Source organism: Faecalibacterium sp. i21-0019-B1 (genome assembly GCF_042852915.1).
GTDB lineage: Bacteria > Bacillota > Clostridia > Oscillospirales > Ruminococcaceae > Faecalibacterium > Faecalibacterium taiwanense.
Genome location: NZ_AP031425.1, coordinates 1,296,198 through 2,214,365, shown reverse-complemented (window position 1 = coordinate 2,214,365; position 918,168 = coordinate 1,296,198). Strand labels below are relative to the sequence as shown.

Genomic DNA, 918,168 nt, shown 5'->3' with positions numbered 1-918,168 from the left:
GCGCACCCGGCGGGTGAATTCCAGCCCCTTGTATTGGCCCAGCGTGACCTTGGGCAGGGCGTTTGCATTCTGTTCCATGGGAAATACTCCTTTTATATCCAAAGCGTTTGCAATTTAAAGTCCATGCCCGGCAAGCCAGGCTTCCGCCACCTGCGAGAACATTTCGGGGTAGAGGGCATCCTCCTGCGCGAAGGCATCCAGATAATATTCCACCTCAGCCCGGTCGGCAGGCTCGGTGCGCTCCCACACGGTGAACACAGTGCCGTTGCCCATGTCAAAGCTGGCGGCCTGCGTAAAGTGCTCATCCCGCGCGGCGCAGAAGAGGGCATTCCACCGGCCGGAGAGCTCGCCACCGCTGACAAAGGTCTGGGGGAAGGGCTCTGCGGTGAGCACATACTTCGCCTCAAAGAACCGCACCGGGAACTCGTGGGTGCCCGGGATGGAGATGCCGGCGGCCAGCTTGCCCTGCAGCTGGATGTCCGGCAGGGCGGCGTACTGGAATATGTCCGAGTTGTACAGCATATCGTGGGGGATCATGTAGGCGAACTCGCCCTTTTCCGCATCGCAGTGGGCATCGATCCAGTCGTCCACGCGCTGGATCTGGGCGGCGTCGGTGCGGTCGTAGGTGAGCTTGTCCAGCCGGACGAATTCCGACACGGCCTTGAGGGGAAAATGATCCACCACAAAGCCCGGCAGAGCAACGGTGGTCAGCGGCGAGCAGCGCACGGACACCGCAAACACCATGGTAAAGCCCCAATAGCAGAGCTTGACGGCGGTGTGCTTTTTCAGGCCGTCGGCCAGTGCGGCGGAACCAACGAGGAACAGCAGCAGCCACCCAGGCACGAACAGCAGCATCTGGTGGGAGCCGGTGTTCTGTACCCGGGTAAACAGCACAAGGCTCACCAGCAGCTCTGCCCCTGCAAGGCAGGGCAGGGCAGGCAGACGGCGTTTTGCGGCAAACCACAGCCCCATTCCGATGAGGATGAAGTTCAGCAAACCGATGCGCAGTGTCTGTGCGGCCAGCTCCAGCGTGATGCCGCCGAAGTTGTAGTAAGAGTAGCGCCCGGCGTAGTCAAAGCTTAAAATTTTGCGCACCATGGGCAGAAGCAGCAGCACCATGGCCCCGGCCGCACACAAGCCGAACACCACCAGCCGTACCATGCGGTGCACAGCGCGGCTGGGCTGGCCATCTTTTGCCAGCCGGATGCTGGAAACTGCCAGCAGCAGCACGTAGGCAAAGCAGTAGCCCACCACAAAATATAAGTACCAGCGCCGGGTGAGGATGATGCCCGCCGTGGCGGCGAAGATGAGCAGATAGCGGGGCAGGTCGATGCCGTCAAAGCGGTAGTCCAGTGTGAGCAGCATAAGCATGAAGGCAAAGATCAGCCCGAACCAGTCCGGCTGGCCCAGCACTGCCGACATGCGCACGAATGGGAAGGTAGCGCACCACGAAAAGCCGATGAGGAAATACCAGAACCGGTTCTTTACCCGTAGCATCCGGCCCACCTTGACCGTCAGGCCCGCCAGCAGCACCAGCAGGCTGGGCAGTACGCTGAATACCTGACAGAATGCGTAGTCGTCGCCGGTCTTGCCGCTCAGGCAGAACGGGAACTCGGTGAACAGGGTGATGAAATTCGTATAGTCCTCGGTGATGGAATCGAGGAGAAACCGGAAGCCTGCGCCTGTGCTCTGGGCAAAGGCGGCTTCGGCATGATACTGCTTTAGAATGTAGTTTACGTAGTCCCAGTGGTAGAGGAAGGTGCGGCTGCCGAGGGTCCAGTAAAAGTAAAGCACGGCCGCTGCCCACAGGCCCACCAGCACCGCCTTGTGGAACAGGTCCAGCTCCATACCGGCCCGGCGCAGCACCAGCAGCGCCAGTGCAAACAGTGCTGCATTGCACCACAGGCTCACCAGCGGGAAAAACAGGCTGCTGCCCGGTGCGGCAAGGCCGAATACAATAAGCGCCAGTGCCCCGGCAGCAAGGCCCAGCCAGACCTTGCCAAGGACAGACAGACGGGAAACGATTCCACTCATCCCAAAAACCTCTCAGCTGCAGAATATCACAGCTACAGTATAGCAAGCAAAATCTGCACTGTCCAGCCGCTGTGCACGGAAAACAACAAAATGTCCCGCCGCTTTAAACGCAGACGGGACATTTTAAAACGAATATTACTTGTTGGAATTGGCTGCGGCCTTTGTGCTGCGGGCAGCGCGGCGCTTTGCGTTCAGGGCTTTGTTGGCGCTGATGCGGGCCGCATCGGGGTTCGGGGCCTCCGGCGCAAGGCGCAGCAGGCAGCTGCCCATGGCAGGCAGGTCTACTGTAAGGGTATAGTCCCGACCAAACACACCGCCATCGGTGGTGTGAAGCTTTGTCTTGCGGCGGCCCTTCAGTGCACCGCCCCACTCGGGGGATTCGGTGTTCAGCACCTCCTCGGCACTGCAGGGAAAGCGCAGATACAGCGGGAATTTTTTGTGGGCATGGTCCTGCGTGTTCATGATGCACAGCAGGCTCTGGCCCTGTCCCTTGCGCAGCCATGCGTACACACCCTCGCTGCGGCTCTCGCAGGCCACCCACTCAAAGCAGTCGGGGTTGTACTCGCCATCGTAGAGGGCGGGCTCGGTGGAGTAGACCCGGCTCAGGTGGGCAAAGTATTTCTGGAAGGCATCGTGGAAGGGATATTTCAGCAGATCCCAGTCCAGCTCCCGCTTTTCGTCCCACTCCCGGAAGTGTCCCATCTCGTTGCCCATGAAGTTCAGCTTCTTGCCCGGGTGCATGTACATATAAAAATAGAGGGTGCGCAGCTGGGCGCATTTTTCCGCATAGGTGCCCCACAGCTTATCAATGATGGTCTTTTTGCCGTGCACCACCTCGTCGTGGCTCAGCGCCAGCAGATACAGCTCGTTGTAGAAGTAGTGCATGCTGAAAACGATCTTGCCGTAGGCATTTGGCCGCTCACCGAAGGGGGTAGCAAAATAGTCCAGCGTATCATGCATCCAGCCCATATCCCACTTGTAGTCGAAGCCCACGCCGTCGTAGCGGGTGGGAGCTGTCACCTTGAGGAAGTTGGTGGAGTCTTCGGCAGTGTAGATGCCGGTGGGCCAGCGCTCGTTCAGGCCGTGGTTCAGGCTGCGCAGAAAGTTCACGGCACCCTCGTTCACGCCGCGGTTCGGGTCGCCCTGCCAGTACAGCGCGCGGGAGATGGCATCCATACGGATACCGTCGCAGTGGTATACGTCCATCCACAGGGCGGCAGCGCTGTTCAAAAAGCTGCACACCTCGCGGCGGTAGTAGTTGAAGTTGCAGGTGCCCCACTCGCTGTGGCCCACATCGCTGTCGTACTCGTAGAGGTAGGTGCCGTCAAACTTTGCCAGAGCGTCGGCGTTGGCGGCAAAGTGCACCGGCACAAAGTCCATGATGACGCCAATGCCCATGCGGTGGCAGGCGTTCACAAAGCCGGCAAACTGGGCGGGAGTGCCGTAGCGGCTGGTAACGGAAAAGTAGCCGGTGGTCTGGTAGCCCCAGCTGCCATCGAAGGGATGTTCGGCCAGCGGCAGCAGCTCCACATGGGTAAAGTGATGGTCCAGCAGCCATGGGATCAGCTCCTTGGCCAGCTCCTCATAGTTGTACCAGCCGTCTGAGCCGTCCTCCTGCTTGCTGCCGGGCTTGTGCCGCCAGCTGCCAACATGCATCTCGTAGATGTTCAGCGGGCGGTTGCGGCATTTGTCGCGGCGCTCCATCCATGCGCTGTCGTCAAAGTGGAAGTCCAGCTTTGCCAGACGGTTGGCCGTGCCCGGCCGCAGCTCGGTGGAAAATGCGTAGGGGTCGCTGCGCATCACCACACTGCCGTCGGCACCATGCACCCGGTATTTATAAAGGTCGCCCTCTGCAAGGCCGGGGACGAATGCGCTCCACACGCCGGTATCGGCTTTTTCCATGGGCACGCCTGCCTCCCAGCCGTCGAAGCCGCCGCAGACTTCCACTGCCGTGGCACCGGGGGCCCACACTGCAAAGCGCCACCCTTCGATGCCGTTGTCAGAGCAGGGATGCGCACCAAGGATGCGGTAGGCATCAAAGCAGTCTCCATTGAAGAATTCACGGGGAATGGCGGGGTAATTCATGCAAAGATCTCCTTACATTCTATGATAGGCAGCGCCCGGCGGCACTGCATGTGACACAGGTGTTTGGGCAATATATCCAATAAGAATAAGACGAAATGGGGCATAGTGGCTGATATTCTTGTCGATTCTTGACAAAAATCAGCAAAAATTAACATGTTTTACAGATTCTGTGCTATACTATTCCTGCCGCCGCAGTGGGCGGAGGCTGATTTTTTTGTATGGGAGCGGTATGAACAATGGCTTGGTATGACAACGCGGTATTTTATCACATCTATCCTCTGGGGCTGTGCGGCTGCGCACACGAGAACGATGGGCAGGCGGTGCCCGGCGCGTTTAATAAACTGAACGCATGGGCTGAGCACGCAGCGGACATCGGCTGCACGGCCATTTATATCGGCCCGCTGTTCGAGAGCGGTTCCCATGGCTACGACACCATCGATTACCGGCTGGTAGACCGCCGCCTTGGCACGAACGCAGAGTTCAAGGACTTTGTGGCCCGGTGCCATGCCCGGGGCCAGAAGGTGATCGTGGACGGCGTGTTCAACCATGTGGGCCGCGATTTCTTTGCGTTTCAGGACCTGAAGGCAAACCGCGAGAACGCCCGCTATAAGGACTGGTTCTGCGATGTGAATTTCTGGGGCAACAACGAGTACAACGACGGCTTTTCCTACGGAAACTGGGGCGGCTTCAATCTGCTGGTCAAGCTGAACCAGCGCAACCCGGAGGTGCAGAACTACCACTACGATACCATCCGCTTCTGGGTGGATGAATTTGACATTGACGGCATCCGTCTGGACGCAGCCGATGTGCTGGACTTTGACTTTATGCGCGGTCTGCGCCGCCTTGCCAACGAGGTAAAGCCAGAGTTCTGGCTCATGGGCGAGGTGATCCACGGCGATTACAGCCGCTGGGCAAACCCGGAGATGCTGCACTCGGTGACCAACTACGAGCTGCACAAGGGCCTGTGGAGCGGCCACAACGACCACAACTATTTCGAGATCGCCCACACCATGCGCCGTCTGCAGGGCCTGTGCCACGATACCCGGCTGTATCTGTTCTCGGACAACCACGATGTGGAGCGCCTGCCCAACAAGCTGCGCAACCGGGAGCACATCCGCCACATTGCAATTCTAGTATATACGCTTTGGGGCATTCCGTCCATCTATTATGGCTCAGAATTTGGCATTGAAGGCAAAAAAGAGTGGGGAAGCGACTGGCCGCTGCGCCCCTGCCTGGAACTTTCCGACTTCAAGGACGCTGAGACCACCAACCCTGTCACCAGCGTGTATGCCGCACTGGGCAGACTGAAGGCGGAGCTGCCGGAGCTGACCGACGGCGAGGTGAAAGAGCTGCAGCTCACCACCCAGTGCTATGCCTTTGCCCGGGTGCTGGATGGAAAGGCCTGCGTCGTGGTGCTGAACAACGGCGACAGTCCCGCACAGCTGGAATTCCAGCTGCCGGTGGAGGCATCCGCTGCAAAGGACCTGTTGGCCGACACGGTGGGCGCACAGCCCGTTTTGACCAGCATGGAGTGGGGCCGCATGAAAGTGCAGCTGCCCTCCAATTATGCTACCATCCTGCAGCTGGAAAAGTAAACGCATTCTTGCATGATCCGCCGTCTTTTGCTACAATAAGAGCATAATACCGTAAAGCGGAAAGGAAGCTTTGAAAACCATGAATGCAGCGCAGCGCAGAGAATCCATTCTGAAACGGCTCAGCGGGGCCGAAGCACCGGTCAGTGCCAGCGCACTGGCGGCTTTGCTGGGGGTCTCGCGCCAGATCGTGGTGGGAGATGTGGCTCTGCTGCGGGCAGGCGGTGCGCAGATCGATGCAACGCCCCGGGGCTATCAGCTGCACCCGGCGGAAAAAGGCTATACCGCCATTCTGGCCTGCGTGCACAGCACCGAGGACGAGATGCGCACCGAGCTGTACACCGTGGTGGATCAGGGCGGCATCGTGGTGGATGTGGCCGTGGAGAACAGCCTGTATGGCGAGCTGCGCGGCAACCTGAACCTTGCCAGCCGCTACGATGTGGACAACTTCATCCAGCAGGCCAAGGACACGCCGGAAGCGCTTTTGAGCCGCATGACCGGCGGCGTGCATCTGCACACCCTGCACTGCCCGGATGCCGGGAGCTTTGAGCGCATCAAAAAAGAGCTGGAAGAAAAAGGCATCCTGTACCGCAAGGAGTGATGCGGATGGGGATAGACCCAGTATAAAAAAGGCTGAGGGCCTTGTCTATCCGCAAAACAGGAAAATGGTTGGATAATCAACGAAAAAGCAAAAGAGGTGGGTTTTCTGGATATTCGCATTGAAAAAACGGAGCGTGCCATCAAGCAGGCATTCATGGAGCTGCGGGCGCAGAAACCGCTGGAAAAGATCAAGGTCAAGGAACTGTGCGATCTGGCCTGCATCAATAAGTCCACCTTTTATGCGCATTATCAGGATATCTATGCGCTGGCCAACGCCATGGAGGACGAAATGGTGGAGGTGGTGGTGGAAAGCCTGCCGCAGCTGACCGCCCGTGATGTAAGCGAGCGCACCGAGTGGCTGACCCGGGAAATGTTCCGGGCGTTCACCCGGAATCAGACCGAGATCGGCATTCTGTTTTCCGGCTCCCGTCAGGGGCTGTTCATCAACCGCGTGGAAGCTGCAATGAGCAAATGCATCTCGGAGAGCGACCCCTCGTTTGATGCCGATGTGGTGCGTAAGATCGTGCTTTCCTTCTGCGTGCAGGGCTGCTACTACACCTTCACCAGCTACTGCGGCCAGATGGACGAAAAGCGGCTGGTGGCTCTGCTTGCGTCCATTGCACGCGCGGCACAGAAGATCCGGATGTAACACAACAATTTAGAATGCCCGCCGCGTTCGCTTTGGGCATGAATAGCGGAAAAATAATTTTAATAGAGCAATGCCGGGCGGTCTGCGGACCGCCCGGCATTGCATTTTCACAGATGGAGCTTGGACGGCAAGGGGCGGATGCCGCGCCTGCTTCCTATGGAAGCGGCGGCGCAGCGGGGGAAGAGCTAGCCCTCTCAGCCTCGCTCCGCTCGGCAGCTCTCCCAAAGGGAGATCCCTTGGCATGGCGGCAAGGTTTCCAGCTCAACTGCGAAGTTTCCAGTTTCGCCAGAGCCTCTCCCTTTGGGAGAGGTGTCACCGCAGGTGACGGAGAGGGTTCCCTCTCGTGAAAAAGTAGATCGGGAAAATCCGCAGATTTTCCCGATCTACAAATTATAGAATATTCTTTCCGCTATTCATGCGCAAAGCAAAGCGGAGCGCATTCAAAATGGTCTGGCGTTACACGCCGGAAGCACCGTAGTTTGCCAGCACACGGGCCGAGGGGTCGTTGACGTTGCAGTTCGGCCATGCCTTGTTGGGCATCCAGAAGCCCACGATGGTGCGGCTCTGGTCGTGGTAGTACTTCTCGAAAATTTCGCGGTAAAACAGGCTTTCCTTGGTGAACGGCATGCAGTGGGCCGAATAGTTTGCCCGGCGCAGCTGGAACTCCTCGTCGGTGTAAAGGCTTTCGGCATACTCTTTGATGTCGTCCACCATGCTGTGGCCTACAGCATCCGAGAAGGCGGCCTTTTCGCGCCACAGGATCTCCGGCGGCAGCCAATCGCCCTCAAAGGCCTTGCGCAGCAGATACTTGCCCTTGCCGTAGCTGTTCAGCTTCTTTTCCGGGTCAATGGCCATGACGTAACGCACAAAATCCAGATCACCAAAGGGCACGCGGGCCTCGATGCTGTTGGAGGAGATGCAGCGGTCGGCGCGCAGCACATCGTACATGTACAGCTCGCGGATGCGCTTCTGGCTCTCCTGCTGGAAGGCATCGGCGGTGGGGGCGTAGTCGGTGTACTTGTAGCCGAACAGCTCATCGGAAATCTCGCCGGTCAGCAGCACGCGGACATCGGTTTGCTCGTGGATGGCCTTGCACAGCAGGTACATGCCCATGCTGGCGCGGATGGTGGTGATGTCCCAGGTGCCCAGCAGGCGGATGACCTCTTCCAGACTGTTGATGACCATATCCCGGTTGATGATGATCTCGTGGTGCTCACTGCCCAGATATTCTGCGGTCTGGCGCGCATATTTCAGATCAATGGCATCGGTGTCCATGCCAATGGCAAAGGTGCGGATGGGCTTGCCAAGCTTCTTGGTGGCAATGGAGCACACCAGCGAGGAATCCAGACCGCCGGAGAGCAGGAAGCCCACAGGGGCATCTGCGTCCAGACGCTTCTCTACGCCTGCGATCAGCTTTTCGCGGATGTTCCGCAGCACAGTGTCCATGTCGTCCTGCATGGGGGCGGGCACATCGGCAATGTCCTCATAGCGGACGAAGCGGCCATCGCAGTAGTAGCTGCCAATGGGGAAGGGCCGGATGTCGTCGCACCAGCCAATGAGGTTCTGCATCTCGGAGGCGAATGCGATCTGGTGGCTGGACTTGGAGTAGCCGTAGAACAGCGGACGGATGCCGATGGGGTCGCGGGCGGCGATGAGCCGGTCCTTGCGGGAATCGTACATGATAAGCGCGAACTCGGAGTCCATGTGGCGGAACATATCCAGACCGTACTCATAGTACAGCGGCAGCAGGATCTCGCAGTCGCAGTCCGACTGGAACTTGTAGCCGCGGCGCTTGAGGATCTCTTTCTCAAAGCGGAAGCCGTACAGCTCGCCGTTGCACACCACACAGTCGGCACCGCGGTAGAACGGCTGCATGCCTTCCGGCGTCAGGCCCATGATGGCAAGGCGGCCAAAGCCCATCAGACCAAAAGGCCCTTCCACCACACGTTGGTCGTCCGGGCCGCGCATGACCGTGCGCAGCAGGTATTCCTTGAATTTGGCGGCACTCAGATCGTGCCCGGTATAGCCCATAACACAACACATATTTCTTACCCCTCTTTTTAAATAAAAAATACGGCAGCTCATTCATCCCAATCGCTAGGACGAATATGCTGCCGTATCCGTGGTGCCACCTAAATTACCGGCATAAAACCATGCCAGTCACTTTTGTGCGCTCTCCCTGTTGAAAGCACTGCCGCGATAACGAGCGGCGCACGTCGGCCCCTACTGCTGCACAAACAGGTTTAGGGGGAAGCTCACGGGTGTTCGTTCGGGTTTCGCTCTCTGCGCGGCTTCCACCTACCCGCACTCTCTGAAAGAGGACATTGAAACCTTACTTTTCCCGGTCAACGCTTTTTTCTTGCATGCATTGTATCACGGCTTTTTGCCCGTGTCAACACAGCAGGCGCATTTTTGTGCGGTTTGACCATCAGAGTCGGACTGTTCCTCTTTTTGGGCGCAGTGGCGGCACAAACCATACAGAACGCTGCCCTCGCACTGCAGGGTAAAGCCATGCTCTGCCATCAGGTGGGCGCGCACCTCGTCCATGAAGTGGCAGTCCAGATGATAGATGCGCCCGCACTGCACGCATTTGAGGTGCAGATGCTCCCGGCAGTGGCGGCCCTCGTCCACGTACTGGAATACGGCTTTTTCGCCCTTGTCGGCAACGTATTTCATGATGCGCTGCTCCCCGGCCAGCTTGTCCAGATAGCGGTACACCGTGGTGGGGTTGGGGCTTGCGCCCTGCTCTTCCAGATGCTCCAGAATGTTGGAAGCACTCACCGCGTGCTGCCGGTTGTTGATGAGATAATCTAAAATCAGTTGACGGGTCTTGGTATTGTAGCCGTCGCTTCGTGCCATAAGAGAGATCCACACCCTTTTCAATATTTTTTACATTGTAGCATATTTTTGCATTGGATGCAAAAGAACCGGGCCAAAAGAAGCGGCATTGGCTACAAGCACAAAAAAACTTGTTGATTTTGGCAAAAATGGGACATAAAAATTAGATAAAACATAAAACGCGCCAAAGTTCACAAAAAAGTATTGTAATAATTGCCCTATTATGAAATAATAGAACTGGAATACTACTTGGATTGCAGCAAGAATACAAGATGCTTTGAAGTTAGAAAGCATGCGCCCCAGAGTATTATAGGAGAAGAACCTTTTTCTTTGCAAGGGAAAAGGGAATAGGAGTTGTGCAGAACATGAAAGAAATGGAGTCGCAGACCAAACCGAGCCTGAAGCTGCAGGCATACCAGTACCTTAAGACCAAGATCCTGAACTGCGAGTACCGGCCCAACGAGTTTTTGAACGAGCAGAAGCTTTGTGCCGAGATGGGCAACATCAGCCGCACCCCTATGCGGGATGCTCTTGGCCGCTTGGAGCAGGAAGGCCTGATCACCATTCTGCCCAAGAAGGGCCTGATGGTTTCCGGCATCACCGAGGAGGACGTGCACAGCATGTTCGAGATGCGCCTGCTGGTGGAGCCTTACGCCCTGCGTACTTATGGCAGCGGCATCCCGCGGGAACAGCTGGAGACATTTGCCGAGTTGATGCATCACCCGGACAGCATCACCGACTTCTGCGAGTCGGACGATGAGTTCCACGAACTGCTCATGAGCACTTTGCCCAACAAGTACCTGCGTTCGGCGTATGACCGCATCACCGGTCTGAACACCCGCTTCCGCATCATGACCGGCAAGGTGAGCATGATCAATCAGGAGCAGACCTGTGACGAACATCTGGAAATTCTGGATGCCGCTCTGGCCGACAACTGGGACAGTGCTGCAGATTCCCTGCAGCGCCATCTGGAGCTGGCCCGCGATAAGGCTGAAAGCGTGATCAAGGTCATCCGTTTGTGGTAAGAACTGCATAAAAAAGACCGTTGCACGAAAAACGTGTGACGGTCTTTTTTGTTATGAAACTCCCCCAGCCGCCTGCGGCGACAGCCCCCTCAGAGATGGGGCCTTAAAGCCTCCCTCTTTGAGGGAGGTGGCATCGCGCAGCGATGACGGAAGGAGTTACAGTGCGTCCAGCTCCTTTTGCAGTTGTGCCAGAGAATCGCGGATGGGCAGCTTCTGCGGGCAGACGGCTTCGCACTTACCGCAGCGCACACAGTGCAGGGCCTTTTCGCTGTCCGGGAAGCAGGTGGTCCACTGGGCTTTGATGGCGTCCTTCTGGCCGAACATGCCCAGCTTGTTCCAGATGCTGAAATTGTCCGGGATGTCCACCCCCATGGGGCAGGGCATACAGTACCGGCAGCCGGTGCAGCCAATCTTGATGCGGCGGTGCAGCTCGTTGGCTACGCTTTCCACAGCGGATTTTTCGGCAGGGGAGAGCGGCTCAAAGGGGGCAAAGGTGGCGAGGTTGTCGGTCAGCTGCTCCTCGGCGCTCATGCCGGAGAGGATGACGTGCACGTTTTTGTGGCTGCCCACCCAGCGCAGCGCCCACGACGCATCGGTGGCGTCTGGACGCAGGGCGTGCAGCGGTGCGGCGGCGTCTGCAGGCAGGGAGGCCAGCGTGCCGCCCTTGACGGGTTCCATGATGATGAGGGGCACGCCGCACTCCTCGGTCAGCTGATAGCCGTGATCGCCGGAGATCTCCTCGGCGCGGTCGTCCCGATCAAGGTAGTTGTATTGCAGCTGGCAGAAATCCCATGGCTGGTCGCGCAGAATGTACTCAAACCCGGCGGCGTTGTCGTGGCAGGAAAACCCAAAGTTCCGGATGCGCCCTGAGGCCTTCTGCTGCCACAGCCAGTCCACAAGGCCCATAGCCTTTCCGGTTTCGTACCGGGCCTTGTGCAGGGAGTGCAGCAGGTAGAAATCGATGTAGTCCACGCCAAGACGCTGGAACTGCTCTTCAAAAATACGCTTGGCATCGTCCAGACTTTTGCAGTTCCACAGCGGCATTTTGGTGGCAAGATAAAAGCTGCTGCGGTCCCATTTGGCAATCACGCGGCCCACAAACGGCTCACTCTGGCCGTTGTGATAGGGATAGGCAGTATCGAAGTAGTTGACACCGGCGGCCTTAGCGGTGTTCAGCAGCGCTTCGGCGCGCTCTTCGTCAATGGTGCCGTCAGCTTTGGTGGGAAAACGCATACAGCCGTAACCCAAAAGGGAAGTGCGGATGTTGTTTTTGTTCCAGTTGCGGTGTTCCATAAACTCTCTTTTTGCGGCAGAGGGGGGTGAAGGCTCTGCCGTTCCTCCTGTTGAGGATAGTATAACATAGTTTTTGAATGCAGAAAAGGCGAATTGCATTTGGATTACGGGCTCGCCCTCTCAGCCTCACTTTGTTCGGCAGCTCTCCCAAAGGGAGAGCCCTTGGCAAAAAGATGAAGTCTGCGCGGACTGCTAAAACATCTCTCTTTGACAGACTCCCCCGACCGGGGGAAGCCTTCAGCTCTTCCGCACACTTTGCACTTAAGCCGGAAACTCTGCCGCCATGCCAAGGCCTCTCCCTTTGGGAGAGGTGGTATTGCGTCAGCAATGACGGAGAGGGCGAGGCTGCTAATAATTTTGCACAACAAAAAAAGATGCCCGCACCTTTCGGTACGGGCACCTCATTGTTCAAGAATGAACGACTCTCAGAAGAGGTTCAATTACTTGATCTCGACCTTAGCGCCAGCCTCGGTCAGCTTCTTCTGGATGTCCTCAGCCTCAGCCTTGGAGACCTTCTCCTTGACAGCCTTGGGAGCGCCATCGACGATAGCCTTAGCTTCCTTCAGGCCCAGACCGGTGATCTCCTTCACCAGCTTGATGACCTGCATCTTGGTAGCGCCAGCCTCAGCCAGGATGACGTCGAACTCAGTCTTCTCTTCCTCAGCGGCAGCAGCAGCGCCAGCAGCAGCGGGAGCAGCAGCAGCAACAGCGGAAACACCGAACTCTTCGCAGTAAGCGTCGATCAGTTCCTTCAGCTCCAGAACGGACAGCTCCTTAACGGAGTCGATGATGGCAGTAATCTTCTCAGAAGCCATAGTAGTAACCCTCCAATATCAATGGTTTTGTTTGTTAGTTTCTTGTTTTGTTTAAGCAGCGGTCATGCAGCAATCAGGCTGCAGGCTCCTCCTGCTTGTCGGCATAAGCCTGCATTGCAACGGCCAGACCAGACAGAGTGCTGGTGAGGGCGCCTGCGAACATGGACAGCATGCCTTCGCGGTTGGGCAGCTTTGCGATTGCGTTGGTCTCGGCAGCGTCCATGACCTTGCCTTCCATGAAGCCAGCCTTCACGACGAACTTCTTGGACTTATCGCCATCCTGATACTTGCACAGGATGCGGGCAGCGGACATGGGATCCGCTTCGTGAGCAAAAGCGATAGCAGTATCGCCCTTGAACTGCTCAGCCAGGCCCTCCAGAGAGGTACCCTTGACAGCCAGACGCAGCATGGTGTTCTTCACGACCATGTAATCGACGCCTGCCTCACGCAGCTCCTTACGGAGCTTGGTGTCGTTCTCGACGTTAATGCCGCCGTAAGCGACGACGCAGCCGGAAACCGCACTCTCAAACTTTGCCTTCAGATCAGCGACATAAGCCTGCTTTTCAGAAAGAATCTTTGCACTGGGCATTCGGTTTCACCTCGTTTCAAAAACTTGTATCGAAAACCGGAGCAAGTATGAAAAAAGCCTCTTTCCCGCACTTGGTCGAGAAAGAGGCATAAAACAACTTTACGCACGTTTCTCGGCAGGCGGCATAGCCTTACACTGGACTCCAGTACCTGCTGTCTCAAAAACAGCATGATTATTTTACCGCAAACGTGCGGAGTTGTCAAGTCTTTTTTGAAATTTTCTGACAAAATTTTTCTGCCGCCCATACGAACGGCAGAAAAACGATCAGAACTTCAAATCAGACACCGTACTTCAGGGTGTTCAGACGGATGCCAGGGCCCATGGTGGTGGCGATGGTAGCGCTCTTGAAGTAGGTACCCTTTGCTGCAGCGGGCTTTGCCTTGGCAATAGCCTCCATCACAGTGTCCAGGTTGGCGTACAGCTTCTCTGCACCGAAAGAAGCCTTGCCCACGGGCACATGGATGATGTTCTGCTTGTCCAGACGGTACTCGATCTTACCAGCCTTGGCCGCGGAAACAGCCTTGCCCAGGTCGGGAGCAACGGTGCCGGCCTTGGGGTTCGGCATCAGGCCGCGGGGGCCCAGGACCTTACCGAGACGGCCAACGCGGCCCATCATATCGGGAGTGGTCACGACAACGTCGAAATCCATGAAGCCGCCGGCGATCTTTGCGATCAGCTCGTCATCACCGACGATATCAGCGCCAGCAGCCTCAGCAGCGGCAGCTGCGGGACCCTTGGCGATTGCGCAGACGCGGACGGTCTTGCCGGTGCCGTTGGGCAGAACGACAGCGCCGCGGACCTGCTGGTCAGCGTGACGGCCGTCAACGCCCAGACGGACGTGCAGCTCAACGGTCTCGTCGAACTTGGCAGAAGCGGTCTTGCAAGCCAGCTCCAGAGCCTCGTTCACATCATATGCCTTAGTAGAATCGACCAGCTTTGCAGCGTCGACATAGTGCTTGCCATGTTTCATTGTATATCCTCCTGTGTGGTCATGCGGGCAGTTTTATGCCCTCCCACTGTTTATGTCTCAGCCCTCGACGGTGACACCCATGGAACGGCAGGTGCCGCGAACCATGCTGCATGCAGCTTCCAGAGAAGCAGCGTTCAGGTCGGGCATCTTGGTCTTGGCGATCTCTTCCACCTGAGCGGCGGTCAGAGAAGCGACCTTTTCCTTGTTGGGCTTGCCGGAAGCGGTGTTGATGCCAGCTGCCTTCTTGATCAGAACGGCTGCCGGAGGAGTCTTGGTGATGAAGCTGAAGGAGCGGTCAGCATACACAGTGATGACGACGGGGATCACATAACCCATCTGGTTCTTGGTACGCTCGTTGAACTCCTTGGTGAATGCCATGATGTTGACACCCTTCTGACCCAGAGCAGGGCCAACAGGGGGAGCCGGAGTTGCCTTGCCGGCCTCGATCTGCAGCTTAATGTAGCCAGTAACTTTCTGTGCCATAATAAATGCACCTCCAAAAATCTGTGGTGAGTTGCGGCACGGTGTCTCCGTGCCTCCCACGAGCATGTGCACAGTGCACACGCTCTATAAGAACCGCACTGCGGTCTTACCTTGGTAAACGATTTGTGCCGGTTGGTTACGGCAGCTCGACCTGACCGATCTCCACCTCTGCGGGGGTCTCGCGGCCGAACATGTTGACCTTGAGCTTCACTTTGAAGTTCTCGGTATCGATCTCCTCCACAAGGCCCATAAAGCCTTCCAGAGGACCGGCGGTGATCTGCACGGTGTCGCCGACGTTGAAGTCGACTGCCAGAGGTGCAGCCTTTTCCACGCCCATCTTCTCTACTTCTTCAGCAGAGAGGGGAACGGGCTTGGATGCGGGACCGACGAAGCCGGTGCAGCCGCGCGTATTGCGCACCACGTACCAGGTATCGTCGTTCATCACCATTTTGACCAGAACGTAGCCGGGGAAGAGCTTGTGCTCCACCATCTTCTGCTTGCCGTTCTTGTCAATTTCGGGAACCATCTCGACGGGAACCTTGATATCGCAGATCAGATCCTGCAGATGACGGTTCTCCACCATGGTCTGCAGGTCGTTCGCGACCTTGTTCTCATAGCCGGAATAGGTATGCACTACATACCAAAGTGCCTCATTGGATTGTTCTTCCATTTTGGTCTGCCCTCCGTTTCAAGATGATTCTCAGGCGCCGATGATCAGGCCCAGGATGCCGCCGAAGATGGCATCCAGCAGGATCATCACGACCGCTGCGATGGCGACGGTCACGAGCACGACGATGGTGTTGGTCTTAACGTCCTCTTTGGACGGCCACACCACCTTCTTCAGCTCGCTCTTGGTGTCGCGGAAGAACTTGGCACACTTGCCAAAGAAGTTCTTCACAGCGGCCTTTGCTCTGGCCACAAAGCCCGGCTTGTTCTCGGTTTTGTCTGCCATGATGCGTCCGCCTTTCTTACTTGGTTTCGCGATGAACGGTGTGCTTCTTGCAGAAACGGCAATACTTCTTCATCTCGAGACGATCGGGGTTGTTCTTCTTGTTCTTCGTGGTGTTGTAGTTGCGCTGCTTGCACTCGGTGCAGGCCAGAGTGATTTTAACGGTCATTTGTTGACACCTCCATTATAACGGTTGTTTTGAACCTCCCTCGGGTTGCGGGTGGTACCTGTAAAACAGGCGCACTTAATAACCCCGCAAAAGAGGTGATATCATTGTACCACGCACTTTTCCATCCGTCAAGCGGAAATCTTCGATTTTTGGAAAGTTTTTTTGAAAAATATCTCTTTTACCCACCGGCAGCTTTTTGGCATTCTGCTTGCATCGCGCGCATAGATATTGTATAATAAGCCAGAACGGCATTTTTACCGGTTATATCCCGCCCAGGTCTTGGGCTTTGTAAATAGGAGAGAGTTATCATGCAGTCTGAAAAAATGTGCGTTGTGCTGCTGTTCGGCGGTATGTCCAGCGAGCACGAGGTCAGCCGCGTTTCTGTGGGCAACTTCGTCAACAACATTGACCGTGAAAAATATGAGGTGCTCACTGTGGGCATCACCAAGGAGGGCCGCTGGCTGTACACCGAGGCCACGGCCGCCCAGATGGCCGATGGCAGCTGGGAAGAGCTGGCAGGCAACATGGCCTGCGTCATCAGTCCGGACCGCGCCGACCACGGCATGATCCTGTTCACCCCGGAAGGCCATGTGGAAAAAGTGCATGTGGATGTGGTCATCCCGGTGCTGCACGGCCTGTGGGGCGAGGATGGCACGGTGCAGGGCCTGCTGGAGCTGGCCGGCATCCCCTACGTGGGCTGCGGCGTGCTGGCAAGCGCGGTGTGCATGGACAAAGCCGTGGCCAACGCTCTGTTTGAAGCCAACGGCGTGCCCCATACCAAGTGGCTGGCTGCCGACCGCTGGGAGATCGAATCCGATCTGGAAGGCGTGTGCGAGGGTGTGGAAAAGAAGCTGGGCTGGCCCGTGTTCGTCAAGCCCGCAAACGCCGGTTCCAGCGTGGGCATCTCCAAGGTGTCCAGCCGTGACGAGCTGAAAAAGGCCATCGACCTTGCACTGGAAAATGACCGCAAGGTGGTGTTTGAAGCCTTTGTGGACGGTCAGGAAGTGGAGTGCGCCGTGATCGGCTCCGACCCCGCCGTGGCGACCCGTCCGGGCGAGATCCTTGCCGGTGCCGAGTTCTATACCTACGACGACAAGTACAAGAACGGCGTGAGCCAGACCGTCATCCCGGCTCACCTGCCGGAAGCAAAGCTGGACGAGGTGAAGACCTACGCCGCCATGGCCTACACTGCCCTGAACTGCGAGGGCCTTGCCCGCTGCGATTTCTTTGTGGAAAAGGGTACTGGCCGGGTGCTGATCAACGAGATCAACACCTTCCCGGGCTTCACGTCCATCAGCATGTACCCCAAGCTGATGGAGCACGAGGGCCTGCCGGTGCCGCAGCTCATCGACCGGCTGATCGCGCTGGCGCTGGAAAGGAAGGAAAAGCAGCATGGATAACCGCCCGATCGGCGTATTCGACAGCGGCCTTGGCGGCCTGACCGGTGTGCGGGAGCTGCGCAAGCGCCTGCCCCACGAGGAGATCATCTATTTTGGCGATACCGGCCGCGTGCCCTATGGCAGCCGCAGCCCGGAGACCATCCTGCAGTATGCCCGTCAGGACGTGGCATTCCTGCTTTCTAAAAATGTAAAGTGCATCATGGCGGCCTGCGGCACCGTGTCCAGTACCTACCCGGCTGCAGAAGCGGCAAAGCTGCCGGTGCCATATCTGGGCGTGGTGGATGCTGCCGCCCGGGAAGCAGCCTTTGCTACCCGCAACCGCCGCATCGGCGTGATCGGCACCGCTGCCACCATCCGCTCTCGCAGCTACGAAAAGCTGCTGCGTCAGCTGGTGCCGGGGGTGGAGATCACCGCGCAGGCCTGCCCGCTGTTCGTGCCGCTGGTGGAGGCCGGTTACGTGGATCACAGCGAGGAGAGCCGACAGCAGGTGACGAAGCTGGTGATCGCTCAGTACCTGACCGAGGTGCGTGAGGCCGGTGTGGACACCCTGATTTTGGGCTGCACCCACTACCCGCTGCTCAAGACCATGATCGGCGAGTTCATGGGCCAAAGCGTGACGCTGGTGGATCCGGCCAAGACCGCCGCCCACCATCTGGAACAGATGCTCTCCGAGCGCGGCCTGCGCGCTGCACAGGAGCACGAGGGTCAGGCGCACTTCTACGTGAGCGATGTGCCGGACAGCTTTGTGCAGACGGCAGACCTGTTCCTGGGCGAGTACAAGGGCGGCCCGGTGGATCAGATCGCCATTGATAAATATTGATAAGGACAGAAAAACGTGAGCAAACCGCTGAAGGAAGATTATATCATCCGCATCAAGAGCCGCATTGAGCAGCATGTGAAAGAGCCTGTGGAGCAGGAAGAAAAGGAAGAGTTTGTGGAGCTGATGACCCGCGGCCAGTTCGTGCAGAAGGGCGGCAGCTACTACATTACCTATAAAGAGACCGAGACCACCGGCTACGAGGGCTGCACCACCACCCTGAAAATTGCCGCCGACGGCAGCCGCGTGGCGATGCTGCGGTTTGGCAAGGGCGGCGGGGCCGGCACCCAGCTGCTGATCGAAAAAGGCAAGCGCAACCTCTGCCACTACGAGACAGGCTACGGCTCCATGACGCTGGGCGTGACCGCCGACGAGATCGAGTGCGGCCTGACCGAGAAGGGCGGCACCGCAAAGTTCGGCTACCTGCTGGATGCCAACAGCGCCGAGCTTGTGAGCCGCAACCGCCTTGAAGTGACCGTGACCCACGTAAACTGAGATATTTCCCAGACTGTGAAAGGAACCAGACCAATGACTGAATTTGAAAAGATCTACCAGAACTATAACCCCCGTCAGGCTGCGCTGGACGAGGCACGCGCTCTGCTGACCGCTGCTGCCAAGGCCGCCATGGCCGATGGTGCTCTGCCGGAAGCTGAGCTGCCCGCCTTCATCGTGGAGATCCCCGCCGATACCAAAAACGGCGATATCGCCTCCAACATCGCCATGGCCGGTGCACGCAGCTGGCGCAAGGCTCCCAAGATGATCGCGGATGCGCTGCTGGCACATCTGCCCTCCATCGAGAACAGTGTGTTTGCCAAGGTGGAAGTGGCTGGCCCCGGCTTCATCAACCTGTTTTTGGCTCCGTCCTTCTGGGCCAGTGTGGTGCTGGGTGCCTGCTCCAACAAGGAGTATGGCCGCACCGATCACGGCAAGGGTGCCAAGTACAATGTGGAATTCGTTTCCGCCAACCCCACCGGCCCCATGCACATGGGCAACGCCCGCGGCGGTGCTCTGGGCGACTGTCTGTCCGCTGTGTTGGACTGGTCCGGCTATGATGTGACCCGTGAGTTCTATATCAACGATGCCGGCAACCAGATCCAGAAGTTCGGCAAGAGCCTTGCCGTGCGCTACCTGCAGAAGTACTGCGGCGAGGAAGCCTATCCGCTGCCCGCCGAGTGCTATCAGGGCGGCGACATCAAGGTGCTGGCCGGTGAGTTTGCAGAGCTGAACGGCGACAAGTACGTTGCCGCTTGCAAGGGGATGGACGAGGAGACTCTGTTCGAGAGCGAGGCTTTTGCCGCCCTGAAGGACGCACTGGTGGCCTACGCTCTGCCCAAGAACATTGCTGCCCTCAAGCGCGATCTGGGCAAGTACCGCATCGACTACGATGTGTGGTTCCATGAGAGCACCCTGCACGAGTCCGGCGCGGTGAAGGCCGTGGTGGATAAGCTGCTGGAGCTGGGCGCATGCTATAAGGCGGAGGACGGTGCCATCATGTACCGCAGCGCCCAGTACGCTGCCAAGTACGGCACGGTGAACAAGAAAAAGACCGAGGACGGAACCGAGGAGGAAGCCAAGGACGAAGTGCTCGTCCGCGCCAACGGCATCCCTACCTACTTTGCCGCCGATATCGCCTACCACTACAACAAGCTGGCCACCCGCGGCTTTGCCAAGGCCATCGATGTCTGGGGTGCAGACCATCACGGACATGTGGCCCGCATGAAGGGTGCCATGGATGCCATCGGCCTGAACGGCGAAGATCTGGACGTTGTGCTGATGCAGATGGTCAACCTGATGCGCGACGGCCAGCCTGTGCGGATGTCCAAGCGCACCGGCAATGCCATCACTCTGACCGACCTGCTGGAAGAGGTGCCCATCGACAGCGCACGCTTCCTGTTCAATATGCACGACGCAGGCAGCGGCATCGATTTTGACCTCGATCAGGCTGTCAAGACCGACAACGATAACCCCGTGTACTATGTGCAGTATGCCCATGCCCGCATCTGCTCCATCCTGAAAAAGATGGAGAGCGAGGGCGTGCAGTTTGCCGGTGCCGAGAAGGTGGATGCCACCCTGCTCACCGAGCCTTCCGAGATGGATCTGATCCGGATGCTGGCAGCCTTCCCGCAGGAGATCGTCATGGCGGCAGAAAAGTACGACCCCAGCCGCATCAACCGCTTTGTCATTGATCTGGCCAGCGCCTTCCACCGCTTCTACGGCAACTGCCGCATTCAGGGTGCAGACCCCGCTGTGCAGCAGGCACGTCTGGCCCTGTGCATCGGCGTGAAGAATGCCATCTTCAACGTGCTGACCATGTTCAAGATCAACGTGCCGGAGAAGATGTAAAAAAGGCTCCCTCATTGAGGGAGCTGTCGAGCGAATGCGAGACTGAGGGAGTTTTCTACAGGAACTCCTTCCGTCATCGCCTGCGGCGATGCCACCTCCCTCAGTGAGGGAGGCTTATGCCGTACCCGAAAGGATTCGCACGGTAATACCCAGCTCCCCTGCGGGGGAGCTTTTTTCGATAACAGCGAGGAACAACCAATGGAACCTTTGAAAATCGGCAATATCATCCTGCCGCACCGGGCGGTGTTCGGCCCGATGGCGGGCTTTACGGATGCACCCTGCCGCCGCCTGATGGCCCAGCACGGTGCAGGCTTTACTGTGAGCGAAATGGTGTCCAGCCGGGCGCTGGTGTACGGCGACCACAAGACGGTGAGCCTGCTCAAGGCCGAACCCAACGGTGCACCCTATGGCGTGCAGATCTTTGGCGAAGTGCCCGAGATCATGGGCGAAGCCACCGCCGCCATCGAACAGTACGAGTTCGACTTTGTGGATATCAACATGGGCTGCCCGGCCCCCAAGATCGTTTCCGGCGGCGCAGGCAGCAAGCTGATGCTGGACCCGGACCGCTGCGGGCGCATCGTGGAGCAGGTTGTGGCAAATACAAAACGGCCTGTCACCGTGAAAATGCGCAAGGGCTGGGATGCCGACCACATCACTGCAGTGGAGTGTGCCAAGGCCTGTGAGCAGGCCGGCGCAGCCCTCATTGCGGTGCACGCCCGTACCCGGGAGCAGATGTACACCCCCGGCATCGACCCGGAGATCATTGCCCGGGTGAAGGATGCCGTCAGAGTGCCGGTGCTGGGCAACGGCGACATCCACTCGGCAGAGGATGCGGTGGAGATGATGCAGGCCACCGGCTGTGACGGCGTGATGATCGCCCGGGGCGCGCTGGGCGACCCGTGGCTCTTTGAGCGGGTGAACGCCGCCATTGAAGGCCTGCCTGCACCCAAGGCACCCAACCTGCAGGCCCGCATGAATGCGCTGCGCCGTCAGGTGGAGGAGATGGTGGAGCAGAAGGGCGAGTTCGTCGCCATGCCGCAGGCCCGCTCTCAGACCATGCACTATATGAAGGGGCTGAAAGGCGCGGCCAATCTGCGCCGCTACTGCTGCACCCTGACCCATCTGGAAGATCTGGACGAGCTGATCGATGCTGTTTTTGAAGAACAGCGCAAAGCGGGCATCGACCCGGACGACGTGCGCGAGGTGCCGTTTCCGTAAGGGGAATATTACTGCTGCCGGGTCAGCTCATCCAGATTCTGGGTGTAACAGGGCAGACAGTGCTCTATGAACCAGTCGGCTTCCGGGCAGTGCATGGCCTGCAGGGCCGCTTTCTGCTGGGCCAGCGCCGCGTCAAACTCGTGGTTGCCGCTGCGCTGCTCCTCCGTGCATTTGATGAGGGCGCTCAGCCGGTCGGCGGCCTTCAGCAGGCGCTTTTCCTCGGCGGTGAGCAGTTCCCCGGAGATGAACGGGGACAGCTCTTCGCTCAACTCGTCCGGCAGAAGGCCGGTCATGCAGCGCACGCTCTCGGTTTCCAACGCCTTGTAGGCATCCCGCAGGGTGGGGCTGCTGTACTTGACCGGTGTGGGCATGTCGCCGGTAATGATCTCCGGCGCGTCGTGGTACAGCGCCGCCACTGCTACCGTTTTGGGGCGGCAGGGCGTGCCGGTGTACCGCCGTGCGATCAGGCAAAGCATGTGGGCCAGCAGGGCGGTATCGCAGGTGTGCTCGCTGAGAGATTCGGCCCGGGTGGAGTGCATCAGGCTCCAGCGGGTAATGTATTTCATGCGCGCCAGCAGGGCACTGAACGGGTACAGCATGGCAGCTTCCTCCTTTTTTCTCCAACATACCTGTCTGGCAGAGCGTTGTCAAGCCCTTTTTTCTGTGCAGTGTTCGTGCTATACTAAAATAAACCAACTTTCTGCCGCTTTGGCAGAGAAAAGAGGAAACCATGGAGCGGTCTGGTACTGCCCGGCAGCCGCAGCTGCTGGGACAAAAAAAGGATAAATTCTGGCTGACGGTGGGCCTGTGTGCCCTCACGGCGGCCCTGTTCTTTCTGCCGTTTTATATCATCGACGGCGGCTTTTTCCACTATGCAGGCGATTTCAACAGCCAGCAGATCAGCTTTTACCGCTATATGAACGGCTTTATCAAGGGCGCAGGCTACCCGGACAGTGCGTTCACCTCGGTGCACAATACCTTCTCATGGGCTACCGACCTTGGCAGCGGCGTGATGAACGCCTATTCGTTCTACCTGTACGGCTCGCCGTTCTTCTGGTTCTCGCTGCTCTTCCCGCAGGGGTGGCTGCCCTACCTCATGGTACCGCTGCTGGTGCTCAAGTTTGCCGTGGCGGGCGGCGGTGCGTACCTGTATCTGCGCCGCTACGTCAAAAATATCGACTACGCCGTGCTGGGAGCCTGTCTGTATACCTTCTCCGGCTTTACGGTATACAATGTGTTCTTCAACCACTTTGTAGATGTGGTGGCGCTGTTCCCGTATCTGCTGTGGTCGCTGGACGAGGCCCTTTACAACGACCGTCGCAGCTGGTTTGCGTTCTGGGTGGCGGTGAACCTTGTCAACAACTACTTCTTCTTCATCGGTCAGGTGGTGTTTCTGGCCATCTACTTCATCTGCAAGCTCAGCACAAGGGACTTCCGTCTCACTGCAAAAAAGTTCGGGCTGCTGGCCTTTGAAAGCCTGCTGGGCGCTGCCATGGGCAGCATCCTGCTGGTGCCTGCGGTGCTCTCCATTTTGCAGAACCCGCGCACCATCGACCTTTCCTCCGGCTGGGGCTTTCTGACCTACAGCAAGGTGCAGCAGTACCTTGCAATTCTCGTCAGCTGGATCATGCCGCCGGATTCTCCCTACCTCACCTCCATCTGGTCGGAGGGCGTGATCAAGTGGACCAGCATGTCGGCCTATCTGCCGCTGTGCAGTCTGGCCGGTGCCGTGGCCTACTGGAAAGCAAAGTGCGGCGACAGTAAAAAGCGCATCGTGGGCACCTGCGCCGTGTTCGCACTGGTGCCCATCCTGAACAGTGCGTTCTACGCCCTCAATTCCAGCTACTATGCGCGCTGGTACTATATGCCGGTGCTGGTGCTGGCCGCAATGACCGTGAACGCGCTGGAAGACCACAACACCGATCTGGACAGCCCGGCCCGCGGCATCAGCTGGCTGATGATCGCCACGGTGGCCTTTGCGGTGGTGCCGGTGCAGGACAGCGACACCGGCAGCTGGTCGTTCGGCGTGCTCAAGAACCCCGGTCAGTACTGTGCGGTGCTGGGCTTTGGCCTGCTGGGCCTGCTGCTGTACCGCTATCTCTGCCAGAAGTGGCGGGGCGACAGCCGCTTTGCCCAGCGCATGACGGCGGCAGTGCTGGCGTTTGCCTTCCTGTTCAGCGTGGTGCACATCGGCATTGGCAAGTTCGGCCAGTGGTATACCGACAGTGACCTTGTGAAGCAGGACACAAGCGCCCTGCTGTTGAAAAACGACCTGTCCGAAGGCGATTACCGCGTGGATACGTACAAGATCCACGACAACATCGGCATGTGGCTGGATAAGAGCTGCCTGCAGTATTTTGGCAGCACGGCAGCCCCCAGCATCCTCAGCTTCTACCCGGCGCTGGGGGTCAAGCGGGATGTGCGCAGTGAGCCGGAGCTTTCCAATTATGCACTGCGGGGCCTTTTGAGTGTGGAGTACCTTATCACCACACCGGAAAAGCAGACCGACTTTGAAAACGAAGCCGACGACGGCTGGGAATATGCCTTTGCAAAGGACGGCTATGCGGTCTACCGCAACACGAACTACGTGCCCATGGGCTTTGCCTATGATTATTACCTCACCCAGACCGAGTACGAAGAAACAGCCAAGGCCACCCGCGCAAACCTCCTGATGCGTGCACTGGTGCTTACCGACGAGGATGCTGCAGTCTACGGCAAGTACCTCACCCATCTGCCGGAAGGCAGACGGGAGGAGCTGTACTATGAGTCCTACGTGCAGGACTGCCGCGAGCGCCGTGCCACGGCTGCCAGTGTGTTCCAGATGAACAATTCGGGCTTCCACGCCGAGATCACGCTGGAAAAAGAGAAACTCGTGTTCTTCTCGGTGCCTTACGATGACGGCTTTACGGCCTATGTCAACGGGCAGGAGGCCGACATTGTGGAGGTGGACGAGGGATTGATGGCTGTGCTGTGCCCGGCAGGTGAAAACAGCATCGATTTTGTCTACCAGCCCGACGGCATCCGGCTGAGCCGTGCGCTGACTTTGGGCGGCATTGTGGTATGGCTGGCGTACACGGCGTACTTCGTCTGGCGCAAGCGCCGCACAAAGCGGGCCTGATGCACGGAAGAATGACTTTGTGCTGTAGAAAAAAGAAATTTTTGAAATTTCCCCTTGACTTTATGCCAATAAAGTGTATAATGCAATCAAACCGATGAGGCGGAAGAGAACCTGCACAGCGCATCTTCAGTGAGCCCGGACAGTGAAAACGGGCGAGAGCGGGGCAGAGCTTCGTGGGCCGCCGAGGGCCGGGCAAATGGGCAGCAAGCCTTAGTAGCTTTGGACGGAAGTCTCCGTTACAGGACAGGGGAGTGTTGGCTCTCCGTGAGAGGCTCTGCATTTTGCAAAGCAGGGCAAGCAAGGTGGCACCGCAGAATCGAACTTTACCGATCCTGTCCTTGTGGATAACACACAGGGACAGGGTCGTTTTTTATTTGTAAGACCCGTCCCGCAAAGGGAGCGGGTCTTTTACTTTTGCCGCCCGCTCCGGGAAAGGAGTTTGCTATTATGAAAAACGTTACCATGATCTCCCGCCGCAGCTTCCTCAAGGCCGCTATGGCTGCTTCCGCCGTTTCTGCACTGGCATTCACCGGCTGCGGCGGCTCCGCTTCCAGCACCGTGGCTGCATCTTCCACTGCTTCTTCCGCTGCCGCTTCCGCAGCAGCCGAGGGCGGCCAGACCTTCAAGGTGGGCATCGTCAACTATGTGGATCATGCTTCCCTCAACCAGATCGTGGAATCTGTGGAGAGCCGTCTGGATGAGCTGGGGGCAGAGAAGGGCGTTACCTTCGACTACGCCGACTACTACGCAAATGCACAGGCTGACCAGTCCAACCTGAACCAGATCGGTGCCGACCTCGTAGGGGACGGCGTGGATGTGATCGTGGCTGTGGCTACCCCCACCGCCGCAACCATGCTGGCCGCTGTGGAGGATACCGATATCCCCGTTGTCTACTCTGCTGTCACCGACCCCGCCGCTGCAGGCTTTGACGGCGAGGAGAACATCACCGGCACCTCCGACGCACTGAACACCGAGGCCATCATGAACCTGATCACCGCTGTCAACCCGGATATTGACACCATCGGCCTGCTGTACGACCTGAGTCAGGATGCCTCCACCCAGGCCATTGCCGATGCAAAGGCTTTCTGCGATGCCAACGGCATCAAGTACATTGAGAAGAACGGCACCACCACCGCTGAGGTGCAGATGGCTGCCGAAGCCCTGATCGCTTCCGGCGTCAAGGCCGTGTTCACCCCCACCGACAACACCGTGATGACCGCAGAGCTGTCCATCTACGAGACCTTTACCGAGGCAGGCGTGCAGCACTACACCGGTGCCGACAGCTTTGCACTGAACGGGGCCTTTGTGGGCTACGGCGTGGATTACGTCCAGCTGGGCGAAGCCACTGCCGATATGGTGGCAGAGCTGCTGTGCGAGGGCAAGACCACTGCAGACCTGCCCTACCAGACCTTTGATAACGGTATCGTCACCATCAACACCGAGACCTGCGAAGCGCTGGGCCTTGACCTCGACACCGTGAAGGAAGCCTTCAAGTCCTACTGCACCGAGATCGTGGAAGTAACCACCGCAGAGAACTTCTCTTAAAAAAGTACCCTCTCAGTCAAAACCTGACGGTTTTGCCAGCTCCCCCGAAGGGGGAGCTTTTGGCGGTTCTAGGAAAAGTTTTCGATTCAATTGCAAAGTGTGCAGCTTTGCCAGAGGCTCTCCCTTTGGGAGAGCTGGCGCGTAAGCGCCTGAGAGGGCGAGGACGCCGCCCACAGCGCCGCGCTTTCGCAGAAAGCGGCGCTGCAAATGCCGTTTTCCGTCACGACCCTACTCGTGAAAAGGGGATTCAGAAAAGCCCGCAGGCTTTTCTGAATCCCGAATAAAAACCCAATTCCGCTGAATATGGCCAGAGCAAAAGCGGAGGCCATTTTAAATCGTCCAATCAAAAAGAAACATAAAAGGAGCACACACATGCTGGCGAGTATCTTTTCGCTCAACGTCCTACAGACGGCGCTGGAACTGGGCTGTATCTATGCCCTGGTGGCGCTGGCACTGTTCCTGAGCTATTCCATCCTGAACATCGCAGATCTTTCCACTGACGGCTGCTTCACGCTGGGCTGCGCCGTGGCCTGTCAGGTAGCACTGACCGGCCACCCCATTCTGGCCCTGTTCGCAGCCATGGCGGCAGGTGTGTGCTCCGGCTTTGTTACGGCTTTTCTGCAGACCCGCCTTGGCGTGGAGAGCATCATGGCAGGCATCATCGTCAATACCGGCCTTTACACCATCAATCTGGCCGTGATGGGCTTTTCCTCCACCATGTCGCTGGTCAAGACCGACACTGTTTTCTCGCTGGCAAAGGGCTCACTGAGCTTCCTTGGCGGCTGGTATAAGCTGGCCATCGCGCTGGCCATGATCCTGCTTGCCGGTGCGGCGATGCTGGGCTTTCTGGGCACCCGGCTGGGCCTGTCCATCCGCGCCACCGGTGACAACGCTGCCATGGTGCGTGCTTCCAGCATTAACCCGGCTTTCACCATTACGGTGGGCCTGTGCATTTCCGGCGCATTGTGCGCCCTCTCCGGCGGCCTGCTGGCACAGTATCAGAAGAGCTGCGATATCAATGTGGGCACCGGCATGGTGACCATCGCACTGGCTTCCCTCATCATCGGCGAGACTCTGCTTGGTAAGCGCACCATGTTGCGCCGGATCATCGGCGTGGTGTTCGGCAGCTGCCTGTACCGTTTTATCGTGGCTGTGGCCCTGCGCTTCAATGTGCCTGCCGCCGCCATGAAGCTGGTATCTGCCATCATCGTGGCCATCGCCATTTCGATGCCGGCCATCAAGGAAAAAATCGCCTTTGAGCAGCGCAAGCATGGGGCCTGCCGCCGCCGCGTGACCACCGGCAAGGAGGGAAAGTAAGATGGAAATGCTTCAGCTGAACGATCTGCACAAGACTTTCAACCCCGGCACGGTCAATGAAAAAGTGGCCCTGAACGGTGTCAGCCTGCACATGGAAGCCGGGGACTTTGCCACCATCGTGGGCTCCAACGGCGCGGGCAAATCCACCCTGTTCAACGCCATCACCGGCGGCTTCATCGCCGACGAGGGCAGCATCCTGCTGGGCGGACAGGATATCACCTTTGAGCCGGAGCACCAGCGCAGCAAGGTCATCGGCCACCTGTTTCAGGACCCGCTCAAGGGCACGGCACCCAACATGACCATTGAGGAAAACCTTGCACTGGCCTATCTGCGTGCCGGCACCGCGCCCCACGCCATCTTCTCCCGCATCTCCCGCAAGGACAAGGAAGTGTTCCGCGAAAAGCTGGCGCTGCTGGATATGGGCCTTGAGGACCGCATGAAGCAGCCGGTGGGACTGCTTTCCGGCGGCCAGCGGCAGGCGCTGACCCTGCTCATGGCCACCCTCGTCACCCCCAAGCTGCTGCTGCTGGACGAGCACACCGCCGCACTGGACCCCGCCACCGCCGAAAAGGTACTGGAGCTGACCAGGAGCATCGTGGCTGAAAAGAAGATCACCTGCCTGATGGTCACCCACAATATGCATCAGGCACTGGAGCTGGGCAACCGCACCCTGATGATGGATTCCGGCCGCATCGTCTTTGACGTGAAGGGCGAGGAACGCAGCCGGATGACTGTGGACGACCTGCTTGAAAAGTTCCGCGAGAACGCAGGCAAAAATCTGGATAACGACCGCATCCTGCTGAGTAAAGTGGAAAAGTGATCCGGACAGAAAAGCACAGCCCCGACAGACCATGCAGTCTGCCGGGGCTGTATTTTTGCGGGAAAGTGCACCGCAGGGAAAAGCGGTTCCCCCTGAAACTGCAAATCCCCCCTGCGCAGATGCACAGAGGGGATTTTAAATATCAGAAATTACTGAACGTATTCAACCGTGTACTCGAAGCCGTACTCTTCCTGCAGCTTCTTCACCTCGGCCTCGCAGTCCTCGATGAAGGTGGGGGCGTAGACGGAAGCGCCATTGTGGGCCTTCTTGTAGTCCTCAACGATCTGCTGCAGCTTTGCCCAGCCCTCGTTGGCCTTGTTCTGGTCGATGCTGTCGGGGAAGTTGATGATGAACTCGCGGTGCTTAGGAATACGTGCTTTCATGGTAGGTTCTCCTTATAACAGTTTGGATTTTGATTGTTGATTTATACAGAAGCACAGAGAAAAACCTGTGCAACTTGCGAAAAACGAATCACAGCCCGTATACCCGGCGGGCATTTTCGGCTGTGGTGCGGAACACCTCTTCGGCAGAGATGCCCCGCAGCTGGGCGATATACTCGCCCACATAGCGGATGAGGGAGCTGTCACAGCGGGTGCCGCGCACCGGCTCCGGTGCCATGTAGGGGCAGTCGGTCTCCAGTACGATGCTTTCCAGCGGCAGGGCGCTGATGGCTTTTGCCGCCCGCTTGGCACCCTTGAAGGTACACGCCCCGCCAAAACCGATGAACAGTCCCTGCTTTGCCAGCCACACCGCGTCATCGGCACTGCCGGAATAGCAGTGGACGATGCCCTTGGGCTGGTATTTTTTCAGCAGGGCGTAAACGTCGGCGTGGGCGTTGCGGTCGTGCACGATGATGGGCTTGTCCAGTTCCAGCGCCAGCCGGATGTGTGCCTCAAACATGGCCAGCTGGGCATCCTTGGGCACAGGCCAGTGGTAGTCCAGCCCGCACTCACCCACAGCTACCACCTTGGGGTCCTCGTAATACTGGGCCAGAGCGCGCATCTCGGCGGCCCAGTCCCCGCCGTACACCGAGACCGTAGGAGCCGGGCCTTCCTCGCCGCAGTCGGCGGCGGGCAGCAGGCTTTCCGGGTGGATGCCAACAGCCGCCACCACCCACGGGTAACGGTGCGCCAGCTCCAGCACTTTGGGTGCATCCCCGGAGTGGGTGGCCTGTTCACACACGCCCACCACGCCCTTGCCGGGCAGGCTGCCCAGCAGGAAATCGCGGTCTGCGTCAAAAGCGCGGGCACTGTAGTGCGCGTGGGTGTCAAAAATGGGGCCGGTCATTTGCTCTCCTTTTTGGCGGGGGCCTTGTTCACCAGCCAGATGCCCACACACACGAACACCAGCGCCGCCAGATACTGCCAGCGGAACAGGGGTTCGCCGTTGAGCACGGCGCTCAGCAGTACGTTGACCACCGGGTTCACGAAGCCAAAGATGGCAATGCGGCTGACCGGGTTGTTCTTCATCAGCAAGGCCCACAGCACATAGCCTGCCCCGCAGATGAAAGCCAGATACAGCATGACCACCACCGCCAGTGCGTTTTGCACATGGAGGCTGCCGCCCAGCACAGTGCCCAGCACGAACAGTGCCAGACCGCCCACGAACAGGTTGATGAAGCAGACGGCAAAGCTGTCTGCTTTTTTGGTCACGGATTTGTTCCACGGGCCGGACAAAGTAAAGATGACGGTGGCCGTCATCATGCAGAACACGCCCCAGCCGCTTCCGCTGCCGTGGTTGCCCAGCGTGCCGATGAGCACGCCTGCAAAGCCGATGACACAGCCCAGCGTTTTGGCAGGGGTCATGCGGTCGGCGTTGCCGTAGATGAAATGGGCAAAGATCACGCCCAGAAAGCTCTGGGTGCTGTTCAGGATGCCGCCAAAGGCACCCGTGAGCATGGCAACAGCGATGTAATAGAATGCGTACTGGGTCGTGGTCTGCCACAGGCCCAGAGCACAGCACTCCGCTGCCACTTTGCCGCGGGGGAACTTGGGCAGGCGGTTCTGCAGCAGAACACTGCCCAGAAGCACCAGAAAGCTGCCCAGCATGAACCGCACACCGGCAAAGCAGAAGATGGAGGCGGTGTTGCCGGTCTCAATGGAGAACAGCCGGTAGCCCAGCTTGATGAACGGGAATGCCGAGCCCCACAGCACATTGCAGAAGATGGCCAGCAGCACGGCGAACACCGGCGTGCCGAAGATCTTATCCAGCCATTCCGCGCGGGAAAGCGTTTTGTTTTCCTGCATGGCGGCTCAGTGGATGCGGCTGCCTACGGGGGTGTCGTCGCCGTAGAAAGCGATGGAGCAGCCGCCGTCGGCGGTATCAGCAGCAAAGATCATGCCCTCGCTGACATACTTGCCCTTCATCATGGGGCGAGGTGCCAGATTGCACACAATGCCGATCTTCTTACCGATCAGGTCTTCCGGCTTGAACCACTTTGCAATGCCGGAAAGGATGCAGCGCTCCCGCTCGCCGTCAAACACGGTCAGGTGCAGCAGCTTCTTGCTTTCCTTCAGGTTCTCGCAGGCGCGCACTTCGGCCACGCGCAGTTCCACCTTGCAGAAGGTGTCAAAGTCGATCTCTTCCTCGTGGGTAAAGTCCACGGTGCTCTCCTCGGCGGGGGCGGCAGCCTTCTTCTCAGCTTCAGCCTTGGCCTTGTTGGCAGCTTCGGCAGCGGCCTTGCGCTTCTCGTCCTCTTCCTTCAGGTGGGCAATTTCCTTTGCCACATCGATGCGGGGGAACAGTGCCTCGCCCTTGTGCACGGTGTAGGTCTCCTGTACGCCGTAGGTGGTCTTGGTCAGGTCCAGAGCAGATGCGTCCAGACCCAGTTGTTCCATCATCTTGGGTGCGGTGGTGGGCAGGTATGCGTTCAGCAGGATGCCGCACACGCGCAGTGCCTCGCACAGGTGGTACAGCACGCTCTCCAGACGGGCCTTGTTGGCCTCGTCCTTGGCCAGTGCCCAGGGAGCGGTCTCGTCGATGTACTTGTTGGCGCGCTGGATGACCGCAAAGATCTCCATCAGGGCCTGCGGGATGGTCAGGCTGTCCATGTCGGCCGTGACCTTTGCAGTCAGCTCGTTGACCATGGTCTCCAGCTCGGTGTCAATGGCTTCGGTACCGGCCACATTGTGCACGGTGCCGCCGAAGTACTTCTCGCACATGGCGACGGTGCGGCTGAGCAGGTTGCCCAAATCGTTCGCCAGATCGCTGTTGATGCGGGTGATCAGGGCTTCGTTGGTGAACATGCCATCGTTGCCAAAGGGAATCTCACGCAGCAGGAAGTAGCGGATGGCATCCACGCCGTAGCGGTCGCACAGGATCACAGGGTCCACCACATTGCCCACGGACTTGGACATCTTGCCGCCGTTCATCAGCAGCCAGCCGTGGCCGAACACCCGTTTGGGCAGGGGCAGATCCAGAGCCATCAGCATGGCGGGCCACAGAATGGTGTGGAAACGCAGGATCTCCTTGCCCACCATGTGAAGGTCGGCAGGCCAGAACTTGTCGTAGTCGTGATATTTTTCGTTACCGTAGCCCAGCGCGGAGATATAGTTGCTCAGGGCATCCACCCACACATACATGGTGTGCTTGGGGTCGAAGGGCACGGGGATGCCCCACTTCACGGAGGTGCGGGACACGCAGGTGTCCTGCAGGCCCTGCTTGATGAAGGCAATCATCTCGTTCTTGCGGCTCTCAGGCTGGATGAACTGGGGGTTCTCCTCGTAGAGCTTCAGCAGGCGGTCGGCATACTTGCTGGTCTTGAAGAAGTAGGCTTCCTCGTGTGCGTCGTACACTTCGCGGCCGCAATCGGGGCACTTGCCGTCCACCAGCTGGCTGTCGGTCCAGAAGCTCTCGCAGGGCTTGCAGTAGTGGCCGATGTACTCGCCCTTGTAGATGTCGCCCTGCTCATACAGCTTGGTGAAAATTTTCTGGCAGGACTCCATATGGTAGTCGTCGGTGGTGCGGATGAAGCGGTCGTAGCTGACGTCCAGCAGCTTCCACAGATCCTTGACGGTGGCTACGATCTTGTCCACATACTCCTTGGGGGTCACACCGGCATCGGCGGCCTTGTCCTGGATCTTCTGGCCGTGCTCATCGGTGCCGGTCAGGAACATGACGTCATAGCCCTGCATCCGCTTGAAGCGTGCCAGTGCGTCGCAGGCGACAGTGGTATAGCTGTGGCCGATGTGCAGCTTGTCGCTGGGGTAGTAGATGGGAGTGGTGATGTAGAATGTCTTGTGCTCACTCATAGGTTGATACTCTTCCTTTCCTGATTTGGCGGGGGACGAAAAAAGCCCTCATCCTGCCGGACTGAGCCGGACAAGGACGAGAGCTTGTAACTTTCGTGGTACCACCTTGCTTCGCCGCACCCTTGCGGGCGCAGCCTTTTGCCGGGCAAAAAAGCACGGCGCAGCGCGGTAACGGGCGCACCCGTCGCAGGCTCAATTTTCACCTGCGCAGCTCCGAGACCATCTTCGGCATCGCGCGGCCTGCCCGGTTCCATCCTTCGGGCTTTCTGTCAGGCGCAGACGGTGCGTACTCTTCTCTTCACAGCCAATTTACATTGTTATGTCTATAATACGCAAAAATGGTGGGTTTGTCAACATTAAATCTCGTAATCCAGACAGAACCGTGCCTTGGTGTAGGGCCGCACCTTGCCGTCGGCCACAGCCACATGGGCGGGATGGACGGAGTAGCCCTTGAGGGCCTCGGCGCTTTCAAAGGTGGTGTCCAGCATCAGGTCGGCGGTGGAAGAGGGGAGACCGTTGATGTTGACATGCACTTCCACAAGGCCCGGGACCTTGCCTGCCAGACCTTCCAGCCCTTCCTTGATGCCTGCCTTGACGGCGGCTTTTTCGGCATCGGACAGCTCGTCCTTCAGCTGCCACAGGATCACATGCTTGACCATAATAAAAAAACCTCCTGCGTTTTTTCTCATTGTAGCAGGGTGAGAAAAAATCCGCAAGAGGAAAGCTGCAAAGTATTATTGGGGTGCGAACAGCAGAACCACCAGAAGCACGGCACAGAGCACCGAAAGTCCGATGCCCTCCAGCCGGGTCAATTTGATGTACGCTTCCGTTGGTTCGGTCTGTGTATACCGTCCACGGTCATGCAGGGCAATGGCATCTTCCGGATGCAGCGCCATAAAAATGCCGAACCCGATGCCGAAAAGTGCGGTTAAGATCGATAAGATGACTTCCATAGCAACCCCTCACTTTTTGGTTTTGTCGTCCCTGCTCAGAGTATAGCACAGATACGAGATCAGCAGGGCAGCGCACAACACGAGCGCTGCCACCATCAAAATGGAATTCAGCGGCTCGACCCTGGGAAGAAAGGTGTTGACCAGATAGAGTGCACCGCAAAGGATCGAAGCAATGCCGTAAAATTTGCGGAAGTGCTTCTTTTCGTCCTCACTGCTCCATCCGGTGCCGGTGCCATTGTACAGATCCCGGATGCCGCGGTACAAAAACAGCACACCCAGCGCGGCGTTCAGCCAATCCCAGTCCGAAAGATTCAAATTCATGGTGACCCCTTTCCGGCTGTCAATCCGCACTATGGTTCCAGCTTTCGTAAGCGACAAGATAAAGAAGGTCTCCCACGATGGCGATGCCGAAGATGATACGGTAAATCAGCGATGTAACAGGTGTGAAAGCTAGGATCAGAAAGGCGATGCTGTTGAGCATGTAAAACACGCCGTTCTTTTTCTGCCAGAAGGCGCGGTACTCCGGGTCGCGGTGATACTGGTTGAACGGCAGATCGAGGAACGGGTCTTTGCCTTGAAGATCCCGAATGCCGGAGATGAACCAGATAACGGTCAGCACAAGGTTGAACAGAGTGGAAAACGAAACGAACGACTCCATGAAATGCACCTCCCATCTTTTTCCACAGTATACCACAGAAAAGTGCAAAAACAAAGGACGGTATTCAACCTTCCTGCGTAAAATTTGCACAAATCGGGTGTTGACTATTGGTAAAAACAGCACAAAATAAAACCAGCCGGACGAGGCGGTTGCAAGCCCTCGTCCGGCTGGATACTTACTTCTTCGGAGTCATAAGCCTCTTCTCCTTGGGGTTCCTCATTTTCGGAGTAAACGTTTCATAGGGTGACTCTCCTTAGAAACTACTGGAAACTGAGAATCTATTTCAAGGGGACTGATTACTTAGTACATTGGATTGACCCTTCTCTTAACTGATGGAGTGCGGCACCGAGATTCGAAAGATGAATTTCATATTACCACATTCTTTCGAGTTAGATTCGCCAGGGGCAAACTACTTAGTACATTGGTAGAACTCCTTTTTTGCTATTCAAATAATGTTCTCCGTACAAAAGATACCTTCATAGGAATCATCTCCGGCGGATTTATTTGAATCGCTGGGGGTTAAGTTTATCGACAGGTTGTCGTGTAATCGCATTTTTGATGCTCAAGACTGGCTCATTTTTGTTGTGTTTTTATACGGGGGAAACATCCCGTCTGTGGTGAGCCTCTATTTTGCTTCTCAGCGAATCCCGACAGCCTGTCCCTGCTGTGCGGGTTCCATATCGACCATCGGTCTCGCTCCTTTCTGCTTCAAGTCAGCGGGATTAGCTCTCTCTTGAGCTTCTGCTGTACTTCTCTGGTTTCTGGCTTTATTATACATATTCCTGATTGATTTGTCTATTCGCAGAGTGCACAAGGATAGAAATATAAAATTGTGCAGTTCTTGAAAAACAGCAGATAGAACGTGCAAAATGCCGCTTTCTGTGCGGTGTGCCCGGGCGATCGGGCCCTTTGGGGAGGAACTCTGTGCCCTGCAGGGAGGGCTGCCGGGAGAGTCACAGCAAAGCTGCCCAGAAGTTCCGGGCCGTTTGTGGAGGATTTTGCGCAAAACGGGAGAAAGTGTCCACAGGGTATTATGCGTCAGATCGATTTGTGCTAAAATAGCACCAATGAATGGTAGTCGCCGCCGCCCCGCGAGATGAAAGTTTCGCGGGGCGGCTTTTTTGCGGCAAAAATTTAGACACAAAAGAAACGGAGAATCAAAATGCCTAAAACTTTACCGGAACGTATCTTCTTTACCATTGTCATGGCTGCAATTATGGTCTATGGCATGATCGTTTACAATGTGGCGCTGAACACAGGCGGTGTCACCAATGCCACCTTTGTTATGGCACTGCACGAGATGCCGATCATGGTTCCCATTGCCTGCGTGCTGGAATTTTTCGTGGTGGAGAAACTGGCCACCGGATTGGCGTTTATGTTCATGCGGCCCACAGATCGTCCGCAGTTCATCACCTATGCCATCTCGCTGATGATCGTGTGCATCATGTGCCCGGTGATGAGCCTGATCGCAACGGTGCTGTTTAAAGAACCCGGCTTTGGCACCTGGGTGCATACCTGGGGCTGCAATATGCCCATGGCTCTGTGCTGGCAGATGCTGTACTGCGGGCCGCTTGCCCGTGCCATCTTCCGGCTGATGTTCCGCCGCGGCGCAAAACAGGCGGACTGACAGATTTTAGATATGCAGTTATAATAAATATGTATAGGAGCGGGTGTAATACCGGACGAGACACCTATACGAATTTTATATATCGGGCATATAAAGTATGTACAATGGGGCATTTTTGATGGAAATATTTCCCGGAATGCCCTGAAGAAGCCATTGAAACCTAAGAATCGGCTAAGAAATTTGTGTAAAAAGTACATGCGAAGAGCGTTTTATTGGACAAGATGCACAACTTTTTTTGTATATCAATGCAGTAGAACCACCTAAAATGTAGAATGTGCACAAAGCCACTTGCCAATTTTCGTCAATCGTACTATCATACACAACGAAAAAAGACGAAGTGACCCGTGCAGGAGGGAGGGTGTGACCGGATAGAGCCGAACACCTTCCTTACTTTTTTCACAAAGCTGCGCCTTTTCTTCGAGCGATAAGAAGGACGCTGCGCCGCCGGGGCGGTGCGGCGGTCTTACCCCCGGAACCCTATTCTTCAGGAAGGAGGAAAAACAATTGAATAATCTGACCAAAGCATTGATGGAAGAGCTGACCGTCGAATACGTCAAGGTCGGCCCGCTGCAGATCCCGGAATCCGTGGTCATCAGCTGGGTGATCCTGGCCATCGTTACCATCGGCTCGATCCTGCTTACCAGAAACCTGAAGGTGGACCACATCAGCAAGCGTCAGGCCGTGCTGGAAATGGCCTACCTCGCAGGTACCAATTTCTTTGAAGGTCTGCTGGGCGAAAAGGGCAGGCGCTATGTGCCTTACCTGATGACCGTGGCCATCTACATCGCCTTCAGCAACCTGATCGGCGTGTTCGGTGTCAAGCCCCCCACAAAGGATCTGGATGTGACCGCAGCGCTGGCGCTGATGAGCATCATCCTGATCGAGGGTGCCGGCATCCGTGCACGCGGCGGCGTGGGCTTCCTCAAGAGTCTGTCTGCCCCCACTCCGGTCATGACCCCTATGAACATCCTCGAGATCGCCATCCGCCCCACCAGCCTGTGCATGCGACTGTTCGGCAATGTGCTGGGCGCATTCGTCATCATGGAGCTGATCAAGCTCGTGGTGCCCGTGTTCGTCCCGGCGGTGTTCAGCCTGTATTTTGACCTGTTCGACGGTCTGATCCAGACCTACGTGTTCGTGTTCCTGACTTCACTGTTCATGAAAGAGACCATGGGCGGAGAAGACTGATCCATTGATATTTACTGAATTTAAAAGGAGATTATTACTATGAATGGTTTGATTGCTCTGGGCGCTGGCATTGCAGCGCTGACCGGCATTGGCGGCGGTATCGGCATCGGCATCGCAACGGGTAAGGCAACGGAGGCAATCTCCCGTCAGCCCGAGGCATCCGGCAAGATCCAGACCAACCTGCTGCTGGGCGCTGCTCTGGCAGAAGGTACTGCAATTTTCGGCTTCGTCGTTGCACTGCTGATCATCCTGTTCCTGGGTCAGTAACGGAGGCGCAGACGAATGCTGAAGTTGGATATTAACCTGCTGTGGACCGTCGTGAACGTCCTCGTCATGTATGCGGTGCTGCGCAAGTTCCTGTTCAAGCCTGTTCAGGACGTGATCGCAAAGCGCCAGCAGATGGTGGACGCAAACCTGGCCGATGCGGAGACCTCCAAGAAGGAAGCCGCAGAGACCATGAACGCCGCACAGGAAAAACTGCGCAATGTGGACAATGAGGCCGCTGCCCGCCGCGAAGCCTACGAAAAGCAGGCTGAGGTCGAAAAGCAGCAGCTGCTGGCAGATGCCCGCAAGCAGGCAGACGCCATCGTGGCAGCCGGCAAGGCAAGCGCCGAGGCCGAACGCCAGAGCAAGCTGCGGGAAGCCGATGCCCAGACCACGGCACTGGCCCGTGCGATGTGCGAGAAGCTGCTGGCCCGCAATCTGACCGCCCAGGACGACGCACGTCTGCTGGACGATCTGCTGGAGAAAGCAGGTGCAGGCAATGGCAACTGAATTCAGTCGTGAATTTTTTGCGGACAACCGCATCGTCAAGGCCGAGCTGCGCAGCGCCCGCAAGCCCCGGGAAGAGGAGCTGAACCGGATCCGCGCCGAGGTACGCAAGCTGTATGATGCCACCGAGGTCATCCTGAACGTGACGGTGGACGAGAGCCTGCTGTCCGGCTATGTCCTGCAGGTGGGCGACCGTGTGTTCGATAACTCCGGCCGTCATCAGCTGGACAAGATGATGGAGGGCAAGCCCTCGCTGGCTACCCTCAAGACCCGCATTGAGGACTACAAGCCCGCCGAGACCTCTGCCGAGGGCGGTGTGGTCATCTCCTCTGCCGACGGCATCGTGCACGTCGAGGGCATGAACCGCGCCGTGTACGGCGAGATCGTCACCTTCGACAACGGTGCCAAGGGTATGGTGGAGAGCGTGGACCCCGAACAGCTGGGCATCATGCTGTTCGACGGAGCTGAGACCGTCGGTGTGGGCACCATGGTGACCCGCAGCGGCAAGCGTGCCGGCATCCCGGTGGGTGATGCCTTCCTGGGCCGTGTCATCAGCCCGCTGGGCGAGCCCATTGATGGCAAGGGCCCCATTGAAGCTGTGGGCTACAACCCCATCGAAAAGCAGGCCCCCGGCATTCTGGAGCGTCAGAGCGTGGATACCCCGCTCCACACCGGCATCCTCGCTATCGATTCCATGTTCCCCATCGGCCGCGGCCAGCGTGAACTGATCATCGGCGACCGCCAGACGGGCAAGACCTCCATCGCCACGGATGCCATTCTGAACCAGAAAAACACCGGTGTGCTGTGCATTTATGTGGCCATCGGCCAGAAGGCTTCTTCCATTGCCCGCGTGGCAGGCGATCTGCAGAAGCACGGTGCCATGAGCTACACCACCATCGTGGCGGCTACTGCTTCGGATTCCGCTCCCCTGCAGTACATCGCACCCTATGCCGGTACCGCACTGGCCGAGTACTTCATGAGCCAGGGCAAGAGCGTGCTGATCGTTTACGACGATCTGTCCAAGCATGCAGTGGCTTACCGTGCCATTTCTCTGCTGCTGCGCCGCTCTCCGGGCCGTGAGGCTTACCCCGGCGACGTGTTCTATCTGCACTCCCGTCTGCTGGAGCGCTCCTGCCGGATGCGCGACGATCTGGGCGGCGGTTCCATCACCGCACTGCCCATCGTTGAGACGCAGGCAGGCGACGTTTCGGCTTACATCCCCACCAATGTCATTTCCATCACCGATGGTCAGATCTTCCTCGAGAGCGCACTGTTCAATGCAGGCAACCGCCCGGCCGTCAATGTGGGTCTGTCGGTGTCCCGTGTGGGCGGCGCTGCCCAGACCAAGGCCATGAAGAAGGCCAACGCCAACCTGCGTATCGAGCTGGCACAGTACAAGGATATGGAGTCCTTTGCACAGTTCAGCTCGGATCTGGACGCGGAGACCCGCCGCCAGCTGGACCACGGCAAGGCTTTGATGGAAATGCTCAAGCAGCCGCTGTATCAGCCCAAGTCCGACGCCGAGCAGGTGGTCACGCTGGTGCTGGCTTCCCACGGTGTGCTGGACGAACTGCCCACTGCCGAGCTGCGCGCCAAAACTTCCGCATTTGTGCGTCAGTTCCGCGCGGATGTGTCCGGTACGATGGATAAGATCACCGCCACCGGCAAGCTGGAACCTGAAATGGTCGATGCCATCCTGAACGCCTGGAAAGCTTATGCGGGAGGCGACAGCCATGCCGTCCAGTAAGCTGCTGAAGGAGCGCATCGAGAGCATTCAGGACACCATGAAGATCACGAACGCCATGTACCTGATCTCCTCGTCCAAGCTGCGCAAGGCACGTAAGAACTACCAGAATGTATCGCCCTACTTCAACCGTATGCGCGATACCATTTCCCGCGTGGTGCCCCACCTGCCGGAAGAGCCGGTGCATCCGTTCTTCCACGAGCGTAATATCGCAAACCCCAAGCGGGCCTACATCGTGCTGACGGCAGATAAGGGCATGGCAGGCGCTTACAACCAGAACATCATCAAGTTCCTCAAGGAAAATGCGGATGAGAACGACCGGTTCTATGTGATCGGCCAGACCGGCTACCGCGCCCTGTACCACAAGGATCCGCGGCTGGTGGAGGATTTCCACTACGGTGCCACGGAGCCTACGCTGCAGCGTGCCCGCGATATCACGATGGACGCCATCGATGATTTCAAGACCGGCAAGCTGGATGAGATCTATCTCATCTATACCCGCATCGAGAATGCACTGACCAGCGAGCCCACCATGGTGCGTCTGCTGCCGCTGGACCGCGCCCATCTGCAGCCTGCCCCCAAGGGTCTGGGCGATCCGAAGGGCGATGTGGAGATGTTCCCGTCTGCATGGACGGTGTTTGAACAGATCGCGCCCATTTATATGCACGGCATGATCTTTGGTGCCATGACCGAGAGCTTCTGCGCAGAGCAGAGCGCCCGCATGACCGCCATGGATTCCGCCACCAAGAACGCCAACGATATGATCCGGGAGCTGCAGCTGGAATACAACCGCACCCGTCAGGGCTCCATTACACAGGAGATCACCGAGATCATCGGCGGTGCGGCTGCCGTGCAGAACCGGGCGGAATAAAACGTATTTACAAATTAGTATAGAGGCAATCGTATGATACAGGGAACTATTATTCGCGTAGCCGGCCCTGTGGTGGACGTGCAGTTCACCGCAGGCAAGCTGCCTGCCCTGCAGGAAGCGCTTACCGTGACCGCCGAGGGCACCGAGCGCACGATGGAAGTGACACAGCATGTCAACGAGACCACTGTGCGCTGCATCATGCTTTCCGCCAGCGAGGGTCTGGGCAAGGGCATGACCGTGACCGCTACCGGCCACGGCCTGACCGCACCGGTGGGCGAAGCCACGCTGGGCCGCATGTTCGACCCGCTGGGCAGACCCATCGACGGCAAGGGCTCTGTGGATGATGTGCCGCATTGGCCCATCCACCGCAAGGCCCCCAGCTTTGCAGAGCAGAAGCCCGCGACCGAGATCCTGGAGACCGGCATCAAGGTCATCGACCTGCTGGCCCCCTATGCAAAGGGCGGCAAGATCGGTCTGTTCGGCGGTGCAGGCGTCGGCAAGACCGTGCTGATCCAGGAACTGATCCATAACGTGGCCACCGAGCACGGCGGCTACTCCATCTTCACCGGCGTCGGCGAGCGCTCCCGCGAGGGCTGCGACCTTTGGGGCGAGATGAACGAGTCCGGTGTTCTGAATAAGACCGCACTGGTCTTTGGTCAGATGAACGAGCCCCCAGGAGCACGTATGCGTGTTGCCGAGACCGGCCTGACCATGGCAGAGTACTTCCGTGAGGAGACCCACAAGGACGTGCTGCTGTTCATTGATAACATCTTCCGTTTCGTGCAGGCAGGCTCCGAGGTGTCCGCTCTGATGGGCCGTATGCCTTCTGCTGTGGGCTACCAGCCCACTCTGGCCAACGAGCTGGGCGCTCTGCAGGAGCGCATCACCTCCACCAAGGAAGGCTCCATCACCTCTGTGCAGGCCGTCTACGTCCCCGCCGACGACCTGACCGACCCGGCCCCCGCCACCACCTTTGCACATCTGGATGCCACTACCGTGCTGTCCCGTAAGATCGTGGAGCAGGGCATTTACCCGGCCGTGGACCCGCTGGCATCCACCTCCCGCATTCTGGAAGCGGATATCGTGGGCGAGGAGCACTATCGCGTGGCCCGCAAGGTGCAGTCCATTCTGCAGCGCTATCAGGAACTGCAGGACATCATCGCCATTCTGGGCATGGACGAGCTGGACGAGAACGACAAGCTCACCGTTGCCCGCGCCCGCAAGCTGCAGAAGTTCCTGTCCCAGCCCTTTGCTGTGGCCGAGAACTTTACCGGCCTGAAGGGCAAGTATGTGCCGCTGCAGGATACCGTGCGCGGCTTTGCCGCCATTGTGGACGGCGAGGCCGATGATCTGCCGGAGTGGGCTTTCTTCAACGTTGGTACGCTGGAAGATGCCCGCCAGAAGGCAGCGGAAAAGCTGGCTGAGGAAAAGGGCGGTGCCGTCTGATGAACAAGTTCATGCTGAACATCACTGCGTCCAGCGGTGAGTACTATCAGGGCGATTGCGAAGACCTTGTGCTGCCCATCAGCGATGGCGTGTACGGCATACAGGCCGGACACAGCCCGGTGCTGGTGGCCATCCACATGGGCATCCTGCACTTTGAGGTGAACGGTGAAAGCCAGGACATCCTGGTAGGCGATGGCATTGCCGAGGTGACGCCTGCCTACGTGATGGTGCTGGTGGACAGCGCCGAGCGTCCGGAGGATATCGACAAGAACCGTGCCGAGGCTGCCCGCATCCGTGCCGAGGAGCGTTTGCAGCATCAGCAGAGCATGCATGAATATTATCAGAGCAAGATCGCGCTCGACCGTGCGATGCAGCGCCTGCAGGCCGCTGCAAAGTACCGGCGCTGAGAATGAGCCGCATCTGCCAGGACAAGATCTGAAAAAAGAGCATCATTTGTATCCGTTGAGGGTGCAAAGTGATGCTCTTTTTTGTTTCAGGCTGTTCCATGGAACGCAGCTTTCGTGTATAATAAAGTCAATGCAACCCCGCGTGTTGTGCGGGAAAGGAGGAGGTTTTCCATGATCCAATTCGGCCTGCGTCTGCATGACGCGGAAAAGCTGCCCGTTGAACAGGTGCTGCCGCTGGTGCGCCAGAAAGGCTTTACCTGCGCCCATGTGGCTCTGAGCAAATCCTTCAAGGAGCTGCCCTGCACCCCCAGCGCCCTGACCCCCGGCTATGCGCTGTATCTGCGGCATCTGTTTGAGAAAAACGGCATCGACATTGCCGTGCTGGGCAACTACCTGAACCTTGCCCACCCGGATGCGGATGCCCTGCACGCCATTCAGGAAAAATACTATGCTCATATCCGCTTTGCAAGCCTGCTGGGCTGCGGCATGGTGGGCACCGAGACCGGTGCGCCCAACGCGGAGTACAAATTCTGTCCGGAGTGCCGCAGCGATGCCGCACTTTCCACCTTTATCAAGAACTTCAAGCCGGTGGTGCGCTGCGCCGAGCAGTACGGCGTGACCATTGCCATTGAGCCGGTGGTCAAGCACATCGTGTACGATGCCAGACGCGCCCGCACCGTGCTGGACGAGATCGGCAGCCCGAACCTGCAGATCCTGTTCGACCCCGTCAACCTGCTGAACATGGAAAATGTGGACCGCCGCGAGGAAGTGTTCGCCGAGGCCATCGAGCTTCTGGGCAAGGACATTGCCATGATCCACTTCAAGGATTTCCTGCGCAAGGATGCGGGCGGCCAGCTGGCTGCTACGGGTGCAGGGCAGGGAGGCATGGAGGACTACCGCACCATCCTGCGGTTTGCAAAGCAGGAAAAGCCCTATATCTTTGCAACGCTGGAGAACACCACCCCGGAAAACGCGGTGGAATGCCTGAACTACCTGAAAAAGCAGTACGACGAGTGCTGAACACTTTATAACAAGAAAAACATCTGCAAGCTTTGCCCGGAATGGGGCAGCTTGCAGATGTTTTTTGTATCAGATGAAGTTTATGGTTCGGCCTTTTACAAATTGCAATTAAGAAGTAGTTTCGCTGAAAATGCCCAGAACGAAAGCGGAGGACATTAAGATCATTCCAGATTCAGCTTATGCTCCATCAGCCAGCGGGTCAGCAGAAAGTATCCTGCGGCAAAGGCGATGCTGACCGCCAGCCCGAACAGGGTGGTGAACGCACTGGGCGCAGCGATGGAGATGTCCACGCCGCCAAGGGTGGGATCGGAAACAGCCTGCAGCATGTCGGCACTGCTGACACCGGAGCTCAGCCAGTTCTGCAGGAAGGACAGCAGGAAAAATGCCAGAATACCGGCCGGGACCATGTGCTTTTTGAACTGGTGGCCGATCATGCATGCGGCATAGATGCACAGGATGCTGGACACCAGTGCCACCAGCCCGTTCAGCGTTTCAAAGGCCAGCCAGAGCCACCCGGAGCTGCCGGTCATGCGGAAGATCTCTCGGAAGATCTCTACCACTTTCTGCCACAGCTCCGGCAGCTGCTGCAGGGCCGCGCTGTTCAGAGACAGAGCCAGCAGCATCACCGCAAAGGAGAAAATACCCACGATGCTGCTGCAAAGCATCCACACCACGCTGGAGATCAGCTTGGAAAGGATGAGCTGGCTTTCCGTCACCGGCAGGGTGTGCATCAGGTAGCCTTCGCGGCCCAGCAGATTGCGGGTGAAGCGGGTCACAATGGTCATCACGGACACCACTGCCACAGCAACGGCTACGACCATGTATGCGAACAGCAGCAGAGATGCAAAGTCGTCCTTGGAAGAGCTGCGCAGGGAAAAGCCGCTCAGCACTGCCAGCGCAACAAGGGCCAGATACAGCCCGCCGTAGGTGCGGCCGGTGGCCTTGAATTCATATTTTAACAGCTGTTTCAGCATTTGAATACCTCCCGGAAATATGCATCCACGCTCATGCCCTCGGTCTCGCGCAGCTCTTCGGCATTGCGGTGGGCGAACACCCGGCCATCCTTCAAAAAGACGGCTTCGTCCAGAATTGGCTCGATATCGCCGATGAGGTGGGTGGAAAGAATGACGGTCGCATCCCGGCTGTAGTTGTTCAGGATGGTGCTCAGGATGTAGTCCCGGGCGGCAGGGTCCACGCCGCCAATGGGCTCATCCAGCAGGTAGAGCTTTGCGGCGCGGCTCATGGCAAGGATCAGCTGCACCTTTTCCTTGCTGCCCTTGGAGAGGGTCTTGAGCCGCGCCTTCGGTTCCAGTTCCAGCCGGGCCAGCATTTCGTTTGCCTTAGCGGGGTCAAAATCGGCATAGAATTCGCGGAACATTTCCACCAGCTGCTCCACACGCATCCAGTCCGGCAGCCAGTCGGCGTCCGGCAGATAGGACACGATGGCTTTGGTGTCCGGCCCGGGGGTCATGCCGGCGATCCGGATGCTGCCTGCACTGGGCTGCAGCAGACCGTTCGCCAGCTTGATGAGGGTGGTCTTGCCGCTGCCGTTGGGGCCAAGCAGCCCCACGATGCGGCCAAAGCCGATGTGCAGGTCTATATTTTCCAGTGCGGTCTTATCCTTCTGATAGCACTTGGTCAGTGCTTCACAGCTCAAAAGTTCACTCATTGCGGTCCTCCTTTGCGTCCCAGTGTTCCAAAAGCGCGGCTGTCTGTGCGGGACTGTAGCCGATGCCGCGCATCTTTTCCAGAAAATCCGACGCCAGCGTCCGGGCGGTGTCGGCGCGAAGCTGTTCGATCAATGCAGTATCCTCCGTAACATAGCGGCCTGCGGTGCGTTCGGTGCGCACCAGTCCTTCCGTCTCCAGCTGGGCAAGGGCCCGCTGCATCGTGTTTGGGTTCACCCCGGCGGCTGCGGCCAGATCACGTACCGAATCCAGATGCCCGCCCGGCGGGTAGGTGCCGGCCAGGATCCGGGCCTTCAGCCGTTCCACAAGCTGTGCATAGATCGGGCGGCTGGCATCAAACTGTTCGCCCATGGTATCATCTCCTTGTCTTGCTGTATTAAGCGCTTGATACAATAATACACAATTTGCGCTGCTTGTCAAGGGAAAAAAGAAAAAACATTATAAAACTATGGGAAATTGGGAAAAAGTGCCCATAAAACACTGCACATTGATAAAAAATTACAATAAATTCAAACAATTTCACATTGCAAAGCTTTTAACAATGTGCTATGCTGAAAAACAGAGAGCTCCGCCCGGAAAGCGGCGGAAAAGAGATTTGGAGGAAAAATAACTATGGCTGACCGCATCGTTCTGAATACCATCTCCTACCATGGCCACGGTGCCATTGAGAACATTGTTCCCGAACTGACCGCCCGCGGCTACAAGAAGGCATTCGTCTGCTCCGATCCCGACCTGATCAAGTTCGGCGTCACCAAGAAGGTTACCGACCTGCTGGATGCTGCAAACTTTGCCTACGCTGTTTACAGTGAGATCAAGCCCAACCCCACCATCGCCAACGTGCAGGACGGCGTGGCCGCTTTCAAGGCTGCTGAGGCTGACTGCATCGTGACCATCGGCGGCGGCTCCTCCATGGATACCGCAAAGGCCATCGGCATCATCATCAACAACCCCGAGTTTGCGGATGTCCGCTCTCTGGAAGGCGTTGCTCCCACCAAGAAGCACGCGGTGTTCACCATCGCTGTTCCCACCACTGCCGGCACTGCTGCTGAGGTCACCATCAATTACGTCATCACCGATGTGGAGAAGAAGCGCAAGTTCGTCTGCGTGGATACCAACGATATCCCCGAGATCGCCGTGGTCGATCCCGATATGATGTCCTCCATGCCCAAGGGCTTGACCGCCGCCACCGGCATGGACGCTCTGACCCACGCCATCGAGGGCTACATCACCAAGGGTCACTGCGTCATCTCCGATATGTTCCATCTGGAAGCCATCAAGCTCATCAGCCAGAGCCTGCGCGGCGCAGTGCAGAACACCCCGGAAGGCCGCGAGGGCATGGCTCTGGGCCAGTACATCGCCGGCATGGGCTTCTCCAATGTGGGTCTGGGCATCGTCCACTCCATGGCACACGGCCTGTCCGCTCTGTATGACACCCCGCACGGTGTGGCCTGCGCTATCCTGCTGCCGGTGGGTCTGGAGTACAACAAGAGCGTTGCCGGTGAGCGCTACCGCGCCGTGGGCAAGGCCATGGGCGTTATGGGCATCGACGAGATGAACGATGTGGAAGCCGCTGATGCCACCATCGCCGCCGTCAAGCAGCTGAGCGCAGACGTGGGCATCCCCACAAATCTGCACGGCATCCTGAAGGAAGAGGATATCCAGTTCCTCGCCGAGTCCGCATTTGCGGATGCCTGCCGTCCCGGCAATCCCCGCGACACCAGCGTGGAGGAGATCGTGGAGCTGTATAAGAGCCAGCTGTGATTCCGCTCTGTAAATTCAAGCTGTAATTTTGGGCCCTGCTGTCCTTCGGGATGGCAGGGCCTTTTTCTAAGATGTATCTGAAAACAAAGCAACAGGCTGGATCTTCGTCTTTTCAGAGATGCCCGGAGAGCCTGCCGCGTCGCAGAGTGACAAAATTTCTGCACGGCTCTTGTACACAGCGCCCAAAACAGGTACAATCAATGCAGTAAGAAAAAACTGGAAGCGAAAGGAACCTTATGACGCTGAACTTCTATACTCTGGGTGTTATTTATCTAGTATATTCCTTTCTGGGCTGGGTGGCTGAGACGGTAGTCGCGACCATCCGGGGCGGAAGGTTTGCCAACCGCGGTGCGGCGGCAGGCCCGTTCTGCTTTATCTACGGTACCACCGGCGTGCTGCTGGCCGTGAGTTTCGGCGATCTGCGCACCGAGCCGGTCTACCTGTTCTTTGCCTGTATGATGGCGGCAACGGTGATGGAATGGATCACCGCCAAGCTGCTGGAACGCCTGCACCGCCGCAAGTGGTGGGACTATTCCGGAAAAAAATTCAATCTGAATGGCTATGTGTGCCTGCAGTATTCGCTGCTGTGGGGTGCACTGGGCACGGCAAGTGTGCTGTGGGGCAATAATGTGCTGCTGCGGCTGTGTGCGCATATCCCGGTCTGGCTGCTGCGTCCGGCAGTATGGGTCTCGCTGACGGTGGCGGTGCTGGACCAGATCGGTTCGGCGGTGCTGGTGCAGCAGTATGCGGCCCGGCACCCGATGCTGGAGCAGCTCAACCAGAGACTGGGGGAGCGGTCGGATACGCTGCGCCGCAGGATCGCGCTTTACATTGAAAAACGCATCCAGTATGCTTACCCGGCTGCGGCCCGGCAGGAGCAGACTGCGCTCCGGAAGGGGGAAAAGAACTTCCTCAGCGTGTCCGATCTGCTGTGGCTGTTCGTGATCGGCGCGTTTCTGGGCGACATGGTGGAGACGGTGTTCTGCCGCGTGACCGCCGGGGTCTGGATGAGCCGCTCCAGTCTGGTCTGGGGGCCGTTCAGCGTGGTGTGGGGTCTGGCGCTGGTGCTGGCAACGGTGCTGCTGCGTCAGGAAAAGGACCGGAGCGACCGCTATCTGTTCGCCTTCGGCACCGTCATGGGCGGTGTGTACGAATACGTGTGCAGCGCCGTCACCGAGCTGCTGTTCGGCACCGTGTTCTGGGACTACAGCAAGTTCAAGTTCAATCTGGGCGGGCGCATCAACCTGCTGTACTGCTTTTTCTGGGGCATTGCGGCGGTGATATGGATGCGCTACGGCTATCCGCTGGTGCTCAGAGGCATGAAGAAGGTGCGCAGCCGCGTCCGCCCATGGATGACCGTCCTGCTGGCCGTATTCATGGCGGTGAACATGCTCACCAGTGCGCTGGCGCTGGCCCGGTACGATGCCCGCACCAGCGGTGAAGGCCCCAAGAAGAGCATCGATATGCTGCTGGATGCGCATTTTGACGATGCCCGCATGGAGCGTATTTATCCCAACGCGAAGAAAGTGACCAAGGCCGGATGAAATTTCAACGCTCCTCTTGCACTTTGGTGCAAAAACCGGTATAATATTTTTCGGATAAAAGGGAGTAAAGGGCGCTCGTTTTGCAAAAACGGTGCGCTGTGGCGCAGCGACATCCCGGCAGAAATGCCCGCTGTGTCACCGGAAGCTTGAGACTTTTATTACACTTTCCCGTTTTTGGGCAGGATGTAATAAAGGCCTCTTTTTTATTGCTGCTCTGCCAAAAACAAAAGGAGAAAACTATGCTCATTCCTGTTTTGCTGTTCATCGTGGGCCTGCTGTGCCTCATCAAGGGCGGTGACTGGTTCGTGGATGGTGCCACGGGCATTGCCCGCCGCTTCCATGTGCCGGAGCTGCTCATTGGTGCCACCGTGGTGTCCATCGGCACCACCCTGCCGGAGGTGATGGTCTCCACCACCTCGGCTCTCACCGGCCACGGCGAGATCGCCTACGGCAACGCCATCGGTTCGATCATCTGCAATGCATCGCTCATTGCGGCCCTCACCATTGCGGTGAAGCCGGGCAAGGTAGACCCCAAGAGCCTGCGCACGCCGGTGCTGTTTTTCTTTGTGGCAGCGGCCTTCTATGCCGGTGTGGCCTACACCACCGGCTACTTCTCCCGCCCGGTGGGCCTGATCCTTCTGGCCATGTTCGTAGCGTATATCATCTGCAACGTGATGGCCATGAAGAACGCCCCCGCCCCGGAAGAAGAGGAAGAACCGGAAGAAAGTGCATCCTTTGCCAAGGAGCTGGGTCTGCTGGCCGTGGGCGCTGTGCTCATTGCCGTGGGTGCCAACCTGCTGGTGGATAACGGTACCCTGATCGCACAGGCACTGGGCGTGCCGGAGTCGGTGATCGCGCTCACCTTTGTGGCACTGGGCACCTCGCTGCCGGAGCTGGTAACGGCCATCACCTCGCTGGCAAAGGGCCACGGTGCACTTTCGCTGGGCAATGTCATTGGTGCAAACGTGTTCAATCTGGTGCTGGTGAGCGGTGTTTCCGCCACGGTGGCACCCTTCACCATCCCGCAGAACTCCATGCTCTTCGGCCACAATGCATCGCTGGTGCTGGAGTTCCCGGTCATGTTCGCCGTGATGCTGCTGCTCACCCTGCCCGCCCTCTTCAAGGGCAAGCTGAGCCGCCCGCAGGGCATTGCGCTGCTGTGCATTTACGCGGCATTCTGTGTGGTGCAGTTCACCATCTGATAAAACAGCAAAAGGCCGACGCAGTACTGCGTCGGCCTTTTGCCGTTTTAAGGGTTATTTTTTCAAATGGGAATCCCAGCCGGAAGAGGTGATGACCTGCTGATCCGGTGTGCACCACATGGCTTCCACGCCGTCCAGACTTTCCACGATCTTCATCCCGTCCTCCAGCGGCTGGCAGAACAGGCCGGTGGTCAGGCAGTCGGCAAGGCCGGAGTCGCTGCACAGCACGGTCACGCCGTTAAAGTAGGCGGCGGGGAACAGGGTGTCCGGGTCGATCAGGTGGTGGTAGCGCTTGCCGTCCACCACGTAGTAGCGCTGGTAGTCGCCGCTGGTCACAAGGGCCATATCGCTCATGTTGATGGCACCGTCCAGCATGGAATCCGAGGTGTATACATCCGAAGAGCTCCATGGGTTTTCCACGCCGCCGGTCCACTGGCTGCCGTCCGGTTTTACACCAATGGCGCGCAGGTTGCCGCCCACGCTCACCAGAGCGCTGGTCAGGCCGCGGGCCTCGGCAGCCTGACACACCATTTCCACGGCGTAGCCCTTGCCCACGCTGCCCACATCCAGCAGCATTTCCGGGTCGGCCAGATAAACGGTCTTGGCATCTGCGTCGATGATCACGTTGTTGATATCACAGTGCTGGGCGGCTGCTTCCAGCTCTTCCATGGTGGGCAGCTTGTTGTCGGCATCCGTCTCGGCGGCTTCGGCAGCTTCGCGGTAATTGTGCCAGATATTCAGCACGCTGCCCATGGCAATGTTCAGCTTGCCGTTGGTGGTCTGGTACATCTGGTCGGCCAGCTCCAGCATGGAGAGGATGCGGTCGTCCACCTCCACCGGAGCGCTGCCGGCATTGTCGTTGATGGTCTTGACGTTGGTCACGCCGGGGTAATCGTTGTAGATATCATACAGCTGGTTATAGGTAATAAGGTCTGCGTGCAGGGCATCCATCTGGGTATTGAATTCTTCCTCGCTCTCGCAGTAGGCAATCACCTGCGTTACGGTATCGAACACATCATAAAAAACGGTGGAATAGCGGGTAAGCTCTTTCTTTTTGGAGGCACAGCCTGCCAGCAGGCTCAGGCAGAGCACCCCGGCCAGCAGGGCGCTGACGAAACGTTTTGCGCGGGTCTTCATACGGTGTGGTTCTCCTTTGCGGCGGTAAAGGCGGCGTGCTCCTCCTGCAGGTGGGCCAGCAGATCGCCGAACACCCAGCTGCGGTTTGAGGGAGTCACAACGGCCTTGAGCGGAATGGTGACCTGTGCCTGCTTCATCAGATCCAGCAGGGTGTCCACATCCTTCTCCTTGAAGTTGGCCAGAACCACTGCCGGCGGGTAGGCACCCGGTTCCAGCACCAGCGTGCGGGCGGCCTTGGTCTCCACCTCGCCCAGCAGCTGTGCCACGGTCTTGCCCGCATCGGCAGGGGAGACGAGCAGCACCTTCATGCCAAAGGCAGGAGCCATGCCTTCCAGTTTGCCGCGGTCAGCGGGGGAAAGGTTCCAGCCCAGAATCAGCGGGACACCGGCGTTCTGGTTGCGTGCGATATGTGCTTTCATAAAAAAACCTCATTTCAGGGTGGATTGCAAATACACTATAGTATAACACAAATACGCAAAAAATGGAATGCCGGGGGGCCGGTACTACCGGGAAAAGTTTCAGAGAATTTCGAGCAAAGGCAACAAAAATTAGAAGAAATTACAAGGCAAATTTCAGTGCAGGTGAAGATTGTATGCAGAAAATAGAGGTGCTATACTAAAAATGCGAGACATAAGTCTCAGAAATTTAACAGAAAGCAGAGGTTTTGAGGATGAAAAAACAGAAGATGCGGTTCATCAGTGCAGTGCTTGCGGCATGCATGATGACATCTGTCCTTCCGGTCAATGCACTTGCTCGGGGGGGGTACGCCTGAAAATGGCGTAACTGCACAGGAAAACGCGGAAACGGCCACGACGATCCCCACTACGGGCATGAAAATCACCAAGGGCGGTGATTACGAGATAAAGGGAGACACTTATACGGAAGGCATTACCGTTAATGCCAGCGATAATGATGAAGTGACGATTCACATTGCTGGTAACGTGAAGTTTACGCGGGATAATCAGGTCTTTATCTGGGTGGAAAATGCAAAACTGGTGACGATTGAAAACACCGATAATCACACGGTGACACTGAACGGACAGCATTTTTACGACCTAAGTACTGCAAGCAATGGTGTGGAGAGCGTTATAAATGGCGGCACCTATATAGCACCGGGTCGAAACATGATCATGGTCCAGGGAACGAACAACACTCTTACCCTGAATAATGTTAATATACAGACGAACACCGGGTATGCCGTGACGACGGGCTCTAATACGGTGTATGTCAACGGTGGAACATTTACCAAAACGTCATCGCGCTATAGTGAGTTCCAAAACCAGGGACACCTGACGCTGACAGATGTTACGGTTACACCGCAAGTTGCCGTCGACGGCAAGACGAGTACTATCGTTGAAAATTATACCGGTGCAGTTGTTGAAATCAACGGCGGAAACTATAAAACGACAAACCAAAGCTGCATTGTTAACAATGGAACGGTAACAATCAATAATGGCACTTTGGAATCTGAGGGGGCAAGCTGCATCCAAAACAACTGGGGTCGTGTGGAGATCAACGGCGGCACCATTACCTCGGATGCCGACTGCACCATCAAAAACCGCGGCGGCCTGCGCATGAACGGCGGTACGGTCGCCAGCACGAATCCAGATGCCGCGGTCATTGACTGTAACGGCGATTTCGGCGATACACAGATCAACGGCGGCACCATCAAGGGCGGAAAAGACGGCATCCGTCTGGCGGACCTTGGCAGTTCCGAAGTGACCCTGAAGAACGCGGCCTTTGAGAACAACACCCAAAGCAATATCCATCTGGGTGCTGACCAGACGATCAACATCAAAAAGACCTTTACCGGTACGGCAACGATCCTGACCGACGATCCAAGCCGCGGCCGTCATATCACGCTGGAAAACGAGGATCTCAGCTATCAGAACAAGCTGAAACTCGTCAGCGTGGATCCCAGATACATCATCGGCTATAAGCGCGGCGATGATGGCGTGGAATACCGCTATCTTGCCCCGGCCAACGGCAAAATCGTCACCGCTGAAAATGCGAAGGCAACCGCTAACATCGGTGCCGGGGAGCAGGAGCTGGATACTACCACCGTTGTGCCGGAAAACACCCTCGTGACCGTGACGGCAAACCTCCCGGAGGGCGCAGAGGGCGCAGAGTTCCTCGGCTGGAGCGCCGTGCGTGACGATGGCAAAGAGCTGGACTGGACTCCGGCTAGGGACGACCCCCAGACCATCACCTTTACAATGCCCGACTGCAATGTGACCGTCACGGCACTGTGTCAGGGTGGAAATGATGACATCGACAACCCGAGCGGCGGCGGCAGCAGCGATGTGGTGACCGGCATTGCGGCTGTTGCGCTGACCGGTGCAGCCGTGTGGGGCATTTACGAAACCGGAACCGGCATCTATCGCGTGCTGAATATGCCCGGCGTCCCCATGCCCTCCAACCGCGCCGGTCTGGCGACCCTGATCTGGGAAAAGGCCGGCTGCCCGGAACCGCAGACGGTGAAGAGCTTCAGCGACATCGATGACGCCGACCTTCATCTGCGGCAGGCTGCCAGCTGGATGGAAGAGCAGGGTCTGATGGACGATGTGAAGGAAAACGAGTTCCGCCCCTATCGCTATGTGACCAAGCTCCAAACCTGCCTTGTCTGGGATAAGGCCAAGGAAAAGAGCCTGATCTCCTGAAAAGTAGATCATTCTTGTAACAACCCCGGGGTGACCGCAAGCGCCCCGGGGTTGTTTTTTTTTACAGGAAAAGGGGCAGAACCGGAAGATGCAGTGTGAAAAAAGCAACGAGGAAGATCCCGCAGGATCTTCCTCGTTGCAAACACAAAATAATAATTCCGCAGAGGATAGTTCAAATCATCAGTTCAGCTTTTTGCCAAAGAACTCCACTTCCTTGCCAATGAACTGCATCAGTTCATCGAACTGGTCGGGGGTCAGGCTCTGGGCACCATCGCACTTTGCCTTGGCGGGGTTGTTGTGCACCTCGATCATCAGGCCGTCGGCACCGGCAGCAACAGCGGCCTTTGCCAGATCCGGCACCATCCATGCGTGGCCGCAGGCATGGCTGGGGTCCACAATAACGGGCAGGTGGGTCATCTTGTGCAGCATCACCACACCGGCAAGGTCGAGGGTGTTGCGCATGCTGGTCTCAAAGGTGCGGATGCCGCGCTCGCAGAGGATGACGTTCTCGTTGCCCTCAGCCATGATGTACTCGGCGCTCATCACGAACTCTTCCAGCGTATTGGCAAGGCCGCGCTTGAGCAGCACCGGCTTCTTCTGACGGCCGACGGCCTTGAGCAGCTCAAAGTTCTGCATGTTGCGGGCACCCACCTGAATGAGGTCTACATTCTCGAACAGGGGCAGGTGCTCGGTGTTCATGATCTCGGTCACGATGGGAGCACCGGTGGCGCGGCGTGCCAGCTTGAGCAGGTCGAGGCCCTCGCTGCGCATACCCTGAAAGGAGTAGGGCGAGGTGCGGGGCTTGAATGCGCCGCCGCGCAGCAGGGAAGCCCCCGCAGCCTTCACGCGCTGTGCGCAGTAGGTGATCTGCTCCTCGCTCTCAATGCTGCAGGGGCCTGCAATGACCGCAAAGTTTCCGCCGCCGATCTTTACGCCGTCCACATCGATCACGCTGTCGTCCGGGTGGAACTTGCGGTTGGCCTTCTTATAAGGCTCGGTCACGCGGCGGCAGGTCTCCACCACCGGGTTTGCCAGCACCCAGCTCTCGGCCACGGCCTTGGTGTCGCCGATCAGGCCCAGAATGTGGCTCTCACTGCCCTTGGAATCGTTGATCTGCAGGCCCATATCCTGCAGTTCGTGGCAGAACTCGCGTACCTGTACCTCAGGTGCGTTCTGTTTGAGTACGATGATCATAGTGCTTTGTCTCCTTTGCCTTATCGTGTGAAACGGCGAGGGAGACCGGCTCCTTTGCCGCAGCTTGCAGTGTCAAACTTCAGGGTTCTGAAGTGTGTGACGCTATGATATCACTTCAGGAAACTGAAGTCAAGAGAATTTTGAATTTTTTTGAAGAAAGTGGTAGAATAAAAAAGAACCCTCTCAGTCATTGCTGCGCAATGACACTTGCCGGGTTGCGGCTCCCAGCAATCACTTCGTGCAAAAATGCACTCGTGCTTTGCTGGCCGCTGCCCCAACAACAACTCCCTGTATCCGCCACTGGCGGCGGTCGTTGTTGTTGCTCCCGAAGGGCGAGCTTTTTACTGCTTTCTATGGGGCATTACTTCACGGTGAAAGAGGATCAGCCAGTTACCGCGCATAAGCTCCCCCTTTTGGGGGAGCTGGACGCGAAGCGGCCTGAGAGGGTTCAATACAAGCAAAGGGGATATCAGAGATGGGAAAAGAAGCAAAAACCAATGCCATGCGCATTCTGGAGCGCGAGAAGGTGCCCTACACCGCCCACGAGTACGCTCATGAAGAGGGCGTTGCCGTGGCAGGTGTGGATGTGGCAGGCAGCATGGGCGAAGACCCTGCCTGCGTGTATAAGACGCTGGTGACGCAGGGCAATAGCAAAAACTATTTTGTGTTCGTCATTCCGGTGGCAGCAGAGCTGGATCTGAAAGCCGCTGCCCGCAGTGTGGGCGAAAAAAGCGTTGCCATGATCCATGTGGCCGATATCAACAAGGTCACCGGCTATGTGCGCGGTGGCTGCAGCCCGGTAGGCATGAAAAAGCAGTATAAGACTGTGTTCGATGAGAGCGTGCTGACGCAGGAGAAGGTCTATGTCTCCGGCGGGCGCATCGGCACGCAGGTGTGCTGTGCCCCGGCGGACCTCATCCGTGCTGCACGGGCAATTACAGCAAAAATTATTTTTTAAAAAAGTCCGTCTATTGTACAAAAAGTTAACGCATCCTATTTACATAAAATATACTTAAACTATAAGTCATACTTAAAAAGAAAAACAATGTCGAAACTGCACAAAACTTTTGAAAGTTTTTTGACGGCATGAAAACACAAGGTAGAATTTGTGGGAACACTCTTTTCAAAGATGTTTTTTTGCCGTAAACTGTATGTAGTACAGGGACGGCGGCCCGCAGAAAGGGCTTTTCCGCCGCCTGAAAACGCAAGCACAAGGAACTGCGGAGGAGAACTTCAATGATGAAGATGCTGCCGGGTCTCATGGGTCGAAACAACATTCGGGCATGTCAGGGGCATCGTGCAACTTTGTGCAAAGCGTCGGGAGAGCATACGCAGAATTAAAGGCCGTGGTACGGGTGTACCGCAGCCTTTTTTGTTTGTCGGTTGAGAAAGAGAGGTTTGGATATGGTTCGTAAAGTGGCTGTGATCATGGGTTCTGACAGCGATTGGCCGGTGGTAAAGGGCGCATGTGCCCAGCTGAAAGCGCTGGACATCCCTTTTGAGGCGCACATCCTTTCGGCACACCGCACCCCTGCCGAGGCAGCGGAGTTTGCCAAAAGCGCCCGTGCCAACGGCTTCGGCGTGATCCTGTGCGCAGCAGGCATGGCAGCACATCTGGCGGGTGCCTTTGCTGCCAACACCACCCTGCCGGTGATCGGCATTCCCATGAAGGGCGGTGCCATGGACGGCATGGATGCCCTGCTTGCCACGGTGCAGATGCCCAGCGGCATCCCGGTGGCAACGGTGGCTCTGAACGGTGCCAAGAACGCCGCATGGCTGGCTGCGGAAATTCTGGCTTTGAGCGACGACGCTCTGGCCGAAAAGCTGGCAGCAGAGCGCACCGCCATGGCCGCACAGATCGCTGCCAAAGAGGAAAAGCTGCAGGCTGAGATCGCCCAGCTGTAAAGGAGAACCAATGTCTGATTTTGCATATCCGCTGCACGAAGAATGCGGCGTTTTCGGTATTTACGACCGTGCCGGTACCGAGGATGTGGCCGCTGCGGCCTACTCGGCTCTGTATGCCCTGCAGCACCGTGGTCAGGAGAGCTGCGGCATCGCCGTGAACGATGATGGCGTGATCAACGGCCACCGCGACCTCGGCCTTGTGAACGAGGTGTTCACCCCGGCGGTGCTGGCAAGTCTGGCAAACCCCAATGCGCACATGGCTACCGGTCACGTGCGCTACGCCACGGCAGGCAGCCGTGTGCGCGCCAATGCACAACCCATGATCGTCCGGCACGGCCGCGGCACCATGGCACTGTGCCACAACGGCAACCTGACCAATGCCATCGAGCTGCGCCGCCAGCTGGAAAACGAGGGTGCCATCTTCCACGGCTCCTCCGATACCGAGGTGATTTGCTACCTGATCACCCGCAACCGCCTGCGCATGGGCAGCATCGAGACCGCCATCAGCAAGACGATGGATGTGCTGGAGGGTGCCTACAGTCTGGTGATCATGTCGGCCACCAAACTCATTGCAGTGCGTGACCCCCGCGGCTATCGGCCCCTGTGCATCGGCACGCTGCCCGGCGGCGGCTACGTATTTGCCAGCGAGAGCTGTGCACTGGACGCTGCCGGTGCCACCCTGCTGCGGGACGTGGAGCCCGGCGAGATCGTGGTAGCAGACGCAAAAACCGGTGAGCTGCGCAGCATCAAGGATCACTGCGGTCGGCCGGACACCCAAATGTGCGTGTTCGAGTTCATCTATTTCTCCCGCCCGGACAGCATCATCGAGGGCAGCTCGGTGCACGAGGCCCGCAAGCAGGCTGGCCGGTTCCTTGCACAGGAACACCCCGTGGAAGCGGACGTGGTCATCGGCGTGCCGGATTCCGGTCTGGATGCAGCGCTCGGCTACTCGCAGGAGAGCGGCATTCCCTATGGCATCGGCTTTATCAAAAACAAATACATTGGCCGCACCTTCATTCAGGGCAGCCAGAAGCAGCGCGAGAACAGCGTGCGCATCAAGCTGAACGTCGTTTCCAGCACAGTCAAGGGCAAGCGGGTGGTGCTGGTGGATGATTCCATCGTGCGCGGCACCACATCTGCCCGCATCATCAAGCTGCTGCGGGACGCCGGTGCCACCGAGGTGCACTTTATGGTGTCGGCACCGCCGTTCAAGTACCCCTGCTACTTCGGCACTGACATCCCGGATCAGAAGCTGCTGGTGGCCACCGGCCGCACGGTCGAGCAGATCAATGAAGTGATCGGGGCCGATACGCTGGGCTACCTTTCCACTGAGCATGTTGTCCAGCTTACAAAGAACGCAAAATGCGGATTCTGCACCGCCTGCTTTACCGGCGAATATGCCGTGAAGCCGGACGAGGTGCTTTCCACCGATATTCACGAACGCCACCTGAACGACCGTCCCAAGGACGAGAAAAAGTTAGGAGAGTAAGACCATGGAAAAAAGCTATTCTGAAAGCTATGCAGCCGCCGGTGTGGATATCACCGCCGGTTATCGCTCTGTTGAACTGATGAAGCAGTATGTGGCCCGCACCATGAACGAGCACTGCATTGGCGGTCTGGGCGGCTTTGGTGGCCTGTTTGAGCTGGACTGCACCGGCTACAAGCACCCGGTGCTGATCTCCGGCACCGACGGCGTGGGCACCAAGCTGAAAATTGCCATGATCATGGACAAGCACGATACCATCGGCATCGACTGCGTGGCTATGTGCGTGAACGATGTCATCTGCGCCGGTGCAAAGCCGCTGGTGTTCCTGGATTACATCGCCTGCGGCCGCAACATTCCCGAGAAGATCGCAGAGATCGTCAAGGGTGTGGCTGAGGGCTGCGTGCAGGCCGACTGCTCTCTGGTGGGCGGCGAGACTGCCGAGCACCCGGGCATGATGCCGGAGGAGGAGTACGATCTGGCCGGTTTCACCGTGGGCGTTGTGGATAAGGAAAAGATCCTGAGCAACGAGACCATGGCAGCCGGTGATGTGATCCTTGCCCTGCCTTCCACCGGTGTGCACTCCAACGGTTTCTCGCTGGTGCGCAAGATCTTTGACATTGACGCAAACCCCGATGTGCTGCACACTGCCCCTGCAGAGCTGGGCGGCAAGACGCTGGGCGAGGCCCTGCTGGCTCCCACCAAGATCTACGTCAAGCCTGTGCTCAAGGTGCTGGAAGAGGTGGATGTGAAGGGCATTTCCCACATCACCGGTGGCGGCTTCTACGAGAACATTCCCCGCAGCCTGAAAAAGGGCTGCTGCGCACGCATCAACAAGGCAGATGTCCGCACCCCGGCTCTGTTCCAGCTGATGCAGAAGACCGGCAATATCTCCGAGCACGATATGTTCAACACCTTCAACATGGGCGTTGGCATGGTGCTCACCGTCCCCGCAGAGCAGGCCGACAAGGCACTGGACATCCTGCACGCAAACGGTGAGCCGGAAGCTTACCGTCTGGGCGTCATTGCAGAAGGTGAGGGCGTGGAGCTGTGCTGAACATTGCAGTTTTAGTCTCCGGCGGCGGCACCAACCTGCAGGCTCTGCTGGACAGCGAAGCCCGGGGCGAGAACCCCAACGGCAGGATCACCCTTGTGGTGGCCTCCAAGCCCGGTGTCTATGCGCTGGAACGGGCCGCAAAGGCCGGTGTGGAAGGCTGCGTGGTGCGCCGCAAGGATTACGCCAGTAGTGAGGATTTTGACGCAGCTCTGCTGAAAACATTGAAAGACCACAACATCGATCTGGTGGTGCTGGCAGGCTTTCTGTCCGTGCTGGGGCCCAGTGTCATTGAAGCGTATCCCCGCCGCATCCTGAATGTGCACCCGGCACTCATCCCGTCTTTCTGCGGGCCAGGCATGTACGGTCTGCGTCCGCACGAAGCGGCTCTGGCCCGGGGCTGTAAGGTGACCGGTGCCACCGTCCACTTCGTGAACGAAGAGTGCGACGGCGGGCCCATCCTGCTGCAGAAGGCCGTGGACATCCTGCCCGGCGACACCCCCGAGGTGCTGCAGAAGCGTGTGATGGAGCAGGCCGAGTGGAAGCTGCTGCCTAAGGCCGTGGCTATGGTGTGCAGCGGAGAAATTGAGTGAAAACTCCTTCCGTCACGCCTGACGGCGTGCTACCTCCCTCAAGGAGGGAGGCAAGGCTCCCTCTCCGAGGGGGCTGTCGCCGCAGGCGACTGGGGGAGTTCCGTAATAGGAGAATTTGACATGGAAAAGATCAACCTGAACGAGTATCTGGCATCCAACGAGTATCCCGGCCGCGGCATTGCTGTGGCAATGGCTCCGGATGGCCGCCAGATGTTCATTGGCTACTTTATCATGGGCCGCAGCGAGAACAGCCGCAACCGCGTGTTTGACCCCGTGCCCGAGCGCGGCGGCATCTGCACCATCGCAGCGGACCCCGCAAAGCTGGAGGACCCCAGCCTCATTATTTACAATCCGGTGCTGACGCTGGGCAAGACCCATATCGTGACCAACGGCGACCAGACCGATACCATTTATGACCTGATGAGTCAGGGTAAGAGCTTTGCCGATGCCCTGCGCACCCGCACCTTTGAGCCGGACGGCCCCAACTACACCCCCCGCATCTCCGCTGTGGTGTACGCCGACGGCAGCTACCAGATGAGCATTCTCAAGTCTGCGGACGGCAATGGCGACAGCGTGCAGCGCTATTTCTTTGATTACCCGCAGCCCGTTGCAGGCGAGGGACATTTCATCAGCACCTACAAGCACAACGGAAATCCCATCCCCAGCTTTGAGGGTGAGCCGCTGCGCTTTGCCTGCCCCCGCACCATCGGCGATTTTGCACAGGGTCTGTGGAGCAGCCTGAACCCGGACAACAAGGTGAGCCTGTTTGCCCGGGTCATTGATCTGGACTCCGGCGAGACCGGCGACATGATCTTTAACAAGTACGATGCCGTGTGCAGCGATCTGGACGACCCCGAGGAGCCGGAGCTGCTGCCCGAAGAGCTGGAACTGCTCAAAAAGCTTGACGCAGAGGAAAAACAGGACTAAAACAATAGAGAAATAAGGAGGATGCACCAATGAACGAACTGGCACTGAAGTACGGCTGCAACCCCAACCAGAAGCCCAGCCGCATTTATATGGAAGATGGCTCTGACCTGCCGGTCACTGTGCTGAACGGCAAGCCCGGCTACATCAATTTTCTGGACGCGCTCAACTCCATCCAGCTGGTCAAGGAGCTGAAAGCTGCCTGTGGTCTGCCCGCAGCAGCTTCCTTCAAGCACGTTTCCCCGGCAGGCGCAGCGCTGGGGCTGCCCCTGACCGATGTGGAACGCAAAATGTACCACATTGCCCCGGATATGGAGCTGTCGCCGCTGGCAAATGCCTATGCCCGTGCACGCGGTGCGGACCGCATGTCCTCCTTTGGCGACTGGATCGCCCTTTCGGACATCTGCGATGTGCCCACCGCAAAGCTGATCCAGCACGAGGTGTCCGACGGCATCATCGCCCCGGGCTACGAGCCAGAGGCACTGGCTATCCTGTCCGGCAAGAAGAAGGGCAACTACAATGTGGTCGCTATCGACCCGGCCTACCAGCCCGCTCCCATCGAGCACAAGCAGGTGTACGGCATCACCTTTGAGCAGGGCCGCAACGAGCTGGTCATCAACGCTGACACCATGCTGAACAACTGGGTCACCGAGAACAAGGACGTGACCGAAGAGCAGAAGCGTGATCTGGTCATTGCACTCATCACCCTGAAGTATACTCAGTCCAACAGCGTGTGCTACACTTACCACGGCCAGACCATCGGCGTGGGCGCAGGCCAGCAGAGCCGCATCCACTGCACCCGTCTGGCAGGCCAGAAGGCCGACAACTGGCAGCTGCGCCACATGGATAAGGTGCTCAACCTGCCCTTCCGCGACGATGTGGCAAAGCCCAACCGCGACAACGCCATTGATGTTTACATCGGCGATACGCCCGAGGATGTGATTGGCGACGATGTGTGGGCCGAGACCTTTACCGAGCAGCCCGCCCCGCTGACCGCTGAGGAAAAGAAGGAATATCTGAGCAAAGTGACCGGCGTGTGCCTTGGCTCGGATGCTTTCTTCCCCTTCGGCGACAACATCGAGCGTGCCCGCCGCTCCGGCGTGACCGCCATCGTGCAGCCCGGCGGCTCCATCCGCGACCAGCAGGTCATTGACACCTGCAACAAGTACGGCATCGCAATGGCCTTCTGCGGCCTGCGGCTGTTCCATCACTGATAGTACGGCACAGCGGAAGCTTCCTCCTCGGACACGAATCGGGCCATTCCATCGCCCGCCCTGCGGCCTGCGGCGGCAGGGTCCAACCCCAGCGGACGGTCCTCGGAGAAACTTCCGCCGTGCCGATGCATAGAGAAGGTGCAATTATGAAGAAAAAAATTCTGGTTGTCGGCGGTGGTGGCCGCGAGCACGCCATCATCAAGGCACTGAAAAAGAGCCCTGACTGCGGCGAGATCTGGTGCGCACCCGGCAACGGCGGCATCAGCTATGACGCAAAGTGCAAAAACATCAAGTCTACCGATGTGGACACCATGGTGGGCTTTGCCGTAGAAGAAAAGTTCGATTACGTTGTGGTGGCGCAGGACGACCCGCTGGCTCTGGGCATGGTGGATGCGCTGGCAGCAGTGGGCATCCCGGCCTTTGGCCCGGATAAGGCCGCTGCCCGCATCGAGGCCTCCAAGGTGTTCTCCAAGGACCTGATGAAGAAATACGGCATCCCCACCGCAAAGTACGAGACCTTTGACGACCCCGCCAAGGTCATGGAGTACATCAAGGCCGAGGGCAAGTACCCGGTGGTCATCAAGGCCGACGGTTTGGCACTGGGCAAGGGCGTGCTGATCTGCGAAAATGAGCAGCAGGCTGCGGACGGCGTGAAGGAGATCATGCTGGATAAGAAATTCGGCGCATCCGGCAACCATGTGGTGGTGGAGGAATTCCTCACCGGCCCCGAGGTCAGTGTGCTGAGCTTTACGGATGGCAAGGTGGTCAAGCCCATGGTGTCCAGCATGGACCACAAGCGTGCCAACGACCACGACACCGGCCTGAACACCGGCGGCATGGGCACCATTGCTCCCAACCCCTACTACACCCCGGAAGTGGCCGCTGAGTGCATGGAGAAAATTTTCCTGCCCACCATCAAGGCCATGAACGCCGAGGGCTGCCCCTTCAAGGGCTGCCTCTACTTCGGCCTGATGCTTACCCCGGACGGCCCGAAGGTCATCGAGTACAACTGCCGCTTTGGTGACCCCGAAACGCAGGTGGTGCTGCCCCTGCTGGAAGGCGACCTGCTGCACATCATGCAGGCCTGCACCAACGGCACGCTGGAAAACGAGAAGGTCAAGTTCTCGGACGGTGCTGCCGCCTGCGTCATTCTGGCTTCCGGCGGCTACCCGGTGGCTTACGAGAAGGGCAAGCCCATCACAGGCCTTGTGGACGGCCAGCTGCCCGGCGAGGAAAATGTGACGGTCTACCACTCCGGCACCGCCATCACCGAGGACGGCACCCTTGTCACGGCCGGCGGCCGTGTGCTGGGTGTCACCGCCACCGGCCCGCGGCTGACCAATGCGCTGAGCCATGCCTATGAGGCGGCAGAGAAGATCAGTTTTGAAAAGCTGCACAAGCGCAGCGATATCGGCCTGCGCGCCCTGAAGGCACTGGCAGAGAAGGAATAAATGGCTCGCCCTCTCAGGCCGCTTCGCGTCCAGCTCTCCCAAAGGGAGAGCCCTTGGCAAAACCATGAACTTTGCGTGGACTGCCAAGGCCTCCCACTTTGGGGGAGGTGGCAGCGCGTGAGCGCTGACGGAGAGGGCGAGGACGCTAGATAAATTTTAGAATCATAAGGGGGAACCTACCCAATGGTCTATCGTATTTATGTGGAAAAAAAGCCCGGCTTTGATGTGGAAGCCACCGGCCTGAAAAATGAGCTGACCAGCCTGCTGGGCATCCAGTCGCTTACCGGTCTGCGTCTGCTGAACCGCTACGATGTGGAAGGCATCGACGAAGAACTGTTCAACCAGTGTGCAAACACCGTGTTCAGTGAGCCGCCGGTGGATAACACCTATGCCGAGCTGCCCGCCAGCGACGGCGTGTCCTTTGCAGTGGAGTATCTGCCCGGCCAGTTCGACCAGCGCGCCGACTCCGCTGCTGAGTGCATCCAGCTCATCAGTCAGGGCGAGCGCCCGCTGGTGCGCTCTGCCCGCGTCTATCTGCTGGAAGGCACCCTGACCGACGAGCAGGTGGCCGAGATCAAGAAATACGTCATCAACCCGGTGGAGGCCCGCGAGGCTTCGCTGGACACCAAGCAGACCCTGAAAATGGAGTACCCCGTGCCCGCCCCGGTCAAGGTGCTGGAGGGCTTCAACCAGCTGGACGAAGAGCAGCTGAAAAAGTTCATTGCGGACAACGGCCTTGCCATGGATCTTGGCGATATCGAGTTCTGCCAGAAGTATTTCCGCTCTGAGCACCGCGACCCCACCATCACCGAGATCAAGATGATCGACACCTACTGGTCCGATCACTGCCGCCACACCACCTTCGGCACCATTCTGGACGATGTGCAGATCGACGATGCCGTGGTGCAGAAGGCCTTTGACCGCTACATGGCCATGCGCGCCGATCTGGGCCGCGAGAACAAGCCCCGCTGCATGATGGACCTTGCCACCATCGGTGCCAAGGAGCTGAAGAAGCAGGGCATCCTGAAAAATCTGGACGAGTCCGACGAGATCAACGCCTGCACCGTCAAGATCAAGTGCGATGTGAACGGTAAGGACGAGGACTGGCTGTTCCTGTTCAAGAACGAGACCCACAACCACCCCACCGAGATCGAGCCCTTCGGTGGTGCGGCTACCTGCATCGGCGGTGCCATCCGTGACCCGCTGTCCGGCCGCAGCTACGTCTATCAGGCCATGCGCGTTACCGGCGCAGGCGACCCGCTCAAGCCGGTCAGTGAGACGTTGCCCGGAAAGCTGCCCCAGCGCAAGCTGGTGACCACTGCTGCCGCAGGCTATTCCTCCTACGGCAACCAGATCGGTCTTGCTACCGGTCAGGTGGACGAGATCTATCATCCCGGCTATGTGGCAAAGCGCATGGAAATCGGTGCCGTTGTAGGCGCTACCCCCGCTTCCCACGTCCGCCGCGAGTGCCCCGCCCCCGGCGATGTCATCGTTCTGCTGGGCGGCCGCACCGGCCGTGATGGTGTGGGCGGTGCTACCGGTTCTTCCAAGGCCCACAAGCTGGACAGCCTTGAGCACTGCGGTGCCGAGGTGCAGAAGGGCAACGCTCCCATCGAGCGCAAGCTGCAGCGCCTGTTCCGCCGCGAGGATGCCTGCAGGATGATCAAGCGCTGCAACGACTTTGGTGCAGGCGGTGTGTCCGTTGCCATCGGTGAGCTGGCCGACGGCCTGTACATCGACCTGAACAAGGTCACCAAGAAGTACGAGGGTCTGGACGGCACCGAGCTGGCCATCAGCGAGAGCCAGGAGCGCATGGCTGTGGCGCTGGCCCCCGAGGACGTGGACAAGTTCATTGCCCTCGCCAACGAAGAGAACCTTGAGGCCACTCCTGTGGCAAAGGTGACGGCTGAGCCCCGCCTGAACATGGTGTGGAACGGCATGTCCATTGTGAACATCAGCCGCGAGTTCCTGAACTCCAACGGTGCCGAGAAGCACCAGAAGGTCCATGTGGAAAAGGCCACGGTCTGGCAGCCCCAGTGGGAGGGCCTGACCTTCAGCCAGAAGATGAAGAACATGGTGGGCGATTTGAACGTCTGCAGCAAGAAGGGCCTGTCTGAGCGGTTCGACTCCACCATTGGTGCCGCCACCGTGCTCATGCCCTTTGGCGGTGCCTATCAGCTGACCCCGCAGAACGCCATGGTGGCAAAGCTGCCGGTGGACGGCGAGACCAGCACCTGCTCCGGCATGGCATGGGGCTTCAACCCCTTCCTGATGAGCGCAGACCAGTACAAGGGCGCTCAGATGGCTGTCATCGAGAGCGTTACCAAGCTGGTGGCCTCCGGCTTCCGCTATGAGGATGCTTACCTCACCTTCCAGGAATATTTCGAGCGTCTGGGCACCGCCCCGGAGCGCTGGGGCAAGCCGCTGGCCGCTCTGCTGGGTGCACTGGATGCTCAGATGGGTCTGGGCATTGCATCCATCGGCGGCAAGGACAGTATGTCCGGCTCCTTTGAAAAGCTGGATGTGCCTCCCACGCTGGTCTCCTTTGCAACCGCCATCGGCAAGGCAAACAAGGTAGTCTCCACCGAATTCAAGAAGCCGGAGAGCACGGTGGTGCTGGTACGGCCCATCATCGACCCCGAGACCGGTTGCCCCAACTTCTTCTCCCTGAAGGCCAACTACAAGATCGTGGAGGACATGATCGAAGAGGGCATGGTGGCATCCGCCTGCTCTGTGGGCTACGGCGGCATTGCCGAGGCTCTGTTCAAGATGGGCCTTGGCAACCACATCGGCTTCAAGATGCGTGCGGATAAGACCACCCATGAGATGTTCCAGCCCATGTACGGCTCCATCGTTCTGGAAATGGTGTCCGATTCGCCCGCCGGTGAGATCCTGGGCGAGACCACCAAGGAATACGTCTTTGAAGCCTGCGGCGAAAAGCTGGACATGGCCCAGCTGCAGGAGATCTGGGAAGGCAAGCTGGAGCCGGTGTACCCCTACCGCAAGGCAGGCCCCACCGTGGAAAAGATCAACGGCAAGCTGACCGCACCCGCCGCACCCAAGATCGGTGTGGCAAAGCCAAAGGTCATCATTCCGGTGTTCCCGGGCACCAACTGCGAGTACGACACCGCCAAGGCCTTCGCCCGCGCCGGTGCCGACCCGGAGATCCTGGTCATCCGCAACCTGACCCCCGCCGACGTGGCCGAGAGCTGCAAGGCACTGGTCAAGGCCATCGATAACAGCCAGATCGTCATGCTGCCCGGCGGCTTCTCCGGCGGCGACGAGCCGGATGGCAGCGCAAAGTTTATTGCCTCCTTCTTCCGCAACCCGGAAGTCACCGAGGCAGTGCGCCGTCTGCTGCAGCAGCGCGACGGCCTGATGCTGGGCATCTGCAACGGCTTCCAGGCCCTCATCAAGCTGGGTCTGGTCCCCTACGGCGATATCCGCCCCATCACCGCTTACGATCCCACCCTGACCTTCAACACCATCGGCCGCCACCAGAGCATGCTGGTGCGCACCCGCATTGCATCCACCGGCAGCCCGTGGCTGTCCAAGTGCGAGGTGGGCGAACAGTTCACCGTTGCCATCAGCCATGGCGAGGGCCGTTTCGTGGCTCCGCAGGAGGTGCTGGACACCCTCATGAAGAATGGTCAGATCGCCACCCAGTATGTGGACATCGAGGGCAATCCCACCATGGATCAGAGCTATAACCCCAACGGCTCTGTGCTGGCGATCGAAGGCATCACCAGCCCGGATGGTCGTGTGTTCGGCAAGATGGGCCACTCGGAGCGCAGCGGCGAGTACCTGTACAAGAACGTTACCGGTGACAAATATCAGCCGATCTTTGAGGGCGGCGTGGACTATTTCAAGATTTGATGGTAGAATAGAGAAAAACTCCTTCCGTCATCGCTGATGCGATGCCACCCCCCTCGGAGAGGGAGGCTGAAAGGCCCCCTCCCCGAGGGGGCTGTCGCCGGAAGGCGACTGGGGGAGTCACTTTCAGGAGGAAACAATCAATGTCTCAGCATGATCGTTATATCAGCCCCTTTTCCACCCGCTATTCCTCGGACGAGATGCAGTATATCTTCTCGGACGATAACAAATTCCGCACATGGCGCCGCCTGTGGGTGGCGCTGGCCCGGGCCGAAATGGAGCAGGGCCTGACCAACATCACCCCCGATATGGTGGCTGAGCTGGAAGCCCATGTGGACGATATCAACTATGAAGTGGCCATCGAGCGCGAAAAGCTGGTGCGCCACGACGTGATGAGCCATGTGTACGCCTACGGCCAGCAGTGCCCCAAGGCTGCCGGCATCATCCATCTGGGTGCCACCAGCTGCTATGTGGGCGACAACACCGACATCATCGTGATGCGTCAGGGTCTGGAACTGGTGCGCAAAAAGCTGATCGGTGTGTTGGCAAAGCTGGGCCGCTTCGCCGAGGAATACAAGGACATGCCCTGCATGGCCTACACTCACTGCCAGCCCGCTCAGCCCACCACCGTGGGCAAGCGCGCCACCCTGTGGGCCAACGAGCTGGTGATGGACCTGCAGGAGATCGACCACCGTCTTGCTGTTCTGCAGCTGCGCGGTGTCAAGGGTACCACCGGCACGCAGGCTTCCTTTATGGAGCTGTTCAAGGGCGATGCCGATAAGATCCGCGCCGTGGATGCTTCCATCGCCAAGGAGATGGGCTTTGACCCCAAGGCCGTCATTCCGGTGTCCGGCCAGACCTACAGCCGCAAGGTGGATGCCTTCATCCTGAACGCCCTTGCCGGCATTGGCCAGAGCTGCATGAAGTTTGCCACCGACCTGCGTCTGCTGGCTAACTTCAAGGAGATGGAAGAGCCGTTTGAAAAGAACCAGATCGGTTCCTCCGCCATGCCTTACAAGCGCAACCCCATGCGCTGCGAGCGTATCTGCGCGCTGAGCCGCTACCTGATGGTAGATGTGCTGAACCCCAGCTTCACCACCGGCACCCAGTGGTTTGAGCGCACGCTGGACGACAGCGCCAACAAGCGTGTCGCCATGGCTGAGGGCTTCCTTGCCACCGACGCTATCCTGAACATCATGCTCAACGTCACCGACGGCATCGTGGTGTATCCCAAGGTGGTGCGCAGCCGTCTGATGGCAGAGCTGCCCTTCATGGCCAGCGAGAACATCATGATGCAGGCTGTGGAAAAGGGCGGCAACCGTCAGGAGCTGCACGAGCGTCTGCGCCAGCACGCCATCGCCGCCGGCAAGCAGGTCAAGGAAGAGGGCCTGCCCAACGACATGGTGGACCGCATTGCTGCCGACCCCGCCTTTGGCCTGACCCGCGAGGAGATCGTGGCGGGCCTTGTGCCGGAGAACTTTGTGGGCCGTGCACCGCAGCAGGTGGAGGAGTTCATCGCCAATGTGCTCAAGCCCATCTTCGATGCCAACCCCGATGCCGTGGAGCAGCACGCATCTTTGAGTGTTTGATTTTAAATGCTCTCCGCTTACGCTCTGAGCGTAAACAGCGGAAGTTACAGTTTGTTTTGCAAGAAGGAGAAGCCTGCGGGCTTCTCCTTCTTGCTTTTTCACGAAAAGGACCGGAAAGAAAAACTCCTTCAGCTGAACTTCGTGCGTCAGCCGTTCCCCTTTTTGTTACCTTTCGGTGACATCTTCCCCCGACCGGGGGAAGTCTTTCTCAAAGAGGGAGCCTCTGACGAAGAGGAAGAGTTTACCGTACGGCCAAAGCCTCCCTAATAAAGGAAGGTGGCATTGCGCAGCGATGACGGAAGGAGTTCTCTTGCGCAAATCATTTTATCATGTTACACTAAAACTCCAAACCTATGTAAAAGGAGAACCGCGTATGCGATTGGATAAATACTTAGCCGAGACGGCCCAGTGCACCCGCAGCGAAGCTAAGGCGCTGCTTTCCAAAGGGCGGGTGCAGGTGAACGGTGCTGTCTGCAAAAAGGGAGACACCCAGCTCAGGGAAACCGATACGGTGGCCGTGGACGGCAAAGCCCTGAATTACCAGCAGTTTGTGTACCTGATGCTCAACAAGCCCGAGGGCGTGGTGAGCGCTTCCACCGACAAGCGCGACACCACCGTGGTCGATCTGGTGGGGGACGCCTACCCGCGGCGGCAGCTGTTCCCGGCGGGAAGGCTGGACAAGACCAGCACCGGCTTTGTGCTGCTGACCGATGACGGCACCTTTGCCCACGACATCCTTGCTCCAAAGCGCCACGTCTCCAAGACCTACACCGTGGTGTTGGACACGCCGCTGACCGAGCAGATGCGCACCGGCTTTGCGGCGGGCGTGACCCTTGCCGACGGCACAGCACTTTCGCCTGCGGAGGTGACGGCCCTTTCGGCCGACGGCCTGACCGTGCGGGTGGTGCTCAAGCAGGGCGTCTATCACCAGATCAAGCGGATGTTCGGCGTGTACGGCGCAGGTGTGAACGGCCTGCACCGGGATGCCATCGGCGGCCTTGCACTCGACCCGGCCCTTGCACCGGGCCAGTGGCGGGAGCTTTCTGCCGAAGAAGTGTCAAAAATTTCCAGCTGACAGGGTCGGCTTTTCACCCGAATTTCAAAAAAGCAACACATTTTTCCGGTAGAATAGGGGGCAGAACCACGCAAAAAGGCACTTTTTTGGTTCAGAATGGCCCCTGAAGATAATATTCACAAGAAAAAACTATCTTTTTTGTTGAAATATGTTGCAAAAGTAAATTCTTTTGTGTAAAATATAAAATGTAATGCAGCTAAATTGTTAAAAATCACGACCGGCTGCCGCTGCGGTTTGCACAAACGAGGAAAAGGGGTATCCATTATGGCCAATAGAGTATTTCAAAGCGTGATCTACCAGATGAAAGACGCGATCAACCGGGTGGTCGGCGTGGTGGATGAGACCGGCGCTGTTATTTCCTGCTCGGAACTGAACCTGATCGGCGAGGTGCGCGAGGGTTTCATGGCGGAGCGTCTGACCGCAGGCGACCGCTTTGTGCGCGATGGCTACACCTATCAGCAGTTCTCCAGCGCCAAGCATAACGATTATGCAGTATTCGTGGAAGGCGTGGACGAGACGGCTGGTCAGTTTGCCGCTATGCTGTCCATCAGCCTGCAGAGCATCAAGCAGTACCACGACGAAAAGTTTGATAAGTCCAACTTTATCAAGAATGTGGTGCTGGATAACATCCTGCCCGGCGATATCTATGCCAAGGCCCGTGAGCTGCACTTTGCCACCGATGTTTCCCGCGTGGTGTTCATCGTGCGTGTTACCAGCGGCGGCGATATCTCCGCCTACGATGTGGTCAGCAGCCTGTTCCCCGACAAGCAGAAGGACTTTGTGTTCAATATCAGCGAGACGGATACCGTGCTGGTCAAGGAGATCCGCAAGGGCATCGACCGCACCGATATGGAAAAGCTGGCTGCCAGCATTGTGGATACCCTGTCCGGCGAGCATTACATCAAGGCTGTGGTGGGCATCGGCACCCCCATCTCCAACGTGAAGGATCTGGCTACCTCCTTTAAGGAAGCACAGATCGCCATGGAAGTGAGCAAGGTGTTCGACACCGAAAAGCAGATCATCCGCTACGATAATCTGGGCATTGCACGCCTGATCTATCAGCTGCCCACCACCGTGTGCGAGATGTTCCTGCGCGAGGTGTTCAAGCAGGGCAGCATCGAAAGCCTGGATCAGGAGACCCTGTTCACCATCCAGCGCTTCTTCGAGAATAACCTGAATGTGTCTGAAACCAGCCGCGGCCTGTTTGTGCACCGCAACACGCTGGTGTATCGTCTGGAAAAGATCAAAAAGCTGACTGGCCTGGATCTGCGTGAGTTCGACGATGCTATCGTCTTTAAGGTAGCACTGATGGTCAAGAAGTACCTGTCCAACAATCCGGCCAAATACTAATAAGCTGCAGGCTCTGCCTGCAGTGCAGAACCGGCCGCTCGAAACCGATGCTGGCCGGTTCTTTTTGCTGTGAAAACAGATTTTAATGTCAGGAGCTAATATTACCCTATGATCGATTTAGAACACGTTTCCAAGGAATATAAACGGGGCGGACCGCTGGCACTGGACGATATCAACCTCCATGTGGACGACGGCGAGTTCGTGTTCCTGCTGGGCCATTCCGGCGCAGGCAAATCCACCCTGCTCAAGCTGCTGCTGCGCGAAGAGCTGCCCAGTGAGGGCAAGGTGACCGTTCTGGGCAAGGATGTTGCCAGCCTGCACCGCCATCAGGTGCCGTATCTGCGCCGTCAGATGGGCATTATCTTTCAGGATTTCCGGCTGATCCCCACCATGACTGTGTACGAAAACATCGCCTTTGCCATGCATGTGACCAACGTCAAGAGCCGGGAGATCAGCGACCGTGTGGAGTACATGCTGGAGCTGGTGCATCTGGAGGATAAGGCCAAGGCCTATCCGGACACCCTTTCCGGCGGTGAACAGCAGCGCGTGGCTGTGGCCCGCGCCCTTGCCCACGGCCCCAAGCTGGTCATTGCGGACGAGCCCACCGGCAACATCGACCCGGAATTGAGCCTGGAAATGATGGAGCTGCTGGAGCGGGTGAGCGAAACGGGCATCACCGTGGTGGTCGTTACCCATGAGCACGAGCTGGTGCGCCAGTTCCACCAGCGCGTCGTCACCCTGAAAAAGGGCCGCATCATTTCGGATGTGCCTGCCGACAAGGAAGCCATCCGCGCACGCGCAGAGCGCAAAGAACGCCTGTTCGAGACCGAGCTGGAACCTGCTGACACCGCAGAAAAGGAGGTGGCCACCGTATGATGAGACCTTCTACCTTCTTTTTTCTGATCCGGCGCGGCATCCGCAATCTGGGCAAGCACTGGGCCATGACCTTTGTGTGCATCCTGTCCCTCAGTGTCTGTATGACCCTGAACACCTTTGCAAGCCTTGCCGAGGTGAACGTGGACAGCATGGTGAACTATCTGGGCAGCCAGAACGAGACCGTGGTCTATCTGGACCCGGAGTGTGATGATGCCACTGCGCAGGCCGTGGGCGAAAAGCTGGCGGCAATGCCCGGCGTGACCAATGTGCAGTTCGTCTCCAAGCAGGACGTGCTGAACACTTACCGCAATTACATGGAAGATTACTCCTCCCTGTGGGATGAGTTTGAAAATGACAACCCCTTCAAGGCCAACTACCGCGTTTCCATCGCGGATCTGAGCCAGATGGAGAGCATGAGCAAGCAGATGCAGGCCATTCAGGGCGTGTACAGCGTTACCGCCCCGGTGGAAATGACCAACGTCTTTGTGCAGGTGCAGCGCTCTGTTACCAAAGTGGGCCGCGGTATCGTGCTGGTGCTGATGGTCGTCAGCATCATCACGGTGGGCAGCACCATCCGCCTGAGCGTGTTTGCGCGCCGCCGCGAAATTGAGATCATGAAGTACGTGGGTGCCACCAACGGTCTGGTCACTCTGCCCTTCGTTGTGGAAGGTCTGGCCATGGGCTTGATCTCCGGCGTGCTCACTGCAGCGATCAGTCTGGGCGGCTACTCCTACATGGTGCAGGCCTCCGACGGTCTGGGCGGCGTGTGGGAAATGATCATGGGTCAGGCACTGGTGCCGGTGAGCGCCGTCTGGTCCACTATCATCCCGTACAGCCTCATCGGCGGTGCCGTTGTGGGTGGTCTGGGCAGTATGTTCTCCATCCGCAAGCACCTGAACGTGTGATCGAAAGGAGCCGCACATGAAAAAAGCACTTCATGCAAAGCCCTTCCGGCTGCAGATGCCCGGCCATACGCCGCGCCATGCACGGCCGGAGCCTGCCCGCAGCAAGCTGCTGCGCGGCGTGAGTCTGTGCCTGGCGGCGGTATGCCTTGCGGCAAGCGTCAGCTTCCAGCCGGCCACGGCAGCCACCAGCATGGCCAGCCTGCAGAACAAGCTGAACAGCCTTTCCAAATCCATCGACCAGCACAAGAAGGAGCTTTCGGACGCAAAGAAAAAGGAAGCTGCTGCAAAAGCGCTGGAAAGTGAGCTAAAGGAGCGCGTGGGCGTCATTCAGTCTCAGATCAGCGTGCTGAGCACCCAGATCGCTGCTGTGCAGAACAACATTGGCCAGACCGAGCAGAAGATCACCGCCAAGGAAGGCGAAATCACCCAGAAGCAGGCCGAGATCGACAGCCAGTGGGGCGATTTTAAAAAGCACATGGCTGCCATGCAGGAGCTGCGCGACGGCGGCAGCGTGGCCATGCTGAGCGCAGTGAATGACCTGTATGAGCTGCTCACCTTCAACGAGGTCATGCAGGATATCTCCATCAAAGATACCGAGATCATGGACAATATGAAGGCCGCCAAGAGCGCTCTGGAAGCAGATAAGGTGGAGCTGGAAGCCCAGCGCAAGGAGCTGACGAGCCAGAAGGCGGAGCTGGATACCCAGAACTACCAGATGAAGGCAAAGCAGAGCGAGCTGAACAGCAGCATTTCTGCGGCGCAGCTTTCTGCACAGGATGCCCAGAAGGCCCAGCAGACGGCACAGGCCGCTATTGAATCGGACGAGCTGAACTATGAGGCCGTCAAGAAAGAGATCCAGAAGCTGATCGCGGCGGCTGCATCCAGTAAGCCGCAGCTGAGCTTTACCGGCTTTGCCTGCCCGCTGAAGAGCTATACCCGCATTTCCAGCGAGTACGGCTGGCGCAAGAACCCGGTGTCCGGCGTGAACAGACTGCATGCCGGCATTGATCTGGCTGCGCCGGGCGGTACCCCCATCTACGCAGCCGCAAGCGGCTATGTGCAGGTGGCGGGCTGGTCCAGCGGCGGCTATGGCAACTATGTCATCATCTACCACGGCAGCATGTCGGACGGCAACGCCTACAGCACCCTGTACGGCCACATGAGGTCGGTCGCCACCAGCGCAGGCAAGTATGTCAAGCAGGGCGAGTTGATCGGCTACGTTGGCTCTACCGGCAACTCTACCGGCAACCACCTGCATCTGGAGGTCTGGAAGGGCGGCAAAAAGGCCAATGCGGTCAATCCGCGCGGTTATATCCCGTTCCCGCACAACTGAGTGTGTTTATAAGGAGTCTGGTATTCTATGAACGAACAAAAACACAAGCGCTGGCTGCGTATCGGCTGCCTTGTTCTGGCAGGCGTGTTTGCACTCTCGCTGCTGAGCAGTGTGATCATGATGCTGCTGTATTAACAGGGAGGGGCAAGCATGAACCGTAAAATCTCTGTGGGCATGGCTGTCACCATTGTGATCCTTGCCATGACCGTGACCTTTTCCATTACCATGCTCATTGCCATGCGTCTGTTTGACAGCACGGTGAGCAGCGTGAAGGAAAAGGAGAGCATGTACAACAAAGTGGCCGAGGTGGACCGCTATGTGCGCAGCAACGACTACTACACCATTGATGAAACGGTGCTGTACGACCGCCTGACCGCAGGCTACCTGCTGGGCACCGGCGACAAGTACGCCCGTTACTACACCGCCAACGCCTACACCGAGCTGATGAACCAGCAGAGCGGCAAGGTGATGGGCATTGGCGTGGAGCTTGGCATGGACCAGACCGGCTATGCCAGAGTGACCAGGGTGTATGAGGACTCGCCTGCGCAGGAAGCCGGTATCGTGGTGGGCGATTACATCACTGCTATTGACGGCACCGATGTGAAGAGCCTTTCCGGGGTGGATGCCGTGCAGTCCCGCCTGCAGGGCGAAGCCGGCACCATCGTCAATGTTACATGGCTCGACAGCAAGGCTGCTTCCCGGACGACGGACCTGACCCACTCCGGCTACACCAGCACCACCGTGGACTACCAGATGCTGGACAGCGTGGGTTACATCAAGATCCGCCAGTTCGACGGCAGCACGCCCAGCGAGCTGGACTATGCCATCCGGTCTCTCACTACCAGCGGTGCCCAGAGCCTTGTGTTCGACCTGCGCGATAACGGCGGCGGCGTGTTGGATGATGCCATCAGTTGCATCGACCTGATCGCCCCGGAAGGCACTGTGGCCTATGCCGAGGATAAGAACGGAAACCGCACCATCATTGGCAGCAGCGACGATGAGAGCAAGGTGGAGCTGCCCATCGTCTGTCTGGTCAACGGCAACACCGCCAGCGCAGCAGAGCTGTTTGCTGCCAGCCTGCGCACTATGAACGGCGCACGTCTGGTGGGCACCACCACCATGGGCAAGGGAACCATCCAGAGCAGCCCGCAGCGCCTTTCGGATGGCAGCGCCGTGAGTATCACGGTGGCAAAGCTCATCTGCGGCGACGGCTCCTGCTTTGATGGCACCGGCCTGAGCGTGGATGTGGAGCGTGCCCTCAGTGCCGAAGAGACCACGAATTTCTACGATTATACCCCCGAGGATGACCCGCAGATCCAGCGTGCGGTCAGCGCAGCACAGCAGCTGAGCGGTACCACGACTCTGGGCGGTGTCAACGAAGCAGCTTCTTCGGCTGCTGCTTCCGAAGAAGCCGACAGCGCTGCCACTGAGCCGGAGAACGCTTCCTCTGAGGAAACGGCTTCCTCCACCGAAGCAGAAGCCGGCGGCGAAGCAGCATCCAGCGCAGAATAAAGGGTAAAACCGGCAGAAATGCTGCATGGGCTTCTTCTTGTAAAAAGGAACCCGGTTTATTGCGGTGCTGTTTGCCGTACGCATGTTCCTTTCTTGAAACGGCTTTTGATCGCGCCCGTAGGGCGCGGTGATGCTGCCTGCCGTACCGACTCCTTACGTGAAAAGGCGTTTTGGAGCGCCCCGCAGCGCTCCCGTTTACCGTACCGACCCCTTCTCGTGAAAATGCAACCCAGCCAGACCCGCAGGTCTGGCTGGGTTGCCATATTATAATAATATTTCCGCTGAATATGCCCAAAGCGACGCGGAGGGCATTCAAATCGTACTATGAAAAAGGATGGAATCTATGCCCGAACTGACCGACCTCTCGGTGATCCGCGCCCTGTGCGAAAAATACGATTTTGCACTCTCCAAGGGTTTTGGACAGAACTTTATCATCAACCCGGGTCTGCCGCCCAAGATCGTGGATGCCAGCGGCGTGGATAAGCGCTATGGTGTCATTGAGATCGGCCCCGGCATCGGTGTGCTGACTCGGGAACTGGCAAAGCGCGCCGCCAAGGTGGTGTCCATTGAAGTGGACGAACGCCTGCCGCCGCTGCTGGCCGAAACGATGGCCGGAGTGGACAATTTTAAACTGGTATTACAGGATGTGCTGAAAGTTGACCTGAAGGCTCTTATTGCGGAAGAGTTCCCCGGTATGCCGGTGGCTGTGTGCGCCAACCTGCCCTACTACATCACCAGTCCCATTGTCATGAAGCTGCTGGGCGACCGCCTGCCCATTGAAAGCCTGACCGTCATGGTACAGAAGGAAGCTGCCGACCGTCTGGCTGCTGCGCCCGGCACTCGTGCATCCAGCGCCATCAGCTGCGCGGTGAGCTACTATGCCACCTCCAAAATGATGTTCACCGCTGCGCCCGGCAGTTTTTACCCGGCCCCCAAGGTGACCAGTGCCGTGGTGCGCATGGAGATCCGTCCGCAGCCCGCTGTGCAGGTGGAGGACGAAGAAGGCTATTTTGCGCTGGTGCGTGCCGCCTTCGGACAGCGCCGCAAAACGGCTGCAAACGCCATTGCCAGCGGCCTGGGAATGCCCAAGGACGCGGTGACAGCCGCCATTGAAGCCGCCGGTTTTGATGCCCGCATCCGCCCGGAAGCCCTCACACTGGAGGATTTTGCAAAGATCCAGCAGGCCCTTGCCCGCTGAAGCAGCCCGCTGCTCAAAAAAGAATACAACAGACTTTGAACCCCACAGGAGCCGTCCGCGGTTCCTGTGGGGTTTTTATGATAATAGAATCGAATGGTTCGATTTTATTATCGATGTATTGCGTTGAAAATTACGGGTATCAAAATGTGATACAACAGAAAAGAATGCTAAAAGCAGACGAAAGCATGAACTGATGGCAATGGCACCTCATTTGTTAAACGGTATAGTATACTGTTTGGGGAATGGGTTGTTTTTTGCGCGCCAAGAAGATATTGACAAGCCGCGCGTTTTTTGGTATTCTATCAAAAGACCGCTTGGTCCATGCTGGTGTGGCGCAATGGCAGCGCAACTGATTTGTAATCAGTGGGTTGCAGGTTCAACTCCTGTCACCAGCTCCAAAAAGCCGCTCAGGAACGTTGATTTCTGGGCGGCTTTTGCTTTTGTACTTTTGCTTTCGGCACAAAAATCCAAAAATTCCGCAAAAGATGTTGACAAACTATCATCCGGGTGGTAATATATACAGGCAATCCATGGACTGCAAAACTGAATATGGGCGTGTTCCCGAGTGGCCAATGGGGACAGACTGTAAATCTGCTGCTTTCAGCTTCGGTGGTTCGAATCCACCCGCGCCCACCAAACAAGAAAAATCCGAACCTATTTCCGATTGGAGAAGGGTTCGGATTTTTCGTTTTCTTCGGGTACAACAACGAAGGTTCCTGTGGACGGCGCAAAACTCCGATACCTTGTCATAGACCGTAAGCCAATAACAAGATTTGGAGGGTATGATTATGAAGTACGATGAAAGAGCCTGCAAGTTTAATATGGACACTGGCTGCGTGGAACTGCTGCTCCGGGATGGGAGAATGATCTCCATTGACTGCACTAGGGTCGAGGATGCACTGGACGTGACCATGGCGCAGAGGTCAGAACTGGATTATCTCATCTACAATGACCCGCTGGGCTACGCAGATTTGATTCTGAATGGTGACCCGGAGGAATATTTGAAGAATACAACTGGGAGCCATGGGTTAGAAGATTAAGGGCAAAAAAATAAGAGGTGTGCCCAGCTGGACACACCTCGGTGAGATACATCTATATAAGGCAGGGCGTTCCCTTTTCTGGGAGCGTCCTGCTGTTTTTATGCGGCTACAGGCAAGGCTTGTAGAGCTTCCTGCTCTTTCAGCCATTCCTCATATTCACGCTGGCCTTCCTCACTGTTGAAAAACTCAACCATGGAGGGATAAAAGCAATGCGCAAGGGTCTTGATTGCTTCATCCGGGTAGCCGGATTTGTTTGACTTCTTCTTTTTGTTCAAATAGTATCCTCCGAAACTCAAAGTTCCATATCTTGCCCACGCTTGCGGTTTCGCTGCGGCGCATTCACAGTACGCTCCTGCTTGGGGGCAAGAATTTTTTCCAGAAAGCCGCGCACCAGTTCGGGCGCACGGTGGAGAGCATCCAGATAGGGTTTCACGTCGTACCACAGGTCGTGGTACTTGTTGCTCCAACGAACGGCTTCTTTCTTGGCGGTGGAAAGTTCTTCTTTCAGGCGGCGGTTCTCCACGTCCATCATATAGCCGTGGTCGGCTTGCTTTTTCAGCTTGGAAAATTCTTCTTCGGTCAGCGAGTAGTTGCCGAGGAAGGTGCGCTTGCCGATATAATCCAGATCACGCGCATGAATGAGGGCTTCTTTCGTGAGCGTGGCCTTTTTCTGAACAGCGGCAAGTTCTTTCTCCTTTTGGGAGAGGGCCTGACTGGTTTTAGCAAGCGATTGTGCCTGCTGGTCGGCTTGGGCGGTCAGGCTGTCCAGCCGTTCCTGCTCCCGTTGAACTTTGAACTGGGTGACGGTCAGGTGTTCTTCGGTGCTGCCACGTTCGCCGCGCTCTATATCGGTGTACCCGGCAGCGCGCATAAAATTGAAGAAGTTGTCCTGCAAGATGCTGTACGACTTCTTCAGGACTGGCTTGCCGTTCTTTTGCAGGACGGGCTCTCCAGCATCGTCCATCAGGGGCTTGGATGCCCACTTCTTGCTTCGGCTGACCTGCATGACGGTCTCCTTGACGGTGCCGACCAGTGCCTTGTCCTTGCAGCGTTTCGACCAGAGGATCTGCTTTTCCACCACAGGCACATAGACCACATGGAGATGGTAGTGGTAGACCTCCCGGCCTAATGCTTCGGTCATGGCGCGGTTGATCTCATCGGCGTGCATGACTGCCGAGAGGATATACTGCTCACCGCCCACGATTTGAACGGCAGCTTGGTAGGCATCCTCATAGAACTGCTTGGCGAACTCGTAGCCGCCGTGGTTGTCAAAGTAGGCCGAGTTGACATCAAAGACAAGCTCGCAGTAATGGGTGGCATCCGGCTTCAAGCCGCGCGTTGAAATCGTGCCAGCGGTTTCCAGTTGGGAGAACAGGTCGGTGTAGCTGGCGGTTGGCTTTTTGAAGTGGATGTTCCATGCAGTGCGCTGGGGGATGATGTCGGGGTTCCGGTAGCTGTCCTTTTCGCGCTCGTTGTGCTGCTGAGTGTTGCCAACGGCCTTGTCCGAAACGGCGAGATTTCGAACACTGGTGCGGTCAATGCCATCATTTCTTGCCAAAGGGCATCCCTCCTTTCAAGGTTCATCGAGAGGTGACGGGGAACGAAGATGCACTTCTGCGGAAGTGTAATAACCCACTATGACACTTTCATCCCTGCGGTCTGCAAAGTGTAGTGGGCTCTCCGAGGGGGAACGAGGGAAAACGTCTCCTGCGGGAGAGCTAATCGAGTTCACGTTTGCGAAGCAATGAAAGCCCCAGTGGGGCTTTTAAGCGACCGAACGGTCTTGCGCCAGCAAGATGGAGGGGCCTCGCCCCGACAAGTTCGCACAATGCGAACTTGATTGCTCCGTACGCATCTGAAAAAATTGCGTACGGACTTCAAATAACCTGTACGGTTCGTACGACGTACAGAAATCCGAAATATAAACGATAATGCGCTTCAATTTGCTTCAATTCGCCGTACAGGTGCGTACAAGTACAGACCGTACAGGTTGCACGAACTTCTTCCGTGAAAAAATGCACTTTTTACGGACAGGGGTGGACAAGCGGTTCGATGCCTACAAAGCCCCGCACCCTGCGGCCACCGGGCAGGTAGATGTTGTTGGTGGCTTCAAGGTTGTAACGGCGGTCGTTCTGTCGCAGTTCTGCGCTGAAACGAATCGCCGATACGCTGTGGCAGGCGTTGTCCTCGCACCACTGCTTATAAATGTCGTAGAACTCCTTGGAGCTGATGGAGTAGTCCGCCTTGAAGCGGAAGTAGCCCTCGGACTCCATGAAGTCGATGACATTGTTGCTGCTGCGCTTGATGGTGTCCACGTTGGCAGCAGCTTTGGGGCTGACCGTGAAGCGGAAATCGTTCTGCACCAGCCGGTGCAGCCCTTCCAGACACCACAGCAGGATGCCCTCCAACTCGGCGCACATCTTCTCCACAAGGAAAGGGTCATCCGTGCGGTCGGCAGGCTTGTCTTTGGTGGTCAGGATGAGCTGACGGCGGAAGAAGCCATCCGAATGGTCATACAGCGAGGTCAACGCGCCGTTGCCGAAACAGAGAAACCGGGCGTAGATGTCCCGCTGGTAGCTCTGGACACCTTTGCGCTCCAAGTCCAGCTTGGCTTCGGCGGTCACAATGGTCTTAATATAATTCGTTTTAGGCAGGGCGTTCATATCCATATCATCGTCGATCATCAGCAGGCGGCGTTCCAGATCGGCGCGGGCAAAACGGTTGTTCTCCACTTTCTGGACGCTGCCGTTGCTGGCGGCATCTCCCATGAGCCGCTTGAGCACCAGCCCGATGCGGGACTTGCCCTCGCCGCCCTTGCCGACAATAAGCATCATCTTCTGCCCCTTGGTGCTGGGAATCAGGCAGTAGCCCAGATACTCCTGCAAGGTGGGAATGTCAGCATCGTCCAGCAGTTCGTGCAGGAAGGTCAGCCAGCGTTCCGGGCTGGGGGCCTTGGGGTCGTACTTCACCGGTAGGCGGTTCTGGCAGAACAGGCGGCTCTCCTGAAAAGAGCCGTCCGGCAGATGGTACACGCCGTTCTGGAGGTGGATGCAGTCCTGTTCGATGGGAAAGGGGTCGGAAAAGGCCAGCAGCTTGATGGTCTCCAGAATGTTGGTGACCTTTTTGGACAGGCCGGAGGTGACATATTCCTCGATGTTCTCCAAGATGCGCTGCTTGATCTCACTTTCGTCCTCCACCGGGCCGTCCAGCGTGTACAGCGTTCCGTTGACGCATTTCAGCGGCCACTGCTCCAGAAAGGCACGACCAAACTGGACTTCATCGATCTTCTTACCGTTGTACCAGTCCGGCCATAAGGGGTTGCTGGAAATGTTTTTCTTCATAGGGTGGTTCTCCTTTAGAAAAGTGAAGTGGCGGGTCTCACGGTGAGACCCACCACTTCGGGTGAATAAACTATTAGGCGCACTTTGCCAGAGCAAGGCGGTCGGTGCGCTCCTCCAGCATCAGCAGGTACGACCCGGACAGCAGCTGTGCGGCGGCAGCGGCCTTCTGCTGGGGCGTCCCAAATGCAACGCAGTCCGTCAGGTGCTCGACGGTCTCGGTCATGTGGAGGGCTTCCACGAACCGCTCGTCCAGCGATTCTTCCGGGCTAGTAGGCTTGTAACACTCTCGCCAGTCGTGCTGCAGGTCGAGATAATCGGTCAGCACCCGCAGACAGTAGGCGATGTCTGCCCACTGCTCGTCCGTCAGGCCACGCTTGGGCGGCGGCAGGGCGATGGCATTGGCGAGCGGCTTATCCGGGTCAAGCCAGAGCTTGTCGGGGCGAGGCCCCTCCATCTTGCTGACGCAAGACCGCTCTGTCACTTGCAGTCCCCACTGGGGACTGCATTGCTTCGCAAACGCGAAGTCATTTATCAGCTTCTCGGCGGCTTGCCGGGGGTTCAGGTCAAACAGCTTGGCGGTGAGGTCGATGGCATCTCCATTGGCCCCGCAAGCGAAACAGTAATAGTAGGATTCGTTCAGCATCATACTGGGGTGGTTGTCGGAATGGAACGGACAGCACACCATGCCATGGCGGTCGGGCTCCATGCCGTACATCTCTCCCACCTGCCGAACGGTGATGGCGGACTTGACAGTTTGATACAGGCTCAAGGGCATTCCTCCTTTGTTTCGTGCGTTGCACCAGAGTACCCCAAAGTGGGAACTCTGGTGTTTTTTGCCTTGTGCCTGAATATACGGAAAATTTTGGAGGAAAGGCAAAAAAGCGGCAAAACTGCAACGGAAAAAGAAAAAAGCCCTTACTGGTTGCAGAGTTGCAACAGCAAGGGCAGAGAGGAAACCGTATATTGAACAAAACGGCAGAGCGTATTATAATGAGAAAAAACGCCAAAAGGAGGGCCGACCACGTGGCACAGGAATATCTGCCCGCACCATCCAACGTCCGTCTTGCGGACTTGATGAAAGAGCACAACATCAGCCAACCGGAGCTTGCCAAGGAGCTCGGCTGCTCCAAAAGCACCATCAGCCGCTTCATAAGCGGTGCAAAAGGGACGCTGACCCATGAGCAGGTGCTGAAGATCGCAAGGCTGTTCAACGTATCTACGGATTTCCTGCTGGGAGAAACCAACATCCCCGACCGCAAGAACTACGACATTGCCGAGTTAGGCTTGTCCGTAGAAGCTGCAAAGAACCTCTACACAGGACGTGTCAATACAGAGGTGGTCAACCTGCTGCTGGAAAACGCTCGCTTCGCAGAGCTTACTTACCGCATATCGCAGTATTTTGATGATACCTTTGCTTCCGGCATCGCAGCACAGAACGCCATGCTCACGACATTGAGCACCCTGCTGCGCACAAAGGTCAAGACCCCGGAAGCAGCCAAAGCCGCAAAGGACATCAGCCTTCGGAGAAAGCCGGTGTATCAAGGCGATCTTGATGACATTGAAATGTACTTCATGGCGGCGGTCAAGGAAATCAAAAAGGGGATCGGGAGCCATTACGCCGAACAGGAAGCCATGAGCAAGAAAGTGGCAGAGAAGATGTTCACCGAATTGACCAAAGGGCAGGATGTGCAGCACCCAACGATTACGGCAGAGCAGTTGACAGATGCAATGTTGGACAGTGTTTCGGGCATGGAAGGAGCCACGCCGGAAGCACTGGAACAGCTGCGGAACGGTCTGCTGGGAATCTTGCAGTCTGCCGCAGAGCAGGAAAACGCCCATGAAGCAGACGAATGAACGGCTTTGTGCGCTGGCACAGAAAGGCGATGCTGCCGCGCTGGACAGCCTGATCGACAACAACAAGTCCTTTATTGGCAAGGTGGCGAATGACCTTTTTCGCAGCATGAATTTGGCACAGGCTGGCCTGAACCTTGATACGGACGATTTGAAACAGGCGGGCAATCTGGGCTTATGGAAAGCTGTGCCGAAGTTCGATGCAGCGCGCGGCATGAAGTTCCTGACCTATGCGGCTCCTGCCATCCGCAACGCCATGATGGACATGGTGCGGGATGCCTTTGCCGCTTTTGAGCAGCGGATGGTAACGGAGGACAAGGACGGTATCTGCTACCAGCGCGTTTCGCTGGACGATGTTCTGCCGGGAGAGGAACAACTGCGGCGCATCGAAGCCATAGCCGACCCTTATGCCATGCAGCCGCAGAGCATTATGGAAGAGCAGGAATCGCGCCGGGAACTGTACGATGCTCTGAAACGGCTGAGCCAGCGGGAGCAGACCTATCTTCTGTACCGCTATGGCTTCACCGATGGCGAGGAACATCCGCTGATCGGCACGGCGATATACTTTCACCTGACAAAAGGCCGCGCTAAAAAGACCGAAGAGCAGGCCATGGATAACCTGTGGTTGGAACTGCCGTGGTGGTTTATCTGAATTGGCAGAGAGGAATTGTGTCAAGTTGACATAATTCCTCCCGATAAGAGGGATGTGGGCGAAAATGCTGGCAATGTATCTGGCAGTTCTGGATGACCGGAGCAGCGAAGAACAATTTATAGATGTATATAATACCTACAAACGGCTGGTCTACCATACCGCTTACAAAATTATGGGCGATTCGTATCTGGCAGAAGATGTACTGCAAGAGGTGTTTTTGTACGTTGCCAAAAATTTTTCTAAAATTCATCGAGAAAACTGTCACGAACTCGCTGCTTATCTCGTTAGTTGTAGTAGAAGCCGTGCTTACGATATGCTTCGCAAGCAGCAAGAAGAACCACTGGAAGAAGTCCCGGACGCACCAGATGATGCCCCGGTGCCGGATGATGCAGCAGTCAGCGCCGATAACATCCAACATCTGACAGAACTGATTGGGCAGATGAAGCCGATGTACCGTGATCCACTGCGCCTTTTGGCGATGGGCTACACCAACCGGGAGATTGCCGAATCGCTTGGACTGACGGACGAAGTGGTTCGGATGCGGCTTTTCCGTGGAAGAAAACTATTGTGGAAGGAGTTGAACCACCATGAGTGAGCAGACAGAAGTTTCTTTTGACACTGCGTTGATGATGGCACTCCATGCAGATGCACAGAAAGAACTGAACGAGCTACCAACTCCGGCGCAGCTTAAAGAACGCTACCCGGACACTTCCCGATGGGATGCCCGCCTGCAAGCGGCGTTGCATAAACGCCGCCCTGTGCTGAAACGAGTGCTTATTGCGGCCCTGACGCTGGTAATTTTAACTCTCGGTGCGCTTACAGTAAGTGCGGACTTCCGCAAGGCAGTCTACACGATGATTCAGAAGTTCTTGCCGATTGAGATGCAGCTGACGTATCAAGTGGACGGAGAGCCATTAGAGCAGCTTCCCGATGCGTATAGTGAACATTATGTACAAGTCGGATTTTGGCGTGACTATACGCAAGGCTATGATAAAAAGGAAACATTCTCTCATGCGTATGTTAATGCTGCCGGAGAAATCTATTTTGTGGATTGTTCAATTATAACCGCATACGGACAGATTGAAACATTCGATAATGAACATACCGTTTATACAACTGTAAAGATTGGAGATAAGGAAGCAACACTTGGAACAAGTGAGATTCCGGGGCAGGTCACCTGTTATATTTTGGTTTGGGAGGATGCTGGTGTTTCCTGCACAATTATGGGCGATGGTTCATTGGATGAGTTGATGAAGGTTGCAGAAAGTATTTATTAACGGCAAAATGCCTAGATATTTGTAGATGAGCACAAATGTGAGGATGGATTTTTGTTTAAGTAAACAAATTTGGGAAATCCTGCAACAAATGTGTTGGTTGCTGCGTTGTCTAAGTAAAAGCTTCTGATGGAAACAAACGGGAGGTGTATGCTCTATATGAAAAGGAGCTTCATTGCAATTTCGGTTGCGACAATCATAGGATTGTCAGCTTGCGCAACAAAAGTATCCTCTTCAACTTCTATGAACTCTCCTATATCGACATCGGTGACAAGCGAGCAGGAATTTTTATCTAATCTTGAAAACGCCAGCACAAGCCAAATACTGCAAAAGCTTAAAGAATCGGATGGTGGGTATACAGAAGATTGCTTTTCGGTGTTGACAAATCGTCTTATCAAATTCCCTCAAGACACACTGTATGTGTTGAAATATGACAAACTGATGAATGATAAAGACTTTCAGCAGCTTGTTTTATCCGGCATAAAAACAGAGCTTCCCTATAGAGGATCGGATGAAGAAAGAAATACGCTTTATCAGTATCTGGAATCCATCACTACTGATAAAGAATATGGACAAATCGCATCAGATATTTTAGGAGAACAAGCTGAAAACAAGGAGAAACCAAATCGGCAAATTGAATTTCAAACTGAAGAATTAGGACAAGCGAGCAGTGTTATTTCAATCGAACTTCCGCAAGGGTGGAAAATTCAAAAGAGAGAACAAACGCAACGTGCTGAAAATAAACCACTTGCTCTTGCAAGCCTGAATCCGTCTTATCCAGTATATGATATTTATGACAAAAATCATGTGTTGGTTGGCGCGGTTGGATACAGTACCTATGAACCATATGAAGGTGATAGAGATTCCGTGCAGATTGTTTACTCTGCACTTCGGCTAGGATCGGTTTACAGGTTTGACACGGATAATAAATACGATGTGATACAAACCACGGAACGCGGAACGACTGCACTTACAACGGTAATTTTTCAAGATGGTGCAAATTCAGAACCAGTAAACAATTTAGGCGTTCTCGCTTATGATAACGAGAAAGAATGCTTTGTTGCAATTGAACTTGAAGCAAGTTCTGTGTCGGAAAGCCAGGCATTGGAAATTGCAAAATCAATTCGCTTTTAGACATGATGGGAATAACGGTGTATAGGTGCCAGCAGATTAAGGAGAACAACTGTGAACAAAGTACCGTACTTTATGTCATTGCGGTACAGTCCTTGAAACCGGCAACGCTCCGAGATACTTTGACAGCAAGCCAATGGAGCGGTATGTGGTTCTTTTCTCTGGCATTTTTCGCCGTCATTTTTATGGAAATGCTGTCTGATTTCTTGCTGGTTACAGAACGCCGCAATACATGGAAAGCGTTAAATGGAAATGTCAGCGAAGCCGAATTTCACAATCTTCAGCAAATTGTCTTGTGCGAAAATCAGAAAGTTTCCATTGAGAAAAAACTTGCAAGTACGATACTACTGGTTCTGATGATATGTGCAACTGCTGCATTTGTATGGCTCACTTTTTGGTATAAGGTTTTGTTATGAAAGAGATAATTATTGAACCACATATTGGAATTGGACAATTAAAATTAGGCATGACATCAGATGAATTAGAAAATGCTCTTCTACAAATGAAGAAACAGTGGTCGAATTCTTCTGATGAAGCAATGCAAATGGAATGTTGTGCGGAAACCGATGACCCTAATTTGATAACCGGACGATATATGGATAATGATTCGTTCTTTCTTGTGCAGTATCGGAACGGAAAAGCTGCTGAAATCGGCATCCAGCGTGATTTGTCTAAAGTGGCATCAATAAAATTGTTCGGGATGGATATGTTTAATACAGCCGCCGAGTGTATTATTGATAGCTTAATGAAAAAGGACAACGTTATTTGCAACGAAAAGGACTTGCAACTGGGAACGGAATATTTTTTTCCCGAAATTGGAGTCCGACTCTGGAGAGAGCGAGCATTTCATCCCAAACTGTTGAAAGACCCGCTATACATGGAAGAAATGCAGGCGGTATTAGAAGATGAATACCAGTATCAGTATTTTCAGATGGTTACTGTGATGGGTTGAATTGCTAACGATTAATGGGATTTGATATAACTTTTCCGCTTGTAGTACATAGCAACGAACGCAGCTATCTGCTAATATGGGTGAACTAATTTGAAGTATTTTATTGACGAAGATCAAAGAAAAGCCTCACACAGCAGCTGCTATTTGGAATTTCAACAAGGGCAGTATCACGACAAGTGCTGGCTTGACACATCTATTAGCATCAGTGATGAAATATGGAATAGCCGCCACGTTTCAGATCTGATTCTTGAAGTGATTCCAGAGTTTGACTTTTATGGAATGACAATCGTTACAAAAGTACAATGGGATAATATTTTAACAAAAAGTCAATCGGATGGATGTACTTGCAAAGAGATTATTGCAGAAGCAGTTCCTTGGGCAGCAAAGTGTTTTGAAACGAATGATGTGTTCACTATCATAGGGATGTGAGTCGAACTTTCTCGGAGAATAACAGTGATACACAAAGGAGAGTGTAACATGAAAAAAATTCTTACAACAATCGTATCGGTAAGCATATTTATTGTTGGAATTTTGCTTATACTTTGTGCGGACACTAATTTTTTATGGTATGCCTTTAATCAAAATGTTCGCCTTACAGTAGTTGCAGGGATTCTCATTGCACTTGTTGGTGGCGTTGGTGTGATAATGAATCTTTGGTGTATTCTAAAAGAATTGTACAGTAAATAGTTTATTGAAGGTTAAACTTCCAGTCTGCCATGGTCGCAGCCAAGAGAGATAATATTCAAGCTTACTACTCAGCAAAAGCTGGGCACACTCCAAGAATTTATTATAGAGGGTGAATATCCAGCACTTTGAACAATTTAACGATGAATACATTGTGCAATATGGAGAATTTCATTTGCGCGTTCACCTCGAATTGACTTGCAACGCAAAATACGTTACAATAAAATCGAGGTGATAACCATGGAAAAAACGATGACACTCAATCTCCGTGTCAACCCGACCGTTAAGCAGCAAGCCGAGGATGTGCTGAAGCAGCTCGGCATCCCGATGGCAACCGCCATTGATATGTACCTGCGCCAGATCACCCTGACTGGCGGCATCCCCTTCTCGCTGTCCCTGCCGAAGGCTCCTGCGGCTCTGAACGCTGATACCATGACCGATGACCAACTCCATGCAGCCTTGCAGGTGGGCATTAAGGAAATCCAGAACGGTGATACCGTGGATGCTGCAAGCGCATTCGCACAGTTCAGGGAACAGCACAGATGAAGCAGTATGACGTAAAAATTTCCCATGCAGCCCTCAGTGATATGGAGCAGATTTACAGCTACATTGCTGACCGTCTGCTGGAACCTGACACGGCTATGGGGCAGTATAACCGCATTGCGGAAGCCATCCAGTCGCTGAACATCCTGCCGGAACGCTGCGCGCTGGTGGAAAGCGAACCAGAGCGCACCCAAGGGCTGCGGCAGATGCTGGTGGACAACTACTCGGTGTTCTACATCGTGGGCGAGGATGCGGTGTCAGTGGCTCGTGTGCTGTACAGCGCATCCGACCTTGTGCGCCGCCTACGGAGAATGAAGTGAAAGAGGTGTTTGCATGACCGCCGTGATTTACGCCCGCTATTCCAGCGATAACCAGCGTGAGGAATCCATCGAAGGCCAGATTCGTGAATGTACGGCTTATGCCGAAAAGAACGGCATTACCGTGGTCAAGCACTACATTGACCGTGCCCTTTCCGCAAAAACCGACAACCGCCCGGATTTCCAGCAGATGATCAAGGACAGCGAAAAACGGCTGTTTGACATCGTGCTGGTCTGGAAACTTGACCGTTTTGCCCGAAATCGCTATGATTCGGCCCACTATGAGTACCAGTTGGAACGAAATCATGTCAAGCTAGTGTCTGCCACGGAGCCCATCTCTGACAGCCCTGCGGGTATCATGGTCAAGAGTATGCTCACCGGCATGGCTGAATACTACTCGGCAGAGCTTTCTGAAAAAGTCGTGCGCGGCATGACCGAGAATGTTCTGAAGGGCAAGTACAACGGCGGCACGATTCCCATTGGTTTTAAGGTGGATGAGGAGAAGTTCTTTCAAGTCGACCCGCTGAAAGCTCCCTTTGTGGTAGAAGCCTTTCAGCGGTACAACGATGGCGCAACTATGAAAGAACTGATGAACTGGCTGAACGACAGTGGCGTGACCACCAACCGCAACCAGAAGTTCACCTACAACAGTGTTCAGACGCTGCTGACGAACAAACGGTACATCGGAGAAAACCACTTCAAGGACATTGTGATGCCCGACAGCATCCCGGCCATCGTGGACAAGGACTTGTTTGAAGAAGTGCAGCAAAAAATCAAGAAGAACAGCCGCGCTCCTGCCCGTCACAAGGCCGAGGATGATTACTTGCTCACCACCAAGCTGTTCTGTGGAATGTGCGGTGCGATGATGTTCGGCGAGTGCGGTACGGGTAGAAACAAGGTCGTTCATCATTATTATAAGTGCGCTACCGCGAAGCGTTTCAAGACCTGCAAGAAAAAGACCGTCCGTAAAGAGTGGCTGGAAGATTTGGTCATAGCTGAAACCATGAAGCTGATTCAGGACGATGCCGTGATTGATGCCATCGTTGCGGAAGTGATGGAGTTGCAGGATCAGGAAAACACCACTCTCCCTTTGCTGGAAAAGCAGATGCGCGAGGTGGAGAACGGTATTGAGAATATGCTGAACGCCATTCAAGCAGGTGTGCTGACCAATTCCACCAAGTCGCGTTTGGAAAAGCTGGAAGCCCAGCAGAAAGAACTTGAGGTTCGGATCGCCGAAGAAAAAATCGCTCGGCCACGGTTGAGCGAAAATCAGGTTCGTTTCTGGCTGACCCGGTTCCGCAAGCTCGACCCGAACGTGAAAAGCCACCGGGAGACGCTTATCAATACATTCGTGAATGCGGTTTATCTCTATGATGAAAAAGTTTTGATTACATTCAACTACAAAGACGGCACAAAAACCATCACTTTCAATGAAATCGCCGCCAAAGATGCCCCAGAGGGCAATGGTTCGGATTTGGGTTGCTTCGCTCCACCAAAAAACCTCAACGTATGAAAGTACGCTGAGGTTTTTGTTTTGCGACAAGGCTAAACTCATCGGGCGGGTGGATTCGAACAGCATCGGCCCTCCGAATAGTCCGGAGGGCAAAAAAGCCCCTGCGGGGCTTTTTTAGATGCGCGGCTCGCGACATCCACCCGCGCCCACCAAAAAAGCTCTAGCGTATTTAGTACGTTAGAGCTTTTTGTTTTGCTTGTGCGTGAGGCCCACAAATGCAGGTGGATTCGAACAGCTGCGGCGATGTCGTTGAAGACGGCGCAAAAACAGCCCCGATGGACCGTCAGGTTCACCGGGGCTGCTGCTATACCATAATTTTGTTGACGTTAACATTTTCGTGATGCCGCGAAAACATCACATGTAGGATATCTGTTTGTGCCGCCGTTACTCTTCCGCTGCAGCTTTGGATTCGTTCACAAAGGCGGCGATCTTATCCACCTGAATTTCGGCAACAGCACGGCCGGTCTCGTAGACGCGGCGCAGCTGGACCGGATCGCGCTCCATGGAGCCGATCTCCAGCGGGATGGGCGGGCGGATGACGAACGCCTTGCCGGTCTGCTCCAGCATGGCAATGTGATCCAGCGTTTCGTTGTAGCGCTCGTGACGGTCGGCAACGGCTTCCACGAAAGCGGGGTAGCGCATGTAGCGTGCCCGGATGACGGGCAGCATCTTGTTCTTCTTTTTCACAAAGCCCTTGGGCTGGGTCAGCACAATGAGGTTGCGTTTGTAGCCGATGGACTCGAAGAACCGCACGGGGATGGAATCGGCAATGCCGCCGTCCAGCAGCTGATAATGGCCGATCTTTACGATCTTGGCCGCCAGCGGCATGGAAGCGGATGCCTGCATCCACTGGATATCCTCGGCATCGCCGGTGCGGCACTTGTGATAGATGGGGTCGCCGGTACGCACATCGGTGCACACCACAAAAAAGTCCATGGGGTTCTCTGCAAATGCCTTTGCGTCGAACACGTCCAGCTTTTCCGGCACGGTGTGGTAGCAGAACTGCTCACTGTACAGGTTGCCGGTGCGCAGCAGGTTGCCGAAGCTTGCGTAGCGCTTATCGTTGCAATATTGGGTGTTGTAGCGGATCACACGGCCGATCTGATGGGACTTGTAGTTGCAGCCGAACACCGCACCGGCCGAAACGCCAATGGCACCATCCAGCACGATGCCATGCTCCATCAATACATCCAGAACACCGGCGGTAAACATGCCGCGCATGGCACCGCCTTCCAGCACAAGACCCGTTTTCATATATGCTCTCCCCTCCTGTGTGCCGGTGCACAGATGCCGGACACACCTTATATTAACTACAGTATACTCGAATCTGTAAAAAGTACAAGAGCGGAAAACCTATAAATTTATCAAGAAAACCTCTTGCCAAAGGAAAGAGCATCCGGTATACTAAGTGAAATAAAAAGAGAAATATGCGCTGCAAACGCATGGGCATGGAAAAGATCAGGTTGGAGGAACTGCTGCACTATGAAGATGCTGGAAGATCGTATTCGCAAAGATGGTATCGTACGCGAGGGCAATGTGCTCAAGGTGGATAGCTTTATCAACCACCAGATGGACATTCCGCTGTTCCGGGAGATGGCAAAGGAGTGGAAGCGCCTGTTTGCAGGCAAGCCCATCAACAAGGTGCTCACCATCGAGGCCAGCGGCATTGGCATTGCAGCCATCGTGGCCAGCGAGTTCAACGTGCCGGTGGTATTTGCCAAAAAGTCCATGAGCATCAATCTGGACTACAACAACTACGAGACCAAGATCCAGTCCTTCACCCACAAAAAGATCTACAATGTGATCGTCTCCAAAAAGTTCCTCACCCCGGAAGATCATGTGCTGATCATTGACGATTTCCTTGCCAACGGCTGTGCCCTGATGGGCCTGCTGGATCTGGCCCAGGAGGCCGGTGCCACAGTGGAGGGCATCGGCATTGCTGTGGAAAAGGGCTTCCAGCAGGGCGGCGAGCTGATCCGCAGCAAGGGCATCCAGCTGGAGAGCCTTGCCATTGTGGAGTCCATGAACAGCGAGACCGGCGAGATCGTCTTCCGCGAGCAGCCGCAGCAGAATTAAACAAAAAAACATTGCAGCCCCGGGAAAGTCGGAAGACCTTTCCGGGGCCGTTTTTTGCTTACGCACCGTCAAAGCTGTCACCGTCGGCGGGCAGGTCGGCAGCGGTCTGGGCGGGATCGGTATCGGTTTCCGGTTCCACGGCGCGGGGCACGCCCTTGTACACCAGCGTCTGTTCCAGCACCTCGGCGCACACCGGGGCTGAAAGGCTGCCGCCGGCAGTCGTCCAGCTGTGGGGTTCGTCCAAGCACACCAGACACAAAAACTGCGGGTCGTCAATGGGAGCCACGGCCACAAAGCTGGCAATACGGGCTTTTTCGTCGGCGCTGTCCAGCTTCTGGCTGGTGCCGCTCTTGCCGCCCACCCGGTAGCCTTGGATGCGGGCATTGCGCCCGCCGCCGTAGAGCACCACGGCTTCCATCATCTCACGCATGGTTTCAGAAGTTTCCGGTTTGATCACCTGCCGCCTGCACACCGGCTCTGTGTGCTGAAGAATGCTGCCGTCCGGGTTCAGGATATCGCTGACAAGATAAGGCTGCATCAGCCTGCCGCCGTTCACCACAGCGCACACGGCTGCGGCCATTTCCATATAGGAGATCTTGCTGCTCTGGCCGAAGGCGCAGGAGGCCAGCTCCACCGGCCCCATGCGGTCGGCGGTGTAGTACAGACTCTTTTTGGGTTCGGCGGGCAGATCGACCCCGGTTGGCTCCCGCAGGCCGAAAGCGGCAAAGTAATCGCAGAAGGCTTCCTTGCCCAGCCGCGCGCCGATCTGGATAAAGCTCTGGTTGCAGGAATTTTCCAGCGCCTGGGTCACGGTCTGGCTGCCGTGGCGCTTGTGGTTGGCGCAGTGGAACCGTGTGCCCGCCACCGAGATGGACTCGCCGCAGTAAAAGGTGGAGTTTTTGCTCACAGCCCCGGCATCCAGCGCGGCGGCGCAGGTGATGAGCTTGAACACGCTGCCCGGCTCGTACAGGTCGCTGACGGCCTTGTTGCGCCACTGGATCTGCTGGGCCAGCTGCAGGGCGGCAGCGCGCTCGCTGCCGGTAAGGGCATCCACGGCCTTGCGGGCGGCTGCATCGTAGATCACGCGCGGCTGGTTCGGGTCGTAGGCAGGCGTGGTGGACATGGCCAGCACGGCCCCGGTGTTCACGTCCATCACGATGCCCACGGCGCGCGCCGCCACATGATGCTCCTTGACCGCATAATCCAGCGCGTTTTCAAGGTAATGCTGGATGTTGGCATCGACAGTCAGCCGCAGGCCGCTGCCTTCCAAGGGCACTTTTTCGGTCTCGTAGCTCTGCTCCAGTGTGTAGCCCCAAGCGTTGACGGCGGTGAGCACCACACCATTCTGCCCGGTGAGCACATCGTTATATTTCAGCTCCAGCCCGCTCACACCGGCGTTGTCTACATTGGTAAAGCCCAGCACACTGGCCAGAAATTCCCCCTCCGGGTACCAGCGCTTGGAGTCCTGATTGATGCGGATGCCGGTGATGCTGTTCTCTTCACAAAAATCCCGCACACGGTCGGCGGTGTCGCGCTCCACGCGGTAGCGCAAAAGGCAGTCGTTGGAGGTGCGGTCACTGAATTTTTCCATCAGCTTTGCTTCGTCCAGCTCCAATATTTCCGCAAGGCCCTGCGCGGCAAGGCTGAGCTTTTCCTCCGGCATCTCGCGCGGGGAGGCCCGCAATGTCCAGCAGCTGCTGTTGGCGGCCAGCAGTACACCGTCGGCGCTGTAGATACGGCCCCGGTCGGCAGGCACCACAGTATCGCGCAATTGCTGGCCGAGGGCGCGGTTCGTATACCAGCCGCCCGCAAACAGCTGCAGATACGCCAGCCGCGCGGCAAGCCCCGCAAAGCAGACGCAGCACATCAACGCGGCCACCAGCCGTGCCCGGGCACGGAATGTCCGTTCCGGCAGGGTGCGCAAGGGACGCGGCTCCGGTTTTGGCATGGCAGGCACCTCCTTCTCTGGGCAAGTGTATGCGCCGGTGTGCCGGGGATATGACTAACCGGCACTGCCGCCGCGTACAATAAAGGAACGGAGGTGATACGGATGCACAAAGCTGCTGCCCATGCAAAGCGCGGCCTGCCGCTGCGGCATCTGCCGGCCATGGACCTGCCGTTTCTGGTGCTGGTGCTCACGCTGGTGGGCTTTGGCCTTGTAATGCTGGGCAGTGCCAGCAGTGCAGTGGCGCTGTACCGGCGTGGCGATGCTTTTGCCTACCTGCGGCCGCAGCTGCTGTATGCTGCGCTGGGCATCGGGGCCATGTGGGTGGCAAGCCGGGTGGACTACCATGTTTACCACAAGCTGGCATGGCCGCTGCTGGCGCTTTCAATGGTACTGCTGACGGCGGTGCTGTTCATGCCGGAGTACAACGGCTGCAAGCGCTGGCTGGTGCTGCCGGGCCTGGGTACACTGCAGCCCAGCGAGATCGCCAAATTTGCGGTGGTGCTGGTGTTTGCGCATATCATTGCGCTCAACCACGACCGCATGGGCAGCTTTGCGGTGGGGGTGCTGCCCTTTGCACTGGTGCTGGGAGCGGTGGCGGTGCTCATGCTGCTGGAACCGCACCTCTCCGGCACCGTGCTCATTTTGGGCATCGGCGCGGTGCTCATGTTCGTGGGCGGCACCGGCCTCAAGTGGTTCGTGCTGGCCGGGGCGGGCGGTGCAGCGGCCATTGGAGCTGCCATCATCATTATGCCGGACCTTGTGCCCTACGCTGCCAGCCGTCTCAGCTCATGGCTGGACCCCTTTGCCGACCCGCTGGGCGACGGCCACCAGACCATCCAGAGCCTGTATGCCATCGGCTCCGGGGGCGCGGCGGGCCTTGGCCTTGGCAGCAGCCGCCAGAAGCACCTGTTCGTGCCCGAACCGCAGAACGACTTCATCTTTTCCATCCTGTGCGAGGAGCTTGGCTTTGTGGGAGCCTGCGCGGTGATCCTGCTGTTTGCGCTGCTGCTGTGGCGGGGCATCACGCTGGCGGCGCATGCACCGGATCGGTTCGGTGCGCTGCTGGTAGTGGGCTTTGTGGTGCAGGTGGCCCTGCAGGCAGTGCTGAATATGGCAGTAGTCACCAACACCATCCCCAATACCGGCATCAGCCTGCCGTTTTTTTCCTCCGGCGGCACCAGTCTGATGATGCTGCTGGGCGAAATGGGCATCGTGCTGTCGGTGTCCCGCGGGGAGACATAAAACCGGGCGTTCCCTGCCATAAAACGACAGCATCCTCTGCCGGTTCAGCTACAAATGACCGGACAAACAAATGGCACAACTGCAGACAAAATAAACAAAAAGCCTTCGCGCCGCATAGCATGAGGTATCTTTTGCGGAACGGGGGCTTTTTGCATGGGCGGAGATCTTATCATCACAGGCGGCATGCCGCTGAACGGCACAGTACACATCCCGGCAGCCAAAAACAGCGTGCTGCCGCTGCTGGCAGCGGCCCTTTTGTGCAATGGCACGGTGCGTTTTCTGCAGGTGCCGCATCTTGCGGATGTGGACACCAGCGTGGAGCTTTTGCAGGGTGCGGGCTGCACGGCCCGCTGGCAGGGCAGCGACATCACGGTGCAGGGCGTGCCTTCCACCTGCCGCCTTGCGCCGGAAGCCGCTGCGCGGATGCGGGCATCCATTTTGTTCTGCGCACCGCTTCTGGCACGGCTTGGCCGGGTGGAAACGGTGCTGCCCGGCGGGTGCCGCATTGGTGCAAGGCCGGTGGACCTGCACCTTTCCGGCCTTGCGCAGATGGGCGTGCACTGCCGGGAGGAGGGGGAAAGGCTGATCCTGACAGCGCCTGCCGGGCTGCACGGTGCGGACATTACACTTGGGTTCCCCAGCGTGGGTGCTACCGAGACCCTGCTTCTGGCAGCAGCTGCGGCGCAGGGCGAGACGGTCCTGCGCGGGGCCGCACGAGAACCGGAGATCAGCGATCTGGCAGCATTCCTGAACCGCTGCGGCGGCTGTGTACAGGGCGCGGGCACCAGCACCATCCGGGTGCAGGGCAGACGAATGCTGTATAGCTGCAGCTTTGCGCCCATGGCCGACCGCATCGTGGCATCCACCCTTGCCTGTGCCTGCGCGGCGGCAGGAGGCCGGGTGGAACTGACTGGCTGCAGGCCGGAGACCTACGCACCGCTGTTGGAAATTCTGGCACAAATGGGCTGCAGGGTAGAAACAGGGCCGGAAAGTGCGGTCATTACCCGGCTGGGCGCGCTGCACGGCGCGGGCAGAGTGTTTACCGGGGTATACCCGGCACTGGCAACAGACGCAGCGCCGCTGCTTGCTGCTGCCATGCTTGCCGCCGACAGCGCCAGCAGCATCGAGGATGTGGTGTTTGAGCGGAGATTCGGCTGTGCAGAGGGTTTTGCGGCTTTTGGAGCCGCTGTGCAGGTGCAGGGACGCACACTGGACATCCGGCCGGTGCGGCAGCTGCAGGGCGCGTGTGCACGGGCTGCGGACCTGCGCGGAGGCGCGGCACTGGTGGTGGCCGCGCTGGCGGCAAGGGGACGGAGCCGCATTACCGACACCGGTTACATCGACCGCGGATATGCCGGTTTTGCACAGATGCTGGCGGAACTTGGTGCCCAAATTGAGCGGGAAATGCCGCGGGAAAGCGCCAGCGAGAAAAAAACACCTTCAAAAAAGCAAAATTGACTTGCATTCAGGGCAAAAAGATGATACGATACAGTTATATAAGTGTAAGCAGATAATTTCTGTGCGCTATGCGCAGTTTTACGATAAAATCCGATGGAGGACAAAGTTATGGCACTCATGCTCGATGAAGAAATGGACGAAAACGTTACGACGATCAAGGTGATCGGCGTGGGCGGCGGCGGCGGCAACGCTGTCAACCGCATGGTCAGCGACGGCCTGCAGGGCGTCGAATTTATCGCAATGAACACCGACCAGCAGGCTCTGGCCAAGAACCACGCTGCCACCAAGGTGCAGCTGGGTTCCAAGCTGACCAAGGGCCGCGGTGCCGGTGCAGACCCCGAGATCGGCCAGCGCGCCGCTGAAGAGAGCAAGGACGAGATCGCAAATGCGCTCAAGGGTTCCCAGATGGTGTTTATCACTGCCGGTATGGGCGGCGGAACCGGCACCGGTGCAGCACCCGTTGTGGCCGAGGTGGCACATGATCTGGGCATCCTGACCGTTGGCATCGTCACCAAGCCCTTCTCCTTTGAGGGCAAGCGCAAGATGGGTCTGGCAGAGCAGGGCATTGCAAACCTGCTCATGCATGTGGACAGTCTGATCGTCATTCCCAATGAGCGCCTGAAGATGATCAGCCAGGAAAAGATCACTCTGATGAATGCCTTCCAGGCAGCCGATAACGTGCTGCGTCAGGGCGTTGAGTCCATTTCCGCTCTGATCAATGTGCCTGCCTTCATCAACCTGGACTTCGCCGACGTGCGCTCCATCATGAAGGATGCCGGCTACGCACACATGGGCGTGGGCAGCGCCAAGGGCGCAGGCAAGGCCGAGAACGCCGCAAAGGCTGCTATTTCTTCTCCGCTGCTGGAGACTAGCATTGCCGGTGCACACGGCGTGATCATCAACATCACTTCCAGCCCGGACATCGGTCTGGAGGATGTGGAGACCGCAGCAGGTCTCATTACCCAGAGCGCACATCCCGATGCAAACATCATCTGGGGTACTGCGTTCGACGAGAACCTCTCGGACGAGATGCGTGTGACCGTGGTTGCTACCGGTTTTGACAACAAGAGCGCAAGCGACCTGCGCAGCAGCATCAGCAATGCAATGGGCGGCGCACAGTCCACTCCGTCTGCTGTGTTCAGCAGCGAGACTGCAAGCCCGGCAGCTTCTGCCGCAGGCGGCGCTGCACCGGCACCCACTGCTGAAAAGCCCGTGGAAGAGGACAACAGCGATAATGGCTATTACGACCAGCTGATGGCCATGCTGAACAAGCGCAGATAAAAGGCTGGCCGTCATAAGCGGATCAGGCGTATCGGATGGATCGGAGGGACACCATGGCGCAGGGCAGGCAGCAGAACAATGGTTCGCGGCAGCGCTGTGCCCAGTCTGCCGCAGCAAAGGCTCCGGCAGAGCCGCCGAAGGCGGTGTGTGCCCAGCTGGAGCAGATGAACCGAAAGCTGGCAGCGGCCAGTGCGGAAATTTTGCGCTATCAGACCCGTCTGTTTGCCTGTGAACGGCAGATGGCCGCGCTGCGGCAGGAAAATGCCCAGCTGGAAGCGGCCTGTGAGCAGGCGCGGCAGGAGGCTGAGTGCGCGGGCGCTCATGCAGAGCAGCTGCGTCAGGAGCTGGCCCGCCATGCGGAAGCTGTGCGGCCTGTGCCGGTTGCGGCGCATACGCCCCCGCAGCCGGAACCATCGGCAGCGCAGAGTCCGCGGCCGGAGCCGGAGGCCGAACAGCCTCCACAGCCCGGGCCGGAGGCTCCGCAGCCTGCTCAGCCGGACTGGAAGCCCCAGACCAGATTGGAGCACCTCTCGGTGGAGCTGATGAACTGGTTCGACGATATGATGGGCGCATGACGGAAAGCCGGATGATCTGCAAAAAAAAGCAGATATGAGTGAAATGAAAAGCTGCTGCAAAGCGCAAAGCTGTTGCAGCAGCTTTTTTTGTGGTCCGGTAGGAAACGGAAGACCCTGCGGCCGGAAGTACAGGAGCGAGGAGCGGTTGAGATGGAACCAAAACAGAAAATACTGATCGTGGATGACTCGGAGATCAACCGCGCCATGCTCAAGGAGATTCTGGGTGAGGGCTACGAATATCTGGAAGCCGAGAACGGCCTGCGCGCGATCGAAATTCTGCGCAGACGCACCGATATCGCGCTGGTGCTGCTGGACCTGATCATGCCGGAAATGGACGGCTTTGATGTGCTGCGGGTGATGCAGTGCTATGCATGGCAGGAGGAGATCCCGGTCATTGTGATCAGCGCGGCAGAGGACAACCGAAGCGTCGAGCGCGCCTATGATATGGGCGTGGCCGATTACATCCGCCGCCCGTTCGAGCGGGTCATGGTGCTGCGCCGGGTGAAGAATGCGCTCATGCTTTACGCAAAGCAGAAGCGCCTTACCCGCCTTGTGACCGATCAGGTGTACGAAAAAGAGCACAACGGTGTGCTGATGATCAGCATTCTGAGCCATGTGGTGGAGTTCCGCAACAGCGAGAGCGGCCAGCATGTGCTGCACATCCGCACCCTGACCGGCCTGCTCCTGCATCAGCTGGCGCAGAAGACTGACCGCTACCAGCTGGATGAGAGTGATATCTCGCTGATCAGCACAGCATCGGCGCTGCACGATATCGGCAAAATCATGATCCCGGAAGAGATCCTGAACAAGCCCGGCCGCCTGACAGAGGAAGAGTACGCCACCATCAAGACCCACACCACCGAGGGTGCCAGGATCCTGAAGGGGCTTGCCATCGGGCAGGACGAACCGCTGGTAAAGGTGGCACACGCTATCTGCCGCTGGCACCACGAGCGGTGGGACGGCGGCGGCTACCCGGACAGGCTCAAGGGCGACGAGATCCCCATTGCAGCACAGGTGGTGGCACTGGCCGATGTGTACGACGCACTGACCAGCGAGCGCTGTTATAAGCAGTCCTACAGCCACGAAAAGGCCGTTGACATGATCCTGCACGGCGAGTGCGGCAGCTTCAATCCGCTGCTGATGGAATGCCTGAAAGAATCCTCGGAGTTGCTGCGCACAGAGCTGCAGCGCTCGGAGTATGACCGCGGTTTCCGCCACGAGACCCGCCGCCTTTCGGAGGAGATCCTGCACCGCGAAGCTCTGCCCCGTGAGGATCGTGCCCAGCGCCTGCTGGATCTGGAACGGGAGCGCACCGCTTTTTATGCCGAGCAGCGCGGCGGTATTCAGTTCGATTACGATATACTCAGCGGCAGCGTGACCGTGGTGAACCGCTACGAGGATCCGGTCAACCGAACCCAGAAGCTGGACTTTGATAAGGGCATGGGCCTGACATTTCTCTCCGGCAAGGACCGCCGCAAGCTGCTGGATGCCATTGCAGCCGCAACGCCGGAAGAGCCGGATGCCGCATTCTCGGTGCTGATCGCGGTGGATCAGGAATACCGGCTGCACCGGCTGGTGATGCACACCATGTGGAGCCGCGCCGGTGTGCGCCACTGCGTAAGCGTGGTGGGCCAGATCACAGATGACCATGCCCGCCTGCAGGAGCTGATGCTGGGCGATGTGAACAGCGACCAGCCGGAAGCACTGCTGGAACGCCTGAAGGGCATTTTTGACATCGTGCGTCTGGTGGACCCGGAAAGCACCAAGGTGCTGAGCCTGGGCAAGGATGGCCGGCTGACCGAGATGCCCGGCATCTGCCACATGGTGTGGAACAAATCGGGCCGGTGCGAAAACTGCATTTCCAGTAAGGCCCTTGCCCGCAAGGAATCCCTGAACAAGATCGAGTTCAAGGACGATCAGGCTTATTTTGTCATGGCAAAGTATGTGGAAGTGGGCGGACGCGGCTGCGTGCTGGAAATGGTGTCCAAGCTTTCGGACGGACGCTGGCTGGATATGGGCGGCCGCCGGATGCTGCTGGACCGCGGCTCCAACTTTGACCGCAGCGCCTTTGTGGATTCGCTGACCGGAGCATACTCCCGCCAGTACTTCGAGTGCTTCCTTGCGGAGAGCAAACAGGTGGAAGGCGTAGTGATGATCGACGTGGATCACTTCAAGGAGGTCAACGACCGGTTCGGCCATCTGGTGGGCGATAAGGCCCTGCAGAGCGTGGCACAGTCCATCCTGAGCAACCTGCGCCAGACCGATGTGCTGGTGCGCTATGGCGGCGATGAATTCCTGCTGCTGGTGCCGCACATCCGGCCCGGGGAACATGTGATACAGCGCGTGCGGGAGGCTGCGGCCAGTGCCAGAGTGGAAGGCTACCCGGAGCTGGAGCTTTCGGCCAGTGTTGGCGGTGTGTGCGGTGTGCATCCGCTCACCGAGGCCATCCGTCAAGCGGACGTAAAAATGTACCAGAATAAGGCCGAGCGCAAAAATTAAACAAAACAAAGCCCGGACAGGCTGCAGTATCGCACTGCTATGCCTGTCCGGGTATTTTTGTTTTTTCAGCGCACAGCGCTGGTGCGGTGCTCCATCAGATAGGTGGCTTCCAGATCAGCGATGTGCAGCTTGACGGCAAGGGGATACTTGTCGTAGGCTTCCGAGATGGCAAAGCAGCCGCCCCGGGCCGCATCGTCAAAGCCGCCCATGTGCCAGCGGATGGCAACGGCTTCCTCGATGTGCAGTTTCATGAACCGCTCGATGAGGAATACGCTCTTTTCGCCGTGGCCGTAGGGGAACAGATCCTCCACGCTGTAGCTGGGCACCTTTTCCCACTGGCCGGTGGCTTCGTTTTTCACGTTGCGGGTGCCGGGCTTGTAGTAGTTGGCCTTGCACAGATCGTGCAGCAGTGCACAGATGGCAAAGGTCTCCTCGCTGTCGCCCTCGGCAAAAAAGGTATCGTGCAGCGCATGGTAGACGTTCAGGCTGTGCATACACAGCCCGCCCTCACACGCACCGTGGAACCGGGTGGAGGCCGGTGCCGTAAAGAAATCCGTCTTATGGTCCAGCCAGTCCAGCAGCTTTTCGCTGCCGGGGCGGGTGATGTGCTGCTGCCAGATCTGCAAAAACTCTTCGCGGCCGCCCATGCTTACAGCTCCAGATCGTCCAGAAGGCCCTTGAGGATGGCCATTTCGTCGTGGCTCAGGGAAATGCCCTTGCCCATGCGGGTGCCGTCCGGGGACCAGTCGCGGATGTCGTACTTGGGTTCGCCGTCGTTCCAGCTGATGAGGTTCAGCTGACGCTCCCAGCCGCGGGGACGCTCCGAAAGAACTGCAATGCGCTGAACAACTTCATATTTGATCTCTGCCATGATGCAAAACCTGCCTTTATCTTTGTTTGCTACCATAATAAGGGAAGCGGACGCAGATTTCAACAGGTAGAGCAAAAATAATTTGAAAAATTTTTGTTAGCCGTAAGGTGCATCCTCACGCCAGTCCACAAGGCTCAGCACCTGAGAAGCATCCTCGTCCGGGGCCGGATGGCAGGAATGGGTGTGCTGGTCTGTGCTGAACAGTCCGGGTGCATAGTGGGCCATCACGCTGGTCTGCACATCCCCGGCCAAAAATTCCCGGGCGTTCTTCTGGTAACAGGCGGCCGGGGTGCCGTTGGTCATGGGCACACCCTGCGGGGCGCTGTTTGTGTCCGGGTGCGGGGTCTGGCCCGGTGTTTCGATCTGCGGCGGCACCTGTGTGCCGGGGGCAGCGGGGTCGTCTGGCAGCAGGGGAGCCGGCTCCCTGCCTAGCGGCGGGCTGCAGCGGGTGCAGCTGTTTTCCGGTGCGGCGGTAGTGCCGGGCTGGTGTTCCAGCTCGTGGCGGATAAAGGGCGTCAAGCTCATTGGAAAATCACCTCCGCCCATAGGATGCCCCGAAAAGACGCAACTTATAAAGAGGCCTGCGGCGTTTTACACGATCAGTTCTACGGTAGAGCCGCCGGTGCGGGCTTTGCGCACCACCACCTGTCGGTCGATGCGGTCTTTCAGAGCACCTACGTGGGAGATGATGCCCACCAGCCGGTCGCCCTCGGTCAGCCCTGCAAGTACGCGCATGGCCTGTTCCAGCGATTCGTCATCCAGACTGCCGAAGCCCTCGTCGAGGAAGAGCGTGTCCAGACGGATGCCGCCTGCCGCGCTCTGTACTTCGTCCGAAAGGCCCAGTGCCAGCGCCAGCGATGCCTTGAAGCTTTCGCCGCCGGAAAGGGTCTTGACGCTGCGGCGGGTGCCGTTGTAGTGGTCGATGATGCCAAGGTCCAAGCCGGACTGGCTGCGCTGGTTCTCGGCACCAATGCGCTCCAGCTCGTACTGCCCGGCGGTCATCTGCATCAGGCGGGTGTTGGCGTGGCGCAGGATGCGGTCCAGATAGTTCATCTGGATGTAGGCTTCCAATTTGATCTTCTGCTTGCTGGTCAAGGTGCCGCCCGCCGTGGCGGCAAGGGCACTCACCCACTGCCAGCGCTGTTCAAGCTGAGTGCGCGCTTCGGCAGCGGTGCGGTATTTTTCAGCGGCTGCACGGTTGGGCAGCCGCTGTGCGGCCAGCTGCTGGGCCTGCTCCCGCAGGGCAGTGCGGGCGGCGGCAAGGCGGGCCTGTTCTGCCTGTAAAAATTCCAGCGGCTGGGCAGGCCCGGCGGTTTCGGCAGTGGCTTGCTGGGTCTGCAGGGCATCCACAGCGGCTTTGGCAGCGGCATAGGCCTGCTCTGCCTGTTTGAGGGAATGCTGAGCCTGCTCCATGCCGGTGCGCAGGGCGGTGCGGCTGGCTTCCAATGCATTCAGCGCGGTCTGTGCCTCGGCCCGCTGCGGGTAGGGCAGGGCTGCACGAGCGGCAGCGGCCTGCTGTTCCAGCGCATCGGCGCTGGCATTCTGCGCGGCGGCGGTGCTGTCAGCTTCAGCGGCGGCCTGTTCCAGTGCCGGGCGCTGGCGGCTTTTTGCCTGACGGTCGGCCTCCAATGCCGTGCGGCGAGCGCAGTCTGCTTCGGCCTGCCGAAGCGCGGCGACACACTCGGCCTGTGCTGCGTGCAGGGCACAGGCTTCTTCCGTCAGGACAGCGTTCATCCCCTTGAAGGTCAGCTGTACCGTCCCATCCGGGGAAGTGAAGCGCTCTGGCAATAGGCTCTCAGCATCCCGGCGCAGGGAGCGGCGGGCTTCGTCGGCTGCGGCAAGGGCGCTCTGTGCGGCAGTGCTGGCAGTCTGGGCCAGTGCATCGGCCTTTTCGGCTTCCTGCTTGGCGGCATCCACCTGCGCCTGCGTGGGGGCTGTGTGGGGCAGTTGGGCCTTTGCCGGGTGGTGGACGCTGCCGCACACGGGGCAGGGCGCACCCTCGGCCAGCGCCTGCGCCAGCAGTCCGGCCTGTGCGTCCAGAAAGGCTTTGTCCAGCGCATCCCGCCGGGCATGGGCCTGCTCCTTGGCTTCGGCGGCAGTGCGGTAGGCATCCTGCGCACGGTGGGCCTTTTGTGCCTGCTGCTGGCAGGCGGCAAGCCGCTGGTTCAGGGTGGTAAGGGCGGTGCTGCGCTGGGCCAGCTCCTTTTCCCGGTTCTGCAAGGCCAGCAGCCGGGTGGGAGCATCTTCCAGCGCGGTCAGCTCCTTTTCAGCAGCGGCCAGCGCTGTGTCCAGTGCGGCCAGCTGGGTGCGTTTTGCTTTGGCCTTGGCAGCGGCCAGCTGGGCAGCATCCCGCGCGGCCTGCTGCTGATGGCACAGGGCATCCAGCTCATTGTAGGCGGCAAGGGCCGTCTGTGCCTGCGTCACCTGTCCGGCAAGAACATCCAGCTGGGCGGCATCGCCTGCGTGGCGGGCGCTCTCGGCACGGGCAGCTTCCAGCACAGGCAGGGCAGCGGTAAGCTCTGCCTGCTTTGCGGCCAGCTGTGCGGCCAGCTGTCGGGCCTGCTGGGCAGCACCCAGCTGACGTTGTACTTCGTCCAGCTTGGCTTCGGTGTCCTTGAGGGCAGCAGCAACGGTCTCCTGCGCGGCCTGCTGGCGGGCCAGCAGACCTTCCAGCAGGGCAATGGCCGTCTCCGGCTCGGTCTGGGCGTTCAGTGCGGCAAGGGCATCGGCATCCGGGTCGTCGGGAGAAAACCGGATGCCGGAGAGCAGACTGTCCAGCTTTGCATTCTGGGTGGTGCGCTGCTGGCTGAGGGCGGCGCTTTCGGCCTGCAGGCACTCCTGCAGCCGGGCATAGCGCTGGGTGCGGAACAGCTTGCGGAAAATGCGGCTGCGCTCCTCGGTGGAAGCGTTGAGCAGCTTTGTGAACTGACCCTGTGCGATCATGGCGATCTGGCAGAACTGGCTGTAGTCCAGCCCGATGATCTCCTGCACGGCGGCAGTCACATCCTTGGCTTTGGTCACCGGCGGACGGCCATCGGAATAGGTGAGGGTGGCATCCGCTTTCTCGGTGGTCATGCCCTCGCCGCGGTTTTTGGGGCGCTGGTACTCCGGGTTGCGGCGCACGGTATAACGCTGGCCGTTCACCTCAAATTCCAGCTCCACAAAGGTGGGCGTTTTAAGATCAGCATATTTGCAGCGCAGCATGGTACCCTCGCGTACGCCGCCGCTGGAATGATCGTACAGGGCGTATGTAATGGCATCGAACAGGGTGGTCTTGCCTGCGCCGGTATCGCCGGTGACAAGGTATAAGCCGCCTTTTCCCAGTTTTTCCAGTTCCAGAACCGTCTCGGCGGCATAAGGGCCAAAGGCCGAAAGAGTGAGCTTCAGCGGTCTCATGCGTCCTCGCCCTCCTTCCAGATCTCCTCAATGAGCTGCTGGCAGAATGCCGCCTGCTCCGCCGTCAGCGGCTGATTGTTCTGCAGCTGGTAGAACGCCGAGAAGTGCTCCAGCGGGGTGATGCTCTCGGCGCGTTCCGGTGCGGTGATCTCCTGATCTTCCCGGGTGCGGAGGTTATCGTAGTCCAGCCGCATCAGGTTCGGGTAGATCACCCGCAGGCGGGCCAGCGCGTCCGGCACGTCCTGCTCATCGGTCAGGGTAATGTGCAGGTAGTCGTCCACCGCAGTGCCGTCGTAATTGCGGCGGTCGGTCAGCTCCATGTAGCTGCCGCGCACTTCCCGCAGGTCGTGCTTCGGGGTAAGCGGCGCGGTGGTGATGGAAACTTCGCCCTTGAGACCGAACTCCACAAAGGTGGCGCTCTTGTGCTGGCCTGCTTCCGAAAAGGAGTATTTCAGCGGGGTGCCGCAATAGCGTACGGCATCGCGGCCCACCTTCTGGGGGCTGTGCAGATGGCCCAGCGCCACGTAGTCAAAGGCATCGAACAGGCTGGCATCCACGCTGTCCACACCGCCCACCGAGACTTCCTCGCTCTCACAGCAGGCGGCACCGGCTGCGAACTGGTGGGCCACCAGCACGCTGCGGTGGGCCGGGTCCAGCGGGCAGTGGCGCAGCACGCAGGCAAGGGCATCGTTGTAGCTCTCCACAGGCTCGTCCGGCCAGACATGCCGCACCATGGCGGGCTTGAGGAAGGGCAGAAGGTACACGTCCAGCGTGCCGTACTCGTCGGTGAGGGGGATGGGCATCGGCGCACCGGAGAACACCGGGCTGACGTACACCCGGCTGTTTTGCAGCAGGGCAGAGCCGAAGGCGATGCGGTCGGCGGAGTCGTGGTTGCCGCTGATGGCGAACACCGGCAGCTGCCGCTCAGCCAGCTGGGTGAGGAACCAGTCCAGCAGGCGCACGGCTTCGGCAGGGGGAACGGGTTTATCGTAGAGGTCGCCCGCCAGCAGCACACCGTCCACGGGTGTGCTGTCCAGCAGGGAGAGGATCTGTTCCAGAATGTACCGCTGGTCGTCCAGCATGGAGAACTCGCACACCCGCTTGCCCAGATGCAGGTCGGAAAGATGCAGAAAACGCAAACGGAAACACCGCCTTTTCAGAGTTTTCTTTATTATACAGCAGGGCGGGGGTGGGGGCAAGGAAAACTCCCCCAGTCATCGCTGCGCGATGCCAGCCCCCTCGGGGATGGGGCCTTTGGCAGTGCGGAAAAGCTTCCGGTTTTGCCAGAGACTCCCTCTTTGAGAGAGCTGGCACGGCGCAAGCCGTGACTGAAGGAGTTCGCTTCCCTTAAATCAGAACATCTTCTCCCATGTTCCTTCGCCGACCGCGCCGTCGGCGGTAAGGCCGTTGCGGCGCTGGAACCGCTGCACAGCCGCTGCCGTTGCCGCGCCGAACCTGCCGTCGGCGTTCAGCCGTTCACCCAGCGAATTGAGCTTCTGCTGCACCAGACGCACTGTGCCGCCGGAAGAGCCGCTGCGCAGGGCAATGCCGGGGTAGGGCACATGCAGGCCGTGCTTGGCCGTGTAGCGGGTGTAGAGCACGTTCCATGTGTTCGCGCCCACCTTGCCGTCCACATTCATCTTGTTTTTGAGTTGGAACTCCTTCACGGCGTTCTCGGTGGAAATGCCGAATTTTCCATCGGCCTTCAGCTCGCCGTACCATGTGCAGGCATCGCGCACACCGTTGAGCCAGGTCTGCACAAGAGCTACGTCCGGCCCGGAAGAGCCACGCTGGAGCAGGGAATAATAAGCAGGGATCGCCATAATGATCACACGCTCCTTTCGCCACATGCTATGCGGAAAAAGTGCCGGGCGTTACCCCACAAGCACCACATCCTCCCGGCGGGCGGTGCGCTGCTGCACCCATTCCACCAGCCGGAGCCGGAGGATGTACTCCCCGCACACAAGGTCGTTTTCGGCAGGCTGGGCATAGCTGCCGCAGGCAGAGCGGCACAGGCCCGGATAGAGAACGCACCACCAGTTGCGGCCTTTTCCGGCACCGAGATCGATGCGCAACGCGTCGTACCGCCCGGCGGGAAGAGTGCCGGAACCATAGCGCCGGGTGGCAAAGTACATATTTACCAGCTGCACCCGCACCGGCGTGCGGATGTTCAGCCCTGCCAGCGCGTGCCGGGCCGTGAGCTGCAGCTCAAACAAATGCCGCGCCGCCCAGCAAAGGGCATCAGGCTTGCTTTCGGCAGGGCAGGCGGTGTCCAGATAGGCAAGCACGGCATCCCGCACATGGAGCTTTGCGCTCTGGCTGGCAATGGAATCGCTCTCAGCCCGGATGTGCAGCCGCAGGGTGTCGGCGCACACCAGCGCCCCGGTGTCCAGCTGGGTGCGGCCCCATGCAAATGCCTGCCATGCGCCACACAGAGCAAGGGCGAGAAACAGGCCAAGGCAGAGCAGAGCCATCTGAGAGCGTGTAAGCATTCTGGATAACATAAAAACAGACCCTTCTTCTGGAAATGTTATCCAGAGGATGGGCCTGTTGGAGTAGATTTATTCTCTTAGTTCTTCAGCGACTGCATGGGGGCAGGCAGGCGGCCGCCGCGGTTGATGAACACGGACGGGTCGTGCTGGTTCACGGCCATGATGGGGCCATAGCCCAGCAGACCGCCAAAGTCCAGCACCTCGCCGGCCTTGCGGCCAATGGCAGGGATCACGCGCACGGCGGTGGTCTTGCTGTTCACCATGCCGATGGCGGCTTCGTCAGCGATCAGGGCGCTGATGACAGCCGGGGTGGTGTCGCCCGGGATGATGACCATATCGATGCCCACCGAGCAGACGGCGGTCATGGCTTCCAGCTTTTCAATGGTCAGGCATCCGGTCTCGGCGGCGTGGATCATGCCGGCATCCTCGCTGACCGGGATGAAGGCACCAGACAGACCGCCCACGTGGTTGGAGGCCATCACGCCGCCCTTCTTCACGGCATCGTTCAGCAGGGCCAGACAGGCGGTGGTGCCGCAGCAGCCGCAGGTCTCAAGGCCCATCTCTTCCAGAATATTGGCCACACTGTCGCCGATGGCGGGGGTAGGTGCCAGCGACAGGTCGATGATACCGGCGGGCACACCCAGTGCCTGAGAAGCCAGATTGGCCACCAGCTGGCCCACGCGGGTGATCTTGAAGGCGGTGCGCTTGACCAGCTCTGCCACCTCGTCGATGGGGGCATCCTTGGGCAGGCGGGCCAGTGCAGCGCGCACAGCGCCGGGACCGGAAACGCCCACGTGAATCTCACAATCCGGCTCGCCGGGGCCGTGGAATGCACCGGCCATGAAGGGGTTGTCCTCCGGTGCGTTGCAGAACACCACCAGCTTTGCGGCACCGATGCACTGACGATCAGCCGTCAGCTCACTGGCCTTCTTGACGGCCTCGCCCATGAGCTTGACGGCGTCCATGTTCAGTCCTGCCTTGGTGGCACCGATGTTCACCGAGCTGCACACGATGTCGGTCTCGGCCAGTGCGCGGGGAATGGACTCGATCAGGCGGCGGTCACCGGCAGAAAAGCCCTTGTGCACCAGAGCACTGTAGCCGCCCACAAAGTTTACACCCACCTTTTTACCGGCGGCATCCAGAGTTTTTGCAAACTCCACAGGGTCGGCATCCGGGCAGGCACCCAGCAGCATGGCGATGGGTGTGACACTGATGCGTTTGTTGATGATGGGAATACCGTACTCGGCACTGATATGCTCCACCGTGGGCACAAGGTTTGCGGCCTTGGTGGTGATCTTGTTATAGATGTTCTCGCACGCCTTCTTCGGGTCTGGGTCGATGCAGTCCAGCAGGCTGATGCCCATGGTGACGGTGCGCACGTCCAGATTGTCCTGAGTGAACATCTCGATGGTCTCGAGAATGTCACCGGTATTAAACATACTCATAGCTGTGTACTCCCTCCATCAGATGGTGTGCATGGCATCAAAAACTTCCTGACGGGTAACATTGATCTGCATGCCCATCTCGGCAGCCAGCGCGTCGGTGCGCTTGTGCAGCTCTTCGTGGCTCACATTGCAGTTGCTGATATCCACCAGCATGATCATGGCGAACATGCCCTGCAGGATGCTCTGGGTCACGTCCTCGATATTGATATTCAGTTCGGTGCACAGACCAGCGACCTTGGCAACAACGCCCACGGTATCGTGACCAATGACGGTAATGAATGCTTTCATCGTTTCCACCCTCGTTTTCCTTTTGATGAACGGTGCCGCAAGCGTTCCGGCACACTCTTACTCTTCCAGTATAGCAGATTTGGCAAAATTTGAACACACTTTTTGTAAAAAAGAACAGACACGAGGGGAAAAAGACATTCTATCCCAAAAATCGGGTGCAATCTTTTACAGCTTGTGCTATACTTATAGATAATTTATTTCCCGATTACGGGCTGAGAAGGAGCAAAATACTATGGAACAGCTTTTGAAGATCCTGGAAGACAATGCGCGGCTGCCCATTGAGGATATCGCCACGATGCTGAATAAATCCCCCGCCGAGGTGGCGGCCATGATCGATCTGGCCCGGGCGCAGGGCATCATCAAGGGCTACAAGACCCTCGTGGACTGGGAAAAGGCCGGGGTCAACCGTGTGGAGGCCGTCATCGAGCTGAACGTCAGCCCCAAGAAGAGCCGCGGCTTTGACGAGATCGCAGCCACCATTGCCGCCTTTGACGAGGTGGAGAGCGTGCTGCTGATGAGCGGCGGCTACGACCTGCAGCTGGTGATCAAGGGCCAGACCTTCCAGGAGATCGCTCTGTTCGTGGCAAAGCGCCTTTCTCCGCTGGACGATGTGCTGTCCACCGCCACCCATTTTGTGCTGCGCACCTATAAAAAGGAGGGCCGCCTGTATCAGGACGAAGAAATCGATGAAAGAGAGTGCACGGTGCTGTGATGGACTACGATAAACTGATCGCGCCTGCCGCTGAGGCCATGCGCCCCTCCGGCATCCGCAAATTTTTCGATCTGGCTGCCGAAATGCCCGAGTGCATCAGTCTGGGCGTGGGCGAGCCGGACTTCAAAACGCCATGGGCTGTGCGCGAAGCCGGCATCGAGAGTCTGGAGCATGGCCGCACCCGCTACACCTCCAACGCAGGCCTGAAGGAGCTGCGCGCCGAGGTGGCAAAGTATCTGGAGCGCCGCATGGGCCTGCACTACGACCCGCTGCACGAGGTGCTCATCACGGTGGGCGGCAGCGAAGCCATTGATATGTGCATCCGCACGCTGGTGCAGCCCGGGGACGAGGTCATCATCCCGGAGCCCTGCTTTGTGTGCTACGAGCCCATCACCACCCTGTCCGGCGGTGTGCCGGTGCATGTGGCCTGCCGTCAGGAGGACGAGTTCCGCCTGCGTGCCGATGCGCTGAAAGCAGCCATCACCCCCAAGACAAAGCTGCTCATCATGCCGTTTCCCAACAACCCCACCGGTGCGGTGATGGAGCGCGAGGATCTGGAAGCTGTAGCTGAGGTGCTGCGCGGTACCAACATCATGGTGCTCTCCGACGAAATTTATGCAGAGCTGAACTATGGCCTGCGGCCTCATGTTTCCATTGCCACCCTGCCCGGCATGGCCGAGCGCACCATCGTGGTGAACGGCTTCTCCAAGACTTACGCCATGACCGGTTGGCGTCTGGGCTATGCCTGCGGCCCGGCACCCATCATCCGGATCATGACCAAGATCCACCAGAGCGCCATCATGAGCGCTCCCACCACCAGCCAGTACGCCGCCATCACTGCCCTGAAGGAGTGCGACGGCGAGATCGACCGCATGCGCGACGAGTACAATATGCGCCGCCGCCTTGTGGTGAAGTCCTTTAACGATATGGGCCTGACCTGCTTTGAGCCGCGCGGTGCGTTCTACGCCTTCCCCTGCATCAAGAGCACGGGCATGAGCAGTCAGGATTTCTGCACGAAGCTGCTGGAACAGAAGCATGTGGCCATCATCCCCGGCGACGCCTTTGGCGCTTCCGGCGAAGGCTACGCCCGCATTTCCTACGCCTACAGCGTGGAGCATCTGAAGGAAGCGCTCCGGCGCATCCGGGAATTCCTGCAGGAAAACAGCATCTATCACGGCATCTGAGGAGGAACAAATGGCAAGGCTGAACTGCGTGACCATTCTGGCCCCCGCAAAGCTCAATCTGGCGCTGGACGTGGTGGGCCTTCTGCCGGGCGGCTACCATGATCTGGACATGACCATGCAGGCCATTACCCTGTACGAGAGGGTGGTGCTGCGCCGCAGCCCCTACCTGAACCTGCGTCTGCCGGGCAGTCTGGTGGCCCCCAATAACAAAAACACTGCCATCAAGGCAGCGCTGGCCTTTTTTGACTACACCGGCCTTCTGGCGGGCGTGGACATCACAATCTATAAAAATACCCCGGTGCGGGCGGGCATGGCGGGCGGCAGTGCCGATGCTGCCGCTGTTCTGGTGGGCATGAACGAGCTGTACGGTGCGCACCTTTCCATGAGTGAGCTGTGCGCACTGGGCGCAAAGATCGGTGCGGATGTGCCCTTTGCCCTGATGGGCGGCACCTGCCGGGTGCAGGGTGTGGGCGATTTTCTCAAGGCGCTGCCGCCGGTGCCGGAGTGCTGGTTCACGGTGGTGATGCCGGACTACGGCGTTTCCACCCCGGAGGCCTTTGCGGCCTATGACCGGGTGGGTAGCAGCGTCCACCCGGACTGCGGAGCGCAGGAAGCCGCTATCCGTGCCGGAGATCTGGATGCCCTTTGCGCCGCCGCCGGCAATGCGCTGGAAGAGTGCAGCGGAGCAAAGGATACCGGGGCCATCAAGGCCCTGCTGCGGGAGCATGGCGCTGTCACCGCCCTGATGACCGGCAGCGGTGCGGCGGTGTTCGGCGTATTCCGGGACGAAGGGGCCGCACGGGCTGCTGCACAGGCCGCAAAGCGGCGCTGGAAGCAGGTGTACGTGGCGCAGCCTGACCGCGGCGGCGCACGGGTGAGCCGATAAAGATGCATAGACCTCCTTCCTACGGGGCATACTGCCCGCAAAGGAAGGAGGTCTTTTTTGTGCAGACCTTTTATAAAATCTGTCTGATCTTAATGATCGTGGGCGGCATCAACTGGGGCCTTGTGGGGCTGTTCCAATTCGATTTTGTGGGCTGGCTGCTGGGCGGCAGTGCATCCATCTGGTCGCGCATCGTGTTCACGCTGGTGGGCATCGCAGCCCTGTGCGGCATCCCGGGACTGTTTGCAGATGAAAGCTCTGAAAATTGAAAGCGGCCTCGCCCTCTCAGGCGCTGACGCGCCAGCTCCCCCAAAGTGGGAGCCTTTGGCAGTCAGTGCGGACTTCATCGTTATGCCAAGGCCTCTCCCTTTGGGAGAGGTGGATTTGCGAAGCAAAGACGGAGAGGGCGAGCTCGCTAAAACAAAAGCACCTGCGGTTGATTCTGCAGGTGCTTTTGCTTGTTGACTCAATTACTGCTTCCGTCAAGATCATCCCAGCCTACCAGATCCGGCAGGGTGAGCGTCTCGTCGGAGCAGTGGGGGTGTGCACGCCGCTGGTCCTCGGCCATGGTGCGCACCACCTCGCGGGTGATCTCGCGGATGGCGGCGCAGTCCTCCGGCAGGTCGGTCTGGCTGCGGCCGGAGTGGGTAAACAGGATCTTACCCATGTGGCCCACCACCAGCGTCAGCGGCAGCTGCTGTGGAGCATTGCTGTTGTAGCGGTAGCCCTGCTCTTTGGCCGCTTTGTAGATGCGCTGGGCCGCAAAGCTCCAGCTCAGGATGCCGCGGGCCTGTTCTACGCCAAGGTAGCCGTACAGCACCCCCGGCGCGTCGCAGATGAGGGTGAAGGGAAACTCGGCCCCCTGCGTGGCCTTTGCCACCATGCGAGGCGAGGAACGCACCACGCAGGCCAGCCGCACGCCGCGCAGTCTGGGCAGGGTCTGCAGGTAGCGGGTCAGATATTCCCGGGTGACAGGGTGGTCAAAGGCAGGCAGGAAGATCATGACCAGAGGGTGCTCCCCTTCGCACAGCTTGTAAAAATCATTGCCCGGTGTGGTGGGGGTATCAAAGGTGAAACGGGGGATGGAGGTGCCCACCAGATGTTCTGACTTCATGCCGCAATGCACATCCTTTCAAGATAATAAAAAAATCCACACACTGCATCTCTGCAGAAAGTGCAGAGGACAGCGGTGGATGGATTGCTATAAAAAGATCCCGCCCGGTCGTCTGCGGTCAATCAAACCTACCCTTACGGACAGGTGGGTGCCCTGTCTCCGGGTTCGCGCTTCCTCATCGAGCCTTCATGGTCGCCCCATGACGGGGAGGTCTGCAATCCACCGGGGAACTCCAAGCTCCCGTTGAATGATTAGTAGGATCATATAAACCGCAACAAATCGAGCCGGGCAGGAAGTTTTGCCGGGTAATTTGTCTGGAATTATTCTTCGATGTCGTACTCGTCGCTCAGGCGCTCTTCAAACAGCTTGCCCAGCTCCAGCAGCAGTTCGTCGTCGTCCACGACATCCAGATATTCGCCTTCGTCATCCTCGCCAACGCTCAGAATGACCAGCTGAGCATTCTCAGCTTCCTCTTCGGTCTCGGCGTATTCCACAGCAGCCAGATAATGCACACCCTTGTGGTCCAGCGCATCGATCACCTCAAATGTGATCTCGTTGCCGTCCTCATCCTCCAGGGTCATCAGGTCGGGCTGATCTTCTTCGGTATTAGGGTTCTTGATTTCGTCAGACATAGATATTGTCTCCTGTATCGTGTCATAAAACGGGCTGTTTGTGCGCCGCCCGCTTGGCCTGCATATAGTGTAGCGTTTTTTTGCCTGCTCGTCAAGATGCTTTTTCGCACAGAAATTGTGCAGCAAATTTTCACGCATTTGCTCTCGCACTCTGCGGCAGAATATGATATACTATCCTCTGAATCTTCTGTGCACGGTGTGCCGTGCAGGTTACTATAGAGTATGGAGCGTGGGCGGAAATGATGCATAAAAAAAGATGGGCGGCGTTTGTGCTGGCAGCGGCGCTGGTGCTGACGGGCTGCAGTGCCGGGAGCTTTCTGCACTTTGGCAAAGGCAGCGACGGCAGTACAGTCCAGAAGATCGACCGCCCGGCAGTGGAATCGGCAGAGCTGCAGTTTGCCCACCCTGCGGCGGGGGACACCATTGCGGTGTTTGATACCTCGGCAGGCGTGTTCAAGGCGGTGCTTTTCCCGGACAAGGCTCCGCAGGCCTATGATAACTTTGCAGGCCTTGTGCAGGCAGGCTACTACAACGGCCTGACCTTCTCCCGCGTGGAGAGCGGCTTTGTGGTGGAAGCCGGGCAGGGGGCCGACGGCAGGGGCAACACCATCTGGAACGGCAGCCGCTACCCGGCTGAGACCACCGACAGCCTGCACCACTACTCTGGCGCGCTGTGTATGGGCACCGATGCTTCCGGCGAGTGCGCCAGCGTTTTTTACGTGATGCAGACGCTGCCGGGAGACCAGTCGGTGACGCAGGAGCTTGTGGACCAGATGAACAGTGCCGGCTACCGCGCAGAGGTGGTTTCGGCCTATCAGACCGTCGGCGGCGCGCCTTATCTTGACTACACCGATACCGTGCTGGGGCAGGTGTACGAGGGTATGGACGTGGTGGATGCCATCGGCCAGACCGCCGTGGACGAAAACCAGAAGCCCCGTGAGGACATCACCATCAACAGCGTGAGCATCGAGACCTATCAGTGAACCAAAAGGCACCCGCAGCGTTCAAAACTGCGGGTGCCTTTTTTATAACTCCTTCAGTCGCCTGCGGCGACAGCTCCCTCAAAGAGGGAGCCCTTGGCAGTGCGGCAAAGTTTTCCTTTTCGCCAGAGCCTCCCTCAATGAGAAAGACTTCCCCCGGCCGGGGGAAGATGTCACGCAAGTGACAAAAAGGGGAGCAGTGGCATCGCGCCAGCGATGACGGAAGGAGTTGAATCAAATCTCCCCCGGATGTTCTTTCCGCCATGCAAGGTAGTCATCCAGAATGACTGTGGCGCTCACAGAGTCCAGAATTTCCTTCCGCTTTGTGCCAAAGGTGCCGCTTTCGTCCAGAATGTCGGCGGCGGCGCAGGTGGTCTGCCGCTCGTCCCACATGCGCACCGGCAGGCCGCTCCAGATCTCGACCGTCTTTGCCAGCTTGCGGCTCTTGGCGGCGCGCTCGCCCTCGGTGCCGTCCATGTTCAGCGGCAGACCGATGACGATGAGCTCGGCGCCGATCTCCTCTGCCACCTCGCATACCCGGGCGGCTACCTTGTTGCGGGCTTTCAGGGTGATCTGCGGGGTGATGGCCGTTGTAAGGAACTCGGTGCGGTCACAGGTGGCAAGGCCGGTGCGGCTGTCGCCGTAATCAACAGCTAAAATTTTCATACAGGCTTCCTCTCTTGTGTGGAAAAGTTTGTCGATCCAAGTGTACCACAGCTGCAGGCTAAAAGGTAGAGAATCACACTTTTTTTGAGAGGATTTTCGTGTTACAATAAACACAGATCGTTTTTTTAGGAGGAAGTGCCCCATGCTCAAACTGGTTTTAGGCGGCTCCGGCAGCGGCAAAACGACCCTGCTCTATTCCCGCATCAAGGCCCGGGCCGAGGCAGGTCGGCGCAGCATCCTTCTGGTGCCGGAACAGTTCACTTCCAGCACGGAGGGCCGCATCTACCGGGAACTGGGCGATGCTCTTTCCGGCATGGTGGAAAGCTTTTCCTTTACCAGTCTGGCCGAGCGCATTCTCTCTGCCGAGGGCGGCGCGGCGGTGCAGACCCTTTCGGACGCGGGCCGCGCCGTGCTGGTGCGCCGCGCGCTGGAAGAGCTGCAGGATCATGTGCACTACTACTACCGCCACCGCCGCAGTGCGGCCTTCTGCCAGATGGCGGCCCAGACCATCGACGAGCTGAAAAGTGCCGGCCTTTCCGGCGCACAGCTGGCAGAGCTTGCGCCGGACTGCGGGCCGGAAAGCGGCAAGCTGAGCGAGCTGGCACTGATTTTTCAGGGGTACGAAACGCTGCTGGCGGGCACCGGCATGGACCCCGCCGACCGGCTGGAGCTGGCGGCTGACCGGCTGGAAGCCGCTCTTGCCCGGGGCGAACTGCCGGACTTTCTGCGGGAGCGGGAAGTGTTCATTGACGAGTTCGATACCTTCAACGCACCCAAAAAGCGGCTGATGGGCGCGATGCTGGCGGCGCTGCCCACCGTCACGGTGGCCCTGTGCGACGACGGTGCGCCCATGGTGCCGGGGGATATGGGGCTTTTTTCCGGCGCAAAGCAGGTGGCCGCACAGCTGCGGCAGCTGGCCCGCAAAAACGGTGCTGATGCGGTAGTGCCGGAGCTGCTGCGCCGCGACCTGCGCCATAAGGATGCGCCCGGCCTTGCGGCTGTGACAGAGCTTTTGGAGACTGGCACCTGTGAGGTGCCGCCCGCTGCGCCGGAGGTGCGGCTGTTTGCCGCTGCCAGCCGGGAAGAGGAAGCCCGCTGCACCGCTGCGGCCATCCGCCGCCTGATGCGGCAGGGCGTGCGCTGCGGCAAAATGGCTGTGGTCTGCCGCAATATCTCAGATTACCGTGCGGCCATCCGGTACGAGTTCCGCATGGCAGATATCCCGCTTTACTGCGATGAACCCACCACCCCGGAGTTCAGCGCCCCGGCTACGGCGGTGCGTGCACTGCTGGCACTGCTGCGCGGTGCGGATATGACCGAAAACCTGACCATTCTTGCCAAGACCGGCCTGTGCGCTCTGACCGAGCCGCAGGTCTGCGCGCTGGAAAACTATGCCTATACCTGGTCACCCAATGCGGCGGCATGGCGCACAAAATTTGAGAAAAGCCCCAAGGGCTTCGGCGAAAATGAACTGTCCGATGAGGATGCAAAAACGCTGGAGGATGCCGAGACTGCCCGCCAGCTGCTGGTAACAGCCGTGGACGAACTGCGCAGCAAGGTGCGGGGCGGCAGCGCCGAACAGATCAGCCGGGAACTGTATTTCTGCCTGAAAAAGCTGGGTGCAGAAGAGCAGCAGGCAGCGCTGGTGGAAGCCGTCCGCACTGCCCGGGGCATCCCGGCGGCAGAGGAAGCGGCCCGCGAGTGGAACGTGGTGATGCAGCTGCTCAACGAGATGGCCCACCTGTTGGGCGGGCAGGGTGTGACCTTTGCAGAATATGAGGACCTGTTCAGCCTGCTGCTGCGCTCTTCGGACCTTGGGCACATCCCGCAGACGCTGGATGCCGTGGTGCTGGCAAGCGCGGGCAAAATGCGTCTGGACGCGCCGGACTATGTGTTCGTGCTGGGCCTTGCGGAGGGCGAATTTCCCTGTGCACCGTCCGAGACGGGCCTTCTGACCCACGCCGACCGCGATGTCCTGATGGCAAAGCAGATCGATCTGCCGGACTGCTTTGAGAACCGCGTGGTGCGCGAGCAGGTGTGCGTTTACAAAGCCCTCACCGCACCGGCAAAGGGGTTGTGGCTCAGCTGGCCCAAGGGGCAGGGCAAGACCCTGTGCGCAGCGCTGGAACCCATCGTGGAGGCCCTGCACCCGGCGGCACCGGAGCTGGAGCTTCCCGACCTTGCAGCCACCCCCGCCGATGCACTGGATACGCTGGGCGGCTGGCCGCTGACCGACACGGAACGCGCCAGTCTGACTGAGGCGCTGCGTCTGCCGCAGACGGATGCGCCCCGGGGCCTTGCTCTGCTGCGCCGCATGGAGGAGGACCCGCCCCGGCAGGTGAACGACCTGTCCGCGCTGAGCGGCCTGCTGGGGCAGCGGCTGCGCATCTCGCCCAGCCAGCTGGAAAAATACTATACCTGCCGTTACGGCTATTTTTTGCAGTATGTGCTGGGCCTGAAGCCCCGCAGACGGGCCGAGCTTTCTGCCGACCAGAGCGGCACCCTGATGCACTGGGTGCTGCAGATGGCGCTGGACCCGCACCCGGATGCGGATAATCCCTGCGCCGGGCTGGCCCCATTTCTGGAGCTGGACGATGATGCCATGGCAGAGCTTGCCAGCCTGCTGGTGGATAAATATGCAAAGCGTTATCTGCCGGAGGATACGGCCCGGTTCACCTATCTGCTCTCGCGGCTCAAAAAAAGCATGACAAGCCTTTTGTGCTACCTGCGGGACGAACAGAGGCAGTCCTGCTTCCACCCGGCAGCCTGTGAGCTGCGCATCGGCTCCGGGGAGGACGCCGTGCCCGGGCAGGTGTATCATCTCTCGGACGGGCGCACCGTGCAGCTGGTGGGCACGGTGGACCGCGCCGACGAGTGGGTGGAGGAAGACGGCACCCGCTGGGTGCGGGTGGTGGACTATAAGACCGGCACCAAAAAGCTGAACCTGAAAGAGGTATACTGCGGGCTGGACTGCCAGATGCTTTTGTATCTGTTCAGCCTGACGCGGGATAAGAGCGGCCGCTTTACCGGTGCGGAACCGGCAGGCGTGCTGTATCTGCTGGCAGACCCGGCCCCCAAGACCACCAACCGCCAGCAGGCACAGCAGGACGTGCAGTACGAGCTGGACGGCCTTGTGAGGGACGAGCAGAAGGTGTTCGATGCCATGGATGCGGATGAGACGGGCCGCTACCTGCCCTTTGGCTACCGCAACGGTGCACCCAGCCCCAGCCAGAAGGATAAGCGTGCCGATATTGCAAAGCTCAACCGCATCCAGCTGCATCTGGATGACCTTGTAACGCAGATGGGCAGCCAGCTCTACAATGGCCGCATCGAAGCGGAACCGCTGGTGGCAGGAGCGGGCAGGAACCCCTGCATCTGGTGCGACTACAGCTTTATCTGCTGCCACGAGACCGGCATCGGCGAGCGTGCGCTGGAGGCTCCGGCCAAGCCCTTTGAGCCGGAAGAGACCGAGAACGAGAAGGAGGGTGAGCAGGCATGAGCGAACCCAAATGGACCCCGGCCCAGCGGGCCGCCATCGAGGACCGGGGCGGTGCGCTGCTGGTGAGCGCAGCGGCGGGCAGCGGCAAAACAGCCGTGCTGACCGAACGCGCCGTGCGGCTCATCACCGATCCGGACCACCCGGTGGATGCGGACAAACTGCTCATCGTCACCTTTACCAATGCGGCGGCGGCAGAGCTGCGGGCCCGCATCGGGCAGGCACTGCTGCGGCTCAGCCAGCAGCAGCCCCACAACACGAGCCTGCGCCGCCAGCGGATGCTTTTGCAGCGCGCACCCATCTGCACCATTGACGCGTTCTGTCTGGACCTGCTGCACAAGCACTTTCAGGCACTGGACATCCCGCCGGATTTTGCCCCGGCAGATCCCGGCAGCGTGGAGGTGCTGCGGGCTTCGGCGCTGGCCGAAACGCTGGAAAATGCCTACCGCGACCCGGACTTCTGTGCCTTTGCAGACCTTTACGGAAAGGGCCGCACCGATCAGGCCGCAGGCAATACCATCCTGCATGTGTACGATTTTCTGCGCGCTCTGCCGGACTATGACCGCAGGCTGGACGAATATCTGACACCATGGCAGCAGGAAAACGGCTTTGCTTTTACCTGCTGGCATGACCTGCTGCTGGCGGAAGCGGCCCGCTGCGCAAAGGCCGCGCGGGAACTGCTGACGGCAGCACTGGCAGACTGTAAGGAAGATTTTGTCCTTGCACAGGCACAGGCCGAGGAAAAAGGCAAGACCGCTGCTTCCAAGGCAAAGGCCGTGGCCGGTGTCAACGATAAATTTGCAGAGCCGCTCTCCCGGCTGGAAAGCGCCGCCGCCCTGCTGGGCGAGGTGGAACGGCTGGCTGCGGCAGGGCAGTGGACACCGCTGTACGATAAGCTGACACCCTATGTGCTGGGCATGGAGGAGATACCCGGCTTCAAGGGCATGAAAAAACGGCTGACCGGCGATCATAAGGCGGCGGTCAGGACCCGCGCAGACGAAGCCGCCAAGCTGTTTGAGCACATTACGGAGCTTGTCTCCTGCAGCGAGGAGGAAGCCGAAGCGGACCGCAGAGCGGCCCTGCCCCGGCTGCGGGCGCTGTTTGCCGCCGTGCGGGATTTTGATGCCCGCTTCTCGGCAAAGAAAAAGGAGCGCAAGCTGCTGGAATTCAGCGATTTTGAGCATCAGGCCCTGCGGCTGCTGCGCACACCGGATGGCGTGTGCACCCCGCTGTGCCAGAGCATCCGGCAGAGCTATGCCGCCGTGATGGTGGACGAATATCAGGACACGAACGCTTTGCAGGATGCCATTTACCGCTGCCTTGCTTCCCCGGCGGGGGATGACCTGTTCCTTGTGGGCGACCTGAAGCAGAGCATCTACCGCTTCCGTCAGGCCGACCCAAGCATCTTCCGGGCTAAGCTGAACGCATGGGCACCGTTGCCCAGCGGCACTGCCCGCCCCCGCCCGGAGGAGGGTACGGCAGGCGGAAACGCGCTGCTGGCGCTGGATGCGAACTTCCGCTCCGCCCCGCAGGTGGTGGCAGGCATCAACTTTATCTTTGAACAGCTCATGACCCCCCAGCTGGGCGATACGGCTTACGGCGACGGCCAGCGGCTGGTGTGCGGTGCACCCGGCGAATACGCCGGCAGCGTGGAAGCGCACTTCCTGCCCGACGACACCGCTGAGACCGACGCGGCGTGGATCGCCCAGCGCGTTGAAGAACTGGTGAAAAACGGCGAACCAGTGCGGGACGGCAGCTCCACCCGCCCGGTGCAGTACGAGGATTGCTGCATCCTGCTGGCGGCGCGCGGCGACTTCCTCGCTTATGAGGAAGCGCTCACGGCCCGGGGCATCCCGGTGTATGCGGATGCGCGCGAAAACTTGATGGAAGCAGCGCACATCCGGCCGCTGATCTCGCTTTTGAAGGTCATCGACAACCCGGCGCAGGATATCTACCTTGCCGCCGCCATGCTGGGGCCGATGTTCGGCTTTACGGACGACGACCTTGTACGCCTGCGTGCCCAGAGCGCCGCAATGCAGAAAAAGGCGCAGGAGGAACAGGGCGCGAAGGAAACGGGCAAAAGGGCTTCCCGCATGAGTCTGTACGGCGCAGTGCTGCAGGTGGTGCAGAATGGTGATGAAACGCCGTTCACCCAAAAGGTGAAGGACTTTTATGACCGACTCACCGCACTGCGGCGCATGGCCCGCAGTGCCCCGGCAGAACAGCTGCTGGAAGAGATCTTTGTCTCCACCGGCTATCTTGCTGCGCTGGGCGTACTGGAAAACGGTGCGCACCGCCGGGAAGATGCCCGGCGCTTTGCGGCTTTCTGTGCACAGACCGGTGCAAACGGCATCTCGGCGCTGGTGCGTGCCATCGACGCGGCGGCGCAGGCCGGTTCTACCGGGCAGGACACTGTGCCCGGCGGTGCGCGGCCTGGCTGTGTGACCATTATGACCATCCACCGCTCCAAGGGCCTGCAGTTCCCGGTGGTGTTCGTGGGCGACACGGCCCGGCACTTTAACCTGAGCGACACTTACCAGCCGGTGCTGCTGCACCGGGAATACGGCGCGGGCCTGCGCCTGCGCCCGGAACAGGGCGAGAGCATGTACAAGACTGCAGCCTACGCTGCTCTTGCCAGCGTCCATGCACAGGAAACGCGCAGCGAGCAGATGCGCCTTTTATATGTGGCGCTCACCCGTGCACAGGATAAGCTGATCCTCACGGTGCCGCTGGGCATGACCAAGACCGGCAATCCCTTTGCCAAGGCGGCAGCATTCCTTGCTGCGGGCGCGGGAGAAACGCTGAACCAGCAGGCGGGCAGCTTTGCCGACTGGCTGCGTGCAGCGCTGCTGGTGCATCCTTTCGGCGGGCCGCTGCGGCGGCTGGCAGGAGATCTGGAACTGCCCTTTGTGTTTACGGAAAGCGAGATCATGGTCACGGTGCAGGAAGCTCAGCCGGAGCCGGAAACACCGGGACAGGAACCGGAAGCGGCAGAGCCTGTCCCGGCAGACCCGGCATTGGTGGCTCAGCTGCAGGAGGGCTTTGCATGGCGGTATCCGGCAGCAAAACTGGCTGCGGTGCCCGCCAAGGTCAGCGTGACCAGCATCGTGCACAAGGCCGAGCAGACCACGCTGGAACGCCCTGCCTTTCTCTCCAAGGACGGACTGACCGCCGCCGAGATGGGCACGGCTCTGCACGCTTTTCTGGAACATGCGGACTTTGCCTCCCTTGCTGCTGCCAAAGCGGCGGGCACGCTGGAGGAAGCCATCCTTGCAGAGCGCCAGCGGCAGGTGGACACCCGGCTGGTGGCCCCGGAAATTGCGGAAAAACTCAATGCAGGCCGCATCCGCCGCTTTGCCGAGAGCGAAGCCTTTGCAAAGATCTGCGCAGCCGAAAAGGTGCTGCGGGAGCTGGCCTTCATCACGGCGCTGCCCGCGTCGGCCGTGCTGACGGCACAGGGAGCTTCCGCGCAGGAAGCCGCCGCCGTGCAGGATGAGCAGGTGCTGGTGCAGGGCATTGCAGACCTTGTGCTGGTGTTCCCGGATCATCTGGAACTGCTGGATTACAAGACCGACCGCCGCAAGACCGAAGCGGACTTCCTGAGCGCCTACCGCCCGCAGCTGAACCTCTATGCCCTTGCCATCGATAAGCGCTTTGCGCCGAAGAAGGTAACGTATAAGGGCATCTACTCGCTGGAGCTGGGGAGGCTGATCGAAGCGTAGGAGAACGTCGGTGCCGCCCACTCCGTCCTGCTTCCGCTCGCCAGTCCATCCAGCGTGAGAAGCCCTCGCACTTCCCGTTAAGGCTTTTTGGTCGATTTTAATTGCAGCCTACACTTTAGACCATGGCTTCGCGTCATCCTGCCGGAGTGGGCGGCACCGATGCCCGGGCAGATGCTGCTCCCTGATGGCCTGCTTTTCGGAAAAGTCATATTTTTCCCGCAAAACGCATAAAAAGTGCTTGACAGCGCTTTCTGCCTGTGGTAGAATAACCGGGTAAAGAAAGCAGCTACGGCCTGTGCCGCGCTCGCCTTGCGAGGGAAAGATCCCCCGGGCTATACCTGAAGGCAGTTCATTATGAGTGGACTGCGGCTTTGAGTGAATTTTTGCGCGGCTGTCCTGAAAATGGGCGGCCGCGTTTTCTATGCCAAATATTGCAACAAAATGGATTTTGTTTGGAGGTGCATTCATTATCGCTACCGCTGGAAAGTCGAAGGAACTGGAGATCAACGGTCAGATCCGTGACCGTGAGGTCCGTCTGATCGGTGCAGACGGCGAGCAGAAGGGCGTTGTGTCCATTCAGGTGGCCATGCGCGCTGCTGAAGATGCTGGTCTGGATCTGGTCAAGATCGCACCGCAGGCTGTTCCGCCTGTGTGCAAGGTGCTGGATTACGGCAAGTACCGTTTTGAACAGCAGAAGAAGGAGAAGGAAGCCAAGAAGAACCAGAAGGTGGTCGAAGTTAAAGAGACCCGCCTTTCGCTCAACATTGACACCAACGACTTCAATACCAAGCTGAACCAGACTGCCAAGTTCCTGGCAGCTGGCCACAAGGTTAAGGTTTCGATCCGCTTCCGCGGCCGTGAAATGGCGCACAGTGCTCTGGGCGCAGACGTGCTGAAACGTTTTGCCGAGGCTCTGCCTCAGGCATCCACCGATAAGCCGCCGGTGCTCGAGGGCCGCACGATGTCCATTCTGCTGATCCCGAAACCCAATAAGGACTAATTTTAGGAGGAAACTAAAATGGCTAAGATGAAACTGAAGACGCACTCCGGCGCTAAGAAGCGCTTTAAGCTGACCAAGAACGGCAAGATCAAGCGCGGCCACGCATTCCGCAGCCACATCCTGACCAAGAAGACCACCAAGCTGACCCGTGGCTACCGTCAGCCCAGCTACGTTGATAAGACCAACGCAGCTACCATCAAGAGCATGCTGCCCTACGCCTAAGAGCGAGCCGCAGGCAAACACATTCTATTGAGACAACTAAAGGAGATATAAAAAATGGCACGTATCAAGGGCGCAACCATGACTCACAAACGTCGTAAGAAGATGCTGAAGCTGGCCAAGGGCTTCTACGGCTGCAAGAGCAAGCACTTTAAGATGGCCAAGCAGCAGGTCATGAAGAGCGGCAACTACGCTCTGGCTGGCCGCCGCATGAAGAAGCGTCAGTTCCGCAACCTGTGGATCTGCCGCATCAACAACGCAGTTCGTCCTCTGGGCATGAACTACTCCACCTTCATGGCTGGTCTGAAGAAGGCTGGCATCGAGCTGAACCGCAAGATGCTGTCTGAGATGGCTATTAACGATCCCAAGAGCTTTGCAGCTCTGGTCGAGACCGTCAAGAACGCCTGATTAGGAACTTGAATCGTGACGCCCGCGCGTATACGCGGGCGTCCGTTTTGTATCCGGGGTTCTTACGGCAGGGGAACATGTTTTTCAGGGCAGCGCCCTGCCGCAGGAACGCTTTGTGGCAGACGCTGCCCTTTTTGCATTTTTTGAACAAGACGGCAGACTACTTTTTGAACGACAGTACAGCGAAAGGTTGAATACACACGATGGACGAAAAAATCACCAGCCGGGAAAACGCAAAGATCAAATACGCCTGCCGCCTTTCTTCCAGCGCGGCATTCCGCCGCAGCGAGGGCCGCTTTCTGGCCGAGGGCCGCAAGCTCTGCCCGGAGCTTGCCCGCGGTGCGCAGCTGGAGACCTTATTTTATACGGAAAGCGCTATGGCAAAGTGCCCGGAGCTTGCCGGGCTGCCCGGTGAACACTACCTTGTGGAAGACCATGTGGCCGATAAGCTGGCCGATGTGGGCACCCATCAGGGGGTGTTCGGCGTGTTCCGCACCCCGGTGCACACACTGGACGAGGTGAAGACCGGCGGGCGGTATCTGGCGCTGGAACGGGTGCAGGACCCCGGCAATGTGGGCACTCTGCTGCGCTCTGCTGCGGCCTTTGGCTTTGACGGTGTGATCCTGAGCGACGGCTGTGCCAGTGTGTATGCCCCCAAGACCCTGCGCGCTTCCATGGGTGCGGCAGTACGCATCCCGGTGATCGAAGCCGGTGCCATGCCCGATGCCATCACCCGGCTGCGGGAAAAGGGCATCACCTGCCTTGCTGCCGCGCTGTACAAGTCTCAGCCGCTGAGCGCGGCGCAGGCAAGCTGCCCCGGCGGCGTCTGCGTCGTCATCGGCAGCGAGGGTCAGGGCCTGACCGATGAGACCATTGCTGCCTGCAGCAGCACGGTGCGCATCCCCATGACCGACCGGGTGGAAAGCCTGAACGCCGGCATTGCGGGCAGCATCCTGCTGTGGCATTTCCGGGAGGAAAGCCTATGAGCGGCCTTGCAGGGCAGACCAGCCTTTTCCCGCCGGAGCCTGCCCCGGATCCGCTGCTGTGCTGGTTGTGGCTGGCCCATGTGCTTGGCCCGGCCAGCGTTCATGCGGGCCGTGTGCTGGATGCCTTTGGCGGTGCACAGGAAGCATGGGAAGCCCGCGATACGGCAGAATTTCGTCTTGCAGCAGGAGAGACAGCAGCTCTGCGGGCGCAGCAGCTGGCCCCGGAACAGTACCACCCGCTGGTGATGCGGTGCGATGATCTGGGTGTGCGAATCCTGCCGTTTGACGACCCTGACTATCCGCTGGCGTTTTCCCGCATCCCGGATATGCCGCTGGTGCTCTACTGCACCGGCGATCCGCTCTGGCTCAACGAGCCGGGCGCGGTGGGCATCGTGGGCAGCCGCAAGCCTACCGAATACGGTTTGAACGCAGCGGCGGACATTGGCGGGGAACTGGCCCAAAGCGGCGCTTTGATCGTCAGCGGCCTTGCGGACGGGCTGGACAGCGCCGGGCACCGCGCTGCTGTCAAAAACAACTGCCCTACCATTGCTGTGATGGGCGTGCCCATCGACCGCACCTATCCTGCGGCCAATGTGGTGCTGCGGCACAAGATCGAGCAGAAGGGCTGCGTGATCAGTGAGTACCCGCCCCGCAGTGAGGGCGTTGGCCCAAATGGATTTTTGCAGCGCAACCGGCTCATTGCGGCGCTCAGCTCTGCATTGCTGGTGGTGGAAGCGCAGGAAAAAAGCGGCACCATGTCCACCGTGTCTCACGCCGAACGCTATGGCAAGCCGGTGTTCGCGGTGCCGGGCAGCATCTACTCGCCCAATTCCGCAGGCACAAACGGCCTTTTGCGGGACGGCAGAGCGCGTGCCGTGTGTTCTGCTGCGGACCTGCTTGGCCCGCTGGGCCTGCGCCGGCAGAGCGCAGCGGCGGTGACGGCAAAGCAGCCGGAGCCTCTGAGCGAGAACGAGCGGAAGGTGCTTTCCTGCATCGGGCCGCAGCCCCTTGGCATTGAGGAGCTTTGCGTGCGCAGCGGCCTGCCCACAGCGGTGCTGCTGGGCACCCTGATGAAGCTGGAGCTTTCCGGCCGGGTGCTGTGCATGCCGGGCAAGCGGTATGTGATAAAATAGTATAATTTCTGCTGGCGCAGCACACAACAGCTGTGGTATGATATAAAAATAGAGAATCCCGTACTGTGCAGTTGCACGGTGCGTTCCTGATAGAGAAGAAAGAAAATTTGAAATGGGAGTAAACTCGAATGGCGAAACTGGTTATCGTGGAGTCGCCTGCTAAGGCGAAAACCATTGGCAAGTATCTGGGCGATGATTACGAGGTCACCGCAAGCATGGGCCATATCCGTGACCTGCCCGCTTCCCAGCTGGGCATCGATGTGGAGCACGGCTATGCCCCACAGTACATCAGCATCAAAGGCAAGGAAAAGCTCATCAAGGAATTGAAGAGCAAGGCCAAACACGCAGACGGCGTGCTGCTGGCAACCGACCCGGACCGTGAGGGCGAAGCCATCAGCTGGCATCTGGCAAACATTCTGGGGCTGGACCCCCACGAGCCGAACCGCGTGACCTTTGACGAGATCACCAAAAAGGGCGTGAAGGAGGGTATGGCCCATCCCCGCGCCATCGACGAAGATCTGTTCAACGCACAGCAGGCCCGCCGTGTGCTGGACCGTCTGGTGGGCTACAAGCTCAGCCCGTTCCTCTGGCGCAAGGTGCGCCGGGGCCTTTCCGCAGGCCGCGTGCAGAGCGTGGCCGTGCGCCTGATCGATGACCGCGAAAAGGAGATCGAGAGCTTCAAGCCCGACGAATACTGGAACGTGGATGCCACCCTCGGCGCAGGCCACAAGAGTTTTACCGCCCGGCTGGCCACCGATGCCAGCGGCAAAAAGCTGCTGCCCAAAAGCGAAGCCGAGGCCCGCGCCATTGAAAAGGGTCTGGAAGGAGCCGAGTACGTGGTGGCAGAGCTGAAAAAGGGCAAGCGGGCAAAGCAGCCCACTCCGGCTTTTATCACCAGTACCCTGCAGCAGGAGGCATCCCGCCGCTTGGGCTTTACGGCCACCCGCACCATGCGCGCTGCCCAGACCCTGTACGAAGGCGTGGACATTGCGGGCCACGGCACCATGGGTCTGATCACCTACATGCGTACCGACAGCCTGCGCATCTCGGATGAAGCCGTTGCCGCCGCAAAGGAATATATCGCAAGGGCCTACGGTGAAGCCTATATCTGCCCCTACAAGCGCACATGGAAGACCAAGAGCGCCACTGCCGCACAGGATGCCCACGAGGCCATCCGTCCCTCGGTGCCGTCCCTGACACCGGACGAGGTGGACAAGAGCATCAGCGGCGACACAGCAAAGCTCTACCGCATGATCTGGAGCCGCTTCATGGCCAGCCAGATGGCAGACTGCCAGCAGGACACCGTGTCCGTCACGGTCAGCGCGGCGGATTACCGTTTCAAGGCCAGCGGCTATACCGTTACCTTTGACGGCTTCACCGTCCTGTACGAGGAAGCCACCGACGAAAAGGAAAAGAAGGAGACCGCCCTGCCTCCGCTGGAGCAGGGTCAGGTGCTGAAGCTGCGCGACCTGAAGAGCGAGCAGAAGTTCACCCAGCCGCCCGCCCGCTACACCGAAGCGACCCTCATCAAGGCACTGGAAGAAAACGGCATCGGTCGGCCTTCCACCTACGCACCCATTATCACCACCATCATCGACCGCGGCTATGTGGAGCGCGACCAGAAAAAGCTCAAGCCCACCCTGCTGGGCCGGGCGGTGGATGGCCTGATGCTGGAACAGTTCCCCCACATCGTGGATGTGGACTTCTCTGCCCAGATGGAGAAGAATCTGGATAAGATCGAGAGCGGCAAGGCTGACTGGCACAAGACGGTGGATGACTTCTATCAGGGCTTTGCGGCAAGCCTCGAGCAGGCCGAAAAGAACATGGAAGGCAAGAAGGTCAAGGTGCCGGATGAGCCTTCCAGTGAGGTATGCGACCTGTGCGGCCGGCCCATGGTCATCAAGGTGGGCAAGTACGGCAAGTTCCTGGCCTGCAGCGGCTTCCCGGAGTGCCGGGGCACAAAGCGGCTGGTCAAGGATACCGGCGGCATCTGCCCCAAGTGCGGCAAGGGCCGTATGCTGGAGCGCAAGAGCTCCAAGGGCCGCATCTATTATGGCTGCGAGCGCTACCCGGACTGCGACTTTATGACATGGGACATGCCGGTGCCCACCAAGTGCCCCAAGTGCGGCAGCACCATGTTCCGCAAAGGCTCCAAGCTGTATTGCGCAAAGGAAGGCTGCGGCTACGAGATGCCGGTGCCGAAAAAGGACTAAAAGGATAAAACTATGAACTATAAAGTAACCGTGCTGGGCGCGGGTCTTGCGGGCTGTGAAGCCGCCCTCTGGCTGGCGGGCAAGGGCGTGCAGGTAGACCTGTACGAACAGAAGCCCGTGCATTTTTCGCCCGCACACAAAAGCGCAGGCTTTGCAGAGCTGATTTGCTCCAACAGCCTGAAAGCTGAGCGGCTGGACTCTGCTTCCGGCCTGCTGAAGGAAGAAATGCGCCGGATGGGCAGCCAGCTGCTGAATGCCGCCGAGACGGCCCGCGTGGCCGCTGGCGGTGCGCTGGCGGTGGACCGCGATGCATTCAGCGCCGAAGTGACCCGCATGGTGGAAAGCTGTGAAAATATCACCGTCCACCGGGAGCAGGTGGAGCACATCGATGCATCTGCCCCCATTCTGGTGGCCACCGGCCCCCTGACCGACGGCGCACTGGCCGATGAGATCGGGGCCTTGACTGGGGACGAGCGGCTGCACTTCTACGATGCTGTGGCCCCCATCGTCACCGCCGAAAGTCTGGACTACAACAAGGTGTTTGCCGCCTCCCGCTATGACCGGGGCGAGGCCGACTACCTGAACTGCCCTTTCAACAAGGAAGAGTACGAGAATTTCCACGCAGCTCTCGCTTCGGCAGAGCGTGCCCCGCTGCACGACTTTGACACCGGGGCCGAGCAGTCTGCTCAGCCCGACCCGGATGCCCACGGCAAAAAGGCCGACACCGTCACGGTCTACGAGGGCTGTATGCCCATCGAGATCATGGCCGCCCGGGGTGCCGACACCATGCGCTTCGGTCCCCTGCGCCCGGTGGGCCTTGTGAATCCCAACACCGGCCACCGTCCGTGGGCCAATGTACAGCTGCGCGCCGAGAACAAGGAGCGCACCCTGTATAACATCGTGGGCTTCCAGACAAACCTCAAGTGGGGCGAACAGAAGCGGGTGTTCAGCATGATCCCCGGGCTGGAAAATGCCGAGTTTGTGCGGTACGGTGTCATGCACCGCAACACCTTCCTCGATGCGCCCCGGGTGCTCAGCGCCCAGCTGTGCCTGAAAGAACAGCCCAATGTGTTCTTTGCGGGCCAGATCACCGGCTTTGAGGGCTATATGGAAAGCGCTGCCTGCGGCCTGCTGGCGGCCCGCAGCCTGTATGCCCGGCTGGAAGGCAAAGAACTGCCCGCCCCGCCTGTGGATACTATGTGCGGTGCGCTGGTGCAGTACCTGACCACCGAGAACAAGAACTTCCAGCCCATGGGCGCGAATATGGGCATCCTTCCTCCGCTGCCGGAGGAGAGCCGCCCGCGGGACAAGCGCCTGCGTTACATGGCACAGGCTCAGCGCGCTGTTGCCAGCTTCCAGCACTGGCTGGATGAAACTTCTCTTTAAGAAGGGAGAAAAGCTATGAAGATTATCGTGGATATGATGGGCGGCGACAACGCCCCTCTGGCTGTGCTGGAGGGTGTCGCACAGGCCGTGAAAGAGTACGGCATCACCGTCGTCGGTGTGGGCGACGAAGCGCTGGTGCGCAGGACCGCACAGGAGAACAGCATCCCGCTGGATGGCATTGAGCTGGTGAACTGCACCGAGGTCATCGATATGTGCGATGAGCCTGCTCGCGCCATCCGCCAGAAGAAGGATTCCTCCATCGTGGTGGGCTTGAACATGCTGAAAGACGGCAAGGGTGATGCCTTTGTTTCCGCCGGCAGCACCGGTGCGCTGCATGTGGGCGCAAGCCTGATCGTGCGCACCCTCAAGGGCATCAAGCGCCCGGCTCTGGCTACCATGGTGCCCGCCAAAAAGCAGGCTTATCTGCTGCTGGACTGCGGTGCCAATGTGGAGTGCCGCCCTGAGATGCTGGCGGCGTTCGCTGTCATGGGCAGCTGCTATGTGAATAAGGTGGAGGGCCGCCGCAGCCCCAGCGTGGCGCTGGCCAACAACGGTGCGGAGGAGAGCAAGGGCACCCCCATGCTCAAGGAAGCCCACCAGCTGCTCAAGACCACCCCCGGCATCCGCTTTGTGGGCAACATCGAGCCCCGCGATGTGCCGGGTGGCGAAGTGGATGTGGTGGTGTGCGACGGCTTTACCGGCAATGTGATCCTCAAGCTGACCGAGGGCGTGGCAAAAATGCTGCTGGGCATGCTGAAACAAATGTTCCTCGCAAACCTCGGCGGCAAGCTGGCCTATCTGCTGCTCAAGGGCAGCGTGGCAGACCTGAAGCACCAGATGGACAGCGAGGAGTACGGCGGCGCACCCTTCCTGGGGGCCAAGCAGCCGGTCATCAAGGCCCACGGCTCTTCCAAGGCCAAGGGCATCAAGAACGCCATCCGTCAGGCAAAGATCTGCGTGGAGAACGATCTGTGCGGCACCATGCAGTCTGCGCTGGACGAGCTGGCTGCGGCACAGAAAACTGAGGAATAAGGGAAGCGGGCTTGCCCTCTCCGTCATTGCTTCGCAATGCCACATTCCCCACTCTGTCGCTATTGCGACATCTCTCCCCGGCCGGGGAGAGTCTTTCCTCAGAGTGAGAGGCTTTGGCAGTTCGTGCAGACTGCATTGCCAAGGGCTCCCCCTTTGGGGGAGCTGGCGAACGGACGTGAGCCTGAGAGGGCGAGGATGCTGACCATCAATAAGGGAGCTAAAACATATGAGCCATCAGTTGGAAACAATTATTGGTTATAAGTTCAAAAACCCGGAGCTGCTGGAGATCGCGCTCACCCATACCAGCTATGCCAACGAGAGCCGCACCCCGGTCAAGCACAACGAGCGGCTGGAATTTCTGGGCGACAGCGTGCTGCAGATCGTCTCGGCAGACTATCTGTTCCATGCCTATGCCGACCGGCCGGAGGGCGATTTGACCCGCATCCGCGCCAGCCTTGTCAGCGAGGGTGCACTGTTCCAGTTCGCGCAGGAGATCGATCTGGGCGAGTACCTGCGCCTTGGCCGCGGCGAAGAGCGCTGCGGCGGACGCAACCGCCCCAGCGTTGTGTCCGATGCGTTTGAAGCGCTGATCGCGGCTTTGTATCTGGATGGCGGCATGGATGTGGCCCGCAGCTTCATCCTGCCCTTTATCACCGAGGGCAAGCACGCCGAGGCCGACTACAAGACCCGCCTGCAGGAGATCGTGCAGCAGAACCCGGAAGAGCGGTTGAGCTATGTAGTAGAAAGCGAGTCCGGCCCGGATCACGACAAGCATTTTGTGGTGGCGGTGCGGTTCAACTCTGACCGCGTGGCCCGTGGCGAAGGCCGCAGCAAAAAGGCCGCTGAGCAGTGCGCCGCAAAAGAAGCGCTCAAGCTGCTGGGCGTGATAAAGGAAAAGTAAATGGTATTCAAGGAACTGGAGATCCAGGGCTTCAAGAGCTTTCCCGATAAAGTCAAAATTCGGTTCGACGCAGGCGTTACTGGCGTGGTAGGTCCCAACGGCTCCGGCAAGTCGAACCTTTCGGACGCAGTGCGCTGGGTGCTGGGCGAGACTAGCTCCCGCCAGCTGCGCGCGGCAGGCAAGATGGAGGACGTGATCTTCGGCGGCACCCGGCGGCGCGGAGCCATGGGCTTTGCGCAGGTGCGGCTGACGCTGGATAACGCAGACCACACCTTTGATGTGGATGCGGACGAAGTGACCATTGGTCGCAAATATTACCGCTCCGGCGACAGCGAGTATACCATCAACGGGCAGGTGTGCCGGTTGAAGGATGTGTACGAACTTTTGCTGGATACCGGCATTGGCCGCGACGGCTACTCGGTGATCGGGCAGGGCCGCATTGCGGAGATCGTGGCCGCAAAAAGCAGTGAGCGCCGCGAGATCTTTGAGGAAGCCTGCGGCATTGCCAAGTACCGCTACCGCAAGACCGAGGCGGAACGCCGCCTTGCTGCGGCGGGCGAAAACCTTGAACGCCTGCGGGACATCCTTGGCGAGCTGGAAAGCCGGGTAGGCCCGCTGGAAAAAGAGAGCGCCAAGGCAGAAAAGTTCCTCGAGCTGGCCGCACAGCGCAAAACGCTGGAAGTGACCCTGTGGACCGACGGTGTGCACCGCGCGCGCGAAGCCGTGCGCCAGCAGGTGCGGGACTACGAGACAGCACAGGCCGACTACGAGCGCTTTGACCGGGAGACGAAAGCCGCCGAGCAGGAGGCTGAGGAGATCCGGATGCAGGCACAGCAGCTTACGGTTGCTGTTGAGCGCCTGAATGGGGATATCCGCAGCATCACCGAGCAGATCAGCGGGTCGGAAAGCCGTATCGCTGTGCTGGAAAACGACATTCTCCGCAACGAGGAGAGCGCCGCATCCCTGCAGGAAGAGATCAGCGCCGGGGAACAGGACAGCACCGAGGCACAGGCCGCCTTGCAGCGTCACCGGGCCGTGGCAAAGACCATGGAAGCGGAGGGCGAAAAGCTGGCGGCAGAGATCGAAGCGTTGAACGCGGAGATCGCACGTCTGACCGATGCCAGCAGTGCCAGCGGTGCCCGCAAGGATACCCTGAAAGCAGAACTTGCCGGCCTGACAGCCCGGCGCACCGAAGCGCAGGTGGCGCAGGCCGCTGCCGAAGCTGCCGGGGAAACAGCCCGCCAGCGCCTGCCTGCCCTTGAGCAGAGCGTGCAGGAAAGCACCGCCCAGCGGGACGAAGCAAAGCAGGATCTGGACGACACCATCAAGTATCGCCGGATGCTGGAAGAAAACGAGAAGCAGCTGGCAAATGTCCGTTCCGGCGTGGAACTCAAGCTGAAAGGCCGCAAGGCTGCGCTGGACGATGCCGACGCAGCAGAGCAGTGCCTTGGCCGTGAGCTGGATGCGGCCCGCCAGCGCCTTTCCGTGCTGCGGGAACTGGAAAAGAACATGGACGGCTACCAAAACTCGGTCAAGGCCGTCATGCGTGCTGCCGGTGCACGCCGCCTGCGGGGCATCATCGGGCCGGTGTCCGCCATCTTAAAGGTGGAGCCGGGCTGTGAAGTGGCTGTGGAAACGGCTCTGGGCGGTGCGCTGCAGAACATCGTGGTAGAGAACGAAGCCGCTGCCAAAGCGGCCATTGCCCTGCTGCGCAATGACAATGCAGGCCGCGCCACCTTCCTGCCGCTGGATACCGTCCAGCCCGGCGTGTTCCGTGGCCGACTCTCCGGTACGGCACGGCTTGCCTCCAGTCTGGTGCAGGCCGACCGCCGGTATGACAACATCGTATCGAACCTGCTGGGCCGCATCATCGTGGTGGACGACATCAACGAAGCTTCTCGCGTGGCGCGGGACAACGGCTTTCGCAGCAAGATCGTGACCATGGATGGTCAGGTGATCAATGCAGGCGGCAGTTTTACCGGCGGCAGCGTCCAGCGCAGCGCAGGCCTGTTCACCCGCAAGCAGGAGATGGAAGAGCTGCGGGTGAAAGCGGCCAAGTTACAAAAAGACTGCCTTGCTGCACAGGAAAAGACCGACCGCTGCAAAGAGCAGGTAGATGCCCTTCAGGCAGAGCTGACCGCCACGGCCAGTGAACAAATCACCGCCGCCAACGACAAAGTGCGTGCCGAGGCAGAGCAGAAGCGGCTGGAAGCTGCTGCCGCCCAGCTGGAAACGGCTCGCAGCAACGGCCAGCAGCAGATCGACGCTTTGCAGGCGGCCATGACAGAGAGCCGTGGCAAAGCAGAGGAAGCTGCCAGCCTGCAGGCCCGGCTGACGGCAAAGATCGACCTGCTGACGGCGGAGATGAACCGAATTGCCGAAGGTGACGACAACTTTGTGGTCCAGCAGACCGAACTGAGCCAAAAGCTCAGCGCAAAGCGGCTGGAACAGGTGACCCGCCAGAAGGATGCAGAACTGGCCTACAGCCAGATCGCGGCACTGCAACAGCGGGCACAGGATGCCGCTGCCCGCCGCGCCACGATGGAAGAAAGCCTTGGGGCACTGGCACAGCGCAGCGAGAGCTGCCGGGCAGAAATTGCAGCCATCCGGCAGGCAAAGTCCGACAGCCAGACCGAGATCGCCCAAAAAGAAAAGGCAATCCGGGAAGCCACGGAACAGCGGCTGGAACGCCAGCAGGCTGAAACAGCGGCACTGAGCCGGGCGCGTACATCCTCCGACAGCCGCGAGGAAATGGGGCGCGAGATGGCCCGCCTTGCAGAGCGCAAGGCCGCTGCCGAGACCGAGTACGACCAGACCGTGGCAAAGCTGTGGGATGAATATCAGCTCTCGGTCAGTCAGGCAGAGAACCTTTGCGTGGAGTTTGAAAGCCTGACGGCCCTGCGCGCACAGGTGGCCGACCTGCGCGGCAAAATTCGCGCCCTTGGCAGCGTGAATGTGAGCGCCATCGAGGAATACAAGGAGGTCAAGGCCCGCTACGATGCCCTGATGCATCAGGTGACCGATGTGGAAGAAAGCCGCAATGAGCTGACCCGCATGATCTCCAAGCTTTCGGCACAGATGCGGGAGATCTTCTCCGACAGCTTCCGCGCCATCAACGAAAACTTTGGCCGCGTATTTACCGAGCTGTTCGGCGGCGGCGAAGCCAGCCTTGTGCTGGAGGATGAAAGCGATGTGCTGTCCTGCGGCATCGGCATCCGGGTGGCACCGCCGGGCAAGGTGATCAAAAATCTGGAAGCGCTTTCCGGCGGCGAGCAGGCGCTGGTGGCCATCAGCATCTACTTTGCCATTCTGGCGGTCAACCCGGCCCCGTTCTGTATTCTGGACGAGATCGAAGCCGCTCTGGACGATGCCAATGTGGTGCGTTTTGCCCAGTACTTACGCCGGGTGAGCGACAAGACCCAGTTCATCGTCATCACCCACCGCCGCGGCACAATGGAAGCCGCGAATGTGCTTTACGGCGTTACCATGCAGGAGGACGGCGTGTCCAAGCTGCTCAAGCTTGATCTGGAACAGGTTGACGCAACGCTGGTTTCCTGATATATATTAAAGAAAAAGATAGGAGGACACCATGGGGTTCTTCGGATTTGGCAAGAAAAACAAAGAAAAAGAACAGGAAAAAATGAAAACGGGTCTGGAAAAGACCCGCACCGGTTTCTGGGGCAATATCCTCAACACCCTCACCGGCAGCGTCATCGACGATGATATGTACGATGATCTGGAAGAGCAGCTCATCCTTGCAGATGTGGGCGGCGAGGTGGCCGTGCGTCTGGTGGATAAGCTGCGCGACCGTGTGCACGAAAAGGGCCTGAAGACCGGCGAAGAGGCGGCGGATGCCCTGCGCGACATCATTGCCGAGGAAATGACACCGGATGCCGAGATGGATCTTTCCGGCAAGCCGGCCGTCATTCTGGTCATTGGCGTGAACGGCGTGGGCAAGACCACCAGCATTGCAAAGCTGGCCGATTACTACACCCGCGAGGGCAAAAAGGTGATGCTGGCCGCAGGCGATACCTTCCGTGCTGCAGCCAGCGAACAGCTGGAGATCTGGGCTGACCGCGCCGGTGTGCCCATTGTGAGCGCAGGCGAGGGCGCAGACCCGGCGGCTGTCATTTTCGACACCGTAAAGTCTGCCACCGCACGTGGTTATGACATGGTCATTGCCGACACCGCAGGCCGTCTGCACAACAAGGCAAACCTGATGGCAGAGCTTTCCAAGATCAGCCGCAGCGTCAAGAAGGCCAGCCCGGAAGCCAGCCTTGAAACGCTGCTGGTGCTGGATGCCATCACCGGCCAGAACGCCATCAGTCAGGCCAAGGAATTCTGCAAGGCTGCAGATGCTACCGGCATCATCCTGACCAAGCTGGACGGCACCGCCAAGGGCGGCTGCGTGGTAGCGGTCAAACAGCGTCTGGGACTGCCGGTGCGCTTCATCGGCGTGGGCGAGGGCATCGACGACCTGCTGCCCTTTACCCCGGAGGGCTTTGTGGAAGAGCTGCTCCCGCGCCAGTGGAAGCACTAAGGAGGGTCGCAGCATGAAAATTTGTGCAGCTACCGGCAACGCCGGAAAGCTCCGCGAACTGCGCCGCATTCTGGAAGCGCAGGGCCACGAGGTGGTCAGCCAGAAGCAGCTGGGCATCACCATCGAGCCGGAGGAGACCGGCACCACCTTTGCCGAGAACGCCCTCATCAAGGCTGAAACCATCTGCAAGGCATGCGGTCTGCCCACCATCGCTGATGACTCCGGCCTGTGCGTGGATGCGCTGGGCGGTGCGCCCGGCGTCTACAGTGCCCGCTACTGCGGCCGCCACGGCGACGACGAAGCCAACAACGACAAGCTTCTGGATGCCATGCAGGCTGTGCCTGCCGGGCAGCGCGGCGCAAAGTTCGTGTCCGCGGTGTGCTTCATCCTGCCGGATGGGCGGCATCTGACCTGCATGGGCGAGTGCCCGGGCAGCATCGCCTTTGAGCGGCTATGCGGGGACTACGGCTTTGGCTACGACCCGCTGTTCATCCCCACCGACTGCGGCGTGGGAAAGCACGATAAGCGCCCCAACACCGAGGGCCGCAGCTACGCCCAGCTGACCCCGGACGAAAAGGATGCCATCAGCCACCGCGGCAATGCGCTGGCGGAATTGGAAAAAGAACTACCTGATTTTTTGAAATAAAAGGAGAAAAAACTATGCTGACAAGCAAACAGCGCGCCATTCTGCGCGGCAAGGCAAACACCATGGACCCCGTTTTCATCGTGGGTAAGGGCGAGATCGACGAGACCATGATCCAGGGCGTGAAGGACTGTCTGGATGCCCGTGAGCTCATCAAGCTCAAGGTGCTGGAAAACAGCATGTACAATGCCCGTGAAGCTTCGGTCAAGCTGGCTGAGGCCACCGGTGCCGACTGCGTACAGGTGATCGGCTCCAAGTTCGTGCTGTACCTGCAGAAGAAAAAGGACAGCGCCTACGCTGATCTGCTGAAGTAAAAATGAAAGTTCTTCTCTACGGCGGTACATTTGACCCGCCCCATAACGGCCACCTGAACAATCTGCGCGCTGCCGCTGCCCGCGTGCAGCCGGATAAGGTGGTGGTAATGCCTGCCGGGCTTTCGCCCTTCAAGCAGAAGACCTCTGCGCCGGGCGCACTGCGGCTGGAAATGTGCAGCTGCTTCCATGCACTGGAAGAGGATGCGGACACGATCCCGCAGCTGGAGGTCAGCGGCTGGGAGATCGAGCAGGCCGCTGCCGGAAACCGCAACTATACGGTGCTCACGGTGGAAAAACTGGCTCGGGAAAATCCCGGGGCACAGCTGTACCTTGCCATTGGCAGCGATATGCTGCTAAGCTTTGACGGCTGGCACCGCTGGCAGGATATCCTGCGCCTTGCCCATCTGGTGGTCACCAGCCGCCATGTGGGCGACGACCCCGAGCTGCACGCAAAGGCTCTCCGGCTGGACCCCACCGGGGCACGCATCCTGTTTGCACCGGTACAGGCGCTGCCCATGGCCAGCAGCGAGATCCGTGCACGCCTTGCAGCAGGGGAAGCCTGCGAAGCAGAGCTGCCGCAGGCCGTGTGGGAGGTCATCCGCCGGGAGAAACTCTACAAAAAGGAAGTATCAGCCAATGAACCTCAAACAGGCAAAGGAGCTTGTGCGCGGCCGCTTGAGCGATAAGCGCTATGAGCATACCTTGAATGTGAAAAAAATGGCCGTCAAGCTGGCAAAGATCTACGGTGAGGATGAGGAGCGCGCCGCGCTGGCAGCTCTGCTGCACGACTCGGCCAAGGAGATCAGCAAGGATGAGATGCGCGAGATCCTGCGCGCTTACCCCCAGTATGCCGAGGGCGGCGAAGAGCGCCCGGCCCCGGTGTGGCACGGCGTGTGCGCCGCCATTCTGGCCCGCACCCAGTGGGGCGTGACCGACGAAGCGGTGCTTAGCGCTATTGCCTGCCACACGGCGGGCAAACCCGGCATGACCCGGCTTGACAAAATTTTGTATCTGGCCGATATGACCAGCGCGGAGCGGGACTGGCCCGGCGTGGAAAAGCTGCGCAAGCTGGAAAAAAAGAATCTGGATGCCGCTATGCTGGCCGCGCTGAAGCAGACCAACGATTTTGTGCTCTCGCAGGGCAAGCCCCTTGACCCGATGTCCAAGGCTGCCTATGAGGATATCCTTGCCCGCAGCGGGAAGAATGAACGGTGAGAGCACAGCTGCTCTGAAACAAGCGGAAACAGAAAACGGATTGCAGATTTCGTCGGATAATGCTATACTTAAGAGCATGACAGGTCTGCAGGAACATTTTTTTGCAGGACCGCGAAAATCTGGAGGATACAAAAAAGCATGAGCCAGACGCCACGCCATATCAATACTTCGCGTTCTCTGAACCGGCCGGATCCGGCAGCAGCCGCACCGCGCCACGCTGCATCCAGCACGGATGCAAAGCAGAGCGCAGGCGGTGCACACAATGAGCCGCCGCGCCGCCCGGCACAGGGAGCAGGGCAGAAGCCGCCGCGCCGCCGCAAAAAGAAAAAGAAAATGCCCCTCTGGCTGCCTTTTGCAGTGGTCATGGCCATCATCGCGGTGATCTCCGGTGTGGTGGTGTACGGCGTCAGCCTTGTAAACAAGGTGGAGGACAGCATCCGCCCGGACGACAGCACCCCTACCATTGAGGAAGAGGTGAAGACAGCCGAGGAATACAAGGGCGATGTGGTGAACATTCTGGTCTGCGGCATCGACTATGAAGAGGGCCGCAATTATTCCAACGACCCCACCTCTAACGACGGCATGACCGACATGATCCTGTACGTGCAGTTCGACATCAAGAACGGTGCACTGCGGATGCTGCAGATCCCCCGCAACAGCCTTGTCACCACCAAGAACAAAAAGATCACCCTTTCCAATGGCAAGACCTACGCCGCCACGAATTATCAGATCAACTCGGTGGCAATCTCCAATGGCGGCAGCATCGCCGCTCTGGCCGATGTCATCTACGATCAGTTCCGACTGCCCATCGATTACTATGTGACGGTGGATATGCAGGCACTGGTGGATATGGTGGATAACTTTGGCGGCATTGAGGTGTATATCCCTCATGATATGTCCTACGGCGGCAGCAAGCTGCTCAAGGGCTACCGCAATCTGAACGGTGCATCGGCAGAGTTCTTTGTGCGCTGCCGCCACGGCGACGGCTACGCCAATTCCGATATCGACCGCCTGAACATGCAGCGCTATTTCTATGCCGGCCTGTTCAAGCGTGCCCGCGCCATGGGCGTTACCGATATCCTGAACCAGCTGCCGCTGGTGTTCAAGAACTATATCAAGACGGATATGGACATTTCCACCATTGCAAAGCTGGTGGTGTCTTTCCTCAAGCTCGACAGCTCCAACATCATTCTGGCGCAGACACCTGTGTTCATGGGCGTGCCCAACGTGGGCAAGACCGACACCTTTGCCGGTTACTCCTGCGTGGTGCCGGATGCGGGTTCCATTGCAAACCTGCTCAACCAGTATTTCTGCACCTACACCGGCCCCATTGATGTGAGCGAAATGAACCTTGTCACCGACGAGTGGCCCCACGGCAGTGCATCCACCGATGCCAACGTGCAGTATATGGGCCGCATCGATAAGGAGTCGGACGATGCCATCCTGAACGGCGATACAGACCTTGATGGCGCTGTTACCACCGACGGTCAGGCCGCAGGCTCCGCAAACTGAAACTGACAGAAAGGAAAAACATATGGAGAACTTCAACGACAGCAAGGCGCTTGCCATTGAGATCGCAAAGATCCTGGATAAGAAAAAGGCCCACGATGTGCGCGTGCTCAAGGTGGAAAGCCTGACCGTGCTCACCGATTACTTTGTCATTGCCTCCGGCACTTCCACCACGCAGGTGGCGTCTCTGGCCGACGAGGTGGAGTACGAGCTTTCCCAGAAGGGTCTGGAGCCCTACAGCACGGAGGGCTACGACTCCAAGAACTGGGTGCTGCTGGATTATTCCAACGTCATCGTGCACGTATTCGTGCCCAACACCCGCACCTATTACGATCTGGAGCACCTGTGGGCAGATGGTGAGCCCATTGATATCTCCGAGTACCTCACCCCTGACAGCACCCTTGAATGAATCAGGCAAACAGGTCTGCTTCTGGCAAAACCCTCTCCGTCATCGCTGCGCGATGCCACCTCTCCCCAAAGGGAGAGGTTTTGGCGCAATAGGGAAAGTTGGCAAAAAAGCTCCTCCCTCGGGGGAGCTGGCAGGGCAAATGCCCTGACTGAGAGGGTCTATACCGGAAGCACCTTGAAAGCATACGCCCCCAAGCAACGGTATTTTGGATAAAGTCTGGAGCTGATTAACAACATGAAGTACGATTACAAGGCAGTTGAAGCCAAGTGGCAGAAGGTGTGGGAGGACGAAAAGACCTTCCATGTCGAGATCGACCACAAAAAACCCAAGTTCTATGCACTGGTCGAGTTTCCGTATCCGTCGGGTGCCGGCCTGCATGTAGGCCATCCCCGCAGCTACACCGCGCTGGACGTGGTCAGCCGCAAGCGCCGTCAGAACGGCTACAATGTGCTGTACCCCATGGGCTGGGACGCTTTTGGCCTGCCCACTGAGAACTTTGCCATGAAGAACCACATCCACCCGGCCATTGTCACCAAGAACAATGTGGACCACTTCCGCAGTCAGCTGAAGGCTTTGGGCTTCTCCTTTGACTGGGACCGCGAGATCAATACCACCGACCCCGAGTACTACAAGTGGACCCAGTGGATCTTCCTGCAGCTGTATAAGCATGGTCTGGCTTACAAGAAGGAAATGAACGTCAACTGGTGCACCGGCTGCAAGTGCGTGCTGGCCAACGAGGAAGTTGTCAACGGCGTGTGCGAGCGCTGCGGCAGCGAGGTCGTTCACCGCGTCAAGAGCCAGTGGATGCTCAAGATCACCGCTTATGCCGATAAGCTGATCGATGGTCTGGACGGTCTGGATTACATTGAGCGCGTTGCCACCCAGCAGAAGAACTGGATCGGCCGCAGCCACGGCGCAGAGGTCAACTTCGGCACCACCGCAGGCGATACCCTGACCGTGTACACCACCCGCTGTGACACTCTGTTTGGTGCCACCTACATGGTCGTTTCTCCGGAGCACGCTATGGTCAAGGAGTGGCTGGACAAGGGCATCCTCAAGAATGCCGATGCTGTCAAGGCCTATCAGGCCGAGGCAGCCCGCAAAAGCGACTTTGAGCGCAGCGAGCTGAACAAGGAAAAGACCGGTGTCAAGCTGGAAGGCGTCATGGGCATCAACCCGGTCAACGATACCGAGATCCCCATCTTTATCTCGGACTACGTTCTGTCCACCTACGGCACCGGTGCCATCATGGCTGTGCCCGCCCACGATACCCGCGACTGGGAGTTTGCCAAGAAGTTCGGCCTGCCCATCATCGAGGTGGTCAAGGGCAATACCCCGTCCAATCTGGACGAAGCCGCCTTCACCGATGTGGCCACCGGCACGCTGGTCAACTCCGGCTTCCTGAACGGCCTGTCCGTCACCGATGCAAAGAAAAAGATGATCGACTGGCTGGAGGCAAACGGCAAGGGCTGCGATAAGGTCAACTACAAGCTGCGCGACTGGGTGTTCAGCCGTCAGCGTTACTGGGGCGAGCCCATCCCCATGGTCAAGTGTGAAAAGTGCGGCTGGCAGCCCCTGCCCGAGAGCAGCCTGCCCCTGACCCTGCCGGACATCACCGATTTTGAGCCGGGTCCGGACGGAGAATCTCCGCTGGCCCGCCACAAGGACTGGGTCAAGACGACCTGCCCCTGCTGCGGCGGCCCCGCTACCCGCGAGACTGACACCATGCCCCAGTGGGCCGGTTCTTCCTGGTACTTCCTGCGCTACATGGACCCCCACTGCAAGGATGCCATTGCGTCCAAGGAAGCTCTGGAATACTGGTCTCCGGTGGACTGGTACAACGGCGGCATGGAGCACACCACCCTGCATCTGCTGTACAGCCGTTTCTGGCATAAGTTCCTGTATGATATCGGCGCTGTGCCTTCTCCGGAACCCTACCAGAAGCGCACCGCTCACGGCATGATCCTGGGCCTGAACCCCCACAGCTTTGTCAACCTGCCCGCTGAGGAGCAGGAAAAGCTGCTGAAGGAGTACGGCAGCCAGAAGGCCGCTGAAAAGGCTCTGGAAGAAAAGTACGGCGAAATGTCACGCCACCCCATCGTGAAGATGTCCAAGTCTCTGGGCAACGTCATCAACCCGGACGAGGTGGTGGACCAGTACGGTGCTGACACCATGCGTCTGTACGAGATGTTCATGGGCGACTTTGAACAGGCTGCACCGTGGCAGACCTCTGCCATTGCAGGCTGCAACCGCTTCCTGGACCGCGTGTGGACGCTGAGCGACAAGCTGGTGGAGGGCGAGGGCTATCGCCCGCAGGTCGAGACCCTGATGCACCAGACCATCAAGAAGGTGGGCGCTGACATCGAGACCCTGAAGATGAACACCGCCATTGCCCAGCTCATGACGCTGGTGAACGCCCTGTACGACAACGGCGGCGCGACCAAGGCCGAGCTGGAGACCGTGGTTCAGCTGCTGAACCCGTTTGCTCCCCACATGACCGAAGAGCTGTGGGAGAAGCTGGGCCACAGCCACGACGAGCAGCTGGCTTACTACCCCTGGCCCAAGTACGAAGAGGCCAAGTGCGTGGAAAGCACAGTGGAGATCGCTGTGCAGGTGAACGGCAAGGTGAAGGCCCGCCTGAAGGTGGCTGCCGACATTGACGCTGCTGCCGCCATTGCTGCCGCCAAGGCTGACCCCGCTGTTGCTGCCGCTCTGGAAGGCAAGCAGCTGGTCAAGGAGATCTACGTCAAGGGCCGTCTGGTCAATCTGGCTGTCAAGGGCTAAACCAACCGATACCCTGCCGAAAGGCTGGATATACAACTACCCGCAGAGGCGGACTGGCGCATAAAACACCCGGGAACGTTTATTCAAAATCTTTTCAAAGATTTTGCGCAAAAAACTTTCAAAAAAAGGTTGACGAACCGGAGAAAATGCGCTATACTGTCTACTGTTAGTTACCATGTAACAACGAAATTCCTGCCTCACGGTCCAAGGGAGGGAATAAGATGTCGGAAATTCGTGTTAAAGAGGGCGAGTCGCTGGAAAGCGCACTGCGTCGCTTCAAGCGCAGCACCGCTCGCAGCGGTGTGCTCGCAGAGGTCCGTAAGCGCGAGGCTTACGAGAAGCCGTCTGTCAAGCGCAAGAAGAAGTCCGAAGCAGCCCGCAAGCGCAAGTTCAAGTAATTGATCACTTGAAGTCGCTGTTGCTTTAGATTTCATACGCGTTGCTAACGCCGATGTAGGGGAGCCTGTATTGCAGGCTCCCCTATTTTCATTGCAGGGAGAAATACTATGCTCATCACCCCCGAATACGTTTTCAAGGATGTCACCCACATCACGCCGGAATGGCTGGCGGAAAAAGGCATCACTGCGCTGGTGCTGGATATCGATAACACCCTCACCGCCGACCGCAGTCAGGAGCTGCCGGAAGAAGTGGCCGTGTGGCTGGACACTATGCGCAAGGCGGGCATCAGGCTCACCATCGTGTCCAACGGTGCGGAAAAGCGGGTGCGGCCCTTTGCCCAGAAGCTGGGCCTTGCGTACCTGTACCGCTCTGCAAAGCCGCTGCCCTTTGCTCTGATGGCGGCGCAGCACCGCATGGGCGTGAAGCGCCGTCAGATGGCGATGGTGGGCGACCAGCTCTATGCCGACCGCATGGCGGCAGCGCTGTACGGCATTCCGGGCTTGATGGTGGTGCCCCGCGGCCCGGACCTCGGTGCGCAGGTCATCCTCAAGCGTAAGTGGGAGAAAGAACACTGGCAGAAATACTATGACCGGGGAGGCAAGACCCTGTGAGCGATTGGAAGATCCGGTTCGGCACCGCAGGCACCAGCGACAGCTTTGCCGCCCAAGGCTACAAAAGCAGCTTGGATGTGCCGGAGTACACCGCAAAGATGGGACTGAACGCCTTCGAGTACCAGTGCGGGCGCGGCGTGCGTCTGGGGCTGGACAAGGCTGCAAAAATGGCCGCACTGGCCGGGCCAAAGGATATCCTGTTCAGCGTGCATGCACCGTATTATATCAGCATGTCCAGTCTGGAAGAGGAAAAGCGGCTCAACAGCATCCAGTATCTGCTGCAAAGTGCGGCGGTGTGCAAAGCGCTGGGCGGCAGACGCATCATCTTCCACTCCGGCAGCTGCGGCAAGCAGAGCCGGGAAGCGGCCCTTGAAAAAGCATTGGATACCATGCGCCGTGCCGTGGAAGCGCTGGACGAAGCAGGCTTTGCCGATATGACTCTCTGCCCGGAAACCATGGGCAAGATCGGCCAGCTGGGCACACTGGACGAGGTGCTGGCGCTGTGCAGCGTGGATAAGCGCATTATGCCCTGCATCGACTTCGGCCACCTGAATGCCCGCACTCTGGGCGGCATCCGCTCGAAAGAGGACTACGCTGCCATCCTTGACCGCATGGCAGAAAAGCTGGGGGACCAACGGGCAGAACGGTTCCATGTGCATTTTTCCCGCATCGAGTATTCGGCGGGCGGCGAAAAGCGCCACTGGACCTTTGCCGAGACCCAGTTCGGCCCGGAGCCGCAGCCGCTGATGGAACTGCTGGCTGAGCGGAAGCTGCAGCCGGTTATCATCTGCGAGAGCGCAGGCACGCAGGCTGAGGATGCCGGGGCTATGCAGCAGATGTACCATGCAGCGTGCAAAACGTAAAAAATTTTGTGTTTTTATCGTCTTTTTTGCCGAAACCCCTTGCCAAATGCAAACGGATTGGGTAAAATAAATAAAGATATGCGTTAAGCATTTGAGATTAAACTAATGGAGGAATTCCTATGATTTCTGCAGGCGAGTTTCGCAATGGCGTGACCTTTGAGCAGGACGGCCAGGTTCTTCAGGTCGTTGAGTTCCAGCACGTGAAGCCCGGCAAGGGCGCTGCCTTTGTCCGTACCAAGACCAAGAACGTGATTACCGGCTCTGTGGTTGAGACCAGCTACAACCCGACCGCAAAGTTCCCGCAGGCTTTCATCGAGCGCAAGGACGTGACCTATAGCTACGAGGATGGCGATCTGTACCACTTCATGGACAACGAGACCTACGATGACATCCCCGTCAACGCAGCCGATGTGCCCGATAACTTCAAGTTCTGCAAGGAGAACGAGCTGTGCAAGCTGCTGAGCTACAAGGGCAAGGTGTTCAGCGTCGAGATCCCCAACTTCATCGAGCTGGAAGTTACCCAGACCGAGCCGGGTGTCAAGGGCAACACTGCCACCAACACCCTGAAGCCCGCTACCGTCGAGACCGGTGCTGAGATTCGTGTGCCTCTGTTCATCAACGAGGGCGACCACATCCGCATCGATACCCGCACCGGCGAGTATATGGAGCGCGTCTGATCCCTTTAACGCCAAACCGGGCTGCGGGCAACCGTCTGCCCGGTTTTTTAAAACTCCGATTTTTTCATTTTAAGGAGGGCATTCGTATGGAACTGAACAAAAAGGCAGCTTATCTGCAGGGTCTGGTCGATGGTCTGGGCATTGATGATACCACCAAGGAGGGCAAGATCATCAAGGCCATGAGCGCACTGCTGGGTGAAATGGCTGAGGTCATCGAGAGCGTGGACGAAGATCTTTCCCGCGCCTACGACCAGATCAACGACCTGAGCGATGAGCTGGAAGATCTGGAAGCAGATCTGTACGAGGATGAGGACGAAGACGGCGAAAGCGAGGACGCTGAGGATGAGGACTCCGACGGCGACGACGATGACGATGCCAAGGATGATGACATCGCCAGCGAGCCGTTCTATGAAGTGGCCTGCCCCAACTGCGGCGAGACCGTTTACGTCAGCGAGGATGATCTGGATGCAGGCGAAGCCAACTGCGCGCACTGCGGCGTGACCTTTGAGGTCGCTCTGGAAGGGGACGGCGAAGAGGATGCCGAGGATGGCCCCGTGCAGTACGAAGTGACCTGCCCGGACTGCGGCACCACCGCCGTGTTTGAGGAAGACGAACTGCTGGACGGCGCACCTAAGTGCCCGAACTGCGGCAAGCCCCTCGACTTTGAAGTGACCGAAGAATAAGCAAAAAAGACCGCTGCACTCCGGTGCAGCGGTCTTTTTTTGTTTACTGTGCGTTTGCCTTCTGCAGCCAGATGCTGCCGATGTCCAAAGCGTTGTACAGGCCGATCTTGGTGGTCTGACGCATCACGCGCTCCTGCGGAGCCTTGGTGGTGTCGGTAGAGAGCAGCATCAGGTGGACCTTGTCTGCAACCTGCTGGTCGCCCACAGGCTTGGTGGTCGTGATCTGCAGATAGAGCACATATGGGTCGGTCATATTGCCGTAGTACAGCTCATTGTCCTTGCGGACGAGGGGCTTGCCTTTATAAGTCAGTTTTGGAGTAAATGCCATCGTGAAAGCCTCCCTATCAATAGTAGTTCAGTTCAGTATAACACATCTATGGTACAGGATGCAAGCTTTTGACCCGATAGAAGGCGGGCTTTTTGCACACAATGGCATGCCTGCGTGCAAAAGAATCTGCAATTTTAGGCACTCTGGCAGAAAACGGGTCTTGCCGGAATGCACAGATATGGTATACTAAGAACGAGAAAGCCCGCAGCATAGCCTGGGCAGAAAAGTGAGGGAGACAGCATGGCAGACTATCAGGAATACCGGCGGCGCGTGTTGCGCAAACGCTGGCGCAGGCGGTTCATGGCGACAGCTTTGCTGCTGCTGCTTTTGCTGGTGGGAGCCATCGGGATGTTGTGGAAGAGCCTGCACCGGGAACAGCGGCCGTCCGGCGTTGGGCAGAACACCATCCTGCAGGAGGTAACACAGGATAATACTTGGAACACGGCCTCCTACGCGGTGGCGCGGCAGCTCACGGTGCAGCCGCTTGCAGACAGCGCGGCCACTGCGCTGGATTTCCGTATGGCGGCGCTGCCAAAGAGCAGCACGGCTGTGGGCAAGGAATGGTTCAATGACGTGAGCTTTGTGGGCGACAGCCTGACGCAGGGCATGCAGCTGTACGAAGAAGGAATGCAGAACGCCATGTTCTGTGCGTACAAGGGTGTTGGGCCGAACGTGATCGTTAACGGCACCACCTGCAAGCGCGCCGACGGCGTGGCTGAGGTGCCGCTGGAAGCGTTGACCGCCCAGCAGCCCAGAGCTATTTATGTTCTGTTGGGCACCAACGTGCTGGGCCGCGATACCGATTATAGCAGCTTCCTGACCTATTACCGGCTGATGCTGGACATGCTGAGCCAGACACTGCCAAATGCAAAGATCTATGTGCAGTCCATCACGCCGGTGCGGCCGGAAGTATGCCAGAAGTCCGGCCATGAGGGCTTGAACCGCGACCGCCTGTGCCAGATCAACAATGAGCTGGCAGCCATTGCGCTGGAAAAGAACTGCTATTTTCTCAACTTGTGGGAAGTGCTGGCAGATGAAAACGGCGACCTGATCGAAAGCTACGCCCAGCCGGACGGCTACCATTTGAGACCCGCCGGGTATGCCGTATGGACGGATTATCTGTGCAGCCACACAGAAGGATAAAAAATAAGAGGTTCGTTCACTGAGCGAACCTCTTATTTTTTACTTGAAACTTAGAACAGGCCGGTGATCTTGCCGTTGGCATCCACATCGATGCCCACAGCGGCGGGCTTCTTGGGCAGGCCCGGCATGGTCATGATATTACCGCAGATGACCACCACAAAGCCTGCACCGGCAGCAAGGCGCACCTCGCGCACCTCCATGGTAAAGCCGGTGGGGGCACCGATGAGCTTTGCGTTGTCGCTGAAGCTGTACTGGGTCTTGGCGATGCACACGGGCAGGTTTCCGTAACCCATCTCAGTCAGCTCGGCCAGTGTCTTGCTGGCGGCGGCGCTGTAGTTCACGCCGTCGGCCCGGTAAATTTTGGTGGCGATGGCGTTGATCTTGTCCTTCAGGGGCATTTCCAGCGGGTAGGTGTACTGGATGGGACGATCCTCCAGCACCTCCAGCACCTTCTCGGCCAGCGCCTTGCCGCCCTCGCCGCCCTTGGCGAACACCTCGCTCAGCACGCAGGGAACACCCTGCTCGGCGCACATCTGCTCCACATAGGCCTGCTCTTCGGCGGTATCGGTGGGGAAGGCATTGATGGCGACCACCACCGGCAGGCCGAAGCCATTTTTCAGGTTGTCGATGTGGCGGATGAGGTTGGATGCACCGGCCTTGACGGCTTCGAGGTTGGGCTGGCTCAGGTCGGCCTTTGCCACGCCACCGTGGCTCTTGAGGGCACGCACAGTGGCCACCAGCACGCAGGCAGAGGGAGCGATACCGGCGTAGCGGCACTTGATATCCAAAAACTTCTCTGCGCCCAGATCAGCACCAAAGCCTGCTTCAGTGATGGTATAGTCGGCCAGAGAAAGGCTCAGCTTGGTAGCCAGCACGCTGTTGCAGCCGTGGGCGATGTTGGCAAAGGGACCGCCGTGGATGATGGCGGGGTTGTTTTCCAGCGTCTGTACAAGGTTCGGGTCCAGCGCGTCCTTCAGCAGGGCGGTCATGGCACCGGCAGCACCGATCTCACCGGCAGTGACGGGCTTGCCGTCGTAGGTGTAGGCGCATACGATCTTGGAAAGACGCTCCTTCAGATCGGAAATGCTGGTGGCAAGGCAGAAAATTGCCATCACCTCGCTGGCAACGGTGATATCAAAGCCGTCCTCGCGGGGGGTGCCGTTCACCTTGCCGCCCAGACCGTCCACGATGAACCGCAGCTGGCGGTCGTTCATGTCCATGCAGCGCTTCCATGTGATGCGGCGGGGGTCGATGTTCAGCGGGTTGCCCTGCTGGATGCTGTTGTCGATCATGGCGGCCAGCAGGTTGTTGGCCGTGCCGATGGCGTGCAGGTCGCCGGTGAAGTGCAGGTTGATATCCTCCATGGGCACTACCTGTGCGTATCCGCCGCCGGCTGCGCCGCCCTTGACACCGAACACGGGGCCGAGGGACGGCTCACGCAGGCAGAGCATGGTCTTTTTGCCCAGAGCGTTCATGGCATCGGCCAGACCCACGCTGGTGGTGGTCTTGCCCTCGCCCGCCGGGGTGGGGCTGATGGCAGTGACAAGAATCAGCTTGCCCTGCTTTTTGGCATCGTGGATCAGGCGGTGATCGATCTTGGCCTTGTAGCGGCCATAGGGAATCACGTGCTCATCGGAAAGGCCCAGCTGGGCGGCGATCTCGGTGATGGGTCTCATTTTGGCTTCCTGTGCGATCTCGATATCGGTTTTCATCAGACATCCTCCTTTGGAAGTCGTTTTTACAAGCATTGCACGCCGCCTGAACGGCCTTTTTGCTCGCATCCTGCGTTGCTTTCTCTTGCAATCCGTCAGGATTGCTGCGAAAAATCGCCTTGTCTGCGGGCAAAAAATCCCGCCATTCAACGCACCCTGCTTATAAAAACAACTTCCGACAACAAAAAAGGCAGCTTTGCGCAGCAATTGCGCAAGGCTGCCCAGACGGTCGGCATTGACTCTCCCGCCATCCCTGCACTGTGGTGCTCCACAAGGTTCCGTCAGCAGAGATACGGTCTCTATGCAGTAAAGATAGCACAATGCCGGGGTGTTTGTCAAGGAAAAACATATACGAACTTGTCGGGGCGAGGCCCCTCCATCTTGCTGCGCAAGACTGTTCTGTCGCTTAAAAGCCCCACTGGGGCTTTCATTGCTGCGCTGCGCTCGCAAACGCGAATATTTTGCGTTCTACAGCTTTCTGTGCTATAATTAAACTGGATTATTATGAAAACAGAAAGCAGGAATCCCTTTTATGCTGCAAAACCCTGAATTGCATTATCTGGATAACGCCGCTACCACCATGGTGGCTCCCGAGGTGGCGGATGTCATCGACAAGGCCATGCGGGAACACTGGGCAAACCCGTCCAGCCTGTACGGCCCCGGTGCCCGCAGCGAGGAAGCGCTGAACGCCGCCCGTGTCGCTGTGGCCCGTACACTGGGCTGCAAGCCAAAGGAGCTGTACTTTACCTCCTGCGGCAGCGAGAGCAACAATCTGGCCCTGCTGGGCGCGGTGCGCACCCGCACTTTCGGCAAGGGCATCGTGGTGTCCGGCTTTGAGCACCCCAGCGTCCAGCGCCCGCTGGAAGAGCTGGCGAAGCAGGGCTACAACGTCACGGTGGTCAAGCCCCGCCCGGACGGCACATTGAATATCAACGAAATGCTGGAGCATGTGGACAAGAACACCATCCTCGTGGCCTGCATGATGGTGAACAACGAGGTGGGCACCCGCAACGATGTGGAACGCCTTGCCGCCGAGGTCAAGCGCCGCAACAGCCGCACCATTGTCCATGTGGACGCAGTGCAGGCGTGGATGCGTGTACCCATCAAGCTGGCGAACATCGACACCCTGTCGGTGAGCGGCCACAAGATCCACGCTCCCAAGGGCATTGGTGCGCTCTACCTTTCTGACCGTCTGGTGCAGGCGTTCCGGCCGCCGTACCTCGGCGGTGAGCAGGAGCGCGGCCTGCGCCCCGGCACCGAAAACCTGCCCTACGCCATGGGTCTTGCCGCAGCCGCCACCCGTCTTGCCAAGACCATGAAGAGCCGTGACACCGCTATGAAGGCCCTGAACCAGCGTCTGCGGGACGGCCTGAAAGCTTTCCCGGAGGTGGAGCTCAACAGCCCGGAAAACGCGGTGCCCGAGGTGCTGAACTTCAGCGAGAACTGCATCAAGAGCGAGACCATGCTGGCATGGCTGGCCGAAGCACAAATTTACGTTTCGTCGGCCAGCGCCTGCGGCCGGGGCCAGCCCAGCCATACGCTGGCGGCAATGGGCAAAGACCCGCTTGCCATCGACACGGCCATCCGCGTGTCCTTCTGCGGCGACAACACCCCGGAGGATGTGGATGCTTTCCTCAACCGCTTTGAGGACGGAATGAAGCATCTGCAGAAGATCCGGAAGTGATTCCGCAGGCAGGACCATCTGGAATGGCCGCCGCTTTGCTCTGGCCATGTTTAGAGGAAGGATCATTCTGATTAGGGCGTTTGTCGTGCCCTGCGGGGCACTCCAAACGCATTTTTACGGAAGGGGTCCGGACCGGCAGATGCAGCAAATTGTTTCTCTGTATTTTTCGTCAGGATACTTTCGCGAATAGGAGGATGGATGCCGCTGACCGTTACGACCCTGCCCGTGAAAAAGTGTTCTGGAAATGACCGCAGTCATTTTCAGAACACAAATATAAATATTAAAATTTCCGCTGAGAATGGCCAGAGTGCAACAGCGACGACCGCTGCCTGCGGCAGAGACAGGGAGGAGCTGTTGGGGCCGCGGCCTGCAAGATGCGAGTGCCGCTCCAAGGCACGAAGCAGATGCAGGGTGCTGCAACCCGTACAGCGGAGGCCATGTTAAATCGTAACCTAGGAGATACAACATTTATGCATGAAATTATCATGGGCTATCAGGGTGAAATGTCCCTGAAAGGCCTCAACCGCAACCAGTTCGAGTCGGCGATGATGAAAATTCTGCGCTACCGGCTCAAGACCGTGGGCAAGTTCAAGGTCTACTGCACCCAGTCCACTTTTTACATGGAGCCTGAGGAAGAGGACGTGGATATGGACCTCGCCTTTGACCGGGTGAGCAAGGTGTTCGGCCTTGCGGCGCTCAGCCGCGCCGTGGTCTGCGACAAGGACTTTGACACCATCTGCCAGACCGCTGAGGATTACCTCGGTGCCAGCCTGCACGGCATCCGTACCTTCAAGGTGGAAGCCCGCCGCTCCGACAAGACCTACCCCATGACCAGCCCTGAATTGATGCGGGAGCTGGGTGCCTATCTGCTGGGCAAACACAACTACCTCAAGGTGGATGTGCATAACCCGGATTTTAAGGTGATCGTAGAAATTCGTGATTACGGCGCGTATATCCACGGCCCCAAAGTGCCCGGCGAGGGCGGTCTGCCCGTGGGCACCAGCGGCCGTGCATTGAACATGCTGTCTGGCGGCATCGACAGTCCCGTGGCAGCTTACCGCATGGCAAAGCGCGGTCTGGCACTGGACCACATCCACTTTGCGTCTCCGCCGTACACTTCGGAGCGCGCAAAGCTTAAGGTGAAGGCTCTGGCGCAGCTCACCAGCATCTATACGGGCAGCTCCAATCTGTTCGTCGTGCCCTACACCAAGCCGCAGGAGTACATCCGGGATAATGCTCCGGATGTGCTGTTCACGGTGCTGATGCGCCGCAGCATGATGCGCATTGCCAACGTTATTGCCAAGAAGCAGGGCTGCGAAGCCCTTGTTACCGGCGAGAGTCTGGCTCAGGTAGCCAGCCAGACCGTCAAGGCCCTGCAGTGCACCGATGCTGCGCAGGATCTGCCCATCCTGCGCCCGCTCATCGGCATGGACAAGACCGAGATCGTGGAGACGGCCCGCCACATCAACACCTTTGAGACCAGCATCCTGCCCTACGAGGACTGCTGCACCATCTTCACCCCGCCGCACCCGAAGATCCGCCCGGAGCTGGCCGAAATTCTGGAAGCCGAAGCCGCCATGCCCGGCCTTGCCGCGCTGGAAGCCGAAGCAGCAGAGAGCGCCGAGCGTATCCGCATCCGTATCACCGATCAGGTCGAATTTGAGGGGTGAAAGCCATGACAGCAGAGATCATCAGTGTGGGTACCGAGCTGCTGCTCGGCAACATTTTGAACACCAACGCCCAGTATCTGAGCCGCGAGCTGGCGGCACTGGGCATTACGGTCCAGCGCGAGAGCACTATCGGCGACAACCACGACCGTCTGGCAGATTTTGTCAACGAGGCAAAGCAGCGGTGCGATCTGCTGGTGTTCACCGGCGGCCTTGGCCCCACGGCGGACGACCTGACCAAGGAGACGGTTGCTGGATGCTACGGTGATACGCTGGCTTTTGACCCGGAAGAATGGCAGAAGATCGTGGATTTCTTCACTCGTACCGGGCGCAAGACGACCCCAAACAACCGCAAGCAGGCCATGGTGCCGGTGAACGGCCACAAGATCATCAATAACCACGGCACTGCCCCCGGTGCATGGTTTGAACAGGATGGCCACTGTGCTGTGCTCATGCCCGGCGTGCCTCACGAAATGAAGGCCATGTGGGAGGAGAGCGTGCGCCCGCTGCTGCTGGCCCGTCAGAACTGCACCCTGCATTCCATCACGCTGCGGGTGCTGGGCGGCGAAAGCGATATCGAATACCGTGTGCGGCATCTGCTGGAAAACGCAAATCCCACCGCCGCCATCTACTGCAAGACCGGCGAGTGCGAGATCCGCATTACTGCCCGGGCAGAAACCGACAGTTCAGCCGAAAAAATGTGCCGCGCATACGCCACAAAGTTCTATGATCTGCTGGGTGATGCGGTGTATGATGAGGATGTGACCGGTCTGGAAGAGACTCTGGTGCACACCCTGAAGAAAAAGGGACTCACCATTGCCACGGCAGAAAGCTGCACAGGCGGCATGATCGCCCAGCGGCTGACCAATGTGTCCGGTGCAAGTGAGGTGTTCGGCTTCGGCTTTGTTACCTACTGGGAGCAGGCCAAGGCAAAGATGATCGGCGTAGACCCGGCGGCGATCGCAAAGTACAATGTGGTGTCCGCACCGGTGGCAGCACAGATGGCACTGGGCGCAGCCGAAGCTGCCGGGGCCGATATCGCTGTCAGCGTCACCGGTCTGGCCGGCCCCAACGGCGGCGATGCCGTCCGCCCGGTGGGCACGGTGTATCTGGGTGCGGCCTGCGGTGAGACCGTCTATGTAAAAAAGCTCTTCGTCTCCCGCCCCGACCGTGCGCTGGTGCGTGCCCGCGCGGCACAGGCGGCACTGGAACTGGCGCTGCGTCTGGCTCAGGGCAAAGTTCCTGCAGATACACAGGCACTGGCAAAAAGCGCCCGGCATGATACTGCGGCTCTGACGGCACTGGACAGCACCTTCCTCAAGGGTTAATACGAGCGGCCCCGGGCCGCGGGGGTGAAGCAGTTGATACACGAAGAAAAAACGCAGACCACCTGTGTGCTGCGGTTGTTTGGCGCACCGCTGTGGGCAGTACAACAGGCAGTGCAGCAGACAGGACTTGCTGCCCAGTGCCGCAGCCGCGGTGCAGAAACACTGGCTGCGCTGCAGGCAGAAACGCCCGCGGCATTGAGCAAGGCGCGGAAAGCGCTGGCAGACCGCTTTGCGGCAGAGCTGTACGGAGAAGGGGAGATGACCCTTGTTCATGCAGCGGTGCAGGCGCTGGAAACGCACCACAGGCTGCTGGTATGCTGTGATGCGGATGCAGGCACTCTGCTGGAAGCCCGGATGGAAACGGTGGCCGGCGCAGAAAAAGTGTTTGATTTTGGAGCCATGAGCTATGCCGATGCAAAGGTGCGGGAAAAGCTGAGCGCAAAGGTCTGCCGGGTCAAGGGCGGGCCGGTGCCGGCAAAGCTTACCCGTGTGCGGGCAGCGCAGCGCCTTGTGGGTGCAGACTTTGCAGCCGGGTGTCTGGAGCGCGCCGAGGACACGGTGCTGTTTCTGGGCAGCCGGAAAGGCTGCTGGGTGCGCACGGTGGCCAATGCAGATACGCCTGCTTTGTGGCTGCTGGATATGATCCGCCGGGCGGCTTCCGGTCTGCCGCAGGCGGCGGGAACGATCTGGCAGAAGTACGGCAGGGCCATCCCGACAGATGCCCTGACGGCGCAGCGCCTGCCGGACAAGCCGGAGCCGGATGCACCGACAGCAGCGCCGCGCAAACGGCACAGGGTGCGGAATGCCCTGATTTTTCTGCTGATTCTGGCACTGGCCGCGTTTGCCGCTGCGTGGTATTACACCGGCGGCGACCTCGCCGCCCTGCCGCAGCAGCTGCAAAGCCTTGGGGCCGACAGCCTGCCCCATGCGGGGGCAAAGCTGATATAAAAAAGACCCCGGAGGGTGTGAACCTTCCGGGATTTTTTTGTTTATAAAGGCGATTTTTAAGAGATGCAGTGTGCTGCTCCGAACCCATCCGTGAAAAAGAACCTCCGGAAAATCCGCAGATTTTTCGGAGGTTCAAATAAATGATAAATTTTCCGAATGGTTATGCCTTGTGGTCGCTCAGCCACCGCAGAGCCATATAAACATAGGCTGCAGAGCCCACGTACAGCACGCTGTCGTTAAAGCGTACCTTGGGGTGGTGCTGGCCGTAAACATAGCCCTCCTTGGCGTTGCCTGCGGAGAGAAACATGCTTACGGTGGGCACTTCGTGGCTGACAAAGGCAAAGTCCTCGCTGCCGCCGCCGGGCTTGCCGCCGGTGAGGACGGTCATATCCATGGCACCACGGCCCAGCAGTTCGGTCATATAGGTCAGGGCATTCTTGGCAAGAGGCGTATCCACCACCATGCAGGGGCAGTGGTCGCTGAACTCCACATCAGCAGTGCAGCGATAGGCTGCCGCCACGCCCTGCGCGATCTCGGTCATGCGCTGGTGGATCTGCTCGCTCACGGCACCTTCGGGGTCCACCGTGCGGATAGTGCCCCACATATCGGCAGAATCCGGGATGACGTTGGATGCCTTGCCAGCTTCAAACCGGCCCGTGGTGAATACGCCAAACTTGGCGGGATCCAGCTCACGGCTGTTGATCTCCTGTAGGGCAATGTGGATGTGGGCCGCTGCGGTGATGGGGTCGATGCAGGCGTTGGGCATGGAGCCATGGCCGCCCTTGCCGTGTACGGTGATGTGGTACTGCTCACAGCTTGCCATGGTGATGCCGCCGCCCGGCACCAGCACGGTGCCAACGGGCAGGGGCATCCCGGCCAGAACATGGAACATGACCGCGGCATCCACCTTCGGGTTTTCCAGCAGGCCGTTTTTCAGCATGTCCAGCGAACCCTGAAAGATCTCCTCTGCAGGCTGGAATTCCAGCTTGATGGTGCCCTCGATCTCGTCCTCGTGTTCTTTGAGCAGCTTTGCCGCACCCAGCATCATGGCGGTGTGCATATCGTGGCCGCAGCCGTGCATCCGGCCCGGGATCTCGGAAGCAAACTCCTCACCGGATTCTTCCTGAATGGGCAGGGCGTCCATGTCACCGCGCAGCAGGATGGTCTTGCCGGGGCGCTTGCCGCCCGCTAGCGCGAGTACGCCGCACCTGCCGCAGTCCTGCGGGGTGTAGCCCATCTCGGTCAGGGCTTTTTTGACCAGTGCTTTTGTCTCGGGCAGGTCAAAGCCTACCTCCGGGTGGCGGTGCAGGGTGCGCCGCCATGTGCGCAGCTGGGTTTCCAGCTCCTTTGCGGATTCGAGCAGTTTTTCTGGTGTGATCATTCCAAAATCAACTCCCTCTATTTTATCAAAAACCTCCCAGACCCTGCCTTATGGCAGAGCCTGAGAGGTTTTTTACTTAGTTTTCGTTCGTCGATGTGCCTTCCGGGTGGTACTTGGCGCAGGTGCACTTTTTCCACTTCAGGCCGCTGCCGCAGGGGCAGGGGTCGTTGCGGCCAATTTTGATGACACGCACAGGCTGGCCGTGGGGTGCACCCTTGGCACCGGGTGCACCGTTGCCGGGCACAAAGCCTTCGCCGGTGGGCTTTGCCACCTGCTCACGCTTGGGGGCAGCACCGGCCTGACGGATCTCGATGGTCAGCAGCATCTTCACACTGGACTCACGGATGGAATCCACCATCTGGTCGAACATGTCAAAGCCCTCGATGCGGTACTCCACAACGGGGTCCTTCTGGCCGTAGCCGCGCAGCGCAATGCCCTGACGCAGCTGGTCCATGTTGTCGATGTGGTCCATCCACATGCGGTCCACGCACTTGAGCAGGCAGATGCGCTCCAGCTCACGCATGATGGGAGCACCGTAGCGCTGCTCCTTGTCGGCGAGGATCTTCATGCCGCGGTCATAGAGCTGGTCGGCAATGCCCTTGCGGGAGATATCGTCAAAGTCGGTCACGGTGTAGTGGAGGTCTTCCTCGGTGGTCAGCCAGCCCAGATAGTGGCGGCGCAGGGCACCAAAGTCCCAGTCGTCCTTCACATCACCGGCCAGGAACTGGTCGCAGCTGGAATCGATGTTCTCGCGCAGCATCTTGTGCATTTCGGTGCTGATATCCTCGCCATCCAGCACCTTTCGGCGCTGACCATAGATGATCTCGCGCTGCTGGTTCATCACGTCGTCGTACTTCAGCACGTTCTTGCGGATCTCGAAGTTGCGGCCTTCCAGCTTTTTCTGGGCGCTTTCCAGCGTGTTGGTGATCATGCGGTTCTCGATGGGAGTGTCCTCATCGATTTTGAGGGTATCCATCAGGCTGGAGACGCGGTCGCCGCCGAACAGGCGCATCAGGTCATCTTCCAGGCTCAGGTAGAAGCGGGAAGCACCCGGGTCGCCCTGACGGCCGGCACGGCCGCGCAGCTGGTTGTCGATGCGGCGGCTCTCGTGGCGTTCGGTACCGATGATGAACAGGCCGCCTGCAGCGCGCACCTGCTCAGCTTCGGCATCGATCTGGGGCTTGCACTGGGCGTACAAATCATCGAAGCGCTTGCGGGCAGCAAGGATGTTGGCATCCTCGGTATCGCCGTGGCCGTTGGCTTCGGTCAGCAGCATTTCCACTGCAGCCGGGTCGGCATCCTCGGGCTTTTCCGGGTTCAGCAGGTTTTCGCAGAAGTGTTCCTTGCGCATCTGGGCCTTGGCCATGAACTCGGCGTTGCCGCCCAGCATGATATCGGTACCACGGCCTGCCATGTTGGTGGCAATGGTAATGGCACCCTTTTTGCCGGCCTGCGCCACGATCTCGGCTTCACGCTCGTGGTTCTTTGCGTTCAGCACGTTGAAGTCGCGGGTGTATTTCTGCAGCATCTTGGCAAGGGTCTCACTCTTTTCCACGCTGACCGTACCCACCAGCACGGGCTGGCCCTTCTGGTGGCATTCCAGCACCTGCTGGATAACGGCATTGTATTTGCCGTTGACCGTCTTGTAGATGGCATCTGGATAATCGATGCGCTGACGGGGGCGGTTGGTGGGCACCGTAACGATGTTCAGGCCGTAGATCTCGGTGAACTCGGTGGCTTCTGTCTTGGCGGTACCGGTCATACCGGACAGCTTTTTGTACATGCGGAAGTAGTTCTGGAAGGTGATGGTAGCCAGCGTTTTGCTCTCGGCGGCAATCTTCACGCCCTCCTTGGCTTCGATGGCCTGATGCAGGCCTTCGTTGTAGCGGCGGCCGATCATCAGACGGCCGGTGAACTCGTCCACGATGATGACCTGACCATCCTTGACCACGTAATCGATGTCCCGCTGCATCACGCCGTAAGCCTTGATGGCCTGATCGATGTGATGGGCAAGGGTCATGTTCTCGGCGGCGGCAAGGTTTTCGACCTTGAAGTAGGCTTCCGCTTTCTTGATGCCGCTGGCAGTCAGGGTACAGGTCTTGTGCTTTTCGTCCACGACGTAATCACCGTCGGTCTGCTCGTCGGTAGAGACTTTATCCTCCAGCTCTACCACCACGCTCTTGCGCAGGGTGCGCACAAAGCGGTCCACCTGTGTGTACAGGCTGGAAGAATCCTCGCCGCGGCCGGAAATGATCAGGGGCGTGCGGGCTTCATCGATCAGGATGGAGTCCACTTCATCGACGATGGCATAGGCGTGGCCGCGCTGCACCATGTTGGCCTTATAGGTCACCATGTTGTCGCGCAGGTAGTCGAAGCCGAACTCGTTGTTGGTACCGTAGGTGATGTCGGCAGCATAGGCGGCGCGGCGTGCATCGCCGTCCATGCCCTGTGCGATCAGGCCGACAGAAAGGCCCAGCCAGCGGTAGAGCTTGCCCATCCACTCGCTGTCGCGCTTGGCAAGGTAATCGTTGACGGTGACAACATGCACGCCCTCACCGGTGAGGGCATTCAGGTAGGCGGGCAGGGTAGCCACAAGAGTCTTGCCTTCACCGGTCTGCATCTCGGAAATATCACCGCGGTGCAGGGCAATGCCACCGATGACCTGCACAGGGAAGTGCTTCATGCCCAGCACGCGCCATGCGGCCTCGCGGCAGACGGCAAAGGCATCGGGCAGGATATCATCGGTGGTCTTGCCGTCGGCCAGCTGCTGCTTGAACACAGCGGTCTGTGCCTGCAGGTCGGCATCCGGCATGGCGGCATATTTTTCTTCCAGAGCCAGCACCTGCTTGGCAATGGGGTTGATCTTTTTCAGCTCCCGGTCCGAGAAGCTGCCAAAGAGTTTTTCAACAAGGGACATTGGTAACACCTCATAGATCAAATTCGGGAAAATGCTTCCCGGAGATAGACATAAATACACACATATATGATACACCAAAGCGGCAGACGCGTCAAACCTGCAAGGTTATTTTAGCCGGTTTTTGAATGAATTTTCTGTAAATTTGCGCTGGCGGGGGGCATAAAAGGAAAAGATATGTGGTGGAGGCGAACAGCCTCGCCCTCTCCGTCTGCTCCCGCTGGTCGCATCCACCTCCCCCAAAGTGGGAGGCCTTGGCAATCCACGCAAAGTTTCCGGTTTCGCCAGAGGCTCCCCCTTTGGGGGAGCTGGTGAGCCAGCTAAAACAAAAACCACCTCTGATTTTTGCAAATCAGAAGTGGTCAGGTGTACATTATAAGGTTTCCAGCAGCTGCGGCAGCTGTGCCAGATCGTCGATGACATTCGGGCACACAGCCTCGAGCCGCGCGCGGGACTGGTGGCCGCCGGTGTAGAGCACGCATTTTGTGCCAAGGGCCTTTGCAACTTCGGCATCGTGCTGGGTGTCGCCCACCATCACGCAGGCAGCAGGGGCGATGCCGCTTTGTGCAAGCCACTGTTTGCCCACCTGCACTTTGCTTACGCCATAGATGTCTGCAAGGCCGAGCAACTCAGTAAAATAGCCCTGCAGGCCCCGTGCGGCTACCTGCTCGATCAGGTAGTCCCGGCGGGAGGCGGAAAGCACGCTCTGCCGCCAGCCCCGGCGCGAAAGCTCGGCCAGCGTTTCGGCAGCGTGTGCAGAGGGGGGACAGGCATCCACACCTGCGTTATAATGTTCCATAAAGCACTCGGCCAGCTCCGGATAGGGATGTCTGGCAAAGTCGAAGCCGGCGCGGATGTAGTATTCCTCAATGGGAAAACCGAAAATTTCCCGGTAAGCGGCAAGATCGTACCGCTGCGGATAACCGTGGGTCTCCAGCATCCAGTTGAGACAGCTGTGGGTGAAATCAACATCATCCATCAAAGTGCCGTTCCAGTCCCAGAAGATCATTCCGTTTGCCTGCATGGAAACCTCCTTGCGGTCATTAAGCTGCAAAAATTTTGCGCAGGGCCTTGCTGCTCTCGATGATCTTCACCAGCAGCACACCCAGAACGGTGCAGCTGATGAGCTCGCCGATACCTACGGAGATGCCGTTGGTGATGCAGGCCAGCCAGATGGGAGCGCTGGAGGTGGGGTCCGGGAACATGACGGCGATCTCAATGCCGATGATCACGGCATTGAACAGCACCGGCGGCAGGGAAGCCGCCACAGCCAGACCCTTGATGCGGATGTTCCGCAGCTTGTAGGTGACAAGGCAGGCCAGCAGGGTGGCAAGGGTGCCAAAGATGACATCCACGATGGTGGAGCCCAGCAGGTTTGCCAAAAAGCAGCCCAGTACCACACCGGCAATGTACTCGGCACCGAACACCGGCAGCAGGCAGAGCGCCTCAGCCACACGCACCTGTACCGCACCATAGGAGAGCGGCTGCAGAGCCATGCAGAGAACAACATAAATGGCTGCGACCACGCCGCAGCGCACCAGTTTACGGACGGAAGGATTCTGATTCATGATAATACTCCAGCGGGATGATTTTGACCGCACAGGGCCGCCAGCCCCTGTGGGTTTGGCCCGGCATGGTTCGAGACACGCCGGGGAGCCTAAAATCCTAAGTTGCTCTGAAAGGATGCCGCACAAAAAGCACAGCAAAAGGCAGTATAGCATAATTTTTGGCAGATTGCAACGAATTTTCGCAGAATCAGGTACAGATGCAGTTTTTGGTTTGGACCCTTCCGGTGAAAAAGAGGTTCCGAAAAGCCCGCAGGCTTTTCGGAACCTCAAAATAAAAATAAAATTACCGCTGAAATAGCCAGAGCGAAAGCGGAGGCTATTAAAATCGTGTGTTACCCTCTGGGGTGTCCGGTGTATACCAGAGCCACTGTGTCGGGGCCGGTGTTGGCGGAAACGACGCCGCCCAGCTCAAACACCAGCAGCGGCGGCTTGCCAAAGGCCTTGCGGCAGGCCTTTTCCAGATCGGCGGTCTGCGGGATGTTGGTGTGGCCAATCATATAATCAAAGTTCTCCACGCCTTCGCTGCGCTGTTTGCACAGCTCCACCATGGCGGGCACCACCTTGTCATCGCCGCGTACCTTGGCTTCCACCTTGGTCTTGCCGTCGATCAGGGTGATGATGGGACGAATGCCCATCAGCTCGCCCATAACAGCAGCAGCGGCAGAGATGCGTCCGCTCTTTTTCATCTGCTTCAGGCTGTAGGGGCCCAGAACGATCTCCATGCAGTCCATCTGCTTTTCAAACTCCCGGATCACATGGCTGATCTCTGCACCGTTCTTCAGCTTGCGGGCCATTTCGCACAGATACCAGCCGAACACCATGGAATAGGTGTGGGGGTCCAGCAGATGGATCTTCAAGTGGTGCTCCGGGCGCTCTTCCCGCAGCATCCCCTGTGCCATGAGGGCGTTATTGTAGGTGGAAGAGCCGGATTTGTTGATGGGTACATGAATGACATCCGTATAGCCCTCGTCCACGTACTGGCAGTATTTTTCGCAGAACTGGATGGGGGTGATGGCGGCAGTGGAGGGCACGCCCTTAGCGGCACGCATCTTATCGTAAAATTCGGTGTTGGTGCAGCTTTCACGCTCCACGTAGTCCACATTGTCCAGCAGGATGTGGAAGCTCATGATGTCGATGCCGTATTTTTCGGCCATCTCCTGCGGGATATCGCAGGAGGAATCGGTCAGGATCGCAATCTTGCTCATAATGTCCCTCATTTCCATTCGTAGTCTCGTAAGTGTCCGTGGTCCAAAAGCTCCGGAAAGGCCCACTGGCGCAGCACTTCATACACGCCCACGGCCACGCTGTTGGAAAGGTTCAGGCTGCGGCAGGTGTCGCGCATGGGCATTCGGATGCAGTGCTCCTGATTGGCGGCAAGCAAGGCTTCGGGCAGGCCGGCATCCTCGCGTCCGAACACGAGGTATGCACCGTCCGGGTAGCTCACATCGGTGTAGCGCTGCGGTGCCTTGGTGGTAAAATAGTAATAGGGGCCGCTGTTTTTGGCAAAGAACTCGTCCAGACTGTCGTAATAGCTGATGTCGAGGTAGTGCCAGTAATCCAGACCCGCATGCTTGAGCTTTTTATCATCGATGGCAAAGCCCATGGGGCCTACCAGATGCAGCCGACAGGCAGTGCAGGCACAGGTACGGGCCACATTGCCGGTGTTCTGCGGGATGCGCGGTTCCACCAGAACGATGTTCAAGGTTGGCTTTTCGTTCATCGGTGTACCTCCCCTTATTCTGCCGAGCTTGCCGGGCACAGGCGCGGCAGAAGCGGCTCGAACCAGACCCCGTAGCGGGTATCCTGCGCGGCGGGCGTGCTCTGGATGGAAAGCGCCACGAACTCGGCAGCGTTGTCGGCGGCGGCACTCAGGGCGTTGCCCTGCAGCAGCGAGCCGATGAGCACCGCACCGTACAGGTCGCCGGTGCCGGGAAAGCTGCGGCTGATGTGCAGCTTTTTGATGAGGAAGCGGTCTTTTCCGCTGCCTGCACAGCCGATGTATTTGCCCAGCGGCAGGCCGGTGACGACAGCCCCGGGGGCCAGAGCGGTCAGCTCGTCAGCCAGAGCCTGTGCGGCTTCATCGGTGAGCAGCTCGGTCTGCGGCTGGCGCTGCAGCAGGATCTGTGCCTCGGTGTAGTTGGGCAGGATCAGATCGGCAGCACCGCACAGTGCACGGATGCGGTCGATCAAAGCAGGCGTTACGGTGGAGTAAGCCTTGCCGTTGTCGCCCATGACCGGGTCAACGATCTTTTTGGCTGCGGGCCAGAGGGTAAAGGCTTTTTCGGCTAGTGCTACCTGATCCTCACCGCCCAGATAGCCGGTATAGATGCAGTCAAACTCCACGCCAAGCGCATGGTAATGCTCCAGCGCCTGTTCGCCGTAGGCGCAGCCGTCCAGCCGTGCAGGTGTGCCAAGCCCGCCTGTGTGGGTGGAAAGCACCACCGTGGGCAGGGCTACCGGCTGCACGCCCATGACCGACAGCACCGGCAGGATCACTGCAAGGCTGCAGCGGCCCATGCCGGAAAGATCGTGGATGCAAAGGACTTTTTTGGGTTCAACAGGGTGTATCAAATAAGGAACCTCCTTACCAGTATGCGGAATGAGCAGTGCACTTTTTAGCCGGGCACACCCGCCCATTAAAACATCGTAGAACAGTATACCACAAATTTCTGCATAAAAAAAGCGGATACCAGATAGTTTACAGGAAATAATAACGCCGGAGACCGGATCTTTTTCACCGAAAGGAGTTTTACTATGAAACATGAATCCACCAGTTCTTCCGGGATGCTGCTTGGCATGGCCGCGGGGGCGGCACTGGGTGCCGTGGGCGTGATGGCCGCCACCCAGAACCAGCGCCAGCTGCGCCGCACCACCCGCAAGGTGATGAAGGGTGCCGAGAACGCTGTGCTGCAGCTGGACAAAATGGTTGGCGACTTTGTGGAAAAGCACATGGAGTGATAAAAGCAAAGAACGGCGTTCCGGTGGGGAACGCCGTTCTTTGCTTGAAAAAGCTTACTTGTTCCAGATGCACATGCGGGCCGCGGTGTTGATCTCGCCAAGCACGCTCAGATCCATCTGAATGTTGCAGGTAACGGTGAGTGCCTTGTTCACATCGCTGCCGGTCAGCACCGAGGCGGGCATGTTCTTGATGGTGAGCACGCCGGTGCCCTTGGCAACATCGCCGGAGACGGTGCCGGTATAGGTCACATCACCAATGGTCAGGCCGGACAGATAGCCGGTGACACCCATCTTGCTTACCTGCTGGATGGGCAGGGTGAGCGTGTAGGTGCCGTTGGACTGGCGGGTGAGGGTGACATCACGGCTGGCATCGATGCCGGTGTTGGCCATGGATTCCTTATCGGATCTTTCTTTCCAGAATTTAATGCCTACGTTCAGGCTGGAAGCAGCGCTTGCACCAAAGGTGAACATGCACAGCAGCAGCACTGAGAGCAGGGCGGCGCTTACGCGCTTATAAGTGTTCGTCATGAATGATCTGCCTTTCCTGCCACAGAGGCGGCGTTGAACAATTGCGGTAATACCGGTTTGTCAATGCTAAAATAGCATGGCTGTGCAAAATTGTCAATCCGCTTCGTGAAGCTTTCACAGAAATGTTGCACATTGATAAAATATGGTGGGCAAAGATGACGAAGAACCGCCCCTCCGGCAGGAGAAGCGGTTCTTGAAAAATCAGCGCTTAAAGTTCAAAGTCGGGGTCGTCCTTCAGCACATGGATCTCGCTCATAAAGGGGCTCTGCTCCGGGTCGGCGAAGGGAGCTTCCTTGACGTACTTGTTCAGCTGGATGGCCGTGCGTGCGGGGTCGGCAATGGTGCCTGCGCCGCCGATGCAGCCGCCCGGGCAGCCCATGCCTTCCAGCAGGTAGCCGTTGTACTTGCCGGCCTTGGCCAGCATGAGCAGCTTCTTGCATTCGGCAAGGCCCTGTGCGGATGCGATCTTGACATCCATATCCGGGTGCCATTCCTTGATCTTATCGGCAACAGCCTTGGCAACGCCGCCGGACTGTGCAAAGCCGCGGCCTGCTGCGGATGCAGCGTGCAGAGCTTCGGCCTCGTCCACTTCCAGCAGGCTGGTGTCCACATCCTTGGCCTCGATGATACCGGCCAGCTCTTCAAAGGTGAGCACGAAGTCCACATCGGAGCGGACGGTGCGGCGGGAAGCTTCCAGCTTCTTTGCGGCGCAGGGTCCAATGAAGCACATACGGGCCTCGGGGTCCTTCTGCTTCATCATGCGGGCGGTGAACACCATGGGGGTCATGGTCATGGAGATATTCTTGGCAAGATCCGGGAAAGCGGTCTTTGCCATCATGCTCCATGCCGGGCAGCAGGAAGTTGCCATGAAGTTGAGCTTCTCGGGCACTTCCTCCAGGAAGTCGTGTGCTTCGTCCACGGTGCACAGGTCGGCACCAATGGCAACCTCCACCACATCGTAGAAGCCGACGGCCTTCAGGGCGGCCTTGAGCTTGCCGGTGGAAGCCAGACCCGGGAACTGGTTGATGAAGGCGGGAGCCACCAGCGCGTAGATGCGGTCGCCGCGGTTGAAGCCCTGGATCAGCTGATAGATCTGGCCCTTGTCGGCAATGGCACCGAAGGGGCAGTTGACCAGACACTGGCCGCAGGAAACGCACTTGCTGTAATCGATCTCGGCACGGCCCAGCTCATCGGAGTGGATGGCACCCATGCCGCAGGCTGCAGCGCAGGGACGCTCGGTCTTGACGATGGCGTTGTAGGGGCACACGCCGACGCAGCGGCCGCACTTGATGCACTTGTCCTGATCGATGATGGAACGGCCGCTCTCCCATGTGATGGCCTTCTTGGGGCACACTTCCATACAGGGGTGGGCAAGGCAGCCCTGACACAGGTCGGAGACCTTGACCAGCTTTTCCGGGCAGCGGTTGCAGGCAAACTTGATCACGTTCACCAGCGGGGGATCATAATACTTATCGGCGATGGAAGCATCCTCCAGACCGGAGACGACGCTGTTGTGCTCGTCCATGCGGCGGGTGGGCAGGCCCATGGCCAGACGCACGCGCTCCTCAACGATGGCGCGCTCCAGGAAGATGTCCTTGCGCAGCTTGCCTTCCTCGCCGGGGATGATGGTGTAGGGGATCTTGCGCATCAGGTGGTTGGCCTGCTCGCCCTTGACGTTGGCGTAAGCCATGCGTGCCACCTCGGTGAACACCTGACGGCGGATCTGGATGACCGTGGTATTGATTCCTCTGAAACTCATTCCAATTCTCTCCTTGCTTTGCTAAAAACAAACGGGCTGCACCCGGCTGCCGACAGCGTTCTGCCGCGCAGGGCGGGCGCGTTACAGGGCACATTGGTAACGCACTGCTGCAAACAGCGCTGTGCCCGGGATGATCCACTTTCATTTTAGCATAAAGCGTGCCGGATGAAAAGGGATAAAACGCAAAATTTGTTAAAAATTTGTTGTATTCGTCCTCGTGTACAGAATCAACAGTTTTAAGCGCGTAAACTCAGCAAAGTGCTGCACGCACACGCTCGCCGTCGTACTCGCCAAGCGTTACGTGCACGATCTGACCGCTTTCGTGGCCGGGGGCGGACACCACCACCGGAATGTACAGCCGGGTGTAGCCGGTGAACAGCGTGCCGGAAAGCGGGGTCTCCAGCAGCACATCGTCCTCGGTGCCCACATAGGCGGTCAGCACTTCGCGGCGTACCTCCTCGGCAATGCCGTTCATCACGCGGCTGCGCTCCTGCTTTTCCCGCTCGTGCACCTGCTCCGGAAAATCGTAGGCCGGGGTGCCGCTGCGGCGGGAGTAGGGGAACACATGTACCTTGAGAAAGCCGATCTTTTTCAAAAATTCGCAGCTCTCTTCAAAATCGGCCTGCGTCTCGCCGGGAAAGCCGCAGATGCAGTCGGTGGTAAAGCTGACCGGGCGCGCACCGTAGGCGGCGCGCAGCTGGTCCACCACCTGTGCATACTGCTCGGCAGTGTAAACGCGGCGCATCCGGCGCAGGGTGGCAGTGCAGCCGCTCTGCAGGCTCAGGTGGAACTGCGGGCAGAGCTTTTTCACGGCGGCAAGGCGGGTGATGAACTCCGGCGTGAGCATATCCGGGTCCAGACTGCCCAGACGGATGCGCTGGATGCCTTCCACTTGAGCGCAGTGCTCCACCAGCTCCACAAGGTTGGTGCCGGTATCCAGACCATAGCTGGGCAGGGAGATGGCACTGAGCACCACCTCGCGGTAGCCGGAAGCCGCCAGCTGGCGCAGCTCGGCAAGGATGCTGGCTTCGTCGCGGCTGCGCACCGGGCCGCGGGCCCGGGGGATGACACAGTAGGCGCACTGACGGTTGCAGCCGTCCTCTACCTTGATAAAGGCACGGGTGTGGGTCTCGAACCGCTCCACGGGCAGCTCTTCAAATTTTTCGCCGCGCTGGTGGGGCGTGATGGCCACAATGCGCTCATGGCCGTCCAGCAGCTTGAGAACGTTATCTAAAATGGCCTTGCGGTCGCCGTTGCCGCACACAAGGTCGGCCTCGGTGAACTGGGCGGCTTCCTCCGGGAAAGCCTGCGGGTAGCAGCCGGTAAGCACCGTGACCGCGCCGGGGTTCTCGCGCTTTTTGCGGCGCAGCCACTTGCGGCTTTTCTGGTCGCCAAAGTTGGTCACGGTGCAGCTGTTCACCACAAAAACATCCGCAGGCTCGTTCTCCTGCGCAATGGTAAAGCCGTTGGCGCGGAACATCTGTTCCAGCGCGCCGGTCTCATTCAGGTTGACCTTGCAGCCAAGGGTATAAAAACAAACTCGCATGAGGGGGTATCCTTTCGACAAAAAACGGGGTGGTGTTTGCATTGCTCTTTATTATATATCACAGCGGCGGTGCGGCGCAAGACCGGATGCACAGCAGCAGGCACTTTTTTGCTGGAAAGCGGGCAAAACAAAAAGAGACGGGCAAACGCCCGTCTCTCAAAGAGAACTTTAGAAAAATTATTTAGCAGTGGACTTGACGGTGACTTCCAGATACTTGTACTCTTTACCAGTCTCTGCGTCCGTAGCGGTCTTATACTCGGCCTTTTCCACAGCGAAGCCGGAGAGACCATTAGCGGCCAGATTGATCATCAGGAAGCTGTTCAGATAAGCGCCGTTTGCATCAGCAGGCCATACGACCAGCTTCTTTTTGTTCAGCTCTGCAACAGCAGCCTGGAACTCCTTGGTAGAATCCTTAGCGGCGACTACCTTGATAGGAGTGGTGGAGAAAGCACCACAGCCGGTGAACATGGAAGCACCTGCAGCAGCAACAACGGTCAGACCAGCCATCTTCAGGAAAGAACGACGAGACAGAATCATAATAGTATCCTCCTAAAAAATAATTCCACAAATGAAGCAATACAGCCTTTTTGGGCCATCTCCAATTTACACTATAAGGTGGGCAAAAGTCAAGCCCTTTTGTAGAAAAAGACAAAATAAAAAATGCAGGCTGCGGTGCGGGCGCAGGATATTCTAAACAAAAAGGCCCCTGCATACTCTCTCAGCAAGAGACATTGCGCAGGGAGGGACCGAAATGGAGCGGAAAAACTTGGCGCTTTTGTGTGCAGGGGTGGTGTGCTTCTGGCTGTTTGCGCTGGCCTTTGGCACGGCGCAGGGCAATGGGCTGCGGCAGCAAAACCCGGCGGTGCAGGCGGCTGCAGACCAGACCCAGCCGGTGCAGCCCGCGGCGGCACAGCCTGCCTTGGAGCTGCCCTGCCGCGCCGCCTGCCTGATCGACCAGCAGACGGGCACTATATTATATGAAAAGAACGCCGACCAGCAGATGCCCATTGCATCCATTACCAAGGTAATGACCCTGCTGCTCACCTTTGAAGCCGTGCACGACGGCCGCATTGCCATGGACACGCTGGTGCCGGTAAGTGAACACGCCTACCACATGGGCGGCAGTCAGATCTGGCTGGAGCCGGGGGAGCAGTTCACACTGGACGAGATGATCAAAGCCATTTGTGTGTCCTCTGCCAACGATGCCGCTGTGGCTGTGGCAGAGCTGGTGGGCGGCAGCGAGCCGGGCTTTGTGCAGATGATGAACGCCCGCGCAGCAGAACTGGGCATGGTGAACACCACCTTCCACAATGCCTGCGGGCTGGACACCGAAGGGCATCTTTCCACCGCCCACGATGTTGCCATCATGAGCCGCGAGATTTTGAACACCTGCCCGGAGGTTCTGCACTATACCGGCATCTGGACGGACACTCTGCGCGGAGGTGCCACCCAGCTGGTGAACACCAACAAGCTGCTCAAGCGCTACAACGGCATCACCGGCCTGAAAACCGGCACCACCAGCGGCGCGGGCGTGTGCATCAGCGCCAGCGCCACCCGCGACGGGCTGGACCTCATCGCCGTGGTGCTGGGGTCACTCTCCAGCTCGGAGCGGTTCACAGCGGCCACCACCCTGCTGGATTACGGCTTTGCGGCCTACGCCGCCGTGCCGCTGCCCGCCATGGAGGATCGGCCTCTTCTTATAAAAGTAAAGGGCAGTGCAGAGGAAAGCGTACCGCTGGACTACACCGCTCTGCCCGAAACGCTGCTGATGCCCAAGGAAAACGCCGCCGCCCTCACCGCGCAGCTGGATCTGCCGCAGGAGCTGGAAGCACCGGTGCAGCTGGGCCAGACCGTTGGCACGGTGCGCATCCTGAGCGGGGAGACCCAACTGGGCGAGTACGAGGTGCGCGCCGCTGCCGATGCTGAAAAAATGGACTTTGGCACCGCATTCGGCCTGTTGTGGGACGCTTTGACCGGCTGCGAAAGCTGAATGCACGCTTCAGCGTACAAAAGCGCGCTGCAGTAAGCTGCGTGGAACTGTCTGTGTGAACAATTCTGGATGAAGAAACAAAAAAACACTATTAAAATTGTATGAAATCCAAGGATTTTGACCTTGACTTTGCCCGGAGGGAACGGTACACTTATACCAAGATATTTCCTCGCAGGGCAAAGGCCCGGCAAATCGTTTGGAGGTTATAATAAAATGAGTGTCGCACTGAACACCAAACACCTCTCCAGCTTTATCAGCGAAGAGGAATATGCAGCCATCTATCCGCAGGTGGAAGCTGCCCATAACCAGCTGGAAGCAAAGTCCGGCCCGGGCAATGATTTCCTCGGCTGGATGTATCTGCCCCGTGATTATGATAAGGAAGAGTTCGCCCGCATCAAGGAAGCCGCCGCAAAGATCCGCGAGGATTCTGATGTGCTGGTGGTGGCCGGCATCGGCGGCAGCTATCTGGGCGCACGCGCTGTCATCGAGGCCGTCAAGGGCCAGTTCCACAACGAGCTGGAAAATGGCCCCAAGATCTACTTCTGCGGCAACAGCATCAGCCCCACCTACCTGAACAACATCATCAGCCTGTGCAAGGGCAAGCGCTTCTCCATCAACGTCATTTCCAAGTCCGGCACTACCACCGAGACTTCTCTGGCATTCCGCGTGCTGCGTGAGCTGCTGGAAAAGGAGATGGGCGTGGAAGAAGCCAACAAGCGCATCTACGCCACCACCGACCGTGCCAAGGGCACCCTGAAGCAGCTGGCCGACGCACAGGGCTGGCCCACCTTCGTGGTCCCCGACGACGTGGGCGGCCGCTACTCCGTGCTGAGCGCTGTGGGCCTGCTGCCCATTGCTGCTGCCGGTATCAGCATCGACGACCTGATGAAGGGCGCTGCCGATTCCATGGAGCGCTTCTCCGTTCTGAGCAAGGACAACGACGCTTACAAGTATGCTGCCATCCGCAACATCCTGTACCGCAAGGGCAAGAGCGTTGAAATTCTGGAGTGCTACGAGCCGGACTTCGCCCTGATGAACGAGTGGTACAAGCAGCTGTTCGGCGAGAGCGAGGGCAAGGACAACAAGGGCCTGTTCCCCGCAAGCTGCATCTTCTCCACCGATCTGCACTCCATGGGTCAGTTCATTCAGGAAGGCTCCCGCACCATGTTCGAGACCATCGTGGACGTGAAGAAGCCTGCACAGGATCTGTTCATCGACCCGCTGGAAGGCAACTTTGACGGCCTGAACTTCCTGGCAAACCAGAACATGAGCATTGTCAACCGCAAGGCCATGGAGGGTACCATCCTCGCCCACACCGACGGCGGCGTGCCCGAAGTGCTGATCGAGGTGGACGACCTGACTGCTTACAATGTGGGCTACCTGATCTACTTCTTCTGGCGTGCATGTGCCTGCAGCGGTTATCTGCTCAGTGTTAATCCCTTCAACCAGCCGGGCGTTGAGAGCTATAAAAAGAATATGTTTGCTTTGCTGGGCAAGCCGGGCTACGAAGGCCTGACCGCCGAGCTGGAAGCAAAGCTGAAGTAAATAAAAATGATCTCCCGCCGCAAGGCGTGGAAAATACAGGAGGACTGAACTATGATTAAACTGATTGTTGGTACCAAGGGCTCCGGCAAGACCAAGGCTATGATCGACCAGATCAATGATGCGGTCAAGACCTCCAAGGGCAACGTGGTCGTCGTTGAAAAGGGCATGAAGCTCACCTACGACATCGCTCCTGCTGCACGTCTGATCGACCTGGACGAGTACAAGATCTCCGGCGGCGAAATGCTGTACGGCTTTGTTGCCGGCCTGATGGCAAGCAACTACGATATCACCGACCTGTACATCGACGGCATCCTGAAGGTGCTGGATCATGACATCAACCGTCTGGGCGTTGTGCTGGACGAGATGGCAGCCATTGCAGGCGACAGCGTGAAGGTGACTGTTACCGTCAGCGCTGACGAGGCTGCACTGCCCCACGATGTGAAGAAGTACCTGTAATTCCGGAAAATCGGGATCTGAACCACTTTGAACAGGCAGAGAACCGGGAAATTTAAATTTTTTCGGTTTTCTGCCTGTTTTGGTGTTGACAAAGGGCTGCGTTGGCGCTATACTAACAAAGCAGCCTTTTAGAGGTGTACTATGCAATTTGACCTGAGAAAGTTTATCGCCACCGGCAGACAACCCTATCATGCAGAGTTTCAGTGTGATTTATCTGCACATGATTATGCCGGGGCAAGGATCCCGCAGCCGGTCACCGCTGTTTTTGAAGCGGAGACGGACGGCGACGAGGTCCGGATGACACTGCGGGCAAACGCATCGGTGCACGGAGAGTGCGCCCGCTGTCTGGACCCGGTCATTCGGGAGGAGACGGTCGATACGGAGTGGACGGTAAAGGAACGGGATCTGGATGACCCGGATTTTGACCTTCCGCTGGACGAAAAAGGACATCTGGATGTAGATGAATGGCTCAATCAGGAGTTTATGTTCCAGATCCCCACGGTGCTGCTTTGCAGTGCCGACTGCGCCGGGCTTTGCCCCGTGTGCGGCAAAAAGAAGGCGGAATGCACCTGCCAGCCGGCAGAGCATGCCGAAGCTCCCGTAGACACAAGGCTCGCAATCCTTAAATCACTGCTGAACTGATAAACCCATCAAGGAGGTGCAAAAATATGGCAGTACCTAAGAGACATCTTTCCAAGGCCCGCCGCGACAAGCGTCGCAGCAATGTTTGGAAGCTGGAGGCCCCCGCACTGGTCAAGTGCAGCAACTGCGGCTCTCTGAAGCTCCCCCACCAGGCATGTGGCAACTGCGGTTACTACAAGGGCGAGGAAGTCATCAAGAAGGCCTAATTTGCGCGTAATTGGTGGCATAATGGTGTTATGTACAGAAGGGGAGGGCGCATGCCTTCCCCTTCTTGTTCTGTCTGAAAGGAGGTGGATGCGGTGGCAATGAAGATCGCACGGGTGGAACCCGGCAGCGAAGCGGAAGTGCTGGGCCTTGGCCCGGGTGACGAGCTTTTGAGCGTGGATGAAAACGAGCTGAACGACAGTCTGGACTACGATTTCTACACCGACAGCAAAAGCTTCCACCTGAAAGCAAGGGTGGCAGACGGCATCCGCGAGTGGGATGTGCAGCGCACGGAGCGCGGTCCCTTTGGCTGCGATTTCCAGACCTATCTGGGCGATCAGAAGCACTCCTGCTCCAACCACTGCATGTTCTGCTTCATCGACCAGCTGCCCCCCGGTATGCGCGAGAGCCTTTACTTCAAGGACGATGACGAGCGGCTTTCCTTTTTGTTCGGCAACTATATCACCATGACGAACATGCAGGACCACGAGATCGACCGCATCATCAAGATGCACATTTCGCCCATCAACATTTCAGTGCACACCACGAACCCGCAGCTCCGTGTGCGGATGCTGGCCAACAAGCGCGGCGGCGAGGTGCTCAAGTATCTGCCCCGTCTGGTGGAGGGCGGCATCGCCGTCAACTGTCAGCTGGTGCTGTGCCGCGGCATCAACGACGGCGACGAGCTGCGCCGTACCCTCTCCGACCTTTTGGAGCTGACCCCTATGGTGCAGAGCATCGCTGCAGTGCCCTGCGGTGTGACGGACTACCGCGAGAAGCTGTTCAAGCAGACACCGTATGATGCAAAGACCAGCGCCGAAGTCATTGATATCATGGAAGAATTCGGCGATGAGTGCAAGCGCCGCCACGGCAAGCGCATCATTTATCCCAGTGATGAATGGTACCTCAAGGCAGGCAGGCCCATCCCGCCGGAAGAGTTCTACGAGGACTTCGACCAGCTGGAAAACGGCGTGGGCATGATGCGCCTGTATGCCTCGGAATTTCTGGCGGAGTTGGAAAAGCCCCACCGCATCTACGGTACCAAAAAGATGGACGTGGTCACGGGCGAAATGGCTTCGCCGCTCATCCACCAGATGATGGCTGAGCTGCACCGCCAGTACCCCATGGTCGAGGTGACGGTGCACACCATCAAGAACAAATTCTTCGGCGGCAATGTGGGTGTGGCCGGGCTTGTAACGGCGACCGATATCATTGCTCAGTGCGAGGGCAAGCTGACCAGCGGCACGCTGGGCGTGCCCGCCGTGATGCTGCGGGAGGAAAAAGACACCTTTCTGGACGACATCACCACTGACCAGCTGGCCCAGCGCCTTGGCGTGAAGGTGGAGGTGCTGCCGACCTCTGGCGGCGACGAAGCCCGCGCCCTGCTGCGCAGCGGCCTGCACATTGCAAGGAGAAGAAGAGCATAAAACCTTTTGTTATAGAAAGGAGGAACCCCTATGAGCAAACCGATCGTAGCAGTGGTGGGCCGCCCCAACGTGGGCAAATCCACCCTGTTCAACAAGCTGTGCGGTCAGCGCCTTGCCATTGTGGAGGACACGCCGGGCATTACCCGTGACCGCATTTTTGCCAACTGCGAGTGGAACGGCCATGACTTCCTGCTGGTGGACACCGGCGGTATTGAGCCAAAGGCTACCGAGGGCATTCTGGCTCACATGCGGGAGCAGGCCCAGATCGCCATTGACACTGCAGACTGCATCATCATGGTGGTGGACGTGCGCGACGGCCTGACCGCCGCGGACGAGGATGTGGCCCACATGCTGCGCCGCAGCCACAAGCCCATCATTCTGGCCGTGAACAAGTGCGACAAGGTGGGCGATGCCCCCATGGAGATGTACGAGTTCTACAACCTCGGCTTTGACGAGGTGATGCCCATTTCGTCCGTGCACGGCCACGGCACCGGCGACCTGCTGGACGCTGTGTGCGCCCATCTGGACTTCAGCGAGACGGTGGTGGAAGAGAACCGCATCCCGGTTGCCATCATCGGCCGCCCGAATGTGGGCAAGTCCAGCCTGACCAACCGCATTCTGGGCGAGAACCGCATGATCGTGGCAAACGAGGCGGGCACCACCCGTGATGCCATTGACACCCCGGTGGACAACGCTTACGGCAAGTTCATCTTTACCGATACCGCCGGTCTGCGCAAGCGCAGCAACATCACCGACGGTCTGGAGCGTTATATGGTAGTGCGCGCACTGGCCGCTGTGGAGCGCAGCCGCGTGGCGCTGATCCTTGTGGATGCCACCGTTGGCTTTACCGAGCAGGACAGCAAGGTGGCCGGTTATGCCCACGATCAGGGCAAGGCGTGCATCATCGTCGTCAACAAGTGGGACGCGGTGGAAGGCAAGGAGACCAACACCATGGAGCTGCAGCGCCGCGATTATGCCGAGTGCTTCAGCTTTATGGGTTATGCTCCTATCATCTTCATCTCGGCTCAGACCGGCTACAACGTGAACAAGCTCATGCAGCTGATCCGCGATGTGGACAGCCAAAACGGTGCCCGCGTGCCCACCGGCGTGCTGAACGAGATGCTGGCCCGCGCCACAGCCCGGATGCAGCCGCCCAGCGACAAGGGCCGCCGCCTGAAGATCTTCTATCTGACTCAGGCATCCACCCGCCCGCCCACGTTCGTGGCCTTTGTGAATTCGAAGCAGCTGTTCCATTTCAGCTACCAGCGGTATCTGATTAACCAGATCCGCGAGAACTTTGGTCTGGAACACACTCCCATCCGTCTGGTGATCCGCGAGCGCGGCTCCGGCGAAGTGGGAGCAAAGGACGTGTAAGCGCCCGCAAAGGAGGCATCCGTTTCTATGATGAAAGCGATCCTGATCGCCGCAGCCACCATCCTGCAGGCGTACCTGCTGGGCAGTGTGGATACCGGCATCCTCGTCAGCAAATTCGTATATCATGACGACGTGCGCAATCATGGCAGCGGTGCGGCCGGCATGACCAACATGCTGCGCACCTTTGGCAAGAAGGCTGCCGCCATGACCGCGACAGGCGATGTGCTCAAGGGCGTGCTGGCCGTGTGCATCGGCCGGTGGCTGTTCCACATGCTGCCCGCCGATGCTGGTGTGTCGCCGTATCTGGGTGTCTATCTGGCCGCCATCTTTGCAGTGCTGGGCCATCTGTACCCGCTGTACTTCGGGTTCAAAGGCGGCAAGGGCGTGCTGGTGGCAGCTGGTGCCATTCTGGCCATCCAGCCGGTGCTGCTGCCGTTTCTGGCCATTATCTTTCTGGTGTGCCTGATCCCCACCGGCATGGTGTCGCTGGGCAGCGTGGCCATGGCAGCACTCTACCCGGTGCTGACCATCATTTACGGTTCCCTGCAGGGCTATGCCGCCGGTGATATGCTGGTGTGCGCCATTGGCTCCGGCTTTATGTCCGGCATGGTGATCTATATGCACCGCGCCAATATCCAGCGCATCCGTGAGGGCAAAGAGTACCGCTTCGGAAAGCACAATAAAAAATAAAAGCATTATAAAATGCCCCGCAGCCTGCTGGTTTTCCGGCAGTGCTGTGGGGCATTTTTGTTTATGTTATTTTGGTTCCGGGGCGGCCTGCTCAAAATCGTACTCGTCAAAAGTCTCTTCTTCGGAAGGAATGGCCTCGGCCACCTCGGCCTTGGCGCGCTCCTTCAGGCGGGAGAGAAACGCATCGGCGGGGATGCCGCTCTGGCGAGGTGAAAGATCCGGTGCCGGATGGCCGTCCGGCAGGTGGGCACCAAAGGCCGGCACAAAGAAGAACTTGCGCACAATAAAAATCAGGGCGATGGCTCCCACGCTGAGCAGGTTTTCTACTGCCGAGTCATGGCCCACTACCAGATGACGGGCAATGGCGTAGAGCAGCACTTCCAGACTGCTGCCGGGGCTGTGCTTGGCCAGCATTTTGATGAACTCGATGCCGATCACGATGTCAAGGCTCCGCTCCAGAAAAATGCGGATCTCCACTTCGTTGCCGTCAAACAGCAGGCCGGGCATCCACTTGATGAGCGGCACAGCGCTGAGCAGCAGGCCGATGAGCACAAGGCCGGAGAGCAAAATTTCCAGCAGACTGGACGCCTGAATGATGCGGTTGCGCAGCTGGGTGCGCCAGCGGCTTTCCACATGGGAGGAGGAATTGTCCATATTGAGCCTTCCTTTGCAAAAAAAGTTTCAACATTCATGTGTAATATTGTAACAGAAATGCAGAAAGCTGTCAATTGCTAGAAGATCAGACGGCACTGTTCGCTGCAGTGGCGGGTGCCACCGCTACATAGCCGGATTTTTTGATGCAGTCCTGTCCGGCGGCGGTATCCAGCCAGTCGTAAAGCTGGCGTTCCGGGCTGTCGGCGGCAGCGTCCGCATGGAGAACGGCATAGAACTCGTTGCACAGCGGGTAGCTTTCGCTGGCGATGGTGTCGTTGGAAGGGGTCACGCCGTCCACGGCCAGCAGACGCAGGCCGGGCTGGGAGTACATCTGGTCGATGTAGTAGTAGACCGAGAAGCCGATGGCATTGGCGCTGTTGTTGTAGGCGGCGATGCTATCCACCAGCTCACCCATGGCAGCGGGAGCCAGCTCGGTGGGCGGGTCCATCAGTTCGCCGCCCTGAATGAGCAGCTTGCGGAACAGGGTCTGGCTGCCGGAGTCTTCGCCCCGCTGGAAGGGCACGATGGCAAGATCCTCGCCGCCCACTTCCTTCCAGTTGGTGATCTTACCGGCATAGATATCCTTCAGCTGCTGCCGGGTCAGGCTCTTGACCGGATTGTTCTCGTTCACGATGAACACCAGTGCGTCCCGGCCAATGGGTTTCTGTTCCAGCTGGGCGTTTGCTTCTTTCAGCTCTTCCTTTACGTAGTCCGGCGCTTCGTAGACCACCAGCATCCTGGCAGTGTATTCCTCATCCGGGTACAGGCCGAAGTTTTCCCACGCATAGGCCGTGGTGCTGACCGAAATGCCGCTCTGGGCTACTTCCAGATCGATGCCGGTGGTATCGGCCATCATCTGGGCCATCAGCGGGATGCAGGCAGTGCTGCCGTCCAGCTTGGGAAAATCTTCCACGGTAAACAGCCCGATGGGTTCAAGCTCGCTCACGGAAGAAGCGGGTGCTTCCGGCGAGGTGGAAGCGCTGCTGGCGGGGGTGTCATCCCCCTTGCAGGCAGTGAGAATGCCTGCGGCAGAGCAGGCGGCAAGGCCAAGCAGAAAGCTGCGGCGGGAAATTTTAGCATTTTTCATAAGGCATTCCTCCTATTGGGTCAGTAGCCCATTTCATCGTCGGCGTTGATGGAAGAGAAGATGCTTTGGCAGTAAAGCCATTTGCCGTTCGTATCCATCCAGCCGTAGTAAAAGCCGCGTTTTGCAACGAACACGTGTTCTGGCAGCTGGTTCAGGCTGTTGTCGTAGTAGCTGTAGCAGCTGCCAAGGCCATAGAACACAATGTTGCCGTTTTCATCCAGCACGTCACACATTGAGCCGTTGCTGCTGGGCGCATTGGCGTTGCCACAGTACAGCGGCCTGCCCTCCGGTGTGGTGATGAGATAGTTTAGGGCATAATACTTGTCCTGCAGATGGGTCAGGTCGGAGACAAGGCCCTCGGGGCCGTACACGCGGGTGGCGGTGGTCTCAAAGTTATCGTTATCCCGCAGCTCCAGCCAGACGTAGCCGTCACCCTTGTTATCCATCATCACGCTTTGCTGGCCCTTCACTGGCTCCACGGTGGTATCGGTGATCAAATCGCCGGTTTCGGTGTTGAACACCTTCAACCGCCCGTCCTCATAGTAAAGGGCGATGGTGTCGCTCATGACGCTGGAGGCGTACAGCGGTGTCACCTCACCGGTAACAAGGTCGTGCAGATCATAGCCGAAGTCGCCGCTCGTGCGCCATGTGACCACATAGCCCGGGAAATAGCTGCTGGGCTGGTCGTCGAAGGTGCCAATGAGGGTGCGGTCCACGGTGGCGAGATCCCGCAGCTCGTAGCGGCCATCGCTGGTCTCGAAGCAGGCGGTGCCGCTGCCGCATACCTGTCGGAAGCCGGTGAAGCCTTCGCCGGTGGCGGGGTTATAGAGCGTTTCGTCCGTTGGTTCGCCGCTGGCGTGGCAGGTGTCCAGCTCTACCCAGTCGTTCAGAACGTCCGGTGCATAGGAAAGGCTCAGGGCAGTAGTGGCATCTGCGCCGTAAGTCTGTGTACCGTCTTTCGTCTGTATAATGATCCAGCTGTGCAGGGCGGGTTCATCGTCCCATGCGTCCTCGGCAAGGTCTGCTGGGCGGGCATAGCAGGTGAACACCAGCCTGTCCCCGCACACGATGCAGCGGTATGCGCCATCCGGCACGGGCAGACGTTCGCCGGTGGAAAGGTCGATCACCTGACAGGTGCCGTAATCGTCGTAGCCGTTTTCGTAGCTGCCGTTCACGGCGTGGGCTTCCTGCAGCACCAGCAGACCGTTCTGCATGGAGGCGTTCTGCTCCCCCTCAAAGGTCATGACTTCATTGCCGTCTTTGTCAAACAGGCCGCTGCGCCGTCCGCAATAAGCGTCCGGGTCGGCCCAGGTGCGGAACCAGTAGTTGGTCTCACCGGTCACGGTGTCCTGCAGAAGGTTCACGTTCTCGCTGCGGAAGGACTGGTACAGCACCTTGCTGCCGCACAGAACGGTGCAGGCACCGCCGGAATTGTCGTAACCGTAAAGCATCCGCAGCTTTCCGTCGTCCAGCCGGGAGCTGTCGTAAAGCGGATCCCCGTGTGCATCGGTGGGCACTGAGGAAGCAGGAGCAGCAGGCTTGCCGGAAGCGGGCGGCAGCACGCTGCAGCTGCAGCCAAGGGTAAGGCACAGGGCAGCGCATACAGCAGCGCTGCCTATGCGGCAAACGTTACGCTTCATAAAGATCACTCCTTACAGTATGGAAAGGAACAAAGTTTAAAAGAAAGCCGGAAAGGTTTTCCAGTTCAATTATAATACGAAACAGCCGCGCATTCCATTGCAGGAAAACGCGGCTGTTGATTACAGTTTTATGACAGACTTTCAGGACTGTGCTTTGGCTTTTTCAGCATCGTCCATCCGGTCCAGCTGCTTGAGAAAGGCCAGCAGGAACGGCAGGGATACAATAAAGGTGAGCGCATCCGCAATGGGCTGGCAGATCTCTACGCCCACAAGGCCGAAAGTGCGGGGCAGAATGAGGATGAGCGGAATGAAGAACACGCCCTGACGGCAACAGGCCAGAAAGGTGGCGCGCCCGGCTTTGCCCACGCTCTGGAAGGTCATGTTTGCCACCACAATGACCGGCTGCAGCAGAATGGCAAGGCACTGATAGTGGAAGGCGGGCAGCGCCACGGCGGTAACATCCGGGTCATCACGGAACAGGCGGATGAGGGCATCGCTGTTGACCCAGCACAGGCTCACCAGCACCACCAGCATACAAAAGGCTGCACCCATGGTAAAAACTGCGGCTTTTTGCACCCGGCGGAATTTGCGTGCACCGTAGTTGAACGCGGCCACCGGCTGCAGGCCCTGCCCAACGCCAATGGCTACCGAGATGATGAACATGAAAATGCGGGAAACGATGCTCATACCGGCCACAGCGGCATCGCCGTAGCTGCGGGCGGCAATGTTCAGCAGCATGCCGCCGATGCTCTGCAGGCCCTGGCGGCCAAAGCTGGGCGCGCCGCCCACCAGGATCATGCCGAACTCCCGCGCTTCACGGGTGACGGCAGCAATACGGAACTGACTGACGGTTTTGCCCCGCAGGAACATGGACAGCAGGATGCAGAAGCTGATGCTTTGGCTGAGAGCCGTAGCAATGCCTGCACCGGCGGTGCCAAGGCCCAAGCCGAACATAAAGATGGGGTCCAGCACAATGTTCAGCACGCCGCCGGTCACAAGGCCGATCATGGCAAAGTTCGCCTTGCCCTCATAGCGCAGGATGTTGTTCATCACAAGGCTGGAGATCATAAGCGGGGCTGCAATGAGGATGGGTCGTGCATAAGCGCAGGCGTGGGGCAGAATGGTCTCGGTGCTGCCCAGCAGCATCATGAAGCTGGGCAGAGTGGCAAGGCCCACAACGGCCAGCACCACGCCAGCGGCCAGAGCAGAAAAAAAGCTGGTGGAAGCAAAGCGGGTGGCGGCATCAGTGTTCCGGCTGCCAAGGCTGCGGCTGATGATGGTGCCGGAGCCGTGGCCCAGTGTAAAGCCAAGCGCCTGAATAATGGCCATCAGGCTGGAAACAATGCCCACCGCACCGGAAGCGCTGGTGGAGATCTGGCCCACAAAAAAGGTATCGGCCAAGTTGTAGATGCTGGTGATGAGCATACTTAAAATGGTAGGGACGGCAAGACCGAGGATCAGCTTTGGAATGGGTGTCTCGGTCATTTTTTTGTATTGCTGAATGTTGAGCTCGTCTGCTGACATGAAAGAACCTCCTTTTATCATAAGGAATAGGTCAAGAAAAGCCGCCCAGCAGCAGAGCGGCGGATAATTTGAATGTGTGCACGGGATGCACGTTCCATAGTATAACGCAGCTGCGGCAAAAAGTCGAGAGCCGAACCGGTACAGAATGGTGCCTGAAATGCCCATGAAGCGGGAGAAAAACGGACGGAAAGCTTGACTGTTTTTGTCTGTTTTGCTAAAGGCTGGTCGAATTGCTTGTAGAAAATCACGATATGTGGTATCATTTACCATAAGGAAAACAAAAGAGCCTGTGCATCTGTACAGGCTGCATACAAAATATAAGCGGCAGCCGCAGGCAGAGCCGGGCGGCTGCGATCCATAGGAGGAACAAACCATGAAAACTGTTGCACAGACCGTGATCGAAGCCGATCACTTTTACACCATTGCCGCGCACACCGGCAACGTCATTCAGGCCGTGGAGGGCACCAAGGAAGCCGGTACCGTCCGTCTGGGCAAGTACGAGCATAAGCCTGAGCAGGAGTGGAGCTTTATCCGCGTGGGTGACGGCGTTTACCGCATCCGCAACCGCGCATCCGGCAAGCTGCTGGACCTGACCATGACCGGCACCGCCAACGGCACCTGGCTGCACCTGTGGGAGGATGTGGGCGGCACCTCTCAGATGTGGACCGTTCAGCCCACCCCGGAAGGAACTGTGCGCCTGCGCTCTTCCTGGGCCGGCGGCAAGTGCGTGGACACCGTTGGCATGGGCGCTGCGGTTGGCACTGTGCTGCAGATCTGGCAGGAGGTGTCCGGCGCAGATGACCAGCTGTGGACCATTGCCGAGGTGAAGGAGCGCGCAAAGCGTGCCGCAAAGAAGGCCGAGGAACCTGCTGTGGAGGCTGCCGCTGAAGCTGCCCCCGCTGCAGAAAAGGCACCGGCCAAGAAGACTGCGGCCCGCAAGCCCCGCACCACCAAAAAGGCGGCTGCCGCCAAGGCAGAAGCTGCAGAAGAGGGGAAGGCAGAGACCGCAGCACCGGCAGAAAAGCCCGCAAAGCTTGCCCGTAAGACCGCCGCAAAGAAGACCGCCGCCAAGGCTGCCGAAAAAGCAGAGCCTGCAAAGGCAGAAGTACCTACAGAGGAAAAGCCTGCTGCGGAGAAGCCCAAGCGCAAGTGCGCACCCCGCAAGAAGAAGGAGACGGTCTGATCTCGTTCTGTTGATTTGTTAAAATGAAAGCGCCCGCCGGAGGTCTAGCCCTGCCCGGCGGGCGCTTTTGGTTATTCTGGAAGCTGCTTTAAAACAAAGCGGTTTTTATCAAATTCCAGCAAACCTTCGTCCCGCATTTTGCACAGCTCTTTGGAGAGAGCGCTGCGGTCCAGATTGAGGTAGTCGGCCATCTGCTGGCGGTTGAAGGGCACCTCGAACGCCATCCTGCCGCAGCGTGCTGCCTGTGCGGAAAAATAGGTCAGCAGCCGTCCGCGCACAGTCTTGGGCGTTGTGCAGAAGATGCGCTGCGAAAGGCTGAGGTTCTTGCGCATGGACACCGCCAGCAGGCGGCGCAGCAGCTTGTCTTTCAGCGCTGGCTCGATCCGCGCATCGGTAAGGGCGGCAGTGTGCAGGAACAGTATTTCGCAATGTTCGGCCGCAACAGCATCCACCATCAAGGCCTCGCCGCAAAAGGCGTAGGTCTCGGCAAAGGCCTGCCCGGCACCTACGCTGCTCAGGATGCTTTTGGTGCCCCAGAGATCCAGATTTTCAATGTGCACGGAACCACGCAGCACAATGCCGATCTCCCGCACGCAGCTTCCGGCGTGGAAGATGACCTCGTGCTTTGCAAACTGCCGGGTGCGCAGGTGCCCGGCAGCAGCAAGGGTATCCAGCTCGGCTTCTGAAAGATCCTGAAACAGGGGCGACGCGATCTTTTTCATAAAAATCCTCTTTCTGTGGTTATAACAACCGAAAGCATGGTCTGATTATAGTATACTCAGAACATCAAAGCAAGGAGGATTTTTCCATGATCCGCAAAATCATTCATATAGACGAAGAAAAATGCAACGGCTGCGGTGCCTGCGTCACCGCCTGCCACGAGGGTGCCATCGGCCTTGTAAACGGCAAGGCCAAGCTGATGCGGGACGACTACTGCGACGGCTTTGGCGACTGCCTGCCCGGATGCCCCACCGGTGCCATCACCTTTACCGAGCGCGAAGCCGCCGCTTATGACGAGCAGGCTGTGCTGGAAAACAAGCAGAAAAAGGCCGCTGCCGCCCAGCAGCAGGCACAGCCCGCCGCACCGGCGTTCCATGGCTGCCCGGGCAGCATGATGAAACAGTTCCACCGTGAGCAGACCGCACCTGCCGCAGCCGCAGTGCCCATGCAGTCCCAGCTGGCACAGTGGCCTTGCCAGATCAAGCTGGTGCCGGTGAACGCGCCCTACTTTGACGGTGCCAAGCTGCTGATCGCCGCCGACTGCACCGCCTATGCCTACGCCAATATCCACGAGGAGTTCATGAGGGGCCATGTGACCATCATCGGCTGCCCGAAGCTGGATGCTGTGGATTACAGCGAAAAGCTGACCGAGATCATCCGCAGCAATGATATCAAGAGCGTGACCGTGCTGCGCATGGAGGTGCCCTGCTGCGGCGGGCTGGAGCACGCTGCCATCACTGCTCTGAAGAACAGCGGCAAGTTCATCCCGTGGAATGTAGTCACCTTCTCCACCGATGGCCGCATCCTCGACCGGTAAAATGACAGAACAAAAGCCAGAAACGACTGCTGCCGTTTCTGGCTTTTGATGTTTGCGGAAAGATCAGCCCGCGTTCTGTACGCTGTTGGCAGCGGTCTGCACGAACTGCAGCACGCTCTGGATGGTATCGCGGATCTGCACTAGCGTCTGGATGTCTTCGTCCTTCATGCGGGATGTGGGCGCAGTGAGTACCACGGTTTGGGCACTCACGGTGCCAGTGAGCTGGATGCTGACCCCGTGTTCCGGGATGGTGAGCAGGATGTGCACCGGGATGGCATCCGCAAAGAACCTGCTCTTTTCCAGCCCGATAACAAGTACCGGTGCATTGGCGCTGGCATCACCGGTATCCAGCTGAAAATAAAGGTAGCCGTCCTTTGCGTTTTCCGGCTGTACGCGCTGCAGCTTTTTCTGCGGCAGCTCAAACTCGGTCATGTCCTGCAGGCTGGTGGCTGTGGTGTCCACACCCAGCAGGCTTGCCAGCTGGGCCTGCGAGATATAACTGCCAAGGCTCCAGTCCGGCAGCAGAAGGCTCGCCAGCGGGTAGCTGCCGGTGATGGAAGAGCGGATATTTTTGTACAGCTGCCCGACATCGTATAAGGTCTCGCTGCTGCTGATATACACCCGGGTGAGCGGGCCTGCCGGGATAACGGCATCCGGGGCCGAGATGCTCAGCTGCAGTGCGTCCGGCGCATACAGGCCGTTGACGGTGCCCTTGGTGGAGCCTGTCTTTTGCAGGATGGTGTAAAGGGCAGGGGAATCGGCTGTGGATGTGATCTCATAATCAAAGGTAAAGGCCGCGCCTGCCTGCAGCGCTTTCACCCGGCGGGCTACCAGACTGTACCCGGTTACAGCGGCCACGACTGCAAGCAGTACAAGAATGAGCACTGCAATCAGGACCACATAGCCCGCGCCGTGCTTTTTTCGTTTGGAAGATGCCATAAAAAATCCTCCCTCAGATGTTTTATTCAGCATAGCGGAACAGCGGACAAAAGTCAAGGCGGAACAGAGAAGCGCTGAAAAAAACAAAAAATCCGAAACCGTAAGGTTTCGGATTCCTGGCGGAAAGATGGGGATTCGAACCCCAGAACGCTTTTGACACGTTACACGATTTCCAGTCGTGCGCCTTAGACCAACTCAGCCATCTTTCCATATTCAGTTGTGCGTCACAACGCTCTACTATAATACCTGAAAGGTGCGCATTTGTCAAGCACTTTTTTTAAAAAAATGAAAAATGAGAAGATAAAACAAAAAATCCGGGACCCAAAGGTTCCGGATTTCTGGCGGAAAGATGGGGATTCGAACCCCAGAACGCTTTTGACACGTTACACGATTTCCAGTCGTGCGCCTTAGACCAACTCAGCCATCTTTCCATATTCGGTTGTACGCCGCAGCGCCACACTATAATACCTGAAAGAACCGCTTTTGTCAAGGATTTTTTGAAAAAAATGGGTTTTTTTCAAAACGACATCTCTGTGCAGGCAAAAAACGGCAAAAAATTCAGGGATGCAGCAAAAGCCCTTGACGAAGCGGTTGAACCGGACTATGATGAAGCAGGAGAGTACTGCGGCGGGAAATCTTTGCGGCCGCAGAGTGGAATAAAAAAGGAGGATGCTTTCTTATGACTTATCCTGAAGTGCTGGCCAATGCCCGTGAGTGCATTGGCAAATACTGCAAGGCCTGCCCGGTGTGCAACGGCGTGGCCTGCAAAAACCAGATCCCGGGCCCCGGTGCCAAGGGCGTGGGCGATACGGCCATCCGCAATTATAATAAGTGGGCCGAGATCCGTGTGAACATGGACACCCTGTGCGAGGGCGGCACCCCGGACACCCATATTGAGCTGTTTGGCAAGAGCTTCAAGTACCCGTTCTTTGCAGGCCCGGTGGGTGCTGTGAACCTGCACTACTCCGAAGCCTATACCGATATGACCTATAATGATGTGTTGGTGCGCGCCTGTGCAGAGAACGGCATCGCTGCCTTTACCGGCGACGGCACCAACCCCACCGTTATGGAGATGGCCACCAAGGCCATTGGCGCAGCAAACGGCTGCGGCGTGCCCACCATCAAGCCCTGGAACATTGATACCATTAAGGAAAAGATGGCCGAGGCCAAGGCCAGTGGCTGCTTTGCCGTGGCCATGGATGTGGATGCAGCCGGTCTGCCCTTCCTGAAGAACATGACTCCGCCCGCAGGCAGCAAGAGCGTGGCAGAGCTTGCCGAGATCGTCAAGCTGGCCGAGCGCCCCTTCATCGTCAAGGGCGTTATGACCGTTAAGGGCGCACTGAAGGCAAAGGAAGCCGGCGCGGCTGCTATCGTGGTGTCCAACCATGGCGGCCGCGTGCTGGATCAGTGCCCGGCCACTGCCGAGGTGCTGCCCGAGATCGCAGCAGCCCTCAAGGGCACCGGCGTGAAGGTGCTGGTGGACGGCGGCATCCGCACCGGTGTGGATGTGTTCAAGGCACTGGTGCTGGGCGCAGACGGCGTGCTGATCTGCCGACCGTTCGTCACGGCTGTGTATGGCGGCGGCGAAGAGGGCGTGAAGTGCTACATTGATAAGCTGGCCGGTGAGCTGGCCGACACCATGCAGATGTGCGGTGCGCATTCTCTGGCCGAGATCACCCCGGATATGGTGCGGGTATAAGAAAAAGAGTGAATAGAAAAGCGGTCTGTGCCTTTGCGGTGCGGGCCGCTTTTTCATCCTTGCAGCTGCGTGCCGGGGTAGTAGTGTGCCAGAATATCGGCATAGCTTTTGCCCTGCTCCGCCATGGCCTTTGTGCCCCACTGGCTCAGGCCCACGCCGTGGCCGTAACCCCGGGTGGTAAAGCTGAAATTCCCGCTCTGGTACTGTACCGTAAAGCATGTGCTGCGCAGGCCCAGCGCCCGGCGCAGTGTTGTGCCGGTCACGGTCTGCCCGCAGACCGTGACGGTTTTTGTGTATCCGGCGCTGGTCAGCACTGCCGGGCCGAACCAGCCCTCCGGCGCGGCGAGATCGGCAGAAATGCCAAGGCCTGCAAGGGCCTGCTGCACCTGCTCTGCGGAAAAGGTGACGGTGTATTCGTAGTTGTCAGCGGAACGGTCGGTGCTGCTGTCCACTGAAATGAGGTAGGGCAGGGCGGAACCCCATACATTTTCACTGGCCTCGGTCTGCCCATTGGAAATGGCAAAGTAGCTGGCGCAGGCAGGAGCGTTCTCATAATAAAGTATCTCATCCAAGACCTCGTCCACAAGGGCGGAGAGGCGGGCGTAATTCTGCTCGTAGGCGGTGCCCCAGTAGCTGCGCAGCACAGGCTCGGTCAGGCAGCCCTGCCGCCGGGCTGGGTCGGCAGTGAGCCAAGCGCCGCTTTGCAGGGTGGTGTGGTCCCGGCAGTAGAGCGCATAGCTGTGGGCGGCAATGGCCTGTGCCTTGAGCGCTTCGTCCGGCCAGCTCACCGGCATCTCGGCGGCGACAGCACCCAGAACGTATTCCTGACGGGAAAGCTCCAGCACCTGTCCGGTGGCCTGATCCTCCACCAGAAAGGTCTCGGCATCCGCAGAAGGCACGGCACTTGGCGGCTGCGCAGATGCTGCAGGCGAAGATACGGCAGAAGATGCGGGCTCTGCCCCGCTGAGCACGGCGCGTGTGACCCGGTAGGCAGCCAGCGGCAGAATGCTGCCCAGCACCAGCAGGACCGCAAAGATTGGCAGAAAAAACTTTTTCATAGTCACAAACCCTCCGACAGCGGTGTTTTTTTAATCAGAATACCGGATATACCCTGAAAAAAGATGCGAAACAGGGAAAAAGCCTTTTGTGGTGCAAGCGCAAAAAAGCACCAAACCGACTTTTTGAGCGCTGAACGGTGCAGTTAATGCTTGAATTTACTCGTCAAAAGCGATAATATAGAATTATACCCATCATTGAGGGTGGGCGGGAAAGTATATAAATAGGATGAAAGGAGAATTCCCCTTATGAATTTTGCACATTCGGAGGTGGCAACGCTGGACCCGAACACGATGCGGACTTTGTGTGAGGAATATGTTGCCAACAACTACATCGATCCGGAGACGAGCGAACGTCTGGGGGTCAAGCGCGGCCTGCGCAACCCGGATGGCACCGGTGTGTTGGCCGGCCTGACCAACGTCTGCGACGTTGTGGGCTATAAAAAGGATCAGGAAGGCCATGTGATCCCCACTCCTGGCAAGCTGATCTACCGCGGTGTGAACATCAACGAGATCGTGGACGAGGCCTACCGCAATGACCGCTTTGTGTTTGAAGAGGTGATCTGGCTGCTGCTGTTCGGCAGTCTGCCCAACCGGGAGCAGCTGGACGATTTCTGTGAGATCCTGGCAGAGCACCGCGCCCTGCCGGAAGGCTTCATGGACACCATGAACGCCCCCTCGCCCAATATCATGAATAAGCTGCAGCGCTGCGTGCTGGGCCTTTACTCTTATGATGAGCACGCCGAGGATCTGAGTCTGGAGAACATCCTGAGCCAGAGCATCAATCTGATCGCCAGCATGCCCACCATGATGGTGAACGCTTACCAGATGAAGCGCCGCTACTACGATAAGCAGAGCATGTTCTTCCACCTGCCCAAGCCCGGCCAGAGCACGGCAGAGCACATCCTGAGCACCTACCGTCCGGACCAGAAGTTCACCCACGAGGAAGCAAAGTTGCTGGATATGTGCCTGCTGGTGCACGCCGACCACGGCGGCGGCAACTGCTCCACCTTTACCACCCGTGTGTTGTCCTCCTCCGGCACCGATACCTACTCTGCAATCGCGGCGGCCATCGGTGCACTGAAGGGCCCCAAGCACGGCGGTGCCAACCTGATGGTGAACCGTCAGCTGAAGGATATCCTCAAGCATGTGGAAAACCCCGAGGACGACGATGAGGTGCGCGAGTATCTGCGCCGCATCCTGCGCAAGCAGGCGGGCGATGGCTCCGGCCTGATCTACGGCATGGGCCACGCGGTGTACACCATCAGCGACCCTCGTGAGGTGATCCTGAAGCAGCGCGCCCGCCATCTGGCCTACGACAAAGGCTTTGAGGAAGAGTATAATATGCTGTGCAGCATCGAACGGCTGGCCCCCGGCATCTTTGCCGAGGAAAAGGGCAGCACCAAGCCGGTGTGCGCCAACGTGGACCTGTTCAGCGGCCTGATCTACAACATGCTGGGCATCTCTGAGGATATCTACACCCCGCTGTTCGCCATTGCCCGTGTGCCCGGCTGGTGTGCACACCGCGTGGAAGAGGTGGTATTCGCCAACCGTATCATTCGTCCCGCTTACAAGTATCTGGGCGTGCGCCAGAAATATAAGCCGATCGAGGAACGCTGATGAATCCTTCTGTTTTGTTCGTTTTTATCCTGAGCATTCTGCTGGGCGTGCTGCGCGCGGCAGACCTTGCCTTTGGCACCGATGCCGTCACCGGTTTGTGCGTGGTCGGCTCGGTGTGGTGGCGCTATCTGGCACTGGGTATCGTGGTGCTGGCTGCAGTGCTTGTGGGCCGTACACAGCCTTCCCGCTCGGAAGCGGTGCGTAGCCGCAGGCCGCTGGCCGGTATTCTGGCTTTTGTCGGTGCAGTATGTTTTCTGGCCGCAGCGGGTGCACAGATCGCGCTGGGCGCAGCTTCCGGTCTGGGCGGCTTTGTGCGGTGCATTCTGGAATGCCTGTGCTCCGCGTGGCTCAGCACCATGGGCCGCTGCTGGCTCAGCCCCAACGAGTGGAAAAAGCCCCTTGGCGGGCTGTATCTGGCCGTGGCGGGCAGTCTGCTGTTCTACTGGAACGTGCTGCTGCGCTTTATGGAGAACAGCTCCAGCTGGCACCGCGTGACCCCTACAGCGGCGGTGTGGCAGGCGCTTGCGGCACTGGTGTTTTTGGCAGCGCTGGCCCGGGCGCTGCATGTCCCGCAGCCGGGCAATGACAAAACACTGTGCGCAGCCGGGCTTGCCGCATTTGCACTTTGCCTGTGCTGGCAGCTGCCCTATGTACTGGTTTTGATGAGCGGCCTGAGCTGGGCCGCACCGGCTGTCTGGCCGGAGATCTTTGCCGGACTGGGCCTTTGCTGCGTGGGCGGCATTGGCGGAGCGTGCATTGCAGCCTGCTTGAACGGGGAGAGCTGACAAAAATGTTGGCACTCTGTTGGCGCAATTGCCGAAAAGCAGGGAATGAAAGGAATTAAAATCGTACAAAAGCAAAAAATGCAGTGAATGTCTTGTTAATTTTTTGGCAGACACTTGAAACTTTCTGCGTTTTGGTCTAAAATAAAGATACCGTGATTTATCCGATTATGGGTAAAATAATTAGGAGGTACTATTAACATGGCTGTTAGAGTTGCTATCAATGGTTTCGGTCGTATTGGTCGTCTGGCTTTCCGTCAGATGTTTGATGCTGAGGGTTACGAGGTCGTCGCAATCAACGACCTGACCAGCCCCAAGATGCTGGCTCACCTGCTGAAGTACGATACTGCTCAGGGTTCTTTCTGCGGCAAGATCGGCGAGGGCAAGCACACCGTCGAGGCTACCGAGGACTCCATCATTGTTGACGGCAAGGAGATCAAGATCTACGCTGTTAAGGACGCAAAGGACGCTCCCTGGGGCGAACTGAACGTTGATGTCGTTCTGGAGTGCACCGGCTTCTACACCAGCAAGGAGAAGAGCATGGCTCACATTCAGGCTGGCGCAAAGAAGGTCGTTATCTCTGCTCCCGCAGGCAACGATCTGAAGACCATTGTCTTCTCCGTCAACGAGAAGACCCTGACCGCTGAGGATCAGGTCATTTCTGCTGCTTCCTGCACCACCAACTGCCTGGCTCCCATGGCTAACACCCTGAACAAGACCTACCCCATCGTCTCCGGTATCATGACCACTGTTCATGCTTACACCGGCGACCAGATGATCCTGGATGGTCCTCAGCGCAAGGGCGATCTGCGCCGTGCTCGTGCTGGCGCACAGAACATCGTTCCCAACACCACCGGCGCTGCTAAGGCTATCGGCCTGGTCATCCCCGAGCTGAACGGCAAGCTGATCGGTTCTGCTCAGCGTGTGCCTGTTCCCACCGGCTCTACCACCATTCTGGTTGCTGTCGTCAAGGGCAAGGACGTCACCAAGGAGTCCATCAATGCTGCTATGAAGGCTGCTACTTCTGAGTCCTTCGGCTACAACGAGGATCAGATCGTTTCTTCCGATGTCATCGGCATGCGTTACGGCTCTCTGTTCGATGCTACCCAGACCATGGTCGCTAAGATCGACGACGACACCTATCAGGTTCAGGTCGTGTCTTGGTACGACAACGAGAACTCCTACACCTCTCAGATGGTCCGTACCATTAAGTACTTCGCTGAGAACTGCTAATCACAGCTCTACGCTCAAAAGTGCTTGAGGTGCCGTGCTGAATGACAACTAGTATTGGCTTTGCTGATACGAACATGCTGTGATTGGTACGACAACAGGATAACGAGTTCAACACCCTTCCTTTTGCGGGTTTCCGTGAGAGGAAGGGTGTTTTTTGCTGCAAAAAAGCAATGGAACGAGTTCCTTTCCAAAATGAATAGGTTACAACAAAAAGACGGAATAAAGTACGGAAATCTTAGCCATGATGCAGGCAATGATACAGCTGCAAAGTATTGTACCCCAGAGGAAAAAATGGTAAAATATTTTTAGTGTCAATAAATACATTTACGAAATTGATATTGATGATTCTGGAAATAAAATGTCAATGAATTGCGGCGTAAATCAGTCAAAAACCTGGGCGTAGATGCGTCCGGGCTTTTTTCTGATGTAAGGGAAACCGGGCCGGAGTTTGGCACGGTATGGGGATGAGATCCCTAAATGGGGAAAGCGACGGGAAAGGGAAAATGAAGGAGAAATTGAGGCTTGCTGTTTTTGGCCACAAAAGGTGGTCGAGAGAGGGCGGCGTGGAGATCGTGGTAAAAGAGCTGTGCACACGGATGGCGCAGCAGGGCTGTCAGGTGACATGCTACAACAGAGCAGGCCATCATGTGAGCGGTACGGAATATGACGATGCTGGTAAAACGGAGTACGAGGGAATCCGTCAGAAGTCTGTTCCGACCATTGAACGGCGCGGGGCTAGAGATATAATATGGGCAACCAGAGAAAAGCCTGATTTCATGCGGGTTTACGCGGCGTGACCTTTTTTTACCTCAACTTGTTTCTGTATGCCATGGTGCGTTGCGTTCCGGCGTGATTTCGGGGATTAATGGCTTCTGGCTGCGCTCTATACTTAACCCACCACAGCGAAAGCTGATTTCCAGAAACAGTATCCGCAGTGCAAGCTGGTACGCGCTATGCGCGGAACTGTGTTTGATGTCGCTGTTGATCTTAGAAGCAATTCCGAAACTTATACGCTGCAAGGGAACAGATGGAATACTTGGATGAAAAATATCCGGAATTTTCGCGACAAGAAATATGGGTGGGGCGAAAACGGGAGCATCGTAGGTGTTGATTTGCAGGGCACTGCAATGGAAAAGCAAATCGCTCCGGAAACAATATCGTATTATCATTATTTCTTTGATGGCGAGATCTCGCGAGACTGCTGCTACCAATGCCCTTACGCACAAAGACAGCGTGTGGGCGACATTACCGTTGGAGATTATTGGGGCGTTCAGAAATATGATCCGCAGCTTCTGGTGGAACAGAGAGGAACGATCAATAGCAAAGAAGGCGTTTCCTGCCTGCTGATAAACACGGAATGCGGACAACACCTTGTCGAGAAATACGGTGCGAAGATAGAAAGCTATCCGGTCGAATTTTCTAACATTGCTCAGGAGAATACGCAGCTGAACCGGCCAACGAAGCATACCAGACTGAGAAATAAAATTTTCAGGAAGTATAAGGCGAGCGGCTATGCTGGTGTGGAAGCAATTTTTGAGCGGGGTCAGCGGAACCAGAAGTTCATATGGGGAATGTATGACCGCATTTGCGGAATGTTCTGCCGGAAAACACGGTAAAGCTGCGGCTTTCGGTCAAAATACACACATTTCCGTGCATCAGCGGCAAATGTTTGTTAAACTATTATCTATCTTGCGACCTTGCAATGTGCACGGTTTTTGTTTATAATAGTAGAGTAACGGGGCAAGATCCCCCGAATGCGAGCGAAACTCTAGTTCAGAAATTAAAACTTGAGAGGAGTTTATTACCATGGGTTTAGGTAAGAAGACGATCGACGATCAGAACTACTGCGGCAAGAAGGTGCTTGTCCGTTGCGATTTCAACGTCCCGATGAAGGACGGTGTGATCACCAACGAGAACCGCATCAACGCAGCTCTGCCCACTATCCAGAAGCTGGTCAACGATGGCGCAAAGGTCATCCTGTGCAGCCATCTGGGCAAGCCCAAGAACGGCCCCGAGGCAAAGTTCAGCCTGGCACCCGTTGCTGTGGCTCTGAGCGCAAAGCTGGGCAAGACCGTTGTGTTTGCTGACGACGACAACGTTGTGGGCGAGAACGCAAAGGCTGCTGTTGCTGCCATGAACAACGGCGATGTCGTTCTGCTGCAGAACACCCGTTTCCGCAAGGAAGAGACCAAGAACATGCCTGAGTTCAGCGAAGAGCTGGCTTCTCTGGCTGATGCATATGTTGACGATGCATTCGGCAGCTGCCACCGTGCACACTGCTCCACTGCAGGTGTCACCGACTTCATCAAGGACACCGCTGTCGGCTACCTGATGGAGAAGGAGATCAAGTATCTGGGCAACGCTGTGAACGATCCCGTTCGTCCCTTCACCGCTATTCTGGGCGGTGCAAAGGTCGCAGACAAGCTGAATGTTATCTCCAACCTGCTGGAGAAGGTCGATACCCTGATCATCGGCGGCGGCATGGCTTACACCTTCGTCAAGGCTCAGGGCTACGAGGTCGGCAAGAGCCTGTGCGACGATTCCAAGCTGGATTACTGCAAGGAGATGATGGCCAAGGCTCAGGAGAAGGGCGTGAAGCTGCTGCTGCCCGTTGATGCTGTCTGCATCAAGGACTTCCCCGATCCCATCGACGCTCCGGTTGAGACCACTGTTGTTCCCGTCACCGCGATCCCGGCTGACATGGAAGGCTGCGACATCGGCCCCGAGACCATGAAGCTGTTTGCCGATGCTGTCAAGGCATCCAAGACCGTTGTGTGGAACGGCCCCATGGGCGTGTTCGAGAACCCCACTCTGGCAGCTGGCACTCTGGCAGTTGCCAAGGCTATGGCTGAGAGCGATGCTACCACCGTGATCGGCGGCGGCGACAGCGCAGCAGCTGTGCAGCAGATGGGTCTGGGCGACAAGATGACCCACATCTCCACCGGCGGCGGCGCTTCTCTGGAGTATCTGGAGGGCAAGGAGCTGCCCGGCATCGCAGTTATTCAGAACGCATAATCTGATCCCGGCATCATAATGGGTGCGGCGGCTTTAGCGCCGCCGCATCTTTTTGTTTGTGCAGAGCTTTCTGCACGATAGAAGGTAAATAAAGGAGATAGAGTATCATGGATAAGGCAAAGCGTAAGGCTATCATTGCAGGCAACTGGAAGATGAACAAGACTGCCTCCGAGGCTGCTGTTCTGGTGGACGAGCTGGTCCCCGCCGTGCAGGACGCAGGCTGCGAGGTGGTTATCTGCACCCCGTATACCGATCTGGTCACCGCTGTGGAAAAGACCAAGGGCACCAACATCCATGTGGGTGCTGAGAATGTTCACTTCGAGAAGTCCGGCGCTTTCACCGGCGAGATCAGCGCTGACATGCTGGTAGATCTGGGCGTGGAGTACGTCATTGTGGGCCACTCTGAGCGCCGCCAGTACTTCGCCGAGACCGACCAGACCGTGAACAAGCGCGCTCTGGCTGCTCTGAGCGCCGGTCTGAAGGTCATCATCTGCGTGGGCGAGAGCCTGCAGCAGCGCGAAGAGGGCGTGACCGAAGAGCTGGTGCGTATGCAGACCAAGATCGCTCTGCGTGATGTGACCGCTGAGCAGATGGCAAATGTCGTGATCGCTTACGAGCCCATCTGGGCCATCGGCACCGGCAAGACCGCTACCGCCGATCAGGCTGAGGAAGTCTGCGGCCAGATCCGCAAGGTCATCGGCGAGGTGTACGGTGAGGCTGTGGCTGAGGCTACCACTGTCCAGTACGGCGGCAGCATGAACGCCAAGAACTGCGAGGAGCTGCTGAGCAAAAAGGATGTGGACGGCGGCCTGATCGGCGGCGCATCCCTGAAGGCTCCCGACTTTGCAGTGATCGTCAACGCAGCCACCAAGGGCTGATCGACGGTTTAAATCAGCTGTTTCAGCGCCCGGCTGCGCCGCATTTTCAGCGCTGTGCCGGGCGCTGATTTGTTAAATTCAAAGGAGATTCAATTTTATGGCAAAGAAACCTGTTCTTCTGTGCATCATGGATGGCTTCGGCTGGGTGCCGGAGGAGACCTTCGGCAACGCCGTGGTCGCTGCAAAGAAACCCCACCTCGATGCTCTGATGGCAAAATATCCCATGACCACCATCAACGCTTCCGGCATGGCCGTCGGTCTGCCCGAGGGCCAGATGGGCAACTCTGAGGTTGGCCACACCAACATGGGCGCTGGCCGCATCGTGTACCAGCAGCTCACCCTCATTACCAAGTCCATCAAGGACGGCGAGATGCTCCAGAACCCGGTTCTGGTTAAGAACATGAAGGCTGCCATCGATGCCGGCAAGGCCATCCATCTGATGGGTCTGGTGGGCACCGGCGGTGTGCACAGCCACGCAGACCACTGGTTCGGCGTGCTGGAAATGGCAAAACATCTGGGCGCAAAGAACGTTTACCTGCACTGCATCACCGATGGCCGCGATACCGACCCGCACTCCGGCAAGGGCTTCCTGGCCGACCTGCAGGCCAAGCTGGACGAGCTGGGCATCGGCAAGATCGCCAGCGTCTCCGGCCGTTACTACGCCATGGATCGCGATAACAACTGGGATCGTGAAGAGAAGGCATATGCTGCCTTTGTCTACGGCGAGGGCAATCATGCCGCCAACGCTGCCGAGGCCATCGAGACATCCTATGCAGCAGACAAGACCGACGAGTTCGTTCTGCCCTGCGTCACCTGTGAGGGTGGCCGCGTGCAGGATGGCGACACCGTCATCTTCATGAACTTCCGCCCCGACCGTGCCCGCCAGATGACCCGCATCTTCTGCGACGATGCGTTCACCGGCTTTGAGCGCCGCGGCGGCCGCAAGCAGGTGAACTATGTCTGCATGGCCGAATATGATGCCACCATGCCCAACTGTGAGGTCGCCTATCCGCCTGTGGAGCTGAAGAACGTTCTGGGCCAGTACCTGTCCGAGAATGGCAAGACTCAGCTGCGCATTGCCGAGACCGAGAAGTACGCTCATGTCACCTTCTTCTTCAACGGCGGCGTGGAGGCTCCCTACGAGGGCGAGGACCGCTGCGTGATCCCCAGCCCGAAGGTCGCCACCTATGACCTGAAGCCCGAGATGAGCGCCCCCGAGGTTGCTGCCGAGTGCGTCAAGCGCATCGAGAGCGGCAAGTACGATGTGGTGATCCTGAACTTCGCAAACTGCGATATGGTCGGCCACACCGGCGTGTTCGATGCTGCGGTCAAGGCCGTTGAGGCTGTGGATACCGCTGTGGATCAGGTGGTGTCCGCTGTGCTGAAGGCCGGCGGTTGCGCCTTCATCACCGCCGACCACGGCAACGCCGAGAAGATGATGAACCCGGACGGCACCCCCTTCACCGCACACACCACCAACGTGGTGCCCTTTGTGGCTGTTGGCTGCGGCGATGTGAAGCTGCGCGAGGGCGGCTGCCTGGCAGATATCGCTCCCACCATGCTGCCGTATATCGGTCTGCCCGTGCCTGCTGAAATGACCGGCAAGAGCATCATTGTGGAGTAATTGACCGTTAAAATGGCCGACGCGTTCGCTTTGGCTATGAATAGCGGAATTGTTATTCTTATATTTACAGCTCTGGAAAATCTGCGGATTTTCCAGAGCTGTTTTTTCACGCGAAAAGCCGATAAGATAAATTGCGTTTTTGGGCTTCGACCCCATTCTAAATCAAAAACTTTTCTTTTTTCCCCATCCGTGCTACAATAAAAATGAATTTTTGATTGTAGGAGAAGCGGATGGAAACAACGCATAAACAAATCGTTCTGGGCATCCTTGCCCATGTGGACTCCGGCAAGACCACCCTTTCGGAAGCCATGCTCTACCGCTCCGGCGCGATCCGCAAGCTGGGCCGCGTGGATCACAAGGATGCCTTTCTGGATACCGACACGCTTGAAAAAGCGCGCGGCATCACCATCTTTTCCAAGCAGGCCCTGTTGACGGCGGGCAATACGGATATCACATTGCTGGACACCCCCGGACATGTGGATTTTTCCACCGAGACAGAGCGCACCCTGCAGGTGCTGGACTATGCTGTGCTGGTGGTAAGCGGCACCGACGGTGTGCAGAGCCACACCGAGACGCTCTGGCGGCTGCTGCGGCGCTACCATGTGCCCACCTTTGTGTTCGTGAACAAGATGGACCTGCCCGGCAAGAGCAGGGAAGAGCTGCTCGCCCAGCTGAACCACCGTCTAGGCGAGGGCTTTGTGGCCTTTGATGTGCCGCAGGCCGACCGGGACGAAGCACTGGCCCTGTGTGACGAAAACCTGATGGACCGGATGCTGGATGCTGGGCAGTTGACCGATGCGGACCTCATCCCGGCCGTTGCACGCCGGCATGTGTTCCCGTGCTGGTTCGGTTCGGCGCTGCGGCGTACCGAAAACGATGCACTGGAAAGCGTGGACGCTCTGCTGGACGGGATTGACCGCTATACCCGTCCGGCTCCCGCGCTGGATGCCTTTGGTGCCAAGGTGTTTAAGGTGTCGCAGGATGAGCAGGGCACGCGCCTGACATGGCTGCGCGTGACTGGCGGCGAACTGAAGGTAAAGGCCCAGCTCTCCGGCGAAGCAGATGGTGAGCCGTGGGAGGAAAAGGCAAACCAGCTGCGGCTGTACTCCGGCGTAAAGTATACGCTGGCGGAAGCCATCGGCCCGGGGCAGGTGTGCGCCGTCACCGGCCTGACCAAGGCGCGCCCAGGCGAGGGCCTTGGCGCGGAACGCGACAGCGATGTGCCGGTTCTGGAACCGGTGCTGAGCTATCAGGTGCTGCTGCCGGAGGGGGCTGATGTGCACGCGGCACTGGGCAAGCTGCACCGGCTGGAAGAAGAGGAGCCGCAGCTCCATGTGGTATGGAACGAGACTTTGGGCGAAATCCATGTGCAGCTCATGGGCGAGGTGCAGCTGGAAGTGCTGCGCAGTTTGTTGGCAGAGCGCTTTGGCCTGAACGTGGAGTTCGGCCCCGGCGGCATTCTGTACAAGGAGACCATCACGGAGCCTATGGAGGGCGTGGGCCACTATGAGCCGCTGCGCCACTATGCGGAGGTGCATGTCAAGCTGGAGCCCCTGCCCCGCGGCAGCGGGATGCAGTTTGCCGCCGACTGCCGGGAAGAAGTGCTGGACAAGAACTGGCAGCGCCTTGTGCTGACCCATCTGGAAGAAAAGCAGCACCTTGGTGTGCTGACCGGTGCGCCGCTGACGGACGTGAAGATCACCCTCATTGCGGGCCGCGCCCATCTTAAACACACGGAGGGCGGAGATTTTCGGCAGGCCACCTATCGCGCGGTGCGGCAGGGTCTGATGCTGGCCAAAAGCCAGCTGCTGGAGCCATGGTATGCCTTTCGGCTGGAAGTGCCGGTGGAGAACCTTGGCCGTGCCATGACCGATATCCAGCGCATGGAGGGCAGCTTTGACCCGCCAGAGAGCGGGGAAGAGGCTGCTGTGCTCACCGGTTTTGCACCGGTGGCCACCATGCGCAGCTACCCCATGGAGGTGGTGGGCTATACCCGGGGCCGGGGACACCTGACCCTGACGCTGGACGGCTACCGGCCCTGCCACAATGCGGCGGAGATCATTGAAGCCGTGGGCTACGAGCCGGAGCACGACCTTGACAACCCGGCAGATTCGGTGTTCTGTGCCCATGGCGCGGGCTTTGTGGTGCCTTGGGATCAGGTGCGCAGCCACATGCATGTGGACAGCGGCTGGGGAAAAAGCAAAAGCCCGGAGCAGGAGACGCAGTCCGTGCCCCAGCGCCGGACAGCGGCTTACCGCGCAACACTGGAAGAGGATGCCGAGCTGCTCAAAATCTTCGAGCGCACCTATGGCCCCATCAAACGGGACCCGCTGGCGGCATTCCGCCCGGTGCAAAAGCGGGAACGCCCGGATTTTGATGCCCAGCAGTGGGAAATCCTGCCCGAATATCTGCTGGTGGACGGCTACAATATCATCTTTGCGTGGGATGAGCTGAACGCCCTTGCAAAGGACAGTCTGGAAGCGGCCCGCCACAAGCTGATGGATATTCTGTGCAACTATCAGGGCTACCAGAAGTGCAATCTTATTCTTGTATTCGATGCCTATCGTGTGCCGGGCAGCCCCGGCAGCATTGAGCAGTACCACAATATCCATGTGGTCTACACCAAGGAAGCCGAAACCGCCGATATGTTCATCGAGCACGTTACTCATGAGATCGGCAAGGGGCGGCGGGTGCGTGTGGCTACTTCCGACGGTATGGAGCAGATCATCATTCTGGGCCACGGCGCGCTGCGTGTCTCCGCCCGCATGTTCCATGAGGAAGTGCAGAATGTGGAAAAGCAGATCCGCAAACTGGTGCAGGGGGAAGCATAAAATGTCAACCGAGATCACATCCGAATTTGTCTGGCACAACATCCCGCCGCGCCCGCGCGACAGCCACAAGGGCAGCTTTGGCACCGTATTGGCTGTGGCAGGCAGCGCATATTACCGAGGTGCGGCCCTGCTGGCTGCCGAGGGTGCGCTGCGCACCGGTGCGGGCATTGTAACGCTGGCCAGCGTGGAGCCGGTATTGGCAGCTGCGGTGGCCCGCCTGCCGGAATGCTGCCTGTGTCCCTGCGTGGTGGGGGCCGAAGGCGGCATCTCACCGGAGAGCATTCCACAGCTCCAGCGCCAGAAGGCGACGGTGCTGCTGCTGGGCCCGGGCCTTGGCGGTACGGCCCAGAGTGCAGCCCGCGCGGCCGAAACACGCACGCTGGTGCAGAAGCTTCTGCCCGGCTTTGCAGGCAGCGCGGTGCTGGATGCGGACGGCCTGAACGCCGCCGCGCAGCTGCTGGCCGAGGGCAAAACGCTGCCACACCCGGCGGGAGAGCTGATCGTGACCCCGCACCCCGGCGAGATGGCCCGGCTCACCGGGCTTTCGGTGGCGCAGATCAATGCGGACCGTGAAAATACTGCCTGCCAGTATGCAGAAAAATGGAACGCTGTGGTGGTACTCAAGGGCTGCCGTACCGTGGTGGCTGCACCAGATGGCCGCGTGTGCACAAACTCTACCGGAAACCCCGGTCTTGCCCGGGGCGGCAGCGGAGATGTACTGGCCGGTATGACGGCGGCCCTGCTGGCTTGCGGCCTGCCTGCATACGAAGCTGCGGCCTGCGCGGTGTATCTGCACGGTGCCGCTGCCGACCGTGCCGCTGCTGCGCTTGGCGAGTACGGAATGCTGCCGCATGATATCTTGTCCCAGCTGGGCCGGATATTTGCGGAAAACCACAGATAAAAAGAAAAGGGGTGTCTCTCTGTCTGCCGAAGAGACACCCCTTTTAACATTGCATCACATCGCCAGCACTTCGGCCCACTTTTCCTCGGCTACCGGGATGCCAAGCTCCATGTTCTCCTTGCGGCTGCGGTGCTCGCCCATGCCGGGGCAGCGCACCTCACGGCCCGGCTCTGCAGGCTCACTGGATGCCACATCGGCGGCAATGGCATCAATGACGGCATCGGTGAGGTCGGCGGACTGGAACTTTGCCGGATCAATGGCGATCATGATCTGGGTCAGGCCCACTTCATCGCCAAAGGTGCCGATCGTTGCCACCGAGTTTGCGCCCGTCAGGATAGTACCGATCATATCCAGCAGGATGGAAAGACCGCTGCCCTTCCAGTAGCCAATGGGGATCATGCGGCGGGTCTCTTCAATGGCAGCGGGGTCGGTGGTCAGGCTGCCGTCTGCATCGTAGCCGCCTACCACAGGCAGCTGTTTGCCGGCCAGACGCATCGTTTCCAGCTTGCCGTAGCTGAACTGGCTCAGGGCACAATCCACCATGATGTGCTCCCCGTTCGAGCGCGGCACGGCCAGAATGAGCGGGTTGTTGCCGATGTGGTTGTCCTTTGCGCCCCATGCAGGCATGTTGGGGCAGGTGTTGGACCAGCAGATGCCGATGCAGCCCGCGTCTGCGGCCTGCCAGCCGTAGGTGCCGCCGCGCATCCAGTGGTTGTTGTTGCCCAGCGCCACCATGCCAATACCGAACTGATGTGCCAGCTCTACGGCACGGTCCATGGCGTGCTTGGCGTTCAGAGGGCCAAAGCCGCGCTTGCCGTCCCAGCGCTCCATGGCACCAAAGCTGGCAATGCACTCGGCCTCAGCGGCGGGATCAATCTCGCCCTTGCGCAGGTATTCCACCACGCGGGGAAAGCGGTTCAGCCCGTGGCTGAACACGCCAGCCAGACTGTTCTGGGCAAAGATCTCGGCCGCTTCATGGGCACGCTTTGGGCTGAAACCGTATTTGGTCAGGACCCGCTCAAATTCGGCCAGCATCGTCTCGTAAGCAATGCGCATGGATTGTACCTCCTGTATGTAAAAAGTAATAAACAGATCGTTACACTTATTATAACAAGCGGCGGCGCGGTGCGCAAGATGTGCGGCCGGCATCAGTGCAGGCGGTGAAAGGAGTATACGAGCACACACCGACAGCTATGTGAAAAAACAAATGAATGTGCGAACTTCATAATTTTTTAAGATTTATTTTGTGAAAAAGTCATATTGAAAAACGAAAAGATGATTGATATACTAATACCACAATATCCAGTTGGACATGTTACTGGTAATGCAGGCAGGATCTGATGGAATGACGAATACCTTTTCTTTTGGGTGAATTGTAGCCAGATACTATGATTCCGGGAGAAATTGTACACGGGGTCATTCTGTTGGGTCTTTTTTCTTTTGTCCGCTTCGGCCGGGCGGCAGGGAAATGCCACCACACACAAGATAAAGGAGAACAAAATGAAGAACTACAAGCAGACTGCCTCCGACGTGCTGCGTCTGGTTGGCGGCGAGAAGAACGTTGTGCAGGTCGAGCACTGCTCCACCCGCCTGCGCTTCACTCTGGCAGACACCTCCAAGGCGGATGCTGCAGCCCTGAAAAAGACTGCCGGTGTTATGGGTGTTATTTCCAGCGGCCCGCAGTGTCAGGTGGTCATCGGCAACGATGTCATCGAAGTGTACGATGAGCTGCTCAAGCTGGGCACCTTCAACGCAGGTCAGGCTGCAGCTCCCGCTGCCCCCAAGGGCAAAAAAGAGATCGGCGGCATTATTCTGGACTACATGGTCGGCATCTTCCAGCCGCTGGTCCCCGCCATTGCAGGTGCAGGCGTTCTGAAGGCTCTGATGGTGCTGCTGAGCACTCTGGGCCTGATGAGCAGCGGAGATATCGCCTATAAGGTGTTCGTCGGCGTGGCAGATGCAGCTCTGTACTACCTGCCCGTCATGGTCGCCTTCACCACTGCAACCAAGTTCAACTGCAACAAGCTGGTGTCTGTGGCTCTGGCTGCTGCCATGATCCACCCCAGCGTTTCCGCTCTGCTGGCTACCGAGGGCGGTGCTTACTTCCTCGGCATCAAGCTGCAGAACATCGCTTACGGCGGCCAGGTGTTCCCGGCCATCCTGACCGTCATTTTCATGTCCTTTATTGAAAAGTGGGCCAACAAGTGGTGCCCCAAGGCCATCCGCGTGTTCTTTGTGCCCATGCTGTGCTTCGGCATTGGCTTCCCTGTGGCACTGGTCGTCCTCGGACCTCTGGGCTACAACATCGGTGCTCTGCTGACCACCGTGATCCTGGCTCTGTACAACACGCTGGGCTGGCTGGCCGTTGCTCTGCTGGCTGCCGTGCTGCCCTTCATGATCTCCATGGGCATGCATAAGGCTCTGGTCCCCTACGCAGTTGCTTCTATTTCTGACCCCGGCTTTGAAATGCTGTACATGCCTGCTTCTCTGGCACACAACATCTCTGAGGGCGGTGCCTGCCTCGGCGTTGCACTGAAGACCAAGGACGAGAACCTGCGCGCTACCGCAATTTCCGCTGGCATCTCCGGCCTGTTCGGCATCACCGAGCCTGCTCTGTACGGTGTTACCCTGCAGCACAAGAAGGTCATGATGTCCGTTGTGGCCTCCAGCTTCATCGGCGGTCTGTTCGTTGGCCTGATGAAGGTCAAGGCATTCGTTGCCATGGGCCCCGGTCTGGCTGGCATGGCCATGTTCGTTGACCCGGATAACGGCAAGAACATCCTGTGGGCTGCAGTTGGTCTGGTGATCTCTGTTGTGGCTTCCTTCGCACTGTCCTTCTTCCTGTATAAGGACGAGACCCCCGCAGAGGATGAGACCGCTGCACCCGCTCCCGAGACTGCTGCAGACGCAGCAGCTGCGGATTCCACCATCAGCAGCCCCCTGCAGGGCAAGGCCATTGCTCTGGAAGAGGTCAAGGATGAAGTTTTCTCCCAGAAGATCCTGGGCGACGGCATTGCCGTGGTGCCCGAGAAGGGTGAGCTGTACGCTCCCGCTGACGGCGTGATCGAGTCCGTGTTCGGCACCAAGCACGCCATCTCCATGAAGACCAATGCCGGTGCTGAACTGCTCATGCACATCGGCATGGATACCGTCAAGCGCGACGGCAAGGGCTTTGATCCGCAGGTCAAGGACGGCGAGACTGTCAAGAAGGGCCAGCTGCTGATGAAGTTTGACCTTGACGGAATCAAAGCAGACGGTTATGATGTAACTACCCCCATCGTCGTGACCAACGCCGATGAGTTCACCATCAAGACTGTGGCCGAGGGCGCTGTGGTGCCCGGTGCCGCACTGCTGAAACTGGAGGCAAATAAATGAGTTTCCCCAAAGGCTTTTTCTGGGGCGGCGCTGTTGCCGCGAACCAGGTAGAGGGCGCATGGAACGTGGATGGCAAAGGCCCCAGCGTGGCCGATGTTGCCACCTACAAGCCCAACACCGACGTGAAGGATTACAAGTCCCATGTTGCCATGGACGACGCACACATTGCTGCCGCCATGGCCGACCCGGATGATACCTATTATCCCAAGCGCCGCGGCATCGACTTCTACCATCATTACAAAGAAGACCTGAAGCTGTTTGCCGAGATGGGCTTTACCATGCTGCGCGTTTCCATTGCATGGACCCGCATCTTCCCCACCGGCGAGGAAGCAGAGCCGAACGAAAAGGGCCTGCAGTTCTACAGCGACCTGTTCGCTGAGATGCACAAGAACGGCATCGAGCCGCTGGTCACGCTGAGCCACTACGAAATGCCGCTGGCACTGGCCACCAAGTACAATGGCTGGGTGGATCGCCGCGTAATCGACTGCTTTGCAAAGTTCTGCCATGCGTGCTTTGAGCGCTACAAGGATCAGGTCAAGTACTGGCTCACCTTCAACGAGGTGGACAGCGTGATCCGTCACCCGTTCACCACCGCCGGCATCATCCCCAGCCGCGTGCCCGAGGATAAGATGCTGGAGACCTGCTATCAGGCCCTGCACCACCAGCTGGTGGCCAGCGCTATGGTAGTAAAGGACTGCCACGAGATCATCCCCGGCAGCAAGGTGGGCTGCATGCTGACCAAGCTCACCACCTATGCCCGCACCTGCGCACCCGATGATGAACTGGCTACTCAGGCAAAGAATCTGGAAAATCTGTTCTATGCCGATGTGCATGTCTGGGGCGAGTACCCCCGCCTGATCCTCAAGATGTTCGAGCGCAAGGGCATCCATGTGGAAATGCTGCCCGAGGATGCCGCCACCCTGAAGGCAGGCTGTGTGGACTTTGTTTCCTGCAGCTACTATATGACCATGACCGAGTCTGTGGACCCGAACGCAGAGCGTACCCCCGGCAACACCGTGCTGGGTGTCAAGAACCCGTATCTGCCCTCCACCGACTGGGGCTGGCAGATCGACCCCAAGGGCCTGCGCTACAGCCTGATCGAGCTGTACGACCGTTACCGCAAGCCGCTGATGGTGGTGGAGAACGGCATGGGTGCCAAGGATGTGGTGGAGGCCGACGGCTCCATCCACGACCCCTACCGTGTAGAGTACTTCCGCCAGCACATCAGCGAAATGGGCAAGGCCATCGATGAGGGTGTTGAGATGTGGGGCTACACCACATGGGCACCCATCGACCTGATCTCTGCATCCACCAACCAGATGTCCAAGCGCTATGGCTTTATCTATGTGGATCAGGATGATCTGGGCAACGGTACTCTGGCCCGCAGCCGTAAGGACAGCTTCTACTGGTACAAGAAGGTCATTGCTTCCAACGGCGAAGATCTGGACTAAGCGGCAGTCTTAAGGGTTCAACGGAAGGAGGAGGGACCGATGCACATTCAGAAGGTGCTGAACAGCAGCGTTGTGCTGGTGCAGGATGACAGCGGCGAGGAATCCATCCTGCTGGGCAAGGGCATCGGCTATGGCCGCAAGGCGGGCGAGCCCATTGAACGGCAGCCCTCAGACCGCGTGTTCCTTCCATTGTCCAACCCGGACGCACAGCCTATGCTGGAGCTGTTTTCCAGCATTCCGGCATCCTATCTGGAACTGACGCAGGACATTGTGGACGACGCAGAGCAGTCGCTGGGAGTCAAGCTTTCGGCGCACATCTATCTGCTGCTGACCGACCACCTGCATTTTGCAGTGGAGCGCCAGCAAAAGGGTCTTGTGGTGACCAACCGCATCTTCTGGGAAATCAAGCATTTTTATCCCAAGGAGTACGCGGTGGGCCAGCGCGGCCTGCAGAAGGTAAAGGCAAAGCTTGGCATCGAGCTGCCGGACGAAGAGGCAGGCAACATCGCCTTCCATATCGTCAACGCCCGGCAGGACCCGCAGGCCGGCTACGATGCCATGCGGGCAGCGCAGCTGATCGGTGAGCTGTCCAACATTGTCACCTACAGTATGCACTGCCCGGTGAGCACCGAGAGCATCCACTATGCGCGGTTCGTGAGCCACCTGCAGTATTTTGCCGAGCGGTTCTTCTCCGGCAAGCTGATGGACAGCGAAGACGACTTTTTGTTCCAGCAGATGCAGCAGAATTATCCGGCAGCGGTGACCTGCGCGGAAAAAATACGCACCTTTGTGCTGCGCAAGTACGGCGTGTTTTTGCCCAACGAGGAAACCGCCTATCTGGCGCTGCATGTGGCGCGGCTGACGAGCGGCAAATAAAATCAGAAAAAGGGGAGAGCTGCCTTGCGGAAGGCGGCTCTCCCTTTGGGTTTTGAAAAAGGGAAGGGGAAAGGAAAAAACAATGGAGATAAGTCTGTTATTGATGCAGCAGATCGCACAGCTGTTCCTCATTCTGATCATGGGCTATGCTGTGGTCAAGGTAGGGCTGCTGAAGGCCAGCGACAGCCGGGTGCTCTCGGTGGTCATGGTGTATCTGGTCACGCCCTGCGTGATCATCAACGCATTCCAGATCGACGATACGCCGGAGATCCGCAAGGGCCTTTTGTACTCCATGGCGATTGCTGCGGCTATCCATGTAGTGCTGCTGGTGCTCAGCGCCCTGTTGAGCCGCCCGCTCAAGCTGGATGCCGTGGAACAGGTGAATGTGATCTACAGCAACGCCGCTGCACTGGTGATCCCGTTGGTCAAGGCTCTGATGGGCGATGCGTATGTCATTTACTCCTGCGCATTCATCATTGTGCAGCTGGTGCTGCTGTGGACCCACGCCAGTTCCCTTTTGCAGGGCAGCAGTGCGCTGGACTGGAAAAAGGTGCTCACCAATATCAACATGATCGCCATTGTAGCCGGTGCATTGCTGTACTGGTTCCGTGTGGTGCTGCCTGCACCGCTGCAGAATACCATGAGCACAGTGGGCAACATGATGGGACCGATGGGCATGCTGCTGGCCGGTATGGCCATTGCAGAAAAGCCGCTGCGGGAGGTGTTCTGCACCCGCCGCAACTATCTGCCCACAGTGCTGCGTCTGGTGGTATGCCCGCTGGTGGTTCTGGTGCTGCTGTGGGTCTGCCATGCATCCAGCTGGGTGGCCGACGGCAAGAACATCCTGATGACGGTCTACCTTGCCGCCATCACCCCTGCCTGTGCTACTGTTACCTCCATGGCTCAGCTCTATGACCGCGATGCGGCGCATTCCAGCGCGCTGTATGTGCTGACCACTCTGCTTTCCATTGTGTCTATGCCGGTAATGATCGGCCTGTTCGATCTGCTGCTGTGATGAGCTGCGCTTATTCCCTCTGCCAAAATACAATAGAAAGGAACCAACCTCAATGAATCAACCCAGAGACAAGGGCCTGAACGGCAACGAAAAGATCGAGCAGGCGGTAGCCGCCCTGCAGCAGGAGCCCACACAGGAACAGCTGGCCCACACCCTTACCGTGATCCGGCGGCGCATAAAGGAGCACGGCCAGCTTGTCGTGGCGGTGGAGCCCAATTTGGGCAGTGAACAGATGCAGCTGCGGGCCATCCGGACGGCCGATGACGCAAGCTGGTGGTATGCATTCACCAGCTTTGACGAGGAAATGAAGGGAGCCGAGCCGGTGCAGTCCACCTTTCTTGTGGATATGGACAAGCTGTTTGATGCAGCGCTTGCCGTGCCGGAGATCAGCGGCATCATCCTGAACCCGTGGAACCGCACCATCCAGCTGGATAAGACCCTCATCCGCATTATCAAGGGTGCATGAGTGCGCACCGCAAACCTGCGATACATGGAGGAAACAAAAATGTTCAGACCCATGAGAAGAGCCAGCCGCGCCATCCCGGAAGAAGCTGCAAAGCACCTGCTGCAGCAGTCCCGGCGGGGCGTGCTGGCAGTGAACGGCGACAACGGCTATCCCTTTGCGATCCCGGTAAATTATTACTACGATCAGGAGCACGACAAAATCTACTTCCACGGTGCAAAGTCCGGCCAGAAGGTGGACGCGCTGAAACAGAATGATAAGGTATGCTTTACCGTTTACGGCAACGAACACTTTGAGCCGGGCGACTGGGCACCTTATGTGCAGAGCACCGTGGTGTTTGGCCGCTGCCATCTGATCGACGATGCCGCTGCTACCGAGGCCCGCGTGCGGGAGCTTGGCATGAAGTATTACCCCGGCAAGGAAGAGGTGGAAAAGGAAATTGCGCTGGACATCAAGGCCGTGCAGCTTTACGAGATCACCATTGAACACCTCACCGGCAAACAGATCCAGGAAAAGTAAAAATAAAACAGGGGACTGTTGCAAAATAAAAATGCGATAGCAACTTGCACAAAGAAATAGCACAAAATCAAAAACCCGGAGCCTTTTTTAAGCCGATTTGGCTGTGAAAAGGTTCCGGGTTTTGTGCATTGTTTTTTCAGAGAGCTATTTTGCAACAGTCCCGTATAGATCAGTTTGCAGGGAAAGGCCCGGCGGTTATCTGTGTTACGGGCGCTTGGGGGCCGCTTTGGTCAGCATCTGCTGGAACTTGCGGGCTGCCGTGTTCAGCGGGCGGTGATGGTCGTACACAAGGCAGATGGAGCGCTGAGGGATGATCTCCTGCAGATGCAGCTGCACGATCTCACCGCGGGCCAGTGCATCCTGTGCCATGGGCTGGGGCAGGAACGCAATGCCCAGCTCACTTTTGACAAGGGTCAGCATCTGGTCGGTGGTGGCAGCCTCGGTATCCGGCTTCAGCACCGCACCGTGATCCAGAAAGAACTGCCGGTAAAAGGCGCGGGTCATGCTTTCGTCGCTCAGGGAGATCAGCGGATAATTGTTCAGCTCCTTCAGCGAAAGGTTCTGGCTGGCAAGGGCAGTAAAGGTCCTGCCGCCCACAAGCACCTCATAAAAGGGCTTCAGCTCCACCATTTTCAGGCCGCTTTCCACCTCGGCAGGGGTGGTGATGATGGCAAAATCCACCTCGCCGTTTTTCACGGCCTGCAAAGCCTGCGGCGTGGAGTGGTTGGAGATGCGCAGGCGGATGCCGGGATAGTCCGTGTGGAAGGCGCGCAGCTTTTCTGCAAGGTAGATGTTCAGCGCAGTTTCGGTAGCGCTGATGCTGATCGCACCGTGTTCCAGCGTGGCGCTGGCGCTCAGCTCTTCTTCTGCATCCTGAATCTGAACCGCCGCAGATGCAATGCGGGAGTAAAGCAGTTCACCCTCCGGGGTAAGGGTAACGCCGCGGTTGGAGCGGATGAACAGCACGCAATTCAGCTGGCTTTCCAGCCGGTTCATCGAGTGGGTGATGTTGGGTTGGTTGTTGCCCAGCACCCGCGCGGCTTTGGTGAAATTCTGATATTTCGCGACATAATAAAAGATTTTGTAATATTCCCAGTCCACATACATAGCGGCGTGCCCTCTTTCATGTCAATTTTGTATCGTGATCATGTGCAGGATACTTTTTACACATTCTCTGCTTGCTAGTATAATAACACCGCAATCAAAAATTGCAAGAGGGAATTCAAAAGTATAAAGTGGTTTGAACGGAGGCGGTTCTTATGTCTGAGATCAAAAAGGTCGTGCTGGCCTATTCCGGCGGTCTGGATACTTCCATTATCATCCCATGGCTGAAAGAGCATTACAACAACTGCGAGGTCATTGCAGTGTGCGGCAATGTGGGCCAGAAGGGCGAGCTGGAAGGTCTGGAAGAGCGCGCCAAGGCAAGCGGTGCTTCCAAGCTGTACGTAGAAGATCTGACCGATGAATTTGTGGAGGATTACGTCATCCCCACCATGCAGGCCGGGGCCGATTACGAGGGCTATCTGCTGGGCACCAGCTTTGCACGACCCATTCTGGCAAAGCGTGTGGTGGAGATCGCCCGTGCCGAGGGTGCAGATGCCGTGTGCCACGGCAGCACTGGCAAGGGCAACGATCAGGTGCGCTTTGAACTGGCCATCATGCACTTTGCACCGGACCTGAAAATCATCACTCCGTGGCGTGAGTGGGATATCCAGAGCCGTGACGAAGAGATCGACTATGCCGAGGCACATCACATCCCGCTGAAGATCAACCGCGAGACCAACTACTCCAAGGATAAGAACCTGTGGCACCTGAGCCATGAGGGCCTTGACCTTGAGGACCCGGGCAACGAGCCGCAGTACGATAAGCCGGGCTTTTTGGAGCTGGGTGTCAGCCCCAAGACCGCACCGGACAAGTCCGAGTTCGTGGAGCTGGCATTTGAAAAGGGCGTGCCGGTGAGCCTGAACGGCGAAAAGATGAAGCCCGCCGTCCTCATTGCCAAGCTGAATGAGATCGGCGGCCGCAATGGCATCGGCCTGTACGATGTGGTGGAGAACCGTCTGGTGGGCATGAAGAGCCGCGGTGTGTACGAGACGCCCGGCGGTACCATCCTCTATAAGGCTCATGAGGTGCTGGAAACTCTGACGCTGGATAAGCTCACTGCCCACAAAAAGCGCGAGCTGGCCATCACATTTGGTGAGCTGGTCTATGACGGCCAGTGGTTCAGCCCCCTGCGCAAAGCTCTGAGCGCCTTCGTCACCTCCACGCAGGAAAACGTTACCGGTAAGGTGCGTCTGGAGTTGTACAAGGGTAACATGATCAATGCCGGTGTTTGGTCTCCGTATTCCCTCTACCGTGAGGACATTGCAACTTTTGCTGCCGGCGGCGACTACAAGCAGAGTGATGCTACCGGTTTTATCAGCATCTATGGTCTGCCCACCAAGGTACAGGCTATTGTAAATAACGAAAAAGAAGGTAAATAAGAAGTTATGCTTACCGCAGTTACTGGTATCAATTGGGGCGATGAGGGCAAGGGCCGCGTCATCGATCTGTTAGCCGAACATGCCGATGTTGTTGCCCGCTATCAGGGCGGCAACAATGCCGGCCACACCGTTGTAACGGAGCAGGGCAAGTTCATCCTGAACCTGCTGCCCTCCGGCATCCTGCACCCGGACGTTGTCTGTGTACTGGGTGCGGGCATGGTGATCGACCTCGACCATCTGGCCGGAGAAATGGATGCCATTGAGGAGCGCGGCGTAAAGGTAGGCTCAGAAAACCTGAAACTTTCAGATAAGGCCACCATCTCCATGCCGTGGCACAAGGTGCAGGACGGCTTGGAAGAGGACCGCCTTGCCCAGAAGGGTGCGGCCTTTGGTTCTACCCGCCGCGGCATTGCCTACGCCTACAGCGACAAATACCGCAAAAAGACCCTGCGTCTGGGCGATCTGCTGCATCTGGACGAAAAGCGCGTGCAGGACCGCCTGCACATGATCCTGGAATCCAAGAATCTGGAGCTGGGTGGCTGCTATCATCAGGAACCCATGAGCTACGATGCTCTGCTGGAATGGTGCCGGATGCAGGCCGGACAGTTTGCACCGTATATCTGTGATGTGGGTGCATTTTTGAAGCAGGCTCACGACAGCGGCAAGCGCATCGTGCTGGAAGCCCAGCTGGGTGCCATGCGCGATATCGATTACGGTATCTTCCCGTTCACTTCCAGCTCCAACACGCTGGCTGCCTATGCGCCGCTGGGCGCAGGCATTCCGAACTGCCGTCTTGACCATGTGGTGGGCGTGCTGAAAGCCTACTCCACCTGCGTGGGTGCAGGCCCCTTTGCCGCCGAGAACGCCATGAGCGAGGACTGGAATGAACAGCTGCGCAAGGCAGGCGGCGAGTATGGTGCGGCCACCGGCCGTCCGCGCCGTGTCGGCCCCTTCGACTGTGTGGCCAGCCGCTACGGCCTTACCTGTCAGGGCGCAGACAAGATCGCCCTGACGAAGCTGGATGTGCTCAGCAGCATGAAAGAGATCCCGGTGATCACCGGTTACACATTGGATGGCGTGCAAGTCCCCAGCTTCGACCCGCTGTCCGACCTTGACCGTGTAAAGCCGGTGGTCACTATGCTGCCAGGCTGGAACAAGGATATCTCCGGCTGCAAGAGCTGGGATGAGCTGCCCAAAGAGGCCAAGGCTTACGTGGAATTTCTGGAAAAGCAGCTGGGCCATGAGATCCAGTTCGTCTCTACCGGAGCCGAGCGCGAGAAGTTCGTGCTGAAAGGAGAATGGCTGTGAGACACTTTATTGAGCCCAACAGCTTTTCTCTGGAAGAGCAGCTGGCCCTTCTGGATCTTGCCGACCGGATGGAGGCCGACCCGGCACCCTATGCTCACCTGTGCGATGGGCGCATTCTGGCCACCCTGTTCTATGAGCCTTCCACCCGCACCCGCCTTTCGTTTGAATCGGCCATGCTGCGGCTGGGCGGCAAGACACTGGGCTTTGCAGGGGCACAGCTTTCTTCCGCCAGCAAGGGCGAGACGGTGGAGGACACCGCCCGCGTGGTGAGCAACTACGCCGATGTGATCGCCATGCGCCACCCCAAAGAGGGCGCACCGCTGCGGGCATCCCTTTCTGCACGTGTGCCGGTGATCAATGCAGGCGACGGTGGGCACGCGCATCCCAGCCAGACCATGATCGACCTCATGACGATCCGCCAGCGCAAGGGGCGGCTGGATCATTTGACTATCGGCTTCTGCGGCGACCTCAAGTTTGGCCGCACGGTCCACTCCCTGACCGCTGCGCTGAGCCAGTTTGAGGGCAACCGGTTCGTGTTCATCTCGCCGGAAGATCTGCGCCTGCCGCAGTATGTGAAGAATGAATCGCTGGAGCCGACCCATCAGATCTATAAGGAAACGGCTGACCTTGAAGCCGAGCTGCCGCATCTGGATGTGCTGTACATGACTCGTATCCAGCAGGAGCGCTTTTTCAACGAGGAAGAATACCTGCGCCTGAAAGGCTGCTACCAGCTGGACGAAGCGCTGCTGCAGAAGGCACCGCAGGATATGCCGGTGCTGCATCCGCTGCCCCGCATCGACGAGATCAAAAAGGATGTGGATGACGACCCGCGTGCCGCCTACTTTGATCAAGTGCACAATGGCGTGTATATCCGCATGGCCATCATTCTGGCATTGCTTGATATCCCTGATCCAGTTACCGGCAAAAAGGTGCTGGAAGCATGATATAAACCTCTTTCCCGAATCCTAAAAAGAAAGCCGGGCAGACCGCAGTCTGCCCGGCTTTCTGATATTACTTTAATCCACCACCGGAATGTTCAGCCCGAATTCCAGCGGGCGGAAGCGGGGGCAGACGTTCACGGTGATGCAGATGACCGATGCGGCCAGTCGGCTGCCGATCTCGCAGGACTCGGCCAGCGTTTTGCCGTAGGTCAGGCCGATGGTGGTGCCGGCAAAGAAGGCATCGCCTGCGCCGGTGGTGTCGATCACATCCACCTTCTTGGCAGGCACCACGCCGCACTCGCCGTTGGCGCGGGCATATACGGCACCCTGACCGCCCATGGTGATCACCATACTGGGAATGTTGGCGCTGTGCACATTGGCGGCCAGAACCCTGCACATCTCGTCCGGAGTCAGATGGCCGTAATCATCGGAGAACAGCAGCCCGGCTTCCTGCTGGTTACACACAAAGCAATCGATCTGCTGCAGGAAATCCCGGCGCTCCATGGCAATGCTCATGTTGGAAATGGCCGCAAAAACCTTTTTGTTGTACTTTTTGGCGTAGTGCAGCACCTGTTTTACAGTATCTTTTTCCAGATCCAGCTCCAGCGCAATGGCATCGCAGTCGGCAAAGATCTCGTCGCCCTTTTCCTTTAAAAGGCCGGTGAGGGGAGTGGTATCCGGCCGCTTGGAAATGGCTGCATGCACATCGCCGTCGTTGTCAAAGATGGCCAGCCAGGTGCCCATGCCGTCCGGCACGCGCTGGATGTACTTGGTGTTCACCTTGTGGTTCTCCAGCTTGTTGATCACATCCTGTCCCATGCCGGTGTCGTCCACCAGACTGACAAAGGTAGGGCGCAGCTCTACATTGGCGATATCCTCCACCACGTTGCGGCTCACTCCGCCGTGTACCTGCTCAATGCGGCCGGCATTGCGCCCGCCCGGAATATAGGCGGAAAGGGGATAGCCTTTGATATCCACAAAAACAGCACCGAGCACAACGATTCCCATAGCAAAAAACCTTTCTGAACAAGAAATATTTACGTCTATTATACCGTATTCTGACACAATGCGCCATCCCTTTTGCGCAAAAACTCCGCAAAGGTCAGGCAAGGGCTGTCTGCGCTGTGCGCACCAGATATTCCATGGCCTGCATCGGGTACTGTCCGGCAGCAGTCTCACCGGTCAGCATCACGCTGGCCGCGCCGTCCAGCACGGCGTTGTAAATGTCGCTCACCTCGGCACGGGTGGGCACGGCGCGGGTGCACATGCTGTCCAGCATCTGGGTCACTACCATAAAGGGCACGCCTGCAGCCCGGCAGGCGGCGGAAAGCTGCTTCTGGCAGCGGGGCAGCTCCCACAGCGGCATGGCATTGCCAAGGTCTCCGCGGGCGATCACCACCTCATCCACAAGGTGGATGAATTCCGGCAGGGCACGCACACCGGTCATGTTTTCAATTTTGGCAAAGATACGGATATCCGCAGCCCCGGCTTCTTCCAGCGCATGGCGCAGGGCCAGAATATCTGCTTTGCCGCGCACAAAAGGCAGCATCACACCGGTAACACCGCACTGCTTTGCAATTTTCAGGTTCTGCAGGTCTTCCTCCGTCAGGGTAGGCGAGGGCACCGCAAGGCCCGGTGCAGCAATGCTTTTGCGGCTCTGCAGGGTGCCGCCGCGCACCACGGTGCACACAAGGGCTTCCGGCAATGCCTGTGTGACCTGCACCAGAAGCTTGCCGTCGTCCAGCAGAAGCTGCTGCCCGGGCGCAGCCGCCTGTACCAGAGCTGCCGGGCAAGGTACGCCGTCTGCGCCAAGGCGTACAGAGCTGCCCTCAACCAGAGCAACAGGCTCTGCCAGCGTGCCGATGCGCAGTTCCGGCCCCTGCAGGTCGATCAGCAGCTGGCGGATGCCGGCTGCGCGGATCATGGCCAGCCAGTCGGTGTGCGCCGCCAGCGGCCCGTGGGAAAGGTTCATGCGAATGCCGGTCATGCCGGCTTCCACCATGTGCTGCAAGATCGCCGGCTGTGCGCAGGCCGGGCCGATGGTACCATAAAAATCCAAGGTTCATTCCCTCGATTCATTTTTTATTTCTAATGTATATTGTAACATGAACTGTCCGGGTTGAAAAGAGCCGGACGCGGGCAGAATAAGGGGATTGAAAAAATGCGGTAGCAGCCTGCGCAGGGAAATTGCGAAAAATCAAAGACCCGGAACCTTTTTAGAGCTGTTTAGCCCTGAAAAAGTTCCGGGTTTCGTACAATGTTTTTGGAGAGCTGTCTTGCAACAGCTTTTTCGCATGTTCGGATGCTTTTATCGGCAAAGGCCGAGACGCTTTTTGAAGCCCTCCCACAGGCGCACCACCCGCTCCCGCGGCAGGAAATACCCGCAAGGACGGCGATTGCCGGGTGCACTGTGTGGCGCGGGTACCGGTACACCTGCCCGAATAACAAAAGAGGCTGCCGCACATCGTTTTAGCCGAAAGTGCAACAGCCTCTTTTTATTGTGGGCAATCAGCCCTCCGATGCAAAAAATTCTTTGGTCAGCCTGACCACCGTGCCGGAAAGCAGCAGCAGCGCGAGCAGGTTCGGAATGCTCATCAGGCCGTTGAAGGTATCGGCGATGCTCCACAGCAGGCCCAGATCCATCGTTGCGCCCAGAATGGACACAAAGGAGTAGACCAGAAAGAAGGGCTTTGCCACCTTATCGCTGCGGCACAGGAACACCAGGAACCGGGAACCATACAGGCCCCAGCCGATGATGGTGGAAAAAGCAAAGCAGCACAGGGCCACAGCGGTAAAGATGGAAGCCCAGCCGCCGTAGGTGGTGGTAAAGCCGCTGATGGTCAGCTCTGCACCGGCTGCGGTGCCGTAGTTCACGGTGGTACCGCTGCACAGAATGACCATGGCAGTCAGGGTGCAGATGACGATGGTATCGGCAAACACTTCAAAGATGCCGAACATGCCCTGCTTGACCGGCTTTTTGGTGTCGGCGCAGGCGTGGGCAATGGAACCGGTGCCAAGGCCGGCCTCGTTGGAGAAAATGCCGCGGGACACACCCTTCTGCATACTGACGAACAGGCTGCCGATGGTGCCGCCGGTGAACGCTGCCGGGTTGAACGCGCCCGCAATGATGGACTCGAACACATAGGGCAGGCGCTCAAAGTTCAGCACCATAACGCCCACGGACAGCACGATGTAGAACAGAGCCATAAAGGGCACCAGCTTTTCGCTCACGCTGCCAATGCGCTTGATGCCGCCCAGCAGCACCATGGCCACCAGCATGGCCACTGCGATGCCAACCACGAGGTTCAGGGTAGAAAGCGCACCGCCGCCCACCACGCCGTACTCCAGCAGAGCGGTATCGATAGCGGCAACGATGGTATTTACCTGTGTGGCATTGCCGGTGCCAAACACGGTCAGCACGCCAAACAGGGAATACAGCACAGCAAGAAACTGCCAATGCTTGCTCAGGCCGTTTTTAATGTAGTACATGGGGCCGCCTACCCATTCGCCCGCCTCGCTGCGCTCACGGTAGTGCACCGCCAGCGTGACCTCGGCAAACTTGGTGCACATGCCCAGCAGGGCAGAACACCACATCCAGAACACGGCACCCGGTCCGCCAATGGCGATCGCGCCTGCCACACCGGCAATGTTGCCGGTGCCCACGGTGCCGGCCAGCGCGGTGCACACTGCCTGAAAGGGAGTCATGGCGCCATCGGAAGCGTCTTTTTTGCGGAACATGCGTCCAATGGTGATCTTGATGGCGTAGGGAAATTTGCGGATCTGCAAAAAGCCCGTGCGAACGCTCAGGAGCAGGCCTACGCCGATGATGCACACCATGGCGGGCACGCCCCAGATGAATTGGTTGACCGCCTGATTGACGGCCGTGATCGTCTCGATCATATTTTTCCCACATCCTCTGTTAAATTGCGCTTTTCCAGCCGAAATGCCGGAAAACAAACACCTTATTTTACCGCAGTTTTTGCGTACTGTCAAATAAAATGCACAAAAAAGAGGGAGGATTTTTGGCAAACTCTCCCTCAACTGCTTGAAACTATTTTATTTTACTTGTCCTTCGCCGTCCAGCGCTTTCAAGAAGGCTCAGCACTTTCCAACTGCCTTGCGGTACACCGGGTAAGCCACGATGGCGGACAGCACTTCGGTGATCCAGAATGCATGCCACACGCCGTTGGCACCAAGGAAATGGCACAGCACAGCGGCCAGCGGCATGATGAATACGATGTAGCGGCACAGCGAGATGACCAGCGATTCTGCGCCCTTGCCAAGGCCTTCCAGTGCACCGGAAGAGGTGGTGGATACGGCAGAAACCACAAAGCCCAGACAGATGATGCGCAGGGCAGTCTGGCCGATGGCGACGGTTTCGGGGTTGGAAGTGAACAGCTGCATCAGCGGGCGGGAAGCGAACAGGCAGATGACCGTGCCCGCAGCCATGATGGCAGCACTCATGATGAGGGTGAGTTCGTAGAGCTTTTTCACGCGGGCGTGCTGTTTGGCACCGTAATTGTAGCCAATGAGCGGGCGCATACCCTGCACGATGCCATTGGCGGGCAGATACAGGAAGGTCTGCAGCTTGTAGTAAATGCCCAGCACCACCACGTAGCTCTGGGAAAAGCCCGCCAGCAGGCCGTTCAGGAAGGTAACCAGCAGAGAGGGCAGGGCCAGATTGAGGATGGCCGGCACGCCGATGGCATACAGTTTGCCGTCCAGTGCAGCATCCGGGCGCAGGCAGCTGCGGCGCAGTCGGATAGGCAGCTCAGTACGGACGTAAACGAAAAGGTAAACGCACAGGCTCAGCAGCTGGCCGATGCCGGTGGCAAGGGCCGCACCCGCAATGCCCATGGCAGGCACCGGGCCAAGGCCGAAGATCAGGATGGGGTCCAGAAGGATATTGCACACACAGCCAAAGATCAGCGCCGCCATAGTCACCTTCATGCGGCCCACGGCCTGAAACATCTTTTCAAAGGCCAGTGCCGCCATGTTGATGGTGGCAAACAGGAATACGATGGTGGAGTAGGTGATGCCGGATGCGATCAGGCCTGCGTCGCTGGTGAACCGGCGCAAAAAGCCCGGCATGATGACAATGCTGACAATGGTGATGAGAATGCCGTGCATCAGGCTCAGCGCCATACCGTGGGTGGCGGCAGTCTCGGCCTTTTTGTGGTCGCCCGCGCCAAGGTACAGTGCGATCATGGCATTGATGCCGATACCGAAGCCGATGGCGATGGCGTTGGCAAAATTCTGGATCGGGAACACCAGCGACAACGCAGTCATGGCGTCTTCGCTGATGCGGGCCACGAACAGGCTGTCCACGATGTTGTACAGACTGTTCACCAGCATGGAAATAACATTGGGCAGCGCCATGGATACCAACAGCGGCAGCACCGGTTTTTCTTTCATAAAGGTCTCGTTCATAGTGTTTGCATTGCTCCTGTAGAGAAAAGGAATGAATTACTGCAGCCGCGGAATCGTCAGGGCGAGACTGCTCGAAGATAAAAGCAGACGCAAAAAAGCCACACAATGGCTTTTTTGAAGTCATTGTGTGGCGAAAAGTAGCATACTGCTGTAAAAATCCACACGAATTTTATTAACTGTAGGATAACACGGCTTCCGGCAGATGTCAAGAGGTCAAACAGATAAAGTATGACTTTTATAGACTTGACCATTTTTCACCGGGAGGCTAAAATAAAAATAGATACTTTATAAAATAAGGAGAATCCTGCCATGAAATGGATGATCGCATCCGACCTGCACGGGTCGGCGTTTTATTGCAAAAAAATGATCAAAGCGTTTGAGCGGGAGAGAGCAGATCGGCTGCTTTTGCTGGGGGATCTTTTGTATCACGGCCCCCGCAACGACCTGCCGGAGGGTTATGCCCCGAAGGAGGTCATCCCGCTCCTGAACGGGCTGAAGCCGGCGCTTTTGTGCGTGCGGGGCAACTGTGACGCTGAGGTGGATCAGATGGTGCTGGATTTTCCCATTCTGGCCGACTATGCGGTGCTGCCGGTGGGCAGGCGGCTCGTTTACGCTACCCACGGTCATGTGCACAACCTGAAAAACCTGCCGCCGCTGGCTCCGGGGGATGTCCTGCTGCATGGCCACACCCACATTCCGGCGTGGACAGAGTTCGGCGAAGGCAATCTCTACCTGAACCCCGGTTCTGTGAGCATCCCGAAGGAGGGGAGTGCACATAGCTATATGACACTGGAAGGGGAGACTTTCCTTTGGAAAACGCTGGAAGGCGAAGTGTACCGGGAGCTGGAGCTGTGATGGGGGCAATGGAGCTGGAAGAGAACACGGTTCAGATCCGGGATGATTTCGACCCGGACAAAATTCTGGAAAGCGGCCAGTGCTTTCGCCCCCGGAAGCAGGCGGAGGGCTGGTATCGGTTTGTTTCCGGGAGACAGCTGCTTTACCTCAGACCACTGCGCAGCGGAACCTACACGGTGCGGTGTGAGCCGGGCGCATGGGAAACCTTCTGGCACGGTTACTTCGACCTTGGCCGCAGCTATGCCGCCCTGCGCGGAAAGCTGGACAGCCGGGACGACTTTCTGCAGCGTGCCATGGAATACGGCCGGGGCATCCGGGTGCTGCGTCAGGATGAGTGGGAGATGCTGGTCAGCTTCATCATCTCGCAGCGAAAGAGCATCCCGGCTATCCGCAGGGCGGTAGAGCTGCTTTCGGAGCGGTTTGGCGAGCGGCTGGGCAGCGATAGCGAAGGGCCGGTGTATGCGTTCCCGACAGCAGAAGCGCTCTGCTGTGCCGGGGAGCAGGCGCTGCAGGAGTGCGGTCTTGGCTACCGCACCCGCTACGTGCTGCATGCGGCGCAGCAGGCGGCAGAGGGCACACTGGACCTGAAGAAGCTGGCTTCCCTGCCCGATGAAGCACTTTTTGCCCGTTTGATGGAACTGGACGGTGTTGGCAAAAAGGTGGCAAACTGCGTGTGTCTGTTCGGCTATGGCCGTGTGGGCCGTGTGCCGGTGGATGTCTGGATCGAACGGCTCATCCGGGACGAGTTTGCCGGGCAGGACCCGTTCCCGCAGTTCGGGCTGGAAGCAGGCATCGTGCAGCAGTACCTGTTCTTTTATAAAAGAAGCGTGGGATAAGAACCGCGGAGCCGCAGGCAGGAGCGTAGGATCATCCGCTAAGCAAAAAAGGCAACGGCTTCCTCTGTTTGAGGAAAACCGCTGCCTTTTGATCATTTTACCGCCTGCTTTAACCGTTCCAGATCTTCTGCATCCGGGTGAGAAAGGGCGTTGTCAAAATTCTCGATCAGTGCATCCAGATTGGGCAGATGGATCGGCTGCTTTTTCATGCCCTCATACCGCTGGCGTACCGAAAGCGGCATCTTGCCCTGACACATATAACGGCCGAAGACCGTGTTGCTCCTGTCCAGTGAACGCTCCACCTTTTTCAGGATCTTGTTGAAATACTCCTCACTGCCGCCAAAGCCGGCGGTGCCAAAAAGGAAGATATTTTTGCCGTGCAGCTGCTTCAAAAAGTCCAAAGTGCTTTCGTCAGCGTTTCCCTTGTCTGTCCAGAAGCCCACATAGAGGTCGTCTGCTTCCATGGCAGCAGGGTCCGGGGTGCCAAAATAGCAGCAGTTTTCCTGTGGCAGACAGGCGTGCAGCGTGTCTGCCAATAATTTTGTGTTGCCTGTTTTACTGCTGAATACGATCGCGTAGCTCATAGTTTCTCCTTTGGTCGGTAACAACAAAAAACACCACACGTTTCCGTGCGGTGCTTTTCCTTCTGGTGGAGAATACCGGGATCGAACCGGTGACCTCTTGCATGCCATGCAAGCGCTCTCCCAGCTGAGCTAATCCCCCAGATGTTTGTGCCGTGCCTGACGACAGGAGTAATTATACCAGCGCTTTGCCGGATTGTCAACAGCTTTTTTGGGATTTTCTGCAAAAAAATTCCCGCCGGGGAAATGCCCTTCCCGGCGGGAAAAATGACTGCGAAAAAACTTACGCTCTTGCGTTCTGCGGGTCGAAGATCTGCGGTGCGACACGGATCAGGATCACCACAAGGACCGTGGTCAGAATGGCTTCGGGCAGCATGTAGGTGGCGTTGTACACGGCACTGTACAGCCAGCACAGACCGTCCACGCTCATGTTGGAGATGCCGGGAAAGCCGATCTCGGTCATCCAGCTGAAAGCGTAGTCGTAGTCCTTCCAGACGATGTAACCGGACAGAAAGCTGCACAAAAAGCGCAGCAGGCACACCACAAAGGCGCTGACACCGACACCCACGGTGCGGTTGCGGAAAGGCTTTGCGATCAGGCAGGCAAAGCCCAGCACCGTGAAGGCCAGAAGGTAGTCCAGCAGCACGCAGCCCACCTGTGCCGTGAGGGTCTGGCAGTATGCCAGATTGCCAAGGCCCTGCACAAGCTGGATCAGGCTGTTGACGAAAGCGGTCATGATGCCCCACTTTGCGCCGTGGCGGTAGCTCATTACCAGAATGGGCACCATGCTGAACAGGGTGATGGAACCGCCGTGGGGCATGAGCGGGATCTGGATCATGCTCAAAACGGTGGACAGAGCGATCATCAGCGCACCCTCCACCAGAATGCGGGTCTTGGAATAGGTTTTGGTCATAGGGATTCCTCTTCTCAGAACGATAGTACACAAAAACAAAATGCGCCCGCTTTCCAGCAGGCGCACGGGGTTTGTGAAAGAACGGACAGTTCTGCAAACTCCCACGCCGGCATTGTCCGGTCAGGTAAAAGGGTACTCCGCAAAACGCGGATCTCAGCCTTTCGGCACCCCTGTTTTTATGTCCATGCAAAAGTATAGCGCGTCCGGCGCAAAAGTCAAGCCCCGGCGGAACATATCTGCCCCGGCCTGTGCATAGGCTGTACCATAAGTTCACAATGGGAGGAGTCTGGATATGAAGGGAGACCCCGAACAGAGGGCGGTACAGCTGGGCGAATATATCGCGGCCAACCGGGCCACAGTGCGTGCGGCGGCAGCGGTGTTCGGGTGCAGCAAGTCCACCGTGCACAAGGATGTTGCGGTGCGGCTGCGGACGCTGCAGCCGGAGCTGTTCCGGCAGGTGCGGGCGGTTCTGGCCTGCAATAAGGCAGAGCGGCATCTGCGCGGCGGTGCGGCCACCCGGCGCAAATACAGCCGCAGATAAAAGACGGCACACTTCCGAACAAAACGGAAGCTGTGCCGTCTTTTTTAGGTTCAGTCCCGGGTGCGGAACTGGCTCAGTGCGCCTTTTTCCAACCGGCTGACCTGTGCCTGACTGATGCCGATCTCCTGCGCCACCTCCATCTGGGTCTTGCCCTGCAGGTAGCGCAGCTCCATGATCCGCTTTTCCCGCGGGGTCAGCCCGGCCACGGTCTGCCGGAACTGCAGCCCGCTGATCCAGCTGTCCTCGCCGTCCGGGTCCCGCACCTGATCGATCACATACATCGCATCGCCGCCATCGGTGTACACCGGCTCTTCCAGACTGATCGGCTCCACCACCGATTCCAGCGCGGCGGTCACTTCGCGCCGGGCAAGGCCCGCCGCCTGCGCGATCTCGTCCATGGTCGGCTCGCGGCCAAGCTGCTTTTCCAGCGCTTCACGGCTCTGCATGGCCCGGTAGGCGGTATCCCGCAGGCTGCGGCTCACCCGCAGGGCATTGTTGTCCCGCAGAAAACGCCGGATCTCGCCAATGATCATGGGTACACCGTAGGTGGAAAAGCGCACCGGCTGGGCGGGGTCAAAATGATCGATGGCCTTGATCAGCCCGATGCACCCCACCTGAAACAGGTCGTCCAGATTTTCGCCGCGCTGGGCGAACCGCTGCACCACGCTGAGCACCAGCCGCAGGTTGCCTTCCACCATTTGTTCCCGGGCTGCTGCATCACCGGCGTGGGCGCGGGCCAGCAGTTCCCGCTTTTCGGCTTCGGTCAGCACAGGCAGCTTTGCAGTGTTCATGCCGCACAGCTCCACTTTGTTGTACATCCAAACGCCCCCGGTCTGTTTTGATCTTCACCGGGAGTATGGGATGCGCAGCGGCATTGTATGCGTGGAAAAAACTGTGCGCTTTCCCGTTTGACAGGAAAGCGCGGCAAAATATTGTTTTTCGTGCAGATTTATGATATGCTGTATTTGCGGCGGCAACGCCGCCATCAGGCGCTGTGCCCACAAACGCAGGCGGCTAGTCCTTACCGGTACTTGGGTGCCGGCTAAAGACGATTTTTTCTTGAAGATCTCGTTCTCCCCGGATGCCCAAGGGCGGAAAGGGGGGATGCACCATGACGTTTGAACAGGTCGTGCTTCTGCTCACGCTTCTCGGCGGAGCAATCTACGTTACGTTTGAAATTACATGGACTGTTTCTCACAGTGATGACAAAAAGAAAAAATGACCGCCTCGAGTCCCAATCCGAGCGGTCATCTTTTCTTGACTAATCCGGTAAGGAACTAGCCGTTTGCAGGGCCAGCGCCTTTTGTAGTTTTATTATACGCAAATCAGCGTGGATTGTCAAGCCCAGCGGGCGGCAGTCCGCGTTTTTTCACCTCACTCGTTTTCCAATTGTACTTTTAAGGTATGGATGATCCGTTTTTCCAGCCGGGAAATGTAGCTTTGGCTGATGCCCAGTGCGTCGGCGGCCTCCTTCTGGGTGCGCTCAATGCCGTCCGCCAGACCAAAGCGCAGCTCCATGATCTGCCGTTCCCGCGGGGACAGGCTGTCCACGGCCCGGCGAAGCACAGCGCGCTCCGCATCCTGCTCCAGCCGCTGGCTGATCTGGTTCTCATCACTGCCCAGAATATCAGAAAGCAGCAGCTCGTTGCCGTCGCCATCCACGTTCAGCGGTTCGTCGATGCTGGCTTCCTGACGGCGGTTGGAGCTTTTGCGTAAGTACATCAGAATTTCATTGCCGATGCAGCGGCTGGCGTAGGTGGCCAGCTTGATGCTGCGCTCCGGCGTGAAGGTGTTCACCGCCTTGATCAGCCCGATGGTGCCAATGCTGATCATGTCCTCGGCAGGCACACCGCTGCTTTCGTACTTTTTGGCAAGGTACACCACCAGCCGCAGGTTGTGGGTGATCAGGTCGTCCCGGGCAGCGGCATCGCCTGCAGCCATACGGGAGAGCAGGACTTTTTCCTGTTCCGGGGTCAGGGGCGGGGGCAGGCTGGGCGCGCCCGCCAGAAAATGTGCGCCGCCGCAATAGCCCAGCCGTGCAAGGAGCCAACGCCAGAACCGGTGCAGAACATGAAACATGAATACCCCTCCTGTACATCTATAGATATCGATCGCATCAAACGCTTCTCAGCGGATGCCCAGCTGTACGGCCAGTTCGCTGCCCAGCAGAGCTGTCCATGGCTGCTGCGTTTCCGGGCGGCAGAATGCGGCCAGAATGCCCGCTGCACTGCCTTTGCTGGTGCGCAGGGCCTTGGCCGGAACGGCAGGCAGCACACAGTGCCCGGCAATGGTGGTGCAGGGCACCAGCCGCACCCGCAGCTCCGGCGGCGGTGCCGTGCCACAGGCAAAATAACGGTCCAGGAATGTGCGCAGCTCCTGCGGCAGGGCGCTGCGCACGGCAGGATAATAGACCAGAACCACTGCCTGCCCGGTCAGCGGGTCCTGCACTGAGAAGCCAGTGTCGCAGAAAGCCTGTACGGAGAGGACTGCACCTTCCAGCTCCAGCACAGCGGCAATGCAGCGGGTGCCTGCACGGCCAAAGCAGAACAGTACGCCGCGCAGCACGGCAAGCACTGCACCGCAGCACAGCAGCAGCCGGCCCGGAGACAGCGGCAGATAGACGCAGAGATTTGCGCTTTGCACTCCGGGCAGCAGCACGGCTCCGCACAGCAGCAGGTTCAGCAGCAGATACCACACACACAGCTGCACAAAATTGCGCAGGCCCGGCACGCCGTAAGCCGCAGCTACAGCAGCACAGCAGGTGAACACCTTATAAAGGAAAGCTGCAGGGCCGGGCAGCTCCGGCAGCAGAATGCCCAGCGAAGCTGCTGCCGCTGCCGCACTGCCCGCCATCAGCCGCAGGCCGCTGCACTGCCGCGCACACAAAAGCCCTGCGCCCAAAAGCAGCGCTGCTGCGGCCAGAAAGTTCGTCAGCAGCAGTTCGTCCAGATAGATCACGGTTTTCATACACGATCCCTTTCAAATTCCAGTATCTTCCAATTCCGCAAAAAACCATGTCGCTGTGTGCAAAAAAGCGGCTTCTGTAAGAATTTTGAGACCGGATTTTCACAGTCTATCACATTTTTCACATTTTTTTCAAAAAAGTACTTGAACATTTCTGGAAAGTGTGGTATATTATTGCCATCCTAGTAAGGGACGTAAGCCAAACAAATGGCTTGCAAATATCTTTCTAAATTTGAAGGGAGAAATTCATTATGATGATGCCTGCAAACTTCTCTGCTGTTGCAGAAAACGAGATGACCTACGTTGTTGGTGGTAGCCTGGTTGATGTCCTGGCTCCTGTCATGACCACTGAGAACTGGCAGAACGTTTCCGCTAACGTGATCAAGATCGTTGGCAACTCTTTCCTGGATGCGTACACCAGCTCCATTCTGGGCCAGCTGTTCGATGGCAACTACGTTCCCGGCGATGTGATCGGCTTCTCTGTTAAGAATCTGGATAAGGCTTACAACAAGGGCTACAACACCTTCGGCGGCAACTGGGGCTTTGCTGTTGGCGCTCTGAACGCTGGCATGCAGATCCTGGGCGGCCTGTCCGCTATCTACACCCTGGGCAGCGGCTCCATCGGTCTGGAAACTAAGAAAGGCACTCTGCCCACTCTCTAATAACTAATCTTTCCTGAATAGGACAGATGGTTTGATTTGACATAGCGCTTGCTGTGTCAGATAAAAAGAGCTAGGGACCCCGCACAAGACAAGCAATTGTTTTGTGCGGGGTTTTTGTTTGCATAAAAACTTAGCAGGTTGTGGGAAAACGGCGCAGGGATGGAATGAGAATAACCCGTTCAAAAACAATTTCCCGATGGCAGACAAACTGCTGCAGAATTTTTCAAAAAACAGTTGACAACTCCCGGATGTGCTGATATAATAAATCACGTCGTCAGGCACGGCACGAACATCTGGGGGATTAGCTCAGCTGGGAGAGCGCTTGCATGGCATGCAAGAGGTCACCGGTTCGATCCCGGTATTCTCCACCAAATCAGAAAGGCATCACACATTGTGTGGTGCCTTTTTTGTTGTTGCCAAACGAGTGAGGGCTTAGCTCACCCAGGGGAGCGCCGTGCATGGACTGCAAGAGGGTCACCGTGATCAGAATTGGCCCGGTATTCTCCACCCAAAAAGCACTGTACTTCGTAGGAAGTATGGTGCTTTTCTTTTTATACAGACGCAGAAAAAGGCGGGAGCTTCCCACAAAAGGGAAAGCCACCGCCTTTGTTGATCATCGGATGAGCCAGCCGTAATCCTGTCTGCAATCTACCACATGATCTGCATAAACCGTATGATCTACGATCTGGAAGATAAGCATATAGCGTTTTTCAAACAAGATAAATCGGTAAGCATTTTTAGGAATGTATTCGCCTTTGAGCCATGGGCAGCGCTGCGGCATCTGCTCCAGAGATTTTGCAGCCTTTTCAAATTCCACTGTAAGCCGCTCTGCTGCTGCAGGGCTGACCTGTGCCAGAAATGCGGCATGGGACACCAGCATCTGAGCAGCCCGTGCTGACACGATCACGCGGTATTTATTTTGCTGCTCCATGTCCGGCGGCCTCCTTGATCGCACTGCGCATCATGGAAGTGACCTCGTCGATCGAATAGCCCTCGCTTCCACGCATCCGGTCCTCTTCCACGGAAAGCAGCTCTTCACGGAGCTTCAGCATTTTTTCACGGCGGTTGTAGGTTTCGATGTCCATGACGACCAAGTCACCCTCGCCGTTTTTGGTGAGAAAAATCGGCTCAGCGGTTTCTCTGCACAGATCGGCGATCTCGTTATAGTTCTGACGAATCGCTGCAGATGGACGGATATTCATAAAAGCACCTCCTGCTCCTGAACGATCTATAATAGTAAAATTCTAATTATATTATATCCATATTGTGCAACGAAGTCAATGCGAACAGCTGTCACTTCGTTCTCCGGTTCGATCCCGGTAATCTCCACCAGATCAGAAAGGCATCACACATTGTGTGGTGCCTTTTTTGTTTTGCATTGCAGCAGGAAAACACAAAAAAATTTCTGCCCACTGCCGCAACCTGCGCGAAACGGGCTGTTTTGTGCGCGAATGGCAGACCACGGAAGGCGGAACTTGTGCTATAATATAAAAAACAGGGAAGCAGAAGGAACAGGGGGTGTAGCAATGAACCTGCAGACGGCGATCGTGGAAGACAGCAAGCCGGATGCCGAACGGTTGAAACAGCTGCTGAAAAAGGCATTTGAAAATGAGAACATATCCTGCAGCTGTTTTGCCAGCGGAGATGAATTTTTGCGGGCCGGCGGGCGCGAAGGGTATCAGGTGGTGTTTCTGGACATCTGCATGGAGGGCACCAATGGCATTGAGACGGCGCAGCGGCTGCGTGCGGCCGACCCGGACCTGCTGATCGTGTTTGTGACATCCTCGCCGGAGTACGTGTGGGATGCCTTTCCGGTACATCCATTCGATTATCTGCTCAAGCCTTATAAGGAAGAAAAGTTTGAGCAGCTGGCAGGGGAGCTGCGGCGGGTGCTGTGCCGCCAGCAGCCGGAGCTGGAGGTGCGCATTGCCCGGCAGATCGTGCGGCTGCCGCTGACCAAGATCTACTATGCTACGGCACAGAACCATTATGTGCGTGTGGTCACGGATGACGGCGAGTGCCGGGCCACGGCAAATTTTGCACAGGTGCAGGAACAGCTTCAGACCCAGCCAGAATTTCTGGTGTGCAACCGCGGCGTGATCATCAACATGTCCAAGGTGCTGCGGTTTGAGGGCGACTGCATTGAAATGCTGGATGGGACCCATCTGCCGGTGCGGCAGAAGGACAAAAACAGCCTGCTTGCCCAATTTACGCAGTACCAGTTCCGTGGTATGCAGCGGGAATTCTGACCCGGAAAGGAGAGCGCTTGTGAATTTTGCATTGTTTGGACGTTTTTTTCTGGAATTTGCAATGATGTATCCGGCAGAATACCTCTGCCTTGCCTCGCTGCAGGAGCACTTGCGTGCACCGCGTAAAACCTATGCCATCGGTGCGTCGGCGATCACACTGATGGGTCTGGCTGGCGCAGCGGTGTGCTGCATGCTGGACATAGAAACGAACTTCCTGCTCATCCCGCTGCTCATCATCAGCTTCTGGCTGCTGCGCTGGCGCACCGACCGGGAAGTATCGATCAGCCAGACCATGTTTCTGTTCTCAGTGTCGGCGGTGATGATGTCTGTGTGCACCCTGCTTGCCATTGTGCTGAACGCGGAAGCTGAGCTGGACAATGCACAGCCGGTGTTTCTGCCCAGCACCTCGGTCATCTGCCTGACCCTCTCGGTGATACTCAGCGTCATCTTCCGTTTTACGGCAGTGCGCTGGAGCCGGTGGCTGCTGCAGGAGTACCACGGCGAAGCCTTCTGGGAGTCGGCATGGCCGCTGCCGGCACTGTACGCGGCGTTTCTGGTGTTCTGTATGCCGAAGGAGATCGGCGTCATCCTGATGAACCGCATCCGCATCATCGCGGTGCTGGCAGTGAGCATCTCGCTGCTGGGCATCTTTCTGCTGCTGTACGAGATGTACCGCGTGGCAAAGGAGTATGCCCGCAGCTCCCAGCTGGACCGCGAAAACCAGCTGCTGGCCGTGGAGTCCCGCCGCTATATGGAGCTGCGCAGCTATCTGGAACAGACCCGCCACCTGCGGCACGATTTCCGCCAGCACCTGCATGTGATCTCTGGCCTGACCGAGGCCGGGCGGCTGGATGAACTGAAAAGCTACCTGAGCCAGTACGAGAGCGAACTCAGCGATGCCAGACCCACCCTGTGCGTCAACGCTGCGGTGGATGCGCTTGCCGGCCACTACGACTACGAGGCCCGGAAACAGGGCATCCAGATCGAATGGAAGCTGGAACTGCCTAAGCTCCTGCCCCTGCCGGAGGCCGACCTGTGCACCATTCTTGGCAACCTGCTGGAAAATGCGCTCCATGCCAGCCAGAAGCTGCCGCCGGAAGAACGGCAGGTCAAGGTGCTGGCCCGGATGCTCAGCCCGGCCATGATGGGCCTGATGGTGGAGAACCGCTACGATGGCGTGCTGAAAAAGCAGGGCGGCGTTCTGCACTCTACCAAGCATGACGGACAGGGCATCGGCCTTGTTTCCGTCGAAACTGCCGTGCACAGGTATCACGGCAATCTGACGGTGGAAACGGGCGGCAACGTTTTCCGGGCCAATGTGCTGCTGAACCTGTAAAATATTCCCGCCCAAAGGCACCGGCTTTTTTGCACAAGCCGGTGCCTTTGGGTTGCACTTTTCCCGGGAGATCATGATACTTATTTATAAAAGAAAAGGCAGGAGGGGAGCATATGGCAGCAGAAAGCAAAACCGGCTGTTTCTTAAACTTTCCTAAAAAATCTTTGTCCGGCCCGGCCCTCCCCCCCCCGACGGGAGGGCTTTTTGCTGTCCGCACGACGCATACGGTCAAGTTGAAAAATGAATAAAATTTACACATGGAATGAGATGATTTTAGGCTGAATGAGCAAAGAATCGAAAGAAGTCCCATAATCATATTGACATAATGGGTAATAGGGTGTAAACTACGTGCATCGGGTCGAGCAAATCCGAAAATTGAGATCATTCAGGGAGGAAACGGCTATGATGTGTTGTTGCGCAATGTGTTGTTGTACCGCAAACGCTTCCCGGACCGGCCGCCCTGCAGTATGGTATGCCGTGTGAGCATATCTGCATATTCTGTGTGGGAACACGCAGAAGGATCTGTCGCTGACCGCCTGGGAGCTTACTTGAAGAGGGAGCTTCCGGGCGTTTTGTTTTGACCCGCAAATCAGGATACAAGGGAGGAATCCGGCAATGGACTGGAATGCGATCCAGCAATATTTGCCGCTCTACCAGAAGGCCGCTGTACTTACCGTGCGGCTGGGCGTTGCAGGCATCATTTTTGCCATCATCATTGGCCTTGCCTGCGCAGTGATCCAGTATGACAAGGTGCCCGTTCTGCGGCAGATCGTGGGTGTTTACATCCAGCTGTCCCGCAACACACCGCTGCTGGTGCAGCTGTTCTTCATTTATTATGGCCTGCCCAAGGTGGGTATCCGCACCAATGCCGAGATCTGCGGCATTGCCGGTCTGGCGTTTCTGGGCGGCAGCTACATGGCCGAAGCGTTCCGCAGCGGTCTGGAAGCCATTGAGCCCATCCAGACCGAAAGTGCCTACAGCCTTGGCATGAACCGCTGGCAGACCATGCGCTACATCATTCTGCCGCAGGCCATGTCCACCAGTATGCCGGCTTTCATGGCAAATGTGATCTTCCTGCTCAAGGAGACCAGCGTGTTCAGCGCCATCAGCCTGATGGACCTGATGTTCACGGCAAAGGACCTGATCGGCATGTACTCCAAAACCATCGAATGTCTGTTCCTGCTGGTGGTGTTCTACCTTATCATTCTGCTGCCGGTGTCCATTGTGGGCAGCCTGATCGAAAGGAGGCTGCGCTATGCTGGATTTGGGTCTTGATGTCCTGTTCAAGGGCAAAAACATGGCCCGCCTGCTGGGCGGCCTTGGCGTTGCACTCAAGATCAGCGCCGTCTCGGTGATCATCAGCCTGCCGCTGGGCATCCTGCTGGGTGTGCTCATGACCTCCCGCAACCCCGTTATCAAGGCGATCCTGCGGCTTTATCTGGAGTTCGTCCGCATCATGCCGCAGATGGTGCTGCTGTTCCTCGTTTACTTCGGCACCACCCGTGCCTTTGGGTGGAACCTTTCCGGCGAGATGGCATCCATCATCGTGTTTGTGCTGTGGGGCACCGCAGAAATGAGCGACCTTGTGCGCGGTGCGCTGATCGCCATTCCGAAGCACCAGTATGAGAGCGCCGAGGCCCTTGGCATGAGCCGTGCGCAGACCTACTGGTACATCATCATTCCGCAGACGGTGCGCCGCCTGATCCCGCTGTCCATCAACCTGATTACCCGCATGATCAAGACCACCAGCCTTGTGCTGATGATCGGTGTGGTGGAAGTGATCAAGGTAGCACAGCAGATCATCGAGGCCAACCGCACCGCCAGCCCCAACGCAGCGTTTGGCATTTATCTCACGGTTTTCGTGTTATATTTCTTCGTATGCTGGCCCATCAGTCTGCTGGCATCCTATCTCGAAAAGAAATGGAAGTGACCGTACATGGCAGAACCTATTTTGACTGTTGAACATCTGATCAAGGCCTATGGCGAGACCCCCGTGCTGGATGATATCAGCTTTGCTGTCAAGCCCGGCGAGGTCATCGTGGTGGTCGGCCCTTCGGGCTGCGGCAAAAGCACCCTGCTGCGCTGTCTGAATGGTCTGGAGCCCACCCAGAGCGGCCGGGTGCGGCTGGGCAATGAGACCGTTGCCTACGGCGGTAAAAATCTGACTCAGCTGCGCCAGCGCATCGGCATGGTGTTCCAGAGCTATGAGCTGTTCCCGCACATGACGGTGCTGGACAATGTGCTTCTGGCACCCACCAAGGTGCAGAAGCGCCCCAAAGCGGAAGTGCAGCAGGAGGCCGAAGCTCTGCTGGACCGTGTGGGCCTGCTTGCCAAGAAAAACAGCTACCCGCGTGAGCTTTCCGGCGGCCAGAAGCAGCGCGTTGCCATCGTGCGTGCACTGTGTATGCACCCGGAGATCCTTCTGTTTGACGAAGTGACCGCTGCCCTTGATCCGGAAATGGTGCGCGAGGTGCTGGACGTTATGCTGGACCTTGCCAAGCAGGGCAAGACCATGATCATCGTCACCCACGAAATGCAGTTTGCCCGCGCCATTGCCAACCGCGTCATCTTTCTGGATGGCGGCAAGATCGTGGAAGAAGCTGCACCGGCCGAGTTCTTTGACCGGCCCAAGACCGAGCGCGCGCAACGCTTCCTGCGCACCTTCACGTTTGATGCTGTGAAATGAGTCACAGATCAAGATAAAGGCTGCGGGTGTTCCGCAGCCAAATGGGAAAGATTTTGTAAAGGAGTAATCATTATGAAACAGTCTAAGATCTCTCGTCGTTCCTTCCTGCTGGGTCTGGGTGCAGTTTCCGCTGCCGCTGTTCTGACCGCATGCGGCGGCTCTTCTTCTGCTTCCACTGCAGCATCCGGCAGCGCAGCATCTGGCAGCAGCGTGGTCTACCGCACGCTGGATCAGATCAAGGAGTCCGGCACCATCAACATCGGCGTGTTCTCCGATAAGAACCCGTTCGGCTATGTGGACGAGAACGGCGAATATCAGGGCTATGATGTCTACTTTGCACGCCGTCTGGGCGAGGATCTGGGCGTAGAGATCAACTTTGTTTCTACCGAGGCTGCAAACCGCATCGAGTACCTGCAGACCGGCAAGGCGGATGTGATCCTGGCAAACTTCACCGTGACCCCGGAGCGCGCAGAGGAAGTGGACTTTGCTCTGCCTTACATGAACGTGGCTCTGGGTGTCATTTCTCCGGACAGCAACGTTATCACCACTCTGGACAACTGGAACGCTGACGACCAGATGATCGTCATTTCCGGCACCACCGCCGAGACCTACCTGACCAAGGAGTACCCCGACATTCCGCTGCAGAAGTACGATTCCTATGCAACGGCCAAGAATGCACTGGAGAACGGCAACGGCGTGGCATGGGCCAACGATAACACCGAGGTCATTGCATTTGCAAAGCAGAACACCGGCTACACGGTCGGCATTCCCTCTCTGGGCAGTCAGGACACCATTGCTCCCGCTGTGAGCCAGGGCAACACCACCGTTCTGGATTGGCTGAACGAGGAGATCAAGGCTCTGGGCGAAGAGAACTTCTTCCACAAGGACTATGAGGAGACTCTGGTGGATACCTACGGCCTTGACTATGAGGATGAGCTGGTCGTTGAGGGCGGCGTGACCGGCGGCGCAGATGCCGCATCCAGCGAAGCTGCTTCTTCGGAAGCCGCATCTTCTGAGGCTGCTGCTTCCGAAGCAGCTTCCAGCGCAGCCGCACAGTAAATAAAAACACCGAACGGGCAGGAGAGGGCTGAACCTTTCCTGCCCGTTTTTGCATTGCACCATCTGCCGGAACGTGCTATACTGGAACAAAACAACTCCTGTCCGAAAAACCTGAAAAAGAGAGGATGTTCCCAATGAAACGTGCTTATACGAACGGGATCCTGCTGGATGGCACCGAGCAGATGCAGCCGGTAGAGCACAAGATCCTGCTGACCGAGGATGATAAGATCATTGCCATTGTCGATGAGGGCGTGGATCTGGACGGTTATGAGGTGATCGATCTGCACGGAGGCTATCTGTGCCCGGGCCTGATCAACCTGCATGTGCATCTGGCAGGCAACGGCAAGCCCAGCGCAAAGCCGCGGGATAATGCTGCGCTGGTGCGCAAAATTCTGAGCAATGGCCTGACCCGTGCGGTGGCCTACAGGCTGGTATGCAGCTACGCGAAGCTGGAACTGCTGGGTGGCGTGACTACCATCCGCACCGTGGGCGGCATTGCAGATTTTGACACCCGCTGCCGTGATGATGCTGCAGCTGGCAAGCTGCTGGCACCGCGCATCCTTGCTGCCAACGAAGGCATTTCGGTGCCCGGGGGACACATGGCGGGCTCGGTGGCAGTTGCGGCCCATAACAATGCCGAAGCACTTGCTCAGCTCAAAAAGGCCAGCGGCCAGAAGGTGGATCTTGTCAAGCTGATGATCACCGGCGGTGTGCTGGATGCCACCGAAAAGGGAACGCCCGGAGAGCTGAAAATGAAGCCGGAGATGATCAAAGCCGTCTGCGACGAAGCCCACAGGCTGGGCTACACCGTAGCAGCACACACCGAATCGCCGGAGGGCGTAAAGGCGGCGCTGGAAAACGGCGTGGATTCCATTGAGCACGGCGCAAAGATGGACGATGAGACCATCCGGCTTTACAAGGAGCGGGGAGCCTTTGTGTGCACCACTATCTCCCCGGCGCTGCCCTATGCGCTGTTCGATACAGCGGTTTCCGGCGCTTCGGAAAAGGACCAGTATAACGGCAAGATCGTGTTTGACGGTGTGGTGGAAAGCGCAAAGACCGCCCTTGCCAACGGCATCCCGGTGGCCTTGGGCAACGATGTAGGCTGCCCGTACATCACCCAGTACGATTTCTGGCGGGAGCTGTGCTACTTCCACAAATACTGCGGTGTAAGCAACCAGTTCGCCCTGTACACGGCCACCCTGCGCAATGCTCAGCTGGCCGGAGTAGGAGACGTAACCGGTTCCATTGAGCCGGGCAAGAGCGCAGATTTTATTGTGACAAAGCACAACCCACTGGACGACCTGCGTGCGCTGCAGCATCTGGAACTGGTGGTCTGCCGCGGCCATGTGATCAAAAAGCCGAACCCCAAGCGGAACAAAACGGTGGATGCCCTGCTGGACCCGTACCTCGAATAATACTGAAAAAGCAAGGAGAGACGATCGGTCTTTCCTTGCTTTTTCGTTCACATGCCTGCCATCACGGCCATGATGCTTTGCCAGCTCTTGTTGCGGGCAGCGGGCACAGTGGTGCGGCGACGTGCGGGTGCAGAGCCGGAAGAGACCGTATTCATGGCAGTCATCGGCACCGACGGATGGAAGAATACGGCTGTATCACCGGCCAGCCACTGGGCGGCAAGGCGGGCTGCCTGCGGGTCGGCCTGCAGGGTGCGGCGCTCGGCACCGGCCAGATGATCCGCCAGCCAGTAGAGGATGGCACCCAGCGGCAGGCTGGGCAGAACATCCTGACTCCAGTAGGACCAGCGGGCACCGGCCCCTACAAAACTCTCCACGGTAATAACGGCACCGGTGCGGGCGTTCTGCGGGATGCTGCCCTGATAATCGATACCGGCGCACTGGCGAAGCTCGGCAGTGATGCGCTGGGTGCGGGCCATATCCAGCCTGTCCTCACGGCAGTAGGCGCGGAAATCGGTCTCGTCGATCAGGCCGTCGGCGCTGGAAGGGAAGCGGCCCACCAGCTGGCCATCGGCGTTGTGGCACAGCTGCCAGCCCTTGCGGAACAGCTGAAAGTTCAGGTGGCGGCGTCCCATGGTGGAGTAGCACAGAATGGAGGTGCTCTCACCGGGCAGCTGCTTCAGCTCCAGGCAGGCATCGTTGCCGCAGGTGTCCTGCAGCTTTACCGTTAAAAGCAGCTGCGCACCGGGGTGCTGAGCTGACATAGCGTTGTGCATGGCATCAAAATAACGGTTGGCATCCATGATCGATTCCCTCCTGAAACTATAACACAGCAGTTCGTTGTATAACGGATGGGCACTGCGCCAAACGACCCGGTGCACAGCAGGCAGCTTACGCAGGAATGTTTTATTGACTGAACATAGTATAGCATACTTCACAACGGAAAACAACTATAAGTTTGTAGAAAAACAAAATATTTCCGCGCATCCTGCAACAGTGACCCGAAACATGGTTGTTGCAAGAGCGAATCAGTTGTGTTCTGTATCAAAAACAGCCCACAGACGGCAAGGCCAAAGCCTCCCATCTGTGGGCTGTTCTGGTAAAATATGGTTCAATCGCCCAGTTCACGGATCTCGTTCTGAATCAGCCGCCCGGCCGCGCGGGCCAGTTGGTCCATGCCGCGGATACGGGCCATGTTTTTGCCGTAGATCTGTGCAGCGGCACCGGCAGAGCTGTCCTCACCCATGAACACAGCCGACACCCGGATGCCCATGCGCTGCAGCGCACGCACCTGCGCGGCAGTGTCAGCCACACCGGCAGCGTCCTCGTAACCGCAGCCCAGCGGGTTTTCTGCACTGGGCGGGATGCGGCGGCTGTCGTTGGGCGAAGCGTCCGTCAGCACGATGAGCAGATGCCGCGGCGCAGGACCGGGCGCATACTGCAAAAGGTCGCCTGCGGCCCGCAGAGCAAGGCCGTCACGGTTCCAGCCGGAAGCAAAATATCGGTTGATGTTTTGCAGGTTTTTGTCTGCAAAGCCTTTGAGCACCCGCAGTACGGTGTAGCCCCGCAGGCTGCTGAAGCTGGACACCCGCACCGGGATCCCGCAGGCCGCAAGGCTCTGGGCCAAAATGGATCCTTGAGCAGCGATCACTTCCTGACAGTGCAGGCGGGAAGCGGATGCGTCCAATAAAAGGTCTACCGTAAAAGAGGGCTGGTTCTCTTCCTCGGCACACAAAAACACCCGGTCATCGTTCAAAAGTGGTGCGCGCCAGATGCGCCCAGCGTTCAGGTTGCCGCTGCGGGCAACACGGGCGTTGGGCTGCTGGTGCACAAGGATGCAGTTGCGGATCTGCTCGGTAAGCCGCAGCACCACACTGCGGTGCAGTTCCCGATTTTTGGCGTAATAAGCGCGGTTGCGGTCGGCCTGCAGCTCAGCCTGTTCAGCCAGATGCTTTGCTTCCGGTGTGGGAGCCTGCTCCGGGCTGGGCACACCGGCGCTGAACCACAAATGGCATCCCAGGTGGTCGCCCACGCAAAGCTCCTGCTCAGCCTTGCGCAGCCGTTCCGGTGGGTAGAGAGAGCGGCCGAAGCAGCTTTCGATGTAGGCTCTGTCCTGCGCGGCATTCTGCTTCAGGGTGATGTGGGCCCTGCGCTTGTCCACCGCCAGCCCGCCGCCCACAGCATCCACGGAGTTTGAGTGTTCCACGGTCACGCGGTCCGTTTTGATCATCTGGGTGGGCATGGCTTTGGTGGCAAGCTTTGCCAGCAGGCCGTCCAGATGCAGATGCAAAGCTGCTCTCTGGTGCACAGTGCCGTCGAACAGGTTGAATTTTGCGTAGATCGATAAAATTTCGGCTTTCAGCTGTTCCGGCTCCGGCACATGCTCCGGGGCCAGCGCGGCGGCAAGGCCGGACTCGTAAGGGGTCATCACCGGGTCGGTGCGGCCCAGCACACGCCGCCAGCGTGCGGCCTGCATGGTGTAGACCAGCTGATTTTTTGCCATCCACTCCTGACGGGAGAGCTTGTATTGAATCGCAAAAAAGTAATCTGCATGGGCATGGCGCAGCGCTTCCAGAACCGGGCGGCGGGGCAGCTCCAGCCGATAGGCTGCATTTTCCAGATACAGCCATGTCATGTCGTCCAGCATGGTCTGCCGCAGATCACCGTCCCATGCATCAAAGATGCTGCGAATCAGCGCGTCACCGTAATATTTATGGATGAGGCCCACGACCGTGTTCATGTAAAAATCGGTGGTGCCGTCGGTATAGCGGGCCAGAAACAGCGGCTCAAAGCCATAGGCTCCTGCAGCAGCCCAGACCTGATTGGCCGCACGCCGCTCCTGCGCGGTGTAACTCTGGGCGTCCATCAGCCAAAGAGCTTGGCGGCATCCAGCTTGGCCGGAATGCGCGCCGCGATCACATCACGGATCAGGCCCTGCTCATAGGAGTCAAAGGCTTTGTTGGTGATGCCCATATCCAGTGCCGCGCCTGCCGGGATGCCGCGCCGGATCAGCCGCAGGGCATCCAGCATACCGCGCAGATCCAGCGCCTTGGTGGAAATTTCCGCACTGTCGCACTTTTTCTGCAGGTCAAGGAACAGCAGTGCAAACTGGCGCACATACTTGGAAGCAAGATCGGGGAACTGCGTCCGCAGCAGCTTTTCCAGATCGTCCTGCGTAATGGTGGGCATCTGGATGACCACGAAACGGGAGGTGAGGGCCTCGTTCAGCTCACGAGTGCCGGCATAACCGTAGTTCATGGTGGCAATAAAGCGGGTCTCCTCCGCCAGCGGGATGCGGTCGTAGCCGGGCACATCGATGGCGCGGCGGAAATCCAGCACCGCGTGCAGCACGGCCAGCGCTTCGTTTTTGGCCATGTTGATCTCATCCAGCACACCAAAGCCGCCGCACTGGGCGCAGCGGTATACCGGGCCGGGCCGGAACATCACCTGACCGTCCGCAAAAGTGTCCATGCCGATGAGGGATGCTGCATCCATGTTCACATGGAAGGAGATGTCCCACGCAGGACGGCCAAAGGCGGCAGCAAGGTTTTCGGCCAGCACGTTTTTGCCGGTGGCTTTTCCGCCTGCCAGCAGCAGGTTTTCACCGCAGAGCAGCGCCGCCAGCGCCTGCTCCCACACCTGTTTGCCGTAGTAGGTAAAGGCAGGGGAAGGGATGCGCGGGCGCAGTGCGTCCGGCAGGGCATGGGCAGCGCGGTACTGTTGGACTGCTTCCAGCAGGGCGGGGTCTACCCCTTCCTGCTGCAGAGTTTCAAGGAGATCAGACATTTGTACAAACACCTCGATTTTGCCGGTTGTCTGGCACAAACCGGCTGTTCAGCTTTATCATAGCACAATCGTGGGGATTTGTGTAGGGGGCACGTGGCGAAAAAATGGCAAAGAGAGGCGGCCCCAAACAGGGACCGCCTCTCTTCATGAAGAAAGAAGAAATGGAAAAACGCTTAAGTTGTGCCGGAAAACCGCGCTGGATCAGGTGTTATCCAGACCCGCCATCTGCTTGACGGCCTTCATGGCGAAGGTCAGGGTGCGGCCCATGGCTACACCGGCCATCAGGCAGGGATAGTTGTTGGCAAAAAAGCTGCCGGACATATCACCGGTGATGTACAGGCCCTCCATGGGCTGGTTGTTGTTGTCCAGCGCCTGACCCTTTTCGTTGATGGCAATGCCCTGCTCGGTGGTCAGCAGAGAGGCACCCAGCCAGCAGCCATAGAAGGGCGCGGTGCGGATGGCACTCAGGCGGTAAGCGGGCTTGCCGAAATCCTCATCGTTCTGCTTGTCGTACAGCTCATTGTAGCGCTCCACGGTAGCAAGGAAGGTGTCCTTGGCAGCACCGGTAAAGCCCATCTTGTCGGCCAGCTCGTCCAGCGTATCGCACTTGAACAATGCACCGGCCTCAATAGCCTCGTCCATCTTACCCTGAATGTACTTCTCGCCGCCGTTGCGGGTCTGGGCAGAGCAGCCGATGGTGTGGAAACGTTTTGCGTCCTCCAGAATGTTGGCATCGCAGATCTGTGCGTAGACGCGGCCCGGCTGGTGGGCGGCAGCGTAGACGATATCGTTGTAGGGGCAGCTCTCGTTGGCAAAGCGCTCGCCGTTGCGGTTCACCTTCAGGAAGGGCTGGGTACCGGGGTTGTACTGGCGGATCTTGCCGGGGAAGGCCTTGCCGCCAAAGGCAGTGTCGCTATCCACATAGCCGCCATCTACGCCGGGGGCAACAACGCCGCGGTCAAACAGCATGGGAGCGGCTTCCTTGTCCAGATTGGCACCGGCCCACACAGCAGCGCGGATGCCGTAGCCCTTGTCGGCGGGGGAGTAGGAGCAGGCGGTGGTCACGCTGGTGCCCAGCGGGTCCAGCTGCTCCATCATGTAGGGGTTGCCGGGGAAACCGCCGCAGGCCAGCAGCACGCCCTTGTTGGCGTTGTAGCGGATAAAGTGGTCATCTTCGGTGCTCTGGGCGATGATGCCGGTAATGCGGCCCTCGCTGTTCTTTTCCAGTTTGGCCAGACTGGTCTTGAAGTCCACATCGTAGCCCAGCTCCTGAATGTACTGCAGCAGCAGCTCGTTGCGGGCCAGACCAGATGCGCTTTCGCTGGCCATGTAGTTATGCTCCTGCACAGGGAAGAGGTAGTCGGTATTGTGCTCAGCATTCTCTGTGGGCCATGCAGCCTCGCTGCCGGAGGTGAAATCGCACACCCAGCCGTACTTATCTTCCAGAATGCTGCGCATGAAGTCGTGCATAGCGGCAGACTCATTGATCCAGGTCTTGACGACGCGCTGGTCACACTTACCGGAGGCGTAGCGGGAGATCTCGCTCAGCAGCTTGGCGCGGTCGGCGGGCTTTTCACCGGCCTCCTTGGCGGCAGCGGAGTCGATAGCGCCGTACCAGTGGCGGGTGTCCTGTACGTTGGCGTTCTGCTCGATAACACGGAAGTTCAGGCCGTTCGCAGCTGCATAGGCGGCAGCAAACATACCGCCGTTGCCTGCACCCACAATGAGGATGTCGGTGTCCACGGTCTCAGTGATGGCAGTCTCGTCGATATCAGGCTCTTTGCCCAGCCAGTCGTTTGCGTCGCCTGTGGGCAGCTGCACACTGGACACCACGGCCTCACCCTTTGCCTGTGCGTAGCAGCTCTTGGCAGCCTTCATCACGGCATCGGAGGTGATGGTAGAGCCGGAAACGCCGTCGATCTCGGCAGAACCGGCAGCCATCAGCTGCTCACGCAGCTCATCGGCAGCGGCAGCGCCGAAAGAAGCGGTCTCGCCGGAGGTGTCCACCACCACGTCGGTGACAGCGCTGTCGGAGAAGGTCATGGTGACCTTGACGGTGGAGGAGATGCCCTCGGCGGTGCCCTCGTAGGTGCCGGGAATGTACTGACCGGCGGCACCGGAGGCAGTGGAGCTGGAGGCGGAATTGCAGGCGGCCAGAGCACCGGCAGTGACACCGCTCATGGCGGCGGCAGCGGCGATCTTCAGAAAGCCTTTGCGGGAGATCTTATTCATAGGGATGCTCTCTTTCTCTTTTCTCTTCTTATCGTGCAGCAGGGTGAAAACCACTTTGCTGAATCTTTAACAATTGTAGCGTAGAGTGACGCACTTTACAATTCAATTATGTTATATTATAATTTAGGAAATCCTAATGTAAGAAAGCGAGGACGCGCAGATGAACCAGAGTGCACTGGAAGGATTTGTGAAAATCGTAGAGATGGACAGTTTTTCGGCAGCAGCAGAGGCACTGTATCTTTCGCAGTCGGCGCTTTCGCAGCAGATCCGCACGCTGGAGGGGCAGCTGCAGTTTGAACTGTTCCAGCATGTACCGCGCCGGGTGATCCTGACCCCGGCAGGCCGGGACTTTTACCCCAAGGCAAAACAGTTGACGGCCTTATATCAGGAGGCAGTGCGCCATGCCCGTGCGGTACAGCAGCAGGAAAATCCGCCGGAACGGCATCTGGTCATTGCATGGAGCCATGAGGCCATGCGGATGTTCGGGTACGACCTGTTTTCTCTGACGAACGAGCTGTGTCTGCAATACACGTCTATTATGATGCAGTGCGCCAGTCGCAGCGAGGTCTGGCGCAGTCTGAAAAAAGGGGACGCGGACCTTTCTTTCCAGTTGGAAAGTGCGGAATTTTACGCGCAGGGGTTCACTTTCATCCCGCTGCTTTATGTGCCGGAGCTGTGCATTCCCATCCACCCGCCCGCCGATATGCCGGTGGGCAGGCTGAGTCTGGAGCAGGCGCTGCAATACCGCTGGCTGCCCGTCAAAGAGATGTACCAGACCGTCTACGAGACCAGCCTGCTGCAGGAGGGGCTGGAGCGCGGAGTGAACTTTACGCCGGTGGGCGGCATCCGCAGCGCATCCTATGGGGATCCTGCGCTCAAGATGGTTCCTGCAGTCTATTACCGCAGACCGGATCTCAGCTTTGTGCGGGTACTGGACTGGGGCAGGGGACACCGGTTTGGCATCGTGCTGGGGAAAAAGCGCGGGGACCCGTTGGTGGTGGCCTATGTCCGCGCTTTGCAGCAGCTGCTGCCGTCCCTCTCGGAAAAGCTGTTCGGCCTGAAGCTGGAACCGGTGGAAGAATAAAGAAAAAAGAAAACCCTCTCAGGCGCATTCGCGCCAGCTCTCCCGAAGGGAGAACTCTATTGCAGCTGACCGGTAACTGCTGAAAAGCTCCCCCTCTCGGGGGAGCTGGCATCGCGTAGCGATGACTGAGAGGGTAAACAAATAGCACCTGCTGCCTTCGGAAAGGAAGGCGGCAGGTGCTATTTTTGTGCTTATACTGCGATGACGGGCAGCTTACTCCACCACGTCCTCGAACTGGCTGTTGTACAGATCGGCGTAGAAGCCGCCTGCTTCGATCAGCTGGTCGTGGGTGCCCTGCTCCGCAATATCGCCATCTCGCATTACAAGGATGAGGTCGGCATCCCGGATGGTGGAAAGACGGTGTGCGATCACAAAGCTGGTGCGGCCCTCCATCAGGCGGTCCATGGCGGTCTGGATGCGCTGCTCGGTACGGGTATCCACGCTGCTGGTGGCCTCGTCCAAAATCAGGATGCGGTTATCTGCCAGAATGGTGCGGGCGATGGTGAGCAGCTGCTTCTGGCCCTGACTCACGTTGGAAGCGTCTTCGTTCAGCTCCATCTGGTAGCCGCCGGGCAGGGTGCGGATGAAGTGGTCAGCGTTGGCAGCCTTGGCGGCGGCGATCACTTCTTCGTCGGTAGCATCCAGTCGGCCATAGCGGATGTTCTCCATGATGGTGCCCTTGAACAGCCATGTGTCCTGCAGCACCATGCCGAAGCCCTCGCGCAGAGCGCTGCGGTCAAAGTCACGCACATCGTGGCCATTCAGGGTGATGGAACCGGAATCCACATCATAGAAGCGCATGAGCAGCTTGACCATGGTAGTTTTGCCCGCGCCGGTAGGGCCGACGATAGCCACCTTCTGGCCGGGCTTGACCTCACAGCTGAAATCGCGGATGACGGTCTTGTCCGGGGTGTAGCCGAAGCGGACATGACTGAATGTCACCTGACCGTTGATGCAGCCGGGGTCGGCCCGGCGGGACGGGTCTGCCTGCTGATCCTCTTCCGGCTCGTTCAGAAATTCGAACGCCCGCTCAGCGGCAGCGGCCATGCTCTGCAGCATGTTGGACACCTGAGAAAGCTGCTGGATGGGCTGGGTGAAGTTCTTGACGTACTGGATGAAGGCCTGAATGTCACCGATGGTAATGGTGCCGTTTGCCGCAAAAATGCTGCCCACGATGGCCACTGCCACATAGCCCAGATTGCCTACAAAGTTCATAATGGGCATCATCAGGCCGGAGAGGAACTGGCTTTTCCACGCAGATTCATACAGCTTGTCGTTGGCGGCGTTGAAGTCGTTCAGCACCACGGCCTCGCGGTTGAAGGCTTTGACCACGTTGTGGCCGGAGTAGACTTCTTCCACCTGACCGTTTACAACGCCCAGGATGGCCTGCTGTGCCTTGAAGTATTTCTGGCTGAACTTGACCACGATGAGCACCAGCACCAGCGAGACCGGCAGGATCAGCAGGGCGATCAGGGTCATCTTCGGGCTGATGGACAGCATCATGACCAGCACGCCGATCATGGTGGTCACACTGGTGATGAGCTGGGTGATGCTCTGGTTCAGGCTCTGGCCCAGCGTGTCCACATCGTTGGTGATGCGGGACAGCACCTCGCCCACGGTGCGCTTTTCAAAGTAGGCAAGGGGCAGGCGGTTGATCTTTTCGCTGATCTGCTTGCGGAAGTCGTAGCAGACTTTCTGGGAAAGGCCGGTCATGAGCCAGCCCTGAATAAAGCTGAAGGCGCTGCTCAGCAGGTACATGCCCAGCAAAAACAGCAGGATGCGGCCGATATACACAAAGTCGATGCTGCCGGTGCCGCGCAGCTTGGCGATCCAGCCGGTGGCAAGAGCCGTGGTGGCCTTTGCCAGCACCTTGGGGCCTGCAATGTTGAAGATGGTAGAAAGAATGGCAAATACAATGGCGGTAACGAGCGAAAGGCGGTAGCGGCCAAGGGTGCGCACAAGCTGCAGCAGGGTGCCCTTGAAGTCCTTGGCGCGTTCGGTCGTCATGCGTCCGGGTCTTGGCATATCACTCACCCTCCTTTTCGGTATTCAGAGATTCGAGGTCCAGCTCCTTCTGGCTCAGCTGGCTGCGGGCGATCTCCTGATACTCCGGGCAGGAAGCCATCAGCTGGGCATGGGTGCCCTTGCCCACCAGACGGCCTTCGTCCAGCACCAGGATCTGGTTTGCGTGCAGCACAGTGGAGATGCGCTGTGCCACAATGATAACGGTAGCGTTATCGGTTTGGGCTTTCAGTGCACGGCGCAGGGCAACATCGGTCTTAAAGTCGAGGGCAGAAAAGCTGTCGTCGAACAGATAAATTTTGGGGTCCTTGGCAATGGCGCGTGCAATGGAAAGGCGCTGCTTCTGGCCGCCGGACACATTGGAGCCGCCCTGTGCAATGGGGCTTTGGTAGCCCTCGGGCTTTGCGTCGATGAACTCGGTGGCCTGCGCAATGGCAGCAGCCTTTTTCACATCGGCATCGGTGATGTGCTCCCCGCCGAACTTCAGGTTCGAGTCGATGGTGCCGCTGAACAGCACGCCCTTCTGGGGCACATAGCCCAGCAGGTCGTGCAGCTGTGCCTGCGGCATATTGCGCACATCGATGCCATCCACGGTCACGCTGCCGCCGGTGACATCATAAAAGCGGGGGATGAGGTTGAGCAGGGTAGATTTGCCGCAGCCGGTAGAGCCGATGATGGCGGTGGTTTCGCCGGGCTTTGCGGTAAAGCTGATGTGCTCCAGCGCATCGCTGTCCGCACCCGGGAAGCGGAAGCTCACATCGTGGAACTCTACCTCACCCTGCCAGTTTTCGTGCTCCTGCGCGGGCTTTGCAACAGCTTCGTCCGGGTCGTTGATGGTGGCTTTGGTGCGGATCACCTCGTCGATGCGCTCCGCAGCCACACCGGCGCGGGGCAGCATGACGGCCACCATGGCCAGCATCAGGAAGGACATGACGATCTGCATGGTGTAGGTGATGAATGCGATCATCTCGCCCACCTGCATGGTGCCGTTGTCCATGGCCTTGCCGCCGAACCAGACGATCAGCAGGCTGGTGCCGTTCATGATGAGGGTCATAAAGGGCATCATGGCAACCATGGCATGGTTGGTGAACAGCTGGGTGCTCATCAGGTCTTTGTTGGCCTTGTCGAAGCGCTCCTCCTCAAACTTTTCACGGCTGAAGGCACGCACCGGCATGATGCCGGTCAGAATCTCGCGGCTGACGAGGTTCAACCGGTCCACCAGCTTCTGCATGATCTTGAACTTGGGCATGGCCACACTCATCAGGAAGAGGATGAGCAACAGCAGAACGGCCACATCCAGCACGATGATCCAGGAAAGGCCGGTGCTGCTGTTCAGCACATGCAGCACGCCGCCAATGCCCAGAATGGGCGCATAGGCCACCATGCGCAGCAGCATGACGCAGACGAACTGCACCTGCTGGATGTCGTTGGTGGTGCGGGTGATGAGAGATGCGGTGGAAAAATTCTCGATCTCTGCATTGGAGAACCCGATGACGCTGGCAAAGGTCTCACGGCGCAGGTCACGGCCAATGGCGGCGGACACACGGGAGGCGAGGAAGCCCACCGCAATGGACACAGCCACCATCAGCAAAGTCAGGCCCAGCATCTGGCCGCCTACGCGGTAAAGGTAGCGCATCTGCACATCGTGGGCGATGCCCTGTGCCTCGTATTCCAGCTGCACCAGCAGCATGGACTGGCTTTTGAGGTTCTCCATCAGGGTATCATCCAGACTGGCAAAAGCACCGGCCAGCTGCTGCTGAACAGCTTCGCGGGTGAAGCCGGGCATCTGGCTCATAGCGGCAAACTGGGCGCATACGGTGTCCAGATCTTCGGCAGTGGGGGTGACGGTCTCGCTATCCGTGGTGGTGCTCTCAGAGGATGCCGCCTGCATGTCAGCAAGGCCGGTCATGCCCATGGTGTCCTGCCCGGCGGGGGCGTTCGCTGCCTGCGCGGCGGCCATATACAGCACGATGTCCGGCGTGGTGACGGCATCCTCCAGCGCGGTGCGCTCGTCATCGGTCAGGTCGGTGCGCAGCTTCAGCACGCCGTCGTCCTGAAGATAATACCCGTAGGCGTTCTGGAGCGCATGAGCGTCCTCTTCGCTCATCAAAAGCGTGAGGGCGTCCAGCGTGCTCTGGCGTATCGTTTCCGGCAGGGGGCTTTCAATGCCGCCCTGCTGGATGCCGGTGTCCACGATCCTGCTGGTGTAGTCCGGCAGCGAAAGATCGCAGTACGCCTGCACGAACAGCAGCGAGAACACCACAAGACAGACGGCCCAGTGCCGGGCCAGCTGCTTGAAAATTTTCGTCATAGTTCGGTTCTCCCTTCGTTGTTTTTTGCTTCACGGGAAGCGTTTTCCGCAAGAATGGCATCCATCAGTGCGCCGCGCAAAGTATTCATCTGCTGCACCTGCTCCGGTGTCAGCCGGGCCATCACGCAGGCAAAATAATCGCTGAGTGCATCCTCACACCGGGCACAGGCGGCGTAGCCCTCCGGCGTGATGCGCACCAGCGTTTTGCGCCGGTCAGCCGGGTCCGCTTCGCGCAGAACAAGGCCGTCCTGTTCCAGCTGGCGCAGGCTGCGGCTGATGGCCGGCAGCGGCTGGTGTGCCTCCCGGGCAAAATCGGAAACATACACCGCTCCGTTCTGCCCATGGGTACTGATCGTGTGAGCCAGACCCTCCAGCATGGGAAAGTGGCACTTGGGACAGCCCCGCAGAGCCGCCTTCATGCCGGCCCGGGACGCCTTGCTCAGCCGTCCAAAAAAATGGCACAGACCGTGAAAGCTCGCGGCGGCTTCGGTCTCGTTCAACATTCTATCCCTCCTCATTGCAAAATGCTTAACAGCTGTTAACTATTAACGCCTGACAATAATATTCCTCCGGCACCCAGAATGCAAGGGCAGTTTAGGATAATTTTAAAAAAGTTCACAAAAAGGGGAGGGCGGCAGAAAGCCTGAACCGCCCGGCAGCTGCATAAATAGAATAAGAAACGTTTCTGCGGGAGGGGCGGCGGCAGTGGAACAGAACCTGACAAGAATTTTTACACTTTTTGGCGGCTTGGCACTGTTTTTATACGGCATGGATGCGCTCAGCCACAGTCTGGAAACAGCGGCAGGCAGCCGCCTGAAAAGCCTGCTGGCCGCTGTGACCGGCAGCCCGATGCGGGGCGTGCTGGCGGGGGCTGCGGTCACGGCGGTGCTGCAAAGCAGCTCGGCAGTCACGGTAATGGTGCTGGGCTTTGTAAGTGCGGGCCTGCTGACCCTGCGGCAGGCGGTCCCGGTGATCTTTGGCTGCAACATCGGAACCACCGTTACCGCACAGCTGCTGGCCTTCCGGCTGGAAGATGTGCGCGGCCTTGTGCTGCTGGCCGGGCTGCTGCTCTGCTTTGTCTGTGCGGGGCGGAAGGCCCGGGCTATTGGCCGGGCGGTGTTCGCCTTTGGCCTGCTGTTCGAGGGCATTGCCGATATGGGCACTGCCATGGAACCGCTGGCGCAAAGCCCGGTGTTTGTGCACTGGCTGGGTCGGGTGCGGCAGCACCCATGGCTGGGGCTGCTGGCGGGGCTTGGCATGACCCTGACAGTGCAGAGCAGCTCGGCTACCATTGCCCTGCTGCAGAACTTTGCAGCCCGCCCCGGGCTGGACGGCAGCAGTCTGCTGGGTCTTGCGGGTGCGCTGCCAGTGCTGCTGGGCGATAATATCGGCACCACCATCACGGCAGTGCTGGCATCCTTGAGCGCAAGCCGGGACGCAAAGCGGGTGGCTGCGGCCCATGCAGTGTTCAATCTGACCGGCGCGGCGGTGTTCTGCGCCGGTCTGCCGTTGTATGTGCGGCTGACGGCTGCACTTTCGCCCAAAGGGCCGGAGCTTGCCGTGATCGCCCGGCAGATCGCGAATGCGCACACCTTGTTCAATGTGGCGTGCACGCTGGTGTGGCTGCCGCTGACCCCACTGATGGTGCGGTTTGTGTGCCGCCTTGTGCCGGACCGGGCAGTGCGGTAAGTTTTTACTGGACAAACATACCAATTGCGCATATACTGAAAGGGATGAAACCTACCGCGGAACAAAAAGGAAACATTGCTATGCGACAGAAAATCGGAAGAGTGTGTATGGTGCTGGGCGCGCTGCTGATCCTTGCGGCAGCAGCCCTGCTGGCCTATAACAAGTGGGATGCATCCCGTGCAGACAAGGCCTCGCAGGAGGTGCTGGGCGAGCTGGAGCAGACCCTGAACGCTGCCATTGAGGAAAAGGCAAAATCGGATACCGTGGCGCTGCAGCCGGAGCTGGACCCCACGCAGGAAATGACCGTGACCGAACTGAACGGCTGGGATTACATCGGCTATCTGTCCATTCCGTCCATCGGGCTGGAACTGCCGGTGATGAGCCAGTGGAGCTATGCGGGCCTGAAAATCGCACCGGGCCGTTACTCCGGTTCCACCTATGCGGATAACATGGTGGTCTGCGCCCACAACTATGCAAAGCATTTCAGCCCCATCAAGTGGCTGACCGAGGGCGCGCAGGTCTATTTTACGGATATGGACGGTATGCGCTGGACCTACGAGGTCTCTTATGTAGAAAACCTGCAGCCTACGCAAATTGAGGAAATGACCGAAAAGACGGAGGAGTCCGATGAATGGGATCTGACCCTCTTTACCTGTACCACCGGCGGCAGCGCCCGGTGCGCTGTACGGTGCGTGCGGACGGGCTACCCGGCGCTCACAACGGAGACCGCAGAATAAGATGCAAAAAATCCCCTGTGCACTGGCACAGGGGATTTTTCATATCCGGTATTCAGTGGGCGGTGCCCACCTTCACAGGGAATTACTTGCTCTGAATGTACTCGTCAATGGCCTTTGCAGCAGCCTTGCCTGCGCCCATGGCCTTGATGACGGTGGCTGCGCCGGTCACGGCATCGCCGCCGGCGTACACACCATCGCGGCTGGTCTTGCCGTCGTCGCCGTCGGTAACGATGCAGCCGTGCTTGTTGGTCTCCAGACCCGGGGTGGTGGAGCGGATCAGCGGGTTGGGGCTGGTGCCCAGGCTCATGATTACGGTGTCCACGTCCAGCTCGAACTCGCTGCCCTTCTTTTCGATGGGGCGGCGGCGGCCGGAAGCATCCGGCTCGCCCAGCTCCATCTCAATGCAGGTGATGGACTTGACAAAGCCCTCGTCGTTGGCGTGGATCTCCACAGGGTTGCACAGGGTCTTGAAGATGATGCCCTCTTCCTCGGCGTGCTCCACCTCTTCCTTACGGGCGGGCAGCTCAGCCATGCCGCGGCGGTAGACGATGTACACGGTCTCGGCACCCAGACGCAGGGCGCTGCGGGCAGCGTCCATAGCCACGTTGCCGCCGCCCACAACGGCGACCTTTTTGCCGGTGCGGATGGGGGTCTTGCTGGTGGGCAGATAAGCCTTCATCAGGTTGGAGCGGGTCAGGAACTCGTTGGCAGAGTAGACGCCCTTCAGGCTCTCGCCGGGGATGCCCATGAAGCGGGGCAGACCGGCACCGGAGCCTACGAACACGGCCTCGTAGCCGTACTCGTCCATCAGCTCGTCGATGGTGAGCACCTTGCCAATGACCATATTGCACTCAAAATCAACGCCCATCTTCTTCAGGCCGTCGATCTCCTGCTGCACGATGGCCTTGGGCAGACGGAACTCAGGGATGCCGTACATCAGCACGCCGCCGGCCACATGCAGGGCCTCGTAAACGGTGACCTTGTAGCCAAGCTTTGCCAGATCGCCTGCGGCGGTCAGGCCGGCAGGGCCTGCGCCGATGATGGCCACCTTATGGCCGTTCCATTCGGGCACGATGGGGGCGGTGTGCACATTCTCACGGTGCCAGTCGGCAACAAAGCGCTCCAGGCGGCCGATGCCCACCGGCTCGTTCTTGATGCCGCGGGTGCACTTGCCCTCGCACTGGCTCTCCTGCGGGCATACACGGCCGCAGACAGCGGGCAGGGAAGAGGAACGGTTGATCACCTGATAAGCGGCTTCAAAGTCGCCCTCGGCCACATGGCCGATGAACTCGGGGATATCGATGCCTACAGGGCAGCCGGTCTGGCAGGGTTTGTTCTTGCAGTGCACGCAGCGCTTTGCTTCGTTCACGGCCATTTCTTCGGTGTAGCCAAGTGCAACTTCCTTAAAGTTCTTGTTGCGCACATTGGGGTCCTGCGTGGGCATGGGGCACTTCTTCGGGTCCATATTGAAAGCCATCTTATTTTACCTCCTGATTGAGCAGATTGCATGCCGCTTCACGAGCGTGTGCCTCAAACGGGCGGTACATGGTGCCGCGGGCCATTGCCTCATCAAAATCCACCAGATCGCCGTCAAAGTCGGGGCCGTCCACGCAGGCGAACTTGGTCTCGCCGCCAACGGTCAGGCGGCAGCCGCCGCACATGCCGGTGCCGTCGATCATGATGGGGTTCATGGAAACAATGCTCTTCAGGCCATGCTTCTGGCAGGTCTTGACCACGAACTTCATCATGATCAGCGGGCCAATGGTGATGACCAGATCGTACTGGTTGCCGGCGGCCACCAGCTCGTCCAGTGCAGCGGTAACAACACCCTTGGTGCCATAGCTGCCGTCGTCGGTCATAATGCGCAGCTCGTCGCTGCAGGCTTTGAACTCGTCCTCAAGGATCAGCAGGTCCTTATTGCGGAAGCCCACCACGCTGTGCACCACACAGCCCTGCTCGTGCAGCTCACGGGCAATGGGCAGAGCGATGGCGCAGCCTACGCCGCCGCCCACGACACATACCTTCTTCAGGCCTTCCACCTCGGTGGCGCGGCCCAGCGGGCCTACAAAGTCGTGGACACTCTGGCCCACCTGCAGGCTGTTCAGCTCCATCGTGGTACCGCCCACGATCTGAAAAATGATATCCACAGTGCCCTTTTCGCGGTCGTAACCGGCCACGGTCAGGGGGATGCGCTCGCTGTCCTCAAACGGGCGCACAATGATAAACTGGCCCGGCTTTGCCTTTTTGGCGATCAGCGGGGCTTCAATGACCATCTTCGTCACGGTGGGATTCAGCGCGACTTTTTCAGTGATCTTATACATTGTGTTTGCTCCTTTATGCTGGCTTTTCCTATTTCTGCGCACGAAAACGCGCCTGTATGCCCTCAGCGGCATAACAGACGCAGCTCTTACAGGCGACAAAATGACACTTTCCATTATAATAGTTTACAAAAGGGAAAGCAAATCAATTTTCTTCGTGTATGTCGTGGCAAACTTGAATGATAACACAGGTAAAGCCCGCAAAAGTGAAGTCTTTTGAATACAGACAGGCGGGTTTCCAACTTTTTTGCAGAAAATGCAAATTTGTGGTTGACAATTTCCGGGCAGTACGGTATAATAATCAGCGTCGCCGGTAAACAGTCCGGCACAAACACGTGGAATGTGCGGCCGTAGCTCATCTGGTAGAGTGCCACCTTGCCAAGGTGGAGGTAGCGAGTTCGAGCCTCGTCGGCCGCTCCATTTTGTGGAAGTTTAGCTCAGCTGGGAGAGCATCTGCCTTACAAGCAGAGGGTCAGCGGTTCGAGCCCGTTAACTTCCACCATTTGGCCCGGTAGCTCAGTTGGTTAGAGCACCAGCCTGTCACGCTGGGGGTCGTCGGTTCGAGCCCGATCCGGGTCGCTCGTCGAAAGTCCTGCAGTTCATCGGGCGCTCTTGCAAGCAAGACTGCCGTGATGAACGCCAGACTTTCTCCTCTTCCCCACAAAATCTTGCTTCGCAAGCTTTCGCGGGGGCCCCGAAATTCGCGAGAATCGCTCGGGAGGGTGCAGGGATAATTGCACCGCTTATGCCTCTGTAGCTCAGTCGGTAGAGCAGGGGACTGAAAATCCCCGTGTCATTGGTTCGATTCCGATCGGAGGCACCAGCTAAGGAAATCCAGCAGGGTTTCCAATATGCGGCCGTAGCTCATCTGGTAGAGCGCCACCTTGCCAAGGTGGAGGTAGCGAGTTCGAGCCTCGTCGGCCGCTCCAATACGAAGCCATCGTTGATGCAGAAATGCAAAAACGATGGCTTTTTTGTTGTTTCCCGTTACGGCTCCTTCCTGTGAAAAAAGAAAAGCCGGAAAATCCGCAGATTTTTCGGCTTTTGCAAATATGAAAATAATGATTCCGCTGATATTGTCGGAGCGCGATCCGTGCGCGGAGACAATTTTAAATCGTTTCTTACAGGATCACATTTTTAATGAGCAGCGAAATGCTGCCGTCGTCGCTGTGCAGAAATTCCACCTCGTTGTCCGAGTTGAGCAGTTCGGTGGGAATCTTCACCTCAATGCCGTTGGCGGTGTGGATGCTGCGGCTCTCCATGCGGCGGATGCGCGCAGGGGTCACGGTCACGGGCTGCTCAGGCGCTTCCAGCACATCACTCTTTTCCACATAATCATCAAAGGGCACGGCGGCAAGGGGATATTCCTCTTCCAACTGCTGACGCACCTGCTGGATGGATACCTGATTGTCGTTGTCTGCGGCCTGATTGGCGATCAGCATCGCGACCTGAGCCTCTACGTGGGGCTGATCTGCGTAGTTTTCCTGCACGGCCTGCACGGCGGCTTCCTGAATGGCCTGCAGCTTTTTCTTTTCCGGCTGGGCGGTGGTGTACTGGAACACTACCGTGGAAAGGTAAAAATCCTTGTGGCCGTCGATGTCGAACTTTTTTTCCAGCAGCTTCATGGAGTAGTCGGTCAGATTGACAAGGGCACCTTCCTCCACCTTGCCGCTCTGGCTGGGCAGGCAGGCCCGCTGCTGTATGATGGAGTTCACCGGGGCACCCTCCACATTCTCGGTGTAGTGGGTGTAGCCGTTTTTGTAGTTCAGCTTCAGGATGCCCAGCCACGGCTCACCATCGCGGGTAAAATCCACCACGGCAAGGTCTGCCCCCGGAATGGTGGTGTGCGCGTGCATGTAGTCGAACAGAACGCCCGCGATGCGGCAGGAGAGGTCCACAAAATCGTGGTTGTGCTCCAGCTCGTTTTTAAAGGCGGAATCCGGCAGCGGGCGGCACTGGCGGATATCGTCGCTGGCAAGCAGCTTTTCGATGTGGTACTGGAAATAGGCGGTCTTTTCGGCGGTCATTTCCATGCCGCTGCCGCTGAGTACAGGCGCATCCATGGTGGTGTCCAGCACGTGCAGAATGGCCTGATGAATGATGATCTCCATGGGAGTTACCTCGTTTTTATAAGAATCTCTTTGGCATACAGTATAGCACAGCCCGGCCCAAAAGGCGAGAGCACATCTTGTAAACCGCCTGCAGGAATGCTACAATAAGGGCAGAAAACCACGCAGGAAAGGGGACAAAAACCATGGAATTCCGTGATAAGCCAATGGAAAACCTCATCCGCCTTCAGGAAAAGGACATCTGCAAAAATGCCCGCGCGCTGCTGCTGGACGGTGAGAGCATCGTGGGTGCCTACAAGACGGTGCGCGATCAGGTGATCTTTACCACCCACCGCATCATCATGGTGGATATGCAGGGCGTTACTGGAACCCGGCAGCAGATCTTTGTGCTGCCGTACCGCAAGGTGCTGCACTTCGGGATCCAGACGGCAGGCTTTGGCGACCCGGTGCAGGCATCGCAGCTGACCGTCTGCTTTGCGGACGCACACGAGGCAAAGTTCGGCTTTATCGGCCAGCAGGAACTGTTTGCGGTCGCCAACGCCATCAGCCGGTGCATCCTGTAAATAACTCCTTTAAAACAGCAGGCTCCCCGCCCGAGACCGGACAGGGAGCCTTTTGCTGTATATGAAATAGGAGAATGGCAGAATTAGCAGCGGCTTGTTTTGCGCACCAGCTGTTCGTGCATGAATACCATGAGCACCAGCAGTGCCAGCAGGTAAAAAGGGAACAGTGCCGGAGTGATGTTGTTTGCCAGCAGGCCGAACAGCGGCGGCATGGCCAGATTGCCCAAATAGGCGCTTGCCATCTGGATGCCGATGACCGCCTGCGATCTGTCCGCGCCGAAGTGTTCCGGCGTGGAGTGAATGATGCTGGGATAGATGGGCGCACAGCCCAGCCCCACCAGAACAAGACCGCTCAGGGCAAGGATCTGCGGCCCGGGCAGCAGCAGAGCCAGCACCCCTGCGGCCAGAATGCACTGACCCATGCGGATCATCTGCGTATCGTTGAATTTCAGGGTCAAAAAGCCGCAGGCGGCGCGCCCGGCAGTGATGCCGATGTAGAACAGGCTGGCAAAGCTGGCGGCAGTGCCGGCGGCAACGCCTTTCGTCAGTGTGAGGTAGCTGCTGGCCCATAGACCGGCCGTGGTCTCCAATGCACAGTAGCAGAAGAAGCACAGCATCACCTCTCTGGCACCCGGCAGACGGAATACCTGTCCAAGGCTCAACGCCTGCGTCGAAGCAGTTTCGGTGTCGGTGCCTGCAGTACGGCTCTGCCATAGCGGCAAACTGAAAAAGAGCACTGCGCTCAGCAGGATCTGAAACAGGGCAATGTACCGGTAGCCGGATGTCCACGGCCCGCCGCCTGCCAGCACCCGGCCCATGACCATGGGGCTGATCATGGTGCCGATGCCCCACATGCAGTGCAGCCAGCTCATGTGGCGGCTTTTATAATGTAAGGCAACATAGTTGTTCAGGGCCGCGTCCACGCTGCCTGCACCCAGCCCATAGGGCACGGCCCACAGGCAGAGCATCCAGAACTGTGTGGAGACCGAAAAGCCGAACAGCGCGGCAGCTGTCATGGCCACACTGAGGGCGGTCACTTTTCCGGTACCCAGCGCACGGGTGAGCCGGTCGCTGTTCAGGCTGGAAACAATGGTGCCAAAGGAGATGATCATGGAGATCAGCCCCGCATAGGACACCGGCACACCGAGCGCCGGATACATGGAGGGCCACGCCGACCCCAGCAGGGAATCCGGCAGGCCCAGACTGATGAACGAGATGTAAATGATCGGAAGCAGAAGCTGTACCATAAATCTTGAGTTCCTCCGGGAAGCGTGTTATACTTGCAATGCATCTTGTACTTTGCTAATGTAATAATATCACACATCAGGGCTGAATGTTAGGATAAAAACGCCCGATTGATACAACAAAACCGGCGCGGATGCGGATGCGCACCTTGACGGAAAGGAGATGGCTGATCGTGGCATTTCAGACCAGCTGTGCAGCAGCGGGCGGGCTCAACTGCCTGCCGGATGTTGTGGCGGATGACGAGGGCAGGGAACTGGTGCAGCACGGCAGCGCACTGTTTCCTATTGCCTGCTATGAAGAGGACCTCAAAAGCTACTCGGTAGCATGGCATTGGCATGAAGAGTTTGAATACATCCTTGCCGTAAAAGGCCCGCTGGCGGTGGACGTGAGCAAAGCCCGGCTGGTTTTGCAGACCGGGCAGGGCGTGTTTGTCAATTCCGGAGTGTTCCATGCGGTGGAGCAGGCTGAGACCGGGGATGCCCTGCTGCATTCCGGGGTATTCCATCCACGCCTGATCGGCGGCATGGATACCATCTTCTGGCAAAAGCTCGTACACCCGCTGCTTCAGCCGGGAGCACCGGCGTTCTTTCTGCTGGACGAGGCAGACGACGGGCAGAAGGCCGTGCTCTGCCATTTGCGGGAAGTCTGGGACGCAGTGGCCCAAGAGGTCTTTGACTATGAGAATCAGGCGCGGTACCATCTTTCGGCGGCGGTGCATCTGCTGGGAATGCAGTGCGAGGGTGGAAAAACAAAGGTCTCTCAGCAGGAGCAGATCGCGGCCCAGCGCATGAAACAGATGCTGCGTTTTGTGGAAGAGCATTATGCTGAGGAACTGAACGTGGAGCGCATTTCCGACTGCGTGGCCCTGAGTGAGAGCGCCTGCCTGCGCAGCTTCCGGCAGCTGCTGGGGATCACACCCATCCAGTATGTCAAGCAGTACCGCATTGAAAAGGCCGCCGAGCTGCTGCTTTCCACCAGCATGAAGATCGGCGAGATCGGTGCCGACTGCGGCTTTTCGGATACCAGCTACTTTACAAAGACCTTCCGGGAGATCAAGCACTGCACGCCCAGAGAGTACCGTCAGAAGTTTGCAGGAAGAGAGCAGTCTCTTTCAAGGCGGGACGGCGGCAGAGCCAGTGCACCGGCTGAAACAGCGGTATAAAAAGGAGAATCGGAAACAATGCAGCGTAGTTTGACCAAAGGCCCCATCACCGGCAGCATTTTGCTGTTTGCTCTGCCGCTGATGCTGGCCTATCTGCTTTCGGCCACGCCGATGGGCGTTACCGGCATCTGGCTCAGCGTGCCCGTCGGCTGGGCGCTGGCAGATGCCATTGGCATTGGATACTATTTAAAAAAGAAGCGGTGACGGCAGGGGGGAAAAGAAGATGGTCGACCATATCAGGATCCGCGGCGCGCGGGTGCACAACCTGAAAAACGTGAATGTGGATGTGCCGCTGGGCAAAATCGTGGGTGTGGCGGGCGTGTCCGGTTCGGGCAAGTCCAGCCTTGCGCTGGGCGTGCTTTACGCCGAAGGCTCCCGCCGGTATCTGGACGCACTTTCCACCTATACGCGCCGCCGCATGACGCAGGCGGCAAAGGCATCGGTGGACGAAGTGCTGTATGTTCCGGCTGCACTGGCACTGCATCAGCGGCCCGCTGTGCCGGGCATCCGCAGCACCTTTGGTACCGGCACGGAACTGCTGAACAGTCTGCGCCTGATGTTCTCCCGTCTTTCCAGCTATCCCTGCCCGCAGTGCGGCCACTGGCTGGAACCCAGCCTTGCCGTGGCGGCAGAAAAGCCGCTGCTCTGCCCGCAGTGCGGTGCCAGCGTGCGCGCGCTTTCCGCTGAAGAATTTGCCTTCAACAGTCAGGGTGCCTGCCGCACCTGCAGCGGTACCGGCATGGTGATGACCGTGGACGAGAGCACCCTTGTGCCGGACGATTCTCTTACGATCGACGAAGGTGCCGTGGCCCCGTGGAAGAGCCTGATGTGGTCGCTGATGGTGGATATCTGCCGGGAGATGGGCGTGCGCACCGATGTGCCCTTCCGCGACCTGACCGACCGGGAAAAGGATATCGTTTTCCATGGCCCGGCGGAGAAAAAGCACATTTTTTATCATAACAAAAATTCCAATCAGGCCGGGGAGCTGGATTTTACCTATTTCAATGCCACCTATACCGTGGAGAACGCCCTCTCCAAGGTCAAGGATGAAAAGGGCATGAAGCGGGTGGAAAAGTTCCTGCGGCAAGGCATCTGCCCGGACTGCGGCGGCACCCGGCTGTGTAATGCGGCTCGTACCCCAAAGCTGCGGGGCATCACGCTGGACAAGGCTTGTCAGATGACTCTTGTGCAGCTTACCGATTGGGTGGCGGGTGTGCCGGACAGTCTGCCGGAAGAGATGCGGCCCATGGCCCGCAATATCTGCGAATCCTTCCAGACGGCAGCGGCACGGCTGCTCTCGCTGGGCCTTGGCTACCTGACGCTGGACCGCTCCGCTTCCACTCTTTCCACCGGTGAGCGCCAGCGGATGCAGCTGGCCCGCGCGGTGCGCAACCGTACCACCGGTGTGCTCTATGTGCTGGACGAGCCGTCCATCGGCCTGCATCCTTCTAACATTGAAGGCCTGACCGATGTGATGCACGACCTTGTGACCGACGGCAACTCAGTGGTGCTGGTGGATCACGATACCCAAATTTTAAAGGAAGCTGACTGGCTGATTGAGATGGGGCCGGAAGCCGGTGCAAAGGGTGGACATGTGATCGCGCAGGGCAGCATTCCGGAAATTGAACAGAACGCGGCTTCTCAGATCGGCCCGTTTCTTGCAGGCAGGGCGGGGGTGAACGCCCGGCCTCATGTGCCGGAAAATGAGCTGTTTGCACAGGGCCGCATCCATCTGGCAACCTCGGCCATCCATACTGTGAAGCCGCTGGAACTGGAACTGCCCAAGGGGCGGTTGACCGTGGTTACGGGTGTGTCCGGCAGCGGCAAGACCACCCTGATTTTGGAAAGCCTGGTCCCGGCCTTGCAGGCAAAGGTGAACGGCACGGCCCTGCCAGCGCATGTGAAAAGCGTGGAGGCCGAGGAAATCGCACAGGTGAAGCTGATCGATGCAACGCCCATCGGTATCAATGTGCGCTCCACCGTGGCCACCTATGCCAATGTGCACGATGAGCTGCGCAAGCTGTTTGCCAAAACGCAGGATGCCAAAGACCACGGCTATAAGGCGGGCGATTTCTCCTACAACACCGGTAAGCTGCGGTGCCCCACCTGTGACGGCACCGGCGTCATCAGTTTGGATGTGCAGTTTTTGCCGGACGTAGAAGTGCCCTGCCCGGACTGCGGCGGTTCGCGTTACAGCCGGGAAGCGGCGGCAGTGAAGCTGCCCACGGCGAACGGCGAACCAGCCTCCATGGCCGACCTGATGGACATGGATGTGTCCACTGCATTGGAAGCCTGTGCGGACTGCAAACTTGTGCGCCAGCGCCTGCAGGTACTGAAAGAATTGGGCCTTGGCTACCTGACCCTTGGCGAGGAGACACCCAGCCTTTCCGGCGGCGAAGCCCAGCGGCTGAAGCTTGCCAGCGAGATGGGCAAGGGGCAGGCAGACAGTGTGTTCGTGTTCGATGAACCCACCATCGGCCTGCATCCGCTGGATGTACAGACCCTGCTGGGTGTGTTCCAGAAGCTGATCGGGAACGGTGCCACCGTGGTGGTCATTGAGCATGATCTGGATGTGATCCGCAATGCGGATTACCTTGTGGATATGGGGCCGGGCGGCGGCGATGCCGGCGGACGCATCGTGGCGGCAGGTACGCCGGAACAGGTAAGACAGAACCCGGAGAGCATCACCGGGCGGTATATCTGATAGAAAAAGCAACGCCCGCCGGGGAGACCCGGCGGGCGTTCTCTGTACGGCGATAAAACTTACCGCTTAATATCGTAGTTCATGTTCATCAGGTTGCGGATAGTGCTCACATCATCGGTGATGTTGGCATCGCCGTGGATGGTGTGCTTGATGGCGCTGCTTGCCACCGCAAAGTTGATCATGTCCATAGCCTTGTAATCGTGCAGCATGGCGTAGATCAGGCCGCTGGCGAAAGCATCGCCGCCGCCCACACGATCCAGAATATTGAAGGTGAACAGCTTGCTCTCGAAGGTGTGGCCGTCGTACCACATGAAGGCCTTCAGGCTGTTCTCGCTGCCGCTGTGCGCATAACGCACATGACGGGCAATGCACTTGAGGTTGGGATACCGCTCGATGAAGTGCTGGAAAATCTCGTCCTGCTGCTCATAGCTGGGCTGCAGAGGAACGCCGTCCTTCCAGTCGCCCTTGGAGTGGTCGCTCTCATCCTTCCACAGGTGGTACGGCTCAATGCCAAGCAGCACATCCACATAGGGCAGGCACTCGGTGCAGAAATCGCGGGCTTCTTCCCAGCTCCACAGGGTGGAGCGGAAATTGCCGTCGAAGCTGACGGTCAGGCCCTTGTTTTTGGCGACCTTGAGCATATCCAGAATGAGGGTGCGGCAGTTGGGTGCCAGTGCTGGGGTGATGCCGCTCAGGTGCAGCCAGTCGTAGCCGTCCAGCAAAGCATCCAGATCCACCTGCGAGAAATCGTACTCAGTAATGGCACTGTGCTTGCGGTCATAGATGACCTTGGACGGGCGGATGCCGTAGCCGGTCTCCAGATAATAAGTACCCAGACGGTTGGAAGGAGTCTCGTTCGGCTCGGTCAGGATCATAGGGGTGCAGTGCACGTCGTTGGAACGCAGCCAGCGCACGGCGCTCTTGCCCAGACTGTTGTTGGGCACCACGCTGAAGAAGGTGCTGTCCACACCAAGGTTAGCCAGTGCCAGTGCAATGTTGGCCTCGCTGCCGCCGTAGCTGGCCTCAAAGCCGGATGCCATACGGATCTTCTCGTAGTTCGGCGGGGTCAGGCGCAGCATGATCTCACCGCAGGTGATGAATTTCTGGCCGGTGGTATCGTTGCCAAGGATCGGGTTAAAATGTTCCATAACGCTCCTCCTGATATTTACAGCTCATCAGAGTTCTGTTAACACATCGTTGTATCCATTATAATCCGGCCCGGGTGGGATTGCAAGCACTTCCGCGGGGATGCAAGAGAAAATAATCGGCCTTTTTTGGGAGATTTGACGAATTCATACCCCTGTCAAATCGAAAGAAGGCGTATACTCTTCCTTCGCGCTGCTCTTCTGCTGCATGTAGCCCTGCGCCAGTCCCTTGTCCATGGCATAGTTGACCACCCGGCGGTATTCATAGGTGGTAATGCGCCGTCCGATGCCGTGCTCTGCGGCTTTGTAAAACGGTGTGTACTGGCTCATGACGCTGGGGATGAAGCACTCGGGGTCTGCATCGTTCCACGCGGCCATCTGGTCAAGCACCGCAAAGCTGTCGTCAACATGGCCGGGCAGGGCAAGGTGCCGCAGAATGACCCCCTTTTGCAGGATGCCCTCTGCATTGAACACCGGGTGCCCGGCCTGTGCCATCATGGCTTCAATGGCGGGCTTTGCCTGCGCAAAATAGTCCGGTGCAGAGGAAAGCTCTGCCGAGAGGGCGGAGGAGACGTATTTCAGGTCGGCCAGCCAGATGTCGATGTATCCGCGCCATGCTTCCACGCTTTCCACCGTTTCGTAGCCGCCGGTGTTGCATACGATGGGCAGATGCAGGCCCTTAGCCCGGGCAATATCCAGCGCGGCAATGATCCAGGGCCGCCACTGGCCGGGCGTGACCAGATTGATGTTGTTGGCACCCTGCTCCTGCAGATTCAGGAAAATCTCTGCCAGATGTTCCACGCTGATCTCCTTGCCAAGGCCCTCGGCGCTGATGGGATAGTTCTGGCAGAAGCAGCATTTGAGGGTGCAGCCGGAAAAGAACACCGTGCCGCTGCCCTTTGTGCCGCTGATGCATGGCTCCTCCCAGTAGTGCAGGGCAGCGCGGGCTGCTTTTAAGGTGCCGCCCGCGCCGCAGAAACCGGTGCGTCCGGCAGCACGGTCGGCCCCGCACCGGCGCGGGCAGAGGGTGCAGGAAGAGGGAACGGAGACGAAATCGCTTTTCGGCATAATATCCAAAGTCCTTTGCTGAAAGTTTGTCAGCCCCAGTATACCACTTTTCGCCCCGGACGTGCTATACTATAAGATAAGGAAAAAATAATACATATGGAAAGCAACATCTTTGCAAGGTCCGTGTGGCGGACTGCGGCGGAGAGAACGTTGTGATGGAGGAGACCATGCGCACCGAAACCGATGAGATCCGCGATAATCTCAAGTACCTGACCCTGCTCTCGCGGGATTATCCTTCGCAGGCGGCGGCAGCCAGCGAGATCATCAGCACGCAGGCACTGCTCAAGCTGCCCAAGGGTACCGAGCACTTCATGAGCGACCTGCACGGCGAGAATGAAGCTTTTGTGCATATTCTGAATTCCGCTTCCGGTGTCATTCGCGAAAAAGTGGATCAGGTGCTGGGCGATACCGTGCCGAAGCATACCCGCGCCGAGCTGGCAACGCTGATCTATTACCCCAACGAAAAGCTGCCCCAGCTCAAGGCACGCTGTACCAGTGAGGAAGCGCTGGATCAGTGGTACACCGAAACGCTGCTGAGTCTCATTGATATCTGCCGTCTGGTGTCCTCCAAGCATACCCGCGACCATGTGCGCAGATGCCTGCCTGCCAGCTGCGGCTACATTCTGGACGAGCTGCTCCACGCCCATTTTGAGGATCACGACAAGGATCTGTACTACGGCCAGATCGTGGGCAGCATCATTGAAAATGGCCGTGCCGACCACTTTATCGTGCGGCTGTGCGAGCTGATCAAGCATCTGGCAGTGGACAAGCTGCACATCGTGGGCGACCTGTTCGACCGCGGCCCACGCCCGGATATCATCCTCGATCTGCTCATGCGCCACCACAATGTGGATATCCAGTGGGGCAACCACGATGTAGTATGGATGGGTGCCGCTGCGGGCAGCCCCATCTGCATCTGCACGGTGCTCAAGACCACGCTGGCTTATCATAACCACGGAATGCTGGAGGACTGCTACGGCATCAACCTGCGCCATCTGCAGCGCATGGCCGAGCAGTTCTACGGCAATGATGATCTTTCCATCTGGATGCCTCATACCGATGCGGCCCGCGGCCCCTACACCAGGGGAATGCTGCACCGCTGTGCCGTGATGCACAAGGCCATCAGCATTCTGATGTTCAAGCTGGAGTGCCATGTCATCGACCGCAACCCGGACTTCCAGATGCAGGAGCGAGATTATCTGCGCCGCATCGACTGGGAAAAGCACACGGTAAAGATCGGCGAAAAGGAGTATCCGCTGCGGGATACCTCGTTCCCCACGGTGGACCCCGCCGACCCGGCCGCACTGCACCCGGATGAACAGCTGGTGCTGCGCAAGCTGGTGCAGTCCTTCCGCCAGAGCGAAAAACTGCAGCAGCATGTTGAATTTCTCTATGCAAAGGGCAGCGTGTACCACATTGAGAACGGCAACCTGCTCTACCATGGGGCTGTGCCCATGACCAGCCGCGGCACCTTTGCCATGGAGCGCTTTGAGGGCCGCTACTACTCCGGCCGCGCACTGATGGACTACTGCGATGCCCGCGCCCGCCGGGGCTACTATGCACCGGAAGGCAGCGCTGCCCGCCAGAGCGGACAGGATTTTTTGTGGTATCTGTGGTGCGGCAAGCTTTCGCCGCTGTTTGGCCGCAGTGCCATGACCACCTTTGAGCGGCTCTATATAGAGGACGCTTCCACCCACACCGAGGTGAAGGACCCCTATTATACATGGTATAACGATGAGGCTGTCTGCCGCCGCATTCTGGCCGAGTTTGGCCTGCCCGGTGCCAGCCACATCGTCAACGGCCACGTGCCGGTGCGGGAAAAGAACGGCGAAAGCCCCATCAAGGGCGGCGGACGGCTGGTGGTGATCGACGGCGGTTTCTGCCGTGCCTACCACGAAAAGACCGGCATTGCGGGCTACACGCTGGTGTATTCCAGCCGCACCATGTCCCTGCGCACTCATCAGCCCTTTGAAAGTGCCGAGAAAGCGGTGAAGGATAATCTGGATATCATTTCCCAGAAAAACATTCTGGAAACCGAAAATCATCGCATTCTCGTGGAGGACACCGACGAGGGCGAGGTGCTGCGGGAGCGTGTGCACGACCTCAAGCAGCTGGTGGCTGCCTACCAGCTGGGCTGGATCACTGAGACTCGGTGCGAAGACCACATCTGGTAAAGAAAGCGCAACAGCAATGTATCTGGTTTTTGTAAAATACCTGAAAAAGAAATCAAAATTTTGGAATATCCTGCGCGAAAATGGGCAAAACAGAAAATAATAAAACAACACCAAACGGGGCTTTGCTTTTTTGTGAAAGTTGTGTATAATAAGATAGCTGTACGTGTACGGCCTTATGGCCCATGCACATCAGGCAGCTTTTATGGAAAATGCTTTCAGGAACCTTAACAGGCCCGCGGCTGCGGGCCTCCGACAAGGAGATCATAAAATTGGAGAAATTTGTTATTACGGGCGGCAAGCCCCTGCACGGCGAAGTTACCATTTCGGGTGCCAAAAATGCGGCGGTGGGCGTCCTGCCTGCAACCATTCTGGCAGCGGATGTCTGTGTGATCGAGAATCTGCCGGATATCAGTGATGTGGCGGTGAGCCTGAAGATCCTCAGCGTTCTGGGCGCACAGATCAAAATGATCAACCGCAACACCTACGAGATCGACACCACCCATCTGACCGGCACCAACGTCCCGGACGACCTGTCCCGCCAGATGCGCGCCAGCTACTACTTTCTGGGCGCACTGCTGTCCCGTTTTGGCAAGGCTCAGGTGGCCATGCCCGGCGGCTGCAACCTCGGCCCCCGCCCCATTGACCAGCACCTGAAGGTGTTCAGTGCTCTGGGCGCAGAGGACAGCGTGGACTACGGCATGATCACCGTGCGCGCCAAGGAGATGAACGGTGCACACATCTTCTTTGATAAGGTCAGCGTGGGCGCTACCATGAACGGTATGCTCTCCGCTGTAATGGCCAAGGGCCAGACCATTCTGGAAAACTGTGCCAAGGAACCCCATGTGGTGGATCTGGCAAACTTCCTGAATATGTGCGGTGCGAACATCCGCGGCGCAGGCACCGATGTGATCAAGGTGCGCGGCGTGGAAAAGATGCACGGCTGCACCTACAGCATCATCCCGGATCAGATTGAGGCTGGCAGCTACATGGTGGCTGCTGCTGCCACCGGCGGCGATGTTCTGGTGAAGAACGTTACCCCCAAGCATCTGGAACCCATTACCGAAAAGCTGCGCCGTGCAGGCGTGGAGGTGGAAGAATTTGACGATGCTGTGCGTGTGCGCCGCACCGGCGATATTCTGCCGCTGAAGATCAACACGATGCCGCATCCCGGCTTTCCCACCGACATGCAGCCCCTGATGGGCGTGCTGCTGAGCGTGGCCAAGGGCACCAGCACCGTGACCGAGAGCGTGTGGGACAACCGCTTCCGCTATGTGGACGAGCTGCGCAAGATGGGTGCCAACGTGCAGGTGGACGGTCAGGTGGCTGTGTTTGAGGGCGTGGATAAGCTCACCCCTGCACCGCTGCGCGCACTGGATCTGCGTGCAGGCGCTGCCATGGTGGTGGCTGCGCTGATGGCAGACGGCACCAGTGAGATCGAGGAAATCGGCCACATCGAGCGCGGCTACGAGAATATCGTGGAAAAGCTGCGCGGTCTGGGTGCAGACATCAGCAAGGTGGAGCGTATGCCCGCTGCACTGGATCAGGCACTGTAACTTATAAAAAGCAAACAGCCTGCTGCATATGCGGCGGGCTGTTTTTGAGTGTATCAGAGGTTTTTCATGGCAGAATTCATCTCGTTATATTCGGGTTCCTCCGGCAACAGCAGTGTGGTGCGCTGCGGGCAGCGGTATCTCATTGTAGATATGGGCAAGGGCGTGCGCACTACCTCGGCGGCGCTCAAGGCGCTGGGCCTTGCCGCCAGTGACTGCGACGGCATCCTTGTCACCCACGAGCACAGCGACCATGTGAAGGGGCTTTCCACCTTCCTCAAAAAGAACACGCTGCCGGTGTACGGTGCAGCGGAAACGCTGGATTTTCTGGACAGCAACGGCATTGTACCGGCCAGCTGTGAGCTGCACGAGCTGGAAGGCAGGGAAGAGGACGTGGGCGCGTTTGGCGTGCAGAGCTTTCCCACCAGCCACGATGTGCCCTGTGTGGGCTACCGCATCCACACCCCGGACGGCAAGACCATGACCATTGCAACCGACCTTGGCATGCTCACGCCGCCGGTGCACGAGGCGCTTTCCGGCTGCGACCTTGTGGCACTGGAGAGCAACTACGACCTGCACATGCTGCGCAGCGGGCCGTATCCCTATTACTTACGGGCACGCATTGAAAGCACCCGGGGCCACCTTTCCAACGACGAGTGCTCGGCAAAGCTGCTGGAACTCATTCAGGAAGGGTGCAAAAAGTTTGCGCTGTGCCATCTTTCGCAGGAGAACAACACGCCTGCGCTTGCCCTGCAGACCGTGTTCAACACGCTGGGCGCGGCGGGCGTTGTGCCGGAGAAGGACTGCATCGTGCAGGCACAGCGCCGCAACGAAATGAGTCCTGTATTAGAGTTTTAAATAAAACAAACGGCAATGCATTTGCATTGCCGTTTGTTTTATTCAGCTGCTTTCTGTGTGCGGATGTCATCGCCTGCAAAAAGGCAGGGGACAAAGGCAGAAAGGCGGCTGGAAATTTTTTCGGTATACAGCTTTTCCAGCAGAGCACCGTCAGTGATGTTGGTGGTGACGATGGTGGGCAGCTTTGCACCCAGCCGGTTGTTGAGCAGACTGTACAGACTGCTGATGAGGAAGGCAGAGTTGAACTCCGAGCCAAGATCATCCAGAATGAGCAAATCGGCCCCGGCAGCGGTCTGCATCAGCGTTTCCTCCTCGCCTGCCGGGTCTGCACCAAAGTGCAGCCCTTCCAGTTTGGAGAAAAAGTCCGGGCTGGAAACATAGATCACATCGTAGCCCTTTTCCAGCACGATGCCCGCAATGGCAAGGGCCGCATGGGTCTTGCCAAGGCCCGCATTGCCAAACAGCATTAGGCTCTCGCTGTGGTGGTCAAACTCTTCCGCGTAGCTGCGCAGGTCTGCCAGCATATCGGCCATGTAAGGGCGGATGGCGCCGCCCACCTTTTCATCGGCACGGTTCGGGTAATAGCGCAGCTCCATGGTGTCAAAGCTTGCAATGGACAGGCTGGACAGCGCCTCGATCTCCTTGCGGCGCAGCTGCTGCATCACCTTGTGCACGCACTCACAGGTGCGGCCATTCACGCTGCCGGTGTCCTGACATTTGGGGCAGACAAAGCGCGGCTCCAGTGCATCAGCGGGCCGTCCGCTTTGTGCCAGCAGGGCGGTCAGCTTCTGCTTTGCATCGGCAAGGGCGGCGGCAGCTTCGGTGCGGTCCTTGCCCGCAGCACCGGCCAGTGCGCAGCGGATGCCCCGCACCCGCACCTCTTCTTCTGCATGGCGCAGGGCGGGAATGGCGGCTTCGGCTTCGGCGCGGGCATCCTCGGCTCTGGCTCTGGCCATCTGCCGCCGGGCGGCCACGGTGCGCATGGCTTCCTGATACAGTTCGTTTTTGGTACGCATGGCTCCTCCTTATTCCGACTTCTTTTTCAACGGACGGCGGCGGGCAGCGTTCTTGAGGAAATCGTTGCCGCTGGGGGCTTCGCGGTCTACCCGGAGGTTTCGGCTTGCGCCTGCAGCAGCCACCGGGCTGCGCACATCGTGCACGGTGCGCAGGCCCTTGGCGTTCCATGTTTTGAGGATACTGTTCCAGTACCACAGGTCGCGCTTGGCCCCGGCCTGCACGGCAGCTTCCTGCACCATGGCATCGTCGTAGCCGTAAACCTCGTACCAGCGTGCAATGGCCTTGCGCCCGCCAAGGGTCAGCTCGCTTTCCGGGATGTTCAGAAGGCCGCTGACATACTGCTCGCGGCTCTGGCGCAGTGCCAGCAGTTTGAGGTGGGCATCGGCCTGCTCACCGGTCTCCACGCCCTCGGTGCGCCACACCTTCAGCTCATGCACTACGGCGGCCATGGTGCTGCGGCCGGTGCTGGCAACATAGGCGGTGCACAGCATCACGGTCTCCGGCGCAAAGCCCTCCTGCATATAAAGGTTGACCAGCTTTTCCATCTCCCTGTGGGTCAGCGGACGGGCAAAGCCGGTCTGTGCGCAGTCGATCAGGCTGGAGATCATGGGGTCGGTGCGGCTGGCCGCAGCGATCTCGGCCCAGGTCATGGGTGCGGGGGCGCTGGGTTCCTCGCCCGGTGCAGCGTTCTCTTCGTACCGCTCCAGCAGGCCAGCGCCTGCCCAGAAGGAGAGGGCGCTCTCGGCGCTGATGCGGCTGCGCAGCTTGAGGTCGGCACAGATCTTGTCCGGGTCGGTGATGCCGGTCGCCAGCACATACAGAGCCACGCGCACATTGTATTCTTCGGCGATGCCCAGTTTGGAAAACACCAGCTGCGGCACTGCAATGGTATCGCCCTTGAGTTCTTTTAAACGATAGATCATGTTTTATTCCTTCGGCTTGTCCGGCTCGGCTTCGGCGGCAGGCGGCTCCCACGGGTCGCTGTCCATCATGCTGGGACAGTTTTTCCAGCGGTCAGGATCGGCATTGAACGCGTCCTGCAAAAAAGCGGCTGTGGCCTCCCGGCCCTCGTCGGTGAGCGGAAACACCTTCTGCACCCGCAGGGCAGGGTCGGTCTTTTCAATGGTCCAGGGGTCCGGCCAGTAGTCCACGGTGAGGATGCTTTCCTCTTTTGTGGCACCCTCGCCGCCGTCCGGGTCCGGCACGGTGCGCTTGCCGGGGATCATCCGGTATCGCAGACCGTATTCGTTGCCGCTGTAGGAATTTTTGCATTTGAAGTAATGCAACAGGGGAACAAAGATCATGGCAGAGTCCTTTCGTATTTTGCAGGGAGCGGCTGTAAGCAAAAACGGCAAACCGATATTCCACGGTTTGCCGTTTGTTTTTGGAGCAGGGTACGGGACCCGAACCCGCCGCCTGCTGCTTGGGAAGCAGCCGCTCTACCGGATGAGCTAACCCTGCAAGTTGCTCATTTATTGTAGCAAAGAGGGACGGGATTGTCAAGGGCCGGAGAATGTCAGTTTTTCTGGGCATCGGTCAGGTCCAGCACCGGCGTGAAGGGGTCGAACACAAGGCCGGTGATGCCGTCCGCCACCAGCAGACGCCTGTTCTGGCCCAGCAGCGGCACCACGGCGCAGCCTTCCAGCAGCTGGCGCTCACAATCGGCCAGCAGGGCACAGCGGGCGTTGCCGGTCTGCTGGGCACTCTCGGCCAGACGCTGAGAGTAGATGGGGTCGGACCAGCCGGTCAGGCCGCCGCCCTCGGCCGTGAACTGCTGCAGCATCTGGTATACGCTGCCGCCTTCGGCGCGGATGGGAGCCAGCGCAATGGTGTAGCTGCCCGCTGCAAGGCGTTTGTCGAACTCCTCCTGCGGAACCTCTTCCACCGAGAAGAAAAGGGAGCAGTCCTTCTGCCATGCGCCGTTGATCTGCTCGGCCAGTTCGGTCAGGCCGGCTTCCTTCGGCAGCAGGATGGTCACGCCGGAAAAATCCGAGCTGGCCATGCCCTGCCGTGCATTCAGGTACAATGTACGGGGGTCGGTGATGGTGGGCAGCGGGTTCCTGACAGACTTGCGGTAATCGATGCCGTCCACGGAAAGGCCGGTGGGCACAAGACCCTCGGCAGCGGTGTACAGACCGGAAGAGGGCACATCCACATTCTCCCGGGCGATGCCGGCAAGCGCCTGCCGCAGTTCCTGATCGGCAAACACAGAATCTTCGGCGCTGTTGAACAGCAGTGCCCAGGTGGTGTCGGAGTAATCCACCGACTGCAGCGAGGTATCCTCGCCGGTGTCGTCCAGCGCGGCGGAGCATTTTTCGTCTGCAATGAGCTGGGCGGCGCTCTTGCCGGTGCTGCCGGTGTTCTGCACCAGACGCAGGCTGCCGATCATGGGGGAGGAGACATCCCGGCGCAGGAACAGGCCGCTGGCCGTCCAGTTGTAAAGATAGAAGCTGCCGCTGGAAAGGGTGGTCTTGGCGGTCAGGCCGTAGGTGCCGCGGGTGCTCTCAAAAAATGCTTCATCGCAGGGCATGGCACCGGGCAGGGTGAGCTTGGCAAGGAAGTTGTCGTCCTTTTCACTCAGGCGGAACACCAGCGTCAGCGGGCCGGCGGCCGAAACGCCCAGCGTGCTGGCATCGGCTGTGCCAGCCAGCACGGCAGCACTGTTCTCAAGGGCGGCAAACTCCACGGCATAAGGGGAATTTGTCTGCGGCTGGAATATACGCCGGAATGCAAACACAAAGTCCTCGGCAGTGATGGTGTGATCCGTGGAAGCGCCCTTAACGGCCTTGTAGGTCAGGCCGTCCTTGATCTGGAAGGTGTAGGTCTTGCCATCGGAGGAGACCGTCCAGCTCTCGGACAGATCGGGCACGATCTCGCCATCCGCTTTTTTGCGGACAAGCCCGCTGTAAAGGTTCTCGCAGGCGATCACGTCCGGTGCAGCAGAAGCCACCTGCGGGTCGAGGTTTGCGGGAATGGTATCCACGAACCATGTAAAGCTTGGCGCACTGGAACTGCTGCCGCAGCCGGTGAGCGCAAGCAGGAACGCAGCAGCAAGCAATGCTGCGGTAATACGGAAGAACTGTTTCAAGGGGATGACCTCATTCTATGGTATTTGCGAAAAAAGGCTTTTTGTATACAAAAAGCACTCTGCTTCGACAAGTGTAGCAGAAACAGCGGCAAAATACAATTGCAGAATTGTGAATTTACCTTGCTTTTTGGGGCAAAAAGGGCGTTTTTCCGTTGCCAATTGCGGCTAAATGGACTATAATGGTACAGCGAAACATCTCTGCACCCGTTTTGAGGTGCGTTCTGAATACGATATTATGGAGGAGGAACTGTTTTTATGCAGAAGGATCAGCAGAAACTGATTGAACTCATCAAAGGCAAAAAAGTGGCCTTTATTGGTGCCGGTGTCAGCCACAAGACCCTGATCAAGGAGTTTGTGGAGATGGGTGCCCATGTGACCCTGTGCGACCAGAAAAAGAGCGTGGAGGACTTTGGCGATTACGCTGCAACCATCAAGGAGCTGGGCATCGACCTGAGCTTGGGCGAAAACTATCTGGATGGCTTCAAGGGTCAGGATATCATCATGCGCACCCCGGGCTTTGTGGGCTACTTTGAAAAGCCCCTGCAGGATGCCATGGCCGCAGGCACCATGGTCACCAGTGAGGTGGAGCTGTTCTTCGACTTCTGCCCCTGCGAGATCGTAGCCGTGACCGGCTCCGACGGCAAGACCACCACCACCACCCTGATCTCCAAGTTCTACGAGGCCGCAGGCCGCAAGGTGCATCTGGGCGGCAACATCGGCGCAGCTCTGCTGCCCATGCTGCCCGAGGTGGCTCCCGATGATGTGGCTGTGGTGGAGCTTTCCAGCTTCCAGCTCATCAGCATGCATTCCAGCCCCAACATTGCCGTGGTGACCAATGTCACCCCCAACCATCTGGACCACCACAAAAACATGCAGGAGTACATTGATGCCAAGCGCAACATCCTGCTGTACCAGAAGCAGCCCTGCCGCGCTGTGCTGGGCTATGAGAACGAGATCAGCCGTTCCATGCAGTCCGACTGCAAGGGCAAGCAGGTGTGGTTCACCCGCCTGCACGATACCGACAACGGTGCCTTCCTGCGCAAGGAGGACAACATGCTCTGCATGGCCGAGGATGGCGTTGTGACCCCCTTCCTGGCCCAGAAGGACGTGAAGCTGCGCGGCCTGCACAACATTGAAAACCTGCTGGCTGCTGCCGCTGCCGTGTGGGGCGAGGTGCCCGTGGAAGCCATCCAGAAGGTGGGCAGCACCTTTACCGGTGTGGAGCACCGCATTGAGCCGGTGCGCACGCTGGACGGCGTGCTGTACTACAACGACTCCATCGGCACCAGCCCGACGCGCACCATTGCCGGTCTGCGCAGCTTTAACCAGAAGGTCATTCTGATTGCTGGCGGCTACGACAAGCACATTCCTTATGAGCCGCTGGCACCGGAAGTGGTGGCCCACGTGAAGAACCTTGTGCTGATGGGTGCCACCGGCCCCCGCATCGAAAAGGCTGTGCGCGAGGACCCGAACTTCAACGAAGCAGAGCTGCCCATCCAGCATGCCGACAACATGCAGCACGCTGTGGAGCTGGCCCGTGCCTGCGCAAAGCCCGGTGACATCATCATCCTGTCCCCGGCCAGCGCATCGTTTGACCTGTACCCCAACTTTGAGGTGCGCGGCCGCGAGTTCAAGAAGATCGTCAACGAGCTGAAGTGATCGCGCAGGTCAGCACAAAAGCCCACCGCGCCCGCTTTTTAAATGCCTGCCGGGGAAAATGGGTGCTGGGGGCGACCCTGCCGCTGGATCTTGCCCTTTTTAGCAAAAGCCAGCCGTGGCGATTCTACGCAGGACCTACACTGGCGCTGGAACTCAGCGGCAGCACCGCATGGGCAGCAGGGCACGCAAACCCGGAAGAGCTGGCCAGCTTTCTGGCTTTCTGCGGGTGTGAAAGCATCATTTTAGACGAAAACGAATGCCCACCGCCTGCCGGGTGGTGCAAAGCTGAAACGCTGACTGTATTCGGCCTTGCACCCGGCAAGGCTCTGCCGCTGCCCGCTGCAGACGAGACGCTCTGGGCCGGACTGACCCTTGACAGAGAACCCTCTGCCATGGATGTGGCACGGGCGCTCTACCCGGCGGATACGGCAAAGCAGGAGGACTTTTACTCCGAGCTTTGCACAAAGCGCACCCGCGGCAAAGCCCTTGTGTGGGCGCTGCGGCAGGGGAGTGAAACGATCTGCACGGTAGGGGCCTATGCCCTTGCGAACAGGCAGGCCTACATGGCCTGCGGGCAGACAGCCCAGCCTTTGCGGGGCAAGGGCATCGGCGGGCGGCTCATTGTGCAGATGGCGAACGAGCTTGCCGCCAAGGGGGAGCACCCGGTGTTTCTCTGCAGCCCGGAGCGGGTGCACTTTTATACCCGGCTTGGCTTTGAAAAGCTGGGGGAATATGCAAGATATGAACAAACTCCTTCAGTCAAAACCTGACGGTTTTGCCAGCTCCCTCAATGAGGGAGCCTTTGGCAGGACGGAAAAGCTTTCTGCATAAGTGAAACGTTCTGGTTTCGTCAGGAGCTCCCTCCCTGAGGGAGCTGGCGCACGAAGTGCGGCTGAAGGAGTCATTCCGACAGAAAGCCTGCGCTCTATAAAATCTATAAAATTAAGGAACCGTTATAATGTCAATGCTGAACCACTTTTTCAATTACAAACCCGAAGTTCTGGCGCTGGACGAAAAGGCTATGGAGCTGTGCCAGCCCTACTTCCGCCATATGGAGGAGATCCGCGATTTTAACCAGCTCAAAATGCTGAAAGCCTTTGCGGATACCCAGATGTCCTCCACCGATATGCTGGGCACCACCGGCTACGGCCTGTGGGATACCGGTCGCGCAAAGCTGGAGCAGATCTTTGCCGAGGTGATGGGCGCAGAGGATGCCCTCGTGCGCAGCCAGTTCCAGAGCGGCACCCACACGCTGGCTGTGGCGCTGTTCGGCCTGCTGCGGGCAGGGGACACCCTACTGGCTGCCACCGGCCGTCCCTACGATACGCTGGAAGGTGTGATCGGTCTGGACGGCAAGGGCAGGGGCACCGGCACCCTGATGGATTACGGCATCCGGTACGATGAAGCTCCGCTGAAAGCCGACTTCACCCCGGATTATGACCTGATCGCCCAAAAGGCCCCCGGTGCAAAGGTGTGCCACATCCAGCGCAGCCGCGGCTATCTGCAGCGCAATGCCTTTGATCTGGAAACGATCCGAAAAATTGCGGATACCGCCCGCGCCGCAAACCCGGACATCATTATTTTTGTGGATAACTGCTACGGCGAGTTCACCCAGACGCAGGAACCCTGTCAGATGGGCGCAGACCTTGTGGTGGGCAGCCTGATCAAGAACCCCGGCGGCGGCATCGCTCCCACCGGCGGCTACATTGCGGGCCGCAAAGACCTTGTGGAGCTGTGCGCTTACCGCCTGAATGCGCCCGGTCTCGGCAAGGATCTGGGCTGCACGCTGGAAACGCCCCGTGATATGTATCTGGGCTTCTACTATGCGCCCGGCGTGGTGTGCGAGGCCATCAAGACCGCCATTTACGCCCAGTGTATGCTGGAGCTGCTGGGCAAGAATCCAGTGCCGCGCTACTGCGACGACCACAACGACATCGTCACCTGCTTTGATGCAGGCACTGCGGATGCGCTCATCGGCTTCTGTCAGGGCATTCAGGCTGCAAGTCCCGTGGACAGCTATGCCGCCCCGGAACCTTCTCCGGAGCCGGGCTATACTGATGAGGTGGTCATGGCAAGCGGCAGCTTTACACAGGGCAGCACCATCGAGCTTTCCTGCGACGGCCCGCTGCGTGAGCCGTACACCTGCTACCTGCAGGGCGGTCTGAACTTTGCTGCCAGCCGTGCAGGCGTGCTGCTGGCCATCCAGAAGGCTTATTTTAAGGACTGAAAAGGGGAGAGCGCATGCCTGTTTTAAGTGACCGTGTGGGTACCTTCACGGATTCTGTCATCCGCCGCATGACCCGCATCAACAATCAGTACGACTCCATCAACCTCTCGCAGGGCTTCCCGGATTTTGACCCGCCGAAGCAGTTGCTGGACGCTCTGGCCGAAACAGCTTACAAAGGCCCGCACCAGTACGCTGTGACCTTTGGCGCGCAAAACTTCCGCGAGGCGCTGGCAAAAAAGACCAGCCCTGCCCTGCACCACGAAGTAGACCCCAACACCGAGATCTGTGTGACCTGCGGCGGCACTGAGGCCATGATGGCCGCCATGATGACCATCTGCAACCCCGGCGACAAGGTGATGATCTTCTCACCGTTCTACGAGAACTACGGTGCCGATGCCATTCTTTCGGGCGCGGAACCCATCTATATCCCGCTGGTGCCGCCCACCTATGAGTTTGACATCAGCCTGATCGAAAAGGGCTTTGCCGAGGGTGCCAAGGCGCTGATCCTGTGCAACCCCTCCAATCCCTGCGGCAAGGTGTTCCGCCGCGACGAGCTGGAAGCCATTGCAAAGCTGGCCATCCAGTACGATGCCTTTGTGGTGACGGATGAGGTGTACGAGCATATCATCTACGCGCCGGCAGAGCATATCTGCATGGCAAGCCTGCCCGGCATGTTTGAGCACACCATCACCTGCAACTCGCTCTCCAAGACTTACTCCATCACGGGCTGGCGTCTGGGCTATCTGATCGGACCCGCAGAGGTCATTGAGGGCGCGCGCAAGGTGCACGACTTTCTCACTGTGGGTGCGGCTGCACCCCTGCAGGAGGCCGCTGTGGCCGGTTTGGAGATGCCCGCCAGCTATTACGAAGAGCTGCAGGCCCTTTACACAGAAAAGCGCGATCATTTTCTGGCCGGGCTGGACCGTGTGGGGCTGAAGCACAATGTTCCGCAGGGCACCTATTTTGTGATGATCGATATTTCCGATTTTCTGGCGCTGCCCCAGTTCAAGGGCTGGACCGACCTGCAGTTCTGTGAGTGGATGATCCGGGAAGTGGGCGTGGCCGCTGTGCCTGGCTCCAGCTTCTTCCGGGAGCCGGTGAACCACCTGATCCGGATGCACTTTGCCCGCGGCACCGATGTGCTGGACGAAGCCGTCCGCCGGCTGGAAAAGCTGCAGGCTTTACTGAAATAAAAGCAAAACAAAAAACAACAGCGCCGCAGGAAGTTTCCTGCGGCGTTGTCTCTTTCCCGATACTCTATACACGATTCATCACACGGCGTGGCGCTGCACGGTGGGCATTGGCTCCACAAGAGCGGGATGCATCCCCTCGCGGTAGTCCAGGTCGCCCTGATCCATACCGCGCAGCAAGACCTCGGCGGTGGCAATGTTGGTGGCAATGGGTACGCTGTGCATATCGCACAGGCGGAGCAGATTCTGCTCGGTGATGCTGGCGGCATCCGCTTTCAGCGGGTCACGGAAGAACAACACCAGATCCACTTCGTCGCACGCAATGCGGGAAGTGATCTGCTGCACACCGCCCAAGCGCCCGGAGAGATAACAGTGCACGGGCAGGCCGGTAGCCTGCGCCAGCATCCGTCCGGTGGTGCCGGTAGCAATGACTGTGTTTTTGGACAAAATGGCGCTGTAAGCAGTGCAGAACTGCAGTGCAAGCTCTTTGCGGGAATCGTGTGCAAGAATGGCGATCGTCATATTGCTCTCTCCTTTGTTCCAAGTATAGTGTTGTGTGTGACGAACAACTTTCTCATTGGAAAGTGAAATGAAGTGAAATCGTTATCAAAATTTCCAATATAGTTTTACCGCAATAAAACCGTGCTTGTCAAGAGCTTTTTTATACTTTTTACCAGATAAAACGGAGAAAGTAAGACTATTACTTTGTAAGAATTGGAGAGAACTGGGATACAATCATCTATATCAGTGGTCGAATAGGAAAGGCAGATTGAAAACATAATTCAGTTTTTGTCTTTGCTGAAAGAACATTTCATGGGAATAAAACAAAAATACAGGCTGGCGCAAATCGCACCAGCCTGTTTCGGAAAAAACTTTTCAGTTTCGTTTCTAAATTATGAATATTATGGAGAAAACGCTCACTCCCGATTTCCGCACTGGAAAGGTGGGTTCAGCGGGCTTTAGCGGATCTGACCATTGCCGTGGATGATATACTTGTAGCTGCACAGCTCGGCCAGTCCCATGGGGCCGCGGGCGTGGAGTTTCTGGGTGGAAATGCCCATTTCACACCCAAGGCCGAATTCACCGCCATCCGTAAAGCGAGTGGAACAGTTCACATACACGGCGGCGCTGTCCACTGCGGCAGTGAACAGATCGGCATGGGCCTGTGTCTGGGTCAGGATGGCTTCGCTGTGGCCGGTGGAGTGCTCAGCAATATGCCCGATGGCCTCCTCTACGCTGTCCACGACCTTGACCGCGAGGATGTAGTCCAGAAATTCGGTGTCAAAGTCCTTTTCGCCGGCAGGCGTGCCAACGATTATGGCGGCGGCGCGCTTATCAAGACGAAGCTCTACCGGATGCAGACCCTTTGCAATGCGGTCCGGGCCAAGCCGCTGGGCCAGACGGGGAAGAAACTCCCCAGCAATGGCAGAGTGCACAAGGCACACTTCCTCGGCGTTGCACACGCTGGGGCGGCTGGCCTTGGCGTTCTCGATGATGTCCAGAGCTTTGTCCAGATCGGCGGTGTCGTCTACGTACACATGGCAGATGCCGGTGCCGGTCTGGATGCAGGGGACCTTGGCGTTCTGAACGCAGGCACGGATCAGCCCGGCACCGCCGCGCGGGATCAGCAGATCCACATAGCCTACAGCGGTCATCAGGGCGTTGGCAGAAGCGTGGGTGGTGTCCTCGATCAGGCAGACCGCTGTCTCGGGCAGACCGGCTTTTTTCAGGCCCTGCCGCAGGGCTGTGACGATGGCGTTGGCACTGCGCCAGGCCTCCTTGCCGCAGCGCAGGATACAGGCATTGCCGCTCTTGATGGCAAGGGCAGCGGCATCGCTGGTCACATTGGGGCGGCTCTCGTAGATAATGGCGATCACACCCATGGGCACAGCCGTCTTTTCAATGACAAGCCCGTTGGGGCGCTCCACCCGGTTCAGCACCCGGCCCACCGGGTCGGGCAGAGTGGCAACCTCGCGGATGCCCTGCGCCATGGCTTCAATGCGCGGTGCGGTCAGGGCCAGACGGTCCAGCATCACATCGCTGATGTGCCCCTTGGCCGCAGCCATGTCCTCGGCGTTGGCGGCAAGGATGGCCGCCTGATCGTCTGCGCTGCACAGCGCATCTGCCATGCCCAGCAGGGCCGCGTTGCGGGCGGTGTTATCGGCCAGCGCAAGGGCACTTTTGGCGCTGCGGGCGGCTTCCAGAATTTCCTGTGTGGTCATGTGTTCAGTCCTCCTTGCGGGCCGCAAAGCGGGTGCCTGCGGATCTGCCTGCGGCAATGTCGTACAAAAGCTCCGGGTGTGCGCCGTTGGCAATGACCATATCGGCACCGCTGCCCGTTACCATGCGGGCAGCGCGCAGCTTGGTGGCCATGCCGCCGGTGCCAAGGGCCGAACCGGCACCATCGGCCAGAGCCATCACCTCGGGGGTGATCTCCTCCACCAGCGGGATGAGCTTTGCGTCCGTGTGGGTGTGGGGATTGGCGGTGTACAGGCCGTCGATGTCACTCAGTAGCACCAGCATGTCAGCCTTGGCGCAGCAGGCCACGATGGCCGCCAGCGTGTCGTTGTCGCCAATGGAGGTGATCTCATCGGTGGCAACGGTGTCGTTTTCGTTGATGATGGGCAGGGCACCCAGCTCCAGCAGGCGGGACAGGGTGTTCTGAAAGTTCACGCGGCGTTCGGTGTGCTCCACGTCCACGCCGGTGAGCAGGATCTGCGCCACGGTGTGATTGTAGGCGTTGAACAGCCGGTCGTAGGTGTACATCAGCTCACACTGGCCCACAGCGGCGCAGGCCTGCTTGGTGGTGGTGTCCTTTGGGCGGGTTGGCAGTGAGAGCTTGCCCACGCCCATGCCAATGGCACCGGAGGACACCAGAATAACCTCATGGCCCTCGTTTTTCAGGTCGCTGAGCACCTTGACCAGCTGTTCCGTGTGGCGGATGTTCAGCCGTCCGGTGGCGTATGCCAGAGTAGAAGTGCCTACTTTTACAACGATGCGCATGATATCCTTAACCCTTTCCCATTTCCTTTGTCTTATTGTACGAGGCGATCACGGCATCCATCACCGCACCGCGCAGGCCGTGCTCTTCCAGCACGCGCACGCCCTGAATGGTGCTGCCGCCGGGGCTGCATACAGCATCCTTGAGTTCGCCGGGATGCTTTCCGCTTTCCAGCACCAGCTTTGCGCTGCCCAGAACCATCTGCGCGGCATATTCCTGCGCTTTGGCGCGGGGCAGGCCGCAGGCCACGCCGCCATCAGCCAGAGCCTCAATAAACTGGTACACCCATGCCGGGCCGCAGCCGGAAACGCAGCTGGCGGCATCGATCAGACTTTCCGGCACGGCATCCAGACGGCCCGCAGGAGCCATGATCCTGAGGAAGGCTTCTTCTTCCTCAGCGGTGACATTGCTGGAACAGTACTGGATCATACCCTCGCCCACCGAAGCCGGGGTGTTAGGCATGATGCGGATCACAGGAAAGTCCTCACCGGCCATCTCCTGAATGCGGGCGATCGAAAGGCCCGCTGCCATGCTGCACAGCACAAAACGGCTGGGGCGCTCGTCAAAGGTGAATTTGAGCGGCTGGAGCAGAGCTTCCATCATCTGGGGCTTTACCGCCAGAAAAATCAGGTCGCAGTCACCGGCCACCTCGGCATTTGTGGCGGTTTTGCAGCCCAGTTCTTTGGCCAGTGCCTGTGCCTTGGCCGCAGTGCGGTTTGCCAGAAAAACTTTCTTAGGGTCAACAGCTTTGCAAACGGCACGGGCGATGGCTCCACCCATGTTGCCGCAGCCCAGAAAACCAATGGTATCCATCATAGTTTGTACCCTCCCTCAAAACGGCACTTCAATCACAGCCGTCTGCTCCCATTCTAAGCGTAGAGGAATATAAAATCAAGGGCCTTTTCCGCTTTTTTGCCGGAAGAAGCCGCTTTTGCAGGCATTGCGCACCGCCGGAAGGGGTTTAGGGGGCTGAGAAACGGCTTTTGAAGCGAGAAACTGCCGGAGTGAAAACGCAGGAAGATTCTTTGTTTACAAAATGGACAGAATCAATGCTTGCAATCGGGACGGCTTTTGCGGTATTATAATGTACGAAGCTGCCAATCGCCGTACGCAGCGGGAAAAATTTCTACGGTCGGGAAAGGAAGGTTTTTGTGTCACAAACAACGAAGCGGGCACTGGAAGCATCGCTGAAAAAGCTGCTGCTGGAAAAGCCCCTCAATAAGATCACGATCAACGATATCACCGAGGACTGCGGCGTGAACCGCATGACTTTCTACTACCACTTCAAGGATATTTACGATCTGGTGGATTGGATCCTGACGGAAGATGCGGTCAAGGCGATGGAAGGCCGCCAGAGCTTTGATACATGGACCGAAGCATTTCTGGACATCCTGCACCAGATCCGGGATAACAAAGCACTGGTACTGAACGTATACCGCTCTGTGGGGCGTGAACAGGTGGAGCAGTATCTGTACAAGCTTCTGGACCCCATGCTGAAGGAATTTGCGGATCGCGAATGCCGCGACATCACCGTGCAGGACGATGACAAGCAGTTTGTGGTGGATTTTTACAAATATGCGCTGGTGGGCGTGGTGCTGGAATGGATCCGCCGGGATATGAAGACCGAGCCCGCTGTGATGGTAGAACGTATGGGACGGATGCTGCAGGGCGATCTGCGCCGCGCGTTATGCCGCCTTGCCAGCAATAAGATCCATCTGGAACAGGACGGTTGAACCGGAAGAACGACAAAATTTTATCATAATCCGCGCCGTGATGGGTTTTCTATCACGGCGCTTTTTCTGTTTATGGAAACTTGTGGGATAGAATGGTAGAGTAATGGCATAGAAATAGAAAAAGAGATTTCCGAAAAATACCGTTTGGAGGAAAAGGATAATGAATACTTCTGTTGAGAGCCTGACTCATAAAATGCAGCGTGCTGCCGTTGGTAAAATGGTGGACGTGGTGCTTTCTCATGCCGATAAAGACCGTCAGAAAACCGTGGGACAGCTGGTGGATATTGCAAAGCAGTTCTATGGCAGTTCGTTCAGCGATGAAGCCTACGAACACGCCAGACAGACCCTGACCGACCCCGACAGCAAGTGGTCCAAGCTCATCAACTGTGTGCTGGATCAGACCGACCCCAACGTGGCCCGCACCATGGCGCTGAATCTGGGCTACGAGGCTTTCTTCCGCGGCACCAAGACCATCCGCGAGAACCGCGTGAAGTATCAGTGCAACATCCCCTGGCTGATCCTGTTCGACCCCACTTCTGCCTGCAACATGCATTGCGTGGGCTGCTGGGCTGGCGAGTATGGCAACAAGAACAACCTCAGCTTTGAGGATATGGACAAGATCGTTACCGAGGGCAAGGAGCTGGGCGTATACCTGTACATGCTGACCGGCGGCGAGCCGCTGGTGCGCAAGGCTGATATCCTCAAGCTGGCCGAGAAGCACAATGATGTGCAGTTTGCCATCTACACAAACTCCACCCTCATCGATGAGCCCTTCTGCAAAGAGGTGGTGCGTCTGGGCAACATTGCCTTCATGCTGTCCATCGAGGGCACCCCGGAGACCAACGATGCCCGCCGCGGTGAGGGGCACTATGCCGCTGTTATGCATGCTATGGATCTGCTCAAGGAGCACGGCATCGTGTTCGGCACGTCCATCTGCTACACCCGCGATAATATCGAAGCTGTTACCAACGATGAGTTCATGCGTTTCCTGTGCGAGAAGGGCGCACACTTCGGCTTCTACTTCCACTACATGCCCGTGGGCAACGAGGCAGCACCGGAACTGATGCCTACCCCGGAGCAGCGCAAATATATGATCGACCGCATCCGCTATCTGCGCTCGGAAGAGTGCGATATCCCGTTCTACCCGATGGATTTCCAGAACGATGGCGAGTTTGTGGGCGGCTGTATTGCCGGCGGACGCAACTACTTCCACATCAACTCGGCCGGTGACGCAGAGCCGTGCGTGTTCATCCACTACTCCAATGCCAATATCCACGACCAGAGCATTCTGGAAATTCTGCACAGCCCGCTGTTCATGGCTTATCACAACGGCCAGCCCTTCAACAAGAACCATCTGCGTCCCTGCCCGATGCTGGAAAACCCCGAACTGCTGCAGAAGATGGTGCACGAGACCGGTGCCCACAGCACCGACCTGCAGTCGCCGGAGAGCGTGGAGCACCTGTGCGAGAAGTGCAAGAACTATGCAGCCAACTGGCAGCCCACGGCGGACGAGATCTGGTCCCACACCAAGATCCGCGAGAGCCGCTACGAGAACTACAAGGACTGGAAGCCCTCGCAGCCCATTGAAAAGTAACGAAGGCAGACATCATAATGCAAACAAAGCCCAGACGTTCCATTGAAGTGCGCTCCGTCAAGTAGACAGAGAAATAATATAAGTTTTTGTTCGCCGTTTCCACAAGGAAACGGCGAATTTTTTGTGCAAAAGTGATGGTTCTTTCTTGATATAAAAATACCCCCAGAGTACGCAGAGTTTTTGTTTTACTCTGTCTACTCTAGGGGGAGCATATCACACTCAGAGAGGGTCTTACTGTTTCATGAAAGAGTGGTTTTGAAAATTACCAGAACCAGTAGCGCTTTTTCAGCACAACATATGCAATGCCGATCAGAACCACTACAACACCACCGGCAATGAAGAAGGTCCAGTTGATATTGGCAAATTTCAGGTTCTGGTTGGTCAGCAGATAACGGCCTGCAGTATCGGCAGTGATGATGCCGTCGGTGTAGCTGTTCAGATACTGCCACTTGTTGGAGACGGTGTTGTACAGATACAGGCGGGTATAGGTGCTCACATCCAGATCGATGCGCACCGAGCAGGGAAGAGCCTTGCCCTTGTCCAGCTCAAACTCGATGCCCTGATCGGACTCAGTCAGGATGAGCATGGTGTCCAGCTCACTGGTGGTGCTCTTGACACCGCTGCCTGCAATCTGCATGGTGTAGCCATCGCCCACCACGCACAGGGTCTTGCCGGTGGTACGCAGCGCATTGAGGATATCACCGGTCACGGTAGGCACCTCGGCCTGTGTGAAAACGATCTCGTTGTCCTCACTGTCCTGAATGGCCTGCACAACGGGATCGATCTCGATGGGAGCATCGTTATCCGGTTCGGTGGAGCTGCTGTCCGAAGAATTATCGGAAGAAGATGCAGCCGAACGGTTGACGATGACCGTGACCATGGCGGATGCAGTGCCGTTGGAAACGGTAATGGAAGTAGCGCCGGTGCCCACAGCCGTGATCACGCCGCTGGGGCTGACCGTGGCAATGTTGCTGTTGGCGGACTTATAGGTGAACTTCTGGGAAGCGGAAGAAGGCTTGACACTGGCGGTCAGGGTGCGGGTGGCACCGGGCTTGAGCACAACGTAGGAAGGATTCACCGTGACGACCTGACCGCTGTTGGAAGAACCAGTGCTGGCGGTGCCGGTGCTGGAGTTGGGAATACTCATGACCGTGACATTGGTGGTAGCAGTCACCGAACCGCAGGTAGCGGTAATGGTGGCGGTGCCGGGGGAAATGCCGGTAACACGGCCGAAATTGTTCACCGTGGCAACCTTCTCATTGGAAGAGGTCAGGGCGACGGTGGCATAGTTGGAAGCCGAAGTAGGCCGCACCTGCAGCTGTGCCGAGACCGAGTTGCCAACATAGATGGTGTTGGAGGAAAGGGAAAGGTCCATCTCAGTAACGATCATGGAAGAATCCATGGAGACAACGATGGTGTAGGCACAGATCTGGTTGCCTGCGGCAGCGGTGATGCGGGTGGTGCCTACGCCCACAGCCTGCACGACACCGGAGTTGCTCACGGTCAGAATGGAAGTATCGTCCGAGATAAAGACAACCGAGTCGGTAGAGTTGCGCGGACGCACCACAGGAGACAGCTGCTGAGAGGAACCCAGCAGCATGTTGGCGGTATAGCTGCCGGCCTCAATGCTTTCGGCAGGCACGTCCTGATCCCACGGCATGGCAACGCCGCTCAGGGCAAGGCCGGAGACAGGGCTTGCTGCGGCCGCAGACACAGCTGTGCCGCAGGCCAGCAGGCAGAGCGCTGCCGCACAGACGGCCAGTTTTTTTGCGGTTGATTTCATAGTAAGTGTACCTCTTTGGGTGATATAACGGCGGCTGGCAGTCAGCACAGCTCCGGTTTAGCGGAACAGAACGCCCAGGGCTTCCATTGCGTACTCGAAATAGGTGACCTGATCGTACTCCACGCGGGCAGTAACGCTCATGCCGTTGGAAAGATCCACCTTGTCGCCGCTGCGGCTCACCACATAAGTGGCATCGGGCTTAATGGTCATCTTATAGTAGGAAGCGTTGGAACTGGCAGTCACGTCACTGTCAATGGCCGTTACAGTGCCGGTCAGGGTGCCATAGGAATACTCCGAAAGGCCGGTAATGGCGATCTTGCACGGGTCACCCACATGAAGCAGCGGGCGGTCATTCACGGTGACCATGGCAACGATCTCCAGATCGTCGTTCTCGCTGGCAACAGTGGCCAGCGGGGAGCCTGCGCTCAGCACCATGCCCTCTTTGTAAGGAGTATCCATGTGGATCACACCGGAGGTGGGGGCGTAGATGTAGTAATCGTTGGCACCGGTGTTCAAGGCATCGAGCTGAGCCTGAACGTTGTCCACGTTGCTCTGTGCGCTGGTAATGCTCTGGGAGATGGACTGCATGGTGGAGTAGTACAGAGCTTCTACTTCGCTCTGGCTCTGCTCCATCATGGTCTTGATCTGAGCATCGGAGTAACCGGCAGCCTGATAGGCCGTGGCATCAAAGGTCTTCTGAGAGACCTGGCTCTTGTAGGTCTCGTACTGATAGTAGTAGGGCTGATCTTCGGGGTTTGTCTCGCTGAAGTAGTTGGTATCATCCTGCACGCACTGCAGCAGCTTGTTGTACTGATCCAGCTGGGTCTGGTAGATCTTGAGCTGGCTTTCCAAGTTATCCTGCTGCATGTCGATATCCGTGCTCTTGATGTGGGCCACGAGGTCGCCCTCGTTCACATAGCTGCCCTCCGAAATATACATCTCGGTAATGGAGCCGGAATAACTGGACATGATATAGGTTTTATTGCTGGCCTGCACGGTGCCTGCGTTCTGGCTGACATAAATGCGGTTGGTATGGGTGCTCCACACCACCAGAAACAGCATGAAGATGCCCACCAGAATGACAAAAGCGTAGCCATAAGGCGGCAGCTTTTTTTCCATCATGATGCGGCGGTCCTGCAGATCCGAAAGGTTCTGAACTTTAATCGTCATAATTACTTGGTCTCCATAAAGACATCGACCACGGCATCATCCTCATCCTGATTGACATAGATGGTATAGGAGGTGCCGGTCAGTTTCTGCTCATTCTCAAAAGCGTGGACCTGCAGCTTGTAGGAAGCCAGCTGGCTTTCGGGCATGGGGCCGGTGTAGTGGGCATACAGGCAGTTCTTCACGCGCAGAACAGCATCCATATGGTAGTCCTGCTCCATCTGGCCGATGAACTGGGTAGCCTGCTGCATCATGTACAGGTGCATCTGACGGTCCTCACCAACCACCATGGCCTGCACAATGGGGCCAATGGGCTGTGCGTTGTTGCTCTTGATAAAGTTGTGCATCTGGGTCAGCACCACGGGCAGACTGGCCATCTCTTCCGGATGGATCTCACGGGAAAGCACATTGGTGAGCTTCAGGGTCTTGTTCTCGGCTACTTTGATCTCTTTCATGTTGAATACCTCGGTTCCTTTTCAGATTTACCTCAGAAGAGGCAGTAATAGGCAATCGAGAAAGGGGAGAAAACCGCTGCAGAGAGCAGCTTCCTCTCCGCTCCCGATCGCCTACTACTTATAAAAGTAATAGGGATCTTGCAAATAAAATGTGCCCGGAGGCGTTTTGCCTCCGGGCACACCATAGTGAGGCATAGTTACCTGAGCAGGCGGGGCCTGTTCAGGATAACACCATCTACTTCTACTAAACAGAAAGTCTTTCTAGCTCTTTTTTATCTGACACAGCAAAACTATGTCAAATCAAGCTATCCATCATGAATGACTCCCTTTCATATGTAACCGGGTACGCACCCGGCTGCAACACATCAATAGGTGATCGACTCACCGTCGTCATCCTCTTCCACCACGGCCTGCATGACAGACTGCTTGGGCTCTGCCTTTTTGCTGCGGTAGATACCCTGCTGCATGTTCCACAGCTCGTAGTACTTGCCTTCCTTGGCAAGCAGCTCATCGTGCGTGCCGCGTTCCACGATCTTGCCGTGATCCATCACAAGGATCAGATCACAGTCACGAACGGTGGACAGGCGGTGAGCTACGATCAGCATGGAACGATCTGCAAGCTGATCGTAGATCATGTTGAAGATCAGATTTTCCGTAGCAAAGTCCAGATTACTGGTGGATTCATCCAGAATGTAGAGGTTGGAATCTTTCAGGAAAGCGCGTGCCAGCGCAATGCGCTGCTTTTCACCGCCGGACAGGCCGTTGCCTGCTTCTTCCAGATAGGTGTTATACTGCAGGGGCAGATGACGGATAAAGTCGTGAGCATCTGCCTTCTTGGCAGCTTCCTTAACTTCGTCCATCGTAGCGTCCATACGGGAAACGCGGATGTTATCATAAATGGTCTTGCTGAACAGCTCAACGTTCTGCGGCACATAAGAAATTGCGCGACGGACAGAGTCGTTGGTGTATTCAGCCAGATTCACACCGTTCAAGTCGATCTCGCCATCTTCCGGCTCATAATACTTGAGCAGAAGCTTGGTAATCGTGGATTTGCCGCTGCCGCTGCTGCCCACCAGCGCGACCTTTTTACCGGCCGGAATGGTAAAGCTGATGTGATCCAGTGCAGGGGCACGGTTGCCATAACGGAAAGTGACATCCTTGAACTCGATATCGCCCTCCACCTTGTCCAGATCGGTGCGGTCTTCGTCGCCGACCGTCTCGGAGGGATAATCCATGATCTCGCCCAGACGCTTCATGGAAATGCTGGCCTCCTGAATCTGCATCTGCAGACCAATCAGGTTGCTCAGCGGGGAAGTAAAGTAAGAGGACAGCGTGCTGAAGGCCATGAATCCGCCCAGTGTCATCTCCCCCTTCAGAACCTGACTGATACCCACATAGGTGGTCAGCATGCTGAAACCGGTGGAAATGAAGGAGGAAATCAGGCCCTGCGTGGTGCTGATCTTGCTGGAGCGCAGGCTGATCTTCAGGCTCTTGATGTACTCACGCTCGAGGTTCTCCATTTCGGTATTCTCGTTGGCGTTGCACTTGACCGTCTCAATGCCGCGCAGGCTTTCGATCATCTGGCTGTTCAGTGCAGCGGACTGCACCATGGTCTCTTCGTTGATCTTTTTGTAAGGCTGCTTGTAGATCAGCACCAGCAGAATGCTGACCAGAGCCATGAACAGCGAGATCGAGAAGAGCATCGCATTCATGCGGAACAGGATGATACCGGTGATAATGGCCATCGAGATATCCATGATCAGGCTCAGCGCAATGCTGGTGAAGATGGATTTGATGGTGTTTGCATCCGAATAACGGGTGGTGATATCACCAGTCTTGCGGGTGGCAAAGAACTTCATGGGCAGACGGAAGATATGCCCGAAGTAGCCCAGCATCAGCGGAATATCGATCTTGATGGATAGGTGGATCAGAACCCACTGCCGGACAAAGCCCACCAGCGTATTGGTGATACTGACCATGCTGAACACAAGGATCAGCGTGACCAGCAGATTGTCTAGGCCATATGGCAAGACCTCGTCCATCAGGATCTTGTTGAACATGGAGGAGGCAATGCCCAGGATCGTAACGATCAGAGAACTCAGGATCGCATAGGCAAAGAGCTTTTTCTGGGGCAGCAACAGGTCGACGTAACGCTTGAACATGCCGCCCTTTTCGATCTTACCGCCCTTGAACTCCGAGGTGGGGTTCATCAGCAGCAGAACACCGGTAAAGTTCTTGTAGAACTCATCCAGACTGATCTTTTTCAGCTCACTGCCGGGGTCGCCGATCACGACATAATCCTTGCACTTGTGTTTTTTGCCGTTCTTCTCATCTTCCTTGGCGGCTTCGGCTTCTTTCAGCATGTGCCGACGACGCTCACCGTCATCTTTGATGGTGGTCTTTTTAAAGACGACCACAAAGTGGGCCAGACCCTGATCGGTGATGACCTGCGCAATGCAGGGCAGCGAGAAATCGCTGAGGAAATTTTCACGGTCTACGCGAACCGCTGCAGTGGTGAAACCCAACTCATTAGCGGCTTTCTGCAAACCAACAAGGTTCGTGCCTTTCAGGTCGGTACCCATCATATCGCGCAGGCGGGTGATGGTAACTTCCTTTTTGTAATGGAGGCACACCATTGCGAGGCAGGCAGCCGCACAGTCAGTGGTGTCGTGCTGCCGGACATAGGTATAACGCATAGATGCTTCCTTTGATCATATACAAATTTATTCAAACAGCGGCAGGCGTTTTGAAGAAGCGGCCTGCCGCAGATCTGACAACGTGAAAAGAGCCGGAGCCTGAAACAACAGCACAGAGACCGGTGCTTTGTCCTGTCCTGCGGAGAACCATGACAAAACACCGGTCGGCTGCTATCAAAAGAAGGGAGCACCTACCCTTTGATCTGTGTGCCGGACTTTGGAAAAACAGATACAAATTCCCAAAGCTTATAAGCAGTATACCACAATGTGACATCTTCTTCAAGTAGTCAAATTTTAAGAAATCATTATGCTTGATGCTTTTTTCGCATGGATGCTGTGTTTTTGGGACAGAGAAGCCCAAAAAACAGAGGAGAAACACGACTGCATGGCTGTACAGAAAAAGGGTGTAGTGTGGGACAAACAAAAAAGGCAATGTTCTGTGGAACATTGCCTTTTCTTCTGGCGCCTCTTGCCTGACTCGAACAGGCGACACCCTGATTAACAGTCAGGTGCTCTAACCGACTGAGCTAAAGAGGCAGATCACATTTGTGACTGCGAAAGATATTATACCGCATAAGAATGCCTTTTGCAAGCCTTTTTTTAAAAAATAAATCATTTTTGGCAAAATAAAACCGTCCTGCAGTGTTTTGAAACGCTGCAGGACGGTAAAGTACATATTATAAAAGAAGGAAAGGCTTATTTCAGCTTGCTCTTGGCCTTCATGCGCTGCTCGTGGTTCAGGATCTGCTTGCGGATGCGCAGATTTTCAGGAGTGACCTCCAGCAGCTCGTCCTGTGCCAAGAATTCCAGGCAGCCTTCCAGACTGAGCTTGCTAATGGGGATCAGGCGCAGAGCATCGTCGGAGCCGGATGCACGGGTGTTGGTCAGGTGCTTGGTCTTGCAGACGTTGACATCCACGTCCTCGCCGGAAGCGGTGTAGCCAATGACCATGCCCTCGTAGACCTTTTCACCAGCGCCCACCAGAAGGGTGCCGCGCTGCTGAGCATTGAACAGACCGTAGGTGACAGCCTCGCCGGTCTCAAAGCTGACCAGAGAACCGGTGGAGCGGTTGGCAATCATGCCAGCCCAGACATCGTAACCGTCGAAGATCTGGTTGATGATGCCTTCGCCGTGGGTATCGGTCAGGAACTGGTTGCGGTAGCCGAACAGGCCGCGGCTGGGCATACGGAACTCCAGACGCACACGGTCGGTGCCCAGAGATTCCATCTGCTGCAGGATAGCCTTGCGCTGGCCCAGACCGGTCATGACAGCGCCCTGATACTGGGTGGGCACATCGATGACGACATGCTCCATAGGCTCATAGGTCTTGCCGTCGATGACCTTGGTCAGAACGTGCGGGGGAGAGACCTGCAGCTCATAACCTTCACGGCGCATGGTCTCGATCAGGATGGACAGGTGCATCTCACCACGGCCCATAACGCGGAAGGAATCGGTGGTGGCGGAATCCTCCACCTTCAAAGCGACATCCTTCAGCAGTTCCTTCTGCAGACGGTCACGGATCTGACGGCTGGTAACATACTTACCCTCACGGCCGGCCAGCGGGCTGTCGTTGACGGAGAAGGTCATTTCAACGGTAGGATCGTTGATCTTCACGAAGGGCAGCGGCTCCACATTGGAGGGGCTGCACAGGGTATTGCCGATGGTCACGTCGGGCAGGCCGGAGAATGCCACGATATCGCCGGCGGTGATATTATCGCACGGCTGACGGCCATTGGCCTGGAAGTCGTACAGCTTGGTCAGACGACCGCGCATTTTCAGATCCTGATTGTGCCAGTCACAGACGACAACTTCCTCGCCCACCTTGGCAACGCCGTTCTGGATGCGGCCAATGCCGATGCGGCCCACGAAGTCGTTATAGTCCACAGAGGACACCAGCATCTGGAAGGGAGCCTCGGGGTCGCCCTCAGGCGGCTTGATGGTGCTCAGCAGAGTATCGAACAGAGGGATCAGGTCGGTGCCGGGCACATCCGGGTCCAGGCTTGCGGTGCCATCACGGCCGCAGCAGAACAGCATGGGGCAGTCCAGCTGCTCATCGGTGGCACCTAGATCCATCAGCAGGTACAGAACTTCGTCGATGACTTCCTTGATGCGGGCATCGGGACGGTCGATCTTGTTGATGGCCACCACCAGACTCAGGTTCTGCTGCAGAGCCTTCTGCAACACAAAACGGGTCTGGGGCATGCAGCCCTCGGCGGCATCCACCAGCAGCAGAACGCCGTTGACCATCTTCAGCACGCGCTCCACCTCGCCGCCAAAGTCGGCATGGCCCGGAGTATCGACAATATTGATCTTGACACCCTTGTAGGTGCAGGAGCAGTTCTTGGCCAGAATGGTAATGCCACGCTCACGCTCGATATCGCCGCTGTCCATGACGCGCTCAGCCACGACCTGATTATCGCGGAATGCGCCGCTCTGACGCAGCATTGCGTCCACCAGGGTGGTCTTGCCGTGGTCAACGTGAGCGATAATGGCAACGTTGCGCAAATCGTTACGAACCATAAAATTCAACCTCTCTATTATTAAAACTCATAAAATACGAACGAACGTCATACAAGTTTAAGTTTATAACAGAAAGGGGTGGTTTGTCAAGATTGTATAAAAAATTTTTCAACCTTTCGGCAAAATGCCTGAGAAAAGCCATGCGATTTGTGCGGCGTGTACCTTTAGAATATGCTATACTAAGGGTACAGAAGAAATAAAGCCGGAGGTGTTTTTATGAAGATCACATTTCTGGGCGCGAACCATGAGGTCACCGGCAGCTGCACTTTGATCGAAGCGGCTGGGCAGCGCTTTTTGATCGACTGCGGCATGGAGCAGGGGAAGGACGTATACGAGAACCAGCCCATCCCGGTGGCACCCGGCGAGATCGACTGGGTACTGGCCACCCATGCACACATCGACCATACCGGTATGCTGCCGCTGCTGGTGCGCAACGGCTTCCGCGGCAAGATCTATGCCACGAACCCCACGGTGGAGCTGTGCGGCATCATGCTGCGGGACTCGGCCCATATTCAGGAATTTGAAGCGGAGTGGAAAAACCGCAAGGGCCAGCGCTCCGGCGCAGAACCGGTGGAACCGATGTATACTGTGCAGGATGCTGAAGCAGCCATGAAGCTGTTTGTGGGCAAGGCCTATGAGCAGCGCTTCCAGCTTGCACCGGGCATTGAAGCCCGCTTTGTGGATGTGGGCCATCTGCTTGGCTCGGCCAGCATAGAGCTTTGGATCACCGAGGGTGAGACCACGACCAAGCTGGTATTCTCCGGTGATATCGGCAATCTGGATCAGCCCATCATCAAGGATCCTGCTTACATCAAAGAGGCGGACTACGCCTTTATGGAATCTACCTACGGCGACCGCAGCCACGGCCCGAAGCCGGACTATGTGAGCGAGCTTGCGAAGATCCTGCAGCGCACCTTTGACCGGGGCGGCAATGTGGTCATTCCCAGCTTTGCGGTGGGCCGCACGCAGGAGATGCTCTACTTTATCCGTGAGATCAAGGAAAAGGGCCTTGTGAAGGGACACGGCAACTTCCCGGTGTACATTGACAGCCCGCTCGCCATCGAGGCGACCCGCATCTTTAAAGATACCGACCCGGACTGCTTTGATGCGGACACCCGCGCTCTGCTGGAAAAAGGCATTGATCCGATCACCTTCCCGGGGCTGCGCGTCACGGTGACCAGTGATGAATCCCGCATGATCAATGCAGACCGCGTGCCAAAGGTCATCCTCTCGGCCAGCGGTATGTGCGAGGCAGGCCGCATCCGCCACCACCTCAAGCACAATCTGTGGCGGCCGGAGTGCACCATTCTGTTCGTGGGCTATCAGGCGGTGGGCACGCTGGGCCGCACCCTGCTGGAAGGTGCCACGACGGTAAAACTGTTCGGTGAACCTATTGAGGTGCAGGCAGAACTGTGCCAGCTCACCGGCATGTCCGGCCATGCGGACAGAGAAGGTCTGCTGCGGTGGGTGAACTCCTTTGAGCAGAAACCAAAGCGTGTGTTCGTGATGCACGGCGAAGATGAGACCGAGGACCACTTTGTGCAGACCTTGACGGAACAGGGCTTCACTGCCTGTGCACCCTACAACGGCGCACAGTGGGCCATCGGAGCCGAGGGAGCCGTATGCCTGCAGGAGGGCATGCGCGTCCGCATTGAGCACAAGGCTAATGAAGGCCAGAGCCGTGCTGCCAGTGTGTTCCAGCGGCTGGTCAGCGCCGGCAAGCGCCTGCTGCGGGTCATCGAGCACAACGAGGGCGGCGCAAACAAAGACCTTGCCAAGTTTGCCGACCAGATCAATGCCCTGTGCGATAAGTGGGACCGATAAAGCAAAACAAAAGCGCCGTGGCCCAAAAGGCCACGGCGCTTTTTTGCATGGAGCGGGCAATGGGAATCGAACCCACCTCCTCAGCTTGGAAGGCTGATATACTAGCCGATGTACGATGCCCGCATTTACGAACGATATTATAGCATGTTCCGGCACAAATGTCCAGCCCAATTTTTGTATGTTCCTTAAAGCACCGGAAAAGAATGCCGGAACGGCCTTGCTTTTCCATACGGCTCTGCTACAATAGAAAAGAACGGAGGGAGAGAGGATGGAGCCGGAAGCAGAGATCATTCGTGCGCAGCTGTTTGCCCTGCGGGATGAAGCATACCGCATCTTTCACAGTGCGTTGATGCCCACCGTGCCGCCGGAAACGGTGATCGGCGTGCGCGTTCCGGCTCTGCGCAGGCTGGCAAAACAGCTCGCGGGCACAGCGCAGGCAGAAGTGTTTTTACAGGCCCTGCCGCATGGATACTACGAAGAGAACAACCTCCACGCGTTCCTGATCGAACTTATCCGGGACTACGACAGGGCGCTGGCTGAAACGGAAGCGTTCTTGCCCTACATCAACAACTGGGCCACCTGTGACTGCTTTTGCCCCAAAGTGTTTGCAAAGCACAAGAAGGAACTGCTGGTGCCCATTCGCCGCTGGCTGGATTCGGGCGAGGTGTACACCGTGCGCTATGGCATGGAGATGCTGATGCGCTATTATCTGGATGATGCATTCCGGCCGGAATATCTGGAATGGGTGGCCGATGTGCACAGCACGGAATACTATATCAATATGATGCGGGCATGGTATTTTGCCACAGCACTGGCAAAGCAGCCGGATGCCGCGCTGCCGTGGCTCACAGAAAAGCGGCTGGATCTGTGGACCCACAACAAAGCCATCCAGAAAGCGGTGGAAAGCCGCCGCATTCCGCCCGGAATGAAGCAGCTGCTGCGCGGTCTGCGCAGCCGTTCATAAAAGCTTCCGGATTTCCGCGCAGATTTCCTGTTTACTTTATGAATGTTTTATTGTAAAATAAGCTATAGTAAAAAATGTCAGGGTATGCCTATGCCCTGACGGAAGATAAAAACAGGTGGTGTTTGGATTATGGCATTGAAATATCAGCGTATCCTTCTGAAGATCAGCGGCGAAGCACTGGGCGGCGAAAAGGGCATGGGTTTTGATGAACCCACCATGGACGCGATCTGCGGCGGCGTGAAGAAAGCACACGAGCTGGGCGTACAGATCGGTATCGTGGTTGGCGGCGGCAACTTCTGGCGCGGCCGTTCCAGCGGCAAGATGGAGCGCACACTGGCCGATAAGATCGGTATGCTGGCAACCGTGATGAACGCACTGGCTGTTTCCGATAAGCTGGAACAGCTGGGTGTCCCCACCGAGGTGTTCACCTCCATCGCCATGCCACAGGTGGCACAGCCCTTTACCCGCAAGGATGCCCTGCGCGCCATGGATGAGGGCAAGATCGCCGTGTTCGGCGGCGGCACCGGCAACCCGTTCTTCTCCACGGATACGGCAACCGCTCTGCGCGCTGTGGAAGTGAGCGCCGATGTGATGTTCAAGGCTACTATGGTGGATGGCGTTTACGATAAGGACCCCCACAAGTACCCGGATGCAAAGAAGTATGATACCCTCACCTTTACCAAGGTGCTGGAAGACCAGCTGGCTGTCATGGATGGCACTGCTGCCACTCTGTGCCGCGACAACAAGCTGCCCATCCTCGTGTTCGATCTGGCCGACCCGGACAACATTGCCCGTGCCGTGCAGGGCGAGAATGTGGGCACACTGGTTTACGAGGGCTGAAACGCCTGCAGCCGACATACATTATAGGGCAGACGCATTGCAGCGCAGCCCCAAGATAAAAAGGAACAGGAGACTACCGCAATGAGCAGCAACACCAAGGTTTACGAAGACAAGATGAAGAGTTCGGTCGAACATCTGGGCCGCGAACTGGGCGCTGTGCGCGCAGGCCGCGCAAATCCCGCTGTGCTGGATAAGGTCAGCGTGGATTATTATGGTGCCCCCACTCCCATCCAGCAGGTGGCATCCGTGGCTGTGGCCGAAGCACGCACCCTGACCATTACCCCGTGGGACCGTACTCTGCTGCGCCCCATCAGCAAGGCCATCATGGCCAGCGATGTGGGCATCACTCCCATTGATGACGGCTCTACCATCCGCCTGAACTTCCCGGCTCCCACCGAGGAGCGCCGCAAGCAGCTGGCAAAGGAAGTTTCCAAGCTGGGCGAGGAGGCTAAGGTGGCAGTGCGCAACATCCGCCGCGAGGCTATGGATAAGGCCAAGGCCATGAAGAAGGCCGGCGAGCTGACCGAGGACAGCCAGAAGACCATGGAAGAGGATGTCCAGAAGTTGACCGATAAGTATATCAAGAACATCGATGCTGCGGTGGAAGAAAAGCAGAAGGAGATCATGTCTGTCTGATCTGCGCAGATGCAATAAACTGGAGGTGCCGTGCGCTGAAGAAGAGTGCGCGGCACTTTTGTTGAAGGCGGCGTTGCTGCCGGGAGGAAACAATGGCGCATCCTAAAGAATTTGCCGAGGGCCTTTCCATCGGCATCATCATGGACGGCAACGGCCGCTGGGCAAAGAACCGCGGCCTGCCCCGCACTGCCGGGCACAAAAGAGGCGCAGAGGTGTTCAGCGATATCGCAGATTACTGCGATGAGCTGGGCGTTTCGTCGGTGTACTTCTATGCGTTTTCCACCGAGAACTGGAAGCGTCCGCTGGAAGAGGTCAACGCCATCATGCGGCTGTTCGGCGAATATCTGCTGAAGGGCTTTGACTACAAGAACCGCAATATCCGCATCAAGTTCATGGGCGACCGCACGGTGCTGGATGAAAAGCTGCAGCAGCTGATGAACAAGCTGGAGGCAGATTCTTCGGTCAAGACCGGCATGACCCTGAACATTGCCATCAACTACGGCGGCCGCCCGGAGATCGTGCGGGCGGCGCAGCAGCTGGCGGCAAAGGCGGCGGCAGGGGAGATAAAGCCCGAAGAGATCACGGAACAGCTGCTCAGCGATGCCATGTATACCGCTGGCCAGAAGGACCCGGATTTTATCCTGCGTCCCAGCGGAGAAAAGCGGCTGTCCAACTTCATGCTCTGGCAGGCAGCTTACTCGGAGCTGGTAGAAATGGACGTTCTGTGGCCGGATTTCACCCGCAGCGATCTGGACGCTGCCATTGAGGAGTTCAATCATCGTTCCCGCCGGTTTGGCGGACTGTAAAACCCAAGACCTCCTGCACACGGTGCAGGGACCGGACGGCCCGGCGGCTTTGCCGGAGCCAAACTTAATCCAGAGGGGCGCGGCACCCGACCGGTGAAAAGGAGATCCAATCTATGAAAACACGTGTTATTACTGCGATCGTGGGCATCATCGTACTGATCGGCGTGATGTTCACCTTCAACACTCTGATCTTTAATCTGGTCATCGCGGCCATTACGCTGATCGCCGTTCACGAGATCTACAGTGCCCTCGGCTTTGAAAAGAAGGACTGGCTGATGTATGTGGTTCTGGTGCCGTATACACTGCTGGTCATGACGAGCAACTATCAGGTCATGCGGCGGCTGGTGATGCCGATGTCCTTTCTGCTGGTCACCTTTTATGCCATCTATCTGGTGGTGCGCAATGGCACCATCAGCTATCAGAAGGCCAGCGGCCTGCTGATGTTCTCCGGTATCGTGATCTTCTGCTTCTATTCCTTTATCCGGCTCAAGGAGCTGCTGCCGGTGGAGCAGTACGGCTACGATGCGGTGTTCTTTATCTTGCTCATCCTCTGCTTTGCCTGGGGCGGCGATACCTGTGCCTACTTTGCAGGCCGTGCCTTTGGCAAGCACAAGCTCTGCCCGGTGGTCAGCCCCAAAAAGACCGTGGAAGGTGCCATTGGCGGTGTTCTGGGCACCATGGTGTTCGGTGTGATCATCACACTGGTGTACTCAGTGGCGGCAAACCGGATGGAAGCCTTCACCCGCTCCAACATTGGCGTTTCCATGTACGTGATCATTGCACTGCTGGGCTGCGTGGCGGCGGTGCTGGGCATTTATGGCGACCTGTTTGCCAGTGTGGTCAAGCGCCAGTGCGGCATCAAGGATTACGGCACCATCTTCCCGGGGCACGGCGGCATTCTGGACCGCTTTGACAGTGTGATGTTCATTGCGCCCTTTGTGACCATGGTCATTACGGCGGTGTTCTACTATTAAAAGGGGGAACGTGTGATGTCGAAAAAAATCACTCTGCTGGGTTCTACCGGTTCCATCGGCACCCAGAGTCTGGATGTGATTCGTGCACAGGGCTATGAGGTGTTCGGTCTTTCTGCCCACAGCCATGTAGACAAGATCCTGCAGCAGATCGAAGAGTTTCATCCGCGCTATGTCTGCATGACCGACCCGGATGCGGCCCGCAGGCTAGATGCGGAGCTTTCCGGTCGTGCAGATGCGCCCCGGCTGCTGGTAGGGCCGGAAGGGCTCAAGCAGCTGGCCGCACTGGACGGCACCGATGTGGTGCTGAACAGCGTGGTGGGCATTGCAGGCCTTGGTGCCAGCCTGTGCGCGATCGAAAGCGGGCATGATCTGGCCCTTGCCAACAAGGAGAGTCTTGTCACCGGCGGCCATCTGGTCACACAGGCCGTGGCAAAGCATGGTGTAAAGCTGCTGCCGGTGGACAGTGAACATTCGGCCATCTTCCAGTGCCTGCAGGATAAGGAGAGTGCCCCCAGCCTGACCAAGATCCTGCTCACGGCATCCGGCGGCCCCTTCTTCGGGATGAAGACCGAGGAGCTGCGCGGTAAGACCAAGGCGGATGCCCTCAAGCACCCCAACTGGAACATGGGCGCAAAGATCACCATTGACTCTGCCACCCTGATGAACAAGGGTCTGGAGCTGATCGAGGCAGTGTGGCTGTTCGGCCTGCCGCCGGAGAAGATCCAGATCGTGGTGCAGCGCCAGAGCATCGTGCATTCGGCGGTGCAGTTCAGCGATAATTCGGTCATTGCTCAGCTGGGTGTGCCGGATATGCGCATTCCCATCCAGTATGCGCTCACCTACCCAAAGCGCGTACCCGGCGTTGTGCCGGAGCTGGACTTTGCCGCACTCAAGGTGCTCACCTTCGATGTGGCAGACGACGAAACCTTCCGCTGCCTTGCCGCCTGCAAAAAGGCCATCAAAAAGGGAGGTCTCGGCCCATGCGCCGCCAACGGCGCCAATGAGGAAGCTGTCAAGCTCTTCCTTGAGGACAAAATTGGCTTCCTCGATATTGGCCGTCTGGTGGAAGCAGTCGTGGACAGCGACAGCTTTGGCGGCGAGTATACCCTCAGCGATGTGTACGAGTGCGACCGCATGGCACGAGAGTTCGTGCACGCACATCTTTGATCTTTAGGAGACGCAATGTCAATTTTTATCACCCTGATCGCCGCACTGATCGTGTTCAGCGCTGTGATCGCCATTCATGAATTCGGGCACTTTACCGTGGCAAAGCTCTGCGGCATTCAGGTCAACGAGTTTTCCATCGGCATGGGGCCGGCTTTGTGGAAGAAAATTTACAAGGGCACCCAGTACAGCCTGCGTGCATTGCCGGTAGGCGGCTATGTGGCGCTGGAGGGCGAGGAAAGCCCCGAGAGCCAGCAGGCCGAGGCGGCCCGCGACGAACGGGAAGCAGAGGACGAAAACCCTGTCCCGCCGGAGCAGCGCACCGGCATCCCTTTGAACGAGGCACTGGTATGGCAGCGTGTGCTTGTGATGGTGGCAGGTGCCTTCATGAATTTCGTGCTGGGCTTTGTGGTGCTGGTCATTCTTGTGGCAGCACAGGAAGGAGCCATCACCAGCAAGACCATCTATTCCATTGAGAACGATGCCCTCTGCGGCCAGACCGGCCTGCAGGCGGGGGACGAGATCGTTGCCGTGAACGGCAGGCGCTGCTTTGTGGCCAACGACATCCTTTATGAGCTGGTGCGCACCGAAGCCTATCGCGCCCGGTTCACCGTGAAGCGGGACGGCCAAAAGGTGGAACTGCCGGACGTGCAGTTCGACACCTGGCAGGACGAGGACGGCCAGACCCATATGACCCTTGGCTTTACGGTGTACGGCATCAAAAAAACACCGCTCAATGTGTTAAAAGAAGCATGGAACAGTACCCTGTACTACGGACGCATCGCGTTTATCTCGCTGGCAGACCTTGTGCGCGGACGTGAGAGCATCAACAATCTGTCCGGCCCGGTGGGTATCGTGACAGCGATCGGTCAGGCGGCAAGCTACGGCTGGCAGGATCTGCTGGAGCTGCTGGCCCTCATCACAATCAATCTGGGCGTGTTCAATCTGCTGCCCTTCCCGGCACTGGATGGCGGCAAGGTGGTATTTTTGATCATTGAGGGCGTTACCGGCCATGCAGTGCCGGAAAAGCTGCAGGGCACACTGACCGTTGCGGCCTTTGCACTGCTGTTTGGCCTGATGCTCTTTGCAACCTATAATGATATCATCCGGCTTGTGACCGGTGCAATGTGAGCAAAAACAGAAAGGGGAACTTTATGCGGCAGTTAAAACGGGAAGTGAAAATCGGCAATGTGACCATCGGCGGCAAGAATCCTGTTGCGGTGCAGACGATGCTCAACGTGCCGGTGGAGGATATTGAGGGCAATGTGGCGCAGGCAAAGCGGTGCGAAGCTGCTGGCTGTCAGATCCTGCGCGTGACCTGCCCCAGCCCGGCGGATGCAAAGTGCATCGAAGCCGTCAAGAATGCGGTGAACATCCCCATTGTGGCAGACATCCATTTTGACTACAAGGCGGCTCTGGCCTGCGCAGATGTAGGCGTGGATAAGATCCGCATCAACCCCGGAAACATCGGCGACGATGACCGGGTGAAGGCTGTGGTGGATGCCTGTCAGCAGAAGAACATCCCCATCCGCATCGGTGTGAACGGCGGCAGTCTGGAAAAGCACATCCTTGCAAAATACGGTGCCCCCACGCCGGAGGCCATGGTGGAGAGTGCACTGTACCATGTGCGCCTGCTGGAAAAATTCGATTTCAACAACATCGTCATTTCCATCAAGAACTCCAATGTGCCCCGCATGATGGAGGCCTACCGCCAGCTCAGCGCTGTCACGGATTACCCGCTCCATGTGGGTGTTACCGAGGCGGGTACCTACCAGATGGGTCTGCTGAAAAGCGGCATGGGCATCGGCGGAATGCTGCTGGAAGGCATTGGCGATACCATCCGCGTCTCGCTGGCCGCAGAGCCGGAAAAGGAAGTGGAAGCGGGCTACAACATCCTGCGCGCCGTGGGCTTCCCGGTAGCAGGCCCGGAGGTCATCACCTGCCCCACCTGCGGCCGCACCCAGTATCCCTGCACCGAGATCGCCAACGAGGTGGAAAAGCGGCTGCAGGGCTGCAAAAAATCCATCAAGGTGGCCGTGATGGGCTGCGTGGTCAACGGCCCCGGTGAAGCCCGCGAAGCAGACATCGGCATTGCCGGCGGCAAGGGCGAGGCGGTGCTGTTCATCCACGGCAAGCCCATCAAAAAGCTGACCGGAGACAACATCCTGGATCAGTTCATGGATGAGATCTATAAACTGTAATTTGGCTTTTTTCACAGCTGCCACACCTGCAAAAACGGGTGCGGCAGTTTGTGCTGTATAAAAAGGAGTACCATTTGTGACACCACTCGTATCCAACCTGTGGCCGCAGTTCATGGTGGACCCGGCATTTGCGGCCTGCTTCGGGCAGGTCATTGTGGAGCATGCGCAGATGCTGCGGCAGGAGCGGCAGGTCATCTTTACCCTGCGCAGCGGTGCGCCGCTGGACAAAAATCTCTGTGCCCGGCTGCTGGCATCCCTGCAGCCGGATTATGAGGGCTTTGAGCTGCGCATCCAGAACCTGTTTGGCTATGCCATGCTGGACGAAGCGGCCCTGCGCGATCTGATGGAAGAGATGAAGCGGGACGGCGTGCCCATCAATGGCTTTCTGGACCGGTGCAAGATCAACATCATCGGACAGAAGATCACCATCGGCGTATGCCATGGCACCAAGTTTTTGCAGGAGATGCACTTTGAAAAGCTGCTGGCAGAGCGCATTGCGGCCCACACCGGGGTAACGCCGCAGGTAACGCTGCAAAGCGCTGTAAGCGAAGCCGAGCAGCACCAGATGGAAGAAAAGCTGGAGCGCAAGATCGCGCCACCGGTGGTCAAGTTTGAGAAAAAGAACACAGCACCGTCCATCAAGGTGGATGGTCTGGACCTGACCGATAAGCCTGTCACCATTTTCCACGGCAAGATGTTCACCCCCAAGAACCTCACCCCGCTGAAAGACCTTGGCGGCGAGGGCGGCAAGTGCACGATCTGGGGCGATGTGTTCTTCTCGGAGGTCAAGGGCAACTTCCGAAAAATTTATACCGTATCCATCACCGATTATCAGGGCTCCATCAACCTGAAGATCCGCGCGCAGGAAGGTGAGGACTGCTCCAAGTGGGAGAGCCTTGGCAAGGGCACCACCCTCATCGTGCGCGGCGACTGCTCCTACGACAAGTACGAACACGATTATATCGTCTACCCCTACGATGTGCTCATCGTGGAGCGCAAAAAGCGGGAGGATACCGCACCGGTCAAGCGTGTGGAGCTGCATCTGCACACCAAGCTTTCCAGCATGGACGGCTTCTGTGACCCCGGCGGCATCGTCAAGCTGGCCCACCGCATGGGACATCCGGCCGTTGCCATCACTGACCACGGTGTGTGTCAGGGTTACCCGGAAGCCATGCTGGCAGCGGACGATATCCATAAATCAGACCCGGACTTCAAGCTGATCTACGGCTGCGAAGCCTACTTTGTGGACGACATGATCCCCTGTGTATACGGTGTGAAGGATCAGCCGCTGGACGGGGAGTTCTGCGTGTTTGATACCGAGACCACAGGCCTTGACCCCGGCGTGGAGTATATGACCGAGATCGGTGCCGTCATCGTGAAAAACGGCGAAGTGGTGGAGGAATTTGATACCTTTGTCAAGCCCGGCAAGCCCATCACCCCCAAGATCACCGAGCTGACCGGCATCACCAACGAAATGGTGGCGGATGCTCCCGGCGAAAAGGAAGCACTGGAAGCCTTCCTCAAATTTGCGGGAGACCGCATCCTTGTGGGCCACAACGTCCACGCCTTTGATATGCGTTTCCTGCGCGCCGCCGCCAAGCGCAGCGGCATCAAACTGGAGCCGACCTATATCGACACCCTGACCATGGCGCAGGCCATGTACCCCGGCCTGCACAACTACAAGCAGGGCACCATCAACAAGCATCTGGAGCTGCCTGCCTACGAGGCCCACCGTGCCTGTGAGGATTCTGCCGCGCTGGGCCGCATCTTCGGGGTCATGCTGAACGACCTGAAAGAAAAGCAGGTAGCAAAGGTCAGTGAGATCAACACCGGCCTTGGCGGCAACCGCGAGGTGCTGAAAAAGAAGTATTACCACCTCATCATTCTGGTCAAGAACCAGATGGGCCTGAAAAATCTGTACAAGATCGTCAGCGAAGCCCATGTGAACTACTTTTTCAAAAAGCCCCGGGTGCCCCGGAGCCTTTTGAACAAATACCGGGACGGCCTGCTGCTCACTTCCGCCTGCGAAGCCGGCGAGCTGTACCGAGCCATCGTGGATGGCACCAGCTATGAAGAACTGAAAAAGATCGCGTCCTACTACGATATTCTTGAGATCCAGCCGCTGGGCAACAACGCCTACATGGTGCGGGACGGCAAGGTGGACAGCGAAGAGGACATCAAAAACTTCAACCGCACGGTCATCAAGCTGGGCGAGGACCTGCACAAGCCGGTCATTGCCACCGGCGACGTGCACTTTACCGAGCCGGAGGACGCGGCTTACCGCGCTGTGCTGCAGGCGGGCAACGGCTTTAAAGATGCCGACAACCAGCCGCCGCTGTTCTTCCGCACCACGCAGGATATGCTGGCGCAGTTCTACTATCTGCCCAAGGAAAAAGCCTACGAGGTAGTGGTGAAGAACCCCCGCAAGATCGCGGCGATGATCGACAACAATGTTCGTGCCATCCCGCGCGGCACCTACCCGCCCAGCATCGAGGGTGCAGAGCAGCAGCTGCGCGATGCTACGTGGGAACACGCCAAGCGCGATTACGGTGACCCGCTGCCCGAAATTGTGGAAAAGCGGCTGCAGAAGGAGCTGGACTCCATCTGCGGCCATGGCTACGCCGTGCTGTACGTCATTGCGGTCAAACTGGTGGCCTATTCCAACGCGGGCGGCTATCAGGTGGGCAGCCGTGGTTCGGTCGGCTCATCGGCCGTGGCCCACTTCTCCGGCATCTCGGAGGTGAACAGCCTGCCGCCCCACTATCGCTGCCCCAAGTGCAAGCATAGCGAGTTCATCACCGACGGCAGCGTGGACGACGGCTTTGACCTGCCGGATAAAAACTGCCCCAACTGCGGCACCCGGATGCTGGTGGACGGCCACGATATTCCCTTCGAGACCTTCCTCGGCTTCTACGGCGATAAAGAGCCGGATATCGACCTGAACTTTTCCGGCGAATATCAGTCCAATGTGCACCGCTATACCGAGGAGCTGTTCGGCAAAGCCAACGTGTTCAAGGCGGGCACCGTGTCCGGTATTCAGGACAAGACCGCCTACGGCTATGTCAAAAAATATCTGGATGAGCGCGGCCGCACGGTGAACCATGCGGAGGAGAACCGCCTGACTCTGGGCTGCACCGGCGTCAAGCGCACCACGGGTCAGCACCCCGGCGGCATGGTCGTTGTGCCGGACACCTACGAGATCTACGATTTCTGCCCCATCCAGCACCCGGCGGACGATGTGGCAGGCGGCCTGCTGACCACCCACTTCGAGTTCAAGTACCTGCACGATACCCTGCTCAAGCTGGACGAACTGGGCCACGATATGCCCACCTTCTACAAGTATTTTGAGGAGTACACCGGTATCCCCATCGACAGCATCCCCATGAACGACCCCAAGGTGTACAGCCTGCTGACCAGCCCCGAAGCGCTGGGCGTGACCCCGGAGCAGATCGACAGCCAGACCGGAACCTTCGGCATCCCGGAAATGGGCACCAACTTCGTGCGCGGTATGCTGGTGGAGGCACGGCCCAAGAACTTCTCCGAACTGATCCAGATCTCGGGCCTGTCCCACGGAACGGACGTGTGGACCGGCAACGCGGACGAGCTGATCCGCAGCGGCACCTGCACCATTGCGGAGGTCATTGGCTGCCGTGACAGCATCATGCTGTACCTGCTGCGCAAGGGTCTGGAGCCCAAGATGGCCTTTGATATCATGGAGGCTGTGCGTAAGGGCAAGGTGGCCAAGGGCGGCTTCAAGGATGGCTGGGAGGAAGCCATGCGGGAGCACGAGGTGCCGGACTGGTACATCGAGAGCTGCCGCAAGATCAAGTATATGTTTCCCAAGGCCCATGCCGTGGCCTACCTGATGTCGGCCATTCGTCTGATGTGGTTCAAGATCTACCGTCCGCCGGAGTTCTATGCGGTATACTTTACCGTACGCGGCGACGACATCGACTACGAAGCCGCTGTGGGCGGTGCGGCAGTGGCCCGCGCCCACATGGAAGAGGTCAAGCGCCGCCTGAAGGAAGAGAAGAACGCCAAGGACGAGGATGTGCTGGTCAGCCTGCAGCTCGTCAACGAGATGCTGGTGCGCGGCTACGAGTTTTTGCCCATTGAGCTGGGCAAGAGCCGCGGCTCCAAGTATGTGGTGGAGGACGGCAAGGTACGTCTGCCTTTCTCTTCGCTGAAGGGTCTTGGCGGTGCTGCCGCCGATGCACTGGAAAAGGTGACCATCCACGGCGAAGAATATATCTCGGTGGAAGAGCTGCAGCAGGCTTCCGGTGTCGGCAGCAGCATTCTGGACCGTCTGCGTCAGGTGGGCGCTCTGGGCGACCTGCCGGAGAGCAGTCAGGTAAGCTTCTTCTAAGGATTCTGAAAACAAAAGTGCCTGCACGGCTTTAGCTGTGCAGGCACTTTTGCTTTAAAAAAGCACCCGCGGCAAAAATCGCAGGTGCTTAAAAATTCAGCAGAACGGGGGGTGTTTACTCCACGCTGATCATATAATAGTAAACGGGCTGGCCGCCGCGGATGTGGCTGACTTCAACGTGGTTCGGGCACTTTGCCTTTACGATCTCGGTCACTTTCTCGGCATCCTCATCGCTCACGTCGCAGCCGGAGATGATGGTGACGAAGCTGGAATCCTTCTTGCACATGCCGCGTGCCAGACGGTAGGTAGCTTTGGTGATATCGTTGGAGGTGGAAACGATCTTGCCGTTCTCCAGAGCCATGATCTCACCCTTTTTGATGCGCTTGCCGTCGTACTCACTGTCGCGGGCAGCATAGGTGATCAGACCGGTGGACACCTTGTCGGCAGCAGCCATCATGTTGATGGTGTTGGTCTCGGCGTTCACAGAGGGATCAAAGTTCAGCATGGCGGTAATGCCCATGGGTACGGTGCGGGTGGGCAGAACGACCACCTGACGGTCGGCCAGCTTCTGGGCCTGCTCAGCAGCCATGATGATGTTCTTGTTGTTGGGCAGCACGAACACGGTCTTTGCGGGCACGCTCTGGATGGCGGCGAGGATATCCTCGGTGGCTGGGTTCATGGTCTGACCACCGGAGACCACTGCGTCTGCAGCCAGATCGGTGAACACGGCCTTCAGGCCTTCACCGGCGGCAACGGCAACAAAGCCATAGTCACGGCTGGGGTCCACAGCAGCGTAGACGAACTCGCTGGACTGAGAAGGGGCCTTCTCAGCAGAAGCCTGCTTTTCCAGGCTCTTGCCCTGCTTCTGACGGGCCAGGAACTGCTCGTGCATGTTCTCGATCTTGAAGTTGGTCAGGTAGCCATACTTGATGGCTTCGCTCAGGATCTTGCCGGGATCAGCGGTGTGCACATGCAGGTTGATCACATCGTCATCCTCGATGCACACCACACTGTCGCCGTTGGATTCTGCAAAGGCACGCATCTTTGCGGCGCTTGCACCCTCATACTTGTTGATCAGGAACTGGGTGCAGTAGCCGTTCTTGATGTCCTCCACCTTCATCAGGTCGTCGGTGAACACGCCCTTGCCGGCGTTCTCGGTGGAGAGCTTTGCCTTGTTGGGAGCAGCCTCGCCGCCTGCCACGATGCCTTCGCCATGGAACACCTTGCCCATGCCCTCAAAGATGACCATGATGCCCTGACCGCCGGCATCCACAACGCCGGCCTTCTTCAGAACAGGCAGCAGGTTGGGGGTGTCCTCCAGAGCCTTCTGGCCGGCGGTCATCACCACATCCCACAGAGCGGGCACATCCTCGGCACCGCAGGCAGCAGCTTCCTCAGACGCAATGCGTGCAACCGTGAGGATGGTGCCCTCGGTGGGCTTCATAACGGCCTTATAAGCGCCCTCGACACCCTTCTTCAGGGCCTCGACAATGTCGGCAGCGGTGGCTTCCTTCTTGCCTTCCAGCGCCTTGGAGAAGCCGCGGAACAGCAGGCTGGTGATAACACCGGAGTTGCCGCGTGCGCCGCGCAGCATGGCGGAAGCAGCGGTCTTGGAAGCCTCACCCACGGTGCAGCTGTCGTCCAATGCTTCCAGCTCGCGCACAGAAGCACCCACGGTCATGCCCATGTTGGTGCCAGTGTCGCCATCAGGAACAGGGAAAACGTTCAGCTCGTCCACGCGGGAGCGCTGATTGTTGATGTTGTTGGCGCCAGAGATAATGGCGTCACGCAAAATCTTACCAGAAATCATTCTTTTTTACTCCTTGTACTTGCCGGAAAAGCCCGGCGCATTCGGATGAACCAACAAAAATCAGGCGATCACATCGTCTACCGAAACCACAACGCGGGCAACCTTCAGGCCGGTAGCCTGCTCTACCTCGTCCTTGACGCGGTGAGAGATGCTGCGTGCGGCGGTGGAAATGTTCAGGCCATAGCTCACTGCAATGTGCAGTTCGATCACCAGACGACCATCCTCCTGCGTGACACGGACACCCTTTTCCGGGTAATCAGAACCGTGCACCATGCTTCTGACGGCATCGGTCATATCACGGGGTGCCATTGCGGCAACACCGTAACACTGTTTGGCTGCTTCACCTACCAGAGTAGCAAAATACCCGGACGTAAAGCTGACATCCCCCAGAGGGAAACGGGAAGTGATCATAGTCGCTCTGCTCCTTTATGTTATTTTCATAAAACACATTCAAGGTCTGGTGCGCAGCGGCGGACAGATACACATACTGCGCCGAGAAACACCCACATTATTATACAACTTTGGGGCGCGCTTGTACAGCGCAAAATGCTGGTATATCAACTTTTTGCGCAGGTTTCTGCATTGGCGGCATGGTTCGGGCGGCTTCGCACCGGGAAGGTGATAGCATAACGGACGCTGGTTGTTTTTTATCAAAACCGAAAGTATGACGAAAGAAAGCAAACAATCTGTTAAAAAAATATAAAAGGTGGGTGATAACTCTTTATCCGACTATTAAAAAGTGCTAAAATAGAAACAAGGATAGGGACTGCGGCGCAGGGTCCCGCTTGTGCGGATGAACTGCGTTATTTTTTGCGCACGGCGCGTGGAACAATGTTTAGGAGCTGTTGTCATGAATATTCTGTTTTTCCTTTCACCCAAGCAGGATCTGATGTATGTTTACGACGATTTCACCCTTCGGCAGACGCTGGAAAAGTGGGAGAATAACCGCTACGCGTCCATTCCGGTGCTCAACCGGCAGGGAAAATATGTGGGCACCCTGACCGAGGGCGACATTCTCTGGGGGCTGAAAAAGTTCCATGGTCTGGATCTGGAAGCGGCTGAGGATGTCCCCATTTCGGCCTTCCCGCACAAGCGCGACTACAAGGCTGTCACCGTGACCACCAGCATGGATCAGCTGATCGAAGCGGCCATGAACCAGAACTTTGTGCCGGTTGTGGATGACCGCGGCATCTTCATTGGCATCGTGCGCAGGCAGGCGATCATCCGTTACTGCTATGAGAAGGCCCGCACAGAGCAGCAGGCCCATGAGCAGCGCATCCCGGAATATGCCGCTGTGCATTGAACGATATAAATAGGTGGCCAGCCGCCCGGTTCCGCATCTGAAGCCGGGCGGCTTTTTGTCTGCAAAATGCGTTGAAAATCCGATTTATAGTACCTGCTGTGTGCGATAATACAGCCATGGAACAAAAACGTTCTGAAAAGCTGCAAAAAACGAGATACAGGAGGGAACACGGATGAAAGATTTTGAACTGCGTTATGTTGGAAGCCATGTGGAAGTATACACCGGCAGCGGAGTGTTCCTGTTTTCGGCCGATACGGTGCGGGAAGCAATGGAAGAACTGGCAGAGTAAGCGCCCGCAAACAGACAGGGACTTCGGTGCAAATGTAAAATTGATGTAAAATAATTGAAAAGGAAAGAGCACGAATTCATTAAGAGACGGAAAAATGTGTAGAAAAAGTGATTTTCTTGTAAAATAAACCTTGTTGTGACAGGATAAAAAATGATATAATAGATCCAAGCGCGGTCATTGTGCGCCGTTCTGCGCAGCAGAGCGGCAGGCCGCAGCATCTGCCGGATCAAGCAGGCCCGGTGTGCGGGCAGGGCAGATGTACAAGGATCAAAAGGAAGATCATTTTTAGGAGTATCGTTATGGATATCACACACATTACCTCTCTGTTGGGTGGAATTGCGCTGTTTCTGTACGGCATGTCCATTATGGGCGCTGGTCTGGAAAAACTGGCCGGCGGCAAAATGCAGGGCGTGCTGCAAAAGCTGACCTCCTCAACGCTCAAGGGCGTTATTTTTGGCACCCTCATCACGGGTGTCATCCAGTCCTCGGCCGGCACGGTCGTTATTTGTGTCGGTCTGGTAAACTCCGGCATCATGACCCTTACGCAGTCGGTAGGCGTCATTATGGGTGCAAACATTGGTACCACTGTTACCGGCCAGCTGATCCGCATGGCGGATATCTCCGGTGACAGTCTCTGGCTGACACTGATCCAGCCCAAGACCTTTGCGCCCGTGGTGGCGTTTATCGGCTGCATTTTTTATGTGTTCCTGCGCAGCGCTAAAAGGAAGAACATCGGCCAGATCATGCTGGGCTTCGGCATCCTGTTTACCGGCATGAGCCTGATGGACACCGGTGTGGCTCCTCTGCGTGAGAGCGCCGTGTTCCAGAATCTGTTCGTTACCATGACGAATCCCGTTCTGGGCATTCTGGTGGGCGTGGTGGTCACGGTGATCATCCAGTCCTCCTCGGCATCGGTGGGTATCCTGCAGGCACTGTCCAGCACGGGTCTGGTCACCTTCAGCTCTGCCATCCCCATTATTCTGGGCGCACACATCGGCACGGCCTTTACGCCGCTGCTCACCATTGGCGGCTCCTCCAAGGACGGCAAGCGCGCTGCACTGATCCATCTGTACTTCAACATCATTGGCAGCGTGATCCTGCTGGCACTGGTGTATGCGGTGCAGTTCACCGTTGGCATCCCCATGTGGAACGACGTGATGAACAAGAGCACCATTGCAAACATCCACACCCTTTCCAGCGTGTGCGCCATGCTGCTGTTCCTGCCGTGCAGCGGTGTGCTGTCCAAGCTGGCACTGCTCACTGTGCCGGACAGCGCCGAGGAAGCACAGGAGCTGAGCATGCCGGTGCTGGACGAGCGCCTGTTCAAAAGCCCGGCTGTGGCCCTGCAGCAGGCTAAGAGCGCTGTGATCAAGATGTCCCGCCGTGCTGCCCGCAATGTGAATCTGGCTGCACCGCTGCTGCTGAAGATGGACGAGGATACCGTCAGCGCCATCCGGGTGCGTGAAAACCTGATCGACCGCATGGAGGTGGCAATCTCCAACTATCTGATCAAGATGACCGATCAGGAGCTGGGCGACGATGAGAGCCACACTGTGACCGAACTGCTGAATTTTGTTACCGAGTTCGAGCGCATCGGCGACTATGCGGTGAACATTATGGAAAAGGCAGAAGAATTGCAGGAAAAGGAAGCGTCCTTCAGTGAAAACGCCACCAAGGAGCTGCAGCTGCTGGAGAATGCGCTGAACCGCATCCTGAACCTGACCAACGATGCCTTTGAAAACAGCGATATGCGTCTGGCGGCTCAGGTGGAACCGCTGGAAGAGGTGATCGATGTGATGGCGGAGCGCCTGCGCGACCAGCACATCCTGCGCCTGAAGGACGGCGTGTGCTCCATTGATACGGGTGTCGTGTTCCTGGATGTGCTGAACAATGCAGAGCGTATCTCGGATCACTGCTCCAACGTTGCTGCCCGCCTGATCGGCATGGATGCCGGCGAGGACTACGACTCCCACACCCTCAAGAGCATCATGCACCACAACCCCACCAAGGACTACATGCTGGAATACGAGGAGTGCCGCAAGGCCTACCTTGTTCCGCTGGAAGAAATGGAAGCCTGAACCTGAATGAGAAAAGGACCTCCGGAGAAGCATCCGGAGGTCCTTTTTGCATCACAGTGAAATGGAGTGCTCAGGCACTTTTGGGCAAAGAGACAATGACCCAGCGGTGCGGCCCGTGAAAGCCGTCCACCTTGGCGGCTTTGCTGCAGGTGCCGGGGCTGGGCGGGCCGAGGTGGATACCGCGGTCCAGCTGCTTGCCGCAAAGACGGCACTGGTAATGGAGGGTGATCTGTTCTGACATGAGGAAGCACTTCCTTTTATGATCGCTGCAGGCGGTTAAAAAACTTTACTTCTATTATCATTATATAATTTTTACATCGGGATGTCAATAAAAATAATCAGTAAAAGTAGATAAAAATTGAGCATTCTGCACTCAACCGCCCAGATCTTCCAGCAGCAGGTCCAGTTCCCGTTCGCTGTACACGGTCACACCGCGCTTGATGCGCACGGCATCGTTCTCCGGCAGAAGATTGGTGTAGATGCCGGTGACGGTGACAAGCACATCCGGCTGGCCATTGGTGCCGCAGCGGTAAACGGCCACGCGCCCGCCTTTGTCGCACAGGCGGTAGCTTTGGGCAGCAAGCTCCGGCATGGCCTGTGCGGCAAGGTCTGCTGCGGAGGAAGGCGGTGCTTCGCTGCCGGGGTCGGGCACCGGAAGGCTGAGCTTGGGCAGGGCCATCCAGAACAGGCTGAACACGATGGTGAATACGCACAGCCCGTAGAACAGGCAGGTGCACAGTTTGCGCATGGAGAAACACGCTCCTTTCCGGCTGAAGTATGCCCCAAAACAAGGGGGCACAGTCAATTTTCACACGGGAATGCTGTACTTTGTCCGGCAGATTGTGTTATACTACAGATGATTAGACCTATCAGGGCCGAAGATTGGTTCTTGCCCGCGTTCTGTGCACGTGCTATAATATGGTATTGCGTGCAGTTCTGTGCGCTTTGATGGAAAAGTACCAGCGCATGGCGCTGAAAAAGCAGCCTGAATGTTAGGAGGCGATTTCTATCTCCGATATGAGAAAGATCAACCGTGCCGGTGAGGGGCATTCCCCGGCACCGGCGGGGCGGAAGGTAAATGTGAGCAACAGCCGCCGGGAGTCCCAGCCGGGACCCAGACGCGGCCGGGAACCCAAAGAACCAAAGGAACCCTGTGAAAAGGGCAGACATCCCATTCTGCGCTTCATTGGCCGAACCATTGCTACACTGATTTGTCTGGGCATCATGGCAGGCAGTCTGGTGGCAGTGGGTGCTGTGTATTACGTGGTGCAGGCTACCGCCAACGACGGCGACCTGCTGGATCTGGACAACATTGAGCTGAGCCAGTCCAGTGTGGTGATGGCCACCGACCCGGACACCGGTGCACAGGTGGAGTATGCCACGCTGCGCTCTTCCAACAGCCACCGCGTGTGGGCGGATCTGGAGCAGATCCCCACGAACCTGCAGTATGCGTTCATCTGCACCGAGGATAAGGACTTTTACAACGAGCCCGGCGTCAACTTCAAGCGCACCATCGGCGCAATGGTCAACGAATACCTGCTGCCCATCTACAGCTCCAAGCAGGGTGCATCCACGCTGGAGCAGCAGCTGATCAAGAACCTGACCGACGACAAGAGCGCCAGCGGCATTGAAGGCGCACTGCGCAAGCTGCGCGAGATCTACCGCGCCCTCTGCCTGAGCCGCAGCTATTCCAAGGAGACCATTCTGGAAGCGTACCTGAACACCATCAGCTTTACCGGCACCATTCAGGGCGTGCAGACTGCGGCCAACGAATACTTTAATAAGGATGTCAGCCAGCTGACCCTGTGGGAGTGTGCGACCATTGCGTCCATCACCAAAAACCCCACCAACTATAACCCCTACACCAACCCCGAAAACCTGATCAACCGCCGTAACTTCCTCATGTACAACATGTGGCAGCAGGGCGTGATCAGCGAAGAGGACTACCGCAACGCAGCGGCCCAGCCGCTGGTACTGGCCGAGGAAGAGGATACCAAGAAGAATTCTTCCGTTACCTCTTACTTTACCGATGCACTGTTCACCGAGCTGGTGCAGGACATTATGGACAAGGAAAACATTTCGGAATCCGAGGCACAGAAGCTGCTGTACACCGGCGGCTTTACCGTTGAGTCGACTGTGAACACCAAGGCGCAGTCCGCCATGGAAAACCTGATGCTCAACACGGATGATGCCTACTTCCCGGCCGGCTGGCATGAGGAAGAGGTGACCTCCATCTCGGACGACGATGTACAGGTGATGAACGAGGACGGTACGCCCAAGACCCGCACCGGCGACGACGGTACCGTTTACTATTACCGCAATGTGCGTACTCAGGCAGCCATGGTCACGCTGGACTATGACGGCAATGTGATCGCCATTGTGGGTGGTCTGGGCGAAAAGAACAAGAGCCTCTCGCTGAACCGTGCCTACAGTGTCACTCGTCAGACGGGTTCTACCATCAAGCCTATCGGTGCGTATGCACTGGGTGTAGAGTATGGTCTGGTGAACTGGTCCACCATGCTCAACAACTCGCCCTTGTATCAGAAGCAGGATATGGTGATCCGCGATGAGGATTACTGCCGCAAGAACGGCCTGATGGGCCTTTCCGACAAGCAGCTGCGCGCTTATCCCAACGCATGGCGCAGCTGGCCCCGTAACTATGACGGCAGCTACGGCGACAACAGTGATGTGCCGCTGTGGAACGGTCTGGCCCGCTCGCTGAACACCATTGCGGTGCGTGTGGGTGATCTGGTGGGCGCAAGCAACATCTTCAATTTTGTGTACAACACCCTGCAGCTGAACACGCTGGACCCGGTAAACGATGTGGGTCTGGCGCAGATGGTCATGGGCAGTCAGACCCATGGCGTTACGCCCACGGCGCTGGCAGCTGCGTTCCAGATCTTCTACGATGGCCAGTACACCACCCCGCACCTGTATACCCGCGTGCTGGACCGTGACGGCAATATCTATCTGGAGAACAACTCCACCAGCTATCAGGCCCTGACCCCGGATACCGCTTATGTGATGAACCGCCTGCTGAAGAACGTTCTGTACTCCAGCGTGGGCACCGCCGGCGGCCGCTACCCCAACTCCAACGGCATGGAAGCCTTTGGCAAGACCGGTACCGCCAGCGACGAAAAGGATCTGTGGTTCGTGGGCGGCACGCCGTACTACGTTACCGCCGTGTGGTGGGGCTACGATGCACCCTATGATATGACCAAGACGCTGGGTAAGCAGCAGGCCAAGACCCGTACCTGTGTTATGGCGTGGAAGGCCCTGATGGAACAGGTGCAGGCAAACCTGCCGTATAAGGCATTCCCGACCTCTGCCGGTGTGGTGGAGCGCCGCTACTGCACCCAGAGCGGCCTGCTGGCAGGCGGCTCCTGCCCCAGCACCGCCGTGGGCTACTACCGCGCCGATGATCTGCCTGGTACCTGCAACTACTCCCATGCAGCAGCTCCTGCAGCGGCTGCACCTGCGGAGACTGCGGCACCGGAGCAGGCTGTCATTCCTGCGGATACAGGTAATCAGGATACAGACTGATCTGTAGCCATATGAAGGACAAAAGGCGTACTATCGGCACCGGCGCGGAGTGAATCCGGCAAGGAAATACCGCGCTTGCCGCAGCAAAACTGGATAATCTGACAAAAACGCATCCGACCTCTTGCATTGCAGGGGGCCGGATGCTATTATATTCACTGCAAGAACACTTGTGTTTGTGAGGTGAACAAGTTGGAACGCCGCTTTTATCTGGTAGATGCGCAGGTGCTGCCTGAGGTTTTTCTCAAGGTGGTGCGTGCCAAGGAACTTCTGGCCAGCGGGGAGGCACGCAGCATTTCCGCAGCCACCCGCGCAGTCGATCTTTCGCGCAGCGCTTTTTATAAGTATAAGGATTGCATTTTTGACTCCGAGAATGGCCGTGAGGTGATCACCGTCATGGCTACTCTGCGGGACGAGACCGGTGCACTGCAGAGCCTGCTGGCCGGCATCAGCGCCGCAGGTGCAAGCATTGTGACCATCAACCAGTCCACACCGGAAAACGGTGCCGCACTGGTGGCAGTCACCATCCGCACCGATACCATGCAGATGACCCCCGAAGAGCTGACCGAAAAACTTTCGCGTCAGCGTATGGTGGTAGGTGTGCACTGCGGGTACAATCTGTAAGCAGTCTTCAGAAAACGAGGGAGAACAACAATGGCTAAAATTGCAATTCTGGGCTTTGGCACGGTGGGCAGCGGCGTGTACGAGGTACTGTGCCGCAACGCTGCGGGTGTCTCCCGCCGTGCAGGTGAGCCGGTGGAGGTCAAGTACATCCTTGACCCGAAGGATTTTTCAAACCATCCGGATGCACACCTGTTTATAAAGAACTTCGATACCATTCTGGAAGACCCGGAGATCAAGGTGGTGGTGGAGACCATCGGCGGCACCCGCTTTGCGTATCCGTATGTAAAGGCCTGCCTTGAGAGCGGCCGCAGCGTATGCACCTCCAACAAGGAGATGGTGGCCACCTACGGCGCAGAGCTGCTGGGCCTTGCCAAAGAGCACGGCTGTGCCTTCCTGTTCGAGGCTTCTGTGGGCGGCGGTACGCCCATCATCACCCCGATGCACCAGTGTCTGGCGGCAAACGTCATCACCGAGGTGGAGGGCATCGTGAATGGCACCACCAACTTCATGCTCACCAAGATGGTGCGCGAAAATCTGGGCTTTGACGATGCGCTGAAGATCGCGCAAGAGCTGGGCTACGCCGAGACGAAGGACCCCAGCGACGATGTGGACGGCCGTGATGCCTGCCGCAAGATCGCCATTCTGTCCTCGTTGGTGTGCGGCCATCAGATCTACCCCCAGAACATTCCCACCCGCGGCATCCGTGCCATTACCACGGCAGATGTGGAAGCGGCGGAAAAGCTGGGCTGTGTGATCAAGCTGATCGCATGGATGAAGCGCGGCAAGGACGGCAGCGTGGCTGCCGGTGTGGAGCCGTGTCTGGTGCCCAAGGCAAACCAGCTGGCCAGCGTGGACGATGTGTTCAATGCAGTGCTGGTCAAGGGCGATATGTTGGGCGACGTGGTGTTCTACGGCAAGGGCGCAGGCAAGCTGCCCACCGCCAGCGCCGTGGTGGCCGACGTTGTGGATGCCCTGAAGCATGGCTCCAAGGTGCACGACAGCCTGTTCTGGCAGCCTGCTGAGCCAGTGGAGGGAATGCTCACCGACCCGGTTCCTGCTGCATATTATGTGCGTGTAGCAGGCATTGCTCCGGCGGTGGTGGAAGCCATCTACGGCTATGGCAGGGTGGTGGACGAACGCTACGAAGGCTGCGCCTACTTTGTGGAGCGCGCCGACGAAAAGGCACTGGCCGAAGCAGCCCGCAAGGTGGAAGCCGTGGGCGGCAGCGTGAAGCTGGTGCTCAAGCGTCTGCCGGAAGAAAACTGATAACGGAATAAGGAAAGGTGCGGCGGCTATGAAGATCAAGGTTTCTGTCCCGGCCACCAGTGCAAACATCGGCTCCGGCTTTGATGCGCTGGGTCTGGCGGTGACGCTGTATAATACGGTCACCTTTGAAGAGAGCGAAGTGCTGGATATCTCGTCTGCGGACGGTACCCGCATCCCGCGCGGTGAATCGAACCTCGTGTACCGTTCGGCAAAGGGTCTGTTTGAGAAGGTGGGCAAGCAGATCCCGCCCCTCAAGATCACCCAGACCAACCCCATCCCCATGGCGCGCGGCCTTGGTTCTTCTTCGGCCTGCATCATCGCGGGTCTGCTGGGTGCAAACCGGATGCTGGGCGATGTGCTCAACACGCAGGAGCTGCTCACATTGGCCACCTCCATTGAGGGCCACCCGGATAACGTGGCCCCGGCTCTTCTGGGCGGCCTGACCAGCAGCGTGTTTGAGGACGGCAAGGTGTACTCGGTCAAGCGCAATGTGGATGAAACGCTGTGCTTCGCCGCCATCGTGCCGGACTACAAGCTGCTGACGGAAGCCGCTCGTGCGGCCCTGCCCAAAGAGGTCTCCCACAAGGATGCGGTATATAATCTTTCGCGCGCTGCGCTGGTGCCCGCCGCCTTCTGCGAGGGCAGACATGATCTGCTGGCCATTGCCACCGAGGATAAGCTGCACCAGCCCTACCGTATGCCGCTGATGCCCGGCTCCAAGGAAGTGTTCGATATGGCACGCCTGTGCGGGGCAAAGGCTGTTTACGTTTCCGGTGCGGGCAGCACCGTGATGGCCGTAGCGGAAAAGGCGGAGGCCGAAAAGTTCTATTCCAAGCTGGAAAAGGGTCTGGAGCTGCTGGAAGGTCTGGACGGATGTGAAGCATTTACATTGCTGCGTTTGGATGCCGATAACACCGGCGCAACGGTGGAATGATAAATGGGTAAGGGAAGTGCAAGGCGCTGCTGACCGCTTCCGCCCGGTGTACCCCCTTTTGACAAAGGGACAAAAAGAGGAGAGTGACAAGATATGGCGTTGATCGTACAGAAGTTCGGCGGTTCTTCGGTGAAGGACCGTGACCGTATCTTCAACGTGGCACGCATTGTGGCAAACACCCACAACGCGGGCAATGACGTAGTTGTGGTGGTGTCTGCTCAGGGCGATACCACCGATGACCTGATCGCCAAGGCTGGGGAGATCACCCACAACCCTTCGGCCCGTGAAATGGATATGCTGCTGGCTAGCGGCGAGCAGATTAGCATTTCGCTGCTGGCCATGGCACTGAATGAGCTGGGCTGCCATGCCATCAGCCTGACCGGCTGGCAGGCTGGCTTCCGCACCGACCGCGCCTATACCAAGGCGCGCATCACCCGCTTGGAGACAGAGCGCATCTCTTCTGAGCTGGAGCGCAACCGTGTGGTCGTTGTGGCGGGCTTCCAGGGCCTGAACAAGATGGATGACATCACCACTCTGGGCCGTGGCGGTTCCGACACCAGCGCTGTTGCCATTGCAGCAGCCCTGCACGCAGACCGCTGCCAGATCTTTACCGATGTGGAAGGCGTTTACACGGCCGACCCGCGCAAGGTGCGCAACACCCGCAAGCTGGATGAGATCACCTTTGACGAGATGCTGGAGCTGGCATCTCTGGGTGCACAGGTGCTGAACAACCGCAGCGTGGAGCTGGCCAAAAAGTATAATGTGGAGCTGGAGGTGCTCTCCAGCCTGAATCCCGTGCCCGGTACGGTGGTCAAGGAGGTTACAAAAGACATGGAAGGTATGCTGATCAAGGGTGTCGCAAAAGACACTGATGTTGCTGTTATCACGATTCTGAACGTTCCCGATGAGCCGGGCATGAGCTTCAAGATCTTCGGTCTGCTGGCCCAGAAGAACATCAACGTGGACATCATCCTGCAGTCCACCGGCCGTGACGGCAAGAAGGATATCAGCTTTACCTGCTCTGAGGGCGAAGCCGATCTGGCCATGCGCGTGCTGAAGGAAAGCGCACACTTCAACGATGTGAGCGTGGACACCACCTGCGCCAAGGTCTCCATTGTGGGTGCCGGTATGCAGAGCCACAGCGGCGTTGCTTCCAAGATGTTTGAGGCACTGTCCAACAACAACATCAACATCAAGATGATCTCCACCAGTGAGATCAAGATCTCCTGCATCATCAACCGCGACGATGCCGACAAGGCTGTTTCTGCGATCCACGATATGCTGTTTGACTGATTTGTAAAAAATGAATTTTGTGCGCTGTACAGTTTCTTTGGAAGCTGTACAGCGCTCTTTTTGTTAACGGCCTCGCCCTCTCAGTCGCTTACGCGACAGCTCTCCCAAAGGGCGAGCCTCTGGCGAAGAGAAAAACTTTCTGGTTCTGCCAAGGCCTCTCACTTTGGGAGAGGTGGACGCGAACAGCGTGAGCGGACGGAGAGGGCAAGGCCGCTGACGAGGACGGTCATACTTATTTTACACTTCCGGCGTTTACACAAAATGCAAAGGGGTGTATAATATACACTGTATCTGTGCGGCGCAGTGCGCTGCAAATTCTGCAAAAGGAGCTGCAACGCACCATGGAACCGACTGATAGAAATGCTGCAAAGCCCCGCCTGACCCGCGCTCAGTGGAAGCGCCGCAAGCGGCTGCGTCTGGCCCGCAACTGGGCCATTCTCATTCTCGTCTGCGCCGCCATTGTGGCGCTTATGACCAAAGGCATCCTCTGGCTGCTGCCAAAGGTGAACGCCATGCTTGCAGGGCCGCAGAGCTTTGATACGGCAAGCTACGATGGCACCGGCTACAGCTTTGATGCTGACGATGAGCGTTTTGTGCTGGTGAACACCAATCTGCCTTTTGCCGAGGAACCCTCTCCGGCCCTTGCCGATGCCGATGAAGCCAGCGGTATTCAACTGGAAGCCGAAGCAGCTGCAGCCTACCAGAAAATGGCTGCGGCTGCGGCCGAGGACGGTGTTGCACTGGTACTGACGGCAGGTTATCAGGACGCAGATGTCCGCAGCGCGGCCTATGAGACGCAGAAGCAACAGTATCTGGAAAAGGGCAAAACCGAGGAAGAAGCCGCCAGCCTTGCGGCAGATATCCAGCCGCCTGCGGAATGCAATGATCACGGCACCGGCTATGCGGCGGATATCCTCAGTACGGACTACCCGACCCGTGATACCGGCTTTGATACAACCCGCGCCTACGAGTGGCTCACCGCCTACGCCGCCGAATACGGCTTTATCCTGCGCTATCCGCAGGACAGGCAGGCTGCTACCGGCGTGGTGTTTGAGCCGTGGCACTGGCGGTATGTGGGCGTTGAAAATGCCCTTGCCATCCGTGCCAGCGGCTTGAGTCTGGAAGAATTTCTTGCCTTGCAGAAGGCATCATAAAAATAAAAGCTCCCTGTGAAAGCAGGGCGGAGGAACAAATTGGAACGTACTCTCATTGCGCCGGGTGTGCATCTTTCCTGTGACCCGGCGGAAAAATTCAACCGCTGCCGCATCAGCGTCCACTTTGCCTTTCCGGCAAAGCGGGAAACGGCCACAGCACATGCGCTGCTGCCGCTGGTGCTGGAGCGCGGCTATGCCGACTGCCCGGATATGACCCGCCTGACCAAAAAGCTGGCCAAGCTCTACGGTGCAGACCTCACAGTGGATGCCCGGCCCATGGGCTGCAGCCACAACCTGTGTGTTAGTGTTACCGGTATCAAGGATCAGTTTGCGCTGGAAGGGGAGACCCTTACAAGGGAATATGCATCCATTGCACTGGGTGCGGCCTTTCACCCGTATTTTGTGGGCGGCACTTTTGATCCGGAAGCCGTGGGCATTGAAAAGCAGATGCTGAAAAAGGCGCTGGAAGATGAGATCAACGATAAGCGCCTTTACTGCCTGCATCAGGCCAACCGGGAATTCTTTGGCGACAGCCCGGCGGGTGTGCGGCAGGAGGGCTATCTGGAAGAGGTGGAAGGCCTGACACCGGAACAGCTTACCGCAGCCTATTACGAGATGCTGCGCACCGCCAACATTGAACTGCTTGTGTTGGGCTGCACGGCAGAGCAGACCGCTGCGGTAAAGGATGCACTGCTGGCAGAGCTTGCGGCAATTGACCGCGCACCGCTGCCGCTGGCGGAAAACATTGCCATGCCCCGCCGGGAGCCGGTGCACAAAACCGAAACCTATGATATGGTGCAGGCGAAGCTCTGCATGCTGTTCACGCTGGGCGAACCCATGCGCACCGAACAGCTGGCTGCTGTGCGCCTTGCCATGGCGCTGTACGGCGGCAGTGTGACCAGCCGCCTGTTCCTGAATGTGCGCGAGCGTGACCACCTGTGCTACTACTGCTCGTCCTCGTTCCAGAGCTTTACCGGAAGCATGGCTGTGAACAGCGGCGTGGAGCACGCCGACGCAGCCCGGGCAGAGCGGGCCATTTTGAAGGAACTGGCCGACCTGTGCGATGGCCCCATCACCGACGATGAATTTGAGGACTGCCGTCGGGGTCTGCTGAGCGGGATGCAGGGGGTAGAGGATACCTTGGGCGGCATCGAGACATGGTATTACATTGAAGTGCTGCGCGGCGGCGACCCGGCCAAAGTGCAGACACCCGCCGAAGCCCGCGCCGCTCTGCAGGCCGTGACCAAGGACGACGTGCGCGCCATTCTGCGCAAACTGACCCTCTCGGTCAGCTATCTGCTCACAAAGGAGGTGGCTGCTCATGCCGCAGAATAACCAGACCCTGCTGGAAAAGACCGTGGCTGACCAGTGGCAGACCCTGCCCTCCGGACTGACCGTTATCGTGCGGCCCATGCCGGGTTATTCCAGCACCCATGTCATTTTTGCTACCCGCTTTGGCTCTATTGACCGGGATTTCCGGCTGGACGGCAAAGAGGTGCATCTGCCTGCAGGCGTGGCACACTTCCTCGAGCACAAGATGTTTGAAGATCAGGACGGCGATGCCTTTGCAAAGTATGCCAAGACCGGTGCCAATGCCAACGCATTTACCAGCTTTGACCGCACCTGCTACCTGTTCACTGCGACCCAGCAGCTGGACGAAAGCTTGGATGTGCTGCTGGGCATGGTGACTCATCCGTACTTTACCGAGCAGACCATCGCCAAGGAGCAGGGCATCATCGGACAGGAGATCAAAATGTACGATGACAGCCCGGACTGGCGGCTCATCACCGGCCTGTTCGAGTGCTTGTACCACGAGCATCCCATCCGCAGCGATATCGCGGGCACGGTGGAGAGCATTGCTGAGATCACGCCGGAGATGCTTTACGACAGCTGCAAGGCCTTCTATGCACCGGGCAATATGGTGCTGGCGGCTGCCGGCGACACTACCATGGAGCAGATCCTGGCTGCCTGTGAGCGCCACGGCCTGATGAGACCGCGTAGCACCGAAAGGGTGCAGCGGCTGTGGAAGCCGGAACCCATGACGCTGGCGGCAGCCCATAAGACCCTGAAAATGCCGGTGTCCAAGCCCTGCTTCGGCGTGGGCTTCAAGGAGAAGCCGTTGCCCCCGAACGATCTGCGCACTGAAGCGCTGTATGATCTGATCCTGAGCTGCATCACAGGCGGCATGTCGCCGCTGTACCGCCGCCTGTACGACGGGGGCCTTGTGAACCCCGGCTTTGGCGGGGAAGTGCTGCGGGTGGACGGCTGCTGCTGCATCCTGTTCACCGGCGAGAGCGATGCCCCCGATGCCGTGAAGCAGATGCTTCTGGACGAGATCGCCCGCATCCGTGCCGCGGGTGTGGACCGGGAGATCTTTACCCTGTGCAAGAACGAAAAGTACGGCCAGCTGATCGAAAATCTGGAAAATGTGGAGGACTCGGCCAGCCAGATGGCAGACTTTGCCCTCTCCGGCCAGACGGTGGCGCAGCAGATCACCATGCTGGCAGGGCTGACTGCCGAGGATGCGGACGCTGCGCTGCAGCACATCCTCAGCACCGACCGCATGGCTGTGATGGATATTCTGCCAGATGGCACTGCGCCGCTGGCCGAGAACGAGGAGGAAGCAGAATGACAAATCTGGTGCAGTTCCCGGGGCTGGGCCTGAGCTTTGAGATCAACCGCGTGGCCCTTTCCATTGGCGGGTTCAATATTTACTGGTATGGCGTGTGCATTGCCTTTGGCATCTGTCTGGCGCTGGTATTTGCGTTCCGCCACAGCATCGAGTTCGGCGTGGACCCGGACAGCATGGTGGACGTGATCTTGATTGGCATCGTGCTGGGCATTGTCAGCGCCCGCGCCTACTATGTGGCCATGGCACCCTTTAAATACGAAAGCATCTGGGAGATGATCGCCATTCGGGATGGCGGCCTTGCCATCTACGGTGGCATCATCGGCGGCTTTCTGTTCGGTGGCTTGGCCTGCAAACGGCGGGGCGTGCCGGTGCTGCCCATGTTCGACCTGACCGCTATGGGCTTTCTGTTGGGACAGGGCTGCGGCCGCTGGGGCAACTTTTTCAATCAGGAGGCCTTCGGCTGCAATACCACCCTGCCGTGGGGCATGTTCAGCGAAACGACCCGCGCTTACCTGATGGGCAGCACAGTCACGGCCCAGAGCGGCGTGACCATTGACCCGAATCTGCCGGTGCATCCCACCTTCCTGTACGAAAGCATCTGGTGTTTCGTGGGCTTTCTCCTGCTGTTCCGTTACATTAAAAAGCGCAAGTTCAACGGTGACATTGCCCTGCGGTATATGATCTGGTACGGCGCGGGCCGCTTCTGGATCGAAGCCCTGCGCACCGACAGTCTGATGCTGGTGCCCTCCATTGGTCTGCGGGTATCCCAGCTGGTGGCAGGTATCGCTGTGGTAGTCGGTGTGGCTGCGGAAATTTACTTCACCCACAAGTTCAAGGACAAGCCCCTGATGGTAAAGCTGGCAATGACGGCGGACAACAAAGCCGCAGTCAATAAGCTGAGCAAAGAAAAAACTGTTATCGGTCTGATGACGGATACAGATACTGAACTACTGGCTTCCAGCCCGCGCAAGCTCTTCGTGGAGCGCACCGAAGCGTATAATGCCGAAGTAAAACGCACCATCGCGGAAAGCGGGAAGACGGAAAAATAAAAAATCCTTCGGAAAGAGGAAAATTCCTCTTGCATTTCCATCGTTTTTTTGCTATAATATTCTAGCCGCATGGTGTGGGCGCCTGAAATGGCCCAGTGTAAGGGCCTGCCTTTACGACCAGCGAGTACAACGAAAAGGAATGAACAAAATGTACGCAATCATTGTTACCGGCGGTAAGCAGTACCGCGTGGAGCAGGGCGACATCGTCTACATCGAAAAGCTGGACGTTGAGGCCGACTCCGAAGTGAAGTTTGATCAGGTTCTCGCTATTGGCGAGGAGGGTTCTGTGAAGGTTGGCGCTCCCGTTGTTGAGGGTGCTACCGTTACTGCCAAGGTCATCAAGAATGGCAAGGGCAAGAAGCTGAACATCATCACCTATCGCGCAAAGAAGCACAGTGCTCGCCGTATGGGCCATCGTCAGCCCTTCACCAAGGTTGAGATCACTGCGATCAACGGCTAAGGAGGTAAATTACAATGGCACATAAAAAGGGCGTAGGCAGCACCAAGAACGGCCGCGATTCCGCAGCACAGCGTCTGGGCACCAAGCGTGCAGACGGTCAGTTCGTTCTGGCCGGCAACATCCTGGTTCGTCAGCGTGGCACCCACATCATGCCGGGTGAGAACGTTGGCAAGGGCAGCGATGACACCCTGTTTGCTCTGGTGGACGGTACCGTCCGTTTCGAGCGCGTGGGTAAAGACGGCAAGAAGTGCAGCGTCAAGCAGTAACTTCTTTCGGATAACTGCAAAACGTAGAGAGCCGGACCCTCGTGGCCCGGCTCTTTTTGATGAAGAATTCTCTTTTTGATTGTCTGGCAGAAACTCCCCCAGTCGCCTGTGGCGACAGCCCCCTCGGGGAGGGGGCCTTAAAGCCTCCCTCCTTGAGGAAGGTGGCATCGTGCAGCGATGCCGGAAGGAGTTCCCGGCAAGGGAAGGGGAATAAACGAACATATAAAACTAAGGAGGGGCTGTATGGCAGCACAAACCAACTTTATCGACATCGCCACGATATGGCTCCACGCGGGCAAGGGCGGCGACGGTGCGGTGAGCTTTCACCGTGAAAAATTCGTGGCCGCTGGCGGCCCGGACGGCGGCGACGGCGGCCGCGGCGGCGATATCATCTTTGTGGTGGACGATCACCTGACCACCCTGATGGATTTCCGCTATAAGCGCAAGTATGTGGCCCCGGAGGGCGGCAAGGGCGGTGCAAGCCTGTGCCACGGCAAAAACGCGGAGAACCTTGTCATCAAGGTGCCGCTGGGCACCGTCATCAAGGACACCGAGAGCGGCCTTGTCATTGCGGACCTGTCCGACCACACCCCAGTCACCATTGCAAAGGGTGGCCGCGGCGGCTACGGCAATGCGCATTTTGCCACTCCCACCCGACAGATCCCCAAGTTTGCAAAGCCCGGTATGCCCGGCGAAGACATTCAGGTGACGCTGGAGCTGAAGCTGATCGCCGATGTGGGTCTGATCGGCTTCCCCAATGTGGGTAAGTCCACCCTCATTTCCACCATCAGCGCAGCCAAGCCTAAGATCGCAAACTACCACTTCACCACGCTGGTGCCCACGCTGGGCGTTGTATCCGTGGCGGAGGGCGCAAGCTTTGTCTGCGCCGACATCCCCGGCCTGATCGAGGGTGCCAGCGAGGGCATCGGTCTGGGACATGACTTCCTGCGCCATGTGGAGCGCTGCCGCCTGCTGTTGCATGTAGTGGATGTTTCTGGCAGCGAGTGCCGTGAACCCATTGAGGATTTTGAAAAGATCAACGAGGAGCTGGCAAAGTTCAGCCCTGTGCTGGCTGAGCGCCCGCAGATCGTCATTGGCAACAAGTGCGATCTGGCCACCGAGGAGCAGATCGAAGCTTTCCGCAAGTATGTGGAGGGCAAGGGCTTGACCTTTGTGCCCATCTCTGCCGCTACGATGCAGGGCGTGAAGGAACTGCCGGGCCTCGTGTATAACCGCCTGAAGGATATCCCGCCGGTGCCGGTGTTTGCTCCCGAGTACAAGAAGCCCGAACCCAAGGCCAACGACCGTGCGTTTGAGATCAAGCGCATGGAAGCCCATGTATGGAGCGTGGAAGCCCCGTGGCTGGAATACATTCTGGCCGGCAGCAATGTGGACGACTACGAAAGCCTGCAGTTCTTCCAGCGTCAGCTGGGCGAGAGCGGCATTCTGGACGCTCTGGTGGCAAAGGGCGTGCAGGAGAACGACACCATCCTCATCGGCGATTACCAGTTCGATTATATCTTCTAAAGAAGAACCCTCTCCGTCAACGCTGCCGCGCTGCCACCTCTCCCGAAGGGCGAGGTTTCACGCATCTAAAAAGTACGTGCAATAAAAGCTCCCCCTTTCGGGGGAGCTGGCGAGCGGATGCGAGTCTGAGAGGGTTGGAGAATATTTATGAACGAACCTGAAAAGATCGACCCGCGGGAGCTCAGCCCGTTGGCGCTGGCCTTTGTGGGCGACAGCGTGCTGGAACTGCTGGTGCGACAGCGTCTGGTGGAGCATCACCGCCTGTCTGCCGGAAAGCTCAACGCAGAAAAGGTCAAATACGTCTCGGCCCGGGCACAGTTCCGGGAGGAACAGCTGCTGGAGCCGCTGTTCACTGAGGACGAACTGGCCGTGTTCAAGCGGGGCCGCAACGCCAGCAAGGCCAGCGTGGCAAAGCACGCTTCCCCGGAGGAATACCGTGCTTCCACCGGCTTCGAGTGCCTGCTGGGCTGGCTGTATCTGAACGGTCAGCTGGGCCGTGTGCACGAGCTGTTTGAAACACTGTGGCAGCAGTTCGACCCCAACGAGACCTGAGAAGTTGCTTTCATAATCATTGCACACCGCCTGAACGGTCTTTTTGCTGCCATACTGCGTTGCTCTTCCTTGCAATCCATCAGGATTGCTGCGGAAAACCGCCTTGGCTGGCGGCAAAAAGCCGCGCCCATTCGGCGCACCCTGACTATAAAAACAACTTCTGACGCGAAAGCCCGCTGCTTTCCGCACTGGAAAACAGTGCCGGAGGGCAGCGGGCTTTGCGATTTGAGAAAGATCAGAGGTTCGCGCCCGTGGTCCATCAGGCGCGAAGGGCAGCGTTAGCGGCTGTTTTTGGCGTTGCTGGAACGGCTGCTCGTGGAGTTCTTGGCGCTCTCATCGTCGGCACCCTTGGTGTACTGGTTGGGGTGCTTGTGCTCGTTGGTGGCGCTGTTGGTGGTCTGGTTGGACGTGCGGTTCGAGGTCTGATTCTTGCAGTTATTGCTGCGGTTTTCGGTTGCCATAGTGAATGATCTCCTTTCGGTTTTCCGTGCGGGGCGGTGTGCCCCTCACAAGACCTAGTTTGGCCGCGGACGGCGGCTTTATACATCCCACAGGAGGAATGCAGAATGCCCATGGAATATTTTGAACAGCGGGAGCGCGCTCTGCTGGGAGACCGGTTCGATGTCCTGTATGCAGCCCCGCAGGAAACGGCGGAGCGCGGCGTAACGGTGTCGGCCCTGCGCAGCTCACCGGAGCAGTTTGCCGCAAAAGCCGATTTCCCACTGGAAGCATCGCCCTTTTGCAAGGCGGCATTCGTGGTGCATCAGCCGGATGATTTGAAATTCCGGCCCGGGCGGCATCCGTACCACCATGCGGGCGTGTTCTACTCGCAGGAGCCGTCTGCGTCCTCGGCGGCACCGCTGCTGGGCGTGCAGCCCGGGATGCGTGTGCTGGACATGTGCGCCGCGCCCGGCGGCAAAAGCAGCCAGCTGGCGGCGGCGCTGCAGGGCCGGGGTGTGCTGGTGAGCAACGAATACGTTGCAGCTCGTGCGGATATCCTGAAAAGCAATCTGGAACGCATGGGCGTGTCCAATGCGGTGGTGCTCAATGAGACGCCCGCCCGCATTGCGGATGTGCTGCCGGAATTTTTTGACCGGGTGCTGGTGGACGCGCCCTGTTCCGGCGAGGGAATGTTCCGCAAGGAGCCGGTGGCCCGTCAGCAGCACTGTGAAGCGCTGGTGAAGCAGTGTGCTGAGCTGGGTGCAGAAATTCTGGACTGTGCAGCCGCTGTGCTGGCCCCGGGCGGGCAGCTGGTGTATTCCACCTGCACCTTTGCACCCGAGGAGGACGAGGGACAGGTGGCGGCGTTCCTGCAGCGCCACCCGGAGTTCACCCTTGCGGATGCCTTGGGAAATGTGGACTACACCTTTGGCAGTGAGGGCGAAGCCAACCGCACCGGCGGTCTGCCGCTGGATGTGAGCAAGGTGCGCCGTATCTGGCCCTGTCAGGGCGGCGAGGGCCACTTTATGGCCCGGCTCGTCAAAGCTGGCACTCCGCGCGTTCTGCCCGCAGAGGGCGAGTACACTGCCGAAGAACAGCTCTGGCTGGCAGCAGCGGAAGCTGCGGGCAAAAAGGCCAAGGGAAAGGGCGGCAAGCCTGCCAAGACCCCGGATGCCCGCAGTGCCCGCCGCGAGAATGCCCGTGCCTGCCGGGAAGCGGTGCAGGGCGAAAAGCGCAGCCGCGAAGCACAGGCAGGGGAGACAAGTCCTGCCCAGAGCCTTGCAGCATGGCACGCGTTTGCCGGGCAATATTTCCCGGCGCTGGTTGACCGCCCGGCTGTGGTGCACGGCGGCGGTGTGCTGCTGCCGGTGCCGTTCCCGCAGACGAACCTGCATGTGCTGCGGGCGGGCGTATTTGTGGGCAGCGTGCAGAAAGGCCGCTTTGTGCCGGAGCACCATCTGTTCACGGCATTTGGCGCACAGTGCATAAACCGCGAAGAACTCACCCTTGATGACCCGCGCTGCGTGGAGTATCTTTCCGGCCGTGAGGTGGAAGCCCGCATCGCTGCTGACGGCTGGTGCTGCGTGACGGTGGACGGCTGGCCGCTGGGCGGCGGCAAGGTGTCCGGCGGGCGGGTGAAAAACCATTATCCCAAGGCGCTGCGGCTGCTGTGAACGGGCAGAAAAAGCGCATTTTTCCGCGCAGAATGCTGAAAACCGGGCGGATAAGGCTTGAACGCTCTGCCCGGTTGTGCTACAATAATAGAGTTAGATTTTGTGTGCTGCCACAATGCGGGCGACCACAGCCCGTCTGCCCGCAGGCGGAGATTTGAGAATATACAGGAGGCTCTTTCCCATGTCTGGACATAGCAAATGGAACAATATTAAGCGCAAGAAGGAAAAGACCGATGGCGCAAAGGCAAAGGTCTTTACCAAGATCGGCCGCGAGATCAGCGTTGCCGTGCGTACCGGCGGCCCGAACCCTGCTTCCAACAGCAAGCTGGCTGACCTGATCGCCAAGGCAAAGCGCATGAGCGTGCCCAACGATAACATCCAGCGCATCATCAAGAAGGCTGAGGGCGGCGATAAGACCGAGTACGAAGCAATCACCTACGAAGGCTACGGCCCCGGCGGCGTTGCTGTCATGGTGGAGACCCTGACCGACAACCGCAACCGTACCGCTGCCGACCTGCGCCACTACTTCGACAAGAACGGCGGCAATCTGGGTGCTATGGGCTGCGTGGGCTTCCTGTTCAGCCAGAAGGGTGTCATTGACATCTCTCTGGAAGATAAGGATGCCGACGAGGCCATGATGGATGCTCTGGATGCTGGTGCCGAGGACTTCGATGCCAGCGAGGATGCAGCCGAGATCACCACCGATCCCGAGAACTATTCTGCTGTGGTCAAGGCCATGGAGGAGAAGGGCTACGAGATCCTCTCCGACGATCTGGCCATGGTGCCCATGACCACCACCCGCCTGACCGACCCCGACCAGCTGAAGCTGATGGGCAAGCTGCTGGATGCGCTGGAAGACAATGATGATGTCCAGAACGTCTGGCACAGCCTGGAGAACGAAGAGGATCTGCCGGAATAACCTTCCGCAAGGCTCTTTGCTCCTGAAATAAGACGATAAAAGCCGCTTTTTGTGCTAATTGGCACGAAAGGCGGCTTTTTTGTGCTGTGTTACGGGACTGAAAACGGCTTGGGACCTCCACTGAACAATAAAAATCCCCCGTCGGCAAGGCATACCGGCGGGGGAAAGGGGGAGAGCGTTTTTTAATAGATTATTGCACGCTTGCAAGGAACCGCACAAAGCCTGCGCGGCCAGCCTCGTCCATTTTATAGACACCGGCATCGGCCAATACCTGAGCGAACACATGGCCCACCTCGTCCTGCAGGATGAGGTGCACGGTGTCGCCGTTCAGTTCCGGGTGGCGGGCAAGAATATCCTCGGCCCACTCGGCGTGCTTCTGCAGTTCTTCCGGGCACTGGCTCACCGGGGTGCGGGCCACCAGTGCATCGGCCAGCTCAAACAGCTCCTTTTTCAGGCGGCTGGGCAGCACGGCAAGGCCCATGACCTCGATCAGGCCGATGTTTTCCTTTTTGATGTGATGCAGCTTTGCATGGGGATGGAACACGCCCAGCGGATGCTCCGGGGTGGTGATGTTGTTGCGCAGCACCAGATCCAGCTGATACTTGCCGTCCCGCATCCGGGCAATGGGGGTGATGGTGTTATGTGGCTCGCCGTCGGTCTCGGCAAAGATGAAGCATTTTTCGTCCGAGTAGCCGCGCCATGCGGTCAGAATTTTATCGGCCAGCTCCACAAGACGGGCATCATCTTCGCTGGTCAGGCGGATGCAGCTCATGGGCCAGTGCACGATACCGGCATCCACATCCTCAAAACCGGGGAAGACCCACTTCTTCTCGACGGGCGCCTTTGCCATAGCGAATTCATAGTGGCCGCCCTGGAAATGGTCGTGGCTGAGAATGCTACCGCCCACGATGGGCAGGTCGGCGTTGCTGCCCACGAAATAGTGGGGGAACAGGCCCACGAAATCCAGCAGCTTGCGGAAGGTAGCACGCTCGATCTTCATGGGAGTGTGCTGGTTGTTGAACACGATGCAGTGCTCGTTGTAGTAGACGTAGGGGCTGTACTGCAGGTTCCAAGCGCTGTCGTTGATGGTGAGAGGGATGATGCGGTGATTCTCGCGGGCGGGGTGGTTCATGCGGCCTGCATAGCCTTCGTTCTCGGCGCAGAGCTGGCACTTGGGGTAGGCGCTCTGGGGAGCCAGTTTGGCGGCGGCAATGGCCTTGGGGTCTTTTTCGGGCTTCGAGAGGTTGATGGTGATATCCAGATCGCCGTAGGGGGTCTTGGTGACCCATTTCAGGTCGCGTTTGATGCGGTAGCGGCGGATATAATCGGTGTCCTGACTGAATTTATAGAACCAGTCGGTTGCGGCCTGCGGGCCTTCGCTTTCGTAGCGTTCCTCGAAATTGGCGCGCACGATGCTGGGCCGCGGGGTCAATACGCCCATGAGCTTTGTGTCGAACAGGTCGCGGGCGGTGGAGTTGTCCTCGCACACACCGCGGGCAACGGCATCATCTACCAGCGTTTTGAGGATGCTTTCCAGATCGGTATAGCACACCTCGCCCTCCGGCGCGGTAAAGTCGTCCAGCTGCATGGTCATAAGCAGCTGGTTGCGGATGTAAATTTCATCATCGGGCAGGATAAGGCCGGTGTCCAGCCCGTAATTCACGAGCTGCTGGATGGCGGTAGAAATCACAGTACTGCGCCTCCTTCCGGGCGGATGCTCAGCACATGGCAGCGGCCCTCACCAAGGATGGCTTCCATGTGGGCCTTGAAGTCGGCCAGCATTTCCACCGGCACAAAAGCCTGAGCCGTACCGGCAAAGCCGCCGCCGTGCACGCGCACAGCGCCCTTGCCGTTCAGATAATGCTTGGCAGCTGCAATGGTCACGCCCATCTCCTGATGCTCCTTGTAACCGGCGGGGATCACGTTCTGCAGGTATTCCCAGCTGCTGTGGCCGGACTCGTTGACCAGACGCAGGAAAGTGTCAAAATCGCCCTCGCGCAGGGCAGCTACCTGTTTTGCCACGCGGTCGTTATCGGCATAGATATGGAAGGCGCGCAGCACGGCACGGTCGCCGCACTGCTTGCGGCACTCCGGAAGCTTTGCAAGGAAGGTCTCGAACGGCACATCCCGCAGCACTTCGCCGCCGCACACAGCAGCCACGGCGCGGCACTCGGCGGGCACAGCGGCATATTCGTCGGTCAGGTCGGCATGATCTGCGCAGGAATCCAGAATGCACAGGGCAAGGCCTGCCTTGGAGAAATCCACGGCCACCGGCTCCACATCCGGGTGGGCAGGGTCCGCAAAATCAATGGTAATGATGTTGCCCACGCTGGAAGCCATCTGATCCATCAGGCCGCAGGGCTTGCCAAAGTAGACGTTCTCTGCCCACTGGCCGATCTGCGCGATCTCGATGGGGGAGACTTTATCGGTCATGAAGCAGTCATTCAGGATCACGCCGATCAGCACTTCAAAGGCAGCGGAGGAAGAAACGCCGCTGCCTTTGGGCACGTTGGAGGAAATGTACACATCCAGACCGGCCAGCTTTGCACCGCGCTGACGGAAGGCTTCGCATTCGCCGCGCAGCAGAGAGAGGGTAGTGTTTTCCTCTTCCTTGCGGGCAGCAAGGTCATCAAGGCCGATCACACACAGGTCGTAGCCTTCGCTCTGCACGCGCAGCTGGTTCAGGGTGTTGGGTGCGGCGGCAGCGATCATATCAATATTCACGCTGCCGGCCAGCACGCGGCCATGCTGGTGGTCGGTGTGGTTGCCGCCGATCTCGGTGCGGCCGGGGGCACTGTAAAGACCAGCTTCAGCATGGGGGCCAAAGGTGGCATCCAGACCATTCAGAACAGCTTCGTAGCGGGCAGCCTGTGCAGGAGTTTCGTCGGGCGCACAGCAGTAAAGTGCTGCCAGCCGGGCAGCGTGAGCGCCGCTGGAAAGCTCCTGCTTCCATGCGGAAACAGATTTCATCATAGGATAATCCTCCTTTTGAGCGGGTTGGAACTGCAGTGCAGGGCCGCATACAGGATGCTCTGCACACTTCTGTCCTTATCATATAAAATCCGGACAGAAAAAACCATGTGTTATTGTTGCATCTGGATGAAAAGTTGCAAAAAGACTGAAATTGGCGCACAGAGTGGAATTTGACGGTTGAAATAAAATTAGATATAAAACGGAAAAACCATTGGCAAAAATGCCTGCAAATCCACGGCTTTGCGTGGGACGGACGAGGCCTGCACAACATGGAGATTTGCGCTTTGAAAAAACAGGGAAAAAGCTCATGGGCCTTTTCCCTGTTTCCCAAAATATTATTTTGTAAACTCGTTTCCGGTCAGGCCGTCCATGTTCAGCATCCCTTCCAGTGCGGCCACATCTGCCGAAACGTCCAGTGCGTCGGACTGGAACAGCTTGTCCAGCTGATTTTCAAAGGCGGTCACCAGCAGGTCCATGCTGCGCTCGATGTTCTTTTTGACATCGGCGATGTTTTCCCCCTGCACATCCTGCGCAGGAAGGCTGGCGTAGGTGTTCAGCAGCTTGAGGGCGGTGGGCAGATAGTAGTCCATGAATTTCTGCAGCTGAGCCTTTTTGCCGGGGTCTTGCTTTGCCAGCTCAAAGATGCGGGCACTGACCGCTTCCAGACGGCTGATCTTGATGGTCATCACGGGGTCCGGGATGGCATCGTTGACCTGCCGCAGCTGTTGCAGAATTGCGGTATATTGGTCCGCTGGTGCAGGTTCTGGGGCGGGCGCAGGCTTCGGTTTCCGGGGCGGCTGGGGAGCCGCGCCGCGCACTACCAGAGTATTGGTGCGGTTATCAATGTAAGCATCTGCACCGAAGTAACCGTGGGAAATAGCACTTTCCACCACGGTGCGGCCCTTTGCGGCATCGATGCCCGCGGCAGCAAACAGCTCGTCCAGCGGAATATTGTCGCGGTCGCCTGCGATCTTGTCCAACAGGCGTTCCAGCTTGCGGGTACGATCCATGTGCAGGCCGGTCAGCAGAGCAGCGCCGCCGCCCAGCATCTGGGCAATGGCGGTAAAGGCTTCCATCATGCTGGCAGCACCATCCATGAACAGGGTGCTGAAGCCCGCGAACAGAAAGACAGCACCGCCGATGGTGCACAGGGTGGTAAGGAGCTTATGACGCTCCTTAGCGTCCTTCTGCTCTTTGGTGGGAACATCGTGGCCGTAGGCTGGCTCGTTTTCCTGCCGGGGGGCCGTCTGCGCAGATGCGGGGCCGAGGTCGGAACGATAGTCTGCCTGCGCCTGCGCAGCGGCCTTTTCCTCTTTTTCGGCGTTTTTATCGATGCTTTTTAAGATGAACAGCAGCACGCCCAACGGTGCCGACATGGCAAACACAATAAAGATGGCAATGGTGGGGATGTGGGCAAAATAATGTTTTTTGGGCTGCATGAGCAAAAACCTCTCAATTTATCCTGACTGTCCGGCAAAAGAACAGAAAAAGACCGCGTTCCACTCTATTATAGCGGAGCACGGCCTTTTTGTTAAGGGGGAAATATTGATGTGCGTGGAAGCAGCAAGGGAGTAAGTCTGCTGCCTGCCGGAAAAAGTTACTTCATCAGGCTGCAGACGGCCTCGGCATAGGCGGCGGGATCATCCACCGGCAGGCCTTCGATCAGCTGAGCCTGTGCGTACAGCAGAGCACTGTACTTCTTGAGCTTGTCGGTGTCACCGGCCTCCTGTGCGGCCTTGAGCACGGCAAACACGGGGTGGTTGACATTCAGTTCCAGAACCTTATCGCTCTTTACGCCTTCGCTGCCGGGCTGCTTGGACAGCACTTTTTCCATCTCAATGGACAGCGGGCCGTCAGCACTCAGGCACACAGGGTGATTCTTCAGGCGGGTAGAGACCTTGACCTCTTTCACCTTGCCGTCCAGAGCGTCCTTCATGGCATCGAACAGGTTCTTGTTCTCAGCGGTAGCGTCCTCGGCGGCCTTCTTCTCTTCCTCGGTCTCAAGGCCCAGATCACCGCTGTTGACATTCTTGAACTCCACGGTGCCGTCCTTGCCTTCGGCATCCTTGCGGGGATAGGTGCGCAGGATCTGCAGGCAGAACTCATCCACATCCTCGGTCAGCAGCAGGACGTCATAGCCCTTATCCATGACCAGCTCAGCGGCGGGCAGCTTTGCCAGACGGTCGGTAGAATCACCGGCAGCAAAGTAGATATACTTCTGCTCAGCGGGCATCTTGTCTACATACTCCTGCAGAGTGACCATCTTCTGCTCCTTGGCAGACCAGAACAGCAGCAGGTCGCGCAGCAGCTCGGCGTGCATGCCGTAGTCGGAGTAAGCACCGAACTTGATCTGACGGCCGAACTCTTTCCAGAATTCCTCGTACTTCTCGCGGTCATTGGCCAGCATGGCGTGCAGATCGTTCTTGATCTTTTTTTCCAGAGCGTTGTGGATCAGCTTGAGCTGGTTGTCCTTCTGCAGCATCTCGCGGCTGATGTTCAGGCTCAGATCCTGACTGTCCACAATGCCCTTGACGAAGCTGAAGTAATCGGGCAGCAGGTCGGCGCACTTCTCCATAATGAGCACGCCGGATGCGTACAGGGCCAGACCCTTTTCATAATCCTTGGTGTAGAAGTCGTAGGGACGGTGGCTGGGTACGAACAGCAGGGCATTATAATTTGCAGTGCCCTCGGTGCGGCTGACGATGACGCGGGCGGGGTCGGTATAATCGCCAAACTTTTCCTTATAGAAGTTCGCGTACTCCTCGTCGGTCACTTCGCTCTTCTGCTTTTTCCAGATGGGCACCATGCTGTTCAGAGTTTCCAGCTCGGTGTAAGTCTCCCATTCGGGCTTATAGTCCTCCGGCTTAGGATCGGGTTCCGGCTTCTGGCGCTCGTGCTGGCGCTCCATCTGGATGGGATAGCGCACATAGTCGCTGTACTTCTTCACGATGGCCACGATGCCGTACTCATCGAGGAAGTTGTCGTAGTGGTCCGTCTCAGTATCCGGCTTGATGTGCAGGATGATCTGGGTGCCTGCGGTATCCTTCTGGGCGGGGGTCATTTCGTAGCCGTCCACACCGGAGGACTCCCACTGCCATGCTTCGTCCGAGCCATAAGCCTTGGAAATGACGGTGACTTTATCGGCTACCATGAAGGAGGAGTAGAAGCCGACACCAAACTGGCCGATGATATCGATGTTCTCGTCCTTGTTGTCCTTCTTGAAATCCAGAGAACCGGAGTGAGCAATGGTGCCCAGATTCTGCTCAAGTTCCTCTTTGGTCATGCCGATGCCGTTATCCTCAATGGTCAGGATGCGGTTCTCCTTATCGCGGGTGATGAGGATGCGGAAATCGCCCTTGTTCATGCCCACAGAAGGATCGGTCAGGCTCTTATAATAGAGCTTATCGATGGCATCCGATGCGTTGGAGATCAGCTCGCGCAGGAAAATTTCCTTATTGGTGTAGATGGAGTTGATCATCATATCCATCAGCTTTTTGCTTTCAGCCTGAAATTCTTTCTTAGCCATAATGCAAAACCTCTTTTTATCTGTATTCGGCACCAAGCACTCGGAATAGGATATTACTTTTGAATACTTAGCACTCGTAACTTTCGAGTGCTAATATACACCGACAAAAAGCAAAAATCAAGGGCTTTCATAAAAAGTTTAAAAAATGGTTCGTTTTGTGCTATAATGAACCGCAAAGGATGCTGTAAAAGGAGGAAATATCATGCAGCTGAAACAGCTGGAACTGGCCGGCGGTGGGACACTGACCGTTTATCTGCGTGATTGCTGTGAGCGGATGCCGAATGTGCTTGACCGGCCATTGGTGCTGGTGGTGCCCGGCGGCGGCTATACCCATGTGAGTGCCCGTGAGGGCGACCCGGTGGCGCTGCAGTTTGCGGCGGCGGGGTACCACACCGCTGTGCTGGACTACGCCATCTGCGAAAAGGCAAAGGACTACATGCCGCTGCGCCAGCTGGCCGAGGCTATTGGTCTTGTGCGGCAGCACGCGGCCCAGTGGCATATCCTGCCGGAAAAAATTGCTGTGTGCGGCTTTTCAGCGGGCGGCCACCTGGCCCTTTCCGGTGCTGTGCTGGACATTCCCGGCGAAGCGGCCCAGCCCCGGCCCAATGCGGTCATTCTGGGCTATCCGGTGGTCACGGCAGGGCAGTATGCCCACCGCGGCAGCTTTGTGCAGCTGGCGGGCAGCGCCGACCCGGCGGCACAGCAGGTGTTCGGGCTGGAGGATAAGATCACGCCGCAGACGCCGCCGGTGTTCGTATGGACCACCATGGAGGATGCCACCGTTCCGGTGGAGAACACCCTGATGCTGGTGAACGCTCTGCACCGGGCGGGCGTGCCCTGCGAGGCGCATCTGTTTGAAAAGGGGGTGCACGGTACCAGCATCAGCACAGCAGAGGTGGACCAACCCAGCCGCCGCCGGCATCACTGGGTGGAACTGGCAGTGGAATGGCTGGGAGACACTTTTGCCTTTTCCGTCTGTTAAGTCTGGATATATTTGAACGAACCTACAAAAAATTCACAATTAAACTGTTGACTTGCATAAGCCTTTGACGTATACTGGTCAGCAGGGACAAACTAAAGGAAGAAGGAAATACCTATGGTTATGGACCCGACCCTGCCGCGCATCTCTGTGCGCGACCTGATGATGCAGGCTTTTCTCACCGGATGGGAGCTTTCGGACAAGACAGTTTCGCAGGACGAATACCTGCAAAGCTCCATTCAGGTGATCGAAATGCTGCAGGTGGAACCGGAAAACCTTTATGCCGAAGAAGGCCTTGGCCTGCCGGACGGCGAAGAAGTGGATCATCTGGACGACTGGCTGCGTGCCGACGGCCAGTGGCTGTACTACGGTGTAGAGGAAGAAAATTTCTTCCTGATCCAGTGGTACCCGGACGAAGCTGCCGCAAAGGCAAAACTGGCCCAGCTGGAAGAACTGGGCGACGGCAAGCAGTATCTGGTAGATTTTTCCCTCAAGCGGGAGAACCCTTCCAGTGCAGAGAACTTCGGCAATTCCAATCCGGTCCAGCTCCGCTCCTGAAAACATCACCTTAAAGCGAAAGGAAATTTTGCAGCATGCAGCTTTCTGAGATCGAGCGCGAACAGCTTTATGCCATCGTTGAAAAATACGATCATCACCCGGATGTGCAGCGGATGCGGGAGTACATCCAGCACGGCTCTGTCACCACCTACCAGCATTGCAAGAATGTGGCGCTGGTGAGCTTCTGGCTCAACCGCCGTCTGCATCTGCACGCTGACGAGACCTCGCTGGCAGTGGGTGCCCTGCTGCATGATTTTTATCTGTATGACTGGCACACCACCGGTACCTTTCACGGCCTGCGCCGCCTGTTTGAGATGCACGGCTTCTCCCATCCGGGCTATGCCTGCGTCAATGCAAAGCGGGTGTTCAGCATTACCAGAAAGGAACAGAGCATCATTGCAAGCCACATGTGGCCGCTGACCTTCCGTCATGTGCCCACCTGCCGCGAAGCAGTCATCGTCTGTCTGGCCGATAAGTACTGCGCCGTGGTGGAAAGCATGTTCCAGCGTTCCCGCGCCGGTGCCGTGGTGGACGGCAGCGTGGACATCGACGGCGAAGAGTGGTAAGCCTGTTTTTACCTTTATCATTTTATCAATGGACAAAAAAGAACTCCGCAGCCTCAGGGCGCGGAGTTCTTTTGCATCTTACAGCTTTTTATATCCTTCCGGTTCATTGGCGGCAGCGCGGTATTCCATTAAGAATGTGTCCAGCCAGCGGCCGTGACAGTCGCGGGCAATGCGTTCCCGGCGGCCCACTAAGCGAAAGCCGCATTTTGTGTGCAGGGCGCGGCTGGCAGCGTTGTCCTGCAGCACGGTGGACTGCAGTGTCCAGTAGCCGGCCTTTTCTGCCTGATGGCACAGCTCGGTCAGCAGGTGATAGCCAAGGCCATGGCCCCGGAACTGCTCACCCACGTAAATACTCACCTCGGCAACGCCGCGGTAGCACCAGCGCGGGTCCACCCGGCGCAACGCCGTCCACCCGGCAATCACGCCGTCGGCCAGCAGTACCAGTCGGCATTCTTTTGCGTGGGAAGCATCCCACGCAGAATACGGCGGACAGGTGGTCTGAAAAGTGGCATGTTCTGTAGCAATGCCCTCCAAATAAATTCTGGAAACAGCGCTCCAGTCTTCCGGCTCCATGGGCCGGATCTCGATTTTGCTCATATTTCGATCCCGGCGGAAAGTGCATAGCTTTCCGCGCCCTCAACTCTCAAAAATATCCGGCTCCAGTATAGCAGAATTTGCGGTGCGGTACAAGCGCCGTACTGCACAGAAATTTCTTTGACAAGCGGAAGGTTTGTGATACAATAAATCATAACAAAGAAAAGCACGGCAGGATACGCCGCTGCAGAATGGAGGATGTCCCAAAATGAAGTGGATCAGAACGATGGTGTGTGCGCTGGGAATGCTGGCGTGCGTATCGCTTTCGGCATTTGCTGCAGAGTACGGCGAGCCGAACATCACAACAGAGACGACCATGAAAGAGCTGCGGGAGAACCCCAGCATCAAAGGCTCCGGCTACTATACCTACTGCAACGAATGGATCGAGGGCAGCACGCAGTACGATGATACGCCCATTGAGGGCTATGTAAGCTACGCGGCTGCCGAGGATGCCGCCGAAGGCATGAACCTTGTGATCGAAAACTACAACAGGGGCGTACAGATCACATGGCAGGTGTATACCCCGGAAGAAATTGCGGAAAATCCTTCTCTGGGCATGGTGCAGCTGTATTATTTCCCGGCTAAAACAGCCAACGCAAAGTACGCCATCGTGGTGCCCGGCAACGGCGGCAACACCACCGCAGAGCTGAACGAGGGTGCATCCATTGCCAACCAGCTGCACGAGCTGGGCTATGCGGCTTTTGTGCTGCGGTACCGCTCTTTCCTGAATGCATCCGACAATGCGCCACTGTACGATATTGCCAATGCCGTAAAGTACCTGACCGAAAATGCAGATCAGTTTGGCGTTCAGCGCGAAAACTATGCGCTGATGGGCTTTTCTTCCGGCGGACACATCGTGGGCCTGATCGGCTCAGACAACGAAAAGTTCGGCTATAAGGCATTTGGCCTCCCACAGCCTGCAGCGCTGCTGCTGGGTTACCCCATCAACGATTTCTTTGAGGTGAAGCCGCTGTATCAGCTGGCCATTGACCCGCTGGTGCTTGGCTGGCGTTACTACTGGACCGATATTTCGGATGTGGTGAACGAAAACTTTACCCCTACCTATTTCTTCTACGGCAAAAATGATCTTTATATGCAGCGCATGTGCTACTCCCAGCAGGGGCCGCTGCTGGAGCGCAAGCTCCGGGAGAGCGGGGCTGTTTATGAGTGCCATGTGTACGAGAACGCACCCCACGCCATTGGCCCGGGCCACCACACCGATGCGGACGGCTGGATCCGGCAGGCAACGGCATTCTGGGAAAAACAGTGCAAATAAAGAGATAAACGGGGGATTGCTGTGAGAAAACGATTGCGCACGGTGATGTTTGGTATTGGCCTGATGATCCTGCTGGCACAGCCGGCGTTTGCGGAGGAGCTTGGTCAGGCCAACATCACACCGCGCACCAAAATGGCAGAGATCCGCTCCAACCCCAGCATTGTGGGTGCGGGCATCTACACCTACTCGCTGGATCAGGACCGTGTGCTGGACCGGATGTACTGGGACGCGCAGCCGCTGAGCCGCCTTTCCAATCACTGGACGGCACAGGATGCGGCGGATGGACTGAACTATCTGATCCGCACCTATAACGCTGGGCAGCGGGTGACCTTCCCGCTTTATACGGCGGAGGAGATCGCGCAGGATACCAGCCGGGACGGTGTGGAACTGTATTATCTGCCGGCAGAAGGGGCGCAGGCGAACCAGAAATATGCGCTGGTGATCGGCGGCAATGCGATCGTGGTCAGCGCGGAGATTCGCGAGGGCATTTCCACTGCATGGAACCTGCACGAAATGGGCTATCCGGTGTTCGTGCTGCGCTACCGCATCGGCATGAAGGCTTCCAACAATGCGCCGCTGCAGGATGTGGTCCGCGCGGTGCAATACATCACGGAACATGCAGGACAGTTTGGCGTGCAGGTGGAGGATTATGCCATTGTAAGCTATTCCTCAGGCGGGCAGATCGCCGGACTGTTCGGCACCGACGCGGTGGGCTACAAAAATTACGGCCCGCCAAAGCCCGGTGCCATGCTGCTGGGCTACCCGGTAAACACCTTTCTGGAGTTCAAACCGGTCTATAATATCCTGCTGGACCCCGGCGTGTGCAAGCAGCGGTATTATAAAATGACATTGTCTGATTACATCACACCGGATTACCCGCCTACCTATCACTGGTACGGCAAAAACGACATGACCCTTATGACCATGTGCTGGTCGGCGCAGGGGCCTGTGCTGGAAAAGGCACTGGCCCGCAACCATGTGACGCATATCTACCATGTGTATGATGATGCTCCCCATGCAGTGGCCGCAGGCAAGGGCACCGATGCGGAGGGCTGGCTGAATGAAGCAGTTGCCTTCTGGGAGGAACAGGTCGGCTGAAAAGGAGATGTTGAGTTGAAACACAGGATATGCACCGCAGCAGCCTGTATCTGTCTGCTGCTGATGATGGCGCTGCCCGCATTTGCAGTAGAGTATGGCGAGCCGGATATTACGCCGCAGACCACCATGGGCGAGATCCGCTCGAACCCCAGCATCCTTGGTGCAGGCGTTTGGACCTATTCCAAGGAGCAGAACCTGCCCGGCACCGAGGACTGGTGCAATGACCAGACGCTGGAAAAATATGTGAGCAGCCATGTGGCACAGGATTGTGCCGATGGTCTGAACCTGCTCATCCGCAATTACAATGCGGGCGTGCAGATCACCTATAAGCTCTACTCGGAGCAGGAGATCGCCGAGGACAGCTCCCGCAACAATGTGGAGTTCTATTACTACCCGGCCAGCACGCCGGATGCAAAGTATGCGCTGGTGCTCTCCGGCAACATCTTCAACCGCACGGCGGAGTTAAAGGAGTGCATCTCCACAGCTTACCAGCTGCACCAGAAAGGCTATGCGGTGTTCGTGATGCGCTACCGCGCCTACCCGGACAACGACAACAACGGACCCATAGAGGACATTGCACGGGCGGTGAAGTACATCATCGGCCACGCACAGCAGTTCGGCGTGCAGACGGAAAGCTACGCCCTGATCGGCTATTCTTCCGGCGGACATCTGGCGGGCCTGTTTGCATCGGACGCTCTGGGCTATAAAAACTATGGCCTGCCCAAGCCCGGCGCAGTGATCCTGGCGTATCCCATCGTGCAGTTTTCCGAGATCACACCGATCTACCGTGTGGGCATCGACCCCTTTGTGTGCGGCCGGTTCTACTATGAATACAGCCTTGCCGACCTGATCACAGAGGACTATCCGCCGGTGTACTTCTGGTATGGCAGGGATGACCTGACCTTGAACCTGCTGTGCTGGCCGCTGCAGGGGCCGGCCCTCAGCAAGGCACTGGCCGCGCATGGCGTACCTTACAAAGAAGTGGTATATGACCACGCAGCCCATGGCATCGGCCTTGGCCGCGGCACGGCTGCGGATGGCTGGCTGGACGAAGCCGCTGCCTTCTGGGAAGAACAGACAAAATAATATAAAGTACGCAGATCCGGGCTTTGCAGCTGCACAGCCCGGATTTTGCAATAGGAGACATTATGGAATTTTTAGCGTTTCTTTACACGGTGCTTCTGGTGGCCATCTGCCTGATGATGGCTCTGCTGCTGTACCGCTCGGCAAAGCCTGCCGCAAACCGGGACGATGCAGAACGGAAGGAATGGCTGCGTCAGCAGCTGGAAGCGCAGAACCGCCAGATGGACGCGAAGCTGGCAGAGATGGCGCAGCAGAACCTTGCCGCTATGGGCCACATCAGTGAAACGCTGCAGGCTTCGGTGCAGAGTATGAGCACCGCCCTTGCCGCAGGGCAGGGCACCCAGCAGCAGACCATGGAGCAGCGCCTGCAGGGGCTGGAAGCCTCCAACGTCCGCAAGCTGGAAGAGATGCGCCGCACCCTTGCCGAGGGCATGACTGCCCTGCAGGCCCAGAACGCCCAGAAGCTGGACGAGATCCGCCATACGGTGGACGAACAGCTGCAGGATGCGTTGCAGAAGCGGGTGACCGAAAGCTTCAAGGCGGTGAACGACCAGCTGGAACAGGTGTACAAGGGTCTTGGCGAAATGCAGAACCTTGCCGCTGATGTGGGCGGGCTGAAACAGGTGCTTTCCGGTGTGAAGACCCGCGGTATTCTGGGTGAGATCCAGCTGGGAGCCATTCTGGAAGAGATCCTTGCCCCGGAACAGTACGACACCAACGTGGCCACCATTCCGGGCAGCACCCAGCGGGTAGAGTACGCCATCCGGATGCCCGGCGCGGACGGCGGCACGGTGTGGCTGCCCATCGACTCCAAGTTCCCCGGCGACACCTATGCCCATTTACAGGATGCGCAGGCATCCGGCGACGCACAGGCCGTGGAGAACGCCCGCCACGCACTGGAACTGGTGCTGCGGGCCGAGGCCAAGGACATCCGGGAAAAATATGTGGAGCCGCCCTATACCACGGCCTTCGGCATCCTGTTCCTGCCCTTCGAGGGTTTGTATGCCGAGGTGGTGAACGCGGGCCTGCTGGAAGTGCTGCAGCGGGACTATCAGGTGAACATTGCAGGCCCCAGCACCATGGCAGCACTGCTCAACAGCCTGCAGATGGGCTTCAAGACCCTTGCCATCCAGAAGCGCTCCGGTGAGGTATGGCAGCTGCTGGGTGCGGTGAAGACCGAATTTGACAAGTTCGGGCAGGGGCTTTCCAAGATGCAGCAGCGCCTGCGCCAGACCGACGAAGAGCTGGATAATCTCATTGGCGTGCGCAGCCGTGCCATCAGCCGCAAGCTGCGCGCGGTGCAGACCATGGACGAAAGCGCTGCTGCCGCTCTGCTGGAACTGGATGCTGAGCCGGGCAAACCGGTGGCGGCACGTCTGCCGGAGAATGGGGAAGAGCTCTGATGTGCAGAATATTCCCACGTTATCCCTTGCGATTTTTCTGACGATGTGGTATGATAGGAACTGTTCTCAGAAACAACCGCCGCAGAAACGCGGCACTGCATAAAAATATAAATAAGGAGACCGAGCATTATGAGCGTAAACAAGATCAGTGAAGCCATTTTGGGCGTTGGCGTGGATGATACCACCATCGACCTCTTCGAGAGCCAGTATCCGGTGCCCACCGGCGTGAGCTATAATTCCTATGTCATTCTGGACGAAAAGACCGCCGTTCTGGACACGGTGGATGCCCGCGCTACCGAGCCGTGGCTGGAAAACCTGACCGAAGCTCTGGCAGGCCGTAAGCCGGATTATCTGGTGGTCTCCCACATGGAGCCGGACCACGGTGCCAACATTGCAAAGCTGGCGGCACTCTATCCTGAGATGCAGGTGGTGGGCAACGCCAAGACTTTCCTGTATATGGATCAGTTCTTTGGTGCTGATGCTGCGGCAAAGGAGCGCCGCGTGGTGGTGAAGGACGGCGAGAGCCTGAGCCTTGGCACCCACACCCTGACCTTTGTGTTTGCCCCCATGGTGCACTGGCCGGAGGTCATGGTCAGCTATGAATCCACCGAAAAGGTGCTGTTCTCCGCGGATGGCTTCGGTCGCTTTGGCGCTGTGGCAAAGTTTGACGAAAAGGCCGACTGGGCCAGCGAAGCCCGCCGCTACTACCTGAACATCGTGGGGAAATACGGCCCGCAGGTGCAGGCGCTGCTGAAAAAGGCTGCGGCTCTGGACATCCAGACCATTTGCCCGCTGCACGGCCCGGTGCTGACCGGAGATCTGGGCAAGTACCTGAACTACTACGACATCTGGTCCAGCTACAAGCCCGAGGAGCCGGAAAAGATCCTTGTGGCAAGTGCCTCCATCCACGGCCACACCCGTGCAGCAGCCCACCTCATGGCCGAAAAGCTGCGTGCAAAGGGCGCAAAGGTCGTGGAGATGGACCTGACCCGCACGGATGTGTCCTATGCCGTCACCGAAGCCTTCCGCTGCGGAAAGATCGTGCTGGCCTGCGCCACCTACGACGGCTTCCTCTTCCCGCCGATGGAAAATCTGCTGACCCACCTCAAGACCAAGAACTTCCAGAACCGCACGGTGGGTCTGATGGAGAATGGCACATGGGCACCCATGGCCGCAAAGCTCATGCGCGCCGAGCTGGAAAGCATGAAGAACATCGCCGTGTGTGATACTGTGGTCACCATCCGCAGTGCTGCCAATGCTGCTGCCGAAGCGCAGATGGATGCACTGGCTACGGAGATCACGGAAAAGTAAACAGAATGGTCTGTACAGGGCCGCTGCCTGCCGAAGAGCCTCGGCGGGCGGCGGCCTTTTTGCAGCCATTGAACAGACGAAAGAAGTCTGATATAATACAATTAAAAATTTGGGTCAGAGGAAATTGCGAATGTTAAAAACAATAAAGCAGAATATACTGCAATGGTGGAATGAACTAGATAAAAAATATTTTTTGGGAATGCTGCTTTTTTCATCCTTTGTGTTTTTTCCGCTTGTCAGCCAGCGTTTGACAAATGCTTATGACGGAATGTGGACAACGGCGGAATACCGGGCAGGCGGGTGGGAGCTTTCCAACGGACGATGGCTTTGGCCAGTGTTCAGCTTTTTACGGTTTAGCCTGCAGCTGGAACCCATCAACGCAGTGGTGTGTCTGATGCTGGTTTCTCTTGGAGTCACCAGACTTCATATGCTCTTCAAACCGGTATGGATGAGAACATCCTGCATTGACTGGCTCGCAGGTTTATGCTACGTTTCCAATGTTGTGGTCGGGTGCTATCTTTCGTTTCACTTCATTGCACCGGAGTACGGATTTTCGCTTTTCTTTGCAATGCTGGCTACAGAGCACGTGATCCGGGGAAAATCAGCCGTAAGCAGCATTGTGCCGGCAGCAGTGCTTTTGGCACTGAGCCTTGGCCTGTACCAGACGAACCTTGCCTGTTTCTGTCTGGTGCTGCTGGCCTATTTTCTCCTGCTGCTTTTCCGGAATGGAGAATAACAAAAGATTCGGGAACATATTTGCAAAAGCCTGGCAAGTGCTGCATCCGGCGCAGTGCTGTATCTGCTGATCTTAAAGATTACACTGTGGGCGACGGGAACGGCGATGGCCGATTACCAGGGTGGTGCAGATATTTCAGTGTCTGGAATTCTGAAAAATCTTCCTTCCAGCGTTGCAAAGTGCTATGAGCTTTTTTATCGGTATTTCTTTGGCACCCTTGTAAAACACAATATGCTGCAGGAAACTGCAGTTGTATTTGTTTTGATTTTTTGTGTGGTGGGTGCCGCGCTTGCGTGCAGACTGGTTCGGCTCATACGCCGGAAAGATTGGGAAAACACTTTCTATGGCACAGCAGCGCTGCTGGTGCTGCCCATGATGTGCACGGTATTTATGGTGGCAACCTCGCAGGCATCGTTTTATATTCCCATGTCCGGAGGTCTGGCCTTGTTCCTGCCGGTCTGTTTCTGGCTATTGGACAGCAGCCGGGAGGGAGAAACAGCCTGTGATGCGTTCCGCAAATGCTGGAATAAAGCAGAAAAAGCACTGATCCTGCTGACGGCGGCTGCTGTCGTTTACGGGAGCGTATTCATGTCGGCGGTCGATCAGCAGGCGATGTATGAGGGCAGGCAGGCAACGAAAGAACTCTCTGACCTGATCGCACAGACGCTGGTGAACGAAGGATATTACGATAACGAGATCCCGGTGATGCTTGTGGGAAATGCAAGCAACAGCCCGTTGTTCCGCACCCATGAGCTATACCACACGGCAAACCCGTATGCGAGAGTGGGACTGTTTATGGCAGAGACGGCGGGTACGATCCGTTTTTCCTGGGATGCAGCTTTCCGCGATTATACGCCGATCTGGCTGAATCTGTGTGATGACAAAACTTATCAGAAACTTCTTGAAACGGAGGAGATCGCAGAGATGCCGACATTCCCGCAGGAAGGTTCCATCCGGAAAATGGATGGTGTGCTTGTGATAAAGGTCTCAGAAGAATATCATCTGGATGCTGACTGGAAAAATAAAATGATGAGCGGCGAATATGACTAATCCTGTTTGGGCGGAAATGATACAACCCCTTGCAAACTGTCCCGAAATGTGGTAACATAGCTCTTGGTTATAAAACCTGAATACTCCCAAACGCAGCGACGGAGAGAGTAGGCATGGCGTACACAGCAAAGAGAGAAGCTTCACCGGCTGAGAGGGCTTCCGGATGTATCTGTGCTGAAGTTCGCTCCTGAGCGGTCTGTGCGAAACAGCAGTAGTACAGAACGGCCACGCCCCGTTACGACGTTCTGAGAGCCGCCCGGCATCTGTGCACGGGTGGAAACCGGGTGGTACCGCGGAGCTAAGAATCAACAGCTTCGTCCCTTTTGCCTGAGAAATCGGGCAGGGGACGGAGCTTTTTTGTTGCACTCCGCTCATCAACACGAAGAATAAAGGAGAGAACATCCATGCAAGCAATGATCGACGAGCTGGCAAAACAGGCCGCTGAAAGCCTTGGTCAGGTGTCCGGCAAGGAAACGCTGGCCTCCTTCTGGCAGGAGTACCTCAGCAAAAACGGCAAGATCCCTGCCTTGATGAAGAATCTGCGCACCGTTGCGCCGGAAGAGCGTCCTGCCATGGGCAAGATCATCAACGAACTCAAGGCAAAGGTGCAGGCAGACTATGATGCTGCTGCAGAACAGGTGAAGCAGGCAGAGCTTGCTGCCCGCAATGCTGCCGAGACGGTGGACATCACCCTGCCCGCCAAGACCCGCTCTGTGGGCGGTCTGCACCCGCTGACCCTGATCACCAACCAGATCATCGACGTGTTCTCCGGCATGGGCTTTTCGGTGGGTACCTTCCCGGAGATCGAGGACGATGACCACAACTTTACCCGCCTGAACGTGCCCAAGGATCACCCGGCACGCGACATGCAGGACACCTTCTACCTGTCGGAGGAGTTCCTGCTGCGCACCCAGACCTCCGGCGGCCAGATCCGCACCATGGACGTTCAGAAGCCGCCCATCAAGATCCTGATGCCCGGCCGTGTGTTCCGTTCCGACTCGGACGCTACCCACAGCCCCATGTTCCACCAGATGGAAGGTCTGGTGGTGGATAAGGGCATCACGCTGGGCGACCTGCAGGGCGCACTGAATACCTTCGTGCAGAAGCTGTTCGGCGCTGACACCCGCACCCGCCTGCGTCCCTCCTACTTCCCGTTCACCGAGCCCAGCGTGGAGGTGGACGTGAGCTGCTTTGAGTGCCACGGCAAGGGCTGCCCGCTGTGCAAGCACACCGGCTGGATCGAGGTGCTGGGCGGCGGCGTTGTCAACCGCAAGGTGCTGGAGAACTGCAATATCGACCCGGACGAGTATTCCGGCTTCGCCTTCGGCATCGGCATCGAGCGTATCGCCATGCTGAAGTATGGCATCAACAACATCGGCCTGATGTTCGAGAACAACCTGCAGTTCCTCAAGCAGTTCCACGAATAAGAGGGGAGAGAAGAGACAATGAAAGTACCTTTCAGCTGGTTAAAAGAATTTGTAGATATCGACGTTACTGCGCAGGAACTGGAGGAAAAGCTCTTCTCCTGCGGCTTTGAGGTCGAAGAGCTGATCCCGCTGGATGCCGGCATCAGCAAGGTGGTTGTCGGCAAGATCGTGGAGATGGAAAAGCAGGAGGGCACCCACCTGACCAAGTGTGTGGTGGACTGCGGCGACTACGGCCACGACATCCGCATCAGCACCGGTGCCGCCAACATGAAGCTGGGCGACTGCGTGCCCGCTGCTCTGGATGGCTCCACCCTGCCCGGCGGCATCAAGATCAAGGCCCGCAAGATGCAGGGCGTGGAGTCCAACGGTATGCTGTGCTCCGGCGAAGAGCTGGGCCTGAACGACGACCTGTTCCCGGGCTCTGAGGTCTACGGCCTGCTCATTCTGCCCGAGGATTCTGTCCCCGGCACCGACATTGCTCCCGTGGTGGGTCTGGATGACTATATCTTTGATATCTCCATCACCGCCAACCGCCCGGACTGCCAGTCCGTTCTGGGCATCGCCCGCGAGGTGGCTGCCGTTCTGGGCAAGCCCCTGCACATGCCCGCCATGGACTACAAGACTGTCTGCGAACCGGATGCGCCCATCACCGTCAAGGTGGAGGCTCCGGATCTGTGCCCCCGCTATATGGCACACTATGTGCGCAACATCCGCATGGGCGAGTCTCCCCGCTGGATGAAGCGCCATCTGGCTCTGTGCGGCCTGCGCTCCATCAGCAATGTGGTGGATATCACCAACCACACCCTGCTGGAAATGGGTCAGCCCATGCACGCCTTTGACCTGAACAAGGTCGCCGGCCGCACCATCGATGTGCGCCGCGCCCATGCGGGCGAAAAGATCGTCACGCTGGATGAGAAGGAGTTCACTCTGAACCCCAACAATCTGGTCATCTGCGATGCCGAAAAGCCGGTGGCACTTGCCGGCATCATGGGCGGCGCAAACTCCGGCATGGATGAGAACACCACCAGCCTGCTGTTTGAGTGCGCCACCTTCGCCCGTGACTGCGTGCGTAAGACCAGCCGCGCATTGGGCCAGAACAGCGACTCTTCTGCCCGCTACGAGAAGGGTGTGGACCGTCACTCTCCTGAACTGGGCCTTGCCCGTGCCCTGCACCTGATCCAGGAGCTGGACTGCGGCGACATCACCACACTGGAATATGACCTGACCGATGGCCGCCCGATGGAGCGCAAGCACATCGTTACCACTCCGGCTAAGATCTGCGGCGTGCTGGGTATCACCGTGCCGGATCAGACCATGATCGACATTCTGCAGCGTCTGGAGTTCACGGTGGATGTACAGGCCGATGGCAGCTGGGACGTGTCCGCACCCCTGTACCGCGAGGACGTGGAGAGCTTCCCGGATCTGGCCGAGGAGGTCATCCGTGAGTACGGCTACGACCACATTGTGCCCACCTTCCTGAACACTGCCTCCGTTACAAACGGCGGTCTGAACTATGACCAGAAGCAGCAGCTCAAGACCAAGCGTTTGCTGGCTGCACAGGGCTTCTATGAGGCCTCCACGCTGGCCTTCTACTCCAACGCAGAACTGGATATGCTGCACATCCCGGCGGATGATGAAGCCCGCAAGGCCATCCGCATCCTGAACCCCATCAGCGAGAATTTGTCCATCATGCGCACCCTGCTGGCTCCCTCCATGCTGAACGTCATCGTGGACAACCTCAAGAAGGGCAACACGGAGGGCCGTCTGTTCGAGATGGCACCGGTGTATCTTGCCAAGGAACTGCCCATCAACGAGCATCCGCACGAGCGCCAGACCCTCTGCATTGGTGCATTCGGCCCTGAAGAAGATTTCTTCACGGTCAAGGGTGCACTGGAAGCACTGGCAGCCGGCTTTGGCCTGAGCTTTGATTATAAGCGCGAGACAACCCCGTGGCTGCACCCCGGCATCAGCGCCGCTGTTTACTGTGGTGACAAGCGTCTGGGTGTGTTCGGCAAGCTGTCCAACGAGATCAACGGCGAGCTGGAAATTGCAAAGGATCAGAAGGACAGCCAGAATATCTATCTGGGTGAGCTGGACTACGAGGCTCTGATGTCCTGCGTGGACGGTGAGCTGCGCTATCAGCCGCTCAGCCCCTATGCTGCTGTCAAGCGTGATCTGGCACTGGTCTGCGACGAAAAGACCACCTGCGGCGAGATCGAGGAGACCATCAAGAAGGCCAGCCCTCTGGTGGGTGAGATCAAGCTGTTCGATATCTACCGCGGCGCAAATCTCGGCGAGGGCAAAAAGAGCATGGCATTCACCCTGTCTCTGTCCGATCCGAAGAAGGAAGTCTCTGCGGAAGAAGTAGAGCGCGTGGTCAAGAAGATTCTCGGCAACCTGAAGTTCAAGCTGGGCATCGAGATCCGCTAACTCTATTATAGAAGTAATATAAGGCCGTCTGTGCAGGAATGTGCAGGCGGCTTTTTTGCGTAAAAAGAGAACGTTGAATACAAGAAAATGAACGTTTTTCAGCAGCGCAAGAAAAAAGATGAAAAAAGTTGTCAAAAAGTGTTGACAAGGAGGCGGGGGTGTGGTATTATACTTGAGCGCCAAGCGCTGAGGCAAAAGAATGACTTCCAAAGCCTCAGCAGGAAGCCCTTGAAAAGAACCAATAGACGCTGAAAAGTTCCAGTTTGTTCTGAGAAACTTCTTGGAGGTTCAAGTTTAGAAAGTTCAAAAGCTTCTAAAAAATAAGGCTTGACAAAAAACCGCTTCGGTGGTAAAATAAACAGGTCGTTAGCCGCAAGGCTGAGGCGCTACAGGACCTTGAAAATTGAACAATATCGAAAAACTTGTAAGGAACCTTTTAAGTGTTTGGAAAAACACTAAAAACAATTCCAAAAGTAATTCACACAGGACGCAAGCGATTGCGTGCTGAGCGAACAAGATTTAACACTTTAGAAGTGATAAATATCATTTATAAAGAGTTTGATCCTGGCTCAGGACGAACGCTGGCGGCGCGCCTAACACATGCAAGTCGAACGAGCGAGAGAGAGCTTGCTTTCTCGAGCGAGTGGCGAACGGGTGAGTAACGCGTGAGGAACCTGCCTCAAAGAGGGGGACAACAGTTGGAAACGACTGCTAATACCGCATAAGCCCACGGCTCGGCATCGAGCAGGGGGAAAAGGAGTAATCCGCTTTGAGATGGCCTCGCGTCCGATTAGCTAGTTGGTGAGGTAACGGCCCACCAAGGCGACGATCGGTAGCCGGACTGAGAGGTTGAACGGCCACATTGGGACTGAGACACGGCCCAGACTCCTACGGGAGGCAGCAGTGGGGAATATTGCACAATGGGGGAAACCCTGATGCAGCGACGCCGCGTGGAGGAAGAAGGTCTTCGGATTGTAAACTCCTGTTGTTGGGGAAGATAATGACGGTACCCAACAAGGAAGTGACGGCTAACTACGTGCCAGCAGCCGCGGTAAAACGTAGGTCACAAGCGTTGTCCGGAATTACTGGGTGTAAAGGGAGCGCAGGCGGGAAGACAAGTTGGAAGTGAAATCTATGGGCTCAACCCATAAACTGCTTTCAAAACTGTTTTTCTTGAGTAGTGCAGAGGTAGGCGGAATTCCCGGTGTAGCGGTGGAATGCGTAGATATCGGGAGGAACACCAGTGGCGAAGGCGGCCTACTGGGCACCAACTGACGCTGAGGCTCGAAAGTGTGGGTAGCAAACAGGATTAGATACCCTGGTAGTCCACACCGTAAACGATGATTACTAGGTGTTGGAGGATTGACCCCTTCAGTGCCGCAGTTAACACAATAAGTAATCCACCTGGGGAGTACGACCGCAAGGTTGAAACTCAAAGGAATTGACGGGGGCCCGCACAAGCAGTGGAGTATGTGGTTTAATTCGACGCAACGCGAAGAACCTTACCAAGTCTTGACATCCCTTGACAGGCATAGAAATATGTTTTCTCTTCGGAGCAAGGAGACAGGTGGTGCATGGTTGTCGTCAGCTCGTGTCGTGAGATGTTGGGTTAAGTCCCGCAACGAGCGCAACCCTTATGGTCAGTTACTACGCAAGAGGACTCTGGCCAGACTGCCGTTGACAAAACGGAGGAAGGTGGGGATGACGTCAAATCATCATGCCCTTTATGACTTGGGCTACACACGTACTACAATGGCGTTAAACAAAGAGAAGCAAGACCGCGAGGTGGAGCAAAACTCAGAAACAACGTCCCAGTTCGGACTGCAGGCTGCAACTCGCCTGCACGAAGTCGGAATTGCTAGTAATCGTGGATCAGCATGCCACGGTGAATACGTTCCCGGGCCTTGTACACACCGCCCGTCACACCATGAGAGCCGGGGGGACCCGAAGTCGGTAGTCTAACCGCAAGGAGGACGCCGCCGAAGGTAAAACTGGTGATTGGGGTGAAGTCGTAACAAGGTAGCCGTAGGAGAACCTGCGGCTGGATCACCTCCTTTCTAAGGAGTCAGGCGAAAGAGCGACATCGAAGATGGAGATCTTTCGGACAGGTAACAAACGAGAAGAGTAGATATTGTTCGATTTTGAGGGCCCTGAAAAGGACACTCAAAGACGTACCTTGAAAACTGAATAATAACTGCGAAACAAAGATTATAGTAAGTTCTTTTTAAGAAATATTACAATTTCAAAAGGAAGGGTAACAATAATCTTCGTTGGCAAGAGAGAATCAAGAGGATACCAAATGTTCCAAGAGAACGTTTGAAAGGTCAAGCGAACAAGGGCGCAGGGCGAATGCCTTGGCACTGGGAGCCGATGAAAGACGTGATAAGCTGCGATAAGCTTCGGGGAGCTGCAAATAAGCATTGATCCGGAGATCTCTGAATGAGGAAACTCACCTGGGTTCATACTCAGGTACGTTATACTGAACTTCAAAATAGGTATATCGAGGGAACCGCCTGAACTGAAACATCTAAGTAGGGCGAGGAAGAGACATCAAACGAGATTCCGTAAGTAGTGGCGAGCGAACGCGGAAGAGGGCAAACCGAGAGTAGAAATACTTTCGGGGTACGGAGCGCATTTAGGACTTAAGTTGTTAACCGAACGGCATGGGAAGGCCGGTCAGAGAGTGTGAGAACCACGTAGGTGAAAACGACAAGAGCCGAGCGAATTCCAGAGTACGGCCAGACACGTGAAACCTGGTCGGAATACGGGGGGACCACCCTCCAACCCTAAATACTACCCAGTGACCGATAGCGTATAGTACTGTGAAGGAAAGGTGAAAAGCACCCCGGGAGGGGAGTGAAAAAGAACCTGAAACCCTGTGCCTACAAGCACCTAGAGCGCGTCAAAGCGTGATAGGGTACTTTTTGTAGAACGGTCCGGCGAGCGATTGTATGCAGCAAGGTTAAGGACTTAAGGTCTGGAGCCGAAGCGAAAGCGAGTTTGAAAAGGGCGTTAAGTTGCATATAATGGGCCCGAAACCGGGTGACCTACCCATGGTCAGGTTGAAGTGGAAGTAAAATTCCATGGAGGACCGAACCGACCTCCGTTGAAAAGGCGGCGGATGAACTGTGGGTAGCGGAGAAATTCCAATCGAACCCGGAGATAGCTGGTTCTCCCCGAAATAGTTTTAGGACTAGCCTCAAGTTAGATACCTGGAGGTAAAGCACTGAATAGCCTAGCGGCCGAGAGGTTAGCGAAGCTTATCAAACTCAGAATGCCAGAGTATTGATGCTTGGGAGTCAGACAGTGTCAGATAAATGTCATTGTCAAAAGGGAAACAGCCCAGATCTACAGCTAAGGTCCCAAAGTCAGGTTAAGTGGAAAACGATGTGAAGATACGTAGACAACCAGGATGTTGGCTCAGAAGCAGCCACTCATTCAAAGAGTGCGTAATAGCTCACTGGTCGAGCGTCTTTGCGCGGAGAATTTAACGGGGCTAAACCTGACACCGAAGCTTAGGCAATACAGCAATGTATTGGGTAGGGGAGCGTTGTATACGCGGTGAAACAGTAGCGCAAGCGGCTGTGGAGTGTATAGAAGTGAGAATGCCGGAATGAGTAGCGCGAATGCAGTGAGAATCTGCATGGCCGAAAGCCTCAGGTTTCTGGAGGAAGGTTCGTCCGCTCCAGGTTAGTCGGGAGCTAAGGTGAGGCCTAACGGCGTAGCCGATGCACAGACGGTAGAGATTCCGTCACCACCAAAAGAGTTAAGCACAGGGACACATATGAAGTCTCGGAGCCGGGTGTTGGTTCCGGTAGCGATCGAGGGAAGTTAGTACCGAAGTCCGGGATGGAAGATGGCGAGAAAAGCTGTGTGAATTTCTGCGGTGCCCGTACCGCAAACCGACACAGGTAGGTAGGAAGAAGATTCTAAGGCCAACGGGAGAAGGGTTGTTAAGGAACTCGGCAAATTGACCCCGTAACTTCGGGAGAAGGGGTGCTGCAGCAATGCAGCCGCAGAGAATCGGCCCAAGCAACTGTTTACCAAAAACACAGGTTTGTGCTAAATCGAAAGATGACGTATACGAGCTGACGCCTGCCCGGTGCTGGAAGGTTAAGAGGAGATGTGCAAGCATTGAATCGAAGCCCCAGTGAACGGCGGCCGTAACTATAACGGTCCTAAGGTAGCGAAATTCCTTGTCAGGTAAGTTCTGACCCGCATGAAAGGCGTAATGATTTGGGCACTGTCTCAACAGCCCGCCCGGCGAAATTGTAGTACCGGTGAAGATGCCGGTTACCCGCGACAAGACGGAAAGACCCCATGGAGCTTTACTGTAGCCTAATATTGGGTTTCGATGTTGCATGCACAGGATAGATGGGACACTGGGAAGCAGGTGCTTTGGCGCTTGTGGAGTGGCCGTTGGGATACCATCCTTGCGATATTGGAATTCTAACCTGCGCCTTTGAATCAAGGCGGGGGACATTGTTAGGTGGGCAGTTTGACTGGGGCGGTCGCCTCCTAAAGAGTAACGGAGGCGTTCAAAGGTTCGCTCAGCTTGAACGGAAATCAAGCAAAAGAGTGCAAACGCAGAAGCGAGCCTAACTGCGAGACTGACGGGTCGAGCAGTAACGAAAGTTGGAGTTAGTGATCCGGTGGTATGTGAGTGGAAATGCCATCGCTCAACGGATAAAAGTTACCCTGGGGATAACAGGCTGATCTCCCCCAAGAGTCCACATCGACGGGGAGGTTTGGCACCTCGATGTCGGCTCATCGCATCCTGGGGCTGTATTCGGTCCCAAGGGTTTGGCTGTTCGCCAATTAAAGCGGTACGCGAGCTGGGTTCAGAACGTCGTGAGACAGTTCGGTCCCTATCTGTCGTGGGCGCAGGATATTTGATGGGAGCTGTTCCTAGTACGAGAGGACCGGAGCGGACGTACCTCTGGCGCACCAGTTGTTCTGCCAAGAGCATAGCTGGGCAACTATGTACGGATCGGATAAACGCTGAAAGCATCTAAGCGTGAAGCCGACCCAAAGATAAGATATCCCATTGTTTCAAACAAGTAAGACCCCTTGAAGACTACAAGGTTGATAGGCACGATGTGTAAGTGGAGTGATCCATTCAGCAAGCGTGTACTAATAGGTCGAGGGCTTGACCACAATTCGCTTGAGACTCTTAAGAGTCAACGAAAAAAATGTAAGCAGTGATTATTCAGTTTTGAAGGCACGTCCTTCTAAGAAACACTGGACAAAGTACAACAAACATGTTATACTGGTTCAGTCAGATCGGTCGGTGTCGATGACGGTGAGGTTCCACCTGTTCCCATTCCGAACACAGAAGTTAAGCTCACTTGTGCCGAAGATAGTTCGCTGGAAACGGCGCGTGAAAATAGGTAGTCGCCGACTTGAACAAAAAACGCTTCAGAAGAAATTCTGAAGCGTTTTTGTTTTGTCTTGAAACCGTTTTAGGAGAAAACAGAAAGGCAGGTATGCTTTGAAAATGATGTGAGCATTGAAGATGAAACAGACTGGAAGAGAAGGGCACAATTTCATGTAGAGTGAAGCGAAAAATTTTATGATGTGTTTGTGCCTTATCTATTGAACAAACAAAAACCTTAAATAAATCATGGTGGCTCGGCTGTGCTGACCTTTTGGTACGACCTGGCCGCTTTATTGTAATAAAGCCTTGACTCTTCAGTCGTTGTAGGGTTTACTATCTATAACGGAAAGGAGCTGCCCGGTCTGGCAGTGTAAGCTCTGTACATTCGGCAGAGAAGAGGGAAGCCGGGCAGAAAACATTATGGAAAAAAATCTGACTAGCGGCAGTGTGTTGAAAAGCATTTTGTTTTTTTCACTGCCCTATCTGCTTTCGTACTTTTTGCAGACGCTGTACGGCATGGCGGATCTGTTCATCATCGGGCAGTTTGAAGGTGTGGCCAGCACAACGGCGGTGTCCATTGGCAGTCAGGTGATGCATATGATCACTGTGATGATCGTGGGCCTTGCCATGGGAGCAACGGTCACTATTGGCCGGGCCGTGGGCGCAGAGAACAAACCTCGTGCGGCGCGGCTCATTGGCAACACAGTCACGCTGTTTATGGCAGGATCTGTGGTACTGGCAGCTGTGCTGGTAGGGCTTGTGGACCCGATCGTGCGCATTGTCTCCACACCGGAGCAGGCCGTGGCGGGCACTCGTACCTACCTGATCATCTGCTTTATCGGCGTTCCATGCATCACGGCGTATAATATCATGGCATCGATCTTCCGCGGGCTGGGCGATTCCAGAAGCCCGATGTACTTTATTGCGGCCGGTCTGTGCCTTGCCAGCCTTGCCGTGGTGAACGAAAAGGAGTACATTCTGGTCACGCTGGGGGCACCCGGAAACCACGCGACGGAGCAGACCAACATCATGGATGCTGTGCAGGTGTACCGCAGACTGGAAAAGAAAAAATGACTGTTTTGCGCCAATTCTACCGCCAGTCGGTTGTGCGGGAATGTCCGGTCCGGTACAATGGAGCCACAAACAGAACTGCTGGCTCACAAGGAGGACAAAACGATGTACGAACTGAACAAGATCGCTTTTGGGAGTTTTCTGGCACAGCTGCGCAGGGAAAAGGGCATGACCCAGAAGGAGCTTGCCGCCTGCCTGTATGTTTCGGATAAAGCCGTCAGCAAATGGGAGCGCGGCTTGAGCGTGCCGGATATCTCCCTGCTGGTGCCGCTGGCCGAACAGCTGAATGTGACCGTGGCCGAGCTGTTACATGGCTGCCGCGTGGAGGAGGAGCAGCGCTTTACCCGCGAGGAAACAGAGGAACTGATCCGCAAGGCACTGACTTTTTCGGCAGAACCGCCGGAACGCCGCCAGGCCCGCACGCAGAAGTTTCTGCCGCTGTATGGGGTCAGCGTGGTGCTTGGCCTTGTAGAGACCGCAGCTGTCTGGGCCGTGGGGCTGGCCGGGACCGAGGGCGCAATGATGCTGCTGATTATAAACGTGATCTTCGGCATCGTATATGGGGCCTACACCTTGTTCTGGATGCCGGAAACATTGCCGCGCTATTATGACGAAAACCATGTCTGCAATTTTGCACAGGGCGCGTTCCACATGCATATTCCGGGCGTGTACTACAACAACCGCAACTGGCTCCATGTGCTCAAAGCAATGCGGGTGTGGTGCGTGGTAAGTATGCTCCTGACACCGCTCTGCACGGCAGCGGCGGTCGTGTTTGAACAGGCCACCGGATGGCAGGTGTGGTGTGCAGTGCTTATCGGATACATTGCATCGCTGTTTGGCACAATCGTCATCCCGGCAAAGAAGTATCAATGACAGGATAGCGCAAGGGGAGCGGAAACGCTCCCTTTTGCTTTTGATGGCAATGTGATACAATAAAAATCAATATCATTCAGGAAGAAGGAAGATCATCCATGCGAGACCACCATATCGACCTGTGCGGCCAGATCGATTTTACCCGTACTGAGGCAATGCCCCTGCTGGCGCGGGATGCACATTTCAGCTTTGCGTGCAATGGCTGCGGCGACTGCTGCCGTGGCAGAGAGGACATTGTACTTTCAGGCTTTGACCTGTGGCGCATTGCAGCCCGGCTGCGCCTGCCGCCGCAGATCGTGGCGCGGGGATATTGCCGGGCCAGCATTGGCACGGTGAGCCATTTGCCGGTGCTGCGTCTGGCCCCGGTGAAGGAGAACCGGAACAACTGTCCCTTCCTTACGGGAGACCACTGCGCCATCCACGATGCCGAACCGCTGGTGTGTGCTCTGTACCCGCTGGCGCAGGAGATCAGCAGGAAAGGACAGGTGAGCTATTTTCTGCAGCCCACCGGCTGCGGCGGGCAGATGATCGAGGCAAGGGTGGAGGACTATCTTGCTCGTTACGATGTCCCGGCCCGGGAACAGACCGATGTGCGCTGGGCGCAGACCTGCATGACACTGGAAGACACGGTGGAACAGCTGGGTGCGCAGCTCAGCCCGGTGCTGGTGCGCCGGATGCAGGACAAGCTCTGGCAGGCGCTGTATTTTGGCTACAACTATGCCGCACCGTTCTTGCCGCAGCTGGAGAAAAACCTGCACTGGCTGGATGCTGAATTTGCAAAACTGGCAGAATATCAGCAAAAACGGAATAACGCATCAAAATAATCGATCAATATATTTGATACAATCGATAATAAAGGCCGTTTTAGGGCAAAAGTGAGTTGTTTTACCGTGAAATGTGTGATATACTTCACGAGTGTAAAGCGAGACTGTACGAGCCTTGCATACAAAACATAGCTTTCCGGTGCGGTACCTGTAGGCCGCACACGCAAAGAGATAGAGGAGATAAACATTATGCGTAAAATCACTCGTCGTTCGTTTCTGGCTGCTGCCGCTGCCTGCGGCGCAGCTGCTGCCCTGACTGCCTGCGGCGGTTCTTCTGCATCTTCTGCAGCTGCTTCTTCCGCTGCGCCTGCATCCTCCGCTGCTGCTTCTGCTGCAGCCGATGGCCAGAAGTTCACGATCGGCATCTGCCAGTTGGTGCAGCATGCCGCTCTGGATGCCGCTACGCAGGGCTTTGAGGATGCTCTGACTGCTTCCTTCGGCGAGAACGTCACCTTCGATTTCCAGAATGCACAGGGCGATTCCGCTACCTGCGCTACCATCACCAACGGCTTCGTTTCCTCTGGTGTGGATCTGATCATGGCCAATGCTACGCCCGCTCTGCAGGCTGCACAGTCTGCTACCGACAGCATTCCGGTGCTGGGCACCTCTGTTACCGAGTACGGTGTGGCTCTGGGCCTGACCGATTTCGACGGCACCGTGGGCGGCAACATTTCCGGCACCTCTGATTTGGCCCCGCTGGATCAGCAGGCTGAGATGATCGTGGAGTGGATGCCGGAGGCCAAGAAGGTTGGCCTGCTGTACTGCTCTGCTGAGGCAAACAGCCAGTATCAGGTGGATGAGGTCCAGAAGTATCTGGAGGAAAAGGGTGTCACCGCTACCCAGTACGCTTTCTCTGATTCCAACGACCTGTCCTCTGTCTGCCAGAAGGCTGCCGACGAGAACGACGCACTGTATGTGCCCACCGATAACACTGTTGCTGCAAACACCGGCATTGTGGACGGCATCTGCCGCCCGGCCAAGAAGCCCGTGTTCGCTGGCGAAGAGGGCATCTGCGCCGGCTGCGGCGTGGCTACCCTTTCCATCAGCTACTACGATCTGGGCTACACCACTGGTGAGATGGCAGTGAAGATCCTGAACGGCGAGGCTGATATCTCCACCATGCCCATCGAGTACACCGATGTGACCAAGAAGTACAACAAGACTATCTGCGACGATCTGGGCCTGACCGTTCCCGACGGCTACGAGGAGATCGAGGGCTAAAATACTCCGGGAAACCAAACAGAAAATCAGCGGAGAAGGGTAGAAAGTGCTCTTCTCCGCTTTCCCGTATCAAACGGGAAGTAAAAAAGTGTAACGTTTAGGAGGAATTGTTTTGGAAATCATTGCAAGACTGGCAAACCTGCCGGGCGCTTTGCCGGGTGCCTGTGCACAGGGCCTTATCTGGGGTATCATGGCCATTGGCGTGTACCTGACCTACCGTATTCTGGACGTGGCCGATCTGACCGTGGACGGCTCCTTTGGCACCGGCGGTGCAGTGTGCGTCATGTGCCTGCTGTCCGGCCAGAACGTCTGGGTCTCCCTGCTCATGGCGCTGCTGGCAGGCCTGCTGTCCGGCTTCGTCACCGGTGTCCTGCACACATTTATGGGCATTCCGGCCATCCTTGCCGGCATCCTGACCCAGCTTTCGCTGTATTCCATTAACCTCAAAATCATGGGCAAGGCCAATCAGGCCATCAACGTGGACAAGTACAACCTGTTGATCTCCCTGCGCTGGGTCAAGGAGTTCGCTCTCCACAACCCTATCGTTATGATCATCATTGTCACAGCGGTGCTGATCGGCATTCTGTACTGGTTCTTCGGCACCGAGCTGGGCTGTGCCATCCGTGCCACCGGCTCTAACCCCGCCATGTCCCGTGCGCAGGGCATCAACACCAACTTCAATATCGTGCTGGGTCTGGCTGTGTCCAACGGTCTGGTGGCGCTGTCTGGCGCTCTGCTGAGCCAGTATCAGGGCTTTGCAGATGTCGGCATGGGCCGTGGCGCGATCGTCATTGGTCTGGCTGCTGTCATCATTGGCGAGGCTCTGTTCAGCCGCATCTTCCACAACTTTGCACTCAAGATGGTTTCTGTCTCTCTGGGTGCCATCATCTACTACATTGTCATTCAGCTGGTGCTGACTCTGGGTTTCGATGCCAACCTGCTCAAGCTGCTGAGCGCTTCTGTGGTGGCTGTTTTCCTTGCCGTGCCGTACTGGAAGGGCAAGTACTTCTCGAAGCCGGTGAAGAAGGCAAAGGAGGATGCAAAAAATGCTTGAGATCCAGAATGTTTCCAAGACCTTTAACGCTGGCACGGTCAACCAGAAAACTGCCCTGAACGGCCTGAACCTGAAGCTGAACGAGGGCGATTTCGTTACCGTGATCGGCGGCAACGGTGCAGGCAAATCCACCATGCTGAACGCAGTTGCCGGTGTGTGGCCGGTGGACGAAGGCAAGATCATTATTGACGGTGTGGATGTGACCCGCCTGAGCGAGCATCAGCGTGCCGCTTACATCGGCCGCGTGTTTCAGGACCCCATGACCGGCACTGCTGCCACCATGCAGATCGAAGAGAACCTTGCCCTGGCTGCACGCCGCGGCAAGCCCCGCACCCTGCGCATTGGCATTACCAAAGCAGAGCGCGAGCAGTACCGTGAACTGCTCAAGACGCTGGATCTGGGTCTGGAAGACCGCCTGACGGCCCGTGTGGGCCTGCTTTCCGGCGGTCAGCGTCAGGCACTGACCCTGCTGATGGCTACCATGAACAAGCCCAAGCTCCTGCTGCTGGACGAGCACACCGCTGCGCTGGACCCCAAGACCGCGCTCAAGGTGCTGACCCTCTCGGCCAAAATCGTGGAGGAAAACCATCTCACCACCATGATGATCACCCACAACATGAAGGATGCCATTAAGTATGGCAACCGCCTGATCATGATGTACGAAGGCCATATCATCTATGATGTTTCCGGTGAGGAAAAGAAGAACCTGCACGTCTCCGACCTGCTGGCAAAGTTCCAGATCGCCAGCGGCGGCGAGTTTGCAAATGACCGCATGATTCTGTCCTGATAAATTACAAGGTTAAAATGCAAAGCGCTTGTCCCGGAAAACCGGGACTGGCGCTTTTTATGTATGTTTACCAATTCAAGAGCAAGGCGGTTAACTGGAGTTTTTGAGAGATGATTTTCTTTACATCTTTTGAAGAATGCGGGGCACCGTCCTGAATTGCAAAGAGGAACAGCGAGTAAAGTTCATTATATTTTGGAATAGCCATTTTTTCAAACCTCACACCTTGGAAAAGCTCAGCACACATTCGGTATGACTTTCATTGTCCAAACACAGATCAATATCGCTTTCAACGATAGGCAGTCGGAATTTGATGGATTTGAGCCACTGACCGTTGGGCTGACGCTCCGGGTAGATCTGAATTTCAGAAATCAGATGTTCCATCAGCTTTTTGCGTTCAAGGGGATTCATCACATTGTAGAGCTTTTCAAAGCAGATGAGAACTTTGTAAATGTTGTCGCCCGTGATTTTATCCGCTTCGATAGCCTGCTTCTTTGCCCGGGCATCCATCAGGTTGTTTTCGGCTTCCTCGATTTTATCGTACATCCTGTAAAGCCGCTCGTCAAGGTCAGATTTGCGGATGATATAGTGGCGCTCATCCGGGTCAAGGGTGTCGATCTCCTCCATAATTTTGGACTTGATGGAATAATACTGCCGCAACTGCTTTTCAGCGGCCGCAATTTCCTGTTCAATGGCAGTGGTGTCTACTTTGCTGTTGATCTTCTCCTGCATCATGGCGGCAAACTTTGGATTGCTGACTAGTTTGATGATAACCTCCACCACGGCGTTGTCCAGAACTTCTTCCTGAATTTGCTTGTTGAAATCGCATTTTTGCCCACGTTGCATCTTGCGGTGCTTGCAACTGTAATAAGAGAAAGATTTATAGGGTGTGCCATCTTTCTTTCTTTTGGTGCATTTGTTGCTGTACATTCCAGCACCGCAAATGGGGCACTTGACAAGGGCGGATAATAAATGCGCCTGTTCCGTTTTGCTGCGGTTGACTGGCTCGTATCGTTTGGATTGCACCAACAGCTTGACCTGTGCAGCGTTCCACAATTCTTCTGATACGATGCCCTCGTGCAGGCCGTCCACCAGCAAATAATTCTCCTGTGGAACCTGATGATATTCGTTCCGGGTGCCGTGAATCTTTTCGAGTTTGCGGCGGCCAAAGGCGATTTTTCCGCAGTAGACGGGGTTCTTCAGGATGGCACGAATCAATGTTGCGCTGAAAAGGGGAGAGGTGCCATTTTGACGAGCAAGTTTCTGAAAGCCGTGGGTCTCCAGATATTTGGAAAGTCCATTTGCACCTGTGTCCGTGTTTACATATTGCTCAAAAATCGTGCGAATGGCAGGAGCTTCATCTTCATTGATTTGCAGCACACCGTCAACCAAACGATAACCATAGGGCGCAAATCCGCCGTTCCAGCGGCCTTCCCGCGCTTTTTGAATGCGACCTTCCATTGTCTGGACGCGAATGTTTTCGCGCTCGATCTCAGCTACCGCAGAAAGAACGGAAATCATGAGCTTGCCTGCATCCTTGGAGGAATCAATGCCATCTTCCACGCAGATGAGGTTGACCCCGAAATCCTGCATGACCTGCAAGGTAGACAACACATCGGCGGCATTGCGGCCGAACCGAGACAGTTTGAACACCAAAACGTAGGAAACGCCATCTTTTCCTGATTTGATGTCCTCCATCATCCGGCAAAAAGAGGCACGGCCTTCGATGGATTTGCCCGATTTACCGGCATCCTCATACTCGCCAACGATCTGGTAATCGTTGAAGTCAGCGTATGCTTTCATCCGGGCTTTCTGGGCATCCAGCGAATAGCCATCGATTTGCATGGTGGTAGATACACGAGTGTAAATATAAACTTTTGTCTTTCCCTGTGACATAAGAAATCCTCACAGATACCGTTATTTCTTGTCGATTTTTTGCTCTAAGAACTGGATGGAATCCAGATAGTCCTGTTCCACATCGCTGAGCGTTCTTGCCTTATACTTCCGATATTCAGTGGTGGCTTTGTCCACGGCCTGCTTGTGCGTCACAGTGCCGTTTCCGACAAGCAACTGCTCACCGCTCATTGTCAGAATGCGGTCAAGGTGATTGGCCCAATCCTGCATAGTCATGGGCTGTTCGCGCTCTGCCTGACGCTCTGCAAAGTCCAGATAACCGGAAACAAGCTGTCCCATGGCGCGAAGCTCTTTCTCGTTCAGATAATTCTTAGCGATTTTGGCTTCTTGCAGGGTGGGCTGATTTCCAGCAAAAGTGGTCAGTCCCATAAACTCCTTCTCGGCATCGGCACGGTTGTAAATGACTTCTGCGGCAGTCTGTCCGTGGATGGCATAATGAATTTTATTCTGGACTTTTTTGAAGAAATGGACGGAGATTTCTGCTTTCGGGTCATAGTCGATGCTGGTTGCATAGATTTCCAGAACCTGACGATAAAACACTTTTTCGGAAGCACGGATGTCACGGATGCGTTCTAACAGCTCTTTGAAATATCCACCGCCGCCCAAATTTTTCAGGCGTTCGTCATCCAGCGCAAATCCCTTGCGCATATATTCCTTCAGGATGCCAGTTGCCCAGATACGGAACTGTGTGCCTCGTTTGGATTTGACACGATATCCAACAGAAATAATGACGTCAAGATTGTAGAATTCGACCTGATAGGTCTTTCCGTCTGCGGCAGTTGTTGCAAATTTTGCAACAACTGAATCTCGTTCAAGCTCACCCTCTGCAAAAATGTTTTTGATGTGACGGGAAATTGTGGATTTGTCACGTTGGAACAACTCAGCCATCTGGTCAATGGACAGCCAGACGGTGTCACCGTCAAAGGTAGTATCAATTTTGGTCAGGCCATCTTCTGTGGTGTAAATGAGGATGGAATTTTTAGGAGAGTCATCTGGACGATTCATTTTAAGTACCTCGTTCCGTGTATGTAGTACAGTGGAGAGAAAGGCCCTACCACTGTGTTGGGACAAGTATTACAAGAATATTATATCATGCTGCAATGGTGGTATCAACAGCATCTTGTTGATTTTCGTTGTTTGATAAGGATTCTGCTTTGTCTATTTCCAAGACAGATGCGTACTTCTCAATCACATCAGCTAGAAAGGTTGCGAATGCGCTCCATTCATCGAGTATGGGCGTAGAGCAGTCCGAAGAGGAAGGGCTGGTTTCTGTACGGCGGCAATTATTCAATAGGCAACTCCATTTCCTTGTAGCAGAACTTAGGACGTCCTGCGGATTCCTTCAGAAATGTTTCTGATCTATCCGATTAAACTTTTTAAGCGTTCCAGCTTTTCCTGTGCGTTCTCCTTCCGGAAGCTGACCCCAATGCAGGAAATCGGAATGCACATTTCCAGCAGGCGGTCATAGATGCGGGCATGAGCGGTATCCTGTGGGTGTCGTATCTCGTCCAGCGTCAGGTTGGTAGTGACGATCAGCGGCTTCCGGCTGCGGTATCGGCTGTCCACGATGTTGTAGATCTGCTCCAGTGCGTACTCGGTGCCTCTTTCCATGCCGAAATCGTCAATGACGAGCAGGGGATAGCGGCAGAGCTTGTCCACAATATCATTGCGCCCGGAAAAGCTGTTGTTCAGCTCGTTCAGGATCCGGGCAAAGTTCGTCATACGCACAGGCACCTCCTGTTCCATCAGAGCGTTTGCAATGCACCCGGCAAGGAAACTTTTGCCGGTGCCCACACCGCCCCAGAGAAGCAATCCAAGGTTCTCTGCACGCATGGTCTGCCACTGCTCCACATAGCGATGTGCATGGTGCATCTGCGGGCTGCGGCCATTGTCGTTTTCAAAGGTCCAGTCCAGCATTGCCGGGTCAGAAAACCTTTCTGCTTTCAGCCGCCGTACAAGGTCGCTGTGCTTCTGCTGCTTGATAAGGGCTTCCTGCTTTGTCCTCTCGATGCGCTGGCAGCTGCATTCAATGGGGTGCTTGTTCTTGCCAATCAGAGCGATGCCCTTTGCAAAGAACGCTTCTTTTGGGGTATGACATTTTCCGCAATAAAGCAGACCATCTTTGCCGTGATAATCCTCGGTGTTTTCGGGAATACTGGAAACGGACTGTTCTAAAATTTTCTCAATCGTCTTTATAGGCTTTCTCCCTCCTTGAATGTGTAGTCCGGGATGCCCGGTGCTTGCTTCTGTTCTGGTCTTTGCCGTTTCGCCCAGATGCGCAGGGTAGCGGCATGATCAGCGTACTTTTTGCCGGTAGACTGGATATAAGCTGAAAGCTGTTCGATCAGGCTGTCCAGCCCGGAGAAATCGGCATTAAGCTGCTTGTACTCTTTTTCAGTCAGAAAGACATTGCGATATTCTCCAAAGGTCAAATAAGCATCTGTTGTTTTTATCAGGTGGCTATCTTTCAGGTCGTTCTTATTACGTTGGTTAGTGGAACGCTTTTGTTCCATGGAAGGCATCATTTCTGTTCCATCGGACAGAACAAAATCGTTCCATGCAGAGGAATGTTTTTGCGCTGTCGGAACTTTTACAAAGAGGCTGTTGGGCACAGCAATGCGACTCCGTCTGCGCTCAATCAAATCGGCATCTTCCAGTGAACGCAACGCACGTTTAATGCTCATGGTGCTGCATCGTAGAGCATCGCTCAATGATGAAAGCGGGAAAATCACATAGACGAAGCCGCGCTCATCCATCCAGTTGTTCTTTTGAGAAAGAGTTGCCCGGTCAAGCAGCAGGGTGTAGAGCAACTTCGCTGTGTGGCTCAAGTCGGTATCCAGTAGAAAGCGAGCATAGGGCAGATATTGCGGCAAAGGTGTAGTGACAGTCAGGTAGTCGGAAATAAAATTCACCTCCAGTGTTTTTTCATCAAACAAATTTTTGGAAAGCATTTTACTGGCTGTTGGTAGTCTCCAGAAGATGCTGCCGATGCTGTTCTTTCAGATGCACAATATAGCTTTCTGCCTTTTGCAAAGTAGCAATAACTTTTGCTTCAATCTCTACATTTGTCAGAAAGTCGGGATACAGAGCAAAGCATTGTTCGAGACGGAAAATAAAGCTATCAGAGGCACTGTTGATTTCACTGAACATTCCTTCGGCATCGGCGACATGATCAACCATTGCCATCTTTTCTCCTAGCTCACGAATGGTCTGGAGTTCGGTGCTGCGCTTTCCCGATGAAATAAAAGGTCGATTCTCCGAGAGTGGATCAGCCGTTTGGATCTTCGATGTGGCAGCACTAGAGAAATTGCGTTCGGTGACCTTGGAAAGCAATTCTAAATTTTCATAGGTGTCTGCACTATCGTCTGGTTTACCGTTTAACTTTTCCTCTCGCCACGTTGATACCACGGTGGGCAATGCTTCTGTGGGAGTTCCACGGATAACGGTAGCCTCTCGCCGGGATAGCTTAAGTTTGCCGGATAAGATTTCTTCCTGAATACCGGGGCAGTATTTTTCCATCAGCTCAACGGTTTTCATGAACTGCTCGGCACGAATTACAAAAGAGAGACTTACATTATTTTCTTTGGCGATTCGTTCAGTTGTGTTTTCTACCGATGGCAAATTGTCAATTTGACAGTTTGCCACCTGTGTGTACTGATTGCCATGATTTCCCCCACGAGTGGATTTTTCAGAATGATACTGTTTTCCAATCAGGAACTTTTTCTGTTCAGGTGTCAGATTCCGACGACCCAGCTGATGTTTGCAGATCCATGCCAGAACATCTTCACGGGTTTCGCAGATGCAGGAAATCGAGCGGGTGGTATAAGGAATTTCTGGGTGCTGCTGGAGAATCTTATAGCGATTGTGGCCATCAACAAGAATGTTGCCCCAGACAATCAGGGGAGACAGGACTTCACCCTCTGAAAGGATGTTTTCTTCCAGTTGCTGAAATTCTTCATCGGTCAATGCAGGAATCTGAGATTGAAATTCAGAGTCGATGATAAATTCAAACTTGTTTTTCTTCATAGGCAAAATCTCCTTTCAAAAATCTATTGGTACTTCAGCCGTTTTCTCTGCATGGATTTCCTGCCCCCTTCCAGCGGCGTTTTCCGGCTCTCCTTTTTAGGATCTTCGCCGGGTATCCCATGCAGACGGTCATTTGGTTCTCAAGGTTCGATGAAGGCTTGTAGAAAGCATATCACAATGAAGCAGAAATTTTTAGGAAGCATTCCTTCCGGTTTTCAGTGGATTTTAGGAGGATCCCAAGGAAAAACCGGAAGGGATGCTTCCGGTTTTGTGCGATATTAAATGTATCAACGACGATTTTCCAAAAACAAATTTTTCTCCAAGAAATTTGCTTATTCAGCGGTCGTTAAGGTGCGAAACTAACGCATTCTTGTGCTGAACATCGGGTTTGGGCGAAGCCCAACAAGTGTTTTGAAGCTGGATTTGTAAAAAATCAGGTTTAAAACTTGTGAGGTGGTATCGGCTCGCCCTGCTTGCTGCAATTGCAAACTCGAAAACTTCTTGAGCAAAAAAATAACCGCCCGCATCAAGTGAAACTTGAAAATGGACGGTCTTGATCGCAAAGTGATTTTCAAATTTGGAAAGCACATTGAGGGGGTTCATAGCACCAGCAAGCAATGCCGTCGTATATACAACAGCGACTTTTGCGTTGCAAAATACTTGTTGGGGAACACCCAAACCCTTGAACTGCATCCGATGGATGCAGACTTAGCGTCTCCAAATGAGAAAGTTTGTGGTTCTAACACATTGTCAGCCATTGGTAAACAACTTTTTCCAGTCAAAAAAGAAAATAGCAATGATTAAAGATGAACAGTGCAGAAAAATGTGATACAATAGAAAATGAAAATCCAAACAACAGGAGGAACCCCCTCGTGGCAAATAATGTGAACGTCAAAAAACTGGAAGCTGACCTGTGGGAGTCGGCAGATCTGCTGCGTGCAGGCTCTAAACTCACCTCGAACCAATACTGCATGCCGGTGTTGGGACTGATTTTTCTGCGGTATGCGTACAGCCGCTTCAAACTGGTAGAACAGGAGATCCTGAAAGACCGTCCCATGCGCGGTGGCCGGGTGCTGCCGGTGGAACAGAGCGACTTTGCCGAGAAGAGTGCACTGTTTCTGCCCAAGGAGGCGCAGTACAATTACTTAGTCAATTTGCCCGCCAACATCCCGGAGCAGGGGCTGACCGGCATCGAGGGTAACCCGCTGAACAGTCTGGGCGAAGTGGTGAACAACGCCATGGAACTGGTGGAGCAGCAGAGCGAGCAGCTGCAGGGCGTTCTGCCGAAGGACTACACCATCTTCTCGGATGAACTGCTGGGGGAACTGCTGCGAATCTTCAACAATGATGCGTTAGACGATGTGGGCGGCGATGTGATCGGCCGTATCTACGAGTACTTTTTGAATAAGTTTGCCAAGAATGTGGCACAGGATGACGGCGTGTTCTTTACGCCGAAATCGCTGGTGAAAATGATCGTCAATGTGCTGGAGCCTGCCCACGGCGTTCTGTTGGACCCGGCTTGCGGCAGCGGCGGTATGTTTGTGCAGACCGGCGACTTTGTAAACCATGCGGGCATGATCGCCAACAACACCATGACCTTCTACGGACAGGAAAAGGTGGAGTACAACGCAAAGCTCTGCCTGATGAATATGGCCGTGCATGGTCTGACCGGCGTGATCAAGTCCGGCGATGAAGCCAATACCTTCTATCACGATGCCCACAACCTGAACGGCTGCTGCGACTATGTGATGGCAAATCCGCCGTTTAACGTGGATAAGGTCAAGTCGGAGTCGGCGCAGAGTGCCGGACGGCTGCCGTTTGGCCTGCCCGGCGTGAACAAGGCAAAAGAGGTGGGCAACGCAAACTATCTGTGGGTGTCCTATTTCTACTCCTACCTGAACGAGCATGGCCGTGCGGGTTTTGTGATGGCGTCCTCTGCTACCGACAGTCAGGGCAAAGACAAGGACATCCGTGAAAAGCTCATCCAGACCGGTCATGTGGACGTGATGATGAGCGTGGGCAACAATTTCTTCTACACCAAAAGCTTGCCCTGTTCGCTGTGGTTTTTGGATAAGGGCAAGCCGGAGCATCTGCTGGACACCGTACTGTTCATCGACGCCCGCAACTATTATACCGTGGTGGACCGCACCCAGAACGAGTGGAGCGACTGGCAGCTGAAGAACCTCAACGCCATTGTCTGGCTCTATCGCGGCGAGGTGGACAAGTACAAGGGGCTTTTGGCGGAGTATCACGCAGAGCTGGCAGACGACCGCCCCTTTGCAGAGATTCAGGCTGCACTGGAACAAAACGTGCAGGCCAAGCGGGAAGAAGCCAAAGCCGCTGTGGAGGCAGCACCCCGCAAAGAGCGCAAAGCCACGAAGGAAAAGTTCGACAAGGAGCTGGAAGCCCTCAACGAGAAGCTGACCGTTGCCAAGGAGGCCGTCTGGCTCACCGAAAAGTTTGGCGAGGGCGCTTATCAGGATATCCCCGGCCTGTGCAAGGTGGCCAGCCGCGACACCATCCTCAACGAGAAAGGCGCATCCCTGACGCCCGGTGCTTATGTGGGCGTTGCACCTGTGGAGGACGACGGTGTGGATTTTGCCCAGCGGATGAAGGAAATCCACAAGGAGCTGCTGGAATTGCAGGCAGAGTCCAGCCGCCTGATGGAAACCATCTCGAAGAATCTGGAGGAGATGGGAGTATGAAGTGGGAAAAAGTCGCAATTAAAGATATTTGTACAGGTATTTATGACGGCCCTCATGCAACACCACCATTAAGCGATACAGGTGCAATCTTTCTAGGAATATCAAACTTTAATAATGGCCGACTGGATTTCTCTGATATACGATATATTTCAGAGGATGATTTGCCAAAGTGGACAAAAAGAGTTATACCTCAGAAAAATGATATTGTTTTCTCGTATGAAGCGACACTGAATCTTTATGCAATTATTCCAGAAGGATTTCGTGGATGTCTTGGGCGCAGAATGGCACTTTTACGTGTGGACGAAACAAAAGCGGATTACAAATTTTTATACTACTATTTTTACTCGGATACTTGGAGAGCAACAGTTAATGAAAACATTGTTCTAGGGGCAACAGTTGATAGAATTCCGCTGATTAAATTCCCGGATTTCCCGGTTGAATTGCCCCCGTTGGAAACTCAACATCGCATCGCAGATATTCTCTCTGCCTACGATGACCTGATTGAAAACAACCAAAAGCAAATCAAGTTGCTGGAAGAAGCAGCCCAGCGGCTTTATAAAGAGTGGTTTGTGGATTTGCGCTTTCCAGGGCATGAAAACACGAAAATTGTGGATGGCGTGCCGGAGGGTTGGAATGAGTGCACGGTGGAAAGCTTTGGAACAGTAATAACAGGAAAAACACCGCCTACATCAAATAAGGAATATTATACAAATGGGAAGGTTCCATTTGTGACAATTCCAGATATGCATAATGTGGTTTATCCATTAAAAACGGAAAAAAGGATAACAATAGAGGGGGCTCAAACACAAAAAAATAAATATATACCCCCAAACAGTGTCATGATTTCATGCATTGGAACGGTTGGACTGGTAAGCATTGCCACAGAAGTGTGCCAAACGAATCAACAGATTAATTCCATTATATTAAATAATGAGGATGACTTATATTTTTTCTATGAGTCGATGCTAAGAATGAAAGATTTGTTGGATGGATTGGGAAGCAATGGAGCAACCATGACCAACGTAAATAAAAGCAAGCTTGAAAAGCTTATAATTATAAGTCCTAGCAAAGATATTGTAAAACAATATAATGATGTATGCAAACCATTGTTTGAAAGTGCTTTGAACTTATCAAGAAAAAATGTATACTTGAAAAACATGAGGGAAGCACTACTACCTAAGTTGATGAGCGGGGAAGCGGAGGTGTGAACTGATGGAGTATTACGGTGTTAAATTTTACGGAACAGGTGACTTTGCAAATGCAGAAGAATTAAGAAAGTGTGAAAAGATTTTTGGTGATTATCATAACTGGAATGGATATACAGATATAAATAAGATAATTGAACTGTATAATGTGAAAAAGTATATTGACACCGGGATACGACTTGATGATTGGGCAGATGAACTGTATCTGGATTTTCAGAAAAAGTCAGGCACAATTATGAATATCATTGGAAAGTTCTTTGCTAGCAGGGGTATAAATAATCTGTCGAAAATACATGAGAATATAGATGTTCTTTATAAAGATGATTTTTGGGAAATAATAGCCAAGATAGATATTTACAAGAAATGTTCAAAAGAAGAGTTTTTGGATTTTTTGAAGGAAACAGAGCCGGGGCTAAATGTATTACTGTCACAAAAAGATATTGTAGGAAGGCAAAGCGAGGCGGTTTCAAAGTATTTTTTATCTGATGCAGAACATGCGGAATTTTTGGTACAAATATACTTGCAAAAAGGTCAATCAGATAATAAGTACAGAATTCCTAAAGAATTGACAAATGAAAACAAGGAAGAGTTGGTAATTGCATATATAAAAAGCGACGCTCCTAATTTGAACTATCTTAGGTTGATAATGCAAGAAACAAACTCAAGTAAGTTAAAACTAAAACCATCAACAAAAATAATGGCTCGGCAGAAATATAAGGAATTATATGAAAAGTATAGTAGCCGCTTTATGGATTTTGGATGGAATATAGAAGTAAGCTTTCCATCTTTGGGTGGAGATGGAAAGACAGTTAGAGACATATCAAACGAAAGTGAAAAAGAATTTTGCATAAGATGTAAGACAGACTATGACTGGATAGTAGAAAATTTAGATTATCCTACGATTTTGAATAATTTAATATACTTGATTGAAATTACTGATAAACAAGGCAGGTGCCAATTAGTGGCCAATGCTTCTAAAGTGGGTTTTTTCGAAACATATATGGGAGTACATGGTATTAAAGAGTATCCAGCAGGAGCAGCATTTAGTGCAATGAATCAAATGACAGCACTTCAGATGCTGGGATACAGCAATATACTAAAAAAGTGTAATGTTGATATAGAGGACGTTTATAAGTGGTTCTTTGAAGTATATCTAAAAAATGAATTTGATATTGATGGATTCATTTTTCATCCGTCATCAAAAGGCGCAACGCAACTTGAAAAAAATCGGAATATTGCTATTGAGATCGAAAGCGTTTTAAAACAGTTTACGGAATATTGCCATTATGGAGTAGTTGATAGGGACAGTTTGGAATTTGCAGCAGAAAATTTAAAGATATCAGATGTGCCGAGTTTACTAGAAAATAAGTATGCGTATTCTAAGTCGGAAGAACTACAAAGAGAGAAAAATCTTTTGTATTCTGCACAGTTGGTTCCCTTTCTAAAAAACAAAGAAACTAGAAGGAGTTTTAAAAATATTGTAGAGCTGCTTTTGAAACAGAAAAAGAAGAAAGATGATTTTGATTTCTTTCAAAAAAATGATTTGAAATGGTTAATATTAAGAAAAACAATCTCAGAAACAGATGACGGATTTTTGAAATTGGATTTAAAACGGGCATATCTAATAAAAGAATTAAAGGACTGGGATTATTTGTTTTTAGGACAGGATGCGGGAAAAGAAGAATTTGTTAAAGAGGTATTAGGATTTGAAGAATTTGAGATAAAAGATACATTGTTCTCAGAACCAGAACAAAAATATTTGAATTATCTATTAAATAATGACAGCGTTTCAAATGGCATGGCGTTGAGAAATCGCTATGTACATGCAACAAACTCATTGAGCGAGCGTCGACAAGAGATGGACTATGCATTTTTCTTGATTGCTATGTCTCTGATAATAATAAAAATAAATCAAGAATTCTGTACATTAGACGAATTAAAGAAAACCAAATGAGGTGATTCTATGAGCCGCGAATACTCCGAAAATGTCCTTGTTCAGAACAGCGCAGGCAACTTGCTGCAAAATGTTCTGGGCTGGGAGGTCGTGCTGGCTTACAACTCCGAAAAGCTGGGGCCGGACGGGACGTTGGGCCGCACCAGCTATGGGGAAGTGCTGCTGACCCGGTATTTTCGGCAGGCGCTTTTGCGGCTGAACCCGTGGCTCACCCCGAACCAGCTGGACGAGGTACAGAAGAAATTCACGGCGCATGTTTCCACCGCATCCCTGATGCAGATCAATGAGGAAAAGTATTTTCTGCTGCGGGATGGCATCCCGGTGACGGTCAAGCGGCCGGATGGCCGCACCGAAATCCGAAGCGCGGCGGTGATCGACTTCAAAAACCCGGAAAACAATCATTTCCTCGCCGTAAAAGAAATGAAGATCCACTCGCAACTGTACCGCCGCAGAACGGACATTGTGGGCTTTGTCAATGGCATTCCGCTGCTGTTCATCGAGCTGAAAAAGCCCACCGTGGATGTGCAGAACGCCTACATAGACAATTATCGGGATTACCTCGATACTGTTCCGCAGTTGTTCTACTATAATGCCTTTCTTATGCTGTCCAATGGATTGGAAGCCAAGGTGGGTACGCTTGGCAGCAAGTACGAGTTTTTCCACGAGTGGAAGCGTCTGAAGGAAAGCGATGCAGGCAGCGTGGAACTGGAAACCATGCTGCGGGGCATCTGCGAGAAAAAGACCTTCCTCGATCTGCTGGAAAACTTCATCCTTTACGACCATTCCGGTGGGCGCACCACCAAGATTCTGGCCCGCAACCACCAGTATCTCGGCGTCAACGAGGCCGTCAGTGCTTACGAGAACCGCAAGCTGAAAGACGGCAGGCTGGGTGTGTTCTGGCACACGCAGGGGTCAGGTAAAAGCTACTCTATGGTCTTTCTGGCGCAGAAGATCCGGCGTAAGTTTGCAGGCTCGCCCACCATTGTGGTGCTGACCGACCGTGACGAGCTGAACCGGCAGATCAGCGATACCTTTGAAAACTGCGGTCTGCTGGGCAAAACCAAGGCTTCACAGTTCATTGCATCCAGCGGTACAGACCTTGTGAAAAAGCTGCAGGGCAACCCCAGCTTTGTGTTTACCCTGATCCAGAAGTTCAATCTGCCCAAGGAGCCGCCCATCTACCCGGATCACGACATTCTGATTTTGTCGGATGAAGCCCACCGTAGCCAGTACGGCATTTTTGCAGACAACATGATGCACCTGCTGCCCACGGCGTCCCGCATCGGCTTTACCGGTACGCCGCTGCTGGCAGATGACCATATCACCGAGCGCACCTTTGGCGGGTATCTGTCGGTGTATGACTTCAAGCGGGCGGTGGAGGACGGCGCAACGGTGCCGCTGTACTATGAGAACCGTGCGGATAAGATCGCCCAGTTGGACAAGCCGGAGATTACCGGGCGGATCCTGGATGCCATTGAAGCAGCCGACCTTGATCCCTCGCAGGAGGAAAAGCTGGAACGCGAGTTTGCAAAGGAAATCCATATTCTCACCGCAGATGAACGGCTGCGTTCCATTGCAAAGGACTTTGTGGAGCATTACTCTGACCTTTGGACCAGCGGCAAGGCGATGTTCGTCTGCCTGAATAAGGTCACCTGTGTGCGGATGTACAACTATGTGCAGGAATGCTGGCAGGCAAAGATCAGGGAGCTGGAAGCCCGGCAGGGCACAGCGACCCAGCAGGAAGCGCAGGAGCTTGCCCGTAAACTGGCATGGATGAAAGAAACCGAAATGGCAGTGGTAATCAGTCAGGAGCAGAACGAGGTGCAGACCTTCAAAAAGTGGGGGCTGGATATTCTGCCGCACCGTGCCAAAATGGAAAAGCGGGAGCTGGATAAAGAATTCAAGGACAGCAAGAATCCGTTCCGGGTGGTGTTCGTCTGTGCCATGTGGCTGACGGGCTTTGATGTAAAGTGTCTGTCCTGTCTGTATCTGGACAAGCCGTTGAAAGCCCATACCCTGATGCAGACTATTGCTCGTGCAAACCGTGTTTCGGAGGGCAAGAGCAACGGCCTGATCGTGGACTATATTGGTATCGTAAAGGCGCTGCGCAAGGCTCTGGCAGATTATACGGTAAGCAAGAACAGCCCGGCGGGCATTGACCCAACGGTGGACAAAACGGAGCTGATTCAGCGTATTTGCACGGTCATCGGAAAAACGGACGGCTTTCTGGCAGAACGCGGGTTCCGGCTGCAGGAACTGGTGGATGCACAGGACTTTGAGAAGATGAGCCTTGTACAGGATGCAGTCAACGCGATGTGCGAGACGTTGGAAACCAAGAAAACCTTCCAGACCTATGCGTCTGAACTGGCGCGGCTGTTCCGCTACGCAGACCGTGACGATGTGGACGATACCGTGCGTGCCCGGAAAAACGCAATTCTCGCCATCTACGAGGGCTTGCAGCAGAAGCGGAAACACGCAGATAACACGGATCTTATGGTGCAGATCAACGGTATCGTCAACGAGTACATTCATGTGGAAAAGCCAGATCAGGAGGCTGTACCATCCCGGCAGTTTGACATCAGCAAAATTGACTTTGACCTGTTGAGCCGGGAGTTCGCCCACACCCGGCGGAAGAACCTTTTGCTGCGCGATCTGGATGAACTGGTAAACCAGCAACTGGCGAAAATGCTGTTTGCAAACCCGCAGCGCATTGATTATTATGACCGCTATCAGGAGATCATCGATGCCTACAATGCGGAGCAGAACCGGGCAACCATTGAAAAAACCTTCATGGATCTGATGGAACTTGCCAGTTCACTGGACACGGAGCAGCAGCGCTATGTGCGTGAGGGCTTTTCCAGCGATGAGGAGCTTTCGGTGTACGATTTGCTGTTTTCGGAGAACCTCACGAAGCAGGAAATTGAAACGATCAAGAAGGTGTCCGTGGACTTGCTGACAAAAATCAAACAGCAGATCGCTAAACTTGACCATTGGACGGACAAACAGGAAACCAAGGCGATTGTGGATAATCTGATTCGCAATACCCTTTGGCAAGAACTTCCCAATAGCTATGATGTAAGCGATATCCAGACCTACCAGAAGAAAATCTACGAGTATGTATATATGCGCTACCCGGAAGTAGCATAACGCAAAAATCACCCCAGAGAGAACGCACAAGAGGCTATTCTCTCTGGGGTGATTGCGTATCAAATCATCTGAAAATGCCGCAGCGCCTCTACGATTGCATCCTCTTTTTCCTTCGGACACTTAGGAGGAGAAAGTTTGAAAAAACAGACGGGCGGGTGTGAAGGCGGGTAAATCGACATGGAAAAGATCAAAGCGGATGCTTCCCGAAAAACTGCTGGGCAATTCCATCCAGCTGTGCGGTGATTTGCCGAAAATCCTGATTCAGATCCAAGGTGCGTGCACCGATCTGATTGCCGCCTAAGTTGAAGAGACAATTCGGCGTGATGGCTTCCTGCGTTTTGGCGTAGACTAGCAGCCCGGAAACGTTTCCAGTATGGGCAGCATCCTGATTTTTAACGTAGGTGTAGATCTGGTAGAGGTTGGCAGAATGCAGGGTCTCTTTATTAAACTGCTGCTGCAATGTCTGGCTGTAATACTTGGCATCCAGAATGAGAACTTTTTCGCGAAAACGCAGAAAAATATCGGTTTGCATGGCAGGGAGAAACCGCAGCATGGCAGCATCGTGCTCTCCCACAAGATCCCATTTGACCTGCGCAGCCTTGACCTCAGTAAGGTAGGGATGATTTTGTCGGTAATACTCCAGAATAAAGCGTTCGTACAGCTTTGCCATGCGTTCATCCGAAAATGCTGTCATTTTATAGCTGCCGTTTTCGGTGGTCTGCAGCATATCGTGCAGCACGAAATAGCAGAGATTCAACAGCATCTCGTAATTCTGGTTGCTCCGCTGATAATGTAACTGCTTCCATGGGATTTGAGAGGGAAGCAGTGCAGAAACCGTGTCCAGAAACAGAAGCGCTTTCTTCAATTCCACTTTGCGCTCAGTAGAAACATTCTTATCCCGAAGCAGCACATGCAGGGTGGTTTTCAGAATCTGGTTATACAGGTTATCCTCGGAAAGCTCGTCAAAGGTACAGGCGACCTGTGGCTTGTGCTGGATACGGGTCTTAATGGTCTGCGGAAGATCCAGCTTTCCACGCAAAACTGACCGGGTCTCGCTTCGGGAAACATATTCTCGATAGAGCCCCTGCTTCAGCTGCCGGGAAACACCCTTTGCAAGGATGGCAGCAAACAAATCGTCGATACGCTCAAACTTTTCCGAGGCGATGCACTGATAATCCTGCTGCTGCAGCACCTGATAGGCGTAGGAGAGCATGTAGTAGATGTTCTGGATAAAGATCCCTTTGTCAGTCGTCATTGAAAACACCACGCAGATTCTTTTCCCAACGGTGCAGTTTGTCGGGCGCGTCGAACCAGTATTCTGCCAGCGTAGGCAGAAGGTCAAACTCCACCACAGAGCACATCCAGTCAGTGGTGCAGGCGGCAGGGTCGGCCAGACAAAAGTAACTGTGTCCAACACGAAATCCGGGACCGAGGGAGGCATCTGTGGTAATTTCCCGGTTCAATGCCTTGATCTGTTCCACCAGAGCATTGAAGGTTTCATTGTCAAGCGCAGATTGATATTTCTGGAATCCATCGGAGGTGAACGCCGGTTCGATCTCGAAGAAACTGAAGCGTCTGCGCAGCGCATAGTCGATCATGGCCAGGCTGCGGTCGGCAGTATTCATCATACCGATAATGTACAAATTTTCCGGGACATAGAAGGGCATCCCGTTATAGGCCAGTGTGATCTTTTCGCCCCGATGGTCGCTTTCAATCAGCATCATCAGCTCGCCGAAGATCTTGCTCAGGTTGCCCCGGTTGATCTCATCGATCAGGAAAAAGTATTCTCGGTCGGGGTCGTTGGAAGCCTTCTGGCAGAAGCGGTAAAATACACCCTCTGTCAGCTTGAAGCCGGAGCCGTCCGGCCGGTAGCCCAGCATGATATCCTCGTAGGAGTAATTCTGGTGGAACTGAACAAACTCAACCCGGGAGGAATCAGCTTGACCCATTATAGAGTACGCCAGCCGTTTGGCAGCATAGGTCTTTCCAACGCCGGGTGCACCCTGCAGAATGATATTTTTCTTGTGGCGTAGCAAAGAAACCAACACTTCATAGCGTTGCTCACTCAGAAAAACATCGTGCAGAAAATCAACTCTGGTGTAGCTGTCGGCAGATGCCTGCCGGACGGGAGCAGGGTTTTCATCCCGGATCAGATCCAGAATAAAGTTGTACTCACCCTCCGAGAGCTTGAACAGGCTTCCGTTCGGCTGTACGAAGAACTCCATTTTCTCCAGCTCAGGGAAAGCCTTCAGTACAGCATAGTCAATGGGGGAAGTCAGGCTCTCGGTCTTTTCAAAATAAATCTCTTTGCCGTTGCTTTCCTGTGTGATCTTGGCCAGAGCTACCACTCGCTTTACCGGATTGGCCTCATAGCCGATCACAAGATCCCCGGCTTTTGCATCGAGGAAATTCTGGAAAATCCTGCGCTTGTTCCCGTTGTCATTGTACAGCGTATAGGTCTGCTCTTCGCCGACCCGCAGACTGGAATAACTCCAGATCTTAGGATTGGCAGTCAGCCACCAGTAGTGGCGTGAAGGTGCTTCACAGGCGGCAGCGGCAGCCGGTACTTTCGAGAGGTCGGCTTTTTTCAGAGCCTGTAAAAGCTCATCTCGCAAGCGCCAGATGTAAGTGCCATCCGCCTTTGTGCTGGCATTTTTGCCCACATATAAAATGGGCCACCAACGCATATTTTCGCTGTCGCGGGGCATGCAGCGGCAGCCAGTCTTTTCTGCCACCCGCTGTGCAAGATGGTAGGAGTTGGAGATGTAGAAGTTGCTGGTTTCACCGTATTTAATGGCAAGCTGTTTGCAGGTGGCCTGCCCGCCGTAATCCAGCATACATTTCATCACCCGCAAAGCCTCCGAGGTAAAAACCGAGGTGTCTTGCAGCAAAGCACTCCACTGTGCGGTTGTAATGCCCGGATCATACTCACTTTCAGCAGGAAACCATCCGGCCTGCATCTGTGATGTCTTTTGTTCGGCAAGGTAGAAACGGCTCAGATAAAAGCCCAGATCAATGGCAGCGATATTCCAGTGTGTGTCTGGCCAGTATTTTCCGGCAGGGGCTGCTTCAATGGCACTGCGGATCATCTGGGTGATGGCAGCATTTTGGCTCAGTGCCACCCGCAGCTCATCATAAAGGCGGTAGCTGTTTAGCAGCGATTCTACGGAACCATCCCGCTTGGGCGGAGCATCGAAGTTCAGCGCATCCGAGATGTCACGGGCAACGGAATAGCGGTAGATATAATATTGATCCGGATACCGGAGCCACAGATAGACGCTAATGGCACTGGTGTTCTGGTAGTGGTTATTCCAACTGCCGTCGTTGTATTTTGTGCGTATTTCTTCGGTGGCAGCCTGAAATGCAATAATGCGCTGGGAAAGTTCGGTGGATTCATCAAACAAGCTGCGGAACATTGCGCGTGTTGCTTCACAGTCCGCTGCTGCGAAATTCAGGATCATCGCACGGGGATAGGCATAGCCGGTATCCAGAAGCGAAAAGACCTTTGCAGTGGCTTCCTTGAACATTTCACCAAAATCTGCCGCGTCAATATTCCAATGGTCGTGGAAATGCTGCGCGGCTTCCCATTTGAAATCTTCAACATGAGGCCAATGCTTCGGGAAATAGGTCTGGTATCCGCCCAAAACAGGCTCCAGTTTTGCAAGATCGATCATGACGGCTCCCTCCGAAATCAAAAAGTCTTTAAGATATTGTACCACGATAAAAATAGAAACACCATATTCCAACAAAAGAAAATGCCCGCCTGAAAATCAGACGGACATACTGTAAATCAAATCATCTGAAAATGCTTTAATGCTTCCACAATCGCATCCTCTTTTTCCTTCGGACACTTGGGCTGCTTTGCATTTTCATTTTTCGCTTTATTATAATTCTCTCGCTCGATGATGCCGTACTTCTGCTTCACCTGTGCGATATAGAGATTGGATACCTTCAACTGATGATGTTCCCATACATGCTCCCGAATCTCATTGTAAGTTGCCTTGCTTTCCGCAGCAGTCACATCCAGCTCATCCATGCTCACTTCCACTTCAATGTGGCGGTCGACGTTGAGTTTGGACAAAAGGAGAACGGCCTCGACAGTTGTTTCAGTTTCCAAGGGAAGTTCTTTCACTTCCTCACCATCAACAGGCACAGGAAAATTGAATACGATCTTCTTTATCCAGCTTCCGTCTTTCCTTTTCTCCGGGAACATCTCAATTCGCTCGATAAAGGCCTTCATAAACTCCTTCTGCTCCGCTTCCGTTGCGGAATGGTAGACTTCATCAAATGCCAGCAACAAGCGATAGATATTGTCTCCGGAAATCTTCTCCTGCTGGATGCTGCGGATCTGACTTTGCAATTCGCCAATCTGAACTTCGATTTCCTCTATGGTGTCATACTGCTCATCATAGCGGCGCTGCAAGTCCAAAATCTTTCTGTCATAGTGGGCATCATTGATGTCCAAGGTATCCATCTGACGCTCCAAGCGGCTTTTCGTTCCAAAGGCTTGCTTTAGCCGCCCTTGTAGGACAGCAATCTGCCGTTCCATATCTTCTGTATCAACTGCTGTTCCGATTTTCGCCTGAATCGCTTCTACAAACCGTGGATTGTTGACCATAGCGGAGATAACCTTCGCCACAAATTTGTTGATTTCCGTCTGCTCGATATTCAGACGGAAACTGCACTCATGCCCGGTAGGTGTTACCGTATTTTTGCAGTAGTAATAATACCGTGTTTTCTTGTCCTTGCTGTGCGCCTTGGCGATATTGCCGTACATACTCTTTCCGCAGCATGGGCATTTCAAGATACCGGACAGGATGTGTGCGTGGTCTGGATTGTTAACCTTTTCCCGCTTAAAAGAATTGATCTTGCGCTTTTCCTGTACCAGATACCAATCCTCTTCGGAAATGATAGCTTCGTGTTGTCCTTCATAAACCGGGAACTCCGACTGCTCAACCACGTGCATCTCGTTTCTTGTACCCTGTTTCTTTTCTGTTCTTCGTCTGCCGTAAGCAATCTTTCCCATATAAACAGGATTGTACAATACATTTTTCACAAAATCTCTTGAAAATCCCGGAATGGTATTATTCTGTCTTAGTTTCTTAGTATAACCATTGCGGTTCAGATATTTTGCAACTCCTGCAACACCCTCATTAGTGTGAATGTAGCGGTCATAAATGACACGAATTACTTCCACTTCATCCTCTGCAATGACAAGGTTTCCATTTTCCAGTTTGTATCCATATGGAGCGAAACCGCCGTTCCATTTGCCCTCACGAGCCTTTTGCTCACGTCCTGCCATTGTCTGTGTGCGGATATTTTCTCGCTCAATCTCTGCCACCGCAGACAGCACAGAGATCATCAGCTTTCCTGCATCCTTGGAGCTGTCAATGCCATCCTCCACGCAGATCAGATTGACACCGAAATCCTGCATGAGTTGCAAAGAATTCAGAACGTCCGCTGCATTTCTGCCAAATCGGGACAGCTTAAAGACCAACACATAAGAAACATCATCTTTGCCGTCCTGGATGTCATTCAGCATCCGTTGAAACTCCTGCCGCCCTTGAATGTTCTTTCCGGAAAAGCCCTCGTCAGAATACTCCCCGGCAACGATCATATCCTCGTATGCCGCATACTTCCGCAGCTTGTCACGCTGGGCATCCAAGCTGTATCCGTCAACCTGCATCGAGGTGGACACTCTTGTATAAAGATAGCATTTAAGTTGTTTCTTTTTCAGAATCTCCACCTCCCTCATTCCTTCCTTTTACCATAAGTCCCTCGTTGCGGATATAATACTCCAAAAGCCACAGCACATAATCCGGTGCATGGCGGTTGTCCAATTCCCATTCAGTCATAGTCCGGTAAGGAATATGGACGAGCTTGCAAAAATCTTTCCGATTCAGTCCTGTGCTTTCACGCAACTTTATAATTCTGTTTTTACAATCCATCCGTCTTTTCTCCACAAAAGCAAAAAAATACACGTTGCGTAATCATTATAGCATAGCCATAGCGAATACGCAACGTGTAAATTGCAAATTTTATGCAGCCTTATCCGTCAGAAGCTGCGCTTGATTACTTTCCTCGGAATGCTCCACTCCCTGCGGTGCGTCCTGTTCCAATTTATTCAAAACCTGATGTCCATATTTCTGGAGCATCTGGCTCATAACATCCACACAGCGGTCAAATGCCGCATTATATTTCGCTTCCTCATAATATTTCTTCAATAGGCGATTCCTCCATCAAAGTTCCATATCCTGTCCACGCTTCCGGGCAGGGTGTTCGTGTTCCTGTGTTTGCTTTCCTCTGATGAGGATAGAATTGATAAAAGCCCGAACCTTTTCGGATGCGATTTCCAGTGCATCCAGAAAGGGTTGGGCTTTCTGTTTGAGTTCCATATATTTTTCGTTTACCGCTTCATACCGCTGCTTCCAGATGGAAACCGTCTTTTCTGCGGAAGCCAGTTTTTCTTTCAGACGCTTGTTGTCAGCATTGGCGATAATGCCATTGACCGCATAGCGTTTGAGTGTGTCGCATTCATCCGGTGTCAGCGTGATATTGTTTCCGAATGTGGCTTTTTTGCCCATTACTTCAATGTCCTGCACTGTCAGCGCAATGGTCTTTGCCGCCTTGGTTTCCTTTTGCAAAGATTCCAGTTTCTTTTTCTGTTTTGCTGTGGCAGCTTTGGCATCCTCCAAATTCTGTTCTGCCTGTGCCACCTGCCCGGTCACAGCTTCCAGCCGCTGCTGTTCTGCCTGCACCTTGAACTGGGTCACAGTCAGATGTTCCTCGGTGCTTCCACGTTCTCCACGCTCCACATCGGTATAACCGGCGTTTCGCATGAAATTGAAAAAGTCATCCTGCAACACACTGTAGGATGACTTCAAAATCTTTTTCCCTTTTGCGTTGAGCATGGGATTTCCGTCCTCGCCAAGCACCGGCTTGGACTCCCATTTCTTACTGCGGCTGACCTGTGTGATGACCTCCTTAACGGTTCCCCGGAGGGCTTCATCCTTGCATCGCTTCGACCAAAGGATCTGCTTTTCCACCACCGGGATATAAACCACATGAAGGTGGTAGTGGTACACATCTTCGCCCAAAGCTTCGGACATTGCTCGGTTGCGCTCATCGGCGTGCATCACAGCGGAGAGGATATACTGCTCACCACCTACGATCTCCGCAGCAGCTTTGTAGGCATCGGCATAAAACTGTTTCGCAAATTCATAGCCGCCATGATTGTAGAAATAAGCGGAATTCACATCAAATACCAACTCACCGTATTTGACGGCATCCGGTTTCAGACCTCTGGTGGAGATCACGCCGTCTTGTTCCATCTGCTCAAACATTTTTACATAATCGTCCGTGGGTGCTTTGAAATGGACGTTCAGAGAAGTGCGTTCCGGCACGATGTCCTGATTGCTGTAGCTGTCCTTTTCACGCTCATTGTGTTCCTGTACCTTCGCCACATCAGCCGGTGTTTCCAAGTCCTGATTTCTGGCTACGGTACGGTCTATTCCATCATTTCTTGCCATTGGATTTTTCCTTTCTTTGAGATTTGCAACAGCGGAAGGCTGGAGAACGGCACTTTTTCAAAGTGTAATAACCCACTATGACACTTTCATCCATACTGGCTGCAAAGTGCCGTGGGCTCTCCGAGGGCTCTCCCGAGGGGGAATGCGGTCACTGCGGTGACCTCTGCTGACCAAGGCGAAAATGTCTGCGCCTTTTCCCATGGTCAGCCCGTCTGCATGAAGCTGTTCTGTGTCAACTTCCTCTTGCAGCCGGTGTCCACAGACACTTTTTCAAAAGCCTGTGGACATAGAAACAGCCCGAACGAGAGGATGTGTGCTGTTTCTATAACAAGCGTTTCACGCTCTTTTGCTGCGTACATACGTACCAGCAATGGGATTTACTCGACCTGCCGCCATTCCTCCGGAATGTCCTCCGGTACGTACGTACACGGCGAATCTCCGTAAAACCCATTTATATGAGGTCGTGCAATGGCTTCCACTCCCATGAATCCCCAAACCCGCCGTCCAGCAGAGTTGGTGATGTTGTTGCAATGCTCCAGATTGAATTTTCTGGCATTGGCAATCATGGCGTCGCTGAAGCTGCGGGCTTTCAGCGGTGCAAGGGAGTTTTCCTCGCACCACATCCGGTAGATTTCATAGAAATCCTTGGAGCTGATGGACGCATCCGCTTTGCACCGGATATATCCCTCTGATTCCATGAAATCAAAGATATTGTTGTTGTCACGCTTGACCGCTTCCCGATTTTCACGGATGCGGTCACTCTCCGTAAACTTAAAGTTGTTGGCAACAAGCCGCTGCAAGCCTTCAAATGCCCACAGGAAGATACCCTCGGCTTCAGCTTTCATCTTCTCTGCAAGATCAGGATCGTCAGCTCTGTCCACCTGCTTTTCCTTGGTGGTCAGCACAAGCTGTCTGCGATAAAATCCGTCGCTGCGGTCATACAAGGCTTGCAGATCACCGTTGCTGAATGCCAGCAATCGGGCGAACATCCAGCCCTGATAACTCTGCTTGCCTTTACGTTCCAAATCCATCTTGCCTTGTGCTGTCACGATGGATTTTACATAGTTGGTCTGGCGCAGAGCTTCCATCCGCATATCATCATCCACGCACAGGAGAATGTGTTCCAAATCGGCACGGGCGAAGCGGTTTTCAGAAATCTTGCCGATGCTGCCGTCTTTCATATTCGTGCCGAAGATGGTAGACAGTACCGCACCGATTTGAGATTTACCCTCGCCGCCGTTGCCTTTAATCACCATCATGCGCTGCCCCTTGTTGGAGGGAATCAGGCAATAGCCGATAAACTCCTGCAAAGTTGGAATGTCCTCGGCGTAAAGCAACCCATCCAGAAAGTTCAGCCAGATCACCGGCGCAGTAGCATCGGGATTGTAAGCAACCGGCAAACGGCTCCGCACGATAGCCGGTCTGCCCTCGGTAAATGTGCCGTTCAATAGCAGCGTACCGTTGGATAAATGAATCCGATCCTGCTCCGGTGGAAAGTCCGGCACTTGCGCTTCCAGTTTCAGCACTTCCAGAATGTTGGTGATCTTCCGGGGGATATTGTTTACGGCACAGAATTTCAGCTTGTCGTAAATCTCCCCACGCAGAGGAAGATCGTCCGTCACTCGACCATCGGGCGTGAAAAAAGCTCCGTTTGCGAAGATGATCCTGCGCTCTTGCAGAAATTCTTCACAAAACAGAGCTTCGTTGATGTTCTGCCCGTCAAACCACATGGGCAAGTTCATATCAGGCGTTTTCCGGTTCTTCGCCATGGTGCGCCACCTCCTTTTTCTTTTGTGCGGTATACTCTTGCAGAAAAGCAATTTTGCCGTCCTGCATCAGCTTGTCCACCAATGCCACCCGTTCTTCCAGATCACCCACCGTCAGCACATCTGCCATATATTCGATATGGCAGTGCATCTGGCAGGCTTCCACAAAACGGTCATCCAGAGCATCTTCCGGTGTCTTGGGAGCATAGCGCACTTTCCAATCTTCCAACAGATGCAAATAATCCGTCAGCACCCGGAAGCACAGCATTTCATCCTCCCGGAACTGACGGATATAGGGACGCTTCGGCTTGACCATAGCTGCGGCAGTGGGCGGTTTCGGGTCAAGCCCGAAGTCCAAAGCCAGCTTTTGCGCTGCTTCATAACTGCTCAGATTGAACAGCCTTGCCACAAGGTCGATCACATCCCCTTTGGCTCCGCAGCCGAAGCAGAAAAAATAGTCCTCATTCAGCTTCAAGCTCGGATGCCTGTCGTTGTGGAACGGGCAGCAAGCCATGCCGTTGTGGCTCACTTTCAGCCCGTAGTGTTCGGCGGCTTGCTTGACGCTGATTGCCGCCTTGATGGTTTCATAGATTGTCATAGAAAACCCTCCGTTCATAATATTCTGGAAAGCACGAAGCACCCGCCGTGATTGGCAGGTGCTTCGCTCCTTCTATTATGGTTATGACGGATTTTTCAAAAAACAGGCTAATGACAGGACAATCCTGTTTCAAAAAACAGGACAACTTATCTGAGGACGTAGATTTCTTCACATTTACATGATATAATTAGAAAAATGAAAAAACAGGACAGGAGGGCAAGCATGAATCAAGAATTGATGACATTGGATTTCTGGCAGGATACGGTCATATATGAGAGCAAAACATTTCCTGTCGGTACGCTTGCCTGTGATGCACTGAATGTTCCTGTGAATACCATTGCAAAAATAAACGAGCAATGCGAGAAAATCAATCTGCTGCTTGGAATATTAAACGCCGGACAGGATGCTTCTGCACTCTGTCCTATTGCAAAGGAAGCTGCTCTGACGATGCTCGATATTCTCAGTCAAACACCGCCGTTCTCCTATATGAATATCTCAAAGCACAGAGAACGGATTGAAAAAGTCTTTACTGTGGACAATGCGCTGAAATATGTGGAGTTTGCCATAAAAGCCGCAACCAATTCTTTGCAATTTGAAGAAATCCAGAACTTTACCGATGCGATGATGCTCCAACGCTATACCTCAGTTTTCGGGCATCTGGCATACTCCCTTGGGGAATACCAAACGGCCATGCTTGATTTTGCAGAAAAAACAGACGGCAACGAAGCAGACCGCACCGCAGAGGGTTTTGCAAAAATGTTCGGCAGCTATTTCCCGCCGGAGTTTTCCATCACGGAAGGCAATGCCTGGATGTCTACCCTGAACAATTCCGTTCAGTATGTATCCGTCATCCGTCCCGGCGAAAAAGTTGCGAAGCTGGTCAAGCGGATGCACTATGTATCCTTTGTAGGGATGTTCCGGTCTGATCTCTTTGAGGGCCTGTGTGTTGGTCATGCACCAAAGAAATGCAAAATCTGCGGCAAGTGGTTTCTGACCACCAACGCACGGCACACCAAATACTGTGGCGGCTATGCACCGGGGGACAAGCTGCACCGCACCTGTCGGCAGATCGGCAACCTGAAAGGCAGAGAACAACGGGAGCTTGCGGACGATCATCCGGTGAAACAGATTTATGAGAAACGGCTGAACACCATAAACCGCTATGTGAAGCGTGGTACTCTGGACGCTGATCTTGCAGAGGTTATGAAAAAGCTGGCAAAAGATAAGATGCTCCGGGCATTGAGCAATGTAGCCTATGCCAAGGGAGCTTATGAAAAAGAAATGGACCAGGCGGCTTTGAAAAAGGAAGCAAGTGCAAAAATATACAAAGAAAGGGACAAACATGAATAGAAAAGAACTTAGTCAGAATCATTGGAAATACTACTTAATGCTCGAAAAGCGTTTTGTTGAATCAATAGAGTTTGTAGAACTACATGAGGACAATTTTGATGCATTTTCTAACGGATATGCCCTCTTAATTCAAGCCATAGGGGCAGAGTTGGATACTGTATTCAAAGAGTTTTGCGGTTTCAATACAACGGATCGAAAAACGGTTGCAGACTATGCACAGTATATTTTGACCAACACACCGGATATAAAAAATCAAAAAATCAGTGTACAGGAATACGATATCGAAATACAACCGTTTATGAATTGGGATATTACCCAGCCCGCACAGTCGTTGCAATGGTGGGGAGCATTTACAGATGTCAAGCACAACCGCTATGAGCAGTTGAAGCAAGCAAAGCAGGAGAATGTACTAAATATCTTGGGAGCTTTGTATTTGATAGAAATGTTGTACTTGAAGAAAATCACTGATGGGACAGACGAATTTGATGTGTTTGATGAATCTTCCAACTTGTTTAGTTTGAAAAACTGGACTTCTAAGGCTGTGCCGCTGAGCCAAGCTTTTGCCGTGCTAAGTGATATGATGGACGACGAAAATAATACTACTAACAAAAAGTTCGATGCATAATTACTGTCGATATTGATAGAGAAAGAACCGAAAGGAGGTGCGCTATGCTGAGTGATTTTTCATGGGACATGACCGGATACATACCAAAACACGCTGTCAATCCGCACGGTGACGGCATCATTCCTTATGCGGCAGAGCGCATCTTCCAACTGGAACCGGAGCCTCCAGCGGTGGGCAATCTGAACGAATATATCCTGTCTGCCTTGCAGGAAAAGAATTTGATATATTTCTCATTCTTCCTACACCACTACGAGCCGCAGCTTAACAAGCGCATCAAAGACTTTCTCGGTGTGGATGGCGGCGATCTGTATGACACAGACCGATTTATAGATATAAAGCTCTCCTGCCGGGAGCAAATGCTCCAAAAGCTGATGGACTATGACCTTGCCAAGGGTGCAGAGTATGCTACATACATTTTCCCGTTCATCCGGGATGCTATGCTCCGTTTTCGCATGGGCGAAGAAAAATGGTCGGTGTCCTCTCTGACCAATTACAAAATGGTGCGGTCAATGGCTTGGCTGTACCACAATACCAAGGATGCGGTCAACGAATTTTCCAAGAAATACAACTGCGATCTTGCCCTTGCGGAAGAATATCTGAAAGTTGTCCGTGGAATCCGCAATCAGCAGCCATTCTATGTGACAGACGAGAACGGCGAGGAAACAGGCGAGGATGTAGCCCTTGACGATAGCTGGAACTATACCGATATCCTCTGGAACGGCATACAGGCAGAAAAGGTGCAGCGGGCATTTGAGAAACTGAATTACCGGGAACAGACCTTGCTTGAAAAACGGTTAGCAATTTGCATGACCTGTGGGCGTGTCAGCTCATGGAAAGACCGCCCCACCTTTGAAGAACTGGCGGTTATGTTTGAGGGCAGTACAGCCAGCGGTGCAGAACGAGCCTACCGAAAAGCAGTGGACAAGTTGACGGAATTGTTGGTTGCCGAGGGCGCAATCCATGCAGTCCGGCTAAAACAGAAATCCAAGATCAAGCGAAAAAAGAAAATCGCCGCCGCAATCTACGAATATCAGGCAGACTGCGACGGCGAATGGGGCGAAATATCATTAGATTTTGAGAACGGCAAGGCAGAGGTCATTTTGCTTGCCGATTGGGATACAGTGAAAACAAACAAATTTGCAAGCAGAGCAATCGCCTATCTTCTGAACTGTGAGAACGAAAAATTGCCCAAGGAAATAATGGTGGTATTTGAATAACGAGGGAGTGAGATATATGGAGCAATTACTGATTGTTGAAGATGATATCGGCTTGAATCAAGGCTTATGCAAAGCGCTGAAAGCAGATGACCGCCAGATTATATCCTGCCATGATCTAAAAGCGGCAAGAGAGCAATTGCTTTGCGGCGGTGTATCCCTGATCCTGTTGGATATCAATCTGCCGGATGGCAGTGGGCTTGAGCTGCTCCGGGAGGTCAAGGAAAACATACCCGGAGTTCCTGTTATTCTGCTGACTGCCAACGACACCGATCTGGACATCGTAGACGGACTGGAGAGAGGTGCTGATGATTACATTACCAAGCCCTTTTCTCTTTCGGTTTTGCGGGCAAGGGTGAATACCCAACTGCGAAAGCAAGCGTCAAGCCATAAAAATGCGCCGATCCATATGGATCTATTTCACTTTGACTTTGAGGCTATGACCTTTTATGTGGGAGATTCAAAAGTGGAATTGAGTAAAACAGAACAAAAATTACTGCGCCTGCTTGTTGAAAACCGAGGCCGAACCATGACCCGTGGAGACCTTGTCGACCGGGTCTGGACAGATGGCGCAGAATATGTGGATGAAAATGCTTTGTCTGTTACGATCAAGCGTCTGAGGGATAAGCTTGGCGCACAGAAATACATTAAAACCGTCTATGGAATCGGTTATAGCTGGGTGACAAAAGATGAATAAAACCGGCATTGTGATCATACTGCTGTGTTTTCTGGCGGCGGCAGCTGTTGTGTTATGGGAGCGGAGAAAGGCCAGAAAAACGATGGAAGAAATCGAAAGAATGCTGGACGCTGCCATGACCGGCTCCTTTTCTGAAACCAATTTTGATGAAAGCCAGCTATCTGCATTGGAAACGAAGTTTGCGCACTATCTTTCCGCCGCAGAAGCATCTTCTCAAAACATAGCGCAGGAAAAAGACAAAATCAAAACCTTGATTGCGGACATCTCCCACCAGACAAAAACGCCGATTGCAAACCTGCTGTTATACAGCGAGCTTTTGATGGAGGAAACTCTGCCTGCATCGGCGAAGGCAAATGTGGAGGCGCTGTACAAACAATCGGAAAAGCTGCGATTTCTGATCGATTCTCTCGTAAAGCTTTCCAGACTGGAAAACGGGATCATTTCACTCTCCCCCCAGCCGACAGCGCTGCAGCCGCTGCTTGAAAGTGTGGTAGAACAATATACTGCCAAGGCTTCTGAAAAAGGATTGTCTTTGCAAATGCAGGATACAGATGCTTTTGCTGTATTCGACTTCAAATGGACAGCGGAAGCGCTGGCTAATATCGTAGACAACGCCATCAAATATACAGAGCATGGCACCATTACTATTTCTGCCGTAAGCTATGAAATGTTTGCAAGGATCGATATATCGGATACCGGTTCAGGCATCCCGGAAAGTGAGCAAGCGAAGATATTTGCTCGCTTTTACCGCTCAAATAGTGTGCAGAAACAAGAAGGGGTCGGCATCGGCTTATACCTTGCCCGACAGATCATATCCGGCGAGGGCGGTTATATCAAGTTTGCTTCCGTTCCGGGAAAAGGAAGTACGTTTTCCATATTTCTGCCGAAATAACAACAATTCTATCAAAACTGTTAGATTTCATTTTCCGCCGGAAAGAATGTGGAAAGATTCCTATGCGATAATCTGTATGTATCAAAGGATCATTTCCTTTCATACATACAGATTTTTTCATGGAGGTACTCATTTATGGAAGTTTTACAGGCAAAAAACCTGAAAAAGATTTATGGCTCCGGCAATAACGCAGTTCATGCGTTGGATGGAGTTGATTTAAGTGTAAAGAAGGGCGAATTTGTTGCAATTGTCGGCACATCCGGCTCCGGCAAATCCACGCTGCTGCACATGCTGGGCGGGCTGGATCGCCCTACAAGCGGCACGGTCATGGTGGACGGACAGGATATTTTCTCCCTAAAGGAGGAAGCGCTGACCATCTTCCGCCGCAGGAAAATCGGCTTTGTGTTCCAAGCATATAATCTTGTTCCGGTGCTGAATGTGTATGAAAATATTGTTCTACCCATTGAGCTGGACGGTGGCAAGGTCAATAAGGATTTCGTACAGCAGATTGTACAGACCCTTGGGCTAGATGACCGTCTGGATGCGCTGCCCAATCAGCTCTCAGGCGGTCAACAGCAGCGAGTAGCCATTGCCCGTGCGCTGGCGGCAGCACCCGCTATCATTCTGGCAGATGAACCCACCGGCAATCTGGATTCCAAAACCAGCCAGGATGTATTGAGCCTTTTGAAAGTCACCAGTCAAAAGTTCGCCCAGACAATCGTAATGATCACTCACAACGAAGAAATTGCGCAGATGGCAGACCGCATTATCCGTATCGAAGATGGTCGGATCGTCTCCCAGAACTAACGGGAGGTGGCTACGATGAATGTCAAAAACAGAAAATGTATTCGAAAGCTCAGCTTAAAATCTCTTTATGCGAACCGTCGCCGCAATCTGATCGCCATTTTTGCCATTGCGCTGACAACGCTGCTATTTACGTCCATGTTCACCATTGTCTTGTCGTTGAACGCCAGCTATGAAACCTACCAGTTTCGGCAGGTAGGCGGCTATGCACACGGCACCTTTAAGGATGTTTCCCCCGAGCAGGCGGAACGTATCGCCGCCCACCCGAAGGTAAAGTCTGCGGGGGCACGGAAGGTGATCGGCATCACTGCGGATGGTGTCTTTTCCAAAACGCCGGCAGAGATCAGCTACATGGATGCCAACTGCACCAAATGGAGCTATGCCACCCCTACTACCGGACGGATGCCCGAAAGCGGCAAAGAGGTGACCATGGATACGGCAGCGTTGCAGCTGCTTGGCGTGACGCCGGAACTGGGCGCAGAGGTCACGGTTTCCTATTCCATCATGGACAAGGATCAAACCGCCTTTACTGTAACAGATACCTTTACGCTGGTGGGCTATTGGGACTATGATGAACTAATGCCTGTTCATTACATCAACATCAGCCGTGATTACGCAGATGATATCGAAGCGCAGGCAGTGAAAACAGGTTTACAGCCCTTCCGCACTGACCTGAATGTCATGATGGCTTCCAGTACAAACATTCAAGGGCAGATGGAGCAGGTGGATACCGATCTCGGCTACACATGGGACAGCTATACCGATCCCAACAGCGTCCGGATCGGCGTCAACTGGGGATATACCTCATCCCAGCTGGAGTCGCATCTCGATCCGGAACTTGTGATCGCCATAGCAGCTTTTTTGCTGCTGGTGATTTTCACCGGGTATCTTATCATCTATAACATTTTCCAGATCTCTGTTGCGGGGGATATCCGGTTTTACGGGCTTCTGAAAACCATTGGCACAACGCCCCGGCAGCTCAAACGCATCATTCGCCAGCAGGCACTTCTGCTTTGTCTGATCGGCATTCCGGCGGGGCTGCTGTTGGGCTATGGCATTGGCGCTGTTCTGGTGCCTGTTGTCTTGCGCTCCACCCAGTTGGATGCGGGCATCACCACCATCAGCACTTCGCCTGTGATCTTTGTTGGCTCCGTGCTGTTTGCCCTGCTGACGGTGCTTTTGTCCTGCTCCAAGCCCGGGAAAATGGCAGCCAGGGTTTCTCCGGTGGAGGCTACCAAATATACAGATGCGATGCAGACCAAGAAAAAACAGCGCAGCACCCGGGGAGCGAAGCTCCATCAGATGGCCTTTGCCAATCTGGGACGAAACAAAAAAAAGACGGTGCTGGTGGTGGTGTCTCTGGCACTGTCGGTGACGCTGTTCAATGCACTGTGTGCCTTTGTGGGCGGCTTCAGCATGGAGAAGTATGTATCCTTCATGACCTGCGCCGATTTTATCGTCAGCACGCCCGACTATTTCCGTTACAACCCGGCAGATGAATTCATCACGCCGGAACAGATCGAAGAGATCGCAGCAAATACAAAGTCCAGTCTTTCCGGCACGGGATATGCTGTGCGAAAACCCGTATATCTTTGGATGACGGAGGATGCTCTGCGGCAGGACTATGCAAGGTACGAAAGTGCTGAGCAGTTGGACAGCCATATGAGCCGCATGGAGCACCGGGGCGATATGGTGATGGGAGATACCAGAATCGAGGCTCTGGATAACAGCCTGTTTGACAAGCTGCAAGTGTTCGACGGAGATATTTCTCCTATGCTGGAGCCAAACAATAACGCTATTGCCATTGCGGTTTCCTTAGATGACTACGGTAATCTGCCCAATCCTGAATACTACCCCAAGGTGGGAGACACGATCACCGCCACCTATGCGGACGATGTGAAATATATCGACAGCCGCACCGGGGAACTCCGCACCGAAGATACACCGGAGGAGTACTTTCAGGAAAAACTGTATGGAGCCAGAGATGTAGAGTACACGGTCTGCGCCTTGGTAGAGCTTCCGTATTCCATGAGTTATCGTTATGGTGGTATTGGATATGAGACAGTTTTGTCTGTGGATACCGCACAGAGGGACAGCGGCGGTGCGGCCATTCCGATGCTCTACCTGTTCGACACAGCAGACGACGCAGACGAGGCCGAAGCAGAGCAATATCTATCGAAGCTCACTGCCGGTGTGTTTTCACCCTTGATGTATGAAAGCAAGGCCACGGCTCGCTCTGAGTTTGCTCAGTTCCGGCAGATGTTCCTTCTGGTAGGTGGTATCCTCTGTGCTATCATCGGGCTGGTGGGACTCTTAAATTTCTTCAACGCCATGATGACCAGTATTCTTTCCCGCCGCCGTGAATTTGCTGTGCTTCAGGCTGTAGGAATGACGAACCGGCAGCTCAAAACCATGCTGATCTACGAGGGATTGTTTTACGCAATGTCCTCCGTATCGGCGGCCTTTATTCTGTCGCTGGCGGTGGGACCTCTTGCAGGAAAAATGCTGGGCAGTATGTTCTGGTTCTTTGAGTATCGATTCACCATTCTGCCTGTCCTGCTGACAATTCCGGTATTTCTTCTGCTGGGGTGGCTGATTCCTTGCATGATGTATGACAATGCAGCGAAATGCAGTGTTGTAGAGCAATTAAGGGATGCTCAATAACTGTTAAGCAAAAAACGGCCCTCTGCCAAGGAAAAGGCAGAGGGCTGAGTTTTAATCTAAGGGTTTACATTCAGTTACCGTTTTTAGATAAATTTCGGGATCACCGTTCAAGATCAAGTCTGCATATCCAACCGGATCATTGTAGATTAGATAATCCAGTTCTGACCGTTGATACATATTGTCAGCAACCTCATTCTCCACGGCGATGGTATCAATGGCAATCATGCTGCCATCTAAAAATTTCAGTTCCACACAAGCGGTATCCATGTTAAACTCACAAGAAATCAATCTATCCATAAGAAACCTCCATTTTGCGGGATGTTAGATCATCCCAAAATATTTGAATGCTTCTCGGATTGCTTTCTCTTTTTCCTGCGGACACTGGGGCTGTCTGGAATCCTCGGACTTCGGCAGATTATAGTTCTTACCAACCCCAATCCCACATTTTCGTTTAATCTGTGAGATATAGAGGTTGGACACCTTTAACCCGGTATGCTCCAACACATACTCCTTGATCTGCGGATAGGTTGCCCCATCCTGAAATTCGGACATATCCATATCTTCCAAAGAGAACTCAACCCGAATCTTTTTCGAGTCGACCTCACCCTTGGAAAGCAAGACAATCGTCTCGCAATGCCGTGTTCTTGGAAATAGATCCACCGGCTGCACCTTCTCTGCGTGATATCCATTTTGTTCCAGCCATGCAGCATCTCTTGCGGCGGTGGCGGGGTTGCAGCTGACGTAGACCACCCGGCGGGGAGACATGCGCACGACAGCGGAAAGGGTGGCTTCGTCGCAGCCCTTGCGGGGCGGGTCCAGCATTACGATGTCCGGTTGAAGGCCCTCAGCGGCAAGGCGGGTGGCGGCCTGACCGGCATCTGCGCAGAAAAATCGGCTCTTTGCGGCCACATCTGCACCCATGCGGGCAGCGTTAGCCTTGGCACTTTCAATGGCTTCCGGTACGATCTCCACACCGATCAGCTCACGGCAGTGCGCTGCCATGGAAAGACCAATGGTGCCCATGCCGCAGTAGAGGTCCAGCAGCAGGTCGTCCGGGGTAAGCTGAGCATACTGGGCGGCAATGCCGTAAAGCTGCTCGGCAGCAAGGGTATTGACCTGATAGAAGGAAAGCGGGCCAAGCTGCACCGGAACACCGCACAGGGTGTCTTCAATATACCCCTGCCCATACAGGGTGTGGGTCTCGGTGCCAAGGATCACGTTGGTGTTTTTAGCATTTACGTTCAGCAGGATCGTGGTGATCTCTGCAAATTGAGCTTTCAGCCGGGTGCAAAGCTCTTCAGCGGAGGGCAGCTTGGCACGGGTGCAGACAAGGCAGACCATGATCTGGCTACTGTGAGCGCCGCGCCGCAGAAAGATATGACGCACAAGGCCCCTGCCGGTCTCCTCGCTGTACGGCTGGATGCCCTTTTCTGCAAAAAAAGCGCACAATACGTTGCCGATCTCATTCAGCACACCGGGCTGCAGGCGGCAGTCCGGGCAGGGGACGATACGATGGGTGCGCCCGGCGTAGAAGCCGATACAGGGCTTACCGCTTTTGTCCACGCCCACCGGGAACTGCACCTTATTGCGGTAGCGGTTCACTTCCGGCGAACCCACAATGGGCAGCACAGGCACATCCAATCCTCCGATGCGGGCAAAGGCATCTGCAACATTCTCCTGCTTGGCGCGCAGCTCGGCAGCATAGTCCAGATGCCGCAGGCTGCAGCCGCCGCAGGGGCCTGCCACGGCACAATCCACCGGGATACGGTCCGGCGAAGGAGTGAGCACCTCGTCCAGAATACCGAAGGCGTAGCGCTTGCAGTCCTTAACGATGCGCACCCGGGCTTCGTCGCCGGGGGCGGCACCGGGAATAAACACGGTCTCACCGTCGGGGCTGTGTGCTACGCCGCTGCCATCGCTGGAAAGACGCTCTACGCGCAGGGTGAGAACTTGATTTTTCTGTAAGGGCATGAAGGGTCTCCTTTACTGGTGGTCGGGGCCGTCGGCGGGAGCATCAGCCTGCGCCGCAAAATACTTGCTGGGCGGCACGCCCTTGGCGCGCTTGAATACCCGCGAGAAATAGAACTGATCAAAGAAGCCTACCGACACCGCGACCTCGGCAATGGAAAGGTTGCCTGCGCGCAGCAGCTTGCAGGCTTCGTTGATGCGGTATTCGGTAAGATAATCGATGGGGCTTTTGCCTACGTTCAGCATGAACACGCGGTACAGGTGACTGCGGGAGACACCTACGCTTTTTGCCACATCATCAATGGAAATATCGTGTGAATAATTGAACTGGATGTACTTGATGGCGTTGAGCACATACTGGCTGGAAGAGGAAGCCGTGTGCGGTTTGCCAGCGCTGGTCTCCTTCATCAGAGAAGCGATGAAGAGATAAAGGTAGCCCACCATGGCGGCTTCATCCTGCGGCTGCAGCCCGCGGGAGGAATAAATGTTGGCCAGAGCAGCACGCATCCCATCGGGGTCGTGGGTGTGATGCACCGGCGAGTCGTCGGTGAAGGGAAGCTGCGCGGCCAGTTTGTGGGCACACGCACCGTTGAAGCCTACCCAGCTGTACTCCCAAGGCTGCTGCTCATCGGCAGTATACCGGATCAGCTGGCTTGGCCGGGCAAAAAACAGCTGACCCTGGCTCACTTCCCAAGTGCGTCCGCCCACCTCGAATACGCCCTTGCCGGAAAGTACCAGATGGATCAGGTAATGGTCGCGGATACCCGGTCCCCATGTTTGGCCCGGAGCACAGCGTTCGATGCCGCAATTGAAGATGGAAAGCTCAATATTATTGGTATAATTTTGTTTGAAGGATTGCTTATATACATCTGCCATAGCCGCGTTTCCTCCGCTCTGTCACGTTGCGGGCAGCTTTGTGCCCGATCTTTGGTATAGTATACCACACATCTGCCCGCAAATTCAACAAAAGTACATCTTATTCTTTGAACTGGGTGCCAAAATTCGCGTTTTTTCAGCGTTGGAAATTGAAAAAAGCGGTTGGATGCATTACAATAGACGTAACATACCCATCTATCCCAAAGCAGCATATTGAGGGAGGAATCGTTATGGCAAACAGTGCGCAGCTCCGAAATGAGATCGCGGCGGGCAAATGGGACGATAAGCTCCGGGCACTGTATGGCGATGCGGCGCAGGAAATCTGCCGGCAGCGGGCACGCTACTGTGCTGCGCTGGAACAGTTTGAGCTGTACTTTGGGCCGGGCAGGCAGGTGCAGGTTTATTCGGCACCGGGCCGCGCAGAGCTGGGCGGCAACCACACCGACCACCAGCACGGTTATGGCCTTGCGGCGGCTGTCACGCTGGATCTTGTGGCCGTGGCTGCGCACAATACAGACGGCTACGTGCGGGTCAAATCCCGCGGGTTCAACAAGCTGGATGTGATCGACCTGACCGTGGAGGGGCCGCAGGAAGGGGAGAGCACCCACTCGGCCAGCCTGATCCGCGGCATTGCCGAGGGCTTCCGCGCGGCAGGCAAAGCGGTGGGCGGTTTTGATGCATACACGGCCAGTGATGTGCTGCGCGGCAGCGGCCTTTCCAGCTCTGCTGCCTTTGAAATGGGCATGGCTGCCATCTGGAACGGAGAATATGGCTGCGGTCTGGCCCCGGCGGAGCTGGCAAAGATCTGTCAGTATGCGGAGAATACCTATTTTGGCAAGCCCAGCGGCCTGCTGGATCAGCTGACCAGCGCAGTGGGCGGCATTATCTTTGCGGATTTTGCAGACCCCCAGCAGCCGGTTCTGGAAAAGATCCACGCCGACGGCCTGCTGCCGCCGGGCATGAGCCTGTGCGTTACCGATACGCGCGACAGCCACAGCGAATTGACCGGTGAGTTTGCAGCCATCCGGCAGGAGATGGAGCAGATCGCAGCGTTTCTTGGCAAAAAGGTGCTGGGACAGGTGACGGAGAGCGCATTCTGGGCAGCACTGCCTGCGCTGCGCAAAGCCTGCGGCGACCGCGCGGTGCTGCGCGCCATCCACTATTTTGAAGAGAACGCTCGCACCCTTGCCCAGAGGGACGCGCTGCAGGCCGGACAGTTTGATGCCTTTGCAGCGCTGGTGCTGGAAAGCGGACGCGCATCCTTTGCGCTATGCCAGAATGTCTACTGCAGCACCGATGTGCGGCATCAGGGGCTTTCGGTGGCACTGGCGCTGAGCCAGAGTATCCTGCAGGGAAGCACGGGAGCCTGGCGGATGCAGGGCGGCGGCTTTGCAGGCACCATTCAGGCGTATGTTCCCCAGAGCCTGCTGGAACGCTATCACAGCGAGATCGAGCGGGTATTCGGCAAGGGCAGCTGCTACATTCTGCGTCTGCGGGAGCAGGGGGCAGTGAAAGTGATCTGAAAATAAAAACGCATCTGCAAGATTTTGCAGATGCGTTTTTTGCTATGCTTTATACTGCTGGGGAAGTTCAGAAAACCGGTTTCGGGCCGGGAGCGGACTGAGCCTGCTCTTTCTCTTCTTCCCGGCGCTGCTGATCCGAGATATACTGCACCATGTCCCGCTCCTCGTGGGAAAAATGGAACAGGTCTGCGATGGTATCGTAGGCGCTCACCACGAAGTTGAAGCCTGTCTTTACCACATTGAACAGCAGCATGGGCACAAAGGTGAAAGAAAGTGAGATCAATCCGCCGCTAAAGAAAAGATCGTCCAGACGCAGATTGCTGAAGAAAAGATCCAGCGCATCGCCCAGCGGCCCGCCGCCGGAAATACTGCGCAGCTCTTCTTCGGAAACAGAAATATATGAATGCGGCATCTGAAGGTTTTTCATGGAGAAAGCTCCTTTCTGACAAGATCGTTCCGGGAATGAAATCAAACTCAGGCGGCAGCGGTTCCCTCGGCCTGAGCGGCATCAAAGCTCGGCATGGGGTTCACGATCTGATCGTAGATGCTTGTAACGGTACGAATGACGTTCATGACCTGCGAATAGACATAGACACCGGCCAGACCGGCAACGCCCACAGAAGCGATACGGCTCCAGGTGTTCATCTTATCCCAGGTGTGATAGAAGGTGCCGGACAGGCTCAGACCATTCGACAGACCGGACTGCACACGGCCTGCGATGTACCGGAAGGAATAGTTGGTCATCAGCACGAACAGGTTGATCGCTGCATTCTGGCAGAATGTAGCAAACTGATCGGTGTTGAAATAAATATCGTGATTAAAGGCTGAGCCAAGGTAGATGGACTGACCGCCATCCAGATAGGTCATTTCCTCTTCGGAGATAACGGCATAGGAAGCCGGTAAAAGCATGGTATTCTGATTGGGATGATCCACGGTGGAAGAACTCCTTTCCGTAATGGAATCTGCACAAAGGCAGACAATAATACTATCTGAATTGTAACATAACTGTGTCCAAATAACAAGAGCAGAGATGCGCAAAATCATGATACATTTGTGAACAAACTGTTACGGAAAGACGACAAAATCACGGATATCAGCCCAAAAATGCGCAATATGTCCATAATCTGGTCCTGAAAAAATGTTCTGTAGAAAAAGCAAAAGCGCCTGCACATTCCGAGTGCAGACGCTTTTACGAGGAGAAAATGATCGGGGAATTACTGTGCCCGTTCGTAGAGCACGGTCAGCTGCGCAATGTGCCCGGCCAGTGCTTCCGGCAGGGGACAGGTGAGCCGCCACTGCCAGTTGGAGCCTTGGGTGCTGGGAGTGTTGATGCGGGCCTCACTGCCCAGATGCAGCCAATCCGCCAGAGGGATCACAGCGGTATCCGATACACTGGCAAGGCAGGCACAGATCATGGCCTCGGTCAGCTCTTCCGGCTGGCAGCGCAGGTAGCGGCAGGCATAGGCCACATCCTCGGCACTGGCGTTGGTACGCCAGCCTTCGGTGGTCACATTGTCGTGGGTGCCGGTGTACACCACGCTGTTGCGGTGGTAGGTGTGGGGCAGGTAATTGCCGGATTCCCGGCTGTCAAAGGCAAACTGCATGATCTTCATGCCCGGGTAGCCGCTGGCAGAAAGCATGGCCTTGACCTCCGGAGTCAGGTAGCCAAGATCCTCGGCAATGATGCCGCCCTCGCCAAGGTTTTCGTGCATGGCGTTGATAAAATCGAGGTCAGGGCCTTTTTCCCAGTGACCGCCCGCCGCCGTTTTGTTCCCGGCGGGAATGGAGTAATAGCTCTCGAAGCCGCGGAAGTGGTCGATGCGCACCACATCGTAAATGGAGGTGGCGTGCTTCATGCGCTGCTTCCACCACGCAAAGCCGGTGGCTTTGTGCGTGGGCCAGTCATACAGGGGGTTGCCCCACAGCTGGCCGTCTGCTGCAAAGGCGTCCGGCGGGCATCCGGCCACCTGGGTCAGATGCATTTCTCCGTCGGTCTGGAACAGCTCCGGGTGGGTCCACAGATCGCTGGAATCCGGGCTGACATAGATGGGAATATCGCCCACCAGACGGACGCCCTTGCCGTTGGCGTAAGCCTTCAGGGCGTTCCACTGGGTGTAGAAGAAGAATTGCACCGCCTTGTAGTAATCCACCGCACCGGCGAGACGCTGTTTTGCGGCAGCAATGGCTTCCGGTTTGCGGCAGCGCAGGTCATCCGGCCAGTCGGCAAGGCCGGCCTGCCCCTGTTCGGCCTTGACAGCCATAAACAGGGCGTAATCCTCCAGCCAGAAGCTCTGCGCCTCGCAGAAGGCTTCATAGGAGGGGGAGGGGGCTGCCAGCAGGCGGTCGGCTGCCTTTTTCAGGATCACAGGCCGTTCGTTGTACAGTGCGCCGTAGTCGATGGGGCCTACAGGCCGTGCGGCGGGCACTTCATCGGCCGTCAGCAGACCGACGTCGGCCAGCAGGCGGTAGTCAATGAAGTAGGGGTTACCGGCAAAGGCGGAAAAGCTCTGATAAGGGCTGTCGCCGTAGCCGGTGGGGCCGATGGGCAGGATCTGCCAGTAGGTCTGCTTTGCATCGGCCAGAAAATCCACGAATGCAAAGGCCTCTTTTCCCAGCGTACCGATGCCAAAAGGCCCCGGCAGACTGAAAACGGGCATCAAAATGCCGCTTGCACGCATAGTGTGCGCACCTCCTTAGCCCTTGACAGCACCTGCCACAACGCCCTCAATGATGTACTTCTGGCAGGTCATGTACAGGATGATGATGGGGATAATGGCAATGATGATGCAGGCCATCATGGGAGCCAGCTCCACACGGCCGTAGCCGCCGCGGAAGTACTGGATGGCCATGGGAATGGTGCGGTATTTCTTGATGTCCAGCACCAGAGTGGGCAGCAGGTAGTCGTTCCACACCCACATGGTCTCGAGGATGGCGGTGGAGATCATGGTGGGCTTGAGGATGGGGAATACGACCTTGAAGAAGATCTGAATGGGGTTGCAGCCGTCGATCATGGCCGCTTCCTCAATTTCCATGGGCACGCTCTTCATGAAGCCGGTGAACATGAACACGGCCAGACCGGCACCGAAGCCCAGATAGATGATGCAGATGTTCCACGGGGTGTTCAGGTTGAGCTGGTCAGCGGTCTTGGACAGGGTGAACATGACCATCTGGAAGGGCACGACCATGGAGAACACGATCAGCAGGTTCATGAACTTGCTCAGCTTATTGTTCACGCGGGTGAGGTACCAACCGGTCATGGAGCAGCACAGCAGGATCAGCACCACACTGGTAACGGTGATGACAAGGCTGTAGCCAAGGCTGGAAAGGAAGCCCATCTTGGTGACACCGTAAACGTAGTTGCTCAGGCCCGCAAAGGTCTCGGCGGTGGGCAGCTTGAACACAGTGGAGGTGGTAAAGCTGCCCTCAATCTTCAAGCTGTTCAGCAGGATCAGCACGATGGGGTAGATCCACAGCAGACTCAGCAGCGTCATGATGACGGTGAGGATGTTATCCCACATTTTTTTCTGTTTAGGCATTACTGCTGCACCTCCTTGGAACGGGTAAAGTGGAGCTGGATCAGAGAAATGACCACGACGATCAGGAAGAACACCACAGCCTTCGCCTGACCAATGCCCTTCCACTGGGCACCGGAACGGCCATAGAAGGTGTTGTAGATGTTCAGGGCCAGCATTTCACTGGCGTTGGCGGGTTCGCCTGCGGTCAGGGCAACGTTCTGGTCGAACAGTTTGAAGCTGTTGGTCAGGGTCAGGAAGGTGCAGATGGTCACGCTGGGCATGACCATGGGAATTTTGATCTTGAACAGGATCTCGCGGTCGTTGGCACCGTCGATCTTGGCGGCTTCGATCAGGTCGCCGGGCACGCTCTGCAGGCCGGCAACGTAAATGATCATCATGTAGCCGATCTGCTGCCAGCACATCAGGATGACCAGACCGACGAAACCGGCCTTGGCATCCAGCGCCAGCAGAGGTTTCTGCAGGTTGGCCAGCACACCGTTGAGCAGGATCTGCCAGATGTAGCCCAGCAGGATGCCGCCGATCAGGTTGGGCATGAAGTAGACGGTACGGAAGATGTTGGTGCCGCGGATGCCGCGGGTGAGCACCAGCGCAATGGCAAAGGCGCAGACGTTGATGAGCACGGTGGATACTACAGTGAACGCTGCGGTAAAGCCGAAGGCGTGCAGGAAGGTGGAATCCTGAAATACGTTGATGTAGTTCTGGATGCCCACAAAGGTGGTCTTGCTAACAGTAGTGAACCGCTGGAACGAAAGGTAAATGCCCCAGATGAAGGGCCAGATAAAGCCGATGATGAACGCGAGCAGCGTGGGCAGCACGAACACCGGCCAATATTTGCTGATGGCTTTTTGCATGATGTACCTCCTATATGCGGAGTGGTTAACAAAAAAGGGGAGGCGGGGCGAACTTCTTCGCCCGCCTCCCTGTTCAGTTCTTTTTTATAGACCGATCAGGAGCTTAGCCGTTTGCCAGCTTGTATTCCTTAGCCCAGCCATCGACGAAGGCGGTCACAACGCCGTCCCAGTCGCCGGTGCCTGCTGCGTAAGCGGTCAGAGCGCTGCCCAGGCCGTTCTTCCACTCCTCGGAAGGCATGGTGGAGAAGCACCAGTCAACACTGGTCTTGCCGTCGGCCACATACTGGTTTGCAATGCCGATCAGGGGGTTGGTGGAGTCCTTAGCCTTCTTGAAGGGGATGACGAAGCCCATCTTGTCAGCCATCGCGCTGGTGCCGGCCTCAGAGGTGACACACCAGTACAGGAAGTCCAGAGTAGCCTGAATATCGGCATCAGAAGAGTTGTTGTTCACGCACCAGAAGTTCTCGGAACCGGTGCACAGGCCCTGATTCTCCTCGCCATCCACGCCGATGTAGATGGGCAGCATACCCAGGTTGTCGTCGCCCAGATCCTTCACGTCATTGTAAGCCCAGGTGCCGTTCTGGTAGAACACAGCCTTCTTACCCACAAACTCAGCCACAGCGTCGTCGCCGGTCTTGGAAGCCAGCAGGGTGGGATCGCAGGTGGAATCGGTGATGTACAGATCCCAAATCTGCTTGTAGTTGTCCAGATAGGTGCCCTTGATGGCATCGGTGGAGCCGATGCCGTCTGCCTTGTACTCGTAGTAGATGGGCAGGTTTGCCAGATGGGTCTTGAAGCGCCAGTCAGAAGAACCGTCCATGCCAGCGGAGGTGAAAGCACCGTCCACACCCAGCTCAGCCTTGCGTGCCTGAATATCGTCAGCGACCTTCTTCAGATCAGCAAAGCCCTTGATATCGTCCTGCGTGTAGCCGGCGGCGCTCAGCAGTTCCTTGTTATAGATGATGCCGTAGGTCTCGATGACATATGCGATGCTGGTAACAGCGTCGCCATCCTTCAGTGCGAAGGAATCGCTGGTCAGCTCACCGTACAGCTGGCTGCCGGACAGATCGTAGCAGTAATCCTTCCAGTTTGCCAGACCCACAGGGCCGTTCACCTGGAACAGGGTGGGAGCCTCGCTCTTCTCCATCTCGCTCATCAGGGTGGTCTCGTACTGGCCGGAAGCGGCGGTGACAACGGTCACAGGCACGCCGGTCTCCTTGGTGTACTCAGCGGCCAGATCCTGCCAATCCTGATCCTGCTCGGGCTTGAAGTTCAGGTAGTAGACCTTGCCGTCTGCCTTTGCAGCGGTGCTGGAAGCAGCGGTAGAACCGGCAGCAGAGGAAGCGGTGCTGCTGGAGGAGCCGCCGCAGGCAGCCAGACCCAGAGCAGCGGCGGAAACGCCAGCGGCCTTCAGGAAGTTACGACGAGTGATCATTTTCTTCATAATAAGTTCTCCTTCTTATTAAAAATAAACTATTTCAAAATCTCCGTCCCCTGACGGAGGGAAAACAAAATTTAAATCGCCCTTACGCTTTCGCCCTGCTGCAACTCCGGCTGCAAGGTGATGGTCTGGGCCGGTGCACCGTGCTCGATCTGCCGCACCAGCAACTCAATGCTCTGCAGCGAGATCTGTTCACTGGGCTGCACAACGGTAGTCAGAACAGGCACACAGTAACGGGACATCGTGATGCCGTCAAAGCCGATCACCGAAACATCCTCCGGCACCCGCAGCCCGGCGCTCGCCAGCGCGCGGATGGCACCTAAGGCAATCACATCGCTCATGGCGAACAGGGCGGTGAAGTCGGCCCGGCGGGCCAGCAGGCTGTTCACGGCGTGATAGGCAGACTCAAAATCGTAGTTGGACAGGCCGTACAGCTTGTCGCTGAACAGGATGCCCGCATCCTGCATCGCCTGCTGTGCACCCTCGCGGCGCATCACGCTGGGATAACTGGTGACCGGACCACCCAGCACTGCGATCTTACGATGCCCTTGCTGGATGAGGTAGTCCACAGCAGTGTAGGCTGCAGCGCGGTCATCCACGCCCACCATGGAAAGATTGGGAAAGTCCAGCTCGTCGGAGACCAGTGTGGTCAGCACCGAGGGGACTGTGATGTTGGCAAAGCCTTTTTTGAAGTTGGCTACGCTGCCGCCCAGAAAGATCATACCTTTGGGCTTGATCTCCCGCAGGATCTTTTCGGCGGCATCGATCTCGTTGGCGTTTTCATCCAAATAGGAAACGATGCCATTGTAGCCATACAGGGTGGCGGTCCGCTGCAGCTGGACTAAGAAGTCCGAGAAGAAGAGATTGCGGGTGCCTTTGACCACGAACACCAGACTGCGGGACTGCTGGATCTTCAGCTGTCGTGCATTGGTGTTGGGCACGAACCCGGCCTCCCGCATTACCTTGAGTACATGCTCCTTGGTCTCGGGCCGGACATCGGGCCGGTCGTTGATGACACGAGAAATGGTGCTTACCGAGCAGCCGCTGATCCGGGCAATGTCCTTAATGGTCAGATTCGGCATTTTGTCGGAGTACCTCACTTTCGGTAATAGATTCGGGAACGTTGTCGGGAACGTTTTCAGTGACTATAGTATGGCATAATTTGTATAAAAAATCAATAACCCAAAAGTGTTTTCGTGAAAATTGCATAGCATTCTGAGCTGCTTTTGTGCAGATTGAATTGCGTGCGAATCAAAATGTGCCGACAGTTCCGCAAATTCCCGGTACAAATCAGAAACAACCGGTAAAACCGTACCAATTTGTAACTTTTCAACATAGAGCAGTGGTTTTATAAAAGGAGAAAGAAAAAAACAATGCCCGGCAGATAACACAGCCTGCCGGACATTGCATGGTTTTGAAATGGTTTATCCGCTTTTTCAAAAATACGGGTGCTGATAGGGTTCGGGTTCCGGGCCGCAGTACAGGCCAAACGCATCGCAGATCCAGTAGCTGCCGTCCTCCATGGGCACGCGGCACCACTGGTGGCTGTACTGGTTCTCGTTCACATGCTCATATGGGATGCCCAGAATGTCCAGACACAGAGCGGTGGCCCGGGCACACCCGGCACAGGATGCTGTGCGCAGTACAAAATAACCGTAGGGGTCGTTGTAATGGTTGGCTTCCATAGAGTAAGCCATGGAGCCATCATCCACCACCGCACGCAGGGCAGAGGCAATGCCGTAAAGCTGGTCTTCCCGGCTCATGAGCGCCAGCGGTGTGACCACCTTCAGCGCTTCCTGATATGCCTGCGCAAACTCCTCATCGGTGCATTTGCGCTTGAGAGACTTGTAGTGGGCCAGCTTGTTGATGGCCACCGGCGACCAGACGGAAGAAAACTGCGCTTCGGTCAAAGAAAGCTCGTCATCACCGGCAATGCCGTCCGCAGAAGGCTTGCGGCCTTCGTCAATGCCGTGATCCAGATAATGACGCAGCAGTGCACCCTCGTCATTGCCGCATACGGCCGCAACATCCGGATACTGTGCAGCGTAGTATGCTGCATCAAAGGTAGAAAGCGCAGCAGCGGAAAGACCGGTCTGTGCGGCCAGGAGCACACCGGCTGTCAGCGCCGCAAGTCTAAGATACCGTTTTTTCATGACAAAAACCTCCTCAAAAAAGAACAAAACGCCTCCTGAGCTCAGTATAGCATATCCGGGCCGGAGGGAAAAGACAAAAAAGCGCTCCCACCTTGTCATCGGTGAGAGCGCTTTGCTGATTGCTGATTATTTTGATTGAGTTGATTCTTTAAAGATTAGTCACTGACGTAGGGCATCAGAGCAACGTGACGAGCACGCTTGATGGCGATGGTCAGTGCGCGCTGATGATAAGCGCAGGTGCCGGTCACACGGCGGGGAATGATCTTTGCACGCTCAGAGACGTACTTACGCAGACGGGGCACGTCCTTGTAATCGATGGTGTCGATACGATCGACACAGAAGCTGCAAACCTTCTTGCGGCCGCGACGCATGGGGCGTGCGGGGCGAGAGCCTTCGGTTCTTTCAAAAGCCATTGCTTATTACCTCCTATTGGATTTTTAACGGATTGACCGTTTCGTGTCAGAACGGCAGGTCGTCGCTGTCGTCGATGACGGCGAAGTCGTCTGCATTGCCGGCAGAGTAGCTGGGAGCTGCCTCCACAGCGGCCGGGCGGGCAGGCGCTGCGTTCTGGTAGGCGGGAGCAGAATTATTCTGATAATTTGCTCCGCCGCCTGCATTGCTGTTTTTGGAGCCTGCAAAGTTGATATTGTTGGCTACCACTTCCACAGCGGTGCGGTTGTTGCCGTTCTTATCCTGATACTGGCGGGTCTGAAGACTGCCTTCAATGGCAATCAGACTGCCCTTCTGGAAATACTTGCAAACAAACTCGGCCTGCTGACGCCATGCAACGATATCGATGAAATCGGCCTGACGCTGCTCGCCCTGACGCGCAAAATTGCGGTCACAGGCAATGCGGAAGCTGCACACATTGGTACCCTGCGGGGTGGTGCGCAGTTCGGGATCCGCCACAAGACGGCCCATGATGGCAACAACATTCAACATTTTACGGTCTCCCTTTCTGTCACAGAAGAATTACTCCTCGTGAGCAATGATCAGGCTGCGCATAACACCTTCAGTGATCTTGTACACACGGTCCAGCTCAGCAGGGAAGCTGGGCTCGCTGGTGAAGTCGATCACGGTGTAAACGCCTTCCTCCTCGTCGTTGATGGGGTAGGCCAGACGGCGCTTGCCCCACTCGTCGATGGAATCGATCGTACCGTTAGCCTCGATCAGGGACTTGAACTTACCAACCAGAGCGGCGGTAGCCTCCTCGTCGAGAGCGGCGCTGGTAATCAGCATGGTTTCGTACTTTGCCATTTTGTAGCACCTCCTTTTGGACTTAAGGGTCCTGCAATCACAGGACCAAGGGTACACACAAAACGCGGCATCGCGCCTTGTGTGCGGCGTGTCTGTTCAGACAGCAATTTATTATAGCAAGCTGTGTGGATTCTGTCAAGCTTTTTCCGAAAAAAGATATAATAAAAAATATTTTGATTTTTTTGTGAAAGAGGAATATAATATAGTGGCTTTCAGAGGATGAACGGCAGGGCAGCCGGGGAACGGCCGTCTCTCTGCTCTCTGTTATCCATCTTCGGAAGGAATGTATATATGGTTCTGGGAATTTTATAGTAAAGGAAGGATTCTTTGTGTATTCGGTTTTCCGTAACCTGGCAATCATCATCCTCAGCGCAAAGTTCTTTGGCCTGGTGGCCCGCAAGTGCAAGGCCCCGCAGGTGGTGGGTGAGATCCTTGCCGGTTTGATCATCGGCCCCTGTGTGCTGAATCTGGTGCAGACCAGCGATGCCATCTCCACCTTTGCGGAGATCGGCGTGGTCATGCTGATGTTCACCACGGGCCTTGGCACCAATCTGAAGGAACTGATCAAAGCCGGCCCCATCGCCACCCTGGTCGCCTGCGTGGGCGTAGCCGTTCCGCTGGTGGGCGGCACCCTGCTGTACAGTGCGTTCTACGGCTTCTCTGCCGTGGGCAGCCCTGAGTTCTATCGTGCCCTGTTCATCGGCACGATCATGACGGCCACCAGCGTGTCCATTACGGTGGCAACCCTGCAGGAGCTGGGCCACCTGAAGAGCTTTCTCGGCACCACCATCGTCAGTGCCGCCGTCATTGATGATGTCATCGGCATCGTAGTCCTCACCTGCGTGCTGGGCGCAAGCTCCGGCACCGGCACGGGTCTGGGCAAGGTGCTCATCAATACGGTGCTGTTCTTTGCCACTGCCGTGGGCGTGGGCGTTGTGGCTCACTTTGCTATGACATGGCTGGACAAGCGCAATCCCCACACCCAGCGCATCACCATCGTGAGCATGGCGTTCTGCTTTGCCATGGCCTACATCGCCGAGGAATACTTCGGCATTGCAGATATCACCGGTGCCTATATCGCCGGTATCGTTCTGTGCACCATGGACGATGCCCCCTATGTGGAGCGCCGCGTGGATATCAGCAATTATATCATTTTTGCGCCTATCTTCTTTGCATCCATCGGCTTGAAGACCGACATCAGCGGCCTGACGCCGGAAATCTTCCTGTTCTGCGTCTGCTTCGTCATTGTAGCACTTATCACCAAGATCATCGGCTGCGGCCTTGCGGCCAAGATCTGCCGCTTCAACTGGGGCGACTCCCTCAAGATCGGCGTTGGCATGATGACCCGCGGCGAGGTGGCACTGATCGTGGCCCAGAAGGGCCTGGATGTCGGCGTGGTGGACTCGGTCTACTTTACCGCTGTGATCCTGCTGATCGTGGTGTCCAGCGTGGCAACTCCGCTGGTGCTGAAGGCACTCTTTACCAAGATGCCGCCGCAGAAGCACCCCAGTCAGGTAAATGGGTAAACAATAAAAAAGATCCTCCGACAGGTCTGCCGGAGGATCTTTTATTTTCAGGATAAGTTACAGTGTCTTGCAGAACTCCTTCAGGTAAGCGCGGAATTCTTCGCCGATCTCCGGATGCTGCAGGGCCAGCTCCACCTGAGCTTCCACCACCTTGAGCTTGTTGCCCATGTCGTAGTGCTTGCCGGTGAACTCTACGGCCGTCATGCCGCCGCGGGTGCGGGCATACTCGGCCATGGCATCGGTCAGCTGGATCTCGCCGCCTGCGCCGGGCTTGGTGTGGGCAAGGATCTCGTAGATCTCCGGGGTCAGCAGCACGCGTCCCAGAATGGAGTAGTTGCTGAACTCCTGTCCCTTCTTGGGCTTCTCGATCATGTCGTCCACAAAGAAATAGTTGTCGTGGATGGGGGTGGTCTTCAAGCTGCAGTACCGGCTCACATCTTCCCATGGTACTGCGGAAACGCCTGCCGCCGGGCGGCCGAACTCCTCGTAGGCGCGGATCAGCTGGGCACACACCGGGTCCTCGCCCCAGATCACGTCATCGCCGTAGATGACAACAAAGGGATCATCGCCGGTGAAGGCCTTGGCGGTGTTCACAGCATGGCCCAGACCCAGCGTCTGCTTCTGGCGCACAAAGAGGATGTTTGCCATGTTGGCGATGCCAAGGCACTCTTCAAGAGCCTTTTCCTTGCCGGGCTTTGCCAGCTTTTCTTCCAGCTCAGGGCTGCGGTCAAAGTGATCCTCAATGATGCTCTGGTTGCGGCCCAGAATGATGAGGATATCGGTGATGCCGGAACGCACAGCTTCTTCCACCAGATACTGGATGGCAGGCTTGTCCACAATGGGCAGCATACCCTTGGGCATGGCCTTGGTAGCGGGCAGCACGCGGGTGCCAAGACCGGCGGCAGGAATGACAGCTTTGGTGACTTTCTTCATCATGATCCATATTCTCCTATTACTATTTTGAAATCCGCAATGCCAGCCTTTGCAGGCGGCATTGCAGATCAGAGCATCCCGGCCAAAGCGTCCAGATTCGGACCCATCAGCACGGTAGCGCAGGCACCCAGCACCATCAGCAGTACAAAGGCACCGACCACACCGGCGATGCTCACGCCGCCCTGCGCAGACAGGACCGCACGGCGCTGGGCAGCGTCCGGGAACTCGGCACGGATGCGGCGGATGCGCTCGGCTGCGCTTTTGCGGTACAGCCACTTGGCGTACAGGGTGCGCAGCATCACCAGCGCAAAGCTAAACACCGTCATAATGCGGGAAAGCACGACAATGGCAGTGCTGCTGATGCCCGCAGTGAGCGGACTGCCGGTGGCCTGCATCATGCTCAGCAGGGTGGGCAGGGCCACCACCAGCTCTGCGGCCAGAAAACCAAAGGCCGGCTTCCACGCCTTGCGGTAGAAGAAATAGAACGGGCCGAACACCAGCGCCGAGAAGCACATGGAAATTTTGGTGTGCTGCAGCTGCATCCGGCTGTAATCGTTCAGGTAGACGGGCGCGGCCTTGCCAATATAATCGTTCCAGTCGCTGTAGGGGATGCCGTCGATCAGCTCTTCCTTGCCAAAGGCCGCCTGCACGTTGCGGCGGGTGGGCTCCTCCACCGTCTGCTGATACTGGCGGTAAAGGTCGTTGTAATCAAAGCGTCCGTCTGCGTCGGTGCCGGGCTGGCTCTGGGTGGGCGGCTCCGGGCACTGGCTCTCCGGCGGAAGAACGGCACCGCAGCAGCGGCAGCGCTCTTCGGTGCGCAGGGTGCGCTCACCGCAGCTGGGGCAGGTGCGCAGAGCATCGTCTTTGTACGGGAACGTCCATTCATAGCCCGCGCCATGGGCGGGGGTGTGGATGCAGCGGCCAAGCTTTTCGTAGCACTCGCGGTGATAGGGTGCGCCGCAGTCCGGGCAGACCACGATATCATCGGTCAGCGCCAGCGGTCTGCCGCAGCCTTCACAGGGACAGCCATAATATTTCGGCATGATTTCCTCCTGTTGTATGGTTCATACTGGTATTATACTCCCCTGAAAGAGAAAAGAAAAGGTGAAAATCTTCAAAATTCCAGCAGGATAATCCATTTACCCCTTTACTTTAGCACAGATTCTCGGTATACTAATGAAGTATCTGTGTATAAACTGTGTCTTTTGGCAAGTACAAAGGACTTTATCTTATTTATCATTTCGAGAGGGATTTAGAGAATGATCACGATTGACGAACTGAAGGTGCAGCTTGCCGATTATGGCAAGGCGGTCAAGGACTTGGAAGAAGCCCTTGCCATTGATGCCTCCCGCAAGCGCGTGCAGGAGCTGGAGCACACCATGAGCCGCCCCGGCTTTTATGATGATGCAGACCTGAGCAAGAAGGTCTTTGACGAAGTGGGCGACCTGAAGGGCAAGCTGAGCCGCTTTGAAAAGCTGCAGGGCCTGTACGATGATGCCGAGACCATGCTGGAAATGCTGGATGAAGAATACGACCCCGCCATGATCCCCGAAGCAGAGGAGTCTGTGAACGCTGTGGGCAAGGCAGTGGATGAGCTGCAGCTGATGACCATGCTGAACGGTGAGTACGACCACAGCAACGCCATCCTGACCTTCCATGCCGGTACCGGCGGCACCGAGGCACAGGACTGGGCCGAAATGCTGTACCGCATGTACAACAAGTGGGCTTCCAACCACGGCATGACCGTGGAGGTTCTGGATTATCAGGACGGTGATGAAGCCGGCATGAAGAGCGCCTCCATGATGGTGAAGGGTGCCAACGCCTACGGCCTGCTCAAGAGCGAGAACGGTGTGCACCGTCTGGTGCGCGTGTCGCCCTTTGATGCCAACGCCCGCCGTCAGACCAGCTTTGCTTCGCTGGAAGTGATGCCCGAGCTGGATAACACCATCCAGGTGGATATCCGCCCCGAGGATATTGAGATGCAGGTGTACCGTTCCTCCGGTGCAGGCGGCCAGCACATCAACAAGACTTCTTCCGCTGTCCGTCTGATCCACAAGCCCACCGGCGTCGTGGTCAGCTGCCAGACCCAGCGCAGCCAGTTCCAGAACCGTGACTACGCCATGGAAATGCTGAAGGCAAAGCTGTATCAGATCGCAAAGCAGCAGCACATGGATAAGATCGACGACATCAAGGGCGTGCAGAACGAGATCGCATGGGGTCACCAGATCCGCAGCTATGTGTTCATGCCCTACACCATGGTCAAGGATCACCGCACCAACTACGAGACCGGCAATGTGGATGCCGTGATGGACGGCGATCTGGACGGTTTCATCTTCGCATACCTCAAGGCTGCAAGCCGCGGGGAGCTGCAGGATACCTGATCTTGAACGTATAAAATGCAAAGGCCGTGCTTCCTTTTATGGAGGCACGGCCTTTTTTGTGTTCTTACGCCAGATCGGGCAGAATGGTATCCCAGAGATTTTCCTCCTGCCGCAGGGCGTTGAAGCAGCAGTCCAAGTACATTTTGTTTGCCGCTGCAAGGATCGTGCTGCGGAGAAGCAGCTTTTCATCTGCGGCATCCACGGCAAGGTCGCGGATCTCCCTGGTGCAGCCGAATACAAACGGCAGGCAGTTCTCCATCTCGTCGCAGAAGTAGTCGTAAGCTGCCCCGGCGGAACAGTGCGCCCGCTGCATTTTGAATAGGGCATCGATGTTTTCCATTGAGAGCACCGTTTTGGAGACTGCAATGTACATCAGGGATGCGATCTGATCGCGGGCGTACTTCTTGCGCACCGGGTGGGACAAAATGCCCTTTTTAACGTAGTTGCTGACCATGGAAGAGGTGAGCTCCACGCCGCAGAAGGTGCGGAAATAGCTGTTGACGTACTGCACGGTCTGGTCAAGATAAAGCCCCATCTGCGGGAGATCGGCGTACCGGGGCAGGGCAAACCCGGCGGCGCAGGCCGCAACGCGGCATTTGGTTTCAGTTTTCATATCGTAAGCAGTTTTCTAAGGTTGGCGCAGCTGGGCTGCGCGGGATACAGAAAATGGTTTTCTGGCGGTATTATAGCGCAAATCGGTTCTCTGGTCAACGGATTTTTAAAACTTTTGAAAGAATGCATAAAATCCCTTGACAGGTTTTTGAAAAACTGCTATGATGTCTGCAGTGAACCGAAAAACCATGCAGGCGGAAGTGCGTGTAAGGCACGGAAAATAAAAAAATGACCTGCTATCACAAAATAGATTTGGAGCGTGCATTTTATGAAAACCAAGATCGTTGTGGATTCTTCGTCCAACCTGTATGCCCTGCCGGGCGTGGATTTTGCCTGTGTGCCGTTGAAGATCGTCACGGATGAACAGGAATATCTGGATGACGGTACTCTGGATGCTGTGGGCATGGCCCGGTCTCTGCGTACTTACAAGGGCAAGACCAGCACCTCCTGCCCCAATGTGGCAGACTGGCTGGCTGCTTATGAGGGTGCGGAGCAGATCTTTGTTGCCACCATCACGGGCACACTGTCCGGCAGCTACAATGCTGCACTGCTGGCAGCGGAAGAATACAAGGAAACGCACCCGGAGGCCCGTGTTTTTGTTCTGGACAGCCTGTCCGCCGGGCCGGAGCTGCGTCTGCTGGCAGAGCGTCTGCGGGATCTCGTCCGGATCGGGATGGAGTTTGACGAGATCTGCGAGGCGATCCTGGCTTACCACAAGCACACACATCTGCTGTTTTCGTTGGAATCGCTGGCCAATCTGGCCCGCAATGGCCGTGTGAAGCCTGCTGTTGCCGCTGTGGCACGGATGCTGGGCATCCGGGTCATCGGTCAGGCCAGTGAGAGCGGCGAGCTGGAGGTGCTGTGTAAGACCCGCGGCGAGCACGGTGCACTGGAGCGCATCGTGCTGGAATTGAAGGATCACGGCTTTACCGATGGCAAAGTGCACATTGCCCACTGTGATAACCCGGAAGCTGCCAAGCGCCTGAAGCTGATGATCCACGCGGTGTTTGCAGGGGCGCAGGTGGATGTGACCGAGTGCGGCGGCCTGTGCAGCTACTACGCTGAGCAGGGCGGCCTGATGGTGGGCTATGAGGACGGAAAAACAGAGTAAAAGAGTTTTTGATATTGCAAGCAAGCCGGGCCTGCGGGTCTGGCTTGCTTTTTTTTGAACAGCGCAAAACTTGAAAAAGTTGTAAAACCGCGCTATACTTACACATAATTATAAATGGGAAAGGAGGGCAGGCCCATGCTTTTTCGTTCACCGGTCGTGCGCTTTTTCAGCCGCATTCTGAACCGCGTCACCATCACGGTGGTGTTGGTGGCATTGCAGCTGCTGTGGCTGTGCTGGGTGGCGTTTGCCATCACCACCGGCACGGGCCGCGTGTGGGTGAACGGCCTGCTCAACGCACTGAGCCTGCTCATCGTCCTGTACCTTGTGCGCAAGGATGAGAACAGCGCCTACAAGGTGGGCTGGATCGCGCTGATCGGCATTCTGCCGCTGCTGGGCGGTGCGCTGTATCTGGCTTTTGGCAACAAACGCCCGGCCAAGCGTCTGCGCCTGAAAATGCAGGCGGTGGAGGATGCCCACAAAAAAGACCTTGTACAGGAGCCGGGTGTGCTGGAAGGTCTGGATGCCCGCGAGCAGGGGCAGAGCCGATATGTGGCAAAGTACGGCCCCTATCCGGCGTGGCAGAACACTCGCACGCAGTATTTTGCCTGCGGCGAAGCCATGTATCCGCAGCTGCTGGCCGATCTGGAAAAAGCTGAAAAGAGCATCTTTCTGGAATTTTTCATCGTGAGCCACGGCTGCATGTGGAACGGCATTGAAAAGATCCTGCGCCGCAAGGCTGCGCAGGGCGTGGATGTGCGCCTGATCTACGATGATTTTGGCAGTCTGCTGGGTCTGCCCGCCGATTTCATCGTGCGCATGGAGCGGGCGCACATCCGCTGCATCCCGTTCAACCCGGTGGTGCCGCTGCTCTCGCTGGTGATGAACCACCGCGACCACCGCAAGATCGTAGTCATTGACGGTACGGTGGCCTACACCGGCGGCGTGAATCTGGCAGATGAGTATATCAATGCGGAGCAGCGCTTTGGCTACTGGAAGGACGCAGCCCTGCGTGTGGAAGGCGATGCCGCGTGGAACTTTACGGTGATGTTCCTCAACTTCTGGAACGCCTTCCGCCCCAGCGAGACGGATTATGATGCATTTCGTCCCATGCCGCTGGTGCTGCCGGTATCGGACGGCATCGTGCAGCCCTACGCGGACAGCCCGCTGGACGAGGAACCGATGGCCGAGACGGTGTACCTGAACATCCTTGCGCAGGCACAGCGGTATGTTTATATCTACACGCCCTACCTTGCCGTGGGCGAGGAAATGCTGGACGCACTGAAAAACGCGGCCAAGCGCGGGGTGGACATCCGGCTGGTGCTGCCGGGCATCCCGGACAAAAAGCTGGTGTTCCGGCTGAGCCGGTCGTACTATCTGCCGCTTTTGAGGGCAGGTGTACGCATTTACGAATATACGCCCGGCTTTCTGCATGCCAAGTGCTGGGTAAGCGACGATGTAACTGCCGTAGTGGGCAGCATCAACATGGACTACCGCAGCCTGTTCCTACACTTTGAGTGCGGTGTACTGCTGCAAAAGAACAGTCAGGTGGCAGTTCTGCGGGACGATGTACGGGCCACGCTGCCGCAGTGCCGCGAGATACAGGTGATGGAATGCCGCACCAGCCTGCCCGGCACGGTGCTGGACAGTGTGCTGCGGCTGCTGAGCCCCTTGATGTAAAGAAACTCCCTCAGTCACCTCCGGTGACAGCTCCCTCGGAGAGGGAGCCTCTGGCGAAGAAGAAAAGCTTTCTGCACTGCCAAAGCCTCCCTCCGGGAGACAGACTTCCCCCGGCCGGGACAGATTCTCCCCGCGCCGGGGAGAAATGTCACCACAGGTGACAAAGAGAGGAACAGATGTCACGTAAGTGACAAAAAGGGGAACAGGTGGATGCGAACGAAGTGAGCAGACGGAAGGAGTTCCGTTTTATAAAACGTTCCTTTTCCGGGTAAACTAGCCCAAAAGCCCCTTTACGATGGGGGCAGGAAAGGGAGCGTTTTATTATAATGAAAAAGATACCTCGCATGATCCTGGACTGCACGCTGGCGGCAGCTCTGGCCCTGACCGCCTGCAGCCGAAGCGATTCCGGTTCCTCCGGCAGCATGAGCACGAACATGGGCGGCAGTTCATCGCAGACGGGGCAGGCGGGCCAGAACGCCGCATACCGCACCGGCCTTGGCATCCTGACCGAAGCGTCTGATCAGGAACGCGCGGGCAAGATCGATACCATTGCAGCTGCCGTTCTGCTGGATGCCGAGGGCAGGGTGGCAGATGTGATGCTGGACGAGGTGGAGATCTCGGTCACGGGGGACAGCACCGGCAAGGTGACGATGCCCACCGACAATCGCACCAAGCGCCAGAAGGGCGATGATTACCCGCTGGCGGCGGTGTCCTCGCTGAAAAAGGGCTGGGCAGAGCAGGCGGATGCCTTTGGCAATTATCTTACCGGCAAAACCCCGGATGAGGTGAAGAAGCTTGCCACCGACGATGACGGCAAGCCGAAGGATGCTGACCTGCTCTCCACCTGCACCATTGCGGTGGACGGCTATCGGGATGCTGTGGTGCGCGCCTGCGAGAATGCAAAGGCAGTCGGCTCGGCCCGCGGCGACCGCGCTGTGCTGGGTGTGTCAGTGCGCAATGACACCAAGGAACTGACCGCCGACGATGACCACGATGTGACCGCGCAGGTGGACATCACAGTGACAGCCCTGACGCTGGATGCTGACGGCCGTGTGACCGGTGCAGTGGCGGATGTGGCAGAGCCTGCCCTTACCGTGGGCGCGGATGGTACGGTGTCGGCACCAGAGATGGTCAAAACCAAGGTGGAACTGGGCGACAGCTACGGGATGCGCGGGGCATCCAGTCTGGACAAGGAATGGTACGAGCACAGCGAGGGCTGGTGCGATTACCTGAAGGGCAGGACCCGTACTGAGATCGCAGGCATCCCGGACGATGGTTCGGATGCCGACCTTGCGGCACTGTGCACCATCTCGGTGACGGAGCTGAAGAAGGCTGCGCTGGCGGCGTTTGCGGAAGAGTAAAGCGGAGAAAAGAGGAAAGGCGCAAAGCTTTTCCTCTTTTCTTTGTGCAATCAGACCAAAGAATTGGCGCAGAAAAGCCTTGAAAAAGACGAACTGCACTAACTTTTGCATTTCCTCTTGCCAAATGGCTGCAAACGCGCTATTCTATAGTCACAGTTTAACACTTTAGCATGATAAAATGCTAAACCGAGAGGGAACACATTTGGGAAGCAAAAAAGGGAGGAACCTTTTATGAAACGTCTTGTCTCTGCTTTTCTGGCTGGTGCCATGGCACTGAGCCTTGCCGCCTGCGGCGGTGCCGCATCCACTTCCACCGTGGCATCTTCTGCCTCTGCATCCGGGAGCGCAGCCGCCTCCGAGACCGCAGCCAGCGATCTGGACTACATCAAGGAAAAGGGCAAGATGGTCATTGGCTACACCGTCTATGAGCCGATGAACTACACCGATGCCGACGGCAACTTTACCGGTTTTGATACCGAGCTGGCAACTGCCGTGTGCGAAAAGCTGGGGGTCGAGCCGGAGTTCGTGGAGATCAACTGGGATACCAAGGTGGTGGAGCTGGATGCCAAGAGCATCGACTGCATCTGGAACGGTATGACCCTGACCGATGACATCATGGCCAACACCGCCACCACCAAGGCCTACGCCAAGAACGCACAGGTCGTGGTCGTGAAGGACGGCACCGACTACAGCTCCACTGCGGATCTGGTGGGCAAGACCGTGGTTGCCGAGGCTGGTTCTGCCGGTGAAGCCGCCATTGAGGGCGACGAGAACCTTGCACAGGCCGATTACGTCTCCAAGAGCGTGCAGACCGACTGCCTGATGGAGGTTGCCGCAGGCACTGCTGATGCCGCTGTGCTGGATCTGACTCTGGCCAACGCCATGATCGGTGAGGGCACCGACTATGCAAGCCTGAAGATCGTGGACGAGCTGAACGCTGAAGAGTACGGCGTGGCCTTCCGCAAGGGCAGCGATGCCGCCGCAGCTGCGGATGCCGCCTTTGACGAGCTGAAGGCTGACGGCACCATGCAGGCTCTGGCCGACAAGTACGATCTGGCTCTGGCCGATTAAGTATTTACATTTAAAATAAAGGGAGCGCCCCCTGAGCGGGGCGTTCCCTTTGTTAAAAACGGATTGATGGGTGTGTTCTTGTGTCTGTGATTCTGAGTCGCCTTTCCGGCGCGTTTCTGCTCAACTGTGAGCTGTTCGCTCTGACCCTGCTGTTTGCGCTGCCGCTGGGTCTGGTGGTGGCTTTCGGCTCCATGAGCCGGTGTAAGCCGCTTTCCGGCGCGGTAAAGACCTTTGTGTGGGTCATCCGCGGCACGCCGCTGATGCTGCAGATCATCGTGATCTACCTTGGCCCCGGCCTGCTGGGCATGAATAACCCTTGGCCCTCCGGCTCCGGCGGACGCATGGTGGCGGCGGTGGTGGCTTTTGCCATCAATTACGCCTGCTACTTCTCCGAGATCTACCGCGGAGGCATCGAAGCCGTTCCCAAGGGCCAGACCGAGGCCGGTCAGGTGCTGGGCATGACCAAGACCCAGATCTTTTTCAAGGTGACGCTGCTGCAGGTGGTCAAGCGCATTCTGGCCCCCATGGGCAATGAGGTGATCACCCTCGTCAAGGATACCTCGCTGGCAAACACCATTGCCAACAAGGAGATCATCATGATGGCCAAGGAGTACAGCGCAAAGGGCTTGATCTGGCCGCTGTTCTCCACTGCCATCTTCTTCCTGGTGTTCGTGGGTGCACTCACCCTGCTGTTTGGCTGGGCCGAAAAGAAACTGGATTATTTCCGCTGATGAAAGGGAGGAAATTGGATCATGGCACTGCTTGAAGCCTCCGGCATCGGCAAAAACTTTGGCGATACCAAAGTACTCAAGGATATCTCACTCACGCTGGAACAGGGCGAAGCGCTGGCGATCATCGGCTCGTCCGGCTCCGGTAAGACCACCCTGCTGCGCTGCCTGAACTTTCTGGAACGGCCGGACACCGGCATCATCAAGGTGAACGGCGAGACCATGTGGGACGCTGCCGACCCCGCCACCCAGCGCGAGAGCGAGATCCGCAAAAAGCGGCTGCACTTTGGCCTGGTATTCCAGAACTTCAACCTCTTCCCGCAGTACACCGCCCTGCAGAACGTAATGCTGGCGGGTGAACTGCTGGCGAAGGAGCGCCCGGACTACAAGGCCAACAAAAAGGCCATCCATGCCGAGCTGGAACAGCAGGCACAGGAACTTCTGGCCCAGATGGGCCTTTCTGCCCGGGCAGGCCACTACCCGCACCAGCTTTCCGGCGGTCAGCAGCAGCGCGTGGCCATTGCCCGCGCACTGGCTCTGCACCCGGACATTCTCTGCTTCGACGAGCCGACCTCGGCCCTCGACCCGGAGCTGACCGGCGAGGTGCTGCGCGTCCTGCGCGACCTTGCCGACCGCAAGACCACCATGATCATCGTCACCCACGAGATGCACTTTGCCCGTGACGTGGCCGACCGCATCATGTTCATGGATGGCGGCGTGGTGGTGGAGGAAGGCCCTGCCAAGCAGCTCATTGAGCACCCACAGGAGGAGCGCACCAAACAGTTCCTTTCGCATTACGGAGAATAAGCAAAATCACCAATTCTTACGGCAAAAATTTGGAAATGTTGATGCAATGCAAATCTTGTAAATCCTGCGTCACTCCACTATAATATCATTCATGAATGTACACGACGTCCTGCCCCTTTCCGGCAGGGCGTTTTTCACGGCAAAAATCACGACATCAAGCCGGTTCCCAGTGTGGCAGGAGGATTTTATACTATGACAAAGGATATGACCCAAGGCAGTCCGCTCAAGCTGATCCTTGCATTTGCGGTGCCGCTGATGCTGGGCAGCTTGTTCCAGCAGTTCTACAATCTGGCCGATACCATCATCGTGGGCCGCTTTGTGGGCGTGGAAGCGCTGGCCGCTGTGGGCAGCGTGGGCGGTTTGAACTATCTGGTGCTGGGCTTTGTGAACGGCATCGCCTGCGGTTTTTCCATCCCCATCTCGTGGACTTTCGGCGCAAAGGACTACAAGGAGATGCGCCGCTACACCGCCAATACCGTGTGGCTGTCCATCTTCTTTGCGGTGGTGCTGACCATTGTCACTGTGGCGCTGACCCGCTCGGTGCTGGTGTGGACGAACACCCCGGAAAACATCATCGACCTTGCGGATATCTACATCCGCACCATTTTTGCAGGCATCCCCTTCACTCTGCTTTATAATGTGACCAGCGCCCTGATGCGTGCACTGGGCGACAGCAAGCGCCCGCTGTATTTCCTGCTGGTGGCAAGCTTTTTGAACATCGGGCTGGATCTGGTGTGCATCATCGTGTTCCAGATGGGGGCATTCGGTGCGGCATTTGCCACTGTGGTCAGTCAGGCCGTGGCGGGTCTGGGCAGTCTTTTGTACATCCTGCGCCACTACCCGGAGCTGCGCTGGAGCAGGGAAGAGGGGTGTTTCAGCCTGACCCACTGCGCAAAGCTGTGCAGCATGGGCATTCCCATGGGCCTGCAGTGCAGCATTACGGCCATTGGCAGCGTGGTGCTGCAGGGTGCGGTGAACGGTCTGGGCAGCGACATCGTGGCCGCGCAGACCGCCGGCGGCAAGGCGGCGCAGTTCCTGTGCGTGCCGCTGGAGAGTATCGGCACAGCGATGACCACCTATGCCAGCCAGAATATGGGCGCAAAGGACCTGGACCGTGTGGACCGGGGTGTGTACACCGCCCTCGGCATCGGCTGCGTATACAGCATTGCGTCCTTCCTCATCCTGCGCGTGACGGATAAGCTGCTCATCGGCCTGTTTTTGGATGCCAGCGAGACCGCCATTATGGCCAATGCCCAGAGCTTCATCTTCTGGAACAGCGTATTCTACATCCCGCTGGCGGTGCTCATTATCTACCGCTACACCATTCAGGGTCTGGGCTTCTCCGGCCTTGCCATGTTTGCCGGTGTGGCCGAGATGATCGCCCGCGCCATGGTGGGCTTCTGGTTCGTGCCGCTGTGGGGCTACTTTGCGGCCTGCATCGCAAGCCCGGTGGCATGGTTCTTTGCCTGCTTCTTCCTCATTCCGGCCTATTTTGTGGTGCGCAAACGCCTGCAGAAGGAAAAGGACATCGAGAAGGAACACGATGCCCGCACCGCAAACGCTTAAAGAATGTTCGCAAGCTCTCCTGCAAAGGGGAGCTTTTTTGCTGTTTGGGCTGTAGGGCAGCCCTTGGTTTCAGGGAACTTTATCAGGTGCTACTGTGGGAGTGTTATCTGATACAGTGACGGATTATTGACGCTGATGCGATGAAAAATACAGTGTATCAAGCTGATACAGTGCCCCTTGATTGATACAGTGAGTCAGTGTATCAGGGCAGGCCAGTGTATCAACCTGATACACTGGCAAAAAGAAACATAAGTAAGTTATATATTTCTCACTGTATCATGTGTTTCTCCACGGTAGAGCTGCACTGCAGTCTGCCCGGATGATTTACAAATCCCGCCAAAAGCGTTATACTACTTATGATTGTGTAATTTGGCAGGAGGTGAGCGCATGGCAGAGCAGCAGCTGGAACAGATCGAGGGCACCGTGGAGGACATCATCTACGAGAACACCGACAACGGTTATATGGTGTTCGAGGTGTCCGGCGGCGGTGTGGTCACGGTGGTGTGCGGCATTGTGGGCGAACTGCACGCGGGCGAAAGCGTGGTCTGCCGCGGCCGCTACGAGAACCACGCCACCTATGGCCGCCAGTTCCACGCACAGGAGTGCGAGACCGACATGCCCAAGGATCTGGAAGCGGTGTACGCCTTCCTTGCCAGCCGGTCACTGCCGTACATCGGGGCCAAGACGGCGGATAAGATCATCGACCTGTTCGGTGCCGAGGCGCTTGAGGTGATCGCCAACGACCCGGCCCGGCTCACGCAGGTACCCGGCATCTCGGCGGACAAGGCCGACCGCATCCAGCAGGAGTTCAAGCGGATGTTTGGGATGCGGGAGCTGATCGCCTATCTGGCGCAGTTCGAGATCAGCCCGCGCCGCGCGATGGAAGTGTTCCGCACCTTCGGCCCCGGGGCCATGCAGGCCATTGCGGCAAATCCCTATCTGCTCTGCGGCGAACCGCTGCAGCTGGATTTCCGCCACGCGGACAGCATTGCCCAGTATTACCACATGGAAGGCGACTGCGCCCAGCGGCTGGAAGCGGCCCTGCTGCGCACCCTGCGCCACAACGCGGGCAACGGCCACACCTGCCTGCCGCGCATCCAGCTGCTGGAAACGGCATCCAATTTTATCCATCAGCCGCCGGAAAAGCTGGCTGCTGCGCTGGACGAGTGCATCCGCACCGAAGAACTGCGGGTGAAGCTGTTTGACGGCACACCGTATATTTATCTGCCCGACCTGCTGGAAGCCGAGGAGGACATTGCTGCCCGGCTTGCCATGCTGACAAAACGGGGCAAGAATACCGCCCACGGGCTGGATAAAAACATTCAAATTCTGGAACTGACGCAGGGCTTTGCCTATGCGCCCCTGCAGAAGGAAGCCATCCGCAAAGCCATGACCGAGAACTGCCTTGTGCTCACCGGCGGCCCCGGCACCGGCAAGACCACCACCGTCAACGCCATTCTGCAGCTGCTGGAAGATCAGGCGGAACGGGTGGCCCTGTGTGCGCCCACCGGCCGCGCGGCTAAACGGCTGAGTGAGCTGACCGGCCGCAAGGCCAGCACCATCCACCGTCTTTTGGAGGTGGACTACACCGGCGGCGTGGTCAGCTTTATCCACAACGACAAGAACCTGCTCAAGTGCGATGTGGTCATTCTGGACGAAATGAGCATGGTGGATGTGAAGCTGTTTCAGGCCCTGATCGCAGCGCTGCGCTACAGCTGCCGCATTATCATGGTAGGTGATGCCGACCAGCTGCCCAGCGTCGGCCCCGGCAATATTCTGGGCGAGATCATCCGCTCCGGGCTGGTGCCCACCGTGTGCCTGAACGAGATCTTCCGGCAGGCAAAGCGCAGCCTGATCGTGGAGAACGCCCACCACATCATCTCAGGTGAACCGCTGCAGAAGGGCGGTAAGACCGACGACTTCTTCTTTTTGGAATCGGACGGAGATGCGGCCCAGCGGTTGGTGTGTGATCTGGTCACCACCCGCCTGCCGCGCAGCTACGGCTTCGATCCGATCCGGGACATTCAGGTGCTGTGCCCCACCAAGCTTGGCCCTACCGGTACACAGGCACTGAATGTGGAACTGCAGAACCTGCTGAACCCGGAACAGACGGGCAAGCCCCAGCTGCAAAGCGCCGCCCGGGTGTTCCGCGTGGGCGATAAGGTGATGCAGGTGCGCAATAATTACGAGATCATCTGGAACCGCATTGGCGGGGAGCAGGGCGTGGGTGCCTACAATGGCGACATCGGCATTGTGGAGAGCATCAACACGCGGGATCGCTCCATGGTGGTGCGCATGGATGACAAGCGGCTGGTCTACCCGGCAGAGAACCTGGGCGAGCTGGAGATCGCCTATGCCATCACGGTACACAAAAGTCAGGGCAGCGAGTTCCCGGCGGTGATCTTGCCGGTGGCGCAGGTTCCGCCGCGGCTGTGCTACCGCAACCTGTTCTACACCGGCGTTACCCGTGCACGGAAGCTGTGCATCGTGGCGGGCCGCAGGGACGTTGTGAACCGCATGATGGGCAACATCCGCCAGAACCTGCGCTACAGCGGCCTTGCCTATCTTTTGCAGGCAGAGCTGCCGCCGGAACAGACGGAAGCAGAATAGGGCAGGCCAGCAGATAGCTTTCTCCGCGAACAGCCCGGAACCCACGGTTCCGCCCCAATACTTCGTATCGGGGCCCCACTTCCCGGTCATTCGCTGGAGAAACTATCTGCCGTCCTGATGGCATCGGCACCGTTCGCTCCGGCAAGATGCGCGAAGCCATGTCTAAAGTGCAGGCTGCAATTGGAATCGACAGCAAAGCCCGACGGGAAGTGCGAGGGCTTCTCACGCTGGTGGTCTGGCGAGCGCAGGCGGGACGGAGTGAACGGTGACAATGTTGCATTGCGCCAAAACCGGTATACTTTTTACGGCAACTATGCTATACTGTAGGCTGGTATGATTTCCGGCCTGCATCAACAGGCCGTTGTTTCGATAGAGAAACCAGAGAAAGGAAAAAAGAACTTATGGCACAGAACGATATCGGTATCGATCTTGGTACCACTACCATTATCATTGCGCAGGAGGGCAAGGGCGTTGTGCTCAACCAGCCCAGCGTTGTGGCAATGGATACCCGCAAGAAGACCGTGCTGGAAGCAGGCGATAAGGCCCTTGCTATGGTGGGCCGCACCCCGAACTATATTTCTGCCATCTTCCCGCTGAAGGACGGTGTGATCAGTGACCATACCATGACCCGTGAGCTGATCTGCCGTTTTGTCAAGCAGGTGTACAGCTCCCACATGGTCAAGCCCCGCGTGGCCGTCTGTGTGCCCGCCGCCATTACCGGCATTGAAAGCGATGCCGTGGTGGAGGCTGTGGTGGCCGCTGGTGCCCGTCAGGTGTACCTGATCGACGAACCCATTGCCGCTGCCCTTGGCTCCGGCATCGACATCACCCAGCCGGAGGGCCGCATGATCATTGATATCGGCGGTGGCACCACCGATATTGCAGTGCTTTCTCTGGGCGGCAAGGTCAAGGCCACCAGCGTGCGCGTGGCCGGCAACCACTACGACGAAGAGATCCTCAAGTTCGTGCGCAACAAGTACAGCGTTGCCATTGGCCAGCGCACCGCCGAAGAGCTGAAAAAGAACGTGGCCTGCTGCCCCCAGAAGACTGATTTCCACGAGACCATGGAGATCAAGGGCCGCAGCCTGCTCACCGGCCTGCCGGTGCGTGTGAATGTTTCTACTGACGACCTGTACGAACCGGTCATGATGCTCAGCGAGCAGATCGGCACCGCGGCCCATCAGGTGCTGGAAAAGACCCCTCCGGAACTGGCAGGCGATATCTTCCGCAATGGTGTCATGCTGACCGGCGGCGGTGCACAGCTGCACGGCCTTACCGAATACCTGAGCGAAGAGCTGAAGGTGGAGGTGACGGTTTCGCCCGATCCCGTCAACTGTGTGGCACTGGGCACTGCCATGAGCCTTGGCCTGAACGACAAGCTGGAAACCGGCTTTTTGGATGCAACGCCCCGCATTGGCCGCAGATAATCAAAGCTGCACCATTTATCCATGAATCTGAACAAAAGCGCCAAAAAGAAAAAATATCTATTTTTGTTGAAATAAATTGGAAAATAAGGTATAATGTACCCAAATTGATTTTCTGCTGACGATCTTGTATCGGACGCAGTATACAAGAAACAGGAGGAAAACCATGGATTTAGGTTTTGACGTGGTCGTTACCATTACCGGCATCGTACTGGTGTTCTTGATCCTTATCCTGCTGATGGCGATTATCACGCTGGAAGGCAAGATCTTCGATTCGATGAACGCAAAGAAGAAGGCTGCCAAGGAAGCCGCCAAGGCTCCCGCTGCACAGCCCGCTGCACCCGTGCAGCAGGCCGCAGCTGCTCCCGCTCCTCAGGTGGAAGAGGGCATTCCCGGTGATGTGATCGCCGCCATTATGGCAGCAATCCATGCAATGGGCAACGGCAAGTACACCCTCAAGGCTGTGCGCCGCAGCAAGAACGGCTGGGGCAATGCGGGTGTAAACGACACCACCGCACCGTTTTAACAGAGGAGGAAGAGCATGACACAGTTTATTGATACTCTGGTCGGTATTTTCCAAAGCTCCGGCTTTGCGAAGTTTGGCGAGCCGGGCGGCTACCTGTACGCAGTTATGATCTGCGTGGGCTGCTTTTTGCTGTACCTGGCCATCGTCAAAGAGTTTGAGCCGCTGATCCTGCTGCCCATGGCATTCGGCATGATCCTGGCAAACCTGCCCGGCAGCGGCGTTATCCACATGCAATATTTCGTCGGTGACGGTCTGGAACACCCCATGTGGGTGGAGATCCTGAACAACGGTGGTCTGGCCGATATGCTCTACATGGGCGTTAAGCTGGGCATCTACCCGCCGCTGATCTTCCTGGGCATCGGCACCATGACCGACTTCGCACCCCTGATCTCCAACCCCAAGAGCCTGCTGCTGGGCGCTGCTGCTCAGTTCGGCATCTTCGGTACTTACATGGGCGCTCGCCTGCTGACCGCTACCGGTCTGGTGGACTTCACCCAGAAGCAGTCTGCTGCTATCGCCATCATCGGCGGTGCAGACGGTCCTACCGCTATCTTCGTTACCTCCCGTCTGGCTCCTGAGCTGCTGGGCTCCATCGCTGTGGCGGCCTACAGTTACATGGCGCTGGTGCCTGTTATCCAGCCGCCCATCATGAAGGCACTGACCACCAAGAAGGAACGTACCGTCGTGATGAAGCAGCTGCGCACCGTCTCCAAGACCGAGAGGGTCATCTTCCCCATCATGGTCACCATCATCGTTTCCCTGATCGTTCCGGATGCCGCCGTTCTGGTGGGTATGCTGATGCTGGGCAACCTGATGAAGGAGTGCGGCGTGGTGGATCGCATCCAGAAGACTGCCGGCAATGAGCTGATGAACATTATCACCATCTTCCTGGCACTGTCCGTTGGCTGCACCACCTCTGCAAACACCTTCCTGAACACCCGCACCCTGTTCATCATCGTGCTGGGCCTGATCGCATTCTCCTTCGGCACTGCCGCAGGTGTGCTGTTCGGCAAGCTGATGTATGTGCTGACCGGCGGTCAGGTGAACCCGCTGATCGGTTCCGCAGGCGTTTCCGCTGTGCCTATGGCCGCTCGCGTTTCCCAGAAGGTTGGCCAGAGCGAGAATCCCTCCAACTTCCTGCTGATGCACGCAATGGGCCCCAATGTGGCCGGTGTTATTGGCTCTGCCGTTGCTGCTGGTATCCTGATCAACATTTTCAGCTAAGCGCTTTCTGAAAAGCATTTTTTCCGCCCGTCGGTTCGCAAGAGCTGCCGGGCGGTTTTTGTTTTACGATTTGAAATGCCCGCCGCGTTTGCTTTGGGCATAAAATAAGGAAATTATATTATTTATTTCGTGTTTGTCGCAGCCTGCGGGCTGCTCCAAACACATTTTCACAAAAAGGCCGTAACGAAAAACGGCTGCTGTTTTATCAGATGCAATTTTTCTCTACGACCTCTTTCGTGAAAAAGTAACTCCGAAAAGCCCGCAGGCTTTTCGGAGTTACAAATTATAAAAATATTTTTTCCGCTGAAAATAGCCAGAGCGAACGCGGCGGCTATTCTCAATCGTTTTGAAATGTGGTATACTGTATTTTGATAGTATAAACATAAAAGGAACAGGGGAAACCATGGCAACAGATCTCACACAGGAATTCTGCGCTCTGCGCGATACCTATATCGAAAAACAGTTTGGCCGCCTGAACGATATGCAGCGGCAGGCAGTGTTCACCACCGATGGCCCGCTGCTCATCCTTGCTGGTGCAGGCAGCGGCAAGACCACCGTGCTGGTAAACCGCATTGCAAACCTCATCCGGTTCGGCTCGGCCCACGGCTCCAAACAGACACCGCGCCCGGCCACGGAGGACGATATCAAGGCTCTGCGCAACGCCATCATGACCGGCACTGCCGCCCCCAGCTGGCTGGACGGGATGCTGCGCCAGAACGCTGTGCGCAGCTGGAACGTGATGGCCATTACCTTTACCAACAAGGCAGCAGGGGAGCTGAAGGAACGTCTGCGCCGGATGCTGGGCGGCGAGGAGGGCGACGAAGTGTTCGCTTCCACCTTCCACTCGGCCTGTGTACGCATCCTGCGCCGCTGGGCGGAGGAGATCGGCTACCCGCGCAGCTTTACTATCTACGATACCGATGATTCCCAGCGCGTGATGAAGGCTGTCTACAAAGACCTGAATGTGGACGATAAGTTCCTGCCCATCAAGGCTGCGATCAACCAGATGAGCCGATGGAAGGATCAGCTTGTCAGCCCGGAACAGGCCCTTGCCAGCCCCGCAAAAGATACCAAAGGCGCGCTGACGGCCCGCATCTACGCGGCCTACGAAAAGCGCCTGAAGGAAGCCGGAGCATTCGACTTTGACGACCTGATCTACCAGACCGTGCAGCTGCTGGCCGAGCACAAGGATGTGCGGGATTTTTACCAGAACAAATACCGCTATCTGCTGGTGGACGAGTATCAGGACACCAGTGTGGCGCAGTTCCGTCTGGTGAGCCTCCTCACCGGCCCGGAAAAGAACATCTGCGTGGTGGGCGATGATGACCAGAGCATCTACCGCTTCCGCGGCGCTACCATTGAGAACATCCTTAATTTCGAGCGCATTTACCCGGGCACCAAAACCATCCGTCTGGAACAAAACTACCGCTCTACGTCCAATATCCTGAACGCTGCGAACTGTGTCATTCAGCACAACACCGAGCGCAAGGGCAAGACCCTGTGGACCAGCAATGGCGAGGGCGATAAGGTGCAGGTGTACACCGCCGAGAACGAGCAGGACGAGGCCAGCCACATCGCGGATGTGATCGGCCAGCACCTGAAAGAGGGCGGACATCTGGCCGACCACGCCATCCTCTACCGCATGAACGCCCAATCGGCCCCCATCGAAAGCTACTTTACCCGTGCAGGCATCCCCCACAAGATCGTGGGCGGTCAGCGCTTCAACGACCGCAAAGAGGTCAAGGATATCCATTCCTACATGTCCATCGTGGCGAACCCCCGCGATGATGTGCGCCTGCGCCGCATCATCAACGAGCCTGCCCGCAAGATCGGTGCCACCACCGTGGAGGTGATTGCCGATCTGGCCGCGCAGGAGGGCGTGAGCATGCTGGACATCATCGGCCATGCCGACCAATATGCAAAGCTCAGCCGCGCCGTAATGCCGCTGCTCAAGTTCTGGCAGATCTATCAGCGCCTGCAGGATTCTTTGGAGACCCGCACGCTGGACGAGTTTGCAGCCGATGTGATCGAGCTGACCGGCTATAAGGCCATGCTGGAAGCCGATGCAGCCAAGGGCCACGAGGATGCGGCTGACCGCCTGCAGAACCTTGGTCAGCTGGTGAACAACGTCAAGAACTACTGCGACCAGCACGGTGAGGAAGCCACGCTGGAAGGCTATCTGGAAGATATCGCCCTCATCAGCGATATCGACAGCTATAACGAGAGTGCCGATCAGGTGGTGCTCATGACCATCCACTCCGCCAAGGGTCTGGAATTTCCGTATGTGTTCCTGATTGGCATGGAGGAGGGCGTATTCCCCAGCGAGATGAGCAAGTATTCCGAGGCCGATCTGGAAGAGGAGCGCCGCCTTGCCTACGTGGGCATCACCCGCGCCAAGAAGGAGCTGTACATCTCCAACAGCGTTTCCCGGATGCTGTATGGCCGCACCCAGCGCAACGAACCGAGCCGCTTTTTGCGGGAGATCGAGCCGGAGTATATCGAGGAGACCCGTAGCCCGGTACTGGAACAGCGCTCCCGCTTTGGCGGCTGGGGCGACAGCTATCGTGATACGGTGCCCGGTGGTGCGTCCGGTTACTCCGGGCCGTCCGGATGGGGCCGCAGCGCCAGTGGGTACGGTACGGGCGGCTACGGAAGCAGCTATAGCAATCGCAGCGGCTACCTGAACCGCGAATACAACGCGGGCGAGGGCCGCGGCTTTGGCTCGGCCTATGCAAACCGGGGCCAGAGCCAGAGCGGATACGGTTCCGGCTATGGCCGCAGCGGCGCAGGTACTGGATATGGCTCTGGTTACAGTTCTGCATATTCTGACGGAACAACGCAGAAAAAATCTGCAAAGCAAATCTCCTTTACGGGCGCACCGGCAGCAAAAACCGCTGCAAAAGGCGCAAAACACTATGAGCCGGGCGATCTTGTGGAGCACAAGGTATTCGGACGCGGTCAGGTAGTGGCTGTGAAGCCTGCCGCCGGAGATCAGATCGTGGAGATCAACTTTGAAAAGGTGGGCATCAAAAAGACCATGGCCAATTTTGCGCCCCTGACCAAAATCACTGCGGAGGAATAACACACTTATGATGACTGTTCGTTTGATCGCACATACCCCGGAACCGGAAAAGGTGGTGGCTGCAGCGGCAAAGCTCTGCTATTCCGATGCGCACATCACCGACCTGCTGGACGGCCTGACCGAGGAAAAGACCGCGAAGTTCCTGACCATGCTCAGCGATCTGGGCCATGCCAGCCCCATTGAACATGCCAGCTTCACCTTTGGCATCGAGGGGGTCAGCCGCACTTTGCTGGCGCAGATCACCCGCCACCGCATTGCATCCTTCAGCGTGCAGAGCCAGCGCTATGTGCGGCTGGACGATTTCCGCTATGTGGTACCGCCCGAGATCGAAGCCATCCCGGAAGCAAAGGAAGCTTTCCTTGCCAGCATGGAAGAGGACGCAAAGCGCTACCTCGACCTTGCCCACAAGCTGGAAGAAGGCCACACCGCCCGCCTGATGGCCGAAGGAATGCCGGAAAAGCAGGCCCGCGCCAAGGCCAGCAAGCAGGCCAACGAGGATGCCCGCTTTGTACTGCCCAACGCCTGCGAGACCAAGATGGTGGTCACCATGAATGCCCGCAGCCTGCAGAACTTTTTCCACCTGCGCTGCTGCAGCCGCGCCCAGTGGGAGATCCGGGAGCTGGCCGAAAAGATGTTCGAGCTGGTGTATCCGGTGGCACCGCATATCTTTGCAAAGTCCGGCCCGGCCTGTGTATCCGGCCCCTGCCCGGAGGGAAAAATGTGCTGCGGCAAAACCGCCGAGGTGCGCGCAAAATATGCATCCATCAAGGAGGCTGCAGGCGTATGAGCAAGGGAAAACTGATCGTACTGGAAGGGCTGGACGGCAGCGGCAAGGCCACGCAGGCAAAGCTGCTGGCAGCACATTTAAAGGAGCGGGGCTTTTCTGTGCGGGAGATCACCTTCCCGAATTATGAGAGCGACTCCAGCGCCCTTGTAAAAATGTATCTGGCAGGGCAGTTCGGCCAGCACCCGGACGATGTAAACGCCTATGCAGCCTCCAGCTTTTATGCGGTGGACCGCTATGCCAGCTACAAAAAGGACTGGGGCAGTTTTTACGAGAATGGCGGCATCATCATTGCCGACCGCTACACCACCTCCAACGCGGTGCACCAGTGTTCCAAGCTGCCGCCGGAGCAGTGGGAGAGTTTTCTCGGCTGGCTGTTTGATTTTGAGTTCCATCTGCTGGGCCTGCCTGCGCCGGATGAGGTGATCTACTTACAGGTAGACCCCGCCGTGAGCCAGAAGCTTATGACCCAGCGTTACCACGGCGATGAGAGCAGGAAGGATGTGCACGAGAAGGATACCGAGTATCTTGCCCGCAGCCGCTGCGCCGCCGAGTATTGTGCCGCGCACCTTGGCTGGGCCGTCGTGCATTGCACCAGCGGGGACAACATGCGCAGCATCGAAGACATTCAGGCTGAAGTGCAGGAGATCGTGTTGAAGCAGCTGACATAATTTTCGATAAGAGGGGGCATCCTGACAGATGTATCGTTTGATGCAGCCGGAAGATAAACCGGCAGTGCTGGCTTTATGGCAGAGCCAACGCAATGAATCAGAAGAATTTGCCAAAAAGGCCATTGAGCAGTTTGCAGGCGAGCAGAACGTCTATGTGGCCGAGGAAAATGATGAGATCGCTGCGGTGGCGCTGGCTGTGCCGGTCACGCTGCAGGGCCGCAGCGGCACCTACCTGTACGGTCTGTGCGGCGAGGGCAGCCTGATCCTGGCGGGCCTTGTGGACTATCTGTGTGCCCAGCAGAAGCTGCGCGGCGCAGGGTTTACGGTGGCAGTGCCCACCAGCCCGGAGCAGGCCGCACTGCTGCAGGATAAGGGCTTTGCATGGGCCTTCGCCCTGCGCTGTCTTCCCCGCGAGGTGGAGCGCAACCTGTGGAGTCAGGCGGAGTTTGATTCCGTCACCGCCAAAAAGCTGTGTGAGCTGCGGGAGCGCTTCTGGCCCGATACCGTGCAGCTGACCCCGGAGCGCATGGCCGTGGTGCTGGGAGATCTGTACTCCTCCGGTGCCACCATCGTTTCCAGCGCCCACGGCTATGGTATTTATTTCCGCAAGGAGGATACGCTTTACTTTGTGGAGCTGCAGGCCGACAATGACCGCGCCGCCGAAGTACTGATGGAAGCCGCCCGCGAAAAGGAAGTCATTGTGGAAAAGGCGGTCATTACCGTGGGCGCATCCCAGCCGCTGTTCCTCGGCGAGGGCACCCGGCAGGACTACGGCATGATCCGCTTTGATGCCGAACCCTTTGATGTAGCCGAAAGCTACATGCGCCTGATGCTGGAAAACTAAGATAAAAGGAAGGTGCTTATGGCACACGAAAAAAACACCCGCAAAAAAGGCGGTGTAGGGAAGATCCTGCTGGTGCTGGTGGTACTGCTGGCGCTGGCCGTTGGCGGGGCGCTGCTGTTTGCGCACAACGAGATCAGCGGCAATGGCAGACCCGGCATGGAGGTAACGGTGAGCATCCCGCAGGGCAGCGGCGTTTCCGTCATTGCGCAAAAGCTCAAGGATGCAGGTGTGATCCGCTCGGCCTATCTGTTCCGCTGGTATGTGGGGCAAAAGGGTGCGGCATCAAAGCTGCAGTATGGCGATTTTACCCTGCAGAAGAGCGCCTGTTCTTACGATGCCATCATTGCGGTCCTGTCCACTTACGCCAAGGCCGAAACGGTGCGCGTGACCATCCCAGAGGGAACCACGGCCATTGCCATTGCCCAGAAGATGGAAGCCGCCGGGCTGTGCAGCGCCGAGGATTTCCTGAAGGAAGCCAACGAGGGCGATTTCAGCGAATACACCTTCTGGCAGTACGTGCCGGACGATGCCGATGCGCCGGACCGCTTTATGAAGTGCGAGGGCTATCTCTTCCCGGAGACCTACGAATTCTTAAAGGACGACACCGTGCACAACTATGTAGCCACTTTCTATGCCCAGTTCGATGCACAGATCACCGATGAGATGTATGCAGAACTTAAAAAGCAGGATATGACCCTGCCCCAGCTGATCACACTGGCATCCTTTGTGCAGGAGGAAGCAGGAAACAGTCAGGATTCGAACGTGGCACAGGTGTTCCGCAACCGTCTGGCTGCGGATTCACCCTACCCGCGCCTGCAGAGCAACACCTCCAGCCACATCCAGAGCGACAGTGACAACAATTACCTCTGGAACTGGGTGGCACCCTACTATGGCGGCTGGGATCATATCCCGGAAAATATCGTGGCTGCGTATGATACCTACAGCTGCAAGGGCCTGCCTGCCGGGCCGATCTCGAACCCCGGCATTGCGGCCATCAGGGCAGCGCTGGCCCCCCAGCCCAATGAGGAAGCCAAGGATGCCTATTTCTTTGTGACCGACCTCAAGGGCAGCTATTATTATGCCCGCACCCTGAGCGAACACAACGCAAACTGCCAGAAGGCAGCACAAGTGAACAAAACTGTGAATACGGAAAAATGAGAGGAATTTGAACTATGCTGCAAATCCCGGAACTGCTGGCCCCGGCAGGCGATCTGGAACGCCTGCGCTATGCCATCAACTACGGTGCCGATGCCGTTTACTGCGGCCTGCCTGAATTTGGAATGCGGTCTGCTCCGGCCAACTTTACGCCGGAACAGCTGGCCGAGGGTGTCATCTACGCTCACGCCCGCGGCCGCAAGGTCTACCTGACCATGAACACCCTGCCCACCAACGAGGAAGCCGACCGCCTGCCCGAGGCCATCAAGGAAGCAGCCAAGGCCGGTGTGGATGCCTTTATCGTGGCAGACCTTGGTGTGCTGGATGCCTGCAAGACCTTTGCACCGGACATCGATGTGCACATGTCCACCCAGACAGGCATCACCAACTGGGCTGCGGCCCGCGCCGCCTACAACATGGGCGCAAAGCGCGTGGTGCTGGCCCGTGAGATGTCCCTGCAGGATATTGCGATCCTGCGCGATAAAACACCGCCGGAGCTGGAGATTGAAGCCTTTGTGCACGGTGCTATGTGCATGAGCGTTTCGGGCCGATGCCTGCTTTCCAACTACATGGCGGGCCGCGACGCGAACCGCGGCCAGTGTGCCCAGCCCTGCCGCTGGAAATACTATCTCAGCGAGGAGACCCGTCCGGGCCAGCTGTACGAGATCGGCGAGAACGAGAACGGCAGCTACATCCTCAACGCCAATGATATGTGCACCGCGCCCTTCCTTGATCTGATCTGCAAGGCAGGTGTGGACAGCCTGAAGATCGAGGGCCGTGCCAAGACCTTCTACTATGTGGCAAGCGTTACCGCCGCCTACCGCAGGGCGCTGGACGCTTATCTGGCCGACCCGCTCAACGACAACTTTGAGCTGCCTGCTGAAGTGTACGAGGAGCTTACCCGTACCAGCCACCGCCATTACTCGCCGGGCTTCTACTTTGGCCGCGAGCAGGCCAGACAGGCCACCGACAGCGCTACTTACATCCGCGAGTGGGAGTTTGTGGGCACGGTGGACGGCTGGGAGAACGGCGTTGCCTCCTGCCAGCAGCGCGGCAAGTGGAGCCTGGGCGACACTCTGGAAGCCCTCTGCCCGGATGGCCGCAGCATTCCGCTGAACCCTGAGTGGATCGAAAACGAAGCCGGTGAACGGGTGGAGAGCACCCCGCATGCTATGGAAAAATACACCATTCCCACGCCGGAGCTGCCGCCCATGAGCCTGCTGCGGCGCAAAACGGTATAAGGAGACCACAATGGAAGCAACACGCCTGTGTCCATACTGCCTGCAGCCGCTGCCCGGAGCAGCACAAAGCTGCCCGCACTGCGGCAAAAGCTTTGCCGGGCGCAACCCCGGCGGCACCCTGCCGGTGGGCACCGTGCTGGCCGGGCGCTACACCGCAGGGGAAATGCTGAGCATCGACGGCGAGGGCATTCTCTACCGCGGCGCAGAGAATCTGGGCCGTTTCCGGGTGACCATCAAGGAATATCTGCCCATTACCCTCACGGCGGAGCGCACGGCAGAAAGCACCCTGCGGCCCAAGACCGGCAGTGAGGTGCTGTTCAAGACCACCCGTATGGATTTTGCGGACCTGTACCGCTCCATCCAGCGCATCACTCCGGCCAATGGCCTGGAAGCCGTGCTGGATGTGGTGGAAGCCAATAACAGCGTTTATGCCATTCTGGAAAATCTGGGCGGCACCCCGCTGGATCAGTGGCTGGAAAACCACCCCGGCACCATCCGCCCGGACGATGCCTGCGCCATGCTGCAGCCGGTGTTTGAAGGCGTAGCCGCCATGCACAAGATCGGTCTGGTGCACCGCGGTATCTGCCCGGAGAACATCCGCGTGATGGAAAACAACCGCTGCCGTCTGGCAGGCTATGCCACGGTGGGCCTGCGCACGGCGGGCAGCGGCCTGCACGAACAGCTGTACGAAGGCTATTCCGCCCCGGAGCAGTATTCCACCGCAGAGTTCGAGGGCCGCTATACCGATGAATACAGCCTTGCGGCCGTGTTCTACCGCATGGTGTGCGGGCAGGCCCCGGTGCCTGCAGCGCAGCGCATGGTGACAGACTCCAACCCACGCGCAAAATCGGTGAACGGCAGCCTGCCGCTGTACGTCTCGCAGGTGTTGCAGCTGGGCCTGCGCCTGCGGCCCATGGAGCGCATCCAGACCGTGCCGCAGCTGTATCAGGCCCTTTCTTCCAAGGAATACACCGCCGAGCTGACCCGCACCATGAAGCCGGAGACTCCGGTGCGCACAGCCCCGCAGGAGCCGGAACGCAAGGAGCATCTGCTCAGCTTAAAAGCGCTGCTGGCGGGCATCGTGATCCTGCTGTCCATCCTCATTCTGCTCACGCTGTGGAGCGTGCTGAGCCAGCACATCCACCGGCCTGCCGCGTCGGCTGCGGAGTCGGAACCGGCCAGCAGCGAGGTGATGGTGCCGCAGAACCTTGTGCCGAACTTTATTGGCATGGACTACACGCAGGTGCAGAACAACCGGGAATATACCAGCATGTATCTGTTCTACGTCACCGAGGAATACAGCGATACCGCCCCGGCGGGCCAGATCATCCAGCAGGAGCCGAGCGCGGACACTGTGCTCAAGGCAGGGGAGACCATACGGCTGGTGGTGAGCAAAGGCCCGCAGATGGCAGAGATGCCCAATATCATCGGCTTTACGCAGGATGGCGCGGTAAAGGAACTGGAAGCCCGGGGCCTTGTGGCCAGCTGCTTTATGGTGGTGAACGATGGCTCCTATGCATCCGGCTGCGTGGTGCGTACCAGCGAGGAGCCGGGCACCAAGGTGGAAGTGGGCACGGTGATCACCGTGTATATTGCGGCAGACCCCAGTGTGCAGATCACGGTAACACCGGAGGAACCCGCCGCTACCGAACCCACCACGACAGAGCCGGCCCCTCCGGAAACAACAGATCCTACCCCCACGGAACCGGAATACAATACAGACTAAAAAACAAAAGCAGAAGCGGGAGCCTTGCAAAGGCCCCCGCTTCTGCTTGTTTAGGATAGGAAAGAGAATGGCTTAGTTAGAGATTGGTGTAACCCATCAGGTAGCGGTCTACCTCGGCGGCGCAGTCGCGGCCTTCGCGCAGGCCCCACACCACAAGGCTCTGTCCGCGGCGCATATCGCCGCAAACGAACACCTTTTCCACGTTGGTCTTGAAGCTGTGGTCTGCCACGTTGCCGCGGGCGGTCAGCTCCACACCAAATGCATCGGCCACGTAATTTTCGCAGCCGGTAAAGCCTGCGGCGATGAACGCCAGCTGGCAGTTGTAGGTGAATTCTTCACCGGTAGGCACCATGCTGGTACGGCCGGTCTCGGGGTTCCGCTCCGGCTTCAGGTAGGAGATGATAGCACCGGTCAGATTGCCCGCATCATCCTTCAAAAATTCCTTCACGGTGGTCTGGTACACGCGCGGGTCCTTGCCAAACTTTGCAAGACACTCGGTCTGGCCGTAGTCCACCTTCTGCACACGGGGCCACTCCGGCCACGGGTTGGAGACTGCACGCTCCTTGGGCGGCTGCGGCATCATTTCCAGTGCCACCAGATCAGTGCAGCCCTGCCGCAGGGCCGTGCCCTGACAGTCGTTGCCGGTATCACCGCCGCCGATCACCAGAACATTCTTGCCCTTGGCATCGATGGCCTTGCCGTCCGCGAACTGGCTGTCCAGCAGACTTCTGGTCACGCTGGTCAGGTAGTCCACGGCAAAGTGCACGCCGTTTGCATCGCGGCCGGGCACATTCAGGTCGCGGGCCTTCTTGGCACCGCAGCACAGCACCACGGCATCGTAGCCGTTCAGCAGCTCTTCGGCGGCAACAGCCCCGCCCACATCCATGTTGGTGCGGAACTCCACGCCCTCGGCCTGCATGATCTTGATGCGGCGCTCGATGACGGATTTGTCCAGCTTCATGTTGGGGATGCCGTACATCAGCAGGCCGCCCACGCGGTCTGCACGCTCGAACACAGTCACGGCGTGGCCGCGCTTGTTCAGGTATTCGGCCACCGAAAGGCCGGAGGGGCCGCTGCCCACCACGGCTACGCTCTTGCCGGTGCGGGAGGGCGGCGGTGCGGCGTGCAGCCAGCCCTTGGCGTAAGCCGTCTCAATAATGGCGTGCTCGTTCTCGCGCACGGTCACGCTGCTGCCGGTCACATCGCCGCAGGTGCAGGCTGCTTCACACAGGGCAGGGCACACCCGGCTGGTGAACTCCGGAAAGCGGTTGGTGGCCATCAGACGGTGCATGGCCAGCTCCCACTTGCCATGATAAACAAGGTCGTTCCACTCCGGGATGAGGTTATTCAGCGGGCAGCCGGAGGCCATGCCGCCGATCATCATGCCGGCCTGACAGAAGGGAACACCGCAGTCCATGCAGCGTGCTGCCTGCGTCTGCTGCTCCTCGCGGGAGAGCCAGACGTGAAATTCGTTAAAGTTTTCAATGCGTTCCAGCGGCGGAACATCCGTGCTGGTTTTGCGCGTATAGTCGATAAATCCAGTTGTCTTACCCATAACGCTGCCCTCCTTACTTCTTCTTCTGCACCGTGTAGAATGCTTCGATCTGTGCCTGCTCGCCGTCCAGACCGCGCTCCTCAACGGATGCGATCACACGCAGCATACGGTCATAATCGTAGGGCAGAACTTTCTTGAACTTGGGCAGGAATTCGCTGAAGTTGTCAAGAATCTCTTTGCCGCGGGGAGAGCCGGTGGCCTCCACATGTTCGCGGATCAGCTCTTTCAGGGTGGCAACATCGTACTTGTGCTCCACAGGCTCCAGGCTGACGGTCTCCTTGTTCACGCGCTGGTAGAAGTCCCAGTTCTCGTCCAGCACGTAGGCGATGCCGCCGGTCATACCGGCTGCAAAGTTCTTGCCGGTCTGGCCCAGAACCACCACCGTGCCGCCGGTCATGTACTCGCAGCCGTGGTCGCCAACGCCCTCCACAACGGCGGTGGCACCGCTGTTGCGCACGGCGAAGCGCTCACCGGCCACGCCGGAAATGAACGCCTTGCCGCTGGTAGCACCGTACAGGGCCACGTTGCCGGTGATAATGTTCTCCTCGGGCTTGAACGTGATGCCATTGGGCGGGCGCACGACGATCTTGCCGCCGGACAGGCCCTTGCCCATGTAGTCGTTGCAGTCGCCCACAAGGTCCAGTGTCAGGCCGCCCGGGATGAAGGCACCAAAGCTCTGGCCGCCTGCACCCACACAGTGGGCGGTGTAAACATCATCCGGCAGGCTGTTGCCGTATTTGCGGGTAATCTCGCTGCCAAAGATGGCACCAAAGGCGCGGTCGGTGTTGGAGACATCCAGCGTCACGCTCTGGGCATTCTTGCTGCTGAGCTTGAACTTCTTCATCAGCACCTTCATATCGAGGGTGTTTTCCAGATGGAAGTCGTAGGTGTCCTCCTTCACGAAGTGAACATTGCTGTTCTCGATGGCAGGGTTGTGCAGGATGCAGTCGAGATCCATCTTGGAAGCGCGGCTGCCGGGTGCGGCAGGCTTGACCTTGAGCAGGTCGGTGCGGCCCACCAGTTCATCGATGGTGCGCACGCCCAGCTTTGCCATGTACTCGCGCAGCTCCTCGGCCACAAAGGTGAGGTAGTTGATGATGTATTCCGGCTTGCCCTTGAAGTTCTTGCGCAGCTCCGGGTTCTGGGTGCAGATGCCCATGGGGCAGGTATCCAGATTGCACACACGCATCATCACGCAGCCCTCGGCCATCAGCAGGGTAGTGCCGAAGCCGAACTCCTCTGCGCCCAGCATACAGCTGATGGCAACATCGCGGCCGGAGAGCAGCTTGGAGTCGCTCTCGATGCGCACGCGGGTGCGCAGGCCGTTCAGGATCAGGGTCTGATGGGTCTCGGCGATGCCCAGCTCCCACGGCAGGCCAGCGTGCTTGATGGAAGTACGCGGTGCTGCACCGGTGCCGCCGTCGTAGCCGGACACCAGAATGACCTGTGCGCCGCCCTTGGCAACACCGGCCGCAATGGTGCCAACGCCGGCCTCACTGACCAGCTTGACATTGATGTTGGCGCTGCGGTTGGCGTTCTTCAGGTCGTAGATCAGCTCTGCAAGGTCCTCGATGGAGTAGATATCGTGGTGCGGCGGGGGAGAGATCAGGCCCACACCGGTGGTGCTGTGGCGGGTCTTTGCAATCCACGGATATACTTTGGCACCGGGCAGATTGCCGCCCTCACCGGGCTTTGCACCCTGTGCCAGCTTGATCTGGATCTCTTCCGCAGAAACGAGGTATTTGCTCGTTACACCAAAGCGTGCGGAAGCCACCTGCTTGATCTTGGAATTGCTCTCGCTGTGGTAGCGCTCTTCGGGTTCGCCGCCCTCGCCGGTGTTGCTGCGGCCGCCCAGACGGTTCAGGGCGATGGCAATGGTCTCATGGGCTTCACTGCTCAGGGCACCGTAGCTCATGGCTGCACCCTTGAACCGCTTGACGATGGAGCTTACCGGCTCCACTTCTTCCAGCGGGATGCCGCCGTCAGGAGCATAGTTGAAGTCCAGCAGGCTGCGCAGATGCACGCCGTCAGCACCCATATTGTCCACGGTGCTGGTGAACTGCTTGAAAGCCGAGTAGTCGTTCGTCCAGCAGGCTTTCTGGAACAGGTGGATGGTCTGGGGGTTGAACAGGTGTTCTTCCTTGCCGCTGCGGAACTTGTGTGCGCCGCTGTCGGCCAGCTCCATGTTGATGTCCAGACCCAGCGGGTCGAAGGCTGCGTTGTGCTGGGCTTCCACATCGGCCTGAATGTCCGAAAGGGTAATGCCGCCCACACGGCTCACCGTGCCGGTGAAGTATTTGTCGATGACATCCTTGGAGATGCCCACAGCCTCAAAGATCTGGCTGCTCTGGTAGCTCTGGATGGTGGAAATGCCCATCTTGGAGGCAATCTTCACAATGCCGCTGAGGATGGCGTTGTCGTAGTCCTCCACGGCTGCATAGTAATCTTTGTCCAGCAGGCCTTCGTCGATGAGCTGGCCGATGGTCTCATGTGCCAGATAGGGATTGATGGCGCAGGCACCGTAGCCCAGCAGAGCGGCAAAGTGGTGCACCTCGCGCGGCTCTGCACTTTCCAGGATCAGGGCCAGTGCGGTGCTCTTCTTGGTGCGGATCAGGTACTGCGAAACCGCGGAAACTGCCAGCAGGCTGGGAATGGTCACGTGGTATTCATCCACATCGCGGTCAGAAAGGATGATGATGTTTGCACCATCCTTGTAGGCGCGGTCAACCTCCAGAAATACACGGTCGATGGCCTTTTCCAGACTGGTATTCTTATAGTAGTTGATGGACACCGTGGCTACCTTGAAGCCGGGCACGTTCATGTATTTGATCTTGAGCAGGTCGGTGCTGGTCAGGATGGGGTTGTGCACCTTGAGCACCTTGCAGTTCTCGGGCTTGTCCTCCAGCAGGTTGCCGTGTGCGCCAATATACACGCTGGTGGAAGTGACCACCTTTTCGCGGATGGCATCGATGGGCGGGTTGGTGACCTGCGCAAAGCGCTGCTTGAAGTAATTGAACAGCGGCGGATGCTGGTTGCTCAGCACAGCAAGCGGGGTGTCGGTGCCCATAGCGCCGGAAGGCTCTGCGCCTGCCCGTGCCATGGAGAGGATCATGGTGTTCACATCCTCATACTTGTAGCCGAACACCTTCTGCAGGCGGGTGAGCTGATCGCCGGTGTAGCTTTCCACCTTCACGTTGGGAATTTTCAGTCTGGCCAGCTCCACAAGGTTGCGGTCGATCCACTCGCCGTAAGGCTCACGGCTGGCGTAGAACTCCTTGAGCTTTTCGTCGTCCACCACTTCGCCCTTCACGGTGTCCACCAGCAGCATTTTGCCGGGGCGCAGACGATCCTTGACCAAAATATTATCCGGCTCGCATTCCAACACACCCACCTCGGAGGACAGGATCATGCGGCCGTCCTTGGTGATGTAATAGCGGCTGGGGCGCAGACCGTTGCGGTCCAGCACAGCGCCCATCACGTCGCCGTCCGAGAAGAGGATGGCAGCGGGGCCATCCCAAGGCTCCAGCATGGTGGCATAATACTGGTAGAAATCGCGCTTTTTCTGGCTGATGTTCTTGTTGTTCTCCCACGGCTCGGGAATGGTGATCATCACGGCCAGCGGCAGATCCATGCCGTTCATCACCATGAATTCCAGCGCGTTATCCAGCATGGCGGAGTCAGAGCCGGAAGTGTTGATGATGGGCAGGATCTTGTTCATGTCGTCCTGCATGATGGAGCTGGAGATGCTCTCTTCACGGGCCAGCATGGCATCCGTGTTGCCCTTGATGGTGTTGATCTCGCCGTTGTGCAGGATGAAGCGGTTGGGGTGTGCGCGCATCCAGCTGGGGTTGGTGTTGGTGGAGAAACGGCTGTGCACCATGCCGATAGCGGATTCATAATCCTCGTCCTGCAGATCGGTATAGAACAGGCGCAGGTCGTGCACAAGGAACATGCCCTTGTACACGATGGTGCGGCTGGACAGGCTGGGCACATAAGTGCCGTTGCTGGCCTGCTCGAACACGCGGCGCACAATGTACAGCTTGCGGTCAAAATCGATGCCCTTGCTCACCTTGGCGGGCTTTTTGATGAAGCACTGCCAGATAGCAGGCATACAGTCGCGGGCTTTCTGGCCCACGGCATCCGGGTTCACGGGAACCTTGCGCCATGCCAGAAATTCGAGGCCTTCCTTGCGGGTGACCACCTCGAACAGCTTCATGGCCTGCGCACGCATGTGCTCGCTCTGGGGGAAGAAGAACATGCCCACACCGTACTCGCGCTCGTTGCCAAGGCTGATGTTCAGTTCTTCGGCCACCTTGGAGAAGAACTTGTGGCTGATCTGCAGCAAAATGCCCACACCGTCGCCGGTCTTGCCCTCGGCATCCTTGCCGGCACGGTGCTCCAGCCGTTCCACAATGGCCAGTGCATCGTCCACGGTCTGGTGGCTTTTGCGGCCCTTGATATCCACCACAGCGCCAATGCCGCAGGCATCGTGCTCAAACTGTGGATCGTACAGACCAAGGGTGTTTTTCTGCTCTGTAAAGTTTTCCATAGACTTTCCCATCCTTATCTAAAATCCTCACCGGTGCGGCACCCTCCGCATTTTGACAAAAAAGAAAAGCGCCCCGCAAAGGGCAAAATAGCCCCTTGCAGAACGCCTTTGTTCCGGTAACTATTATTATACTGAATGCTGAAAAATCTTCAAGTGTCAGCTGCACCAAATATGACAACTGCTTTACACCACTTCTTGTGCGAAACGCCGCGTATGGCGGTCAGTTGTAGCTATAGTGAGAACAGTGCAGGCTCAATGTCTGCCCAGAATGGCCTGCAGGTCATTTTCCGGCGTTGTTACGGCTTTTAAATCGTACTTTTGCTGCAGGGCAGCCACAACGACCGGCGAGAGGAACGGGGGCAGGGTAGGCCCCAGCCGGATGTTCCGGATGCCCAGCGCCAGCAGCGCGATGAGGATGCACACGGCCTTCTGCTCAAACCAGCACAGCACCAGCGAGAGGGGCAGGTCGTTGACGCCGCAGCCAAAGGCGTCGGCCAGCGCCAATGCGATGCGGATGGCGCTGTAGGCGTCGTTGCACTGGCCCACGTCTAGGATGCGGGGCAGGCCGGTGCCCGGCACGGTGCCAAGGGGCAGGTCGTTCAGGCGGAACTTGCCGCAGGCCAGGGTCAGCAGGATGGTGTCGGGCGGGGTAAGGCGGGCAAACTCGGTGTAGTAGCGGCGGCTGGGCCGGGTGCCGTCGCAGCCGCCCACTAGAAAGAAGTGCCGCAGCTTACCGTCCCGCACCGCCTGCACGATCTCGTCCGCGTGCTGCAGCACGGCGGTGCGGGCAAAACCGGTGGTCACCGTGGAGCCGCCGTTCAGGCCGGGCAGCAGGGTGTCCTGCGCGTAGCCGCCCAGCTCCAGCGCCTTTTCGATCACCGGGGAAAAGTCGCGCCCTTCGTCGATGTGGGGCACGCCGGGGTAAGCCACCACCGAGGTGGTGAACACCCGGTCGGCGTAGCTGGCGCGCAGGGGCATGATGCAGTTGGTGGTGAACAGGATGGGCGCGGGGATGTCCTCGAACTCCCGCTGCTGGTTCTGCCATGCGGTGCCAAAGTTGCCCTTGAGGTGGGGGTAGCGGCGCTTCAGCTCCGGGTAGCCGTGGGCGGGCAGCATCTCCGAGTGGGTGTAGACGTTGACGCCCCGGCCTGCGGTCTGTTCCAGCAGCTGCTGTGCGTCGTAGAGGTCGTGGCCGGAAATCACGATGAACGGCCCCTTTTCAATGGTCAGGGGCACCTGCACCGGTTCCGGATCGCCAAACGCGCCGGTGTTGGCCGCGTCCAGCAGCTCCATGCAGCGGTAGCTGGCTTCTCCTGTGGCCTGCACCAGCTGCCACAGGGCGTCGGTGGTCTGGCCGGGGTCGCCCACGGCCTGCAGGGCGGTACAGAAGAACCGGTCCAGCTCCGGGTCGATGCGGCCCAGCACCCGGGCGTGGTAGTTGTAGGCGGCCATGCCCCGCAGGCTGAACAGCACAAAGCATTTCAGGCTGCGCCGGTCGGCGTCCGGTTCCCGCCAGAGGGCCTGCATGTCGTAGTCCGGGCCGGTGCCGGGGCTGGCGTCGTGCACCCGGCGGGTCAGCGCGTCCACGGCGGCGGGGTCAAAGTTCACGTTGGTAATGGTGGTGAACAGCCCCTGCATCAGCAGCCGGGCCTGTTCCGGGGTCGGGCCGCGCCCCGCCGCGATGAGCTGCCCGGCAAACGCGATGAGCGCCCCGGTGAGCCGGTCCTGTGCGGCGGCTGTCTCGGCCGACTTGCCGCACACCCCCGCTGCGCCGGTGCAGGCGGTGCAGCCCGCCGCCTGCTCACACTGAAAACAAAACATCTGCTCGTCCATACAAAACTCCCTTTCTGCCATAAGATACTGCCAGTGTGGGCAGAGCGGGGCGGGGTTATACCAAAAAAGGGCCGCGCCCGACCGGACGCAGCCCTTTGAAAATGCTATGAAATTTAGTAGGTGATGCCCTGTGCCATCATGGCGGTTGCAACCTTCAGGAAGCCGGCACAGTTTGCACCGACCATCAGGTTGCCCTCGGAACCGGCAGCCACAGATGCATCGTAGGAAGCATGGAAAATGCCCTCCATGATGCCCTTCAGCTTGGCATCGACCTCTTCAAAGGTCCAGCTCAGGCGCTCGGAGTTCTGGCTCATCTCCAGACCGGAGGTGGCCACGCCGCCTGCGTTGGAAGCCTTTGCAGGTCCGTACAGGATGCCGTTGGACAGGTAGACCTCGATGGCCTCCGGGGTGCTGGGCATGTTGGCACCCTCGCACACGACGGTGCAGCCACCCTTCACCAGAGCCTCAGCGGACTCCTTGTTGATCTCGTTCTGGGTTGCGCAGGGCAGGGCGATGTCGCAGGGGACAGTCCAGACCTTGGTGCAATCTGCAACATAGGTTACACCCTCGTGGGTCTCGGCGTACTCCTTGATGCGGCCGCGGCGCACTTCCTTCAGATCCTTGACGTAGGCCAGATCAATGCCGTTGGGATCGTAGACGTAGCCGTTGGAGTCGGACATGGTAACGACCTTGGCACCCAGCTGGGTGGCCTTCTCGCAGGCGTAGATCGCAACGTTGCCGGAACCGGAGATGACCACGGTCTTGCCCTGGAGGCTGTCGTTGCGCATGCACTTCAGAGCCTCAGCAGTGAAGTAGCACAGGCCGTAGCCGGTAGCCTCGGTGCGGGCCAGAGAGCCGCCGAAGGTCAGGCCCTTGCCGGTGAGCATGCCGCCCTGGAAGCTGTTGGTCAGGCGCTTGTACTGGCCGAACATATAGCCGACCTCACGGCCGCCGACACCGATATCACCGGCGGGGCAGTCCACGAACTGGCCGATGTGGCGGTACAGCTCGGTCATAAAGCTCTGGCAGAAGCGCATCACTTCCATGTCGCTCTTGCCGTGGGGGTCGAAGTCAGAGCCGCCCTTGCCGCCGCCCATGGGCAGGGTGGTCAGGCTGTTCTTGAAGGTCTGCTCAAAGCCGAGGAACTTCAGGATGCCCTGATTGACAGAGGGATGGAAGCGCAGGCCGCCCTTGTAGGGGCCGATGGCGCTGTTGAACTGCACACGGTAGCCGCGGTTCACCTGAACCTTGCCCTGATCGTCAACCCAAGGCACACGGAAGGTGATGATGCGCTCCGGCTCGACCAGACGCTCGATCAGAGCGGCCTTCTCGTACTCGGGGTGCTTCTCAACAACGGGCTGGATGCTCTCCAGAACCTCGCGCACAGCCTGCAGGAACTCAGGCTCGTTGGCATTGCGCTTTTCCAGACCTTCGTAAACGCGCTTCAGGTATTCATTCGTCAGCATAGTAGAATACTCCTTTTCCCAATTACTCTATAAAATTTGAAAAAGACGAAACCGCCCGGCCCGCCGCACAGCGGACGCGCTGCTAAAACGCTTTGGGACGATCCCGGATTTCCGTTCTTACACACCGGCCTGCTTATGGCTGCAGACCGCTTTATTATTATAAAGCATTTCTGTGGGTTTGACAATAGCGAGAAAGCAGAAAATGCTTCAAAAAAACAGATGAAAAGTTGAGACCGCTTCACAAAACGAAAAATAAAAGAAAAAAACGGCACAGAACCTTGTTTTTTAAAGCGCTGGCAGAACAAAAGAAATACGGAAAAGAACGTCTTTTCTCCATTTTGCTGCATTTCGCAGGCGCAGAAAGCCATATTTTCTGCAACCAAAAAGCCCTGCACCACGCAAACGGCACAGGGCAGAGAAACGATTTTTACTTCTTCAGCAGCTTTTCGCAGGCATCTGCGGCACCTTCCAGATATTCGCCGCCGTAGGTCTCGATCATACCGGCATCGGAAAGCGCAGCCAGCTGGGGATCGATGGGACACTTGGCCAGCACGGGCAGGCCGTGCTTTGCAGCCACCTCATCCACATGGCTGTTGCCGAACACATTGATGTGCTTGCCGCAGTCGGGGCAGACGATGTAGCTCATGTTCTCCACGATGCCCAGCATGGGCACCTTCATCATCTCAGCCATGTTCACGGCCTTGGCCACGATCATGCTCACCAGCTCCTGCGGGCTTGCCACCACAACAATGCCGTCCACCGGCAGGCTCTGGAACACGGTCAGGGGCACATCACCGGTTCCCGGGGGCATGTCCACGAACAGAAAGTCCACATCCTTCCAGACCACATCGGTCCAGAACTGTTTGACGGCACCGGCGATTACCGGGCCGCGCCACACAACGGGGTCTTCCTCATTTTCCACCAGCAGGTTGATGCTCATAACATCAATGCCCATGCGGCTCTGAATGGGCCAGCAGCCCTTGTCGTCGGCCATGGCACGGCCATGGATGCCGAACAGCTTGGGAATGGACGGGCCGGTGATGTCGGCATCCAGAATGCCGCAGTGGTAGCCGCGGCGTGCCATGGCGCAGGCCAGCAGGGCGCTGGTCATGCTCTTGCCAACGCCGCCCTTGCCGGACACAACGCCAATGACTTTTTTGACGCTGCTGTTGGGGTTGGGGGCATCGTGCTTGGGCGCTGCATCGCGGGAAGAACATGCTGCTCCACAGCTGGAGCAGTCATGGGTACATTCTTCGCTCATTCTCTTTTTGCGCACGGCTGGCTCAGAGGCATTGGCCGTGTGCTTCCTCCTTGATCAGAATACGGCCATATAAAAGCCGCCCCTTTACTATACCATAAAAGCACTCAGGAAACAACCCGCCGCGCCGCTCTGCTTTTGCATATCCTGTTCCGCCGCTTCATATGCTGGAACCGGAACATTCCGGCAGGAGGTGCGCCATGCGGCAGAGCTATTTGAAAAATGCGGCGCTGCTCACCGGTTCAGACGTGGTGCTGCGGCTGGCCGGCATGGGCCTGCGCATCTGGCTGGCAAACGAGCTGGGCGGCGAGGGGATGGGCCTTTACCAGCTGGTGCTGGCGGTGTATTCACTGTTCGTCACGCTGGCAACGGCGGGCGTTTCGGTGGCGGCTACCCGGCTCATGGCCGAGGAACTCAGCGGCCCGGACTCTGCCCGCGGTGCGGCCCGGGGAATGCTGCGGCGTCTGCTGGCGGCGGGGCTTGTGCTGGGGCTGTTTGCCGCCGCGCTGCAGCTGACGACAGCGAATCTTGCGGCCCGGTTGTGGCTTGGCGATGTCCGCGCCGTCGGTGCTTTGCGCGTTTCAGCGCTGGGAATGCCGTGGATGGCGGTCTCGGCGGTGCTGCGCGGTTTTTTCATCGCCCGGCGGCATGTAGCTCCCAATGTGTTCAGCCAGCTTACGGAGCAGACGGTGCGCATCGTGCTGGTGGCACTGGCGCTTACCCGCACCGAGGGCCTTGCGGTGGGCGTGCGGTGTATGCTGGTGCTGGGAGCTACCGCTGTCAGCGAAGCGGTGTCGGCGCTGTGCATGCTGGCCTTTTACCGGCGGGATGCCCGCAGTGCCTTTGCGGGGCAAAAAGCCGTCCGCCCGGCAGACCCGGCCCGCCGTCTGTGGGAGATCCTGTGGCCGGTGGAGGGCGGGCGGGTGCTGGCAAGCGCTCTGCATACCGCAGAGAACATGCTGGTGCCCGCCTGCCTTGCGGTCTATCTGATCAACGCGGGCGGGCGCACCGCCGCGCTGGAGCAGTTCGGAGAACTGAAAGGCATGGCTCTGCCGCTGCTTACGTTCCCATTTGGCCTGCTGGGCAGTCTTTCGGTGCTGCTGATGCCGGAGATCACGCAGGCTCATATTCTGGGCCAGACCGAACGGCTCAAAACACTTCTGGACCGGATGCTGCGGCTCACCGGCTATTTTTCCGCGCTGGCAGGGGTGCTATTCTGGGTGTGGGGACGGCCGCTGGCACAGCTTTTGTACCAAAGTGCGGATGCCGGGTTTTATCTGGAAACGCTGGCTCCTGCCATGCCGCTGATGTATCTGGAAAGCATGGTGGACGGTGCCATGAAAGGGGTAGGGGAGCAGAAGGCGGCCTTCCGCTACAGCGTGTGGGATTCCATCCTGCGCATTGGCGGGGTGGTGGCGCTGCTGCCGCGCTTTGGCATGAAGGGCTTTTTGGCAGTGATCCTGCTTTCCAGCCTGTACACCTGTGCGGCCAACACCGGGCATCTGCTGTTTTCCAGCGGCACGCAGCATGCATTCCGCCGCTGGCTGGGTGCACCGGCACTGGCAGCTGTGCTGGCTGCGGCGGCTGGTATGGCGCTGCGGAAGCTGCTTGCGGATGGGTTTGCGGCTCGGCTGCCTTTGCAGCTGGCCGCGTTGGGCATAGGCGGCTGCGCTACCACAGGAGTGTTCCTACTGGCGGCATGGCCGCTGGGCCTTGGAGAGGAAGCAGCCGCGCTCTGGGCTGCGCACCGGCCCGGCAGACCGAAAAAATAGAGGGAGTTTGGCAGCGGATTCAAATTTTCTGGACATTCTGCAGTGTTCTGAGTATAATATAAAGATAGGGCTGTCCGGTGTACCGGATACTCTGTGAAACCGGAAGCTTTTCCGGCCAAAACTGCGGCTTTTGTGCCGTATGTAAAAGAGGACTTTTTTGTGAAAGATAAAAAGAACACACCGCAGGTGCTTGCGCGCCGGGCGCTGCTTGTGCTGCTGGATGCAGCCATTGTTGCATTCAGCTTTTATTTTGCGCTTCTGCTGCGGGCAGACGGAGCAGTGGAAGCTGCCTGGTGGCCGCATAACCGTGAGCTTCTATACGAAAATCTGCCATGGATCGTGGCGGTGTACATTGCCAGCTTTCTGTTCAGCGGGCTGTACTCCGTACTGTGGAAGTATGCCGGTGAACGCGACCTGATGCGTCTGGCGGGAACGGTGGCTGTGCCTACCGTTGTCGTCTACTGTGTCAACCGTCTGTGCATCCACGGCGTGCTGTTCAACTCCGCCAACTGTATGGCGGCGGTGCTCATCTTCCTGCTGGTGGGCGGCAGCCGTCTGGCATGGCGGCTGTTTTTGAACCATCCGCTGGGCGAAAAGCTACGCGGCGCTGCCAGCAAGGACCCCAACCGCCCGGTGATGATCGTAGGTGCAGGCGAAGCCGGTGCATGGGCCATCAACGTGTGCAAGTCCAATAAGGAATATGGTCACGCGGTGGTGGCGGTGGACGATGATCCCACAAAACTCAACCAGACCATCCACGGGGTGCCGGTGAAGGGCACGCTGGAGGATATCCCGGACTTGTGCAAGCGCTACGGCATCCACAGCATCATCATCGCCATTCCTACCCTGAAGGGCAGCAAGCTGAACCATGTCATCGATCTGTGCGTCAGCACCCATTGTGCGGTGCAGCTGCTCAGTGACCCGCAGCTGGTGGGCAGCGGTACACCGCAGCAGGGAGCCTTCCGCGAGTTGAACCCGGCGGACTTCCTTTCCCGCGATGAGGTGACGCTGGATACCGATCAGATCTCCGGCTACCTCACCGGCAAGACCGTTCTGGTCACGGGCGGCGGCGGCTCCATCGGCAGCGAACTGTGCCGTCAGGTGATGCGCTTCAAGCCCGGCAAGCTGCTTATTTTTGACATCTACGAGAACTGCGCCTATGAGCTTTTGATGGAGCTGCAGCAGAAGTACGGCCGGGATATCCCGGTAACGGTGCTCATTGGATCCATCCGCGATAAAAAGCGTCTGGATGAGGTTTTTGAAACATATCATCCCACTGTGGTGTTCCATGCGGCAGCACACAAGCATGTGCCGCTGATGGAGGTCAGCCCTGCAGAAGCGGTCAAGAACAATGTTCTGGGCACCAAAAATCTGCTGGTGAGCGCCAGCGAACACGACGTGGAGCGGTTCGTGCAGCTTTCCACCGATAAGGCTGTGAACCCCACCAGTGTGATGGGCTGTACCAAGCGCATCTGCGAAATGCTCATCCAGACCTTTGCGGGCAACACGGATATGAAGTGTGTGGCTGTGCGTTTTGGCAATGTGCTGGGCAGCCACGGCAGCGTCATTCCGCTGTTTGAGGCCCAGATCAAAAAAGGCGGGCCTGTCACCCTGACGGATCCCAACATTGAGCGCTACTTTATGACCATTCCGGAAGCGGCCCAGCTGGTGCTGCAGGCTGGTGCGCTGGCCGAAAGCGGCAATATCTATGTGTTGGACATGGGCGAGCCGGTCAAGATCATGGATCTTGCCAAGCTGCTCATCCGCTTTTACGGCTATGAGCCGGGCGTGAATATGGAGATCAAGATCGTGGGTCTGCGTCCGGGCGAAAAGCTCTACGAAGAGCTGATGATGGACGAGGAGCAGGATAAGATGCGCCGCACCCAGCACAATAAAATTTTTGTGGCTTCGCCGCGCAGCATCGATCTGGCCGAGTTCTACGGGCAGCTGCAGGAGCTTGCCGCTGCGGCAGAGCACAACGACGAGGGTGTGGTGCAGCAGCTGGCAAAGATGATCCCGACCTTCACCCCCACCCGCCAGAATCTGAAGCTGTAAACTCCCCCAGTCTGCTGCGCAGACAGCCCCCTCAAAGAGGGAGCTTGTCCGTGCGGCAAAGCCTCCCTCTTTGAGAAAGACTTCCCCCCGGCCGGGACAGATTCTCCCTGCGCCGGGGAGAAATGTCACCACAGGTGACAAAGAGAAAAACAGATGTCGCGCCAGCGACAAAAAGGGAAATGGGTGGCATCGCATCAGCGATGACGAAAGGAGTTTCTACTGATGTCACTGCGGCGATCGGCCGCGTGCATATAAAATGAGAGGGATGTTACTATGGAAAAGAAACCGTTTCTGACCGAGGCGATGGCACAGGAGATCATTCAGGATGTGCCCACGCCGTTCCATGTCTACGATGAGAAGGGCATCCGTGAAAATGCCCGCCGCATCAACAAGGCATTCAGCTGGAACAAAGGCTTCAAGGAGTATTTTGCCGTCAAGGCTCTGCCAAACCCTGTCATCCTGCAGATCCTCAAGGAGGAGGGCTGCGGCGTGGACTGCTCGTCCCTGACTGAGCTGATGCTCAGCGAGGTGTGTGGCTTCTCCGGCAGTGAAATCATGTTCTCCTCCAACCAGACTCCCGTGGAGGATATGAAGAAGGCCTACGAGTTGGGTGCCTATATCAATCTGGACGATGCCACCATGGTGGAATTTCTGGAGCGTGTCGCCGGTGTGCCGGAGAACATCTTCTGCCGCTATAACCCGGGCGGCACCTTCAGTCTGGGCGAGAGCGAAGAGGGCTTTCAGGTCATGGACAAGCCCGGCGATGCCAAGTACGGCATGACCGAGGAGCAGATGATCGAAAGCTACAAGAAGCTGGCCGCCAAGGGTGCCAAGAACTTCGGCATCCACGCTTTCCTTGCTTCCAATACCATTTCCGATGAGTATTACCCGGAGCTGGCAGGTATCCTGTTCCAGCTGGCTGTCCGGGTGCAGAAGGCCACCGGTGTGCACATCGGTTATATCAACCTGTCCGGCGGTGTGGGCATCCCGTACCGCCCGGAGCAGACCGAGAACGATATCATGGCCATCGGCGAGGGTGTGCGCAAGAAGTTTGAGGAAATTCTGGTGCCCGCAGGCATGGGCGATGTGGCCATCTTTACTGAGATGGGCCGCTTTACCACCGGCCCCTACGGCGCACTGGTGGCAACTGCCATCCACGAAAAGCACATCTATAAGGAATACATCGGTCTGGATGCCTGCGCAGCCAACCTGATGCGCCCGGCCATGTACGGCGCTTACCACCACATCACCGTGCTGGGCAAGGAAAATGAGCCTTGCGACCATATGTACGATGTGGTGGGCGGTCTGTGCGAGAACAACGACAAGTTTGCCATTGACCGGATGCTGCCCAAGATCGACATTGGCGATATCGTTTATATCCACGACACCGGTGCACACGGCTCTGCCATGGGCTACAACTACAACGGCAAGCTGCGCAGCGCCGAAGTGCTGCTGTGCGAGGATGGCACCCACCGTCTGATCCGCCGTGCCGAGACTCCGCGCGATTACTTTGCAACGCTGGATTTCCTGCCCCTGATGAAGCCGCTGTTTGAAGATTAAGAGGGATCATAAATGTTTTTTGGCTTTCAGCTCACCCTTGGCCTGATGATGGTATTCTACGGCTATTCGGTCATGAAAAATCCCCGTGTCTGGGGAGATCAGGGCCGCCGTGCCGTCAAGGCGGAGCACTTTGAGGAATACTGCCGCCAGAACGGCCTGTTCTTTTTGAAGGCAGGCTGCGTGGTGGCGGTGATCGGTGCACTGGATGCACTCATCACGCTGGATGCCCTGCTGTACGCTCTGCTGTACCTCTTCGGTCTGGCTTTCGCCTTCTATCCGCTGGTCAAATGGTGCCGTGAGAACGAGGGCTTCAGCTGGCCATGGCCCCATGTAAAGAGCGAGAAAAAGCGCATCAAAGAGCTGCGCCGTGAACAGGAATCGCAGGAAAAAGCAGAGCAGAACTCCGACAAAAAGTAAAGAATAAAGAGAAAAACGGCTGCTGTACGGTAAAGTACAGCGGCCGCTTTTTTGTTTCCACTTTATGCAGGGTGGTTTTCCTCGCTGTTCTTGCTCTTATCCAGCGCATCGAACTGCTTTATGATCTGCGGGTCCTTCAGCTTGACGACCTTGCCGGAGAGATAATGCAGGGTGTTTTCCTCGGGAATATCAAGGAAAGTGACCCGCACAGCGCACAGGGCCTGCGTTTTGGTGCCGGTGCGCTCGTTCATCTTGCGGTTGCCGTACTTGATGTCGCCCAGAACCGGACGGCCCAGATAGGCCAGATGTGCACGGATCTGGTGGGTGCGGCCGGTGACAAGGCCGATCTTGCACAGGGCGAACGGCCCGGCGGTGCGCAGTACGTCCACGTCCGTAATGATCTGCTTGCGGCGCTCGTCCTGCGACTGGTGTGCATGGATGCTTACCTTGTTGTTCTTCTCGTCGTGCTCCCACCATGCGGTGAACCGCCCGGACTGCGGGATACCCACCGTGATGGTGTAGTACTCCTTTTTGAGTAGGTCAGTGCGGATGATCTCGTTCATGTCCCGCAGGGCGGTGTAGCTCTTGGCGGCGATCACAAGGCCCTCGGTGCCGCGGTCCAGCCGGTTGCAAATGCCGGGCTTGAACCGGTTCTCGCCGTGGGGGTCGTACTCGCCTTTTTCGGCCAGATACTGGGTAAAAGCATCCACAAGGTTCGCATCGCCGGTGCGGTCACTGTGGCACAAAAGGTGGGTGGGTTTGTACAGCACAGCAATGTTTTCGTCCTCATAAATGACATTGACCTTGGGCTGATTCTGCTTTTTTTTCGGCGCGGCCTTCTGCACGGTTTTTGCGCCTTCCGGCGGGAAAAACTCGTCGTTGATGTACAGCTCGATCAGGTCGCCTGCCTGAATGCGGTACTCCGGCACGGCCTTTTTTCCGTTTACCTTCACGCGCTTATTGCGGAAGCTCTTGTACAAAAGGCTGGTGGGAAAATCGCGGGTCACGCTCTGCACAAAGCGGGAAAGACGAACGCCGTCGTCGTTGGCGGTTGCGGTATATTGTTTCATAAATGTTCCTCAATTTTCAAGAGATACCTTTATAGTAATACAGCCTTGGCTGCAAGTCAACGCGGAAACGCCCCGGATCAAAACTATTTTACCGCAAAGCCTTGAGTTCCGGGCGCAAAATGGGTACTATTATAAGGAATGAATCAGAAGGAGAGTACCGCAATGGCAGAACACAAACGGCATCAGGGACACCGCCAGCGGATGCGCGAACGGGTGCAGAACTACGGTCTGGACAGTCTGGCCGAGCACGAAGCGCTGGAATATGTGCTGTACCTCACCAACGCCCAGAAGGACACCAACGGCATCGCTCACGACCTGATCGACCGCTTTGGCGATTTTGCCGCTGTGCTGGAAGCCAGCGAGGAAGAGCTGTGCACTGTGGAGGGCGTAGGCCCGGCCACAGCCCGGATGTTGCATCTGCTGCCGGAGATCAGCCGCTACTATGGCCGCAGCCGTACCAGCACCACCCGCTGCATCAGAACTACGGAGCAGATGGGCAGCTATCTGATGGCGAAGTTTGCGTGGTCGGATTACGAGCGTGCAATGCTGGTCAGTCTGGACAGCCGTAAGCGGGTGCGCGCGGCGGTCTGGCTGCGGGAAGGCACCACCGACCGGGTAAGTCTGGACATCAAGGATGTGGTATCTGCGGCCATCAAGGGCGGCACCGACACGGTGGTGCTCAGCCACAACCACCCCAACGGTGCGGCCTTGCCCTCCATGGAGGATCTGGAAGCCACTGGCAATATTGCCCGGGCATTGGGCCTTGTGAACATCCATCTGCTGGATCACTTCATCCTGACCGATACGGAGTATTTCTCCATGCGGGACGCAAACCGCCTGCCGATCTATGACTTTAAAACAGGTACGCTTTTCTGGCCTTGATCTGTGAAACAACAAAAAAGTGTTTACATTATAAAACTGGTGTGCTATAATCAAACCGTAAAATACAACTGATTGTGGTTCTTTGCGCGAGGGCCGGAGAGGAGAGGGAAGATGGCAGACGAAAAATTTGAACTGGTATCCTCTTACCAGCCCACCGGCGACCAGCCGCAGGCCATTGAAACACTGGTGAAAGGCGTGGAGCGGGGCGACCGCTGCCAGACCCTGCTGGGTGTTACCGGCAGCGGCAAGACCTTTACCATGGCAAATGTGATTGCAAAATGCAACCGGCCCACGCTGGTTCTGGCCCACAACAAAACGCTGGCGGCCCAGCTGTGCACCGAGTTCCGGTCGTTTTTCCCCAACAACGCGGTGGAGTATTTCGTCTCCTACTACGATTACTACCAGCCGGAAGCCTATATCCCCAGCACGGATACCTATATTGAAAAGGACAGCGCCATCAACGACGAGATCGACCGTCTGCGCCACTCGGCCACGGCGGCGCTTTCGGAGCGGCGGGATGTGATCATTGTAGCATCGGTTTCCTGCATCTACTCGCTGGGCGACCCCATCGACTACCGCAGCATGGTCATCAGCCTGCGCCCCGGCATGCAGATGGAGCGGGACGAGCTGTGCCAGAAGCTGGTCACTCTGCAATATGAGCGCAACGACGTGAATTTTGTGCGCAACAAGTTCCGTGTGCACGGCGATATCGTGGACATCTACCTTGCCTATATGAGCGAGCTTGCCATCCGGGTGGAATTTTTTGGGGACGAGATCGACCGCATCACGGAGTTCAACCCTCTCACCGGGGCCAAACAGAATGTAGTCAAGCATGTAGCCATCTTCCCGGCCAGCCACTATATCGTCAGCTCCGAGAAGAAGGCCGCAGCACTGGAAAAGATCCGCGCCGAGTGCGACGCACAGGTGAAGCAGTTCACCGCCGAGGGCAAGCTGATCGAGGCGCAGCGCATTGCCCAGCGCACCAATTACGACATTGAGATGCTTAACGAGGTGGGCATGTGCAAAGGCATCGAGAACTATTCGGCGGTGCTTTCGGGCCGTGCGCCGGGCAGTATGCCCACCACTCTGCTGGATTATTTCCCGGATGATTTTCTGCTGTTTGTGGACGAGAGCCATGTTACCCTGCCGCAGGTGCGCGCCATGTACGGCGGCGACTATGCCCGCAAAAAAACGCTGGTGGAGTACGGCTTCCGCCTGCCGTCCGCCTTCGATAACCGCCCGCTCAAGTTCGAGGAAGTGGAGTCCAAGCTGAACCAGATGATCTTCGTTTCGGCTACGCCCGGCGACTACGAGCGGCAGAACAGCACGCAGGTGGCGCAGCAGGTCATCCGGCCCACCGGCCTTTTGGACCCGCTCATTTCGGTGCGCCCGGTGGAAGGGCAGGTGGTGGATCTGTTGGGCGAGATCAATACCCGTATCCAGCGGCACGAGCGCGTTCTCGTGACCACCCTGACCAAGAAAATGGCCGAAGACCTGACCGACTACCTTACCGAACAGGGCATCAAGGTCAAGTATATGCACCACGAGGTGGACACCTTTGAGCGCATGGAGATCATCAAGGACCTGCGCCTTGGCTCCATTGATGTTGTGGTGGGCATCAACCTGCTGCGCGAGGGTCTTGACCTGCCCGAGGTGAGCCTTGTGGCCATTTTGGATGCCGACAAGGAGGGCTTTCTGCGCAGCGAGACCAGCCTGATCCAGACCATTGGCCGCGCGGCCCGCAATGCCGAGGGCCTTGTCATCATGTACGCGGATGTCGTCACCGACAGCATGGACCGTGCCATCACCGAAACCGAACGCCGCCGCGCCATCCAGATGGCCTACAATAAAGAACATGGCATCGTGCCAAAAACCATCGTCAAGGCCATTGCAGACAGCATCGAGATCAGCGATAAAGCGGAGAACGCTAAGCTGAACACCCGCCGCATGGGCAGGATGGAGCGGGAGGCCGCCATCGAGCGCCTGACCCGTGAGATGAAGGAAGCGGCGAAGCTGCTGGAGTTTGAGCACGCGGCCTTCCTGCGTGACCAGATCGACCGACTGCGCCGGGGCGAGAACCCGACGGTGGACTCTGCGGCAGAAACGGAGCGCAAACAGAATCATTCACAGACACAACGAAAAGGGAGAAAATACCTTGGCAAACGATAAAATCGTCATCAAAGGTGCCCGCGAGCACAACCTGAAAAATGTTAACCTGACCCTCCCGCGGGAAAAGCTGATCGTCATGACCGGCCTTTCCGGTTCGGGCAAGTCGAGCCTTGCGTTCGACACCATCTATGCCGACGGCCAGCGCCGCTATGTGGAAAGCCTTTCCAGCTACGCACGCATGTTTTTGGGCCGCATGGACAAGCCCGATGTGGACGAGATCACCGGCCTATCACCGGCAATTTCCATCGACCAGAAAACCACCAGCCACAACCCGCGTTCCACCGTGGGCACCGTGACGGAGATCTACGATTATCTGCGACTTCTGTACGCCCGCGTGGGCGTGCCCCACTGCCCGGTGTGCGGGCGGGTGATCAGCCAGCAGACCGTGGACGAAATGGTGGACGCGGTGCTCAAACTGGACGAAGGTACGAAGTTTCAGGTGCTGGCTCCTGTGGTGCGCCAGCGCAAAGGCACCCAGCAGAAAGAGCTGGATGCTGCCCGCCGCGGTGGCTATGCTCGTGTGAAGATCGACGGCAACCTGTATGATCTTGACGAAGAGATCAAGCTGGAAAAGAACATCAAGCATACGGTGGAGATCGTGGTGGACCGCCTTGCCATGCGCAAGGGCATTCGGGGCCGTCTGGCAGATTCGCTGGAAACCGCGCTGGCGCTTACCGGCGGCATCGCCGAGGTGGACGTGATTGGCGGCGATTGTATGACCTTCAGCCAGAACTTTGCCTGCCCGGAGCACGGCATTTCCATCAGCGACCTGTCGCCGCGGTTCTTCTCCTTCAATAACCCGCTGGGAGCCTGCGAAAAGTGTACCGGCCTTGGCACCTTTATGCGGGTGGACGAGGAACGCATCCTGCCCAACCGGAACCTTTCCATCCGTGAGGGTGCCATCAAGGCCAGCGGCTGGTACTATGCCGAGGGGTCTGTATCCGAAATGTATTACCTTGGCCTTGGCAAAAAGTACGGCTTTACGCTGGATACGCCCATCAAAGAGATGAGCACCGAAGCTGTCAATGCGTTGCTGTACGGAACCAATGGCGAAAAAATTGAGATGCACCGCACGAATGAGTTCGGCAGCGGTGTGTACTATAATACCTTCGAGGGCATCGTGGAGAACCTTGAGCGCCGCTTCCGCGAGACCAACAGCGAGTGGATGAAGGAAGAAATCGGCAGCTTCATGTCCGGCGTGGAGTGCCCGGACTGCCACGGCAAGCGACTGAAACCCGTGGTGCTGGCTGTGACCATCGGGGATAAGAACATCAGCGATTTCTGCGAAATGTCCATCCGGGACGAGCTGAAATTCATTGCCGAGAACGAACCGAACCTGACCGAAAAGCAGAAGCAGATTGGCGGGCAGATCATGAAGGAAATCCGGAACCGCCTGCAATTTTTGCAGAGCGTGGGTCTGGATTATCTCACGCTGGCCCGCTCAGCAGGCACTCTTTCCGGCGGCGAGAGCCAGCGCATCCGCCTGACCACTCAAATCGGCAGTGCGCTTTCCGGCGTGCTCTATGTGCTGGACGAGCCGTCCATCGGCTTGCATCAGCGCGATAACGACAAGCTTATTGCCACCCTGAAAAATCTCCGCGACCTCGGCAATACGGTGATCGTGGTAGAGCACGATGAAGATACCATGCGCAGCGCGGATTATATCGTGGATGTAGGCCCGGGCGCAGGCGTGCATGGCGGTGAGATCGTAGCCGCTGGCAGCGTGAAGGACATCTGCAAGGCAAAGCGCAGCATCACCGGCGATTATCTCTCCGGCCGCAAACGCATTGCCGTACCGCAGACCCGCCGCACCGGCAACGGCAATTACCTTACTGTACGGGGTGCACGGGAAAATAACCTGCGCAATATCGACGTGAAATTCCCGCTGGGAGAGTTTATTTGCGTTACCGGCATTTCCGGCTCCGGCAAGTCCAGCCTCATCAACGAAATTCTGTATAAGACGCTTGCCTGCGAGCTGAACGGTGCGCGTTCCCGCGCAGGCAAATGCGATGGGGTAGAAGGGCTGGAATTTGTGGATAAGGTCATCGGTATCGACCAGCAGCCCATTGGCCGTACGCCGCGTTCCAATCCGGCCACTTATACCGGTGTGTTCAATGATATCCGCACGGTATTCTCCCAGACACAGGATGCCAAAATGCGCGGTTACGGCCCGGGGCGTTTCAGCTTTAATGTCAAGGGCGGCCGCTGCGAAGCCTGTGAGGGCAACGGTATTCTGCAGATCGAGATGCACTTCCTGCCGGATGTGTACGTGCCCTGCGAGGTATGCAAGGGTGCGCGTTACAACCGCGAAACGCTGGAAGTGAAGTATAAGGAAAAGACCATCTCCGATGTGCTGAACATGACCGTGGAGGAAGCAGTGGTGTTCTTTTCCAACCAGCCCAAGATCGCCCGCAAGCTGCAGACCCTGCTGGACGTGGGTCTTGGTTATGTAACACTGGGCCAGAGCGCCACCACCCTTTCCGGCGGCGAAGCACAGCGCGTGAAGCTGGCAAACGAGCTGGCCCGCCGCAGCACTGGCAAGACCGTGTATATTCTGGACGAGCCTACTACCGGCCTGCATATTGCAGATGTGCACCGCCTGATCGAGGTGCTGCAGAAGCTGGTAGATGCGGGCAACACGGTTATTGTCATCGAGCACAATCTGGATCTTATCAAGTGCGCCGACCATATCATTGACCTTGGCCCTGAAGGCGGCAGTGCAGGCGGCGAGATCGTGGCCGAAGGCACGCCGGAACAGGTGGCAGAGGTGCCGGGCAGCTTTACCGGTCAATATCTGAAACCGCTTTTGGAAAAAGACAAGCTTCTGCAAGCGAAAGAGCAAAAATGAATAAAGCGCGTACTTTCGCAAAAATCAGACTTTTTACGAAAAAAGCAAAGAAAATTGTAAAAATCTGTTGACAAAACTGCTGTATCTGAGTATAATATCTCATGTCGCCACGCTTCGGTAGGGAAGCGGCGGTCGATATCCGGGTGTAGCGCAGTTTTGGTAGCGCGCTTGAATGGGGTTCAAGAGGCCGTGAGTTCGATTCTCGCCACTCGGACCAGACGCTTCACCGTCGAACTTTCTTTTTGAAGTTCAGACGGTGAAGCGTTTTTGTTTTTGTCAGCGTTTTCTTCGGAAATGTTAAAATAAATAAGCAGTTTAGAATCGCTAACTTCCATAGAAGTTACGAAAGTGTGAACAACACGCCTACCGTAGTCCTCGTTGCGCTCGGCGGGGTCAATCAAGAACTGCTCCAACAAGAAAAGATATTCCTCCTTGGTGAAGCGCAGGGGCTTTTCATCGGTGAGAGTGGACAGCTGGAAACGCAAAGTATTCTCCCGCTCGGTCAGTTCATCCAGACGCGCGGTCAGATGCGGGTTTGCGGTGCCGTTCTCGATGGCATCCAAAATGTTCTTGCTCCGGCGGCGGACATCGGCAAGCTCTTGCTGGATGGCTTCACGCTCTGCGTTTGGCTTGTTGGCATCGGTTTCCTGCACAGCCACCATTGCTTCCGCAAGAGCTTCCATAGCTTCCGGCTGTAACAAGTTGTCAATGATAGCCTGAATGACCTTTCCTTCCAGTTCCTCTTTCGGAACGTTGTGCTTCTTGCATTTAGGATTGGAACAGGCATAGTACCAGTATACCTCGCCGTTGGTGCTGCTGTGCCCGCTGATCCCCTTCATCAGGCAGCCACACTCGCCGCAATACAGTTTACCAGAAAGGAAATAGTCCGCCTTGGAAGAATACTTTGCGCGCTTCTGCTTGTTGAGTTTTGCCATAGCCTGTGCCCTCCGCCATAACTCGTCGTCCACGATCGCGGGAACTCCGCCCTCGATCCGAACGTCATACGCCTTGCTGATATAAACGCCGCGGTACATCTCGTTCTGAATAATGCGATTGATACTGCTCTTGTTGAACTCGTTGCCCTGGCTGGTGCGGTAGCCCTTCTCGTTCAGCTGCTCCACGATGTACGCTGCGCTCTCCCCGGCGGCGTAATGCTCAAAGATGAACCGAACGGCGGGAGCGGTGCGCTCGTCAATGATGAACTTCTTGCCGGCATCGGTGGTGAAACCAAGCGGCCTGCAGCGGTTGATAGCCTGGCACTTGAGAGCGCTCTCACGCATACCGCGGCGCATCTTCTCGGCAAGCTCGGCGGAATAGTATTCGGCAAGAGATTCCATCAGACCTTCAATGATGATACCTTCCGCGCCGGAAATGTTGGATTCTGCCGCATAGATGATCTCAACGCCGTTGTCCCGCAGACGCTTCTTGTACACGGCGCTGTCGTACCGGTTGCGGGCAAAGCGGTCGGTCTTCCAGCAGATCACCATATCGAACGCACCTTTGTCGCTGTCCCGGATCATCTGTTGGAACGACACGCGGTCGTCGGTCTTGCCGGAGATATGCCGGTCAATGTATTCATGCTGAATCGTCATGCCGTGGAGCTTGGCGTATGCTTCACAGTCCCGTCGCTGACCCTCTATGGATTGCTCGGTCTGCCCGGAGCCACCGGAGTAGCGGTAGTACGCCACCAGCCGCAGTCCGCCTACCTCTTGCAGTTTCTTTTTACGAGGCATAAATACCACCTTTCAAGTAGTTTTAAGTTTGTTGCAAGTTCTGGGAAAAATAAATCTTTCCACACTTTCAACAGTCAAAAAGTTAAATTCATTTCCGAAATATCATATCTGGGAGCTATTTATATAAGTAGAGTTGCACATTTAGGTTCAACTCATTTCAAAATGCCCTGTCTTTTCTTTTGAGAAGATGGGGCATTTTTTATTTTTACATACACGAAAAAGCCTACCGGCTGTCCCCCCGGTGGGCTTTTTCTTTTTGCATGGCGGTCAGCGGTGACGCTTTAACCACTCGTCTGCGGCGCGCTGAAGAACTAACCGGCGGTAGTACGCGATTCTTTCTCCGGCGGCTCGTTCTTTTCCACAAGCGACTTGTACTCGTCGCTCTCGGCAATGCGCTGGGCTTCGCTGTCGGGTACTGCCGCGCTCTGGGCGGCATGGGATGTAGACCGGCTGAACACATTATGGAAGTATTTCAGTACCACATCCCGATCCTGCGGGGTCAGATCCAGAAATCCCTCCACAATGGCCCGGTGTTCTGCCCCAAGATCATACTCGGCGCAGAGCTTGTCCAGCACGGTTTCCCGCGTCTGCTCGAACATCTCCCCTTCGCCGGTGCGGAGCCAGTGTTCATTGACACCGAACTCCCGGCAGATAAGAGTAATGGTCTGAACGGATGGATTGTTCTTACCGCTTTCCAAAAGACTAATGGACGCTTTGCCTATGCCAATGCGGGAACCAAACTTCTCCATACTAAGTCCAAAATGCTCTCGAACCTCCCGGATTCTATCTTTCATACCTTTGTTTCACCTCCTTTACCATAATAATAGCACGGCGCGTTAATTAAGTCAACGAGAAAAGAAGAAAAGGGGGTTGACAATGATAGTTTGATAAACTATAATGAACTCGTAAAGTTAACTTAGCGAACACGAGAGCAACAAAGAGCGCCCCGCCCATGTCAGACGGAGCGCCCGAAGAGGTTACTGCTCTACCGGAGCAGTATAGATGTTGACGGACATCTCCTTGTTGTACACGCAGTCGTGTACGACGCCGACTACTTTACAAAGAGTTTCGCCAACCTTGATGATGTCGCCTTCGCCGACGACCGTTCCGGCAGGAACGGAGATCGGAGAACCCAAGTTTTCAGAGTGGGCAATCAGGCGCGCGCCGGAAACGTGCGTCTGACCAATGACAACATCAACATTGCCGGGATTCGACATGGTATCACCTCCTTTCGCAGAAGGGGGTATGCCGGCAAAACAGGCGGCGTACCTGCCGGGAGTTGGAGCTGACGGCAAGTGCGCACCTGTTTTCAAAGCTGACGGCGGCCAGCAATGACCGCACAGATACATTATAACACAGAAAAGGGGGTGAGAGGATGGAGAAAACAAGAACAGCACGAGCCGTGGCGTGGCTCGTGCTGTTGGCAAGCGAAAATGTGGAAGTTGACCCGGTTGCACTTACATATCGGGATGGATCAGAAGCAGCTCGGATTGAAGAACGTCCCGATATGCGCAGATCGTGTCCTTCTCCTGACGCGAGAAGTCTTTTCTCGACAGAGCGTAGTTGCAGGCGAATCCAAATGCGAGCGTTTCAATCGAGGTAGACGAGCCAGAGCCGAAGCGGAACTTTACGGGCAGTCCGCGGGCTGCGTTTTTGAGCTGGGCGATTCTGTCGGACGGTACATTTTCAAAGAATGCAACGGGAGCAGAATCGAACGCCTGAAAAACACGGGATAGCAAATCAATATCAGATGGACGAATGTTCATAAGTATACCTCCTTTCCTGCCCTGATTATAGCACGGCGGGAAGGGGCGGACAACAAGGAGCGGACGAAACCGTGAAGAGGAAAACAGTAAAAAAGATTACGAACGCATACCTGGCGGGCCGCTGGTGGTCTGGCGAACATGAGGAACTTGTTTGTGGCGAATGGTGGATCGTAGCAAATCTGCCGACGGCGGTTAGGGAGTACCTGCGCAGAGAAACGGTAAAAAGGGGCCGCTGTTGGAGAGAGAATCCGGCCCTGATTCAAATTGCATAAAAAGGAGCGTGAGAGTATGAGCGAGAAAGAAAAGATGCAGACGGAAGAGCTGGCAAAGATCATGGACGATGCAAAGCCGCTTGGTAAGTCGGCTCTTTCCTTTATGGCAGGGTTTGTGCAGGGCTACAAGGAAGCCCAGAGCGCAGACCCGGCGGAGAAACCGGAGGAAAAGGAGGATGCCGTATGAGCTGGCTGACACCGGCGGGCTGAAAGAGTAAAGGAAAGGCGGAAAAGGAGAATGCTTGAACTGGCAATCTGGCTATATCACATTGGCGCTCCCGATTTAACGGTGCGGATTGCGACGGATGTAGCTACAGTCATTTTCCTTTTGTGGGGCATCCTGAACTACTATGAAAAAAAAGAAGCTCAGGAGGCGTTTCGTGAGATGTCCAGATCAGCTAGATACTGGAAGATGGTATCAGAACACAGATGGAGTACGATAAAGGAACTCATGGAGAGACTGCACAGATGGAATGGATCGGGGAAATCGTAACGGCTGGAATTATTACGGTACTGGCCTGCGCCGGAATCTTTGAGCTGCTGGAACGCCGTAAGCGGGCAGTGTTCAAAGAGCAGATTCACAATCTGGCGCAGAAGCACATAGACAAGATGAAACAGGAAGAACACGTTAAAGAGTGAGCATCCGGGCATGGGCAGACCTACCCACCCACCATGCGGCTAGTCTATCTAGTAGGCGGCCGCCCGGCTACCGCAAGGCCGGAGCCCTACCTGCTGGGGGCAGAAAGAATACAGCGGGGCGGCCCGCATGGGTGGCGGCTACCTGTCCGATGCCGCCTTTTTATTTGGTACGGCCAGTGCAGGAGGGGGCGCATTCCCTTCCGCCCGGTGCCAACCCCGGGGCGTACCGCCACTTCCGAATATTTACACAGAAACAGAAAGGATAGACCATGGACAGAAAAGAAGATTGCGCAAAGATCACTGCTGTTTATGACGGCAAGGGCACCGAAATTGAAATGGAGGGCACGACCCAGGTGCTGCTGGTGACCGCTGGAACGATTGCAGCGAACGTTCTTATCACAACGACGAACGGAAATATGAGGCTGCTGGCGGCGACAAAGCGTGTCATGCACGAAATGATTGACAGCCTTGTGAACGAAGGGATGGAACGCAAGAGCAAGGAGAACGGGGAGCGGCACGCACCGAATGCAGATGATCCTATCGGCAGGGCGATCGCAGAAATGGTCATGCGCCACTTCGGGAAAATCTGACAGCATGTTCCAATGGCGGGAGGAACGAAAACAAAACCCGCTTCCAGAATGAAAAAGAAAGGCGTGAAATTATGAGCCGGAAAGTTCGGGCAACCTATTCACCGTTCGCTGCCGGGCAGATGCGGGAGATGCTGATCGCATATTTCGAGAATCACCCGGAGATTTTAGATCGTCCAACCAATTACCCGGAGGGGCGGGATCAGCTGCTGAAAGGAGTAAGAGCAAATGGGAAACAAAATGCAGAAAGCACGGGAAGCGTTTCTGGAAATGTGGTCTGATGTACTGGCGGACAGAGAGGGCAATAAGGAACTGCTTGACTGGCTGGAACACAGCGGATTCTTTACGGCACCGGCAAGCGCCAGGCACCACATGGCGTATGAGGGCGGGCTGTGCGAGCACACAGTGAACGTGGCAAACAACGCAGTGGAGCTTATGATGAACCTCCATGCTTTCCGGCATTGCACTATGAAGGCAGTTGTGGTGGCGGCTCTGCTTCACGATATTTGCAAGGTGGGCAGTTACGAGGAAACCAAAGATGGCTACAAGTCGAACGGCGGTTTGTGTCTTGGACATGGTGAAGGAAGCGTAATCATCGCACAACGGTTTATCAAGCTGACAGAAGCAGAAACCTATGCGATTCGGTGGCACATGGGGGCTTATACCGGAGAGCGGGACTGGAACACGGCAAGCAAAGTATTTGACGAATACCCGGAAGCCCTGTGCGTTCACATGGCGGATATGATCGCTACACACCACGATGAGGTAGGAAGGTAAAAGGATGAGGATACATAACCGGTCACCCACCGAGCGGAACGAGCTACACAAAGACAAACAGTGCAAACACACGTTTGAGATCACCGCTGCACGATGCGCCCCGTGCGGCGGCTACAACGTGGAGTGCAAGCACTATGAGGGAAACGATGCTGCTGATACAAAGCATTGTCCCCGGTGAAACAATAGGCAGCCCTGCCCGCAGAAGCGGGGCTGCTTTTTATGTGGCGCGGGGTGTCCTTCTGGCACAGGGACATCGTGAGCGGGGCCGGACCCCGCCTGCGCCTGCTTAACACTTTCCATGAAAGCCGGGCACGGCCATGAAGTCAGCCGCCTGGCACGGCGGAGCGGTGCTGTACAGCAGCGTCCTCCTTTCCGTTCAAGCCCGATGAAAAACCGGGCTGCCGTTCTTGCCGAAGCCGTACCCGCATGGATATGACGGGAACGGGTACGCCGCAGTGTGAGCGCAGAAACACCCTGTTCAACTTGCTCAGGCCAAAAGCAACAGGCCCGACCGCAACGGGTCGCCCCACCGCGCCACCTCTCTTGCGCGGTGGGTTTTGATATGCGGGTGTAGTAAGGAAGTTGCCTGCCGCCCTGATCCCCCAGTGGCAGGCAAGCCGGTTCGATTCCGGCCACCCGTGCAAGAACAAAAAGCAGAAGGGAGAAGAACAATGAAATGGTACTACATGACGTTCAGGTGCAGGCTGTGCGGGAAGACCTTCACCAACGGCGGAACTAGTGATAAAGAGACAGCCTGGACCGCAACGGCAAATGCGGCGTTTTCCGCCAGTGGAATTGGGCCGTTGAAGAAACTTGAAAACCAACCGCTTGTGCATGAAACGCATTGCTGCGAAGACGGCAGTTTCGGCGTTGCGGATTTTCTGGGAATGAAGTGGGCAGAAGATGGCGAAATTGTGGCAGATTATTTGATCGGCAGCAGCCCGTGCCAGGACTTACCCCATAAAGCAAGGTGGGGTGACAAGAAGTGATCCACCTTGGAGATATCACAAAGATACATGGCGACCAGATAGAACCCGTGTATTGCATCACCTTCGGTAGCCCATGCCAAGACCTTTCCATTGCTGGGCGGCGGGCGGGACTTGCGGGAGAACGGTCGGGATTGTTCATGGAAGCAGTTCGGATCATCAAAGAAATGAGGAGGGCGACACATGGAAGTTATCCAGTTGTCGTTATTTGGGAAAATGTTCCCGGAGCGTTCAGTTCAAACGGCGGAGAAGACTTCCGCGCCGTGCTGGAAGAACTTGCCCGCGTGGAAGAACCGGACGCTTCAATTCCTAGACCTCCGAGGGGGGGCAGATGGAGCAAAGCCGGAGCAATTGCCGGAAATGGATGGTCCTTGGCTTGGCGACAGCTCGACGCTCAATATTGGGGAGTGCCCCAGAGAAGAAAACGTATCGCTCTTGTCGTGGATTTTGCAGGTGGACGTGCCGGAGAAATACTATTTGAGCGCGAAAGCTTGCCGGGGCATCCTGACCAGAGCATCCCGACGTGGCAAGAAGCTGCAAGAACTGCTGGAAACCGCCCTGCTGGAAATGATCGAATGGTGGGCCAGCAGGGGGGGGCAAGCCTACACCTTGAAAATCCGGTCAGGCTGTGCCGGGGGCGGCAAAGGTGCACTGGTGCAGACCGAAAAAACAGGAACACTTTCGACGCTACAGGATCAGACCCTTTTTCAGCCGGCCTATTGCCTGGCAGGAAACATTATTGATCGCTCTGAAACGGCCGGCGCAAATGGTTCCGGCGTGAAGGAAAACCAGAGCTACACGCTGAACACTGTTGACCGTCCAGCAGTAGCGTATAAGGTCTTTGATGCACGGGGAAACGGTGATGGCAAGACAGTGCCGACCATTACCGGAGACCATGAAAGCAGAGTGACGGACTACACAGCCATCATAACTGAGCGTCAGACATTCAGCGAACAGTCTTACAGCTACTACAAGAAAAGCGACAAATGTTCAACCATGAAAGCAAAAGCCGGGAATGTTGGAAATGGTAGCGAGTGTCTAATTGCAGAGAAAACTATTCACTGGATCGTCCGGCGGCTGACACCGACAGAATGTGAGCGGTTGCAGGGCTACCCGGATGGATGGACGGACATTGGAGAGTGGACGGACACCAAAGGAAAAAAGCATAAGCCGGCAGACAGCCCACGCTATAAAGCACTGGGAAATTCCATTGCGTTGCCGCAGTGGTTCTGGATTGCCCAGAAAATGAAGCGATACCTTCCAGCGGGCGCAACGCTGGGAAGTCTGTTTGACGGAATCGGTGGCTTTCCTCTAGTGTGGGAGACTACATACGGGAAAGGCACGGCACGCTGGGCAAGTGAAATAGAAGAGTTTCCAATCGCGGTGACGAAAAGGAGGTTTGGAAATGACAGCGAAAATGAAGGCGATTCTGGTACTGTTCTTTGCAGCGGAAATTGTCAATGCCACAAAAGTTGCGGTGATGCAGAGACGCATTGATGATCTGGAAGGACAGCGCATTATCTATTCCGCCCGTCTGGCAAACTGGCAGGACAGAGCAATTCAGGATGAAGAAGTTATCGACCAGTTACAGACTGCCGCCAATGAAAATGCCCTGCCGGATGGGCTGACAAAGGAATATGCCGGGAAATTTCTGTGTACGGCGTACTGCACGGAAGAATACCCGCACATTTGCGGAGAAGGACACGGCATCACCGCCAGCGGCGCACCGGTGACGGCGGGGCTGACCGTTGCGGCAGACGAAAGCCTGCCATTTGGAACGGTTCTGTACATAGAAGGCATTGGCGTGCGCGTTGTGCAGGATCGCGGTGCAGCTATTCAGGGCAACAAGCTGGACGTGGCTGTTTCTGGCAACCATGAGGATGCGCTGAACTGGGATGGATACGGTGAACACCGGGTCTGGATCATAATGGGGGAGTAGAATGCGCGAAGGGATTGAACGCAAATCCTGTCCGGTTTGCGGTGGACAAATCGTAGTGTCAGATTTTTGGATGTTTTCTTATGACCGGTTACTTGGTAAGCATGGAAAACTTCTAAAGAAAAGGACGAGAAGCATATCGGGTCCGATGGGATGTCAGACAGCGTGCTGTCTGGATTGCAAAGAAGTGTGGAATGCCGACGAGTTCATGATAGACGAAGAAGATCGATTTGTGGACTTCAAAGATAGGGGAAATGGCTAAAAACATGGATCATAAAGTAAAAATCGGAAAGATAGAAGCGACCGGAATTTTCGCGGCGCTGGTGATCGCGGCAGCTGTTCTCTGGCTGGTGGCGGCTGTGCTTGTCCCGGCGGCGCTGGTGAAATTCTGCTGGCTGTATTTGATGAGGTAAAAAAATGAATTGCGATATTTGCAGAGCAAGGGAACGATGTGTACTGTATGTGCAGCCGGGATCGTTCATGTGCGCACTCTATCGGTTGCAACAGAGTTTAGAGGGAGAAGGCCAACCGCAACCTAAGCCGACGTTTTGCCCGTATTGCGGGAAACCGCTAAAAATCATTGGCGCGGAACGCTTTTGCACAAATATGGAATGCGTGAACAGATACCAGCCTACGGGGAAATGAGCGTAGACAAAGCGTGGAGCCGCCCGACGCGGCGGCTTCTTTTTATATGAGCATGGGACAGGCCCCACCCGGTTCAAGCCCGGAAGTGCCCACCGACAGAAAAAATAAATAGAAGGGAGCAAACGATGGCAAAGTTCAGTATCATGCTGTTTGGCATTGACAGCTATACGAAGGAAAATTTGTATCTGCCGTATAAGCTGGAAGCAAGAAATGCGAATGCAGCAGTCCGCGAAGCAAGGAAACACGCAAAGAGCGCCTACCCTAAGTTCATTGAAGATGGAGAGCCGGACGTGGAGGTGGTGAAAAGATGAAACTTTCTGCACTGGCTGCCCAAATCAAGAACTGCGGTCATTGTGAGGTAATCAACAACGGCGGCAGAATTTTTGTCGGCACGGGGAGTGCCTTTTACTGCATGGATGGCTACCCCAGAACACAGGACGCGGGAGAGCTGGGCGCTATGCTGGGCATTCCGCAGAAGAAGATGAAGAACATCTTCTACCATGAAGAATACACCATCGACGGAAAACTGTACGGCGTGAGGTGGGATGACGAGCCGGAACATGAAGGAACTACCTCTGAAATCAAGACGCGAATCGTTATCAACGGAGAAGAGCTTATCGCGTTGCGAAATCCTGACGGCAGCGTCGGGTTCATTCGGTCAGAACTGCTGAAACCGGTGGAAGGCGAGCTGAACAAGGAATTTGCGCAGATTTGTGTACGCCCTACCAATCAGGATTGCCGGTTTATCTATGCTGTGAAGGACGGAATGATCCTTCGGGCATTGGTCGCGCCTATGAATATCAAAGATGACGTGGCGAATGATCTGGACGAAATCATAGCAGAGCTGATGTCGAGACGGCAGAGGCAGATCGTTGAAAAGATGCACGATGACTTGCAGGACTTGGCTGCCCAGGAAGGGGCGGAGAAAGGAAAGGCAAATGATTGAAACGGGAACGAGATATCGTTGCGACCGGTGCAAATTCACTGTATTCGTGGAAGATGAAGGCGTAAGTAAAACAGAGAAAGATAGAATTGCAAAGAAATGGACTGTAGTACCTGGCACCGCTGGCGAAAAGGTTGCACTTTGTCCAGACTGCCTTAATGACTACAAACTCCGGTACGACAAAATGTTTGAAGAGTTCAAGAAGGAGAGATAAAGAATGGACGCTGTAGAAAAAGATGTCCGCTTGCTGGTTAAAAAGGAGCTGAAAGCAGCAAACCAGAATTTTCCGATGTTCCATAGTGCGCATGAAGGCTGGGCGGTGGTCCGGGAGGAAATGAGCGAAACGGAAGTGGAACGTTATCTGCTGGACAGGTGGATTGAAGAACGCCTGTGGAACGAAGTCAAGGCGGACCTGCAAATTCCGAAAGAGGACCTGAAGGAAATGCAACACCGGGCTGTTCATATGGCGGTTGAAGCAATCCAGCTGGCAGCAATGATCTGCAAGCTGGAACGGAGTCAGCGCCGGTGGCCGAAAAAGATGGAACAACTTTTCTAAAGAAAGGCGGAAAACATCATGAACTTGACCAAAGAAACCATCGAAAAGGCCGTCAACTGGTGGGTGGAAAAAGTGACTGCCAACCAGCCGCATAGCAATGGGGATAACGGCTACACGTCTATTGTGACGTGTCTCCTTGCGGATTCTATGGTAAAGAAAATCTCAAAGAAACAGGTTGAAGTTTTCAAAAAAGAACTGGCAATGAGGATTGAGGAAGAAGCAAAGGCGTGGACAGAAATCTCCATTGGGTGCGACTATGGGCCATGCGTGATGCTGGAACAGGCTGCTCTTGAAGCAGGTATTCCGGCTACAAATTTCCCATTCAAGACGTGGATGTACATTTCAGAAAAAGACGGCATAGAGGTGCACGACGGATACGGAGCACCGCCCGTAAGAATTTGAGGTGGCAGCATGGACAAGAAAAAAGATACCCCGGCGGAAGTTGAAACCGTCACGGTGACAATGAGCCGCCCGGTGGCGGAAGCTGTGCAGGCTGCTTGCGAGATGTATCTGCGCCTGCACATGGGGCAGTTCAATGATCTTGCGGAAGACCTCTGCATGGCGAAGCACTATGCCGATATGGATGCAAAGCGATTCAAAAACGCAGAGGACGAAAAAGAAGATTTTTACCGGGCACTGGAAAATCGGAACATGATGCAGGACGACATGGATAGAGCTTATCAGATGTTTGCCTGTCACCCACTTATCGAAGACGGCATGCGCATTCCGTACCGGGCAGAACAGGTCTGGCTGGGTATCCGTCATGCGCTGGCGTGGCACGATAAGCCGGAGGGAGACCGGATGAATGTGTGCTTTGATAAGCCGCTGAATCGGTCGGATCAGCCGCAACCGAAAATTGAACTGAATCTGCATCGGTCAAAAGAACGTGATGAACGGATTAAAGTTGGAGATTTGGTTTACTCGAAGATTTTGAAAACGGCCGGAACGGTTCTCCGAGCCGATCCTGATGACTATATTATCGCAGACTTTGATATGAGAAATGGATCGTCAAAGAGATATGCGTGCGAATGGGATGATCTTGTTCTTGTCGAACGAAAGAGCGGAGGAAATGAGCATGAAAAAACGGCTGATTGACGCAGATGCGTTTGCATTGGAACTTCGCACCATAAAAGGCTGCCTGTTAGGGGCACCGGGATGTGGAGAAGACAGGGCAAGGGTCGTGGAGATGGTAGAGAAAACGCTATCTGTCGCTCCGACGATCGAGCCGGAAAGCAATCTGTGGTGGCGCGATGCAAAGGTGGAGCTTCCGCCAAGGCATCACACGCCTTGCCCGCGCGGAAACAACCCGGAGTATGCAAAAGTGAGCGATACGGTCTGGCTTTACTACGAAGATGGAAACCAGACGGAGGGCACGCTTGAAGGCAATTCGTGGTTTGACGATCTGGGGCGCTGCGTTTCGGAAAATCCGGCGGGGTGCAGAGTTTCGCACTGGATGCCGCTGCCTGAGTCGCCTGAAGGAGGGAAAGATGTATGACGCTGGATGAAAGAATCGTGGTTGAAGCGTATACCGGCTATGTGATGACTGGCGGACAGGATAACCCGAAGGAAAACGGTTTGTGCCACAAGTACATAGAGCAGAAAATGGGCCGTCCGGTTTGGACGCATGAATTTGCCTTCAAAGAAGTTCAGGAACAGGTACGCAAAACTGTGCTCCCTGATTTTCTGAAACTCTGTCGTGGTGAGGAAGTTAAACTGAATTTGGAATAATTTTCCAACATAACATGAAGCCCCGTTGAACCGCCGCCTTGGGAAGGCGGCAAGGGGCTTGTATACCGAGGATAAACTAAGGGACACGAGAGCAGCGGCTTGCTTAAAGTTTGCTTAGAGCTTGCTTAGAGCTTGATTAGAAGCAGCCGTTCCCGTGACGGGGGTACAGGGGGAACCCCCTGTATTGTCTCCCCGCGGCAGTAGGGCGTAACGGACAGCAGAGCTCGCCGGAGCGGGGGCGGGGGCAAGCATAGAAGTACACGGGCGGTGGGCGGTTTGGCCTTTATTCAGCAAATTGGACGTTTACGGGAAGGAGGACGCAGTGGGTATGGGCAGCGGCTTTTATGTCAGAGAACAGAAATATATCTGCGGCAAGGATTATGCCACTGCGCCCACCATGCAGGCGGAGCTTTTCGAGGTCTCCGAGAAGGAGCACAAGGCCAGCACCCGGCGGAAGAAAGAACTCGCCACCAGTCTGGCGAAGGAAGCCTACAACCTCCGCAAATCTGGCCGCTATCTCGTCCTGCTGGTAAATACGAACTTTCGCCCCGGTGATTTCTCGGTTACATACACCTACGACGACGAACATCACCCTGCCCCAAATGACCTTGCCCGTGCTGACCGGGATTTCTCCAATGCAATCAAGAAGCTCTACCGCCTTTGCGATAAACAGGGCATCCAGCGTCCAAAGTGGGTCGTGGTGACGGAGTATTGCACCGTGGACCCTGTAACAGGTGAAGTCTTGGGACGGCACCATCACCATGTCATTATGACGCACCCGGCGGGGCTGACCCGGGAAATGGTGGAACAGGCGTGGAATGGCCGGGGTATGGCTCGATGTGAGCCGCTGCACTTCGACCACAACAGCGTGGAAAGCCTTGCCCGGTATATCGTGAAGAACCGCAGATGCAAACGGCACTGGCGGCAGAGCCACGGCCTGCAGCCGCCCAAAATGCCTAGGCCGAACGACAACAAAATGAGCCGAAGCAAGCTGAAGGACGTGTGTGAAAACTGTCTGGAAGACCGGGCGTACTGGGAACGGATGTACCCGGGGTATACCCTGCATCGGTGCGAAGTCGCCATCACGGGCAACTCTACCCGCCACCTGATCGTGAGCCTGTACCGCAAGGAGCTGCCCAAGAACAAAAACAGGAGGAACCAGCCGTGAGCACAAGACTGGAACTGGAAGACCTACCGCCTCGATACCGTGCCCAAGCGGAGAAGCAAATAGCCGACCGCCGCGCAAGGAAAGCCCCGGCGGGGGCAGTATCGCTGGAAGCTGCCGCCAAGACTGCCGGGGAGATCGGGAAGGTCTTCGAGAGCAAGGGCGAGTATGATTTTTACATTGGCACAGTGCTGCCGGGCATCCAGTCCGGCAGGATCATCAAGGCAACGCCGCACGTTGCCTTTCCTTTGCTGCCCGCAAAGGATTTCTGCGCTGTCCATCTCCCGGCGGCAAGGTATACGGCGGATTATGTGCTGGAATATGCCGACGGAACGGTGGAAGTGGTGGAAATCAAGTCAAAATTCACCCGGCGGGCGCAGAGGGACTACATCTACCGCCGCAGGCTGTTTGTTGACCTGATTGCAGAGCCGCGGGGCTATGTGTTCCGGGAAATCATCACCCCGGACACGAAAAACGAGATCAAAGAATGGAAACGTCTGGCTGAACAGGCGGGAAAGGAATCATCATGGGCAAAAGCAGAGCAAGAGTGCCGTCGTACTACCGGCAGAGCATCCAGAACGCTGTAAATCGGCAGATCAACCTTGGCCGCACCAAAACGGCGGCATCACTGAACCGGGAGGCTATCGGACAGGTCGTGTCATACTGCTTTGTAGCAGCGGCACACGACATTCTGGGTTTTGACGCAGGAAAGGCGGCTGTGCTGACCGTCAAGATGAACAATGCGGCGGAACGGTACACGCTGGATCGGGACAAACGAGGGGCACGGAAAGCCCGCATTGCACTGGAAGACCGCACCACGCCGCTGATGGTGGAAACTTTCCTGCTCCCGGCGGGCAAGCTGGGCAAGACGACCAATGAGCGGGAAATCCTTGCCGAACGCCGGGATGCTGCCGACATGGTGGCCCGGTATTGCGTGGAAGCTCTGCACGACATGAGCTATACCGTGGAGCAGATCGCCGCTGTTATGCAAGAGACTCGCTCCAACTTCGAGCAGTTCCTTGGATGGTCCGAGGACGGCGAGATGGTAGCTTACGAGAAGCTGCGCCGTGTGGTGGAGGACATCTACGGCGTGGGGGCTATGGTTGAGCGGGTAAACGGGCAAGGCCCCATCTTTGGCACTGAATTTTGATTTTTCGGGAGGCAGAGCATGAAGACACACGAGGCGGAAGCGATTCTGAAATACTGCGCAGACATTCCACGTCGGCTTTCAATCATCCGCCGCCAGTGTGCCGCTCTGGACGACGAAGTGGACACCCTGAAAGGCATCAACATGGACGGTATGCCCGGCGGAGGGCGGCCCGGGGACAGCACCGCGGCGATGGCCTGCAAGATGGATGATCTGGGCATTGGCGACAGGCTGCGCAGTCTGGAACGTCAGCAGGCTCTTTTGAAGTCCGACGAGGCTTTGATCCGGGGGCAAATTGACCGCCTGGACAGTGTCCACAATCTGATCCTGACAGAATACTACATCGGCCACAAAAAATGGGCAGAAGTGCAGGTCGATGCGGGATACAGCATCCAGCATTTGAAACGGCTTCGGAACGTGGCTTTGCTGGCCTTTGGCCGGGGCATGGAACGGCTGCCCGAGTGCCCCGCCTTATTATCACGCGCGTATAACGTGCGCGAGACCCTGCCCAGGGCAGATGCGTGGCTTGAGGGCGATATTCTCCTATAGGGGAGATCGACCGTCGGGGCCTCACGCAAATGCGCTTCCGCAAATTGTATCCACCCGGCGCAGAAAAACAAACACGACTACCCGGAAATGTGGAAAAGTTGGCAAGAAATTACCCGGCGGGCTGTGCGGCCTGCCGGGTGCTATAGAGAAAGCCCGTCAGGTCATCGACCCGGCGGGCTTTTTTGGATTTCGTGATTTACTTTTCGCGCGGCGGATCAGGCGGCACATTGCGCTTGAAGATGATCTGCGGTTCGTTCGGATCACGGCCTTCCTCTTTGGCGTTCTGGGCGATTTCGTCCATCAGGCCGACAGGAAAACCGTTTTCGTCGAGCGGCCCATCGTAACCGGTGAAGTCAACGACGTTCACGCAGGGCGGTTCGGGGATGGTTTTGTAGTATCTGCCGTCCTCATAGTTCTGATCCGTGACCCGGTTCCAGTAACCAATGTCTCCGTGCTGCTCCTGGGCGGCTTCCATCGCTTCCCGTGCCTGTTCTTCAGTCAATCCGTCGAACAAGAGCCGGGAGCCATCAGCAAAGGCGGCGACCAGCCGCCAAGGGGCGAAAAACTCTGCATCTTTCGTAGAAATGCCTCCTTCTGGGCAGTTAAGCCCCTAAATTGTAGGTTTTGTATCAAAAAGGCGGGTTAAATATGCCGAAATATCATCTTTAGCAGAAAAAGATGAAGTTTCGTTGTCAGGATTTCGATTTCGTGGGGATGTAACCGTTCAGGCAGCGATTGAAACCGCGTTTCGTGAGGGCATCGGTAACTCTGTCCTCTGGGAAGTAGTAAGCAGAACCGTCTGCCGCAGGAACAGCCCCGGCGGGATACTCTGCGCCGGTGTACCAGTCCGTTTCCGTGTCGTACTTGCGATGCAGGTACTTGTAAACGTCGCGCTGGGCTTTGTCGAACACCTCCACGAAAGAGAAGGATGCACAAGGCGGCATCTCTTTTGCCAGCATGGGTGCGTTCTGTGCCAGCCATGCAGCCATTACGGTTTTGGCTGCATTTCGTTTCGGCTTGCCTTCCCGGTGCACCAGATCCAGCAGCTGCACAACAAAGGGCTTTGGCAGATCGTTCAGCACTTCTTCCAGCGGGTACGGATTTTCGTGCAGCAGGGGCGACGTGCGCAGCTCCGGCACGAGATCCAGATCGTGACAGGTGATGGGATTCTGGCGGTCGTCGATGCGCTCACTGGTGTAATACAGCATATCTTTGATTGCGTTCTGTGCCGCGTCGGAAAGCTGCTCCACCAGAGCAACACTGTCTGCAAAGCTGATCTGCGCCTCGTTTCGTTCGCCGGTGATGCGGCCCGTCTTATAGGCCGCATCAATGATACCAAGCTCCATAGCCAGCCGGAAAATGTGCTTGCAGGGCTTTTTGCGCTTTACAAAATCGTTGCAGGTGCAGCTTGCAAGGCTGGCCTGGTACGGCTCTTTGCCGGATCCATAGAAAACCCCGGTTTCGTGTTCCTTGTCCACGGAAAGCGGGCTGGTCTTGCTCTGCTGGGCGCTGGCAAGACGCTTTTCTTCGTCAGTGTCTGCGGGATGCTCTGTCCAGGGGCCGAAGACGGGAATCATAGTCATAACGGGAAACCTCCTTTTCGTGTTTCGCTACTGTCATGATAGAGCAAAACGCAAATAAAAGCGATAAATTAGAACAAGATTTCGTGACGGAATGCAAGAATAACCCCGGCGGGCTGCCGGGGCTGGCTGTCAGAACGGCAGACCGGTATAGTTGCGCATGGGAATGGCATCGGCGGCGGGAACCAGCATATTAAGCAGCTGCCGGTATAAAGCCGGGTTTGCTGCACGCTGGGCACGGAAGTCCTCTAGGAATTGCGCCTGCGCTGCCAGATCAGCCAAGTTTTCGTCATCCACGTTGTAGCATTGGCATTGATCCGGCCCAGCGGAGTATATCCAACATCGAACCATGAAAACACCTCCTTTCCGTTTCGTGATGTTCCAGACGTAAATGTCGGGAAGATGGGGCGGGGTTGCTTTGCCCGGTGCAGCCCTGCCAAAATATCCGGTTTCGTGTTAAGCGTTCAGCTGTAAAAACGTGCTCTGCGTGGGGATCAGGTGCCGGGTGAGGGTGTCGGTGTAGCTGGCCTCCCCCTCGTAGCTGTCAACCACCCGGCGGTCTGCGGCGGCCATATCGTGATAGCTCTTTTTGCCGTAGGTGGGCGGCAGCCAGCCTTTGCGCTGTCCGGCGTAGAGGTTGAAGGACTTCAAAACGTCCGTGTTCGTAAACTCGATGTGGCAGGTGCCTTTCTTGTAAAACGTGGCGGTGAAATAGTGCAGCTGGATCTTCTGGGTCTGGCCGCTCTTTTCGGCGGCATCCAGGACGGCGCGGAGTTCGTCCCCATTGTAGGGCTTGCCGTTCGTGTCCAGGAAGTGCAGTACACGCTCGATCTGGGCAACATGGCCTGTTGCGTTGTACCGGGGGCAGAAACGCCCATCGTATGTATCAAAGGCGTTGCAGCGGAAAATGACCTTGCGGTTGATCTTGTACGCGGAGTTTGTGCACCAGCCGTTGTAATAATGCACGTTCTTGCTGTACTCGTCGTTATAATGCAGGTTCGTCCAGTCGTCGAACAGCTTTATAATTTCGTGGTCGATGCTGGAAAGAAGATTTCGTGAAATTTCTTCCCGGACGGTCAGAATGTTGTACGCGCTGAAGTCGTAGCCTTCAAGCTCTTTGATTCGCTTCTGGTAATCCTGCTGCATTTCGTAGGTCATCGCATCGAACAGCTGCGGCATTTCAAACAGCTGTTTCCAGTACATCCCGCGCAGTTCCCGGATAGCGTCGTTATAAGATTTCGTGAAAGCCATCACAGGGTTTTCTTTCTTACCAGCGCCGGCAGAGGAAAACAACGACTTGATTCCGTTGTACTCTTCATAGATCCGGCGCACACCCTCTGCGGCGGCGTTGTACCGCTCAATGGCTGCCGTGATGGGGTCGGAAGATACCAGGGCGGCAAACTCCGGGTTTTCTTTCAAACGCTCTGCGGTTTCGTTTTTCAGATCCAGCCGGATCCGGCTCACCGGCTCCCGGTCGGGAATGTCCACCGACACAAGCGCCACCTCCACGCGGGCGGCGCGGCGGGCGTTCTTGAACGCATCCGGGATATATTTTACCGTGGCGTGCAGCTCTTCCAGCTTTGCGGCCAGCTCTTTCCGTTCGTTGGTGCAGGGGTTGCGCAGGGTTTCGGCGTTGAGCAGACAGCGGATTTTGCCGCCGTCCTGCATGACATCCAGCGCTTTGAGCAGGTGCGCGGCACCGGCGGAGAAAGGCGGATTCATGACGATTGCGGCGTATTTCGTGGTGGGGCGGAAGGTCAGAAAGTTATCATGCACCACCCGGAAACCGTCTTTCTTCAGCTTTGCGCGGAAGTCGCTGGAAAGCTCGATGCAGTCAAGCTCTGCGCTTCGTGCCTTTTCCTTGTCGTAGCGGTCAACCTCGCCGGTCTTATAGTCGTGGTGGACGTTGAACGCCAGGGCATGGACCTGACGCGCAAGTGCTCCATCACCGGCGGACGGTTCAAGGATGGGTTTCGGGTAGGTGGTGAACCCGGATTTTACTTCCCGCAGGGAGAAAACCATATCAAAGGCCAGGCTGTCCGGCGTGGGGTAGAAGTCCAGGGAATCGTTTGGGGTGGTCATGGTGTAAACCTCTTTTCGTGTTTCGTGATATGCCCGGCGGAATGCTGGGCGGTGGGGTAGGGCCGCTTTGTCCGGTGCGGCCCTACCAGGGCATCCGGTTTCGTGTCAGGCGTTGAGCTGGTAGCCGCGGCGGGCACAGATGAGGCGGAGCCGGGCGGCGGCGATCTGCTGGCGGACCGCTTCGGGCCTGCCGGTGCACTGGGCTTCCCGGCGCAGGTCTTGCAGTGTCCACTGCTGACGGATGATCTCGCGGGCCTGTTCAAAGATGTTGTCAAACTTCTTCATGATTTCGTTCTCCTTTCGTATCATGCAAACAGGCGGTTGCATACCTGCTGTATTTCGTCGTTCGCCTTCATCGGGGCAATGAGCACGGAAACGGCGGCTTTCTTCGGGTCTACGGTGTCCGTTGCCAGGATGGGCGCAAACGGGCTGTTGCTGCTGTGGTAAACAAATTCGTGATGATCCACAAAAGCGTCATACTCCGAATTTATCATGATGGGCCGGGATCCGTTGCGGAACATCCGGAACATGCCCCAGACTTTGCCCTTTGCTTCGACTTCCTGCAAGATCGAAGTGCGTTTGACTTCTTCTTTGCAGGCGCTGAACTTCTGGAACATCTGCGCGGCGGTCAGCTGGTGCGGATCGTTGACCACAAACCCGGCATCGCTGGAAACGATGGTCACGCCGTCGGCGGGTGCGTCCTGCATGGTCACGGGCTGGATAACATCCCGGTAAAGGATGGCGGGCAGCTTGAACGCTGCATAGCCGGTGATGATGTACACGCTGCCGCTCTGGCAGGTGATCCGAACGGCGTTGCGGCTTTTTGCCTGCCCTTTCAGATAGGCGGTGATCTTCTTCACGTTCAGCCCGGCGGGGGTGCTGGTTGCTCTTTTCATATTGCAAAAACTCCTTTTCGTTTTCGTTCTGTTTTTCGTGCCCGGTGCGCTGCCGGGGTAGTGGGGCGGGGTTGCTTTGCCCGGTGCAGCCCTGCCAAAATATCCGGTTTCGTGGTGGTGGGTCATGCCAGCAGCCCGGCGGCGATGCTTTCAAAGTCCAGCTGTTTCACGGGTGCTTCATCCGGCGCGGCTACGGCGGCGGGGGCCTGCTTTGCGTCCTCTACGGCCTTCCGGGTCTTGCGCCAGGCATCCAGCGCGGCGGCCTGACCCTTGCGGTCGGTTTCGGGGACAGCCAGGAAAGCGGCCTTTGCTTCCCGCTCTGCCTTGCGGAGCACATCCGGGGCGGGCTTTTTCGTGGCAGCGGGCTTGCTGGCCTTTTTCGTGGGCAGCGGATCGACGTGCACAAGCTCCGGCAATTCGTGGTGTTCTTCGGTGATGATGGGGGCCGGGGTGCTGGCGGTCTGCTCTGCTGCTGCCTTTGCGGCCTTGCGTTCTGCGGCCAGCTTTTTGTTATACTCCATAATGGCGGCGACAGATCCGAAGCGGCCGGCGGGGGCCTGCTTTGCGTCGTGTACCTGCAAGCAGCTGAACAGGTGCGATTTCGTGGGGTAGAAATGCGGCGCGGGGGCTGCTTCCTTGCCTTCGGCTTCAGCGGCTTCCCGCTGGGCCTTGCTGGGGCGGGTGGTGTACTTCCACAGGTAGCATTCGATCAAATGCGTTTCGCCCTTCTTGACGCTCTTGCCTTCTTTCTTCCAGTGATCGAAGGTGTGCAGCTCTGCCGCTGCAAGGATGATTTCAACGTCTGCGATGGTGGCGGGCTGTTCGTCGCCGTTCTCGTCGGTGGTGACTGCGTTTGCAGCCATTGCGGCGATCTGCTCCGGGGTGTGGTGCGCGGTGGCGATGGCGTGCAGGGTGGCGGGGTCCAGCTTCGCGGCTTCGTTCATGATGATCTGATTGTTGGTCATGCCTTTCATGGTTCGTTCTCCTTTGTTCGTTGTGGTTGATGTTCGGGATGATCTCCCGGCGGCTGCCGGGGTAGTGGGGCGGGGTCGCTTGGCGGTGCGGCCCTGCTAAGGCGTCCGGGGCGTTCAGCCCAAAAGAGCGGCGGCGGCATCCTGCCAGGTGGGGAAGGCGTAGAACGTGCGGCGTTCGTCGTTGGTGTTCTCGCCGGTGATCTGGGCGGCGATCCGCTGCCCGGTGCGGGGGTCCCACCCTTCCAGCCGATACCCGGCGGCCTGAAGGCGGCGGGCTGCAGCGTTCTCCTTGCGGTTCCGTTCGCGGATCTGTTCAAGTGTCATCATGGTGCAGGCTCCTTTCAATCTTCGGTGCAGCCGTGGCAGTAAAGCGCGTCAATCACTTTGTCATCGCTGAAATCTTCCGGGGTGCCGTTCGCGTCAACCACCAGGTCAACGCGGTCATAAATTCGCAGATCGGTTTCAGCGTCCACCACAAAATACCAGTCGTCACCGTCCAGCGCGTCGGTGCACCAGACTTCAACCGCGCCGTCATCGGTGGCGGTCATGCCCTGCACAATGGCCGGGGCGATGTAGCGGCCCAGGGGGCCGACGGTGTAGGGGCATTGCGCCGCGGCCTTTGGTGCGGTGCCTGCCAGCAGTGCGGCCACCAGTGCGGCGGCGGTGGTGATCTTCTTTGCAAGTGTCATGTTCTTTGCTCCTTTGCTTTTCAGGTTTGCCCCGGCGGGCTGCCGGGGTTATGGGGCGGGGCCGCTTTGTTTGAGCGGTGCGACCCTGCCAGGGCATCCGCTTGACTTTACCGCCTTTCGGTGGTAAACTAGCTTACAAGATGCGTTGTGGAAAATTCATCTTGCAAGCCTGTCACCTGCTTTAGTGGGTGGCGGGCTTTTTTGCTGCCTGCTTCTTTTTCCACTCTGCCAGGTAGGCGGCCCAGATCGCTTTTTTCAAAGCGGCGGGGAGCTTGAAAAATTCAATGCTCATGTGTCGGCTCTCCTTTCGGCTTACTCGCAACCGTCCGGCTGTTGTCCGGCTCGCTTGCTGTGGCTGCATTCTAGCATGACGGAATGCCAATTGTCAAGCATGACGGAATGCTTTCTACGTTTTGCACAAAAGAATGACGGAATGCTTGTTGATTTTTGCATGGCGGAATGCCGCTTTTTTTGCTATAATAAACGCAGGCGCGAAAGAGGTGATATAATGCCTATCTCGGACAAAAAGAAAATTTCAAACAGCCGGTATATTGCAAAATGCGATTCAATCCAGATTCGCCCACCAAAAGAACGCGGCGACGAAATCAGAGCGGCCGCAGCCGCAGCGGGTCAAAGTATGCAAAGTTATATTTTACAGGCTTGTGCCGAAAGAATGACCCGTGATGGATTCACCCCGGCGGAATCCGGGGAAGAAGGGGGACTATAGGGGGTTACTGGGGGAAAGTTCTAGCCTGCTAGGTTAAAGCCCTACACCTGCTTCTCACTCCCGTTAGGTGGAGAATCTGACCCCTCCGGCAAACGGCAAAATTGACCCGGTGGAACGGTGCCGGCGGCACCCGTGCCCGGTGCCCCGTGCGGGTGGATCAGGTGCGACCGGAACCAGTGCCCGACGGCCCCGGCCCCGATCAGCACCGGGAAGGATCCGCCCCGCCTCAATCAGCAGAAACGAAAAAGCCAGAGTGAACGGCCTGCGCCGTCCGCCCTGGCTTTTCTTCTGCCAGCTGCCCGCCCCGATCAGCACCGGGAAGGACTGCCGCCGCCCCGATCAGCACAGGGAAGAACCGCGCCGCCCACGGTGACGACCTGCCCGATCTGCCCGGCCTGGGCGGTGACGGCCTGCCTGATGAGCAGCGGACCGCCCGCCCGATCACCTGCCCGGGCTACTCCTTCCAGCCGGAACCCGCCGCCGCCCTGATGACCCCGCCGCCCTGCTGCCCGCACCCCTGCCAGACCCTACCGACAACGCCAGCCGCTAGCCCGCCGGCACCCCGCCGCCAGCCAAACGCCGGAGGGGTCAGATTCTCCACCTAACGGGATAGAGCTTTAGGCTTAGGGCTTAGACCTAGAGGGCTAGAACTCGCCTTATCTATCCCCCTGCCCCCCTTCCTTCTCCGGCCCGGCCTCGGCCATCTCCGGCACCGCCGCCGCCCCGATGAGCAAGGTACTGCCCCCCCGGGGCGGGGCGAATGCGGGTTCCGAAGCCCCAAAAGTTTTCTAGGTATCAATTTTTTTGAAGGGCTTCCCCCCTCCGGCCCGAAAAATAAGGGGGCGGGTCAAAAATTTCAGGGATTTGGGCACCATGGCGGTGGCGTCACCGGGATGGTGCATACCATATTGGTGGAACCAACAAAATGGTGGCTGCTTACAATTTGCAAGCGGCTGATGATTTGTCAGTGCCGCCAAAACATCCAGACAGCGATCTTGTTGAGGTCAACAAAATCGGGAGGAACCATCTTGTCAGGAGCGGCAGTTCACAGAATGTTTACATTTACAAGCCCAGAAACGGCCTTTTGGGGCAAAAGATGAGACACTATGAGACGTTTTTAGTGGTATAATTGGTACAGTGGATTTATGGAAGAAGCCCCACGGTGGAAGCACCGAGGGGCTTTTCTCATATCCGGGTGTGCCGCAGGACCGGCGGCACCACATAGATGCTCTGTCAGACTTTTTGCCTGGCAGGGCATTTTTTATTGCTCGAAAACGGAGGGGTCATAAATGGCAAGGCGAAGCGATGAGCGAGATGCCGCCCGCGCTGAGTACATGGCCCGGAAGAAAAAGGGCGGCGAAGTCAGTCTCCGGCAGCTGGCGGATGATCTGCACCTCAAGTACGATACTGTCCGGCGGTGGAAGTCGAAAGACGGGTGGGATACTCCCACCGACAGGAAGCCCGGCGGACAACCGGGAAACCGGAACGCCGCGGGCAACTCCGGCGGCGGGGCACCGGCGGGCAACCTGAACGCCGAGAAGGACGGTGCCTATTCAAGAATTTTCTTTGATAAGCTCACCCCGGCGGAACGGGGAACCTTTGACGATGCACCCCGGAACGGCGTGGAAGCACTGCAGCACGAGATGGGATTGCTCAAACTGCGGGAGCTGAAGATTCTGGAAAAGATCAAAGAGTACGAGGACATGGACCCGGACACATTGATAACATCAAGCGTACTGGATATGCGCGTTCCGGGTAAGGCCGGCAAGACGGGGAAGAAAGAAGACGGAAAGATACAGACCATGGGAATGTACAGCCGTGATACCCCCTTTGCCCGTATTCTGAAACTGCAGGATGCTTTGTACAAAACGCAGGGCCGCATTGCCGCTGTTGCCGGTGCGCTGCGGGCGGCGGAAGAAGCCGACCGCCGCATGGAGCTGGAACGCCAGCGGTTAGAGCTGCTGCGGATCAGAGCAACGGGCGAAGTGCCGGAGGGCGGTGACGAAGATGGCTCTATACACCAGTAAGGCCGTGGCGGAAGTGCTGGGCGTAACAGAACGCCGGGTGCGGGAGCTGCGGGACGAAGGTGTGCTGTCTGAGGAACGACCCGGCATCTTCAACATGAAAACCGTCGTCAAACAGTATCTCACCTATAAGATCGGCGACAAGGACGATTCATCTCGTCTCACGGCTGCCAGGGCGGACCGGGAAGAGACCCGGGGCAAGATCGAGAAAATGAAGATGGAGGAAGCCCAAGGCGACCTGCACCGCACCGAAGATGTGGAGCGGGGTCTGAAAGCTATCTTTGCCAATTTCAAGAACCGTCTGGAAACCATCCCGACCAAGTACGCCAAGACCATGGCGCAGCTCACAGACCCGGTGGAGGCTCACGACATCCTGCAAAAAGCGGTTGAGGAAGCCCTCATTGAGTTAAGCAACCCGGATGTTGCACTGGCCGAGCCAGAGAAGGAGCCGGAAGATGAGCAGGAAGAATAAATGCCGGGGCTGCGTATGGGGCACCCGGCTGAACGAGATCACGGCATTCTGCCCATTCCGGCAGTGCGTCAAAAAGGGAGGCGGGAACCATGGCGATGATCCATCTGGAACCGCAGACATTGGAGATGTTCAGCCGGGCACTGGACGGACTGAAACCGCCACCGAACCTGTCACTGAGCCAGTGGGCAGATAAATACAGAAAGCTCTCTGCTGAGGCTTCTGCCTCGCAAGGGCAGTGGAACACGGACGCTGCGCCGTTCCAGCGGGAGATCATGGATGCTATCGGAGATGTTCACGTCCGCAAGGTGGTTGCCATGATGTGTGCGCAGGCCGGGAAGACCGAGGGTCTGATCCTGAACACCATCGTTTTTTACATGAGCTACCACCCGGCATCCATCATGGTGATGCAGCCCACGGTGAATCTGGGCGAGTCCTTCTCGAAAGACCGTCTGACCCCGATGCTGCGAGATACGCCGGCACTCCGGGGCCTGGTAAACACCAAGAGCAGATACTCCGGCAACACCATCTCGAAAAAGAATTTCCCCGGCGGAATGCTGGTCATCGTGGGAGCCAATGCCCCCACAGACCTGCGCAGCCGCCCCATCAAAGTGCTGCTGGCAGACGAGGTGGACGCTTACAAGGCCAGCGCAGGCAAAGAGGGCGACCCGGTCATGCTGGCAGAGGAACGCCAGACGACCTTTTGGGACTACAAAACGGTCATGGTTTCCACCCCGACCACAAAAGCCGCCAGCCGCATTCTGGACGAGTTCAACAACTCCACGCAAGAAGAATGGACGGTGCCTTGTCCGAACTGCGGCTTTTATCAGCCGTTTGTGTGGGACAACATGGTGTTCGACAAAGACAAGTGGCCGGACGGCGGTGTGCAGTACCGCTGCACCGAGTGCGGCTGTCTGGACAACGAATACCGCTGGAAGAAAGGTAGCGTAAAGGGCAAGTGGGTGCCGGAGCACCCGGAACGGTCCGTGCGCGGCTTCCACATGAACAAGATGGGGTCCACGCTCTGCGGGTGGGACGAGATCGTGACAAAATTCATTGCTGCCGATCTGGACGCTGCCCGCGGCGATTACGAGAAGATGCAGGTCTTCGTGAACACGAACCTTGGCTTGCCGTGGGAAGAACCGGGCGAAACCGTGGAATCTGCCGCTCTGATCGACCGTCGGGAGTTCTACGAGGCCGAGGTGCCCGACGGCGTGATCTACCTGACCGCCGGTGTCGATACGCAGGACAACCGCTTCGAGATCGAAGTGGTGGGCTGGGGCATCGGCAAAGAAAGCTGGGGTATCCGCTACCAGCGCATTTTTGGTGACTTGAAGCGCGGCCAGATATGGGCCGATCTGGACGAGTTTCTATCTCAGACGTGGAAAAAGAAGGACGGTACAGAGCTGTCCCTCCGCTCTGTCTGCATGGACAGCGGCGGACATTTCCCGGATCAGGTCATTCGCTTCTGCAAAGAGCGGGAAGACCGCCACATCTGGGCAATCAAAGGCCGCGGCGGTATGGATGTTCCGTACATCCGCAACCCGACCAAGAACAACCGGGTCAAAGGTGAGCTGTTCACGCTAGGCGTTGACACCGGCAAGAACCATGTCCTTGCCCGGCTCAAAGTGCTTATCAAGGGGCCGAACTACTGCCACTTCCCGGCGGCAGAAGATGCAGGCTATGACGAGAATTATTTCAAGATGCTGACCGCAGAACATAAAGTGACCCGCTGGAAAGGCGGGCGCAAGGCGGAACGGTGGGAACTGAAGGACCCGGCGCAAAAGCGCAATGAGGCATTCGACGTTCGGAACTATGCGACGGCGGCACTGGAAATCTCGAACCCGCAAGGCCTGGAAGTGCCCGGCGAGGAAACCGCCCGCCCTGCAAAGCAGCAACACCAGTACCGAAGAAGAAGATCGGGAGGAATTTAACCGATGGCAATTATTTCAAAAGAGGACGCACAGCGACATTTGGAAATGTGGCTGGAAGCGGAAGCAGCTGTTTCCACAGGCCAGAGCTACCAGATCGAGCAGATGCAGCTTACCCGGGCCAGCTTAAAACAGATTCGGGAAACTATCATCTTCTGGGAAAACAAGGTGGCCGAGGCGGAACGGGAAGAGCGTGGCCGGGGCAGGAACCGTATGTATCACTTCTCGCCCCATGACGTGTAAGGCGGTGAAACCATGGCAAATATTCTGGATAAAGCAATCGCGGCAATCTCCCCCGAAAAGGGGTATCGCCGCGCCGTGGCCCGTACTGCCCTATCCGTCTTGAACAACGGCACGGGATATGGAAACTATGGTGCATCCCACACATCGCGCTCTATGAGAAGCTGGCGCGTCGGCGGCGGCAGCGCAAAGGAAGACATTGAGGATAACCTCGAAACCCTGCGCAAACGGAGCCGGGATGCTTATATGGGCATTCCGCTTGCTACGGGTGCCATCAAGACGCTGCGCACCAATGTGGTGGGCAGCGGGCTGGTGCCCACGCCGCAGGTGGATGCCGACTATCTCCATCTGACTGAAGAAAAAGCCGACCAGCTGCAAGCGCAGATCGCAAGAGAGTTCAGCCTTTGGGCGGACAGCACAGCCTGCGATGCCGCCGGCATGGACAATTTCTGGCGTTTGCAGACCTTGGCGTTTACCAGCTTCCTGATGAACGGAGACGTGTTTGCCGCAGTTCAGTTTCGGGAGCGTCCGCACTGGCCGTATGCGCTGCAGCTGCGCCTGATCGAAGCAGACCAGGTGTGCAGCCCTGACCGCACGGATCATCTGGCCCCCGGAAAGGTAAACGGCAAGAGCGTGTTTCAGATCGTGCAAGGAGTGGAGACCAACGAAGCCGGAGAAATCGTTGCCTACTGGGTGGCCAATCGACACCCGTTGGAATACGAAAACCCGGTGCCGCTGCAGTGGATCCGAGTGGAAGCACATGACCCGGAGACCGGGGAACCGAACATTCTGTGTGTTACACAGAGAGAGCGTGCCGGGCAGCGGCGCGGCGTTCCACTGCTGGCTCCCGCACTGCCCACGTTGAAGCAGATGGGAAGATACACGGACGCAGAGCTTTCCGCAGCAATCGTTTCGTCCTGCGCTACCCTGTTCATCCAGAGAGATGGGCAGAGCGATATGGCTCCCTTCGGAGAAGACCCGCCCGAAAAAGCGGACAACCCGGATACTCCTGCCGATGAGCTGGCAATCAACCTCAGCCCGGCGGCGGTGTTTGACCTTGCCCCGGGCGAAAAAGCAAACCTGATCGACCCGAAACACCCGACCACCACCTACGACGGTTTTATGATGGCGATGTCCAATCAGGTGGCGACGAGCGTAGAAATCCCGTCGGAGGTGCTGTACAAAAAGTTTTCGTCCAACTACTCCGCCAGCCGCGGAGCATTGAACGAGTTCTGGCGCACCTGCGGAACGCTGCGGGACAGCTTTGCAGACGATTTCTGCCAGCCGACCTACGAAAAGTGGTTTGCCGAGGCGGTGGCCCGCGGGCGTATCAATGCCCCGGGATTCTTTGATGATCCGGCGGTGGCGAAAGCCTACATGGGCTGCACATGGAATGGTCCGGCCAGAACCAACTTGGACGCGAAGAAAGAAATCGAGGCGGCGATCCTGCGCATGGACAAGGGTATCAGCACTGCCGAGCAGGAAACGGCGCAGATGACAGGAGGAAGCTGGCGGGCAAATATGCGCCAGCGCAAGTCCGAAATGGAGAAAATAAAGGAGGTAGGGTGCGATGGGCAAACCCAGTTCCAAGACGACCCCGAAGACGACAAATAACAAGTTCTGGAAGTTCTGCAATCTGGCTGATAGCCAGAAAGCGGAGCTTTTTCTTTACGGCGACATTTCCGAAACAAGCTGGTGGGGCGATGAAGTCACCCCGAAACAGTTTGCGGACGATCTCGCCGCTCTGGGCGATGTGACCGAGATCACCGTGTACATCAACTCCGGCGGCGGTGACGTGTTTGCAGCTCAGGCCATTGGCAATCAGCTGGAACGCAATGCTGCCACTGTGACCGCCCATATCGACGGCCTGTGCGCCAGTGCTGCCACTATCGTTGCCTGCCACGCTGATAAGGTGGTGGCAGCAGCTGACAGCACCTACATGGTCCACCCGGTGAGTATGGGAATCTGTGGCTACCTGACGGCGGCTGAGATGCGGGATTACCTGAAGGCATTGGACACTACCAGAGAGAGCATTGTCTCCCTGTACGCCAAGAAGACCGGCCACGATGCAGACGAGTGCGCAAAGTGGATGGATGAAACAAACTGGTGGACGGCAGATGAAGCCAAGGAAAACGGCTTTGTGGACGAGGTGGACGACGCTGAGGAAGACGCTGTGGTGGAGAACCGCAACGGCATCCTGTTCGTCAACAGCGTCGGCACCCACCTGCCTTTCAACGAGGCACCCGAATTTGTCAGAAACCGGGCAAAGGCAAAAAAGCCTGTCACCCGGCCTGAAAATAAAACCCCGGCGGAACTGCCGGGACACAACGACCATGGGGAGGTAAAAGACATGGAAATCAAGACCGTTGATGATCTCCGCAAGGCGTACCCCGATATGGTGGCACAGATCGAGAATGACGCTGCCACTACCGAGCGTACCCGCATCAAGGAGATCGAGGACAGCACCATTCCCGGTGCTGAGGACGAGGCAAACGAGGCAAAGTTTGTGAAGCCTGTGGATTCTGCGGCGTTTGCCAAGGCGGTGATTGCCAACATGAAGGCAAAGCAGAACGCTCAGGGCAAGGACTATCTGGACAAGGCGAAGAAGTCTGCCCAGAACTCCGGCGCAAACGACATCCAGAATCCGCCCCCTGCGGACCCGAAGCCGGAAAACGCACAGGAAAAGGGCCTGATGAACGCAATTCACAAGATGAACGGTGTGAAGTAAGGAGGACAAGGTTATGAGCATGGATATGGAAAGAAAGACCTATTCCACCGCCCCGGAGTATTTCATTGCCGGCACGGACATCGGCATCGCCAAGGCTACCAAAAAGGCCAGCGCAGCAGTTGAGGCACACGCCCCGGTGCTGCTGGCCGATGGCAAGGTGAAGCCCATCGCAAAGGTGGACGGCAGTAATCCTCTGTCCGTTACCGGGCTGTACGGCATCACCGCAGACAGCGCAGCGGCAGACGAGGAAGTACCCATCTATCTGACGGGTGAGTTTTTCGCTGACGGTCTGGCGCTGCCCGAGGGCGTGAAAGCAGCAGACGTGGAAGTTGCCCTGCGCAATCTGGGCATCTTCCTGAAGTGATAGGAGGTAACAACTATGGCTAACGAAATCAGCATCTATGAGCCTCGGTGTCTGGCCGAGGTCGTGCGCACCACTCCCCCGGTGCGCACTTTCTTCCTGGACAACTATTTCACCAACATCAAGACCTTTGCCACCAAGAGCGTGGACATCGACGTTGTGAAGGGCGACCGCCGCATGGCTTCCTTCGTGCATCCTCTGGCCGGCGGCCAGGTGCTCAAGAATGAGGGCTATCAGACCGAGAGCTTTACTCCGCCCCTGATTAACCCTATGACTGTCACCACCGCAAACGATGCAATGGAGCGTATGCCTGGTGAGGACCTGTATTCCGGCATGACCCCCGAAGAACGTGCCGCCAAGCAGTTGATCGAGGACTACCAGCGTCTGAACGATGCTGCTACCCGCCGCGAGGAGTGGATGGCAGTGCGCACCATCATGGATGGCCAGATTCCCGTTGTCGGACCCGGCGTGAACAAGGTGATCGACTTCGGCTTTACCAACAAGGTGAAGCTGGACGGCACGAAGAAATGGGGCGCATCTGCCGCCAAGCCTCTGGATAATCTGGAAGACTGGGTGGATCAGGTGCTGGAAAACGGCTTTGCCAATGTGGATCACGTTGTTATGGGCAAGACTGCCCTGCGCAACTTCCTGGCTGACACCAACGTGCAGAATATGCTGGACAACCGCCGCATCGAACTGGGCATTATCAACCCCAAGGACCTGCCCAATGGCGCGCGCTACATCGGCCACCTGAGCAAGCCCAGTCTGGATATTTACACCTATGGTGAGGTTTATATGGACGACTGGACCGATCCTTCTGCCCCCGTTACCAAGCGGCTGGTGGATGACAACAAGATCGCTCTGCTGCCCTCTAACCCCAACTTCATGCGCGCTTACGGCCTGACTTCCTACATCGACGATACCAAGCGCACCATCACCGCCCAGACCAACCGTCTGCTGCGCACCTATGTGAAGCACGGCCCCGACCGCATGATCCTCGAACTGCAGACCCGCCCGCTGACCATCCCGGACAAGGTGGACAGCTGGCTGGTTGCTGAGGTGTGCTAAGACTATGCTGGACGTGGATGAAGAGTACGGTACGCCAAGCGACCCGAAGCCGCTGCCGACGTTCAAAGACCGGGTGGCACTGGATGTGCAGAACGTCTTCTTTAACCTGAATGAATTTGCAGAGAAGCGATTTGTCGATGGTAAAGAGATGGTCTGCATCACCCAGCACCCGGGAACTGGCGAACGTGCAGCGCACTGGGAGGGCGGCGCAAAACAGAGCTTCGACCAAGGTATGTACAAGGCTGATCTGCTCCTGTTCGTCAAACAGGAAGAGTACGGCCCAATGCCGAAGAACGACAAGCTCATAACGCTGGACAAGAAGCGGGATTACAGAATTAAATCCTGCTCCCTGAAAGCTGGCGTGTACCGCATGGAGCTTGAGAGGGTGAGGTAAATGGCGTATTTCAAAACTGGGTACGATGCTTCCACCATGACGGTTTCCGTCAACGATGAGGAAGTTTACCGGGCACTCGGCGTTCTGGCAGATAAGGCACCGGCGGCGTTGAAGGTGGCTGTCAATACCACCGCACGTCAGACGAGAAAACTCATGCTGCAGGAAGTTAAGAACCGATACGACCTCAATGCTGCTGGGAAGCGCATGATCGAAGACCTGCGCCAGCGTCAGAAAGCGACCAACCGCCGCCCTGCGGCGATCCTTGCCATTATGAAGAACGATCCCGGCGCATTCCGGGCAGACTTGGGCTATTTCCGAACCAGCCCCACGAAACCCTACATGGGACCGTCTGTCCGCAATGCGCCACCGTTCTTTCAGGCGCACGTCCTGAAAGGCAGCCCGATGATAGACCTCGGCGGAACCAGCGCAAAGAGCAAAGGCTTCCTCGTGAAGTTTAAGTCGGGGCATGTCGGCATGGTGCAGCGTCAGCTCGGCGTACCTGCGGATAAGGATTACACGGAGAGCGGAAAGAAACGCTGGAAACCAAACGAGAAGCTGGCAACGCTGTCCAGTCCTTCCGGCTCTGCCATGCACCATACCGTGTGGGAGATGCAGGAGCAGACGGTGGAGCAGATGCTGCAGCAGAACACAGAACGCCGTGTGCGGCAGCTAATTGCCAATGCCAAGAGAAAGGGCGTGATCTGATATGGCGGAGAAAATCGCTGGATATACCAGCGAGATGTGCCAGCAGGCTATGATCGACGAGCTGAAAGAATTGTTTCGGGATATGAAGTTCAATGGGCAGGAAAGCCCGAAGTCCTTGCAGATTTTCAAACAGTTCCTGCCAATCCAGACCAATGACGACGATGATGTGGACACAAACGATTCCATGTACCCCTGCATCATCGTGATCGAGACCAGCGGTGAGCAGAACAATGAGCAGGACCCGCAGCTTGTGCTGATCCAGCTCGTGATCTGCTGCTATGACCGCGGGATAGACCGACAGGGGTATGTAGATACCGTGAACATCAAGGAAACTATTATGCAGCACTTCAAGCGCAAGCCCGTCTTTGGCGGTGCGTTTGAAGTGACGTATCCCCGCAAGTGGGAGCTTTCTGAAGATGACATGGATTACTACTACTGGGGAATCGTGAATCTCGTTTGCAAGACCCCCAACGGTCTGAGAAACGAAGAAGTGGAGGCTTTGATATGAGTGACGAAAAGAAAACCGCTGCCGCAGTGGACAAGGCTCCGGCGGTGCAGGCTGTTGCCTACTGCGGCCCGACCATCAAGGGCGTTGCACCGCAGTACACCGTTTTTGTGGACGGAATCCCCGAAAAGCTGGCCGAGATCGCAGAGGAACACCCGGTCGTAAAAGCTCTGATCGTTCCTCGTGAAAAACTCGCAGAGATGCGGGTGAAAGTGGAGCAGAACGGCACCCGGGAGAACCTTCTCTACCAGAACGCCGTTTCTGTGCTGTGATAGGAGGATGAAACAATGGCTACTTCTCATGGCTTTAACCTGACCGAAGCGACCACCAGCGTTTCTGCGCCGGTACAGGTAAGCTCCGGCCTGCAGGTCATCGTGGGCACTGCGCCTGTCAACCAGCTGGCAAACCCGGAAGCGGCGGTGAATACCCCGCTGTACCTCAGCACCTACAAGGAGGCTGTGGCTGCTGTGGGCTGGTCTGACGACTTTGCAAAGTACACTCTGTGCGAGGCAATCAGCGCAAACTTTCAGGTGATGGGCACGGCTCCCATTGTCGTTATCAACGTGCTGGATCCCGGGAAGCATACCACCCCTCTGGATGCTACAACCGTTCAGGTCAACGACGGCGTGGCGCAGATCAACAAGACGGGCCTGCTGCTGAAAAAGCTGGTCGTCAAGAAGGACACAACGGCTCTGACCGAGGGAACGGATTACATCGCCACCTTCAACGACGACGGTACTGTGAACATCGCGCTGCTCGATGGTGGCAAGGGCAAGGACGCAACCACGCTGAGTGTTTCCGGCTCCATTCTGGACCCGACCAAGGTGACCGCCGCCGACATCGTGGGCGGCGTAAGCACTACCACCGGGGAGGAAACTGGACTTGAGGTGGTGCGTCAGGTCTACCCGAAGTTTGGCAAGGTTCCCGGTATTCTGCTGGCACCCCGATTCTCCAAAGATGCGCTGGTGTGCGCTGCTCTGCAGGCCAAGTGCCGGAAGATCAACGGCGTTTTCAATGCCGTCTGCTACATCGACCTCGATTGCGGCACTTCCGGCGCAAAGAAGTACACCGACGTGGCGGGACAGAAGACGAAGCAGACCGCAACCTCCCGTGAGGCATACGCTCTGTGGCTGTTCTGCAAGGTGGGCGATACTGTGTACAGCGGCAGCACCATGGCGGCAGCGGCCACCGTGTATAACGACGGCCAGAACAACGACTGCCCCAATGCAAGCCCCTCCAACGTCACCGTGCCTATCTCTGCCGCCTGTCTGGAAGATGGCACCGAGATGCTGCTGGATCAGGAGCAGGGCACCTTCCTGAACGATCAGGGCATTGCAACCTTTATCCGTTCCAGCAGCGACTTCGTGGTCTGGGGAAACGAGACGGCCTGCTACCCGAAGAACACGGATCCCAAGGATATGTTCCTGTGTGTCCGCCGCTTCTTCAACCATGCGTGGACTAGCTTTGTGCTGGACAACATGGGCAAGCTGGACAAGCCCATGAACCCGAAGCGGCTGCAGAGTATCATCGACAGCGAGAACATGAAGGGCAGCACCTACGTCTCCAACGGGGTCTGCGCCAGCTACCGCATGGTGGCCGATACGGAGAAGAACACCGAAGCAGAGCTGGTGGCAGGCCACTATCACTTCTGGATGTACTGCACTCCGTTCCCGCCCATGAAGCAGGTCAACAACACGATGGAGTATGAATCTTCCTCCCTCGTGACCGCTCTGAACCTGTGATAGGAGGATATGAACCATGAGCCTGAATATTTCGAGCGATCTCGTCCCGCAGGTCGTTAATAACTATAACGCCTACACCGGGGACGACAAGATGATCGGTCTGGCGGATGAAGTAACTCTGCCCAAGATCAAGAACAAAACCACTACTGTGAACGGCATGGGCATCGGCGGCGACGTTGACAGCCCCGTGCCGGGCCAGTTCGAGAGCATGGAGGCAACGCTGACCTGGAACACCCTGTACAGCTACGCCACCAAAATGCTGCACCCCGGAAAGTCTGTCCAGATCACCTTGCGTGCAGCCATGCAGAACGAGAACAAAAACGGCGGCTATTCCTATAAGGGCCTGCGCATCGTGCTGGGCGGCAAGCCGAAAGAGCTTGACCCCGGCAAGCTGAAGCGGGCATCTACCATGGATAGCTCCACCACGCTGGAAGTGACTCGCTATCTGGTGGAAATCGACGGTGTGACCGTCATTGACATCGACAAGTATGCTGGCAGATACTATGTGGACGGCGAGGATATCCTTGCCGAAGTGAACGCTCTGATCTGATAAGAGGATGATTTCAGCCGCTCCGTGTGGGGCGGCTGATTTTTTAAGGAAAGGAAACATCAAGATGGGTAATCTTACTGTGAAATTCGCAAAGCCTTATAAGTTCGAGGGCACCGAGTACGACGAAGTGGACCTGTCCGGCATGGACGGTATGACGATCCAGGATATGATCGACATTCAGAAGAATCTGGCGGGCGAGATCGCAACGCTGGCAGCAGTGGAGGCTACCACCTCTTTTGCGCAGGAAGTGGCAACCAAGGCCAGCGGCAAACCCGTTGAGTTCTTCAAGCTCATGCCCCGTGCAAAGATCAAGCAGGTGCAGACGGCGATTCTGAACAACCTGAACGCAAAGGTCAAGAACGACCCCAAAACCCACGTTGTAAAGTTCGACAATGCCTACACCTACAACGGCGACGGAAAAGAGGACATCAAGGGCAAGACCTTTGAATCTGTGGACCTTTCCGGCGTGGGAGAGCTGAACACCATGAGCGAATCCATGGCGGAAAACCGCATGGTAGCTGGCGGCTTCTCTCCGGTGAATACCGGCCGCAACTACCTGTACGTCTGCATCATCGCCAGCATGGGCACCGGCTACCCGGAGGACTTTTTCACCGGGCTGCCGTTGCGCGAGGCAGCAAAGCTGCGTGACGCTGTGGACGCTGATTTTTTCGAGTAAAAGGCGGAGCAAAGGCACTGCGAAAAGCAGCGATCCAACTGTCCATTGCGACGCACTCTAACCTGACGGACTATCTTTCCATGCCAAGGAAAGATTTGATTGAGCTGTGCCAGGAGGTGTCAGACGTATGGCAGGAAATGGGGCACTAGACCTCAGTATCCGAATCATGGGCAAGGTTGATCCTTCACTGGCACGAAGCATCAGCCAAGTAAAAGGACTGACCGGCTCTCTGACGGATGGGCTGAAAAGCACAAATTTTCTGGCGGGCACAGTGGCAAAAACACTGGGCGTAGTCGGAAAGACTGGCCTTGCGCTCGGCGCAACGCTGACAGGTAGCGTATTGGTTGGCATGAAGCAGGTCACAAACGAGGCGGCAAAGTTGGAAGCGCAGATGGCCCCGGTCATGCGCTATGTGGATGGTCTGGCAGATGCTTCCGGCAAGGCATCCAATGCGATGGCGCAGAATGGCAAAACATTCGCCCAGAACTATGCCGACATGAAGAATTACATCCAAGACCTGAGTACGGAAATTCCCCGTACCACGGAACAGATCACGACCATGAGCGCTGCTCTGGGACAGTCTGGCAAGGATGTAACGGAGCAGCTGCAAAGCGGTATTCTGCGTGATACGGCTGTTGCCGCCACCGCTATGGATTTGGATGACCAGACTGCTGGCGACTACATGGCAAAGTGGGAGGTTGCTTTCACCAAGAGAGACACTGAGGGCAACAAGACCAACTATAGCCATGATGATGTTATGCGCCTGATGAACCAGATCAACTATCTGGGTGCCAATAACGCTACCACGGCGGCAGAAATTGCATCCAGCGTGAATAAGTCGGCCTCCATCGGCCAGTTGGCTGGCGTTGATCCTTCGACCACGGCGGCCATTGCGACGGCGATGCAGGCGACAGGCGTTGACACGGAACGCACGGGCACCACGATTTCCAGAATCTATACCAACATCTCCAAGGGAAGCAGCGCAACCAAAGCCCAAAAGGAAATGTGGGAGGAACTGGGATTCACGGCCACGGGCATTGCATCCTCCATGCAGAAAGACGGAACGGGAACCTTGATGAAGGTCTTCGGAGCCATCAACAAACTGCCGGACGAACGGAAAATTGCCGCACTGAATACGCTGTTTAACCAGTGGGCGGTTGAAGGTGGCGCAAAGGTCACAAACAACCTTGACCTGCTGATGAAAACGCTGTCCGAAGTGGGCGATGAATCTGCTTACTCCGGCAGTATGGAGCGAGAGTTTGCTATCAATACGGGAACGGAAGAAAGCCTGCGCACCATGCGGGATAACGCCAAGACGGTGCTGATGCAGGACCTCGGAGATTCTTTCCTGCCGGCGCAGAAAGAATTGACCCGGTTGCAGCTGGACATCTACAAGGGCATCGACGAAAACTTGCCCGATCTGTCCAATCTGGCGAACTCCATCCTGCCGCTGCTGCGCACGGCGGTTGAGGGCATCGGGGCGGCAGCACAGTGGGCATTGCCGTGGATTCAGAAGGGCATTGACTATCTTGCGAACAACGGCCCGCAGGCGGCAGGCGGCATTGCTGCGATTATTGCAGCGTTTGGAGCCATGAGCATGGCTCCTGCTGCATATAGCGCAGGAAGCACCGCACTGAGCGCGGTAAAGAACCTGACAATCGGCGGCAAGGCCAGTGGTGCACCCGGCGGACGATTCGGCGGAATCACCGTCGGCAACCTGATGGGGCTGCTCAGTCCGATCAGCCTTTTCCAGAACACCGTTTCCGGCGGAAAGGGGCTGTGGAGCAACCGGGAAAATATCCTGCGATCTGCAAAAATGGGCGCATGGATGGCAAACAGCTCTGGACAGGGCGGCATTGCCGGACGGTTGAGTTCTTTGGCAGGCGGCGCGATCGGCGCTTTGAACTCAGATGCGTTGACGAGCGGGAAGAAGAAGCCGATGCAGGCTGTTGCTGGGAAAATCTTCGGGGCGACTGGCTACATCAACAACGTGGCGAACATTCCGACCAATGCAGTGAACGCCATGATCGCAGCGGCGAACCCGGCGGGCACGGCGACGGCAACTATCGGAAATGTCCTTGGTGCTGGTGCAAAGGCTGTCTTTGGCAAAGGTGGCTTGAACCTGACGGGCGGCATTGGTGCTGTGGCTGGAAAGCTGGGCGGTGGCTTTATGTCACTGCTTAGAACCTTCGGCCCAGCGATTACAAGCCTTGGAACCATGGTTGCGGTGGTTTCCCTGCTGGGCGACCATTTTGAAGATGTGCGGAACATCGTCGGCCAGATATTTGGTGAGGGTGGCCTTGCCGTCTTTGATGCGTTCACCGGGAAAATCTCTGGCATTGGAGACAAAATCAAACAGGTCTTCGGCCAGCTCACCACCACCGAAGGGCTGCAGAGCATCCAGCAGAAATTGTCTGGCTTCAACATCGGCGGCCTGAATCTGGGCGATGTGTTCTCGGCGGCAATGCCTGCCATCCAGACAGTCATGCCGCTGATCCAGTCCTTTGCGGGGGTGTTCAGCCAGATCGTAGACCTCGGCGTGAACCACATCAAACCGCTGTTGGTTGAGGTGTTCGGCTTTGTTGTGAACCAGGGCATCCCGGCGGTCATGCCGCTGCTTTCTACCGTCGTCAGTCTGGTGGGTACGATTCTCGTAAATGCCATCAAGACGGTAATTGACGTGATCGGTAAGCTGCTGCCGGTGGTAGAGCCTGTGGTGCTGGGCATCATCGGGCTGGTGAAGGGCATTGTCAGCGTTGTCGTGAACGTGGCGAACGCAATCATCCGCACGCTGAACAAGATCAACTTCACGGTTCCAGACTGGGTGCCCGGCCTGCGCGGAAAGCAGTTCGGCTTCAACCTGACCGAAGTGGCACTGCCGAAGTTTGCAGACGGTGGCTTTACAAATGGCCCGTCTCTGGCTGGCGAAGCAGGCACCGAAGCAATCATCAGCTTCCGCCGCTCTCAGCGTGAGCAGAACATCGACACATGGATGCAGGCTGGCAAGATGCTTGGCGTTCCTATTGCATCGGCCATGTTCCAAGGATCCGATTTTGGCGTGGCATTCCGGCGCACGACGGAACTTGCCAACTATGCGGCGGATGCACTGGAAGGTGCGGCTGCATCGGGCAATGCAACGGTGCAGAAGATACTGGATAATTCCGCAGTGCAGCAGGCACTGAGCCTTGTCCGCAGGGCGGACGTAGCGCAGGCACAGCTTGAGTGGCTGTCCAATCTGGATAACTACGACCTGAGCAATGTGTCCCTGTTCCCGACGGCGGGTAATCCTGAGCTGACAAGGCAGAACCTTGCCATGATGGAGAACCTGCAGAACCGGAAGCAGGAAGTGAGCGTGCCGGACATCGGCGGCTCTGGTTCTTCCGGGCAGGGCGAAAGCTCCGGTGGCGGTGGCTACCAGAGAAGCTACACCAGTTCCAGCGGCAACACCTACGTTTACGCTCCGAACTTTGTGATCTACGGCAGCATGGATGCAAACGACCTGCGGTCTCTGCTGGATGAGGGCTATGAAAAGTTCTGCGAGTATGTGGAACGGTACGAACGCGAAAAGAGGCGCACACAATATGGCACTTGATTACACAACGAAGTCCGGCGACACATGGGACCAGATCGCCTACAACGTGTATGGCAGCGAGCTGAAAACCGACTGGCTGATGCAGGCAAACCCTGAGTATATCGAGATTACTCGGTTCGATTCCGGGACGGTGCTGTCAACACCAGACCTCCCAACTGAAAAGAGCGGCACCCTGCCGCCATGGAAAGCAGGTGCCTGATATGTTGTTGACAGCAGCGAGACCCAAAGGAAGACAGGCAGCAATCCTGCTGAAATATGAGAACGAAGATATTTCGGAAGAGATCGCCCCTGACGTTGAAAGTTTTCGGTATACGGATGTGGCTGCATCTCAGAGCGACAGCGTGAGCATCACGGTAAACGCCAGAGCCGAGAAGTGGAAAAACGACTGGATGCCGAAGAAGGGCGTGAAACTCTACCCAACCATTGCCGTCAAGAACTGGAACATCGGCGGCGTCGGCAGTGGCTACCGGGATTACAGTGCCGAGTGCGGTGCTTTTGTGCTGGACGATCTGAGCTTTTCCAGTACCCCGGATACGCTGACGATGGGCGGCGTGGCAAAGCCGAACGACACCAGTTTCAGCGAACGAAACCGTACCTTCACATGGAAGAAAACCAGCGTGAAGAAGATTGCGGAGGAAATCGCCGGACGGTACGGGCTGGAATTGAAGTTCGACGGTGACGACCACGACATTGACGCAAAGGAGCAGGATGCAACGGATAGCGCGTTTTTGCAGGACCTCTGCGACACCTATGCGCTGGTTATCAAGGTATACACGGAAAAGCTGTGGGTGTATGACCGGGAAAAGTACAAGGCCAAGGATGCCGTGTGGACGGTATACGAGGTGGCTCCGCTCACAGACAAGACCGCTCTATGCGTGGAAGAGGGCAGCTTTAAGTGGAACACAAAGCTGACCGGGACATACACCGGCGGCGTGTACACCTACACAAACAAGCAAAAGAAGATCAACATCAACGTCAAGGTTGGTACCGAGGAACGGCAGCTGAAACTATCCGGCAAGGTAAGCAGTGAGGCGGATGCAAAAGCCCGGCTGATTGCAAAGCTGAAAAACGCCAACCACGGCGCAACAACCATCAGCTTTACTGTTCCGGGCTACCCGGTGGGAGCGTCTGCCCAGTGCATCAATGTGGTGGGTTTTGGGAAAATGGCCGGAAAATACTTCATCGACGAGATGGAGCACAGCTATTCTCCCTCCGGCGGCTACAAAACGCAGATCAAGGCCAGCAAGGTAGAACAGGAGGAATTTGCATGAGTGAGTTCAGAATCGGCTATGTGAGTTCCATCGACTACGAGAACGGTTTGTGTGAAGTCCACTACCCGGATCGGGACGATACTGTAACCGAGAAAGTGCCGTTCATTTCCAATCGGGAATACCGTATGCCGGAGGTGGAAGACCTCGTGGCGGTTCTGCACCCGGGAGACAGCCCGGAAGACGCTGTCGTGCTGGGTACGATCTGGAACGTGAAAATCAAACCGGCAGAGGGCAAGAAGGGGATCTACCGCAAGGAGTATTCCAACAAGAACGGAGAGGCGTACCGAAAGTTCGATGCAGACGCAAAGGAACTGACGGATAAGGTGAAGGGAAAGAAAATCCTCGAAGCCGAAAATCTGGAAATAAAAGTGGGCGGTGCAACGGTAACGGTGGGCAAAAGCGGGGCGGTTACGATCAACTCCCCGGCGGGGATCACCATCAAGGCCGCGGGAACCATGGAACTGTCCGCCAGCACCATCACGGCCAGTGCCGGAACGGTGAACATCACCGGCGGCGGTGGCGACGTGGTGGTGTCCGGCAAGTCCTTGGTGAACCACACGCACAAGGATAGCCTCTCTGGCGACACTACTCCGCCCGTGTAAGGAGGTGCTGATATGTATGTGGGAATTTTCGGAGACGTGATATTCTCCGTGGGACACCTGCGGACGCTGACGCTCTCCAACTTCAAGGGGACTTCCGGCGCAAAGTGGGTGGACCATGAAGTGATCGGCGGAAAGGCAAAGTCGGAGTACATCGCTCCAAAGCTCATGGAGTACACCTGCGACATTCTGCTTGATGCCGACCACGGCGTGAATCCGAGAAAGATGCTGAATCGGTTGAAGCAGATGACGGAAAACGGAGAAGTCCATTATTTCATCATCGGTTTTGCCCCATTGTCAAAAAACAGGTTCACCATTACCAGCATGAGCGACAGCTGGGATGCTGTGATAAAGCATGGCCTGCTGGTGCAGTGTAAGGTGAACCTGACGATAAAGGAGTATGTGGGATGATCGACATCAGCAGCACGGTGCTTGCTCTGTCCGAAGACAGTGCAGCGCAGGAAGAAGTACAGGATGTTACCCAGTGCTTGCGCACGCTGTACTCAACCCCTCTTGGCAGTCAGGAGGGAGACCGAAGCCTTGGCATTGACCAAGGTGTTTTTCTTGATAAGCCCATGGAAGTGGCAAAGGCCCTGTATGTGCGGGAGGTGACGGAACGCACAGCAGAATTTGAACCCCGCGTACAGGTGGTACGGGTGGACTGGCTGGAAAGCAAACTGAAACAGGGCGAAGTGATCCCGAAGGTGGTGTACGAGCTTGTCTAAAATCAAAGAGTTTGAGAACATTCCTGAGATCAACATTGACGGAGCGGAAACGCTGGAAGAGGCGGTCGAGGACTGCAAAGCCCTATATGCAAAGTTCGACAAGGAGCTTGACGGAACGGAAAGTACCCCGTTGGCACGATGCAATGAGGCGCGGCTTCTCCTGCTGACGCTGGCGCACCGCTCCCACCATGTGATCGAGTACGCGACGGCAGCCCTGAAAGCACAGCTGCTCCCAACCAGCACAGGCACCAATCTGGACAACGTGGCTGCTCTGGTGGGCGCGGAACGGCTGCAGGCCGGATGTGCCACGACGGTGCTGCGGTTTACCCTGTCCGCTGAAAGAGCCGGTGTCACCAGCATCCCGGAAGGAGTGCAGGTGCGCACGGCGGACAAACGGTACTTCTACACGTCGGAGTATGCAGAGATTCCGGCGGGCGAGCTGACGGTGGATGTTCCGGCGGTGGCGGCGAATGCTGGCGCAGACAGCACCGGCATTGCGGCTGGCGAGGTCAACGTGCTTGTGGATCCAATTCCGTATGTTGCCGCCGTGACGAATGTATCGGCTACCAGCGGAGGAACCGAAACGGAAAGCGACGATTCCCTTACAGAGCGGGCGTACCTCGCACCGTCTAACACGTCGGTGGCGGGACCGCATGATCTGTATGAGTATTTCACAAAGAGCTGGCGCAGCGATATTTCGGATACGAAGATTATCTGCGAGGATGGTTATACCATCTACATCTATTTCCTACTGGCGAATGGTCGCTTACCTACCACGGAGGAATGTCGGGAGCTGGAACGGTATTTTGCGGAGGTAAAGAAACCGATGGGTGATCTGGTGGTCGGAACGCCCCCGGCGGAAGTGCCATACAACATCGACCTAACCTATTACATTGCATCCAGCAATGCGAAGAACGCTTACACAATCCAAGCGAATGTGAAGCAGGCGGTGGAGAGCTACCAGACGTGGCAGAGAAAAATCGGTCGGGATATTGACCCGGCGGAGCTTATCATGCGCGTTCGGGAGGCAGGAGCGAAACGACCGAAGCTGACAGCCCCGGTGGACACGAAAGTATCTGAAATCCAGGTGGCGAAGATGGCAAGCTGCAACATTGTCTACGGAGGAATCGAGGATGATTAAACTCCAAGATACAGGCCTGATCGAGGGCCTGCCGCCCGGCATTGCAGAGCAGCATTGGGTGAAAGTGCTGGACGCAGTATTCCGGGAGCGGCAAAAGAGGGAGCTGGAAGCGGTCCGCAAAGTCTTTGTCTACACGGCCATTGATTCTGTCCCGGAGAACATTCTGGATATTCTGGCGGCGCAGTTCAAGGTGGACTGGTACAGGGATGATTACCCCATCGAAACCAAGCGCAGAGTTATCAAGACGGCCATGGAGGTGCGGCGGTATTGCGGCACTGAGTGGGCGGTGAAGCAGGCGATTTCTGCAATCTATCCAAACTCTGAGATTGTGGAATGGTACGACTATGACGGAACACCTGGACACTGGCGGCTTCGAGCAAACATCACCGATGCAGAAGTGCAGCATCGAACGGTAGATGAGATAGAAAATCTTCTGGGATACACAAAAAGGCTGACAGCTCATCTCGAAAAAATAACCTATGTAACAGAACCTCGGAATCCGCCAGAAGGATACATTGCCGCCGCACCCTGCGGCACAAGCATCCTTGCATCGGTGCGGATGCCTGAAATCAAAAAGGAGGACACGCAATGAGTTGGGAAACGCTGGCTTATACCGATGCCGGCATTGAGCTGCTGATGGATGCCGTATCGGGCAAGCAGCTCACGATTACGCAGGCTGTCGGAGGAAGCGGTCTTGCAAATGCCGCTGTGCTCCACGCGCAGACCGACGTCACCGGCGAGCGGCATGCGCTTGAGCTGCTGGGCATCAAGTCTGTTGAAGAAAACGGCAGCGCTGCCCGCCGCGTGAAGATTCGCATTACCGGCGCGGAGGATACCTACACCCTGCATCAGATTGCCCTCTTCGGGCGGCAGACCGGGGCGGCAGAAGATACGCTCCTGCTCCTCGTGCAGGATGACCGCGGTGTCGAGATCCCGGCGGCTTCCACCGATCAGGAGTTTGAGTTCGTTTTCACTGTGGTGATCGTGATCTCCCGGGATGCGGAGATCGTGATCAATCTGAGCGCTGAGATGCAGAGCTTGCAGCTGTTTGTCGAAGAGCGGATTCAGGAGCACGACCTGTCCCCGGAGTCTCACAAAGACTTGCGCATCGCCGCTGCAAAGATGCAGGCGGATATCGATATCCTTCAATTGAAGATCGCGACCGACGTAACGGCAAATCCGTTCTCCGTCACCTTTGAGTCGCTGGACGGCTTGACCGTGACAGGTGTGTGGAACGCCGATCTGTCAAGGATTGAATTTTGAGTAAGGAGGTGAATTTTTATGGCAAATGTAAGATTAGGCGCAAAGGCCGTTGGCAGCATCGTCAAAATCAAAGTCAACGGTGCGGCCAAAGATTTCATCATCGTGCATCAGGGCAAGCCGTCCAGCGTCTATGACGATAGCTGCAACGGTACTTGGCTGCTGATGAAGGACATCTACACAACGTACACGTTCGGCAACAATAACTCCTACAAGGATTCCAGCATCCACACATACCTGAACGGAACGTTCTACAACCTCATCGACAGCGACATCCGGGCAGCTATTAAGCAGGTAAAAATCCCGTACCTGAACGGCACAGGCGGCGGGGACGGCAGCCTTGCCACCGGCGCAAATGGTCTTTCCACCAAAGTATTCCTGTTGTCCGGCTATGAAGTTGGCTGGACGACCAGCGACGATCGCAATTTCCCCAAGGATGGTACCCGGCTGGCGTACTTTGGAAGCGGCTCTGGCGGCAACAGCAAGCGTGTCGCCTACAACGGCAGCAGCACTGCCATGTGGTGGCTGCGCTCTCCGCACACCGACAATTACGGCAGCGTCTGGGCCGTCAACCCCGAGGGCTCCTACGACGCCGGCCGCTGGAACTACTACTCCTGTGATGTTCGCCCCGCTTTGATTTTGCCCTCTACTCTCTTTGTATCTAATGATGGCACGGTCTCGACTAACACCGCACCCTCGACTCCGTGGAACATTTCCGTTCCTTCGTCCATCATGGGCGGCACGAACATTTCAATCTCGTGGGCAAAAAGCTCTGATGCTGAGAGCAATTTAGCCGGCTACAAGGTAGAGCGTTCGACCGACGGCGGCTGGTCGTGGAGTCGGATTTATCAGGGTACGGCCACCAGCACCACGGACAGCATCGCCTTCGGCACCACGTCCGTGATGTACCGCGTCAAGGCATACGACACCGAGGGTCTGGAGTCTGGCTGGCGCACAAGCTCGCGGGTAACGGTGGTCAACAACAACGCCCCGTCTGCGCCGCCGTCAATCGCGGTGCCGAAGGATGTCAAGGGCGGCAGCACGCTGGTGATCTCGTGGACTGCGGCCAGTGACAGCGATGGCAACCTGAGCGGCTACATTCTGGAGCGCAGCACCGATGGTGGCTCCGCCTACACGCAGGTGTACAAGGGCAACGCGCTGACCTACACCGACACCATCACCAACGGCTGGTCCACCGTGATGTATCGGGTCAAGGCATACGACACCGAGGGCCTGGAGTCTGGCTACACCACGTCCGCTATACGCACGGTCAGATACAATGTGGCCCCGGCCATCAACGCCAGCTCCACGAGTTTGGGAGAGAAGAACGCACCCTTCAGCTTCGCCTATACCGTTACCGATGCCGACGGCGACACGCTGACTGTCACCGAAAAGCTGGACGGCAAGACCACCAAGACCCGCACCGGCGTTGCCAGCGGCACGGCCCTGACCTTTGAGCAGACGGCCAGCGCTGCCGGATTCCAGAAAATCCTGAACGGCAACCACACCATCACCGTTGAGGTGAGCGACGGCAAGGAAACCGTCAGCACGTCCGCGACCTTTACCAAGGCCGTCCACGCCGCAAGCGTGACGCTGGCTGAACCGCTGGCCGTTGAGGGCGACATTACCGTTGCCGTGCTTCAGGTGACGGGCAGCATTCCCGATGACGCTGTGTTCAAGGCAGAGGTCACGAACAACGCCAAGGACGCGGCCCCGGTCTGGCAGGATGCCACGACCGAGGTAAAAAAAGGCGTGAACATCGTCTTTGAGAATAAGACCACCACCAACGGCGCGGCGTTTAACTTCCGCGTCAGCGTGGAGCGCGGCGAATCCGGCGAGGGTGGCTACATCGAAGCCGTCAGCGGCGCATTCCAGTAAGGAGGGATTCACATGATTATCTGGAAAAAATGCAGCCTGCCCACCCGGGCAGAAAAAGAAGCTGCAGCCAAGAAGCAGCAGGAGCTGGAACAGCTGCCGGAAACGGTGACGGCCCTGAAAGCTGCACAGAGCGACACGGACGAAATGGTGGTCGATCAGGAGTATCGCATCACCATGTTGGAACTGGGTGTCTCCGATACGGACGACACCGATAACGCTGATAACACCTGATAGGGAGGAAAAACATTATGTCTAAATCATCTGAAATGGTTCTGTATCGTACCTGCAAGCGCATGATCCAGCGCGGCACCATCGACGGTCTGGCTGAGAAGATCGATATCTTCTACGCTGCTGGCAAGCTGACCGATGGGCACTACACGGAACTGACCGGCCTGCTGGCCGCAAAGCAGAAGGAGCGGGACTAACCGATGGGCTGGCCTGATTTGTGCGAAAGGCTGATGACCCGGCTGGAAACCAGTGGTGCGGACACGACCGCAGAGCGCGGCGAATTTGCAGTGCTGGTGGCTGAGTGTGGGTCGAGCGGCTGCAAATGGCATTGAGCCAGAAAGGAGAAAACAACAATGGCGATTAAAGCCTATTCCTATGCGAAGGATGGGAGCAAGGCTCTGAGCAAGAACTTCCACGTCCGGGAGTTCAAGTGCAAAGACGGCAGCGACCCAATCTTTATTGATGACGAGCTTGTGGCTCTACTGCAAAAAATCCGGGATCACTTCGGCAAGGCTGTGAACATCAACAGTGCTTTCCGCACTGCCAGCCACAACGCCAAGCAGAAGAAGGCGGCCAAGTACAGCCAGCACCTTTATGGCAAGGCGGCTGACATCTGGATCGCTGGCGTGTCAGTGGACACACTGGCGGCCTACGTCGAAACACTGCTTCCCGGCAAGGGAGGCATTGGACGATACCACGCGGACGGTTTTGTCCACGTCGATGTGCGGGAGGTAAAAAGCAGATGGGTGATGTAGTGAAGAATGGAGTTTGCACCATGGTTGGAGTAATCGGCAGTCTGATCGCAAGTCAATTCGGCGGATGGGATGCGGCACTTTCGACGCTGATCCTGTTCATGGCAGTCGATTACATCACGGGGCTTGTGGTCGCCGGGGTTTTCCACGCCAGCCCGAAGAGCAAAGACGGCACACTGGAATCCCGCGCCGGGTGGAAGGGGCTGTGCCGCAAAGGTGTAACCCTGCTGATCGTGCTGGTGGCCTGCCACCTCGACACGGTGATGGGGTCTAATTTTATCCGGGACGCTACCGTGATCGCGTTCATCGCAAACGAGACGCTGTCCATCATTGAGAATGCTGGCCTGATGGGGGTGCCGATTCCAAAGGAACTGACCGGGGCTATTGAAATCCTGAAACAGAAGTCCGAACAGGACAACATGGAGGAATGAATTATGGGTAACTTCAAAATCTCGACCGCAACTATCGTCCGTACCGCTTGCCTGCTGCTGGCTCTTACCAATCAGATGCTTTCTGCAATGGGAAAACCCATCATCCCAATTGAAAGCAGTACCGTGGAGCAGCTTGTGACCGCCGGCATCACCACGGTCACCGCCCTGATCGCATGGTGGAACAACAACAGCTTTACTCAGGCTGCAATCCAGGCAGACGGAGTGATGGAAAACCTGAAAAAGCAGGTACACTAACTTGCCGAACAACTGAATAAGGCATAGAAAATCCCCCGCTGGCAGTCCAAAGTGGAATGCTGGCGGGGGATTTTTCTGTTTACAAACGATTGCAATTCGATTACAATTATGCGGTAAACAGCTTTTTGGACAAAACAAATGGCCCATCAATGAAAAAGCGCATCGGCGAAACGTAAAGACGAAAGTTCGTCTGTTGATGCGTCAGGTGGACCAAACAAAAATAATCCGAACTTGTTTCCGATAGGAGATGGGTTCGGATTATTTGTTTTCTTCGGAAAATTAGCGTTTGCGAAGCAATGAAAGCCCCAGTGGGGCTTTTAAGCGACGGAACGGTCTGCGTTAGCAGATGGAGGGGCTTTGCCCCGACAAGTTCCATGCAGGTGTCCGTGGAAGATGAAATCCGAAATCATAGATTGACCGACATAAGCCACAATATGATTTCAGGAGGACATGAACATGAAGTACGATGAAAGAGCTTGCAAATTCAACATGGACACCGGGTGCGTGGAACTGCTGCTCCGGGATGGAAGAAAAATTTCCATCGACTGCACCGGGGTCGAGGATGCGTTGAATGTGACCATGGCGCAGAGGTCGGAGTTGGACTATCTCATCTATAATGACCCACTGGGCTATGCTGATTTGATTCTGAAGGGTGACCCGGAGGGATACTTGAAAAACGTAACCGGGAGCCATGGGTTAGAAGATTAAGAAAAATGCCGTTCCAAAAGCAACTGGAACGGCATTTCTTATTTTTCGCCATTCGGCATCTTCTGTCCCCGCAGCTCCTGTCGGATGGCACGGAACTGCTCCGGCACGTCCGCATCGGTCATCGCACCGGGGACATCCACTGTCCCAGCGGCTTTGGCGGCTTCATAGAACCAGCACTTGTATTCCACAGTTTCTAGTGTGTGCTGTAACTGCTGGATCTGCTGGGTGAGCACCTCCCGCTGATGCCGGAACATTTCCAGCCGGGTGTCAATGGTGTCGTCTCCCTGCATGGAAAGCTCAATATACTGCCGGATATCCTTGATGGACATTCCGGCTTTTTTCATGCAGCGGATGACCTGCAGCCACTCGAAGTCGTTTTCCCGGAACATCCGAATGCCGCCGGAGGAACGCTCCACAAAGGGAAGTAACCCTTCTTTGTCGTAGTAGCGCAGGGTGGAGGCAGGTACGCCCAGCTTTTGTGCCATTTCGCCTACAGTATAGATCATCTGAAACCTCCGTTTTTTCAAAAAGCCCTTGACTTAAAGTGCGCTTTAAGTTGTATGATAAAATCAAACTTTATCAACATCATAATGCGGATGCACTCCGCTGTCAAGGAGGTTCCTATGAGCAAGAAGGTATTGATTTTGTCTGGCAGTCCCCGGAAGGGCGGTAACTCGGATATTCTATGCGATGAATTTCTGCGTGGAGCGCAGGATGCCGGGCACAAAGCGGAAAAGATCCGGGTCGCTGAGAAAAAGCTGGCTCCCTGTTCCGGCTGCTACTACTGCAGCACCCACGGCGGAGCCTGCGTCCACAAGGATGATATGGCAGACATCCTGCAAAAGATGATCGATGCCGATGTCATTGTGCTGGCAAGCCCGGTATACTTCTACTCCATCAGTGCTCAGTTGAAGGCAGTGATCGACCGTACCGTGGCACGGTGGCTTGAGGTCAAAGACAAGGAATTCTACTACATCACCACCATGGCAGACGAGGAAAAAGCCTCTGCGGACACTACGCTGACCTGCTTCCGGGGCTATGCAGACTGTGTGGAAGGTGCCGTGGAAAAGGGAGTCCTTGTAGCATGTGGCGTTTACGAGCCGGGTGCAGTGTGCGGTACGCCTGCCATGGCACAGGCTTACGAGATGGGGAGGAACGTATAATGGCAGTGAAACAGACAGCAGGGCGGGATGCTCTGGGCGAATTTGCACCAAAATTTGCAGAACTTAACGATGAGGTACTATTCGGGCAGGTGTGGAGCCGAGAGGATAAACTCTCCCTCCGGGACCGCAGCCTTGTGACGGTGGTAGCACTGATGGCGCAGGGACTGACGGACTCCTCGTTTCGGTATCACCTGACGGCAGCGAAAAACAACGGTATTACCCGGACTGAAATTGCAGAGATCCTGACCCATGCGGCGTTTTATGTAGGTTGGCCCAAGGCGTGGGCGGCTTTCCGCATGGCCAAGGAAGTCTGGGCAGAGGACGCTGCAGAGGATGCCAAGGCAAAGCACCAGAGTGAAATGGTGTTCCCCATCGGTGCATCCAACGACGGTTTTGCACAATATTTCAGCGGAAAAAGCTATCTGGCACCCTTGTCCACCGCACAGGTTGGCATTTACAACGTCACCTTTGAGCCGGGCTGCCGGAACAACTGGCACATCCATCATGCCGCAAAGGGTGGCGGGCAGATCCTTGTCTGCGTGGCAGGCCGGGGCTATTATCAGGAATGGGGCAAAGCTCCGCTGGAGCTGCATCCGGGCGATGTGGTGAATATTCCCCCGGAGGTCAAGCACTGGCACGGTGCTGCACCCGATTGCTGGTTCTCTCATCTGGCAGTGGAAGTGCCCGGTGAGGGCACCTCTAACGAGTGGTGCGAGCCGGTGCCGGAAGAAACCTATAAGGAGTTGCGGTGATGCGTTTTGGCGTACACCCAACCATGATGAAACAAAAATAGGGTGCGCCCTGCGGACGCACCCTGAAAAATCCACATACGACAGAGATATGTACAACAGGGCGTTCCCCGTCGGGAACGCCCTGTTTCTCTTTGCTGGTAGTGTGATGAGCCTGTTCTGCCTGCCATAGGCAAGCTCGCGTTTGCGCAGCGCAGCGGAGCAATGAAAGCCCAAGTGGGGCTTTTAAGCGACCGAACGGTCTTGCGTTAGCAAGATGGAGGAGCCTCCGCCCCGACAAGTGACCGCTGTCCTTCCTCGCTGTTCCAGCAGGCAAGGATGGCCGGGTAGAATGCCCGCGCCAGACGGTCAAAGACTTCATCGGGATAAGGGGAAGTATTTGTGGACTTTTTCTTTTTGTTCAAACGCACGCTCCTTTGATCGTCCCACCGTGGCAAAGTCGGGCGAGAAAATCAAAGTTCCAATTTTTATCAGGCGCAGGGGCGCGGATAGTTTCCGCCCTGCACTTGCGGCTGGTGGCTCATTGATGGCTTAAAGCAAAAAGCTCTAGGCTTAACCCCTCTTCTTTGCGGATCTTTCTAATCCGTTCTCCAACAAGGGATGCTAGTTCGGCTGGTTCAGATTCAGGCTGATCTTTCGCTTTTTTCACAGAGAACACCTCGTTTGCGGGCAATCATCAGATGCCACGGAACGTAAAGGTGAACTCCACAGGCTTGGTCACATCAGGAATATACTCCGGGTGGACATTGGCACCCCAGCTGTCATCGCCGCCGACGCCCATCTGCTCGCCGATGGCACGAATCACCGTGTAATGGACCGGGGGCAGCTCGTAGGGATGCTTGGCACTCTCCATTTCATGGGGAGTGTAGGGCAGCGCAGAGAAGAACATGGGCTTTGCGGCATCTGCGGTAAACAGCAGCCCGCGACCCTTGCGGTCCACTACCTTTGCCCAGCGCACAGCGGTCTTTGCACCGCACTCCTGCGGCACAAGGTACTGTGCCATGTTGTCTGCGACCTTGTTCTGGTAAATGCCCAGCTTTGCACCATGCTGACGATCCCAGTAGGTCTCCGCAGGGCCGTTTCCGTACCACTCCACCGTGTCGTAGTCAGCGTCGATCTTGAACAGTACGCCGAACTCCGGCATTGCTGCAAGTCCTTCCACCGGGTCATAGTGCAGGGTGGTCTGGATGCGGCCATCGCCGAACACACGGTACTGTAAGCTGCACTCTGCTGCGGGGCTGGTCTGCAGGTTGTAGAGATAGGTCACGACAACGCTGTCGGTTTCAACCTCGCAGGTGGGGTTCTGGAGGATGGTGCCGCCATGAACAGACGGAATCTCCTTGCCGACACCCTTGGCGGTAGCGTACAGGCTTGCCAGCTTCCACTGACCGCGAACGCCGCCCATGTTGTTGCCGCAGTCGTTGTCGGTGGGAGCGCGCCAGAAGTTGGGACGGGGAATCTCCTGAATCATCTCCTTGCCGGCATAGCGGTAGGAAGTCAGACCGCCGTTCAGATCGGAGAACAAAACATCGAAATTCTCACCCCGGACGCCGATGTTGTGTGTACCGTGCATAACGGTAAACGGCGTGACCTTCTTGCTGGGAATGGAATGAACCACAGCGATCACACCCTGTCCAAAGGCGACTTCATGACCCTTCTTTGCCCAGTTGGTGTCCTCCTTCAAACGGAAGCTGATGGTCACTGCATATTCACCGGGGAGCGCAGGGACCATAAACGGCAGCGGGAAGCTGGAACGTTCTTCGGGAGCAACATCAATATTGGTCAGTTCCTGTTGCTGATACAACTTTCCATCACGATGCAGCAGTGCAACGCAGTCGAAAGCATCCGTAGAGGTGAACAGGTTCTTATTCCAGACTTCAAAGCCAGAGTTGTCGATGGAAACGGCGATGTTCTGATAGCAGAACTTGACCTCCTGCATCTTGGGAGAAGGAGCACGGTCACCACCATAGGCAATGCCGTTTCCGCTGAAATTATAGTCGGTAGGACGCTCACCGAAGTCGCCGCCGTAGGCTTGGAACCACTTGCCGTAGCGGTCTTTTTTCCAGATGGACTGGTCGATGTAATCCCAGATAAAGCCGCCCTGATAGCCGCAGCCCTTCTGGTCGGCAAGTTCCGTGTACTTGTGCAAAGCACCATTGGAGTTGCCCATAGCATGAGAATATTCGCACTCGATATAAGGCCGCTTATCGCCCTGTGCCAGATACTCTTTAATGTCCTTCACAGTGCTGTACATATGGCTCTCGATATCGGTGGTTTCGAGGAAGCGGGGATCATTGACCACACCTTCGTAATGCACCAGACGGGTGTCATCAAAGCGGCGGACCATCTCTGCCATCTGGAGCAGGGTCTCACCGCCAAACGATTCGTTGCCCAGAGACCAGATCAGAACAGCAGGATGATTTTTGTCACGCTGGTAAGTGGAATTCATGCGGTCAAACAAGACAGCTTTCCACTCCGGCTTATCATTGGGCAAAACGCCCTCGATGCCGCGAATGCCCGCCTGATGGATGTCCCATGTGCCATGGGATTCCAGATTGTTCTCTGCGATCAGATACAGACCATACTCGTCGCACAGGTCGTACAGTGCATCCTGATTCTGGTAATGGCTGGTACGGATGGCATTGATGTTGTTCTGCTTCATGGTGATGATATCCCGAAGCAGTTCCTCATGGGTGTGTACGCCCACAGCACGACCCGTAATGGAGCTGAACTCATGACGGTTGGCACCCTTGAACACGATGCGCTTGCCGTTGAGCAGCATCCGATTGTTCTTCAACTCGAACTTGCGGAAACCGACTTTCTGCCCGGTCACCTCTACCAGATGGCCTGCATCGTCCAGCAGCTCGATTTCCAGTTCATACAGAGCCGGGTCCTCTGCACTCCACAGGTGGGGATTCTCCACCGCATGGCTGAACAATGCAGAGCCGCCGTTCAGTGCGATTTTTTCGGAGAACACTTCCAGCTCACTGCTTCGCAGGGTCAGACGGGCCGCGCCCTTACCCTCCACCTGCAATGCAACTTCCAGCGTGGAATGAGTAAAATCATCCCCGGCAAACAGCGTTTTGACGGATATATCTTCCAGATGCACGGTGGGGATGGCGTACAGCCACACGCTGCGGAAGATGCCGGAGAAGCGGAAGAAGTCCTGATCTTCGCACCAGCTGGAGGAAGTCCACTTGAACACCTGCACAGCAAGTTTGTTCACGCCCGGCTGGAGATAGGGAGTCAGATCGAATGCGTGTGCGGAGAAGCTGTCCTCGGTGTAACCCACATAAGACCCGTTCAGCCAAAGAGCCATGCCGCTTTCCACACCCTCGAACTCGATGTGGACGGGCTTGCCCTGCATGGATTCCGGCAGCTCGAAGTATTTTACATAGCTTGCCACCGGATTGAACCGCTGCGGGATCTCGCCCGGCTGTACTTCTTCACGGCCATCCCACGGATACTGAATATTCGCGTACTGGGGAATGTCGTAGCCCTCCATCTGGATGTGTGCCGGCACATGAATGTCATCCCAGCCGCTGCAATCGTAATCTGTCTTTTCAAAGCCGGGGATGGCACTGGTGTAGTTCTTTGCGTAGGCGAATTTCCAGATACCGTCCAGCTTCAGCGCCAAAGAAGAGGAGCCTGTCCGATATTCTTCGCGGGAAGCGTAAGTACGGAAACTTGCATGAGCATTCAGCACGTTTTCCTTGAAAAAGGTGGGGTCTTTTACTTTTGCAAAATCAAATGCAGCCATAGTATTTCCTCATTTACCTTTTATAATTTTATAATATTTCTCCAGCCTCCCCGGAGGAATCGCTGGATTCCTCCGGGGAACAGCAGATGAAGGAGAAATGATAATGACTTGTTATCAGACTGCTGCACGCAGTTTTTCATTTGCTTCTTCAACTTTCAGATGAGACAGAATGAAGGTGATAATGGCATCCAGAGCGAACGGAATCACCAGATACATAATCTTCAGCATATTGATGCAGGAATCCGGCTGAACGGTCAGAGCGCTGTCAAAATGGCTTGCTGCCAGCAGCCAGCCGGTGATGGCAGTACCCAGACCGCCGCCCAGCTTCACACCGAGAGAAGTGCAGGAGTACATCGTGCCATCCACGCGCTTATGCTTCGTCAGCCAAGTATACTCAGAGCAAGCAGCAATCACAGCGTTCATATCGCCCTGCCAAGGACCCTGACCAAGAGCTGCGATTGCAGTAAAGAGCAGCATCAAGGTCACATTGCCGCTGCCCATGTAACCAGCTACAGCAACCAGTGCACGAGAAATCGTTGCCAGAGTATAGCTCATGACATTCAGCTTATACATTCCATTCCACTTTGCAACCAAGGTCGGGGTGAACACCAGTGCGATGATCAGAGGAATGTTGATTGCCCAAGAGAATACACCGAACAGATTCTGGTTGCCAAGGATGTAGGTTGCATAGTAGGTGCCCATGCTGATCATGGCACCGTAGATCTGCTGCAAAATGTAGGTGACGCAAATCATCATATAATATTTGTTACCAGCAAGCAGCTTTGCAGCCTGAACCAGATTGTACTTTTCGTCCTGCTCGATTTCCTTTTTGTCGGTGGTATCCTCCAATTCGCCTTCCGGCAGTTCCTTCACGGAGAAAACGGAGAGGGTGTTGACAAGCAGACCGATGATGGCGTAGATGATTGCAACAGTGCGCCAACCGGCAGCACCACCGCCCAATGCTGTAACAGCACCCAGCGTGATGGACTGGATGAGCAGGCTGGTGGCAAAGGCGAACATGAAACGCCAAGAACCCATCTCGACCTGTTCGGCACTGTTCTTCGTGACGAGAGCAGTCAGTGCAGAGTAAGCAATGTTGTTGGCAGTGTAGAATACAGCGTTCAGCAGAGTATATGCGATCAGGAACCATGCGTACTGTGCAAACTGTCCCAGATTGGTCGGGATGGCGAAAATTGCCACCAGCGTAATGGCACAGCCAATGTAGCCGTACAGCATCCAAGGACGGGCTTTGCCCATCTTAGAATGCGTTTTGTCAATCAAAGAACCAAAGAAAATGTCCGTCACACCGTCCAGCAGTTTGGAAACTGCAATCAGAGTGCCGACAATACCGGGGTTCAGGCCAACGGTGTTGGTCAGATAGATCATGACGAAGGAGGACAGGAATGCATACACCACGTTGCCTGCAATATCGCCTGAACCATAGCCGACTTTATTATACCACTTTAGATAACGTTTCTCAGTCATTGTGCTTTCTCCCATCTTGCTTGTTTTGTGTGGGCGCGACCAATCTGCTGCGCACTTCAGACTGGAATTCTCATTACGCAAGTTGCCCAAATCTCTTGCGTTCCGTCTGAAAATATTATAGAATCTAATGGAACGAAAAGATATAGACAAGATGGAACAAAATATGCACAAAATCAAAGTGTTTGTAATTTTTTGATAGAACATTTCCCAAATCACTGTAAAATCTCTGAAGATGAGGAGGACGCAGGGATGTATTTCAACTCAGGATATTTGAACAACTCCCGTTTGGATTTCAAAGACTACTCAAAGCCGCTGGTCGTAGGCAGCTGCGGCACTTATCGCTTGAAAAAACGCCCTAAGCTACCTACTTTTTGGGCAAAGGGTCGCAGAGACTATCAAATCCTCTATGTGGCATCTGGTAAAGCACACTTCTGGTTCGATGGTGTTGAGGAAGTGGTGACTTCTGGACACATGGTGCTTTATCAGCCGAAAGAAATCCAGAAGTATGTCTACTATGTAGAAGATCATCCAGAGGTGTTCTGGATTCACTTTACAGGATACGATGTCAAAAACATCCTGAACTATCACGGAATACCCTTGGACAAGCACGTTTTTTACAGCGGCACACTGCCGGATTACAAAATGCTGTTCCGAAAGATCATCCGGGAACTGCAACAATGTGAATATGGCTATGAAGACTATATTGCTTCTCTCTTCAACATCATTCTGCTTTTAGTAAGCAGGCAACAGCAGGAAAGCGAGAAAACAACTACAAGCATCCCCGAAGAAATCGAAGCCGCCGTTGCCTACTTTAACGAGAATTATAATACAAAGGTCAGTGTGGACGATTACGCAGAATCGCTGCATATCAGTACGAACTGGTTTATCCGTAATTTTAAGCTGTACATGAAAATAAGCCCTGCACAATACATCCTGTCCCTTCGGATGGTAAATGCACAAAGCTTATTGGAGAACACCGAATACAATATTGGAGAAATTGCAGAGATCGTAGGGTATGATAACCCACTCTATTTTAGCCGGGTATTCAAGAAAGAGTATGGTGTCAGTCCGGCACAGTACCGAAAGAATCTGGAAGAATCTACTGAAAAATGAGAAAGATTCCTTGATTCAGACGTTCCTGCCTGTTGAGATGTACCTGACATATCAAGTTGACGGCGAACCGTTGGAACAGCTCCCGAATGGATACAGCGACCATTATGTGCCGGATGGCTTTGTACGAGATTAGAGTGTATACAAGGAGGTCTCTTTATGTTAGAGCATTTTTTCAAATCGCTAGTTGCAACAGTTTCTGACCCTTACCAATGCAATCGTATCACGGATGCGTTGGCGGCAGCTGGAATTAAATTCTATTGCAAATCCAAAGATGTCAATCGGCATAACACATTTGACCAAGCGAGAATTGGAACTCTCGGCATAAAACCAAGGTATGTCACAGAGGTGTTTGTGGACAAAGAAAATGCTGATATGGCTCTGCACATTATACATACCCTGTCATAAGCCCGGAGTTCCCCTGCGAACAAAACATTCCGATATAAAAAAGGACGCTGCCGCCTCTGTGTAAGAGGTTGCAGCGTCTTTTTGGTATCAGGGGGCGAATGATCTGTCAGACTAAACGGCTCCCAACGAATGCGATGCTTTTAGCTTGCATTTTCCTGCTCTTCAAGAATGCGCCAGCTGTCCATCAGGTCTGAATTTTCCATAATAAAGGTGTGGGCGGTGTCCTGTCCCCACGAGTTGTCGTATTTCAGCATCAGATAATCGCTCAACTCGGTTCGATTTTTGAACTTCAACAAGCGATACGGCTCCTGAAAAGCGACCTTTTCGACAAAATATACCGCATCCGATGTGGGAAGCATAACGCCGACATGACCGATCATAAGAGAATTGTCCGTTTCAGAGAACTGATCGTGCAGGACTACGGAGACGAGACGGATCTTATCATCGTCCACGAAGGAGAGACCGCGTTTCTTCCATTCCTGCTGAATCGTTTTCAAATGGGTAGGAATATCGGTCGTATTGGTGGTTTTAACCGGGGCGAACAGCGCATCAAACTTTTGTCTTTCATCGCCGCAAAGGGATTCCGGGTCAGAATCCAGTGTTTCATAGTCCATAAACAGGGTGTCCTCGGCTGAGTCAAGGTCTGCCTTGCCCGTGACAGTGATAAAATCACCGAACAGCCCACAAGCAGTGATCCGACAGTTCCAGCCGGGGAAGGTGTCATATTTTTCCGTCCATGCGTCCTGCATGGAGTAAGGATCGTATTTCAGATCCGAAGGCTTGGCATTTTCAAACCCTGTGGTGAGCCATGCCGGGTCTACAGCATTGTTGAACTTTTGCACATGATCAAAGAAGGTCTGTATCCGCAGGTCGGATACGCCGGCATCCTGCAAAAGCTTGGAAAGAAGAGCTTGTGTATCCGAATCTGCCAAATTGGAGTATTCAATTTGCTGAAGGACGGGCTGAGAAGTTTTTTGAGTGCAGCCTCCTGCCAGAAACGCACTGCAAAAAAGTGCAGCGGAGCAGACAAGAAAAGTTCGACGTTTCAAAAATGGTCACCTCGTTGTGTTTTTCGGAAAATTTCTTTGAGTGCCGGAGTCTCCACCATAGGCGAAGAGAGCAACGCCGTTGGTCTCGTAACGAATGGTATCACAGATAAACAAAGAAAATCAATGACTTCTGTCGTAGTTGACCATATATAATGTTGCAGTATCCATATCCCATACGGCTAACGCCCATTTTGGGAAAGACAATGCGGCAGTTTTCTGAACGATTTTCTTCATGTCGGACACAACAGGAGTATACCCAAGTTGGAATAAGAATTTTCCGTTTTTTCTGAATGGAAGGTTCAAATCGCTTTCCAGATAGACGGAGGATACCAACTTGCGAAGCGCGGCACGGCGATTTCGGCCAACCTCGTTTCCGCCGCCTTGATGGAATCGCCCATGGCATGATAGCGTTCTGTCGCCGCCGTTGCTCGTTCCCGCAGTTCGTCGGCACTGCTGATCTTCTGCTCCTTGCCCTTCGCCGCCGTGTGCTTGCCACGCTTCACCTCGTAGCCCTGCTGTATCAGCTTTTGAAGAAAAACTTCAAAGTCCTTCGGCTGCTCTGCAAGGATGGTGTCGATGATCCCGCACAGGCGGTCACGGTTGCTTTCTCTCGGCGGATAAACGATCGAGTTGCGCCGAGCACACAAAGTAATCTCTCCAACCCTACAGCTCAGTTTCCACTGCAAGCTGCTCCTGCTTCTCTTTTTCATCAGCGATTTGGACATCAACATCTTCGCGCATCTTTTTCAGAAGTGCGAGGACTCGCTTGATTTTACCTTTGGTATTCTCCACTCTGCTCTGTGCCTGATTGATGTGATCCAGAACTGCCCAGTCTGCAAAGAGGCCGTCAAAGAAGAAATCCGCAAATTTCAAAAAGCTGTCCACCGTAACCTGAAGGTCTGCGGTGATCTCAACATCAGCAAGCTCAGTTTTGAACCGCCGCAGTTCCACTTGAAGCTGTTCGATTTGTTTCTGCGCATCGTCCAGTTCCTCATACTTGGCAAGATCGGCCATCAAACCGCCGCCCATTACGTCCCATGTACTCCAGCCCTCGGCATTGTCGAGGGTTTCGAGAACTTCGTTGACCGTATGCAAGGCAGTCTTTCCTGCGTTGATGGCTTCCAGCAGCTCCCGCTTTTGAACTTTCAGTGCGGCAATGCGGCTTTCGCTTTCCGCAATCTGCTGTGCGGCAGGGTGGGCAGAGACTTTGATGCTTTTGATTTTTTCGGAAAGAGCAGCTTGATACTGCCTTTCGCAATCGGACAGCCGTGCCAGTCTATTTTGAATCTGCTTCAAGTCGGCATCAACGGAAGAAAGATCATGGAGAGCCGCATCGTACTTGACGCGGGCTGCATAGGCTTCCTGCCGTTCCTTGTCCAGCTTTTCATCCATTTTTCCGATCACCTGATAGAAAAATGCGGCAAGGCTGTGTCCCTCCAGACGGTCCACATCAGCCTGCTCTGCCAGCTTGGATTTTTCCAGCTTTTTCAGGCGATCAGCAAGCGTATCTCTCTGGGCGGTCAGTTCTTTCTGTTTTGCTTCGCAGCTTTTCTTTTCAGCGACCTGCTGCCAAAGCTCTTTCAACGTAGAATCACTCATATGGAATGTCCTTTCCCGGCATTACGTTTCTTCGTTCAGAAGCTGGTTCAAAAAATGCTGCCGATTATTTACAAATGTTTTGGTGATAACGTAGCTGTCCGTATCTTCATACTGACAAGGATGAATCGTGCCATTGTCGAAGCTAAAAATTTCAGCATCAGGCATTCCGAGGAGAATGGGTGAATGTGATACGATAATGAATTGCGCCCCTTCTTGGGCACACCGATAAATGTTGATCAGTAACGTGAGCTGCCGCTGCGGGGATAAAGCGGCTTCCGGCTCGTCAAAAATATAGACTCCATCTGCACCCATGTAGTCCTGCGCAATGGCGAGGAAACTTTCACCGTGTGATTTTTGGTGATAGCCTTTGGAGGGATGATCGTCATCGGAATAGTCGATTTCCTTGGTGGCTACATTATAGAAACTCTCTGCTCGGAGAAAATACCCGAACTTTGGTCTGCGATATCCCTTGGAAATCGTCATAGCCTCACATAGTTCCGAATGGGAGTTGTATGTGGAAAATGAATAGTTCTTCGTTCCACCCTCTGCGTTGAAGCCGTAAGCAACAGCGATTGCTTCCAGAAGCGTAGATTTTCCACTTCCATTTTCGCCAACAAAGAACGTAATGGGCTTATGGAATGTAAAAGTGTCGATTCCACTGATGGCAGGAATCTGACGAACATAATTGTATGGGCGAACTCTGTTCCAGTCGATGGTCAGCCCTTGGATAAATAGATCGTTCATACAGCACTCCTTATTATATAATGTAGGAGAACGCTTAGTTCCGCTCAAACCCAAGATAGCGGGTGCCCTGAAAACTCAGCTTTCCGATGTCGCCCTGCACGAGCATTCCGTAGTCCGAACCACTTACGGTAAGCTCCATGCGGTCGCCGCTCTCTACCTGAAAGGTCACATAATAGGTCGTGAACGTATGCGCCATCGTATTGTCTGTATGGTGGTGAGAAACTTCCGTGCGCTTTGCCACAACCGTTGCCGGAACGGTCAGCCGCGGCGAATGGTTGTTTTTATTCCATGTGCTGATATTTCCGATGATGGTGTATAGGATCATGCCCAAAACCACAAGGAACAGGATGGGAAACAGAATGCTGAACAGCATATCAATTCCAGCGTAAAACATCTTATTCCTCCAAAATTTCTTCCAGCAGGTCCTTTACATCGTCCAGAAAAGATTCTTCTCCGAGGGTGTTCACCTTGAAGAACACCGCCTGACTGCCGCCTGCGGTGATGGCAGACAGGCGGATCGGACTGTCTCCATTCTGGAACAGGGTCAGTGTCAGACTCAGGCGGTTGCCGCCCATCATGCTGTACCGTTCAAATACACGGACACTGCACCGGGCATCGCCCTCTTTGAAATCACTGCCTGCCTCTAAATCTGCCGACCAACTGCTGTCCGGGATTTCTTGTTCCAGCTTCCGAAGCAGTTTGTCAAAATTCTTGTTTCGGATGGTCTTTTCAAGGATTGCCATAATGGTTCCTCCGTTCTGACAATTAAAAATCGGTCCCTTATTTTTGATACGAGCAGAGCCACAGGAAAATTGCGGAGAAATCGCTTGAAGAGAGAAATTTTGTCTAATTTGATTATAGCATATCTTTTGGAAGAACAAAATACTTTATGTACGCCGCCCGCAGGCGGCAATAATCAGTCCGGGGGAAATTCCAGTTCGGCAAACTCCGCATCGGTCAGCAGTTTCAGTTTTTCGATGACCTGTTTCGTGGATAAGCCCCAGCCGGGTGCCGGTGTTGTAGAACATGGAGATAATGCTCAGTCATCTCGGTGTCGGCATGGCCTACATTGCCTCCATGGGCTGGATCTTGTTTATGCAGAAAAAGGGCCTTTGGCAGCAGCTGATCCACGCAGCCACCGGATGTGAAAAGCTCTTCTTCACACTGGGTGGTTTAGTGTTGATGATGAGCCTGCACATTTTTTCCATTCATGCTAACCATCTACGATTATTTCCTCAATGGGTCGTTTTGCATTTTATGCCATGCAAAAGGCAGAATCAGATATAAAAAGTTCTTTCGTATGTAAAAGCCTTCAAAAACAACTTGAAACACTTTTGTTGCAATGGTACAATAATAATGTTATTTTATGGAAGCTCGGCGCAAAGCCCATGCGGACAGGCTGCGGGTGTGTGGATTCCTATGGGATGTGTAAGAATAGCTAGGGCAGCACTGCGCTACTGCACTTGCCGACAATGTGAGGGAGGTATATTTATATGATGAAAAAGATCTCCCGCCGCTCTTTTTTGCAGGTCTGCGGCATTACGGCAGCCACGGCGGCGTTGACTGCCTGCGGCGGCGGTAAGACCGAAACGGCTAAAAAAGACGATGTGCACGAAGCCATCACCTTTATGGCACCTTATAAGGAGATAGAAGCCTTTATTGAGCAGGTACACAGCGTTTACCCGGAAGTGAACATCGAGGTCGTGCCCTACAGCGGCGATAACACCACCACCTGTTTGCAGAATATGTTTGCGGCGGGCGACCTGCCGGACGTCTGCACCTTGACCTACTACGACCCCCGGATCGATCTGGTCTCCGACAAACTGCTGGACCTTTCCGGCTACGATTTTACGGATAACTATGTGGAGTCCCGTCTGCAGGACGTATTTGATAACGGTGCCATCTACCTGCTGCCCTCGACCTACAACTGCTACGGCATCACCTACAACAAGACCCTGCTGAAAAAATACGGCTGGGAGCTGCCCAATTCTTTCGCTGAGCTGGAAGAACTGGCTGCAAAGGCCAAGAAAGCAGAGGTCGATCTCTGTCTGCCGCAGATCCAGTATCCGGGCTATGGTTTCCAGTATCTGTGCAACATTGCGGACGCCGATTTCCTCGGCACACTGGACGGCAGGCTGTGGCAGCGGGATTATCTGTCCGGTAAGGCGAATGTCAGCAATACCCCCGGCATGATGCAGGCGATGGCCTATGTCCAGAAGTGGAAGGACATCGGGATGCTGAACGACACCGGCGACGCTCTTGACGACAATGTGACCCGGCAGAGGATGACCGAGGGCAACACCCTGTTTCTGATGGGCGGCACCAACGGCATCGTGGAGGCAGACGGCAACGCCGATAAATACGGGCTGATGCCGTTTCTCTCGGAGGACGGCACCCAGAACGTTTTTGTGCTGAATGTGAACCGCTTCTACGGTCTGAATAAAAAGCTGGAGCAGGACCCCCAGAAGCTGGAAGATGCGCTCAAGGTGATGCGTGTGCTTTCCACCGTTGCAGGCACCAGCGCTCTGCAGCCCGCAACGGCGCTGAAAAGCAGCCTGCTGCCCTTCAAGGACGCAAAAGCGGACGGCACCTACTATGCCGACATCGCCGATGCCCTGAATGCAGGCAACACCGCGCCCTTTATCTATTCCGGCTGGGAAAACACCATCGTGACCACTGGCCTTAAAATGCTGGACTTCATGAAGGGCAATGCCACCATGGAGGATGTGATCCGTCAGCTGGACGAGGATCAGGATAGTGTGGTGAACAACACCCCGGATACCATCACTACCGTTACGGAGGAGCTTTCGCAGGAGGACTGCGCCATGCTGGTGGGCCGCTGCTTTGCACAGGCTACCGGCAGCGACCTTGCGCTGGTGTCGCTGAGCACATGGATCCCCGGCAACCCCACCGATCAGAACCATCACGGCGTAGCGGCCAAGCTGTATGCCAAGGGCATTACGGATTACGACCTTTCGGTGATCCTGCCCACCGGCTGGAACCGCACCATCCAAACCGTTACCCTGACCGGGCAGCAGATCAACGACCTGCTGGCCACGGGCTACGATGCCTACGGCAACGGCAAGGGCTACCCCTATGTGCTGGTAAGCCCGGTGCAGCCGGATGCGGGCAAGACCTATCAGGTTGCCATCTGCGGTGTGAGCGACCAGTTGGCTGCGGAGACCACGGTCACAGACAGCGGCGTGGTGGGCATGGATGCTGCAAAAGCCTTCTTTGGTGCATACACCACCATCAGCCGGGCAGACACTGCATGGAGCTGAACAGAACGGACAGGAGATACCGGATGTGAACAACAAACTATATAAAAAGCTGCTTTGGGGCACCGGCTTTGTCATTGTTGCGGTCATCCTGACCCTTTTTATCATGAGCCAGACCTACATCCAGAACCTTGTCTACCATGAGCGGCTGAACCAGATGGAAGAGGTCACCCACCAGATGTTCCGCAGTCTGGAGGATGTGATCGACACCCACTGGGACGAGGTGAATGTACAATGCAATTATTTGTACTACACTCCGTTAAAGACCGATACCGAGTTCTATCGCTATCTGAAAAAGCTGTCGGAGCTTTCCAATTACCATGAAAGACAGATCGAACTGATTGCCGTGGACTCTGCCGGACATTACTATACTGAGAATGGCCGCATGGGGCTGCTGCGAGGAATGAAGTATTTGGAAAGCGCACCGCAGCGGGTCAGCTACGTTTCTAACTCGCTGACCGTGGACGACTCCCGGATGGTGTTCCTGGAACAGCTCTCCACCCCCATCACACTGCAAAGCGGAGAAAAAGAAATCACCCTGTGCTACTTTGGTATTTCGCAGAGCATGACCCAGCTGAACGATTATTTCCGCTGTGATGCCTACGAAAATAACAACAGCGTCTATGTGCTGGATGACGATGGTTTCAAGCTGTTCAACGCCAACGATACCGAACTGCTGAAGGGACACAACGTATACACCGTGCTCTCCCGGATGTCCTATCTGCACGGCTCTTCCTTTGCGGAGGCAAAGGAGCGGCTTGACCGCACAGGTTCCTGTTATTCCAACGCCGTGCTGGACGGCACCGAGTATTTCTACGCCCTGAAGCAGATGGAAAACGCTCAGTGGACACTGGCGTTCCTTGTTCCGGCAAAATATGTGGCCGTGAATACGCAGAAGCTGGTCACCATCGTCATGGTCCTCATCATCGTCATTGCAATGGTGTTCTCGGTCATAACAGTTTTTGTCGGCTGGTCTCTCCTGCGGCAAAAGCAGCAGCAGGAGCTGCAGGCAGAAAAAGAAGCGAACCTCCGTCTGGAGCAATACAACATCCATCTGACGCAGGTAAACGATGAGCTGCGGCAGGCACAGGACATTGCCGCAGAGGCGTTACAGTCCGCCGAGCGCGCCAGCAAGGCTAAGACGGACTTCCTTGCCAACATGAGCCATGATATCCGCACCCCCATGAACGCCATCATCGGCATTACCACTCTGATGAAAAACGAGCTGCACCAGCCGGAAAAGCTGGCCGAACATCTGGACAAGCTGGAAAATTCCGGCCAGTTGCTGCTGGGCATCATAAACGATATTCTGGACATGAGCCGCATCGAGAGCGGCAAGACCACCCTGAATGTGGAAAAAATGAATCTGCCCCAGCAGATCAGCCAGCTGGACAGCATCATCCGCCAGCAGGCAGGCCAGCGCCGCCAGACCTTTACGGTAAACACCCATCTGCAGCACGAAAATGTGCTGGCAGACCCCAACCGTCTGAATCGGGTGCTGATGAACATCCTCTCCAACGCAGTCAAGTATACGCCCACCGGCGGGCATATCCGGTTTGAGGTGGACGAGCTGCCCCGAAACGAGCACTACGCCCGATACCGCTTTGTGGTGCAGGATGACGGCATTGGCATGAGCGAGGCCTACCAGAAGACCCTTTTTGACCCCTTTACCCGCGAGGAACGCTCCGGCACCAACAAGGTGCAGGGCACCGGCCTTGGTATGGCCATCACCAAGAACATTGTGGACCTGATGGGCGGCTCTATCAATGTGGAGAGTACCACCGGCAAGGGCACTCGCTTTGAGGTGGTGCTGGAATTTCCCGTTGATGCCGAAGCAGATGCGGTGCCAGAGGCACAGGTACTCCCGGAGGAAGAGAAAAAAACTTCTCCTCTGTCCGGCATGAAGTTCCTCTGCGCCGAGGATAACGCCATCAACGCCGAAATTCTGGAAATGTTGCTGGAAGCCAATGGTGCAAGCTGCACCATCTGCTCCAACGGTCAGGAAATCGTGGATGCCTTTGCCAGCGTAAAGCCCGGCGAGTACGACATGATCCTGATGGATGTGCAGATGCCTGTGATGGACGGCTTGGAAGCCACCCGCCGCATCCGCAGCGGTGAAAACCCGCTGGGCAGAATCATTCCCATCCTTGCCATGACCGCCAATGCCTTCCTTGAGGATATGCAGAAGAGCAGGGAAGCCGGCATGGACGAGCACCTGTCCAAACCTGTGGATATTGCTGCGCTGGAGCAGACGGTAAAACGCTTTCGTGTTATCCCCCCGAAAATAAATAGCGGACAAGCGCGTTTCCGCAGAGGGAGCACACAAGCGATGTAAATGATGCAGGAGAAGCTTAGAACGTGAATACACTTTCCGAGATCGAGGAATATTACAAAGCGCGTGAGCAGCAGCTGTTGGAAAAACTTCATCAACAGGAAGCCGCTTCTGCTGCAATGCCTGACGGATATCCAAGCTGCCCTGAAAGAAGAATTACAGCAGCACAACTGAGCTGCGGATGCAATCAAAACAGGAGTATAAAAAGCCCGAATGAAACACAGAATCTCACGCCGTGCATTCCTGAACGGATGCACGCTGCTGGCGGCAGCTGCTGCCGTAAGCAGTCTGACTTCCTGCGGAGAAAAGGAAGCGAAAGACAGCGGTCTTGCACAAATCGTTGTGGGAAGCGACAGCTATCCACCTTATATCTATCTGAATAATGACGGTGTTCCCACCGGGATCGATGTGGAGATCGCCACCGAGGCGTTCCGTCGCATGGGGTATGCTGCCCGGTTTGAAACGATCAACTGGGAGCAGAAAACAAATCTTGTGGAAAGCGGTGCCATCGACTGCATCTGGGGCTGCTTTTCCATGGATGGACGCGAAGAGGTATACCGCTGGGCGGGGCCTTACATGGTGAGCCGTCAGGTGGTTGCGGTGGATGCCCACAGCAGCATCCGATCCCTCAGCGACCTTGCCGGCAAGACCATCGCCGTGCAGAGCACCGGCAAGCCGGAGGAGATCTTTCTCAGCGGCTCCGACCCGCGCATCCCACAGACGGTGGAGGTGCTCAGCATCGAAAACCGCAGTGTGCAGTACGCAATGCTGGCCTGCGGCTATGTGGACGGCATCGCCGCCCACGAGACAGGCATCCTGCAATATATGAAGGACAATGCCATAGACTTCCGCATTTTGGAGGAACCGCTGCTGGTCACCGGGCTGGGCATCGCCTTTGCCAAGAACGACACCCGCGGGCTGGACAGCCAGCTGACCGATACCCTTGCGCAGATGCGCGCGGATGGCACGCTGGAGCGGATCATTGGCCGATACCTTGAAAATGCTTCGCAGTATCTGGAGGTGGACACCATTGGCGCGTAAAAACAGAACCACCCCGGATAAAAGGATATGGACAGCCTATCTGATCATCGGCGTGCTCTTGATGGCCGGTGTTGCTTTTTTCTCCGGCTGGCGGGCAATGCGCACAGCAGAGGAACGCTTTTGCCAGACCCTTGAGTTTGTCAAATCCCAGTCCACCAGCTTTGAAAAGCACAACGATACCATCACGGCAAAGGCACTCCGCCGCACGGCGGTCGCAGTCCATCAGCTGGCAGAGAATCCTGCGCTTGACCTCTCCGACCCGCAGTGCCTGAACAGGCAGACAGAAAAGCTCTGGCTCACCGGCATTTCGGTTCTGGGACCGGATGGCACGCTCCGGTGTGAGTCCACGACCAACGGCATCGGCTATGACCGGTTTGGCGACCAGCTGAAAAATGACGCTGTTCTGGACGTTTTATCTTACCCGCGAAAGACCTATGTGAAGCGCGTCCTGCTGGAAGATGGCTCTGCTGTGGATGTTGCGGCGCACCGGGCAGAAAGCACAGAGCTGCTCCTGCTTGCCTACCGGTACACCCCGGCGGAATTTGTGGAGGAAACGGCGCTGTCCATCCAGAGCATACTGGATGGCTACCCGGCAGAAACCAGCGGCACGCTGTTCATCGTGCAGAACAATCAGGTCGTTGCCGCAAACCGCCCGGAGCTGATTGGGCAGGATGTTGCAGGCAGTCCGCTGGCGCAGGGGATCCGCAAAGCCGGGGCCGCAGAGAAGCTGACCCATACCCGGGACTGGAACGGCTCCGGCTGCTATTTCGGGATGTTCTGCCATGGCAGATCCTTCGATCTCTATGCGTACACGGATGAAAAAATAATCTTCCGAGAGTCGCTTTTGCTGATCCTGACGGTTCTGGTCGGCTACATCCTGCTTGTAATGATCCTTCAGCTGCTGCGCCGCCGCTCCGTGCAGGAGATGGAGCTGCAGAAAAAAGAGCAGGAGAGGAAGTACCAGACCCAGCTGGAGGAACAGAACCGCAAGCTGGAGATCGCGCTTCAGCACGAGGGGGCGGCAAACCGCGCCAAACGGGAGTTCCTGTTCAATATGAGCCACGATATCCGCACCCCCATGAACGCCATCATCGGCTTCACCTCGCTGGCTGCGACCCATATCGACAATAGGGAACAGGTGCTGGACTACCTCAAAAAGATCTCCACCTCCAGCCAGCATCTGCTTTCCCTCATCAATGATGTGCTGGATATGAGCCGCATCGAGAGCGGAAAGGTAAAGATCGAGGAAAAAGCGGTGCATCTGCCGGACCTCGTCCACGATGTGCGCTCCATCATTCAGCCCAATGTTTCGGCAAAGCGGCTGTCGCTTTTTATTGATACCATGGATGTGGAGAACGAGGATATCATCACCGACCCGCTGCGGCTGAACCAGATCCTGCTGAACATTTTGTCCAATGCCATCAAGTTCACTCCCACAGGTGGCATGATCAGCATTCGCATTGCTGAGAAAAACGGTGCGCCTGCGGGCCGGGCCTGCTATGAGTTCCGCATCAAGGACAACGGCATCGGCATGAGTGAGGAATTCCAGAAGCACATCTTTGAGGAGTTCGCCCGTGAGGAAAACTCCACCGTCAGCGGCATTCAGGGTACCGGCCTCGGCATGTCCATCACCAAGAACATTGTGGACCTGATGGGCGGCACCATCGCCATTGAGAGCGAGCCGGGCAAGGGCAGCGAGTTTATCGTGAATCTCTGCTTTGCGCTCAGCGGACAAAAGGTGGAGCTCAGGCAGCTCCCGCAGCTGGAAGGGCTGCGGGCACTGGTGGCGGACGACGATACCGACACCTGCCTGAGCGTCAGCACCATGCTGTCCAAGATCGGGATGCGGCCGGAGTGGACGATCTCCGGCAGGGAAGCGGTGATCCGCACCCGGTATGCCATGGAGCAGGGGGATGAATTCAGCGTTTACATCATCGACTGGCTGATCCCCGATATGAACGGCATCGAGATCGTGCGGCAGATCCGCAAGGTGATTGGAAAAAGCCGCCCCATCATCATCCTGACCGCCTACGACTGGGCCGATATTGAAGAGGAAGCCCGTGCGGCCGGTGTTACCGCCTTCTGTGAAAAGCCGCTGTTCCTCTCGGAGCTGCGCAGAGTGCTGGCAGAGCCGTTCGGTGCAGAGCCTGCCTGCAGGCCGGTGCAGCTGAACGCGGAGGCCTTCAAAGGGAAAAAGATCCTGCTGGTGGAGGACAACGAGCTGAACCGTGAGATCGCAGTGGAGATCCTGAAGGAAGCGGGCTTTGAGGTGGAATCTGCCGAGGATGGCGAGATCGCCGTCCGGAAGATGAAGCAGGCGGCAGACGGACAGTATGACCTGATCCTCATGGACATCCAGATGCCCAACATGGACGGCTACGAGGCAACGCGGCAGATTCGTGCGCTGCCGGATGCCGCAAAGGCTGGCATCCCCATCTTTGCAATGACGGCAAATGCCTTTGAGGAAGACCGTCAGAACGCACTGAAGGCCGGTATGAACGGCCATATTGCAAAGCCGCTGGATATTCCGCACCTGCTGCAGGTCCTTGCAGATGTACTGAAATAAACAGCGCCCAAAAGCAAAAGCACCCACAGCAATCGCCACAGAGGTTTTGAATCTCCGGTGAGCAAATTGCTGCGGGTGCTTTATTTTTTTATGCCTGACAGGTGGCTTGTTACAAAATTTTGCGCAGCTCCTGCACAAGGTCGCCGATCACGATGGGTTTGGACAAAAAGCCGGTCATGCCGCTTTCCAAGGCATTGCGGCGGTCTTCATCGAATGCGTTGGCAGTCATGGCAAGAATCGGGATCTTTGCCAGTGCAGGGTCGCCCAGTGCGCGGATCTGCCGGGTGGCGGTATAGCCGTCCATCACCGGCATCTGCACATCCATCAGCACCAGATCATAGCTGCCCGGTGCGGCAGTGCTTACCTTTTCCACCGCCACGGCACCGTTTTCAGCCGTATCGACCCGGAAGCCGTACTCGCACAGGATCTCCTGCGCGATCTCGCGGTTCAGCTCGTTGTCCTCTACCAGCAGGATGTGCCTGCCCTTGAAGTTGGTGCTCTTTTTCGGCAGAAGCTCCTGCGCCGCATCCGTCTGTGTCTGGCCGATGGCGTTCATCAGGGTCTCGCGCAGGTCGGACATGAACATGGGCTTGGAGCAGAAGGCGGTCACACCGGCAGCCTTTGCCTCCACCTCAATGTCGGACCAGTCGTAGGCAGTCAGGATGATGATGGGCGTATCATCGTTCAGGCTGCGGATCTGGCGGGTGACTTCGATGCCGTTCATATCCGGCAAGCGCCAGTCGATGATATAGGCGTGGTAGGCGTCGCTCATTTCGATGGACTGCCGTGCACGCAGCGCCGCTTCCTTGCCGGAAAGGGTCCACTCGGCACGCATGCCCACCTTGACCAGCATCTTTGTCACGCTGTCGCAGGTGTTGAAATCGTCATCCACCACCAGTGCCTTCAGGCCTTCCAGTTCGGTGATCTTTTCCACCGGACGGTGCTCTGCCTGCGCACGCATGGGCACACGAATGATAAACTCGCTGCCCTTGCCCTGCGCCGTCTGCACTTCGATGGTGCCGCCCATCATATCCACGATGTTTTTGGTAATAGCCATGCCAAGGCCGGTGCCCTGGATCCGGCTTACCGTGGAGGTGCGCTCCCGCTCAAACGGCTCAAAAATCTTTTTGGCGAACTCTTGGCTCATGCCGATGCCGTTGTCCTTGACGCGGAACTCGTACTGCCCGCAGCCGCGCACCGCTCCGGCAAGCTGCCGCACCCGCACCGAGACCGTGCCACCCGCCGGGGTGAACTTGATGGCGTTGGACAGCAGGTTCAGCAGGACCTGATTCAGCCGGGTCTTATCGCAGTAGACGTCCTCATCGGTCACATCCATGGCATCCATATAAAGCTCCAGCTGCTTTGCGTAGATCTGCCCGCTGACGATGGTTTTCAGGTCGTGCAGCACATCCGAAAGGTTGACTTCCACTTCTTCCAGATGGATCTTTCCGCTTTCGATGCGGCTCATATCCAGCACATCGTTGATGAGGGAAAGTAGATGATTGCTGGAAGCGAGGGTCTTGGCAAGATAATCCTTCACCCGGCCTTTATCGTCAATGTTGCTGAGTGCCAGCGTGGTAAAGCCGATGATGGCGTTCATGGGGGTGCGGATGTCGTGGGACATATTGGAAAGGAAGGTGCTTTTGGCGCGGTTGGCAGTCTCGGCCGCTGCAACGGCATCCGAAAGTGCCTGATTCACCTGCCTGTCGGCGGTGCGGTCGGATAAGACAAGGATATACTTGGTCCTGCCCTCTACCTCGCTGCCCATGGCGATGTTATGGAACCAGCGCCGCTCTTTGGTCTCCCGATGCTCAAACTCGAAATCCCATTCGCGTTGCTGCCCGCTGAGCAGTCCTTCCAGAAAGTTCTTGTCGCGATCCGGGTCATCCTTCGGGTGCAGCGCTGCCAGAGCACGGGCATCCTGCCGCACTTCTTTCCACGGGATGCCCAGCAGCCGTTCGACGTTGGGGCTGACATAATCCACCTTGGAGGTTTTTGCGTCCAGCATCAGGAAAACGTCGTCCACGTTCAGCGAAAGCTTTTGGAACAGCTCGTCCCGGTACAGGATCTCAGTGTCCTTCCGGCGCAGGGTCGTATGGCTTCTGCGCAGGATCAGCAGGATGATCAGCACAGCAAGGCCAAAGGCGATGCCCGCCACGATCTGCACCGTGTGGAACCACAGCTTATCCAGACTGGCATTGACGATGCTGACCGGCACAAGCCCCACCATCGTCCAGCTCTGGACCGCGGTATCCTCGTAGACCAGATAATAACTGGTGTCGCCCAGTTTGACCCGCAGGTTTCCGCTGCGGCCCTGCGCAAAATCATCCGAAAGGGCAAGAATCTGTTCCTCGGAAAGGTCGGAATGGTCGCGCAGCATCGCAATGAAGTTGTAAATAATTTCCTTGCGGTTTACGGAATTGTCAATCACCACCCGCCCATCCGGGTAGATCACATAGTTGCTGGCATTGCCCTGAAAAGCAGAGCTGTCCAGCAATCTCAGCACAGCATCATTATAATAGGTGATGGCAACAGCATCGTAGGCAAAGCCCCGGTAGCTGCCCTGCGTTTCAGGGCAGATGAACGCAAGCATCGGGGCTTTGCCGGGCAGCGCCGTATTCACGACGATATCCTCGCCATCGGAGAGCTTTTCGTCCAGGTTGGTCTGCAGGCCAAGGTAGCCGGTTTCCCCGGTCACGGTCGTGTAGTTGCCGTCATAGGAAAGAAAGTAGAAGTTAACAAATCCGGTTGCCTGCTGTGCTTCCTCGATATAGGCCTGAATTTCATCCTCATTCGAGGTGTTTTTCAGAAAGCCGTTGCACAGATGCAGATAGGTCAGGTTTTTGCGCACCATCTCTTTCAGCATACTATTGGATTTATACAGCACCTCTTCCAGATGCGAGGTGCTTTCCTGATAGATGGTCTGCGACATAAACGAGATGTACCGGAAGCTGAAACCGGCTGCCAGAAAGACCAAAAGAAGGATGGCAGTGGCGGCAGGCAGCCACTTGTGCCGGGAATAGCAGCTGCGTTTGGATTCGTGCTTTTCGTCTGCCATTCCGCTCACCTCAGTGTCATGTAGTTTTCCGGCTCTGCAAGCTCTGCGCCGCCGGAGACATAATCGCGCCATGTGTTCTTTACCCACGTATCTTCGCCCACAGACGTGCCGCTATCGCTCGCAAGCAGCGCTTCCATCTGCTTTTCCGTTGCAAGGCAGGTCACGGTAACGATGTCGTTATCTCCCAGCGGCTGCCCGTTCCGGGTGATGCCGGTCAGGGCATAGCTGCCGTTATTCTCTTTTACCTCCACGGCAATGCCGCTGATCACTGGCAGAGAACCACGGTTGAAGGGCACAAACCCGCCCTCGCAGCCTTCCACAAAGGCGCGGACGGTCTCTTTCAGCTCCGCACCGGTCATGGTGCGCTGGCGGGACATCAGACCGTTCGGCATGATCATGGAAGCTGCCATTTTCTGGTTATAATCCGCCTGCAGCACGCTGCCGGTAAAGCTGTTTGCGGTGGCAAGCAGCACATCGGTGCCATACACGCCGCGCAGCGTGTTTGCCATCACGGAGAAGGCAGCGCTGCCGCCGTTTGCGTGGAATACGTTGGAATAGGCCTTCCCGGAGGTCAGCACGGTCTCGTTATCGGCAGGCTCCTTTTCGGCAAGGAGCTGGGCATTGAAGGCCTGATACGCCTGCTCAGCGGTAAGCTCGCCTGCGATCATTTTGGAGACCACATCTTTGGAAACGGCAAAGAAATCGTTGGAGGCGATGCGGATATACATGTGGTTTTCTTCCACCACGCTGCGGACGTCCTTCAGATACTCGGTCAGGCGCAGGGGAACGTTCTGGCTGTAGCTCAGTATGTCCTGCCCCTCCGAGACGATGCGGTTCTGCGCCTGTTCGGAGAGCATGACGTTCAGCACCTTCATGGCTTTTTCGCGGCGCGCGGTGTCCTGCTCCAGATCCCGGTTCAGGGCAACTTGAAAGTAGGGGGTGGTCATGATCCACGGTTCGCCGTTCTGGCTGAAGAAGGGCAGAAAGATCGTGTCGATGCCCTCATCCTGAAACATCTTCACGCCGGCAGAGCTGCCAAAGTACATGGCTACTTCTCCGTTGCGGAACATCCCGGTCACATCGTCGTAATTCAACGCAAGATCATCTGCTGTAAGGTGGGTATCCTGAATGAACTGCTCCATCCGCTCAAACGCCCCCGGCCATACGGTGTCGTCCAGACCCACCCGCGCGGTGCTGGCGGGGTCGCTGTAGGTAGTGCGCCACTTGCGCCCCGCGGTGGTGGTAAGCTCGGCAGCGGAAAGCCCCTGCAGGGTTTCCATGCAGGTGTAGTCGTAGGTATAATCGGAGGTAAAGCCGCGGATGCCTACCTTTTCAAAAGCCTGACAGGCCGCTACAAAGCTTGCGTAATCGGTGGGCAGGGGAATATCGTACTGCTCAAAAAGGCTGCGGTTGACCACAAAGCCGTGGGCATCCGCGCACACCGGCAGCCAGTTCACACTGCCATCCTCGTTTTTGAAGCTGTTGAGGTAGGTGTTGTACACAGCGCCCGCCTCATTGGTCATGGCAAGGTTCATCAGGCTGTCCTTCAACGGTGCCGCATCGTGCAGCGAGAAGCGGCAGCAGGTGATGATATCCGGCAGACCGCCGTTCTGCTGCAAAAACTTGTAAAAATCCAGATCGTTGTTGCCTACGATGAATTCAATGTTCACGTCCGGCAGCTGCGCCTGAACATAGGGCGCATAGTTTTCGTACAGGCTGGTGCTCCACAGATACACCTGAATAGTCTGAGCGTCTTCCTGCTCCTGTGTTCGTTCCGCATTTTTTTCGCTGCATCCGGTGAGCAGGGATAGCCCCATCACCAGTGCCGCAAGCATGGAAAATAGGCGGCGCAATGTTTTTGTTTTCATCCGATCCTTCTCCTCACACTTCTTGGGCAGCTATCGTTTTGCGGTTGGCTGCTTTGGCTTACTGATCATACATCACCGCCCGCAAGAGTGTGCGCTGTAAAACCCACCCACGGAAAGGATGCCGCAATTTTTGCGTCTTTTCTGTTTTGCGCTCTCCCTCTGCCGCAAAGGGGCACAGAATGACAGAAACATAAAAATATTTTACCACTGCCATGAAGAATTTTCAATAAAATTTCATATATTGAACCATAAAAGCTGTGTAGGATTACAATAGATGTGTCACAAAGTGAAAAAAGACGAATGAGTCGTTCTGTGGTACAGTTAAATTGCTACATCAAACATCACAGAAACACATCATTGACAAACCTACATTGTGAACTCAAGGAGCCTGTCCAAAAGAAAGCATAAAAATGCGTATAACGCCCTATGAAATGGTGCCACGGGGCGTTTTATTTTGTCTTGTTTTGTGGGCGATGTTGCGGTTTTGCGAAAACTTGCGAGACTAAATAAAAAAATCCCACGAAATTACGATTCTAAACGTAAATTCGTAGGATTTTTGGAGCTACTGACCTGATTCGAACAGGCGACCTGCTCATTACGAGTGAGCATGGAATTTAGAATAAAACACATAAATACGATAAAAATACAAACAACGCGCGCCACTTTTGCGCCACTACAAATTAGCCGGTCTGTTTCTTGAGATAGGAGTCCAGACGATTGATCTTCTTCTTCTTGAATTTTTTGTCAAGAGAAGTGTAGATGCCGAGGGTGACGCTGATATCCTTATGACCCATTTGATCGCGGGCGGTGAGAACATCGACTCCGGCAAAGTACATCAGGGTACAAAAGGTGTGCCGCAGCTGGTGAGGTGTAAAGGGTTCAATGCGCATGGGCAGGCCGCCTGGGCGCTTTTTGCTTTCTTCGCCGTGATAGCCGTACTTTGCATTCAGATCGGCCATGTAGCTGCTCCACAGAGTTTTCCATGCCTGCTCTGTCATGCGGTGGCCCTTTACAGTATGCAGTACATACAAGCAATCGTCCTGCTGAGTTTTGAGATAGTCCACAAGGATCTTTGGAATATTAACGACCCGGACACCGGCTTCTGTTTTGGGATCCTTGATTTTTTTATCCTTGAAATTATAACCGCTGTGAACGGTGATCGTGGCTTCTTTCAAATCGACATCGGCCCAAGTGAGGGCGGTAGCTTCGCCGCGGCGGAGGCCTGAGTAAAGCAGTAGCATGGCAGCACGCTGGGCGCGGTGAGGCGTTTCGCGGATCCACTGCTGCTGTTCCTCTGTGATAGGCTCACGGTGCTCAGGATCAGCACCGGCAGGGCAGGTGGTTTTAACTATGGGATTGTATTGTACCACTTCTGGGATAGCGAGTTCATAGGCAGCCTTGGCGCTGCTGCGCAGATTGGACAGCGTGAAGTGGGACAGTGGTGGTTTGCCATTGTGCCACTGGGCCAGAGAGTTAAGAACCCGCTGAAAGTCGGCAGTGCGAAGGTCTGCTGCAGGCTGATCCAGAAGCGGACCCCAATGGTTTTTATTGTCTTCATAGCGGTCGAGACTCTTTTGCCCGATGCCTTTGGCTGTTTTGGCAGCAATCAGGTTATCGTACAGAGTAGCAAGGGTGGCTTTGGATTGGGCGGGATCCATTCCCTTGCCCAGTGCTGTGCGGTAAGCTTCGGCAGCAGCACGCGCTGCCTTTGCGGTGGAACCATAAAAGCTTTTGTATTTGGGCTTACCGGTTTCATCTTTGCCGATGCAGACACGGTAGCGGTAACGGCCATCGGAACCTTTTTTGTTTGCCATGTGTACACACCTCCTCTGAAAAAATTCTGGGTTGCAGAAGGATCATATTGGATTTACAATAGAAAAGCGGAGACGCGACGGGATTTGCAAGGCATTCCATGATAGAAACTCCTACTTTTCTTTTGGACAGACAGCAGAGCAGAGAACCCCTTGGCTGGAAACAGCTGAGGGGTTCTTTGCGTTTGTAAAAAAGGAGCGCCGGGTGGGCGCTCCTGAAGGTCAATAGCGGTTATAGATCTGCCCGCGGTTGCCAGCATCTATGATACGAACGATCAATCTGCCATTATCGACCGTGTAGATGATGCGGTAGGAACCAACACGCAGCCGCAGCAGCCCGGTGTGACCCTTCAACTGCTTGATGTCGCCGGAATCGGGCAGGGCATGAACTGCTTCCAGGATACGCCGCTGCTGTTCTTTTGGCTGCTTCTGGATGAACTTGAGAGCAGGCTTCTCGTACAGGATGGTATAGCTCATAAAGCAATACCGAGCTGTTTACAGACTTCGTCCTCCGTGAGGGTCTGGCCGCGATCCGGGTCTTTCAGATAGTTCTGGTAAAGCTGCTCACAATAAGCATCATCGGCATCTTCATCAGCGGTCAGGCCTTGCACGTATGCCAGAATGTAACCAAGCTTATAGGCAGGAACTTCATCCAGCAGCTGAACGATTTTTTCTCGGTCACTCATAAAAACACCTCCGGTTATTCTTCTGGCGCTTCATCCGCGTCAGGTGGGAAACTCTATTTGCCATGAGATCGTCTTCCTTGCGTCTATTGTATTGCAATTCACGCATGATATCAACATAACAAAAATGAAATTTACGTTAAATCGTTTGAATGGAGCAGCTTGCATAGGCTGGATAAAAATGATAAAATAAGTCAGGCTAAATCGCGGATAGCTTTCACGATGGATGTGGAGTTCCAGCCAACGATCTGAGTTGCTTTTGCTTGCAGCTCAACCGGCATATATGACTGGCCCCAGGGCATAATAGCAATGATGGGCTTGCCCATGCGCATAGCTTCGTCTACTTCGTATTTCATCCATTTATGGTAGAGCTCATACATGCCGCCGATTACAAGAACGACCTGTGCGTTTTTGATTTTGGCTGTGATGGCTTGCTCGATTTCGGCATCGGTGGCGTTGCTGGAAGATAATGCAAGCGGTTTTTCCTGTGGAGCTGAGTAGTTATAAAATGAAAACCACGGAGAATGATCCAGCATGGAAACCAGTCGATCATAGTCTTCGCCATACTTCCATGCGTGACTGATAAAAATACGATAATCATATAAAGCGGGCATTTTAAACATCCTTTCTGAACTATTGGAGGACAGTATGAAATTCCAGAAAAAAAGAGTGATCGTTGACGCATATCAGACGGACAAGGACATGTACATTGAAACGCTGGAAGGCGTTATGCATGCTTCGCCGGGAGACTGGATCATCACCGGCGTGAACGGGGAAAAATATCCCTGTAAGCCGGATATCTTTGAAAAAACTTATGAACCGGTCTCAGAGTGAGTTTTCTCTTTGGGAGAAGCGGCCTTGATATTGGAGGCTTTCCATTTGTTACCTTCAGAGGAAAGCAGATTTTCAATGTTATGGACGAAGAGCTGCTCTTTGGTTTCGTCGGTGCCATACGGATATGCGTCCATGAGATAGAGATTCTTCTCATGCTTCAGCATTTCGCAGGCAGAGCGGTATTCGACCCAGTTCTCATGATAGCGGCCAAGGCGCTCTGTGCCTTCAATAACGGTAATGATACCGCCAAGCAGACCGACAACAAAAGCGATGGCAGGGCAGCTGGCTGTATAATTGGCAAGCAGCGGAATGGCTGTAGCAACGATCAACTCAGTAAGCTGCATCCGTTTATAGGTGCGCTGGGCCTGTTGAGCCTTTTTATCGTACCAGGTGATCTGATCATCCAGGCGGTTCTTGATGTAGCTGTTGATATCGCCAGGTACGACCTCAGGTGGAGAATAAGGCTCTTCGGGAGGCTTACTCCCACAAAAAGAAACCATAATAATCCTTTCTTCCTCGGCACATTTGTGCCGGGGATTTTTTTATGATTAGCGGCGGAAATATTCAATAATTCCATAGATGGTCTCAACCATCAAGGGCAGAAGCACAAAAAAGGCAAGTTTTACTTTTTGAGAGGATTTATAGAGCAAATAGAAATCAGGATCCTTGCCAAGGTGCTCCGAAATTCCGTAGGTATAGACGATGCCGATAAATGATAGAATGACAGAAAAAGCGATAGAGCCAGCAACGGCCAATAAGGGTGAAAAAGACAAAGAATGTGCAAGCAACGGTATGATGAAAGCACTCAAAAAACCGCAGAGCAGAAGAAGCATTGGAAAAATACTACGGTCGAGGAATTGACACTTTTCGCGTTCCTGATCTAGGAGAGACTTTGTGGCGGCGAGTTCCTGCATGGCATTCTCCAAGTTGAGCGCCAAACCCATGTAACTGATGGCTTGCCGTCCTTCTTCCGCATAGACGGTCTCGGCTTTTCGGAGGTCGGAGAGACTTTTTTCATAGTCTGCACGCATGGAAGGGTCAAGTTTCTGAATGGCAGATTCGGCTTCATTGTAAGAAATACCAGTAGAAAACATGAAAATCACTCCAGTACAAACGAACCGTTTCGGCAAGTAGCGAAACGGAATTTTTTTATTTATGCTTCTTTTGTGCCCAGGCCAAGCGCAGCACATTTTTTATAGCGCCCGGTGAGCACCAGATCATCTACATAATCCACGGCCTTCTGCTGGCCTTCCTCATTGAGCTGATCGAAGGACGACAGCAGCGCGGACTGCTGGGGGGTAAGAGAACGGGATTCGGAAACGTCTAACGAAAAGCTGTCCTGGTACAAGAAATTTGGCTCTACCTGAAGAATGTCAAAAATTTTTAGAAGAACGTCCCATTTTGGACTGCTGACACCGTTTTCATAGTTTCCTATAGCGCTTTTTGTGACGCCAAGCTTTTCTGCTAGGTCCTGCTGTGTAAGACCGGACTGCTCACGGGCCTGTCTGAGACGGGTTGCGAAGGACACTTGTAACACCCCCTAAAATTGTCGTTCTATGGTCAGTATAAAGGTGCTGTCTTGAAAAGTCAAGACAAAAGTACAAGAAATTTGTACAAAGCTCTTGACGAAACAAGAAACTTGTGCTACTGTAAAAATGTCCAAGAAACTTGTACATGAAAGGAGCGTATGGAATGAGTGCAACGGACATGATTTACAAAATCATTGATGAAAAATGTTTGAAACAATCTGCGGTGGCAAGGGCAGCAGGGTATGACCCGAAGAAGTTTAACGCATTGCTACGTGGCAGGAAGCGGCTGACATCAGATGATGTTGTACCGATTTGTAAGGCACTGGGAGTTACTCCGAATGAACTTTTCGGAATTGACCACCCCGCAACCCCGGAGAAGAGCGCATGAGCCGCCGGAAGTGGTCACTGCTGATCGGGCTGATCGGATCGGTGGTGTTCAATGTGGGATGGTGGATCAGCTACCCGCCCATGGTGTTTGCCGGTGTGCTGCTGGCAGCGGCCGGGCTGGACCTGTGGATCGGGAGATGAAAGGAGAGAGAATGTGGACGAAAACAAAGAAAAAGCCCGCCTGAGGCGGGCACAGAGAGCAGCGCTTATGAATGGCGCGCAAGGAAAGATATTTACTGTAACATACCAAGATTGCCAGAAGCCAGAAGTGCTGCGAACTGATTTGAATAGTCTTCCAGCAGTTTGTAGTCCTGCCTTGAAAGCTTGCACTCTAAACACTGATAGCAGCAAGCCTGCTGCAGAGCCAGAACATCGAGGCTTGACAGCTGAAGAGTCTTGAGCCGCAGTTTGACCGGAAGGGCGCGGGCAGCATTCTTCATTTCAGAGATCAAAGAAGGGTCGTCTACAGATCCGAACCATGTATCCGGTACAGTTTCGAGCGATTGCAGCGCATGAACGAGCAATGGGATATCTTTGGTACGGATTTGAAACTGTGATGCCGTGAAAATACCTCCTTTCCTATTTTGAGATGATTGTAGCACAGGAAAGGGAGAAGTGGCAAGAGCGCATGAGACTCCTTCAGTCGGCTGCGCCGACAGCTCCCTCGGGGAGGGAGCCTTTGTCAAGGAGGAGAAGTGCACGAAAGGAGAAAAGCAATGATGGAAAAAGAATACGCCATGCAGGCACTGGCAGGGCTGAGTGAACCGTGGAGCAATGCAGCCTGCATGGGATACTGCCTGATGGCGATGCGGCAGGCGGGCGTGCCGGAGCCGATGCAGCGGAAGGTGCTGGCGTGCCTGAAAGAAAAATTTGACTTTTACAGCCTGGCGGATGCAGAGAATGCCGGGTACATAAAAGCGAAAACGGGAGAAGAATGCCGGTTTCAGACCTTCAGCCCGGATTGAGGAGGCAGACGTAATATGAGAAAAGCGCGGATCTATGATGCGCGGCAGCTGCCGGCATATCTGAGTCCGGCACAGTACGCCGAACTGATGAGCATTGACAAAAAGACGGTGCAGAAGATGTGCCGCAGCGGGCTTTTGCCTGCCGAAAAGGTGGGACCGCGGCTGTGGCGCATTGACAAGAACCGGGCACTGGAACAGGGAAAACTGAACCGGCCAAACAAAAAGCCCGCCGGTGCAGCGAACACCGACGAGCTTACAGGGTGATAGTTTTGAGCCACTATCACCAGAAGTTTAACACGAAACAGGAGGAAACACAAGTGAAACTGAAAGCAACCATCCGGGCAAGCCTGTGGTATATGGCAGCTATGGTGACGGCTATTGGCGCGCTGCTGGTATCCAGCGGCATTGAGCACAGCGCGAACGGCTGGGAAATGCTGGGCTGGGCCGCTGCGGCGCTGGTGCTGCTGGCGGCAGCGCTGGCCATGCTGGGCCTTGGCTGCTGTGCGGACAAGGAAAGCAGGAAAGGCAACAAGGCACACAAAGCCCCGGCGGACACGGTGAAGCCGAAAAGCCGGAGAAAGGCGGGCTGAGATGCGGCCGCCGATGAACATGACACCGGAAGAAACGGAGATCTGGCAGCGGATGGAGCAGTACGGTGAAGAGCTTGTGCGGGACATGGGTGCGGCTCTGCTGCAGGCCGACCGGCTGCCGGAGTGGATGAAGGAAACCGCGGTGAACATGCTGTGCGACAAGCTGACGGATGCCAGAGCACTGGCTGCCAGCTGGATGAACGACCGCGGGGAGCCGTGAAAGGGAAACGAAGATGATCTTGGAAGAATACCGTGCCCGGATGGCCGAAGAGCTGAAAAAGCTGGACTGGCAGCACCCGGCCGACAAGGAAAGCAGTGCATACCGGCTTTTGAGCGAAGCGAGCCGGGACAAACAGCTGAGCACACAGGACTGGATCGCACTGTTTGAGCAGTACCGGGAAGGAGTGAAACAGCAGTGAAGCAGAAAATGAACCTGCGGCAGGAGCTGGATCTGACGCGGGACGGCACTGCGGAAATGACACGCTGGTGCATCATCATTGCGCTGCACCAGTGCTTTGGTGTGGGCAAGGACCGACTGAACCGGATCGAGCTGCGTGCCGAAGAGCTGGGCTTGGAAAGTCTGAACATTGCCATGCAGGCGAACGGCAAAGGAATGCCCAGCACCGACCAGAGCAGGGCGATGCGGGACAACTGGATGCCGGAGGGCGTGGAGCCGGAGTTCCGGGTGCCGGTGCTGCGTGCACCGCGTACCCGACGGGAGCAGCAGCTGCGCATGGCGGGCGATGTGGCCGCCAGCATGGTATGGACCTTATACGCAAAGGCCTGCATGGAGCTGTTGGGATATGGTGCCGGGCGGCTGAACCGATTGAAGCAGGAGACTCTTGCCAATTACCGGCAGGTGAATGAAGAAGGCCGTGCGGACGGGCTGGATGTTGCCATGGAGCACCTGCGCCGCTGTGCCTGCGACGCTTTGCAGACCGACGACATTATTGTGGAAGACATCCCGGACGAAGAGCGGGCAAAACAGGCAGACCGGGACTATGAGGAACAGAAAGATGCTTTCTTCCGGCGGAACATGGCCGGAGCCATGGGCCGCTGCGCTGCGCCTGCAGGCACGGCAGTGCTGGCACCGGGTGAGATCAAAAAGAAGATCGAGGCAGTTCTGCAGCAGGCAGCTGCGCCGGAAAGCTGGGAGAGGAGACGTTTAAGATGACGTTGAAGGAAGCCATGATCTACCGTGGCGAAAATGAAAGCACGCTGGCATTGATGCTGGCCACAAGGCCGCTTGATGTGCGGCGATGGTGCAAGCCCGGCGGGCTGGAAAAGCTGAGCGCCCAGAGGCTGCAGCAGCTGGCAAAAGCGCTGGACGGCGGGGTGCTGATCACCGAAGACGGTGCGGAGTTTGAACTGTATGGAGGAAGAGTGTGAGCAAGCAATACGTTTACAGTTTGTACGATGCAAAGACCGGAGCACTGCGTGCAAAAGGTACACCGCAGGAGCTGATGGAACAGGGATACTACAACCGCGCTGAAAGCGTATGCACAGGCTATGCCCACCAGAAGAAGAAAAAGGCAAAGCCGAAAAAGTGGCGGCTAGAACGGGAAGAAAAGCAGCCAAAGCCGAAAGCAGAACCGGACCACAGGACCGGCACCCAGATGCGGGAGGTATGGTTTTACAGCATGTTTGACGCGGACGGAAACCTGCTGCACGAAGGTACGGCCGCAGAGCTGGTAGAAAAGGGTCTGTTTAAGAACACACAGACCGTGACGAATGTTTTTTATGCCGGGCACTGCAGGCCGCAGGGCATTTACGGCCTGACACGGAAGAGGATACGGCGGGGCGTGCTGTGCAATGCGCCGGGAGCCAGAAGCAGCGTGCCGAAAAAGAGCAGGCCACCGATCACGGGAATTGAGAAGCCGGACGAGCTGCAGCGTGCTGTGCATGAGCTGTGCCTTTACAACGCTGCGGTCCGGAAAGCAGGCAAAAAAGAGCTGAGCTATGGCTACTGGGCTGCAGCCGGGAAACCGGAGGCACCGGCATGATCACATGGTGCTGCAAACCAGACTGTCCGGGAAGGAACCCGGCGTGCCATGGGACGTGCAAAAAGTACAAGGCATGGGCGGCTGCGGTGAAAGCAGAAAAAGCCTACACAAAGGACATGGTATCCCGGGACAGAGTGAACCGGAGCGACTACGTAAAGGAAGGCTGGATGGCGCACAAAGGACAGCGCAGACGAAAAAGATAACAGAGGAAGCCCCTGGCAAAAGGATGCCGGGGGCTTTGGCGACAGCGCAGCAGGATAAAGTCTGCCGGGTGCTGCCGGAGCGTACCGGCGGCAGGCGGGAGCCTTTATACCATTTATTTTATAGCAGGATGAACCGCTTTTTACAGCGTCCGGGGTGGGCGCTTTGGGGAGCTAGTATACCCGTTATTTCTGTGACGGTGATGGGCACAGAAGAGAAAACAAATACCGGCAGCATACCGATGCAGGAGGACGGCCAGATGAAGAAGAGCTACATTCGGGAAAAGAAATACCGGTGCGGCAGCGAGTACATGGCCGTTGGCGTTTATGCAGTGACAGATCAGGAGCACCGCAGGCGCGGCAAGAAGCACAAGGAGAGCGACCGGGGCCAGAAAGAGCGGAACAAGCACGCCAGCTTACGCCGCAAGCAGCGCAAGGCCATTGCGAACTTTGGCCGGGACGGCTTTTTCCTGACCGGAACATACGAAGAGTCCTATCTGCCGGAGGACTTTGCAGCCTGCAGGCGGGATGTGGAGAACTACAAGCGGCGGGTGATCGGTGCCACGGTAAAGCGTTTTGGTGTGAGCCGGGACAAAATACGGCTGATGCTATGGGCTGTGCGCAAAGGCGAAGCTGGACGGCTGCACATGCACGGCTTTGCCGAATGTGTGGGGATGGGAGCTGCCGACCGGCGGGAATGGCGCGAAATGCTGGAAGATCTGTGGCGGCGGCGCGTGCCGGGAACAGGCGAGTACGAGCCTTTGGGCACCATATCCGCCGACCGCATGGACATGAAGAAGCTGCTGGGCGTGGACGGACAGGGCAAGAACGGGACCATAGGCTACATATACGGCCACAAAGAGCGGGCCTGCATTGAAACACGCAATCTGAGCCAGCCGGAAGAACTGGCACCCAGCGACACGAAGTGGAGCCGACGCCAGCTGCGCAAGGGCTGCACCGAATGCGCAGAGAATGCCTACTGGTGGGAGCAGCACTATCCGGGTTTTGAGGTGGTACAGGTGATGATCTATGACCCCGGACAGCTGTACGAAGCGGACAGGCCGCGGCCAGACGGATGGGAGGCTACCGAAGCGCAGGCGTATCTGATCCTGCGGCGGAGAGGGTTTGCGAAAGTTCGCACCTGACAGATAAAATTATTTTATTTTGCGTGTTATCATTGCGCGAAACGCGGAGAAATACACAAAATCAGCGTAAAAATGCGCGGACAGTGACGGAAACGGGCCAAAACTGCGAATGAAGGAAAATTTTGGAAAGCAGATAGAGCCGTGAAAGGCGGTGGACGAGTGACCAGACAGCAGAAGAAGGCTGTGAGAAAGGCGCTGCGGCAGTACGGGCGCAAGCAGAAAGCAGCGGACGCGGCAGGCTGTGCGGCCGCAGGGCCGGACACATGGGGACGGGTGATCCGGCAGGTGCTGGACTACTATGCCGAGGTGGACGGGACCTGTGCGGATCTGCTCAGGCTGCGGTATCTGGAAGAGCGGCCGGAGGCGGAAACGATCGAAAGACTGCACATTGGGCGGACGACATACTACCACAAGGAGCTGGAAACGCTGAGCACGGCAGCGGTGTTTGCTGCAAAAGCAGGGCTGATCTGAAACACTGGGTGCGGATGCATCCGGTGGTTTTGTGATGCAACAACGACGACCGCCGCCAGTGGCGGAAACAGGGAGGAGTTGTTGGGGCCGTGGCCAGCAGGATGCAAGGCCCGCCCCAAGGGCCGAAGCAGACGCTGGGAGCCACAACCCATACTCGCTGCGACGACCGCAAAATGTCCGCAGTGTTTTTGCAGGCTGTTTGGTGGTAGGCTGAAAGCAACAGCACAGGAAGGAGGGCCGGGCATGGCTGAGCGCAGATACTGCAAAAACACCGTGCCGGGCAGGCAGGGCCGGGGCAAAAAGTACCCGGCAAAGGTGCGGGCCGAGGTGGTGATGGCCATGATCGGCACAAACTCCATCTGTGCGGTGGCGAGAAAATACGGCGTGCCGGAGAGCACCATCCGCAGCTGGGTGGCAGAGGAAGCAAAGAAGCCGGACGGAGAATTTGCAAAAGCACGGGCCGAAGCGGCGCGGGAGATCGCAGCCAGGGCGGCGCTGGGCGCAAAGGCACAGGTGAGCTACCTGCAGCAGCGCGCAGCAGAGAACCAGCGCGCCGCCGAGATACGGACAAAGCTGCAGCAGCGTCTGGATGAGGATACACGGGCCAGAAACTATGAGCTGGGCGTGCTGCTGAAGAGCGAGGAAGAAAACCTGCAGGACGCTGCCGAGACAGGCCTTGTGATACGCAGCGCACCGGGGACCTACGACCGGCAGCTGACGGACGAAGAGCGCACCGAGCTGGAAAAGCAGCTGGAACGATACGAGAGCCTTGCCATGAGCGACAAAGACGCGGCCAAGGTGACAGCGGTATTGCTGACAGCAGCAGAAAAGGCTGCGGCACTGGTGCCGAAGGACGAAGGCAGCGGCCAGAGCGCGGCCCCGGCGGTGCTGATGGAGCGGCAGGACGAGGGTGGGCAGCAGGAGGTGGTGCTGGATGGCAGCGGAACTGTATAAAAACCGACTGGTCATCTGGCGGCCGCAGCCCAAGCAGGCAGCCTTTATGCGCCGCAGCGAGGACGAAGCGCTGTACGGTGGGGCAGCAGGCGGAGGAAAGAGCGATGCGCTGGTGATCGAAGCGCTGCGGCAGGTGGACATTCCGCACTACCGCGGGCTGATCGTGCGGAAAACCTACCCGCAGCTTTCGGAGCTGATCGACAAGACGATGCAGTACTACAAGCCGGTATTCCCGAAAGCGCGGTACAACGCTTCCAGCCACGTATGGACCTTTCCGAGCGGGGCGAAGATCTATTTTGGCAGCATGTTCCGCACGCAGGACAAATACAACTATCAGGGCAAAGCCTTTGATTTTATCGGCGTGGACGAGCTGACCCACTTTACCTGGGAGGAATACAGCTACCTGATGAGCCGCAACCGACCTACCGGGCCGGGCACGGCAGTGTACATGCGGGCCACGGCAAACCCCGGCGGCATTGGCCACGGATGGGTGAAGGCACGGTTCATTACACCGGCACCACCGGGCACGAGGATGGTGCAGCTGGTGGATGTGAAAAAACCGGACGGCAGTGTAGAAAAGCTGCGGCGGACAAGGGTGTTTATCCCGTCCACGGTGTTTGACAACAAAAAGCTGCTGGAAAACGACCCGGGATATCTGGGCACACTGGCAAGCTTACCGGAAGCGGAAAAGCAGGCGCTGCTCTACGGCGACTGGGACAGTTTTAACGGGCAGGTATTTACCGAATGGCGCAACGACCCGGCCCACTACGAGGATCAGCGGTGGACGCATGTGATCAAGCCGTTCCGCATTCCAGCACACTGGCGCATCTGGCGCGGGTACGATTTTGGCTATGCAAAGCCTTTCTCCGTTGGCTGGTACGCAGCGGACGAGGAAGGACGGCTTTACCGCATCAAGGAGCTGTACGGCTGCACCGGCGTGCCCAACGAAGGCTTGAAGATAGACCCGGTAGAGCAGGCGCGGCGCATCAAGGAAGCGGAGGAAAACGACCCAATGCTGCGCGGGCGGCAAATTACCGGCGTGGCAGACCCGGCTATCTTCAACGAGAGTCAGGGCGAGAGCATTGCGGCCATGCAGGAAAAGCACCCGAATTACATCTTCTGGACACCGGGCGACCACACGCGACTTGCAGGCAAGATGCAGCTGCACTACCGGCTGGCATTTGACGGCGAGGGCAGGCCGATGTTTCAGGTATTTGATACCTGCAGGCATTTTATCCGCACCATTCCGAACCTTGTGTACGACGAGAGCCGGGTGGAAGACATTGACACCACCCAGGAAGACCACATTTACGACGAGTGCCGGTATGTGCTGATGGAAAACCCCATCAGCCCCAGAAAGACCGAACCGGTGCAGCCGATGAAAGATGACCCGCTGGACATGGACAGACGCAAGAGCCGGACGCGGGTGATGAGGGTGTGAAACGATTTGAATGCCCACCGCGTGCGCTCTGGGCATATGCAGCGGAATTTGATTTTTATTTTTCGCATTTGTCGCGGCCTGTGGGCCGCTCCGAATGCATTTTCACGAGAAGAGACCCTAGCGATAAACGGCATCAGGAAAAAGGAGCGGGAACGTGGACGGAGGAAAATTTGAACAGTTTATCAACCACTTCGATGAAGCACCATTGGTGGGGGAAAACGGCTTGACGACAGAGCCGGAACTGCCCGCACAGCAGGTGATCGGGGAAGAGGACATCCGCAAGGCAAACGACATTTTGCAGAAATACAAGGCTGGAAAAGCAGCCCTTGACAAGCGCATTGTGGATAACGAATTGTGGTTTCGCATGGGGCACTGGAAAAATTACGAAAACAAGGAAATGCAGGGCAAGCCCAAGCCTTCCAGCGGATGGCTGTTCAACAGCATTGCCAACAAGCACGCCGATGCCATGGACAACTACCCGGAACCGAACGTGCTGCCGCGGGCAGAGGACGACGAGAAAACAGCAAAAGCGCTTTCCAAGATCCTGCCCACGGTACTGGAGCAGTGCGACTACGAGACCGTGTACAGCGACACATGGTGGCGCAAGCTGAAGACCGGCACCGGCGTGAAGGGCGTGTTCTGGGACCCGGAGGCGCGCGGCGGGCTTGGCGAGATCTGCATCCGGAGCGTGAACCTGCTGATGCTGTACTGGGAGCCGGGCGTGGAAGATATTCAGGACACGCCGCACCTGTTCAGCTTGAGCCTTATGGACAATGACCAGCTGGAAGGGCGATACCCGCAGATGGCCGGGCACACGGGCAGCAGCATGGATGTGGCAAAGTACATCCACGACGACAGCATTGACACCGGCGACAAAAGCGTTGTGGTGGACTGGTATTACAAAAAGGCCCTTGAGGGCGGGCAGACGGTGCTGCATTACTGCAAATACTGCAACGGTGTGGTGCTGTATGCCAGCGAGAACGACCCGCAGTATGCCCAGCGGGGCTTTTACGACCACGGGAAATACCCCTTTGTGTTTGACCCGCTGTTCCGGGAAGAGGACAGCCCGGCGGGCTTTGGATACATTGATGTGATGAAGGACACCCAGACCGCCATTGACGAGATGAACCACGCCATGGACGAAAACGTGAAACTGGCTGCAAAGGCCCGTTATGTGCTGAGCGACACAGCGGGTGTGAACGAAGAAGAGCTGGCCGACTTTGGCAAGGACATCGTGCACGTGGTGGGCAGGCTGACGGACGACAGTTTCCGGCCTTTGCAGACCAATGTACTGAGCGGCAACTGCATCAGCTACCGGGATGCACGGGTGAGCGAGCTGAAGGAAATCAGCGGCAACCGGGATGTGAGCCAGGGCGGAACCACCAGCGGCCTGACAGCGGCAAGCGCCATTGCGGCTTTGCAGGAGGCGGGCAGCAAACTTAGCCGCGATATGCTGAAAAGCGCGTACCGGACGTTTGCAAAAGAATGCTACCTTGTGATCGAGCTGATGCGGCAGTTCTACGACGAAGAGCGGGTATACCGCATTACCGGCGAGAGCGGCGGCGTGGAGTATGTGCCGTTCAGCAATGCGATGCTGCAGGCCGTGCCCGGCGGCAATGTGGGCGGTGTGCAGCTGGGCGACCATGAGCCGGTGTTCGACATTACGGTAAGCGCGGCAAAGAAAAGCACTTTCAGCCGCCTTTCTCAGAACGAGACGGCAAAGGAGTGCTACCAGCTGGGATTCTTTGCACCGGCCAACGCCGATGCTGCCCTTGCTGCGCTGGAAATGATGGACTTTGAAGGCATTGAGAAGGTGCGGGAGAGGGTGAGCCAGAACGGCACGCTGTACCAGCAGCTGCAGCAGATGGCACAGCAGATGCAGAAGATGGCCGCCATCATTGACCAGCAGAACGGCACCAACGTGAGCGCAGCAGCCAGCGCGGCCGGACAGGCTGCCGGTGCTGCCGGAACAGGGGGCGGCGGGACCGCGGACGCGAAGAGCACCACCAACAGTCTGGGAGATGTGGTGGGCGAAAGCGGGAGCAACAGCATGGCGACCCAGGCCGCAAAGCGGGCCATGGACGTGAACAACCCGAACAAGTGAAGGAGGAACGGCATGGAGCTGAAAGACACCATCGATGGCATGATCAGTAACGACTACCGGGAACGCTTTAAAGCGGAGTACCGGCAGACGAAGGAACGGTACGAAAGACTGAAAGGGTTTTGCAACCGGATCGAGGCGGCGGAAAGGACCGGAAGGGAAGAGCCGAGGCATGATTGCCCGCTTGAACTGCTGCGGGAGCAGCAGAAACGCATGGGAATGTATCTGGAAACGATGGAGATCCGGGCGGCGATCGAGCAGATCAATCTGAACAAGTGACCGGGGAAGGAGAATAAAATGATCACCATTATTTACGACGAAAAAGGGAAGGACATGAGCCTGCAGGCATCGGGACACGCGGGCTATGCGCCGAAAGGACAGGACATTGTGTGCGCGGCGGTGAGCACACTGATGCAGAGCCTGGCTTACAGCGTGGATAGCGGCACTGTGACCTGCGACCCGGGCGGGGACAACATCCTGCGTGTACAGGCGAACCGGAGCCTTGACACTCTGGCGAAGTTTGAGCTGGTGATAGATGGGCTGTACCTGCTGGCCCAGCAGTACCCTGAGAATGTGCAGCTCATGAACCTGCATGCAAACGATGCAGACAACATGGATCTGCAGTTATTTGGTGACGGTGCAGCAGCTGGCAGTTCCGGTGACGGTGCGCAAGCTTCAGAGGGCGAAAGCAGCCCGGTGGCACCGCCTGCCCTGCGGCCCGCACAGGAGCGGCTTGCGAAGCGCAGCAGGCCGGGCAAAGCAGCAAAAGTGACGACAGAAAAAAACCTTCAGCCGCCTGCGGGCGGCAGCTCCCTCAATGAGGGAGCCAAAGTCGATGCCGAACGGCTGGCGCAGGAGGAAGCTGAACCGGACAAGGGCAACGAGCAGGAGCAGGGCAGCGAAACCGAAGAAAACGTGCAGCTGACACCGGAACAGCGCCGGAATGCCTTTGCGAAGGCGATGCAGCAGTACCCGGAAGAGTTTGAAGAGGCCATGCAGCATGCTGCGCGGATGGCGGTGCAGAGCATCCGGGAAAACCCGCAGCTGAACGAGCTGGGCAAGGTGCTGGCCGAAGCCTACGGCATTGACATGAGCAACATGGACGGGCTGATCGATGCCGTGAAAAACGGCCGGGTGAAGAACGATGAATATTATGAAACGCTGGCGGCGCAGCGGGGCATCAGCGTGAAAACCGCGCGGGAGATGGACCGCATGGAGGGCCAGCTGCAGCGCGCCAATGCTGAAAAGCAGCAGGCCGAACAGCTGCGGCTGGCCGCGGAGCACCAGCAGCGTGCAGCGGCAGTGCGTGCCCGGTGGGAAGCAGAAGCGGCAAAGCTGAAAAACAGCTACCCGGACTTTGAGCTGGACGAAGTGCTGAACAACCCTGCCGTGGCGGATATGATCCGGCGGGGCGTGGGGCTGGAAGCGGCATACCGTGCAGCCTACTTTGACCGCCTGATGGAAAACCAGACGGCCCGCACGGCAAAACAGGTGGAGCAGGGCGTGGCGACGCGCATCCAGCAGCGCAGCCAGCGCCCGGCTGAGAACGGGACACACCCCGGCGGCGCGGCCGAGATGAAGGTGGATGTGGCCCACATGACACGGCAGCAGCGGAAAGAGCTGGCACGCAGGGCACAGCGCGGAGAACGCATTGTGCTGTGAGAGATTTCCCGCGCGAAGAATGCGAGAAAGATAAACCCTTTTGAAGGAGGATAAACAAATGAGCAAGAAGAGACTGGATCTGCAGATGTTTGCGGATGCAAGCGCACAGCTGCAGAACACCACGGGCGCAGCCGGTATGACGGCTGAGATGAAGACCTACTACGAAAAGACCCTGCTGGATCTGGCAGAGCCTGCACTGGTGCATGACCAGTTCGGCGACAGTTACCCGATTCCGGCGAACAACGGCAAGACCATTGAGTTCCGCAAGTATGATGCGCTGCCCAAGGCCACCACGCCGCTGACCGAGGGCGTGACCCCGGCAGGTCAGGCGCTGAACGTGACCACCGTGACCGCCGAGGTGCACCAGTACGGCGGCTGGGTGCCCCTGACCGACATGCTGGATCTGACGGCCATTGACAACAACATCGTGCAGGCCACCAATGTGCTGGCAAGCCAGGGCGGCCGTACCATGGACACCATTGTGCGCGATATCCTGAACGGCGGCACCAACGTGATCTATGCACCGAAGATCGGAACGGGCGGCGCGGAGACCGCCGTGACCAGCCGTGCGGATCTGGATGCCACTGCACAGCTGACGGTGGATCTGATCGACCAGGCAGTGGCGCTGCTGCAGACCCAGAACGCAGACACCATTGGCGACAGCTTTGTGGCCATTGTGCACCCGCACACCAGCTACGATATCCGCAAGGACCCGAACTGGATCGAGGCGCACAAGTATGCGGCACCGGAGGAGATCTTCAACGGCGAGATCGGCAAGATCAACAACGTGCGGTTCGTGGTTTCCAGCGAGGCAAAGGTGTGGAAGGGCGATGGCTGCCCGGCGGGGCTGGCTGTGTACAGCACGCTGGTACTGGGTGCCCACGCCTACGCGACCACCGAACTGGAAGGCGGCGGTATGCAGCACATTGTGAAGCAGCTGGGCTACGGCGATGACCCGCTGAACCAGCGTGCTTCTGTGGGCTGGAAGGCCACCAAGACGGCGGAACGGCTGAGCGAGCAGTACATGGTGCGCATTGAGAGCTGCTCGGCACGCTACAGCGCAAAGGCGCTGGCAAACTAAGGAGGAACCAACATGGCAGTAAAGAAGCAGGAAACCGAAGCCGCTGTGCAGGCAGCACCGGAAAAGGACACGGAGGTGATCCGGCTGTTCAAGGACAACCAGCGCTACAAAACGCCGGTGTTCGTGGGCGTGAACGGTGAGACCTACCTGATCCAGCGCGGTGTGGACGTGGAGGTACCGAAGGCGGTTGCTGAGGTGCTGCGCCACAGCGAAGAGATGGACGGCGAGGCAATGGCAAAGATCGTGGCGGCGGAAAGCGCTGCTGTGCAGCAGGCGCAGCGCGTGTAAGGCCGAAGAGCACAGCTCTTGCAAAGAAAAGAGCATTTTGCAAAATGAAAACAGACACCCGGTACAGCGGCACATGGCTGTGCCGGGTGTTTTTGCAGCAGAGGCGACTGCTGGCTGCGGCAGGAAGAACGCAGGGAGCCGTGACCTGCGCAGCAGGAGCTGACCGGAAAGGAGACTTGATAAGATGACAGTCGGACAGGCGATAGAACAGGCCGATGAACTGCGGCCGAACAACCAGTTTACGGACAGCCTGAAACAGAGCTGGCTGCACCAGTGCGATGCCCGGATGCGCACGAGCATTGTGCAGCGCAGCCGGACGGCGGACTTTGATGCTGTGGGTGCGGATGTGAACTGGAACGAAGGATTGGAATACGAAACGGTGCTGCTGGCACCGGAAGCCTTTTGCCCTTTGTATGTGCACTGGCTGTGTGCGCAGATGGATCTGGCGCTGGGCGAGACAGCACGGGCCATGAATGAGCTGCAGGTGTACAGCGACTACCTGCAGGAATTTGCCGTATGGATGCGGAAGCGGTACGCACCGGCCGCTGGTGCGCAGTGGAGGTACTGAGGGATGATGGATGGAACGAACCTGAACGTGCTGCAGACGAGCCGCCAGATGCTGCGGGCCTTTGGCGGGCTGAACGAAGGATACGGCTGCAGCGAGGCAGAGTTCAGCGGGGAAATGAATTTTTCCAGCCGGGGATACCCGGCGCTGCAGACGCGGAAAATGCGCAGGAATGTGCGGACGGTACAGGGTGTGAACGGAATGTACCACCTGAATGGGCTGCTGATCTGCCGCGGAAAGACGCTGGAATACACCCCGGACGAAGAAGTACGTACCGGTGCGGTGGTGCTGGAGAACGTGCTGACCGATGACCGCAAGGCCATGGCGGGCATGGGCACGAAAGTGCTGATCTGGCCTGACAAGGTGGCTTTTGACACGGGCACCGGCGAACTGACGCGCCTTGGCGCACAGTGGGAGATGGGCGGGAAAAGCGTGACCGTGACCCCCTGCGATGCCGAAGGCCGGACATACACCCCGGCGGGCGCAGGCAAGACCGAACCGAAAGAGCCGGAGGACGGACAGCTGTTTTTGAAAAGTGACAGCAACGAAGCCTATGACAGCAATGCGGTGCTGCTACGCTACAGTGCAAAAAACAAAAAGTGGGTGGAAGTGCTGCTGAGCGCGGTGAAGATCCGGTGTCCGGGGATCGGCGGAGTGATCCGGGAGGGGGACACTGTGACCATAAGCGGGATGCCGGACACAGTGTGCAATGCAGTGGCAAAAGGACTGAACGGTGAGGTGATGATCCAGACCATGGACGGCGACGAGATGGTGGCAGTGCTGACACGGGCCGAGGACAGCAACCGGTATTACGGAAGCTGGACTATGACGGAGACCAGTGTGACATGGAAGAGCGCTGACGGCACCGTGACCGAGAACGACGCAGCGGCCGCACCGGTGAAGGTGGAGCGGCGGGTGCCGGAACTGGACTTTGTGACGGAACAGGGAAACCGGGTGTGGGGATGCAGCCGGAAGGAAAACACCATTTACGCCTGTGCTCTGGGCGACCCGACCAACTGGTACAGCTATCAGGGCATTGCAGCGGACAGCTATGCCGTGAGCGTAGGCAGTGACGGCGCATTTACCGGCGCTGCAAGCTGTCTGGGATACCTGCTATTCTTCAAGGAAAACTGCATCCACAAACTGTACGGCACAAAGCCCAGCGATTACCAGATGAGCAGCGTGCGCTGCCGGGGCGTGGCGGCAAACGCAGCGAACAGCCTGTGCGTGATCGCAGAGACGCTGTATTATCTTTCGCCGGACGGGGTGATGGCATGGGACGGAAGCCTGCCGACAAAGGTATCCGCTGCGCTGGACACCAGCGGGCTGACTGCGGTGGACTGGGCCATGGCGGGAAGCATGGACATGCGGTATTACCTGTACCTGCACCAGAAAGCAGGCGGCCCGCAGGCCGGACGGCTTTTGGTATACGACACGGAAAAAGGCCTGTGGCACGAGGAAAGCGCTGCAGGCACCGAGATGGTATCCACCGGGCAGCAGCTGTACCTGTGGGACGGCAGCGTACTGTGGGCCGCAGATCCTGACCGGGAAAGCGGCACGGAGGAAGCAGGGCAGGAAACGGCGCTGCAGTTTGAAGCGGTGAGCGGAGACATTGGCCTGAGCGTACCGGACGACAAGTACATCAGCCGGGTGACGGTGCGGCTGGATGCGCTGGCCCACACGGTGGTAACGGTGGCTGCAAGCTATGACGGCGGAGCCTTTGAAACTTTGGGCACCTGCGCAGCAGGGAAGGACCACCAGCGCATCAACCTGCCCTTTGTGCCCCGGCGGGCAGATACGCTGCAGCTGAAGATCTATGGCACCGGGCAGATGGTGCTGCGCAGTGTGGCCTTTACGCTGGCGGCGGCGACCGGTGGGCGCGTGAGCGCGGCACAGCCGAGGAAATGAGAGAAGGAGCGTAGAAATGGCAAGTTTGGCGGGACTGGAAGGCATTGCGCTGCCTTCCTTCAGCAGTGAGATGCCGGCAGAAGATGCCCGTGCGCTGCGGAATTACCTGTACCAGCTGACGGAACAGCTGAACTATGTGCTGACGAACATTGACCGGGAGAACTGCTCGGAAGAATTTTTAGAACGGATGAACGGGGAAGGAGCATAAAAAATGGGACTGTTTGGAAACAATGACCGCCTGAACACGGCACGGTACAACCTGGAACAGTATGAGAAAACGAAGCCTGCAGACTACCAGAGCAAGTATCAGGGCCAGATCAAGGATGTGATGGACAAGCTGGAAAACATGGGCGATTTTGATTACGACCCGGATGCAGATGCAGCCTACCAGCAGTACAAGAACCAGTACACCCGGCAGGCAAAGCTGGCAAACCAGAATGCGCAGGCGAATGCCGCCGCCATGACCGGCGGCTACGGCTCCAGCTACGGTACGCAGGCGGGACAGAACGCCTATGCCAGCACGATGAACAGCTTGGACAATGTGCTGGACAGCCTATACAGCCAGAGCAAGGCCCAGTACAACACGGAGAAGAGCGGCCTGCAGCAGCAGCTGAGCGGGCTGCAGAGCGCGGAAAAGCAGGACTACAGCCAGTACCAGAACGACCTTGCCAACTGGACCGAAGGCCTACAGTACAAAAAGAACGAGTACGACAACGCTTACAGCGCAAAGCAGAACGGGTGGCAGAATTTTATGAACGGGGCGCTGCAGGTGGCAGGCATTGCAGCGAAGATCCTGCCGCTGTTCTTTATTTAAGGAAAGGAGAAAAGAATGGGAACCATCAAGAGATTGAACGACGCGCAGCAGCGCCTGCAGGACGCGGAAAACGCCATGCCGGGGGCCTACGATGACCAGTATGCGCAGGGCATTGCCGACACGCTGGACAAGATGGGCACGGCCAGCGGCGCGGGATTTGACTTTACCACGGCAGACAGCGGCTACAAGGACGCACTGACACGGATGGTGGGCAATGCGAATGCCGGTGCAGATGCGGCAGCAGCGACCGCAGATGCGCTTTCCGGCGGGTATGGCGCGGACTATGCAAAAAGCGCGGCAGATCAGGCAGCAGCGGCGCAGACGGCAAACACCGGCAGCACCCTTGCTGCAGCACGGGCGGACGCACTGGCCCAGTGGCAGCAGGAGCTTGCCGGTGCGGGCGACCAGCTGGACACCCTGCTGGGACAGCGCGCACTGGAACGCGGCGAGTATGACAGCAGCGTGAGCAATGCAGCAAACTGGCGCAATTACCTTTATGACCGCACCCAGCAGGCACGGCAGGAGAACAGCGACTTCTGGAACAATGTGTGGAACGCCGTGAAGGGCATTGGCAGCACGGTGATGGAAGGATACGATGCGTACAAGGGGTACAGTCAGCAGAAGTGGGAAAACGAGTTCAAGGAAAAACAGTACAATGACAGTCTGGCACGCACTCAGCTGAGCGATCAGGTGGCGGCGCTGCAGCAGGCCACCGCATACAAACAGGCAGGCTTTGATGATGCAGCGAAAGCAGTGCTGACGAAATATGGTTTGGACGAGACGATGCTGGATACATGGCAGGGCATGAGCAGTGTACAGCAGGATCAGATGGCGGCACTGCTGCAGGGTGCAAGTCTGGCAGGAAGTGGCAATGACACTGCAGCCAAAAACTACCTGCAGATGGCGGGCGTAGATACCGGCAGCATTGACTATTCGCCCACACTGAACCAGCGGCAGCTGAATTACACAGCAAACCAGCTGGCACTGAATAACCGTTATAGGACGACCGGCAGCGGGAGCAGCAGAACGAGCAGAACGAAGAGCGGAAACACAAGCTCTGGCAGCGGCAAGACGGGAACGACCGGCTTTACCAACAGCCAGCTGCAGACGATGGCAACAAAATTCTCCGGGATGAAGAAGACAGACCCACTGTATGACTTCTACCAGCAGACCCTGACGGACGCGGGGTGGCTGAAAAACAGCACGGCGGGAAGCAACGGCACCAGTGGGCAGGCAAACACCCGCAGCAGTCCGCTGCGCAGCGGACTTGCAACGGCGCGCGGCATGCAGGCGAGGGGTTACAGTCTGGACGATATTGCGGGCAGACTTTCTGCAGACGGCATTACGGACAACACGCTGTCGTCCATTATGAAAATTCTGGAAGCGGAACGATAAAGGAGACCGGCAGTTATGAGCAAATGGACACCGGAAAGACTGAAAAAAGACAGAGAAAGTTGGGAAGCGAAAAACAACAGCCGCACCACAAACCGGACGGCAAGCACCGGTACAGCTGCGGGAACAGCAAACACTACGGACAAGTGGACACCGGAACGCATTGCAAAAGCGCGGGAAAGCTGGGAAGCGAAAAGCAGCGGACAGAATGCTGCCAGCCCGGCTGCGGCTGCAAGGCAGAACACCGGCACGGGCCTTGGTGCACGGGTGCTGGCGCAGATGACGGGCGCGGACAGCGGCCACAAGCTGCAGCTGGCAGTGCCGCAGGAAACAGGCAGAACACAGGCATATCCGGGCAAAAGCGGCATTGTGACCGACAGCGGTACAGGTACACGCAGCAGCACTGCGCAGCCGGAATGGCTGAACGCGAAGAGCACTGCAGCTCCGGCGGCAAAGGTGACGGGAACGGTGCAGCCCACTGAGCGCCAGCGCATTGCAGGCATTGCCAGCGGAGATGAAGGCTGGTATGCACAGACTGCGCAGAAGGTGAAGCAGTACACGGAAGATCTGAAAGCGACAGACGACTTCAGCGATTTTGACCGGCTGAACCAGTGGATGGACGCTGACCCGAAGCACCGGGAACTTGTGACGCTGATGCGCATTGGCACCGGCGGACAGAGCTATGCCGAGAAAAACAACGCCATGCAGCCCCAGAGCGTGAGCGGTGCTGCAGCCAGCGCAGCAGTGCCGGAAAAGAGTGCGGGCAGACGGGACTACACCGATGCGGAACTGCTGGCAAAGGGATACAGCCGCAAGGAGATCAGCGAAGCGCGGCAGTACATTGCCGACTTTGATGCGCTGCCTGCAGGACAGCGTGCAGCGCGGCGCGCGGCCAATACCATTGGCGGTATTGGAGACACGGTGGCATCCTCGGTTTTTCTGGCGGGTGAGACCGGCGTACAGAGCGCAAAGAATGCAGCAGCGACCAGCAGCAACTGGAAGCAGCTGCAGCAGGATGTACAGAGCGACGACCGGCAGCAGGAGCTGCTGCGCCTGATGACCGGCGGAAAGACACGGTATGCAGCACGGGACAACACGCTGCAGCTGGCACAGAGCAGCGGTGCAATGGCCAGTGCCCCGGCGGCACAAACAACGCAGAGCGATGCCTACACGGATGCAGAGCTGATCGAGAAAGGTTACACGCAGCAGGAGATCGACAACATGTGGGCGCGCATTGCCGGAACGGAAGTGCATGACAGCGTAGACCCGGAGAAGAGCTTTGGTTACCAGCTGTACAAGCGAGGACAGGATCTGACCGCAGCTGCACAGGCGGGCCTTAGCCCCATTGCAAAGCAGGCGCTGGGCATCGTGAGCAGTGCTGGCGAGAACCTTGCGGTGGCGGCTATTGACCCGGCATGGGTGCTGCCGGTGCTGAGTGCGCAGGGCGGTGCGGAAGCTATGGGCCAGAGCGTTGAAAAGGGCGAAAGTGCAGGCAAGACGCTGGCCGGGGGCCTTGCAAAATTTGGCGCGGGTTGGGCCATTAACAGTGTGGGCGCAGCAGACCTTGCAAAGACCATGGGCAGTGACTACGCAAAGAATACGCTGGCGGGCAAACTGGCTGACATGGTGCGCAGCGTGGCGGCGGACGGCACGCTGGCACAGCGGTACCCGGCGGTGGCAAATGCCATCTCCGGCGGCGTGGACAATGCCATGCAGGCCTTTGTGGAGACCTATGCAGACAAGGCTATTGATGCGACGCTGGGCGACAGCGAAGCGGCGGCAGACCTGTTTAAAAGCGACACCTTTTTAACGGCGCTGGAAAGCGGCCTGACGGGCGGTGCATCCGGTGCCTTGGGCGGTGCTGTGGGCACAGGGCTTGCAAAGGCGAACGGCGGCGATGCCAGCATTGTGGGTAATGTGAAGCGGGCATACTACGAAGGACAGATGGAACGGGCACGGCAGGCATTGCAGGACGAAGTGCGGGCACAGGAGCCGGGAACGGCGATGCAGCAGACACCGGAAGAAGCTGCGGCAGGCACCCGACAACCTGCGGCTGCTACACAGGAAACGGTGCAGCCGGAAGTGACGGGGACGACAAGCGGATTTGCGACCATGCAGGATACTGCGCCGATGGTACAGAGCGAAAACCCGGCTGTGCAGCAGCTTGCCGCAGCTGTGCAGGATGGGCAGCTTACGAGCAAGACCATCAACCTATTTACACCGAATGCGGCCAATGAAGCGAACCGCGCTGCCTTTGCGGAAGAATACGGTGTTGAGCTGCCGGAAACGGAAGCAAAGACCCGGCAGGTATTGCGGGAAATGACAACACAGCAGCGGGCAGCACAGGCTCCGGCCACAGCTACCGAAAATGCGACAGTTGAAGCACAAAATACGGCCGCAATTGTAGAAAAAATGGAAGCTGACAGATCTGCGCGGCAGGCACAGACGGAAAGTGAGCTGGGCCGGAGCGGAGCTGCCGTGGAGAACACCGGGGAAAGGGTGGAAAGCAGCCCGGCGGAACAGTCTGGCGGGATGCGGGAAACTTACGGCCTTGAACAGCAGAGCCTGACCACAAAGCAGCGGGAGGTGCAGCATGAGCTGACCCGATGGCAGGTATCGGATGGGGCAAGTGCGACCATCAGCAGGAACATGCCGACAGAAATTGGAGATGCCGGGCGGTATGCAGCTGCAGCCAGTAGCCTGTACCGGCTGGGACAGATGGAAGATGTGCACACCTTTGACAAGGCTATGGAGCTGGCGCAAGGCATGAGCGGCCTTGCTGTGAACACCGATTACGTGCTGGCACAGGACGGTGGACGGGAAGCGCTGCAGCTGGCATGGCTGCAGGGACACGGAGAACTGGAAGCCGGAAAGATGCAGCGCGCAAGCCTTGGCGGAAGGCTGACGGCGGAAAGCACCAGCGGCAGCGGCCGGGTGCTGTATAAGGGAACGATGCGCACGGCAAACGAGGTGGGCACGCAGCTGATCGAACTGAATGCGAAGGCCACGAACACCGATGCGGTGCTGAAAACGGTGCTGCAGGGCAGCGACCGGGTGAGGGCTTATGTGGACACCGAGACGGCGCGCATTTTCTTCAGCGACCGGGCAGAGGATGTGTTTGGCACAATCTTGCACGAGGACTACCACTGGTACAACTCACTTGATGCAGAGGGTGCGCAGGCACTGCAGCAGCATGCACTGGAATTTCTGGCAAAGAGCGAGGGCTTTGAAGGCATTGACGAGATGATCCGGGGGAAGCTTTCCGACTATGCACAGCAGGGGCTGAGCTACGAGGAAGCCGCAGAAGAACTTGTGGCGGACGCATGGCGCGGCATCTTCAGCGATGAAGCGAGCTTTAAGCGCTGGGTGGAGTTCCAGCGCGGGCAGGCTGAAAAGAACGCAGGCAAGGCAGGCAGCATCCACAAGGTGATGACCAAGGTGAAGGAGCTTTTGAGCGACATCGTGAGCCGCGCAAAGGAAGTGCTGGCAAGAGACCCGGAGAACAAGGCCGCTCTGAAAGCACAGCGCCTTGCGGTGGCAGAAAAGCGGGTGCTGCAGGACGAATACTTTGCCCATGCGGAGAGGGCTATGGACAGCCTGCGCGCCGCAAAAGAAAACGCCGCAGCCCTTGAGAACAAGGGCGCGGCGGAAGGGACAAGGTTTGAAATCAAGAAAGATGCCGAGGGAGAAACTTACATTCAGATCGACGAGGATATTCTGAAAGGAATCCCGCAGGAAAACTGGAAATCGGTAGTCAAGCAGGCAATCAGAGAACGTTTCCCGGATGGCTTTGTAAGAAACGGCTGGACAATTCTGAACAGCAAAGATGGACGCAATGAGTTTGTCTGGTCGAAGTATTCAAAGGCATTACAGTGGGAAAATGCCACAGCGTATGCGGACAAGATGCGCATGGCTGCCAATCTTGATGAAATCATTGCAACTGCGGATGAGGTGTACCGCGAGCCCGCAAATCACAAAAATGCGGAAGCCTTCAACCGCGGAAGAATTAAAATCCGCGTGGGCGAAAACGCGTATGAGGCAGATGTGCTGACAGCCATCAAACCGGATACACGGGAGATTTTTTATGATATTGTTAACATCAAAGAAACAAAAATAAAGCCCTCCGGTGGTACCCACGTAGAATCCGAAGATTCAAGGAGTAGATTGCCGGAGAGCTTTACGGAGACCTTCGGCAAAGCCCACATGGAATCCGAAGATTCGGGGAGCAGCGGGTCGAAGATCTCTAACCAGAGTATAGCACAGGAAGCCGCTGAAAACAAGGGAAATGACGGGACGCTGAAGAAAAATGTACGGTATCAGTTGAGCGAGGCAGACGAGCTGACGAAGCTGCGCGACGAACAGCAGCGGCTGGACGAGCAGCGGCGGGAGCTGAAGGAAGAACGCAGTGCCTGGCTGGGAAGCGACGCCGTGAAAGAGATCGAGGCGAAGAAGAAGGCACTGGGGATTTTTTCTGCAGAAGCAAAAGCCTACCGGGACAGCGAAGAATACCAGAATTATCTTGCAAAGCGCAAAGACTACAATGCCCGTATGGCGCAGCTGGAAGACCAGAGCGCTGTGCTGAACGGCCGGATCAAAGAGGCCGGTGCCCGGATGCAGCAGCAGAACGCAAAAAAAGGCAAAGCAGAACAGGCGGTATATGATGCCAAGGCCGAAGCCCACGGCGGAAAGGCAGAATACCGCCGCGTACTGGCAAAAGAACGGTTTGGCACGACAGAGGACTTCAGACGAGCCGGGTACATTCTGCCGGACGGCCAGATGCTGGACTTTGCCCAGAATGACCGAACCCGAGATACCGATCACCGGGAGATCATGAGCGTGTTCGGTTCGGCAGAGGTGAAAAATGGAACGGAAGCGCTGAACGAATTTCTGCTGGACGGCAATGTGCGCGTGATGGCTGAAGCACCGGGAGTGGATCTCTCGGCAGACACAGCACCCACCACGCAGCAGCTGGAACAGATCTGGCGAATGGTGCAGGAGCTGGGCGGCGAGAAACGGCAGTTCACACTGGACATCTCCACAGCAGATGGTCGGGTGGCAGCCGGCAAGGAATACAGCGGACGTGTGGATGCTGACCGCGTAGTGCGGGAGATCCGGGAATATTACCAGACCGGTGAACTGGCACAAGAAAGCGACCTTGCAAAGTTCCGCTATCAGCTGGCAGAGCAGGCCAGCCGTGACGCGAAGCGGAACGACCAGCAGATGGCAAGCCGCACCATTGCGGACAAGGCTGCAGCACTGGACACCTTGAGCCAGTTCTTTGGGCTGATGCAGGATAGTGCGGTTGGGTGACTCAAGAGAAAGAAAAAAGAGACCTCATCTCGTCAAAAAACTAAATCATAAAAGCATCAAAGAGGGCATTCAAATGAAACAAAATCGAATTTTTGACCAGAATAGTTCTCAAAAAGCACGTTCTTGGCACTATAATATGGACACCAACCGAGCGGAAGCCCAGTTCGCTGATGGCTCTGCCATTGCCATTGACTGCCTTGCCATCGAGGACGAATACGGCAATACCCCGGCACAGCGAGCTGAACTTGATTGGCTACTATACAACAAGCCCTTGGAGTGCGTCCAGCTTGTGCTGAGTGGTGAGATTGAGCATTATCTCTCACTTGGCTGTGACCATGGCAAACTGAAAGACTAACCTCTAAATAGGCCAAACAACCCGCTACTTGCAGTCGCTGCAAATGGCGGGTTGTTTGCTTATTTTAAGTTTTTCCTTTGCTCATAGTAGTGCAAAATCAATGTAGTGCAAAATCAATGGCCCAACGGTCAAAGAAATCACAAATATCAGGCAAATCTACTGGTTTCTTATAAATGTCATTCTAAAATTCAATGGATTTTGCTATTTCTAGCACTTGTTTTTTCGACACGAAAGTCGATTTAACCCTATATTTTATGTATCTCTCGATGATTTCAAGTTTGCCATTTTGGGGGCTTGATTATTGAGAAAATTCTAAATTCCAAAAAGGTCTATCATTTTCATCAATCGCATCGTTATTGAGAATAAGCACTGCACCACCACTTAACAGAGGAGGCAGCTGTAAATAGCTTATATTATTTATTGAGAAAATGAAACGCTATTGCAACAGTTGAATACTGTATATTTTATCAAATTGATACGGATCTGATAGCAACACCTTACCGTTTGATATCACAAGAATGCTTTCGCCTTCTTTAAGATACGACAACTGAAGATTTCCTTTCAAGTAGTTTGATACGCCATAAATTATATAATTGTCATCCGTATCATATAATTGATTTTTTGCAGTCGCATAAATACAATTGTTCTTCAGGTCAACTTCTTCAATTATAAGTTCCGATTTTTTTCTTCCGAATGTATTCGATTGAAATAGAATGCAGAGAACCACTGCCACAAATGCTATGCCAACCATAATCTTCCGTTTGCATTTCATTTTATCAACCTCTGTATGAAAGGAACAGCGTATAAAGCGATTGTGTTATTCTCAATGCCCCTGTATAAGAAGTTGGATATGAAGAACCATCAATTGTGCTTCCATCTTTATGGATTCCGATAGCTACATACCCAGCTCCAGAAATATATTCTACAAGAGGACCACCACTAAAGCCACCTGTCAAATCCCAATCGCCCTTGAGATATTTTGAAGTCTGACTTCTAATATACCCAGAAGATTTACACATCCGATATCTCGCATCGGCACCATTTATTTGGCTCGGATAGCCATAAGCATACACCAACTGTGATGATGAATAATTGCTAGACTGCCAATGTAACCCAAGCCATCCCGTTTTCGTTCCTAAATTATTCTTGAGCGTAATAATCGCCCAATCCTCCGAACTTGTTCCAGCAAGATAAGAATCACTAACAATCATCGAACTTGCCGATACATTTTCGCTTCCAAAAGGTTTACTATTATCAGATCGAGCAGGTGCGACATTTACCGACTTAACGTAGGCTTTTTCCTTTATACTGTATAGATTATGTGCTGCTGTTGCAAGTGCATTAGGCCCAATCATAAATCCAGAACCATAATTTGTCCCTCCATTATTGGTCGTTATCTGTAGGCATACCGTACTACAATATGGTGTTGCCGTTGGATTATCAACAACAGTGATATCATTGCTTCCGATAATCGCATACAGATCGGATAGATCAATATCCGAAATCTTTCCATTTGGAAAATAGCCTGCAGTTGTCTCTCCATCCGTGAAGGAATTGGTTTCAACTATAATTTCCTCTATAGATTCTTCTTTTGTATCAAAATCGTATCTATGGTATCTCTCGATATGAGATTTGCTTCCATCACTTTGATTATCTGCAAAAGCAGTCAGCCCAGAGTTAAGCTCCATTGAAGAAAGAGCCACAATCCCACTTGCTTTCAAAAAAATTCTACGAGATATTTTTTCACTAGCTATTTTAATTTTCCTTCTTTACTTTTAGAGTATACACAAGATTTCTTATACATCAGTTGCTCTGCATTGGAAACACCTCCGTAAAATTTTTCATACGTTAGAGCCATCCTTATTTTAGATTTCAACTTTTACTTTCGCAAAAAAATAAATACCACTGATTTTTTATCCAATAGCCGTGCTAAGATTTATCTCTATGGGATTCAACACATGCGTCTGCTGGCACAACCAAGCCCAATTGTTCACTGTAGTAGTAAACAAGTCGTCATAGTTGTTGTCATATGCAAAATCAAATGTGTCATGAACGGTAATCAAGTAATACATTATAGAATTACCAATCATGAAGCCTGTTCCAGAGGTGCTTACCCTATGCAATGCATAGAATAAATCTGCATTATCAGACTTTTGAATTGTAAAAGACCAACTTCCTCCACTAAAATCTTTCAAGCCACTATTAAGTACTTTGTTTTTATAATTATTAAAAACTGTTGTCGTGTTTAACTTGTCAAGCAATGGCGTCGAAGAATCCGTCACACTCTCAGAATAGTCAATATTATATACAGAGAATTCAACCATAAGAGCCGCACATTCATATCCCTTATCCCGTGCAATTTGCGCAGCTGCCAACCATGCAAGCTGTGTATTATTTAACAAATTTCCAGATGCACGTGTTTGATCTTCATCTTTCATCTTATCGATAAACTTATTTAATTCATCTATCGACATTCCCGAAAAATCAACATGATACTTATCATTCATGCTTTGAATAACAGGATTGCTAGCTTTACGGCTGCTTATGTTAGCAGCATAAGACACAGTATTTATCGAAAACAAAAAACACACTGAAAGAATTAATGATACGAACCTCTTCATAACGAACCTCCTTAAATTCTGTACTCTACTATATAAATTGTGTGCTTCTCATCATCCCAGACAACGAGACTAAAATTCACATCTTCAGAATGTAAAAGCAATGTATTCATTTCGGCTTCCGAGCGTAGTTCCTTATGCTGACTATTATCATAAAGAAAAAAATTTCCACTTGCAATTTCAGGAATCACAAAATCTAATCCAAAATATGACGACACATTTTTTAATATAGAAGATATGGTTGGAGAATCATTAATTTTCTCCCATGAATCGAGTTGATGAATAATTTTGGCTGCATCCACATCGTAGTATACCGCTAACATTATCCCATCATTTTGCAATCCGCCATAAGCCTCATATATCAACGATTCAGAGTATGTTGCTTTTCCAATTTTGAATTGTTTCAAATAATCTCGTTTTTCATATTTGCTTTTTCTTCCAAGCATAAAGCCCAAAAGCAAGCACAGTGCGACTATAGCTAGGTATCGGATAACTCGCGTTGGTCTCGCCTTTATAATTACCTCACACCTTTCTAACTTGCTGAAATATATAACAAACTCCACTTATCTACTGGTACTTCCGGTAATGGTTTCGCTCCGTCCATCGGAATAGCTAAAGGTCGCAGAATACTCAAGCCTATAAGATTTTCCGGGCTTAGTGTTAAAGCTACTGCTCACCATGCAGGTTGAGGTCGTGCTGCTGTTTGAGCAGCTACTTACTTTTTGCCATGTTCCAATTGTCCCCTTTTCATAGAGAACGCCTGAAACGCTGATTTTCTTTACTCCAGTTCGAGTCTGGGCATCAACCTGATAGTATGTTTGGTAAATAGATCCGTTGACCGTACTATCGCCTACATACCGTTCAGACTTTTCAGCGGCCATTGCGGTGCAGGCAAAGCTCAAGAGAATCACCGCTGAAACAACAATGGACAACAAACGCTTTTTCGACATAGACATACACCTCCGTTTTTTTGCTCCCATCAAGAGCCTTTGTATAATCAACGCAATTCGCATTCGCTTCGTTTCAATTTTCAGGAGAAAATTTTTCAAATTTTCCATCTTTGTAAGTTCAGACAAAAAGAAAGCCAGACATTTGTGAACTCTCACAAGTGTCCAGCTTTCTTAACGGATACCTTCCGCAATTTTCATAATCTCATCGTATGGAATGTTTCCCATAACGGTATGTGTAATCCCCCGATGTTCCCAACTTAGAGTATAAACATTCTTTCCATGTTCATCCGTACTGGTTCCAAGTACACCATCTGCTTCTCCGACCTTTACGGTTTCGTACACTGTATGCTCATTATCAAACAGGGACTGCTGCCCTGGCTGGATAATTGAGCAACGGACTGTGTAGCTTTCCTCTGTTTCTTTTGACGAGTAAACATGTAAAAAGTTTTCTGCTCGCTCAAATTTCTGCACATCGTCCATTTCAAAGCCGTTCGGCACATAATGGTCGCTGTATCCATCCGGGAGCCACTCCAGCGGTTCGCCATCCACCTGATAAGTCAGCTGCATCTCAATGGGCAGAAATTTTTGAATCATCGTATAGACTGCCCTGCGGAAATCAGCGCTGACCGCAAGAGCACCAACCGTCAGCATTACGAGTGTCAATGCCGCAATTAGTACTCGTTTCAACACTGGGTGGTGCTTTTTCTTCTATAAGGCCTCTGTCATTCGTTCGTCCCATTGGGACGTATCTGGGTAGATTTCCTCAAACTGCTTTGGCGTTGGAAGCGAATCCAGTTCTCTTTGCGCATCTGCACGAAGTGCCATCATCAAAGCCGCATCAAATGAAATGTCTGTCCGCTCACTCATGGCTGTTCATCTCCTTCCATAATAGTTTTCGTCCTCGAAAGAGCCGTGTTCGTACCACTTCATCCGTTAATCCCAGCGATTTTGCAATCTCACGGTTTGTATATCCCATTGCCAAAAGGCGTAGCGGATCACGGTACATCGGTTTCATTTGGCCAATCAGTTCTGTTAGACGTTCAATGTTATCGGTGCTAACTGCTGCATCATCCGGCACCGGAGCGGCATCTGGTTCGTTTGGGACATCTTCCAGCAATTCTTCTCGTTGTTTGCGAAGCATATCATATGCACGGCTTCTACTACAACTAACGAGATAAGCAGCGAGTTCGTGACAGTTTTCTCGATGAATTTTAGAAAAATTTTTTGCAACGTACAAAAATACCTCTTGTAGCACATCCTCTGCCAGATACGAATCATCCATGATTTTGTAAGCGGTATGGTAAACCAGCCGTTTGTATGTATTGTACACCTCGGTAAAATCTTCTTCAAAGTTTCGATCATCAAGCACACTTAGATATAACGCAAGCAACGCAGTCACCTCTATTCACATTGATTGTGTGTAGTGTACCACGAACCAATAAAAATGTCGAATACAACCAACTTTTGAAAAGGAGCGTGATGCCATTGACCCAACCGAAAACCGATCTCGCCTATCTCCGCAGCGAGAAAGCCAAAGCAGAACAGCAGCTGCGCTACTACCAGCACCGGGAGAAAATTCTGGAACACCAGATACCGGAGCTGACCCGCAAGGCCCGTGTGCATCGGCTGTGTACCCGTGCCGGAATGCTGGAAAGTTTTCTGATTGCGCCGGAAGAACTCACCAACGATCAGGTGATGGAGCTGCTGAAAATCTCGTTCCGCCAGCCTGAAGTCGTGCTGGCACTTGCAAAGATGGTGCATGATGTTCACGAACGCAGCAACGTCCAAAAACCTTTAGAATAAAGGGCGCAATTATACACCGTTCCGGTGAAATTGCGGTCTTGCAGACGGCTCGATGAAATCGAAGCTGGAGTTTGTGCGCCAGCCCGATTCCATCCCAAGGAAAACTGCATTTTCCTTGCGCTGCTTTGCAGCTATCCTTTTGCGGCTCCCGCCTGAGATCGAAGCGCATGGCACTCCGTTCTAAGGCGGCGAGCAAAACCGAATACAATTCCAGACCGTTCACCAAGAGCAATCTTGCTGGGCGGTCTTTTTGTTTGGGGGTGATGCCTATTCCGTGTCCGCATTTCAAAATTACCATCGTCAAGCGCAGCCAAGGGCAGTCCGCTGTTGCCGGGGCCGCTTACCAAAGCGGCGAACGGCTGTTCAGCGAGTACGACCAGAGAACAAAATTCTACAACAAGAAGAAAGAGCTTGTCCACGCTGAGATCATGCTGCCATCCTATGCGCCGCCCGGATATGCAGACCGGGCGACCCTCTGGAACGCCGTAGAAGCTGTGGAGAACCAGTGGAACTCCCAGCTTGCCCGGCGCATCGTGCTGGCGTTCCCGGTGGAGGTGCCGAAGGAGCAGTATTTGTCCATGATAAAAGAGTTTTGTCAGGAGCAGTTTGTTTCCAAAGGGATGATTGCCGACTTTGCCATCCACGACAAGGGAGATGGAAACCCACACGCTCACATTCTGCTGACGCTCCGGGCAATAGATGAACACGGCAAGTGGCTCCCGAAAGCCAGAAAGGTGTACGACCTTGACGAGAACGGTGAGCGCATCCGGCTCGCTTCCGGCAACTGGAAGTGCCACAAGGAAAACACGGTGGACTGGAACGACCAGAAGTATGCCGAGGTCTGGCGGCATGGCTGGGAGACCATTACCAACCGCTATTTGGAAGCGGCTGGCCGCCCGGAACGTGTTGACCTGCGCTCCTTTGAGCGACAGGGCATCCAGCAGATACCGACCGTGCATCTCGGTCCCGCCGCACACCAGATGGAAAAGCGTGGAGTGGAAACTTTTCTCGGCAACCTGAACCGGGATATTCGCGCCGCCAATAGCCTGATGCAGTCCATCCGCAGTGCGATTCGTGGGCTGCAACGCTGGATCGCAGACCTGAATGAAAAGAAGCAGATTCTTTTGGATGCACTGGAACAAGCCAAGGAGCCAATGCTGTCCGACCTGCTGGTGGATTACTTCAACCTCCGCAACGAGCAGCGCAGCGATTGGTCTGGCAAGGCAAAACTGAAATGCACTGTCCGAGACTTTGAGGAAGTCAAACGGGCGGTGGACTATCTGAAAGCCCATTCTCTGAACACCATCGAGGATCTGGATACCGCAATTTCTAACCTGAACCAGACCGCCGCCCCTCTCCGTAGGCAGTTGAAGCAGAACGAAAACCGTATGCGGGCAATCGCCCAGATCAAGGATGCTGCCGCCGCCCATGCCAAGCTGAAGCCCATCCACGACACCTTTATCAAGAAGAACTTCAAGTTGACCAAGGACGCTTATGCCGCCCAGCACAAAGAGGAGCTGGACACCTTTAATAAAGCTGTCCGCACTCTGATGAAACTGAACGGCAGCACAGCGGTAGATTTTTCGGCATTGGATGCCGAATTTTCTGCGCTGCAATCCGGCAGCGCAGAACTGCGTACCAAACTGGAAACCTTGCAGCCGGATGTCTCTGCCCTGAAAAATATCCGCAAGTATATCGACATGGTGCTGAATAAGCAGCAGCTTTCCACACCGGGCGGCAAGCCCCCGGAGAAGGAATCGGTGCTGAAACAGCTGGAGCAGCTTCAGCAGAAAAAGTCCAACTACAAAACGATTTCTACCACCCCAAACCGCGAAGAATCGCTCTAAACGATCTTTCTGTCACCGATATGCCGTTGCAATCAGTGGCAGAAGTACATAATTCATTTGTTTTTTGCTGGCTTTTGGCTATTCTCGCTGGCTAGTGAGTAGAGGCGTACTTTTAAGGCAGAAATTTTCTCCAACACCCCCCATTTTAGGCCACTTTTTCTGTTAATAGTAGAAGCGCCTCTTTGAAAGCCGGTCATTTGTGACCTTTTTGTTAATTCTCAAAAAGATGGTTGTCTTTGGGCTGTTTTCGTTGCCTACCTATTGAGAGGATTTTTTCAAAAGCGGAGATTTGGTCTCAAGAATTACAATTCAATTACAAGTTTCTCACCAATGCTACGAAACAGGCGTTCTCGATGCCTACCAAGTGTAGGGCATCTTTTTCAAGACCATTCTCGGACTATTATGACGTTTTGTTTACAAAATTGCTTGCAATGCTACGAAATGGCCTTTTTCATCGGCTACCAAGTAGAAGGATGTTTTTCGTCCGTCAAAGTCCAGAAATCTTCCATATGTTCCTTGACAAGTGAATAGTTCAATCGTCCGGTACTTCACAAAAGGTACTTCTGTAACTCGCAGCCCGGTCATAACGAAGACGGGGTGGCTGAAATGCCAATGGTGCGGTGCAAGCCCGCCGCCGGACGATTCCCCACTCCTAGGGAAGTCGAGGACCAATATGGGAGACCTTAACTTATTAACGCAGTTGAGCACTTGTTTCGTGCTTTTCTGCGACTGGAGAATTGGAACCCTCCAATTCTCGTTACATACTCTTTGTTCCTGATTTCTGCTTCAGCTGGAGGTGATCAACATTTCAGAATATCTTACCACGCAAACTCCGCTGCCGCCGTTTCTCCCATACCCACGCTTCCTTTTGGAACTTGACCTGAGTCAGACTGCAAAAATGACTTATGTGTTGCTACTCGACCGTGCCACACTCTCGCAGAAAAATCTCTGGATAGATGAACGTGGATTCGTGTTTGTCATTTTTACGATTTGCTCTTTGGCTGAGCAGCTAGGGCGCAGCACTGTCAGTGTTTCCAGTGCGCTTAAGGAATTGGACGCTGCGGGATTGATTGAGCGCAGACGAACGCGGTTTTCTTCGCCCAATCACATCTTTGTGAAAATTCCAAATGTTGAATAGTTCTGCGTTTTTCACGATTCAAGAACCGCCAAAATCACGATTCTGTGATGCAGATTCTTAATGGCATCTGCAAAAGATATTTTTCCTATGCAGTATAGCAGCCTTTAAGACTGTATCGAAGAAAACTTTCACCTAACCAACGTAATAAAACAAAAAGAGAAAAACGAATAGAATCCATCCATTCCTTTCCGTATTTGCACCACATGAATGAGGAGGTCTGCCCTTGAACAAAGAAAAATCTGAGAAGAAGCCCACCACACGCAAACGTGCGCCGAGAAGTCCGAAGTCCGTGCGCCTGATCGTGGAACGCCATTATATCGGCAATGTGCCGATGAATACGCTTTTTCAGCGGCTTGTGGAAGAAGAAATTCGTAAAACTGCCGAATCGTATCTCGCCGCTGGCTAATTGGACGTTTTACTGCGGAAAAGGGCTTGCATCATCACGCAGCATCCGCTACAATGTGATTGATGAGGTCTCTTTTCCATTATGGAGGTACACATGGAAAAGGACAAAAAAGTAACTGCTTTATACTGCCGACTGTCAAAAGATGACGGTTCAAACAGCGAAAGCCTGAGCATCCGCACTCAAAAGTCAATGCTTATGGAGTATGCCACACGCAACGGTTTCGGGAATTGCCAGTACTATGTTGATGATGGTTACAGCGGTACGAACTCTGACCGCCCTGCCTTTCAGGAACTTCTGGATGATATCCGGGAAGGAAAGGTGGCAACAGTCATTACCAAAGACCAGTCCCGACTTGGACGCAACCACATCGAAACCGGAACGTATATGGAAATCTTCTTTCCTGAACACGGTGTCCGCTATATTGCAATCAACGATGGTTATGATTCCAACGAGCAATCTCAGATGGATATTGCCCCGTTCCGAAACATCATCAATGAAATGTACGCCAAAGACACTTCCCGAAAGATCAAGAGTGCCCTTCGGACACGCAAGAAAAGTGGAAAGTATATCTCCAGCGGCGCACCGTTTGGCTACCAGAAAGACCCTGCCGACCACAATCACCTTGTGATCGACCCGAACACCGCCCCCGTTGTTGAGTATATCTATTCAATGGCAGAGGAAGGGCTGGGGCTTCACCGCATCGCCAAGCGGCTCCACGATGAAAAAGTCTTGAAGCCGTGTTACTACAAGAAAGAGATGTTTGGCCGCTTTATTGATGATGAAAAGATGTATGATTGGGACAGTGCCTATATCAGTCAGGTTCTGCACAGCCCAGTCTACGCCGGACACATCATCTACGAAGCCAAGCCCACCGTGTCCATGAAATCCAAAAAGCGGCGTTATATTCCGTTTGAAGAACGCGCTATCGTTCCGAATACACATGAAGCAATCATCCCACAAGACCGTTGGGAGAACGTGCAGCGAATCCTTTACAGCCGTTCCAGTAGTTTTATGTGCGATAAGACCGACTACGACAATATCTTCAAAGGCATCGTCCGCTGTGCAGACTGCGGCAGAACGATGTTAGTCAAGGTCGAGCACAGGCGCAAACGTAACAGTGTTCTGGATCAGACCTTTTATTGTTGCAGCACTTATCGGAAATATGGTGCGAAAGCCTGTGACTCGCATAATTTGGAAGCCCGTGTTCTGCATGAAGCTGTCTTTGCGGACATTCAGGCACACGCAAAGGCCGCTGTGAGCAATCGGGAAGCCCTTGTGAAGAAGATTGCAAATCAGATGCACCTCCGGGTGTCCTCTGACCGGGCGCAGCACAAACGGGATTTGAAGCAGTGTAAAGCACGAATCGCAGAAATCGAAGACCTGTATGCAAAACTTTATGAGGACGTATCAAAGGGACTTCTCCCGGAGAAACGTTTTCAAATGCTTGCAGATCGCTACGACAAAGAACAGGCTGAACTGACCGAGAAGATTGAGCAGTACGAGCGGGAAGGCCGTGCTGAACACGATCAGCTGGACAAGATTCAGGATTTTATTGATGAAGTCAGCAAGTACGCTGGTATCACCGAACTGAACTATAAGATTCTGCATCAGCTGATTGACAAGATTCTGGTATCCAGAGCGGAAAAGGTCGATGGCGAATACGTCCAGAAAATCCAGATTTTCTACCGCTTTATCGGCCCATTGGATGCCATCGAGTAACAAAGTCAGAAAAGTCACCTCCGAGAACTATCCTACAGACACGGGGTGTGAAGGTGAGCCGGACGGCCATTGAAGGACTGGCCAGCCGCTGGGCAAAGGCGAACGGCAGTAAGGCGGACCGGGCCAAGCTTGCGAGGGAGACCGAGGTACTGGTGGACTACCTGAAAGCCGACGGTGCGGACATGGAAAAAGCCAATGCGCTGGCCGAAACGCTGGCGGGAGAAATTCTGGACGGGGCAGTTTACCGCAACAGTGAGCTGTGGGACGAATACCCGGAACTGCACAAGCTGGAATATACCGTGAACAGAAGCGGACAGGCAAAGGCAGAACTGGTGAAAGCATACGGCAGCTGGAGTGAAGCAGTGGCCGAAGCGCGCAGGCACGGCGTGACCTTGCGGCAGACCGAAAGCGTGCGGGACGGCAACCCGGCACAGCAGTACGAAAGCGTGATCAACGACAACCGCGCTGTGGACGGCACCAGCGACGGCGCAAAGGCATTGTGGAAAGCTGCAGCGCAGCAGGCGGGTGTGGATGGTGCAATGAGCATGGAAAGCACCGAGTGGCTGAATGTGCTGATGAACCTGCACGATGCCATCAAGCCTGCGACTATGAGCCGGTTTGCAGACGATGCAGAGTATGAGGATGCAAAGATCGAACTGGCGGGCAGGATCATCGGTGACATTATGGCAACACCGGAGATGACTGACGCGCAGGCTATCTTTGAGGGCATCCAGCGACACAATATGGATGTGGCAAGAGCCGCAGCAGGCAGCAAAGAACGTGCTGCAGAGGTGGCAAAGGAACTGCGCGGCGTACAGAAAGCACAGCAGCGGGAGTTTGGCCGCAGAATGCAGGAAAACCGGCGCACTGCAAACCAGAACGCCGAAGTGCAGCAGATGACCGAACTGCAGCGGCAGAACGCAAGAGCAGAAAAGCTGCTGGACCAGAACCTTGAAACCTTTGGTGTGGATGTTTCCAATGTGGGCAACCTGAACGAAAAGCTGACAGTGCTGCGGGAAAGCTATGAGCGGGAAATGAAGCAGGAAGTGAAACGCCTGAAGGCCGAGCGGCAGGAAATGCTGGATGAAGCAAAGCTGTGGTATCGGGAACGCATGGGAGAACTGCGGGAGGAAAATGCAGATCTGAGTATGCGGCTACGGGAAGAGCAGCGGCGCGCGGACAAGGCAGAATACAGCCTGATCGTGCAGGAAAATGAGATCATGGAATGGGAGGCGGATAACGAACGTAAGCGGGCCGCATGGGAGCAGAAACAGGCGCAGCGGAATGCCCTGGCCATTGAAACGGCGCGCCAACAGCGGGACGAAGACATTGCCGTTGCGAAGGCAGTAGCGGAAAAGCGAGTGCAGCGGGCACGGGATGCACGGAAGATGGATGAGCTGAAACGCAGCATCCGGCAGAACGCGGCACAGCTGAACCAGATGCTGTTGCGGCCCAGCAAGGACAAGTATGTACAGCCGGGGCTGATCGATGCGGCAGCACAGGTGGCAAAGCTGGCGGACATGACCATTCTGAACGAACGGGCCGTGAACCAGCTGACGAGGCTGCAGGACCGGATCCGTCAGAGTGCGGGCAGCGAGAACAGCCCAAACGCCATGACCGAAGAATGGAAGCAGACCGGCGTGGATACCCTGATCCAGACGCTGCGGGACAACCTGCAGACGACAAAGGACGCAAAGCTGACCAAACTGCACGAGCAGCTGGCCGAGGCAGAAGCTTTACCGGACAGCGAGAAAGCATGGGCACTGCAGGAACGGCTGCGCAAACGCATCAAGGAGACGGAGAACCGCACCTATCTGCCCATGACGGTGGATCAGATGCGGATGCTGAAGGCTATTACCAGCTCGACGCTGCATGTGATCCGCAATGCAAACAAGACGGTGAGTCTTGCAAAGGCTGAAGAAGTGAGCACAATCGCAGAAGGCGCAGCCAGCGAGGTGAATGCCAGCAAGGGCAATCACCCCGGCGGAAAGCTGGACGGCGTGCACAATCTGCTGACAAAGTATCAGTTGGATATGCTGGGCGCGGAGCGGGTGTTCCGTATGCTGGGCGGCTACGCGAAGAACGGCCAGATGGAAAAGATGGCCCAAATGCTGAACGACGGCCAGTACCGGCAGACGAAGATCACCGTGGAAGGCGAAAAGCTGTTTGCCAACGTGACCGGAAAAGAACACGTGAAGGAAATGCAGAACTTTGCAGGCCCGGGCGCAGACCTTGTGGACGTGGGCCTGACCGATGTGAAGGGAAAGAAAGCCAGGCTGACCCATGCACAGCTGTGCAGTTTGTACATGCACCTGCACAACACCGACAGCCTGAACCACCTGATGAACGGCGGACTTGTGATTCCGGATGCAAAGCTGTACAACAAGGGCGACATTGAGCAGGCTTACCAGAAGGGACAGGCCGTGCATCTGGGAATGCTGAAGAATGCAGACGGGACACCGACGGCAGATAGCATTTTGCAGACAGTGGAAGCAGCCATGACCGACTACGACCGGGCATGGTGCCGGATCATGAAGGAATTCTTCGGCAGCTACACCACAAAGCTCATCAACGAGACGAGCCTGCAGCTAGTGGGCTACCAGAGGGCAACCGTGAAAAACTACTACCCCATTGCGGTGGATAAATCGGTGCTGGCGACCCAGATCGACGGCCTGAATCTGGACGCGACCATTGAGGGACGCGGTTTCCTGAAGAACCGCGTGAAGAGCGGACAGCCCATTTTGCTGGAAGAATGCGCAAATGTGGTGCAGCGCAGCCTGCGGGACACGGCGGCGTATGCGGGCCTGGCCGCGCCCATCCGGGACGTGCAGAAGATCCTGAACAGCGGCGTGGAGACGCGGGAAGGGCTTGCAAACCTGAAGAACGGCATCATCAAGGAACAGTGGGGCAAGGATGCGGTGAGCTACATCGATGACCTGCTGACCGACCTGCAGACTACCCAGCGCAAGCGGCCCAGCACCTTTAACAAAGTACTGGGAAACCTGCGCGGAAACTATGCAGGCGCAGTGCTGACGCTGAACCCGGGCGTTGCCATTGCGCAGGCGGCAAGCCTGCCCACAGCAGCGGCCGTACTGGGCGGCGACACCATGGCGGCAGTGGTACCCTTTGTGAAAAACCTTTCGCCCAAGGCGCGGACAGCGCTGGAAACGGAGATCAAAGAACACGGAGACGTGCTGCTGGACTGGCGCAAGCGCGGCAGCCAGAACGGCGAGCTTGCCAGCATTGGAAAGCAGGAAACATTGGCGGAAAAGGGCATGGACAAGCTGCCGAACTGGCTGACCGGCTGGATCAACGGGATGGACGAAGTGACGGTAGCAGCCCTGTGGGAAGGCAGCAAGCGATACGTGCAGCACCACACGGCCGAGTTTGAAGGCGCGGAGGTGACAGGCAGCCCGGCCTATTGGGAAGCGGTGAACCGCACCTATCAGAAGGTGATCGAGCAGACACAGCCCAACTACACCGTGATGCAGCGGGCGGGCATTCAGCGCAACCCTAACGAAATGCTGAAGCAGCTGACCATGTTCACCACCCAACGCTTCCAGAACTACGGCGTTTTGACGGATGCCATTGGCGATTACAGGGCACAGGCGGAACGCTACCGGCAGAACCAGAGCGATGAAAACAAAGCAGAATTGCAGAGGGCAAAAACACAGCGAAACCGGGCTGTTGTGAGCCAGGCGGCACAGACGGCGGTGTTTGCGATCATGAAGATCGGCGCAGATTTCCTTTTGCACCGGTGGGACCGGGAGCAGGACGAAAACGGCGATGTGACCGTGAAGAGCATGTGGAAACGGTTTGCAAGCCTGTACACAGAAAGTTTTGCGGGAAACTTTTTGTACGGAAGTGAGTTATACAGCCTGATCGACAATGCTGTGAACGGCAAGGATTACGACGTGCTGAGTGCAGCAAGCATCAGCGTGGTGAATGATCTGGCCGGAGATGTGCAGAAGTTTTTTGCGGAGTTCCGGAAAGACACCAGTGAAATGGACGAAGAACAGCTGCAAAAGCACCACAATAAGCTGATGCAGCGCAGCATGACGCTGCTGGAGGACAGCTTTGAAGTGGCGGGTGTACCCTACGGCAATGGACGGAAGATTGTAGAAGCGGTAAAGGGCTACTATGGTGACCTTGAAAATCTTGCGCACGGAGGACAGTTCAGCTTTAATTCTGTGCCCCAAAGCGCCACCGGCCAGTATGACCGGCTGTACAACGCCTATGCCGGCGGCGACAGCGACGAAGCAAAGGCCGCAGTGGAGAAGCTGAACGCTATGGTGGAAGCGGGAACCATTGCGGAAAACAAAATGTACAGCCAGCTGAAGAGCCGCCTTGTAAAGTACGACGTGCGGGTGCGGCAGGCTGCTGAAGAGCAGAATGCAGGAAACGACCAGAAGCGGTACGAGCTGGAAAACGAGATGATCGAACAGCTGAGCGAAGTGCTGGGCCTGCCGAAGGGAAAGCGCGGGGATGTGGTGGACTGCGTGACCGGTGCGGTAAACCAGCTGGCCGAAAAGCAGCTGAAGGGCGATAACGCCAGCGTGACGGACGACCTTGTGGAAGCGGTGGACAGCTGGGATGCAGGTGCTGTGCAGGAAGAATATGACAGGCTGGCGAAGGCGGGCAAGAGCGCGACGACACTTAAAAGCAAGATCACCGAGACAGCAAAGCCGGAGTACCTTGCGGGAAGCGATGCAGACCGGCAGCAGATGGAAAAAATGCTGTTGGCGCTCAAGGACGCAGACGGAGAAGAGCTGTACACGGAGAAAAACTTTGCCCAGTGGGTGGAGGAGGCAGAAAAGAAAGCGGAGGAAGGACCGAAACCGGACCCATATGCGGCAGTGAGGTAAGAAAAGAAAAATCCCCCGGCGCGATGAATTTCACGCCGGGGGATTTGTATATGTGGTTCTTTTGAAATGGAAAAGTTTGAAAAAAGTCCGCAGTGTTATTACGGACGTTTGTGTGATAGGCTGAGAAGGACGGAAGGAGGCAGCGGGATGCGGGTGAAAATTATTCGGAAAAACTTTGGCGGTGTGGAGTTTGGCCCGGAGATGCGGGTGCTGCATCTGGGCGGGCAGAGCAGCGCCAATGTGGAAAGGCTGAAGTTTGAGCTGCCGCAGGAGTGGGCCGGATGTGCCGTGACGCTGCACATCCAGCGGCAGGACGGCACACTGCCGACACCGATCCTGCTGGACGAGGAGTACAGCGCAGCGGTGGGCAAGGAATTTACCGCCAGCCCCTGCGGCAGCTGGATGCTGCTGGCTCTGGGTGAGGACGGATACCGGGCGCTGACCCGACCGGCCCGGTATGACTGCTATGAAACACTGAACACAGACGGCGATGCAGAGATCAGCCCGACGCAGTACGAGCTTTTTGTGGCGCGGGTGCTGGGATATGCGACCGGGGCACAGGAAAGCGCAAAGGAAGCGCGGAACGCGGCCGCAGCAGCAAAGCGGGACGCAGACACTGCAGCGACAGCCGGAGCGAACGCGGCAAGGGCGGCAAAAATGGCACAGAAAGCGGCGGGCAGCGCCCAAGGCGATGCGGAGCGGGCGCAGCGGGCTGCAGATCGTGCCGAGAATTTTGCGCCGCCCGAAGATGGCGCGGTGGTAAAGGTGAACGGCAAGGGCGGCGTTGTGACCCTGACGGCGGAGGATCTTGGTGCGGTGGGAGCGAACAGCGCGGGCTACGTGAAGAGCATTTCGCTGACAGACCGCACCCTGACGCTGACCTTCGGCGACGGAAGCACGAAGACCATGCAGACCAAGGACACCACGACACTGGAAAACATGACCGGCATCCTGCCCGCAGCACATGGCGGCACCGGAAAGAATACCCCGTTGACTGCGGACGACGTGGGTGCGGTGGAAAAGGAAAGCGGTGACTACCTGAAGAGTGCAGAGCTGCAAAACGGAGAACTGGTGCTGACCTTTGGCAGCGGCGACACCGTGCACTACACCCTCCCCGCCGCCACCACCACCACGCTGGGCGGTGTCAAGCTGAGTGACGACTTCACGGCAGATGCAGACGGCACGCTGCATCTGGCGGGCGGTACTGCCCCGGACCCTTACCCCGTGGGCAGCATCTACCAGAGCACCGCACGTACAAGCCCTGCCGCACTGTTCGGCGGTACATGGCAGGAGATTGCGCAGAACCGGGTACTGATGGGTGCTGGCAGCGGCCACGCAGCGGGCACCACCGTGGAGGCCGGACTGCCGAACATCACAGGCTCTTTTGTCGCGGATGTAAAAAAGGGTGAACATAAGGTATCTGGCGCATTCACTGCCGGCAGCGCGATCGCATCTACGGGCGAATACAGTAACTTTTCTGATGTATATAAGTTCAGTCTGGATGCGTCCAAGTCTAATGCCATCTACGGCCGCAGCGCCACCGTGCAGCCTGCCGCCTACTATGTGCACATCTGGCGGCGCGTGGCCTGAGAAAGGAGGTTTTGAACCATGAAGATCATTGACGAGAACGGTGCAGCCATTGAAAACCCTGACCTGACGCTTGGGTATCTGGTGGACGACACCGAACCAGTGGAGCACCCGGCTGTGGAAGGTGTAGAGGAAGTGAGCCACTACGAGACCGTAACGGAGTATCCCGGCGGCGGCAGGGATGTGCGGAAGGTCATCGACGTGCCGGGCGTGCCTGCGCAGGCCGCATGGACTGAGCAGATGCCAGTGCAGAGATACATCCGCTACACCGCCGAAGAGCTGGCCGCGCAGGAAGAAGAACGCAAAAAGGCCGAAGCACGGAAGAAGCTGCCGGAGCGCGTGGACGCGCTGGAAGCCGCAAACAACGATATTATTTTGATGATGGCTGATTTGATTGGAGGCTGATTTTTATGAAAACCCTGAACGCACTCAAACTTCGCATTATGACCCGCGCTTTCAAAATCCGCATTGCCGCCGGTGAAGTCTTTGAAGACATCGCCGCCGACTACCCGTCCCTGACCACGGACGATCTGGAAGCCATCAAGGCAGAATTGGAAAAATAAGCCCGTGGCTTGATCCTATGAAAGGACGTGATACATATGGCAATCAAGCAGTACAGTTTGAAGAATGATGGTGCAAAGCAGCTCTCTCCCGCGTTCCGTGTGCGGGAATTCCGCTGCCGCGACGGCACCGACACCATCCTCATTGACGAGGGTCTTGTGGTGCTGCTGCAGTGCATCCGGGAGCACTTCGGCAAGCCGGTGACCATCACCAGCGGCTACCGCACCGCCAGCCACAACACCAAGGTGGGCGGCTCCAGATCCAGCCAGCACCTGCTGGGCCGGGCCGCTGACATTCAGGTGCAGGACACCGACCCACTGGCTGTGGCCGCCTACGCCGAAAGCCTGATGCCCGGCTGGGGCGGCGTGGGCCGCTACCCGGTCAAGTCAGGCCGGGCAAAGGGCTGGGTGCATGTAGACACCCGCCCGAACAAGAGCCGGTGGACACTGTGAGGGGGGTGACGTTTTGAAAGATTATTTCTGCATGGCGGTGGGTGCGTTGGGCGCTGCGTTTGCCAGCCTGTTTGGCGGGTGGGACGCAGCGCTGCAGACGCTCATCATCTTTATGGCCATCGACTACATCACCGGGCTGATCGTGGCAGGAGTGTTCCATGCAAGCCCCAAGACCAAAAGCGGCACGCTGGAAAGCCGCGCAGGCTGGAAGGGCCTGTGCCGCAAGGGCGAAACGCTGCTGATCGTGCTGGTGGCCTGCAGGCTGGATGCCGTGATGGGTTCCACCTTTGTGCGGGATGCCGTTGTGATCGGCTTTATCTGCAACGAGACCATTTCCATCATCGAAAACGCGGGCTTGATGGGACTGCCAATCCCGGCAGCGATCACCAAGGCCGTGGACATTTTAAAGCAGCGCTCGGAAACCGAGCAGAAAGGATAAGCTCTTATGAATGAATTCCTGAAAGTCGCTCTTACTGCCTGCATCCCTGCAATGACCGTCATTTTCGGCTGGGGCCTGAACAAAGGTGTCAGCATTGCAAACGGCTACATCAACAACAAGTTTGCGCAGACCTGTCTCCAGAATGCCGCCAACGCGGTGTTCAACGCCGTCCAGTACGTCAACCAGACCTACGTTGATGCCCTGAAGGAACAGGACAAGTTCGACGAGGCTGCGCAGCGCATTGCCTACAACCGCGCACTGGCTGCAGCGAAGAAAGCCCTGACGCAGGAGACCATCACGTTCATCAAGGAGACCTTTGGCGACCTCGACAGCTACCTGAAGCCGATGATCGAAGCACAGGTGCGCAGTCAGAAAACCTATATGTGATGTTTTCGCGGCATCACGAAAATGTTAACGCCAACAAAGTCATAGTATAGCAGCAGCCCTTCAGGCAGGCCAGACCTACGACAAGCTGAAGGCGCAGGGAAAGTATACACAGCGATACAGAGCACGAAAATAATCTGATGCTGTGTGCCATTCTGCGCCACTTTTTGCGCCACTGATTTAGGGAAGTTGTGGTAAAATAAGGGTAATTAAGGCGTTTTTTTCTAAAAACCGAAGGACGGCTATAAAAAGAAAAATCCCCAAAAAGCTAGGCACAAAGCCACTTTTTGGGGATTTCTCTTTGGAGCTACTGACCTGATTCGAACAGGCGACCTGCTCATTACGAGTGAGCTGCTCTACCAGCTGAGCCACAGTAGCAGATAAAATTTTCTTGCATGTTCTGCAACGAGAAATATTCTATCATACTTCCTGTGCGCTGTCAAGATTTGATTTTGCGGCAGAACAGGTGCAAATAGTCTGTGACGTAAAAATATAACTGCTCTCCGAGAAAAAACTCGAAGAGCAACCTTGCACACAAGAAAAATCAGTTGAACAGCTTACGGCCGATCCAGATGCAGATGCAGGCACCCACAACGGAAACGAGGATCTCACCCACGATGCCGGTAGCGCTCAGACCAATCAGGCCGAACACGATGCTGCCTACAAAACCGCCCAGAATGCCCAGCACAATATTGCGCACGGTGGAAGTTTCGCTGCCCATAATGCGGCCGGCGATGTAACCAGCCAGAGCGCCGATCAGCAGACTGAAAATAAAACCAAACATAATATTCTACCTCCTGAATTTTAAAGCTCTGCGCTCTGCCCGGCGGTTTCCCGGGCAAAGCGGCAAATATCCTTCAAACAACATTTTTCGCATTCTGGTTTGCGCGCATTGCACACTGCCCGACCATGCATCACAAAGCGGTGGCACAGGTCGCTGCCTTCTTCCGGAGGAACGATCTTCCACAGGGCCATTTCCACCTTCTGCGGTTCCTTGATGCCGTCCACAAGGCCGATCTTGTTGCACAGCCGGATGCAGTGGGTGTCTGTTACGATAGCAGGCTTGCCAAACACATCGCCCATGATAAGGTTTGCGCTCTTGCGGCCTACGCCGGGCAGGGCGAGCAGCTCCTCAAAGGTGGTGGGCACCTGACAACCGTATTTATCGCGCAGCACCCGCATACAGGCGGAGATATCCCGCGCTTTGGAGTGTCCCAACCCGCAGGGCTTGACGATGGCTTCAATGTCTTCGGGTTCTGCAGCAGCCAGCGCAGCAACATTGGGATATTTGGCAAACAGGTCTTCCACCACAATGTTCACGCGGGCATCGGTGCACTGGGCTGCCAGACGCACGCTGACCAGAAGCTGCCAGGCGTGGTCATAATCCAATGTACAGCCGGCATCTGGGTATTCTTTTTTTAACCGGTCAATCACTTCCAGCGCCAGCGCCTTTTTTGCAGTAAGGTCTTCTGGTGCTTTTTTGCGAACAGGCATTTCATCCACTCCTATCGACAAAAGCTGATACGATAATACCATGTTTTGCGTTTTTTGTAAACTGCGGGCAAAAATTATCTGAGAATGATTTTCAGATAAAACCTTGCTCTTACTGCCAAAATGCGATATACTATAGAAAAATGCTGGGGGAATCGCGCCTCGGTACGGGAGGAGGAAAACACGATGAACGAACCACTGGCACAGCGTCTGCGGCCCAAAACACTGGCAGATGTCTGCGGTCAGCAGCATCTGTTGGCACCGGGCAGGGTGTTCCGCCGTACCATCGAGAGCGGACGCATCCCGAACATGATCTTCTACGGCCCGTCCGGTACCGGAAAAACGACGGTGGCACGCATCATTGCAGAAAACAGTGGTATGACGCTGCATAAGCTCAATGGCACTTCCTGCGGCACCGGGGACATCAAGGCGGTGCTCAAGGATATCGGCACGCTGGCAGGTGCGGGAGGCATCCTGCTGTATCTGGACGAGATCCAGTACCTGAACAAAAAACAGCAGCAGAGCCTGCTGGAATGCATTGAGGACGGCTCGGTGACGCTCATTGCATCCACCACCGAAAATCCATACTTCTACATTTATAATGCGCTGCTGTCCCGCTGTACGGTGTTTGAGTTCAAATCACTTTCGGCAGCGGATGTGGAGCGTGGGGTGCACAATGCACTGAAAAAGCTTTCGGAAGGGGAGAGCACAAAGGTCTGCATGGACGAGGATGCCTGTGCCTACCTTGCCGAGAGCGCAGGCGGCGACCTGCGCAAGGCGCTGGGCTGTCTTGATTTTGCGGTGACGGCAGCTCCCATTGAGGATGGGGAAAAGCACATTACGCTGGAAATGATCCAGCAGGTCACCCGCCGCACTGCCATGCGGTATGACCGGGAGGGCGATGACCACTACGACATCGTGTCAGCCTACCAGAAGTCCATGCGCGGCTCCGACCCGGATGCGGCGCTGCATTATCTGGCCCGTCTGCTGGAAGCAGGAGATCTGCCCTCGGCCTGCCGTCGCCTAATGGTATGTGCCTGCGAGGATGTGGGCCTTGCCTATCCACAGATCATCCCCATTGTGAAGGCGGCAATTGATGCCGCCAACATGGTGGGCCTGCCGGAAGCACGGCTCCCGCTGGCAGATGCCGTCATTCTGGTGGCCACCAGTCCCAAGTCCAACAGTGCCCATGATGCCATCAACGCGGCCATTGCGGATGTGCAGGCGGGCCGTACCGGGCCGATCCCGCGCCAACTGCAGAACAAGCACTACGACGGTGAGGATGCTCTGGTGAAGGGCCAGAACTACAAATACGCCCATGACTACGACCATCACTGGGTGGAGCAGCAGTACCTGCCAGATGCCATCAAGGACGTAAAATATTATACCTTTGGCGATAACAAAAATGAGCAGGCGGCCCGTGCCTACTGGGCAAAGATCAAGGGCGAAGAGAACGTCTGAACAAGACCTTTTGTATGAGGAGAAAGCAAAGGAGAAGTTATGCGATATTCCAAACAGCGTGAGCTGGTCATGCAGACGGTGCAGAACCTGTGCGACCACCCCACCGCCGAGGAAATTTATGATGCTGCAGTCAAGGAATGCCCGGGCCTGAGCCTTGGCACCGTATACCGTAACCTGAATAGTCTGGTGGATGCGGGCCGGGTGCGCCGGGTGTCCATTCCAGGCAAGGCTGACCGCTTTGACCACACGCTGCCCTGGCACAGCCATCTGTACTGCACCGTGTGCGGCAGCGTGACCGATGCCGAGGTGGACGAAAAGCAGGTAATGAAACTGGTGAAAAACCAGAAGGGCTATGTGCAGGACTGCGCTGTTGTGCTGATCGGCGTATGCGAGGTCTGCTGCGAGAAGCAAACGCAGGAAAACGCCCACTGAACCATAAAATTTGCACGGAACCTCTTGCCCGGAGCGTATAAACAGGGTATACTATAGAGAAGGCTCTTTTCAGAAAGTGCAAATAGATTTTCGCCGCACAGGGCGCTTCGGCCCGGCGGAGAAGGATGGTTTGATTGGAATACATTAGTTTTGAACATAATAACATTGCCGCTGAGCTGGTAAAGCAGGCCTATGATACGCCGCCGCTGGCCTTTGTGCACAGCTATGGCTGTCAGCAGAACGTGAACGACGGCGAGCGGATCAAGGGCGTGCTGATGGACATCGGCTATGGCCTGTGCGATAAGCCCGAGGATGCAGACCTGATCCTCTTCAACACCTGCGCCGTGCGTGAGCATGCCGAGCAGCGTGTGTTCGGCAACGTAGGTGCCCTGAAGGGACTCAAGGAAAAAAAGCATGATCTCATCATCGGCCTGTGCGGATGCATGGCCAACCAGAAGCACGTGGTAGAAAAGCTGCGCCAGAGCTATCCTTACGTTGACCTGGTGTTTGGCGTGGACGGCATCGACACCCTGCCGCAGCTCATTGCCCAGAAGCTGCAGAAGCATAAGCGTGTGCTGATGGAGCCCGCCCAGCGCCCGGTCATCGTGGAGAATATCCCCATCCGGCGTGAGAGCGAGTTCCGCGCATGGCTGCCCATCATGTACGGCTGCGACAACTTCTGTACCTACTGCATCGTGCCTTATGTGCGCGGCCGCGAAAAGAGCCGCAAGCCCGGTGATATCCTTGCTGAATTCCGCGGTCTTGTGGAGGCAGGCTATAAGGAGATCACATTGCTGGGACAGAACGTCAACAGCTACGGCAAGGGTCTGGAAGAAAAGGTGGACTTTTCTGATCTGCTCAACCTGCTGTGCACGGTGCCCGGCGATTATCACATCCGCTTTATGACCAGCCACCCCAAGGATGCCAGCCACAAGCTGATCGACACCATTGCCGCCCAGCCGAAGCTGTGCAAGCACCTGCACCTGCCGGTGCAGTGCGGCTCCGATGAACTGCTGAAGAAGATGAACCGCCACTACACGGTGGAGCAGTACATGGAGCTGATCGAATACGCTCGCAAAACGGTGCCCGGCATCACCTTTTCCAGTGACATTATCGTTGGCTTCCCCGGCGAGACCGAAGCGGACTTTGTAAAGACGCTGGAACTGGTGCAGAAGGTGGGCTATATGCAGCTGTTCACCTTTATCTATTCCAAGCGCACCGGCACCAAGGCTGCCGAAATGCCGGACCCCACCCCCCGCAAGGAAAAGACCGACCGCATGACCCGCCTGCTCAAGCTGCAGGACGAGATCGCCATGGCGCTGGTCAAGGCGCAGGTTGGCCAGACTGTGAAGGTACTGGTAGAGGGCTTTGGCCGCAATGAGGGCACCCTCTCCGGCCGTCTGGACAACAACCTGACGGTGGAGTTCACGGCAGATGCTTCCCTGATGGGCAGCTATGCCAACGTACATCTCACGGGCGCACGGGCGACTGTGCTGCTGGGTGAGCTTGCCTGAGTGATTCCGGGGCAGTGCCCCTGAACGTATAAATAAGAAGGAGACCATTCAAATGGATTGCATTGATCTTTTCAAGCGCGCAGCCGTTGCGCTGCAGACCGATAGCCGCTACCTCGTTCTGGATCAGACCCGCAAGGCAAACGATAAGGACGAAGAGCTGCAGAACCTGATCGGCGAGTTCAACCTCGCCCGCATGGATCTGAACAATGAGATCGGCAAGAGCGAGCGCAACGATGCCCGCATCGCCGAACTGAACGAAAAGGTGAACAGCCTGTACGGCCAGATCATGGGCAACGAGGGCATGGTGGCTTACAACGAGGCCAAGCGTGACTGCGAGAACCTCGTGAACTATATCGATGCCATCATCAACACTGCCATGAATGGCGGCGACCCCATGACGGTACAGGAGCCTTCTGCTTCCTGCACCGGCAGCTGCTCCACCTGCGGCGGCTGCCACTAAAACCGGCAAAAACAAAACGCGGCTGTGCAAAACAGACCGCGTTTTGTTTGCAAAAGCGGTTACAAGCCGCAAACTTGTGCACAGAACCATAGAACGGGAGAGAGGGTAAACCATGGCAGAGCTGTCGCCCATGATGCAGCAATATCTTGAGATCAAAAAACAACATAAGGACGAAATTCTGTTTTACCGCATCGGCGATTTTTATGAGATGTTCTTTGACGATGCCCTGACGGCATCCAAGGAACTGGATCTGACCCTGACCGGCAAGCAGTGCGGCATGGAAGAGCGAGCACCCATGTGCGGCGTGCCCTTCCACAGCTACGAGGGCTATGTGGCGCGGCTGATCGCCAAGGGCTACAAAGTAGCCATCTGTGAGCAGGTGGAAGACCCGGCCAAGGCCAAGGGCCTTGTCAAGCGGGACATCATCCGCGTGGTCACACCCGGCACGGTCATTGAGAGCAGTATGCTGCAGGATGACCGCAATAACTACATTGCCAGTATCTTCCTCAAAGGAAAGAAAGCAGGTTTGTGCTTTGCGGATGTCTCTACCGGTACGGCCCATATCACAGAGCTGAATGCAGACAAGATCGCCCCGGCGGTCATTACGGAGCTGTGCCGCTACCATCCCAGCGAAGTGCTGATGAATCCGGGTCTGCTGGACTGCCGCGAGGTGACGGCGTACATCAAAAAGAATATGACTTGTTCGGTGGAGCTGATCGAAGAGGAGCGCTATGCACCGGGCCTTGTGGCGGCATCGCTGGAAAACCAATTTGGCCGCGACTGGGTGCAGACCACCGGCATTGCAGCGGACGGCCTTGTGCGCTTTGCCATGGCGGCACTGCTGGAATATCTGCACGATACCCAGATCAAGGGCGTGGAACGTCTGAAAACGGTCATAACCTATAATAAGGCCCAGTTCATGCGTCTTTCGCCCGTGACCCGCGCCAATCTGGAGCTGACCGAGACGCTGCGCGGCCGCGAAAAGCGGGGCACGCTGCTCTGGGTGCTGGATAAGACCAGTACATCCATGGGCAAGCGTATGCTGCGCAGCTGGATCGAGCAGCCGCTTATTTCCAGTGCACTCATCAACCACCGCCTGAACGCTGTGGAGAGCCTTGTCAAGCAGACTATGGCCCGCGGCGACCTGACCGAAGAGCTGGGTTACATTGCGGATATGGAACGCCTGATGACCCGCACGGTTTACGGCTCTGCCACACCCAAGGAGATCTATACACTGGCCCAGACCTGCGACCGGCTGCCCGGCCTGCGCAGGCTGGCTGAGGCCTGCGGCTGCCCGGAGCTTGCTGAACTGGCAGTACAGATCGATCCGTTGGAGGACATCAAGGCCCGTATTTATGCGGCGGTGGACCCGGAAGCGCCCTCTACCCTCAAGGATGGCGGTGTCATTGCCAAAGGCTACCATGCCGAGGTGGACGAGCTGCGTTCCATCCGCGACAATACCAAGGGCGTTCTGGCGCAGCTGGAAGCCCGCCTGCGGCAGGAGACCGGCATCCCCAAGCTGAAGATCGGCTATAACCATGTGTTTGGCTACTTCATCGAGGTAAGCAACTCCTATAAGAACATGGTGCCGGAGACTTACATCCGCAAGCAGACCCTGACTTCCGGCGAACGCTACATCACGCAGGAACTGAAAGAGCTGGAAAGCAAGATCTTAGGTGCCCACGAACGGCTCATCACGCTGGAGCACCGCCTGTTCAGCGAACTGCTGGAAAGCATTAGCGCTCAGTTGGACCGCATCCAGCGCACGGCCAATGCGGTGGCCCAGCTGGATGTGCTCACGGCGCTGGCGCAGGTGGCAGCGGAAAACAACTACTGCCGTCCCATCGTGGACGACAGTGACGAGCTGACCATTACCGAGGGCCGTCACCCTGTGGTGGAGCAGATGCTGAAAGGCAGCCTGTTTGTACCCAATGATACCACCCTGAACTGTGGTGCAGACCGCTGCCTGATCATCACCGGCCCCAACATGGCAGGTAAATCCACGTACATGCGCCAGAATGCACTGATCGCGCTGATGGCGCAGATCGGCTCCTTTGTACCGGCTTCCAGCTGCCATGTGGGTGTGGTGGATGCCATTTTCACTCGCATCGGTGCGTCGGACGACCTATCTGCCGGTCAGTCCACCTTTATGGTGGAGATGACCGAGGTAGCGGAGATCCTGAAAAATGCCACCGCCAAAAGCCTTGTGGTGCTGGACGAGATCGGCCGCGGCACTTCCACCTTTGACGGTATGAGCATTGCCCGCGCCGTAGTGGAGCACATTGCAGACCCCGCCAAGGGCCTTGGCTGCAAGACTCTGTTTGCCACCCACTACCACGAGCTGACCGAGCTGGAAGGCGGCGTGGACGGCGTAAAAAACTACAATATTGCAGTAAAAAAACGCGGCGAGGACATCACCTTCCTGCGCCGCATCGTGCGCGGACCGGCGGATGACAGCTACGGCATCGAGGTGGCAAAGCTGGCAGGCCTGCCCGGCAGTGTGACCCGCCGCGCCCATGAGGTGCTGCGCGCGCTGGAAGCAACTGCACCTAAAAATAAAGTAGAGCAGATGGATTTTGATGCCCTGCAGGAGTATAACTCTCCGGCTGTGCCCAGCGAGATGATGGACAAGCTGGAAGCTCTGGATGTGGAAACACTCACCCCCATTGAGGCGTTGAACTTCCTCTACGAGCTGAAAAAGACCCTGAAGGGCAGCCTGAACAGATGAAACTGCTCTACCTGACCCAGACCATACAAGGAGGGAAAACACCATGGCAGTGATCCATGTTCTGGATAAGCACACAGCCGAGCTGATCGCAGCCGGTGAGGTGGTCGAGCGTCCGGCATCCGTTGTTAAGGAGCTGCTGGAAAACTCCATTGATGCCGGTGCCACGCAGGTGACCGTCAGCATTGAATCCGGCGGCGTCAAGCTGATCGAGATCAGCGATAACGGCACCGGCATCGAGGCAGAATATATCTCCACGGCGTTTATCCGCCACGCCACCAGCAAAATTGAAACACCGGACGATCTGACCAACATCCATACGCTTGGCTTCCGCGGTGAAGCACTGGCATCCATTGCCAGCGTGGCCCGTGTAGAGCTGACCACCCGAACCGAGGTGGACGAGTTTGCCACAGTCTACCGCATTGAGGGCGGGGAAGAGGTCTCCCGTGAGCCGGGTGCCAGAGCTGTGGGCACTACCATCCGGGTAAAGGATCTGTTTTACAACACGCCTGCCCGCATGAAGTTCCTCAAAAAGGACTCCTCCGAGGGCACCTTTGTGTCGGATACAGTTACCCATGTAGCGCTCAGCCACCCGGAAGTCAGCGTCAAGTTCATCCGTGAGGGCAAGCTGCAGTATGTCACGCCCGGCGACGGCCAGCTGCGCGGTGCAGCCTATGCGGTGCTGGGCCGGGAGTTCAGCCGGGACCTCATTGAGCTGAAAAATCAGGAGGGCGTGTACCGCATCACCGGTCTGGTCACCCCGCCCAAAAGCTGCCGCGCCAGCCGAAGTATGCAGCATTTTTACATCAATGGCCGCTATGTGCGCAACCGCACCATGATGGCCGGTATGGAGATGGCGTTCAAGGGTACCATGATGCAGGGCAAGTTCCCGGGCGGCATTCTGCTGCTGGAAATGCCGGCCGACCTTGTGGATGTCAATGTGCATCCGGCCAAGATCGAAGCCCGCTTTGCCCGCGAAAATGATGTCTTTGATGTGGTGTATCATGCCGTCAAGCTGGCCTTGGCTCAGCCCGGCACCGGTGAACGGCTTTTTACCTTTGAAGCAGACAAAGAAGAAAAAGCTGAAAATTCAAAAAAAGACACTGATATAATCAAAAATGATGTAAAGAATAATAGCTTTACAGGCCTTTCTGCGATCATTCGGGGACAAGCAGACCCGGGCGTTCTGCCACAGCAGCACTGGGAACCGGCAAAACCCGCCGCAGCACCGCAGCAGCCTGCCCCGTCTGCTGCAATGCAAATACCGACAGCACCCAGTGAGCCGCGCTGGAAAGGCAGTGCTCAGAACGAGGATATGCTGGATCCGTTCGTGACCCTTCACAGCCCGAAGCTGGAAACGACAAAGGCACCAGAGCCGTTCCGTGCGGCGGCAAGTGAAACGCAGCTGGATGTGGAACCGGAATTTGGTGAGACAAAACTGCATTCGCCTCAGGACCATATGGCAGCGTGGAACCCTGCGCAGGAAGCACCGAAGGAAGAACCTGAGAGTGCACCCTGTGCAGAAACAGAACCGGATGCGCCGGAAGCGGCAGAACAGGAAACTGTACTGGCCGAGCCGGAGCAGATGAACTTTGATCCGACGGCGGATCAGCCGGAGCCGCTGCGCTATGTGGGCGAGGTGTTCAGAACATATATCCTTGCAGAACGCGGCGACGAGCTGTGCCTGATCGATAAACACGCTGCCCACGAGCGCCAGCTGTACGAAAAACTAGCCGCGAACTATGGCAATGTGCCCAGCCAGATGCTGCTGGAGCCTGCTGCTATCGACCTTGCTGCGGAGGAAAAGCAGGCCCTGCTGGATAACATTCCTCTGCTGGAAAATGCGGGCCTTGAGATCGCGGACTTTGGCGGCAATACCGTGGTGCTGCGCGCGGTGCCCGCAGATGTGGAGCCGCAGAATGCGGAAAGTCTGCTTGTGGAGATCGCAAATAAGCTGCTCAAGGGCGGCCATGATGCGCTGAACGAGCACACCGAGTGGGTGCTGCATTCTATCTCCTGCCGTGCAGCCATCAAGGCGGGGGACAAGTCCTCGCCGCAGGAACTGCTGGCGCTGGCCGAAAAGATCCTTTCCGGCGAGGTGCCGCCGTTCTGCCCGCATGGCCGCCCCTGCGTACTCAAATTGACCCGGAAGGAGCTGGAAAAGCAGTTTGGACGCATCGTATAAACATCCCGTGGTGGCCGTCGTCGGCCCTACCGCAACCGGAAAGACAGCGCTGGGCGTAGAACTTGCAAAACATTTTTCCGGCGAGGTCATCAGCTGTGATTCCATGCAGATCTATAAAGGTCTGGACATAGGCACGGCAAAGGTGACACCGGAGGAAACCTGCGGTATCCCGCATCACGGCGTGGACATCCTTACGCCGGACAAGGCTTTCAGCGTGGCAGACTTTACCGCCATGGCCGGAAAGCTGGAAGAAGAGATCTCTGCCCGGAAGAAGCTGCCCATCCTTGTGGGCGGCACAGGGCTGTATGTTCAGAGCTTTCTGTATGGGGTGCGCTTTACAGAGGAAAAAGCACCTGCCGGTCTGCGGGAGCAGCTGGCGGCGGAACTGGCTGCAAAAGGCGGTGCTGCCATGTACGAAGAACTGAAGCAGGCCGACCCGGAAGCTGCTGCGGCTATCCACCCGAACAATCAGGTGCGGGTGCTGCGCGCACTCGAACATTATCGTGCCACCGGCAAAAAGCTGAGCGAACAGAAGGCGGAGTCTCTCCCACCGGAGCGGCCCTACCGCAGCCTGATCCTCGGTCTGGATTTCCCAGAGCGCGCGGTACTTTACCGCCGCATTGACCTGCGTGTGGACAAAATGCTGGAAGCGGGCCTTATAAAGGAAGCGGAGCATGTCTGGCAGAACCGGGAAAGCTTCCGCACGGCAGCGCAGGCCATCGGATACAAGGAGTTCTTTCCGTATTTTGAGCAGACGGCTCCATTGGAAGCCTGCACGGAAAAGCTCAAGCAGGCGTCCCGCAACTATGCCAAGCGCCAGCTGACCTGGTTCCGCCATATGGACGGTGTGGTCTGGCTGGATGCCGGTGCACCGGATGCAGTGCAGACTGCCATCCGCAAAACTAGCGAATTTTTAGCGAAAGGATGATCGATATGCCGGATGAGACCCAGAAGGAACGCCATGCGCCGCATGTGCTTACCACTCTGGCAGGCGTGCTGATCGCGTTTCTGCTGCTGGCAGCAATTTATGTGGTGTATCAGGCCGCACATATCCTGTTCCCGCAGAATGTTTATGAGACTGCGCTGCCTGCGGTCATTTCGGATACGGTGGAAGCCGACGGAGTTCTGCTGTTCGACGAAAGCTATGTGGCAGGCAGCGGAAACCTTGGATATCTTGCTGCCGACGGCGAGCGCGTTTCAGCGGGCACCGCAGTAGCAGAGGTGTACAGCAACGCTTCGCAGGCTTCGCTGCGCCTGCAGCTGAACCAGCTGAATGATCAGATCGACCTGCTGCAGAAATCGCAGAACACTTCTGCGCTGCAGCTGGATACCCTTTTAAAAGAACGTTCTTCTGCGCTGTATGACCTGCTGGATACGCTGGACGACAGCGATTATGAAGCGGTGGATGATGATGCCAATGCCTACCTGCTGGCCCAGAACAAGCTCTGGGTGGTAACGGGCGAAGCTGCAAACTTTACCGATCAGATCACTGCGCTGGTCCAGCAGTCCCAGAGCGTGCAGGCGCAGCTGGGCAGCCCGGCGCAGATCACTGCACCGCAGACCGGCTATTTTGTGCGCTCTTCCAGCAGCGGACGGCTCAATGCCAGTGCCGATGATATCCTTGCACTGAACGCACAGGAGCTGCAGGGCTATCTGCAGTCCGACCCAGTACTGGCACTGGACGGCTGCGCCGGTAAGATCGTGGCAGGGTTCACATGGCGCTATGTGGGCGTGTGCACTGCAAAGCAGGGCGAAAAGCTGCTGGGTCAGAACGGCAAGCCGCTGAGCACAGCGGTGGAGATCAGCTTCCCGGGTCAGGTGGAGAACAGCCTCAAGGCCACCGTCACCGAGGTGGAGATCGATCAGGACAGCGGCCTTGCCCGCTTTGTGCTTTCCTGCAACTCCATCAACGGCGATGTGCTTTGCCTGAACCGGGCTGCAGCATGCATCTCGGTAGGAGAGCGCAGCGGCCTGCGGGTGCCTGCTGCGGCTGTGCACTATTTAAAAGAGGATGGCACCGAGGCACAAACGCAGGGCGAAAACTACATTCCCGGTGTGTACGTGAAACTTGGCAACATTGCCCGCTTCTGCCCGATCGACCCGGTGGACGCAGACCATCCCCTCATCACGGACGGCGATTACATCCTTGTTCTGCCCGAAGGGACCGAGGGCTCGGTCAGCAAGGTGAGGCTTTATGATGAAATAATCGTTTCCGGACAAAATTTGTATGATGGAAAGCTTTTGTAGTTATTGACATCTGAGGCAAAAAATCCGATAATAGATAAAGCTATTATTTGCATCTATTTGCAAAGAACGCCAGGCAGCGCCATGCTGCCCGAATGAAAGGAGCAGATTGTATGTCTTTGCTTGACAGCATTAAGAAAGGTCTGTTTGACCAGGAAGACGATTACGAGGATCAGTACATTGACGATGGCCCCCAGATGGTAAACAATAACAATGGCATCGGCCTTGGTGCTGACGACGAAAATGAAGAGCCTGTTGAGGGTGCCAAGAAGAACGGCAAGGTGGTCAACATCAATGCCACCACTCAGCTCAAGGTCGTTCTGGTCAAGCCTGAGCGTTTTGAGGATGCCAGTACCATTGCTGACCACCTGAACAACAAGCGCACCGTGGTGCTCAATCTGGAGTCCACCAACAAGGAAGTGTCCCGCCGTCTGGTGGATTTCCTGTCCGGTGTTGCATATGCAAACAATGGCCAGATCAAGCGCGTGGCCAACAGCACCTTCATCATCACTCCGTACAACGTGGATATCATGGGTGATCTGCTGGACGAGCTGGAAAACAATGGCGCGTTCTATTGATCCGCAGCCCAAGGCGGCGCGCGGGTTCATCCCTGCGCGTACCGATGAAGAACGCTATCTCATGCGCCATATCGAGGACTTGGCCCACACGGCCTTTTCCCGGGACATTGCGCGGTATTCGGCTTTCCTGAGTGACCGCGAGCAGGACTTGGCCCGCGCGGCACTGGGCCGTGCCGGTGTGCAGGAGGGCTTCCGGTTTGAGGGCGGCTGGTTGAATGCGGAGCGCAAGGTGCTCTGTATCGAGCCGGAGTACAGCTGCGGCGAAGCACCCATCTGCTGTGTGCGGCTGCAATGCCGTGCACAGGCGGGGGCTGCGCTGCCCGCCCACAAGGATTACCTGGGCAGTCTGATGGGCCTTGAGCTGCGGCGCGAGGCGCTGGGAGATATCGTTCTGCCGGAGGATCAGCCGGGCACAGCTTATGTGTTTGCGCTGGAACCGGCAGCACAGCTGATCTGCCGGGAACTGTTTCAGGCTGGACACACGGAGCTGACCACGGAACTGCTGACGCTGGACGAGGTGCCGCAGTTTCCGCAGGCGGAGCGTGAGATGCACAGTGCAACGGTATCGTCCCTGCGGCTGGACGCTGTGCTGGCAGCTATGCTGCACTGCAGCCGAGGACAGGCTTCGGAACTGATCGAGGCGGGCAGGGTGGAGATCAACCACCTGCCGGCGGATAAACCTCATGCGCAGGTATATGAGGGCGATGTGTTCACGGTACGCGGCAAGGGCCGCTTCAACCTGACTGCACTGCCCGGCAAAAGCAGAAAAGATCGGTCAATCATCGAATTTTTTCAATATTAAAAGCAACGGGAGGAAATGACTATGCTGACTCCGCAGGATGTCCGTTCTGTGCAATTTGAGAAAAACCTCCGCGGCTACCGCACAGAGGACGTAGACCGTTTTCTGGATAAGGTGGAAGAACAGCTGCGGGAAGACGATGCGCAGGCGGAACAGCTTCGCAAGCAGATTGCGGACCTGACTGCTGAAAACCAGAAGCTGCACGATGAACTGAAGAGCTTTGAGGCAGATGGTGAAATGCTCAAGAGCGCGCTGATCAATGCACAGCGCATGGGCGAAAATGTCATCCGCGAAGCAAACCAGAAAGCAGAAGAGATCATCCATCGTGCAAATCTGCGCGGTGATGATATCATCCGCGATGCCAACGAACTGCTGCAGAAGGCAAACGACCGTGCAGACGAGATCGAGAACGAAGCAAACGAGAAGCGCCTTGCAGAGGAACGCGAGTATGACCGCGTGCGTCTGGAAGTGACCCGCTTCAAGTCTGATGTGCTCAACCTGTACCGCAGCCATGTGGAGTCGCTGAGCCGTCTGCCGGAGTTCCAGAAGGAAACGGCTGCACAGGATGCCGAACAGGCAGAGCCTGCTGCAGAGGAAAGTGAGCCTGCCGCTGCAGCCCAGCCGCAGGCAGCGGACGTGCAGGAGCCGGAAGCAGAGCCTGCACAGCCTGCACAGGAAGATGCAGAACCTGCTGCCGTTGTTGAAAATGACGACGACAAGGCAGCTGACAGCAGCGAGGATTTCTGGGCAAAGGATGAGAGCCAGCTCAAGCTGGACCCGCCGCCCGCGCCTCCTGCTGATTTTAAGCCGGACGAGCCGGACTACGATGCTTTTCAGGGTGTCAAGTTCAGCGAGTAAGGCAACCCCATAAGGAAATATAGAGGAGAGTGTAAACCATTGGCTAAGAACAAATCGCAGTACGATAGTACTCTGAACCTGCCCAAGACCCTGTTTGAAATGCGTGCCGGCCTGCCCAAGAAGGAGCCGGTCATGCTGAAGGATTGGGACGACAACGACCTGTACAATCAGCTCATGAAGCACAACGAGGGCAAGCCGCAGTTCATCCTGCACGACGGCCCTCCGTACGCAAACGGTAATATCCACATGGGTACTGCCCTGAACAAGATCATCAAGGATATCATTATCCGCGATAAAAACATGGAGGGTTTCCAGGCTCCCTATGTGCCCGGCTTTGATACCCACGGCCTGCCAATCGAGCTGAAGGCTCTGTCCTCCGTCGGTGATAAGAAGAAGGACATTTCCAAGCTGGAACTGCGCCAGATCTGCGAAAAGTTTGCTACTGAGCACATCGATATCATGAGCGACCAGTTCAAGCGTCTGGGCGTTATCGGCGATTTCGAGCATCCGTATCTGACCCTGAAGCCTGAGTTCGAGGCACGCCAGATCGAGATTTTTGGCGAGATGGCAAAGAAGGGCTACATCTACAAGGGCCTGAAGCCCGTGTACTGGTGCCCGGACTGCCGCACGGCTCTGGCAGAGGCCGAGATCGAGTACGGCGAGGACGACTGCGATTCCATCTTCGTGCGTTTCCACGTCTCTCAGGACCCCAACGGTGTGCTGGCAAAGCACGGCATTCCGATGGACAAGACCTACTTCGTCATTTGGACCACCACCACTTGGACTCTGCCCGCTAACGAGGCAATCTGCCTGAACGGCCAGTTCGAGTACTCCTTCGTCAAGATCGGCGATGAGTTCCACATCATGGCCACCGAACTGGTCAAGAGCGTCATGGATGCCTGCCACATCGAGAACTACGAGATCGTGGGCGAGCCGGTCCCCGGTACCGAGTTCGAGCTGATGCGCTACAACCACGTCTACCTGCCCAAGGAGGGCTGGGTCATTCTGGGCGATCACGTCACGTTGGAAAGCGGTTCTGGCTGCGTCCATACCGCAGGCGGCCACGGCGTGGACGACTTCAACGTCTGCCAGAAGTATCCGCAGGTGCCCATCACCGTCCCCGTGGACGATGGCGGCTATCTGACCGAGCTGGCCGGCAAGTATGCGGGTCAGCGCGTGTGGGCTGCCAACAAGACCATTCTGGCCGATTTGACCGAGTCCGGTGCTGTCATGGGTCAGGTGCACATCAAGCATCAGTACCCGCACTGCTGGCGCTGCCATCACCCCATCATCTTCCGTGCAACGGAACAGTGGTTCTGCTCCATTGCAAAGTTCCGCGAGGATGTCTACAAGGCCATCGATACCGTTACCTGGATGCCGGATTGGGGCCATGACCGCATGAAGGGCATGGTGCGCGACCGCAACGACTGGTGCATCAGCCGCCAGCGCACCTGGGGCGTGCCCATCCCTGCATTCTACTGCAAGAAGTGCGGCACCTACCACATCACCGATGCCACCATCAAGGCTGTCAGCGACCTGTTCCGCAAGGAGGGTTCCGATGCATGGTATAAGTACGAAGCCGAGCAGATCATCCCCGCAGGCGAAGTGTGCGAAAAGTGCGGTGCTTCTGAGTGGACCAAGGACACCGACATCATGGACGTCTGGTTCGACTCCGGCTCCACCCACGCCGCTGTGCTGGAGGAGCGTCCGGAACTGCGCTTCCCGGCTGATATGTATATGGAAGGCGGCGACCAGTTCCGCGGCTGGTTCCAGTCCAGCCTGCTGACCAGCGTTGCAAGCAAGGGCTGCGCACCCTATAAGTCTGTTCTGTGCCACGGCTGGGTCGTGGATGAGCAGGGCAAGCAGATGCACAAGAGCGCCGGCAACGGCGTGGAGCCCAGCGAGATCATCAAGGACTACGGCGCTGATATCATCCGTCTGTGGGTGGCTTCTTCCGACTACACCGTGGATGTGCGTGCCGGCAAGAACATCTTCAAGCAGCTGAGCGAGGCTTACCGCAAGATCCGCAACACCGCCCGCTTCATTCTGGGCAATCTGGACGGCTTTGATCCCAACACCGACTGTGTGGCTGACGATCAGCTGCAGGAGATCGACCGCTGGGCACTGGCTGCTCTGGATGACCTGATGGTCAACACCAGCGCAGGCTACGCTGTGTACGACTTCAACAAGGTCTATCATGCAGTGTACAACTTCTGCGTTGTTGCAATGTCCAACTTCTATCTGGATGTGACCAAGGATCGCCTGTACTGCACCAACGGCGCAGGCCGCAAGGCTGCTCAGACCACCATGTACAAGATCCTTGTGGCTCTGGACAAGATCATTGCGCCCATCCTGTGCTTCACCAGTCAGGAGATCTGGGACTTCATGCCCAAGACCGAGGGCATGAACAAGTACGTTGTCTTTGAGGAGATGCCCAAGGCTGGCCAGTATGCCGCCGATGAAGCCTTCAAGGCAAAGTGGGCTCAGCTGATCGCCGTCCGTGACGAGGTGAAGAAGGTTCTGGAGCAGGCCCGTGCCGAAAAGGTCATCGGTGCTTCTCTGGAGGCTGCCGTCACCCTGTACTGCAATGATACTGTGTACAGCCTGCTCAACAGCATCCCCATGGACGAGCTGGCCGACCTGATGATCGTCTCTCAGGTAGAGCTGGTCAAGGGCGAAGGCGGCGCTGCAAGCGCTGTTGAAGGTCTGGGCGTTGCTGCTGCACATGCCACCGGCGAAAAGTGCGAGCGCTGCTGGAAGTATTCTTCTTCCATCGGCAGCCATGCCGCACATCCCACCCTGTGCGCACGCTGCGCCAGCGTTGTGGAAGCCTAAGCGTTCCGCATAAAACAATGTTTTAAAGGGCGGCGCTCCCTTATACCGGGGAGCGCCGTTTTTTATACTGAATGATTTTGGGAGTATCCTATGGCATATGTTGTTTTTAATCTGCTCGCGGCAACGGCACTCATTGGCATCGATCAGGCCATCAAGCTGTGGGCCACAAATGTGCTGCAGCCGGTGGGAGCTATGCCGCTGATCCCCCATGTGGTGGAGCTGCGGTTCGTGCTCAACCCGGGCATGGCGTTCAGCCTGCTCAGCGGCAAGCAGCTGTTCCTCATCATCGCTACCAGCATAGCGCTGATCTTTGTGGCCTACGGGCTGTTCTTCCGCAGCCGCGGCAGATACCTGCAGCAGGCTGCGCTGCTGCTGATCCTTGCCGGCGGCATCGGCAACCTGATCGACCGTGTGCTCAACGGCGAGGTGGTGGACTACATCAATCTGCTGTTCATGCAGTTTGCGGTGTTCAATTTTGCGGATATCTGCGTGTGTGTGGGCGTGGGCCTCTGGGTGCTGGTAATTTTTCTGGAAGAGCTGCACGCTGAGAACGGGCAGTCCCCGAAGGAGCAGTGAGCCATGGAACAGCGTGAATTTGTGGTGGAGCAGGAGACGGCAGGCCAGCGCATCGACCGCTTTCTGAGCGGCGAGGACACCGGCCTTTCCCGGTCTGCTCTGCAGGCGCTGGTGGCCGACGGTCATGTGTTGTGCAACGGCAGGCTGGTTGCCAAAAGCCTGAAGCTCAAGGCGGGCGACACCATCGTTTTGGAAATTCCGGACGCAAAGCCCATTGAGGCCGTGCCGCAGGACATCCCGCTGGAAATCGTCTATGAGGACGAGCATCTGCTGGTGGTCAACAAGCCCAAAGGCATGGTGGTGCACCCGGCTCCCGGCAACCCGGACGGCACGCTGGTGAACGCGCTGCTGTGGCACTGCAAGGGAAGCCTGTCCGGTATCGGCGGCGAGATCCGCCCCGGCATCGTGCACCGCATCGATAAGGACACCAGCGGACTGCTGGTGGTGGCAAAGGACGATGCAACGCACATCGGCCTTTCCCAGCAGATGGCGGTGCACAGTGTGGAGCGCGCGTATCGCACCATCGTGTACGGCGGCTTTGCACAAGATGAGGGCTTTGTGGAAAGCAATCTGGGCCGCAGCAAGACCGACCGCAAAAAGATGGCGGTCTACCCGGCCAGTGAGCCGCACACCAAATATGCCTATACCGGCTATCAGGTGCTGGAACGGCTGAACAACTTTACCATGCTGGAATGCCGCCTGAAGACCGGCCGCACCCATCAGATCCGCGTGCACATGGCATCCATCCAGCACCCGGTGGCGGGCGACCCGGTGTACGGCCCGCACAACTGCATCACCAGCCTGCACGGCCAGTGCCTGCACGCCAAAACGCTTGGCTTTGTGCACCCGATCACCGGCGAACATCTGCGGTTCGATTCGGAATTGCCGGAATACTTCACTCGTTTTCTTGCAACGCTCAGGAGGGGAACGGTATGAACCATCTTTCTTCAACGCTTGTACTGTGTGATCTGGACCATCTGCTTTTGGGTTCCGACGGCAACCTGACGCAGGTGGTGCGGGATGTGCTGCAGCTGTTCGTCCGCCGCGGCGGACGTTTTACGGTGTTTTCCCAGCGCACGCCGCGGGCAGTGCGGTCCATTCTGGGCAGTGTGCGGCTCAGCGCTCCTGCGCTGGTGTGCGGCGGTGCCATGGCCTACCATTTTTCCGATGGCACCCGCCAGCCGCTGTGCACCTTTGCCGGGCAGGATGCCGACCTGTTCGCCCGCCTGCCGGTGGCAGAGGGCGTGGGCATTGCCCTGCAGATGACCGACGGTACCACCCGCGTGCTGCGCATGAGCGAGGCATTGGAGCGTCATCTGCGGCAGGAATGGACCCCTTATCTGCTGGCAAACGCGGCAGACATCAAGGGGGAAGAAGTGCTGCGGGTGCTGCTGTATCAGGACAGCAAGGCAGTGCCCATGATCTCGCTGCTGGAAAAATCTCTGGGCGACCGCACAGCGGTGCTGCTGGGCGAGCGTGCCGCAGCGGATACGCTGATCCTGACCCCCAGAACCGTCTCTGGCCGTGAAATGCTGGATGCCGTGTGTATGCCGGTGGGCATCGACCCGGAAGATGTGCTGGTACTTGCCGGAGGGCTGCCTATGCTGGACATGGTGCGCGCTTCCAGCCAGAGCACCGCAGCTGCGGATGCCCCGGCTGAGTTGCGTCTTGCTGCCCAAAAGGTCACTTTGACCGATGCTGCGGCAGGTTCTGCAGTGGAAGTGCTGTACCGTATGGTGCGGGATGCTGAAAATTTGGCGTAAAATTTGTGCAAGGCTTCTGCAAATTCTTTCGCAGAAGCCTTTCTTTTTGGAGGAAAGTCAGGTACAATGAGAGAAACGCATCTTCTGGTCCTGCAAAAGAAGGAAAAACTCTTTCTTGCGCTGTCGCTGGCGGCGGTGGTTTTGTGCACAGTGCTGGCCTTTGGCTTTGCCGTGCCGCTGCAGGCTGCCGAACCGCAGGTCCTGCCGGATACGACCGGGCTGGAACAGTATGTGCTGGTGGATCTGAACACTGCTGATCTCTCTGCGCTGTGCACACTGCCGGGCGTAGGGGAAAAGCGCGCACAGACGATTCTGGATTACCGGACGCAGAATGGCCCGTTTGAACGGGTAGAAGATGCAGCCAATGTTCCGGGCCTGACACAGTCCATTGTGGATTCCTGGGCAGGAATGGCAACCGTGAGCTGAGCCGCAGCCGGCGGCCCGGCGCAGCAAAAAGGGGAATGATTATGAGTGACGATACCATTTTTATCAACCGGGAACTGAGCTGGCTGGATTTCAACCGGCGCGTTCTTGCGCTGGGCAAAGATAAAAATGTTCCGCTTGCAGAGCGGGTCAAATTTCTTGCAATCTACGGCTCCAATCTGGACGAGTTTTTTATGGTGCGCGTGGGTTCTCTGCAGGAGCGCGCCAATCTGGAACAGGAACAGGGCAAAAAGGTCAAGAGGGAAAACAAGACCAACATGTCCGCGGCGGAACAGCTGACTGCCATCATGCCCAAAACGGCACAGCTGCAGGAGGAGTGCGATAAATACTATGCAAAGGCGCTGGAAGCACTGGCGGAGTGCGGCTGGCGCAAGGTGGATCTTGACCACTTGTCCAAGGAGGACGAGCACTTCTGGAAGAAGTACTTCCAAACGGAGCTGTTCCCCATCCTCAGCCCGCAGATCGTGGATAACCGCCATCCGTTCCCGTTCCTGCGCAATAAGGAGATTTACCTTGGCGTTCTGCTCAAGGAAAAACACCCGGCAGGGCAGAGCCTTGGCATCATTCCCATTTCCAGCCAGATGGAACGGATGCACGTTGTAAAAAAAGACGGCGAAACGCAGTTTGCACTTACCGAAGAGCTGGTGCTGCACTTTGCGGCCAGCATCTTTGGCAAAGAGACGATTCAGGAAAAATGCCTTTTCTGCGTTACCCGCAATGCGGATATCGACGTAAAAGAGGGCATGATGGATCATGATATCGACTACCGCGAGATCATGACCGAGCTGCTCAAGCGCCGCCGCAAGCTGGCTGCGGTGCGTCTGCAGATCACGCCTGCCCCGGCCCCGGAGGTAGAACGCCTGCTGTGCAACCGTCTGCTGCTCACCCATAAACGGGTGTTCGAGCAGAAAAGCCCGCTGGATCTGAGCTTTTTCTACAAGCTCACCGGCCGCATGGAAGCGGAGGAGCGGCCGGAACTGTTCTACCCGGCTGCACGGCCCATGCTGCCGCCGCCGGACTACGACCTTGCCGCTGAGGTGCAGAAGCACGATGTGCTGCTCAGCTATCCGTACCAGTCCATCCGGCCCTTCATTGCCATGCTCAAAAAGGCTGCCCATGATCCTGAGGTCATTTCCATCAAAATGACACTGTACCGTATGGCGCGGGAGTCCCAGATCGTGCAGGCGCTGATGGAAGCCGCTGAGAACGGCAAAGAGGTGGTGGCGCTGGTGGAGCTGCGCGCCCGCTTTGACGAGCAGAACAATATCGACTGGTCGAAGCAGCTGGAAAGCGCAGGCTGTACGGTCATTTATGGCTTTGATGATTACAAAGTGCACTCCAAGCTGACCCTTATCACCAAAAAGAGCAAAGAGGGCTACTCTTATATCACCCAGATCGGCACCGGCAACTACAACGAAAAGACCAGTGAGCTTTACACGGACTATTCCTTCATTACGGCAGACCATGGCATTGGCGAGGAAGCTTCCAATGTGTTCCAGAACCTTGCCGTGCAGAAGCTGACTGAGGAGAGCGACCGGATGCTGGTAGCACCGCTGCGCTTCAAGAGCGTATTGCTGGAAGAGATGGATCGTGTCATTGCCGCCGCCCGCATGGGCCGTCCGGCATCCATGATCCTGAAAAACAATTCCATCAGCGACCGGGATATCATCCTCAAGCTGCAGGAAGCCAGCTGTGCCGGTGTGCGCATTGATATGATCGTGCGCGGCATCTGCTGCGTGCGCGCCGGCGTGCCCGGCAAGACGGAGAACCTGCATATCCGCAGCCTTGTGGGTCGTTATCTGGAGCATGGCCGCATTTACAGCTTCTTCGATGGTGCACATACCCGCATCTATATTGCATCCGGCGATTTCCTCACCCGCAACACCGAGTGCCGCGTGGAGGTGGGCGTGCGCGTGGAGGATCCCGTGCTGGTGCGGAAGCTTACCGACATTCTGCAGCTGCAGCTGCGGGATAATGTCAATGCCCGCGAGATGCGCCCGGACGGCAGCTACCAGAAGGTAAAGCCCGCTGAGGGCGAAGCACTGGTGAACGGCCAGATGGGCATGTATGAGCTGTTGAAAAATGACTGGACGCAGCCGGAGCCTTGGAAGCTTTCTGCCGCTGTGCAGGAAAAACAGCCTGAACCTTCTGCCGAAGCAGCAAAGCCAGAACCTGCGAAAATGGAAGCGGCTCCCGCTGCAAAACAGGCAGAAGCTTCTCAACCGGAATCTGCTGCGGCACCGGAAAGCGGCGACCGCTTTGACCAGCTGGAACAGATGGTCAATCATAAAAAGCGTACAGAGCCGCAGCCTGCCCCTGCAGCCAAGCCGATAAAGCCGGTGGTGGTGGAGACACCCGCCCCCAGAAGCCGCCTGAAACGGATTTTGGATTTTTTCAAGTTACGCAGATAATATTTGCAAGACCCGACAGAGCAAACCCTCTGCCGGGTCTTTTTGCGTGTTTGCCTGCATAAATAAAAAGCAAACGGAAGGCGGGAGGCAGAAGGTGCGGGCAAAGCGATGGGGACGAGCCGGGCACGGCAGGGAGCAGCCCAGACGGAGGGTGATTTTTCTGGCAGTTTTAGCCGGACTGCTGGGGTGCTTGGTGCTTCCGGTGCGGGCGCAGAAAAAAACGGGGAAGCTTTGTTTCCCGCTGGATACCACACAGTACCGTGTTTCGGACGGATACGGCTGGCGGCAGGATCCTTTTACCGGGGAAAGGACGTTCCATAAGGGCATTGATCTTGCCTGTGCAGAGGGAACAGAAGTGCTTGCTGCGGAAGGCGGTGCGGTGGTGCAGGCATACCGCAGCACAAGCTATGGCACCTGTCTGCGTGTTCTCCATACAGATGGCAGCGAGTCACTTTACGCCCATTTGCAGTACGCCTATGTCCGCCCGGGCGAGGTGGTGGAAGCAGGGCAGCTGCTGGGCGCAGCAGGGCGCAGCGGGCGCGCTACGGGAGCACACCTGCATTTTGAACTGTACCGGCAGGGAACAGCCTGTGACCCGGCGGATGCGCTGGGCCTTTCCTCATGAAGCTGCATGATTCCCGGCAGCTGGGGCCGCTGGTGTTCCGCGACCCGCTGCTTTTGTGTAGCGCACTGTATTTTTTGCTCTACTTTGATGCAAGCGGCTTTCTGCGGCTGGGGTTGCTGGCGGCGTTCCTGCACGAGTGCGGGCACATTCTGGTGTATTGTGTGTTTCTGCGCCGCTTTCCGGTCATTGAGGTGACCATGACTGGCTTTTGTATGCGGATGGACGCTCCGGCCCGGGGCCTTTCACCGGGGCGGCTCTTCTGGCTGGCTGCTGTAGGCCCGGCGGTCAATTTCATGCTGGCAGGCATCTGGGCACTGCGGCTGGAACAGGAACTGACCATCCGCGGCAGTGCCTTCTGGGCGGCAAATCTGCTGACCGGGGGATTCAATCTGCTGCCCGTTCCACCGCTGGATGGGGCACAGCTGGCGTCCTGCCTGTGCGAAATGCGGCGTGCAGGCAAAAAGTTTAAGGGAAATGATTGAAAAAACAGCTCATTTCGGGTACAATAAAATGACGTGTAAAAATGGACTGTTTATTGGAGGACTCGATGTTTGATCCAAAACTGAAAGAAGCACTGGGACGGGTACAGAAGCCTGGTCGTTATACCGGCGGAGAACCCGGCAGTGTATATAAGGACAAAGAAAAAGTGGATGTCCGCTTTGCGTTCTGCTTTCCGGACACCTATGAGGTAGGTATGTCCTTCCTCGGCGAAAAGATCCTGTATGAGCTGCTCAACAGCCACGAAAACTGGTGGTGCGAGCGTGCTTTTATGCCGTGGCTGGATATGAAGGCCGAGATGGAGCGTCTTGGTCTGCCGCTCTACACCATGGAGAGCAAGGATCCGCTCACCGCTTTTGATGCAGTGGGCTTCACCCTGCAGTACGAGCTTTCCTATACCAATATTCTGGCTATGCTGGATCTGGCGGGTATCCCGTTCTATTCCAAGGATCGCGATGAAAGCTGGCCGCTGATCGTGGCGGGCGGCCCCTGTGCCTGCAACGCGGAACCCATTGCGGACTTTTTTGATGTGGTCCAGCTGGGTGAGGGCGAAAACCAGCTGCCCGGCATCTGCGCCGAGATCGAAAAGGCCAAGAAGGAGGGCGGCGTCTCCAAAAAGGAGCTGCTGCTGCGCATTGCAAAGATCCCCGGCGTCTATATTCCGGCGTTCTACGATGTGGCGTATTACGAAGATGGCCGGGTCAAGGCCATCACCCCCAATGAGCCGGGCATCCCGGCGCGCATCACCAAGGCAATCATCAAGGACCTGAACGAGTTTGCCCCGCCTACGAATTTCGTGGTGCCCATGGTGGGTGCCATTCAGGACCGCGCCAGCATCGAGGTGCTGCGCGGCTGTGTGCGTGGCTGCCGTTTCTGTCAGGCGGGCTTTCTGTACCGTCCCATGCGCCAGCGTGACGCGGGCCTTCTGAACAGGGCGGCGCAGGAGCTGTGCGCTAACACCGGCTATGAAGAGCTGAGCCTTTCCAGCCTGTCCACCTCTGACCACGGCCAGCTGGAAGAGCTGCTGGACGATCTGAACGAGTGGGCACCCAAGGAGCATGTGAGTCTGTCGCTGCCTTCGCTGCGCGTGGACAACTTCTCCCAGAGCCTCATTGAAAAGACCACCAAGGTGCGCAAGAGCGGCCTGACCTTCGCCGCCGAAGCCGGCACCCAGCGCCTGCGCAACGTCATCAACAAGAATGTCACATGGGACGAGATCGAAAAGACCTGCACCATTGCATTCAACGCGGGCTATACCTCGGTCAAGCTCTACTTCATGATGGGCCTGCCCACTGAGACCATGGAGGACATTGAGGGCATCGCAGAGACGGCGCAGAAGGTGGTAGACCTCTATTATTCGCTGCCCAAGCGCGGCAAGGGCAAGGGTGTACAGGTGACCATCAGCTGTGCCTGCTTTGTGCCTAAGCCCCATACGCCGTTTGAGTTTGTGCCCATGGACACTGAAGAAATGCTGCGCGCCAAGCAGAAGCACCTGCTGGAAAGTGTGCGCAGTCGCAAGATCAAGGTGAACTACCACGACAGCACCACCAGCTTTCTGGAGGGCGTGTTTGCCAAGGGCGACCGCCGCCTTGCCCCGGTCATTGTGGAAGCCTACAAGCGCGGCTGCTACTTTGACGGCTGGGAAGAGTGCTTCAAGTACGACACATGGCTGCAGACCTTTGCCGATTTGGGCATCGACCCGGCATTCTATTGCCAGCGGCCCATCGGTCTGGACGAGGTAACGCCCTGGTCCCACATGGATTACGGCGTCACCCACGAATATCTGGTGCGGGAGTACCAAAAGGCTCTTGCCGCCCAGACCACCCAGCCCTGCAACCGTGCCTGCCACGGCTGCGGTGCAAATCATCTGTTAGGAGGTCCCTGCTTTGATTACAGTCAGAATCTCGTTTGAGAAAAAGAATGAGGCCTCCTACATCTCCCTGCTGGACCTGCAGCGGGTGATGCAGCGGGTGCTCAAGCGCAGCGGCCTGCCGGTGTGGCATACGCTGGGTTTCAATCCCCACATCTATATGACCTTTGCCTGCCCGCTTTCTCTGGGGCAGGAGAGCGAGTGCGAGTGCGTGGACGTCAAGACCGAAGCGGAAGCCCCGGATTTTGAACAGTGGAAAGCGGCCCTCAATGCCATCATGCCCGCAGGCATCGTGATCACGCACGTTGGCCCGGTGCAGATGAAGGCGGACCTCATTGCCTACGCATGCTATCGCATCACCTACCCGGCGGCAGCGGCGGCGGCGCTGGATGCGTACAACGCGCTGGAAAGCGCCCCGGTGGAAAAGCACGGCAAAAAAGGCAACAAGATCATTGAGCTGAAGGAATATCTGCCCAAGGTGAAGTACACCACGGAGGGGGACAGCCTGCACATTGAGCTGTGCCTGCCCGCTGCGCAGGAGTTGAACCTGAACCCCTCGCTGCTGACCGGCTTTCTGGAAGAAAAATTCGGCCTGCCTGCCGTCAGCGCCAACATCCTGCGCAAAAAGTTTTTGACGGCAGATAAGCAGCTGTTTGTCTGATCGGAGCGTGAAAGACTGTCTGTTGGGCAAAACAGAAAATTTTTGCATTTATTTTGGTCAGAACGCTTGCATTCACGCGGGTTTTGTGATATCCTATTTAGGCGTTAGTGTCCGCTGAGACCACAGCGGGGTTAATGACAATATCATTAAACGGGCGGTCCTCTGACGGCAAAGTGCCGTGTATGAACGTCTAAAAACAAATGGAGGATTCAAAAATGGACGCACTGAAGATTATTTCTGAAGGCAGCATCAAGGCTGAAAAGCCCCAGTTCAACGTTGGCGATACCGTCCGCGTTGATGTTCGTATCAAGGAAGGCGACCGTGAGCGCATTCAGGCCTTTGAGGGCACTGTGATCGCAAAGAAGCACGGCGGCGTTGCTGAGACCTTCACCGTTCGCCGCGTTGCTTACGGTGTTGGCATCGAGCGTGTCTTCCCCATCAACAGCCCCTTCGTTGAGAAGGTCACCGTTGTCCGCAAGGGCAAGGTCCGCCGCGCAAAGCTGTTCTACCTGCGTGGTCGTACGGGCAAGGCTGCCAAGGTCAAGAGCGATATTTGATCATCCCCGATTTGAAACGGGAGAAAAGGGACAACCTTGTTGTCCCTTTTTTCTTTATCAAAATTTCGGAAAAAATGCGGCTTTTTGCAGGCACCGTTCTTGCGAAGAGCCTGTCGGCTGCGGTATAATCGGGTCAGCAGTGTAAAACCAGAAGGTGAGGTGTACCGGATATGGAAAAACAGGAACAGGCAAAGCCCGTGCGTGGGCAGAACCTGCTGGAATGGTACGAGGCATTGATCTCGGCAGCGCTGGTGCTGGTGCTGATCTTTTCGTTTTTCTTCCGCATCATTCAGGTGGACGGCAGCTCCATGGTGCCCACACTGGTGAACGGTGATAAGCTCATCGTGTGGGGAGCAGGCTATACACCGCAGCGTGGTGACGTGGTCATTGTGGACAGTTATACCTCCTACGGTAAACCGCTGGTCAAGCGTGTCATCGCCAAAGGCGGCGATACGGTCTCCATCGATTATGCGACCGGCACCGTGGCGGTGAACGGTGAGGTCTTGCAGGAGGACTACATTGCAGAGCCAACCTATCTTGGCTACGATGTACAGTTCCCGTACACAGTGCCGGAGGGCACGGTGTTCGTGATGGGTGATAACCGCAACCAATCACTGGACAGCCGTTCCACCTATGTGGGCTGCATTGACGAACGGGACATTCTGGGCAAGGTGCTTGTGTGCTTTATGCCCTTTACAGATTTTGGGGTGGTAAAATGAACGAAATGGATACCCGCTTTGCAAACCAGTACAATATTCAGTGGTTCCCGGGCCACATGACCAAGACTCTGCGCATGATGGAGCAGGAGATCCAGCACGTGGATGCCAGCCTTGTGCTGCTGGATGCCCGCATCCCGCTTTCCAGCCTGAACCCGGAGATCGAGCGCATCACGGCCCGAAAGCCGAAACTATACGCGCTGAACAAGGCCGATCTGGCAGACCCAGCTGTAACGGAAGAATGGATCAAGTATTTCCGTGCGGCAGATGCCGGCTGTGTGGCCATCAGCGCCAAGCAGAAGGGCGGTGCCAATGCGGTAAAGGCTGCCATTGAAAAAGAACTGGCGGGCCTGCTGGAACGCCGCCAGAACCGCGGCATGGGCGGTGCCAAAACACAGGTGATGCTGTGCGGCATCCCCAATGTGGGCAAATCCACCTTCATCAACACCTTTGCAGGCTCTGCCCGCGCCAAGGCGGCAGACCGCCCGGGCGTAACCAAGGGCAAACAGTGGGTCAGCACCGACAAATTTGATCTGCTGGATATGCCCGGCGTACTGTGGAAGAAGTTTGACTCCAAGACCATTGCGTCCAATCTGGCCTTTATCGGCTCCATCAAGGATGATATTCTGGATGTGGAAGAGCTGGCTATGAACCTGCTGGACGAGGTGCGCCGCAACTACCCCGACCTTGTGGCCCAGCGCTACAAGCTGGATGCCGAAACGCTGGCCCTGCCGCCCTACGAGCTGATGGAAGCCATCGGCCGCAAGCGCGGTCTGCTGGTGCGCGGCGGCGAGGTGAACACCGAGCGCTGCGCCATTATGCTGGTGGACGAGTTCCGCGCCTGCAAGTGGGGCCGCATCTCGCTGGAGCGTCCGCCGCAGCGGGATGATCTGGCTGATTTTGCCGAGGAGGATGACGAATGAAGCACCGTTCCGACGAGGAGATCTCGGCTCCGCTGTATGAATACGATGCCGCTGTACGCAGTCAGTATGGCTGCTTTGCAGGCGTGGACGAAGCCGGACGCGGCCCTCTGTGCGGCCCGGTGTGCGTAGCGGCCTGTATTCTGGACCCGGAGAATCCGGTCTTTGGCATCAACGACTCCAAAAAGCTTACCGAGAAAAAGCGGGAAGCTCTGTTTGATGAGATCATTGAAAAGGCGTTGGCCTACAAAATTGTTTTTGTGGGGCCGGAGATCATTGACCGGGACAACATCCTCAACGCCACCATGGGCGGCATGAAGCAGGCTGTGGAAGAGCTGGACATCGTGCCGAACCTTGTTCTCGTGGATGGAAACCGCACCCCGGCAGGGCTGCTGGTCCCGGCACAGCCGGTGGTCAAGGGCGATGCCACCAGTGCCAGCATCGGCGCAGCATCCGTCCTTGCCAAGGTCAGCCGTGACCGCTATATGCTGGAACTGGACAGACAGTATCCGCAGTATCAGCTGGCAAAGCACAAGGGCTACCCGACCAAGCTCCACTATGAGCTGATCGCCCAGTACGGCATCCAGCCGTTCTACCGCCGCAGCTTCCTCAAAAAGCAGGGCTACTGGTCGGAGAACGGAAAGTGAACCGCGCCGAGACAGGGCGCAGGGGAGAAGCTGCTGCGGCCCGCTGGTATCAGAAGCAGGGCTGCAGGCTGCTGGCACACAACTTCCACACCCGGATGGGTGAGCTGGATGTTGTGGTGCAGGAGCCGGATGGGACCATTGTCATCTGTGAGGTCAAGACCCGTGCGGAAGGCTCTCTGGCCAGCCCGGCAGAAGCGGTGGACCGGCCCAAACAGCGCCGCCTGATCCGTGCAGCACAGTATTATCTGCAGCAGAACGGCCTGAGCGATGCACCGGTGCGATTTGACGTGGCAGAAGTGTTCCCTCTTGACAGCGGGCGCTGGATGGTACATATTATAAGGGGCGCTTTTCTCACGTAAAGCAACGGCCCCGGTGGGAAAATGTACGGGCAGAGGGCTTCTCTGCCACAGCAGAAGAGCGTGCTTTGCACGTTCTACGGCGAAAAAGGAGCGACAACAATGCAGTTTTTTAGTACCAGAGACCAAAACCGCAAAGTGACTTCCTCGGAAGCAATCGCACAGGGCCTGTCCAACGAGGGCGGTCTGTTTGTACCGGAAAGCTTTCCGCAGGTGGATGTGAAGGCACTGTGCGAGCTGGACTACCCGGCCATGGCAGCTGCCGTCATCAAAGAATATCTGACCGACTACTCGCAGGATTTCCTGACCGAAGCTGCCCACAAGACCTACGGAGAGGCCTTTGGCGACAAGGCAGGCTATCTTGCCCCGGTGGAAGGGGATACCTATGCCTTAGAGCTGTGGCATGGCCCTACCTGTGCATTCAAGGATTATGCTCTGCAGCTGATGCCGAAGCTTCTGGTGGAAGCCAAAAAGAATCTGGGCCGCACGGAAAAGACCCTGATCCTTGTGGCGACCAGCGGCGATACCGGCAAGGCAGCTCTGGACGGCTACCATGATATCCCGGGCGTGGAGATCGCAGTGTTCTATCCCACGGGCGGCACCAGCGAGATCCAGCGCCTGCAGATGGCAACGCAGGAGGGTGCCAACGTGGCAGTGTACGCTGTGCGCGGCAACTTTGATGATGCACAGACCGGCGTGAAGAAGGTCTTTGGTGACACTGCCATTGCAGCAGAGCTTGCCAAGCGGAACATCCGCCTGTCCAGCGCCAACTCCATCAACTGGGGCCGTCTGGTGCCGCAGATCGTCTATTACTTTGCCGCCTATGCCCAGCTGCTCAAGGCGGGCAGGATCACCTTCGGTGATGAAGTGGACTTCTGCGTACCCACCGGCAACTTCGGCGACATTCTGGCAGGCTACTATGCAAAGCGCATGGGCCTGCCCGTGGGCAAGCTGGTCTGCGCTTCCAATGAGAACAACGTGCTGACCGATTTCCTCACCACCGGCACCTACACCGCAAAGCGGGAGTTCTTCAAGACCACCTCGCCCAGCATGGACATTCTGGTGTCCTCGAACCTCGAGCGCCTTCTGTACCATGTCACCGGCAGTGATGCCGAGGTGGCGGGCCTGATGAAGAGCCTTGCCGAGACCGGAAGCTATACTGTGCGTCCGGAGACGCTGGCTGCCATTCAGGAGAACTTCTCCTGCGGCTGGAGCAGTGAGGAAGAAGTGGCAGGGGAGATCCGTGTCCGCTACGAGAAGGACAATTACCTGTGTGATACCCACACCGCCGTTGCGTTCCATGTGGCAGCGCAGAAAAAGCGCGAGGGCGTGCCCATGGTGGTGCTGTCCACCGCGTCTCCCTTCAAGTTCCCGCGCAGTGTGCTGGAAGCACTGGGCCGCACCGCCCCAGAAAATGATTTTGAAGCAATGCAGCAGCTGGAAGCAGCTACCGCGCATACCGCACCGGCAAGCCTTGCCGCGCTGCGCCAGAAGCCGGAGCGCTTTAACACCGTGATCGATCCTGCGCAGATCGCCGAGGTGGCGCTGGGCTATCAGGAATAACACATCCTGCTGCATTTAGAACAGGAGAAAAAACATGGCACTTTTTGTGCTTGGCGATACCCACCTTTCTCTGGGCGCTTCCAAGCCGATGGATATTTTTCCCGGCTGGAATGATTATGTGGAGCGCCTTGAGAAAAACTGGCGCAAGCTCATCAAACCAGAGGATACCATTGTATTGGCGGGCGATATCAGCTGGGCCATGCGCCTGACCGATACCCGTAAGGATTTTGAATTTCTGCAGAGCCTGCCCGGGCAGAAGATCATCATGAAGGGCAACCACGATTACTGGTGGTCTACCGTGAACAAGATGAATGCCTACCTCAAAGCAGAAGGCTTTGATACCCTGCACATTCTGCACAACAACTCCTACAGTGTAGAGGGGTATGCACTGTGCGGTACCCGCGGCTGGCTGTTTGATGCAGGCGAGGCCCACGACGAAAAGGTGATGAACCGCGAGATCGGACGGCTGCGCATGAGTCTGGATGCCGCCGAACCCGGGCTGGAAAAGCTGGTGTTCCTGCACTATCCGCCGGTGTATACCGGCACCAGTGCGCCGGAGATCGTGGCCACCTTAAAGGAATACAGCATCAGGACCTGCTACTATGGCCATCTGCACGGCAATGCCATCCGCTATGCGGTGCAGGGCGATGTGGATGGCATCCACTATAAGCTGGTCAGTGCCGATGGGCTGCGTTTTTGCCCGTACCGCATCAATTGAACCGTTAAAACCAATAAAAATTAACAATTTGGGCTGGCAATTGTGTCAGGAGCGTGCTATAATAGTTTTTGACGCGATTGTTGCACCCAATTGAGCGCGCGCGTCCCCGCATATTGCAAAAGCAAGTTCATCCAGGACGCAGTGCGCGGTTGCAAAGGGCAAAAACTTCCTGCCCTGCGCAATAGAATTTTTGAGTGGAGGAAAAACAAATGAATTTCATCAAGTGTGAAAAGCTCGAGAAGAGCATGGCAGAACTGCAGTTCTCCATCGACGCAGAGGCTTTCAAGAAGGCTGTTGCCGATGTTTTCAAGAAGGAAGGCAAGAAGTACGCTGTTCCCGGCTTCCGTAAGGGCAAGGCTCCCCGCGCTCTGATCGAGAAGATGTACGGCGCTGATGTCTTTACCTATGATGCCATCAATGAGCTGTTCCCCGAGGCTTTCGAGGCTGCTGTCAAGGAAGCTGGCGTTGAGCCGGTCGGCCGTCCGGAGGTCACTGTTGACTCTGCTGATGAGACCAACGGTGTCACCCTGACCGTCAAGGTCGCTGTCAAGCCCGAAGTCAAAGTTGGCAGCTACAATGGTCTGACGGTTGAAAAGACTGTCCATACTGTTTCTGACGAGGCTGTTGAAGCTGAGCTGAAGCGTGTGCAGGAGCGCAATGCCCGTGAGCTGACCCGTGAGGGCGCTGCTGAGAACGGCGACATCGCTGATATCGACTTCGAGGGCTTCGTCGATGGCGTGGCTTTCGAGGGCGGCAAGGCTGAGCACTACAGCCTGACTCTGGGCAGCGGCAGCTTCATCCCCGGCTTTGAGGATCAGATCGTGGGCCACTCTGCTGGCGAAGAGTTCGACGTGAACGTTACCTTCCCCACCGAGTATCAGGCTGCCGAACTGGCTGGCAAGGCTGCTGTGTTCAAGATCAAGCTGCACGAAGTGAAGTACAAGGAGCTGCCTGCTCTGGATGACGAGCTGGCTAAGGATTGCTCTGAGTACGACACTCTGGACGAGTTCAAGGCTTCCATCCGCAAGAACAATCAGGAGCAGCTGGACAAGCAGGACGATCTGGCTGTTGAGAATGCTCTGGTGGATCAGGTCATCGAGAGCATGGAGGGTGAGATCCCCCAGGCAATGTATGATGCCCGCATGGACGAGATGGTCAACGACTTCGCATTCCGCGTGGAGCAGCAGGGCCTGCGCCTCGAGGACTACCTGAAGTATATGGGCCAGACTATGGAGCAGTTCCGCGCCTCCTTCATGCCGCAGGCTGAGAAGCAGGTCAAGATCCGTCTGGCTCTGGAGGCTGTTGCTGCTGCTGAGAACATCGAGGCTTCCGAGGAGGAAGTTTCCGCTGAGATCAAGCGCATCGCTGACCAGTATAAGATGGAAGAGGACAAGGTTCGTGAGCTGGTCAATGTTGACGACCTGAAGAAGGATCTGGCCATCAACAAGGCCATCGACTTCATCAAGAGCCACGCAAACATCGTGGAGAAGGCTGCTGAGGAAGAGAAGGCTGCAGACGCTGAGTAATCAGCTCCTGTGTTCCTTTGAAGCGGGCAGTATGCTGCACGGTTTCAATCAAAGGTTGTAAAAATTGACCGATACGGCAGAACCGGCAGGGAAACCGTATCGGTCAATTTTGCAAATACTATATTCCATTTCAGGAGGCGAACTTTATGAGTTTTGTTCCTTACGTTGTGGAACAGTCGTCCCATGGCGAGCGTTCCTATGATATTTTCTCCCGCCTTTTGAACGATCGCATCATCGTTCTGAGCGAGGATGTCAACGATACCTCCGCCAGCCTTGTTGTGGCACAGCTGCTGTATCTGGAAGGGCAGGACCCGGACAAGGACATCAGCCTGTATATCAACAGCCCCGGCGGCTCCATCAGCGCCGGCATGGCCATCCACGATACCATGCAGTATATCAAGTGCGATGTTTCCACCATCTGCATGGGCATGGCAGCTTCCATGGGTGCCTTCCTGCTGGCAAGCGGCACCAAGGGGAAGCGTTTTGCACTGCCCAACTCGGAAATTCTGATCCATCAGCCGCTGATCGGCGGGCAGGGCGGCGGCCTTTCCGGCCAGACCACCGATATCAAGATCCATGCCGAGCACATGGTGTATATCCGCGATAAGATGAACCGCATGCTCAGCGAGTACACCGGCCAGCCGCTGGAAAAGATCCAGCTGGATACCGAGCGCGACAACTATATGTCCGCACTGCAGGCAAAGGAATACGGCCTGATCGATGAGGTCATTGCCCACCGCTGAGCCGCCGACATTTAATTTACCCAGGATAAGGAAAAACAGCTATGGCAAATAACAATTCCGGCAGAGACAAAAACGAAAAGGATCTGGTCTGCAGCTTCTGCGGAAAGCATCAGGACGAAGTGGAGCGTATGATCATCGGCCCCGGTGTCAATATCTGCAGCGAATGCATCGGCCTGTGCCACGACCTGCTTTCCGACAAGCCGGATCAGCCCAAAAGCGCCCGACCGGCCCGCGGTGCAAACCGTGCACACATCCAGCCTGCGGACGATCTGGATATCAACATCCTGACCCCGGCCGAGATCAAGGAAGGTCTGGATCAGTATGTGATCGGTCAGGACGAGGCAAAGCGTGTGCTGGCCGTCTCGGTCTACAACCACTACAAGCGCATCCTCAGCGGCAAGGGCAGCGATGTGGAGCTGCAGAAGTCCAACGTGCTGCTGCTGGGTCCTTCCGGCGTGGGCAAGACCCTGCTGGCACAGACTCTGGCAAAAATGCTGGGCGTTCCCTTCGCCATTGCCGATGCCACCACCCTGACCGAAGCCGGTTATGTGGGCGAGGATGTGGAGAACATTCTGCTCAAGTTGATCCAAGCAGCGGATTTTGATGTGCAGAAGGCACAGATCGGTATTATCTATATCGACGAGATCGACAAGATCACCCGCAAGAGTGAGAACCCCTCCATCACCCGCGATGTGGGCGGCGAGGGCGTGCAGCAGGCCCTGCTGAAGATTTTGGAGGGCACTGTGAGCAATGTTCCTCCGCAGGGCGGCCGCAAGCACCCGCAGCAGGAGTTCATCCAGATCGACACCACCAACATCCTGTTCATCTGCGGCGGTGCATTTGATGGCTTGGATAAGTATATCCTGCGCCGCACCGATAAGTCCGCACTGGGCTTCGGCAGCAGCCTGAAGGATAATTCCAGCGAAGCGGAGAAGGCTCTGCTGCGCAAGGTGGAACCCCACGATCTGGTCAAGTTCGGCCTGATCCCGGAACTGATCGGCCGTCTGCCGGTCATTACCGTGCTGGACGATCTGGACGAGGACGCTCTGGTTCGCGTGCTCAAGGAGCCGCGCAACAGCCTTGTGAAGCAGTATAAGGAACTTCTGAGCATGGATAATGTGGAACTGAACTTCACGGATGAAGCACTCCACGCCATTGCCCGCAAGACGATCGAGCGCAAGACCGGTGCCCGCGGCCTGCGCAGCGTGATGGAAAGCATTCTGCTGCCCATCATGTACGAGGTGCCCACCGATGCTACCATCATCCGCGTAACTGTGGATGAAGATACCGTGGAAGGCGGCAAAGCACATCTGGAATACGGCGCGGTGCGCAAGCGCTATAAAAATCAGGTCGCTCTGAGCTGACGCTTTTAGCGTACAGCAGGGGAGCAAAGACCCGGCATTCAAGCTCTGTTTCAAAAGCTTTTTGCTTTTGGCAGGGCTTTTTGCTTTATTATTCTTGTTTCCGAGGGCAAAATGTACTATAATATTAAGGTCTGGAATGGCATGGGGAACGCTCCCTGGCAGGAATGCTCCGCAAAATGCCGCTCTGGCGCTATGGGTAACAGGAAGTACGATAAAGGAGTGTGTTTTCAATGGCAAATTATCTTGCAATGAATCGTGATGAACTCACTGCCGAAAAGGCAGCGCTTGAAGCAAAGTACAAGGAATTTCAGGCCAAGGGCCTCAAGCTGAATATGGCCCGCGGCAAGCCCGGCCCTCACCAGATGGATCTGGCCATGGACCTGCTGAAGATGAACGATTACACCACCGATGCTGGCACGGATGCCCGCAACTATGGCGAGCTGGAAGGCCTGCAGGAGGCCCGCGTGCTGTTTGCGGATGTCTTTGGCGTAAAGCCGGAGGAAGTGTTCGTGGGCGGCAACTCCAGCCTGCAGCTGATGTATAACCTCGTCAATATCGGCTATGTGTTCGGTTTCCCGGAGTCTCCGTGCCCCTGGTCTCAGGTGGAGAAGCGCAAGTTCCTCTGCCCGGTGCCCGGCTATGACCGTCACTTTGCTATTACCGAGGAGTTTGGCTTTGAGCTGATCAGCGTGCCTATGACCCCCAATGGCCCGGATATGGACATTGTGGAAAAGCTGGTGGCCGAGGATCCTGACATCAAGGGCATCTGGTGTGTGCCGCAGTATTCCAACCCCGATGGCTACACCTACAGCGATGAGACCATCGAGCGTTTTGCCAAGATGAAGACCGCTGCGCCTGATTTCAAAATCTTCTGGGATGAAGCCTATATCGTCCATCACCTGACCGATGAGATCATTGAGACTCCGGTGCTGCTGAACGAGAGCAAGAAGTACGGCAACGAAAACCGTGTGTTCATGTTCACTTCCACCAGCAAGATCACCTTCCCGGGCGCAGGTGTCTCTGCCATTGCCTGCAGCGAGAGCAGCATGAAGTATATCTGCAAGCGCTTCTCGGTCATGATCATCAGCTACGACAAGATGAACCAGCTGCGCCACGTCCGCTTCCTGAAGAACAAGGAAGGTGTGCTGGCCCACATGGCAAAGCACCGTCGTCGTCTGGTGCCCTGCTTTGATGCCGTCAAGACCGCGTTCAAGAACAACCTCATCCCCTGCGGGGATATTGCCCACTGGACGGACCCCAAGGGCGGCTACTTCATCAGCCTGTATGTGATGCCCGGCTGTGCAAAGCGCGTGGCGGGTCTGTGCAAGGATGCGGGCCTGACCCTGACCGGTGCCGGTTCTGCATATCCCTATCACAAGGACCCCGAGGATTCTCACCTGCGCATTGCGCCCACCTATCCCAGTCTGGACGAGGTGGAAACCGCTTCCGAACTGCTGTGCATCTGTGTGCGTCTGGCTGTGGCAGAAAAACTGCTGGCTGACAAGGCAGACTAACATTTTTTGATTTTATCTCCTCTGTGCGGCCCGTCTGGGCCGTCAGGGGAGTTTTGTCGCAAGAAAGCCGGCACGACGGCCCCCTTGCGGAAATGATAAGGCCCGCCGGAGCAGGCGGTCCGCACTAGAATACGGGCGGCAGCTGCAAGAACTGCTGCTTTTGGAGGTTCCCTGAATTTTATGAAAACAAAAGGAAAAGCATGGCATCTGATCGCCACAGTGCTGTTGATCGTGGTATTTGTGTATACTGCGTTCTTCGGTGTGTATGCCAAGTACGGCGATACGACCACGACCTACATCAAAGGTGCAAAGGATATCCGCTTCGGTGTGGATATTAAGGGCGGTGTCAACGTCACCTTTGTGCCGTCGGATGGCTACGATGCTACCGAAGAACAGCTGGAAGCAGCCCAGCTCGTCATTGAGAACCGTCTCGTGGCGCTGAACGTGACCGACTATGAGCTGTATGTGGACAACAATTCCGACAGCCTGATCCTGGAGTTCCCGTGGCAGTCCGGTGAGACGGATTTTGACCCGGAAGCTGCGATCGATGAGATCGGCACCACCGCCTATCTGACCTTCCGCGAGGGAAGCAGTGTGGACGGTGAGCTGATCCTGGACGGCTCCATGATCGAGAGCGCCGCAGCTCAGTATGGCCCCGTCAGCAATGGCGGTGCTTCGGAATATTTCGTCTCCTTGAAGTTCACCGATGACGGTGCCAAGGCATTTGGCGATGCTACCACAAAGCTGGCTGCATCGGGCGGCACCATCAGCATCTGGCTGGACGATGAAAACGTGAGCACGGCCACGGTCAACACCGCTATTACCGATGGCTCTGCCATCATTACAAGCTCGGCTTCCAATCCTTTCACGCAGGAGCAGGTCGTCAAGATGGCCCGCCAGATCAACTCCGGCGCACTGCCCTTTGCACTGACGGTGGACAGCTATTCCACCGTCAGCCCCAGTCTGGGCGAGAACAGCCTGAGCGCCATGGTTCTGGCCGGCCTGATCGCCTTTGCACTGATCGTGGTGTTCATGACGATGCTGTACCGTCTGCCGGGCTTCCTTGCATGTATTGCACTGGCTGGTCAGGTGGCAGCAACGCTGGCGTTCGTTTCCGGTTACTTCCCGGTGTTTGAAAGCTTTACCATGACCCTGCCCGGCATCGCAGGCATCATCCTTGCCATCGGCATGGGCGTGGATGCCAATGTTATCACGGCAGAACGCATCAAGGAAGAGCTGAAAAACGGCAAGTCGCTGGATGGCGCACTCAAGAGCGGTTTTGCCCGCGGCCTGACCCCCATCGTTGACGGCAACGTGACCATCGTCATCGTGGCCATCGTGCTGATGGGTGCCTTTGGCCCCTCGGACGGCATGTTTGCAAAGGCACTCCACTTTGTGTTCTTTGCCTTTGGCCCCTCCACCGCAGGCACTATTTATGCCTTCGGTTACACGCTGCTCACCGGCGTGCTGCTGAACTTTGTGTTTGGCGTGTTTGCTACCCGTGTGATGATCCGCGGTGCGGCATCCATCAAGGCTCTGCGCAACCCTTGGCTTTACGGCGCTGAAAAGCCCGGCAAGGAAAAAACCGAGAAGAAGCCTATCGACTTTGTGGGCCTGCGCAAGCGTTTCCTGACGATCTCCTCCTGCCTGATGGCAGCCATCGTGCTGTGCGCTGTGGTTTTGGGTGTCCATCTGGATACCGAGTTCACCGGCGGTGCCATGATCACCCTGAGCTACGAGGGCAGCTTTACCATGTCGGATGTGCAGAAGGTTGCATCCTCTGCATTGGAGAATAACGGCCTGACCCTGCAGACCGGCGAGAATGTTGCTACCGGTGGCCAGACCCTGAAAATCTCGATGCCCGGTACCGAAACAGTGACTACCGAGCAGGTGGCTAAGCTGCTGGACAGCCTGAACGAAAGCTGCCCGGACAACAATTTTGAACAGCTGTCGCTGAGCAACGTCAGCGCTGCCATGGGCACCAAGTTCCTGCAGAAGAGTCTGGTTGCCGTGGTGTTTGCACTGGTGCTGATCCTGCTGTACATCGCCCTGCGCTTCAAGAACATCGGCGGCCTGACCGGCGGCATGATGGCAGTGCTGGCGCTTGTGAACGACCTGATGGTGGTGTTTGGCACCTTTGTGCTGCTGCGCACCGCGCTGGATGGCAACTTCATTGCCGCCATGCTTACCATCCTTGGCTACTCCATCAACGATACTGTTGTGGTCTACGACCGTATCCGCGAGAACCGCACCCTGATGGGCAAAAAGGCATCCTTTGAAGAGCTGGTGAACCACTCGGTGAACCAGTCCGCCCGCCGCACCCTGATCACCACCATTACCACGGTGATGGCGCTGGGCGTTATGTGCATCGTGGCAAAGCTGTATGGTCTGGACAGCATCTTTACCTTTGCGTTCCCGCTGATGATGGGCATGATCAGCGGCGTGTACACTTCGCTGTGCGTTTCCACCTCTGCGTGGGTGCTGTGGAGTGAGCGCAAGCCCAAGACCAAAGCCTAAAAACACAGCCCGGTCAGACCGGACAGGAGGAACAGAACATGAAGTGTCCCTATTGCGGAGCCGAGGAATCCAAAGTGATCGATTCCCGCCCCACCGAAGACAGTGAGCGCATCCGCCGCCGCCGCGAATGCCTGAGCTGCCATATGCGCTTTACGACCTATGAGGTCGTGGAGACTGTTCCGCTTGTGGTCATCAAAAAGGACAGCTCCCGTGAGCCGTTCGACCGGCAGAAGCTGCTCAACGCCATGGTGCGTGCCTGCGCCAAGCGGCCGGTCAGCTACGAATCGCTGGAGCGTGCGGTAAGCAGCATTGAGCAGACGCTGCTCAGCTCCTACGACCGTGAGATCCCCAGCGTGCGCATCGGTGAGCTGACCATGCAGGAACTGAAAAAGATCGACGAAGTGGCATATGTTCGCTTTGCATCGGTCTACCGTCAGTTTGCAGACGTGGAAAGCTTTTTCAATGAGCTGAAAAAGCTGATGGGCGACCGCAAGGAACCACAGAAATAATTCGCATCAGAACACCGGCTTTCGCCCAATGGGGCAGGGCCGGTGTTTTTGTTTATACCAGCCGGTGCGAGAGCCATTCCAGTGTTTCCACCTGTACCTGTGCGCGGCGCAGCTCACCAAAGGCTTCCTCTGGGGCACCCATTTCCAGGTGTCCGTCCGCCGCCCGCAGTGCAGCTTCCAGCTCGGTAAAATCTGCGGTGCGCAGCAGGTGGTTCATTTTGGTGCGCATTTGGTCGCACCGGTCGGCACCATCAGCAAGCGCCTGCCGGGCGGCAGGGTAGTCGGCATTGCGGATGGCTTCGGCGGCGGTGTCAAGGTCTGCCGAGATCACATCCGCAAAGCTCTGCACCTTCCAGCTGCTGTAAAAGGCTACGCTCAACAGTACGGCCACAATGGCGATACATGCATAGATCCGCTTCATCCGCTCACCTCAATGGGAGCCGCCGGCACGGCGGTTCTCTTTTTTTAGCAAAAAATAATCCTCGGTCTCGTTGCCGATCAGCAGCAAAATTTCTTCCGGCAGCAGGGTGTTGGCCTGCGCCGTGCGTTCCAGCCACGCGCGGTCCTTGCCGCACCAGCGCAGGTTGTCTTCCAGCACCTGTCCGTCCAGCACAAAGGGAATGGTGGCGTTGGTATGGGTCACCTTCAGCTGCAGGTCAGCAAGACGGGCTGGCTCTTTTTCTGGCCGCAGTGCTGCCGAAAGGGTGCCGTTCGTCTCGATCACCGCGTAGGAGACCTCCCGTGGGTCAAAAATATTTTTACCGCGCAGCGCTTCCATCAGGTCGGCTGTGGTCAGCCGCAGCATCCGCAAGGCTTTCTGATCGATCTGCCCGTCCAAGATCACCGTTTTGGGTCTGCCGGAGAGAAAGTTGAAGAATTTCTGGCTGCGGAAGCTCAGCACGGAGCCCAGCAGTTCCAGCGCTGCAATGAGAAACAGCGGGATCAGGCTGGATGTGATGGGCACCTCTTCCGATTCAATGGAGATGGATGCCAGATTGGAAATGAGAATGGTGGACACCAGTTCTTCTGGCTGCAGTTCGCCCAGCTGGCGCTTGCCCATCAGCCGCATGGCAAACAGAACGCACAGATAAATGATGATAGTGCGGCAGATCAGAAGCTTCAAGTAACAAGACCTCCTGTCGTTTCTGGCGGAATGGATGCCGCTGTAGCCGGGCATACTGCTGTGCAAAGGAGTGGTTGGATGCGGCAGTTATCACAGAGCCTTGCGGCAAATCTTGCGGTGCTGGACAAAATGTTTGGCACCTCTGCGGATTATTATGCCAAGGAGATCACGATTTATCATTGCAGGGGAAGCATCCTGCTGTTTGACGGCATGGCAAGCCTGGATTCTTTGTGGGAGCTTTTACTGGATGCGGCCAGCCGTCAGGCACCGCCGCAGCAGGCAGGCCAGCGTTGCACCGGGCCGCAGGTCTTTGAGCTGATCCTGCACGGCTCAGCATTTCCGGCAGAAAGTGAGCCGGTAACAGATCTGGCTGATCTGATCAAACGAATGACGGCAGGCATGGCGGTCTTACTGCTGGACGGCTGCGCAAAGGGCATTGCCTTCTCGGTGCAGGGACTGAAGTTCCGCTCGGTAGACGAGCCTTCCGGGGAGGGCAATCTGCGCGGCTCCCGCGAAGGCTTTGCCGACCTGCTGCGGGTCAATCTGAGCCTGCTGCGGCGGCTCATCCGTACCGAACATCTGGTGCAGGAGGTGGCGCAGGCCGATACCGAAATGCAAACGGAATACGCCATCTGCTACTGCAAAAACAGGGCAGACTCCGCCATGGTGATCCGTGTGCGCAAAGCGCTTGCCGCTGCAAAGCCGGAGCTTTTGCTGGATTCCAGTTACTTTGTGCCGTGGCTGCTGCCGGGCAAGGCGCGGCTGTTCACGCCGGTAAGCTACACCGAGCGGCCTGCCGTGGCGGCGGCAAAGATCTGTGAGGGCAAGATTGTGGTGCTGGTCAACGGAAGTCCCTCTGCCATGGTGCTTCCGGCTCTTTTCTGCGAAAATTTTGAGTGCTTGGACGATTATGCATCCACCGCCGTGTTTTCCTCTTTTCTGCGCATCCTCAAATATGTTTCGTTCTACCTCACAGTATTTCTGCCGGGTGTGTTCGTCTGTCTGGCGGTCTACCTGCCGGAGCTGATCCCACCGCAGCTTCTGTACAAGATCGAAGCGGCGGAGAAGGCCACACCGCTGCCGCTGTTTGCGGAAATGCTGCTGGTCATACTCATTTTGGAGGTCATCCGGGAAGCAGGTCTGCGGATGCCGCAGTCGCTGGGGCATTCGGTCAGTCTGGTGTCCGCGTTGATCATCGGCGATGCTGCCATTGCCACCGGGCTTATGAGCACGCCGGTGATCTTTGTGGCAAGCATCACGGCCATCGCGGTGTTCGTCACGCCCTCTTTGTACGAGCCTGCTACGCTGCTGCGTCTGGGTGTGGTGCTGGCTGCAGGTCTTGCCGGGCCGGTGGGCCTTGCGGGGGCTTTTTTTGCAGTTCTGCTCAGTCTTTCCGGCACAGCCTGCCTGCAGGTGCCATATCTGGCGGCGCATCCGTTCCCGCAGCGGCCTATGGCAGAGGATGGCATCATCCGCCGCAACTACCGCCGCCTTTCAGCGCACGACTTTAATATCTGGCAGAAACGGGAGGGAAAATGATACAAAAACAGAAAGGCTTTTCTGCTCCCGTGCTGGCACTGAGCGTGTGGACAGCTGCGCTGGCAGAAGAAATGCAGACCGGTATCTCTCCGCGTGGGATGATCATTCATGGAGCGGTTCAGGCTCTTTTGCTCACATGCATCAGTGGGGTGTTCTCTGCCTGCTGGCAGCGGGCAGCCATGCAGGGGGTCTGGCTGTTTTCCGCAGGAGCATGGTTTCTGGCAGAGTTGTTTGGAACCGTAATGCAGGCCCAGAACATCTGCCAGCAGGAGTTCCGCTCCATGGCGCTGATCGGCCTGCTGCCGCTTTTGCTCTGGGCAGGGTGGTGTATTCCGCCTTCCGGCTGGGATGCTCCGGCACGGGTGCTGTGGTGGTTCGTGCTGCTGGGTGGGCTGGTCTGTCTGACAGGGCTTGCCGGGCAGATGGACTGGGCGCACTTGCTGACGGCAGATGCTGTGCAACTGGCCCGCTGGCCGCGTGTTCCGCTGTATGCGGAGTATTTGTTCTGGCCGCTTCTTGCAGGTTATGAAGAGCCGCGCAGCATGTCCTGGCTGCCATGGCTCACCTTTCTGGCACAGGCGGGTCTTACTGCCGGGATGTGCCTCGTATTTGGCGCAGCGGATTACCCGGCACAGGAACTGCTGCGGGCATGGAGTGCAGATGTTTTCTCCCGCATGGATGCGCTGCTTTTGCTCATCTGGCTCACCTGCGCGATCTTCCGCACCGGCTTTCTCTGTGCGGCAGTGCGTACCGTGTGGCAGCGCGCGGTGCAGTGCGGGAAAGGAGCGGCAAAATGAAGCAGAAGAAACTGCGCTCTCTCAGTGCGATGCTTTTGATCGGGTGGTGCCTGATTTTTCTGCGCTGCGAGACCACCGAAAAAAGCATGGTGCGTGCGCTGTATCTTGCTCAGAAGGAACAGTCCATCACCGTAGGGCTGCTGTATCAGGCTCCGGAAGCCGCCGCCGATGCATCCGAGGCTTCTGGGGCTGTGCAGCTGCAGTTGGCGCAGGCGGACACGCTGGCAAAAGCGCTGGCGGCGGCGCAAAAGCAACTGCCGCAAAAAGCGGATTACCGCCTGTGCGATTATCTGCTGATCGATCAAGATGCATCGGCAGAGCTGCTTGCAGCGTATGAGCGTACGGTGCTGGAAAACAGGCAGGGCAGGGTATCGGCAAAAGTTTCTGTGCTGGAAATAGACGATGGATTTTTGGAGGAACTTCCAGCAGAAAAGCAGGAATTTCCGAACAAACTGCTTGAGCAGCTCAAGCAGTGCGCAGACCAGATGCCGAGGCTTTACCAGTATCAGGACGGAATGCTTCTGCCGCAGCTGCGGGCAGAGAAACAGGAAGTGGCACTTGCAGATACAAGCATCCTCTGGCGAGTGGAAAACAGCATTGAGCTGGAGACCCGGCAGGCGGAAACAGCGCGGCTTTTGCTGGAAATGGGCGGCGTGCATACTTTCTGGCTGGAAGGTGAGCCGGTAACGGTCCGCCGATGCAGCGTGTCTGTCACCCTGCGGGAAGAAACTGCCAGTCTGCGGCTGGACTGTCAGCGCAGCTATGATACGCCGCAGCCCAGCGCCGCACAGTGCGAACAGCTGGCAGAACTGTGCACGCAGACGGTGCAGTCTTTCTGGCAGCAGGGCATCGACCTTGTGCATCTGCAGCAGCGCAGTGCATTGCAGAACGGTGTGGGCAGAGAAAAGATCACAATAAAAAACGCCTGCCCGCAATTGCAGGCAGACGTGAGGTTTTTACCGATGTGATTCAGTTGGCAGTGGGGAAGGTGACAGTAATGGTAGTGCCCACATCCACCTGACTTTCCAGCTTGATGCGTGCGTTGTGGATGCGTGCGATATGCTTGACGATGGCAAGGCCCAGGCCGGTACCGCCGGTAGCCTTGCTGCGGCTCTTATCCACACGATAGAAGCGCTCAAACACGCTGGACTGTGCTTCTTTCGGGATGCCGATGCCGTTATCGGCCACAGTCAGGGTGCAGTGTCCGTCGCGGCTGCAGGCTGTGGTGATCTGTACCTTACCGCCGGGACGATTATAACGGATCGCATTATCGCACAGGTTCTGGCATAGCTCGTCCAGCAGGGCACGGTTGCCGTGCACAAGAGCACTTTCGCCCAGACAGTTCAGCGAGATGTAAGCCCGGCGGGCATTCAGCTTCTGGCGCTCTACGCAGTCCTTGGCAACGGTAAGCAGATCCACTGTCTCCATCTCCGGCTCAGAACCGGCTTCGCTGGCGTTGTCCAGACTGGAAAGCTGCAGGATATCGTTCACCAGCTGGATCATACGGCTGGCCTCCACATGGATCTTCTGGGCAAAGCCCGGCACATCCTCAGGCTTTGCAATGCCGGTCTCGATCAGCTCCGCATAGCCGGAAATACTGGTCAGCGGGGTCTTCAGCTCATGGCTGACATTGGCAGTAAACTCCTGCCGCATCTTTTCATTGTTCTCACGGAGGATGCGGTCAGAGTGGATGCTTTCGGCAAAGGGGACAAGCTCCTTATAGGGAACATTGTCCTGAATATGATCCAGATCTTCGGTCATGCTCAGCACAGGGGAGACCAATGCACGGGTGAGCAGAGCTGCCAGCACAGCGGCGGCCAGCATGAGTGCAACGCAGCTCAGCACGATGGCAGGCAGGGTCGAATCATAAATAGACCAGACCGTTTCTGCATCCTGTGCCATGCGCAAAATCTCACCGTTGGGCAACAGTACGGCATAGTAATAGGTCTCGTAGCCCATGGTCTGGGAATCGCGGATGTCCCGGCCCACACCTTCGGTCATGGCCTGACGGATCTCCGGGCGGGAGAGATGGTTCTCCATGGGCTGATCGGTAGCAGATTCAAACAGCACGTTGCCGTCCTGCGAGATCAGGGTGATGCGCAGATCATTGGTAACAAAGGACGAAAGCTGCTGCGGGTCCTGCACCAGATCATAACCGGCGCTTACCAGATCGGCTTCCCGCTCAAGGCTGGTCCATGCCTGAGCCGTGAATGCCTTGTGAAAAACAAAGATGCAAAGCGCCGCCGTGAACAGCAGACCAAGGAAGCCCATCAGGAACAGGCGGTAGCTGATTTTTTCTTCCATGCTGCGCAGCTTCATTCTTCACCGGCCTCCTCTTCATCGGTCAGCTTGTAACCCACCTTGCGCACAGTGCAGATGTATTTGCCGGCATCCCCCAGCTTTTTGCGTAGGGTGCGGATATGCATATCCACAGTGCGGCTCTCCACCGAAATGTCGGTGCCCCACACCACCTGCAGAATGGTCTCGCGTGTCACCACCAGATTGGTGTTCTCCAGCAGCAAACGCAGCAGGCTGTACTCCTTGTAGGTCAGCTCCACCGGCGTTCCGCTCACAGTCACGTTGTGACGGGCATTGTCCAGCAGGATCTCGTGAAAGCTGAGTACGTTGGGACGTGCTTCCGGAGCCGAGCGGCGCAAGGCGGCGCGCACCCGGCTCAAAAATTCCATGATGCCAAAAGGCTTTGAGATGTAATCATCGGCGCCGCAGTCCAGCCCGCGCACGGTGTCCAGCTCGCTGGACTTAGCCGTGACCATAATGATGGGCAGCCTGCGCAGGGAAGGGGTGTTGCGCAGCTTTTTCAGGATGGAAAAACCGTCCTCACCGGGCAGCATCACGTCTAAGATCACCAGTTCCGGCTCTGCAGCGTGCATGGCCTGCCAGAACGGCTCAGAGCTTTCAAAGCTGGTCACTTCGTATCCGCTGGACTGCAGGGCATACTGTTCCAGCTCCCGGATGGCGGCATCGTCTTCAACAATATAGATCATTTGTCAAAATCCTCCGCAGATTGATTTTCAGGGAAGAGATAGCGTTCACGGTAACGGTCAAAACGGCGATGGAATTCCTCACTTTCCTTGGTGTCATTGCCGTGACGCAGCTCGTTGAGGTATGCGTGGGTATCAAAGCTGTCCTGTGCAACCTCGATCTGTGCAACGGCTACGTTGCTGCAGTGGTCGCACACACGCTCATAGTTGGTCAGCAGGTCGTCCAGCACAAAGCCATATTCAATGGAGCAGCTGCCGGCCTGCAGGCGGGCAATGTGGTGGGCCTTGATGGCACGTACCAGCTCGTTGACCACGGCTTCCAGCGGTTCCACCTTGCTGGCAAGATGCAGATCGCCCTTGCGGAAAGCATCAGTGGTGCGGTTCAGAATATCCTGCACCGCATCCTCCAGCACCTGCAGCTCGTCGCGGGCATCCTGCGAGAACTGGATTTCTTTGGTGTGCATCTCTTCGGCAGATTCCATCAGATTTACGGAATGGTCGCTGATGCGCTCAAAATCGCTGATGGTGTGCAGCAGGGTATTTACGCTCTGGCTGTCGGCATGGTTCAGCTCACGGCTGGAAAGCTTGACGAGATAGGTGCCGAGAGCGTCCTCGTAACGGTCTACCTGCGTCTCTTCCTCGCGGACTTTCTGCGCAAGGGTGTCGTTCCACTCATGAGTCAGGCTCATGGCCTGCATCACGCCCACACGGGCAAGCTCTGCCATTTCAGCAGTTGCAGAGCGTGCTCGCTCCACGGCCACAGCAGGGGTGTTCAGCAGGCGGTCATCCAGCAGCGCAAAGCTTTCCTTTTCCGGCGAATCCGGAATGGTGAGGATGGCAAGCTTTTCCAGCAGGTTTGCAAAGGGCAGCAGCACCAGCGTTGCCACGATATTGAACACCGAGTGCACCACAGCGATGCCCCATGCCTCGATGGTGGTGTTCACAAAAGCAAAGTGGCAGACCGTATTCAGGCCGTAAAAGCCGACAAGGAAGATGGTCACACCGATGATGTTGAAGTACAGATGGACCATGGCAGCACGGCGTGCATTCTTGTTGGCACCCACAGAGGAGATCAACGCGGTAACGCAGGTGCCGATGTTCTGACCCATGATAATGGGAATGGCACTGCCGTAGGTGATCACGCCGGTGGCGCTCAATGCCTGCAGGATGCCGACGCTGGCGCTGGAGCTCTGGATGATGCCGGTAACAAGGGCACCCACCAGAACGCCCAGAAGGGGGTTGGAAAAGCGGGTGAACAGGCTGGTGAACCATGCCTCGTTCTGCAGGGGCAGGACGGCGTTAGACATGGTGGTCATGCCAGTCATCAGCACGGCAAAGCCGATGAGGATGGTGCCCACGCCTTTTTTCTTCTCACTCTTACACATATACAGCAAAATGCCGATAAATGCAAGCAAAGGACTGAAAGAAGTGGGTTTGAGCAGATTGATGAGGAGGCTGTCGCCCTGCAGGCCGGAAAGGCTCAGGATCCAGCTGGTGACAGTGGTGCCCACATTGCTGCCCATAATCACGCCGATGGCCTGATGCAGCTCCATGATGCCGCTGTTGACAAAGCCGACCACCATGACCGTGGTAGCGCTGGAACTCTGGATCACAGCGGTGACGCACAGGCCAAGGAAAAAGCCTTTAAGGGGGTTGTCAGTCAGCTTGCTCAGGATCTTCTGCAGCTGGCCGCCGGCCTGCTTTTCCAGTGCTTTGCCCATGATGTCCATGCCGAACAGGAACAGGGCAAGACCTCCAAGCAGGGAAAAGACATTGAAGATGGTCATAAAGATTTCCTCACTTTTGTTTGACGTGTTTTTGATGTGTTTCTCCTGATTTTGAGTATACAGATGCAATGTAAAATCCAAAATCGAGGGAATGTAAAATCCGTGTAAAGGTAAGAAAAATGTAAAAAATCAGTACATGGCTGCGCTACTGCGTGCATTCTTGCCGTGCTGCGAAAAAGCCGCCCGCACAATATTGTTTTTTACCGATCGTTCTATTATAATAATAAGAAGGAATCCTGCACGGTACCTGACAGCAGGCAGGGCTGTGCAGCAGTGCAGCAAAAGGGAGCACAGGAGGAACAAGAATGGGCACATTCAATGTCTCGCTCAAAACGCTGACCGACCGTGTCAGTATGGAAGTTGTCTATACGCCGAAGGAACTGGATCAGATCTGTGTGGAGATCGCCGAAGTGAACCGCCCGGGTCTGTTTCTGGCGGGCTATTACGATTATTTTGATAAGCTGCGTCTGCAGATCATGGGTCTGGCCGAGATGAACTTTCTGTCCGGCCTTTCACCGGAAAAACGCTACGAAGCGCTGGATCAGCTGTTCCGTCAGCAGCCGCCGGCTGTTATCGTCTGCCGCAGCGAGGAATTGACTCCCTTCCCGGAGATGCAGGAGCTGGCCCAGAAGCATGGTGTTGCACTGCTGCGTTCCAATGAGACCACCTGCACTCTGATGGGCAGCCTGATCAGTGTGCTGAATCTGGAACTGGCACCGCGTATCACCCGCCATGGTGTGCTGGTGGAAGTGTACGGCGAAGGCATCCTGATCCTGGGCGACAGCGGCATTGGCAAAAGCGAGCTTGCCATCGAGCTGGTCAAGCGCGGCCACCGCCTTGTGGCAGATGATGCGGTGGAGCTGCGCAAGGTGTCCAACCGCCAGATCATGGGTACTGCCCCGGAGAATATCCGCCACTTCATTGAGCTGCGCGGCATTGGCATCGTCAATGTGGCCCGTGTGTACGGCGTGGGCGCGGTCAAGCTGAGCGAAAGCCTTGACCTTGTGGTTCAGCTGGAAGCATGGGACCCCACTAAGAACTACCAGCGCACCGGTCTGGAAAACGAATACTACGACATTCTGGGTGTCAGCATTCCCAGCACCAGCATTCCGGTCTCACCGGGCCGCAATCTGGCTGTCGTGCTGGAAACTGCAGCCATCAACAACCGCCAGAAGAAGATGGGTTACAACGCAGCGCGTGAACTGCTGATCCGTCTGGGTCTGGACGATAAAATGGATTGATCCCACACCGCAAAAGGAGCAAGTTATCATGGAACGATTCAAGCAGAAACTGCAGGCAGCAGCGATCCCGTTCAGGGAGAATGAACCGCTTGCGGCGCACTGTACCTTTAAAATCGGAGGCCCGGCACAGCTGTTTGTCATGCCGGAAAACGAGCAGCAGCTCTGCAGTGCAGTTGCGCTTTGCAAAGAGCAGGCTGTCCGCTATTACCTGCTGGGCAACGGCAGCAACATCCTGTTTGCGGACGAAGGCTTTTCCGGCGTGGTGATCGATGTTTCGGCACTGGACGCAGAGATCGCGGTGGAAGATACAGTCCTGACCGCAGGCGCAGGTGTCCGCCTTGCGGCACTGTGTAAGGCGGCACTGAAGCATGGCCTGTCCGGGCTGGAATTTGCCTACGGCATCCCCGGCACGGTGGGCGGTGCAGTGTATATGAATGCGGGTGCCTACGGCGGCGAGATGAAGGACGTGCTCACCACAGTGCGGTATCTGGCGGCAGAAGGCGAGGTCAGAGAAGTGCCTGCCGCAGAGCTGGATCTCCGCTATCGCCACAGCATTTTTGAAGAGAACAGCGGCTGCATCCTCTCGGCACAGTTCCATCTGCAGCCCGGGAACGCAGCGGACATCCGTGCAAAAATGGATGAATTGATGGCCAAGCGTGTGGAAAAGCAGCCGCTGGATAAGCCCAGCGCCGGCAGCACCTTCAAGCGCCCGGCGGGTGCTTTTGCGGCTGCGCTGATCGACCAGTGCGGCCTGCGCGGCTATCGCCACGGCGGCGCAGCCGTCAGCAATAAGCACTGCGGCTTTGTGGTAAACCTTGGCGGCGCTACCTGTGCTGATGTGCTGGCACTCTGTGACGAGGTGCGCGCCATCGTAAAGGAAAAGACGGGCTACGACCTTGAAAAAGAGATCCGGGTCGTCCGATAACGGAAAAAGCAAAAAAGGAGCGGTAGATCAGATTATGGAGCTGTTGATCGTCAGCGGACTTTCCGGTGCAGGCAAGTCGGTGGCTATGAATGCGCTGGAAGATATCGGTTTTTTCTGTATAGATAATGTTCCGGCCGGACTGCTGCCAAGCATCACTGCATTCTCGGAAGCGGGCGACAGCCAGCTGGAGCGGGTGGCTCTTTCCATGGATGTGCGCGGCTGCCGCACCAGCGAAGAGATCGAGCGTGCGCTCGACAAGCTGGATGAGCAGGGTATGGATTATAAAATTCTATTTCTGGATGCCCCGGACGATGTACTCATGCGCCGCTACAGCGAGACCCGCCGCCGCCACCCCATCAGCATTGCCGAGGGCATTTCCACCCGGGAGGCCTTTGCAAAGGAACGCAAAATATTGAAGCCTTTGCAGGAGCGTGCAGATTACGTCATCAATACCGCCCTGCTTTCTACAGCACAAAACAAAGAACGCATCTGCGATCTTTTTGCGAAAAATGGTGGAGCCAAGGGCGCCATGCGCCTGACTGTGATGTCCTTTGGATTCAAATTCGGCATCCCGCCGGAGGCAGACCTTGTGCTGGATGTGCGCTGCCTGCCCAACCCCTTCTACGTGCCGGAACTCAAGCATAAGACCGGCCTTGATCAGGATGTGGTGGATTTTGTCATGAGCCACCCGGAAGCGCAGGAACTGCTCAAGCGGTATGAGAACTTTTTGCAGTATGCACTGCCGCTGTACGTCAAGGAGGGCAAAAGCCAGCTGACCGTTGCGGTGGGATGTACCGGCGGCAAGCACCGTTCCATTACATTTGCGCGTAAGATCGCGGAGTATTGCACGCAACTCGGCTACGAGCCGGGCGTGCAGCACCGCGATGTCAAACGCTGACAGAATTCGAGGAAGTATGAGTAGTTTTGCATCCCGCGCGCGGGAGGAGATCGCGCAGCGCAGCATCCAGAAGGATTGCTGTGTGCGTGCGGCAGCTTATGGCATTGCGTGCTTTGCCAAATATTTTGATGCAAAGGGTCTGGTGGTGCAGACCGAGCAGCAGGAGACGGTGCAGGCTGCCCAGCAGCTGTTCGCACGCTGCGGCGTGCAGGGCGAGATCCTGCACAAGCAGCGACCCAGCGGCGTGCTGTATGAATTCAACATCCGCGCACCGGAGCAGGTGGCCCGGGTGCACGAGCTGTTCGGCACCACGGGCAGCGAGACCAGCCTGCAGATCGATCCCCGCCTTATCCGCTGTCAGACCTGCGTCAGTGCATACATTGGCGCAGCTTTTTTGTGCAGTGGAACGGTCATTGATCCGCAGAAAGAATATAATCTGGAATTTCTTACCTCCCGCACCAATCTGGCACGGGACTTTGAAGCGCTGCTGGCAGAGCATGAGTTTGCACCGCACCGCACCCGCCGCAACGGCGTGAACCTGATCTACGTCAAGACCGGGGCCAATGTGGAACGGCTGCTCAGCTTTATGGGCGCTGGAAATGCTGCAGAGGAAATGCATGCGCAAAAAGCCTTCAAACAGGTGCGCAACCAGACCAACCGACAGACCAACTGCGATACGGCAAACCTTGGCAAAACGGCCCGTGCCAATGCGCAGACGCTGAAGGCCATCCGCTTTCTGGAAGAGCAGGATGCCCTTAGCACTCTGCCGGAGGTACTGCAGGAGGCCGCTGCCAAGCGGATGCAATACCCGGATCTTTCGCTCACAGCGCTGTGCGGCTGCTTTGAGCCACCCGTGAGCAAATCCGGCCTGTCGCACCGGATGAAGAAGCTGGAGGCATTGGCCGAAAATCTGCGGCAGAATCTGGAACAGGAGGCAAAAGCATGAGTGAAGCATTACCCAATACCCGGCCTTTTGTCCATCTGCACATCCACACAGAGTACAGCCTGCTGGATGGTGCCTGCCGCATTGACCAGCTGATGGATCGCGTAAAAGAGTGCGGACAGACCGCCATTGCCTGCACCGACCACGGCGTGATGTACGGCTGCGTGCAGTTTTATAAGGCTGCAAAAAAGGCTGGCATCAAGCCCATCATCGGCTGTGAGGTGTATGTGGCCACCCGCACCCGCTTTGACAAGGTAAATAAGATCGACGGCAACAACCACCTGATCCTGCTGTGCAAAAATGAGACCGGCTACAAAAACCTGATCAAAATGGTGTCGGCCGCCTTTGTGGAGGGCTTTTATTCCAAGCCCCGCATTGATAAGGAACTGCTGGAAAAATATCACGAAGGTCTGATCTGCCTGTCGGCCTGTTTGGCAGGCGAAGTTCCACAGGCCATTCTGGCGGGCGATTATGAGCGCGCAAAAGCAGCAGCGCTGTGGTATCGAGACCTCTTCGGCGAGGAAAACTATTATATCGAGCTTCAGGACCATGGTCTGGAAGAGGATAATACTGTGCTGCCGCAGCTCATCAAGCTTGCACGGGAGACCGGAATTCCCATGGCAGCCACCAACGACTCCCACTATCTGCGTAAGGAGGATGCCAAAATGCAGGGCATCCTGCTCTGCATCCAGACCGGCAAGACCATTCAGGATGCGGATAAAATGGAGTTCCAGACCGACGAGTTCTATGTCAAAACGACAGACGAAATGTACGAGCTGTTCTCCATGGTGCCGGAAGCCTGCGAGAATACCGCCAAAATTGCCGAACAGTGTAACTTTGATTTTGATTTTGGACACACTAAAATTCCATATTACAAAGCGCCGAACGGTATGGATAATCAGGCGTTTTTTGAAAAGCTCTGCTGGGAAGGTCTGGAGCGCCGCTACGGCCCCGATGTTCCGCAGGCCAACAAAGACCGTCTGGAATACGAGATCGGCGTGGTCAAAAAGATGGGCTACACGAACTACTATCTTATCGTGTGGGACTACGTGAACTACGCCAAGAGTCAGGGTATCCCGGTAGGCCCGGGCCGTGGCTCCGGCGCAGGCAGCATTGCGGCTTACAGCGTGGGCATCACGGATATCGACCCCATCCGTTATAACCTGATCTTTGAGCGCTTCCTGAACCCGGAGCGCGTCAGTATGCCAGATTTTGATGTGGACTTCTGCTACGAGCGCCGTCAGGAAGTGATCGATTACGTCAACCGGAAATATGGTGCCGACCATGTGGCTCAGATCGTCACCTTTGGCACCATGGCCGCCCGCAACGCCATCCGCGATGTGGGCCGCGTGATGGGCATTCCGTATCAGCAGGTAGATGCTGTGGCAAAGCAGGTGCCCATGGAGCTGAAAATGACGCTGAAGCGTGCGTTGGAGGTATCGCCGGAACTTAAGCGGATGTACGATACCGACCCGCAGGTCACAGAGCTGATCGACACGGCCTTGAAGGTGGAGGGCATGCCCCGCCATGCTTCCACCCATGCGGCGGGTGTCGTCATTACCCCGGAGCCTACGGACTACTATCTGCCGCTGGCCACCAACGACGGCCTGCCTGTGACCCAGTTCAACATGACCGAGATCGAAGAACTTGGCCTTTTGAAGATGGACTTTCTGGGCCTGCGCACGCTGACCGTCATTCATGACGCGGAAACTGCTGTGCAGAAGCACCACCCGGAGTTCTCCATCCAGAAGCTGGATTACGACGACCCGGACACCTACAGGATGCTGGGACAGGGAGACACCGAGGGTGTGTTCCAGCTGGAATCTTCTGGCATGAAGCAGGTGCTTGTGGGCCTGCAGCCGCAGAACCTAGAAGACATTATCGCTCTGATCAGCCTGTACCGTCCCGGCCCCATGGATTCGATCCCCACCTACCTGCGCAACCGCCACGAGCCGGACAAGATCAGCTATAAGACCCCACAGCTGGCCCACATTCTGGATGTGACCAATGGCTGCATCGTCTATCAGGAGCAGGTCATGCAGATCTTCCGGGAGCTGGCAGGTTTTTCTTTTGGTCAGGCAGACAATGTCCGCCGTGCCATGAGCAAAAAGAAACATGCCGTCATGGAGGCCGAGCGAGAGCACTTTGTGTACGGCTGCACCGATCCCGGCAACGAATGCCCCGGCTGTGTGGCAAACGGCATCTCTGAGAAGGTGGCCAATGAGATCTACGATGAAATGTCCAGTTTCGCTTCATATGCGTTCAATAAGAGCCATGCGGCCTGCTATGCCTATGTGGCATTCCAGACGGCCTACCTCAAGTGCCATTATCCCAGTGAGTTCATGGCGGCTTTACTGACCAGTGTGCTGGATAACACGGATAAGGTCATTGAATATTCCGGCGAGTGTGCCCGCCTTGGCATCAAGGTGCTGCCGCCGGATGTGAATGTTTCCAACGGCGGCTTTACGGCGGATGGAAACGGTCAGATCCGCTTTGGCCTGAATGCGGTCAAAAATGTGGGCCGCAACCTGATCGAGAATGTGGTGAAGGGGCGGCAGAATAAGCCTTACACCAGCCTGTACGATTTCTGCAAGCGGATGCATGGCAATGAACTGAACCGCCGGGCAGTGGAGTGCCTCATCAAGGCCGGCGCATTCGATCATCTGGGCAACAACCGCCACAGCCATGTGGAGGCCGTGGAGGGCATTCTGAAGAGCATTGAGACCGACTCTCGGCGCAATCTGGATGGACAGCTGGATCTGTTTTCGGTGATGAGCGGGGAAGCACAGAGCGGTGCTTCCGAGGATAACTATGAAATAAAGCAGCTGCCGGAATACAGCCATAAGGAACTGCTCCAGCAGGAAAAGGAAGTCAGCGGCCTGTATCTGTCCGGTCATCCGCTGGATGCTTACCGGGAACAATCGGCACGCATTGCATCCCACACCATCAAGGATCTTACAGGGGAAGATGCCCATGTGAAGGATGGAGAAAAAGTGCGCATTGTGTGCGCGGTGGTAAAAAGCCGCATGATGACCACAAAGTCCAACAGCATGATGGCTTTTACCAGCGTAGAAGACCTGACCGGCACCATGGAAGTGATCGTATTCCCAAAGGTGCTGGATGCTTTCCGGGATTCACTGCACGAAAATGCAGTCGTCGTGATCGATGGCAGACTGTCGGTACGGGAGGATGAAGCTTCCAAGCTGCTGGCAGAGAGCATCGTCCCGATCGAAAATTACGATCCGGCCCGACTGGATAACGGCAGGCCGGACCCGATGAAAACGGCAGCAAAGAAGCTGTATATCCGTGTGCCTTCCCGCAGCAGCAGGGAATATGCAAAGGTGGTCAATCTGCTTGGCATTTTTGATGGGGATATGCCGGTGCTCCTGTATCTGACCGATACCAAGCAGTATCTGCGTGTGCCGCGCCATCTGTACGCATCCGGCCATCCGCTGCTGTTCAAAGAGCTGGAAAGGCTGGTCGGAACGGACAACATTGCAACAAAATGACATTTCCGTGCACGAATCTTAACGCAAATCCGGCGGGATGGCTGTTTCCAAAATAAGGCGTTTGTGTTATAATGATTCAAGGCAAATGAAGTGCTTTGGACAGCGTTAAAACGGAGAACGCTGTGATACCATTGGGTAAATGAAGAAACAAATTGGAGGGAAACTCTCGTATGGAAAAGCAGATCAAAACGATTGGCGTATTGACGAGCGGTGGTGATGCTCCTGGCATGAACGCTGCCGTGCGCGCCGTAGTCCGTACCGGCCTGCATAAGGGTTACCGCATGATCGGCATTCAGCGTGGCTACAATGGCCTGCTGAACGGCGAATGCTTTGAGATGAACCTGCGCAGTGTGTCGAACATCATCTCTGCAGGCGGTACCATTCTGTATACCGCCCGCTGTCTGGAATTCAAGACCAAGGAAGGTCAGGACAAGGGTGCAGAGAAGTGCCGCGAACTGGGCATTGATGCGCTGGTGGTCATTGGCGGCGACGGTTCTTACCGCGGCGCTCGTGAGCTGGCCCACCGCGGTATTCCGATGATCGGTCTGCCCGGCACTATTGACAACGATATTTCCTGCACCGATTACACCATTGGCTATGATACCGCCATGAATACCGCGCTGGAGATGATCGACAAGCTGCGCGATACCACCCAGAGCCACGACCGCTGCAGTGTGGTCGAGGTCATGGGCCGCAACGCCGGTTATATTGCTCTGAATGTTGCAATTGCTTCCGGCGCTATGGCTGTTCTACTGCCGGAGAAGGAATTTGACATGCAGCGTGATATTCTGGATAAGATCGCTGAGACTCAGAAGACCGGCAAGCGTCACTTCATTATTATCGTTGCCGAGGGTGTCGGCCATGCACAGGAAATCGCAAACGAGATTCAGGCACGCACCGGCATCGACTCCCGCGCCACCATTCTGGGCCATGTCCAGCGCGGTGGTTCTCCCACTCTGCGTGACCGTGTGAACGCTTCTGCAATGGGCTACCATGCCGTGTGCCTGCTGGAGCAGGGCAAGTATAATCGCATCGTCGGTATGAAGGGCGAAAAGCTGGTGGATTACCCTGTGGATGAAGCTCTTGAAATGACTAAGACGCTTGACCCGGTGCTGATCGACGTGTGTAACACCATTTCTATCTGATATTTATAAAGCCAATACTATGGAGCTGTTCTCTCGAAGAATCGGGAGGGCGGCTCTTTTTTGCGTTTTAACGCAAAAAATATATGAACTGACTGGAGCTTTCTGCATTTAAAAAAAGAGAAATTGTGAATCAAAAGTGCATAGCTTAAAATTGAAATTTGTGGAAGGTGGTTTACGGGAAATTGTGAAGGAATACGCAGGGCGTGTTTTACTACTTTGGCAGGAAAATAACGATGATGCGTGAAGCAAAAATTGTAGCACAAAAAGCCAATTTTGTCTTGAACTTTTTGCCGTATGTGCTAGAATAAAAGAGAAAGGCATCCTTGTGTCCAACAGATATCTGGATGTGAATATTGGAAAGTAAATTCGGAGGTAATCACAATGGCTGATATGTTTGCACCGCTGGTAGCACAGCTGAAGGCAAATCCCAAGACGATCGTTTTCACCGAGGGCAATGATCCCCGCATTCTGGAGGCCGCTGCAAAGCTGCTGGCCGAGGGCGTGCTGAAGGTCGTCATGGTGGGCAACGAGGCTGAGTGCAAGGCTGCTGCTGCCGCCGGTAACTTTGATATTTCCGCTGCCGAGATCATCGACCCCGAGAACTATGCCGGTTTCGATGAGATGGTCAACACCATGGTGGAGCTGCGCAAGGGCAAGCAGACCGCTGAGGAGTGCACCGCGCTGCTGAAGAAGTCCAACTACTTCGGCACCATGCTGGTGAAGATGGGCAAGGCTGATTGCCTGCTGGGCGGCGCTACTTACTCCACTGCCGACACCATTCGTCCCGCTCTGCAGCTGGTCAAGACCAAGAAGGGCGCACATCTGGTCAGCTCCTGCTTCATTCTGGACCGTGACTGCGGTGAAGAGGGCCTGAAGCGCATTGCCATGGGCGACTGCGCTGTTAACATCGACTATACCGATACCATTGATAAGGCTACCGGCGAGGTCAAGGTCGCCGCTTCTGCAAAGCTTGCTGAGGTTGCTATTGAGACCGCTAAGACCGCAAAGTTGTTCGGCATCGATCCGAAGGTTGCTGTGCTGAGCTTCTCCACCAAGGGCTCCGGCAAGGGCGGCACCGTTGCTTTGAGCCATGACGCTGTGATCAAGGCTCAGGAAATGGATCCCGAGTTGGCTGTGGACGGTGAGCTGCAGTTTGACGCTGCCGTTGCTCCCGAAGTTGCACAGGTCAAGTGCAAGGGCAGCAAGGTGGCTGGTCAGGCCAACACCTTCATCTTCCCCTGCATCGAGGCCGGCAACATCGGCTATAAGATCGCTCAGCGTCTGGGTGGTTATGCAGCTTACGGCCCCATCCTGCAGGGTCTGAACGCTCCCATCAACGACCTGTCCCGTGGTTGCAACGCCGACGAGGTCTACAAGATGAGCCTGATCACTGCCTGCCAGTCTTGAGCTGACTGATTGAAAATAGCCGCCGCATTCACCGTACAAAACGGGCAGAATGTTGAGGCCTCAAAGGCAGATTTCAAAAAATGAGTATAGAAAAGCTGAGCATCTGTGAAAAAGCAGGTGCTCAGCTTTTTGCATTTTCAGTTCCGAAAAATTCTACTCTTTTTGAGGGAAAAGATGAGATTTTTGTTTTCCGCTTTTCGTTGGCGCTATTTTGCAACAGCCCCTTTACAGGTTTGCTCAGTTCTTTTCGATATACACGCTGGTGGAGGGGAACGCAAAATCCACACCGTCGGCCTGCATGATGTCCATAATGTTCAGGTTCAGGTCGTTCTGCATCTGCAAAAATTCCGCGTAGGCGTTGGTCAGCAGGTAGGCGGAGACCAGAATGTTGATGCTGGAATCGCCAAAGTTTGCAAGCTGTACGATGTTGGTACCCTTGTTGGTGTAAGGGCTTGCGTCCAGCATGGTCTGCAAGTCTTTCATCAGCTGTTCCAGCTTCGGGCGGGTGGTGCCATAGGTGACACCCAGATTGAACTTGTAGGGCCGCATGGTGCGCAGGGCGGCGTTCTGCACGGTGGAAGAGCAGATCTTACTGTTCGTCACCACATTGATGGTTTTATCCAGCGAGCGGATGCGGGTGGAACGGAAGTTGATGTCGATCACTTCGCCTTCCACATCGCCCACAGTGATCCAGTCGCCCACCGAGAAGGGCTTGTCCAGCAGAATTACGATGCCGGAAAACAGGTTGCTGGCGCTTTCCTGTGCGGCCAGCGAGATGGTCAGACCAACCAGACCGGCACCGGCGACAATGCTGCCGATGGGAAAGCCCACTTCTTGTGCCAACGCTGCCACGCACAGCACGATCACCAGCACCTTGTAGGCGGTGTCCAGCAAAGAGCAGAGTGTTTTGTTAGAGCGGATCTCCGGGCTGCAGGAAGCCAGCAGCAGGTCGGCCAGATCCGATGCCGCATACAGGCCTTCGCAGACCAGCAGGGTCATGACAAGGCGGAAGCAGACCAACAGCAGCTTGGCAATGCCGGGAATGGCCCAGGGCAGGGAAGCTGCCGCCAGATATACGCCAACCGCAGTGCACATGCGCTGGATGGGTACCGCAAAGCTGCGCAGCAGGATGGGAGTGCCGTTAAAGTACCACTTGCGGGCCAGCAGTGCCGGAATGCCCCTTTTGCTCAGCCAGCGGCGTACCAGCCATGCGGCAAGCAGAATGAGCAGCGCGCACCCTGCGCGCGCAGCCAGTGCAAACCAGCCCTCCAGCAGCACAGAGCCAAACTCAAACGAAAGATCACGAATAGAAAAGATCATGATAACCTCCTGAATTTTATACGACCCATCTATGATACCATACCGCACCCACCCGGGCAAGAGCTTACAGAGAAGGGTGCTTGAAAGAATTACTTTGACATTTTTTGCACAAATTTTAAGATGCCCTCTTGACAAGCTGGGCCTGCCACGCTATACTTTGTGCCAGAAAGTTCGTTTCAGGGCGGGGTGAGATTCCCCACTGGCGGTAAAGTCCGCGACCACCCGCAAGGGTGCTGACCCGGTGCAACTCCGGGACCAACGGTATAGTCCGGATGCAAGAAACGGCAGGCAAATCGTTGTCTACGCGCCCTGTTGCAGTGTTTTTGTTGCAGCAGGGCGCTTTTCTATTTGTCCTTCCCGTTCCAAAAAACAAGATACGAAAAGAGCTTTCGGAACAATTTTTGTAAGGGGCATCTTACCCCGGGAAGGATCATTACCATGAAAAAAAGCACGACTCACAATCTTACTGTTGCCGCCATGCTCAGCGCGGTGGCTTTTATCCTGATGTTCATTGAGTTTCCCATTCCGATGCTCATCCCGTCCTTCGTCAAGATGGACTTTTCTGACCTGCCGGCTCTGCTGGGTGCCTTTGCTCTCGGCCCGGTGTACGGTGTGGTCATCAGCTTTATGAAGAACCTGCTGCACATCGTTATCAAGGGCACTTCCACTGCATGCGTGGGCGAGCTGTGCAACTTTATGCTGGGTGCGGTTTTCTCCGCTGTGGCAGGCGTTATCTATAAGCACCACAAGAGCCGCAAGACCGCCATCATTGGTGCTATTGCAGGAGCTGCAGCCATGGCTGTGTTCAGCGTACCGTCCAACTACTTCATCACCTATCCGGCCTATGTACAGTTCTACCACATGCCGCTGGAAGCCATCCTCGGCATGTATCAGGCCATCCTGCCTTCTGCAGACAGCCTCATCAAGTGCCTTGTCATCTTCAATATGCCCTTTACGCTGGTCAAAGGCCTGCTGGATGCAGTGCTGTGCATGCTGATCTACAAGCCGCTGTCTCCCATCCTGCACGGCAGAAAGTAACTTGTTCTCCATTTTTTCTTCTTCTCAAATCGTATAACCACAGCAAAACTCCCCGGTCAGGTCCCGCAGTGCGGTTCCCGGCCGGGGAGCTGTTATTTAGAGGAAAATATATCCGCCAGCGGTCGATCAGGCTAATGCCCCTTTGTCCAGCCATCTGCCGCGTACCAGCCGCACAAGGAACAGTACACCGCGCATGGTCAGCTCAAAGCTCATGGCCATCCATACGCCCACCAGCCCAAAATGCGGAGCCAGCAGGGAAGCCAGCGTGAGCCGGATGCCCCACATGCTGACAAGGTTCAGCACAAAGCATCCCGTGCTGTCTCCGGCACCCTGCATGGCACCGCTGGCAACGATACTGGCACCGAACATCGGTTCGGCCAGTGCTTCAATGCGCAGTACCTGTGCGCCCAGCGCAATAACTGCCGCATCTGCGGTGAAAATACCCATCAGGTTTGGCGCAAAAATGTACATGCCAACACCGGTCAGCGCCATGATGCCTATGCCCATGCCGGTGCACAGCCAGGCAAAGTTTTTTGCCATATCCCGACGGTTTGCGCCCACGGCCTGCCCCACCAGTGCAAGGGATGCATCCTGAATGCCATAGCCTGCCATATAGCACAGGCTTTCGGCGCTCACACCCAGACTGTTGGCAGCAATGGCGGTGGTGCCAAGGCCGGATACGATGCGGATGAGCAGCACCTGCGCCGAGGAAAGAACTGCACGCTCTGCGGCCAGCGGTGCGCCTACCTTCCACAGGTTTTGCAGGCAGGCTTTGGTAATGTGCCAGGAGCCGGGCTTGCGGATGCACAGCGGTCCGTCCCGCAGCAGCAGGATGGCAAGGGTCAGCACACCGCTGATAGCGGTAGCAAGGGCGGTGCCCAGTGCTGCGCCCGGTACCCCCCAGCCAAGGCCCCAGACGGTCATTGTGCGGCCAAACACCACCATCTCACGGGTGGGATTGATAAGGCAGAAGTTAAAGATCACATCCAGCACGCAGGTCAGCACGCTGATAAGGCCCGGTGTCAGGGCATCGCCGGAGGAACGCAGCATGGAAGAGTAGGTTCCCATGATCATCAAAAAGGGCAGGGAAGCCGACCAGATGGCAAAGTAGGCCGAAGCATCCGCCTGCAGGGAAGGGTCGGCACCCAGCCATCCGGGCAGAAAGCGGCTGATGCCAATGCCGAAGGCCGCAGCTGCAAGGCCCACCACAAGGTTGAAGATCATAGATTGGCGCAATACACCGCGTGCATCGTCCTGCCGGTCTGCACCCAGATACTGTGCCACCTGAATGGCAAAGGACATATATAGACCGGCCAGCATTCCATGCATGAGCCACGTGCTGGAACTGACGATACCAATGGATGCCGTAGCAGATGCACCGATATGCCCCACCATGGCTGCGTCGATGTACTCCACCGCAGTTACCACGATCTGCTGCAGGATGGATGGGATGCTCAGTGTGAGCACCACCTGCATGGTGTGCCGCAGCGGCACCTGTTCGCCCCGGCGCATCTGCGCCGAAAGCTGCTCAAGAGAGATGGACATGAGTTCTCCTTTTATAGAAACAATAACTTTTTCGACAGACTGATATACTATTATAAGTGCGGTGCTGCAGAAAGTCAATCAAACGTGGATTTTTCTCCGGGAATGATTGATTTTTTATGGATAGCGTGATACACTTCTCTCACAAACATAAAAGAAAGAGGAACTTTGAATATGATCGAATTACTGCTTTCGGTCGTAGGACAGCGCGGTGTCGATGCTCTGGCATTCCTGCTGGCGTTTGCCCTTACGGCTTTGATGGACTCCGTTTTTCACGATAAGCTTCCGCACGACCATGGCCGCGAGTTTGCGGTGAACGGTGCGCTTTCCAAGGGTAAGGCCCGTGGTTCCGGCCTGATCTTCGTGCTGTGCATCGCACTGGTATCGCTGGCATTCCTGCCGTTCAAGGTGGAATACGTCATCTACACCATCCTGCTCATTGCATCCATGCTGTCCGGCTACTTTGACGATGCTGCTGAAACTGCATGGAACGAGTATAAAAAGGGTATCATTGATTTTGCCATTGCCATTGTTGCAGGTGTGACCTACCTCAACTTCAACGGCTGCGGTGTGAATTTCCTGCAGTGGAGTTTCACTCTGCCGTATGCTGTGTACCTGCTGCTGATCGTTATTCTGATCTGGACCAGCATCAATGTGGTCAACTGCACCGACGGCGTGGACGGCCTTTCGGCAAGTGTTGCAGTGGTGACCATCGGCACCTACCTGCTGGCCTATAAAACAGAGCTGGCCGAGTACGGCACCGCAGGCGTTGTGTTCATGGGTGCGCTGCTGGCCTATCTGTGGTCCAATGCAAAGCCGTCCAGCCTGCTGATGGGCGATGCCGGCAGCCGCGCAATGGGCTTCTTTATCGCAATGCTGTCCCTTAAGTGCGGCCATCCGTTTGCCTTCCTGCTGGCAGCCATCGTGTTCATCGTGGATGGCAGTCTGGGCATCCTGAAGATCAGCCTAAAGCGCTTTTTGCACATTTCCATCCTCAAGAACACCCGCACCCCTTTGCACGACCACGCCCGCAAGAATAAGGGCTGGAGCGACGAGCAGGTGGTGGCCCGCTGGCTGATCATGCAGTGTGTGGCTTCGGCTTTGCTGCTGCTCATTGTCCGCGGCTAAAATATAGCAATCAAAAAAGACGCTTGGTCTTGTCTGAATATGTTTTCCCGGCAGGGAAGCATACAGCAGTGTATCAAGCGTCCTTTATTTTATAGTTCTATCACATTCGTTACAGCCCGGCCTTTTTTGCTGCAGCCTGCACGACATGGCCCACCAGCACCGAGGTGGTCACAGTGCCCACACCGCCGGGTACCGGCGTGATGGCATCCACTACCAGCTCTGCTTCGCTGAACTTTACGTCACCGCACAGCTTGCCCTTTTCGTTCACATGGATGCCCACGTCTACCACGGTCTGGCCCTCACGCAGGCAGTCGGCACCCACGGCACCCATCTTGCCCATGGCCACTACTACCACATCTGCTTCCTTGCAGATGGCGGGCAGGTTCTGCGTGCGGGAATTGCAGATGGTCACGGTGGCGTTCTCGCGGTCCAGCATCATGGCTGCGGGCTTGCCTACCACAAGGCTGCGGCCCACTACGACAGCGCGCCTGCCGGAAAGCGGAATGTTGTAATACTTCAGGATTTCAAGGCAGGCCTGCGCGGTGCAGGGAGCATAGCCGAGATCGGTATTAGTGAACACACCGGCCAGAGAATCGTCCGTGATGCCGTCAATGTCCTTTTCCGGAGCCAGCGCCGCACGCACAGTGCGGTCATTGAACTGCTTGGGAAGCGGACGGAATAGCAGGCATCCGTGGATGGTATCCTCTGCGTTCACCTCGGCGATCACCTTCAGCAGATCGTCCTGCGAAGCATCGGCTGGCAGAAGAAACTGCTTTACCTCCACGCCCACCTTGCCGCAGCGGGCGATCACGCCGCGCTCGTAGGAGAGGTCGTCCTCCCGCTCACCCACACGCACCACGGCCAGCGTGGGAGTGATGCCTTTTGCCTCGAGCTGCTCACACAGCGCCGCATTGCGTTCGTTCATAGCGGCTACAACGGGTGCGCCCTTCAAAATCGTTGCCATAATACTTTTCCTCACTTATTCCGCAATTTGTTCGTCACGGATGCAAAAACAGCGTCTGCCCGCGACACAAATTCATCCAGCAGTTTGTCTGTTTTTGCGTCCAACTCAGCAGCGCGCTCACGGTCTGCCATCAGCTTTGTGTTGATGAACACATTCAGGCTTGCGGCCTGCAAGGCTGCCTTGCACAGAGCGGCTGCACAGCCTGCGTCCGAGACGGCCATCACGCTGCCCTTGGCGGCGTATTCTTCCACCAGAGCAATGCCCTCGGCGCACTTTTCCATGACCTCAAGTGGCACGGCACAGGCGGCATCCAGCGCCTTTTCCAGCACGGCGGCTTTGTGTGCAGCCTGCTCTGGTGTGTTCTTGGGCAGGCCGTAGGCCACAGCCAGCGGCGCAAAGGCATCGGCATCGGCCTGCACCAGCGCCTCCAGCTCTTTGCGCAGGAAATCGGCCTTTGTGTTCAGGGCCTGAATGTCTGCTTCCACGGCGGCATATTTCTTTTTGCCGGTGGTCAGGTTGCCCACCATATTGCCCAGCGCTACACCGGCAGCACCCACCAGCGCCGCCGTTCCGCCGCCGCCCGGCGTGGGGGCTTTGCTGGCCAGCTCTGCGAGAAATTTCTCACAGCTCAGCTTAGTCATTTCCATTTGTAAATACCCCTCTCTGTTACATAGGCATCCAGCCGCTGGTCGTGCTCGTCTACGGCAGCATGTTCCACCCGCTGTGCCTCAAATGCAATGCCGATCTTCACCGCGTTTTTGCAGCGGGGAAGATACCGGTCGTAATAGCCCTTGCCCATGCCGACCCGGAAGCAGTCTGCATCAAAAGCCGTGCAGGGTACAAGGACCAGATCAAGCGCTTCCGGCAGCAGAATCTCCGACCGGCTCAGGATGGGGGTGCGGATGCCGTACTGTCCCATCTCCCAGCCGTCCGGGCCGGGCACAGCGGCTGTAAGGGAATACGCCTCGCCGCACACCGGATAGGCCAGCGTTTTGCCTTGCGCCTGCGCCTTTTCCGCAAGGGCAGAAAGGTCGGCTTCGGAACCAAACGCTGCGTATAGCAGGATGGTCTGCGCATTCTGCACGGCAGCCAGCTGCCAGAGGAATGCGCACAAAGCGGCATTTGCAGCCTTGCGTTCTTCCGGGCCGAGAGCCTTGCGTGCGGCCCGGCCCGCTTTGCGCTGGGTCTGCTTTGCTTCACTGACCGTCACCAGAGAACACCTCGCTTCATCTGAAGGTTGACTGACTTGAAAAATATACAAAAACGACACTGCATTTTTATACAAGTATAATAAACACTTCAGACGAAAAAAGCAAGCCTTTTGGCAAAATGGAAGTTGAAGATTCTGCAGCTTTCTGCTATGATAAAAGAAAGCAATTCGGTTCGTGCGCGGAGCAGGGTGGCTTGAAGAGATCCAGAGATCCGGGGCTTTCTCCGGAAATTGAGAGGGGTAGAATATTATGTACAATGAAATGATGGACACCATCGGTCTGGTCAATACCGTTGATCCGGAGTTGGCCGCAGCCATGGATCGCGAGCTGAACCGTCAGCGCCAGAACATTGAACTGATCGCCAGTGAGAACATCGTCTCTCCCGCCGTCATGGCCGCAATGGGCAGCATCCTGACCAACAAGTACGCCGAGGGCCTGCCCGGCAAGCGCTACTATGGCGGCTGTGTCTATGTGGACGAGGTGGAGAACATTGCCATCGAGCGTGCCTGCAAGCTGTTCGGCGCAAAATATGCCAATGTTCAGCCCCACTCCGGTGCACAGGCCAATCTGGCAGTTTATTTTGCTCTGCTGGATCTGGGCGATACTGTCATGGGCATGGACCTGTCTCAGGGCGGCCATCTGACCCACGGTTCTCCGGTGAACATGTCTGGCAAGAACTATAACTTTGTCTCTTACGGTGTCAATGCCGACGGCGTGATCGACTATGCTGAGCTGGAAAAGCAGGTTAAAAAGGTGCGCCCCAAGCTGATCGTGGCCGGTGCATCTGCATATCCCCGTGCCATCGATTTTGAGAAGATCGCTGAGATTGCCCACGGCTATGGTGCATATCTGATGGTGGATATGGCCCACATTGCCGGTCTGGTGGCAGGCGGCTATCACCAGAGCCCTGTGCCGTATGCTGATGTTGTGACCACCACCACCCACAAGACCCTGCGCGGCCCCCGCGGCGGTCTGATCCTGACCAACAATCCCATTCTTGCAAAGCGCATCAATTCTGCCGTGTTCCCCGGCACCCAGGGCGGCCCGCTGGAGCATGTGATCGCCGCAAAAGCTGTCTGCTTTGGTGAAGCACTGAAGCCGGAGTTCAAGGAATATGCCCGCAAGATCGTGGAGAATGCACAGGCTCTGGCAGCAGAGCTGCAGGCACGCGGTGTCAAGCTGGTGTCCGGCGGTACGGATAACCACCTCATGCTGATCGACCTGCGTGACGAGGAGTGCACCGGCAAGGAGCTGGAAGCACGTCTGGACAGCGTGCACATCACCGCCAATAAGAACACTGTCCCCGGCGAGACCCGCAGCCCGTTCGTGACTTCTGGCGTGCGTCTGGGCACCCCGGCTGTTACCACCCGCGGCATGGGCGTGGCCGAGATGAAGGTGATCGCCGACTGCATCGCCGATTGCATCTGGCACTACGACGAGAAGAAGGACGAGATCAGTGACCGTGTGCTGAAGCTGACCCGGGATTTTCCGCTGTACCAGTAAATATCGCATTGTTTGAAAGAGGAAGCGCCTTCGGGTGCTTCCTCTTCCTTTTTTGCTGGGTTTGTGTTACCATAAACGCAAAGACAAAAGGAGAAATGACCATGAAGCGTACAGGGCTGTTACATCTATATTATGGTGATGGCAAGGGCAAGACCACCGCTGCCATGGGCCTTGCTTTGCGGGCCATGGGCAGCGGAAAGCGGGTGGTGATCCTGCAGTTCCTCAAAGGCGGCAAAAGCGGCGAGGTGCCGCTGCTGGAACAGCTGGGTGCAAAGGTGTACCGCGGCAAGGCGGGGCAGAAATTCGTGTTCCAGATGAACGAAGCGGAAAAGGAAGCCACCCGCCAGCTGCAGAATGCGAACCTCACAGCTGCCATGGCCGACCCTGCCGACCTGCTGATTTTGGACGAAGCAGGCAGCGCATGGGAACTGGATATGGTGGATAAAGCCCTGTTGCAAAAGGCTGTGCTGGAACGCCCGGCAGAGCAGGAATGCGTGCTTACTGCCCATGCTGCGCCGCAGTGGATGCTGGATGCCGCCGACTATGCCACGGAGATGAAGTGCCACCGCCACCCTTACCAGAGGGGAATTTCCGCCCGGAAGGGCATTGAATACTGACCACGGCAGCAGGATACCGGGTGCATGAGTGAAAAGCGCAAAAACCGGGATGGGGTATTTTTCATCTTGCATTTAGCCCACTGGTGTGATATGATGAAGACAAGAAATCATGCGTGCATTTTCTGAGCAGACCCACCACAGAACAGGGAACCGCTCCGCACCGCTGCCGGGCAGTTCCCGACGGCGGTTTGTTTGAAACTGCGGTTAGCGTTTCCTAACAGATTCCGCGTCAACGGGCCGATGCGCGCAGAAAATCTGGAGGGGAATAAAATGATTGAAACGATCGTAAAAGTAGATGGTATGATGTGCGGCATGTGCGAGAGCCATGTCAACGAAGCCGTGCGCAAGGCCTTCCCGGAGGTAAAAAGGGTGTCGTCCTCGCAGGCAAAAGCCCAGACGGTGATCCACTCGGAACAGCCGCTGGACGAGCAGAAGCTGCGGGATGCCATCAATGCAACCGGCTATGAGGTCAAGGGCGTAAGCAGTGCACCTTACGAGAAAAAAGGCTTTTTCTCGTTTTTGAAAAAGTAAGCAAACCTTAACACACATAAGGGAGGCGTATCTGGATGAGGATTCTGGTTTACGGTGCGGGCGTTTTGGGCTGCGAGCTGGCCCATGTGCTGATGCAGAACAAAAAGAACGTTGTCACGCTGCTTGCACGCGGAGAGTGGAAGGAAATGATCGACCAGAAGGGTTTGGTCATCCGCCACTGGGTGCAGCGCAAGACCACAACGGAACGGATCAAAACCGTGGACACTCTTGCCCCGGATGATTATTATGATCTCGTCTTTGTGGTCGTGCAGGCGGGCCAGCTGCCGGATGTGCTTCCTGTGCTCAAGGCCAACAAGAGCCAGTATTTTGTGTTTGTGGGCAACAACCCGCAGGCAAAGCAGGTGCTGGAATTCATGCAGCGCCCGGCGGATAAGATCGCATTCGGCTTTCAGGGCACGGCAGGCCGCCGTGAACACGACCATGTGGTCAGTGTGTACGCCAGTGCTGGCATGACGGTGGGCGGTGCCACAACTCCGCTTTCGGGCACCTTCCGAACCCGGCTCAAGACCGCCTTTGACGGTGCAAAATACAAGCTGACCTTCTATGGCGATATGGATGAATGGCTCAAGTGCCACATTGCATTCGTTCTGCCGGCGTGCTATGTATGCTATGCCTGCAACGGCGATCTGCACCGGGCCACCAAGCAGCAGCGCGGTGCCATTCTGGATGCCGCCTATGAAGCCTGCCTGATGCTCAAGGATGCGGGCATCCCGGTGAACGATGCCAACAACACCGATAATTTCCAGCCCGGCACATCGGCCCGCCGTAAGATGGAAGCGATGGTGTTTACCATGACAAAAACACCGCTGGGCAGATTGTGCGTTTCGGATCACGCCATGCACGCAGTGTCCGAAATGAAGTATCTGGACGAAGCGTTCGATGCTCTGCGCAGGCAGACCGGCACGGCAATGCCCATGTGGGAAAAGCTGCGCAATGAAATGCCCTCGTGGGATAGCCTGCAGCAGAACCGGAAAGCAGCAAAATAAAACAAAAAAGAAGCAAAGGCACTGCCGCTCCTGTTTTGGGTGCGGCAGTGCCTTTTTGTTTGGGTCTCATTTATTCCAGAAGTCCTGCAGGGCAGCGGCCAGTTCTTCGCAGCTGCGCAGATAGCGGATATGCCGCCAGTGAGGAGGGAACAGCCGGATGTATTCCTGCTGGGCAAACCGGTCGTCCAGCAAAAGCACCGCACCTCTGTCTTCCGGCGTGCGGATCACGCGCCCTGCGGCCTGCAGTACCTTGTTCATGCCGGGATAGCGGTAGGCATAATCGAATCCAAAGCCGTTCTGTGCGTCATAATAACGGCGAAGCATTTCCTGCTGCGGATTTACCTGCGGCAGGCCCACACCCACAATGGCGCACCCGATCAGGCGGCTGCCTGCAAGATCAACTCCCTCACCAAAGATGCCGCCCATCACGCCAAAACCCAGAAGTGTTTCGGCCGGGTCCGGCACAAACTGAGCCAGAAATTCAGCCCGAGCGGCATCATCCAGACGGCTTTCCTGCACAAGGGTGCGAATGCCCGGGTAACGTGCTGCAAAATCTTCGTGTACCTGCCGCAGATATGCGTAGCTTGGGAAAAAGGCAAAGTAGTTTCCCGTTCTGGCCTGCACCAGCTGGGCCAGTGCATCCGAAACTGCCTGCACGCTGGCTTCGCGGTCGCGGTAGCGGGTAGAGATATTCGGCAGGCAATACAGCCCCAGATTTTCAGCCGGAAAGGGACTGTCCAGTGCGACGGCACGTGCATCGCTGCAGCCCAGAACACTGCGGTAGAACGAGGGCGGAGCCAGCGTTGCACTGAACAGCGCTGCGCTGCGCCCTGCGGCAAGGCTGGCATCCACAAAAGGTGCCGGGTCCAGACACAGCAGCTGCAATTCAAGTTCTCTGCCGCGCGCGGTAAGCTGAGTGACAAAGTGGCTGTCGTATCGTTCGGCAGCACGGGCGATGTCCTGTACAGCAAAATAAAGCTCCAGCAACTGTGCATGTACTTCGGCATCCGGGTTCGCTTCCAGCCAGTCCTGCAAAGGTGCCTGTACGGCCCGCAGCGGACTGAGCAGGGCAGAGGGCGGCTCCTGCAAAAACACAGTACTGTCCTGTGCATACAGCGGTTCGGGCAGTTCCAGTGCGGGGGCAGTGTTTTCAGGCAAAAGACTGGTCTGTGCCGGGTCTGCGGCATCGGTCTGGCTGCTGTGCCGGGGTGCAAGCTGTACGCAGGCTTTCCGGGCTTCCAGCAGGGCTTTGTCTGCTTTGGTCAGAGCGGTCTTTAAAGCACTTTTGCCCTTGCCCAATGCGCGTTTTGCCTCGGTCAGGCTGCTTTTACAAAAGCGTGCAGAATACATTGCTCTGGCTCTGTCGGGCAGATTATGTGCTTCATCGACCAAAAACAACCAGTCGCCGGAAGAATCAAAGAACCGCTTCAGGTGCACCACCGGATCGAACAGGTAATTGTAATCCCCAATGACCACATCGCACCACTCGCTCAGGTCTAGCTCCAGTTCAAAGGGACACACCGAAAAACGCTTTGCCGCCCCGGCCAGCGCTGCGCGGTCAAAGCTGCCGGTACCGTCCAGCAGAGCTGTCAGTGCATCCTTGATGCGGTCGTAGTAGCCGTTGGCGTAGGGACAAAGCTCCGGCAGGCAGGCGGGATGTCCCTCTGCATCCGGATGCAGGCAGACCTTTTCCTTGGCGGTCAACGTCACACTGCGCAGGGCAAGCTCTGGCTGGGCCGTATGCAGCCGGGTCAAGGCATCCTCGGCGGCAGTTTGGGTCGTGTTGCGGGCCGTGAGATAGAACAGCTTTTCTCCGTTGCCTTCGCCCATGGCTTTCAGCGCGGGGAAAAGCGCGCTCATGGTCTTGCCAATGCCGGTAGGAGCCTGACAGAACAGCCGCGTACCGCCCTTGCAGTCGGCGGTCTTGCCAGCGCGGCAGGCGCGGTAGATCTCGCCCGCCATAGCCCGCTGTCCGGGCCGGTACTGCGCAAACGGGAACTGCAGTGCCGCAAGGCTCTGAGTACGCTTTACATCCCACTCTATCCGGCGCTGCGCCCACGGAGCATACTGGCACAATAATTTGTCAAGAAATTCATCCAGCTCCTGCTGCGTAAAGCGGCGGATAAAGCGGATGATCTGATCGTTGTCTATCTGATAATAAGTCAGCCGGACGTTCAGTTCCGGCAGGCTTTGCTGTGCGGCATAAATGGCACCGTACACCATGCCCTGTGCCCAGTGGCAGGGGTTCATATCCTCAGTGATCTCTTCCGGCGGCACAGTGGTGGTCTTGATCTCATCAATGACTACCGTGCCAGTCTCATCGGTAAAAATGCCGTCAGCCCGGCCCTCAAGGGTAAAAGTGATGTCCTCTGCCTGCCGCTCTACGGAGAGAAATACCTCAGCCTGATAGCCGTCTCCGGCAGCTTTTTGCAATTTGCGGTGGATGTGGGCACCTTCCAGTGCACGGTCAAACCCCGTAAACCGGCTGTCAATGCTGCCGGTCCGCAGCAGAAATTCCACCAGCTGCCGGATGGGCAGATGAACCGTTGCCAAAGCATTTCACCTCCGCTTTTGGGATACACTGACGAACCGGTAATTTCTCTTCAGACACGATTCGGACCATTCCATCGCCCGCCCTATTGCCTCACGGCAACAGGGCCCCACCCCAGCGGACGGTCTTCAGAAAAGCTCCCGGTTCGTCGACACAAACTGATTATTTCAGGCCGAACATCTCCATGCATTCTGCTGCCGCTTCATCCACTTTGCCAAAATCCACCGCTGCACGGTAATAGGTCTCCAACTCATCGTGGCAGCTCTTGGCCTGTGCCATCAGGGCACTGGCCTGTTCCAGCAGTTCGGCGGCAGCACGCTCGTTAAAGCGCAGCCGTGCCCGGTACGCTGCCAGATTTTCCCTGTCAAGGAAGCGGGTGCACCGCACAGCCTGCACACTGGGCAGATGCACCGGATGCCAGCGATTATCCGTCAGGAAGGCAAGCTTCAGCTCCGGAATCAGGATATGGTCGATCTTATCCTCCGGGTGCATGGCGCATGGACAGGTAATAATGTGGTAGCCCCGCGTCAGGGCTTCGGCACGGATCAGCTCCAGCAGCAGGCGGGACACCGCGCCGTAGTCATCCCGGAACACGATGAACTTATCCGCCAATGCCTGTGCAGTGCCCTGATAAAACATTTCACCCTTGGGGGTGACGGCGGAAAGCAGGCGCAGCTCTTCGCTGCCAATGCCTTCCGTGCGCGGCATCACCCGGGTGCACAGCCGTTTGACATAACGGCGCACCTTGTCGAAATTGGCGCTGCAGGCTTCGGCGCGGCGGCTGTCCAGCAAAAGGCTGCCTGCCGATGCAATATATCGTGCAGCGCGGCTGCGCAGCAGAGCGTTGCGGGCAAACAGCGCCTTGACCTCATCGGTGCACTGGTGCAGCTTTTCTGCATCGATAGTGTGGTACAAACTCACCACCACTTCGTCCGCACCGGGAGCATCCGGCTCCACCACATGGGGCGCAGTGGCATCCACGATGGCCCTGTGCTGCCCGGGCAGGATCACGCCGTCCAGACTGTCCGGGTCGCTGGCACAGTGGATGCGCTGCGTCAGTTCGCCGCGCTGTTCGGCAGCACGGGCAAGCCGCTTCATCAGGGTGGATTTGCCGCAGCCCGGCCCGCTTTTGATCAGGTACATCTGCATACCGGGTTCGTGGCGCAGCGGTTCAAAATAGCCCTTGAAACCGGCAGGCGTTGTGGCACCCAGAAAGAAATCAATGGAATCATGTCGTGCAGTTTCCATAATCGAACACCTCTCTTTTTGTTTTAGAGTATGCAAAAGGAAGGTGTTTGGTTCTTGCAGCGGGAATGATTCAGTCTTTATGATAGGTATGTTTGCACACCGTTTCAATGTTGTCCCGCAGGGCAGTAAAATCAGCAAAGGCTGCAGGCTTGTTCTGCGGGCTGCGCAGCAGAGCGGCAGGGTGGAAGGTACCCATGAACAGGATGCCGCCCTTTTCGTACAGCTGGCCATGCTCCTTGGTCACGGAGAAATCCTTTCGGATCATCCGCTGGGCGGCAATGCGGCCAAGGCAGACCACGATCTTTGGCTTCAGCAGGCGGAACTGCTCCCGCAGCCAGGGCATACAGGCTTCGCTCTCAGCAGGCTGGGGGTCACGGTTCTGCGGCGGGCGGCACTTGACGATGTTTGCAATATAGCAGTTCTTCGTGCGGTCAAGGTCGATGGCAAACAGATATTTGTCCAGCAGCTGGCCGCTGCGCCCCACAAAGGGCAGACCCTGCTCATCCTCATTCTGGCCGGGGCCTTCGCCCACAAACAGAACTTCGGCATCTTCCACACCCTGACCGAACACCACATTGGTGCGGGTCTTGCACAGCTCGCAGCGGGTGCAGGCAAGACAGCTTGATCTTAATGTTTCCCAATCCATGGCAGCTTGATCTCCTCTTGAAACGGTATGATACTTAATTCACAAATCGGAACAGCTTTTCTCCTAAAATAATAGTACAAAATCTAGGATGGTACGATGCATTGCATGAAATGACGAATCCACTCAATGCCTCTTTTAGTATACGACTTTTCGGCAACATCATCAATACAGTGGCCGACAATCTTTTTAATGACATGCTCATCCACACCGGCTTTCTTTGCCGTGGTGACGAACGGAACACGACCATCATGAGGACGATGCCGGGGGCCAAGGCCTAAAGCATTCACGACGAATGCGTTGCCCTTTCTGTGTGTGTTTTGGCTGGCGACTCAACGATACCACAGGACGATTCACTCGTTATGGATGTGGAGAAATTAAACGATAAGACGTTGCTTTATCAAAAGAATAAACAAAGAGTATCTCCATGTGTTGATTTTGAATCAATCTGCAGTGATGATTGAAAACGATTACACCTGCAGATTTCAAAGCACTTATACAAATTGTATCCGCTTTCTCTTTGCAGAGCGCGGCTGGATGTGTTATAATCAAAATAGTTTTCTGCGATGCATTTTCAGGCGGTAGTGCCGGACGGCAGCGCGGGAGAAACCGGATAGCGGGAGAGTGGAACTTTTGGAGTTGGAACAGGCAAAAAAGCGCGTGGAAGAATTGCGCGCTGTGATCGAGAAAAACAATCGGCTTTACTATGACCAGGATGCCCCGGAGCTTGAAGATTTTGAGTATGATGCTCTGACCCGGGAACTGAAAGAATTGGAAGCGCAGTTTCCGCAGCTGGTCACGGCATCGTCGCCTACCCAGAAGGTAGGCGGCACGGCCAGCAGCAAGCTGCCCAAGGTGACCCATGCGGTAAAAATGGAAAGCCTGCTGGATGCATTTTCGTATGATGAGCTGCGGGATTTTGACCGCCGCGTGCGGGAAGCCGGCATAGAGCCGGAGTATGTGGTGGAGATCAAGATCGATGGCCTTTCCTGCAGTCTGGAATACGAAAACGGTGAGCTGGTTCGTGCCTCTACCCGCGGCGATGGCGTGGTGGGCGAGGATGTGACTGCCAATGTCCGCGCCATCCGCAGCATTCCCAAAAAGTTGAAGGATGCACCGGAATTTCTGGAAGTGCGCGGTGAGGTATATATGCCGCATGGCGCGTTCCAGAAGCTGTGTGCAGAGCAGGAGCTGCAGGGCGCAGCGCCCTTTAAAAATCCGCGCAATGCGGCTGCCGGTTCGCTGCGCCAGAAGGATGCAAAGATCACAGGAAGCCGGGGCCTTTCTATTTTTGTTTTCAATGTGCAGCAGATCCGCGGCAAAACGCTTACCAAGCATGCTGAAAGTCTGGATTACCTCAAGAGCCTTGGTCTGCCGGTCTCGCCGCGCTATCATATCGTGCATGACATTGAGCAGGCCATTGCCGAGATCAAGCAGATCGGTCAGAACCGTGCCAAACTGGATTTTGATATGGATGGTGCAGTGATCAAGGTGAACGATTTTGCACAGCGCGATTTGATGGGTTCCACCAACAAATTTCCACGCTGGGCAATTGCGTTTAAGTATCCGCCAGAGGTAAAGGAGACAACGCTGCGCAGCATTGAGGTCGCAGTTGGCCGCACCGGTGTTCTTACCCCGACGGCCTGTTTTGACCCTGTCTTTCTGGCGGGTACTACCGTTGCCCGCGCGACCCTGCACAATGAGGATTTTATCCATCAGTTCGGCCTTTGCATCGGCGATACCATTCAGGTGCGCAAGGCGGGTGATATCATCCCGGAAGTGATCGGTGTTACCAATCACGCAGAGGATGCACAGCCCTATGAGATGCCCACGGTCTGCCCCTCCTGCGGTGCGCCAGTCGTTCATCTGGAGGATGAAGCAGCTCTGCGCTGTGTTAACCCCGAGTGCCCGGCACAGGCACTGCGCAATATCATCCATTTTGCTTCCCGCGATGCAATGGATATCGAGGGCCTTGGCACAGCAGTTGCCACCCAGCTGGTGGAGAAGGACATGGTGCACTCCGCAGCGGATATCTACACGCTGACACGGGAACAGCTGCTGACGCTGGATAAGTTCAAGGAGAAGAGCGCCGATAACCTGCTGAACGCCATCGAGGCTTCCAAGCAGAACAATCTGGATAAGCTCCTGTTCGGCTTTGGCATCCGCAACATTGGCGATAAAGCTGCAGCCCTGCTGGCAGAGCATTTCGGTACGCTGCAGGCTGTCCGGGAAGCAAGTGCAGAGCAGATCAGCGAGATCGATGGGTTTGGTGGCGTAATGGCGCAGAGCGTCGTGGAATTCTTTGCAAAAGAGGGAACGACCGACCTTGTCCATCGTCTGGCCGATGCCGGATTGAATATGCAGTGGAAGGGCGAACCGAAAGGTGATAAGCTGGCAGGGAAAACGCTGGTGGTCACCGGCACGCTGGAAACTCTTTCCCGCAATGAGGCGGAAGCACTGATCGTGAAAAACGGTGGTAAGGCCAGCGGTTCTGTTTCAAAGAAAACGGCCTATGTCGTGGCAGGCACGGCAGCAGGCTCCAAACTGACCAAGGCGCAGGCGCTTGGCATCCCGGTGCTGACCGAGGCAGAATTTCTGGCAATGATCAGCGACGAAAACATCTGATAAAACCGTTCCAATGGATATCCCCGCAGTTTTGTGCTGCGGGGATATTTTTATGTCCGCAGGTTCTATCCGGCAGGGACAGGCATATACTCATAGCAGGCAATGAGCCTGAAAAAGGAGAGGACAGTGTGGATGAGTATTATCGGGCGATACGCCTGCTTCCCTCATGGCTGGCCGGGCCATTGGGACAGCTGCCAGCACAGACGGCAGCGCAGATCCATGAACTTCGGTTCCGGACAGGCTGTGGTGCTTTTGTTACACTGTCGGGTCGGCAGCTCCCGCTGCAGGACCTGCCGGAGTGCCCGCTGCAGCTGAGGGAGTGTGTATTGGATCAGTTTCAGATCGAAGAGATCTTTCACACCCTGTGCGGCGGCGCGGTACATGCACACCAGACGGAGCTTGCGCATGGATTTCTGACCACGCCCTCCGGCTGCCGGGTGGGTGTGGCAGGACGCTATGTGGATCGCGACGGCCAGACGGTTCTGCAGCAGGTGCAGGGGTTGAACCTGCGCATTGCAAGGGCGGTTCCGGTACAGCTGCCGGACGAACTTCTGGTGCAACTGAAAAAGCATTTTATTGGGATGCTTTTGATCGGCGAGCCGGACAGCGGCAAGACGACGCTGCTGCGTCAGATCGCACGAGAACTGGCCGGGATGCAGCGGCGAGCCTGCGTGGTGGACGAGCGCTGCGAGATCTTTCCGCCGGGTGATTCCGAGAAGATGCCGCCGCTGGATCTGCTGTCCGGCATCCCTAAGGAACGGGCCGTGCAGATGGCACTGCGCACGCTTTCGCCGCAGGTTATTTTGCTGGACGAGCTGGGCACGCTTGCCGAAACTGCAGCGCTGGAACAGGGCTTTTACAGCGGGGTGGACTTTGTTGCAAGCGTCCATGCCGCAAGCGTGGAAGAAGCCGCCCGGCGGCCGCAGGTGCAGGCGCTACAGCGGCATGGAATGCTGCGTGTATTTGTACTGCTGCACGGCTGCACAGCGCCGGGAAAAGTCCGGCAGGTCTGCACGGTATGATGCGGCTTTTTCATTGGGCAGCGGCTGCACTGCTCCTGCTGTGCGGGTGGCTGACCGGTTCTGCATTTCAGGCCAGAACAGAGCAGCATATCCTGCAGCTGCAGCGCACCGTGGAGCTGTTGCAGCGCATCCGGCAGGAGATCGCTTACCGCAGGCTGGATCTGGAACAGCTGCAGCGGTGTCTCGTGCAGGAAAAGCTGCTGGAAAGCGATGCAGCACCAAAACTGCAGGAAATTCCGGCACCGGAAAGATTTGATGATGCGGAACGCCTTTGCTTTGAGCAGTGCTTTGCCGGCTTTGGCCAAAGCGAAGCGGCACAGGAATGCGAACGACTGGATTATTACTCTGCCCGTTTTGAAGCATTCCTGCACCAGGCGCAGCAGAAAGCGGCATCCGGGCAGGGCTTACCGTGCAGGCTTGGCCTTGCAGCCGGCGCGGTGGCAGCACTGATTCTTTTGTAGTGGCAGGAGGACGAAAACTTGGAGATCGACCTTGTGTTCAAAATTGCAGCGATCGGTATTATCGTGGCCGTCCTGAACCAGCTGCTGATCCGTTCCGGCCGGGAGGATCAGGCCATGATGACGACCCTTGCGGGTCTTGTGGTAGTGCTTTCCATCCTTGTCAAGCAGATCAGCGCACTGTTCGTTATCATCAAGTCGCTGTTTGCACTATGAGTACATCTTTTTCCATTCTGGGGGCAGTGGTCGTCTTTGCAGCGGCGCAGCTTCTGCTGCGGAAGGATGCACCGGCCTATGCGTTTCTGCTGTCCGTTGGCGCAGCATTGTTTGTGCTGCTGCAGCTTGGAGCGGCGGTGCAGGAGCTGCTTCGGAATGTACTGGCTTTCAGCCGCCGGGTGGACGGGCCTGCATTTGCCTGCCTGCTGCGCTGTGCCGGAATTTTGCTGCTGACCGATTACGCGCGGACCCTGTGTGAAGAAGCTGGTGCGGATACTCTGGCATGGTGCGCCGGGTTTGCGGGCCGATGTTTGGTTCTGGCGGCAGCATTTCCTCTGCTGGAAGAGATCTGCCAGAAGATCTGGGGGCTTGCCGCATGATAAAAAAATTCCTGCAAAAAGCGGCAGCGTTTGTATTGTGCACCGTATGCTTTCTGGCTTTTGCACCTGATGCCGCTGCGGCACAGCTGCAGGGCCTACCCGGACAGGAGCTTTGGCAGCCTTATCTGGAAAAAGCTCCGCAAAGTGCAGAGTCCTTTGCCAAAGATCCGCTCAAATCTCTGCTCGCGCTCCTGCCGGGATCACCGGCAGAGATGATCCGGCAGATGGCACACTGCTATGCGGATGTTCTGCTGTTTTTACTGTTGCTGATCGTGCTTTCATTTCTGGTGGGAGGAGCAGCCGACAGCGCCTTGTTGGAGCTAGCTGCGGCTGTGGGCTGCGGCACTCTTTTGTGGGGAGATCTGATCAGCCTTGCACAGCTGATCTGTGAGCGGATGGAGGGGTGGAAAAACTACCTTCTGGGTTTTCTTCCGGTGTACAGCGGTGTGCTCGCTGCCGGTGGAGAGGTAAATGCCAGCACAGCGGCAAGCGGTCTGCTGCTGACCGGACTGTGCTTTCTGGCACAGGGTACGGTGCTTGTGGTCAGTCCGCTGCTGCAGAGCTACCTTGCGGTAAGCATGGCGTGCTGCATCAGCACCCAGCAGGGGCTTTCGGAAACGTGCCGTGTCATGGGCGCGTTGCTGCGCAGGGGGCTTGTCTGGGCTGGGCGGATTTTTGCAGTGCTGTTAGGGCTGCAAAGAGCGGTAACAGTTCAGCTGGACCGTTCTGCACTGCGGTTGGGCCAGCTGCTTACCGGCGGCGTGCCGGTGATCGGGCAGGCTCTGAGCGATACGGCAGAAGTATTTCTTGCCGGAATGCAGCTGCTCAAAAGCAGTCTGGGTTTTGCGGCACTTGCCGTGATCGGGGCCGAATTTCTGCCACTGTATCTGCAGCTTCTGCTCCATTTGCTATTCCTTGCAGGATGCAGGCTTCTGTGCGGCCTTGCGGAGAACCGGCGCTGTCAGGCGCTGTTTGACTGCATGGCCGAAGCGGTAAAATGCATGGCAGCAGTAACGGCACTGTTTTTTGAACTGCTGACGGTAGGCGTGGGGCTTCTGATGATGACGGGAGGCGGATAGGAAATGCACGCATTTCAGACGGCGGCATCAGCGTTCTGCATTGCCTGTATCTGTGCGGAGATCACGACGCTGCTGGCGGGCGCAGGCTGGGCGGGCAGATGCATAAAAGCCGTTGCCGGGCTATATATTCTAGTGATCCTGTTCCGGCTGGCCCCGCAGATGAAGCTGGAACTGAAAAGTGCAGCGGCGGCTGCTCCGGCAGCGGTCAGCATCCAGAGTACGGAGACATCGCTCTTGCAGGGAACGCAGGAACGGCTGGAAGCGGATCTTTGCGCAGAGTGTGAGCGGCGCTTTGGTACAAAGGTGAAACTGGAGATCACACTGACCCGGACAGAACAGACCGTTCGGGCAGAAAAGGTGCTTGTGATCCTCCCGGCGGCGTGCACATCCGCAGAGCAGAGCCGGATCGCGGCATATCTGCAGCAGGAGCTTGGCATGGCACCGATACTGGAAGTACAGGAGGGCACCGAATGAAACAAGCAGGGGGCATTTCGTTCGGAGATTCCGTGAAAGATTTTGCCCGGAAATGTAAAGGGAAACAGGGCAGAGCAAGGCTTGCTGCGGCAGTAGGCATTCTGGCAATGCTGTTGATCCTGCTGTCGGAACTTTTTCCGCAGAACACGGCAGCGGGCAGCACAAAAAACACAAAGTCTGCCCAGAGCAGCACGGAATATCAGGCACAGCTGGAGAACCGGCTGGAACATCTGATCTCACAGATGAGCGGTGCGGGCAAAACGACCGTGATGGTCACGCTGGAGACTGGGGAAGAAGCCATTTATGCGCTGGATACACAGTCCGGAGAAATGCAGTCCCAGCAGACCCATGTCCTGCTGGAAGATGGTTCAGCCCTGACCGAAACGGTATGTCTGCCGCAGGTGTGCGGTGTGGCCGTGCTGTGCGAGGGCGGCGGAGACATCCGCGTTGCTGCCCGGATCACCGAACTGGTAAGCGCACTGCTGGATCTGCCATCCAACCGCATTTGTGTGGAACAGCGCAAGGGCTGAGACCCTGCAGCTTTTATAAGGAGGAACGATTTATGAGAGCACTTTCCAGAAATACCCGCAGGGCCACAGCTGTTACATTGGCTGCCGCACTGGTGATCGCCGTATACTTGAACTGGCAGTACGCCCGCAGCGATGTGCCCACGGAGCTGCCGGACAATGCTGCAATGGTCGCGGCAGAGGCTGAGGATGTCCCGGTACAGGCGCAGACGGTTCTGGATGAGCTGCCCACAGAGGCCGAAGCGGTGTCCAGCGCCAACAAAAACTATGGTGAAGCGCAGCTTGTAAGCGTTGCCAGTGACAGCGGTGCAAAGTTTTTTGAGCAGGCTCGGCTTAAGCGACAGAAGGCCCACGATGAGGCGATGGATTCCATCAAGAAAACGATGAAATCCTCGTCGCTTTCCGCAGAGGAAAAGAAGGAATATACCGCCCAGATGACCGCAAATCTGGAAGATCTGAATGCGGAGAATGAGATCGAAACGCTGATCAAAGCCAAAGGTTTTGCAGACTGCCTGTGCTTTTTGCAGTCCGGCCGGGCAGACCTTACCGTGATGACCTCCGGTGAACCGCTCACAGCGGCACAGGTGGCACAGATCCGGGATGTGGTGCTGAACAAAAGCACTGTGACTGCCCAGAACATCACGGTGGTGGAGGTCAAATAAGAAGGTGCGGCAGAGTTTTCCGAAACAAGTATTGAAATCGCACCCGCTTTGATGGTATAATAACTCTATCAATAAAGAATGATGTTGTCCTGCGTATGGCATTGATCGTTTCAGGCAGGACCATTTCAAACAAGAAAAAGCAGGCTGTGCCCGCTTTTGAATGGAGGACAACACAATGGATTTTCAGAATACAGATCTTCGGGGCGGCAGCCTTCAGATCTCCACCGAAGTCATTGGCAAGATCGCACGCTGCGCAGCATTGGAAATTGACGGCGTTGCCGAGGTTTCCTGCGGCAGACAAAATAAAAAGCTCAAGGATCTGCTGGAAGCATCCAGCATCCAGTCTCCGGTCGTGGTGGAAATGCGGGATGGTACCGCAAACATCACTCTGAACCTGATGATGAGCTTTGGCGCACGCATTCCTGCTGTGGCCGAAAAGGTGCAGGAAAACGTGAAGAACGCTGTGCAGAACATGACCAATGTCACTGTGAGCCGCGTCAATCTGGTGATTGCCGGCCTTGCAGAAACCACTGCAGCAGAGAAGTAAAATAAAATTCAGAATTGGAAGCCGATCCTCTCTGTGCTCTGGCCGGAGAGGCTTCGTGCTGCGAGAGGAACATTATGGAAAATATTTTGCCCCGTAGAGAAGCACGCGAGAATGCATTTTTGCTGGCATTTTCGCAGACCTTTGGTGATATCCCGCTGGCAGAGGCCATTACCAGCCATGAAGAAAACGATGAAGAGCACCCTGTGGATGGTTTCAGCAAGCATCTGCTGAACGCATACTACGATCATTCTGCCGAGGTGGATGATGAGATCCGTGCACATCTGCGCAACTGGACCATGGAGCGCCTGCCTCGTGTCAGCCTGACCATCCTGCGTCTGGCAGTTGCCGAGATGCTGTTTGGCGGCGAGAATAAGCCCGGTGTTGCCATCAACGAGGCGGTGGAACTGACGAAAAAGTATGGTGCGGACGAAGATTACCAGTTCGTGAACGGTCTGCTTGGCGCAGTGGCCCGGGATCACGGTCTGGACGCGGAGCAGGCCGAACAGTGAGCCGTTATACGCTTGGCATTGATACAAGCAACTATGCAACCTCTCTGGCAGTGTTTGATACAGCTGGAGAGGTTGTTTGCGCAAAGAAGCGCTTTTTGCCGGTAAAAGCGGGCCAGCTGGGCCTGCGGCAAAGCGATGCACTGTTTCATCATACGGTCGCGCTGCCGGAGATGATGCAGGAACTGGCGCAGGAATTTGATCTGACGCAGATCGATGCTGTGGGCGTATCGCAAAAGCCCCGCCCGGTAGAAGGCAGCTATATGCCTTGCTTTCTTGCAGGTGTCAATGCTGCAACGGCCTTTGCACATGCAAAAGGGATCCCACTTGTGCTGACGACCCATCAGCAGGGTCACGCTGCCGCAGCGCTGTTTGCAGCTAAGGGGGAACAGCTGTTTGCTGAAAAAGTTCTGCTGTTCCATATTTCCGGCGGCACCACGGACCTGCTGCTCTGCGATCAGGTGCGCCGGATCACAACGCTTGGCACCAGCACAGACCTTTATGCCGGACAGGCTGTGGACCGTGTGGGGGTCAGGCTTGGCTTTGGCTTCCCGGCGGGTGCCGAGGTTTCCCGTCTGGCTGCACAGTGCACTGAGGAGATCAAGCCAAAATCCAGCGTGAAGGGGATGCAATGCAGCCTTTCCGGGCTGGAAAACCAGTGCAATGCCCTGCTTGCCGCAGGCAAAACGCCGGAATATGTGTGCAAGTACTGCCTGCTCTGTGTGGCGGATACAGTGGTAAAAATGACCAAAGCTGCACAGAAGGAATACCCCGGCCTGCCGGTGGTATGTGCTGGCGGAGTGATGAGCAGCGATATCATCCGTGCATGGGTGCAGAAACGTCTGCCGCAGGTCTACTTTGTGCCGGGACAGTATTCCAGCGATAATGCCATCGGTGTTTCGATCCTGGCAGCGCGGGAGGCCGGATTATGGCTGAAGTGATTACCGTTTCAGCACTCAACCGTTATGTAAAAACGCTGCTGGATGCCAACGATGCTTTGTTTGACCTTGCCCTGCGCGGCGAGATTGCAAATTTTGTACAGAATGCGCGCAGCGGGCACTGCTATTTTTCTCTGCGGGATGATGTCTGCAGCGTCAAAGCGGTAATGTTCCGCACTGATGCACGCCGCCTTGCTTTCCGCCCGGAAGAGGGAATGCGTGTAGTCGTGCGCTGCCGCGCTACCCTTTATGAGCGCGACGGCGCATTTCAGCTGTACGTGAACGATATGTTCCCGGATGGCATTGGTGCCGCACAGCTGGCGTTGGAACAGCTCAAGGCGAAACTGGAGCAGGAGGGCCTGTTTGCACCGGAGCACAAAAAGCCGCTGCCGGAATTTCCTAAATGCATCGGTGTTGTTACCAGCAAGACGGGAGCTGCCCTGCAGGACATCCGCAATGTGCTCACACGGCGCTGGCCATCGGTACGGCTGCTGCTGTGTCCGGTGACAGTGCAGGGGTTTGAAGCCGCGCAGCAGGTGGCCGATGCCATCAAAAAGCTGGATCAGCGCAAAGAGGTGGACGAGATCATCGTTGCACGCGGAGGCGGCAGCCGGGAAGACCTGTGGGTCTTTAACGCAGAGATGATCGCCCGGGCTGCATACCGCTGCAAAAAACCACTGATCAGCGCAATCGGCCACGAGATCGACTATACCATTCTGGATTTTGTGGCAGACTGCCGTGCCCCCACACCTTCGGCTGCAGCAGAGCTGGCCGTACCGGATCGGGCAGAGCAGGAGCGGATATTGCTGGATTTGCAGCAAAATATTCGCAAAAATATGCAAAAACGTTTTGATTTATGCTATAATGGTCTGGAACAATACAACTTTGTGTTGGAGCAGGGCCTTGCACGCCGAAACTGGCAAAAAAGTCAGGGTCAGCTGCAGCAGGTGCAGGATGCCATCCGTCAGCAGATGCAGAAACGCCTGCATTCTGCAGAATTGCAGCTGGGTCATGCGGCAGCACTTACAGGGTCGCTGGATCCATACAAGGTGCTGGCGCGCGGCTACACGATGGTCACAGCAGCCAACGGCACTATTTTAAATGCAGATGATCTGCAGCCGGAAAAAACAATCTATGTTCGCAGCGCTTCCCGCCGTGCAAAGTGCATGGTGGAAGCGGTGGAGGAGATCAATGAGAGCACCCAAAAGTTTTGAGGAAGGCATGGAACGGCTGAATACGCTCCTTGCACAGATGCAGAGCGAGGATACGACCCTTGCAGATTCGGTCAAACTGTATGCAGAGGCCGCTTCTCTGATGGAGTACTGCCATGCTGCACTGGAAAAAACATCGCTGCAGATCGACGAGATCGACGCAAAGCTTGCGGGCACAGTGCAGGAGGAAAGCTAATGGACTATCAGGAGCAGTATCAGAATTATCTGGCGCAGGCAATGGCCGCGCTGGAAACGGCCTGCGGCCGTTTTCTGCCGGAAGAATCCGAGGTGTGCCGTGCGGCACGCTACAGCTTGATGGGCGGCGGCAAACGGATCCGTGCAGTTCTTGTTCTCAGCGTCTGCGACATGCTGGGCGGCAGTATGCAGGCGGCACAGCAGTTTGCAGCTGCTGTAGAAATGCTGCACTGCTATTCGCTCATTCACGATGACCTGCCCTGCATGGACAATGATGATCTGCGCCGCGGCCGTCCTTCCTGCCACAAGGCGTTTAGCGAAGCAACTGCCATGCTGGCCGGTGATGTGCTGCTGACAGAAGCATTTGAGACAGTCGCCAATGCCCCGGCAGATGCGTCTGTCTGTGTACAGGCAGCGCGGGCACTGGGTGCAGGCGCTGGCAGCCGCGGCATGGTCTATGGACAGGAACTGGATCTGAAATACGAAGCGTTGGCCGCAGCAGAAGACCAGCTTCGGCTGATCCACCGCAATAAAACGGGTGCGCTGATCAATGCAGCCATCCAGATGGGTGCGGCTGCGGCCAAAGCGGATGAAGCACAGTGCAGAGCGCTGGAACAGTATGCTTATGGTCTGGGCCTTGTTTTTCAGATCGTGGACGATGTGCTGGATGTTACCAGCACACCGGAACAGCTGGGTAAGCCCATTGGCAGCGACAGCGAAAATGGAAAGACTACCTTTGTGACCCTTTATGGTGCGGAAGGTGCCATGAAGCTTGCACATGACCTGAATCAGGAGACCTGCACGGAACTGCACCGGAATTTTGGCGAAAAGGCTGCGTTTCTGGAACAGCTTGCGCAGCAGCTTCTTGTGCGTAAAAACTAAAAATAATCCATACAGAATAAAGGAAAAAGATTATGCAGCTTATTCATAACATCCTGTCTTTCAATCAGATCCTTACGGTTTCACTGCTCGGCTGGTTTGTGGCGCAGGTGCTTAAAACCATCATCAATTTTATCCTGCTGGGCAAGTTCCAGTTGGAACGCATGTGGGGTGATGGCGGTATGCCCAGTGCCCACAGCGCAACGGTCTGTGCCATGGTCATTGCAACCGGACGCTGTGTGGGTGTTGACTCTGCCATTTTTGCAGTGGCAAGCGTGGTGGCAATCATTACCATGCACGATGCCATGGGCGTGCGGCATGAGACTGGCGAGCAGGCCAAGGTCCTGAACCAGATGATCGATCAGTGGATCGAAGTGAGCGAGAAGAATGCTCCTTTCCTGCAGAACATGCATCTGAAGGAGATGGTCGGCCATACGCCGCTGCAGGTCGTGGCAGGCGTACTGGTCGGCGCAGCCGTCGGCTTCCTGTATCCGCTGGCTTGAGACATTCTTTTTTCACGCAGGAACGCACTGCAGCAACAGAAAATCTTCATTTGAAGGACGTGTGATTTATGGGAGCATTGCTGCTGGACAGCATCAATCAGCCCAGAGATTTAAAGCAACTGAATGAACAGCAGGTGAAACAGCTGTGCGCGGAGATCCGCCAGTTTCTGCTGGAGAATATTTCCAAGACGGGCGGCCATCTTGCCTCAAACCTTGGCGTGGTAGAGCTTACCGTTGCGCTGCACCGTGTTCTGGATACACCACAGGACAAAATCGTGTTTGATGTCGGTCACCAGTGCTACACACACAAGATCCTTACGGGTCGGCGCGGACAGTTTGATAAGCTGCGCCAGCTCGACGGGATCTCCGGTTTCCCGAACCCGAACGAGAGTGAACACGATGCATTCATTGCCGGGCACGGAAACACGGCGCTTTCGCTTGCGATCGGCATGGCGTGGGCCAAAAAGCTGCATCATGAAGCAGGGCTTGTGGTCGCGGTGATCGGCGATGGTGCCTTTACCGGCGGCATGGTCTACGAGGGCATGAACAACATTGAACAGTTGGACAACCTTCTTGTGATCCTGAACGACAACAAGATGTCCATTTCTAAAAATGTCGGTGCACTTGCCCGCTATCTGACTCATTTGCGCACGACCACGGCCTATTTTGATGCCAAGGATAATGTGCGCAGCTTTTTGGATGGAGTACCGCTGGTGGGCGCTCCACTGAAAAAAAACATCACCGAGTGCAAGACGCTTTTGCGTCGGGCAATGTACCACTCTACCATGTTCGAGGATATGGGCTTCCAGTACATCGGGCCGGTGGATGGCCACAACGTGGAAGAGCTGGAACGCACACTGCGCACCATCTGCAACCGGCAAGGGCCACATTTTCTGCACGTGATCACAAAAAAGGGCAAGGGCTATCAGCCGGCCGAGGTAAACCCCGGCAACTATCACGGCGTGTCGGCATTTGATCCGGATGGAATGCCCGACCCGGAGGTGGCACCAAAGGAATCGTTCTCGACGGTATTTGGCAATGCTCTTGTGACGGAAGGTGACCGGAACCCGAATATCTGTGCCATCACTGCTGCAATGAAGTATGGCACCGGCCTGCAGTTTTTTGCGCACAGCCACCCGGAGCGTTTTTTTGATGTCGGTATGGCAGAGCAGCACGCTGTGACCTTTGCTGCCGGGCTTGCAAGTCAGGGCATGCTGCCGGTGGTATGCATTTATTCCACCTTCTTGCAGCGTTCCTATGATCAGATCATCCACGACGTAAATCTGCTGCGGGAGAATGTAGTTTTTGCCATCGACCGCGCCGGTTTTGTCCCAGCGGATGGCGAAACGCATCAGGGCATTTACGATCCCGCTTTCCTGAGCCAGCTTGGAGTGCCGCTGTATGCGCCTTCCAATTATCAGGAACTGAATTACTGGCTGCAGCAGCTGTTGAGTGACCGCTTCCATGGCCCACGGGCAATTCGTTATCCCCGCGGTGGGCAGGATGCAGCGCTGGCGGAATTTGGCTGCACCGGCGAAGATTATAATTTCCTGTGCAAAGCGGATGATGCAACAATCGTTCTGGTGAGTTACGCCGACGAACTGGCCGACCTTTTGCAGGCAGAACGTGAATTACAGCAGAAAAGCATTGCGTGTGATGTGATAAAGTCTGTAAAGCTGTATCCCTTTACAGACAAAATGATCGCTGATCTGTCGAAATATAAAATAATTCTGTTCGCAGAAGAATGCATTGCAAACGGAAGCATTGGTGAACATCTGGAATATGCTTTGCAGCAAAACGGATGGAATGGGCGCTTTATCCATTGTGCAGTGCGGAACGCGTGTCTTCCGCATGCCAGTGTGTCACAGATCAAACAGGCAACCGGTCTGGATGCAGCGCATCTTGTACAGGCCGTGCAGATGGCCGTGACGAAAGGAGAAAATTTACTGTGAAGATTCGATTGGACCAATATCTTGTTCAGCATGGTCTGACACAGAGCCGTGAGCGCGCAAAGGCGCTGATCATGTCCGGCATCGTTTTTGTCAATGAGCAAAAGGTGGACAAGGCCGGAGAGATGATTAAGGAAGATGCCAAGGTGGAAGTGCGCGGGCACGACATTGGCTATGTCAGCCGCGGCGGCCTGAAGCTGGAAAAAGCTATGAAGTGTTTCCCGCTTACGCCCAATGGCAAGGTCTGCATGGACATTGGAGCATCTACCGGCGGCTTTACGGATTGCATGCTGCAGAACGGTGCTGTCAAGGTCTATGCGGTGGATGTCGGCTATGGACAGCTTGCATGGAGTCTACGCACAGACGAGCGCGTAGTGAACATGGAGCGCACGAACATCCGCAATGTCAAACCGGAGGATCTTGCCGAACAGATCGAGTTTTTCAGTGTGGATGTCTCGTTTATCTCGCTGCACCATATTTTCCCGGTGGCACAGGCAATCACAACGCCGGATGCCATGGGCGTTTGTCTGGTCAAGCCGCAGTTTGAAGCTGGACGCGAAAAGGTTGGCAAGAACGGTGTGGTGCGCGACCCTGCTACCCACCGTGAAGTGCTGCACAATGCCATGGGCTATGCTGCTGCAAACGGTTTTGCTGTACGCGGATTGGATTTCAGTCCGGTAAAGGGACCTGAGGGCAACATTGAATACCTGATGTTCGTGCAGAAGAGCGGTGAACCTTCCGTGCTGGACGACAGCGTTGCAGAGCAGGTGGTGGCGGCAAGCCACAGCACGCTGGACCGCTGAGCGGCTCTGCCATCAGACCAGAAAAAGGAGCTTCCCGCATGACGATCTATATTTCGCCGAATCCCGGCAAGACCTCTGCCAACGAGATCGCACTGCGCGCGGCGCAGATTCTAATGAACCATGGTGCAGCTGTTCTGATGTGTGAACAGCCGCGCACAAGCTGCAGCACGGCCGGAGTGGTTTATCTGCCGCTGGAGGAATGCCTTGAGCAGGCAGATGTGATCCTGACCATTGGCGGCGACGGCACCATTCTGCATGAGGCAAATCTTTCGCTCCGGTACGCAAAGCCGATCTTGGGCATCAATCTGGGACGCTGTGGTTTTCTGGCTACCTGCGAAGTCAGCGAGATGGAAGCCAAGCTCTCCGCTGTTGCACGGGGAGAGTTCAGCGTAGACAACCGGATGCTGCTGTATGTCCGCGTTCTTGGCCACGATGGCTGGGAGGGCCACGCCCTGAATGACGTGGTGGTCACAAAGGGCCGCCTGCAGCAGGCGATCGATTTCAGCATTTACTGCGATGATATTTTAGTAGAGCACTACCGTGGGGACGGTGTGATCGTTGCAACGCCCACCGGCTCCACAGCGTATTCGCTGGCGGCGGGCGGGCCGATCCTGGATTCCCAGACGAAGGGCGTTGTTGTAACGCCTATCTGCCCGCACAGTCTGGCCAGCCCGGCCATGGTGTTTGCGCAGGAGCGCAAGCTGAATATCTGTGTGGGACAGGTGGCCGATGATGAAGTGTTTATCAGCTGCGATGGCAGAGCTGGCTGTCCGCTCAAGGCCGGCGCAACGGCTGAAGTAAGGCTCTCCGATCAGGTGGTAAAGCTGATCACCTTCGGAAAAGCAGATCAGTTCCAGGCCATTGACCAGAAGCTTCGCAGCAGACGATAAGGGGGAGGCGAGTTTACGATGGCGCGCAGCCGTAAGGAAGATGTAAAAAGCAAGGGAGAACGTCAGCAGGTGATTCTCCGGCTTGTGCAGGAACACCCGATCAGCCGGCAGGAAGTTCTGCTGGATCACCTTTCCAAAGAGGGATTCGAGGTAACACAAGCCACCGTTTCCCGCGATATCCGGGAGCTGTGTTTGGTAAAAGCTGCCACGGCAGAGGGGTATCGCTATGTCTCCAGCCGGAACGAAAGCTTCAACCCAAAAACGCAGGGAAGGTTTGAAACGATCTTTCATGAATCCGTGCTGGGGGTAGATTACGCCGGACATGTTGTGCTGGTAAAGTGCTATTCTGGCATGGCCAACGCCGCATGCGAGGTTTTTGACGCATTGCAGTGGAAAAATGTGGTGGGCACGCTTTCGGGCGACGACACGTTCCTGATCGTTGCACGGTCGGAGCGTGATGCAAAAACGATCTGCTCGGAACTGACGAGACACATTGGATAAAAATAACGCGGGAGAAAAGATATGCTGAGCAGCCTGCAAATTGAAAATGTTGCTGTGATCCAGAAGGCTGAAGTACATTTCAAGCCGGGCCTGAATGTTCTTACCGGTGAGACTGGTGCCGGCAAGTCGATCCTGATCGATTCCATCAATGCGATCCTGGGAAACCGCACTTCAAAGGATCTTGTGCGCACAGGGGCCTCCAAGGCGGTGATCCGTGCAGCCTTTGAGGAGGTGCCCGGTACGGTGCTGGACAGCCTTGAGAAGGCGGGCTACGAGCGCTCGGATGCACTGATGCTCAGCCGCGAGATCACAGCCGAGGGCAAAAGCACCTGCCGCATCAACGGAATGCCTGCAACGGCTGCGGTTCTGCGGGAGCTGTGTGGAGGACTTATCAATATCAACGGTCAGCACGACTCTGTGGGCCTTTTGAACCCGGCAAGACATCTGGGCATTCTGGATGATTATGCGCAGAACAGCGCGGAGTTTCAGGACTATTATGTCCTGTACCGGGAGCTTGTGCGTATCAAGCGGGAGCTGGATGCCATGATCACCGACGAAGCCGAAAAGCAGCGCAGGATTGATCTGTTGAGCTATCAGGTGCAGGAGATCGAGGATGCCGGACTGACCGCCGGAGAGGAACAGACGCTGGAAAGCCGCCGCAAGATCCTTGCCAATGCATCTGCCATCCGGGATAAGATCGCACAGAGCTATGCATTGCTTTCGGGCGATGACGAGGCCTCCGGCGCAGTCGATCTGCTGGGTGAGGCATCCAATGCAGTGGATGCTGCCGCGCAGCTGGATGATGCACTTGCCGGTGCATCCAGTCAGCTGCTGGATCTGTATTACAATGCAAAGGATGTTGCCGCAGATTTGATCGGTCGGCTGGATTCCTATGATACCAACGATGCGGAGCTGGACGAGATTGAGCAGCGTCTGGATCTGATCTACAAGCTCAAGCGCAAATATGGTGATACGGTAGAAGACGTGATCGCTTTTGGACAGAATGCAAGGGAAGAACTGGAGCGCATCCAGTCCTCACAGGAGCGGCATGACCACCTGCAGGCAGAAAAGCTCCGCCTTTATGCGCTGGCCCGTGAAAAGGCAGAAGCACTGACCCAGACGCGCCTGCGCGCTTTTGAAGAGCTGAACAAGCGTATTTCCGGCACGCTGGATTTTCTGAACATGCCGGGCGTGCGCATGACACTGCGCCATACCCGCGGCCCGCTGGCAAGCCATGGGCAGGACAGCATCGAGTTCTACATTTCCACAAACCCCGGTGAGGCGCCCAAACCCCTTGCAAAAATTGCTTCCGGCGGCGAGCTGAGCCGCATCACGCTGGCCATCAAAAATGCAATGGCCGATAAGGATGCCGTGCCTACTGTGATCTATGATGAGATCGACAGCGGTGTTTCTGGCAAAGCCGCCGGGCGTATTGGTGAGGTACTGCGCCAGAGCGCACAGGGCCACCAGATCTTGTGCATCACCCATACAGCCCAGATCGCTGCACTGGCGGACTGCCATCTGCTGATTCAGAAAAATGTAGCCAATGACCGCACCTATACCGAGATCCATCCGCTGGATGAGGAGGGCAGGGTGGAAGCACTGGCCCGGCTGATTTCCGGCGACCACATTACCGAGCTTTCGCGTGCCAATGCCCGCGAAATGCTGGGTCTTGGCGCAAAATAAGCCGCTGCAGATAAGGGGTTGACAAGCCCGAAGCATTGTGATAAAGTAGTCCTTGTTAATGGCGATGAAGGGAACAAGTACCTTGAAGTGTTCTGCCCAGAGAAACCCCGGTTGGTGTAAGGGGCCGCAGAGCAGCAGGGGAAATACCTCCCGGAGCTGCAGGCTGAATGCCGTTCAGGTTAATAGGCTGTGCCGCGTGCGAGCGTTACAAACGCAGGAGTGTCTCTCTACTCTGGGGTGTGCACTCGTGAGGTCGTTTCTGTGAGGAAGCGGCAAACAGAGGTGGTACCGCGAATTTTCTCGCCCTCTGCCAAATTCATTTTTGGCAGGGGGTGTTTTATTTTTCCCTCTGCCCACAAACAGGAGGAAAAAATCATGACTCTGTACGAAGAACTCAAGGCCCGCGGCCTGGTGGCCCAGATCACCGATGAAGAGATCATCGACCTGATCAACAATGGCAAGGCAACCTTTTACATTGGCTTTGACTGCACTGCCGACAGCCTGACCGCAGGCCACTTTATGGCCCTGACCCTGATGAAGCGCCTGCAGATGGCAGGCAACAAGCCCATTGCCCTGATCGGCGGCGGCACTACCATGATCGGCGACCCCTCCGGCCGTACCGACATGCGCAAGATGCTGACCAAAGAGGATATCGCCCACAATGCCGCATGCTTCAAAAAGCAGATGGAAAAGTTCATCGACTTCTCTGAGGGCAAGGCACTGATGCTGAACAATGCAGACTGGCTGCTGAACCTGAACTACGTGGAACTGCTGCGTGATGTGGGTGCCTGCTTCTCCGTGAACAACATGCTGCGCGCCAAGTGCTACGAGCAGCGCATGGAGAAGGGCCTGTCCTTCCTCGAGTTCAACTACATGATCATGCAGAGCTACGACTTCTACTACATGTTCCAGCACTACGGCTGCAACATGCAGTTCGGCGGCGACGACCAGTGGAGCAACATGCTGGGCGGCACCGAGCTGATTCGCCGCAAGCTGGGCAAGGACGCTTATGCTATGACCATCACCCTGCTGACCGACTCTCAGGGCAAGAAGATGGGCAAGACCGCCGGCAATGCCGTCTGGCTGGACCCCAACAAGACCAGTCCATTCGAGTTTTACCAGTACTGGCGCAATGTGGGCGATGCCGATGTGATGAAGTGCATCCGCATGCTCACCTTCCTGCCGCTGGAGCAGATCGACGAGATGAGCACATGGAAGGATCAGCGCCTGAACGAAGCTAAGGAAATTCTGGCTTACGAGCTGACCAGCATGGTCCATGGCAAAGAAGAGGCCGAGAAGGCCCAGAATGCTGCCCGCGCACTGTTCAGCGGCAGCGCAATGGATACCGAGCACATGCCTTCTACTCAGCTGACCGAGGCCGACCTGACCGATGGCTCCATCGGTATCCTGACCCTGATGGTCAAGGCTGGTCTGGCAGCATCCAACGGCGAGGCACGCCGTCTGGTCGTGCAGGGCGGTGTTCTGGTGGATGGCGAAAAGGTAGCCGCTCCCACCGTTGGCTTCACTGCTGAGCAGCTGGCAAAGGGTATTGTGATCAAGAAGGGCAAGAAGATCTACCACAAGGTCACTCTGTAAAAATATTGAACATGAAAATGCCGGTGTACTCTGTTTTGGAGTGCACCGGCATTTTTTTCACTTGATGGAGGATTGCTCGCTTGCTTGCAGAATTTACAGCTCGTAAGCCTTCTTCAATGCTTCGTAAGCTGCATCCTCATTCTCTGCGTGGACCAGCAGGGAAATATCCAGATCGCTGGTGGTGATAAGCAGTACTTCAATGCCGGCCATTGCCAGAGAATTCAGTGCACGGGCAGCTACGCCGCAGCTGGTGACCATTTCTTCACCAAACAGGTTCAGCTTGGAATAACCCACGCTGATCAGCGGAGAAGCCTTGGCATCCTTGTCCAGATTTGCAACGGAAATAGCCTTCATCACCAGCGGAAGATCACTGCTGGAAGCGGTAAAGCAGAAATCGATGGTGGTGCCATGGGGTGCACTCTGGCTGATCATATCTACGACCACACCGTTATCTGCAAAGATCTGCAGGTAACGTGCGAGGCTGTTGCCCTTGAACTCTACATCCTGCACACTGATCATCATGAGGCTCGGCTCAATATTGATCTTCGATACTCCGTACATAAGGATCCTCCGTTCTGCCCGAAAGGCGGGCTTCAACAATACAAAAATATTCAGGTAAGCTGCAAAAACTCCGGGTCGATATTTTCCCGGGCAATGGACTGAATCATTTCCAGGCTGAAATCTGGATACGCCTGTCGTACTCCGTGGGCCTTTGTAAGGGCTTCGGTATAATCGCGGAACAGGTAGGTACGCACATTGGATTTGCCTGCATCATAGTGGGTCACCGTCGGCAGAAGTCTGGGAGAGAGCACGCTGCAACGGACAGTGCCGTCCGGTTCGGTCGTTTTTTCAAGCTGAACCGATAAAATTGCGCCGACCAGCTGATTGGGCTTTTCCTGCGTGCTGATAAAATTGCCCAGAGAATAGGCCGTGAACACCTGCCTGCCGTCTGCTGCAGTCAGCCACTGTGCATTTTGCAGCACATGCGGGTGGGTGCCAATGATCAAGTCTGCACCCCAGTCTGCAAGGTTTTGCGCCAGAGTTCGCTGCGGATCTGCGATGGCATGGCTGTTTTCTACGCCCCAGTGCACACCCACCACCACAAAATCTGCAAGCTGACGTGCCGCTTTTACTTGCTGCTCGATCACATCGGTCTGGCTGGTATAGATCACATTGGCCTGCATGGAGCTGTTCTGCGGGATGCCATTGGTATGCTCTGTGTAGGAAAGATACGCGATCGTTACACCATTGACAGTCTGCAGCGGGATATGACCGTAGTCACTTTCTCCCTTCCACAAACCGGTGGTCACTACATCCTCCGGCATACTGCCCCAGAAGCGCAGGGTAGCGGCAATGCCGGAAGCGCCTTTATCGTAGGTGTGGTTATTGGACAGGCTGAACACCCGCACACCCGCCCGGTAAAGCGCACGGGCGCAATCGCCCGGCGTAGAAAAGCATGGGTAGGAGGATGGCTCCAATTCATCCGTGCAGAGCGTTTCCTGATTGATCCAGTTCACATCATGCTGTGCATAAAAAGGCGCAATATGTTCGTAACAGTAATCGAAACTGTAAGCTTCCTCTCCGGAAGCGCGGCGCTGCGCCTGCTTATAAATGGGAGCGTGGATCAGATTATCTCCTGTTGCAGAAAAGCAGACAGTCTGAACCAGCGGCTGCGGTTCCGGCTCTGGCGCAGGCTCTGCTTCTTCCAGCTGTGATACAGTGGCAGAACCTGCAGAAGAGCTTTCCGTGCTCACCGGTTCTGCCGTCGGTATGCTTTCCTGCAGAAAGAACTTTGGCAGCAATGGCAGGCAGAACAGAAATACGATCAGCATCGCTCCGGCTGTCCAGAAAGCCTGCCTTCTGGCGCGGCGTTTTGCAGTCGGTCTGCGCCGGTGTTGTTGCGGGGATTGATTGCTCATCCGCGTCCACATCCTTCCACCATGTTTCTGCCAAAAGCAGAGCAATCAGGCTTTTTAAAGTGCAGCGATCATATCACCCATATTGTACAGGCCCGGCTCCTTTTTTGCAAGGTAAACTGCTGCATTCACGGCGCCGTTTGCAAAAATATTGCGGGAGTAAGCGGTGTGCTTGAGAGTGATCACCTCGTCCGGGCCGCAGAACAGCACTTCGTGATCACCCACGATGCTGCCGCCGCGCACGGAACTGATACCAATTTCCTTCGGATCGCGCTTCTGGCGGACAGAAGAACGGTCGTAAACATAATGATATTCGCCATTGTTTTGCTCATTGATGGCATCGGCCAGCATCAGAGCGGTGCCGCTGGGTGCATCCAGCTTGTTGTGGTGGTGCTGCTCCACGATCTCAACATCGTAGTTCACACCCAGAATAGCCGAAGCGCGCTTGCACAGCTCCGACAGCACATTGATGCCCATGGACATATTAGCGCTCTTGAACACCGGCACCGTGCGGGATAGCTGCACCACCTTGAGCTGCAGCTCTTCCGAAAGGCCGGTGGTGCACACCACGATGGGCAGCTTGTGAGCTTCACAGTAGGGCAGAGCCTTTTCCACAGCGGCCGGAGAGCTGAAATCGATGATCACATCGCCCTTGCCGTCCAGCTTTTCCAGGCTGTCATACACAGGGATGCCGTTCTGTTCGCCATCCTTCAGGTCGATGCCTGCAATCACGCGGCAGTCCTCGCGCTGTGCGATCATATCACACAACACATGGCCCATGCGGCCGCCGATGCCCTGAATCACAATATCCGTCATAATTTTTATCCTTTCCTGCCCGTTTTGCATATCGGCATATCGCAAAATGCCCGGACAGAGCACTCCGCCGGGCATTTTGCAGCCAAAAACTTATTCTGTAATAAGACCCTCTGCACGCAGAGCCTTTTCAATCTGCTCCTTGTGGGCCTCGCTCGGCTCTACCAGAGGCAGACGGCACTCGCCAGCTTCCCAGCCCAGTACATTCATGGCGTACTTCACCGGAATGGGGTTCACTTCACAGAACAAAGCATCTGCCAGCGGCAGCATTTCCAGCTGCAGCTCACGGGCTTTTGCGGTATCGCCATCAAAGAATGCCTTGCAGCAGTTGTGCACCAGCTCCGGCTTGACATTGGACACGACGCTGATCACGCCCTTGCCGCCCAGAGCCAGCAGGGGAACCACCTGATCGTCGTTGCCGGAATAAATGTTCAGCTCGTCGCCGCACAGCTGTGCGATCTTGGCTACCTGAGAGATGTTGCCGGAAGCTTCCTTGATGCCGTTGATCAGAGGATGCTTGCTCAGTTCCAGAGCAGTCTCCGGGGCAATGTTCAGGCCGGTGCGGGAAGGCACGTTGTACATGATCACCGGGATGCCTCCGGCCTCAGCCATGGCGGTAAAGTGAGCAACCAGACCAGCCTGCGTGGTCTTGTTGTAATAGGGAGTCACCATCAGCAGAGCGTCTGCGCCGCATTCGGCAGACTTTGCGGCCAGTGCGCAACCGTGGTCGGTATCGTTGGAGCCAGCGCCTGCAATGACGGGCACGCGGTGGTTGACAACATCCACCGTATACTTGATGGCGGCAAGCTGCTCCTCATCGGTCATGGTGGAGCACTCGCCGGTGGTGCCGCAGATGATGATGGCATCGGTATGGTGCGCGATCTGATCCTCAATAATGCGGCCCAGCTCGTCAAAGTTGATGCTTCCGTCCTCGTACATCGGGGTGATAATGGCAACACCCGCGCCGGTAAAGACAGGATTCTTCATAGACTAAAAACTCCTTTGTATGCGCTTTTGCGCAAAATATACTTAGTCGAAATAGCCCTTTGCGGCCAGCAGCTCTGCCAGCAGAACGCCGCCGCCTGCAGCACCGCGCAGGGTGTTGTGGCTCATGCAGGCAAATTTGTAATCAAACAGGGTGTCCTCGCGCAGGCGGCCGATGCACACAGCCATGCCGTTCTCGGTGTTGCGGTCCAGCTTGGGCTGCGGACGATCCGGCTCGGTGAAGTAATGCAGGAACTGCTTGGGTGCGCTGGGCAGGTCAAGCTCCTGTGCGGGGCCGCGGAAGTTTGCCCATGCCTCCAAAATCTGCTCCTTGGTGGGCTTCTTCTCAAAGCTTACAAACACGGCAGCGGTGTGGCCGTCGGAGACAGGCACACGGAAGCACTGGGCGGTGATCACCGGCTTTTCGGCGTTCACGATATGGTCGCCCTCAATGTGGCCCCACAGCTTGAGCGGCTCGCGCTCGCTCTTCTCTTCCTCGCCGCCGATGTAGGGAATCACGTTGTCCACGATCTCGGGCATACGGTCAAAGGTCTTGCCTGCACCGGAAATGGCCTGATAGGTGCACACCAGAGCCTTGCTGACGCCAAAATCCTTCATCAACGGGTGCAGGGCGGGAACATAGCTCTGCAGGCTGCAGTTGGACTTGACGGCAATAAAGCCGCGTTTGGTGCCCAGACGCTTGCGCTGTGCGGGGATGATCTCGATGTGGTCGGCGTTGATCTCGGGCACCACCATGGGCACATCCGGGGTAAAGCGGTTTGCACTGTTGTTGGACACCACCGGGCACTCAGCCTTTGCATAGGCCTCTTCCAGAGCCTTGATCTCATCCTTGGGCATGTTGACTGCACAGAAGATAAAATCCACCTGAGAAGCAACCTCTTCCACCTTGGATGCATCCAAAACTACCATCTTCTTGACACTTTCCGGCATGGGGGAGGTCATGGCCCAGCGGGGACCGACAGCTTCCTCATAGGTCTTGCCGGCGCTGCGGCCGGATGCAGCCAGAACAGTCAGCTTGAACCAGGGGTGATTTTCCAGCAGCGTCACAAAACGCTGACCGACCATACCAGTCGCACCTACGATACCCACTTTATACTGTTTTTCCATTTCCAGCACCTTTCCTTTCGTGAAAGCGAACTCAATAAATATTTCTATTACATAGATTCACGGCTTGCAAACCGGACAGCGATGCAATATAATAGATACTGTTTATACAGATTTTATGATATCATTGATACGGTGTCCGTGTCAATCATCGGAAAGGCAAATTGCACGCTATGTTAAAAAAAGATTTTTGGTATGATTTACCCAAAGAACTCATTGCACAGGAGCCGGCTGACCCCAGAGACTCTGCACGGCTGATGGTGCTGAGCCAGAAAGACGACAGCATCCAGCACAAGATCTTCCACGATCTGCCGGAATTTTTAGAGCCGGGCGACCTGCTGGTGGTAAACAATTCCAAGGTCCTGCCCGCCCGCATTGTGGGCGTCAAGCAGCCCACCGGTGCTGTGTGTGAGCTGCTTTTGCTGCGTCAGGTCAAGGGCGACCAGTGGGAATGCCTTGCAAAGCCCGGCAAGCGGATGCAGCCCGGCACGAAGGTGAGCTTTGGTGACGGCAGCCTGACCGCCGTGGTAGACGAGACCATGGAGGACGGCAACAAGTACGTTACATTTTATTACGATACCGAGACCCTTTATGAAAAGCTGGACGAATTTGGCAAAATGCCTCTGCCGCCCTACATCACAAAGCAGCTGGAGGATCAGAGCCAGTATCAGACTGTTTACGCAAAGGAGCTTGGCAGTGCTGCAGCGCCCACGGCCGGCCTTCATTTCACACCGGAGCTGATGGATACCATCCGTGCCAAGGGCGTGAACATTGCCGAAGTGACCCTGCATGTGGGTCTGGGCACCTTCCGCCCTGTACAGGAGGACGAGATCGCGGATCACAAAATGCACAGCGAATGGTACTGCATCGACGAAAAAACGGCGCAGATGATCCGCGATACCAAAGCCGCCGGTCATCGTGTGATCGCCGTGGGTACCACCAGCTGCCGCACGCTGGAAGCCGTTGCCGCAAAGTACGGCGAGATCCGCGCCTGCAGCGGCAACACTTCTATCTTCCTGTATCCAGGCGTGAAGTTCAACTGCATCGACGGCCTGATCACCAACTTCCACCTGCCGGAAAGCACCCTTATCATGCTGGTGTCGGCCCTGTATGGCTACGAAAAGACCATGGCAGCCTATAAGGTGGCTGTGGAGGAACGTTATAGATTCTTCTCTTTTGGCGATGCAATGCTGATTCTTTGATTATTTTTCCCGCTATTCTGTTGTTGATGAGCCTGATCCCGGGCTTTTTCATGAAGATCGCACGGCTGTTTTCCGTGCACAGAAAGGAACAAAAACTATGCCTTCTTTGACGACCTATAAGCTGCTCAAGCAGGAACACGACGCCCGGCGGGGCGAGTTCAAGACCGTGCACGGCACGGTGCAGACGCCCGCTTTTCAGAACGTGGCTACCGCCGGTGCCATCAAGGGCGGGTTGTCTGCTCAGGACCTGAAAGACATTGGCGCACAGGTCATGCTGTGCAACACCTACCACCTGCATCTGCGCCCCGGCGACAAGCTGGTAGCCGATATGGGCGGTCTGCACAAATTTACCCGCTGGAACGGCCCCATTCTGACCGACAGCGGTGGATTTCAGGTATTCAGTCTGGCAAAGCTGCGCAAGATCACCGAAGAGGGCGTGACCTTTGCCTCCCATCTGGACGGCCACCGCATCTTTATGGGCCCGGAAGAGAGTATGCAGATCCAGGCAAACCTTGGCTCTACCATCGCCATGGCCTTTGATGAATGCGTGGAAAACCCCGCCCAGCACGATTACTCCAAGGCCAGCTGCGAACGAACGACCCGTTGGCTGAAACGCTGTAAGTTTGAAATGGCCCGCCTGAAGCACGAGGGCATTTCCGTGAATCCCGATCAGCTGCTGTTTGGCATCAATCAGGGCTGCACCTTTGCTGATTTGCGTGTGGAGCACATGAAGCAGATCGCAGATCTTGATCTGGACGGTTACGCCATCGGCGGTCTGGCTGTGGGCGAGCCCACCGAGGTGATGTATGAAATGATCAGTCAGGTGGAGCCCCACATGCCCAAGGATAAGATTCGCTACCTGATGGGCGTGGGCACGCCGGGCAATATCATCGAGGCCGTTGCCCGCGGCGTGGATCTGTTTGACTGTGTAATGCCCAGCCGCAACGCACGGCATGGTCACCTGAACACCTGGGGCGGTATCATCAACATTAAGAATGCAAAGTATGAGCGTGATGAACGCCCCATTGATCCTGCTTGTGGCTGCCCGGTCTGCCGCAGCTATTCCCGTGCCTATATCCGCCACCTGTTCAAAGCGGAGGAGATTTTGGGAATGCGCCTTGCCGTCATGCACAACCTGTGGTTCTATAACCATCTGATGGAGCGCATCCGGGATGAGCTGGATGCAGGCACCTTCACGGCTTTCCACGATAAATATGTAAAGCTTCTGGATACCCGAATTTGAGAATAAGCCTTGCAACAGGTCGTTTAAAAAGGTATAATAAGCTTATCTGAATTTTGAGAGGAGATTTTGCCCCATGCAATTTCTGACTACCACTTCCGAAGGCTACATCAGCCTGTTCTTCACACTGGCTCTGATGCTGGTTCTGCTGTACTTCATGATCTATCGTCCCCAGAAGAAGCAGGAGAAGAAGGATGCCGCAATGCGCAGCAGCCTGGAGATCGGCGATCAGGTCACCACCATTGGCGGTGTCATTGGCCGTGTTGTTGCAATCAAGGACGATACCTTTGTTCTGGAGACCGGTGCTGACCGTGTGAAGATCCGCTTCACCAAGACTGCAATTTCCGCTGTTGAAAAGCTGAACATGGACAAGGCTGACAAGAAGTAAGCTTTTTCTTCAAACAATTAAGAGCATATCAAACGCGTCTTCCTGCATAGATTACTGGCAGGGAGGCGCGTTTTTATGTCTGAGAAAAAACTTTTCCCGGCGGAACTCCGGGTTCTTCTGCTGGCTGGGGCAGTCGGCGTTATGGTCACAGCGGGCGGGCTGGCCGCAATGGCAGCGCTGATGACAGCACAGGGTTATTCTGGTGCCGCCGCACCGCCGCTGGCAACAGCAGCCGTTGGTGCAGGGAGCCTTTGCAGCGGTTGGATCGCTGCATTTTGCAAGAAGGAACGCGGCCTGCTGTGCGGGCTTGTACAGGGCCTGTTTTATGCGGCATTGCTCGTGGTGCTCAGCGTTCCTTCCGGTACGCTTACGGAAGAGCCGCCGCTGCTGCGGTTTGCTGTGCTGATCCTGTGCGGCAGTATTGGCGGATTGCTGGGCATGGTGACCCGGGAGAAAAAGCGCCGCAGCTGAACAAATAAAACAGGGAGGTTCGATCATGTGGGTCTATCAGCAAACAGGAACGCCAGCGCATTTGCCAGAAGCCGCGCAGCCGCTTCCCACAGGTGAAGCTGCGCTTCTGCCGCAGCCGCAGAAAACACTGCCGCCAGAACGATCCGCACCGGAAGTGCCTTCACCGCTGCAGAGACATAACACGGAAACCCGGCAGAAAACCTGCTGGCTGCTCGTCTGTGCCTTTCTGATCGGCTCTGGCTCAGCTGGCGTGCTTCTGGCTTTCTGCGAAAAGCAGCAGCCGGACTGGCTGCAATATTACCTGCAAAGCTGGCGCGGCCTGTTTGCCGCTGCAGATTCACATACTGCGGCCAGCCTTTTCGGAATGGAATATCTTACGCTGGCTGCGGCCGCGACCCTTCTGTTCCTGATGGGCTTTTCCGCACTGGGGCCGGTTTTGATCTTTTTGTTTACGATGTTCTATGGGCTGGGAAACGGGACGCTGTTTGTGCAGCTGCTTTCCGACACGGCACTGAAAAAGGAAACGTGGCTTCTGCTGCTTGCATTTCTGCCTGCGGCAGCTGCTTCTGCAGGGCTGTGCACGCTCGGCACAGATTCTCTGCGGGTGAGCAGCCAGATCCGCGTCTGTTCCTTTTTTGCAGCAGGGCCTGACCGGGAGATCGTCCGGCCACATGGATTCATCCGGCAGTATCTGCTGACGCTGACGTTATTTGTGCCGCTGTGCGGCATTTCTGCAGCGCTTGCAAGCATTGGAAGCAGGCTTTGAGCAAGGCTTTGAGCAAGGGCTTTTCTTGCGGGTTTGCTTGTTATATGCTACAATAGAGAATAATAAAGCCAAGACAATGTAACAGGAGCTTTTTTGATGAAGGAACCAAAACTGAAAACTGTATATGTGTGTTCCAACTGCGGCGAGACAAGCCCCCGCTGGATGGGCCGCTGCCCAAGCTGCGGCAGCTGGAACACGATGAACGAGGACGTTGTAGCGGAAGCCCCCAAAGCAGGTACTGCCGCAGCCAAACAGGCGGCAGCCGCCCGCCCGGAAGGGGTGACCACCCTGACCGCAAAACGCCTTTCTGAGATCAGCATGACCGAAGAAAAAAGCCGTATTCTGACCGGCATTTCGGAGCTGGACCGTGTACTTGGCGGCGGCATTGTGCTGGGCGGCGTTGTGCTTTTGAGCGGTGAGCCGGGTGTGGGCAAATCTACTATGCTTCTGCAGCTGTGCGGTGCCATTTCCAACCAGCACAGCGTTTTGTATATCACTGGCGAGGAATCGGTGCGGCAGGTCAAGCTGCGCGCTGCCCGGCTGAAAGTGCCGCAGGATAACATCTTTCTGGCAGCGGAGAATGATGTGGACGAGATCTGCGGCCTGATCGAAAAAGAAAAGCCGGATCTCGTGGTCATCGACTCCATCCAGACGATGCGCTGCATGGATATCTCGTCCTCCGCCGGTACGGTAAGTCAGGTCAAGGAAAGTGCGGCCCGCCTGCTGGCCGTGGCCAAAAAACAGGAGATCCCCATGTTCATTGTGGGCCATGTGAACAAGGACGGTGCCATTGCAGGCCCAAAAGTCATGGAGCATATCGTGGATACGGTACTTTACTTTGAGGGCGATAAAATGCTGCCGTACCGCATCCTGCGTGCGGCCAAGAACCGTTATGGCTCTACCAATGAGCTGGGCATGTTTGATATGACGGGGCAGGGCCTTGCTGAGATCGAAAACCCTTCACAGATGCTGCTGGAAGGCCGTCCTCTTGGCGTTTCCGGCAACTGTGTGGCCTGTACCATGGAGGGCAGCCGTCCTATTTTGAGCGAAATTCAGGCCCTTGCAACCAAAACCAATTTTCCAGCACCGCGCCGTGCCTGCAGCGGCTACGACTACAACCGCATGAATCTGCTGATCGCTGTGCTGGAAAAGCGTGCAGGGTATTTCTTTGGAAACCTGGATGTATATATCAACATCGTGGGCGGCATTGCGCTGCGTGATACTGCCTGTGATCTTTCTGTCTGCTTGAGTATGGTCTCCTCGCTGCTGGACAGGCCCGTCAGCGATAAGCTGATCGCCATTGGCGAGGTCGGCCTTGGCGGTGAAGTGCGCAGCGTACCCAATCTGGAACAGCGCCTGCATGAGGCAGAGCGTATCGGCTTTGAACGTGCGGTGATCCCGAAGCACAGCCTGAATCATCTGAGCCCGGCAGATTATCCTGGAATGCAGCTGATCGGCGCGGCTTATATCACCGATGCGATCAATGCCCTGAAATCTGACCGCTTATAAGAGGAAAAACAATGTCGATCTATCTGGACGAGAAAAATCCCGGCAAGCACAAGCCCTTCGATGATGCTGCGCCGGACATTGTAGAATACGTCCGCTATCTGGAAGTGATCGCGGGCAAAAGCGCAAACACGGCGTTCAGCTACTACTGTGATCTGCGCGGATTCAGCCGTTTTATGAAGCGCCGCCGTGGGCTTGTGCCCGAAGACAGCGAGATGAAGGATATCGACCCCAAAGGGCTGGACACCGCATTCTGGGCCTCCGTAACAAAGGAGGATATCTACGAATATCTGTACTTTTTAAACCGCGAGTGCGGCAACAAAAAATCCTCAACGGCCCGGCGGCTGGCAAGCCTGCACGGCTTTTATGATTACCTGGTCAATCAGGTCAACCGGCTGGGTGCAGATCCGACTGCGGCCATCCACCCACCCAAACAGGATAAGGTACTGCCCAAATATCTGACGGCGGAGCAGTCCATGGAGTTATTGGAAAGCACGCAGACCCAAAGCGATTTTCCGGAGCGGGATTATTGCATGGTGACGCTGTTTTTGAACTGTGGAATGCGTCTGGCAGAGCTTGTCGGCATGAATCTGGACGACATTGATTTGGAAAACCGCCAGATACGCCTGTTTGGCAAGGGCCACAAGGAGCGCATGGTTTATCTGAATGATGCCTGCATGGAAGCATTGCGGCTGTATCTGGGCAAACGCAATACGATGGAGGGGCTTCTGCCGCAGGAAAAGGCGGTCTTTATTACCCGACGGCGCAAAGAGCGTATCTCGAACCGCAGGGTAGAACAGCTAGTGACCGGTGCAATGAAAGCAGCCGGATTAAAAGGCTTTTCCACACATAAGCTGCGCCACACTGCCGCAACTCTGATGTATCAGACCGGCAATGTAGATATCCTTACACTCAAGCAGCTTTTGGGCCACAGCAACGTGTCTACCACACAAATTTATACGCACCTACAGGAATTTCAGGTGCGCGCGGCTATTGAAGAAAACCCGCTGGGCAAGGTCAAAAAGCCCAAAGCATCTTCTCACATCTTGGATACAACAGAGAAGGAAACAGGGGAGACAGCAGAGGATTCAGCTCTGGATGAGGAACTTTCGTCTGTGCCCATGAAAGCCTTTGAGGGTGCGGCTCAGGATGGCATCGGGCTGGATGCTTCCGTGCTTGCAATGAAGCCTGATGCGAACGCTGGAAACGGAAATTCCTGAACCACATTACCCATAAAATGGAACGATACCGTCTGTGACGCGTCCAAGGTGCGGACATGTCATCGGCGGTATTTTTATAGATATATTTATATAAATAATGGAATGATAAGCTGTGATCTGGCCAGCGATTTGAAATCGCACGAGCAAAATGGTCGTGCGCAGAAAAATAAAAAGATTAGAATGACCACAGAACTTATATCAACATAAAAAGAGAATCTGGAAAAATAAAATGCAAGCGCGCATGGCAGCGGCAGACTGTGCAGCTTTTGTAATTTGTAAGTCCATAAAAAGATTGTAGCACCAAAATACTAATGAGACACAAAAATATAAAAAACGCAAAAGTTGAATCATACGGTATTACAGATGGCTGCAGATCCGCAGGTCGCGGAAAAAGGCCAGATTCAGGAAAATAGAGATTTTTCACTTCCCTGCATTTCGCATAACGTGCATTATACGAAAATTATGCAATCAAAAAAAATAAGACCGCCCTTCTCTTCTGGTTATGAGTTCAGCGGTCTTAAAATACTGATGGCTGTATGGTGTTGGGTTCAGAATGTTATCGCTTCTTCTCCCTTGGTGATGCTATGCTGATACTTTTAATTTAAAGTGAACCCGGCAAGCTGCTCGGCCTGCGGCTGTGTGCCAAAGTATGCACAGATCGCTTCGTAATAAACGCGGGCTGTTTTTTTACAACCTTCTTCGCTGCCGAACTGTGCAACATCTGCTTCATTCGTTACAAAGCATTGCTCTGCCAGCACTGCCGGACAATTTACATCTTCCAGCAACGTAAAGCTTCGCTCTGCACGCACCTCGGTGTGGGTGCTTTCCACCAGTTGCTTCTGATCGTTTTCCAGATAATAAATGTATCGGACTCCCCCGCGCCCACGCAGAGATGCTCCTGCAGCCTGCATTCCTTTGGCAAGCAGCTGCGCAAAGTAAAAGCTTTCCTGATGCCAAGTCCGGCCCGGCACTGCCGGATAGCACTCAAAGCCGGATGCAGTGGAGCCATTTGCAGCTGAGTTGCCGTGGATGGAAAGCAGCAGCTGCGGTGCCTGTTCGTCCGCTCTGGCAGCACGCTGGGCGGGTGTAGTGGTTTCATCAAAGCTGTCACGGGTCTGCAGCGGAATAAAATTAGAGTCCTGCTGCAGCAGCCGGATCAGTTCCGAGGCGGTTGCTGCGGTCATATCTTTTTCTTCGATCACTCCCCTTGCACCCGGGTCTGCTCCACCGTGCCCGGCATCGATCACCACGCGGTAAGGAGGATCACCGACCTGCGGACGGAATTCTTCACCGGCGATGCTTTCCGCTGGCTGAGCTGTCTGCAGAGTCAGCGCTGCATGCCAGAGCGAGCTGCCAAACCAGATGCCCACTGCGCAAAAAAGCAGAATGACCGTATTTTTGAGCACATGAGAAGTCTGTTTTCGTCTTTTTGAGTGCGCGGCTTTGGAATATCGTTTTGCCATTTTGGCTTACATCCTTATATTAGCATTCTTTATAGAATACGATCCTGCTCTGCAAATTCCTTCAATGTGAGAAAAAGCTACCCGAAAAATCCTTCGGATAGCTTTTTCTTTATTTCAGCTCTACCACGGTCACGCCGCTTTCACCCTCGCCATAACGGCCCAGACGGAAGCTTTTGACCATGCGGTTGCCGCGCAGATGCTTGTGGATAGCTGTGCGCAGCGCACCGGTTCCATTGCCGTGGATCAGATAAACCACTGTCTGTCCGTTCAGGATGGCACGGTCGATAAAGGAATCCACCTCCGGCAGCGCTTCGTCCACCGTCAGGCCCAGCAGATTGCATTCCATCTTGGCGGAACGCTGTACCCTCTCTACCCTGCCGTTCGGGCGGTTGGCATCGCCGGTCAGGCGGGAATAACGCTGCTGTGCTTTAGTCTGCGGTTTCTTTTCCTTGACCAGCTTTTCCGGCTGTTTCAAGCCCTTGAGCGGAACTTTGGTCTTGATGATGCCTGCACGCACCAGAACATCGCCGTTTTTATCCGGCAGGGCCAATACGGTGGCCAGCTGGTTCAGCTCTGCAATGCAGACCTCCTGCCCTACCTTGACCTCTTTCAGCGGCACAAATTCCTTGACGGGGTTATGCACCGCCTCGGAGCCGATAAACAGCTTTTCCGATTCTTTTTTGGCGATCTCGCGGGCGCGCTGAGCTTTCTGCTGGGTGCTCATGCGCTCGTCCTTCTGCAGCTGACGCAGTTCGTCGGTCAGGGCGTAAGCCTGACTTTCCACCTGCTGTGCCAGCGCACGAGCCTTGGCACGGGCAGCTTCCAGTTCATTTTCGCCCTGACGGATCAGCTCATCACGCTTTTTCTGCGCGGCTTCCAGCTGGTGGGAAGCTTCATTTTTCAGCTCTTCCACCTCGTTCTGGCTTTCCTTCAGCTGCAGCTTCAGATCATCCAGCTGTCCCAGAACGGCATCCAGACGCTTATCCTCTGCGGAAAGATGCTGCTGTGCCGCTTCGATCACGCGCTCCGGAATGCCCAACTTTTCGCTGATGAGGAACGCATTGGATTTGCCCGGCACGCCGACGCTCAGCTTATAGGTCGGGCGCAGCGTTTCCAGATCAAACTCACAGCTGGCATTGACAACGCCCTTGGTTTCCAGAGCAAACACCTTCAGCTCAGCGTAGTGAGTGGTGGCCATCAGCAGCACGCCGCGGCGGCGCAGCTCTTCAATGATGGCCACAGCCAGCGCAGCACCTTCGGCGGGGTCGGTACCGGCACCAAGCTCGTCCAGCAGCACCAGTGTGTGCGGCATGGCAAGCTCCAGAATGCCGGTGATCTTTTTCATATGACCGGAGAAGGTGGAAAGGCTCTGCTCAATGCTCTGTTCATCGCCGATATCCACCAGAAATTCGTCAAATACGCAGATCTCGCTGCGCTCGTCAGCCGGGATCAGGAAGCCGCACTGCGCCATGGCGCACAGCAGGCCCGCTGTTTTCAAGGTGACGGTTTTGCCACCGGTGTTCGGTCCGGTGATGATCAGCGAATCGTAATCTCTGCCCAGAGCAATATCCACAGGCACGCACTTTTTAGGATCGATCAGCGGGTGGCGCGCACGGATCAGCGAGAAGGAATCGTCGGTGCGGACAGCAGGCTTGAATGCCTTGAGATCCAAAGCCAGCCGTGCCTTTGCCAGCAGAACATCGATCTCCAGCATAGCCTTGTAGCTGTACTGGAACTGCGGCTCAATGGCGGCCACCTGTGCGGTAAAGGCCACCAGAATGCGCTCGATCTCCTGCGCTTCCTGCGCACGGTACTGCAAAATGCGGGCATTGGCTTCCACAACGGCCTGCGGCTCCACAAAGACGGTGGCTCCGGTAGACGAAACATCATGAATAATGCCGCTCACCTCACCGCGGTATTCGCTCTTGACCGGCACAACATACCGGCCATTGCGCATGGAAACCACGCTTTCCTGTAGATACTTGGAGGTATCCATATTGCGGACCATGCTCTCCAGACGGTCACGGATGCTGTTCTCCGTTGCGCGGATCTTTTTGCGCAGATCGTTCAGGGTATAAGAGGCCGTGTCTGCCATGGCATCCGGTGCCAAAATGGCGCTGGAGATCTGCTGTTCCAGGCCCGGCTGCGGTGCCAGCGCATAGAACAGATCGTCTGTAGGCAGAACGTCGTGCTCCGAAGCACCATACCAGCTTGAAAGATTCTGAAAATTGCGCAGTGCACCAGCCACCATCAACAGCTCGCCCATTGAAAGTACGCCGCCTTTTACGGCGCGGGCCGCCAGCTGGCTGACATTCTCCACGCCGCCAAAGCGCGGGGAGCCGTTTTTGATCAGCAGGGTGTTGATGGCATCGGTCTGTTCCAGCGCATAGCGCACCTCGTCCGGGTCGCACTGCGGCTGAGTGGCAAGCAGCATTTCGCGCGCTTCCTTGCACACGCAGCCCTCTGCGGCGCGAGCGATGATCTTATCCAGTTCCAGAGTTTTTAAGTAACTTGTTTCCATAGGTTCCCTTTATGCTCAGGGCAGCAGGGTCTTTAAAAAGTCATAGCTTTTCAAAGGCTTATCCATGTGGGTCAGTGCATAGCGCTCTGCCACTGCGGAAAGCTTTTCCAGACTGCCCACAGAAATTTTGAATGCAAATATTTTTTTGTCGTCCACAAGGCAGATGTGCCGCAGCGCATACAGTGCGCCCTGATCAAGGTTGCAGGTCTTTCCTGCTTTTGCGGCGCAGTCTGCACAGAGCAGATGACCTTCCTGCACATCCAGATAGAACGCAGCACCATCATAGGCGCTGCAATCGCGGCAGCACACGATCTGCGGCATAAAGCCGCACTCGCTCATGGTGCGCAGTTCAAACACGGCCTTGATCACCCGCAGATCCGTTTTGCTCTCGCTGATCATATAGAAACAGTTGAGCAGCAGCCGAAGCTCCCGCTGTGCCTCCTGCCCGGTGGGCGAAAGGGTCATTGCCATTTCAGCCATATACATGGCAAGGCTCATGCCCTCAATGCTGGACGAGATGCCGTGAAAGACATTTTTCACTTCTGCTTCCCGCACAGTGTACATGTTGCGGCCCGGCACCAGTGTGAACTCGGAGTAGCAGAACAGCCCGCACGCGCTGAACAGCTTGCTCTTCAGCCGCAGGCTGCTCTGCGCTGCTGCCGAGATCACGCCCAGTTCCGGTGTCAGGATCGTCAGAATGCGGTCCGATTCCTTATAGCGGGTCTCCTTCAGCACCAGACCCGTGGTTACAAAGGCTTCCATTTTCTTGGTCCTCTGCCGGGGCTTCTTCCGGCCGCTGTTGTTTATAATCGAGATAACGAAGAATGTTTCCCGTGCAGGCAAACGCCTGCCAGCTTGCTTGTGCATCCATTTGCAGCACCTCTTCCCTGTTACGGATAGTGTCAGGTTTATTTTAACCGTTCATCCAAGGGAATTCTGTCCTGCTTTGGCAAGTGTCAGCGGTTATTGGTGTTCTGCTTGAAGCCAAAGTTGTTCAGCAGGAACTCGTTATCGCGCCAATCGGATTTTACCTTTACCCAGCACTGCAGATTGACACGGCAGCCCAAAAACTCTTCGCAGTCCGCACGGGCAGCACTGGCAATTTTTTTCAGCATTGCGCCGCCTTTTCCAATGACCATGCCCTTGTGGCTTTCGCGCTCGCAGTAGATATTTACATCAATATCGATCAGGTCGGTGCCCGGGCGCTCTTTGAAGCGCTCCACCACAACAGCAATGCCATGGGGGATCTCGTCGCGCATGAACAGCAGGGCCTTTTCACGGATGACCTCCGCCACAAGCTCCTTTTCCGGCATATCCGTGTAGGCATCATCATCAAAATAATGCGGGCCTTCCACAGCATAGCGGCTCAAAGCATCGAACAGCACTTCGCAGCCGTCGTTATCACGGACGCTGATGGTGTAGATATCGTCGAATACACCCAATGCCTTCAGCTCTTCTTTGCGGGCTTCCAGATCAGCAGGCTCCTTGACAAGGTCGGTCTTGTTGATGACTGCAATTGCCGGGCCGCCGCTGCTGCGCAGCATATCCACCAGCACCATTTCCGATTCATTCAGTGCGCCGTAAGGCTCAAACAGCATCATGGAAACATCCACATCTGCAATGGAATCGCTGGCAGTCTTATCCATCCGTTTACCCAGTTTGTTGCGTGCCTTGTGCACACCGGGTGTATCCAGCAGCACATACTGCAGCGGCCCGCGGGTGATCACGCCGGTAATGCGGGTGCGGGTGGTCTGCGGTTTGGAAGTGACAATGGCTACCTTTTCGCCAACCAGAAGGTTGGTCAGACTGGATTTGCCTACATTGGGACGGCCAATGACAGCCACAAAAACGGAAGAAGTATCATAATGCCCCTGAATGGGTGTAGCGTTACTCAAAATCTAGCTCCTGTCTGTATTGTGCGGCAACCGCACGGTGAATCAATTACTCGGTATAGCTTACGGTGCGCGGCAGGCCCAGCTGCAGCAGAACAGCTTCCTCTTTCTCACGCATCCGCATGGCTTCCAGACCGCCATTTTCGTGGTCGTAGCCCAGCAGGTGCAGCATGGAGTGCACCGTCAGGAACGCCACCTCACGCTGCAGCGGATGGCCGTAGAGGTTTGCCTGCTCCTGTGCACGCTCCATACTGATGACGATGTCACCCAGCATTTTGCAGCCGTTGTTCTCGTCAACATCATATTTGCCGTCTACCCCCAGAGGGAAGCTCAGCACGTCGGTGGGCATGGGCTTATTGCGGTACTGGTTGTTCAGCTCAGCAATGGCGGCGTTATCCACAAAGGTCACGCTGATCTCTGCAGGAGCTTCAAAATGCTCATACTCCAACACGGCATTACAGGCACGGCGGATGAGAATGCGCAGACCGGAAGGAACCTTGACGGCCTTCTGTGAATTGGTGATCAAAACTTTATTGGACATAAATCAGTCCACTCCTTTCTGTTTTTGATGGCTTTATATGAATTCTGGTGATTTTATTTTTCAGGGTGTGCAGCCTTTTCGTAAGCCTTGATAATCTCCTGCACAAGACGGTGGCGCACAACATCTTTCTCAGTAAAATAGCACTGTGCAATCCCATTTACATTTTTAAGCACGTGCAGTGCATCCACAAGACCGCTGCGGGTGCGTTCCGGCAGATCGATCTGGGTCACATCACCGGTAACCACCACCTTGGAGCCGACACCCATACGTGTGAGGAACATTTTCATCTGCTCCGGTGTGGTGTTCTGTGCCTCGTCCAAAATGATAAAGGAATCATCCAGCGTGCGCCCGCGCATATAGGCAAGCGGTGCAACCTCAATGATCTGCTTTTCCACAAGGCGCTCGTAAGTTTCAGCACCCAGCATATCAAACAGGCCGTCATACAGTGGGCGCAGATAAGGGTCTACCTTCTGCTGCAGATCACCGGGCAGAAAGCCCAGCTTTTCACCTGCTTCCACTGCCGGGCGGGTGAGCACGATGCGGGAAACATCCTTGGCTTTAAAAGCCTTTACCGCCATGGCAACGGCCAGATAGGTCTTGCCGGTACCCGCCGGGCCAACGCCAAAGGTGATGGCATTGGTGCGGATGGCATTGAGATATTCCTTCTGGCCCAGTGTTTTGGGCCGAATCGGCCGTCCCTTGACCGTTACGGTAACAAAATCTTCGGTCAGTTCCTTGACCCGCTTTTCTGCTCCGTCGTGCGCCAGACTGATGCAGTAGCGCACGGTCTGGTCCTCCAGCGGTGTATGATTCTCGATCAGAAGCAGCATTCCCTCCACAGCGCGGCTGGCCGCGGCAACATTGGCCGGTTCGCCTGAAAGCCGCAGCTGCGTGCCCCGGCAGACCGCCGTAACAGAAAATTCGTTCTCCAGCAGACGGATGTTCCGGTCGCAGTTGCCAAAAACAGCTGCGGCGACCTCTACACTATCCAGTTCAATATTCTTTTCTGCCATGTGCTCCTCCTGAAAGGATATATTTTAATGCTTCTATTGTACCACCAAAATCTCGAGAAGAAAACTGTGAAAAGTACACAAAATATTTTCATCCGTTCCATCGGTTTTTTCATACGCCAAGGCAGCTGCCCCTGCAAAGCGTCAGCGGCAAAAAAGAAAATGCAGGAACAGGAATGCATCCTGTACAAATGATCTTGTCAAGCCCTTTTGTGCCACAACCACAGAGAAAAACAAAGCATATCTTTGGCCAAAAAGGCAATAGTAAACTTTTCCCCTGCGTGCTACAATAGCAAGCGTTGTGCGGCTTGCACCCGGCCGGCCGCTCCGGAATGCTGAAATCAAAGGAGAAGGAACCATGGAACAACTTTTTCTGATGCCCGGTGAAGAACGCTGCGAACGCTTCAAGGATGGCAACGGTATTCCGAGAGTTCACTACTCCTATCGCTCGATGCACGGTGCATTCTTCGACTGCGAGAGCCGCAGTTTGGAGGAAGCCCAGCGCCTGTGTGAGGACTGGCTGGTAGGCCAGGACCGCTGCTACCGCAACTGAAATGAAAAATAGAAACCTCCGCTTCCCTGTCGGTACTGCCGCCGGGAAGCGGAGGTTTTGCTTTTTACAGTTTTATTTCCACAGTTGAGCGCAGACAAGTTCCAGCACACTGCCCGCGATGCAGCGGGCCTTATCCGAAATGAGAAAGCAGTTGGAAAGCTCCTCTTTGCGGGGGTCTATATCGGCCACCTTAAAACCGGGCGTTACCGGATAACTGCTGCGCAGAAGCCCGCGCAGAATGCCCGTGATCTGCGTGGTCACAGAGATCATGGCACCATCTGCCGTGCGGATCTGCGCAATGGTCTCACCCGCTTCCACAATATCTCCAATTTCGCGGAGATCCATAAATATACCGGCCGTGCCGGCATGGATCACGCGCTCTTTTCCGTAGCCGCCAATGATTCCGGGAATGCCGGTATCGGGGATGGCACTGCCTTCCCGAATGATGCGTCCCAGCCGGTGGCCGCGTTTGGTCTCCACCACCACATCCACATCCTGCCCGGCCGTGAAACCGGGGCCGAGTGCAATGGTCAGGGGTGCCATATCCCGCGTTGTGCCAAGATTCTTTTTGGCAAGGATCGCATCCACAAGGACATCCGGCTTTGCGGGCGCAATGCTTTTGCCTTGCGGGTCTACCAGAACAGGAACGGCATTCTGTTTCCAGATTTCTTCTGCCTGTGCCAGAGTTTCGATCCGTACCGCACGCAGACCTTCAACGGCGGTCTCACCTTCATAAACGGCTTCGCACAGAGAAACCTGCCGCCGGATCGCCGCCGGATGCTCCGCTTCCAGCACCAGCACACGCAGGCCTGCGCTCCACAGCCGGTGAATGGTGCCGGTAGCAAGGTCGCCACCGCCGCGCACAAGGATCAGTGCATCCTTCTTCATTTGATCTCCTCTCCGGGCTGGAGTCGAGTCAATACGATCTCCATAGACCCACCGCAGGCAGCAATTGCTGCATCATCATTTTTGCCGTCTGCCGAAAAATGCAGCCGTTGATACGCCGGAGCAGCTCCCGTCAGCATTTCCTGTGCAGCCAGAATGGTGCGGTGCTCCATAATACCGCCGCCCACGCTGCCCACAATAGAGCCGTCTGTGCGAACCAGCATTTTTGCGCCGATTTCCCGCGGCGTAGAGCCGTGCCGCGCCGCAATCACGGCAAGCACCGCCTGCTGCCCGGCGGCATCTGTCTGAGCCATGGCTTCCAGAAGGGCAGATGAAAAGCCCTCCGTCTGCGGCCGCGCATTCTTGATCGATACGATCTGTGCCAGAATGGAAAGTGCGATCTCCTCTGCCGTCTGTGAGCCGATGGAAAGCCCGATGGGGGCGTACAACGCCTCCACTCTTTCGGCATCGATACCGGCTTCCAGAAGTTGACGGCGCACCAGTGCGGCACGCCCACGGCTGCCCATCATGCCAACATAGGCTGCAGGCTTTTTTAATATCACTTTCAGGCAGTCCACATCAAATGCATGTGCCCGGGTGACGACCACAAAATAAGTCTCTGCGCCGTCAGGTACCTGCGCAAGCGCTTTATCAAACGGCAGGCAGAGCACTTTATCGGCTCCGGCCAGCCGCAGCTGCTGTGCATATTCCTCGCGGTCATCCATTGCAAGGACCGTCAGGCCCAGCAGCTTTGCAAGCTGCACAACGGCTGCAGCCACATGTCCACCGCCGCAGACTACCAGCTGCGGCACCGCGCCAAAGCGCTCCGCAAAGATGTCTGTGCCTGCAACAGAGTGAATACCAGCTGCTGTGCAGCCCTGCAGTTCTGTCAGGTGCTGCAGCAGTACGGTGCTGTCTCCCCTCTGCCACACAGGCCTGCCCTCCAGCAAAAGCAGCTGGCTCCCCGCGGCATCGCCCTCTAACTGGGCCACCATCGTCCAGCCGCCCGCAGAACGGGCTTTTTGCAGCATTGTATAAAGCGGCATTTTACCCATGCGTCATTCTCCTGTTTTATCTTTATTACTGTTCTACTGCTGCGGCCTGATCGTAACGTGCCGGGTCCAGCCGGTTCTGCCACTGCTCAAATTCTTCCGGCAGCATCCGCCAGGCAAGGCCGCAGCCTGCGGAGATCTCGCGCGGCAGTGGGATGAGCCTGCCCGGAACCTTCTCCGCAAGGCACTGCTTTTCCCATTCCATGGCATCCAGCGTTGTGCGGAATGAAAGAACAATATAAGTTTTTTTGATGCGCATATCAGATCTCCTGTGCAAGCTCCTGAACAGCGGCTGCGGCCTGCAGCACTTCGGCTTCCGTATTGAAATGCGAAAAGCTGAACCGTACCACGCCCTGTTCCACCGTGCCCAGCGCTTTATGCATCAGCGGTGCACAGTGCGCGCCGGCACGCACACAGATGCTGTAGTCCTCCCACAGAATATCTGCAATGCGGGCTGAATCTTCGTCTCCGATGTTGAGCGAGATAATGGGAGCGTGCAGCGCCATTTCCGGGTCGCCGTAGATCTTCACGTTCGGCAGATCTCGAATGTTTTTATAAAAGAGCGCCGCCAGTGCAGTTTCTTTTGCACACAGCGTTTCCACACCCTGAGCCAGAATCCATTCCACACCGGCACACAGGCCCGCCAGACCCGGAACATTGAGCGTCCCGGCTTCCAGAGCGGTGGGCATCTGTGCGGGATGCTGTTCATCAAAGCTGTGTACGCCGCTGCCTCCCACTACCAATGGCTGGATGGAAAGCCCCGGGCGCACATACAAGCCGCCTGTTCCCTGCGGGCCAAGCAGCGCCTTATGCCCGGTGAAGCATAGCACATCAATGCCCAGTGCCTGTACGTCAATGGGCTGTGAACCCGCCGTCTGGGCCGCATCCACGATCAGCAGCAGGCCGTTCCGGTGCGCAAAACCCGCTGCTTTTGCAAGATCTGTTCCGTTGCCGGTCACATTGGAAGCACCTGTTACGACCAGCGCTTTTGTATTGGGCTGAACCAGCTTATCCCAGTCATCATATTGCAGCCGTCCGCGCTCATCCACACCCGCAAAACTGAACTGCAAGCCCTGTTCCCGCAGCCGGTAGAGCGGCCGCAGAACAGAGTTATGCTCACATACCGTTGTGATGATATGATCGCCCGGTGCAAAAAGGCCCCCCAATGCAATGTTCAAGGCCTCCGTTGCATTTGCCGCAAAGGCAATACAGGACGGGTCTGGTGCGTGGAGGAGCTTTGCCATTGCGCACCGTGCAGCATAAACAAGGCGGCTTGCGTGCAGCGTGGGCTCATGGGCACCCCGTCCCGGATTGCCTGCCGTGCGCATTGCGTCCAGCACAGCCTGCTCTACCTGCGGCGGCTTGCGCAGGGTCGTGGCAGCGTTATCCAGATAGATCACGGTTTCACCACGTTGCCTGCCTGCGTCAGCTTTTCCACGATGGTGTACATGTTGGTCACACTGCCAACAGCAAGCTTTTCGGTCAGGCCATAGAAATTCAGGCAGGTGCCGCAGGTCATGATCTCCACGCCCTGTGCTTCCAGTGCCTTCAGGTCATCCAGCATGGGCGAACCCTCACAGGTCAGGGACGCGCCGCCGTTATAGAACAGCACTGTTTTTGGCAGCTGATCCTGCTGGGTAAGTGCGAACACAAAGGCCTTGAGCAGGGACTTGCCAAGGTCATCTGCGCCAATGCCCATTTTATCAGAGCTGATGGCAACCACCGTGTCCGTGCGGGTGTCCGGTGCACAGGCCGGTGCTTCTTCAGTGGGTGTTTCGGACGCTTCGCCGACCGTGAACAGCACGCGGTATTCCCGCTCGGCCAGCTTTTCGGCGCTGTACTGATAACCTTTCTGCTGGGCCATTTTGGTAAGGTTCTGCACGGCGATCTCATTATCCACCAGCACTTCCACCTCACCGGCACCCTTCAGTTCAGAGATCGCCTTTTTGGCTTTTACAACGGGCAGCGGGCATGCGTCACCACGGGCATCAACTTTCAGCATCATAATTGTAGGTCTCCATCAGTATTTTACAGTGATTTCCTGTTCGGTTTTGGGTATGATCTCACCCACGATCTTTGCGGGCAGGCCAGCGGCCTGCAGCTCCGCTTCCAGCGCATTTGCTTCTTCTGGCAACACGGCCAGCAATAGTCCGCCGGATGTCTGTGGGTCAAACAGCACCTCTTCCATTGCAAACGGCACATTTTCAAAAGTGACATATGGGCCGGTATGGTTGCGGTTGCGCTGTCCGGCAGCGGTATACAAAAAATCATCTGCCGCTTTTTCGGCTCCCGGTAGAACCGGCACCATCCGTGCATCAATGATACAGGAAAGCTTTCCGCCCATCATCTCGTGCAGATGGCCCAGAAAACTGAAACCGGTCACATCGGTTGCCGCGTGGACCGTATACTTTCGGCTGATCTCGGCAGCGTTTTTGTTCAGCGTTGTCATGGACGCAATGGCACCGGCCATATCTTCCGGTGCCGCTTCGCCCACACGGTTTGCCGTGCAGATCAGGCCCACGCCCAGAGCTTTTGTTAAAATCAGCTTGTCGCCGGGCCTGCCGGAATCATTCGTATACATTTTTTTCGGGTCCACAAGGCCAGTCACCGAAAGTCCGTATTTCACACCTGTATCGGCAATGGAATGCCCGCCTGCAAGGCTTCCGCCCGCTTCGGCCACCTTCTTGGCTCCGCCGCGCAGAATCTCGCCCAGAATGTTCAGATCCATGCTCTCCGGGAAGCAGACAAGGTTCAGTGCAGTCTTAACCTCGCCACCCATGGCATAGACATCACTCAGGGCGTTGGCCGCTGCGATCTGGCCGAAGGTATAGGGGTCATCCACCATCGGCGGGAAAAAATCCACTGTCTGTACCAGCGCGATATCATCTGTTATGCGGTATACAGCCGCATCATCCCGGCTGTCGTACCCGACCAGAAGGCTCGGGTCTCTTGCACCGCGCGGCAGCTTTTCCAGAATGCGGCTCAGCACACCCGCTCCCAGCTTTGCAGTGCATCCGCCGCCGGTGCAGAACACGATCTTGCCCTCTTTGCTCATGCACGTTCTCCTTTCTCGAAATGAGACATAGCGCAGGAAATCCGATAAATTTTTTTCAGAATATCAGCCACCTGCCGGGCCAGGGCAGCCTGCTCTTTTGTATCGACCTGATTGAGTACAACATAAAAGCTGCGATCCCCTACAGCCTTCCTTCCACCGGCTTCACTTGCAAGCAGATTTGCCAGAAGTTCCGGTGTCAACTGCGCATCCTGCGGAACACAAAGCAGCTCTGCGGCAAGCTCTGCCCGGAAACAGACCTCCCGGAGCGGATGCCTCAACGCAGAAAGCCCTGCTACGGCCAGAACCGTATCGCACTGCGGTAAAAGCACCGGCTCGTGCGCAGCGGGTGCCTTGCAGGGCATCCGTTTTGCGCCGTCCGCTTCAATGAGCACGATATCTGCAAGGGTCATCCAGCGCTCCAGCTGTGCCTGCGGCGGGGCCGTCAATTTGCCGCCGTGTGCAGCAGTTCCGGCCACGGCATAACTGCCGCACTTCCACAGGCGGAAAAGCTCTGCATCCGTCTGTGCCCAGACCCCGCCGGGCGGCTGCATAATATGGGTGGTGGTAGCGGCCAATACCCGCCAGCCCTTGTGGGCGCAGTGCGCAGCCAGATTGTACATCAGTGTGGTCTTTCCGCCGCCGCCCACCAGAGAAATAACATGTCCCTTCTCCGCAAGAAACGGAAAAATTTTTTCGTCGATCATTTCTGCTTTTCTGCAACTGCCATGGCGATTTTTTCCGGTGTGATGGGCAGCTCATAGAACCGGGTACCAATGGCATTGTAGATCGCATCGGAAATGGCAGGCAGCGGTGTATTGATGACCACCTCGCCGATGGACTTTGCGCCAAAGGGTCCGTTGGGTTCATAGCTGCTCTCGAATTCAACCTTGATCTTGCCCACATCGGTGCGGGCCGGAATTTTGTACTGGAACAGAGAGTTCTCTTCCGGGTAGCCATTTTTATCGTAGGTGATGTTTTCGGTCAGAGTCATGCCGATGCCCTGCAGCAGACCGCCCTCAGCCTGCACACGGGTCAGGTTCGGGTTGATGGGCGTGCCGCAGTCCACACAGGCATCAAATTCCAGCAGCTTTACCTCGCCGGTCTCAGTATCCACTTCCACCTCAGCAGCACCAACCATGAACGGCGGCGGCGACAAAGGCGAAGTATGCGTTTCGGTGGCTTCCAGCGGAACCATATGGCCGAACTGAGAAGCATACGCGATCTCGCTCAGAGACTTTTTCTGTGTGGGATCTTTGCTCTTGAAAACATCTTTTCCATCAAATTTCACCTCGTCCTCGGTGCATTCCAGCAGCTCTGCGCCCAGCTTGCAGATCTGGCCGCGCAGCTTCATGGCACACTTTTCGGTGGCCTTTCCGGTAACGTAAGTGGTACTGGACGCATAGGAGCCGGAGTCATAGGGCGAGGTATCCGTATCAGCTCCGAAGACCGTGATATTGTCCAGCGGGCAGTCCAGCACTTCGGCGGCGATCTGCGCCAGTGTAGTGTCACAGCCGGTGCCCATGTCGGCCGCACCGATCAGCAGGGTGTAGAAGCCATCGTCATTCAGTTTCAGGGTGGCACTGCCCACATCCATGCCGGAAATGCCGGAGCCCTGCATCGCCATGCCCATACCGACAGCGCGCACCTTGCTGTTGCCCATATCACGGGCAGGGTATTTGTGCTCCCAGTCGATCATATTCCGCACCTTGACAAGGCAGCGGTCCAGCGCGCAGCTGGTGTTGACAGCCCCATAGTAGGCGGGCATCACATCGCCCTCCTGTACGGCGTTTTTCAGCCGCAGCTCAAAGGGGTCCATATTCAGCTTATGAGCCAGTTCATTGACAGCAGATTCTACGGCAAACAGTCCCTGCGTTGCGCCGTAACCGCGGTAAGCACCGGCAGACATGTGGTTCGTATACACCACATCACTGATAAAGCGGAAGGCTTCTGCCTTGCCGTACAGCGGGATGGACTTGTGACCGGAAAGGCCCACAGTCGTAGGGCCATGCTCACCGTAAGCACCGGTATTGGAAAGGGTGTACAGATCAATGCCCTTCACAACGCCGTCCTTCGTGGCACCCAGCCGCACATGGATCTCCATTTCGTGACGCGGCGAGGATGCGATCTGGCTTTCCACACGACTGAAAATGATCTTGGAGGGCTTTTTGGTCTTCCAAGTCACAAAAGCCGGATATACCTCACTGACCGCCGTCTGCTTGGCACCAAATCCGCCGCCGATGCGGGGCTTTGCCACGCGCACCATGGATTTGGGAATATGCAGTGCGTTCGCAATATTGCGCCGTGCATGGAACACGATCTGCGTGGAGCTGAGCACATTCAGCCGCCCATAGGTATCAATGGAGCAGTAGGTGCGGAAGGTCTCCATCATGGCCTGCTGGCAGGCTTTGGTGTGGTAAATGTGGTCAATGACTACATCGCTGGCCGCCAATACAGCATCGATATCGCCGGAACCACTCTCATCGTGGGCGCAGAGGTTGCGTTTGTTGTCGGCTCCCACCGGGCACAGACTGGCCCAGTTGTCCTCCGGATGCACCAGAATGGGGTTGTCCTTGGCAGTGTGATAGTCCAGCACTGCTTCCAAAACCTCATATTCCACCTTGATGAGCTTGAGAGCCTTATCCACGCACTTTTCGTCCTTACCGGCCACAATGGCCACCACATCGCCCACAAAGCGCACATGGCGGTCAATGAGCAGGCGGTCACGCGGACTGGCTTCCGGATAGGTCTGGCCAGCCTGCGTGTAGCGCGGCGCATCCTGCGGCACATCCTCCCATGTAAAGATTGCCTCGATGCCGGGCACCTTTTTTGCTACAGCCGTATTGATAGTTTTGACGATGGCATTTGCGTGCGGAGAGCGCAGCAGCTTTACGATCAGGCAGTCCTGCGGGATCACATCGTCCATATAGACGGGCTGGCCGGTGACCAGCTGCATGGCATCCTTTTTACGGAAAGGCTTGTTGATGGTACTCATTCTGCGGCCTCCTTCTGCTTTTTCCATGCCAGAAAGTTCATGATGCCGCGCAGCTGGCCCTCATAGCCAGAGCAGCGGCAGAGGTTGCCGGAGAGATATTCCTTCACTTCTTCCTCACTGGGGTACGGATTCTCGCGGAAGAGGGCCAGCGCGTTCATGATAAAGCCCGGATTGCAGAAGCCACACTGCTCTGCACCCTGATCTGCGATAAAGCCGCCGAACTCCGCGGCTTCTTCCTGCAGGCCTTCCAGTGTGGTAATGCTGTGGCCGCTGGCACGCGCTGCCAGTACCGAACAGGACAGCACCGGTTTCTCGTCCAGAAACACCGTGCACAGACCACAGTTGGAGGTCTCACAGCCGCGCTTGACGCTCTTGCAGCCGTGGGCACGTACAAAATCGATCAGCAGCATATCTGCAGCCACATCCTCTGTGACCTTGATGCCGTTCAATGTAAGAGTGATCTGCATTTAATTTTCCTCCTGTGCCGTGCGTGCTTCCAGTTCCAGAACAGCACGTTTTGTCAGAACGCCTGCCAGATGGCGGCGGTACTCGGCATTGCCGCGCATATTGGAGCCAGTGACAATTTTTTGCTTTACTTCATCGGCAAAGTTCTGCGCCAGTTCCTGCGCAGAAACACCCGCCTTTGCCGGCAGCTCAAACAGCACAGCCTTGAGCGGCCGCGCACCGATCGCAATGCGATAGCTGCCGTTTTCCAGACGGGCGGCAGCGCAGGTAAGCACCGGGATATCAGTCTGGCTGTTGCGCACGGACTGATAGAAAAATTCTGCTTCTTCCTTTTTAACGATCAGCCGCACAAGGATGTCCCGGTCATAAGGGCGCTCAGCATACTCCTGCAGGGATATGATCCCACCCTTATACAACTCTACCGAACAGTCCATGGCCATAAACAGCGTGAGCACATCGGAAAAGCCGAACCGGCTGTAGATGCTGCCGCCCACAGTTGCCAGATTGCGCAGCTGCACGCCCACGATATGCCGCAGTGCTTCCTTTACTGCGCCATGGGTATACGCAGCAAGACCGGCGTGCTCTTCCAGCTGGCGCAGTGTAACCATGGCACCAATGGAAAAGCTGTCCTCGGTCTCCTCTATGGTGTCCAGTCCCAGACCGGACAGGTCGATGGCTGTACCGACATTGATGTTCTCCATTTTGAGCCAGATCATGCCGCCCAGCACACGGTTGGCCTTTTTCTGGTTCAGCTGCCACGCTTCTTCCAGACTTTCGGCCCGCTTATATTCTCGGATCGTCATCATAGATGCAGGTTCCTCTCTCTTTTTTTCTCTTTTCTTTTATTTTAACACAGATTTCGATATAATACTATTGTGAATTCGTTTCAGAAAGAGTGGTACTATATGAAAGAACTTCTTCCGGTGGGCTGTGTCATCATGGCATCCGGTCTGAGCCAGCGCTTCGGCTCCAACAAACTCCTTGCGCCGTTCTGCGGGGAACCGATGCTATGCCGCGCATTTGCAGCGACCGATACTCCAAAGCTTTCGGCCCGCATCGTGGTGACACGTTCGGACGAAGTTGCGCAGCTTTGCCGCTCCCGCAATGTTCCGGTGCTGCTGCACGATCTGCCTGGTCGAAACGATACGGTGCGGCTGGGCCTTTCTGCGCTGCTGGAACAGGTTCCGGAGCTTTTTGGCTGCATGTTCCTGCCGGGAGACCAACCGCTTTTGTGCCGCGAGACAGTGGAAGCCATGGCAGGCATCTCCGGATGGGATCAAAGAACTCGGCTGGAACGGCAAAAAGAAACAGAACGGGAGATCTTCCGTCTGGGATTCCGGGTCCGTAACGACCCGTCTCCCCTTACTGGAAGTCCCGTTCTGTTTGAAAAAGGACTTTTTCAGGAACTGCTCACCTTGCCGCAGGGCATGGGCGGAAGTGTTCTGCTTCGGAAATATCCCGCGCATGTTCACACCGTTTACATTGCGGATCGGAATGAATTGGCCGACGCCGACACGCCCGAAGCACTTGCGCAATTGGAAGCGCTGGCCCGGCAAAAGCTTTGAGCTTTATACTGCCTTGTCATCCTTCGGCAGCAGCACATTCAGCAGGATCGCCACGAACGCAGCCGGAACGATGCCGGACTCGCCGCAGATCAGCTGTAAAGCGTGCGGAGCCTGTGCCAGAATACCGCTGTTGGCACCCATGCCGTAGCCAACACCCAGAGCCACCGAGACGATGGTAAGCTGACGCGGGGTCATCTTTTCCTTGGTGATGAGCTGGATGCCGCTGACCACGATGGAAGAGAACATCATAACGGCAGCACCGCCCAGAACGGCCTGCGGCATAATGGAGATCAGTGCGCCGAGCTTGGGGATCAGGCCGCACAGGATCAGGAAGATGGCACCGGAGGCCAGAGCCATGCGGTTGACCACTTTGGTCATGGCCACCAGACCCACGTTCTGGCTGAAGGAAGTGTTGGGCAGTACACCGAACAGAGCCGCAAAGGAGGAGCCCAGACCGTCACAGATCACACCGCCGGACAGCTCTTTATCGGTGGGTTCACGATTCATGCCGCCCTCCATGACGCCGGAGATATCACCCACGGTCTCAACAGCGGTAACAACGAACATGATCATCACCGGCATAATAGCGCGCATATCAAACACGATCTTGACCGGCATCAGCTTGGGAATGGCAAACCAAGAGGCCTGTGCCACCTTATTCCAGTTGAGCACCCATGCCTTGGTAAACTCTACACCATCGGCAGTGACACCGGTGGTGGGCAGCATCAGACCCATGACAAAGGCCGCAACGTAACCGGCCAGAATGCCGATCAGGATTGCGGAAGAGCTGAGGAAGCCCGTGGTCCAATGCTTGAAGATCAGAATGACCACCAATACGAACAGGGCCAGCAGCAGATTTTCCATGGAGCCAAAGTCTTTTGCGCTGTTGCCGCCGCCAAAGGAATTGATACCCACCGAGATCAGCGAAAGACCGATGGAAAGCACAACTGTACCGGTGACGACCGGCGGGAAGAACTTGCGCAGGGGCTTGAGGAAGAAGCCCAGCACGCTTTCAAAAATGCCGCCGATGATGGATGCACCCATAATGGCACCATAGGCCAGCACACCGCCGCCCATGCTGCCAACAACACTGTTGAACACGCCAATAAAACCGGAACTGGTGCCCATGATGATGGGCACACTACCGCCCACGGGGCCGATGGTGAACAGCTGTACCAGCGTGACTACACCGGCCACAAACATGGCGCTCTGCAGCAACGTGACCTGCAGATCTGCGAACTCACCACCCGCAATGCCGCAGGCACTGGTGATGATCAGCAGCGGGGTCAGGTTGCCCACAAACATGGCGCAGACATGCTGCAGACCCAGCGGGATCGCCTGTTTCAGGGACATTTTTGCGTCGAACTGATACGCCGACTCTTCGAGCTTGACTTCCTTCAAATGTTCCACTCTCCTCAAATCTTGACAAAAATCATTCTTTTCGACTGCTTTACCAAAAAAGCGGATTTATTATAGCAAAACTGCGTATCCTTGTAAATTAAGTATGACTTTTTCGTGAACGGCTGTTTCCCGCTGAGAAACACAAAAAGCAGGGCGCTTTGTGCGTTTTTTCCGCTTTGGTCGGAAGAATTTCGCGCAGAACTCCTGCTTTTTTGTTTTGTTTTATTTGATTTTTGTGCGATATGGAAATTTTACAGCGTTCTCAGCCCGTAATCTTTTAAACAGCGCTGGATGCCCTGCTGAGTGGTGTCGAACCGGATGCCGAAGCGTTCCAGTTTTGTGGTGTCCATCACAAGGTTCCGACCCCAGCTTTCTTCCTCGATCTGCACAGCGATTCCCAGCGTTTCGGCAAACTGCCGGGCGGTGCATACCATGTTTTCGGCATTGCCGCTGCCAAAATTGTATACGCCGCCTGGCAGCGCCATGGCAGGCTCCAGATTTTCGATCACCTGCCGCACATAGGTCACGCCGCGGTGGTCGTTCCGGGAGAAGCGCAGAGCCTCTCCCTTCAGCGCGGCACGCAGAAGATTCAGCGGAAGATTGCCCCGGATGGGCAGCCCATAGCCGGGCAGGTCATACATCCAACTGGCACGCAGATGGACCGAGTCCGGGCAGAGCTCCAGCACACGCTGCTCTGCTTCCAGCTTGTATTGGCCGTAAATGTTTGCGGGATGCAGGGCCAGTGTTTCCGGCAGCGGCCCCTGCTGCTGCACACCAGCATAGACCTGATCCGAGCTGAATGCCACCAGCTTTGCCTTCGTCTGCTGCGCAGCCCGTGCCAACCAGACTGGCAGCTCCACATTGGCACGGTAAGCTTCTGCCGGATGCTGCGCACAGTAACTGGTATCGGAAAGAGCGGCGGTGTGCAGGATCACATCCGGATGCAAAGCTTCCACCTGTGCACGGGTGAGAGCTTCATCGGCTGTACAGAAAAAGCCTTTTGGAAGGGCGCAAAGCTCGTACTTTCCCTGCCACTGCTGCAAAATGCGGGAGCCGACAAAGCCGCCTGCACCTGTGATAAGAATTTTTTTCATGATAATTTCCTCCTGCAGGGCAATGAAAAAGTGCCCAGCAGCATGACAGCCTGCCGGGCACAAAAATTTTAAAGGAACAGTTCCAGCACGAACACGACGGCACAGCAGGCCACAGATACCTGAAACAGGCTTGCGCCGAACCAAGCAGCTGCAATGCCTACCACCAGCGCCATGGCACCGGCAGCCGGGCTCTGGGTCGCGTTGACAATGGCCGGGAAGGTCATGACCGCCAGCGTCACATAGGGCACATAATACAGAAACGACTGAATGAAGCGATTTTTGATGGGCTTGCGGATCAGTGTGAGCGGAAGGATGCGGATGGCATAGGATACCAGCGCCATCACTGCAATGTAAATGTAATGATTATGCGTCATGCTCTGCCTCCTGCTCTTCTGGATTTACCGGAAAAAGAACTGCTGCAGCGCTGGAAATGAGCACTGTGAGCAAAATGGTACGCGTGCCCTCCGAAAGAGCGGAGATACCCGGCAGGTAATTGCACACAAAGCTCAGTGCAAAGCTGATGGCAACAAGTGCAGCTACCACCCTGCTCTTACGCGCCGGAGGAATGATGATGGCAAGGAACATGCCGTAAAGGGCAACGCTCAGCGCACTGACAGCCCGCAGCGGCAGCAGATTGCCCGCAATGATGCCCAACGCTGTACCGATGGCCCAAGCCGGTGCCGCCAGCAGAATGGCACCGTAGGTATAATATGGGTTCAGGCTGCCGGGCCGTGCAATGGTGATGCCAAAAAGCTCGTCTGTCACATCATAACCGATGAGCAGCCTGTGCCAGAAGGGTGTGCCCGGCGCAAAGCGCTGGGCCAGTGCGCAGCTCATGAGCAGATAGCGCGCATTGGCGATCAGTGTGATGATGGCCACTTCCAGATAGGTCGCATTGGCCATGATGATGGCAAATGCAGCGTATTCGCCTGCCGAAGCGTTGTTCAGTAGGCTGACCAGAAAGCCCTGAAACGGGGTAAAACCTGCCCGGCGGGCCGCAATGCCCAGCGAGAAGGAAACAGCAAAATAGCCCAGCGCAATGGGAACGCCATCCCGCATGCCCTCACAGAAAATCTTTTTGCTGAAAGCCCAAACCGGCCTTTCTGCATTGACAAGCTCCGGGGCAAGGAGCTTACTTTTGGAATTCATCTTTGTTTTTTTACTCCTTTCCTATTTCAAACACCGCTTTTTATTATACTCTCCCGCACACAGAGAAGAAAGGGCTTTTTCACTTTCTTTTCGGCACAAAAGGAAAACGCCGCCTGAAAAGGCAGCGTTCTTCGTCGATTTATGCGCCCGGCACCAGAAAATGCATCGCCTGCGGCAGGACCTGCGTACCGGCTTCCAGCCCATTTGCCGTCAGGATCTGTGCCGGTGACACATGGAACCGTCTGGCAATGCCGAACAACTCCTCCCCTGCCTGTGCATAGTAGATGCGCAGTGCGATCTCCGGGTCCGGAGTCGTCAGCGGTTCGCCCAGCTCAATGCTGCCGATGCCCGAATGTGTGCTCCGGCAGAGGATGGCTCCTTCGGCACGGGCGGTGACCGTCACTTCCAATGTGCCGCCAGTGCAGCTGCACTGGATGTTCTCGGTGCTCAGCCAGCATTCCGGGCTGAACTGTGCACCCGGCGGGGCTTCTACTGCAAGCGGAAAGACAAGCTCCAGTGTTTTTTCGTAGCTTTCCAGCTCGGCAAGACTGTTCTCGGCAAAGGCTGTGGCAACGGCACGCACCGTAAAGGCCCAGCCGTCGCGGTAAGGTGTTACCTGCGCCGGTCCATAAGACACAAAGCAGGCGCGCAGTTGAGCATCCGCATCTGGCAGCGGCCCGGAGGCCGTGGAAGATGCTGTCTCGTTCAGCATACAGGCAAGATCTTCTGCTGCCAATTCCTGCGGCGTGACGGCGGTTTCAAACTGCGTAGAAAAGGCATCCGCTACGTATTGCAACTGGCAGGGCCGCCATGCGTGCAAATGCATCATCACGCTGGCTGTCAGTTGGCCGCTGGCTTCCTGTTCGCCCTCCGCAAGGGCAAAGCCCACCGGCTCCAGCACGCACATGCATCTGCAGTCCTCTGCTACGCCTTCCAGATCCACCACCTGATTGAACGGCAGGGATGCCGCCTGACTTTGCAGGCTGCTTTCGCCTTCCGCGCGCCAGGCGCATTGGGCACGTACCTCGCCCTTGACCACTGCCTTGCCCGCCAGCAGCTTTACCTCCCGCACGGCGGCGCTGCCGGTAATATCCAGAATGGCTGCGGGCGGCTTTGCAAAAACAAGCTCCCCTTCCACAGTGACCAGCTTTTCCAGCACCGCGGTGCTGCGCACGCCGTTCAGCGTCTGCAATTTCTGTTCAATGCCGCCATCGGCCAGCGCCGTGATCAGTTCCTGTTTATCCTGTGTATGGATAGTAACTACAAGACCATAGGCTCCGCGCACCTCGATGCGGTGCGGGTTTACTGCCCGGCAGTTGAGGTATTCGGTCTGCCCTTCTACCATGGCCATCCAGCTGGTGAAGGAAAATTCCGGCACCTCCAGCTGCTTTGTAAACGGCAGCTTCTGCTCGGTCTGGCAAAGCCCGGCCCCGTCCTCGCCCTGATAAAACACAGTGCAGCGCAGATAGCCTTCCAATGTAAGCCGCCCGGGCTGCAGCTGCTTTTGCAGCACCACCGGTTTTGCAAAGCATTTGACCAGCTTGAACACCGGCGGAAGATAATCTGAAATCAGGATCTCGGTTTCCAGCGGAAGTTCTGCCTTGACGGTGCAGCTCGTGCCTGCCTGCGGCAGCGTATCCCGAAAGATCTTCAGTTCCATGCAGTGTGCTCCTTTCCCTGTCCGTCTCTACTGGAAAAGTATGCACATGCTTTGCAGGATATGCGCGCAAAAAAGGCACCGTGCAAAACGCACGATGCCTTTGGGCCTTTTGAAACAATCAGATCGTTTTGCGCAGGACAGCCGCCTGCATTACATGGTATTTCTGCATCAGCCGGACGGCAGCCGATGTGATCTTCTCGCCGCTGACCACAATGGGGATCGCAGGCGGGCAGGAAACCGTCGGCATAGCGCAGATACGCCCCACCGCCTGCTCTGTGGGCACCTGCTCCTGCGGGGCAAACACGGCCTGCCGGATGCTGCAGCAGGTGTGCAATTCGTGTTCCAGCTCCAAAAGCTCACGATCGTTTTTTTCCGGGATCAGGAACGGTCCTGTAAGGTTTTCCACAATGTGGAGAACGGCAGAAGTCAGCCGTTCAAAGTCCTGCGGCGGATTTGCCGGGGTGAACATCAGCACAACATAGCGCGGGTCGGCATATTCGCACTCGACCTTTGCGCAGCGCAGCGCTTCTGCAAGCTCTGTGCCGGTCATGCCCAGTGTAGCAGCATCCAGCGTGACCTTGAGAGGTTCGCTTTCCAGTGCCAGCGGCCCCGGGCAGTGTTTTGCCGCAGCGGCTTCGTTCAGCTCCCGGCGCAGGCGGGTCAAATATCCGCAGCACTGCAAAAGCCGCAGCGGATAGCCCTCCGACAGAACCTGATTGCATTTGTCCAGCGACTGCAAGATCAGGTAAGACGGACTGGTGGAACCAAACAATGCCAGTGCATTGCGCACAGCGGCTTCGTCCTGAATGGGGGCATTTTTGCCCAGATGCAGGTATGCGCCGCCAGTGACAACGGGCAGCGTTTTATGGCCGGAGTCGCAGCACATGGCCGCGCCCAGCGCAATAGGATGCTGACCGCCCTGCGGCAGAAAACGCAGGTAAGCACCGTGGGCATTATCCACCAGAAGCGGAACGCCAAAATCCTTGCATACTTCGGCCAGCGCTGCAATATCCTGCACGCCGCCCAGATAATCCGGACTGGTGATGTAGACGCCAAAGGGCCTTTTGCCCTGCTGCGCCAAACCCTGCAGAGCACCTGTCAGCTTTGCAGTTGACACCGGGCAGCTGCAAAGTGCACCGGCATCCTGCGGCGCAGGCCATAGCCACTGGATATCAAAATCCAGCAGCGCCGCCGCATACAACAGCGCTTTGTGAGCGTTGCGCGCTGCCAGCAGGACCGGGCGCTGTCCGGCTGCGGGCGCAGCCTGCAGTGCAAGGCACAGCATTGCACGGATGCACTGGGACGAGCCCTCTGTGCTGTAATAGGTATGCACCGTGCCGAACAGCCGGGTAGCGTTGGCTTCGCTCTGGGCAATGATGCCGTCAGCCCCATACAGTTCATCCGCACCCTTTATTTCGGTAATGTCCCACGGCTCAAAGCCTAAAAGGCTCTGGCCCTTGTGGCCGGGCATATGCAGCCGCGAGGTGCCGGACTGTGCGTAACGGCGCACAAAATCCACAATAGGCGTGGTCGTGCTCATTCGCAGGCTTCGCCATCAGCACAGGCGTTACAGGTAGAACCAAGCTCAATAGGCACCTCGATGCCCTTGGCGGCAAGCTCCTGATTCTCAGCGACCTTGATCATGATAGCGCATTCCATTCGCTTTTTGAACAGCTCGCAGCCGTACTCATACACACCGGTAATGTTGCCGGTAGCGTGGTAGGAGTTTGCTGCACAGCCGCCGGAGCAGTACAGCTTTGCCCAGCAGTTCTGGCACTCCTTGCGGGCATAGGCGTTGCAGTGCTTGAACTCATCGCGCACGGCAGTGTTCGTAACGCCCTTCCAGATATCGCCCATCAGGTACTTGGGGTCGCCCACAAACTGGTGGCAGGGGTACAGATCGCCCCAAGGAGTAACAGCCATGTACTCCGTGCCGGAGCCACAGCCGGAAATGCGCTTGTAGATGCAGGGGCCGCCGGTGAGGTCGATCATGTAGTGGTAGAAGGTAAAGCCGCGGCCCTCGCGGTTGCGCTTGATCATTTCCTTGGCAAGGATCTCGTACTGTTCCTTCAGGATGGGCAGATCTTCCTCGGTCAGGGCACTGGGGTCGCCAGGCTTAGACACCACAGGCTCCATGCTCAGCTCAGTAAAGCCGAGGTCGGCCATGTGGAAGATATCGTTGGTGAAGTCGGTGTTGTAGTGGGTGTAGGTGCCGCGCATGTAGTAGTTCTTGTCGCCGCGCTTCTTCACGAACTCCTGGAACTTGGGCACGATGGTATCGTAGCTGCCATGGCCTGCATAGTCCTTGCGGAAGCGGTCGTTGACCTCTTTGCGGCCATCCAGACTCAGCACCACATTGTGGCACTCCTTGTTGCAGAAATCGATCACATCGTCATCGATCAGCATACCGTTGGTGGTCATGGTAAAGCGGAAGTTCTTGTTGTGGATCTTCTCCTGCTCACGGCAGTAAGCCACCAGCTTTTTGACCATATCAAAGTTCATCAGCGGTTCGCCGCCAAAGAAGTCCACCTCAAGGTTGCGGCGGGTGCCGGAGTTTTCGATCAGGAAGTCCATGGCACGCTTACCCACTTCAAAGCTCATCAGCGCATGGTCGCCCTGATAGCGGCCCTGCGAAGCAAAGCAGTAGGAGCAGTTCAGGTTGCAGGTGTGTGCAACATGCAGGCACAAGGCCTTGACCACGGTGTTGCGGTTTTTAAAGTCGAAAGCCATATTCTCATAGGTATCCGGGGTCCACAGCTTGCCTGCTTCCTTCAGGTTGGTCACATCATCGATGCACTGACGCAGATCTTCCTCCGTGACATCCTCGCGGTCTCCATACTTTGCCATCATAGCCGAAACGATCTCGTCAGCAGTATGCTCCGGGTACATGGCAATGATATCGTATGCAACATCGTCCACCACATGCACCGAGCCGCTGCAGGTGTCCAGCACGATGTTATAGCCGTTCAATTGATACTGGTGTACCATTTTACTCTCCATTCCAATTATACAAAAAAATGCCGCCCGGCAAAGGCGGCAGGGGGTTGCAAAAATTACTTGTTGCTGTTCTCGCACTGCTGGTTAGCCACGCCGCAGGAGGTCTTGCAAGCGGACTGGCAGGAAGTCTGGCACTCGCCGCAGCCGCCGGTCTTAACGCTCTTGGTCAGGTCACGAGTAGCAATGGTCTTAATACGTTCCATAATAGAAAACCTCTCTAACTCTCAAAATTTCATCGCGCCGGACAAAGCCCAGTACGCATTTATCTTTGCTTATGATAACACGCAAGGGGCTTTCTGTCAAGATTTTTATGCTGCCAACCTGTTCAAACCTGTCCAGCAGGCTGATACTTCGTCAGGACGGTGTGCAGCCCCAGCTCCCGCGCCCTGGCCAGTAAGTACCGGTAGCGGCACAAAAGTGCCTGCCGCTCGTAAATGCGCTGCTCGATCAGGTCTGTATCTACCTCCAGATCAAACATCATCTCATTGCGCCGCAGGCAGAACAGACATTCCTTCAGCTCTTCTTCCAGTTCTGGGTGATAACGTTCGTGCTCGGTATCCCGCGGGATGCGGCTCGAAAGCAAAGTTTGGGTGTTCTGGGCATGGGTTCGTTCCAGCATAGGCCGTCCTCCTCTTCTTTGTGTATCTTGAAGGTTTGTACATTTTAGTATATGAAGAGACCGGTGCAGAATATGCCAGTTTATGGTAAAGCAGAAACTTCTCCGCTGGTGCGCGCATTTTAAAAAAGTTTGCAATTTTTTCAAAATCACGCTTGACAAGTATCACTTTTCCGCGTATAATAGCACACGTTGAGCGGCTCACACTGCGAAACACAATCGAATATTGGGGATTTGCATAGTGGTAGTGCGGTAGACTCTGACTCTACTTGTGGGAGTTCGATTCTCTCATCCCCAACCAAAAAGCCATCCGGTTTATGCCGGATGGTTTTTTTGTTCTATATCGTTATACAAAAACAGCGTACCGTCTTTGCGACGGTACGCCCATTTTTATGCAGTTATTACAGGATGCTGATGCGGCCTGCGCCGTAGGGATTCTCGTAATCCAGCAGATAGCCCGGGTAATCGGCCAGCGGGCTGTTTGCGGTGGTCAAATGCGGCAGACCCTCTGCATCTACACCGCCAAAGGTCATGGCATAGGTAGACATCACAAGGTAATCCTCAGACACATAGTCCTTGATCAGCTCTGCGCCATCAAACATGGCAAAGCCATCGCCCAGATTGCGCAGAGTGTAATTCATGCCAGCCAGAGCGTAGGTCTTGCTCTCGTCCAGCGGTTCATAAGTACCGGAAGCCTTGTTGTAGATCTTCACGTTCTGCACGCGCGGAGTGCCGGTGGCACTGCCAATCCAGACATTCTTCTCGTCGGTCTGCACGGTGTTGGGGATATCGGCGTGGATCTCGTAGGAAGCGCCTGCCACATGCAGGAAGCCGCCGTTCTCCTTTTCCGTTCCGGCAAAGCGGGCTGCAAACTCCAGTGCATCCTGGATCTGCTTGCCGGTGACAGACATCAGACAGGCCACATTGCCAAACGGGCTGACCTGCTTGCAGGTCTTGAAGGTCCAGTAGCCGGCTTTCTCATCGGCGCGGATGCCGCCGCCGTTCATGATAGCGATGTCACAATGCAGCTGTTCCACCTCATTGAAGTAGGAGTAAATGCCGTCGGCCACAAAGTCGCCGAGATTCGTCTCTGCCATGCGGATGCGGCGCTTGCCAGTCTCGGGGTCGGAGATGTAGAAGTTCGTATCGGCAACAGCGATCTTCTCACCCAGCATGTCGTCCACAGAAGCGACCCATGCGTTCTGGATATCGGCAACGGCACTGTCGGAGCCTTCGTAAGAGGAGATCAGACGGGTGGCAATGGAGCCGTCAGCCTTGATGGTCATTTCGCCAACATTTGCAAAATAAGAGCCGGTCTGGGTCAGAGCGACAGCCTTGCCGGACAGATCCTTCACCCACTCACACTCCATCTTGGTGTGAGAATGGCCGTCGATGAATGCATCGAAGCCGGAGGTGTGCTCGATGACTTCCTTGCTGGTCCAGGGCGAAGAGGAAGGATCAACGCCCAGATGGCCCAGACCGATCACGTAGTCAGCCAGGACCTTGGCCTTATCAATGGACTTCTGCACAGCCTTGTACAGCTTCTGGCCGTCGTCACCGCCCAGAATATCATAGATATAGCGGCTCTGGCTCTTATCCATGAAGTAAGCCGGAGTAGACTTGGTGAAGGTCTCGGGCGTGGTGATGCCCACAAATGCGATCACGCGGCCGCCGATGGTGAAGTATTTGACATCCGGCAGAACGCGGTTGCCCAGCGGCAGATTGACCCAGTTGCTGGAGAGGTACGGGAAATCTGCCTCAGCCATTACCTCTTTTGCACGGGCCATGCCGTAGTCGAATTCATGGTTGCCGGGCGTAGCAACATCGTAGCCAGCGGCGTTCATCAGCTGGATGATAGAGGCACCTTCGTCCATGGAGCCATATGCGGTACCCTGAATATGGTCGCCCGCATCTACCAGCAGGACATTTTTGCCTGCATCCTGATAGCTCTTTTTCAAAGCTGCGATGGCAGCATAGGTCAGTTCCGGCGATTTTTTGTCGATGTAAGTATGAACATCGTTGGTGTACAGGATCGTAATGTCCTTAAAGCTGCCGGGGTAACATGCAGACGCAGCGGGTGCGCCCAGACTTACGGCAGCAACGGCCGTGGTGACACCTGCGGCCTTCAGGAAGCTGCGGCGGGAGATAAGCTGTTTCATGGAAAAACGACCTCCTCTTAAAACTCTCTTTTGTTTTTATCGGGCGCACAGAACCAGCCCGACGCTTGTTATATTAAGCATAACACACAAAACACCCAAGAACAACCCGGAATCGCACAATTTGTTCATAATTCACGGTACTAAGCCGCACTTTTTGTGCAACATTATTCCTTTTCGGGGCAAAAAACAGCCCGCATCTGCAGCCAGTCGTTGACTGCAAAAGCGGGCTGTTTTCAAAGGGGATTCAAAAATGGATCAGAGCAACGAGCTCAAATCGCATTGTATTCCTTGAGGAATTTCTCAAGGTCGGTACCCTCGATCTTTTTCAAAGCTTCCTTCATGGCAAGGCGCGGGATGAGCGGCAGATCCATGTCGGTGATCTTCTTGCCGTCGCGCAGCTTGACCGTTGCATCGATCAGGGCACGTACATCATAGGTGCTGCCCCAGACCTCGGGCACACCGCGGTCGATGTCCAGCAGGGTATACACAGCTTCCATACCGGTGCGCATGGAGTATTCTGTGGTGAAGATGGTGTCACGGCCGGTCTCGGCGAACTGGCCTAGGAAGGCAAAGTTGACAGCACCCTCCGGCACGATATCAGGACGGTCGCCCATCGCACGCGGCATAAAGAATGCATCGATATACGGCATCATGACCGGGATGGTGTTGGCACTGTGCTCGGCCAGCTCTTCGATCTGATCCTCGGGCACACCGATATGGTACAGCCATTCCATGCACAGTTCCTTGCCGGTGCAGTCGCGCATGGCCTTTTTGACGTAGTTGCCGGGCTTATCACTGAACAGGCCGTAGACCCAGACGCACAGCTGGTTCTTGGGCTGGTCTCGGAACTGCTGCTGACGGTTCAGCGTCCAGCTGAGCAGCCAGTTGGAGTCCTTAACGGTGACGATGCCGCCGGTGACGGTGTGGCCACTGAACGGGTCACGCTTGCAGATCTTCTGGATATACTGCGGGATCTTGTCGTCCAGCGTAGTGATGGTGGCACTTTCCCAGTTGGAATGTTCGGGGTCGGAGCAGAACTTTTCAGGATTGCCGAATGCGGGGTCCTGCGCAGCGATCTTCTTCCACAGGTCCCAGCCGTTGCCCGGCTTGATGGTGGGATCAAAGCCTGCTGCCTTGTCCTGTGCGCCCATCGTGCAGCTTTCCACGCAGCCGCCGTTGGTGATGAACAGCAGATCATTTTCGGTCAGGTCAATGGTGCTGATCTCACCTGCGTGCTCCACAACCACGCTGCTTGCCTGCTTGCGCTTGCCATTGATCTCAAATTTCACGTCCACGACCTTGGTCTCATAGTGGAACTGCACGCCGTGGTCCTTCAGGTAAGTGACCATGGGCAGGATGATAGATTCATACTGGTTGTAGCGGGTAAAGCGCAGGGCGGTGAAATCCGGCAGACCGCCGATGTGGTGGATATAACGCTTGAGGTAGAGCTTCATTTCCAGAGCACTGTGCCAGTTTTCAAAGGCAAACATGGTGCGCCAGTACAGCCAGAAGTTGGAGTTCAGCACTTCATCATCAAAGAAATCGGTGATCTTCTTATCCTGCAGCTGCTCGTTGGGGGTGAAGAAGAGCTTCATGATCTCCATAGCACCCTTATCAGACAGGCCGAACTTGCCATCGGTGTGGGCATCCTCGCCGCGGTTGACGGTAGCACGGCACAGTGAATAGTTGGGGTCTTCCTTGTTCAGCCAGTAGTACTCATCCAGCACACTGGCACCCTCGGTCTCCAGAGACGGAATGGAGCGCAGCAGATCCCACATGACCTCGAAGTGGTTATCCATCTCGCGGCCACCGCGCATCACGTAACCGATATCGTATTTGTAGCCGTCGCAGGCACCGCCGGGGATGGGGTCTTTCTCAAACACATGCACATGCTCGCCCTTCATCTGGCCGTCACGCACCAGATAACATGCAGCCGTCAGTGCGGCCAGACCGGAACCAATGATATATGCAGATTTATGATCGACACCCTCCGGCTTTTTAGGAGTTGCAAATGCTTCATAGTTGCCACTGGAATAGTACATAGAAAAGCCTCCCTGCTTTTTATTGCTTTTTTCGGCATCCTTGCGCCGTCCTTATGGCAACAGTATACCCCGCGTCGCCGCAGCAGACAACAAACAAACTTTAGCAGGTGTATAAATTTTATACAATCATTCTGTTTTGCTGGAAATACGTACAAATTGTGACAAAAGCCGCCCTAATAGCAAATCGTTCTGTGATATAGAGTGCTTTATAAACCAGTTTCAGCAAAAAGAAAAGCGCCTAGATTTCAACGAATCCAGGTGCTTTTTGTTGGTGGAGGCGATGGGAGTCGAACCCATGTCCGAAAAGAGTTCAGTGTAGGTATCTCCGGGTGCAGGCGATCTACAACATTCCCGCCGCGCCACGCCGATCGTCAGGCTAGCGCATTGGTAGCTTCATGAGTTCCTGCCGGTCCGCAAAGCTTAAGTCCGTTCAGGTGCTGTGTCTAAAGGACGCCCCGGCCCCACACGACACAAGAGTGGGCGGAACGCGCAGCACTCAGGCTGCGAGCAACTGAGAATTGTTATTGTCAGTTAATTTTTTTGGAGGAGTTATAGAGCAGTTCCCCCACTGCTACCCGCTGCCCAGACCTCGCTCTCCCCGTCGAAACCTTTACGCCCCCTTATAAAGCACACCTTGCGGTGTGCAGAAAGCTTTGAAAAAGTTCCGCTTCAGGAAGCGGTCTGAAAAGATCAATAGTATTTGCCGTTGGACTTCATGGCACGGTCAATGGAACGCTTTGCATCGCGCTGGGCGGCATCGGCACGCTTATCGTAGAGCTTTTTGCCTTTGCAAAGGCCCACTTCCATTTTCACGCGGCCATGTTTGAAATAGAGCGAAAGCGGCACAAGGGTATATCCCTGCAGCTTGCACTGCTGATGCAGCCGCCGGATCTCACTTTTGTGTGCCAGCAGGCGCCGGACGCGCATCGGATCCTGATTGAACATGTTTCCGTGGTCGTAGGGACTGATATGCATTCCCTTTACCAGCAGTTCACCATCCTCAATATCGACCCAGCTGTCTTTCAGGTTGACCCCTCCGGCACGCAGGCTCTTGACCTCCGTACCTTTCAGTTCAACGCCGGTTTCCAGCGCTTCCAGAACGAAGTATTCATGGCGCGCTTCACGGTTTGTGGCAATGGTTTTTGTTGCCGGACGCTCCTTAGTGGGTGCCATTCCGCGCGCCTCCTTTCTCCATTGTGGTTTGTTGTATCAGTATACCATTTTTTTATGGTTTTGCAAGGGCTGTTTTTGAAGAAACTGTAAATTTTTCCCAATTCACAGCTCACCACGGCCAGAAAGTGCACGATACAAGGTGGTCTCGTCTGTGTACTCCAGACTTGCACCCACCGGCAGACCGTAGGCCAGACGTGTGGTCTTGATGCCCAGAGGCTTGATAAGCTTTGCCAGATACATGGCGGTGGCTTCACCCTCCACCGTGGGGTTCATGGCCATGATGACCTCTTTCACCTTGCCGTCGCCCAGGCGGGCCAGAAGTTCCTTGACGCACAGCTGTTCGGCAGTAATGCCGTCCATCGGGCTGAGCAGGCCGTGCAGCACATGGTACAAGCCGTGATACTCCCTTGTGCGTTCAAACGCCTGCACATCGCGGGGCGTTTCCACCACGCAGATCACAGAAGGATCGCGTTTTGCACTGGCACAGATGGGGCAGATATCCGCTTCTGTATAATTCTGGCAGATACGGCAGCGATGGAGCTTGGTGTGGGCACCCTGAATGGCTCCCGCCAGTGCGGCGGCATCTTCGTCTGACATGCTCAGCACCTGATACGCCATGCGGGTAGCGCCCTTGCGCCCGATCCCCGGAAACTTGCTGAATTCTTCGATCAGCTTTTCCAGCGGGGCAGCAGTATAGCCCATGTTCTTCCCTCCTGCCGGATCAGAGACCGGGGATGTTCATGCCGCCGGTCAGCTTGCCCATTTCAGCTTCGGCAGTTTCGTCCACCTGCTTGACGGTTGCGTTGATGGCAGCAGCCACCATATCTTCCAGCATTTCAACATCATCCGGGTCCACAGCCTCGGGCTTGATGGTGATGGACAGCACTTCGTGCTTGCCGTTCATCTTAACAGTGACCATCTCACCGGCAGCGCTGCCGGTGTACTCGGCAGCTTCCAGCTCGGCCTGTTTGGCTTTCATATCTTCCTGCATCTTCTGTGCCTGACGCATGAGGGCGTTCATATCGGGGCGGCCAAAGCCTGCGGGCATTCTTGCTTTCATAATCGTTTCTCCTTATTGATGCAATGTATTTTTATGATCTCGTTTTCCTTGCGGAATCCTCAATGGACACATCCAACCCCAGCTTTTCCAGTGCACGAAGCGACTGCTCTGCATTGGAGACCGTTTTGCCAGCGCTCTTTGGTTCATAGGGACCAATGGGCACCGCCGTACCGGACACATCCTTGATCAGCTTTTTGATCAGGCGCTGGCTGTCCTTGTTGGCGCGGATAAAATCGCGGAAGGTCTTGCCGCCGTCGATCAGCACGCGGGTGCCATCAAAGTAAGCCTTGGACTTGCGCAGATAGGTGTAGAGCATGGGATCTTTTTCCTGCAGCTGCTGTACCACCTGCGGCCAGTACGGATACAGCGCAGTCCCTTCCTGCCCGGCATCCTGCGGCTTTTCCGGCGCAGGCTTTGCAGCGGGCGTGGGTGCAGGTTTGGGCGGTTCTGGCTGCGGAACAGGTTCCAACTCTGCCGGCACGGGTGCAGCTGGCTGTGCGGCCTGCGCGGCAGGCTCGTCCCAAGGCAGCATTCCGGCCTGCTGCACGGGCGGTTCCTCCGGCAGCGGCGGCAGCTCTTCGGTCTGGACGGGTGAAGTCTGCTCTACAGATATTTCCGACGGCGCGGAAGGTTCTGCCTTTACAGGTTTCGGTTCCGCTGCAGGCTGCACCACAGGAACGGACGGTATTGGCGGCTGGGGAGTCGGAGCGCTTGCAAAGGGCTGCACAGCAGTTGCCGAGGCAAACGGCTGCGGCGCTGCGGGTTGAGCTGCAGCACGGACAGGCGCGGCCTGCACAGGAACTGCCTGCGGCTGCTGGGGCGGTTCGGATAAGCCAAACAGTGCAAGTTCCAGCTCGATCCGCTGGTCGCTGCCGCGGGTCATATGTTCCAGCGCACTGCCCAGCGCACGGATGGCACGAATGGCCTCCCGCTGGCCCAGCTGCGGGCCTTTTTCCAAATACAAAGCCTCCTCCTCCGGCGAAACGCCGGACAGAAGGCTCTGCCCGCCCGGCAATGCTGCCAGCATCAAAGCACGATAATGCGCGATCAATTCCTCTGTCAGACGCTTGACATCCACAGACTGCTGGCGAAGCTGTGCCAGCTGGGCCAGTGCTGTGGCACCGTCCTGCGCTTCCAGTGCGTCCGAAATGCGGAACAGATAACTGCGGTCGGTCACACCTGCCATGCGGCGCACCACATCGGCATCGATTTTCGCCGTAACGCCTGCGCAGGTATCCAGAATGGACAACGCATCGCGCAGTGCACCGTCGGCCAGACGGGCGATCAGTTCCGCACCGTCCGGCGAAAGCTCCAGCTTTTCCTCACCTGCAATGTATTCCACCCGGCGGGCGATATCCTCCGGCCCGATGCGGGTAAAATCGTACCGCTGGCAGCGGGAAAGAATGGTGGCGGGCACCTTCTGGATCTCAGTGGTTGCCAGAATAAAGATGACGTGGGCAGGCGGTTCTTCCAGCGTTTTGAGCAGCGCATTGAATGCTGCTGTGGACAGCATGTGCACCTCATCGATGATGTATATCTTATATTTACAGGCGCTGGGAGTGTAAGCTGTCTCGTCGCGCAGGTCGCGGATATCGTCCACACCGTTGTTGGAAGCCGCATCCATCTCCACCACGTCCAGAATGCTGCCGTTATCGATGCCCTTGCAGATCTCACACTCGCCGCAGGGGTCTCCATTGACCGGATGCAGGCAGTTGACTGCCTTTGCAAAGATCTTGGCGCAGGTGGTTTTGCCGGTGCCGCGCACGCCGGTAAACAGGTAGGCATGGCCCACACGGTTTGCCGTGATCTGGTTTTTCAGCGCAGTAACAATGGCCCGCTGGCCTACCACATCCTCAAAACGCTGCGGTCTCCATTTGCGGTACAAGGCACGGTACATGGTTCTCTCCCCTTTCCTGCAAAATAAAAAGGACAGCGCTGACGGGGTTTTGTCCCCGCCTTGCGTAACTCGGCATACGGATGCAGGCTTACTGAAACGCACGAACGCACTGCTTAAGACTGCTTGGTTCCCCACCTGACCTGGTTCACAGCGAATCCATCGTACAGGACCCGCATCCGTATGCCGAACCACGCAGCAGGCGCTGTCCGACACATCCTTCTGAATGCCAGAATATTGTACCATAAACGCAGGCAGATTGCAAGGGGTGGGAGGTATCATTTCACGGCCCACGCATGAAACGATCAAATAGGATAGCCCAAAGTCAGAAAATGTGATGTTCTCTAAAATCCAAAAAGCGCAGTACATTCTCTGCGCTTTCGCGTTTTGTACTGCGCTTTGCTTTTATCCTGTTATTTTAACGGCATTGATTTTGCAACAGCCTTTTTTTCTTACAATGCCACATCCAATGCCATCATCAGCGCAAATCCCAGCACGATGCTTACAACACCGACAGGCTCGTCGCCCTCCACGGCCTGCGGGATCATCTCCTGTGCGGTCACGCACACCATGCAGCCTGCCGCCGCGCTGAGCAGCCACGGAAGCGCAGTACTGACCCATTCGGCCAGAGCAAAGGCAAGCAATGCCCCCAACGGCTCTACCAGCCCGGAAGCCGCTCCCGCAAAAAACGCCTGACTGCGGGTGCGGCCGTTATGGGCCAGCGGCAGGCTGACTGCTGCACCTTCCGGGATATTCTGCAGGCCGATGCCAAGGCTCAGCGCCAGTGCACCGCTGATGGCATCCGGCTCCCCGGTCAATGCCAGTGCAGCGGCAAGGCCCGCCACCATACCCTCGGGCAGGTTGTGCAATGTTACAGCCAGCACCATACGTCCGCCGTGCCCGGCCCCGCCTGCCAGCAGCTGCCCGGCAAACTGTTCCACCTGCAAAAGGCCCACTGCGCCAAGCACAAGCCCCACTGCCGATGGGATCCATGCCGGAAGCGGCAAAGTCTGTCCGCGCTGGATAGCAGGCAGCAGCAGGCTCCACACACTGGCCGCCAGCATGATGCCCGCTGCCATGCCGCACAGGATGCGCTGCGTGCAGGGCCGCGACTGCCGCCGCAGCAAAAACACGCCTGCTGCCCCCAGTGTAGTGCACGCCGCCGGAAACAGCAGCACCCACGCAGTGAAAACGATCTGGTTCACGATACATTCCCCCTTTGCCCGGTGTATGTGCGCCGAAGCAAAAAGGTGCAGAAAAGCCCGTCACACTGTATTTTGTGTGGCGGGCTTTTCTGTCAGAATGCGATGGCATCTTCTTCGCTGCCAAAGGGCAGACCCGTAGCCGGATCGACCGGCGGCAGGCCAGCCTGCCCCATATCCGCCGCCTTTACGCTGCATACCACCGCATTGGCAAGCACATACTTCACCTTTGCGGTGGCAGCAGCGCCGATCTTATCATAGATGCGGCCTGCGCTGTAACAGTCGCCCAGCACGGTGTGAGTGCTGTTGGCCACATAACCCACCTTGCCCAGACCCGGCAGTTCTGCGCGGATAGCTTCGCGGTCAAAGTCATTCTCCGGCTCTTTGACCAGTTTTACCTTCTGGCCTACTGTAAACGGCTGAGTGCCGAAGCGGTAGTTGAGTCCGGTCAATGTAACATAGTACTTCATCTTTATTTCCTCCAAAACACATGTTTTATTTTCAGGGAGCCCGTTCATCCCCTGCTGTGTCTGTATTATCCACTTTTTATGTCCAATAAAAATCACTTTCAAATAACACTTGTCATTTTTTGATATTTTTGTTCAGGTTCGCTGCACAAAGTTTACCATCTTTTCTTTCTCCGCAGGTCAACTGTCAGGTGACAAATGGTTCTTTTCCGTTTCCGGAGCCGCATCATCCTCACTTTTGCATTTTTTTATTTCTCTTTAGGGAACATGCATTCCCGTCTTGATTCAAGGGAACAAACAACGAAAGAAATTACAAAGTGATTACAACACGGTAAAAAATTCTTTCCTGAGTCTCCCTGCGCTTCGATCAGTTTAACAAAAACTCTTTGACTTTTAGCGATAAATTATAACAAAATCGTAGATTATCATTGAAATCTCACTTCTTAGCCAAAAAAGCTCTTGATTTTTTCGCAAAAAAGACTAGAATATCCACTTGCAGAAAGGCACTTCCTGTAGGGCCTTCTGCAAAATACATTTGCGTATGGCAAGGAGATTTTAGATATGAAACTCAAGAATGTTTGTGTTGCTGTTGTTGCTCTGGCTCTGGCTGTTGGCATGACCGCTTGCGGCGGTTCTGCTTCCTCCACTGCTGCATCCTCTTCCGAGGCTGCTTCTACCAGCACTTCTGTTGCTGCTGAGGCCGATGAGAACGCTTCTTCCGCTGTTGCAGAGGAGAACGGTTCTTCTTCTGAGGCTGCTTCCAGCGAGGCCGCTTCTTCTGAGGCTGCTTCTTCTGAGGCTGCTTCCAGCGAAGTTGCTTCTTCTGTTGCCGCTTGATCGCACAGCGCCTAAATTCCAATAAAAGCTGAAGCCGGGCACAGGGAGCCATGAGTTTTCCTGTGCCCGGCTTTTTACAACAAAACGCACCGGATCGTTCAACGAGAACCACCCGGCGCGTTATTTTTTATGCTCCCCAGAACAGGATGCCCAGCCCTGCGGAAATCAGGATCATGAGAATGGGGGATGGTGCCTTGCCGTTCCTTTTGCGGCACAGCAGATGCAGCGCCCACAAAAGTACAAACACTGCAATGGAGCGCGCATCCGGTACAAAGTCGGTGCTGCGGCCCGCAAAGCCCAGCAGTGTGGAAAGTGCCATATTGATTGCCGTTGCAAGGATCATCGCCACCACACAGGGACGAACGCCGCCAAGAACTGCGTTGACTCCCGCATACTTCATCAGGTTCTGCAGCACCGATGCAACGAGCAGGATAATGACAAAAGACGGCAGCACCACACCCAGCGTGGCGCACAGCGCGCCCCAGAAGCCGCCCTGTGAAGAACCAATGAAGGTGGCCATATTGATGGCCAGCGGGCCGGGTGTGGACTCTGACACCGCAATAAAGCTGAGGAATTCGCCTTCCGTCAGCCAGCCGTGTCCTAAGACCGTTTCCCGCACCAGCGAGATCATCCCGTAGCCGCCGCCGAAGGACAACGCACCGATCATGAGGAAATTCCAGAAAAGTTCTACATAGATCACGGCTTCTTTTCCCCCTTCCGCAGCTGCTGTACTGCATACACCAGCAGCCCGGCCGCACCGCTGAACAGGATGTAAAAAATGGAAGAGAAGGACACTGCTGCAATGGAACAGCCCACCATCGCTGCCGCAACCGTGGTCAGGATGACAATATTGAAGACGCTGTGTTCCAGCTGCTTCAGCATTTTCAGGCCCGCCGAGAGGATCAGATAGATCACACACACCTGAATGCCGTGGAACGCACTTGCCACCACCGAAAGGCGGAGGAACTGGTCAAAGAACAGCGAGATCAGATAAATGACCGCGAAGGACGGAAGACATACCGCCACCGTGGACGCTGCCGCACCTGCCGCACCCTCGATCTTGTAGCCGATATAGGTGGCACTGTTCACCGCCACCGGGCCGGGCGTAGACTCCGCAATTGCCACCATGTCCAGAAATTCTTCCTTTGTCACCCACTTTTTTTCTTCCACAAATTCATTCTGCAGCAAAGCCACCATGGCATAACCGCCGCCAAACGTGAACGCACCAATTTTGAAAAACGTCCAGAAAAGCTCCTTTGTTTTCGACATAGCCTTCTCCTTTCTTGCGCCTTATTATATCATTTTTTGTTTTGATATGATATACTTTAATGGAATATGCTGTTTTCTTTGGAAAAAGCAGAAAAAGGAGTTTAGGATATGAAAACAAAATTTGGCATTGTAGGCTGCGGCTTTCTGGGCGGCATTGTGGCCAACGCATGGAAGAACGGTCTGCTGCCGGACTATGAGCTGGTGGGCGTGACCAGCCGTACCCGTGCTTCGGCGGAAAAGACTGCCGAAACGGTGGGCTGTGCCGTGTGTGACGATGTGGATGCTCTGCTGACACTGCAGCCGGAATACATTGTGGAGACTGCTTCGGTGGAGGCTGTGCGCGCCATGGCTGTGCCTGTACTGAAAAGAGGCGTGAATCTGGTCATTATTTCCATTGGTGCCTTTGCGGACCTTGATTTTTACGAGCAGGTCAAGGCCGCTGCCGTGGAGGGCGGTGCCAAGGTGCATCTGGCAAGCGGTGCCATTGGCGGCTTTGATGTGCTGCAGACCGTCACTCTGATGGCCGAGGCGCAGAAGCTGGCCGAGACGGCAGGCATTGAGACCCACACCGGAGCCAAGGGCTTCCGCAACACGCCGGTATGGGCCGACCACCTGCTGACCGATACCGAAAAGACCACCGTGTTCACCGGCAATGCCAAGCAGGCCATTGCCACCTTCCCCCGCCGCGTGAATGTGGCTGTTGCCACCTCGCTGGCCACCACCGGCCCGGAGATCACCGGCGTGACCATGCACTCGGTACCCGGCTGGGTGGGCGACGACCACTGCATCACCGCCGAGATCGAGGGCGTGAAGGCCGTGGTGGATATCTGCTCTTCCACCAGCGCCATTGCCGGTTGGAGCGTAGTTGCCCTGCTGCGCAACCTCTCCTCCCCCGTATGCTTCTATTAAAGGAGGGCTTTGCAGATGTTCAACAAACTGGTGGCCATTGAGCCGGTAAGCCTGATCCCTTCCGCCGAGGAAGCGCTGCATCAGTACGCAAAAGAAGTGGTGCTGTACCGCGATATCCCGGCCAGCGATGACCAGATCGTGCAGCGCATCGGAGATGCCGATGCCGTGCTTCTGAGCTACACCTCCCGCATGGGCAAAAATGTGATCGAGCGCTGCCCGAATATCCGTTACATCGGCATGTGCTGCAGCCTGTATTCTGAGGAAAGCGCCAATGTGGATATCGCCTACGCCCGCACCCGCGGCATCAAAGTGCTGGGCATCCGGGACTACGGCGACCGCGGCGTTGTGGAGTACGTCCTGCATGAGCTCACCGGCATCCTGCACGGTTTTGGGATGCCCATGCTGCGGGACGAGCCGGTGGAGATCACCGGGCTGAAGGCAGGCATCATCGGGCTGGGTGTGTCCGGCAAAATGATCGCCGACGCGCTGCAGTTCATGGGTGCCGACATTGCCTATTACAGCCGCACCCGCAAGCCGGATGCCGAAGCTGTGGGCATGGCCTATAAGCCGCTGGCACAGCTGCTGACCGAGAGCGAGGTGGTGTTCACCTGCCTGAACAAAAATGTCCTGCTGCTGGGCAAGGACGAATTTGCACAGCTGGGCGCAGGCAAGGTGCTGTTCAACACTTCCATCGGCCCGGGCTTTGACTCTGCTGCTCTGGAACAGTGGCTTGCTCTGCCGGGCACCCACTTTTTCTGTGACACCCGTGCCGCTGCCGGCCCGGTGGGTGAAGGCTTCTTTGCCCGTGAGAATGTGCATTGCGCGAATGTTTCTGCCGGACGCACCAAGCAGGCTTTTGTGCTGCTGAGCCAGAAGGTCCTTGCGAACCTCCGCACTGCACTGGGAGAATGATATAAAAAGGAAACGCTTCCCCGGCCGGGAAGCGTTTCCTTTTAGGCTTTATTCAAAATTGTTGTGATCTCTTCCAGATTCGCCGCAAATCGGATGCCCTGCTGGCGCTGCGGCGTGGAAAGGCCTTTCTCGATCATTTTGGCAAGCAGTGCTTTCAGGCTGTCGTAGTAGCCGTTCAGATCATACAGGATGCAGGGCGCGTCCAACTGGCCCAGCGAGACCTTGGACATTACCTCTGCGATCTCTTCCAGCGTGCCGGTACCGCCGGGGAATGCGATGAAGGCATCGCCCAGCTCGATCATCTTCGTCTTGCGCTCGGTCATGTCCTTGGTGACGATCAGCTCGGTCAGGCCATCGTGCTGCAGCTCCTGCTGCACAAAGAACTGCGGTTCCACACCGGTCACCGTGCCGCCTGCGTCCAGTGTGCTCTGGGCAAGCTGGCCCATCAGGCCGCTGCGGGAGCCGCCGTACACAAGGCGGTGACCGTTTGCACCGATCCAGCTGCCCAGTTCCCGGACAGCTGCCGCCAGCACAGGATCATTGCCCGCATTTGCTCCAAGATAGACCGTGATGTTCATGGTATTCCCCCCTTTGTTTTTTCCATTTTACCACGCAGCGGGCCGATTGAAAAGGGCCATCCCCTTGCAAATGCAGCGGCACTGTGGTATTCTTGAACGCAGAAAAAAGGGAGCCTGCAAAAGCAGGCTGAGAGTGGGCTGTTTGCCCAGACCTGTGACCTGATTTGGACAATGCCAACGTAGGGAGATACTGCTGCTTTAAAGTGCGGAGGTGCCTCCTTGCGGGCATTTCCGCATTTTTTGCAAAGGAAGTTGTAACCATGAAAACTGCATTGACGATTGCCGGCAGCGATTCCAGCGGCGGTGCTGGAATTCAGGCCGATATCAAAACCATGACTGCAAACGGCGTGTACGCCATGAGCGCCATTACCGCACTGACTGCCCAGAACACCATAGGTGTGACCGGCATTTTTGAAGCCACGCCCGAATTTCTGGCACAGGAGATCGATGCCATTTTTACCGACATCTACCCGGATGCCGTCAAGATCGGCATGGTATCCTCGGCAGAGCTGATCGGTGTGATCGCCGAAAAGCTGCACACCTACGGCGCAAAGCATATCGTGGTGGACCCGGTGATGGTTGCCACCTCCGGCTCCAAGCTGCTGCGGGACGATGCCGTGCAGGCACTGACCGAAAAGCTGCTGCCCATGGCAGAGGTGGTCACCCCCAACATTCCGGAGACTGAGATCCTTTCCGGCATGAAGATCACCGATGCGGCCGGAATGGAGACCGCTGCAAAGCTGATCAGCGAGAAATACCACTGTGCCGTGCTGTGCAAGGGCGGCCACCAGATCAATGATGCCGACGACCTTCTGTGGCGGGACGGCTGCGGCAAATGGTTCCGCGGCAAGCGCATTGCAAACCCCAATACCCACGGCACCGGCTGCACCCTATCCAGCGCCATTGCGTCCAATCTGGCAAAGGGCCATGATCTGGATGCATCGGTGGAGCGCGCAAAGGCCTACATTTCCGGCTGTCTTTCTGCCATGCTGGATCTGGGCCACGGCTCCGGCCCGATGGACCATATGTTTGCACTGAAGGGAGAGTTTGTGGGTGAGTGAGCAGACCTTTGTGCAGCAGCTGGTGCAGGAAAGTCTGCCTGTGTGGGAGAAATGTCTGCACTCAGAATTTCTGACCCACCTTGCGGATGGCACACTGGATGAAGCCTGCTTCAAGGGCTACATCGTGGAGGACAGTCTTTACCTGCGGGAATATGCCAAGGTGTTTGCCTGGGGCATGACCAAGGCAAAGGATATGCAGACCATCCGCACCTACTATTCCCTGCTTTCCTTCGTGAATGAGAGCGAGGATGCAGCCCGCCTGCACTATCTCAAGCACTTTGGACTGACCGATGAAGGCATCCAGAGCCTGCCGCTGCGGCCGGAGAACCGTGCCTATGTGGACTCTATGATCGAAGCCGCCAAAAACGGCGAGGGCGCAGCCGAGTGCATGATGGCCTGCCTGCCCTGTATGCTGAGCTATGGCTGGATCTTCCAGAAACTGCTGGAAGAAAAACCTTCCGTGCAGGATACCCTTTATGGTGCACTGGTGGTGGACTATGCTGACAAGGGCTATGAGGCGGCCTGCCGCGACTGGGCCGCGTTTGCAGAAAAAGTCTGTGAAGGCCTGAGCGACGAGCGCCTTGCCCGCTGCCGCGAGATCTTCCATGCCTGCTCGGAGCACGAGCTGAACTTCTGGGCCATGGCAGCTTCCCCGCGCAGTGACCTGTAATTTTTCCTAAAATATAAAATGCACCCGGCCTGTGGGCAGAACCGCAGCAACCGGGTGCATTGTTTTGTTCAGGGTTTCGTGGCCGCAGCCGCAGGCATGAGCCTTCGTGCCGGAAACAAGGGAGCCCTAAAACAAAAACTCCCCCGGCTCTTCTGCCGAGGGAGTGGAAAAGAAAAACGCCCCTAACAGAAGAACTCTCTTCTGTCAAGGACGAATAAAATTTGGCCTTTTATCCGCGGTGCCACCCTGACTTCATGGGCATGACCCCATGCACTTGGCGGGATGCCAACACATCCCCGGCAACTGACGTATGCCCTACGTTGCAGAATACTGTGCGGCGAAAGTTCTCCGCAGTTCCCTGCACCCTCAGCGGTCCATTTCGGGAAAATATAACGCAAAGTCACACTTTCCTTGACGAACTGTTTCCGGTCTGCTTCTCAGCTGTACAGGCTCTCTGTACAGGCATGGTTCGCCGTTATCTCTGCTTCAACGGTTTAGTGTATTGAAGTTGGCTATATTAAACCACGGATTTTTCGTTTGTCAATACCTGTTTGCAAATTTTTCAAAATCAGCCTATGTCCACAGTGGGTTCAGCGCTTCCGGCGGCTGTTCGTGCTGGAAAACTTCACCGCTTTTGCCGGCCTGCGGCGGCTGTGCAACGCACTGTAGTAGCCAAAGGCAGTGCCGCATAAGCCGCCCACAATGTGCATGAAGTTTGCTACATTGTCGTGCACAAAAATGATATCGTACACCTGCTGACCAAAGTACAGCGCTGCAACCAGCAGCATGGTGACCGGGATGCCGCCGGAGAAGCCCGCCAGCGACGAAAGCATGATAAGCATAAACACGATGCCGGACGCGCCCAGCAGCCCCGAACGCGGGAACAGCACGCATTGCAGCACGCCGGTGACCAGAGCGGTGAACACCATGCCGCACAAAAGCGGCTTGCTGCCGTACTTTTCTTCCATTGGCGGGCCAACAACGAGCAGCAGCAGCATGTTATTCAGAAAGTGGTCCCAGCTGGCATGGCCCAGCACATGGCCGAACAGCCGGATGTAGAACAGCGGGTCCTTCAGCGAGGAGCGGTAGACACAGAACAGGTGCATGGTGCTCCACCCGTCCGTCCACTGGTCGAGGAACAGCACCAGAAGTGACAGCAGGAAAAATGTGAGGATCACCGGGGAGTTGTACTGCAGTTCCAGTTTGAGTTTTACTTTTTTCATCCTCTTGTCTCCACCCAGTATTCGCCCATGCTCTGGCCGGGCTGGTTCGTCACTTCATCCTTGAGGTACTCGCCAAGGCCGCAGCTTTCCGGTTGCCATGCAAGGGCTGCTTCCACCGTGGGGTACTCCACCTCGGCATACCAGAACTCGGTAGGCTGGCCTTCGTCCACATGGTTCACTTCCAGCACAGAACCGTCCGGCAGGGTGTAGCTGCGGCGCAGCTTCGGGATGAGAGGTTTAGCGATAATCTTGTATTCCAGATCATCAAACAGTTCTTTGTCGATGCTGCGCTCGATCTCCTCGCGGGCAAGGCCGCCCCCGGATTTGAAGCAGAGGATGTAGTCCGTTCTGCCGCCGGTGAGGGCTTCTTCCCGGATGCGCACAGTGGGCCGCACGCTGATATAGCCCTGCCGCATGGCAAATTCCTCCCTGAGGGGCAGCCCCTCCGGCCAGCCCTTCACCATCCATTTGCGTTCGATTTCCATAATGCATCCCTCTTTCATGCGGTTTTTTGGCATTTCTTATTTATAATAACATGATTTTGTGCTATTATAAAGGGTAGATTTTTACTCCTTCAGTCTGCTTCGCAGCCAGCTCCCTCAGTGAGGGAGCCTATCCGCACGGTAAGCGTGTCGAGCGAACGCGGGACGAAGGGAGTTCGTCCATGATAAGGAGAACCATATGAAAGAACGCGCTTACCCTGTGTATACCGTCAACAAACACGCCGAAGGCCTGCTGGTGGGCGGGCACCCTTGGGTGTATGAGAACGACATCCTCCATTCCCCGGAAAATGAGCCGGAAAACGGCACACTGGCCGATGTGGTCAGCACCAAGGGTTCCTACCTTGGCACCGGCTTTGTCTCGCTCAAAAGCAAGATCCGCGTGCGGCTGATCTCCCGCAATGCCAACGACACCTTTGATGCTGCGTTCTGGCGCCGCCGGGTGGAATATGCATGGAACTACCGCAAGACCGTGCTGGAACCTGCAGACCTTTCTGCCTGCCGCGTCATTTTTGGCGAAGCCGACCAGTTCCCCGGCCTGACCGTGGACCGGTTCAGCAACATCCTCGTCACGCAGACCCTGAGCATGGGCATGGAAAAGCTCAAGCCCGTCCTCTTCCCCATTCTGGCAGAAGTCCTGCGCGCCGACGGCCAGACCATCGACGGCATCTACGAGCGCAACGATGAGGCTCTGCGCGCAAAGGAAGGTCTTGAGCAGAACAAAGGCTGGTTTGAGCTGCCCGGTGAGACTCATCCGGCAAGCACCCAGACCGAGATCTGCGAGAACGGAGTTTACTATCATGTGGATTTCGAGAACGGCCAGAAGACCGGCTTCTTCCTTGATCAGAAGTACAACCGCCGGGCGGTGGCACGCCTTGCTGCAGGTCACACCGTGCTGGACTGCTTTACCCACACCGGCAGCTTTGCACTGAACGCCGCTGCGGGCGGCGCTGCCCGTGTGACCGCCGCCGACATCAGCGCCGAGGCCATTGCCATGGCGCAGCGCAATGCCCAGCGCAACGGTCTGACCAATATGGACTTTTTGTGCGAGGACACCTTTGAGCTGCTGCCCCGCTTGGAAAGAGAGGGACACCCCTACGATTTTATCATTCTGGACCCGCCGGCCTTTACCAAGGCGCGCCGCACTGTGGAGAACGCCATGCGCGGTTACAAGGAGATCAACTACCGTGCCATGAAGCTGCTGCCTCGCGGCGGCTATCTGGCAACTGCCAGCTGCTCCCATTTTGCCACCGAGGAGCTGTTCATCAAGATGCTGCGCGCCGCTGCAAAGGATGCGCGCCGCCAGCTGCGGCAGATCGAGGTGAAACAGCAGGCACCGGATCATCCGATCCTGTGGGGCGTGCCGGAGACGAATTATCTGAAGTTCTTCCTCTTTCAGGTGATTTAACGATTTGAATACCCTCCGTTTCACTCTGGGTATCTTCAGCGGAAGTTTTATTTTTAATTAAAAACACATTTTCCCGTCGGGGCCTTTCGCGTGAAAATGTGTTTGGAGCGGCCCTGCGATTGCAAGGCAATGAAAGCCCCGGTGGGGCTTTCAAGCAGGCGAGCGGTCTGCGCCAGCAGATGGAAGGGCCTTGCCCTGACAAGCGTCGAGGCCGCGACAAACACGAAAACAAAAAATATAACACATTAAAGCATGGCAGAGCACAGCGGAGCCATTTCTAAACCGTTCGGCCTGACAAAAGGCGCAAATCCCATCCGATAAGTCATACCAAGTGCGGATGCTCCAAAAATGCAGGAAGCTGTTTGTACAGAATCGTCAGATTTGTCAATTGCCTTTTTGGCCCGCCGGGGCTATAATCAAACCATAGACAGCAACGGCGCTGTGGGTCACCTCCTGACTCGCAGCGCCGTTTTTGTTAAGAAGCCTTTCGTGCTTTGGGGCCCGCTTTCCGGCAGCTCCGGGGCGGGAGCTGGGAAACATAAGATCAAGTAAGGAGTAGGATTTATGGCAGCGAATGTTATGGAAATCTACGGCAGCAAGGTCTTTAACGAACATGTGATGAAGGAGCGCCTGCCGAGCGCTACTTATAAGAGCCTCAAGAACACCCTGCACAAGGGTGCTCCGCTGGACATTGAGGTGGCAAACGTTGTGGCCAGCGTCATGAAGCGCTGGGCCATGGAGCTGGGTGCCACCCACTACACCCACTGGTTCCAGCCGCTGACCGGCATCACCAGTGAGAAGCACGACGGCTTTGTTTCCCCTGTGGGCGACGGCACCGCCATCATGGAGTTCTCCGGCAAGGAGCTGGTGCGCGGCGAGCCCGACGCTTCCTCCTTCCCCTCCGGCGGCCTGCGCGCCACCTGCGAGGCCCGCGGCTACACCGCATGGGACCCCACCAGCTACGCCTTCGTGAAGGATGACGTGCTGTGCATCCCCACCGCCTTTGTCAGCTACACCGGCGAGGCACTGGACAAAAAGACCCCCCTGCTGCGCTCCATGAACGCCCTGTCCGGCCAGGCTATCCGCATCCTGAAGCTGTTTGGCAAGGATGTGGACTACGTTTCCACCACCGTGGGCCCGGAGCAGGAGTACTTCCTGATCAAGAAAGAGGACTACGAGGCCCGTCAGGACCTGATCCTCACCGGCCGCACCCTGTTCGGTGCTCCCTCTGCCAAGGGCCAGGAGCTGGAGGAGCACTACTTCGGCGTGATCCGCCCCGAGGTGTCCGCGTTCATGAAGGAACTGGACGAGGAGCTGTGGAAGCTGGGCGTGCCCGCCAAGACCAAGCACAACGAGGTAGCCCCCTGCCAGCATGAGCTGGCCCCCATCTACGATACCACCAACGTGGCCATCGACCACAACCTGCTGACCATGGAGATGATGAAGAAGATCGCCCCCAAGTACGGTCTGGTCTGCCTGCAGCATGAAAAGCCCTTTGAAGGCGTGAACGGCAGCGGCAAGCACAACAACTGGTCCCTGTCCACCACCGAGGAGAACCTGCTGGATCCCGGTGACACCCCCATGGAGAACCTGCAGTTCCTGGTGTTCCTGGCCGCCGTCATCAAGGCTGTGGACGAGTACGCCGACCTGCTGCGGACCTCTGTGGCCACTCCCGGCAACGATCACCGTCTGGGTGCCAACGAGGCACCTCCGGCTATCATTTCCATCTTCGTGGGCGAAGAGCTGGAAGCTGTCATTGATGCTATCGCATCCGATTCCCCCTACGCAGGCCCCGTCAAGATGAAGATGGACCTGGGCGTGGACGTGCTGCCCAAGTTCAGCAAGGACACCACCGACCGCAACCGCACCTCCCCCTTCGCCTTTACCGGCAACAAGTTCGAGTTCCGGATGCCCGGTTCTTCTCAGAACCTCAGCGACTGCGATACCATCCTGAACACCGCCGTGGCCAAGGAGCTGAAGGGCTACGCCGACGAGCTGGAGGGTGCTGAGGACTTTACCAGTGCCGCCATCGCGCTGGTCAAGCGCACCATCCGCGACCACCGCCGGGTCATCTTTAACGGCAACGGCTACTCTGCCGAGTGGGAAGAAGAAGCAGCCCGCCGCGGCCTGCCCAACAAGAAGAACGCCCCCGCTGCCCTGCCGGCCCTCATCGACCCCAAGAACATCGCCCTGATGGAGGAGTTCGGCGTGCTGACCAAGGTGGAGATGTACAGCCGCTACGAGGTAGAGCTGGAGCACTACTCCAAGATCATCAACATCGAGGCTCTGACCATGCTGGAAATGGCCCGCAAGCAGCTGCTGCCTGCCGTCAACGCCTACATGAGCGAAGTGGCCAACACCGCCGCTTCCAAGCTGGCCGTCAGCGAGAGCATCAGCGTGCGCAGTGAGACCAAGACCATGGGCCGTCTGTCCGCCGACGCCGACGCCATGAGCGACGCCATCGACACCCTGCAGGATGCCGTGGATGCCGCCAAGGCTCTGCCCTCCGAGAGCGAGAAGGCCGTTGCCTTCCACGACAACGTGCTGCCCGCCATGGACACCCTGCGTGCCGCCGCCGACGACGCCGAGACCCTGTGCGGCGAGGACTACTGGCCGCTGCCCAGCTACAGCAAGATGCTCTACTACGTCTGATCGCATCGCGTAAAACAGCATCATCCGTAGGCTGCGGACAATCAATTGAGACATTCTCCTTTTCCTATTTCTTACACCAGCCTAAAGACCTGCTCCCATTCTGAGGGCAGGCCTTTAGGCGTTTTATTTGAAAGGGAAACCATTATGAGCTATTCGACCCAACAGGACATCCTTGATTTTGTGGAGGACAACAACGTCAAATTTGTGCGCTTTGCCTTCTGCGATATCTTTGGCACTCAGAAGAACATTGCCGTGCTGGCAAACGATCTGCCCAAAGCTCTGGAAGACGGTGTCTGCTTCGACGGCAGCTCCATTGCCGGCTTCATGAAGGTGGAGGAAAGCGACCTTGTGCTGCGGCCGGATCTTTCCACCGTGACCATTCTCCCCTGGCGGCCTACCGAGGGCCGGGTGATGCAGTTCTTCTGTGATGTGGAAAAGCCGGACGGCCAGCCCTTTGGCGGCAACTGCCGCGGCTTTCTGCGCAGCGTGAACCGAAAATTCAAAAAGCTGGGCATTACCTGCAATGTGGGCGCAGAGTGTGAGTTCTACCTGTTCGAGAATGATGACCGGGGCCGCCCCACCCGTATCCCCATCGACTTTGGCGGCTACTTTGACGTGGCCCCGCTGGACGCAGGCGAGAACCTCCGCCGGGACATCTGCCTGACTATGGAGCAGATGGGCATGAGCCCTCAACACAGCCATCACGAAAGCGGCAACGGCCAGAACGAGATCGACTGCCACCACGCAGGCCCCCTCAAGACCGCCGACAACGTGATGATGTTCAAGCAGATCGTGCGCGCCATTGCCACCCGCAGCGGCATCCATGCAAGCTTCCTGCCCAAGCCCCTGCCGGATCAGGCAGGCAGCGGCCTGCACATCAACCTGTCCCTTTACATGGATGGCCGCAACCTGTTTGAGGGCGACATTGCCCCGGACAGCATTGCAGGCAGCTTTATGGCCGGTGTGCTGGCCCACAGCCGGGAGCTGACCGTGTTCACCAACCCTCTGCCCAACAGCTATCAGCGCTTTGGCTGCGATGAAGCGCCCCGCTATGTGAGCTGGAGCCGCCAGAACCGCAGCCAGCTGGTGCGCATCCCGCAGGTAAAGGGCGACAACTGCCGCATGGAGCTGCGCAGCCCGGACCCTGCCTGCAACCCCTATCTGGCCATTGGTCTGGTTCTGGCTGCCGGATTGGACGGCATCGAGAACCGCATGGTGCTCTCTGCCCCTGTGAACAAGAATCTGTTCGACCCCTCTATGGCTGAGGGCCTCAGCCTTGAGACTCTGCCCGCCAGTCTGGAAGAGGCCGTGCAGGCTGCGGAGGAGAGCGAATTTTTGCGCAGAGTGCTGCCCGAGCAGCTTGCCAGCCGCTACTTTACGGAAGAACTGAAGCGCTGCGAAGCACTGAAACACGCGTCCGACCCTGTTGAGTACGAGCGTACCCATTACTTCAACGCCATCTGACCCCTGCAAAAGAGAGTGTGTAGGAGAAAGGAGCGAAGGAAATGGGACGTGCACTGATCGTAAGTGCCGGTGCAAGCTCCAACGAGTATATCGCTGCACGGCTGACCGAAATGGGCTACAGCCGCCCGGTGATCATTCCCAGCGGGGCCGAAGCCCGGCGGCGCATGACGGAATCGGATTTTGAGCTGATCGTGGTCAACTCTCCCCTGCCCGATGAATTCGGGCATGAGGTGTGCATCAATGCTGTGGAAAAAACAGATGCCGGTGTCGTGTTTCTGGTCAAAGCCGCACAGGCTGAGCAGCTTTTGGGGCCTTTGAGCGAGCAGGGGGTATTGCTGCTGTCAAAGCCCTTCAGCACCGCCTTTTTTGTGCAGGCCATGCACATGGCGGCGGCGGGCAACCACCGCCTGCTGCGTGCCCGGCAGGAGAACGCCCGCTTACAGGAAAAGATCGCACAGGTGCGGCTGGTCAGCCGGGCAAAATGCTGCCTTGTGGAGCACGAGCACATGACCGAAGCCGAGGCACACCGCTACATAGAAAAACAGGCCATGGATACCCGTCGTGACCGCACAGAAATTGCACAGGAAGTCCTTGAAAATTATGAGGACATGGGTGTATAATATTGGATTGGGAAAAGTATCCTTGCTTTCACCGGCTCATTTTTGGAGAGGCAGAGAGCAAGACCGTTCACCTGAAAGAATTCACAAAGGTTTATAAGGGAAAGAATTCAGAAAAACAAAAATAGAGGAGGAAATTCTATGGCAGAGAAACAAACCAAATTCATCTTTGTCACCGGCGGTGTCGTCTCCGGCCTTGGCAAGGGCATCACAGCCGCATCGCTGGGCCGTCTGCTCAAGTGCCGCGGTTTGAAGGTGGCCAGCCAGAAGCTGGACCCCTATGTGAATGTGGATCCCGGCACCATGAGCCCGCTGCAGCACGGTGAGGTGTTCGTGACCGACGATGGCACTGAGACCGATCTGGATCTGGGCCACTACGAGCGCTTTATCGACGAGAATCTGAACAAATACTCCAACCTGACCACCGGCAAGGTGTACTGGAACGTACTGAACAAGGAACGTCAGGGTGCATATCTGGGCCAGACCGTGCAGATCATTCCCCACATCACCAACGAGATCAAGAGCTACATCTACAATCTGGCCTCTTCCACCGAGGCTGACGTGGTCATTACCGAGATCGGCGGCACGACCGGTGATATTGAAAGCCAGCCCTTCCTCGAGGCCATCCGTCAGGTGGGTCTGGAGCAGGGCCGCGACAACTGCTGCTACATCCATGTGGTGCTGGTGCCTTACATTTCCGGCTCGGACGAGTACAAATCCAAGCCTGCACAGCACTCTGTGAAAGAGCTGCAGGGCATGGGCGTGAACCCGGACATCATCATCCTGCGCGCAGACGGCAGTGTGGGCGGCGACATCCGCCGCAAGATCAGCACTTTCTGCAATGTGAAGCCGGAGTGTGTGATCGAGAACCTGACCATGCCCAGCCTGTACCAGTGCCCGCTGATGCTGCACACCGGTGGTCTGGACGAGGTAGTGGTGCAGAAGCTTAAGCTGGATGTGCCCGCTGCCGACCTGACCGAGTGGAAGCAGGTGGTCAGCCGCATTGCCACCCGCAGCAAGACCTGCAGCATTGCACTGGTGGGCAAATACGTCAAGCTGCACGACGCTTACCTCTCCGTGATGGAGAGCCTGTACCACGCCGGCTTTGAGAACGACAGTCAGGTGGAGATCCGCTGGGTGGAGAGCGAGGACCTGACCGACCAGGCCGCCTGCAAGGAAGCCTTTGCAGATGTGGACGGCATCATCGTACCCGGCGGCTTTGGCGACCGCGGCATTGAGGGCATGATCCAGGCTGCACAGTATGCCCGCGAGAACCATGTTCCCTACTTTGGCATCTGCCTTGGCATGCAGATCATGGTAATGGAGTTTGCCCGGGGCGTTTTGGGCTACAAGGATGCAAATTCCAGCGAATTCACCCCGGATGGCAAGCATAATGTGATCGCCCTGATGGCCGACCAGCAGGGCAACATTCCCAAGGGCGGCACCATGCGTCTGGGTAAATACCCCTGCAAGGTGATGCCCGGCACCAAGATGGCCGAGTGCTACGGCGAGGCCGAGATCTGGGAACGCCACCGCCACCGCTACGAGTTCAACAACGAGTTCCGTCAGGAGATGCAGGACGCCGGTCTTGTTATTTCCGGCACCAGCCCCGACGGTCGTCTGGTAGAGACTGTAGAGCTGCCTGGCCGTGACTTTCATTTGGGCGCACAGTTCCACCCGGAGTTCAAGAGCCGTCCGAACCGTGCTCACCCGCTGTTCAAGGCATTCATTGCTGCGGCACTCAAGTTCCGCGCCAGCGAGCAGCGCAGCCTGCTGCACATGTAAACCATAAAAATAAGGTGCTGTCTGTGCGGACAGCACCTTATTTTTTACCCATATAATCCATGATCCTGCAAGGCATTATTCATAGTGGTCATTTTCCAGATCACACACCACAAACCGGTCCACGATGCGGGCCATCCCGTGGAACATCTGTTCCGTAAGTTCCTTGCGGCGCTGCAGCTCCATCCGTTCCGCTTTCCGCTTTTGCAGAGAACTCCCGGTGGCTTTGTTCTATCCTTGATTTCCGATCAGCACCACGGCCACATCGTTGACATTCGTGCCGGTCGCGCCGGTGATGATGAGCCCATCCACCGCCTTGAGGGCACGGTAGGCATCGTTGTTCTGCAGCACATCGTACACGTTCAGCTGGTTCTGCGCCAGTGCCGCGGCCGTGCTGCCGTCCACATAGCCGCCCGCAGCATCGGTTGGGCCATCGGTGCCATCGCTGCCCACCGAAAAGACAGCTGCATCCAGCCCGGCGATCATTGGTGCTGCAGCAAGGGCCAGCTCCTGATTGCGCCCGCCCAGACCTGTTCCGGTCAGGTGGACGACCGTCTCACCGCCTGCAAGAAAGGCCAGCTTTTTGCCCTGCCCCGCGTGGGTGCGGGCTATGGAACCAAGGAAGCTGCCAGCCTCCCGCGCTTCACAGCAGAGCCTGTCGGTCAAGATCACCGGCTCATAGCCCAGCTCCCGGCAGGCGTTGGCTGCTGCGCTGCACAGCTCCCGCACGCTGCCGGTGATCTGCGTGGCAACACGGTCCAGCACCTTTGGAGTCTCCTGTGCCAGCAGAGCCTTGGCCTGTGCCGAAAGCTGCAGGTGATATTTTTCCGCAATGGCAAGGGCCTGTGCACAGGTGGAGGTATCCGGCACCGCCGGGCCGCTGGCGATCATATCCAGCGGGTCGCCCAGAATATCACTGAGCACGATGCTGAACACCCGCGCGGGCGCACAGCTCTGTGCAAACCGCCCGCCCTTGACCCCGGACAGGCGCTTGCGAATGGTGTTCATCTCCACGATATCGGCACCGCTGGCAAGCAGCTGGCTCGTGATCTGCTGCAGCTCTGCGCCGGGGATCAGCGGCTTCTCAAACAGTGCACTGCCGCCGCCGGACAGCAGAAACAGCACCGTATCCTCTGCCGTTAAGCCCTGCACCAGTTCCAGCGCTTTCCGGGTGGCGGCAAAGCCATTCTCATCCGGCACGGGGTGCCCGGCTTCGCAGCAGTCCACGCCGGGGATCGTGCCCTTCACGTGGCCGTATTTGGTCACGACCACACCGCCATCCACCCGGCCAAGAAATTTCACCGCCGCATGGGCCATCTGCCATGCTGCCTTACCGGCAGCCACCAGCAGCACCCTGCCGCCCTGCGGCCGGAAATTTTTCAGCGCGCGGCGCACCGCTTCGTCCGGCAGAACAGCGTTCAGGCTGGCACGGATGATGGCATCTGCATCTCTGCGCAGTGTTTCGTTTTTCAGCATGTCGTTCTCCCCTTTTCCATCGCTTCTTGTCCGCGGACAAAAAACACCTGTACAGTCTCTTCCTATGCAGGAAAACGCCGTACAGGTGTTCTGATCTTTTTGCTTACTTTGCGCTTGCCGGAGCAACCTCAAAGTCGATCTTGCCCAGGTTCACATCCGCACGCACAATGGTGATCATCATGGTGTCGCCCAGACTCCAGTTCTTGCCGGAGACGGGGTCGGACAGGCGGATGCCCTCGGTGAGCATGGTACCGGAGGGGGTCAGGCTGGAAGCCGGCACAAAGCCCTCCACGCCGTTGTCCAGCTCAATGAACAGGCCGCGCTGGGTCACGCCGGAAATGCGGCCCTCGTAGCACTCGCCCAGATGGCGGCGGGCATACTCGGCCTTGTAGCAGTCCTCAGCCTTGCGCTCGATCTGCATTGCAATGATCTCGCGCTCACTGGACTGCTTGCTTGCCTTCTCGGCAAAGTCGCTGTAGCGCAGCACCATGGTATCCTTATCCATGCCCTTGAGCTGGGCGGTCATGATGCGATGGATGGCCAGATCCGGATAGCGGCGGATGGGGCTGGTGAAGTGAGCGTAGTCCTTCAGCACCAGACCGTAGTGGCCCTTGGGCTTTTCCTCATACACAGCCTTGGACATGCAGCGCAGCATACCGGTATTGATGATCTGCTCATACGGGCCGCCGCGCACACCTTCCAGAATGGCGCTCAGCTCCTTGGGGGTGGGCACATCCTTGGCAAAGTGATCGTTGATGCCGCAGGCCTGCAGCAGAGTGTGCAGACGCTCCAGCTTTTCAGCATTGGGTTCCTCGTGCACACGGTACACGAAGGGGATCTGCTTCACGCGGGCAAAGTGGGCAGCGCACTGGTTGGCCAGCAGCATGAATTCTTCGATCATAGCTTCGCTCTCGCCGGAGGTGCGCTTTTTCACGTCGATGCAGTGGCCGTCCTCGTCGAGGATCAGCTTCACCTCGCCGCTCTCGATATCCATGCAGCCGCGCTCCTTGCGCAGGCGGGCACGGTGGCCGTACAGTTCCTTCATGGCGGGCAGCTGGCTGAGCACTTCATGGTACTTGCCCTTCAGCTCGTCGTCAGCACTGCCGGCCAGCAAGGCGTTGATCTCGGAGTAAACACCCTTGACGCGGCTGCGGATGACCGACTTGACAAAGCGGTAATCGATCAGGTTGCCATCCTTATCCAGATGCATCAGGCAGGAGAAGGCCAGACGCAGCACGCCCTCATTCAGGCTGCAGATGCCGTTGGAAAGCTGCTTGGGCAGCATGGGCACCACCTGATCGGCATAGTAGACGCTGGTTGCGCGGTTAAACGCTTCGTTGTCCAGTTCGCTGCCGGGCTTGACATAGTTGGAAACATCTGCAATGTGGACACCCAGCTCAAAACCGCCCTCCGGGGTCTTGGTCAGGCTGATGGCATCATCGATATCCTTGGTCTCAGCACTGTCAATGGTGAAGATGGGCAGGGCACGCAGATCCATGCGGCCCTCGGTGTCCTTTTCAGAGACCTCAGCGTTCTCCAGCTTCTTGGCTTCCTCACGAACCTTATCCGGGAAGCGGCTGCGGATATCCTGCGCATAGAGCAGGGCCTTTGCGCAGCGCTTTGCTTCGTCCGAGCTGCCAAACCGCATGGCAACGCCCACGCGGTGATCTTCCTGCCGATTGCCGCGCTGCAGGATCTCCACGGCCACCTTGTCGCCGTCCTTTGCACCGCCCTCGCAATCACGCATCATCTGCATGGAGATGGCCGGGCAGTCGTCCGGCACGAACTTCAGGCGGCCATCAATGCGGCGGGCAGTGCCCACCAGATCGTTCTTTTCTTCCAGAATGGCCAGGATCTCGCCTTCATCGCTGCCCTCCACACGGGGGTGCTCAAACTTTTCTACAAGCACCATGTCGCCGGGCATGGCACCGCGGGTAAAACGGCCCGGGATAAAGATATCGCTGGTGCCGTCCTCCAGCATGACAAAGGCAAAATTCTTGCCCAGTTTTACCACCTTGCACAGCAGAGCCTTGTCTGCACGGCCGGAGCGCACCGTAAAGAACACGCCCTGACGCTGGCAGATGACCGCCTCGTGCACCAGCTGATCCACAGCCTCCATCACCTTGCGGTCCGAGCCGCGGTCCCCGCCGAATTTGGATTTGAGGTCTTTGACGGTGCACGGCTGATTCTGGATCGCGTGCTCAATTTTATCGCGCATTGCCATAATATTTTTTCTCCTTGCTCTTCCATGGCCGCAGCCTCCAACGTGCCGCAGCGCTGCCAATCGTGGGCCAGCTGCCCCACCCTGCCCGGCGGTCAGACTGCCGCCGACATCCTATCATAACACAGAAAAACAGCCCCGTCCTTTACACGGGGCTGCACGAACCTTGTCAACCTGCCAGACGGCCTGCAAACAGACATGCCAGAATGGCAACCACAAAGAAAACAATACCTGCAATGCGGGTGGTCTTGGCCAGCATCTGATCAGCCGGGGTCAAACGGGCATTGTTTGCGCCGCCCATACTGCCGTTGATAGCACCGGAAAGGCCCTGACCGTGGGTGTGCTGCATGAGAGTGAGGAAAACGATGACGAGCGAAGCGATCAGCAGGATCACACCGCCAACAATTTCGATAACAGACATGGATTGAAACGCTCCTTTATTTTAATTCAACAAAAACTACGCAGAAATACAAATATATAGTAGCATAACAAGCGCAAAAAAGCAAGCAGAAACCGTGCATTTTTATGCCAGAAGGTCCAGCATTGCGCACAGCCGGGCAAAGATGGCGGCGCTGGAATGTTCCGTGCTCACCTGCCCGTCCTGCAGCACCACAATGGTGTAGCGCGGCTGCTGCGCCGGGTAAAACCCTGTGAACCACAAGTTTTTGCGTTCCGTGCCATCCGGTGTGAACTGCCCGGTCTGCGCGGTACCGGTCTTGCCGCCAGCCCCTTCTTCCAGCCAGGCAGCATCCTGTGCGGTGCCCTCTTCCACCACCTGCTGCAGCATTTTACGCAGGAGCGCTGCATTTTCCGCACTCATCACCCGCCTTGACTGCGGATGTGCAAGCGTTTCCAGCGGCGTACCGTCAGTTTCATCCACCGAGCCACACACAAAGAAAGGCGTGCGGTACACCCCGCCGGAAGCAATGGTGTTCATCATGGCGGCGATCTGTACCGGTGATGCCAGCAGACCGCCCTGCCCAAAGCTGAAATTTGCCAGCTGGCCGCTCTGGGCAAGCTCCCCGGCAGACGGCAGCTTTCCGGCATCGGCGTGCAGCGCACCTGCCACCGGCACCTCCTGCCCGAAGCCAAGCTGCCGAGACATCTGCAAAAGCGTCTCTGCCCCCAGCTGCTGCCCCAGCCGGATAAAATAGCCGTTGCAGCTTTTTTCCAGAGCCGCAGTCATGTCTACCGTTCCGTGCGGAACACCGCCTGCGCAGCGGAAGATCTGTCCATCCACCACCACCGCACCGGTGCATTCGTACTCCGGCAGGATGCCCTGCTCCAGCGCTGCCGCAGCCAGCACCGGCTTGAACACTGAACCCACAGCATAGCTTTCCAGTGCGCGGTTCAGGAACGGACTGTCCGGTGCATCCAGACTTGCGGCAAGGTCATCCGGGTCATAGCCCGGTACGCTGACGCTGGCGCGAACCGCAGCAGTGGCCGTGTCCAGAACCAGAATGCAGCCGCTGGTCATGGTGTCTGCGGCCACCGCTTCGGCGGCACGCTGCACCGGGCGGGAGATCGTCAGCTGCACGCCCACCGCACTGCTGTCCTGCCGGGTGAGCTGCGGTGTTTCCCCGGCCCGCAGCCGTCCTTGTGCTGTGACCGCGCACACCAGCGTGTCATGCTCCTTTGTCCCGGCCAGCTGGCTGTCCAGCGCCTTTTCCAGCCCGGCAATGCCGCGGCCTTCTGCATCCAGATAGCCGATCAGATGCTGGCACAGCGGAACTTCTGCGCAGCGCCGTGCCGTTGCAAAGCAGCGTATGCCGCGCCCGGAAAGGTCGCGGTCCACTTCCAGCAGAAACGGTGCGGAGCGGTTGCGGTTCCGGTACAAAAGTGCCTGCCCGGCACTGTCCGTAAATGCATACAGGCGTGTGTAGTTGTTTTCGCCCGGGAAGCAGAGGGCAAGATACCGCGTTTCCAGCCCGGTGAGAAGCAGGCCGCTGTGATCGTAAAAGCTGCCCCGCCGGGCAGGCAGCGAGAGCCGGACCGTGCTCTGCGCTTCGGCCCGGGCAGCATAGGTATGGTTCTCTGCCAGAAAATACAGGTGGCACAAAACTACCGCAAACCCCAGCAGAACAGCTGCATACAACGCCAATACCCGTTTGCCGGACATCTGCTCACCCCTTTTTGATAGAGTGGGCTGCATCTGTGGTTTCTATACAAAAAGAGACGGGGTCTCCGAAGAGATCCCGTCTCCATAAGGTACTTATTGAGTAAGCAATTCCGCTTCATACGTCGAAAATCACAGGTTGCCGGCGATCTGTTCAAAGGCTCTTTCAACCGATTCAAAGCTGCTGTGCGTGTAGACATCCAACGTCACACTGGCATTGGAGTGTCCCATCAGGTATTGCAGGCTTTTTACATCCAGCCCGGCCTGCTGAACATTGGTGCAGAAGGTGTGTCGCAGCACATGAGGTGTAATGCGCGGAACAGGTTTGCCGTACACCTTCTCAAACTTTCCCTGCACGCCACGCATATAGTTTTCCAAGTGCATTGCCACCTTCGGCATTCCGGACTTGTCCAGAAAGAGAAATCCGCTGCAGCCATCCACCAGCGCTTCCACTTTCGTGGACGCTCTGGCTTTTACCACACGCAACAGCGCTGCTCGAACAGTATCCGTCATGGGAACATTGCGGATACCGCTTTTTGTTTTCGGCGGTGTGACAAAGTAGGGCTTTTCAGCCGTCCGGCAAAGCTGCCGCCGGACATGGATACAGTGCCGTTCAAAGTCGATATCTGCTCGTGTCAGGCCATACAACTCACTCACACGCAAGCCGGTTCCCATAAGAATGACGATATCATCATAATAGTTGCCGCCATAGTCTTGAACGAATTGCAGATATTTCTCCTGCTGTTCTCTGGTCAGGGCATTGCGCACATAAGCGTCCTTCGGCACAACATCGGACAGCTTGAACTTGAATGGATTCTTGCGGATGATGTCATCCTCCACCGCCATCTCAAACGCCGGTCTGACAACGCTTTGCAGGATTCCTATGGTGTTTTGCTTGAAACCGCTGTCATGCAGAAACACGAACCAGCCTTTCGCATCGGACAATTTTACCGTTTTAATGGCTTTTTGCCCGAAAGGGTCAGCATGAATCCGCTTGACCGCTGTGTTGTACGACCGAAGTGAATTGGGTTTCAACCCACGTTTCAGGTTCATATAGCGGTCAACCAGATCAGCCACTGTCATCTCTCCGGCAGCATAGTCGATGCCGTCTGCCAGATCGCGCCACAGTTCTTCCTCTTTTTTCCGCAGCTCTGTCAGGGATTTAGCGTAAATACAACGCCGTTTCTTGTGGATATCGGTATAACGATAGTCGTAGGTGCCGTTTGCTCTCTGGCTTTCGCCATCCTTCAAAACACGGCCCTTGCTATCCTTGCGCTTTTCAGGCATTTAGAAGCTCCTTTCTGTGAAAAGCGCATATAGGGGTTAATTTTAGTATACCATACCGACCATGCGATTTCCACCGATATCGAATAGAAAAGACGTTGCATCATTCTCAAATAGAATACGCCTGCTCGATAAAGTAATCAAACAGACGGCGCTTGATCAAACGCTTGTTACCCACCCAAAGGACAAATTTGCACTTATCCTCGTTGGTGATCTCACGCAGTTTATTGATGCCAATGCCGGAATAAGCCGCAGCTTCCTCCAGCGTTAAATTGCTCTTTTCCCAAATCGGAACTTGTCGGGACTTGGTCCCTCCATCTTGCTGATGCAAGACCGTTCCGTCGCTTGAAGTCTCCACCGGGGACTTCATTGCTTCGCAAACGCGAACTTCCTTCATAGGCAGACCTCCAATTCCTTGTAACCGAACGCCTGTAACCGGGCAGGAAAACTCTCTTTTTCTGCACACAGGGCATCCGGTCGGCTTTATACTTTTTCTTATCTTTTTAAGGTTACATGGTTACAGAAAGAGGAAAACACAGTAGCCATGCGGCCTTTGGACTGTAACGGAAGTGTAACCGAATCTGTAACCAGACGTGTAACCACTGTTCATCAGAAGGGAAAGCCCAGCTGCTTAGCTTCTACATCCGTTATTTCGGAGAAATCTTCAGCCCCGGTTTCGGGGCTGGTTACGCGCTCCCAGCCTTTCTGAACGCCGTACTTCGGGTAACGCTTGGCGGTCTTGTGCGCCTGCCAGCCTTGAATATCGCCGCGCGAAATTCCCGTGTTCATGATCTCACAGATAGCGCGGGTCTCCCACTCTGCCGGGATATTGGTGTTGCCCAGTGCTTCTGCATAGAGCTGCTTGGAACACACCCGGTCACCTGCGTAGTCCTCCAGAAAGGCGTAGATCATGCCCGCCTGTGCATCCTCCTGCATGAAGTCCTGCTGGTGGGCTTGCAGAGTTTCCTGCATGGCAGGGCTGAACGCCAACTTGTAGTTGCCGCTGTTGTAGATGGTCATGGCTTCCGCCCAAAGCTGGTCGATATAGGTGCGGGATTCGACTTCGTTGTCCAAAATGTGAACTTCAGCCAGTTCCGCATCCACCGGGATGGGAATAAAGCGGCGGTTGCCTGTGCGGTCACGGGGCAAAAAATCCTGCCGATTGGTCGTACCGGCAAAGACGCACTGGCGCAGACGGTCGGCAGGATGGGTCTCGTAGGGAACTTTATAGGTTTCCTTCTGCTTACTGAGAAAACTCTTGATTTCCTCGATGCTTTTGGCATTGGCGGTGGCGATCATCTCCGACATTTCGATGATCCAGTGACCTTGCAGTTTGCGGTACACGTTGTCATCGTCCAGCCGCCGCAGGTCATCCGAGAACCACTCATCCTTGACCGCCAGCAGTCGAAAAAAGGTGGACTTCCCCGGGTCTCGCCTGTCGGCTCGGTCGGTGCTTCAAAATGCCTGCAGCATTTTGAGGTCGCCACTGGCGACCCGCACCCTTGCCCGCCCACCAGACAGAGCATGGTTTCAAATTTACATCCCGGCTGGAACACCCGCTTGATGGCTCCCAGCAGGAAGATCTTTATGGCTTCGCAAGTGTATTCGTCCTCTGCAGCACCGAGAAAGTGGTGCAGGACGTGAGCTATCCGCTCTGTTCCATCCCATTTCAGGCCGTTCAGGTAGTCCCGGATGGGGTGGTAACGGTTCTCGTTGGCAACGATGCGGATAGCGGATTCGATCTTCTTTTCGCTGGAAATACCGTATTTCTCCATCCGGCGCAGAATATACTTCATGTCGGTATCGTTCAGCGTCTTGCCAGAGCGGGGCCAACCTACAGGCTTTACAATGTCGATGCGCTCGCTCAACAGGTTCAGCCGGATGGCATCGGCAAGCACATGGTCGTTCTGCAAAATCGTGATGCAGTTTTGAATCGTCCGCTGGATCTCTCCGTTGGAGTGCTTGGTCAGCATTTCCTTCACATCTTCAACGGTTCGGGGAGCACGTTCTTCGTTGACTTCTTTGCTCAATAAACATCACCTCGTACTATTATTGAAAACGATTTTCTGACTTTTCGGCGGTAGGCGGGACAGATGGCTTCCGCTGTGCCTGTTCTGCCTGCAAGCGATTCAGCAGTTGCAGAACGGAATCCCGTGCTTTCTCCTTGACCTGTTCCTTGCCTTTCTGCCGGACATCCGGTCTCAGGAGCTTTTCCTGCAAGCAAGTAGCAGTAATCTGCATGGTCTTGAGGAACTTGTCCAGCACGGTGTCCAAACGGTGAGCGGCGTACTCTCTCGTGGCCTGCGGAGCTTTGCGTTCCGGGGACAGCACCCACTTCTTCGTGTCCTCGATCATCCGCATATCTTCCTTGCGGGTCTCGGTGCGTACCACGTCCGTCACGACCTCCACCGCCTTGTCATAGGCCGCAGCCGAAACATTTTCCAGCAGGGTCTCCATATCCGAAACTTTCAAGGTCAATTCGTCCAGCTTGCTTTGCTGGGCGGTAAGCTGCTCCTTCTGCTTGGCAAGGATGAAGTCCTGTTTTTCCAGATATTTGCGGTTGCCGTATTCCGCTTCTTCCTCCAATTCCAGACCATGCCGTTTTGCAATCTCGAACAGCATCTTTCGGCAGGCGGCATCAAAGGTGATCTTGCGGTTGTTGCGGCGGCTGAGGGGCTTGTCTGGGTCGGGCAGGTCGAAACCCAATGCTTCCAGTGCCTTTTCCTGCTGAGGAGCGATCTCGCCGTACTTGTTTTCGCAGTCGAACACATGACGCTCATGGATGTGGGGTGTGCTTTCGTCCAGATGCAGTGCCCAGTCCAGCAGATGAACATGAGTGCCGAAGCGCTCATGAAATTCGGACATAAACTCTGTCACCACTAAAACCAGGTCTTCCACCGATGCGTGTTCGTCCAACGTTCCGAACTGGTAGATGGTTTCTTCCGGGCAGGTTTTCTTACCTGCAAGCAAGTCCTCTATGGTTCGATTGCGCTCGGTGTGGCGAATCTTCGCATTGCGGGCGTTCTGGTTCTCCACAAAGTGAGCGTAATGGATTTCATAGAACATCTTCTCCACATCGCTGAATGCGGCAGTCTGTTTATCCTTGTCGGATGCCGAACGGATGCCATGATAGCAGTCCCAGTAGATGTTACCTTTAGCTCGTTCCGGGTCAATGTGCTCGCTGTTGGAAAGGTTGAAACTGCGGTCGTTGTGCTTGGGGTTGTAAGTGCCGTGGGTTCCGGCTCGTCCGTTGTGTCGTGTTAATTTCAGATAGACATCCCTCTTTTCCTGTATTTTTGTGTACGGCCACTCATGCTATTAGATCACAAGAGTAATACAATTCTTCCAAGCTAAGGGTCTCGCATTTCAAGACCGTGTCTTGAAATCTTCTCTCGGAATCGAGAGGTAGTCCTTTCAGAAAAGGATTTATGTGGTTGTCATACTGCAAAGAAAGTGGCCTATCGCTCCTTCCCTCAGTGGGAGATCATGGCGTTTGTCGCTTTCTGCTTAGAAGAGTTTGCTTCTGCTCTGCAAGAAAAGTATAACAGAGAAACTCATACTCGAACAGGAACTGTGAGTTCCTAATTTTCGGTGAAAGTAGGAAACATCGTTCCCATTTCTTGTTGCATCGCTATTCTTTCTTTGCGGAAAATCACTAAGATGCTGCATCTCTGCAATTATTATAGCACCTGAAATCACTAAAGTCGTGGGCTTCGTAGGCCTATTATTGGCCCCCTAAGTGAACCTGTTTTGATTACTTTTTCCTGATTTTAGTATAAGGTTTAGCGGGAGCTTCTTTCATTTCAACAGCTTGCCGGGAGAGAACGCAGCAGCGGAGCTGCTGGATCTGCCGCCGTTTTGCGCCAGATAATACCCAGTAGGATATGACGCACAGCGTCATATCACTGGGCAAGGCGTTCCCCCTTGACTCCCTTCAAAGGGCTGCGGTCTCGCCTGTCGGCTCGGTCGGTGCTTCAAAATACCTGCGGCCTTTTGAGGTCGCCACTGGCGACCCGCACCTCTGCACTCTTGCTCCGGACAAGCTGTCCTGAACGGACAGCTCGTCCGGCTCCGATGTAACTAGAACTGACAAATTCGTCCGTTTTCGTAATCGTATAGCACAAAAAGGCGGCCATCTGCACCCATGCAGACAGCCGCCTTTGGTTTTATGCCGTATTCTATTGGTCAATCTCTGAAGATCTTATCCAGTTCCCTTTCCATGGTGCCCGCCTTGGCAAATTCCAGCGTATCGGCCTGACGGATATGGTGGGCGGTGATGCCGTGACCCTTTGCAAAGCCCAGAATGTAGCTGATGGCAATGCGGTAGATAATTTCGGTGGGGGCAAGCCCATAGACCTGCTTGGCAAAGATATGTTCCAGCCGGGCGTTATCGTCCGGGAAGGCTTGCCGCATCTTCTCGCTGCGGTAAAGGCGCTTGACGATTTCCGTAATGTACAGGCCGGACTTCATGTAGGGGTCCAGGAAGGTTTTTCCGGGGTCATCGAAGCAGCCGGGATTTTCCTGTTCCAGCAAGTCCACCATCTTTTTCACCACCCACTTGGGGGTGAAGATCTGGTTGGTTTTCTGGGGCGGGATGTAATCGAAGATATCCTCGGTGCGGCTCTCGTCAAAGTAATCTGCCAGCTTGAGCTTCAGGTTCAAAAACTCCTTCACCGAATCGTCAAACACCACCGGGTCGAACAGGTGGCCTGCAAAATGTTCCTCCTGTCCGGTGGCTTGGTTGATGTACGGCCCGCCGTCCCGCAGAAAGCGGAACTGTTCCAACGTGATGCTGGTGACCTCCTGAAAGACCTTGTCCGGGATGATTTGGTCAAAGTTCGCCAGCGTCACGCTCTCGTCGCCGTAGGCCATGAGGAAGGACGGGATGGTGCGGGAAAAGCCCCGCAGATGGTCACGGACGGTGTCCTCGTAGCCCTTTTTCTCCTGCTCCTTCTGGTTGGTCTCCACGGTGCGCACGATGGTCTGCTGCATTTCCTGCGCCGTCTGCTGGATGGTGGTTTGCAGGGTCTCCATCAGGGCGGCGGTGCTCTGCTGCTGCTTTGCGTCAAACTCCCGGTTCACCTGCTGACGCTGCTGGGCAGTGGTGCAGCCTTGCAGCTGCTGGGTACGCTGGGTCTCCAACTGGCTCTGATCGATGCGGTAGTTGTCCACTACCTTGTTCACCGCTACGTCCATTTTGGCCTTGGCGGCGCTCTCAAACCGCTTCTGGTCGGACAGCTTCAGGTCGCGGCCATACTCCTGCTTTGCCTGCTCCACCATGGGGGTGATGATCTCCTTGGTGATGCTCTTTTTCAGAGGTTCCAGATGCTCTTCTTTGGCAGGAGCCGGGGCATCGGTGAGGTCTTGCAGGGCGGTGTCCAGTGCCGGAGTGCTTTCGTAAATTTTTGCCCCGAACACATCCGCCGCCTTGCCGATGACGTAGCCCTCATCCAAATCCACCTCGCCCTTGTCGTTCAGGGAGAGGTCTGCGCCGGTCTCCGGGGTGATCTGGATGGGCTTTGCCTTTGCCTCGCTGATGGGCTGGAAGTTTTGCAGAATGTCCAGCACCTCCTGCGGGGCACTGAACACGTTGGAAATGTTCTGGAACAGGAAGTTGCTCTGGAACCCCATCCGCACCACTTCTTTGGACTTGATCTTCCGGGGGATGCTGAGGACTTTTTCCGCATCCAGCGGGATCATCTCCCCTTCCTCGTCCTCGCCGATGACCGGGAAGAAGTTGAGCAGATTCTGGATGTGCGCCTTGCGCTCCTCGGTGTCGCCCTTGCCGCTGGCGGTGTCCTGTGAAAGGTCGTTGGCGAACCGTTCATAGATCAGCAGAGTGCGTGCAGGGTCAAAATCGAACACATAGGCGTTCTCTTTGCGGCGGAAGGTGCCGTTTTCGTGGAAAAGGCAGGGGTTCTGGGCACGGAACGCTGCCTGCATATACAGCGCCGGGCTTTTCACGTTGGAGAGCATCAGCACCGCCGACCACTCCGGGATAGTCACACCGGTGGTCAGCTGCCCCACCGACAGGGTGATGGTCTTTTCGTGGTGGGCGATGGCGGCTTTTACCCGGTCAAAGCTCTTCTGGTTCTCGTCCGTGTCGTCCAGCTTGCCGTCACCGGCGGCAAGGATCACCTCATAGTCCCGGAATACCGGGTGCGCCTGCAGCTTTTTCGCCAGCGCTCTGGCGCTGTCCACCCGGTTCAGCAGCCAGAAGGTGTGCTTCAGTTCGGCACGCAGTTCCGGGGTGGAAAACGGAAATTTGTTCTGGGTGGTCATGGCATCCAGAAAGCGGTCCACCTCGGCCTCATGCTCAAAGCTGCCATTGGGCTTCACCTTAAAGAACTCGTTCAGGTCAAAGGCAAATTCCTGCGTTTCGCCGTCGATCTCCACGCCCTGCTGAATTTCGTCCCGGATGATCTCGGACATCTGGTAGGTGTAGAGGTTGAGCATGGGGAGGTTGGCATAGGGGTTCTGCTGCCCCGGTGCGCCCTGCCAGTTCCGCTTGGCGGCCTGCTCGTCGGCGTAGGTCCAGTTGAAGATGGCATCCCCGGCAAACTTGTCATTTGCCAGCGCCTTGAAGGGCGTGCCGGACAGGTGCAGCGTGAAGCGGCGGCGGATGCGGTCAAAGGCAAGGTCGGTCTTGTAGGTGTCCACGCCCTCGTGGGCTTCGTCGATGACCAGCACATCCCAGTTCAGCTCGGTCAGGTGGCGCAGCTTGTCGTACTCGCCGCCGAAATACTTGGAGCCTTTCATATCCTGCAGGCTGACGAACTCAATGCGCTTATACAGTTTCTCGCCCTGTGCGGCGGCATCCAGATAGCCCTGCTCGTCCAGCACATGGGGCTGCCCGGCAAGGGCATCCACATGGCTGACGAACAGATAGCCGGATTCCCTGCCCAGAAAGCGCACATAGTCGCTGTACCAGCTATTGGCGATAGCAGGGCGGTTGGTGACGATAAGCACCGTCTGTGCATCGACCTGCTTGCAGAAATCGTAGACGGAAAGAGTCTTGCCAAAGCGGGGCTTGGCGTTCCAGAGGTATTCTCCGCCGGGGTGGCTCTGGTAATAGATTTTAGTGTCGCGGACAGCCCTTGCCTGTTCTTCCCGCAGGGTGTAGGCGATGGCGGCATCCAGCTGCACCCGGCCCCGGTTCATGCGGAAATCCTGAAAATACCGCCGGGACTGCTGCCCATCCAGATGGAACCACTCGTTTTTGCGGTCGTTCTCCACGTTCAGCTTGCGGAGATAGGCGTGGAAATCGTGGTCGGTGAACACCTCGCCGCTGCCGTCATCGTAGACGGCATTGCCCCGCCACTCCTCATGGTACAGCACATCGGCGGTGTGGGTCTGCTGTTTCAGGCGTTTGTCCACCGACTGCTCGGTGTAGCCGATCTTCGTCCAGCCGTTGTGCCGGGCAATTTCCGGGGTGGTATAGGCGTAGATCATGGGCACCACCTGCCGGGCAGTGCGCAGGGTTATGCCAGCCATTATGCCATCTCCTTTACATGAGTCTCGATAAATTCGATCTCGTCAGCGGTCAGGTCGTATTTGCGGTAAAGCTGCTGGTCGATTTCCGCCACCGACTTGCTCCAATCAATGTCGGAATGGGCGGTAAAATCTTGAAGGGGAACCATGCGCCATGTATCGCGGTTATTATCCTGTGTAATTTTCAAAATACCGAGCATAGTCCGACAGAATTTGGACTTTATGTACTTTAATGCGTTTTGCGCTTCTGCTTCCACTTTGAAAGAACCAATACCGATAAATGTTTGTGTATACCCTTCATTCGGCGCTTCTACAACTGGTGTACTCAGTACTTCACCCAAGTTGCCTGAACCATTTACTCTTGCAACCAGCACCTTCCATTTTTTCAGATTTTCATGTTCTGTTTCCGCATATTTTTCCGGAATATACATCCAAACACGCTTGTTTTTGCTTACGCCAAGTACTCGAATGTCGCCTTTGTTCTGACGTTCTTCTGTGAAAATCGACACCTTTTCGAAAATATTGTTTCTGAAACGCTTATCCCTTCCTTCGCTTCCAATGACCGCTCTATATTCGGGATGGTCTTTATATAACTTTTCCAAATCAAACTTATTTTGAATATAAATGGTCTCCATCAAACTTTTAGCTTCACTTGCGGGTGCAGCTTTTTTCATAATGCTATTAAGTTCTTCATAAGGCGTAAATACTTTGATAGCACCATAGTTTTTGTTTTTATCCCGATAAGAAATTACAACACCGCCTTTAATTTCTGTATTGGTAAACATCACACTCGCATCAGATTCATAGTGTAAAACCTTAAAGTGCGGGTCACTCAACATCTTCTCATTCCATGCCTTCGGCGTAGAGCCAGCATTGAACAGAAAGCGTGCCGGATGAATCATCTCTACTTTTTCTGCTATCTCATAAGACGCATCCAGAAACTTGTTATATACTGGCGGTGCAAACGTTCCATTATCGCCAAGGGTTTCATCCTGATACGGCGGGTTTCCGATGACATAATCAAACTTCATGCTGGTACTCCCTTCCTGAATGGTTTCAAAGTTCTGGGCGGTTCCATGGCTGCCCTTGCGCCAGTTTTTCACTTTACAGGATACCGTGGGCGGCTGCGGCTCTGCCGCCCCGAACATGGAAAAGAGGTCAAGCTGTTCTGTCTCCGGCTGGGGCTTGCCGCCGGGCACGGACAGGTGCAGGCCGTCCATTTGCCACAGGTTCCAGCTGATGATGTTGGCGATAGGCTGTAACTCTTCTTTTGTGGGTTTGCATTGCCAGCGGGCTTGCAGATGCTCTGCATAGGTCAGCAGGAGGTTGACCCGCGCCAACAAAAGGTTATCGCCCTGATACTCGTAGCCGTAGGTGGACTGCACCGCATGGGTGGCATATTTGCGCCACTCTTCCTCTGTGGCGGCATTCTCGCTTACCACCCGCAGCTTGCGGTCCAGAATGCCAATGCGCCGGGCTACCGGGATCATCTCGCCGGTGGCGGCATCGTAGCGGGACGCCAGAAAGGGGGCTTCGCCGCAGGTCACCTCCAAGCGGCGGCTCTGCACATACTGCACCCATGCCGGGGTCTTGCCCTTGCAGGCCGGGAACTGCACCGGCGTTTCCACCGTCTGCCAGCCTTGGGGCAGCTCCACCGTGAACTGCCCGGCGCTCTCCTCTGCCCCCAGCCCACGGAACCAGTCGGCGTCCAGTGCGTTGTTCATCTTGTTGCAGACCCATGCTGGGCTGAACACCTCGCCTTTTTTGCGGGTGCGCTGCTGCTGGGTGTCGGTCTGCTTCATCATCCGGGGCAGCACCACCTCGTAGTGGGTCAGCCCGAGTTGCTGGGTGGTGATCTGGGATCTATCCGTGACAGGTTCGTACATTACCGTTTGCAGCTCCTCCGGCGGGTCGGTGGCCCAGATGATGTTTTTACCGGTAGATTTATCTTTTAGTAGCGTATCCAGCACCGCCTGCACTTCCGGTGCGTGAAAGTCGATCAGTTGTTCCAACGGGGTATTCCTCGCTTTGCCTTAGCGTTGCGGCGGAAGTGATAATGTTCTTAGCGCTTCCCGCCAATACTAACAATAATATTATCACTTTTATAGCCAATTCACAAGAATTTCGGCGCTTTTTGCCAAAAGTAATAAGATTCTCTATACTTGAAAGCAAAGAAGGGTGGTGCGCTAGATGATTGGTGAGCGGCTGGCAGAATTACGAAAGCTGAATGGTGAAAAGCAACAAGTGTTAGCAAAAGCTCTTAGTGTTTCGGTTTCTACTGTCCGCAGTTGGGAGCACGACAAAAGTTCTCCTGACCATTCAACACTGGTTGCAATTTGCAGACGCTATCATACTTCTTCTGATTTTCTGTTAGGTTTGTCCGATTACGATCCCTCCGACAAAGCCCGCCTCCAGCGCCAGCGCCTGACCGAAGAAGAACAAAACGAGATGCACCGCTACGAAGAATATTTGCTCTGGAAACGCAAAAAATAAGCCGCCCAGCGAGACCGTAAGGTCGCTGGGCGGCTGTTTTGTATATAAACTAGTTGTCTTCTCGAATTTCTTTCAAAATGTCCTCTGTTCGTTTTATTCCCATTTTACTAAAGTCAGATTTCAAACTATTATAGCATTTTTCAAGTTTTTCTTTATCATGTAGATATAACAAGGTCATAACATTATAACAGACCATTTTTTTGGTTTTTGACATATTATCAACAGGGAACGAATTTCTTTGATACAAGGGATCAATTTCTTCATCAATATAGCGATGCATCTCTAGCGTTCCTGTATACCATTCTTTAAGCCAATACGAATACTCATATGCAATTTCTTCGTCTAGGATACCACCAAGTTTCTCGATATATGTTCTTATAATTTCTTTTTTCGTTTGTTTAAGTACTTCTTCATATATATCACGAATTTTTTCTGTTGCGCCATGGAATTCATCGCTATTGTAATAGTCCAATGGACTTCTTTTATCGCTTCTGTTCTCACATAAAAACATGTTTTTTAAAACATCTCTGTAATATTCAATAAGTTCGTCATCATCTTTTTCCAACACCTGAAACCAATAATCATATTCCCCTGCCAACTGCGTCAATTCTACACTATTTGATGCTTCATGTAATTTTGCTTTCCAACTTTGAATGTAAGTCTCTATCTCCTCATCAGTTTTGTAATAATTTGCTTTATCACCGGCTTCCTTGAATTTTTGATAATGTTTTTGAAGGGTTTCTTCACTAAGCATCTTAGAGCTTTTAAAATAGTTATAGATATCATCCAATAATGCACCACTAGATTGAAGATGTACATAGTTTGCGAGTCGGACATTTAAATGATTGCTCAAGATATGCCCATCTTTCCGGTATCTGCTGTTAGTATTTTCTTTCTCTGTTGAATCGTTTTTATAGTATAACTTATCTACATCTTCTACAACAACAGCAAAGCAGAGCATCTTTACTTCATTCATAAATTGTTCGTTTTCTATTTTCAGGCAATACTGTTTCACATCATTATAAAAATTTTGAGCCTTTTGCAATGTTCTCAAATTTTTTGCTTTATGATGCATCAAAAAGGCATCAATAAATTCTCCATCTATTCCATACACTCCCCACTTAATCGATGCCGAGTGTTCCGTTACCTCAAAGATACGATCAATAGTTTTTTCTTTATACTTATTGAACGTAGTTCTTTCATTTTCATGAATTTCATTTGAATTGGCAATAAGAATAACCTTAATATAGTTGGACTGCTTTAGTTCCTCAATCACTCCAAAGAGTTCCTCTAAATCCAATCCAGCCTTTCGGCGTTCCAAATCGTCAATGACGATAATTCTGTTCTTTTTAAAATTGCTTGCTGTAACCGCAAATAGTTCTCTTTCAGATATCGCTTGTGCAAGTGCACCATTCAAGTTTGCAACCTCTGCGCAAAAATTACCGGCCGCTTTGGCAAATCCTTTTGCCCCGCTTGCGATTTTCCCTCCATGAGAAGTACGCAATGCCAACTGAAAAAATGCTTCGTGGTATATTTTTTGAACGTCATCCATTCCAAAAAGTGAGATAAAGCATGTTCTGTCCTTCATATCCTCCAGTGCTTTTCTTACCATGTAAGACTTACCAATTCCCCAAGCGCCATCAACTAAGATACATTTATAAGATTGCTTATCAATATTTCGAATGATATTTTCAACATAGTCAGCATTCATTGATTTCACCTCACACGAAAAGAAACTACTTTTATATCATTGTTGCAGTATGCTTCTTTAGCCCATCTCACGTTCTGATGCTACGATACTGCTCGTCCATTTCCTTTACGTTGTAGTCCATCAGGCCGGGAATCCCCATTTCGCCGCCGCATTTGTTGCAGAAAGCAGCCGTGATTTCAAAAGTATACTCCTTTTCCCAGATGGTCTGGTTGATTTTGATTTTCTTCAGGGTGTAGTTTGTTTCTCTGCGGCATTCTGTGCAGAAGTCTCTCTGGTTTTCCACGGCGGCACGCTCCCTTCCGGTTTTACATTCTTTTTTATTATTGTATCCATACCTTTGTTTTTCGTCAACAATAAAGCCGCTGACAGTCTGCCGCTCGCAGAATCCATCAGTGGGTTTCATGAGTCTTCAAATCCCCTAGACGCAAAAAATCGGCACCCGCTTTTCAGCGAGTGCCGATTTTGTTACCCTATAGTGCGCTTTGATTTTTGGCGTAAGTGGCGTAAGTTTGGCGTAAATCCGCTTTTGCGCGCTCCAAAAATCAAGGATTCATGCGGTTTTTTGGCAGCTATTAGTACATGCCGCCCATACCGCCCATGTCACCGCCTGCAGCAGCGGGTGCAGCAGGGGGCTCCGGCAGATCAGCGACCAGGCTTTCGGTGGTCAGCACCATCTCAGCGACGGAGGCTGCGTTCTCCAGAGCGGAACGGGTGACCTTGGTGGGGTCAACGATGCCAGCAGCGATCATATCGTCCACAAAGACCTCGTTCTGAGCATCAAAGCCGTAGTTGGGCTTGTTGGCAGAGATGATCTTGTCGATGATGACACTGCCTTCCAGACCGGCATTCTTAGCGATCTGGCGCAGAGGAGCTTCCAGAGCCTTCAGAACGATCTTGGCACCGGTGCGCTCGTCGCCTTCCAGCGTGTCGCACAGCTCACGCACAGCGGGGATCGCATTGATAGGAGCAGTGCCGCCGCCAGCAACAACACCTTCCTGAACAGCAGCCTTGGTTGCGTTCAGAGCATCCTCGATGCGCAGCTTCTTGTCCTTCATCTCAACTTCGGTAGCAGCGCCGACCTTGATGACGGCCACGCCGCCAGCCAGCTTTGCCAGACGCTCCTGCAGCTTTTCACGGTCGAAATCGCTGGTAGCGGCCTCGATCTGGCTGCGGATCTGAGCGATGCGGGCTGCGATGGCATCCTTATCGCCTGCACCGCCAACGATGGTGGTGTTCTCCTTGGAGACCTTCACCTGACGGGCATGGCCCAGCATCTGGACGGTAGCATCCTTCAGCTCATAGCCCAGATCGGAGGAGACCACGGTGCCGCCGGTCAGGGTTGCGATATCCTGCAGCATTTCCTTGCGGCGGTCGCCAAAGCCGGGAGCCTTGACAGCGCAGACGTTCAGGGTGCCGCGCAGGCGATTGACGATCAGAGTGGACAGAGCCTCGCCCTCAATGTCCTCAGCCACGATCAGCAGTTTCAGACCGTTCTGCATCACCTGCTCCAGCAGAGGGACCAGATCCTGAATCACGCTGATCTTCTTATCGGTGATCAGGATAGCGGCGTTGTCCAGATCAGCCACCATCTTGTCGGTATCAGTGACCATATACGGGGTGAGGTAGCCGCGGTCGAACTGCATGCCTTCCACGATCTCGTTGTAGGTCTCAGCGGTGGTCTTGTTCTCCTCAATGGTGATAACGCCATCGGAGGTGACCTTCTCCATAGCCTCGGCGATCAGACGGCCGATCTCGGGGTCGCCTGCAGAAATAGTGCCGACGCGGGCGATATCGTTGCTGTCCTTCACCTTCTGGCTGTGAGCCTTGATGGTCTCAACAGCCTTGGCAACAGCCTTGCTCATGCCGCGGCGGATATCCATGGGGTTTGCACCGGCGGTGACATTCTTCATGCCCTCGGTGACCATGGCCTGTGCCAGAACGGTTGCGGTGGTGGTGCCGTCGCCTGCTGCGTCGTTGGTCTTGGTAGCGACTTCACGCACCAGCTGTGCGCCCATGTTCTCGAACTCGTCCTTCAGCTCGATCTCCTTGGCAATGGTCACGCCATCGTTGGTGATGACCGGTGCACCGAACTTTTTGCCCAGCACTACATTGCGGCCCTTGGGGCCCAGGGTGATCTTAACGGTGTTTGCCAGGGTATCGATACCGGCACACAGTGCCTTGCGGGCATCCTCGCCCTGCTTGATCTGCTTAGCCATAATCAAATCGCTCCTTTAAAGCTCAATTTTCAAATATCAGAGGGGAAACCGCTCAGTCCTCAACGACTGCCAGGATATCGCCCTGACGGACGATGGTGCACTCTTCGCCGTCCACCTTGACCTCGGTACCGGAGTACTTGCTGGTGAGGACCTTGTCGCCGACCTTCACAGTCATCTTGACTTCCTTGCCGTCCACAACGCCGCCGGGGCCGACAGCGATGACCTCAGCCACCTGGGGCTTTTCCTTAGCACTGCCGGTCAGGATCAGACCGCCCTTGGTGGTCTCCTCAACCTCAACAGCCTTAATGACAACACGGTCTGCAAGAGGAATGATCTTCATAGTTCTTGCCCTCCTATAGTAAAAATATAATTTAAAACTTTGCTGTGTCCAAAGGGCCCCATGTCGGCTCTTTGGTTCTTTAGCACTCCATTTCTCTGAGTGCTAAGTGTATTGTACTCATCTTGACCCAAAAAATCAAGACCTTTTTTGCTTCTTTTTGTTAAGAATTTATGACAGATGAAAAAATCAGCCGTACAGCGAAAAAGAGACAGCTTTTTTCTTGGACAAAAAAGCTGTCTCTTCTTCTGGTTTTTCATGTTCGGTCTGCACTCTGTGCCGTCCTCTGCGCTGCAAAGCGCTCAAAAGCAGGCTTTGGCAGAAGGATGCGCCCTGCCAGCGGCTGTACCTGTACAGTGATCTGCTCCTTGGGTGCGCATTCACCGTCTGCCGTGGCAACGATCGGCCCGCGGCCATCCGCAGCGCGCAGGCTCACCTGCTTTGCGCGGCGGTAAATGAAGTACGGCTCTGCAGCCCTGACGAGCTGACCGTTCTGGAAGTGCTTGCCGCTCTTGTACATTCCCAGCAGCTTTGCAATGGTCACGCGGCTCACCTTGCGGATGATATATACATCCAGCCAGCCGTCGTCGGGCTGTGCTTCCGGCGCTGCACAGAAACCGCCGCCATAGGTGCGGCCATTGCAGATGGCACACATCAGGCAGTCCACATCCAGCGTTTCACCATCGATGGTATACTCCACCCTGCGGCCGATGTGCCCGCACAGCTGTTCCACAATGGAAAGCACATAAGCCATCTCGCCGCCGCACAGCGGGATGCGCCGGAACTTCGGGATGCCGTAGGCAACCTGCGCATCCAGACCGGCAGCGCAGATGGTGGCCGAAAGGCCAAGGCTGGTCTGCATCAGATCGATGCTCACCGGCCCACCGGCCAGCTGGGCATCCAGATCCAGAAACTCTTCCTTTGTACCAAAGGTGCGCAGAAAATCGTTGCCGCTGCCAAAGGGCAGACAGCCCACGGCTGCATTTGCATAGCCATAGATCCCGGTGAGCGCTTCGTTGAAGGTGCCGTCGCCGCCGGCAGTGAAGACCCGCAGTTCTTCCCCGCTCTGCCGGGCCTGCTGCGCAGCGGCATTGGCCAGCTCCCGGGCATGACCGGCGTGATTTGTGACCTGAATGGTATACTCTTCCGGCGCAAGCCCTGCACGCGCGGCGGCAACATTGATCTGCTGCGGCAGCGTACGGGTGCAATCGGCCTTACCGGCAGTTGGGTTCAAAAGAAACAATGTGCGCATGGACTTCCTCCTGCAATTCTGTTGCTTCTATGATAACAGAAAACCAAAAGGATGCAAGAGCCAATCTCACAATGTCCCTGCCCCGTACGCACAAAAAAGGAGCGGATGTCTCCGCTCCCCCCTGCAGACAAAAAAATACCGCCCCGGGTCTTGTAACTCAGGGCGGTCCTTTTGAGCTTCCGATGCTTTACAGTGTTGCGGTTTCGTCCTCCCGCAGGACGATAGCACCATCCGCCGAGCAGTCCGCCGTCCAGTGCTGGCCCACGCAGGCCGTGCCGGATGCGATCTGATCCGCAAGTGCCTGCTCCACTGCCCTGTCCACTGCGCGGCGCAGTTCTCTGGCCCCGTAGGCAGAGCGGGCCTTTGCTGCCAGCGCCTGCCCTACCCGCGGTGTGTGATGCAGCTGGTAGCCGCTGCGGGCGGCACGCTGCTCCAGCTGGCACAGCATTTTTTCGGCAATGGCGCACAGGCTGTCGTCGGCCAGCGGACGGAATACGATCATCTCGTCCAGACGGCCTGCCAGCTCTGGCCGGAACCACTTTTTTGCCTCCTCAATGGCCTGCGCAGACTGCTTTTCAAACACGGCTTCGCTGCCCGCCGCAAAGCCCAGCGGCGTGCTCTGACCCGCCAAAAAACGTGCGCCGAGGTTTGAGGTGAGCAGTACGATGGTGTTGCGGAAATCCGCCTTGCGGCCCATGGCATCGGTCAGCTGGCCATCTTCCAGTATCTGCAAAAGGATGTTCTGAATGTCCGGGTGTGCCTTTTCGATCTCGTCAAACAGCACCACACTGTAAGGGTGGCGGCGCACTGCTTCGGTCAGCTGTCCGCCCTCGTCATGGCCCAGATAGCCCGGCGGCGCACCCAGCAGCCGGGCAGCGGTGTGCTGCTCCTGATACTCCGACATATCAAATTTGAGCAGGGCTTTTTCGCTGCCGAACCAGCTGACCGCCAGCGCCCGGGCAAGAGCCGTTTTGCCAACTCCCGTGGGGCCAAGAAACAGCATGGCACCCATGGGCCGGCCCGGCTCGCCAAGACCGGTGCGGCTGCGCCGGATGGCACCTGCCACCGCAGCCACAGCCCGGCTCTGGCCCACGATCTCGGCGTTGAGACGTTCTTCCAGCTTGTCCAGTCGTTCCCGCTCCTGCTCACCTACCCGCTCCACCGGCACACCGCTGGCCTGCGCCACCACATGGGCGATATCGTCCGGCATCAGCGTGGGCTTTGACTGCTTTGCCTGCTCGGCCCGGATGCGTGCCGCCGCACAGGCTTCGTCCACAAGGTCGATGGCCTTATCCGGCAGAAAGCGCCCCGGCAGATACCGCACCGAAAGCTCCACCGCAGCCTGCAGCGCTTCCGGCGGAAGGCAGACATTGTGGTAGCACTCATAGCGCGGCGCAAGCCCATTGAGGATATCCAGCGCCTGCGCAGGCGTAGGCTCCTCTACCTGCACCTTGCCGAAACGGCGTTCCAGTGCGGCATCCTTCTGGATGTGGGTGCGGAACTCTTCGGTAGTGGTAGCGCCGATAATTTGTATCTCGCCCCGGGCCAGCACCGGTTTTAAGATGCTGGCTGCATCGATGGCACCCTCCGCTGCACCGGCACCCACGATGGTGTGGAACTCGTCCACGAACAGGATGGAGCTGCCGTCCCGCACCAGCTCTTCCAGCAGGTTCTTGAACCGCTCCTCAAAGTCACCGCGGTATTTGGTGCCCGCCACAAGGCTGGCCATATCCAGTGCCAGCAGACGGCGGCCCTTGAGCGCACGGGGCACACGATCCGTGGCAATGCGCTGGGCCAGTCCTTCGGCAAGGGCGGTCTTGCCCACGCCCGGCTCCCCCACAAGGCAGGGGTTGTTCTTCTGACGGCGGCATAAGATCTCCACCATGCGGTCCAGCTCTGCTTCCCGGCAGAACACCGGGTCCAGTTCCCGTTCCGCAGCACGGCGGGTCAGATCCCGGCAGTACTTATCACTGGCGCGGCTGCCGCGCGGCGCACTGACCGTGGTCCGCATCTGATACGGCAGTACGAACTGCCCAGACAGCTGGCGGCATTCCCGCACGGCATCTGTGAGCTGCACGCCCATGGATGCCAGCAGGATGCCTGCTGTGCAGCCGTCATCCTCCAGCATGGCGCAGAGCAGATGTTCCGGCTCGGCCCGGTTCAGGTGCGCGTTCTGTGCCCCGATGATGGCGTAATCCATGGTGCGCTTGAGGTCCGGCGCAAGAGCGTAGCGATCCAGATGCAAAGCCGGTGCGCGGCGGCTCTCGGCCAGCTGACGGCGCACCTCCGGTTCCCGGATCTGCTTGCCCTCCAGAAACCGTGCTGCCGCCCCGTGATCCTGCTGCAGGATCGCCAGCAGCAGGTGGCCGGTATCGGCTTTTTCGCAGCCAAGGTTCCCGGCAAGCTCCACCGCACTGCGCAGCAGCTGATCCGACTCGTGCGAAAAGCCCTTGTACCCGCCAAAGCCAAGTTTTTCCCAAATACTCATTTGCCCGCTCCTTGCTGATGAAATTCGTTTTCACAAGAAGTATAGCCCCGAAGCACAGAAAAAAAACATCTCTTTCTGTCGGGATGGGAAAACAAAAAGGAGATACCAGCAGGCATCTCCCCCTTCGCTGTTTGATTTTTTCAGTCCATTTCGGCCAGAGCCTTTTTCAGGTTCTTGGCGATCTGATCCGGGCAGCTGGTATTGCGGAAACCGCAGAGCGTACCCTCCATGCGGTCGATCACATCTTCGGCCTTCATGCCCTTGACCAGACGGCAGATGCCCTTCAGGTTGCCGTTGCAGCCGCCAATGACCTCCATGGACGCAATGGTGTGGTCATCGTTCAGCACAAAGTTGGTCTGCTTGGAACAGGTGCCGCTGTTCGGGAAGCTGAATTCCTTGCTCATAGTTCAAAATCCTCTCTTTTTGACAGAAATCCCGACGAAGATCGTCTGCTTCTATTATAGAGCAGCGTGCCGGAATGTCAATGTGACCGGGTCACACATCAATACCGCGGCGCTTGTGGGCCAGCTCCAGAATGCGGGCCACCTGATCGTCTGCCGTGGTACAGGTACCCACCGGGTGCGGCACCTTGTGGTTTGCACCGTGGAAGTCCGTACCGCCGGTATGGATCAGCCCATACTGCTCACACAGAGCAGCACACTCGGCCCTGTCCTCCGGGCTGTTGCGGGGGTGCTCCACCTCAATGCCGTCGATGATGCCCTCTTTGGCAAGCTGACGCACCAGCGGCATGCTCTTGTAAACGGTCGGGTGTGCAAACACCAGCACCGCACCGGCAGCTTTCGCCGTGGCGATCACTTCCTGCACCGAGGGATATTTTACCTGATGCAGCACCACACCGCGCGGCTCCCAGCCAAAGAGATAACTGTACAGCTTGCCGTACACAGCATCGCACAGCCCCAGCTGGTGCAGCGCTTCCATAATGCCGCTTTTGAACAGCACACCGCTGTCCTTTGCGTATTCCAGCGCCTGTTCCGTGCGGAACTGCGGGTACAGCGCTTCGATCTCCTTTGCGCTTTGCAGGCCGCACTCGTTGCGGCGCTGTCGCAGAATGTCGCAGTGCTCCTTCAGTTCCCGGCTTTCCGGGTCCGGGAAGTAGCACAGCAGGTGCACGCGATGCTTATGCTCATGGTCATAGCCGGTCAGCTCGGTGGCCGGGAGCAGGCGCACGCCGTCCTGCACAGGGTGCTCATAGCAGTACTTTACGCTGAGCAGGGTGTCGTGGTCGGAAATGGCCATGGTGTCCAGCCCCGCCCGCGCCGCCATGAGCGGCAGGCGGTGGATGGGCACAGAGCCATCGGAACAGGTGGAATGGTTGTGAAGATCGCCGGGCATGGAAAATGAACCTCCCAAGAAAACCAGAGAAAGGCTTCCCCCAAGAGGAAGCCTTCTATCATATCAGTGCTTATAGAAATTGATCAGGCAGCCGTCGGCCAGGATCTTGCGCTCGTCGGCGGTCAGCGGGGCCATGTACAGGCTGAACTCCTTTGCGGTGTCGCCCAGCACATAGGCCTTGATGTCCTGCAGGTCGCCCTTGAGGGCCTCGCGGACATTCGGGATAAAGACATAGTCGCCCAGACCGAACGGCGTTGCGCCCACCAGCTGCAGCGGCAGCATGCCCCAGTTGATGAGGTTGGAGCGGTAGCGCTTGGTGGCGTACTCGGTAACGATGTTGGCACCGGCCCCCAGCACACGCTGGCAGCTGGCCGCCTGCTCACGGGCAGAACCATCGCCGGGCTTGACGGCAAAGATGGTGGATGCGATCTGCACATCGTTCCAAGTCAGGTTTTCGCAGCCGGGCACCTTGTGCAGCTGGGCCAGCACCTCGGCGCTGCCCTCGCCTGCACGGCGGGCCTTTTCTTCGGCCTGCACGGCCTTGGCACGGCCCACATACTCCGGGTCCTTGCGGCTGAGGGTAAACTCGGCCAGACCCAGAGGATTGGAACGATAAGACGAAGTCTCACCGGAGGGGATCAGCTCGTCGGTGGTGGTGACAGGGTCGGTGATGTAAGATGCCACCTTCAGCAGCAGGTTATCGCCCAGCGGTGCAATTTCGGGCCAGTCCTTGATGTTGGGGCCAAGCTTGAGCAGGGCATCGTAATCGCCCTTGCCAAAGCCCTGATACACGCGGGTATCGTAGCTGGAAGGATCGTACTGATACTCCGGCACGGTGGGATCATAGTCGATATCGGTAGCCGGGGTCAGAATGCCGCCGTTGGCCGTGGTGGCCGCAATGCTGCGGGCATCCATCAGTGCCACACCGGAAAGCTGGCCGTTGCCGGGCTTGGAGCCTTCGCGGCTGGGGAAGTTGCGGGTGGTATGGCGGATAGACAGCGCGCCGTTGGCGGGCACGTCGCCTGCGCCGAAGCAGGGGCCGCAGAACGCAGTGCGGACGGTGGCACCGCTGGCCATCAGGTCGTGGATGACTCCGGTGCGCACCAGTTCCATCATGATGGGCTGGCTGCCGGGATACACGCTCAGGGCGTAGTCACCGCAGCCGCCGGTGTGGCCCTTGAGGATGGAGGCAGCTTCATAAATGCTGTCGTACAGACCGCCTGCGCAGCCTGCGATCACGCCCTGATCCACACGCAGTTTACCGTTCTCGATCTTGCTGCACAGGTCAAGGCTGACATCCTTGCGGCCGATCAGCTTCTGCACATCCTGCTCGCAGGCATGGAGAATATCCTCAAGGTTTGCGTTCAGCTCTTCAATGGTAAATGCATTGGAGGGATGCATGGGCAGTGCGATCATGGGGCGGATGGCAGAAAGGTCTACCTCTACCACACCGTCGTAATAAGCAAGGTCGGCCGGAGCCAGCTTCTTATAGTCGGCGGCACGGCCATGCACCGCAAGGAATTTCTGCGTCGTTTCGTCGGTTTCCCAGATGGAGGACAGGCAGGTGGTCTCGGTGGTCATGGCATCGATGGCGTTGCGGGTATCCTGACGCAGAGACGCAACGCCGGGGCCGACAAACTCCATCACCTTGTTTTTGACATAGCCGCTCTTGAACAGCTTGCCCACCAGCGCAATGGCCACATCGTGCGGGCCGCAGCCTGCAGGCAGAGAGCCGGTGAGATAAATTGCAACAACACCCGGACGGGCCACATCGTAGGTGCGGCCCAGCAGCTGCTTTGCCAGCTCGCCGCCGCCCTCACCAATGGCCATGGTGCCCAGAGCACCGTAGCGGGTGTGGGAGTCCGAGCCAAGGATCATCTTGCCGCAGCCCGCAAACTTTTCGCGCATGTACTGGTGGATGACCGCCAGATGCGGGGGCACAAAAATGCCGCCGTATTTTTTGGCGGCGGACAGGCCGAAGCGGTGGTCGTCCTCATTAATGGTGCCGCCCACGGCGCAAAGGCTGTTGTGGCAGTTGGTGAGCACATACGGAATGGGGAATTTCTCCAGACCGGACGCACGGGCCGTCTGGATGATGCCCACAAAGGTGATGTCATGGCTGGCCATGGCATCGAACTTGATCTTCAGGTTTTCGGCATCGCCGCTGGTGTTGTGGGCCTGCAGAATGCTGTAGGCCATGGTGCCGGTCTTTGCGTTCTCGATGGCTGCGGCATCAAAGCCCTTTGCTGCCAGTGCGGCGCTTGCTTCGCCGTCTGCAGGCACCCATTCACCGCGGGCATAGTATGCGCCGCCGGTGCTGCACTTGATCATATCCAACATCTCGATTCGCCTCTCTTTTTGTATTTCCCGCCCGCCCTATCTTGCGGGCACTGCCCCAGCAGAGCGGTACGCTGCCCGCTCTGCCCTCTTCTGCCGCGCTGCCAAAGCACGCGGCTACGGCCCGGAAAACCGTATCTGAAGGTTATTATACCATGAAACCACGGAAAGAAAAAGCACTTTTTACAAATGAATCGTGAATGGAGGATGAAGAGACGGGCTCTGTGCTTTTTCTTGACAAAGAAGCCATTCTATTGTATTATTATTAGCGTTGTATGCCGCTGTGGTGAAATTGGCAGACACGAGGGACTTAAAATCCCTTTCTGGAGACAGAGTACGGGTTCGACCCCCGTCGGCGGCATAAAAAGCCCCCCAAGCTTACGCTTGAGGGGCTTTTTATTTTGCTTATTTTACACCTTGCCGCCGTGCAGCTCTGCATACATCTTGGAACGGCACTCGGCCACAGCCGGGGTCATGTTCACATAGTGCTTATGCGGGCACTCCAGACGCAGTTCGCTCTCCCAGGTCTCCTCGGTGAGCTGCTTTGCAATGTATGCCTTCTTCTCTGCGATCGAAGGCAGCTCAATGGCCAGCTGACCATTCAGCACATGCGGCACCAGCAGTTTTTTGACCTTGGTGGGGGTAATGGTGACGGTGCGCTCGATGGCATCGGAGTCCAGATTGACCATCGTGACGGGCTTGCCCGCCTCGATGACTTCATCATCCATGGCGATCAGGTCACACTGGGCCTGACCATTTTCATCGTAGAGGCGCCACGGCATCTTCTTGCCCGGAATGATGGCCTTGCTGGCGGAATCCGAGCACTTCATCTTGGGAGTGTAGCTGCCGTCCGGCTGCTTGACCGCCACCAGCTTGTACACACCGCCGAACACGGGGTCGGAAGCAGAGGTGATCAGGTTTTCGCCCACGCCGTAGGAGTCAAAATGAGCGTGCTCATACAGCTCCATGTTGGCGATCTTCTTTTCGTCCAGACCATTGGAAGCCACCAGCTTGATGTAAGGCTTACCGGCCGCATCCAGTGCCTTGCGCAGGCGCTTGGAGCCGCGGGCCAGGTCGCCGGAGTCGATACGGGCGCTCTTGACGCGGCGGTTCGGGTCGTTGGGGTATTTTTCGATGAGGTAATCGTCCAGTTTAATGAGGTTGGGCAGACCGCTCTCCATGATATTATAGGTGTCCAGCAGCAGACTGACCGAATCCGGGTAGGTATCGGCAAAGGCCTTGAAGGCATCAAACTCCGTGGGGAAGAACTCGATGAAGCTGTGCGCTACGGTGCCCACAGCCTTGACCTCCGCGCCGAACTTCATCTCGGCCAAGCAGTTGGCAGTGCCCACGCAGCCGCCCAGAACAGCAGCATATGCACCATCGTTGCCGGCGCTTTCGCCCTGCGCACGGCGGGTGCCGAATTCCATCACGCTGCGGGGCGTGTGGGTGTTCAGGCCGGTGACGCGGGTAGCCTTGGTGGCGATCAAACTGTGGAAGTTCATGGTCTGCAGCAGGTAGGTCTCGATCAGAATTGCGCCCACGAGGTCGCACTCGATGCGCACCATCTGCACATGCGGGTATGCCACCGTGCCCTCGGGCAGAGCGTACATGTCGCCCTTCCACTGATAGGTGCGCAGATACTCGCAGAATTCCTCGCTCATGCCCTTGGTGCGCAGCCACCAGATATCCTGTGCATTGAAGTGGTAGTTCAGCAGAAAGCGGGTCAGCTTGCGCTGGCCGGCGCTGATGGAGTAGCCCTGAGCATCCGGGTTCTTGCGGAAGAACATATCAAACACCAGCGTGGTGTCCTTGAATCCGTGCAGGAACAGGCAGTTTGCCATTGTAAATTCATAAAAATCCACGACCATTGCGGGGTTGTCGTAGTCCTCATCTGGAATATAAGGCACAACCTTGATTTCGTCCATGAATAGTATCCTCTCTTCTTTACACCCGGCAAAGGCTCCTTGCTGTCCCCTGCCGTTCTGACCTGTGGGAAGGTTTGCGCGCCTGCCTGTCTTGACAGTGCGTTTCTATCATGATATCACCAAACGCAGAGCGGTGCAAGCATTTTTGGAAAATCCCGGTCAATTTCCGGTAAGAAAAAGCCGCCCATACACAAACAGCATGGGCGGCTTTCAGAACAAACGTGTTAACCGTTGATGATATTGGGGGTAGCATTCTTCAGCACAACGTCGTGGCTGCCGCCCTCAACGATGGAGGTAGAGGAAACCACGGTCAGCTTTGCTTTCTGCTGCAGCTCCGGGATGGACAGAGCGCCACAGTTGCACATGGTGCTCTTGACCTTGTACAGAGTGGTCTGCACACCGTCAGCCAGAGGGCCGGCATAGGGCACGTAGCTGTCCACGCCTTCCTCAAAGCTCAGCTTGCTGGAACCGCCCAGATCGTAGCGCTGCCAGTTGCGGGCACGGTTGGAGCCTTCGCCCCAGTACTCCTTCATATACTGGCCGTTGATGCGCACCTTATTCGTGGGGCTTTCGTCAAAGCGGGCAAAGTAGCGGCCCAGCATCACAAAATCCGCACCCATGGCCAGTGCCAGCGTGATGTGGTAATCGTGGACGATGCCGCCGTCGGAGCAGATGGGCACGTAGATGCCGGTCTCCTTATAATACTCATCGCGGGCCTTTGCCACCTCGATGACAGCGGTAGCCTGACCACGGCCAATGCCCTTGGTCTCGCGGGTGATGCAGATAGAACCGCCGCCAATGCCGATCTTCACGAAGTCTGCACCAGCCTCGGCCAGGAAGCGGAAGCCCTCGGCATCCACAACGTTGCCTGCGCCCACCTTGACGGTATCGCCGTAGTGCTCACGGATCCAGCCGATGGTGCGGCTCTGCCACTCGGAGTAACCCTCGGAAGAGTCGATGCACAGCACATCCACACCGGCATCCACCAGTGCGGGCACGCGCTCAGCGTAATCGCGGGTGTTGATGCCAGCACCCACCACATAGCTCTTGTTCTTATCCAGCAGTTCGTTGGCGTTCTTCTTGTGGGAATCGTAGTCCTTACGGAACACCATATACTTCAGGTTGCCCTCGGCATCCACCAGAGGCAGGGTGTTGATCTTGTTATCCCAGATGATGTTGTTGCAATCGTGCAGGGAGGTGTTCTCCGGTGCAGTGACCAGCTTTTCAATGGGAGTCATGAAGGTGGTGACAGAGGCATCATCCGGGGTGTGGTTGATGCGGTAGTCACGAGATGCAACAATGCCCAGCAGCTTGCCGCTCGGAGTGCCATCGGCAGTGATGGCAATGGTGGAGTGGCCGGTGCGTGCCTTCAGCTCCAGCACATCGTGCAGAGTGGCAGTGGGGGCCAGGTTGGAATCGGACACGACATAACCGGCCTTGAAGCTCTTGACGCGGCGCACCATGGCGGCCTCGTTCTCAATGCTCTGAGAGCCGTAGATGAAGGACACGCCGCCCTGACGGGCCAGTGCAATGGCCAGCTTATCGCCAGAGACCGCCTGCATGATAGCGCTGATCATGGGAATATTCATCTGCAGGGGGCACTCCTCCTCGCCCTTGCGGTACTTGACCAGCGGGGTCTTGAGGCTGACAGCCGTGGGGATATTCTCTGCAGAGGAATAGCCGGGGATCAGCAGATATTCACCGAAAGTGCGGGAAGGTTCTTTATAGAAATAAGCCATGTTCAAACTCCTTTTCTCTTAACACATCAACATCAATCGGATTCATGTTTGCAACCTATAAATTGATTGTATATACTGTACCACAAAGCCAGCCGGAATACAAACCCCCGCCGCGCCAAACTTTGTAAATGCCCTTTGCAGAAAAACAGGCAAATTGCCCACCAAAATGGCGTAAGGTCATACTTTCCCGCATGAGAAGCCGGTTTTTGCGTGATTTATGGATGCAAAAAAGCTCGTCCTGAACGGACGAGCTTTTTTGCACACGAAGCGGGATACCGCCTGTGCGGCACATGGATCACGACTGTGAAGGAGAACAGCCGGAGGAGGAGAACCTGTGCCCGATATCCCCAAAAAACAAGAAGAAAAAGATTTCACACTCAGCAGGGCTTGTGCCCTTGCTGTAATCATATTGTAACTCTTTTGAAACCATTTTGCAATAGGGTTTTGTAATTTTTCTGTAATTTCTTTTGTTAACTTTTTGTGGACACATATAAAACCCCTGCCAGAAAATTTCCGGCAAGGGCTTTGCAGATCATTCTTTATTTTCTTAATAGCACTTTTTGCAAGCAGTGAAGCCTTCCGCTTTTGCTTTCGATAATGTAACCTTTTCCGGGTCTTTCATATTGCTGCAGGTAGACTTGCTGTGATATTTTTTGCCGCCGTGCGTTGGGACCCAGACCATCTGCTCCGTCTTTTTGCCGGCAGAAATGGTCTGAACGGCTGCAGTGGACGGCTTGCAGGCCGCAGTTTGTACCCTGGCGGCAGACGCCGCCGGGCACAGCAGACTGAAGCACAGTACCAGAACGGCCGCAAGGATTCGGAGATGTTTTTTCATTTGTTTTATCCTCCTTTGGACAATCAGAAGATCCTTCTAATAAAAGAGTACTCCCTGTTCCTCAGAGGATGCAATTCTCAAAATGCGCCGGTTTTTTCTGCACGGGTGACGCTTTTTTTGCATTGCTCGCTTATTTTCAGCTAAAAGCGGCGCAGCGGTTCTCTTGAGAAATCAACGATTTACACGTTTGTCTTTCCCACCTCCAGATAGCACTCAAAGCTGGTCTGGCCGTTGTGCTTTCCGACCACATACCAGCCATCCGCCGAAGGAGCATAAAACACCTCTGCCGTTTCTCCCATCGGGATCTCGCGGTGGTAGTTGATAGAAGCAAAGGTCACGGGGCCTTTGCGCATCACTTCCAGCGGCAGCGCATCGCAGACAAGGTCCAGATAGAATGCGTTGTTCAAATGGCCGTTCAGATCGCACTGGGAATAACGCGCCGTCCACTCCCCTGCGCTGGTCAGACCATCCTTGCACTTGTGCAGCTGCAAAGGCAGCTCGCCCTCCACCGTATCGTTCCAGAAATTCTCCACCGTCCAGCCCGGCTCCCGCAGAATACGGCCCTCGGCAAGGCTTGCCACGATCCAGCGGCAGTCCACCATAGCCACCTCTTTGCCCTCGGCATCGGTCAGGGTGGTGATGCGTTTGACCGAACCGTGTTTGCTGACCTGCGCCCGGGAGGTAAGGGTCAGCGTTTCGGCACGCTGGGGCACACGGTCAAATTTCAGGGCCTGCTTGCCCACCAGAAAGGTAACACCGCGATCTTTGAAGAACTGGTCATCCATACCAAAGGCGCGGGCGTGGTCTGTCGAAATCTGCTCCACATAGCGCAGCAGGGCGCTGGGCTTGAGCAGACTGCGGAAGTCGGCATCTGCGTTCATGACGGTCATGGTCTCGGTGTAAAAGAACTGTTCCATGGTTTTTCCTTTCTATAAAAAGAGACCACTGCACGTTGTTCTGTGCAGCAGTCTCCTTTGCGTTTAATACTGATTGCGGTTGCGCCTGCGGACCTTGCGCCAGATGTTGAAGCAGGCCAGCGCTACCATGGCTGCCAGCAGCGCAAGGAACAGCAGACTGCTGCCACCCTCGTCGTAGCTCTTCATTTCGCTCCACTTCACGTCCAGCTCGCTGTTCACATCGTCGCTCAGGGAAGTGAACACCTTTTCCTTGGCGGCTTTCTCTTCGGACGGATAAGCGATCTCGCTCTCCTTCAGATCCTCGTCCAGCACCTCCCACACATCCTGCATGGGGGTGGTGTAGCCGATGTACTCGGCGTTTGCCTTGCCGATGTCCGTCTCACACATGAAGTTGATGAACATTTCCGCAGCTTCCTGATGTTCGCTGGCAGCAGGAATGGTCATGCAGTCCACGGAAAGCACGCTGCCTTCTTCCGGGAACACCCATGCAAGGTCGGGATTATCGTCGATCATGGTGATGGCATCGCCGGAGTAGTACACACCGACGGCTGCCTCGCCGCCGATCATCTTATCAAAGATCTCATCCATGACGTAGGCCTGCACCAGCGGTTTCTGAGCCTTCAGCTCTTCCACCACCTCATCCACCTCTTCGGTGGACTGCGGGTTGATATCGTGGCCGCTCTTAAAAGCAGCAATGGCGTAGGCATCGCGGCTGTTGTTGAACATCAGGATATTGCCTGCGTACTGCTCGTCCCACAGGTCTGCCCAGCTGGTGGGCGCTTTGTCCACCATGGTGGTGTTATAAATGATGCCGGTGGTGCAGAGCATGTAGGGCACGGTGTAGGCATTCTGCGGATCGTAATCCGGATTCACGTATTCCTGATCGATCTTTTTGAAGTTCGGGATATTGTCGTAGTTCAGAGGCTTGAGCATCCCCTCGGCGATCATTTTTGCCACCATGTAATCCGACGGAATGACCACATCGTAGTTGGCTGCGCCGGACTTGAGCTTTGCGTACATGGACTCGTTGGAGTCGAAGGTGGTGTAGTTCACCTTGATGCCGGTGAGCTTTTCAAAGGCCGCCACCACGTCCACGCTGTCGTCCGAGCCGTTGGAGATGTACTCGCCCCAGTTATAGACATTGATGGCCACGTTCTGGCCCTTGAAGCGGGTCCAGTCGTAATCGTCCGACACCGAGACATCCTCGGTCACCTCAATGGTGCCGGCGGCAAAGGCGGGCATTGCACAGCAGACCGCCATTGCCAGCGCCAGCAGCAACACAGCAAAACGTTTCATCACACGCCCTCCCCTCTCAGCGCCTTCTGGTCGCGGCGGTAGCTGCGGCTCTCCATTGCGTTGGAAATCAGAATGATGCACAGAATGACCACGAACATGATGGTGGACAGCTCATAGATCTCCGGGCTGACCTTTTTACGGGTCATGGAGTAGATGGCGATGGGCAGCGTTTCCACCGTGCCGCAGTTGAAATAGGAGATCATGAAGTCGTCGATGGAATAGGTCAGGCAGATGAGGAATGCCGACAGGATGGCCGGGCTGATCTCCGGCAGGATGACCTTGAAGAAGGCCTGCTTGGGGTCGCAGCCAAGGTCGAGCGCTGCCTCATACAGCTTGATATCCAATTGCTTGAGCTTGGGCGTGACGTTGAAGATGACATACGGCACATTGAACGCGATATGCGCAATGAGCAGCGTCGGGAAGCCCATGATGGTATCCGGCAGCCAGGAGACACCCCCGGCAAAGCGCTGGTAGGCCACGAACAGCAGCATGAGCGAGATGCCGGTGATGATCTCCGGGTTGACCACCGGGATATAGGTGATGTTGGTGACGACAAGGCGGCTCCCGCGGCCCATGGACGCAATGCCCAGACTTGCCGCTGTACCCAGCACAGTGGCAATGACCGCAGAGATCAGAGCCACTTCCAGCGAGACCAGCAGCGCATGCAGGATGGAGGAGTTGTTCAGCAGGCTGGAGTACCACTTGAGGGTAAAGCCGGTGAAGAGCGAATAGCCCTTGGACTGGTTGAAGCTGAATACGATCATGTATGCAATGGGCAGGTACATGAAGCAGAAAAACAGCACGATATAGACGCGCTGCATCAGGCGCAGATGTTTCGTTTTCATCAGGACACGCCCTCCATTTCATCTTCATCAAAGCTGGAGGTGAAGCTCATGCACAGCAGCACAATGATCATCAGCACAAGGCTCATGGCAGAACCCACGTTCAGATTGTAGCTGTTGCCCAGAAACTGCATCTCGATCAGATCGCCAATGAGCAGGTTGGAGCCGCCGCCCAGCATACGGCTGATAACAAAGGTGGACACCGCCGGGACGAACACCATGGTGATGCCGGTGCTGATGCCGGGCACGCTCATGGGGATGAGCACCCGGAGAAGGGTCTTGGTGGTGGAAGCGCCCAGATCCTGCGCAGCTTCCACCAGGCTCTGGTCGATCTTGGTCATGCTGGTGTACAGCGGCAGGATCATATAGGGCACATAGTTATACACCATGCCCAGCACCACCGCGCCGGAGGTGTTGAGCATATTGAAGGGGCCAAGGCCGAACACGCCCAGAACGGCGTTCACCGGGCCGTTGATGCTGAGCAGGCCCATCCATGCGTAGGTGCGCAGCAGGAAGTTCATCCACATGGGCAGCATGACCAGCATGAGCATGATGTGCTGCTTGTTCACCCGCAGGCGGGAAAGGAAATAGCCCACCGGGAACGCAATGACCAGACAAATGACCGTGGCAATGAGGGCCAGCAGCAGGCTGCGGGCAAACACCGAGCCGTAGCCGCTGATGGAGGTGAGGTTATCCAGCGTGAAAGCTCCGTTTGCATCCGTAAATGCATAGTACACCACGATGATCAAAGGCACCACTGTGAACAGCGTCATCCATACAAAGTACGGATAGGCCAGCTTTTTATCGTAAATCTTCATCATTGCGGCTCACCCCTCTGAACGCGCCATAATGTGGATCTCGTTGGGGCCGATGCGCATACCAATGGTCTCACCGGGGGTGCAGGCGCGGGTGGAATGGATCAGCCATTCGCGGCCCTCGCACTCCACATGCATCTCAAAGTGGACCCCCTTGAAGATGACATCGTTCACAACGCCGACAAGCTGGCCTTCCACAGGAGAGACCACCTCGATATCCTCGGGGCGCACCACTACCTGCACGCTCTGCTCGCGGGCAAAGCCGCGGTCCACACAGGGGAAGTCCACGCCGGAGAAGGACACCAGAAAATCCCGGTGCATCACGCCGTCCACGATGTTGGAATCGCCAATGAAGTCTGCAACAAAGGCATTCTTCGGCTCATTGTAAATATCCTCCGGCGTGCCGATCTGCTGCACCTTGCCGCCGTTCATGACCACGACGGTATCGGACATGGTAAGGGCTTCCTCCTGATCGTGGGTAACATAAATAAAGGTAATGTTCATTTCGCGCTGCAGGCGCTTCAGCTCCAGCTGCATCTCCTTGCGCAGCTTGAGGTCCAGTGCGCCAAGGGGTTCATCCAGCAGAAGGATCTCCGGCTCGTTCACCAGACTGCGGGCGATGGCCACGCGCTGCTGCTGGCCGCCGGACATCTGGCTGATGCTGCGGCGCTCGAAGCCTTTCAGGCCAACAACTTCCAGCATGTTGCGCACCTTGCGGCGGATGGTCTCTTCGTCCATCTTTTTGAGCCGCAGACCGAAGGCCACGTTCTCGAACACGTTCAGGTGCGGGAACAGTGCGTATTTCTGAAAAACGGTGTTCACCGGGCGCTTATAGGGCGGCACGCCGGTAATGTTCTCACCTTTCAGCAGCACTTTGCCGGAATTGGGTTCCAGAAAACCTGCGATCAGACGCAGGGTGGTGGTTTTGCCGCAGCCGGAAGGGCCCAGCAGCGTTACGAACTCTTTGTCATGGATGTCGAGGTTCAGCCCATCCAGAATGCGCTGACCGTCAAATTCCACTACGATATCCCGCAGTGAAACGATCACCGAGTTGTCCATTTTTTACTTTATCCTCCTTGTAACTCAGATACGAAAAAAGACAGGGCCATGCCCCATCCCTCGTACCAGGGCGACCCAGCCCCGCACAACATCCATGACGACCGGAGAACCTGCAAAAGCAGGCTCTTATATTGCGCAGTTATTCTGCCCTGTCTCGTCTATCTTAATCAATCTTTGCTGAAATGTCAATCACTCTGCCAATGTTTGCCGAAGCTTTACACGCCGCAACAAAAAAACATGCGCCGCAGCGGGCTTTCCGCATACGGCGCACAAAGGTTTTTATTCAGCTTTTAAGGCAGCGGCCGTTATCAGAAGGGCCTGCACAGTGTCAAGGTCAACCGCATAGACGGAACTGTCCCCCTCCACCATCATCCAGCAGCCGTCTGCATTTTCGGCGTAGTGGAGGGTCACAGTCCCATCGGCAGAGGCGGCCCGCACCGTTGCAAGCGGTGCAGCAAAGCCATAGGCCGAAGGGTCGGCATCCGTGATTTGTGCGGTCACATAGCCTGCCAGAGCGGAGAGGATGCTCTGCACCTTGCTGTCGTCCAGATCGGCAGAGGGTTCATCGGCCAGCCGCCACACGGTCTGATAGGTGGTGGAATCGGCCGCACTTTCCGAGGAATCGCTCTCCGCTTCCGCAGGCTCAGAGACTGCATTCAGTGCAAGGGTGCCGCTGCCCGTCGTAATGGAAACACTTTCCAGCGCGGAGGCTGTCAGTCCCGCCGGGTTGAACGCGCCAAAAAGGTCCGCTTTGGTCAGCTCAAAGCAGGCCGCCTTGTTGCCAGAAACGGTGTACACGGCATCGTCCCCTGCCTTCTGCACGTACAGATCTCCTGTGACCGGGTTCTCGGTGCCAAAGGCAAAGGTGTTCGTCTCGCCTGCCGCCGTCACTGTGACCGTAACAGCCGGATCGGCAAGGCCGTAGTCCTCGCCGGGCTGAGCCGTGAGCTGACGTTTGGCGTTCAGGGATGCCAGCGCCGTGACCATGGTATTGCAGGCAGATGCATCCAGATGATAGTCCGGGTCATCCGCCAGCGTCCAGCTGCCGGAATCGTAATTTAGGGTAAGCGTTTCGCCGCCATAGGCATACCGGATGCTGGTCACATCGCCCGCCGCAAAAGAAGAAAGCAGGATGCTGCCCTCTGCGGCGGCGCTGGAAGCAGCCTCTTCTGCGGCATTGCTGCGGCTGACAAACCACAGCAGCCCGCCCAGCACAAGCACCAGCACCAGAAGCACCGCAAGGGTGCGCTGTTTTGTTTTCATGGCAGTGCCCCCTTACCTGCGGCGGCGCAGCAGCACCTCCACAGCACCTGCAATGAGCACTGCTGCGGGCAGCACGAATACGAACACCATGCCCAGCGTCATGGATGCGGAAGCCGGGACCGTGATGGGTGCAGCTTCCAGTGCTTTGGTGTCGATGAGCAGGCTCTGCCCTACCAGCGAAGCGGCACAGCCCTGCAGGAAGGTCAGGTTGCCCGGGATGGACTGGTACACCTGCTCGTTGTCCATGTTGGGGCAGCCGATCCAGATCACCTCGGCACCGGTGGAGTCATTGCGCGCCCATACGGCCAGCGAGAACGGGCCGTCGGTATCGCCGGCTTCCTTTGCGGAAGAAGAGCTGGCATCAAAGTCCTGCTTGCTGTAGGCATCCTCGGTGGTATACAGCAGCGGTTCCGCCGTCACATCGTCTGTCTCGGTAATGGTGATGCCCTGTGCCACCGAGAGCATCACATGAGTGCTCTGATTCACGCCGTCCAGCGCGGTGCTTTCGTCGGCGGCCGCGTAGTCCGGGAACAGCGAGTACGGGTAGCCGTACAGCGCGTGGCCCGCATCGCCCTCCACCACAAGGCCCGGCTCACGTGCAAGGCCGAACTGTGCCATCACTGCATCCAGATTGGGCGTTTCGGTATAGCCGCTGGTGGTCAGCAGCACCTTGCCGCCGTTTTCCAGATAGGTCTGCAGCTGCGCGATCTCATCCACAAGGCCGTCAGCTGCAAAATCCGAAGCGGGGTCGCTGATGATGAGCAGATCACAGTCCTCCGGGATGGTGCCGGTGAGCAGATCCAGCGGCTGGGCATCGATATTCTGCGCCTTGAGCGCCTCGGTCAGTGAGGAGGTAAGCGCCTGCTCGCCGTGGTTGGTGGTGTAGTAGGCATGACTTTCTGCTGCGGCAGTCAGCTTATAGATGGCAGAGCTGATCTGCTTTTCGCCGCCAAAGGTCACGTTGGCAGCGCCGGTGGTGTAGTAATCGGAGTAATCGTACTCGTAAAGTTCGGCGGCGTTCAGCACTTCGCTGTTCTCACCGCTGACCACGATCAGACTGCCGGTGGATGCATTCTCTGCGCCGTACTGCGCTGCAAAGGTCGGGTAAAGCGCCGGGTCCTTCTGCTCCCAGTGGAAGTGACCGCTCTCGTCGGCGTAGTGATCCAGCAGCTTGGTGATAATGGCATCCTCGCTGCCGGTCTCACAGAGATAATAAACGGTCACGTCCTGATCCAGGCTCTGCATCAGCTGCCTGGAGCTGTCGCCCAGCGTGTACATTTTGGCGGCAGAGAGGTCGAACTCGGTGTATTTTTTCGGGATGGCCCCCACCAGCAGATTGATCAGCACGGCCAACACGATGGCTGCTGCCAGAATGGCCGTGGAGTACAGCCCATTGCGGAACACCTTGCCGTTTGCGGAGGAAGAAAATTTGAAATTTTTCATGTTGTTCCCCTCCCCTCAGTTCCAGCGGCGCTTTTCCAGCCCCTGCGCCGTGAAGAACAAAAACAGCATGGTCACGGTCAGGTAGTACACCAGCGTCTGGATGGAAAAGCTGTTGTTGACAAACTCTTCAAACGGCGTGAACAGGCACAGCCCGCTGAGCACCGCGCTGAACGCTTCGGTCAGCCAGCTGCTCTGCAGCAGGAACAGTGCCGTCAGCACCACACAGCAGCCCGCAAAGGTCAGGCAGCCCAGCGTAAAGCTGCGGGTACGCAGGCCTGCCACCACACTGAGCACTGCCGCAATGGCGGTGAACAGGGCCAGCGCCACTGCGCTGCCTGCGGTGAACATGCTGCGCAGGCTGGGCATCATGTAGGCCAGCAGCAGTGCGGCAACACCTGCCACCGCAGCAATGATCTGATTCTCGGTCAGGCTGGAAAGAAACACGCCAATGGCAATGGCGGCGCAGCCCATGAGATAATAGCACAGCAGAGCGGCCAAGTTTGCCAGCGTGGCCGTGCCGGTGGCACCCAGTGCGGCCAGTACAAGGATCATGACCGCATCGGCAAGGCACGGCAGTGCAAAGATGACGCACAGGGCAAAGAATTTGCCCAGCACGATCTCCCACACAGACACCGGGCTGGTAAGCAGCAGCTGATCGGTGCGGGTGCGGCGTTCCTCTGCAAAGGAGCGCATGGTGAGCACCGGGATATACAAAAGCAGCACAAATGTGGTGCGGTAAAGCGTGTAATAGCCAAAATCCGTCAGGCCGTAGCCCAGATTCAGGGCAACAAAATAGATGGCCGTTGCCGCCAGCATAAAGGCGGTGAGCACATAGCCGATCATGCCATGAAAGCTGCTGCGGACTTCGCGTTTGAAAATGGCGGTCATTCCGTTTTCTCCTCCCCTTCATCCGATGGTGTTTCAGACTCGTTTTCGGTCAGTGCAAGGAACACTTCCTCCAGCGTCCTGTTTTCCGCTGCCAGCGCCAGCACCGTGCATCCGGCCTGCGAAAGGGCGCGGGACACCTCGGCGCGACGGTCAGAAGCATCGGCACTTTCTGCGGTAAAGGTCACCTGTCCGTCGGCCTCGGATTCGATTTCCACCTTGCGGATGCCCGGAATGGAGCCGACTGCTTTCAGCACGGTCTTCCCCCCGCCCAGAGCGGTAGCGCGCAGACGACTGCCGGGGTTCAGCTTTTCGGCCAGCTGTTCCGGCGCACCCACCGCCACCAGATGCCCCTTGGAAAGGATCAGTACCTGACTGCACACTGCCTGCACCTCGCTGAGGATGTGGCTGGACAGGATGACCGTGTGGCTTTTCCCCAGCTCCCGGATCAGTCTGCGGATCTCGATGACCTGTGCAGGGTCAAGGCCCACGGTAGGCTCGTCCAGAATGATGAGCTGCGGCGCGCCCAGCAGTGCCTGCGCAATGCCCACGCGCTGGCGGTAGCCCTTGGACAGACTGCGGATGAGCCGGGGCAGCACCTCTTCCAGCCCGGTGCGGCGGGCAGCTTTGCGCACCTGTTCTTTGCGGTCGGCCTTCTTTTTGATGCCTTTCAGCTCTGCAGCAAAATCCAGATATTCCTGCACCGTCATTTCCGGGTAGAGCGGCGGCTGCTCGGGCAGATAGCCCACACAGGCCTTGGCCTGCTGGGCCTGCTCCGGCAGGCTGAAGCCCGCCACCTTCACTTCACCGGAGGTGGGGGCAAGGTAGCCGGTGAGGATATTCATGATCGTGGACTTGCCCGCGCCGTTTGGGCCGAGCAGGCCGAAGATCTGGCCGTCGCCCACCGTAAAGGACAAATCTTCAATGGCAGGGTGCGTGCCATACTTTTTGCTCAGATGCGATACTTCGATCACAGCAAACGCTCCTTTTTCATCTAGTTCAATGCTGGTATATTTTAGACCGAAAATGTGTAAAAATTAAGACAATCCTGTGGCGGGATGCAAAAAGAATTCTTAAGAATGATTAAGGCCGCCCTTTCATATGCCAAAAAGGCAGCAAAAAAGCACCGTCTCCCAAAGGAAACGGTGCTCAGAAAACCATAATTACTTACGGCCGAAACGCTTGTTGAAGCGCTCAACACGTCCGCCGGAGTCAACCAGCTTCTGCTTGCCAGTGTAGAAAGGATGGCACTTGGAGCAAACTTCGACGTGGATCTCAGGCTTGGTGGAACGAGTCTTAATGACGTTGCCGCATGCGCAGGTGATGGTGCAGTCAACGTAGTTCGGATGGATACCCTGTTTCATTCTTTTCACCTCATTTCTGGTTCTGACTTATTGGGGCCATATTATAAATGTATGTGCCCATCACAACCTTCAATATCGGCTACCCCGTCGAGCGGCCTTGGAAACGATTGCCTTATTATTATAGCACGATTCCGACAGAATGCAAGAGGGAAAATAAAGTTTTTAGCATACAAAAAGTCCCCTGCACTTTCATGCAGAGGACTTTAACGGTTTTACCTTACGCCGTCAGGCCATCAGTGGATGAACACAGGACCCAGCGGGTTGGTGATGGGGCTGACGTAGCCGCCCAGCAGCTTGGGGATCGCCAGGCTGATGTCGGGGATGAAGGTCAGCAGCAGCAGTGCAACGAACATGCACAGGTAGAACGGCAGAGTCGCCTTGACGACCTTTTCCATCGGGCGCTTTGCAACGGCAGAGCCGATGAACAGCACAGCGCCGACAGGAGGAGTCAGCAGGCCAATGCCGCAGTTCAGAACCACGATGATACCGAACTGGATGGGATCGATGCCGATGGAGGTTGCGATGGGCAGCAGGATGGGAGTAGCGATCAGGATGATGGGAGCCATATCCATGATGCAGCCCAGAACCAAGATGATCAGGTCGATCAGCAGAGCGATGATGTAGGGGTTATCGGTGACGCTGGTGATGGCATTTGCAGCCAGATCCGGCACATGCAGCATGGTCAGGCAGTTGCCGAAGACTGCAGAGGTGGCGATCAGGATCAGCACGATGGACAGAGTGTTCACGCACTCATCCAGTGCATGCCAGACACCCTTCCAGTCCAGACCCTTGTAGACGAACACCGACACGAACAGAGAGTAGATAACTGCAATAGCTGCAGACTCGGTAGCGGTGAACACACCGCCAACAACGCCGAACACAACGATAATAACAGCGGCCAGTGCCCAGATGGAAGTGCCCAGCTGCTTAACGAAGCCCTTGATGCTGAACGGAGAGCCCTTGGGGTAATTCTCCTTGACCGAGATGATGTAGGAACCGATCATCAGGACGATGGCCAGCAGAGCACCGGGCAGATAACCTGCCAGGAACAGGCTGCCGACCGAGATGCCGCCGGCAGTGGTGGCATAAATGACCATGTTGTGGCTCGGAGGAACCAGCAGACCCTCGCAGGAGGAGGTGATGGTAACAGCAGTGGAGAAGTCGGCATCGTAGCCCTGATCGACCATCATGGGGATCATGATGGAGCCGATGGAAGCAGTATCTGCAGATGCAGAACCGGAAATACCGCCGAAGAAGTAGGAAGCAACGATGTTGACCATTGCCATGCCGCCGCGCATCCAGCCCACGCAGGCATCAGCCAGAGCGATCAGCTTTTCAGAAATGCCGCCGGAGCCCATGAGCACACCCATGGTGATGAAGAACGGCACGGCCATCAGGCTGAAGGAAGAGATGCCCTTGACCATCAGACGGCAGACATCGGTCAGTGCCTGACCCTGCACCATCATGCACAGCACGCTGGAAAGACCAACGGCGTATGCAATGGGGAAACGCAGGAAGATCATTACAAAGAAGCTGACAAGAAGGACAATGATTGCCAGTGTCTGAACTGTCATATTACACTTCCTCCTTTACAAAAATGCTCTTGATGTGGTTGTACAGTGCCTCGATCTCGAAGATGATCATGGCAACACCGGCCAGCGGCACCGGGAAGTACATCCAGAAGCGGCTCAGCCAGGGCATGGACACGTAGAAGCCGCGGCCGCCCAGAGTGGTGGCATAGTTCCAGCCGACCACCATCATGATGACACCCAGAATACACACGGCAAGATCGGCCAGAATATCCAGCACCTTGACGGCGGTTTTGGGCAGATACACGTCAAACGCAGTCATGCGGATATGGGCACCGCGGCGGATGGCCAGAGCAGCACTCAGCACGGCCATGTAGCTCATGCAGGTCAGCACAACTTCTTCCGACCATGCCGGGTCCGGGATGAACGAGACGTAACGACCGATGACCGACATGGTAGTGATGAGGATATCTGCGATCAGCAGCAGCTTGCAGATAAACAGGACCACTTTGTAGGTGATGTCGTACGCCGGCTTGATCTTATCCAAAGTGGTAAAGATTTTCGGCATATGAATTCCTCCATATAAAAACCCGGCAGGTCTGCGGGCGTATCCCGTAGTCCCCCGCCGGGCTATGTACTATCTCAGAACAGGAAAGGCTTTTTCAATTATGCCTTCATGTCCAGCAGCTGCTGATACAGCTCAGCCTGATCGGAGGTGTTCTCGCTGATGACCTTAGCGCAGGCCTCCTGCCAGGGTGTCTTGTCGTCAACATCCACAACGTTGCAGCCGGAGCTTCTCAGCTCCTCCAGAACCTTGTTCTCAGCGGTCTCGGACAGGTCTGCGTTGAAGGCCTGCGTATCAGCACCGGCCTCCATGATGGCAGCCTGCTGGTTCTCGGTCAGCTTGCTCCATGCGTTATCGGTGATAACAGCCTGAATAGCGCCCAGAGTGTGGCCGTCCAGGATCAGGTTGTTGGCAACCTCGGGGAATGCATTGGACTTGTAGTTTGCGATGGGCTGCTCAGCACCATCCACAACGCCGGTCTGCAGTGCGCTGTACAGCTCACCGAAGGAAACGACGGTGGGGTTAGCGCCCAGACCCTCGACCATGCCGTTCATAACGGGGTCGTTGGACACGCGCAGCTTCAGGCCCTTGAAATCATCGATGCCGGAAACCGGGTTGACCGTGAAGAAGTGACGGAAGCCCTCTTCGCCGTAGAAGACGCCACGAACGGGCAGGCCCAGCTCCTGAGGCTCGTTCAGGAACTCAGGTGCCAGATCGCTGTTGGCGAAGTTCCAGAAGTGTGCGCGGTTCTCGAAGGTGAAGGGGATGGACAGCAACTTGGACTTGTTGCAGCCGTAGCTGGTCAGTGCAAAAGCGGAGATACGGCTCATATCGATGGAGGTAGAACCGCCCAGAATTGCGTCCAGAACGTCGTTCTCAGAACCCAGAACGCCGGAAGCCTGCACGTCGATGACGACGGAACCGCCGGTCAGCTCCTCGACCTTCTCCTTGAAGTGGGTAGCGGTCTGACCAACGATGGTATCCAGCGGGTTGACCTCGGCGTAGACCAGAGTCACCTTGGGATCGTTTGCAGCAGCAGTAGCATCACCAGCAGCAGAAGCTGCGGTGGAAGAAGCTGCGGTAGAGGTGGAAGCAGCAGCAGAATTGCTGGAGCCACCACATGCGGTCAGAGCCAGAGCAGCGGCGGAAACACCGGCTGCTGCCAGAAAGCTGCGACGAGTGATCTTTTTCATAATAAATCGTCCTCCTTAAATCTCCCGAACAGCACGGTCTGCACAGGACCCGCATGCCGTTCATTTACTGTACACACTTTAGCAAATTTTTTTAAACGAAACAAGGGCTTTCAAAAAATGTCCTGTTTTTTGAAAAAATGTCAGAATTTCTTTTGTGAAAAATGCCAAGTGCTTTGCTTTTTGTTTGTGCACCTTCGCCTAACAGATGGATACATTTCTGTATTCCAGATAGAAGCAAAGCGCTGGATGCCCTTCCCTTTGGGGTTCAGAGCACACAGCGCTTTGCCGGTTCTTTATTCTGTTTTCCTGATTTCTTTGCCCATCTTTTCCGGGCTTTGCTGTGGGGCTTATGCCTGCCGGATGCGGGCGATCAATTCGCCCTGCTGGGCAAACCGATCATACATCGGCTGCACAGCAGCACGGAACCTTGCCTTTTCTTCTTCGTCCAGCTCTGTCACCTCAATGCCTGCTGCACGCAGATCACTTTCCGATTCCGCCTCCTGCTGCGCCCAGAGCCTGCGCTCCACCTTGGCGCTCTCCCGGGCACACAGGCGGATGATCTCCGGGTAGCGCTCGTCCAGTGCGGCCAGTTTTTCCATCACAGCAGGGCTTGCAAGCTGCACCTCCGGCACGCGGGTGTGCTCATCCTTTAAAAAGTAATGTGCCACCTCGTAGTGACCCATGGCCTCGTAGCTGGGCCAGCTGTTCTCCGCACCATCAATCTCGCCGTTGTGCAGAGCGGCATACACCTTGCTGTACACCACCTTTACCGGCTTTGCGCCGAGGTCGGTGATCATTTCGCTCATCATGTCCGATTCCTGCACGCGGATGGTCAGGCCCTGCAGATCTGCAAGGCATGTCACCTTCTGCCGGGTGTAGATGCTGCGCACACCGGCATCGAACCATGACAGTCCCGTCAGCTCCAGCGACTGCAGCGTGGAGAGGAACTCGTCGCCGATGGTCCCATCCAGCACGCGCCACATCTGGTCGGCGTCGGTATAAAGGTACGGAAGCTGCAAAACGCTCAGCGCCGGCTCGTACTCTGCCAGCTGGCTGAGGGACACACGGGAGAAGTCAATGCCGCCAAACTGCATCTGCTGGATCACGCTCTGCTCCGCGCCCAGCTCTCCCCCGCTGTACACCAGCACTTTCACGCGGCCATCGGTGCGCTGGGCCACAAGATCCGCAAAGGCCAGCGCCGCCTGCGTAGTAGGATAATCCTCCGGCTGGTTCTCCGCATAGCGCAGGATCAGTTCCGCCCCCGGCTCGTCCTGCACCGGCTGATGGCCGCAGCCCGCCACCGGCAGTGCCAGCACGGCTGCGCCAAACAGGGCGGTCAGCATCTGGCGGCGGGTCACAGGCGGGCCTCCCGTGCAGCCTTGGCCGCTTCCCTGCGGTACTGGGTGGGGGTCATGCCGGTGCGTTTTTTAAAGGTGCGGGCAAAATAGCTGGAATCCTCGTAGCCCACCATGGAAGCCACCTCTGCTGCCGAACGGAACGGGTCGGTGAGCAGCTCCTTGGCAGCGTTGATCCGCAGCTCGGTCAGGCAGTCCAGAAAGTTCATCTTCTGGTACTTCTTGAACTGTGCCGAGAGATACGCCGGGCTGATATGCAGGATCTCGCTCACACTGTCCAGCGAGAGGTCGAACATATAGTTATCCTCCATATACTTGCGCACATGGGCCATGACCAGTGCATTGCGGTCGTTCTCCCCTGCTTCGGCGGCATCGCTCTCCGGATCAGCTTCCGGCTCCGGTTCCACCGGAGCCAGCTCTGCAAGGCGGCGGCCCGCCTCGATCTGACGGATGGCCTTGCGGATGGAAGCTTCCACTTCGTCCGGGTTCACCGGCTTGAGCAGATAATCGCAGGCACCCAGATGCATGGCCTCGTGGGCGTACTGGAACAGACTGTAGGCCGTAACAAAGATCACCTTGCACTCCGGGCGCTGTTCCAGCACGGCGCGGGCTGCATCCAGACCGTTCATACCGGGCATCTCAATGTCCATCAGGATCAGGTCTGCGCCCCACAGCACCGCCGTATCCGCTGCCTTGCGGCCGTTCTCGGCAGTCTCGATGGTCACTTCGTGCTCAAAGCGGCGGGCCACGATGTCCGCCAGCGTTTCCCGTTCCAGTGCTTCATCATCCGCGATCAACAGACGAATCATTCCTCAAACTCCTCCTCATTCTCCACCAATGGCAGATACAGCACCACCGCCGTACCGCGTCCCGGATGGGACCGTATCACAAAGCGGCTGTTCCGGTCCAGCAGACGCAGGCGGGCCGCAACATTATAAATGCCGATATGCTCCCAGCGCTCACCGGGCTGGCTGAGCGCCCTGCGCAGCTGTCGTAATTGATCCAGCTGGATGCCCACGCCGTTATCCACCACGCGGATGCACAGCAGTCCCTTCTCCCGCAGAGGGTTGACCCGGATGCGCACCACACCGCCCTCCTCTTTGGGGCAGATGCCGTGCTTGAAGGCATTTTCCACAATGGGCTGTAAAATAAAGGACGGCACCATGGTCTCGGTAAGATCCAGCGAATCAGAAATGCGCCACTCCATACGCACCCGCTCACCAAAGCGGACATGGTAGATGGAGTAATATTCATCCACGATGCGCACCTCACGGGAGAGCGGCACCTGTTCATCGTTGCTCATCAGGCTGTAGCGCAGCAGATGCGAAAGCGCCATGATAAGCGCCTGCGTACGGTAGGCTGTCTCGGTACCGGCGGTCTGCTGGATCACATTCAGGGTGTTGAACAGAAAGTGCGGGTCGATCTGGCTGCGCAGCTGCTGCAGCCGGCTGCGCTCCATGCGGTTCTGCAGCTCCAGTGCTTCGGTCTTCTGGCGGTGCAGCTCCCGCTCGATCTCGTTTTTCTCCTGCAGGGTGGTCACCTGCTGGGCCATGGAGTGCTTCATGATGTTGAAGGACTCGGCCAGCTGAGCGATCTCCGGCTGCTTGGGCAGCGGGATGTCCGGGGTGTCGAACTCACTTTTGCCAATGGCGCGGGAGGCAGCGATCATCTGCTGCACCGGCGTGAGCAGACGCATGACCATCAAACCGGTAACGCAGCCCAGCGCCACGCACAGCGCCACCACCACCGTCTGCAGCATGGTGATGCGCTCGTTCAGGGCCGAGATGGTGGTGTAGGTGGTCTGGGAATCCTGAATGGCGGTTTCCAGCAATTGCAGGGTGTACTGGCTCAGGTAATCGCCGCAGGGCACCACCTTTGCATAATACAGCTGGGAAGCTGCGGCATCGTTTCCGCTGAGCAGGTCGTTTTCCAGCTCATCCAGCAGGCCGGTGTAGGTCTGATAGACCGTATCCACTGCGCTGTAGAGCACCCGCTGTTCATCGCTGACGCTTTCCAGACTGTTCAGGCTGGTACCGATGCGCCAGAGCCATGCGTTGCAGGTGGAAGATGCCGACTGCAGCCGGTCAATGATCTCCTCCGGCTCGCTGTTCTCCCAGCGGTAGTTCTCCAGCACGGAAATAGAGCTTTCCACACCGCCCTGAAAGCGGCTGATGGCGTTGAAGCAGCCCATCTGCGCGTCCTGTACTGCCTGCACTGCTCTGGACTGGTAGCCATTGAGCGTGAGCTGCATGGCAAAGGCCGCAAAAAATGCTGCCAGACACAAGCCCATGCGCTGCTTGAGGGTGATCTGCCGCTTGCGGTGCTGCAAAGCCTGCCGCCTCCTTTCGTTTGGTAACGATTTATTGTACCACGCTTTGGGCCGGATTGGCAAGGTTTGCATGTTTTTCTCTTGCCTAAACCGCGCAATTGTGGTACGATGCCTGTAAATACAAAGGAGGCGACTTTATGTCCCAGACCATCTCCGTTTCCACCACCATGGGTGAGCAGGGCTTCCGCGATTTTGCCGTGTTCGATGCATTCCATCACCGCAAAGCATGGCTGCGTCCCGCTGTTTTTGCCGCCATCATGCTGGCTTTTGCCGCCGTCTGCCTTTCGCAGCTGGGCAAGCGCCCGGGTGCCGGGCTGCTGGCTGCTGTGCTTGCCATTGTGGGCATCGGCCTGCCGGTGAGCTACTTTTACTCGTTCTTCCGCAGCGTTTCCCGGCAGATCAAACAGATGCACCTGCCGCGTGCCTTCTACCGTGTGGAGCTGGCCGACACCGGCATTGCTGTGTGGATGTACGGCCAGCAGGACAAGCCCGAACCCACCAGCCGCCACGCATGGGACAGCTTTTACTGCGCCTACCGCACGGACAATGCGGTGTACCTCTACGTAGAAAAAGAGAAAGCTTACTTACTGAACGACCGCATGGAAGTGGTGTGGAAGTTTTTGACCGGCATCCTGCCCAAAGAAAAGCTGCACGACTGCAGAAAAGGTTAAGCCCAAAAAATATGCACACGCAAAAAAGAACTGCTGACATTTCGTTCAGCAGTTCTTTTCTTTTATAAAGACCCACGCTGCGGCAAAGCAAAGCGCAGCGCGGGTGCGAAGATAGCTTATGTTATTGCGTCAGCCGATCAGCGGGCAAGCGTATACTTGTGCAGGGTCTTGCGCACAGCGCCGGGGCCTGCAAACAGCTCCTTAGCCATTGCCTCGATCTTCTCGCCCAGACCAACGGCATACAGATCCACGCCGAACACGTCAACACGGCTGTACAGCTTCTTCAGGCAGCTGAAGTCCTGCTCGCCTTCCTTGACCTCCAGCGGAGCCACAATGGCCTGCAGCTCAGCCAGCAGCGGATCGGCGGAAGGCTCAAAGGCCTGACCGTTGTCATCGATGCCCTTCAGGTAGCGGGCGTAGCCTGCCAGCACCAGCGGGATCAGGATCAGGTTGCTCTTGTCCAGACCGCGTGCCTCGTAGGCCTTGATGGTCTCACCAAAGCGGATGGCCAGCTTCTGGGAGGTATCGGTAGCGATACGCTGGGGAGCATCCGGCATGAAGGGGTTGGGCAGGCGGCGGTTGATGACAGCGCCGATGAACTCGTAGGGGTTCAGCACGCCGGGATCAACGACCACAGGCATTGCCTCGATATAGCCGATCTTCTGGATGAAGGCACGCAGGTCTTCATCGGCCATCTCGGCGGAGATGAGGGTGTAACCCAGCATGCAGCCATAGATGGACATAGCAGTGTGCAGCGGGTTCAGGCAGGTGCACACCTTCATCTTCTCGATCTTGTCCACGGTCTCGCGGTCGCAGTACAGCACACCGCCCAGCTCCAGCGGAGGACGGCCATTGGTGTAGTGATCCTCGATGCACAGGTACTGGGTCTCTTCGGCGTTGACGAAGGGAGCGGTAAAGGTGTGCTTCTCGGTGACGATGGTGTAGTTGTCCTCAAAGCCGTCGTCGGCCAGCATCTGCTGGACCTTGGCATCCGGGCGCGGGGTGATCTTGTCGATCATGCTCCACGGGAAGGTGATCTTGGTCTCGTCCTGCACATAGGCCAGGAACTCGGCGGGCACCAGACCCTGCTCCACCCACTTGGCAGCATAGGCGTGGACGGCGTTCTTGACCTTATCGCCGTTGTGGGAGCAGTTATCCATGCTCTGGACGGTCAGGGGCAGCTTGCCGGCCTTGAAGCGCTCGTACAGCAGAGCAGTGACCTTGCCCATGGCCAGCACGGGGGTCAGGCCGCGCTCCAGATCAGCAGGAGCAACGCCGTAGCCCTTCTCAGTGATGGTGAAGGAGATCATCTGCAGGCTGGGGTTCTGGAAGATCTCCACCAGACGTGCCCAGTCCTCGCCGAAGGAGTAGTCAGCCTTCAGGCTCTCGGTAACGGAAGCCACCACCTTCTTCTCGATCTCGCCGGTGGACTTCAGGCAGACCAGCAGGCTCATATTGTCGTAGGGACGATAAGCCTTGTCGATGATCTCGTAGTCAAAGCTCTCGGCCACGATGACACCGCGGTCATACTTGCCGGTGTTCAGCGCATCGTTCAGGATGGCAGCCGGGAATGCACGGAAGATATTGCCTGCGCCGAAGTGCACCCAGGTGGGTTCGGCGTGGGTCTTGGCCTTGACAGCCTCGATATCGAATTTGGGCAGCTCATAGCCCTTCTCTGCCCACTCGGCGGACAGATTGCCGTTTTTGATCTCAGACAGCTTCATATTTATCAGCCCTTCTTTTTCTCTTCATCCAGACGATCCAGCAGATCCCAGACACCCAGCATGTACTGAACGCCCAGAGCACGGTCATACTTGCCGTAACCGGGGCGGCAGTTGCCGGGGCCTTCCTCCCACAGCTGACGGCCGTGGTCGGGACGGATGTAGCCCTCAAAGCCGCAGTCATGGTAAGCACGCAGCACCTCGATGATGCCGGTCTCGCCGCAGCAGTCGCGGTGAGCAGCCTCGGAGAAGTCGCCGTTGGGGAAGTGGTGGATGTTGCGGATGTGACCAAAGGCAATGCGGTCGCAGTGCTTGCGCACGATCTCGGCACAGTTGTTGTTGGGGTTTGCGTTCAGGCTGCCGGTGCACAGGGTCAGGCAGTTGTACGGATCATCCACCATGCTCAGGAAGCGGTCGATGCTCTGGGCATCCACCAGCAGACGGGGCAGGCCGAAGATATCCCAAGGGGGATCATCCTGATGGATAGCCATTTTGATGCCGCACTCATGGCAGGTGGGCATCAGTGCTTCCAGGAAGTACTTCAGGTTTTCCCACAGCTTTTCCTTGGTGACAGGGGCGTAAGCCTTGAACAGCTCGTCCAGCTTTGCCATGCGCTCCGGCTCCCAGCCGGGGAAGGTCATGTTATACTTCTCAGTGAAGGACATGATGTACTCAGCCATAGCCTTGTAATCGCCCTTGATCTTGTCCTTCTCATAGAACAGTGCAGTGGAGCCGTCGCCCACGGGGTGGAACAGATCGGTACGGGTCCAGTCGAACACCGGCATGAAGTTGTAGCAGATGACCTTGACACCGAACTTGGACAGATTGCGGATGCACTGCTTGTAGTTCTCGATGTACTTGTCGCGGGTGGGCAGGCCGATCTTGATGTCATCGTGGACGTTGACCGACTCGACCACGTCCATGTCGAAGCCGTAGGCGTGGATCTGATCGGCTACCTTCTGGATCTCGTCGATCTCCCAGATCTCGCCGGGCATCTTGTCGTGCAACGCCCAGACGATGCTGGTCACGCCGGGGATCTGCTTGATGTCGCTCAGGCTGATGGGATCGTTGCCCTCGCCATACCAGCGCCAACCCATTTTCATAGGCATAGGAAAATCCTCCTGTTTTATATTTTCTGCTTTGCATTTTCCGCGCAGCCGTGTGCCGCGCTCTTGTACTTATATTCTAGTATATCAGTTGCGTTTTTTCAATGGTCGCTTTGCCGGTTTTTAATGTTTGTTCTTGTATACTTTAGACAAAAAGAACAAAAATCCGTCGGACATCACCCGCCCGACGGATTTTTACACGATTCAAAATGCCGGTTTCAGCGTTTCAGCTTCTGCCGGATGGACGGAGCCAGCACATCCTTGAAATATTCAAAGGTGTCCAATTCCAGAATGGCAGAGCCTGTCAGATAAATGCCCAGACCAACCACCACCTGAATGATCACCGTCAGCAGATCCGGCAGGTGCAGGAAAATGACCAGATACATGCACAGGCCCGCGCCCGCTGCCAGCAGCAGGGTCGGCAGGATATCACGCATCTGTTCCAGATAGCCATAGCCGATCAGCTTTTTGTTGAGCTGTGCATCCAGGATCTGGGTCACAATATTCGTGATCAGCATACCATATGCAATGGCCTCGACGCTGACACGGAATGTTGCCAGCAGAAGAAGGATGCACACCCCTTCGTTCAAAAGCTGACATTTCAGGTAAAGATCGCTGCGGCCCACCGCCTTGGCTGCATTCAGGTTTGCCGTGATGATCGGCCAGCACACATACCCCAGACAGAACACCCTGAGGAACAGCACACAGGGCAGCCACTTCTCGGTGAGGATCAGGCGCACCAGCGGTTCGGCACAGAACGCAGTGCTCATCATCACCGGCGCAATAATATAGGTACAGGTCTTGATGGAGCGGCGGGTCATGTTCTTGACCTGCGCACGGTCATCCTGCAGTGAGGACATGACCGGGAACAAAACGCTCTCAATGGAAGTATCCACGCTTGACGCGATATTATAAGTCAGGTTATCGCCCTGATTGTAATACGCCAGATCCGCCGAGGTGTACATCTTGCCGATGATCAGGCTGCGCAGGTTGTTGTAGATGACGCTGCTCAGCGACGAGGCCAGCAGCTTCCAGCCATAAGAGAGCAGCCCTTTCAGGTGCTGCCACGAAAACTCCATCTTAGGCCGCCAGGAGGACAGCTTCCACAACACCAGCGTGTCCACCGTGATATTAGATACCTGCTGCACCACCAGCGCCCAGACTCCAAAGCCCATGTAGGCAAGGCCCAGGCCCAGGACCGTGGATACGATCGCGCCCGCAAAGGCGGAATAGAAAAAATACTGGAACTTCATGTTCCGGGTCACATGCGCCTGCTGGATCGTTTTGATGCCGCAGACCGCCACTGTCAGGCTGATGCCGCGAAAGATCGGGGTCATGCTGGGGTCATTGTAGAAAGCAGCCAGATACGGTGCCGCCACGAACATTCCCCCATACAGCACAAAGCTGATCACAATGCTGAAAAAGAACGCCGACGAGTAATCCAGCTCGTCCACTTCCTTCTTCTGCACCAGCGCGGTGCCAATGCCGCAGTCCAGCAGGACATACATGATATTGTTGAACACCGTCACCAGTGCCACCTTGCCGTAATCATCGGGTGTAAGGATGCGCGCCAGAAGGATGGACACCACCGCTGAGATCAGCTGCACACCGCACCGCTCTGCAAAGCGCCAGAAAAAACCGTTTACAATAACATTTTCTTTTTTCTCGTTCATTCCTGCGTCCACTCAAATTCCTTTCAAAAAAGCCGGTCGGTCTGCACCCTGCGCAGAAATGCATTTCCGCCGTATCGCCGTATCCTTATCATCTTCTTCTCTGCTGCCAAAACAACTGAGCAGAGATAGTTAGTTCTATAATATCACACCCATCCATGCATTTCAACCAACATATTCTTAAGAAATGACGGCCCGAAAATTTCATTTAAAAAGAGAAAAAGCGCTTGACTATCTGCCGGGAACGTGGTAATATATTCAAGCAGTCCGCATCACGGTCTTTCACCTCAGAGATTTCAGGGCTGCGAAAACAATACGGTATGCGAGGGTGGCGGAACTGGCAGACGCGCACGTTTGAGGTGCGTGTGGTTTATCCTTGGGGGTTCGAGTCCCCTCCCTCGCACCAAAAGATACCCGCGAAGTTACGTTAAAAATTCGTAGCTTCGCGGGTTTTTCGTTTTTGGCAGTGGTCAGATACTGCCAGATACTGCCCAATACTGCCTGATTTTGCGGGGGCATTGTAGTGAGACTGTAGTGTAAAAAATTGCCCCGGGAAGCCAGCTTTCACCGTGCTCCCCGGGGCAATTTGTAGGGAAATTAAAGATTTTTGCTCACATAGGCATCCAGCTGAGCGGTGTACCGGGCGTTTTCCTTCTCCCGCAGATGCTGGTAGATGCGCCGGGTGGTCATGATGTCCGAGTGGCCCAGGAGCTGCTGCGCCACCATATCCGGCACGCCCGCGTAGAAAAGATTCGTGGCGAACAGGTGCCGGAACTGGTGGGCCGTGACCAACGGTTTGTACACGACCCTCTCCACGATCCGCTCCGGGCGGTTCTGGTATGCGGGCATCTTCGTTGTGCGGGTGTAGCTTTCACACAGCCCCAGCTCTCGGCAGTACAACATCCATTGATGGCTGTACTGACACTGAGTGAGCGGCTTGCTTGTGCCGGACAGAACATAGTCCTCCGGCTGGTGCGCAGCCTTCCCCGTTTCCAGCATGGGCCGCAGCGGTGTCAGCACAGGGATGCTACGGTAAGCCTTCTCCGTTTTCAGCAGTTCCCGGTAGGGCTGATTATGGTCCCACGGCATGGCCTGTACCGGCGTGATCTTGCCCGCGTCCAGATCCACGTCCTTCCACTGCAAGCCGTTTGCCTCGCCCATGCGCAGCCCGGTGTACTCAAACAGCCACGCCCAGAAGCCGCAGCCCTCCGGGTGGGCGTTGATCAGATCGCGCTGTTCCTCGGTGGGCTCCACCCTGCGGCCATCCTTCAGCCCGGCGGGCAGTTTCGCCAGCAGCACAGGATTACCGGTGCCGTGGAAGTTCGCACACCAATAGGTGAAGATGCAGGACAGCACGCTTTTTGCGTTTTTGATGGAATGCTTGCTTTTGCCTTCCATCTTCAGGTGCGCCAGATACCCGCCCACCGCCTGAGCATCGATGTCGTTCATCACGGTATCGCCAAAATAGGCTCTGGCAGGAGCAAAGTGCTTCTTGTAGGCGTTCACCGTACCCCGCCGCACCGGCTTTTCCGGGCCCCGGATATACTCTTCATACGCCACCGACACCGCCCGGAACGTGTAGCGCTTTTCCTTCGGGTCCATGCATTCCAGTTTATACGCCAGCACCGCGTCCTGATATTTGCGCTCCGCTTCAGCCTTGGTCTTGCCATAAAACACCCGGGGCTTCGGCAGACCCACCGAACGGTGGATGCAGACACCGCCGTCCGGGCGCTTTGCGGGCTGCTTCTTTGATTCAGCCATAAAAATAACACCTCCATAAGGGTACACTTTGACAAGCCTGCCCGGAGGTGCTACAATACAGATGTCTAGTCTGTGCTTCCCACCTCTGGGCAAGCCGATCTATTCCAAACGCTCTCGGTGTTGGCGCACCGGGGGCGTTTTTGCATTTTCAGGTTCACCCACCACATGCAAGCCTGCGCAACGCACGCATATGGCGGCAACAAAAGTCTAGTTGACTGCAACAAAAAGGGACATACAAACTTTGTAGTCACGAAAAAGTGAGTGTTCATGCGGGCTTTTGGGCAAAACATACAGAGGCATACTCAAACTCTTATCCTGACCCTGAACAGAAGAAAAGAAGAGTATACGCACGCGAGAACGCGCTTGATGCCCACACGCGTAGGGTTTATAGGGATTTCTGTAGTCAAAGTTACACGTATGCAAGCGGGAGGTCAGCCGATCCAGTGCATCCAGCCTACGGCCTTACCCTCGATCTGCACGTCGTTCATTTCCTCACGGCGACGAATGATCGATTCAAAGGCGGGATTCTCGGGCCGCAGCTCAATGTAATCGTTGTGCAGGTACACTCGCTTGAGTGTAGCTTCTTCCCCTATTCGCACAGCAGCGATCTCGCCATTCTCCACCTCAGGCTGAATGCGGATATACACCACGTCCCCGTCGTGGATACCCGCACCGATCATGCTTTCACCCTGGCATTTCAGGGCAAAGTCACAGCGCATATCCACCGGGGCGTTTACGTCGCCCTCCCGGTTCTGGATGGCCGTGATGGGGTCGCCGCAGGCGATGGCACCGATCAACGGCACCTTCCTCATCTTCGGCAGCGGCATGAAGCCTGGAGGGATGGTGGGCTTTTTATCGAGCTGCACCGATACTTTGGGCGCGCTTCTTTCCGCAGGGACGTCGTACCCCATCAGCCAGGCCTCCGACACGTTCAGAGCGCGGGCGAGCTCATACACAGCGTCCTGCTTTCCTTCCCAGTCGCCCTTCAGGTAGTGAGAGATGCTGTATTTAGAGATTCCAGAGCGGGTAGCCAGTTCGATCTGCTTCATCCCGCGCAGATCCAGTCCTTCCCGTAGGCGCTGCGCAAAGGTCGCGGTCTTCTTCGCCATAATGGTGGCTCCTTTCTTTACGTTCTGGTGTAAGTATAATATACCGGTTGCGAAAAATCAATACCAAGTGCGAACTAAATTGTGAAATCTCTATTTTTGTGTTGACATTTCGCAATTGCCGCGCTATACTGTGGCCGTGGTTGCGAAACCGCAACACTACAGATAGGAGGTGAAAACTATGCCCACCATGGATTACACCCTGCTGCGCGGGCGCATCCGCGATTGCGGAATGACCCAGAAGGATTTAGCGGAAAAAGCTGGGATCAGCGAAGGGCAGTTCTGCCAGAAGCTGGCCGGGAATTTTGCATTCCGCCAGGACGAGATCGACCGAATTTGTGCCTTGCTGAGCATTTCGCCCGCAGACATTGGCCGCTACTTCTTTTTACCGAAAAAGTTGTGATTTAACAACATTCAAGGAGTAACCACACATGAAACGCCCAGACGCTTGGCACGACGCGTATCGCGCCATCTACTCCACCACCGGATGCATCCGGCTGACCGTCGCACAGGCCGCTGCCCAGATGGGCACCAGCCCCAAGCGGGTCACGCAGCAGTATCCGTATGGTTGGAGCGGTCAGGGCCGGGGCAAGACCATCCGGCTGGACACCCTGCTGGATCAGGAATTCAAGCTTTACTGAGGAGGAATCACAAATGAGACTGAAACCCGGAGTTTTGCAGTGGGCGGCGGTTGCCTGCTTCTGCGTCGGCCTGATCTACGCCCTCGGCCTTGAGGGCGGTGCACAGATCGGCCAGCCCATCACAGACGGCGAGTTCATCACCGCGATGGTGCTGATCCTGACCTCCATCGCGCTGGGCCGTCTGAGCTTTGCGCTTGAGGACCGGCAGCAGCGCAGCCGCTACGGCAAGATCAACCGCACCCACGCTCGCAACACCGAATACCCTGCCCTGCCGGAGCACAGCAGCCGCAGGGACGCATGAGAGGAGGACACACGATGTTTAACGACAAACGCCGGGGCGACATTTGGTGGGCGCAGGACACCGCCCACAAACGGGAGGACACCTGCCTGATCCGGGGTGACCGACCGGTGGTGATCGTCAGCAGCGACGAAGTCAACTGCAACACGCGCATCATTACGGTGGTTCCCCTGACCTCCAGCCCGGCGCAGCTGGCCCGCGGCGATGGCACCTACGATCAGGTTCTTTTGACCGGCTACGGCGCACCGAGCATGGCCCTGACCCGGCAGGTGCACGCAGTGGACACTGACGATCTGACTGAGTACCGGGGCCATTTGACGGATGCCGATATGCTCCGGCTGGACGCGGTCCTCCGCCGTACGCTGGGGGTATGAAGTGGTACACGGCCTACCTCCACCGAACAGAGGAGATTCTCGCCTGCGGCACCGCGCAGCAGGTGGCCGAGGCTTTAGGGATGAAGATGGGCAGCTTTTACACGGCCGTCTCCCGGAGCCGGGCATGGAAAAACCGCAGATATGACTTCGTGATCGAAGAGATCAGCGAGGACGAATTTAAAAAGGAGTATGCCTCATGAAAACGCTTAAAGTCAGATTGACCTTTACCGAGCCGCTGCTCGGCACCTGGCCCGCCAATCAGAACGTGGCCCGCGAGTACATCGCGTCCAAGGGCCCGGACGCGGCCACCATCGAGGATGAAGTGGCTGCCCTGGGCGCGGATGCCGCAGCCGACAAGGCGATGACGGTATTCCCCCGCAACGAGGCCGGGCAGCCCATCCTGTATGATTACCAGGTAAAGGGCTTCTTCAAAGACAGCTGCGGTATGCTGGGCCGCATCGGTGGCAAGGACGAGAAGGGCAAGAAGAAAGCCGTGAACGAATCCGGCAAGCTGACCGCCTACAAGAAGATCATCGACGGCCTGATCTTTGTCGGGCCCCGCCAGATTCCCCTGATCCTCAGCGGGGAGATGACCGAGTGCCAGCGCCCCTTGCGGGCCCAGACAGCCCAAGGCGAGCGCGTGAGCCTTGCCAACTCCGAGCAGATTCCCGCAGGCAGCACCTGCGAGTTCGAGATCACCTGCATGGACGATGCCCACGAAAAGGCGGTTCTGGAATGGCTGGACTACGGCAAGCTCCGGGGCCTGGGCCAGTGGCGCAACAGCGGCAAAGGCCGCTTCACCTACGAGCTTCTCGACTGATCGCAAAGGCATTGGGCTGCCGTGCGACGCAACGGCAAAGGATGGCATTGCCGAGATTGGCAGCGGCAAAGCACTGCTGTGGAAGCATAGCAAAGGCGTTGATTAGCTAAGACATGCAAAGGCACGGCCCGGTTTCGCGGAGAAAAGCAAGGGCATGGCGAGGCCCGGCACTGCGGTGCAATGGCTATGCCTCGCAAAGAGAGGCGGAGCAGTGGCATAGCATGGTAGCGCGTCGCAAAGCTTTGCGAGGCAATGGCAAAGACAGCTCCGAACTGCAAAGCGTAGATTCAACAGAATCTTTTTATAAAAGGAGCGTAACACTATGAATTTTGACCTTCACCTTTACGGCGAAACACCGGAAGAACTGCTGAACGTACTGGCTCACCTGGGCCACATGGACAGCAACTACCACACCCCTATCCCTGATGAGCGTCACCCTGCGCAGGCTCCCGCCTCGCAGCCCCAGAGCGAGCCTGTGACGCAGTCGGACAAACCCAAGGCGCAGACACCCGCCAAGCAGAAAAAGGCCACACAGAAGCCCGCAGCCATCTCTGCGGAGGAGCCTGCAAACCCTACCACGGCAGAAGCCTCGGGTTCTCCCTCGCGGGCGGATGCCGCACCGGTGACCTCAACCTCCGCGCCAAAATCCGCACCCGCTTCTGACCCTGCCACGCTGGACAAAATCCGCGATCTGGCCCGCAGCTTGATCGTGGCTGGCAAGCGAGCAGGTGTTCAGGCAGCCATCAAAGCCACCGGTGCTGCATCCGTCTCTAAGCTGCCGCCTGACAGCTACACCAGCGTCTGGGAGGAACTGCTCAAGCTGAAAGACGAGGTGGACGCAAATGCCTCCAATTAAACACGCCCTGCTGGGTGCCTCCAGCGCGGCTCGTTGGATCGCCTGCACCCCCAGTGCCCGGGCCACCGAACACCTGCCCGAGGAGACCAGCAAGTACGCCGTAGAGGGCACAAGAGCCCATGAGCTGTGCGAATACACCCTCCGGCACAACCTCGCAGGCTGGGAGGATGGCAAACCCTTTGACCCGATGTACGACTGGTACGGCGGTGAAGGGACGGTTACGCCGGAAATGCTCAAAGCCGCCAACCAGTACGTCAGCTTCATCCATGACCTGTGGGTCGGTTTCTCCTGCCGCCCGGGGGTGTTCATCGAGCAGGAGGTGGACGTGAGCCGGTGGGTGCCACAGGGCTTCGGAACCTGTGACTGCCTGCTGATCGGCGGCGGGCTGCTGCACATCATCGACTTCAAGTATGGGCAGGGCGTACCGGTGAACCCGGAGCGCAACCCGCAGCTCATGTACTACGCCCTCGGAGCTTACGCCCTGTTTGACGGCATCGAAGAGGTAGACACAGTGCGCCTGAGCATCGTACAGCCCCGGATGCAGGAGGAACCCCAGACATGGGAGCTGCCGCTGGCCGATCTGCTTACATGGGCGCGGGAGGTGCTGGCACCAGCTGCCCACATGGCATGGCGGGGCGAGGGCGAGTTTGTCACAGGCGAACACTGCCGCTTCTGCAAGGCTCACCCGAACTGCCGGGCATGGAAGGACAAATACGGTCCTCTGGCAGGGTTTGAGCCTTACCCGGAACCCGCTACACTCTCCGACGAAGAGCTGGGCGAATGGCTGCAGAAGCTGGAAGGGCTGGCCGCCTATGCCAAAGACCTGGAAGAGTACGCCCAGCAGGCGCTGATGGATGGCCGCAGCCTGCCCGGCTGGAAGCTGGTACAGGGCCGCAGCACCCGCAAGTGGACAGACCAAGATGCCGCGTTCCAGCAGATGGAGCACGACGGCATCGACGAGGCCATGCTGTACACCCGCACGCCCATTTCCCTGACCGCTGCCGAGAAGATGATCGGCAAAAAGAAATTTGCCGAGACCATGTCGGCCTTTATCACCCGGGCACCCGGCGCGCCTAAGCTGGCAGCAGCCAGCGACCCGCGCCCTGCCTACAACCGCTTAGAGGGCTTCACGCCCGAGGAGGACTAACTATGAACGCAAACGAAGTTATCATTCCCTGCCGCCTGTCTTACGCCAACATCTGGGAACCCAAGCAGGTTAACGGCACCGGCGACCCCAAGTACAGCTGCTGCCTGCTTATCAAGAAAAGCGATACGGCAGCCATCGCCAAGCTCAAGGCCGCCATCGAGGCCGTCAAAAAGGACCCCAGGGCACTGGCCCGCTGGGGCGGCTCAGTTCCCAAGAACCTGAAGCTGCCCCTGCGCGACGGCGACACCGAAAAGGACGACGAGAACTACGAGGGCTGCTACTTTCTGAACGCCAACGCCAGCGAGAACCGCCGTCCGAAGATCATCGACCGTGCCTGCAACGACGTACTGGATCAGGACGAGGTGTACAGCGGCTGCTACGCCAATGTCAAGATCGGCCTGTTCTCCTACAGCGCCAGCGGCAACAAGGGCATTGGCGCAGGGCTGGAGGTCATCCAGAAGGTCCGCGACGGCGAGCGGCTCTCCGGCGGCAACTCCACGGACGGCTTCGAGGTCCTGAGCGACGACGATGACAGTTTCCTCGACTAAACACCCGTATACCGGAGGCCCCCGCAAAGGACCTCCGGTCTTTTATCAGGAAAGGAGGAACCCATGAAACCGATCATCACGGTGGATATAGAGACCTACTCGCCGCAGGACATCGCCAAGGTCGGTGCCTACCGGTACGCCCAAGACCCAGACTTTCAGATCCTGCTGCTGGGCTATGCCAACGAGAACTCAGACACGCCCAGAGTGCTGGATCTGACCAGCTGGCCGGACACGAAGCACTTCCTTCGGGAACAGCTGCCGTGGCTGCTGGATGACAGCTACACCAAGCGGGCCCACAACGCCGCTTTTGAGTGGTGGTGCCTGTCGGAGGCCATGGGACTAAGCTGGGAGCAGCGGGTACTCTGGCTCCAGCAATGGGAATGCAGCATGGTACACGCACTGTACTGCGGCCTACCTGCCCAGCTGGGGGCCCTCGGTGCGGCCCTGAAGCAGCCGGAGGACGCGCTCAAGATGAAGGAGGGTAAGGCGCTGATTGCCTACTTCTGCAAGCCCTGCAAGCCCACAAAGCGCAACGGCGGGCGCACCCGCAACCTGCCTCAGCACGACCCCGACAAGTGGCGGCTGTTCTGCAAGTACAACGGCATGGACGTGATCGCCGAGCGGGCAAATGACCGGAAGCTGGCCCCATGGCCGGTGCCGGAGGAGATCATGCAACAGTGGCGGGAGGATGTGGAGATGAACGCCCGGGGCGTGGCGGTGGATATGGAGCTGGTAGAGGGTGCCCTTGCCTGCTCCGCGCTGATCACAGAAGAACAGACCACCGAGTGCAAAGCCCTGACCGGTCTGGCCAACCCCGGCAGCAGAGCCCAGCTGCTGGGCTGGCTCCACAACCGGGGCGTAGAGATTCCCGGCCTAACCAAAGAGGATGTGGGCAAGGCTCTGGCTGGCGACTTGCCCAGCGACGTACGCAGAGTGCTGGAGCTCCGGCAGCAGCTGGGCAAGACCAGCAACACCAAGTATGAGACCATCGCAGCCAGCGCAGGCCCTGACCACCGGGTGCGTGGAACCCTGCAATTCTACGGGGCCAGCCGGACAGGGCGCTGGGCCGGGCGGCTGCTTCAGGTGCAGAACCTGCCCCGCACTTACCTCGACCATCAGGCTGAGTGGCGCAGCATTGTAAAGCTACACGACCCCGAAGCGTTAGCTCTGCTGACCTACAATGTATCTGATACGCTGAGCCAGCTCATCCGCACAGCGCTGGTGCCCGGCAAAGGCTGCACCTTCGTGGATGCAGATTTCTCAGCCATCGAAGCCCGGCTGATCGCATGGCTGGCCGGTGAGGAGTGGGTGCTGGACGTTTTCCGCACCACCGGCAAGATCTACGAGGCCACCGCAGCCCGCATCTTCGGTGTGCCCTTCGACAGCATCGTCAAGGGCAACCCAAACTACAAGTACCGCCAGCGCGGTAAAGTGGCAACGCTGGCTCTGGGCTACCAGGGTGGTGTGGGCGCTATGAAGCGCATGGGCGGCGATCAGCTGGGTCTGGACGACGAGGGCCTACAGGACATCGTGAACCGCTGGCGCAGGCAGAACCCCAGCATCTGCAAGCTCTGGCGCAGGATGCAGGACGCAGCGGTGCACACCATCCGCACCGGCAGGACTACGGTTCCCCGAGTAGGAGTGACGCTCCGCAAAGAGGTGGCCTGGGGCTTTCCCTTCCCGTTTCTGACCATACAGCTGCCCAGCGGGCGCAAGCTCTTCTACGCCGACCCCGGCACCACGCCGGATGACCGCATTACTTATAAGGAGTGGGACACGGGCAGCTGGCGGGAAGCCGAGACCTACGGCGGCAAGCTGACCGAGAATCTCACCCAGGCTGTGGGCCGGGACTGCCTGGCTTTCGCGCTGGATAACCTCCGACGGGCTGGGTACCAGGTGGTGTTCCACGTCCACGACGAGGTCATCATCGAGCTGCCTACCACGCAGGACGCGGAAGTCGCACTGGACAACGTGGTAGGCATTATGAGCATCGTGCCTCCCTGGGCCGAGGGGCTGCCCCTGAACGCGGCAGGCTGGTACGGAGACTTTTTTACAAAGGACTGAGGACGATGAGCGCAACGACATTTGAAAAGGCGGCGGTTTATGCCGTCTCCCAGGATACCGCGCTGCTCCGGCTGCAGTCAGAGTACAACGTGCTGCTTGCACAGAAGCGCCTCAGTGATGCCCGTGGCGTAGCACTGGCGATGCAGATCCTGCGGCGGCTGGACGTGCACGTAATTTCGCAAGCAGACTGGAGGGAGAGCAGACGATGAAGAAAACAGAATCCCTACCCAGCGCCTCGGCGCTGCTCGCCTGCACCTGCGGTGCAATGCCCTACGACGCAGAGAAACGCCCGAAGGGCAAAGTCGGGCTGACCCGCTACCGCAAGAGCAGCAGGTACACCAGCGACGGTGGCTGGTCGGTGGTCTGCACCCGCTGTGGCAGGGTCGGCGAGCGCGGCAGCACGCAGATCGATGCAAAAGCCAGATGGAACGCAAAGCGGTACAAGTATGGCCCGCTGAAGGAGGGAGAAGAATGAGCGCTACACCGATCACTATCAGCGTAGGCGGCAGCCGCACAGCGACCGAGTGGGACGGTTGCTCCATTACATGGGCCGACTTCACCGACGATCTGCAGAACGCCATGCAGAACAACTGCGGCACCGAGACCCACGCGGAGTACATGGCCCTGTCCAAGGGCAAGCAGGCTGACCTGAAGGACGTGGGCGGCTTCGTGGGCGGCACCTTACGGGGTGGGAGCCGCAAGCGCGGCTGCTGCACCGGGCGCAGCCTGATCACGCTGGACATGGACAACTGCGAGCCCGGCAGCACCGCCAAATGGGTGCAGGTCATCAGGGACATGGGCACCGCAGCGGTCTACTCCACCCGCAAGCACGACCCGGAGCACCCGCGCCTGCGGGCCATCTTCCCCACCGACCGGGGCATACAGCCGGAGGAGTACCAGCCCTGCGCCCGGATGCTGGCCCAGATGCTGGACCCCACCATGAAGGTGTTTGATCCGACCACCTTCGAGACCGAGCGCCTGATGTACTGGCCCAGCCGCAGCGCCGACAGCCAGTGGGTCTGCGAGGCCACCGAGGACGGCAGCCGCATCAGCGTGGACGACCTGCTGTGGCTCTACGCCGACTGGCACGACGTGCGCCAATGGCCTGCCTGCCCCGCTGAGACGGTCAAGCTGCCCGGCGGCAAGCAAGCCGACCCCACTGCCAAACAGGGCGTGGTGGGCGCTTTCTGCCGGACTTACGACGTGCCCGCAGCGATTGAGAAGTTTCTCCCCGGTGTGTACGTGAATGCAGGCGCAGGCCGCCTGACCTACGCCGCAGGCAGCACCACCGCAGGCGCGGTGCTTTACGACAACGATACCTTTATTTATAGTCACCACAGCACCGACCCCGCAGGCGGCAAGCTGCTGAACGCATGGGATCTGGTGCGCATCCACAAGTTCGGCGATCTGGACGCGGATGCCGCTCCCGGCACGCCCACCGCCTCCCTGCCCAGCTGGCAGCAGATGCGGGCGCTGGCCGAGAGCGACGGCCCCACGGCGGCCCTGCTGCGGCAGGAGGCGGTAGACCACGCGATGGAGGGCTTCGAGCCGCTGCCCGAAGAGGACACCGACCCGGACAAGTGGCAGGAAAAGCTCGACCGTACCCAGAAGGGCGCACTGGCCAGCACCATACAGAATGCATGGATCATCCTCGAGCACGATCCGGCGCTCAAGGGCCGCATCTGGAATGACACCTTCTCGGAACGGCTGCGGTGCAAGGGCCCCTTCCCGTGGAGCGACAAGACACAGGAGCGGGACTGGTCGGACGAGGACGACGCAGGCGTGCGGTGGTACCTTGAGACAGTCTACCACTTCAGCGGGGTCAACAAGGCCGCAGACGCGGTAGCCCTGACCGGTGGACATCACGCGAAAGACCCGGTGCGGGAGTACCTGCAGGGTCTCGTCTGGGACGGCACCGAACGGTTAGACCGGCTGTTCATTGATTACCTCGGCGCAGAGGATAGCAGCTACACCCGGGCGGTGACACGGAAGATGTTCGTTGCAGCGGTGGCCCGGTGCTTCCGCCCGGGATGCAAGTTCGACCAGATTTGCATCCTCAGCGGCAGGCAGGGCATCGGTAAGAGCCTGCTGCTCAGCCGCATGGGCCGGGAGTGGTTCAACGACAGCATCACCAGCTTCGACGGCAAGGATGCCCGTGAGAACCTGCGCGGCGTGTGGATCGTCGAGCTGGGCGAAATGACGGCCTTCAGCCGCTCCGAGAGCGAGGCGGCCAAGCAGTTTCTGAGCCAGACCGAGGACCGTTACCGGGCCGCTTATGGCCGGAGAACGGTGCAATACCCCCGCCGATGCGTGTTCTTCGGTACCTCCAACAGCTCCGATTTTCTCCGCGATGCCACTGGAAACCGCCGATACTGGCCCATAGATTGCAGCTTTGAGCGCCGCACACGGGTCGTTCACGATGATCTGACCCCTGCAGAAGTGGATCAGCTGTGGGCCGAAGCGGTGGCCCGGTTCAACGCCGGAGAGGAGCTGATCCTCCGGGACGAGCTGCAAAAGGCCGCTCTGGCAGAGCAGCAGGCGCACACCGAACGCGACCCGTGGGACGGTGACATCCTCGAATTTCTGGAAAAACCGGTGCCGCTGGACTGGGCGAAGCGCACGGTAGACGAGCGTGTGGCATGGTGGGAGAACGGCCCGGCTGAGGGCACCACCACCCAGCAGCGCACCACGATCTGTGTCAACGAGATCTGGCGGGAGGCGCTCGACAGCACCGGAAAGGCCCCCGACCGGATGCAGTCCAAGCGCATCGCAGCGGTGCTGAACAGCTCCCCGAACTGGCAGCCCGCGAAGTATCCACAGCGCCATGGACCCTACGGGGTGCAGCGGATCTGGCGCAGAAAATCAGAGTAATTACCCTGCCAAAAACGTGCATACAAAGCCCGCCGAAACCCGCCGCCGTGCATACAAAGCACCTGCGGCAAGGTCGGCAAAAATGCATACACGAACATACAGAAAAGCATGAATTTTTTGTAAACGCGAGGGATTCAAGAAAACCAGCATACGGTGCATACAAAGCCGACATACACGCTTTTTGAAAGTTGTATGCATGAAAAAGTGAGTGTTTATGCAGCTTTTTCGGTCAAAACAAACTCAACATACAATCTTTTACCCTAGAAGAAGAAAAAAGAGGAGAAATAAGACGTGCGCGTAAAGCGCCCGCACGTACACGCTTACACGCGTAGGGATATAAGGAGCTTCGGTATGTTTTGTTACAGGTATGCACGGACAAATGAGCAAAAGGAGAAACTACAATGCCGACAAATAAGCCACTTGAGAAAAGTATCGAGAACATCCTGCGCAAGGCCGTGGAGGACGAGGGCGGGGTGTGCCTGAAATGGACCTGCCCCGGACACAGGGGTGTGCCGGACCGGATGATCCTCTTCCCCGGCGGCATCATTGCCTTTGTAGAACTCAAGCGCCCCGGTGCAAAGGTCAAGGCGGGGGGATTGCAGGAGTGGTGGAGGATGAAGATTCTGAGCTTCGGGTTCCCCTGCTATGAAATCAGCACCGCAGGGGACGCCCAACACCTGGTGGACTTCCTGAGCACCAGGAGCTTCATTCAGATCGCGCAAGACGATGCCGACTGACACACTGCCCTAAAAGAAACGGAGGTCAAAGCAATGCAGCAATTTCACCCGCACCCATATCAGCAGGCGGGCATCGAAGCGATCCTCGAGAAGCCCGGCGTGGCGCTCTGGATGGAAATGGGTCTGGGCAAGACGGTGGTCACCCTGACCGCCATCGATCAGCTGATCTACGACCGACTGGAGATCAGCCGGGTGCTGATCGTAGCCCCGAAGAAGGTCGCAGAAGCGACGTGGCAGGACGAAGCCGCCAAGTGGGGGCACCTGCAGCACCTGCGCATCTCCACCGTGCTGGGCACCGAGAAGCAGCGCAAGGCAGCTCTGGAAACCCCGGCAGATATTTACATCATCAACCGCGAGAACGTCCCCTGGCTGGTACACACGCTGGGCCGGAGCTGGAACTTTGACATGGTGGTTCTGGACGAAGCGTCCAGCTTTAAGAACCACGCCGCCCAGCGGTTCAAAGCCCTGAAAGCCGTGCGCCCCAGAATCCACAAGGTGGTGGAGCTGACCGGCACGCCCCGGCCCAACAGCCTGCTGGACCTCTGGGCGCAAATCTACCTGCTGGATCAGGGCGAGCGGCTGGGCCGGTACATCACCCACTACCGCAAGGACTACTTCTGGCCCACCGAGTACAGCTACGAACCGAAGGACGGTGCCGCCGAAGCGGTGGAGAGCCGCATCAGGGACATCGTCTTGAGCTTCAAAGCCGCCGACCACCTGACCCTGCCGGAGAAGATCATCGACGATATCCCGGTGGTGCTGGACAAACCCGCCAAGGCAGCCTACAAGAAGCTGGAGAAGGACTACCTGCTGGATGTGGACGGCGAGACCATCACCGCCCAGCAGGCGGCAGCCCTAACCGGCAAGCTCCTGCAGCTGTGCAACGGCAGCATCTACGACGAGGGCGGCACGGTGCACCAGATTCACCGGTGCAAGCTGGATGCTTTCGATGAACTGATCGACGCGCTGGACGGCCAGAAAGCCCTCGTGTTTTACGGTTTCCGCTTCGACGAGGAGCAGCTCACCGAAGCCCTGAAAGCCCGCCACAAGGGCCTCAGATTTGCCGTGCTGCGCTCCGGGCAGGATGCCGCAGACTGGAACGCGGGAAAGCTGGATGTTCTGCTGGCCCAGCCCGCCAGCTGCGCCTACGGCCTGAACCTGCAGCAGGGCGGGCATCACCTGATCTGGTACAGCCTGCCGTGGAGTCTGGAGCTTTACGCCCAGGGCGAAGCACGGCTCTACCGTCAGGGCCAGACCCAGAGTGTCATCGTCCACCGGCTGATCGTCAAGGGCGGTGCGGACGAGATGGTGGTCAAGGCGCTGAACCGCAAGGACACCGACCAGAACAGCCTGATGCAGGCGGTAAAGACCCACATTCAGGCAGCGAAGAAGGGAGACAACAAGTGAGCACCCGAGCATTCCGCAGGCTTTCCCGCGCAGAGCGTCGCGGCTTTATCAACACCATCGAGGACCCGCTGACCCGCCGGGCCTTCGAGATCGTATTTCTGGGTCCGGGCAAGGTCAGCTGGCGCAAGGCAGCGCTGCTCTACGGCGGCGGCATTTCCCCCGAGACCCTGCGGGTCTGGGTGTGGCAGGAGCTGCAACGCGCATGAGCCGCAGAACGCCGCCGTGAGCGCCGCAGCAGCGCAGGCGGTAAAGTTCCCGCCCGATTCACAAAAACCCGCCACGGAGGCCCGCAGCGGCGGCTGTGCGCAAGTCATAACGTTTTCACTAAGAAACCCATGCTATGCTCTTCTGGATAACACACAGGAGGGTGGAGCATGGGTTTTTCTAACGAGCGGATGAGGACGGGCCAGCTGGTGAACTGGTTTCTGCTGGACGGCCTCGAGCTGACCCCGGCGGGCAACCCCGTCACCAAGGCCCTGCCGCTGCCCTTTGGGGTCGATCACCTGATCGGCTTCAACGAACTGCTGACCTGTAAGCACCCGGAGAGCGCAGGCGTGCACTTCTTCCTCGACGATTACCAGTTTGAGCGCTTCTGGCGGCAGCCGCAGCGGTACCTCGATGCACTGGCAAAGTGCCCGCTGGTGCTCGGCCCGGACTTCTCGCTTTACACCGACTTCCCCGCGCCCATCCAGCACTGGAACCACTACCGGAACCAACTGCTCACCGCATGGCTGCAGCACAACGGGGTCTGCGCCATTCCGGCAGCAAGCTGGTCGGATGAGGACAGCTTCCACTGGTGCTTCGACGGCATCAGCAAAGGCGGCGCGTTGGCAGTGAGCACGGTGGGCTGCCTCGTCCACAAGGACGCATCCGATGGTCTGATGGAAGGGCTGAAAGAGCTGATCCGACAGACCGAGCCATCCGAGATTCTGGTCTACGGTAAAACGCCGCCTGCAATGGCAGCACTGCTGCGGGAGCACAGCATCCCGTGGCAGGCATTCCCGCACAACATGGCGACCCGCGTAAGGGCCAGAGAGGAGGCGCAGTGATGGGCGGCAGAGGCAGCAGCATGAGAGGTTCCCAGGGCATGGGAGGCGGCGCAGGAGCGCCCGCAGCAGCCGCACAGGCGATGCCCACGATTCAAGCAGCACCGGCAGTTCAGGCGCTACCGGCAGCACCGGTAGCGCCCCAGCAGGCAGGCCCACCCATCGGCGCAAATGGCTTCGGCCACCTGACCCCGCAGCAGGTCTCCGCGATGGAGAGCGCCGCGCAGCGGCAGATGATGCGCGACCCGGCGCTGGCCGCAGGCGTGACCGACTACATCAACCCGGTCATGCAGAGCAACGGCAAGGCCCTGAGCCAGAACGCCAACTGGGCAGCCGCCAATAAGCTGCCATTGACCGCACGGCAGCAGGCCATGATGGACGCAGTGGACAGGCTGGCAAAGCCCATCGGGCAGGAGACCACCCTGTACCGCGCCGACCACGACGACTTCCTGAAGCGCCTGAAGGTCAACAACTACCAGAGCATGAGCGACAGCCAGCTGCGCAAGGCGCTGGTGGGTAAGACCTGGACGAACGACTGCCTGGAATCCACCGCCTACGACAGCCGTGACAACCCCTTCTGGCCGCAGCCCGGCGGCAGCCGCAGTGCAGGCAAGCATGGGCAGGGCGGCTCCGTTTCCGGCAACCGTGAGGTGCTGATCCGGTATCACACCGCCAAGAGCACCCGGGCGGCATTCATCCAGCCCAGTCAGTCGGAGGCCGTTCTTGCCGTTGGCACCCATCACAAGATCACCGGTGTCCGTTCTACTCGCACCGGCCCGTCCCGCACTTACGGTTCCGGCAAGCGCGTGATTGAACTGGAAATCGAAGTGTGGTAAAATCAATCTGGAGGTATCTCACTATGGCAAAAGCAAAGGTTTCCGCAAAGAAGCGGAAAGAGATCGAAGCGGCAGAGCAGAAATTCCGGCCCCTCGACACTCCGGCTTCCCCCTACCCCTTCCCTAATCTGGGTATGGAGAAGCCCGCCAGCAAGAAGAAAACCACCAAGGCGAAACCCAAGAAAAAGTAATTCGTAACGTTTTGCCCCCGCTTTTCATGTTACCCTTGACCGAGAAATTCACGGTCAAGGGAGGATTCACATGGGCGGCAGAGGTGGAAGTATGGGCGGCAGCCACGGCATGGGTGGAGGCGGTGGTGCAGGAGGTGCAGCGAAAGCAGCGGCACCGGCAGCATCCCAGACCCGTGAACAGCAGCTGCTGGCACAGATCAAGGGCAACCCGGCGGCCCTGATGCAGATGAGTGATCAGGATGCCGCAGATACCGTCAGGGCAATCGACAACCTGCCTATCGCTAAAGACGGCACGCAGAATGACACGTTTGTGCAGCGCTATATGTCACTGGTCGGATGGGACGCAAACAAGCCAACCGTCCTTAGTGAAGCGGCCTATGAAAAGGCCCGCCAAAAAGCCGGTGAGGAATCCATGTATCATGCTGACAACGCCAGCCGGGCAGCAGTAGGCAAAAAGATGAACCAGCAGCTCTTGTCCGGCAAACAAGCCTACTATTCGCAGGGTGTGCACGGCGCAGGCACTTACTGGGCGCAGAGTGATGCCGGAGGGTCTGGCGGATATGGGCAGTATCAGGTCAAGGCATTTCTCAACGGAAAGGCTAGACCGATAACCACCTATCAGCTCAAACAGGATTTCCAGCAGCTTCGTCGCAGAAAACCCAAGTTATACAACGCTCTTGCGATAGCAAAGCGTGGTAGCTATGGCGGTAGTCCTGAGACGATGTACCCTATCCTCGCGGCAGCCAGAGGCAAAAATGTTATTCTTGATAACTACTGGGGCAACAGCACGCAACGGTCCGCGCGCCAGTACGTCGTAACACTCGACCGTAGCGTACTCACCATGAGCAGCAAAACAATCGCAAATGCAGACGGGTACACCCCGAACTGGTAAGGAGTAGAATATGGCAGAACGCAATTGGAATGAAGCTTTGATCTCTCAGGTTGAAAACAGCCCGGCCGGCCAGAAATGCGGCAGGGATGCACGCAAATATGCGGTGGATTGCTGGCACATCCACGTTGGTGACTGGCCGAAGCCCTACCCCGGCTGGAAAGACCCCTACGCCAAGCTGGATAAGGCCGCAAAGGCCAAGCCCAAGACCGCCAAGGCGAAAGCCAAAAAGTAAGTCATAACGTTTTTACCCTAGGCTCTCTGGTACAATTGCCAGAGAGCCTATTTTATTGCCCGGAGGGATTGCATGGAGAGCGTGAAACACCAAATCGAGTACAAACGGCTGGACGAAATCCGCCCCTATGACAATAACCCCCGGCGCAACGACGAGGCCGCAAAAGCCGTGGCCAACAGCATCAAAGAGTTCGGGTTCCAGTCCCCCATCATCGTGGACAGGGACGGCGTGATCATCGCCGGGCACACCCGGTACAAGGCCGCCCGGAGGCTCAAGCTGCAGGAAGTGCCGGTCATCGTTGCGGCAGAGCTCGACCCGGAAAAGGTCAAGGCCCTGCGCATCGCAGACAACTCCACCGGCGAAGTTGCCGAGTGGGACCTGCAGCTTCTGGTGCAGGAGCTGACCGGCATCGACTACGACATGACCGACTTCGGCCTGAACCTCCAGATCAAGATCGACGAGGAGGTCAAGGAGGACGACTTCACCGCAGAGCCCCCGGAGCAGCCCATCACCCAGCGGGGTGACATCTGGCTGCTGGGCGACCACCGGGTCATGTGCGGCGACAGCACCAGCCCGCAGGACGTGGAGCGGCTGATGGACGGCCAGCTGGCCGATCTGCTGCTCACTGACCCGCCCTATAACGTGAATTATCAGGGCTCGAACGGCAAGAAGATCGAGAACGACAACATGGCGGAGAGCCAGTTCCGGCAGTTCCTGCTTCAGGCATACAGCCGGGCCTTCGATGCCTGCCGCACCGGTGCCAGCGCGTACATTTTCCACGCAGACACGGAGGGTGAGGCGTTCCGGGCCATGTTCCGGGAGGCAGGCTGGGGTTTACACGGGTGTCTGGTCTGGGTCAAGAACAGTCTTGTTCTCGGCCACAGCGACTACCAGTGGCAGCACGAGCCCTGCCTGTACGGCTGGAAGCCCGGCGCGAACCACTACTTCATCAACGACCGCAGCCAGACCACCGTCATCGACGATGCAAAGCCGGACGATCTGCGGCACATGAAGAAGGATCAGCTGCTGGACTGGGCCATCAAGGCGCAGGCGCTGCTGACGGAGAAGCCCAGCAGCGTGATCCGCTGCGACAAGCCGCCCCGCAACGCGGAGCACCCCACCATGAAGCCGGTGGTGCTGTGCGGCAGGCTCATCAAGAACAGCTCCCTGCCCGGCCAGACCGTGCTGGACCTGTTCGGCGGCAGCGGTTCTACGCTGATCGCCTGCGAGCAGCTGAGCCGGAAGTGCTACACCATGGAGTATGACCCGCGCTATGTGGACGTGATCGTCCAGCGCTGGGAGGACTTCACCGGTGAAAAGGCCGTCCGCCTGAAATAACCATTCCCCGCCGGGGCAGGTTTTTACTCCTTTCCCGCCCCGGCATTTTTCATAGCCAAAACGGCACGCACACGGGTCATCCTCCGCCCGCAGGGCTCTGGAAGCAGAGCCGGTGCGTGCCGTTTTCTCATACGGAGGTGAAACCTTGGCACGAGAATCCCAAATCAGCAAGTGGAACAGCCCCAGTGGGCTGCTGCGATTGCAGCGGCTGGCGATGCACGGTCTGACGCAGGCGGAGATCTGCGAGCAGATCGGCGTGCCGGTGCGCACTTTCCGGCGCTGGTGCACGCAGGACCCGCGCATCAAGCAGGCCCTCAGCGTAGGCGCGGAGGCGGCGCTAGCCAGCGTGGAGAACGCCCTGTTCAAAAAGGCCCAGAGCGGCGATCTGGGCGCGATGTGCTTCTTTTTGAAAAACCGAGATCCGGAGCATTGGAGTGAGCACCCGGAGCTGAGAGGTTACGACGGAAAGGTGGTGTTTGTGGATGACATACCAAAGACGGCAGCCCCCAAACCTGCTGAAGCAGCAACTGAAACTAAGCAGCCTGATCATCCCTGAATACTACGCCGCCCACACCGCCATCTGGTCGGGTGAGTACAACGAGTATCTGGGCGACGGAGGGCGCGGCTCTCTCAAATCGACGTTTGCCGCCACCGAGGTGGTGCTGCTGGTGATGCGGGTGCCGAACATCCATGCCGTGGTGCTGCGCAAGATTGGCAACACCCTCGCCACCAGCGTTTGGCCGGAGTACAACCGCGTCATCGACCGCATGGGCATCCGGCATTTGTGGAAGCAGACCAAGAAGCCCTATACCCTGACCTATATCCCCACCGGGCAGACCATCCAGTTCTATGGTCTGGACGACCCCGGCAAGCTGAAATCCATCGCCGTACCGTTTGGCTACTTCGGCGTGATGCACTTTGAAGAGTTCGACCAGTACGACGGTCCCGAAGAGATACGAAACGTGGAACAGTCGGTGTTCCGTGGCGGCCCCTTCAGCTTTTCCTTCAAGACCTTCAACTCCCCCGCCATGGCGCGGCATTGGGTCAACCGGTACAAGCGGGAGGCAAAACCGAAGCAGTTCCGGCATCACACCACCTACCTGACCACCCCGCCCGAATGGCTGGGCCCCCGCTTCTTCGATGACGCTGAGACCCTGAAGCAGCGTGACCCGGTGGCCTACGCCCACGAGTATCTGGGCGAGGTGGTGGGCTGCGGCACCGCCGTGTTTGAGAATCTGGAGCTGCGGCCCATCACCAGCGAGGAGATCGCCGGGTTTGACCGCCGCTATTACGGTCTGGACTTCGGCTGGTACCCCGACCCGAACCATTTCGGCGGCATGAGCTACGACCACGCCCGGCAGACCGTCTACATCTACGAGGAGCACCGGGCCCAGAAAGAGACCGATGCCCAGCTGGCCGAGGTGCTCAAGAGGCACCTGCACGATGAGATCATCGCGGACAGCGCGGCCAACCGGTCGATCGCTACACTGCGGGATCTGGGGTTCAGCCGCCTGCGCGGCTGCCGGAAGTACGCTGCCCACGGCGGCACATCCGTCACCGACGGCATGAAGTGGCTGCAGAGCCGCGCAAAGATCGTCATTGACCCCCAGCGCTGCCCATGGACGGCGCGGGAGTTTTCTGAATACGAATATGCCATTGACAAAAAGACCGGCGAAGTGATGCCGGGCTTTGTCGATGCGGCAAACCACAGCATCGACATGACCAGATACGCCCTTGAGGACGTCTGGCAAAAGAGAGGTGTACAGAACGCATGATAAACCACGCCGACATTGAGAACATCATCGGCTGCAAGACCCTTGTCACCAACCGGATGCAGCGGGCCATTGAGGACTGGTACGATGCAGCCATCAATGGCCTGCCGATGGACAAGAATCCGGAAACCCTGACCCTCGACCTGCCCGCGCTGATCTGCGCAGAGCTGGCACGGCTGACCACGCTGGAGCTGGAAGCCACGGTGGAGGGCAGCGACCGTGCCGACTGGATCAACGCCCGGCTGCAGCGGGTGCTCACGCCCCGCAGACGGCGCATCTTCACGGTGGCGCTGGCCCTTGGCAGCGGCATCTGGAAGCCCTACCAGAGCGGCAAAAAACTGGGTATTTCCTTCTGCAACGCGGCCCGGTACTTCCCCGTGGCCAACGACGTAGAGGGCAGCCTGACCGAGGGCGTGTTCATCGACAGCATTCAGGATGACGATAACTACTACCACCGCATGGAGTGGATGCACGTGCTGGAAAGCCGCGCAGATCTGCGGGATGAAGAGCTGGCGCAGCTGGAAGATTACGACCTTGCAGCGCCCACACAGTTCCCCTGCACCAAAGTAGTCAACCTGGCCTTCCGCAGCGCAACACAGGACAGCCTCGGCAGCCCGGAGGATCTGAGCATCCGCCCGGAGTGGGACGACATCCAGCCGGTGGCCTACCTGACCGGGCTGGAAAAGCTCCCGGTGGGTTACTTTGTGACACCCATCGTCAACAGCGTCGATCCGGACAGTGAGCTGGGCGCGGCTATGTTTGAACCCGCCCGCAAGCAGATCATCGATGCCGACGAACAGTACACACGGCTGGACTGGGAGTACGAGGGCGGAGAGCTGGCGGTAGACACGGATGAGAAATTTCTTAAGCCCAGCGCCACCGGGCAGCAGTTGTCCAAAGCACAGGCGCTTAGGGAATACGGCGTGCCGCCGGAAGCCATCGACAGCACGGCACCGCACCACAGAGAACGGCTGTTTCACGGCATCGATGTCAACACCGGTATCACCGACAGCACCCCGTTTTATCAGGTGTTTTCCCCTGCCCTGCGTGACGGCAGCTACCTATCCGGTCTGAACCAGTATCTGCGCAATGTGGAAAGCCACGCGGGCCTGAGCTTCGGTGTGCTGTCTCAGGTGGCAGACGTGGAAAAGACCGCCACCGAGATCGTCAACAGCAAGCAGAAGCTGTACTCCACGGTCTCCGACCTTCAGGCAGCACTGGAGGACGCTCTGCGCGGCCTGATCGATGCGCTGGACTACTGGGCAGATCACATCCCCGGCGCACCCGGCAAAGGCAAACTGAACATCTCCTTCAAGTGGGACGACAGCATCATCCTTGACCGCCTGTCCGAGATGGCCCAGTGGCAGCAGGAGGTCAGCATGGGCCTGCGTAGCAAGACCGAGTACCGGATGCACTTCTTTGGCGAGGACGAAGAGACTGCTACACGGGCAGTGCAGGCCATCCAGCAGGAGGCTGGGGCCAATGACATCCTGAAGGGAGTGATCGACAATGGCGACGGCTAAAACGAAATTCGCCCGGATGAAGCAGACCGCGGAACGGCTGGACTGGCTGATGGCGAACGCGCGCATCCTGCGCAGCCCTGCGCTGTGGGAGAAATACTACGAAGCTCTGCGCGTCGTCCGGCTGCTGGGCTTTGAGGTCACGGTGGAGGGCGGCCGCTACCACCGGGTAACGCCATGCTGACCCCGGACGAAGTTAACGGCTACGCTGGGCTTATGGCGGCCCCGTGGGACGAGCTGAACGAACGTATCCTGCGGGACATGGTGCGCCGGATCGTCAAGGCAGGCAAGATCACCTCCACAGCGGAGTGGCAGAGCTTCCGGGCGCAAGCGCTGGGCGCGAGCCGGGCATACCTTCTGCGGCAGATGCAGGCCATTGTGCAGGAGCTGGGGCCCCAGGAAGCCGCTGTGTTTGCCCAGGCAATAAAACAGGCATACACCAAGGACGTGCTGGATGCAGCCGCAGCAGGCCGCGCTCTGGCCCCTCTGGGCGAGAGTGAGGAAGCGCAGCAGCTGCTGGAAAGCGGCTACCGGCGCACCATGAACACCCTGTACAACCTGACCCAGAGCCGCGCTGTGATGGGCAACCAGAACATGGTGGAGACCACTCAGCGGCAGCTGGCGTATTATCTGGACATGGCCCACATGGATGCCGCCAGCGGCGCGTTCAGCTCCGACGATGCAGCACGGCGAGCGCTGAATGCTTTAGCAGCAAAAGGTGTGGGGGCTATCACCTACCCCAGCGGCCACGTGGACACGCTGGACGTAGTGGTGCTGCGAGCTACCCGCACCGGCATCAACCAGACTGCCGGAGAGATCACCCGCCACAACGCAGACGCACTGGAATGCGATCTGATGGAGCTGGATGCCCACGTGGGTGCCCGCACCGGCGACGGCGGGCAGGACCTGACCAACCACAGCTGGTGGCAGGGCCAGATCGTCAGCCGCAGCGGCCGGCACGGCTATCTCTCGCTGGACGATATCGGCTACGGCGACGTGCGCGGCTTCATGGGGGCCAACTGTGCCCATAACTGGGCAATGTACTGGGAGGGCGCAAGTGTTCGCAGCTACACCCCCGAACGGCTGGCTGCGATCAATGCGGCTACCGTAACCTACAACGGTAAGGATATTGACCGGTACAAGGCCACCCAGATGCAGCGCGCCCAGGAGCGGCAGATCAGGGCCGACAAGCGGGCGTTTCTTGTGGCGAAGGAAAGCGGCCAGAAGGATGCCGAAAAGGCCGCAGCGGCAAAGCTGGCGGCCTCTCGTGCAAAGATGAAAGACTTCCTCAGTCAGACCGGGCTGCAGCAGTACCAGCTGCGGGAGAGCGTGCCCGGCTTTGGCCGCAGCGAAGCGGCCAGCGCAGCCGCGCAGGCACGAAAATGAGTGTGCTGGACTTCTTGAAAAGGCCGTGCTATAATTCAGGCCAGAATAAAGGAGGTTTCACACTATGAAGATCAAGAATCGAATCCGGGCGGGCATTGTGCTGCTCGCCCTCGCACTCGGCTTGACCGCCTGCGGCGGCAGCTCTTCCAGCACCGCCAGTAGCGCAGCATCCAGCGCGCCGGCCAGTTCCGTGAGCGAGAGCGTCAGCGCCGAGCCGGAAAGCACCAGTGCTGCACCGGAGAGCGCAGTCAACACCGAGGCTTCGCCTTTGGACGGCATCAAGTTCTCGGTAAGCAAGGTGCGCAACGATAACACCGGCAACTGGCGTATTTCGCTGATTGCAGAGAACATCGACATGAGCGAGTATGCGCTGGACTACTACAAGCAGTATTTCACCGACGACAGCGAGATCCACTTTATTGTGAACTTCAACTACAACACCACCACGAAGATCATGAACATGGGCGGGCAACTGGATGTAACCGTGCAGGACTACGTCCCCAAAGAGGAGCATGACGCAAATACTCTGGGTAGCGGCACCGTTCTGGCCGAGTATTTTGTGGACAAGGAAACTGGCGAAGTTGAAAAGATCGGCTGACAAATAAGCAAAGCAAAAGCCCTGAAGGAATGCACCTTCAGGGCTTTTCTTGTTGGGTCAATTCACCGGAACATATCAACAACATATTCAACTGCGGCTTTCGCTTCCGGGGTGAGCGGTCGGGTACACCACCCACGGTCATAATAAGCAACCTCCTGCCAGTAACGCACATCGCCCGGCGGCAGTTGACTGACCCAGAGCTTCAGGATCCTGCCGCCGTCGATACCAAACTCGCTGTGCTTCTCGCAGACCTTGGCCTGCCACCGAATCTCCGAGCCGTTCAGCTCGAGGCTATCCTCGTGCCAAAGCTGGCTGTCCACGCACATTTCCGTTCGGAATCCCCGCATCACTGATCACCTCCATCATAGTCCACCACATAGCCGTTGTACACGAAGTTCTCTGCCGCCATGGCAGCGTCGAGGACCCGGTTTGCATACTCGGCAGCCTCCTCCGGGCTCTTGAGGCCGAGGGAGGCCCACTGGACACCCAGCCGAACCGGTGCGCCCTGCTGGGCAAAGTTACGGTCGAAAATCCGAATGCCGTCCCACTTGGTGAACTGCGCCTGAAGCGCGCCCAGCGCCTCGTTGTACACCTTCCAGTTGACCTTCTTCATAGATTAGCCCTCCTTCACCAATTCGTAATGCTTGATGCTACCGTCTACAAATCTCCGGCCCTGCAGGATCTCCACGCTCTGGAGCAGAAACTCGAGGTGGGCCATATCGATAGCCCCGCAGGAGCCGGGGTCGCGGAGCAGCTGCTCTGCCAACGCGTCCTGCATCTTGACGGTGTAACAGGTCTCACCGACGATCTTCTCGCCATTCTCGATCTCCGCGGTGTCATAAGTGATGTTCAGCTTCTTCATGATCACTATTCTCCTTTCGCAGCAGCATTGCGGATTGCCCGCTCTTCGTTCTCCTGATCCAGCGCCTGCGCAAAAGCATCCAGCGCGCTGGCCCTCGTGATCGGCCCGAACTCCTTCACAAAATAGGCGAAGGTGCGGTCGTCCCAGCACTCGACGTAGCCGTCGCCGCCCTTACCGTAGTTCTCGCGGGCCAGAGCCATGAACTGGTCGAAGGTCAGCGCCGGAGGGTTCGGCTCGGTGTCCAGAGGGACGACCCTCGCATAGGGGTGTCCCCTGCGAATGACCTGCGTCAGTTCGGTGTCAGCCGCTGCCCGTTCAGCCCGGCAGCCGTAGACCTTCAAGGTGCCGTCGTCCTTCTCTTCGAGGATCGCCCAGTTGTAGGTGTGCGTCTTGCTGGTGCGCACCAGCTGGCCTTTGTAATAGAATTTCATGGTTCAGTCCTCCTTCAGCTCGCGCAGCAACCTTTCCAGCGCTGCGATATGATCCTCATAATACAGACCGCCGCGGCGGGAGCCGCAGTAGCGGGAATAAGAAATCTTCCAGCGGCGAATCTGCTCCTTGCAGGCAGCCACCGGATCGGCGGCGGTCTTGATCTCTTCGATGCTCAGATCACGCATGGTTCAGTCCTCCTTGTTGGTGTACTCGTCGGTGTCACGGCTGGATTCGCCCATCAGAAACGCCCGATGCTTGCCCTTGTCGTCCCTGACCCAGTCACCGCCCAGAACGGTGAGGGTGAAGATCATCCCTTGGTACTGACCCTCGGCGCACACCCGGGTCGGCTCCGGCAGGTCCTCCCGGTGCATGACGCACCACTGAGAGTCCATACTGAACGCCAGCATCCCCAGATGGCCGCGCAGTTCCTTCTTCTTCATGGTTTAGTCCTCCTTGACCAGCTGCAGCATCTTAAACACGCGGTCCCACTGCTCCTGCGAAAGGGTACCGCCATTGTTCACCACTGCTTCGGCCGCGTTGATTTCCAGCCGCATCTCGGTCTTGCTCATCTCGTTCGGATTTGCCATTTTTCGTTTTCCTCCGTTATTTTTTATCCAGAAACCCTTCCGATGGCTGTATGTTACCTCTGCGCAAGCACAAAGTCAAGTTGTTTTTGATTTATTTTTTAATTTCTTTTTGTTGTTGACTTTTGCCATGGCAAGTCATATCCTTGTGGCAGGAAGGAGTGACCCAAAATGACCACATCATCCAGAGTGAAAGCCCTGCTGGAACTGACCAGCACCGACCAAAGCACTTTTGCCGCAGCGTTCGGCATGACCACCCCGCAGGCCATGAGTAACAAGCTGCGTAGGGACAGCTGGTCGGCAAAAGACCTCGCCAAGGCTGCCGTCCTCTGCGGCGCAAGGCTGGCATTCATCCTCCCGGATGGCTCCCAGCTTATCCTCGCCCCGGACGAGAAGTGACCGCTACACCACAAAACACCCCGCGCTGAAGAGGACAGACCTCCCGGCACGGGGCGTTTTGCTTGCATACAGTTGCAACAGAAATCCTGTCAGTTGCAACAAAAGGTTGCATACAAAGTTTGTAGACACGAAAAAGTGAGTGTTCATGCGGGTTTTTGGGCAAAACATACAGAGACATACTCAAACTCTTATCCTGACCCTTATCAGAAGAAAAGAAGAGTATACATGCGTGAGAACGCGCTTGATGCCCGCACGCGTAGGGTTTATAGGGATTTTGGTATGCTTTGTTTCAGGTATGCAGCGCTCAAGTCATAACGTTTTTGCCCGCCGGAGTGTGATACGATAGCACCAGATTACACCACGCACCCGGTGTCAGAGAGGTGCAAGGGCCCGCGCACAGCAACGCGACAACAATGCTGTAGGCCCAATGGGAGGTAGACCATGAAACGTGAGGATTTGAAAGCCATCGAGGGCCTGACCGAAGAGCAGATCAACGCAGTGATGCGGCTGCACGGTCTAGACGCAGCCGCCCATCAGGCCACTGTACAGGGCCTGCAGGCGCAGCTGGCCACTGCACAGCAGGGTCTGGCGGCCTTCGACGGCGTGGACGTCAACGATCTGCGCAGTCAGATCACCAACCTGACCAATCAGCTGAGCCAGCAGGCTGCAGAGTTCGCCTTCAACGGTGTGCTGCGCGCTGCGGCCCACGAGGCCGGTGCTTTGGACGAGAACGATGCTATCGCATTGCTGCCGAACAGAGCTACACTGCGCGAGAGCAAGAATCAGGCCGAGGATGTCAAGCAGGCATTCGCTGACCTCAAATCCCGCAAGCCGTACCTGTTCCAGCAGGGTGCCCCCGCCCCGCAGGACGGCGCAGGCCCGCAGCCGGGCGCTGAGCCGCAGGAGCCTACTAACCCGATCATCGTCCCGAAGCCCCGCAGCCAGGGCGGCAATGCACAACCCACCCTGCAGGAGTTTCTCCAGATGACCGGTGCCGAGCGCATGGCCCTGCGCACCCGCAATCCGGCACTTTTCCAGCAGCTCTCTGCTTTGGTGAGAGCTGCACGACACTAACGAGGTAACTGAACTATGCCTATTCCCGGCACTTTTGGTGGTTTTCCGTTTGACCCCGAGGTCTATCAGGGCTTCGTGGATCAGGAGGCCACCTTCTCCGATTCCATCCTTGCCTCCGGTATTCTGGCAAGCGACCAGAGTCTGGCCACTTCTCTGGATAACGGTAGCCCGATGGGCGCCATCCGTTTCTATAACCCGCTGGACCCTGACACCGACGCCCCGCTGGTCCGTGATGGCACCAATGATAACGTGCCCACCGAGATCTCCGGCGGCAAGCAGTCCTGGATCCGCATCGACCGCATGAAGGCATGGAAGGCCACCGAGCTGACCCGTGAGCTGACTGCCGCCGACCCTATGGCCGCTGTTGCCCGCAACACCGGACGCTACTGGCGCATGTACAAGCAGAGCCTGCTGGTCAAGCTGGTGGATTCCGTCCTGGGCCTGTCCGGGCTGGCGAACCATACCCTGACCGTCAAGACCGGCGGCGTCACCGCCAACCAGCTGATCGATGTGCAGCAGTCCGCCCTGGGCGATTTCTCCGGAAAGTTCGGTCTGCTGGTGGTGCACTCCAAGATTCTGGCCGAATACAAGAAGCTGGGCCTGCTGAACTACAACAAGTACGTAATCACCAACGTGCTGCAGAAGGAAGTCAGCCTGCCCACCATCAACGGTCTGGTTGTGGTCGAGAATGACCGCGGCACCGACGACGGCACCAACTACAACAGCTTCCTGCTGGGCCAGGGTTCCGTCCTGACTGCCGATCCTAAAGTCATCACCCCGGACTACACCGAGTATGACGCGGCCAAGGCAGGCGGCACCGATATCCTGTACAATAACCGCTCCTTCATCCTGCACCCGAACGGCGTCTCCTTTGACGGCGATAAGATCAACAAGCCCACCCCGACGGATGACGAGTTCACCAACAAGGCAAACTGGGCGCTGAAGTTCGACCACAAGAACGTGCGCATGGGCAAGATCACCATCCCCAAGGCAAACTTTGCCGAGGAGTAACCTATGGACAGCTGGCTGACCTACCCTGAGTACCTCGCGCAGCACCCCGGATCTGCGCTGACCGAGGCAGAGTTCACCCCGCGGGCGGTGGACGCAGCATTCTTCATCGAGAGCGCCACACGCTGGTGCGCCAGCCTTGCCAAAGAGCCCGAACAGCTGGCGCTTCTGGCACAGTGTCAGGCCCGGCTGGTGGCCCTCTCCGAAGAGGTCAGCGCCAGCTGGGACGGTGTGACCAGCGTGAGCAATCACGGCTACACCGAGAGCTATGCCAGCGGCATGGATATGCAGGCGTATCTGGGCAAACGGCAGAGCCAGATCGTGCACGAGGTGCTCTCTGCTCCGTCTACCCGGTGGATGCTGTATCAGGGCGGCGTGTATCACCCGCCCCGCAGACGCTGAGAGGAGGCCCGCCATGCGCAAACCTCTTCTCGCAACAAAGAGTGTCACGCTGGTGCATTGCATCCGGCAGGGCACTGGCAGCACCAGCTACACCACGGTGCTGTCTGGCGTGAGCTGCCGCGAGGTGGCCGCAGCCGGTACCGGCGCACAGTCCGGTGCAGGCTCCGGCTTTGCCCCGAAAAGCAGCTCCGAGATCTGCATTTTTCCGGGCCACTCCACAGCAGCCCCGCAGAGCACAGCAGAACCGCCGCTGGACGCGGCAAGCACCTTTCTCGACCCTGCCGCCTTCAAGGCCGCAGACGAAGCCGCAAGGGCCCGTCACTGGACGCTGGCCCCGGAGGATAAGGTGACACTGCCTAGCGGGCACGTCGGCACCGTCACCAGCGTACAGGATAACCGGGACGGGCGCTGCCCGCACTGGTACGTGGAGGTGACAGGATGAGCGGCCCGATCAACCTCGGCATCCACTGGGACCCGAATTTCCAGCACCGCACCGAGGCAGGCTTTCAGCGCCTGCAGAAGGAAGCGGACGGCGAGTTCATCCGGCTGGTCACGCCCTATGTTCCGGTACGCACTGGAGCGCTGCGAGGCAGCGCCAAGGACAGCACGGTGCTGGGCAGTGGCTTGATCCGGCACACCACGCCCTACGCAGCCGTGCAGTACTACCGTCTGCCCTGTGGGCAGGGTGTCCGAGAGGACGGCTGCGGGCCTCATTGGGGCGAGCGCTGCGTAGACGACCACAAAGAGGACTTTATCCAGTTTGTCAAGACCCGTGCTAAGGAGGTCAACAAATGAGCCAGACCGCAGACATCAAAGCCATGCTGGACTGGCTGGCCTCTTGCCCGCTGGCAACGACGCTCAACAACGGGGATGTTGTGTTCTCCATCGAATATCTGGGTGCCGACACCGGGCAGATGCAGTTCTCACTGGAAGCTACACCCACGGCAATGGTGCTGGAGCAGTTCTTCCTCGGCAGCCGCCGGGCGAAGAACTATGTTCTGGCATCCCGCATGGTCTACTCGCCCGAGGTCGTCCAGCAGGCCGCAAACAGCGCGTTCTGGGATGAATTTGCCGAGTGGGTAGAGAAACAGTCCGGACGGCGGAACCTTCCGGCGCTGTCTGACGGCAAAAAGGCCGAAAAGGTGGTCTGCCTGTCCCCCGGATACATCATGAGCCAGGATGCCAGCAGCTGCCGCTTCCAGATTCAACTTCAACTCCAGTACTACCAGAAAGGGAGATAATCTATGACTGTTGCCGAAACTCTGGCCGCGCTCAAGTCCGAGAAGGACATCGAGCCCAGCGCCGACTATGCAGGCGAGGAGAACACCGACGACTTCATCCTCGCCATTCAGACTGATAAAACCAAGCAGACCAAAGAATCCGCATGGATCGTCTGCGCCGACCACGTGAAGGAACACTCCGGCTCCCTGAATGCTTCCACCACGGACGAGGCGTTCATCCGCACCGGTACCGTCACCACCAAGACCGGCGCCCAGCGCACCCTTGCTGTCAACGGCAACCGCTGCGTAGGCGACGCGTTTCAGGATTTTGTGCTGAGCCACAAAATCAAGTACGGCACCGGTAAGGACGTGATCGTACCCTACGTTTACTTCAGCGTCCGCACCGGTAAGGGCGAGACGGGCAATGCTTCTCTGGTCGTCACCAGCGACGTGGGCGGCTCCGCAAACGCCCCCGCCACCTTTGCGGTGGACGTTAAGGCCGTCGGCACGCCCAAGGACTTTAACTACCTGACCGACGTCACCGCGTAACATAAAACCAATATCGCCCCTGTCACCTCTGGCAGGGGCGCATTTTATAGGAGGTACAGATACATGATCATCTGTGGACAGGAATTTGAATTTTCGGCGCTGAACGCCAACGACCTCGACCGTATGGACGCGGCGCAGCAGCACATGCAGGCGGCTTCTGACCGCGAGAGCAAGCGCGCGCATACGGGCACCGCCGACATCCTGCGCGGCCAGTGCCGCCTTATGATGGGCTACTTCGACGAGTTGCTGGGCGAGGGCGCATCAGAACGTCTGGGCCTGGACGGAAACAACTTTGGTGCCTGTGTCCGTGTGACGAACGCCATCAAGGAAGCCATCGCCGCAGAGCAGGCCACCGTAAAGCAGGCGGCTGCAATGCCCATGAACCGCGAGCAGCGCCGTGCCGTTGCTAAACAGAAAAAGACCGTCCCCTACAAGGTCATTTCTACGCCCAAGACTACAACCGAGGACACCTTCATCCGTGGTCAGACTGAGGTCTCTTACGGTGGTGAGCCCGACGTGGTGGTTCCCGCTCTGACCGACGAGCAGAAAACCGAGCAGCTGATCGATGCCCGGCAGGCCGTAGACGCTCTGCGGGACGATCCTGATGCCATGCAGCAGCTGGCGGCATACGCACTGCAGATCGCCGCAGAGCGCCATGTCTGATCTGCTGCTGGACGAGTTGCCCACCCGGTGGCACGGACACGAGATCGTCCCGGATTTCCGGCCCATGGTCTGGCTGGTCAACTCCTATGTCCGGGTCAGTGTTAACACTGACCCGGTGGGCTTTGCCCGGAGCGCCCTCTGGCGTTTTTACAAAGACCCACACTGCTTTCTGACGGACGACCAGATGCTCTTTGACGGGTACCGGCACCTGCTGGAATTTTATCAGGCGGGTGAAAAGGCGGCATCCGGCGGTGACACCTCCGGTGAATCGGAAGCACCAGCTACACTGCCCTTTGATTACCAGTGCGACGCGCCGTACATTGTGGCCGCGTTCCAGCGGCTGTACGGCATCGACCTGACGACCGAGCACGTCCACTGGTTCCGCTTCCGGGCGCTGCTGCGGGGCGTGATCGGCGAGGACTGCATGTTCAGCCGCATCATCGACTGGCGCACCGCAGACCTTTCCGACATGGACCCGGAGAAGCGCCGCATCTACGAAGAGCAGCGGGAACGCTTTGCCCTGCCCGCTGAGCTGAGAGGGGGTGCAGCACGTGCGCAGACCGTCGAAGAGCACAATGCAAGCTTCATTGCCCGTTTCCGTGGCCGCTGAACGCGCTCCCATCCCCTGCCCGCACTGCGGCAGACCGCTGCCGGTATGGGCAGAACCACACGCCGCAGCTGTCGGCGTGTGGGTAAAGTGCAAAAATCCCGCCTGTAAGCGGGAAATCGAGATAAAACTTTAAGCCTGTGCCCTTGTGCCCGCGCTCACGACTGAGAGGTGGACACACGTGGCAGATTACAGCATTACCGGCGATACCAAGCTGGACACCAGCGGCTTTACCAAAGGCGTATCCAGCATGACGGTTGCCGCTGGTAATCTGATTTCCGACCTGACCAAGACCGCTGCCACCAAGCTGGCGGGCCTGGCAAAATCCTCGGTCAGCGTCGGCATGAATTTTGATGCGTCCATGTCCCAGGTAGCCGCCACCATGGGTACCACGGTGGATCAGATCGACAATCTGACCAAGGTCGCCAAAGAGATGGGCAGCACCACCAAGTTCACCGCTACACAGGCAGCGGATGCTCTGAACTATCTGGCGCTGGCGGGCTATGACGCAAATAAAGCCGCCGAGGTGCTGCCCAGCGTGCTGAATCTGGCTGCGGCAGGCGGCATGGATCTGGCCTATGCGTCCGATCTCGTCACCGATGCTATGGCCTCGCTGAATATCGAAGCCAACAAGCAGAACGTGGACGACTTCGGCAACAAGCTGGCCATGGCGGCCAGCAAGGCCAATGCCAACGTTTCACAGCTGGGTGAAGCCATCCTGACCGTGGGCGGCACCGCAGCCAATCTGAAGGGCGGCACAACCGAGCTGACCACCGCTCTGGGTCTGCTGGCAAACGTGGGCATCAAGGGCGCGGAGGGCGGTACCCATCTGCGCAACATCATCCTGTCGCTGCAGTCCCCCACCGACGAAGCAGCCAAAAAGATGCAGAAGCTGGGCCTGCAAGTCTACGATTCGCAGGGCAAAATGCGCGGGCTGAACGACATTTTGAGCGACCTGAACAGTGCCATGAATGGCATGACGCAGGGCCAGAAGGACAGCATCATCAACCAGCTGTTCAACAAGACCGACCTCGCCGCCGTCAACGGCCTGCTGGCGGCGCAGGGTGATCAGTGGAACACCTTGGCCGCCCAGATTGATAACGCCGACGGTGCCATGGGGCAGATGGCTGAAACTCAGATCGACAATCTGCAGGGCGCTATGACCATCATGTCCTCGGCGTTCGAGGGGATGCAGCTGGCCGTCTATGATGAGCTGGAACCCACCCTGACTGAAGCGGTCAAGTGGGGCACAGACTGTCTCACCCAGCTGACCACCGCCCTGTCTGAGGGTGGCCCCGAAGCTATGCTGGCCGCTGCCGGTGAGATCATCTCCGATCTAGCGGCAGGCATTGCCGAGCAGCTGCCCGGGCTGATGACCACCGGCGTGGAGATCATCACCCAGCTGGCCCAGAACCTGACCGACACGATGCCTGCCATGCTGGACACCGGTGCTGAGGTGCTGGCAGCCCTCGCGCAAGGCATCATCAATGCCACTCCCGCCCTGCTCACCAGCGCCACCGAGATCATTGCCGAGTTTATGCTTTATCTCGGCGACCATGCAGACGAGATCATGGACACCGGTATGCAGCTGCTGGAGAGCCTCGTCATCGGCATCACCGATAACCTGCCCCAGCTCATCACGGCGGCAGCTGCCCTGATCGCCAAATGGGCAGCTGCCCTGATCGCCCATCTGCCGGACATCCTCAAGTGCGGTGCAGCTATGCTGACCACGCTGGTGGACGGTATTGTCTGCAGTCTTGAGAATCTGGCGGAGGCCGCCCTCGCCTGCGTAGCAAAGCTGGTGGGCGTGTGGGACGGCAGCATGGACGAGTGGGGCCATATTGGCGAGAACATCGTCAGCGGCCTGCTGAACGGTATCAAGGGCGCATGGAACAGCCTGACCAAGTGGGTCAGCAACGGCATCAACGGCCTTGTCTCCGGGGTCAAGGGGCGGCTGGGCATCCACTCCCCGTCCAAAGTCTTTGACGAGATCGGCGTGCAGGTTTGCAACGGTCTGGCTCAGGGTCTCAATCGTGGAAATAAGAAGGTCAAGGACGCAGCCAAGACCGTGGTCGCGTCCGTAACCGACAGCGCCACCACCCTCACCAATGGCGTGGCCAAGACCGTGGAGACCGTCACGGAACGGATGGCGAACGGTGCTACACAGCAGAAACAGACCATCACCGAGACTTCCCGGCAGATGGTGGGCGGTGTGCTGAAGGACATCAAGACCGTCACCAGCATTGCCGCCGACGGCACCAAGACCGTCAAGCAAACCATGGAGACCGTCCGCGAGACCGCCAAGACGGTCACCTCCACCTTCGAGACGCTGGCAGACGGGGTCAAGACCACCACCCAGACCGTCACCGAGACCCTGACCGACGGCACCGAGACCCAGAAACAGGTCATCACCGAGGTCTACGACGACGTGGTGGACGGTGCCCTCGTGACCATCGAGCGGGTCAAGACCATCGCCGCAGACGGCACCGTGCAGGTAGCCGAGACCACCAAGAAATCCGCTGCAGACACCTTTGACGGCCTGTGGAAGGAGCTGCAGACCGAAGCAGATACCGGCGTGCTGGGCACCTTCGATGATCTGTACACCGCCGTCAAGAATCAGGACTGGCTGAGCATCGGCAAGTGGGTGGCAAGCACCATCTACGGCGGTCTGACTGCCGACCAGAAAAAGCAGGTCAATGATTTTGCCCTTGGCATCGTGACTAAGCTCAACAAAGCGCTGGGCGGTGCCCGCGATCAGCTGGTGCAGGGAGCTATCGACCTTGGCGGGCAGATCGTGAACGGCCTGACCGGCGGCTTCTCTGAGGTCTGGCAGCAGGCGCAGGGCCTCGGCTCCACCCTGATAGAGATCTTCGGCGGGCTAAAAACACCGCTGAGCAATGCGGCCCTTGCCATCAGTCAGGGCATGAAAGGCGGCCTGATCTCCGCATTCCCGGAGATTCTTGCGTCTTTGGGCAGTCTGATCGGGTCTATCGGCGGCGCGTTCGTAGCAATGCTGGATGCCATCGCTGCGGCGCTGTTCCCTACTGGCTTTGGCACTCCGCAGGCTCTGCTGATGATCGCAGCGGGCGTAGCCCTTGCTGCCGTCATCGCGGGCATCGTTGCCTCGATCGGCGGCTCTTTCAGTAAGAAAGGTTCGTCCGGGCGCGGCAGCTCTTCCGGCGGGTCCTCCGGCTCCGGCGGCATGGGCAGCGTGGACATCACCACCGGCACCGGTAGTCTGGAAGATGCCATCAACGCCAACACCAAGGCGCTGGAAAAGACCAACTCTGCCCTTGCCGATATGATCCGGCAGGCGGGGGCGCTGGTGCTTTCCGACAACATGCGTCTGGGCAGCACCGTGGCTGCATCCGGCACAGCACAGGTGGTGTCCGCCGCCCGCAGCTACCACCGCGAGGGCGATACCACCATCAATCAGTACATCCAGAGCAAGGCTCAGACCGCCGCCGACCTTGCCCGCGAGACCCGCTGGGAAGCCGACAAGGCCAAGGCCCGCAAACGATGAAAGGAGGACACTGTGCTATTTAAGGACCATCTCAAAATCGTGACTGATGCCGGTGCCGTCCTGCATCTGGGCTGGGACTACGATGCCCCTTACGTTCTCGACCCGCTGAACGGGGTGGATGTGGACCTGCAGACCGCGCAGGGTGTCAATCAGATTGGCGACACCGTGGAGGGTCAGAGCGTCTCCGGCGTGTCCCGCACCCTCGATGTGGTGTTCTGGGGCGCGTATGCGCTGGACAATGCCCGGGCGTTCAGCAAAAAGCTGCCCTACTTCACCAAGGGCACCCTGTACTTTGGCGACCACTATTTCACCCGGTTCGTGCTGCAGAAAACGCCCTACTTTTCCAGCTACACGCCGCAGCCGCGCTGTTCGCTCATGCTCTACAGCGAAAAGCCCTTCTGGTACGACCTCAATGCCGTCAGCAGCGTGCTGGGCGGGTACGAAAAGGCGTTCCGCTTTCCTGTCTGCTACGACAGCCACATCTACGGCATCAAACGGGACGGCACGGCGGCAGTGCTACGCAACGAGGGCAGCCTGCCGGTGCCCTTCACGGCCACCCTGCGGTGCGACATGCCGGTGACGCATCCAAAGGTGGTGGATCTGCAGACCGGGGCCTTCATCGGCTTTGGCCTGACCCTGCAGCCGGACGAGACGCTGGAAATCTACCGCAGCACCTCTGACCGGCTGGCCTGCACTCTGACCCGGGCAGGCGTGACCGAGAACATCTTCTCCAAGCTGGACGAGGACAGCACCCTCACCGAGCTGCAGCCCGGCGATAACATGCTCTCCATGCAGGCCGAGAACGGCTCCGGCTACCTGCAGGCATCCGTGAGCTTTTACCCGATGGAGGCGGGCATCCTGCCCGAACCGCTATGAGAATAGACGTTTTGGACGCAGACACCCTTGCCCGCGTGGGCTGGGTGGACGTGTGGGTGTCCCTCTATTGGGACAGTCCCTATTACTCCGAGGGCAGCTTTACCCTTGAGGTGCGCCCCACCACCGAGAACCTGCAGCTTTTGCAGGAGGGCCGCTGGCTGGTGCGCAGCGACGAGAACTCCCGCATCCCCATGCGCATCTGCGCCCGCGCCAACCAGAACGAGGACGCAAACCTTGTGGTGTCCGGCTACCCGGCAACATGGCTGCTGACCAAGCGGGTGTCTGCGGTGAGCATCAAGAACCAGAACGCCGAAGCCGCCATGCGCAGCCTTGTGAGCGCCGCAAAGCCGTGGCCCCGCCTTGCGCTGGGCACCGAGTACGGCTTTGACACCACCTTTGAAAAGCAGACCTCCGGCGGTACGGTGTTCGACTACTGCAAGACCATCGGGCAGGCCTGTGATCTGGGGTTCCGCATCGTGCTGGACGGCAAGGGCAGCAAGAAAAAGCTGCTCTTCGAGTGCTTCCGGCCCACCTTCGACCCGAACCGCAGATACAGCCCCCGGTGGGGCAACCTGCTGAATGCCGGGTGGAGCTTTGCCGACACCGACTACGCCAACATCGCCCTTGTGCAGGGCGCTGGCGAAGGTGACGAGCGCGCCACCGTCTGGGTGGGCGATGTGAACGCTACAGGCTCCGACCGGCGGGAAATGTACGTCGATGCCCGTGACGTGCAGCCGGAGGACGGCGAGACCAGCACCAGCCAGAGCTATCTGGAAAAGCTGGCTGACCGGGGCGGTGAAAAGCTGCTGGCCCAGCTGCGCACCGGCAGCATCGAGTTTGACGTGGACGATGATACCCTGCAGGTGGGCGACGTGTTGAGCGCAAGCCTGCCCCAGCTGGGCTACACCGCCATGGTGCGGGTAGCCGACATCATCACCCAGAGCGAGGACAGCGGCACCACCCGCACCATCCGGCTGGGCACGCCCACATGGCACAAGACCTGAAAGGAGGACTTTATGGCTGATATCATTACTTACCCCGAAAACGGCATTACCTACGATGCCGACGACGCTTCGGGTTACCTCGCCACCCGCCTGAGCGGCGTGTACAGCGCCGAGGAGGATTTCTCCGTCACGGCACAGGGCGGCCTGAGCGTACAGGTGAGCGCCGGTCAGGCATGGGTGCGCCCGGCACGGTTCAAGGGCCGCAGCATCATCATGGAGCAGCCCACCACCGTGGTGCTCACCGAAGCGGACCCTGTACGCAGCCGCATTGACCGCATCGTGCTGCGCTACGATGCCGCCGCCAAAAAGACCAGCCTGCAGGTGCTGGAAGGTGTCCCGAATTCTGCCGGGCCTGCTGCCCCGGCCATCACCCGCACCGAGCTGATCTACGACCTCTGCCTTGCCGAGATCAAGCGCCCTGCAGGCTCCACCGCCGTTACCGCCGCCGACATCTACGACACGCGCGCAGATGAGACCGTCTGCGGCGTGATGCGGGATGGTGTGCATGGCATCCCCACCGGCACGCTGGTGCAGCAGTGGAAGGCCGTGATCGAATCCATGAGGGGTGGCAGCTTTTATACCCGTGCCGAGGTGGATGCGCTGTTGAAAAGCTTGAAAAGCGTGGATCCTTTTCCCGTGGGCAGCATCTACCAGAGCACCGCACGTACAAGCCCTGCCGCACTGTTCGGCGGTACATGGCAGGAGATTGCGCAGAACCGGGTACTGATGGGTGCTGGCAGCGGCCACGCAGCGGGCACCACCGTGGAGGCCGGACTGCCGAACATCACAGGCTCTTTTGTCGCGGATGTAAAAAAGGGTGAACATAAGGTATCCGGCGCATTCACTGCCGGCAGCGCGATCGCAACTACGGGCGAATACAATAACTTTTCTAATGTATATAAGTTCAGTCTGGATGCGTCCAAGTCTAATGCCATCTACGGCCGCAGCGCCACCGTGCAGCCTGCCGCCTACTATGTGCACATCTGGCAGCGCGTGGCATGAGAAAGGAGGGTTTGAACCATGAAGATCATTGACGAGACCGGCGCAGTCGTAGAAAGCCCCGACCTGACGCTGGGCTACCTGACCGATGACACCGAACCAGTGGAGCACCCGGCTGTGGAAGGTGTGGAGGAAGTGAGCCACTACGAGACCGTAACGGAGTATCCCGGCGGCGGCAGGGATGTGCGGAAGGTCATTGATGTGCCGGGCGTACCGGCAAGACCCGCGTGGACCGAGCAGCTGCCCATCCAGAGGTACATCCGCTACACCGCCGAAGAGCTGGCCGCGCAGGAAGAAGCGCGCAAAAAGGCCGAAGCCCGGGAGAAGCTGCCGGACACGGTGGCGGCACTGCAAAAAGAAAACGAGATGTTGAAACAGTGCTTGCTTGAAATGAGCGAGATTGTTTATGCATAAAATCACACAAACATTAGAAAGGTTGGTACGTATGATGGCGATGTTGTGGGCACAGGAAATCATGTCTGCTGAGACTATGGAGGAGGCAAAGGCTCTGTATGAGCGCTGCCCCCGCCTGCTGAAGGAGAAGGTCAAGGCAATTCTCATCAAGAGCGGCTTTGAGGAAATCACGCAGTAAGGACGCTGAGGGCAAGGCAGATCAGTAGCTGGAAGAGAACGTGAAAATCGGGGCCTGACCCCGTGAAAGGACGTGATACATATGGCGATCAAACAGTATAGCCTGAAGAAGGACGGCGCAGCGCAGCTCTCCCCCGCGTTCCGCGTGCGGGAGTTCCGCTGCCGCGACGGCACCGACACCATCCTCATTGACGAAGGCCTTGTGGTGCTGCTGCAGTGCATCCGGGAGCACTTTGGCAAGCCGGTGACCATCACCAGCGGCTACCGCACGGCCAGCCACAACACAAGGGTGGGCGGCTCTAAATCCAGCCAGCACCTGCTGGGCCGGGCCGCTGACATTCAGGTGCAGGATACCGACCCGCTGGCTGTGGCCGCCTACGCAGAGAGCCTGATGCCCGGCTGGGGCGGCGTGGGCCGCTACCCGGTCAAGGCAGGCCGGGCCAAGGGCTGGGTGCACGTGGACACCCGCCCGAACAAGAGCCGGTGGACGCTGTGAGGGGGACAACATGGCAAGTTACCTGATCTCTGATGCACCTTATGCATCGTGGCTCTCCGATGTATTAGCTACACTGGAAGAGCACAAAATCAGTCAGCTCGCGATAGCCGCACCTTTGCCCACGGGTGAAGTGTTCACCGGCTATTTCGGTATGGACACGATGGACAAGGCGCTGATCGCAACGAACATTCAGGCCGACGCTACCATGGATGTGGTCTGTGCCAACGGCCAGCGTATCCAGCAGGCGTGGGAAGATAACATTGAAGATTCGGAGGATTGATACCAATGCAGCAGATTTTCTCGTACATCTCCGCGCACTGGATGGAGGGAGCCATCTGGCTGCTGGGTCTTGGCTGGGGCTACCTCGTAAAGAAAGTAACCGAGTACAAAACCATCAAGGACGGCCTGCTGGCCATCATGCATGACCGGCTGTATCAGGCGTGCACCTACTACAGCCAGCAGGGCTGGATCAATGCCAGCGGCCTGAAGAACCTCGAATACTTATACCAAAGTTACCACGCGCTGGGCGGCAATGGCACCGGCACCGAGCTTTATAACCGGGCCAAGGCGCTGCCCATCCGCGATTAAATGCAAGCCCGGCGCTGCCGGGAGAAAGGACCTGACTATGACCGCACACACCTACAACGCACCCACCATCTCCGCAGGCACCATTGCCCGCACCGCCTGCCTGCTGCTGGCTCTGACCAATCAGGTGCTGTCTGCACTGGGCAAGCCCGTCCTGCCCATCGAGAGCCAGACCGTGGAGCAGCTGGTCACCGCTGGCATCACCACCGTGGCCGCGCTGGTCGCGTGGTGGAAGAACAACTCCTTCACCACCGCAGCCCTTCAGGCAGACCAGACCTACAACAAGCTGAAGGCACAGGGGAAGTAAGCCATGAACGCGGTATGTGTTGAAGATTTGCTCGAAGTGGTGGGGGCCATGAAAGGCGCAGCCGCTGACGAAAGCATCTCCGCATCGAAAGCAAGCGACAAGCTGGAACGAGTCGCGCACCTTGCAACCGAAGCAGCTTACAGCGCTGTCATTGACAAGCTGGAAGGGCTCCGGGTTTATGCAGTAACTCGCTTGGATGACACGGAATAGGCCGCACGGCATCACCACGGTGGCCGCGCCGGTGAGCTGGTGGAACAACAACAGCTTCATTCCTGCAGCCCTTCAGGCAGACCAGACCTACGACAAGCTGAAGGCACAGGGGAAGTAAGCTACACAGCGCTGCAGCGCCAAGTCCTCTCCCCGCCTCTATGTTATGCATACCAGGGAGGGGACGCATACTACTCCCGGCAGCCCCGCAAAGGCGCAACCGCCGGGCGATTTGGAGCACGTGCAGAGGGATGTAAGAATTCGTAGTAAGACATCAAAAATAAACGTCATTCTGTCATTTTCTTGTCGTTCGAGTCCCCTCCCTCGCACCAAAAACCAGTACACATCGTGTGCTGGTTTTTCTTTTTGTGCGAGGGAGGGGATCTCGAACAAGGCGGCGGCATTTATGCCGCAAGCAATCAGCCCAGTGCAACAACGACGACCGCAGCCTGCGGCTGAAACAGGGAGGAGTTGTTGGGGCCGCGTTCTGATTTTTCAAAGCCCTGCCAAGGGGCTGCGGAAAAATCAGCTAACGCAACCCGTTGCTGTTGCTTAGCCTGCGGGTCCCAATCAATAGGAATGTCTATCAGGGGTGTACTCATTTTGTACCGGTTTCTTTTTGTGCGAGGAAGAGGGCTCGAACAACACTATTTATTATATAAAAGAAAGCGCGATGAATTCTGAGAACTCATCGCGTTTTTTCTCTTATGCGGGTAGTGGGGGTCGAACAACAAAAAATGATTGAGCGACGTCAAAAACGTATCTGCAACGCGCCTAAACACTTGCTAAAAAGGTAGTGCGGTTGGTTTGTAGCCCATGTATTTTGCTACATTTACAAAAAAGAGTGTTACCAAAACTGTTACCAGATTCAGGCCTGTGCCTTTTTGAATGCCGCGGTGGTAGCGGCAGCAAGATCTTCCCTCTGACCATCAAGCTCGTGCCGATACACTCCGGCAGTATCCATGTTCTTGCTGTGACCGACCAGCATCTTCAGCTGGCTGTCGGTCAATACGCCGGATTCAATGCTGACGAAAGTGTGCCGCATCTCATACAGCGTGACCTGAGGCTCAATGCCATTGTCACGCTGGTACTTCTTCCAGCGCTTGAATAAAGCTCTCTGGTTCGGGATCTGGAACAAAGGGGTGGTATAGTTCAGCGGGATATCGGAAGCCTTCAGCAAGGCTACCTGCGCTTCGTAGGCCTCATGGGCTTCCTCGCCCATGTCAAATGAGCGAATGGCGTTTTCGTTCTTGCCGGTGGTTTCCTCATCCAACCGGTTGATGCTGCGGCGCAGATTGACCGTGTTTCCTTTGATATCACCATACCAGAGCCCCACAAGTTCACCGGGGCGTACACCTGTAGCAACTGCAAACCGGTAGGCATAGACATACTCGTCAAAGACCAGCTTGCCATAGTAAAGGCGGGTGTCCACATCAAACAGAACTTTCAAAGCGGTCGGCTGTAAAATCTTTTTCTTCCCCATGCGGGCATTCTTCGGGATAGACAGCTCAGGGAACATCGTACTGTACCTGTTCCGGCGGCACCATTTCAAAAAGCTGATCTCCGTTGAGCGGATCGTCATAATGGTCTTGCGGCTCAAAGGCTTGTCGCTTGACCTACGCTGACGCTCCTTTTTAAGGCATCGCTTTTTGAAAGACATATTGATGGCTTTTTGCAGATCGCCTTCGGTCAGCTCGTCAATGCGGATGTCCCCACAGACAGGCAGAATATAGTAATCTCCGTATTTCTTGCACTGCTCAACATAGGATGTGCCGCAGGTGAGCTTCAGCTCTTCCACCCACTCGGCATAGAGGGTGGCTACCTTCTTCCTGCCGTCCCGGATACTGTCATCCAGCCATGCGTCCGCTTTTGCGTTTGCTTCCCGTTGTCCTGTTCGGCCCGGCGTGCTGCTGTAAAAGCGCTTGCGGGTACCGTTCTTCTGCACCGCGATGCACCAGCGGCTTTCCTTCTCGACCCAAAATGCCGTGTTGGTTCTCTTTTTCATAAAATCCACCTCCATACACAAGGGTACACTTTGACAAGCCTGCCCGGAGGTGGTACAATACAAGTGTTCATGTTGGATTGTACCCTCTGGGGCAAGCCACTCTGCAAACGCTCTCGGTGTTGGTAGCACCGGGGCGTTTTTTGTTTTTATTGAGCTGTTGCAGATTTTGCAACGGCTGGAAGCAATGTGCAAAATTTGCACATTGTTTGGCCTTACTTCTTCGCTTCAGCTTTTTCGCTGCGCTTACGCCACTGGCTCTTCAGGCCGTCAATATGCTCAAACAGATCAGGCTTGATATCAGCCCACATCGGGTCAAGGATAAAGTCCACGCCCTCCCGTCGGGCAAGCTTGGCAGCGGGGACAAAATCACTGTCACCGGCAATCAGAATGATCTGATCAACCTGCTTCTTATACGCGAGTGACGCAATATCAACACCAACACGCATGTCCACGCCCTTTTGCTGAGCCACAAAAACGAAATCGTCCTCGGTCAGCTCTTCCAGCTGCTTTGTGCCAGCAAGAAGCTTGCGGGTCACATCCGGGCGCAGATTGTAGGCTATTTGGTTGGACAATGTACCAAGGCGGAGTGCAAATTTTCTGCGCTTCCGCAATTCTTCCAAAAAGGTCTGCGTCCATGTATAAGTATCAGATTTGTCCAAATCCACATTCTTCTTTGTCAGCGGGTGGTACACGCTGCGGCGGCCTACTGGCTCACAATCGTAATAGAAAATGCGGTACAGCTGACGCTCCTCGTTGCCGTCCTTATCGTGAAGGTGAGCCATACAGTAAGCATTCAGTTCCTTCGCACGTTCCTCGGCGGTCTTTTTGCCCCACAAGTGGGCTGCACGTTTGCGGTAAAAGCCGCCATCAACCAGAATTGCTGTCTTTGCCATTTGTGTTACACTTCCTTTGGTAAAAAATAAGACCCCAGGATTCAGCCTTCCCCATATCGGCGGGGGGCTTACTACCAGGGGTCTGTTAAGCATTTTGAAACATCATGTTTCTGACGGCATCCTGTAAAGATGCACCCCTATTATATGCGTTTTTGTTGATTTTGTCAACTCATTTTGCAAAATAATCAATTATTGGTTATTTTTCGCAAATTTTAGTGAAATATCGCTTTTCACCCTACCCAGTGCGTCCAGCCTACGGCCTTGCCCTCAATGTGCACCTCTTCCAGCTGGGGGCCGGTGTAGATCATGGGCGCATAAGCCGGGTTTGCGGGCATCAGGGTCAACGTGCCGGGGTTGTAATATACCCGCTTGAGGGTGGCTTCACCATCAATGCGCACCGCTGCGATCTCGCCGTTCTCCACCTCCGGCTGGATGCGGATATACACCACGTCTTTATCGTGAATGCCGGCATCCACCATGCTGTCACCGTGGCAGGTCAGGGAAAAATCGCACCGGATGTTCTCCGGCACGTCCACCATTTTTTCAATGTTCTGCTCTGCCGTGATGGGTTCCCCGCAGGCAATGGCTCCGATCAGCGGGATCTTCTTCATCTTTGGCATCGGCTCAAAGCCCGGGGGGATGGTAGGCTTCTTGGGCTCCGGCTGTTCTTCCCAGCCCATCAGGTAGGCGGGGGATACTTTCAGCCGTTTGGCAATAGCGTCAACCTTGTCTGTCGGTATATTGGTTACAATATTATTTTCATACTTATATACAGCCTGCTTTGATACGCCGATGTAATCGGCAAGCTCCTGTTGGGTTACATCTTGCTCTTGACGTACCTGTCGAATGCGATCGCCTACAGTCACCGTGAGCACCTCCTTTGATGTCTATAGTATAGCAGATAAACCACCAGTTTACAATATTTTTAATTCAATTATCAAAAATAACTTGACAGGTTACAAATATGATGCTATTATACTTGTGACCTCATAAGTTACACAGGGGCCGTTTGGAGGTGAAAAGTGTGGTAAACGTCAATTTGCTCAAGTCGTACATGGTCAAAGCAGGCTACACTCAAAAAATGTTGGCTCAGGAACTTGGAATTTCTGAGCAGACCTTAACACGCAAGCTCAAGAAACGTGTTTTTGGTACAGATGAAGCCTCAAAGATTGTGGAACTTTTGAGTATCGACAATCCGCAGGCCGTATTTTTTGGCCATTAAGTAACTTGACAAGTTACATTTCAAGGGAGGTGAAGAAGATGAAAATTAAAATCACTGGCGAGCCCAAAGAAATTGCCGCTCTTGTATTAGCGGTACAAGGGCGGCAAAATCGCGAGGTGTTAGCCATTGGTGAAATCAGTGCCAAGGGTCACAGCAATGATCTGGTCACAAAAGACAGTCAGAACAGGGAAATTCACAACGGGACTTGTGGTTTCCAGACGAGCATCCTTTAGCAGAATAAACTCACAGCTTTCACCCGTCTGCGGACTTTCTTCTTCAGCAGAAGCAGCTTTGGAAACGGCCTTGAGAGCTGAGGAGTTAACTGTCTGCGCAACGGCAATGTTCGGATTGCTATTTTCCTCATCAAATACGGGGATACCGCTGATCATGCCAGCAGGTGTCACCAGAAATAAACGGTTCTTTGCAAATTCTTTGAGGGAAATGGTATTTGCATATCCAGTAAGAACAGCCATTTTAGTCAATGACAAGCTCATGTTTTTTCACCTCCTTCCGTTTTGGGGTGTCTTTATGATAGCACATCCATAGTGAAAAATACATACTTGCCAGCCATCCAAAGGAGGTGAAGAAGATGAAGAACCACGAAATGCAAATCTTTGCTCTTTGCATCCAGATTCTGGCATTGGTTGTCATTTTACTAAAGAAATGAACATCGATGCAGCCGCAATCAAAATTGCGATCACATTGCATACTCGGTTGAATCTATTTTCTTTGGCCTGATCTCTCATCTCTGCATCATGCTGTTCTTGCAACTTGTGCAGAACTTCGCAATGTTCTTTCTGGCTCTGCTCAAATTTTTCTCGCAGTTCACGCAGGTCTTCGGAAGCCGCTTCCTCGGCGTAAGAGCTTTTTGAGTGGTCGCAGGCATCAAGTAAAGCTTTCAACTGTTCTTCTGTAAGCTGACTGCAGTCCGGCTGCTTTACCGTAGAGGTAAAAACAGCCATCTTCGCAGCTTCACGATGATAACCTGTAAGCTTTTCAATTTCTTTATTTTCGCTCATTTTTTATCACATCCTTCCTGTTTTCTCCATTTTACCGCAGGAGCGAGGTGCACACAAGGAGGTGAAACACATGGACAACAACAAAAAGCCCAGCGAACCTGTGGAAGAGGAACGCTGGGTAAAGATGGAGAAAGAAATCAAGCGCTTGAAAAGAACAACATCATTGCTAGTGGTCAGCCTGTTGCTGCAAAGCATCGCAGTTTTCCAAAACGTCCTGCGAATCAATCGCCTTAGCGACACCATCGCTCTCATTATCAGCTTCGATGAGCTGGTCTACAAACATCTCAACAGCTTGAACGATTCGTTCCTGCGCATCCTCAACAATTTTGAAGTGCTCCTCGGTTCGTTGTCGAAATTCCTCTGATCGCTCTGTTTCCTGCTTTTGCAGTTCAAGCATTTCAGCTTGAATCTCTGTTTGAGGATCCGGTTTGAGCTGAAGAAGCAACGACCAGATGGCTACAATGAACAGAATGGTTTCCTTTATTTTGTCCCAAGGAATCTTTACATCGGCGGTTTTAGTTTTTGCGAGTTTTTCATCAATAGTTGTCACTGCCATTTCTGGCATATACGGCTTTACTTCTTCAACCACCGCTCTGGCATCTTCGACTGAGATTTCAGCGCATTCACCTCTCAAGAGCGGAGCTTCTTCCCAATCCTGAGCCAGACGGTTTGCCAGTTCCATGGTTTTGGTAAACGATGAAGCTGCCTTTGTTACTGCCGCAAACTTATAGGTGTTGGCATACAGCTGTGCTGCCATGCCCGGATAAAATTTTTGCATGATTGAGTTTTGCTCCGCAATGAACCGGGCCAATGACGGGTTTATCATTCCAGTTGCCTGGAGCTGAGAGCCTATAACTCCAGCTTTCAAAAGCGCTGGATCCACACATCCTGCCAGCCGTGTTGCCGTAGAAGTAAAGGCAGCCATCTTCGCAACTTCCCGCTGATAGTAGGCAAGTTTTTGAATATCACTCATTTTTTCACCTCCCTTCTGCCCCTTTATTCTACCGCAGGAGCGAGGTGCACACAAGGAGGTGAAACACATGGACAACAACAAAAAGCCCAGCGAACCTGCGGAAGAGGAACGCTGGGCGCTGAAGGATGTGCCGACTGGAGAACTTTTGAAGGAACTGATCCGTCATGATGATGTAAGGATTCTAAGCCTTCATCATGACCAAAACGGTGTCGGGAATATCTACATATCTTTACAAATCGGATACTTCGGATGCTCCGAAGTGCCGGATTCTCTTAGTGTGAATGATGTTCAGGACCGATGACGCTGCTCCTGCTTATCCTGATTTATAGCAAGGATGTCATTATACAGTTCTTCGCGGTCATGCCGTGCGATGTACCAGTCTTTGAAAAGCACTTCCAGAAGCTTGATAAGCTTTTGGGCTTCGCCTGGATCGATGTCAACAATCAGATTCACATCTGTTTCCATGTGGGCACCGATGTTACCCAGCTCACGAAGGTTTTTAAGCGCTTCATGCAAATCCGCGGGAATTTTATCTTGAATCCTTTCCATTTCTTTCGCCAAGCTTCTGTCATGGACTCCCCAGAAGTCCCGAATCATTCCTTGCAAGCAGCGGCGGGCCAGCGTAGCAGCCGCCCTTGGACTTTTATCCAGAATAGAACAAGCTTCAAGGTAATCTGTTCTGATGGCTTCCGGGATGTAATCTGGCAGAACCATTCCCGTATACGGAGGATACGTCAATGAGAAAGCGTTGTCGAATCCTGTAATCCGAACGGAATATCTCTCACACGCTGGGCAGCAGTGGTAACGAGCTTGGATTTCATGATCAAGCCATGTGTAGCCAGTTATCGCTAATTCGTCCGCATCTCGGCCGTAATCAATCGTTCGGATTTTCGTATTATCACTTTTCTCGATAAATTCAACTCCGCAATATGGACATCTAAATTTTGTTTCAGGCATTTCAACATCTCCCTTCCGCTCAAGTATACCGCAGAAGGGAGCCACCCACAAGGAGGTACATATTCACCATGAACGACATCATCTTATCCACCCAGAACGGCGAGCCGGTGGCATCCAGCCGGGACGTTGCCAAGCGCTTCGGCAAGGAGCACAAAAATGTGATGCAGGCCGTCGCAAATCTCGTGGCTGAAAATTCAGCCGCCAAATCTATGTTTCACCCCGCTACTTTTGAGAACCGCGGCAAGAAGTACCCCATGTACCTGATGAACCGCGACGGCTTTTCCCTGCTGGCCATGGGCTTTACCGGCAAGGAAGCCGTGCAGTGGAAGCTGAAGTACATTGCCGCGTTCAATGCAATGGAGAAGCAGCTGGCCGCACAGCACAAAGAGCAGCGGGCCGTGCAGGATGCCAACATCCAGAACGCCATCGACCGGGTGATCGAAGCCCGGAAGAAGCTGGACGAGAACACCGCTTTTCTGGACGAGTGCCGCAAGAACCGCGAGGACAGCAAGGCCAAGTATATGCAGGTCAAGGCCCTGTGCGGCGAGTTCAAGGCCATTTACGGCCAGCATTGCGACACGGTGCGCACCATGGAGAACGTGGTGCGCGGCTCCCAGAGCTTCCTTACCAACGCCATTGACAGCCTGACCATCGTTGCCAAAGGCTACCCGTTCTACGCCGCCCTGATGGACAGCCTGCTGGATGGGCTGCCGGCCGAGAAGAAGGAGGAATAAAATGTTGAACGCATCAACCATTCGCGGCACTTTCAAGCAGATCCCATACTGGAAGCTGCGGGGACGGTTCCACAGCTGCGGCTACCGCGATCAGGAAGTGGCCGAGTACATCGGCATTGGCCGGGACACCATGAGCGGCAGGATGCAGGGGCACAACCCGTGGACAAGCACGGAGATCACTGCAATGTGCGAGCTGCTGGGTATCCGGCAGAATGAGATCGGGGAGCTTTTCTTCCCGGAAGTGGGCAAGGAGGATGAAACCGCATGAGAATCAAATCCGGCGTATGGTACTGGCTGGCAATGGCCTGCTTCGTGGTGGGCCTGCTGTACGGCATAGGCGTTGAGGGCACTGCCCAGACACTGGGCACCGTCTCGGACGGCGCGTTCATCACGGCCATGGTGCTGATCCTGCTGGCGATCTTCTTCATGCTGCTGGGCTTTGCCGCCGAAGCACGTGAGAAACGCCGCCGCAAGGTGCACCAGCAGCCCCGCAACACCGTGAAGAGCGGCAGGAAGGCGGGCTGACACCACCCATGAATAAAGGAAAGCACTTTACCCGCGTTTGTTTGGACTGCGGCAAGGTGATGGAAAATGTTGCTGGCAACCTGCGCTTTTGCGCTTCCTGCCGCAGAGAGCGCCACAACCAATATTGCAGGGATTACAGGGCGCATAATGAAAAACCTGCCCGCGTCATGTGGTACACCGTCTGGGACGCAAAGACCGGCGATCTGCTGGCATCCGGCACGTCCGAGATGTGTGCCCGGCGGCTGGGCTACAAGAGCGCGAACAGCTTTGCGTCTGCCGTCAGCCATGGGCTCAGCGGCAGCCATCGAACTTACAAGTACACATTTGCGCGGGAACGTATCGACCGCAGCGAGGTGGACAGCCTGCCGCCGGTACGCACTATACGAAAAAAGCCCGCCGGTGCGCCAACACCGACGAGCTGCAAGGGATGATGGATTCACTACTCCCCATCACCCCGATGATATCACAAAATCGGAGGTTTTACAATGAAAGGAATTTTGATCGAACCGGGCAAAGAGCCGGTAGTCACCACCCTGCCGGACACGCTGCAGGGCATCGAAGCACTGCTGCGGTGCCCCTGTGAGCAGAAAGTCCTGCCACGCACCCCGGCGGTGCTGTTCGTGGGCCGGTACGATGGCCCCATCCAGCCCGCCAGCCTGCTGAACCGGACGTACCGGGGCCGTCAGCTTTACGGCCCCATCCTCTGCTATGGCTGGAAGGGCAACAGCATCGTGCCGCTGAACAAGGCTCTGCAGGCCGAACTGCTGGACCGCCTCAAGGACACGGAGGTGCGGGTATGACGGACTACACCATCAGCTCCAAGCTTTCCAACGAGACGGTTTATGCCTATTACCGTGGCCGGTTCTGGCGCTGGGACGGCAGCATTTGGAAAGAAAGCCACCTCATGACGCAGAAATTCGAGCGGGCCAGAGCGGCAGACAAGAATCTGACTCCACAGGCATTCCTGACCAACGGCGCGGAGTTCGCCCCGCTGGACGAGTACGAAATTGATAGCGCAATGCTGGATGCGTTGGAAAACGCAAAGCCCTGCAGGAACGCGCCCATTGAACCGGTGGAAGAGGAATCCGAATGTCAGGCATCGACCCCCGTAGCATCCCCTACGAAGAACTCATCGGCCCCTGCCGCGAATGCGGACAGTTCTTCTGTGGCCCCTGCTGTCCAGTCTATGACTGCTACCGAAGCTGTAACATTTGATTTTGGCGCAGACGACCAGACAAACGCCCTGCTGTTGCAGGACGCGCAGACCTTCATCACCGGTAACATGGCCCGCATTATGGCCGCAAAGCACGCCCACGACCTGACCGCAAACCACTATCAGGGCAGTTGGGGCAAGTGGTGTGCCGCCGTCGGCATCAGCCGGGACACCGGTGAAAACATGGTGAGGGTTGCCGAACAGTTCGGCAACATCCAGCTGGAAGGCAGGTCCATTCTGGACGTACAGCCCCTGAAACTGCTGTATGCCGCTGCCAAGCCCAGCACCCCGGAGGTGGTCAAGCAAGCCGTTTTTACCGGTGACATCACTACTTACAAAGAGTATCAGGAGCTTATGGCCCAGCTCAAAGCGGAGAAAGACCGTGCCGATGCCGCCGAGAAGTCCGCTCAGAACGCCCGCAAGGAAAATGCCTATTTCAAGGAGCTGGTGAAAAGCGCCGAAGCCCAGACCCATAAGGACACGGAAAAGCGGGAAGAAGCAGAAAGCCGCTACGAATCCGCTCTTGCCGACATCAGCGGCCTGAAAGAGCAGAACGCCCAGCTGAAAGAGCGCGCCGACTCTGCCGAGGCCCGCGAAGAGGAAGCATGGAAGATGCAGAGCAAGGCCGAAGCCCGGGCCAAGGATGCTGAGAATCAGCTTTCCGGCTCCCGGCAGGTGGCCGAAGCGGCAAAGCTCCGGGCGGATAAGCTGCAAGAAGAAAATGCGGCCCTGAAAAAGCAGCCCATCGCTGCCGTGGTGGATGAGGAAGAGGTAGACCGGCGGGCAAACCAGCGGGCCCATGACATCGCCGAGAACTTAGCCGCCGAGATGACCGCCGACCTGCAGGCGCGGCTGGAACAGGCCTCTTCCGGCAGCGAACAGGACGCCCGCGATGCCTACGACAGCATCATTCTGGCCGGGCGCTCCATTACCAGCATCGTTCAGTCCGCCAAAATGCAGTTCCGCAAACTGCCGGACGACCAGCGTGAGACCGCGATCAACCAGTTCGTTCACACACTCGCATCCGCTCAAGGGGAGGTATCCGCATGTCTGTAAAGATCATGGCCTTAGAGGCCGAAAACGTCAAACGCATCAAGGCCGTTGCGCTTACGCCGTCGCCCACCGGGCTCACCCTCGTGGGCGGCAACAACAATCAGGGCAAGACCAGTGTTCTGGATGCTCTGGCATGGGCACTGGGCGGCGACCGTTTCCGCCCGGACGCTGCCCAGCGGGACGGCGCAGTGGCTCCGGCGCATCTGAAGGTCAGGCTTTCCAACGGTGTGGTGGTGGAACGCAAGGGCAAAAATGCCAGTCTGACCGTCACTGACCCCACCGGGCGGCGCAGCGGGCAGCAGTTGCTGAACGCCTTTGTGGAGCCGCTGGCGCTGGATCTGCCCCGCTTCATGGAAGCATCCGACAAGGAGAAAGCCGACATCCTGCTGCGGATCATCGGCATCGGCACCGAACTCCACACCCGGGATCTTGAGATCAAGGCCCTGTACGACAAGCGCACCTTCACCGGCCAGCTGGCCGCGCAGAAAAAGCACTTTGCCGAGGAGCTGATCTCCTACCCGGACGCCCCGGAGGAGCCGGTCAGCGCCTCCGACCTCATCCACCAGCAGCAGGAAATTCTGGCCCACAACGGCGAGAATCAGCGTCTGCGGGCACAGTACACAGAGCTTGAGCGTCAGGAGCAGCAGTGTGTGGCCGAACTGAAACGCACCCGTGAACGCATTGCCGAGCTGGAACAACAGTATCAGGAGCTCGACGCCAAGCACACCCGCCTGTTCAATCAGCGGAAAACCGCTCAAAAGACCGTCGCCCAGCTTCAGGACGAATCCACTGCCGAACTGGAAGCATCCATCCGGGATATTGAGGAGATCAACCGCAAAGTCCGCGCCAACCTCGAAAAATCCCGCGCCGAGGACGAGGCTGCCCAGTATGACAGTGAATATAAGCGCCTGACTGAAGCCATCACGCAGAAGCGTGCCGACCGTATGGCCCTGCTGAACGGTGCCGACCTGCCCCTGCCGGGCCTTGGCGTAGAGGACGGTGCCCTTACTTATAAAGGCAAGCACTGGCGGGATATGTCCGGCAGCGACCAGCTGCGGGTGGCCGCTGCCATCGTCCGCCGCCTGAACCCGGACTGCGGTTTCGTGCTGCTGGACAAGCTGGAACAGATGGACATGACCACCCTGCAGGAGTTTTCCGCATGGCTGGAAGCAGAACACCTGCAGGCCATTGCCACCCGCGTTTCCACCGGCAGTGAATGCCAGATCATCATTGAGGACGGCATGGTGAAGGATGCCGAACCCACCCTGCCGCCCGTCACCGAAAAGCCCCAGCAGAAAAGCTGGACGAAAGGAGCGTTCTAAATGAGCAAATATGCAGTTACCACCGGCATCCAGACCGCGCCGGTCAAGACCGTGCTGTACGGCCCGGAGGGCATCGGCAAATCCACCTTTGCATCCCATTTTCCGGATCCTGTTTTCATCGACACCGAGGGCGGCACCAAGCGGCTGAACGTCAAGCGCCTGCCCCAACCCACCAGCTGGGCCATGCTGCTGGATGAGGTGGCCGAGGTACGCAAGGGCAGTGTCCCCTGCGGCACGCTGGTCATTGATACCGCCGACTGGGCTGAACGCCTGTGCATTCAGGCCGTGTGTGCCAAAGCCAAGGTGAACGGCATCGAAGATTTCGGCTACGGCAAGGGCTACACCTATGTTAAGGAAGAGTTCGGCAAGCTGCTGGACGCGCTGGAAGAGGTGCTGCAGGCCGGGCACAACGTGGTGGTGCTGGCCCATGCCGCTATTACCAAATTTGAGCAGCCGGATGCTGTGGGCAACTACGACCGCTGGAGCATGAAAACTTCCAAACAGGTGGCCCCGCTGCTGCGCGAGTGGTGCGATATGCTGCTGTTCGCCAACTACAAGACCGTTGTGGAAAAGGTGGGCGACGGCAAGAACGCCAAGAGCAAGGCCAGCGGCGGCAGGCGTGTACTGTACACCGCGCATCACCCCTGCTGGGATGCCAAAAACCGCTTTGACCTGCCGGAAGAAGTACCCTTTGACTATGCCAGCATTGCCGCCTGCATCCCCGGCGCAATGTCTGCACAGGCACCGAAACCGGAACCGCAGCCGCGTTCCCAGCCGGAAGCCGACATCCTGCCCAGCCCGCAGCAGGAAGCAAAGCCGGTGGCTCAGCCGCAGCCCGCACCGCTGCAGGAAAGCTCTGAGAAAAATGTTCTGCTCAGTCTGGGCGTGCCCGAAAAGCTGGCCGCTCTGATGAGCGCCAACAAGGTCAGCTGTGAAGAACTGCAGGGCGTTGTGGGCAAACGGGGCTATTTCCCGGAGGATATGCCCATCAAGGACTACCCCGCTGACTTTGTGGAGGGCTGTCTGATCGCCGCATGGCCGCAGGTGTTCCAGATGGTGCTGGACAACCGTGATATCCCGTTTTAACAGGCTCCCTCACGGAGGGAGCTGGCACGTGTAAGCGTGACTGAAGGAGTTTTATAATAAAGGAGTAATTACTTATGAACGAAATGAACACCACCGACCGCGCCCTGGGCTGGGACGACGAATTTACCAACGAGCAGCAGGAGTTCGTGCTCCTGCCCGAGGGCGAGTATGCCTTTAAGGTCACCGGCATGGAGCGTGCCCGCTTTGAGGGCAGCGCAAAGCTCCCGCCCTGCTCCATGGCAAAGCTGACCCTGAAGATCTTCGGCGGGGCCAAGGGTGATACCACCGTGACCCACCGCCTGTACCTGCACACTAAAACGCAGGGCCTGCTGGGGGCTTTCTTTGAGAGCATCGGTCAGTGCAAGCGGGGCGAGACCTTCCGCCCCCGCTGGAACGAGGTCGTGGGTGCCAAAGGCATCTGCAAGCTGGGTATCCACGAGTACACCAAGCAGAGCGGTCCTCATGCAGGCGAGACCGGCCAGAGCAACGAAGTGCAGCGCTTCCTGCCGCCGCCCGAACCCAAAGCTGCACCCACTCAGGGCTGGACACAGGGGGCGTTCTAAATGGCCGAGACACAAACCCTGCGCCCCTACCAGCAGCAGGCCCGTGAACGCATCCACGCAGAGTGGGAGAACGGCCACACCCGCACCCTGTTGGTGCTGCCTACCGGCACCGGCAAGACCATCGTGTTTGCATCGGTAGCAGCCGATCAGGTGCGGGCGGGCCACCGGGTGCTCATTCTGGCGCATCGCGGTGAGCTGCTGGAACAGGCAGCGGACAAGCTGCAGCGCTCCACCGGCCTTGTCAGCGCGGTGGAAAAGGCAGATGCCACCTGTCTGAATACATGGTTCCGTGTGGTGGTGGGCAGCGTGCAGACCCTGCAGCGCACCGCCCGGCTGGAACGCTTTCCGCATGATTACTTTGGCACTATCATCATCGACGAGGCCCACCACGCCATTACCGACGGATACCGCCGCATCCTCGACTACTTCGACCACGCCAAGGTGCTGGGCGTGACCGCCACGCCGGATCGCGGCGACATGCGCAATCTGGGCGAGGTGTTCGACAGCCTTGCCTTTGAGTATAAGCTGACCGATGCCATCAAAGAGGGCTATCTGTGCCGCATCATGGCCCAGACCATTCCCCTGAAGCTGGACATTTCTTCTGTCACCATGAGCGGCGGGGACTACGCCGTGGGAGACCTCGGCACTGCGCTTGACCCCTATCTGGAACAGATCGCCGCCGAGATGGCCCAGCGCTGCAAGGGCCGCAAAACGGTGGTGTTCCTGCCCCTCATCAAAACCAGCCAGAAGTTCCGGGATCTGCTGAACGCCAAGGGCTTTTGCGCCGCCGAGGTCAACGGCCAGAGCGCCGACCGCCGCGAGGTTTTGGCCGACTTTGATGCCGGGAAGTACAACGTGCTGTGCAACTCCATGCTGCTCACCGAGGGCTGGGACTGCCCGTCCGTGGACTGCGTGGTGGTGCTGCGGCCCACCAAGGTGCGCAGCCTGTACAGCCAGATGGTGGGACGCGGCACCCGGCTCTCCCCGGGCAAGACCGACCTGCTGCTCCTCGACTTTTTGTGGATGACCGACAAGCACGAGCTCTGCCGCCCGGCGGATCTGGTCTGCGAGGACCGCGCCGTGGCCCGCCAGATGACCGAAAATCTGGCCGAGAGCGGCTGCCCGCAGGACATCGAGGAAGCAGCCGTGCAGGCCAGCGAGGACGTGGTGGCCCAGCGGGAGGAAGCCCTTGCAAAACAGCTGGAAGAACAGCGCCGCAAAAAAGCCCGTCTCGTGGACCCGCTGCAGTACGAAATGAGTATTCAGGCTGAAGATCTTGCCGGATATGTGCCGGCCTTTGGCTGGGAAGCAGGCCCGCCCAGCGCTGAACAGACTGCTGCTCTTGAGAAAATGGGCATCCTGCCGGACGCGGTGGAATCCGCAGGCAAGGCTTCCCTGCTGCTGGACCGGTTGAACAAGCGCCGCGCTGAAGGGCTGACAACGCCCAAGCAGATCCGCGTGCTGGAACGTTACGGTTTCCAGAGCGTGGGCACGTGGAGCTTCGATGCAGCCAAACACATGATCGACCGCATTGCGGTGCAGGGCTGGCGCGGCGTGCCCAAGGGCGTGAACCCAAAGACTTACACTCCTGCACAGGAGCCGCCCACATCAGACATTGACTTCGGATGGTAACGCGAATGGAACATGAAAATGAACTCAAGGAAGCATTGGACTTCGTATCCCCGTCCGCCCTGACCTATGACGAATGGCTCATGGTGGGCATGGCCCTGAAGGATTCCGGCCTGCCCGTCACCGTCTGGGAACAGTGGAGCGCCCGGGACGGGGGCCGTTACCACAAGGGCGAGTGCGCCAAAAAGTGGGAGAGCTTCCACGGCAGCACAAAGCCTGTCACCGAGAGCAGCATTTTTCAGCTGGCCTATTCCCACGGTTGGAGCGGCCCGGCGGGCCATGCGCTGGACTGGGGCGACGAGCTCTCTGTCGGGCCCGGTGCCCAGGCCGAGGGCCGCGTGGTAGATCCCCGGTGGGTGGAAGCCCACGAGCTGGATCTGCCCGCAGAGTGGCACCCGGCAGAGCAGATCAAGCGGTATCTGCAGGCACTTTTTGAGCCGGAGGAATACGTTGCCTACGTCACCGAGAGCTACCGGAAGGAAGACGGGCGCTTTGCCCCCAACGGCTGCTCCTGTCAGCTGACCGCCGGGCAGCTCATCATGGAGCTGGATCATTACGGCGATGATATCGGTGCTGCCCTTGGCGACTACAACCCCGAAGCCGGTGCGTGGATCTGCTTCAACCCCATGGACGGCGGAGGCCGCCGCAACGAGAACGTGACCGACTTCCGCTACGCCCTCGTGGAGTGCGACAACATGGAGCTGGGCAAGCAGCAGGCCATCATCCGGCAGCTGGAACTGCCCTGTGCCGCGCTGGTCTACTCCGGCGGCAAGAGCGTCCACGCCATCGTCAGGGTGGATGCTCCGGACTATGCCGAGTACCGCAGGCGGGTGGATTATCTCTACGCCGCCTGCCAGAAAAACGGCCTGACCATCGACCAACAGAACCGCAACCCTTCCCGCCTTTCCCGGATGCCCGGCATCCTGCGCGGTGACAAACGGCAGACCCTGCTGGAGACCAACATCGGGAAATCCTGCTGGGATGAGTGGCGGAACTGGCTGGAAGCGGAGACCGACGAGCTGCCCGAGACCGAGAGTCTGGCCGACGACTGGGAGAGCCTGCCCCCGCTGGCCGATGCCCTCATCACCGGGGTGCTGCGCAAGGGTCATAAGATGCTGCTGGCAGGCCCCAGCAAGGCGGGCAAGAGCTTTGCCCTCATCGAGCTGTGCATCGCCATCGCCGAAGGCAGGCCGTGGCTGGGCCGGTTCTCCTGCGCACAGGGCAAGGTACTGTACATCAATCTGGAGCTGGACCGGGCCTCCTGCCTGCACCGCTTCAAGGACGTGTACACCGCCCTCGATCTGCCCCCGCAGAACCTGCGGAACATCGACATCTGGAATCTGCGCGGCGCGTCCGTGCCCATGGACAAGCTGGCCCCAAAGCTCATCCGCCGGGCCCAGAAAAAAGGCTACACCGCCGTGATCCTCGACCCCATTTATAAGGTCATCACCGGCGACGAGAACTCTGCCGACCAGATGGCAAAGTTCTGCAACCAGTTCGACCTTGTCTGCCGTGCGCTGGACTGCGCTGTGATCTACTGCCACCACCACTCAAAAGGTGCCCAGGGCGGCAAGCGCAGCATGGACCGCGCATCCGGCTCCGGCGTGTTCGCCCGCGACCCGGATGCCATGCTGGACATGACCGAGCTCACCCCCACCGATGCCATCCGGGAGCAGCTGCATAACAAAGCCGCCTGCCGCGTGATCAAGGCCATGCTGGACAAGCGCGGCCATGCCGATGCCTACGGCCCGGACGATGCCCTGAGCCGCAGCCGGATGCTGACCATTGCCAAAGAACACCTTGGCATGGCCGACCTGCGGGCCATCGATGCCGAAGTGGCCGCCGCTCAGAAGCAGGCCGACAGCATGACCGCATGGCGCATCGAGGGCACCCTGCGCGAGTTCGCCCGCTTCGACCCGGTGAACCTCTGGTTCGACTACCCCGTGCACAAGCCGGACACCGGCCTGCTGGAGGACCTGCAGCCGGACAGCGATTTCAAAACGCTGGGCAGCCGCGGTGCCGCCAAGCGCTGGGGCGATAAAGGCAAGGTGACCAAGGACAAAAAGGCCGAACTGGACACCGCCTTTGAAGCCTGCATGATGGATGGCGAAGTTACCGTCTATGCGCTGGCTGAATACATGGATCTGAAGCCCCGCACCATCAAGACGCGGCTGAAAGACGACGGACGTTTCTGGATCGACGGCGAAAAAGTCGGTCGCAAGGAACCCGGCAGCGCAGGCTAAACAAGCTGTAATAAGTTCAATTACAAGCTGTTGTAAAAATGCAGAAATAGCCGCTATTTTGCACGACACGAAAAACTGCAATTTTGCAGTTATAGCCGCTATGACTGCAGATTTTGCAGTGCAAAATAGCCTATATATAATAGCTAAAACTGCAACTGCAATTGTGATGGGGTCTCCCGAAGGATGGGGCGACCACAGCCCCCATCCATTCGGGGAACCCTCCCCATCACGTTGGCGAACCCTGAGAAAAAGAAAAACGAGGTGAACCCCATGTACATGCAATTCTTTCTCCCCATGCAGCCGCCCACCACTACCCACAATGCAAAACAGCTGCACGCCTACATGAAGGGCGGGCAGCCGCACGCGGTGCTCCACGACAGCCCGGAACTGAAACAAACCCGTGCCAAGCTCCACGCCCATCTGGCACCCCACGCGCCGGAAAAGCCCATCCCCGCAGGCCGTCCGGTGCGTCTGCTGGTCAAGTGGTGCTTCCCTGCCGAGGGCCGCAAAAACGGCAGCTGGCGCACCGCAAAGCCGGACACCGACAATCTGGAAAAGGCCCTCAAGGACGAAATGACCCGCCTGCACTTCTGGGCCGATGACGCGCAGGTGTGCAGCGAGATCGTGGAGAAATTCTGGTCGGACCCCTGCGGCGTGTTCGTCCGGGTGGAGGAACTGTAAATGACCTACGAAGAGAAAAAGGCATGGCTCTGGCGGTACCGGACGGCCAAGCGGTTCGAGCTGCTCAAACTGGACGAACTGGCCACGCTGCAGACCGATGCCACCCACACCACCCAGCGCTTTTCCCCCGTGCCGGGCGGCAGCGGCGACGGACAGGCTCTGCCCCGCAGTGTGGAACGCATCGACGAGGCCCGCCGGGCCGCTGAGGCGCAGTCTGCCGTGTGCGACGCTATCCGGGCCGAGATCATGGAGGTGTTCAGCCAGCTGGACGATGAGGTGGATTTCATGATCCTGTTCCGGCGGTACATTCTGCTGGAGGACTGGCCGGACATCGCGATCAACATCCGCAGTTCCCGCAGCCAGATGTTCCAGCGCCACAGCGCGGCCATCAAAAGACTGGAGATCAAAAGTCCGGACTGAACCGGAGCGAACCGGACTTGATAATACTGTCAACCCCTGCTAAAATTTAAAATGCCGAAGCCCGCAGGAAAGACTTACTCCCTTCATCCCTGCGGGCTTTGTGCTGCCCGGCTGACGCAGAGGATCACCTTTACCGACCAACAGCCTGAATGTACCAGCCGGGTTTCTTTGTTATATCCTGCCGTTCGGATCTTCCGGGCGGCTTTTTGATTTTACGGCAAGAGAGGTGGTGAGGATGACCGACAAGCAGGCGCGGTTCTGTGAAGAGTATATGATCGACCTGAACGCGACCCAGGCGGCCATCCGCGCCGGATACAGCCCCAAAACAGCCCAAGAGCAGAGTGCTCGCCTGTTATCAAATGTTATGGTTCAAAATCGTCTTGCCCAGCTGCAGGCCGAGCAAAGCCGTCGGACCGGCGTATCTGCTGATCGTGTCGTGCGGGAACTTGCCAAGATTGCTTTTGCAAACGCCAGCGACCTGATCGACCCGGAGACAGCTTCCGTGAAGCTGGATGCTTCCCGGGATGATCTGGCCGCAATCCAGTCCATTAAGGTCAAGAGCTTTGGCGAGGACGGTTTGGAACACGAGGTCAAACTTGCAGATAAGCTCCGAGCCCTTGACCTGTTGGGCAAGCATCTGGGTATGTACAAAGACGCATCCGAAAAAGAAAATGCCGCTGCTCAAAATAACGACATACAGACCCTTGCGGATCTGCTGCAACGGCCTGTTCCAAACCGCGATATCAAGGACTTTGAAGAATGAACATTCCGGCTCCATTTTCTGAAAACCAGATGCGGTTCTTCTGGGGCTGCTTTGACCACTGGTTCAACGTTGCAGAGGGCGGTAAACGTGGTGGTAAGAACGTGCTTATCACGATGGCGTATTGCACCATTCTTGAAAAGCATCCGAGCCGCATCCACTTGATCGCGGGCGTATCCACTGCGACGGCCCGGCTGAACATTCTGGACTGTGACGGCTTCGGCCTGAAAAACTATTTTGAGGGCCGCTGCCGTGAGGGCACCTACCAGAACCGCGACTGTCTGTACATCCAGACTGCCACCGGCGAAAAGGTGGTGCTGGTGTCTGGTGGTGGCAAAGCCGGTGACGAAAAGCTGATCAAGGGCAACACCTACGGCACCGCGTACATCACCGAAGCCAATGAATGCAGCGAAACTTTCATCAAGGAAGTATTCGACCGTACCCTGTCCAGCCCGGACAGAAAGGTCTTTCATGATCTGAACCCCAAGGCGGAGGGGCACTGGTACTACAAGACCGTGCTGGACTTCCACGAAGCAAAGCAGCGCGAAAATCCCGCCTACGGCCTGAACTACGGCCACTTCACCATCGCGGACAACATGAGCATTTCAGACGACCGTCTGCGGGCCGTGCTGGCCACCTATGACCGCAAGAGTATCTGGTACGCCCGCGACATTCTGGGCCAGCGCAGAGCCGCCGAGGGCCTGATCTACGATATGTTTGACTTCACGGCCAATGTCTATACGGTTCCGCCCACTGCAATGCAGGCCGTTTCCACCCGCACCATTGCGGTAGACTACGGAACCTTGAACCCAACCTGTTTTCTCTCGATCTTTGACGACGGCGAGACCGTCCGTGTTGATCAGGAATACCGCTGGGATGGCCGCAAAGAACGCCACCAGAAAACCGATGAAGAGTATGCCGACGATTTCATGGCTTTTATGGGAGACAATCCCTGTGCGGCCTATGTGGACCCTTCGGCGGCATCGTTCATCACCGCGCTGCGCCAGCGGGGCGTGTATGTCATGGAAGCCAACAACGATGTGCTGAACGGCATCCGCCGGTGCAGCACCCTGATCTCCAAGCGCCGACTGCTGGTAAGCAAAGCCTGCATCGGCCTGCTGGACGAGTTTGGCCTTTACCGCTGGGACGATAAGGCTGCGCTGCTGGGCGTAGAAAAGCCCGTAAAGGAGAACGACCATGCAATGGACGCACTCCGATATTTTGTAAATTCCCTGCCTGATTGGAGGTTTGAGCATGTCCAGGCGTAACAAGAACCGCCCCGCCGGGAGCGCACAACCGAATACCCTGACGCTGGATGCTTTCTCAAACCCGCTGTTCCGGCTGGGTTACGGCAGCCAAAGTCCGCTGGAAGCCACAAGCTATCCCCTCACCCGCATGACAGGCAACTATGCGCTGCTCAACAGCCTGTACCGGGAGAACTGGGTGGTGCAGAACGTCGTAGCCCTGCTGGTGGACGACATGCTGCGGGAGTGGTACGACCTCAAGGATGCCGCTCCCGATCAGCTGAAAGCTCTGCGTGGAGTTGAACGGCGCACAGGTCTGCGTAGGTGCATTTCCACCGGACTGAAATGGGGCCGTCTGTACGGCGGTGCCGCCGGGCTGATCCTGATTGCCGGGCAGACCGATCTTTCCCAGCCGCTGGACCCCGACAGCATCCAACCGGGCAGTTTCCGTGGGCTGTACATCCTCGACCGCTGGCAGGGCATCTCGCCGGAACCGGAACTGACCTTTGAGGGCGGCGAAGTGGTGCCTACGTTCTACTCCATCAACGATTCCGCCGGGCACATCGTCGCGCGGGTGCATCACTCCCGCGTCGTGCGGTTTGTGGGCCGGGAGCTGCCGGATCTGGAACGGCAGGCAGAGCTTTACTGGGGCGAATCCGAGGTGGAAGCCCTGTACAAGGATGTGGTGGCTCACGATAATGTTTCGGCCAACATGGCGGCGCTGACCTTTCAGGCCAACATCAACACCATGGAGGTCAAGGGTCTGGAACAGCTGCTTTCCCTTTCCAGCCCGGATGTGCAGCGGCGCTTCTGGAACACCATGCAGGCCCAGAGTGTGCTGCGCTCAAACTTTGGTGTACAGCTGGTGGAACAGGGCAACAAGATCAACAATACACAGTACACCTTCACCGGCCTGCAGGAAGTGTACGAGAGCATGTGCCTGAACCTGTGCGGCGCATCCCACTACCCTATGACGAAGCTGTTCGGACGCTCTCCTGCCGGCATGAACGCCACCGGCGAAAGCGATTTGAAGAACTACTACGACTATGTGGATACCCTGCGGGAAAGCAGACTGCGCCCGGTTCTGGAAAAGCTGCTGCCTGTTCTGGCCCGTTCCGCAGGCATCCAGCTGGAAGATGCAGACCTCAGCTTCCCGCCGCTGTGGACACCAACCGCAAAAGAGACCGCCGACATTGCCAAAATCAAGGCTGACAGCATCGTTAGTGCGTTTCAGTCCGGCTTGCTGGATGTGCCCGCTGCACAGCAGGAGCTGCGCCGCCTGAGCGATGAGACCGGCATGTTCGGCAGTATCACCGATGAAGCCATTGCCGCTAATGCGGGCAAGACTTATCAGGACGTGACCGCCATGCGCGACCCGCTGGCGGGGCTGACAGAAAATCTGACCGGAATGGAGGTTCCTACTGCGGACACCTCGGTATTCGATTTCAACTCCCGCCACGACCCCTCCGACGGACGCTTTACAAGCGGCGGCGGGAGCGGTAAAATAGAGAAAACCAAGTACGCACCGTCTCCGCAGAGGAGCGAGAGCAAAATTCAGCTCAAGCCCAAGACCTATGCAAGGCTCACCGGTGTGTTGAACACGCAGTACCCGGGGCTTCTGGCTGGTGAAAAGGTCATTATTCGGGATGCCAATTATCAGTACCACGTTACTGCAGATGGCTTTGGTGGACTGAGCGTTGAACGGCGCATTCCAATCACGAACAGGAGGAAAAAATGAGCAAGCAGGAATCTGTATGGGTGCAGTATGTTCGTGAGCACTATGAACCTGCCTCTGATGTCGAGATGTCCTATGAGGACGAAAATAATTTGCTTTGGCTTTTGAATGCACCGGCAGGATATCAGGTTGAGGACGAGATGCTTGAGTATGCACAAAAGCACCTGGATGCAAGCATGAAAGAACTTATCGAATACTTCGATGAAGTTGCCCCGGACGGGCTTACTCCGGGCGACGATGGGCTAGACCTTGAGGAGAATTGACCTATGGCCAAGGATGATTACTTTGTTCTTGCATATCGCATTCTTTCATATCTCTACGCCTGCTTCAAAGCTGGCGAACAGCCTGATATGGACTGCATTTCAGCGGATGTTCTTCATATCCCCGTGGGGTACTGGTTCAACATCATGCGCAGCCTGACAGAAGAAGGCTATATTGTAGGGCTTGTTTTCCCTGCGTCGATCGGCTCCGCTGTCAGCGTCAAAGTCATTGACCTTCGCATTACGCAGAAAGGCATTGAGTTTTTGCAGGAAAACAGCATGATGAAAAAGGCCGCTGCTTTCCTCAAAACGATCAAGGAAACAGTGCCCTGCATTTAATTTAACAGTACAAGCGTCAGACGAAAGTCCGGCGCTTTTCTTTTGCCCATTTTCAGGAGGAAGCCTATGCCCACCCTTGCCCGTGCATCCCCTGACCGGGAACTGGAACGGCTCATCCGGCTGTACCTGCGTGCCGAAACAGATATCATCAACGAGATCGGCCGTCTGCGCAGTCAAGGCCTTGTGGATTATCACGCTGTGGCTGCTCTGGAACGGGTGCAGGCCATTCTCCGCCAGCTTGAAACGCAGGACTGGGAGTATGTACCGCGCCTTGTGGAAGCGCAGTTCTATGTGCGCCGCCCGGATGCCAGAGCTGTGCCCGGCGAGACGGTGGAAAAGCATCGGGCCGGGTATCTCAATGCCAAGACCCTCACCAGCACCCAGACGGACATTGTGCAGCGGCTGACCATGAACCTCATGGGCCAGCTGACCGATGCCCACAGCACTGTGCTGGCAGGCCTGCAGAGTGCCCTGCTGGGCCGCACGGAACCGGACATTTACCGGCGCGTTGGGCTGGAACAGGTAGCCGCACAGCAGGCTGCAGGGCGTGGCATCAACCAGAGCGTGCCCGCCTTTGTGGACGCTCTGCGCCGGGAAGGCGTGACAGCCTTCACTGACAAAGCAGGCCGGAACTGGAGCCTGCACACCTATGCAACAATGGTCTCCCGCTCCACCTCGCGGCAGGCAGAGATCTTGTCTGTGATAACCGCTGACCCGGAACAGGATCTATACCAGATCAGCGCCCACGGCACCACCTGTGCCCTGTGCGCTCCCTACGAGGGCCGGGTGTACAGCCGCAGCGGAAAAGACCCGGACTTCCCGCCGCTTTCAGACGCCTTCGGCAAGATGGACCCCGCTGGGCCGGATGATCTTTCCAACAGCTGGCTGAACATCCACCCCAACTGCCTGCACAGTCTCCGCCCGTGGACACCGGCAGGACGAACGCCGGAAGAGCTTGAGCGTATCAGGCGCTTTTCCAGCCCCAAGACGAACCCCTACAGCCGCGACCCGCGCACCGAAGCACAGATCAAAGCCTACCGCGACAAAGAACAGGGCCGTGCCAAGTGGCTTGCTCAGTACCGGCAGTGGGAACGCTACCGCACCGCCCTGGGCGACGAGGTACCCAAGACCTTTGCCACCTTCCAGCGGCACAAGCTGGCCGGGGATGAAAAATATCAGGGCTGGGTGAGCGCTTACCGTGACCGCCAAACCTGAAACGAACACGATGCAGACAGCACCGTGTTTTTTTATACCCATTTTTCGGAGGTGATGCCCCTTGATTGCCTATTACGGCAGTAAAATCAGCGAACACATGACCAAGACCCCGGAGGGCTTCCTCATCTGCCATGACGTGCCCATTGCGCGCATCGGCCAGCAGGAATACTTTGCCGGGGAACTGGGCCTTGACGGCGATCCTGACCGCCTTGTGCAGGTGCAGCGCCGCCCTGAAGATGTGTTCGACCCGGCAGCAGTTGCCAGTTTCGAGGGTAAGGATGTAACCCAGAATCATCCTCCTGAACGCCTGATGCCGGAAAATCACGCCCTTTACGCCAAGGGCCACGCAGAGAATGTTCACCGGGAGGGCGATTATCTTGTCGCTGACCTTCACCTGAAGGATCCCGGCCTGATCTCTGATGTGGAAAACGGCGTGACGCGGGAGGTGTCCTGCGGCTACCGGTGCTGCTACACGCCGGATGGCACGGGATACCGCCAGACTAATATCCGAGGAAACCATGTTGCGATCGTGCCCAGAGGGCGCGCAGGGCATCTGGTTGCCATTCAGGACAGTGCCGCCGCACCGGCGGAGAAAGGAACTGCAATGAACGAATCCGAAAAGAACCCCGCCGCTGTTGTGACTGCCGCGCCGGAAGCCGCACCCGCATCTGCGCCGGAAGCTGAACCCGCAAAAGACGCACAGCCCCCTGTGGCCGAAACTGCCCCCGCAGAGGACAGTGTCCCGCCTGCACCGGCAGAAAAGCCCGCAGGCAACAGTATTGATGCCAAGCTGGATGCTATCCTGAACGCCGTGACCACGCTGGTAAAGGCGCTGTCGCAGAAGGCACAGGAGCCTGTACAGCCGCCCGCCGACGCTGACCCCGGCAAGGATGACGGCGTGGACGGCCTGCTGGCAGGCATCACCAAGGCCGCACAGGACAGCGCAGCACAGGCTGCCCACCGTTCCGGCCGCACCAGCTACGAAGCAGTCTGTGAAGAATCGCAGGCCGCGTATGACGCATTCAACCCGCACAAGCATAAGGAGGCTTGATCGTATGGCACTTTCTCAGCTCAATCCGCAGATCATCGGCGCGGAGATGGAGCACGGCTTTGCCGGTTCCTACGCACGCCAGCCCGACATGATCGTTGTAACTCGCCCTGTGGGCGAAAAAGAGCCCCTGCCCTTCGGCATGGCTCTGATGTATGATGCAAATGGTGCCGTTGTCCTGATGCAGGGCTCCGGCGTTACCGCAGACAGGTTTGCGGGCGTTGCAGGCCGCGAGATGCGCTCTGCCCTGTCTTACACTGACCAGAACACCGGCGCATACACCACCGGCGATGCTGGCAGCGTGTTCCAGCGCGGCAGCATCAACGTGCTGTGCCAGAAGGGCACCCCGAAGCGCGGCGGCGCAGTGTACGTGCGCATCATCAAGAACACTTCGCTCCCCAATGCTGTCGTGGGCGGCTTTGAGGCCGAGGCAGACAGCACCAGCGCCAACACCGTAAAGCTGACCGGTTGCCAGTGGGGCGGCTCTGCAGACGCAAACGGCGTGGCCGAGCTGGTCATTCTCACCCGTCAGAACGTGTAACAGGAGGAACAGAATATGGCAGATTTCCAGAATGTCGGCAATTTCGATGCCGGTGTGTTTACCCCGAAGCTGGGCGGTGTTGCGCCGTCCGGCTCTTCTTTTACCATGGACGCAGCAGGCATTGCGTCTGGTGGCGCATTCCTGACCAGTGAGCTGGAAAAGCGTGACCCGCTGATCCGCAAGCCCCTCACCAGCGTCACCTATGCCCGCGATATCCCCATCCAGACCGGCGGCGGCTGGGTGGACTACGTCACCGCCATGAACGTGGCCTACGGCATCACCGGCGGCTCCGGCTCCGGTGCTGTGGGTGCAGGCGGTGCCAACGGCACGCCCATCATTCAGGCCAACGTTGCCAAGGGCGCATACAAGGCGCACCTGTTCAGCGCGGCTCTGCGCGTGAACTTCGTGGACATGCAGCGCTCCAACCTCATCGGCCGCAGCCTTGATCAGCTGCTGCAGGATGGCATCCGCCTGACCTACGACAAGCACATGGATGCCAACGTCTACACCGGCTTCGAGGACTACGGCACCACCGGCCTGATGAACAACCCCAATGTCACCGAGACCACTGCTGCCAGCAATGGTGCGGACTCCTCCTCTACCAAGTGGAAGGATAAGACCCCGCAGCAGATCCTGAAGGACGTGAACGACCTGCTGAGCGCTGTGTGGGCTTCCTGCGAGTATGACACCGATGCCATCCCCAACCACATCCTGCTGCCTTATGAGCAGTACAACTACATCCTGACCACCATGGTGTCCGATCTGGCATCCGAGACCATCTACGACTTCCTGATGAAGAACAACGCCGCTGTCAAGAATGGTGGTGAGTTGTTCATCGGCGGCTGCCGCTGGTGTAAGGGCGCAGGTACCGGCAAGACCGACCGCATGGTGGGTTACGTGAACAAGCCCCGTTACATCAAGATGGACGAACTGGTGCCTATGAGCCGCATCATGACTGCTCCTAACGTGACCAATGTCTGCTATGATACTGCATACATGGCAAACATTTCCGAGGTGCAGCTGTTCTACCCCACCTCCATTCTGTACGTGGACGGCATCTGAGAAAGGAGAAGCATCATGTTCATCCTCGCAAAGCGCAACATCATCATTCCCAGCCCTGCACCCGGTGTTGCACCGGTCGTGCTGAAAAAGGATGGTTTTGCCACCGTCCCCGACTGGGCCGCGGAGACGGCCTATTTTAAGGCACTGGCGGCCGATGGTAAGATCGTTGCCACCGAACACCGCGATAAGGACATTCAGGCTGCAGCTGAAAAGCCGGTAAAGACCCGCAGGGCCAAGGCTGAGGAGAAGCCCGCAGAGCCTGCTGCGGCAGAGTAAGGAGAACGGCATGATCTACGGTGCACAGTTTGGTGGAGTCCGCCAGCAGGCGGCGAACCTCGGCGGCAGCGTCGGAAATTACACCGCTGAGCAGTTCAAGGAAGAATATCCGCAGTTCTGCAATGCCGACGGCAAGTGTCACCTGCCGGATGCTCTGCTGAATGAGATCGTGCGCATGGCCAATGTCAGCGTACAGCCGGACAAATGGCTGTACAGCTGGCACTACGCCGTGGGGCTGTATGTGGCACATTACGTGACCCTGCAGCTGCGCACCTTTGCTGAAAGCAGCGCAACGCCTGCGCAGGCTGCAGCTTCCGGTGCACTGGTGGGCGTGGTGAAATCCGCCACACTGGGCGACAGTTCTGTGACCTACGACACCTCCGCCCTGACCGCAGGCACTGAGGACTGGGGCGACCTGAATGCTACCACTTACGGCCAGATGCTGGCCAACCGCGCCCGGTTCATCGGGCTTGCGGGCAGTTATGTGATCTGAGGTGATGAAGGATGGACTGGACGGACTGGTACACCGACACGGCAGATGTGTTCCGCAATGAGAAAGTGACCGAGAACAGCCTGACCCACATGGAACGCAGGAAGGTGCTTTCCGGTGTTGCCTGCCGGGTCTATCAGACAAAGACCAGCGGGCTGCAGATGAACCAGACTGCTGCCAGCATCACCCAGACCGATAAGCTGGCCTGCGGCATCGAAGTGGATATCAAGCCCGGAGATGAGCTGGTGATCCACAGAGGTGCAAAGCTGGGTTATACTGCGCCGGACGAGCGCTATTTTGCAGACACACCGGAGCGCTATTATGAACCCTTCGGTGCGGTCATGCCGGGGCTGGCCCATCAGGAGATCACACTGTTGAAGCAGGAGCGTGTGAAATGACGCTGGATGAATACATTCAAAAACTGGAAGCAGCTCAAAAAGTTCTGCCGGATATGATTTCTGTTGCCGCGAAGAACGCCACCATCCGCGCAGTGGAAGCCGCACAGGAAAAGACCCCGCCCACAGCAGACAGCCTGAGCGGCATCAACACCCGCACCGGTGAACTGAAGCAGCATTGGGCCACGGACAGCAAGATCATCCCGGAGCAGCAGGCCGGGCAGTATGTCACCGAGCTGAATAATAACAAAGAATATGCTTCTTTTGTGAATGACGGCCACCGGATGGACAAACATTTTGTGCCCGGCCTGTATGTGAACCCTGCTTTCGGCCTGCTGGAATATGACCCCAGCCGTAAAGATGAGGTGGGCATCATGGTGGGCACCCAAACGCAGTACGTGGAAGGCTTGCACATGACCGATGCTGCCCAGCAGGCTTACGAAGAAACGCTGCAGGCGGAACTGGAAAGAACCGGAAGAGAGCTGGAAAGGATTCTGAGATGAACTTTACAGTTACCACCATTGCACGTTCGCTGGCGGCACATCTCGCGCCTGTCCTGCCCGGTGTGCAGATGCTTGAAGATCCCGCCCAGCAGGGTGTAGAACCGCCCTGCATGTTCCTGCAGCAGCGGTATTCCAACATCAAACCGCACCCGGGTGGGCGCTGGCTGCGCACCATCGGCGTAGACCTGACCTATCTGCTGGATTACAACCTGCCTGACCTGCAGCAGCAGTACAGTTCCGCCGCAGAAACCTTAGACCTCTGCATGGAGGTGTTTCCCTATACCGATGGTACAGACACCGCCCTGCTGCGGGCCTATGACCGCAAGACAGACATTGATTCCGACGGTTTGCATTACAAATTCGAGCTGCGTATTTTTGTGGAAAAGCCCGAAGATGCTGTAAAGATGCAGACCCTGAGCATCGATCAGAAGGTGGATAAATGAAAGAAAAAGAAACCCAGTATCGCCGTGAAGTTCTGCTGAAGGACCCGCGTTTTGCGAGATATCAGCCGGACTTTCTGGCTGCGGTACTGAACAAACCGTATTACACCCTCGCAGAGGCGCAGGCCGCTGTGAAAGATTTTTGGAAGGAGTGACCCGCTATGGCAGCAGGTGGAACCTTTACCGTACAAAACAAAGTCCGGCCGGGCGTTTACTTTCGCTTCCGGTCGAAGAACAAACAGGATCTGACCGTCGGCGACCGCGGCATTGCTGCGCTCTGTGAACCTCTGCATTGGGGTCCGACGGCCAAAGTGATTGAGATCGATGCCGGTGCCGACATGACCGTGTACACCGGTTATGATATTACTGCGCCGGAAAACCGGTTTCTGACCGAGATCTTCAAGGGCACCAACCGCACGGCAGCGCCCCGCAAGGTACTGCTGTACCGTCCCACGGCCAGTGGTGCCGTAAAAGCCACCATGGAGATCGCGCCGCTGACCGCTACCGCAAAGTATGTGGGCGTACGCGGGAACGATATCTCCGTCGTTGTGACGGCGCTTTCCTCGCCGGAAGGCAGCTTTGAGGTCTCAACTGTAGTGGATGGTGAGATCAAAGACCAGCAGACCGCCAAGACGGTGGAAGAACTGGCTGCAAACAGCTGGGTGGACTGGAGCGGCACCGGCGCTCTGACTGCCAATGTCGGAACTGCCCTGACCGGCGGAGAGGACGGCGTGGTAGCAGCTTCGGCTTACAGCGCATTCCTGACCGCCATTGAGCCCTACAAGTTCGATGTGCTGATCTACGATGGCGCGGACAACACGGCGCGTACCGCGATGGAAAGCTTCATCAAGCGGGTCAATACCGAGACGGGCCGCTATTCTCAGCTGGTGGAATCCGGCAGCACCAATCCTGACACCCGCTATATCGTCAACGTGGACACCGGCGTTGTGCTGGACGATGGCACAACCCTGACCCCGCAGCAGGTGTGCTGGTGGGCAGGCGGCGCACTGGCTGCCGCCACCTACGGACAGGATCTGACCAACGCCGTCTATCCCAATGCTGTGGACATCTCTCCCCGGCTGACCCACAGCCAGTACGTGGATGCCATCAATTCCGGCAAGTTCGTCCTGAATGCCGATGATGGTACAGTCCGCGTGGAGTATGATATCAATTCTCTGGTCACCTACACTTCGGAGATCGGCGAGGTGTACCGCTACAACCGTACCATGCGGCTGTGCAACACCATCGCCAACGACCTGTATTCTCAGTTCTCCAAGAACTATGTGGGCATTGTGGACAACACCGATGCGGGCCGCATGGAGTACAAGAGCGCCGTCGTGAAGTACCTGACCCAGCTGCAGGCATCCGGTGGCATCCAGAACTTTGATGGCGAAACCGATGTCACCGTTGAGAAGGGCGATGCCAAGGACGCGGTGCTTATCACGCTGGCGATCGAAGCCGTGGGCAGCACCAACAAGATCTACATCACGCTGGATGTGTCGTAAGGAGGGATTTTAATGTATTTGCTTGCACAGGACACCCTGAACGGTGCCGAAGGCAAAATCACCGTCACTCGTGATGGCCGCATCACAGAGATCTGCGGCATGAAAAACATCAAGACTGTGGCTGGCATTCAGACCTCGGACATGAAGACCATCGGCACCCGCACGGTGCAGAAAAAGGCCAATGGTGTCACGCAGACCGGCACCGGCAATGTCTACTTTGGTTCCAACGGCAGCAACCTGTTCACCGATATGCTGCTGCAGTATATCAACACTGGTGTAATGGAAACCTTTGATATCACCATCACCAACAACGACCCCACGGCCAGCGTGGGCGATCAGGTCATGGGCTATTATGGCTGTATGCTGACCGGTGAGATTCCGCTGTCCATCCTGAACGACGACGAAGCAATGCTGAACTATGACTTCAATTTCAGCTACACCAAGGTAAACCGTCTGAAAGCATTTTCCGACCCGGTCAATCTGGGCAACTGATAGGAGGTATTCTTTATGAGCGCACTTTCCGCATTTCTGCATCCCGCTGTTCCTACGGAAGAAAAGGAGCTTGTCATTTCCAAGCGCTTTCTCGGCGCAGATGGCAAACCTGTTCCGTTTAAGATCCGCGCCCTGACCCAGGAAGAAAATTCTTCCCTGCTCAAGGCATCCACCCGCAAGAAAAAGGTAGGCCAGCAGTGGCAGGACGAGATGGATGCCAACGAATATTCCAGCCGCATGATCGTGGCTGCAACGGTATTCCCCGACTTTCACAGCGCTGAGCTGTGCGAAAACTATAACACCAAAGATCCTGTCCAGGTCCCCGGCAAGATGCTGCTGGCCGGTGAGTTTCTCAAACTCATCACCGCCATCAACGAACTGTCCGGATTGGATGAAGGCCCGGACGAAGAAGCAAAAAACTGATCGCCGGGGACCTCTGGGATATTGATGTTCTGACAGCTTACTACTGTTTTGACAATCTCGGCTGGTCCCCCGGTCAATACGATGCCCTGCCGGAGCGTGAAAAGGCTCTGGTCCGGGCATTTGCTTTGCGTACAATGGAAAAGCGCTTAAAAGAATCCCGACAGATGAAGGAGGCTGGACACAGTGGCTGATATCCATTCAAGGTTCATTCTGGACGATCAGGCTTCCAATCCGCTGGCCGGGTATATCACAGTCGCGAAGAATGCGGCTTCTGCAACCACCGCTGCACAGCGCCAGCTGAAAAGCTATGAATCCGCACTGCGGAGCACAGAGCTTGCTTCTGCTAAGGCAACTGCGGCCTTTGAAGCCAGTGCTCAGCAGCTGGATGCCATGCGCGCTGCCGGTGAAGCGGGCACCGCTGCGTACAAACAGCTTGAGACCCAGAACGAACGCCTGCGTTTGAAGGTGGAAGCGCTGGGTACACAAACCGGCATCCTTACCGGAAAAGCCCGTGAAACGCAGGCTGCGGTGGAAAAAGAAGCCGCCGCTATCCGAGAACAGGCCGATGCCGCTGAAAAAGCATCCAAAAGCACCAAAGAACTTTCGGACAATCAGAAAGCGGCCACGTCTTCCGCTGATGCTCTGGCAAGCGCTGTGAAACGGCTTGCTGCTTCTTACCTCAGTATTCAGGGGCTGAAAAGAGCCGTAGACCTTTCAGACAGCTTGGTTTCTACCCGCGCCCGGCTTGACCGTATGAACGATGGCCTGCAGACCACGCAGCAGTTGGAAACGATGATCTACCAGTCCGCGCAGCGTTCCCGCGGCAATTTTATGGACACCATGGGGCTGGTTTCACAGTTGGGTACTATGGCGGGCAGCGCATTTGACAACACGAAGGAGATCGTGCAGTTTGCAGAACAGCTGAACAAACAGCTTGCGCTCTCTGGCGCATCCGGGCAAGCTGCGCAGGCTGCAATTCTTCAGATGGAACAGGGCCTTGCGTCCGGCGTGCTGCGCGGCGATGAACTGAACAGCGTCATGGAACAGGCACCGGCCATTGCAAGATCCATTGCGGACTATCTGCAGGTGGATATGGGCAAGCTGCGCGAAATGGGTGCACAGGGGCAGATCACCGCCGCCATTGTAAAAAACGCCATGTTTGCAGCCGCAGCAGAGACCAACGCTGAATTTGCAAAAACCCCCATGACTTGGGCGCAGGTTTGGACGGTGGCTTCCAACGCTGCCATCCGTGCCCTTGACCCGCTGCTGTCAGCCATCAACTGGGTAGCGAACAACATCCAGACGGTTGTCCCAATTGTGATTTCTCTGGGAACCGCTTTTGGTGTGCTGCTGATTGCCGCCAACTGGACGAACATTCTGGCATTTGCTTCTGAGAAAGCCGCTGCCGCACAGGCATTTCTCAATGCCGTCATGGCCGCAAACCCGGCCGCACTGGCCGCTGCCGCCGTTCTGGTGCTGGTAGCTGCCCTGTATGCAAGTGTTGCTGTGATGAACCACTTTGCAGGCACAAGCGTTTCCGCTACAGGTATCATTACGGGCGCATTTGCTGTGATGGGTGCATTCGTGTTCAACAGTGTTCTGGTTCCCCTGCAGAATGGATTTGCCATGTTTGCAAACTTTGTGGGCAATGTGTTCACGAACCCGGTCGCAGCTGTGAAAGTTCTGTTCTATGATATGGCAATCACCGTTTTGCAGTATATGCAGAATATTGCGTCCGCTGTTGAGGGGCTTATCAACATGATCCCCGGCGTGACGGTCGATCTGACCAGCGGCCTGGGCGGCTGGATCACCGATCTTGCCAAAAAACGGAGCGATGAGATCCAGAACAGCGGCTATACCGAGTATGTGAAGCCGTGGGAGAACATGGATCTCGGAAGCGCCTACACCAGAGGATATGATTGGGGTTCCAACCTCAGCCTTGGCAACCTGTTCGGGCCGGGCGGTCTTGGCGATCTGGGCGTTCCTCAGGCAGCAGATGTCAATTCCCTGCTGAATAATGTTGGCGCAATTAAGAACAACACCGGTAAGATCGCAAAAACGGTTGATCTTTCAGATGAGCAGCTCAAGATGATGGTTGATATTGCGGAACGTAAATTCGTGAACAACATCAACCTCACCTCGCAGGCCCCGGTCATTACTGTTCAAGGCCAGAACACCGGAAACACTGAAGCCGACCGCCAGAGCCTTGCCGATCTTCTGGGCGACCTCATTATGGAGCGCGTGCAGAGTGGCAGTGTCGTTGCGGTCAATTAAGGAGAATGTATGCCGAGCCTTTACCGCATTTATTTTTCACGGGACAGCACCGTGCTGTCCCTGCCCATCAACCCGGAAAAGCTTCCGGAGACCAAAGAATCCGACAATGGCGAGTATAATGTGCTTGGCCTTGGCCCTGTCATGCAGCCGCGCACGCCAAAGCTGCGCAAGGTAACGATCTCCGGTCTGTTTCCCGGACGCAGGCTCCCATGGATGAGCGCGGCCGTGTTTTTACCGCCATCGGTGTACATTACGTTTTTCAAGAGCGCAATGGATCAGAAAAGGCCCATCGTCTATACGCCGGTGCGCTATTATGAGAACGGCACCCCGTTTCTGGGTGGCGGCATGGGTTTTGAGTGCCTTGTTACCAGTTTCAAGACCGAGGAGCGCGGCGGCGAGACCGGCGACTTTTACTTTGACCTGACCATTACTGAATACAAGGACTTTTCACCGCAGAAGGCTGTTCTGCAGGGCAGCAGCGGAAACTTCTCGCCTGCAGCCACTACGGCATCCTCTGCGCTAAACACTGTCACGCGGGCGCTTTCTGCCGCTGCTGTCGCAACGTCTACTGTCAGTGCTGTAAAAGTGATCCTTACTCCAGCACGCAGCATCCAAAGCAGCAAACTCTATGTGGGTGCCCAGCGTAAGGCAAACGGGAAATATTACAGCACCAGCACTGCACCAACACCTGCCGGCACGCTCAGCGGCCAGCAGGTGCAGGTACGGCGCATCGTATCCCGCACAAACCCGCATCCGTATTGCGTGCAGGATCTTTCCGGGGTGGTATTCGGCTGGATGTCCGCTTCTGACCTCACGGAGGTGAACCGGTGAGCTATGAACTGATCGTGGGCCGCAAAACGCCCGGAGACCTGCTAAACCTCACTAACAGCGTAACAACCGCAAGCTGGATCACCCAGCGCACCGGGAATCCCGGCAAGCTTACCTTCACCTATCTTCGCACGCCGCAATCCAAAATCGAAGAGGGCGACGTTGTACGGTTTTCCGCAGATGGAGAACTGCAGTTTTATGGATGGGTATTCAGCCGCGGGCAGGACCGTTGGGGGCCTGTGGATGTGGTCTGCTATGACCGGCTGCGCTACCTGAAAGCAAATAACAGCTACACATTTTATGCCCAGAGCGCCGCCGACATTATCAAGCAGATCTGTGAAGACCTGCAGGTAGATGTGGGCACGCTGGCCGATACCGGCTACAAACTCCCCTCCCTCGTGATGCAGGATAAAAGCTGCATCGACATCATCAATACTGCCATCCAGAAGACCTTGCTGAATACCGGCACGGTCTTTGTTTTTTACGATTCTGGAGATGGTGTTGCTCTGCGCTCTGCAGCTGATATGAAGAGCGACTACATCATCGGCGAAAAGAGCCTGATGACCAACTACAGCTACAACACGTCCATTGACTCCCAGACCTACAACAGCATCAAGCTGGTGCGTCCGAACAAGGAGACCGGCAAGTCCGATGTTTTTATCCGAAAGGATTCGGACACCATTGCCCGCTGGGGCTTGCTGCAGCTCTATCAAAAGGTGGACGAAGCGGCCACAGACGCACAGGTCAAGGAGCAGGCAAAGGTCAGTCTGGAGTATTACAATCGCGTTCTGCAGCAACTCAAATTCACCTCGCTGGGTGTCAATAGCCTGCGGGCGGGACAGCTTCTTCTGGTCAATATCAATGATCTTGACGGCGACCCGTTCCGCAAGTATGTCATGCTGGAAAAGGTCTCTCATACGTGGGAAAACGATCTGCACACCATGGAACTGGAAGCAAAAGCTCTGTAAGGGAGGGAAATCTTTTGGACATCGTGGAAGCACTTTTGCAGCTGAACCGGGTTGCCGGAGACGTTGACCAGCCCACCGATCTGCAGATCGGCACCGTGGTAAAGGCCCCGCCCGATGATGATGTGCTGGAAATCTCCATCAACACGGAAATGGCTACACTGCGGCAGGATATTCTCTACCTTGCAGAGCCGGTCATTGAAAAGAAGATCCCGCTGCTGAAACACCGGCACGCCATGCCCCATATACACGCTGGTGTTCACGGCAGCACAGGCGGCCCATCGGAGCCTTACACTGGTTATTCCCTGCTCTCAGGGGGCGCAGACAGCTCTGTACAGAGCGAGAACATCAAAGGCTGGGAGAATGGAAAAGTCCTTTCACTGAGCAAGGATAAGAAATATATCATCCTCAACCCTGCCCTGAAAGCCGGTGACAAGGTGCTTCTTCTGCGTGTGCAGCGTGGCCAGAAGTTCGTCGTGTTATCTCGTGTATATGAAGGTGGTGATTAAATGGCCGTATTGCCGGAAAACAGCATCGATTTATCGGGCGGCGTTGAGTTTGTCGCTCAGCCTTCCCTGACATGGAAGATCGACCGTGCAGCTGGACGTATCGCCGGAACATGCGACGGCTATGATGCCGTAAAGCAGGCAGTTGAGATCATCCTGAACGTAGAGCGCTATCGTTGGCAGATCTACCAGCCGGCAAGCGGTATGCAATGGGAAGGGCTGGTCGGACAGGATGCCGGTTATGTTGCCACAGAACTGCAGCGCCGTCTGCAGGATGCGCTGCTGGCAGACGACCGCATTATTGGCCTAAAAAACTACGAATACAGCATCAATGGGCAAAACCTGACGGTAAGTTTTACCGTCGAAACAGTCTATGGCGATGTTGAGACCGGAACGGAGGTGAAATTCTGATGCAGGATTTTTCAGCTGCAACCTATAAAAACATTCTCGATCACATGCTTTCCCTTGTGCCCGACACCTACGACAAGCGTGATACCAGCCCTATCCAGACCGCGGTAGGCCCGGCAGCCTACGTGCTTGAGGGCTTTTATCTGAGCCTCGACCTTGTGCAGAAACAGGCGTTCGTCCAGACAGCCTCCGGCGATTCGCTGGATCTTCTGGCAGTGCTGGCCGGTATCACCCGCAAGCAGGCTTCCGCCGCTGTAAAGGTCGGCATCTTTGACTGTGAAGTTCCGATCGGTGCGCGATTTTCAACGATCAATGGCACTGAGAGTATCAATTTTGTGGTCATCTCCACCATTACGGAGGGAAGCGCCTACCGTCTGCAGGCTGAGACTGCCGGTGATATCGGCAACCGATACTCCGGCCCCATTCTGCCGATTGATTCCATTGAAGGATTGAACAGCGCTCAGTTGACGGATCTTCTGATTCCCGGCGAAAACACCGAAGAGGATGAGCCTTTCCGCGCGAGAATCATTGAACGTCTGAACAGCCGCAGCTTTGGTGGAAACGTGGCACAGTACGTTGAGGAGATCGAAGCGATAGACGGCGTGGGCGCTGTGCAGGTCTACCCCGTGTGGGATGGTGGCGGCACGGTGTGCTGCTCCATCTTGGGAGCCGACTTTCTTCCTGCGTCCAGTGATCTTGTGCAGATGGTACAGAATGCCATCGATCCCCCGCCCGGTCAGGGGCTTGGCCTTGGGCTTGCGCCCATCGGTGCGCAGGTGACCGTCACAGCGCCGAAGACAGTGCCTGTAGACATTTCTGCCACGCTGACCCTTGCATCCGGACACGAACTTGAAACCGTACAGCAGCCTGCGCAGGACGCTGTCAGTGACTACCTGCTGCAGATTCGTAAAAACTGGGATGTCAATATCAGCAGTACGGCCATTGCCTACTCGGCAGAGGTGTATCTTGCTCGTGTCCTTGCCGCGCTCATCTCTCTTGATGGGGTCGTCAATGTTTCGGCTCTGACGCTCAATGGGATTGCTGCGGACATGGCGCTGCAGCAGACCGGTGCTTTGCAGCAGGTTCCGGTGCTGGGGAAGGTGGAACTACATGGAACTTGACCTGAACCATGACCTGCATTCCCTTTTGCCGCCTTTTTACCGGGAAATTGCGGAATACCAGCAGGTCTGTGACGCTGAAAAAGCACAATTTTCCCGGACAGCTGATAGTGTACGGGTCATCGGGAAGAACTTTTTTGTCCAGACCATGGATGTGGATTCTGTGCAGAAATGGGAACAAGTCCTGCATATCCGGGCAAAGCCTTTGACCGAAACGCTGAGTTTTCGACGGCAGCGCATTCTGTCGCGTTTGTGCACCCGCCCACCCTTTACACTTGCATTTCTGTACCAACAGCTCGACACGTTACTGGGCGTTGGCCGGTGGACATGCCGCGTGGATTATCCGGCTTACCTGCTGACCATCGGCACTCACGTTGAAGATAAGCTTCACCGCGAAGAACTGATCCACATGGTAAACCAGATCAAGCCTGCGAATATCGTGTTCGGAATGTATCTGTTCTGTGACCCCGTAGAAGCATATGCCTACATTGCCGCCGCACCCTGCGGCACAAGCATCCTTGCATCGGTGCGGATGCCTGAAATCAAAAAGGAGGACACGCAATGAGTTGGGAAACGCTGGCTTATACCGATGCCGGCATTGAGCTGCTGATGGATGCCGTATCGGGCAAGCAGCTCACGATTACGCAGGCTGTCGGAGGAAGCGGTCTTGCAAATGCCGCTGTGCTCCACGCGCAGACCGACGTCACCGGCGAGCGGCATGCGCTTGAGCTGCTGGGCATCAAGTCTGTTGAAGAAAACGGCAGCGCTGCCCGCCGCGTGAAGATTCGCATTACCGGCGCGGAGGATACCTACACCCTGCATCAGATTGCCCTCTTCGGGCGGCAGACCGGGGCGGCAGAAGATACGCTCCTGCTCCTCGTGCAGGATGACCGCGGTGTCGAGATCCCGGCGGCTTCCACCGATCAGGAGTTTGAGTTCGTTTTCACTGTGGTGATCGTGATCTCCCGGGATGCGGAGATCGTGATCAATCTGAGCGCTGAGATGCAGAGCTTGCAGCTGTTTGTCGAAGAGCGGATTCAGGAGCACGACCTGTCCCCGGAGTCTCACAAAGACTTGCGCATCGCCGCTGCAAAGATGCAGGCGGATATCGATATCCTTCAATTGAAGATCGCGACCGACGTAACGGCAAATCCGTTCTCCGTCACCTTTGAGTCGCTGGACGGCTTGACCGTGACAGGTGTGTGGAACGCCGATCTGTCAAGGATTGAATTTTGAGTAAGGAGGTGAATTTTTATGGCAAATGTAAGATTAGGCGCAAAGGCCGTTGGCAGCATTGTCAAAATCAAGGTCAACGGCGCGTCCAAAGATTTTATTGTCGTGCAGCAGGGCAACCCGAACACCAGCACCTATGATTCGAGTTGCAATGGAACGTGGCTGCTGATGAAGGACATCTACACCACATCCACGTTCGGCAACAATAACTCCTACAAGGATTCCAGCATCCACACATACCTGAACGGAACGTTCTACAACCTCATCGACAGCAACATCCGGGCGGCTATTAAGCAGGTGAGAATCCCGTACCAGAACGGCACTGGTTCCGGCGGCAGCCTTGCCACCGGCTCCAACGGCCTGAGCACCAAAGTGTTCCTGCTGTCTGGTTATGAGGTTGGTTGGACGACCAGCGACAACGGCTATTTCCCGAAGGACGGTGTGAGGCTGGCATACTTTGGCAACAGCTCCGGCGGTAACAGCAAGCGTATTGCATACAATGGCAGCGACGCTGCCGTCTGGTGGCTGCGCTCTCCGGTCACCAACAACACCTACGGCGTCTGGTACGTCAATTCGGATGGCTCCTACTACAACTGGTACGACGACTCCTATGGTGTTCGCCCCGCTTTCATTCTTCCCTCTACACTCGTGGTCTCTGACGATGGCACGGTCAGTGTCAACACTGCACCTACCGTCAGCACGGACGGCGCAGCTCTGGGGCAGAAGAACGCGGCCTTTGCGTGGAAGTACACCGTCAGGGATGCCGACGGCGACACCTTGACCGTCACCGAAAAGCTGGACGGCAAGACCACCAAGACCCGCACCGGCGTTGCCAGCGGCACGGCCCTGACCTTTGAGCAGACGGCCAGCGCTGCCGGATTCCAGAAAATCCTGAACGGCAACCACACCATCACCGTTGAGGTGAGCGACGGCAAGGAAACCGTCAGCACGTCCGCGACCTTTACCAAGGCCGTCCACGCCGCAAGCGTGACGCTGGCTGAACCGCTGGCCGTTGAGGGCGACATTACCGTTGCCGTGCTTCAGGTGACGGGCAGCATTCCCGATGACGCTGTGTTCAAGGCAGAGGTCACGAACAACGCCAAGGACGCGGCCCCGGTCTGGCAGGATGCCACGACCGAGGTAAAAAAAGGCGTGAACATCGTCTTTGAGAATAAGACCACCACCAACGGCGCGGCGTTTAACTTCCGCGTCAGCGTGGAGCGCGGCGAATCCGGCGAGGGTGGCTACATCGAAGCCGTCAGCGGCGCATTCCAGTAAGGAGGGATTCACATGATTATCTGGAAAAAATGCAGCCTGCCCACCCGGGCAGAAAAAGAAGCTGCAGCCAAGAAGCAGCAGGAGCTGGAACAGCTGCCGGAAACGGTGACGGCCCTGAAAGCTGCACAGAGCGACACGGACGAAATGGTGGTCGATCAGGAGTATCGCATCACCATGTTGGAACTGGGTGTCTCCGATACGGACGACACCGATAACGCTGATAACACCTGATAGGGAGGAAAAACATTATGTCTAAATCATCTGAAATGGTTCTGTATCGTACCTGCAAGCGCATGATCCAGCGCGGCACCATCGACGGTCTGGCTGAGAAGATCGATATCTTCTACGCTGCTGGCAAGCTGACCGATGGGCACTACACGGAACTGACCGGCCTGCTGGCCGCAAAGCAGAAGGAGCGGGACTAACCGATGGGCTGGCCTGATTTGTGCGAAAGGCTGATGACCCGGCTGGAAACCAGTGGTGCGGACACGACCGCAGAGCGCGGCGAATTTGCAGTGCTGGTGGCTGAGTGTGGGTCGAGCGGCTGCAAATGGCATTGAGCCAGAAAGGAGAAAACAACAATGGCGATTAAAGCCTATTCCTATGCGAAGGATGGGAGCAAGGCTCTGAGCAAGAACTTCCACGTCCGGGAGTTCAAGTGCAAAGACGGCAGCGACCCAATCTTTATTGATGACGAGCTTGTGGCTCTACTGCAAAAAATCCGGGATCACTTCGGCAAGGCTGTGAACATCAACAGTGCTTTCCGCACTGCCAGCCACAACGCCAAGCAGAAGAAGGCGGCCAAGTACAGCCAGCACCTTTATGGCAAGGCGGCTGACATCTGGATCGCTGGCGTGTCAGTGGACACGCTGGCGGCCTACGTCGAAACACTGCTTCCCGGCAAGGGAGGCATTGGACGATACCACGCGGACGGTTTTGTCCACGTCGATGTGCGGGAGGTAAAAAGCAGATGGGTGATGTAGTGAAGAATGGAGTTTGCACCATGGTTGGAGTAATCGGCAGTCTGATCGCAAGTCAATTCGGCGGATGGGATGCGGCACTTTCGACGCTGATCCTGTTCATGGCAGTCGATTACATCACGGGGCTTGTGGTCGCCGGGGTTTTCCACGCCAGCCCGAAGAGCAAAGACGGCACACTGGAATCCCGCGCCGGGTGGAAAGGCCTGTGCCGCAAGGGCGAAACGCTGCTGATCGTGCTGGTGGCCTGCAGGCTGGATGCCGTGATGGGTTCCACCTTTGTGAGGGATGCCGTTGTGATCGGCTTTATCTGTAACGAGACCATTTCCATCATCGAAAACGCGGGCTTGATGGGACTGCCCATCCCGGAAGCGATCACCAAGGCCGTGGACATTTTAAAGCAGCGCTCGGAAACCGAGCAGAAAGGATAAGCTCTTATGAATGAATTTCTGAAAGTCGCACTCACTGCCTGCATCCCCGCAATGACCGTCATTTTCGGCTGGGGCCTGAACAAAGGTGTCAGCATTGCAAACGGTTACATCAACAACAAGTTTGCGCAGACCTGTCTCCAGAATGCCGCCACCGCGGTGTTTAACGCTGTCCAGTACGTCAACCAGACCTATGTTGATGCCCTGAAGGAGCAGGACAAGTTCGACGAGGCTGCGCAGCGCATTGCCTACAACCGCGCACTGGCTGCAGCGAAGAAAGCCCTGACGCAGGAGACCATCACGTTCATCAAGGAGACCTTCGGCGACCTCGACAGCTACCTGAAGCCGATGATCGAAGCTCAGGTGCGCAGTCAAAAGACCTATATGTGATGTTTTCGCGGCATCACGAAAATGTTAACGCCAACAAAATCATAGTATAGCAACAGCCCCGGTGAGCCTGACGGTTCCTCGGGGCTGTTTTTGTTTGGCGTGTTTCGACGCTTTACGACGTATATCGACGTAATTGGTAAATTTTAAGTATTTTTCGGTTAGAGTTGACGCATAGAAAGGATGTGTCAACTATGATCGTTTCCGAATTGTCCACTCAGGTCAATGATTTGCTGCGCCCGATGGGCATTACACGTAATCTGAGCGCCTACAGTATCCTGTGCCAGTGTCTTGAGCTGGTCTGTGAGCAGGAAGACCGCCTGCAGGCCGTTGAGAAAGATATCTATACCCCTATCGCCGACCGCAGAAGATGTGAGCCAAAAGCGATTCAAAGCGCTGTACGCCGGGCAGCTAAAGGTGCATGGCTCACAAACCCGGAGTATGTGCAGCAGCTGGCAGGCTATCCGCTGACCGGTGCGCCCAGCGCGGTACAGTTCATTGAGATGTTGTATAATGCGCTGGTGAGAGCAGTCTGAAAACTTAATAGTGTTACCAAAAGTGTTACCATGATAAGAAAAAACACGCTGGTTCTGTACGAGCCAACGCGCTTTTCTTTGTATGCGGGTAGTGGGGGTCGAACCCACACGCCTTGCGGCACAGGAACCTAAATCCTGCGCGTCTGCCAATTCCACCATACCCGCGTATTCTTCTATTCTGCAGCTGCGGCCAAACCGCCTTAATATAGTATCAGTTCCGGCGGCAAAAGTCAATCACTGCATTGATATTTCCGCCCTTCACAGCGCATACTATCGCCGGACGATCGTATCATTTTCCATGGCGGAAAGGGGCTTTTTGCCGATGCGCAGATCAAAACTACGCCGCGCTGGCAGCATTGCGGCAGCTTATCTTCTGGTGGCCGCGCTGGCGGTGCTGGGCTGGCTGTGGCACAGTCTGCCTGCTGAAATTTTGCTGGAACCCGGCCAGACCCTTACCCTGCCCCGTTTTGCCTATGTGCAGCCGCTGCGCACCGCTGGCTCCCGCAACGCGGCCAGCACGCAGGCTGCGGGCAGCTATCAGGCCACTTTGTCCATTGGCGGGTGGCTGCCCGTCAAGACTGTGCGCGCTCTGGTGGAAACACGTCCGGTGGTAACCGTGTGCGGTACGCCTTTCGGCGTTAAGATGTTCTCCGAGGGTGCGCTCATTGTGGGCTTTTCCGACCTGAACACCCCGGACGGCACCGCGAACCCCGCCAAGAAGGCCGGGCTGCGGCTGGGCGACCGGGTGGTGCGCATGGACGACACCCTGACCGAGACGAACGATGCCGTGCACGATGCTCTGGAAACGGCCGCAGGCGCGCCGGTGCAGGTGGTCTACATCCGCAATGGTGAGCAATTCCAGACCCGGCTGACCCCCGTGTGGGACAGCACCGCCGGGCAGTGGCGCGCCGGGATGTGGGTGCGGGATTCTTCCGCCGGGGTAGGCACCATGACCTTTGTGGACAATGCCGCCGGGGTGTTTGCCGGGCTTGGCCACCCCATCAGCGACAGCGACACCGGTGAGAGCGTGGCCCTGCGCAGCGGCGAGATCGTCCCCTGCCAGATCGTGGGGTGTACCAGCGGCACCGTGGGCAGCCCCGGTGAGCTGAAGGGCCGCTTTCTGAGCACCCATGCGCTTGGCAGCATCTGCATCAACAGCAAGACCGGGGTCTATGGCAGAACACGGGCTGCATTTTCCGGCCCGGAGCTGGAGATGGCTTTTGCGCAGGAGGTTGTGCCGGGCGATGCCGAGATCTGGACGACTGTGGACGGCGAGGTGCCCAAGGCATACCGCATCCGCATTGAAAAGGTAAACGACGCAGACCCCCACCGCAACATGATCCTGCGCGTGACCGACCGGCAGCTGCTTGCCAAAACCGGCGGCATCGTGCAGGGCATGAGCGGCAGTCCCATCCTGCAGAACGGCAGACTGGTGGGTGCAGTGACCCATGTGCTGGTAAACGACCCCACGCGGGGCTACGGCATTTTTGCTCAGACCATGCTCAAGCAGGCCCGCGCTGTTGAAAAAACAGACGATGCTGCGCAGCCATAAAGCTGATCTGCAAAAAAATTTGCGCATTTCGATTTTCTTTGCCAAAATTTACCAATATAAACCGTTGAAAGTTCTGGAAAATTATGGTAAAATCCATGGTGTTAAGGGAACTGCACACATTGGAGGAAACAACCATGGACAAAGTTAGATTTTTGATGTCGGATACTGGTGCCCCGTTCACTGCCGCCTGCCGCGAAGCGCTGGAGCAGAAGGGCGTGGACGTGACCGTTGTGGAAAAGGACGGCAACAAGGTCCTGCAGAAAATGCTCACCGTGCGCCCGCAGGTGGTCCTGCTGGATGCTTTTATGCCCGGTCTGGATGCCCTTGCGGTAAAGCAGCGCTACAATGCCGCCGGTGAGCGGCACACCTCCTTCTTCGTGACCGGTGCCTTCCAGAGCGAAGAGATGGTACAGGAGCTGCTGGACGAAGGCTTTGCCTACTACTTTGTAAAGCCCTTTGATGAGACCGTGCTTGCCGCACGGGTGCTCAAGGCGGCACTTGGCCCGGAAAAGCACATCCTGCACACCAGTGTGGACAGCGATGAGCTGACCGTTACCGAGATCCTGCATCAGATCGGCGTCCCTGCCCATATCAAGGGCTACCAGTTCCTGCGGGATGCCATCCTGCTCACCATGAACGAGCCGGAGTATATCAACGCTGTGACCAAGCGTCTGTACCCGGAAATCGCCAAGAAAAACGGCACCACCGCCAGCCGGGTGGAGCGCGCCATCCGCCACGCCATCGAGGTGGCATGGGACCGGGGCGATGTGGACACTCTCAACAGCTACTTCGGCTATACCATCCATAACCTGCGCGGAAAACCCACCAACAGCGAGTTCATTGCGATGATAGCTGACAAGATGCGGCTGGATAAACGGCAGAGGGTGGGCTGATTTTTTTCATAGAATCCGCCGTCGTTCATATTCTGATAAGAGCAAACCAAACAGACAAAGGAGGTTTTGCTCTTGAAGCTTGCAGAATATCTCGCACGGCGCAGGCGGGCCAGAGTTGCGGCCGTGATGCTGTTTGCCCTCATTATGGGGTTTGTATCTGCTGCGCCGCCGGTCGTCACCGGATGTCAGGCGCAGGATCTTACCCCGGCACCGGACACTTCGATGCTCTCCCCCGCCGTTTCGGCTCTGGCACAGGAGCAGCAGGAGCCTGCTGCCCAGCCGCTGCCGGAAAAGTGGGTCTGCCTGACCTTTGACGACGGCCCCAGCAAGACCACACCGGATGTGCTCAGCGCGCTGAACGCGGCCGGAGTGCACGCCACATTTTTTGTGGTGGCTACCGGTTACAACGAGAAGTATCTGCCCCTGCTCACCGAAGCGGTCAGCGCCGGGCACCAGATCGCACTACACTCTGCTTCCCACGAGTACAGCGATATCTACCGCAGCAGCGACGCTTATTGGGAGGACATTGCCCTTTTAAAGGAGCGCATTGCGCCCTATGTGGATGCCGAGAGCATCCGGTATCTACGGTTTCCGGGCGGCAGCACCAACACCGTCAGTCGGCGCTACGGCGGCAAAGGCCTGATGAAGCAGCTGAAAGCCGAAGTAGAGCAGAAAGGCTGGCATTGGGTGGACTGGAACGTGTGCGCCGAGGATGCCGTGGGCGGGCACCCAAGCGCGGGCACCATTTACCGCAATGTGGTGCACGAGACCGGGCAGCAGACGAACTGCATCGTTCTGATGCACGATTCCGCCACCACCCGCACCACCGCCGAGGCGCTGCCCGACATCATCCGGTGGTATGCAGACAACGGTTACACCTTCCTGACGGTGGCCGAAGCGCTGCCGCTGAACTGAGCAGACCAGCCCGGTTACAGGCGGTGTTCAAAGCCGCGGCCAAGCAGGACCCCTGCCGCTGCCAGTGCTGCCAGCCAGAGCCAGTCCGCTCCGCCGGTCGCCACCCAGCCTGCCGCCAGAATGGCGGCAAAGGTGAACGCTGCGGGCAGAAGGATGCGCAGGACCTGCAGCTGTCGCTCCCGCCGGGACGGCAGCCCGGTGTTCAGCTGTTCCGGAGATGCAGCATCACAGCAGATCTCATCGCGGTACTTGCCCGGGTTGCGGTAGGCTTTGTATAGGATCCCATCCAGCGAAAATTCCGGGTACATTCCTTCTTTTGTCAGGCTGAGCTGCATCCCGTGTTCCTCTGCATACGCCTGCAAGGCCGCGGCAAACTCCTGCGGCGTGTTGATGCTGCCCTGCGGGATAAAGAAAAAGTGTTTCTGATGCTGCACCTGCGCCAGCGTGCGGTAATCCTGCACCCAGCCGCAGAAAAAGTTCTGCGGCTGCGCAGGGTCCTCCATCCGGGACAGGCAGGCGTCCACATCCAGTGATGCCACAGACGGGTCCTGCCGGGCCAGTTCTGCACAAAAACGCGCCGCCCCTTCCAGCTGCTTTGCGCGCTGTTCCAGTGCGGTCTGTTGCTCCCGCAGGACACTCCCCAGCGGTGCATCGCCTGCAAGCACGGACCGGATGACCGGAAGCGGCACATCCAGCATCCGCAGCATCCGGATGAACCGGAGGGCGCGGATATCCTGTTCTGTGTAGTCGCGGTAATCGTTGCCGGGCAGCCGGGCGGGATTCAGAAGTCCTTCTTTTTCATAGAAGCGGATATTGGGGGCAGACACCCCGCTCTGTTTCGAAGCCTGTTTGATGTTCATTTGCTTCACCTCCGCACTCACATTACACCTTAAAGACACTTGAAGGTCAAGTTTTTTCAAAAAAGCCCCGGAAAACCTGCGGCTGCGGGCGATCCGGGGCTAAATCTTTATTCCGCGTTCTGGCAGAACAGCGAGAAGGTGCGGTAGGCCATGTACAGGTCGGTCTTATGGATGACCTCGAAGGGCGAGTGCATGGACAGCACCGGCACACCGATGTCCAGCACCGGGATGCCGCGGTTGGCCACGTACTTGGCAATGGTGCCGCCGCCGCCAAGGTCCAGACGGCCCAGCTCACCGATCTGCCATGCCACGCCGTTGGCGTCCAGCAGGCGGGTGATATCCCCTACCAGCTCAGCGGAAGCATCGCTGGCAGAGCTCTTGCCGCGGCTGCCGGTGTACTTGAAGAAGGCCACGCCGCGGCCTGCGTAAGTACCGTTCTGCGGCTCGAAGGCATTTGCCCAGGAGGGGTCGTAGGCGGCGGTCACATCGGCGGAGAGACACACGCTGTTCTGGAAGGCAAGGATGTCGTCCTGACCGGCGGCGCGGCACAGCAGCTGCATAAAGTGGAACACATACATGCTCTGCATGCCGGTCACACCGTCGGAGCCGATCTCTTCCTTATCGGTCAGCACGCAGACGGTGGTGTGCACAGGATCTTTCGTCTCGATCTCGGCCATAAGGGCGGGGTATGCGTCCACCCGGTCATCGTGACCGTAGCCGCCCACCATGGAGCGGTCAAAGCCCACGTCCCGGGCCTTATGGGCGGGCACCACCTCGATCTCGGCGCGGGTGAAGTCCCGCTCGGTGATGCCGTACTTTTCGTGCAGCAGCATCAGGGTGTTCAGCTTGACGGCCTCCTTGATGTCGGCATCCTCCACAGCGTCGGAGCCGATGAGCACGTTCAGCTCTTCGGCCTTGATGCCCTCGCTGAGCTTGCGGTCGTTCTGCTCGGCACCCAGATGGGGCAGCAGATCGGTGATGCAGAACACGGGGTCATTCTCGTCCTCACCCACTGCAAAGGACACGTTGGAGCCATCAGCACGGGTGAACACGCCGTGGATGGCCAGCGGCATGGTGCCCCACTGGTACTTGCGGATGCCGCCGTAATAGTGGGTCTTGAAGTAGCTGAGGTGGTCTGCTTCGTACAGCGGGTTCGGGCGCAGGTCCAGACGGGGGCTGTCGATGTGGGCGATCACCAGACGGAAGCCCTCCTCAAAAGATTTCCGGCCGATGGTAGCGGCCACCACCGCCTTGTGCTCCTGCACAAAGTAGATCTTCTGGCCGGGGGCATAGGTCTTTTTCGGTTCAAACTTTTCGTAACCGGCCTCCAGCAGCAGCTTTTCGCTGGCGGCGGCAGCTTCGCGCTCGGTCTTGGCAGCGTTCAGGAAGGCTTTGTAGCCTTCGGCAAAGGCTGCAGCCTTCTCCTTCACGTCGGCGCTCTTGTCGGCAGCGTACTCCGGCTTGTAAAGCAGCTGTTCGGCAGCCTGCTTTGCGGTAAGTTTCTCGCTCATGTTCCTTATCTCCTCTCAGCTTTCTGCATAGATACGCTGATACCGCGCATAGCAGGAAGTGATCTTTTTTACGTAGTGGTTCATCTGGTTATAGGGAAAGCCCTGCAGCGTTTCGCCGTCTGCGGAGTGCTCTTCCATCTGTAAAAGAGCATCTACCGTGCCCCACCCGCTGTGATAAGCGGCAGCGGCAGTGGCAACATCGCCGTTGTAGCGCTCCATGCACAGGTGCAGGTAATAGCATCCGAACCGGATGCTGGTCTCCGGGTCGTAGAGATTTGCAAAGAGCAGTCCTTCGTCCGGTGCGATCTTGCTGCGCAGCCAGATAAAGGTCTCCTCGGTCATCTGCATCAGACCCCGGGCATCCACAGTGGAGGTGGCCTGCGGGTCAAAGCCGCTTTCGGTGCGGATGAAGGCATCCACCAGAAGCGGGTCAAGGCCGTAAGTCTCCGCCCACTGGTCCACCAGCACTTCGTACTTGCGGGGGTATAAAAGCCGTTCTGCCCTGCCCCACAAGTTGGGCACCAGCACAAACAGCAGGATCAGTGCCATGCCCAGCAGGAACAGCCTGCGGCTGCGCATTTTTTTGCGGCGGCGTGCCTTCTGGGCGCGGAGAGCGCGGCGGATGCGGGCCGTCTCCGGGTCGTACTGCGGTGCAGGATCTTGTTCGTTATATCGTTTGTTCAAAATTCTTTTCCCGCACCTCCTTCTGCCAGAAGCTTTGTGCAGAGCTGCTCTGCCGCAGCCTGCAGATGTGCAAGGCTGGAATCGTTGCGCAGCACATAGTCTGCCTGCGCGGTGAGGGTGCTTTCCGGTGTCTGGGCGTTCAGGCGGCGGGCGGCCATCTCGGCCGAGATGCCGTCCCGGGCCACGATGCGGGCCACACTGGTCTCAAACGGTGCCGTGACCACGCACAGGCGGTCACACTCGGCCTGCGCCGCAGTCCCCACGATGACCGCGCCATCCAGCACGAACAGCGGTGCACCGGCATCCTGTGCTGCCTGCTTTGCCGCACGGATGCGGCGCACGATCTCCGGGTGGGTCAGGCTGTCCAGCGCCGCCTTGCCTTCCGGGGTGGCAAAGGCGCGGTCAGCCAGCAGGCGGCGGTCCAATGTGCCGTCTGCTTTTAAAATGTCTGCGCCGAACCGCTGAGCCAGCCGGGGCAGCAGCGGCGAGCCGGGCAGTAAAATCTCGCGGCTGATCTGGTCGGCATCGGCCAGCGGCACACCGTGGGCCGAAAACACCGCCGTGACCGTGGATTTGCCGCAGCCGCTGCGGCCCGTGATGCCAAGCGCGATCATAGCTTGATCACCCGGAAGGCCGCAGCGCGGATCAGGCGGTTGTACACCGCCATGGAAAGGCCGTCCTTCTGCGGGCAGCGGGCGTAGACCACGGCATCGCCCTGCTCATCCAGCGCACGCAGGCAGCGGAAGATGTGCTTTGCCTGATTGGCACCGTCGCCCTCGCGGCCATACTCCACGCAGGGCACACCCAGCTTTTCCGCCTCGCCGGTAAAGCACAGACAGCTGGGATTCTGCTCGGCGTGGGCATCCACATAGGCTTTGAACTGCTCAAAGGTGCCTTCCAGCAAGGTCACATCCGCCTTGGGGGCGTAGTGCTTGTACTTCATGCCGGGGCTGCGCACCACAGCACCCTCCGGCAGCTTTTCAAGGATGGCCTTGGACACTTCCACCTCTTCGCCGAGGGCACGCTCGAGGTCTTCCAGCGTGATGTGGCCCGGACGGAACAGGGTGGGCTTTTCGCCCACCACCGACACCACAGTGCTTTCTACGCCCACGTCGCACTCGCCGCCGTCCAAAATCAGCGGCAGGCGGCCGTCCATATCGGTGAACACATCCTGCGCGTTGGTGGGGCTGGGCTTGCCGGAAAGATTGGCGCTGGGGGCAGCAAAGGCGCAGCCGCTCTTTTCAATGACGGCGCGGGCCACCGGGTGGCTGGGCATCCGGATGCCCACGGTGTCCAGACCGGCACAGCACTCCGCTGCCACCTCCGGGCCGCGGGGCATGATGATGGTGAGCGGGCCGGGGCAGAACGCAGCCATCAGCAGCTGGGCGCGCTCCGGCACCTCGCTGACAAGGCCGGGCAGCATTTCCGGTCCGGTGACGTGGACGATCAGGGGATTGTCCTGCGGGCGGCCCTTGGCCACAAAGATCTTCTTCACAGCCTCGCCGTTGCGGGCATCGGCAGCAATGCCGTAAACCGTCTCGGTGGGCAGGGCCACCAGCTCACCGTTCTGCAGCAGGGCAGCGGCTTTTTCAATGCTCTTTTCGTCCGATGCGGGCAAAATTTCAGTTTTCATTTCCATACGGATCATCGTTCTTTCTATCTGTAAAGTATTTGTGCTTTTCAGCATTTATCGACAGGATATCGTTTTATTTTCAAAGCCACATTTCAGCCCTGCTCGTTGAGCTTTTGCAGCTTTTCGGCCTGTTCGCGGGTGGCCAGTGCGTCGATCAGCTCGTCCAGATTGCCGTCCATGATCTTGGAAAGATTGTGCACGGTCAGGCCGATGCGGTGGTCGGTGCAGCGGTCCTGCGGGAAGTTGTAGGTGCGGATCTTTTCGCTGCGGTCGCCGGTGCCCACCTGCCCCTGACGGCTGGCGTTGATGGCATCCTGCTGCTGTTTCTGCTTCTGGGCCAGCAGGCGGCTGCGCAGGATCTCCAGCGCCTTGTCCTTGTTCTGGAACTGGCTGCGCTCGTTCTGGCATTCTACCACCATGCCGGTGGGGAGATGTGTCACACGGATGGCGCTGGAGGTTTTGTTGATGTGCTGACCGCCCGCGCCGGAGGAGCGGAAGGTGTCGATGCGCAGGTCCTTCATGTCCAGCGCAAAGTCCACCTCTTCGGCCTGCGGCATCACAGCCACCGTGGCCGTGGAGGTGTGGATGCGGCCCTGCGTCTCGGTCTCCGGCACACGCTGCACACGGTGCACACCGCTCTCGTACTTGAGGCGGTTGTAGGCCCCGGCACCGTCCACCGAAAAGATGGCTTCCTTCACGCCGCCAAGCTCCGTCTCGTTGAGGTTGAGCATTTCCAGCTGCCAGCCCCTGCTTTGCACATACATGGTGTACATGCGCAGCAGGCTGTGGGCAAACAGGGCAGCTTCCTCCCCTCCTGCGCCGCCGCGGATCTCCACAATGACATTTTTGCCATCGTTCACATCCTTGGGCAGCAGCAGAATTTTGAGATTATTTTCCAGCTTTTCCACATCTTGACTTTTTTCGCTGATTTCCTGCTGTATCATCTGCTTGAAGTCCGGGTCAAGTGCGCCCGGTTCTTCCAGCAGAGCTTTGGCCTGTGCCAGATGATCCTGTGCGGTCTGCCACGCGCGGTAGGCCTGCACCACAGGTTCTGCATCGTGGTACTCCCGCATCAGCCTGCGGAAAAGCGCAGGATCTGCGGCGGTATCCGGCTGGTTCAGGCGGATGGAAAGCTCTTCAAAGCGGTGGCAGACAGCATCCATCTGGGTAAACATGTTCGGCATAATTCCGGCAGTTCTCCTTACAAACTCAGATTCATGTTCGTGCAGCCGAACGGCTCCGGGGCCTTTCCGTCCCGGATGCGTGCTGCGCCGGGCGCTAGGCCTGCCCGGGTTTTACCACCTTTTTGATGTTCTTTTCAATTTTAGCACGCGGCAGCATCACCTCGCGCCCACAGCCGGTACACCGGATCTTAAAATCCATGCCGACGCGCAGTACCTCGAAGCTGGACGCTCCGCAGGGGTGCTTTTTGCGGGTGAGGATGGTATCGCCTACAGCAATGTCCATAGCTCTGCTTCTCCCTTCTGCCTGCCCAAAACAGCAGGCGGTGTGTGCGCAAAGCCCGGCGTGCCGGTTTGCTGCGCATACAGATATAGTATAATGCAAAGCCGCACAAAATGCAAATATCCGCCCATGCGGATGCATAAGTTTTAACAGAAAGGCCGCTGCCGTTCCAAGCACGGCCTAAAAAGCAGAGAAAGAGGAATGAAAGATGATGCAAGCTTACCGTACCGAAGGCAACTACCGTTCTGCTGCGCGCCTGTCCCCCGCTGAACTGCGCGCCGCCATGGCAAACCGCGAGATCCTGCAGGCCACTGCTCTGGCCTTTGATACCCAGCGCCAGCTGCGGTTCGAGATCGGCGGGGTGAGGGCCGTGATGCCCTTTGCCCAGTGCGCCGATGGTGCCGCAAACGGCGCCGTGCGGGACATTGCGGTGCTGACGAGGGTGGGCCGCCCCACCTGCTTTGTGATCGAAGCGCTGGACACCGACGAGAACGGTCAGCCCTTCTACCGGCTCTCCCGCGCGCTGGCGCAGCAGATGTGCAAGGCCGACTATCTGGACACCCTGCAGCCCGGCGATATCCTGCCCTGCACCGTGACCCATATCGAGCCGTTTGGCGCGTTCTGTGATGTGGGCTGCGGCATCAGTGCCCTGCTGCCCATCGACTGCATGTCGGTGAGCCGCATCTCCTCCCCCGCCGACCGGGTGAGCGTGGGCCAGCAGATCTTGTGCGCCGTCAAGAACCGGGATGTACAGGGCCGCTTTGTGCTGACCATCCGGGAACTGCTGGGCACATGGGAGGAAAATGCGGCCGGGTTCACCGTGGGCGAGACCGTGGTGGGCATCGTGCGCAGCGTGGAGGAATACGGCACCTTTATCGAGATCGCGCCCAACCTCGCGGGCCTTGCCGAGAGCTGCACCGACCTTGTGCCCGGGCAGGCGGTGAGCGTCTACATCAAGAACATCCTGCCGGAAAAAATGAAGATCAAGCTGGTGATCGTAAACCACGCCCTGAGCCAGCGCCACCGGTTCGAGCTGAAGTATTTCATCACCGAGGGCCATCTGGACCACTGGGTGTACTCCACGCCGGAAAGCCCCAAGCGCATTGAGACAGATTTTGCCGCTGCGGCTTGCAATCCGGCGTGAAAGCCTTTATACTATAAAAGAAAAGGAATGCAAGGGGGATGTATGGAACGATGGCCGCCAATGATGCTTTTACTGCCGGTGTACGTCCCGGCGGGTTGACCAGCAGCACCGAGATCCGGCTGCTGCTGTGCTATCTGGTCAAAAATGCCGGACCCATTACCCGGCAGGAAATCGAAAACGCCCTGATGGAAGAAGCGCTGGTGAACTATTTCGAGATCGGCTCGTGTCTGGACGACATCACCAGGCAGCAGCTCGTCACCCTGACAAAGGGCAGCTACACCATTACCGAGAAGGGCCGCAAAGTGGCGCAGGAGCTTGCCTACGACCTGCCCCGCAGTGTGCGGGAGCGCGCTGTGGCCGCTGTGCTGCGCTGCCAGACATGGGCCCGCAAGGAAGCCAAGTACAGTGCCAGCATTACCGAAAAAGAGGACGGCCACTGCACCATCCGCTGCACGGTGAAAGGGCTGGACAGTGAGCTGTTCTGTCTGGATCTCGGCACACCGGACCGGCTGACCGCCGAGCTGGTAAAAAAGCAGTTCATCCTCAAGGGCAACGAGATCTACCAAATGCTCATCAATAAGCTGACCGAAGAAGAAAAGTGAACAAATAAAGAGGGAGGCACCTGCGCGGCGCTTCCCTCTTCTGTTTTGTAGCGGTCAGATCAGAATGCAGATCAGCCCGGTGCAGCCCTCATTGATGACCCGTTCCAGCGTTTCCTGCAGGCGGGTGCGGGCCTCCTGCGGCATGTGCAGCAGCTTGTTCTGCAGCCCTTCGTTCACCAGCTCGTGCAGGCTCTTGCCAAAGATGTTGGACTCCCACAGCTTTTCCGGGTCGTCCTCAAAGCCGGCCAGCAGGCTGCGGGCAAGGTCCTCGCTCTGCTTTTCGGTGCCCACGATGGGGCTGATCTCGGTGTGGATGGTGGCCTTCATCATCTGGATGGAGGGCGCGCAGGCTTCCAGCCGCACGCCGTAGTTCGTGCCCTGCCGCACGATCTGGGGCTGTTCCAGTTTCAGCTCGCTGACCGTGGGCATCACGATGCCATAGCCGGTGGCTTCCACCTGCTCAAGGGCGCTGCGCACCTTCTCGTACTCCCGTTTGGCCTTTGCCAGCTCCATGATGCAGGGCATCAGGCCCGCTTCGTCGCCAATGGCAAGGCCGGTCTGCTCGCTCAGCACCTGATAGAAAATTTCCGGCTTCAGCTCCACCGTGATGCGCACACTGCCGTTTGCAAGGTCGATGCCGCTGATGGCCGAGCGCTGCACCGCGTCACATTCCAGCGCAGGTGCGTCTGTTCCGGAGGGCACATCCTTCATGCGGGAGACCTTTGCCGCCAGCTGCATGGCCGCATCGTACACCTGCGTTTGCAGCCAGTGGCCGTTTTCCAGCATCGTGACCCAGCGCGGCAGGGCAAAATCCAGCTCCTGCACCGGGAACTCGTACAGCACCTGCCGCAGAATGCTGCCGAGTGCCTCCGCGTCCAGATCCACGCAGCTCACCGGCAGCACGGTGTGGTCGTAGTCCCGGGCCATGCCCTCGGCCAGCTGCTTCGTCTCCGGCGCATCCGGGTGGGTGCTGTTGAGCAGGATGATGTAGGGCTTGCCCAGCGCATCCAGTTCTTCCACGATGCGCTTCTCGGTTCTGGCATAGCCCTCCCGCGGGATGTCGCTCACAGAGCCGTCGGTGGTGACCACGATGCCGATGGTGGAATGTTCGCAGATCACCTTGCGGGTGCCGGTCTCGGCGGCAAGGTCGAAGGGCACCTCATGGTCGAACCACGGGCTTTTGACCATGCGGGGCTTGTCGTTCTCCTCGTGGCCCATAGCCCCCTCCACCATGTAACCCACGCAGTCGATGAGCCTCACCCGGCACTCGCCGCCGCCCTCCAACTGCAGGGGCACGGCTGCTTCCGGGATGAATTTTGGTTCCGTGGTCATGATGGTGCGGCCCGCTGCCGACTGGGGCAGCTCGTCCCGGGCACGCTCCCGCGCAGCCGCCGGGCCGATGGCGGGCAGCACCAGCTGTTCCATGAAACGCTTGATAAAGGTGGATTTGCCGCTGCGCACCGGGCCAACCACCCCAATGTAGATATCTCCGCCGGTGCGTGCGCCGATCTCGCGGCAGATGCTCTTCTGTTCCTGATTTGCCAAATTGCTCTCCCCTTCCCGTTTGCGCTGTGCACCGGACAGGATTCCGGTCCGCTTGTTGTAATCGTATGTTGGGAAAAGGCCGGATATGACAAAAGGCTCCCATGCCAGCGGCACAGGAGCCTTTACAAACATTTTTACAATTACGGGGTCAGACGGTTGGGGCCGCGGAACAGGAACTCGGCATCCTTGATGGTCAGGCCGCACAGCAGCATGGTCAGGCGGTCGATGCCCAGACCGAAACCGCCGTGGGGCGGGCAGCCGTACTGGAAGAACTCCAGATAGAACTTGACATCATCGGCCAGACCCTTTTCCTCGGCCTGTTTCTTCAGCACCTCGTAGCGGTGCTCACGCTGGGCACCGGTGGTGATCTCAACACCACGCCAGATCAGGTCGTAGCCCTGGGGCACGCCGTTCTCGTCCCGCATGTGGTAGAACGCACGCTTCTCAGCAGAGTAATCGGTGATAAAGAGGAACTCGTGGCCGTAATGCTTCTTCACCCACTCATAGCTCAGGCGCTCGGCCTCAGTGGTCAGGTCGCCCTTCTCGCTCTCATCGACGGTGTAGCCGAACTCTTCTTCCAGACCCTTGTACAGGTCTGCCAGCTTGACCACCGGGAACGGAGTGGTGGGAACGATCACTTCCTGCCCGAACATCTCCTTGATCTGATCGCCGTAGTTGTCCTTGACGGCCTGCAGACCGGCAGTCAGCAGCTCTTCTTCCATCTTCATCACGTCTTTATAGGAAGTGATGTAGCTGAACTCCAGATCGAAGCCGGAGAACTCGGTGGAGTGCTTGTTGGTGTAGCTCTTCTCGGCGCGGAACACAGGGCCGGTCTCGAAGATGCGCTCAAAGCCTGCAGCCATGGCCATCTGCTTGTAGAACTGAGGGCTTTGTGCCAGATAGGCGTTGCGGTCAAAGTAGTCCACCTTGAACACCTCAGAGCCGCTCTCGCTGGCAGCAGCGATCAGCTTTGGGGTGTGGATCTCGATGAAGTTACGGTCCAGCAGGAACTTGCGCATGGCGTTCACAAAGCAGCTCTGTGCCTTGAACATGAGCTGGTTCTCGTCGGTGCGCAGGTCGATCCAGCGGTAATCAATGCGCTGGTCGATGCTGGAGCGCTCCACAGCCTTCTTTTTCTTGGTGGCTGCGATCTCCTTGCGGACGATGGGCAGAGCGTTGGCGATGCTCTCGATCTCGATGCTCTCGGGGATCATCTCCACGCCGCCCATCTTGACGTAGTCGTTCTCCACCACCTTGCCGGTGACGGTGATGACGGAATCCGGGGTGAGCTGATCGATGGTATCCACCAGATCGGGGTGATCTTCCTTTTCCACCGTGATCTGCAGCTTGCCGGTAATATCCTTCAGCACGATAAAGGCCATATACTTGCTGTTGCGCAGGTTCTCGATAAAGCCCTGCACCTTGACCGTGCCGCCGATGGCCTTTTGAGCCTCGTTGATATAGGTGCGTTCCATAATACAGGAATCCTCCTTTGACGTCTTGTGTACTGTTTTATTATACGCTTTTCCGGGGATAAATCAAGAGATATGGCGATTTAGAATGGCCTCCGCTGCGCTCTGGCCATCTTCTGCGGAAGAATTATTTTTATTTTGTGTTTGTCGCGGCCTGCGGGCCGCTCCAAGCACCTTTTCACAAATCAGGACAAATCAGCAAAAAATGCAGTTTCTGGTCACAGCCCCTCCGTGAAAAAACAGTTCTGGAAAATCCGCAGATTTTCCAGAACTGCAAACATAAAATCTTTTTCCGCTGAAAATATTCGGGTTGCGGCACGCGGCGGCTATGTTTAATGGTTCTCTTTGCCTGTTTCTTCGTGCAGAGTGCCGGTGCCGCCCTCCACCACGCCGTCGTGCTTAAGCACCGCGGCAATGGTGCCAAAGAAGCATTTCACATCCAGCCCAAAGCTCAGATGCTCCACATACCAGCCGTCCAGCTTGGCCTTCTCGGCAATTTCCAGCTCGTCGCGGCCATGGATCTGTGCCCAGCCGGTCAGGCCCGGGCGCACATCGTTTGCATGGTACTTGTCGCGCTCTGCCAGCAGATCATACTGGTTCCACAAAGCAGGCCGCGGGCCGATGACCGCCATATCACCTACAAAGATATTCCACAGCTGGGGCAGCTCGTCCAGACTGGTCTTGCGCAGGAAATGACCCATGCGGGTGATATACTGGTCCGGGTCGTGCAGCAGATGGGTGGGCATATCGTGGGGCGTGTCGATGCGCATGGTGCGGAACTTTAAAATGTAAAAGTGCTTTTTGCCAATGCCCACACGCTTCTGTTTGAAGAACACCGGGCCGGGCGAGTCCAGCTTGATGGCGACGGCCAGAATGAGAAAAAGCCAGGACAGGCAGATCATGCCGCACAGCGACAGCACCACCGCCAGCAGGCGCTTGATTCCATTGCGATACATGGGTTTCCTCCATTTTCCGATTCAAAGTAGCAGTTCCAGTATAACAGTATGGGCCGGAATTTGCAATTGCATCCGCCGCCTGCCGCCGATATTTTTATGCTTTGGCTGCGTTCTGCCGGTTTTGTGGCAAAAAAGTGCCGGTTTTGTCTCTTGTTTTGCAGCGTGGCCCGGGGTAAGATAAAGAAAATGAGAAGTCCACTCCCCCAGTCTCGCTTTCGCTCGACAGCCCCCTCGGAGATGGGGCCTTTGGCAAAACCTCTCACTTTGAGAGAGGTGGCACGCCAAAAGGCGTGACGGAGAGGGCAAGGATGCTACAAGGAGGTTCCCTATGATCCAGCGTTTCCGTTTTGGCCTGCCCCTGCCCACCGACAGTGTGGTGCAGGAGATCCCAGTTTCCGCCGGGCCGGTGCCCTTCCTCACAGCCGAAGAAGACGGCTGGGCCTACCGGATGGCTCCGGATGCCATCGTGTACGGTCTGGGCGAAATGCCCCGCGGCATCAACAAGCGCGGCTGGCACTACGTGACCAACAACACCGATGAAGCCCGCCACAGCGAGGATAAGCTTTCCTACTATGGTGCGCACAATTTTCTGCTCATTGACGGCGGCGCGGGCCGTGAATGCTTTGGTGTGTTCATCGATTTCCCGGGCAAAGTGCGCTACGATATCGGCTACACCGAATACGATGCCCTGCGCTTTGCCACCGAAGAGCCGGATCATGAGCTTTACATCATTACCGGCGACGACCTGAACGATATCAGCCGCCAGTTCCGGCAGCTCATCGGCCGCAGCTATATCCCGCCCAAGTGGGCCTTTGGTCTGGCACAGAGCCGCTTTGGCTACAAGACCGCTGAGGACGTGCGGGAGGTGGCCCGCCAGTACAAAGAGAACGATCTGCCGCTGGATATGATCTGCATGGACATCGATTACATGCAGGACTACGCGGATTTTACCGTAAACAAGCAGCGCTTCCCGGACCTTGCCGCCCTGAGCGCCGAACTGAAAGCACAGGGCATCCGGCTGGTGCCCATCATCGATGCGGGTGTGCGCATCGACCCGGAAAACCCCGTCTGTGCCGAGGGCCTTGCAAACGGTTCCTTCTGCACCAAAGCCGACGGCACCCCCTTTGTGGCGGCGGTGTGGCCCGGCAAGGCTTACTTTGCGGACTTCCTGCGCCCGGAGGTACGGGAGTGGTTCGGCCGGCAGTACAAGGCACTGACCGACTGCGGCATCGAGGGCTTCTGGAACGATATGAACGAGCCTGCGCTGTTTTACTCACCCGAGCGGCTCAAGGCTTTCTTTGAGAGCATGGACGAACTGAGCCGGAAGGATAACATCGTGCAGGATGAATTCTTTGGTAAGGTGGTAGGCGGTGCGCTGGGCCTGATGAACGCCCCGGAGGACTACGCCAGCTTCTACCACGATGTGGACGGCCAGCGGGTGCGCCATGACAGGGTGCACAACCTCTACGGCGGCAATATGACCCGTGCGGCAGGCGAAGCCTTTGCCCGCTTGCGGCCCGGCAGACGCACGCTGCTCTACAGCCGTTCCAGCTTCATCGGCAGCCACCGCTACGGCGGCATCTGGCTGGGTGACAACGCTTCCACATGGGCACAGCTTCTGGCCAATATCCAGATGATGCCCAACGTGCAGCTGTGCGGCTTTCTTTATGCCGGTGCCGACCTGTGCGGTTTTTCCTACGATACTACGCCTGATCTGGCTCTGCGCTGGCTGGAGTTCGGCCTGTTCACGCCGCTGATGCGCAACCACGCCACCGACGGCTCCCGGATGCAGGAATACTACCGCTTTGCGGATATGCTGCCTGCCCTGCGGAAGATGCTCCGGCTGCGGTATGCCCTGCTGCCCTACCTTTATAGTACCTTCATGAAGGCGGCATTGGAAAATACCAGTTACTTCCGGCCCTTGGGCTTTGATTTCCCTGCTGACCCGGATGCCCGCGAGGTGCAGGACCAGCTGCTGCTGGGCGAGGGTGTGATGGTAGCGCCTGTCTACACCCAGAACGCCAGCGGACGGCATGTCTACCTGCCGGAAGCAATGAAGCTCTACCGCATCCGCAGTGTGGACGACTACGACACCGAGCTTCTGCCCGCCGGGCACCACTACGTCCGCTGCGCATTGGACGAAGTGCTGCTGTTCATCCGCCCGGGCCATGCGGTGCCGGTGGCAAGACCCGCCAGCTGCACCGCCCAGCTGGACGATACCAGCCTGACCCTGTGGGCCTGCCCGGACGAAAATGGCAGCGCCCGCTGCCGGATGTACACCGATGACGGCGAGACGAGCGATTTTGCCGCACCGGAGCACTGGAAGACGGTGGAAGCGTAAGCTTATTTTATCAGAAGACCGCTGCCCGACAGGACGGCGGTTTTTTTGTAGAATCTCACTTTTATCAGCTGCAAATTTTACGTTGAATTTCACAGCAGAATTTGTTATACTACAGATGAAGGGAGTTGATCTTATGCCGAACATCAAACCTATTTCTGACCTGCGGAATTACAACGAAGTCCTTCGCGATGTGGAAGCAGGATCGCCGGTTTTTCTTACCAAAAATGGCCGTGGAAAGTATGCCATTCTGGACATGGAAGATTATGAGAAAACGCAGGCTACCATCCGGCTTATGAATGAAATTGCAAAAGGACGGTGCTCTGGTGAGACGGAAAAGCTTTACACTCCGGAAGAAATGAGGGCGCATTTCCGCGCAAGAGCCAATGGAAAATAACCTCATTTATACAACTCGTTCCCGTCAGGACCTGGACGACATCTGGGATTATATCTCGTTCGACTTGCAAAATCTGCCTTCTGCAGAGCGCATTCTGAACCGCATCATGGATGCTGCTGAACAATTAAAGCTGTTCCCGGAAAGCGGTGCATTGCTTTCTTCCGTAGCTCCGCTGGATCATGAACTTTATTTGGATGAGCGCTTTCTCGTCAGCGGAAAGTATCTGATTTTTTATCATGCTTTTCGGAACGATATTTATATTGACCGCGTCCTCTACGGCGGGCGGGATTATCTGCGGGTTTTGTTCCGGGACGCTTTGCAGGAAGAATAAACTCTTCTGCCGTGCTTCAAGAAATGTTTTTGATCGTTTTATAAGCGGCACCGCCGGGAATTTGCATTTTTTCGGCGGTGCCTCTTGTATTTTTCTGCGCCGCGCGTTATAATATGCCTTCGGTTCCCTTTATTTACGAAAAATTTACATTTCAGATGCTGTCCTCCTAAGCAGTGTGCAATGCTTCGGAAAACAGCTTCTCCGCGTAAACGATAAAAAGGAGGTACTCTTCTCATGGCTCAGACAAGCCGCTCCGCTGACCTTACCAGCGGCCCGATGCTGCAAAAGATCATCCTGTTTTCCATCCCGCTGGCAGCTTCCAGCATTCTGCAGCTGCTGTTCAACGCTGCAGACGTAGTGGTCGTGGGCCGCTTTGCGGGCAGCACCGCGCTGGCCGCCGTCGGCTCCAACGGCTCCCTCATCAACCTGCTGGTGAACCTGTTCGTAGGGCTTTCGCTGGGCGCAAACGTGGTGGCGGCCCGCTGCTTTGGCGCAAAAGATGACCGCGGCGTGCAGGACACGGTGCAGACCTCGGTGACGCTGGGCTTTGTCAGCGGCGTGCTGCTGGCTGTGGTGGGGTTCTTTGCAGCCCGGGGGCTGCTGGAGCTGATGAGCTGCCCGGAGGATGTGATCGACCTTTCTGCGCTGTACCTTAAAATTTATTTCATCGGGATGCCCATGACCATGCTGTACAACTTCAGCAGTGCGCTGCTGCGCGCCGTGGGCGACACCAAGCGCCCGCTGTACTGTCTGGCAGCAGCCGGCATCATCAACGTGGTGCTGAACCTTGTGTTCGTCATTGGCTTTTCCATGAGCGTGGCAGGCGTGGCGCTGGCTACCATCATCAGCCAGACCGTTTCCGCCTGCATGGTGACGCGGATGCTGATGAAGGAGGAGGGCGCGCTGCATCTGGATCTGCATCATCTGGGCTTCCACATGGGTGCCCTGAAGCAGATTTTGCTCATCGGCCTGCCTGCCGGTCTGCAGAGCACCGTGTTCAGCCTGTCCAACGTGGTCATCCAGTCGGCCATCAACTCCTTTGGTTCCACGGTGGTGGCAGGCAGTTCGGCTTCCGCCAATCTGGAGGGCTTCGTCTATACCGCCATGAACGCCTTTTCGCAGGCTGCCGTCACCTTTACCAGCCAGAACATGGGCGCGCGCAAGTACCAGAACCTGAACCGCGTTGTCCTCAACTGCCTGCTGTGCGCCATCGTGACCGGCGTGGTGCTGGGCGGCGGTGCGGTGCTGGCAGGCACCCAGCTGCTGCACTTCTACTCCTCGGATGCGGCGGTGATCGCTGCCGGATACGAGCGCCTGCGGGTGATCTGCGGCACCTACCTGCTGTGCGGCATCATGGATACGCTGGCCAGCAGCCTGCGCGGCCTTGGCTACAGCGTGCTGCCCATGGTGGTGAGCCTTGTGGGCAGCTGCCTGCTGCGGCTGGTGTGGATCGCCACCATCTTCCAGCTGAACCGCACACCGTTCATGCTGTACATCAGCTACCCCATCAGCTGGGTGCTGACGGCTGCCGTGCATCTGGCCTGCCTGCTGGTGGTGCGGCACAAGATGCGCCAGAGAGGTCAGACACTACAGGCGGCGTAAAGAGAAGCCCTGCGCCCTTGACAATCCCTGAAAAAAGCACTATACTACAAACAGAAAAGGCGCTGTCCGCAATGGTCAGCTCCTTGCCCGTTTAGTCAAGAAAAGATTGACCGCACGAGTTGGTAGCTGGGCGGTCAGTCTTTTTTGCTATCATCGGCTTTGTGCTTGGAAAACATTGTCATGACCTCAACGGCCAGACGGATCACGTCCACGATCAGACCCAACAGTGTGAGAATGAAGGTGAGCAGTGCGAGGGTTTCCAACAGAGTCACCGGATATCCCTCCCTTCGCCTTCAAGGCTCCGGGAAGTTTCATTTTGCAAAAAAGTTCCACTCCCGGAACCTCTGCTTCGTTCTATGTAGAAAGAGCAGCGATAACGGGCAGGAAGCATGACCACCTGCGCTTGCAGATAGCACCTTAACGCCACCCTTCGGGGTGGCGTTTTTAGTTTAACATACTTTTTGACGAATTACAACTTTTTACAGCTCCTTTGCCAGCAGGTAGCGGTCGTGGCCGCCGTACATTTCCCGCCGGGAGACGATGGCAAAACCGGACACAAGGGCGTTGTGCAGGCTGTACTGGTTCTGCGGGCTGACGGTAGCACCGATGTGGGTGATTTTTTTTCGGGAAAAGCGGCAGCGCTGCTTCCAGCATGAGCCGTTGCAGGCCGTTGCCGCGAAAGTCTGCGTGGACGATGGCGCTGTCCGCATTGGCCCAGTGCTCCCACTCGGTGCGTGGCACATCCATGAAGGCCGCATAGTTGTGTGCGCTGCGCCCGCAGAAGCGCACGATGAGATACCCGCCAAGGCGGCTGCCCTGCCATGCGCCGATGCACAGGTCATTGCGGACATAGGCTGTGATGTTTTCCAGCGTGTCCGGCACGAACTGCTCCGGGTCCGGCATGGCGGCGCGCACCTCGTTTTGCAAGGCGTACACCGCCGGGGCCTGCTCCGGCGTGCAGCGGCGCAGCTGCATGGACACCGGCGGCTGCACCGGCTGGCCGCAGATCTTGTGCAGAAAAACTTCCATCTTGCGTTTCCCTCCAAAATAAAATCATACTTTTTCGCTGTTTCCAGTATAAATGCCGCTTTTATAAATGTCAATTTATGTTATAATAAAGTATAAAGGGGTTTGCGGCGTATGGCGTGGTCACAAAGGTGCCGTGCGGCGCAGGCTTCAAGTCCCGGCGGGGCGCATCCCCTGCCCGTGAACGGAGGAACCGAACCATGAAGGAATCTGCACTTACCTCTTCCAACCGATTGGGCGGTGCTGTGATCAGCGACCGCATCGTTGCCAGTCTGCTGGAAGAGCTGCGCACCGGGCGCTATGCCCGGGCCGACCGTCTGCCCGCCGAGGTAGATCTTGCCGCTGAGCTGGGCGTGAGCCGCACCGTCATCCGCGATGCATTGAGCGAGATGGAGCGCGCAGGCTATGTGGAGCGCGTGCGCGGCATTGGCACGGTGGTGAACCGCGCTGTGCTGAGCCTGCGCAGCCGGCTGGACCAGAAGCTGGAATACTATCCGCTGATCCGCAGCTTTGGCAGCTACCCCCACGCCGACGGCATTCAGGTATTTCCCATCCGTGCCGGTGAAGAGCTGGCCCGCGATCTGGAAATTGAGCCGGGCGACGACGTGATCTGCATCAAAAAGCGCATTCTGGCCGACACCACCCCGGTGATCTATTCCATCGACTACCTGCCCAGAGCACTGTTCGGTGCCAGAGACTACACCCGCATCGACCTGACCGGCGGCGTGTTCGATATTCTGGAACGGGAGTGCCACCAGCAGATCTCCTCCAACGTCGCCCACCTGAAGGCAAGCTGCGGCGACGATGCCATCCGCTCCGCCATGCGCCTTGCTCCGGGCGAGGCCATGCTGCTGCTGGACGAAGTGTGTTTCAATCGTTTGTGCCGCCCGGTGATGCGTTCGCTGAGCTACTACACAAACTTCTTTGATTTTTCCATTTTACGCAAGCTGCTCTAAACCAAAAAACTGACGGAGGTATGCACCCATGCGACATCTGATCGACCCGTTGGATTTTACCCAGCAGGAAATTTCCACTCTGCTCGACCTGGCCGACCGCATCCATGACGACCCGGCCGCGTATCAGGAGGTGGCCCGGCATAAAAAGCTGGCTACCCTGTTCTACGAGCCTTCCACCCGCACCCGCCTCTCCTTTGAGGCAGCCATGCTGAACCTTGGCGGCCATGTGCTGGGCTTTCCCAGTGAGAACGTGTCCAGCGCAAGCAAGGGCGAAAGCGTTGCCGACACCATCCGCGTGGTGTCCTGCTATGCGGACATCGTGGCCATGCGCCACCCCAAAGAGGGCGCACCGCTGCGCGCTTCCCGCTACTCCCGCATCCCGGTGATCAACGCGGGCGACGGCGGCCACCAGCACCCCACCCAGACCCTGACGGACCTCATGACCATCCGCCGCCGCATGGGACGGCTGGATGACCTGACCATCGGCCTGTGCGGCGACCTGAAATTCGGCCGCACCGTGCACTCCCTCATCAAGACCATGGCCCGCTGCAAGAACATCCGGTTCGTGCTTATCAGCCCGGAAGAGCTGCGCGTGCCGGACTACATCGTAAAGGACGTGCTGGAGGCCAACGGCATCCCCTATCAGGAGACCCGCAGTCTGGAGGAATCCATGTCGGAGCTGGACATCCTGTACATGACCCGCGTGCAGAAGGAGCGCTTCTTCAACGAGGAGGACTACATCCGCCTGAAGAACAGCTACATCCTCACCAAGGAAAAGATGGACCTTGCAAAGCCGGATATGGCTGTGCTGCATCCCCTGCCCCGCGTCAACGAGATCGCACTGGACGTGGACGACGATCCCCGCGCCGCCTACTTTGAGCAGGTGCAGAACGGCGTGTATGTGCGTATGGCACTGATCATGACCCTGCTGGGCCTTTGCGACCCCAAGGCACCTAAGGAGGAGAACTGATATGCTGAACATCGATGAAATTCAGAACGGCATCGTGATCGACCACATCAAGGCAGGCACCGCCATTGGCCTGATGGACCTGCTGGGCATTGCGGGCAACCGCACCGCCAGCGTGGCGCTGATCCAGAATGCACGCAGCAGCAAGACCGCCAGCGGCCGCAAGGACATCATCAAGGTGGAGGGCGATGCTTCCTGGCTGAACCTGGATGTGCTGGCCTACCTTGACCCGGGCATCAGCGTGACCATCATTGAAAACGGCAAGGCCGTGCGCAAGGAAAAGCCGATGCCCCCCAAGCGCCTTGTGAACATTGTAAAATGCCGCAACCCCCGCTGCATCTCCTCCATTGAGGAAGAGTGCGACCAGATCTTTGAGCTGAGCTCCAACGGCAAATACCGCTGCATCTACTGCGAGCAGGAGCTGCAGGTAAAGCCGGAATAACGACACAGAAAAAGAGCTGCTGTACCAGGCAATTTTGCCGTACAGCAGCTCTTTTTTTGCAATAAAAAATCTGACGGAACTCTCACCGACGCAAATGCCCTGTGCGGCAGATGCTCCATTCCCACAAGCAGCACCTGCCGGACAGAAATGCGACGTACCGAGTGACTTTATCAGCAGCAAACCCCAAAGTTCGCCGTTGAAAGCCCCGCCAGATGAGCTGCGCAGCGCATGAGGACTGCACAGCGAAGAGCAAAGGGAAAACAGAGCAGCTTAACACGCACCGCTGCCCGGATCACTGCACAGGGGGGCAAAGCTTCACCAGGTCTTCCTTTGGCCGCAAATCCGCCCTGCCCCGGCAGGAGGTCACCTTTACTGGCCTTAGTATAGCATTGTTGCGTGCCTGTTGCACAGAACATGTCATAAATTGTCGGTGCTCATGTCATGAACTGCGCACGGGATGGCGCAGGTAAACCGGAACCACCGGTCGCGGCAGCTCACGGTGTACTCGGCACCGTACTTGCGCAGCACGTCCTGCACGTTGGCAAGGCCCATGCCGTGGCCGCTCTCCTTTTTGGTGGTGCCGGGCAGCTTGCCCTCCTCCAGCAGCAGGTCTTCCTGCACGCGGTTGCGCACCGAGATCAGATATTCTTCCGGCGTTTTGCGGATGCGCACATGCACCTCCGGCGGCAGGGCCTGCGCTGCGGCGCGGGTGGCGTTGTCCAGAAGGTTGGAGAGCACGATGACCATATCCATGCTGTCGAAGGGCATCCGCTTGAGATCGCACAGGTCAAAGTAAATATTCACGCCAACTTTTGCCGCCTCTTCGTATTTTTTGCTCAGAATGGAATCCAGCAGCGGGTTGTGGGTATCCATGATGGTGGTGCCCGCCGCCACCGTTTTGCTCACGCTGGCAATGTAGGCCTGTGCGCCTTTCAGATCTCCCTGATCCAGCAGGGCAGTAAGGGCTGTCATGTGGTTGGTGAACTCGTGGGTCAGGCGGCGCTGTTCCGTGTAGGAATCCAGCAGGGCTTCGGCACGCTGCTGTTCCAGCTGAGCACGGTAGCGGGAGTTCTGCCGCTGCACCACCTGATCGTTGAACATCTGCACGATGGCGATATGCACCAGCACCGCCACGCTCATGCCAAAGGTGAGCAGCATGGTCATCCGGGTAGCGGGCTGCTGGGTCCCTGTGACCATCAGCACGATGTTCAGCACCACAGCCACCCCGGGGAAAAAGGACATCACCAGCGCCTGCAGCGGCTGCAGAGCACACTTCTGGTTCCAGCTGTACAGGGAATGCGCAACTGCTGCACCCACGATAAGGTTCGCGGCGCACAGCGCGATCAGGCAGCCGGGGTGCTGCCATGCTTCGCCGGTGCGCACTCCGGTGAACCAGGAGTAGGTATAGTTGACCGTGTTCTCCACCAGCAGGCACATGGTGCCGTTGATCAGGCAGGCGGTGAGCTTATCGGCAAAGGTTCCGCCAAACAGCTGCGCCGTAACAAAAAGGTACAGCACATTGAGCAGGACGCTCTGCACATTGAAAAATGACATTCCTGTTGCGAGTGACAGGCCCAGCTGCCCCATACACAGCAGCTCTGCCCATAGAACCGGCCATCGCAATTTTCCCCTGCCAAGGTAGGCCCACTCCACCAGAATAAAGGCGTTCCCCTGGACCAGACACACCAGATGCCCCAGCATCATTTCCGCAAATGCATCACTCATCCACATACTGCCCCTTCCATTCCAGATATGCGTTCTGGATGGCCGCATAGCCTGCGCGGCTCACGCTCAGCTCCACCCCGTTTTTCAGCAGGGCGCGGTAGCTGCGGATGCTGCGCACATATTTCATGTTCACCACATCGCTGCGGCTCACCTGCAAAAAGCCGTTCTCGTAGAGCATGGGCGGCAGGTCGGCGATCTTGCCGTAGTAGGTGCAGATGGGCCGGCGGGCAATGTCGCCGTAGACGTTGATCTGGCGCAGGTCGCTTTCCAGATAATAGATCTGATCCAGCGGAATTTCCGTTTCGGTGCGGTTGTGGTGCACCGTCAGAGTCTTGCGCTGGTCGGTCAGGGCGGCAAGCAGGTCGTCCAGACACTTGGGCAGGGTGCGCGCAATGTCCCGCTTGAGCAGGTAGCGGTAGGCGTTCACCGTGTAGCCTTCCAGCGCAAATTCCAGATAGGCCGAAACATACACCAGCATCAGGCCGGGGCACTTCTGCTTGAGCTGACGGCCCAGCACCATGCCGTTTGCACCGGGCATGTCCACGTCCAGAAACGCCAGCTGATACAGCTCCAGCCCCGGCGTTGCAAGCACCTCGGCTGCGCTGGTGCAGACGGCGGTGTGCACCTGCACGCTGCGGGCGGTAAAGTAGACGGTGACATATTCTGCCATGCGCGCGCCGAACGCCGCATCGTCGTCACAGATCAGGATATGCATGGAAGGTTCCTTTCTGCCGCAAAAGGCCCCTCTTGCAGTAAGAGGGGCCAAAGTAACTATCAGAGAAATTTATCGTAGAGGCCAAAGGCAAAGATGAACAGCACGATCACCGGCAGCACGCAGGTCAGGTAGCCGCGCATCCAGTCGTGCATCTTGAGGCCCTTGCCGGTGTTGACTTCCTTTTTATAGTTGTCCCAGCCCCAGCCGTACTTGGTAACGCAGAACAGCAGGTACACCAAGCTGCCCAGCGGCAGGAACAGGTTGCTCACGAGGAAGTCCTCCAAATCCAGCACAGCGCCGCCGAACACGGCAAAGCCGTCCCATGCCCACACGTTGTAGCCCAGCACGCAGGGCAGCGAAAGCAGAGTGATGAGCACGAAGTTCACCAGACTGGACTTCTTGCGGCTGCAGCCGGTCAGCTCCATGCCGCAGCAGATGATGTTCTCGAACACGGCCAGCACGGTGGAAAGCGCCGCAAAGGCCATGAACAGGAAAAACAGGGAGCCCCACAACCGTCCCATGGCCATGTTGGCAAAGATGTTGGGCAGGGTAATGAAGATCAGGCTGGGGCCGCTGGTCTGGTCCACACCGTAGGTGAAGCAGGCCGGGAAGATGATGAGACCGGCGGTGATGGCCACGAAGGTATCCAGCACCACGATGCGGGCGGACTCGCCCAGCAGGGAGTGCTCCTTGCCGATGTAGCTGCCAAAGATGGACATTGCGCCAATGCCAAGGCTCAGGGTGAAGAAGGCCTGATTCATGGCGGACACCAGCGTGTTGACCACGCCCACCTCTTTCATGCGCCCGAAGTCGGGCACGAGGAAGAAGCTCAGGCCTTCCTTTGCGCCGGGCATGAACAGGCTGTTGACGGCCAGCACCACCATGATCACCAGCAGGGCGATCATCATGACCTTGGTCACGCGCTCAAGGCCGTTCTGCAGGCCCTTGGCGCACACAAAGATGCCCAGTGCCACCACGAACACCATCCAGAAGGTCATCACGCCGGGGTCTGCCAGCATTTCGGTAAACTTGCCGGCCACCTGATCGGCGTTCAGGCCTGCCAGCTTACCGGTGGCGGTCATGTAGAAATAGTGCAGCATCCAGCCTGCCACGGTGGTGTAGAACATCATGAGCAGATAGCAGCCAATGAGGGTGAGGTAGCCGTGGATGTGCCACTTCTGTCCCGGCTTTTCCAGTGCCTGATAGGCCCGCACCGGGCTTTTGCGGGAAGCGCGGCCCACCGCAAACTCCATGGTCATGATGGGCAGGCCCAGAATGATGAGGAAGATCAGGTAGAACAGCACGAACGCGCCGCCGCCGCCCTGACCGGCAATATAAGGGAACTTCCACACGTTGCCAATGCCGATGGCACAGCCCGCCGAAAGCAGAATGAAGCCCAGCCGGGACTTCAGTTTTTCTCTTTCCATGATTCCAAACTCCTTGTTTTCCGTTCTGCTCTGCCCTGCCCTTTGCGGGGCCGGGCAAAGCGTTGCTTTTGTATTATAGCACAAATTTGGTCGAAGAACAGGGGCGCTTCAGCGAGATGAACTTTTGTTGTCAAAAGTATTCTTTGTCTTTCCCGCGTGCACAGCCCGTCCTGCCGCAGGGCCGTACCGCAATTTTCGTTGCAGATGCGTCCGTTTTCGGTGTATTTGCGGCGGACTTCAATTTTTCTCACCTGAAAGGTGAAGAGCTGACAGTTATTCACTTATATAAAAATGCCCTGCATAATAGCCGAGAACCATCTCTTGACAAACCAGCAAAAAGAAACTATACTACGAATAGAGAAGGTGCTGTCCGCAATGGTCAGCTCCCTCCGGCTAATTGGTCAATAAGAAGAATGACCGCTCACCGTTTGGAGACTGGGGCGGTCATTTCTTATTGTTATGGATCTCTTTGAAGATTGCCCATGCGATCTGAAATGTAATCCCAACTGTACCGCCAACAATGACGAACAGCTGCAGAACATCGTTCAACACCATGATGCATCCCCCCTTCCGCGTTTGCGAACGGGGGAACAAACAATAAGCTTTTACGTCCCCCGAACGCTTGCCGGAGGAAAGCATGACCACCTGCGCTTGCAGACAGCACCGAATCACCGCCTTTTCGGGCGGCATCTTTATGATATCATAAAAAATAACATTTTACAATAAAGAAAGCACCCGCTGTACAGGTGCTTTCTTTTCGTTTATATAGGTATATAGGCTTACTTCCGCTTTTTGGGGGCAGTACCCTTGCCCACCGGGCCGCGGGGGCGGCGCTCGGCAGCCTTGGACTGCACTGCGGCGCTGCGGGTCTGGGCGCGGCCCTTGGCGGCAGCGGCACGCAGACCGTTGACCTCCGCCTTGGTCAGCTCACGGTAGGTGCCGGGCTTGAGCATTCCCAGCTTCACCACGCCCTCGGCGTTGCGCTTCAGGCGCACCACCTCAAGGCCCACGGTCTCGCACATGCGGCGGATCTCGCGGTTCTTGCCCTCTTTCAGGGTCATTTCCATCACGGTGCGGCCCGGCTCGTCGGTAACAACGTTGATGGCGCAGGGCATGGTCTTGGTGCCGTCGTCCAGCACAACGCCGCTGCTCAGCTTCAGGATCTGGCTTTCATCGGCGCGGGGCTGCACGGTGACGCGGTACAGCTTGGAGATGCCGCCCGACGGATGGGTGACGGCCTGCGCAAACGCGCCGTCGTTGGTCATGAGCAGCAGGCCCTCGCTGTCCTTATCCAGACGGCCCACCGGGTACAGGCGGGCGGGGATATCGCTCACCAGCTCCATCACGGTCTTGCGGCCCAGCTCGTCGCTGGCGGTGGTCACATAGCCGCGGGGCTTGTACAGGGCCAGATAGTACATCTGCTGATCCTTGCGGATATAGATGCGCTCGTCGTCCACGTGCAGCACGTCGCGGTTGGGGTCCATCTTGTCGCCCACCTTGACGGGGTGGCCGTTGACCTTCACGCGGCCCTCGGCAATGATCTGTTCGGCCGCACGGCGGGAGCACAGACCCTGTTCAGCCATGATCTTTTGAATACGTTCTTCTGCCATAATAAAACTCCTTGTGCGCCTCCCGGCGCTCAAAACGCGCACCTCTCCCCTGCTTTGGGGTGCGGGTGCGCCTGTATCAAAACTGTGAGTTGGAAGCTCACAGTTACGGCGATGGTGATTGGCAGGCCAGCAGGGAGCTTTCTCCGCGAACAGCCCGGGACTCCAGTCCCGCCCCAACGCTTGCGCGCCGGGGCCCCACCCCCAGGACATTCGCTGGAGAAACTCCCTGCCGTCCTGCCGGGATCGGCACCGGATACTCCGGCAAGATGCGCGAAGCCATGTCTAAAGTGCAGGCTGCGACTAAAATCGACAAAAAAGCCCGTCGGGAAGTGCGAGGGCTTCTTTCACTGGTGGTCTGGCGAGCGCAGGCGGGACGGAGTGTCCGGTGCCAAGCCCCCTCCCTTACTGCTCAGCAGGAGCAGCAGGCTCTTCCTTCTTTTCGTCCTTCTTGATGAGGGCGGCAACCTTGTCCACCAGCTCCGGCAGCATGGTCAGGGCACGGTTGATGGTGTCGGCGTTGTCCGACAGCTGGATGGTGCGCACGCAGCCGTCCTTTACCACGAGGAAGGCCACCGGCTGGATGTTCACACCCGCACCGGAGCCGCCGCCGAACAGGTCCTTGTTGGCGGCGTTCTTGCCGTCAAAGTCGGTGCCGCCGGAGGCAAAGCCAAAGCTCACCTTGGAAACCGGCAGGATGGTGGTGCCGTCCTCGGTGATGATGGGCTTGCCAATGATGGTGTTGGAGTCCACCATCTGGTGGATCTTCTCCATGGTAACGTTCATCAGGCCCTGAATGGGATGCTCAGCCATAAAACAGCTCTCCTTTATCGGTTTGATTCGGGCAAAGGCCCGTTGTCTGCAGATCCGGATACACGTATAGTGTACCACATTATAGGAAGATGTCCAATACTTTTTTGCGCCAGAACTCGTACAGCACCCGCACCGCCGCAAGGACGATGAACAGTGCCTGTGCGCTCACCCGGCAGGACACCCGGTCCTCCACGGTGGGCTGCCCGCTGCCAAAGTCCGGCAGGATGCGCAGCTCATCGAACTGCAGCCAGAGAAAGCGGTCCAGCACGCCCAGCACCGGGTACAGCCACGCCTGCAGCTTGCCGTAGCTGCGGGCAGCGGCGGCGGGGTCCTCCCCGCGCACACCAAGGCGCACCTGTATTTTTGTGATGCGCAGCGCACCGAACACAGCCTTGGTCAAAGTGCCCGCACCTTTGAGCATGGTGCAGAGGATCTCCAGCGTGATCTTTGCCTTTTTGCGCGGCTGGGCGGGCTTGTTTGCCTTGGCAGCAGCGGCGGCGGCCTTTTTGCGGGCCTTCTCCTCTGCCTTTTTCCGCTTGCGCTCGGCCCGCCATGCGGCAAACTTTGCCTTGACCTTGCCAAAGCCCCTGGGCGGCTCCGGGTTTTCCGGTGCGGGCGGCGGCTCCGGCTTCGGGTACTGGAACACCGGGAAGGTGATGCCCAGCGCACCGGCCTTTACGGTGAGCACGCCGTGCTCCCAGCACAGGTCTGCGCAGAAGGGGCACAGCAGCAACAGCACCAGTAAGATCAGCACCACCAGCAGCAGAATGCCGATCACCCGGAGGATGAACAGCAGCACTGCGCCCAGCGCGGCGAGGAATGCTCCCATGCGTTACCCCTCACTTTCTGTCGGTGATGCGTTCGTTTCCATTTCCTGCCCGTGCACCGGCGGCAGGTCGGCCAGAGAAGAAAGGCCGAACACCCGCAAAAAGGTGTCGGTGGTGCGGAAGCTCACCGGCCTGCCCGGCAGGTCAAGGCGGCCGGCTTCCTCAATGAGGCCCTTTTCCAGCAGGCCCGACACGCTGGACGAGGAATCCACGCCGCGCACCTGCTCGATGAAGGCGCGGGACACCGGCTGGTTGTAGGCGATCACGGTCAGGGTCTCCATGGCGGCGGGGCCAAGGGGCACTGCGCGGCGGCTGTCCAGCAGGCGGCGGATGCAGTCGGCCCACTCGGTCTTGGTGGCAAGCTGCCAGCGGGTGTTCAGGTGCAGCAGGCACAGGCCGCTGTCCTCCCGGGCGTAGCGCTCCCGCAGGGCTTCCAGCGCGGCTTCCACGCTGAGCTGCGGCAGCTGCACCGCCTGGGCCAGCTTGTCGGCACCAATGGGGTCGCCGCTGGCAAACAGCATGGCTTCCACGGCTGCACGGATCTGTTTCTGGTTCATTCCTTCTCCTTATCACGTTGGATGCGGCCCCGCTGCATGGTCAGCCGGCCCTCGTCGTCCAGCTTTACGCGGCCGCCGCGCACCAGCTCCAGCAAGGCCAGAAAGGTGGCCACGTTGGTGCTGCGGGTCTGCTGGCGGCTGAACAGCTGGCTCATTTTTGCCGCTGTACCGCTGATCAGGTGCCGCAGAATGTACACCACCCGGCTCGTCACCGACACCATGGGCGCTGTGACCAGCGGCTCGAACTGCTGCTGGGTAGGCTCCCGGCGCAGCTTGGTGCGGCCGGAAAGAACGGCCCAGTAATCCGCCAGCACCTGCGGCGCATGGTGCAGGTCGTAGGTGTTATCGAACTCCATCTCCATGGGCGGACGCACAAAAACCGGCGCAGCTTCGGCCTTTTGGCGCAAAAGCGCAGCCATGCGGCGGCACTGGTCGTACTCGATCAGCTGGCCGGTGAACTCCTGCTTGAGCCGCTCGCCCTCTTCGCTGCGGGGCAAAAGCAGGTAGCTTTTCATCTCCACCAGCCGCGCGGCCATCTCGATGAAGGCGCTGGCGGCTTCCGGGTCCGGGTCGGCCCGCGCCACCGTGGCGGTGTACTGGTCGATCAGCTCCAGAATGGGGATGTTGTGCAGGTCCATCTTATGTTTGGCCACAAGCGCCAGCAATAATTCCAGCGGGCCGTCAAAATCTTCCAGATGGAAGGTCAGTTCTTCTGCCACGCTCACACCACCGTCCCAAGGCCGGCATAGTAGATGGAATACGCGATCTTATCAATGTAGCCGGTGCCCTTGCCCAGCAGCTCCCACACGATGTTGTTCAGGTAGTACAGGGGGGTATCCAGTGCGCCGAACCACACTGCCGCCAGCAGGGCGATCATGATATAGCGCTCGTATTTCATCAGGCCAAAGTAGATGCGCCGGGGCAGCACCACCAGCAGGATGCGGCTGCCGTCCAGCGGCGGCACCGGGATCAAGTTGAACACGGCAAGGCTCACGTTCATCAGCACAAGGTACTGCAGGAACATGGCAATGTAGATGGTGGCATCGTTCACCGGTGCCCAGTAGTACATGAGCTTCCACACCACCATGCCCACATAGGCAAGGATCATGTTTGCCGCAGGGCCAGCCAGCGCGGTGAGGGCCATGCCCCACTTGGGGTTTTTGAAATTGCGGGGGTCGGTGGAGACGGGCTTTGCCCAGCCCACGCCCGCAAACACCATGCACAGCGTGCCCAGCAGGTCAAAGTGGGCAAAGGGATTCATGGAGAGCCGCCCCTGCCGCTTTGCGGTGTCGTCGCCCAGCAGCCATGCCGCCAGCGCGTGCCCGCACTCGTGGAAGGGGATGGCCACCAGCGCCACCAGCGCGCGGATGAGATAATAGATGCCCTGAGAGGTCATTCGATATTCCTGCCTTTTTTCAGTATACCATATATAATACTATTTTTTGAGGTTTTAGACAAGGGGGTAAACTCCTTCCACCGCTAACGCGGTCCCCCTCCCTCAAAGAGGGAGGCTTTGGCATACCGGAAAGCTTTTCCTCTTCGCCAGAGGCTCCCTCACTGAGACAGACTCCCCCGGCCGGGGGAGGTGGCACAAAGTGCCAGAAGGGGAACAGCTGGCATCGCGCAGCGATGACTGAAGGAGTTTGGTTTTCCAAAAAACCGCAATATTTTTTGAAAAAAGGCTTGCATTTTGCCCGGTAATCTGCTACAATAGTCAAGCTGATTATTTTGATTCCTTACTTCACTGCAGGAGGTGCAAGTACCATGGCTAAATGTGAATGCTGCGGCAAGGGTGTTGCCTTTGGTATCAAGGTTTCTCACTCTCATCGTCGTTCCAACCGTACCTGGAAGCCGAATGTCCGTCGTGTCAAGGCGGTCGTTGAGGGTTCTCCCAAGTACGTCTACGCATGCTCCCGTTGCCTGCGCGCTGGCAAAGTTACCCGCGCTGTCTAATTTGGTGTATGTGGCCGGTCACTTTGTCGAGTGGCCGGCTTTTTTTGTTGCTGTAAGGAGGCAAAACACATGGCTCTGCCCAACGATCCCATCATGCTGCTGAGCGTGGTGAACCTGAAGCTGCGTGATTTTTACAAAAACCTCGATGCTCTGTGCGAAGACATGGATGCCGACAAGGCAGATCTGTGCGCAAAGCTCAAAGCTGTGGGCTACGAATACGATGCCCAGCGCAACCAATTCGTGTGATATTTCCAGAGAAAGCTTTCTTTTGATCGCTAACGACCGGCACCAACGTGCAGCGACTGCGCCCGGGCCGGTGAATATAGAAACAAGGAGTGCTTGATTTATGATCCAGGGTACCTATTACAAAGAGTGGAGCAGCGTGCTGAACCGCGAGATGGAGTTCAAGGTATACGGCAGCGCCGGTGTGCCGGTGCTGGCCCTGCCTGCCCGCGGCGGCCGCTTTTATGATTGGGAGAACAACGGCATGCCCGATGCCATTGCCCCGCTGCTGAACGAGGGCAAGGTGCAGCTGTTCTGCGCCGACAGCATTGACGGCGAGGCCGTACTGAACGGCGACATCCCGGTACGCCGCCGCGCCGAGATGGAGGAAAAGTACTTCGTCTACCTTACCGCCGAGCTGGCTCCCCGGGTGCTGGCCCTGAACGGTGCCGCAAAGGATGCCAAGCTGTGGTGTGTGGGCATCGACCTTGGCGCTGTGCACGCCGTCAACTGCCGCCTGCGCCGTCCCAAGCTCTTTGCCGGTGCCATCGGCCTTTCCGGCATCTACGATCTGGCCCGCTTCTGGGGCAGTGAAGCCGACGATCTAGTGCTGCGCTGCTCTCCCCTGCAGTATCTGGCCGAGAACGGCATCGCCGACAAGCTGGCTCTGGCCAAGGCCGAGGAGAACAGCCTGATGCTCTGCGCCGGTCAGGGTGCCTACGAGGACGATGCCAAAGCCGACACGCAGGCGCTGGCCGATGTGCTGGCTGCACAGGGCCTGCCCGCCCACCTCGAGGTCTGGGGCGGCGATGTCTCCCACGAGTGGTACTGGTGGGGCAAGATGCTGGGCCTGTTTGTGCCGCGGATTCTGGAGAAGTAAAAGTGATTTGATAGAGGGAAGGCATTTGCAGTGCCTTCCCTCTTTTTGTTTGTATTTTTCAATTTCCTACTTGATTTATCGGGTTTGCTGTGCTATACTCATGCTGTAAGACACATACCCCCTATGGGTAAAGGAGATATTTTATGGACAACGAGAAAAAGCCCTGCTGCTGTTGCGGCACGCCCGCCCAGCCCGAAGCTGCCACGGCTCCGGCCGTTGACGCATCCGCTGTGCCCACCGAAAGCGTCACCCCCTCCTGCTGCCGCCACAAGGACCGCACCCCTGAGGAGCACAAGGCCCTGCTGAACCGGCTCAGCCGCATCGAAGGGCAGGTGCGCGGCATCCGCGGCATGCTGGAAAAGGATGCCTACTGCGTGGACATCCTTGTGCAGGTGGCGGCGGCGAACTCGGCGCTGAACAGCTTTTCCAAGGAGCTGCTGGCCCAGCACATCTCCACCTGCGTGGCGGACGACCTGCGTGCGGGCAGCGAGGCAAAGCTGGACGAGCTGGTGAATCTGCTGCCCAAGCTCATGAAATAAGAAGCCCTTTCCTGTGCATACTCAACGTAGGAGTGATATTTTATGGAACAATACAACGTTACCGGCATGAGCTGCGCAGCCTGCTCCGCCCGGGTGGAGAAGGCCGTGAGCAAGGTGCCCGGCGTTGCCAGCTGTTCGGTGAGCCTGCTGACCAACTCCATGGGCGTGGAGGGCACCGCCAGCTCTGCCGAGATCATCAAGGCCGTGCAGGATGCCGGTTACGGTGCCAGCCCCAAGCGTGCGGGCGCGGCGGCTGCCAGCTCCACCAGCGCCGACCTTGACGCGCTGGCCGACCACGAGACCCCCAAGCTCAAGCGGCGGCTCATTGCATCGCTGGGTTTTCTGCTGGTGCTGATGTACTTCTCCATGGGCCACATGATGTGGGGCTGGCCCCTGCCCCGCTGGTTCGACGGCAACCACATCGCCATGGGCCTTGTGCAGCTGCTGCTGGCGGGCATTGTCATGGTCATCAACCAGAAGTTCTTCATCAACGGCTTCAAGGGCCTCCTCCACGGTTCGCCCAACATGGACACGCTGGTGGCCATGGGTTCCATGGCAAGCTTTGTGTGGAGCACCTACGCCCTGTTCGCCATGACCCGCGCGCAGGTGGACGGCAACAGCGAGCTGGTCATGCATTATATGATGGAGTTCTACTTTGAGTCCGCTGCCATGATCTTGACCCTCATCACGGTGGGCAAGATGCTGGAGGCCCGCTCCAAGGGCAAGACCACCGACGCGCTCAAGAGCCTGATGAAGCTTGCCCCCAAGACCGCCAACCTGCTGCGGGACGGTACCGAAGTGACCGTGCCCATCGAGCAGGTGCAGAAGGGGGACATTTTTGTGGTGCGCCCGGGCGAGAACATCCCCGTGGACGGCATCGTGCTGGAAGGCACCAGCGCCGTGAACGAGAGCGCCCTGACCGGCGAGAGCATCCCCGTGGACAAGGCTGCGGGCGATAAGGTGAGCGCTGCCACCACCAACCAGTCCGGTTTCCTGCAGTGCCGGGCCACCCGCGTTGGCGAGGACACCACCCTTGCCCAGATCATCCGGATGGTCAGCGATGCCGCCGCCACCAAGGCTCCCATTGCAAAAATCGCCGATACGGTGTCCGGTTTCTTCGTGCCTGCGGTCATTACCATTGCGGTGGTCACCACCATCGTGTGGCTGCTGCTGGGCCGGGAGCTGGGCTATGCGCTGGCCCGCGGCATCTCCGTGCTGGTCATCAGCTGCCCCTGTGCGCTGGGTCTGGCAACGCCGGTGGCCATCATGGTGGGCAACGGTCTGGGTGCAAAGAACGGCATCCTGTTCAAGACCGCCGCTTCGCTGGAAGCTGCAGGCCGCACCCAGATCGTGGCGCTGGACAAGACCGGCACCATCACCAGCGGTGAACCAAAAGTGACCGATATTCTGCCCGCCGAGGGCGTTTCCGAGACGGAGCTGCTCACCCTTGCCGCCGCACTGGAGCGCAAGAGCGAGCACCCGCTGGCAAAGGCCGTGCTGGCCTGCACCGACGCGCAGAAGCTCACCGCCCCCGAGGTATCCGGCTTTGCCGCCCTGCCGGGCAACGGTCTGGCCGCAAAGCTGGAGGGCGTGGAGATCTTTGGCGGCAATGCGTCCTTTATCGGCACCAAAGTCACCGTGCCCGCACAGCTGCAGGAGAAGGCCGCAGCCCTTTCCGCACAGGGCAAAACGCCCCTGTTCTTCGGCGGAGCAGGCCGTCTGCTGGGCATCATCGCGGTGGCCGATACCATCAAGGAGGACAGCCCCCGCGCCATCCGGGAGCTGCAGGCCATGGGCATCCGCGTGGTCATGCTCACCGGTGACAACCAGCGCACTGCCGACGCCATTGGCAGGCAGGCCGGTGTGGACGAGGTGATCGCAGGTGTGCTGCCCGACGGCAAGGAAGCGGTCATCCGCCAGCTGCAGGCATCCGGCAAGGTGGCCATGGTGGGCGACGGCATCAACGATGCCCCGGCCCTGACCCGTGCCGACACCGGCATCGCCATCGGCGCAGGCACCGATGTTGCCATCGACGCGGCGGACGTGGTGCTGATGAACTCCAAGCTGTCGGACGTGCCCGCCGCCATCCGCCTGAGCCGCGCTGCCCTGCGCAACATCCACGAAAACCTGTTCTGGGCGTTCATCTACAACATCATCGGCATCCCGCTGGCCGCAGGCGTGTTCATCCCCTTCGGCCTGACGCTGAACCCCATGTTCGGTGCTGCTGCCATGAGCCTTTCCAGCTTCTGCGTGGTAAGCAACGCCCTGCGCCTGAACCTGTTCGACGTGCACAGCACAAAGCACGATCGTGCGGCAAAAAATGCTGCTTCCCTGCCCGCTGTCTCCGCACAGCCCGCAGCGGTTGCAAATAAAGAGAGTACCAAGGAGGACACTGCTATGAAAAAGACCCTGAAGGTGGAAGGCATGATGTGCGGCCACTGCGAAGCCCGCGTGAAGAAGGCTCTGGAAGCCCTGCCCGAGGTGGACGAGGCCGTGGTGAGCCACGAGGCCGGCACCGCCATCGTCACCCTGAACGCCGAGGTCGCCGACGACGTGCTGAAGAAGGCCGTTGAAGATCAGGACTACCCTGTGACCGGCATCCAGTAAACCGCCGCTGAATACTCCCCATCAAATGGAAAGGCCGCTGCATGTGAACCGTGCAGCGGCCTTTTGCATTGGGTTATGCTGTTTTCTTCACAGGAACGCTGTTTTCGTACAGCTCATGCGGGGCGATATCCTGCCCCTCTTCCCACTCGATGCCAATACCGCCCGGCAGCAGATGCACGGTAGCAAAGTAACTCTCATCCTGCAGCCTGCCGTACCACGAGCCGGTGGCATAAGGGGCTGCATCAAACAGCTTTACCTCGCCCGTCTCATAATAAAGGCAGAGCTTCAGCGGTTTTACGGGTTCCACCTTTGTCAGCTTCGGCTGTAACATCCAGAATCACTCCTTACTTCAGCGGGTCGATGCGGAAGAATTGTTCACCATTGCTCAGCAGCTTCCAGTTGGCTTCCAGATCCTCATGATGGATCACGATCCATGCCTCCAGCAGTTTCAGCTTGTTCTTCGGAAAGCTGCCTTCCAGAACCGTACCGTCCAGCGCAACCACGATCTCTTCACCGGAATATTCTGCGTGGATATGCGGCATATTATGCTTTCCACCCTGTTCGCGGTACATTCTGACAATGATGCCGTAAAAAATGCTCAGTACCGGCAATTGCACCACTTCCCTTCTCAGTGTCATTTTAACATACAGCTGGTGTGTTTTCAAGATTGCTGCAGCGCATTTCCCCATTTTCCTGTGCATTTTCACCCCGGAAGCTGTGGCTTTTTGCGCAAAAACTATTTGTTGACACGTTGTTTTTTCAGAGTTATACTTATAGCAACAACATTTGGTTTTGCTTCCAGTTATAAACCACAGCGAAAGGAGAAATGTATTTTGGGAGTATCCATTCAGGACCGCACAGACTTTCTGAACATGCTGGATGCCTGCAGGACCGAGCAGCAGCTGTTCAGCCGCCTGACCTTTGCGGTAATGTTCCACCAGACCGATCCGGATGCACGGGAAGACCTGCTGGACGACGTGCGCGGCGCAGCCTGCAACATGCAGCTGCCCGCCGTCAATTACAAGATCGATCAATGGCTCAACACCTGCAAGCAGGCGTGGCAGGCCGACCCTGCAGCCTTTATGGCAGCCGTGAACGCGGACGCAAAGCAGCGCAAGCTTGCGCTGGAGGGCAGCGCGGCGCAGCCCGGTCTGCTGGCCGATGTGCCCATGCAGAGCGTGGCGTGGCTGGTGCCGCAGCTGCTGCCGCTGGGCGAAGTGTCGCTGCTGGGTGCCGACGGCGGCACCGGCAAGGGCATCTGGCAGGCACAGCTCATTGCCTATGTGACGGCGGGCAAGACCTCCGGCTTTTTTCCGCTGCCGCCGCAGCAGACCGGCAAGGTGCTGCTGCTTGCGGGCGAGGACGACCCCGGCAAGGTGCTCAAGGCCCGTCTGCTGGCGGCCGGGGCCGACATGAACCGGGTGCTGGTGCTGACCGCCGACGACTACTTTGGCAAGACCGGCCAGCCCCTTACCCTCAAGGATCAGGCACTGGCGGATTTTGCCGCCAAGGCCGGGCCGCTGCTGCTCATCGTGGACCCGCTGCAGAGCTTTCTGCCCGCCGATGTGGAGATGGCAAGCCGCAACCAGATGCGCGGTGCCCTGCTGCCGCTGCGCGCCATTGCCGCAAAGCAGGGCTGCGCGGTGCTCATCGTGATGCACTCCAACAAAAAGCAGGGCGTTTCCGGCCGCGCACGTCTGGCCGACAGCTCGGATATCTGGGACATGGCCCGCAGCGTGCTGATGATGGGCCGCGCCAAGAACGACGGCAAAATTTATCTCAGCCACGAGAAAAACAGCTACGCCCGCCCCCAGCAGACGGTGCTGCTGCACATCGACGATGTGGAGGTGGAGGGCGTAAAGACCGCGCGGGCCGTGTTTGACGGCTACACCGACAAGAAGGATGCCGACTTCATTGAGGAGCGGCGGGTGCGCACGGCGGAGACCCGGCAGGACACCCGCAGCGCCATCCTGAACGTTCTGTCCGAGAGCCGCCTTGGGTCGATGCCCAGCAACGAGCTGCGCGCCGCCGTCCTGCGGGAGATCGGGTGCAGCGACAGTACATACAACCGTGTGTACAGTGAGCTTGTAAAATCCGGTGAGATCGCAAAGCACCAGATCAATCAGGGCGGCAACGTACGTAGTTGGTTCACTGCCATGCCCTACCGTGGAGAAACAAGTGACAAAGTGGCGAAATTATAACGCATCTATGTTTATAATTGTCTGTTTGTCAATTTGACAAAGTGACCCTTGCTGACAAAGTGACTCTGTTTGCCACGCTGTTGTCAGTTTATCAGCTTGACAAAGTGTCTTTTTTACGCTCATTCGTCAAAAATCAGTCACTTACTCAGATAACGCTCCTACAGTAGCACCTGATAAAGTTCCCTGAAACCAAGGGCTGTGGGCTGGGAGTTTCTCCAGCGAATGTCCGGGAAGTGGGGCCCCGTGCGTAAGCACAGGGGCGGAACCGTGGGTTCCGGGCTGTTCGCGGAGAAAGCTCCCAGCACGCGGCCCGATCCTCAACGCGCCAACTCCTCCACCGTGATGCAGCACACGGCAAAGGCCAGCAGGGCGCAGTCCAGCGGGACACGGCGCAGCACCACCACCCGTTCGGTCAGGGTGGTAAAGGTCTGCACGGCCTGCACCGGCACGGTGCTGCCCAGCCAGAACAGCGCCACCGAAAGCGGCAGATGCACCGCCCGCGCTGCCAGCAAAGGCCGCAGCGAGATCTCGGCCGGGCAGATGGTGCGCACCTGCAAAAGCACCGACACCCCCTGCACACTGAGCGCCGCACAGCACAGCGTGCTGGCCCACAGCCCGGTGCGGGCGGCCTGATCGCAGCCGGAACACACTTCCAGCAGCATGGCGGGCAGCGCCGCCCACGGCTGTGGCAGCAATGCCCCGCACCCTGCCGCCAGCAGCCGGAAGTACAGCACAAAGCCGCAGAGCTTCAGGTAGGTCACTGCCGCCTGCGCGATCACCGCGTCCAGTGCGGGCAGCGGAATGGTTTCCCCCTGCGCGGGTGGAGCCTGCCCGGCCCCGCCCTGCATCCTGCACAGCAGCGCCGCCGTGAGGTATCCCGCCAGCAGCTGGGCCGCAAACAGCCGCACCCCCACCGCGCGGCTGCCCAGCATCTGCTGCCCTACCGTGAGGATGACAAAGGACGGCCCGCTGCACACACAGGCGGGCAGCAGCGCCGAGGCCTGCCGGGAGGTGAGCTGACCGGTGCGCACGGCTTCGGACGCAGCCACCGCCGCCGGTGCAAAGCCCCCCAAGGCCCCAATGAGCAGCACGCCGCCCGCACCCTTTGCCCGGATGCCCATGAGCCGCGCCGCAGGCCGGAACACAAAGCCCAGCCACTGCCCGGCCCCGCAGCCTGCCGCCAGCGCCGATACGATGAGGAACGGAAACAGCGATACCAGCAGCGGCCCGCCGCACAGCCGCAGCCCCGCCTGCAGGGCATCGGCACAGCGCTGCGGCGCGGCAAACACCAGAAACGCCGTGTACCCTGCCAGCGCCAGCAGCACGCCCCGCCGGAAATTCCAGCTTCGATTCATAACTCAGCCCTCCGCATCCATATATATGTAGCAGCGCGCCGCGGGCAGAACTGCGGGATGGGAGGGAATGGGATGTGTGCCAAGCGCAAAAAGCGGCTTTTGCCGCAAAGCTGGCTGGCCCTGCTGTTCCGTCAGCCGCCGCAGGGCTTTTACCACGCCCCTGCCGTCTACCTGAGC

881 protein-coding genes, 21 tRNA genes, 3 rRNA genes, 3 other RNA genes, 6 pseudogenes, 5 riboswitches and 4 other annotated features (2 of these 923 running past the window's edge) are annotated in these 918,168 nt (G+C 56.8%); of the genes and pseudogenes, 571 read left to right on the top strand and 343 right to left on the bottom strand.

Annotation, left to right across the window (positions count from 1 at the left end; genetic code table 11):
- The 3 genes from tig (ACGHP1_RS11015) to glgB all read right to left on the bottom strand — a co-directional run.
- Positions 1-78 carry the beginning of a trigger factor gene (gene tig / locus ACGHP1_RS11015; RefSeq protein ID WP_298638631.1) on the bottom strand. The gene continues 897 nt to the left of window position 1, outside the view, so 78 of the gene's 975 nt are visible here — the first part of the coding sequence; it begins with the start codon at positions 76-78; its stop codon lies beyond the left edge, outside the window.
- A 36-nt stretch (positions 79-114) separates the two neighbouring features.
- Positions 115-2,034 (bottom strand): hypothetical protein, encoded by a 1,920-nt coding sequence (locus ACGHP1_RS11010; protein WP_390509418.1) that lies wholly within the window; start codon positions 2,032-2,034, stop codon positions 115-117.
- Positions 2,035-2,169: 135 nt separating this feature from the next.
- Complete coding sequence (gene glgB / locus ACGHP1_RS11005; protein WP_390509417.1) at positions 2,170-4,119, bottom strand: 1,4-alpha-glucan branching protein GlgB; 1,950 nt, start codon at positions 4,117-4,119, stop codon at positions 2,170-2,172.
- Between the two features lie 236 nt (positions 4,120-4,355).
- Here glgB and ACGHP1_RS11000 point away from each other — a divergent pair, with 236 nt between their 5' ends.
- From ACGHP1_RS11000 to ACGHP1_RS10990, 3 genes are all read left to right on the top strand, one after another.
- Positions 4,356-5,714: an alpha-amylase family glycosyl hydrolase gene (locus ACGHP1_RS11000; protein ID WP_097781558.1), complete on the top strand. Its 1,359-nt coding sequence runs from the start codon at positions 4,356-4,358 to the stop codon at positions 5,712-5,714.
- Between the two features lie 79 nt (positions 5,715-5,793).
- Positions 5,794-6,312, top strand: a complete 519-nt coding sequence (locus tag ACGHP1_RS10995) for a transcription repressor NadR (RefSeq protein ID WP_005944532.1) — start codon at positions 5,794-5,796, stop codon at positions 6,310-6,312.
- Between the two features lie 96 nt (positions 6,313-6,408).
- The gene (locus ACGHP1_RS10990) at positions 6,409-6,960 is read left to right on the top strand and encodes a TetR family transcriptional regulator (RefSeq protein WP_097776457.1); all 552 of its coding nucleotides are present in this window, start codon (positions 6,409-6,411) and stop codon (positions 6,958-6,960) included.
- A gap of 456 nt (positions 6,961-7,416) precedes the next feature.
- On the opposite strand, the gene asnB is transcribed toward ACGHP1_RS10990, so the two are convergent.
- Complete coding sequence (gene asnB / locus ACGHP1_RS10985; protein ID WP_371292670.1) at positions 7,417-9,003, bottom strand: asparagine synthase B; 1,587 nt, start codon at positions 9,001-9,003, stop codon at positions 7,417-7,419.
- A 52-nt stretch (positions 9,004-9,055) separates the two neighbouring features.
- Positions 9,056-9,318, bottom strand: a binding site (T-box leader).
- A gap of 15 nt (positions 9,319-9,333) precedes the next feature.
- The gene (locus tag ACGHP1_RS10980; RefSeq protein WP_005944529.1) at positions 9,334-9,819 is read right to left on the bottom strand and encodes a Fur family transcriptional regulator; all 486 of its coding nucleotides are present in this window, start codon (positions 9,817-9,819) and stop codon (positions 9,334-9,336) included.
- Between the two features lie 344 nt (positions 9,820-10,163).
- On the opposite strand from ACGHP1_RS10980, the gene ACGHP1_RS10975 reads away from it, so the two are divergent.
- On the top strand, positions 10,164-10,823 hold the full coding sequence (locus tag ACGHP1_RS10975; protein ID WP_097776459.1) for a GntR family transcriptional regulator: 660 nt from the start codon (positions 10,164-10,166) through the stop codon (positions 10,821-10,823).
- Between the two features lie 156 nt (positions 10,824-10,979).
- Here the strand turns inward: ACGHP1_RS10975 and ACGHP1_RS10970 are convergent, their stop codons facing one another.
- The 8 genes from ACGHP1_RS10970 to rpmG form a co-directional block, all read right to left on the bottom strand.
- Positions 10,980-12,116: an aldo/keto reductase gene (locus ACGHP1_RS10970; RefSeq protein WP_390509416.1), complete on the bottom strand. Its 1,137-nt coding sequence runs from the start codon at positions 12,114-12,116 to the stop codon at positions 10,980-10,982.
- A gap of 440 nt (positions 12,117-12,556) precedes the next feature.
- Positions 12,557-12,931 carry a 50S ribosomal protein L7/L12 gene (gene rplL, locus ACGHP1_RS10965; protein ID WP_154255606.1) on the bottom strand — a complete coding sequence of 125 codons (375 nt, stop codon included), beginning with the start codon at positions 12,929-12,931 and terminating at the stop codon, positions 12,557-12,559.
- A gap of 73 nt (positions 12,932-13,004) precedes the next feature.
- Entirely contained in the window at positions 13,005-13,520 is a 516-nt protein-coding gene (rplJ, locus tag ACGHP1_RS10960) for a 50S ribosomal protein L10 (protein WP_005944524.1), read from the bottom strand.
- Positions 13,521-13,797: 277 nt separating this feature from the next.
- On the bottom strand, positions 13,798-14,490 hold the full coding sequence (rplA, locus tag ACGHP1_RS10955; RefSeq protein ID WP_390556578.1) for a 50S ribosomal protein L1: 693 nt from the start codon (positions 14,488-14,490) through the stop codon (positions 13,798-13,800).
- A 57-nt stretch (positions 14,491-14,547) separates the two neighbouring features.
- The gene (gene rplK, locus ACGHP1_RS10950) at positions 14,548-14,973 is read right to left on the bottom strand and encodes a 50S ribosomal protein L11 (RefSeq protein ID WP_005920496.1); all 426 of its coding nucleotides are present in this window, start codon (positions 14,971-14,973) and stop codon (positions 14,548-14,550) included.
- A gap of 136 nt (positions 14,974-15,109) precedes the next feature.
- Positions 15,110-15,643, bottom strand: a complete 534-nt coding sequence (nusG, locus tag ACGHP1_RS10945; protein ID WP_005944521.1) for a transcription termination/antitermination protein NusG — start codon at positions 15,641-15,643, stop codon at positions 15,110-15,112.
- Between the two features lie 30 nt (positions 15,644-15,673).
- The gene (gene secE / locus ACGHP1_RS10940) at positions 15,674-15,925 is read right to left on the bottom strand and encodes a preprotein translocase subunit SecE (RefSeq protein WP_097776462.1); all 252 of its coding nucleotides are present in this window, start codon (positions 15,923-15,925) and stop codon (positions 15,674-15,676) included.
- Positions 15,926-15,941: 16 nt separating this feature from the next.
- Entirely contained in the window at positions 15,942-16,091 is a 150-nt protein-coding gene (gene rpmG, locus ACGHP1_RS10935; RefSeq protein WP_005920501.1) for a 50S ribosomal protein L33, read from the bottom strand.
- Between the two features lie 308 nt (positions 16,092-16,399).
- On the opposite strand from rpmG, the gene ACGHP1_RS10930 reads away from it, so the two are divergent.
- From ACGHP1_RS10930 to dusB, 5 genes are all read left to right on the top strand, one after another.
- Positions 16,400-17,491: a D-alanine--D-alanine ligase family protein gene (locus ACGHP1_RS10930; RefSeq protein WP_097781561.1), complete on the top strand. Its 1,092-nt coding sequence runs from the start codon at positions 16,400-16,402 to the stop codon at positions 17,489-17,491.
- Complete coding sequence (gene murI / locus ACGHP1_RS10925; RefSeq protein ID WP_097775186.1) at positions 17,484-18,311, top strand: glutamate racemase; 828 nt, start codon at positions 17,484-17,486, stop codon at positions 18,309-18,311. The genes ACGHP1_RS10930 and murI overlap by 8 nt, the downstream gene beginning before the upstream one ends.
- 15 nt (positions 18,312-18,326) lie before the next feature.
- On the top strand, positions 18,327-18,803 hold the full coding sequence (locus ACGHP1_RS10920; RefSeq protein WP_097775187.1) for a DUF1934 domain-containing protein: 477 nt from the start codon (positions 18,327-18,329) through the stop codon (positions 18,801-18,803).
- Positions 18,804-18,836: 33 nt separating this feature from the next.
- A complete protein-coding gene (gene argS, locus ACGHP1_RS10915) occupies positions 18,837-20,651 on the top strand; it encodes an arginine--tRNA ligase (protein WP_390509415.1) in 1,815 nt (604 codons plus the stop codon).
- Between the two features lie 198 nt (positions 20,652-20,849).
- Entirely contained in the window at positions 20,850-21,869 is a 1,020-nt protein-coding gene (gene dusB / locus ACGHP1_RS10910) for a tRNA dihydrouridine synthase DusB (RefSeq protein WP_044954051.1), read from the top strand.
- Positions 21,870-21,877: 8 nt separating this feature from the next.
- On the opposite strand, the gene yfbR is transcribed toward dusB, so the two are convergent.
- Positions 21,878-22,468, bottom strand: a complete 591-nt coding sequence (gene yfbR / locus ACGHP1_RS10905) for a 5'-deoxynucleotidase (protein ID WP_005944511.1) — start codon at positions 22,466-22,468, stop codon at positions 21,878-21,880.
- A 131-nt stretch (positions 22,469-22,599) separates the two neighbouring features.
- On the opposite strand from yfbR, the gene ACGHP1_RS10900 reads away from it, so the two are divergent.
- The 4 genes from ACGHP1_RS10900 to ACGHP1_RS10885 all read left to right on the top strand — a co-directional run bounded on the left by ACGHP1_RS10900 (position 22,600) and on the right by ACGHP1_RS10885 (position 28,669).
- Complete coding sequence (locus tag ACGHP1_RS10900) at positions 22,600-24,987, top strand: YfhO family protein (RefSeq protein ID WP_390509414.1); 2,388 nt, start codon at positions 22,600-22,602, stop codon at positions 24,985-24,987.
- 447 nt (positions 24,988-25,434) lie between these two features.
- Entirely contained in the window at positions 25,435-26,532 is a 1,098-nt protein-coding gene (locus ACGHP1_RS10895; RefSeq protein WP_390509413.1) for an ABC transporter substrate-binding protein, read from the top strand.
- Positions 26,533-26,904: 372 nt separating this feature from the next.
- A complete protein-coding gene (locus ACGHP1_RS10890; protein WP_005944507.1) occupies positions 26,905-27,849 on the top strand; it encodes an ABC transporter permease in 945 nt (314 codons plus the stop codon).
- A gap of 7 nt (positions 27,850-27,856) precedes the next feature.
- Positions 27,857-28,669: an ATP-binding cassette domain-containing protein gene (locus ACGHP1_RS10885; protein ID WP_348585176.1), complete on the top strand. Its 813-nt coding sequence runs from the start codon at positions 27,857-27,859 to the stop codon at positions 28,667-28,669.
- Between the two features lie 149 nt (positions 28,670-28,818).
- Here the strand turns inward: ACGHP1_RS10885 and ACGHP1_RS10880 are convergent, their stop codons facing one another.
- From ACGHP1_RS10880 to ACGHP1_RS10845, 8 genes are all read right to left on the bottom strand, one after another.
- Positions 28,819-29,052, bottom strand: coding sequence for a hypothetical protein (locus ACGHP1_RS10880; protein ID WP_005944505.1), 234 nt, complete (start codon positions 29,050-29,052; stop codon positions 28,819-28,821).
- Positions 29,053-29,140: 88 nt separating this feature from the next.
- Positions 29,141-29,956 carry a TatD family hydrolase gene (locus ACGHP1_RS10875; RefSeq protein WP_390509412.1) on the bottom strand — a complete coding sequence of 272 codons (816 nt, stop codon included), beginning with the start codon at positions 29,954-29,956 and terminating at the stop codon, positions 29,141-29,143.
- Positions 29,953-30,915 carry a DMT family transporter gene (locus ACGHP1_RS10870; protein WP_390509411.1) on the bottom strand — a complete coding sequence of 321 codons (963 nt, stop codon included), beginning with the start codon at positions 30,913-30,915 and terminating at the stop codon, positions 29,953-29,955. Before ACGHP1_RS10870 ends, ACGHP1_RS10875 begins: the two co-directional genes overlap by 4 nt.
- Positions 30,916-30,921: 6 nt before the next feature.
- Positions 30,922-32,919, bottom strand: a complete 1,998-nt coding sequence (gene metG / locus ACGHP1_RS10865; RefSeq protein ID WP_154259075.1) for a methionine--tRNA ligase — start codon at positions 32,917-32,919, stop codon at positions 30,922-30,924.
- Positions 32,920-32,988: 69 nt separating this feature from the next.
- Positions 32,989-33,230 (bottom strand) — a binding site (T-box leader).
- A 45-nt stretch (positions 33,231-33,275) separates the two neighbouring features.
- Positions 33,276-33,578 carry a Dabb family protein gene (locus tag ACGHP1_RS10860; protein WP_097781569.1) on the bottom strand — a complete coding sequence of 101 codons (303 nt, stop codon included), beginning with the start codon at positions 33,576-33,578 and terminating at the stop codon, positions 33,276-33,278.
- A 75-nt stretch (positions 33,579-33,653) separates the two neighbouring features.
- Positions 33,654-33,872, bottom strand: coding sequence for a hypothetical protein (locus ACGHP1_RS10855; protein WP_390509410.1), 219 nt, complete (start codon positions 33,870-33,872; stop codon positions 33,654-33,656).
- A 9-nt stretch (positions 33,873-33,881) separates the two neighbouring features.
- Positions 33,882-34,193, bottom strand: a complete 312-nt coding sequence (locus ACGHP1_RS10850; RefSeq protein ID WP_337678912.1) for a hypothetical protein — start codon at positions 34,191-34,193, stop codon at positions 33,882-33,884.
- Between the two features lie 19 nt (positions 34,194-34,212).
- Positions 34,213-34,530: a hypothetical protein gene (locus ACGHP1_RS10845; protein ID WP_154259080.1), complete on the bottom strand. Its 318-nt coding sequence runs from the start codon at positions 34,528-34,530 to the stop codon at positions 34,213-34,215.
- 1,162 nt (positions 34,531-35,692) lie between these two features.
- Between ACGHP1_RS10845 and ACGHP1_RS10840 the strand changes: the two genes are divergently transcribed.
- The 9 genes from ACGHP1_RS10840 to ACGHP1_RS10800 all read left to right on the top strand — a co-directional run bounded on the left by ACGHP1_RS10840 (position 35,693) and on the right by ACGHP1_RS10800 (position 43,604).
- Positions 35,693-36,157: a DUF2798 domain-containing protein gene (locus ACGHP1_RS10840; RefSeq protein ID WP_390509409.1), complete on the top strand. Its 465-nt coding sequence runs from the start codon at positions 35,693-35,695 to the stop codon at positions 36,155-36,157.
- A gap of 504 nt (positions 36,158-36,661) precedes the next feature.
- Positions 36,662-37,345, top strand: a complete 684-nt coding sequence (locus tag ACGHP1_RS10835) for a F0F1 ATP synthase subunit A (RefSeq protein ID WP_180806657.1) — start codon at positions 36,662-36,664, stop codon at positions 37,343-37,345.
- 39 nt (positions 37,346-37,384) lie between these two features.
- On the top strand, positions 37,385-37,612 hold the full coding sequence (gene atpE / locus ACGHP1_RS10830; protein WP_005944490.1) for an ATP synthase F0 subunit C: 228 nt from the start codon (positions 37,385-37,387) through the stop codon (positions 37,610-37,612).
- A gap of 15 nt (positions 37,613-37,627) precedes the next feature.
- Positions 37,628-38,119, top strand: coding sequence for an ATP synthase F0 subunit B (locus ACGHP1_RS10825; protein WP_005944489.1), 492 nt, complete (start codon positions 37,628-37,630; stop codon positions 38,117-38,119).
- A complete protein-coding gene (gene atpA / locus ACGHP1_RS10820; RefSeq protein ID WP_005944488.1) occupies positions 38,109-39,863 on the top strand; it encodes a F0F1 ATP synthase subunit alpha in 1,755 nt (584 codons plus the stop codon). Before ACGHP1_RS10825 ends, atpA begins: the two co-directional genes overlap by 11 nt.
- Complete coding sequence (atpG, locus tag ACGHP1_RS10815; protein ID WP_097781573.1) at positions 39,850-40,731, top strand: ATP synthase F1 subunit gamma; 882 nt, start codon at positions 39,850-39,852, stop codon at positions 40,729-40,731. The genes atpA and atpG overlap by 14 nt, the downstream gene beginning before the upstream one ends.
- A 33-nt stretch (positions 40,732-40,764) precedes the next feature.
- Positions 40,765-42,177 carry a F0F1 ATP synthase subunit beta gene (gene atpD / locus ACGHP1_RS10810; protein WP_097775203.1) on the top strand — a complete coding sequence of 471 codons (1,413 nt, stop codon included), beginning with the start codon at positions 40,765-40,767 and terminating at the stop codon, positions 42,175-42,177.
- Positions 42,177-42,584: an ATP synthase F1 subunit epsilon gene (gene atpC, locus ACGHP1_RS10805; protein ID WP_154259085.1), complete on the top strand. Its 408-nt coding sequence runs from the start codon at positions 42,177-42,179 to the stop codon at positions 42,582-42,584. The genes atpD and atpC overlap by 1 nt, the downstream gene beginning before the upstream one ends.
- A 171-nt stretch (positions 42,585-42,755) precedes the next feature.
- Positions 42,756-43,604, top strand: a complete 849-nt coding sequence (locus tag ACGHP1_RS10800; protein WP_120120292.1) for a sugar phosphate isomerase/epimerase — start codon at positions 42,756-42,758, stop codon at positions 43,602-43,604.
- A gap of 161 nt (positions 43,605-43,765) precedes the next feature.
- Here ACGHP1_RS10800 and ACGHP1_RS10795 read toward each other — a convergent pair whose 3' ends face one another.
- From ACGHP1_RS10795 to ACGHP1_RS10785, 3 genes are read right to left on the bottom strand one after another with little or no spacing between them, the layout of a single operon-like run.
- Complete coding sequence (locus ACGHP1_RS10795; RefSeq protein WP_390509408.1) at positions 43,766-44,578, bottom strand: hypothetical protein; 813 nt, start codon at positions 44,576-44,578, stop codon at positions 43,766-43,768.
- Entirely contained in the window at positions 44,572-45,273 is a 702-nt protein-coding gene (locus ACGHP1_RS10790; protein WP_207698680.1) for an ABC transporter ATP-binding protein, read from the bottom strand. Before ACGHP1_RS10790 ends, ACGHP1_RS10795 begins: the two co-directional genes overlap by 7 nt.
- Positions 45,266-45,643, bottom strand: coding sequence for a GntR family transcriptional regulator (locus ACGHP1_RS10785; RefSeq protein WP_120081203.1), 378 nt, complete (start codon positions 45,641-45,643; stop codon positions 45,266-45,268). The genes ACGHP1_RS10790 and ACGHP1_RS10785 overlap by 8 nt, the downstream gene beginning before the upstream one ends.
- A gap of 261 nt (positions 45,644-45,904) precedes the next feature.
- Here ACGHP1_RS10785 and fucO point away from each other — a divergent pair, with 261 nt between their 5' ends.
- The 3 genes from fucO to ACGHP1_RS10770 all read left to right on the top strand — a co-directional run bounded on the left by fucO (position 45,905) and on the right by ACGHP1_RS10770 (position 49,799).
- A complete protein-coding gene (gene fucO, locus ACGHP1_RS10780) occupies positions 45,905-47,053 on the top strand; it encodes a lactaldehyde reductase (RefSeq protein ID WP_112090254.1) in 1,149 nt (382 codons plus the stop codon).
- Positions 47,054-47,289: 236 nt separating this feature from the next.
- Positions 47,290-48,597: a putative ABC transporter permease gene (locus tag ACGHP1_RS10775; RefSeq protein WP_338428157.1), complete on the top strand. Its 1,308-nt coding sequence runs from the start codon at positions 47,290-47,292 to the stop codon at positions 48,595-48,597.
- 239 nt (positions 48,598-48,836) lie between these two features.
- Positions 48,837-49,799, top strand: a complete 963-nt coding sequence (locus tag ACGHP1_RS10770) for a calcium/sodium antiporter (protein WP_390509407.1) — start codon at positions 48,837-48,839, stop codon at positions 49,797-49,799.
- Positions 49,800-49,853: 54 nt separating this feature from the next.
- Here ACGHP1_RS10770 and ACGHP1_RS10765 read toward each other — a convergent pair whose 3' ends face one another.
- Together ACGHP1_RS10765 and ACGHP1_RS10760 are read right to left on the bottom strand one after the other, a co-directional pair.
- Positions 49,854-50,936 carry an FAD:protein FMN transferase gene (locus tag ACGHP1_RS10765; RefSeq protein ID WP_005944473.1) on the bottom strand — a complete coding sequence of 361 codons (1,083 nt, stop codon included), beginning with the start codon at positions 50,934-50,936 and terminating at the stop codon, positions 49,854-49,856.
- Complete coding sequence (locus ACGHP1_RS10760; RefSeq protein WP_390509405.1) at positions 50,933-51,355, bottom strand: DUF3783 domain-containing protein; 423 nt, start codon at positions 51,353-51,355, stop codon at positions 50,933-50,935. The genes ACGHP1_RS10765 and ACGHP1_RS10760 overlap by 4 nt, the downstream gene beginning before the upstream one ends.
- A gap of 411 nt (positions 51,356-51,766) precedes the next feature.
- On the opposite strand from ACGHP1_RS10760, the gene ACGHP1_RS10755 reads away from it, so the two are divergent.
- On the top strand, positions 51,767-53,596 hold the full coding sequence (locus ACGHP1_RS10755; RefSeq protein ID WP_390509403.1) for a carbohydrate-binding domain-containing protein: 1,830 nt from the start codon (positions 51,767-51,769) through the stop codon (positions 53,594-53,596).
- A 180-nt stretch (positions 53,597-53,776) separates the two neighbouring features.
- Here the strand turns inward: ACGHP1_RS10755 and aroF are convergent, their stop codons facing one another.
- Positions 53,777-54,790 (bottom strand): 3-deoxy-7-phosphoheptulonate synthase, encoded by a 1,014-nt coding sequence (aroF, locus tag ACGHP1_RS10750; RefSeq protein WP_097775212.1) that lies wholly within the window; start codon positions 54,788-54,790, stop codon positions 53,777-53,779.
- Positions 54,791-55,265: 475 nt separating this feature from the next.
- On the opposite strand from aroF, the gene ybaK reads away from it, so the two are divergent.
- The 20 genes from ybaK (at position 55,266) to ACGHP1_RS10650 (ending at position 78,165) form a co-directional block, all read left to right on the top strand.
- The gene (ybaK, locus tag ACGHP1_RS10745) at positions 55,266-55,748 is read left to right on the top strand and encodes a Cys-tRNA(Pro) deacylase (protein WP_005944468.1); all 483 of its coding nucleotides are present in this window, start codon (positions 55,266-55,268) and stop codon (positions 55,746-55,748) included.
- A gap of 446 nt (positions 55,749-56,194) precedes the next feature.
- Entirely contained in the window at positions 56,195-56,695 is a 501-nt protein-coding gene (gene purE / locus ACGHP1_RS10740; RefSeq protein WP_097781583.1) for a 5-(carboxyamino)imidazole ribonucleotide mutase, read from the top strand.
- Positions 56,696-56,705: 10 nt separating this feature from the next.
- Complete coding sequence (purF, locus tag ACGHP1_RS10735; protein ID WP_097775214.1) at positions 56,706-58,184, top strand: amidophosphoribosyltransferase; 1,479 nt, start codon at positions 56,706-56,708, stop codon at positions 58,182-58,184.
- A gap of 4 nt (positions 58,185-58,188) precedes the next feature.
- Positions 58,189-59,235: a phosphoribosylformylglycinamidine cyclo-ligase gene (gene purM, locus ACGHP1_RS10730; RefSeq protein WP_097775215.1), complete on the top strand. Its 1,047-nt coding sequence runs from the start codon at positions 58,189-58,191 to the stop codon at positions 59,233-59,235.
- Positions 59,229-59,825, top strand: a complete 597-nt coding sequence (purN, locus tag ACGHP1_RS10725) for a phosphoribosylglycinamide formyltransferase (RefSeq protein WP_005944461.1) — start codon at positions 59,229-59,231, stop codon at positions 59,823-59,825. Before purM ends, purN begins: the two co-directional genes overlap by 7 nt.
- A 120-nt stretch (positions 59,826-59,945) precedes the next feature.
- Positions 59,946-60,752 carry an IMP cyclohydrolase gene (locus tag ACGHP1_RS10720; protein ID WP_097775216.1) on the top strand — a complete coding sequence of 269 codons (807 nt, stop codon included), beginning with the start codon at positions 59,946-59,948 and terminating at the stop codon, positions 60,750-60,752.
- A 29-nt stretch (positions 60,753-60,781) separates the two neighbouring features.
- Positions 60,782-61,963, top strand: coding sequence for a phosphoribosylaminoimidazolecarboxamide formyltransferase (locus ACGHP1_RS10715; protein ID WP_390509400.1), 1,182 nt, complete (start codon positions 60,782-60,784; stop codon positions 61,961-61,963).
- Positions 61,964-62,109: 146 nt separating this feature from the next.
- A complete protein-coding gene (gene purD, locus ACGHP1_RS10710) occupies positions 62,110-63,414 on the top strand; it encodes a phosphoribosylamine--glycine ligase (protein ID WP_390509399.1) in 1,305 nt (434 codons plus the stop codon).
- A 183-nt stretch (positions 63,415-63,597) separates the two neighbouring features.
- Positions 63,598-67,290, top strand: a complete 3,693-nt coding sequence (locus ACGHP1_RS10705; RefSeq protein WP_390509398.1) for a phosphoribosylformylglycinamidine synthase — start codon at positions 63,598-63,600, stop codon at positions 67,288-67,290.
- 140 nt (positions 67,291-67,430) lie between these two features.
- Complete coding sequence (purB, locus tag ACGHP1_RS10700) at positions 67,431-68,876, top strand: adenylosuccinate lyase (protein ID WP_044954035.1); 1,446 nt, start codon at positions 67,431-67,433, stop codon at positions 68,874-68,876.
- 373 nt (positions 68,877-69,249) lie between these two features.
- Complete coding sequence (locus ACGHP1_RS10695; RefSeq protein ID WP_223389173.1) at positions 69,250-69,951, top strand: pseudouridine synthase; 702 nt, start codon at positions 69,250-69,252, stop codon at positions 69,949-69,951.
- Between the two features lie 264 nt (positions 69,952-70,215).
- On the top strand, positions 70,216-71,301 hold the full coding sequence (locus ACGHP1_RS10690) for a CdaR family transcriptional regulator (RefSeq protein WP_005944450.1): 1,086 nt from the start codon (positions 70,216-70,218) through the stop codon (positions 71,299-71,301).
- A 108-nt stretch (positions 71,302-71,409) separates the two neighbouring features.
- Positions 71,410-72,177, top strand: a complete 768-nt coding sequence (ftsE, locus tag ACGHP1_RS10685; RefSeq protein ID WP_005944449.1) for a cell division ATP-binding protein FtsE — start codon at positions 71,410-71,412, stop codon at positions 72,175-72,177.
- Positions 72,174-73,082 (top strand): ABC transporter permease, encoded by a 909-nt coding sequence (locus tag ACGHP1_RS10680; protein WP_120020906.1) that lies wholly within the window; start codon positions 72,174-72,176, stop codon positions 73,080-73,082. The genes ftsE and ACGHP1_RS10680 overlap by 4 nt, the downstream gene beginning before the upstream one ends.
- 16 nt (positions 73,083-73,098) lie before the next feature.
- The gene (locus ACGHP1_RS10675) at positions 73,099-74,415 is read left to right on the top strand and encodes a murein hydrolase activator EnvC (RefSeq protein WP_118526384.1); all 1,317 of its coding nucleotides are present in this window, start codon (positions 73,099-73,101) and stop codon (positions 74,413-74,415) included.
- A gap of 150 nt (positions 74,416-74,565) precedes the next feature.
- Positions 74,566-75,927 (top strand): S41 family peptidase, encoded by a 1,362-nt coding sequence (locus tag ACGHP1_RS10670; protein ID WP_120081165.1) that lies wholly within the window; start codon positions 74,566-74,568, stop codon positions 75,925-75,927.
- Between the two features lie 343 nt (positions 75,928-76,270).
- Positions 76,271-77,125, top strand: a complete 855-nt coding sequence (rsmA, locus tag ACGHP1_RS10665) for a 16S rRNA (adenine(1518)-N(6)/adenine(1519)-N(6))-dimethyltransferase RsmA (protein WP_044954033.1) — start codon at positions 76,271-76,273, stop codon at positions 77,123-77,125.
- Positions 77,126-77,448: 323 nt separating this feature from the next.
- Positions 77,449-77,523 (top strand) — tRNA-Thr (locus tag ACGHP1_RS10660).
- Between the two features lie 153 nt (positions 77,524-77,676).
- Positions 77,677-77,761 (top strand) — tRNA-Tyr (locus ACGHP1_RS10655).
- Between the two features lie 152 nt (positions 77,762-77,913).
- Positions 77,914-78,165 carry a DUF6061 family protein gene (locus ACGHP1_RS10650; protein WP_390509397.1) on the top strand — a complete coding sequence of 84 codons (252 nt, stop codon included), beginning with the start codon at positions 77,914-77,916 and terminating at the stop codon, positions 78,163-78,165.
- 98 nt (positions 78,166-78,263) lie between these two features.
- On the opposite strand, the gene ACGHP1_RS10645 is transcribed toward ACGHP1_RS10650, so the two are convergent.
- The 4 genes from ACGHP1_RS10645 to ACGHP1_RS10630 form a co-directional block, all read right to left on the bottom strand.
- Complete coding sequence (locus ACGHP1_RS10645; RefSeq protein ID WP_242960375.1) at positions 78,264-78,440, bottom strand: hypothetical protein; 177 nt, start codon at positions 78,438-78,440, stop codon at positions 78,264-78,266.
- Between the two features lie 17 nt (positions 78,441-78,457).
- The gene (locus tag ACGHP1_RS10640) at positions 78,458-79,723 is read right to left on the bottom strand and encodes a plasmid recombination protein (protein ID WP_390509395.1); all 1,266 of its coding nucleotides are present in this window, start codon (positions 79,721-79,723) and stop codon (positions 78,458-78,460) included.
- A gap of 466 nt (positions 79,724-80,189) precedes the next feature.
- The gene (locus ACGHP1_RS10635) at positions 80,190-81,506 is read right to left on the bottom strand and encodes a phage/plasmid primase, P4 family (protein WP_390509393.1); all 1,317 of its coding nucleotides are present in this window, start codon (positions 81,504-81,506) and stop codon (positions 80,190-80,192) included.
- A 73-nt stretch (positions 81,507-81,579) separates the two neighbouring features.
- Positions 81,580-82,281: a CHC2 zinc finger domain-containing protein gene (locus ACGHP1_RS10630; RefSeq protein WP_223389225.1), complete on the bottom strand. Its 702-nt coding sequence runs from the start codon at positions 82,279-82,281 to the stop codon at positions 81,580-81,582.
- 248 nt (positions 82,282-82,529) lie between these two features.
- Between ACGHP1_RS10630 and ACGHP1_RS10625 the strand changes: the two genes are divergently transcribed.
- The 12 genes from ACGHP1_RS10625 to ACGHP1_RS10570 all read left to right on the top strand — a co-directional run bounded on the left by ACGHP1_RS10625 (position 82,530) and on the right by ACGHP1_RS10570 (position 90,423).
- Positions 82,530-83,360 (top strand): helix-turn-helix domain-containing protein, encoded by an 831-nt coding sequence (locus tag ACGHP1_RS10625; protein ID WP_223389228.1) that lies wholly within the window; start codon positions 82,530-82,532, stop codon positions 83,358-83,360.
- Positions 83,344-84,009: a sigma-70 family RNA polymerase sigma factor gene (locus ACGHP1_RS10620; RefSeq protein WP_117506300.1), complete on the top strand. Its 666-nt coding sequence runs from the start codon at positions 83,344-83,346 to the stop codon at positions 84,007-84,009. The genes ACGHP1_RS10625 and ACGHP1_RS10620 overlap by 17 nt, the downstream gene beginning before the upstream one ends.
- Positions 84,010-84,073: 64 nt before the next feature.
- Entirely contained in the window at positions 84,074-84,604 is a 531-nt protein-coding gene (locus ACGHP1_RS10615; protein ID WP_390509390.1) for an RNA polymerase sigma factor, read from the top strand.
- Positions 84,597-85,286, top strand: a complete 690-nt coding sequence (locus ACGHP1_RS10610) for a DUF4367 domain-containing protein (RefSeq protein ID WP_390509388.1) — start codon at positions 84,597-84,599, stop codon at positions 85,284-85,286. Before ACGHP1_RS10615 ends, ACGHP1_RS10610 begins: the two co-directional genes overlap by 8 nt.
- A gap of 156 nt (positions 85,287-85,442) precedes the next feature.
- A complete protein-coding gene (locus tag ACGHP1_RS10605; RefSeq protein ID WP_318177123.1) occupies positions 85,443-86,417 on the top strand; it encodes a hypothetical protein in 975 nt (324 codons plus the stop codon).
- Positions 86,418-86,509: 92 nt separating this feature from the next.
- Entirely contained in the window at positions 86,510-86,830 is a 321-nt protein-coding gene (locus tag ACGHP1_RS10600; protein WP_242983423.1) for a hypothetical protein, read from the top strand.
- Positions 86,827-87,366 (top strand): hypothetical protein, encoded by a 540-nt coding sequence (locus ACGHP1_RS10595; protein WP_149794785.1) that lies wholly within the window; start codon positions 86,827-86,829, stop codon positions 87,364-87,366. The genes ACGHP1_RS10600 and ACGHP1_RS10595 overlap by 4 nt, the downstream gene beginning before the upstream one ends.
- A gap of 90 nt (positions 87,367-87,456) precedes the next feature.
- Complete coding sequence (locus ACGHP1_RS10590; protein WP_143405991.1) at positions 87,457-87,795, top strand: hypothetical protein; 339 nt, start codon at positions 87,457-87,459, stop codon at positions 87,793-87,795.
- A gap of 48 nt (positions 87,796-87,843) precedes the next feature.
- A complete protein-coding gene (locus tag ACGHP1_RS10585; protein WP_390509384.1) occupies positions 87,844-88,053 on the top strand; it encodes a hypothetical protein in 210 nt (69 codons plus the stop codon).
- Positions 88,054-88,290: 237 nt separating this feature from the next.
- The gene (locus ACGHP1_RS10580; protein ID WP_035393314.1) at positions 88,291-88,596 is read left to right on the top strand and encodes a type II toxin-antitoxin system RelB/DinJ family antitoxin; all 306 of its coding nucleotides are present in this window, start codon (positions 88,291-88,293) and stop codon (positions 88,594-88,596) included.
- Positions 88,593-88,913 carry a type II toxin-antitoxin system RelE/ParE family toxin gene (locus ACGHP1_RS10575; RefSeq protein WP_015537812.1) on the top strand — a complete coding sequence of 107 codons (321 nt, stop codon included), beginning with the start codon at positions 88,593-88,595 and terminating at the stop codon, positions 88,911-88,913. Before ACGHP1_RS10580 ends, ACGHP1_RS10575 begins: the two co-directional genes overlap by 4 nt.
- A gap of 13 nt (positions 88,914-88,926) precedes the next feature.
- The gene (locus tag ACGHP1_RS10570) at positions 88,927-90,423 is read left to right on the top strand and encodes a recombinase family protein (protein ID WP_390509381.1); all 1,497 of its coding nucleotides are present in this window, start codon (positions 88,927-88,929) and stop codon (positions 90,421-90,423) included.
- 384 nt (positions 90,424-90,807) lie between these two features.
- On the opposite strand, the gene ACGHP1_RS10565 is transcribed toward ACGHP1_RS10570, so the two are convergent.
- Positions 90,808-91,677 carry a patatin family protein gene (locus tag ACGHP1_RS10565; protein WP_097775237.1) on the bottom strand — a complete coding sequence of 290 codons (870 nt, stop codon included), beginning with the start codon at positions 91,675-91,677 and terminating at the stop codon, positions 90,808-90,810.
- A 228-nt stretch (positions 91,678-91,905) separates the two neighbouring features.
- Between ACGHP1_RS10565 and ACGHP1_RS10560 the strand changes: the two genes are divergently transcribed.
- On the top strand, positions 91,906-92,499 hold the full coding sequence (locus tag ACGHP1_RS10560) for a xanthine phosphoribosyltransferase (protein WP_005944437.1): 594 nt from the start codon (positions 91,906-91,908) through the stop codon (positions 92,497-92,499).
- A 58-nt stretch (positions 92,500-92,557) separates the two neighbouring features.
- Here the strand turns inward: ACGHP1_RS10560 and ACGHP1_RS10555 are convergent, their stop codons facing one another.
- Positions 92,558-94,447, bottom strand: coding sequence for a peptidoglycan D,D-transpeptidase FtsI family protein (locus tag ACGHP1_RS10555; RefSeq protein WP_390509378.1), 1,890 nt, complete (start codon positions 94,445-94,447; stop codon positions 92,558-92,560).
- Positions 94,448-94,549: 102 nt separating this feature from the next.
- Here ACGHP1_RS10555 and ACGHP1_RS10550 point away from each other — a divergent pair, with 102 nt between their 5' ends.
- The 5 genes from ACGHP1_RS10550 (at position 94,550) to ACGHP1_RS10530 (ending at position 101,502) form a co-directional block, all read left to right on the top strand.
- On the top strand, positions 94,550-95,689 hold the full coding sequence (locus ACGHP1_RS10550; protein WP_118526354.1) for an FtsW/RodA/SpoVE family cell cycle protein: 1,140 nt from the start codon (positions 94,550-94,552) through the stop codon (positions 95,687-95,689).
- Between the two features lie 153 nt (positions 95,690-95,842).
- On the top strand, positions 95,843-97,147 hold the full coding sequence (locus ACGHP1_RS10545) for a UDP-N-acetylglucosamine 1-carboxyvinyltransferase (protein ID WP_349137969.1): 1,305 nt from the start codon (positions 95,843-95,845) through the stop codon (positions 97,145-97,147).
- Between the two features lie 108 nt (positions 97,148-97,255).
- A complete protein-coding gene (gene ftsZ / locus ACGHP1_RS10540) occupies positions 97,256-98,428 on the top strand; it encodes a cell division protein FtsZ (RefSeq protein ID WP_044954030.1) in 1,173 nt (390 codons plus the stop codon).
- 53 nt (positions 98,429-98,481) lie between these two features.
- Complete coding sequence (locus tag ACGHP1_RS10535; RefSeq protein ID WP_120079991.1) at positions 98,482-99,003, top strand: hypothetical protein; 522 nt, start codon at positions 98,482-98,484, stop codon at positions 99,001-99,003.
- A 150-nt stretch (positions 99,004-99,153) separates the two neighbouring features.
- Positions 99,154-101,502, top strand: a complete 2,349-nt coding sequence (locus ACGHP1_RS10530; protein WP_390509375.1) for a diguanylate cyclase — start codon at positions 99,154-99,156, stop codon at positions 101,500-101,502.
- Between the two features lie 65 nt (positions 101,503-101,567).
- Here ACGHP1_RS10530 and ACGHP1_RS10525 read toward each other — a convergent pair whose 3' ends face one another.
- The 9 genes from ACGHP1_RS10525 to ACGHP1_RS10485 form a co-directional block, all read right to left on the bottom strand.
- Positions 101,568-102,149, bottom strand: coding sequence for a hydrolase (locus ACGHP1_RS10525; RefSeq protein ID WP_097776530.1), 582 nt, complete (start codon positions 102,147-102,149; stop codon positions 101,568-101,570).
- Between the two features lie 2 nt (positions 102,150-102,151).
- Positions 102,152-102,373 (bottom strand): YdbC family protein, encoded by a 222-nt coding sequence (locus ACGHP1_RS10520; RefSeq protein ID WP_044954026.1) that lies wholly within the window; start codon positions 102,371-102,373, stop codon positions 102,152-102,154.
- 96 nt (positions 102,374-102,469) lie between these two features.
- Positions 102,470-102,898, bottom strand: coding sequence for a hypothetical protein (locus ACGHP1_RS10515; RefSeq protein WP_390509372.1), 429 nt, complete (start codon positions 102,896-102,898; stop codon positions 102,470-102,472).
- Between the two features lie 66 nt (positions 102,899-102,964).
- Positions 102,965-105,769: an AAA family ATPase gene (locus ACGHP1_RS10510; protein ID WP_390509370.1), complete on the bottom strand. Its 2,805-nt coding sequence runs from the start codon at positions 105,767-105,769 to the stop codon at positions 102,965-102,967.
- Complete coding sequence (locus ACGHP1_RS10505) at positions 105,766-106,908, bottom strand: exonuclease SbcCD subunit D (protein ID WP_390509369.1); 1,143 nt, start codon at positions 106,906-106,908, stop codon at positions 105,766-105,768. The genes ACGHP1_RS10510 and ACGHP1_RS10505 overlap by 4 nt, the downstream gene beginning before the upstream one ends.
- A gap of 213 nt (positions 106,909-107,121) precedes the next feature.
- Positions 107,122-107,592, bottom strand: a complete 471-nt coding sequence (locus tag ACGHP1_RS10500) for a peptidoglycan-binding protein (protein WP_390509367.1) — start codon at positions 107,590-107,592, stop codon at positions 107,122-107,124.
- A gap of 51 nt (positions 107,593-107,643) precedes the next feature.
- Entirely contained in the window at positions 107,644-108,273 is a 630-nt protein-coding gene (locus ACGHP1_RS10495; protein WP_390509365.1) for a stage II sporulation protein R, read from the bottom strand.
- 65 nt (positions 108,274-108,338) lie between these two features.
- Positions 108,339-109,700 carry a PFL family protein gene (locus ACGHP1_RS10490; RefSeq protein WP_044954086.1) on the bottom strand — a complete coding sequence of 454 codons (1,362 nt, stop codon included), beginning with the start codon at positions 109,698-109,700 and terminating at the stop codon, positions 108,339-108,341.
- A gap of 24 nt (positions 109,701-109,724) precedes the next feature.
- Entirely contained in the window at positions 109,725-109,994 is a 270-nt protein-coding gene (locus ACGHP1_RS10485) for an ACT domain-containing protein (protein WP_005944416.1), read from the bottom strand.
- Between the two features lie 232 nt (positions 109,995-110,226).
- On the opposite strand from ACGHP1_RS10485, the gene ACGHP1_RS10480 reads away from it, so the two are divergent.
- Genes ACGHP1_RS10480 through ACGHP1_RS10465 form a run of 4 tightly spaced genes read left to right on the top strand, consistent with a single transcriptional unit; the run spans position 110,227 to position 113,042 of the window.
- A complete protein-coding gene (locus tag ACGHP1_RS10480) occupies positions 110,227-110,706 on the top strand; it encodes an Lrp/AsnC family transcriptional regulator (RefSeq protein WP_005935606.1) in 480 nt (159 codons plus the stop codon).
- Positions 110,706-111,890 (top strand): pyridoxal phosphate-dependent aminotransferase, encoded by a 1,185-nt coding sequence (locus ACGHP1_RS10475; protein WP_154259293.1) that lies wholly within the window; start codon positions 110,706-110,708, stop codon positions 111,888-111,890. Before ACGHP1_RS10480 ends, ACGHP1_RS10475 begins: the two co-directional genes overlap by 1 nt.
- A 10-nt stretch (positions 111,891-111,900) precedes the next feature.
- Positions 111,901-112,776 (top strand): 4-(cytidine 5'-diphospho)-2-C-methyl-D-erythritol kinase, encoded by an 876-nt coding sequence (gene ispE, locus ACGHP1_RS10470; RefSeq protein WP_390509362.1) that lies wholly within the window; start codon positions 111,901-111,903, stop codon positions 112,774-112,776.
- Between the two features lie 59 nt (positions 112,777-112,835).
- The gene (locus ACGHP1_RS10465; protein WP_294647492.1) at positions 112,836-113,042 is read left to right on the top strand and encodes a DUF378 domain-containing protein; all 207 of its coding nucleotides are present in this window, start codon (positions 112,836-112,838) and stop codon (positions 113,040-113,042) included.
- Positions 113,043-113,239: 197 nt separating this feature from the next.
- Here ACGHP1_RS10465 and ACGHP1_RS10460 read toward each other — a convergent pair whose 3' ends face one another.
- The 3 genes from ACGHP1_RS10460 to ACGHP1_RS10450 all read right to left on the bottom strand — a co-directional run bounded on the left by ACGHP1_RS10460 (position 113,240) and on the right by ACGHP1_RS10450 (position 114,519).
- Positions 113,240-113,887: an AhpC/TSA family protein gene (locus ACGHP1_RS10460; protein WP_044954019.1), complete on the bottom strand. Its 648-nt coding sequence runs from the start codon at positions 113,885-113,887 to the stop codon at positions 113,240-113,242.
- Between the two features lie 93 nt (positions 113,888-113,980).
- A non-coding RNA gene (gene ssrS / locus ACGHP1_RS10455) (6S RNA) lies at positions 113,981-114,185 on the bottom strand.
- Positions 114,186-114,207: 22 nt separating this feature from the next.
- Positions 114,208-114,519, bottom strand: a complete 312-nt coding sequence (locus ACGHP1_RS10450; RefSeq protein WP_044954017.1) for a DUF1292 domain-containing protein — start codon at positions 114,517-114,519, stop codon at positions 114,208-114,210.
- A 239-nt stretch (positions 114,520-114,758) separates the two neighbouring features.
- Here ACGHP1_RS10450 and ACGHP1_RS10445 point away from each other — a divergent pair, with 239 nt between their 5' ends.
- Positions 114,759-115,502 (top strand): peptidylprolyl isomerase, encoded by a 744-nt coding sequence (locus ACGHP1_RS10445; RefSeq protein WP_390509359.1) that lies wholly within the window; start codon positions 114,759-114,761, stop codon positions 115,500-115,502.
- Positions 115,503-115,733: 231 nt separating this feature from the next.
- On the opposite strand, the gene ruvX is transcribed toward ACGHP1_RS10445, so the two are convergent.
- Positions 115,734-116,165: a Holliday junction resolvase RuvX gene (ruvX, locus tag ACGHP1_RS10440; protein ID WP_390509357.1), complete on the bottom strand. Its 432-nt coding sequence runs from the start codon at positions 116,163-116,165 to the stop codon at positions 115,734-115,736.
- Between the two features lie 142 nt (positions 116,166-116,307).
- On the opposite strand from ruvX, the gene ACGHP1_RS10435 reads away from it, so the two are divergent.
- The 25 genes from ACGHP1_RS10435 (at position 116,308) to ACGHP1_RS10315 (ending at position 147,308) form a co-directional block, all read left to right on the top strand.
- A complete protein-coding gene (locus tag ACGHP1_RS10435; protein WP_390509355.1) occupies positions 116,308-119,664 on the top strand; it encodes a PD-(D/E)XK nuclease family protein in 3,357 nt (1,118 codons plus the stop codon).
- Positions 119,661-123,383 (top strand): UvrD-helicase domain-containing protein, encoded by a 3,723-nt coding sequence (locus ACGHP1_RS10430; RefSeq protein WP_390509352.1) that lies wholly within the window; start codon positions 119,661-119,663, stop codon positions 123,381-123,383. Before ACGHP1_RS10435 ends, ACGHP1_RS10430 begins: the two co-directional genes overlap by 4 nt.
- Before the next feature lie 421 nt (positions 123,384-123,804).
- The gene (infC, locus tag ACGHP1_RS10425) at positions 123,805-124,383 is read left to right on the top strand and encodes a translation initiation factor IF-3 (protein WP_005944384.1); all 579 of its coding nucleotides are present in this window, start codon (positions 123,805-123,807) and stop codon (positions 124,381-124,383) included.
- A gap of 18 nt (positions 124,384-124,401) precedes the next feature.
- Positions 124,402-124,605, top strand: a complete 204-nt coding sequence (rpmI, locus tag ACGHP1_RS10420) for a 50S ribosomal protein L35 (RefSeq protein WP_005928215.1) — start codon at positions 124,402-124,404, stop codon at positions 124,603-124,605.
- Positions 124,606-124,659: 54 nt separating this feature from the next.
- A complete protein-coding gene (gene rplT / locus ACGHP1_RS10415) occupies positions 124,660-125,010 on the top strand; it encodes a 50S ribosomal protein L20 (protein ID WP_005928218.1) in 351 nt (116 codons plus the stop codon).
- Positions 125,011-125,213: 203 nt separating this feature from the next.
- A complete protein-coding gene (locus ACGHP1_RS10410; protein ID WP_337678876.1) occupies positions 125,214-125,996 on the top strand; it encodes an RNA methyltransferase in 783 nt (260 codons plus the stop codon).
- Positions 125,993-127,129 (top strand): DNA-processing protein DprA, encoded by a 1,137-nt coding sequence (gene dprA, locus ACGHP1_RS10405; RefSeq protein ID WP_337678875.1) that lies wholly within the window; start codon positions 125,993-125,995, stop codon positions 127,127-127,129. Before ACGHP1_RS10410 ends, dprA begins: the two co-directional genes overlap by 4 nt.
- A gap of 128 nt (positions 127,130-127,257) precedes the next feature.
- Positions 127,258-129,342 carry a type I DNA topoisomerase gene (gene topA, locus ACGHP1_RS10400; RefSeq protein WP_390509347.1) on the top strand — a complete coding sequence of 695 codons (2,085 nt, stop codon included), beginning with the start codon at positions 127,258-127,260 and terminating at the stop codon, positions 129,340-129,342.
- A gap of 12 nt (positions 129,343-129,354) precedes the next feature.
- Complete coding sequence (gene trmFO / locus ACGHP1_RS10395) at positions 129,355-130,728, top strand: methylenetetrahydrofolate--tRNA-(uracil(54)-C(5))-methyltransferase (FADH(2)-oxidizing) TrmFO (RefSeq protein ID WP_390509345.1); 1,374 nt, start codon at positions 129,355-129,357, stop codon at positions 130,726-130,728.
- Positions 130,729-130,743: 15 nt separating this feature from the next.
- The gene (gene plsX, locus ACGHP1_RS10390; protein WP_332376490.1) at positions 130,744-131,760 is read left to right on the top strand and encodes a phosphate acyltransferase PlsX; all 1,017 of its coding nucleotides are present in this window, start codon (positions 130,744-130,746) and stop codon (positions 131,758-131,760) included.
- 226 nt (positions 131,761-131,986) lie between these two features.
- A complete protein-coding gene (rnc, locus tag ACGHP1_RS10385; RefSeq protein WP_097776548.1) occupies positions 131,987-132,661 on the top strand; it encodes a ribonuclease III in 675 nt (224 codons plus the stop codon).
- On the top strand, positions 132,662-136,219 hold the full coding sequence (gene smc / locus ACGHP1_RS10380; RefSeq protein ID WP_390509342.1) for a chromosome segregation protein SMC: 3,558 nt from the start codon (positions 132,662-132,664) through the stop codon (positions 136,217-136,219). It begins immediately after the preceding gene.
- Between the two features lie 31 nt (positions 136,220-136,250).
- Positions 136,251-137,201, top strand: coding sequence for a signal recognition particle-docking protein FtsY (gene ftsY / locus ACGHP1_RS10375; protein WP_390509339.1), 951 nt, complete (start codon positions 136,251-136,253; stop codon positions 137,199-137,201).
- Positions 137,202-137,214: 13 nt separating this feature from the next.
- Positions 137,215-137,847 (top strand): RdgB/HAM1 family non-canonical purine NTP pyrophosphatase, encoded by a 633-nt coding sequence (gene rdgB, locus ACGHP1_RS10370; RefSeq protein WP_390509337.1) that lies wholly within the window; start codon positions 137,215-137,217, stop codon positions 137,845-137,847.
- Between the two features lie 14 nt (positions 137,848-137,861).
- A complete protein-coding gene (locus tag ACGHP1_RS10365; RefSeq protein WP_005944364.1) occupies positions 137,862-138,158 on the top strand; it encodes a YhbY family RNA-binding protein in 297 nt (98 codons plus the stop codon).
- A gap of 2 nt (positions 138,159-138,160) precedes the next feature.
- Positions 138,161-138,844, top strand: a complete 684-nt coding sequence (gene nadD / locus ACGHP1_RS10360) for a nicotinate (nicotinamide) nucleotide adenylyltransferase (protein ID WP_390509334.1) — start codon at positions 138,161-138,163, stop codon at positions 138,842-138,844.
- Positions 138,795-139,373, top strand: a complete 579-nt coding sequence (gene yqeK / locus ACGHP1_RS10355) for a bis(5'-nucleosyl)-tetraphosphatase (symmetrical) YqeK (RefSeq protein ID WP_005944360.1) — start codon at positions 138,795-138,797, stop codon at positions 139,371-139,373. Before nadD ends, yqeK begins: the two co-directional genes overlap by 50 nt.
- A 138-nt stretch (positions 139,374-139,511) precedes the next feature.
- Positions 139,512-140,885, top strand: a complete 1,374-nt coding sequence (locus tag ACGHP1_RS10350; RefSeq protein WP_242961883.1) for an LCP family protein — start codon at positions 139,512-139,514, stop codon at positions 140,883-140,885.
- A gap of 22 nt (positions 140,886-140,907) precedes the next feature.
- The gene (rsfS, locus tag ACGHP1_RS10345; protein ID WP_005944348.1) at positions 140,908-141,291 is read left to right on the top strand and encodes a ribosome silencing factor; all 384 of its coding nucleotides are present in this window, start codon (positions 140,908-140,910) and stop codon (positions 141,289-141,291) included.
- A gap of 234 nt (positions 141,292-141,525) precedes the next feature.
- Positions 141,526-144,075 carry a leucine--tRNA ligase gene (gene leuS, locus ACGHP1_RS10340; RefSeq protein ID WP_207698644.1) on the top strand — a complete coding sequence of 850 codons (2,550 nt, stop codon included), beginning with the start codon at positions 141,526-141,528 and terminating at the stop codon, positions 144,073-144,075.
- Positions 144,076-144,296: 221 nt separating this feature from the next.
- A complete protein-coding gene (gene rpsU / locus ACGHP1_RS10335; protein ID WP_005928271.1) occupies positions 144,297-144,473 on the top strand; it encodes a 30S ribosomal protein S21 in 177 nt (58 codons plus the stop codon).
- Positions 144,474-144,581: 108 nt separating this feature from the next.
- On the top strand, positions 144,582-145,085 hold the full coding sequence (locus ACGHP1_RS10330; RefSeq protein WP_390509330.1) for a YqeG family HAD IIIA-type phosphatase: 504 nt from the start codon (positions 144,582-144,584) through the stop codon (positions 145,083-145,085).
- Positions 145,082-145,948, top strand: coding sequence for a TIM barrel protein (locus ACGHP1_RS10325; protein ID WP_390509329.1), 867 nt, complete (start codon positions 145,082-145,084; stop codon positions 145,946-145,948). The genes ACGHP1_RS10330 and ACGHP1_RS10325 overlap by 4 nt, the downstream gene beginning before the upstream one ends.
- 119 nt (positions 145,949-146,067) lie before the next feature.
- Positions 146,068-146,625, top strand: a complete 558-nt coding sequence (gene efp, locus ACGHP1_RS10320; RefSeq protein ID WP_005928281.1) for an elongation factor P — start codon at positions 146,068-146,070, stop codon at positions 146,623-146,625.
- An 86-nt stretch (positions 146,626-146,711) separates the two neighbouring features.
- Positions 146,712-147,308 (top strand): CD1247 N-terminal domain-containing protein, encoded by a 597-nt coding sequence (locus tag ACGHP1_RS10315; protein ID WP_097775267.1) that lies wholly within the window; start codon positions 146,712-146,714, stop codon positions 147,306-147,308.
- Between the two features lie 43 nt (positions 147,309-147,351).
- On the opposite strand, the gene ACGHP1_RS10310 is transcribed toward ACGHP1_RS10315, so the two are convergent.
- Positions 147,352-147,636 carry a hypothetical protein gene (locus ACGHP1_RS10310; protein ID WP_097775268.1) on the bottom strand — a complete coding sequence of 95 codons (285 nt, stop codon included), beginning with the start codon at positions 147,634-147,636 and terminating at the stop codon, positions 147,352-147,354.
- A 240-nt stretch (positions 147,637-147,876) separates the two neighbouring features.
- On the opposite strand from ACGHP1_RS10310, the gene ACGHP1_RS10305 reads away from it, so the two are divergent.
- Entirely contained in the window at positions 147,877-148,779 is a 903-nt protein-coding gene (locus tag ACGHP1_RS10305) for a GDSL-type esterase/lipase family protein (protein WP_338428215.1), read from the top strand.
- Positions 148,780-148,829: 50 nt separating this feature from the next.
- Here the strand turns inward: ACGHP1_RS10305 and ACGHP1_RS10300 are convergent, their stop codons facing one another.
- Positions 148,830-150,491 (bottom strand): formate--tetrahydrofolate ligase, encoded by a 1,662-nt coding sequence (locus ACGHP1_RS10300; protein WP_390509324.1) that lies wholly within the window; start codon positions 150,489-150,491, stop codon positions 148,830-148,832.
- Between the two features lie 212 nt (positions 150,492-150,703).
- Positions 150,704-150,790: riboswitch (ZMP/ZTP riboswitch) on the bottom strand.
- Between the two features lie 233 nt (positions 150,791-151,023).
- Here ACGHP1_RS10300 and ACGHP1_RS10295 point away from each other — a divergent pair.
- From ACGHP1_RS10295 to ACGHP1_RS10280, 4 genes are all read left to right on the top strand, one after another.
- Positions 151,024-152,175 (top strand): cysteine desulfurase family protein, encoded by a 1,152-nt coding sequence (locus ACGHP1_RS10295; RefSeq protein ID WP_390509322.1) that lies wholly within the window; start codon positions 151,024-151,026, stop codon positions 152,173-152,175.
- 470 nt (positions 152,176-152,645) lie between these two features.
- Positions 152,646-153,845, top strand: coding sequence for a tRNA uracil 4-sulfurtransferase ThiI (gene thiI, locus ACGHP1_RS10290; RefSeq protein WP_005944312.1), 1,200 nt, complete (start codon positions 152,646-152,648; stop codon positions 153,843-153,845).
- A 5-nt stretch (positions 153,846-153,850) separates the two neighbouring features.
- Positions 153,851-155,170, top strand: coding sequence for a competence/damage-inducible protein A (locus ACGHP1_RS10285; protein WP_390509320.1), 1,320 nt, complete (start codon positions 153,851-153,853; stop codon positions 155,168-155,170).
- A 33-nt stretch (positions 155,171-155,203) separates the two neighbouring features.
- Positions 155,204-156,118: a hypothetical protein gene (locus ACGHP1_RS10280; protein WP_390509318.1), complete on the top strand. Its 915-nt coding sequence runs from the start codon at positions 155,204-155,206 to the stop codon at positions 156,116-156,118.
- Between the two features lie 160 nt (positions 156,119-156,278).
- Here ACGHP1_RS10280 and ACGHP1_RS10275 read toward each other — a convergent pair whose 3' ends face one another.
- From ACGHP1_RS10275 to ACGHP1_RS10245, 7 genes are all read right to left on the bottom strand, one after another.
- Positions 156,279-157,499 (bottom strand): M20 family metallopeptidase, encoded by a 1,221-nt coding sequence (locus ACGHP1_RS10275; RefSeq protein ID WP_390509315.1) that lies wholly within the window; start codon positions 157,497-157,499, stop codon positions 156,279-156,281.
- A 76-nt stretch (positions 157,500-157,575) separates the two neighbouring features.
- Entirely contained in the window at positions 157,576-160,416 is a 2,841-nt protein-coding gene (secA, locus tag ACGHP1_RS10270) for a preprotein translocase subunit SecA (protein WP_390509312.1), read from the bottom strand.
- 370 nt (positions 160,417-160,786) lie between these two features.
- On the bottom strand, positions 160,787-161,437 hold the full coding sequence (locus ACGHP1_RS10265) for an HAD family hydrolase (protein WP_298638801.1): 651 nt from the start codon (positions 161,435-161,437) through the stop codon (positions 160,787-160,789).
- A gap of 19 nt (positions 161,438-161,456) precedes the next feature.
- Entirely contained in the window at positions 161,457-161,981 is a 525-nt protein-coding gene (locus ACGHP1_RS10260; protein ID WP_005944292.1) for a QueT transporter family protein, read from the bottom strand.
- 7 nt (positions 161,982-161,988) lie between these two features.
- Positions 161,989-162,089: riboswitch (PreQ1-III riboswitch) on the bottom strand.
- Between the two features lie 224 nt (positions 162,090-162,313).
- Positions 162,314-163,204 (bottom strand): DegV family protein, encoded by an 891-nt coding sequence (locus tag ACGHP1_RS10255; protein WP_097781639.1) that lies wholly within the window; start codon positions 163,202-163,204, stop codon positions 162,314-162,316.
- On the bottom strand, positions 163,195-163,701 hold the full coding sequence (locus ACGHP1_RS10250; protein WP_223389345.1) for a tRNA (cytidine(34)-2'-O)-methyltransferase: 507 nt from the start codon (positions 163,699-163,701) through the stop codon (positions 163,195-163,197). Before ACGHP1_RS10250 ends, ACGHP1_RS10255 begins: the two co-directional genes overlap by 10 nt.
- Positions 163,702-163,715: 14 nt before the next feature.
- Positions 163,716-164,552 (bottom strand): bifunctional hydroxymethylpyrimidine kinase/phosphomethylpyrimidine kinase, encoded by an 837-nt coding sequence (locus ACGHP1_RS10245; RefSeq protein WP_223389347.1) that lies wholly within the window; start codon positions 164,550-164,552, stop codon positions 163,716-163,718.
- Between the two features lie 183 nt (positions 164,553-164,735).
- On the opposite strand from ACGHP1_RS10245, the gene ACGHP1_RS10240 reads away from it, so the two are divergent.
- Positions 164,736-164,939, top strand: coding sequence for a hypothetical protein (locus tag ACGHP1_RS10240; protein ID WP_044954007.1), 204 nt, complete (start codon positions 164,736-164,738; stop codon positions 164,937-164,939).
- A gap of 54 nt (positions 164,940-164,993) precedes the next feature.
- On the opposite strand, the gene ACGHP1_RS10235 is transcribed toward ACGHP1_RS10240, so the two are convergent.
- The 4 genes from ACGHP1_RS10235 to ACGHP1_RS10220 all read right to left on the bottom strand — a co-directional run bounded on the left by ACGHP1_RS10235 (position 164,994) and on the right by ACGHP1_RS10220 (position 169,309).
- A complete protein-coding gene (locus ACGHP1_RS10235; RefSeq protein WP_097775281.1) occupies positions 164,994-165,467 on the bottom strand; it encodes a pilin in 474 nt (157 codons plus the stop codon).
- 208 nt (positions 165,468-165,675) lie between these two features.
- The gene (locus ACGHP1_RS10230; protein WP_223389356.1) at positions 165,676-167,226 is read right to left on the bottom strand and encodes a 4Fe-4S dicluster domain-containing protein; all 1,551 of its coding nucleotides are present in this window, start codon (positions 167,224-167,226) and stop codon (positions 165,676-165,678) included.
- Between the two features lie 250 nt (positions 167,227-167,476).
- Positions 167,477-168,772 (bottom strand): tRNA (N(6)-L-threonylcarbamoyladenosine(37)-C(2))-methylthiotransferase MtaB, encoded by a 1,296-nt coding sequence (mtaB, locus tag ACGHP1_RS10225; protein WP_390509308.1) that lies wholly within the window; start codon positions 168,770-168,772, stop codon positions 167,477-167,479.
- Positions 168,773-168,949: 177 nt separating this feature from the next.
- Positions 168,950-169,309 carry a twin-arginine translocation signal domain-containing protein gene (locus ACGHP1_RS10220; RefSeq protein ID WP_390509306.1) on the bottom strand — a complete coding sequence of 120 codons (360 nt, stop codon included), beginning with the start codon at positions 169,307-169,309 and terminating at the stop codon, positions 168,950-168,952.
- A gap of 214 nt (positions 169,310-169,523) precedes the next feature.
- On the opposite strand from ACGHP1_RS10220, the gene ACGHP1_RS10215 reads away from it, so the two are divergent.
- The 8 genes from ACGHP1_RS10215 to plsY all read left to right on the top strand — a co-directional run bounded on the left by ACGHP1_RS10215 (position 169,524) and on the right by plsY (position 177,100).
- A complete protein-coding gene (locus tag ACGHP1_RS10215) occupies positions 169,524-170,762 on the top strand; it encodes a D-alanyl-D-alanine carboxypeptidase family protein (protein ID WP_120080056.1) in 1,239 nt (412 codons plus the stop codon).
- Positions 170,763-170,975: 213 nt separating this feature from the next.
- Positions 170,976-172,307: a glucose-6-phosphate isomerase gene (locus ACGHP1_RS10210; RefSeq protein ID WP_005944264.1), complete on the top strand. Its 1,332-nt coding sequence runs from the start codon at positions 170,976-170,978 to the stop codon at positions 172,305-172,307.
- A 51-nt stretch (positions 172,308-172,358) separates the two neighbouring features.
- A complete protein-coding gene (locus tag ACGHP1_RS10205; protein ID WP_005944262.1) occupies positions 172,359-172,763 on the top strand; it encodes a hypothetical protein in 405 nt (134 codons plus the stop codon).
- A 141-nt stretch (positions 172,764-172,904) separates the two neighbouring features.
- Positions 172,905-173,405 carry a DUF177 domain-containing protein gene (locus ACGHP1_RS10200; protein ID WP_097781644.1) on the top strand — a complete coding sequence of 167 codons (501 nt, stop codon included), beginning with the start codon at positions 172,905-172,907 and terminating at the stop codon, positions 173,403-173,405.
- Positions 173,406-173,431: 26 nt separating this feature from the next.
- A complete protein-coding gene (gene rpmF / locus ACGHP1_RS10195; RefSeq protein ID WP_005920250.1) occupies positions 173,432-173,611 on the top strand; it encodes a 50S ribosomal protein L32 in 180 nt (59 codons plus the stop codon).
- Positions 173,612-173,710: 99 nt separating this feature from the next.
- Positions 173,711-175,036, top strand: coding sequence for a DUF512 domain-containing protein (locus ACGHP1_RS10190; protein ID WP_118526274.1), 1,326 nt, complete (start codon positions 173,711-173,713; stop codon positions 175,034-175,036).
- Positions 175,037-175,066: 30 nt separating this feature from the next.
- On the top strand, positions 175,067-176,410 hold the full coding sequence (gene der, locus ACGHP1_RS10185; RefSeq protein WP_120080057.1) for a ribosome biogenesis GTPase Der: 1,344 nt from the start codon (positions 175,067-175,069) through the stop codon (positions 176,408-176,410).
- Between the two features lie 27 nt (positions 176,411-176,437).
- A complete protein-coding gene (gene plsY / locus ACGHP1_RS10180; protein ID WP_005944253.1) occupies positions 176,438-177,100 on the top strand; it encodes a glycerol-3-phosphate 1-O-acyltransferase PlsY in 663 nt (220 codons plus the stop codon).
- 66 nt (positions 177,101-177,166) lie between these two features.
- Here plsY and ACGHP1_RS10175 read toward each other — a convergent pair whose 3' ends face one another.
- The 4 genes from ACGHP1_RS10175 to ACGHP1_RS10160 all read right to left on the bottom strand — a co-directional run bounded on the left by ACGHP1_RS10175 (position 177,167) and on the right by ACGHP1_RS10160 (position 182,005).
- Entirely contained in the window at positions 177,167-177,754 is a 588-nt protein-coding gene (locus ACGHP1_RS10175; RefSeq protein WP_097781646.1) for a transporter, read from the bottom strand.
- 85 nt (positions 177,755-177,839) lie between these two features.
- Entirely contained in the window at positions 177,840-178,841 is a 1,002-nt protein-coding gene (locus tag ACGHP1_RS10170) for a substrate-binding domain-containing protein (protein WP_097775289.1), read from the bottom strand.
- Between the two features lie 20 nt (positions 178,842-178,861).
- A complete protein-coding gene (locus tag ACGHP1_RS10165; protein ID WP_390509300.1) occupies positions 178,862-180,481 on the bottom strand; it encodes a DUF5046 domain-containing protein in 1,620 nt (539 codons plus the stop codon).
- 141 nt (positions 180,482-180,622) lie between these two features.
- Positions 180,623-182,005 (bottom strand): MATE family efflux transporter, encoded by a 1,383-nt coding sequence (locus ACGHP1_RS10160; RefSeq protein WP_154260279.1) that lies wholly within the window; start codon positions 182,003-182,005, stop codon positions 180,623-180,625.
- A 373-nt stretch (positions 182,006-182,378) separates the two neighbouring features.
- Here ACGHP1_RS10160 and ACGHP1_RS10155 point away from each other — a divergent pair, with 373 nt between their 5' ends.
- On the top strand, positions 182,379-183,188 hold the full coding sequence (locus ACGHP1_RS10155) for an RICIN domain-containing protein (protein ID WP_390509297.1): 810 nt from the start codon (positions 182,379-182,381) through the stop codon (positions 183,186-183,188).
- A 71-nt stretch (positions 183,189-183,259) separates the two neighbouring features.
- Here ACGHP1_RS10155 and ACGHP1_RS10150 read toward each other — a convergent pair whose 3' ends face one another.
- Entirely contained in the window at positions 183,260-183,910 is a 651-nt protein-coding gene (locus tag ACGHP1_RS10150; RefSeq protein WP_337678854.1) for a Crp/Fnr family transcriptional regulator, read from the bottom strand.
- Positions 183,911-183,996: 86 nt separating this feature from the next.
- Between ACGHP1_RS10150 and ACGHP1_RS10145 the strand changes: the two genes are divergently transcribed.
- On the top strand, positions 183,997-184,725 hold the full coding sequence (locus tag ACGHP1_RS10145) for an ATP-binding protein (protein WP_097775294.1): 729 nt from the start codon (positions 183,997-183,999) through the stop codon (positions 184,723-184,725).
- Positions 184,726-184,788: 63 nt separating this feature from the next.
- Here ACGHP1_RS10145 and ACGHP1_RS10140 read toward each other — a convergent pair whose 3' ends face one another.
- From ACGHP1_RS10140 to ACGHP1_RS10130, 3 genes are all read right to left on the bottom strand, one after another.
- Entirely contained in the window at positions 184,789-185,664 is an 876-nt protein-coding gene (locus ACGHP1_RS10140) for a hypothetical protein (protein ID WP_097781652.1), read from the bottom strand.
- Between the two features lie 117 nt (positions 185,665-185,781).
- Positions 185,782-185,873 (bottom strand) — tRNA-Ser (locus tag ACGHP1_RS10135).
- Between the two features lie 130 nt (positions 185,874-186,003).
- Positions 186,004-186,095 (bottom strand) — tRNA-Ser (locus ACGHP1_RS10130).
- 66 nt (positions 186,096-186,161) lie between these two features.
- On the opposite strand from ACGHP1_RS10130, the gene ACGHP1_RS10125 reads away from it, so the two are divergent.
- Both ACGHP1_RS10125 and ACGHP1_RS10120 read left to right on the top strand, forming a co-directional pair.
- Entirely contained in the window at positions 186,162-186,347 is a 186-nt protein-coding gene (locus ACGHP1_RS10125; protein ID WP_390509293.1) for a hypothetical protein, read from the top strand.
- Positions 186,344-187,363: an alpha-hydroxy-acid oxidizing protein gene (locus ACGHP1_RS10120; RefSeq protein WP_390509290.1), complete on the top strand. Its 1,020-nt coding sequence runs from the start codon at positions 186,344-186,346 to the stop codon at positions 187,361-187,363. Before ACGHP1_RS10125 ends, ACGHP1_RS10120 begins: the two co-directional genes overlap by 4 nt.
- 53 nt (positions 187,364-187,416) lie before the next feature.
- Here the strand turns inward: ACGHP1_RS10120 and spoIID are convergent, their stop codons facing one another.
- Positions 187,417-188,421 carry a stage II sporulation protein D gene (gene spoIID, locus ACGHP1_RS10115; protein WP_390509287.1) on the bottom strand — a complete coding sequence of 335 codons (1,005 nt, stop codon included), beginning with the start codon at positions 188,419-188,421 and terminating at the stop codon, positions 187,417-187,419.
- Positions 188,422-188,667: 246 nt separating this feature from the next.
- Between spoIID and ACGHP1_RS10110 the strand changes: the two genes are divergently transcribed.
- The 11 genes and pseudogenes from ACGHP1_RS10110 to ACGHP1_RS10060 all read left to right on the top strand — a co-directional run bounded on the left by ACGHP1_RS10110 (position 188,668) and on the right by ACGHP1_RS10060 (position 201,302).
- The gene (locus tag ACGHP1_RS10110) at positions 188,668-190,038 is read left to right on the top strand and encodes a citrate synthase (protein WP_118526256.1); all 1,371 of its coding nucleotides are present in this window, start codon (positions 188,668-188,670) and stop codon (positions 190,036-190,038) included.
- Positions 190,038-190,823 (top strand): hypothetical protein, encoded by a 786-nt coding sequence (locus ACGHP1_RS10105; RefSeq protein WP_390509283.1) that lies wholly within the window; start codon positions 190,038-190,040, stop codon positions 190,821-190,823. Before ACGHP1_RS10110 ends, ACGHP1_RS10105 begins: the two co-directional genes overlap by 1 nt.
- A 198-nt stretch (positions 190,824-191,021) precedes the next feature.
- Entirely contained in the window at positions 191,022-192,053 is a 1,032-nt protein-coding gene (gene gap / locus ACGHP1_RS10100) for a type I glyceraldehyde-3-phosphate dehydrogenase (protein ID WP_005945602.1), read from the top strand.
- Between the two features lie 503 nt (positions 192,054-192,556).
- Entirely contained in the window at positions 192,557-192,850 is a 294-nt protein-coding gene (locus tag ACGHP1_RS10095) for a hypothetical protein (RefSeq protein WP_390509281.1), read from the top strand.
- 117 nt (positions 192,851-192,967) lie between these two features.
- A pseudogene (locus ACGHP1_RS10090) lies at positions 192,968-193,063 on the top strand (dTDP-4-dehydrorhamnose 3,5-epimerase family protein); the annotation flags it as partial.
- 30 nt (positions 193,064-193,093) lie between these two features.
- Complete coding sequence (locus ACGHP1_RS10085; RefSeq protein ID WP_390509279.1) at positions 193,094-193,669, top strand: Coenzyme F420 hydrogenase/dehydrogenase, beta subunit C-terminal domain; 576 nt, start codon at positions 193,094-193,096, stop codon at positions 193,667-193,669.
- 190 nt (positions 193,670-193,859) lie between these two features.
- Positions 193,860-195,068 carry a phosphoglycerate kinase gene (locus tag ACGHP1_RS10080; protein WP_005945608.1) on the top strand — a complete coding sequence of 403 codons (1,209 nt, stop codon included), beginning with the start codon at positions 193,860-193,862 and terminating at the stop codon, positions 195,066-195,068.
- A 107-nt stretch (positions 195,069-195,175) separates the two neighbouring features.
- Positions 195,176-195,946, top strand: a complete 771-nt coding sequence (gene tpiA / locus ACGHP1_RS10075; protein ID WP_390509277.1) for a triose-phosphate isomerase — start codon at positions 195,176-195,178, stop codon at positions 195,944-195,946.
- Positions 195,947-196,043: 97 nt separating this feature from the next.
- Positions 196,044-197,570: a 2,3-bisphosphoglycerate-independent phosphoglycerate mutase gene (gene gpmI / locus ACGHP1_RS10070; RefSeq protein ID WP_390509275.1), complete on the top strand. Its 1,527-nt coding sequence runs from the start codon at positions 196,044-196,046 to the stop codon at positions 197,568-197,570.
- A 230-nt stretch (positions 197,571-197,800) separates the two neighbouring features.
- Positions 197,801-200,401: an NYN domain-containing protein gene (locus ACGHP1_RS10065; protein ID WP_390509273.1), complete on the top strand. Its 2,601-nt coding sequence runs from the start codon at positions 197,801-197,803 to the stop codon at positions 200,399-200,401.
- Between the two features lies 1 nt (position 200,402).
- Positions 200,403-201,302: an NAD(P)H-hydrate dehydratase gene (locus tag ACGHP1_RS10060; protein ID WP_097781657.1), complete on the top strand. Its 900-nt coding sequence runs from the start codon at positions 200,403-200,405 to the stop codon at positions 201,300-201,302.
- A 54-nt stretch (positions 201,303-201,356) separates the two neighbouring features.
- Here the strand turns inward: ACGHP1_RS10060 and yiaK are convergent, their stop codons facing one another.
- Positions 201,357-202,358: a 3-dehydro-L-gulonate 2-dehydrogenase gene (yiaK, locus tag ACGHP1_RS10055; protein WP_097777548.1), complete on the bottom strand. Its 1,002-nt coding sequence runs from the start codon at positions 202,356-202,358 to the stop codon at positions 201,357-201,359.
- A gap of 444 nt (positions 202,359-202,802) precedes the next feature.
- Between yiaK and ACGHP1_RS10050 the strand changes: the two genes are divergently transcribed.
- The 6 genes from ACGHP1_RS10050 to ACGHP1_RS10025 all read left to right on the top strand — a co-directional run bounded on the left by ACGHP1_RS10050 (position 202,803) and on the right by ACGHP1_RS10025 (position 209,001).
- Positions 202,803-204,677, top strand: coding sequence for a beta-glucoside-specific PTS transporter subunit IIABC (locus ACGHP1_RS10050; RefSeq protein ID WP_223389421.1), 1,875 nt, complete (start codon positions 202,803-202,805; stop codon positions 204,675-204,677).
- The gene (locus tag ACGHP1_RS10045; RefSeq protein ID WP_120080156.1) at positions 204,674-206,128 is read left to right on the top strand and encodes a glycoside hydrolase family 1 protein; all 1,455 of its coding nucleotides are present in this window, start codon (positions 204,674-204,676) and stop codon (positions 206,126-206,128) included. The genes ACGHP1_RS10050 and ACGHP1_RS10045 overlap by 4 nt, the downstream gene beginning before the upstream one ends.
- Before the next feature lie 39 nt (positions 206,129-206,167).
- A complete protein-coding gene (locus tag ACGHP1_RS10040; RefSeq protein ID WP_005945634.1) occupies positions 206,168-207,004 on the top strand; it encodes a PRD domain-containing protein in 837 nt (278 codons plus the stop codon).
- An 82-nt stretch (positions 207,005-207,086) separates the two neighbouring features.
- Positions 207,087-208,019, top strand: coding sequence for an AEC family transporter (locus ACGHP1_RS10035; protein ID WP_291015236.1), 933 nt, complete (start codon positions 207,087-207,089; stop codon positions 208,017-208,019).
- 52 nt (positions 208,020-208,071) lie between these two features.
- Complete coding sequence (locus tag ACGHP1_RS10030; protein WP_349935264.1) at positions 208,072-208,485, top strand: SseB family protein; 414 nt, start codon at positions 208,072-208,074, stop codon at positions 208,483-208,485.
- A gap of 39 nt (positions 208,486-208,524) precedes the next feature.
- A complete protein-coding gene (locus ACGHP1_RS10025; RefSeq protein WP_044954198.1) occupies positions 208,525-209,001 on the top strand; it encodes a pyridoxamine 5'-phosphate oxidase family protein in 477 nt (158 codons plus the stop codon).
- A 204-nt stretch (positions 209,002-209,205) separates the two neighbouring features.
- On the opposite strand, the gene ACGHP1_RS10020 is transcribed toward ACGHP1_RS10025, so the two are convergent.
- The gene (locus tag ACGHP1_RS10020; RefSeq protein ID WP_332376461.1) at positions 209,206-210,108 is read right to left on the bottom strand and encodes a LysR family transcriptional regulator; all 903 of its coding nucleotides are present in this window, start codon (positions 210,106-210,108) and stop codon (positions 209,206-209,208) included.
- Positions 210,109-210,260: 152 nt separating this feature from the next.
- On the opposite strand from ACGHP1_RS10020, the gene ACGHP1_RS10015 reads away from it, so the two are divergent.
- Genes ACGHP1_RS10015 through pyrB (ACGHP1_RS10005) form a run of 3 tightly spaced genes read left to right on the top strand, consistent with a single transcriptional unit; the run spans position 210,261 to position 213,736 of the window.
- Complete coding sequence (locus ACGHP1_RS10015; RefSeq protein ID WP_097775311.1) at positions 210,261-211,484, top strand: argininosuccinate synthase; 1,224 nt, start codon at positions 210,261-210,263, stop codon at positions 211,482-211,484.
- A gap of 6 nt (positions 211,485-211,490) precedes the next feature.
- On the top strand, positions 211,491-212,792 hold the full coding sequence (locus ACGHP1_RS10010; protein WP_390509267.1) for an adenylosuccinate synthase: 1,302 nt from the start codon (positions 211,491-211,493) through the stop codon (positions 212,790-212,792).
- Positions 212,789-213,736 carry an aspartate carbamoyltransferase gene (pyrB, locus tag ACGHP1_RS10005; RefSeq protein WP_044954226.1) on the top strand — a complete coding sequence of 316 codons (948 nt, stop codon included), beginning with the start codon at positions 212,789-212,791 and terminating at the stop codon, positions 213,734-213,736. The genes ACGHP1_RS10010 and pyrB (ACGHP1_RS10005) overlap by 4 nt, the downstream gene beginning before the upstream one ends.
- 72 nt (positions 213,737-213,808) lie before the next feature.
- Here the strand turns inward: pyrB (ACGHP1_RS10005) and ACGHP1_RS10000 are convergent, their stop codons facing one another.
- The 4 genes from ACGHP1_RS10000 to ACGHP1_RS09985 all read right to left on the bottom strand — a co-directional run bounded on the left by ACGHP1_RS10000 (position 213,809) and on the right by ACGHP1_RS09985 (position 219,163).
- Entirely contained in the window at positions 213,809-214,741 is a 933-nt protein-coding gene (locus ACGHP1_RS10000) for a carbohydrate kinase family protein (RefSeq protein ID WP_390509264.1), read from the bottom strand.
- Positions 214,742-214,835: 94 nt separating this feature from the next.
- A complete protein-coding gene (gene pyk, locus ACGHP1_RS09995) occupies positions 214,836-215,792 on the bottom strand; it encodes a pyruvate kinase (protein ID WP_097775314.1) in 957 nt (318 codons plus the stop codon).
- A gap of 449 nt (positions 215,793-216,241) precedes the next feature.
- Positions 216,242-217,633 carry a sodium:alanine symporter family protein gene (locus ACGHP1_RS09990; RefSeq protein WP_005945656.1) on the bottom strand — a complete coding sequence of 464 codons (1,392 nt, stop codon included), beginning with the start codon at positions 217,631-217,633 and terminating at the stop codon, positions 216,242-216,244.
- 198 nt (positions 217,634-217,831) lie between these two features.
- Positions 217,832-219,163 carry an MATE family efflux transporter gene (locus ACGHP1_RS09985; RefSeq protein ID WP_097775315.1) on the bottom strand — a complete coding sequence of 444 codons (1,332 nt, stop codon included), beginning with the start codon at positions 219,161-219,163 and terminating at the stop codon, positions 217,832-217,834.
- 309 nt (positions 219,164-219,472) lie between these two features.
- Between ACGHP1_RS09985 and yfcE the strand changes: the two genes are divergently transcribed.
- Together yfcE and ACGHP1_RS09975 are read left to right on the top strand one after the other, a co-directional pair.
- Positions 219,473-220,018 (top strand): phosphodiesterase, encoded by a 546-nt coding sequence (gene yfcE, locus ACGHP1_RS09980; protein ID WP_005945659.1) that lies wholly within the window; start codon positions 219,473-219,475, stop codon positions 220,016-220,018.
- A complete protein-coding gene (locus tag ACGHP1_RS09975) occupies positions 220,018-220,854 on the top strand; it encodes a DNA-3-methyladenine glycosylase (RefSeq protein ID WP_294647611.1) in 837 nt (278 codons plus the stop codon). The genes yfcE and ACGHP1_RS09975 overlap by 1 nt, the downstream gene beginning before the upstream one ends.
- A gap of 92 nt (positions 220,855-220,946) precedes the next feature.
- Here the strand turns inward: ACGHP1_RS09975 and bilS are convergent, their stop codons facing one another.
- The 3 genes from bilS to ACGHP1_RS09960 all read right to left on the bottom strand — a co-directional run bounded on the left by bilS (position 220,947) and on the right by ACGHP1_RS09960 (position 222,348).
- The gene (gene bilS, locus ACGHP1_RS09970) at positions 220,947-221,438 is read right to left on the bottom strand and encodes a flavodoxin family protein BilS (protein ID WP_005945663.1); all 492 of its coding nucleotides are present in this window, start codon (positions 221,436-221,438) and stop codon (positions 220,947-220,949) included.
- 63 nt (positions 221,439-221,501) lie between these two features.
- A tRNA-Ala gene (locus ACGHP1_RS09965) sits at positions 221,502-221,577 on the bottom strand.
- A 141-nt stretch (positions 221,578-221,718) separates the two neighbouring features.
- A complete protein-coding gene (locus ACGHP1_RS09960; RefSeq protein WP_005945665.1) occupies positions 221,719-222,348 on the bottom strand; it encodes an energy-coupled thiamine transporter ThiT in 630 nt (209 codons plus the stop codon).
- A gap of 82 nt (positions 222,349-222,430) precedes the next feature.
- A riboswitch (TPP riboswitch) is annotated at positions 222,431-222,530 on the bottom strand.
- Positions 222,531-222,640: 110 nt separating this feature from the next.
- On the opposite strand from ACGHP1_RS09960, the gene ACGHP1_RS09955 reads away from it, so the two are divergent.
- Positions 222,641-222,889: a sporulation transcriptional regulator SpoIIID gene (locus tag ACGHP1_RS09955; protein ID WP_005945675.1), complete on the top strand. Its 249-nt coding sequence runs from the start codon at positions 222,641-222,643 to the stop codon at positions 222,887-222,889.
- A 50-nt stretch (positions 222,890-222,939) separates the two neighbouring features.
- On the opposite strand, the gene sigG is transcribed toward ACGHP1_RS09955, so the two are convergent.
- The 3 genes from sigG to ACGHP1_RS09940 all read right to left on the bottom strand — a co-directional run bounded on the left by sigG (position 222,940) and on the right by ACGHP1_RS09940 (position 225,856).
- Positions 222,940-223,707, bottom strand: a complete 768-nt coding sequence (sigG, locus tag ACGHP1_RS09950) for an RNA polymerase sporulation sigma factor SigG (RefSeq protein WP_154260378.1) — start codon at positions 223,705-223,707, stop codon at positions 222,940-222,942.
- Positions 223,708-224,263: 556 nt separating this feature from the next.
- Positions 224,264-224,968 (bottom strand): sigma-70 family RNA polymerase sigma factor, encoded by a 705-nt coding sequence (locus ACGHP1_RS09945; protein ID WP_005945695.1) that lies wholly within the window; start codon positions 224,966-224,968, stop codon positions 224,264-224,266.
- A gap of 48 nt (positions 224,969-225,016) precedes the next feature.
- Entirely contained in the window at positions 225,017-225,856 is an 840-nt protein-coding gene (locus ACGHP1_RS09940) for a sigma-E processing peptidase SpoIIGA (RefSeq protein WP_097781664.1), read from the bottom strand.
- A gap of 248 nt (positions 225,857-226,104) precedes the next feature.
- On the opposite strand from ACGHP1_RS09940, the gene ACGHP1_RS09935 reads away from it, so the two are divergent.
- Both ACGHP1_RS09935 and ACGHP1_RS09930 read left to right on the top strand, forming a co-directional pair.
- The gene (locus ACGHP1_RS09935; RefSeq protein ID WP_390509258.1) at positions 226,105-226,515 is read left to right on the top strand and encodes a hypothetical protein; all 411 of its coding nucleotides are present in this window, start codon (positions 226,105-226,107) and stop codon (positions 226,513-226,515) included.
- A 295-nt stretch (positions 226,516-226,810) separates the two neighbouring features.
- Positions 226,811-226,886 (top strand) — tRNA-Ala (locus tag ACGHP1_RS09930).
- A 242-nt stretch (positions 226,887-227,128) separates the two neighbouring features.
- Here ACGHP1_RS09930 and ACGHP1_RS09925 read toward each other — a convergent pair.
- Positions 227,129-227,446: a type II toxin-antitoxin system RelE/ParE family toxin gene (locus ACGHP1_RS09925; protein ID WP_349935257.1), complete on the bottom strand. Its 318-nt coding sequence runs from the start codon at positions 227,444-227,446 to the stop codon at positions 227,129-227,131.
- Positions 227,430-227,717, bottom strand: coding sequence for a type II toxin-antitoxin system Phd/YefM family antitoxin (locus tag ACGHP1_RS09920; RefSeq protein ID WP_097775323.1), 288 nt, complete (start codon positions 227,715-227,717; stop codon positions 227,430-227,432). The genes ACGHP1_RS09925 and ACGHP1_RS09920 overlap by 17 nt, the downstream gene beginning before the upstream one ends.
- A 324-nt stretch (positions 227,718-228,041) precedes the next feature.
- Here ACGHP1_RS09920 and ACGHP1_RS09915 point away from each other — a divergent pair, with 324 nt between their 5' ends.
- From ACGHP1_RS09915 to ACGHP1_RS09880, 8 genes are all read left to right on the top strand, one after another.
- Entirely contained in the window at positions 228,042-228,764 is a 723-nt protein-coding gene (locus tag ACGHP1_RS09915; protein WP_097775324.1) for a LytTR family DNA-binding domain-containing protein, read from the top strand.
- Positions 228,765-228,783: 19 nt separating this feature from the next.
- On the top strand, positions 228,784-230,100 hold the full coding sequence (locus ACGHP1_RS09910) for a sensor histidine kinase (RefSeq protein ID WP_390509255.1): 1,317 nt from the start codon (positions 228,784-228,786) through the stop codon (positions 230,098-230,100).
- A 113-nt stretch (positions 230,101-230,213) separates the two neighbouring features.
- The gene (locus ACGHP1_RS09905; protein WP_390509253.1) at positions 230,214-230,348 is read left to right on the top strand and encodes a hypothetical protein; all 135 of its coding nucleotides are present in this window, start codon (positions 230,214-230,216) and stop codon (positions 230,346-230,348) included.
- Between the two features lie 367 nt (positions 230,349-230,715).
- Positions 230,716-231,375 (top strand): amino acid ABC transporter permease, encoded by a 660-nt coding sequence (locus tag ACGHP1_RS09900; RefSeq protein ID WP_005945726.1) that lies wholly within the window; start codon positions 230,716-230,718, stop codon positions 231,373-231,375.
- Entirely contained in the window at positions 231,356-232,030 is a 675-nt protein-coding gene (locus tag ACGHP1_RS09895) for an amino acid ABC transporter permease (protein WP_371287677.1), read from the top strand. Before ACGHP1_RS09900 ends, ACGHP1_RS09895 begins: the two co-directional genes overlap by 20 nt.
- Positions 232,031-232,036: 6 nt before the next feature.
- Positions 232,037-232,786 (top strand): amino acid ABC transporter ATP-binding protein, encoded by a 750-nt coding sequence (locus tag ACGHP1_RS09890; protein ID WP_005945732.1) that lies wholly within the window; start codon positions 232,037-232,039, stop codon positions 232,784-232,786.
- A 72-nt stretch (positions 232,787-232,858) separates the two neighbouring features.
- Positions 232,859-233,845, top strand: a complete 987-nt coding sequence (locus ACGHP1_RS09885; RefSeq protein ID WP_291015975.1) for a substrate-binding domain-containing protein — start codon at positions 232,859-232,861, stop codon at positions 233,843-233,845.
- 134 nt (positions 233,846-233,979) lie between these two features.
- Entirely contained in the window at positions 233,980-235,263 is a 1,284-nt protein-coding gene (locus ACGHP1_RS09880) for an amidohydrolase family protein (protein WP_390509250.1), read from the top strand.
- Between the two features lie 47 nt (positions 235,264-235,310).
- Here ACGHP1_RS09880 and ACGHP1_RS09875 read toward each other — a convergent pair whose 3' ends face one another.
- The 4 genes from ACGHP1_RS09875 to ACGHP1_RS09860 form a co-directional block, all read right to left on the bottom strand.
- The gene (locus tag ACGHP1_RS09875) at positions 235,311-236,063 is read right to left on the bottom strand and encodes a hypothetical protein (protein WP_390509248.1); all 753 of its coding nucleotides are present in this window, start codon (positions 236,061-236,063) and stop codon (positions 235,311-235,313) included.
- Positions 236,064-236,371: 308 nt separating this feature from the next.
- Positions 236,372-238,126 (bottom strand): hypothetical protein, encoded by a 1,755-nt coding sequence (locus tag ACGHP1_RS09870; protein ID WP_390509246.1) that lies wholly within the window; start codon positions 238,124-238,126, stop codon positions 236,372-236,374.
- The gene (locus ACGHP1_RS09865; protein WP_390509244.1) at positions 238,126-239,046 is read right to left on the bottom strand and encodes an AAA family ATPase; all 921 of its coding nucleotides are present in this window, start codon (positions 239,044-239,046) and stop codon (positions 238,126-238,128) included. The genes ACGHP1_RS09870 and ACGHP1_RS09865 overlap by 1 nt, the downstream gene beginning before the upstream one ends.
- Before the next feature lie 201 nt (positions 239,047-239,247).
- Positions 239,248-241,278, bottom strand: a complete 2,031-nt coding sequence (locus tag ACGHP1_RS09860) for an FAD-binding protein (protein ID WP_390509242.1) — start codon at positions 241,276-241,278, stop codon at positions 239,248-239,250.
- A 160-nt stretch (positions 241,279-241,438) separates the two neighbouring features.
- Here ACGHP1_RS09860 and ACGHP1_RS09855 point away from each other — a divergent pair, with 160 nt between their 5' ends.
- Positions 241,439-242,362, top strand: coding sequence for a LysR family transcriptional regulator (locus ACGHP1_RS09855; RefSeq protein WP_390509240.1), 924 nt, complete (start codon positions 241,439-241,441; stop codon positions 242,360-242,362).
- Between the two features lie 213 nt (positions 242,363-242,575).
- Here ACGHP1_RS09855 and ACGHP1_RS09850 read toward each other — a convergent pair whose 3' ends face one another.
- From ACGHP1_RS09850 to ACGHP1_RS09840, 3 genes are read right to left on the bottom strand one after another with little or no spacing between them, the layout of a single operon-like run.
- Positions 242,576-244,387 (bottom strand): ABC transporter ATP-binding protein, encoded by a 1,812-nt coding sequence (locus tag ACGHP1_RS09850; protein WP_390509238.1) that lies wholly within the window; start codon positions 244,385-244,387, stop codon positions 242,576-242,578.
- A gap of 1 nt (position 244,388) precedes the next feature.
- Positions 244,389-246,695: an ABC transporter ATP-binding protein gene (locus ACGHP1_RS09845; RefSeq protein WP_390509236.1), complete on the bottom strand. Its 2,307-nt coding sequence runs from the start codon at positions 246,693-246,695 to the stop codon at positions 244,389-244,391.
- Positions 246,692-247,198 (bottom strand): MarR family winged helix-turn-helix transcriptional regulator, encoded by a 507-nt coding sequence (locus ACGHP1_RS09840; RefSeq protein ID WP_194173936.1) that lies wholly within the window; start codon positions 247,196-247,198, stop codon positions 246,692-246,694. The genes ACGHP1_RS09845 and ACGHP1_RS09840 overlap by 4 nt, the downstream gene beginning before the upstream one ends.
- Positions 247,199-247,400: 202 nt before the next feature.
- Here ACGHP1_RS09840 and ACGHP1_RS09835 point away from each other — a divergent pair, with 202 nt between their 5' ends.
- Together ACGHP1_RS09835 and ACGHP1_RS09830 are read left to right on the top strand one after the other, a co-directional pair.
- The gene (locus tag ACGHP1_RS09835; protein ID WP_390509232.1) at positions 247,401-248,384 is read left to right on the top strand and encodes a Na/Pi cotransporter family protein; all 984 of its coding nucleotides are present in this window, start codon (positions 247,401-247,403) and stop codon (positions 248,382-248,384) included.
- An 80-nt stretch (positions 248,385-248,464) separates the two neighbouring features.
- A complete protein-coding gene (locus tag ACGHP1_RS09830) occupies positions 248,465-249,121 on the top strand; it encodes a sortase (protein WP_097775336.1) in 657 nt (218 codons plus the stop codon).
- Between the two features lie 82 nt (positions 249,122-249,203).
- On the opposite strand, the gene gltA is transcribed toward ACGHP1_RS09830, so the two are convergent.
- The gene (gene gltA / locus ACGHP1_RS09825) at positions 249,204-250,598 is read right to left on the bottom strand and encodes an NADPH-dependent glutamate synthase (protein ID WP_005945766.1); all 1,395 of its coding nucleotides are present in this window, start codon (positions 250,596-250,598) and stop codon (positions 249,204-249,206) included.
- A 1-nt stretch (position 250,599) separates the two neighbouring features.
- Positions 250,600-251,442 carry a sulfide/dihydroorotate dehydrogenase-like FAD/NAD-binding protein gene (locus ACGHP1_RS09820; protein WP_044954207.1) on the bottom strand — a complete coding sequence of 281 codons (843 nt, stop codon included), beginning with the start codon at positions 251,440-251,442 and terminating at the stop codon, positions 250,600-250,602.
- Positions 251,443-251,783: 341 nt separating this feature from the next.
- Between ACGHP1_RS09820 and ACGHP1_RS09815 the strand changes: the two genes are divergently transcribed.
- The 5 genes from ACGHP1_RS09815 to ACGHP1_RS09795 all read left to right on the top strand — a co-directional run bounded on the left by ACGHP1_RS09815 (position 251,784) and on the right by ACGHP1_RS09795 (position 252,368).
- Positions 251,784-251,859 (top strand) — tRNA-Gly (locus tag ACGHP1_RS09815).
- A 6-nt stretch (positions 251,860-251,865) separates the two neighbouring features.
- Positions 251,866-251,941 (top strand) — tRNA-Val (locus ACGHP1_RS09810).
- A gap of 3 nt (positions 251,942-251,944) precedes the next feature.
- Positions 251,945-252,018: transfer RNA gene (locus tag ACGHP1_RS09805), tRNA-Asp, on the top strand.
- 168 nt (positions 252,019-252,186) lie between these two features.
- Positions 252,187-252,262 (top strand) — tRNA-Phe (locus tag ACGHP1_RS09800).
- Positions 252,263-252,292: 30 nt separating this feature from the next.
- Positions 252,293-252,368, top strand: a tRNA-Gly gene (locus ACGHP1_RS09795).
- Between the two features lie 192 nt (positions 252,369-252,560).
- Here ACGHP1_RS09795 and ACGHP1_RS09790 read toward each other — a convergent pair.
- On the bottom strand, positions 252,561-253,550 hold the full coding sequence (locus tag ACGHP1_RS09790) for a nucleoid-associated protein (protein WP_005945773.1): 990 nt from the start codon (positions 253,548-253,550) through the stop codon (positions 252,561-252,563).
- A gap of 143 nt (positions 253,551-253,693) precedes the next feature.
- On the opposite strand from ACGHP1_RS09790, the gene ACGHP1_RS09785 reads away from it, so the two are divergent.
- Entirely contained in the window at positions 253,694-254,071 is a 378-nt protein-coding gene (locus tag ACGHP1_RS09785) for a PH domain-containing protein (protein WP_097775338.1), read from the top strand.
- An 83-nt stretch (positions 254,072-254,154) separates the two neighbouring features.
- Here ACGHP1_RS09785 and ACGHP1_RS09780 read toward each other — a convergent pair whose 3' ends face one another.
- The gene (locus ACGHP1_RS09780; protein WP_337679817.1) at positions 254,155-255,318 is read right to left on the bottom strand and encodes an MFS transporter; all 1,164 of its coding nucleotides are present in this window, start codon (positions 255,316-255,318) and stop codon (positions 254,155-254,157) included.
- 170 nt (positions 255,319-255,488) lie between these two features.
- On the opposite strand from ACGHP1_RS09780, the gene ACGHP1_RS09775 reads away from it, so the two are divergent.
- The 3 genes from ACGHP1_RS09775 to ACGHP1_RS09765 are packed head-to-tail and all read left to right on the top strand — an operon-like array spanning position 255,489 to position 259,182.
- Positions 255,489-256,478: a helix-turn-helix domain-containing protein gene (locus ACGHP1_RS09775; RefSeq protein ID WP_390509227.1), complete on the top strand. Its 990-nt coding sequence runs from the start codon at positions 255,489-255,491 to the stop codon at positions 256,476-256,478.
- 18 nt (positions 256,479-256,496) lie between these two features.
- Positions 256,497-256,682, top strand: a complete 186-nt coding sequence (locus tag ACGHP1_RS09770; protein WP_371290749.1) for a hypothetical protein — start codon at positions 256,497-256,499, stop codon at positions 256,680-256,682.
- Positions 256,683-256,701: 19 nt separating this feature from the next.
- Positions 256,702-259,182, top strand: coding sequence for an excinuclease ABC subunit UvrA (locus ACGHP1_RS09765; RefSeq protein ID WP_390509225.1), 2,481 nt, complete (start codon positions 256,702-256,704; stop codon positions 259,180-259,182).
- Between the two features lie 59 nt (positions 259,183-259,241).
- On the opposite strand, the gene ACGHP1_RS09760 is transcribed toward ACGHP1_RS09765, so the two are convergent.
- Both ACGHP1_RS09760 and ACGHP1_RS09755 read right to left on the bottom strand, forming a co-directional pair.
- Positions 259,242-260,330, bottom strand: a complete 1,089-nt coding sequence (locus ACGHP1_RS09760) for a sugar kinase (protein WP_349935242.1) — start codon at positions 260,328-260,330, stop codon at positions 259,242-259,244.
- Between the two features lie 144 nt (positions 260,331-260,474).
- On the bottom strand, positions 260,475-261,395 hold the full coding sequence (locus ACGHP1_RS09755; protein ID WP_097781681.1) for a radical SAM protein: 921 nt from the start codon (positions 261,393-261,395) through the stop codon (positions 260,475-260,477).
- A gap of 155 nt (positions 261,396-261,550) precedes the next feature.
- On the opposite strand from ACGHP1_RS09755, the gene ACGHP1_RS09750 reads away from it, so the two are divergent.
- The 3 genes from ACGHP1_RS09750 (at position 261,551) to ACGHP1_RS09740 (ending at position 265,977) form a co-directional block, all read left to right on the top strand.
- Positions 261,551-263,569 (top strand): fructose-1,6-bisphosphatase, encoded by a 2,019-nt coding sequence (locus ACGHP1_RS09750; RefSeq protein WP_207698997.1) that lies wholly within the window; start codon positions 261,551-261,553, stop codon positions 263,567-263,569.
- A gap of 269 nt (positions 263,570-263,838) precedes the next feature.
- Positions 263,839-265,122, top strand: a complete 1,284-nt coding sequence (locus ACGHP1_RS09745) for a UDP-N-acetylglucosamine 1-carboxyvinyltransferase (RefSeq protein ID WP_196218898.1) — start codon at positions 263,839-263,841, stop codon at positions 265,120-265,122.
- A 66-nt stretch (positions 265,123-265,188) separates the two neighbouring features.
- Positions 265,189-265,977 carry an MBL fold metallo-hydrolase gene (locus ACGHP1_RS09740; protein ID WP_207698995.1) on the top strand — a complete coding sequence of 263 codons (789 nt, stop codon included), beginning with the start codon at positions 265,189-265,191 and terminating at the stop codon, positions 265,975-265,977.
- A gap of 38 nt (positions 265,978-266,015) precedes the next feature.
- On the opposite strand, the gene ACGHP1_RS09735 is transcribed toward ACGHP1_RS09740, so the two are convergent.
- From ACGHP1_RS09735 to ACGHP1_RS09715, 5 genes are all read right to left on the bottom strand, one after another.
- Positions 266,016-266,993 (bottom strand): ATP-binding protein, encoded by a 978-nt coding sequence (locus ACGHP1_RS09735; RefSeq protein ID WP_097781685.1) that lies wholly within the window; start codon positions 266,991-266,993, stop codon positions 266,016-266,018.
- A 9-nt stretch (positions 266,994-267,002) separates the two neighbouring features.
- Positions 267,003-267,917 carry a DnaD domain-containing protein gene (locus ACGHP1_RS09730; RefSeq protein WP_390509220.1) on the bottom strand — a complete coding sequence of 305 codons (915 nt, stop codon included), beginning with the start codon at positions 267,915-267,917 and terminating at the stop codon, positions 267,003-267,005.
- 3 nt (positions 267,918-267,920) lie between these two features.
- Positions 267,921-268,298, bottom strand: coding sequence for a hypothetical protein (locus tag ACGHP1_RS09725; protein WP_005945802.1), 378 nt, complete (start codon positions 268,296-268,298; stop codon positions 267,921-267,923).
- An 81-nt stretch (positions 268,299-268,379) separates the two neighbouring features.
- Positions 268,380-268,455, bottom strand: a tRNA-Gly gene (locus ACGHP1_RS09720).
- 55 nt (positions 268,456-268,510) lie between these two features.
- Complete coding sequence (locus ACGHP1_RS09715; protein WP_390509218.1) at positions 268,511-270,082, bottom strand: peptide ABC transporter substrate-binding protein; 1,572 nt, start codon at positions 270,080-270,082, stop codon at positions 268,511-268,513.
- Positions 270,083-270,337: 255 nt separating this feature from the next.
- On the opposite strand from ACGHP1_RS09715, the gene murD reads away from it, so the two are divergent.
- The 4 genes from murD to ACGHP1_RS09695 all read left to right on the top strand — a co-directional run bounded on the left by murD (position 270,338) and on the right by ACGHP1_RS09695 (position 275,161).
- The gene (murD, locus tag ACGHP1_RS09710; protein WP_371292780.1) at positions 270,338-271,741 is read left to right on the top strand and encodes a UDP-N-acetylmuramoyl-L-alanine--D-glutamate ligase; all 1,404 of its coding nucleotides are present in this window, start codon (positions 270,338-270,340) and stop codon (positions 271,739-271,741) included.
- A complete protein-coding gene (locus ACGHP1_RS09705; RefSeq protein WP_371292781.1) occupies positions 271,738-272,511 on the top strand; it encodes a GNAT family N-acetyltransferase in 774 nt (257 codons plus the stop codon). Before murD ends, ACGHP1_RS09705 begins: the two co-directional genes overlap by 4 nt.
- Before the next feature lie 194 nt (positions 272,512-272,705).
- The gene (locus ACGHP1_RS09700) at positions 272,706-273,968 is read left to right on the top strand and encodes a methionine gamma-lyase family protein (RefSeq protein WP_005945812.1); all 1,263 of its coding nucleotides are present in this window, start codon (positions 272,706-272,708) and stop codon (positions 273,966-273,968) included.
- A 14-nt stretch (positions 273,969-273,982) separates the two neighbouring features.
- On the top strand, positions 273,983-275,161 hold the full coding sequence (locus tag ACGHP1_RS09695; RefSeq protein ID WP_097781690.1) for a pyridoxal phosphate-dependent aminotransferase: 1,179 nt from the start codon (positions 273,983-273,985) through the stop codon (positions 275,159-275,161).
- Positions 275,162-275,239: 78 nt separating this feature from the next.
- Here ACGHP1_RS09695 and ACGHP1_RS09690 read toward each other — a convergent pair whose 3' ends face one another.
- The 4 genes from ACGHP1_RS09690 to proC form a co-directional block, all read right to left on the bottom strand.
- The gene (locus tag ACGHP1_RS09690; protein WP_097781691.1) at positions 275,240-275,680 is read right to left on the bottom strand and encodes a methylglyoxal synthase; all 441 of its coding nucleotides are present in this window, start codon (positions 275,678-275,680) and stop codon (positions 275,240-275,242) included.
- Between the two features lie 437 nt (positions 275,681-276,117).
- Complete coding sequence (locus ACGHP1_RS09685) at positions 276,118-277,380, bottom strand: glutamate-5-semialdehyde dehydrogenase (RefSeq protein ID WP_390509215.1); 1,263 nt, start codon at positions 277,378-277,380, stop codon at positions 276,118-276,120.
- 4 nt (positions 277,381-277,384) lie between these two features.
- Entirely contained in the window at positions 277,385-278,161 is a 777-nt protein-coding gene (gene proB, locus ACGHP1_RS09680) for a glutamate 5-kinase (protein ID WP_097775355.1), read from the bottom strand.
- Between the two features lie 7 nt (positions 278,162-278,168).
- The gene (proC, locus tag ACGHP1_RS09675; protein WP_005945823.1) at positions 278,169-278,975 is read right to left on the bottom strand and encodes a pyrroline-5-carboxylate reductase; all 807 of its coding nucleotides are present in this window, start codon (positions 278,973-278,975) and stop codon (positions 278,169-278,171) included.
- Between the two features lie 335 nt (positions 278,976-279,310).
- On the opposite strand from proC, the gene ACGHP1_RS09670 reads away from it, so the two are divergent.
- Together ACGHP1_RS09670 and ACGHP1_RS09665 are read left to right on the top strand one after the other, a co-directional pair.
- A complete protein-coding gene (locus ACGHP1_RS09670) occupies positions 279,311-279,892 on the top strand; it encodes a TetR-like C-terminal domain-containing protein (protein ID WP_390509211.1) in 582 nt (193 codons plus the stop codon).
- A 160-nt stretch (positions 279,893-280,052) separates the two neighbouring features.
- Positions 280,053-281,486: a radical SAM protein gene (locus tag ACGHP1_RS09665; protein WP_390509208.1), complete on the top strand. Its 1,434-nt coding sequence runs from the start codon at positions 280,053-280,055 to the stop codon at positions 281,484-281,486.
- A gap of 262 nt (positions 281,487-281,748) precedes the next feature.
- Here ACGHP1_RS09665 and ACGHP1_RS09660 read toward each other — a convergent pair whose 3' ends face one another.
- The 6 genes from ACGHP1_RS09660 to typA all read right to left on the bottom strand — a co-directional run bounded on the left by ACGHP1_RS09660 (position 281,749) and on the right by typA (position 290,107).
- Positions 281,749-283,269, bottom strand: a complete 1,521-nt coding sequence (locus tag ACGHP1_RS09660; RefSeq protein ID WP_332376429.1) for an Ig-like domain-containing protein — start codon at positions 283,267-283,269, stop codon at positions 281,749-281,751.
- Between the two features lie 57 nt (positions 283,270-283,326).
- Positions 283,327-284,439 (bottom strand): HlyD family secretion protein, encoded by a 1,113-nt coding sequence (locus ACGHP1_RS09655; RefSeq protein WP_005945848.1) that lies wholly within the window; start codon positions 284,437-284,439, stop codon positions 283,327-283,329.
- A gap of 2 nt (positions 284,440-284,441) precedes the next feature.
- Positions 284,442-284,891, bottom strand: a complete 450-nt coding sequence (locus ACGHP1_RS09650; RefSeq protein ID WP_005945849.1) for a hypothetical protein — start codon at positions 284,889-284,891, stop codon at positions 284,442-284,444.
- Positions 284,892-285,256: 365 nt separating this feature from the next.
- The gene (locus ACGHP1_RS09645) at positions 285,257-287,587 is read right to left on the bottom strand and encodes a peptidase domain-containing ABC transporter (protein WP_390509205.1); all 2,331 of its coding nucleotides are present in this window, start codon (positions 287,585-287,587) and stop codon (positions 285,257-285,259) included.
- A 460-nt stretch (positions 287,588-288,047) separates the two neighbouring features.
- Positions 288,048-288,124 (bottom strand) — tRNA-Asn (locus ACGHP1_RS09640).
- 159 nt (positions 288,125-288,283) lie between these two features.
- A complete protein-coding gene (gene typA / locus ACGHP1_RS09635; protein WP_005945857.1) occupies positions 288,284-290,107 on the bottom strand; it encodes a translational GTPase TypA in 1,824 nt (607 codons plus the stop codon).
- 216 nt (positions 290,108-290,323) lie between these two features.
- Here typA and ACGHP1_RS09630 point away from each other — a divergent pair, with 216 nt between their 5' ends.
- On the top strand, positions 290,324-291,931 hold the full coding sequence (locus ACGHP1_RS09630) for an MBL fold metallo-hydrolase RNA specificity domain-containing protein (RefSeq protein WP_390509203.1): 1,608 nt from the start codon (positions 290,324-290,326) through the stop codon (positions 291,929-291,931).
- Positions 291,932-291,979: 48 nt separating this feature from the next.
- Here ACGHP1_RS09630 and ACGHP1_RS09625 read toward each other — a convergent pair.
- Positions 291,980-292,054 (bottom strand) — tRNA-Gly (locus tag ACGHP1_RS09625).
- 145 nt (positions 292,055-292,199) lie between these two features.
- Between ACGHP1_RS09625 and ACGHP1_RS09620 the strand changes: the two genes are divergently transcribed.
- The 9 genes from ACGHP1_RS09620 (at position 292,200) to ACGHP1_RS09580 (ending at position 303,882) form a co-directional block, all read left to right on the top strand.
- Positions 292,200-292,895, top strand: a complete 696-nt coding sequence (locus ACGHP1_RS09620) for a DNA alkylation repair protein (RefSeq protein ID WP_390509201.1) — start codon at positions 292,200-292,202, stop codon at positions 292,893-292,895.
- A 129-nt stretch (positions 292,896-293,024) separates the two neighbouring features.
- Positions 293,025-293,735 carry a UMP kinase gene (gene pyrH, locus ACGHP1_RS09615; RefSeq protein ID WP_390509199.1) on the top strand — a complete coding sequence of 237 codons (711 nt, stop codon included), beginning with the start codon at positions 293,025-293,027 and terminating at the stop codon, positions 293,733-293,735.
- Positions 293,736-293,816: 81 nt separating this feature from the next.
- Entirely contained in the window at positions 293,817-294,371 is a 555-nt protein-coding gene (gene frr, locus ACGHP1_RS09610) for a ribosome recycling factor (RefSeq protein ID WP_005945866.1), read from the top strand.
- Positions 294,372-294,463: 92 nt separating this feature from the next.
- Complete coding sequence (gene uppS, locus ACGHP1_RS09605) at positions 294,464-295,177, top strand: polyprenyl diphosphate synthase (protein ID WP_097775362.1); 714 nt, start codon at positions 294,464-294,466, stop codon at positions 295,175-295,177.
- Positions 295,178-295,290: 113 nt separating this feature from the next.
- A complete protein-coding gene (locus ACGHP1_RS09600) occupies positions 295,291-296,151 on the top strand; it encodes a phosphatidate cytidylyltransferase (protein ID WP_371290738.1) in 861 nt (286 codons plus the stop codon).
- A 15-nt stretch (positions 296,152-296,166) separates the two neighbouring features.
- Positions 296,167-297,318, top strand: coding sequence for a 1-deoxy-D-xylulose-5-phosphate reductoisomerase (gene dxr, locus ACGHP1_RS09595; protein ID WP_390509196.1), 1,152 nt, complete (start codon positions 296,167-296,169; stop codon positions 297,316-297,318).
- A gap of 15 nt (positions 297,319-297,333) precedes the next feature.
- The gene (locus ACGHP1_RS09590) at positions 297,334-298,446 is read left to right on the top strand and encodes a M50 family metallopeptidase (RefSeq protein WP_390509193.1); all 1,113 of its coding nucleotides are present in this window, start codon (positions 297,334-297,336) and stop codon (positions 298,444-298,446) included.
- The gene (gene ispG / locus ACGHP1_RS09585) at positions 298,443-299,516 is read left to right on the top strand and encodes a flavodoxin-dependent (E)-4-hydroxy-3-methylbut-2-enyl-diphosphate synthase (protein WP_223389689.1); all 1,074 of its coding nucleotides are present in this window, start codon (positions 298,443-298,445) and stop codon (positions 299,514-299,516) included. The genes ACGHP1_RS09590 and ispG overlap by 4 nt, the downstream gene beginning before the upstream one ends.
- A gap of 112 nt (positions 299,517-299,628) precedes the next feature.
- Positions 299,629-303,882, top strand: coding sequence for a PolC-type DNA polymerase III (locus tag ACGHP1_RS09580; protein WP_097775405.1), 4,254 nt, complete (start codon positions 299,629-299,631; stop codon positions 303,880-303,882).
- Between the two features lie 115 nt (positions 303,883-303,997).
- Here the strand turns inward: ACGHP1_RS09580 and ACGHP1_RS09575 are convergent, their stop codons facing one another.
- Complete coding sequence (locus ACGHP1_RS09575) at positions 303,998-305,692, bottom strand: DAK2 domain-containing protein (RefSeq protein WP_097781699.1); 1,695 nt, start codon at positions 305,690-305,692, stop codon at positions 303,998-304,000.
- Between the two features lie 60 nt (positions 305,693-305,752).
- Complete coding sequence (locus tag ACGHP1_RS09570; RefSeq protein WP_005945874.1) at positions 305,753-306,103, bottom strand: Asp23/Gls24 family envelope stress response protein; 351 nt, start codon at positions 306,101-306,103, stop codon at positions 305,753-305,755.
- Between the two features lie 439 nt (positions 306,104-306,542).
- Here ACGHP1_RS09570 and ACGHP1_RS09565 point away from each other — a divergent pair, with 439 nt between their 5' ends.
- On the top strand, positions 306,543-306,995 hold the full coding sequence (locus ACGHP1_RS09565) for a CBS domain-containing protein (protein ID WP_097775366.1): 453 nt from the start codon (positions 306,543-306,545) through the stop codon (positions 306,993-306,995).
- 588 nt (positions 306,996-307,583) lie between these two features.
- Positions 307,584-309,362, top strand: coding sequence for a Na/Pi cotransporter family protein (locus ACGHP1_RS09560; RefSeq protein WP_097775367.1), 1,779 nt, complete (start codon positions 307,584-307,586; stop codon positions 309,360-309,362).
- 70 nt (positions 309,363-309,432) lie between these two features.
- Here the strand turns inward: ACGHP1_RS09560 and ACGHP1_RS09555 are convergent, their stop codons facing one another.
- Together ACGHP1_RS09555 and ACGHP1_RS09550 are read right to left on the bottom strand one after the other, a co-directional pair.
- On the bottom strand, positions 309,433-309,603 hold the full coding sequence (locus ACGHP1_RS09555) for a hypothetical protein (RefSeq protein ID WP_154255643.1): 171 nt from the start codon (positions 309,601-309,603) through the stop codon (positions 309,433-309,435).
- 132 nt (positions 309,604-309,735) lie between these two features.
- The gene (locus tag ACGHP1_RS09550; protein WP_097775368.1) at positions 309,736-310,110 is read right to left on the bottom strand and encodes a hypothetical protein; all 375 of its coding nucleotides are present in this window, start codon (positions 310,108-310,110) and stop codon (positions 309,736-309,738) included.
- A 269-nt stretch (positions 310,111-310,379) separates the two neighbouring features.
- Here ACGHP1_RS09550 and ACGHP1_RS09545 point away from each other — a divergent pair, with 269 nt between their 5' ends.
- The 13 genes from ACGHP1_RS09545 to ACGHP1_RS09485 all read left to right on the top strand — a co-directional run bounded on the left by ACGHP1_RS09545 (position 310,380) and on the right by ACGHP1_RS09485 (position 324,659).
- Positions 310,380-312,905: a transglycosylase domain-containing protein gene (locus ACGHP1_RS09545; RefSeq protein ID WP_390509186.1), complete on the top strand. Its 2,526-nt coding sequence runs from the start codon at positions 310,380-310,382 to the stop codon at positions 312,903-312,905.
- Positions 312,906-313,085: 180 nt separating this feature from the next.
- A complete protein-coding gene (locus ACGHP1_RS09540) occupies positions 313,086-313,526 on the top strand; it encodes an ACT domain-containing protein (RefSeq protein WP_005945891.1) in 441 nt (146 codons plus the stop codon).
- 30 nt (positions 313,527-313,556) lie between these two features.
- Complete coding sequence (locus ACGHP1_RS09535; RefSeq protein ID WP_371292789.1) at positions 313,557-314,792, top strand: homoserine dehydrogenase; 1,236 nt, start codon at positions 313,557-313,559, stop codon at positions 314,790-314,792.
- Positions 314,793-314,820: 28 nt separating this feature from the next.
- Complete coding sequence (gene thrB, locus ACGHP1_RS09530; protein WP_005945895.1) at positions 314,821-315,726, top strand: homoserine kinase; 906 nt, start codon at positions 314,821-314,823, stop codon at positions 315,724-315,726.
- Positions 315,727-315,819: 93 nt separating this feature from the next.
- The gene (locus ACGHP1_RS09525) at positions 315,820-317,019 is read left to right on the top strand and encodes an aspartate kinase (RefSeq protein ID WP_005945897.1); all 1,200 of its coding nucleotides are present in this window, start codon (positions 315,820-315,822) and stop codon (positions 317,017-317,019) included.
- A gap of 341 nt (positions 317,020-317,360) precedes the next feature.
- Positions 317,361-318,173 carry a D-alanyl-D-alanine carboxypeptidase family protein gene (locus ACGHP1_RS09520; protein WP_390509183.1) on the top strand — a complete coding sequence of 271 codons (813 nt, stop codon included), beginning with the start codon at positions 317,361-317,363 and terminating at the stop codon, positions 318,171-318,173.
- A gap of 39 nt (positions 318,174-318,212) precedes the next feature.
- Complete coding sequence (locus ACGHP1_RS09515) at positions 318,213-319,508, top strand: pitrilysin family protein (RefSeq protein ID WP_242702966.1); 1,296 nt, start codon at positions 318,213-318,215, stop codon at positions 319,506-319,508.
- Positions 319,495-320,805 carry an EF-P 5-aminopentanol modification-associated protein YfmH gene (gene yfmH, locus ACGHP1_RS09510; protein WP_223389703.1) on the top strand — a complete coding sequence of 437 codons (1,311 nt, stop codon included), beginning with the start codon at positions 319,495-319,497 and terminating at the stop codon, positions 320,803-320,805. The genes ACGHP1_RS09515 and yfmH overlap by 14 nt, the downstream gene beginning before the upstream one ends.
- On the top strand, positions 320,802-321,854 hold the full coding sequence (lgt, locus tag ACGHP1_RS09505; protein ID WP_097781707.1) for a prolipoprotein diacylglyceryl transferase: 1,053 nt from the start codon (positions 320,802-320,804) through the stop codon (positions 321,852-321,854). Before yfmH ends, lgt begins: the two co-directional genes overlap by 4 nt.
- A 148-nt stretch (positions 321,855-322,002) precedes the next feature.
- The gene (gene rplU, locus ACGHP1_RS09500; RefSeq protein ID WP_044954216.1) at positions 322,003-322,314 is read left to right on the top strand and encodes a 50S ribosomal protein L21; all 312 of its coding nucleotides are present in this window, start codon (positions 322,003-322,005) and stop codon (positions 322,312-322,314) included.
- A gap of 14 nt (positions 322,315-322,328) precedes the next feature.
- Positions 322,329-322,580, top strand: a complete 252-nt coding sequence (rpmA, locus tag ACGHP1_RS09495) for a 50S ribosomal protein L27 (protein WP_005945908.1) — start codon at positions 322,329-322,331, stop codon at positions 322,578-322,580.
- Positions 322,581-322,823: 243 nt separating this feature from the next.
- The gene (obgE, locus tag ACGHP1_RS09490; RefSeq protein WP_338428289.1) at positions 322,824-324,107 is read left to right on the top strand and encodes a GTPase ObgE; all 1,284 of its coding nucleotides are present in this window, start codon (positions 322,824-322,826) and stop codon (positions 324,105-324,107) included.
- A gap of 147 nt (positions 324,108-324,254) precedes the next feature.
- Complete coding sequence (locus ACGHP1_RS09485) at positions 324,255-324,659, top strand: Mini-ribonuclease 3 (protein WP_097775375.1); 405 nt, start codon at positions 324,255-324,257, stop codon at positions 324,657-324,659.
- Between the two features lie 278 nt (positions 324,660-324,937).
- Here ACGHP1_RS09485 and ACGHP1_RS09480 read toward each other — a convergent pair whose 3' ends face one another.
- Entirely contained in the window at positions 324,938-325,120 is a 183-nt protein-coding gene (locus tag ACGHP1_RS09480) for a hypothetical protein (RefSeq protein ID WP_097775376.1), read from the bottom strand.
- A gap of 105 nt (positions 325,121-325,225) precedes the next feature.
- Between ACGHP1_RS09480 and ACGHP1_RS09475 the strand changes: the two genes are divergently transcribed.
- Positions 325,226-326,773, top strand: coding sequence for an RsmB/NOP family class I SAM-dependent RNA methyltransferase (locus ACGHP1_RS09475; protein ID WP_390509178.1), 1,548 nt, complete (start codon positions 325,226-325,228; stop codon positions 326,771-326,773).
- A gap of 181 nt (positions 326,774-326,954) precedes the next feature.
- Entirely contained in the window at positions 326,955-327,692 is a 738-nt protein-coding gene (locus ACGHP1_RS09470; protein ID WP_044954219.1) for a YebC/PmpR family DNA-binding transcriptional regulator, read from the top strand.
- A 190-nt stretch (positions 327,693-327,882) separates the two neighbouring features.
- On the opposite strand, the gene galT is transcribed toward ACGHP1_RS09470, so the two are convergent.
- The 4 genes from galT to htpG form a co-directional block, all read right to left on the bottom strand.
- On the bottom strand, positions 327,883-329,382 hold the full coding sequence (galT, locus tag ACGHP1_RS09465) for a UDP-glucose--hexose-1-phosphate uridylyltransferase (RefSeq protein ID WP_390509174.1): 1,500 nt from the start codon (positions 329,380-329,382) through the stop codon (positions 327,883-327,885).
- The gene (locus tag ACGHP1_RS09460) at positions 329,379-330,665 is read right to left on the bottom strand and encodes a galactokinase family protein (protein WP_120080264.1); all 1,287 of its coding nucleotides are present in this window, start codon (positions 330,663-330,665) and stop codon (positions 329,379-329,381) included. Before ACGHP1_RS09460 ends, galT begins: the two co-directional genes overlap by 4 nt.
- Positions 330,666-331,000: 335 nt before the next feature.
- Positions 331,001-332,104 carry a 5-bromo-4-chloroindolyl phosphate hydrolysis family protein gene (locus tag ACGHP1_RS09455; RefSeq protein ID WP_390509171.1) on the bottom strand — a complete coding sequence of 368 codons (1,104 nt, stop codon included), beginning with the start codon at positions 332,102-332,104 and terminating at the stop codon, positions 331,001-331,003.
- Between the two features lie 158 nt (positions 332,105-332,262).
- Positions 332,263-334,191 carry a molecular chaperone HtpG gene (htpG, locus tag ACGHP1_RS09450; protein WP_390509169.1) on the bottom strand — a complete coding sequence of 643 codons (1,929 nt, stop codon included), beginning with the start codon at positions 334,189-334,191 and terminating at the stop codon, positions 332,263-332,265.
- Between the two features lie 202 nt (positions 334,192-334,393).
- Here htpG and ACGHP1_RS09445 point away from each other — a divergent pair, with 202 nt between their 5' ends.
- From ACGHP1_RS09445 to ACGHP1_RS09435, 3 genes are all read left to right on the top strand, one after another.
- A complete protein-coding gene (locus ACGHP1_RS09445; protein ID WP_390509167.1) occupies positions 334,394-335,173 on the top strand; it encodes an alpha/beta hydrolase in 780 nt (259 codons plus the stop codon).
- Positions 335,174-335,287: 114 nt separating this feature from the next.
- Positions 335,288-335,728: a hypothetical protein gene (locus ACGHP1_RS09440; protein ID WP_005945935.1), complete on the top strand. Its 441-nt coding sequence runs from the start codon at positions 335,288-335,290 to the stop codon at positions 335,726-335,728.
- 35 nt (positions 335,729-335,763) lie between these two features.
- Positions 335,764-336,294, top strand: a complete 531-nt coding sequence (locus ACGHP1_RS09435) for an HD domain-containing protein (protein ID WP_044954220.1) — start codon at positions 335,764-335,766, stop codon at positions 336,292-336,294.
- A 78-nt stretch (positions 336,295-336,372) separates the two neighbouring features.
- On the opposite strand, the gene ACGHP1_RS09430 is transcribed toward ACGHP1_RS09435, so the two are convergent.
- Positions 336,373-336,891: a GNAT family N-acetyltransferase gene (locus ACGHP1_RS09430; protein WP_005945939.1), complete on the bottom strand. Its 519-nt coding sequence runs from the start codon at positions 336,889-336,891 to the stop codon at positions 336,373-336,375.
- A 205-nt stretch (positions 336,892-337,096) separates the two neighbouring features.
- Between ACGHP1_RS09430 and ACGHP1_RS09425 the strand changes: the two genes are divergently transcribed.
- The 17 genes and pseudogenes from ACGHP1_RS09425 to ACGHP1_RS09345 all read left to right on the top strand — a co-directional run bounded on the left by ACGHP1_RS09425 (position 337,097) and on the right by ACGHP1_RS09345 (position 359,909).
- Positions 337,097-338,164, top strand: a complete 1,068-nt coding sequence (locus ACGHP1_RS09425) for an alpha/beta hydrolase (protein WP_390509163.1) — start codon at positions 337,097-337,099, stop codon at positions 338,162-338,164.
- A 21-nt stretch (positions 338,165-338,185) separates the two neighbouring features.
- Positions 338,186-339,262, top strand: a complete 1,077-nt coding sequence (locus tag ACGHP1_RS09420) for an alpha/beta hydrolase (protein ID WP_390509161.1) — start codon at positions 338,186-338,188, stop codon at positions 339,260-339,262.
- Positions 339,263-339,277: 15 nt separating this feature from the next.
- On the top strand, positions 339,278-340,348 hold the full coding sequence (locus ACGHP1_RS09415) for an alpha/beta hydrolase (RefSeq protein WP_390509159.1): 1,071 nt from the start codon (positions 339,278-339,280) through the stop codon (positions 340,346-340,348).
- Between the two features lie 62 nt (positions 340,349-340,410).
- Positions 340,411-341,748 (top strand): DNA recombination protein RmuC, encoded by a 1,338-nt coding sequence (rmuC, locus tag ACGHP1_RS09410; protein ID WP_390509157.1) that lies wholly within the window; start codon positions 340,411-340,413, stop codon positions 341,746-341,748.
- 129 nt (positions 341,749-341,877) lie between these two features.
- Positions 341,878-343,059, top strand: a complete 1,182-nt coding sequence (locus ACGHP1_RS09405) for an FprA family A-type flavoprotein (RefSeq protein WP_390509154.1) — start codon at positions 341,878-341,880, stop codon at positions 343,057-343,059.
- Between the two features lie 130 nt (positions 343,060-343,189).
- A pseudogene (locus tag ACGHP1_RS09400) lies at positions 343,190-344,845 on the top strand (glucosyltransferase domain-containing protein).
- A gap of 86 nt (positions 344,846-344,931) precedes the next feature.
- Positions 344,932-345,170, top strand: a binding site (T-box leader).
- Positions 345,171-345,249: 79 nt separating this feature from the next.
- The gene (pheS, locus tag ACGHP1_RS09395) at positions 345,250-346,272 is read left to right on the top strand and encodes a phenylalanine--tRNA ligase subunit alpha (protein WP_005945958.1); all 1,023 of its coding nucleotides are present in this window, start codon (positions 345,250-345,252) and stop codon (positions 346,270-346,272) included.
- 18 nt (positions 346,273-346,290) lie between these two features.
- Positions 346,291-348,702, top strand: coding sequence for a phenylalanine--tRNA ligase subunit beta (gene pheT, locus ACGHP1_RS09390; RefSeq protein WP_371290720.1), 2,412 nt, complete (start codon positions 346,291-346,293; stop codon positions 348,700-348,702).
- Positions 348,703-349,248: 546 nt separating this feature from the next.
- A 16S ribosomal RNA gene (locus ACGHP1_RS09385) occupies positions 349,249-350,759 on the top strand.
- 265 nt (positions 350,760-351,024) lie between these two features.
- Positions 351,025-353,859 (top strand): 23S ribosomal RNA (locus tag ACGHP1_RS09380).
- Positions 353,860-353,988: 129 nt separating this feature from the next.
- Positions 353,989-354,105: ribosomal RNA gene (gene rrf, locus ACGHP1_RS09375) — 5S ribosomal RNA — on the top strand.
- The 16S, 23S and 5S rRNA genes sit together here, the layout of an rRNA operon.
- A 394-nt stretch (positions 354,106-354,499) precedes the next feature.
- Positions 354,500-355,153: an MATE family efflux transporter gene (locus ACGHP1_RS09370; RefSeq protein ID WP_097775409.1), complete on the top strand. Its 654-nt coding sequence runs from the start codon at positions 354,500-354,502 to the stop codon at positions 355,151-355,153.
- Between the two features lie 102 nt (positions 355,154-355,255).
- Positions 355,256-356,023, top strand: a complete 768-nt coding sequence (locus tag ACGHP1_RS09365; RefSeq protein WP_390509151.1) for a helix-turn-helix domain-containing protein — start codon at positions 355,256-355,258, stop codon at positions 356,021-356,023.
- A gap of 98 nt (positions 356,024-356,121) precedes the next feature.
- On the top strand, positions 356,122-356,847 hold the full coding sequence (locus tag ACGHP1_RS09360) for a YkgJ family cysteine cluster protein (protein WP_390509149.1): 726 nt from the start codon (positions 356,122-356,124) through the stop codon (positions 356,845-356,847).
- A gap of 189 nt (positions 356,848-357,036) precedes the next feature.
- Positions 357,037-358,068, top strand: coding sequence for an ABC transporter substrate-binding protein (locus ACGHP1_RS09355; RefSeq protein WP_044953360.1), 1,032 nt, complete (start codon positions 357,037-357,039; stop codon positions 358,066-358,068).
- 112 nt (positions 358,069-358,180) lie between these two features.
- Positions 358,181-359,122 carry an ABC transporter permease gene (locus ACGHP1_RS09350; protein ID WP_097775413.1) on the top strand — a complete coding sequence of 314 codons (942 nt, stop codon included), beginning with the start codon at positions 358,181-358,183 and terminating at the stop codon, positions 359,120-359,122.
- The gene (locus ACGHP1_RS09345; protein WP_005939014.1) at positions 359,115-359,909 is read left to right on the top strand and encodes an ABC transporter ATP-binding protein; all 795 of its coding nucleotides are present in this window, start codon (positions 359,115-359,117) and stop codon (positions 359,907-359,909) included. The genes ACGHP1_RS09350 and ACGHP1_RS09345 overlap by 8 nt, the downstream gene beginning before the upstream one ends.
- Positions 359,910-360,125: 216 nt before the next feature.
- Here ACGHP1_RS09345 and ACGHP1_RS09340 read toward each other — a convergent pair whose 3' ends face one another.
- From ACGHP1_RS09340 to ACGHP1_RS09315, 6 genes are all read right to left on the bottom strand, one after another.
- The gene (locus ACGHP1_RS09340; RefSeq protein ID WP_371290719.1) at positions 360,126-361,802 is read right to left on the bottom strand and encodes a recombinase family protein; all 1,677 of its coding nucleotides are present in this window, start codon (positions 361,800-361,802) and stop codon (positions 360,126-360,128) included.
- Positions 361,803-361,823: 21 nt separating this feature from the next.
- Positions 361,824-362,825 carry a virulence RhuM family protein gene (locus tag ACGHP1_RS09335; protein WP_390509145.1) on the bottom strand — a complete coding sequence of 334 codons (1,002 nt, stop codon included), beginning with the start codon at positions 362,823-362,825 and terminating at the stop codon, positions 361,824-361,826.
- Between the two features lie 354 nt (positions 362,826-363,179).
- The gene (locus ACGHP1_RS09330; protein WP_390509813.1) at positions 363,180-364,007 is read right to left on the bottom strand and encodes an ATP-binding protein; all 828 of its coding nucleotides are present in this window, start codon (positions 364,005-364,007) and stop codon (positions 363,180-363,182) included.
- Positions 364,008-364,012: 5 nt separating this feature from the next.
- Positions 364,013-364,771, bottom strand: coding sequence for a replication initiator protein A (locus ACGHP1_RS09325; protein ID WP_390509143.1), 759 nt, complete (start codon positions 364,769-364,771; stop codon positions 364,013-364,015).
- A gap of 1 nt (position 364,772) precedes the next feature.
- Entirely contained in the window at positions 364,773-365,846 is a 1,074-nt protein-coding gene (locus ACGHP1_RS09320) for a hypothetical protein (RefSeq protein ID WP_390509141.1), read from the bottom strand.
- Between the two features lie 336 nt (positions 365,847-366,182).
- A complete protein-coding gene (locus ACGHP1_RS09315) occupies positions 366,183-366,539 on the bottom strand; it encodes a hypothetical protein (RefSeq protein ID WP_390509138.1) in 357 nt (118 codons plus the stop codon).
- Between the two features lie 179 nt (positions 366,540-366,718).
- Here ACGHP1_RS09315 and ACGHP1_RS09310 point away from each other — a divergent pair, with 179 nt between their 5' ends.
- The 4 genes from ACGHP1_RS09310 to ACGHP1_RS09295 are packed head-to-tail and all read left to right on the top strand — an operon-like array spanning position 366,719 to position 374,857.
- A complete protein-coding gene (locus ACGHP1_RS09310) occupies positions 366,719-368,551 on the top strand; it encodes an N-6 DNA methylase (protein WP_390509136.1) in 1,833 nt (610 codons plus the stop codon).
- Complete coding sequence (locus ACGHP1_RS09305; protein WP_390509133.1) at positions 368,548-369,759, top strand: restriction endonuclease subunit S; 1,212 nt, start codon at positions 368,548-368,550, stop codon at positions 369,757-369,759. Before ACGHP1_RS09310 ends, ACGHP1_RS09305 begins: the two co-directional genes overlap by 4 nt.
- A gap of 4 nt (positions 369,760-369,763) precedes the next feature.
- Entirely contained in the window at positions 369,764-371,710 is a 1,947-nt protein-coding gene (locus ACGHP1_RS09300) for a hypothetical protein (RefSeq protein ID WP_390509131.1), read from the top strand.
- Between the two features lie 9 nt (positions 371,711-371,719).
- The gene (locus tag ACGHP1_RS09295; protein ID WP_390509128.1) at positions 371,720-374,857 is read left to right on the top strand and encodes a type I restriction endonuclease subunit R; all 3,138 of its coding nucleotides are present in this window, start codon (positions 371,720-371,722) and stop codon (positions 374,855-374,857) included.
- A gap of 187 nt (positions 374,858-375,044) precedes the next feature.
- Here the strand turns inward: ACGHP1_RS09295 and mcrC are convergent, their stop codons facing one another.
- From mcrC to ACGHP1_RS09255, 8 genes are all read right to left on the bottom strand, one after another.
- Entirely contained in the window at positions 375,045-376,112 is a 1,068-nt protein-coding gene (gene mcrC / locus ACGHP1_RS09290) for a 5-methylcytosine-specific restriction endonuclease system specificity protein McrC (protein ID WP_120081450.1), read from the bottom strand.
- Positions 376,102-378,531 carry an AAA family ATPase gene (locus ACGHP1_RS09285; RefSeq protein ID WP_390509126.1) on the bottom strand — a complete coding sequence of 810 codons (2,430 nt, stop codon included), beginning with the start codon at positions 378,529-378,531 and terminating at the stop codon, positions 376,102-376,104. Before ACGHP1_RS09285 ends, mcrC begins: the two co-directional genes overlap by 11 nt.
- Positions 378,532-378,647: 116 nt before the next feature.
- Positions 378,648-380,594, bottom strand: coding sequence for a recombinase family protein (locus ACGHP1_RS09280; protein WP_390556632.1), 1,947 nt, complete (start codon positions 380,592-380,594; stop codon positions 378,648-378,650).
- Positions 380,575-380,805: a DNA-binding transcriptional regulator gene (locus ACGHP1_RS09275; protein WP_015540908.1), complete on the bottom strand. Its 231-nt coding sequence runs from the start codon at positions 380,803-380,805 to the stop codon at positions 380,575-380,577. The genes ACGHP1_RS09280 and ACGHP1_RS09275 overlap by 20 nt, the downstream gene beginning before the upstream one ends.
- Positions 380,806-380,895: 90 nt before the next feature.
- Positions 380,896-381,081: a hypothetical protein gene (locus ACGHP1_RS09270; protein WP_118622913.1), complete on the bottom strand. Its 186-nt coding sequence runs from the start codon at positions 381,079-381,081 to the stop codon at positions 380,896-380,898.
- Between the two features lie 15 nt (positions 381,082-381,096).
- Positions 381,097-382,386 (bottom strand): plasmid recombination protein, encoded by a 1,290-nt coding sequence (locus tag ACGHP1_RS09265; RefSeq protein ID WP_021683580.1) that lies wholly within the window; start codon positions 382,384-382,386, stop codon positions 381,097-381,099.
- 377 nt (positions 382,387-382,763) lie between these two features.
- Positions 382,764-384,155 carry a phage/plasmid primase, P4 family gene (locus ACGHP1_RS09260; RefSeq protein ID WP_118622915.1) on the bottom strand — a complete coding sequence of 464 codons (1,392 nt, stop codon included), beginning with the start codon at positions 384,153-384,155 and terminating at the stop codon, positions 382,764-382,766.
- Complete coding sequence (locus tag ACGHP1_RS09255; RefSeq protein WP_055269999.1) at positions 384,130-384,750, bottom strand: CHC2 zinc finger domain-containing protein; 621 nt, start codon at positions 384,748-384,750, stop codon at positions 384,130-384,132. Before ACGHP1_RS09255 ends, ACGHP1_RS09260 begins: the two co-directional genes overlap by 26 nt.
- A 222-nt stretch (positions 384,751-384,972) precedes the next feature.
- Here ACGHP1_RS09255 and ACGHP1_RS09250 point away from each other — a divergent pair, with 222 nt between their 5' ends.
- The 7 genes from ACGHP1_RS09250 to ACGHP1_RS09220 all read left to right on the top strand — a co-directional run bounded on the left by ACGHP1_RS09250 (position 384,973) and on the right by ACGHP1_RS09220 (position 392,996).
- The gene (locus ACGHP1_RS09250; protein ID WP_177822605.1) at positions 384,973-386,100 is read left to right on the top strand and encodes a DUF6076 domain-containing protein; all 1,128 of its coding nucleotides are present in this window, start codon (positions 384,973-384,975) and stop codon (positions 386,098-386,100) included.
- The gene (locus ACGHP1_RS09245; RefSeq protein ID WP_021683574.1) at positions 386,093-386,725 is read left to right on the top strand and encodes a hypothetical protein; all 633 of its coding nucleotides are present in this window, start codon (positions 386,093-386,095) and stop codon (positions 386,723-386,725) included. The genes ACGHP1_RS09250 and ACGHP1_RS09245 overlap by 8 nt, the downstream gene beginning before the upstream one ends.
- A gap of 44 nt (positions 386,726-386,769) precedes the next feature.
- Entirely contained in the window at positions 386,770-387,942 is a 1,173-nt protein-coding gene (locus ACGHP1_RS09240) for a hypothetical protein (protein ID WP_055269996.1), read from the top strand.
- Between the two features lie 16 nt (positions 387,943-387,958).
- The gene (locus ACGHP1_RS09235; protein ID WP_055269994.1) at positions 387,959-388,636 is read left to right on the top strand and encodes a response regulator transcription factor; all 678 of its coding nucleotides are present in this window, start codon (positions 387,959-387,961) and stop codon (positions 388,634-388,636) included.
- Positions 388,629-389,528 (top strand): sensor histidine kinase, encoded by a 900-nt coding sequence (locus ACGHP1_RS09230; RefSeq protein WP_390509120.1) that lies wholly within the window; start codon positions 388,629-388,631, stop codon positions 389,526-389,528. The genes ACGHP1_RS09235 and ACGHP1_RS09230 overlap by 8 nt, the downstream gene beginning before the upstream one ends.
- Before the next feature lie 135 nt (positions 389,529-389,663).
- Entirely contained in the window at positions 389,664-390,335 is a 672-nt protein-coding gene (locus ACGHP1_RS09225) for an ABC transporter ATP-binding protein (protein WP_006858253.1), read from the top strand.
- Positions 390,336-390,350: 15 nt separating this feature from the next.
- Positions 390,351-392,996, top strand: coding sequence for an ABC transporter permease (locus ACGHP1_RS09220; protein WP_390509117.1), 2,646 nt, complete (start codon positions 390,351-390,353; stop codon positions 392,994-392,996).
- A 51-nt stretch (positions 392,997-393,047) separates the two neighbouring features.
- Here ACGHP1_RS09220 and ACGHP1_RS09215 read toward each other — a convergent pair whose 3' ends face one another.
- Genes ACGHP1_RS09215 through ACGHP1_RS09205 form a run of 3 tightly spaced genes read right to left on the bottom strand, consistent with a single transcriptional unit; the run spans position 393,048 to position 395,840 of the window.
- Positions 393,048-393,293, bottom strand: a complete 246-nt coding sequence (locus ACGHP1_RS09215; protein ID WP_021683568.1) for a DUF6061 family protein — start codon at positions 393,291-393,293, stop codon at positions 393,048-393,050.
- 24 nt (positions 393,294-393,317) lie between these two features.
- Complete coding sequence (gene rlmD / locus ACGHP1_RS09210; protein WP_390509115.1) at positions 393,318-394,967, bottom strand: 23S rRNA (uracil(1939)-C(5))-methyltransferase RlmD; 1,650 nt, start codon at positions 394,965-394,967, stop codon at positions 393,318-393,320.
- Between the two features lie 12 nt (positions 394,968-394,979).
- Positions 394,980-395,840, bottom strand: a complete 861-nt coding sequence (locus ACGHP1_RS09205; RefSeq protein WP_005939008.1) for an AraC family transcriptional regulator — start codon at positions 395,838-395,840, stop codon at positions 394,980-394,982.
- 230 nt (positions 395,841-396,070) lie between these two features.
- On the opposite strand from ACGHP1_RS09205, the gene ACGHP1_RS09200 reads away from it, so the two are divergent.
- Positions 396,071-397,363 (top strand): galactokinase, encoded by a 1,293-nt coding sequence (locus tag ACGHP1_RS09200; protein ID WP_390509113.1) that lies wholly within the window; start codon positions 396,071-396,073, stop codon positions 397,361-397,363.
- A 67-nt stretch (positions 397,364-397,430) separates the two neighbouring features.
- Here ACGHP1_RS09200 and ACGHP1_RS09195 read toward each other — a convergent pair whose 3' ends face one another.
- The 11 genes from ACGHP1_RS09195 to rpsF form a co-directional block, all read right to left on the bottom strand.
- Complete coding sequence (locus ACGHP1_RS09195) at positions 397,431-397,790, bottom strand: hypothetical protein (protein WP_005939003.1); 360 nt, start codon at positions 397,788-397,790, stop codon at positions 397,431-397,433.
- A 47-nt stretch (positions 397,791-397,837) separates the two neighbouring features.
- Positions 397,838-398,296: a hypothetical protein gene (locus ACGHP1_RS09190; protein ID WP_097777666.1), complete on the bottom strand. Its 459-nt coding sequence runs from the start codon at positions 398,294-398,296 to the stop codon at positions 397,838-397,840.
- A 281-nt stretch (positions 398,297-398,577) separates the two neighbouring features.
- Positions 398,578-400,041, bottom strand: a complete 1,464-nt coding sequence (gene malQ / locus ACGHP1_RS09185; protein WP_390509110.1) for a 4-alpha-glucanotransferase — start codon at positions 400,039-400,041, stop codon at positions 398,578-398,580.
- 15 nt (positions 400,042-400,056) lie between these two features.
- On the bottom strand, positions 400,057-400,899 hold the full coding sequence (locus ACGHP1_RS09180; protein ID WP_390509108.1) for a carbohydrate ABC transporter permease: 843 nt from the start codon (positions 400,897-400,899) through the stop codon (positions 400,057-400,059).
- Positions 400,899-401,750, bottom strand: a complete 852-nt coding sequence (locus ACGHP1_RS09175; RefSeq protein WP_005938991.1) for a carbohydrate ABC transporter permease — start codon at positions 401,748-401,750, stop codon at positions 400,899-400,901. Before ACGHP1_RS09175 ends, ACGHP1_RS09180 begins: the two co-directional genes overlap by 1 nt.
- A gap of 103 nt (positions 401,751-401,853) precedes the next feature.
- Entirely contained in the window at positions 401,854-403,194 is a 1,341-nt protein-coding gene (locus ACGHP1_RS09170) for an ABC transporter substrate-binding protein (RefSeq protein WP_207698010.1), read from the bottom strand.
- 71 nt (positions 403,195-403,265) lie between these two features.
- Positions 403,266-404,273, bottom strand: coding sequence for a LacI family DNA-binding transcriptional regulator (locus ACGHP1_RS09165; protein ID WP_390509105.1), 1,008 nt, complete (start codon positions 404,271-404,273; stop codon positions 403,266-403,268).
- A 354-nt stretch (positions 404,274-404,627) separates the two neighbouring features.
- Positions 404,628-405,344, bottom strand: coding sequence for a hypothetical protein (locus tag ACGHP1_RS09160; RefSeq protein ID WP_145945650.1), 717 nt, complete (start codon positions 405,342-405,344; stop codon positions 404,628-404,630).
- Positions 405,345-405,499: 155 nt separating this feature from the next.
- Positions 405,500-405,757 (bottom strand): 30S ribosomal protein S18, encoded by a 258-nt coding sequence (gene rpsR / locus ACGHP1_RS09155; RefSeq protein WP_015538096.1) that lies wholly within the window; start codon positions 405,755-405,757, stop codon positions 405,500-405,502.
- Positions 405,758-405,803: 46 nt separating this feature from the next.
- Positions 405,804-406,286 carry a single-stranded DNA-binding protein gene (locus tag ACGHP1_RS09150; RefSeq protein ID WP_097777672.1) on the bottom strand — a complete coding sequence of 161 codons (483 nt, stop codon included), beginning with the start codon at positions 406,284-406,286 and terminating at the stop codon, positions 405,804-405,806.
- Positions 406,287-406,316: 30 nt separating this feature from the next.
- Positions 406,317-406,601, bottom strand: a complete 285-nt coding sequence (rpsF, locus tag ACGHP1_RS09145) for a 30S ribosomal protein S6 (protein ID WP_005938979.1) — start codon at positions 406,599-406,601, stop codon at positions 406,317-406,319.
- 329 nt (positions 406,602-406,930) lie between these two features.
- Here rpsF and ACGHP1_RS09140 point away from each other — a divergent pair, with 329 nt between their 5' ends.
- On the top strand, positions 406,931-408,127 hold the full coding sequence (locus ACGHP1_RS09140) for a cation:proton antiporter (RefSeq protein ID WP_005938977.1): 1,197 nt from the start codon (positions 406,931-406,933) through the stop codon (positions 408,125-408,127).
- A 57-nt stretch (positions 408,128-408,184) separates the two neighbouring features.
- On the opposite strand, the gene ACGHP1_RS09135 is transcribed toward ACGHP1_RS09140, so the two are convergent.
- Both ACGHP1_RS09135 and ACGHP1_RS09130 read right to left on the bottom strand, forming a co-directional pair.
- Positions 408,185-409,060 carry a UTP--glucose-1-phosphate uridylyltransferase gene (locus ACGHP1_RS09135; protein WP_097775452.1) on the bottom strand — a complete coding sequence of 292 codons (876 nt, stop codon included), beginning with the start codon at positions 409,058-409,060 and terminating at the stop codon, positions 408,185-408,187.
- A 68-nt stretch (positions 409,061-409,128) separates the two neighbouring features.
- Positions 409,129-410,103: an RING finger protein gene (locus ACGHP1_RS09130; RefSeq protein WP_154261033.1), complete on the bottom strand. Its 975-nt coding sequence runs from the start codon at positions 410,101-410,103 to the stop codon at positions 409,129-409,131.
- A gap of 216 nt (positions 410,104-410,319) precedes the next feature.
- On the opposite strand from ACGHP1_RS09130, the gene prfB reads away from it, so the two are divergent.
- Positions 410,320-411,441 carry a peptide chain release factor 2 gene (gene prfB / locus ACGHP1_RS09125; RefSeq protein WP_097775423.1) on the top strand — a complete coding sequence of 374 codons (1,122 nt, stop codon included), beginning with the start codon at positions 410,320-410,322 and terminating at the stop codon, positions 411,439-411,441.
- A gap of 64 nt (positions 411,442-411,505) precedes the next feature.
- Here prfB and ACGHP1_RS09120 read toward each other — a convergent pair whose 3' ends face one another.
- Entirely contained in the window at positions 411,506-412,054 is a 549-nt protein-coding gene (locus ACGHP1_RS09120; RefSeq protein WP_005938962.1) for a DUF1836 domain-containing protein, read from the bottom strand.
- 267 nt (positions 412,055-412,321) lie between these two features.
- Between ACGHP1_RS09120 and ACGHP1_RS09115 the strand changes: the two genes are divergently transcribed.
- The 18 genes from ACGHP1_RS09115 to ACGHP1_RS09030 all read left to right on the top strand — a co-directional run bounded on the left by ACGHP1_RS09115 (position 412,322) and on the right by ACGHP1_RS09030 (position 435,661).
- Positions 412,322-413,164: a DegV family protein gene (locus tag ACGHP1_RS09115; protein ID WP_154261031.1), complete on the top strand. Its 843-nt coding sequence runs from the start codon at positions 412,322-412,324 to the stop codon at positions 413,162-413,164.
- 135 nt (positions 413,165-413,299) lie between these two features.
- Positions 413,300-414,841 carry a cardiolipin synthase gene (gene cls, locus ACGHP1_RS09110; protein ID WP_390509099.1) on the top strand — a complete coding sequence of 514 codons (1,542 nt, stop codon included), beginning with the start codon at positions 413,300-413,302 and terminating at the stop codon, positions 414,839-414,841.
- 326 nt (positions 414,842-415,167) lie between these two features.
- Positions 415,168-416,202, top strand: coding sequence for a hypothetical protein (locus ACGHP1_RS09105; RefSeq protein WP_390509097.1), 1,035 nt, complete (start codon positions 415,168-415,170; stop codon positions 416,200-416,202).
- 231 nt (positions 416,203-416,433) lie between these two features.
- Positions 416,434-417,273 (top strand): transporter substrate-binding domain-containing protein, encoded by an 840-nt coding sequence (locus ACGHP1_RS09100; protein ID WP_154261026.1) that lies wholly within the window; start codon positions 416,434-416,436, stop codon positions 417,271-417,273.
- 86 nt (positions 417,274-417,359) lie between these two features.
- Positions 417,360-418,004, top strand: coding sequence for an amino acid ABC transporter permease (locus ACGHP1_RS09095; protein ID WP_005938622.1), 645 nt, complete (start codon positions 417,360-417,362; stop codon positions 418,002-418,004).
- A 21-nt stretch (positions 418,005-418,025) separates the two neighbouring features.
- Positions 418,026-418,808: an amino acid ABC transporter ATP-binding protein gene (locus ACGHP1_RS09090; RefSeq protein WP_298637563.1), complete on the top strand. Its 783-nt coding sequence runs from the start codon at positions 418,026-418,028 to the stop codon at positions 418,806-418,808.
- A gap of 192 nt (positions 418,809-419,000) precedes the next feature.
- The gene (locus ACGHP1_RS09085; protein ID WP_097782223.1) at positions 419,001-420,374 is read left to right on the top strand and encodes an MATE family efflux transporter; all 1,374 of its coding nucleotides are present in this window, start codon (positions 419,001-419,003) and stop codon (positions 420,372-420,374) included.
- Between the two features lie 387 nt (positions 420,375-420,761).
- Positions 420,762-422,984 carry an ATP-dependent RecD-like DNA helicase gene (locus ACGHP1_RS09080; RefSeq protein ID WP_390509094.1) on the top strand — a complete coding sequence of 741 codons (2,223 nt, stop codon included), beginning with the start codon at positions 420,762-420,764 and terminating at the stop codon, positions 422,982-422,984.
- 401 nt (positions 422,985-423,385) lie between these two features.
- Positions 423,386-424,411 carry a rod shape-determining protein gene (locus tag ACGHP1_RS09075; protein ID WP_097775429.1) on the top strand — a complete coding sequence of 342 codons (1,026 nt, stop codon included), beginning with the start codon at positions 423,386-423,388 and terminating at the stop codon, positions 424,409-424,411.
- 163 nt (positions 424,412-424,574) lie between these two features.
- Positions 424,575-424,934, top strand: a complete 360-nt coding sequence (locus ACGHP1_RS09070) for an OadG family transporter subunit (RefSeq protein ID WP_005941465.1) — start codon at positions 424,575-424,577, stop codon at positions 424,932-424,934.
- Between the two features lie 15 nt (positions 424,935-424,949).
- The gene (locus tag ACGHP1_RS09065) at positions 424,950-426,158 is read left to right on the top strand and encodes a sodium ion-translocating decarboxylase subunit beta (RefSeq protein WP_154256136.1); all 1,209 of its coding nucleotides are present in this window, start codon (positions 424,950-424,952) and stop codon (positions 426,156-426,158) included.
- A 403-nt stretch (positions 426,159-426,561) separates the two neighbouring features.
- Positions 426,562-429,240 (top strand): ATP-dependent helicase, encoded by a 2,679-nt coding sequence (locus tag ACGHP1_RS09060; RefSeq protein ID WP_390509092.1) that lies wholly within the window; start codon positions 426,562-426,564, stop codon positions 429,238-429,240.
- Positions 429,241-429,247: 7 nt separating this feature from the next.
- The gene (gene thyX, locus ACGHP1_RS09055; RefSeq protein WP_120081495.1) at positions 429,248-430,027 is read left to right on the top strand and encodes an FAD-dependent thymidylate synthase; all 780 of its coding nucleotides are present in this window, start codon (positions 429,248-429,250) and stop codon (positions 430,025-430,027) included.
- The gene (locus ACGHP1_RS09050) at positions 430,024-430,695 is read left to right on the top strand and encodes a dTMP kinase (RefSeq protein ID WP_390509089.1); all 672 of its coding nucleotides are present in this window, start codon (positions 430,024-430,026) and stop codon (positions 430,693-430,695) included. The genes thyX and ACGHP1_RS09050 overlap by 4 nt, the downstream gene beginning before the upstream one ends.
- Before the next feature lie 28 nt (positions 430,696-430,723).
- A complete protein-coding gene (locus ACGHP1_RS09045) occupies positions 430,724-431,539 on the top strand; it encodes a hypothetical protein (protein ID WP_097775434.1) in 816 nt (271 codons plus the stop codon).
- An 18-nt stretch (positions 431,540-431,557) separates the two neighbouring features.
- A complete protein-coding gene (gene mltG / locus ACGHP1_RS09040) occupies positions 431,558-432,697 on the top strand; it encodes an endolytic transglycosylase MltG (RefSeq protein WP_390509087.1) in 1,140 nt (379 codons plus the stop codon).
- 14 nt (positions 432,698-432,711) lie between these two features.
- Positions 432,712-433,935, top strand: coding sequence for a U32 family peptidase (locus ACGHP1_RS09035; RefSeq protein ID WP_097782215.1), 1,224 nt, complete (start codon positions 432,712-432,714; stop codon positions 433,933-433,935).
- Positions 433,936-433,945: 10 nt separating this feature from the next.
- Positions 433,946-435,661, top strand: a complete 1,716-nt coding sequence (locus ACGHP1_RS09030) for a PASTA domain-containing protein (protein ID WP_390509084.1) — start codon at positions 433,946-433,948, stop codon at positions 435,659-435,661.
- A gap of 76 nt (positions 435,662-435,737) precedes the next feature.
- Here ACGHP1_RS09030 and ACGHP1_RS09025 read toward each other — a convergent pair whose 3' ends face one another.
- From ACGHP1_RS09025 to ACGHP1_RS09005, 5 genes are all read right to left on the bottom strand, one after another.
- A complete protein-coding gene (locus ACGHP1_RS09025; protein WP_390509082.1) occupies positions 435,738-437,216 on the bottom strand; it encodes a glutamate synthase subunit beta in 1,479 nt (492 codons plus the stop codon).
- Positions 437,217-437,229: 13 nt separating this feature from the next.
- Complete coding sequence (gene gltB / locus ACGHP1_RS09020; protein WP_390509079.1) at positions 437,230-441,765, bottom strand: glutamate synthase large subunit; 4,536 nt, start codon at positions 441,763-441,765, stop codon at positions 437,230-437,232.
- Positions 441,766-442,017: 252 nt separating this feature from the next.
- Positions 442,018-443,598 (bottom strand): hydroxylamine reductase, encoded by a 1,581-nt coding sequence (hcp, locus tag ACGHP1_RS09015; RefSeq protein ID WP_097782211.1) that lies wholly within the window; start codon positions 443,596-443,598, stop codon positions 442,018-442,020.
- A gap of 113 nt (positions 443,599-443,711) precedes the next feature.
- Positions 443,712-445,064: an NADP-specific glutamate dehydrogenase gene (gene gdhA, locus ACGHP1_RS09010; RefSeq protein WP_120081501.1), complete on the bottom strand. Its 1,353-nt coding sequence runs from the start codon at positions 445,062-445,064 to the stop codon at positions 443,712-443,714.
- Between the two features lie 427 nt (positions 445,065-445,491).
- The gene (locus tag ACGHP1_RS09005; protein WP_179859666.1) at positions 445,492-446,325 is read right to left on the bottom strand and encodes an Mrp/NBP35 family ATP-binding protein; all 834 of its coding nucleotides are present in this window, start codon (positions 446,323-446,325) and stop codon (positions 445,492-445,494) included.
- 197 nt (positions 446,326-446,522) lie between these two features.
- On the opposite strand from ACGHP1_RS09005, the gene ACGHP1_RS09000 reads away from it, so the two are divergent.
- From ACGHP1_RS09000 to ACGHP1_RS08985, 4 genes are all read left to right on the top strand, one after another.
- Positions 446,523-448,094 (top strand): oligosaccharide flippase family protein, encoded by a 1,572-nt coding sequence (locus tag ACGHP1_RS09000; protein WP_390509076.1) that lies wholly within the window; start codon positions 446,523-446,525, stop codon positions 448,092-448,094.
- 159 nt (positions 448,095-448,253) lie between these two features.
- Positions 448,254-450,149, top strand: coding sequence for a polysaccharide biosynthesis protein (locus ACGHP1_RS08995; protein ID WP_390509074.1), 1,896 nt, complete (start codon positions 448,254-448,256; stop codon positions 450,147-450,149).
- A 273-nt stretch (positions 450,150-450,422) separates the two neighbouring features.
- Positions 450,423-451,709 (top strand): diaminopimelate decarboxylase, encoded by a 1,287-nt coding sequence (locus tag ACGHP1_RS08990; protein ID WP_097775440.1) that lies wholly within the window; start codon positions 450,423-450,425, stop codon positions 451,707-451,709.
- Positions 451,710-451,721: 12 nt separating this feature from the next.
- Entirely contained in the window at positions 451,722-452,126 is a 405-nt protein-coding gene (locus tag ACGHP1_RS08985; protein WP_349137941.1) for a hypothetical protein, read from the top strand.
- A 62-nt stretch (positions 452,127-452,188) separates the two neighbouring features.
- Here the strand turns inward: ACGHP1_RS08985 and ACGHP1_RS08980 are convergent, their stop codons facing one another.
- Positions 452,189-453,196, bottom strand: a complete 1,008-nt coding sequence (locus ACGHP1_RS08980; RefSeq protein WP_097777691.1) for an RluA family pseudouridine synthase — start codon at positions 453,194-453,196, stop codon at positions 452,189-452,191.
- Between the two features lie 162 nt (positions 453,197-453,358).
- Here ACGHP1_RS08980 and ACGHP1_RS08975 point away from each other — a divergent pair, with 162 nt between their 5' ends.
- From ACGHP1_RS08975 to ACGHP1_RS08960, 4 genes are all read left to right on the top strand, one after another.
- Positions 453,359-454,078 (top strand): RadC family protein, encoded by a 720-nt coding sequence (locus ACGHP1_RS08975; protein ID WP_044953632.1) that lies wholly within the window; start codon positions 453,359-453,361, stop codon positions 454,076-454,078.
- A 111-nt stretch (positions 454,079-454,189) separates the two neighbouring features.
- On the top strand, positions 454,190-456,247 hold the full coding sequence (gene uvrB / locus ACGHP1_RS08970; RefSeq protein WP_390509071.1) for an excinuclease ABC subunit UvrB: 2,058 nt from the start codon (positions 454,190-454,192) through the stop codon (positions 456,245-456,247).
- On the top strand, positions 456,234-459,095 hold the full coding sequence (gene uvrA / locus ACGHP1_RS08965; protein ID WP_390509069.1) for an excinuclease ABC subunit UvrA: 2,862 nt from the start codon (positions 456,234-456,236) through the stop codon (positions 459,093-459,095). The genes uvrB and uvrA overlap by 14 nt, the downstream gene beginning before the upstream one ends.
- A gap of 139 nt (positions 459,096-459,234) precedes the next feature.
- Positions 459,235-459,312: transfer RNA gene (locus ACGHP1_RS08960), tRNA-Pro, on the top strand.
- Here the strand turns inward: ACGHP1_RS08960 and ACGHP1_RS08955 are convergent.
- The 4 genes from ACGHP1_RS08955 to ACGHP1_RS08940 form a co-directional block, all read right to left on the bottom strand.
- Positions 459,275-460,828, bottom strand: coding sequence for a recombinase family protein (locus ACGHP1_RS08955; protein WP_390509066.1), 1,554 nt, complete (start codon positions 460,826-460,828; stop codon positions 459,275-459,277). The two genes, ACGHP1_RS08960 and ACGHP1_RS08955, sit on opposite strands and share 38 nt — an antisense overlap.
- 311 nt (positions 460,829-461,139) lie before the next feature.
- Positions 461,140-461,622 carry a helix-turn-helix domain-containing protein gene (locus ACGHP1_RS08950; RefSeq protein WP_390509065.1) on the bottom strand — a complete coding sequence of 161 codons (483 nt, stop codon included), beginning with the start codon at positions 461,620-461,622 and terminating at the stop codon, positions 461,140-461,142.
- Between the two features lie 183 nt (positions 461,623-461,805).
- Positions 461,806-462,045: a hypothetical protein gene (locus tag ACGHP1_RS08945; protein WP_371290686.1), complete on the bottom strand. Its 240-nt coding sequence runs from the start codon at positions 462,043-462,045 to the stop codon at positions 461,806-461,808.
- Positions 462,046-462,285: 240 nt separating this feature from the next.
- Positions 462,286-462,594 carry a hypothetical protein gene (locus ACGHP1_RS08940; protein ID WP_371290685.1) on the bottom strand — a complete coding sequence of 103 codons (309 nt, stop codon included), beginning with the start codon at positions 462,592-462,594 and terminating at the stop codon, positions 462,286-462,288.
- 288 nt (positions 462,595-462,882) lie between these two features.
- Between ACGHP1_RS08940 and ACGHP1_RS08935 the strand changes: the two genes are divergently transcribed.
- The 21 genes and pseudogenes from ACGHP1_RS08935 (at position 462,883) to ACGHP1_RS08835 (ending at position 474,524) form a co-directional block, all read left to right on the top strand.
- Positions 462,883-463,053: a hypothetical protein gene (locus tag ACGHP1_RS08935; protein ID WP_371290684.1), complete on the top strand. Its 171-nt coding sequence runs from the start codon at positions 462,883-462,885 to the stop codon at positions 463,051-463,053.
- A 281-nt stretch (positions 463,054-463,334) separates the two neighbouring features.
- A complete protein-coding gene (locus ACGHP1_RS08930) occupies positions 463,335-463,505 on the top strand; it encodes a hypothetical protein (protein ID WP_371290683.1) in 171 nt (56 codons plus the stop codon).
- 269 nt (positions 463,506-463,774) lie between these two features.
- Positions 463,775-464,095 carry a hypothetical protein gene (locus tag ACGHP1_RS08925; RefSeq protein WP_371290682.1) on the top strand — a complete coding sequence of 107 codons (321 nt, stop codon included), beginning with the start codon at positions 463,775-463,777 and terminating at the stop codon, positions 464,093-464,095.
- Between the two features lie 225 nt (positions 464,096-464,320).
- Positions 464,321-464,869 carry an HD domain-containing protein gene (locus ACGHP1_RS08920; RefSeq protein WP_371290681.1) on the top strand — a complete coding sequence of 183 codons (549 nt, stop codon included), beginning with the start codon at positions 464,321-464,323 and terminating at the stop codon, positions 464,867-464,869.
- A 564-nt stretch (positions 464,870-465,433) separates the two neighbouring features.
- Positions 465,434-465,510 (top strand) — tRNA-OTHER (locus ACGHP1_RS08915).
- A gap of 30 nt (positions 465,511-465,540) precedes the next feature.
- Entirely contained in the window at positions 465,541-465,858 is a 318-nt protein-coding gene (locus ACGHP1_RS08910) for a hypothetical protein (protein WP_390509062.1), read from the top strand.
- A complete protein-coding gene (locus tag ACGHP1_RS08905) occupies positions 465,855-466,598 on the top strand; it encodes a DNA cytosine methyltransferase (RefSeq protein WP_390509060.1) in 744 nt (247 codons plus the stop codon). Before ACGHP1_RS08910 ends, ACGHP1_RS08905 begins: the two co-directional genes overlap by 4 nt.
- Positions 466,510-467,094, top strand: a pseudogene (locus tag ACGHP1_RS08900) (DNA cytosine methyltransferase); the annotation flags it as partial. The gene ACGHP1_RS08905 and the pseudogene ACGHP1_RS08900, both read left to right, overlap by 89 nt.
- 166 nt (positions 467,095-467,260) lie before the next feature.
- The gene (locus tag ACGHP1_RS08895) at positions 467,261-467,794 is read left to right on the top strand and encodes a 3D domain-containing protein (RefSeq protein ID WP_390509058.1); all 534 of its coding nucleotides are present in this window, start codon (positions 467,261-467,263) and stop codon (positions 467,792-467,794) included.
- A gap of 251 nt (positions 467,795-468,045) precedes the next feature.
- The gene (locus tag ACGHP1_RS08890; protein WP_390509056.1) at positions 468,046-468,204 is read left to right on the top strand and encodes a hypothetical protein; all 159 of its coding nucleotides are present in this window, start codon (positions 468,046-468,048) and stop codon (positions 468,202-468,204) included.
- Positions 468,205-468,561: 357 nt separating this feature from the next.
- Positions 468,562-468,747 carry a hypothetical protein gene (locus tag ACGHP1_RS08885; protein ID WP_349189697.1) on the top strand — a complete coding sequence of 62 codons (186 nt, stop codon included), beginning with the start codon at positions 468,562-468,564 and terminating at the stop codon, positions 468,745-468,747.
- A complete protein-coding gene (locus tag ACGHP1_RS08880; protein WP_390509053.1) occupies positions 468,744-469,382 on the top strand; it encodes a hypothetical protein in 639 nt (212 codons plus the stop codon). Before ACGHP1_RS08885 ends, ACGHP1_RS08880 begins: the two co-directional genes overlap by 4 nt.
- A gap of 214 nt (positions 469,383-469,596) precedes the next feature.
- The gene (locus tag ACGHP1_RS08875) at positions 469,597-469,935 is read left to right on the top strand and encodes a hypothetical protein (protein WP_390509051.1); all 339 of its coding nucleotides are present in this window, start codon (positions 469,597-469,599) and stop codon (positions 469,933-469,935) included.
- Positions 469,936-469,953: 18 nt separating this feature from the next.
- Positions 469,954-470,337, top strand: a complete 384-nt coding sequence (locus tag ACGHP1_RS08870) for a hypothetical protein (RefSeq protein WP_390509049.1) — start codon at positions 469,954-469,956, stop codon at positions 470,335-470,337.
- A gap of 9 nt (positions 470,338-470,346) precedes the next feature.
- Positions 470,347-471,030: a hypothetical protein gene (locus ACGHP1_RS08865; protein WP_390509047.1), complete on the top strand. Its 684-nt coding sequence runs from the start codon at positions 470,347-470,349 to the stop codon at positions 471,028-471,030.
- Positions 471,011-471,430, top strand: a complete 420-nt coding sequence (locus ACGHP1_RS08860) for a DUF551 domain-containing protein (protein ID WP_390509045.1) — start codon at positions 471,011-471,013, stop codon at positions 471,428-471,430. The genes ACGHP1_RS08865 and ACGHP1_RS08860 overlap by 20 nt, the downstream gene beginning before the upstream one ends.
- Positions 471,427-471,663, top strand: a complete 237-nt coding sequence (locus ACGHP1_RS08855) for a hypothetical protein (protein WP_390509043.1) — start codon at positions 471,427-471,429, stop codon at positions 471,661-471,663. Before ACGHP1_RS08860 ends, ACGHP1_RS08855 begins: the two co-directional genes overlap by 4 nt.
- A gap of 328 nt (positions 471,664-471,991) precedes the next feature.
- Positions 471,992-472,831 (top strand): hypothetical protein, encoded by an 840-nt coding sequence (locus ACGHP1_RS08850; RefSeq protein ID WP_390509041.1) that lies wholly within the window; start codon positions 471,992-471,994, stop codon positions 472,829-472,831.
- The gene (locus ACGHP1_RS08845; protein ID WP_390509039.1) at positions 472,828-473,415 is read left to right on the top strand and encodes a hypothetical protein; all 588 of its coding nucleotides are present in this window, start codon (positions 472,828-472,830) and stop codon (positions 473,413-473,415) included. The genes ACGHP1_RS08850 and ACGHP1_RS08845 overlap by 4 nt, the downstream gene beginning before the upstream one ends.
- Positions 473,355-473,978: a hypothetical protein gene (locus tag ACGHP1_RS08840; RefSeq protein WP_390509037.1), complete on the top strand. Its 624-nt coding sequence runs from the start codon at positions 473,355-473,357 to the stop codon at positions 473,976-473,978. Before ACGHP1_RS08845 ends, ACGHP1_RS08840 begins: the two co-directional genes overlap by 61 nt.
- Before the next feature lie 18 nt (positions 473,979-473,996).
- Positions 473,997-474,524 carry a hypothetical protein gene (locus tag ACGHP1_RS08835; RefSeq protein ID WP_390509035.1) on the top strand — a complete coding sequence of 176 codons (528 nt, stop codon included), beginning with the start codon at positions 473,997-473,999 and terminating at the stop codon, positions 474,522-474,524.
- Positions 474,525-474,720: 196 nt separating this feature from the next.
- Here the strand turns inward: ACGHP1_RS08835 and ACGHP1_RS08830 are convergent, their stop codons facing one another.
- The 9 genes from ACGHP1_RS08830 to ACGHP1_RS08790 all read right to left on the bottom strand — a co-directional run bounded on the left by ACGHP1_RS08830 (position 474,721) and on the right by ACGHP1_RS08790 (position 480,745).
- Complete coding sequence (locus tag ACGHP1_RS08830) at positions 474,721-474,999, bottom strand: hypothetical protein (RefSeq protein WP_390509033.1); 279 nt, start codon at positions 474,997-474,999, stop codon at positions 474,721-474,723.
- A 217-nt stretch (positions 475,000-475,216) separates the two neighbouring features.
- The gene (locus ACGHP1_RS08825) at positions 475,217-476,107 is read right to left on the bottom strand and encodes an SWIM zinc finger family protein (protein WP_390509031.1); all 891 of its coding nucleotides are present in this window, start codon (positions 476,105-476,107) and stop codon (positions 475,217-475,219) included.
- A 129-nt stretch (positions 476,108-476,236) separates the two neighbouring features.
- Positions 476,237-476,386, bottom strand: coding sequence for a hypothetical protein (locus ACGHP1_RS08820; RefSeq protein WP_207665845.1), 150 nt, complete (start codon positions 476,384-476,386; stop codon positions 476,237-476,239).
- Between the two features lie 174 nt (positions 476,387-476,560).
- Entirely contained in the window at positions 476,561-478,186 is a 1,626-nt protein-coding gene (locus ACGHP1_RS08815) for a DUF4942 domain-containing protein (RefSeq protein ID WP_390509028.1), read from the bottom strand.
- Positions 478,187-478,291: 105 nt separating this feature from the next.
- Complete coding sequence (locus ACGHP1_RS08810; protein ID WP_249235876.1) at positions 478,292-478,471, bottom strand: hypothetical protein; 180 nt, start codon at positions 478,469-478,471, stop codon at positions 478,292-478,294.
- A gap of 20 nt (positions 478,472-478,491) precedes the next feature.
- The gene (locus ACGHP1_RS08805) at positions 478,492-479,082 is read right to left on the bottom strand and encodes a hypothetical protein (protein ID WP_249235877.1); all 591 of its coding nucleotides are present in this window, start codon (positions 479,080-479,082) and stop codon (positions 478,492-478,494) included.
- A gap of 122 nt (positions 479,083-479,204) precedes the next feature.
- Entirely contained in the window at positions 479,205-480,056 is an 852-nt protein-coding gene (locus tag ACGHP1_RS08800) for a hypothetical protein (protein ID WP_249235878.1), read from the bottom strand.
- 114 nt (positions 480,057-480,170) lie between these two features.
- Positions 480,171-480,383, bottom strand: coding sequence for a hypothetical protein (locus tag ACGHP1_RS08795; protein WP_279060256.1), 213 nt, complete (start codon positions 480,381-480,383; stop codon positions 480,171-480,173).
- Between the two features lie 14 nt (positions 480,384-480,397).
- Positions 480,398-480,745 carry a hypothetical protein gene (locus ACGHP1_RS08790; protein WP_390509025.1) on the bottom strand — a complete coding sequence of 116 codons (348 nt, stop codon included), beginning with the start codon at positions 480,743-480,745 and terminating at the stop codon, positions 480,398-480,400.
- Positions 480,746-481,253: 508 nt separating this feature from the next.
- Between ACGHP1_RS08790 and ACGHP1_RS08785 the strand changes: the two genes are divergently transcribed.
- The 33 genes from ACGHP1_RS08785 (at position 481,254) to ACGHP1_RS08625 (ending at position 507,705) form a co-directional block, all read left to right on the top strand.
- Positions 481,254-481,472, top strand: coding sequence for a hypothetical protein (locus ACGHP1_RS08785; protein WP_120081104.1), 219 nt, complete (start codon positions 481,254-481,256; stop codon positions 481,470-481,472).
- A 1,289-nt stretch (positions 481,473-482,761) separates the two neighbouring features.
- On the top strand, positions 482,762-483,499 hold the full coding sequence (terS, locus tag ACGHP1_RS08780; RefSeq protein WP_390509023.1) for a phage terminase small subunit: 738 nt from the start codon (positions 482,762-482,764) through the stop codon (positions 483,497-483,499).
- Positions 483,480-483,968, top strand: coding sequence for a hypothetical protein (locus tag ACGHP1_RS08775; protein ID WP_390509021.1), 489 nt, complete (start codon positions 483,480-483,482; stop codon positions 483,966-483,968). Before terS ends, ACGHP1_RS08775 begins: the two co-directional genes overlap by 20 nt.
- Before the next feature lie 89 nt (positions 483,969-484,057).
- Positions 484,058-485,899, top strand: coding sequence for a phage terminase large subunit family protein (locus tag ACGHP1_RS08770; protein WP_390509019.1), 1,842 nt, complete (start codon positions 484,058-484,060; stop codon positions 485,897-485,899).
- 3 nt (positions 485,900-485,902) lie between these two features.
- Entirely contained in the window at positions 485,903-486,139 is a 237-nt protein-coding gene (locus ACGHP1_RS08765) for a DUF6148 family protein (protein WP_371290652.1), read from the top strand.
- Between the two features lie 12 nt (positions 486,140-486,151).
- Positions 486,152-487,750, top strand: coding sequence for a phage portal protein (locus tag ACGHP1_RS08760; protein WP_390509016.1), 1,599 nt, complete (start codon positions 486,152-486,154; stop codon positions 487,748-487,750).
- Positions 487,707-488,864, top strand: coding sequence for a head maturation protease, ClpP-related (locus ACGHP1_RS08755; protein WP_390509014.1), 1,158 nt, complete (start codon positions 487,707-487,709; stop codon positions 488,862-488,864). The genes ACGHP1_RS08760 and ACGHP1_RS08755 overlap by 44 nt, the downstream gene beginning before the upstream one ends.
- 13 nt (positions 488,865-488,877) lie before the next feature.
- Complete coding sequence (locus ACGHP1_RS08750; RefSeq protein WP_390509011.1) at positions 488,878-489,228, top strand: hypothetical protein; 351 nt, start codon at positions 488,878-488,880, stop codon at positions 489,226-489,228.
- A 15-nt stretch (positions 489,229-489,243) separates the two neighbouring features.
- A complete protein-coding gene (locus tag ACGHP1_RS08745) occupies positions 489,244-490,293 on the top strand; it encodes a major capsid protein (RefSeq protein ID WP_371290648.1) in 1,050 nt (349 codons plus the stop codon).
- Between the two features lie 4 nt (positions 490,294-490,297).
- Positions 490,298-490,687: a hypothetical protein gene (locus ACGHP1_RS08740; RefSeq protein ID WP_371290647.1), complete on the top strand. Its 390-nt coding sequence runs from the start codon at positions 490,298-490,300 to the stop codon at positions 490,685-490,687.
- The gene (locus ACGHP1_RS08735; protein WP_371290646.1) at positions 490,688-491,392 is read left to right on the top strand and encodes a hypothetical protein; all 705 of its coding nucleotides are present in this window, start codon (positions 490,688-490,690) and stop codon (positions 491,390-491,392) included.
- Between the two features lies 1 nt (position 491,393).
- Complete coding sequence (locus ACGHP1_RS08730) at positions 491,394-491,900, top strand: hypothetical protein (protein WP_371290645.1); 507 nt, start codon at positions 491,394-491,396, stop codon at positions 491,898-491,900.
- Positions 491,897-492,169 (top strand): hypothetical protein, encoded by a 273-nt coding sequence (locus ACGHP1_RS08725; RefSeq protein WP_371290644.1) that lies wholly within the window; start codon positions 491,897-491,899, stop codon positions 492,167-492,169. Before ACGHP1_RS08730 ends, ACGHP1_RS08725 begins: the two co-directional genes overlap by 4 nt.
- Positions 492,170-492,184: 15 nt before the next feature.
- A complete protein-coding gene (locus tag ACGHP1_RS08720; RefSeq protein WP_390509008.1) occupies positions 492,185-493,639 on the top strand; it encodes a phage tail sheath family protein in 1,455 nt (484 codons plus the stop codon).
- A gap of 16 nt (positions 493,640-493,655) precedes the next feature.
- Entirely contained in the window at positions 493,656-494,189 is a 534-nt protein-coding gene (locus ACGHP1_RS08715) for a phage major tail tube protein (protein ID WP_371290642.1), read from the top strand.
- A 64-nt stretch (positions 494,190-494,253) separates the two neighbouring features.
- Complete coding sequence (locus ACGHP1_RS08710) at positions 494,254-494,865, top strand: phage tail assembly protein (RefSeq protein ID WP_371290641.1); 612 nt, start codon at positions 494,254-494,256, stop codon at positions 494,863-494,865.
- 127 nt (positions 494,866-494,992) lie between these two features.
- The gene (locus tag ACGHP1_RS08705; RefSeq protein ID WP_390509005.1) at positions 494,993-498,457 is read left to right on the top strand and encodes a phage tail tape measure protein; all 3,465 of its coding nucleotides are present in this window, start codon (positions 494,993-494,995) and stop codon (positions 498,455-498,457) included.
- Positions 498,447-498,656 (top strand): tail protein X, encoded by a 210-nt coding sequence (locus tag ACGHP1_RS08700; RefSeq protein WP_371290639.1) that lies wholly within the window; start codon positions 498,447-498,449, stop codon positions 498,654-498,656. The genes ACGHP1_RS08705 and ACGHP1_RS08700 overlap by 11 nt, the downstream gene beginning before the upstream one ends.
- A 1-nt stretch (position 498,657) precedes the next feature.
- Positions 498,658-499,728 carry a phage late control D family protein gene (locus ACGHP1_RS08695; RefSeq protein ID WP_390509003.1) on the top strand — a complete coding sequence of 357 codons (1,071 nt, stop codon included), beginning with the start codon at positions 498,658-498,660 and terminating at the stop codon, positions 499,726-499,728.
- A complete protein-coding gene (locus tag ACGHP1_RS08690; protein ID WP_390509001.1) occupies positions 499,725-500,330 on the top strand; it encodes a phage baseplate protein in 606 nt (201 codons plus the stop codon). The genes ACGHP1_RS08695 and ACGHP1_RS08690 overlap by 4 nt, the downstream gene beginning before the upstream one ends.
- Before the next feature lie 12 nt (positions 500,331-500,342).
- Positions 500,343-500,738, top strand: a complete 396-nt coding sequence (locus ACGHP1_RS08685) for a phage tail protein (protein WP_371290636.1) — start codon at positions 500,343-500,345, stop codon at positions 500,736-500,738.
- Entirely contained in the window at positions 500,735-501,052 is a 318-nt protein-coding gene (locus ACGHP1_RS08680; protein WP_371290635.1) for a hypothetical protein, read from the top strand. Before ACGHP1_RS08685 ends, ACGHP1_RS08680 begins: the two co-directional genes overlap by 4 nt.
- Positions 501,045-502,193: a baseplate J/gp47 family protein gene (locus ACGHP1_RS08675; protein ID WP_371290634.1), complete on the top strand. Its 1,149-nt coding sequence runs from the start codon at positions 501,045-501,047 to the stop codon at positions 502,191-502,193. Before ACGHP1_RS08680 ends, ACGHP1_RS08675 begins: the two co-directional genes overlap by 8 nt.
- Positions 502,186-502,785 carry a phage tail protein I gene (locus ACGHP1_RS08670; RefSeq protein WP_371290633.1) on the top strand — a complete coding sequence of 200 codons (600 nt, stop codon included), beginning with the start codon at positions 502,186-502,188 and terminating at the stop codon, positions 502,783-502,785. The genes ACGHP1_RS08675 and ACGHP1_RS08670 overlap by 8 nt, the downstream gene beginning before the upstream one ends.
- The gene (locus ACGHP1_RS08665) at positions 502,782-503,456 is read left to right on the top strand and encodes a hypothetical protein (RefSeq protein WP_338428520.1); all 675 of its coding nucleotides are present in this window, start codon (positions 502,782-502,784) and stop codon (positions 503,454-503,456) included. The genes ACGHP1_RS08670 and ACGHP1_RS08665 overlap by 4 nt, the downstream gene beginning before the upstream one ends.
- An 18-nt stretch (positions 503,457-503,474) precedes the next feature.
- Entirely contained in the window at positions 503,475-505,331 is a 1,857-nt protein-coding gene (locus ACGHP1_RS08660; RefSeq protein WP_390508997.1) for a DUF6273 domain-containing protein, read from the top strand.
- A 12-nt stretch (positions 505,332-505,343) separates the two neighbouring features.
- Positions 505,344-505,562 (top strand): hypothetical protein, encoded by a 219-nt coding sequence (locus ACGHP1_RS08655; RefSeq protein WP_371290630.1) that lies wholly within the window; start codon positions 505,344-505,346, stop codon positions 505,560-505,562.
- A gap of 17 nt (positions 505,563-505,579) precedes the next feature.
- Positions 505,580-505,756, top strand: coding sequence for a hypothetical protein (locus ACGHP1_RS08650; RefSeq protein WP_371290629.1), 177 nt, complete (start codon positions 505,580-505,582; stop codon positions 505,754-505,756).
- 3 nt (positions 505,757-505,759) lie between these two features.
- A complete protein-coding gene (locus ACGHP1_RS08645) occupies positions 505,760-505,891 on the top strand; it encodes a hypothetical protein (protein ID WP_371290628.1) in 132 nt (43 codons plus the stop codon).
- Positions 505,892-505,912: 21 nt separating this feature from the next.
- A complete protein-coding gene (locus ACGHP1_RS08640) occupies positions 505,913-506,314 on the top strand; it encodes a YcbK family protein (RefSeq protein ID WP_371290627.1) in 402 nt (133 codons plus the stop codon).
- 20 nt (positions 506,315-506,334) lie between these two features.
- A complete protein-coding gene (locus ACGHP1_RS08635) occupies positions 506,335-506,742 on the top strand; it encodes a holin family protein (RefSeq protein WP_390508995.1) in 408 nt (135 codons plus the stop codon).
- Between the two features lie 3 nt (positions 506,743-506,745).
- Positions 506,746-506,997, top strand: a complete 252-nt coding sequence (locus tag ACGHP1_RS08630) for a phage holin (RefSeq protein WP_371290625.1) — start codon at positions 506,746-506,748, stop codon at positions 506,995-506,997.
- Between the two features lie 456 nt (positions 506,998-507,453).
- A complete protein-coding gene (locus ACGHP1_RS08625; RefSeq protein WP_371292843.1) occupies positions 507,454-507,705 on the top strand; it encodes a DUF6061 family protein in 252 nt (83 codons plus the stop codon).
- 38 nt (positions 507,706-507,743) lie between these two features.
- Here the strand turns inward: ACGHP1_RS08625 and ACGHP1_RS08620 are convergent, their stop codons facing one another.
- Positions 507,744-508,211: a MerR family transcriptional regulator gene (locus ACGHP1_RS08620; protein WP_055190980.1), complete on the bottom strand. Its 468-nt coding sequence runs from the start codon at positions 508,209-508,211 to the stop codon at positions 507,744-507,746.
- Between the two features lie 117 nt (positions 508,212-508,328).
- Here ACGHP1_RS08620 and ACGHP1_RS08615 point away from each other — a divergent pair, with 117 nt between their 5' ends.
- Together ACGHP1_RS08615 and ACGHP1_RS08610 are read left to right on the top strand one after the other, a co-directional pair.
- Positions 508,329-508,868: a flavodoxin family protein gene (locus tag ACGHP1_RS08615; protein WP_390508991.1), complete on the top strand. Its 540-nt coding sequence runs from the start codon at positions 508,329-508,331 to the stop codon at positions 508,866-508,868.
- A complete protein-coding gene (locus tag ACGHP1_RS08610; RefSeq protein ID WP_309425707.1) occupies positions 508,868-509,620 on the top strand; it encodes a carboxymuconolactone decarboxylase family protein in 753 nt (250 codons plus the stop codon). Before ACGHP1_RS08615 ends, ACGHP1_RS08610 begins: the two co-directional genes overlap by 1 nt.
- A gap of 245 nt (positions 509,621-509,865) precedes the next feature.
- Here the strand turns inward: ACGHP1_RS08610 and ACGHP1_RS08605 are convergent, their stop codons facing one another.
- The 4 genes from ACGHP1_RS08605 to ACGHP1_RS08590 form a co-directional block, all read right to left on the bottom strand.
- The gene (locus ACGHP1_RS08605; protein ID WP_390508988.1) at positions 509,866-510,021 is read right to left on the bottom strand and encodes a hypothetical protein; all 156 of its coding nucleotides are present in this window, start codon (positions 510,019-510,021) and stop codon (positions 509,866-509,868) included.
- A 116-nt stretch (positions 510,022-510,137) separates the two neighbouring features.
- Positions 510,138-510,266 carry a hypothetical protein gene (locus ACGHP1_RS08600; RefSeq protein WP_275541411.1) on the bottom strand — a complete coding sequence of 43 codons (129 nt, stop codon included), beginning with the start codon at positions 510,264-510,266 and terminating at the stop codon, positions 510,138-510,140.
- A gap of 27 nt (positions 510,267-510,293) precedes the next feature.
- Positions 510,294-513,377 (bottom strand): glycoside hydrolase family 2 TIM barrel-domain containing protein, encoded by a 3,084-nt coding sequence (locus ACGHP1_RS08595; protein WP_390508986.1) that lies wholly within the window; start codon positions 513,375-513,377, stop codon positions 510,294-510,296.
- A 114-nt stretch (positions 513,378-513,491) separates the two neighbouring features.
- Positions 513,492-514,862: an MFS transporter gene (locus ACGHP1_RS08590; protein ID WP_390508985.1), complete on the bottom strand. Its 1,371-nt coding sequence runs from the start codon at positions 514,860-514,862 to the stop codon at positions 513,492-513,494.
- A gap of 249 nt (positions 514,863-515,111) precedes the next feature.
- Between ACGHP1_RS08590 and ACGHP1_RS08585 the strand changes: the two genes are divergently transcribed.
- The 3 genes and pseudogenes from ACGHP1_RS08585 (at position 515,112) to ACGHP1_RS08575 (ending at position 516,380) form a co-directional block, all read left to right on the top strand.
- On the top strand, positions 515,112-515,975 hold the full coding sequence (locus ACGHP1_RS08585; RefSeq protein WP_005941554.1) for an AraC family transcriptional regulator: 864 nt from the start codon (positions 515,112-515,114) through the stop codon (positions 515,973-515,975).
- A 7-nt stretch (positions 515,976-515,982) separates the two neighbouring features.
- A pseudogene (locus tag ACGHP1_RS08580) lies at positions 515,983-516,105 on the top strand (Tat pathway signal sequence); the annotation flags it as partial.
- 26 nt (positions 516,106-516,131) lie between these two features.
- Positions 516,132-516,380 (top strand): hypothetical protein, encoded by a 249-nt coding sequence (locus ACGHP1_RS08575; RefSeq protein ID WP_055192190.1) that lies wholly within the window; start codon positions 516,132-516,134, stop codon positions 516,378-516,380.
- A 140-nt stretch (positions 516,381-516,520) separates the two neighbouring features.
- Here ACGHP1_RS08575 and ACGHP1_RS08570 read toward each other — a convergent pair whose 3' ends face one another.
- From ACGHP1_RS08570 to ACGHP1_RS08545, 6 genes and pseudogenes are all read right to left on the bottom strand, one after another.
- Positions 516,521-517,429: a DUF4300 family protein gene (locus ACGHP1_RS08570; RefSeq protein WP_390508981.1), complete on the bottom strand. Its 909-nt coding sequence runs from the start codon at positions 517,427-517,429 to the stop codon at positions 516,521-516,523.
- 347 nt (positions 517,430-517,776) lie between these two features.
- A pseudogene (locus ACGHP1_RS08565) lies at positions 517,777-518,067 on the bottom strand (hypothetical protein); the annotation flags it as partial.
- A 25-nt stretch (positions 518,068-518,092) separates the two neighbouring features.
- A complete protein-coding gene (locus tag ACGHP1_RS08560) occupies positions 518,093-519,028 on the bottom strand; it encodes a hypothetical protein (RefSeq protein ID WP_223389994.1) in 936 nt (311 codons plus the stop codon).
- A gap of 21 nt (positions 519,029-519,049) precedes the next feature.
- Positions 519,050-519,772, bottom strand: coding sequence for an AAA family ATPase (locus tag ACGHP1_RS08555; protein WP_005921747.1), 723 nt, complete (start codon positions 519,770-519,772; stop codon positions 519,050-519,052).
- A 34-nt stretch (positions 519,773-519,806) separates the two neighbouring features.
- On the bottom strand, positions 519,807-520,166 hold the full coding sequence (locus ACGHP1_RS08550; RefSeq protein ID WP_390508978.1) for a DUF2500 domain-containing protein: 360 nt from the start codon (positions 520,164-520,166) through the stop codon (positions 519,807-519,809).
- A gap of 1 nt (position 520,167) precedes the next feature.
- Positions 520,168-520,515: a DUF6054 family protein gene (locus ACGHP1_RS08545; protein WP_390508976.1), complete on the bottom strand. Its 348-nt coding sequence runs from the start codon at positions 520,513-520,515 to the stop codon at positions 520,168-520,170.
- An 84-nt stretch (positions 520,516-520,599) separates the two neighbouring features.
- On the opposite strand from ACGHP1_RS08545, the gene ACGHP1_RS08540 reads away from it, so the two are divergent.
- The 5 genes from ACGHP1_RS08540 to ACGHP1_RS08520 all read left to right on the top strand — a co-directional run bounded on the left by ACGHP1_RS08540 (position 520,600) and on the right by ACGHP1_RS08520 (position 528,989).
- Complete coding sequence (locus ACGHP1_RS08540; protein WP_390509822.1) at positions 520,600-520,920, top strand: hypothetical protein; 321 nt, start codon at positions 520,600-520,602, stop codon at positions 520,918-520,920.
- Between the two features lie 345 nt (positions 520,921-521,265).
- Positions 521,266-523,053, top strand: a complete 1,788-nt coding sequence (locus ACGHP1_RS08535) for an extracellular solute-binding protein (RefSeq protein ID WP_390508974.1) — start codon at positions 521,266-521,268, stop codon at positions 523,051-523,053.
- Positions 523,054-523,078: 25 nt separating this feature from the next.
- Positions 523,079-525,385, top strand: coding sequence for a hybrid sensor histidine kinase/response regulator (locus ACGHP1_RS08530; protein ID WP_390508972.1), 2,307 nt, complete (start codon positions 523,079-523,081; stop codon positions 525,383-525,385).
- Positions 525,386-525,595: 210 nt separating this feature from the next.
- On the top strand, positions 525,596-526,423 hold the full coding sequence (locus tag ACGHP1_RS08525; protein WP_390508969.1) for a substrate-binding periplasmic protein: 828 nt from the start codon (positions 525,596-525,598) through the stop codon (positions 526,421-526,423).
- Complete coding sequence (locus ACGHP1_RS08520; RefSeq protein ID WP_390508967.1) at positions 526,413-528,989, top strand: response regulator; 2,577 nt, start codon at positions 526,413-526,415, stop codon at positions 528,987-528,989. The genes ACGHP1_RS08525 and ACGHP1_RS08520 overlap by 11 nt, the downstream gene beginning before the upstream one ends.
- A gap of 109 nt (positions 528,990-529,098) precedes the next feature.
- Here the strand turns inward: ACGHP1_RS08520 and ACGHP1_RS08515 are convergent, their stop codons facing one another.
- The 6 genes from ACGHP1_RS08515 to ACGHP1_RS08490 all read right to left on the bottom strand — a co-directional run bounded on the left by ACGHP1_RS08515 (position 529,099) and on the right by ACGHP1_RS08490 (position 537,023).
- On the bottom strand, positions 529,099-532,047 hold the full coding sequence (locus ACGHP1_RS08515) for a response regulator (protein WP_390508965.1): 2,949 nt from the start codon (positions 532,045-532,047) through the stop codon (positions 529,099-529,101).
- A 5-nt stretch (positions 532,048-532,052) separates the two neighbouring features.
- Positions 532,053-533,915, bottom strand: coding sequence for an extracellular solute-binding protein (locus ACGHP1_RS08510; protein WP_390508963.1), 1,863 nt, complete (start codon positions 533,913-533,915; stop codon positions 532,053-532,055).
- A 680-nt stretch (positions 533,916-534,595) separates the two neighbouring features.
- Positions 534,596-535,729: a site-specific integrase gene (locus ACGHP1_RS08505; protein WP_154259959.1), complete on the bottom strand. Its 1,134-nt coding sequence runs from the start codon at positions 535,727-535,729 to the stop codon at positions 534,596-534,598.
- A gap of 219 nt (positions 535,730-535,948) precedes the next feature.
- Positions 535,949-536,203, bottom strand: a complete 255-nt coding sequence (locus ACGHP1_RS08500) for a type II toxin-antitoxin system RelE/ParE family toxin (protein ID WP_154259958.1) — start codon at positions 536,201-536,203, stop codon at positions 535,949-535,951.
- On the bottom strand, positions 536,200-536,412 hold the full coding sequence (locus ACGHP1_RS08495; RefSeq protein ID WP_154259956.1) for a hypothetical protein: 213 nt from the start codon (positions 536,410-536,412) through the stop codon (positions 536,200-536,202). Before ACGHP1_RS08495 ends, ACGHP1_RS08500 begins: the two co-directional genes overlap by 4 nt.
- 191 nt (positions 536,413-536,603) lie before the next feature.
- The gene (locus ACGHP1_RS08490; protein WP_154259954.1) at positions 536,604-537,023 is read right to left on the bottom strand and encodes a TIR domain-containing protein; all 420 of its coding nucleotides are present in this window, start codon (positions 537,021-537,023) and stop codon (positions 536,604-536,606) included.
- A gap of 34 nt (positions 537,024-537,057) precedes the next feature.
- Between ACGHP1_RS08490 and ACGHP1_RS08485 the strand changes: the two genes are divergently transcribed.
- Entirely contained in the window at positions 537,058-537,243 is a 186-nt protein-coding gene (locus ACGHP1_RS08485; RefSeq protein WP_154259952.1) for a hypothetical protein, read from the top strand.
- Here the strand turns inward: ACGHP1_RS08485 and ACGHP1_RS08480 are convergent.
- From ACGHP1_RS08480 to ACGHP1_RS08470, 3 genes are read right to left on the bottom strand one after another with little or no spacing between them, the layout of a single operon-like run.
- Positions 537,222-537,743 (bottom strand): DUF4231 domain-containing protein, encoded by a 522-nt coding sequence (locus ACGHP1_RS08480; RefSeq protein ID WP_154259951.1) that lies wholly within the window; start codon positions 537,741-537,743, stop codon positions 537,222-537,224. The genes ACGHP1_RS08485 and ACGHP1_RS08480 overlap by 22 nt on opposite strands.
- A gap of 48 nt (positions 537,744-537,791) precedes the next feature.
- A complete protein-coding gene (locus ACGHP1_RS08475; RefSeq protein ID WP_154259949.1) occupies positions 537,792-538,337 on the bottom strand; it encodes a hypothetical protein in 546 nt (181 codons plus the stop codon).
- Between the two features lie 59 nt (positions 538,338-538,396).
- A complete protein-coding gene (locus tag ACGHP1_RS08470) occupies positions 538,397-538,771 on the bottom strand; it encodes a helix-turn-helix domain-containing protein (protein WP_154259947.1) in 375 nt (124 codons plus the stop codon).
- A 164-nt stretch (positions 538,772-538,935) separates the two neighbouring features.
- Between ACGHP1_RS08470 and ACGHP1_RS08465 the strand changes: the two genes are divergently transcribed.
- The 27 genes from ACGHP1_RS08465 (at position 538,936) to ACGHP1_RS08335 (ending at position 562,404) form a co-directional block, all read left to right on the top strand.
- Positions 538,936-539,160 carry a helix-turn-helix domain-containing protein gene (locus ACGHP1_RS08465; protein ID WP_173012915.1) on the top strand — a complete coding sequence of 75 codons (225 nt, stop codon included), beginning with the start codon at positions 538,936-538,938 and terminating at the stop codon, positions 539,158-539,160.
- Positions 539,157-539,300, top strand: coding sequence for a hypothetical protein (locus ACGHP1_RS08460; protein ID WP_154259944.1), 144 nt, complete (start codon positions 539,157-539,159; stop codon positions 539,298-539,300). Before ACGHP1_RS08465 ends, ACGHP1_RS08460 begins: the two co-directional genes overlap by 4 nt.
- A 13-nt stretch (positions 539,301-539,313) precedes the next feature.
- Positions 539,314-539,559 carry a hypothetical protein gene (locus tag ACGHP1_RS08455; RefSeq protein ID WP_154259942.1) on the top strand — a complete coding sequence of 82 codons (246 nt, stop codon included), beginning with the start codon at positions 539,314-539,316 and terminating at the stop codon, positions 539,557-539,559.
- A 316-nt stretch (positions 539,560-539,875) separates the two neighbouring features.
- Complete coding sequence (locus tag ACGHP1_RS08450; RefSeq protein ID WP_005941639.1) at positions 539,876-540,124, top strand: hypothetical protein; 249 nt, start codon at positions 539,876-539,878, stop codon at positions 540,122-540,124.
- Positions 540,125-540,139: 15 nt separating this feature from the next.
- Positions 540,140-540,388, top strand: a complete 249-nt coding sequence (locus ACGHP1_RS08445; protein WP_154259940.1) for a helix-turn-helix domain-containing protein — start codon at positions 540,140-540,142, stop codon at positions 540,386-540,388.
- Positions 540,389-540,441: 53 nt separating this feature from the next.
- On the top strand, positions 540,442-540,714 hold the full coding sequence (locus ACGHP1_RS08440; protein ID WP_044953647.1) for a hypothetical protein: 273 nt from the start codon (positions 540,442-540,444) through the stop codon (positions 540,712-540,714).
- Between the two features lies 1 nt (position 540,715).
- The gene (locus tag ACGHP1_RS08435; RefSeq protein ID WP_154259939.1) at positions 540,716-540,934 is read left to right on the top strand and encodes a hypothetical protein; all 219 of its coding nucleotides are present in this window, start codon (positions 540,716-540,718) and stop codon (positions 540,932-540,934) included.
- 13 nt (positions 540,935-540,947) lie between these two features.
- On the top strand, positions 540,948-541,133 hold the full coding sequence (locus ACGHP1_RS08430) for a hypothetical protein (protein ID WP_154259937.1): 186 nt from the start codon (positions 540,948-540,950) through the stop codon (positions 541,131-541,133).
- Positions 541,130-541,888 carry a hypothetical protein gene (locus ACGHP1_RS08425; RefSeq protein ID WP_154259935.1) on the top strand — a complete coding sequence of 253 codons (759 nt, stop codon included), beginning with the start codon at positions 541,130-541,132 and terminating at the stop codon, positions 541,886-541,888. The genes ACGHP1_RS08430 and ACGHP1_RS08425 overlap by 4 nt, the downstream gene beginning before the upstream one ends.
- Positions 541,885-542,103, top strand: a complete 219-nt coding sequence (locus tag ACGHP1_RS08420) for a hypothetical protein (RefSeq protein WP_154259933.1) — start codon at positions 541,885-541,887, stop codon at positions 542,101-542,103. Before ACGHP1_RS08425 ends, ACGHP1_RS08420 begins: the two co-directional genes overlap by 4 nt.
- Positions 542,100-542,717 carry a hypothetical protein gene (locus ACGHP1_RS08415; RefSeq protein WP_371292857.1) on the top strand — a complete coding sequence of 206 codons (618 nt, stop codon included), beginning with the start codon at positions 542,100-542,102 and terminating at the stop codon, positions 542,715-542,717. Before ACGHP1_RS08420 ends, ACGHP1_RS08415 begins: the two co-directional genes overlap by 4 nt.
- Positions 542,718-543,177: 460 nt before the next feature.
- Positions 543,178-544,062, top strand: a complete 885-nt coding sequence (locus ACGHP1_RS08410; protein WP_390508954.1) for a hypothetical protein — start codon at positions 543,178-543,180, stop codon at positions 544,060-544,062.
- Between the two features lie 159 nt (positions 544,063-544,221).
- Entirely contained in the window at positions 544,222-544,533 is a 312-nt protein-coding gene (locus ACGHP1_RS08405; RefSeq protein WP_390508952.1) for a SqdX protein, read from the top strand.
- 243 nt (positions 544,534-544,776) lie between these two features.
- On the top strand, positions 544,777-545,487 hold the full coding sequence (locus ACGHP1_RS08400) for a hypothetical protein (RefSeq protein WP_390508949.1): 711 nt from the start codon (positions 544,777-544,779) through the stop codon (positions 545,485-545,487).
- Complete coding sequence (locus ACGHP1_RS08395) at positions 545,468-546,928, top strand: terminase large subunit domain-containing protein (RefSeq protein WP_005941675.1); 1,461 nt, start codon at positions 545,468-545,470, stop codon at positions 546,926-546,928. Before ACGHP1_RS08400 ends, ACGHP1_RS08395 begins: the two co-directional genes overlap by 20 nt.
- Positions 546,929-547,082: 154 nt before the next feature.
- On the top strand, positions 547,083-549,032 hold the full coding sequence (locus ACGHP1_RS08390; protein WP_005941678.1) for a hypothetical protein: 1,950 nt from the start codon (positions 547,083-547,085) through the stop codon (positions 549,030-549,032).
- 12 nt (positions 549,033-549,044) lie between these two features.
- Entirely contained in the window at positions 549,045-549,308 is a 264-nt protein-coding gene (locus tag ACGHP1_RS08385; protein WP_390508946.1) for a hypothetical protein, read from the top strand.
- 18 nt (positions 549,309-549,326) lie between these two features.
- Positions 549,327-550,691, top strand: a complete 1,365-nt coding sequence (locus ACGHP1_RS08380) for a ribosomal-processing cysteine protease Prp (RefSeq protein ID WP_154259928.1) — start codon at positions 549,327-549,329, stop codon at positions 550,689-550,691.
- 58 nt (positions 550,692-550,749) lie between these two features.
- A complete protein-coding gene (locus ACGHP1_RS08375) occupies positions 550,750-551,772 on the top strand; it encodes a N4-gp56 family major capsid protein (RefSeq protein WP_044953652.1) in 1,023 nt (340 codons plus the stop codon).
- A gap of 12 nt (positions 551,773-551,784) precedes the next feature.
- Positions 551,785-552,060 (top strand): hypothetical protein, encoded by a 276-nt coding sequence (locus tag ACGHP1_RS08370; RefSeq protein ID WP_005941686.1) that lies wholly within the window; start codon positions 551,785-551,787, stop codon positions 552,058-552,060.
- Between the two features lie 184 nt (positions 552,061-552,244).
- Positions 552,245-552,628 (top strand): hypothetical protein, encoded by a 384-nt coding sequence (locus ACGHP1_RS08365; protein ID WP_390508942.1) that lies wholly within the window; start codon positions 552,245-552,247, stop codon positions 552,626-552,628.
- A gap of 3 nt (positions 552,629-552,631) precedes the next feature.
- Positions 552,632-554,533 carry a hypothetical protein gene (locus tag ACGHP1_RS08360; RefSeq protein WP_005941690.1) on the top strand — a complete coding sequence of 634 codons (1,902 nt, stop codon included), beginning with the start codon at positions 552,632-552,634 and terminating at the stop codon, positions 554,531-554,533.
- A 16-nt stretch (positions 554,534-554,549) separates the two neighbouring features.
- Positions 554,550-554,741 carry a hypothetical protein gene (locus ACGHP1_RS08355; RefSeq protein WP_005941692.1) on the top strand — a complete coding sequence of 64 codons (192 nt, stop codon included), beginning with the start codon at positions 554,550-554,552 and terminating at the stop codon, positions 554,739-554,741.
- Positions 554,742-554,744: 3 nt separating this feature from the next.
- Positions 554,745-555,347 (top strand): hypothetical protein, encoded by a 603-nt coding sequence (locus tag ACGHP1_RS08350; RefSeq protein ID WP_005941694.1) that lies wholly within the window; start codon positions 554,745-554,747, stop codon positions 555,345-555,347.
- A 15-nt stretch (positions 555,348-555,362) separates the two neighbouring features.
- Positions 555,363-556,742: a hypothetical protein gene (locus tag ACGHP1_RS08345; RefSeq protein ID WP_154259926.1), complete on the top strand. Its 1,380-nt coding sequence runs from the start codon at positions 555,363-555,365 to the stop codon at positions 556,740-556,742.
- A 15-nt stretch (positions 556,743-556,757) separates the two neighbouring features.
- Positions 556,758-562,049 (top strand): hypothetical protein, encoded by a 5,292-nt coding sequence (locus ACGHP1_RS08340; RefSeq protein ID WP_390508938.1) that lies wholly within the window; start codon positions 556,758-556,760, stop codon positions 562,047-562,049.
- Positions 562,050-562,122: 73 nt separating this feature from the next.
- Positions 562,123-562,404 (top strand): DUF6061 family protein, encoded by a 282-nt coding sequence (locus ACGHP1_RS08335; protein ID WP_015536560.1) that lies wholly within the window; start codon positions 562,123-562,125, stop codon positions 562,402-562,404.
- A gap of 776 nt (positions 562,405-563,180) precedes the next feature.
- Here ACGHP1_RS08335 and ACGHP1_RS08330 read toward each other — a convergent pair.
- From ACGHP1_RS08330 to ACGHP1_RS08300, 7 genes are all read right to left on the bottom strand, one after another.
- Entirely contained in the window at positions 563,181-564,107 is a 927-nt protein-coding gene (locus ACGHP1_RS08330) for a serine protease (RefSeq protein ID WP_005924705.1), read from the bottom strand.
- 210 nt (positions 564,108-564,317) lie between these two features.
- Entirely contained in the window at positions 564,318-565,025 is a 708-nt protein-coding gene (locus tag ACGHP1_RS08325; protein ID WP_015536562.1) for a hypothetical protein, read from the bottom strand.
- An 11-nt stretch (positions 565,026-565,036) separates the two neighbouring features.
- A complete protein-coding gene (locus ACGHP1_RS08320; RefSeq protein WP_223383318.1) occupies positions 565,037-565,429 on the bottom strand; it encodes a hypothetical protein in 393 nt (130 codons plus the stop codon).
- A gap of 156 nt (positions 565,430-565,585) precedes the next feature.
- Entirely contained in the window at positions 565,586-565,972 is a 387-nt protein-coding gene (locus ACGHP1_RS08315; RefSeq protein WP_223383317.1) for a hypothetical protein, read from the bottom strand.
- A gap of 171 nt (positions 565,973-566,143) precedes the next feature.
- A complete protein-coding gene (locus ACGHP1_RS08310) occupies positions 566,144-566,662 on the bottom strand; it encodes a DUF4367 domain-containing protein (RefSeq protein ID WP_242990416.1) in 519 nt (172 codons plus the stop codon).
- Positions 566,663-566,680: 18 nt separating this feature from the next.
- Positions 566,681-566,839: a hypothetical protein gene (locus ACGHP1_RS08305; protein ID WP_242990417.1), complete on the bottom strand. Its 159-nt coding sequence runs from the start codon at positions 566,837-566,839 to the stop codon at positions 566,681-566,683.
- Positions 566,832-567,371, bottom strand: a complete 540-nt coding sequence (locus tag ACGHP1_RS08300; protein WP_223383315.1) for an RNA polymerase sigma factor — start codon at positions 567,369-567,371, stop codon at positions 566,832-566,834. Before ACGHP1_RS08300 ends, ACGHP1_RS08305 begins: the two co-directional genes overlap by 8 nt.
- 80 nt (positions 567,372-567,451) lie before the next feature.
- Here ACGHP1_RS08300 and ACGHP1_RS08295 point away from each other — a divergent pair, with 80 nt between their 5' ends.
- The 12 genes from ACGHP1_RS08295 (at position 567,452) to ACGHP1_RS08240 (ending at position 581,176) form a co-directional block, all read left to right on the top strand.
- The gene (locus ACGHP1_RS08295) at positions 567,452-567,775 is read left to right on the top strand and encodes a DUF3847 domain-containing protein (RefSeq protein ID WP_055191833.1); all 324 of its coding nucleotides are present in this window, start codon (positions 567,452-567,454) and stop codon (positions 567,773-567,775) included.
- 269 nt (positions 567,776-568,044) lie between these two features.
- The gene (mobQ, locus tag ACGHP1_RS08290) at positions 568,045-569,622 is read left to right on the top strand and encodes a MobQ family relaxase (protein ID WP_044954172.1); all 1,578 of its coding nucleotides are present in this window, start codon (positions 568,045-568,047) and stop codon (positions 569,620-569,622) included.
- A gap of 796 nt (positions 569,623-570,418) precedes the next feature.
- Entirely contained in the window at positions 570,419-570,760 is a 342-nt protein-coding gene (locus ACGHP1_RS08285; protein WP_005924687.1) for a replication initiator protein A, read from the top strand.
- Between the two features lie 223 nt (positions 570,761-570,983).
- A complete protein-coding gene (locus tag ACGHP1_RS08280; protein WP_005945116.1) occupies positions 570,984-571,166 on the top strand; it encodes a hypothetical protein in 183 nt (60 codons plus the stop codon).
- Between the two features lie 81 nt (positions 571,167-571,247).
- Positions 571,248-572,885 carry a recombinase family protein gene (locus tag ACGHP1_RS08275; RefSeq protein ID WP_097773931.1) on the top strand — a complete coding sequence of 546 codons (1,638 nt, stop codon included), beginning with the start codon at positions 571,248-571,250 and terminating at the stop codon, positions 572,883-572,885.
- 47 nt (positions 572,886-572,932) lie between these two features.
- The gene (locus ACGHP1_RS08270) at positions 572,933-577,750 is read left to right on the top strand and encodes a hypothetical protein (RefSeq protein WP_390508930.1); all 4,818 of its coding nucleotides are present in this window, start codon (positions 572,933-572,935) and stop codon (positions 577,748-577,750) included.
- A gap of 147 nt (positions 577,751-577,897) precedes the next feature.
- Positions 577,898-579,340 (top strand): phage baseplate protein, encoded by a 1,443-nt coding sequence (locus ACGHP1_RS08265; protein ID WP_005941700.1) that lies wholly within the window; start codon positions 577,898-577,900, stop codon positions 579,338-579,340.
- A gap of 18 nt (positions 579,341-579,358) precedes the next feature.
- The gene (locus ACGHP1_RS08260) at positions 579,359-579,742 is read left to right on the top strand and encodes a hypothetical protein (RefSeq protein ID WP_390508927.1); all 384 of its coding nucleotides are present in this window, start codon (positions 579,359-579,361) and stop codon (positions 579,740-579,742) included.
- A gap of 5 nt (positions 579,743-579,747) precedes the next feature.
- Positions 579,748-579,900, top strand: a complete 153-nt coding sequence (locus ACGHP1_RS08255) for a DUF433 domain-containing protein (RefSeq protein WP_005937343.1) — start codon at positions 579,748-579,750, stop codon at positions 579,898-579,900.
- Between the two features lie 36 nt (positions 579,901-579,936).
- A complete protein-coding gene (locus ACGHP1_RS08250) occupies positions 579,937-580,350 on the top strand; it encodes a D-Ala-D-Ala carboxypeptidase family metallohydrolase (RefSeq protein WP_154259918.1) in 414 nt (137 codons plus the stop codon).
- Between the two features lie 13 nt (positions 580,351-580,363).
- Positions 580,364-580,789 carry a holin family protein gene (locus ACGHP1_RS08245; RefSeq protein ID WP_242959314.1) on the top strand — a complete coding sequence of 142 codons (426 nt, stop codon included), beginning with the start codon at positions 580,364-580,366 and terminating at the stop codon, positions 580,787-580,789.
- 6 nt (positions 580,790-580,795) lie between these two features.
- Entirely contained in the window at positions 580,796-581,176 is a 381-nt protein-coding gene (locus ACGHP1_RS08240) for a hypothetical protein (RefSeq protein ID WP_154259916.1), read from the top strand.
- A gap of 299 nt (positions 581,177-581,475) precedes the next feature.
- On the opposite strand, the gene ACGHP1_RS08235 is transcribed toward ACGHP1_RS08240, so the two are convergent.
- From ACGHP1_RS08235 to nth, 3 genes are all read right to left on the bottom strand, one after another.
- Positions 581,476-581,551 (bottom strand) — tRNA-Thr (locus ACGHP1_RS08235).
- Positions 581,552-581,717: 166 nt separating this feature from the next.
- Complete coding sequence (locus ACGHP1_RS08230; protein WP_005941717.1) at positions 581,718-581,957, bottom strand: GlsB/YeaQ/YmgE family stress response membrane protein; 240 nt, start codon at positions 581,955-581,957, stop codon at positions 581,718-581,720.
- Between the two features lie 20 nt (positions 581,958-581,977).
- Complete coding sequence (nth, locus tag ACGHP1_RS08225; protein ID WP_044953658.1) at positions 581,978-582,667, bottom strand: endonuclease III; 690 nt, start codon at positions 582,665-582,667, stop codon at positions 581,978-581,980.
- A gap of 183 nt (positions 582,668-582,850) precedes the next feature.
- Here nth and ACGHP1_RS08220 point away from each other — a divergent pair, with 183 nt between their 5' ends.
- The 34 genes from ACGHP1_RS08220 (at position 582,851) to nrdR (ending at position 621,253) form a co-directional block, all read left to right on the top strand.
- Positions 582,851-584,125: a replication-associated recombination protein A gene (locus ACGHP1_RS08220; protein WP_223387548.1), complete on the top strand. Its 1,275-nt coding sequence runs from the start codon at positions 582,851-582,853 to the stop codon at positions 584,123-584,125.
- 39 nt (positions 584,126-584,164) lie between these two features.
- A complete protein-coding gene (locus tag ACGHP1_RS08215) occupies positions 584,165-584,557 on the top strand; it encodes a transcriptional repressor (protein WP_390508924.1) in 393 nt (130 codons plus the stop codon).
- Between the two features lie 134 nt (positions 584,558-584,691).
- On the top strand, positions 584,692-586,071 hold the full coding sequence (gene miaB, locus ACGHP1_RS08210; RefSeq protein ID WP_223387550.1) for a tRNA (N6-isopentenyl adenosine(37)-C2)-methylthiotransferase MiaB: 1,380 nt from the start codon (positions 584,692-584,694) through the stop codon (positions 586,069-586,071).
- 52 nt (positions 586,072-586,123) lie between these two features.
- Positions 586,124-586,531 (top strand): YlbF family regulator, encoded by a 408-nt coding sequence (locus ACGHP1_RS08205; protein ID WP_097775655.1) that lies wholly within the window; start codon positions 586,124-586,126, stop codon positions 586,529-586,531.
- Between the two features lie 112 nt (positions 586,532-586,643).
- Complete coding sequence (gene mutS / locus ACGHP1_RS08200) at positions 586,644-589,259, top strand: DNA mismatch repair protein MutS (protein ID WP_390508921.1); 2,616 nt, start codon at positions 586,644-586,646, stop codon at positions 589,257-589,259.
- A 43-nt stretch (positions 589,260-589,302) separates the two neighbouring features.
- Entirely contained in the window at positions 589,303-591,441 is a 2,139-nt protein-coding gene (gene mutL, locus ACGHP1_RS08195; RefSeq protein ID WP_390508919.1) for a DNA mismatch repair endonuclease MutL, read from the top strand.
- A gap of 7 nt (positions 591,442-591,448) precedes the next feature.
- Positions 591,449-592,369 carry a tRNA (adenosine(37)-N6)-dimethylallyltransferase MiaA gene (gene miaA, locus ACGHP1_RS08190; RefSeq protein WP_097777813.1) on the top strand — a complete coding sequence of 307 codons (921 nt, stop codon included), beginning with the start codon at positions 591,449-591,451 and terminating at the stop codon, positions 592,367-592,369.
- 5 nt (positions 592,370-592,374) lie between these two features.
- Positions 592,375-593,688, top strand: a complete 1,314-nt coding sequence (locus tag ACGHP1_RS08185; protein ID WP_242959946.1) for an HlyD family efflux transporter periplasmic adaptor subunit — start codon at positions 592,375-592,377, stop codon at positions 593,686-593,688.
- Positions 593,689-593,798: 110 nt separating this feature from the next.
- The gene (locus ACGHP1_RS08180; RefSeq protein WP_044953672.1) at positions 593,799-594,263 is read left to right on the top strand and encodes a cell division protein SepF; all 465 of its coding nucleotides are present in this window, start codon (positions 593,799-593,801) and stop codon (positions 594,261-594,263) included.
- Positions 594,247-595,065 carry a S4 domain-containing protein gene (locus ACGHP1_RS08175; protein WP_390508915.1) on the top strand — a complete coding sequence of 273 codons (819 nt, stop codon included), beginning with the start codon at positions 594,247-594,249 and terminating at the stop codon, positions 595,063-595,065. The genes ACGHP1_RS08180 and ACGHP1_RS08175 overlap by 17 nt, the downstream gene beginning before the upstream one ends.
- 21 nt (positions 595,066-595,086) lie before the next feature.
- Positions 595,087-595,920 carry a DivIVA domain-containing protein gene (locus ACGHP1_RS08170; RefSeq protein ID WP_242959295.1) on the top strand — a complete coding sequence of 278 codons (834 nt, stop codon included), beginning with the start codon at positions 595,087-595,089 and terminating at the stop codon, positions 595,918-595,920.
- A gap of 39 nt (positions 595,921-595,959) precedes the next feature.
- A complete protein-coding gene (gene ileS, locus ACGHP1_RS08165) occupies positions 595,960-598,755 on the top strand; it encodes an isoleucine--tRNA ligase (RefSeq protein ID WP_207698042.1) in 2,796 nt (931 codons plus the stop codon).
- A 90-nt stretch (positions 598,756-598,845) separates the two neighbouring features.
- On the top strand, positions 598,846-599,331 hold the full coding sequence (lspA, locus tag ACGHP1_RS08160) for a signal peptidase II (protein ID WP_390508912.1): 486 nt from the start codon (positions 598,846-598,848) through the stop codon (positions 599,329-599,331).
- Between the two features lie 3 nt (positions 599,332-599,334).
- Positions 599,335-600,267 (top strand): RluA family pseudouridine synthase, encoded by a 933-nt coding sequence (locus ACGHP1_RS08155; RefSeq protein ID WP_097775648.1) that lies wholly within the window; start codon positions 599,335-599,337, stop codon positions 600,265-600,267.
- Complete coding sequence (locus ACGHP1_RS08150) at positions 600,264-601,094, top strand: HAD family hydrolase (protein ID WP_390508910.1); 831 nt, start codon at positions 600,264-600,266, stop codon at positions 601,092-601,094. Before ACGHP1_RS08155 ends, ACGHP1_RS08150 begins: the two co-directional genes overlap by 4 nt.
- A gap of 66 nt (positions 601,095-601,160) precedes the next feature.
- Positions 601,161-601,520 (top strand): ComEA family DNA-binding protein, encoded by a 360-nt coding sequence (locus ACGHP1_RS08145; protein ID WP_390508908.1) that lies wholly within the window; start codon positions 601,161-601,163, stop codon positions 601,518-601,520.
- 41 nt (positions 601,521-601,561) lie between these two features.
- Complete coding sequence (gene ppk1, locus ACGHP1_RS08140; protein ID WP_390508906.1) at positions 601,562-603,949, top strand: polyphosphate kinase 1; 2,388 nt, start codon at positions 601,562-601,564, stop codon at positions 603,947-603,949.
- A 46-nt stretch (positions 603,950-603,995) separates the two neighbouring features.
- Complete coding sequence (locus ACGHP1_RS08135) at positions 603,996-604,574, top strand: M23 family metallopeptidase (RefSeq protein ID WP_390508903.1); 579 nt, start codon at positions 603,996-603,998, stop codon at positions 604,572-604,574.
- Positions 604,571-605,056: a hypothetical protein gene (locus ACGHP1_RS08130; RefSeq protein WP_005941904.1), complete on the top strand. Its 486-nt coding sequence runs from the start codon at positions 604,571-604,573 to the stop codon at positions 605,054-605,056. The genes ACGHP1_RS08135 and ACGHP1_RS08130 overlap by 4 nt, the downstream gene beginning before the upstream one ends.
- Before the next feature lie 65 nt (positions 605,057-605,121).
- Positions 605,122-606,984 (top strand): TIGR03960 family B12-binding radical SAM protein, encoded by a 1,863-nt coding sequence (locus tag ACGHP1_RS08125; RefSeq protein WP_390508901.1) that lies wholly within the window; start codon positions 605,122-605,124, stop codon positions 606,982-606,984.
- The gene (locus ACGHP1_RS08120; RefSeq protein WP_390508899.1) at positions 606,959-607,603 is read left to right on the top strand and encodes a TIGR03936 family radical SAM-associated protein; all 645 of its coding nucleotides are present in this window, start codon (positions 606,959-606,961) and stop codon (positions 607,601-607,603) included. The genes ACGHP1_RS08125 and ACGHP1_RS08120 overlap by 26 nt, the downstream gene beginning before the upstream one ends.
- Positions 607,604-607,818: 215 nt before the next feature.
- On the top strand, positions 607,819-608,160 hold the full coding sequence (rplS, locus tag ACGHP1_RS08115) for a 50S ribosomal protein L19 (protein ID WP_022257134.1): 342 nt from the start codon (positions 607,819-607,821) through the stop codon (positions 608,158-608,160).
- Positions 608,161-608,330: 170 nt separating this feature from the next.
- Complete coding sequence (gene lepB, locus ACGHP1_RS08110) at positions 608,331-608,879, top strand: signal peptidase I (protein ID WP_390508896.1); 549 nt, start codon at positions 608,331-608,333, stop codon at positions 608,877-608,879.
- Positions 608,876-609,799, top strand: coding sequence for a ribosome biogenesis GTPase YlqF (gene ylqF, locus ACGHP1_RS08105; protein ID WP_005941918.1), 924 nt, complete (start codon positions 608,876-608,878; stop codon positions 609,797-609,799). Before lepB ends, ylqF begins: the two co-directional genes overlap by 4 nt.
- Positions 609,796-610,443 carry a ribonuclease HII gene (locus ACGHP1_RS08100; protein WP_390508894.1) on the top strand — a complete coding sequence of 216 codons (648 nt, stop codon included), beginning with the start codon at positions 609,796-609,798 and terminating at the stop codon, positions 610,441-610,443. Before ylqF ends, ACGHP1_RS08100 begins: the two co-directional genes overlap by 4 nt.
- Complete coding sequence (locus ACGHP1_RS08095; protein ID WP_005941923.1) at positions 610,440-610,802, top strand: YraN family protein; 363 nt, start codon at positions 610,440-610,442, stop codon at positions 610,800-610,802. Before ACGHP1_RS08100 ends, ACGHP1_RS08095 begins: the two co-directional genes overlap by 4 nt.
- A 99-nt stretch (positions 610,803-610,901) precedes the next feature.
- Positions 610,902-612,362 (top strand): threonine synthase, encoded by a 1,461-nt coding sequence (gene thrC, locus ACGHP1_RS08090; RefSeq protein ID WP_390508892.1) that lies wholly within the window; start codon positions 610,902-610,904, stop codon positions 612,360-612,362.
- A gap of 34 nt (positions 612,363-612,396) precedes the next feature.
- Positions 612,397-613,080 carry a metallophosphoesterase gene (locus tag ACGHP1_RS08085; protein ID WP_005941928.1) on the top strand — a complete coding sequence of 228 codons (684 nt, stop codon included), beginning with the start codon at positions 612,397-612,399 and terminating at the stop codon, positions 613,078-613,080.
- 209 nt (positions 613,081-613,289) lie between these two features.
- A complete protein-coding gene (gene tig, locus ACGHP1_RS08080) occupies positions 613,290-614,606 on the top strand; it encodes a trigger factor (RefSeq protein ID WP_118527348.1) in 1,317 nt (438 codons plus the stop codon).
- 146 nt (positions 614,607-614,752) lie between these two features.
- Complete coding sequence (clpP, locus tag ACGHP1_RS08075; RefSeq protein ID WP_005941935.1) at positions 614,753-615,349, top strand: ATP-dependent Clp endopeptidase proteolytic subunit ClpP; 597 nt, start codon at positions 614,753-614,755, stop codon at positions 615,347-615,349.
- 41 nt (positions 615,350-615,390) lie between these two features.
- On the top strand, positions 615,391-616,713 hold the full coding sequence (gene clpX / locus ACGHP1_RS08070) for an ATP-dependent Clp protease ATP-binding subunit ClpX (protein WP_390508889.1): 1,323 nt from the start codon (positions 615,391-615,393) through the stop codon (positions 616,711-616,713).
- A 230-nt stretch (positions 616,714-616,943) separates the two neighbouring features.
- Positions 616,944-618,227, top strand: a complete 1,284-nt coding sequence (locus ACGHP1_RS08065) for an aminotransferase (protein ID WP_005941939.1) — start codon at positions 616,944-616,946, stop codon at positions 618,225-618,227.
- Positions 618,228-618,407: 180 nt separating this feature from the next.
- Positions 618,408-620,744: a protein translocase subunit SecF gene (secF, locus tag ACGHP1_RS08060; RefSeq protein WP_390508886.1), complete on the top strand. Its 2,337-nt coding sequence runs from the start codon at positions 618,408-618,410 to the stop codon at positions 620,742-620,744.
- A 38-nt stretch (positions 620,745-620,782) separates the two neighbouring features.
- Positions 620,783-621,253: a transcriptional regulator NrdR gene (nrdR, locus tag ACGHP1_RS08055; RefSeq protein WP_044953681.1), complete on the top strand. Its 471-nt coding sequence runs from the start codon at positions 620,783-620,785 to the stop codon at positions 621,251-621,253.
- A 52-nt stretch (positions 621,254-621,305) separates the two neighbouring features.
- Here nrdR and ACGHP1_RS08050 read toward each other — a convergent pair whose 3' ends face one another.
- Complete coding sequence (locus ACGHP1_RS08050) at positions 621,306-621,674, bottom strand: DUF4363 family protein (protein ID WP_005941949.1); 369 nt, start codon at positions 621,672-621,674, stop codon at positions 621,306-621,308.
- Positions 621,675-621,683: 9 nt separating this feature from the next.
- Positions 621,684-622,376 (bottom strand): DUF421 domain-containing protein, encoded by a 693-nt coding sequence (locus ACGHP1_RS08045; protein WP_101956489.1) that lies wholly within the window; start codon positions 622,374-622,376, stop codon positions 621,684-621,686.
- 78 nt (positions 622,377-622,454) lie between these two features.
- Here ACGHP1_RS08045 and ACGHP1_RS08040 point away from each other — a divergent pair, with 78 nt between their 5' ends.
- From ACGHP1_RS08040 to ACGHP1_RS08030, 3 genes are read left to right on the top strand one after another with little or no spacing between them, the layout of a single operon-like run.
- The gene (locus ACGHP1_RS08040) at positions 622,455-623,915 is read left to right on the top strand and encodes a spore germination protein (RefSeq protein WP_223387566.1); all 1,461 of its coding nucleotides are present in this window, start codon (positions 622,455-622,457) and stop codon (positions 623,913-623,915) included.
- Entirely contained in the window at positions 623,912-624,712 is an 801-nt protein-coding gene (locus tag ACGHP1_RS08035; RefSeq protein ID WP_390508883.1) for a hypothetical protein, read from the top strand. Before ACGHP1_RS08040 ends, ACGHP1_RS08035 begins: the two co-directional genes overlap by 4 nt.
- Positions 624,709-625,680, top strand: a complete 972-nt coding sequence (locus tag ACGHP1_RS08030) for a hypothetical protein (RefSeq protein ID WP_390508881.1) — start codon at positions 624,709-624,711, stop codon at positions 625,678-625,680. Before ACGHP1_RS08035 ends, ACGHP1_RS08030 begins: the two co-directional genes overlap by 4 nt.
- A gap of 1 nt (position 625,681) precedes the next feature.
- Here the strand turns inward: ACGHP1_RS08030 and ACGHP1_RS08025 are convergent, their stop codons facing one another.
- From ACGHP1_RS08025 to ACGHP1_RS08015, 3 genes are read right to left on the bottom strand one after another with little or no spacing between them, the layout of a single operon-like run.
- Entirely contained in the window at positions 625,682-627,031 is a 1,350-nt protein-coding gene (locus ACGHP1_RS08025; protein WP_390508878.1) for an ATP-binding protein, read from the bottom strand.
- Positions 627,028-627,717, bottom strand: coding sequence for a response regulator transcription factor (locus ACGHP1_RS08020; RefSeq protein WP_097775630.1), 690 nt, complete (start codon positions 627,715-627,717; stop codon positions 627,028-627,030). Before ACGHP1_RS08020 ends, ACGHP1_RS08025 begins: the two co-directional genes overlap by 4 nt.
- Entirely contained in the window at positions 627,714-629,501 is a 1,788-nt protein-coding gene (locus ACGHP1_RS08015; RefSeq protein WP_390508875.1) for a Na/Pi cotransporter family protein, read from the bottom strand. The genes ACGHP1_RS08020 and ACGHP1_RS08015 overlap by 4 nt, the downstream gene beginning before the upstream one ends.
- A 305-nt stretch (positions 629,502-629,806) precedes the next feature.
- On the opposite strand from ACGHP1_RS08015, the gene hprK reads away from it, so the two are divergent.
- From hprK to pta, 7 genes are all read left to right on the top strand, one after another.
- A complete protein-coding gene (gene hprK / locus ACGHP1_RS08010; protein ID WP_005941969.1) occupies positions 629,807-630,742 on the top strand; it encodes an HPr(Ser) kinase/phosphatase in 936 nt (311 codons plus the stop codon).
- Between the two features lie 28 nt (positions 630,743-630,770).
- Positions 630,771-631,667, top strand: a complete 897-nt coding sequence (gene murB / locus ACGHP1_RS08005; RefSeq protein WP_390508873.1) for a UDP-N-acetylmuramate dehydrogenase — start codon at positions 630,771-630,773, stop codon at positions 631,665-631,667.
- A 34-nt stretch (positions 631,668-631,701) separates the two neighbouring features.
- Entirely contained in the window at positions 631,702-632,565 is an 864-nt protein-coding gene (gene rapZ, locus ACGHP1_RS08000; RefSeq protein WP_390508871.1) for an RNase adapter RapZ, read from the top strand.
- A gap of 16 nt (positions 632,566-632,581) precedes the next feature.
- A complete protein-coding gene (gene whiA / locus ACGHP1_RS07995) occupies positions 632,582-633,511 on the top strand; it encodes a DNA-binding protein WhiA (RefSeq protein ID WP_005941975.1) in 930 nt (309 codons plus the stop codon).
- Positions 633,508-637,017 carry a DNA polymerase III subunit alpha gene (locus ACGHP1_RS07990; RefSeq protein WP_390508869.1) on the top strand — a complete coding sequence of 1,170 codons (3,510 nt, stop codon included), beginning with the start codon at positions 633,508-633,510 and terminating at the stop codon, positions 637,015-637,017. Before whiA ends, ACGHP1_RS07990 begins: the two co-directional genes overlap by 4 nt.
- 170 nt (positions 637,018-637,187) lie before the next feature.
- On the top strand, positions 637,188-638,162 hold the full coding sequence (gene pfkA / locus ACGHP1_RS07985) for a 6-phosphofructokinase (protein WP_005941980.1): 975 nt from the start codon (positions 637,188-637,190) through the stop codon (positions 638,160-638,162).
- 381 nt (positions 638,163-638,543) lie between these two features.
- On the top strand, positions 638,544-639,569 hold the full coding sequence (pta, locus tag ACGHP1_RS07980; RefSeq protein ID WP_349137403.1) for a phosphate acetyltransferase: 1,026 nt from the start codon (positions 638,544-638,546) through the stop codon (positions 639,567-639,569).
- Positions 639,570-639,806: 237 nt separating this feature from the next.
- On the opposite strand, the gene ACGHP1_RS07975 is transcribed toward pta, so the two are convergent.
- On the bottom strand, positions 639,807-640,889 hold the full coding sequence (locus tag ACGHP1_RS07975) for a mechanosensitive ion channel family protein (RefSeq protein WP_390508866.1): 1,083 nt from the start codon (positions 640,887-640,889) through the stop codon (positions 639,807-639,809).
- 168 nt (positions 640,890-641,057) lie between these two features.
- Positions 641,058-641,177, top strand: a riboswitch (FMN riboswitch).
- 150 nt (positions 641,178-641,327) lie between these two features.
- On the opposite strand from ACGHP1_RS07975, the gene ACGHP1_RS07970 reads away from it, so the two are divergent.
- Complete coding sequence (locus ACGHP1_RS07970) at positions 641,328-641,927, top strand: ECF transporter S component (RefSeq protein ID WP_005941988.1); 600 nt, start codon at positions 641,328-641,330, stop codon at positions 641,925-641,927.
- A gap of 126 nt (positions 641,928-642,053) precedes the next feature.
- Here ACGHP1_RS07970 and ACGHP1_RS07965 read toward each other — a convergent pair whose 3' ends face one another.
- Positions 642,054-643,472, bottom strand: coding sequence for an MATE family efflux transporter (locus ACGHP1_RS07965; RefSeq protein ID WP_097775476.1), 1,419 nt, complete (start codon positions 643,470-643,472; stop codon positions 642,054-642,056).
- Between the two features lie 171 nt (positions 643,473-643,643).
- Between ACGHP1_RS07965 and ACGHP1_RS07960 the strand changes: the two genes are divergently transcribed.
- Positions 643,644-644,597 carry a phospho-N-acetylmuramoyl-pentapeptide-transferase gene (locus ACGHP1_RS07960; protein ID WP_097775477.1) on the top strand — a complete coding sequence of 318 codons (954 nt, stop codon included), beginning with the start codon at positions 643,644-643,646 and terminating at the stop codon, positions 644,595-644,597.
- A 109-nt stretch (positions 644,598-644,706) separates the two neighbouring features.
- On the opposite strand, the gene ACGHP1_RS07955 is transcribed toward ACGHP1_RS07960, so the two are convergent.
- The 3 genes from ACGHP1_RS07955 to ACGHP1_RS07945 are packed head-to-tail and all read right to left on the bottom strand — an operon-like array spanning position 644,707 to position 646,771.
- Positions 644,707-645,561, bottom strand: coding sequence for a bifunctional 5,10-methylenetetrahydrofolate dehydrogenase/5,10-methenyltetrahydrofolate cyclohydrolase (locus ACGHP1_RS07955; RefSeq protein ID WP_390508862.1), 855 nt, complete (start codon positions 645,559-645,561; stop codon positions 644,707-644,709).
- Positions 645,562-645,572: 11 nt separating this feature from the next.
- Positions 645,573-646,208, bottom strand: coding sequence for a cyclodeaminase/cyclohydrolase family protein (locus ACGHP1_RS07950; RefSeq protein WP_390508860.1), 636 nt, complete (start codon positions 646,206-646,208; stop codon positions 645,573-645,575).
- Entirely contained in the window at positions 646,199-646,771 is a 573-nt protein-coding gene (locus ACGHP1_RS07945; RefSeq protein WP_207698063.1) for a 5-formyltetrahydrofolate cyclo-ligase, read from the bottom strand. Before ACGHP1_RS07945 ends, ACGHP1_RS07950 begins: the two co-directional genes overlap by 10 nt.
- A 250-nt stretch (positions 646,772-647,021) precedes the next feature.
- Here ACGHP1_RS07945 and glyA point away from each other — a divergent pair, with 250 nt between their 5' ends.
- The 4 genes from glyA to ACGHP1_RS07925 all read left to right on the top strand — a co-directional run bounded on the left by glyA (position 647,022) and on the right by ACGHP1_RS07925 (position 650,430).
- A complete protein-coding gene (gene glyA, locus ACGHP1_RS07940; protein WP_005942005.1) occupies positions 647,022-648,275 on the top strand; it encodes a serine hydroxymethyltransferase in 1,254 nt (417 codons plus the stop codon).
- Positions 648,276-648,376: 101 nt separating this feature from the next.
- Positions 648,377-648,892, top strand: a complete 516-nt coding sequence (locus tag ACGHP1_RS07935; RefSeq protein ID WP_337679063.1) for a cob(I)yrinic acid a,c-diamide adenosyltransferase — start codon at positions 648,377-648,379, stop codon at positions 648,890-648,892.
- Positions 648,893-649,162: 270 nt separating this feature from the next.
- Positions 649,163-649,423, top strand: a complete 261-nt coding sequence (locus ACGHP1_RS07930) for a heavy-metal-associated domain-containing protein (RefSeq protein WP_044953687.1) — start codon at positions 649,163-649,165, stop codon at positions 649,421-649,423.
- Between the two features lie 35 nt (positions 649,424-649,458).
- The gene (locus ACGHP1_RS07925) at positions 649,459-650,430 is read left to right on the top strand and encodes a ketopantoate reductase family protein (protein ID WP_097775482.1); all 972 of its coding nucleotides are present in this window, start codon (positions 649,459-649,461) and stop codon (positions 650,428-650,430) included.
- A gap of 66 nt (positions 650,431-650,496) precedes the next feature.
- Here ACGHP1_RS07925 and ACGHP1_RS07920 read toward each other — a convergent pair whose 3' ends face one another.
- The 3 genes from ACGHP1_RS07920 to ACGHP1_RS07910 form a co-directional block, all read right to left on the bottom strand.
- Positions 650,497-652,983 carry an ATP-dependent DNA helicase gene (locus tag ACGHP1_RS07920; protein WP_390508856.1) on the bottom strand — a complete coding sequence of 829 codons (2,487 nt, stop codon included), beginning with the start codon at positions 652,981-652,983 and terminating at the stop codon, positions 650,497-650,499.
- A 160-nt stretch (positions 652,984-653,143) separates the two neighbouring features.
- Positions 653,144-654,229 carry a hypothetical protein gene (locus ACGHP1_RS07915; RefSeq protein WP_097781765.1) on the bottom strand — a complete coding sequence of 362 codons (1,086 nt, stop codon included), beginning with the start codon at positions 654,227-654,229 and terminating at the stop codon, positions 653,144-653,146.
- A gap of 70 nt (positions 654,230-654,299) precedes the next feature.
- A complete protein-coding gene (locus ACGHP1_RS07910; protein ID WP_005942018.1) occupies positions 654,300-654,875 on the bottom strand; it encodes a uracil-DNA glycosylase family protein in 576 nt (191 codons plus the stop codon).
- Positions 654,876-655,496: 621 nt separating this feature from the next.
- Here ACGHP1_RS07910 and ligA point away from each other — a divergent pair.
- The 22 genes from ligA (at position 655,497) to tyrS (ending at position 674,519) form a co-directional block, all read left to right on the top strand.
- Positions 655,497-657,497 (top strand): NAD-dependent DNA ligase LigA, encoded by a 2,001-nt coding sequence (ligA, locus tag ACGHP1_RS07905; RefSeq protein WP_349935168.1) that lies wholly within the window; start codon positions 655,497-655,499, stop codon positions 657,495-657,497.
- 128 nt (positions 657,498-657,625) lie between these two features.
- Positions 657,626-658,519: an ATPase, T2SS/T4P/T4SS family gene (locus tag ACGHP1_RS07900; protein ID WP_390508853.1), complete on the top strand. Its 894-nt coding sequence runs from the start codon at positions 657,626-657,628 to the stop codon at positions 658,517-658,519.
- Positions 658,516-658,980, top strand: a complete 465-nt coding sequence (locus tag ACGHP1_RS07895) for a hypothetical protein (RefSeq protein ID WP_154259857.1) — start codon at positions 658,516-658,518, stop codon at positions 658,978-658,980. The genes ACGHP1_RS07900 and ACGHP1_RS07895 overlap by 4 nt, the downstream gene beginning before the upstream one ends.
- An 18-nt stretch (positions 658,981-658,998) precedes the next feature.
- Positions 658,999-659,193: a stage III sporulation protein AC gene (gene spoIIIAC, locus ACGHP1_RS07890; protein WP_154259856.1), complete on the top strand. Its 195-nt coding sequence runs from the start codon at positions 658,999-659,001 to the stop codon at positions 659,191-659,193.
- Positions 659,190-659,573: a stage III sporulation protein AD gene (locus ACGHP1_RS07885; RefSeq protein ID WP_120119865.1), complete on the top strand. Its 384-nt coding sequence runs from the start codon at positions 659,190-659,192 to the stop codon at positions 659,571-659,573. The genes spoIIIAC and ACGHP1_RS07885 overlap by 4 nt, the downstream gene beginning before the upstream one ends.
- Positions 659,570-660,652: a stage III sporulation protein AE gene (locus ACGHP1_RS07880; protein ID WP_005942031.1), complete on the top strand. Its 1,083-nt coding sequence runs from the start codon at positions 659,570-659,572 to the stop codon at positions 660,650-660,652. The genes ACGHP1_RS07885 and ACGHP1_RS07880 overlap by 4 nt, the downstream gene beginning before the upstream one ends.
- Before the next feature lie 3 nt (positions 660,653-660,655).
- A complete protein-coding gene (locus ACGHP1_RS07875) occupies positions 660,656-661,126 on the top strand; it encodes a hypothetical protein (RefSeq protein ID WP_154259852.1) in 471 nt (156 codons plus the stop codon).
- Entirely contained in the window at positions 661,123-661,656 is a 534-nt protein-coding gene (locus ACGHP1_RS07870) for a stage III sporulation protein AG (RefSeq protein ID WP_154259850.1), read from the top strand. Before ACGHP1_RS07875 ends, ACGHP1_RS07870 begins: the two co-directional genes overlap by 4 nt.
- 32 nt (positions 661,657-661,688) lie before the next feature.
- Positions 661,689-662,315 (top strand): SpoIIIAH-like family protein, encoded by a 627-nt coding sequence (locus tag ACGHP1_RS07865; RefSeq protein WP_005942037.1) that lies wholly within the window; start codon positions 661,689-661,691, stop codon positions 662,313-662,315.
- 160 nt (positions 662,316-662,475) lie between these two features.
- Entirely contained in the window at positions 662,476-662,862 is a 387-nt protein-coding gene (locus ACGHP1_RS07860) for an Asp23/Gls24 family envelope stress response protein (RefSeq protein ID WP_005942042.1), read from the top strand.
- Between the two features lie 74 nt (positions 662,863-662,936).
- Positions 662,937-663,371 carry a transcription antitermination factor NusB gene (gene nusB, locus ACGHP1_RS07855; protein ID WP_005942043.1) on the top strand — a complete coding sequence of 145 codons (435 nt, stop codon included), beginning with the start codon at positions 662,937-662,939 and terminating at the stop codon, positions 663,369-663,371.
- A complete protein-coding gene (locus ACGHP1_RS07850; RefSeq protein WP_097781770.1) occupies positions 663,368-664,309 on the top strand; it encodes a glycoprotease in 942 nt (313 codons plus the stop codon). Before nusB ends, ACGHP1_RS07850 begins: the two co-directional genes overlap by 4 nt.
- Entirely contained in the window at positions 664,297-665,520 is a 1,224-nt protein-coding gene (xseA, locus tag ACGHP1_RS07845) for an exodeoxyribonuclease VII large subunit (protein ID WP_390508847.1), read from the top strand. The genes ACGHP1_RS07850 and xseA overlap by 13 nt, the downstream gene beginning before the upstream one ends.
- On the top strand, positions 665,498-665,713 hold the full coding sequence (gene xseB, locus ACGHP1_RS07840) for an exodeoxyribonuclease VII small subunit (RefSeq protein ID WP_242702821.1): 216 nt from the start codon (positions 665,498-665,500) through the stop codon (positions 665,711-665,713). Before xseA ends, xseB begins: the two co-directional genes overlap by 23 nt.
- A complete protein-coding gene (locus ACGHP1_RS07835) occupies positions 665,713-666,594 on the top strand; it encodes a polyprenyl synthetase family protein (RefSeq protein ID WP_390508844.1) in 882 nt (293 codons plus the stop codon). Before xseB ends, ACGHP1_RS07835 begins: the two co-directional genes overlap by 1 nt.
- A gap of 32 nt (positions 666,595-666,626) precedes the next feature.
- Positions 666,627-667,094: a divergent PAP2 family protein gene (locus tag ACGHP1_RS07830; RefSeq protein ID WP_390508842.1), complete on the top strand. Its 468-nt coding sequence runs from the start codon at positions 666,627-666,629 to the stop codon at positions 667,092-667,094.
- A 68-nt stretch (positions 667,095-667,162) separates the two neighbouring features.
- On the top strand, positions 667,163-669,046 hold the full coding sequence (dxs, locus tag ACGHP1_RS07825) for a 1-deoxy-D-xylulose-5-phosphate synthase (RefSeq protein ID WP_097781772.1): 1,884 nt from the start codon (positions 667,163-667,165) through the stop codon (positions 669,044-669,046).
- A complete protein-coding gene (locus ACGHP1_RS07820) occupies positions 669,043-669,846 on the top strand; it encodes a TlyA family RNA methyltransferase (RefSeq protein WP_005942058.1) in 804 nt (267 codons plus the stop codon). Before dxs ends, ACGHP1_RS07820 begins: the two co-directional genes overlap by 4 nt.
- A gap of 38 nt (positions 669,847-669,884) precedes the next feature.
- Entirely contained in the window at positions 669,885-670,736 is an 852-nt protein-coding gene (locus ACGHP1_RS07815; RefSeq protein WP_005942060.1) for an NAD(+)/NADH kinase, read from the top strand.
- Positions 670,737-670,754: 18 nt separating this feature from the next.
- Positions 670,755-671,237 carry an arginine repressor gene (locus ACGHP1_RS07810; protein WP_005942062.1) on the top strand — a complete coding sequence of 161 codons (483 nt, stop codon included), beginning with the start codon at positions 670,755-670,757 and terminating at the stop codon, positions 671,235-671,237.
- A gap of 21 nt (positions 671,238-671,258) precedes the next feature.
- Positions 671,259-672,923, top strand: a complete 1,665-nt coding sequence (gene recN, locus ACGHP1_RS07805; RefSeq protein WP_332376308.1) for a DNA repair protein RecN — start codon at positions 671,259-671,261, stop codon at positions 672,921-672,923.
- Between the two features lie 55 nt (positions 672,924-672,978).
- Positions 672,979-673,234, top strand: a binding site (T-box leader).
- A 64-nt stretch (positions 673,235-673,298) separates the two neighbouring features.
- Entirely contained in the window at positions 673,299-674,519 is a 1,221-nt protein-coding gene (gene tyrS, locus ACGHP1_RS07800) for a tyrosine--tRNA ligase (protein ID WP_044953690.1), read from the top strand.
- Between the two features lie 93 nt (positions 674,520-674,612).
- Here the strand turns inward: tyrS and ACGHP1_RS07795 are convergent, their stop codons facing one another.
- The 5 genes from ACGHP1_RS07795 to asd form a co-directional block, all read right to left on the bottom strand.
- Positions 674,613-675,080, bottom strand: coding sequence for an ACT domain-containing protein (locus ACGHP1_RS07795; protein WP_390508837.1), 468 nt, complete (start codon positions 675,078-675,080; stop codon positions 674,613-674,615).
- A gap of 50 nt (positions 675,081-675,130) precedes the next feature.
- Entirely contained in the window at positions 675,131-676,351 is a 1,221-nt protein-coding gene (locus tag ACGHP1_RS07790; RefSeq protein WP_390508835.1) for a CapA family protein, read from the bottom strand.
- A 141-nt stretch (positions 676,352-676,492) separates the two neighbouring features.
- The gene (gene dapB / locus ACGHP1_RS07785) at positions 676,493-677,251 is read right to left on the bottom strand and encodes a 4-hydroxy-tetrahydrodipicolinate reductase (RefSeq protein WP_044953691.1); all 759 of its coding nucleotides are present in this window, start codon (positions 677,249-677,251) and stop codon (positions 676,493-676,495) included.
- A gap of 90 nt (positions 677,252-677,341) precedes the next feature.
- Complete coding sequence (gene dapA / locus ACGHP1_RS07780; protein ID WP_097781776.1) at positions 677,342-678,235, bottom strand: 4-hydroxy-tetrahydrodipicolinate synthase; 894 nt, start codon at positions 678,233-678,235, stop codon at positions 677,342-677,344.
- A gap of 42 nt (positions 678,236-678,277) precedes the next feature.
- Positions 678,278-679,360: an aspartate-semialdehyde dehydrogenase gene (gene asd, locus ACGHP1_RS07775; protein WP_005942078.1), complete on the bottom strand. Its 1,083-nt coding sequence runs from the start codon at positions 679,358-679,360 to the stop codon at positions 678,278-678,280.
- Positions 679,361-679,530: 170 nt separating this feature from the next.
- Between asd and queA the strand changes: the two genes are divergently transcribed.
- The 7 genes from queA to ACGHP1_RS07740 all read left to right on the top strand — a co-directional run bounded on the left by queA (position 679,531) and on the right by ACGHP1_RS07740 (position 686,150).
- Positions 679,531-680,559, top strand: coding sequence for a tRNA preQ1(34) S-adenosylmethionine ribosyltransferase-isomerase QueA (queA, locus tag ACGHP1_RS07770; RefSeq protein WP_005942082.1), 1,029 nt, complete (start codon positions 679,531-679,533; stop codon positions 680,557-680,559).
- Between the two features lie 97 nt (positions 680,560-680,656).
- The gene (gene tgt, locus ACGHP1_RS07765; RefSeq protein WP_390508831.1) at positions 680,657-681,802 is read left to right on the top strand and encodes a tRNA guanosine(34) transglycosylase Tgt; all 1,146 of its coding nucleotides are present in this window, start codon (positions 680,657-680,659) and stop codon (positions 681,800-681,802) included.
- 73 nt (positions 681,803-681,875) lie between these two features.
- A complete protein-coding gene (gene yajC / locus ACGHP1_RS07760) occupies positions 681,876-682,187 on the top strand; it encodes a preprotein translocase subunit YajC (protein WP_005942086.1) in 312 nt (103 codons plus the stop codon).
- Between the two features lie 75 nt (positions 682,188-682,262).
- Positions 682,263-682,658 (top strand): TIGR04086 family membrane protein, encoded by a 396-nt coding sequence (locus ACGHP1_RS07755; protein ID WP_005942088.1) that lies wholly within the window; start codon positions 682,263-682,265, stop codon positions 682,656-682,658.
- Between the two features lie 25 nt (positions 682,659-682,683).
- Positions 682,684-683,424: a hypothetical protein gene (locus ACGHP1_RS07750; RefSeq protein WP_390508827.1), complete on the top strand. Its 741-nt coding sequence runs from the start codon at positions 682,684-682,686 to the stop codon at positions 683,422-683,424.
- A gap of 96 nt (positions 683,425-683,520) precedes the next feature.
- On the top strand, positions 683,521-684,933 hold the full coding sequence (gene radA / locus ACGHP1_RS07745; protein ID WP_082210849.1) for a DNA repair protein RadA: 1,413 nt from the start codon (positions 683,521-683,523) through the stop codon (positions 684,931-684,933).
- 11 nt (positions 684,934-684,944) lie between these two features.
- Positions 684,945-686,150, top strand: a complete 1,206-nt coding sequence (locus ACGHP1_RS07740) for a tyrosine-type recombinase/integrase (protein ID WP_005942091.1) — start codon at positions 684,945-684,947, stop codon at positions 686,148-686,150.
- A 596-nt stretch (positions 686,151-686,746) separates the two neighbouring features.
- On the opposite strand, the gene ACGHP1_RS07735 is transcribed toward ACGHP1_RS07740, so the two are convergent.
- The 6 genes from ACGHP1_RS07735 to ACGHP1_RS07710 form a co-directional block, all read right to left on the bottom strand.
- On the bottom strand, positions 686,747-687,613 hold the full coding sequence (locus tag ACGHP1_RS07735) for an N-acetylmuramoyl-L-alanine amidase (protein WP_242961900.1): 867 nt from the start codon (positions 687,611-687,613) through the stop codon (positions 686,747-686,749).
- A 109-nt stretch (positions 687,614-687,722) separates the two neighbouring features.
- Positions 687,723-690,134, bottom strand: a complete 2,412-nt coding sequence (locus ACGHP1_RS07730; protein WP_390508824.1) for an endonuclease MutS2 — start codon at positions 690,132-690,134, stop codon at positions 687,723-687,725.
- A 15-nt stretch (positions 690,135-690,149) separates the two neighbouring features.
- Positions 690,150-690,896, bottom strand: a complete 747-nt coding sequence (gene recO, locus ACGHP1_RS07725) for a DNA repair protein RecO (protein WP_044953693.1) — start codon at positions 690,894-690,896, stop codon at positions 690,150-690,152.
- A gap of 194 nt (positions 690,897-691,090) precedes the next feature.
- Positions 691,091-692,029, bottom strand: coding sequence for a GTPase Era (gene era / locus ACGHP1_RS07720; RefSeq protein WP_154255692.1), 939 nt, complete (start codon positions 692,027-692,029; stop codon positions 691,091-691,093).
- Between the two features lie 46 nt (positions 692,030-692,075).
- Positions 692,076-692,567: an rRNA maturation RNase YbeY gene (ybeY, locus tag ACGHP1_RS07715; RefSeq protein ID WP_097775507.1), complete on the bottom strand. Its 492-nt coding sequence runs from the start codon at positions 692,565-692,567 to the stop codon at positions 692,076-692,078.
- Between the two features lie 53 nt (positions 692,568-692,620).
- Positions 692,621-693,580, bottom strand: coding sequence for a PhoH family protein (locus ACGHP1_RS07710; protein WP_005942102.1), 960 nt, complete (start codon positions 693,578-693,580; stop codon positions 692,621-692,623).
- A 355-nt stretch (positions 693,581-693,935) separates the two neighbouring features.
- On the opposite strand from ACGHP1_RS07710, the gene ACGHP1_RS07705 reads away from it, so the two are divergent.
- Entirely contained in the window at positions 693,936-694,130 is a 195-nt protein-coding gene (locus tag ACGHP1_RS07705; protein WP_005942104.1) for a DUF3873 family protein, read from the top strand.
- Between the two features lie 72 nt (positions 694,131-694,202).
- Here the strand turns inward: ACGHP1_RS07705 and yqeB are convergent, their stop codons facing one another.
- Genes yqeB through ACGHP1_RS07655 form a run of 10 tightly spaced genes read right to left on the bottom strand, consistent with a single transcriptional unit; the run spans position 694,203 to position 703,385 of the window.
- Entirely contained in the window at positions 694,203-695,018 is an 816-nt protein-coding gene (yqeB, locus tag ACGHP1_RS07700) for a selenium-dependent molybdenum cofactor biosynthesis protein YqeB (protein WP_390508819.1), read from the bottom strand.
- Positions 695,015-696,070, bottom strand: coding sequence for an XdhC/CoxI family protein (locus ACGHP1_RS07695; RefSeq protein ID WP_349137383.1), 1,056 nt, complete (start codon positions 696,068-696,070; stop codon positions 695,015-695,017). The genes yqeB and ACGHP1_RS07695 overlap by 4 nt, the downstream gene beginning before the upstream one ends.
- 25 nt (positions 696,071-696,095) lie before the next feature.
- A complete protein-coding gene (locus ACGHP1_RS07690) occupies positions 696,096-696,326 on the bottom strand; it encodes a DUF3343 domain-containing protein (RefSeq protein WP_097775510.1) in 231 nt (76 codons plus the stop codon).
- A 1-nt stretch (position 696,327) separates the two neighbouring features.
- Positions 696,328-697,467: an aminotransferase class V-fold PLP-dependent enzyme gene (locus ACGHP1_RS07685; RefSeq protein ID WP_390508815.1), complete on the bottom strand. Its 1,140-nt coding sequence runs from the start codon at positions 697,465-697,467 to the stop codon at positions 696,328-696,330.
- Positions 697,464-698,069, bottom strand: coding sequence for a sulfurtransferase-like selenium metabolism protein YedF (gene yedF / locus ACGHP1_RS07680; protein WP_097775569.1), 606 nt, complete (start codon positions 698,067-698,069; stop codon positions 697,464-697,466). Before yedF ends, ACGHP1_RS07685 begins: the two co-directional genes overlap by 4 nt.
- An 18-nt stretch (positions 698,070-698,087) precedes the next feature.
- Entirely contained in the window at positions 698,088-699,122 is a 1,035-nt protein-coding gene (selD, locus tag ACGHP1_RS07675) for a selenide, water dikinase SelD (protein WP_390508812.1), read from the bottom strand.
- Complete coding sequence (gene yqeC / locus ACGHP1_RS07670) at positions 699,119-699,826, bottom strand: selenium cofactor biosynthesis protein YqeC (RefSeq protein ID WP_390508810.1); 708 nt, start codon at positions 699,824-699,826, stop codon at positions 699,119-699,121. The genes selD and yqeC overlap by 4 nt, the downstream gene beginning before the upstream one ends.
- Positions 699,823-702,114 (bottom strand): xanthine dehydrogenase family protein molybdopterin-binding subunit, encoded by a 2,292-nt coding sequence (locus ACGHP1_RS07665; RefSeq protein ID WP_390508808.1) that lies wholly within the window; start codon positions 702,112-702,114, stop codon positions 699,823-699,825. The genes yqeC and ACGHP1_RS07665 overlap by 4 nt, the downstream gene beginning before the upstream one ends.
- Positions 702,111-702,581 carry a (2Fe-2S)-binding protein gene (locus ACGHP1_RS07660; RefSeq protein ID WP_005942122.1) on the bottom strand — a complete coding sequence of 157 codons (471 nt, stop codon included), beginning with the start codon at positions 702,579-702,581 and terminating at the stop codon, positions 702,111-702,113. Before ACGHP1_RS07660 ends, ACGHP1_RS07665 begins: the two co-directional genes overlap by 4 nt.
- Positions 702,582-703,385: an FAD binding domain-containing protein gene (locus ACGHP1_RS07655; protein WP_390508806.1), complete on the bottom strand. Its 804-nt coding sequence runs from the start codon at positions 703,383-703,385 to the stop codon at positions 702,582-702,584. It abuts the gene before it with no gap.
- Positions 703,386-703,484: 99 nt separating this feature from the next.
- On the opposite strand from ACGHP1_RS07655, the gene ACGHP1_RS07650 reads away from it, so the two are divergent.
- Positions 703,485-704,144, top strand: coding sequence for an NTP transferase domain-containing protein (locus ACGHP1_RS07650; protein ID WP_005942125.1), 660 nt, complete (start codon positions 703,485-703,487; stop codon positions 704,142-704,144).
- A 3-nt stretch (positions 704,145-704,147) separates the two neighbouring features.
- Here the strand turns inward: ACGHP1_RS07650 and ACGHP1_RS07645 are convergent, their stop codons facing one another.
- The 9 genes from ACGHP1_RS07645 to ACGHP1_RS07605 form a co-directional block, all read right to left on the bottom strand.
- The gene (locus tag ACGHP1_RS07645; protein WP_242961903.1) at positions 704,148-705,497 is read right to left on the bottom strand and encodes a uracil-xanthine permease family protein; all 1,350 of its coding nucleotides are present in this window, start codon (positions 705,495-705,497) and stop codon (positions 704,148-704,150) included.
- Positions 705,498-705,796: 299 nt separating this feature from the next.
- Entirely contained in the window at positions 705,797-706,639 is an 843-nt protein-coding gene (locus tag ACGHP1_RS07640; RefSeq protein WP_120079248.1) for a sugar nucleotide-binding protein, read from the bottom strand.
- 68 nt (positions 706,640-706,707) lie between these two features.
- Positions 706,708-707,013: an AzlD domain-containing protein gene (locus ACGHP1_RS07635; protein ID WP_005942135.1), complete on the bottom strand. Its 306-nt coding sequence runs from the start codon at positions 707,011-707,013 to the stop codon at positions 706,708-706,710.
- Positions 707,003-707,788 (bottom strand): AzlC family ABC transporter permease, encoded by a 786-nt coding sequence (locus tag ACGHP1_RS07630; protein WP_005942142.1) that lies wholly within the window; start codon positions 707,786-707,788, stop codon positions 707,003-707,005. The genes ACGHP1_RS07635 and ACGHP1_RS07630 overlap by 11 nt, the downstream gene beginning before the upstream one ends.
- Before the next feature lie 139 nt (positions 707,789-707,927).
- Positions 707,928-709,448, bottom strand: a complete 1,521-nt coding sequence (locus ACGHP1_RS07625; protein WP_005942145.1) for an SPOCS domain-containing protein — start codon at positions 709,446-709,448, stop codon at positions 707,928-707,930.
- Positions 709,449-709,566: 118 nt separating this feature from the next.
- A complete protein-coding gene (locus tag ACGHP1_RS07620; protein WP_390508800.1) occupies positions 709,567-710,988 on the bottom strand; it encodes an amino acid decarboxylase in 1,422 nt (473 codons plus the stop codon).
- A complete protein-coding gene (scfB, locus tag ACGHP1_RS07615) occupies positions 710,985-712,436 on the bottom strand; it encodes a thioether cross-link-forming SCIFF peptide maturase (RefSeq protein WP_390508798.1) in 1,452 nt (483 codons plus the stop codon). Before scfB ends, ACGHP1_RS07620 begins: the two co-directional genes overlap by 4 nt.
- Positions 712,437-712,501: 65 nt before the next feature.
- Positions 712,502-712,648, bottom strand: coding sequence for a six-cysteine ranthipeptide SCIFF (gene scfA / locus ACGHP1_RS07610; protein ID WP_005926683.1), 147 nt, complete (start codon positions 712,646-712,648; stop codon positions 712,502-712,504).
- A gap of 122 nt (positions 712,649-712,770) precedes the next feature.
- Positions 712,771-713,064, bottom strand: coding sequence for a hypothetical protein (locus tag ACGHP1_RS07605; protein ID WP_005942150.1), 294 nt, complete (start codon positions 713,062-713,064; stop codon positions 712,771-712,773).
- Between the two features lie 224 nt (positions 713,065-713,288).
- On the opposite strand from ACGHP1_RS07605, the gene ACGHP1_RS07600 reads away from it, so the two are divergent.
- Positions 713,289-713,362 (top strand) — tRNA-Gln (locus ACGHP1_RS07600).
- 100 nt (positions 713,363-713,462) lie between these two features.
- On the opposite strand, the gene ACGHP1_RS07595 is transcribed toward ACGHP1_RS07600, so the two are convergent.
- From ACGHP1_RS07595 to ACGHP1_RS07550, 10 genes are all read right to left on the bottom strand, one after another.
- Positions 713,463-715,220, bottom strand: a complete 1,758-nt coding sequence (locus ACGHP1_RS07595; protein ID WP_005942151.1) for a bifunctional UDP-sugar hydrolase/5'-nucleotidase — start codon at positions 715,218-715,220, stop codon at positions 713,463-713,465.
- 269 nt (positions 715,221-715,489) lie between these two features.
- A complete protein-coding gene (locus ACGHP1_RS07590) occupies positions 715,490-717,262 on the bottom strand; it encodes an oleate hydratase (protein ID WP_154255685.1) in 1,773 nt (590 codons plus the stop codon).
- Between the two features lie 269 nt (positions 717,263-717,531).
- Positions 717,532-717,882: a transfer-messenger RNA gene (gene ssrA, locus ACGHP1_RS07585) on the bottom strand.
- 70 nt (positions 717,883-717,952) lie between these two features.
- A complete protein-coding gene (smpB, locus tag ACGHP1_RS07580; protein WP_005941729.1) occupies positions 717,953-718,435 on the bottom strand; it encodes an SsrA-binding protein SmpB in 483 nt (160 codons plus the stop codon).
- A 102-nt stretch (positions 718,436-718,537) separates the two neighbouring features.
- Positions 718,538-719,137 carry a recombination mediator RecR gene (gene recR, locus ACGHP1_RS07575; protein ID WP_005941730.1) on the bottom strand — a complete coding sequence of 200 codons (600 nt, stop codon included), beginning with the start codon at positions 719,135-719,137 and terminating at the stop codon, positions 718,538-718,540.
- Between the two features lie 19 nt (positions 719,138-719,156).
- Positions 719,157-719,495, bottom strand: a complete 339-nt coding sequence (locus tag ACGHP1_RS07570; RefSeq protein WP_097774953.1) for a YbaB/EbfC family nucleoid-associated protein — start codon at positions 719,493-719,495, stop codon at positions 719,157-719,159.
- Between the two features lie 31 nt (positions 719,496-719,526).
- A complete protein-coding gene (gene dnaX, locus ACGHP1_RS07565) occupies positions 719,527-721,392 on the bottom strand; it encodes a DNA polymerase III subunit gamma/tau (protein WP_390508789.1) in 1,866 nt (621 codons plus the stop codon).
- Positions 721,393-721,469: 77 nt separating this feature from the next.
- Positions 721,470-721,568: signal recognition particle sRNA small type (ffs, locus tag ACGHP1_RS07560), an RNA gene on the bottom strand.
- A 273-nt stretch (positions 721,569-721,841) separates the two neighbouring features.
- Positions 721,842-722,594, bottom strand: a complete 753-nt coding sequence (locus tag ACGHP1_RS07555) for a ZIP family metal transporter (protein WP_101956485.1) — start codon at positions 722,592-722,594, stop codon at positions 721,842-721,844.
- Between the two features lie 92 nt (positions 722,595-722,686).
- Positions 722,687-723,061, bottom strand: a complete 375-nt coding sequence (locus ACGHP1_RS07550; RefSeq protein WP_294647461.1) for an HIRAN domain-containing protein — start codon at positions 723,059-723,061, stop codon at positions 722,687-722,689.
- Between the two features lie 558 nt (positions 723,062-723,619).
- Here ACGHP1_RS07550 and ACGHP1_RS07545 point away from each other — a divergent pair.
- Positions 723,620-723,895 carry a hypothetical protein gene (locus ACGHP1_RS07545; protein ID WP_390508786.1) on the top strand — a complete coding sequence of 92 codons (276 nt, stop codon included), beginning with the start codon at positions 723,620-723,622 and terminating at the stop codon, positions 723,893-723,895.
- A 127-nt stretch (positions 723,896-724,022) separates the two neighbouring features.
- On the opposite strand, the gene ACGHP1_RS07540 is transcribed toward ACGHP1_RS07545, so the two are convergent.
- Together ACGHP1_RS07540 and ACGHP1_RS07535 are read right to left on the bottom strand one after the other, a co-directional pair.
- Positions 724,023-724,595: a chromate transporter gene (locus ACGHP1_RS07540; protein ID WP_097774950.1), complete on the bottom strand. Its 573-nt coding sequence runs from the start codon at positions 724,593-724,595 to the stop codon at positions 724,023-724,025.
- Positions 724,592-725,164, bottom strand: coding sequence for a chromate transporter (locus tag ACGHP1_RS07535; RefSeq protein WP_097777853.1), 573 nt, complete (start codon positions 725,162-725,164; stop codon positions 724,592-724,594). Before ACGHP1_RS07535 ends, ACGHP1_RS07540 begins: the two co-directional genes overlap by 4 nt.
- Before the next feature lie 108 nt (positions 725,165-725,272).
- Here ACGHP1_RS07535 and ACGHP1_RS07530 point away from each other — a divergent pair, with 108 nt between their 5' ends.
- Together ACGHP1_RS07530 and ACGHP1_RS07525 are read left to right on the top strand one after the other, a co-directional pair.
- Positions 725,273-726,073 carry an aspartate dehydrogenase domain-containing protein gene (locus tag ACGHP1_RS07530; RefSeq protein WP_390508783.1) on the top strand — a complete coding sequence of 267 codons (801 nt, stop codon included), beginning with the start codon at positions 725,273-725,275 and terminating at the stop codon, positions 726,071-726,073.
- Positions 726,074-726,088: 15 nt separating this feature from the next.
- Complete coding sequence (locus tag ACGHP1_RS07525; RefSeq protein WP_390508781.1) at positions 726,089-726,985, top strand: NAD(P)-dependent oxidoreductase; 897 nt, start codon at positions 726,089-726,091, stop codon at positions 726,983-726,985.
- 41 nt (positions 726,986-727,026) lie between these two features.
- On the opposite strand, the gene ACGHP1_RS07520 is transcribed toward ACGHP1_RS07525, so the two are convergent.
- Entirely contained in the window at positions 727,027-727,563 is a 537-nt protein-coding gene (locus tag ACGHP1_RS07520; RefSeq protein WP_390508779.1) for a TIGR00730 family Rossman fold protein, read from the bottom strand.
- A gap of 96 nt (positions 727,564-727,659) precedes the next feature.
- Positions 727,660-727,766, top strand: a riboswitch (TPP riboswitch).
- 57 nt (positions 727,767-727,823) lie between these two features.
- On the opposite strand from ACGHP1_RS07520, the gene thiD reads away from it, so the two are divergent.
- Together thiD and ACGHP1_RS07510 are read left to right on the top strand one after the other, a co-directional pair.
- On the top strand, positions 727,824-728,624 hold the full coding sequence (thiD, locus tag ACGHP1_RS07515) for a bifunctional hydroxymethylpyrimidine kinase/phosphomethylpyrimidine kinase (RefSeq protein WP_390508777.1): 801 nt from the start codon (positions 727,824-727,826) through the stop codon (positions 728,622-728,624).
- On the top strand, positions 728,617-729,294 hold the full coding sequence (locus tag ACGHP1_RS07510; protein WP_097777858.1) for a TENA/THI-4 family protein: 678 nt from the start codon (positions 728,617-728,619) through the stop codon (positions 729,292-729,294). Before thiD ends, ACGHP1_RS07510 begins: the two co-directional genes overlap by 8 nt.
- A gap of 590 nt (positions 729,295-729,884) precedes the next feature.
- On the opposite strand, the gene ACGHP1_RS07505 is transcribed toward ACGHP1_RS07510, so the two are convergent.
- A complete protein-coding gene (locus ACGHP1_RS07505; RefSeq protein WP_390508775.1) occupies positions 729,885-730,517 on the bottom strand; it encodes a rhomboid family intramembrane serine protease in 633 nt (210 codons plus the stop codon).
- Entirely contained in the window at positions 730,514-731,002 is a 489-nt protein-coding gene (locus tag ACGHP1_RS07500; RefSeq protein ID WP_390508773.1) for a CYTH domain-containing protein, read from the bottom strand. Before ACGHP1_RS07500 ends, ACGHP1_RS07505 begins: the two co-directional genes overlap by 4 nt.
- 196 nt (positions 731,003-731,198) lie before the next feature.
- On the opposite strand from ACGHP1_RS07500, the gene ACGHP1_RS07495 reads away from it, so the two are divergent.
- The 5 genes from ACGHP1_RS07495 (at position 731,199) to ACGHP1_RS07475 (ending at position 738,943) form a co-directional block, all read left to right on the top strand.
- Positions 731,199-732,425: a class I SAM-dependent rRNA methyltransferase gene (locus ACGHP1_RS07495; protein WP_390508770.1), complete on the top strand. Its 1,227-nt coding sequence runs from the start codon at positions 731,199-731,201 to the stop codon at positions 732,423-732,425.
- 564 nt (positions 732,426-732,989) lie between these two features.
- Positions 732,990-735,077: a glutamine synthetase III gene (locus ACGHP1_RS07490; RefSeq protein ID WP_390508768.1), complete on the top strand. Its 2,088-nt coding sequence runs from the start codon at positions 732,990-732,992 to the stop codon at positions 735,075-735,077.
- A gap of 144 nt (positions 735,078-735,221) precedes the next feature.
- Positions 735,222-736,541: a glutamine synthetase family protein gene (locus tag ACGHP1_RS07485; protein ID WP_005937322.1), complete on the top strand. Its 1,320-nt coding sequence runs from the start codon at positions 735,222-735,224 to the stop codon at positions 736,539-736,541.
- 41 nt (positions 736,542-736,582) lie between these two features.
- On the top strand, positions 736,583-737,161 hold the full coding sequence (locus ACGHP1_RS07480) for an ANTAR domain-containing response regulator (protein ID WP_005937320.1): 579 nt from the start codon (positions 736,583-736,585) through the stop codon (positions 737,159-737,161).
- A 138-nt stretch (positions 737,162-737,299) separates the two neighbouring features.
- Positions 737,300-738,943, top strand: a complete 1,644-nt coding sequence (locus ACGHP1_RS07475; protein WP_371290575.1) for a CTP synthase — start codon at positions 737,300-737,302, stop codon at positions 738,941-738,943.
- A gap of 228 nt (positions 738,944-739,171) precedes the next feature.
- Here the strand turns inward: ACGHP1_RS07475 and ACGHP1_RS07470 are convergent, their stop codons facing one another.
- From ACGHP1_RS07470 to ACGHP1_RS07425, 10 genes and pseudogenes are all read right to left on the bottom strand, one after another.
- Positions 739,172-740,416 (bottom strand): glycerate kinase, encoded by a 1,245-nt coding sequence (locus ACGHP1_RS07470; protein ID WP_390508764.1) that lies wholly within the window; start codon positions 740,414-740,416, stop codon positions 739,172-739,174.
- Between the two features lie 103 nt (positions 740,417-740,519).
- Entirely contained in the window at positions 740,520-742,640 is a 2,121-nt protein-coding gene (gene rnr / locus ACGHP1_RS07465) for a ribonuclease R (protein WP_338428449.1), read from the bottom strand.
- Between the two features lie 166 nt (positions 742,641-742,806).
- On the bottom strand, positions 742,807-743,058 hold the full coding sequence (gene secG, locus ACGHP1_RS07460; RefSeq protein WP_005937305.1) for a preprotein translocase subunit SecG: 252 nt from the start codon (positions 743,056-743,058) through the stop codon (positions 742,807-742,809).
- A gap of 102 nt (positions 743,059-743,160) precedes the next feature.
- The gene (locus tag ACGHP1_RS07455; RefSeq protein ID WP_390508762.1) at positions 743,161-744,756 is read right to left on the bottom strand and encodes a peptidoglycan D,D-transpeptidase FtsI family protein; all 1,596 of its coding nucleotides are present in this window, start codon (positions 744,754-744,756) and stop codon (positions 743,161-743,163) included.
- 129 nt (positions 744,757-744,885) lie between these two features.
- Complete coding sequence (locus ACGHP1_RS07450) at positions 744,886-746,040, bottom strand: tyrosine-type recombinase/integrase (protein ID WP_390508760.1); 1,155 nt, start codon at positions 746,038-746,040, stop codon at positions 744,886-744,888.
- 106 nt (positions 746,041-746,146) lie between these two features.
- A complete protein-coding gene (locus ACGHP1_RS07445) occupies positions 746,147-746,434 on the bottom strand; it encodes an excisionase (RefSeq protein ID WP_390508758.1) in 288 nt (95 codons plus the stop codon).
- A 212-nt stretch (positions 746,435-746,646) separates the two neighbouring features.
- A pseudogene (locus ACGHP1_RS07440) lies at positions 746,647-748,010 on the bottom strand (VapE domain-containing protein).
- Positions 748,011-748,086: 76 nt separating this feature from the next.
- Complete coding sequence (locus ACGHP1_RS07435) at positions 748,087-749,307, bottom strand: hypothetical protein (RefSeq protein WP_390509811.1); 1,221 nt, start codon at positions 749,305-749,307, stop codon at positions 748,087-748,089.
- A gap of 915 nt (positions 749,308-750,222) precedes the next feature.
- Positions 750,223-753,531: a DEAD/DEAH box helicase family protein gene (locus ACGHP1_RS07430; protein WP_390508756.1), complete on the bottom strand. Its 3,309-nt coding sequence runs from the start codon at positions 753,529-753,531 to the stop codon at positions 750,223-750,225.
- Complete coding sequence (locus tag ACGHP1_RS07425) at positions 753,531-755,540, bottom strand: Eco57I restriction-modification methylase domain-containing protein (protein ID WP_390508754.1); 2,010 nt, start codon at positions 755,538-755,540, stop codon at positions 753,531-753,533. Before ACGHP1_RS07425 ends, ACGHP1_RS07430 begins: the two co-directional genes overlap by 1 nt.
- A 178-nt stretch (positions 755,541-755,718) precedes the next feature.
- On the opposite strand from ACGHP1_RS07425, the gene ACGHP1_RS07420 reads away from it, so the two are divergent.
- Positions 755,719-756,021: a helix-turn-helix domain-containing protein gene (locus ACGHP1_RS07420; RefSeq protein ID WP_097783627.1), complete on the top strand. Its 303-nt coding sequence runs from the start codon at positions 755,719-755,721 to the stop codon at positions 756,019-756,021.
- Positions 756,022-756,070: 49 nt separating this feature from the next.
- Here the strand turns inward: ACGHP1_RS07420 and ACGHP1_RS07415 are convergent, their stop codons facing one another.
- From ACGHP1_RS07415 to ACGHP1_RS07375, 9 genes are all read right to left on the bottom strand, one after another.
- Positions 756,071-757,732 carry a P-loop NTPase fold protein gene (locus ACGHP1_RS07415; RefSeq protein ID WP_390508751.1) on the bottom strand — a complete coding sequence of 554 codons (1,662 nt, stop codon included), beginning with the start codon at positions 757,730-757,732 and terminating at the stop codon, positions 756,071-756,073.
- A gap of 67 nt (positions 757,733-757,799) precedes the next feature.
- On the bottom strand, positions 757,800-758,015 hold the full coding sequence (locus tag ACGHP1_RS07410; RefSeq protein ID WP_390508749.1) for a hypothetical protein: 216 nt from the start codon (positions 758,013-758,015) through the stop codon (positions 757,800-757,802).
- 289 nt (positions 758,016-758,304) lie between these two features.
- Entirely contained in the window at positions 758,305-759,948 is a 1,644-nt protein-coding gene (gene groL, locus ACGHP1_RS07405) for a chaperonin GroEL (protein ID WP_223387776.1), read from the bottom strand.
- A 52-nt stretch (positions 759,949-760,000) separates the two neighbouring features.
- The gene (gene groES / locus ACGHP1_RS07400; protein ID WP_005937287.1) at positions 760,001-760,288 is read right to left on the bottom strand and encodes a co-chaperone GroES; all 288 of its coding nucleotides are present in this window, start codon (positions 760,286-760,288) and stop codon (positions 760,001-760,003) included.
- Positions 760,289-760,541: 253 nt separating this feature from the next.
- Positions 760,542-761,537 carry a diacylglycerol kinase family protein gene (locus tag ACGHP1_RS07395; protein ID WP_097781854.1) on the bottom strand — a complete coding sequence of 332 codons (996 nt, stop codon included), beginning with the start codon at positions 761,535-761,537 and terminating at the stop codon, positions 760,542-760,544.
- 187 nt (positions 761,538-761,724) lie between these two features.
- Entirely contained in the window at positions 761,725-764,025 is a 2,301-nt protein-coding gene (locus ACGHP1_RS07390; protein WP_390508746.1) for an ATP-dependent Clp protease ATP-binding subunit, read from the bottom strand.
- Between the two features lie 140 nt (positions 764,026-764,165).
- On the bottom strand, positions 764,166-764,429 hold the full coding sequence (locus ACGHP1_RS07385; protein WP_005937268.1) for a TIGR03905 family TSCPD domain-containing protein: 264 nt from the start codon (positions 764,427-764,429) through the stop codon (positions 764,166-764,168).
- Between the two features lie 91 nt (positions 764,430-764,520).
- Positions 764,521-765,378 (bottom strand): PHP domain-containing protein, encoded by an 858-nt coding sequence (locus tag ACGHP1_RS07380; RefSeq protein WP_390508744.1) that lies wholly within the window; start codon positions 765,376-765,378, stop codon positions 764,521-764,523.
- 63 nt (positions 765,379-765,441) lie between these two features.
- On the bottom strand, positions 765,442-767,709 hold the full coding sequence (locus tag ACGHP1_RS07375; RefSeq protein WP_371288191.1) for a hydratase: 2,268 nt from the start codon (positions 767,707-767,709) through the stop codon (positions 765,442-765,444).
- Positions 767,710-767,992: 283 nt separating this feature from the next.
- Here ACGHP1_RS07375 and ACGHP1_RS07370 point away from each other — a divergent pair.
- A tRNA-Leu gene (locus ACGHP1_RS07370) sits at positions 767,993-768,076 on the top strand.
- A 49-nt stretch (positions 768,077-768,125) separates the two neighbouring features.
- On the opposite strand, the gene ACGHP1_RS07365 is transcribed toward ACGHP1_RS07370, so the two are convergent.
- The 19 genes from ACGHP1_RS07365 to ACGHP1_RS07275 all read right to left on the bottom strand — a co-directional run bounded on the left by ACGHP1_RS07365 (position 768,126) and on the right by ACGHP1_RS07275 (position 789,072).
- Positions 768,126-769,643, bottom strand: coding sequence for a nicotinate phosphoribosyltransferase (locus ACGHP1_RS07365; protein WP_005937257.1), 1,518 nt, complete (start codon positions 769,641-769,643; stop codon positions 768,126-768,128).
- A 224-nt stretch (positions 769,644-769,867) separates the two neighbouring features.
- A complete protein-coding gene (locus ACGHP1_RS07360) occupies positions 769,868-771,382 on the bottom strand; it encodes an IMP dehydrogenase (protein ID WP_120019819.1) in 1,515 nt (504 codons plus the stop codon).
- A gap of 547 nt (positions 771,383-771,929) precedes the next feature.
- Positions 771,930-772,217, bottom strand: a complete 288-nt coding sequence (locus tag ACGHP1_RS07355; protein ID WP_390508741.1) for a hypothetical protein — start codon at positions 772,215-772,217, stop codon at positions 771,930-771,932.
- A 179-nt stretch (positions 772,218-772,396) separates the two neighbouring features.
- A complete protein-coding gene (locus tag ACGHP1_RS07350; RefSeq protein ID WP_097774918.1) occupies positions 772,397-773,134 on the bottom strand; it encodes an acyl-[acyl-carrier-protein] thioesterase in 738 nt (245 codons plus the stop codon).
- 63 nt (positions 773,135-773,197) lie between these two features.
- Complete coding sequence (locus ACGHP1_RS07345) at positions 773,198-774,430, bottom strand: PotD/PotF family extracellular solute-binding protein (protein ID WP_390508739.1); 1,233 nt, start codon at positions 774,428-774,430, stop codon at positions 773,198-773,200.
- Positions 774,430-775,275, bottom strand: a complete 846-nt coding sequence (locus ACGHP1_RS07340) for an ABC transporter permease (RefSeq protein ID WP_390556629.1) — start codon at positions 775,273-775,275, stop codon at positions 774,430-774,432. Before ACGHP1_RS07340 ends, ACGHP1_RS07345 begins: the two co-directional genes overlap by 1 nt.
- On the bottom strand, positions 775,275-776,090 hold the full coding sequence (locus ACGHP1_RS07335) for an ABC transporter permease (protein WP_044953212.1): 816 nt from the start codon (positions 776,088-776,090) through the stop codon (positions 775,275-775,277). The genes ACGHP1_RS07340 and ACGHP1_RS07335 overlap by 1 nt, the downstream gene beginning before the upstream one ends.
- A 9-nt stretch (positions 776,091-776,099) precedes the next feature.
- The gene (potA, locus tag ACGHP1_RS07330; protein WP_005937228.1) at positions 776,100-777,146 is read right to left on the bottom strand and encodes a spermidine/putrescine ABC transporter ATP-binding protein; all 1,047 of its coding nucleotides are present in this window, start codon (positions 777,144-777,146) and stop codon (positions 776,100-776,102) included.
- Between the two features lie 279 nt (positions 777,147-777,425).
- Positions 777,426-778,409 carry a DUF4340 domain-containing protein gene (locus ACGHP1_RS07325; protein ID WP_337679007.1) on the bottom strand — a complete coding sequence of 328 codons (984 nt, stop codon included), beginning with the start codon at positions 778,407-778,409 and terminating at the stop codon, positions 777,426-777,428.
- 12 nt (positions 778,410-778,421) lie between these two features.
- Complete coding sequence (locus ACGHP1_RS07320; protein WP_097774914.1) at positions 778,422-779,852, bottom strand: Gldg family protein; 1,431 nt, start codon at positions 779,850-779,852, stop codon at positions 778,422-778,424.
- A gap of 15 nt (positions 779,853-779,867) precedes the next feature.
- A complete protein-coding gene (locus tag ACGHP1_RS07315; RefSeq protein WP_390508736.1) occupies positions 779,868-780,740 on the bottom strand; it encodes an ABC transporter permease in 873 nt (290 codons plus the stop codon).
- On the bottom strand, positions 780,737-781,711 hold the full coding sequence (locus ACGHP1_RS07310; RefSeq protein ID WP_173012858.1) for an ABC transporter ATP-binding protein: 975 nt from the start codon (positions 781,709-781,711) through the stop codon (positions 780,737-780,739). The genes ACGHP1_RS07315 and ACGHP1_RS07310 overlap by 4 nt, the downstream gene beginning before the upstream one ends.
- A gap of 189 nt (positions 781,712-781,900) precedes the next feature.
- Entirely contained in the window at positions 781,901-782,101 is a 201-nt protein-coding gene (rpmE, locus tag ACGHP1_RS07305; RefSeq protein WP_005937210.1) for a 50S ribosomal protein L31, read from the bottom strand.
- A gap of 233 nt (positions 782,102-782,334) precedes the next feature.
- On the bottom strand, positions 782,335-783,675 hold the full coding sequence (locus tag ACGHP1_RS07300; RefSeq protein WP_005937207.1) for a TRAP transporter large permease: 1,341 nt from the start codon (positions 783,673-783,675) through the stop codon (positions 782,335-782,337).
- A 1-nt stretch (position 783,676) separates the two neighbouring features.
- On the bottom strand, positions 783,677-784,198 hold the full coding sequence (locus tag ACGHP1_RS07295; RefSeq protein WP_120119997.1) for a TRAP transporter small permease: 522 nt from the start codon (positions 784,196-784,198) through the stop codon (positions 783,677-783,679).
- 98 nt (positions 784,199-784,296) lie between these two features.
- Positions 784,297-785,388, bottom strand: a complete 1,092-nt coding sequence (locus ACGHP1_RS07290) for a TRAP transporter substrate-binding protein (RefSeq protein ID WP_223387788.1) — start codon at positions 785,386-785,388, stop codon at positions 784,297-784,299.
- Positions 785,389-785,735: 347 nt separating this feature from the next.
- Entirely contained in the window at positions 785,736-786,746 is a 1,011-nt protein-coding gene (locus tag ACGHP1_RS07285) for a TRAP transporter substrate-binding protein (protein WP_390508730.1), read from the bottom strand.
- On the bottom strand, positions 786,743-787,552 hold the full coding sequence (locus ACGHP1_RS07280) for a response regulator (RefSeq protein ID WP_005937194.1): 810 nt from the start codon (positions 787,550-787,552) through the stop codon (positions 786,743-786,745). Before ACGHP1_RS07280 ends, ACGHP1_RS07285 begins: the two co-directional genes overlap by 4 nt.
- Positions 787,549-789,072: a sensor histidine kinase gene (locus ACGHP1_RS07275; protein WP_390508727.1), complete on the bottom strand. Its 1,524-nt coding sequence runs from the start codon at positions 789,070-789,072 to the stop codon at positions 787,549-787,551. The genes ACGHP1_RS07280 and ACGHP1_RS07275 overlap by 4 nt, the downstream gene beginning before the upstream one ends.
- A 137-nt stretch (positions 789,073-789,209) precedes the next feature.
- Between ACGHP1_RS07275 and ACGHP1_RS07270 the strand changes: the two genes are divergently transcribed.
- Positions 789,210-789,743, top strand: a complete 534-nt coding sequence (locus ACGHP1_RS07270; RefSeq protein ID WP_120079606.1) for a YcxB family protein — start codon at positions 789,210-789,212, stop codon at positions 789,741-789,743.
- Positions 789,744-789,880: 137 nt separating this feature from the next.
- Here the strand turns inward: ACGHP1_RS07270 and ACGHP1_RS07265 are convergent, their stop codons facing one another.
- The 3 genes from ACGHP1_RS07265 to ACGHP1_RS07255 form a co-directional block, all read right to left on the bottom strand.
- The gene (locus tag ACGHP1_RS07265; RefSeq protein ID WP_120079604.1) at positions 789,881-791,467 is read right to left on the bottom strand and encodes a mannitol dehydrogenase family protein; all 1,587 of its coding nucleotides are present in this window, start codon (positions 791,465-791,467) and stop codon (positions 789,881-789,883) included.
- Positions 791,468-791,472: 5 nt separating this feature from the next.
- Positions 791,473-792,573, bottom strand: coding sequence for a mannonate dehydratase (uxuA, locus tag ACGHP1_RS07260; RefSeq protein ID WP_005937183.1), 1,101 nt, complete (start codon positions 792,571-792,573; stop codon positions 791,473-791,475).
- 215 nt (positions 792,574-792,788) lie between these two features.
- Complete coding sequence (locus ACGHP1_RS07255) at positions 792,789-794,243, bottom strand: lipopolysaccharide biosynthesis protein (RefSeq protein ID WP_097774909.1); 1,455 nt, start codon at positions 794,241-794,243, stop codon at positions 792,789-792,791.
- A gap of 319 nt (positions 794,244-794,562) precedes the next feature.
- On the opposite strand from ACGHP1_RS07255, the gene ACGHP1_RS07250 reads away from it, so the two are divergent.
- Positions 794,563-794,646 (top strand) — tRNA-Leu (locus ACGHP1_RS07250).
- 191 nt (positions 794,647-794,837) lie between these two features.
- Here ACGHP1_RS07250 and ACGHP1_RS07245 read toward each other — a convergent pair.
- Positions 794,838-796,001 carry a tyrosine-type recombinase/integrase gene (locus tag ACGHP1_RS07245; RefSeq protein WP_390508724.1) on the bottom strand — a complete coding sequence of 388 codons (1,164 nt, stop codon included), beginning with the start codon at positions 795,999-796,001 and terminating at the stop codon, positions 794,838-794,840.
- Positions 796,002-796,432: 431 nt separating this feature from the next.
- On the bottom strand, positions 796,433-797,110 hold the full coding sequence (locus tag ACGHP1_RS07240) for a LexA family transcriptional regulator (RefSeq protein WP_337679000.1): 678 nt from the start codon (positions 797,108-797,110) through the stop codon (positions 796,433-796,435).
- 178 nt (positions 797,111-797,288) lie between these two features.
- Between ACGHP1_RS07240 and ACGHP1_RS07235 the strand changes: the two genes are divergently transcribed.
- From ACGHP1_RS07235 to ACGHP1_RS07100, 28 genes are all read left to right on the top strand, one after another.
- Entirely contained in the window at positions 797,289-797,510 is a 222-nt protein-coding gene (locus ACGHP1_RS07235) for a DUF739 family protein (RefSeq protein WP_337678999.1), read from the top strand.
- A 28-nt stretch (positions 797,511-797,538) separates the two neighbouring features.
- Complete coding sequence (locus tag ACGHP1_RS07230) at positions 797,539-797,748, top strand: hypothetical protein (RefSeq protein WP_337678998.1); 210 nt, start codon at positions 797,539-797,541, stop codon at positions 797,746-797,748.
- 13 nt (positions 797,749-797,761) lie between these two features.
- On the top strand, positions 797,762-798,049 hold the full coding sequence (locus ACGHP1_RS07225; protein WP_337678997.1) for a hypothetical protein: 288 nt from the start codon (positions 797,762-797,764) through the stop codon (positions 798,047-798,049).
- Between the two features lie 14 nt (positions 798,050-798,063).
- The gene (locus ACGHP1_RS07220; RefSeq protein WP_390508721.1) at positions 798,064-798,420 is read left to right on the top strand and encodes a type II toxin-antitoxin system PemK/MazF family toxin; all 357 of its coding nucleotides are present in this window, start codon (positions 798,064-798,066) and stop codon (positions 798,418-798,420) included.
- Positions 798,417-798,620, top strand: coding sequence for a hypothetical protein (locus ACGHP1_RS07215; RefSeq protein WP_337678995.1), 204 nt, complete (start codon positions 798,417-798,419; stop codon positions 798,618-798,620). The genes ACGHP1_RS07220 and ACGHP1_RS07215 overlap by 4 nt, the downstream gene beginning before the upstream one ends.
- Positions 798,617-799,240 carry a hypothetical protein gene (locus ACGHP1_RS07210; protein ID WP_390508719.1) on the top strand — a complete coding sequence of 208 codons (624 nt, stop codon included), beginning with the start codon at positions 798,617-798,619 and terminating at the stop codon, positions 799,238-799,240. Before ACGHP1_RS07215 ends, ACGHP1_RS07210 begins: the two co-directional genes overlap by 4 nt.
- 322 nt (positions 799,241-799,562) lie before the next feature.
- A complete protein-coding gene (locus tag ACGHP1_RS07205; RefSeq protein WP_390508717.1) occupies positions 799,563-800,096 on the top strand; it encodes a hypothetical protein in 534 nt (177 codons plus the stop codon).
- Positions 800,083-801,243, top strand: a complete 1,161-nt coding sequence (locus ACGHP1_RS07200; protein ID WP_390508715.1) for a DUF2800 domain-containing protein — start codon at positions 800,083-800,085, stop codon at positions 801,241-801,243. The genes ACGHP1_RS07205 and ACGHP1_RS07200 overlap by 14 nt, the downstream gene beginning before the upstream one ends.
- Before the next feature lie 2 nt (positions 801,244-801,245).
- The gene (locus ACGHP1_RS07195) at positions 801,246-801,791 is read left to right on the top strand and encodes a DUF2815 family protein (RefSeq protein WP_390508712.1); all 546 of its coding nucleotides are present in this window, start codon (positions 801,246-801,248) and stop codon (positions 801,789-801,791) included.
- 63 nt (positions 801,792-801,854) lie between these two features.
- Positions 801,855-803,855, top strand: coding sequence for a DNA polymerase (locus tag ACGHP1_RS07190; RefSeq protein WP_390508710.1), 2,001 nt, complete (start codon positions 801,855-801,857; stop codon positions 803,853-803,855).
- Positions 803,856-803,860: 5 nt separating this feature from the next.
- Positions 803,861-804,064, top strand: a complete 204-nt coding sequence (locus ACGHP1_RS07185) for a hypothetical protein (RefSeq protein ID WP_390508708.1) — start codon at positions 803,861-803,863, stop codon at positions 804,062-804,064.
- On the top strand, positions 804,061-804,330 hold the full coding sequence (locus tag ACGHP1_RS07180) for a hypothetical protein (RefSeq protein ID WP_390508705.1): 270 nt from the start codon (positions 804,061-804,063) through the stop codon (positions 804,328-804,330). The genes ACGHP1_RS07185 and ACGHP1_RS07180 overlap by 4 nt, the downstream gene beginning before the upstream one ends.
- Positions 804,327-806,726, top strand: coding sequence for a VapE domain-containing protein (locus ACGHP1_RS07175; RefSeq protein WP_390508703.1), 2,400 nt, complete (start codon positions 804,327-804,329; stop codon positions 806,724-806,726). The genes ACGHP1_RS07180 and ACGHP1_RS07175 overlap by 4 nt, the downstream gene beginning before the upstream one ends.
- Positions 806,727-807,127: 401 nt before the next feature.
- Positions 807,128-807,463 (top strand): VRR-NUC domain-containing protein, encoded by a 336-nt coding sequence (locus ACGHP1_RS07170; protein ID WP_390508701.1) that lies wholly within the window; start codon positions 807,128-807,130, stop codon positions 807,461-807,463.
- A gap of 33 nt (positions 807,464-807,496) precedes the next feature.
- Positions 807,497-808,870, top strand: a complete 1,374-nt coding sequence (locus tag ACGHP1_RS07165; protein ID WP_390508699.1) for a DEAD/DEAH box helicase — start codon at positions 807,497-807,499, stop codon at positions 808,868-808,870.
- A complete protein-coding gene (locus tag ACGHP1_RS07160) occupies positions 808,867-809,076 on the top strand; it encodes a hypothetical protein (protein WP_337678985.1) in 210 nt (69 codons plus the stop codon). The genes ACGHP1_RS07165 and ACGHP1_RS07160 overlap by 4 nt, the downstream gene beginning before the upstream one ends.
- Positions 809,077-809,244: 168 nt before the next feature.
- Complete coding sequence (locus ACGHP1_RS07155; RefSeq protein ID WP_390508697.1) at positions 809,245-809,919, top strand: DUF4417 domain-containing protein; 675 nt, start codon at positions 809,245-809,247, stop codon at positions 809,917-809,919.
- 20 nt (positions 809,920-809,939) lie between these two features.
- Complete coding sequence (locus ACGHP1_RS07150) at positions 809,940-810,752, top strand: hypothetical protein (RefSeq protein WP_390508695.1); 813 nt, start codon at positions 809,940-809,942, stop codon at positions 810,750-810,752.
- A gap of 23 nt (positions 810,753-810,775) precedes the next feature.
- On the top strand, positions 810,776-810,943 hold the full coding sequence (locus tag ACGHP1_RS07145) for a hypothetical protein (RefSeq protein WP_390508693.1): 168 nt from the start codon (positions 810,776-810,778) through the stop codon (positions 810,941-810,943).
- A 70-nt stretch (positions 810,944-811,013) separates the two neighbouring features.
- On the top strand, positions 811,014-811,835 hold the full coding sequence (locus ACGHP1_RS07140; RefSeq protein ID WP_390508690.1) for a hypothetical protein: 822 nt from the start codon (positions 811,014-811,016) through the stop codon (positions 811,833-811,835).
- Between the two features lie 10 nt (positions 811,836-811,845).
- Positions 811,846-812,067 (top strand): hypothetical protein, encoded by a 222-nt coding sequence (locus ACGHP1_RS07135; protein ID WP_390508688.1) that lies wholly within the window; start codon positions 811,846-811,848, stop codon positions 812,065-812,067.
- Between the two features lie 72 nt (positions 812,068-812,139).
- Positions 812,140-813,405 (top strand): DNA modification methylase, encoded by a 1,266-nt coding sequence (locus ACGHP1_RS07130; protein ID WP_390508685.1) that lies wholly within the window; start codon positions 812,140-812,142, stop codon positions 813,403-813,405.
- Positions 813,406-813,550: 145 nt separating this feature from the next.
- On the top strand, positions 813,551-813,961 hold the full coding sequence (locus ACGHP1_RS07125) for a hypothetical protein (protein ID WP_390508683.1): 411 nt from the start codon (positions 813,551-813,553) through the stop codon (positions 813,959-813,961).
- Positions 813,888-815,180 carry a PBSX family phage terminase large subunit gene (locus ACGHP1_RS07120; RefSeq protein WP_390508681.1) on the top strand — a complete coding sequence of 431 codons (1,293 nt, stop codon included), beginning with the start codon at positions 813,888-813,890 and terminating at the stop codon, positions 815,178-815,180. Before ACGHP1_RS07125 ends, ACGHP1_RS07120 begins: the two co-directional genes overlap by 74 nt.
- The gene (locus tag ACGHP1_RS07115) at positions 815,177-816,700 is read left to right on the top strand and encodes a phage portal protein (RefSeq protein WP_390508678.1); all 1,524 of its coding nucleotides are present in this window, start codon (positions 815,177-815,179) and stop codon (positions 816,698-816,700) included. Before ACGHP1_RS07120 ends, ACGHP1_RS07115 begins: the two co-directional genes overlap by 4 nt.
- Positions 816,687-816,881, top strand: a complete 195-nt coding sequence (locus ACGHP1_RS07110) for a hypothetical protein (RefSeq protein WP_390508676.1) — start codon at positions 816,687-816,689, stop codon at positions 816,879-816,881. The genes ACGHP1_RS07115 and ACGHP1_RS07110 overlap by 14 nt, the downstream gene beginning before the upstream one ends.
- Positions 816,875-818,083: a phage minor capsid protein gene (locus ACGHP1_RS07105; RefSeq protein ID WP_390508674.1), complete on the top strand. Its 1,209-nt coding sequence runs from the start codon at positions 816,875-816,877 to the stop codon at positions 818,081-818,083. The genes ACGHP1_RS07110 and ACGHP1_RS07105 overlap by 7 nt, the downstream gene beginning before the upstream one ends.
- A 64-nt stretch (positions 818,084-818,147) precedes the next feature.
- Positions 818,148-818,681 carry a hypothetical protein gene (locus ACGHP1_RS07100; RefSeq protein WP_390508672.1) on the top strand — a complete coding sequence of 178 codons (534 nt, stop codon included), beginning with the start codon at positions 818,148-818,150 and terminating at the stop codon, positions 818,679-818,681.
- Between the two features lie 62 nt (positions 818,682-818,743).
- Here ACGHP1_RS07100 and ACGHP1_RS07095 read toward each other — a convergent pair whose 3' ends face one another.
- Genes ACGHP1_RS07095 through ACGHP1_RS07065 form a run of 7 tightly spaced genes read right to left on the bottom strand, consistent with a single transcriptional unit; the run spans position 818,744 to position 820,562 of the window.
- Positions 818,744-819,028: a hypothetical protein gene (locus ACGHP1_RS07095; RefSeq protein ID WP_390508670.1), complete on the bottom strand. Its 285-nt coding sequence runs from the start codon at positions 819,026-819,028 to the stop codon at positions 818,744-818,746.
- Positions 819,028-819,294: a hypothetical protein gene (locus tag ACGHP1_RS07090; protein ID WP_390508667.1), complete on the bottom strand. Its 267-nt coding sequence runs from the start codon at positions 819,292-819,294 to the stop codon at positions 819,028-819,030. Before ACGHP1_RS07090 ends, ACGHP1_RS07095 begins: the two co-directional genes overlap by 1 nt.
- A gap of 3 nt (positions 819,295-819,297) precedes the next feature.
- On the bottom strand, positions 819,298-819,543 hold the full coding sequence (locus tag ACGHP1_RS07085; protein WP_390508666.1) for a hypothetical protein: 246 nt from the start codon (positions 819,541-819,543) through the stop codon (positions 819,298-819,300).
- Between the two features lie 5 nt (positions 819,544-819,548).
- Complete coding sequence (locus ACGHP1_RS07080; RefSeq protein WP_390508664.1) at positions 819,549-819,974, bottom strand: hypothetical protein; 426 nt, start codon at positions 819,972-819,974, stop codon at positions 819,549-819,551.
- Between the two features lie 3 nt (positions 819,975-819,977).
- Complete coding sequence (locus tag ACGHP1_RS07075; RefSeq protein ID WP_390508662.1) at positions 819,978-820,160, bottom strand: hypothetical protein; 183 nt, start codon at positions 820,158-820,160, stop codon at positions 819,978-819,980.
- Between the two features lie 3 nt (positions 820,161-820,163).
- Complete coding sequence (locus ACGHP1_RS07070; protein ID WP_390508660.1) at positions 820,164-820,415, bottom strand: hypothetical protein; 252 nt, start codon at positions 820,413-820,415, stop codon at positions 820,164-820,166.
- Between the two features lie 3 nt (positions 820,416-820,418).
- Positions 820,419-820,562 carry a hypothetical protein gene (locus ACGHP1_RS07065; RefSeq protein ID WP_390508658.1) on the bottom strand — a complete coding sequence of 48 codons (144 nt, stop codon included), beginning with the start codon at positions 820,560-820,562 and terminating at the stop codon, positions 820,419-820,421.
- Between the two features lie 168 nt (positions 820,563-820,730).
- Between ACGHP1_RS07065 and ACGHP1_RS07060 the strand changes: the two genes are divergently transcribed.
- From ACGHP1_RS07060 to ACGHP1_RS06955, 22 genes are all read left to right on the top strand, one after another.
- The gene (locus ACGHP1_RS07060) at positions 820,731-820,958 is read left to right on the top strand and encodes a hypothetical protein (RefSeq protein ID WP_337678966.1); all 228 of its coding nucleotides are present in this window, start codon (positions 820,731-820,733) and stop codon (positions 820,956-820,958) included.
- A gap of 441 nt (positions 820,959-821,399) precedes the next feature.
- The gene (locus ACGHP1_RS07055) at positions 821,400-822,032 is read left to right on the top strand and encodes a phage scaffolding protein (RefSeq protein ID WP_390508655.1); all 633 of its coding nucleotides are present in this window, start codon (positions 821,400-821,402) and stop codon (positions 822,030-822,032) included.
- Between the two features lie 15 nt (positions 822,033-822,047).
- A complete protein-coding gene (locus tag ACGHP1_RS07050; protein WP_390508653.1) occupies positions 822,048-823,043 on the top strand; it encodes a hypothetical protein in 996 nt (331 codons plus the stop codon).
- A gap of 3 nt (positions 823,044-823,046) precedes the next feature.
- On the top strand, positions 823,047-823,442 hold the full coding sequence (locus tag ACGHP1_RS07045) for a hypothetical protein (RefSeq protein ID WP_390508651.1): 396 nt from the start codon (positions 823,047-823,049) through the stop codon (positions 823,440-823,442).
- A 13-nt stretch (positions 823,443-823,455) separates the two neighbouring features.
- The gene (locus ACGHP1_RS07040) at positions 823,456-823,884 is read left to right on the top strand and encodes a hypothetical protein (protein WP_390508649.1); all 429 of its coding nucleotides are present in this window, start codon (positions 823,456-823,458) and stop codon (positions 823,882-823,884) included.
- Positions 823,881-824,237 (top strand): capsid protein, encoded by a 357-nt coding sequence (locus ACGHP1_RS07035; protein ID WP_390508647.1) that lies wholly within the window; start codon positions 823,881-823,883, stop codon positions 824,235-824,237. The genes ACGHP1_RS07040 and ACGHP1_RS07035 overlap by 4 nt, the downstream gene beginning before the upstream one ends.
- Entirely contained in the window at positions 824,234-824,683 is a 450-nt protein-coding gene (locus ACGHP1_RS07030) for a hypothetical protein (protein WP_390508644.1), read from the top strand. Before ACGHP1_RS07035 ends, ACGHP1_RS07030 begins: the two co-directional genes overlap by 4 nt.
- Before the next feature lie 3 nt (positions 824,684-824,686).
- Positions 824,687-825,211, top strand: coding sequence for a phage tail tube protein (locus tag ACGHP1_RS07025; RefSeq protein ID WP_390508642.1), 525 nt, complete (start codon positions 824,687-824,689; stop codon positions 825,209-825,211).
- A gap of 63 nt (positions 825,212-825,274) precedes the next feature.
- Positions 825,275-825,874 (top strand): DUF6673 family protein, encoded by a 600-nt coding sequence (locus ACGHP1_RS07020; protein ID WP_390508640.1) that lies wholly within the window; start codon positions 825,275-825,277, stop codon positions 825,872-825,874.
- Entirely contained in the window at positions 825,867-826,484 is a 618-nt protein-coding gene (locus tag ACGHP1_RS07015; RefSeq protein WP_390508638.1) for a Gp15 family bacteriophage protein, read from the top strand. Before ACGHP1_RS07020 ends, ACGHP1_RS07015 begins: the two co-directional genes overlap by 8 nt.
- 178 nt (positions 826,485-826,662) lie before the next feature.
- Positions 826,663-830,004, top strand: a complete 3,342-nt coding sequence (locus ACGHP1_RS07010; RefSeq protein ID WP_390508635.1) for a phage tail tape measure protein — start codon at positions 826,663-826,665, stop codon at positions 830,002-830,004.
- Positions 830,005-830,016: 12 nt separating this feature from the next.
- Complete coding sequence (locus tag ACGHP1_RS07005; RefSeq protein ID WP_390508633.1) at positions 830,017-830,880, top strand: phage distal tail protein; 864 nt, start codon at positions 830,017-830,019, stop codon at positions 830,878-830,880.
- A gap of 11 nt (positions 830,881-830,891) precedes the next feature.
- The gene (locus ACGHP1_RS07000) at positions 830,892-831,884 is read left to right on the top strand and encodes a siphovirus ReqiPepy6 Gp37-like family protein (protein ID WP_390508631.1); all 993 of its coding nucleotides are present in this window, start codon (positions 830,892-830,894) and stop codon (positions 831,882-831,884) included.
- Positions 831,885-831,896: 12 nt separating this feature from the next.
- Positions 831,897-832,886: a phage baseplate protein gene (locus ACGHP1_RS06995; protein ID WP_390508629.1), complete on the top strand. Its 990-nt coding sequence runs from the start codon at positions 831,897-831,899 to the stop codon at positions 832,884-832,886.
- Positions 832,887-832,904: 18 nt separating this feature from the next.
- Positions 832,905-833,297, top strand: a complete 393-nt coding sequence (locus ACGHP1_RS06990; RefSeq protein WP_390508627.1) for a hypothetical protein — start codon at positions 832,905-832,907, stop codon at positions 833,295-833,297.
- 31 nt (positions 833,298-833,328) lie between these two features.
- A complete protein-coding gene (locus ACGHP1_RS06985) occupies positions 833,329-833,475 on the top strand; it encodes a hypothetical protein (RefSeq protein ID WP_349137301.1) in 147 nt (48 codons plus the stop codon).
- Positions 833,476-833,556: 81 nt separating this feature from the next.
- Positions 833,557-833,970, top strand: coding sequence for a YcbK family protein (locus ACGHP1_RS06980; protein WP_390508625.1), 414 nt, complete (start codon positions 833,557-833,559; stop codon positions 833,968-833,970).
- A gap of 10 nt (positions 833,971-833,980) precedes the next feature.
- A complete protein-coding gene (locus ACGHP1_RS06975; protein ID WP_390508622.1) occupies positions 833,981-834,250 on the top strand; it encodes a hypothetical protein in 270 nt (89 codons plus the stop codon).
- A 5-nt stretch (positions 834,251-834,255) separates the two neighbouring features.
- A complete protein-coding gene (locus ACGHP1_RS06970) occupies positions 834,256-834,558 on the top strand; it encodes a hypothetical protein (RefSeq protein ID WP_337678831.1) in 303 nt (100 codons plus the stop codon).
- 37 nt (positions 834,559-834,595) lie between these two features.
- Entirely contained in the window at positions 834,596-834,862 is a 267-nt protein-coding gene (locus tag ACGHP1_RS06965) for a phage holin (protein WP_390508619.1), read from the top strand.
- A gap of 3 nt (positions 834,863-834,865) precedes the next feature.
- Positions 834,866-835,072 (top strand): hypothetical protein, encoded by a 207-nt coding sequence (locus ACGHP1_RS06960; RefSeq protein ID WP_390508616.1) that lies wholly within the window; start codon positions 834,866-834,868, stop codon positions 835,070-835,072.
- The gene (locus ACGHP1_RS06955) at positions 835,059-835,190 is read left to right on the top strand and encodes a hypothetical protein (protein ID WP_390508614.1); all 132 of its coding nucleotides are present in this window, start codon (positions 835,059-835,061) and stop codon (positions 835,188-835,190) included. Before ACGHP1_RS06960 ends, ACGHP1_RS06955 begins: the two co-directional genes overlap by 14 nt.
- A gap of 298 nt (positions 835,191-835,488) precedes the next feature.
- On the opposite strand, the gene ACGHP1_RS06950 is transcribed toward ACGHP1_RS06955, so the two are convergent.
- From ACGHP1_RS06950 to ACGHP1_RS06935, 4 genes are all read right to left on the bottom strand, one after another.
- Positions 835,489-835,671, bottom strand: a complete 183-nt coding sequence (locus ACGHP1_RS06950) for a hypothetical protein (protein ID WP_390508611.1) — start codon at positions 835,669-835,671, stop codon at positions 835,489-835,491.
- Between the two features lie 266 nt (positions 835,672-835,937).
- Positions 835,938-837,074 carry a tyrosine-type recombinase/integrase gene (locus ACGHP1_RS06945; RefSeq protein ID WP_390508609.1) on the bottom strand — a complete coding sequence of 379 codons (1,137 nt, stop codon included), beginning with the start codon at positions 837,072-837,074 and terminating at the stop codon, positions 835,938-835,940.
- A gap of 212 nt (positions 837,075-837,286) precedes the next feature.
- Positions 837,287-837,967: an NYN domain-containing protein gene (locus ACGHP1_RS06940; protein ID WP_337678828.1), complete on the bottom strand. Its 681-nt coding sequence runs from the start codon at positions 837,965-837,967 to the stop codon at positions 837,287-837,289.
- A gap of 230 nt (positions 837,968-838,197) precedes the next feature.
- A complete protein-coding gene (locus ACGHP1_RS06935) occupies positions 838,198-838,833 on the bottom strand; it encodes a LexA family protein (protein ID WP_390508607.1) in 636 nt (211 codons plus the stop codon).
- A gap of 158 nt (positions 838,834-838,991) precedes the next feature.
- On the opposite strand from ACGHP1_RS06935, the gene ACGHP1_RS06930 reads away from it, so the two are divergent.
- Positions 838,992-839,189, top strand: a complete 198-nt coding sequence (locus ACGHP1_RS06930) for a helix-turn-helix transcriptional regulator (RefSeq protein ID WP_227622660.1) — start codon at positions 838,992-838,994, stop codon at positions 839,187-839,189.
- 119 nt (positions 839,190-839,308) lie between these two features.
- Here the strand turns inward: ACGHP1_RS06930 and ACGHP1_RS06925 are convergent, their stop codons facing one another.
- The 3 genes from ACGHP1_RS06925 to ACGHP1_RS06915 form a co-directional block, all read right to left on the bottom strand.
- Positions 839,309-839,683 (bottom strand): hypothetical protein, encoded by a 375-nt coding sequence (locus tag ACGHP1_RS06925; RefSeq protein WP_390508605.1) that lies wholly within the window; start codon positions 839,681-839,683, stop codon positions 839,309-839,311.
- Between the two features lie 153 nt (positions 839,684-839,836).
- Positions 839,837-840,208 (bottom strand): hypothetical protein, encoded by a 372-nt coding sequence (locus ACGHP1_RS06920; protein ID WP_390508603.1) that lies wholly within the window; start codon positions 840,206-840,208, stop codon positions 839,837-839,839.
- 166 nt (positions 840,209-840,374) lie between these two features.
- The gene (locus tag ACGHP1_RS06915; RefSeq protein ID WP_390508601.1) at positions 840,375-841,181 is read right to left on the bottom strand and encodes a hypothetical protein; all 807 of its coding nucleotides are present in this window, start codon (positions 841,179-841,181) and stop codon (positions 840,375-840,377) included.
- Positions 841,182-841,248: 67 nt separating this feature from the next.
- On the opposite strand from ACGHP1_RS06915, the gene ACGHP1_RS06910 reads away from it, so the two are divergent.
- A complete protein-coding gene (locus ACGHP1_RS06910; protein WP_390508599.1) occupies positions 841,249-841,482 on the top strand; it encodes a hypothetical protein in 234 nt (77 codons plus the stop codon).
- Here the strand turns inward: ACGHP1_RS06910 and ACGHP1_RS06905 are convergent.
- Positions 841,470-842,138 carry a DUF4145 domain-containing protein gene (locus ACGHP1_RS06905; RefSeq protein WP_390508597.1) on the bottom strand — a complete coding sequence of 223 codons (669 nt, stop codon included), beginning with the start codon at positions 842,136-842,138 and terminating at the stop codon, positions 841,470-841,472. The genes ACGHP1_RS06910 and ACGHP1_RS06905 overlap by 13 nt on opposite strands.
- A 68-nt stretch (positions 842,139-842,206) precedes the next feature.
- Here ACGHP1_RS06905 and ACGHP1_RS06900 point away from each other — a divergent pair, with 68 nt between their 5' ends.
- From ACGHP1_RS06900 to ACGHP1_RS06670, 47 genes are all read left to right on the top strand, one after another.
- Positions 842,207-842,872: a Rha family transcriptional regulator gene (locus tag ACGHP1_RS06900; RefSeq protein ID WP_390508595.1), complete on the top strand. Its 666-nt coding sequence runs from the start codon at positions 842,207-842,209 to the stop codon at positions 842,870-842,872.
- Between the two features lies 1 nt (position 842,873).
- Positions 842,874-843,140, top strand: coding sequence for a hypothetical protein (locus ACGHP1_RS06895; protein ID WP_390508593.1), 267 nt, complete (start codon positions 842,874-842,876; stop codon positions 843,138-843,140).
- The gene (locus ACGHP1_RS06890) at positions 843,137-843,397 is read left to right on the top strand and encodes a hypothetical protein (protein ID WP_390508591.1); all 261 of its coding nucleotides are present in this window, start codon (positions 843,137-843,139) and stop codon (positions 843,395-843,397) included. The genes ACGHP1_RS06895 and ACGHP1_RS06890 overlap by 4 nt, the downstream gene beginning before the upstream one ends.
- Positions 843,398-843,405: 8 nt before the next feature.
- Positions 843,406-843,828: a hypothetical protein gene (locus ACGHP1_RS06885; RefSeq protein ID WP_097777827.1), complete on the top strand. Its 423-nt coding sequence runs from the start codon at positions 843,406-843,408 to the stop codon at positions 843,826-843,828.
- Between the two features lie 54 nt (positions 843,829-843,882).
- The gene (locus ACGHP1_RS06880; protein ID WP_390508589.1) at positions 843,883-844,197 is read left to right on the top strand and encodes a hypothetical protein; all 315 of its coding nucleotides are present in this window, start codon (positions 843,883-843,885) and stop codon (positions 844,195-844,197) included.
- Positions 844,194-845,666 carry a hypothetical protein gene (locus ACGHP1_RS06875; protein WP_390508587.1) on the top strand — a complete coding sequence of 491 codons (1,473 nt, stop codon included), beginning with the start codon at positions 844,194-844,196 and terminating at the stop codon, positions 845,664-845,666. Before ACGHP1_RS06880 ends, ACGHP1_RS06875 begins: the two co-directional genes overlap by 4 nt.
- A complete protein-coding gene (locus ACGHP1_RS06870) occupies positions 845,657-846,985 on the top strand; it encodes an AAA family ATPase (protein WP_390508585.1) in 1,329 nt (442 codons plus the stop codon). Before ACGHP1_RS06875 ends, ACGHP1_RS06870 begins: the two co-directional genes overlap by 10 nt.
- The gene (locus tag ACGHP1_RS06865) at positions 846,986-848,071 is read left to right on the top strand and encodes an AAA family ATPase (protein ID WP_390508583.1); all 1,086 of its coding nucleotides are present in this window, start codon (positions 846,986-846,988) and stop codon (positions 848,069-848,071) included. It begins immediately after the preceding gene.
- Positions 848,072-848,145: 74 nt separating this feature from the next.
- A complete protein-coding gene (locus ACGHP1_RS06860; protein ID WP_390508580.1) occupies positions 848,146-848,634 on the top strand; it encodes a DUF669 domain-containing protein in 489 nt (162 codons plus the stop codon).
- Positions 848,635-850,266: a DEAD/DEAH box helicase gene (locus ACGHP1_RS06855; protein ID WP_390508577.1), complete on the top strand. Its 1,632-nt coding sequence runs from the start codon at positions 848,635-848,637 to the stop codon at positions 850,264-850,266.
- Positions 850,267-850,271: 5 nt separating this feature from the next.
- Positions 850,272-852,506, top strand: coding sequence for an AAA family ATPase (locus tag ACGHP1_RS06850; protein WP_390508574.1), 2,235 nt, complete (start codon positions 850,272-850,274; stop codon positions 852,504-852,506).
- A 270-nt stretch (positions 852,507-852,776) separates the two neighbouring features.
- Complete coding sequence (locus ACGHP1_RS06845; protein ID WP_390508572.1) at positions 852,777-853,187, top strand: RusA family crossover junction endodeoxyribonuclease; 411 nt, start codon at positions 852,777-852,779, stop codon at positions 853,185-853,187.
- Positions 853,188-853,607 carry a hypothetical protein gene (locus tag ACGHP1_RS06840; RefSeq protein ID WP_390508569.1) on the top strand — a complete coding sequence of 140 codons (420 nt, stop codon included), beginning with the start codon at positions 853,188-853,190 and terminating at the stop codon, positions 853,605-853,607.
- Between the two features lie 235 nt (positions 853,608-853,842).
- Positions 853,843-854,370, top strand: coding sequence for a terminase small subunit (locus tag ACGHP1_RS06835; RefSeq protein WP_390508567.1), 528 nt, complete (start codon positions 853,843-853,845; stop codon positions 854,368-854,370).
- On the top strand, positions 854,367-855,635 hold the full coding sequence (locus ACGHP1_RS06830; RefSeq protein WP_390508564.1) for a phage terminase large subunit: 1,269 nt from the start codon (positions 854,367-854,369) through the stop codon (positions 855,633-855,635). The genes ACGHP1_RS06835 and ACGHP1_RS06830 overlap by 4 nt, the downstream gene beginning before the upstream one ends.
- Complete coding sequence (locus tag ACGHP1_RS06825; protein WP_390508562.1) at positions 855,622-857,349, top strand: DUF1073 domain-containing protein; 1,728 nt, start codon at positions 855,622-855,624, stop codon at positions 857,347-857,349. The genes ACGHP1_RS06830 and ACGHP1_RS06825 overlap by 14 nt, the downstream gene beginning before the upstream one ends.
- Positions 857,346-857,609 carry a hypothetical protein gene (locus tag ACGHP1_RS06820; protein WP_390508561.1) on the top strand — a complete coding sequence of 88 codons (264 nt, stop codon included), beginning with the start codon at positions 857,346-857,348 and terminating at the stop codon, positions 857,607-857,609. The genes ACGHP1_RS06825 and ACGHP1_RS06820 overlap by 4 nt, the downstream gene beginning before the upstream one ends.
- Positions 857,610-857,612: 3 nt before the next feature.
- Positions 857,613-857,945, top strand: a complete 333-nt coding sequence (locus ACGHP1_RS06815) for a YjcQ family protein (protein ID WP_390508559.1) — start codon at positions 857,613-857,615, stop codon at positions 857,943-857,945.
- 66 nt (positions 857,946-858,011) lie between these two features.
- On the top strand, positions 858,012-859,160 hold the full coding sequence (locus ACGHP1_RS06810; protein ID WP_390508557.1) for a phage minor capsid protein: 1,149 nt from the start codon (positions 858,012-858,014) through the stop codon (positions 859,158-859,160).
- Between the two features lie 61 nt (positions 859,161-859,221).
- Positions 859,222-860,211 (top strand): DUF2213 domain-containing protein, encoded by a 990-nt coding sequence (locus tag ACGHP1_RS06805; protein ID WP_338428501.1) that lies wholly within the window; start codon positions 859,222-859,224, stop codon positions 860,209-860,211.
- Between the two features lie 4 nt (positions 860,212-860,215).
- On the top strand, positions 860,216-860,749 hold the full coding sequence (locus ACGHP1_RS06800; RefSeq protein WP_390508554.1) for a hypothetical protein: 534 nt from the start codon (positions 860,216-860,218) through the stop codon (positions 860,747-860,749).
- A gap of 15 nt (positions 860,750-860,764) precedes the next feature.
- Positions 860,765-861,811 carry a DUF2184 domain-containing protein gene (locus ACGHP1_RS06795; protein ID WP_390508551.1) on the top strand — a complete coding sequence of 349 codons (1,047 nt, stop codon included), beginning with the start codon at positions 860,765-860,767 and terminating at the stop codon, positions 861,809-861,811.
- Between the two features lie 15 nt (positions 861,812-861,826).
- A complete protein-coding gene (locus ACGHP1_RS06790; protein WP_338428505.1) occupies positions 861,827-862,087 on the top strand; it encodes a hypothetical protein in 261 nt (86 codons plus the stop codon).
- A gap of 10 nt (positions 862,088-862,097) precedes the next feature.
- The gene (locus ACGHP1_RS06785) at positions 862,098-862,580 is read left to right on the top strand and encodes a DUF4054 domain-containing protein (protein WP_346352600.1); all 483 of its coding nucleotides are present in this window, start codon (positions 862,098-862,100) and stop codon (positions 862,578-862,580) included.
- A gap of 11 nt (positions 862,581-862,591) precedes the next feature.
- Positions 862,592-862,975, top strand: a complete 384-nt coding sequence (locus ACGHP1_RS06780) for a hypothetical protein (RefSeq protein WP_338428507.1) — start codon at positions 862,592-862,594, stop codon at positions 862,973-862,975.
- A complete protein-coding gene (locus tag ACGHP1_RS06775) occupies positions 862,972-863,475 on the top strand; it encodes an HK97 gp10 family phage protein (protein WP_390508547.1) in 504 nt (167 codons plus the stop codon). The genes ACGHP1_RS06780 and ACGHP1_RS06775 overlap by 4 nt, the downstream gene beginning before the upstream one ends.
- Complete coding sequence (locus tag ACGHP1_RS06770; protein ID WP_390508545.1) at positions 863,472-863,918, top strand: DUF6838 family protein; 447 nt, start codon at positions 863,472-863,474, stop codon at positions 863,916-863,918. Before ACGHP1_RS06775 ends, ACGHP1_RS06770 begins: the two co-directional genes overlap by 4 nt.
- On the top strand, positions 863,915-864,070 hold the full coding sequence (locus ACGHP1_RS06765) for a hypothetical protein (protein WP_338428510.1): 156 nt from the start codon (positions 863,915-863,917) through the stop codon (positions 864,068-864,070). Before ACGHP1_RS06770 ends, ACGHP1_RS06765 begins: the two co-directional genes overlap by 4 nt.
- Before the next feature lie 6 nt (positions 864,071-864,076).
- Positions 864,077-865,420 carry a phage tail sheath subtilisin-like domain-containing protein gene (locus tag ACGHP1_RS06760; protein ID WP_390508542.1) on the top strand — a complete coding sequence of 448 codons (1,344 nt, stop codon included), beginning with the start codon at positions 864,077-864,079 and terminating at the stop codon, positions 865,418-865,420.
- Positions 865,421-865,432: 12 nt separating this feature from the next.
- On the top strand, positions 865,433-865,912 hold the full coding sequence (locus tag ACGHP1_RS06755) for a phage tail tube protein (protein WP_390508540.1): 480 nt from the start codon (positions 865,433-865,435) through the stop codon (positions 865,910-865,912).
- 15 nt (positions 865,913-865,927) lie between these two features.
- Positions 865,928-866,335: a phage portal protein gene (locus ACGHP1_RS06750; RefSeq protein WP_338428513.1), complete on the top strand. Its 408-nt coding sequence runs from the start codon at positions 865,928-865,930 to the stop codon at positions 866,333-866,335.
- A 183-nt stretch (positions 866,336-866,518) separates the two neighbouring features.
- A complete protein-coding gene (locus tag ACGHP1_RS06745) occupies positions 866,519-868,609 on the top strand; it encodes a tape measure protein (protein ID WP_390508538.1) in 2,091 nt (696 codons plus the stop codon).
- A 9-nt stretch (positions 868,610-868,618) separates the two neighbouring features.
- A complete protein-coding gene (locus tag ACGHP1_RS06740; RefSeq protein ID WP_390508536.1) occupies positions 868,619-869,440 on the top strand; it encodes a hypothetical protein in 822 nt (273 codons plus the stop codon).
- Positions 869,437-870,405 carry a hypothetical protein gene (locus tag ACGHP1_RS06735; protein ID WP_338428516.1) on the top strand — a complete coding sequence of 323 codons (969 nt, stop codon included), beginning with the start codon at positions 869,437-869,439 and terminating at the stop codon, positions 870,403-870,405. The genes ACGHP1_RS06740 and ACGHP1_RS06735 overlap by 4 nt, the downstream gene beginning before the upstream one ends.
- A gap of 23 nt (positions 870,406-870,428) precedes the next feature.
- On the top strand, positions 870,429-870,911 hold the full coding sequence (locus ACGHP1_RS06730; protein WP_390509810.1) for a DUF2577 family protein: 483 nt from the start codon (positions 870,429-870,431) through the stop codon (positions 870,909-870,911).
- Entirely contained in the window at positions 870,912-871,319 is a 408-nt protein-coding gene (locus tag ACGHP1_RS06725; protein WP_390508534.1) for a DUF2634 domain-containing protein, read from the top strand.
- Positions 871,319-872,437, top strand: coding sequence for a baseplate J/gp47 family protein (locus ACGHP1_RS06720; RefSeq protein ID WP_390508531.1), 1,119 nt, complete (start codon positions 871,319-871,321; stop codon positions 872,435-872,437). Before ACGHP1_RS06725 ends, ACGHP1_RS06720 begins: the two co-directional genes overlap by 1 nt.
- Entirely contained in the window at positions 872,427-872,999 is a 573-nt protein-coding gene (locus tag ACGHP1_RS06715) for a putative phage tail protein (protein WP_338428519.1), read from the top strand. The genes ACGHP1_RS06720 and ACGHP1_RS06715 overlap by 11 nt, the downstream gene beginning before the upstream one ends.
- Positions 872,996-873,670 (top strand): hypothetical protein, encoded by a 675-nt coding sequence (locus ACGHP1_RS06710; protein ID WP_338428520.1) that lies wholly within the window; start codon positions 872,996-872,998, stop codon positions 873,668-873,670. Before ACGHP1_RS06715 ends, ACGHP1_RS06710 begins: the two co-directional genes overlap by 4 nt.
- A gap of 18 nt (positions 873,671-873,688) precedes the next feature.
- Positions 873,689-874,945: a DUF6273 domain-containing protein gene (locus ACGHP1_RS06705; RefSeq protein ID WP_390508529.1), complete on the top strand. Its 1,257-nt coding sequence runs from the start codon at positions 873,689-873,691 to the stop codon at positions 874,943-874,945.
- A gap of 12 nt (positions 874,946-874,957) precedes the next feature.
- Positions 874,958-875,176 carry a hypothetical protein gene (locus tag ACGHP1_RS06700; protein WP_371290630.1) on the top strand — a complete coding sequence of 73 codons (219 nt, stop codon included), beginning with the start codon at positions 874,958-874,960 and terminating at the stop codon, positions 875,174-875,176.
- 17 nt (positions 875,177-875,193) lie between these two features.
- On the top strand, positions 875,194-875,370 hold the full coding sequence (locus ACGHP1_RS06695) for a hypothetical protein (protein WP_371290629.1): 177 nt from the start codon (positions 875,194-875,196) through the stop codon (positions 875,368-875,370).
- A gap of 3 nt (positions 875,371-875,373) precedes the next feature.
- A complete protein-coding gene (locus tag ACGHP1_RS06690; RefSeq protein WP_371290628.1) occupies positions 875,374-875,505 on the top strand; it encodes a hypothetical protein in 132 nt (43 codons plus the stop codon).
- A 21-nt stretch (positions 875,506-875,526) separates the two neighbouring features.
- Positions 875,527-875,928 carry a YcbK family protein gene (locus tag ACGHP1_RS06685; RefSeq protein ID WP_371290627.1) on the top strand — a complete coding sequence of 134 codons (402 nt, stop codon included), beginning with the start codon at positions 875,527-875,529 and terminating at the stop codon, positions 875,926-875,928.
- 20 nt (positions 875,929-875,948) lie between these two features.
- Positions 875,949-876,353: a holin family protein gene (locus tag ACGHP1_RS06680; RefSeq protein WP_390508525.1), complete on the top strand. Its 405-nt coding sequence runs from the start codon at positions 875,949-875,951 to the stop codon at positions 876,351-876,353.
- Between the two features lie 6 nt (positions 876,354-876,359).
- A complete protein-coding gene (locus tag ACGHP1_RS06675; RefSeq protein ID WP_390508523.1) occupies positions 876,360-876,740 on the top strand; it encodes a hypothetical protein in 381 nt (126 codons plus the stop codon).
- A 191-nt stretch (positions 876,741-876,931) separates the two neighbouring features.
- A complete protein-coding gene (locus ACGHP1_RS06670; protein ID WP_120120044.1) occupies positions 876,932-877,273 on the top strand; it encodes a sporulation initiation factor Spo0A C-terminal domain-containing protein in 342 nt (113 codons plus the stop codon).
- Between the two features lie 83 nt (positions 877,274-877,356).
- Here ACGHP1_RS06670 and ACGHP1_RS06665 read toward each other — a convergent pair.
- Positions 877,357-877,438, bottom strand: a tRNA-Leu gene (locus ACGHP1_RS06665).
- A 157-nt stretch (positions 877,439-877,595) separates the two neighbouring features.
- Between ACGHP1_RS06665 and spoIVB the strand changes: the two genes are divergently transcribed.
- The 3 genes from spoIVB (at position 877,596) to ACGHP1_RS06650 (ending at position 880,633) form a co-directional block, all read left to right on the top strand.
- Complete coding sequence (gene spoIVB, locus ACGHP1_RS06660; protein WP_154255437.1) at positions 877,596-878,825, top strand: SpoIVB peptidase; 1,230 nt, start codon at positions 877,596-877,598, stop codon at positions 878,823-878,825.
- Positions 878,826-878,959: 134 nt separating this feature from the next.
- Positions 878,960-879,718 (top strand): sporulation transcription factor Spo0A, encoded by a 759-nt coding sequence (spo0A, locus tag ACGHP1_RS06655; protein WP_044953592.1) that lies wholly within the window; start codon positions 878,960-878,962, stop codon positions 879,716-879,718.
- A gap of 72 nt (positions 879,719-879,790) precedes the next feature.
- A complete protein-coding gene (locus ACGHP1_RS06650) occupies positions 879,791-880,633 on the top strand; it encodes a polysaccharide deacetylase family protein (protein ID WP_390508520.1) in 843 nt (280 codons plus the stop codon).
- Positions 880,634-880,647: 14 nt separating this feature from the next.
- Here the strand turns inward: ACGHP1_RS06650 and ACGHP1_RS06645 are convergent, their stop codons facing one another.
- From ACGHP1_RS06645 to ACGHP1_RS06615, 7 genes are all read right to left on the bottom strand, one after another.
- The gene (locus ACGHP1_RS06645) at positions 880,648-881,493 is read right to left on the bottom strand and encodes a MerR family transcriptional regulator (protein ID WP_390508518.1); all 846 of its coding nucleotides are present in this window, start codon (positions 881,491-881,493) and stop codon (positions 880,648-880,650) included.
- A 107-nt stretch (positions 881,494-881,600) separates the two neighbouring features.
- Positions 881,601-883,004: an aminopeptidase gene (locus ACGHP1_RS06640; protein WP_390508516.1), complete on the bottom strand. Its 1,404-nt coding sequence runs from the start codon at positions 883,002-883,004 to the stop codon at positions 881,601-881,603.
- Positions 883,005-883,019: 15 nt separating this feature from the next.
- Positions 883,020-883,688, bottom strand: a complete 669-nt coding sequence (locus ACGHP1_RS06635; protein ID WP_097774904.1) for a lytic transglycosylase domain-containing protein — start codon at positions 883,686-883,688, stop codon at positions 883,020-883,022.
- The gene (coaE, locus tag ACGHP1_RS06630; RefSeq protein ID WP_097774903.1) at positions 883,685-884,302 is read right to left on the bottom strand and encodes a dephospho-CoA kinase; all 618 of its coding nucleotides are present in this window, start codon (positions 884,300-884,302) and stop codon (positions 883,685-883,687) included. Before coaE ends, ACGHP1_RS06635 begins: the two co-directional genes overlap by 4 nt.
- Complete coding sequence (locus ACGHP1_RS06625; protein WP_097782081.1) at positions 884,299-885,327, bottom strand: L-threonylcarbamoyladenylate synthase; 1,029 nt, start codon at positions 885,325-885,327, stop codon at positions 884,299-884,301. The genes coaE and ACGHP1_RS06625 overlap by 4 nt, the downstream gene beginning before the upstream one ends.
- Before the next feature lie 86 nt (positions 885,328-885,413).
- Positions 885,414-886,505, bottom strand: a complete 1,092-nt coding sequence (gene prfA / locus ACGHP1_RS06620) for a peptide chain release factor 1 (RefSeq protein WP_097774901.1) — start codon at positions 886,503-886,505, stop codon at positions 885,414-885,416.
- Between the two features lie 94 nt (positions 886,506-886,599).
- On the bottom strand, positions 886,600-886,788 hold the full coding sequence (locus ACGHP1_RS06615) for a DUF951 domain-containing protein (protein ID WP_005941184.1): 189 nt from the start codon (positions 886,786-886,788) through the stop codon (positions 886,600-886,602).
- Between the two features lie 205 nt (positions 886,789-886,993).
- On the opposite strand from ACGHP1_RS06615, the gene ACGHP1_RS06610 reads away from it, so the two are divergent.
- Together ACGHP1_RS06610 and ACGHP1_RS06605 are read left to right on the top strand one after the other, a co-directional pair.
- A complete protein-coding gene (locus ACGHP1_RS06610; RefSeq protein WP_390508511.1) occupies positions 886,994-887,929 on the top strand; it encodes a S1 RNA-binding domain-containing protein in 936 nt (311 codons plus the stop codon).
- 50 nt (positions 887,930-887,979) lie between these two features.
- Entirely contained in the window at positions 887,980-888,531 is a 552-nt protein-coding gene (locus ACGHP1_RS06605) for a DUF4364 family protein (protein WP_118527808.1), read from the top strand.
- 54 nt (positions 888,532-888,585) lie between these two features.
- Here the strand turns inward: ACGHP1_RS06605 and spoIVA are convergent, their stop codons facing one another.
- The 3 genes from spoIVA to ACGHP1_RS06590 all read right to left on the bottom strand — a co-directional run bounded on the left by spoIVA (position 888,586) and on the right by ACGHP1_RS06590 (position 892,504).
- Positions 888,586-890,076, bottom strand: coding sequence for a stage IV sporulation protein A (gene spoIVA / locus ACGHP1_RS06600; RefSeq protein ID WP_044953602.1), 1,491 nt, complete (start codon positions 890,074-890,076; stop codon positions 888,586-888,588).
- A gap of 140 nt (positions 890,077-890,216) precedes the next feature.
- The gene (gene aspS, locus ACGHP1_RS06595) at positions 890,217-891,551 is read right to left on the bottom strand and encodes an aspartate--tRNA(Asn) ligase (protein WP_005941202.1); all 1,335 of its coding nucleotides are present in this window, start codon (positions 891,549-891,551) and stop codon (positions 890,217-890,219) included.
- 329 nt (positions 891,552-891,880) lie between these two features.
- Complete coding sequence (locus ACGHP1_RS06590; protein ID WP_005941208.1) at positions 891,881-892,504, bottom strand: sugar transferase; 624 nt, start codon at positions 892,502-892,504, stop codon at positions 891,881-891,883.
- A 328-nt stretch (positions 892,505-892,832) separates the two neighbouring features.
- Here ACGHP1_RS06590 and ACGHP1_RS06585 point away from each other — a divergent pair, with 328 nt between their 5' ends.
- The 4 genes from ACGHP1_RS06585 to ACGHP1_RS06570 all read left to right on the top strand — a co-directional run bounded on the left by ACGHP1_RS06585 (position 892,833) and on the right by ACGHP1_RS06570 (position 897,172).
- The gene (locus ACGHP1_RS06585; RefSeq protein WP_390508507.1) at positions 892,833-894,845 is read left to right on the top strand and encodes a TIM-barrel domain-containing protein; all 2,013 of its coding nucleotides are present in this window, start codon (positions 892,833-892,835) and stop codon (positions 894,843-894,845) included.
- A 133-nt stretch (positions 894,846-894,978) separates the two neighbouring features.
- Entirely contained in the window at positions 894,979-895,239 is a 261-nt protein-coding gene (locus ACGHP1_RS06580) for a type II toxin-antitoxin system prevent-host-death family antitoxin (protein WP_097774897.1), read from the top strand.
- A complete protein-coding gene (locus ACGHP1_RS06575) occupies positions 895,229-895,570 on the top strand; it encodes a type II toxin-antitoxin system RelE/ParE family toxin (RefSeq protein ID WP_097774896.1) in 342 nt (113 codons plus the stop codon). Before ACGHP1_RS06580 ends, ACGHP1_RS06575 begins: the two co-directional genes overlap by 11 nt.
- Positions 895,571-895,804: 234 nt before the next feature.
- Positions 895,805-897,172, top strand: a complete 1,368-nt coding sequence (locus ACGHP1_RS06570; protein WP_390508503.1) for an MATE family efflux transporter — start codon at positions 895,805-895,807, stop codon at positions 897,170-897,172.
- A gap of 134 nt (positions 897,173-897,306) precedes the next feature.
- Here the strand turns inward: ACGHP1_RS06570 and ACGHP1_RS06565 are convergent, their stop codons facing one another.
- Positions 897,307-897,444 (bottom strand): hypothetical protein, encoded by a 138-nt coding sequence (locus tag ACGHP1_RS06565; protein ID WP_154255424.1) that lies wholly within the window; start codon positions 897,442-897,444, stop codon positions 897,307-897,309.
- Between the two features lie 172 nt (positions 897,445-897,616).
- The gene (locus tag ACGHP1_RS06560) at positions 897,617-898,201 is read right to left on the bottom strand and encodes a GNAT family N-acetyltransferase (RefSeq protein WP_390508501.1); all 585 of its coding nucleotides are present in this window, start codon (positions 898,199-898,201) and stop codon (positions 897,617-897,619) included.
- Between the two features lie 197 nt (positions 898,202-898,398).
- Here ACGHP1_RS06560 and ACGHP1_RS06555 point away from each other — a divergent pair, with 197 nt between their 5' ends.
- Genes ACGHP1_RS06555 through ACGHP1_RS06545 form a run of 3 tightly spaced genes read left to right on the top strand, consistent with a single transcriptional unit; the run spans position 898,399 to position 900,563 of the window.
- On the top strand, positions 898,399-899,154 hold the full coding sequence (locus ACGHP1_RS06555) for a GntR family transcriptional regulator (RefSeq protein WP_097777907.1): 756 nt from the start codon (positions 898,399-898,401) through the stop codon (positions 899,152-899,154).
- A 28-nt stretch (positions 899,155-899,182) separates the two neighbouring features.
- Positions 899,183-900,124: an aspartate carbamoyltransferase gene (gene pyrB / locus ACGHP1_RS06550; RefSeq protein WP_390508499.1), complete on the top strand. Its 942-nt coding sequence runs from the start codon at positions 899,183-899,185 to the stop codon at positions 900,122-900,124.
- Position 900,125: 1 nt separating this feature from the next.
- A complete protein-coding gene (locus ACGHP1_RS06545) occupies positions 900,126-900,563 on the top strand; it encodes an aspartate carbamoyltransferase regulatory subunit (RefSeq protein WP_005941235.1) in 438 nt (145 codons plus the stop codon).
- 417 nt (positions 900,564-900,980) lie between these two features.
- On the opposite strand, the gene ACGHP1_RS06540 is transcribed toward ACGHP1_RS06545, so the two are convergent.
- From ACGHP1_RS06540 to ACGHP1_RS06500, 9 genes are all read right to left on the bottom strand, one after another.
- Positions 900,981-902,288 carry a sensor histidine kinase gene (locus tag ACGHP1_RS06540; protein WP_044953604.1) on the bottom strand — a complete coding sequence of 436 codons (1,308 nt, stop codon included), beginning with the start codon at positions 902,286-902,288 and terminating at the stop codon, positions 900,981-900,983.
- Positions 902,281-903,003 (bottom strand): LytTR family DNA-binding domain-containing protein, encoded by a 723-nt coding sequence (locus ACGHP1_RS06535; protein WP_005941248.1) that lies wholly within the window; start codon positions 903,001-903,003, stop codon positions 902,281-902,283. The genes ACGHP1_RS06540 and ACGHP1_RS06535 overlap by 8 nt, the downstream gene beginning before the upstream one ends.
- A 59-nt stretch (positions 903,004-903,062) precedes the next feature.
- Positions 903,063-904,430 (bottom strand): sodium-dependent transporter, encoded by a 1,368-nt coding sequence (locus tag ACGHP1_RS06530; protein ID WP_349936082.1) that lies wholly within the window; start codon positions 904,428-904,430, stop codon positions 903,063-903,065.
- A gap of 779 nt (positions 904,431-905,209) precedes the next feature.
- Positions 905,210-906,040, bottom strand: coding sequence for a pseudouridine synthase (locus ACGHP1_RS06525; RefSeq protein ID WP_371287989.1), 831 nt, complete (start codon positions 906,038-906,040; stop codon positions 905,210-905,212).
- A gap of 402 nt (positions 906,041-906,442) precedes the next feature.
- Complete coding sequence (ytfJ, locus tag ACGHP1_RS06520; RefSeq protein ID WP_005941263.1) at positions 906,443-906,850, bottom strand: GerW family sporulation protein; 408 nt, start codon at positions 906,848-906,850, stop codon at positions 906,443-906,445.
- A 79-nt stretch (positions 906,851-906,929) separates the two neighbouring features.
- Positions 906,930-907,679 carry a hypothetical protein gene (locus ACGHP1_RS06515; protein ID WP_097801861.1) on the bottom strand — a complete coding sequence of 250 codons (750 nt, stop codon included), beginning with the start codon at positions 907,677-907,679 and terminating at the stop codon, positions 906,930-906,932.
- Between the two features lie 3 nt (positions 907,680-907,682).
- Positions 907,683-908,234 (bottom strand): SMC-Scp complex subunit ScpB, encoded by a 552-nt coding sequence (gene scpB, locus ACGHP1_RS06510; protein WP_390508492.1) that lies wholly within the window; start codon positions 908,232-908,234, stop codon positions 907,683-907,685.
- The gene (locus ACGHP1_RS06505; protein ID WP_349936080.1) at positions 908,231-908,953 is read right to left on the bottom strand and encodes a segregation/condensation protein A; all 723 of its coding nucleotides are present in this window, start codon (positions 908,951-908,953) and stop codon (positions 908,231-908,233) included. Before ACGHP1_RS06505 ends, scpB begins: the two co-directional genes overlap by 4 nt.
- A gap of 2 nt (positions 908,954-908,955) precedes the next feature.
- Entirely contained in the window at positions 908,956-909,630 is a 675-nt protein-coding gene (locus ACGHP1_RS06500) for a site-2 protease family protein (protein ID WP_390508489.1), read from the bottom strand.
- A gap of 368 nt (positions 909,631-909,998) precedes the next feature.
- Between ACGHP1_RS06500 and rpmB the strand changes: the two genes are divergently transcribed.
- From rpmB to ACGHP1_RS06475, 5 genes are all read left to right on the top strand, one after another.
- Positions 909,999-910,187 carry a 50S ribosomal protein L28 gene (gene rpmB, locus ACGHP1_RS06495; RefSeq protein WP_082210844.1) on the top strand — a complete coding sequence of 63 codons (189 nt, stop codon included), beginning with the start codon at positions 909,999-910,001 and terminating at the stop codon, positions 910,185-910,187.
- Positions 910,188-910,256: 69 nt separating this feature from the next.
- A complete protein-coding gene (locus tag ACGHP1_RS06490; RefSeq protein ID WP_097774886.1) occupies positions 910,257-910,433 on the top strand; it encodes a DUF4250 domain-containing protein in 177 nt (58 codons plus the stop codon).
- A 100-nt stretch (positions 910,434-910,533) separates the two neighbouring features.
- Positions 910,534-911,289, top strand: coding sequence for an esterase family protein (locus tag ACGHP1_RS06485; protein WP_005941285.1), 756 nt, complete (start codon positions 910,534-910,536; stop codon positions 911,287-911,289).
- 143 nt (positions 911,290-911,432) lie between these two features.
- Entirely contained in the window at positions 911,433-911,828 is a 396-nt protein-coding gene (locus ACGHP1_RS06480; protein ID WP_005941288.1) for a metal-sensing transcriptional repressor, read from the top strand.
- 42 nt (positions 911,829-911,870) lie between these two features.
- Positions 911,871-914,435 carry a heavy metal translocating P-type ATPase gene (locus ACGHP1_RS06475; protein WP_390508484.1) on the top strand — a complete coding sequence of 855 codons (2,565 nt, stop codon included), beginning with the start codon at positions 911,871-911,873 and terminating at the stop codon, positions 914,433-914,435.
- A 73-nt stretch (positions 914,436-914,508) separates the two neighbouring features.
- Here ACGHP1_RS06475 and ACGHP1_RS06470 read toward each other — a convergent pair whose 3' ends face one another.
- Together ACGHP1_RS06470 and ACGHP1_RS06465 are read right to left on the bottom strand one after the other, a co-directional pair.
- A complete protein-coding gene (locus tag ACGHP1_RS06470; RefSeq protein WP_390508482.1) occupies positions 914,509-914,766 on the bottom strand; it encodes a DUF2442 domain-containing protein in 258 nt (85 codons plus the stop codon).
- A 13-nt stretch (positions 914,767-914,779) separates the two neighbouring features.
- The gene (locus ACGHP1_RS06465; RefSeq protein ID WP_097777915.1) at positions 914,780-915,046 is read right to left on the bottom strand and encodes a DUF4160 domain-containing protein; all 267 of its coding nucleotides are present in this window, start codon (positions 915,044-915,046) and stop codon (positions 914,780-914,782) included.
- A 222-nt stretch (positions 915,047-915,268) separates the two neighbouring features.
- Here ACGHP1_RS06465 and ACGHP1_RS06460 point away from each other — a divergent pair, with 222 nt between their 5' ends.
- Entirely contained in the window at positions 915,269-916,636 is a 1,368-nt protein-coding gene (locus tag ACGHP1_RS06460; RefSeq protein WP_390508480.1) for an AAA family ATPase, read from the top strand.
- Between the two features lie 317 nt (positions 916,637-916,953).
- Here the strand turns inward: ACGHP1_RS06460 and ACGHP1_RS06455 are convergent, their stop codons facing one another.
- The gene (locus tag ACGHP1_RS06455; protein ID WP_005940376.1) at positions 916,954-917,991 is read right to left on the bottom strand and encodes a hypothetical protein; all 1,038 of its coding nucleotides are present in this window, start codon (positions 917,989-917,991) and stop codon (positions 916,954-916,956) included.
- A gap of 72 nt (positions 917,992-918,063) precedes the next feature.
- On the opposite strand from ACGHP1_RS06455, the gene ACGHP1_RS06450 reads away from it, so the two are divergent.
- Positions 918,064-918,168, top strand: partial view of a YabP/YqfC family sporulation protein gene (locus ACGHP1_RS06450; RefSeq protein ID WP_155115867.1) — the beginning only. Its footprint extends 183 nt past the window's final position; the window shows 105 of its 288 coding nt (coding positions 1-105); its start codon is at positions 918,064-918,066; its stop codon lies off the right edge, out of view.

Bases quoted from the DNA above. Each gene is read 5' to 3' on its own strand.
- ACGHP1_RS11010 (WP_390509418.1), bottom strand. From the start codon at position 2,034: ATGAGTGGAATCGTTTCCCGTCTGTCTGTCCTTGGCAAGGTCTGGCTG.
- glgB (WP_390509417.1), bottom strand. From the start codon at position 4,119: ATGAATTACCCCGCCATTCCCCGTGAATTCTTCAATGGAGACTGCTTT.
- ACGHP1_RS11000 (WP_097781558.1), top strand. From the start codon at position 4,356: ATGGCTTGGTATGACAACGCGGTATTTTATCACATCTATCCTCTGGGG.
- ACGHP1_RS10995 (WP_005944532.1), top strand. From the start codon at position 5,794: ATGAATGCAGCGCAGCGCAGAGAATCCATTCTGAAACGGCTCAGCGGG.
- asnB (WP_371292670.1), bottom strand. From the start codon at position 9,003: ATGTGTTGTGTTATGGGCTATACCGGGCACGATCTGAGTGCCGCCAAA.
- ACGHP1_RS10980 (WP_005944529.1), bottom strand. From the start codon at position 9,819: ATGGCACGAAGCGACGGCTACAATACCAAGACCCGTCAACTGATTTTA.
- ACGHP1_RS10975 (WP_097776459.1), top strand. From the start codon at position 10,164: ATGAAAGAAATGGAGTCGCAGACCAAACCGAGCCTGAAGCTGCAGGCA.
- ACGHP1_RS10970 (WP_390509416.1), bottom strand. From the start codon at position 12,116: ATGGAACACCGCAACTGGAACAAAAACAACATCCGCACTTCCCTTTTG.
- rplL (WP_154255606.1), bottom strand. From the start codon at position 12,931: ATGGCTTCTGAGAAGATTACTGCCATCATCGACTCCGTTAAGGAGCTG.
- rplJ (WP_005944524.1), bottom strand. From the start codon at position 13,520: ATGCCCAGTGCAAAGATTCTTTCTGAAAAGCAGGCTTATGTCGCTGAT.
- rplA (WP_390556578.1), bottom strand. From the start codon at position 14,490: ATGAAACATGGCAAGCACTATGTCGACGCTGCAAAGCTGGTCGATTCT.
- rplK (WP_005920496.1), bottom strand. From the start codon at position 14,973: ATGGCACAGAAAGTTACTGGCTACATTAAGCTGCAGATCGAGGCCGGC.
- nusG (WP_005944521.1), bottom strand. From the start codon at position 15,643: ATGGAAGAACAATCCAATGAGGCACTTTGGTATGTAGTGCATACCTAT.
- secE (WP_097776462.1), bottom strand. From the start codon at position 15,925: ATGGCAGACAAAACCGAGAACAAGCCGGGCTTTGTGGCCAGAGCAAAG.
- rpmG (WP_005920501.1), bottom strand. From the start codon at position 16,091: ATGACCGTTAAAATCACTCTGGCCTGCACCGAGTGCAAGCAGCGCAAC.
- ACGHP1_RS10930 (WP_097781561.1), top strand. From the start codon at position 16,400: ATGCAGTCTGAAAAAATGTGCGTTGTGCTGCTGTTCGGCGGTATGTCC.
- murI (WP_097775186.1), top strand. From the start codon at position 17,484: ATGGATAACCGCCCGATCGGCGTATTCGACAGCGGCCTTGGCGGCCTG.
- argS (WP_390509415.1), top strand. From the start codon at position 18,837: ATGACTGAATTTGAAAAGATCTACCAGAACTATAACCCCCGTCAGGCT.
- dusB (WP_044954051.1), top strand. From the start codon at position 20,850: ATGGAACCTTTGAAAATCGGCAATATCATCCTGCCGCACCGGGCGGTG.
- yfbR (WP_005944511.1), bottom strand. From the start codon at position 22,468: ATGCTGTACCCGTTCAGTGCCCTGCTGGCGCGCATGAAATACATTACC.
- ACGHP1_RS10900 (WP_390509414.1), top strand. From the start codon at position 22,600: ATGGAGCGGTCTGGTACTGCCCGGCAGCCGCAGCTGCTGGGACAAAAA.
- ACGHP1_RS10895 (WP_390509413.1), top strand. From the start codon at position 25,435: ATGAAAAACGTTACCATGATCTCCCGCCGCAGCTTCCTCAAGGCCGCT.
- ACGHP1_RS10890 (WP_005944507.1), top strand. From the start codon at position 26,905: ATGCTGGCGAGTATCTTTTCGCTCAACGTCCTACAGACGGCGCTGGAA.
- ACGHP1_RS10885 (WP_348585176.1), top strand. From the start codon at position 27,857: ATGCTTCAGCTGAACGATCTGCACAAGACTTTCAACCCCGGCACGGTC.
- ACGHP1_RS10880 (WP_005944505.1), bottom strand. From the start codon at position 29,052: ATGAAAGCACGTATTCCTAAGCACCGCGAGTTCATCATCAACTTCCCC.
- ACGHP1_RS10875 (WP_390509412.1), bottom strand. From the start codon at position 29,956: ATGACCGGCCCCATTTTTGACACCCACGCGCACTACAGTGCCCGCGCT.
- ACGHP1_RS10870 (WP_390509411.1), bottom strand. From the start codon at position 30,915: ATGCAGGAAAACAAAACGCTTTCCCGCGCGGAATGGCTGGATAAGATC.
- metG (WP_154259075.1), bottom strand. From the start codon at position 32,919: ATGAGTGAGCACAAGACATTCTACATCACCACTCCCATCTACTACCCC.
- ACGHP1_RS10860 (WP_097781569.1), bottom strand. From the start codon at position 33,578: ATGGTCAAGCATGTGATCCTGTGGCAGCTGAAGGACGAGCTGTCCGAT.
- ACGHP1_RS10855 (WP_390509410.1), bottom strand. From the start codon at position 33,872: ATGGAAGTCATCTTATCGATCTTAACCGCACTTTTCGGCATCGGGTTC.
- ACGHP1_RS10850 (WP_337678912.1), bottom strand. From the start codon at position 34,193: ATGAATTTGAATCTTTCGGACTGGGATTGGCTGAACGCCGCGCTGGGT.
- ACGHP1_RS10845 (WP_154259080.1), bottom strand. From the start codon at position 34,530: ATGGAGTCGTTCGTTTCGTTTTCCACTCTGTTCAACCTTGTGCTGACC.
- ACGHP1_RS10840 (WP_390509409.1), top strand. From the start codon at position 35,693: ATGCCTAAAACTTTACCGGAACGTATCTTCTTTACCATTGTCATGGCT.
- atpE (WP_005944490.1), top strand. From the start codon at position 37,385: ATGAATGGTTTGATTGCTCTGGGCGCTGGCATTGCAGCGCTGACCGGC.
- ACGHP1_RS10825 (WP_005944489.1), top strand. From the start codon at position 37,628: ATGCTGAAGTTGGATATTAACCTGCTGTGGACCGTCGTGAACGTCCTC.
- atpA (WP_005944488.1), top strand. From the start codon at position 38,109: ATGGCAACTGAATTCAGTCGTGAATTTTTTGCGGACAACCGCATCGTC.
- atpG (WP_097781573.1), top strand. From the start codon at position 39,850: ATGCCGTCCAGTAAGCTGCTGAAGGAGCGCATCGAGAGCATTCAGGAC.
- atpD (WP_097775203.1), top strand. From the start codon at position 40,765: ATGATACAGGGAACTATTATTCGCGTAGCCGGCCCTGTGGTGGACGTG.
- atpC (WP_154259085.1), top strand. From the start codon at position 42,177: ATGAACAAGTTCATGCTGAACATCACTGCGTCCAGCGGTGAGTACTAT.
- ACGHP1_RS10800 (WP_120120292.1), top strand. From the start codon at position 42,756: ATGATCCAATTCGGCCTGCGTCTGCATGACGCGGAAAAGCTGCCCGTT.
- ACGHP1_RS10795 (WP_390509408.1), bottom strand. From the start codon at position 44,578: ATGCTGAAACAGCTGTTAAAATATGAATTCAAGGCCACCGGCCGCACC.
- ACGHP1_RS10790 (WP_207698680.1), bottom strand. From the start codon at position 45,273: ATGAGTGAACTTTTGAGCTGTGAAGCACTGACCAAGTGCTATCAGAAG.
- ACGHP1_RS10785 (WP_120081203.1), bottom strand. From the start codon at position 45,643: ATGGGCGAACAGTTTGATGCCAGCCGCCCGATCTATGCACAGCTTGTG.
- fucO (WP_112090254.1), top strand. From the start codon at position 45,905: ATGGCTGACCGCATCGTTCTGAATACCATCTCCTACCATGGCCACGGT.
- ACGHP1_RS10775 (WP_338428157.1), top strand. From the start codon at position 47,290: ATGACGCTGAACTTCTATACTCTGGGTGTTATTTATCTAGTATATTCC.
- ACGHP1_RS10770 (WP_390509407.1), top strand. From the start codon at position 48,837: ATGCTCATTCCTGTTTTGCTGTTCATCGTGGGCCTGCTGTGCCTCATC.
- ACGHP1_RS10765 (WP_005944473.1), bottom strand. From the start codon at position 50,936: ATGAAGACCCGCGCAAAACGTTTCGTCAGCGCCCTGCTGGCCGGGGTG.
- ACGHP1_RS10760 (WP_390509405.1), bottom strand. From the start codon at position 51,355: ATGAAAGCACATATCGCACGCAACCAGAACGCCGGTGTCCCGCTGATT.
- ACGHP1_RS10755 (WP_390509403.1), top strand. From the start codon at position 51,767: ATGAAAATCACCAAGGGCGGTGATTACGAGATAAAGGGAGACACTTAT.
- aroF (WP_097775212.1), bottom strand. From the start codon at position 54,790: ATGATCATCGTACTCAAACAGAACGCACCTGAGGTACAGGTACGCGAG.
- ybaK (WP_005944468.1), top strand. From the start codon at position 55,266: ATGGGAAAAGAAGCAAAAACCAATGCCATGCGCATTCTGGAGCGCGAG.
- purE (WP_097781583.1), top strand. From the start codon at position 56,195: ATGGTTCGTAAAGTGGCTGTGATCATGGGTTCTGACAGCGATTGGCCG.
- purF (WP_097775214.1), top strand. From the start codon at position 56,706: ATGTCTGATTTTGCATATCCGCTGCACGAAGAATGCGGCGTTTTCGGT.
- purM (WP_097775215.1), top strand. From the start codon at position 58,189: ATGGAAAAAAGCTATTCTGAAAGCTATGCAGCCGCCGGTGTGGATATC.
- ACGHP1_RS10720 (WP_097775216.1), top strand. From the start codon at position 59,946: ATGGAAAAGATCAACCTGAACGAGTATCTGGCATCCAACGAGTATCCC.
- ACGHP1_RS10715 (WP_390509400.1), top strand. From the start codon at position 60,782: ATGAACGAACTGGCACTGAAGTACGGCTGCAACCCCAACCAGAAGCCC.
- purD (WP_390509399.1), top strand. From the start codon at position 62,110: ATGAAGAAAAAAATTCTGGTTGTCGGCGGTGGTGGCCGCGAGCACGCC.
- ACGHP1_RS10705 (WP_390509398.1), top strand. From the start codon at position 63,598: ATGGTCTATCGTATTTATGTGGAAAAAAAGCCCGGCTTTGATGTGGAA.
- purB (WP_044954035.1), top strand. From the start codon at position 67,431: ATGTCTCAGCATGATCGTTATATCAGCCCCTTTTCCACCCGCTATTCC.
- ACGHP1_RS10695 (WP_223389173.1), top strand. From the start codon at position 69,250: ATGCGATTGGATAAATACTTAGCCGAGACGGCCCAGTGCACCCGCAGC.
- ACGHP1_RS10690 (WP_005944450.1), top strand. From the start codon at position 70,216: ATGGCCAATAGAGTATTTCAAAGCGTGATCTACCAGATGAAAGACGCG.
- ftsE (WP_005944449.1), top strand. From the start codon at position 71,410: ATGATCGATTTAGAACACGTTTCCAAGGAATATAAACGGGGCGGACCG.
- ACGHP1_RS10680 (WP_120020906.1), top strand. From the start codon at position 72,174: ATGATGAGACCTTCTACCTTCTTTTTTCTGATCCGGCGCGGCATCCGC.
- ACGHP1_RS10675 (WP_118526384.1), top strand. From the start codon at position 73,099: ATGAAAAAAGCACTTCATGCAAAGCCCTTCCGGCTGCAGATGCCCGGC.
- ACGHP1_RS10670 (WP_120081165.1), top strand. From the start codon at position 74,566: ATGAACCGTAAAATCTCTGTGGGCATGGCTGTCACCATTGTGATCCTT.
- rsmA (WP_044954033.1), top strand. From the start codon at position 76,271: ATGCCCGAACTGACCGACCTCTCGGTGATCCGCGCCCTGTGCGAAAAA.
- ACGHP1_RS10650 (WP_390509397.1), top strand. From the start codon at position 77,914: ATGAAGTACGATGAAAGAGCCTGCAAGTTTAATATGGACACTGGCTGC.
- ACGHP1_RS10635 (WP_390509393.1), bottom strand. From the start codon at position 81,506: ATGAAGAAAAACATTTCCAGCAACCCCTTATGGCCGGACTGGTACAAC.
- ACGHP1_RS10630 (WP_223389225.1), bottom strand. From the start codon at position 82,281: ATGCCCTTGAGCCTGTATCAAACTGTCAAGTCCGCCATCACCGTTCGG.
- ACGHP1_RS10620 (WP_117506300.1), top strand. From the start codon at position 83,344: ATGAAGCAGACGAATGAACGGCTTTGTGCGCTGGCACAGAAAGGCGAT.
- ACGHP1_RS10615 (WP_390509390.1), top strand. From the start codon at position 84,074: ATGCTGGCAATGTATCTGGCAGTTCTGGATGACCGGAGCAGCGAAGAA.
- ACGHP1_RS10610 (WP_390509388.1), top strand. From the start codon at position 84,597: ATGAGTGAGCAGACAGAAGTTTCTTTTGACACTGCGTTGATGATGGCA.
- ACGHP1_RS10605 (WP_318177123.1), top strand. From the start codon at position 85,443: ATGAAAAGGAGCTTCATTGCAATTTCGGTTGCGACAATCATAGGATTG.
- ACGHP1_RS10595 (WP_149794785.1), top strand. From the start codon at position 86,827: ATGAAAGAGATAATTATTGAACCACATATTGGAATTGGACAATTAAAA.
- ACGHP1_RS10585 (WP_390509384.1), top strand. From the start codon at position 87,844: ATGAAAAAAATTCTTACAACAATCGTATCGGTAAGCATATTTATTGTT.
- ACGHP1_RS10580 (WP_035393314.1), top strand. From the start codon at position 88,291: ATGGAAAAAACGATGACACTCAATCTCCGTGTCAACCCGACCGTTAAG.
- ACGHP1_RS10575 (WP_015537812.1), top strand. From the start codon at position 88,593: ATGAAGCAGTATGACGTAAAAATTTCCCATGCAGCCCTCAGTGATATG.
- ACGHP1_RS10570 (WP_390509381.1), top strand. From the start codon at position 88,927: ATGACCGCCGTGATTTACGCCCGCTATTCCAGCGATAACCAGCGTGAG.
- ACGHP1_RS10565 (WP_097775237.1), bottom strand. From the start codon at position 91,677: ATGAAAACGGGTCTTGTGCTGGAAGGCGGTGCCATGCGCGGCATGTTT.
- ACGHP1_RS10560 (WP_005944437.1), top strand. From the start codon at position 91,906: ATGAAGATGCTGGAAGATCGTATTCGCAAAGATGGTATCGTACGCGAG.
- ACGHP1_RS10555 (WP_390509378.1), bottom strand. From the start codon at position 94,447: ATGCCAAAACCGGAGCCGCGTCCCTTGCGCACCCTGCCGGAACGGACA.
- ACGHP1_RS10550 (WP_118526354.1), top strand. From the start codon at position 94,550: ATGCACAAAGCTGCTGCCCATGCAAAGCGCGGCCTGCCGCTGCGGCAT.
- ACGHP1_RS10545 (WP_349137969.1), top strand. From the start codon at position 95,843: ATGGGCGGAGATCTTATCATCACAGGCGGCATGCCGCTGAACGGCACA.
- ftsZ (WP_044954030.1), top strand. From the start codon at position 97,256: ATGGCACTCATGCTCGATGAAGAAATGGACGAAAACGTTACGACGATC.
- ACGHP1_RS10535 (WP_120079991.1), top strand. From the start codon at position 98,482: ATGGCGCAGGGCAGGCAGCAGAACAATGGTTCGCGGCAGCGCTGTGCC.
- ACGHP1_RS10530 (WP_390509375.1), top strand. From the start codon at position 99,154: ATGGAACCAAAACAGAAAATACTGATCGTGGATGACTCGGAGATCAAC.
- ACGHP1_RS10525 (WP_097776530.1), bottom strand. From the start codon at position 102,149: ATGGGCGGCCGCGAAGAGTTTTTGCAGATCTGGCAGCAGCACATCACC.
- ACGHP1_RS10520 (WP_044954026.1), bottom strand. From the start codon at position 102,373: ATGGCAGAGATCAAATATGAAGTTGTTCAGCGCATTGCAGTTCTTTCG.
- ACGHP1_RS10515 (WP_390509372.1), bottom strand. From the start codon at position 102,898: ATGAGCTTGACGCCCTTTATCCGCCACGAGCTGGAACACCAGCCCGGC.
- ACGHP1_RS10510 (WP_390509370.1), bottom strand. From the start codon at position 105,769: ATGAGACCGCTGAAGCTCACTCTTTCGGCCTTTGGCCCTTATGCCGCC.
- ACGHP1_RS10500 (WP_390509367.1), bottom strand. From the start codon at position 107,592: ATGGCGATCCCTGCTTATTATTCCCTGCTCCAGCGTGGCTCTTCCGGG.
- ACGHP1_RS10495 (WP_390509365.1), bottom strand. From the start codon at position 108,273: ATGTTATCCAGAATGCTTACACGCTCTCAGATGGCTCTGCTCTGCCTT.
- ACGHP1_RS10490 (WP_044954086.1), bottom strand. From the start codon at position 109,700: ATGTTTAATACCGGTGACATTCTCGAGACCATCGAGATGTTCACTCAG.
- ACGHP1_RS10485 (WP_005944416.1), bottom strand. From the start codon at position 109,994: ATGAAAGCATTCATTACCGTCATTGGTCACGATACCGTGGGCGTTGTT.
- ACGHP1_RS10480 (WP_005935606.1), top strand. From the start codon at position 110,227: ATGGAACAGCTTTTGAAGATCCTGGAAGACAATGCGCGGCTGCCCATT.
- ACGHP1_RS10475 (WP_154259293.1), top strand. From the start codon at position 110,706: ATGGACTACGATAAACTGATCGCGCCTGCCGCTGAGGCCATGCGCCCC.
- ispE (WP_390509362.1), top strand. From the start codon at position 111,901: ATGGCAAGGCTGAACTGCGTGACCATTCTGGCCCCCGCAAAGCTCAAT.
- ACGHP1_RS10460 (WP_044954019.1), bottom strand. From the start codon at position 113,887: ATGAAGTCAGAACATCTGGTGGGCACCTCCATCCCCCGTTTCACCTTT.
- ACGHP1_RS10450 (WP_044954017.1), bottom strand. From the start codon at position 114,519: ATGTCTGACGAAATCAAGAACCCTAATACCGAAGAAGATCAGCCCGAC.
- ACGHP1_RS10445 (WP_390509359.1), top strand. From the start codon at position 114,759: ATGATGCATAAAAAAAGATGGGCGGCGTTTGTGCTGGCAGCGGCGCTG.
- ruvX (WP_390509357.1), bottom strand. From the start codon at position 116,165: ATGAAAATTTTAGCTGTTGATTACGGCGACAGCCGCACCGGCCTTGCC.
- ACGHP1_RS10435 (WP_390509355.1), top strand. From the start codon at position 116,308: ATGCTCAAACTGGTTTTAGGCGGCTCCGGCAGCGGCAAAACGACCCTG.
- ACGHP1_RS10430 (WP_390509352.1), top strand. From the start codon at position 119,661: ATGAGCGAACCCAAATGGACCCCGGCCCAGCGGGCCGCCATCGAGGAC.
- infC (WP_005944384.1), top strand. From the start codon at position 123,805: ATGCCAAATATTGCAACAAAATGGATTTTGTTTGGAGGTGCATTCATT.
- rpmI (WP_005928215.1), top strand. From the start codon at position 124,402: ATGGCTAAGATGAAACTGAAGACGCACTCCGGCGCTAAGAAGCGCTTT.
- rplT (WP_005928218.1), top strand. From the start codon at position 124,660: ATGGCACGTATCAAGGGCGCAACCATGACTCACAAACGTCGTAAGAAG.
- ACGHP1_RS10410 (WP_337678876.1), top strand. From the start codon at position 125,214: ATGGACGAAAAAATCACCAGCCGGGAAAACGCAAAGATCAAATACGCC.
- dprA (WP_337678875.1), top strand. From the start codon at position 125,993: ATGAGCGGCCTTGCAGGGCAGACCAGCCTTTTCCCGCCGGAGCCTGCC.
- topA (WP_390509347.1), top strand. From the start codon at position 127,258: ATGGCGAAACTGGTTATCGTGGAGTCGCCTGCTAAGGCGAAAACCATT.
- trmFO (WP_390509345.1), top strand. From the start codon at position 129,355: ATGAACTATAAAGTAACCGTGCTGGGCGCGGGTCTTGCGGGCTGTGAA.
- plsX (WP_332376490.1), top strand. From the start codon at position 130,744: ATGAAGATTATCGTGGATATGATGGGCGGCGACAACGCCCCTCTGGCT.
- rnc (WP_097776548.1), top strand. From the start codon at position 131,987: ATGAGCCATCAGTTGGAAACAATTATTGGTTATAAGTTCAAAAACCCG.
- smc (WP_390509342.1), top strand. From the start codon at position 132,662: ATGGTATTCAAGGAACTGGAGATCCAGGGCTTCAAGAGCTTTCCCGAT.
- ftsY (WP_390509339.1), top strand. From the start codon at position 136,251: ATGGGGTTCTTCGGATTTGGCAAGAAAAACAAAGAAAAAGAACAGGAA.
- rdgB (WP_390509337.1), top strand. From the start codon at position 137,215: ATGAAAATTTGTGCAGCTACCGGCAACGCCGGAAAGCTCCGCGAACTG.
- ACGHP1_RS10365 (WP_005944364.1), top strand. From the start codon at position 137,862: ATGCTGACAAGCAAACAGCGCGCCATTCTGCGCGGCAAGGCAAACACC.
- nadD (WP_390509334.1), top strand. From the start codon at position 138,161: ATGAAAGTTCTTCTCTACGGCGGTACATTTGACCCGCCCCATAACGGC.
- yqeK (WP_005944360.1), top strand. From the start codon at position 138,795: ATGAACCTCAAACAGGCAAAGGAGCTTGTGCGCGGCCGCTTGAGCGAT.
- ACGHP1_RS10350 (WP_242961883.1), top strand. From the start codon at position 139,512: ATGAGCCAGACGCCACGCCATATCAATACTTCGCGTTCTCTGAACCGG.
- rsfS (WP_005944348.1), top strand. From the start codon at position 140,908: ATGGAGAACTTCAACGACAGCAAGGCGCTTGCCATTGAGATCGCAAAG.
- leuS (WP_207698644.1), top strand. From the start codon at position 141,526: ATGAAGTACGATTACAAGGCAGTTGAAGCCAAGTGGCAGAAGGTGTGG.
- rpsU (WP_005928271.1), top strand. From the start codon at position 144,297: ATGTCGGAAATTCGTGTTAAAGAGGGCGAGTCGCTGGAAAGCGCACTG.
- ACGHP1_RS10330 (WP_390509330.1), top strand. From the start codon at position 144,582: ATGCTCATCACCCCCGAATACGTTTTCAAGGATGTCACCCACATCACG.
- efp (WP_005928281.1), top strand. From the start codon at position 146,068: ATGATTTCTGCAGGCGAGTTTCGCAATGGCGTGACCTTTGAGCAGGAC.
- ACGHP1_RS10315 (WP_097775267.1), top strand. From the start codon at position 146,712: ATGGAACTGAACAAAAAGGCAGCTTATCTGCAGGGTCTGGTCGATGGT.
- ACGHP1_RS10310 (WP_097775268.1), bottom strand. From the start codon at position 147,636: ATGGCATTTACTCCAAAACTGACTTATAAAGGCAAGCCCCTCGTCCGC.
- ACGHP1_RS10305 (WP_338428215.1), top strand. From the start codon at position 147,877: ATGGCAGACTATCAGGAATACCGGCGGCGCGTGTTGCGCAAACGCTGG.
- ACGHP1_RS10300 (WP_390509324.1), bottom strand. From the start codon at position 150,491: ATGAAAACCGATATCGAGATCGCACAGGAAGCCAAAATGAGACCCATC.
- ACGHP1_RS10295 (WP_390509322.1), top strand. From the start codon at position 151,024: ATGCTGCAAAACCCTGAATTGCATTATCTGGATAACGCCGCTACCACC.
- thiI (WP_005944312.1), top strand. From the start codon at position 152,646: ATGCATGAAATTATCATGGGCTATCAGGGTGAAATGTCCCTGAAAGGC.
- ACGHP1_RS10285 (WP_390509320.1), top strand. From the start codon at position 153,851: ATGACAGCAGAGATCATCAGTGTGGGTACCGAGCTGCTGCTCGGCAAC.
- ACGHP1_RS10275 (WP_390509315.1), bottom strand. From the start codon at position 157,499: ATGATCACACCAGAAAAACTGCTCGAATCCGCAAAGGAGCTGGAAACC.
- secA (WP_390509312.1), bottom strand. From the start codon at position 160,416: ATGTCCCTTGTTGAAAAACTCTTTGGCAGCTTCTCGGACCGGGAGCTG.
- ACGHP1_RS10265 (WP_298638801.1), bottom strand. From the start codon at position 161,437: ATGCAGGCAAACGGAATGATCTTCTGGGACTGGAACGGCACTTTGATG.
- ACGHP1_RS10260 (WP_005944292.1), bottom strand. From the start codon at position 161,981: ATGAATCAGAATCCTTCCGTCCGTAAACTGGTGCGCTGCGGCGTGGTC.
- ACGHP1_RS10255 (WP_097781639.1), bottom strand. From the start codon at position 163,204: ATGGAAATGAGGGACATTATGAGCAAGATTGCGATCCTGACCGATTCC.
- ACGHP1_RS10250 (WP_223389345.1), bottom strand. From the start codon at position 163,701: ATGAACGAAAAGCCAACCTTGAACATCGTTCTGGTGGAACCGCGCATC.
- ACGHP1_RS10240 (WP_044954007.1), top strand. From the start codon at position 164,736: ATGAAACATGAATCCACCAGTTCTTCCGGGATGCTGCTTGGCATGGCC.
- ACGHP1_RS10235 (WP_097775281.1), bottom strand. From the start codon at position 165,467: ATGACGAACACTTATAAGCGCGTAAGCGCCGCCCTGCTCTCAGTGCTG.
- ACGHP1_RS10230 (WP_223389356.1), bottom strand. From the start codon at position 167,226: ATGAGTTTCAGAGGAATCAATACCACGGTCATCCAGATCCGCCGTCAG.
- mtaB (WP_390509308.1), bottom strand. From the start codon at position 168,772: ATGCGAGTTTGTTTTTATACCCTTGGCTGCAAGGTCAACCTGAATGAG.
- ACGHP1_RS10220 (WP_390509306.1), bottom strand. From the start codon at position 169,309: ATGATTCTGTCTCGTCGTTCTTTCCTGAAGATGGCTGGTCTGACCGTT.
- ACGHP1_RS10215 (WP_120080056.1), top strand. From the start codon at position 169,524: ATGGAGCGGAAAAACTTGGCGCTTTTGTGTGCAGGGGTGGTGTGCTTC.
- ACGHP1_RS10210 (WP_005944264.1), top strand. From the start codon at position 170,976: ATGAGTGTCGCACTGAACACCAAACACCTCTCCAGCTTTATCAGCGAA.
- ACGHP1_RS10205 (WP_005944262.1), top strand. From the start codon at position 172,359: ATGATTAAACTGATTGTTGGTACCAAGGGCTCCGGCAAGACCAAGGCT.
- ACGHP1_RS10200 (WP_097781644.1), top strand. From the start codon at position 172,905: ATGCAATTTGACCTGAGAAAGTTTATCGCCACCGGCAGACAACCCTAT.
- rpmF (WP_005920250.1), top strand. From the start codon at position 173,432: ATGGCAGTACCTAAGAGACATCTTTCCAAGGCCCGCCGCGACAAGCGT.
- ACGHP1_RS10190 (WP_118526274.1), top strand. From the start codon at position 173,711: ATGAAGATCGCACGGGTGGAACCCGGCAGCGAAGCGGAAGTGCTGGGC.
- der (WP_120080057.1), top strand. From the start codon at position 175,067: ATGAGCAAACCGATCGTAGCAGTGGTGGGCCGCCCCAACGTGGGCAAA.
- plsY (WP_005944253.1), top strand. From the start codon at position 176,438: ATGATGAAAGCGATCCTGATCGCCGCAGCCACCATCCTGCAGGCGTAC.
- ACGHP1_RS10175 (WP_097781646.1), bottom strand. From the start codon at position 177,754: ATGGACAATTCCTCCTCCCATGTGGAAAGCCGCTGGCGCACCCAGCTG.
- ACGHP1_RS10170 (WP_097775289.1), bottom strand. From the start codon at position 178,841: ATGAAAAATGCTAAAATTTCCCGCCGCAGCTTTCTGCTTGGCCTTGCC.
- ACGHP1_RS10165 (WP_390509300.1), bottom strand. From the start codon at position 180,481: ATGAAGCGTAACGTTTGCCGCATAGGCAGCGCTGCTGTATGCGCTGCC.
- ACGHP1_RS10160 (WP_154260279.1), bottom strand. From the start codon at position 182,005: ATGTCAGCAGACGAGCTCAACATTCAGCAATACAAAAAAATGACCGAG.
- ACGHP1_RS10155 (WP_390509297.1), top strand. From the start codon at position 182,379: ATGAAAACTGTTGCACAGACCGTGATCGAAGCCGATCACTTTTACACC.
- ACGHP1_RS10150 (WP_337678854.1), bottom strand. From the start codon at position 183,910: ATGAAAAAGATCGCGTCGCCCCTGTTTCAGGATCTTTCAGAAGCCGAG.
- ACGHP1_RS10145 (WP_097775294.1), top strand. From the start codon at position 183,997: ATGATCCGCAAAATCATTCATATAGACGAAGAAAAATGCAACGGCTGC.
- ACGHP1_RS10140 (WP_097781652.1), bottom strand. From the start codon at position 185,664: ATGGCATCTTCCAAACGAAAAAAGCACGGCGCGGGCTATGTGGTCCTG.
- ACGHP1_RS10120 (WP_390509290.1), top strand. From the start codon at position 186,344: ATGACTTATCCTGAAGTGCTGGCCAATGCCCGTGAGTGCATTGGCAAA.
- spoIID (WP_390509287.1), bottom strand. From the start codon at position 188,421: ATGAAAAAGTTTTTTCTGCCAATCTTTGCGGTCCTGCTGGTGCTGGGC.
- ACGHP1_RS10110 (WP_118526256.1), top strand. From the start codon at position 188,668: ATGAATTTTGCACATTCGGAGGTGGCAACGCTGGACCCGAACACGATG.
- ACGHP1_RS10105 (WP_390509283.1), top strand. From the start codon at position 190,038: ATGAATCCTTCTGTTTTGTTCGTTTTTATCCTGAGCATTCTGCTGGGC.
- gap (WP_005945602.1), top strand. From the start codon at position 191,022: ATGGCTGTTAGAGTTGCTATCAATGGTTTCGGTCGTATTGGTCGTCTG.
- ACGHP1_RS10095 (WP_390509281.1), top strand. From the start codon at position 192,557: ATGAAGGAGAAATTGAGGCTTGCTGTTTTTGGCCACAAAAGGTGGTCG.
- ACGHP1_RS10085 (WP_390509279.1), top strand. From the start codon at position 193,094: ATGAAAAATATCCGGAATTTTCGCGACAAGAAATATGGGTGGGGCGAA.
- ACGHP1_RS10080 (WP_005945608.1), top strand. From the start codon at position 193,860: ATGGGTTTAGGTAAGAAGACGATCGACGATCAGAACTACTGCGGCAAG.
- tpiA (WP_390509277.1), top strand. From the start codon at position 195,176: ATGGATAAGGCAAAGCGTAAGGCTATCATTGCAGGCAACTGGAAGATG.
- gpmI (WP_390509275.1), top strand. From the start codon at position 196,044: ATGGCAAAGAAACCTGTTCTTCTGTGCATCATGGATGGCTTCGGCTGG.
- ACGHP1_RS10065 (WP_390509273.1), top strand. From the start codon at position 197,801: ATGGAAACAACGCATAAACAAATCGTTCTGGGCATCCTTGCCCATGTG.
- ACGHP1_RS10060 (WP_097781657.1), top strand. From the start codon at position 200,403: ATGTCAACCGAGATCACATCCGAATTTGTCTGGCACAACATCCCGCCG.
- yiaK (WP_097777548.1), bottom strand. From the start codon at position 202,358: ATGCGCATTGCTTACGAGACGATGCTGGCCGAATTTGAGCGGGTCCTG.
- ACGHP1_RS10050 (WP_223389421.1), top strand. From the start codon at position 202,803: ATGAAGAACTACAAGCAGACTGCCTCCGACGTGCTGCGTCTGGTTGGC.
- ACGHP1_RS10045 (WP_120080156.1), top strand. From the start codon at position 204,674: ATGAGTTTCCCCAAAGGCTTTTTCTGGGGCGGCGCTGTTGCCGCGAAC.
- ACGHP1_RS10040 (WP_005945634.1), top strand. From the start codon at position 206,168: ATGCACATTCAGAAGGTGCTGAACAGCAGCGTTGTGCTGGTGCAGGAT.
- ACGHP1_RS10035 (WP_291015236.1), top strand. From the start codon at position 207,087: ATGGAGATAAGTCTGTTATTGATGCAGCAGATCGCACAGCTGTTCCTC.
- ACGHP1_RS10030 (WP_349935264.1), top strand. From the start codon at position 208,072: ATGAATCAACCCAGAGACAAGGGCCTGAACGGCAACGAAAAGATCGAG.
- ACGHP1_RS10025 (WP_044954198.1), top strand. From the start codon at position 208,525: ATGTTCAGACCCATGAGAAGAGCCAGCCGCGCCATCCCGGAAGAAGCT.
- ACGHP1_RS10020 (WP_332376461.1), bottom strand. From the start codon at position 210,108: ATGTATGTGGACTGGGAATATTACAAAATCTTTTATTATGTCGCGAAA.
- ACGHP1_RS10015 (WP_097775311.1), top strand. From the start codon at position 210,261: ATGTCTGAGATCAAAAAGGTCGTGCTGGCCTATTCCGGCGGTCTGGAT.
- ACGHP1_RS10010 (WP_390509267.1), top strand. From the start codon at position 211,491: ATGCTTACCGCAGTTACTGGTATCAATTGGGGCGATGAGGGCAAGGGC.
- ACGHP1_RS10000 (WP_390509264.1), bottom strand. From the start codon at position 214,741: ATGGGAATCGTTGTGCTCGGTGCTGTTTTTGTGGATATCAAAGGCTAT.
- ACGHP1_RS09990 (WP_005945656.1), bottom strand. From the start codon at position 217,633: ATGATCGAGACGATCACGGCCGTCAATCAGGCGGTCAACCAATTCATC.
- ACGHP1_RS09985 (WP_097775315.1), bottom strand. From the start codon at position 219,163: ATGAACGAGACCTTTATGAAAGAAAAACCGGTGCTGCCGCTGTTGGTA.
- yfcE (WP_005945659.1), top strand. From the start codon at position 219,473: ATGAAATGGATGATCGCATCCGACCTGCACGGGTCGGCGTTTTATTGC.
- ACGHP1_RS09975 (WP_294647611.1), top strand. From the start codon at position 220,018: ATGGGGGCAATGGAGCTGGAAGAGAACACGGTTCAGATCCGGGATGAT.
- bilS (WP_005945663.1), bottom strand. From the start codon at position 221,438: ATGAGCTACGCGATCGTATTCAGCAGTAAAACAGGCAACACAAAATTA.
- ACGHP1_RS09960 (WP_005945665.1), bottom strand. From the start codon at position 222,348: ATGACCAAAACCTATTCCAAGACCCGCATTCTGGTGGAGGGTGCGCTG.
- ACGHP1_RS09955 (WP_005945675.1), top strand. From the start codon at position 222,641: ATGAAGGGAGACCCCGAACAGAGGGCGGTACAGCTGGGCGAATATATC.
- sigG (WP_154260378.1), bottom strand. From the start codon at position 223,707: ATGTACAACAAAGTGGAGCTGTGCGGCATGAACACTGCAAAGCTGCCT.
- ACGHP1_RS09945 (WP_005945695.1), bottom strand. From the start codon at position 224,968: ATGTTTCATGTTCTGCACCGGTTCTGGCGTTGGCTCCTTGCACGGCTG.
- ACGHP1_RS09940 (WP_097781664.1), bottom strand. From the start codon at position 225,856: ATGAAAACCGTGATCTATCTGGACGAACTGCTGCTGACGAACTTTCTG.
- ACGHP1_RS09935 (WP_390509258.1), top strand. From the start codon at position 226,105: ATGATGATGCCTGCAAACTTCTCTGCTGTTGCAGAAAACGAGATGACC.
- ACGHP1_RS09925 (WP_349935257.1), bottom strand. From the start codon at position 227,446: ATGGAGCAGCAAAATAAATACCGCGTGATCGTGTCAGCACGGGCTGCT.
- ACGHP1_RS09920 (WP_097775323.1), bottom strand. From the start codon at position 227,717: ATGAATATCCGTCCATCTGCAGCGATTCGTCAGAACTATAACGAGATC.
- ACGHP1_RS09915 (WP_097775324.1), top strand. From the start codon at position 228,042: ATGAACCTGCAGACGGCGATCGTGGAAGACAGCAAGCCGGATGCCGAA.
- ACGHP1_RS09905 (WP_390509253.1), top strand. From the start codon at position 230,214: ATGGCAGCAGAAAGCAAAACCGGCTGTTTCTTAAACTTTCCTAAAAAA.
- ACGHP1_RS09900 (WP_005945726.1), top strand. From the start codon at position 230,716: ATGGACTGGAATGCGATCCAGCAATATTTGCCGCTCTACCAGAAGGCC.
- ACGHP1_RS09895 (WP_371287677.1), top strand. From the start codon at position 231,356: ATGCTGGATTTGGGTCTTGATGTCCTGTTCAAGGGCAAAAACATGGCC.
- ACGHP1_RS09890 (WP_005945732.1), top strand. From the start codon at position 232,037: ATGGCAGAACCTATTTTGACTGTTGAACATCTGATCAAGGCCTATGGC.
- ACGHP1_RS09885 (WP_291015975.1), top strand. From the start codon at position 232,859: ATGAAACAGTCTAAGATCTCTCGTCGTTCCTTCCTGCTGGGTCTGGGT.
- ACGHP1_RS09880 (WP_390509250.1), top strand. From the start codon at position 233,980: ATGAAACGTGCTTATACGAACGGGATCCTGCTGGATGGCACCGAGCAG.
- ACGHP1_RS09875 (WP_390509248.1), bottom strand. From the start codon at position 236,063: ATGGATGCCAACCGTTATTTTGATGCCATGCACAACGCTATGTCAGCT.
- ACGHP1_RS09870 (WP_390509246.1), bottom strand. From the start codon at position 238,126: ATGGACGCCCAGAGTTACACCGCGCAGGAGCGGCGTGCGGCCAATCAG.
- ACGHP1_RS09865 (WP_390509244.1), bottom strand. From the start codon at position 239,046: ATGTCTGATCTCCTTGAAACTCTGCAGCAGGAAGGGGTAGACCCCGCC.
- ACGHP1_RS09860 (WP_390509242.1), bottom strand. From the start codon at position 241,278: ATGAATAAGATCTCCCGCAAAGGCTTTCTGAAGATCGCCGCTGCCGCC.
- ACGHP1_RS09855 (WP_390509240.1), top strand. From the start codon at position 241,439: ATGAACCAGAGTGCACTGGAAGGATTTGTGAAAATCGTAGAGATGGAC.
- ACGHP1_RS09850 (WP_390509238.1), bottom strand. From the start codon at position 244,387: ATGCCAAGACCCGGACGCATGACGACCGAACGCGCCAAGGACTTCAAG.
- ACGHP1_RS09845 (WP_390509236.1), bottom strand. From the start codon at position 246,695: ATGACGAAAATTTTCAAGCAGCTGGCCCGGCACTGGGCCGTCTGTCTT.
- ACGHP1_RS09840 (WP_194173936.1), bottom strand. From the start codon at position 247,198: ATGTTGAACGAGACCGAAGCCGCCGCGAGCTTTCACGGTCTGTGCCAT.
- ACGHP1_RS09830 (WP_097775336.1), top strand. From the start codon at position 248,465: ATGCGACAGAAAATCGGAAGAGTGTGTATGGTGCTGGGCGCGCTGCTG.
- gltA (WP_005945766.1), bottom strand. From the start codon at position 250,598: ATGGCTTTCAATATGGACCCGAAGAAGTGCCCCATGCCCACGCAGGAC.
- ACGHP1_RS09820 (WP_044954207.1), bottom strand. From the start codon at position 251,442: ATGTATAAGATCACTGAAAAAGTCGCGCTGAATCCCACCGTGACGAAG.
- ACGHP1_RS09790 (WP_005945773.1), bottom strand. From the start codon at position 253,550: ATGGAGATCATCATTCATCAGGCCATTCTGCACGTGCTGGACACCACC.
- ACGHP1_RS09785 (WP_097775338.1), top strand. From the start codon at position 253,694: ATGGAATTCCGTGATAAGCCAATGGAAAACCTCATCCGCCTTCAGGAA.
- ACGHP1_RS09780 (WP_337679817.1), bottom strand. From the start codon at position 255,318: ATGGTACAGCTTCTGCTTCCGATCATTTACATCTCGTTCATCAGTCTG.
- ACGHP1_RS09770 (WP_371290749.1), top strand. From the start codon at position 256,497: ATGCAGCGTAGTTTGACCAAAGGCCCCATCACCGGCAGCATTTTGCTG.
- ACGHP1_RS09765 (WP_390509225.1), top strand. From the start codon at position 256,702: ATGGTCGACCATATCAGGATCCGCGGCGCGCGGGTGCACAACCTGAAA.
- ACGHP1_RS09760 (WP_349935242.1), bottom strand. From the start codon at position 260,330: ATGGAACATTTTAACCCGATCCTTGGCAACGATACCACCGGCCAGAAA.
- ACGHP1_RS09755 (WP_097781681.1), bottom strand. From the start codon at position 261,395: ATGCCGAAAAGCGATTTCGTCTCCGTTCCCTCTTCCTGCACCCTCTGC.
- ACGHP1_RS09750 (WP_207698997.1), top strand. From the start codon at position 261,551: ATGGAGGAGACCATGCGCACCGAAACCGATGAGATCCGCGATAATCTC.
- ACGHP1_RS09740 (WP_207698995.1), top strand. From the start codon at position 265,189: ATGGCAGAATTCATCTCGTTATATTCGGGTTCCTCCGGCAACAGCAGT.
- ACGHP1_RS09735 (WP_097781685.1), bottom strand. From the start codon at position 266,993: ATGCGTACCAAAAACGAACTGTATCAGGAAGCCATGCGCACCGTGGCC.
- ACGHP1_RS09730 (WP_390509220.1), bottom strand. From the start codon at position 267,917: ATGATCTATCGTTTAAAAGAACTCAAGGGCGATACCATTGCAGTGCCG.
- ACGHP1_RS09725 (WP_005945802.1), bottom strand. From the start codon at position 268,298: ATGATCTTTGTTCCCCTGTTGCATTACTTCAAATGCAAAAATTCCTAC.
- murD (WP_371292780.1), top strand. From the start codon at position 270,338: ATGCAGAAGGATCAGCAGAAACTGATTGAACTCATCAAAGGCAAAAAA.
- ACGHP1_RS09700 (WP_005945812.1), top strand. From the start codon at position 272,706: ATGCTGAACCACTTTTTCAATTACAAACCCGAAGTTCTGGCGCTGGAC.
- ACGHP1_RS09695 (WP_097781690.1), top strand. From the start codon at position 273,983: ATGCCTGTTTTAAGTGACCGTGTGGGTACCTTCACGGATTCTGTCATC.
- ACGHP1_RS09690 (WP_097781691.1), bottom strand. From the start codon at position 275,680: ATGACGATCGCCATTCTTGCACACGATTCCCGCAAAGAGCTTGCACTG.
- ACGHP1_RS09685 (WP_390509215.1), bottom strand. From the start codon at position 277,380: ATGACCACACAGGAAATTCTGGAAGCCGCCCGCAGCGCCAAAAGTGCC.
- proB (WP_097775355.1), bottom strand. From the start codon at position 278,161: ATGCGCATCGTTGTAAAAGTAGGCACTTCTACTCTGGCATACGCCACC.
- proC (WP_005945823.1), bottom strand. From the start codon at position 278,975: ATGATGGATACCATTGGTTTTCTGGGCTGCGGCAACATGGGTGGAGCC.
- ACGHP1_RS09665 (WP_390509208.1), top strand. From the start codon at position 280,053: ATGAATACTTCTGTTGAGAGCCTGACTCATAAAATGCAGCGTGCTGCC.
- ACGHP1_RS09660 (WP_332376429.1), bottom strand. From the start codon at position 283,269: ATGAAATCAACCGCAAAAAAACTGGCCGTCTGTGCGGCAGCGCTCTGC.
- ACGHP1_RS09655 (WP_005945848.1), bottom strand. From the start codon at position 284,439: ATGACGATTAAAGTTCAGAACCTTTCGGATCTGCAGGACCGCCGCATC.
- ACGHP1_RS09650 (WP_005945849.1), bottom strand. From the start codon at position 284,891: ATGAAAGAGATCAAAGTAGCCGAGAACAAGACCCTGAAGCTCACCAAT.
- ACGHP1_RS09645 (WP_390509205.1), bottom strand. From the start codon at position 287,587: ATGCGTTATACCTATGTCCGGCAGCACGACACCACTGACTGTGCGGCT.
- typA (WP_005945857.1), bottom strand. From the start codon at position 290,107: ATGGTTCGTAACGATTTGCGCAACGTTGCCATTATCGCTCACGTTGAC.
- ACGHP1_RS09630 (WP_390509203.1), top strand. From the start codon at position 290,324: ATGAAGATCACATTTCTGGGCGCGAACCATGAGGTCACCGGCAGCTGC.
- ACGHP1_RS09620 (WP_390509201.1), top strand. From the start codon at position 292,200: ATGGAGCCGGAAGCAGAGATCATTCGTGCGCAGCTGTTTGCCCTGCGG.
- pyrH (WP_390509199.1), top strand. From the start codon at position 293,025: ATGGCATTGAAATATCAGCGTATCCTTCTGAAGATCAGCGGCGAAGCA.
- frr (WP_005945866.1), top strand. From the start codon at position 293,817: ATGAGCAGCAACACCAAGGTTTACGAAGACAAGATGAAGAGTTCGGTC.
- uppS (WP_097775362.1), top strand. From the start codon at position 294,464: ATGGCGCATCCTAAAGAATTTGCCGAGGGCCTTTCCATCGGCATCATC.
- ACGHP1_RS09600 (WP_371290738.1), top strand. From the start codon at position 295,291: ATGAAAACACGTGTTATTACTGCGATCGTGGGCATCATCGTACTGATC.
- dxr (WP_390509196.1), top strand. From the start codon at position 296,167: ATGTCGAAAAAAATCACTCTGCTGGGTTCTACCGGTTCCATCGGCACC.
- ACGHP1_RS09590 (WP_390509193.1), top strand. From the start codon at position 297,334: ATGTCAATTTTTATCACCCTGATCGCCGCACTGATCGTGTTCAGCGCT.
- ACGHP1_RS09580 (WP_097775405.1), top strand. From the start codon at position 299,629: ATGGTGGACCCGGCATTTGCGGCCTGCTTCGGGCAGGTCATTGTGGAG.
- ACGHP1_RS09575 (WP_097781699.1), bottom strand. From the start codon at position 305,692: ATGATTTCTGGTAAGATTTTGCGTGACGCCATTATCTCTGGCGCCAAC.
- ACGHP1_RS09570 (WP_005945874.1), bottom strand. From the start codon at position 306,103: ATGATCACTTCCCGTTTCCCTCTGGGGGATGTCAGCTTTACGTCCGGG.
- ACGHP1_RS09565 (WP_097775366.1), top strand. From the start codon at position 306,543: ATGAATATTCTGTTTTTCCTTTCACCCAAGCAGGATCTGATGTATGTT.
- ACGHP1_RS09560 (WP_097775367.1), top strand. From the start codon at position 307,584: ATGGATATCACACACATTACCTCTCTGTTGGGTGGAATTGCGCTGTTT.
- ACGHP1_RS09555 (WP_154255643.1), bottom strand. From the start codon at position 309,603: ATGTCAGAACAGATCACCCTCCATTACCAGTGCCGTCTTTGCGGCAAG.
- ACGHP1_RS09550 (WP_097775368.1), bottom strand. From the start codon at position 310,110: ATGCGCAAACTGTGCACCTGCCTGTTCTACGGGCTGTGCGTATTCACC.
- ACGHP1_RS09545 (WP_390509186.1), top strand. From the start codon at position 310,380: ATGAGAAAGATCAACCGTGCCGGTGAGGGGCATTCCCCGGCACCGGCG.
- ACGHP1_RS09535 (WP_371292789.1), top strand. From the start codon at position 313,557: ATGGCTAAAATTGCAATTCTGGGCTTTGGCACGGTGGGCAGCGGCGTG.
- thrB (WP_005945895.1), top strand. From the start codon at position 314,821: ATGAAGATCAAGGTTTCTGTCCCGGCCACCAGTGCAAACATCGGCTCC.
- ACGHP1_RS09525 (WP_005945897.1), top strand. From the start codon at position 315,820: ATGGCGTTGATCGTACAGAAGTTCGGCGGTTCTTCGGTGAAGGACCGT.
- ACGHP1_RS09520 (WP_390509183.1), top strand. From the start codon at position 317,361: ATGGAACCGACTGATAGAAATGCTGCAAAGCCCCGCCTGACCCGCGCT.
- yfmH (WP_223389703.1), top strand. From the start codon at position 319,495: ATGCCGCAGAATAACCAGACCCTGCTGGAAAAGACCGTGGCTGACCAG.
- lgt (WP_097781707.1), top strand. From the start codon at position 320,802: ATGACAAATCTGGTGCAGTTCCCGGGGCTGGGCCTGAGCTTTGAGATC.
- rplU (WP_044954216.1), top strand. From the start codon at position 322,003: ATGTACGCAATCATTGTTACCGGCGGTAAGCAGTACCGCGTGGAGCAG.
- rpmA (WP_005945908.1), top strand. From the start codon at position 322,329: ATGGCACATAAAAAGGGCGTAGGCAGCACCAAGAACGGCCGCGATTCC.
- obgE (WP_338428289.1), top strand. From the start codon at position 322,824: ATGGCAGCACAAACCAACTTTATCGACATCGCCACGATATGGCTCCAC.
- ACGHP1_RS09485 (WP_097775375.1), top strand. From the start codon at position 324,255: ATGAACGAACCTGAAAAGATCGACCCGCGGGAGCTCAGCCCGTTGGCG.
- ACGHP1_RS09480 (WP_097775376.1), bottom strand. From the start codon at position 325,120: ATGGCAACCGAAAACCGCAGCAATAACTGCAAGAATCAGACCTCGAAC.
- ACGHP1_RS09475 (WP_390509178.1), top strand. From the start codon at position 325,226: ATGCCCATGGAATATTTTGAACAGCGGGAGCGCGCTCTGCTGGGAGAC.
- ACGHP1_RS09470 (WP_044954219.1), top strand. From the start codon at position 326,955: ATGTCTGGACATAGCAAATGGAACAATATTAAGCGCAAGAAGGAAAAG.
- ACGHP1_RS09460 (WP_120080264.1), bottom strand. From the start codon at position 330,665: ATGATGAAATCTGTTTCCGCATGGAAGCAGGAGCTTTCCAGCGGCGCT.
- ACGHP1_RS09455 (WP_390509171.1), bottom strand. From the start codon at position 332,104: ATGCAGCCCAAAAAACATTATTTTGCCCACATCCCCACCATTGCCATC.
- htpG (WP_390509169.1), bottom strand. From the start codon at position 334,191: ATGGCTAAGAAAGAATTTCAGGCTGAAAGCAAAAAGCTGATGGATATG.
- ACGHP1_RS09445 (WP_390509167.1), top strand. From the start codon at position 334,394: ATGCAGCTGAAACAGCTGGAACTGGCCGGCGGTGGGACACTGACCGTT.
- ACGHP1_RS09440 (WP_005945935.1), top strand. From the start codon at position 335,288: ATGGTTATGGACCCGACCCTGCCGCGCATCTCTGTGCGCGACCTGATG.
- ACGHP1_RS09435 (WP_044954220.1), top strand. From the start codon at position 335,764: ATGCAGCTTTCTGAGATCGAGCGCGAACAGCTTTATGCCATCGTTGAA.
- ACGHP1_RS09430 (WP_005945939.1), bottom strand. From the start codon at position 336,891: ATGAGCAAAATCGAGATCCGGCCCATGGAGCCGGAAGACTGGAGCGCT.
- ACGHP1_RS09425 (WP_390509163.1), top strand. From the start codon at position 337,097: ATGAAGTGGATCAGAACGATGGTGTGTGCGCTGGGAATGCTGGCGTGC.
- rmuC (WP_390509157.1), top strand. From the start codon at position 340,411: ATGGAATTTTTAGCGTTTCTTTACACGGTGCTTCTGGTGGCCATCTGC.
- ACGHP1_RS09405 (WP_390509154.1), top strand. From the start codon at position 341,878: ATGAGCGTAAACAAGATCAGTGAAGCCATTTTGGGCGTTGGCGTGGAT.
- pheS (WP_005945958.1), top strand. From the start codon at position 345,250: ATGCAAGCAATGATCGACGAGCTGGCAAAACAGGCCGCTGAAAGCCTT.
- pheT (WP_371290720.1), top strand. From the start codon at position 346,291: ATGAAAGTACCTTTCAGCTGGTTAAAAGAATTTGTAGATATCGACGTT.
- ACGHP1_RS09370 (WP_097775409.1), top strand. From the start codon at position 354,500: ATGGAAAAAAATCTGACTAGCGGCAGTGTGTTGAAAAGCATTTTGTTT.
- ACGHP1_RS09365 (WP_390509151.1), top strand. From the start codon at position 355,256: ATGTACGAACTGAACAAGATCGCTTTTGGGAGTTTTCTGGCACAGCTG.
- ACGHP1_RS09360 (WP_390509149.1), top strand. From the start codon at position 356,122: ATGCGAGACCACCATATCGACCTGTGCGGCCAGATCGATTTTACCCGT.
- ACGHP1_RS09355 (WP_044953360.1), top strand. From the start codon at position 357,037: ATGCGTAAAATCACTCGTCGTTCGTTTCTGGCTGCTGCCGCTGCCTGC.
- ACGHP1_RS09345 (WP_005939014.1), top strand. From the start codon at position 359,115: ATGCTTGAGATCCAGAATGTTTCCAAGACCTTTAACGCTGGCACGGTC.
- ACGHP1_RS09340 (WP_371290719.1), bottom strand. From the start codon at position 361,802: ATGTCACAGGGAAAGACAAAAGTTTATATTTACACTCGTGTATCTACC.
- ACGHP1_RS09335 (WP_390509145.1), bottom strand. From the start codon at position 362,825: ATGAATCGTCCAGATGACTCTCCTAAAAATTCCATCCTCATTTACACC.
- ACGHP1_RS09325 (WP_390509143.1), bottom strand. From the start codon at position 364,771: ATGCTTTCCAAAAATTTGTTTGATGAAAAAACACTGGAGGTGAATTTT.
- ACGHP1_RS09320 (WP_390509141.1), bottom strand. From the start codon at position 365,846: ATGAAGAAAAACAAGTTTGAATTTATCATCGACTCTGAATTTCAATCT.
- ACGHP1_RS09315 (WP_390509138.1), bottom strand. From the start codon at position 366,539: ATGCAGTTCAAGGGTTTGGGTGTTCCCCAACAAGTATTTTGCAACGCA.
- ACGHP1_RS09305 (WP_390509133.1), top strand. From the start codon at position 368,548: ATGAAGTGGGAAAAAGTCGCAATTAAAGATATTTGTACAGGTATTTAT.
- ACGHP1_RS09300 (WP_390509131.1), top strand. From the start codon at position 369,764: ATGGAGTATTACGGTGTTAAATTTTACGGAACAGGTGACTTTGCAAAT.
- ACGHP1_RS09295 (WP_390509128.1), top strand. From the start codon at position 371,720: ATGAGCCGCGAATACTCCGAAAATGTCCTTGTTCAGAACAGCGCAGGC.
- mcrC (WP_120081450.1), bottom strand. From the start codon at position 376,112: ATGACGACTGACAAAGGGATCTTTATCCAGAACATCTACTACATGCTC.
- ACGHP1_RS09285 (WP_390509126.1), bottom strand. From the start codon at position 378,531: ATGATCGATCTTGCAAAACTGGAGCCTGTTTTGGGCGGATACCAGACC.
- ACGHP1_RS09275 (WP_015540908.1), bottom strand. From the start codon at position 380,805: ATGGATTGTAAAAACAGAATTATAAAGTTGCGTGAAAGCACAGGACTG.
- ACGHP1_RS09265 (WP_021683580.1), bottom strand. From the start codon at position 382,386: ATGGCAAGAAATGATGGAATAGACCGTACCGTAGCCAGAAATCAGGAC.
- ACGHP1_RS09260 (WP_118622915.1), bottom strand. From the start codon at position 384,155: ATGGCGAAGAACCGGAAAACGCCTGATATGAACTTGCCCATGTGGTTT.
- ACGHP1_RS09255 (WP_055269999.1), bottom strand. From the start codon at position 384,750: ATGACAATCTATGAAACCATCAAGGCGGCAATCAGCGTCAAGCAAGCC.
- ACGHP1_RS09250 (WP_177822605.1), top strand. From the start codon at position 384,973: ATGAATCAAGAATTGATGACATTGGATTTCTGGCAGGATACGGTCATA.
- ACGHP1_RS09245 (WP_021683574.1), top strand. From the start codon at position 386,093: ATGAATAGAAAAGAACTTAGTCAGAATCATTGGAAATACTACTTAATG.
- ACGHP1_RS09240 (WP_055269996.1), top strand. From the start codon at position 386,770: ATGCTGAGTGATTTTTCATGGGACATGACCGGATACATACCAAAACAC.
- ACGHP1_RS09235 (WP_055269994.1), top strand. From the start codon at position 387,959: ATGGAGCAATTACTGATTGTTGAAGATGATATCGGCTTGAATCAAGGC.
- ACGHP1_RS09230 (WP_390509120.1), top strand. From the start codon at position 388,629: ATGAATAAAACCGGCATTGTGATCATACTGCTGTGTTTTCTGGCGGCG.
- ACGHP1_RS09225 (WP_006858253.1), top strand. From the start codon at position 389,664: ATGGAAGTTTTACAGGCAAAAAACCTGAAAAAGATTTATGGCTCCGGC.
- ACGHP1_RS09220 (WP_390509117.1), top strand. From the start codon at position 390,351: ATGAATGTCAAAAACAGAAAATGTATTCGAAAGCTCAGCTTAAAATCT.
- ACGHP1_RS09215 (WP_021683568.1), bottom strand. From the start codon at position 393,293: ATGGATAGATTGATTTCTTGTGAGTTTAACATGGATACCGCTTGTGTG.
- rlmD (WP_390509115.1), bottom strand. From the start codon at position 394,967: ATGCCCTTACAGAAAAATCAAGTTCTCACCCTGCGCGTAGAGCGTCTT.
- ACGHP1_RS09205 (WP_005939008.1), bottom strand. From the start codon at position 395,840: ATGGCAGATGTATATAAGCAATCCTTCAAACAAAATTATACCAATAAT.
- ACGHP1_RS09200 (WP_390509113.1), top strand. From the start codon at position 396,071: ATGGCAAACAGTGCGCAGCTCCGAAATGAGATCGCGGCGGGCAAATGG.
- ACGHP1_RS09195 (WP_005939003.1), bottom strand. From the start codon at position 397,790: ATGAAAAACCTTCAGATGCCGCATTCATATATTTCTGTTTCCGAAGAA.
- malQ (WP_390509110.1), bottom strand. From the start codon at position 400,041: ATGCGTGCAAGCGGCATTTTGATGCCCGTTTTCAGTCTGCCGGGGCCT.
- ACGHP1_RS09180 (WP_390509108.1), bottom strand. From the start codon at position 400,899: ATGCCTAAACAGAAAAAAATGTGGGATAACATCCTCACCGTCATCATG.
- ACGHP1_RS09175 (WP_005938991.1), bottom strand. From the start codon at position 401,750: ATGCAAAAAGCCATCAGCAAATATTGGCCGGTGTTCGTGCTGCCCACG.
- ACGHP1_RS09170 (WP_207698010.1), bottom strand. From the start codon at position 403,194: ATGAAGAAAATGATCACTCGTCGTAACTTCCTGAAGGCCGCTGGCGTT.
- ACGHP1_RS09165 (WP_390509105.1), bottom strand. From the start codon at position 404,273: ATGCCGAATCTGACCATTAAGGACATTGCCCGGATCAGCGGCTGCTCG.
- ACGHP1_RS09160 (WP_145945650.1), bottom strand. From the start codon at position 405,344: ATGAAAAAACGGTATCTTAGACTTGCGGCGCTGACAGCCGGTGTGCTC.
- rpsR (WP_015538096.1), bottom strand. From the start codon at position 405,757: ATGGCTTTTGAAAGAACCGAAGGCTCTCGCCCCGCACGCCCCATGCGT.
- ACGHP1_RS09150 (WP_097777672.1), bottom strand. From the start codon at position 406,286: ATGTTGAATGTTGTTGCCATCATGGGCCGTCTTGTGGCGGATCCCGAA.
- rpsF (WP_005938979.1), bottom strand. From the start codon at position 406,601: ATGGCAAAGTACGAAACCATGCTGATTACCAGCGCCGCTCTCGACGAG.
- ACGHP1_RS09135 (WP_097775452.1), bottom strand. From the start codon at position 409,060: ATGAAGAAAGTCACCAAAGCTGTCATTCCTGCCGCCGGTCTTGGCACC.
- ACGHP1_RS09130 (WP_154261033.1), bottom strand. From the start codon at position 410,103: ATGCCGAAATATTATGGCTGTCCCTGTGAAGGCTGCGGCAGACCGCTG.
- prfB (WP_097775423.1), top strand. From the start codon at position 410,320: ATGATCACGATTGACGAACTGAAGGTGCAGCTTGCCGATTATGGCAAG.
- ACGHP1_RS09120 (WP_005938962.1), bottom strand. From the start codon at position 412,054: ATGAAAACTGAAACCAAATGCCGCGTTGCGGCCTGCGCCGCCGGGTTT.
- ACGHP1_RS09115 (WP_154261031.1), top strand. From the start codon at position 412,322: ATGAAAACCAAGATCGTTGTGGATTCTTCGTCCAACCTGTATGCCCTG.
- cls (WP_390509099.1), top strand. From the start codon at position 413,300: ATGCTTTTTCGTTCACCGGTCGTGCGCTTTTTCAGCCGCATTCTGAAC.
- ACGHP1_RS09105 (WP_390509097.1), top strand. From the start codon at position 415,168: ATGAAAAAGATACCTCGCATGATCCTGGACTGCACGCTGGCGGCAGCT.
- ACGHP1_RS09100 (WP_154261026.1), top strand. From the start codon at position 416,434: ATGAAACGTCTTGTCTCTGCTTTTCTGGCTGGTGCCATGGCACTGAGC.
- ACGHP1_RS09090 (WP_298637563.1), top strand. From the start codon at position 418,026: ATGGCACTGCTTGAAGCCTCCGGCATCGGCAAAAACTTTGGCGATACC.
- ACGHP1_RS09085 (WP_097782223.1), top strand. From the start codon at position 419,001: ATGACAAAGGATATGACCCAAGGCAGTCCGCTCAAGCTGATCCTTGCA.
- ACGHP1_RS09080 (WP_390509094.1), top strand. From the start codon at position 420,762: ATGGCAGAGCAGCAGCTGGAACAGATCGAGGGCACCGTGGAGGACATC.
- ACGHP1_RS09075 (WP_097775429.1), top strand. From the start codon at position 423,386: ATGGCACAGAACGATATCGGTATCGATCTTGGTACCACTACCATTATC.
- ACGHP1_RS09070 (WP_005941465.1), top strand. From the start codon at position 424,575: ATGGATTTAGGTTTTGACGTGGTCGTTACCATTACCGGCATCGTACTG.
- ACGHP1_RS09065 (WP_154256136.1), top strand. From the start codon at position 424,950: ATGACACAGTTTATTGATACTCTGGTCGGTATTTTCCAAAGCTCCGGC.
- ACGHP1_RS09060 (WP_390509092.1), top strand. From the start codon at position 426,562: ATGGCAACAGATCTCACACAGGAATTCTGCGCTCTGCGCGATACCTAT.
- thyX (WP_120081495.1), top strand. From the start codon at position 429,248: ATGATGACTGTTCGTTTGATCGCACATACCCCGGAACCGGAAAAGGTG.
- ACGHP1_RS09050 (WP_390509089.1), top strand. From the start codon at position 430,024: ATGAGCAAGGGAAAACTGATCGTACTGGAAGGGCTGGACGGCAGCGGC.
- ACGHP1_RS09045 (WP_097775434.1), top strand. From the start codon at position 430,724: ATGTATCGTTTGATGCAGCCGGAAGATAAACCGGCAGTGCTGGCTTTA.
- mltG (WP_390509087.1), top strand. From the start codon at position 431,558: ATGGCACACGAAAAAAACACCCGCAAAAAAGGCGGTGTAGGGAAGATC.
- ACGHP1_RS09035 (WP_097782215.1), top strand. From the start codon at position 432,712: ATGCTGCAAATCCCGGAACTGCTGGCCCCGGCAGGCGATCTGGAACGC.
- ACGHP1_RS09030 (WP_390509084.1), top strand. From the start codon at position 433,946: ATGGAAGCAACACGCCTGTGTCCATACTGCCTGCAGCCGCTGCCCGGA.
- ACGHP1_RS09025 (WP_390509082.1), bottom strand. From the start codon at position 437,216: ATGGGTAAGACAACTGGATTTATCGACTATACGCGCAAAACCAGCACG.
- gltB (WP_390509079.1), bottom strand. From the start codon at position 441,765: ATGGAAAACTTTACAGAGCAGAAAAACACCCTTGGTCTGTACGATCCA.
- hcp (WP_097782211.1), bottom strand. From the start codon at position 443,598: ATGGACGAGCAGATGTTTTGTTTTCAGTGTGAGCAGGCGGCGGGCTGC.
- gdhA (WP_120081501.1), bottom strand. From the start codon at position 445,064: ATGCTGACGAATGAATACCTGAAGCGCGTTTACGAAGGTCTGGAAAAG.
- ACGHP1_RS09005 (WP_179859666.1), bottom strand. From the start codon at position 446,325: ATGAGCGAAGAATGTACCCATGACTGCTCCAGCTGTGGAGCAGCATGT.
- ACGHP1_RS09000 (WP_390509076.1), top strand. From the start codon at position 446,523: ATGCGGCAGAGCTATTTGAAAAATGCGGCGCTGCTCACCGGTTCAGAC.
- ACGHP1_RS08990 (WP_097775440.1), top strand. From the start codon at position 450,423: ATGGAAAAGAAACCGTTTCTGACCGAGGCGATGGCACAGGAGATCATT.
- ACGHP1_RS08985 (WP_349137941.1), top strand. From the start codon at position 451,722: ATGTTTTTTGGCTTTCAGCTCACCCTTGGCCTGATGATGGTATTCTAC.
- ACGHP1_RS08980 (WP_097777691.1), bottom strand. From the start codon at position 453,196: ATGAAACAATATACCGCAACCGCCAACGACGACGGCGTTCGTCTTTCC.
- ACGHP1_RS08975 (WP_044953632.1), top strand. From the start codon at position 453,359: ATGGCAGAACACAAACGGCATCAGGGACACCGCCAGCGGATGCGCGAA.
- uvrB (WP_390509071.1), top strand. From the start codon at position 454,190: ATGGCAGACGAAAAATTTGAACTGGTATCCTCTTACCAGCCCACCGGC.
- ACGHP1_RS08955 (WP_390509066.1), bottom strand. From the start codon at position 460,828: ATGCCTCGTAAAAAGAAACTGCAAGAGGTAGGCGGACTGCGGCTGGTG.
- ACGHP1_RS08950 (WP_390509065.1), bottom strand. From the start codon at position 461,622: ATGAAAGATAGAATCCGGGAGGTTCGAGAGCATTTTGGACTTAGTATG.
- ACGHP1_RS08945 (WP_371290686.1), bottom strand. From the start codon at position 462,045: ATGTCGAATCCCGGCAATGTTGATGTTGTCATTGGTCAGACGCACGTT.
- ACGHP1_RS08940 (WP_371290685.1), bottom strand. From the start codon at position 462,594: ATGAACATTCGTCCATCTGATATTGATTTGCTATCCCGTGTTTTTCAG.
- ACGHP1_RS08935 (WP_371290684.1), top strand. From the start codon at position 462,883: ATGAGCGAGAAAGAAAAGATGCAGACGGAAGAGCTGGCAAAGATCATG.
- ACGHP1_RS08930 (WP_371290683.1), top strand. From the start codon at position 463,335: ATGGAATGGATCGGGGAAATCGTAACGGCTGGAATTATTACGGTACTG.
- ACGHP1_RS08925 (WP_371290682.1), top strand. From the start codon at position 463,775: ATGGACAGAAAAGAAGATTGCGCAAAGATCACTGCTGTTTATGACGGC.
- ACGHP1_RS08920 (WP_371290681.1), top strand. From the start codon at position 464,321: ATGGGAAACAAAATGCAGAAAGCACGGGAAGCGTTTCTGGAAATGTGG.
- ACGHP1_RS08910 (WP_390509062.1), top strand. From the start codon at position 465,541: ATGAAATGGTACTACATGACGTTCAGGTGCAGGCTGTGCGGGAAGACC.
- ACGHP1_RS08895 (WP_390509058.1), top strand. From the start codon at position 467,261: ATGACAGCGAAAATGAAGGCGATTCTGGTACTGTTCTTTGCAGCGGAA.
- ACGHP1_RS08890 (WP_390509056.1), top strand. From the start codon at position 468,046: ATGGCTAAAAACATGGATCATAAAGTAAAAATCGGAAAGATAGAAGCG.
- ACGHP1_RS08885 (WP_349189697.1), top strand. From the start codon at position 468,562: ATGGCAAAGTTCAGTATCATGCTGTTTGGCATTGACAGCTATACGAAG.
- ACGHP1_RS08880 (WP_390509053.1), top strand. From the start codon at position 468,744: ATGAAACTTTCTGCACTGGCTGCCCAAATCAAGAACTGCGGTCATTGT.
- ACGHP1_RS08875 (WP_390509051.1), top strand. From the start codon at position 469,597: ATGGACGCTGTAGAAAAAGATGTCCGCTTGCTGGTTAAAAAGGAGCTG.
- ACGHP1_RS08870 (WP_390509049.1), top strand. From the start codon at position 469,954: ATGAACTTGACCAAAGAAACCATCGAAAAGGCCGTCAACTGGTGGGTG.
- ACGHP1_RS08865 (WP_390509047.1), top strand. From the start codon at position 470,347: ATGGACAAGAAAAAAGATACCCCGGCGGAAGTTGAAACCGTCACGGTG.
- ACGHP1_RS08860 (WP_390509045.1), top strand. From the start codon at position 471,011: ATGAAAAAACGGCTGATTGACGCAGATGCGTTTGCATTGGAACTTCGC.
- ACGHP1_RS08855 (WP_390509043.1), top strand. From the start codon at position 471,427: ATGACGCTGGATGAAAGAATCGTGGTTGAAGCGTATACCGGCTATGTG.
- ACGHP1_RS08850 (WP_390509041.1), top strand. From the start codon at position 471,992: ATGGGCAGCGGCTTTTATGTCAGAGAACAGAAATATATCTGCGGCAAG.
- ACGHP1_RS08840 (WP_390509037.1), top strand. From the start codon at position 473,355: ATGGGCAAAAGCAGAGCAAGAGTGCCGTCGTACTACCGGCAGAGCATC.
- ACGHP1_RS08835 (WP_390509035.1), top strand. From the start codon at position 473,997: ATGAAGACACACGAGGCGGAAGCGATTCTGAAATACTGCGCAGACATT.
- ACGHP1_RS08830 (WP_390509033.1), bottom strand. From the start codon at position 474,999: ATGGAAGCCGCCCAGGAGCAGCACGGAGACATTGGTTACTGGAACCGG.
- ACGHP1_RS08825 (WP_390509031.1), bottom strand. From the start codon at position 476,107: ATGACTATGATTCCCGTCTTCGGCCCCTGGACAGAGCATCCCGCAGAC.
- ACGHP1_RS08815 (WP_390509028.1), bottom strand. From the start codon at position 478,186: ATGACCACCCCAAACGATTCCCTGGACTTCTACCCCACGCCGGACAGC.
- ACGHP1_RS08810 (WP_249235876.1), bottom strand. From the start codon at position 478,471: ATGAAGAAGTTTGACAACATCTTTGAACAGGCCCGCGAGATCATCCGT.
- ACGHP1_RS08805 (WP_249235877.1), bottom strand. From the start codon at position 479,082: ATGAAAAGAGCAACCAGCACCCCCGCCGGGCTGAACGTGAAGAAGATC.
- ACGHP1_RS08800 (WP_249235878.1), bottom strand. From the start codon at position 480,056: ATGAAAGGCATGACCAACAATCAGATCATCATGAACGAAGCCGCGAAG.
- ACGHP1_RS08795 (WP_279060256.1), bottom strand. From the start codon at position 480,383: ATGATGACACTTGAACAGATCCGCGAACGGAACCGCAAGGAGAACGCT.
- ACGHP1_RS08790 (WP_390509025.1), bottom strand. From the start codon at position 480,745: ATGACACTTGCAAAGAAGATCACCACCGCCGCCGCACTGGTGGCCGCA.
- ACGHP1_RS08785 (WP_120081104.1), top strand. From the start codon at position 481,254: ATGCCTATCTCGGACAAAAAGAAAATTTCAAACAGCCGGTATATTGCA.
- terS (WP_390509023.1), top strand. From the start codon at position 482,762: ATGGCAAGGCGAAGCGATGAGCGAGATGCCGCCCGCGCTGAGTACATG.
- ACGHP1_RS08775 (WP_390509021.1), top strand. From the start codon at position 483,480: ATGGCTCTATACACCAGTAAGGCCGTGGCGGAAGTGCTGGGCGTAACA.
- ACGHP1_RS08770 (WP_390509019.1), top strand. From the start codon at position 484,058: ATGGCGATGATCCATCTGGAACCGCAGACATTGGAGATGTTCAGCCGG.
- ACGHP1_RS08765 (WP_371290652.1), top strand. From the start codon at position 485,903: ATGGCAATTATTTCAAAAGAGGACGCACAGCGACATTTGGAAATGTGG.
- ACGHP1_RS08760 (WP_390509016.1), top strand. From the start codon at position 486,152: ATGGCAAATATTCTGGATAAAGCAATCGCGGCAATCTCCCCCGAAAAG.
- ACGHP1_RS08755 (WP_390509014.1), top strand. From the start codon at position 487,707: ATGGGCAAACCCAGTTCCAAGACGACCCCGAAGACGACAAATAACAAG.
- ACGHP1_RS08750 (WP_390509011.1), top strand. From the start codon at position 488,878: ATGAGCATGGATATGGAAAGAAAGACCTATTCCACCGCCCCGGAGTAT.
- ACGHP1_RS08745 (WP_371290648.1), top strand. From the start codon at position 489,244: ATGGCTAACGAAATCAGCATCTATGAGCCTCGGTGTCTGGCCGAGGTC.
- ACGHP1_RS08740 (WP_371290647.1), top strand. From the start codon at position 490,298: ATGCTGGACGTGGATGAAGAGTACGGTACGCCAAGCGACCCGAAGCCG.
- ACGHP1_RS08735 (WP_371290646.1), top strand. From the start codon at position 490,688: ATGGCGTATTTCAAAACTGGGTACGATGCTTCCACCATGACGGTTTCC.
- ACGHP1_RS08730 (WP_371290645.1), top strand. From the start codon at position 491,394: ATGGCGGAGAAAATCGCTGGATATACCAGCGAGATGTGCCAGCAGGCT.
- ACGHP1_RS08725 (WP_371290644.1), top strand. From the start codon at position 491,897: ATGAGTGACGAAAAGAAAACCGCTGCCGCAGTGGACAAGGCTCCGGCG.
- ACGHP1_RS08720 (WP_390509008.1), top strand. From the start codon at position 492,185: ATGGCTACTTCTCATGGCTTTAACCTGACCGAAGCGACCACCAGCGTT.
- ACGHP1_RS08715 (WP_371290642.1), top strand. From the start codon at position 493,656: ATGAGCCTGAATATTTCGAGCGATCTCGTCCCGCAGGTCGTTAATAAC.
- ACGHP1_RS08710 (WP_371290641.1), top strand. From the start codon at position 494,254: ATGGGTAATCTTACTGTGAAATTCGCAAAGCCTTATAAGTTCGAGGGC.
- ACGHP1_RS08705 (WP_390509005.1), top strand. From the start codon at position 494,993: ATGGCAGGAAATGGGGCACTAGACCTCAGTATCCGAATCATGGGCAAG.
- ACGHP1_RS08700 (WP_371290639.1), top strand. From the start codon at position 498,447: ATGGCACTTGATTACACAACGAAGTCCGGCGACACATGGGACCAGATC.
- ACGHP1_RS08695 (WP_390509003.1), top strand. From the start codon at position 498,658: ATGTTGTTGACAGCAGCGAGACCCAAAGGAAGACAGGCAGCAATCCTG.
- ACGHP1_RS08690 (WP_390509001.1), top strand. From the start codon at position 499,725: ATGAGTGAGTTCAGAATCGGCTATGTGAGTTCCATCGACTACGAGAAC.
- ACGHP1_RS08685 (WP_371290636.1), top strand. From the start codon at position 500,343: ATGTATGTGGGAATTTTCGGAGACGTGATATTCTCCGTGGGACACCTG.
- ACGHP1_RS08680 (WP_371290635.1), top strand. From the start codon at position 500,735: ATGATCGACATCAGCAGCACGGTGCTTGCTCTGTCCGAAGACAGTGCA.
- ACGHP1_RS08670 (WP_371290633.1), top strand. From the start codon at position 502,186: ATGATTAAACTCCAAGATACAGGCCTGATCGAGGGCCTGCCGCCCGGC.
- ACGHP1_RS08665 (WP_338428520.1), top strand. From the start codon at position 502,782: ATGAGTTGGGAAACGCTGGCTTATACCGATGCCGGCATTGAGCTGCTG.
- ACGHP1_RS08660 (WP_390508997.1), top strand. From the start codon at position 503,475: ATGGCAAATGTAAGATTAGGCGCAAAGGCCGTTGGCAGCATCGTCAAA.
- ACGHP1_RS08655 (WP_371290630.1), top strand. From the start codon at position 505,344: ATGATTATCTGGAAAAAATGCAGCCTGCCCACCCGGGCAGAAAAAGAA.
- ACGHP1_RS08650 (WP_371290629.1), top strand. From the start codon at position 505,580: ATGTCTAAATCATCTGAAATGGTTCTGTATCGTACCTGCAAGCGCATG.
- ACGHP1_RS08645 (WP_371290628.1), top strand. From the start codon at position 505,760: ATGGGCTGGCCTGATTTGTGCGAAAGGCTGATGACCCGGCTGGAAACC.
- ACGHP1_RS08640 (WP_371290627.1), top strand. From the start codon at position 505,913: ATGGCGATTAAAGCCTATTCCTATGCGAAGGATGGGAGCAAGGCTCTG.
- ACGHP1_RS08635 (WP_390508995.1), top strand. From the start codon at position 506,335: ATGGTTGGAGTAATCGGCAGTCTGATCGCAAGTCAATTCGGCGGATGG.
- ACGHP1_RS08630 (WP_371290625.1), top strand. From the start codon at position 506,746: ATGGGTAACTTCAAAATCTCGACCGCAACTATCGTCCGTACCGCTTGC.
- ACGHP1_RS08625 (WP_371292843.1), top strand. From the start codon at position 507,454: ATGAAGTACGATGAAAGAGCTTGCAAATTCAACATGGACACCGGGTGC.
- ACGHP1_RS08620 (WP_055190980.1), bottom strand. From the start codon at position 508,211: ATGATCTATACTGTAGGCGAAATGGCACAAAAGCTGGGCGTACCTGCC.
- ACGHP1_RS08615 (WP_390508991.1), top strand. From the start codon at position 508,329: ATGAGCAAGAAGGTATTGATTTTGTCTGGCAGTCCCCGGAAGGGCGGT.
- ACGHP1_RS08610 (WP_309425707.1), top strand. From the start codon at position 508,868: ATGGCAGTGAAACAGACAGCAGGGCGGGATGCTCTGGGCGAATTTGCA.
- ACGHP1_RS08595 (WP_390508986.1), bottom strand. From the start codon at position 513,377: ATGGCTGCATTTGATTTTGCAAAAGTAAAAGACCCCACCTTTTTCAAG.
- ACGHP1_RS08590 (WP_390508985.1), bottom strand. From the start codon at position 514,862: ATGACTGAGAAACGTTATCTAAAGTGGTATAATAAAGTCGGCTATGGT.
- ACGHP1_RS08585 (WP_005941554.1), top strand. From the start codon at position 515,112: ATGTATTTCAACTCAGGATATTTGAACAACTCCCGTTTGGATTTCAAA.
- ACGHP1_RS08575 (WP_055192190.1), top strand. From the start codon at position 516,132: ATGTTAGAGCATTTTTTCAAATCGCTAGTTGCAACAGTTTCTGACCCT.
- ACGHP1_RS08560 (WP_223389994.1), bottom strand. From the start codon at position 519,028: ATGAGTGATTCTACGTTGAAAGAGCTTTGGCAGCAGGTCGCTGAAAAG.
- ACGHP1_RS08555 (WP_005921747.1), bottom strand. From the start codon at position 519,772: ATGAACGATCTATTTATCCAAGGGCTGACCATCGACTGGAACAGAGTT.
- ACGHP1_RS08550 (WP_390508978.1), bottom strand. From the start codon at position 520,166: ATGTTTTACGCTGGAATTGATATGCTGTTCAGCATTCTGTTTCCCATC.
- ACGHP1_RS08545 (WP_390508976.1), bottom strand. From the start codon at position 520,515: ATGGCAATCCTTGAAAAGACCATCCGAAACAAGAATTTTGACAAACTG.
- ACGHP1_RS08535 (WP_390508974.1), top strand. From the start codon at position 521,266: ATGATGAAAAAGATCTCCCGCCGCTCTTTTTTGCAGGTCTGCGGCATT.
- ACGHP1_RS08525 (WP_390508969.1), top strand. From the start codon at position 525,596: ATGAAACACAGAATCTCACGCCGTGCATTCCTGAACGGATGCACGCTG.
- ACGHP1_RS08515 (WP_390508965.1), bottom strand. From the start codon at position 532,047: ATGGCAGACGAAAAGCACGAATCCAAACGCAGCTGCTATTCCCGGCAC.
- ACGHP1_RS08510 (WP_390508963.1), bottom strand. From the start codon at position 533,915: ATGAAAACAAAAACATTGCGCCGCCTATTTTCCATGCTTGCGGCACTG.
- ACGHP1_RS08505 (WP_154259959.1), bottom strand. From the start codon at position 535,729: ATGGCAAACAAAAAAGGTTCCGATGGCCGTTACCGCTACCGTGTCTGC.
- ACGHP1_RS08500 (WP_154259958.1), bottom strand. From the start codon at position 536,203: ATGAGCTATACCATCCTGTACGAGAAGCCTGCTCTCAAGTTCATCCAG.
- ACGHP1_RS08495 (WP_154259956.1), bottom strand. From the start codon at position 536,412: ATGAGTGACCGAGAAAAAATCGTTCAGCTGCTGGATGAAGTTCCTGCC.
- ACGHP1_RS08490 (WP_154259954.1), bottom strand. From the start codon at position 537,023: ATGCCCGCTTTATATGATTATCGTATTTTTATCAGTCACGCATGGAAG.
- ACGHP1_RS08485 (WP_154259952.1), top strand. From the start codon at position 537,058: ATGAAATTCCAGAAAAAAAGAGTGATCGTTGACGCATATCAGACGGAC.
- ACGHP1_RS08480 (WP_154259951.1), bottom strand. From the start codon at position 537,743: ATGGTTTCTTTTTGTGGGAGTAAGCCTCCCGAAGAGCCTTATTCTCCA.
- ACGHP1_RS08475 (WP_154259949.1), bottom strand. From the start codon at position 538,337: ATGTTTTCTACTGGTATTTCTTACAATGAAGCCGAATCTGCCATTCAG.
- ACGHP1_RS08465 (WP_173012915.1), top strand. From the start codon at position 538,936: ATGAGTGCAACGGACATGATTTACAAAATCATTGATGAAAAATGTTTG.
- ACGHP1_RS08460 (WP_154259944.1), top strand. From the start codon at position 539,157: ATGAGCCGCCGGAAGTGGTCACTGCTGATCGGGCTGATCGGATCGGTG.
- ACGHP1_RS08450 (WP_005941639.1), top strand. From the start codon at position 539,876: ATGATGGAAAAAGAATACGCCATGCAGGCACTGGCAGGGCTGAGTGAA.
- ACGHP1_RS08445 (WP_154259940.1), top strand. From the start codon at position 540,140: ATGAGAAAAGCGCGGATCTATGATGCGCGGCAGCTGCCGGCATATCTG.
- ACGHP1_RS08435 (WP_154259939.1), top strand. From the start codon at position 540,716: ATGCGGCCGCCGATGAACATGACACCGGAAGAAACGGAGATCTGGCAG.
- ACGHP1_RS08430 (WP_154259937.1), top strand. From the start codon at position 540,948: ATGATCTTGGAAGAATACCGTGCCCGGATGGCCGAAGAGCTGAAAAAG.
- ACGHP1_RS08420 (WP_154259933.1), top strand. From the start codon at position 541,885: ATGACGTTGAAGGAAGCCATGATCTACCGTGGCGAAAATGAAAGCACG.
- ACGHP1_RS08410 (WP_390508954.1), top strand. From the start codon at position 543,178: ATGAAGAAGAGCTACATTCGGGAAAAGAAATACCGGTGCGGCAGCGAG.
- ACGHP1_RS08400 (WP_390508949.1), top strand. From the start codon at position 544,777: ATGGCTGAGCGCAGATACTGCAAAAACACCGTGCCGGGCAGGCAGGGC.
- ACGHP1_RS08395 (WP_005941675.1), top strand. From the start codon at position 545,468: ATGGCAGCGGAACTGTATAAAAACCGACTGGTCATCTGGCGGCCGCAG.
- ACGHP1_RS08385 (WP_390508946.1), top strand. From the start codon at position 549,045: ATGGAGCTGAAAGACACCATCGATGGCATGATCAGTAACGACTACCGG.
- ACGHP1_RS08380 (WP_154259928.1), top strand. From the start codon at position 549,327: ATGATCACCATTATTTACGACGAAAAAGGGAAGGACATGAGCCTGCAG.
- ACGHP1_RS08375 (WP_044953652.1), top strand. From the start codon at position 550,750: ATGAGCAAGAAGAGACTGGATCTGCAGATGTTTGCGGATGCAAGCGCA.
- ACGHP1_RS08370 (WP_005941686.1), top strand. From the start codon at position 551,785: ATGGCAGTAAAGAAGCAGGAAACCGAAGCCGCTGTGCAGGCAGCACCG.
- ACGHP1_RS08365 (WP_390508942.1), top strand. From the start codon at position 552,245: ATGACAGTCGGACAGGCGATAGAACAGGCCGATGAACTGCGGCCGAAC.
- ACGHP1_RS08360 (WP_005941690.1), top strand. From the start codon at position 552,632: ATGATGGATGGAACGAACCTGAACGTGCTGCAGACGAGCCGCCAGATG.
- ACGHP1_RS08355 (WP_005941692.1), top strand. From the start codon at position 554,550: ATGGCAAGTTTGGCGGGACTGGAAGGCATTGCGCTGCCTTCCTTCAGC.
- ACGHP1_RS08350 (WP_005941694.1), top strand. From the start codon at position 554,745: ATGGGACTGTTTGGAAACAATGACCGCCTGAACACGGCACGGTACAAC.
- ACGHP1_RS08345 (WP_154259926.1), top strand. From the start codon at position 555,363: ATGGGAACCATCAAGAGATTGAACGACGCGCAGCAGCGCCTGCAGGAC.
- ACGHP1_RS08340 (WP_390508938.1), top strand. From the start codon at position 556,758: ATGAGCAAATGGACACCGGAAAGACTGAAAAAAGACAGAGAAAGTTGG.
- ACGHP1_RS08335 (WP_015536560.1), top strand. From the start codon at position 562,123: ATGAAACAAAATCGAATTTTTGACCAGAATAGTTCTCAAAAAGCACGT.
- ACGHP1_RS08325 (WP_015536562.1), bottom strand. From the start codon at position 565,025: ATGAAGAGGTTCGTATCATTAATTCTTTCAGTGTGTTTTTTGTTTTCG.
- ACGHP1_RS08315 (WP_223383317.1), bottom strand. From the start codon at position 565,972: ATGTCGAAAAAGCGTTTGTTGTCCATTGTTGTTTCAGCGGTGATTCTC.
- ACGHP1_RS08305 (WP_242990417.1), bottom strand. From the start codon at position 566,839: ATGAGTGAGCGGACAGACATTTCATTTGATGCGGCTTTGATGATGGCA.
- ACGHP1_RS08295 (WP_055191833.1), top strand. From the start codon at position 567,452: ATGCCATTGACCCAACCGAAAACCGATCTCGCCTATCTCCGCAGCGAG.
- ACGHP1_RS08275 (WP_097773931.1), top strand. From the start codon at position 571,248: ATGGAGGTACACATGGAAAAGGACAAAAAAGTAACTGCTTTATACTGC.
- ACGHP1_RS08265 (WP_005941700.1), top strand. From the start codon at position 577,898: ATGCGGGTGAAAATTATTCGGAAAAACTTTGGCGGTGTGGAGTTTGGC.
- ACGHP1_RS08260 (WP_390508927.1), top strand. From the start codon at position 579,359: ATGAAGATCATTGACGAGAACGGTGCAGCCATTGAAAACCCTGACCTG.
- ACGHP1_RS08255 (WP_005937343.1), top strand. From the start codon at position 579,748: ATGAAAACCCTGAACGCACTCAAACTTCGCATTATGACCCGCGCTTTC.
- ACGHP1_RS08250 (WP_154259918.1), top strand. From the start codon at position 579,937: ATGGCAATCAAGCAGTACAGTTTGAAGAATGATGGTGCAAAGCAGCTC.
- ACGHP1_RS08240 (WP_154259916.1), top strand. From the start codon at position 580,796: ATGAATGAATTCCTGAAAGTCGCTCTTACTGCCTGCATCCCTGCAATG.
- ACGHP1_RS08230 (WP_005941717.1), bottom strand. From the start codon at position 581,957: ATGTTTGGTTTTATTTTCAGTCTGCTGATCGGCGCTCTGGCTGGTTAC.
- nth (WP_044953658.1), bottom strand. From the start codon at position 582,667: ATGCCTGTTCGCAAAAAAGCACCAGAAGACCTTACTGCAAAAAAGGCG.
- ACGHP1_RS08220 (WP_223387548.1), top strand. From the start codon at position 582,851: ATGAACGAACCACTGGCACAGCGTCTGCGGCCCAAAACACTGGCAGAT.
- ACGHP1_RS08215 (WP_390508924.1), top strand. From the start codon at position 584,165: ATGCGATATTCCAAACAGCGTGAGCTGGTCATGCAGACGGTGCAGAAC.
- ACGHP1_RS08205 (WP_097775655.1), top strand. From the start codon at position 586,124: ATGGATTGCATTGATCTTTTCAAGCGCGCAGCCGTTGCGCTGCAGACC.
- mutS (WP_390508921.1), top strand. From the start codon at position 586,644: ATGGCAGAGCTGTCGCCCATGATGCAGCAATATCTTGAGATCAAAAAA.
- mutL (WP_390508919.1), top strand. From the start codon at position 589,303: ATGGCAGTGATCCATGTTCTGGATAAGCACACAGCCGAGCTGATCGCA.
- ACGHP1_RS08185 (WP_242959946.1), top strand. From the start codon at position 592,375: ATGCCGGATGAGACCCAGAAGGAACGCCATGCGCCGCATGTGCTTACC.
- ACGHP1_RS08180 (WP_044953672.1), top strand. From the start codon at position 593,799: ATGTCTTTGCTTGACAGCATTAAGAAAGGTCTGTTTGACCAGGAAGAC.
- ACGHP1_RS08175 (WP_390508915.1), top strand. From the start codon at position 594,247: ATGGCGCGTTCTATTGATCCGCAGCCCAAGGCGGCGCGCGGGTTCATC.
- ACGHP1_RS08170 (WP_242959295.1), top strand. From the start codon at position 595,087: ATGCTGACTCCGCAGGATGTCCGTTCTGTGCAATTTGAGAAAAACCTC.
- lspA (WP_390508912.1), top strand. From the start codon at position 598,846: ATGGCATATGTTGTTTTTAATCTGCTCGCGGCAACGGCACTCATTGGC.
- ACGHP1_RS08155 (WP_097775648.1), top strand. From the start codon at position 599,335: ATGGAACAGCGTGAATTTGTGGTGGAGCAGGAGACGGCAGGCCAGCGC.
- ACGHP1_RS08150 (WP_390508910.1), top strand. From the start codon at position 600,264: ATGAACCATCTTTCTTCAACGCTTGTACTGTGTGATCTGGACCATCTG.
- ACGHP1_RS08145 (WP_390508908.1), top strand. From the start codon at position 601,161: ATGAGAGAAACGCATCTTCTGGTCCTGCAAAAGAAGGAAAAACTCTTT.
- ppk1 (WP_390508906.1), top strand. From the start codon at position 601,562: ATGAGTGACGATACCATTTTTATCAACCGGGAACTGAGCTGGCTGGAT.
- ACGHP1_RS08130 (WP_005941904.1), top strand. From the start codon at position 604,571: ATGAAGCTGCATGATTCCCGGCAGCTGGGGCCGCTGGTGTTCCGCGAC.
- ACGHP1_RS08125 (WP_390508901.1), top strand. From the start codon at position 605,122: ATGTTTGATCCAAAACTGAAAGAAGCACTGGGACGGGTACAGAAGCCT.
- rplS (WP_022257134.1), top strand. From the start codon at position 607,819: ATGGACGCACTGAAGATTATTTCTGAAGGCAGCATCAAGGCTGAAAAG.
- lepB (WP_390508896.1), top strand. From the start codon at position 608,331: ATGGAAAAACAGGAACAGGCAAAGCCCGTGCGTGGGCAGAACCTGCTG.
- ylqF (WP_005941918.1), top strand. From the start codon at position 608,876: ATGAACGAAATGGATACCCGCTTTGCAAACCAGTACAATATTCAGTGG.
- ACGHP1_RS08100 (WP_390508894.1), top strand. From the start codon at position 609,796: ATGAAGCACCGTTCCGACGAGGAGATCTCGGCTCCGCTGTATGAATAC.
- thrC (WP_390508892.1), top strand. From the start codon at position 610,902: ATGCAGTTTTTTAGTACCAGAGACCAAAACCGCAAAGTGACTTCCTCG.
- ACGHP1_RS08085 (WP_005941928.1), top strand. From the start codon at position 612,397: ATGGCACTTTTTGTGCTTGGCGATACCCACCTTTCTCTGGGCGCTTCC.
- tig (WP_118527348.1), top strand. From the start codon at position 613,290: ATGAATTTCATCAAGTGTGAAAAGCTCGAGAAGAGCATGGCAGAACTG.
- clpP (WP_005941935.1), top strand. From the start codon at position 614,753: ATGAGTTTTGTTCCTTACGTTGTGGAACAGTCGTCCCATGGCGAGCGT.
- clpX (WP_390508889.1), top strand. From the start codon at position 615,391: ATGGCAAATAACAATTCCGGCAGAGACAAAAACGAAAAGGATCTGGTC.
- ACGHP1_RS08065 (WP_005941939.1), top strand. From the start codon at position 616,944: ATGGCAAATTATCTTGCAATGAATCGTGATGAACTCACTGCCGAAAAG.
- secF (WP_390508886.1), top strand. From the start codon at position 618,408: ATGAAAACAAAAGGAAAAGCATGGCATCTGATCGCCACAGTGCTGTTG.
- nrdR (WP_044953681.1), top strand. From the start codon at position 620,783: ATGAAGTGTCCCTATTGCGGAGCCGAGGAATCCAAAGTGATCGATTCC.
- ACGHP1_RS08050 (WP_005941949.1), bottom strand. From the start codon at position 621,674: ATGAAGCGGATCTATGCATGTATCGCCATTGTGGCCGTACTGTTGAGC.
- ACGHP1_RS08040 (WP_223387566.1), top strand. From the start codon at position 622,455: ATGCGGCAGTTATCACAGAGCCTTGCGGCAAATCTTGCGGTGCTGGAC.
- ACGHP1_RS08035 (WP_390508883.1), top strand. From the start codon at position 623,912: ATGATACAAAAACAGAAAGGCTTTTCTGCTCCCGTGCTGGCACTGAGC.
- ACGHP1_RS08030 (WP_390508881.1), top strand. From the start codon at position 624,709: ATGAAGCAGAAGAAACTGCGCTCTCTCAGTGCGATGCTTTTGATCGGG.
- ACGHP1_RS08025 (WP_390508878.1), bottom strand. From the start codon at position 627,031: ATGAAGCTGCGCAGCATGGAAGAAAAAATCAGCTACCGCCTGTTCCTG.
- ACGHP1_RS08020 (WP_097775630.1), bottom strand. From the start codon at position 627,717: ATGATCTATATTGTTGAAGACGATGCCGCCATCCGGGAGCTGGAACAG.
- ACGHP1_RS08015 (WP_390508875.1), bottom strand. From the start codon at position 629,501: ATGACCATCTTCAATGTCTTTTCCCTGCTTGGAGGTCTTGCCCTGTTC.
- hprK (WP_005941969.1), top strand. From the start codon at position 629,807: ATGGGCACATTCAATGTCTCGCTCAAAACGCTGACCGACCGTGTCAGT.
- murB (WP_390508873.1), top strand. From the start codon at position 630,771: ATGGAACGATTCAAGCAGAAACTGCAGGCAGCAGCGATCCCGTTCAGG.
- rapZ (WP_390508871.1), top strand. From the start codon at position 631,702: ATGGAGCTGTTGATCGTCAGCGGACTTTCCGGTGCAGGCAAGTCGGTG.
- whiA (WP_005941975.1), top strand. From the start codon at position 632,582: ATGAGTAGTTTTGCATCCCGCGCGCGGGAGGAGATCGCGCAGCGCAGC.
- ACGHP1_RS07990 (WP_390508869.1), top strand. From the start codon at position 633,508: ATGAGTGAAGCATTACCCAATACCCGGCCTTTTGTCCATCTGCACATC.
- pfkA (WP_005941980.1), top strand. From the start codon at position 637,188: ATGGAAAAGCAGATCAAAACGATTGGCGTATTGACGAGCGGTGGTGAT.
- pta (WP_349137403.1), top strand. From the start codon at position 638,544: ATGGCTGATATGTTTGCACCGCTGGTAGCACAGCTGAAGGCAAATCCC.
- ACGHP1_RS07975 (WP_390508866.1), bottom strand. From the start codon at position 640,889: ATGATCTTTTCTATTCGTGATCTTTCGTTTGAGTTTGGCTCTGTGCTG.
- ACGHP1_RS07970 (WP_005941988.1), top strand. From the start codon at position 641,328: ATGAAAAAAAGCACGACTCACAATCTTACTGTTGCCGCCATGCTCAGC.
- ACGHP1_RS07965 (WP_097775476.1), bottom strand. From the start codon at position 643,472: ATGTCCATCTCTCTTGAGCAGCTTTCGGCGCAGATGCGCCGGGGCGAA.
- ACGHP1_RS07960 (WP_097775477.1), top strand. From the start codon at position 643,644: ATGATCGAATTACTGCTTTCGGTCGTAGGACAGCGCGGTGTCGATGCT.
- ACGHP1_RS07955 (WP_390508862.1), bottom strand. From the start codon at position 645,561: ATGGCAACGATTTTGAAGGGCGCACCCGTTGTAGCCGCTATGAACGAA.
- ACGHP1_RS07950 (WP_390508860.1), bottom strand. From the start codon at position 646,208: ATGGAAATGACTAAGCTGAGCTGTGAGAAATTTCTCGCAGAGCTGGCC.
- glyA (WP_005942005.1), top strand. From the start codon at position 647,022: ATGTACAATGAAATGATGGACACCATCGGTCTGGTCAATACCGTTGAT.
- ACGHP1_RS07935 (WP_337679063.1), top strand. From the start codon at position 648,377: ATGAAGCGTACAGGGCTGTTACATCTATATTATGGTGATGGCAAGGGC.
- ACGHP1_RS07930 (WP_044953687.1), top strand. From the start codon at position 649,163: ATGATTGAAACGATCGTAAAAGTAGATGGTATGATGTGCGGCATGTGC.
- ACGHP1_RS07925 (WP_097775482.1), top strand. From the start codon at position 649,459: ATGAGGATTCTGGTTTACGGTGCGGGCGTTTTGGGCTGCGAGCTGGCC.
- ACGHP1_RS07915 (WP_097781765.1), bottom strand. From the start codon at position 654,229: ATGGAAACTGCACGACATGATTCCATTGATTTCTTTCTGGGTGCCACA.
- ACGHP1_RS07910 (WP_005942018.1), bottom strand. From the start codon at position 654,875: ATGGATTGGGAAACATTAAGATCAAGCTGTCTTGCCTGCACCCGCTGC.
- ACGHP1_RS07895 (WP_154259857.1), top strand. From the start codon at position 658,516: ATGATGCGGCTTTTTCATTGGGCAGCGGCTGCACTGCTCCTGCTGTGC.
- ACGHP1_RS07885 (WP_120119865.1), top strand. From the start codon at position 659,190: ATGAGTACATCTTTTTCCATTCTGGGGGCAGTGGTCGTCTTTGCAGCG.
- ACGHP1_RS07880 (WP_005942031.1), top strand. From the start codon at position 659,570: ATGATAAAAAAATTCCTGCAAAAAGCGGCAGCGTTTGTATTGTGCACC.
- ACGHP1_RS07875 (WP_154259852.1), top strand. From the start codon at position 660,656: ATGCACGCATTTCAGACGGCGGCATCAGCGTTCTGCATTGCCTGTATC.
- ACGHP1_RS07870 (WP_154259850.1), top strand. From the start codon at position 661,123: ATGAAACAAGCAGGGGGCATTTCGTTCGGAGATTCCGTGAAAGATTTT.
- ACGHP1_RS07865 (WP_005942037.1), top strand. From the start codon at position 661,689: ATGAGAGCACTTTCCAGAAATACCCGCAGGGCCACAGCTGTTACATTG.
- ACGHP1_RS07860 (WP_005942042.1), top strand. From the start codon at position 662,476: ATGGAGGACAACACAATGGATTTTCAGAATACAGATCTTCGGGGCGGC.
- nusB (WP_005942043.1), top strand. From the start codon at position 662,937: ATGGAAAATATTTTGCCCCGTAGAGAAGCACGCGAGAATGCATTTTTG.
- xseA (WP_390508847.1), top strand. From the start codon at position 664,297: ATGGCTGAAGTGATTACCGTTTCAGCACTCAACCGTTATGTAAAAACG.
- xseB (WP_242702821.1), top strand. From the start codon at position 665,498: ATGAGAGCACCCAAAAGTTTTGAGGAAGGCATGGAACGGCTGAATACG.
- ACGHP1_RS07835 (WP_390508844.1), top strand. From the start codon at position 665,713: ATGGACTATCAGGAGCAGTATCAGAATTATCTGGCGCAGGCAATGGCC.
- ACGHP1_RS07830 (WP_390508842.1), top strand. From the start codon at position 666,627: ATGCAGCTTATTCATAACATCCTGTCTTTCAATCAGATCCTTACGGTT.
- dxs (WP_097781772.1), top strand. From the start codon at position 667,163: ATGGGAGCATTGCTGCTGGACAGCATCAATCAGCCCAGAGATTTAAAG.
- ACGHP1_RS07815 (WP_005942060.1), top strand. From the start codon at position 669,885: ATGACGATCTATATTTCGCCGAATCCCGGCAAGACCTCTGCCAACGAG.
- ACGHP1_RS07810 (WP_005942062.1), top strand. From the start codon at position 670,755: ATGGCGCGCAGCCGTAAGGAAGATGTAAAAAGCAAGGGAGAACGTCAG.
- recN (WP_332376308.1), top strand. From the start codon at position 671,259: ATGCTGAGCAGCCTGCAAATTGAAAATGTTGCTGTGATCCAGAAGGCT.
- tyrS (WP_044953690.1), top strand. From the start codon at position 673,299: ATGACTCTGTACGAAGAACTCAAGGCCCGCGGCCTGGTGGCCCAGATC.
- ACGHP1_RS07795 (WP_390508837.1), bottom strand. From the start codon at position 675,080: ATGTACGGAGTATCGAAGATCAATATTGAGCCGAGCCTCATGATGATC.
- ACGHP1_RS07790 (WP_390508835.1), bottom strand. From the start codon at position 676,351: ATGCTGATCGTATTTCTGTTCTGCCTGCCATTGCTGCCAAAGTTCTTT.
- dapB (WP_044953691.1), bottom strand. From the start codon at position 677,251: ATGACGGATATTGTGATTCAGGGCATCGGCGGCCGCATGGGCCATGTG.
- dapA (WP_097781776.1), bottom strand. From the start codon at position 678,235: ATGAAGAATCCTGTCTTTACCGGCGCGGGTGTTGCCATTATCACCCCG.
- asd (WP_005942078.1), bottom strand. From the start codon at position 679,360: ATGGAAAAACAGTATAAAGTGGGTATCGTAGGTGCGACTGGTATGGTC.
- queA (WP_005942082.1), top strand. From the start codon at position 679,531: ATGTTAAAAAAAGATTTTTGGTATGATTTACCCAAAGAACTCATTGCA.
- tgt (WP_390508831.1), top strand. From the start codon at position 680,657: ATGCCTTCTTTGACGACCTATAAGCTGCTCAAGCAGGAACACGACGCC.
- yajC (WP_005942086.1), top strand. From the start codon at position 681,876: ATGCAATTTCTGACTACCACTTCCGAAGGCTACATCAGCCTGTTCTTC.
- ACGHP1_RS07755 (WP_005942088.1), top strand. From the start codon at position 682,263: ATGTCTGAGAAAAAACTTTTCCCGGCGGAACTCCGGGTTCTTCTGCTG.
- ACGHP1_RS07750 (WP_390508827.1), top strand. From the start codon at position 682,684: ATGTGGGTCTATCAGCAAACAGGAACGCCAGCGCATTTGCCAGAAGCC.
- radA (WP_082210849.1), top strand. From the start codon at position 683,521: ATGAAGGAACCAAAACTGAAAACTGTATATGTGTGTTCCAACTGCGGC.
- ACGHP1_RS07740 (WP_005942091.1), top strand. From the start codon at position 684,945: ATGTCGATCTATCTGGACGAGAAAAATCCCGGCAAGCACAAGCCCTTC.
- ACGHP1_RS07735 (WP_242961900.1), bottom strand. From the start codon at position 687,613: ATGGCAAAACGATATTCCAAAGCCGCGCACTCAAAAAGACGAAAACAG.
- ACGHP1_RS07730 (WP_390508824.1), bottom strand. From the start codon at position 690,134: ATGGAAACAAGTTACTTAAAAACTCTGGAACTGGATAAGATCATCGCT.
- recO (WP_044953693.1), bottom strand. From the start codon at position 690,896: ATGGAAGCCTTTGTAACCACGGGTCTGGTGCTGAAGGAGACCCGCTAT.
- ybeY (WP_097775507.1), bottom strand. From the start codon at position 692,567: ATGTCCAATAAAGTTTTGATCACCAATTCACAGAAGGCCGTCAAGGTT.
- ACGHP1_RS07710 (WP_005942102.1), bottom strand. From the start codon at position 693,580: ATGGCAGAAAAGAATATTGAACTGGATAGTGTAGAGGTCGCCGCAGCT.
- ACGHP1_RS07705 (WP_005942104.1), top strand. From the start codon at position 693,936: ATGGAACAACTTTTTCTGATGCCCGGTGAAGAACGCTGCGAACGCTTC.
- yqeB (WP_390508819.1), bottom strand. From the start codon at position 695,018: ATGAAGAAGGATGCACTGATCCTTGTGCGCGGCGGTGGCGACCTTGCT.
- ACGHP1_RS07695 (WP_349137383.1), bottom strand. From the start codon at position 696,070: ATGGGTAAAATGCCGCTTTATACAATGCTGCAAAAAGCCCGTTCTGCG.
- ACGHP1_RS07690 (WP_097775510.1), bottom strand. From the start codon at position 696,326: ATGCGCATCAAAAAAACTTATATTGTTCTTTCATTCCGCACAACGCTG.
- yedF (WP_097775569.1), bottom strand. From the start codon at position 698,069: ATGCTGAAAGTTGATGCCCGTGGTGACGCATGCCCGCTGCCCGTTGTA.
- selD (WP_390508812.1), bottom strand. From the start codon at position 699,122: ATGAGCAAAGAGGGCAAGATCGTGTTCTGCACCGGCGGCGGATGCACT.
- yqeC (WP_390508810.1), bottom strand. From the start codon at position 699,826: ATGATCGACGAAAAAATTTTTCCGTTTCTTGCGGAGAAGGGACATGTT.
- ACGHP1_RS07665 (WP_390508808.1), bottom strand. From the start codon at position 702,114: ATGAGTACCATCAACAAGCCTTTCCGTAAAAAGGATGCCATGCAGCTG.
- ACGHP1_RS07660 (WP_005942122.1), bottom strand. From the start codon at position 702,581: ATGCAGATCACTCTTACATTGAACGGCATCAAGGTCACAGAGGATGTG.
- ACGHP1_RS07655 (WP_390508806.1), bottom strand. From the start codon at position 703,385: ATGATGACGATCCGAGAATATAAGCGGGCCGAAAGTCTGGAAGAAGCG.
- ACGHP1_RS07650 (WP_005942125.1), top strand. From the start codon at position 703,485: ATGAAAGAACTTCTTCCGGTGGGCTGTGTCATCATGGCATCCGGTCTG.
- ACGHP1_RS07645 (WP_242961903.1), bottom strand. From the start codon at position 705,497: ATGTCCCTGAAACAGGCGATCCCGCTGGGTCTGCAGCATGTCTGCGCC.
- ACGHP1_RS07640 (WP_120079248.1), bottom strand. From the start codon at position 706,639: ATGAAAAAAATTCTTATCACAGGTGCAGGCGGCTTTGTCGGCTCCCGC.
- ACGHP1_RS07635 (WP_005942135.1), bottom strand. From the start codon at position 707,013: ATGACGCATAATCATTACATTTACATTGCAGTGATGGCGCTGGTATCC.
- ACGHP1_RS07630 (WP_005942142.1), bottom strand. From the start codon at position 707,788: ATGAATTCCAAAAGTAAGCTCCTTGCCCCGGAGCTTGTCAATGCAGAA.
- ACGHP1_RS07625 (WP_005942145.1), bottom strand. From the start codon at position 709,448: ATGGAACTGAAGATCTTTCGGGATACGCTGCCGCAGGCAGGCACGAGC.
- ACGHP1_RS07620 (WP_390508800.1), bottom strand. From the start codon at position 710,988: ATGAGCACGACCACGCCTATTGTGGATTTTGTGCGCCGTTACGCACAG.
- scfB (WP_390508798.1), bottom strand. From the start codon at position 712,436: ATGGTACACCAGTATCAATTGAACGGCTATAACATCGTGCTGGACACC.
- scfA (WP_005926683.1), bottom strand. From the start codon at position 712,648: ATGGAACGTATTAAGACCATTGCTACTCGTGACCTGACCAAGAGCGTT.
- ACGHP1_RS07605 (WP_005942150.1), bottom strand. From the start codon at position 713,064: ATGCTGGAACGAACCCATGCCCAGAACACCCAAACTTTGCTTTCGAGC.
- ACGHP1_RS07595 (WP_005942151.1), bottom strand. From the start codon at position 715,220: ATGAAACAGCTTATCTCCCGCCGCAGCTTCCTGAAGGCCGCAGGTGTC.
- ACGHP1_RS07590 (WP_154255685.1), bottom strand. From the start codon at position 717,262: ATGTACTATTCCAGTGGCAACTATGAAGCATTTGCAACTCCTAAAAAG.
- smpB (WP_005941729.1), bottom strand. From the start codon at position 718,435: ATGGCACCCACTAAGGAGCGTCCGGCAACAAAAACCATTGCCACAAAC.
- recR (WP_005941730.1), bottom strand. From the start codon at position 719,137: ATGGGCTATACTGCTGCCCCGCTGGAAAAGCTGATCGAAGAATTCAGC.
- ACGHP1_RS07570 (WP_097774953.1), bottom strand. From the start codon at position 719,495: ATGAAAGCAAGAATGCCCGCAGGCTTTGGCCGCCCCGATATGAACGCC.
- dnaX (WP_390508789.1), bottom strand. From the start codon at position 721,392: ATGTACCGTGCCTTGTACCGCAAATGGAGACCGCAGCGTTTTGAGGAT.
- ACGHP1_RS07550 (WP_294647461.1), bottom strand. From the start codon at position 723,061: ATGAAGTACTATGTTACATTGACCGGACTCAACTACCGCTTCGGCACT.
- ACGHP1_RS07545 (WP_390508786.1), top strand. From the start codon at position 723,620: ATGAAACTCAAGAATGTTTGTGTTGCTGTTGTTGCTCTGGCTCTGGCT.
- ACGHP1_RS07535 (WP_097777853.1), bottom strand. From the start codon at position 725,164: ATGTCGAAAACAAAGGAGCTTTTCTGGACGTTTTTCAAAATTGGTGCG.
- ACGHP1_RS07530 (WP_390508783.1), top strand. From the start codon at position 725,273: ATGAAAACAAAATTTGGCATTGTAGGCTGCGGCTTTCTGGGCGGCATT.
- ACGHP1_RS07525 (WP_390508781.1), top strand. From the start codon at position 726,089: ATGTTCAACAAACTGGTGGCCATTGAGCCGGTAAGCCTGATCCCTTCC.
- ACGHP1_RS07520 (WP_390508779.1), bottom strand. From the start codon at position 727,563: ATGAACATCACGGTCTATCTTGGAGCAAATGCGGGCAATGATCCTGTG.
- thiD (WP_390508777.1), top strand. From the start codon at position 727,824: ATGAAAACTGCATTGACGATTGCCGGCAGCGATTCCAGCGGCGGTGCT.
- ACGHP1_RS07505 (WP_390508775.1), bottom strand. From the start codon at position 730,517: ATGAAAAAAGTAAAACTCAAACTGGAACTGCAGTACAACTCCCCGGTG.
- ACGHP1_RS07500 (WP_390508773.1), bottom strand. From the start codon at position 731,002: ATGGAAATCGAACGCAAATGGATGGTGAAGGGCTGGCCGGAGGGGCTG.
- ACGHP1_RS07495 (WP_390508770.1), top strand. From the start codon at position 731,199: ATGAAAGAACGCGCTTACCCTGTGTATACCGTCAACAAACACGCCGAA.
- ACGHP1_RS07490 (WP_390508768.1), top strand. From the start codon at position 732,990: ATGGCAGCGAATGTTATGGAAATCTACGGCAGCAAGGTCTTTAACGAA.
- ACGHP1_RS07485 (WP_005937322.1), top strand. From the start codon at position 735,222: ATGAGCTATTCGACCCAACAGGACATCCTTGATTTTGTGGAGGACAAC.
- ACGHP1_RS07480 (WP_005937320.1), top strand. From the start codon at position 736,583: ATGGGACGTGCACTGATCGTAAGTGCCGGTGCAAGCTCCAACGAGTAT.
- ACGHP1_RS07475 (WP_371290575.1), top strand. From the start codon at position 737,300: ATGGCAGAGAAACAAACCAAATTCATCTTTGTCACCGGCGGTGTCGTC.
- ACGHP1_RS07470 (WP_390508764.1), bottom strand. From the start codon at position 740,416: ATGCTGAAAAACGAAACACTGCGCAGAGATGCAGATGCCATCATCCGT.
- rnr (WP_338428449.1), bottom strand. From the start codon at position 742,640: ATGGCAATGCGCGATAAAATTGAGCACGCGATCCAGAATCAGCCGTGC.
- secG (WP_005937305.1), bottom strand. From the start codon at position 743,058: ATGTCTGTTATCGAAATTGTTGGCGGTGTGATCCTGCTGATCGCTTCG.
- ACGHP1_RS07455 (WP_390508762.1), bottom strand. From the start codon at position 744,756: ATGTCCGGCAAACGGGTATTGGCGTTGTATGCAGCTGTTCTGCTGGGG.
- ACGHP1_RS07450 (WP_390508760.1), bottom strand. From the start codon at position 746,040: ATGCCTGAAAAGCGCAAGGATAGCAAGGGCCGTGTTTTGAAGGATGGC.
- ACGHP1_RS07445 (WP_390508758.1), bottom strand. From the start codon at position 746,434: ATGAAGGAAGTTCGCGTTTGCGAAGCAATGAAGTCCCCGGTGGAGACT.
- ACGHP1_RS07430 (WP_390508756.1), bottom strand. From the start codon at position 753,531: ATGGCTGGCATAACCCTGCGCACTGCCCGGCAGGTGGTGCCCATGATC.
- ACGHP1_RS07420 (WP_097783627.1), top strand. From the start codon at position 755,719: ATGATTGGTGAGCGGCTGGCAGAATTACGAAAGCTGAATGGTGAAAAG.
- ACGHP1_RS07415 (WP_390508751.1), bottom strand. From the start codon at position 757,732: ATGAATGCTGACTATGTTGAAAATATCATTCGAAATATTGATAAGCAA.
- groL (WP_223387776.1), bottom strand. From the start codon at position 759,948: ATGGCTAAGCAGATCAAGCAGGGCGAGGATGCCCGCAAGGCACTGTGT.
- groES (WP_005937287.1), bottom strand. From the start codon at position 760,288: ATGAAGATCATTCCTCTTGCAGACCGTGTTGTCATTAAGGCTGTTGAG.
- ACGHP1_RS07395 (WP_097781854.1), bottom strand. From the start codon at position 761,537: ATGCGCACATTGTTTCTTTTGAACCCAACTGCCGGTAAGGCCGATTGC.
- ACGHP1_RS07390 (WP_390508746.1), bottom strand. From the start codon at position 764,025: ATGAGTATTTGGGAAAAACTTGGCTTTGGCGGGTACAAGGGCTTTTCG.
- ACGHP1_RS07385 (WP_005937268.1), bottom strand. From the start codon at position 764,429: ATGAGCAAGGAATTCAGCTTCCCGAACAGCGGCACCTGTTCCAAGCAG.
- ACGHP1_RS07380 (WP_390508744.1), bottom strand. From the start codon at position 765,378: ATGCCCGGCGATCTTCACAACCATTCCACCTGTTCCGATGGCTCTGTG.
- ACGHP1_RS07375 (WP_371288191.1), bottom strand. From the start codon at position 767,709: ATGATCAAGTGCAGCACCGGCGGCGCATACTATGCCCGCGGTGAATGG.
- ACGHP1_RS07365 (WP_005937257.1), bottom strand. From the start codon at position 769,643: ATGGACGAAATCAAGGTTGTGCCTTATATTCCAGATGAGGACTACGAC.
- ACGHP1_RS07360 (WP_120019819.1), bottom strand. From the start codon at position 771,382: ATGGCTTATTTCTATAAAGAACCTTCCCGCACTTTCGGTGAATATCTG.
- ACGHP1_RS07355 (WP_390508741.1), bottom strand. From the start codon at position 772,217: ATGAAAAAACATCTCCGAATCCTTGCGGCCGTTCTGGTACTGTGCTTC.
- ACGHP1_RS07350 (WP_097774918.1), bottom strand. From the start codon at position 773,134: ATGGAACAGTTCTTTTACACCGAGACCATGACCGTCATGAACGCAGAT.
- ACGHP1_RS07345 (WP_390508739.1), bottom strand. From the start codon at position 774,430: ATGAAACGTTTTGCTGTGTTGCTGCTGGCGCTGGCAATGGCGGTCTGC.
- ACGHP1_RS07340 (WP_390556629.1), bottom strand. From the start codon at position 775,275: ATGAAAACGAAACATCTGCGCCTGATGCAGCGCGTCTATATCGTGCTG.
- ACGHP1_RS07335 (WP_044953212.1), bottom strand. From the start codon at position 776,090: ATGAAGATTTACGATAAAAAGCTGGCCTATCCGTACTTTGTATGGATG.
- potA (WP_005937228.1), bottom strand. From the start codon at position 777,146: ATGGACAACTCGGTGATCGTTTCACTGCGGGATATCGTAGTGGAATTT.
- ACGHP1_RS07325 (WP_337679007.1), bottom strand. From the start codon at position 778,409: ATGAAAACAAAACAGCGCACCCTTGCGGTGCTTCTGGTGCTGGTGCTT.
- ACGHP1_RS07320 (WP_097774914.1), bottom strand. From the start codon at position 779,852: ATGAAAAATTTCAAATTTTCTTCCTCCGCAAACGGCAAGGTGTTCCGC.
- ACGHP1_RS07315 (WP_390508736.1), bottom strand. From the start codon at position 780,740: ATGACCGCCATTTTCAAACGCGAAGTCCGCAGCAGCTTTCATGGCATG.
- rpmE (WP_005937210.1), bottom strand. From the start codon at position 782,101: ATGAAACAGGGTATCCATCCGAACTACGTTGACTGCACCATCACCTGC.
- ACGHP1_RS07300 (WP_005937207.1), bottom strand. From the start codon at position 783,675: ATGACAGTTCAGACACTGGCAATCATTGTCCTTCTTGTCAGCTTCTTT.
- ACGHP1_RS07295 (WP_120119997.1), bottom strand. From the start codon at position 784,198: ATGCCGAAAATCTTTACCACTTTGGATAAGATCAAGCCGGCGTACGAC.
- ACGHP1_RS07290 (WP_223387788.1), bottom strand. From the start codon at position 785,388: ATGAAAAAGATCACTCGTCGCAGCTTTCTGGCAGCAGCCGGTGTTTCC.
- ACGHP1_RS07280 (WP_005937194.1), bottom strand. From the start codon at position 787,552: ATGATTCGTCTGTTGATCGCGGATGATGAAGCACTGGAACGGGAAACG.
- ACGHP1_RS07270 (WP_120079606.1), top strand. From the start codon at position 789,210: ATGTCCCAGACCATCTCCGTTTCCACCACCATGGGTGAGCAGGGCTTC.
- ACGHP1_RS07265 (WP_120079604.1), bottom strand. From the start codon at position 791,467: ATGAAGCTGTCTGAGATCAAAAACGGCAATCTGTCCGCCGAGTGGGCA.
- uxuA (WP_005937183.1), bottom strand. From the start codon at position 792,573: ATGCCTATGAAAATGGGTTGGCGCTGGTATGGCGAGGGCAACGATCCC.
- ACGHP1_RS07255 (WP_097774909.1), bottom strand. From the start codon at position 794,243: ATGAACGAGAAAAAAGAAAATGTTATTGTAAACGGTTTTTTCTGGCGC.
- ACGHP1_RS07245 (WP_390508724.1), bottom strand. From the start codon at position 796,001: ATGGCTGAATCAAAGAAGCAGCCCGCAAAGCGCCCGGACGGCGGTGTC.
- ACGHP1_RS07240 (WP_337679000.1), bottom strand. From the start codon at position 797,110: ATGGCGAAGAAGACCGCGACCTTTGCGCAGCGCCTACGGGAAGGACTG.
- ACGHP1_RS07235 (WP_337678999.1), top strand. From the start codon at position 797,289: ATGCCCACCATGGATTACACCCTGCTGCGCGGGCGCATCCGCGATTGC.
- ACGHP1_RS07230 (WP_337678998.1), top strand. From the start codon at position 797,539: ATGAAACGCCCAGACGCTTGGCACGACGCGTATCGCGCCATCTACTCC.
- ACGHP1_RS07225 (WP_337678997.1), top strand. From the start codon at position 797,762: ATGAGACTGAAACCCGGAGTTTTGCAGTGGGCGGCGGTTGCCTGCTTC.
- ACGHP1_RS07220 (WP_390508721.1), top strand. From the start codon at position 798,064: ATGTTTAACGACAAACGCCGGGGCGACATTTGGTGGGCGCAGGACACC.
- ACGHP1_RS07215 (WP_337678995.1), top strand. From the start codon at position 798,417: ATGAAGTGGTACACGGCCTACCTCCACCGAACAGAGGAGATTCTCGCC.
- ACGHP1_RS07210 (WP_390508719.1), top strand. From the start codon at position 798,617: ATGAAAACGCTTAAAGTCAGATTGACCTTTACCGAGCCGCTGCTCGGC.
- ACGHP1_RS07205 (WP_390508717.1), top strand. From the start codon at position 799,563: ATGAATTTTGACCTTCACCTTTACGGCGAAACACCGGAAGAACTGCTG.
- ACGHP1_RS07200 (WP_390508715.1), top strand. From the start codon at position 800,083: ATGCCTCCAATTAAACACGCCCTGCTGGGTGCCTCCAGCGCGGCTCGT.
- ACGHP1_RS07195 (WP_390508712.1), top strand. From the start codon at position 801,246: ATGAACGCAAACGAAGTTATCATTCCCTGCCGCCTGTCTTACGCCAAC.
- ACGHP1_RS07190 (WP_390508710.1), top strand. From the start codon at position 801,855: ATGAAACCGATCATCACGGTGGATATAGAGACCTACTCGCCGCAGGAC.
- ACGHP1_RS07185 (WP_390508708.1), top strand. From the start codon at position 803,861: ATGAGCGCAACGACATTTGAAAAGGCGGCGGTTTATGCCGTCTCCCAG.
- ACGHP1_RS07180 (WP_390508705.1), top strand. From the start codon at position 804,061: ATGAAGAAAACAGAATCCCTACCCAGCGCCTCGGCGCTGCTCGCCTGC.
- ACGHP1_RS07175 (WP_390508703.1), top strand. From the start codon at position 804,327: ATGAGCGCTACACCGATCACTATCAGCGTAGGCGGCAGCCGCACAGCG.
- ACGHP1_RS07170 (WP_390508701.1), top strand. From the start codon at position 807,128: ATGCCGACAAATAAGCCACTTGAGAAAAGTATCGAGAACATCCTGCGC.
- ACGHP1_RS07165 (WP_390508699.1), top strand. From the start codon at position 807,497: ATGCAGCAATTTCACCCGCACCCATATCAGCAGGCGGGCATCGAAGCG.
- ACGHP1_RS07155 (WP_390508697.1), top strand. From the start codon at position 809,245: ATGGGTTTTTCTAACGAGCGGATGAGGACGGGCCAGCTGGTGAACTGG.
- ACGHP1_RS07150 (WP_390508695.1), top strand. From the start codon at position 809,940: ATGAGAGGTTCCCAGGGCATGGGAGGCGGCGCAGGAGCGCCCGCAGCA.
- ACGHP1_RS07145 (WP_390508693.1), top strand. From the start codon at position 810,776: ATGGCAAAAGCAAAGGTTTCCGCAAAGAAGCGGAAAGAGATCGAAGCG.
- ACGHP1_RS07140 (WP_390508690.1), top strand. From the start codon at position 811,014: ATGGGCGGCAGAGGTGGAAGTATGGGCGGCAGCCACGGCATGGGTGGA.
- ACGHP1_RS07135 (WP_390508688.1), top strand. From the start codon at position 811,846: ATGGCAGAACGCAATTGGAATGAAGCTTTGATCTCTCAGGTTGAAAAC.
- ACGHP1_RS07130 (WP_390508685.1), top strand. From the start codon at position 812,140: ATGGAGAGCGTGAAACACCAAATCGAGTACAAACGGCTGGACGAAATC.
- ACGHP1_RS07120 (WP_390508681.1), top strand. From the start codon at position 813,888: ATGACATACCAAAGACGGCAGCCCCCAAACCTGCTGAAGCAGCAACTG.
- ACGHP1_RS07115 (WP_390508678.1), top strand. From the start codon at position 815,177: ATGATAAACCACGCCGACATTGAGAACATCATCGGCTGCAAGACCCTT.
- ACGHP1_RS07110 (WP_390508676.1), top strand. From the start codon at position 816,687: ATGGCGACGGCTAAAACGAAATTCGCCCGGATGAAGCAGACCGCGGAA.
- ACGHP1_RS07105 (WP_390508674.1), top strand. From the start codon at position 816,875: ATGCTGACCCCGGACGAAGTTAACGGCTACGCTGGGCTTATGGCGGCC.
- ACGHP1_RS07100 (WP_390508672.1), top strand. From the start codon at position 818,148: ATGAAGATCAAGAATCGAATCCGGGCGGGCATTGTGCTGCTCGCCCTC.
- ACGHP1_RS07095 (WP_390508670.1), bottom strand. From the start codon at position 819,028: ATGCGGGGATTCCGAACGGAAATGTGCGTGGACAGCCAGCTTTGGCAC.
- ACGHP1_RS07090 (WP_390508667.1), bottom strand. From the start codon at position 819,294: ATGAAGAAGGTCAACTGGAAGGTGTACAACGAGGCGCTGGGCGCGCTT.
- ACGHP1_RS07085 (WP_390508666.1), bottom strand. From the start codon at position 819,543: ATGAAGAAGCTGAACATCACTTATGACACCGCGGAGATCGAGAATGGC.
- ACGHP1_RS07080 (WP_390508664.1), bottom strand. From the start codon at position 819,974: ATGAAATTCTATTACAAAGGCCAGCTGGTGCGCACCAGCAAGACGCAC.
- ACGHP1_RS07075 (WP_390508662.1), bottom strand. From the start codon at position 820,160: ATGCGTGATCTGAGCATCGAAGAGATCAAGACCGCCGCCGATCCGGTG.
- ACGHP1_RS07070 (WP_390508660.1), bottom strand. From the start codon at position 820,415: ATGAAGAAGAAGGAACTGCGCGGCCATCTGGGGATGCTGGCGTTCAGT.
- ACGHP1_RS07065 (WP_390508658.1), bottom strand. From the start codon at position 820,562: ATGGCAAATCCGAACGAGATGAGCAAGACCGAGATGCGGCTGGAAATC.
- ACGHP1_RS07060 (WP_337678966.1), top strand. From the start codon at position 820,731: ATGACCACATCATCCAGAGTGAAAGCCCTGCTGGAACTGACCAGCACC.
- ACGHP1_RS07055 (WP_390508655.1), top strand. From the start codon at position 821,400: ATGAAACGTGAGGATTTGAAAGCCATCGAGGGCCTGACCGAAGAGCAG.
- ACGHP1_RS07050 (WP_390508653.1), top strand. From the start codon at position 822,048: ATGCCTATTCCCGGCACTTTTGGTGGTTTTCCGTTTGACCCCGAGGTC.
- ACGHP1_RS07045 (WP_390508651.1), top strand. From the start codon at position 823,047: ATGGACAGCTGGCTGACCTACCCTGAGTACCTCGCGCAGCACCCCGGA.
- ACGHP1_RS07040 (WP_390508649.1), top strand. From the start codon at position 823,456: ATGCGCAAACCTCTTCTCGCAACAAAGAGTGTCACGCTGGTGCATTGC.
- ACGHP1_RS07035 (WP_390508647.1), top strand. From the start codon at position 823,881: ATGAGCGGCCCGATCAACCTCGGCATCCACTGGGACCCGAATTTCCAG.
- ACGHP1_RS07030 (WP_390508644.1), top strand. From the start codon at position 824,234: ATGAGCCAGACCGCAGACATCAAAGCCATGCTGGACTGGCTGGCCTCT.
- ACGHP1_RS07025 (WP_390508642.1), top strand. From the start codon at position 824,687: ATGACTGTTGCCGAAACTCTGGCCGCGCTCAAGTCCGAGAAGGACATC.
- ACGHP1_RS07020 (WP_390508640.1), top strand. From the start codon at position 825,275: ATGATCATCTGTGGACAGGAATTTGAATTTTCGGCGCTGAACGCCAAC.
- ACGHP1_RS07015 (WP_390508638.1), top strand. From the start codon at position 825,867: ATGTCTGATCTGCTGCTGGACGAGTTGCCCACCCGGTGGCACGGACAC.
- ACGHP1_RS06995 (WP_390508629.1), top strand. From the start codon at position 831,897: ATGGCTGATATCATTACTTACCCCGAAAACGGCATTACCTACGATGCC.
- ACGHP1_RS06990 (WP_390508627.1), top strand. From the start codon at position 832,905: ATGAAGATCATTGACGAGACCGGCGCAGTCGTAGAAAGCCCCGACCTG.
- ACGHP1_RS06985 (WP_349137301.1), top strand. From the start codon at position 833,329: ATGATGGCGATGTTGTGGGCACAGGAAATCATGTCTGCTGAGACTATG.
- ACGHP1_RS06980 (WP_390508625.1), top strand. From the start codon at position 833,557: ATGGCGATCAAACAGTATAGCCTGAAGAAGGACGGCGCAGCGCAGCTC.
- ACGHP1_RS06975 (WP_390508622.1), top strand. From the start codon at position 833,981: ATGGCAAGTTACCTGATCTCTGATGCACCTTATGCATCGTGGCTCTCC.
- ACGHP1_RS06970 (WP_337678831.1), top strand. From the start codon at position 834,256: ATGCAGCAGATTTTCTCGTACATCTCCGCGCACTGGATGGAGGGAGCC.
- ACGHP1_RS06965 (WP_390508619.1), top strand. From the start codon at position 834,596: ATGACCGCACACACCTACAACGCACCCACCATCTCCGCAGGCACCATT.
- ACGHP1_RS06960 (WP_390508616.1), top strand. From the start codon at position 834,866: ATGAACGCGGTATGTGTTGAAGATTTGCTCGAAGTGGTGGGGGCCATG.
- ACGHP1_RS06955 (WP_390508614.1), top strand. From the start codon at position 835,059: ATGACACGGAATAGGCCGCACGGCATCACCACGGTGGCCGCGCCGGTG.
- ACGHP1_RS06950 (WP_390508611.1), bottom strand. From the start codon at position 835,671: ATGAGTACACCCCTGATAGACATTCCTATTGATTGGGACCCGCAGGCT.
- ACGHP1_RS06945 (WP_390508609.1), bottom strand. From the start codon at position 837,074: ATGAAAAAGAGAACCAACACGGCATTTTGGGTCGAGAAGGAAAGCCGC.
- ACGHP1_RS06940 (WP_337678828.1), bottom strand. From the start codon at position 837,967: ATGGCAAAGACAGCAATTCTGGTTGATGGCGGCTTTTACCGCAAACGT.
- ACGHP1_RS06925 (WP_390508605.1), bottom strand. From the start codon at position 839,683: ATGAGCTTGTCATTGACTAAAATGGCTGTTCTTACTGGATATGCAAAT.
- ACGHP1_RS06920 (WP_390508603.1), bottom strand. From the start codon at position 840,208: ATGAGCGAAAATAAAGAAATTGAAAAGCTTACAGGTTATCATCGTGAA.
- ACGHP1_RS06915 (WP_390508601.1), bottom strand. From the start codon at position 841,181: ATGAGTGATATTCAAAAACTTGCCTACTATCAGCGGGAAGTTGCGAAG.
- ACGHP1_RS06910 (WP_390508599.1), top strand. From the start codon at position 841,249: ATGGACAACAACAAAAAGCCCAGCGAACCTGCGGAAGAGGAACGCTGG.
- ACGHP1_RS06905 (WP_390508597.1), bottom strand. From the start codon at position 842,138: ATGCCTGAAACAAAATTTAGATGTCCATATTGCGGAGTTGAATTTATC.
- ACGHP1_RS06900 (WP_390508595.1), top strand. From the start codon at position 842,207: ATGAACGACATCATCTTATCCACCCAGAACGGCGAGCCGGTGGCATCC.
- ACGHP1_RS06895 (WP_390508593.1), top strand. From the start codon at position 842,874: ATGTTGAACGCATCAACCATTCGCGGCACTTTCAAGCAGATCCCATAC.
- ACGHP1_RS06890 (WP_390508591.1), top strand. From the start codon at position 843,137: ATGAGAATCAAATCCGGCGTATGGTACTGGCTGGCAATGGCCTGCTTC.
- ACGHP1_RS06885 (WP_097777827.1), top strand. From the start codon at position 843,406: ATGAATAAAGGAAAGCACTTTACCCGCGTTTGTTTGGACTGCGGCAAG.
- ACGHP1_RS06880 (WP_390508589.1), top strand. From the start codon at position 843,883: ATGAAAGGAATTTTGATCGAACCGGGCAAAGAGCCGGTAGTCACCACC.
- ACGHP1_RS06875 (WP_390508587.1), top strand. From the start codon at position 844,194: ATGACGGACTACACCATCAGCTCCAAGCTTTCCAACGAGACGGTTTAT.
- ACGHP1_RS06870 (WP_390508585.1), top strand. From the start codon at position 845,657: ATGTCTGTAAAGATCATGGCCTTAGAGGCCGAAAACGTCAAACGCATC.
- ACGHP1_RS06865 (WP_390508583.1), top strand. From the start codon at position 846,986: ATGAGCAAATATGCAGTTACCACCGGCATCCAGACCGCGCCGGTCAAG.
- ACGHP1_RS06860 (WP_390508580.1), top strand. From the start codon at position 848,146: ATGAACGAAATGAACACCACCGACCGCGCCCTGGGCTGGGACGACGAA.
- ACGHP1_RS06855 (WP_390508577.1), top strand. From the start codon at position 848,635: ATGGCCGAGACACAAACCCTGCGCCCCTACCAGCAGCAGGCCCGTGAA.
- ACGHP1_RS06850 (WP_390508574.1), top strand. From the start codon at position 850,272: ATGGAACATGAAAATGAACTCAAGGAAGCATTGGACTTCGTATCCCCG.
- ACGHP1_RS06845 (WP_390508572.1), top strand. From the start codon at position 852,777: ATGTACATGCAATTCTTTCTCCCCATGCAGCCGCCCACCACTACCCAC.
- ACGHP1_RS06840 (WP_390508569.1), top strand. From the start codon at position 853,188: ATGACCTACGAAGAGAAAAAGGCATGGCTCTGGCGGTACCGGACGGCC.
- ACGHP1_RS06835 (WP_390508567.1), top strand. From the start codon at position 853,843: ATGACCGACAAGCAGGCGCGGTTCTGTGAAGAGTATATGATCGACCTG.
- ACGHP1_RS06830 (WP_390508564.1), top strand. From the start codon at position 854,367: ATGAACATTCCGGCTCCATTTTCTGAAAACCAGATGCGGTTCTTCTGG.
- ACGHP1_RS06825 (WP_390508562.1), top strand. From the start codon at position 855,622: ATGTCCAGGCGTAACAAGAACCGCCCCGCCGGGAGCGCACAACCGAAT.
- ACGHP1_RS06820 (WP_390508561.1), top strand. From the start codon at position 857,346: ATGAGCAAGCAGGAATCTGTATGGGTGCAGTATGTTCGTGAGCACTAT.
- ACGHP1_RS06815 (WP_390508559.1), top strand. From the start codon at position 857,613: ATGGCCAAGGATGATTACTTTGTTCTTGCATATCGCATTCTTTCATAT.
- ACGHP1_RS06810 (WP_390508557.1), top strand. From the start codon at position 858,012: ATGCCCACCCTTGCCCGTGCATCCCCTGACCGGGAACTGGAACGGCTC.
- ACGHP1_RS06800 (WP_390508554.1), top strand. From the start codon at position 860,216: ATGGCACTTTCTCAGCTCAATCCGCAGATCATCGGCGCGGAGATGGAG.
- ACGHP1_RS06795 (WP_390508551.1), top strand. From the start codon at position 860,765: ATGGCAGATTTCCAGAATGTCGGCAATTTCGATGCCGGTGTGTTTACC.
- ACGHP1_RS06790 (WP_338428505.1), top strand. From the start codon at position 861,827: ATGTTCATCCTCGCAAAGCGCAACATCATCATTCCCAGCCCTGCACCC.
- ACGHP1_RS06785 (WP_346352600.1), top strand. From the start codon at position 862,098: ATGATCTACGGTGCACAGTTTGGTGGAGTCCGCCAGCAGGCGGCGAAC.
- ACGHP1_RS06780 (WP_338428507.1), top strand. From the start codon at position 862,592: ATGGACTGGACGGACTGGTACACCGACACGGCAGATGTGTTCCGCAAT.
- ACGHP1_RS06775 (WP_390508547.1), top strand. From the start codon at position 862,972: ATGACGCTGGATGAATACATTCAAAAACTGGAAGCAGCTCAAAAAGTT.
- ACGHP1_RS06770 (WP_390508545.1), top strand. From the start codon at position 863,472: ATGAACTTTACAGTTACCACCATTGCACGTTCGCTGGCGGCACATCTC.
- ACGHP1_RS06765 (WP_338428510.1), top strand. From the start codon at position 863,915: ATGAAAGAAAAAGAAACCCAGTATCGCCGTGAAGTTCTGCTGAAGGAC.
- ACGHP1_RS06760 (WP_390508542.1), top strand. From the start codon at position 864,077: ATGGCAGCAGGTGGAACCTTTACCGTACAAAACAAAGTCCGGCCGGGC.
- ACGHP1_RS06755 (WP_390508540.1), top strand. From the start codon at position 865,433: ATGTATTTGCTTGCACAGGACACCCTGAACGGTGCCGAAGGCAAAATC.
- ACGHP1_RS06750 (WP_338428513.1), top strand. From the start codon at position 865,928: ATGAGCGCACTTTCCGCATTTCTGCATCCCGCTGTTCCTACGGAAGAA.
- ACGHP1_RS06740 (WP_390508536.1), top strand. From the start codon at position 868,619: ATGCCGAGCCTTTACCGCATTTATTTTTCACGGGACAGCACCGTGCTG.
- ACGHP1_RS06725 (WP_390508534.1), top strand. From the start codon at position 870,912: ATGGCCGTATTGCCGGAAAACAGCATCGATTTATCGGGCGGCGTTGAG.
- ACGHP1_RS06720 (WP_390508531.1), top strand. From the start codon at position 871,319: ATGCAGGATTTTTCAGCTGCAACCTATAAAAACATTCTCGATCACATG.
- ACGHP1_RS06715 (WP_338428519.1), top strand. From the start codon at position 872,427: ATGGAACTTGACCTGAACCATGACCTGCATTCCCTTTTGCCGCCTTTT.
- ACGHP1_RS06710 (WP_338428520.1), top strand. From the start codon at position 872,996: ATGAGTTGGGAAACGCTGGCTTATACCGATGCCGGCATTGAGCTGCTG.
- ACGHP1_RS06705 (WP_390508529.1), top strand. From the start codon at position 873,689: ATGGCAAATGTAAGATTAGGCGCAAAGGCCGTTGGCAGCATTGTCAAA.
- ACGHP1_RS06700 (WP_371290630.1), top strand. From the start codon at position 874,958: ATGATTATCTGGAAAAAATGCAGCCTGCCCACCCGGGCAGAAAAAGAA.
- ACGHP1_RS06695 (WP_371290629.1), top strand. From the start codon at position 875,194: ATGTCTAAATCATCTGAAATGGTTCTGTATCGTACCTGCAAGCGCATG.
- ACGHP1_RS06690 (WP_371290628.1), top strand. From the start codon at position 875,374: ATGGGCTGGCCTGATTTGTGCGAAAGGCTGATGACCCGGCTGGAAACC.
- ACGHP1_RS06685 (WP_371290627.1), top strand. From the start codon at position 875,527: ATGGCGATTAAAGCCTATTCCTATGCGAAGGATGGGAGCAAGGCTCTG.
- ACGHP1_RS06680 (WP_390508525.1), top strand. From the start codon at position 875,949: ATGGTTGGAGTAATCGGCAGTCTGATCGCAAGTCAATTCGGCGGATGG.
- ACGHP1_RS06675 (WP_390508523.1), top strand. From the start codon at position 876,360: ATGAATGAATTTCTGAAAGTCGCACTCACTGCCTGCATCCCCGCAATG.
- ACGHP1_RS06670 (WP_120120044.1), top strand. From the start codon at position 876,932: ATGATCGTTTCCGAATTGTCCACTCAGGTCAATGATTTGCTGCGCCCG.
- spoIVB (WP_154255437.1), top strand. From the start codon at position 877,596: ATGCGCAGATCAAAACTACGCCGCGCTGGCAGCATTGCGGCAGCTTAT.
- spo0A (WP_044953592.1), top strand. From the start codon at position 878,960: ATGGACAAAGTTAGATTTTTGATGTCGGATACTGGTGCCCCGTTCACT.
- ACGHP1_RS06645 (WP_390508518.1), bottom strand. From the start codon at position 881,493: ATGAACATCAAACAGGCTTCGAAACAGAGCGGGGTGTCTGCCCCCAAT.
- ACGHP1_RS06640 (WP_390508516.1), bottom strand. From the start codon at position 883,004: ATGAGCGAGAAACTTACCGCAAAGCAGGCTGCCGAACAGCTGCTTTAC.
- coaE (WP_097774903.1), bottom strand. From the start codon at position 884,302: ATGATCGCGCTTGGCATCACGGGCCGCAGCGGCTGCGGCAAATCCACG.
- ACGHP1_RS06625 (WP_097782081.1), bottom strand. From the start codon at position 885,327: ATGGAAATGAAAACTGAAATTTTGCCCGCATCGGACGAAAAGAGCATT.
- prfA (WP_097774901.1), bottom strand. From the start codon at position 886,505: ATGCCGAACATGTTTACCCAGATGGATGCTGTCTGCCACCGCTTTGAA.
- ACGHP1_RS06615 (WP_005941184.1), bottom strand. From the start codon at position 886,788: ATGGACATTGCTGTAGGCGATACCATCCTCACCCGCAAAAAGCACCCC.
- ACGHP1_RS06610 (WP_390508511.1), top strand. From the start codon at position 886,994: ATGATGCAAGCTTACCGTACCGAAGGCAACTACCGTTCTGCTGCGCGC.
- ACGHP1_RS06605 (WP_118527808.1), top strand. From the start codon at position 887,980: ATGGCCGCCAATGATGCTTTTACTGCCGGTGTACGTCCCGGCGGGTTG.
- aspS (WP_005941202.1), bottom strand. From the start codon at position 891,551: ATGGAACGCACCTATATCAACGAGGCTCAAAAGGCCATCGGCGGCACG.
- ACGHP1_RS06590 (WP_005941208.1), bottom strand. From the start codon at position 892,504: ATGTATCGCAATGGAATCAAGCGCCTGCTGGCGGTGGTGCTGTCGCTG.
- ACGHP1_RS06585 (WP_390508507.1), top strand. From the start codon at position 892,833: ATGATCCAGCGTTTCCGTTTTGGCCTGCCCCTGCCCACCGACAGTGTG.
- ACGHP1_RS06580 (WP_097774897.1), top strand. From the start codon at position 894,979: ATGCCGAACATCAAACCTATTTCTGACCTGCGGAATTACAACGAAGTC.
- ACGHP1_RS06575 (WP_097774896.1), top strand. From the start codon at position 895,229: ATGGAAAATAACCTCATTTATACAACTCGTTCCCGTCAGGACCTGGAC.
- ACGHP1_RS06570 (WP_390508503.1), top strand. From the start codon at position 895,805: ATGGCTCAGACAAGCCGCTCCGCTGACCTTACCAGCGGCCCGATGCTG.
- ACGHP1_RS06560 (WP_390508501.1), bottom strand. From the start codon at position 898,201: ATGGAAGTTTTTCTGCACAAGATCTGCGGCCAGCCGGTGCAGCCGCCG.
- ACGHP1_RS06555 (WP_097777907.1), top strand. From the start codon at position 898,399: ATGAAGGAATCTGCACTTACCTCTTCCAACCGATTGGGCGGTGCTGTG.
- pyrB (WP_390508499.1), top strand. From the start codon at position 899,183: ATGCGACATCTGATCGACCCGTTGGATTTTACCCAGCAGGAAATTTCC.
- ACGHP1_RS06545 (WP_005941235.1), top strand. From the start codon at position 900,126: ATGCTGAACATCGATGAAATTCAGAACGGCATCGTGATCGACCACATC.
- ACGHP1_RS06540 (WP_044953604.1), bottom strand. From the start codon at position 902,288: ATGAGTGATGCATTTGCGGAAATGATGCTGGGGCATCTGGTGTGTCTG.
- ACGHP1_RS06535 (WP_005941248.1), bottom strand. From the start codon at position 903,003: ATGCATATCCTGATCTGTGACGACGATGCGGCGTTCGGCGCGCGCATG.
- ACGHP1_RS06530 (WP_349936082.1), bottom strand. From the start codon at position 904,430: ATGGAAAGAGAAAAACTGAAGTCCCGGCTGGGCTTCATTCTGCTTTCG.
- ACGHP1_RS06525 (WP_371287989.1), bottom strand. From the start codon at position 906,040: ATGGCAGAAGAACGTATTCAAAAGATCATGGCTGAACAGGGTCTGTGC.
- ytfJ (WP_005941263.1), bottom strand. From the start codon at position 906,850: ATGGCTGAGCATCCCATTCAGGGCCTGATGAACGTTACCATGGAGAAG.
- ACGHP1_RS06515 (WP_097801861.1), bottom strand. From the start codon at position 907,679: ATGGGAGCATTCCTCGCCGCGCTGGGCGCAGTGCTGCTGTTCATCCTC.
- scpB (WP_390508492.1), bottom strand. From the start codon at position 908,234: ATGAACCAGAAACAGATCCGTGCAGCCGTGGAAGCCATGCTGTTTGCC.
- ACGHP1_RS06500 (WP_390508489.1), bottom strand. From the start codon at position 909,630: ATGACCTCTCAGGGCATCTATTATCTCATCCGCGCGCTGGTGGCGCTG.
- rpmB (WP_082210844.1), top strand. From the start codon at position 909,999: ATGGCTAAATGTGAATGCTGCGGCAAGGGTGTTGCCTTTGGTATCAAG.
- ACGHP1_RS06490 (WP_097774886.1), top strand. From the start codon at position 910,257: ATGGCTCTGCCCAACGATCCCATCATGCTGCTGAGCGTGGTGAACCTG.
- ACGHP1_RS06485 (WP_005941285.1), top strand. From the start codon at position 910,534: ATGATCCAGGGTACCTATTACAAAGAGTGGAGCAGCGTGCTGAACCGC.
- ACGHP1_RS06480 (WP_005941288.1), top strand. From the start codon at position 911,433: ATGGACAACGAGAAAAAGCCCTGCTGCTGTTGCGGCACGCCCGCCCAG.
- ACGHP1_RS06475 (WP_390508484.1), top strand. From the start codon at position 911,871: ATGGAACAATACAACGTTACCGGCATGAGCTGCGCAGCCTGCTCCGCC.
- ACGHP1_RS06470 (WP_390508482.1), bottom strand. From the start codon at position 914,766: ATGTTACAGCCGAAGCTGACAAAGGTGGAACCCGTAAAACCGCTGAAG.
- ACGHP1_RS06455 (WP_005940376.1), bottom strand. From the start codon at position 917,991: ATGAATCGAAGCTGGAATTTCCGGCGGGGCGTGCTGCTGGCGCTGGCA.